The following is a 922,746-nucleotide window of genomic DNA, read 5'->3' on the forward strand; positions in this document are numbered from 1 at the left end:
GAATACGAAGACTGCGCCAAACTTGCGAAAGCGACACGGTTGCCTTGGCGAGAGGTGCATCGAATTGCGCTGCAAGCCTGGTACATGGCACAGACTGAAAATCTTTCGTAGAATAAAGCCAATTTGCTTCCGTAATTCCACAGAGAAATTCAGCGGAGGAATGGGCGAGTGTGCGAAAACTATGAAAGACGAAGCCTTCGAGGTCAGGATTTCAGTGGGTTAGATTTAACGAGATCGAACTTTCAAAACTGCGATCTGACCGGCGCAAACTTTACCGGAACAACGCTGATCGGCGCGGATTTCAGCGGCGCAATTCTGCGAGTGACCAATTTTCAAGGAGCAAACCTTTCTCATGCTCGGATGATTCGAGTTGATTGCTGCTTTGCAGATTTCTCTCAGGCAACGTTGCGCCATGCCAACCTCCGCGAATCCAATTTTAGTCACGCACAATTCCAAGAAGCGAACCTAGGCGGCTCAGCCTTGTGCGAAACCACTTTTTATCAAGCGATTTTGAGTGATGCTTGGATTCGAGGAGCAAATTTTTTTCGAGCTGATTTGAGACACGCTGTCTTTATCGGAGCCGATCTCAAAGGGGCAAAATTAGAAGGCGCAGATTTAACGCGATCGAACTTTGCCGAAGCGACACTCGAACGCGTCAATCTTAGTTTTGCTTGTCTCGAATCTGCTACACTGCGCAGTGCAAATCTGCAAAATGCTTATTTGAGAGAAGCCAACCTCAAAGGCACAGATCTGCGTGATGCACGAATGTATGAAGCTAACTTCAGACGCGCATTGCTCGATGAAGCAAACCTAGCATGTGCTTTTCTAGCAGGGGCAGACTTCAAAAATGCTCGTCTGTCTCGTGCGAATCTAACCAGCGCAGAATTGCAAGGCGCTTATCTCAAGTTAGCGAATCTGCAAGAGGCAATTCTCGATCGCGCTAATCTGCGCCGTGCCAAGCTCTATGGCGCAAACCTGTATCGGGCAAGCTTAATCGGCACGATTTTAGAGAATGCGAATCTGTGCTTTGTGCAATTGAGCCGAGCAAAATTGCACGAAGCCATACTCGAAGGGGCGGAATTAGAAGGAGCAGACGGATTTAAAGTAGAAATGGCTGGCGCTTGTCTGAGCCGCGCAAATTTAAACACCGCAAAGCTCTGGGGCGCAGATTTGACCGATACGGTCATGCGAGGTGCTGACTTTAGCAATGCGAATCTCAGTCGCGCAGATTTAAGTCGATCGATGATGCGGGGCGCAAACTTCACAGGTGCAACGCTCAATGGCGCAAAGTTAGTAGCTGCGATTGCCACACGATCGAGCTTGAACGATAGTACATTTCATGAAGCAGACTTGACTGACATTAAGCTGAACCGGGCTTATCTGAGCGGAGCTTCATTTGAAAATGCTATTCTGACCAATGCTCAACTCAGTGGTGCAGCTATGCTTAGAACACACTTCAAGGATGCGAGCTTGCGCGGGGCAAGATTAAACCGAACTTATCTGAGCTATTCTGATTTCACCGCAGCGATGCTCAACAATGCCAACTTACTTGCATCAACTTTAGTCGGTGTGACTTGGCAAAGTGCGATCGTGCAGCAAGCTCGATTTGGCGGAAACCAAGGACTATCCAATTCGCAAAGACACTTCCTAGAACAGCATGGAGCAAGTTTTAGGACGGAGCCAGTTGAGCGCGCATTGCTTCCGACTATCGAGGTTTTAGACGGCTTGCAGAGTGATTTAAGCGATCGCTTATCTGATCTCGATGATGCGTGTGAGAAGCTCCGCAAGACGGTGACAAAACTAAAAATTAGTTGTGAAATGTTGACCCGACAGGGACGATTCGATCGCCTGAATGGGATTCAAAAACAGATTGAAAGAATCGAGCAGGTCTGCGATCGCGCTGCCGCAGACAGCGAGACTTATCAATCTAAAATTTTTGCCTTAACTGAACTAGAGATTGATCAAAAGATTGATCAAAGCGACATCATCATTGAATTACTAGATGGAATTCAAGCGAACAATCTTCAGCTACATCAGCTTACACGAGAAGCATTTGAGCAGATTCGCCGCAACAATCTAGGAGATGAAGATTCAATCATTGATTTGGAAGAACGCAGCAATGAGATTGATTTGAATGTAGACTCGATCCAGGACAACGATTAGACCCTTGCACCGATAATCTCTATAAATCAATGAGAATTTTATTAGTAGAAGATGATACCCAAGTATCTACTGTGTTGGCAGCAACATTAGTTCGTCAGAGTCACGTTGTCGATATTGCTACAGATGGACAGGAAGGATGGGAAATGCTGCAATTTTTTCCCTATGACCTCGTACTCCTAGACATCATGCTCCCCAAACTAGATGGCATCAGCTTTTGCCGAAAATTAAGAACGCATCAACCCGATATCTTGATTATGCTGCTGACAGCTCGCAGCAATCAAGCCGATCGCGTTTTAGGACTCGATGCGGGCGCAGATGATTATATGATTAAGCCTTTTGATCCAGAAGAATTGGTGGCGCGGGTGCGGGCACTTCAGCGTCGAGGCATCAGTTCGTCTCCCGTTTTAGAATGGGGCAGATTGCGATTAGAACCTGCCCATCGCAAATTCACCTTTGCAGGTCAACCCATCAATTTAAGACCCAAAGAATATGCCTTGCTAGAGCTATTTCTCCGCAATCCTCAGCGCATTTTCAGTCGGCGTGAAATCCTCGATCGACTATGGGCACTTGATGATGATCTGCCCGATGAATCAACGATCAAAGCCCATATCAAAGGCATTCGCCGAGCGTTGCGCCCAGTCGGTGCAGAGCATTTGATTCAAACGCTATACGGGCAAGGCTACGGGCTAAGTGCGAATGAAGCCATCAACGATGCACCTCAAATTCCGCCCAATCCGCAAGCGGAACGAACACAAATGCTCGTCGCTGAAATTTGGCAACAGGTCAAAGGCTTGAGTTTTGAGCGTTTGACCGTTTTACAACAAGCTGCAACGGCTCTAAGGACAGGCGAATGCTCCGAAACGCTACGCTCGAACGCCACGCAGAGTGCCCATCAGTTGACAGGTGCTTTAGGCATGTTTGGGTTCTCAGAAGGTTCACAGATTGCTCAACAACTCGAAATTCTGTTTGAGTCTGATCGGTTGCATGAGCCTCAAGTAATTCAGCGAATTGCAGACTTGGTTCATGACTTACAGCAGTATTTAAGAATAAAAGATCAAGCCTCCTCTTCTGAGGCAAGTTCCCAGAATGCAGCTAGTCCTCTCTCTGCCTCTGATTCGACTCCGGTTCCCATTCAAGCGAAAGTTTTAGCGATCGATGATGATGAAATGCTGCTGAACCTGCTGCAAGAAGTGCTGCGCCCCTTAGGAGTCGAGATCATTCCGCTGCCATCTCCATCGAAGCTGTGGCAAACCTTAGATGAGATACAGCCGAATCTCGTGTTACTCGATGTGCAAATGCCCGAAATGAACGGATTAGAGTTGTGCAAGGCGATTCGTGCTAGTGAGCAATGGTGCTGGCTCCCCATTATTTTTCTCACCGTCTGCGAAGATTTTCAGACTCAGAGTACAAGTTTTGAAATCGGTGCAGATGACTATTTGATGAAACCTGTGGTTCCGTCTATCCTGGCGACCCGAATCTTCAATCGCCTTGCTCGCCTGCAAACGATCCAACAACATGCAGTCTCGGAACTCGCCCAACTGTAAATGGAAAATTCGCTCAGATTGCTACTGGTTGAGGACTCGCAGGAGGATGCGCTTTTACTGCTGTACCCCCTACGCAAAGCAGGGTATCAGTTAGAGGTTGAGCGCGTTCTCTCCTTAGAAGCTGTACGCTCAGCGCTGAGTTCCAAAACTTGGGACATGATCATCTCTGACTATGTGCTCCCTGGTTTCACGGCTCACCAAGTTCTAGAACTCGTTCAATCTTTCGACTTAGATCTGCCGTTCATCGTGGTGTCGGGAAGCATGGGAGAAGAAACAGCAGTTGCAGTCATGCGGGCGGGCGCACATGACTATCTCCTCAAAGAATCGCTGAGTCGGTTAGTTCCCGCGATCGAGCGAGAACTGCGCGAAGCGGAAGTTCGACGACAGAAACGACAGGCAGAAGCAGCCCTCCGTCAGGCTTACGAAGGATTAGAAAGCCTAGTCCAGCAACGCACTGCTGAACTGCAAATTGCAAATGAATCGTTGCAACAGTTAGCTGCGATCGTCGAATCTTCCAATGATGCAATTATGAGCACCACGTTAGATGGAATCATTCTGAGTTGGAATAAGGGTGCAGAAAAAACCTATGGCTATTGTCGAGAAGAAGCACAAGGACACTCGATTACAACATTAGTCTGTCGGCACAATCCCGTATACATTGACGAACAGAAAGACCAGCAGACCCAAAAGACTGTTCACTACCGCAAAGATGGAACCGCGATCGATGTCTTCCTAACGATCTCACCTGTCAAATCCTCGGCAGGAATTGTCACTGGGCAATCGTGGATTGTTCGAGATATTAGTGAACTGCAAGCTGTCGAAAAAATGAAAGATGAGTTTGTGTCTGTCGTCAGCCATGAACTGCGCACTCCCTTAACGTCAATTCGCGCCTCGCTCGGTTTGATGCTGATGGGCAGACTGGGCGAATTACCTGAAGCGTGTCAGCCTTTTCTGCAAGTTGCCGTGAATAACACCGATCGCTTAGTTCGATTGATCAATGACATTCTCGATCTTGAGCGCCTGAATGCGGCTGAAGTCAACATTTCCCCTCAGCTTTGTAACCTGAACGATCTGATGATGCAATCGCTGCAATTAATGCAGGGGAGTGCGAATGCTGCCAATGTTCAACTGAAAGCAAACACACTGTCCATTACGGTGTTTGTTGACCACGATCGCATGATTCAAACCTTAACGAATCTTTTGAGCAATGCGATTAAGTTTTCTGCGTCGCAGAGCGTGGTGGAACTGAGTGCAGAATTGCATCCTGGAGAAGTTTGGATTGCCGTGAAAGACCAAGGGCGGGGAATTCCGAGTGATAAGATCGAGCGAATTTTTGGGCGATTTCAGCAAGTGGATGCTTCGGATTCAAGACAGCAAGGTGGCACAGGGTTAGGACTTGCGATTTGTAAAAGCATTGTTAATCAGCATGGTGGAAGAATTTGGGTTGAGAGTATATTAGGGGCGGGTAGCACGTTCTTTTTTACGCTCCCGATCGATCCGATTTAATTCTATGACTATGGCTACACATCGCGTTTTGCTGATTGACGATGAAATGGATATTCGCATGGTTGTCAAAGCCACATTAGAACTGGTCGGCGGTATGCAAGTGAGCGTCGCAACTTCTGGCGCAGAAGGAATCAAGACCGCAGAATTTGAACAGCCCGATGCGATTTTGCTCGATATGATGCTGCCGGATATGGATGGGTTGACGACGTTAAAAAAGCTGCAAGAAAATCCCAAAACTTCTCAGATTCCGGTTATTTTTTTAACAGCTAAAACTCAGGTTTTAGATCTGCAATCTTCCATCAATTCTGGTGCGATCGCAGTGATTAAAAAGCCCTTTGATCCAGCAATGCTTTCTGATCAAGTCGCTGATGCTTTAGGCTGGTCACTTCGCTAAATTCATAATTCACCAGTTTTTCACCTTAATTATCCTATGCTTTCTGATAGATAAAATCAGCGTTTCATTTGTAAATCTTGTAGAAGTATAGCGTTCGTACTTTTGGCACAATTTACGATGAAATCACTAGCTTGACACGACCCTATGAAGAATTTTCAGGATTTAACTTTTGCTCAGAAATCAGCAAAAATCAGCGTTTTATTGCTGTGTGGAATTGGGGTGCTGACTGGGATAAAAGTTGTTCAAGCAAGAGATGTGACCGTCAGAGTGAATCGATGGTTGAGTCTGCAACAATTAAAAGGACAAGTCACATATTGGCAGAATACAGGCTCGCGTCCTGCTCGATCGGGCGATCGCTTGCAAGTTGTTGGAGATGGAGCCAGTACTGGGAAAAAATCAAGTGCAGTCCTGCAGATTGATTTAGGCATTGGGCAAGTCAATCTTTCCGAAAACACTAGAGTCAATGTGCGTCAGCTAGAGGCTACCTCCAATGGTGGGCGAGTCACCCGCTTAAATGTGACGACAGGACGAGTACAAGTGCAAGTTCGTCCATTTACTAACCCTGAGTCGCAGCTTGAAATTGAAACGCCAGCAGGAGTTGCAGGGGTGCGTGGGACTGAATTTGGGGTAAATGTCCAGCAGAACGGCAAAATGAGTATTGCAACTGGCGCAGGGAGTGTAGAATCGAGCGCTCAAGGTAAAAGTGTGTTCGTGAATGCTGGATTTCAAAATTTTACGATTCCAGGCGAGCCTCCGTCTGATCCGGTTCCGCTCCGCAACGATACGACTTTGAAGTATGAATTTGTCAAATCGTTTAAGAATGGGGTGAGACGACTGCGATTAGACGGGCAAGTCGATGCAGTTAATACCGTTCTCGTCAACGACATTGAGCAGAACACAGACCGCAATGGTAAATTTAGGGTCGAACTGGATGCAATATCGTTTCCGCAGGTGCGCGTAACGGTGTTGACTCCGCTTGGACTTCGACGTGACTATGCGCTGGCTTTTCAATAACTTACGACGATTGCGATCAGGCTTAATCTCAATCGTGCTCATTTTGACGTTGTCATGGCTCGGAGTTTTACAACCGCTTGAGAATCTCGCGTATCAGGTGCTTTTTCTGGTTCGCGGTGAGCAGTCTTGGGATTCGAGAATTGTGATTGTGGAGATTGACGATCGCAGTTTGGCGGAATTAGGACGGTTTCCTTGGAAGCGCGATCGCTTTGCTCAACTCTTAAACGTGCTAGCAAGAGCAGAAGAGAATATCGTTGCGTTTGACATCATTTGGTCAGAGCCGAGTGCAGAAGATTTAAAACTCGCAGATGCGATCGCACAGCATCAAGCCGTAGTGCTCGCAACAGCTCAAGATAATCTTGGCGTACCGTTGCTCCCAGTGGATTCATTGCGGTCTCAGGCTAGCGCAATGGGGCATATTCGCAAGCAGATTGATGCCGATGGGATTTCTCGCAGCATTCCGGCTTCGCCTCCGGATCGCCCATCTTTTGCAATTGCAACTTTGGAACGGTATTTCATGATGGGTAAGGATGTAACGCTGCCTCCGCCAAATCAACCGCTCTGGTTGAACTGGTCAAGAGCAAGTCAGCATATTCCGAGCTATTCTTTTGTCGATGTGATGCGCGATCGAGTGCCGATCCAAGCGTTTGAGAACAAGATTATTTTAGTGGGAATGACGGCAACAGGTTATGACGAATTGATTACCCCGTTTAATCGTGCGCCTCCAACAAGTGGGGTCTATCTCCATGCAACGGCGATCAATAATGTACTCCAGCATAAGGTGCTGCAACCTGTGCCCAAGAGTTGGAGCTTTGGGGTGCTCGTGTTCTTCGGATTGGGGTTGAGTCGATGGCTCGATCGCTGGCAAACGATGACACAAGTTTGGATCGGGTTGGGTTTAGTAATTTTTTGGTTTGGTTACTGTGTCCTTGCTTTGAAGTTCGGTTCAGTTTGGTTCAGTGTTGCCACTCCGATTTTATTTGTTCTAGCAGTTGTCAGTATTACGATTCTCCAAGAGCGACTCAGCTTAAATGCGATGCTACAGCGCCAAGTTCAAGAACTCTGGAATCGTTACTATAGCGATATTGTGCTTCGCCAAGTTGATGAATCTTTGCTCGTCTCTCCTCAACTTTCTCAGCAACCTGTTTCAATGAGGCGTGTGCAGCAACTTGCAACACTTGCAGAACAATTTGGGCGATCGCATGCCGCTCAAGCTGCGATCGCTCGAAATTTATCGATCGGGTTACTTGCCGCAGATTTAGATGGCTTTATCTGGTTCTGCAATCCGGCGGCGGCAACTTGGCTGAATGTCAAAGTTGGAATGCTACTTCAATCACAATTAGTTCCCAACTGGATCACTCCGCACCAATGGCAGGAAAAATTGCAGCAGTTAACTCCGTTTGAAGTAGAGCGATCGCAGCGCTGGTTTGAGCTGAAATTCGAGCCATTGTTTTATCAGCCTCAAGATCAATCTCCAAGCGGACTGTTGCTGATTCTAGAAGAGATTACAGACCGCAAGCAAACAGCGATCGCGCTTCAGGACTATGCAGATACTCAAACTCAATTGAATCAACGCTTAACTGAAATCAATCAAGAATTAGAAGCATTTAGTTTTGCAGTCTCTCATGACCTACGTGCGCCCTTGAGACGGATTAAAAGTTTTAGTGACATGCTACTTGAGGATCATGTTACGCAACTTGAGGGTGAGGCCAAAAGCTATTTGAACTATATTCAAGCGTCTGTGCAGCGGATGGGAGATTTGATCGAAGATTTACTTAAGCTCTCTCGCATTATTCGATTGGATATGCAGGTCGCACAAGTCGATATGAGCCAGATTGCTAGTGCGATCGTACAAGACCTAAAACAGACTCAGCCTAATCGCCAAGTAGAGGTTACGATTCAGGCAGATTTAACAGCCTATGGAGATGCAAGACTACTCAGAGTTGCTCTAGAGAATTTACTAGGCAATGCCTGGAAATACACGAGCCGCCGAGCGATCGCAGAAATTGAATTTGGAGTCATGCCGAAAGCTCCGGTTTTTTTCGTCAGAGACAATGGGGCTGGATTTGACATGGCTCAATCAGGGCGCTTGTTTAATGCGTTTCAAAGATTGCATGCGTATGAGGACTTTCCGGGTAATGGCATTGGATTAATGACGGTTCGACGGATTATCCAACGCCATCAAGGACAAATTTGGGTAGATTCAGAGGTCGATCGAGGGACAACTTTCTATTTCACGACTTTGCCGCCCAATTCCTAGTCCTCATACATGTTTAATCACGCGATCGTTTTCACCATCAATTGATACCCGCGATCGTCATAGCCTACTTTTTGATAAACCTGTTTCGCGCGATCGTTGTCACGATGTACGAGAAGCGAGATCACATCAATTCCCATCTGCTGGCACGACTCCTCGACAAATCTCAGCGTCTTCGTGCCAATTCCTTGCCCTCGACAGTCGGCACGGAGATACAACTCATCTAGAACTGCACTGATCCCACGAAATTCGATACTGTAGCTAAACGTAACGGCTGCATAACCAATCACGTTTTTACGATCGTAAATGAGCCAAATTTTTCCGAGGGTTGGATTGAGCAAAAATTGCTGAAGTGAAACGCGATCGAGTACGGGATCAAACGGCAATTTTTCTAACTTGTGAAACTCTTCAACCAGTTGCAATAAAACATCAATATCTTTCGACGTAGCGACACGATAAGCTACGTTTACATCAATAGACAGCATACAAATTTTGTCCTTCTCAAATGCTACGAATCTTGAAACGTGAAATATTCGATCGCACAACCGAGTGTTGGACGCAAAATGATTTGCATCAAACCCTAATAAATTAGAAAAAAGGTAAAAATCTTCCACCTTCGACCTATACCTTAAAACAGGTCGAAGAATAGGGATCAAAATGGCTTAAATTCCAATTTCAATTAACTAATTGTGCTTCCTGACAATGCCCGCTATATGTCTGGAATTCCTTTTAGATAATACATAAAATCACCGTGTTTATTGCCTTTGGGCGCGGAAGCAATCTCAAACTAACTGATTGCTTCTCTAGCTTTAGAGCGCGAGGACTTGTCAAAAGATCTCAACTCTTGCAATTCCATACTCCCAGGGTAATCCGTTCCTAAATTTAAGTCAACTAGAAAATGTTCGAGCTATCCGAACACAAGTTTTTAAATCAGCATCGGTTTTAATTGCTTCACGATCGACATGCGTTAAACTCGCTCGATATCCCAGTTCTTTCAGCGTTTGAATCAAATAATTTGACTTTGGAATATCTAATTTTCCGCGTCTTCCAATCTCCCCTAGGGTATAAAAATAGGGCGGCATTTCTGCTTCAGCTTGCATCAGTTCTAATAAGCGAACTTGCGAGATCCAACCCCATTCTTTTGCAAGTTTAATCATTTGTGTAATCTGCAAAACATCATGTAGTTTTCCAAGCCACATGGCTCCACTGACGACTAGCCATCGCTGGTCATGAGGACAGTGCGATCGCCCTAAACTTCGCCATCCAACGGTTTGATAGGTTCCGCATTCATGACAAAATCCTAAAAATCCATAGTTCTTTTCATTCAATTGAATCGACGACACTAACCGCACCATGACGCGATAGGTTTGCCCTGTAAAGTAGGAAAATACAGGCTCAATCCCCATTCCTCGCGAGGCTGCTTGCTGTTGAACATTGCCGAGAATTAGCCTCAATCCTTGTTCATGAATGGCAGGATGACTTCGAGCTACTGCGCCATAATCTGAAAGGCAATTGTCTGCGGCACGACCTGTCACCGTTCGCCCATCGGTGCTGGTTAAGTAAATCATTCCCCCGATCGCGCAAGCACTGAGGCAAGCATGAACATAGGGAACTGGAGAGCCAAAGCCATCCACATCGACTAAATCATAGTAATCCTGCTGGTTATAGCAATCAAAAAAGACTCGAATTGCATCACGATCGCTAATTCGATACTGCGTCGATTTCAATTGTGCTAAGTTCTGGTGCAGAATGCCTTGAATGTCAGAATTACTATCATTTGCCCATACAAAATCAGCTTGGCTTTCGAGGGCATATCTGAGCGATCGCACTCCGCAGCCTGCCATCGCATCCAACACTCGTAAATGTCCGCGATCGCGTCGATAGATTGCCGCCGCTAAAATTGCCAAATCTCTGACCATTTCAGCTTTCGGATTATAAAAAGCGGAACCGACTTCAAATGTTGCCTTGCCTTCGAGCATTTTAGAACCGTAAATAATGCATCAGATTGGCAATCATCTCACTCGGAAGGGACAATCGTTGCTGAAGATCAACGAGATTTTTGTATTCGCCTCGAATTTGTCGATTTCTGACGATCGCTCTGGCTAATACGGATCGAATTTCTGGAATTTGAGTTAAGTCATTCACCGTTGCTGTGTTCAAATTCACGCGCTGAATCTGATGTAAACTTTCTGGATCGTAATAACAGAATTTCATAATCGGTTCTAACGGCTTCAAGCGCTGAACCGATAAGCCTAAAGCGGCTGCAACATCTTCAATACAAAGAAATTGCACACCGAATTCGCTCATTTGCGTGAGCGTTTTGGCTTGATGAATCGACAAACCCGGAAACCTCAGCCAATCATCGACTGCTGCTTGATTCACATCAATTTGTATCCCTAAATCTGCCGCGATTTTAATCTCAGCCATCGACTGGAAGCGGTAGTAAGGATCGTTTTGAATCTTAGACTTGAGCAGAGAAGAAGAAAGCCAGCTTAGCATTTTTGTCTCACATCAGAAGGGATTCGCTGCGGTAGGGTCATGGGGAAACCCTAAGAGGATGTTTGAAAAGTATCGTTCATTGTATTCACCCGCCCCCGGACTGAAAGTCCAGGGCTAGTTGAACGAAGTCCACTGAAGGGACTAACAGCCAATCAAGGTCAGGTCTTCAGTCCTTTTCAAAGGACTTCGCACGGTTAGCCCGGAATTCTATTCCAGGGCGAGATAGAACGGGGCGAGGAAATAATTGATACTTTTCACACACCCTAAACGCTGTTCCCCTTGCTTAGGAGAACCAGATTATTTGATTCGATCGAGCAATTTCCGCCGTTTCTGTTCAAATTCATACTCTGAAATTAAACCATCTTGTCGAAGCTGATCAAGCTCTCGCAAACTATCGGAAACTGCAACGACCGCATTTGGCTTTGTTCCCCCGATCGTCCCCGTCTCTGGGAGCGGCTGATCATTAAAGTTCGCATCAAACTCATCTGGATTTTGAATCAGATAAAACGCTGCATCAAACAGCCCTGCAATCCAAGCTGCTTTACTCCCAGTCAATGCCAGTGCAACATAGATCAAACACCACCAGCGCTGCCCCAAATACAGCTTATGCAATCCAACCAGATGGAAGCCGCCCACAATGGGAACGGCTCCTGCTAATGCCAGGATTGCGGCAACTCTTCGACTTTTGGGACTGCTCAACATAGTCAAATGGGTCAAACTGCGCGAGAATTGCTCCACTATAACCAATCTGCGATCGCTTGTTGAACAAATCTTGATTCAATGGATCATCAGCTTTTACATCGATTAAACTATGGAAGCAGGATTAATTGTGGCTGCATTGCATTTGAGATAGACCTTTGAAAACGGATTCAATTTTTTATCGAATTTTTCAGCTTGCTCCGAGTGCTTTCTTTGAGTTGATTGGCGATGGTGATCCTCGAACTAGCACTTATGGGTTTGGTTCTCAAGAAGTGAAGCAAGCGAGCTTTACTATTGATGGTATCTTTATGCCGCCGCTGCGAATGCGCCAAGCTCCGATCTATTTTGTGGAAGCTCAGGCTTACAGGGAAGAAGAAAACTTCTACTATCGCTTTTTTGGCGAGATTCATCTGTATCTGAAAGACTACAAACCGTTCCATAGCTGGCGAGCAGTGGTGATCTTTACTGAAAAGCGCTTTGACCCTGGAATTCCAGAACACTATTCAGAGTACGAAGATAATCCAAGAGTGCAGCGAATCTATTTGAACAAGTTGCCGCCAGAAGTGGGAGAACGATCGATAGGTTTAGGATTACTGCAACTGATCGCAACGAAACCAAAACAGGCTCCAGCAAAAGGACGGGCATTAATCGATAGAACTCGGCAAGAGCTTACGGATGTGACAGCACAGCGAAATCTCATAGAATTAATCGAGACGATCTTTGTTTATAAATTTCCACAACTAAATTTCCAGGAGATAGGCGAAATGTTAGGACTTGGTGATCTAAAACAGACTCGTGCATATCAGGAAGCAGAGCAGGAAGGACGCAGAACAGAACGGCAAGAAATGTTACAAATTACAGTGCCATTGCTCCTAGAGAAAGGAATGACAGTTGAAGAAATTGCCCAGTATTACAAATTGCCGATCGAAACAATTCAAATGTTTACTCCTCAAAATTAGGAGCGCGAAATGTGGGGACGAGATGACCTTAGAAAAACTCGCGTTTATCAAGAAGGACAGGAAGAAATCCTTGAGAAGACAGTACCGCTTCTCTTAGAAAAAGGGATGACGATCGAAGACATTGCCCAACATTTCAAATTGCCGATCGAAACTCTCCAAAAATTTGCTTCTCAGAAGTAAAGGCGCAAAATAGGGTAAAAGGGTAAGAGAATAAAGCTTAAGAAGTTCTGGGGCGGGAAAGAGCCAGACGAACCCCCCCCCCGTCGCCGGAGCCGTCGCGCCTAACCCTGTCGCGAATTGCAGCACGGCAGTACCTCGGAAAGTGGTACCAGGAGCCGCCGCGTAGAATGCGAGAAAAGTTTTCATTGTCCATTTCCCAAACCCGACCATCAGTAGGTGCATCCGCATAGCTGTCATGCCACGGATCAGCACACCATTCCCAAACATTTCCGTGCATGTCATACAGTCCAAACGCATTCGGTGGAAAACTACCTACTTCGAGCGTTTTGTTTCGATAAATCCCCTTTGGAGCATTTGCATAAATGTAATTGCCGTTATAGTTCGCGAGATCAGGTGTAATCGTCTCTCCAAAGTGAAACGGTATCGTTGTTCTAGCCCGACAAGCATATTCCCATTCAGCCTCGCTTGGTAATCGGTAAAACTGTCCTGTTTTCCGATTTAGTCGATCGCAAAACTCGATCGCATCGTCCCAAGAAACACACTCAACAGGTCGGTTCTTTCCCTTAAATTTCGATGGATCTAGTTTGAGATCTCGATTAATTTTGGGCAATTTTGCGATCGCTTTCCACTGCGCCTGAGTTACTGCAAACTTGCCCATGAAGAAAGGCTCGATCGTGACTTGATGCCTAGGTTTCTCATTATCTCTCGCTTCTAGTTCCCCATCTGCTGCCCCCATCCAAAAGGTTCCGCCGGGAATCTCAACCATATCGAGAAATACACCTTTTGCAAGTTCTTCTCGATAGTAACTGGCTTGACCCGGACGACGATCGATTACTTCTCCTCGCTCGTTGACTGTAATCACCTCAAAGCTAAACGTCGGCAGTGAAGGCTCAGAAACCAATGCTGTCCGAATTTGAGCTAAGAAAGTTTCCCGATTTCCGACTGTCACGCGATGCTGCTGATGCAATTCTGCAATTTGCGCTAAGGTCATCTCTAATCCAATGCAAAAGATTTGAGAGTCAGAAATCTCAAGCCTTTGCCCACTTTGAGAAATTCTTTGAAGCGCACGATCGATATCTCGATCTGTGAAACATTCAATTAAAAGCGGCTCATCCTCTACTAAAAAGAACAGATCTAGCTCAAAGCGATCGCGGTTAGGCAAAGTAACAGTTACATGACTCAGAGAGCTAAACTCCAAATCTCGCTCTCGAAGCAGATTCGCAACTTTCTGATAGATGTATCTCTCAAACCATACTCCCATAAAAAACTCAGCGAGATCAGGCTGATCTGCCATCGTTCCTCGAATCGTTTTAGTTGCTCGATCGTAGTGAAACTCAACCAGCAACTCTGCATTCAAAAGGTTATGTCCAAACCCAACACAGCGAGAAATCATCTCCTCCGAAATCTCGCCCAAAGCATAGTGAAAATCTCTTCGCTTCCGCAAAAAAGCCCGTCTCATCTGCACAAGAACAGGAGCTAGCACATCGTAATGATCGCCCAGATCCAACGCAAATCGATCGAACACCTCCATTTCATTCGATCGGAATGATTGAACTTCAAATTGGCGCTCTCGAAACCAAGCGATCGCTGCATTCTCTTCCTCGATCGCTGCTTCATCAAACTCTTGCAACAGCGGAATTTCCGAAACTTGACTCGATCCTGCTAGCTCTTCTGCCCAAGCCGCATACTCTTCCCCCCACTGTGCCAACACCTGCCGTCCCACCCGCGCAAACGGAAAAATCTCACTCGCAGCCGACTCTCCCCAAGGCAAATCCGGAATCAAAAACGCCTCAAAATAACTCAAACCCTCCCCAAACCTGCGCGAAATATCCGCATTCACCCGCTCTTGCACCTCAGACGGCAACTGCTTAAACACCGCCTCCGTCACCTCTTCCCCAACCGCCTGAGCCTCAGAAATCGGAATCGTTTTCAGCAAGACCTCCCGCACTCCTTCGACAAAATCGTAGTGAGCATCGATCGGATGCAGCAATCCACTTAAGAAAATCTCTGCTAAATACAATGCATTCTCTGTCTCATCGGCAGGCAAATTCTTCTGAATCAGCCGAATCACAGACCAATTCACAGGCAAAACCGCCATCATATCTGCCAGTTCTTGAGCCTTTGCAGACGCAGTAGACCGAAATCGCTGAACTAACTGTTTTGCTGTCAAAGGAGCCGCTTGAGCCAGAGACTGCATTGGAAAAGCTTGTAAATTCAAAACAACTCCGATCGTTTGCTGCTCATCCATTGCAGAGAGCGCTTTTGCCCACTGCCGAAAAGATTCAGGCTGCATCGTCACCACAGGCAAACTCAACCCCTCTGGCAATCGCTGTCGCTGTCGTGCTGAAAGTCCTTCAATGCTCCAATCTCGACTGAGCGCGCCCGGTAATCTCGACTTCAAACCGACCGGATAGCCTGCCGACAATGCACTTCGCTCCCAATACGACTCCGGTAAAAGCTGCACGATCGTCACTGGATTTTCCTGCGACCATAATTCCAGCAGTTCAGGGATCTTTCCTGAACGCCAAGCCCTCGAAGTACAATCGCTCAGCAATAAAATCAACCTTCGTCCAGCCGAATCCAGTAGCTCTCTCGGACTCCGCGCCCGACTGCGTAACCCGGCTGAGGTTTGTAAAAATAGCTGCGGCTCTCCATCTTCATTCGGCTTCAGTTGCCAAGTTCGCACAGTCCGAAATGCCCCATGCCGCTCCATTAACTGCTGAAATTCAGCGATCGTATCCCGCCAAACCTCCAAAAGATTTGTCACCTCAATCACGATCGCTAACTCTAACCATCGCTCCGGATCTGGCTGCACAACTGGACTCCAAGTTTGCGTCTCGGCAATTTGAATCGCAGTTGCTTCTTCATCGATCGACCGACGTTGTTTCGATGCCACTTTCCGCATCAACGGACGAATCGATCGAGCAATTGCTTGGCGATTTCGTAATGCAACTGACTCTGGAATCTTCACAGGTAAAGCAGATTCTTGCGATCGCGGTTCTGATTCCTCGGCTTCCTCTTCCGCAGGTTTTGGCGGTTCTGTCACGACAGCAGCCGATTCAGAATTCGATCGAATTGGATCTGAATCGGGTTCGACTTCTCGATTCTCTTCTATTGGAGCCTGTAATGCTGGAGTTTCCGATTCATCTAGTTCAATCTCTCCTTGCTGTAATGCCAACCACAAAATCTCAGCCAATTCGATAGGACTCAGTTCAAGTCCTGCACGATCGCTTAAGAGCGCTTTGAGATGTGCGATCGGATAGTCCAAACCTTAAACCTCCTCTGGACTACTCAAATCTTTTAACAATCTCTGCTCCAAATCGCTGAGCTTAAATTCCTTTGTCGCTTTAGTTCGTTCCTGAGTTCTCAGATGAATCGCATTGAGCAGTTGATCGGTGGCTAAAATTGCGCCTGTATCAATCTGCTCACAGAACCATTCGATCAAAGCTTTCGACTGCTGTGCGGCTTGTTCTCCCAAATGCTTTTCTACGATCGCTTCAAGCTCTTTCGGACTCGGATTTGGCATTCTCAACCGCAAACATCGACGCAAAAAAGGCGGCGGAAAATCTCGCTCCCCATTGCTTGTCATAATCACCAAAGGAAAAGCTCGACAACGCACCACCCCATCTCGAATCATCACTTTGCGCTGCTTGCCATTTTCTCGATCGAGCGTTCGCACTGGAGTCTCCGACATCTCTAATCGTTGTAATTCTGGAATCGGAAACTCCCCATCTTCAAACAAATTCAGCAAATCATTCGGCAAATCAATATCGCTTTTATCAATTTCATCGATCAACAACACTCTCGGTCGATCAGCCGCCAGAAAAGCCGTTCCCAAAGCACCCAAAGTAATGTAATTCCCCGTTTCTTGTCGATTGTCTTGCCCACTCGCTTGAGCATCTTGAAGCCGAGCGATCGCATCATAACTATACAGCCCATCTTTGAGCGTCGTCCGAGTCGTAATCGCCCATTTCAGAACCGTTCCTAAGCCTAACTCTCGCGCCACCGCATAGGCTAAAGAAGATTTCCCAGTCCCCGGATTTCCAGTAATCAAAAGCGGTCGCCGCAAGGCCAACGCCGCATTCACCATCTCGATCGCAACATCAGGCGGTTGAAACGTTTCGCCTTTTTTCTGTTGCTGCTCGATCGCACCTTCTGCATCATCTCTAAACTGTCGCCAACTGGGAGGCGCAGGAAGCTGGATCGAGGCTTGAGGCTGACCATTTCCCTGGTAGATGTTCCAACTGGGGCGTTTAGAGCTTGGCATAACTAGGCACTGTGATAATCAATAGTAGGAAAGGGGCGAAATGGATTGTCGAGCAGCAGGCAAAGAGAAGCAGCTTCTAGCCTATCAGTCTCGCAGTCGTGGGATAAAGCTTTTTGACGATGTTCTGCAAGAGAATCTGATAATTGAGCGATCGAGCATTTTGCTACGGTTTGTAGGGCTTTTTTCGCTTTCTCAGGATCCTGTTGACAATGACGCATCCAAAGCGCAACAGGCAAGCCCTGACCCAATAGCGCATCCCAGAATTCTACTTGTTTCTGCACTTCATGATGCTCGACAAACTTGCAGCCAAGCACTTTCGCTTTCTTCCAATTGATTGTCATTTTACGAGCGATCGGATCAAGTGGTACAAGCGTTTCAGAACAGCGCGATTCTCGAAATTCTAGTAGTCGCTTCCAGTATTTGTGCCAATCTCCTGAAGCTAGCTCATAATCACGGCGTTCACAGGAACGAACGATCACCGCTTTACAGCGTATTCCATTCGATTGTTTTTGAATGCGACCAATCTGGATCTGCCAATGTTCTAACGGTAAGCTCATTAGCTCGATCGGTAAAAACCATTGAATGACTAAATCGCTCAAAGCAATTTTGTACTCAGTTCCACAAGTTGCAATTAGCTCATTCAAAATTTTTGGCAAATCCTCTTGAGCATAGCCTAGAGCCAGCTTTGGACTCGGTGCTAGAGAAATTTTGAGCGAATTTTCCGACGGTCTAATCTCAGGATTCCAAGGATCGGGATCTTGAGCGATCGCGGCTTCAACGATGTACGAGTCATTGACATGACGAGGCTTAACTCTAATCATCAGGCAAACCTCAGTCATCTGAGTGAGTTCGTTGGGTAAAGTCATGCCCTGCTTTGTTGCCCAAGTTTTGAGAGCATCCTTCTGTTCAATCGGCTCTTGCATCAAAAGCCTGACAAATTGCAACAGCTTTTCACCCGGAAACTCTGTGAGTTGTTGCACCAAACCCTCAACCGTATCAGGAATCGATCGAGAACGACCCTCTGCTAAACAGTTTCGATAGATCTTCGTCAAAATTTCAAACTGAACCAGACTGAGAAGATTGACCAGGGTTTGGAGCACTTCATCTTTTGCCTGAACTTCTTGCAGTTCTGCTTCAAGTCGATCGCATTTTTCAGCGAGTTTATCCATTCGCGCTCTACAATCTTCTTGTTGACGCTCAAGCCGAAGCCGCTCTGCTGCATTCGTTTCATAGCCAAGTTGCTGAGTGATTGCATCATCTTCAGCAATGAGATTATCAAGTTGTTGCCTATCTGCCTTGAGTTGCTTTTGTTTTAGCTGCAAGCGTCGATTCACCCTAGCCCCCTAGCACATCCAATTTTTCTGCAACTTTCTCCATCTCTTGAGCGAGTGCATCTAACTGCCGCTCTCGTCGAGTTCGCTCCACTGCATCAATGGTATTGCTCAATTGCTGGTTTAAAGCTTCATAGTCTGCGGTCAAATTCTCAAGCTGAGTTTGGAGTCCTTTGGCTTTGATTTGCTGCACTCGACTCGCAGCAGTTGGGAAAGATGCTGCACTAGCAGGCTCAAGTTTAGCTGTGCTATCTGGGGAGGCTGTGCTATCTGGAAAAATTGGCTGCGTCTCTGGTTTTGCCCGCTGAACCAATGCACCGAGTAAAGCCTGCTTCGCCTCTGTTTCTGAAAGTCCAACCAGATCCACATACACGATCGCTCGCAGAATCCCCTCTGGCTGACATTCTTTCACCCGCACTGGGAGTAGTTTACGATCGAGAGATTGCGGATCTTGGACGAATGCGGCTGCCCATTCTGGCTGAGTAAAAGAAGACTTGAGATAAGACTCCGACAAAACCGCGATCGTCTTTTTTGATTCTGCGGCTGCCCTCTGCATATCTAAAACAAAATTACCGCCCGGTCGAAAATCCCATGCCTGAATCAATACTGAATATCCAGCCTCTTCCAATATCCAGGCAATCCATTCCGCCCATTGCTTATCAGCGCGGTTGTAGCTGATAAAGAAATCTTTTGTTTCGCTCATCAATTCCAGAAAATTTCAGGGGCAACCCTAGCGTAGCGATTCGTTGTATCAAATGCCAAGATCTAATCAGAGAAATACAGAGAGTCTTAAGCCTTGAAGGCTGTGATGTATGATTACTTCGCTTGGCAATGTGGACAGTAATACAGTCGCCGTCCGCCCAGAATTTCTTTGACGATCGAGGTTCCGCAGACAAAGCAAGGTTGATTGTCTCGATTAAAAACATAGTGCCGATAGTAGCCGCGCTTGTAGCCTTGTGCTTTGAGTCGCATTGCTATTTCTAAATCATTCGTGATTCCTTTCGTCTGATAAGATTGCTGAGTCACGGATAAAACTGCTTGCGAAAGGGCTGCAATTTGATCGTCTGAGCAGTCTACCGGGCGTAAGGTCGGGAACACCCTTGCAACAAATAAAATTTCACTGCGAAGATAGTTACCCAATCCGCCTAAAAAATGCTGATCTAACAATAAAATCGGCAACTGTCGTCGATAAAATCGCTTGTCTCGAAACCGTTGTGCAATCTGTTCTACGGTGACTGCCTCATCGAGTACATCTAATTCAATTCGGCTGAGAAAGGGATGGGTAGCCAGATCTGAATGTTGGAGTACTTCGATATCAGAAGCACTGTAAAGCAATGCCGATTTTTTGGCATGAATCGCTAATCTAAGCTGTCGATTTGTCTGTGGATAGGAATGCAACTTGCGGACATACCAACGTCCATAAAGCTGATTATGACTGTAGATGTAAAGCTGATTGCTAAAACTCATCACCATACCTTTGCCACGAGTCCGCACTGCCGTCACACAATGTCCGATAAATTCTGCTTCATAAGGCTTCAGATGCTCAAACGCAAAGAACATTTCTGTCACCCGTTGATTGACGAGTGCGGCGGCGAGTTGATCGGCAGCTTGGCGAATTTCGGGACCTTCAGGCATAAGTAAAATGCGTTAACTTAGAAGCATGTTAGAACTACATTGCCACACAACTTTCTCTGACGGAATGCTCACGCCGACTGAGCTAGTCGAAGCAGCTTTGGTATCAGGTGTCCGGGCGCTTGCAATTACCGATCATGATACCGTTTCAGGCTGGGATGAAGCTATCGCGGCGGCTCCTCCTGAGTTGGAGATTGTGCCTGGCTTGGAATTGAGTACTGTTTATCGCGATCGCTCAATGCACATTTTGGGATTTTATCCGGATCGCGATCGCTTAGTTCCCCCGCTGAACGAACGTCTTGCAGGCCGAAAACGTCGCGCTCAAGCAATGATCGATAAATTGGCAGCGCTGGGCTATCCGATCGAACTGCCCGAAATGGGTGAAGGCATGGCTCCAGGTCGCCCGCATATTGCGGCTGCAATGGTCAAAGCGGGGTATGTAGAATCAACACGCGATGCATTTGATGAATTTCTCGGCGATGCTCAACCTGCATTTGTGCAGTATGAAAAATTTAGTGCGGTCGATGGCATTAAGCTTTTACGCGACTGTGGGGCGGTTCCGGTTTGGGCGCATCCGTTTCTGTATCGAGGCAGACCTGTGAAGGATATTTTGCCGGAATTAGTCGAAGCAGGTTTGATGGGCGTGGAAGTCTTTCATCCGAGTCATACGTTGTGGCAGGCAGAACGGTTAAAAGAGATGTGCGCCAAGTATGGCTTGTTAATGACGGGCGGCAGTGATTTTCACGGAATGCCTGCGGACGTGAAAGCGGATGAGTTTCGATCGCTGAATAGCCTGCATGTTTCTTTAGATCTCTTAGAGCCTGTAAAGCAAGCGGCAGAACTATTGAGGCGTTGATTAGGGAAAATTTTCGGCAATTTTCCGGATTGAGAGGGGTTGTTGGGTATAGGGGAATGGTAGATGCACCCTGATGATTCACCCCTGGCGATTTGGTCGGGGGTTTTTTGTATCCAATGTCAATTCAGATTTGATAAGCCAGTGCGATCCAATCCCCTTCTTGAAGCCGATCGCATAACTCAAATCCTAATGCTCCCAAGGTTTCGGTCAATTCCTCTTCATATTCGATCGTAAATCCTGCCAAAATTAATCGGCCTGGCGATCGCACTGCCTTTTTCAAATCCTCACTCAACCGAATCAAAATTCGCGCAAACACATTTGCCACAATCAGATCGAAATTTTCATTGGGTTCGATCTCCGACACTTCCCCGGTTTCGCCTCCCATCCAATGTCCAAGCTCACTTCCTTTTCCCAAACTTGCCAATTGAACTGTGACTAGATCTTGAACTGTATTTTGCTCAACTGCTTTTTGAGTTGCCTCAACTGCGATCGCATCATTGTCGATCGCTAAAACTTTCGCACCTAACTTTGCGATTGCTACACTCAAAATTCCAGACCCACAGCCTAAATCCAAGACTTCTAATCCAGGTGTGATATGCCGTTCAATCAATCGCAGACTGAGAATCGTTGCGGGATGAAATCCACTGCCAAATGCCAGACTTTCTTGAATGTTGAGCGCGATATCATCCGTTTGATTGGCAGAACCGATAACGAAACGATTCCCGATTCGATAAGATTCAGCAGTCGATTCTATTTTTTGTTCGACGATCGCGGTTTCTAATTCTGTTGTCATTCCGGTTCGATACAACGAAGAAAGAGCCTGTTCGATCTGATTTAATTTCGTACGATCGCTTAAATAAAACCGAACATGAAACGCCCAAGGAGATTCACCTTTCTCGATTTGAAGCTCTCCTGTGTAATTTACAGTTGCGAGAAGCGATCGAATCCAATCGATCGCCTCTTCAGTCGCATCTAAGCTCAGTTCGATCAAACTCATAAATACACAGTCCAGCTTCAGCACGCACGATTTCTCATTCTAAAGGTACATTGACACACCACGACCACTGTACACGCTTGCTGCGCTTTACTAACTTAGCCACCTGTCGGCTCTAATCGAATCAACTGACCATTCGATGCATCCGTGAGAATGTACAACAATCCATCTGGACTTTGCCGGACATCTCGCACCCGCTGCCCAATCTTGATCGATTGCTGACTTCGGACATTTCCAGCTTGATCTAACTCAATTCGACGCACATCTTGAGATACTAGACCGCCTGCGAATAGATTTCCTTGCCAGCCAGGAAAGCGATCGCCCGTATAAAATGTAAGCCCAGAAGGAGCCTTGGCTGGAGTCCAAACCGTTTTTGGATCAACCATGCCAGGTCGCGATCGTTCCTGTGAAATCTCACCACCAAAGTACTCTTGGCTATGTGTAACCACAGGCCAGCCATAGTTCTGACCCGCTGCAATAAGATTCAATTCATCACCGCCCCGCGACCCGTGTTCAGTTGACCAAACTCTTTTCGCGCCAGGATCAAAGGCAAGCCCTTGAATGTTGCGATGTCCATAGCTCCAAATCGCTGAATCTGCCTTCGCATTTGCTGCAAACGGGTTATCCGACGGAATGGAACCATCGTCATTCAAGCGCACAATTTTGCCAAGACGACTCTGTAAGTTCTGAGCTTGCTCGCGAATTAGCTCACTTCCTAGCTGAACGGGAGGATTTCCACCATCTCCGATTGCAACGAGCATCGTGTTATCCGGCAACCAAAGAATTCGCGATCCAAAATGCTGTCCACCCGATTTGGCTTGAGCGACTTCAAAAATGACTCGCACATCGCGCAATGCTTTGCCGTCAAAGGTCGCTCTCGCAAGACGGCTACGATTTGAGTCGCGTGTACCGTGCGCATAGGTGAGGTAGATCCATCGATTTTCGCTAAATCGAGGATGAACAGAAACATCCAGCAATCCGCCTTGCCCTGTTGCCAAGACTTCGGGCACACCTGCGATCGCAGTCGGATCTAGCTTGCCATCGCGAACAATTCGTAGCCGACCGGGTCTTTCAGTAATGAGCATGGTGCCATCAGGAAGCCAAGCCATACTCCAAGGGTTTTCTAATCCTTCTAAGACCTTTGTCTGCCGAAATCCCTGAGTTGTTCCATTGGTTGGGGTTGTTTGAGCAGCAGGTGCAGGCGCAGCAGTATTCGCAGATGGAGAAGAACATGCCGCAATGCCGATGGCAAATGCGTGCATCATTGCTATGCCAACCCTACCGATCTGCGTCCTAAGAGTGAACTGTTTCAACATGAGCATTTTTCCTAACCATGCGGTTCATCAAATGTTCTAGCACTGCCTGAAGATCTTGGCAAAGCCCGGTATGAACTTTAGAAGTCTGAATAATCGTACTTCTGGGTGCGACCAGCCAATGAAATCGCTCTCGATGAGGAAGTTGTCCGATCGCGCCTGCTTGCGCTCCGCCTTGGCAGATCTTGGGAATCACAGCGAGATGTTCGCGGATCATTTCGATATCTAGAGTTGGGTCAAGCGCGAGTAAGCGCGATTCATCCAACTCAATCCGAGCGTCGAGAAAGCGTTTCACACCACAAGAAACAATCACCCCAACATTGATAAATTCTTCGCGCTCAACTTTGGGGACAACGCGAATAATAGCGTAATCATAAGTAAAGTGACTGGGCACGAATCGCTTCCTCCAAAAATATCTGCGATGACTCTAAGCGCTTGAGTAGATACTCAACATACGCTTCCCGATGCTGATCTGGCTCTGTAAATGGAGAACCTTCGACCAGCCAACTGTCCGGGATGAGATTGATAATGTGACGGATGATATCAGGTGTCAGGCGCGCCGTCATCTTGGTATGAGCTGCTTCGAGGTGAGTGGCAAAGCGCAGAAGCACATGATCTTTAATCGCAGGAAAGCGATCGAGACTGCGATCGAGATAGTGCGTCCAAGTATGCTGAAAGTACAAGGCAGCGCCATGATCAATTAGCCAAAGTTTGCGATGCCAAACTAGCATATTGGCGTTTCTAGCAGTGCGATCGATATTGGTCACATAAGCATCGAACCAAACAATGTCAGAGGCAAGCTCAGCTTCGGCTTTGCCTGCAACGGGGTCGAACGTAATCGATCCAGGTAGATAATCGAGTGCAAGATTCAGACCCGCACTCGCTCGAATCAAATCTTGAATTTCTGGATCAGGCTCAGTGCGGGCTAAGTCTGGATCAAGTTCAATGAATACAATTTCTGGAACAGGTAAGCCGAGCGATCGCGCAAGTTCGCCAGCGATTAGTTCCGCAATCAGAGATTTTACACCCTGTCCCGCACCCCGAAATTTGAGGACATACATGCCATCATCATCAGCTTCTACGATCGCAGGAAGTGATCCACCTTCGCGTAAAGGGGTGACGTATCTCGTAGCTTGAATCGATCGTAGTTCCATCGTCAGCATCACTCATGAGGTAGACAGGCGCATTGCTTGGGTTCTTCTCCTCACAACTTACAGCACGATGTTACCGTTGCCGAGGCTTTGCCTTCTAGTTTTTGTTGTCGGAGCAATTCATTCCAAGCTTCCAAGATTGCTTTATCCGGCTTTTGAGCCGTTTGAATTTGTTTGCCCAAGACGGTTAAAGCATCATACCAAATGCCGTATCTTGCATAAGCTTTTGCTTGATCTAATGGAGTTTTAGCCTCTGCTAATTCTTGCTGCAAAGCTGGAGGTACAGAGACTTTTTGAACTCGTCCTTTTTTCACCAAAGGTCGATCGATAATATCGTCGCTCGGATTGTTCGGGTCACGAGTTCCACTCTCACAGTAGATTGCAAAATCCCATTGATAGGTCGAAACTGCTAACGGAGCAACGGATTCAGGAATCGAAAAGCTCACAACGCCTGGATCTGTTTTGGGTAGGCGCGTTGTAGTTCTGTAAATCACTTTATTCGTAGCATTCCGTAGTTTCCATTCAACAAGCGTGCCTGCTTTGACCCCGGTTGGAATATTAAACCAAATGGTTGGTCGATCGCTGACCGTTAAGCCCCACTGATCATTCGGAGATGGCGATGGCACTAAAGCTTTTAATCCCGCAAATTCTTTATCACATCCGCGAGCACCTGCACCTGTGCCACGATCGGACGGAGTACTGGTACTCGGAGAAGGCGGTGGAGTAAATCGAATGCGTTGCTGAGCAGAAGTAAATTGAGAGATCGAGACAACGCTGAGCAATGAGACGCTTAAGGCAATTTGAGACGGTTTGAACTTCATAATTGATCCTTCTTAAATTCGGTTTAGAGTGAGTTCGGTTGAGATGAAGCAAGAAATCGGTAGGCAACTGTGCCGCCATTGAGCAAAAATCCTAGCAATGCTGGTACGAGCGGAATCCATCCGGCTTGAGTTAGCACAAACCAACATCCAGCAATCAGGAGGAAAATGCAGCCTGCACCTGCGATCGCGATCCATTTCAACTGACGAAACCGCCAGATGAGTAAGCCTCCGAACACTGTCCAAGCTCCGATCCACATCACCTCGATCGCAGTTGACCAAACCCAGAGCAAAGGTCGTTTATCTAAAACAGCACTGATCATCTGGCTGACCATATGTGCCTGAACCATCACACCTGGGAGTTGTTGCGAAAAGCCTCTACCATAAGGCGTTGCAAAATAGTCTTTTGCGCTCGGAGCCGTTACGCCAATCAGCACAATCCGATCTTGAATAGCATTGAGATTCATTTCACCGTTGAGCAATTGGCGAACGGTTACTTGCTGCGCGACCTCGATCGGGGATTTTGTCGATCGATAGTTCAGCAAAATCTGGCTACCTCGTGCATCAAAGCGCTGATAGCCGCTCGTCGGTTCAGTTAAAGCCGGAAACACAGTACTGCCAAACTTCAAATGCTGATCAGAAGTAAACTCTGGCGCGATCGGAGACGGTTGAGTACTGAGATAGCGAAAGGCAAGCTGAACGCTAAGCGAATAAGCCGTCGCACAAGTGCCAATCTCATCGGCACTTGCAAACAGGAGATGCCGCCGCAAGACACCATCGCGATCTTGCACAACGTCACTAAACCCAACGGCATCAGCACTGATTTCAGCAGGCGGTGCAATGCCTGTCGGATCATTGGAGTCAGGATCGCGACGTTTGCAGATGGCGACGAGTTGAGCATTTTGTGCCATCTGTGCCATGCGCTTTTTTAAGCTCGGACGTTGGGTGGGAAAGTCGCGATAGAGATCAAGCCCTACTACACGCGCTTGATGACGTTCTAACGTTTCTAAAACGCGATCGAGCGTTTCATCAGAGATCGATCCGCCATTCTGAGGCTGTCGCTGAATGTCTTCTTCTTCAATTTTGACAATCAAGACTCGCGGGTCAGGTGGTTCAACTGGGCGATGTTGCATCAACACATCAAACGCTTGAAGTTCGATCGACTGCATTGCTCCAAACCAGCGAATTCCTGAGACTAATCCAGTAATCGCAAGGGTACTGAGTGCGATCGTTTGTAGCTGCGATCGCGACATTGGGGGTAAGAACTGCCGTTTTTGACCACACCAATCCTGCCAAGTTGGAGGAACTTCAGAGGGATTCTGACAAATCACAGGTAGCCAAGTCGCACAAGGAAAGTCAGATTCTAATGCCTGTAATTTCTCTCTCGCTTCTCGCACCGACTGATAGAGAGACTGCCCACTCGAAAATGAACTGAGAAAAGATTTGAGGAATTCTTGAGCAATGTGATCCGGTACAGGTTCGCGCATGACAATCACTTGCGGAAGTTGTAAATCAGCTAAGTCCTGAGCTAGCCCTAACCCATCACAAGAGTTAAAAATCGCAAGCTTCAGACCTTGCGCGATCGCATGACGCAAACTGTACTTTAATTGCTCGATCGTTAATGTTTCGGTTCGATTAATTTGAATGTAGCCTTTCACATCTGTCGAACTATGTCCCGCAAAAAATAAAACATCCCAAGCCGATTGCCAGAGCTTCTCTTGTAAAGCTTGAGGAGTCGGCTCAACTAAACAATGAACTTCTGCATTCGGAAGCTTTTGCAGCAAAGCGCGATCGCGTTCGACATCAATGCCTTGAGAATTGCCGAGAATGCTGAGAATTCGTACTTTCTTGCGGCGATTCGGATTCGGAAGCTGCAGTGATCGCGCAAATTCCGGCAAGCTCAATGCGACCTCTGCGTAAGGATAGTCCGATAGAAAATCCCATAAGCACCAAGGTAATTGAAGAATCTGTCGATCGTGCGCTACAACCATCAGCCGAATTGAATCTTTCGGGGAAAGGCGGGTGCGAAGTTGTCGATCGATCGCCCGAAAGGAACTAGCACTAAGCCAGAGATTAAATTGACTTTGAACTTCGTGCGTCAGTTGATGAAATTCAGCCGCAGAGATATGAGTCGGTTCATCGTCATCGAGTTCAAATTCTGAGCGACGTAACCCAAGGTGAGCATAGAGGGCTGTATAAATTGACCGCCAGCGAGTTAAGCGATCGACTAAAGTTGGAGTCGCAGGCAGACTGCCCGTAAACTGCATCGGGGTCGATCGTCCAGACTCCCACAGTTGAGCAATAACTGTGGGAAATCCATCTTTCCAGTTGCCTTGCCCTAGATTGAGAACAATCAGATGATCCATTGTTCGCACCTATGCAATAAAGTCTTCAGTGACTTGAATTCGATCAAATGAAATCTGTAAGCTGAATTCAGTTCCCGCCGAGCATCGGAAACGACGGAGTTGAATCAGATTATCTTGGTCGCGGGCTTCCACCGATTGCACAACCTCGCCTGCACTCGAAAGCATCGTTAGCATTACTCCACTCGGTAGGATTTCATCGCGTTCTGCACCTCGCAGTTGCACCCGCACCGATAAGCGATCGTCCTCTTCTTGCTCGATCACCACTGACAACCAGAAGGTATGTTCTCTGAGTTCTAAAATTTTGACACATTGAACCGTGGGACGAGTTGCATCAGCCGTTTGACGGAAGCGATAAGCTAGAGCAGGTTCATCACCCAGTAAGCTGTCTAGGGTTTGCCAGCCTTCTGCGATCGTGTTTTGCAACCATTGGCGCAGCGATACACTTCTCACGCCTTGTCGCAATTGCCCTAATCTTTGTTGCCATTCAGATTGCTCGAGTAATGCTCCCCAGAGTTGGAAGGGAATTTCTAAGCGAGGTTGGAGAATTTCGGGATTGGCTAATCGTTGCACAAGATTCTCAGCTTGAACCGCAGGAACAGGGGCAAGTGCCGCAATCTCAGCACGAGTAACTGCTTGCGGATACAGTTCTCGCGTCAATGCAAAGACAGCAAAATCTTGAGACATTTGTTCTGCATCTAAGCTGTACATGCGATCGCTTGCATCATATTCACCCAAAGCTTTCAACTGAGCATGAGTCGTATATCCCCAAATTAAAATCGTCGCCTCATCGGGATCGACCTGAGCCGCAAAGTAGTAATCCCCCACCCAACTCGGAATATCGACCCATTCTTGCGGGACACGAAATTCGCGCGTATCCATTGTTTTATCTGGAATCAGAATGATGCGATGAGCGTCGAGCCGAAACGATGTTCCATTGACTAATTGCCAGAGATTCTGCAACGCAGTTCGATCTAGAGTTTCACGAGCGTCTTGAAGCCAATCTGAAACGGTTTGAGAACAGACCTGATTGAGGTATGTGTTCCAGCGAGCCGGAGCAGTGCGAGATCGATTTTGCCAAGCAGCAGCATTGATCGATGGCGGAATTTCTAGAACAGGTTGAGCTAGAGCGTTTAAGTAAGTCATAGGAAGATCGTTTGGGTGTGCGACATAGCGGTATTCACGTTGCAAGATCTGAACTTATGCAACCTACCAAGGATTTCCAATCAGCGTAAAGGCTGCCCAATGATACGGATGCGCTAAATTCTGATCCGCCAAGGCTCTGATTTCTTCCGGCAATCGACGATCGCGAATTTGTGCCCGAAGGCGATCGGAGTTTTGAATCATCTCAATCTGGGCTTCTCGTAAGGCATCTGCTTTGACAGGAGCCGATTTCAAGGCTCGATAAAACTCTTTCATCAACATTAATGTACTGGCATCACTGACTGACCACAAAGACGCGATCGCAGCTTTACTGCCTGCCTTCACTGCCAATCCTGCAAATCCCATTTCTGCTCTCGTATCTCCCAATGCAGTTCGACAAGCACTCAACACGAGCAACTGTACAGGCGGATTTTGTAATCCCAAGTCTTGAAGCTGACTCAACTTCAACTGCTGATCCCAAAATTGAATATAAGACCGATTCACATCGCCAGACGAGAACTCAGCATGAGTTGCTAAATGCACAATGCCATAGGGAGTTTTTTGTCGATGTGCCCTGAGGTTTTTTAGCGTAAATTCTTGATTCAACAGAGATGTGCCTTGCCAGGGAGTTTGGGTGATCGATGCAATCTCGATCGGTACACCGGGCAGGGGCGGTTTATTGCTAAACGTAGAGGCTCCCATCGCGAGAATTTCAGTGTTGGGAGAGGTACGCGATTGTCGATCGAGTAAATTAAACGCCGGAATAATCGCTAAGTTATACTTCTCAATCAAAAATTTCTGCCCATCATGTAATGCTGCAAGGGGTAAGCTCCTTAGCCCACTGCCCAAGCAGAAGATAATCTGATTGATCCCCTCGGCTCGAAGTTGCGCTTCTAAGGGTGCGACGATCCAGCGATAAAGTTGCTGTCCGGGGACTAAGTAATCGTCCGGGTCAGAATCGTCTCGCACAACTCCCATGCGAAAAGATTGCAGCGTTTGAGTGAGAACAGATCGATTTGCGGCGGTAATGCGGCGATGAATGGGTTTACCGTTGGCAGTGACCAGCATCAAGTCTAAATGGTTCGCGCTTGGAATTGCATAGAATAAAGCCGATTTCCGTCTCGTGCGTTGATTGATCTGGTTCAGCGATCGTGCAATTTCCGCAGCAGGCACAATTTGGGTTTTGAATTTTCCTTGAAAATAGTCTTCGTATTGGTTTTTCCAGCGGATTTCGATTTGTCGAATGGCTTCAGGCACATCTGAACGATCGAGCGCTTCAGTCACGCGATCGGGTTCTGGTTTGAGGACAGAACTCGGACTTTGAGCAAGAACATCCTCCTGTGCCGAGATCGTGACATTGGAGTGGGAACATCCGACTGTAATCAGCAAGGCAACCAGAACAATGGGTAGGAACCATTGAGGATATTTCATAGCGTTCTCACCAAGGGATTTGAATAAAGCAAATGAATCACAAGCTGAGAATTAGGGCGTTTCAGTCTTTTTAACATCAAAGCTCAGGGGATGGAAAAAGATTAAGAAATAGATCAGACTGCATCGAGCGATCGTGTTCATTTACACGAATGAAGATGAGCAGTTATGCAACGCCCTGAAAAAGTCGCCTCGCATTCAAAATCAGGCTGGAATATTGGGTGGCCCCGAAAAGCTTTGTCTCAACAACCTTGCCATCGCGCCACAATTTAACCTAGACTTTTTCTCAACAACTTAAGTTCTAAACAAGCAAATTTAAACCAGACTTTGCGCTCTCAAAGCCTTAGAAAGTCTGGTTTTTCTTATTTGCTCGTTTTTTTAATATTTTTTAACAGTCCTTAGATGCAAATTTATTTCAATAAAAATGGTAAGCTTGGTCTTGAAGCTTATTGAGACTTTTAATCAATAAGGCACGCATAAGTAACTCACAGAATGAAGGATCAACGATGGCAAAGGTCGGCTTATTTTACGGCACGCAAACTGGCAACACAGAGACAATTGCAGAAGCAATTCAAGCTCAACTGGGAGGAGACTCGATCGTTGAGTTGAGCGATATTGCCAATGCAAGTTCTGAAGATTTTGAACCGTATGAATACCTCATCATCGGCTGTCCCACCTGGAACATTGGAGAGCTTCAAGCCGATTGGGAAGGCTTTTACGATGAGCTAGACAATATCAATTTCAATGGCAAAAAGGTTGCCTACTTTGGCTGTGGCGATCAGATTGGCTATGCCGATAACTTCCAAGATGCAATGGGGATCTTGGAAGAAAAAATTTCTGGGCTCGGAGGACAAACGGTGGGGATGACTTCCACCGCAGGCTACGAGCATCAAGAATCGAAGGCAGTTCGCGGAGATAAATTTTGCGGACTTGCCATTGATGAAGATAACCAATCCGATCTGACAGACGAACGGATCAAAGCTTGGGCGACTCAACTCAAATCTGCATTTGGCATCTAAGTTGTATTGCCTGATTTTGCAACAGTCTAGGAGTGACAAAGATGGACAAATTATTAATCCTGATTCTGAGTTTGTGGTTAGAGCAGTTCACTTGACCTAAAGCTTGGTAAGCCGCTCGCACTGATGCTCATCTGCCCCGAATTCTACTCCGGAGCGGATGAGTATGAGCGCGAGTTGATTGGTCGAAGCTCAGGTCAATTTAGAATTCAATTTGTTAAGGAGATGGCGATGGATCAGGTGGTAGATGCAGTTTGGGTTAGTGCAAGTGCTGGAGTGAAAGCTTTAGATCGTCCTTTGATACAGTATCTTTCTCGACAAGCAACGATCGCATTATGGCAGTATGAGCAAGATCTAGACGAAGCAAGTTCTTTAGCGAGTGCCGTTGAACTTCTCCATCAGTATTTAGAGACTCAGCACCATTCTGTTCATCTACTTGGACATGGAACCAGTGGCATTGTCGCACTGTTATATGCTCGTCTCTATCCTGAAAAAGTGAAGTCACTGACGCTTTTCAGCGTAGCTGCTCAACCTGCAATTACTTGGCATACACATTATTACGTTCAACGGAAGCTTTTACCCTGTAGCCGTCAGCAGGTTTTGGGACAAATGGTACGAAACTTATTCGGCACACATCTGCCCTTCCAGACTCAAGCGTTTGTGGCATTACTCGATCGAGATTTAGAAACATCACCGAGTCTCCATTCGCTATACGGATTGGTGCAATTGCCAAAAGGTGGAGTCGAAATCCCATTATTAGTCTGTGCTGCCAATGATGATTCGGTGATCGATCGGCGATCTCATGCTCAATGGAGCCGGATGTTGAAATTAGGCGATCGCTTATGGCGATGCCCCGAGGGCAGGCATTTCTTTCACTTTTTTCATCCAGAGCCAGTTGGAAATGAAGTGGTGCAGTTTTGGCAATCTCTTTCTCGAATGCCTGAGCTAGAGTTGACAGCTTGAGGAGCAATCAAAATGACGACACAATTTAGACAGATTATTCTCATGGTTGAGAATGTTAGTGCTTCTGTAGAGTTTTACCGGGAAGGATTGGGGCTAAAAGTCAATGTAGTCACAGAAACTTGGGCAGAGCTAGAAGCAGACGGAACAGAGATTGCGCTACATGCTACAACTCGTTCATATCAAACTGAAAGTTCACCGATTTTGAGTTTTCATGTGGCAGATGTGTATACCACGGTCGAAGATCTCGAAGCGATGGGCGGAAGATTAGAAGGGATTGTTCGCCAACTATCTTTCGGTAAAGTTGCTTTGGTGAGAACTCCTGACGGACATTTGCTCAATCTATTACAGCCTGTCGATGATCATCAACTTCGTGAGCTTTTGAGCGATGAGTCCTGATCCGCGATCGCGATTGAACTCTTAATTCATGATCAAGCCATGGATCAGAGCAGGCAGATCCGGAATCAGGTTGATGGTAATTGTGTAAATGATTGAGCACACAAGCGATTTTGGGCTGCTCGATTCTTTACTCATTGTATTTTCAATATCATGAAATCTTGGTTATGGTGTGTTGCCTTTGTTGGCATGGCTTCTGTTGTTTCTCTAAGCGCGATCGCAAAAACTCCGGTTCCAACTTCTGCAAATTCAGCACGCGAGTTTATTGTTCGAGGAAATGAACCATTCTGGAATATTACGATCGGCAAAAAAGGCATTGTTTATACGACTCCTGATACAAAGCCGCGCACCTTCCCGTATGTCGCTCCAATCGGGGCACAGGGTCGCCCGATCGACAATGTTCGAGTCTACCGTTTACAAGGAAATAACATCTTAGTTCTTAAGAAAGTCGATTCCTGTAGCGATACGATGTCAGATAAGAACTATCCCTACGCTGCAACTTTGATGATGGGAAATACAGTCCGCGAGGGTTGTGCAGAACCGAAATAAGGAAATGGGGAGAAATAGCGCTTGTCCCTACTCCCCACTCCCCACTAAACCCACTCCGCGATCGTATCTGTCGATTTCACAATCTTCATTCCAGCCGCTGCGAATCGTTCATACGCCTGATCTGCTTGCTCAGTGTAATCGACAACGCCCGGTACAACGACTGCGGAAGTGCAATCTTCGAGCAGATACACTTTCTGAGCTAGGTTAGGATCATAGACTTGAATTTCCGTGAGCAAATCATCGATTGTCCAAGCGACACAATGACTTTTTGCCTGACCTGCAATAATCACCGCATCAAACTTCAACAATTTCTCAATCAAGCGGCTGTTTTTTTGCGCGAGCAATTCACCACCCGTGGTTGTCAACACTTCAGGACGCAGAACAGAATAGTTTTCAGTTAAAGGGTGATTGCCTTTGATTTCAAAACTGGTCTGACTACTGCGAGCAATGCAATGAAAGAACATTGCTTCTTCAACGGCTGACACTAACGCATGTCCAATTCCACCTAGCATTGAGTGATAGGGCCATACCGTTAGAGGATATTTCCCTGCGTCGGTGAGTTGCTTCGTATAATGCAAAGCGTGCTGATTCAGCCTGTCATAGCTTGCTTGCAAACTTGCTGCAACCGAGGGATTGACCCGCCAGACTCCATTTTGCACATCTTCAAATTGAATTAAGGTTGCCGCTGGAATCGGATGCTCTCCTGCTTCATTCACCCAGAAAATCGGATGAAAGATTTGCATTGCCGTGTGAGTATCCATCGTGGGAGCAATCTCGGTGATTGTTCCTAAATTGCGATAGATAAACTCACACAGCCGCACATTGTCTTCGATCGCACCCTGACCCGATCGACCCCCCACAAACAACTCAAAATCGGGAAGACAGAAGGTATTTTGTACATCGATCGCTAATAGACAAATGCGTTTGCGATCGTCAGCAGCGGGGGTGATCTGATGCTGTTTTGCCCAGGCTTCTGCATCGGTGGCGCGTTGCTGATAAGGAACACGCCACACCGAACTCACAGAAGTACGATCGAAGAATGAAGGAATGGGATACATAGGCTGACCCGATTTTTATCGATCGTAGATGAATTCTCTTAAATTGATTCACTCGGATTTTGTTCTGCACCACAGTTGCGACAGTAGGGAAGATGCTGATAAGTCGGTTGGTGACAATTGTGGCACTCGTGATGTTGGTGATAGCCACAGTGAGGACAGTAATCTTCTCCGCCTTTGAGAACTCTGGTGCAGTTAAGACAGCGAGATTGTTGAACTAAAATCGAAGGCTGAGGTTTCGATTTTTTCACAATGGTCTGGAACAGTTTGATCAGTGCGAAACCTGCGATCGGGATAATCAAAATGTAGGCATAACTGACCAGAAAGACTAATCCTCCAAAAATTGTACTGATCAGATCAAACAGAACTTTGAACAGGACACCGACTTGGAGAAATTCAAAGACTTTCAGAATCAACGGAATGAAGAAAATGATCAGCAAGTGCCAGCTAATCAGTGCAACTAATCCGTAGCGTTTGCGCTCGGCAAATCGATTGACGATCGCGGCTCCAATCAAGAGCGGGACGAGAAAGAGCGCTTGTAAGGTCAGTTGAATGCTGGGATACCAGAAAGAAGCATGTTTATAGCTTCTTTCAACTTCACTAAAGGTGTTGCCGTCATTCAGAAGTTTGAGAAATGCAGTGCTTTCTGATTTTGCTAACAAATCAGCTTTAAGTTTCTCGATTTCTTGTCTCAGTTGAGCAATTTGCTGATTATTATTATCGAGTTGTTGTTTTGCTTTTTCTGCGCCAACATTGTTGATTGATTGCTCTCGATTCTGACCTGCAATCTTTTCGAGTAGAGTTGAATCATATTGAGCGCGAATATTTCGATTGCTATTTTCAAGTTTCGCGATCGCGTCTTGTTTTTGAGCGATCGATTTCACGAGCTTTTCGTTGTCTGGCGTATTGACTTTATCGGCAGCGGTGGCAAACCCTTGACAGGTCGGCGATACATCGCCCAATTGTCCTCTTGAATTCTGTCGATAACTGTCTTGTAAGGTCTGATTTGCTGAGTTTGGCGGGAAGCTCGAAATTGGAGGGTAGAAATCTTTATCTGCGGCAGCACGGACGATATTGAAATCTTTATTTTTGTCTTTGGACTCTCGATAGTTTTGCCATGCCGTGTAGCAAGGATTGGCTTGAGTGGGGCTGAGAACCCAATTGCTAATATCATTGAGTCCTGTAAAGACATTTACAAGGATGAAGATGTCGATCAAGATCAGCACGATCAGGCTTGCCGGGTTTAAGGGCTGTTTATTGATCGTTCTGGTTCTAGTAAAAAATTGCCGAATGATTCGCCGAAGTCTTGAAAGCATAGGTTTTTTCTCACCGCCTGAATCGGGGAAGCTTCAGGGCGCGTCTGTATCGATCGTATCCCCGTGATTATTCTTCTATTAAGCCGTGATCTTAGTGGTTTGAAGCATCTAATTTGTGACAGGTCTTCAACCTGCCTAAGCAACTCAAATTTGAAGAGAAATTTGAAGAGATTGTCTTGCTGTATTTTGCCCGTCAAACTCTCCTCAGCATTTTTTCTCGCGATCGCTCATCTATTGCCTGAATGAGCTACCTCATAGATTAATTCATCTGAGTCTAATACTTTGTGAAAAGTGAACAAGAGGAAGCGCTGTATGCCTTTAAATGTTGAATTGTTAGAGTCCAGTTTTTCGCAGATTAAAGCACAGGAGCTTAAGTTTACGAATCACTTCTACACAAATTTATTTGCCGACTATCCAGAGGTCAAGCCGCTTTTTGCAAACACCCATATGGAAGACCAAGCCAAGAAGCTCTTTCAATCGCTTGTCCTAGTTGTAGAAAGTCTCCGTCATCCTGATCGCTTGGCTCACCCACTTCAGGGTTTAGGCACTCGCCATATCCAATACGGGGTGCTGCCCGAACATTATCCGATGGTGGGCAGCACGTTGTTGAAAGCACTCGCCCTTTGTCTAGGAGAGGCTTGGACTCCTAACGCTGAACAGGCATGGAGCGAAGCATATTCAGTTGTGACAGAACTGATGTTAAGTGGTGCAGCCTATTCCCCTGAAATTCTGTCTCCTGCCCTTCAGAAACGTTAGGAGCTTGGGGATGTGAGATACTGATGGATTTAGTTCGCTCAAATTAAGTGATGAGTTGCGATCGCAGAGACTATTCTCTGTGAAGTTGGAAGCCTAGACCATACTGAAGGTTAGTACAGATCGTTCACGAATAATGCTTCTGTAACCATTCTTCCAAAACTAGACCCATGCTCTTAATCACTTCTGGGTCAGTTGCAGGATTGATCGCTTGACTCCACCGAACTAATTTCAACAGTAATGCTTCCCGCGCTTTCGATAACTTTCGGGACACTGTGTACTGTTGCACCTCAAGCTGTTTCGCAATCTGCTGCTGAGTGAATTGTTGCTGGTAATAAAGCTGTAACAGTTGTTGGACAGACGCATCGAATTCGGCGATCGCAGTTTCCAAGACTTGATTGAGCTGCGATCGCTGATCCTGCCTTTCCCGCTGTTCTTCTTGCTCAATCAACTCAGTTAATAGCGAATCTCTTGAATCTATAACCTCATCTTGTAATTCGCCATCGTCTTGTCCAGGTCTTGGCATATTTAAAGAGGAGACCGTCGGAAAAGACTGCGATCGCACCCGATTTGCACAATCGGTTAGCCAACGCTCCAAAGTGGCTGGACTCACCGCTTCGCCTGTTTCTTTTTTATATTGGGTGACGATCGCATTCCAAACTTCTGCACTGGGAGCCGCACTCTGTCTCATGCCTAGCGTTTTTGCAGGTAGATAACACAGTTCAAAGCATTTCCAAGCTGTGAGATATTGCTCGATCGTTGAAGCATCTAATCCTTGCAGCGCTTCAATTAAGCGTTTGCGGCTCAGCTTCAAGAGCAATCCCCAATGATTGCACAGATCAATCTCTCGACGCTGGCGTAACCAATCTCGAACTACGTTGCCAAATGCGGAACTGGCATAAGTCTTCAGGCTGGCTCGTTCGTCGGGATCGCAGGCTTTGAGAATTTTAGGCACGGCAGCGATCGCAACTTGAAACAAATCGGCAAGCTGAAATTGCTGCGACGAAGTTTTAGGTTGAATCTTTTGCACACTCCAGTAGCACGCTTCTTGCAAATAAGCCGAAATATGCCCTGCTGAAATTTGCTGACGTGGAGAGGCTTCCTCTTTTCTCCAGCAGCGATGCCAATACATTACCCAAAAGCGATCGGCGGTTTCTTCGGGCATTTGAGCCAAATGCTTCTGAATGCTGCGATGCAATCTCGAATCGGTGCTCCAGCTTGTGATTTGATCGGATTCAAATCGCAAAAAGGTTGAGAATAGTTCGGGAATGCTTTGACGGACACGCATATCGCCAACATCCTAGATCATTGCCGTTCTCATCATGACCTGTTGCCCAATTCGAGTCAAATCTTGTTTGTTAACATAAGTTTATAGTTCTACCTCTTATGAATATGCTGCTTAATCCGAATCAACGCGAGAAATTAGATCCCACCGATGACAAATTGTTTTACGACCAGCCTCGATTTGTCACGCATGTTGATACAGGATTTATTCAACAATTGACGGATCTGTATCGCGATCGCTTAAAGCCAAATTCGCGGATTTTCGACATGATGAGTAGCTGGGTGTCGCATTTGCCGGACGATGTGCAGTTTGAGCATATCGAAGGACATGGATTGAATGCCGCAGAACTCGCTCGCAATCCTCGGTTAAATCATTACTTTGTGCAGAATTTGAATTTAGATCCGAAGTTTCCTTTACCGGATCAATCCTTCGATGCGGTTTTGAATACGGTGTCTGTGCAGTATGTTCAATATCCCGAAGCCGTTTTTACTGAGATTCATCGAGTGCTCAAACCGGGTGGAATTGTCATCATTAGCTTCTCGAATCGGATGTTTTATCAAAAAGCGATTGCCGCTTGGCGAGACGGATCAGAACGCGATCGCGTTGAACTCGTCAAAAACTATTTCAAAGCTGTACCTGGATTTTCAGAACCGGAAGTGGTGATCAAACAATCTCAGATTCCGCCTGTGTTCCAGATGCTAGGGATGGGAGGTGGTGATCCGTTTTATGCAGTGATTGCGAGTCGGGTCGAATAAAATGGAGAAAAGTGAGGCTCGTTTCTATGACCACTGAAGAATTAGTCATTGAAAAAATCCGCAGACTCAACCCAGAACAGCAGCAACAAGTCTGGGAGTTTATCAACACGCTTCCCGAACCCAAAGAAGAGCCTGAAATCAGCCCACTGGGTAAGAGACTGCGTGAGCTTCGCGCTGAAATTGTTGCATCGGGTGAACCACTGCTTAGTCGAGAAGACCTTGAGCGAGAACTCGCAGAACGACGCGGAGGCATCAGCAATTGGGACGAATAAGACGAACCTTCCTAGATGCAGGAGTTCTGATTATTGCAGCACGAGGTAACACAGTGGATTCTGCTCTCGCGTTGAATATCTTGAGTGATACGAATTGGGAGTTTGTCTCTAGTCCTTTCATACAGCTAGAAGTTCTCGCGAAAGCGACCTATCACAAAAAACGGCAAGAGCTTGAATTCTATGAAGCCTATTTTGCAACAGTTGCGCATTGGACAGTTAATCTCGAAAAACTGCTTCAGGATGCGAGACAAATCGCTTCTACTTACGGTCTAGCCAGTATCGATGCTTTGCACATTGCAGCAGCACTTTCTTGCAATGTAGATGAGTTCATCACAACGGAGAAACCCACGAAACCCATGTATCGCGTGCCGAATCTGAATTTTGTTTCAATTTAAAGCATTGCGCTTCTGCTCAAATTTACAGAAGCGCAATGCTTTTAAGTACCGATCCATTAACCGCGATCGATTTCTTCCAAAAGCGCGATCGCGGTTTGGCACAACTCCCCATGCACCTGTCCGTTACTTGCTAAAATTCCGCCCCACTGGCTGACATCTTCGCGGTTGTACTGAATTGGAGATTGATCGAAGTAAGTGAACTGTCCGCCCGCTTCGGTCAAAATCAACTCTGGAGCCGCAAAATCCCAATCTTTTGCAGCCGATTTGCCAGAAAGAGACACGTATAAATCTGCTTTTTGCTCAACGATCGCTGCAATCTTACATCCGACACTGCCAATCTGTTTTTGCTGCGTGACTGGAAAGCGATCCATCAATTGATTAAATCTGGCATCTCGATGGCTGCGACTGGCAACAACAGTCAGATCATTGAATTCAGCTTTGTTGGATACTTGTAAGCGTTGTCGATCGCCATTCTGATTTTCTACCCAAGTTCCGCCTCTCAAGGTGGCTGAATAGAGTTTTCCAAAGCCTGGACAAGCCACAACTGCAACCACCGGACGACCTCGATAAGTCAGTGCAATATGCATTGCATACTCACCCGTGCGATTGATAAAGTCCTTTGTTCCATCTAACGGATCAATAATCCAAACCCAATCTCGCCCAATTCGACTTTCGAGGGGTTCAGATTGATACGTCTCTTCGCTTAAATACGCAAACACCTGCGGATCAAAAACTGCTTGCAGCTTTTCTAAAATATATCGATTTGCCGCTAAATCCGCCGAAGTAACAGGACTGTCCCCTGACTTCTCAACTTCAAAGCTCTGAGCCTGGTTTGCGAGAATCTCTGCTGCGCCCCAGCCGACTGAGCGAACAATTGCACAAATGCCTTCAAAGTTTGGTTCCATTGGGTTGAATGCTAGAGGGGTGAAGAGGTGGGGAGGGGGGAGTGAGGAGAGTGGCTATTTCCCCATCTCTCCCTGAAATGCAGCGCTCCAATAGCGCCGACAACTCCAGAGCAATGCTGCTCCAACTGCTAGGTAAATCAATCCTCGGATCTCATAGCTCACACCTGCGATTCGCAAACCTAAGCCAAACAGCATCATTGTTGCAATTAAGGCGATCGTCTTGCCGCCAAACAGTTGAAATACACTCTTGATTGGGTTCGGTTCCTGTAAGGTTTCGGCGCGTTCAATCACTCGGTTTGCTGTGCGATCGAGGACGAACTTTCCTTTGATTAGCCCGACTGACAAGGCAAGGGAGCCAAATCCTAAATGCTGAGCATCCAGAAAACCGAGATATGGCAAATGAAACCAGAACAATAGTCCCATTGCTAGCAATCCGGCTCCCACAACTGTCCAAATCGCACCAGCGATCGAGAGATGCTGTCTGTAGGATAAACCGACACGAGGTTGAGTACTTTCCATGTCCACAGAGTTGTCAACGAGCCTCAATATTATAAGAGTGCGCTGATCGCATCCATTGTCTTGTGCCAAAGAATTCACACGAATAAGATGCTACCTTCGCAGCTTCCGCCAAAGCGGTAACAAAGTCATGCTGCAAAATGAAATGGCAAAAGGCTCCGTGAAAAATGTCTCCGGCTCCTAATGTGTCCTTTACATTGACTTGGGGCACTTTGATTTGCGGATGATTGAACACCTCGATCGCATGTTCACCCTGAGTGATCGCAATGTTCTCAATTCCATAACTATATAAATAGTCAAAAACAGATTGTTCAGTCGGAGCCTGAAAGTTGGCAGAACAGATCGCATAGTCCACATATGGGAAAATTTGCTCAAATCCAGGTTTCCAACTTCCGGCATCGATCACCACCGGAATAGTTCCAGCCATTTTGGCAATCTCTGCCCCAACTGCCATCTGATGACCGTCAATTAATATAATGTCTACTTCATCTAAAATGCTGGACGGAATGCAATCTGGAGAAAGCTGAGTGCGAACTGCATTCAAAGAAATCACCGCTCGATCGCCTGTAGATTGACTCACCACGATCGAAGAAATAGGCGGCGGTTCTGGGCTATCAGGGTTCAAATCCATCACATTGATCGATTTCAAGTCTGCTTTAATCAAATGACAAATTGGATGACACCCGATCGCACTGAATAATGTAGAAGAATTGCCAAGATGCTGAAACGCGATCGCTGCATTTGTCGCTGGACCTCCGGCTGCAATCGTCGTCTCTTGTGCCACAATTTTCTGATTTGGTTGAGGTGGCGCATCTGCAAGATAAATTAGATCTAGCGTCACCAAACCCACAAACAACCCACGATTTGCCATAATTCTCACATGACTGCAACTCTATATATTGTGGGCACACCACTGGGCAACTTAGAAGACATGACCTTCCGAGCGATTAAAACGCTGCAATCAGTCGATTTGATCGCCGCAGAAGACACGCGCCACACTGGAAAACTCTTGCAACATTTCCAAATCAAAACGCCACAAATTAGCTATCACGATCACAATCGCCATTCTCGAACAGCAGAACTCGTCGATCGACTCCAGCAAGGAACCTCGATCGCGCTCGTCACCGATGCTGGAATGCCCGGAATTTCCGATCCAGGTTACGAACTAGTCAAGGCCTGTGCCGAATCCGGCATTCCTATTGTTCCAATTCCGGGCGCAACGGCTGCGATGACGGCTTTGAGTGCATCGGGTCTCAAGAGCGATCGATTTGCGTTTGAGGGCTTTTTACCCACGAAAGAACAAGAGCGCAGAACTCATCTTGAAACCTTAATCATCGATGAGCGATCGCTGATTTTTTACGAAGCTCCTCACCGCATTCAGAAAACCCTGCAAGACATTGCCACTGTTTTAGGCGAGGATCGACAGATTGTTCTCGCGCGCGAACTGACAAAACTGCATGAAGAATTTTGGCGAGGAACCGTCAAAGCTGCGATCGCACATTACACCACGACTGAACCCAAGGGAGAATTTACACTGATTGTTTCTGGTGCAGAACCGAACAATGTGCCCCTGACGGAGGATGTTCTAAAAGCTGAATTACTTGCACTCATGCAACAGGGAATTTCCCGCTCCCAAGCGAGCCGACAGTTAGCCCAACAAACAGACCTCCCCCGGCGACACCTCTATCAACTTGCTTTGCAGATTGAACTGACATGAAGGAATCTGACCTGGATGCTCTACTCGATACAGCCTTCCAGCAATGTGAGTCGCTGGGACATCCTTTAAGTGAGGAGCAAAAATGGATACTCCGCACTACCTTAAAGCAAGCCACGCGCATCAATCCGCTCGACCAATTAACCCCGCAACAGCGGCAAGCTTTCCTACAATTCGCCCAAGAGAATGCGGAGTGGAAAACAGTCATTTTGAACGATTGGCTCGAAAGTCGAGATTCAGGCACCGTTCAATTCATTCGAGATGAGTACGGGATTGAATGGTTAAACTCAATTACCGCCGATGATCTGGCTGCTTATCGAGATTCAGAAGCAGTGTTGAAAATCGGCGATCGCATTGAAGTTTCGAGCGCACTCTGGGAATGGGTACAAGAGAATGACAATGAATGGGTCTCGTGTACTGTAATCGGATTGAATGAGTCAGACAATGCTCAAGAGACAAGCTGTGTGGTTCGATTTGACAATGGGCAAGAATTTGAAATTCAAGGTCTGTATGACTGGAATCGATCGAACTGGCGCTAATCTATTTACGATTGCTGAGCGAAATCAAAACTAATCCCCCTAACACACAGCTCATGCCAATCCATTCCGTCAATTGGGGCTGTTCTCCAAGCTGCAAGGCTGCAAACAACACACCCAGAACAGGGGTTAACAACATGCCTAAGCCTGACATTCCTGCTGATAACTGGGTCAAGACATACAGCCACAACACCATCGGAATGGCTGTACCGGGCAGAATGTTATACAACAATGCACCGATAAAAGCAGGTGTCCATTGAATCGGTTGTTGTGGAAGCAAGAGCGCGATCGCGATCAATGGCAAAGCCCCAAACAAGGTCTGCCAAGCGGTCAACGCTAACAAGTTGACCTGCGCTTTAGCATTAATTTTTTTCGCAACAATCGAGCCAGCTGCCCAACTCAACCCTGCCAACACAGCTAAAATGCCACTGAACACTGAGCCTTGCATCTGAAATGGGTCAAGAATGATCAACAATCCTGAGAAAGCAATGGCGATCGCGATCCATTGTGTTCGGTTCACCCGCTCTCCTAGAAAATATCCAGCCAGCAAGACTGTCCAAAATGGCATGGTATAGACCAGAACCGAGGTCTTTCCGGCTCCGCCGCTCACCAATGCCCAAGATGCCAATCCATACACTCCAGCCGTTTGAAATACGCCCAACCAGAACGTCAATGAGAGTTCTTTGATCTGAAAAGGCTGACGTAGGATCACCATGCCGCCAAACAATGCCAGCCCACCGCAGAGAGTTCGTAATGCTGCGAAAGTGAAAGGCGACGAATATTGAACCGCAATCTTCATCTGCGTCCAGTTATAGCCCCAGAGAATTGCGATCGCGAGGAGTGCCAAAATTGCCAGCTTCGGAAATCGAGCTTGAGTCATGGTGATTGATCAGAATTTCGGATCAACATTAGTCCTAAAAATTAGCTCTGACAATCTATCGAGCGCGTTACAAAGCTTAAAATAGAAGAAAAAGGCTTGAACAATGTCGAATTCAGTCAGCAACTCCTCACAATCAACTTGGCAAATCAAGCTACTCTACGACAGTGAATGTCCGCTATGTATGCGAGAAGTGAATTTCTTGAGAAAGCGAGATGGCGATCGTGGCTTAGTCGAATTTGTAGATATTGCCGATGAGAACTATTCGCCTGAAGCCAATGGTGGCATTGACTACGAAACGGCAATGGGTCGAATTCATGCCATCTTGCCAGATGGAACTGCCATCAAGAATGTTGAAGTCTTTCGCCGAGTGTATGAAGTGTTAGGCATGGGATGGGTCTATGCGATTACGCGCATTCCAGTGTTCGGATGGATTGCAGATCAACTTTACGCGATTTGGGCAGATTGGCGATTGAAGCTGACGGGTAGAGCGGATTTAGCGACACTTACAGCCGAACGGCAAAAGCGTTTGGAGTGCTCAGTTGCAGGGCGCTGCCGGATCGAAGAGAATTAGAACAATGCTGAATAAGCTTATACATGGCGATACCTATCAAGATGCTCTAAACAATGGCATCGAAGCACTAGAATCTCTGGTTGCTGCTTATCAGGCGACTGGAGAACCTCTGCCTGAACCGAATACAGTTTGTGTTGTCCCTTGACTCATGCGTTATTCGATCTCAATTTACCTCAATGATGAAGACGGTTATGTCGCTGAGATTCCAGAACTCAAGGGTTGCCTGGCTCAGGGAGAAACTCTACTCGAAACACTAGAAGAACTTCAAATCGTTGCTCATCTCTGGATTGAAACCGCAGAAAAACACGGACGAAAACTTCCCAATGCTGACCTCGCGATCGCGAAAGTGAAGCTGCTGAGCCAGTAAAGCAATTTTGCGGATGTGAATCGATCGTAAATGCTCAACTCGAATCGAGAAAAATTGCTCTAGGATAGACCTTTGTTCTGAGCACGAGGACTTGAACATTGAGCATCGAAGCACAAGCCTGGGAATTGTTAGAAAAATCAATTTTGACCTATCAAGGTCGAGAAATTGGCACGATCGCCGCAAAAGATCCAGAGGTCGTAGCCTTGAACTACGACCAATGTTTTGTTCGGGATTTCATCTCATCCGCGCTCTTGTTCTTGATGCGAGGCAGAACTGAAATCGTCCGCTACTTTCTCGAAGAAACCCTCAAACTCCAGCCCAAAACCACACAGTTCGATTCCTCAAAGCCCAGTCGGGGATTGATGCCTGCTAGTTTCAAAATCATTGCCTACGAAGGCGGTGAATACCTCAAAGCAGACTTTGGAGATCATGCGATCGGCAGAGTTGCCCCAGCCGATTCTGGACTCTGGTGGATTATCTTGCTGAGAGCTTATACGATCTCGACTCAAGACTTCAGCTTGGCACATCAACCCGACTTTCAAGAAGGCATTCGCTTCATCCTCGAACTGTGCCTCGTGACTCGCTTCGATATGTACCCGATGGTACTGGTTCCCGATGGTGCAAGCATGATCGATCGCCGCATGGGCATGTATGGTCATCCACTCGATATTCAGTCGTTGTTCTATGGAGCCTTGCGAGCGAGCCTAGAACTGCTCGTCGAGAACGATGACAATCAAAAAATGATTCAAGGGATTCACAGCCGCCTCATCCCCCTCAGACGGCAACTGAGAGAGAATTATTGGCTCGATCCAGACCGCTTGAACGTGATTTACCGCTATCGAGTCGAAGAATACGGCGAAGAGGCTCTGAATCAGTTCAATATCTACTCAGATTCAATTCCGTTCTATCGATTGGCAAAATGGCTCCCCGAAGCTGGTGGATACATGGCAGGCAACTTAGGACCGTCTCAGATGGATGTTCGCTTCTTCACTCTGGGGAACTTAATGTCGATCGTGTCTGCGCTTGCCACAGAACGCCAGTCCCACAAGATTCTCAACCTGATCGAACTACGCTGGACGGACTTAGTCGGACAGATGCCCATGAAGCTCTGCTACCCTGCTCTCGAAGATGCTGAATGGCGAATTGTCACGGGAGCCGATCCGAAAAATCGCCCTTGGTCGTACCACAATGGCGGAAGCTGGCCAGTTCTACTTTGGATGCTGACTGCCGCTGCGAAAAAGATGAACCGTGGAGAACTTGCCCACCATGCGATCGCAGTTGCCGAACGTCGTCTGGTTGAAGACCAATTTCCGGAATACTACGATGGGCCAGATGGGCGATTGATTGGCAAAGAAGCGCGGCGATATCAAACTTGGACGATCGCAGGTTATCTACTCGCCAAAGAACTACTCGCGCATCCTGAACACCTACAGTTGATCAGCTTTGATTGGGAACCCAAATAATCACAGTTGCGATCCGCTGAAACACTTGCCGCTGGACTTACAGGCAAATTTCTTCAAGCCAGCGGCAATGTTATCTAGAAGGTGAAAAAGTGGGTGAAATACTTAGAGATCGGGCATTGTACCTGCTGATAGTTCAGTAACATCGCAGACTTTTACCTTGAAATTGCTAATTTAAACATACAAAATTGCAAAATTAGTGTTCTGATTGATCCAAGTAGGACTACAATCAAAAACATTTACTAGTGAGGTTTCAACAATGCCCTACGCTATTCTCGACAAATCAGTTCGGAGCAATCTCGAACAAGAACGCGATCGTTTGAAAAAAGATAGAGCTTCTATCATCGAAGCTGCTGTTGCATCAGCAACCTCTGAGATTGATAAAACGCTGGAATATCTAAACGGTTTGCTCGGCGGTACGATTGAACCCAATGGCACGGCTGTTGTTGCTCCTGCTGCTCCTGCTGCTGCTCCTGCTGCTAAGAAAGGTCGTGGCAAAGCGAAAGCTGCTCCTGCTCCCGCTCCTGCTCCCGCTCCTGCTAAGAAAGCACCTGCCGCGAAAGCTGCGAAGGCACCTGCTGCGAAAGCTGCGAAGGCACCTGCTGCGAAAGCTACGAAAGCACCTGCTGCAAAGGCTCCCAAAGAAGAGAAGCCGAAACGGAATGTTAAACCCTCGGTTCCTTTTGATGCAACCATGAAGCGCGACTTCAAAGGCTTAACTCCTGCTGAAGCTGTGCTGAAAGTGATGACGGATTCCCCCAAAGACACCTTCACCACTGACGAAATGATCCAAATTCTCTACGGATCACTCGAAAGCGAAAAAATGCCTGAAGCACGCAAGCGGGTTGCTTTGATGATGGCGCACGGCATGAGAAAAGGCGCGTATGAGAAGGTTGGAGACAATCCTAGCCGTTTCAAAATCGTTGCTTAGTGGTGTGGGGATTAAATCCAGTACAGGTTTAATCCTTCTCAATCCTTTCCCGGTTGCACTCAGGGAATTTCTCATGACGACAATCCTGCAGGGTGGCTCGGAGCATCCTCCAGTCGTTTACTTTCCTGTGTTGTCTCAGATTTTGCTGGAGCCAGTAAACGCTGAGATTCAATCTGCTCGAACTGCTGTCAGGAATGATGTTTGACCGCTATCTTCCTCTGACTTCAGACATCGTGACGCTATTTGCTTGACGATCGCGGAGCAACGGGGCAGACAAATCTGGCAAAAACAGGTGGTTGACTCGAATGCGAAAAACAATGAAGCGAAGCTGAATGAATCTCAGCTTCGCCAATTTGCTATCAAAGTTATGTCCAGATTTGATGAAGAGTTCAAGCAACATCCAGCCGGGCTACGTTTCAGAAGCCGATCAGGCTTCAACTTTTACGCCTTTCCAGAAGGCAATGTAGCCTGCAATGTTTTTCGCCGCATCTTTAGGGGTTGGGTAATACCAAGCCGCATCTTTATTGGTTTGTCCGTCCACAACAATGCTGTAATAGCTGGCAACGCCTTTCCAAGGGCAGGTGGTGTGCGTACTGCTGTCTTGAAAATACTCTGATTTGAGAGCGTCGGGCGGAAAATAGTGATTTCCTTCGACGATTTCTGTCTGTTCGCTTTCTGCTAAAACGGCTCCATTCCAAACTGCTTTCGGCATCAGTTTTCTCTCAATGCAACCTTCAAAGCCTAACATTTCTACTCACCTTGCGGAATGTAACAGGCGCGATCGCTTAATCGGTAGACTTCAAAGGATTCACACTCTGAACGATTCACTTCCGGTACAGAAGAACTCAAATGAAATGCGACTGCGCCGATCGTTAGGCAGAGTGTGACAATTCCAGAAATTGTAGCAACCATTGAACTGAAGAAATTCAGATGTACGGTTTTACATTAAACAGGAATCACCGAGAGATTACGTAGAAACCCAATCGTGCCTTATCAAGTCTTTAAAGTTTCTTGATGCTTATCCTAGAAAATCTTGAAGCGACTTCGGACAATTTCTCAATCATTCCGTCGAATCTCAGACAAAATGAATTCTGTCTGCTCTCAGTGATTTAACGTAATGACTGAGGCATATCGTTAGAGTCAATCCCGCTTTTTTGAACAGGAGTCCCCTCTATGAGCCTCGCCTATCCCTCTCATCCGCTCTATTCCAACGTACAGTCGCTGCCAGAGGTCTGGTCGATCGCGGCAAAACAGTTTGCCAATGTTCTTGCCGTCCATGATCCGCACAGTAGCCCAGAAGTCAAATTAACGTATGCACAACTCTACGATCAGATGCAGGCGTTTGCAGCAGGGATTCAAGCTTTAGGGGTTCGCGTTGAGGACGGAGACAGTGTACCGCCTCGGATTGCCTTGTTCTCAGATAACTGTCCGAGATGGTTAGTGGCAGACCAGGGCATTATGCGATCGGGTGCTGTGGATGTGGTTCGAGGAGCGCAGGCTGATCCGGTCGAGTTACGCTACATTTTGGAGCATAGTGGCTCGGTCGGAGTCGTGCTACAAGATGCGGAACTCCTGAAGAAATTGCGCGGTATTCTCTCAGAAGTTCCGTTACAGTTTGTGATTTTGCTCTCGGATGAAGCGGTAGCTTCAGAAACTTACAAAGTGATGACCTTTTCGGAAGTGTTAGAACTCGGTCGATCGCATTCTCTTCAGCCTGTTCAACAAGACCGCAGTACGCTGGCTACTTTGATGTATACCTCTGGCACTTCGGGAATGCCGAAAGGGGTCATGCTCAGTCATGGAAATTTAATCTATGAGATCAATGGCGCTTATGCGGTGGCACAACCGGAAGCAGGAGAGCGAGTCTTAAGCATTCTGCCGATTTGGCACTCGTATGAGCGATCCTTTGAGTACTTTATTTTCTCGAATGGGTGTACTCAGATTTATACCAATATTCGCTTTGTGAAAAAGGATTTAAAAGAATTCCAGCCGCACTACATGGTCGGTGTACCGCGCTTGTGGGAGTCGATTTATGAAGGGATTCAGAAACAATTTCGCGATCAGCCTGCTCGGAAGCAAAAATTGGTGAAATTCTTTTTAGAACAGAGTCAGAAGTACATCTTGGCTCAACGTACTGCTAAGAATTTGAACTTGGATAATTTAAATCCGTCTGCGACTGAGAAGTTTACGGCAACTGTGAAAGCAGCGTTGCGATTTCCATTGCATCTGTTAGGCGATCGCTTAGTCTATCAAAAGGTTAGAGCAGGCACAGGTGGTCAAATCAAGTTTGTCGTCAGTGGCGGTGGCTCGATCGCAGATCACCTAGAGGACTTTTTTGAGATTGTCGGCATTAACATTTTAGGAGGGTACGGATTGACCGAAACTTCTCCGATTACTCATGCTCGTCGCCCTTGGCGGAATGTTCGGGGGGCAGATGGTGAACCTTTACCGACGACTGAAACGCGAATTGTTGATCCAGAGACGCGCCAAGATTTAGCGATCGGGCAGAAAGGGTTAATTTTGCTGCGCGGACATCAGATTATGCAAGGGTATTACAAAAATCCCGAAGCAACTGCAAAAGCGATCGACAAAGACGGTTGGTTTGACACGGGCGATTTGGGCATGGTTACACCTCATGATGATCTGATCATTACAGGACGGGCAAAAGATACGATCGTGTTAACTAATGGCGAAAATATTGAGCCGCAACCGATCGAAGATGCTTGCCTGCGGAGTGTTTATATTGATCAGATTATGTTGGTGGGACAGGATCAAAAAGTCCTGGGTGCGTTAGTAGTTCCCAACATGGAAGCTTTGGAACAGTGGGGTAGTACTGACTTAAATAGCTCCTCGGTGCAGGATTTATTCCGGGGAGAATTGGCGCGATTGGTCAAAGATCGTCCTGCCTATCGTCCGGATGATCGCATTGGCTGTTTTAGATTATTGAGTGAGCCATTCTCGATCGAGAACGGATTGCTAACGCAGACGCTGAAAATTCGCCGCAATGTTGTGATGGAGCGCTACCAAGGTATGATTGACGAGATGTTTTTGCCGTAGTGTGAAATCATCAGGGCTAAACTGTTCACAGCCGAGGTTTAGCCCACTTTTACGTTCCCCCTTTCTAACTCACAGTATGGAAATCTCTAAGTCTCATTTGCTCCTTCAGCGCAATGTTAATGTGAAAGCGATCGTCACTCCTCGCTGGAAGGAAGAGGCACAGCAAACGCTGCAAGCACAGTTAAATCAGACGGATACGCAGTTACAGCAGCTTGAAATGCAGATGCAGCAGGTTTTGACGGAAGTTCAACGTCAGACGATCCAGCCTGGAAGTCCAGAGGCTTTGCAGCAGAGCGAAAATATTCGGATGCAGTTCAATCAGCGCAAGAGTGAGCTACTAGAACAAAAGAATCAAAGCTTGCAGCAGCTTCAGCAGATTCAAATGCTGGAATTGAATGAGGAAGTGCAACAGGGTCAGATTGGCAGCGTGTTTCAGATTCAGCCGGGTGACAATTTGATCGAGATGATGAATGTTGAGATTCTCTTGCGCGATGGCGTTGTGGAAGAGATTCGTGGAGTGATTTAAGAGAAGTGGGGAGTGGGGAGTGGGGAGTCATAGCGACTCCGTTCTGATGATCTGAAAATTGCTTTTCCTATTTCCCCACCAACCTGCCCGAATACAATGCTCAGAGTCGAACTCAGTCAACTTGGTGATTCAGAGATTCAAGTCGCGGCAGACGTGCGATGGCATCACCGAAATTGAAGTTTTACAATGGTGGAAAGTCGCCACTGATCAAACTATGACAGCAATCTTTCACCAGAGAACTCAGGCTGATCGGCGTATTACTTATTCCGATCGCACTTGGACACATTTCAAGCTGATGCAGCAGAGCTTGGAAGGTGTCTCTGGCGTGCATTTATCCTACTTCAATGGCGAGATCGAACTGTTTATGCCTGGACGTGATCATGAGTTTTTCTCGCGCATTATTTGTTATTTGATTATGACATTCTGCTTTGATCACGGAATTCATTGTTTTCCGACTGGCTCAATGACACAGGAGAAAGAGGGCGAATGTGCGATCGAGGCAGACGAATCTTATTGCATCGGCGATCGCAAATCCACGCCTGATCTGTCGATTGAAGTCGTTTTTACCAGTGGCAGTGAAACGAAGCTTGCAAAGTATCAAGTGCTAGAAGTCCCTGAAGTTTGGTTCTGGGAAGATGGGGTCTTTGCACTTTATGGATTTATCGATGGGAATTATCAGCGTCTCGTTCAGAGTCGAATTCTACCCGGTTTGGATATTGATCTGCTGACTCGATGCGTGTTGATGGCAGAGACAAATGAGCTTGAAGCGATCGCAACTTTTCGGCAAGGTTTGTAGTCAAGTATCTTTGAACACTTTGCTGATACTGAACTATGAAATCTTGGATCACGATTGCTCTGCTTGCCGGATTGCTTGGAGGCGCTGTGAGTCTGCCTGCGGTCGCTCAGACCTCAACCTTTGAAACAAGAGTCAAAGAAATCGAAGCGCTGAGTCGGGCAAAAAATTTAGCGCGGCAAGCGGCTGAAACCGAAAATGGAGGCTTATCGCAATATCGTGCTGAACTCTCAATGCACGGATTCGCGGCAAAATCGCCGTTTGTGGATCAAGGGGATCACTGGATTTTTACGTTCAAAGGGAATGTTCCAGGTGTGATCGAACCTTCGATCGAGAGTGAAGTTCGAGTCGATAAGGCAGATTTTCAGACCACTGTGCTGTATAACGGCGCAATTCGATCACAACGTTAAGATATTTCCGGTCGATTCTCCAATTGCCTTGGTAAATTGGAGAATAGTACAACCTCTCAACGCGATCGGGCAATTTTCTATGCGTCATCAGAATCAATCAGTGTTTGCCTTTTTATTGGGTAGCTTGCTTGTCTGTTCTGTTCCGGTTGGCGCAGAAAGTGTACAAGCTCAAACCGCTCAGCAAGAAGAATTAAACCAGTTACGCCAAGAGCAACAACTGCGATCGCAAGTTCAATCTGAAATTGATCGGGCATTTAGTCGCTCTAGCTTACTGCTGAATGTTGCGCTGATTACCTTAACGCTGTTCCCGATCGCGATTTTGGCATCGCTGTGGCGGTTCCGGCAGGTGATTATTCGAGAAATTGTCGATCGCGGCATGTACCAGCTTCAGAACTTGTCAGAAGTTGAACATCAATTGCACGAGGTTCAGCAAGAAGCAGAACGTAAAATTCAACAGTCGCGCCAAATTATTCAGCAGCTTGAAACTGAAGTTCAAGAATTGCAAAGAAGAATTTCAGAAGATGCAGAAAGTTTAACCGGATTAACGACTCAGCTTTCTCAGTCTCAATCCGAATTACTGGCAGGGTTAGAAACTCAGGTCAATCTCTCGAAGCGAGAATTAGAGAAACTGTCTTCAGAGTTTGCGGCGCATCTATCCATGCTGCAAACTGATGTAGATGAGCGAAATGCGACTGCTAAAAATACTTTCAGTGACCTGCATCAGCAATTAATGTCACAACTCGATGAAATTGGTACGTTTGCAACTCAGCAGCAGCAGTTGACTCAAGAGCATTTAACGCGATCGCAAGCCCAAATTGCTACACACCTTGAGCAACAACACGCGCAACTCCTCGAACGGTTAGAACAATTCGAGCAAGAGTACATCGCTCGACTGAATGAATCCGAATCACAAACTGCCGAGCAGCGCACTCAGATTTTAGAGAACCTGGGACAACTTAAAACTGAATTTGCAGCCCAACTCTCTGTTCTACATGCAGATACCCAACAGCAACGCGATCAAGTGCGGGAACGGATCGAGCACTTAGAAACTGAATTTGCAGCATCGCTCTCAGCCAAGCAATCTGATGTAGAGCAACATCAGCAATCGGCGAAAGATGCGATCGCGGCAAAACAATCTGATCTCATGTCGCAATTCTCTGAGCTTGAATCGAGTGCAATCCAAGGTCGAACAAATTTCCTCGACAAACTAAGACTGCTCGAATCTGATGCAACCCAACAGAAACAAGCAATTTTCAACAAGTTGCAGAGCTTAGAAATCGAATTTGTTTCACAGTTGTCTGGCTTGCGTGAACAAGCTCAAAATCGCCGTCCTGCAGAACCGACTGCATCGCCTGAATCGAATGATCTGGAGCAAGCAGAAGCCCAATTTAAAGCCGGGCAATTTGAAGCCGCGATCGCACATTACGATCAAGCGCTCAAACACCAATCAAACCATCCTGAAGTTTGGCTGAAACGCGGGTTAGCACTGGCGCGTCTGAAACAATATAAAGAAGCAATTTTCTCTTACGATCGAGCAACGCAGCTTGACCCCGATTACTCAGAAGCATGGTGCGATCGCGGAGTTGCCTTAGGGAAACTGCAACGGCATGAAGAAGCGTTTCGCTCGTTTGATCAAGCGGTTAAAGTTCGCGCAAACAATGAAATTGCCTGGTTAAATCGGGGCTTGGCGTTGCAGATGTTAGGACGCTACTCGGAGGCTCTAGCATCCTTTGATGCGGCATTGAAGCTGAACACAGAAGCTTACAAAGTTTGGAATTATCGCGGTTATTTGCTGATTCAGCTAGAGCGCGATCGCGAAGCGTTAGATTGTTTTGATAACGCGATCGATATTCAACCGAAGTATTCTCCAGCGTACTACAACAAAGCAATTTGTTACGCACTGCAAGGACATACCCAAGCCGCGATCGAGAATTTAGAAGAAGCAATTCGATTGAATCCTCGATATCGAGATGATGCGAAAAACGATCCAGAATTTGAGCAGATTATGAGCGATCGTCGATTTCGGGAACTGGTTGAACATTAGACTCCCTGGATGAATCATTGCGCCTTGGCGAATTCGATTCGGAGGGCATTCGTGCAGGAGGAGGTCTATTAATTTAGAGGAAGCGAAGTAGCAACATCGCGAAAATCAACTCCTGAGATAGAGCCAGAATTTTCTTGATCGTGACAAGCTAGTTGTAAACTCTACAGTTACTCCTAAGTGTTATGAACCAAGCAAAATTATGGATCGGGGTGATCGGCGTATTAGTTCTGTACTGGGTTTTAGCCAATATGTTTGTCTAGGCTGTACAGGATTCCGAAAACATGGGATAAACAGCATTGCAGTTTAGAACACAATCCTGATGAGTCTTCAAGTTTACGGAATCCCGACCTGTGGAACCTGCAAAAAAGCGATTTCCTGGCTCGATGCTCAGAACATTGCCTACGAATTCATCAACACTAAAGAACATCCTCCCACCAAAACCACCATCCAAAAATGGGTCGCCGAACTGGGAGCAAAACCGATGCGAAATACGTCAGGGCAATCTTACCGCGCCTTAGGTGACGAAAAGCAAACTTGGACAGATGCCGAATGGATTGAAGCCTTTGCCCAAGATGCAATGTTGCTGAAGCGCCCTTTATTTGTCAAAGACCAAACTGCGATCGCAGTTGGCTTCAAAGTAGATCAAATTCAGCAAGCCCTGAGCGAATAAGGAGACTTTAGATTATGGTGAGCCGCGCTAGAAATGTCCTCGGTGACGAACTGCAAAACTGTTGTCGATCGCCGGTAACTGGCTACTACCGCGATGGATTTTGCAGTACGGGAGCCGGAGATGTCGGCATTCACGTTGTCTGTGCCCAAGTCACGGCTGAATTTCTCGAATTTAGCAAAGCCCAAGGCAATGATTTAGTCACGCCCATGCCGCTTTACGACTTCCCTGGGCTTAAACCCGGCGATCGCTGGTGTCTTTGTGCCTCTCGCTGGAAAGAAGCCCTAGATGCAGGGGTTGCACCTCCGGTCGTTCTTGCCGCAACTCACGCGGCTGCATTAGAGTTTGTCTCTCTGAATGATTTAAAGCAACATGCTGTTACCGACTAGAAATAAATCAATAGGTTGTGTTTAACGAATAAAACCAGGCAGTACCTTGGATCGCTTGAGATAGAAATCTAAGGAGACGCGATCGCATGGTATTGCCCGGAGCTTGTCACGCTACCGCAGCAGCAGGAATGGCTGCACTACAAGTCTTTTATAGTTCTACAACCGGACTTTGGAATTCGACGGGTTGGTGGAATGCAGCGAATGCACTGGAGACAACGATTGATTACTCTCGCCTCACGAAGCAGAAAAAATATCATCCCATCATCGTGAATACCTACGAAAAGCATAAGTCACAAGGCTTTCTGGAGGCAAATGTCTATGACGATCAGGGGTGGTGGGCACTAACTTGGATCAAAGCCTACGATTTGACTGGAGAGAAACGCTATCTCGACACAGCAAAATCCATCTTCAAAGACATGACCAAAGGCTGGGACTCTAAATGCGGGGGTGGAATGTGGTGGCGCAAAGATCGCCAGTATAAAAATGCGATTACCAATGGACTATTTTTTACGATCGCGATTCGGCTGCATCAGCGCACCGTGAATGACTATGGCAAAGGCAGTTACATCGATTGGGCAAAACACGGCTGGAATTGGTTCAAAAAGTCCGGCATGATCAACAAGCAGAACTTAGTGAATGATGGATTAAATGATCACTGTCGCAACAATGGCGATGTTACTTGGACTTACAACCAAGGCGTTGTGATGGGGGGATTAGTTGATTTCTATAAAAGTACAAAAGATCAGACTTACTTGAAGCAGGCACATGCGATCGCTACTGCAACGATCAAGCACCTCTCTCGCAAGGGCATCTTGATCGAATACTGTGAACCTGAGTGTGGAGATGATGGTCCACAGTTCAAGGGCATCTTCATGCGTAATCTAGCTTACCTGCAAGAAACGTCTCCTAAAGCGCAGTACAAAGCTTTCATTCTCAAAAATGCAGATACTGTTTGGGCGAAACGCAACCAGCGGGATCAGTTTGGCTTAAGTTGGTCTAAAAAATTTGATAGTGCAGATGCGGCTCGTCAAAGTTCTGCGATCGACGCTCTCAATGCTGCCATTCCGCTCAAAGATCCCGCTTGTGTTGTGGAGAGAGTTCCACCGACTCGGCAATCTCGTTTAGAAGACAAGAACCAAAGCTTCTATCCATTATTTTCGATGCAAGTGAATGCAACCGATCAGATCAGCTTCGAGGTTCCCAACCTGTTCTCGCTGATCGATCAATTAGATCTCCCGTTTGATCTATTCAGCGTTCAAGAAAATTCTTAAAGATTAAATATCACTCGCGATCGTTCCCCGATTACGGCATAATTAGGAGGTTTTCTAATTTTTAAACCCCTTATTTCTGAGATATGCGTACCCAGTACTGTGGTCAACTTCGAGCGAATCATATTGGTGAAACGGTCACCCTCTTCGGATGGGTGGATCGGCGACGTGACCACGGGTACGTGATCTTTATCGATTTGCGCGATCGCGAAGGCATTGTTCAAGTCGTTAGCGATCCAGAACGCACGCCGAATTCCTACAAAATTGCGGGCGATCTGCGAAATGAGTATGTGATCAAGATTGTTGGACGTGTGACCAAGCGCCCTGATGAATCACTGAATCCGAAGATTCCCACGGGCGAAGTCGAGATCTATGCAGATGAGATTGAAATTCTCAGCACAGTTCGCAAACAATTGCCCTTCCAAGTTTCTGCTGCTGAGACAGAATCCGTTCGCGAAGAATTGCGCTTGAAGTATCGCTATCTCGATTTACGCCGCGATCGCATGAGCCGCAATCTACAACTTCGCCACCAATTGATCAAAACGATGCGACGTTTCCTCGAAGATCAAGAAGGCTTTGTGGAAGTTGAAACGCCAATTCTGACTCGTTCCACTCCCGAAGGAGCGCGAGATTATCTTGTCCCTTCGCGCGTTAATCCGGGCGAATGGTATGCGTTACCGCAATCGCCTCAGCTATTTAAGCAATTGCTAATGGTCTCAGGACTCGATCGCTATTATCAAATTGCGCGTTGTTTCCGCGATGAAGATTTGCGAGCTGAGCGTCAGCCAGAATTTACCCAGCTAGACATGGAAATGAGTTTCATGAGCCAAGAGGAAATCTTGGATCTGAACGAAAGTCTAGTCTGTACCATTCTCAAAACCATGAAAGGCATCGAAGTTCCTCGTCCTTTCCCGCGTCTCACCTATGCCGAAGCAATGGATCGCTATGGCAGTGATAAGCCCGATACTCGTTTCGGCTTAGAGCTGGTCGATGTTTCCGATGTCGTGAAAGATTCTGGATTCAAAGTCTTTGCGGATGCCGTGAAAAAAGGTGGATTAGTAAAAATCCTCCCGATTCCAAATGGCAACGATGCAATTTCCAATGTTCGGATTAAGCCTGGCGGAGATGTGTTCAAAGAAGCGTCCGAAGCGGGTGCGCGTGGACTCGCTTACATTCGAGTGCGTGAAGATGGCGAGATTGATACGATCGGCGCAATCAAAGACAATCTCACCGAAGAACAAAAGCAAGAAATCCTCAAACGCACAAATGCGAAACCCGGACATCTTCTACTGTTTGCTGCTGCCGATGCGAATACGGTGAATAAAACCCTCGATCGCTTACGTCAATACCTTGGTAATGAACTTGGCATGATCGACCCTGACAAGCTCAGCCTACTTTGGATTGTCGATTTCCCAATGTTCGAGTGGAATGCTGACGAGAAGCGATACGAAGCATTGCACCATCCGTTTACAGCTCCGCATCCTGATGATGTGAATGATCTAACCACTGCGCGCGCTCAAGCTTATGACCTTGCTTTCAATGGGTTTGAAGTCGGTGGTGGCAGTGTTCGGATTCACCAACCTGATCTGCAAGCGAAAGTGTTTGAAACGATCGGAATTTCTGAAGAAGAGGCACAAAACAAATTCGGCTTTTTACTCGAAGCATTTGAATACGGTGCGCCTCCGCATGGTGGGATCGCCTATGGAATCGATCGCTGGGTCATGTTGCTCTCTGGCGAAGACTCAATTCGCGATGTGATTGCTTTCCCGAAAACACAGCAGGCTCGTTGTTTGTTAACCAGTGCACCTTCTAGTGTTGATGAGAAGCAGTTAAAAGAACTACAAGTTGCTTCTACTTACAAGCCGAAGCCAGCCGTTTCATAGTAAGTCTCGACTTTATTCAACTTAGGGATAAAGTCGAGACTCATTCTGTGGATTATGCCGATCTGAGATCGAGCAAAGTTGATAGATCGCCTAGCAACCCTAAGAAACAGGTAGAATAGGCTCTGTTCTGCACTTTGCTAGTTTATGCGTAATCCTCCTCAGCCTTTACCCGACAATCTTTGGGGAGAACAGTGGCGATTTGCTTCTCTACGATCGAGTGATTTAGTTGAAACAATTTCCAACCGGACAATCCCGATCGTAGATATGCCTGAAGCTTTGCACCCTTTGAATTTAGGAGTTGCATCAACGGCGCAAATCCCCGGTGTCGTGATTGACGGAGGACGACGATCGATGCAATTAGCCCGTTGGATTCAAGCTAGTGATCCGAGATCAATGAATGCGATCGCAGGAACACCGGACGGACTGGTTTTGTATGCGGGAGAAGTCGATCGTTGGATTCTCGCAACCTTTGATGATCCAGAAATGCGAAGTGCTGCTCAATTGTTTGAACAACGGAAGAAAGAAAGTAAGCAATTGCACTTTTTGTTAGTTGAACCTGATGATTCAGGTATGACCTATACGGGGTTTTGGTTGCTTAGAAGTCAAGGTGTTTAGCTGATTGGTGAAATCTAAACTCAACGCACTGAGCGATCGCTGTTAAGCAGAAGAATCATCGATTGTCTGTCGATGATTTTGACAGAGGGCGAATTGAAAGTTTGTAAGTTACAGATACAAATGTGGCAAGATTGGGGGGTAGAGACATTTCATGAAGACTATGACTGTAGAACTTCAACAAGCCATTCATCTTGCTCAGTCTCTCTCCTTTGCGGAACAGCTTGAGCTTCTCAAAATGCTCTCGGTAATGATTCAGCAATCTCATGCCCTAGAGACTGAAACTTCGACCTCAGAAGTTGATACGGAGTTCTCAGCAGCAAGTTTTCAGCAATCTTGGGAGCAAGCGATAACGGGGCAAACTTTACCACTGTCTCAGTTGTGGGAGGGAATCGACGTTGAGTGATCTGCCTGTGGAGATTCGTCTGACTCCTGAGTTTCAGCGCAAATTGAAGAACCTTGCGAAGAAATATCGCCAAGTCCCAAACGATCTTCAACCTGTGCTTGCTCAGTTACAAACTGGAGAATTTCTAGGAGATCAGATTTCTGGCGTTGGTTTTCGCGTCATGAAAGTGCGAGTTAGAAACAGCGATACGCAGAAGGGAAAGAGTGGCGGTTATCGTTTGATTTACTGGATTTCATCAAATTCTTTGGTTGTGTTAGTAGATATTTACTCAAAGTCAGAGCAAGAGGATATTGAGGTAGAAGAGATTCAGCAAATCATCAAAGGATTTAGCTCAACTTCTGAAACAACGAATGATTAGGATGCGATCGCAAAATTTAGAAGAGCAATCGCGAAAATCGAACTAGGAGTAACGCTCGATCTTCTCCATAAAAAGCTATATTCAGAGAATCAGCCTTTTGGGACACGATCAATGTATCAAATTAACCTGCAAGAAGCTGAAACTCAACTGGTAGAGCTAATTGAGCAGGCAGCGAAGGGAGAGGAAGTCGTCATTACCCGAAGTGATGGAACAGCTTTCAAGATTGTGCCGATCGTTGATCGAGTTGCAGTTCCCAAATTTGGCAGTGCGCGGGGACGCATCAAAATGTCAGATGATTTTGACGATCCATTGGAGGGTTTTGAGGAATACACTCCATGAGATTGTTTCTCGACACATATGTGTTTCTCTGGTTCATTGCAGGAAGTTCTGACCTCAGCAACAAAGCAAGAACCTTAATCGAAGATCCGAATAATCAGAGGTTTTTGAGTGTTGCGAGCCTTTGGGAAATGTCAATCAAAGTTAGCATTGGCAAGCTTGATATCGGTATGACATTTACAGAACTGATGCAGCACGAAGTTTATGGCAATGCAATCGAGGTTCTGCAAATTCAATCCGAGCATTTGGATGCTTTGGCAAAGCTTCCGTTTCATCATAAAGACCCCTTTGATCGGCCGATAATTGCTCAAAGTCTGGCAGAATCAATGCCTCTGATGTCAAAAGATGGTGAATTTGGAAACTATCCCATAACACTGCTTTGGTAGCAAGTTGTGAAAAATATAACTTTGTCTCTCAAGCGTATATACTGGTCTAAGCATTTATCTATACAAAATGCTCGGAGATTTTCACGTAGACCTGAGTAATTCTTAAGGAATTTCAATACATCTGTATAATAATAGTCGTCTCGTTCCAGAGCGCTCATCATGTCACTTGATTACCCTGAATATCAAGAACTATGCAAGAAAAGCAGATTTCTAGCGATGCTTTGGCGTATAGGCGACATTGGGTATTACCTCGGTCTAGTTTGTGCTGTCCTTTCGCCATTAGGAATTGTTTGGATTCAGATTACTAACCGCAAATTTTATTTACCCTGGAATACAGTTCTCTTAATGGCAATCCAATCTACAGTTTTTTGGGTTATTTTCTTTTGGATTTCCTCACAGCTTAAAAACTTTGCATTGCGGAAAGGAAAATTTTTTAAGACAAAGCTTTGATTACTGTAGCGAATTGCCGTTATTCGATCGCTGTTGATTCGGAAACATTTTCCCTAACAACCGATTTACATACGCCTGCCCATACACCTGCCCATTTTGCGAACTAGGTGACTCAATCTCATCCGACTCTTGCGGTTCTGGTGTCGGCTTTGATCCATTCATCTCAGCATCTGGTTTCGATCCGTTCGTCTCAGCTGTTTCTACTGCTGGTGCTGAACCATTATTATCTTGTGGAGCTTCTTCCGCACTGTTCTGTTCAGGTGGCGGTGGACAAAATCCAGGCTCAAATACTTCTTCTTCTGTTGGCGCTACTTCTTCGACATTCGCCTGCTGAACCATCAAAGACCCCGGAGGCACGATCGACAAACTCTCAATCGATCGATTCATCACGGTCGTTCCCGATCCGACACAAGCGCGATCGCCAACAATCACCGATCCAATCAATAACACCCCAGCCCCGAGGATCACACCCTCGCCGACCTCGATCGCTCCGTCATGAGCATGAATCACCGATCCAAGCCCAACACAAACACTGGCACGAATCACAATCTGACAACCCGGATCAGCTTGCAGCAAAACCCCAGGTGCGATCGCTGCCCCTGCATGGATCGTGACATCACCACTCACATAATAGTGGGTCGTACTCACGGGCAATAGTTGTAGGGGCGGCGATTGCATTGGAGTTACTACTTACCTGGCTGTTGAATCACTAACTCAGCCACACGTCGCTTTGCTTTCGGATCAATTCCGATTAAACGAACATACAGACCAGAATAGTTCGCGATCGCAGCTTCAACCTCTAAGATTGCCTCAGCATCGCGGCTCGTCTGAATCGAAGTCGCAGTCTGCCAAGAACTGGTCTTGTAGCGTCGCTGATCCGCGAACTCTACCCCAATCTTGTAGCCTTGACGCACGAACTGACGGATCTGATCCACAGTATCCGAACTTAGACGACCGTTACCATTGCTAGAGGGTGTATAAAGCGGAGGCTCAGACTTGTAGCTTGACGGTGCATTGTACATTGGAGGTTCAGAAGCAGCAGAACCGCTGTAGCCATTGCCGTTAGAAGCATGAGCTTTTCCCGGACGGTGAATCACGACTTCAGCAATGCGCTTTTTCTGTCTCGGATCAACACCAACTAAGCGAACATAGTCATGGCTGTGTTCGTGTAAGAATGCGTTGAGAGAAGCCAAGGCTTGCGAAGCAGAACCCGCCTGAATCGGAGGTGCACTGTTCCAAGAGCCATATTTAAAGCGTCGCTCATCCGCAAATTCCAAACCGATCACTGCACCTTGAGCTAGCAGTTGATTGATTTGATCAGCAACGTCGCCCGAAGTCGAACCGCCGCTACCACCTGAAGGCGCAGAAGCCGGAGCCGCAACATGCGAAGTCGGTTGAGCGACAGGCTTACCATCCGGACGTTGAATGATGGTTTCCAACATCCGACGCTTATTCTGAGTATCAATCCCGATTAAGCGAACATATTCACCGCTATGCTCTGCCAAACAGCGCTGCAGTTCACTGACCACCGCAGATTCTTGCGTAGACTGAATCGGCGCACAGCTTTTCCAAGAGCTAGTTTGGAACTGCCGCTTATCAGCATGTTCGGTTCCGATGCGTCCGCCTCTCGACAAGATTTGGCGGATTTGAGCCAAAACTGCCGAATCTAGACCGCCTGCACTATAACCATTGCCGTTAGAAGCAGGCTGACTGCTGTAAGACGAATTGCTATAAGACGGAGCCGCCGCATAGCTCGAACCGCCACCCAACGATACAGGCTTGTCTCCTGGACGCTGAATAATTGCCTCTAAAACTCGTCGCTTATTCTTCGTATCAATTCCGATCAAGCGAACATACTCGCCACTGTGTTCTGCAAGGCAGGCTTGTAATGCTGCCAAAACACCGGACTCGTTTGTTGCTTGAATCGGCGCACAACTTTTCCAAGAACTGGTCTGGAACTGCCGCTTATCTGCATGTTCTGACCCGATCCGATATCCTTGCGCCAGCAATTGCCGAACGTGGTTAATAACTTCGCCGCTCATAGTTGACCCATTTTCTGTAGCGCTACTGCTAGCTTTAACATCTGCTGTGGACTGATTCGCGGCATCCCGACTCGGAACAGCCGCATTTCTCGCACTGGGAACGTTCAATGCCGAATTCATACCGACCATATAAGTCGCAAAGGCGCGATCGCGCTCACTCACTTCTGGTAATCGATCGGCTTGCTGCTGGGTGGTAATCACTGCACCGGACGGCACAAGCTTCCCAGCCGGAATTTCGACATCTTGAATCAGTGCGTGCATCATCACAATGCAACCCTCTCCGATTCGGGCGTTAAACACCGTCGATCGAAATCCAATAAAACAACCGTCACCCACATAGGCAGGTCCGTGAATCAGTGCCATGTGGGTGATCGAAGTATTGTTTCCAATCCAGACCGAATAGGAATTTCCGTCGTCCCCAACGACTCTCCCCTGCTCTAATCCATGAATCACAACTCCGTCTTGTACTTTGGAATTTTGTCCAATGAAAAACGGATTCCCTTCATCTGCCCGAATTGATGTTCCCGGCGCAATCAACACATTCGCCCCGATCCGCACATCGCCGATCAGATTTGAGAATGAGTGAACTTGCGCTGACTCATCAATTTTCGGTTCAGCTAGGGTTTGCGACCACGGGGTAGGCGGAGCCGCATAGCTACGGACTGCCATATCTTTTCTCCTAACAAAACCGCACATTCAGCAAGCTAAATCTGTGCAGGGAGAAGCTTCTAGTATTGAGTTCCTTTGTTGTACAGCGGGCGATTATCCACGCTCACTGTATCAATAATGGCGATCACAGCCGCATCGACGGGACGGTTCTCGCTACCGGGAACCTGTCTCGCCGCACTGCCACGACTCACTAAAACCCATTCATCGACCCCTGCGCCAACGTTGTCCGCAGCCACTTCATAGACTGAAAGTGGCTGCCCTTCCTCATCTAGGAATTCCACCAGAAGAAACTTTACCCCTCTCAGGCTCGGCTCCTTCTGAGTGCTAACAACGGTTCCCCGAACTTTCGCAATTTGCATCAGGGATTATGGACGGTTCAACGGACGGATGCCGCTCACGCTTTCACGGAACGGTTCAACTGCCTCGGTGTAACGGATCGGCAGCACGTATTCGAGGTTTTCGTGCGGGCGCGCGATGATGTGAGTTGACAGAACTTGTCCGCCGTTAACGCGCTTCACATTTTCAATTCCAGCCGCGACTGAAGCTTGCACTTCGGAAACGTCGCCTCGCACGATCACAGTTACGCGACCGCTACCGATCTTTTCGTATCCAACCAAGGTGACACGAGCTGCTTTGACCATTGCGTCTGCGGCTTCCACAACTGCGGGAAACCCTAACGTTTCGATCATGCCAACTGCAATAGCCATTGTAATTCTCCCTTCCAATCAAAAAACGATGTCAATTCAAACCAGACAAACTTGCGTCAAACGCTAACTTCGGAATTGTTCAACCGCTTCGGTATATCGAATCGGCAACACATATTCTAAGTTCTCATGTGGACGCGCGATGATGTGACTTGAAGCAGTTTCGCCTCCGTTGACGCGCTTGATTGATTCCAATCCCGCTGCCAAAGAAGCTTGTACTTCAGAAACATCGCCCCGAACGATAACAGTCACGCGACCGCTACCAATCTTTTCATAGCCAACCAGGGTGACACGAGCGGCTTTCACCATCGCGTCTGCGGCTTCCACCACAGCCGGGAAGCCCCGCGTCTCAATCATTCCCACAGCGATCGGCATTTTCGATTCTCCAAAAGTTAGGTGGAACTAATTCATCATCTTAAACTGAAAGAAGCGACGGGGATCGCCCATCATCCTTAGCCTTTTTGAATCTTCCACAGTGCCATACTTAAAAGAATAGAGTCGAGCCTGACCCTTGGCAATATAAAGTCCAATGATAGTTGCAAATTTCTGACATAAGTTGGGCTGATGTAGAAACGGCATCTCAGTTCGTCAACTTTTAACCATAGAACGATTTCTAGGCAATGTATAAAATATTAATAAATTATAAAATAAATCTATATAAGTCCAAGTGAATCACAATGATTGGTTCTGTCTATCGATCGCATTTTACTTTTCCACAGTCGAGACGCTAAGCTGAATCTCAAGCATTTTTAAAGCGTTCTATTTGAAGACAACCTTTTGAGGCTCCCCAGGTTTGAGCGGTCGGGGGGCATTTTTATCAAACTTAACGATTGTGAGCGGAGAAAGATGCAGCAGTTCCTAATTGAAACAAGCTGGTGGGTTCCGTGTTATGGGTTACTGGGCGCAATCCTAACCCTACCTTGGTCGGTGGGATTGATTCAGTCTTCCGGTCAGCGTCCAGCAGCATATCTCAATATATTGACGACGGTGCTGGCGTTTGTGCATGGATTGGCACTATTTAGTGCGGTCTGGGGACAGGAACCCCAGTATTTTGATATTCATTGGCTGAAGGCGGCAGATTTGGATCTGACGTTTTCGCTGGAACTTTCTCCAATCAGCGTTGGGGCGATGGGGGTCATTACAGGGTTGAGTTTGCTGGCTCAATTCTTTGCGATCGGCTACATGGAGAAAGACTGGGCATTGGGTCGGTTTTTCGGGCTGATGGGCTTTTTTGAAGCCGCAATGAGCGGGCTAGTGATCAGTAATTCACTATTTCTGACCTACGCGCTGTTGGAAATGCTGACGCTCTCAACTTATTTATTAGTTGGGTTCTGGTATGCACAGCCTTTGGTCGTGACGGCGGCACGAGATGCGTTTCTGACGAAGCGAGTCGGGGATGTATTGCTTCTGATGGGTGTCGTTGCCCTTTCAGCATTCTCTGGTAGCTTGAATTTTCCAGATTTATATGAGTGGGCGGAACATGCAGAGTTGTCCCCTACTGTTTCGGCTTTGCTCGGATTGGCTTTGATTTCAGGCCCGATTGGGAAATGTGCTCAGTTTCCGCTGCACCTCTGGCTTGATGAAGCAATGGAAGGACCGAATCCAGCTTCGATTTTGAGAAATTCGGTCGTTGTGGGGTGTGGAGCTTATGTCTTGATTAAGCTGCAACCGATTATTAGTTTGTCTCCGGTCGCTTCGACTGCTTTAGTGGCGCTTGGGACAGTAACGGCGATCGGGACTTCATTAGTTTCTCTTGCTCAGATTGACATCAAACGAGCGTTATCCCATTCGACGAGTGCTTATTTAGGATTAGTCTTTATTGCGGTTGGAATTGGTTGGACAGATTTCGCGTTGATTTTGCTGTTTGCTCATGCGATCGCGAAAGCGCTTTTATTTATGAGTACTGGCTCGATTATTCTGACGACCAGTGGTCAAGACATTACAGAAATGGGCGGATTGTGGTCGAGAATGCCTGCAACGACGACCGCATTTTTGACCGGAGCCGCAGGATTAGTTGGCTTGCTGCCACTGGGCGGATTTTGGGCATTGCAGCGAGGCTTAGATGATTTTTGGTATGGCGAGCCTTGGTTGATTGTTGTGATCTTAGCGGTGAATGCTTTGACGGCGCTGAGTTTGACGAGAGTGTATCGCTTAGTGTTTATGGGCAATCCACAGCCAAAAACGCGACGTGCGCCAGAGGTCCCTTGGACCATGGCAGTGCCGATGATTTCGCTGAGTGTGGTGACCTTACTCGTTCCGGTCATCTTGAATTCGTTGCAGCTTTTGCCCAGTTGGGAGTTTATGAATTGGTCAGCCGCGGGGTTGTTGCTGATGTCAGGAATTACAGGCTGTGCGTTGGGAGCCTCACTGAAGCTCAACTATGCTTGGACTCGCCCGATTCAGGCTCCACTGCGGTTTGTGCAAGATTTCTTAGCGTATGACTTTTATATTGATCGGCTGTATCGGTTCAGTGTTGTGCTGTTAGTCAGTTCGATTTCGCAATTTAGTGCATGGTTCGATCGCTATATTGTCGATGGTGTGGTGAATTTAGTTGGGCTTGCTTCTATTTTGAGTGGTGAGACGCTGAAATATAGTGCTTCTGGGCGCTCTCAAGCTTATATGTTGACGATCGCGTTGGTCGTTGGCTTGCTGGGAGCTTTGCTCACTTGGTCGATGTGGTAACTTTCTAAACTTCGGAATCGCTTATGTTAAGTGCATTGATTTGGATTCCCATACTGGGTGCGATCGTGGTTGGACTGTTGCCAGGATCGATCTCAGATTTGGTGGTGAGAAGAAGCGCGATCGCGGTGATCAGTCTCACGCTTATTGTTTCGCTTGTGGTGGCGACCCAGTTTGATGTGATTAATATCGGACTGCAATTTAGTGAAAATATTCCCTGGTTAGAACCTTTGGGGTTGACTTACCGCCTAGGTCTAGATGGATTGTCGCTGCCGTTGATTGTGCTGAATAGCTTTTTGACGCTGATTGCACTGTTTTCAACGGATTTGAAGGTTCAGCGATCGCGCTTATACTATGCGCTCGTGCTTGTGATTAATGCGGCAGTTGCAGGAGCATTTCTCTCTCATAATCTGCTGCTGTTTTTCTTGTTCTACGAGATGGAACTGATTCCGCTCTATCTGCTGATTGCGATTTGGGGCGGAGCGAGACGGGGATATGCTTCGACCAAGTTTTTGATCTACACCGCAGTTTCAGGAATTTTGATTCTGATGGCGTTTTTAGGTCTGACTTGGTTAAGTGGAGCTAGTTCGTTTGAATATAATCCAACCCTCTCTCAGACGTTGCCGTTAGCCACTCAGATCATTTTGCTCGGTGCTATTTTGATTGGTTTTGGCATCAAGATTCCTCTGTTTCCGCTGCATACTTGGTTGCCGGATGCTCACGTCGAAGCTTCGACTCCGATTTCAGTTTTACTGGCTGGGGTGTTGTTGAAGCTCGGAACTTATGGATTGCTGCGGTTTGGATTGCAGCTATTTCCGCAAGCTTGGGCAACTTTGGCTCCGGGTCTAGCGATTTGGGCAGTGGTAAGCGTGCTATTTGGAGCATTCACTGCGATCGCTCAAACCGATATGAAAAAGATGGTGGCTTACAGTTCTGTCGGGCATATGGGATTCATCTTGCTGGCAGCAGCAGCAGCAACACCGTTGAGTATGTTGGGCGCAGTTTTCCAGATGATCAGTCATGGATTGATTTCGGCGCTGCTCTTTGCATTAGTAGGTGTGGTGTATACCAAGACCGGGACTCGCGATATTACCGTTCTCAAAGGATTACTTGCTCCTGAAAAAGGCTTGCCGATTATCGGAAGTTTGATGATTGTGGGCGTGATGGCGAGTGCTGGAATTCCTGGAATGGTCGGATTTATCTCTGAGTTTTTAATTTTTAGAGGGAGCTTTAATGCATTTCCACTGCAAACGTTGCTCAGCATGATTGGGACAGGCTTAACTGCGGTTTATTTCTTGCTGTTGGTGAATCGGACGTTCTTTGGACGCTTGCCCGATCAGTTTGCAAATTTGCCTCCGGTACAGTGGTCTGAGCGTGCGCCTTCGTTTGTGTTAGCCGCATTGATTGTCGTGTTTGGATTGCAGCCGAGTTGGATGATTCGGTGGACAGAAAGTACGACGACCGCCATGTTGCAAGAATATTCGACGATCGCGAAAACCCATTCCTCGATCGAACCAGTTTCAAGTTTACCGATGGAGTAGAGAGAAGTTATGGTTGCTGCCCCGATCAAATCCACGCATCCCTTGGCTGACATCATTGAGCGCCTCGAATCTGGTGGCGCATTGTTGCCAGAGTCGCCTCAGAATTTAGTTGAAGTTGTGGGTGTCCTGAAAAGCTATGGCGTTGTCTTAGGCGCTTACTCGAAAAATCTCAACTTTATTGCTGAGAAGCAGTTTTTAGTCTTGTTTCCGTTCTTCAAGTACTTTGATGGCGAGATTACAGCTCAAAAACTCTTCAAGCATTGGTGGCACGATCGCATTAATTACGAGTTCTCTGAGTACTGTATGAAAGCCATGATGTGGCACGGGGGAGGTGGACTAGATGCTTACCTCGATAGCGCTGAATTCATTGAGCTAGCAAAAAAAGCGATCGCAGCCAAAACCAAAAAGAATCTCTTTATTCAAGGTGTATCAAAAGTCTTTCCAGACTTTTTGCTAGAGCAAGTTCGCTTATCTTGCTACTACAGCGGGATTGGGCAATTCTGGACGGTCATGAGTGAGATGTTCTTGGAATTGAGCGATCGCTACGATCGTGGCGAAATCAAAACGATTCAGGATGTCGTCAATCATGTCAAAGCAGGCTTAGTCAACAATGCGAGCTTGCCGATTACGCTGAGCGTTGAAATTGAGGGTCAGACTTACGACCTCATGCCGAAATCTGCGGGACTGACCTTCTTGATGGATACGGCAGTGCCTTATGTTGAGGCAGTTTTCTTTAAGTCTTTTCCGTTTATGGGAACGGTTTCTTACAATGCTCAAGCTCGCCAAATTCCGCTAGAGCAGGAGCGATTCTCTTACGGGGCGCTTTATGCTGATCCGTTACCAATTGGGGGTGGAGGAATTCCGCCCACCTTGCTGATGCAAGATATGACGCATTACTTGCCAGAATATCTGCATGAGATTTATCGGACTTCGGTCAGAGGCGAAACGGATCTGAGAGTTCAAATTTGTTACAGCTTCCAGAAATCAATGTTCTGTGTGACGACCGCCGCAATTTTGGGCTTGGCTCCGCATCCAATTGAGACTCAAGATCCAAAAGAACAAGAAATCAATCGCAGGTATCTAGAAGGTTGGATGGATAAATTGTTAGAGTCGAGGCTACTCACTTTCCAGTCTTGTGATGTTTGAACAAATTGATGGAACTGTGCAAGCAGGGTACGGGGTCGCATCAGGTAAAGCTGAACATAGCCCCTACCCGAAAGGCACGATCGAGATGCAGACTCCGATTTTTAAGGCACGTGGACTTGATTTGACCGCGTGCTTTCCGGGCACGTTGAACATTGATATCAGTCCAAAACGATTTGAAATTCTTGCTGCTCCCTATGTCTTTAGAGATGTTGAGTGGGCAGAAGGATTTGCTCCAGAGAATTTTTCGTTTGTCCCCTGTCAGATTATCTATCAGCATCAAAGCTTTGAGAGTTTCGTTTACTATCCGCATCCTGAAACGAAGATTGGACATTTTCAGAATCCCTCGATCGTAGAAGTGATTGCTCCTTTCATTTCAGGGTTAAAGTATGGCGATCGCGTGATTTTCAGAGCGGATTCTAATCAGATTAAGATATTTGACTGATAGATTTTTCTCAATAAAATTTGATCAAAAAAACATTTATTGAGCTACAAGCTATTTTCTGGATTAACCATAGAAATCTATCAATCTCGGAAATCAGTATCGACAATAATTGATTCGGTGAATTGAAACCATAATCTAAATACTATATGTATTGCAGCCATTGAATTTCAGCGGTCGATCTCTCGCGATAGCAAGGTTTCTTTCAATGTTTAGGTGTGGTAAATATTAAGGGAACACAAATCATTAAGGGAATCTAAACCTTAATTCTGCAGCGCGATCGCGTAGAGTTCGGCGCAATTTTTTCTATCTCAAATTTCTGACTGGTTCAGCTTGCTATCTAGAGGTGAATTTCGATGGCTCACCCTTTGCTCCAGAGCATTTGGTTAATCCCTTGTTATGCTCTTTTGGGCGCGATTTTGTCCGCCCTTTGGTTTCCGGGTATCACACGGCGGACAGGTCCTCGTCCTTCCGGTTACCTTAACGGTCTGATGTCTTTTGCTTCCTTCTTGCACGCTGCTTTTGCACTGCCTGCAACTTGGAACCAACCTCCCCAGGAAATTCTGATTCCTTGGCTCGATGTCGCAGGATTAAATCTGACGATTCCGATCGAAATTTCGACTCTTAGCGTTGGTGCGATCGTCCTCGTAACCGGAATTAACCTGCTGGCACAAACTTATGCGTTTGGCTACATGGAGATGGATTGGGGATGGGCGCGATTCTTCTCGCTGCTTGCCTTCTTTGAAGCGGGAATGACTGCTTTAGTGCTCTGCAATTCTTTGTTCTTCTCCTACTTTATTCTGGAAATTCTGACCCTCGCGACTTATCTGCTGGTCGGAGTCTGGTTTAACCAATCGCTCGTCGTCACGGGTGCGAGAGATGCATTCTTAACGAAGCGGTTGGGCGACTTGTTCTTGTTGATGGGTGTGGTCGCACTCTTACCCCTAGCAGGAACATGGGATTTTAATGAACTGGCAGAATGGGCAAAAACGGCTCAGGTTGATCCGAAAGTGATTACTTTGGTTGGATTAGCGCTAATTGCAGGGCCAATGGGTAAATGCGCGCAGTTCCCTCTGCACTTATGGCTCGATGAGGCGATGGAAGGACCAGTTCCCGCTTCAATTCTGCGGAACTCGGTCGTGGTTGCAACCGGAGCTTGGGTGCTGTTTAAGTTAGAACCCGTTTTGGCGTTGTCTCCGACGGTGTTAGGCGTGACGATCTTTATTGGTGCAGTCAGTGCGATCGGGGGTTCGTTGATCGCGATCGCGCAAATTGATATCAAACGGACGCAATCTTATCTCGTGACGGCATACATGGGCTTGGTGTTCATTGCTGTGGGAACGCAGCAACCGGATGCTGCTTTGCTGTTGGTCTTGTCTCACGCTTTGGCATCAGCGCTGTTGATCATGGGCAGTGGTGCAGTCGTTTGGAATAGCATCACGCAAGATGTCACGCAGTTGGGTGGATTGTGGTCGCGTCGTCCGGTTTCTGGATTGAGCTTTTTAATTGGATTAGCGGGCTTAGTTGCATTTCCTCCGTTGGGCGGTTTCTGGGCATTGCTCAAAATCACGACCGGAATCTGGGAAACGCAGCCTTGGCTTGTGGGTGTGGTTCTATTAGTGAATGCTTTTGCCGCATTTGGTGTGACGCGAGTCTTTTGTCTCGTGTTTAAAGGCGAGTCGAAACAGATGGCTCAGCGATCGCCAGAAATTCACTACTGGATGGCACTGCCGATGATTGTGTTGATGGGCTTTATCCTGCATCTGCCGTTGATTATGCAAGCCTTGAATCTGTTGCCAAGTTGGGCTGAAGTGAATACAGATTTGGCATTGCTGCTGATTTGGTCAACGGTGACAGGAATTGCCGCAAGTGCGATCGTCTATCTCAACAAGAACATTGCGAAACCTGTGGTTCTGCCTTGGAAAGGAGTGCAAGATTTGTTGGCGTATGACTTCTACACGCCAAATCTGTATCGCAGCACCGTTGTTTTCCTCGTTGCGCTCGTTTCTCAAATTACCTCTTGGTTTGATAAATATCTCGTCGATGGTGGATTGAACTTATTTGGCGTACTGACGCTGATTAGTGGACGCAATCTGCGGTATAGCAACTCTGGGCAATCGCAATTCTATATGTTGACCATTCTGTTTGGAATTGCATTGATCAGCGTGTTGTTGAGCTTGCCCTTTCTGTCGCAGGTTTCGATTTCGCTATTCCCTCAAAGTGCGACTGACATTGTGATGAATGTTCAGCGTTAAGAAGCCTCTAAATTCCCTCTAGAACCGATCTGCGAAAGGAAAACATTATGATGCTGAGTCCTTTGATTTGGCTACCGCTCATTGGGGCGTTAGTCATTGGGTTAGTCCCAAATTTGTCTGAAAAACAAGCTCGAACCAGTGCGATCGCAGTCTCTAGCGCAATTTTGCTTTGGACGATTGTGCTAATGTTCAATTTCAATCTCAGCGTTCCCGGATTCCAAATGCAGGAATATCACGCTTGGATTCCAACGTTGGGAATTAGCTACAGTTTGGCAGTGGATGGTTTATCTCTTCCTTTGCTGGCATTAGGCAGCTTGATTACTGCGCTCGTGGCATTTAGTGGCACGTTCGGATTAAAGACTGGGGAAGTTCTACAACGTCCTCGCTTGTTTTATTCGATGCTCCTGATTGTGAATGCGGGTGTTGCAGGGGCATTCCTAGCTCAGAATTTGCTGCTGTTCTTCTTGTTCTACGAATTGGAATTAGTGCCTTTCTACTTGCTGATTCTGATTTGGGGTGGACAGAAGCGCGAATATGCGGCAATGAAGTTTCTGATTTACACCGCAATGTCGGGGATGCTGATTTTGGCAGGATTCCTGGGTGTGACCTGGTTAAGTCATGCACCGAGCTTTGATTATGCAGATATCAATGTTGCTGCCTTGCCACAGAACGCGCAGTTAATTCTGTTGACCCTGTTGCTGGTTGGATTTGGAATCAAAACGCCTCTCGTGCCTCTGCACACCTGGCTACCAGATACGTATGTCGAAGCTTCGACTCCCGTTGCAATTTTGCTAGGTGGAATTTTGGCGAAGCTTGGAACTTACGGTTTAGTTCGATTCTGCTTGGGCTTATTTCCAGACTCGTGGCAGCTTGTCAGTCCTGGATTAGCGATTATTGCAGCCGTTTCGATTCTATATGGTGCTTTGTCTGCACTCGCGCAGCATGATATTAAGCGAATGGTCGCATTTAGCTCGATCGCGCATATGGGCTATGTGTTGCTCGGTGCTGCTGCTTTGACTCCGCTAGCAATGGTGGGCGCAGTGTCACAGATGGTGGCTCACGGGTTAATCTTGGCGCTCTTGTTCTATCTGGTTGGATTAGTTGAGGCGAAGACTGGAACGCGCGATCGCGATATTCTCAACGGGCTGCTGAATCCGATTCGGGGGCTGCCGCTGACGAGTGCTTTGTTGATTCTGGCTGCAATGGCGAGTGCTGGGATTCCAGGATTAGCAGGCTTTGTTGCTGAGTTCTTGGTGTTCCAAGGTAGTTTTGCTCGGTTCCCTTGGCAAACCTTGATCGCGATTTTGGGAACAGGACTGACTGCGGTTTACTTTGTGATTCTGCTGAATCGGACTTGTTTTGGAAAGTTAGACAACAAGACGGCTTACTTCCCGAAGGTGCGATTTGTCGAGTATGTTCCGGCTTTAGCTTTGACTGCATTGATCTTTTGGCTTGGAATTCAGCCAACTTGGTTAGTGTGCTGGAGTGAGCAGACGACCAAGGCTCTCGTCACGGCTGCTTTACCTCAAGCCGAGCAAGTTGCTTTTAATTCTGCTGATCGTTCCTAGTACGGTCGGATACCCATCATCGATAGCTCATTTGCATTCTTGATCCAGGAGAGAACTGACCATGAACATGCCCGCTCCTCGCACGAAGCTGCCCCCATCACAGCATCCTTTTGCTGACGTGATTCATCGTTTGGAAGCAGGGGGTGCAATGCTTCCCGATACGCCTGAGAATCTGATGCAGATTATTGGGCTATACAAAGCGTATGCTGTGCCAATGGATTTTTACTGGCGCGATTTGCTCTATATCGGTGAGCAAGTGTTTCTGAATCCGCTGCCCATCTTCAAATATTTCATCTCAGATGAGTATATGAAGCGCCACAATCACTATGCAGGCGATGACGCTGATCTGCGGATTTGGCGAGGCACAGCAGAAGCGCATCCAGAACTGATTGAGTTTATGGAAAAGGGCGAACTCAATCAGAAATTGCCGCGCGCATTCCATCACCTTTGGCACGATCGCATCAACATGGAGTTTGCGGAAGAATGTATGCGGGCGATGTTGTGGCATCGTGGCATGTATGTTCCGGTGAATCAGTTCGATCCGTATCTCGATAGCGATGAATACAAGGCGAATGCCGATCGCGCCATCAAGGCTTATTTCCGCAAGAATCCAGTGATGGCAGGATTGTACAAGCTGTTCCCAGATATGTTTATGGAACAGTGCCGTCAAGCATCGTACTATGCGAATCTCGGATTGTTCTGGGAAGTGATGGCTCCTGTATTCTTCGAGATGTCAGATTTGTATGATGAAGGGAAGATAGCGACTGTCCCGCAAGCGATGGATTTCCTTGTGAATGGAATTTTCGCGATCGCAGGTCGCCCAATTTATCATCATGTGTACATTGATGGTGAATGCTTTGAAATTATTCCTAAGTCAAAAGGATTCACCTGGTTATATGAGGCAGCGTTGCCTTATGTAGAAGCTGTCTTTTACAGAACGTCTCCGTTCCGAGGTACGAAGTCCTACAACGCTCAGGCGAAACAGGTTCCTGACGATCAAAAGGACTTCCATTACGGTGTTCTGTATGCGGACAAGTTTCCAGTGGGAACGGCTGGAATTCCGCCGACATTCTTAGCTCAGGATATGTTGCACTTCTTGCCGCCTTATTTGGTGGAGTATTACAAGCAGCATTGTCGGGGTGAAGATGACATGCTGGTGCAGCTTGCCGTCAGTTTCCAGCGATCGATGTATTGTGTCACCTCTGCCGTGATTCAGGCATTACGCTGTGCATTGCTGTATCCATTGGATGATACAAATCCGAATCACTTGATGGCGAATCGACGGTTCTTTGAATCTCAGTTGGATCGATTCTTGCGCCCAGAATCCCGAATCCGGGAGATTCAAAGCCAGGATTATCGGTAAAATGACGCGCTGTTGTCAGGAATTGCAGAGAGCGATATGCCTGACAACGTAGCTTCATTCCACAAAAAGAACGATCGTCTAAATGACGATCGTTCTTTCAAACTCACCCGATATCTAACCCATCAGAATCACGGTATCAATCACATGAATCACGCCGTTATCTGCCTCGATATCTGCTGCTAAGACGGTTGCATTCTTCACCTCGAACCCATCCTCAAAATGAAATGGAATCGGTGAGCCTTCGAGCGAAGGCAGCGATCCGAGTTTCTCTAAATCGGCTTTCATGTACTTACCAGCTACGACATGAAACGTCAGGATGCGAGCTAATTGAGGGATGTTTTGCACTAACGTTTGAATGGTTCCAGGAGGAAGCTTAGCAAACGCTTCGTCGTTCGGTGCAAACACCGTAAATGGTCCCGGGCTTTTCAGCGCATCGACTAGATTCGCGGCTTGAACTGCCGTTACTAATGTCGTAAACGAACCCGCGCCAACTGCAATATCAACAATGTCTGCCATAGTGCGATCGCAAAATAAAGGACAAAAGGGAGGCTAGAATTTTTCACACCATTAGCATCACATACCAACCGGACGCTAATTCAGTTCAGTTAGAAAATCTCTGTTAGCAGCCATAAGGAAAGCGTTGCACGCCATAGACTGAAGGGAAGCAACGGACTGCAAAAACTACAATCTGCGACTCGCTCCGACAAAACTTTGAATCGTACAACGCCAGATTGGAAGGGAGCAATATGCTCTTATGCATTATCATAGCTACAAAACCTATAAGAAAAAATCACTGTTGTCTATGAAAAACATAGATTTGATTCTATACAGTGGTTTTTTGATGCTCCGATTAAAAGTTTTTTCCGCTTGTCAATCTGCCATTTCTCGAATTAGGAGAGTTCGCTTTGCAAAATGCTACATTGCACCAACTAAAAGTTTTTGAAGCGGTCGCACGTCATAGTAGTTTTACACGCGCCGCTGAGGAATTGTTTCTCACTCAGCCAACCGTCTCGATGCAAGTCAAACAACTGTCGAAAACAGTTGGATTGCCGCTCTTTGAACAAGTAGGTAAACGTCTGTATCTGACGGCAGCGGGCAAAGAGTTGTACTCGACTTGTCGAGATGTGTTTGAACGGCTGGATCAGTTTCAGATTTCGGTGGCTGATCTCAAAGGGTTGAAGCAGGGGACGTTGCGCCTTGCGGTCGTTACCACTGCGAAGTATGTGATTCCGAGAATTTTGGGGCCGTTTTGTCAGCGGTATCCAGGGATCGATGTGTCGCTGACGGTAACGAACCATCAGTACGTGCTAGATAGCTTGGCAGATAATCGGGATGATTTGTACATTCTGAGTCAGTTGCCGGATGATTCGGATGCTCATTGTGAGCCATTTATGGAGAACCCGCTGGTGGTACTTGCTCCCCGGACGCATCCGCTTGCACATGAGAAGAATATTCCGATTTCACGGATTTGTGAGGAGCCGTTTATTATGCGGGAACCCGGATCGGGAACGCGGAAGGCGGTGCAGAAGTTGTTTGATGCTCACGGGTTGCCCTTGAAGGTGAAGCTCGATTTGGGCAGCAATGAGGCGATTAAGCAGGCGATCGCGGGTGGAATGGGATTATCTGTTCTCTCGAAGCATACGCTGGCGCTGGAAGGGTTAAATAATCAACTGACGATTTTGGATGTTGAAGGCTTCCCGATCGAGCGGTCTTGGTATGTGGTGCATCCGTCTGGAAAGCAGCTTTCTGCGATCGCGAAAGCCTTCTACGATTACTTGATGAATGAAGGGAAGCAGGTGGCTGAAGCAACTTCGCTGCTGGGCATGGAACAACAGCAACCGCAAAAAGTTGAGGTGTAGCTCTTGTTCAGTGGAGCTAGAAGTTGGAGTGCTTCAACACTTCCAACTTCTAACGGCTTCAGCTTCAATCCGGCAATTTATATTGTTCGACGATGCGTTTTGCATAGTCGGGAACATGTTGCTCTAGTTTTTCAGGATGATTGCGTTTCACATACAAATAATTGCGAGTGAAATGAGAATCGATCGAGAAACGCGCATATTCCAATCCTTTCGGTCCGATTTTCTCAATTACAACACCCATCAGCTTTGCTGCCCACATGGGTAATGTGACTGCTTTATCGTAAGCCGGAATACTTTGCTGGACAGCTTGATGTCGATCGCCTTTTGACATCACGGGTTGAGTTTCAATCTGGTCTTGAACGAGATCGAGCATTTCTTGTCCGCGATCGTTTCTCACGACAATCCACTGCCACCCAAATGGCGCACCCATATAGCCAACGACTAAATCGGCTAACGAATTCACATAGTCAAAGCAACTGAGACAAGAGGGTGCAAACACGTCTTTGAGTTCGTTTGTTTTCAAGCCAAAGAAGGGGACTAATTCAGTTGAGCCATCTTCGTGTTTGAAATGCACTTGGAAGTCTTGCATGAATTCGTAGTAGACCACGGTTTCGGGCGATCGACTGGTGGTGTCTAAGAATTTCTGCAAGCCTGCACGGGTGACATTATCGGTGCAAGGTGTGCCTAAAACATAAAGCTTCTCAAGCCCCAGTTTTTTCTCAACGGCTCTCAAAGCTTGAATTTGACACCCGACTCCGATGACGAGAAGCCGTTTCATTCCCGATTGTTCGATCTGCTCTAAAACTGAGAGATTCGGGGAAAGTGTTGGCTTATTGACCCGAGCTGCGAGAATTTCTTCGGGTGTTGTGGCGATGATGGGTTTGGGTTGGAATCGGTCTTCTTCGGTATTTTGAACGCAGACGACCCCTTCGACCATGCCGCGAGTCAGCATTTCAATGGCGATCGTGCTTACAATTCCTGTCCATTGCGCTCCGGGAATCGGTTCTGTTTTGCGGGCTGCCATCATGTCTTGGCTGACTCCGAAATACAGATCGTCTTCGTTTTCTAGATCTCGGCTGCGTCCGTGCGTTTGAGTTTCGAGTTCGGGGATCTGCTGATTGATAAACGCGCAGGCTTCTTTAACGTAGTGAATATAGTAGGTGTCGCACAATCCACATTCGCTGCACAGTTCTTTCGCAGGACGACGGCTCGACGGTTTTAGCGCTTTTGCTTTCTTGTGAGGAACTAGGGTCATTGTTAAAAAAGAATTTTCTCGATCGCTATTGATCACAATACCTTGAACGGGGGTGCGATCGATGCACTCAGATTGCGATTCGCAATGTCCCGGATGAATTGGTCGATGGCAACAGATTAAAGGTCAAATATCAGGAGCTAAATCTAGACGATCGACCGATGAATTAGGATCTAGAAGATGAGTCAGATAAAATGCGATGAAAAATTTAGAGGAAATTCGACAATGGCTGGTGCTGCATAAGCCAATTCTGCAAGAGCGCTATCACGTGAAAGAATTGGGAATTTTTGGTTCTTATGTAAGGCAAGAGCAGACAGAAACGAGTGATGTTGATTTGCTGGTGGAGTTTTCTGAGATACCCAGTTTATTGAAATTTGTCACTTTAGAGAACTACCTCAGTGATAGTCTCGGCATCAAAGTGGATTTAGTTCATAAATCTGGCTTGAAGCCTCGGATTGGGGAACGGATTTTAGCAGAGGTTGTTTATCTGTGAGTCAACGATATACGGAGGACTATCTTCAGGATATTTTGGATGCGATCGCGAAGTCGCCAAGTTTATGAATTTCCAATTGCTATCTCTGCAATCGAAATAAATCTAATCCACCTAGCACTAACAGCCAAGTAGCAACGATTGACCAATGAATGACGATCGCGCTCCAGATCGATTTGCTTCTAAGGTAAGAAACCGTACAAACAATTCCCACCAGTCCTGCGCCGATCAAAAAAGCAGGTGTTCGGAAGAATGGAGGTACGAAGGGATGCAGGTGATAGACCAAAAATAAGAGCCAACTAAAAGCGATCGCCCATTTTCGCGATCCAGTCCGAGGAATCAGCAAGCCTCGAAATACAAGTTCTTCATTCACTCCCGGCATCCAGAACGAACTGAAGAGAACGGCAATGATTGTTTGCCAGTTTGATTCGGGCTGGAACTTGAGGAAGTTTAGGCTGAAACCGATCGGTAAATAAATGATGCCGAAGAGTGTGAGAAGTACGATCTCTTCTTGCCAATCTCTCCACGTTGGAACGGTGAGAAGTGCATCCCGGAGTCGAAGTAAAACTTTCATGATTAGTTTTCTCGGTTCGTAATGGCGATGATTCTACACAAGAAGGTCTGAGGATTTGGGTGAAAGGTGGGCGATCGCTCAATTGGCTCGTGAGTTCGGAATCAGTTCGTCTAGAATTAGGATTACATTTGAAGTGTAAATGTACTGAGTCGGGAGCAGGAATCATGACGACGTTGCTGATTCAATCGGAGCCAATTCCTTTAACCGTTAGCTTTCCGGCGCTGGTACAGATGACAGACAAGCAGTTTTATGAGTTTTGCCTAGCGAATCGGGATTTGCGAATTGAGCGGACGGCGAAGGGAGAAGTGATTATTATGCCGCCTGCTTTCTCGGATACGGGAAATCGAAATGCTAAGATTACGGCGCAGCTTGGGGTGTGGGCTGAGCAGGATGGGACGGGGGAGGTGTTTGATTCGAGTGCAGGGTTTACGTTGCCGAATGGGGCGACACGATCGCCAGATGCTTCCTGGATTCGATCAGAGCGGTGGAATGCGTTAACTGATGAGCAAAAAGCTTCGTTTGCGCCGATTTGTCCTGATTTTGTGATTGAACTTCGGTCTTCGAGTGATATGCTGAGCAGACTGCAAGCGAAGATGCAAGAGTACATCGAGAATGGGGCAGTGTTGGGGTTTTTGATCGATCGCAAAAACACGACGGTTCACGTTTATCGTCGGGGTCAATCGCCTGAGATTTTGGAGCAACCTGAGATGGTGAGCGGTGATCCAGAACTACCAGGATTTGTGCTGCGGATGGCGAAGATTTGGTAAATAGATTTCCAGCTTTCCGCCATTTCTAAGGAAAATACCGATAAATCTCGCTCCGATGCAAAACACGAGCAAACGTCAAAGTGTTCTCTTCAAAGAAGAAGCCAATGCGGTAATCTCCTACACGAATTCGATAAGCATTATCAAATTCCTTAAGTTTGCTCAGATTGTTGATGTCTTCCAATCGCTCAAATTTAGGAATCTCATCAAATACGAGCGAATTTATAGATTCAAATCCTGTAGTACTTTTGAGTGCCTTCAAGTCTTTCAGAAATTTAGGCAAGTATTCAACATTCACTCTTTTTCCATTTCCTTGCGGGCTTCTTCTAAACTCAGAGGCTCCTCGCGACGGGCTTCGAGCATGGCGCGATAAAGTCCTTCATCTTCGATCGCTTCAATTAACTTCCGATAATCCGTAATATCAATCACAACCTTGCGAATTTGTCCTTCCGCATCTGTAATGAATTCCTGAGCAAAGGGATAGTTTTGAGCGCTCATTTGATCGAGTCACATAGGCGTGCAGTTTCATCTTAATCTGGAATCCTTGCTAACCCAAGCTGTTCAACTGGCAATGATCGTTCTCGCGATCGTAAATCACGGTTCAGCGATCGATGCAATGGCGAATGAGTGCGATCGCAAAATCTAATATCGAGGTTTACAATCGACGAAACTTAGGGCTTCTCCGTCGAGGAAACCTACAATTGCCATTTCTAACACGGCTTCTACGGGATAGTTAATGGCTTTAGCGCGTCGTTCAAATGCTGCCTGAATGTGGGGCGGAAATGCGGCTAACATCATTCGGGCTGCAACTAGGCTTAAATGCTCGATGGTTTCTGGTTCTGCATTGAAGGATTCGATACTGCTGGAAGTCATGGTTCATCTCTCATCTGGCTAGTAGATGTGACTTTTAAGTGGTTTATTCTTCCACAATCTTACAGTGGTAAAATTGCGCCTTACGAACATCTATTTCAAGAGGCGGCTTTACCACGATGCAATTAGAGGAAGAAGCCCAAACAATTCTAAATCGGCTATCCTTGATGCCTTTTGACGAGTGCTATCCGCTAAGTCGTGAGTTTAGAAATATGCCTGCTTTCGGTGGGTTGTATGCTGTGCGCCATCGAGCAGAAGGAATCTTGTATATTGGGTTAGCGGTGAGTCTGCGGCGGCGATTTCGAGATAATGGGTATAAGGCTTTTTTTTGGGCGTTTCTGGATTGTTACAGTCCTTTTGATATCCGTATTGCGGTAGAACTGCTCACTATTCAGTCTTTTCGAGAGGGTGATCGACTCGAAACACTGATGATCCGATCTGCACAGCCACGCTATAACGTTCGTAAGAAGCGGGAGGAATAATCATGCAAGCCCAAACTCGTGAACATCTTAGCCCAGAGGTAGCTCAAGCATTTCTAGATGGACTGCCGGAGAAGATTCGGTTAGGACTTTTGACTTATGCGGCGCAGGTGAATTTTCCCGTTGAGGCTGTGATTGAAATGGCGATCGCTGGTTTTCTTGATGAGGATGCGGTCAATTTTCCGGGTTGCAATCCCGTTTCTGTAGATTTTGGCAGCAAGTCAACGGGTCTGAGTTAAAACGACGGATGGATTTGTGATGAGAAGCTGCAATCTGATGAGGTTGTGGCTTTTTTGATGGCGATCGCTGAATTGGCTAATGCGTGCGATCGCAGAGATTCAGGGGTTAGTGGTGCGCGATCGCAATTTTTCCGAATTAGACTAAAAGACCTTGGATTGATTACATTGAGAAGAAAGAATTCTCCTGTTCTCTTCGATCGCTGATGAGTGTTGCCCCATGCCGCTGAAGCTTTTTATTTCCTATTCGCATAAAGACGAGAATTTGCGAGAGAAACTGAATACTCATCTCAAATTGCTTGAGCGACAGGGTGTGATTGGAACTTGGCACGATCGAATGATTCCGCTTGGAACTGAATGGGCAGAAGAAATCGATAAGAACTTGAATACGGCTGACTTAATTTTGCTGTTAGTTAGTGCTGATTTTCTAGCTTCTGATTACTGTTATGAGAAGGAGATGCGGAGAGCAATCGAGCTTCATGATCAAAAAATCGCTCGTGTAATTCCAGTTATTCTGCGTTCTTGTGATTGGGAATCTGCACCGTTCGGTAAACTTCAAGGGCTTCCAACTGTTACAGGTGGTGGGATTAAACCTGTTACAAAGTGGGACGATGAAGATGAAGTTTTTACAGAAATTGCGAAGGGAATTCGGAAGGTTGCTACAGAGCAGCAGCAATGGATTGAAGAAATTCGCTCGCGCTGTCGGCACAAGATGATTTCTCAGTACAACTCAATCCGCTTACTAAACCAAACTGAGATTACAGTCGATCAGCTTTACGTTGATGTGTGGTTGCTGAAGCGTCCCACTCAGACATTGCAGCCAGGATCAAAGATGTGGGAGTTGTTTGATCTGCGGAACGATCGCTTGGGATTGGGCGATCGCAATTTCCGAGATGACGGGATGAAAGTTGCGAATCAAAACAATCGTTTGCTGATTCTAGGAAAACCGGGGGCAGGGAAAACAACATTTCTCAAGCATTTGGCAGTGGATTGCAGTAAGGAGAGGTTTCAGTCAGATCTGATTCCGGTTTTGATTGAACTGCGACGGATTCGATCGACGAAATGGAAGTTGTTAGATGCGATCTCTCAACAGCTAGAGCTATCTCCTCAGCAGACAGAAAAACTCTTAGAGCAGGGGCAGTTGCTAATTTTAATGGATGGGCTGGATGAAGTTCCAAGCAGTTCGTTTCGAGGCAATGTGCAAAGGCAAGTGCGCGACATTGCTAAAGAACCAAAACATGCTGGAAATCGATTTATCCTGACTTGTCGGACTCAGGTTATTACTGGGGAGATGCCACAGGGCTTTACGGCGGTCGAGGTAGCAGACTTCAATCCAGAGCAAGTTCAGCGATTTGTTGAGAATTGGTTTTGTGCGAGTGGATTGGAGGAAAACGAAGTCGGGCAGCAATGGCAAACATTTGCGGGTGAGATCAACAAGAATCCATCTCTCAAAGAATTAACCGTAACGCCAGTACTATTGAGTTTGATGTGCTGGGTTTTTGAGGATACAGGAGAATTGCCGGCTCAGGCGGCTTCGCTCTATGACCAGGGAATCAATTTGCTATTAGAGCGATGGAATGATCGGAAGGAGATTCCTGAATGGGAGATGGGAAACAAAGTCTATCGTGCCCTTACCCTAGAGCAGAAGAAGCAACTGCTTACTGAGATTGCAGCGTGGAAATTTGAGAATCCAAAAAACTTTGTATTGTTTGAGCAGAAAGTTTTGATGCAGCAGATTGTCGAGCTTCTCAAGCTTGATAATCTGAGAGATGGAGAAGCTGTGTTGAGGGCGATCGAAGCGCAGCATGGATTACTCGTCGAACGCGCCGATCAGCTATGGTCATTTTCTCATCTCACCTTTCAGGAACACTTTACGGTGCAATGGCTGAATCAACTTCCGTTAGAGCACCTTGCTAGCAAGATAGCCGATCTTCAGTGGCAAGAGGTAGTGAAGCAACTCGTTCGATCTCAATCCTCTGACAAGTTGCTCAAGCTGATTAAACAGGCGGTCGATTACTCTGTTTCGCAGGATGCCAAATTACAGAACTTTCTAACATGGGTTTGCGAAAAAGCCGAATCTGTTAATACAAAATATCGACCTCTCGCACTTCGAGCGTTTTACTTTGCCCTCGCCCTTGACCTTGACCTTGACCTTAATCTCGCCCGTGCCCTCGCCCTCAACCTTGACCTTGACCTCGCTCGCGTCCGTGCCCGCACCCTTGCCCGCGCCCTCGACCTCGCCCGTGCCCTCAACCTTGACCTCAACCTCGCCCTCGACCTTGACCTTGACCTCAACCTTGCCCGCGCCCTCGACCTTGCCCGCGTCCTTGACCTTGACCTTGACCTCAACCTCGCTCGTGCCCTCGACCTCGCCCGTGTTCTCGACCTCGACCTCGCCCGTGTCCTCGACCTCGCGCTCGACCTGGAGTTAATGAAAAAGCTCGAAAAACTTAGAGAACGGCTATCTCAAGAATCTCCCAAGCAGAACTTTGAGTCTTTCAAGCGTTGGTGGAGTGTCGAAGGACAGCAGTGGACTGATGCATTACGTCAGTTTACGATCGAGCATCGCAACATGGGGCATGACTGGCAGTTTACTGAACCCCAGAAGCAGGCTCTACGACAGTACTACGATGCCAATAAATTTCTAGTCGAATTGCTGAAAATAGAGTGCGCGGTTAGCGAGTCTGTGCGGCAAGAGATTGAAAATAATCTGCTGCTGCCGATCGACAGACTCTAAAAGCGCAACTCTCGACGATCGCGCTTCAAAAACCACAGAGATTCGTCCGCAGGAGAAGGATTTGCCTACCGTCGCATTCTTGATCGTTGTGTGGAAATACGAGAATTCATCCTGCCAGAAGGATTCGTCCTGCGTCGCATTCGATTCGCCCTGCGGAAACTACATAATTCCCTCGTGTTAGAAGGATTCGCCCTGCGTCGCATTCGATTCGCCCTGCGGAAATTACATAATTCCCTCGTGTCAGAAGGATTCGCTCACGATCCACAGCTTGATCGCACCGGGGAAATCGCGATCGCACGAACAGATTCATCATTCACTCATGCCACGTTCCGGAGTTGTACAATGATGAGCGTTCTAAAATTCTTGTCGTCCCATGTCTGTTGGTCAAAAACTCTACGAAGGCAAAGCTAAGATTCTCTACGCTACAGAAGATCCAGAAGTTTTGCTGACATATTTCAAAGACGACGCGACGGCTTTTAATGCTCAGAAACGCGGCAGCATTCAGGGCAAAGGCGAAATGAATTGCGCGATCGCCACCCATCTTTTCAAATTAATGATTGCCAATGGAGTCCCAACTCACTTCATCGAGCAGACTTCAGGCAACGAAATGCGGGTCAAAGCCGTCAAAATTATCCCCTTAGAAGTCGTCGTCAGGAACATTGCAGCCGGGAGTCTCTGTCAACAAACAGGACTGAAGTTAGGCACGACCCTCAATCCCCCCCTCGTCGAGTTCTACCTCAAAGACGACGCGCTCGGAGATCCCTTATTGACTCCCGACCGATTGCGAGTGCTCAATCTCGCATCCGCCGCGCAAATCGAGCAACTGATTCAAATGGCAAACCAGATTAACTCGGTCTTGCAAACTTTCTTTCAGCAATGTGGCATCACATTGGTGGACTTTAAGTTGGAATTTGGAACCGACTCGCGCGGAGAAATTATCCTGGCAGACGAAATCAGCCCGGATACCTGTCGGCTATGGGATCAATCCGAAACCGATCCCGATCGTCGCGTCTTAGATAAAGATCGCTTCCGGCGGGACTTGGGAAATGTGGAAGGTGCTTATCGGCAAGTAATGGAAAGGGTGCTAGGTCAGACGGTATGATCTGCGAAATGTTGAAAATGCAGCATCAGCCAGTTGGAAATCCTCCACATGGATGAGTATCGATACTCAGGGTGCGGTACAATCTTGCCGATTAGCGGGATCGTGACTGACTTCTGTGATGTTGTTGTGTCTGCTTTGAGCAGAAAGAGTGTGAGGACGTGCGAAAAACTGTGAATACTATGCGCTTATCTCCTGTTGTGATGGCTGCGGTTGCGTTAACGGCAACGCTTGGCTTGTCGCATTCTGCTGAGGCAAAATCGCCCCTTCAGCCAGTTAAATTGACGGATCGATCGACCGTTTCCAAATCTAAACCTTCTGCAAAAGATGTCGTTGTGAAAACGACTCCCGTGATGCAGACGAGCCAGCCTGTCGAGACGCGACTGAACGGAAAAATGGCTCCAGTGATCGCTCAGGCAGGAACGATCGAGCAAGAAACGCCCGATCGGATTCAAATTAATCCAACGGCTCCCATCACGCCAACTACGCCGACTCTTCCAACGGTTCCAGAAACCGCACCGATTACGCCTGAAGGACAGCAGACTCCTTCAGAAACGCCTTCAGAAGCGGTTCCAACCCAGCCTTTACAGCCAGGGCAGCCAACTCCTCAACCAGAGCAGCCAACTTCCCAACCCGGACAACCGACCCAACCTCCCGCTGAAGCTGAGCCAAGAGTGTTAGTGTCTGAAGTCGTTGTCTCAGGTGTTGACGGGGAATTGCAGCAAGAAGTCTATCGCGTGATTCAAACTCAGCCCGGACGGACAACAACGCGATCGCAGTTGCAAAACGATATCAACGCCATCTTTGCGACTGGATTTTTCTCGAATGTGAGAGCGACCCCGGAAGATACACCGCTTGGAGTGCGGGTCACGTTTGAAGTAACTGCGAATCCGCCGTTGAAGTCGGTACAGCTTGAAGGCAGCAAAGTCGTACCCGCAGATGTGGTCAATCGAATCTTTAGCCCTCAGTACGGCAAGATTACGAACTTCCGAGATTTGCAGAGCGGCATTCAAGAACTGACGAAATACTACCAAGATCGTGGGTTTGTCTTGGCGCAGGTGATTAATGCACAACAGCCGCAGATTAACCCAGACGGAACGGTTGTCTTGCAGGTCGCAGAAGGTGAAATCGAGCGAATTCAGGTTCGATTTATTAATAAAGAAGGCAGCGATCGCGATGCCAAAGGCAATCCGATTCGGGGTAGAACGCGGGACTTTATTATTACGCGCGAACTCGAATTAAAGCCTGGACAAGTTTTTAACCGTCAAATTTTAGAGCGCGATTTCCAACGACTATTTGGACTAGGACTGTTTGAAGATCTCCGTCCGTCTTTGGATGTGGGTGAAGATCGCCGAAAAGTGGTTCTTGTCGTAAATGCGGTCGAGAAAAATACCGGAAACATCGGGCTTGCGGGCGGTTTTAGTTCAGCTAGTGGCTTCTTTGGAAGTCTCAGCTATGGACAGCAAAACGTTGGCGGGAACAACCAAAAGCTGAATGCTGAAGTGCAAATTGGTCAGCGAGATCAGCAGTATGAACTGTCGTTTACTGATCCTTGGATTGCAGGTGATCCGTACCGGACTTCTTACACGTTAAGCGTGTTCCGACGCAGAACGATTTCGCTGATTTTTGATGGGGGTGATCCCGAAGTTCGACTGGGAAATGAAGATCGCGATCGACCCAGAATTAACCGAACAGGTGGCGGCATTAGCTTTGCCCGTCCGCTGTCGCGCAATGTGTTTGAGCGAGCCGAATGGACAGCTTCACTCGGATTACAGTATCAACGAGTCACCGCAACCGATGCAGATGGAATTCGTCGCCGAGTCGATGAATTGGGTAATCCGCTGACCTTTGATCCTTCGGGTAAAGATGATTTGTTCACCGGGCAGTTAGTACTGAGACGCGATCGCAGAAATGATTTTCTGCAACCGACAGGCGGCTCCGTTCTGCAATTTAGTACCGAACAATCGCTACCGATTGGGTCAGGCAGTATTTTCTTCAACCGATTGCGGGGAAGTTATAGCTTCTACATTCCGACTCGATTGACGAAATTTACGCCTGAATGTCGCGATCGCGATACCCGTCGAGTTGATTTACAGAACCAACCTCAAGGGCGCTGTGCCCAAGCCTTTGCGTTCAACATTCAAGGTGGAACAATCCTGGGAGATGTGCCGCCGTATGAAGCGTTTCCATTGGGTGGAACCAACTCGGTACGCGGTTACGATGAAGGCGATGTCGGAAGTGGTAAGAGCTACTTGCAAGCGACCGCAGAATACCGATTCCCGATCTTCTCGATTATTTCGGGCGCGCTATTTGTCGATGCTGCGACTGATCTCGGCTCAGGCGATAAGGTTCCAGGCAATCCGGCGGGTGTGCGGGGTAAACCTGGCAGCGGTCTGGGCTATGGAGTCGGTGTGAGAGTACGATCGCCCTTAGGTCCAATTCGGATCGACTTTGGTTGGAATGATCAAGGCGGCAACAACATTCGCTTCGGCTTTGGGGAGCGATTCTAAACATGGTAAGCACGCAGAATCAGGGGCGCATGACTCGACAGGTTCAGCGATCGATTTGTCAAAGCTTCTCTTGTTATGGAGTCGGACTGCATAGCGGCGAAGAAACGACAGCGAGAGTGTTACCTGCTGAGCCAGGCCGAGGACGATATTTTGTTCGGACAGACTTACCTGGTGCGCCTGAGATTCCGGCTCGAATTGAGTCGGTGCGTGAAACGATGCTGTCAACCGAACTGGTAAATGGAGATGCCAGAATTCGCACAGTCGAGCATTTGCTGGCATCTCTCACAGGCATGGGCATTGATAACGCTCGCATTGAAGTTGATGGAGCGGAAATTCCCTTATTAGACGGCTCTGCGCGATCGTGGACAAGCGCGATCGCCCAAGCAGGAATTGTCGAGCAGACCGAAGAGAAATCTGCGATCGTCATTTCCGAACCTGTATTTGTGCGTCATGGCGATGCATTTGTGGCGGCATTGCCATCGAGCGAACTGCGATTTTCTTATGGCATTGATTTTGATCTCAGCGCGATCGGAAATCAATGGCACAGTTGGAAATTTGATCCCGAGACATTTGCCACCGAAATTGCTCCAGCCAGAACATTTGGATTAGCTCATCAGATCGAACAGTTACGAGCGAATGGTTTAATTAAAGGCGGATCACTTGAAAATGCGTTGGTTTGCAGTAGTGAAGGATGGATAAATCCACCTTTGCGCTTTTCAAATGAACCAGCGCGCCATAAACTTCTAGACTTAATAGGAGATCTCAGTTTATTGGGGACGTTGCCAACGGCTCATTTTTTGGCGTACAAGGCGAGTCATGAATTGCATACTCAACTCGTGCGTCAACTGTCTGAGATTTTACCTGCACATTTTTAGTTCTATACTCCTTACCCGCCCATGACAACCGTGATCGAAACCCATACTGCACCGCTCGAAAATGTTGAGACTCCCGCTGAGCCTGAAGTGAAGAAAACCTTCACCACTGAGGAGATTCATCAGCTTCTGCCGCATCGCTATCCGTTTGCTTTAGTCGATCGCATTATCGATTTTGTGCCTGGAAAATTGGCGGTTGGAATTAAGAATGTCTCGTTTAATGAGCCTCAGTTTCAAGGGCACTTTCCAGGTCGCCCGATTATGCCGGGTGTGCTGATTGTTGAAGCGATGGCACAGGTTGGTGGCGTTGTTTTAACTCAAATGGCAGATGTGCAAGAGGGCTTGTTCATGTTTGCTGGAATCGATGGTGTTAGATTCCGTCGTCCGGTTGTGCCAGGTGATCAACTGGTTATGACTGTGGAACTGCTTTCAGTCAAGGGTCGTCGATTTGGAAAGATGCGCGGTCGTGCCGAAGTTGACGGACAACTTGCGTGTGAAGGTGATTTAATGTTTGCGCTAGTCGATTAAGATTAGTGCGATCTGAGCCTATGTATCGATCGCGGCTATGTCTTCCTTTTAACCCTTCTACCCTTCGCTATGGCCCCAACCTTGATCCATCCGACCGCTGTAATTCACCCGAATGCTCAACTTCACCCAACCGTCCAAGTTGGTGCATATGCTGTGATTGGAGAACACGTAAAGATTGGTGCGGGGTCAAGTGTTGGGCATCATGCGGTGATTGAAGGGTGGGTTGAGATTGGGGAGCGGAATCAGATTTTTCCGGGTGCTGCAATCGGGCTTGAACCCCAAGATTTGAAATACGACGGATCGCGGGGGCTAGTGAGAATCGGCAACGGCAATCAGATTCGAGAATATGTCACGATTCACCGCCCGACCTTTGCCGATCGCATTACGCTCATCGGTAATGGCAATCTGCTCATGGCTTATGTGCATGTGGGGCATGAGTGCGTGATTGAGGATCAAGTGATTATTGCCAATTCGGTGCAGATGGCGGGACATGTGCATATTGAATCGAAGGCGAGATTGAGTGGCGTGATGGGCATTCATCAGTTTGTCTGGATTGGGCGACATGCGATGATTGGAGGCATGAGTCGCATCGATCGAGATGTGCCACCGTTTGTGATTGTTGAGGGAAATCCGTCTCGGATTCGGGCATTTCACCAGGTTGGTCCGCAGCGATCTGGGTTTTCGTCAGAAGATTTGAGTTTGTTGAAAAAAGCGTATCGTACCGTATTTCGATCGGGCTTGGCGATGAATGAGGCGTTAGAGCGATTGGATCTATTGCCCGAAAATGAGCATGTCCAGCATTTTCAGCGATTTCTGCAACTGTCAATGTTGCCAGGGCGTAGAGGATTGACTCCGAGTGCGACGTTGAAGGACTGATTCGCTGTGTTTGCGGATCAGAGGATCGAGACAGAAGGAGTTATGAAAAAGCGAATTTTTATTAGCACGGGCGAAGTCTCTGGCGATTTGCAAGGCTCATTACTCGTCAAAGCTCTCTACGAACAAGCCAGCGAACTCGGAATCGATATCGAAATTCTGGCACTCGGCGGCGATCGTATGGCAGCAGCAGGTGCAAAACTTCTCGGCAATACGGTCGGAATTGGGTCGATCGGGATTATTGAAGGTCTACCCTACCTTCTGCCGACGCTGAAAGTTCAGAAACAAGCCAAGCGATATCTCCAAGCGCATCCGCCCGATCTCGTTGTGATGATGGATTATAGCGATCCAAACATCAGCATTGGCTTATATGTGCGGAAGCACTTGCCCACAATTCCAACGGTTTACTTTATTGCGCCTCAAGAGTGGGTGGTCAGAATTAATCAGAAGAAAACGGATTGGATTGTGCAGATTAGCGATCGCATTCTCTCGATCTTTCCTGCTGAGGCTGAATACTACGCCGAACATGGTGCGAAAACTGAATTTGTCGGACATCCTTTAATCGATCGCATGAAAGATGCACCTGATCGGAGTTCTGCTCGCGAAAAGTTAGGGATCTCGTCCGATGAAACGGCGATCGTGCTTGTTCCTGCTTCGCGTCAGCAAGAAATTAAATACATGCTGCCTGCAATTTTTGGCGCGGCACAGCAGATTCAGGCGAAACTTCCCGATGTGAAATTTCTGATTCCCTTGTCGTTGGAACGGTATCGATCGCAAATTTTAAGCGCGATCGCACAATATGGCTTAAATGCTGTGATTGTAGAAGGCTCACCCTTGAACGCGATCGCTGCCGCAGATTTAGCGATTACAAAATCGGGAACGGTGAATCTCGAAATTGCGCTGCTGAATGTTCCGCAAGTTGTAATGTATCGATTAGCCCCTTTTACGGCTTGGGTGGCTGAGCATATTTTGAAATTGGAAATTCCCTTTGCATCGCCACCCAATCTAGTCGGAATGAAAGAGATTGTGCCGGAGTTTCTGCAAGATGAAGCAACCCCAGAGAATTTAGCGCGATCGGCAATGGAATTGTTGCAGACAGAGAAGCGGGGGAAAACGATCGCCGATTATCAAGAAATGAGACGGAGATTAGGAGAACCTGGTGCCTGTCGTCGGGCAGCGAAATCAATGCTGGAAATGGTGGGAATGTAAGTATCAGGCTACTTTTATCTCATGGTATATTTGAACTAACAATTTTAATTGTCGATCGAGATGCAGATCAAACTCTGGCAATTTGCTTTAGCTTTGGCAGTCTTTGCGTCTATTGAACATACCAGAGCATCCTCACGGATAAAAGGTAGAGGCACCTTACAACTCACAACTAACTTAGAGAATCGGCAAGTGTCGCAAGAATTTTTAGAGCAGTTGGTACAGCAGAGTCAGCGAGCGGCAACAGAGCTTACTCGTCCATATGCTGAGCGACGTGGGATTGAAACACTAGATCGAAATGCTGAAGTTGTTTTAGTGAGAGTGCCATTGAATCAATTGTCAGATGCACTAGCGACGAAAGCAGTTCAGTCGCTTCGCAACGTGTTGGAAACAGAGATCCAGATTTATCGAAACTCACTATTCACTTATCAATTGGTTGGGCATGATTGGTCATTAATGACAGAGGGGTTTCGATATGCTCAAACCTCTGTCAAGACACCAAATGGATTAATTGAACTCTCAGATCAACTCAAACAACCCATTATCAGATTTCTTGTGAGTGATACGGGAGGAAAGATTGGATATGACTTGATTGAGAACGGCAAACTTGTCGAGTACTTCCGATTCTTTGAATATGAAGAAGATGATTCTCCCGACTCGACCAAATATGGCATTCAACCAAAGCGATTTGTCTGGTTTACTCCACCAGAAGAACGTGACGAAGACGAAGATCCAGACCAACCTTCTCAAACCGCCTACTTTTGGTCAAGTCGCCGTCAACTCACAGACAAAGAACTAGAGCAGGGGTACGACCTTGTATATCGTCTTTTTCATGAATACGACGCGTATGATCCTGCGATCGATGGCGACTATCTAATTGGATACAATGGCAACATCGATTACACAAAGCCGCAACGAGTTCAAAATCCAGGATTTAGACTAGGAGGCATCTACGAGAATCGTGATGGTCAACTGCACCCTAAAGAAGTAAGGTCAATTCCTGAACTCATGAGAGTAGATTACTTTGTCTTCAGGGAGTAAGTACGATCCCAGATATCTAAGAATAGTGAAATTGAAGCATGTTCTTGAGGAGCAAAATTGATGTTGATCTGATGTGGATTAGAGCACTAAAGGGGAAGAGATGTCTCGAAAGGATCGTTTTCATACCGCAGTTAAAAATGCGTTAGAGAAAGAGGGTTGGACGATTACCCACGATCCCTTGCCGCTTAACATTGGGACTCTTAGGCTAGAAGTAGATTTAGGAGCAGAAAAGCTGATCGCTGCTCAAAAGGATAACCAGAAGATTGCTGTAGAGGTCAAAAGCTTTCTCAGAGCTTCAAAAATTACTGATTTCTATCAAGCATTTGGGCAGTTTTTTCCTTACAAGGTTGCGCTGCAAAGACTTGAACCAGATCGTACAATCTACTTAGCTGTTCCAGATTCAATCTATGAAGAGCTATTCGGAGAAATCTTAATTCAAGATGTGCTTGCTCAGTATCCTATCAAACTGATCGTCTATACTCCAGATACGGAGGAGATTCAATCATGGATAGACTAGAACACTATCGTCAGAGTATTAGAGCATTGCTCACACGGTATGCAAAGTCAATGAGTCAACATCCAGAGCCAAACGTTGAACTTGAACTTGTTTTTGATACAGAGCATGATCGTTATCTCTTGCTAGATGTAGGCTGGCGCGGCAAAAGACGAGTTCATCACTGTATTTTTCATTTTGATATTAGAGACAGCAAGATCTGGCTTCAGGAAAATAATACTGACATCGAAGTTGATGAAGACTTTGCAGAGATGGGGATTTCTAAGCAAGAAATTGTAATTGGATTTCATCATCCTGCAATGCGGGAGTACTCCGATTTTGCCGTTTCGTAGCGCGATCGCAAATTCTGCTCAAACAAAGCAAAAAGAGTTTCTCAATGTCTTCAGGAAATTCTGCTAGACCTTGCTCATATCATGTAAAAAAGCCGGAGCTTCCGAAAAAACTCCGACTTCTTACAATTTGGGCAATGCCTACAGTAATGTTCCAATCACCGTTTGCATGTGTTGAGCGATCGCGCTGACCATCTGATGCGTCATCGGCAGCGAATCAATTCCCATGCCTGCACAGAGCAGCATTAAGTACAGAATCGAATATTTGAACGTCGATCGAGCCACCATCAAATCCGATGGAGCCTGCATCAACTTCCAAGCTTTCTGAACAAAAATTCCGCCCAACAAAAGCGCGATCGTCGCATAAACTGCTCCCATCACATGCAGTGGATAAACGAGCAAGAGCGAAACCGGAATCAAAGACAACGTGTAGTAAAAAATTTGCTTACTGGTTGGTTCATTGCCATCAACAACGGGCAACATTGGCACGCCAACTTTGGCATAATCTTCGCGAATCATAATCGCCAACGCCCAGAAATGGGGCGGTGTCCAAAGAAAAATAATCGCAAATAAGACCCAAGCTGCCCAACTCAGATCCCCTGTGACCGCAGCCCAACCCACAAGCGGAGGAATCGCGCCCGCCGCACCACCGATTACAATGTTTTGGGTGCTGTGACGCTTGAGCCAGTGAGTATAGACGACAACGTAGAAGAAAATTCCTGACATTGCCAAGCAAGCACTGAGCAGATTCGCGAAATAGGTTAATAAGCCAAATGATAATACCGCTAACGTAATCGCAAAAATCAAGGCATCTCGGGGACTCACCCGCCCAGAAGGGAGCGGACGAGAGCGAGTCCGCTCCATGATGTAATCGATATCGCGATCGTACAGACAATTAATCGTATTTGCTGAGCCTGCGGCAAACGTACCACTCAACAAAGTTACGATCAACAACACAGGATCAACTTGACCTTGAGCTGCGATCCACATTCCGCCTGCAGTCGTGATGAGCAGCAGCAAGATAATTCTTGGCTTTGTTAACTGCCAATAGCTTTTAATCACTTGCAGAACATCTTGGTTATGGCGAATTACGCCTGTCGCTGAATTTTGCATTTCCATACCTGGTCAAACGAGAGAGTAGAACTATAGGTTTAAGCTTCGGCTTCGAGGGCTGGAGTCGAGTCTCTCAGCGCTAAAACCGTAAACACCAGTAAAGTCCCAAGCAGTGCGGCTCCAGTAGCTTGATGGGCAACCGTCAAAGGTTCAACCTGTAGCCGTAGCTTGAATGTTGCAACGCCCAAAGTTAACTGAAGAACAAGCAACAAGCCAGCAACGTTGATTAAACGACGGAGGAGAGGATGCAGCGCTGGAGTTCGCCAAGCCAAAATCACCAAAGATAAAACTGCGATCGTCGGTGGAACAATTCCCGCAATGTGGCTATTCATCACGCTGCATAATTGCGATTGTCCAAAACATTGATGCAATGCCCACTGAGAAGAAACTAAGCCGCCCAAAATGCTTTGAAAATAGACAAAGCCAGTTGCAGCAACACCGAACCAGCGAAGCTTACCGACCGTTCCGGTTCCCTGATAGGGCATTAAAGACGTTGCGATCGCCAGCAAAGTACTAAAGAACAACAAGCCAGTTCCAAGATGTGCAGTCACAATGTCAAACCGTAACAATTCTGTAACAGTTAGACCTCCTAAAACACCTTGGAAAACCACGAGAAATAGTGCAAACACGGTTGCCCAGGGTGTCCATTTTGGCAGGTCTTGCCGGAACCACCAAGCGACTGCCACTAGCGCGATTGCGCCAAACCCGATCGAGGTTGCAATCAATCGGTGAAACCATTCTAGAAAGACTTCTAGATTCATTTGCGCACGGGGGACAAATTCGCCGTAGCACAAGGGCCAATCCGGGCAAGACAATCCTGCGTTCATGACGCGTGTGGCGCTGCCCAGTGCCATTAAGAACAAGGTTGAGATTGCGAGCGCGAATACGAGCCGCGTAATCCAACTGCGAGCCGCAGCGGGTCGAACGAGCGTTGAGGGATTAAACGATGAATCAGACATAGAGGTATTTCGCGGGGCAGGTTACTAAAACTGTCCAAAACAAAATAAAAGTTTATCAATTGCGAGAGCATCCGCTCTAAGCTCTACTTTAGACATGGAATCCTAGAACGCCTGCGACCTTTGGGAATTCTTCGGATTTGAGAAAAACCAAATCGGTATCCTGTAATACTTTCAGCTAGATCCCAAAGAAAATCTTAAAGTTCAGGTTGAAAGTGGGCATTTTCTGGGCAACCTGACCTACCGTGGAAGGAGACTAGACCAGGATCTAGAACTCTTGAAGTCGTAAAGGCAAGATGGGTGAGCCGTGAATATTCCTAGTCAAATTTCAACTCTTCTTGCAGGCATTGTTTTGACGCTTGTCAGCCTCTGGTATGGTCAAAACCATAACCTGCTTCCCGTGGCGGCGACAGAAGCTGCGCCACTGGTCGATAATTTATTCAATGCCATGTTAACGATTGGGACAGGTATTTTCCTGCTCGTTAACTTTGTATTGGTGTTCGCATTGTTACGTTTTCGTCGGAAGTCAGGTGATGAAAGCGATGGTGATCCAGTTCATGGAAATATTCCGCTCGAGATTGTCTGGACAGCGATTCCTGCCATCATTGTGTTAGGCATTTCGATTTATAGCTTTGATATCTACAATTCTGAAGGTGGCTTCGACCCGATGGATCATTCGGTCGCGCATGGACAACATCATCAGATGAAGGGATCTGCTATGGCTGCTCCTTTAATCGCAGACGTTGATCCCAATCAAGCCACAGATACAGCCGTGAAGCAAAATCCAGTCACAAATGCGGTTGAAGAAGACATTCCCGCTCGTCGTGATGCTCCGGTGATGGGCATTGAATCTCCCAAGGTTGGCAGGATTCCTGCCGGAAAAGAACCGCTGACGATTGCAGCAGCAGGCATGCAATATGCTTGGCTATTTACTTACCCAGACGAAATTATTTCTGGTGAGTTACATTTACCCGTGGGTCGTCCTGTGGTCATGAATATCACCGCTAACGATGTGCTGCATGCGTTTTGGGTTCCTGAGTTTCGCTTAAAACAAGATGCGGTGCCGGGTCGCCAATCTGAGATTCGGTTTACGCCGACTGTCGAAGGAGACTATCCAGTCATTTGTGCTGAGCTTTGTGGGGCGTATCATGGCGCGATGAAGACACATGTTTTGGTTGAATCGCAAGAAAGCTATGACGCTTGGCTACAAAGTATGAAAGTGGCGCAAGCAGATGAACAAAACCGAGCGATCGCGCTCAGTCCAGCACAGATGACTGATGCGGAATACCTTGCTCCTTATGCTCAGGATGCAGGGGTTACTCCTGAAATGCTGCACCAGCTTCACCCGATGAGCGAAGGCTCAGAAGCATATTCCTCTTAAGAATTTGTTATGACACAAGCAGCCGAATTTCAAGAACAAGCGAATCGCCCTGCTCACGGACAAGAACCCGGAAACTGGCGACGCTACTTTAGCTTTAGTACCGATCATAAAGTGATTGGGATTCAATACCTGGTCACGACGTTTGCGTTTTACCTGATTGGCGGTGTGCTGGCAACGATGGTGCGAACGGAATTAGCAACTCCGGATTCGGATTTCGTGAGCCGCGAAGTTTATAACAGTTTGTTTACCGTTCACGCGACGGTCATGATCTTTTTATGGATTGTGCCAGCGGGAACAGGTGGCTTTGGCAACTATCTTGTTCCCCTAATGATTGGGGCGCGAGATATGGCGTTTCCTAGACTGAATGCGCTGGCGTTTTGGATCATTCCTCCGGCAGGGCTAATGTTGATGAGTAGCTTCCTCGTCGGTGCGCCGGAAGCAGGCTGGACAAACTATCCGCCGCTCAGTTTGATTACAGGCAAAGCGGGAGAAATGATCTGGATTCTCAGCGTGCTTCTACTGGGAACTTCATCAATTCTGGCTGCAATTAATTTTCTCGTCACGATTTGGAAAATGCGGGTTCCCGGCATGGGCTGGAATCAGATGCCGCTCTTTTGCTGGGCAATGTTCGCGACTTCGATTTTGGCGTTGATTGCGACTCCAGTTCTAGCGGGCGCTCTGATTTTGCTTTCGTTCGATGTGCTGATTGGGACGGCATTTTTTAATCCCACGGGTGGCGGAGACCCGATCGTTTATCAGCATTTATTCTGGTTCTATTCCCATCCCGCTGTTTACATCATGATCTTGCCTGTGTTTGGCATGATCTCCGATATTATTTCGGTGCACGCTCGGAAGCCAATTTTTGGCTATAAAGCGATCGCGTATTCTAGTCTGGCAATTTGTGGATTGGGCTTGATTGTTTGGGTTCACCACATGTTTACGAGTGGAACACCGCCCTGGATGCGGATGTTCTTTATGATCACCACCATGATTATTGCGGTTCCAACTGGGATTAAGATTTTTAGCTGGTTGGCGACGCTTTGGGGGGGCAAGTTGGACGGAAGTTCAGCGTTGCTGTTTGCAATGGGATTTATTTCTCTGTTCGTGGTGGGTGGTATTAGCGGCGTAATGGTCGCTTCTGTTCCATTTGATATTCACGTCCATGATACTTACTTCATTGTTGCTCACCTGCACTACGTTTTATTTGGTGGCAGTGTGTTTGGGCTATATGCCGGATTCTACCACTGGTTCCCGAAAATCACGGGACGAATGATGAATGAGACTTGGGGCAAGGTGCATTTTTGGCTCAGCTTTGTAGGCTTTAACTTAGCCTTTATGCCGATGCACAAGTTGGGACTCGAAGGGATGAACCGCCGAGTGGCTGAGTACGATCCCAAGTTTGCGACGTTGAATTTGATTTGTACGATCGGGGCTTATTTGCTCGCAGTTTCAACCTTGCCGTTTATTGTCAATGCGACTTGGAGTTGGTTGCGGGGTGAGCCTGCGGGGGATAATCCTTGGCGGGGGTTGACCTTAGAATGGATGACAACCTCGCCCCCTCCGGTTGAGAATTTTGACGCTGATCCAGTCTTAGCGACAGGTCCGTATGACTATGGGATGGGTTCGCGATCGCAAAATGTGGATGTTCCATTTTCGGATGCGAGTGATCCTGCCTTGTCGGCTGGCCCAAGCTCAACTTTGAGAGCGAAACCTGATCCGGTGGTTGCCGCTGATCCGAGTGATCGAGGCACTGAAAGTCACAATCGTTAACTTCTGTCAGGATGGAAACTTTGCTTTTCATCCTTTGCCCTTTAATTGCTCAAAGCTATGACCACTATCGATCCTGCAAAAACTTCTCTCAACTATCATCACGAAGCTGCGGCAGAGGCACATCACGAGCATCCTGATCTGCGGATTCCAGGACTGATTGTGTTTTTGCTGGCAGAAGGCATGATCTTTCTGGGGCTGTTTATGGCGTATTTGGCATTTCGAGCCGTTACGCCGGTTTGGCCTCCAGAAGGAACTCCAAAACTGGAACTGTTACTGCCTGGAATCAACACAGCGATTCTGATTGGCAGTAGCTTTGTGATTCATAATGCGGATTCTTCGATTAAGAAGAATGATGTGAAAGGCTTAAGACTCTGGTTTGCGATTACTGCAGCGATGGGTGCTGTGTTTTTGGCGGGTCAGCTTTATGAGTACTTTCATCTAGAGTTCGGATTGAAAACGAACATATTTGCAAGTACATTTTATGTTCTGACTGGTTTCCACGGGCTGCACGTTTGTTTTGGGCTGATTTTGATTCTGGCAGTACTTTGGCGATCGCTGAAACCCAACCACTACAATAGTGAAAAACATTTCGGAGTAGAAGCCGCAGAAATCTACTGGCACTTTGTTGATGTCATCTGGATTATTTTGTTTTTGCTACTCTATATTCTCTAGAGTTAGAACCCTAGTAAAAAGCGGATGTGGGTTTCTACATCCGCTTTTTGTTGGCTTACATCAGGGATTGCCCTGCTTGTGATAGAAGTTCGCCTAGCTGCTCGACCTTAACTGCGACATTCCCTGTTGCCTCAGATGCAGCTTCCGAAGTATCCTCGCCTAAATCACTCAGGATTTGAGCGATCGTAGACGTATCGCCCTCGGTTAACGCTTGTTTGAGATCCCCTAAGTCTTCTGCTAAGTCTGTGCCTTGAAGTTGCTGCTGCCAGCTTTCGATGACTGCGATCGCTTGCTCAACAGGGATCGCCGTTAAACCTTGCTGCAAGGCTGCGATCGTCGTATCAACATCGATTGTTCTCAGTGAATCAGCCATGGTTCTCTTCCTAAAATCAAATTGTTTTACAGGTTTTGCCCACACCTCCTCGATTCTTGCAATCCTCCTTTAGAATTCGTCACTCTTTTGGAAGAAAGCGAATTTGCGTACCCCCAAGGCGAGTCATCAAGTTCAGCCTTTAGAAAGATTTATTTAGGGTGTAAATCATTAAAAATTGTGAACATGCTTTTTTATCTTTCAGACCTATGAGACTTCCGCTCCCTGCTCGCCTGACTCTGAGCTATGTCGGACTTGCCGGAGTGCTAGCACTAAGTAGCTGCAACTTGATCCCACCTGGGGATGCTCAGCAGCAGCCAAATGTTCAACAAAATCGAGGCGGTGCAGTTGCAGTCGATGCTGCGATCGCCGAAGTTGGCACATTGAACTCTGAACAGACTTATACGGGAACGACTCGACCTGCGAGAGAAGTCTCTCTGCGCGCCCAAGCTGAAGGGCGAATTACAGATATTACAGTTGATGTTGGGGATGCCGTGCAGGCGGGACAAGTCATTGCCAGATTAGACGGCTCGATCGCGAACTCAGCCGTTGCCCAAGCAGAGGCAGAAGTTGCAGCCAGAGAGTCAGAGGTTGCGAGCTTACAAGTGGATGTTGAAGAGGCTCGAACTCAAGTGGAACGTGCGCGATTAGAGTTAGCACAAGCGCGATCGGATTATCAACGGCAAGCCCAACTCTTCCGACAAGGTGCAGTCTCAGAGCAGACGGCAGAAACAGCAAGAACTCGGGTTGGCACAGCCGAGCAAGCCTTGCGATCGGCAGAGAAACAGGTAGGGACTCGCCAGCAGGCAGTTGCGGCATCGGCGAGACGGATTACGGCTCAGCAAGCTGTGGTCGAGCAAGAGCGGGAGCGGCAATCTTACAGTGTATTAACTTCTCCGGTGACCGGATCTGTTTTGGCACGTCCGACTGAACCCGGAAATTTAGCGCAAGCCGGAGTCGAGGTCGTGAGATTGGGCGATTTTAGTCAAGTGAAAGTCGAAGTTCAGGTTTCGGAATTGGAACTCGCTCAGATTCGAGTGGGACAAGCAGCCCAGGTGCGATTAGATGCACTCCCAAATCAGACTTTGAATGGGAGAGTCACCCGCATTGCGCCTGTAACCCAGTCCCGCGCTCGATTGATTCCGGTTGAAGTCACGATTCCAAATACGACAGGGCAGATTAGCAGCGGATTGCTCGCGCGAGTGAATTTTCAGCAGCAGCAAGGTCAGAGAATTGTTGTGCCTGAAACCGCAACTCAGATTGGAACAAAACCGCAGCAGAATCGGCAAAATCAGTCTCAACCCAAGACTGCGACGATCTATGTTGTGACTCGATCGGGGGAACAAGCCAGTGTAAGCCCTAGAGAGGTGCAACTGGGCGAGCGTGCAGATGGGCAGGTTGAGGTTCTCTCTGGATTAAAGCCGGGTGAATCTTTTGTTGTTCGCAGTAGTGGCGAGTTGAAAGCAGGCGCACCAGTACGATTGAGCTTTTTATCACGAGAATAGAATTCATGTCCATGCAGCACCTTCCTCAACGTAGTAGTTTTAGTATTAGCGGTCTTTCAATTCGGCAACACATTGGCACATTGATGCTGACGTTGTGTGTTGTGGTCATTGGTGTGTTCTTTTTGAATTCGATTCAAGTTGATCTTTTACCCTCGATTACCTATCCCAGAATTGGTGTGCGAGTGAATGCTCCTGGCATTTCGCCTGATGTTGCAGTCGATGAAGTGACAAGACCTCTAGAGGAAGCGCTCTCAACAACAGAGGGTGTGGTTCAAATCTATTCTCAAACTCGTGAAGGGCAAGTGAGTTTGGATTTGTTTTTTCAGCCGGGAGGCAACATTGATCAGGCTTTAAATGATGCTACGGCTTCATTTAACCGGGCACGAGGGAACTTACCCGATACGATCGAAGAACCCAGGCTTTTCAAAGTCGATCCTTCTCAGCTTCCGGTTTATGAATTAGCACTGACTTCTGACTCAATTCAGTCTTCTCAGTTGCGGATTTTTGCGGATGAAGAACTAGCGCGAGAATTAGGAGTCGTACAGGGGGTTGCAGCCGTTGATGTCTCGGGGGGTGTCGAAGAAGAAGTACGCGTGATTGTTGATCTCAATCGGCTGCAAGCTTTAGGAATTGGATTAAATGATGTTTTAGATGAGTTAGAGCAGACGAATCGCGATATTTCAGGAGGACGGATTTTAGGTAATCGATCCGAGCCGTTGACTCGAACGATCGGTCGATTTGCCAATGCTCAAGAGATTCGCAATCTATCCTTTGAAGTCAATGATTCTCAGCCTGTTACAACTGACGCGCAAGCGCCAACACAAGCTCCAGGCACATCCCAACGGGTTTATCTGAGAGACTTTGCAGAGATAATTGATGGAACGCAGCAGCAACGAGTTTTTACAGTGTTGAATGGCAAAGATGCTGTGAAAGTGAGTATCCAGAAACAACCGGATGCCAATACGATTCAAGTGGTCGAAGGTGTGAAAAAGAGAATTGAAGAATTACGGCAGTCAAATGTCATTCCTCAAGATGCTCAACTTTTACCAACTTTAGATGAATCTATTTTTATTCAAAATTCAATTTCCAATGTGACCAGTTCAGGCTTGATCGGGGCAGCATTAGCAGCCGTTGCAGTATTACTATTTCTTGGCTCATTGCGGCAGACCTTGATCATCGTGTTGTCGATTCCGCTGGCAACTTTGGCTGCAATTATCTTAATGCGATTGTTTGGATTATCCTTAAACGTTTTCAGCTTGGGCGGTCTAGCGCTTGGGGTGGGAATTGTCGTGGATAACTCGATCGTCATGTTAGAAACAATCTCTGATAATTTAGGAGCTGGTTTTGGCACGAGTTCTCGCAGTCATTTAGGGAAAGAAGAAATTATTGAGCAATCGATCGCAGGTGGGCAATCTGTCGAATCAGCTTTAGTTGCTTCAACGAGTACAAACTTGGTTGCGGTGTTACCGTTTCTGCTGATTGGTGGATTCATTGCGCTATTGTTCAATGAATTGATCTTGACGATTAGTTTCTCGGTTGCCGCATCGATTTTAGTTGCGGTTACAGTTGTCCCAATGGCAACTTCGCGGTTGCTAGCAATTCGTTACTCCAGCGGAGTTGGGCGATTTTGGCTGCTTCGAGAATTCAACCGAAGATTTGAAGCGGCAACTGCGGGATATGGGCGATTGCTCGATCGAGTCCTACGCAATCGCTTTTTAGTCATTGGATTTGCCTTTCTGATCTTTGGTGGCAGTAGTTTATTTGCAGTCAGTCGCATTCCCCAAGAGATCCTGCCTCGCATCAACACGGGACAAGCAAATATTTTTGCTCAATTTCCTCCTGGTACTCCGCTCGAAACGAGCCGCAGAGTCATGAAAGCAGTCGATGAACTGCTGCTCAATCAACCTGAGACGGAATACGTGTTTACGACAGTGGGAGGTTTTCTATTTGGAAGTAATACCAGTGAAAATCCACTCCGAGCTTCCAGTAACATTACGCTGAAGCAGAACACGAACGTTGAAAAGTTTGCAGAAAAGATGAACCAGGAGTTTCGCAAACTCAATTTGGTAGATATCTTGCTGCGAATTAGTCCTGGGCAAGTGCGGGGCTTGATTTTGAATAATTCTCCAGTTCGAGGTGCCGAAGTAGATGTAATTCTGCAAGGTGAGAACACTGAATTACTAGAACAGACAGGGCGACAACTAGTTGGCAGGCTTTCTCAAGCAAAACTCGCCCGGTATCGCCCGGATACAGATGAGCGTCAACCTGAAATCCAAATTCGCCGCGATCGCGAACGTGCCGCCGCTCTCGGACTCAATACACAGGATATCGGAGAAACGATTCAAACTGCGATCGAAGGAACAACTCCAACGCAAATCCAAAGGGGGAATCGGCTTGTCGATGTTCGAGTCGAACTGAATGAAAACTTAATCGATCGACCTTCTAAAATTGGGCAGATTCCTCTGTTCACTGACAACAATGAATTAGTTCGACTCAGCGATGTAGCGCAGATCGAAAACGGACAAGCACCCGGGCAAATTCAACGCATCAATCAGCGACAGGTATATCAAATCGCGGGGACTTTGAATGATGGGGCAAGCTTAGGGGCAGCCCTAAAAGAAGTTGACGAAATTCTGCAACAATTTCAGATGCCTGAAGGAATCAGTCGCTTGCCAAGTTCGGCTGCTGAAAGTAATCAACAGATTCAATCTGCTTTGCCGTTATTAGGCGGGTTAGCTGCTTTTCTGGTCTTTGTAGTCATGGCAGTTCAGTACAATTCGCTGATCGATCCGCTGGTGATTATGTTCACGATTCCGCTAGCGCTAGCAGGTGGGATTTTAGGATTGTTTGTTACGCAAACTGCGATCGGAGCAACGGTGATTGTTGGTGCAGTACTGCTAGTTGGGATTGTCGTGAATAATGCGATCGTCATGGTGGAACTTGCCAATCAAATTCGAGAGCGAGAAGGCATCGATCGCAAATCAGCAATCCTGCGTGCTGCTCCTCAACGCTTAAGACCGATTCTGATGACGACAATTACAACCGTGCTAGGGATGTTTCCGTTAGCATTGGGACTTGGGCAAGGTGGAGAATTTCTACAGCCGTTAGGAATCGTCGTCTTTTCTGGGTTGTCATTGGCGACACTTTTAACCTTGTTTATCATTCCGTGCTTCTATGTTCTGTTACATGATCTCATCGGTGGGTTTCCCCCCAAACTCAGAAAATCACGGCACTCTTCCAAATCGCGCGATCGCGTTCAACCGCTCATTCCAAAAACCTCTGAAGAAACCTAATAAATAGAAATTAATTTGGTTTTAAATCGCGCTTAACCTTGTAAAGCCATAAAGTTGCTTATTGTAAGAATTGGTTCAGTGCATCGTATCGTCTGATCGATTGCAGCAGAACCGATGTTACTTGGTTATTTATGCGATCGTCCGGCTCCGGATTCTCTTTCAGTTTGTCTCAAGCGCGTATTTTAGTCGTCGATGATGATGAAGCCATTCTTGAAGCTCTCACTCCTACTCTCACACAAGAAGGCTATGGGGTAGTAACGGCGAATAATGGGCTACAAGCCCTGGAATTGATGCGCGCTCCAAAAACTGAGGAATCAGCGATCGACCTACTCGTTTTAGATTTGATGCTCCCTGGAATCAGTGGACTAGATATCTGTCGAATGTTACGGCAGGAAGGCAACACGATTCCGATCCTGATTCTGAGCGCGAGAGGAAGCGAGACTGATATTGTCGTTGGCTTAGAGGTAGGGGCAGATGATTATCTGACCAAGCCTTTTGGCATTCGCGAATTAATTGCACGCTGTCGGGCATTGCTAAGACGACGATCGCATCTTCAACCTGAAGAACAGCCCACCTTGCAGCATGGGGAAATCACACTCTATTTGCAGGAGTATCGCGTCACGATCGAGGGGCGAGAAATTAATCTCTCTCCTAAAGAGTTTTCGTTGCTCGAACTGTTTATGAACAATCCGCGTCGTGTTTATTCTCGCGAACAACTCTTAGAGCAGATCTGGGGAATGAGCTATCTGGGAGATTCTAAAACCGTCGATGTGCATATCCGATGGCTCCGAGAAAAAATAGAACTTGATCCAAGTTCACCTCGCTACATCATGACAGTGCGAGGATTTGGCTATCGATTTGGATGATTTTGCGCAGGAACTAGTGCGGAACGAGGAGAAAAGCCGTTTTCTCCTCGTTCTTTCACTCTCCATTTCGTCAAACTAATGGCGAAACCTGCAACTGAGTCGCTTCCCAAAGTTTGTAGACAAAGAACTCGATTCGATCGCCTAACGCAGTTACAAACATTCCAGAATGTGCGTCTGCTGTGTCTGCGATCCAGCTTCCTTGAACACTCACTTCCACAAACCCATCATCCACGGGCACGATCGACACCATTGCTGCCCGTTCCAAGCGCACCATTTTTTCTAACTCTGCAAATCCTGGTGCATGGACTGACAGCAAAAATGCCGCACGGCTCGGCTCAACATGCAGCGTTTGACCTAATCTCATCGCCAAAGTTACCCGTCCAGCTACTAAGGTTTCCAGAGAAATCGTCACCCGTTCCAAGTGCAATCCAAATTCGGTATAAGTGAGCTTTAACATGCGTTGCTCCATTTGAAATTGGCAAAAAATAAACCCCCGTCTCAGTCTCTTGAGCGGGGGTAATCAGAAAAGCTCTGATGTGCTAACTCATACTGGCGTTCGACTACAACGCCACCCGCTGTCGATTCGGTCTAGATTAAATTTCTCGTCGCTAATATAAATTTCAGCTCTGCGATCGCTCCGGAGAATCTCTGTCCCCAAGCCGCCGCTGATATTGCCTAAGATTTGTCCTAGCAAGGTCGCGACCGGATTCGCTCCTGACGGCTGTTGCATTGCCACACCCAATTTGCCCCACAGCTGTGGGCACAGTTTGGAGACATGGCAGTGGCGCAACGAAGTAGGACGAATCATATTCCTCAATGAAAAATTTCCTTTTTACATACTACAAGCGTAGTATGAAATTGTCCATACCTTTTCGGGGAATTTTGCGAAAAAAATCTGATTTCAACTGCCAAAGCGCACAAAAAATCGATGGCAAGAACTTGAGAAACAGCGATCCGGTTGTTCTCAAATTGAGTTATGATGTTGCTTCTGTACACTTAGTAAATGCGTCTAAATCGATCAAGTCGCAACTTGGTCGAAGGTGTAGGCTGCACATCATTCGATATGTGCGTTGCATCGAGAGGAGGCAAATTTTAGCGGAGACAACTGGGAAACGTTTAGCATGACCAATCAGAACACTTTAGCAATGGATGTTGGTTTTACCCACGAAGATTTTGCGGCTCTACTGGATAAGTATGACTATCACTTCAGTCCTGGAGATGTAGTTGCAGGAACCGTATTCAGTCTGGAGCCGAGAGGCGCTCTGATTGATATCGGTGCGAAAACGGCAGCTTATATTCCCATTCAGGAGATGTCAATTAACCGGATTGATGCTCCTGAAGAAGTCTTACAGTCTAACGAGACTCGCGAGTTTTTCATCTTGGCTGATGAAAATGAGGATGGGCAGTTGACCCTCTCGATCCGCCGCATAGAGTATATGCGGGCATGGGAACGGGTTCGCCAACTTCAAGCAGAAGACGCGACTGTGCGATCGCTGGTATTTGCCACGAATCGAGGCGGTGCGCTGGTTCGGATTGAGGGCTTGCGTGGATTTATTCCCGGATCTCACATCAGTACCCGCAAACCCAAAGAAGATTTAGTGGGTGAAGAATTGCCCCTGAAATTCTTAGAAGTGGACGAAGAGCGCAACCGTCTAGTTCTCAGCCATCGTCGTGCGTTAGTTGAACGCAAGATGAACCGCCTAGAAGTGGGCGAAGTCGTCATCGGAACGGTACGCGGCATCAAGCCGTATGGTGCATTCATCGATATCGGTGGAGTCAGCGGTCTGCTGCACATTTCCGAAATCTCTCACGATCACATTGATACGCCGCATAGCGTGTTTAACGTCAATGATGAAGTGAAAGTGATGATCATTGATCTGGACGCTGAGCGCGGTCGGATTTCGCTTTCGACCAAGCAGCTTGAGCCAGAACCCGGCGATATGGTGAAGAACCCGCAAGTCGTGTATGACAAGGCTGAAGAAATGGCAGCGAAGTATCGCGAGAACATGAAGCAGCAACAGCAAGGCGCTCCGGCTGCGCTGGAACTCCCAGTCGCTGAAGAAGTTCCGGTTGCACTGGAAGAAGTCGAGGAAATTCCTGACGCGACGGAAGATGTCGAATAATTTCAGTTGAATTGAAACCTGTAGAGAGGGAGAAATCCCTCTTTTTTATTGCACAGTTATGGCGACAATTTTCTGTAATGGTGTGCAGTTTGATGGAATCGATGCCATTCTCTTTGACAAAGATGGCACTCTGTCAAATTCTTACCAATTTCTACAGTATCTCGGTGAAAAACGCGCAGATTGTATTACAGCGATCGTTCCCAATCTCAAGCCTTCAATCCTGACTACCTTCGGATTCGAGCAACATAATCTCAATCCCTCGGGACTACTTGCCGTCGGAACTCGCGAAGAAAATGAAATCGGGATCGCGGCTCTGATTGCTCAAACGGGCTATGACTGGATCGCAGCAAAAGCGATCGCCCAATCGAGCTTTCAACTTGCCGATCAGCAGCTTCCACGAAAAGCACCGCTAACTCCCCCGTTTGAAGGCATTGTGGAATTACTAGAATCGCTCACATCACTCAAACTTGGAGTTCTTTCCAGCGATAGTACCGACAATATTCAAGAGTTTGTAGATCACTACAAACTCTCCAACTATTTCCAGACGATCATCGGAGCGCAAGTAGGAATCAGTAAACCGAATCCAGCACTCCTGACTCTTGCTTGTCGATCGCTGAAAGTTGAGCCTCACAAGACGTTAATGATTGGAGACACGCTTGCTGATGTCCGGTTGACCCGGCTTTCAATCGGTGTGACCTGGGGTGGAAGTGCAGTTGCTCAACTTGTAGAAGCTGGTGCGATCGCTCATCAACCTGCAGAGATTCGATTAACTCACACTTGAGTAGGAATGCGCTGAAGATAGATAAGCATGAGTGTATTTTGCAACTTTATCTAACAGCTCATCAAAGTCAACGGGCTTACGAATTAAATCGTTCGCACCGATCTCTATATACGGCATTTGTTCACACTCATCGTGTGCTGTCAAAAACACGATCGGCAATTCGGCAAAGCGTTCATTTTGACGAACCCGTTGCGTCACCTCATACCCATTTAGCTCTGGCATCATAATGTCTAGCAAAACTAAATCAGGATCGGTATCGTTAATCTTCTCAAGTGCACTCTTGCCGTTCAAAGCAGTTTCAACAGTATATCCTTCAGACTCCAAGACAGTCTGGAGCAGAAATACATTATCTGCAACATCGTCTACGACAAGAATACGGTGGTGACTGGTTAGCATGATCTTAAAAGGCGGCTTTTTAAAGAAAAGTGGTTGATATAGATGGGAACCCATCCTACATATATGGGTTTTCTAGAAGACATCGCTCTAGCTACAGACAGAGATCTATGATGAATTTTGAAACTTGAATAACTTCTGTATTCCGTCTAATTACGGTACGTGTTTATGACTCAGTGAACCAAATTAATTCTCATCGTCGATCGACTGAATAAGTTTGCAGCCGATAACAAAGGTTACTCAATTCATATGATGAATTTCCGTAATTTTGTCAAAGATCGTATGAAGACGAAGTGAAGAAATACGCATTCTTCATCGAAATTGTTCTTTTTTTCCTGAAACCTCCGCAGAAATGCGTACTAGCTGGATGTCCCTCCATCGGCTGATTTCTGTATGTTAGAACTCATCCCTACGCTACTTGCTCAACAATCAAAGCAAGTCGCGCCCCCGGCACAACCGATCGAGACCCCTGCTCAGACGCAAACAAAAGCTGCCTCTGCTGCTCCTGTAGAGGTGGCTCCTGCAGTAGCAACTCCAGAACCTATCGTTGTTCCTGCTGCGTTGGTAACTTCACCGAAACCGCTTGAGATTCCGCAACCTGCCCCATCAAATTCTGGTTCTGTTCAAGCGGATTCTGCTGCTCCTCAAGTTGCGACTTCCCCGATTCCACTCCCTCCAGTTCCCCTCAAACGACAACTTGCCCCCCAACCTGCAAATTCTCAGATCCAAACCCCATCTACAGCCGTTAAAAAACCAACAACTCCAAAACCAGTTGACAAACCTAGCGCGAAAGCCCCTTCAGGACTACCGCAGCTCTCACAGCAGAATTCAGCGCTGAATTCTACATCAGCTCAACCTGAAGCGAATTCTTCTGCGGCATCTGCGATCGACATTCCCGTTCCAAAAGTGTTTCCAAAATCTACCGCCTCAAATCTTCAGCGCCAGCTCTTAGAACAACGTCTTGCCGATATCGTGGCAAAAGATCGAGCTGCAAAACAAGCTCAACAAGTGCAAGCACAAACTCAACAAAGAGATAAGCTTGTTTCGCGTGCTTATGACTATGCAGCGCAGCGCCAGTATGCACAAGCAAGAAAGCTGCTACCAAATCCGACGATTTCGGCAGATGTGCGATCGCAGATTCTGAATAATATCAATGTGTTAGAAGCTGCAAACCGCGCAGTTAGTCTTCCGCCTGTAAGACCGTCAACAGTCGCCAAGCCAGTTCCGCCTGCTCGAACTGTAACTGCACAAAAACCACCCGCCATCTTTAGAGGAGTTCCATCGATTACTGGACCTTCACAACAAACGATTACGATTCGAGTTCCACAAGTTGTTAAGTCTTTGCCAGTTCAGCGGCGCGCGATCGCAGCGAACAATCTCCCTGCTAAGCCCATTGCCAAAGAGAGTTCTGACTCATCCTATATTGATCAAATTGGCAGCTCTGTCGATCGAACTAGCAGTTCTGTGGATCAAATGAACACTGCGAAAGATCTCCAAGCATTCAATCGCAATTTACCGAAGCCTACGTCGCGCGATCAGCTGGTTTATCCGCTGCCTGACCCGGTTTCTGTCACCTCTAGATTTGGATGGAGACGGCATCCGGTCACAGGCGTGCGTCGTTTCCATGCTGGAGTCGATCTCGGTGCAGGTCAAGGAACACCGATTATTGCCTCGCATTCAGGACGAGTCACAGCCGCCGATCGCATGGGGGGCTATGGGCTAGCTGTGGTGATGGAACAGCCAAACGGATCGCAAGACACGCTCTACGCCCATATGTCGCAAATCTTAGTTCGTCCAGGTCAACGGATTGAGGCTGGAACTGTGATTGGACGTGTTGGAAGTACTGGGCTTTCTACGGGACCTCATCTGCATTATGAAGCACGCCAGAAGACCAATTCTGGCTGGACTCCAGTTGATCCAGGTGGGCAACTAGAAGCAGCACGAGTTCGATTAGTGCAGGCGCGTCAACTCAACGCTCAAGCTCCTACTCAGAATTTGCAATCTGCACTTCCCAGTTCAAATCGAGGCGTGTAGAACTCACTGCGTCAGCACAAGGTACAGAGTAGCTCTAAAAAAGCTCTATCATCGGTCGGACTACTAGCTTCGACCCATAGATGTAAGGCAAACTGCGATCGCGCCTTTATCTTAGAAGTATAGAGAAACGAAATTTGGAGCTACTACAATGCAAACACGAAATAGCACTGATTTACCGCCTGTTGCTACCGAGTACAACGGCAAAGACCGGAATGCCTTTCTATTTGGCTGGAATCCTCAAGCTGAACTTTGGAATGGTCGCCTTGCCATGATTGGATTTTTAGCTTATCTGTTGTGGGATATTGCAGGTTTTAGTGTTGTCCGCGATATTTTGCACTTAGTAAGCTATTAATTTCTGAACTGCGCTTGTTGAATTGCAAATAAGAATACTGCCCTAAACTTTGATTGAAGTTTAGGGCAATTTTTTGTCATCATTCTGCGGAGTGATTATTTGCGCACATTTGTATCTATTAGCTTAGAAGCATCATTGAATGATTGAGCAATACGCAAAATAATTAACAGAACTTGTTACATTTAAGCGATAAATCAGAAACTCAGCCCTTACAATATGAATGAATTAACGAAGTAATAATCTTGAGACGCATATGGTAGATAGAAAATCTAATGCGGCAGTCAAAGTAAAAACAACGATGCTTGATCAAGCGGCATCCTTACTGGATGAACTGCCCGAAAAACCTGAAGCGACAGTTTCTCTCCGACAAGCGATCGAACTTTTACAAGACGATCTTCGGACTTCACTCGATAAAGGATATGGCTATGAAGAACTTGCTGAAGTCCTAGCAAAACAAGGAATAGAGATCAGTCCGTCTACATTGAAGCGTTACCTAGCTTTAAGCCAAAGAGATTCAGGTCGTCCGCGACGTAGACGGACTCGAAGAGCAAAAATAGAGAATGAGTAGCTGTTCGGGATAGAAAGATGGCGAGCAAATTGCCACCTTTCTTCTCTAAGCGATAAGTATTGCTGCTTTAATTATTAATTGCAATGCGAAGCGTAACTATTCTAGATGTTCCTTCAGTAGTTGGTTTACCGGGAGCAGAGGGTCTTACCTCTACATTAAATAGACTAATTGCTTTGTCCGGATTCACAAGATCTGGAGACGTGAGTAGCGCTAGAACAAGACCATCTGCTTCTTCCCGTGGAAGTTTTGCGAGAGCAGGACTGTCTGGCATATTCTTGGCATTCAGCACTGTACCATCTACATTGCGAATCTCGACTGCGACTGTAAAAACTAGCTCAGGGCTTAACGCTCTCCTCATTTCAGGCTCTAGTATTAGCGAGATTTGGGGAATCTGTGACTGTCTAAAGGTAACAACATTATTCTTACTGTCATCCTGTAATTCACTTCGATCAGGCTCAATATTTGATATCACACCAGAGATAGCACCTTCTACCCCAGTCGCATTTCTATTGTCTCCCGGATTAGGGGCAGGAAGAGGATTGTTAGATCTGACTGGATCAGACGGAGGCTTAGGATTGTTGTCAGGTAATGCTGGGTTGGAAGGCTGTGGATTTGAAGAGTTTGGAGGGTTTAGATCAGAAGCGTTTCTTGTGGTTGTAGGAGAGTTGTTAGGGGCAGTTGGATTTGTTTCAGGATTAGAGGAGCCAGATGTGGGATTTGAAGAATTTGACTTGGGGCGTGTTGTAGGATTGCGATTCGCTCGGGGTGAATTTAAGGACGAATTATTAGCAGCAGGACGCTGATCTAGCTGTGTTGATTGAACTGGATCAGGTTGGGGTAAATTTTCGGGTTGTGTTGGCGTTGGCGCAGTCTGACGAGTGAAATTCTGAATGGAAGATGACCCAGACTGCTCAGAATTTGCTGCGTCAGGAGCAGCTTTCGTAACAGTGCCATTTTCTGCGCCAGTTGTAGAAGGTGCGATCGCTCGTTTCAAAGGGGGTGCATTCGGATCGATTTCAATAAAATCGAGAGGTGCTTGAGAACCACCCCCCGCACGGCTTTCTGCGGATTGGCTCAGATACCAGCGTCCGACTAAAAGCAAAACAAGATGCAGCGCAAGCGAACCTGCTAAAACCGAAAGCCATAGCATCGGAGACTCTTGCGATCGCGATCGAGAATTGGAAAGAGAAAACGCCATGCTGAACACTTACCCACACAAAGAGCCACGGGGATCACTCCTAATATCCTAGCTTTTCGTCTGGAATCGGGAGGAATTAGTTCCGAACATGGCTCATTTTTCCGGCGATTTTAGTGATGTGTCGGAACTGCGTCAGGGTAAGGGCTGACCGAGAAGGTTAGAACTGTTTCATCTACTCCCTTCAGCTTGAGCGGACTTTCTTTGGTGATGTTATCTTCATCAACGTAATCTGCTACTGCTGCGGAAATGAGAATCGCACCCGGAGCCGCTGCTTCTTGCAGTCGAGCTGCAATATTGACACTTGGACCAATTGCCGTATAGTCCGATCGCTCTTCGCCGCCAAACATTCCCACCACAGCCGTTCCTTGGTGAATTCCACAGCGGAACTGAACGCGATCGATCCCTTGTGCCATCCACTGGTTATTCAGATTGTCCAAAATACTGTACATTTCTCGAGCCGTTGCGATCGCACGTCGAACCTGTTCATTAGGGGTGAGTTCTTCTGGCGCACCAAAAATCGCCAAAATTGCATCGCCCATAAATTTATCGACTGTCCCGCCGTTGTTAAACACGCAGCGAGTCATTGCGGTCAGATACTCATTCAGGAGTTCTGCAACTCGCCGCGATCGCAATGTGTTCGAGAGTTGCGTGAAACCGACAATATCGCTAAATAGAACCGTGATCATGCGAGGTTCAGGACGCAAATCGAGGGTTAATTCACCCTGAGCCGCCCGTTTGACTAAGGTTTGTGGCAAGAAACGACTCAAGACCGAATCTGTCAGATAAGAATTAATGCGCGAGACGCGCTGCTCGTTTTCTTTGAGTGCTAGTAAATTTCGCACTTCCGCTAACAATTCTCGATCGTTGAATGGCTTCGACAAATAGGCATCTGCACCGCGTTCGACTCCTTCAAGTCGCGTGTCTTCATCCGCTTTGGCAGTTAGCAAAACGATGGGAGTGCCTTTGAGGTCGTCTTGAGCACGGATCATCCGAATCATGTCTAGACCTGACACAATCGGCATCATTAAATCAGTCACAATCAACGATGGACGATGGGTCTTGACCTGTTCAAACCCTTCTGCACCATTCCGGGCAGTCAAAACGGTATAGCCTTGACCTCTGAGAATGCCAGAGACATACGAGCGTAGATCTGGATTATCATCCACAACGAGCACTCTCGCATGGTTTTCACCGACCTCAAGAATGGGTTCAGGTTCGTAATCTTCTTGAAGTTCGACTTCAATATCCGCTAGTTCGACCGCTGCTCGATTTGCCTGAAGTTCGTGCTGAGCATGGCTGACTTGCTCTGGAGGCAAATGCTCTGCACCGGAGTGTAAGTCGATCGTGAATGTCGTGCCTTGTCCATAGGTCGAATCCACGTTGATCTGACCGCTATGCAGTTCGACTAATTCTTTGACGAGAGCTAATCCTAGACCTGTCCCTTCAAAGCTGCGGTTTTCTGAACCTTCAGCCTGACGGAATCGCTCAAATAGATGGGGGATTTGGTCTTCTCGAATACCGATGCCGGTATCGCGCACTTTTAAGCGACAGCGATCGTCGATCATTTCTAGCGATACACTAATGCTCTGTCCTGCGGGCGTAAATTTCATCGCATTCGAGAGCAGGTTGTACAGCACTTTGTCAAACTTCTCTAAATCGAGATACACAGGAGCACAAGGCTCTAATTGAGTGATCAGGCTCAGCCCTTTCTTTTCGCAGTAAGGACGGAACGTGTCTACGATTTGGCTGACAAATTCTACTAAGTCACATGCCTGGAATTTCGGCTGCATCCGTCCTGCATCTAAGCGCTGGAGATCGAGCAGTTGATTGACTAATCGCAGGAGTCGGCGAGAGTTTCGCAATGCGATCGCCGATTGTTCGGCAGACAGTCCTTGACCTGTGGCGACTGCGCTTTCCAGTGGACCGACCATTAAAGTCAAAGGAGTGCGAAATTCGTGCGAAATGTTTTGGAAAAACTCGGTCTTTTGCTGGTCGAGTTGCAGGAGTTTTTCGGCTTGCTGACGTGTGGTTTGGTAGAGCCGAGATTGTTGAACTGCGATCGCGGCTTGTGATGCAACGGATTGAGCGAGCTGAATTTCAGAGGATTGCCAGTTGCGGGTGCGATGGTTTTGGCGGAGTGAAATACTGCCGATAATTTTGCCATCTGCAATTAAGGGCACAACGAGCAAGGCCCGGGCAGGAGTCCGAAATTCTGAAATATTGAATTGTGGATGCTGCTTCAAATCGCTGAGAACGATCGGCTGCTGCGTGACGATCAATTGCTTCAGAACGGGATTGCCTTCAATAGGAACCGAAGATTGCGGCAGGTGAGATTCTGGGGGAGTCTTGTGTTCCCAACTTGAATCATGGAGTCCCACACATTGCACAAATTCGTCGCCTTCTTTCCACAGTGAAAGCGCGCAACCATCGACTTGTAAGCCTTGCCCCAGTTGTTGAGTAATGGCGGCAAAGATTTCTTGGGGATCGAGGCTCGATCGAATAGCGGTTGTAATGGTATTGATCAAGGCTTCTCGCTTGGCTAAAGCGCGAACTTGCTCGTATGCATGGGCTTGCGAGAGTGCGAGTGCGGCTTGATCGGCAACCGCGTGAATTAGATCGACTTCTTCAGGTTGCCAAATGCGGCTTTTTCCAGATTCATGCAGCGCGAGCACGGCGATGAGTTTCTGTTGGCAGATCAGCGGAACCATGAGAGTTGAGTGAATGTCTGCGTCTGCGTAAGCTGCATGACGAGTGGGATCTTCCTCGATCCGATCGCAGACTTGAACATCTGGAATGACTTCGACTTCGTAAGTTTCCCAAATTGTGGGGACGAGATTGGGCTGTGGCAGTTCCGGATGATTCCAGTAGGTGAAGCTATTTTCCTGAATTTCGCCGTCTTGAAAGGGACAGACGATCGCACCACTTACACCAAAATTTTTGCCAATGGTCTCGACGATCGTTTGCAGAATTTCGTCATAACTCAATGCGCTCCGAATGGTGCTAGTGACTGCATTGAGTAGCGATTCACGCTGAAGGGTGCGCCGGAGTTCTTCGGTGCGGGTTCTTAATAGGGTATGCGTATCGATCGCGCTTTTAACAACGTCGCGCAGCTCCATATCGCTCCAGGGCTTCGTGACGTATTTGAAGACTTTGCCGGAGTTGATGGCTTCGACGAGATCTTCAACATCGGTATAGCCTGTGAGAATAATCCGGATAATGTCCGGATACTTAGTAGCAGTGAGGCTCAGGAACTCTGTCCCACTCATCATGGGCATTCGTTGATCTGAAATGATCACCGCGACATCGCCTTCTTTCTCAAGAATATCAAGTGCTGTGGGACCATTTTCTGCCCGCAAAACTTTAAATTCTCGATAAAATGTTCGGTAGAGAAGATCGAGATTATCCGGTTCATCATCGACGACGAGCAATTTCTGCTTTTGAATGTCACGAGATTTCATGTGCCAGCTGCCAACCTGCTATGGAGTGCGCCCAGTAAAAGACTTTACGATTGGGCTGGAACTACGTCAGTTCAGGGAACGTTCTAACGCAGTTCGCTTTAGTAAAGTTGCCCTCGATCAGGGAATTTCTAACGTCTTTGCTCATAATCCGTGTGATTTAAATCGCAAAAGATGGGGATCGTGATCAGGGCTTGTGGTGTTGGTGATCAGCAGAAATACAAAGGAATTGTGAAGAGTCCTATCCGCGAATAATAAAGTTGCCCCCTGCCTGTAGCGGATCTGAAAAAAATAATCAGACTTGCTACACTAGCGGTATGATGTGTCTGATCATCCATTGACAAAATTTATGCGTTGTCCTGCTTGTCATCATCTCGAAAACCGGGTGCTGGAGTCGCGCTCTGCGGAAAGTGGTCAGAGTGTACGACGACGGCGGGAATGTTTGAAGTGTAATCATCGGTTTACGACGTACGAGCGAGTTGAGTTTGCGCCGCTTGTGGTGGTGAAGGAGAACGGAAATCGCGAGTCGTTTGATCGAGAAAAGTTAGTGCGATCGCTGATGCGAGTTTGCGAACGGACTGCAATTTCAGAAGTGCAGATTGAAACATTAGTCAGTTCGATCGAGGGAATGTTGCAGCAGCGAACGAATCGTGAGATCTTTAGTCGTGAGATTAGTGAGTTGGTGCTGCAGCAGCTACGGGCAATGAGTGAGGCGGCTTGCATTCGCTATGCCTCGGTATACTGTGAATTTGAAAATGTGCATGAATTTTTGGCAACCCTAGAACGGGTCAATCGTTTGCCGGAACGGGAAGATCCTGAAATGGCTGCGACGCAAACACCGTCACTGAACTAAGTTTTTTGTCTCAGTGTTGACGTGGTTCTCGCGATTCGCTTAGTATGCTGTTGCTTTGAAATCTATTGCGACTGATGTCCAGTTCTGCCTGTTCCAGCACAATTGAGATGGCATTGGCAGGCAAGGTTGTTGCTCGATTCGTGCTTGAGCAAGGCGAGTTGCTGGTTGGTTCGGATTATGGTGTGATCTTGCTTCCATTGCAGATGGCGCTCAGATCGTTTGAGCCAATTCTGCCAACAATGGAAGTGTATGCAAGTTTTGGACAGAATGACGCTATCGTACAACAGGTTTTAGGGGCATTAGACGCGCATCAGTCGATCGAGATTTTTGGATGTTCCAACGCTGAATCATCGTTTTTATTACGATCGCTGGCACATCAGTTTGAGATGGAACATGTTGTTTTGTATGTTGAGCAAGCCGATGTGCTCGAAGATGTGTTGCAGTGGATATTTGAGCAGTTGTATCGAGTTCCTGCTGATGTCAAGGCTTCTAGAGCAGAGATTCGGGCGGGATTGCGTGACCGACAGGTTCTAGTTTTGCTGAATCATCCAACTTTAACGGGATCTGAGCTTGAACAACTCAATCAAATCTTGCCGGAAAGTCTGTTCGTGGTGGCTTCGAGTAAACGAAGATTTTTTCAGGCGGATTGTGCGATCGAGGTTTCCGGGCTGGATGGGGGATCATGCCAACCGCAGATTCGTGCTGATCGTGACCCTGAAGCGATTTTTGCAGAGAGCAGATTGCTGAGGGAAACCTTGCAAGCCTATGTGAAGCAGAAGCGATGGGCGGAAGTGCTGAGAATGGTGAAATCGACGGAGAAGGTGTTTGCGATTGCGAAGTGGTGGGGAGCCTGGGAGCAACTCTTGAACTTGGGATTACAGGCTGCTTGGGCGTTGGAAGATGAAGGGGCAGAAGCTTGGGCACTACACCAGCTAGGAACATTAGCGTTTTGCCAAGAACAAGTGACGCTCGGATATGATTTGCTGAAACAGGCGTTAGATTTACGGGCTGACTTGGGGGAGAAAACTGCGATCGCATTTAGTCAGCATAATTTATCGCAATTGAAGGCGCTGATTGTTCCAGTTGAGACTGAAAATCTGCCTCAATACAACCAGCGCTATTTGTTTTAGCAGTCTCTATTTGTCACCGGGCTTGCCGAGTTCGATCGCTTTCTTTACGAGATCATCGTCAACGTTTCCAGCGGTTCCAGACATCGGATTGACTTCTTTTGCGAGGTCTTTGAAATCGTTTGGATCACCTGTTGAGTCAAGCGTTGAAGTTGGGATTTCGACTTCTTCGGGGCGATGAACTTCAAACTGTGGTGCAGTTGCTTCTTCTGCAGCTTCTTTACCTGCTTCAGTGCCGTCAATGCTGCTGGTACTAAATTCTTGAGCCGCTTCGTAGTCAGCAGAAACATTAATTTTCGGCTCAGGACGATCGCCGCTAGCAACTTCTTCAGCTGCGAGTTGAGCGTCATGTGTTTGGTTTTCTGTATTGAGTTCGGACATAAAAATTCTCCTATCAGGATTGCAGTTGCAATGCTGATAACTTACGCAATTTTGGCTACCGCTTAAACGATCGAAAGGCAGATCTTGAAAGTCGGTCTTTAGAGGGGAGACTTGGAATCGTAAAGCCTGATACCTCTTGTTGTAGATCGGATTACTATAGGAGAGTATTGAATGCCTCAGTCAGCAAGTCAGAACGTTGATCCGTCTGAGTATTTAGGAGATGCAATTACCAGCGCCATTTCAGACTTTAACCAGCTTCAAGTGGATGATAAATTGGCGTTGCTTTATTACGTTTATGAAAAGATGGGTGACTCGATTACACCTGCGGCTCCGCAAGCGGCTGAGCCTGAATTAGCACCAATGCTGCTGGGAGATTTTTATAATTTGTCGCATCAGGATCAACTGCAAGTGATGCGCGATATTGCTAATCGTACAGATAGTGAATATTCGCGCGCTTATGGTGCTCTGAAGGAGAATAATCAGTTACTCGTTTGGTATGTGTGGGCGGTCGCGATGGGAGAATCTGTTGTGGGAATGCCTGCTGAGTATTCTGCGTCTGACAAGATTACAAACTTGTTGAGACGACTCGAATCGTTTGAGTTTGAGCAGCAGATCTCGCTATTGAGAGAGCTAGCAAGCGAGATGGGTTACACCGATGTGAAGCCGGTACAATCACAAGCGGAAACGGGGAAAACAGCAAGTTTGTAGTTGTTAAGCTTGAAGCGATCTCACTACGTGAGATCGCTTCAAAACAGTTTAGAGTGCTTCTCTCTGCTCATTTGGCTTAACGGATTTCGTCGCAATCATGTTGACACTGATGAGAGTGCCAAGTAAACGTATCGTACTACAGTCATTGAACAAGCCAAACTCTTCAACACAAGTACAATCGACAAACCCGACTTCTTGTAGAAATGCTGCTAATGTGTCTGGATCAAATCCGGCTCGATGAATATCATACGGATTGGTCTGCCCACCATACATGATTCTCATCAGATGATGGCGATCGTAGATAGAAAGATTTGGATTGAGATATAACCAGCAAAGAATCTGTAGGTTCGGAACACTGACCATCAGTTGTCCACCGGGTTTGAGCACACGATGCCATTCTGTCAATGTTCTAATCAATTCATTGTTCAAGCTATGGTGAAAATGCTCTAGGATGTGGCTTGCGTAAATTGCTTCGATCGAGTTGTCTGCAAACTGGCTCAGATCGCCTGCGTCTCCAATAAAATCAACTTCTGGGCGAGCTTCGATATCAAAAATTTTCCAGTCTGAATGAACCTCTTTTCCGCCAAGATGTAATTTAATCGAATCCATACGATGGGTCTCCTACACATTATTTCAATTGTCTCTCTGCTTCTGTTTAAACTTGTGGTGCAAATTAGAGGAAGCAAGCTTTAATAAAAACGAAGAATGTCGCGGTAAATCAGTTTCAGTTTGAGAAATCGCTAAACGCTAATTCTTTATATCGCTAAGTCAGCCAGTAGAATCACTTTTTTGAAAAGGCTGATACAAATACGGAAGGAGTCCAACATGCCATTTTTTCTACCGAAACTGAAAGAAAGCGGTCACTTAGCGCGCCTTGATATGACGATCTGCAATGTTGGTTCGCGTAAAATTTCCATGGCAGATGATTATGGTGAGGCTTGGCAGATTTTTGCCCCAGGATTAACGATCTACGGATTTGATGCAGATCCAGATGCTTGTGATGCTGCGAATCAGCAATTTGAAGCGAAAAATGCGGATTGGAACGAGTTCCATCTCCCAGTTGCGATCGCTGAAAAATCTGAAGCGGCAACTTTGTATATTACTCAGCATCCAATGTGTAGTTCGCTTTATCCACCAAACGAGGCTTTTCTAAAAAAATTCGCAAGTTTATCGGTGATGGCATTGAATCGCACGGCTCAAGTAGAAACTGTGAGCCTGGACGAGTTCTGTGCTTCAGAAGAAATCGGTGGCATTGATTTTTTACAAATTGATGTTCAAGGAGCAGATCTTCAGGTTCTTAAAGGAGCGAAGCATCTTTTAAGCAGTAGTGTTTTAGCGATTCAGGTTGAGATTGAGTATGCGCCTTTGTACATTGGACAACCTCTGTTCGCGGATGTTGATCTCTACCTTAGAGAACAAGGATTTTCGCTATTTGATGTCACGGTTGCTCGTCGTCCTCGATCGATGATTCAATCGGTAAATCGCCCTGGACAGCCGCTTTGGGGAGATGCAATCTATTTACGTGATCTTCAGCACAATGCAGATGATAGCTTTCAATTTCCTGAACAAGCTTTTAAGCTAGCTTGCATTGCAGATGCGCTTGAGTTAGTAGATTATTCATTGGAACTTTTAAAAACTCTAACCTTGCAGCATGGCAGTGGCTACAACTTTGCAACTGATATTCTTGAAAGCTTGGAGCAAATTTCAGGATTAGAGCAGACGGAAGAGGCAAGAACTCTGATTGCCGAACTGAGGCCTTTTGTAAAAGTTCAGAGTTTATAGATAGTTTTGTGTCAAGGCGCAAAATTAGTAATTTAAACGGAAGCCTTCGTTTAGCTGAAGGCAACGCTCAAATCGTTATGCTATCAATTTGAGCGTTGCCTTCTAATCTTGAAAGGTTTCGTCACGTAAACAAGCGGTATCTTGTTTTTTCGGGTGGGAAAACAAAGAACGGGATGCTCCGTTGCCAGTGGTTCATCCAGAAAGACTAGCTTTCTAGATAAGTTCTCCACATCGCTTGATAAGCGCCTTCCATTTCGCGGGCAAACTGCTTACCATTCCACAAAGGAGCAGTTCGTTTCGCTTGATGTAGCTTAGAGATGACACTTTGTCTCAAAGCGGCATCTGTGCCTAAGCGAATTCCCCATTCAATATACTCGCGATCGCTAAAAGCGATGCCTTCAGTGACTCCAACATTCATCATCATGCCGTAGCTATTGCGAGCGGCAAATTGCTCACCCACGCGAGTTACGATTGGAATGCCCATCCAAAGCGTTTCTAGAGTTGTCGTTGCGCCGTTGTAGGGAAACGTATCAAGAACAATATCCGCGATTTGCAAATTCGCCCGATGCGATTGGCAAGACGGATCACCTTCTAAGAACCGAAGCTGGTCTCGCGATACACCCTCTTCTTCAGCAAGTTTATAGAAAAAGTCTTGAACTGAAGCCGTATCAGCGATTCCTTTGATTAAGAAATAGCTATTGGGAACTTGCTTGATGATCTGTAACTGAGTTCTAGCATGATCTTGATGCCGTTTATAGCCGCGTTGAGCACTGAGATAGACAATTGCATCTTCAGGAATATCTAAATCTTCGCGGCGCAAAGTCGGGGGATCGACTTCAAAGCCATCGACTGCAATATAGGTTTGAGGTAAGCGCCAGATTTTCTCACTGTAGTAGCTCTGTGCATCATTCGGCAGGACATAGGGGTCAGCAATGAAATAATCGATCGCTGGAAGCCCAGACGCATCCCAACCGAGCCAAGTGACTTGAATAGGAGCAGGCTTGAGACATAAGACTTGGCAGCTAATATCTAAAGTGATGCTATCGAGATCAATGAGAATGTCAATCTCATCACGGTAAATCTGATCAGCAATTTCTAGATGAGTATCAGCACCGCCTGCATTGAATTTATACGCGTGGTCAACGGCATCAACATACCAGGTTTGTAATGGATCATATACTTCTCGATAGCCGAGAAAATAGCCATAGATTTCAAACTGGTTATGATCATGATGTTGAAATAGCCAGCGGGCTAGCCATCCGACTGAGTGGGTTGCCATGCAGTGAGAGAGATAACCAATTTTGAGAGGCTTGTTTGTTCGATCTCGTTTTTGATGGATGTATTGCTTTCCGTTTTCCGTTGCGTGACGTTGAAGTTCTGTCTGGGCAAATTCTAGAACTTGATTTTCGAGAGTTCGCCACTGTTTCGGTTGATCCTGAAGGTAGACAAGATAGTATCCTGAATTCAGCAATCGTGTTAGATAAGTTGATCCGAGGTTTTCTGGCTGCTGTTTGACAATGGCTGCAAGTAATTCTCTGTGATGCTGAGCGGTTTCTACAGCTTCTTGCCATCGCCCTCCTGTTTCAAGAAATCCCCGCAGAAGCAAGTTGTTGGAGTAGATCTGTTCAGGGAGAGTGTGGGAAAGCTCGTATCGCCGCCGTGCAATCTCAATTCCTTTGTCATAATTGCCCGCGATTTGATGTAGAGAGGCAACTAATCCTAGAATTTCAGTGTGATCGGGATTAATTTTTAACGCGCATTCGGCAAGTTCGATCGCGAATTTACTATTACGATGACTAAAGCCAAATCGGAGTATTCCCGATAAGATAGCATCGACTAGACCAATCGTATCTTGCAAAAGAACGGTCGCAACCTCAGCAAATTTGATCAGTGATGGAGAAGCAGGGGCAGTCTGTAGCAACTTCTGAAAGACATTGAGAAGATATTGAAGTGGAATTTCTTCTGTCGGATCTGTCAGTTGCTGAATCAGTCCAATTTCCTCAAAGGTTGAATCGGTGAGAAGTTCGAGATCGATCGAGAGTGAAACAAGGCTTAGTAGGTTAGTGATATTGATTGGGCAGATTTCTCGTAAGTGCTGTCGAATTGCCCAAGCTGTAGTCTGTTCTTGCTTCTCTACACGTCGCTCCGCTTCAAGGTGTAAAATCTCACTTAATTCTGCAATCGCTGCATCGATTTGGTTTGCATCGATCTCTGATAGTGCGAATAACCAAGTCGTTTGTGCTTCTTGCTCTTGCTCTTGTAGCAGCAGCAGCAATCCTAATTGCCAGTAGTATGAATATTGAGCAGGCTCTATTTCTATCGCTTTCTCATACAGCTCTGCGGCTTGAGCAAATCTGCCTTGCTCAATGTAAAACTTGGCTTGCTGCTGCCAATCTTGCGACAAACTAGCGGGGGGCATAAAGATTGTCATAAGTTGTCTCTCAGTCTATTTAACAGTGATGGGGAATCAGGCAGATCATGATCTAAAAAATGCAAAGTGGATAGAGAGAATCTACCCACTTTGCATTTGAGTAATTTCAGCGCTAAGCTAAATTACTTGATGACGGAAGAGCCAGTTGCACAAGTTGTTGTGTTAGTAGCGGCTGCCAAAGCGGTTTTGGTCGGCGCGTCGCTTTCACAGAGTACTGCGGTCGTGTTAGTTTCGCTGGTGGTAGCATCAGTTTCTACAAACACAGTTCCACCATAGGAGCGGAGTGGATCTTTTCTGGAAGTTCCAGTGCTCAAGCTGGTGGTAGTAGTGCCACCGCCAGTTGCGTAGTCATAGTTTTCAGTTTGAGAAGCAATGGGCTTTGACAGTTGGGTCAAACCTGTTGCAAATGCGCTCTTCTCCAAGTAGAATGCTTGCTGAGTCCGAACCAGAGTACCAACGTAGGTTTTAGCTTCGGATTGCTTACCTTTGTTTGCTTGGTTCAAGAAAGAAGGAAGTGCAATTGCCGAGAGAATGCCGATGATGATAATAACAACGAGCAATTCAATCAGGGTGAAACCACCGTCTTTCTTTTTGGAGAGCAAGTGGGTCAAGAATTTTGCTTTGAGTTCGGATTTCATGAGAAAGGTTTCTCCTTTTAAGGTGCGGTTTGTTTGAACTTCTAACGCCTGAATCTAACTTGCCCAACAGTTTCAAGTTTCATATCACCTTGCAAAAAGATCTTCTGTTTCAATCTGGCGAGTCCAGCAATAGATATAAATAGGATTCAAGTTGCTGAATAATCTGTTGCAACTGTTCAATGGCGATTTCTACTGAAGTTGCTTCTAGCGTGACAGGATGAACGGGTCTAACTTTCAAATAGCGATCGAGCACGGCTGTAAAGGGCTGAGGGCTGTCCCAAAGTGGTAGTAATGCAGCAACGATCGCACCATCAATAAATAAGCTCTCTCCGTCGGGTACTGAGGCAGTCAGGTAGCGTGTGATTAAAAATGGAGCTTGTTGCTCGATGCATTGTTCTAAGCTTTCGCGAACTTCTGAAGTTTTGAGTTGGGGGTGAAGGTGAAGGGTCGATTCTTTCCAGTGAGTGATGTCCCATTCTGCGATCGGAAGTTTGGGTGTTGTTGAATTGGAATGACCACACCAGAAGTCTAATAATCGATGTCTTGCATGAAAAAGCTCATATAGATGAAGTTGTTGTTCAATAGAGCATCCCGGCAACCCCATTGCTAAGAAAGGGGGAAGATTATCTGGTTCTTGAAAAAGAGTGGTCAAATTCCATTGCTGCCAGTTCACCATGCTAATGAAGCCGAGATCAGCGCGCTGCAATCCATCAAATAAGTCTGGAATGGTGTAACCCTTGTCTTCTTGGAAAAGCAGATTCATTAACACCCATTCGTTCCGCCCGTCGCCCTCTGGGTTATGGCGAAGCGTTGTCTTGAGTGAAACCTCTGGTTTGAGAGCTTTTAGGGTTTCGAGTGCAATTTCAATCTCTAAATCTTCTGGGTTGTTTTCCATTAGCCCCATTAATTTAAATAGCTTTTGCGCTCGAAAGTACATAAACCGTTGAAGCTCGCTATGGAGATTGCTGCGAATGATGCCGCGTGGTTTCAGCACAGACTTCATTGCTCTGAGTCCATCTGCAATATCTGGAAATAAGTAGAGGACTTCATCACAGTTGATGTAATCAAATTCCATGCCAAGCTGGGGAAGTTCCTCAATCGAGAGGACATGAAATTCGGCGTTTTCAATGCCGTGATACGCGAGGCGCTTCCGGGCAAGCTCGATCGATTTCTCAGAGAGATCGACTCCAACAATCTTTGCTCCTGGATTTGCTAACGCTAGAGACAGGCATTTACTGCCACTTCCACATCCTGCATCTAAAATGCAAGCCGTTGAGGGATCGATCATCGTTCGATCTCTTCGATAGAATGCTGTCATTAGATTGTGAATAAACAGCAGATTTGCATTGCCTTGGGGCGAAGTTTCGATCGGGATGCGCGGATAAGGTTCAAATTCAAACTGCTGCCGAATCTTCTCAAGTTGGTCTGGGGATGCGGCGCTGCTCGTCATTGGTGGTTCTCCTAGGATGCGACTGAAGCTGAAAACTTCAACCAATATGCCTGCAAGATCTAGATGTACCTCCGTGCGTTTACGGTGAGCCTTGAAAGTTGGGAAAGTCGAAGGTGGGGAATCTGCGGGGTTTGGACGGTAAAATTGCAGTAGGTCAAGGCAGGAGACTGATCTCGATGACGGTTACTACTTATCGCTGGACGCTCGATCGCTATCATCAAGCCGTAGAAGCAGGCATTTTCGACGATCAGCCTGTGGAGCTGTTGAATGGAGAATTAGTGACGATGTCGCCAGAGGGATTGCCTCATGCAAGTTTGAGCAGTAGTGGAGCGAACTACATTAGAAAGCTGCTGGGAGAACGCGCCTTTATTCGAGAAGGCAAGCCGATCACAATTCCTGAAAGTGCGTCCGAACCCGAACCCGATATTGCGATCGTAGATGCGGATGAAGAGATTTATTTTCAGCATCATCCCTATCCAGAAAATATCTTTTGGGTGATTGAATACTCAAATTCAAGCTTGAATAAAGATACGGAATCCAAGCGGAAAATCTATGCAGCAGCCGAAATTCGAGAGTATTGGGTGGTGAACTTGAAGCAGATGGAATTGATTGTTTACCGCGATCCAGTCGAGGGTGATTATCGATCCGAGCAAAAATTGATTGCAGGCAAGATTCGACCATTGGCTTTTTTGGATGTAGAAATCGAGGTCGATCGCTTGATTCGGAGATCGGTCTAATATCTTTCACGCTAAATTTTGGGCAGATGCGATGCAGAATACTCGACTTAGTACGATCGTCAATACAACCGCCGCACAGCTAAATCAAACCTTTCAAAATCCTTGGCGACGGATTTCGCTGCTGTTGATTAGTTGGCTGTTGGGATTTTTTCTGGGAAGCGCAATCTCAACGACTGCAGGGCAGCAGGCTGAGTTGGATATTGTTGCAGCCGCTGTTATTGTGCTCGTGATAGAAGTGATTAGCTGGCTTGCTTATGGCGGGAGTGAACGGTATCGGCGATCGTTGATTGCGGATGTTCTGAATTCCCTAAAGATTGGGGTAATGTATAGCCTATTTCTCGAGGCATTTAAGCTGGGGAGTTAGAGGAAGAGGTTGCAGATGCTCGTTAGAATAACAAAGGGCTAGATGTGTCCTAGGAGAACTCATATAACAAGACTCTGGAGAGACTATGACGGAAAGTACAGAAATTAATTGTGCCGAGATGTGCCAAAACGGCTGCGTTTTAGGAGATAAATGTCCGAATCGCGAGTATACACAGCAAGCGAGTCAGTTTATTAGTGATACTCCGTTGGATAAGATGTTGGAAATTGCGGAAGAGGCAGTACGGAAAAAAGCGATGGAGCGGATGTCTGCGCCGCCGCAATGGGTTATTCCAGAAGAGTAGAACAAGATTGTTGTAAGGTGAGAACTCCGAGTTTTTCAAAAAACTCGGAGTTCTTGAGTTATACAGGAAGATTTTTTCGAGGATTGAATTGCTCGATTTGACGGAGCTTTTCGTAGAGTTCGCGTTCTTGATCGCTGAGTTCTTTGGGAATGACGATCGTGAGTTCAACGATCTGATCACCGCGATCGCCGTTCAAATCTGGATATCCTTTATTGGCTAAACGAAGTTTTTGACCAGAACGGACTCCTGGAGGAATATTCATTTTCACCAGTCCGTCTAAGGTTGGAACTTCCACAGGTGCGCCTAACACCGCCTCACTGGGCGTAATGGGAAGAAGGCAACTAATATCTGAGCCATCGATTTTGAAAAATGGATGGGGAAGCACTTCGATTTTGAGATACAGATCGCCGCCATTCACGCCTTGGTCACGCAGGCGGATTTTTTGACCGGTCACCATATGTTTGGGCATGTTGACTTCTAACGATCGACCATCTTCGAGTCGAATTCGCTCTCGTCCTCCGGCATAGGCTTTTTCGAGCGGAACTGTCAAACGCGCCTCTGCATCTCGTGGAGTTGGTTTTTTAACGGTATAGCTTTCTTTCACCGTACCCGGGCGGAATGGGTCGGGTTCTCTTCGGGGAGGTGGAGAAGCCGTACGAGGAGGTCGCTGAATGGGAATCTCCTCAAACATCGGTTCAGGGTTTGGCGTGCGCTGGCTCAAGACCTCATCAAAGAATTCATGGAAATCTTTCCATTTGCTGTAGCTCGATTCATTGCTCCGTCCTTTTTGACCGTTTTGGAAACCCCGCTGTTTCCAGAAGCCGCCAAACTCGTCGTACTTGGCGCGCTTTTGAGGGTCAGAAAGAACACCATACGCTTCGCTGAGGGCTTTAAATTTCTCTTCTGCTGTCTTGTTTCCGGGATTGAGATCAGGGTGATACTGGCGTGCTAAGCGACGGTAAGCACGTTTGATGTCTTCAGCAGGTGCGCTATTGTTAACGCCCAAAATCTCGTAATAGTTGCGGAAACTTTGCATAGAAAAGAACGGCTAGGAAAGCGGCTTAGGGAGTAGAGTGTAACACTGTTTTGAGAAATCAGAGCAGTCTGGTTCTCCTCTAGTTCTCTTTTACAGCCAGTCGTCTTCATCGTCCCAGTTATCTTGGCGATAATCAGGGCGGTTGGGACGTTTGCGCGGGGTATCGTCACGACGAGATTGACGATCGTTGTAATAATCGTCTTCGTAATCATCACGACGCGGCGGATTCGTTGGTTTGTCGTAATTCTCGCGTCGGGGCGGAGTTCCATAATCGTAATACTCAGAATCGCCAGAGCTTGGGCTACCGTAAGGATCTGGGTTACGACGCGGCGGCGGGGTGGATGTGCGATCGCTATAAGGATCTGGATTGCGGCGCGGTGGATTGTAATCGTCGGAGCCGCCATAAGGATCTGGTTTACGACGCGGTGGGTTGTAATCGTCAGACCCGCTGTAAGGATCTGGTTTACGGCGTGGCGGATTGTAATCAGAACCACTGCCATATGCGTCAGGATTACGACGGGGTGGAGTGGTGAAATCGGCATTGTTGCGCGGTGGATTTGCGCTGTACGGATCGCGATAATCGTCTCGGCGGGGATAGATTTCAGGTTCGCGCGACGGATTTAGGGCATAGCCGCTGCGTCCACCGCTCCAATAGTCATCTCGACGAGAAGAATCGTAGTAGTCGCGGCGATTGTCGTAGTAATAGTCGTCATCGTCTTCGAGGAAGAAGTCTTTGATCGATTGCAGAATGCCGCCTTCGCCTTCTTCGATTTTGTTTTGCTGGTAAATTTCGCGGTTGAGATCGTAGATGGCATCTTTGAGATCGGCTTCTGCAATATCGACTCCGCGATCGTCATTATTGGCGAGAGCTTGCCGTAGACGTTGCACTAGGGGTTCGATCCGGTTGCGATATGGCGTGACAAATTGATAGCCGAAATCGAGTGTGGCTTCTCGCAGTTGCCGCTCGGCTTGGAAAGTCATCGCCTCGGCGCGGTTGCGCTTTTCCACTTTTTGTTTGCGAAGTTCATCAACTTGGGCAAATTCTTCAGCGTTGCGGATCATTTGCTTGATCTCTTCATCGCTTAAAGTGGAAGCGCCTTGAATCGTGATGCTTTGTTCGCGTCCAGTGGTGCGATCCATCGCAGTCACTTGAAGAATTCCGTTGGCATCGATATCGAAAGCAACTTGAATTTGCGGTATCCCACGAGGTGCGGGGGGAATGCCCATGAGTTTAAAGCGACCCAGCGATTTGTTGCCGGATGCCATGTCGCGTTCACCCTGAAGCACGTGAACTTCAACGACCGTTTGATTGTCCTCAGAGGTCGAGAACGTATCCGATCGACGAGTCGGAATCGTTGTGCCACGGGGAATGAGTTTTTTCATAATTCCGCCGATCGTTTCTAAACCAACCGAGAGCGGAGTGACATCTAAGAGCAGGATATCTTTTAATTCGCCTGCGAGAATTCCAGCTTGAATTGCTGCGCCAACTGCAACGACTTCATCGGGGTTGACGTTTTGATTCGGTTCGAGGTTAATCAGCGATCGTACAACTTCTTGAACCATCGGCATTCGCGTTGCGCCACCGACCAGCACGACTTCATCAATGTCGCGAGGAGACAGTCCTGCGTCGCGGAAGGCATTGCGGAGCGGTTCTCTCAGACGAGAGAGCAGATCGCCGCAGAGGCTTTCAAATTGCGATCGCGTTAAGCGAGTTTCTAAGTGTTTGGGTCCGTTTTGATCGGCTGCAATGAAGGGGAGGTTGATTTCTGTGACGCCTACACCCGAAAGCTCGATTTTTGCTTTTTCGGCTGCTTCAGTCAGACGCTGCAAGGATTGACGTTCTTTACGGAGATCGATGCCTTCTTGTTCTAAAAATTGTTCGGCGAGCCAATCGACGATCTTTTTGTCGAACTCGCCACCGCCGAGTTCCGTGTCGCCACTGGTCGATTTGACTTCAAATACGCCATCGCCCACGTCGAGAATCGATACGTCAAACGTTCCGCCGCCGAGGTCAAAGACGAGAATCGTTTCACTTTGAACGCGATCGAGACCGTAAGCGAGAGAAGCAGCGGTCGGTTCGTTGAGAATTCGTTTGACTTCTAAGCCTGCAATTCTTCCGGCATCGCGGGTCGCTTGACGTTGGGAGTCGTTGAAATAGGCGGGAACGGTGATGACTGCGCCGGTGACTTTTTCGCCCAAGTAGCGCCCTGCTTCGTCGGCAAGTTTTTTGAGGATTTGGGCAGAGATTTCTTCAGGGGCGAAATCGCGCTCAAGTCTGGGGCATTTCAGTTTGATATTGCCCGATTCGTCTTTGCGAATGGTGTAGGGAACTCGTTTGGATTCGGGGTTGAGTTCGGCATATCTTCGTCCCATAAAGCGTTTGACCCCAAAAAAGGTGTTTTGGGGGTCGAGAACGGCTTGGCGACGGGCAAGTTGACCGACGAGGCGTTCCCCTTCTTTGCTGACACCCACAACGGAGGGGGTGGTTCGCATTCCTTCGGCGTTGGCAATGACGACGGGTTTTCCGCCTTCCATGACTGCCACGACTGAATTAGTTGTACCGAGGTCAATTCCAACGACTCTACCCATTCGTTTCTCTAACCTTTCACTGCAAAAGAAGGTTTGCTGGATTTATTCTATCTTGCTACTCATCCATCGGGGTTTCCGGCTGATGATGAGATGCAGTGCGATCGCAGCTTGATTATTTTAGTGAAGTTTGCAGGAATTATCTTAAGAAGCGTGAAAGTAGTGTGATATGAAATGGATTTTGGTGTTAGTCAGTTCCCTAACAATCGGTGGCGCAATTGCCGATATGACTCCAGTACGGGCGGATTGGAGAGAGACGGCAGAGATTGTGCTGTCTGAGCCGCAGCCGAGTTTGATGCGAGTGGTCGTGCGGACGAAAGCGCGCCGGGTTTATGTCTATGAGGGAAATGTGATTACTGCGAGTTTTGCGATCGCGGTTGGCAAAAAAGGATGGGAGACTCCGCCCGGACAGTATCAGGTGTTTTCTAAGGAAGTGAATCCGGTTTTTAAGAACTTTAAGACGGGAAATGTGATTCGGCCGGGTGCGGACAATCCATTAGGTGTGAGATGGATTGGGTTTTGGACGGATGGCAAGACGCAGCTAGGATTTCATGGAACGAATCAGCCTGAGTTGATTGGACAGGCAGTGTCGCATGGATGTATTCGGATGAAGAATAAAGATGTGGTTGCGCTGTTTGAGAAAGTGTCGATCGGGACTCCGGTGATTGTCGAGCCTTGAGATCTGTAAAAAACCGGATTCGCTAAATGTGAGGCAGCGAATCCGGTTAAAGATAAAACGAGTATTTTTAGGCTGAAATTGGCAGGACTTCAATCTCTCGTTGAGGAGCGATCGGGTTAATTTCAGGCTGTGTGGGTTCAATTGCCGGGGCGAAATGTTCATCGATGAGCGTCGCCACATCTTTGGGATTGAGTTTGGTGTAGCGGGTTTTGTCGAGTACGACGGGGACTTTGCCGCAGGCTTTCATGCAGCCCGTCCCTTTGAGGGTGACTTGATCTTCGAGACCTCGATCGCTTAAAGCTTGCTCGATCGCGCCGCAGATCGCTTTGCCGCCTCGTTTCATACAGCTTGATTTCTGGCAGACGAGAATCGATTGTTTTTTGGGTTTGGGGCTTGAGGCTTGAGGAGCCGGAAGTTCGAGTTGAGCGACCGAGTTTACAGGTTTGATCCAATAGGCTTTGAACTTGAAGGCGTTTTCGGAGCGATCGTATTTTTGCCAGCCGCCGACTTGAATTTGATCACCGGGTAAGAGCGTTTGACCGAGGGTTGCTCGGGCAAGTTTAGTCATTTTGATGGAATATTCACCATTTTCAGTGGCAAGGTTGAGGCGCTTGATTTTGTAGCCATCTTTGAAGACGTAGCCGAGAAACTTACCCGAAAAGCAAAATTCTGTCGATCGCTGGTCTTGAGTCATGGTTTTACGGAGAATGCGTCCTAGGTTATTGCTAATAATATGCAATAGCTCCTGAAATCAAACATACCCGAATTGCATATTATTTGCAAATACTTCTCATTAAAAATGGATTAAGCGAGCGAGAAAGATTTAGTGCTTGCCGAGAATGCTGCCGTTGAGACTAAGCGTGTAGGTGAGTGATTTCTGGTTGTTTGTCACAGTGACTTTCCAGCCATTCATCGATTTTGTGGGCAGGCAGGGTGTGTTTGGGGGATCGGTCGGAGAGCGGAAACAGTTGAAAGTAGGAGCAACTTGCGTGATTTTGAGGCTTGCAATAGGTCGCTGCAAGTCTTTCTGAGCAGTGCTGAACACTTTGTGAGCGATCGCTGTGGGTAATTCATCGGTGCGAGTAGGCAAACCTGCGATCGCTTCAGTCCTGCGAAATTTTGCATTATTGCTAATGCGATAAATTTGCTGTTGATTTTTTTGACCTGTGACGGTCACGCGATATCCTTTGAGATCTTGACGCACACAGGTTTCTGCTAAATCTCCTAGACCGAGGCAGCTATCTGAAAAAGTTTGGAGATCAATGTTTGTAATCAACACGACAGAGGGTGAAAGTTGAAAGTGATTGCCTGCAATGCGCTTGATCTCATCCCGCACGTTAGCGGGTAAGCGTTGTTCAACTCCTGACGTGCGTTCGATGAGTTGCAGATCTTGTGCAGTTTCGCCCCGAAACACCCATCGAGCGTTTTGTCGTAGCATCGTGATTTTCCAGCCTTGGTGTAAGACTGGATCACAGGCAAAGGGAGCCGAAACATTTTCACAACCACTTGTCCAAGTCACTTTCTCTGAAAGAATTTGAGGTAGGTGTTTTGCTGGATAGTCCCACTGCGCGATCGCGCGGTTTAAGGCTGTAGTCCTCATCTCAGCAGGAGCAATTTCTTGAGCCGGTTTTCCAACGGGATGGGTGGGTTGTCCATTTCGAGACATTAAGACTCTGAACCTACCTTCTTGAGTTGTGAGATAAACGAGCGTTTGACGCTGATCTGCGATCGTCACCTTCCAATAGGGCACAGGATTGTACATCCAGATTTCTCGTCCGACTCGCTCAATCCTGGCTTTTGCAGTTTGATCGAGTTTCTCTTTCGCGATCGCATCTTGGCGAACTTGTTCGGCGATCGTCTTCGGGTCGGGTGAATTGAATGATGAATCGATGATGGGTGCTGATGCCACTGTGGAGTGCATCGCAACGCCAGAACTCGTCAGCATGAGACACCCAAGCAGCGTTGAATTGACAAGATGTTGCAGCATAAGCATTGAGAAGCGTAAGATATCGCTTAGCTTAGTCACTCAACGCTGCTGTTCAGAACGAGATTACCAATTTTGAAACGCAAACGGGTTGAGTTAAACGATCATTCCAGACGCATTTTTGCTCGGTTCTAGCGGGAGAAAGAGCGTGTAAATTTCGCCTTGTTCGGGTCGTTCTCGAACGATCAGCTTTCCGCCTAATGCCTGAAAAATATTCTTAGTTACATTGAGATTGAGACTGAGACTTCCGGTTTCAGGCTGGAAGACAAGAACTTGACCGAGAGATTTGAGCAGTGGCATCTGGTGCGCGTCATGGGGGAGATCATCTTTTTGCGCCTGAAGTTGAAGTTTGAGTTGATGTCCTGCGAGCGAAACTTCGACTTGAATTGAACTGCCTGCGGGCAGACTACGTGCCGATCGCTCAATCAGACTCGATAATGCTTGATCGAGCATCGTCGGATCGCTCATGACCGATGGAATGTGCTGCGGCAAGATGACATCCAGTGTGAGGTTGCGCTGGTTTGCCTGTTTTTGCCAGCGTGGAATGCTCTGCTCTAAGACTTCTTCGAGAGAAGTTGTGGCGAGCGAGGAGACTTTTGTAGCTGAGGTTTCAAGCTCGACGGCGCGAAAGATTAAGCCAAAGCGATCAATCTGTTCACTGCATTCGCGATCGATCATTTCAAGCCGTTTGACGGCATCCGCTGGCAGATCGCGGCGTTTGAGCAGGAGGCGAGTTAGCGTCCGGATTGTTGTCAGAGGCGTGCGGACTTCATGCGCGATCGCTTGCAGCAGTTCTACATCCGCGCTTTTTAGGACATCAGCAGTCGGCGTTTGTAAGGGTCTAGGATCGCGAATGGTACGTTTCTCAGATTCAGCGATCGGGTCAGGCAGATGACTGAGCAACGCATGGCTGAATTGAGTAATCAGTTTGTAGTTAGGTGCGATCGGGGGGAAGGTTGCGTAAAGACGATCGAGCTTTTGCAAATGTCCAGGATTCATCAAGACAACACGCAGGCGCAGAACTTGCCAAGCTTTAGTGATCTCTTCGGGGTCGAATGAGAAGAAAAAGGCAGGATTTTTGGCACGGTCTTCGCCGAGCACCATGAGAAGACTGAATTTTGAGGTCAGGGCAAGGCAGAAGGCTTCGGCGGCAAGTGCATCGCCGGGAAAAAGACCGAGGGTATTGGTTTCACACTCTGAAGTTTCACCATTTGCAGAGGGAAGCTGGAAGGAAAACCCTGAAAATAGAGCGTTCGGGGTGAAGGAGTAGGTGGTGATATTGGGAAAGCTTTCTGGCTGGCTGAGAATTGGTAGAGGGGCGGAGAAGAGTACGCCTTCAGTAGATGAGAGAAGGGATTCTAGAGCCGCGATCGCGCTAAACCATTCGCGCTCTGCTTTGATTTGTCGCAGGGCTGCACTGGGAGGGTGAGACGATTCTGGAACTTCACGAGACAGAAGTTCGCTTAACGTTGGGAAGATCCACTCAGACATATCACGACTGTTGACGGCGACTTATTTAGAGAGTATCGGTTTTTCGGACTTAGGGTAGATCGTAGAACCGAACCTAAATGGACGCAATTGCCGCTGAGGAAGTGGGAAGACTCCTTTATTCCTCGCTCCCTCCTCTCTACGAATCCAATAGAATTGACTTATAGATACCCTTCGCGCGTGCAGATTGCTCATGGATTGGCAGGAAATTTCGGGGAATTGGGTTTTGATTCCGGATCGTCCGATCGCGATCGTTCATTTTTTGGGTGGGGCGTTTGTGGCGACGGCTCCGCAGTTAACGTATCGGCGATTGTTAGAGTTTTTAGGCGAGCAGGGATACTTGGTCGTGGCAACTCCGTTTGTGAATACGTTTGATCATACGGAGATCGCAAAGTCAGTTTTGGTCAGTTTTGAACGGGCAATGGAAACGGTGCGATCGCGCGTCTCAGTGCGATATTTACCCATTTATGGGATTGGGCACAGTATGGGGTGCAAGTTGCATCTGTTGATTGGCAGTCTGTTTGCGGTAGAACGAGCAGGGAATGTGTTGATTTCGTTTAATAACTATGCGGCACGGGATGCGGTGCCCTTGGTTGAGCAGTTTTCACAGTTTTTCAAGCCGCAAGGAGTAGCGGTCGAGTTTACCCCGTCGCCTGTCGAGACGAATGCACTAATTCGCGATCGCTACGCAGTTCGACGAAATTTGTTGATTAAGTTTGCGGATGATTCGATCGATCAATCGTTGGGGTTGGCGCAGTTGTTAGAAGAGAGTTTTCCAGGCATGATTGCGACACGGCGGTTGAAAGGGACGCATGTGACCCCGCTCGGACCGGATGTCAAGTGGCAGGTTGGGGGATCATTTACGCCAATTGATGCGATCGGGCAGTGGATGAGACAAGAGGTATATCGAGAGTTACGACAGTTAGAGCAGGTGGTTTTACAGTGGCTTGATCCCGTCGGCAGAATTAGAAGATAGAGTGTGAGGAGTGAGACGTGGAACTAAGACTTGAGTTGAGATGGGATGCCCGTCTGGACTAAGCGGATTGCCTGAGATTGGCGGAAAGATGCGATCGAGACTAAAGAGTTTGAGTCGGGATCCCAGAGAATGAACTTTGCACAGGTAAACATCCTATCGATGGTTAGCGTTTTGACCTTGGAGAGCAGATGGATGTTTTGATTGTGGCAGGCTTCTAAATGATAGTTTGGGATCCGCTCGGAAAGATGATGGATGTTGTGGTAACCAATATTGGCTGTGAACCATTTGAGAATGGGGTGAAGTTGTAAGTAGCTACTGCCTTCGATCGCTCCAGTAATATAGTTCCAGCCTTCTGTCTTATGCGCATAGGAGCCTTCAAAGATGTGCTGCATGAAGAAAATCCAGATAAAAATCATCGCCGATAAGGTGAGAACACTGGAGTAGATACTAAAAAAGAAGCTTGCTCCGAGTAGAGAGCTAAGCATGATCCAACTGCTGATCACACAAACATTGTTTAGCAAGAGATCCCAGAATTCGGTAGATGACTTCCAATGCTTTGATTGATGAGTTGAGAGAATCTCTGATAGATGGATGCGCGGATTTGTGCTTAAGCAGGTAGCAGCATGGACAATAAAGCCGTAGATTCCGGCGATTAGGGATAGGCGAGGTTGGAGAGCCAGGTAGAAGAAACCGCCGGGCAAAGCCATGAGGGGATGGCGAAGAATTTCGTAAGTCTTTTGCTGTGATGGCGTGAGTTGGGCGAATTCGGTGGTAGAGAGGAAGTCTGCTACGCCACGGTAGCGTTCCCAATCGCCATTGGTTTTGTGATGGTAGGCATGATCTCTTGACCAGGCATATTGCGGGATCGCATTGATGATCCCCAGCAGGAATCCGACAATGCGGTTGATTTGTTTCGATCGAAACAGTGAGTAATGTCCGCAGTCGTGCATCAAAGAGAAGCAGCGCAGCGAAAATAGCGTCATCAGGATGATGAGTGGTGGAAGAAGCCAGACGGAAATGGCAGCAGCTTTGACCGTGAGAAACCACAGCAGGCAATAAGGAACAACGGTGTTGAGAATCTGGAAGGTTGCTCGCCAGTCGTTGCTTTTCATGTACGGGGTCAGCACAAATTCAGACTTTTCGATCACGGTTTCCATTCGGCACAATACTCTTGTAAAGATAAGCAGATCGTCTTTGCCACGATCGCAGAGGCTAGACAATGCGATCGCGCAAGCTCAAGACTGGAAAAATTCGTCAATTGAGACTGAATCGACACGATTCACTCACGATTCAATCTGTGTATATGTCCAAAGCATTGTAATGCCAATAATTGACCAATATTGAGATATCTCCCTATAGATTTAATCTAATTTTGTTGTAGAGGAAATTTTGAAATATGCAAGCGTCCAGGGTTTAAGAGGTACTAGAGCTGAAGACTGCTCGATTGACTTTCTGTTCCAATTAGCGTTGAAGAAGAGAGACGATTGCAACTCAGTTGCCGTAATTGAGAGGAGTGAAGCTGTTGTCCAACCTGGACGTGATGGGCTTTCTTGTTTTGTCAGAACGCTTTGTTGCTTCCGATGTCGCAACTCTGGGCGATTTGATAGCCTAACTTTTTAGACGTTGAGATAGGCTGCATTGTCTTGAATTGTCCGAATCATTTCAGAATCAGAAGTAACTCAACATGGAAAAGCTCACGATCTCGAATCTAGATGGTTATTATTTGCCGATCGCGCCTTGGACAGGACGACTAATTTTGCCGCAAGCTGAGCAACGACGGCAGGATGGCGGAGTGTTTATTGAGATTCAAAATGCTCCCGTAAGTCAGGCTTACCTGAAAGGTCAACAAGTTTGGTTGACGTGGCATGAAGATTCGATTCATCAGCCTTGGCTTGCTAAAGCAACGCGTGATCTGCGATTTGATCAAATTACGCGCGATAGTCAAGCGAAAGGCAATATACATCCAGTTCGATTAGATGGATGGCAGCGGGTGAGTCCTTTGGAGTCGCTGGCTGGAGCAAGGACAGAAGATGAGATGCAGGTAGAACTAGATGTCGTTTCTGTCGATCGAGAAGCAGAAAGTTGGATTATTCGGATCAATGATGAACCGATTCAGATTGAGGGGATCGCACGCGGGTTTGTGCAGTTTGTTGCGCCTGTGGGTGGGAAAGACTATCGGGTGCGACATTACGATCGTACGAGTCGTCGGTTTGAAGGTGCGGAAGAGATTGTGAGTTTGCCTGCATCCGGGACTCTGAATCCGAAGTTTAATTTGGAGCAAAGCTCGATCGTGAATATTGAGAAGTTGCCTCTGAATGCAAATGGCTGGTACATCTATGGTGCAAGAGGTCGTGATGGAAAGTTTATGGTGCAGGCATTAGAACCTGCTGAGATTCTGCGATTGCCACCAGAGCAGATGGTGATTGGACGGGAGGAAACACAGAACTATGTCGATCGAGACAAGTGGAAGCAGATGCCACTATATCAAGTGAATTCGACGCTAGTAGACAATAATGGACAGGTCGTTCCACCGGCTCAGAGAACAGTGAGTTTACTTGAGCGGCGAACGAGAGAGTTATGGCAGCGTGGGGATGAAGCTTTGGTGCTGCATACGTTTGGGTGGCGAGGAGGGGCGCGGGCGAATAAGATACCGATCGTGACAGGGCACTTCTCGTTTGGGTTTGCGAAGCTGCTGCCGGATGAGTTTACTGGGGCGTTGCGGTTTCGGTTAATTTATCGACAGGTTTATGCACATAGTCCATTGTCGATCGTGTCTGGAGCACAGAGTTGGCATTGTTATATGGGCAGTTTGCAGCGGGGTTGGATGTATACGATTCCGGTGTCGGATGTGTTGGTGAGAATGCCGGAATTGGTTGCGTACAAGATGGGAAGTTACACGTTTAATCCGTTGAATTTGATTAAGCGAGAGTTAGCTTACATGGAGGCAAGATATCGATCGGGAGATGGAAACGGAGCTTCGGTTGTGACTCCTTCGACTTCTTGTGTGCGAGATTCTAATCAGGCGTTGTTTGGTGCAATTCGCAAGTTTCGCGATCAGGTCGTTAATGATCCGACGGTAAGTGCTTGGCTCGTTGCCAATCCGAATGACTATCATGCGCGGCGGTTTGCAGGGTTGCGATCGCTCTTAGAACGGGTTGAAAACAATGTGCTATTTCCAATGGGATATGTGCCTCGGAGTTGGCGGGGTGAGAATGATCGAGTGGCAGTGCAAGATCGCGATCGCTTTAATGGGCTGGGGAATGTATTGGAAGCGTTGAGGACTTGGCGGACGATGTTACCTCGCCGGGCTGAGCGATCGTTGTTAGCGGTGTTTCGAGAGCATGGGGCAACGATGATTGATTATCAGTCAGCAATGCTAGGAGGAGAAGTACCGGGGATTGTGCCATTGCCGCCGGGAGTTATTTTGTAGAAAGTTTGGGTGTTCTTGTGGTTTGGCATGTTACTGCCTACGCCAGATGAAAGACCTGTTATTGCAACATAGAGTAGTAAGCCTCTCTCATCAGTGAGAGCAAAGTTGCAAGCAGCGTACCAGTAACATTGGCAGTCGTATGAATCATCATCAACACTCCCTCTCTCAAGCCCGGAACGAGATTTTACAACAACTCGAAGAATGGCTCGATATTCCAATGTTAGTCCTGAGCTTTGTTTGGCTAGCCTTGTTTGTTGTAGAACTTATTGTGGGACTGAATCCATTCCTAGATGTCGCGGGGACTACGATTTGGTTGCTCTTTATCTTCAATTTTCTATTAGAGTTTGCGATCGCACCGTATAAGCGCGTCTATCTTCGACAGAATTGGTTAACCGTCTGCTCACTCGCATTGCCAGCACTACGAATTTTGCGAGTCTTTCGAGTAGTACGAGCAGCGCGGGGAATCCGATTGCTAGGCATTATGACACGTACTAATCGCGGCATGAAATCACTGAGTACTAGCTTTCAACGACGCGGATTTGGTTATGTTATTGCTTCAACCGCGATCGTAATCTTAGTAGGTGCTGCGGGAATGTACGCATTTGAGCGAGAAGTGCCAAATGGATTACAGAATTACGGAACTGCCTTGTGGTGGACGGCAATGCTCTTAACGACCATGGGATCAGATTACTTTCCGCGATCGCCAGAAGGACGAATTCTGTGCTTTGTCCTAGCAGTCTATGGTTTTGCAGTATTTGGATATGTCACAGCTACGATCGCAACTTTTTTTGTCGATCGAGATGCTGAAGATGATGCCGCCGAGATTGCCGGGACAAAATCAATTCAAGCTTTACACGTGGAGATTGCAGCGCTACGAACCGAGATCCAATCCTTAGCGAGTCATTTAACTGCACCATCTGCACCATCAGAATCAGAAAACCTTTAGATGCTTGCAATGCAGATAAATTGAGCAATCCATCTCACTCGGGCTTGGGAAGAAGTCAGCAAAACTGGATGTCGAGGGTTCAAAAAATGAGGAACTTGTGCAAACGATTTATTATTCATCCTCACGAGTTCCTCAACTTGCTGGATTAAAGTGAACTCTGTAGAAGCTCGATGAAAAGAAGTGTTTCGAGGAATCTGATCTGTGCTTGAAGAAGTTCAAAAATCGTGACGATTTGTCGTTTTGTTGGCTCTCCTCACTCAAGCTGCGACTTATGCCTCGATCCCGATTGGTGACTTATTTTTCTCGATTCGTTAAACTAGAACAAGAAGGGGCTGTATATACAATGACTCATTTTTACCCTACTATCCAAGCAGAAGCTCGATTTGTATCGCAACTTCCTACCCCGGTTGATTCTACCGCAGTTGCAGGGAGCTTTTTCTTAGTATTTTTCATATTTTTCTTAATTGCGAGTGTTGTCCATCGTCGGGATCAGCGTGAAGTAGAACAGCTAGAAGCCGATCGAGAATTTCTAGAACGTATTTGGCAGATCAACTCTAACCTAGAGCGCTAACAGCTAGGTCAGGCAAAATGGGGGAAATAAGCGACCCAATCGACAAAATTTCGAGGATGAAAAAATGCTTGCACCGCCCAAGCCATAGCATCTTCACAAGTTCCTCAAGTTTGCCATCTAGTCTGAATAGTGTGCGCAAATTCTAAAAGTAGCGCCTCAAGCTTCAGACGGAGCTTTGTTGATTACACGAGGATAATTACGATGATAGATATTGATGAAATGAATTCAAAAGACATTTTTGAACTTTTAGAAAAAGTCGGATATGGTCATTTAGGCTGTATTCATGAAGGAAGACCCTACGTTCTTCCGATGCAGTATTATCTCAAAGACTCAGCGATTTACCTGTTTACAACCGAAGGTATGAAGACGCATGATCTAGATGCAAATCCTGCGCTATGTTTGCAGGTTGAAGAAGTTCAGGATCTAGAACATTGGCGAAGTGCGATCGTCACAGGTGAAGCGGAGCGTCTGACAGAGCAATCCGATATCGATCAGGTTATGCATCTCGCCAAGACACGGAATTCTAGCCTATCGCCTGCAATCAATCGCACTTGGATCGATGCTCAAGGTAGGGCTGAAGCCATTAAGGTCTATCGGGTTCAGCCGACCGAAATGACGGGACGGATGACGAGCAGAGAGGCGGATTCGTAATCCTCACCATTTTCAAATTTCTAGTGCACTTTAGTGGACTAGGATCGTATCGCCTCACCTCTCATTTGGAAAGCATTGATGGTGTAGACGGTTCAATCATGCCGTTTACACCCCAATTAAAATCTATGTTCAAAGCAGCCGAATCACGAAACTCATCCGACATTCAGGTTTTTCTACGTTGCACTCACAGCGTTCGCCATTTCTGATTGGCTTTGCGACTGAGGAACGCCTTGAATCGTCAGGACGTGACAAGGTGCATGATGCAATACATAATTACTGACACTCCCCATCCAAAACTCTTGGAGACCCCTGAATCCTCGTCGTCCGACGATAATCAGATCGGCATTCCAAGTTTTTGCAGTAGCACAAATGACCTTGCCAGGATTGCCCACATTTTGCGAGAACTCTAGAGCAACCTCTGCTGGTCTCGCCTGTTCTTCTAGTAGCTTCAATCGGTTCAACCCTGCTTGCTCGCGTTCATGCCAGTGTTTCCAATACGCTTGCATTGCCGACTCGGAGACTCCCACATATGGATCACCCGGATAACTCTCCATAAAGGGTTCGAGTACATGCAGGAGCATCAATTCTGCCTGGTTGGTCTTTGCCAATGATAAAGCCTGCTCAAAAATCGCCTGGCTGAGGTCAGAATCATCGATCGCGGCTAGAATTTTGCGAAACATAGTTTAATCTCACTTACTCGTCTTGAGTCTCAGGAATTTTCTACACTTCAAGTTATAGATAACAAAGTTGAGGAACTTGTGAGCAAGGCTATTCAGAACTCTAGAATCCAAGTGTGAAGTGGTGCTCTTGCCTACTCCTTAATCGTGAACTTCTAATCTCTGTCTTCTCTGCTGTCAATCATAACTGTGAAAAAAACTGAGGATAACCTATGCGTGCAATGGTTTTACATACGCCTAATACCTTGCTCAAGCTCACCGACTGCCCGATTCCAACCCCTAATCCTGAGCAAGTACTCATTCACGTGAATGCTTGTGGGATCTGTCGCACAGACTTGCATATTCTAGATGGAGAGCTAACGCAGCCTAAGCTACCTCTGATTCCAGGGCATCAGATTGTTGGAACGGTTGCAGCACTGGGAAGTCAGGTGACGCAGTTTCGAGTCGGTGATCGCATTGGTGTACCTTGGCTTGGTCATACCTGCAATCACTGTCGCTACTGTCAAAGCCAACGAGAAAATTTATGTGATACAGCTGAATTTACTGGCTATCAGATTGATGGTGGATATGCAGAGTACACCGTCGCAGATCACCGCTTCTGCTTTGCGATTCCTGACACTTATCCTGCTTTACAGGCGGCTCCATTGCTTTGTGCCGGATTGATTGGATATCGAGCTTATCAAATGATTGGAGATGCCCAGCGGATTGGATTCTATGGATTTGGAGCAGCGGCTCACATTTTAATTCAAGTAGCCCGCTACGAAGGTCGTCAAGTCTTCGCGTTTACCCGTAGCGGCGATGAGGCAGGTCAACAGTTCGCAAAGAAGCTGGGAGCAGTTTGGGCAGGTGGTTCTGATCAAGTTCCTCCAGAATTACTCGATGCAGCAATTATTTTTGCACCGACTGGTTCTTTGGTTCCAGCAGCACTTCGAGCCGTTGCAAAAGGCGGAGTTGTCGTCTGTGCCGGAATTCATATGAGCAAGATTCCTGCTTTTTCTTATGACTTATTGTGGGGAGAGCGAGTCTTGCGATCGGTTGCGAATCTAACGCGCCGAGATGGAGAAGCATTTTTAGCACTGGCTCCCAAAATCCCTATCCAGACGCAAGTGCAAGCTTTTCCACTGATTCAGGCAAATGAAGCTCTACAAGCATTACGCAATGGACAAATTCAAGGTGCAGCCGTTTTAGAAATCAATCCCTAAACCAGTAATCATGCAACAAAAATACAAATCCATTGCAATCCAAAGTGCTATTATATAGGTGGACTCGTAAAGAGTCTCCAACCTAAAAGCAAATAGCTCAACCATTGATAGCGAGCATTGGTGTGTTAGCTAGCCCAAAGTCAAGTTCTGACTGCGAAGGTTCAGGGGAAGTACGAGATCCGACATCCAAGGTTACGGAGGAACCTAATCTTGAATAGTTCAGTTGGTAGAGGGGATTAATCGATTGTGATTGATCCCCTCTGCGTTGTAAAACACTTTGAAACGTAATATTTCACCCTCACACCTTCTTCAACATTTCGCTGTATAACAAGAATTATAGGAGCTGAATCGACCCTTCAGAATAACTACGAATTTCAGCTTTTATCCGGCAGTACTGACAGCTAGGAGTGGACAAATGCTGAAAAAGATTTTAGTTGCTTTAGATGACTCTGCAATGAGCGCGATCGTATTAGAACAAGCGTTGGCGATCGCACGGGCGATGAATGCTCACCTGATGATTCTTCACGTTCTAGCAGTGGATGAAGCAGGGCTTCCACTAGAAAAATTCTTGAAGGCTGATCAGTCAATGAGCTTTCAAGTAGGGCAAAAGTTTCAGCAGGCGTGGCAAACCTATCAAACTGAATGGGAAACGCGATTGCAATCTTACGTACAGCAAGCAAGCGCCCTTGGTGTCCCCGCTGAAGCATCCCAAAGCTATGGCAATCCTGGGCATGTGATTTGCGATTGGGTCTGGGCATGGAAGGCTGATCTCGTTGTGATGGGGCGACAAGGACAAAGCCAACTTCCGGGTTGGATGATGGGAAGCGTCAGTGCTTATGTGACTCAACACGCCTCTTGTTCAGTCTTCTTGGTGTCTGCTGCGCAAAAACAAGAATCGACTGAGATTCGCGATCGCGCTTTGACTGAAGTTTGATTCATACGGGAATCGAGACAATGAAAGGATTCTTAAACGGTGCAGTTGCATTACTCTCCTGCATTGCTATATTTTCGATGCTTCAAATGAGTCAAGCTCGATCCCCTACTTTGGCACAACTCCGCGATGGAGACTATCAGATTTGCACTCAACCGCCGCCTAAAGGGTGGCAACAAGGCGAAGGAGTCTGTTTTGTGTTTCGGAAGCAGAACCAGCAGATTGAGGGCTATTATGGCTATCCGCACTCGGATGCGTTTGTTTGTCTGCGGGGGCAACTGAATCTTGATCGCCGCATTGTTGGACAGGGTTATCTCGTCTCCTGGGAAGGGAGCCAATGGGGAACTCCTGAAAAGAAAGCATTTTTCTGGGATGAGGAACAACAGCTTCAGCTTGCACAAGGAAGAGTAGTTCGGCATGAGCAGGATGGTCAATCTGAAGCACACTGGATTTTATTTCAGCAAGCAACCTTAAATTTTCAGTCATTTTATCTTTATCCCAAGCCTGAAATGACTGCCCCTCAGCAATTGTGCAATTGGAATTTTGAGCGATCGCTAAAATCTAGCCAGTTGTAGTTGATAGGTACTGACATACCTTACGAATAAACCTGTCCACTGTAAAAAACTCACGAAATCCTCACAAGCTTCAGTTACCTTCAAGGTAGAACATCTTCACTGTGTTCTAATTGATTTTGGGAGGACTGAAGTGCCAATCTGGTGATGTTCATAGGTGAGCCGTGCTAATGGAGGTGACGTATGCTTCATCGATTTTTCCATCTCTCGCATGAGCAGGTGCATGTTTGGAGCAATATCATCCTGCTAATTTTAGTCTTGCTTGTTTGGTTAGTTGTACTAGGAGCACCTGTTATCTGAAGCGCAAATGCTCAAGCCGCCTTCTAAGTTCAGAAGGCGGCTTGATTAGGTTAGCTTGCTCGTGCTTTCTTGAGAGGATTATGCCGAGCTAAAGCGGCTTTGAGTTTTCGCAGTCCAGAGGTTTCGAGTTGACGTACCCGTTCCCGGCTGAGTCCTCCTAATTTTCGTGCAGTAGCAGCACGATTCAAGGGATTGCCATCTTCTAATCCATATCTAGTCTGAATGACTGCCCGCTCGCGAGGCGTTAAACAATAGAGCAAATCTTTTAGTTGTTGATTGAAAATTCTCTCTTCTACTTGCTCTTCGAGAGGTGGAACATCATCTGCTAGTAGATCACCTAACGATGTATCTTCTTCAAATCCGACCATTTGATCGAGCGAAGCAACATGATGAGAGTAAGCGAGCAGTTCCTCGAAGGCTTCTCTGTCTATCTCCATTGCATCTGCTATTTCTTGTTGAGTCGGTTGCCGCTTTAACGTTTGACTAAGCGATCGATAAGTCTTTTTTAGGCAGTTCAAGCGTTCGATCACCGAGGTCGGCAGACAAATCGATCGCGATTGAGTTGCGATTGCTCGGCTAATTGTTTGGCGAATCCACCAGTAAGCATAAGTTGAAAACTTGTATCCTCGCGTCGGATCGAACTTCTCGGTTGCTCGGGTCAGTCCCAGACTGCCTTCTTGAACCAAATCCATCATATCGAGTCCGCGATAGGTGTAGTGCTTTGCAATACTCACAACCAATCGTAGGTTTGCCTTAATCATTGCTTGCTTTGCTCGATTGCCAACTCGGATGAGTTCCCTTTGTTCATGAGTCCGCTGGTCTTCAGGAATCTCCGACAAAGACTGCATGACCTGAATTTGTTGGGCGAATTGTTGTTCTTCTGATCGACTGAGCAGAGGCACCTTGCCAATTGTTTTTAAGTAGTCGCGCACTAAATCGTGGCTCATATAACCTCCTCTTTCAATCCAACTGCATTCTTGAATAAGACTGTGAGGAAGTTGTGAGGAGAAGTGATAGAGATTACTCAGATATTCTATTTTCTACGGACGCTGACACTGAGGTGAATCAGTCTTGCCTTTTTACTTCCAGCCAATTCATCTAGCATCAATACAAACAAGCTTGGCTCAGCACTTTCAGGGAGAATGCGCGAGTTCTGAAAGTGGGACAACTCGATAGCCTTGACGATCGAGCATCGGTAAAATCTTTTCTAGAGTCGTAGCAGTTCTTTTTCCCCACATTCCGGTATCGTGCAAAATGATGATCGACCCAGGACGAATCTTGCAGAGAATAAACAAGCTTGCAAACCAGGATGAAGGGATATGCGTGTCGTAGGGAAAGATATCACCTAAAACCACCCGATATCCATGCTTCTGAGCGATGTCGATCGTAGATTTCTTGTACCAACCTCCACCCGGGCGAAGCCACTTCGGGCGTGTATACTTGGACAGAATATTCTCAGCTTCGATGACTGCTGCTTCAAACTCTATTTCTGACAGCAAAACGCTCGGTTCGTCTTGGGTGAGATGATTGCCAACTTCATGTCCTCGATCGAGTAGTTCAGTTATCAACTCTGGATTGGGTTCGACTCTGCTACTAATCAAGAAAAATGTGGCATGAACTTGATACTTTTCTAGCACGCTGAGGATTTTCGGAGTGGTTGCTGGATCGAGTCCATCATCGATCGATAAAGCTACGATTCGTTCCTGGGTTTTAAAAAAGTAGGTCACTCCTGGAGACAACTTCTCAATGATTCTCAACAGCCAACGAAGTTGAAACAAGAGTACGACTATCAACCCTAAAAGCAACTCCAAAGAGATTAAAAAGATTTGAGAGTAGGACATATTCGCTCCGTTAGAATGTCGATCGCATCAATTGAAGGCAATGATAATGGCGATTCCATTCTCAAACGCATTGGCGCAGGAATTATTAGAAACGTATGGTTCGCCGTTATATGTTTATCAGGCAGAGCGATTGGACACAACGATCGCTGAAATTACTCAAGCGATTCCTTATCCAAAAACAAAGTTTCATTTCGCCAGCGTCACGAATGGAAATCTTGCGCTCCTCAAGCGGTTTCTGAAAGCGGGTTGGGGGCTACATGCGAATACGCCCGGAGATGTGTATTTAGGGCTTCATGCTGGATTTGAGCCGCATCAGATTGTGTATAGCGGCAGTAACTTGAGCCGTGAGGATTTTGAGCAGATTTTCGACTGGGGGATAAGGCGGATTAATCTCGATAGTGTTTCGCAGGTTCAGCAATGTTGCGAGATTGCTGAATCTCCGATCGAGCTAGGACTCCGCTTGAATTTACCTGAAATTACGGGAGAAAGCCGGATTGGGGTGCATCCTGATGAGTTTCGAGATGCGATCGCAGTTTCTAAATTTCCGATTACCGGATTGCATTTCTATCGCGGCACAGGCACGAATGCGACTGAGGCATTTACTCAAGTGATTGATACTGTCATTAATGTGGCTCAACAGCTTCCAGATTGGCGGGTGCTAGATTTTGGCGGAGGATTTGGATATCCCTATCGCAAAGACGGCGCGCGATTTGATTGGCAAGAATTTGGCACAGTGCTGAGTGAGAAATTGAGCGATGTGGAATTGATTATTGAACCGGGGAGAGCAGCGATCGCGGAATCAGGTTGTCTTCTTGCCAAAGTCGTTTCAGTGAAATGGCAGGGAGAAAAGCAGATTGTTGGAGTTGATACGTCGATCGCGAATTTAGCAGTGTTAGCTGTGCATGGTGGCTATCGCGAGATTGTGACCTGGAAGGAGGGAGCGTATTACTTAACCGATATTTGTGGAAATACAACGTATTCGCGAGACTATTTAGGCAAGAGTTGTCAATTGCCTGCACTTAGCGTTGGCGATCGTGTTGTAATTTTAGACACTGGAGCATACGGTTATGCAATGTCTTCGCATTTCTTACATCGGTTTAGACCTGCGGAAGTTTTACTGGAAAATCAGATACATCGATTGATTCGCGATCGAGAAGATTATTCGGTTTTGCTAGGGGGACAGAGATGAAATGTATTGAATGTGGAACAAATAATTGGTTAAGCGATCGCACAAAAAATCAAGGCTTCTGTAGAAAGTGTCAACATCAATTTGCATTTGAGCCTGTGCATATGGAAGGCTCGAAAATGACAGATCAGTATTTTAAGGAGACAATTTCTTCAATCTCTAGTGGTGATATTCTTTTCTTTACAGAGAAACAGTTTTTATATGCAATAAATCGTAGATTAGCTCGTTATAAAATCACTGATGCAGAAGATAAAATTCCGACTTCAATCAATACATTTGGAGTAATTTTTATAATTTTAAGTGTTATTAGTTTTACAAGTTCTGAAATTCGTGAGCTTCCATTTTCTGATAATCTTATTGCAATTCTGGTTTTATCTTTTGTGTTCAGTCTATTTGCTTCACCTTTGATATATGCTGCTGATTTATTGTTTGGAAATAGAAGACAGAAGCAATTTTCAGTAACGGAGGCAGAATTGCATGGCTGGATTGAACGCTGGAAATTTGTGGGCAATTCGATCGATAAGCTTTTAGATCCACCTCAGCTTACAGCAGCAGCAGCAACAATCAGCGACGAGGTGAGTGCGTATAGCTTTGATCGAGTGATTATTTGTGATCGCGCTACGATCGCACAACTTTTAATTGCAAATAATGTCCACTTTGAAAATAGCTGTGCGATTCTCAGCCTAAATGGTTATCCTGCTGCAATTTTTGACACAGTGATGCAAATGTTGAGAAGAAATTCAGATTTAACAGTTTATGTTTTACATGACGCAACACCGCAAGGAATCAGTTTAATTCATACCTTAAAGACCAGTTCTGAATGGTTTGAAAATCAGACCCTACGATATTTTGAATTAGGGCTTTTACCTCGACAAGCGATCGGAAAACGACAAATGATTGTCAATCAATCGGCTGTCTTTGTTCAAGAAGCAGAATTACTTCCGGAATCAGTTCGCCAATCTTTATCAAAAGCAGAATTGGAATGGCTCGATCGAGGATATTACGTCGAACTTGAATCTTTCTCACCTCGCCGCATTATCCGAGTTGTCACCCAAGGAATTGCAAAAAGTTTCGAGCCAAACAATTCTGATACTCTAGTTGAGTTTGAAGAAAATGATTGGAGCAATAGTTCTACCTATTATGCAGATAGTTTTGGTTAGCTTCAGATGATTTCATCGAATCAAAGTATTTCAATCATTCCAAATCCCCTAAATTTGGGCAATTCAGGAAACACAAGCCGCTAACAACAAAGCGCGATCGATACTAGGAGCAATAGCTATGGGCATGAAATGCATACAATGTAATACCGATAATGATCTGCGCGATCGCACAAGAAACTCCGGGCGCTGCAAAAATTGCAATCATTCATTCGTCTTCGAGCCAAGTGCCGAAAGTAATCCCCGCTTAAAGTTTACCGATGCCTTCTTCCAAAAAGCACTGCAAGATATTTCAAATAACGGAACGATCCATTTCACCCCTAGACAGCTTCAATACTTACTCGATCGACGATTAAACAAACTGACTAGCTTTCATCCCATTGTTTTACTCATTTTCAGTTTCATTGTTATTGTTATTTCTATCTTTTTGTTCCTCGCAAATCCGGTGATTACTATCATTGGAATATTCGTTTCAGCTTCCCTACTATCTGGAGCCTGGAAAAGCTTTCAAGAAAGAAGAAACCCCCGCCCCGAACTGATTACGCTGCCTCAAGTTCGAGAATGGCTGCGTCGCTGGCAAACGATTAACGGCGATACGACCTTGCTTTTACCGCCTCTTGCACAGTCCGCTCAACCGCGATCGATTAGTCCCGATGTCAGTGCTTATAGTTTCGATCGAGCAGTAATCTGCGATCGTGATGAGATTGCTCAATTTCTCATTGCAAACAATTTCCACTTTGAAAACAACTGTGCTGTTCTTAGCATTGATGGCTATCCACAAGATATTTTCTCAACTGTGATGGAAATGCTCAAACGCAATCCGGAGCTAAAAGTGTATGCCATTCACAATGCTGATGCCAAAGGCGTGAACTTAGTCCATCAACTGCGAACTGATCCGAATTGGTTTGGGGATCAACCGATTCAAATTTTTGATTTAGGACTTTCACCTTATCAAGTACTGAAAGGCAAACGATTCCGAGTCATCCAATCTTCTCCCTCTCAAACCCTCTCTAGTGAGGCACGCCAATCTTTAGCACCTCAAGAAGTGCAATGGCTAGAAGCAGGCAATCTAGTCGAACTCGACTCATTGATGCCTCAACGATTGCTCCAAGTTCTCAATCATGGAATTGCCACCAGCCAGAGCAGCGATTTGGGAAGCGATTCTGGAGGCGATTTCTTCTTGATGACGGATACGTCGAGTAGCAGCGTTTATGGAGCGGACAGCTTTGGCTAGAAATTTTCTGTTTCGGTCAATCGCTGTACTGCAAGCCGCACGATCGACAACACTAAAATGATCAAAAACATGACCAGCCCGATCGTGCAAGCATAACTAATCTGCAATTCCCCAAAGGCTTGATCATAAACGTAATACACGATCGTCTTAGAACTATTCAGCGGGCCTCCTTTGGTCATGATAAAAATCTCTTCAAAGACCTTCGTTGCCGAAATCGCACTGATCACTGCAACTAAGAGCAAGTAAGGCTGCATCAAGGGCACAGTAATATCCCAATGCTTCCGAATCCCGTCTGAACCGTCGATCGCTCCCGCTTCATAAAGTTCTTCTGGAATCGACTGCAATCCTGCCAAATAGATCACCATGTAGTAGCCCAATCCCTTCCAGATGGTGACTGCCATGACGCTAAAAAGCGCCAAATTCGGATCAGTCAGCCAGGGAACTCCAGAAAGTCCCAGCGATCGCAGAAATTGATTCAATAAGCCATTGTCCGCATAGAGCCATTTCCAGGCGATTCCAGCGACGACCATCGAAATAATCACCGGAGTGTAGTAAGCCACCCGAAACCAGCGAATCCCTTTGAGTTTCTGATTGACTAAAATCGCTAAAGCTAAAGGTGCGATCGCCAAAACTGGAACGACACAAACCAAATACAAAATCGTATTGCGGAGCGTTTGCCAAAACACTCGATCGCCACTCAACCGCTTAAAATTTTCCCACCCGATCCACTCCGGCGGCGCAATCAGATCGTACCGGGTAAAACTGAGATAAAACGCTTGCAGTGCTGGATAAAAAACCGTTAGCCCCAACACAATCAAAGCAGGCAACAGAAACAAATAAGGCGTGAGTCGCCTCTGAATCGGATACCAGCTTTCGAGAAATATCTTATTCATCGGGTATGAGTTTGCGAAAAGCCAACTCACACTTTACCTCTAATCGATTTCTTCTGCTTCAACTCGTCTAATCGCCCGTCGAGCTGGTAAAACTTGCGTCCGGCGACGATTCAAATATCCCGGATATTCATCGTGAATCACTTCGATCGTTCGAGACGGACGTTGCTGTTTCGCAAATAAAACGAACATCCCCACTAAAGCAATTCCGCCTCCAAATGCGAGAATCACGCCCCCAAGCATCCAAAGTAAATTCGAGAACACGGGGTTCTCTTCGATCGACGAATTTGGATTCGCAGCTCCAGGCTTTTGCAAAGTCAAGTTCGACTTGCTTTGAGCATTCATCGTATCGATCAGTGCCTGCTGGCTTTGAAGTTGAGTCTTCAGTTGCTCAGTCTGAACTCGTTGCTGCTCGACCAAAGCCTTTAATTGCTCAGTTTCAATTCGCTGCTTTTCAGTATCCACAGGAGCGGGCGGCGCAGTTGGAGCCACACCAACGGGCGCACCTGGCGCAACACCTGGATAGCCGTAATTGGGAAGGGGTTGAGTTGGGGCAAGTGTGGGTGAGTTTGTACTCACGCCTCCTTTCAACAAAACGACAGCCGCAAGACCTGCGAGTGCCGCTCCTCCTAAAAATGATGTCGTTTCACTCATCTCCCCTTCACCTTTCTCATACTGGATTGCGATGCTCCGGTGCGATCTCCTAAACAGTATTCTGCGTATTGTGACTCAATCCAGGATTTTCGGATGAATTAATGGGTGACTTTGCCACCTCATTCAGTAATTCCTCTACCTATTCAAGGACAGAATCTCCAATTTGTCTATATCAGTTTATCCAGATCTCGATAAAAAGTTGCATTTCCTAACAAATTTAATGATTAGGTTGATTGAATTTGCATCATTTTCGCTGGAGACTAGAGTGCCCTTTCATTGAAGAAACTCTACTTTTTGAAGTTATGCCCGTTGGCAGAGGAGAACGGCAAACCACTGATTCGGATCAGTCCAAACTTGCACACAATCAAGGTTTTTTGCAGAGAGTAATTCTTTCATTTCTTCTAAATCGAATTTGCGTGAGATTTCACTCAAAATTGTTTCACCCTCGCGAAATTCTACCGTTAAATTTAACGATTGGAGATGGACAGTTTGCGCGCTCAAACTCTGTAAATGCATTTCGATTTGGCGATCGCGCTCGTTATAAATTGCCACATGCGCAAACTGTGCGAGATCAAAATCTCCTTGAAATCGCTGATTCAAATGGCGCAACATATTTAAGTTGAATTCGGCAGTGATGCCTTGTCGATCGTTATATGCCGCTTCTAATTGAGCGCTGGATTTGTGTAGATCAATTCCTAACAGAAAATATTCTTTAGGATTTAAAGCCGCCGTGATTTGGCTGAGAAAGAGATCACATTCGGCAGGACTCAAATTACCAAGCGTGCTGCCAATAAATCCGATCAGTCTCGTCGGCAGTTGAGCATGAGGGAGCTTTTTCAATGCCAGTTCATAAGTTCCAACTAATCCATACACTTCTAGGTCTGGATAATCGATTAAAAGGCTTTGGGCACTGCTTTCTAAAATTCCTGCACTAATATCGATCGGACAATAAATTAAAGGATGTCCCGCAGATCGATAAGCATCAAGCAAAATTCTCGTCTTGGTTGAATTTCCGCTGCCTAATTCGATCAACTCACACGCACCTGTAATGTCAACGATTTCGGGCGCACAAGTATTCAGAATCTCAGTTTCGGTGCGGGTTAAATAATATTCGGGGAGTTCAGTAATTTGTTCAAACAGCAGAGAACCGCGATCGTCATAAAAATATCGAGGTGGTAGTGTTTTCGGAGTCTGGCTGAGTCCGCGAACCACATCACTCCCCGGATGTAATTCATCTTCAGACGGGGTTGAGCGATCGACGAGATAAGCAAGATGAATCCGATCAGACAATTGAGACGTATAAGACGCAGACATCCGAACTAAGCTCCTTTCACCACAACACAGCGAAATCCAGCGAAAATTTCGCGAACCTGGGGATAATACCAGTTTCGGAAGGAATTGCGCATCGCCCAAGGGAAAGTTGCCCAACTTCCTCCTTTTAAGACTCGATGTTTTCCATCAAAGTACTGCTGGGAATAGCCTGGGTAAGGATAGCTCTCAAAGTTGGCATAGCCCGCAAACCAGGTTGATGTCCATTGCCAAACTTCACCTAGCATATTTTGAGATCTGGCTGCTTTTTCCCATTCTGCCTCGCTGGGCAAACGCTTGCCGACGAATCGCGCATAGGCGTCTGCTTCGTACCAACTTACGCCACAAACGGGCTGGTCTGCTTTGCCAGAGTAAAGCGGTTGCGTGATTTCGTTGGATTTCACCCAGTCCCAGCCTTCTGCTGTCCAATATTCGGGCTGCTGATATCCGCCCGCTTCAATGAACGCTCGATATTCTCCATAGGTGACAGGATGGCGATCGATCCAATAGTCATCTAAATAGACTGAATGTGCTGGACGCTCATTGTCTTGGGCTTCGATCTCATGACTGCCCTGGATAAAATTTCCTGCTGGAATCAGGATCATGTTGTTGAATTTCTCTGAGGTATGACTCGCTTGGGAATGCCCCCTAAATCCCCCATTCTGGGGAACTTTGAAACTAGAGCATCCGGCTTGAAGTCCCCCATACATGGGGGATTTAGGGGGCTGAATCTGCCCAAATCGCAGCGAGGAACTCTCAATTAACGCCAGTACGATCGCAATTGTCTCTGCATGTTGACATTCATGTTGGATCAACCATTTCCACAGTCGTTCTTGCTGTTCGAGGGGCGCGATCGCTAAATACTCAAATACTTGCGATCGCACAATTTCCAAATACTCTAAAACAGTCGCAATCTCTGGTAATTTCACCCGTTGAGATTTTGGCAATCCATCTTGAGCAAATAAGCGATGATATTCCGGCATCAAAGGCGGATACCCTGCTAAACGCTGCAAAATCCAAAGTGCTTCCGTATAAGCAATATGTCCCACATGCCATCCGATCGGGCTGAAATCAGCATGTGCCTGGGTGCAGAACGTGTCGTAATCAATTGATCGAATTCGCTCTAAGGTTCGCGATCGACACTGCTGCATGTCAGAACGAATTTCAGATTGGAGTGATATCAAGCTTGAGGTCATGATGAACAGTCAACAAACAGCGATCGGGCAATGCTTTCCAGTTTCCATCAAACATCGGTTCAGAAACAACCAAGACTGAGCCAGAATCTTGCAAGTAATAGAGCGTTGGAGTTGGTACACCCTGAGCATATCGAGATGCCACAAGTTGATTGCCATCACTCAAAATCAGATTGGCAGAAAACGGAGTTTGATGTGCTTCACCTAATTCCATCAATACTTTTAGAGTGTGATGCAGTGCTTCGGTGAGATTTGCGCTGGTTTCTAGTTCATCAATTACAGTTGCAAAGATATGCTCTGAATCCGTCAATCCCTGAATGAATTGATACGCCAGATCACTTAAGCGATCGCGCATCGGACGATATAGAGTCTGCCGAAAGTCTTTGATGAATCCGTTGTGAATGCCTAGAAGCGATGCATGTTGAAAGGGTTGGCAATTACTCAAATCGGTCGCTAATCCTGCGGTTGCACTCCGAACATTTGCTAGGACACAGCCTGATTCGACATATCGACTCAAACTCTGCAAATTCAAGTCATTCCAAATGGGTAGCGTATTTCGGTAAGTAAAAGGCTCTGCTTTGCGCGTAGCATGATACCAACCGACTCCAAATCCATCCGCATTCAACAATCCTGCGGTCATTTCTTTGGGCTGATAGCTTTGGACAACGAGAGAATGATCAGGCTGAGAAATCAAGCGATCCAGCAAGACAGGCTGTCCGAAATAGCCAAGTAATCGACACATATGAAACTCATCGATCGAACTTTCTCATGGTGACACAAACCTTTCAATTATGGTTTCCACTGAAAAGCCGCGATCGCGAGACACGCCCATCCAATCAAAAATCCTGCTCCCCCCAAAGGTGCAACGGCTCCTAAAATCTTCACTCCAGACAAAGAAAGCGCATAAAGACTGCCCGAGAAGAGAACAATGCCGCCGATAAATGCGATGCCTGAAGTTGTGAGGAGAGTCCCACTCAGTTCAGCGCGGCTCATGAATAGGGCGACGAGGATTAGTGCGATCGCGTGATACATCTGATAGCGCGCCCCAGTTTCAAAAATGCTTAAAGCTCGATCGTCTAATTTGGCTCGTAAAGCATGAGTTGCAAAAGCACCGAAAGCCACTGACAAGCCTGCCAGAATCGCTCCTGACGCTAAAAAAAATCGGATCATAAATACTTCACCTCAATGGATTTTGAAGGAGTTTTCAGAGAGTGAAAACCTGATCTGTGTAGAAGACTTCTGAAACATAAAAGCTCTCCTGAGTATTCAAGAGAGCTTTTAAAGTCGAATTCGAGAAGCTTAGTAAGCGTCTTGAAGTTCGTAGAAATCGTGCGCGATGTAATCTTTGCGAAGTGGATAGCCAACCCAATCTTCTGGCATCAGCAATCGCTTCAGATTCGGATGTCCTTCGTAGACAATCCCATACATATCGTAGGATTCACGTTCTTGCCAATCTGCTCCTTTCCAAATCCAGAAGACCGAAGGCACTTTCGGATCTTCACGCGGCAAAAAGACTTTCAACCGAACTTCATCCGGCTTGACCACATTGTCGCTCACCTTAATCAGATGGTAAAAACTCACCAACTGATCGCCAGGACCGACATCATAAGCACCTTGACACTGAAGACAGTTAAACCCATACGCTTGAAGTGCTGTTGCAAAAGGGATCAGCAATTCTGGCTCAACTTTGATCATTTCTACACCGCTTGCATCCAAGCCGATGAATTCATGATCAAACCCGTTCTCAGTCAGCCACTTTGAAGTTTTACCCGCTTCAACGATCGTTGATTGTTGTTCTTCAGCCACGATCGACACCCTCCTTTGCTTCTTGCAAGACTGCCGGGACTTCTAGACCCATTGCTTCAGCCAATTCACGCGGCGGCGCAATCCGGCTTTCAGCTTGGAGATATTTCCCATCGTGAATTACTTCAGCAGGAATCATGCTGTGAGTCGTGCTGTAGTAGCGATGAGTTTGACGCAACTGAGCACGTTCTTGAATCGATTCGTTAGAAACTTTTTTGCGCAGTTTGATGATCGCATCCACGATCGCTTCAGGACGAGGAGGACAACCCGGTAAATAAATATCCACCGGAATCAGTTTGTCAACGCCTCGCACTGCGGTCGGTGAGTCTACACTGAACATTCCACCCGTGATCGTGCAAGCGCCCATTGCGATCACATATTTCGGTTCAGGCATTTGTTCATAAAGACGAACCAACGCCGGAGCCATTTTCATCGTGATCGTGCCAGCTGTAATAATCAAATCAGCTTGGCGGGGGGTCGATCGCGGAACCAATCCAAAGCGATCGAAGTCAAATCTTGAACCAATCAAAGCTGCAAATTCGATAAAGCAGCAAGCGGTTCCAAACAGCAAAGGCCACAGACTCGAAAGCCTTGCCCAGTTATACAAATCGTCTACCGTCGTCAAAATGACATTTTCCGACAATTCTTGCGTCACACTAGGACGCTCGATCGGATTAATAATCGACCCGCCATTGAGCGAAGCCGCTTCTGGATTCATGACCATTCCAATGCTCCTTTGCGCCAAGCGTAGACGAGTCCAACAACTAGAATTGCAATGAAAATTAGGGCTTCAATAAACGCTAACAAGCCTAAACGATTGAAAGCGACCGCCCAGGGATACAAAAACACCGTTTCCACGTCGAAGATCACAAAGACCAAGGCGAACATGTAATAACGGATATTAAACTGAATCCAGGCTCCGCCCATTGGCTCCATTCCGGATTCGTACGTCGTACGGCGTTCAGGACCTCGACGGCTAGGGCGAACTAGCTTAGAAGCCAGAAGAGCCAGAACCGGAACTAAGCTGCAAATCAGCAAAAAGCCTAAAAGATATTCATAACCACTTAGGACATACACAGGTATTCGCCGCCTCTCGTTCTACAAAAATGGACTTCGCGCTTTACACTCTCATTATTATAGTGTGCTGCAATTTCTCATGGTGCGCTGAAATACTTACTAAATCAAGAACTTTCAGAGATCGCTTCTAAATCGAAGCCATCAAGAAAAATCTATCAGAATCAGATTCAACTCCCAGATCAGTATATGTGATACGCAATCCCTCGATCGACGTTCAGAATGATCGCAAAATGTCATAATAATTAACGTACATTTTAAGGTTTGGGTAACTCCCTGACGTTTGCCATGAGTACCGAATCTGTTGAACCCCAAGAGAATGCTGTCGAAACGCCTGCACCGCTTGAGCCAAAAGATATGGATCAACATGAGTGTGCGGCTTGTGGATATATCTATCAGCCGACCAAAGGCGACGATCGCTCAGGCATCGCTGCAGGTGTTGCATTTGAGGAATTGCCAATTACCTGGAAATGCCCAGTCTGTGGCGCTCCTAAGAAACGCTTTCAGAATATTGGTCCGCTCAATGCTCCGTCTGGATTTAAGCAAAATTTGGGATATGGGTTTGGGGTGAATACCTTAACACCGGGGCAGAAAAACCTGCTAATTTTCGGTGCGCTGATTGTTGGATTTATTTTCTTTTTAAGTCTTTATGGCTTACAGTAACGAACCCTTTTATTTATTGAGATCAAGTGCAATGTATCGGATTTTGAGAGCCTGGAAACAGTTTGTAATATTATTGGCAGTTGTCTTCCTGGCGACTGGATGTAAAGGGTTTTTGCCAGCGGTTGTGAATAATCCCTGGCAGGTGGTTCCGTTACCGATCGAAGAAAATATGCTCGATATTAGCTTCACCGGTGACAAGCAGCATGGCTGGATGGTCGGCACCAATACGGCATTGCTCGAAACTACAAATGGCGGAAAATCCTGGAAGCAAAAGATTCTGAATTTAGGTGAGCAGTCCTATCGTCTGACTTCAGTAAATTTTTCTGGAGATGATGGTTGGATTGCTGGACAGCCTTCGATTCTGCTGCATACGGGTGATGGCGGTAAGTCTTGGGCACGTCTGCCATTGAGCAGCAAGCTTCCTGGCTCTCCTGAGAAGATCGTTGCATTGGGCAAAGATACGGCTGAGATGACCACGGACGTTGGAGCAGTGTATCGCACAACGGACGGTGGTAAAAACTGGAAAGCTTTGGTGAAAGAAGCGTTTGGGGTGATGCGGAGTATCGATCGCACTCCCGACGGAAAATACCTTGCAGTATCTTCGACCGGAAACTTCTTCTCAACTTGGGAACCCGGTCAAGACATTTGGCAGCCTTTCAACCGGAATAGCTCACGCAAATTACAAAATATGGGATTTGCGCCAGATGGTCGGCTGTGGATGTTGGCAAGAGGCGGGCAGATTCAATTCACAAATTCAGCGAGTCCTGAAGACTGGTCAGAAGCACAGAATCCTGAATTCTCAACCAGTTGGGGTTTATTGGATCTCGGCTATCGCACACCGAATGAACTCTGGGTCGTCGGTGGCAGTGGTAACCTGTTAGCTAGCTTCGATGGCGGTAAATCTTGGCAAAAGGATCGCGATGTTGAGAACATTCCAGCGAACCTCTACAGGATTATGTTCTTTGACTCGAAGACAGGTTTCATTATGGGGCAACGCGGCACGTTGTTGAAATATGAGCCGGTGGCTTAGAAATTAGGGGAATAGGGGAAGGAGTGAAGGGTGACTATTTTATAAACTCCCCCACTCCCTATCTCCCCATCTCCCCAATTATGAGAAACACGGGATCAAATTTTAACGATCGACTTGTGAGGGCATCTCCCGTCCCGTATGATACAGATAAGGCTTTTGTTCGTTGACTTCTGGAGAGAGCAAACATGGCAGGTACTACTGGTGAGCGCCCGTTTGGCGACATTGTAACTAGCATTCGCTACTGGATTATTCACAGCATCACGATTCCGGCATTGTTCATTGCGGGATGGTTGTTTGTCAGTACGGGATTGGCGTATGACGTGTTTGGCACGCCTCGCCCGAACGAATACTATCCAACTGCACGTCAAGAGCAGCTTCCGATCGTCAGCAACCGCTCGGCTGCAAAACAGCAAGTGGATAAATTTGCTTCGCAAGTTGGAAAGTAGTTTTGAGTCAAAAAGGTTGAGAAAATTATGACAGGCAACACCCCGAACGAACCTATTTCATATCCGATTTTTACAGTCCGCTGGTTGGCAGTTCATACTTTGGCTGTGCCAGCAATCTTCTTCATTGGCGCGATCGCGTCGATGCAATTTATTCAACGATAGGAGTTTGAACCGTGGCAGGAATTAAAGGCGCTCCCAACCCTAACAAGCAGCCCGTTGAACTTAACCGGACTTCTCTGTATTTGGGGCTTTTGTTGATTTTTACGCTGGGAATTTTGTTCTCTAGCTATTTCTTCAATTAGTGTTTGATTGTTCAGATTGCTGTTTTAGTTAGGAGGTAAGACCGTGCAGACTGGTGGAAGAATTCCCCTGTGGCTTGTAGCAACTGTTGCAGGCTTGGGCGTGATCGGTGTAATGAGCTTGTTTTTCTATGGTTCTTATACCAGCATTGGCTCTTCGCTGTAAGTTCATTCAAAGATAAGAAAAAGCCGCCTAGTACTAGGCGGCTTTGTTTTGCTAATGCGTTTGGAACCAAGAGGCTTAGATGCCGCTTGGATCTTCACGTTCGATGTACAAGAACAACAAGCCCATGACAACCGTGGGAAGTAACCAGGTCACAACGGGAATGAGAATCCAAGGCAGATATGAAGCTGCATATGAACCTGTCATAAGAAAAGTTTCCTATTCGTTAGATGATTCCATTTGTGAATTTACATGCCTTGGGTAACGCTGAGCGCGTTGCTCTTAGAATTCTTAACATTAGAAGACGTTCTGACAGGGACAACTGCTTTTGGAAAAGCTCAATGGTTTCAGGTTAGGTTTGTCAGACTTGGGCTGAGCTATAAGGAAATCGAGTCCGTATCGAGATCGTCGAGCCATAAGTCCGGCAGTTCTTCCGGGACAACTTGGCGAGTCACAATAACCTTGTGGCTTTCTCGATTCGTCATCACTTCAACGGCGATCGCTTCGATTTGAATTTCAACACACTCAAAGGGGACTTTGATTTCGGTGGTGGCTTCAAGGTTGCCATGTCCGTCCGGTTTGAAGTCGATGATCCAGCGTGAGGGTTCGATTAAGCTGCGATTTTGGCGATCGCTCACCCAGAGCTTGGCATAAATTTTCGGCACAATGTCTGGGAGTTTGAGGCGGACAGTCGTTGATTTTCCACCGATGAGTTCTGGTTCAGCAATCAGAACGATCGGATCGGGGACAGGCTCCGTTTCAGGCAGCAGCAGTGGATTACGGGCACGTTCAGATGCGATCGAGTGATTACGACGCGAGATAATCAGATCATTCAGAGGTAAAATCGGCTCGTCATCAACCACAAACTCATTGACGACCTCATCAGAACTAGGCTGAAGATTGAGTGTGGCAGTTTCGGGGATAGAATCTCGATCGTCTGCTTGAACTTTGAGGTCGCTGGCAGGTGCAGATTCTTCGAGCGGCGCGAGATAGAGATCTTCTACCTTAGGCGGTTCTGGCTCTTGAATCGGTTCTGGCTCTTGAATTGGGTCTGGTGTGACTTCAAGTGGGACAAATGCGCCAGAGAGCGGAATTTCTAGCTGAGTTCCATCGGTGTATTCCGGGTTCGCGACATCAGGCTGAATGCCAAAAGTAGGAAGGTCGAGTTTGCGGCGGACATACGGATTGGGTTGGCGCAGTTGCGGCGGCAAACTGGAAGATTCTTTGACCGTAAAGTTTGTGCCTTCAGATTCTTTGGCAGTTGTGACGAAATTCAGAAACGTGAGATTGAGCGGGGGATGTGCAGCAGTGGGGCGAGTCGTCGGGAGATCGAGCATGTCTTCTGCCATGTTGCGATCGCTTCGCTTCGCTTCGTGCATCGCATCGACTAGCTCATCTACAGCAGACATCAAACTAAAAGATTGGGTTGCTAACGCAGGATGACCTTCCACTCTGAGATCGTGCAGGGTGATCTCGCCCAAAATGACCTGAGTCTTGAGTTCAATCGGCAAGGTGACGCGATACTTCAACTGAAAGGGTAAAGCTTCGTTTTGAAGCATTTCGCGGGTTTCTAGAAGCATTTTCGAGCTTTGGGGATCACGCAGACAGATTCGCAGTTCTGCATGAGCGATTTCGGTCAATTCTTCAGACGCAATTTGCCCCGAGATCGTTAACGGTTCACCGCGATTAGCAATAAAGGTGTCTTGCACGAGCGCGATCACCACAACAGAATCCGGCAACATCGGATTCTGTGGCACTCTGAAATCTTCATAAGGCGATTCTGAAACTAAGCCATATTCTCGTAAAATCTCGTCTGCGATCGTGCCGGATTCGGATTCGGCATCCTGCAGAATATCATCGATAGAAAGTAAATCAGCAGACGTTTCTTTGGGTTCTAACAGGTCGGATTCTAAAGCAGGGGCGACAAATTCGAGCGTGGCGTGCTCTGCGTCTTCCCAGTCAGGGTTCCAATCTTCGACGAGATCAGCCGCGATCGATAAAACTTTCAACTGCATTGACTGCACGGTTCCTGTTTCAGAGGTGCATTGAAACTCCCAGAAACCGGGAAGGAGGGTTGTGTAGGGAATGACTACCATCAGTCCTTTCTGATTGGTCTGCTGAGTGCGAGTCTGAGTCCGGCGTTTGGGAGGAATTTCGTCGATCGCATCGTAGCGGACTCGGACTGAAACCGAGGTGTTTTTGAGTGGAGATTTTGCGGCGATGCGATACCGACCTTCGAGAATCTCGACATCGGCGGTGTCGAGCGGTAGCCAAGCGCGATCGCCATCTTGCTGAATTAAAAATTCCCAGGGTTGCATGTCAGGCATAGGTCGGTAAAGAGGCGTTCACCAGAATTTGCAGTTAACAGGGTATACCATGTCTGGCGGATTTTGGCGAATTTATTGCATTGATTTTAAGTGAGAGAGTGGGGAGTGGGAAGAAAGAGCAAGCGCTTATCTTTTCAGGGCTGTAGGTAAGGCAGCACAAAAAAGCTCGATCGACAAAGGCGATCGAGCTAAATTGGCAAGATATTTCAGTACGGGTAGAAATCTAGTTAAACTCTAGTTAAATGCGCCCGTGAAGATTTTATCGATGATCGGGAAGTTCGATAGGAGCAAGAAAGCAACGGCTGCGCCACCGGTTGCTCCGACGAAGAATCCACCTGCAAATTGGCTCCAACCTTCAGAGGTTTGCAGCGAATCTGTTGCGGAGTCATTATCTCCTTGGAAAGTAGCTAAGCCATAGGTTGAAAGGCAAGCCGTTGCGATCAAAATCAATGCAATTGCAGAAATTAATCCGCCAACTGCTGCATGATCAGAGTCGCGCAGAGGACCTAGGAGCGTCCAAGGACCGACCAAAAAGTACCCATGTGCCATTCCGATTTCAAGACCGCGCAACAGGGGCGATAAGCCTTTCCGGTAAGCCGGGAGGTTACCGATGAAAGCGCGGGTGAAGCCAGAATCACTGATAGGGGTCGAGAGATGTCCTGTGAACGGATCGCCGTTGTAAGGTTTAATAAGCTCGTCAGCCATATCTTAATATTTCCTAATGATTCTGAAGAGAACAAAAAGAATTCGAGACCATTGTAAGTATGACGGGGGGCTGATCCTGACAAATGCTTCAGAAAAGTTCACTATCTGAGATAAGAAGGAAATGATTTGGTTTTTGCGGCTACAAATTGCTCTAACACGGTTTGGCGGAGTAACTGTTGCGGCATAAAACCTTGAGCCAAAATAAAATCGTGAAAAGCAGTTTGATCAAACTGCTGACCCATCTGTTTTTCGACTTCTTGACGAAGCTGCATCAGCCTTTGATAGCCGTAGAAATAAGAAGGCGCATGACCCGGAAGTTTCACCGTGTAACGATTAATTTCTTGCTGAGCAAAGAACTTTGAGAATCCAACATCTTCAGTCAGAATTCGCATGGCTTCGTTGATCGAGACTTTTCCGAGATGCAGTTCTGGCTCCAGAAATGCTCGTGCTGCTCGGAGTAACTGAAACTGGAGCGAAATAAATTGCCCCTCGATCGGCATAAATGGCAACGTAATTGCTTCTGCATATAGTGCCCATCCTTCATGATTTGCAGGATTGTAACCAAAGCGCGATCGCGCTTCTGACGTGCCTTTGTCCTGAATCGTCGTGAATTGTAAATCGTGTCCGGGTCTACCTTCATGTGCGGTCAGTGTCCAGGCAACGGCGGGATAGGTAAAGTCATCGTAAGCTCGCGGCTGTTTGTCAGGTTTTAGCAGTGGAACAATGAACACACCCGCAGTTTTTTGCGAGGATTTGGGCGGGAAATATTGGGGAACTGGGAAATTGGTGTTTTCTCGATCGTTGGTTAAGCGAATGGTCAGATTTCGTTTTGGCAATGTGACTAGCTTTTCTCGTCGAATGATCGCTTCGAGATCTTTTTGGCGTTGTTCATATTGAGGCAGAATCTTGTCTGCGGGTAATTGTTCTTTTTTCAAACTGCGGATAACTTCTCGATATCCTGTGGTTTGTAAGCCTTTTTGTTTCGCAACTTGAGCCGCGAGGACATCCATTTCTTGTTGGATGGATTCAAATGCAGTGTGAGCTTGCTTGAGCAGTTCATCGATCGAGATTTCAACGCCTCGTTCTTGTAATTCCAGTGCGTAAAGTTCTGGTGACAATCGAAAATCTAATCTTGATTTCGGCAAAATTTCTTGCCGAACAAAGGTTGTATATTTTGTGATTTGAGCTTTCAGCTTTGTATAACTTTCTTGATCGATTTTCTGTTGCTCTAAGCGTTTCTGAATTCGCTCTAGTTGAAAGGATGTATTCGATAAATCCTTCTCGATTTGCGACTTAGAGGGAAAGAAAATATTGGGACGAGACACAGATCCGCGCAGATTTTGAATGGCTAAAGTCGCGATCGCTGGTTTTCCCGTTTCGTCTCCATTCAATTGCTGCAATAGTTTCACGAGATCCGGTCTGCTCAAATCATCTAAGCTATTGTGAATCTCTTTAGCTAAATCGACATAAGGTAGGCGAAGTTGGCGATGGAATTCATCTGATTTCAATGATTCAGTTGCAGACTGGATCAGAATTTCTAAATCGAGTTTTACGGCAGGATCGCGTTCTTGTTTGAGCTTCGTCTGAAACCTTTGAAGGAGAGTATTGATGCCTTTCTCACGGCACTGTCCATAGTTTGAATCCAGTTGCAGCAGGGATTTGCTCAGGGCTAAATCGCTACATTGTTTGGCTGATTCGGCTTCGGTCAATAAATTTGTATTCTCGTTGCTACGCTTGATCCAATCGGGTTGTGCAGATGCGATCGCATCAACGACCGAATGAGACATGATCGCAAAGACAAAAGTCGCGATCGCCAACCATAACACTGTTTTACGTGAGACTCGCACGACACGACGAATAATCTTCACAATCTAAAATCAACCTCTAAAATCTAAGCACGCTACTGTTTACACTGAAGCGAATCAAATACAGTCGAGGCTTTTTCTGCTGCCGTTTTGAGATCCTGTCCATTCGTCAGCAAATTCACAACATACCGACTATCTTCTAAATTCACACTAGCGCGATAAATCACGGTAGCTTGCTCAGGAGAATCGGGGTACTTCAACTGCCCTTCGCGAATCACAACTGAGGTAGACGTGCCACAGAGATTTTTGTTCTCCACCCGCACGGATTTAATCTTCAGTTCTTCCTCATCCGCACCCAAGGCAATGCTATCTAAAATGCGATCGACTTGCTTGCGTCCCGATTCTTGCTCGATGGGAACCCGTGCGACTAAGAGCTGAATGTCCGGTTCATCTCCTTCACTGGCGATCAATGCCACTTTCGCCCCTGCAAGATTCACGCCCAATAAGCCCTGTGATGCTCCTGGCAGTGAATAACTCATAATATTGCTGGCGATCGCTTCTGCCCGTTGGGGGGTTGCCGCATTGCTCAAAAACTTGAGCGCTAACCCTGTTAAACCAACTCCTAATGTGGCGATCGCGCCGAGTACGATCGCGACCGTTTCCCAAATCGAGACTTTGTACTGCGGAATTCTAGATGGTACTTCTCTCATGAGGGCTACTCCAAATCCACGCCTAAAAAGCGATCGAGAAACCGAGTTCGCCAAGCGAGTCGCACGATCAATCCCCACTCTAGCGCAACTAATCCTAGGAAGAGACAGTCCTGCACACTAATTTGAGAAAGCTCAAAAAACGTTCGGAGTGGCGGAATAAATAAAATGAGTAAATAAACAACCAGCAGCGCTAACGCAACCCAGGTATAGCGCCAATCTCCGCTCAGCGGTTCTCCTCCCACCCAAGCGGTTGTCGGTGGTTTTAAGAATGGGATTAACAGCAGTTCACAAAATACTAAAATTGTCACAAGTGCAGTCCGAGGAATATTGAATTCGATCTTAGTTAGACCAATATTCGGAGGTAAGTCTAAAGCAGCGCTGACTAAATAAAATAGATACACTGTCAGTGACACTAAAGTGATGGTAATTGTCGCAGGAATCACAAAATGGAGCATTGATCGGACTAAACTCCGTTTCTGGCATTCTCCCGGTTGCGCCCAGATTGGAATAAACGTGGTTGGAATGCCAACTCCAATCAACGTGACGATCGCACTATGTTTGTTTAATAAGGGGAAGCTATCTGAGACAATCGCGATCGCAAAAATCAACAACGCGACACAACTCAATCGCACCATAAAGAGCTTAACGACATCTCGAATGCCATTCTGAATCCGTTGTCCTTCCAAAAAAGTATGCGGTAACGCTTCAAATGTATCTTTGAGCAACACAATGTCCGCAATGCTGCGAGTCGCTTTACTCCCGCTCTCCATTGCGATTCCGAGATTCGCCTGTTTCAGCGACAGCACATCATTCACACCGTCTCCAGTCATCGCGACATAAGAACCGCTGCGTCTCAGGCTGCGAACGAGTTGTGCTTTTTGCTGAGGTGTAATGCGCCCAAATACGTTGTAATTTCTTGCCGCCTGCACAAATTGAGCGTCATCCATTTGAGCCAGTTCTGCCCCGGAGATGACTCGAACCTCGTCGGTGAAGCCCGCCTGTTTTGCTAATGCTGCAACGGTTTGGGGATTGTCTCCTGAAATGATTTTGAGCGTGATGCCTGCTTTGACAAAGCCTTGTAGAGTTTCCTGTGCAGAAGGGCGAAGTTGATCCGAAAAACAGAGAATTCCTAGCGGGTTGAGCGGCGGAAGAGTTGTCTCGATTTCAAATTCTGTATGGGCAAACAAAACGACTCGAAATCCCTGATTTACCTGTTCATCGATATAGTTCAGAATTTCGTCTGTGACCGCGATCGACTTCATGAGGATTTCTGGCGCGCCCATCACGTAGGTTCCAGGGAGATCTTCAAATGCGATCGCGCTCCATTTCCGCGCTGATGAAAAGGGAATCTCATTCCGAATCGGCTTTGCATATCCAGAACAGGCAATTAAAACAGCTTCACTCGTCCGATTTCCAGACGCAGTACTCGCCGCAAAATCCCCAATCAACCATTTCAGTTCTTCCTCAGGAATTCCTAATGGATGGAGAGAATGAAGTTCAATCTGATTCGTGGTCAATGTGCCCGTCTTATCTAAACACAAGACATCAATATTACTGAGTGACTCGACGGCATTCGTTTGCTGAATCAAAACATTTTGTCCTAACATCCGAATTGCACCCATGGCATATGCAAGCGTGATTGCTAATAACAATCCGGCTGGAATCAATCCAGCGATCACGGCAGCACGCTGCACAACTTCATTGAGAGTTTGCGATCGACTAATAAAACTAATGCCAACGAGCAACCATAAGAACGATGCTAAGAGTAACAGAATCCGAATGATGAGATTAATCTCAGCTTGCAGCGGCGTATACACTTGGCGAAATTCTCGCGCTCCCACTGTAAGCTGATAGGCAACCGTATCCGCTCCAACTTTCTGCGCCTCATAGCAAGCCGTTCCACTGACACAAAAGCTGCCCGAATAGACAGGTTTCTCTGCGACTTTCACAATCAGATCTGATTCTCCAGTCAACAAAGATTCATCAATTTCGACTCGCCCCTCTCCAACAATTTGTCCATCGACGAGGACTTGATCGCCGGGGCGCAGTACCAGTACATCGCCGAGAACGATTGCACAGGGATCGATATTCACCTCCTGCCCGTTGCGAATCACGGTTGCATGAGGTCGATTCAGCAAGGCGATTTCGTCTAACTTTTGCTTTGCCCAAATTTCTTGCACGATTCCAATTACAACGCCGCTAAAAATAATCACCGCTACGAAGACGGCATCGCTCGGGCGTTGTAGCAGAATGAAAACGCCGCTAATTGCAAAAAAGACGGCGTTAACAAAGGTAAACAGGTTTTCTTGCAGGATGCGTGCATACGATCGACTGGTTGGCAGTTTTACGTCGTTCGTATTGCCTGCTAACTGTTGATCTCGAACTTCTCGATCGCTTAATCCGGGGAGCATCGCCATGAATCACACATTGTCTCTATCAGGTGATGACCATTATCATAGATGCTCTTTCCCGGTTCAAATGATTCGTTGCAGATTGCGATCGCGCAATCCCAGATTCAGATCAATTTGTAGCTGAGGTAGTGATCAACTAGTCTCTAACTGTTTACGATCGAGAAACCTGGGATCAAATCGCTAGAGGCATTGATGGCTAACGACGATATTAAAGATCGACGTGCAAAGATTCTCAAAGGAGTTCAAGAAGGAATCTCTCAAGCACTTGAGCGGCATCGACGGTTGGGAGAATCGATCGCAGTTTGGCAAGATGGAAAAGTTGTGATTCTAGAAGCGGTTCAGATTCCACAGCAATTAAAGACTCAATCAGACTAAGTTGTATAGGTTCATCGCTTTTTCTCAAAGCTGTGTCTCTCTGATACCGCAAGCAATCCTTACGTAAATATACTGGAATAGTATTCATACTGAAGTCTTCATGATAACTTCATCGTTTCTGAAATAAAGTGTTCGGAATTGAGCCATCTCTCTGTGTTTCATGTTCAAGACGATGGAATCGTGAAACGGAATCAACATTTGAATCAGTGATCGAAGCGATCATACGATCGAAGCCTTGCTCGCTCAAATCTTGTCCAATCTCCGTGGCTTGATGAAGACATTACGATAACTCGCGATTTCATCCGGGTATTCTGGGAACATCGTTCCCGATGCCTGCTTTACATTCATCGCTCGATACGGCTTAGAGATAATGGCAACGACAACCAAGAAGAAACCAGCAAAAGCAAGTAGTAAAAAGCAAACTGAGCTACAGCTTAATGACCTGATTCAGAACGAAATTTCTCGTCTTTCAGAACTTCAGAGCATCGATACGAAGACGCTTCGTGAGTTTGCTCAATTTGTGATTGAGAACCACAAAAAGAAATCGAAAGCACCTGCGAAAGTTAAGCCTTTAACTTTGACCCAAATTAAGCAGGCAGCTTATCAACATTTCGGAGTCAGCACGACAGCAGAATTAAAGAAATCTGGATTTTTCCAGATGGCAACTGATGGGATGGGCAAGCTTGACCTCACCAAAAAAGAAGGGTGGGAACAACTGTATCGTAAGTTTATCGGCATTCTTCCTGGGGAAGATAACGAGACTGGCTATGGTTGCATCAATGGAATCAACATTTTCAAGTACGACTTACCTTGGCGAATCTTTGGACTCGATCCGAAAACAGCACAAGTTGAAGCCATTAAGTCCGCCTATCGCAATCTCAGTAAGATCTATCACCCGGATAATCAGGAAACTGGCGATGCCAAAGTTTTCCATCGCTTGACTGTCTTCTATAACAGTTTGACGGAGAGTTTCTAGACATGGCAGAAATCTATATCCCCTCCAAAGAACTGATTGAAATGTTGAAGATTAGTTCTCAAGAATTGATTGACATTGAAAAATTCTTTGACTCAATCCCTGATGATGAGTGGGAGCTTGAAGAAGGCAAAGATTACAGAATCGTCTCTAGAAGCGGATTGCGTGAGTACACCTTTACAGGGGCTTATACAATTGCACGCTATGTGGAAACACATCGTAAACAAAGCTTTTTTGACGTGTTAAAGGAATGGTTTCTACACACGAAACGCAATATTCGTCGCGCTTTTGTCCGCAAAAAGATTTTAGATAACTGCTCATCACTCGTTAAACGCAATAATCGCTTTTTTCTCTCTAAAGCTGATGTGATTGCAATTTTCGGCACAAATGCATCTTATCTTTCCAAAATGGCGGAAGCGGCAAAGCGGACAGACACCTCGTTGATTGAGGGTGAGGACTATGAAAGTTTTGGGGATAAAAACGAGTTATACTACTCGCTTCCTGGAGTCATGAAGCTTGCAAAACAGTTTAGTACGACACTCACTCGCAAAAATCGGCGTGAGTGGTGTGACGATGTTGGTAAAGAGGCTCCGCCTTATGTTGCAAATACAATTGTGAATCTAATTCTCGATCGAGAAAAAGCGATTCAGAAAGCAAAAGATCAAGCTAAGAGACGCGATAAAAAGATATGTCAGGTGACTGGAAAGAAGCCTGATAAAATTCATAACTTTAATCTTGCAGCACATCATCTATATGCGTCTCATGCATATCCTCATCTTGCAGATGTTGAGAACAACTTGATTACGATCTCTTGTGAAGTTCATGATCAGTTCCATCAGCATTTTATGGGAGGAACACATCAGCCTTGCACGATTGATGATTTTATCGATTTCGTTCATCAATACTATCCAACAAATTCCAAGCTACCTGCTTGGCTCGCAAAACAGAAGGTAGTTTTGGGGCAGCAGCAACCCATTGATGAGCGTAAGCCTCATGTGCTGTATCTTCCAGCAAGTAGAGTGCTATAGAACAATAAAGAGATCGAGAAATTTCTCGATCTCTTTATTCTAAAAGGCTGAGCACAGTCGAACCGCTCTTATCCGATCGCGATCGACCCTAACAACCGCGCCACAATCTCATGCGATCGTCTGCCGCTCGCTGCGATCATCCGATGGGCTAACACATGCGGTGCGATCGCTTTGACATCATCTGGAATGGCGTAATCTCTGCCTTCTAGAAATGCAAAGGCTTGAACTGCTTTCTGAAGCGCAACTGTTCCACGGGGGCTGACTCCGAGAAGGATTTCTTCATCGTGTCTCGTCGATCGCACAATGTTCAATAAATACTGCTGAAGCGAAGATTCCACTCGAACTAAAGCACACTGCTGTTGCAGTTCTCGAATCTCATCCAGCGTAATGCAAGGCGGCAACTCTTCAACGCGCCGTCCTGATTGCAACCGCTCCAGCATTTTCAATTCTTCTGCTTCCGTCGGATAACCCAGAGAAAGCGACAACGCAAATCGATCCATTTGCGCTTCGGGGAGCGGAAACGTGCCCTGATATTCCACGGGATTCTGAGTCGCAATCACGAAAAACGGTTCTGGAACTTTGCGCGAGGTTCCATCGATCGTCACTTGATGTTCTTCCATTACTTCGAGCAATGCCGATTGAGTTCTGGGCGTGGCTCGGTTAATTTCATCGGCTAACAACACATTGGCAAAAATCGGACCTGCCATGAATTCAAACTCGCCCGTGCGCGGATTCCAAACGTTTGTCCCAGTCACATCGGTTGGTAGTAAATCGGGAGTACATTGCAACCGTTGGAACTTGCCTTGAATCGATTTCGCTAAAGACTTTGCCAGTAAAGTTTTTCCAACTCCAGGCACATCTTCAAGCAGCGCGTGACCTCCAGAAAGCAGCGCAACTAAAACGAGTTGAATCGCTTCTTCTTTACCGACGATCGCGGTTGCTAAGTGTTGCGTGAGTTGCTCAATTCGATCGCGCATAGGGGAAGCTCCATTAGAACCTGTTCATCATAGCCAGAGTTCCCCAGAGTGGCGATGATCGTAATCTAGACTCGCGATCGCGCAGGTTCTGATCGCAATTGCCGCACTCCACTCAGCAAAAGCCATCCTAAAAAACACCCGATCGCATAAGGCGGAAAATCCGACCACACAAAGGTATTTCCGAGGACTAAACGACCTGGCAATGTGGCACGAATCGCTTGTAGAAAAGGAGGTTGCCAAAGTTGCAGAAACTCAATCGCACAAGAAAAACAGAACACTGCGATCGCAGTTTTGGCGATCGAGAGTTTTGGAAAACAAAACTGTACCAACGCCATCCAAAAAATTTGATAAGCCAAACTGCCTGCAATATCCGTTATCCACCCAGGCAACGCCGCTGTGAATCGCGCGAAGTACCCCAGTGGAACAATTACGATAATGGTCAGCAGCACCGCAAGACGGTAAGGCATAAAGTTTAAGTTTGGGCGAGTTGGGTTGGAGTCGATTCAGATTTACCCTGATCGATCGCTTCCAGAATGCCCAAAAATTCTCGTTCAAAGGTGACTTGAGCACGATTGGTTCTGCCTCCAATGTAGATGGCTCCATCTTTCTCCAATCCCCAAATCTGCGAGTGAGAAACATAGCTCATAATCACACCGAGCATCAGTAAGCCGAAGCCGAGATAGACAATGGGAATTCCTGGATCAGCTTTGATTTGCAGTCCAGTACTGCCGATCAGATCCACGATCGATAATTTCAATCCTTTCACATCAACCGCCATGCCTTTACGCACGGTTGCGATCAGCTTGCCATCCATGTCGTAGACCAGTAGCAAGCCTTGTAAATCTTTGGCAACGAGAGACACGCCATCACTCATATCGGGCTTCAACGGCAGCCAGGTTCCCCAAATTCGCCCGCTGCCCTGGTCAATTCTTGCCATCGGCGATTGCAGGACTGGACTGTTGTTGAGTCGCACTTGAATTGCCGCGATCGACCAATCTGCCTGATAGAGCGTCACCCCTCTGTGTTTCAGGGGTTCATTGACGTGAATGGTTTTACGATCGACTTCTTTTCCGTTTTGATCGAGCACAGAAAGATCCGAGTAAAACTGATCGATCTCTCCAGTCGGCAAGTAATCAATCCAAAATCGATTGACTTTCACAGACCAATCTTTCGGAATCTGCGGAGCCGCCCAAATTCCCGCATCCGTTACGTTGTCAATCTGAAATGTGGCTCCACTGGGAACCATTTCTTGAGCAATAAAGCCCGTCATCGCACCGATAATGCCGCCGAGCAGAATCAGCAACATCGCGGCATGAACCACGATCGGCCCAATTCGCCCAACAATTCCTTTGTGCGCGTACAGCTTGTCACCGTCTTGAAAAATTTTGTACTTGCGCTGTTCCAGCAGCGGTAAAAGCTGATCAATTCCAGCTTTGGGGAACTCGGCACTTAACGCAAATTTGCGAAACTGGCGCGGCTGACTGTAGAAATTCCAAGTTCGCGAAAACCAGCGCAGCGCAGGCAATTGGCGCGTAAATGTACAAGCGGTCAAACTCGCTCCAAACAGAATCAGTAACGCTAAATACCACCAAGTTCGATACACATGATCAAGTCCGGCTGTCAGCAGAACTTTCCAAGTGAGAAAGCCGAAGAGAGCAGGCTTTTCAGGGTAATTCGCTTGATAAAACTGAACAGATTGTCCTTGCTCAATGATTGTTCCAGCGATACTAAAAACCGCGATCGCGAGTAAAAGCACGATCGCTAATCTCAAATCGGCTAAAACGGGCAGCAATTCTTTTTTCAAATACCGCTTGGGAGCGTTCACTAATTCTGTAAAAGTCATCTTCTAAAACACAAATCGCGACATTAACGAAAACACACCAAATCCCACAAGCAACACACCACTTGTCGGCGTAATCCAACCCGACCAACGCCGCAACTCCAATAATTTCTTAATCGCTGCGGTGAATGTTCCGGCAATAATCAACGGCGCAACATATCCAGCCGTGTAACACAGTAAAAGCGATCCACCCAGAATCGGATCTTTTGTCGTACTAATCCAAGCTAAAATTGTCGCCAAAACCGGGGTGCTACAAGGCGACGCGACTAAACCGAACATCACTCCTAATAGATACGATCGCACACCTGTCGGCAATTCTTCAGAGATCCAATCTGTTCCTCCAATCGTCGGCATCTGTAACGGCAACGCTTCTAATAAATTCAATCCCATGATGATCGCGACAACGCTAATCACGATCGGTAAACCTGTCCCAACCTGCCCATACACTCTGCCAAATAGCGTTGCTGCAATGCCCAGTCCTGCTAAGGTCGTCGCCAATCCTAGGGCAAACCAGGTGGATTGCGCCGCAGCCTGTACCCGAGATTTTGCTTCATACCCGCCGATATAGCCCACCGTAATCGGCAACATCGACAGCGTACAAGGCGTTAAACTCGTCAGCAATCCTGCCGCAAAAATTACCCCAATACTGACCGGAGTAATATGCGTCAATTGGCTAGAAACTAAGCGATCGGCAAATTGCGAAAGCTCATAAAGTTGAGTCTGGAACGTATCAAACATGGTTAAGCAATCCGAAGCGCCTTTCCCATTCTACCGACTTAGCGCGACGGTCTGGGTTTCATTCGTCGGGTTCTCGCTTCTGCAAATGAAACAATTTTGGGATTTTCGGAGATCGGAGATACGCTTGCTTCACTGCTTTCTCGTGCGACCCGAATCAACAATGCTGCACAGACGAGACTAGAAATCATTGAACTCCCACCGTAACTAAACAACGGCAGAGGTAATCCAGTCGTCGGCAATGCACCTGTTGCTACGCCAATATTCAGCAAAGACTGACCAACCATAATCACCATGACCCCGATCGCGACCAATCGATGAATGGCATTTCGCGCTTGTTTTGCCACAATCAATGCCAAGGTCGCATAAGCAATCAGCATCACCATAAATGCGAAACACCCGATTAAACCAAACTCCTCAGCAAAGACTGCAAAAATGAAGTCGGTATACTGAATCGGCAAATAAAATAATTTCTGTTGAGAAAGCCCAAATCCTGTTCCGGCAAATCCTCCTGAGCCGATCGCTAACAAACTTTGGATGAGCTGATAGCCATCTTGCAAGGGATCAGACCAAGGATTGAGAAATGACATGACTCTGCGGCGTTGATACTCTCGAATACTAATACTCAAGGTCGCCAAAAATAGCCCTCCAACCGCTGTTCCGCCTAAATAGAGATAGGGTAATCCGGCAGCCAAAGCAACGAGCCATAATGCCATTCCACAAAGAGCAGTGGTACTGAGATTCGGCTGAAGGAGAATTCCGATCAGCATCAGCCCAAACAGTCCAATCCAAGTCAGTCGCACTCGCCAAGTCAGTCGTTCCCATTGTCCAAAAATTCGAGCGCTCTGCAAGACCAGAAATGGCTTAATCAACTCCGAAGGCTGAATCAAAAATGGACCGACTTCAAACCAACGCTGTCCTCCGTTTACTTCTCGCCCAATCACAGTTGTCAGAAAAATTCCGCCGAGCAGCGAGATAAATCCTAAACTTGAAACGCCCTGAATGTAGCGCAGGGGAGCGTGAATTAGGACGTTAAACAGAATCATGCCTAACGCGATCGCGATTAGTTGCCGTTTAAAGTAGTACAACCCATCGCCGATCGCGTCTCCGACAGGATATGAGGCACTAAACATTACCGCCAATCCTACAAACAACCACACAAAGGTCAGCCAGCGCAACAAGCGAGGCGTGACTGCCCAGTCCATTGCAGTTGTGTCAAAAAACGGAATGAAGTGCCGCCAGTTCATCGATTTGCTAACTCCGATCGCAATTTTTCCAAGTCATCGAGTAGAAACACCGTCAATTGTCCTGAGTAAGCTTTGCCTACATCGGTTTGAGCAATCTCAAGCCAGTAGGCAAATTGTTCTCCCTGCCGTAATTCTCCTTGCAAAGCGGCAATTTGAGGGTTTTGTTTTTGCACCGCTTCTTGAATTCGGGAGTCTGTGGGATAAGATTTGACGATCTTTGCTTGCTCAAAGTCACGGGCGATTTCAAATCCGTAGATCGATCGCACGGATTCTCTGAGTCGAGCTAGGGTTACGCCGTTTCGCATATCAAACAGAGAGAGAGTTTCACTGCGAATGATACGTCTTCCGGGGGCAAAGCGCGCCAATTGTCCCGGAGGATTTAACGACGCATGAAATGTAAACTGCTGCGCGGACGAATTAATGCGCCGCACTAAAAATTTTTCATTTTGGCTCGGTCGCACCGTGGAATTAGATTTCATCCATACGGCAGCTTCGTCGAGTGTTTGTCCTGGAATGGCTTGAGCCGGAGCCGCCATCAGCAATATTCCACTCAAGATTACGCCAATCTTTCTCATATGTTGACTCCAAAAAAGACAGGCTTATCATTCACCGTCCCGATGGTTTTCGAGTCAGATCATTGTAATGGAGTTGTTTGAGATTGGCGGATTTTTTGGAGAGGGTGTTTGTCGATCGCGCTTAAAATAGAAGCAATTCAATCGATACAGAAATATGGCAGAACTCACACTGCAATTAGATCCAGCACTGCTCCAGAAAGTGAATCGCTGGGCAGAGAGTCGAGGAATGTCTGTGAATGAAGCGATCGCAGCTTTAATTGGGCAGATTCCGAATCAAGATTTATCCCTAGAACTGTCTCCGTGGACTCAAAGCTTGGTTGGGACTTCTGGCAAGGAAACTGAAGTGCTGGACGATGAAACGTTGCGGCAGCAGTACCTTGACTATTTAGAGGAAAAATATAAGTGAAGCGGGTAATTTTTGATAGTGATGTGCTGTTGGATGTCTTTCTACACCGACAACCCTTCTTCATAAATTCTGCTTCAGCATTAGATCGGGTTGGGCGAGGAAACGTTGAAGGATTTGTATCTGGACATGCCATCACGAACCTCTTCTACCTCATGAGGAAGCCTTTAGGAAGCGAGAGAAGCCGAGAATTACTCTCGATCTTGTTGGAGAAAGTGAGAGTAGCTTCAGTAACACACGAAGTGATTCAGATTGCGATCGCGAGTCCAATTTCTGATTTTGAAGATGCAGTAACCAATGCAGCGGCTCAGGCAGCATCGATTGAAATTATTGTCACTCGCAATACGAAGGATTTTCGCCAAAGTATCATTCCGGCGATGATACCAGAAGATTTCTTGCAAGTCTCGATTTGAGCAGTTGCACTCTTGCCCTGCTATTACCCTGAATTGCTTGAAGTCTCTAGGAGTTCTTCGACAAACTGATACAGTTCAGCCGTTGCTCTCTCTTCTAACTGCATTTCTTTCAATCCGATCAATCCTTTTGCTAATTCGGGGGCACGATTTTTATAGTGATTATGTGCTGTCAGCAAATCTGTGAAAATTTCTTGCTCAATCTGAGTCCGACTTGCATCTTCTGGAATTGGAGAAGCAAACTCCACGGACTCTGCCTCATATTTCAATAAGAAAATGAGTGCATTACTGAGTTGCTGTAGCTCTTGCTGAAGCTTACGAACATCGAGATCTAAGCGATCGAATCCCACCTGTCCTTCAATTCGCAATTCCACCATTGGACGGGCATCGGGATTCAGTTCTTTGGATCGAATTGCCGATTGGACGAGTTCGATCGCATTTTCCTGAATCTGCTCTAAACTTTCCTGCCCGCGTGCTTTCAATTTCAATCGCACCCATCGCCGCTGCTGATAATCTTGTTTCAGTTGAGCGTCAATGCCTTGTTCGCTCAGTTCAACGAGGAAAACACCGCGATCGTATTTTGCTTCTTCGACACTATTAGTCTCAGTCGATCCAGGGTTAAAAATCCATCCTTGCTCAATGTAGCTCTTATGAATATGTCCCAAGGCGAGATAATCTACGCCTGCCTCTTTCAACGGCAGCAAATCGTTATACTTCAATGCACCTTGATATCGAGCAATCTGACCTTCTAGCCCTTGATGAAACAGCATTACGGTATGCCCTAGACTCGGCGGAAGCGCTTGCATTGCTTCTGACAATTGCAAAATTGCTCTCGGTGCAGATGCTCCATACCAACGCGAGCCTAAAACTCTCACGCCACAAGGCAAATCATAATATCCACCCGCAATGCCATCCCACGGTTCGTAAACAATGCGATCGTCTACTCGGTCAGGTTCTAGCAAAATGACCAATTCATCTTCAGCTAGATATTTCAGCCAACTGGTCACAGTTCCATAGGGGCGATTATCGTGATTTCCTTCGATCGCAATCGCTGGAATTCCAGCCGCTTTCAACATCTGAAAACAAATCTTCGCCTGATTGAGAATATTCGGCTGAATCACCCGATGCTCAAACAAATCGCCTGCAATGATCACAAAATCAACTTGAGTGTCGATCGCATATTTTTGCAGAGCATCCTCGAACGCCAAGTAAAAATCCTTCGTGCGTTCTTTGCTGTCATAGCGATCGAACCCCAAATGAACATCAGCCAAATGTAAAAATCGCGGCATTGCATTCATCCATGAGCAGTAAGAACGAGTTTACTATTAAAACCCAAAAGCTGTAATTTGAATCTCAGATTATCGCTGCAAGTCTTATGAGTCTAGCGATCGCAAAATCAGTATAAAAACTGCAACTGCCAATAGTGTTTCGGATTTCTGAGAATGGCAGCTACAACTGGAACGATTGAGGCAATTGCATTTCCAGCAATTTTGATCTCAATCGATCTCGTGATCGACAGCTAGAGAGATAGCTCGGTGTCGCATAATAACGATATGGCTATCACTCTTACTCACTACCAAGTTCTTGACCTCCAACCAACCGCGACGCAAGCGGAGATTAAGCAAGCCTATCGGCGGTTGGCAAAGGAATTTCACCCCGATACCAATCGGGTCAGTTCGAGTCATGAAAAAATTTCTCGGATCAATGCAGCCTACGAAGTTTTAGGCGATCCCCAAAGACGGCGTTCTTACGATCAGCAGCTTCAGTATGCAGAGGTCGGCTACTCAGAAGCAGGTGTGCGATCGCGAAAAGAACGCACCGAAGCTGCGCAAGCTCACTATCGCAAGCAAAGACAAGCCGAGCAGCACGAAGACAATCAGTTAAAACTGTGGTTAAAAGCGCACACATCGATCAATCGTGTTCTGAATCAGATTATTCGTCCTTTAAAGTCTCAAATTAATGAACTCGCAGCCGATCCATTTGATGACGAGTTGATGGAAAACTTTCAAACGTACTTAGAAGAATGTCAAGAGTTGCTAGGCAAAGCGCAAAAAACATTTCAGTCTACTCCTAATCCCCCAAATGCCGCCGCTGCTGCAGCCAATCTCTATTACTGCTTGAATCAACTCAGCGATGGTATTGATGAATTATTCTACTTTACGAATAATTATGACGATCATCATCTTCGCAATGGGCGCGAACTGTTTCGGATTGCAGAAGGATTGCGTCGAGAAGCACAAGCTGCCGTCCGCGAAATTCCTCGTTAACTTCTACTTAACCTCAACGCTAACCTAAACGGCAGATGTAAATCGAGTCTGGGATTGACTAGGATTAATCTCAGTCGTGATCTGAGTTACAGAATCTTCATAAATGATTAGGTTAACATCTGATTAAGAGAGGTTAAACTGAAAATCTTGATAGATTCAGAGATCCTTTTTCCTCTGTTGTAGGAGTTACTCGCACCGTGCAACCCAATGAGCTGAATCGCCCATTGAAGCGCAAGTTTAAATTTTGGCATTTGGAGATAAGAACGATGGCAGACCAACACAATTTCTTTTACCCCCGCAGTCGCTACCGGGGTCAAGTTAAACCGGAGAACTTGGTGTTTAATGCGAACTTGCAAGAATTTTCTCAGCGAGTGTCGTATATCTGCTGTCTAGAGACAGGCGGTAAGATGACGCCAGAAGAGTCTTATCAAGAAATTCGATCGCTGTGGAAACAGTTGAAGAAAAGCCGTAAGCAGCTTGGCATTTCAACCGGATCTTCTCCTGACTCCGGTGATATGGCAGTCTAGCACGATGCAATTGAGAGAAAACGCGATCTTCTCAGTGAGAAGATCGCGTTTTACGTAGTTGAGTAGATTTAATAGCTATCTTCTCCGGGCACTTTGAAGGGATCTTTCTGACTGGGCAGTTGTTCGAGAGAAGCGTCTCGAATCGCTTGCCAGAGGGGGAGGGATTCTTCTTCAGTTTGCCAATCTGTTGCGTTGTAGCGTCTTACCGCTTCATCGACTTCCTGTAGCGTGTGGAGAACGGGTCTGACCTGTGCATCTGCCATACAACACCTCTATGTCTTCTAGAGATTTGGGTTTGACACCATTTTACTCGTCTTAGAAAAAACGATGTGATATGCGCTACAAATTCTCCAACTTATTGAAGTTTGTACGCATTCGGTAACGAAAATTCATAAATATCCGTAATGACTTGTATCCATCCCGTTACCAGTGCCGCTAAAAGACGATCGCCTTTTTCTTTAGATGCAGTTGTGGGATCTCCTAAAACGCCACTTTTACTCAGATCGCGAGTCATCCAAGCAAACGGAAGCGCCCCCTCCATACTCAGCACACCGTTTTGTGGTTCACCGAGCGGATATTCTGCGGCGGCGCGATCCATTTTGACCTGATCCGGCAAAATCGAGAGCAGCAAGCTCGTCTCGGCATCACCCGCATGAATTCCTAGCTCTAATTCTTTCGGCGTGAGCAGCTCGGTCGCGATCGCGCTAATGGTCGGAACTTTCCAGGTGAACAACGGGAAAACTGCAAAATCCTCGTACTGCTGATGCAAATCCCGTGCAGCAATTTCGAGAATTTGGGGCTGTCCTCCATGAGAATTCATGAACACGAGCTTACGAAATCCGGCTCGATAGATGCTTTCTGCAACTTCCATCAAAATTGCGAGTAAGGTCTGTGTACTCAGCGTAATCGTTCCTGGAAAGTGCCAATGCTCATTCGATTTGCCATAGTACAACGGCGGCAAAGCATAGGCTGGAATGCTTGGATCTAACTGCGCTAATGCTTTGCCAAGAACGGCGACACTGATCGCAGAATCAACGGCTAAAGGCAGATGCGCCCCGTGTTGTTCGATCGCACCCATCGGCTGCACAATCACGACATTCTCCTTATTAGGCATTGCTTGGATATCTGTCCAAGTGAGATAAGGAAAATAGCGATCGCTCGGGATAAACCCATGCATCATACAACCCCCGGTTCTGCATAGCCTTGCAGACTTTCAGGATCAAATGCTCTGAGACTTCGAGTAGCTTGCCGCACTAACACATCTGACCCGTTCACAACAATCAGATACTTTCCAGCATTGATGCGATTTCGATAGGGCAAAGCATCTCCGCCACCGATGACTAAACCAACTCCGCCTCCGACAAAGACACTGCCCATCAGTCCTGACAATGCACCTAAAACGCCAGCAATCAAAGGACTACCAATCTCACCTGCCCAAGCAAATGTATCTAATCCGGTAATCAGATTGAAGGCACTCCCGCCGACAAAACCAAACGGCACGAGCCACGATGCCATCAATCGAACTTGCTTTCTTGCCTGTTCGTTTGGATCGATCAATCCATATTCATCAGCACTCTGATAGCCGCGACCCAAAATCGCCACTTTGTCCATGGGTAAGCCTTCTGTTTCTAAGGCTGAGTAGGCTGCTTCGGCTTGTATGCGATCTTTTAAAACTGCAACGAGATAAGTCATTTTCTACCTTTTAAGATTGCTTCTGCGGTTCATTCTAAGACTGACATCATGGGCGAAGGATTTTGAGTCACTCCGCTCAATTGCCCAAATTTACATGAGTCTGATTGTCAGGTCTAAGTTCGATAAAATGGGATTTTCTAAGTCGATATTGTTATGTTACCAAGGGAAGACCTTCTGAAAGGGGTAGAAAATCGAGAGGCGATCGCGCGAGTGATTGATCAGGCTGAACAAGCGATCAAGACTTGGGAAGTGGTCACCAGTGACTTTCTTTCGCCTCCAGAACTCGCAGAGATTCAACGATCGTTTAGTCGGCTGACCGAAGTTCAGCTTCTCGCATGGGGTGGGTATCCCCAGGCAGAACGGCAAAGACTCGCGATCGCTCGATCTGAAATTCCCTTAGATCCGTCTCAAGTTGAACTGGTTGCCCTAGACATTGCTGGGAACTTCCTCTTCGACCCCGCAACGCATCGCGACTTTCTCGGTGCAATCTTAGGAACCGGAATTGTCCGCGATAAAGTTGGGGACATTATTGTTTTAGGAGAACGAGGAGCACAAGCGATCGTCACTCCTGAACTCGGAGAATTTTTGCAAACTGCTTTAACCCAAGTGCGATCGGTTCCGGTGAAAACTCAATCGATTCCGTTTGAGGAATTGAAGATTCGGGAACCGAAAAAGAAAGAAATCACAACGGTTGAAGCTTCGATGCGGCTAGATGCGATCGCGTCGGCTGGCTTTGGTATGTCACGCAGTAAGATGGCAGATTTGATCACAGCAGGCGATGTGCGTGTCAATTGGAAAGAAATCACATCGTCTAGTTACTCAGTCAAAGCAGGGGATCTGATTGCGATTCGAGGGAAAGGGCGTGTTGAGGTTGGAGATGTAATGGTCACCAAGAAAGACCGTTACCGAGTACAACTCACTCGTTTTGTTTAAGAACTTGCCCCCCGGACGAGAATGACGGTGCAGTCACAGCGTTTGGCGATCGCTTCTGGAATATTTCCTTGGATTGCTTGCTGTAATAGCCCTTCACGCGTTGCTCCCAGCACAATCACATCACACTGATCTTTCTGTGCCAAATCGATTAGTGCGGTTGAAACCGCATTGGCGCAGACAGGCATTAATGCGATTGGGCAAGTTAAGCGATCGCCCAAAAATTCCATCGCTTCATTCAAGACATTGAGATCGGGTAGTTCGCGTTGCGGGTGATGCACTTGGCATAAACAAATTTCAGGCTGTTCTGCTAGTTTTGTCAGCGCAGGTAACAGCCGAATTGCTTGCCGAGAATTTGGACCACCCGCAGTCGGAACTAACCAGCGATCGAGGGCAGGGCGTTTTCCAAACTTGACAAGAACGACATTGCAGCTCGCTTGGCGAATCATCGTATCGACAACATTGCCAAAAATTCGACCTGGTGTAGAAGTTTCGCCATTCCAGCCCATGATTAAGAGGTCGATATGACGTTCTTTAATTGTTTCTAGAATTGCTTCGGAGATGTCATGCGTCACCCGCACTTGGGTATGAACGGGAATGTTCCATTGTTTGCCAAGCCGACCTGCTTTCTTTAATAATTTTCGACTGATTGCAGTTGAGACAGGCGTTTCGGCAGGTGTGTAATGACGCGCGATCGGAATTGCCTGTAAACATTCCAATTCATATCCTCGCTCTTGAGCAATGGCAGCCGCCATTTGCAGTAAACTTCCGGCAGTTTGAGGATTCGCGATCGGCACTAAAACTCGACCCTTTCCGGTTTCCGGCGCACGGGTTTGATAAACCACATACGATCGCTCTTTTTGAGATCCGAGATTGGTTAGCTTATCCGACTCCGCTCGAATAATATCGGCGCGAGTAATGATGCCGACTAATTTTTTACGATCAACAACAGGCAAGCGGCTAATTTTATAGCGATTGAGAAGATAGAGAACTTGGCTGAGTGGATCGTCAGGATGAACTGTGACCGGGCGCGCTGTCATAAACTCACTCAGCCGTTGCTGCTTATCTGCGATATTCGCTAAATCTGTTTGTGTGACAATTCCAACTAAAACGCCGTCTTCGATCACTGGAAAGCCGCGATGATGCGATCGCGAAAATGCTTGCATCGCTTCATCTAAACTAATCTGGCTCGACAACGTTTCGACTCGTGGCTGCATTAAATCTTTTGCTGTCAAACCTGACAATCGATTTTCAATTTCTAAATTTGCACTTAGGTGAATGCCATTAGAAGCCAGTAAGTGTTTATAAATTGATCCACTAAAAAGACTTTCTGCGACCAGATACGCACTCACAGAGCCAATCATCAGCGGCAATACAATCGTAAAATCTGTGGTTATCTCAAAGACAATGACGATTGCCGTAATGGGTCCACGAGTGACCGCACTAAAAAATGCTGCCATCCCAGTTAGGGCAGCCGTTGTTGTAAACGCTTGAGTCAGATCTAAACCGAGTGGAACTCCCATCGTTTCTAGACTTTGCGCGCCAAAGCTAATCAAAAAGCCCAAGGCAGATCCCAAAATGAGTGAGGGTGCAAATAGTCCTCCGGGTGCGCCTGACCCAAAAGCCAATAACGTGAGCACAAATTTAGTCATAAAAAGAACTGCCGTAATCCTCCAGCCTAATTCGCTTGTGAGCCAAACTTCTTGAAGACTGGCTGTGCTCCGCAGTGCATCAGGAAGGATGGCGATCACAAGTCCTGACACTCCTCCGGCAAAAGCAATCCGCAGCGGCAAACTCCACTTCAGCACTTTGCGATTCATCCTTACACTCAAAAGAATGCCGCGCATAAACAGCGATCCCAGCACGCCTGCCGATATTCCAACAATCAACAGAATTGGAATTGCCTGAACATTAAAGCTCGTCATCAACTCTAGCGAGGAAGATGCACCATTAAATCCATTGCCTCCTAACAACCTCGAAACCACTGCCCCGACAAATGACGCTAAAATTGCAGTCCCTAACGTCAGTCCAGACACATCTTGTAGCAATTCTTCGACGACAAATAACACACCCGCGATCGGGGCATTAAATCCAGCGGCTAATCCCGCGGCGGCTCCGGCGGCAATTAATTGCCTACGATGCACAGGCGAAGTCGGAACCCAGTCACTCAACTGGGCAGCGATCGCGGCTCCAATCTGAACGGTCGGACCTTGCCGTCCCAAATTTAATCCCGATCCTAATGACAGTAAGGTTGTAACCAGTTTCGCGATCGCAACTCTTATTGTCAGCGCGCTTGAAACGCCACCCAAGGCAGCCTTCACTTGCGGAATGCCGCTGCCCGCTGCTTCTGGGGCAAACTGCTCGATCAACCATCCGGCGAGCAATCCGCCTACAAGTCCCACAAGAGGGAGTACCATCCAATCTGGATGATCGGTTGCGGCTGACAGTCGCCACTTGCCGAGCCAGTTCACACCTTGCTTTAAAACAACCGCTGCCACCCCTGACACTAATCCGATTAGACATGCCTCGAAGATGGCTAATCGTTTTTGAGAAATCGCACTGAGCCTGAATCTCGATTTCCACATATTTCATTCAAGTGTTCAACTCTCTTTCGCCTGACAGCGATCGCACATGCCAAAAAATTCCAACATGTGATAGTAAATCTTAAACCGATGTGATTGATTCAACTGCTTTTCTAAATCGTGAACCGGACACTCGTCGATCGCAATTGAGTTGCCACATTGTAAACAAGTCAAATGATGGCGATCCTCTTGAATCAAGCTATAGAGCGCTTCTCCATTCGCCAACGTTCTCACCTGTACCATTCCTTCGAGTTTCAATGCCTCTAATGCTCGGTACACCGTTGCCAAACCCAAACTCTGATCGCGATTTCGCAACTCAACATAAAGATCCTGAGCAGAAATCGGTCGGTTTAAATGCTTCAAAATATCGAGAATGCGATCTTGGCTGCGGGTTCGGTGGGATTTCATAGCAAAGAAAGAAGATCAGACCTTTAACATTGTACGTTTTGAGCCGTCGCAGTCTTAGAATAGATGAGCTTTGGAACCTTCTTCACGTTCAGGACAACGACTGTGACTCAAAAATTTCAGGCTCAGATCTATGTTACTCTCCGTCCGTCGGTCTTAGATCCGGCGGGAACAGCGGTACAGTCAGGACTCGCCCACATGGGATATACCAATGTGGAGCAGATCCGAATTGGTAAATATGTCGAATTATCGTTGACTGCCGAAAGTGAATCGGCAGCGCGATCGCAACTCGATACGATTTGTGACCAGCTATTGGCAAATCCGGTAATCGAAAATTACCGCATCGAATTGCAAGCTCTTGCAACCGTCTAGGAGAAAGCGATGAAGTTTGGAGTTTTGGTGTTCCCAGGATCGAATTGCGATCGCGATATTCTCTGGGTGACTCAAGGATTGTTGAATCAGCCGACTCGGATGATTTGGCATGAAGAAAGTGATCTGTCTGATATTGATGTAGTGGTCGTTCCGGGTGGATTTAGTTACGGAGACTATTTAAGATGTGGCGCGATCGCTCGGTTCTCTCCCGTGATGCGAGCGACGATCGATCATGCCAAGGCTGGAAAACTCGTCTTGGGGATTTGTAACGGATTTCAAGTGTTAACCGAAGCGGGATTACTGCCGGGTGCATTAGTGCGAAATCGGGATTTGCATTTTATTTGCGATCGCGTTCCGGTACGAGTCGAGCGAACAGATTTACCTTGGACACAGGGATATGAATCGGGGCAAGTGATTGAATTGCCGATCGCGCATGGAGAAGGAAGTTACTATGCAGATCCCGATACGCTGAAAGCACTCGAAGACAATGGGCAAGTTCTATTCCGTTACTCGGATGCAACGGGCAATATTACAACTGAGAGCAATCCAAATGGTTCGCTGAATAATATTGCAGGCATTTGCAATCAGCAGGGTAACGTTTTGGGCATGATGCCACACCCAGAGCGCGCTTCAGACCAAGCATTAGGACAAGTAGACGGACTTGCATTGTTTGAAGGAATTTTGAAAGCAGTGCCGACTCTTGTCTAACCCTTTTCAAACGAATTGTGACGTTCTACTGGAAGGCAGAATCTTGCCTTCTTTTTTATGGATAAGCCTTAAAACCCTTCACAAATCAGCTTTGCTTAAAAACCCTAAGCAAACTAACAGTATTACTCGAATTAAATTTAATAATTTGATCCAATTTCTGTAACTTGAGATTCATGAAGATATTTAAACTAAATCTGTAAATTTATATTTCTATCACTGCTGTAATAATACTAGACTAACGGATTAAAAGGCATCAATCTCATCGGATTTACTTTCCTTAATCAAATCCGAGGGCAACAATCCTGACTAAACAAACTTTTGTTTTAAGTCATGAACAAACATGAAATTTTTTGCCATAAAATTTCACACTTAAACACTAGAAAAATGAAGATAGATTTCCATAAGATGAGGTCAGGTAAATTGCGGATTTCAAAATTTACCAAAATTCATTTCTTGTACCTCCAGTAATTATTAAAACCATGACCACAACATTACAAAGACGCGAAAGCGGCAATGTGTGGGAGCGCTTCTGTAACTGGGTCACTTCGACCGACAACCGCATTTATGTAGGTTGGTTCGGCGTATTGATGATCCCCACCTTGCTCTCTGCAACCATCTGCTACATCATCGCCTTCGTCGCTGCTCCTCCTGTAGACATCGACGGCATCCGTGAACCTGTTGCAGGTTCCTTGCTCTACGGCAACAACATCATCTCTGGTGCAGTTGTTCCTTCCTCGAACGCCATTGGCTTGCACTTCTACCCAATCTGGGAAGCAGCATCCTTAGATGAGTGGTTGTACAACGGTGGTCCTTACCAACTCGTTGTATTCCACTTCTTGATCGGTGTCTTCTCTTACTTGGGACGTCAGTGGGAACTTTCCTACCGTCTCGGCATGCGTCCTTGGATCTGTGTTGCTTATAGCGCTCCGGTGTCTGCAGCAACCGCAGTCTTCTTGATCTACCCGATTGGGCAAGGATCGTTCTCCGATGGTATGCCCCTCGGAATCTCTGGAACCTTCAACTTCATGATCGTGTTCCAAGCAGAGCACAACATTTTGATGCACCCGTTCCACATGTTGGGCGTAGCTGGTGTATTCGGTGGTAGCTTGTTCTCGGCAATGCACGGTTCGTTGGTAACTTCTTCCTTGGTACGTGAGACCACTGAAGTTGAGAGCCAAAACTACGGTTACAAGTTTGGACAAGAAGAAGAGACCTACAACATCGTTGCAGCGCACGGCTACTTCGGACGGTTGATCTTCCAATACGCATCGTTCAACAACTCTCGTGCACTGCACTTCTTCTTGGGTGCATGGCCGGTCGTTTGTATCTGGTTCACCGCATTAGGCGTGTCCACGATGGCGTTCAACTTGAACGGATTCAACTTCAACCAATCGATCTTGGATTCTCAAGGTCGTGTGGTTTCGACTTGGGCAGACTTGATCAACCGTGCGAACCTGGGTATGGAAGTGATGCACGAGCGTAACGCTCACAACTTCCCGCTCGACTTGGCTGCAAGTGATGCAACTCCAGTTGCTGTTCAAGCACCTGCAATCAACGGCTAATCAAAAAAGTAGGGTTGAATCAACAACCCCACGGCATAACCCTTGATTACAAGCAATCCCTCAGCTATGGCTGGGGGATTGCTGCTTTAAAGATCAGTTTAACTTAACAAAAGTTGATTTACTACACAAACGATTTCTTTGAGTTTGAACTGGCACAGTCAGAAAATGACGCAGAAGAAAGACTGTGAGATGATGACTAACGTTCTCGCAATCCGCTGCATGTTGTGAATATTCAACCGTATCTTAAAGTGTTTCGGAGTCGAAAAATGGCGGCTCTGAGTTTGTTGGGCTTCTCATCTGGTCTGCCATTTCTGTTGACGGGGACGGGACGAGCGTTGCAGGCTTGGCTAAAGACGGCGGGGGTTTCGGATACGATGATTGGGCTGTTCGGGCTGGCGGCATTGCCTTATTCATTGAAGGTGTTTTGGGCACCGTTTCTCGATCGCTACATCCCACCGCTGTTCGGCAGAAGACGGGGTTGGTTAATTTTGACGCAGATTGCACTGGTGGCAGCGATTTTGCTGTTGAGTCGGCAAGATCCGATGAGCCTGACACAACTGGGGGTCGCTTCGACTGAGGTTTGTGCAAGTTCAGCGGTCAAAGGTTTGTGTGAGTTTGGACAATCGTTTAAGACGCTGATTCCCAGTGCATTTTTTCAGATTGCTTTATTGGTCGCGTTTTTGAGTGCAACGCAGGATATTAGTGCCGATGCGTACCGCACGGATGTGCTCAATCCAGCCCAGATGGGAAGCGGGGCGGCTTTTTTTGTGACAGGGTATCGGATTGCACTGGTGATTGCGGGTGGGATTGCGCTGATGATTGCAGATCCGAAGAATCCTGGGCATTGGGCATGGTCGCAGGTTTATCTGTTGATGGCAGGATTGATGGCGATCGGGATCATAGCTACAGTGTTCGCGCCGGAACCGAAAAACTACGCGCCACCCACAACAATGCAGGCAGCCATTATTCAGCCTTTTCAGGATTTTATTCGGCGGTTGGGTTGGGGACGGTTGTTGGCCGTTTTGGCATTTGTGGTGCTGTATCGGTATGGCGATGCTTTACTCAGTGTGATGGTTGTGCCGTTTTTGTTGGGAGCAAAGTATAGCCAGAGTGATATTGGAGCGATTCAGGGATTTTTGGGAATTTTGGCGACGATCGGGGGGACGATCGTGGGGGGTGGAATTTTTAGCAAGATTGGGGTGAATAAGTCGCTGTGGATTTTTGGGATTCTGCAAGCGTTGAGCAATGTGGCTTATTGGCTGCTGGCAATGTTGGGCAAGAGTGGAATCATGGTGTGGATTCCGATGTTGATTTTTGATCAGTCAATGTCGATCGGTTGGTATCAAACGGATTTGGGGCTGTTAGCGACGATTTTTATTGAAAATTTCTGTACAGGCTTAGGGACAGCGGGATTCCTTGGTTTTATGATGACGGTTTGTAATCCGCAGTTTTCGGCGACGCAATTTGCGCTGTTGTCGAGTTTGATGGCAGTGAGCCGCGATATTATGGCTTCTCCGGCGGGGGCTTTCTCGAAGTCGATGGGCTGGAGCAATTTCTTCTTGGCTACAATTTTGGCGGCGATTCCGGGGTTGTTGCTGCTCCCGTTTTTTGCGCCTTGGAATGAGAAGAATCCTGAGTGATGGCTTATCAATTCTTACAGTTGTGAGGGGATGTAAATGATGAATTCTGTTCCCTCTGGGAATTGAGAGTGATCAATGTCCTGTTAATCTTATGGCTGAAGCTTTTGACGTGCCTAGACATTGTGTCTTTCCAGCGAGCTTTTTATTTCCTTTGGTTTTCCCATTCGGACTTGTGAATTCTCAAAACTCGCCCCGATCGAAATGCTTCTATCCCGTTTGGTAATCGCATCAGGAGCCGTCCTTCTTCATCAATTCCTGCTGCTTCTCCAATTAAGATTTCACTTGAGGTTTGAAATTCAATGATTTGTCGATATAGAAAATCTTTAGCTCGAAGTTCTGGAAGTAATTCTGCTAAAGAGTACTGACTGAATCGCAAGAGAGCGTCGCGCAAGTGAGTGAGTAATTCTTCCTCGTCTGGCACGGTTGCTGAAAGCTGGCTGAGACTAATGGCTTGAGTGACGAATTCTGGAACACTGATGCGATTTAATCCAACTCCGACGACGAGGCGCGCTTGATCTGCTTGCAGGCGTGATTCGCATAAAATTCCTGCTAGCTTTTGACCTGCTGCAAACACATCATTTGTCCATTTGAGTTGAAGCTTAACGGGCAGTAGGGATTCAATGGCTTGAATCACAGCAAGACCAGCAATGAGGCTGAATCCAGATAATTGCGTGACTGGTAAATCTAGTACAAAGCTGGCTGTGAGTATTCCAGGCTGTGAATGCCAGACGCGATCAAACTGTCCCCGTCCTGCGGTCTGCTCACGGGTAAATACTACATCCCCATGTTTTAACTGAGAAAGTTGTTCTAATGCCCAAGTATTCGTACTTTCGCAGCTTTCGAGCAGACATAGCCAATCATACACAAATTCATCAACCGATTAAAACACCTGTGATCATTGTAATCTCACTGTGTTCCCGCTCTATGCGGCAGAATCCCGCATTCCACAACTCAATAAGCGTTCGGAGTCCGATTCGGGCTGATGGATCGGAATTTCAATCCCAAATTCAGTTCCCTGCCCCAGACTCGATCGACAATACAAATTTCCGCCATGCTTGCCAACAACAATCTGATGGCTAATCGATAAACCTAATCCTGTCCCTTTGCCAACTTCTTTCGTTGTGAAAAATGGATTAAAAATCTTTTGTTGAATTGTTTCTGGAATACCTGCACCATTATCAATAATGCGAATTCTAACCGAATCTGCACCAGCAAGTTCAGTCTGAATCCGAATCTCAGGCTGGGCAATACGTTTACTTTCTAACTCATCGATCGCATTCGCTAGAAGATTCATTACGACTTGGTTGAGCTGTCCCGGAAAACAAACGACTTTGGGTATCTCACCGTATTCTCGCAACAATTTAATCTCGGGTTGTGTTGTCTGAACCTTCAAACGATGGCTCAAAATCATTAACGTATTTTCGATGCCTTCATGCAGATCGACGCATTTGCGTTCTGCCTCATCTAGTCGGGAAAAATTACGGAGCGATCGCACAATGTCGTGAATCCGATCTGCTCCAACTTGCATCGAATTGAGCAGCTTCGGGAGATCCACGGCAATGAAATCAAAATCGAGATCTTCGAGTGCAGACTGAATCACAGAATTCGGTTCAGGATACTGAGAGCGATAGAGATTTACAAGACTTAGCAAGTCTTCCACATACTGTTGAGCCGGAACAACATTGCCATAAATAAAGTTCACAGGATTGTTAATCTCATGCGCAACACCTGCAACCATTTGCCCTAAAGATGATAGTTTTTCTTGTTGAATGAGTTGTATCTGAGCCTGCTGTAGCTCAGCTGTACGCTGCTCAACTTTCTCTTCTAGTGTTTCATTAAATTGTTTCAGCACCTCATTTTGAACTTCGAGTTGTTGGCTCAGATGGCGCAATCGTAGATGCACTTTTACGCGCGCCAATACTTCCTCATGCTGAAAAGGTTTGGTAATATAATCGACTGCTCCAACGGCTAGCCCTTTTACTTTATGTTCAGTCTCAGATAAAGCGGTCATGAAAATCACAGGAATATCTTGGAAAATCGGATTCGCCTGCATTCGGCGGCAAGTTTCAAACCCATCAATTCCCGGCATCATGACATCTAATAAGACTAAAGCAGGTTGATGATACGCCATTTGCTCTAAGGCACTCTCGCCATCTAAAGCAACCGAAACTTGGAATCCCTCACTGGTGATCGCTTCGGATAGTACCTTGAGATTCGTCGGATTATCATCCACGATAAGAATACTTTGATCGGCAGACTTCATGATCTCTCCTTATCTACTAAGTGCTGTTCTAAGAATGTACGAATCTTTTTTAACTGGAAATCTTCTGCCCAAGTGCTGATCAAGTGACAGAACGGTTTCAGCATTGGATTAGCGCTCTCTAAGGTCTCAAGCTGTTGAGTTAGATCATTCAGCAAGCCCTTGCGAGCAAGGTCGTAGAGTCCGGATAATACAGATGGATCAGGCAGTTCCACTGCATCTGAAGTCGGTGATTCAGGCGGCTGAGCAAGTTCACTTTCTGATTTAGAGTCGTCGTAAATCCATTCAAGCTGAAGCAGTTGCTGAAGTAAATCAAACAGCACATAAGCTTCGATCGGCTTCGGCAGAAAAGCATCTGCGCCTGCATCTACGCTGATTTGGCGATCTTCTTCAAACACACTGGCCGAAGACATAATCGCTCTTAAATCCTGAAATTCTGACATTTTCCGAATCTGTATGAGCAGTTCGTCACCTTGCATCTCAGGCATCATCAGGTCTGTAATGAGGAGATCAGGATGAATTCGCAGTACTTCATTGAGTCCAGCTCTTCCGGTCTCTGCCTCAAAAATCTCAAATCCAATCGGTTCTAGTAGACTTCGCAGAACCAATCGATTTTCTTCCCGATCGTCAACGATGAGAATTTTGCGTCGGCTGCCAATCATACCGATAATCCGACTCGCGTTAAAGTCAGGAGTCTGTGGAACATTGTCGATCGCAGCGGCGAGTGGAATTTCAAACCAGAATCGGCTACCCTGACCCAATTGGCTTTCAACTTGGATAGTTCCGCCCATCAATTGCACGATCGTCTGACTGATGGTTAGACCTAGCCCAGTTCCTTCTGAGCGTTTCTCAACGCCTCCAACCTGCTCGAAAGGCAGGAAGATTTTTTGCAATTGCTCAGGAGTCATGCCTGATCCGGTATCTTCTACTTCAAACCTCAAATTATAAGGGCTACCTTCAGAGCAGGTAAGGACTGAAAATGTCACTTGCCCTTGTTCGGTAAACTTGATCGCGTTGCCTAATAAATTGATTAAGACTTGTCGAAGTCGCTTTTCGTCTGCATGAACATACTTGGGCAGTGTACTTTGAAACTGATATCGAAACTCAATGCCACGTTGTTCTGCCCGAATGCTGCACATCTCGACTACACTCTGCAAGAAAGAAGAGAGTGAAAAGTCAACTGAGTTCAACTCCATTTTGCGCGCTTCGATCTTTGACAGATCTAAAACATCATTGATGAGGGTGAGCAAATGAGTTGCACATTGGTGAATCACGCCAATTCCACGTTGCTCTTTAATATCGAGACGCGTTGATCGCTGTAAAATCTGGGTATATCCCAAAATCCCGTTGAGCGGCGTTCGCAGTTCGTGGCTCATATTTGCCAAAAATTCGCTCTTGGCGCGATTCGCACTATCTGCAAGTTCTTTGGCGTGCTTTAATTCAGACGTTCTTGCCTCAACTCGGAGTTCTAATTCTTCAAATGATTCGTTGATCTGAGCCGCCATTCGTTGAAACGCAGATTCTAGAACTTCCAGTTCGTCCGCATGCTGGATGCTCGAAGTTGAAGTCTCAGTTTCTGTCAGCTCTCTATTTAAGCGCGAAAGGCGCTGAGCATCGGCTTCTGCAAGTTGGTTACACCCTACTAGAATGGGTTCTAATCGGGAATTAAGACGGCGCACAAACAGAAAAACGACGATCGCTAAAACAGTTCCTGCACCGACTGCCCCACCGACTGTAATTGATAAAACAGGCAGTAGGATAATTGATCGAGGAACAGAAGCGAGCATCGTCCAGTTTGTGCCGCGTACCCGCTCATACGCCCAATACGAACCTTCAGCTTGTAAAATCCCAGCTTGTTGCCCCTGAATTTGTTGCCAGACTCGATCGAGTTCTGGCACATCTTTATGGGATGCCAGTTTTTTTGCTTTCGCTTGATCGGGTGGATAAGTCAGAAGATTACCTTTCTCACTTAAAATCGCGAAGTAGCCTCCTCCACTCTTGACTGAAGTATATAGCTGCTCACTCAGCACAGATACGTTAATGTCCAGCCCCGTGACCCCGATTGCCCGATTTTGGTCATCAAAGATGAAGCTCGAAAATGTCGTTAGCGTTTGACCATACCAAAGGTAGGGTTCTAGCCAAATGTCCTGCCCAGCCCGAATGACATCTTTGTAGTAAGCTTTGTTGGGATAGTCGTCATCTTGAAAGAGATCGGCAAACCGGATGTGTTGATTTGGAGCGGGAAGTAATTGACCAATTTGACCGGGTGCTTTCTGATCAACGTAGAAGTAAGGCCAGTACCATTGACGATCAGGCACAACCTGATTAGAAAGTTGCCCAAACCCGAAAGCCATTGTTAAGGGTGAACGTCGTTGGAAGAGTTCAAAGACAAGCTGCTTATAGGCATCTGCGTCTTTTACTCCAAGATTGTGAAGCGTGCGAACACTAGCTTCTAAATCTTCAGTCGATTGTTCAACTTTGGCTAACTGGGATTCAATCGATCGAACTTGTGTTTTGAGACGGCTTTGAATCTCGCTTTCAGCATTCTTCTCCAAAGTCCTATAAAAGAAGTAGGACATGCCGCCCAGTCCAATCAATGCACCGCTCAAAACATAGATAAATAAGTTCGATCCAATTGAGTGTCGCAATGCTTTTTTCATAGTCAAGGTGAGAATGCTTACCACAATATTCCCTAATTCAACTCATAAACATTCCGGAGTCGGGAACACCTACCTAGTAGGTGTTTTCGAAAATGATGGCGATTCAGTTGCGAGGTTTGGAATCCAGCGCACTGAGGAGTGGGACTGGTTTTGAGTTAGGAATTTAGTCCGATCGAAATAGTCAAAGTAAGTTTTCAACAACTGAGTGTTACTAGCAGGGCAGACAATGGAAGTCCCTCGCAAGCCTTGGAGAGTAGATTGACAATCGAAATGTTGGTTACTCAACAGCGACGTTTCTAAATAAGTTTGATGGACCTCTGAGCGTTCATTGAAAAGGGCAGCGAGTGGAGCTAGCGCATTCTCTTCTGAGAGATCTCTCAGAAGAGACAGCCAGCGATCGTAGGGGATTTCTTCAATCTCGTAGCCGAATTGCTGGAGGTCATGAACGAGTTGCCCAAGCTGTGAAGAATTGGGATTGGTCAGGTGAAAAACTTGTCCGCATTCGGTTGATTGTTGTGCGAGATGCACGATCGCCTTACTCACATAATCGACTGGAACCATTGAAATGGGTCGGTCAAGAATCGGGGCAGTTTTCAGTTGAATGATGCCTTTTAAGAACCGACATAGTAAATCAGTGACGGGTGATACGCCCGTTTCGCTATGTCCAGAGATCATTCCTGGACGATAGATATTGACTGGAATTCCGCGATCGCGGGCTGTCTGTAGCAGTCTTTCTGCGACCCATTTTGTTTGAGCGTAGCCGCGATAAAGTTCATGACCGTGAGTGAGGGGAGTCTGTTCAAAGATAGGCTGATCCTGGAAATAGGCTGGCGATTGGAACACATCCAACGTGGAAACAAAGTGAACAGATTTGAGTTTGACCCAGCTTGCCAGTCTCAAAATCTCTTCTGTCCCTCCAACATTGCTGGCTCGCAGTGCAGAGTATGGATAAGCAAGATTAATTAACGCACCGCTGTGATAGATAACTTCTGTTTGACTTGCTAGGGTCAGACACTCAGATTCTGAGAGTCCAAGATAGGGCTGGGTCAAATCGCCGATGACTGGAATAATGCGATCACTGAGTTCCTGATTCCAAATTAAGTACCGTTCTAGATTCGCCTGAATTCGAGCGAATCCATCTCTGGCATTGGAAGCGCGAACTAAACAGTAGAGCTTAGCAGAAGTTTGCTGGAGGAGTTCATAGAGCAAGAATGCGCCTAGAAAGCCTGTTGCACCTGTGAGAAAGATTCCAGTTGGAGTCGTTGGGATGAATTCTGTTTCAGGCTTGATTTTGGGATCTAGCTGAGTTTCAGCCTCTAAGTCGAGTAGACTGTGGGGCTGGCTGATATCCAAGGACTGAATTTGGGCGATCGCATTGAGCAATCCTTTGATAGTTGGATCTTTGAATAAATAAAACAACGGAATTTCAACATCAAAAGTTGCTTTGACCTGTGCTAGAAGCTGAACTGCCAACAGCGAATGTCCACCAACTTCAAAGAAATTGTCCTCGATGCCAATTGCTTCAGTTTCTAGCACCTCTGCCCAAATTGCTGCCATTTGCTGCTCTTGAGGAGTTTTGGGAGCAGATGAACTGCGTTCTGCATGCACAGTTTTGGGTTCTGGCAACGCACGACGGTCAATTTTTCCATTTGGCGTGAGTGGAAGTTTTTCTAGCCACACAAATACTGACGGAATCATGTAGCTGGGCAGTTTATCGCGAAGAAATTGGCGAAGTTGTAGCGTGAGTTGAGGTTTCTCAATGACCTGAAGTGGAGAATTCGTATAAGCTTCTGGAATCGGAAATACTGCACTTGGAAATTGACAGATTTCAGATTGATAAATCCAAGCCTCGTAGAATCCAGGCTGGTCTGAACACATCAGCTTAACTTTGTAGCCGAATGCTCGGCTGATTAAGTCTTCCGGATGAATCCCAGAATATGTTTGGGGGGCTGTAAGCAACTGCTCAATCGTGGCAGAATCCTGTGCATTTTTGAGCAGTTCTACGGCTTGTAAGTCTGCTTGTAGGCGAGCATCTGGAATTCCAGTAATCCTGAGCGGCATTTTTCCAAAATGCGATCGCAGCGTTGCTAAGCTGACTCGATCTCGCACCCAATCCAATTGATGAAATTGAGAGATACTAGGCTGTTCGGACTCAAGGTGTAAGGTGACATCATACCGAAATCGGTTCAGTTCAGAGTCAGATCGACCTCGTTTTAGCTCGATTTCAGCAGTCTTGAGGTGGGGAATACGCTGAACAAGATTCTGGAAAAATGCAGGATCAATGACTAATTCTTTTTCTTGAATGATGCGATCGTATACTCTCGATCGAAGTTGCGTCACCGAGTCAACAGGTTGCCTAAGCTGAACTGACGTGTGGAATGTTTCGAGTAAAGGCAAACTACGCACATCGCCAATAAAGATGCGTCCCCCAGGTTGCAGAAGTTTTACTGCTTTCTCAATTACTGTTGTCAAGTATTGTGCATTTGGAAAATACTGCACAACAGAATTGATAATAATGGTGTCAAAGCTTTCTAAATCGTCAATTTCATGAGCAGCACATTGAGCAACGGTCACATGTGACCGTCTGCCCAATTGGTTGAGTTCTTGGCGTTGAATATACTTCACGGCTTCTGAAGTCACATCAATTCCGTGATAGCGATCGCAGTGCTGAGCTAAGCGGAATAAAAGTAGACCTGTTCCACACCCAATTTCTAGAATTCGTTTTGGACGGAGTGCCAAAATGCGATCGATCGTCAAATTAAGCCATTCCTGCATGACTTGTGCGTCTGTTCGTAATCCCGTGTAGCTATCTATCCAGCCTTGGAGATTAAACGTACTATCTTCGACTGGAGTCGTCTGTTGATAGGCATGATCCCATACGGTTTTCCAGTGCTCAACTTGCTGAAATTGCAGTGTTTTTTCTTCGCTTTCTTTTGAGACGATGTAAGCAATTAAGCGCTGATTTCCAGAACTATCTTCTTTTGCGATGACTGCTGTTTCTTGCACGATCGAGGATTGACTAATGGCAGCTTCGACCTCGCCGAGTTCAACTCGGTAGCCCCGGATTTTTGCTTGATGGTCAATGCGACCAATAAACTCGATTGTGCCATCTGCTCGATACCGCGCTAAGTCTCCAGTTCGATACAATCGATCTCCGGTTCTGGTGCTAAATGGATCAGCAATGAATTTTTCGTCATTGAGTTCTGGACGCTTATAGTAACCTCTTGCAACTCCCTCACCACCGATACACAATTCGCCCGCCACACCGACCGGGACTGGAATAATTGGATCAGTTTTTCGTCGCGATTTCGTCTCGATGAGATAGATTTGCGTGTTGGCAATGGGATGTCCAATGGGAACGGACTCAGTGCCAGGTTCTACTCGATGTAGTGCAGACCAGATCGTTGTCTCAGTTGGACCGTACAGGTTCCAAAGCGACGCACCTTTGTCTAAGAGTTGATTGGCAAGCGATCGAGTCATTGCTTCGCCGCCACAGAGCATCTTCAGGGTTGGACGACCTTGCCAACCGGATTGCAAGAGAAGTCGCCAAGTTGCTGGAGTTGCCTGCATGATGGTTGCCTCGAAAATATCAAGGAGTTGAATCAGACGTTGCCCATCTGCTGTGATCTGAGCCGGGACAATATTGACGCAAGCTCCAACGATTAGCGGCAAAAAGAGTTCTAAAACTGCGATGTCGAAGGAGATCGTCGTAACCGCAAGCAAACGATCGTCAGATGAAATCCCTGGCTCTTGCTGCATCGAAAGCAGAAAATTTACAACTCCTCGATGAGTAATCTGTACCCCTTTCGGTTTGCCTGTAGAGCCAGAAGTATAGATCACATAAGCAAGGTGATCAGAATGACCTGTGATTTCTAGGTTGTGAGTTGGTTGCTGCGAGATAGTTGCCCAGTCTGCGTCAATATCGAGAGTTTGGCAGTTTGAGAAAGATGCCAGATGAGATTGGGTAATGACGATCGAGAGTTCTGAGTTCTCTACAATAAACGTCAGACGTTCAGCAGGATAGTTCGGATCAAGGGGGATGTAGGTTCCGCCAGCCTTGAGAATGCCGAGCATGACGATCAGCATTTTCAGCGATCGCTCAACACAAATACCCACGAATGTTTCTGACGCTACCCCAACTGACCTTAAGTAATGTGCGAGTTGGTTGGCACGCTGATTCAGTTCTTGGTAAGTGATTGTTTCTTCATCAAAGATGGCAGCGATCTCATGCGGAGATCGAATGACTTGAGATTCAACCAATTGGTGAATGAGACAATCTTGAAGAGCAGTGCGCATATGTTTTCTGTAAAGTTGAAGAAAGTAGGGAGACTATCGCATCTTTCCTACAACGAGAATTCCCGAACTCAAATTAATAAAGACTCAACTCTTTGAGATTTATAGAATCAAGTCATAGATCAAAAAAATATAAAAATCACTCAGTTTTCCGGAATTTACTTGAGGCTGGGAGATATTAAACTGGGTTGTGTCAAAATCTGCAGAGGCAGATTTTGGATAGGCTCTAAACTATATATTTCCCAGCCCATAGAATAATTAGTCAGGGATATCTAAAATTAGGAAATGTACTCAGAAGCAAAGCTGAGTAGGGCAGCTAAGAATACTGAACAGACAGAGGAAGATACGCTCAACTCAGAGATACGGTACACCGCATGGATAATTGAAGCACTTAGGTAAAATCAAGGCTGATACTTAAAGAATCTGTATAATTCAAGGTCTTCTTTTCAGCGAATATTCAGAGCTTGACTTAAAGATAGTGATCAACTTATGCATTTTTTCTACTTAACAATCTGCGCTAATTAAGTAAAATGCCACTATCTTAATTAAGATAATTTCTTTTAGTGCTAGTAGCACTTCCTGCTTTGATTTTGTTTGAGGCTTTTCACTTGAGTTAATAGATGAAATTCTTTAATTTTAAATTTCTAAAACTTGTGAAATTTCAAATTGAATCGACTTCAATATGCTTTAGCTTGAAAAGAAGCATGCTTTATTCTAACTATGCAAGTTCTAATTGTAAGAACACTAATTAATGTCGATCTAAAGTAGTCGATCTCATAGTTTAGATTTCTCTCAAGTTTTAGATGAGGGGAGCAAGAACTATCATTTCTAGCATCCCTCTCCCCTCTCTACCCGCTCCACAACATAAATGCAATTGACGACTAGAGCCATCATCCCTTATGGTCAACTCTTTCTCTTCGCCCGCTCTAATTCCTGGGTAAAATTCTCAAATCGTCGCATCAAATATGCAACCCCAAAATCCCCGTGCGAATGCTTCTCCAACTCTTCTGCCAACGCAAACACTCGGTGTGCTAAATCCTCTCCCAAGCGATCGATAGTCGCCTGCTTCTCGATCGCCAAATGCTCTCGCTCTCTCGACAAAACCTGCCACTCGCTTGAAAATAGTTGCTCGATCGCAATATTCAAGCCCATCGTTTCCAGTGCAGCCCATTCTCCGCGATCGCACCAAATTCCTCCACAACTCAAACACCGCTCTACATAAAACGGATTTTTCATCCCCACTTTGACCCGCGCCAAATAACAGCCACACTCAGGGCAAAAAGCTGCCTTCGCATCATGAGGCGATGGAGTAAATGCGACATCTAATGTTTTTGGGATCAAGTCTGCAACCGTTTTCGGTCGTTCGCGTTCTGCTTGCCACACCTGATAATTTTCCAGTGGAATCCACGCTCCCTGACACTCTGGGCATTCCTTCACCTCTAACGACTCAGCCAATCGCCCATCGTTTAGCGTAATTTTCCGTTCTTTAGGACACTGCATCACGCGACCTCAAATTCCATCCGACTCCAAAAGTACAGTGCAGTAGTTCATTAGTAAAGTCACTCGATCTCGAATCTGTTCGATCCGACCTTGCACCGTCTCTGGCTGTCGTGCTGTCTTGAGAAACATCGCATCCATTCCTAACAGCCTCATCTGTTTATTGATTTCAACCAAAACTGAATGGATTCGGTAGACATCCGATTGGATGGATTGAATTTCTTCTGAAAAGATTTTTTGAAGTGACTGCCACGTTTGAGCAAAGATTTGTCGATCGAATTCGGGAGAGTTTAACAATTGATTGAGCGATCCTAATCCAGTGTGAAACTCACGAAATAAATGTACTTGGTTCTCTGTTAACATATCTAAACTTTTTCAATTCAGTATAAAAACGGGGATCACTGACCCCACAAGACTTACGCAAAATCTTGTTTTCGTAGAATGCGATAAACCTCAGTGTAAATTCGAGCTAAAACCGAAGACATCGTGTAGAGTACAGACTCATAACTGTGAGAATTCACTGGGTTAGATTCGATCAAAAATTTTCAATTCTAGCGAGGATCTTTGGGAAGAAACGTATCGCCATTGATAAAATGAACGGTACGTGCGATCGTCTTAACCAAGTTTAAGGCAGACTCTCAATCTTCCTCCGGCATCGATCTCTGAACAACTTCTTCAAGTCCAAGTGACTTGAACAGGCTGTTTTACAGTTTATCGATTGCTCATTTTAACTTTGTTGTCTAGCAGATGGGCAGGTTCCTCATGCTAGACTCTTTCTCTATTACTTCTAAACTTTGTATAGGACGATACGTTTTATTCAATTTCATAAATTCACAATCTGAAACTGCACTCTAGTCACGCGAAACACATGAATGTAGCGGCATCTCTACCCACCATTGATTTTGCTTTACCGGATTGGTTACGGGAGTGTTTTCTCGACCCTTCAGACGACGATCCGAGTCTAGTTTGCCGCGCGTTCGAGTTTGCCTACAAACTACATGAAGGGCAAACCCGCGCTTCTGGAGAACCTTATATTGCTCATCCAGTTGCGGTAGCAGGGATTCTCCGGGATCTCGGTGGCAGTGGCGTCATGATTGCAGCGGGCTTTCTTCATGATGTCGTTGAAGACACAGACGTTACCGTCGAAGAAATTGAAGAACGCTTTGGCTCAGAAGTGCGATGTTTGGTCGAAGGCGTAACCAAGCTTTCAAAACTCAATATTTCTAGTAAAACAGAGCGACAAGCTGAAAATTTCCGCCGCATGTTCTTAGCCATGGCGCAAGACATTCGCGTGATTGTGGTGAAGCTTGCCGATCGCTTGCATAATATGCGGACGCTCGAACATCTTGCTCCGGAGAAGCAACGCCGCATTTCCCTTGAAACTCGCGAAATCTTTGCACCGCTCGCGAATCGATTGGGGATTGGGAACATCAAGTGGGAACTCGAAGATCTCGCCTTTAAGTATCTCGAAACCGAGGGCTATCGAGAAATCCAGCAATTGGTATCCGAGAAACGAGCCGATCGCGAATCTCGCCTGAGTGAAGTTGCAGCCGCTTTTAAGAAACGACTGGAAGAAGTGGGTGTGCGCTGTGTCGAAGTGAGCGGACGACCGAAACACTTGTACGGCATTTATCAAAAGATGCAGCGTCAGCAAAAAGGCTATGACGAAATTTATGATGTCGCTGCAATTCGGATCATTGTCGAGAGCAATGATGAATGTTATCGTGCCCTCGCGATCGTACATGACACATTTCGTCCGATTCCTGGACGCTTCAAAGATTACATTGGTCTACCCAAACCGAACCGATATCAATCGTTGCATACGGTTGTGATTGGTGAAACGGGTCAGCCTTTAGAAGTTCAGATCCGCACCCTAGAAATGCACCATGTTGCGGAATATGGGATCGCGGCTCACTGGAAATATAAAGAGTCGGGTGGCTCTACGTCCCAACTGACGAAAACCGACGAGAAGTTTACCTGGCTACGTCAGCTACTCGATTGGCAAAAAGACCTCAAAGACGCTCAAGAATATCTCGATGGCATCAAAGACAATTTATTTGATGGCGATGTCTTTGTCTTTACGCCCAAAGGTGAGGTCGTTTCACTCAGTCCACGATCGACTCCGGTAGATTTTGCGTATCGGATTCACACCGAAGTGGGAAATCACTGTGCAGGTGCGAGAGTCAATGGTCGAATGGTTCAACTCGATACGCCGCTGCAGATGGGCGATATTGTTGAAATCATTACGCAAAAGAATGCCCGTCCTAGCTTGGATTGGTTGAATTTTGTCGTGACAGCAGGCGCAAGAAATCGAATTCGGCAGGCTTATAAGCGATCGCATCATGATGAGAATGTCTTGCGCGGTCGAGAAATGCTGGAGAAAGAACTCGGCAAAAATGGCTTTGAAGCTTTAATGAAATCGGCTCCGATGCTGACAGCGGCTGAGCGATGTAACTATCACAATGTTGAGGATTTCGTTGCCGCAGTCGGTTATGGCGAAATCACTCTCAACCTGGCACTCAACCGGATTCGCGATGCCGTCAAAGCTCAGCAGTCTCTGGCTAATCCCGCTCCTGCTCCCTCGGATAGCTTGAATAGTGGTGTGATTCCGCTCCCGTCTGCGCCGCGATCGCTTCCGGCTCCCACGACAAAACATCCGATCGCAGGTGTTGAAGATCTACTGCACCATATGGCGGGATGTTGTAACCCAATTCCTGGAGAGCCGATTATTGGCGTGGTCACTCGTAGTAATCGTGGGATTTCCATTCACCGTCAAGGCTGTCCGAATGTGGATTCGATTCCGGGTGATCGCTTAGTGCCGCTGAGTTGGAATCCAGTCGAACCTGCGAAAGGACGCGCTCAAACTTATCCGATTGATATTCAAATTGAAGTGATCGATCGCGTTGGAGTCCTCAAAGATATTCTGTCTCGCTTAACGGATAACAATATCAACGTCCGCAATGCCCAAGTCAAAACCTTCCCGGATCAAACGGCGGTAATTGATTTGGGTATTGATATTTGTGATCATGCTCAGCTTGAACGCACGTTTGCTCAGATTAAGAAAATGACAGACGTGCTGAATATGCGACGGGTGAGCCAGCTAGAAGAAGCTTAGTTGGGGATTCAACTGCGCTCAATTCACGGATTGAGCGCGTTAATTGCAGTCTCTAGCTTGAATGAGCTAACCCCAAATGGTTCTGTAAAGCTTGTCGCATCACCTCGACTGGAACCTCTTGCTGAGTCCAGATTTTCAATGCTGCTGCACCTTGCTGAACGAGCATCTCTAATCCGTCGATCGCGGTTGCTCCCTGTTGCTGTGCCTGTTTTAAAAATCGCGTCGGATTCGGCACATAGATGAGATCATATGCGATCGCATTTTCTTGAATCCGTTCTGCTTGGTGATCCGTGATGGGAGAATCATCAAAATTCGGCGACATGCCGATCGGCGTTGTATTGACAATCAAATCGGCATGAGGCAACAGATCAGAAAGCTGATCCCAAGTGTGCGTCTTCAAAGCGCTTAAGTTCCAAGCTGCCTGAAATTCCTGAAGTTTACTGCGTCCCACTACATGAATTTCAGAACATCCTAACTCAGCACATCCGGCAACAACTGCCCGCGCCGCACCTCCATTTCCTAGGACAACTGCAACCGAGGGGGCGTGAGATCGCAAGGGCGCAAGAAATCCTGTGATATCGGTATTTGTTCCAATCCAGCCCGATTCCCCTTTCCACACGGTATTCACCGCGCCAATGGCTTTTGCTGCATCCGTAATTTCAGACAGCATAGGAATGATTGCCTGCTTATGCGGAATCGTAATACTAAACCCTTGCAAATCGATCGCGGCAAAACCTGCGATCGCAGGTTTCAAATCTCGAACTCGAAATGGAACATAGATAAAATCTAAGCCCATCTTCTCGATCGCAGCATTGTGCATGATTGGGGAGAGAGAATGCTCGATCGGATCGCCAATCACCCCCAGAAGTTTCGTTTTACCCGTTATTTGCTTCATTCTCAGGCTTGAGCAAATCGAGTTGCTTATGATCAGAGTCTTCTTCAGTTAACGTTGCTTCAGTCAGCGTCAAATCTGGAACAGCCATTGCCATTTCTTCGGGAGTCGGATCTGGAATAGGACGAATTCGACGAATCGGCAAATTTGCGATCAGCGAAGTCGATCGCTGATGATTTTCGAGTTGGAACTCCGTACCCTCATCCAATTCCACATATCGCGAAACGACATCTAGAATTTCCTTACGTAATTCTTCAACTAAATGCGGCGGCAAATCTGCTCGATCGTGGGCGAGGACTAGCTTCAATCGCCGTTTGACATCATTGCGGCTATTGTCGAACCCGCGAGGAAATATTCGTTCTAGAAATTCAGTGATCATTGGCTAAAGATGCAAACGGGATAAGCGAACAAGGACGGCCCAAAACACAGGGACTATTTTTTCTTAAATTTACCGAAGAGACGTGAAAAGAAGCCTTCGGGTGGAGCTTCGAGACTCATCAAGGGTACTCGTTCTCCCTCCAGACGACGCACAATATTGTCAAAAGCAGTCGCTGCCTGTGAGGGTGTTTCTGATAATACCAGCGGCTCACCTTTATTCGTTGAGACGATCACTTTTTCATCATCTGGGACGACGCCGAGCAATTGCACTGCCAGAATTTCCTGCACGTCTTCGACTGACATCATGTCGTTGGCTTGTACCATGCCTGGTCTGATCCGGTTGACAATGAGGTTAATCCGTTTGATGCCACTCGCTTCGAGCAGTCCAATCACGCGATCGCCATCTCGAACCGCCGCAATTTCCGGGGTCGTAACAATAATTGCTTCACGCGCAGCCGCGATCGCGTTTTGGAATCCCATTTCAATCCCAGCGGGACAGTCGATCAAGATATATTCATACACCCGTGCTAATGCATTCACCAGTTGCCGCATTTGATCCGGAGTCACGGCTTCTTTGGTGCGGTTTTGAGCCGCCGGAAGTAAGACCAAATTCTGAAAGCGTTTATCTTTGACTAAGGCTTGTTCGAGGCGGCATTGACCTGCCAAAACTTCGACCGCAGTATAGACAACCCGATTTTCCAGTCCCAGTAACAAGTCTAGATTTCTCAACCCAAAGTCAGCATCAATGACCGCCACTTTGCGTCGCCGTTTTGCAAGTGCCATGCCGAGATTGGCAGTTGTGGTGGTTTTGCCGACTCCACCTTTTCCGGAGGTAATTACGATGATACGCGCCATTAATTAAGATCAGCTTTTGAAAGGAACGGAGTTTGCCGATTACAGGTTTTATAGGATATCAGAATTCGGCATTTTTCTAAGCTCGAATTCTAAATTCATCGCAAAATAGAAAATCTTTCCGATTTTACGATCGCTTCAGCATAGCGCAAGCCAAAAAAGCAACATCGCTTCTCTACAAAGATTTACCGCTTTTGTGAATCATCGTTACGGTTTGCGAACCGCCTGAGAAAACGGCGGCTGGCAGTTCGGACAAAAATGTGCCGATCTCCCGGCTAATTTGACTCGCTCGATTGGGGTTTCACAGGTTCGGCAGCGATCTCCCTCTCGCCCATATACCCAAGCGATGCCGCCATAGTTACCATTCACACCCGATACATCCCGAAAGTCACTAAAACTCGTGCCGCGCGCGGCAATGCTATCTGTGAGCACTCGGATCACGTTGGCTCGCAGTCGTTGGGCTTGCCGAGGATTGAGATCAGCACAGAGCGTTTCTGGGTGAATTCCACTTAAAAATAAGGCTTCATCGGCGTAGATATTGCCGACTCCTGCGACAAGCATTTGATCGAGTAGAGCTGTTTTAATTGAGCGTTTTCGTCCCTGCAACTGCGCGTAAAAGTACTCGTCTGAAAATTCTGCCGAAAAGGGTTCGTGACCCAATCGTTGCAAGCCTGTGATGATGGTTTTGGGGTCTTGTTCCCCGATGACATGCCAGATTTGCCCAAACGTGCGCTGATCGACAAAGCGTAATTCTCGATCGTGCTCAAAAAAGAATCTCACGCGCGTGTGTTTCTGTAACGGTTCAGCTTGATTCATCCACAAAAGCTGCCCGGTCATTCGCAAATGCACGCCTAACCAACCGACCGGATCGAGTTTGGCAAGCAAATATTTGCCGTAGCGATGCCATTCTCGGATGGATAATCCGATCAGACCGTCGATGAATTCAGACGATAAAGGATGAGCGATCGTGCGATCGAGTAACACGGCTCCGCCTTGGATCGGTTGATGGAGCGTCACCTGATTGAGTCCTAATCGCACAGTTTCGACTTCAGGCAGTTCTGGCACAGAAAACTCACGGGGAATAAAAAATCGGGCAAGAACAAACAGAAGAAACGTTCTTGCCCGATTTATTGTATCAATTACAAAGCCGCGATTTCTCGCCCTTTGCTTATTTTGCTGCAGCTTTAGGAGCTTTCTTGGGTGCTTCGACTTCTTCAAGTTCGCTAAGGGCGAAGTTGTTGGTATTGACACCGCTGGCAGTACCGCTGTATCCGGTATAGTTCACCTTGTCAAAACGGACGATCACTGGATATTTGATACCGCTTTGGTCGATCGACGCAACTGTGCCGATGTCGCGATACCAGTAGGACTCTTTGCGCAAAATGCGGACTTTAGAACCACGTTGAACCATGATTGTTCTTTTCCCTTTATTTTGAAAATTAACGGACTCAGTGTGGCGATCAAATGCAAGAGCGGATGATGCCAGATTTGCCACACGATGGTCAATTTTCCCCAATTTACTACGCTATCTGAACGGTTCAGCGATTGGCTTCACAGGTTGAAACATTCTGAAACATTAGCGCGATCGCGAATCGGCAGATTGAGGGGAGAAATTTGCCGGGCTAGGCACGATCGAGAACTGTAATGCCTCGGGGAATGCGGGCTGCACTTGGGCTAATCGCTGCCGCGACGAGTGCACTAGACTGAGAACTTCGCCCTTTGTCGTGACTGATCCTGTGGAAGGACTGGGTGCAGATGGAGATAGCCCGGTCTTCATCGTCCGAGGATTGAGAGGTTGAGTCACTTTCGCGGTGACGACGGGAGCGCTCATGAGCTTTGCTTGACGATCGACTTGCGATCGCATTGTCGTGAAGTCATGCGTCGATTGGTGCAGCGCGCAATATACTTGCACTTGTTCTAAGCTTGCGCCGTCGGTTCCTGCGACTTCTCCAAGTTCTGAAGGGGGTGAGCAAAGGAAATCCGGCTTGGGATAATTGGATTTGAGAAAGCGCTCAACCGCAGAAATATGGAGCAAAATTTGTCCACCGATCGTTTTGAGACGCGTTGCTTCGGGAGTCGCTGCAGAGCGTTCCACACGATCGAGCAATCTGACTTGGTCTTGGGTCAATCGATGCGCTTCTCGCCAATAATCACGCGTTGCATCCTCAATGGGTGCGTTAGAGCGGGTACTTGCTCCGGCAAATGGTGCACTGAGCAAAAAACCAGCTGATGCTAGCCCGATCAAAAGAACATACCGCATATTTCTCCGTCCCGCTTTATCTGCCACAGGTACGATTTTCCTGTTTATCCAATTCATTCAACACTGAGAAAGGGTGGCTCTGCCGATCTACATCCGTATCTTTACGGGATTTTTAATTTTAGAGTTGTAGCATCTTTTGTAAATTTCAAGCCGCATCCTAATTTTCAAATTTTCGTATGCACTTCCGTGGGATTCTTTGTCGATCGCATAGACTCAGGATGGAGCATCGATCAAGCCTCGCAATGTATACCTACGCTTTCTTTAAAACACCAAGTTCGTCCCTACAGTTGAGTGAAGGGATCGCCGGAAGACTGGAAATCATTACGATTCAGGGTTTGTCTGCTTTAGTAGAACCAGATTTCGAGTTTGAGACGATCGAGAAGGATGATACGCAATTAGTCCAAGCTGTTTTGACGCACGATCGCGTGATCTGCGATTTGTTTTGGCAGGTGACAATTCTCCCGCTGCGATTTGGGACGCAGTTTTTATCGCGCGATCGCTTACTCAAACACTTATCAAAGAATGCAACCCAATATTTAGACAAGCTGAATCAGCTTGAAGGAAAAGCAGAGTATCGATTGAAATTAACGCCGATCGAGATAGAGCTACCAAACGATCCAGAGATGAACGGCAAACTAAAGGGACGAGAGTATTTTGAGGCAAAGCGACAGCAGTTCCAGTTACAACTCGATCAACAGGAATTGCAGCGGCAGGAATTTCAACGAATTCTGACTGAGATCGAGCAGACTTATCCCGATACGATGCTGAAGGCGGGGTCTGATGGAGTGGAGAAACTCTATTTATTAGTCAATAAGCAAGAAGAGATGGAGTTATATCAGCATTTGGAGGAATGGCAGCAGCAGTATCCCCATTGGGAGTTGGGATTAGGTGAGGCGTTACCGCCTTATCATTTTGTCTAACGTCGGGGTCTAACGTCTTGCCAAGACCAAACCGAAGCTCAGAACAATTAACGCAACTAAGGCAATCCAACCCGCATTACGACGAATCCAGACTCCGGGCTGCATCTCATATCGAGTGGGTGTACTCAGGATCGGTACGGTAATGTTGTGATACATGGTACATTCCCGTGCCTCTGGGCGCTGTGGATAGTTACAAGAATCATCTGCGTCATAAATGCAGGTTTTACACAGCGATTCAGTTCCGGTAGCACGGTGTAGGACAATACCGGGATGTCCATAGGCTTTGAGCGGTGTGCGACAGCGTGAACAGGCGATCGCGTTAGAGGGCATCGATTGACCACAACGAGGACAATTTGGCATGACTATCGGTAGCTTTACTTCACGGAATGTGCGTTAAATTTACGAACCTGATATTCTTTTTGCTCTAAAAATGGGAAGCTTTGTCCCATCGCTTTGACAAACCGTTGTTCAGTCTCTTCTAAGACCGAAGCCGGAACATTCTTCCACGCATCTTTTGTTTCCCAATGAATGACCATGGTTAATTCCGATTCATCCTGAGGATTCAACCAGATTTCTTTTCCAACATAGCCCGGATACTTTGAAAGTGTCGCTGTCCAAATCTCGGCATCTTTTTGAATATAAGTTTCTCTTAGCTCGATCGGAACTTTCACTTTCAACCATTCAATCACCATAGTTCTACCTGCAGAGGAATGACGTTAATCTGCTCAATCGACTAGCTTAGATTCTAACGCTTTCGGATAAGGCTAATGCTGAGGATGCAGGTTGAGGAGCAGTGGAAAACTGAGCTTACAGATTTAGTACGGGGTGCATCGGGCGGCTTCTTATTTGGAATTCCATTACTTTACACCATGGAAGTTTGGTGGATTGGCTCATATGTTAGTCCCGTGAGAATGCTATTCGCACTGGGATTCACTTTCTTAATTGTCTTTCTGCTGAATCAAACATCAGGGTTCAGAAATGATACGACGACACAAACCTTTGATGCGTTGAAAGATTCAGTTGAAGCTTTAGCGATCGGGATTGTCTGTAGTGGCTTAACGCTGGTTCTACTGCAAGAAATTACATTCAATGTGTCACTTTCAGGAGCCTTAGGAAAGCTGATCTATGAAAGTGTGCCTTTTACGCTTGGGGTCGCCTTGGCGAATCAATTTTTAGGCAAAGATCAATCGCGATTAGGAACCGATTCCAATCCCAAACAAGGTTCCAATCCCAAAAAAGGGAGTGCAACTCTATCAGATATTTCAGCCACTTTGATTGGCGCGCTGATCATTGCATTTAACATTGCGCCAACCGATGAAATTCCGATGCTCGCTTCGGCTGCAACTGGAGGCTGGTTACTCGCAATGATGGCAGCTTCTTTGGTGATTTCCTATTGCATTGTGTTCGCAGCAGGATTTGGTCGGCAAGCTCAACGATATCAGCATCAGGGGGTGTTTCAGCGCCCGTTCGGAGAAACGATCGCCGCTTATTTAGTCTCTCTGTTTGCTGCCATGTTAATGCTAGTATTTTTCCAAAAGCTGCACTTCGATGATCCGTGGCAGCTTTGGTTGAGATACACGATCTTATTAGGACTGCCTGCTGCGGTGGGGGGAGCAGCAGGACGGTTAGCAGCTTAGGAGGATGAGATGACAGACCGGAAACCTAGAACGATCGCGGAGTGGGTGACATTTGGGATTGCCAGTTCGATATTGAGCGCGATCGCAGGACTTGTGATCTATGTTTGGGCTTCTGAGCGCCACGAGCCGCCTGCGATTTCAATCGAACAGAATCAAGAGATTCGGCAAACTCAGGGTAAGTTCTATGTTCCGTTTGCGGTGACGAATACAGGTGGAGAAACTGTAGAGTCGCTGCAAGTGATTGCAGAATTGAGAGTGAACAATCAGATTGTTGAAGCAGGCGATCAACAGATTGATTTTTTATCGAAAGATGAGAAGGAAGAAGGCGCATTTGTGTTTCAGCGCGATCCGCGTTTGGGAGAATTAACTGTAAGAGTAACAGGTTATAAAATTCCTTAGAGAGTATTTGAGACCATCGCACTGATATTCTGGTTGATTCATCCAATTCGCGAGATTTGAGCTACCTCGCGAGAAATGCAAAAAAGTGCTGTGCTGAAATCCAAACTTAGGACGGAACGACTAAAAAAGAGACTTCTGTTGCTCCATAAAATTTGTCGAACTGAAGATTGCCGTGTTGCGTCAAGACTTCTCCTTGTCCACTGTAGATGCGCGAGACGCGAAAGCGATGATAGTTCCTGAGGAGCGATCGCAAAATGAGGTAATGGCTCTGACTATCTGAATAAAGTTGTCGATCGAGCTTGGGCAAAGAATACCAGGGACACGTCATATCTGCATGATGAGCATTGTGATACCCAAAATTGAGCAGGATTAGATTCAGCCAGGGATATTGATGAGAGATGATATTAGAAAAAGTGTTCGCTTGCTCATAGATATTGGCTTCCTCGCGAGAAATGTTTTGAAACTTTTGAGGTAAGGGAACTCCTACAGGTAGCGATTCATAAGTATGTTGAAACGCATCCATTAACCGTAGGATGTGAGTCATGCTGATATAAGCAACTAAATATAGAAGTAGCACTTTGAGAGAAATCGCCCCGAGTACAGCAAAGAGAGCGCTGCGAATCAAAAAAATCGAGACAACCCGAATGCGATCGTGTCTGCGCTCAAGTTGCCTAAAAGGAGCAAGCATCAAACGAATTCGCAAGAAGAATGCGAGCGAGGGAATGTAGAGCCACTCGCTTGCCAAAAAAGTAAATCTGAGGAGCGATGGTAGCGAGTCAAGAAACGCAACGAGATTGAATCGGCAATAGTCAATGCGATCGGTATGATGAGCAATGTGCATCTTCATTAACTCAGAGAATCGCACATAGCAACTTCCATTCAGCCACAGCATCACATTGCCTCCAAACGCATTCCAGCGCAGATGCGAGAAAACGTTAGCGTGCATAAACTCATGTGCAAGATAGGTTGCTAACGTTAAACTGTGAGTGAGAAGTAACACGCCAACAATGTTCAGCCAACTAGTAGGCAGTAAGAGAAGCCCAATTCCTGTACTATAACTGCTCAATGTATAAAAGATAGCGAGTCCATTCCAAAACAGCTTTAGGGAATGTAAATCTCGTTTTAAGTACATTGTTCTAGACACCATAAATAGATAGGCATAATTAAACATCAGTTCGGTGAGTTCTCTTGCTTCGTTACTGACCCACCCCGGAATGAATTCGGGGCTAGTTGAACGAAGTCCACTCAAGGGACTAACAGCCAATGATCACACCTTCTTCAGTGGGTTTCAACCCACTTCGTACAGTTAGCTCTGGAATTTCATTCCGGGGCGGGACGCAAACCAGAGCGGTAATCTTCCAATTTATCTCACCTTCCTACTTTTGATGACTTTAGGTTAGAGCGATCTGTTCGATGAGTTACCCCTCCTGAAATAGCACTGTACTCAGATATCGTTCTCCAAAGCTTGGCTGAATAAATACAATTAACTTCCCGGCATTCTCTGGACGCTTTGCTAGCTGAATTGCTGCACTCAAGTTCGCCCCCGCAGAAATGCCTGACAATAATCCTTCTTCGCGAGCTAAGCGACGACTATAGTAAATCGCATCCTCATCCTTAATTTGTATGACTTCATCAATCAGTTCAAGTCGCATCACATCCGGCACAAATCCTGCTCCAATCCCTTGAATCTTGTGCATTCCTGCTTGCCCACCGGATAGCACAGGACTATTTTTTGGCTCGACTGCGATCGCTTGAATCTCTGGTTTCTTCTGTTTGAGGGTTTCCGCTAATCCCGTAATCGTGCCGCCTGTCCCCACACCTGCAACTACGATATCAACCTGCCCATCGGTATCTGCCCAAATCTCCTCGGCAGTTGTTTCTCGATGAATTTTAGGATTCGCCGGGTTTTTAAATTGATTCAACATAAACGCATTGGGAATCGTCGCAACTAATTCCATGGCTCGATCGACGGCTCCCTGGCTAAATAGATGACCGGGTGTAAGTTCTAACTCCGCTCCGTAAGCTTTTAACATTGCCCGCCGTTCCATGCTCATTGTGTCTGGCATGGCAACAATCAAGCGATATCCTTTAGCAGCGGCAACCATTGCAAGCGCAATTCCAGTATTGCCTGTCGTTGGCTCGACTAAAACCGTTTTACCGGGTTCAATCAGACCTGCGGCTTCTGCCGCTTCAACCATGCTGATCCCAATGCGATCTTTGATAGAAGCGGCGGGATTCATCCCTTCTAGCTTCGCCACAATCTGTGCGATGCACCCTTCTGTTTGAGGAATGCGCTTGAGTCGGACGAGGGGAGTCCGACCAATAAGATCAGTGACATCATCGGCAATTCGCATGATTTTATCTCTGCAACTTGAACGGAAATTGCTAGCGGATTAGTCAACAATCATACTCCACTCAATGATGAGGTTGAGTGGAGGTGCTGCGCTCTTATTTCTGAAAGTCGTTTTACAAGGATTTCGCTGAGTTACCCTTTGGGTAATGGGACAAGGACATCGATAATTTGGGAAAACAGAAACGTGATACCAATTCCACAAATTACAAATCCAGTAGAGCGTAAGCTAGCAGAAACCTGTGATTGCTCAAGCAAACGTTTCCCTAACTTAAAGACAACCAGGACTACCCCCAACTGAATACAAGTAAAGCCGAGCAAATAGGCGAGCATCGGAGTCATCTGTGCTCCAAAAATTGCCTCGCCATAAGCATAGCCATGACAGACTCCTGCGATCGCACTCAGTCCAAAGACTGTTGTACTATTTAGGTCGTCTTTTCGAGTCAGCAAGATGCCTACAATGAGAATGGATGCAGCGATCAGGAGTTCAACCCCTGGCAAACTCAGTCCAATCAGGTGTAGTCCTGCTCCTAGCATTGCCGACAAGATAAACGCGATTGGAATCATAATCCCTTGTCGTTTCGCGACAGCTAAGAGTGCGATCGCGACGACGAATGCAAAGTGATCCACGCCAATGAGAGGGTGTGCTAGCCCCGACAGAAAGCCTTCAAAGAAGTTTCTCGGCATTTTTCCGTCCATCGCATGGTGAGCCATTGCGGGAGATGCGATCAGTAAAACACTGGCGATGCTTAGAAGAAGGACTCGCTTTGGTTGCAGAAGTTGACTGAAGGAAGCTAGTCTAGAAACCTTGCTTTGATTGATCATTCTGACCTCATGTATCGTACTTAGGATGTTATTGAATTGCAGAGAGAGCAGTCTTCTCTTGAGCAATCATTTCAGCCGTTCGCTGCTCTAGTTCTTCTGGCGAAATCAGATCAGAGTCTAACGTTAATCGCTCTAAAGCCAATAGCCAACGCATGTAATAGTCCCAATCCGGATCGTCTTTACAGTGAGTTGCTTCCCACTCTGCGATCGCAGTAATTAAGCCTTGGCGAAAATCTTCCCACTCATAGTGTCCTTTCTTAGAGAGCGCGATCGCCATCCCAAACGCGCGTCCTTCCCAAGGTCTTGCAAATAAAAGTTCTCCATTGCTGCGAGGCGGAGCATTCGGATCAACTAGCATACTCGCAGCCGCAAACTGCTCAAATTTGACCTGCATTTAACTCTCCCTCCGCTTTCTAAGCGGGAACAACAACTTTAGCTGCCCCTTGCATTGATTCAGGGGTAATGATGGCAGCAAGCTGCTCCTCTGTCCAACCCTCGGTTCCATCTGGGCGTTCTGGAACCACAAACCATCGGATTTGGGCGCTCGTATCCCAGACTCGAATTTCAGTCGATTCGGGAATGTCTAGCCCAAACTCTTGCAAGACTTTGCGAGGTTCGCGAATTGCTCTCGCTCGAAACGTCGGATCTTTGAACCAGTAGGGCGGCAGTCCTAACACAGGCCAAGGGTAGCAGGAACACATCGTACAAACAATGAGATTGTGAACGTCATCAGTATTCGCAACTGCTTTCATATGTTCACCTTCTGCGCCTGCCATGCCGCGTGGAAAATTCATCACTGCGATCGCAGACGGCGTATCTTCGAGCAATTGCTGCTTAAACTCTGGATCAACCCAGGCTTTTGCAACAATTTTGGCACCATTAAACGGTCCCATATCTTTCTCAAAAAACTCGATTACCTTGTCAACCGTTGCACTGGTAATGACCCCTTTCTCAATTAGCAACGACTCTAACGCTCTCACACGAGCAGCACTATAAGTTTCGCGATCAATGCTATCAGCCATGTCTCACATCCTTAATCAAACAAAATCAAGCGCACCCAAATTAAGCCGGATCTTCTAGATAGCCTTCAAAAATTTGGACGTAAATCCATGTTTTTGGCTCGGTCAAATTGCCCCAAATTTCGTGAGAATCAAATTTGACGTTGTAGATGGGCATCGGATCGCCGACTCCATCGCCTGTTGGGAAGTAATAGTTATAAGCCCCTTCATAGACCACATCAATCACTCCCTGCTTCGTGCGGAGGTAGCCTGGTAGCTTGCAGTGATCGGTTGGAGGTGGATTTCTGACCGTGACCACATCGCCAACCTTGAACTTCGGCTGAATGGCAACGTCACACTTCGGCGAATCTCCAACTCGCAAGTATTCCATCACTTGATCGTCGATCGCAGGTTCTTCTGCTTGAGGGAGCGGTGCATCTAGCTGTTCTAGGTAAGCTGCTGTTTTTGAATCCAGTTCTTCTTTAGAAACATAGCCAGATTCAACAAAGAAACCAGAGATGCCACCGAGCCACTTTTCGTAGTAGCGGTACTTGAAATAGTCGAAGGGGTTTAAACCTTCAGCACCTTTGCGAAGATGTCCCCACGTCCAGAAACTTTTGAACTGAGTCGGAACTGTCTTGACTGCTTCTAGATGATTACTTAACGCCATCATTGCCACATGAATGCCAAAGATGCGCTCTTCCCAAGGTTGCACAAAGACTCGCTTTTCAAAGCTAGAAGGTTCAAGTCCCTCAAGTCCACCCAGGTAGTGCTGTAGCTTCATTTTTTCGTTTCTCCTAATTGAACACGCAAAGGTGAATCACGATTTATCTAAACGCGGGACTGCTCTCTGGCGGAGATGGGTTGTGTGGTCATCGCATCTCCCCACATTTCGGAGAGATAGCCGAAGATTCCGCCTAAAATCATTGCTGCTGCTGCGACCAGTGCTGGATTTTCTAGTCCTGGAGTTGTAATCGCTTTCCCAGTTGCAATCGTAGTTCCAACGGTCGAGGCAAATCCCCAAACAATGGCAGGAATCGCCCTAAGTAGAGGAACTTTGGAAGCCTGCACCATCGCTGCACTGCCGATGCCAACACAGATTGCCGCGATCAAAGGATTGCTTCCCAAGGCTGAAATCGAGAGCAGTGTCAAAGATGCGATCGCAATTCCAGTGAGGTTAGAAGCAATGCTCTGCTTTAAGCCAGAAGATTTTCCCCCTAAGATAAAGAAGGATGCCCAAGCAATGAATGTCACCCACACGGGGACAAGAATCAATGTTGCTGTGAGATAAGTATCCAATGCTCCTAAAGCACCAATACTGACACTGTACGCATCTAGCTTTTTCATACCCTTCCTTCCTGTTTGTGAATGATTTAGAGAACCTTACCTAAGCGAAACTTAGGACAAACATGATTGAAATCCACTTTTCAGTTCTGATTCCGGCAACTCCCGCCCGATGAAAACCATCTCATTTCGGCGCAGTTCGTCAAATTTCCACGGGCGTCCCGGTCTTCCTTCTAGAAGCATATGAACCCCTTGCAGCACAAACCGTCGATCTTCATCGTCTACATTCAAGATGCCTTTCATCCGAAAAATATTTTGCCCTTGCATCTGAATGAGTTGGTTGAGCCAAGTGGTGAGCTTATCGCCATTGACGACCCCCGGTTCAACGATCGAAATCGAGAAAACAGTGTCATCATGCTCATGCGCGGCTTCATTGAGAAACTCTGGATCAATTGATAAAGCATTCTTGAGGTCAAAGGCTTTGACTCCTAAAATCGAGTCAATTTCTACATCGCAGTTGTGAGTTCGATAGATTTTGGCAAAGGCATTCATTGATCGAATTCGGTTTTCTATTGTTTCGATTTGTTGAGGAGAAACGAGATCAATCTTGTTGAGTAAGATAACATCTGCAAAAGCGACTTGTTCTTGAGCTTCACTGCTGTCCCAATGTTCCTCAATGTGTTTAGCATCGACAACCGTGACCACTGCGTCTAAGTGAGTTTTAAATCGCATGGTTTCATCGACGAAAAATGACTGAATCACAGGTGCTGGATCAGCTAATCCAGTTGTTTCAATCACCAAATGATCAAACTTTTCGCGCTTCTCCATCAAGCTGCCGATAATGCGAATTAAATCCCCCCGGACTGTACAACAAATGCAGCCATTATTCATTTCTAAGATTTCTTCATCTGCATTCAAGACAAGCTGACCATCGATTCCCACATCTCCAAATTCGTTCACAATCACAGCAACCTTTTTGCCATGTTCATAATGAAGAATGTGATTGAGCAGTGTCGTTTTTCCTGAGCCAAGATAACCTGTAATGATCGTAACGGGAATAGAGCTACTCAGCATACACAAATGCCTATAATTGCGAGCGGTTGAACGACTAAGTGGCTTGAAAGAATTTACTAACTGCGCCTTTTGCTTTGCTATATCTTACGCCTATTGATCTCATTAATGCTGGTTGAAAAAAGTAGTGGCTGAGACAAAAGAATTAGAAGGTTAAATTGTGTCTAAGATGAACAAAAAATTCAACTTTATTCATCATGAAACAATAATTTCTCCTTTCAGTTCTGATAACAAAGCCTTCTTTAAAAACTTTATCTCCTGATTTGACTGCAAGTTTTATTTCTCAATGTCGAAAAGCTTAATTGAAGCAATAAATAGAAGTCAAAGCATTTTTGATATCGTATCTATCATCAAAATAGATAGATACGATACCTTCTCTTTGTCCATTGTCTGAAAAAATCCTGTTTACTACCATTCACACCCCTTTTCCTGGACTTATGGAACGAAAGCGTCAAAGCAAGATCAAGCTGGCGCAACTTCATGCTTTTATTGCAGTTGCAGAACACAATAGCTTCAGTGAGGCGGCTCTTGAGTTGGAGGTGGCGCAGTCAGCCGTAAGTAATGCGATCGCAGCACTCGAATCAGATCTCGGGATTGTTTTATTTTCTCGTGGGCGTTATGGTGCAGAACTGACTCCCGCCGGAGAGAGGGTGCTTACCCATGCTCAACAGATCGTACATCTGCAAGGACAAATCTTGAAAGAGGCAAATTTGCTGCGGGGTCTTCAAGGAGGCAAGGTGCGCCTGACCTCGATTCGCAGCGTTGCAACTCACCTGCTTCCAACAATTATTGCCCAGTTTCAACGACAGTTTCCAGGAATCACGGTGAGTGTGATCGAGCAGTTTGATGAACAGAGCATTGAGGATGACTTGTGTAAAGGACATGCTGACATTGGGTTTACAGATGACTTGATGACGGATGAGTTTGAAACTTGGGAGTTTTTGCAGGATGAGTTTGTGGTGCTACTTCCCTTGTCTTACACAGAACCACCCTTCAAGTTGGGGTGGGAGCACCTAAAATCCTATCCCCTGATCGTCGCGACGAATGGATTCACCTCTGACAAGTATGCTTACGAACACTGTGCGAGATTTTGCAGATCGATTCAACCTGTCTATCAAGCGAAATCTGACTCAACTGTTGTCAATATGGTTGCCCAAGGTCTAGGCGTTGCGATTCTGCCTCGTCTAGCGGCTGAACCCATCCCACCCAATGTTGAAGTTCGTAGCTTGCCGATCCCCTTTTTTAGAACCATTCGGATGGCGATCGTCGCAAATCGTCCCCTTTCTCCTCATGCCTTTGCGTTCATGGAATCCTTGAAATCCTCGACAGGTTGCTTCAACTCATCTTCTCTAGGACGGGCTAGCTAGCACGAGATTCTGCTCCCGATTTGCACAATCTACAGCTTTCACAAGCCGAACTATCAACCCTCTCTAACTTCAATCCACTCAGTCGTTTCCAGACTCTACTAGGATAGAATGTTAGCTACTATCGCTTTGTTTTAAATTGAAATGAGCATGATTGAACCAGTCATCCGGCAGCAGTATGACCAAATGTCGGCGATCTATGATCAACGCTGGAGCCAATATATTTCCAATACGCTCAATTTTTTGAAAGCTTGGGCAGAGCTTGCCCCAACTGACAAAGTGCTGGATGTCGCCTGTGGTACTGGAGAGTTTGAGCAGTTGATTCTGACCGAACACTCAGAACAAAATATGGTCGGAGTAGATATCTCTGAAAAAATGCTAGCGATCGCACAACAAAAACTGCAAGCTTATCCAAACGTCACGCTTTCTCTAGCATCTGCGGAACACTTACCCTTTGCGGATCAAAGCTTTGATGTCATTGTTTCTGCAAGTGCTTTCCATTATTTCGAGAATCCCGCGATCGCGCTTGCAGAGATGAAACGGGTACTGAAACCGAATGGGAAAATCATGATTCTCGATTGGTGTAAAGACTATTTGCTGTGCCGGATCTGTGATCTAATCTTAAAAGTCACTGATCCGGCTCATCAGCAGTGCTATACCCAAGCTGAATTGCACGGTTTCCTGAAGGCTTCAGGCTTTGACATTACTCGTGCAACGAAAGTTCGGTTTGGTCTAGTCTGGGGAATGATGGTCGCGACTGCTTCGCCAAAGTTAAACTAGCACCAGGATTGTTCGTCGGGTGGATTGTGTAGCAGTTCTCGGATATTTGCTTCGATCACCCGATAACCTACATTGCCGTTGAGCCTTTGCCGTCCTTCGTTAAAGATCAGCGTTGGACTCACTGCAACCGTATGCTCTTTTACTAAGTCAAGATCTTTTGAGAGTTGGGCATAAGCTTCCCCACTATCAATTTGTGCCTGAATCTCTGCAATCGGCAGTCCCAATTTCTCGGCAATTTCTAATTGAACTGCGCGATCGCCAACATTTGCCAAGTGCGTGAAGAACTGTTCTCGGAACGTCCAGATTGCTTTTTCAAAGACCTTTTCTGACTTTGGAATGATGCCCTTGAGTTCGAGTAACTGAATCGCGTGAAGAAACAAGTGACAAGATGTGGAGGATGGAGGAACTACTGCTGTCCAAATCTCAGGGTGAACGGTAATGTGATTGAACTTTCCCGCCACATCTTGAACATGCTGACTATATCCTTGGAAGCCACCTTTATCCCGCCAGCGTTGCTCTAACTTTTCCCGAGCATTACCAAAAATGGGAACGAAATGATACTCGATCGCAATCTTGTCTTGAAAATTCGTTTTCAGTTCATCTAAACGAACTTGAGCGATGTAGGCCCAAACACAAAGAACATCTGAGAAGTAAGAAATGCGAATAGGTTGCATGAGCTTCTCCAATAGCAGTCATGATTGACTCTATGCTGTTAATGCCGATCTTAGCAACTGACGTACGGCATCAAAATGGCGCTGCAATCGGGTAGGCTCACTGTATAAGCGCCCAAGCAATAGCGCACCTTCGATCATGACGAGTAATTGTTCTGCTAAACTATCGGGGTCGATGTCCGGCTTGAGCTGATTTTGTCCGGCTTTCAGCGATCGAGCAATGGTGGCTTGCCATTCGTCAAACACTTGCATCAGATGATGCTGAAATGCCACATCTTGCTTGACGACTTCCACGATTAAATTTCCTAAAAAGCAACCTGCGCAATCGGGTTCAGCCAAATGCTTGGCTTCAAGTTGATCAATCATCCAAAAGACTTGAGCGATCGGATCATTCGAGGATGCTTGCGCGGGGTCAAGCACAGCAGTTTTGATCTGATGCCATTTAAAGTCAATCAGCGCGTGAGCCAATTCATCTTTTGACCCAAAGTAGTTGTAGAAACTACCCGAGGACATGCCGCTCGCTGCGAACAGTTCCTTCAGTCCGGTTGACTGAAAACCTTGATGATGAATCAGAGCCTCAACAGCAAACAAAATATCTTCACGGGTACGTTTCAGATTGACCATGCGCTTGTCATTGAACGACGGTTAGCTTCTCCAATATTATGGCAGACACGAGCCTCGCTGCTTTCGTTTGAGCTATTTAAGACTTCAACGAGAAGAGCGAGTTACCCTTCCTGATTTACCACTTCTTATAGGGTAAGAACTTTCCGTTCATGATTACTTTGACGCGATCGCCTTTTGGATCTTCGATTTTTTCGATGTCTAACGTGAAGTCGATCGCGCTCATGATTCCATCTCCGAATTTTTCGTGGATGATCTCTTTCATCGGCATTCCGTAGACTTGCATGATTTCGTAGAACCGATAAATCAAGGGGTCGGTGGGAACGATCGGACCTAATCCTTTTGACGTAGAAGCCGTGAGTTCTGGTACGAGATCTTGGCTCAAATCCAACGCATGGAGTAACTTGCTTGCTTCGTCTTCAGAGGCAGTCGCTTGCCCATAAAACAGGGCGGCAATCCAAACTTCGTCACGGTTGAGAATCGTTTCTAAATCCGTGAAACTGATGCCTTTTGCTTTTTTAGCTGCAAGCAATTTCTGAGTCATTGCCGGAAATTCGGTACTTGACATAGTTCAATTTCTCCAAATCACAGATCAATCGTCTAGTTACACTTCAAAGCGCTTCAGCAGATCAAGATCAGCTACGGTTTTGGAGCCGGGATTCTTCGATCGCGCGCGTTTCACGAGATAAGTGGTGTTCGAGTTCTGCTTTCAGTTCATGGTAGCGCGGGTATTGGTCTAAGGCTTCACGACTGCGCGGACGGGGAAAGGGAACATTCAGAACTTCAACAATTTGGGCAGCGGGTCCACGGCTCATCATCACAATTTTGTCAGACAGCAATAAAGCTTCTTCGATACTATGCGTGATCAGAACGACCGTTTTGCGGTGCTGCTCCCAAATCCGTTCGATTTCGTCTTGTAAAAAGCCTCGCGTCAGTGCATCAAGTGCGCCGAAGGGTTCATCCATCAACAGAATTTGGGGATTGATCGACAAGGCTCGGGCAATGCCGACGCGCTGCTTCATCCCACCCGATAATTCATGCGGATGCTTGTGCTCAGCACCATGAAGTCCCACCAAGTCGATGTACTCTCGAACAATGTCTTTTTGCTGTGCGATCGATAAATTCGGCTGCACCGTTTCAATGGCAAACCGAATATTTTCAGCCACCGTCATCCAAGGCATTAAAGAATAGTTCTGAAACACAACTCCGCGATCGGGGCCTGGACGATCGACCGGAACACCATTGATTAACACTTCTCCATGAGTGGGCTGTGTTAATCCAGCGATGATGTTGAGCAGGGTAGATTTCCCGCAGCCTGATGGACCAATAATCGAAACGAATGTATTGGGTTCAATCGTGAGATTAATCTCCGAGAGTGCAATGAAATCCGAAGAGGATCGCTTGAGTAACTTGTCTTGCCAGGTTTGCCGACCTGGAAAGACTTTGAATACATCCTTGAGAACAAGCTGAGCGCTAATTCCGGTTGTCGAAGTGGATAAATCAGTGTGCGAAGAAATCATAGCCCCTAGTGCCCTAATACAGTGTTGAGTCGTAGTTCGAGAAAGTCATGGAAGCGCTTGAGAGATGCCTATTGGGTTCGTTGTCCAAATGACACCCAGTTATGCAGTAGCCCGAGTAGACGATCGAGACAAACTCCTGCCAGTCCAATCACGACGATCGCGGTAATGATACTGGTGACATTGAGATTGTTCCACTCTGCCCAAACAAAGCTTCCTAGCCCTGTTCCGCCGACAATCATCTCGGCTGCTACAATCACGAGCCAAGAAATCCCAATACTAATTCGCAAGCCAGAAACAATACTAGGCGCAGCGGCAGGCAGAATGACTTTGCAAATGGTGCGCCAGCGGGAAGCCCCAAGTGTTCGAGCGACATTGAGATAGTCGGTTGAGACGTTACTCACCCCAAATTTTGTATTGATCAGCGTCGCCCAAATGCTACTAATCGCGATCACAAACAGCGCTGTGCCCTCTGAGCTTTTGAGGATGCCTAACCCCAGGGGAAGCCATGCAAGTGGAGAGACAGGACGTAGAAGTTGGATGAATGGATCAACGGCTTTAGAAGCAACGTCAGATAATCCAATCAAAATTCCTAGCGGAATCGCGATCGCGGAACCGAGTAAGAATCCCAACAGTACCCGCTGTAGGCTAGCGAATAGATGAGTTCCAATGCCTTTGTCATTGGGACCGTTATCGTAAAACGGATCGGAAATCCAACCCAAAAAATCTGAGATCGTGCGACTTGCAGGAGGCATCACCGGAGAAAAAATTTGATACTGTACGCCCAGTTCCCAGATGATTAAGATCCCAGAGAGCAATAGCAAAAACAGAATCAATGCCTGAATATTCTGATTTTCAAACCAAGGTTTGGACTTTTGCTGTTTTGATCCGAGCGATCGCGAGTTTGTGAGAGATGAGTTTGCCATGGCACTTACTAGACTCCAAATTGCTTCACTTGATCTTGAACATAGCTATCGACCTTGGCAGGATCAAAGGTGTCAAACTTGAGCGTTTCTACTCTAGTGGGTTCTGTCGGAGGAGTCTGTCCTAGCTCTTTTGACAAGTCTCGGGCTAAGTCAGTCATGTAAATTTGGTCAGCGATTTCTTGGAACTTAGCTTTGTCGGTCGGCATTAAGTCCCAACGTACCATCTGGCTGGAAATCCACTTCGCGAAGCTCTTCCAAGGATACGGATCAAACTTAATGCGATCGGGAACATCCAAGGATTCACCCAAACCATTGTCAAATTTTCCGGTCATCACAGCTTTGAGCACTGGCTCTGGCTGATTGAGATATTTCCGGGCTGCCATTTGTTGAGAGACACTTTCTCGGTTCTTCGCATCATCGGCATACGCGGCAGCTTCAATGATCGATTTATTGATCGTGCGGAAGGTGTTAGGATTCGCATCAATCCATTTCTGACTCGCTGCAAAAGCACAGCAAGGATGACCATTCCACAGGTCTTTGGTCAGCATATGAATGAAGCCAACTTTCTCAAAAATAGCGCGCTGCCCAAAGTTGTCGGGCATTAAAAAGGCATCGATTTGTCCGGCTGCCATTTTTGCAACAGAGTCAGGCGGTGGAACAATTTCCAGCTTGACATCTTGATCCGGATTCAAGCCTCCAGAAGCAAGGTAGTACCGCATCAGCAGATTATGCATTGAATAGGGGAACGGCACCCCGATCGTCATTCCCTTAAAGTCTGCTGCACCTTTTACTCTGTCCTTGTGCTTCATCGCGACTGCGATCGATTGTCCATTGATGTTTTCAATGCTGGCAAGTTTGATCGGAAAGACCGAGGAGCCTAGCCCTAATGACATCGCGATCGGCATCGGAGAAAGCATATGATAGGCATCGAGTTCACCTGCGATCGCCGATTCTCGCACTGCTGCCCAGTTTGGCATTTTCTTCAGTGTGACATTTAAGCCGTATTTCTTGTAGATTTCAGCAGATTCAGCAACCAAAATGGGAATCGAGCAAGCAATGGGAATAAAGCCGATCGTCAAGTCTTTCTTCTCTAAATTTCCGGTGGTTGCTGTCGTGGAAGAAGTCGTGTTCTGCTGATTATTACCACCCGCGCAACTGGTTACAGTCACAACCGCAGCAGCAGCAGCAACTTTAATGAGAAAGTCACGACGACGGAACCGACTCAAGCGAATCGCATCCCCTAGAAACTCGGTTGCATTGGGACCAAATGCTGCTGCTAGCGCTTCGTCGAGTCCACCAGCGAGTTTGATCAGTTCATTACAGAGTTGGCGCTGTTCTGGAGGAGCTTGATCGATCGCTTTTAATAAAATCGCTTTACGAAACTCAGCATGGGTCAATGCTTGACCAAACTGCAAAGCATCTTCTGAGTAATGCCCCATTTGCACTAAGTCATCGACCAAGTCCACTGGATCTTGAGGCATTCCCTCGATGAATTTCCAATGGTCTTCTGCAACATGAGTCCCGCCACATGGACAAAACATTGAGCTTGTCAAAGGATCGAGAGAATAAGTCCGATCGGATTGAGAAAGATCCAGAGAAGTGGGCATACAGTATGAAAAATATATAGTGAATCAGAGTAGAAACATCTTACAAACTTGATCAAAGAAATAGTGTAGTAATGAATACGAAATAGTTTATAAAAGCAAATTAGATGTATCTGTGAAACGGGAGTATTCTTATCATAAATAAATTTTTTATAGGCAGGTTTAATCTCTTAAATTCCAAATCAGATCGCCGAAACCAGCCTTCTAATTCGGAAGCGCTGAATTTGAAAAATTCTTGCGATATTTTCATCAGAAAAAATCTCAAAACCTGTGAAAATAGGGTATTTGAAAAGATAATTTTATCTTTTCAAATACCCATCTTGCTTAAAAAAATAGTTCTGTTCTAGCTGATCTTGTCGAGATCATGCAACATTTTTTTAAGCTGTTTAAGCGCAGGAGTGACAATTGCGACGAAGTAAGCTTCTCTCAGTTTTCGTTCAACTTTTGAACCGTGAAGATAGGCTCTTGCGCCAGCATGTAACATCGCTGATTGAGCTGCTCTTAAAGATAATTCTGAGCCAAGAATTCTGGCTTTAATGACTTCCTTAAACAGCGATCGCTCAATTTTCTCTTGACCTACTAACTCATCTGCTAAAGCATAGGTTGTTTGCCGAGCCGTTTCTAATTCTGCGGTTAATTCCTCAGCTTGATCAGGTAAAAATTGATTGACATGTCCATAGCGTTGATTCGATCGCTCAATCAAATCAATGCAGCTTTCGACGAGTCCTAATCCCATACCGACCTGAGTCAAAACAAAGCCAGGACGAATCCGAGCAACATAATTCTCACAAGGTGCTGCCAAAATCCATTCATCGGGCACAAACACATCGCGAAAGACACAGCTAAAGGTATTACTTCCTTCTAGTGCAATGAAATGAGCATTGCACCGAAGCGTTAAGCCTTCTAGCTCATCCGATACGATCGCCATCAGATAGTCATCGCTGTCTGCCATCTGAGCCGCAATGCCAAAGTAATGTCCTGCCCCAATGTTCGACACCCAAGGCAACATGCCATTCAGCTTGTAGCCGCCAGCAACTCGTTCTGCTATCAGCGCAATTTTCTCAATCCCGGCAAAGTGCTTCATCGGGTTCGATAGTCCTGTGCCTCCCAAGGCTTGTCCAGTTGCAACTAACGGCAGAATTTGCGTTTTCAAATAGTCGTTGTCGCTATTTTCCATGTACCAAGTGCAAGCAACTTGGCACCAACTCATAAATCCTGTGCAGAGACACTCCTGCGAAATTGCTTCGATCGCTTGAATTGCCCCGCGCAATCCAGTCCCAACTCCGCCATATTTTTGGGACACTGCTTGCCCAAAGCCTCCGACTTCTCCAACCCGGTGCATAAATGCACGCGGATATACGCCTTGTTGATCGATCGCCTCAACTTGCGGTGCGAGATCTGATGCGATCGCGCTCTGCAACTGGGCGAGCATCAAATCAACCGATGCAGATGTCTCACAACTGGGATCGACTCTCGAATGGATCATTGAATCAGTCATGGGATCGATCGTCGAATCGATCATTGTCCTGGAAATTGCTTGCATATTCTTGATGACTTCAATAATGGATTCTGACCTGATCAGATTGGATTTTTAGTATCGAACCTGATCAGGAACCGAGTCGGTCAAAAGCACTACTTCAAGGAAACATCCATATTGACTGGGAGCCGCAACGTGTTCGCAACAGGCGACCAAACATTAGAGTGAGCAACCAGATCGTCTAATTCCTCGCGGCTAGCATCGCCTTCTAAATCGACTTTGACGCGAATATCGGTAAAGCCCAAGCGCTTGTCCGATAAGTCACCGATGCCCCAAACGCCCGTAATATTGATGTCTCCTTCAAGTTCAAGCTCTAGCTTTGTCAGAGTGATTCCTCGCATGGTTGCATTGGCATGGATGCCCACCGATAGACAAGAGCCAAGACATGCTAACACTGCTTCAGAAGGGTTCGGTGCAGTGTCTTCTCCTAAGAGTCCAGGCGGTTCGTCAATCACGTGCGCGGGCAAATCCCGAACATAGGTCAAATTGCGAAATTGACCTTCGCAGACAGTCTTCACTTTGAGCGCTTTCACAACCGTCGGGTCAGCTTTAGCGGTTTCGGCTAATTTGTCGAGTCCGACTTTGCTAATCGGGCGGAGGGGAGTTTTGACCTGAGCGGTGACAGTCGTATCAGCCATAGCGATTTCATCTAAATAGAATGTTCTATCTAATTGAATCAGAGATGGCTTGGCGAATCGGTTCGTTTCGTTACAAAATTGCATTCATGACGCTGAATTCTCAAAAATTGCCAAAATCCCCAGAGCCGTCCTTAAACTTCAGTTGGTTCACTTGAACCAAGGTATCGAGCCGAAGGATGGTTCCGCTTTGCAGTCGCAAAAATTCTTGCTTGTTTTGGGAATACACATCGACGATTTGATCTTCGAGAACAATTTTCTGATGGGCAGCATCCTGGTAAACGATCGTACAAGACTGATGACGCATTGCCAGTAATACAAGCTCGTCATACAAATCGCAACGAATAGGCTGATAAGGTTGCATCGGATTAAAGCGGAACAACACTGTTAAAAGGCTAAATGATTTGGCATCTGAAGAGGTTAAAACTTGCTCTGAAACAGAATGAGTTTTGTCGGTTCGAGTTCACCCATCAGAAGGCAAACTTCTCTTCATTTGACAGTTCAGTACTTTGCCCAATTCGTCAAAGAACTCCGTAGGTCATCACTTCGATCGTCGTATGTGTTGGGGACGACTTCCAACTTATAACAGTTCTTGGGAGGATAAGTGTTACTGACTTCTAATCAAAAAATATGCCTAGGGCAAAACAAACCGCTTCGAAGTTCCACCTCGACGACCCCCAGTACTATCTCAACCGAGAATTGAGTTGGCTAGAGTTTAATCGCCGCGTTCTGCATGAAGCGATCGATATACGCACTCCTCTACTAGAGAGAATTAAATTTACGGCGATCTTCAGTGCCAATCTCGATGAGTTTTTCATGGTACGGGTCGCCATTTTAAGAGAACAGGTCGAAGCGCAAGTTGGCACGTTAACGCCCGATGGTCGTACTCCCGAGCAACAGCTTGCTGAAATTAGCCAACAGCTTCGTCCTATGCTGGTTCAGCAGCATCAGCTATTTGAACAAGACTTACGCCCACAGTTAGCCAAAAACAGCATTCATATTCTTAATTACATCGATCTCAGTCAAGACCAGCAGACTTATTTACACCAGTACTTTGAGAAACGAATTTTTCCAGTTCTGACCCCGCTTGCGGTTGATCCTGCCCATCCTTTTCCGCAGATGTCGAACCTCAGCCTCAATCTAGCGGTTGTTATCAAAGACCCAGATACCGGAGAACAGGACTTTGCTAGAGTCAAAGTTCCAAGCAATCTGTCTCGATTCGTGACTTTTCCCAAAGAGTTACAGCAATACAAAGGAGAGTCATGTTTGTGGCTCGGTGTTCCCCTAGAACAAGTAATTGCTCATAACTTATCGCTATTATTTCCAGGAATGGAGATTCAGGAATACTATCCCTTTCGAGTCACGCGGGATGCTGACTTGGATGTGCAGGAATATGAAGCAGATGATTTGCTGCTCGCGATCGAACAAGAATTACGGAAACGACTGCGAGGCGGCTCGGTCTTACGACTGCAAATTCCAACCTCTACCTCTGAGTTTGTCCGCCAAAAATTGATGCAAGGCATGAGCCTGACCGAACTAGAAGTGTACGAAACCGAGGGACTGCTTGGGCTAAAAGACTTAATGACATTAACGGCAATTCCTTGCCCATCGCTGAAAGATTCGCCTTGGACACCAGTGATTCCCGCGCGGTTGAAAGGGCTAGCCCCCCAATTAGACACTCGAATCGATGCGGACGATCGTGGCGATGGGCTAGATATCTTCTCTGTCATTCAACAGCAGGACTTACTGGTACATCATCCCTATGAATCGTTTACCGCTTCGGTTGAAACGTTTATTACCCATGCGGCAACTGATCCAGATGTTCTAGCGATCAAAATGACTCTTTATCGTACCTCTGGTGATACCTTACCCAAAGCGCTCATGCAGGCAGCAGAGAATGGTAAACAAGTGGTCGTCTTAGTCGAACTGAAAGCACGATTTGATGAAGAAAACAACATTAACTGGGCGCGTCGATTAGAAGACGCAGGGGTGCATGTTGTTTATGGCTTAGTTGGATTTAAGACCCATACGAAAGTCGTGCTCGTGGTTCGTCAAGAAGCGGATCAAATTCGTCGCTATGTTCATATCGGCACTGGAAACTACAGCCCAAAAACCGCAAAACTCTACACGGATTTAGGATTGCTGAGTTGTCGTGAGGATCTCGGTGCCGATTTAACCGATCTCTTTAACTATCTCACTGGGTTTTCCAAACAACGATCGTATCGGAAATTGCTGATTTCACCCATGACCATGCGCGATCGCATAACGGCAATGATTCGGCGTGAGATCCAACATTGTCAACAGGGGCAACCGGGTCGCATCATTGCTAAGATGAATTCCCTCACGGATGTTGAGATGATCCGCACTTTGTACGAAGCATCACAAGCGGGTGTGCAGATTGACTTGATTGTGCGCGGGATGTGCTGTTTACGTCCTGGTATTTCAGGAATTAGCGACAATATTCGAGTGGTGAGTATTGTCGGACGATTTCTCGAACACTCTCGAATCTTCTACTTCCATAACAATGAGGAGACTGAACTCTATTTAGGAAGCGCGGATTGGATGCGACGCAATCTCGATCGACGAGTGGAAGCTGTCACGCCCATAGAAGACCCATCCATTAAGCACACCTTAACAGACACTCTGCATCTGCTGCTGTCGGATACTCGCCAAGCTTGGCTGCTTCATGCCGATGGTCGCTATACCCAATTACGCCCGCAAGAAAATGAGGCAGAGTGTAGTGCCCAACAACGGCTGATGGAACTGACTCAACATCATTAATCAATAGGATTAGCTCACAACGCGAGTCTAGATGCCATAATCTGAAGACAAGCTTACCAGAGCAGGATTTTTGAAATCTTTCGGAATCTCTGGCAAGCTTTTGTTTTCCGGTGCGCCATCTAGCCTATTTTCTATTGAACCAATGTCGTTGTCACAGTCGTTCGGTTCCGATGATCATTCCGTTCAGCCATCATCTGACTTCATCTTAGTGTGTGGCTTGGGGAGTTTGGGTCAGCAATGTGTGCGCTATCTCAAAGAATTTGATGCGCGTGTGATTGCGATCGAAGAAGCGAGCAGCAGAACTTGGGAACTTCCAGAACTGCCAACTCTGCTAGATGAATTCGTGATTGGAGATTGTCGGCAACTCGAAGTGCTAGAGCGAGCGAAAATTGCTCAATGCCGCGCGATTTTACTAGTGACGAGTAGTGAAACTGTCAATATCCAAGCAGCTTTGGCAGCGCGATCGCTCAATCCAGCGATTCGATTGGTGATTCGTTCTGACCAGCAAAATCTCAATCAGCTTTTGGGACAGCAACTCGGTAACTTTGTTGCATTTGAAGCCACTCAGCTTCCAGCACCTGCGTTTGCTTTGGCAGCATTACACCAGGAAACGATCGGATTATTTCGATTAGGCAATCAACTGGTGCGAGTTGTTCAACAGCAAATTGAACCAGAGCATCCTTGGTGCGATCGACGCAAGATTTATGAGCTAAACAACTCAACTCGAACGGTTCTCGCTCACAATCAAGTCTCACCTCGTTTTTATCAGTGGGAGCAAGAACAGACAATTTTTTCAGGAGATACGATCGCTTACGTTGAAGTAAATGAAATTCCACACCATCGATTACCTGATAGGTCGTGGAGGAGAATCAAACTATCAATTGCTTTAAAGGCACTGATCAGTTCACTACAGAAACAGAATTTAAAGCAACTCCTATATCAATTCTGGCAAGATAGTAATCAAACTCAGAAAGTCACGATCGTTTCAGGTGCAACAATTAGTGGATTAGCGTTATTAGGCACGCTACTGTTTTGGTTGAACTATCCTGACATTACGCTACAAGACGCATTCTTTACAACAGCAGTTTTATTACTCGGCGGTTATGGTGACTTATTTGGGCAGGTCAAACTAGAGCTACCGATTCCGTTGAGCCTAAGACTGTTTAGTTTGCTGCTTGCGATAGCAGGTACTGCCTTTGTTGGTGTATTATATGCTCTCTTAACGGAACGTTTGCTCACTGCAAAATTTCAACTTCTCAAGCGCCGTCCTCCAGTTCCGAAAGAAGAACACATTGTCATCGTTGGTCTCGGACGAGTCGGACAGCGAACGGCAACCCTGCTCCAGGAAATGAGACAATCCTTGGTTGGTCTCAACAGCACCAATCTCGATCCGACTATTTTGCCGACGATGCCTTTATTAACGGGTAAACTGACCAGCACATTAGCAAAAGCAAATTTGCAAACCGCAAAAAGCGTAATTGTGTGTACCGATGATGAAGTCGCAAATTTAGAAATCGCATTAACAGCTTGCCAACAAAATCCAGGGCTGAATTTGGTGATTCGGGTCTTTGATCCTCGCTTTAGCAAGAGTATCGCCCAACTCTTACCTTATGCAAAAGTATTGGGCGCTTATCGCTTGTCTGCGGCAGCATTTTCAGCAGCCGCATTTGGGGAAAATATTCTGAGTCTATTTCGGCTCAATCAACAAACAGTTCTAGTAACCGAGTACCAAATCACCGAAACCGACACGCTACACAGACATCTTCTTTCAGATGTGAGCTACGGCTATGGCATCGTTCCTATTTTGTATCAATCTGCCCAACATGAGCCTGAACAATGGATGCCTTCGGGGGATATTCGAGTGGGGAGCGGCGATCGCTTAGTCGTGTTAGCCACAATGGAAGGATTGCGAAATGTAGAACAGGGGAAAATGACGGCGAAAACCTGGCAGGTGCGGGTCACAAAAGTCCTGACTCAGGATGCACAGTTTGAAGCAACAATGGCGATCGCACGAATTTCGGGCTGTGAGATTGACGCAGCAACCCATGCTCTGAAGACCTTACCGACAACACTCCCGATTGACCTTTACCCCCATCAAGCCCAACGTTTAGTGCTGCAACTTAGACGAGTGCAAGTCGTTGCTGAAGCATTCCCCAATTCCTCAAGTCATGATTAGAAGGTCTGATGTTCTGCTTTATGCTCTAGAACGGCGACGGTTCCACTTCAGCAACTCAATCAGCAAGTAAACTCCTAGCGAAGTTGCCAAAATCACGCCCCATTCACTTGGCTGTACTGGAGCCGTTCCGAACACTTGGTTCATCCACGGAGCATAGGTAAAGAGCATTTGGAGTGCAATCATCACCCCAACTCCTAGCAGCAAAATCGGATTCGAGAATACGCCTAACTGAAACATCGAGTACGAGAGCGATCGACAATTAAACAATAAGAAAATCTGACCAAATACGATCGCATTCACTGCGGCCGTACGAGCCGATTCGATACTTGCCTGATTGCGAATCGCAACTTCATAGACCACAAACGCGAAAATACAAAGGAGGATGCCTGCCAATGCGATAAATCGCACCATTGATGGTCGTAGTAATGGCGATCGAGGTGGACGCGGCGATCGCGTCATAATCTCTGGTTCTTTCGGTTCAACTGCTAGTCCTGTACCGAGTAAAACGGCGGTCGTCGTGTTAATCCACAAAATTTGCAGCGGTAAAATCGGTAAAGTAATCCCCAACAAAGTCGCGACAAAAATGACTAATCCTTCACTCAGATTGGTCGGTAACGCCCAGACAATAAACTTGATAATGTTATCGTAAACGCCTCGTCCTTCTTCTACAGCCGCTTCGATTGTGGCAAAGTTGTCATCTGTCAAAATCATCGAAGCAGCTTCTTTTGCAACTTCCGTCCCTGTAATTCCCATTGCAATGCCAATATCAGCTTGACGCAAGGCAGGCGCATCATTCACACCGTCTCCCGTCATCGCAACCACATGCCCTCGGGATTGCAAAGCTCTGACTAGGCGTAATTTCTGTTCTGGAGTCACTCGTGCAAACACAGCTGTATGTTCTGCGATCGCTGGAAGTTCTTGATCGGATCGCTTGGAAATCTCAGTTCCCGTCATCGCGGCTCCGGTGCGATCTTGGGGCGGCGATTTGGCCAGTCCAATTTGTTCCCCGATCGCGGCGGCTGTGCCAATATGATCTCCGGTGATCATTTTCACTTTAATGCCAGCATTTCGACAGGCTTGAACAGCTTGAACAGCTTCTTCGCGAGGCGGATCAATCATGCCTTGCAATCCTAAAAAGGTTAAGCCGTGATCTAAACTTTCATGCGTCAGAGAGGGCGGAACAGTTGGCAGGTCTAATTTTGCAAATGCTAAGACTCTTAATCCTTGGGTGGTCATTTGCTCGACACATTGATGAAGTCGATCGACTTCTAACGCGATCGTGTCTCCCGATGCAGACAATTCTCCGGTACAACGAGGAAGCAGGCTTTCTACAGAGCCTTTAATATAGATCAATGCCTGATCTGCAACCGGATGTAAGGTTGCCATATATTGATACTGTGACTCGAACGGAATACTATCGTGTCTGGGCAACTCTTGTGCAAGCGTATGACGATCTAACCCTGCTTTGTGAGCAACGGTAATCAGCGCGGCTTCAGTCGGATCACCAACAATCGTCCAGCCTTGATCTTCCTCAACAATGCGAGAATCATTACACAAGAGTCCTGCTTTCAAACATTCGATGAGCGCTTGATTTTCACCTGAAGTCGCAAGCTCTCCTTCGGGCGCATAGCCAACGCCTGACACCCGGATGACTTGATCTCCTGCATAAATTTCTTGCACGGTCATTGCATTCTGCGTCAAGGTTCCAGTCTTGTCAGAACAGATTACCGTTGTGCTACCCAAGGTTTCGACGGTTGGGAGTTTGCGAATGATGGCATTGCGTTTTGCCATGCGATTCACCCCGATCGCTAACGTGATCGTGACCGCAGCAGGCAATCCTTCAGGAATTGCGGCGACTGCTAACGCAACGACGCCTAAAAAATTATCGTCCAAAGAGTAGCCTCGCAGTGCACCTGCCACAAATGCGATCGCAGATGCTCCCAAGACGACATACATCAAAGTCTGACTAAAGTGGTTAATTTTGCGCGTCAAGGGAGTCGTGAGGACATCGGCGGAAGAAATGAGTTCGTTAATATGTCCGATCTCGGTTCGATCTCCAGTGGCAATCACGACTCCCGTTGCTGTTCCATACGTAACCAAGGTGGAAGCATAGGCAAGATTTAAGCGATCGGCTAAAGCAGTGTCGAGATCGAGTTGTGCGATCGTATTCTTTTCAACCGGAACAGATTCACCGGTCAGCGCAGATTCATCAATCTGAAGATCGCGCGATCGCAAGAGTCGCAAATCTGCTGGTACTTTATTCCCAGATTGAAGTGTTACGAGATCACCTGGAACTAATTCAGTCGCTGGAATTTGTTGCTTTTGCCCGCCGCGAATGACAGTAGCATCACTTTGCGCCGTTTGCGCGAGCGCTTGCATCGCTTTGATCGCTTTATACTCCTGAGCAAACCCAATCAAAGCATTGATCACAACTACTGCTAAAATCACCCACGTTTCAACCCAATCTTGCAATAGGGCAGTAATTCCAGCAGAAACTAACAAGATATAGATCAGCGGCTGATTAAACTGTTCGAGCAGCAAAATGAGCGGATTTTTTCCGGCTTTCTGCGTCAATTGATTCGCACCATATTTTTGCTGACGCTGTTCTACTGCTAGAGGATGCAATCCCTGATCCGGATGAGTTTCCAACCGAGTCACCACTTCAGGAGGAGGAAGATGATGCCAGTCTGAAGCAGATTGTTCAATATCGGACGAAGACTCACGCGTGATCATAGTTGCTCGTTAAGGCAAAGTACAACAACTCTTCTTTTGTGGAGAGAGTTTAGCCTCAAGACTATCTTGGGGCTAAAATTGCAACCTCAGCCTTAAGACTTAGGCATTGCTCAGCCAAAGACAGATGTAATTCTAGAAGGGCAAATCACTTGCGAAAATTAGTCTTTCTGGAGTTACACCTGCCTTACAGCAGATACTCAAAATTCTTCTGTATGATAATATCGCTGAATTTATCAGTGAAGAGTAGGATTACCTTGACTCAATCGCAGGACAATTCATCGATCGCGGCACTTCAACGAGTGCTGCAAGGTCTCAGATCGCATCGGTACGTAGCGCTTGGAGCAGTGTTAAGTCTGATCTTGCTGACGATCGCAACAGCGGTCACTCCGCAGATTTTTCGATGGGGAATTGATCGAGGGATTGCTGCGAAGAATTCTACTGTCGTCTGGGAAAGTGCAGCCCTGATGGTCGTTGCTGCGATTGCGCGCGGATTGTTTAACTTTGGGCAAACATTCTGGTCAGAATCGACTTCACAAGGCGTGGCGTATGATCTACGCAATCAGCTTTTTATTAAGCTGGAAACGCTGAGTTTTAGCTATCACGATCGCGCGCAAACCTCACAACTGCTGACTCGTGCGACAAGCGACATCGAGCAGATTCGATCGTTTATTGGCACAAGCTTGATTCAAGTCATTGGAGGCGTCATCACGCTTGTCACGATTTCAACGATTTTGCTGATTATGAATTGGCAATTAGCGCTGATGACGCTCTCAGTTTTGCCGATCGCGGCTTGGATATTGACGCGGTTTTTCACTCGGAATGGCAGTGTGTTTCAGCGAGTGCAGGAGCAACTCGGCGACCTCAATGCTGTTCTGCAAGAAAATCTAATCGGTGTGCGGGCTGTCAAAGCTTTTGTGCGGGAGTCCCAAGAGGCAACTCGCTACACTGCATTGAACAATGAACTGATTGCAGTCAGCATGAAAACGCTGTATGCGATTCGGAACACGTTTCCAATCATTTTTCTGCTCAGCAATTTGATTACAGTTGTGGTCATTGGCTATGGCGGCGCACAGGTGATTCGCCAACAATTTTCCATCGGTGAACTCGTTGCGTTTAATTCATACCTACTCTTCATTCTTCAACCGATTTTACTCATTGGATTTGCTGCACCTGCGATCGCTCAAGCCGCAGCTTCTGCCCAACGCGTCTATGAAGTGCTGGATGCAGAAGTCGAAATTCGCGATCGACCGCATGCAATTCCATTTCAGACTTGTGGGGGCAGGATTACATTTGAGAATGTGTCATTTCGCTATCCAGGCGCGACAGTCGAAGCCTTGAAAAATGTTTCTTTTGAAACGAAGCCGAACGAATTGATTGCAATTCTCGGCATGACTGGATCAGGAAAAAGCACGATCGTCAATTTGCTCCCTCGATTCTATGATCCAACTGAAGGGGCAGTCCGCATTGATGGGCATGATGTTCGAGAATTTAACCTGATGAGTCTGCGATCGCACATTGGCATTGTGTTTCAAGAAACAACTTTGTTCTCAGGGACATTGCGAGAAAATATTGCGTATGCAAAGCCGGATGCGACCCTTGCAGAAATCATTGAAGCAGCGAAAACAGCCCAAATTCATGACTTTATTTCAGAGCTTCCAGAGGGCTATGACACGGTAGTGGGCGAGCGGGGAGTCGGATTATCTGGAGGACAGCGCCAGCGAATTGCGATCGCACGCACGTTGCTAACCAACTACCACATTCTGATTCTCGATGATAGTACTTCCGCCGTCGATGCGAAAACTGCTACACAGATTCAAACAGCACTCGATGATTTGATGGAGCAAAAAACTTGTACTGCCTTTGTCATCGCGCAGCGGATTACAACCGTTCGCAATGCCGATCGTATTTTACTGATGGATCAAGGGTTGCTCGTCGCACAGGGAACCCATGAAGAACTTATGCGAAACAGCCCATTGTACAGCGCGATTTTAGAATCTCAGGTGAAACCAACATGAGCAGTGCTTTTGGAGCAACTGAAAAATCTACCCGCCAAGTGTCTACACTGCGGCGATTTTTACGATATGTTCGACCCTATCGAAAACAAGTTCCGATCGCATTATTGTGCGTGTTGATTGGTGCTGCATCTCAAGCTGTTGGACCATTCTTTATTGGATGGTCGATCGATCATTTAATTGCACAGGGCAATCTGCAAGGGTTACTTCTCGCTTTACTCGCCTTGACTACGATTTACGTGCTCGGTATCCAAGCCATTCGGGAGCAGATTGTCCGGGTCGGTTGGATTGTGCAGCATGTTCTCGCGCAATTGAGGCAAGATATTTTTACTAAGGTACAAAGCTTACCCTTGAGCTATTTCGATCGTAGTGAAGCAGGCGATTTGATGAGTCGGTTGCTCAATGATGTAAGTACCGTCAACCAAGCCTTTGGTCAAACGATCGCGCAAATGTTGGGGAATTTGTTTAGTTTGATCGGCATTATCATTGCGATGTTGTCAATCAATCTTCAGCTTGGATTAGTTAGCAATTTTGTTGTGCCGTTGATGATTCTCACGACTGCGCTCTTTTCACGATGGGCGCGATCGCGATTTCGAGTTACACGTAAAACGATCGGAGAACTCTCAACCAAGCTCGAAGAAGATATTGGCAGCGTGCGGGAAGCCCAAGCATTTAACCGGGTGCAGTTGAATATTGATGAATTTGATCAATTGAATGCGGCAAATCGCGATGCCAATATTGAAGCTGTTGCGATTACGGCTGCATTTTTACCTTCGATCGATTTTCTCAATACTCTAGCAACTGCGGGTGTCCTTGCCTATGGTGGGTATCTAGCCGTAAGCGGGCAAGCAACCGTCGGAGTCGTCACGGCATTCTTGATCTATGTGCAGCAGTTCTTCAGACCGATTCAGATTTTGAGCCAGTTTTATACTCAAGCACAATCGGCTTTAGCAGGACTGGAACGAATTTTTAGTTTACTTGATGAACCCTCGCAGTTAAACGATGCACCGAATGCGATCGAGATGCCCCCGATTCAAGGCGAGGTCAAATTCCAGAATGTTGCTTTTGGCTACACGCCTAACCAGCGCGTTTTGAATCAAGTGAACTTGCTAGCAAAACCTGGACAAAAGATCGCGCTTGTCGGCGCAACTGGAGCGGGAAAAAGTACCATCATTAATTTAATTCTGCGCTTCTATGATGTGACCGAGGGAGCAGTGCTGATTGATGGAATTGATGTTCGATCAGTGACTCAAGCGAGTTTACGTCGTCAGATTGGTATTGTTTTACAAGATACGGTCTTGTTTAGTGGAACGGTTGCCGAAAATATTGCCTTTGGTCGTCCAGATGCCACTCACGCTGAGATTGAATCTGCCGCCCAGATTGCTAATGTGCATGAACTGATTACTACCTTGCCGAAAGGGTATTCGACCTATCTCGGTGAGCGAGGAGCAATGCTCAGTCAAGGTCAACGTCAGTTGATTAGTATTGCGCGTGCCGTGTTGATTCAGCCTCGGATTTTGATTTTAGATGAAGCAACCAGTAGCATTGATACACGGACTGAGGCACTGGTACAAGATGCGATCGCTCGGTTATTGCAAAATCGAACGAGTTTTGTAATTGCTCATCGACTCAGTACAGTGACTCAAGCAGATCAAGTGCTGGTCGTACAAGGTGGACAGATTGTAGAACATGGAACCCATCAAGAATTACTAGACCAGCAAGGGATCTATGCCAATCTCTATGCGTTACAGCTTGGGTCAACGACACCCGTGAATACAGCACCTTAAGTCGATAGCCAAACCCGCAAGAGCGAGATCAGTTGATCTAAATTGAGCGGCTTTGTAATGTAATCTGACGCGCCTGCTGCTAAACATTGTTCTCGATCGTCTTTCATTGCCTTTGCTGTCAGGGCAATGATGGGCAGCGATTTGAAGCGGGGTTGTGCTCGAATTGCACGAGTCGCATCGTACCCATCCATTTCTGGCATCATAATATCCATCAATACAAGATGGATGTCTGGATTCTGATTCAAGACTTGCAGCCCAGTCCGACCATTCTCTGCATAGAGGACTTCCATGTCATATTCTTCTAGCAGACTCGTAATCGCAAAAATATTGCGGACATCATCATCGACAATTAAGACTTTTTTTCCAACCAGAATTGCATCAGAGGGCTGCAATGACTGAGTGAACGATTGAGATTGAACTGATTTGAGTTGAACTTGATGGAGAAAGAGCATCATTTCATCAGACAAGCGCTCGGGCGATCGCGCATCTTTGATAATGATGGTTTCGGCGAGTCGCTTCAGTCGAGCTTCTTCTTCAAGCGTCAATTCTTTTGCGGTATAGACCACAATTGCCAAGGTTGGATAATGAGTTTTGATGTCTTCAAGTAACTCAAATCCGTCTCGATCCGGCAGCATTAAGTCTAAAACAGCACAATCAAATTCTGTCGATTGCAGCATTTCTAAAGCTTGTACTCCGGATCGGGCGATCGCAATTTGTACTTGATCCTGTTTGAGCAATTCACATAGACTTTCAGCCTGCGTTGGATCGTCCTCAATGATTAAAAGCTGCTTGACTCGATCAGCTAAAAACTGTTTGAGGATCGAAAAAGCCTCATTCAGTGCAGTTAGCGTAGCGGGTTTTTGCAAATATGCGATCGCACCAAGCTGTAAACTGCGCTCTAAATAGTCATCTCCTGACAGCACATAGACAGGCAGATCATGTTGAGGATTTGATCTCAAGTAGTTTAAGATACTCAATCCGTTGCCATCCGGCAGGTAGACATCCAGCATCATTGCCACAGGTTGAAACTGTCGTAAAAGTTCAAGCGCTCTATCACTTTGCGTCGCAATTAGCCCCTTAAAGCCTTGTTGATGAGCGATTTCTAGCAAGCTGTAGGCGAAGTTTAAGTCATCTTCAACAATCAGCAAAACAGCATCCTCCGGTTGCAGTGATGCGAGATCGTCTGCAACGACCCTAGTCATAGAACGCTCACTGGTCTCAGGCACGATCGCAGGCTGCACCGTTTCAACAATTGGCAAATAGAGCGTAAACGTACTGCCCTGATTTTCTTGACTCGTAACCGTCAATCTTCCCCCCAAAAGCATGGCGAGTTCTCGACTAATCGACAGTCCTAATCCTGTCCCACCATACTTACGACTGGTCGTTCCATCGGCTTGCTGAAATGCCTCGAAAATCGCAGTCTGCTTATGAGCCGGAATCCCAATTCCGGTATCTTTTACTGAAAATGCAATCTCAGAGGATTCAGCCGCTATGCTGATCTCAATGCTTCCTCGTTGAGTAAACTTAAAAGCATTCGATAACAGATTTCTGAGAATTTGTTGAAGGCGTTTTGGATCGGTCGTAAAGTTGGTTGGCAGGTGCGGATCGAGCGCGATTGTAAAGTCTAATCCTTTACTCAAAGCGACCTGCTGAAAGATTTGTTCGAGGGCTATCTTCAAATTGGGGAATGAGATGGGTTGTAGCTCGATCGACAATTTACCCGATTCAATTTTGGCAAGGTCTAAAATATCGTTGATCAGATCGAGCAAATCATTGCCCGCCGCATAAATGGTTTGGCTATATTCAACTTGTTTTGCTGTCAAATTACCATCGCGGTTCTCGCTGAGCAAATTTGCCAGAATCAATAAACTATTGAGCGGAGTTCGTAGCTCATGCGACATGTTGGCGAGAAATTCAGATTTATAGCGTGAACTGAGTGCAAGCTGTGCCGCTTTCTCTTCTAGCTCTACATTCAACTCTTGCAACTGTTCATTGGTCTGCTGTAATTCTTCTTGCTGCTCGCGTAACTGAGCTTCAGAGACTTTCAGTTCTTCTGCTTGTTCTTCTAATCGGCAATTCGTATCTTGAAGCTCAGTTTGCTGGCGTTGTAGCTCTTGCGTCAGCGCTTGAGACTGTGCGAGTAATTCTGTTGTCCGAGCCGTTGCCGCGATCGTCGTCAGCACAACGCCCAAAATCTTACTTGCCTCATCCAGAAAAGTCAGCGAAATTTCACTAAACGGCTGAAATGAAGCAAGCTCAATCACTGCGACTACTTCAGACTCAAACAACACAGGCAGAACAATCAGTTGCCGAGGAGAGGCATTGCCTAAGCCGGAACTAATTTGAAGATAATCACTGGGAATATCACTCAGCAGTAAAGATTTCTTATCGATCGCACATTGCCCAATTAGCCCTTCTCCCAGTTGGAGCTGGGGTTTGAGTTGTGCTGAGGCTTGACTTGCATAGCTGCCAACTAATTTCAGCACAGGCACGCCTGAGTCTTGCTCGAGCCAGTAGAATACGCCTTGTTGCGCTTCTACCAGAGAACAGAAATGAGAAAGCACGCTTGCCGCAGTACTGGTTAGATCTCGTTGCCCTTGCAGTCTCTGGCTCAGTTCTGCCACATTCGACTTGAGCCAAGTTTGAGCAGCATTATTTTGCTGTGCGACTTCTAACTGTTGCCGTCGCTCCTCAGCCAGTTTCAGCGTTTTCAGCAGGTTTTCGACTCTGGGAACGAGTGGAGGTAGCGTCAGTGCAGCAGAAATTGAAGCGAGTGCTGTCAGCAGTTTGATATCACCTGATAGCCAATACATCGGGTTCCAGAGTGTGACGACCTCCATGAAATGGGTTGCACCACAGGCGACGATAAATGCACCAAAAACGAGAAAGATCCAATGAAAGGGAATTTCTCGGCGGGTTCGATACACGAGATACGCAAGCGTCGCCGAAATCGCGACGTAGCAGATCCCAATAATCGTATCGGTCGCAACATGGAGCCAAACTAATTCTGGTTTCCACAAATAACAGTGACCGTGAGGAATAAATCCAGCAGCGGTCAGCAAGTTCTGGGCGAGTCCAGGATATAACAGCGTAGCGGCAATCGCAAACGCGATCGCGAGGGTAATGTAAAGAGAATTATTCTCCTGGCGACTCTGTAACATCTATCCGATGGGTGAGAACTGAGGTGATTCCTTCAAGGATATCGCAATTCACTCGTTCCACTGATCGAGATCAAAACCTCGCGTCTACGCACGATCGCGAACATTGCTCTCAAGATAGTAAAACACCTCGACCTAGCACTACTTTGTGAAGGTAATAGTACCTGCCCTAGGTCTGAACGTACTGCACCGCAAAGTTCAAGAAATATACAGGTAAAGTTGCTCGAAAAATCGCATTCGCAACGACAAAGCAAAGTCGATCGACTGCTGACATTGAATAAACCAGTAGGGCTTGTCTGAATAAGCCATCATAATTTCCTCAAGTGTCTCTGCATGGGCATCGTCCACCTCCATATGAAGCTTAAAGAAATAAAGATGTGTTTCTGGAATACCCGCTTTTAGCAGACCTTCTACAAAGATGCCGTACATTCGAGGCACAATCGCTTCTGTTCCTAGTGAAAGAAATGCGCTGCTTAAGGAGGCAGACGATCGCAAACAAAAATCTAGATACTCTTTGACGAACAAAACCGTGGAATCTAAATATTGAATTTGAGAAGTATCAACATTCAACCCTTCTCGAAGAAACTGGTGAAAAATCTCTGTGTGCCGCTCGTCTGGATTAGTTCCACCGCTCTCTTCCCAAAGATTATCAATCAGTTTGACCCGCAACGCATCGAACTCCATATTTGCCATTAGCCCGGCAAGGTAGCGCGTGAAATTTTGAGAGTAGAGCGAGTATTGGGCAAAGATCAGTTGAAAATCTGATTGAGAGAGGCTACCGGAGCGACAAGCTTGAAAGAGCGAGTTCTGCCAGAACGGATGCGACTGCATGAATTGATTGAGCGCCATTCTAGCCTCAGCAGGAGTGCTTGGTGGCTCACATGCCCCAGACTCTACGGATGCTAAATCTTGTCGAATCGAAACAACCGATTGCCCAACTTCACGATTGAATTTCAGGATCGTTCGCTTGAACGGGGGAAGAGCATTGTGCATAGGGGTTAGGGAGATCTAGATGAATGGAACAAGGACAAAGCATACTTACAAAACTGATCAATCAAACGGAAACAGAATCGGATTCAAACTTGTTCGAGCCACATCCGTAGCAATAAACGTTTCTGATCAGGCTCAGCATAATCTTGATAGTTCGTTCGGTTGTGAGCCACTTTGAAGTTGTTGACCCACAGGATGTCTCGCGCTTCGAGCTTAAATTGTAGAACCAGATCTTCAGCGCATAAAGTGCGATCGAGCGCATCAAATGCTGCCGTTTGCGCTGCATCCAGTAAAGCTCCTGCTTTTTGATGACCCCGCTCAATCCAATAGCGCATATAGCGAAACGTTAAACCGCGCCGTCCTTGGTGAGAAAAGATAGGAAACTGGTTTTTTCGTAAGTTTTCTAACGAAAACGCAGATCCTGGGGTAACAATATCGCGAATGTAGTCCTGATGAAGAAGCGATATTGCCTTCGGATCACTTGCTGCTAGGCGCTGATAAACAGCAGGGACACTCACCACTTGCGACTCTCCACCCGATAGCGCAGGACGAAGACACATCAAACCCACAACATCTGGCAAACAATCGATCGCGCTGCTGTCAGTGTGAAAAGACGTTTCGGCATTCGTCTGAGAAATAGGAATTCGGCTAGTTTGATACGATCGCCCCAAATCTGTTACGTCATAAACCAGACCATAGCGATCGATGGGTTTACCAATTCGTTGACCCAATGCCAGGTAGAAGTTGCGGCAGACCAATTCACTAAAATTGAGGGGAACGCCCCGCAGCAAGACGATGCCACTCCCATCAAACAGTTCTTTCTGAATGGTGCGGGCAAGCTGATCGAGGTGTTGCAAACCAGCAGACGGATTTGCAGATGCCCGATGAAATTCCTGGAAAACGACTGCCGGAATTGTCAGTTGCCATTGAGACGATCGCAGCATATCGGCTCTTGTCCAGTCCTGATCACGGATGAGATCGACCTGGTTCTGAGCCTTAGTTAAGGATTGAATCATGGAAGTTATGATGAACGGGTCACTCGCATCAGTAAGTGGAGCGGAATATCAACAACAGGCTCAAAGAAAGACGAATCTAGCTCAAGTAACTCAGGCGTAACGGTGAGTTCTTTCAATTCAGGCATGGCTGTGAATCCAGCCGTTTTTAGGGCTGTAAAGTAGTCTGAGAAGACTTTATGAAAACTACGCACATCTAATGCAATTCCATCGCGCCGCCAAATCTTGCCACTGAAAGCATGGTCGCGTCCTGAGAAGTATCCTTGAGATTCGGAGTCGAAGTAGAATGGCGCAGACTGACGGTGAGTGAATGCTAGCATCGGATGGGGAACGACAAAGATAAAATCTCCCCCGACAATCAGTAACCGATGAACTTCTTGCATCACACAGAGCATTTCATCGATCGAAAGATAGTTAAACAAAAAGACTGCAACCGCTAGGTCAAAGCTTTCTGTCTTTAATGCTTTTAGGTCGGTTGCGCTACCAGCCTGATACTGAATACCTAGAGGAGATTGGCGCTCTTGAATTTGGGCGCGCTCAATCATCTCTGGAGAAATATCAATGCCGAAAACGGATGCTGCTCCTCGTTCTTTGAGTTGTCGCGCACAGTATCCTTCTCCACACCCTAAATCCAGAACTCGCTTTCCAGTAACGTTCCCGCAAAAATCCAAGGTTGGTGGACGAGCGGTAAAGTCCGAGAGAATCGTCGGCTCATGTCTGACCCAACTAGGCGCACTTTTATCGTATATCGCCTGAACGGTTGAAGGTGGCTCTCGCATAACGCTTGAAATTTCTAATTATTTTTACGTAATCTAAAAACATACTTAAGACCATAACTCAATAGATTTACGGTGTCTAGGCACTCTTCAAATATAATCTTCACAATATGATAAGTATTATCTATAGTTTAATCGACTTGGATGCAGTTTTGCTAAACGCATGAAACGGCAAATTTACTGAATTATCGATTCAAGAATTTAGTCCTGCAACAGTAGCCGCCTTTGCTCTGTCCAATCACAGACTCAATAGCACTATGGCACTTGAACAATCGCAGTACTTTCCTAGTAGACAACCTGTCTGAGGATTCAGAAGCAATGACTTTGACTGTGCTACTAACTATTCCTATAAAGCAGAATCGTAAACTTTATCATCGGCGCTGTATTTTTGATGTATTTACAGATGATAACCGGAGAGCTTTCTTACCCCCTTAATGGTCTTTTCAAACATCCTCTAACTCTTGCTTTATTTTTTCCTTCAGCATGATGTTCTAGAGATCCTGCACTTCTAGTATGAGCGATCGCTATTCTTCCTCTTCAGCAGGAACTAGCATAATGTCTTCGTAGAGAAGCTCGATCGGGAATTTGTAATTAATACTAGTCAGCTCAATTTCATCTCCTTCAGCATAAGCAGTCAGTTCCCATTTCTCTTTCTCATTCAATCGGAAAATCTCAACATTGATAGTATCAGAGCTAATTAAGACATATTCTTTTAGGCTTTTCAGTTGGCGGTATTTTGCGAACTTTTTACCGCGATCGTAAGATTCAGTAGTGGGTGAGAGGACTTCAGCAATCATGCAAGGATGTTCAGCAAATTTTAATGCAGTACGATCGCGCTCATCGCAAGTCACAGTTGCATCAGGATAAAAGAAAGGACCTTTCTCGCTGATTCTAACTTTTGCGTCAGAACTAAAAACGCGACAGCCATGCCCCCGCAAATGGCTTTTTAACACAGTAACAAAGTTAACAGCAATTTCACTGTGCGGAAGTGTTCCGCCTGTCATCGCGTATACTTCACCCTCTAGATACTCATAGCGAATTTCCTGCCGTTCTTCCCATTCGAGATATTCTTCAGGACTCAAAGAGAATTGGGGACTCGCAACCATAAGAATCTCTCCGCCGAGATCAGATGTTTCTACTTTAACGGCTTCTACTTCTTGATAAGCTATGGATTCAAGAAAAAGAAACAATTCAGCACCGCCAATATTCCTAATATTCTTACTGTGTCGTTGATTCAAATGCCTGATTCAGAAGCTAACGGTTGTGCGGAGTGTACCCACATCAATTGGATCGTTGCTGGCATTGTCATCGAGATTAAGGAGCGAAAGATTCAGATTGAGCGAGTTCGATCGTTGGAAACATTCCTAAAGCTATTTCTGCCACCATTATGCCAAAGCGAAGAAACTGATACCTAATCAATTTTTGATCGCGACACTTGATGTCCTAGCGAATTCCATTCACAAGGCATTGGTCGCAAACATTTTTCAATTTGGTATGAGTCATAGACAGTCCAAGATTCAATCGATGCGACCTTCAACCTGAGGGCGATTATCTCAGCACCAAAGACGGTTGCTTCAATCGATGTTCGCAGTGTTCCAAAATCGCTTCTGTAAAAGGCTGACGTTCCGGAAATTGCGTACTGAGGTAGATATGCCGGACTAACGTCAGAGTAGTATACACTTCGATCGCATGATGAGTTGCTTCACCGCTAATCTGAATAAAGCGATCGCTAAGTGCAGCTTGCTGAGTTGCTAGAGCATTCGGATCACCCAATAAACGCAAGCTTTGTTCAATGAGATGTCCATTGAAATTGCCAATATCAAGCTCTCTGTCACCGCCTGCAAATAAATCAAAATCTAGCAAATAGAGCCGCGATCCATCGACCAGCACTTGATCCGGGTAAAAATCGCGATGAATGCCGCAGATCAAATTCGATGAAATTGAACTGGCTAAGCGATCGCATTGAGCTAAAACTTGTTCTAGCCGGGTTTGCCATTGAGGGTATTGCACGATGACTCGAGATAAGCGATCGTGCAAAATCGCCATTTCTTCCTCAATGCCATGACAACGTTTCGGCAGAATCCAAGCGCGATGGAGTTTGTGTGCTGCATCTGCAATCCGCTGTGCAAGTTCTGTTCCTGCCGCTGTTGAGATGACCTCAGTTGCTAGAATGCCAGGGACTTTGCACTGAAGCCACATCCGCCATTGAGGAATTACCCCGATCGGCTCTGGCACAGAAATTCCATCGGTACTATCCTGTCCAAATCCGTGATCCCAGAGGAGTTGCTGCAATCGGTAGCAGGATCGATCGAGTTTTTTCGATCGTACTTTCGCGATCCAGGTCATAGATCGTACCTCACCTGCGTGCTCGATTAAGACATCGTACTCAATCAAACAGCGTCGTTGAGGTTTGTAGCGAATCACGCGAATCGCTTGTATCTCTATTGCTTTAAGCCGCTCTGAGCGGTAGAAAAGCTGAGTTTGGAATTGCTGTTGGACTTGTACTGGATCAAATGCAGTCGCTAAAAAACTCAACTTTGGATCAGCAAGAATGTGGAATGGGTCTTGAATCGCGATCGACATAACAGACAAAACCTAAATTGAACACTAAATCGAACACTCAAGGTTAGATGCAGCAGCATACTGTCGTTCAGTTGCTTGCAGTCGATAAAGAGCAGCGTAGCGATCGTTGAGTTGCATTAAGGCTTCATGGGTTCCTCGTTCGACCAATCGCCCTCGCTCCATGTAAAAAATAAAATCAGCACGGGCAGCAAGTTCTAAATCATGCACAATCAAAAAGGTCGTGCGTCCAACTGACAAACGTTCTAAGGCATCGATTACTTCTTGCTCGTTTGCTTTATCTAAGCCCGTCGTCGGTTCATCTAAAATCAAAATCGGAGCCTGACGAATGGCGGCTCGTGCGATCGAGAGCCGCTGGCGTTGTCCACCCGATAGTGTTACACCCCGTTCGCCCAAAATCGTGTCATAGCCTTGGGGCAAGTTCAGAATAAACTCATGGGCATTCGCAAGTTTAGCAGCCGCGATCACATCGGCTTCGGTGGCTGTCGATGCCCCATAAGCAATGTTATCCCAAACACTCGCAGCAAAGAGTAAACTATCTTGCAAGACAACACTCATCTGAGTGCGCAAAGACTCCAGGGTATAACGGCGAATGTCTTGATTATCAATCAAAATTGTGCCTTGATCCGGTTCGTAGAGGCGTAGTAATAATGTTGTTAACGTCGATTTGCCACTGCCAGAATAGCCTACAATTGCAACGCGCTGCCCCGGTTTCACTGTAAAACTAATGTTTTGTAGAACCGAATAGCCTGGCTCATACGCAAAGCTCACGTTGTCAAACTGAACGGCTCCAGCCAATCGAGGGGCTGGTTTTGCTTCGGGCAAGTCGTAGATGTCTGGGGCTTGATCCAGCAGATCGAGAATGCGATCGCCAGCGGCAGAAGCTTTTGCCAATCGTCCAATATACTTGGCAAAGTCGCGCACGGGCTTAAAGGCATTTTTCAGATAAGTGAGAAATACAAGCAGATCTCCCGGAGTCAGCGCGTTCCTCAATACTAATTCTGCTCCACGCCATAGCACAAGCGCGGTTGCTGTCGCCAGAAGCACTTCTACCGTACGTTCTAGCTGAGCCGATAAGCGCTTTGCCTTCACACCTTCTTTCAAGCTTTTCTGATTTTGATGCGTGAAGACTGTCGTAAATTTATCTTGTAACGATAATGCTTGAACTAATTTGATGGCTCCGATGGACTCGGCGGCGGTCGCTGCCATCGATCCTTCTCGTTGCCGCTGCTGTTTGGAGACAGCACGAATGCGTTGGGTAAGCCGAAAGGTAGAAAACCAGAAGATTGGCAATAAGGTTAGCCCTAGTATCGCGAGTTGTGCATTCAGCCAAAACATTACACCCACCATGCCTAAAAGAATCAGGCAGTTCGCGAGTAGGGGCAGCAATGCCGTAACAACGACCTCTTGAAGCACCGCTACATCACTGATCACCCGAAGGGTTAAGTCTCCACTGCGCGTACGACTGTAGAACGATAAAGAGAGCGTTTGCAAATGGGTATAAAGCACACTGCGAATTTCAGTGAGCACCCGATTTCCTGCTAATGCAAATCCCACCGTGCTCCAATAGGCAGCGATACCTCTTATTCCAGCGAGTGCCACGATTGCGATCGCGCAAAGCAACAACAGCGATCGCGTATCTAAAGCCCCAATCAACGGCACAGGATGCAAAACGGCTCCACCTGCTTGTTGAACAAAAAGCTCATCAAAAATGAACTTGAGCGGCAATGGTTCTAGCAATCGCAGCGCAATTTCGCCAAACAATGCCAGCATCGAGAGTGTGATCAAAGATTGCTGCTTGCGAATGTAAGGCGAAAACCGTTTCAGGATTCGCCCGATGCCCGGAATCACCACTTGAAGCTGTTGAGCAGGATTCATCAAGCAACCTCCAGCGTTGAAACCGTTTGCTGCATGAAGCCGACGATCTGCTGTGCTACTCGTTCCCAAGTATGCTCTCGCAGAACAGTTGCTCGTGCTCGTTGTCCTAGTTGCAGACGTAATGATGGAGATTGATAGAGTTCAGCGAACTGTTGGGCTAACTGCACCTGATTCCCTGGCTCATACAGCAGCCCATTGACATCAGATTGAATCAAGGTCTGGAGTTCTCCAATCCGGCTGGCAACGACAGGTAATCCGGCAGCCATATACTCATACACCTTGAGCGGCGAGAAATAAAAATCAGGATAGTCAGGATAAGGAGCGACGGCAACTTGCATTGATGCTAGCAGTCCTGGAATTTCGGTTGGAGCAACCTTGCCTGTGAACTGCACGGCTGTGTGGATATTGCGATCGAGGAGATCTGCTTCTAAAGCAGCACGTTCAGGGCCGTCTCCCACGATCAAAAGTCGCGTTCGAGGAAACTCGTCGTAAAACTGAACAAAAGCTTCGACTAAGGTGGGCAACCCATGCCAAGGTTTCATGGTGCCGACAAAACCGATCGTAAAATCGTCGCTCGGTTGAGTCGGAACTTGCGGCTTCGTGAACCGATCAGGATTCACACCATTCGGAATAACCTGCACCTTTCCCTGAGTTTCCCGATAGTGCTTGAGATAGTTCGCAACTCCTTGGGAAACTGCAACAATGACATGAGCGGCGCGAAATACTCGTTGTGCAACTGCTTCTGCACTTTCGCGATGGACTAAGCCTCGATGAGTCGCTTGTTCTTGAATTAAAGGGGCATTGACCTCCAATACTGCCGGAATGCTATGACTGCGAGCATATTCCATGCCAGTAAAGCTCCACAACGAGTAGCGTTCATATACGGCATCAAACGGTTCTGCTTGCTCTAATGCCAGTCGTAGCTCCAGATTGAGAGAGAGTAAGGTCAGTTCGCGTTGTCCGGTTTGGCGCGGTTCTATGGCAGCTTGACTCACCGCTCTCGGTAATGTAGGCAAGGTGTGGCAAGGAACAGCAGCAAAATCTGCTGGAGGTTCTCCGCCCCAGCGCATTGCAAATAGTTCTACTTGATGTCCTTGTTGCAGCAGTGCTCGAATCACTTCTTGTACATGAATCGAACACCCTTTACACCCAAATACGGGAATGCCTGGATCAGCACAAACATAGGCAATTCGCATTGTCATTCCTCCTACGTCACAATCGGATGTACTGAGATCGCGGCTCGAAACAAGGTTCGTAACTGAGCCGCATTGCGATGAATATCAAATTCTTGCTCAATCAGTTGTCTCGCTTGTGTCGCAAGTTGCACCCCGAATTTCGGGTTTTGTAGCAAATGCGCGATCGCATCCGCAAGCGCGATCGCGTCATGCTGGGGAACGCTTAATCCGGTCTTTTCGTGACGCACTACTTCTGGAATTCCTGCAACATCCGTAGAAATACAAGGCGTACCCAGTGCCATTGCTTCGAGTAACACAGTCGGTAAACCATCTTGATTACTATCCCTGCCAACGACACAGGGAGCCACTAACATCGCTGCGGATTGCACGTGCTGCACTAGTTCACCTTGCGGACGTGGGCCTAAGAGTTTAACTTGGTCTTGCACCCCGGACTGGAGAATTTGACGCTGTAAATTCGCTTCTTCTTCGCCTGTGCCGATAATGTCGCAGGTAAAGGAGATCCGGCGATCGACGAGAATTTTGCACGCCTCAATCAGTACTGCAAATCCCTTTTTCTCGATCAAGCGTCCGACTGCCAGAATCTTAGGGTTGCGCGGGTAGGGAACCGCAAACGGAAAGCGCTGTAAATCGAGTCCATTGTAAATTCGCTGCACTCGGCTTGCGACAGAATCGTAGGTTTGCTGAAGATAGTTGAGGTTGTAAGCACTCACTGTCACGACAGCATCAGCATCTTTCAAGAGTTGCTGATACTTGGTGGGAATCACACTGTTGTGAAAGATATCTTTCGCATGAGTCGTGAAAGAGTAAGGAATTTCGGCAAAGTAACTTGCTAATCGCGCCACGATCGTGGCAGAGGTCGCAAAATGTGCGTGTAGATGCGTAAAGCCTTGTTGCCGAACGATGCAGGCAAGCTGCACCGCCCTGTAAACATGATTGACCTCTTCTGCCTGAGCAACTTCTAGTTTTTGCCAAAAATTCGGTAGGATTCTACTCGCATCGTTGAACTGAGTCCACAAAGCAATGCCTGTTAGATCGTATGCAAACAGGTAAGTGACCCGCGATCGCACTTGAGCAATGATGTCCTGAAAGTATCCATCAACGGGTGGATAGAGTGCAAAAATTTGTAAGTCTAATCCAGCCGCTTCATGGGCGAGAATCTCCGAAACAACAAAGGTTTCAGAATAGCGCGGGTAGCGCTTCAAGACATATGCGACTTTTGCAGAATCGGGAACAGAACGGCAAGTATTCATTTTCTACTATGAGGCACAATAAGCAGATGCGGGCAATGCTGATTGGGTTAAGACAGCCATCACGAATTCGGGCAACCGATTTAAGCCATTGAGATCAATCGGCGATCGCGATGTTGCGGGTGTTGTCGGCTGATGCGCTAACCAATCGGTCAGGGCTGTTGGACTGAGATGATCTGGATGCAACACATCAATCCAACCTAGGTCTTGTAACCGTTTTGCTCGAATCCATTGTTCCAATCGGGGCTTGACGCGCGGCACAATCAGCGATCGCTTGCCAAACGACAGCAATTCGCAGGTCGTATTATAGCCGCCCATCGAAACGACAGAATCCGCCTGCTGCAATAGTTGAGTGGGTTCTTCGAGATACTCTACGATCCGTAAACGAGGATGAGTTGCCGCGTACGTTTGGAGAAGTTGTCGATCGCTAGCTGACATAAACGGACCTGTTAAAATCACGCCATTTGTATCCGGTGGAAAAGTTGCTTGAGCGAAGTGCTGCGACAATGCTGCACCATCCTGTCCGCCCCCCACCAAACAGAGCGCTAATTTTCCCCCTGGCAAACCCAGATCATTGATAACCGTTTCGGGTGATGCAAGATACTGCAAGCGTTGACGCTGATCGAAATAACCCACGTAGCAAATTTTATTGGCAACCGTTCGCGAAAAACGATATTCCTGGGTGAGATCAAAGACGGCTGGATCACCGTAAACCCAAACAGCATCATAATATCGCGCGATCGCTTCTTCGTTTGAGGCACGCTGCCATTCTCGTTGGACGATCCTCGGCTCATCCAACACATCCCGTAGTCCTAACACCATGCGGGTTTGACCCTGAGATCGCAAGTACTCTAGGGTCGGATTGAGTTCTCGCACCGCTCCGCGTGGCACGTTATCTACAATCAACAAATCCGGCGCAAAGGCTTTGAGCGCGGCTTGAATCACCTGCGATCGCATTGCAATTAAGGCTTGCAGCGGCATCTCTAAACGGCGGGGTTGGTACTGTCCCTCGCCATCCTTGTGCAAAGCAGGCAATGACAAATAATCGATATTCGGTGGGAGACTGGTACTGCGCCCTTCTTCCATTCCACTGATCAGGAGAATCGAGGCTTGCGGGAGTGATTGAGCCAGTGTCTGAGCAATCAGCAAATTGCGGCGCTTGTGCCCGAGTCCCATCGTGTCATGGGAGTAAAGCGCAATGCGGAGTGGAACGGATCGCTGAGAAAACTGTGACCAAGCATGTGATGTCATAAAATTGAATAACGATGGGTTGCACTGATGCTTGTAAGATTCGTTTTATCGATGGGTAAGGGGGATACTCTCTCAGCATGAATCGAGCAGAGATGACAAAAAATAACCAAAGGTAAAACCTTCATTAACCGTAAATTAACGTGGCGTTCACCCTTGTGTCATGAGCCTTCTGTGAGAAATGGATGAGAAGATTCTCATGAAGCTGTTTTCGTGAAACGATTGAATCTTGAGAACCAAGCTGCCAAGCTCCTCAAAATCGATAAAGCTATGGAATTTAAAGGCTCCTCTACGTCTGACTCAGCGAAGCGACGAGTCCCGACAGTGATATCGAAGAATCCTCACTCGACCATCAGGCAATTTTTGGGGCAAAAACTGTTTTGGGCTGCCCGGACTCGCATCTTGTTTTGGTACACCGCGATCCTGCTATTTATTTTTTTAGTTTCGATTCCCGCCTTTCGCTATCTTCTGGCGATCGCAATTGATCAACGGGTCAGCCAGGACGTGAGTGAAAAAATTGAGGTCTTCAAAAATTTGCTAGAGGGGGAACTGTTGGATGAGCATAACGTCGAAGTAGACGACCCAGAGCTAATTAAGAACGACAAGCGGTTTCAAACTCCTTATTCCAAAGAAGAGTTAATTGATTTTTTTGATGCGTACTTAGCACGGCAAATTGTAGAAGATGATATCTTCCTGCTCACGTTTGTGGAGGGGAGATTTTACCAATCAAGCCCTAGGGCTAGACCCACTATTTTCAAAAGTGATTCCGCGCTCATGAAACAGTGGAAACAACAGACGACAGCGACACAAGGAAGATTCTCGCTCAATGATCCCAAGAGCGGAGACGTTGTTTATATGCTTGAACCTGTAAAGGTGCGAGGTCAAACTCTGGGAGTACTGGTTATTGCTCATACAACTCGTGGAGAGGAGGCAGAGACCATTGAGGCGGTGGGTGTCGTGGTTAGGGTCGTTGCGGCATTGCTTCTACTAGCATTGCTGCTCGCGTGGTTAGCATCAGAGCAAGTCTTATCGCCCCTACAGTCGTTGAGTTATGCCACTCGCAGAATTAGCGAATCCGATCTAAATCAGCGCTTAGAAGTGCAAGGCACAGGACAAATTGCAGACTTAGCACATTCGTTTAATGCCATGATGGATCGGCTAGAGGCATCCTTTATCAGTCAGCGCAACTTGATTAATGATGCGGGGCACGAACTCCGTACTCCGATCACGATCATCCAAGGGCATTTGGAACTCATCAGCGACGATCCAATCGAACAGCAGGAAACGCTGGCAGTGGTGAGAGACGAATTGGATCGAATGACGCGACTGGTGAATGATTTAATTCTGTTAGCTAAATCAGAGCGGCCGGATTTCTTGCAGGTTGAGCCAGTTGATCTAGATGGGTTTACTGAAGAACTCTTCTCAAAAGCACAGGCATTGGCGGAACGAAACTGGGCACTAGAAGGCAATGCGACAGGGATAGCGATGTTCGATCGCCAGCGCATGACGCAGGCAATCATGAATCTGGCACAAAACGCAACGCAGTTTACACAAGCGCGTGACACGATTACTCTCGGTTTAGCGATCGCGCAAGGGGATGTGCATTTCTGGGTACGCGATACTGGCGAAGGCATTGCTTTGAGCGATCAAACCCGAATTTTCAATCGTTTCGCCCGTGCTGCGAACAGTCGGCGGCGCTCGGAAGGATCTGGACTAGGATTATCTATTGTCAAATCGATCGCCGAAGCGCACGGTGGCGAAGTCACGGTTCGGAGCCAACCCGGGCAAGGGGCAACCTTTGCGATCGTCATTCCCCTTCAAATCGAGGAGAAGTAATGCTCATGCAAATTTTAATTGCAGAAGATGAACCGAGAATTGCAGCATTCATTGAAAAAGGCTTACGTGCGAATGGATTTACCACGACGATCGCATCCACAGCAAGCGATGTGCTGAACTTGGCAGTAAAGAGCGACTTTGATCTGTTGATTCTGGATTTAGGATTGCCCGAAAAAGACGGGCTAGAAGTGTTAGAAGAACTGCGCGGACAAGGCTGTCAGATCCCGATTGTGATCCTCACGGCACGAGACGATATTCAGGACAAAATTGCAGGCTTAGAAGGTGGGGCAGATGACTATATGACGAAGCCCTTCCGGTTTGAAGAACTGCTAGTCCGGGTAAAGCTGAGACTGCGGGGACACACGAACACCGCAGCGCCAGAGGAGACCATTCTGAGTGCCGGAAATGCTGTTCTAAATTTGCGAACGCGCAAAGTGCAGGTGGGTAGCAAAATGATTGAATTACCCGCGCGTGAGTTCACGTTAGCTGAGATGTTCTTTCGGCATCCCGGTCAGGTGTTAAGCCGCCAGCAATTACTCGATCGTGTTTGGGGCTATGACTACGATCCTGGTTCCAATATCTTAGATGTGTATGTGGGCTATTTGCGAAAAAAGCTTGGGGGCGAGTTGTTTGAAACCGTTCGAGGTGTGGGCTATCGCTTGCGTGCCTAAGCGTGTTTTCATCTAACATTCATTGAGTTTTGATGGAAGATGTCGAGGCTTCAAGGAGAACACTTTTTCTGCCTAGCTCAGATGTTTCTGCTTTAACAACTGCGACTTCTTGATAAGCTATGAATTCAAGAAAGAGCAACCTGTCCAACCATGAAATTACAAGTCAAAATTTGTGGAATTACCCAAACCGATCAAGCGATCGCTATTGAAAACGCAGGTGCAACTGCGATCGGGTTTATCTGTGTTCCGGGCACACCTCGCTACATCGCTCCGGAACAAATTCGATTGATTACTCAGCAGTTAAATGTCGAACGAGTGGGTGTGTTTCTCGATGCGGATATCGATACCATTCGCGAAACCGTTGAGATTTCAAATCTCAACGTCGTTCAACTGCATGGCAAAGAATCCCCAGAGTTTTGTCAAGCCCTGCGATCGCTCAACGTCAAATTAATCAAGGCATTGCGGATACGATCGCAGCAAGATCTCGCACAAGCTCAGAACTATCACGCTCACGTGGATGTGCTACTCCTCGATGCTTACCATCCACAGCAAGCAGGCGGAACTGGATTAACGATCGACTGGACAATGCTCAAAGAATTCAATCCCACCTGTGAATGGTGGCTAGCAGGCGGATTGAACCCGGAAAATATTTTAGAAGCCCTTGCCTTAGTTACCCCGCATGGCATTGATCTTTCCAGCGGATTAGAAAACGCCCCAGGTGATAAAAACCTGGAGCGTGTCCATCAACTATTCACTTGCTTGAAGAGTTACCAGAATGAAGGCTGGTGACGAATCAAGTTCAGATACTCCTCGCGAGTCTTCTGATCATCTTGAAACACACCGACCATTGCACTCGTCACTGTCCAAGAACCAGGCTTTTGCACCCCACGCATGACCATGCACATGTGCGATGCTTCCATCACCACTGCAACACCTCGCGGTTGTAGCACTTCTTGCAGAGCCTCAGCAACTTGCCGCGTCAAACGCTCTTGAACTTGCAGGCGGCGAGAATACATCTCTACAATCCGCGCTAGCTTACTCAATCCCACAACCTTCTCATTAGGAATGTAAGCAACATGCGCCCGACCCATAAACGGCAGCATGTGATGTTCGCACAAGCTAAAGAAATTGATGTCACGCACCAACACCATTTCATTGTGACCTTCATCAAAGATTGCACCATTGACTAACTCTTCAAGCGATTGGTTATAACCGCTCGTCAAAAAGCGCATCGCATCAGCAACCCGTTTGGGTGTTTTCAGTAAACCTTCGCGCTCGGGATCTTCCCCCACCCCGACTAACATTGTGCGTACCGCATCCATCATCTGTTCGCGGGTTTCATCACTAGGAGGCGTAATTTTAGCTTCCTGACCGTTCTGTGTATTGCGATCGGGTCTGGATTCTAAATTCTTGGAGCTAAATCCGTTCGGTGTGGCAAGAGTCATAATGAATGTTGCAAAAAGTAAGTGTGCAAAAAGAGAACCAGCTAAAACGTCCCGGCATTGGGCATGAGAATCATCTCTTCTACCACAGCCCGATCGTTCATTGTTGCCGCCTGCAAAATCGCATCCGCTACAATGTCAGGCGTTAACATTGCAGCACGATCGAAGTCGGCATGAACCGTCTCGGTATCCCAGATGGCAGTATTGACTGATCCAGGCGAAATGGTTACAACTCGAATCCCATGTGCTCGTTCCTCGGCAGCAAGGGTTTTCGAGAGTGCTAAAACTCCAAACTTACTGACGCAATACGCGCCCCAGTTTGGAAAAGTCTGATGTGCTGCGATCGAGGCGACGTTGATAATTGTGCCGCGTTTGCGCGATCGCATACCGGGTAAAACGGCTTGCACACATTGGAAAACACTGGTGATATTGAGATCGATCACCCGTTGCCAATCGGATAAAGGCATCTCACCCAAAGTTCCGGTGTATGCCATCCCTGCATTGTTAACCAGAATGTCGATCGTGCCCACCTTAGAAATCAAGTCTTCTAAGCGCGATCGCACAGTCGTTACATCAGCTAAATCAATAGCATAGGCTTGGGCATCGACCCCAAGCGATCGCGCTTCTTGTGCCACTGCATCCAATTTGGATTGAGAGCGGCTGACCAAGACCAGATCAATTCCGCTACGCGCGAACGCTAGAGCAGTTGCCTGACCGATTCCGCTACTCGCCCCGGTAATCAGGGCACGTCGATTGATGGAGGAAGTCATGAATCCCCAGTTAAAACCTCAATAGATGGAAAACTTTTCTCAATTTGCAAACGTTCTAGATCTCGGTGTCATTGCGATGAAATAGACGCGCACGCAGCTTGAATGAATCTGTGGCGAACATGGAAAAACAGCTTAAATGAACGGCGTTGGCAAATGAATGAGAATGAGCCAGTTTTTTAACAAATCGTTACGTTCTCAATTATATCGTGGTGTGACGCGGTTTGTGAGGGGGAATTGGATTTAGGTGGATGAGGGTGGGGAGTAGGGAGTGGGGAGTAGAGCCACTCCCCACTCAAAAACTCTAAACGTGAGTCGGCATCCCCGCTTCTGTAAACACGCCGATACTGCGGAATTTTTGATAGCGCAGTTCGCGCCGTTGTTGGGGAGTCAGTTGATCTAATTCGGCTAAATTTCTCAGAATTGCGGTTTTTAGGGTTTCGGCAGCTTCGAGGGGATGATTGTGCGCGCCGCCGATCGGTTCTGGTAACACCTCGTCGGCAATGCCGAGTTCTTTCAAGTCGGGTGCAGTGATTTTTAGGGCTTCGGCTGCTTGTGCTGATTTTGTTGAGTCTCGCCAGAGAATCGTTGCACAAGTTTCGGGTGGAGCCACACTATAGACGGCATGTTCAAACATCAGCAGGCGTTCTCCAACCCCGATCGCGAGTGCTCCTCCCGATCCGCCTTCGCCAATTACACTACAAATAATCGGCACTTCAAATCCAAACATCTCACGCAAGTTATACGCGATCGCTTCTCCTTGTCCGAATTGTTCTGCTTCGAGTCCTGCCCAAGCTGCCGGAGTATCAATGAAGGTCAAAATCGGCATACCAAAGCGATCGGCGTGTTCCATTAATCGAATCGCCTTACGGTAGCCACTGGGCGAAGCCTGACCAAAATTTCGTCGAATGTTGTCTTTGGTGTTGCGTCCTTTTTGTTGACCGAGCATCACAACGGGGCGACCGTTGATCCGACCAACTCCTCCGACGACGGCAGGATCATCATGCCCACCGCGATCACCATGTAGCTCCATCCATTCGTCACTAATTGCCTGAATATAATCGAGCGTACTGGGGCGACGGGGGTGACGGGCGACTTGCAAGCGCTGCCCAGGCGTGAGGCTGCTAAAAATTTCTTTGCGAAGCTCAACGGCACGGGCTTCTAACAAGGCAATTTGATCAGACAAATCCACCTCATTTTCTTCTGCCAATTCCCGAACCTGAGTAATTCGGGCTTCGAGTTCAGCAAGCGGCTTTTCAAAATCAAGCAAAATTGGACGACGATCGGCAGAATTGGGCATAACTACACCACTCCAAGACTGTGGAGATGTGAGGGATTTTCTTTGGTCTAGCGTAGCGGTATTCGGACAGATTCACAACTCAGAGCGTTGTGCAGTCAAATTTGCTACACCTTCATTACTGTACAGAAATTATTCATCCACATCTGAAAATATTGATGTCGAAATCGTTCAAATCCTGCAACATTGACTAAAACTTGCTTGAGTTTTTGGCGATCGTAATAGCGTTTATGATCGCGAATTTCGGCTTCATCGATAATTCCAACGCGGTAGGAAAGAAACTCCAAAACAGGTTGTGCCCAAACGGAAGGAACCGTTAAAACCAGTCTCCCACCCGGTTTGAGTACTCGATGAATTTCTTTTAAAATTGCTTGCTCATGCTCGATATGCTCTAAAACAGCTAGCATCGTGACGGTGTCAAAACTCGCATCAGCAAAGGGAAGTTCTTCCCCCAGATGGACTTGTACCGCTTTGAGCTTATCCGTTTGAAATTCTGCGACTTTGAAATCGACGCCATAGCCTTTTTGAATTCGCGGCTCGATCGCTCTTAAGAAAGCGGCATTGCGACCGCAACCGACATCTAAGACGATCGCGTTTTCGGGAATTTCCGCGATGACTCGTCGCAGCCGCAACCAACGCAACAAAGGTTCTAAAAGAGGCTCACGCTGCTTTTTCAACTTTCTACTCTCCTACTTGAACGGGAATGTCTAGGGCTTTGGTTTTGGCATCGAACCAAGTGACAGATTCTTGAACCATTGTGAGCCGCAAGGTGTACTGACCTGCGCGATTGGGTGCTGTAATTTTAGCGTTCAATGCTACCGCTTGATTGGGCGGCAGGTCAAAGGGGAGGGGCGTGCGATCGTACTCGATCGGCTCACTCTGAGACTTTTCATTGATCCAGCGATAAGAGAAATTGACAGGAGTATTGCCACTTCTAAACCAGGTAAAATCACCTATGTTACGAACGAGAACTGGCAAGGTGATCGCAGATTTGACTCTCATCTGGGTCGGCGGAGTCGTGATGATGCGAATCGCTTGGGCATAATCGGGCAAGGGGCTATTCGGCGGTACTGGAATCACAAAGGAAGTAAACCCTCCGGATTGAAAGGTTTGAATTCCCGCGATCGACGAAGCAGGCAGATCTCGACCCGGTTGATTGTTTCCTGTAGTCGCCTGAATCAGGCACAATCGACCTTTAGCTTTTCCACCTGAAGCGGTATGCAGCCACTCCAGTAAGCCCGACAGAGGAATATTTTGTCGCATTGGTAAGCCAGGAGGATCAGCACCGCTATAGCCATTAATCATAGGCACATTGGCGCGCATTCCTGCCCACATTGCTTGGGTTTGCTCATTGTAAAAGGCATCTTTGCCACTCAACGCGACATAGGCAAAGCTACAGTCTTTCTGCATTAAAGATTGCAGTTCTGCTTCAGGTTTCAAGACTGCCATGCGATCGAAGCTTTGCGGAGTCCAGACGATTTGTTCAGGTAGGGTGAGCAGAATCAAGCTTAGGGCGATCGCAGTTCTAATCTTTGGATTGGCAAAGCGATGTTTTAAATAAGCATCCACACAGAGCAGAACGCCGAGCAGTAGATAGAAATACATCATCAGCGCAATCCGAGATACGGCTCGAACGGAGTTTGCGCCTGGAATCAGTTGGGCAATGAATTTCCATAGAGAGTAATCAAAGACTGAAAGCGAAAGCAGGAAAATGATGCCAAAGGTGAGCAGACAAGCTTGAGCAAGTAGTTTTCGCTCTGGATCAAGGACGTGAGCCTGTGCTTTCAAAACATAAAGCGCAAATCCGGTTACGCCTAAGATGACAAAGCCGAGAAAGATCTGATGCTCATGAACCATCGGCGTATGGGCTGAAAGTGGAAACAGCCACGGTCGCCACAAACTTCCATCTGCGGGCAAGAGCCAAGATTGCAGTCGCGGCAGCATCGATGCAATTTCTGAATAAGGCTTTTTGCCGATGACCTTACTAATTTCCAGGTAAGGCAGAAAGAGTGCTATCACTGCACCACTCCAAACCAAAAGCGCGATCGCAGTTTCTTTCCAGGTTCGTTTGAGAAATTCCGTGATGCGCGTCTTAAAGTCACGATCAAGCCAAAACATTACAGGCAAGAACACAAGTAAACTGAAAACGAGAAACCAACCTAGATAGACTGCTGCCAAGAGTTGCAGATAGATCAAAGTCAACGCCCAGCGCAATCGATTGGAGGTCGGCTTCTGAATGAACCGCCAAACACAGAGAAATGCGATCGGGGTAAAAAACTGAGGAAAGAGTTGATGATGTCCGAGTTTTGCGGCTCTCGGCAGTCCAAATGCAAATAAAAAACCTCCGAATCCAGAGAGAACAGGACTGACTCGCAAGCGGCGCAAGACAATCACAAAGGCAGCAAAACAGAGCCAAATGATGGTGATCATCCAGAGTTGAAAGGCGTGATCTGGATTCAATACCGATCGAAATAACCAATAAATCGGCGCACAACCAAATAAGTTTTCTGAAAATGCTAAAGCATTTTTGAAAGGATAGAAAAAAGAAGGCGACCAGAGCGTTCCTGTATAGTTACGATTCACTAGAAGCTGAAAGGAATGCTCCAAAAAATAGTGCAGGATGCGAGTATCTCCGCGCTCTGCTTGAATTTTGGTGAAGCCACTGAGGATGGTAGGTGAATACATCATCAGGGTGCCAATCAAGCTGATGACGATATAGAAAAGGCTCGTCATGAATTTGCGATCGGGAGCTTTTGATAAAGTCATAACTGCTAGTAACGCTGATCAATAGACGTAACCGTTGCTTCAATTGCTTGAGTTGACTGTGGCAGATGGGTCGGCATCTCGCTGACTCCTTCAGCAATCAAAGAAAATCTCAGGGTGTATGTTCCAGGTTTGGACGGGAACGTGATATCTCCGATCGCTTCTGCGGTTTTTCCACGTCGGGGCTGTCCAGGGATAAATAGGCGATATTCCGCCACATTCTGCTTGAGAATATCAGTAAATAAGACCCGAACTCGGGCTTCTCCTAGATGGCTTGCCCCGGTTTGATAGCCAAACCAGCGAGATGTGCCTGTATTTTGTACGATCGCACGCACGCGAATTTTTCCGCCCACTGGAATCGAGAGCGTGTCCGGTAGAGGATTTTTTTCTGCATCTCGAAGCTGGAGAATTTGACCAGCTAATCCAGATATATAGTTGGGCTGACGAGTGGGGTGCGTGATCCGAAACATCAGACTATGGGCATGTCGCTCGATTTGGCTGTCTGGATGCTGCCACAGTTTTCCTTCTGCATCAGTTAATTTTGATGAGAACGGGTCATATTCGATCACCGTCGGAATTCCATCCCAAAAACATGCACCAAACACGCCAACAACTTGGACAAAGACTGAGAAGGTTAATAACCCGGAAACGATCAAAATTTTCAAATTCAGCAGTTTACGCCGGGAAAGAGCATCTGCGATCGCATAGTTCACCGAAAAGCATAGAATCGGCAGCAGATCCGTTAAAAAACGATAGCCATAAGACGCACCTGCCCACCACATTCTAAAAAAGCAATATTGCAACAAGAGCGGAATACAGCTTAAAAACAGCAGAATCAATAATTTTTCATCTTTTTGCTTCCAGCGTCGAAAGATTTGTATGAATCCTAGAATTGCCAAAATTAGGATTGGACTATAAACAAATAAACCTCGACTTGGGCTAAATAAAAGTCCCGTAAATCCTGCAATAAACTGTTCAAATGTCAGTGTAAAAAGATTAGAAAACGTGCCATATCCGCCTGTGAAACTTTTAAAGTAATAGAGATTCCAAGCAATACTAATTAGGGCAGAAGATAACCCTAGAACTGTAAAAAATGCTTGGCGCCGATACAGCGCGATCGCATAAACCACGATCGATAATAAAAACACCAAATTCGTTGGGCGAATCCCTAACATCAATCCGCCCAAAATTCCGGCATTTAAGAGCAAGAGAGATTTTGTCGTTGGGTCACGATTTGCTTTGAAAAAGCAGAGCATGACGGCAATCAAGACCAAATTTGTCGAGCCATGCTGCCATAAAGCTTGTGAATTAATCACCCAATGATGCGTTGCAAACGCATAAATAAAAGCAGAAATCAGTGCAACTGATCGCTCAAACTTCAGGCGACTTAATTGATAAAACAAAGCGACAGCAAAGCTTGCGATGATCGCAGCAGCAAATCTTTCTAACAGTAATCGCGTGTCAGAAAATGCAGCACTGGTAATCTCGATCGACTGAAAGCCATGACTGATCCATAACAAGAGCGCAAAGCAGACATAAATCGGAAAGCTGACGATCGCAGGTCCAATCGGATAGACCGAGACAAGATGAGCACTCTTCGACTCCCAAAAGAAGTAAGGAGGCAGACCGCCGTTGTAGTAAATTCCCTGCCTGAAGTTATCAAAATCCAATCTGCCGTTGAATAACCAATTGAAGGCAAGTAAGGAATTCGGAATACTATCCGGTGATGCGAGCGCCTGATAATTGACGATGCCCTTTGCACTCCATGAGTAGACAAGCAGGCAAGCAAAAAAAATCAGCCACGAATCCTTGAGCTTAAAGCGCTGTGCATCAAGTAAAGACTGCCATTTTATCGACATAGCAGATTATCGGTGAGGTGAGGGCTGCTGTCTGAGCGTTTGGCTAGCGTCTGAAACAGGATAAGCACGCTTCGAGGCGAATAAGTTGTATTTCATAATGCAGTAGATGGCGCGAAATCCATCTTTCCAGCCGATTTTCTTACCTTCTTTGTAGGTTCGCCCATAGTAAGAGATGCCAACTTCGTAGATACGACATCCCATGCGAGCGACTTTAGCAGTGACTTCAGGTTCAAATCCAAATCGATTTTCTTCAATCCGAATCGATTGAATCACCTCACGCCGAAATGCTTTGTAGCAGGTTTCCATATCGGTCAGATTAATATTGGTCAGCATATTCGAGAGTGTGGTCAGAAATTTGTTGCCGACCATATGCCAATAGTAAACGACGCGATGCGGCTGATTTCCCGCAAATCGTGAACCAAATACAACGTCTGCTCGACCCTCTGCGATCGGCCTTAACAATAGCGGAAATTCCTGCGGATCATATTCTAAATCTGCGTCTTGAACGATCGCAACATCTCCTGTCACCGCTGCGAATCCGGTTCGTAATGCTGCCCCTTTGCCCCGATTTGTACTGTGGTAGAGCACTTGATCAACGATCGGTTCAATTTTCGATTTCAACAGTTCTGTTGTGCCATCTGTAGAGCAATCATCGACAATAATGATTTCGAGATTGCGAATAGGAGAGGCTTTTACTGCTTGAATTACGGTCTCGATCGTGCCTCGCTCGTTATAGCAAGGAATCACAACCGAGAGTTTTAAGCGAGACAAGCGATCGAAACCGATAGTAGATCCCTCAGTACCGTGCATAGGCTGATTCAGAGTTAGGGGCTTTCACACAGCGACAGTATATCGTATCCCTTAGCACTTTACTCAAGGGATCAAGGCTTTCAGCCGAGACAGTACTGAAAGCTAGTGCGATCGCTAGTTTGGATTCGGCAGCAATAATGGACGGAATCCATGTCGAACCGATGCCTCTCCAATCTGCTCCATCTTCTCGACGGTGATGCGATTGCGACCCCAAGAGAAGTTCGTATGCAGTTTCTCGAATTCCAGCAGCATCGATTCTGCAAAACAAGCAAACAGTTGCCGTGCCGGGACATCCATATTGACAATGCTCATGATTTTCCAATCAATGTCCAGTGAATGTTCCACAATGCCACCGTTGAGTACGGTCACGCCCGGATGCTGAATCTTGGTTCCCAAGTTTTTCGGGTAGCCGCCATCAATCAGCAAACAAGGTTGTTTTAACTGAGTCGGATCAATCTCCACACCTTTCGGCATACTGGCGACCCAGACAATGATGTCTGCTTGCGGCAGGGCTTCTTCTAAGCCCTGAATTTTGCCGCGCCCAAGTTCATCTTGCAAAGCTTGCAAGCGTTCTTGATTACGAGCAATCAGCAGCAATTCTGCCACATCAGCGCGTGTGTTCAACCAGCGACAGACGGCACTGCCAATATCGCCCGTTGCACCACAAACCGCCACCGTTGCATCTGACAAGTTGATGCCCAACTGTCTGGAAGCTTGTTCGACCTGGCGACACAAAATGTACGCCGTGTGAGTATTTCCGGTCGTAAACCGTTCAAACTCCAGCATGACATTCCGCACTTGTTTAATCTGTGCCAGATTGAAATTCTCAAAAATAATCGAAGAGAATCCGCCGAGTGCTGTAATATTAATGCCATTTTTTTGAGCATGTGCCATGGCGTTAATCACTTTGCGTGTCGCTGCTTTAATCCGTCGAGTTGCCAACATTTCTGGCAAAAAGCAAGATTCCACGTAGCGTCCTTCAATTTCTTGCCCCGTGGCGCTTTTGACTCGGATCGTATCGACAATCTGCGGCGGTGCACTACACCAGAAGTCCAAACCTTGATCCGCGTATTCGGGATACCCTAGTTCTCGTGCAACAGACTGAGCGTGTTCCAAACTTGTGAGATGACCAATTAAACCAAACATCGATCGTATGAAGAAGCCCGGTATCAGGCGGCGAGATGGATATGAACGGAACCGTATTCTAATTTAAGAGAAAATATCAAAAAATTGGCAATGAATTTGTAGGAGGGAGTGGGGAGTGGGGAGTGGGGGAGTGGGAAGCCTTGTATTTTGCCATTTCCCGATTCCCTCATTTCCCGATTCCCCGATTCCCCTAACTCCAGAGTTCACTGCCGCAGACTTCAAATTCGGTGACTTATGCCGCAGCTAATCCATGCGCGGACATCCGCATCACATCACGGGTCGTAAATCCAATGTTGGTGAGGGCTTCGCCGTATTGAATCATGAAGTCTTCGACGAGGGCTTCGCGTTCCATGCCGAGGACTTGTGCGTCGTCTGCAACTTGATTCAGCATTTTCCAGACTAAAGGCAAATTGGCTTTATTGGCTTCTTCCAATTCGGCTTTCGAGGCTTCAAAGTTGGCTTTTAGCCATTCTTCGCCGTAGTTGAGGTGCATGTATTCGTCTTTGATGACCCCTTCAGTGATTTTGCGAGCAAAGTCGTCTGCAACAGGAATGTAGATGTTGTATGCCGAGATCGCAAAGCATTCAATAATCAGCGATTGAATCAACAGACAGGTGACGATTTTTCCTTCGGCTGCCGCAACTTGGAAGTTTTTGTGCAATTCGGAGAAAAATTCGCGTGCGAAGTCCATGTCTGGGGTGACGCTGAGATTCCGACCACAGGCTTCAAAGCCTTTTTTGTGGCGGTTTTCCATGCGAGCGAGTCCGATCAATTGGTCTTTATCATTGGGCAGCAGGTCTGCCAATTTTTGATAATTGTCGTTCGCTTCCTGTTCGCCTTCGATGACGATCGCGTTAATTCGGCTATAGGCATCTTTATAGAGTTCACTCTGGAAGTCAATCTCTGGGGTCGCCTCAAGTTGCGGCATAGATCAGATTTCTCCTGGTCATGACTACATTTCCGCGTGCTGCGGGTTAGGGTTGGGGTGGTCTGAGTAGAATTTCTCATTCTTCCCCCCTCTCACTTTACCGTCTAAGGTTGAGGATGACGCTAAGAATCGATAAAATCTATAGGCGATCGAGCATTGAAGCGCTAAAATAACCGATTCTTCAGTTTTGTGAGCGGTATGGAAGTTCAGAAGCGTCTCAGTTTGGGACTGCTGGTGGCGGGGGCAGGAGTGGTGCTGTTGCCATTAGGAGTCGTTTTTCTAACGTCGTTGCAGTCGGCGGAAGGTTCCCCAGGTTGGACGCTGGAAAATTATCGCTCAGCTTGGGAAAAGGGACAGTTTTTGCTGGCATTTGCGAATTCGATTTTTGTGGCGATCGCGGTAACACTGTTTCAACTGTTTACGTCGGCGCTGGCGGGGTATGCGCTGGCGCGGCTGAAGTTTCAAGGAAAACAGGCGATTTTATTAATCATTCTGGCGACGTTGGTGATTCCGTTTCAGATTTTGGTGATTCCGATTTTTCTCGTGTTGAAAGCGGGACATTTGATTAATACTTACGGAGCCTTAATTCTTCCAACTGCGGTGAATGGGTTCGGGATTTTTCTGATGCGGCAATTTTTTCAGGGGATTCCGATCGAGCTTGAGGAAGCGGCGATGTTGGATGGGGCGAATCGGTGGCAGGTGATTTGGCGGGTGATGTTGCCGTTGTCGCGTCCGGCGTTGGTGACGTTATCGCTGTTTACGTTTATTGGCGAGTGGAATGATTTGTTTAAGCCGTTGGTGTTTACGACGCGACCGGAGTTAAGAACGGTGCAGTTGGCGTTGGCGAGTTTTCAGGAGCAGTTTACGAATAGTTGGTCGCTGATGATGGCGGCAGTGGTGATTGCGACTTTACCGATCGTGGTGATTTTCGCATTGGGTCAACGGCAATTGATTCGGGGCATTGCGACGACAGGAATTAAGAATTAGGTTTTGCAAAAAACGACCGTGAAGATTCCCACAGATGCAATTCTTCCAGATAAAAAATGCCTGGCTATCTCGTGGTGCAGAAGCTCAGACATGACACATCAAAGTTTTTAGCACCAGCTGGATTTACGCAAGAGAACCCGGAAGGTTTGAAAGCAGCAATTCTATCGCTTGCTGACGAGGGAGAAGCGATCGCAGATAAAACCTGATTCGAGTTTGTGCGTCGGAGTCGAGATACGATCGCTGCCGCTCGTAATGCGCTCAACGCTGGATGTACGATCGTCGGTGATATCTTCCCAGTAGTTTCGGTATTGGATCAAACTCGCATTGCTCCTCTCAACTGCTTGGTTGCAATCTTAAGTGGCGGACTCCCATCGGCAATGGCTTGAAATGCGCTCGTTGAATCGTTGATTGAGAAGCCTGATTTTCATTGATTTCTGAGTCACGCTAACTATTTCGCTTGAAACGGAGTAAATTGACCTCTCAATCCTTCGACGATCGCTTTTGTGTTTGCAATTAGCATCTTCTGATAAGTTTCTCCACGACTCCCTGCTTCACCCAATCCATCGGCATAGATCTCTTCTTCAGCAACCTTGACGTTTGCCTCGTTCGCAACTGTTTGAATGACCTGCGGATTGATCGAGAGTTCAGCGTAGATAGTCGGGACTTTTTTTTCTTGGATTTCCCCGACTAGCTCTTTTACCTTCGCAGCCGTTGGTTTTTCTTCAGTACTGATACCTTCGAGGGCTGCAACAGGAATGTTATAAGCTTGTGAATAGTATCCTAGTGCATCGTGGGTTGTTACTAATGTTCTAGAAGCTTGAGGAATGCTATTGATCTGGGTTTTGATCCAGCTATCAATTTGACTAATTTCTCCGGTTACTTTTTTAGCATTGTCTGCATAGAGTGTGGCATTGTTTGGAGCAATGTTTGCAAGGTTATCGCGAATAACTTCTGCAATTCGCACTCCGTTTTGGGCATTGTGCCAGACATGAGGATCAGTCTCGGTTTGTCCATCTTCTTCAAACTGCTGAGGCTTGGGAACTGCAAGTTCGTTGACTGCAACTTTTGGAGCCGAATTCGATGAGGCTTGAATCAGTTTGATCAGAGTCGGTTCAAAATTGTAACCTCCATATAGAACTAAATTGGCTTGCTCGATCGCTTTACGATCTTCGGGAGTCGCTTGATAGATATGCGGATCTGCACCAGGTTTGACTAAACAAGTTAAATTCACTGTCGCTGCTGCAATTTGCTTGGTTAAATCACAGAGGATTGTATTAGTTGCAACAACTTTGGGTACACCTTCTAACCTGGGTGAGGCTTGCGGAGTTGAGGCGGCTTGATGAGTAGAGGGTGACTGAGGCGTACAGGCGAATCCACTGAGAGCGATTGAGATCGTTGCCATAGTCCAACGCAGCCGAAAGGGCTTATCCATACTTTTTTAAGATTTAAAGTGAACATCTTGACTCTACAATGATAATCGTTCTCACTTAACTCAAATCTAAATGAATGTTGAAGGTTCAGCAATTAGCAGTTAGTTATCGAGGAATGAGGGGGCTGGATGCAGTGAGCTTCTCAATTCGAGCGGGTGAACTCGTTGGGGTGGTTGGACCGAACGGAGCCGGGAAAAGTACGATGCTCAAAGCAATGTTGGGCTTGATTCCGATTGAGCATGGAAAAGTTGAATATTGTACTTGTCCGTTGCATCGTCAGTTGGAAAAAGTCGCCTATATTCCCCAGCGATCGCAGATTGATTGGGACTATCCAATCACGGTTTGGAATGTGGTGCTCATGGCGCGAACTCGTAACTTAGGCTGGTTTCGCAGTCCCGGTCGCCCTGCAAACGAGCTTGTCAAGTCTGCTTTGGCACGAGTTGAGATGCTCGATTTGAGACATCGTAGAATCGGAGAGCTATCGGGTGGACAACAACAACGGGTATTTCTCGCACGAGCATTAGCCCAACAAGCAGATCTCTTCTTGTTTGATGAGCCATTTACGGGTGTAGACAAGAAGACAGAGGGAATTATGCTCGATGTGTTTGATGAACTGCGATCGCAAGGGAAAATCCTGCTGCTGAGTACTCATGAATGGGGAAAATCGCTCTCGCAACTCGATCGACTGCTGTTGCTCAATCAGCGGCTCATTGCATCCGGAACGCCGCAAGAAGTGATGACGGCTGAAAATTTGCAACAGGCTTATGGAACATATCTACAGAACCCGTTCCATCAAGATTTTGATTCTACACTCGCTTGCTAAGGTAAATGATGCTACAGATACTGACAGAGCCACTTGGATTTGAGTTTATGCGAAATGCTCTAGCAATCGGGCTTTTAGTCGGTATACTCTGCCCAGTGGTCGGAAGCTACCTCATTGTGCAACGAATGGCACTGTTTGGGGATGTGGTCGCGCATTGCGTGCTACCAGGACTATCGATTTCGTTCTTTTTGGGGATTGATATTTTGATTGGGGCATTCGGTGCTGGAATCTTAGGCGCGTCTTTGATTGCTTGGATTCGATCTCAAAGTCGTGTAAAAGCTGATGCAGCCATGGCGTTAACTTTCTCGTCTTTCTTCGCGCTTGGTGTGACGCTGATTACAGTTCTAAAAAATAAGCTCGATCTAGATAGCTTTTTGTTTGGTGATATTCTCGGTGTAACGGGTGCAGATATCCAACGGACTTTAATGGTTACTTTGATCATTCTGCTTGTCGTTCGATTGGCTTATAAGGAAATGCTGTTCTATACGTTTGATAAGACGGGCGCTCAAGCAATTGGACTCCCAATCAATCTCATTTACTTTGCATTTATGTCAGCCGTTACACTTACAATCATTGTCAGTATGAAGGCGGTCGGCGTAATTTTAGTCATTTCGATGCTAGTCGGTCCCGCTTTGAGTGCTTACTTACTAGTCAAAGAACTCCATCATATGATGATATTAGGCTCAGTGATCGGAGTTTTCTCTAGTATCACAGGAATCTATCTCAGCTACTATTACAATCTGCCATCGGGACCTGCGATCGTGCTCGTTTCATCGACCCTATTCATTCTATCGCTACTATTCAGCCCCACCCAGGGCATTCTCACCCGGACTCAAAATCCTTTATCACAACGATTTCGTTAGAATGAAAACACGCTGCTGTTCAGCTTCAATCGTCGCTAGCGCCGCTTAAATCCTTGCCCTCGCGAAGATTTCCCCCAAATCAGAAGCTCACCTTGTTCTCCGCCTGCTACAAGGTAGCTCCCTTGAGGATGCCACGCGAGGCAGGAAAACCCATCTGAGACGCCTTCTAAGACTTGAGCCATTGAAGTTGCTTGCCACCATAAAATGACCGAACCGTCTTCAGAAGCTGAAGCTAATAGCATTGTAGCCGGTTGAAAACAAAGTCCTTGAACGACACCCTCATGAGTGCCCAAAACGCGGCTTTCCCATCCGATCGCTTCCTCTTCATGCTTTTCCCAGACCACAATGCCCTCTACACTCGCAGAGGCTAGTAAGGGCGCATTGCTAGCGAATTGATCTGACCAAGCCAGGTCGCGAATCTTTCCTGGAAAACCTCTCATCATCCACGGTTCAGGATTTCCCCATTCTAAAACAGTGATTGTCCGATCGAGGTTTCCCGATGCCACATATCGACCACTCGGCGACCAAGCGACTGCAACACTCGCAGAAGGAACCATCAAATGATAGGGATCATCATCCCAGTTGCTTGTCATCCAAATTTTGATCCCTTGATAACCACCGAGACTGATACTCTCTCCGCTAGGATGCCAAACGATTTGAGAGACTGAAGAATCACCAAATAAGAGTGTCGTTACTCGCTCTCTAGATTCAGCATTCCAAATCTGTACTGTTTTGCCTAGACTGAATGCGAGATCATTCTGAGTAGGACTCCATTGAAGTTGATCAATCCAAGCTGATTTGTTTTTGAAGGTCTGAATCAGTTCGGGCTTTGGCTTGAACTGCCAAATATTGACTTCTCCTGACTGTCCTCCTGCGGCGAGAAATTGCCCATCATGAGAAAAGGCTAAACCATCGATCGAGTACCCTGTTGCAGCTTGCAGAACAACTGATTCAAGAGTCTTCATCGAATAGAGGAGAATTTCTCCCGCAGCAGAACACACTGCTAACCCTTCGCCATTGGGCGACCAGGCAATTCCAGTCACATAGTCAGATAGCGCACTCTGATGACGTAACTCAAAGAGCGATCGCTGTTTTGCACTTACACTAAACATGCTCGAAAATCCTCTTTCAATGCTGTTTCATCTAAGTTGCGACCAATAAAGACTAATTCATTTTTGCGCGTCTCATTCGGTTTCCAAGGTCGATCGGGCTTACCATCAAACAACATATGCACCCCTTGAAATACAAAACGATTGTCTTCGCTTGCAATGTTTAGAATTCCTTTCATCCGAAAGATATCTTGTCCTTGATAGCGCAACAATTTACCCAGCCAAGCATTTAGCTTTTCTCCATCCAGTGCACCAGATTCAACGATCGCGACTGAAGTCACTGTTTCATCATGTTCGTGAGCATCTTCACCGAGGAAATTCGGATCGATTTCTAAAGCGCGATCGAGATCAAATGCTTTCACACCTAGCAACGCATCCATCTCGATTTGAGCATCTCTAGTTCGATAAATTTTTGCCATTACATTCATCGATCGAATCTTCTTTTCAAGCTCATCGAGTTCTGCTACTGAAATTAAATCGATCTTATTCAGCAAAATCACATCCGCAAATGCAATTTGTTCTTGTGCCTCATCTGCCTCCCAATGATGTGCAATATGCTTTGCATCTACAACCGTTACAACTGCATCCAAACTGGTTAAAGATTGCACATCTTCATCCATGAAAAAGGTTTGAATGACTGGAGCCGGATCAGCTAGACCAGTTGTTTCGATGACAATGTGATCAAAGCGATCACGCCGTTTCATCAGATTGCCAATCATCCGGATTAGATCACCCCGCACTGTACAGCAGATACAGCCATTATTCATCTCAAAAATTTCTTCATCGGTATCGATCACAAGCTGATTATCGATTCCGACTTCGCCAAACTCATTCACAATCACCGCAACTTTCTTGCCGTGTTCGTGGGTGAGAATGCGGTTTAACAAAGTTGTTTTTCCTGCTCCTAAGTAGCCCGTCAAGACGGTGACAGGTACAGCCGTTTCTAGTTCAGTAACCATCGCAACCTTTATAATGATAATCGTTATCAAGCTTATTATTAAAGAGATCGTTCGAGTAGGCAAGCAGGCTTATTGAATTTCAACAAAGCACGATCGAAACTCTGCGCTCAATGCTTCTGTCTTCACACGGCGGGGGGGTTATTCTGTAAACATACGACACACGGTTTGAGATTGCACCAAATACTTTGCTTGCTCACGATTCATCAGGAAAGAAAAAGTCTGTTGCGTCCTCAGCTGGAAGAGATTGATTTTGATAGTAAAGTTCTAGTTCTTCTGGGCTGATCGTCTGCCGAGTCGGATCAAGAAAAAAAGCTTGTACTTTCAGATAACGCCGCAATCCTTCAGAACTAGCATCTAAATGAGTTGCATCTTTGAAATCTTCAGGAAAAGTATGACTCACTTTCAGCCAAGCCTCTTGTAGAATCTGCTCAATCTCTTGAGTCGGCGCAATTTCCATCGCGTTCTCTAAGTGTTCGAGAACATCAATTGCTTTTAATAATCGCGTCATCAGTTCCGAATCTGCCATACGCTATCGCAACATTAATGCAACTTCTTTCGCAAAGTAGGTCAAAATTAAATCTGCTCCTGCCCGTTTGATGCTCAGCAATGTCTCTAGAATTACCTTTTTCTCATCAATCCAGCCCTGTTGTCCAGCCGCTTTGATCATCGCATATTCGCCGCTCACGTTGTACGCTGCAACTGGAAGATGTGTATGTTTTCGAACGCGGTGAATGATATCCAGATACGCCAGTGCAGGTTTGACCATGACAATATCTGCACCTTCTGCAATATCCAGTGCCACCTCTTTTAAGGCTTCTTGAGCATTGGCGGCATCCATTTGATAAGTCTTTTTATCGCCGAACTTGGGAGCCGAATCGAGCGCATCCCGAAACGGACCATAGTAAGCAGACGCATACTTCGCAGAATAAGCCAGAATGCTCACATCAATGAATCCACGCTGATCTAGAGCTTTGCGAATGGCTCCAACTCGTCCATCCATCATGTCAGATGGAGCGACCATATCTGCCCCTGCTTCAGCATGTGCGATCGCTTGCTTTACCAACACTGCAACCGTCTGATCATTCAAAATCTTGCCATTTTCGACGATGCCATCGTGTCCTTGATCGCTATAAGGATCAAGCGCGATATCAGTAATCACCACAATCTCAGGAGTCTGCTGTTTAATCGCTCGAACAGTGCGAGGAATCAAACCGTCTGGATTGTAGCTTTCGGTTCCAGCATTATCTTTCTGAGCATCGGGAATTAGAGGAAATAGAGCGATCGCACCAATTCCTAGCTCAAACCCCTCCGCCACTTCTTTCAGCAGAAAATCTAGTGAGTATCGGTAGCATCCAGGCATCGACTCGACTTCAACCTTTTGTCCTTCGCCTTCCATCACAAACAGAGGATAGATCAAATCTGCGACTCGAAGCTGAGTTTCTTGCACCATGCTGCGTAAGGTAGATGTACAACGCAGACGACGCGGGCGATTGGTCAAATGTAGACTCGATTCAGCAGTCATAACATTCTAAAGAACGACAACGATTATCATTATGAGATATTTTGTGAAACAATGATAATCATTCTCTAAATTGTCGTATTTCTCATGCCCCAGGAAATTGATATCGCGATCGTTGGTGCTGGAATGCAAGCTCTTACGCTCGTTGCTCATCTGCTCCAGAAGCGCGAAAAGATGCGAAATCGGTTTAGGGTGTTCGATCCAAGCGGCAACTGGATACAGCAGTGGAATCATCAATTTGCAGCGTATGAGATTCCGCATTTGCGATCGCCTGCTGCTCATCATCCTGACCCCGATTCGTTTGCACTGCGACGATTTGCAGAGTCCCGACCGAATCAACTATTTCCGCCCTATGATTTGCCGGGAACTGCTTTGTATGAATCGTTTTGCCAGGATGTGATTCGACGTTGGCAGCTACAAGAGTGTGTAATTTCAGCTTCGATCGTGCGAATTGAGCCTTTAGCGCAACGGTTTCGATTATGGCTTCGAGATGGGCGAACAGTTCTAGCACGAAGAGTCATTATGGCAACCGGAAGTGCTGTGACGCAAGTTCCAAGTTGGGTGAACCAGATTTCAACAGTTTATCCAGACGATCGCTTAGTCCATGCAACGGCAATCGATTTACGCCTACTGAAATTAACTGGAGATCGCATTTTGATTGTAGGAGGTGGATTAACGAGCGGACACTTAGCGATCGGAGCAATGAATCGAGGCGCACAAGTAAGTTTAATGTCACGTCGATCGCTCTACGAAAAGCTATTTGACGCTGATCCAGGCTGGACAAGACCGAAGCACTTAAAAGGCTTTTATCGGGAACCTGATTGGTTCGTTCGCTGGCAGATGATCCAACAAGCTCGCAATGGCGGATCAATGACCCCGGCAATGATGACTCAACTGCGTCGTGCCCGTCATGGTGGACAACTCACGTTTTATCCTAACTGTCAAATCGCTCAAGCAAGTTGGAACGGTCAGCACTGGAAGGTCGTCTGTGAGGATGGCATAGTGCAGGAATACGATCGCATCTGGTTGGCTACAGGAACCCGATTCGATGTGACTCAAGATCCGTTGTTGGCAGAGATGCTAGAAGCTTATCCAATTCAAATTGTGAACGGACTACCTGTGTTAGATCCATGCTTGCGATGGGCAAGTTCTGAACTCTATGTGATGGGCGGATTAGCAGCACTGCAAGTCGGACCAACAGCCCGAAATATTTCTGGGGCAATGTTAGCCAGCGATCGGATGGTTCCAACTTTGATCAAACCGAGAACCGCACTCGGTCGAAAAATCGCTTGATTGATCAACTAAAATGATAATGGTTATCAAGCAATGCGCTCTAAAGCAATGGCAACCCAAACACGACAAACACGCGGACAGGTCAAAGTCTTGGAAGTATTGAGACAGAGTCAGCAACCGATTTCTGCTCAAACGCTCTTCGCAGAACTGAGACAGCGAGATCAACCCTTAGGATTAGCAACCATTTATCGAGCATTAGAAGCGCTCAAGCGTGAGGGGTTAGTCCAGAGTCGAGTGACTCCGCAAGGCGAAGCCCTTTATACGGTTGTAGCTGACGATCATCGGCACTTTATGACTTGTCTACGCTGTGGCACTTCAACCCCATTAGAAACTTGCCCCTTTGAAACATTAGAACAACAGTGGCGACAGTCTCAAACCTTCCAACTGTACTATCACACGCTAGAACTGTTTGGAATCTGCTGGCTTTGTCAAAACAATTCTTAAGCTTTTTAGATTGAGTGAACAAAATCGCTAGAAGCCTGTATAATTTACGAGAATGATTCTCATTCTAATTATGGACTTCCCGGTAATTCTCGTGGCTGGTGCGTCTGGAACAGGTAAGACAACCTGGATTCAGCAGCAAGGTTTGAATTCATCGATCGCGTATTGTTCGCTTGGTAGCGATGGCATTGCGATCGATGCAACGTATCTGACGACTGAAATGAGCAGCATTAATGTGTTCTCCGATCTGACGGAACTCCTATCTTTGAGGGTTCCAGTCTATCTGGAAGTTAGCGCTCAGTTAGATTTAGACTCGCTGACAATTCCGCTAGGGCATTTCCAAAAGCTTGCGATCGTGGCTCCCAATACGAACGACACAGAATGGCATCGATGGGCAGATCGAATTGTCGTAGGAATTCAAGCTGCAAAGGGTTCACAAATTTGGCGATCGAACTTGTCCGGTCAGGTTCTTGATCCCGCAAGCCTCGATACCTTTTGGGATGAACTGATCGAAGGCGCGTACGGAACCATTCAACGTGCAAAGGGAATCTTTGAAGTCGTTGATGGTAGAGCCTTTCACTTTAACTATGTTCAGGGTCATGAAACGAACTACACCGAATTGAATGTTGCGCGATCGTTCAAAGGTAGACCCGATCGCTTTAGTGGCATTGAGGTCGTTGGGGAAGCCTTTGATCAAACTGCCATTAAGCAAACGCTTCAGGACTGTTGTTTGGCAGACGATGCATTGGCATATTATCAACATCAAATTCGGCAGTCATTAGAAATCCCTGCTTAGAGGAGAACACAATGAGAACAGCAGTTTTATCCTGCATTCATGGAAACTTTGAGGCGCTGAATGCCGTGCTATCAGATATCGATGATCAAAACGTCGATCGAATGTTCTGTCTCGGTGATTTGGTTGGATATGGTCCGTATCCCAATGCAGTTGTGGAAATGATTCGCTCTCTAGATATTCCGACCGTTCAAGGCTGTTGGGATGAAGATGTGGTTGAAGGCTTGAACGCTTGTGAATGTAGCTATCCATCTCTACTCGCTGAAAAACGAGGACGACAGGCGCATGAATGGACAAACCAAGAAATTCATCCAGAAGTGAGAGCATTTTTAGCACAACTCCCTCATACTTTACGGGATGGAAATCTCTGCTTTGTCCATGGAAGCCCGCATAGTAATCATGAATACTTGCTGCCTGAGATTGATGCATTTGTGGCGATGGAACGCGTGCTATCAACCGGAGCCGATATTCTATTTTGCGGTCATACGCATGTGCCCTATGTGCGATCGCTGGACTCTGGAGAACTCCAAATCAAAGTACAACAGTCGAAACAAGATCAATCCATTCGCTTTACTGCGCCCTTAAAGCGCATTGTTAATGCTGGCTCAGTCGGTGAACCTCGACATGGCAGACCCAATGCAACGTATGTGATTTACGACGATAGTACTGATCAAATTGCGCTGCGAGAAGTTGAATATGACTACCAAAAAACCTGTGCTGCAATTGTCGAAAAAGGACTGCCTGCCATCTTTGCCTGGAGACTCTCAAAAGGGATGGAATTTGCAGAACGCGCCGACGATCCGACTCATATCTGTGAGCGATAATTAAATGATGTCATCTTGGGCAATTTTGAGCGGTATTGAAGGTAATCTTGCCGCCTACGAAGCAGTTCTAAAAGATATTCAGCGGCAAAGGGTTGATGCTTTGTTTGTGTTGGGCGATGTGATTAGTCCCAGAGCCGATAATGAGAAATTGATTAATCGATTGACTTCTCCACGTCGAGGTGAACTTGTCCCACAAGTCTGTCAGGGTTGGTGGGAAGAACAATTACTCGTTTTGCATGGTTTAGGGCGTGTGGGAGAACCAACCGAGCTAATTGGGCGATATGGCATTCAGATGACTAAGAAACTCTGGGATTCTGTGCCTCGTAATTTAGTACGGTGGGTACAATCACTAGAATTTGGCATCTTTGAGCTAGATTGCTTACTGATTCATGGCAGTACAGTCAGCGTCAGCGATGAGCTAACCCCTGAGACTGATCCGATTCAAATGCTCGATCGCGCTATGCGAATGGATGCAAACTATCTCTTCTGCGGTCGCTCTGGACTGGCTTTTGAATACGAGATCGAATCTGGAGGAGTGCTGACTTCAGTGACAACGCTCGATCGACGATCAGAACCAGAGCCAACGAGCCTTCATCCGCGTAAAATTATTGGAGTTGGAAACGTTGGGCGAACTGCGGGACAGGCGATTTACACGATCTACAATCCGAATACCAACGCACTCAAGTTTTGCACCGTTCGGTATGATTCAGGAAAAGGATTTCAGATCAAAAGGTAGTGCAATATGACGACTGGTCGAAGATTTGCGCGATCACATTAGCTTTCTCCTAAAGACTGTAGACCCAGAATGAATGACTTTGCTGCATGTCTGATCCGATTTCTCAGTTTACGCTAAAATGAGAATGATTATCATTATTTTGCTTCTATGGTCAGCCAACTTTCTCGCTCCTTCTCCGGTAATACCTGGCAGCAGAGCGATCCGCAACAATTGCTGAAAATTCGCCATACTTGTGCTCACATTTTGGCAATGGCAGTTCAAACGCTGTTTCCTGAGGCGAAAGCGACGATTGGACCTTGGACAGACACCGGATTCTATTACGACTTTGATCGAGCCATTTCCTTTACTTCAGAAGATTTGGTGCAGATTGAAGCAGAAATGCAGCGAATCATTCGAGCCAATCTTCCCATCATTCGAGAGGTGGTGGAATATGACTCGATTCGAGCCGAGATTGAGCAGTTGAATGAGCCGTATAAGTTGGAAATCCTCGATCGTATTCCTGCTGGAGAACCGATTACTCGCTACTTTATTGGTAATCCTGATAGTGGACGTGCAACTCAGATCGAACCTTCGCTGATTGATGCGATCGCACTGCCGCCTGATGAATATTGGTGGGATCTCTGTGCAGGACCGCATTTAGACTTTACAGGTGAAATTCATCCCGATGCGATCTCGTTAGAAAGCATTGCGGGCGCGTACTGGCGCGGGGATGAAACCAAAGCACAACTCCAACGCATTTATGGCACAGCCTGGGAAACTCCAGAACAGCTACAAGCCTACTTACAGCAACGAGAAGAAGCAAAACGTCGCGACCATCGTAAGCTCGGACAAGACTTGAAGCTGTTTAGTTTGGAGGAAGATGCAGGCGGTGGATTAGTCTTCTGGCATCCACGCGGCGCAAGAATGCGTCGAATCATTGAAGATTACTGGAGACAGTCACACATTGATGCAGGCTATGAATTGCTCTACACTCCGCACATTGCGAACCTAGACCTCTGGAAAACATCGGGTCATTTCGATTTCTATCGTGACAGTATGTTTGATCAGATGGACATCGAAGAACAGCAGTATCAAATTAAGCCCATGAACTGCCCGTTTCATGTGTTGACCTACAAGCATGAACTCCATTCCTACCGAGAGTTCCCGATCCGATGGGCAGAGCTTGGAACTGTGTATCGATATGAGCGTTCAGGGGCGTTACATGGTTTGATGCGAGTACGCGGCTTTACTCAAGATGATGCGCATATCTTTTGTCTGCCGGAACAGATTGAAGATGAAATTCTCGGCGTTCTCAATCTCACAGAGCAGATTTTGTCAGACTTTGGTTTCTCGAACTATGAGGTCAATCTTTCCACTCGTCCACCTCAATCGGTTGGGAGTGATCAGATTTGGGAGAAAGCCACGATCGCGCTCCAACAAGCCTTAGATAGAAAAGGTTGGAACTATGTTATCGATGAAGGCGGCGGCGCATTCTACGGACCTAAAATCGATTTGAAAATTGAAGATGCGATCGCACGTCGTTGGCAATGTTCCACGATTCAAGTTGATTTCAATTTACCAGAACGGTTTGAGATGGAATATGTGGCGGCAGATGGGACTCGCCAGCGTCCGATCATGATTCACCGAGCAATCTTCGGATCGTTAGAGCGCTTCTTTGGCATTCTCATTGAGAACTATGCGGGAGACTTTCCGCTGTGGCTTGCACCGATTCAAGTTCGATTACTTCCAATCAGTCAAGACCAACGGGACTATGCCGAAGCGATCGCGCTGCAACTTAAGCAGGCTGGATTCCGTGCTGAAGTCGATCGCACCAACGAACGATTAGGTAAGCAAATTCGCACGGCTGAACTTGAAAAACTTCCAGTTGTCGCGGTTGTTGGCAAAAAAGAAGTTGAGTCTCAAACCCTGAGCATTCGGACTCGACACAAAGGAGAATTAGGAGCCTTGACGCTCTCGGAACTCTGCGATCGACTCCAGCAAGCCGTCTTCAATCACGCAACTCTGTAACCATTGCATCAAAAGGCATCAGGCAATGACAACCTTTCTTCGTTCAATCCCTGAAACTATCGAACTGTTTTGTATTTCACGAGGCTTTAGATGACGGATCATGTCCTGTTTATTTGTCGATCGTGTGCTGTTTCCAAGCACCAGCGAGAACATCTCAAACATCGTGGTGGATTCCATCTGCTCGAACACCTCAAGCAGCAATTTAAAACTTGGGAGATGAATGCACCCTTTGTAATTCGAGAAGTGGAATGTTTGAGCGCCTGTAATCGTCCTTGTGTCGTTGCGCTTTCGGCTCCAGGTAAAACGACGTTGATGTTTGGAGACTTATCACCGTTTGAAAGTGCTCCTGCCATTCGAGAACTTTGCCAGCAGTATTTCCGCAGTGCTGACGGCATTGTACCGAGAAGCGATCGTCCAGACCTTCTGAAAAGAGGCATCTTAGCAAGAATTCCACCTGTGACGTAGATTTCTCTCAAATTAATGTAGAATGATAACCGTTCTCAAAACCTCCTTATACTATGAACGCAGCAACTCAATCCCACCTCGAGATCCCGAAACGGGGAATGCCCGTTACGATCATCACTGGATTCTTAGGCAGTGGCAAAACAACCCTGCTGAATCAAATCCTGAAAAATCGCGATGATCTCAAAGTTGCAGTGCTAGTCAATGAATTTGGAGACATCAACATTGACTCGCAGCTTCTCGTTTCGCTAGATGAAGACATGATGGAACTGAGCAACGGCTGTATCTGCTGCACAATCAATGATGACTTGATCAATGCGGTCTATCGGATCTTGGAGCGAGAAGATCGAATTGATTACATGGTGATTGAGACGACAGGGGTAGCTGATCCGTTACCGATCGTGCTTACCTTTGTTAGCTCTGAACTCAGAGACTTAACGCATCTCGATTCAATTTTGACGGTTGTTGATGCAGAGACATTCACACCGGAGCATTTTGAGAGTCAAGCTGCAATCAGCCAGATTACATATGGCGATATCATTCTGCTCAACAAAACAGATTTGGCAGGACAAGAGAAAGTTGCTGAACTCGATCATTGGATTCGTAGTACTAAAACAGGTGCAAGAGTTCTACAGACTCAGTATGGCGAGGTTCCACTACCTCTAATTTTGGATGTCGGCTACTTCCAACCCGAAGCCTATGAGGACGAACATCACCATCATCACGAACATCACGAACATCACCACCACGATCATGACCACCATCACCACCATTCCGATCACCTAGCCAATGATGGTTTTGTTTCAATGTCTTACCAGAGCGATCGACCTTTTTCGGTTCACAAATTTCAAAGCTTTCTGGATGAATTACCGATCGAGATTTTCCGTGCAAAAGGATTGCTCTGGTTCAAAGAAAGCTATCTGAAACATATCTTTCAGTTGAGTGGAAAACGGTACGACATTCAAACCGAAGAATGGCAAAAATCTCCCTCGAATCAGCTTGTGCTGATTGGTCGAAATTTAGACACTGAGCAGCTGCGACAACAGCTTGATCAATGCTTAGAGCCGATTTCTTCTAAGCTAGTTGCTCAGTAATTTCAGCTTTCACACTCCATGTTAGAGGTGAAAACCGTCAGTGCAGAACTGGCGTAATGTCCGATTGTCTACCCTTCTAGAAATAGCAACATGAACCCACAATCCTCCTCTGATCTTGTCCTGCCCGATTCGTCTGAAACGTTTGCTGCGCTTAAGACTCAATCAAAGCCACCTGTTTCCGATGCTGAAATGATGCAAGCCGTCAGGACTTTGCTGCTGGGATTGGGAGAAGATCCTGATCGAGAAGGCTTACGCGATACGCCGAAACGAGTTGTGAAAGCCTTGAAGTTCTTGACCCAAGGCTACAATCAATCGCTAGATGAATTGCTCAATGGTGCGGTCTTTCACGAGAATGCCAATGAGATGGTGTTAGTTCGTGACATCGATCTGTTTAGCTCCTGCGAACATCACATCTTACCGATTCTGGGACGCGCTCATGTTGCGTACATTCCCAATGGAAAAGTGATCGGACTGTCAAAAATCGCTCGAATTTGTGAAATGTATGCTCGACGCTTACAGGTTCAAGAGCGATTAACCAGCCAAATTGCAGATGCACTTCAGGGCTTGCTCAAGCCACAAGGCGTTGCAGTTGTCGTCGAAGCATCGCACATGTGTATGGTCATGAGAGGGGTACAAAAGCCTGGATCATGGACGGTTACCAGCGCAATGAAAGGTGTGTTTGCGGATGATGCGAAGACGCGGCAGGAATTTATGGATTTGATCCGCCATAGTCCAAAGTTTAACTAAATGCTTTGTCGAGCAATCCATATCCTCAAGCCGATTGGATTGCTCTTTCCTAATCATTTGAGTGTGCCTGCAATGCCAGAAGAATTGTCCATTCCAGAAACTCGCCTACCTGTAACCATCATTACAGGTTTTTTAGGAAGCGGAAAGACAACACTGCTCAATCAAATTCTGAAGAACTATCATGATGTCAAAGTTGCAGTTTTAGTCAATGAGTTTGGCAGTATCAATATTGATAGTCAGTTACTTATCTCGATCGACGAAGATATGATCGAGCTTTCAAATGGCTGTATCTGCTGTACGATGAATGGCAATTTAGTAGATGCAGTTTACTCGATTTTAGAACGACGCGATCGCATTGACTATCTCATTGTCGAAACTACAGGACTCGCTGATCCGTTACCGATCGCACTAACTTTTTTAAGCACAGAACTTCGCGATTTTACCCGACTCGATTCGATCTTAACGCTGGTTGATGCTGCAACCTTTACACCTGACCACTATGAGAGTGCAATCGCGCTACAGCAAATCTGTTATGGAGATATCATCATTCTCAACAAAATGGATCTCGTTTCAGAAGATCAAGCAAACGAGCTAGAAGACTTTATCCGAGATGTCAAAGAGAAAGCGCGAGTTCTAAGAACTCAACAAGGGTATCTGCCGCTGTCACTCATTTTAGATGTGAATCTATCCCAAAACAGCTTTTATCAAGGAATCCAATCGGCTCCAGAGAGTTTAGAACAATCAAGGCAATTGCGATCGATTGAAGGATTCACGGCGGTTGCTTTCGAGAGCGATCGACCCTTTTCAGTCAAAAAGTTCCAGGAATTTCTCGACTATCAACTTCCTGAAAATGTATTTCGCGCCAAAGGCATTCTCTGGTTTTCCGAGAGTCCAGCCCGTCATATTTTTCAACTGAGTGGAAAGCGATTTCACCTTGAAGACAGCGATTGGGATGGCAAGCCTAGAAATGAAATGGTTCTAATCGGGCGTAAACTCGATGCTTTATTTCTGACGCAAACCCTGAATAATTGCCTCACCCGATGACAACGATCGATCAAAATTACCTGTGGATAGAACGCCTCAAATTTAACGAAGCAGGGTTAGTTCCAGCCATTGCTCAAGACTATCAAGATAGCTCTGTACTCATGATGGCGTGGATGAGCCGTGAATCGATCCAGCGAACGCTAGAGACAGGAGAAGCACACTACTGGAGCCGTTCTCGCGCTGAACTGTGGCATAAGGGTGCAACTTCAGGACATATTCAGAAAGTCAAAGCATTGTACTACGATTGTGATGCGGATGCTCTTCTGCTCCAAGTTGAGCAAGTGGGAAATGTTGCCTGTCACACAGGGGTAAAAAGCTGCTTTTTTAACCCTGTTCGACTTCGCGTTTAAGGCTGTTGAATCACTAAACTTTTACCCCGCTGCCTAGTCTTTGGGGCAACGCTAAATAGGCGCAAATACTGGCGTGGATATTGATGTAGAAGCTGCTCTAAAGTCGCGATCGCATCGCCTTCATGACGAGTCCTAATCAAACCACAATTTGACCAGGAATTGGCTCGAAAGCGTCTATTATCCGCCTGCTCAATTCCAATCTCTAATCCTTGAGCTAATTGATCTTGAACCCAAGCCAATGTTGCAGAATTCAAAGTTGCAGAATTTAAAGTTGTCGATCGTAGCTTTTGAGCACCATTTTCTGGTTCAGACTGTCCATCCACTTCATTCTGAATTGCAGCCATGCAAGCATTATCTTCAGCACAGAGATAACCTTGACGCAGCTTTTGATTGATACTCACCACATGACGTGCAAATGTTGAATCTGTATCCTGAACAGTTGGTAGGCGATCCGCTTGTTGCTGATGCGTGATGATAGAACCAGAAGCAATGTATCTCCCGGCTGGAATTTGAACATTCTCGATCAGCGCATGAGACATTACAATGCAGCCATTGCCCACACGAGCATTAAACACTGTAGAGCGGAAGCCAATAAAGCAATCTTTTCCCACATAAGCAGGCCCATGAATCAACGCCATGTGAGTAATCGAAGCATTCTCACCAATCCACACTGAGTAAGATTCACCATCCTCTCCCGTGATCCGCCCCTGTTCCAAACCGTGAATCACCGCGCCATCTTGAATATTCACATTTGAGCCAATGTAAAACGGCATCCCTTCATCTGCCCGAATCGAGACTCCAGGCGCGATATGAACCTGTGTGCCAATTCTCACGTCTCCAATCACGTTTGTTAATGGATGGATATAGACACTCGGATCAAGGGTTGGCTCAATTAGAGTTTGTGCCCAAGGTGTGGGTGGAGCGGGAATCGAATGAATGTCCATGCTAGTATGAGAACGATTATCATTATGAAGTGTACCTGAAAGTTGCTGCTGTTCACGATCGAACTTTATCTGCCATGAGTCTTACCCTCTACAACACCCTGACGCGCCGCAAAGAACCCTTCACGCCACTCAATCGGGATCAGGTGACAATGTACTGCTGCGGAGTGACGGTATACGATGACTGCCACTTAGGTCATGCTCGTTCTTACATTGGCTGGGATGTGGTGCGGCGATATTTACAGTGGCGAGGCTATTCTGTGCGCTATGTTCAGAACTTTACGGATATCGACGATAAGATTCTGAACCGCGCGAAAGCGGAAAAGCTTGCAATGAAAGACGTAGCAGATCGCTATATTGCTGCCTATTTTCGAGACATTCGACCGTTAAACATTCTCGATGCAGATGAGTATCCTCGTGTTACCGAACATATTCCAGAGATTCATCAACTGATTCAAGCATTAGAAACCAAAGGATATGCTTACGCGATCGAGGGGGATATCTATTATGACGTGCGGCAGTTTGCAGACTACGGCAAACTGTCTGGACGATCGCTCAACCAAATGCAAGCAGGCGCAAGTAGACGAGTTGACCCTAACGATCCGGAGCGAAAAAAGCGTTATCCGGCGGACTTCGCTCTGTGGAAAGCAGCAAAATCTGATGAATCTGCTTGGGATTCTCCTTGGGGAAAAGGACGACCTGGATGGCATATTGAATGCTCTGCGATGATTCGGGCGCGGTTAGGAGGCACGATCGATATTCATGGTGGTGGTGGCGATTTAATTTTTCCGCACCACGAGAATGAAATTGCTCAATCGGAAGCTCTAACTGACCAGCCATTAGCTCGGTACTGGCTGCATAACGGCATGGTGACAGTAAACGGCGAGAAAATGTCGAAGTCGCTTGGCAATTTCACCACGATTCGAGATTTACTAGACGGCAAATGGTTGGAGTATCCGCATCCAATTGATCCGATGGCGATTCGATTGTTTGTGCTACAAGCGCATTATCGTAAGCCGCTCGATTTTACGCCAAACGCGATCGAGGCTGCCGAGAAGGGTTGGCAAACACTCAAAGAAGCATTATCTCTCGATCTTCAGTTGCTTAATCTATCCCCTCAGATTCTCAGTCAGCCTGATTCAGCATCAGTAGAGCAATTTCAAACAGCATTGGACGATGATCTCAACACAGCAACAGCCCTAGCGATGCTGTTTGAGTTGGCAAAGTTACTGAAGCGAGAGTTCTACTTGCGTTACTACTGTGAATCGCATAAACTATCTGACATTCAATTGGTTCAGCGATCTCAAGCCTTAATTCAACTGGCTCAAGTATTAGGTCTGGAAATTCAACAATCTCCAGCTAAATTCGCGATTGATGCAGATTGGATTGAAGCACGCCTTCAGCAGCGGCAACAAGCGCGTCAGGCTAGACAGTATGCAGAGAGCGATCGTATTCGGGATGAATTGCAATCAATGGGAATTACTATAATCGATCAACCTGGCGGATTGACTCGCTGGCATCAAACTTGATCTGGCTGCATCGTAGAGTCAGAGGATGCTTTAAAAGACAATCGAGGGGATAAAAAAGCTCTCCGGCGATAAGCTGTAAATACACAAAAAACACAGCAGCAAGAGAGCCATCGCGAACTTGGTTGAAGAGTGGGGAGTGGGGAGCTAATTGATTGAGAATGCTATAACTTCTTGAATTGTGATTGAACTAACTGACCTTGGTTGCAGTGCCCTTGTACAAATATGCGGCAACTTTCGGGGCATTTTCTAAATACAATTCTTGTACTCTAACCTGCTCAAACTGATGTTCAACTAACTCTCGAATATTCCGATTGAAGTGACATCCTCCTGCAATTTTCTTCTGAATCGGTGTGAGTCGATTTTGCCAAACTTGCACATTCGGTTCACAACTCAAGCCATGTTCAACAAAAAAGAATTTTCCTCCTGGCTTCAGGACTCGATATATCTCTGCAAGCGCTTGAGCTACATCAGGAATGCTACAGAGCGTAAAAGTACTCACGACACTATCAAAAGAACAATCCGCCATTGGCAAGTTTTCACCACTGAGAACATGATGTTCTACGGTAATGGGAGAAGCTGCAATCCGTTTTTGAGCGATCGTATGCACGCCAGCATTTGAGTCAACTGTTACGATTTTACGAACACTCTCGGGATAGTGAGGCAAGTTCAAACCCGTTCCAAATCCAATTTCTAAGATGTCTCCTGTCACACCTGCCAAAATTGCTCGGCGATGCTTTTCTATCGCAGATGCAGAGCAAGATAAATCGATGAGATAAGGCAGAATTCGTTGTTCATAAAAACTCATATAGCCGTCCTAAATTAGTTGAGGAGTGGGGAGTGGGGGAACTTACTAGCTCTCTACTCCCTACTCTTTTTTTAGCATTTACAACTCAATCAGGATTACTACAGTGATGTTACATGCTCGATCGACGAATCAATCAAGGCACATAAACGGGCATCGGCTCAATCCCTAACTCGGCTCGCCATTCTGCAACAGGTTTCTCCCAATGATCTTCCCATTTCTGTGCCAATAGTGGTTTCGCCTTTGCACCCATGCGATAGCCTGATGCGACTCGATCGAGCAATCGATCCAACTGTTCTGGTTGATTGAGCAATGTACTCACAAAAGCTGCCGCGATTAAAATTCCAGCGAGTGGACGACGAGTTTGTGCCAATTCAAACGCTTTTAACCCAATTTCGCCAGCTACATCCACACTCATCCCGGTGACCACATGCCAGATGTCATGGGTCTGCCGCAGTCGAAACAATAAGCAAGACGCATCATCCACAACGTCCATTTTGCGGTAGAATCCTGGATCAAATCCCGAGGATGAAATGTACTGTGCAAACGCATAGCCTAAAGAGTTTGGCGGATACGTCATCAGCTTGACTAACTCTGGCTCAGACGGCGAGTAACGCTCTTTGGCAAAAGCCGCAATTTCAGGACGACTCAGCATGTAATTTAAAGAGGCTGCCATCGTTTGAGGATGCGATCGCAAGAGCGAATCCTCAATGTCATAAATCGAGTCTGTCTGTGTTGGATCGCGCAACACATTCACAACCGACTTTAAGGTATTTAAGTAATTTAAGTTTAAACGGCGTAATTCTTTGAAATGCATAACGCTCCTGATCAAAGGTCATGCCCACCATAATCGATGGCTTCTCAAACGTCCTCGATTATTTAGCTTTCTTTTTACCTTTTTTCGCTTTCTCATCCAATGCCCCTTCGATTTTGGCATTGAATCCATACACCTGCCGCGAGCCAACTAAAGGCACGAGCGTCACTTCGCGATCGTCTCCCGGTTCAAATCGTACGGCTGTCCCTGCCGGAATATCTAACCGCATTCCACGGGCGCGATCGCGATCAAATTCCAAAGCTGCATTCACTTCAAAAAAGTGAAAATGAGAGCCAACTTGAATCGGTCGATCACCTTGATTTGCAACCTGTAGTGTGACCGTTTCGCGTCCTGCATTCAGTTCGATCTCGCCTTCTTCAATCAACATTTCACCGGGAATCATCGCTTGCTCCTATCGAATCGGATGATGAACTGTAACTAATTTTGTACCATCTGGAAAAGTTGCTTCGACTTGCACTTCATGAATCATCTCTGCCACACCTTCCATCACCTCATCTTGGGTGAGAAGCGTTGTGCCATAGTTCATCAATTCGGCAACCGTTTGTCCATCTCTTGCGCCTTCCAAAATTGCCGCAGAAATCAACGCCACTGCTTCAGGATAGTTCAATTTCAAGCCTCTCGCCTTACGACGCTCGGCAACCAAAGCAGCCGTGAAAATCAAAAGCTTATCTTTTTCTTGCGGTGTGAGTTGCATCGTTTCTTTCTGTCAATTAAGCCAAACAAAGACAGTTTATCAATCGAATTGCTTTGACCAAATTCTGTAATCTTGTCTAAAGGAAGTTCAGCGCATTTCCAGCTGCCAAACTCTGGGAATACAGGCTGGACGCTGAAAATAAGACACCCGAATCAACTGCCAAACCGCCAGAAACCATCGGCGGGCTTCGCTGCTGGAATGTCCTCGATATCGGCACAGTAGCCCGATCGATAATCGCGTCACCCCGATCTCACCGGATGATCCCGCCCAGAGTTCTCTCGCTTTCTCGACTAATTCTGGTGTGACCACTTGCCCGACCCAAGCAAAACTTCCCACCACAGGACAACCCGCTAAGCCATGCGGACTCGCAAAATTTTCTTCGCTACCGGGCATCCATTGACGATCAATCCAAATCGGCTTGCCCGCTTGCCAAACTTCAGTTCGCGATCGCCAATTGCCTTCGACAAATTTCTCACCCCGAGCACTGCGCCCAAATCGAGTAATCTCCCAGCCGAGCCAGTTTGCTCCCTGAGCTAAATTGATCTGCATTGTTTGCCGATAGATCGCTTGGTTAAATACGATCGAGTCAAGCGGCAACCATTCTAAGCACGCGCCTTCGGCAACATCAACCCGAATGACCTGATGAGCCTCGCGCCCATTGGTGCGGTAAATCTTACTGGCTGCCGGAGTTGTGATCAGTGCTTGACTACCTGATGCAAGGTGGAAGTCAAAGGTTAAACGATCTCCCCCGACGATACCGCCTGCTGTGTGCATAATCACGCTATGACAAACCTCGTCGCCTTCTGGATAAAAAGGGCGCTGCACTTTTAGGGGAGCTTGCCCCTGGTTCCGAATCAGTTGAGTTTTCCCCTGGCGATATTCAAATCCCAATTGCAGGATGCCATGCCAATCGGTCGGGTTTAAATCAGGTTCAACGAGACGAGGATAATTCACGGAATAGAGCAGCTATTAAGGAGTTCATCCTTAGCTTTTCGTAAAATCGCCTCTTGTCTACAAATTCACCGAGTATTTTTACATTTGCCCCAAGAGTATGCGGTTTGGCACAGATGAATCTCTATCTCTTTTCAGATTTGATCGTTAGTGTAAAAATAAGCTGTCAACTTGTTACAAAAGGTAAAGTGAGGAGAAAAGCTTGTGCAATGGAATGTCTCTCAGTTAGCGCTACTGGCTCTCGGATCAAGTGCGATGATCGCAACGGTCGCTCAAGCCAATCCAACCAGTAACTTCACGGTCGTCGTGGGTGGCGTGCAAAATCAGCAGGGTAGAGTCTGTGTCAGCCTATTTGCCAATAGTCAGGGATTTCCGGATCGAGGAGATCGAGCTGTGCGAGCGCAATGTGTTGGGGTTGGAAAAGGACAGACTGCTGTGACCTTCCAGAATTTGCCGTTAGGAAATTATGGGGTCGCAGTGTTTCACGATCGCAATAGTAACGGAAAGCTCGATCGCAATTTTCTCGGCATTCCCAAAGAAGGATTTGGCTTCTCACGCAATCCAACGATTCGCACAGGTGCGCCGAAGTTTAGTGAAGTTGCTGTTTTTGTCGCAGGCACAAACAATACGGCGCAGGTGCAATTGCAGTATTTGCTAGGCGGCTAACCTTTAGAAGCGATGGATTGAGCAGGCATCTGTGTCAGCGTTGGCTTTTTGGTTTGCCGGAAGTGTTTGGGCAAGAAGTAACGCCAGTTGCCTGCTTTGGTTAAATAGCGTAGGACAACTCCTATACATTGAACTCGTTCTGCTAGAGTCAAGTCTGCTTGAAAAATGGCTTGCATAAATCTGACTGAGCCACGTTCCCAGATCGGACGTTTACGCTTGCCGCTGAACCATTGTTGCCGTTCTTTCGCGGATTGCATACACGTCGATTGCTTGAGATGAAAGCGCCGAAAGAACAGCATTTCTGGAACTTGAACGAGCCGACCTTGTAAACTCAGTTCTGCCAAGATGACGCGATCGCTGCCATAATTCGCGTGCCACTTTAGTTTTTTTAGCGCGCTCGAGCGAATCAGACCAAAGAGTTCATAAGACCAAAACGTTTTTAATACGATCGCTGCAAACCGTTCAGACACTTCCCATGCATCGATCGGGCGAGGACTATCCGCTTTCGGAGGTTGCTCGTTGCCTGCCCAATCGATACGCCCTGCTTCAGAAGTGCAGAGAACAACGGAGAGATCACGGTCTAGAACTTCGACGCAGCGTTCTAAAAAGGTGGGTTTGCAGAGGTCATCATGTGCTGCCCATTTGAAGTATTTGCCGCGAGAGAGTTGAAAGACGCGATCGAAGTTTTCTGCGGCACCAATGTTGTGATCGTTACGGTAGTAGCGAATTCGAGCATCTTTTGCCGCGTAGGTTTGGCAAATTTCTGCGGTGCGATCGCTCGAAGCGTTATCGCAGAGAACGATTTCAAAATTAGTATAAGTTTGTGCTAAGAGGGACTCTAAAGCCGCTTCTAAATAATCTTCACCATTAAAAACAGGTAGCCCGATCGACACCGTGGGTAGATTGCTGTTCATATTGCTGGATTCTCAAAGAATTAAGTCTTAAGTGCTGAAGCGATCGGTCAACGATACGGTGCTGACTCTATTGGAGGGATTGACTTAATTCTCTCGATTTTCCAAGCAATTTAGGTGAATTTACAGAGAACTTTGTGTAAACTCTGCTTGAATTATAGAAGCAAGCTAAATTAATGCACCCCCACAAGAACTTCCCGAGCCGGCAGTGCAACCAAAACAATGCCGATCTGTGATTACAGTCCGGTTTCTTAACCGGGCTAAATCAAACGATCGAATATGATTCGTCTCGCACTTGAGATCGAGCATCTGATTAAAATCGCAATCATAGAGATACCCGTCCCAGGAGATTGAGAGCGTGTTGCGACACATTAACCCATCGACGGTAGCTGGATTAAATGAATTGACCAATAACTCCATGTAGCCTTGAAGATTACCAGATGATTCTAACCATTCCAGAAATCGAGAAATTGGCATGTTGTTGAGTGTAATTAAGCGATCGAAGCTGACACCCTGATATTTCTTCAATCCAGCTTTCCATTCTTGTTCCAGTTTTGTTTGTCCACTCGCAAGAAAAGCTCCAACTGGATTGCTCATTAAAGTCAGTTGGCGATTCGGATCACCTGTTCCATATCCGACTGCATTTAATCGTTTCAGTGCCTCGATCGATTTTTCAAATGTGCCATCACCGCGTTGCGCATCGGTATTGCGTTGCCGATAGTGCGGCAGAGAACAGACGATTTCGACTCCTCGTTCTGCGAACCATTTGGGTAAGTCTTGCAGCGTTGGGAGCAGGAGAACAGTGAGATTACAGCGATCGATCACGTGCTTTCCACGAGCAACACATTGATCAACGAGATAGCGAAAGTTTGGATTCAGTTCAGGTGCGCCACCTGTGAGATCAACAGTGTGAGCAGAGGTTTGATCTAACGCCTGTAAGCAAAGATCGATCGTTTCGCGAGTCATGATCTCTTTGCGATCGGGACTGGCATCGACATGGCAATGGCGACAAGTCATATTACAGAGCTTGCCAACATTGATTTGAAAGATTTCTAGCTCGCTTGGGTGGAGCGATGCTCCTAATCGTTCTGCAAAGTTTGCATTGTTCAGAGGCAGGCTGTTTAAAAGCGTTTGCTGATACTTGGTGGAGGTAAGCGGCGATTGACGGTTCAGTAACGAAGACATAACTCAAGTAGATGGGCGTAATTCAACATTAGTTCGGCACATTCTTTCGCTTCGTTGCTCACCCGCCCCAGAATGAATTCGGGGCTAACGGTGCGAAGTCCGCTCTGGGACTAACAGCCAATGAAAACGGCTTCTTCAGTGGGTTTCAACCCACTTCGCACGGTTAGCCCAAACTTCTAGTTCAGGGCGAGACGCAAACGAGAGCGACGATCTTCCAATTCATTTCACCTCCCGACTTACATTGCGAGTTTGTTCACTTGATCCAACATTTGCAAACCGTGGATTAATGAAGCTCCGCCTCGAATTGCAGTCGCAACATGAACTGCTTCGGTCATTTGTTCTAGGTCTGCGCCTTGCTGTAAACATTCTTTGGTGTAGGCATCGATGCAGTAGGGACATTGCACCGTGTGAGCGACTGCGATCGCGATTAACGCTTTTTCCCGCTTCGACAATGCACCTTCTTCAAAAACTGAATTGTAGTAGGCAAAAAACTTTTCTGCGAGTTCTGGATTGCCTTCGCCAATTTTGCCAAAATTTGGTAAGTGTTCAGGATTGTAATAGGTCTGCATTGCAACTCTCGGAAACGGATGAGCTAGGTGATAGACAACTTTTCTGTGCCAAGCGTAGGTTTTCACCCCTCGAACTTGGAGTTGCACATCACGTTGAGTGTTCTCATCATAATCAGAATAATCAGAGATTTGCAGGTTTGCATGTTATTGCATTCGATCGATGGTTCGATATTGTATCGCTTCTGCAACATGCTGGGTTTGTAGCTGCTCATCGCCTGCTAAATCTGCGATCGTTCTTGCCACTTTGAGAATGCGATCGCTGGCGCGAACCGATAAGCCTAAGCGTCGAATTGCATTTTCAAGCAGCGATCGCGTTGTCTCATCTAAACTGCACCACTGACGAAGATGCGCGCTTTGCATTTCAGCATTGCAGCGTAAAGAAGTGCCTTTGAAACGAACAGAAGCGCGATCGCGAGCCTGCTGAACTCTAGCGCGAACCGTTGCGGAATCTTCTCCGGTCGGTTGTTGAGTAATTTCTTCTGGCTTGAGACGGTTGACCCCGACTTGCAAATCAATTCTGTCCATCAATGGACCGGATAACCTTGCCCAATATTGCTCTCTTGCCCTAGGCGAACAAGTACAAGCTTGCACCGTATCCGCATAAAATCCACAAGGACAAGGATTTGTACTCGCAACTAATGTAAACTGAGCCGGAAATGACACAGATTGACGAGTCCGAGAAATCGTGACATTGCCATCTTCAAGTGGCTGTCGTAGAAACTCTAAAACGTCTCGTCGAAATTCTGTCAATTCGTCCAAGAAGAGAATGCCTCTATGAGCTAATGAAATTTCGCCCGGACGAGGAAAGCTCCCCCCACCGACTAAAGCTGTCCCTGAAGCTGAATGATGCGGACTCCGAAACGGTCGAACGCCGATCAAGGCTCCTTTATCTTTCAGCAAGCCTGCAACAGAGTGAATTTGTGTGACTTCTAAAGCTTCTTGAAATTGCAAAGGCGGCATAATTCCAGGAAGTCTACGAGCGAGCATGGTTTTGCCACTGCCAGGCGGTCCGACAAAAATTAAGTTATGTCCGCCCGCAGCAGCAATTTCTAAGGCACGACGAGCATGAGCTTGCCCTTTGACATCGCCGAGATCTGGAGCCGAGATCTGCCCCTGTGTCAGTTCCAATTCGCCATCAATGCGAGCTGGAATATAGCCGTTTGGATCATTGAGGAATGCGCCAACTTCAGAGAGATGCTTGAAACCATATACATTCAAACCTTGAACGACCGCAGCTTCGCGAACGTTATCCGCCGGAATAATCAAGTTCTTAATTCCAAGCTGTTGAGCCGCAGCTGCGATCGCCAAAACTCCTGCGACGGGTCTCAGACTTCCATCTAAAAGTACTTCTCCCAAGAACAATGCATCTTCGAGCAAGTCAAGCTTAATCTGTTGAGTCGCGGCTAAGATTCCAATGCTGATGGGAAGATCAAAACTAGGACCTTCTTTCCTGAGGTCGGCGGGCGATAAGTTGATGACGATGCGACGCATGGGGAAGGTAAATCCGGCGTTTTTGAGAGCGGTTCTCACGCGTTCTTTTGATTCTTGCACCGCCGCGTCCGGAAGACCGACGACTACAATTGCAGGCAATCCTCCAGCTACATCAACTTCGACTCCAACCTTGACTGCATCAATGCCAATCAGTGATGCACTCCAAACTCTTGACAGCATGAACTTTTCCCGCAACTGTTGATCTTCAACATGCCCAAATGCCGAAGAGGATAACGGGGAAAGAAGGGTTAAGGCAGTAACGAGGTCGGTAAGCCGATCGCTTCAATCAAATTCGTCCAAGCCTGCTTCACCATCGGATGATGAGGCTGTTGTTGGTGGAGCATTGCCCATTCTGAGAAAGCGTCGTACCAGAAGCCCTTTCTTGCATACAGTTCGATGCGCTCAATGGGCAGAAGCCGGGAAATATCCTCAGACAGAGTGCGATGTTGAATCCAGCCCCCGATGATTTGATCTTCAGTGCGATCGTCGATATTACAAATCACCGCGACTGTCCAATAGTAGTTTTTTCCTTGAACAAGCTTAGGCGCATCGCTCGGGAATGCTACACGAATTAAACCGGATTGATTGTGAATCGAGAGCGTCGTTTGATAAAGTCCGCGCTTTTTTTCATCGAAGAGGCTAAACTCAAGCGCGTGCGCTTCGTTGCGAGGAATATAAACGAAAAGCGTTGGCTGATCTGAACGAGTCAATCCGATTGTTTTACTAGGATTCAGGACCATCAGCCTTTGAGAGACTTTCGGGATGGATTTGAGGCAGGTTTGGGTTGGACGAGTTCCACCGCTTGTGGTTGCAGTAGGGGCAGGCGAACCTTCGGGTGGCTCGATTTGGGCGCGGAGTGGAGCTGCTAGTGAAATCAACAGACTTGCTAGTGGAATCGACAGATTTATAGCCAGAAAAAAAGTAGACTTGTTCATTGCATTCAATGCCGGGAGCTTATAGCAGACAATCTTTTTTACTACAGTTTTTTACTTGGTCGAGAAGGTACTAGACATTCATTACCGAATCTTTATATCCATCTTCCTACTAAAACAAAAGATGCCCAGTAGTAAGGATGACGAAACTCCGCTCTCTGTAGGAGTTTCAGTTGGGCTTGACGAACAGCTTCTGCTTTAGAGGGCTTCTCAGTGCTGAGGAAAGATTTATAGAATTCAATCATAAACGATGTCGTTGATGTATCGTTTACTGTCCATAAGCTTGCAAGGGTGCTGCTAGCGCCAGAACGAACTGCGACACCCGCAAGACCGATCGCAGAACGACGATCACCTTGAGCCGTTTGGCAGGCACTTAAAATGAGGAGATCAATAGATGTGGATTGTTCTAGCTCGCGATTGTTCAAGATAGTTCTCAGTTCTTCTAAGTTAATGCGACCATCCCAAGTTAAGAGAAAAGTATCGTCTGGATTGGAGCTAAATTGCCCATGAGTGGCAAGATGTACGATCGAGAAAGGAGAGTCTTCTGTGGTTGTCTTAAACGATCGAGTGGTAAAGGTTTCATTGAGTAGAACCTTTGAGGGTAGCATTGAGCGAATTTGCTCAACTTCTTGCTGAACGCCTGGCAGTGCATCTTCATCTTGCACAGGTTTGCTTAATCCTGCAATTAAAGCTTGCGTATTTTTCGGTTCTGGACTTGCAAAAAGCTGCAAACTTGGGGTCACTGCAATTCGATAGTCTTCGATGAGATAGCGTTGTCCGTTATGCAGGGCTGCCATCGGAATATTGCGGAGCGAGCCATCAAGTACAAACGCGATCGTTTTAATTTGAGCCTTCTCTAAGTCTGCCTGCGTAGGTTGAATGAGCCACGAATATAAGGTTTGAGCCAGTGGAAGCCGCTCTTGATCAAAAGATGTCGGACGCAGAGATTGCCGCATTTTGAAGATAATATCTTCGATTTCGGATTGCGATCGCATGGTGGCAAAGTGCTTCAGAGGTTGATTCGGGAGCGAAATAATAACTTCTAGTCGATTCGGAAGAATGATTGGATAGATGACGGCAGCCGTTGAATCAATCGATTCGATCGGCTGTGTTGAGGCATTTAAGCAAGCTTCTCGGAAGAAATTGTTAAGTTCTGCTAATTGTAAGGATTCAATGGCTTGACGAGCTTTTCTCAGGTTCTCGGGAGGCGTTTGCTCGACGAGAAGCAGATCGACGAATTCGCGGTAGACGGGTTCGATTTGTTCGCGAAATGAGAATTGAATAGATTGATCAATGGCGGCAATGTCTCGACGTAGAGTTTTGAGCGAATCGATTGCATCTGCATAAGCAATCTCAGCAGGTTGGACTTTGCCCTGTGCTTTGAGAATTCTGCCGAGTTGCCACTGCCATTGGTACGCAATTTCTGGAATGTTTAACTGTTTTGCTAATCTTAAAGCTTGCTCAGTCAGTTGAGCGGCTTCTGACCATTGTTTCGATTGTTCATATAAGTGTGCTAAAGTTCCGAGCGCATAAGATTCAACTCGTTTGTTTTTAAGCTGTCTGGCATCTTGAATGGTCGCAGCTAGTAGCTGTGCTGAATTCAGTGTTTCTGATGCGATCGAGGCAAGCTCAATCTTTTCATAGAGGGTTTGCTGAGTGGCAGGGAGGGCTGTAAGTTGAGTTTGCAATGTTTTGATGATAGTTGCGGCTTCAGTTGCGCGATCGAGCTTTTGGAGAACTCTAACTTGTTGAAGTTGTGCTGCATGTTGTAAGTCACCTTCGTAAGTAGTAGCTTGCTGCAGTAAGTTCAGTGCAAGTTCAAATTGTTGTTGTGCGATCGCAGTATTGCCCAATTGTAAAAGCGCTGCTTGAATGTCAGAATTTGCCTGAACCTTCTGAGCAATCTCTAAACTTTTCTTTAAAGCTTGTTGAGAGCCTGCAAAGTCTCCGATCAGTCGTAGATTCTTGCCAAATGTTAGAAATTGATTGGCTTTTAGGGTGGAATCAGGTTGCTGAGTGGACGTTAAGCGTTCTAAAAGCTGTTGAGCACGACGGTAGAATCCTAAAGCTTCAAGTGCTTTAGCCTGATTGAGTTGAGAACCGAGAATTCCGGTCTGATCTTTGCGATCGCGATAAGCTTGTTCCGCTTTTTGCCAGCTTTCCAAGGCGAGTTCAGGTTGTCCCTGCTCAAATTGTTGTCGTCCTGTTTCATTCAAAGATTGAGCTGTCGCGAGTTGTGCGAATCCTGGATATTGCAACATCAGTGCTAGAAAACAACTCAGGCACAGAATTAAAACATACTGTTTTTTCACTTCGATTCTCCTGCCGAGCAGTCTATCGTTGTTTGAGGATAAGGAGCAGCAGCAACCAGTGCGATCGTGCCATCGGATTGTCGAATCCATTGAGTTGCTTCGACGATCGCAGATTGTTCGCTCCCATGTTCAATAGCCTTGCCATCTCGTTCATCTCGCCAGATGGGAGTCGATTGCACAACTTCACTGATCGAAGGCTCTAATCCTCCTCGTTCTGTCATTACAAACTGACTGGTTTTGGCAAATCTTGCACAAGTTTGAGCAATCCGGGCAGAATTCTCCATCACGGTAACAGGGAGTTCAGCCGTCACGTTTGGCTCAGTTCCAAAAGTCGTTAAGGTGACTATTCCATCAAGACCCTTGATCTCAGAACTTGCCGTAATCTCACTTTTTGAGGTCAGCGATCGACTTTGCTGGAAGCCAAAGATTCCTTGAGCTGTAATGTTGATTGCTCCGCCTTGCCGTTTAGCATTTGCAGTGATGTCGCTATTTTCTTTGGGAATCGCTGCCAAAACACCTGTCTTGATATCAATGTTGCCGCCATCCGAATTGTCTGCCCTAGTTGTAATTTGGCTACCATTTCTCAGCAGAATCAACTGCGATCGCAGATCAATATTGCCTTTTCCTCCAGAATTCGTGGTCGCAGTAATTCCGGCATTCTCTAATCGAATGACATTCGCATTCACCTGAATCGTTCCGGCATTGCCACTGCCAATACTGTCAACATTAATTCGTCCGTTATTCTGAATCGATAGTTGTGAAGTGGAGAGTCTCACATCTCCTGCTGCGCCCGTTGCCGTCGGCAATTGGGAGATAGTGAGAAAAGATGACTTGCCGGAGTACGTCCCAATTCCAAAGGAATCACTCGGTTGCCCAACAATATTGATGGAATCTAAAGCATTGACCGTAATTGTGCCGCCTTGTCCCGATGCAAATGTAGAAGCCACGACGAAACTCTGACCCAGGCTCACGAAGCGCCGAGTATTGAGATGAATATTGCCTGCGTTCGCACTGCCAAATGTATTAGTCGCGATTAGACTGGCAGAGTCTCGGTTTAATCCAATGCCGTCTAGCCGAATCTCTTCGGAAGCATTGAGGGTAAGATTTCCGCTCGTTCCAGAACTGACAAAAATGCGATCGACCACGGCTGATCCACTTGAAGTTGAAATCGTGCCACCGTTTTCAATCTGAATGCGTCGAGCATTGATCTCTAAATTTCCGGCATTGCCCTTGTCAGAAATTGTCGTGGTGGCAATGTACGATGGCAAGAAGCCATCTCTGACTCCCCCATTAACGATTACGTCATCCGTTGCATGAATCGTAATCCTTCCACTATCTCCGTCACCCAGCGTAATTGCGGTAATAACCCCGGTACGATTTAAGCGCAAACTGCCTGTCTGAATTGAGAGACCTCCGGCTTTGCCGCGATCGATTGCCGTTGTGCCAATTCCAGAGCTAGTCACATCAATGCTCTCGGCCACCCGCATTGTTAAATCTCCACCTGCGCCTGCTCCCTGAGTCGGATTGCCAAGCACTGCCCCATTTTCTAATCTGACCTGTCGCGCTTCCAGAGTGAGATTGCCTGCGTTTCCCTGACCAAAGGTTCCCGCTAAGATCGCACTTTCTAAGTTGTTTGGTTGCACAGTGCGATCGAAAGGGACTTTGAGATAGTTCCGATCAAAAGCTTCATAGCCTGCTCCGGTGAGTGTGATAGTATCTTTCGCCTGCACTGTAATATCTCCTCCAGTACCAGTGCCGACCGTAAAGGCCCGAACTACAGCCCGATCTTGAAGTCTAAATTGATGGGCTTGAATCTCAATGTCTCGACCGTCGATCGCGCCAACCGTATCCGAGAAAATTCTCGCTTGATCGCGTACGATTACATCCCCGCCCCGAATCTGAACGGCTCCTCCTCGCAATCCACCCACATTCACTGCGGATGTTCCTGACAGTTCAATCTTGCCAAGTGACATGAGACTACTTTCTCCCAGGCTCAAATCGGGTGCGATGCGAACCGTCCCAGGAGCGATCGCGCTCATCAGAAAAATATTGCCGCCAAGGCTGGTGTAGCTCCCCTGATCGAACTGAATGTCTCCGCCTGCGAATCCAAGCGTTCGCAAGGGTGGAAGGGTTAGCCTGGCTTGATTGATAATGCTCCCTGGACGAGTGCCAAACTGTAAGCCGATGGGCGTACTCATCCTGAGTAAAGGTGGAGCTTGCGGAGTTCTCGCACTAAATTCGCTGCCATTGGAGAATGTCCAACTGTCAGCCGTACTGGCAATGAATGACCCATTGATATCGAGTCGAGCATCTTGCCCGAAGGTGATGCCATTCGGATTGAGAAAGAAAAGATTCGCCTGACCTTGAATTGAAAGTAAGCCGTTAATTTGCGATCGTTCAGTTCCCGTCACGCGAGTCACAATGTTCTGAATTCCGGCATTGGGTAAAAATTGAGCGACTCCCCCTGTCGGAATTGAAAACGTTTGAAAACTGTGAAAAAGCGTTGCTCCTGAAGCAGTCCCGCCTGTGATGGTCTCTTGATTGATGATCGAAGACTGGGGCAGTGTCGTATCTGGAATAATTTGAGCCTGTAACTTTTGAGCCGTTGCAAGCCCGTAAGTCAATACGCCACATAAGACGAGAGAACACGGTATCTTTTTCATGGAGCCGAATCAGCACGAGCAGGAATCAAACAGGGATTCAGAATTGGGCGATTTGCCGATTCTGAGACTAACATAATCTCTCCATCGGCTCGCTTCACCCATCCGGATGCTTCTGTAATTTCAGGGGCAGATTCTTGAAGTATTTTGTGCGATCGCTCACCTCGAACGTCTATCCATACTGGAGTTGATTGCACCGCTTCATTCACATTGGGTTCTAAGCCACTTCGCTGTGTGACGACAAACTGACTGGTGGTTGCGACCTTTGCACAAGTTGGAGCAATTTGAGTCGAACGATCGACCATGCCATTCGGCAAATTACTTCTAATCGTAGGTTCCTGTGCAAAAGTTGTGAGCTTGACTGTGCCATCTAGCCCAAGTCCAGAACTCGCATTGACATCACTGAAATCAGAGGCACTTCCTAGCTGAAAACCAAAAATGCCTTGAGTCTTGATATTGATATTGCCGCCCCGACCTGCCTGTGCGTCTGCTGTAATGTCACTATTTTCTAATGGAATTGCCAACAGAATTTTGGTTTGAAGATCAATGTTGCCACCATCCGAATCTCCTGCATCGGTTTGAATCTGGCTGCCGTTTCTCAGCACAATATTTTGTGCCTGAATTCCGATATTGCCTTTGCTGCCTGCGCGAGTTGTGGCGCTGATTCGACTGTTGTTGAGTTCGATCGTATCTGCCTGCACATCAATTGATCCAGTTGCCCCTTTTCCAAAACTTGAGACACTAATTTGTCCAAGATTGCTCAGTGAGAGTTTGGACGTGCGAAGTCTAATATTTCCAGCCGAATTGGTGTTCGTGAACGGCTCACCTCCTTCAGCATTCGTATTAATTCCAATCACACGATTGAGATTTCCCACAATTTGGATGGATTCAGAGGCATTAATCGTAATGTTTCCGCCTTTGCCGAAAGTCAAACTCGAAGCCTCGATCAAGCTTTGATCGAAAATCAGGAGCCGACGAGTGTTGATATAAATGTCTCCTGCTTGGGCTGTCCCAAATGTCAGCGTCGAGATTGAACTATTCGGACTTTGAGGTAGACCGACTCCTGATAAGCGAATTTCATCCGATGCATTGAGAATGACGTTCCCCCCTTTTCCAGAACTGACCAAAACGCTGCCTCCGAGATTCACGCCACTTTCGCTGACGATCGAGGCTCCATTCTCAATGTGGATTTGCCGAGCATTGATCGTTAAGTTGCCTGCGTTCCCTGTTCCTGCCAGAGTAGACGTGACAATATTGGATGCGACGACCCCTTGAGGAAATGCGCCACTGACCTTGACTGTATCGGCAGTAATCGTTAGATTTCCGCTATTTCCTGACCCGATCGTCCCGGACGTAATAATTCCCGTGTTACTTACGTTCAAGCGTCTGGTTTGAATCTGGACATCTCCAGATTTTCCATCTCCACTGGCGAGCGTTCCGAGTGCAGAACTGATGACCTCGATCGTATCTGCTCCTCGAACTGATAAATTTCCTCCTGCGCCTGATGCTTGTGTGAGATCGACGATTGCAGATCCTTCTTTCAGGCTGAGTTGTGGAGTTGAGATCGTCAGATTGCCCCCTCGCGCAGATCCGGCGGTTCCTGTCAAAATCGAACTTTCTACAGTGCGCGGATCGAGATTGCCAAACAGGTAATTTCCTAAAAGGTTCTGCTCAAAAGCTGGATAGCCCATGCCAGTAAGTGCGATCGCATCTTTGGCTCGAATCGATAAATTCCCCCCACTTCCAGAGCCAACCGTAAAGGCTCGAACGAAAGCACGATCTTGCAGGCTAAATTGATTGGACTGAATCTCAATGTCTCGACCGTCGATCGCACCGATCGTATCCGAGAAAATCGTAGCTTGGTCGCGCAATGTTACTTGATTACCTCGAATCTGAACCGCTCCACCCCCTAAACCGCTGGCATCGATCGCACTCGCTCCTGATAGCTCAATATTGCCAAACTGTTCGATGTTCGTTTCTCCAAGCCCCGTTGTCAGCAGTTGCAGCGTGCCTGATTGCATCGCACTGACCAAGAAAATCGTGCCACTCGGACTGTTTAAGCTCGCATTGTCGAGCCGAATCTCTCCGCCTGCGAGTCCGAGTATTTTTCCAGGAGGAAGCGAGAGGTTAGCTTGATGGACAATGTTTCCTGGACGAGCGCCAAACTGTAAGCCGATAGGCGTGCTAATCGTGAGAAGTGGGGGAGCTTGAGGGTTTCTGGCACTGTATTCGCTGCCATTGGAGAAAGTCCAGCTATCGGCGGTACTGGCAATCAGAGAGCCATTGATTGCCAAGCGAGCATTCTGCCCGAAGGTGATGCCATTGGGATTGAGAAAGAAGAGATTAGCAGTGCCATTGACTGAGAGCGTGCCATCAATGAGCGATCTCTGATTGCCTGTGACGCGCAAAATAATGTTTTGAACTTGAGCATCGGGAAGAAACTGAGCTTGGCTATCTGTTGGAATTGAGAACTCTTTAAAGCTGTGAAAGAGGGCTGTTCCAGAGCGTGTTCCACCTTGAATCGTATTGTTGTTCACGATCGAAGGTTGAGACAGTGTTGCATCAGGAACAATCTGAGCGAGTAATGTTTGAGAGCCTGAAAGTAAGGGTAGAAATGAACAGAATGAGACTGGAAAGCCGAGTATCTTTTTCATGAGCCATGAGCAGCACGAGATGGCAAGAGACAGGATGCTAGAATCTGACGATGAGTAGATTCAGAAACTAACATGATCTCTCCATCGGCTCGCTTCACCCATCCGGTTGCTTCTATCATTTCCGGCATAGATTTTTGTAAGCTAAGTGAGTGAGTGCTCGCTCTTTCATCCATCCAAACCGGAGTCGATTGCACAACTTCACTCACAGGCGGTTCTAATCCTCCTCTGGCTGTAATCACAAACTGACCTGTTTTAGCTAAGCTCGTGCAGGTTTGGGAGATCTGATCTGAAGAGATAATCTGAGTCCCTGGAAGATCAGTGCTCACGTTGGGTTCTGTGCCAAATGTCGTCAGTGTTACGGTTCCATCCAACCCAATTCTTGAGCTAGCAGTAATATCGCTGTTAGAGGTCAGAGATCGACTCTGCTGCAAGCCAAAGATGCCTTGAGCCGCGATGTTGATATTCCCACCACGACCACCTTGCGCAGTCGCAGTAATGTTACTATCTTCGGTTGGCACTGCGAGTAAAAGTCCAGTATTGATGGTGATATTGCCGCCATTAGAGAGATTTGCATCGGTTTGAATGTTACTTCCGCGACGTAAGAGAATGAGTTGCGATCGCAGATTCACGTTTCCTCCTCCCGCAGTCCCAGTTCTGGCATCGATACTTGAGCCATTATTGACGAAGATCCGATCGGCATTAATATTCAGATTGCCAGCTTTCCCAGAACCAATATTTTCTACGGTGACAGTTGCACCATCTCGAATCGATAGTTCTCGCACGTTGAGATTTAAATCCCCAGCATCGGAAGTTGCTTTGGGATTGATGATTGAAGAAAAAGAAAGTTTGCCAGTAGACGCTTGAATTCGACTGGGTAAATCTCCTTTGCGTCCTGACACTTCGATCCGGGTGGCATTAATGGTCAAAGTACCTGCTTGACCAAATCCCAGTGACCCTACCGAAATGTTCGCTCCATCTCGGACTCGCAAAATAGGAGTTTGAATAAAAAGGTTGCCGCTCTGACTACTTGTGCCAGTATCAGTTGAAAGGTAGCTAGAAGTTTGAGTGCCATTTGCTAAGACTTCAGAAATCCCAGATACATCAATTAATTCGGTTGCTGAAATCTCCAAATCTCCAGCTTTTCCACCAGTTGGTGAGATTAAAACTGTACCCGATGCTCCACCGGAACCAGCGCTAATTCCAGCTCCGTCAGAAACTAAGAGCCTGCCCGTCTTAATGCTGATATTGCCTGCTTGTGCTTGATTATCTCCAAAAGCATTTGATCCGATCGCAGTCTGAATCACGCTGCCTTTTGGAGTGTCTGCTAGGGTAATGGTATCTTTCACATTCAGATCAATCTTGCCAGAATTACCTCGACCAAATGTACTCGTCGTAATCGCTGCACCTTCTCGAACGGTTAAGCGATCGGCTTGAATATTAATATTGCCTGCTGCTCCTGTACTACCTCGAAATGTTGAGGTTACGATTGATCCACTTGCAATCCTGATATCTTTTGCCTGTAAATTGACTGCTCCAACTTGTCCGGCTTGTAGCGTGGTTCCACCAATTCCAATGCCATTCTCAAACTGGATTTGATTTGCAACAATTGAAATATTTCCTGCTTGACCTTGACCAAAAGTACTGTTTGTAATGGCGATTGTTGGACTATTCAGATCTAGCACTCCAGTCTGAATGAGACTCGCTACGTCTCTTTGATAAAGTGCAGAATCAATTCCTCGTAGTCTAAAAGACTCAGTTGCAGAAATATCAATATTGCCACCTTTTCCCGATCCAGTTGTGATAGCTGCAATTTGTGCGCCATCTTGGAGTCGGAACTGATTGGATCGGATCGAAATTCCTTGCCCATCTTGATCGCCAACCGTGAGAGAGGCAATTCGAGCATTACTCAGTACGACGTTGCCTGCATCAATTTCAATGCGTCCCCCACCCAGCCCACTGGCATCAAGTTGTGCTTGATTCGAGATTTCAAGATTTCCCAGTCGTAAGTTACTCGGTTCAGACAAACTCACGTATTCGGGACGGTCTACAGTCTTTAGCGAAATTTTTCCAGAATTTGCGATGAGACTCCCCCCATTCACCAGCACATCTCCACCCAGTAAAGCTAAAGTTTGCCCTGGTGGCACGAGCAATTGCGAACCCGTTTGCTCAATGCTAGCTGGACGAGTCCCAAACTGTAAGCCAATGGGAGCACTCATCGTGAGGAGTGGAGTTTGAGGCGATTTTGCACTAAATTCACTGCCATCTGAAAATTTCACGCTCTGTGCAGTACTGGCAAAGAATGAACCATTGATGCCAAGTTGAGCATTTTGACCGAAAGTAATGCCGTTCGGATTGATTAAGAAAAAGTTGGCTCTCCCGTTAACTGCAAGGATGCCATCAATCAGTGATCGCTGATTGCCTGTGACGCGAGTAATGATGTTGAGAATGTCTGGATCTGGAACGAAGAGAATTGATCCCTTGACAGAAAAATCTTGAAAGCTGTGAAAAAGGTTTGTGCCTGATTTCGTTCCGCCTGTGACTAAGGTATCTGTGACGAGCGAATTTTGCGGCAAGGTACGATCGGGAATAACCTGGGCAAAAGATCGCTGTGCTGTTGAAGCAAAGGCTAACGGATACAAGCCACCTAGCGCAATGACGAGACAAGATCTAGGGGATGCGGAACTTAAACAGGTCAGGAACTCGGATATGAAAAGCATCGGACAGATAAGGGCGACATTTATCACGATCGCACACTAACGAGTTTTGTGCTCGATTAGCGTTGCGATCGTCACCCGTATCTTAGAACGATTTAATCAGGAAACTTAAGGACACTCTAGCGATTCGCGAGTACTGATTCCCGTTTTTGAATTCACACCACTGGCAGTCTTACAAAGTTCGACCACTTGCGGACGATCGAGCACTGCAAAGCTAAAATCTGCGCCCGTGATCTTCGCACCCTTCAATACCGAACCAATCATCATGGCAGAAGTCAGAACAGTATCTGTGAGATCTACACCAGACAGGTCTGTAATGTAAGCAATGCCATCGCTAAAATCTGCTCCACTCCAGTTTGAATTTCTCAAATCTGAACCGCTAAATACCGCACCCCTGAGATCAGCGTTGCTAAAATTACTATTCGGCAATCGCACCGCAGCAAACTCAGCCCGAATTAAATTTTGTCCCGAATAGTCCTTTGTTGTTGCTGCAACATCATCGATCGCGCGAGTTGCATTAGAACTCGCAGCATGAGCCATTCCAGGCATTCCAATCATCACGAGGACGGCAAGACACAGTCCAAAAAACACGCGCAGAGTTTGCATACGATCGCTCAATATCCCAACAGCTTTACATTTCGTAATTCTATCAGGCATTCTCCTCCTTAAGGTTTTCTCTGATTAACTCTGATGGCAGATGGGTAAATTCGAGGCAAATTGATACCTTCTACTCATGGGCTAAAAACTTTTAAGAGGCACTGAATTATGAATCTGATTGCGTGGATTATTTTAGGTTTGATTGCAGGGGCGATCGCGAAAGCAATTTATCCGGGTAGTCAAGGCGGCGGCATTCTCGGAACAATCATCCTAGGCATCATTGGTGCCTTTGTCGGAGGAAGTCTCTATACTTTCCTAACCACGGGCGCGCTGAATCTGACCGCAGCATCCCTCAGTATTGGTGGAATTTTGATTGCAGTCTTAGGCGCAATTGTGGCAATTTTCCTGTGGGGACTCTTAACCCGTCGCGCAGCGTAACTGCATGGCTTCAAGATCGATAAAAGCGCTTTCCAACTGAATTGCCGGAAAGCGCTTTTACTCAACGATGCAAAGGTGCGATGTATTCGGTTTTAGATTTACTCTCCCTTCGGTTTCGCTTTATTGACTCGAAGCTGCCGACCCATCCACTCTGCCCCGTCTAAGTCAGTAATTGCGGCATCTTCTTGCGCGTCTTGTTCCATTTCCACAAATGCGAAGCCTCGCATCCGTCCAGTTTCGCGATCGGTAGGCAGGACGACCCGCTTTACCGTGCCATATTCGGCAAAGACCGATTTCAGGTCGTCTACGGTCGCTTGGTATGAAAGATTTCCAACGTAAATGGTCATGAGAATGTCCGAAACGAAGAGCAAAACTGGATTCTATGAACTGTTGAGCCGGAAGCACTGCGTCCTAGGGCAATTTGCACACGAGCTGATAAATTCTCCAGCTCATTCAGGTCATTGCAGTGTTCATTTTCAAATTCGTCAAGAACCCAATCTGATCATCCCTCTTTTTGAACCATTATTTTTGTTCTTCACACTACATCTTGATAGAAAATTACAACTTAAATCGATTATTTTTTCCGGAATTCAACTTAATCAAGTCTAACGATCGCGTTAAGAGCCTTGAATTATTTGTCTTCTGAGCGTAATCCTTTCGTAATTCGTGACAAATCAACTTTCTCATCGACTGCAATCCGAGTCGGTGAACCGCTAATAATTCGCTCGAAATTGCGGAACGAGTCCTTAATTTCTGGACCTTGAGCACTAATGGTGTATTCGCGAATTCCCTTGTCATGCCAAGATCCCCGCATCTTAAACACGTTCAAGGCACGCGACATTTCGCCCCGGATCTCGACGTATTGCAGCATGATGATCGTGTCGGTGATCGTGGAAATATGCGAATCGGTAATCGAATGCGATCCCATAAACTGATCGGTCGTATTCGTGAAGAATCCGGTGATCTCCTCTTGTTTCGCAAATCCGGTCACGCCAATCACAAACTGTCGGAACGCATTGTTACTGACGCCTCGCGCCAAGGCAGAAAGCGAGTCGATCGCAATCCTGGACGGCTTAAATTCCGAAATTTCCGATTTAATAATCTGCAAGTGATCTTCTAAGCCTGCTGACTCAGGATACGCACAAATAATTTTTAACAATCCTTGTTGTTCGAGTTCTTCAAAGTCGATGCCCCACGAGTAGGCGTTTCGTGACAATTGCGCCCGCGATTCTTCGTAGGCAAACAAGATTGCGCGATCGCCTCTTTGACACGCTTCCTGCAAAAATTTGCTAACCAGCAGCGTTTTTCCGGTTCCGGTTGCGCCCGTTGCCAGAATGATCGAATCTTTGAAGAATCCACCGCCGCACATTTCGTCTAGGGTGTTGACCCCCGACGAGACGCGCACATTCGACGATCGCTGAGTCAGGCGCATCGCACCTAGCGGGAAGATATTGACCCCTTGATTCGTGATCGTGAAAGGGTATTCCCCTTTCATGTGAGTTGTCCCGCGAAGTTTGAGAATCTCGATCGTTCTTCTGCGCCGCTCTCCTTCGAGGACGTTGCGCACAATTACGACATTATCTGAGACAAATTCTTCTACGCCAAAACGTGCGACCGGACCATATTCCTCAATCCGCTCGGTGGTCATAATCGTGGTTGCCCCGACTTGCTTTAACCGGGCGACGAGGCGAAAAATTTCTCGCCGCACGACCGACGCTGCATCATATTGCTGAAACACTGCCGTCACAGAGTCGATCGACACCCGCCGCGCTTTGTATTTCCGAATCGCATACTGAATTCGTTCAATTAAAGCTGAAAGATCAAAATTTCCGACGACATCTTGACCTTCAGGATCAGGAGACGCATCGAGAATAAACAGTTTTCCTTCATCTACAAATCGTTGTAGATCCCATCCGAAGCTATAGGCGTTTTTGATAATGTCAGCAGGGGATTCTTCAAAGGTGACAAACACACCTGCTTCGTCAAATTGAGTGATTCCGTTATAGAGAAACTGTACTGCGAGTAGCGTTTTGCCTGTTCCAGAAGTGCCACTGACGAGGGTTGTGCGACCAACGGGCAGTCCTCCGTGACTAATATCGTCGAAGCCTTCGATCAGCGTACGAATTTTTCGCACGCTAGAAAGATCAGCGGGATTACGCGGTTCGGTTTGATTAATCGAAGTCATAGGATTAGGGTCAGACAAAATGGAGCAAGCTCCTGAGTATCAGAAGATCTCAAAGGGGTTAGATTATGCCGTTTCACTTATTTACCACAAAACTTGTAAATAAGCCGTTCAATTCCAGAGTTATTGCGAATCAAGCTCTTCTTCTCGCAGTTCTTCATAAAGCAAGTCCAACCCGATCAAAACTTTTTCTCGATCGGACAAGTCGCCAATAATTTTACGTACAGGCGGGGGCAGGATTTTTGCCAAAGTTGGAGTTGCGAGGATTTTGTCTTCTTCTGCAAGTTGCGGGTTTTTCAAAACATCAATGACTTTTAGCGCATAGACTCCTTGAAACTCCTTTTCGAGAATGTTATTTAACGTCTTGAGTGCCCGAACCGAATTCGGTGTATTTCCAGCGACGTATAGTTTTAAGACGTAGGTCTTCTTTAAAGGACTCATAGTTTGATCGATCGCTATTCACTCTAGATTACGACTAGCATTACAGTCAAAATCCGCATTCTAAGTTAAGATTCTCGCGGAATAGAACGCCGATACATTTCACACAAATGTGCGATCGTATCAATCAGCGTCAGTCGATAATCCAGCAAAACTTCTTCATTTCGCCCTTCTAATTTTAGCTGTTTGGCAAATTCATCCATGAGTTCCATGTGGATTTCCACAATTTGGGCGACTGAGACATCTGCGAAAAAAGCAGCATTCACGAAATTGTCAATGCGATGATTGAGAGCCGTCTCGTCTGTGAAATAGCTCAAAATAATCGCACGATATTCGAGCCGCAGCGCCTCGATCAGTTCATGCTGCTCTTGAGGCGGAAGATTTCTCAGATAAGACTGAGGATTGCGTTTGTAATAGACTCCCAAATATCCAAGTCGCTCATGCAGTTTTTCAGTCAGCCGTCGCTGTTGCAGCATGAGAAAATTCTGGGTCGTCAGATCTCGTGTCGGATCCGGCGGAGCCGTTTCGCGCGGAATTTGACAAGATGGCGAGAGATTCAGAAATCCTTCGATCGCGTTCGCAATCAGATTGTCAACCTGTTCGAGGTCAGCTAGAGTCGCCCAAACTTCGCCCGTGTGATACAAAAATGTGAAATCTGGTGGACGAGTAGTGTGGGGTTCAGATTCGACTAAAATCGCAGGCAACAGTGTGGCTTGGCTGTGAAGCCATTCAATAATTGCAGGCAATTCAGAACTGTCTTGCAAAATTAGGCAATCGAGCTGCTGTTTGTGCTGCTGAATGAGCTGAAAAAAGTCCTGGGTCGATTCGACCACCGTCATTGCATAGCGCTCGTGGCTAGTCAGAATTTGCTCCAGTGATTGCGGCAACGCTGGAGAGTTGAGATATACGCCAATCGAAAGTTGAGGACGCACGATCGAGGAAACTAGGGCTATCAAGGGCAAATTTTAGAAGGAATGGTTAGCGCTTGTTATCTGATCGTTCTATTGTGACACTCCGAGCCAGGACTTACCTGGAATAAAAGGAAAGTGCCATCAAACTCTCGAATTTGCATTGATATAGATTTACAGACTTGGCGAACTGTTAACTATAATTACATAAACGCTTTCCATTCGAGCGTCAATTACGCTGAATGAGATAGATTTGAATTTCTTTTTAAATTTTCGCTTCGTTTGAAGCATTTACATTTGCACTTATTAATTTCCATTTCAGGCAGTGCGTTTGTCGGCTAAATTACCGTCTACAGCGGTTGAGAAGCGATTAAGATCAGAACCAGCACTGGTTTGCGATGCGTTGTGCCGCTCGGCAGGATAGAAGAGAGTGATATATCCACCCTCGATTCGTGAATTTATCGAGCCTGCTCCGGTTTGTTTTCAGTCAGCCACTCTGGCAGAAGCGATCGAGGTCATGGGGCAGTATCGATCCGACCGCTTGGTATTAATCGATGAGCGGCAATTTCCGATTGGCGTGATTCATGCTCATCGCTTACTGTCTCATGCGCGCCAAAATGACCCCCGCTTAGATCAATGTGTGGAAGAGTTGCCCACGATCGCAGACACTCTCTCTTTCCATCAGCTCGAATTTGTCAGTCCGATGCGATATTGGGCTGTTCTTGATGCAGAACAGCGATTTTTAGGATTAGTCGATAGTGTTTATTTGCGCTTGTGGGTCGAAGTCATTTCGACTCGATCGCCGAATAAGCCTTCATCTGAATCGCTCTGGCGACAAGCAAAAACCGAGGCTTCTGTTGAACCTGAGTCTTCTTCGACTCGCCTGAAGCAAAAAATTCAAGTCCAAATTGCCGAGATGGGTTATTCCAAATCGCTAGAGTTAGGCTTGTCGCCTGCTCAATTGGCCTTAACTGAACTCGAAACGAAGACCACACTGATGCAGTTTTTGGAGCATTTGCCCCTGCCGCTGATGTTGCAGACAAGCACCGGACGGGTGATTGCACGCAATCAACATTGGAGCGAGCAGCTGACAGATTTTGTAGATACAGGTTGGGTACAGCGTGATGTTGCATCGGTGCTAGAAGATAGCGCCGCCGATCATCCGTTGCTTGCAAAATTATGTCAGCTTGGATCTGATCCGAATACTTGCGTATGTGTCTGTCCTTTAAAGAATGGGCAGGAACGAATTTTACAGTTTGCAAAAATTCCACTCGGAGCGCTGCTATCGGGTCGAGAGGCGTTGAGTGAAACGGTTCATCAGCCTTTTCATTTAGCCACATTTGAGGGGGGAGAACGGGCAACTGAGCGATCGACGGCAGAAGAGTTGTGGCTCGTTTTAGTGCAAGATGTGACTGAGCAACAGCAACTTTCTCGCGAACTCGCCGCGAAAAATGCGGATTTAGTGCAATTGAATCGTCTCAAAGATGAGTTTCTCAATTGCATCAGCCATGAATTAAGAACGCCGTTGACTGCGGTATTGGGCTTATCAAGTCTGCTCAAAGATCAACTGTCGGGCACCTTGAACGATCGCCAAATTCGCTATGCGCAATTGATTCACCGCAGCGGTCGGCATTTAATGGCGATCGTCAATGACATTCTCGACCTGACTCGAATTGAGACGGGTCAGATTGAATTGACGTTGTATTCGGTGAATGTCAAAAACTTGTGTGAGCGTGCCGTTGAGCAAGCCCAGCAGCTTTGTCTTGAAGAAGAAAAGCCAGAGACGCGCACCAAGTTGAACGCGACGGCTGATCTAGCTCAATTCAGCTTAGAAATTGAACCCGGATTAGAAACATTAGTCGCTGATGAATTGCGTCTGCGTCAAATGCTGGTGCATCTTCTGTCCAATGCACTGAAATTCACAGAGCCATCGGGACGGATTGGCTTACAGGTCAGTCGATGGGAAGGCTGGATTGCATTTACAGTTTGGGATACCGGAATCGGCATTCCGGCTGAGAAGCAGCATCTAATTTTCCAAAAGTTTCAGCAGCTTGAGAATCCCCTGACTCGTCGATTTGAAGGTGCAGGATTGGGACTGGTGCTGACCCAGCGTTTGGCGCGATTACACGGAGGAGATGTCTCCTTTGTGTCGCGCGAGCATCAAGGCAGTCAATTTACACTGTTACTGCCGCCAACGCATCCTCAACCGACGACCAGTATTGTGGTGCAGCGCGGTCAGATTCTCAGAACCCCGACTGCGATCGAGAATCGTTTAGTCCTCGTTGTCGAAGCGGTTGTGAAGTCGATCGAGGTGCTGTCTGAGCAATTAGCGGCACTGGGATATCGAGTGGTGATTGCGCGATCGGGAACGGAGGCAGTTGAAAAAGCTCGCCGTCTCCAACCTTGTGCGGTTTTTCTCAATCCCTTGTTGCCGACTTTATCGGGTTGGGATGTCTTGACATTATTAAAAGCAGAACCGCAGACGCGAGAGATTCCGATAATTGTCACGGGAACTCGGGGCGATCGAGAACAAGCTTATCGCAATCATGCCGATGGATTTTTGGCATTGCCGATTCTTCAGAAATCGCTTCAGCAAGTTCTCAATCAACTGACTCCGGATGAAGTGCCGATCTCGATTGTGGAATCCTCTCCTCAAACATTGGTGATTCTCCGTCTTAGTCCGACTCGGTATGGCGAACTTCACCGATTAGGAACCGTTTCAGAAGTCGATCTGAATGCCTTGCTGCATAGCCACAATTATCGGGTTGTCGAAGCGGACGATTTAGAACAAGCTGAACTTTTAGCGCAAGTTTGGAAACCCAATCTTGTACTCCTCGATGCTGCTATCCCTGATCCAATCGGCTATCTCAAACTCTTAGGAGACTGTAGTTTCCTCGCGTCGTTGCCTTTGGTCACACTTGATCCGGCTACAACTCAAGCGGCAAATCAGATCCAAAACTTATCCGTTTTTCCCTGCTTAGCTCCGATTTCAGATGCGTCTGAGCCTTCTGCACTGTTACAAGTGATTCAAGTGGCAGCAGGATTTGCGTGGCGACCGTTGGTATTAGCGATCGAGTCTTCTAAGCTGCGCTCGACCGAAACGACCGATAAGCGCTCAGACTGGCTACAAGCGGTGATGCAATATCTCCAAACGGCTGGATTCCGAGGAATGATTGCGCGATCGTGGCAAGATGTGCTGCAAAAGCTCGACACTCAGAGTATTGATCTCTTGCTGATTCACGCTGAGGATTTAGATGCATCGGCGATCGCGCAACTGTCAAGCTTGAAGAAATTTAAGGAGAAAGTCTCGATCGTCATCATCAATCAGCAAGCTCAACTCGATCCTGTGTTAGAGGAAATTTCAACGATCGTCTTACCTCCCCTGACAATGGAAGAGTTATTAGAACATCTCAATCAGCTTTTATCGGTATGAGTGGAACCTATTTGACTGATTTTCAGCAGTGGATTGATCAGACTGTAGAACGCTTGCGTGATCGACGGTGGCAAGACATTGAAATAGAACCACTGATTGAGGAGATCGAAAACTTGGGTAAGAGTGAACGCCGTGGAATTACAAGCCAACTCACTCGCCTCTTGTTACATCTGCTCAAATGGCAATATCAGCCTCAACGCCGTTCTGATAGCTGGCTGGATTCAATTACAGATGCTCGCACCCAAATTGAACTCGCGATAGCAGATAGCCCAAGTCTTAGCACGTACCCGCTCGAACAACTTGAAATCAGCTATCAACGCGCTCGGCGGCAAGCGGCTCAGCAAACGAACTTGCCTATCGCGACTTTTCCTGAGCAATGTCCTTATGGAATCGAACTGGTTTTGTCCGAAGATTGGCTACCCCAAGAAAGTTAAATACTCTTGGCTAATGTCTTTCACTGCCAACTGATACAACCGCTCTCCATGTTCTGGAGTTGCCAAACCAGGATTTGATCCCATACGTCCATCTGGGTAGTTGCGTCGAAAGTCGATCGCGCCATAGATCCGATGTCCTTTCGCGACTGGTTCACTCAACGGTGCAGACTTAATGAAATCGGGATAGACATATTGAGTCACAGCAACTTCGCTCGGTGTCGCATGAGAACCTTCTTGATCGCCATATAATTCCTTCGCCAACTGATAGACAGAGCCACACATATACCAGTTACTCACCACACACTGCACTTCATTGGAAATGCCCAAATTTGACAGATGATCATAAGTCTCTGAAAACGCAGCTTTTAGGGTCGCAATATTCCCACCATGTCCATTGATAAAGAAAAATTTCCGAAATCCAGCTTTCGCCAAACTGGTTAGATAGTCGCGAATCACAAGAATCATCGTGCTTGGTCGTAAGCTCATACTGCCTGGAAAAGCCGTGTGATGCAGTGCCATTCCGACCTGAATCGTCGGCGCGACCAAAGCCTCGATCTCAGCTCCCACTCCTTGCGCGATCGCTTCTGCACAAATCGCATCTGTGCCAATCAGCCCCGTCGGTCCATGTTGTTCGGTTGAGCCGATCGGTAAAATAATTCCCGTCGATCGTTCTAAATATGCTTCAACCTCTAACCAGGTCGATAAGTGCAATAACATAAGAGTTCGCTCAGAGTTGAAAATCCTATTTTAAATTTCGCATTCCGAATCGCGTTATCATTTTCAATATTGATGTTGCTTAGAAAGTCGGTTTTGTGGGCGCTGTGGACTTAAAACAAATATTCAAAACTCCAAATCCTATTATTGGTGTCGTTCATCTTCTGCCCCTGCCGACTTCTCCGCGCTGGGGCGGTAGTTTGAAGACCGTGATCGATCGCGCTGAACAAGAGGCAACCGCCTTAGCAGCAGGTGGCGTAGACGGCATTATTGTTGAAAATTTCTTTGACGCACCGTTCCCGAAAGATCACGTTGATCCCGCTGTTGTCAGCGCGATGACAGTGATTATTCAGCGGTTGATGCAGATGGTGGCGTTACCGATCGGCATTAATGTTTTGAGAAATGATGCTCAAAGTGCGTTAGCGATCGCGTCTTGTACACAGGCTCAGTTCATTCGCGTGAATGTCTGGACGGGCATCATGGCGACCGATCAAGGTTTGATCGAAGGTCGTGCCCATGAGTTGATGCGCTATCGGCGCGAATTGGGCAGTGATGTGAAAATTTTTGCCGATGTGCTGGTGAAACATGCGCGCCCCTTGAGTTCGACGAATCTCACGGTTGCAGTGCAAGACACGATCGAGCGTGGTTTGGCAGATGCCGTGATTCTTTCCGGTTGGGCAACAGGTGATCCGCCTAACTTAGAAGATCTAGAGTTAGCGCGAGATGCGGCTCAGGGCACGCCTGTCTTTGTCGGCAGTGGAGCAGATTGGGAAAATGTGCCTCAGATGATGCAGGTTGCCGATGGGGTGATTGTCTCGAGTTCACTGAAGCGGCAAGGGAAACGAGAGAATTCAATTGATCCGATTCGGGTAAGTCGATTCGTAGAAGCAGCAAGACGAGGGGTTCCAATGCCAAAAAATGACAAGGTTCCGCCTTCTGTCAAACTGCATACTTAAGAAATTTTTGAGAAATTTCACAGAAACCAAGAAATCGGAGCTTGTAAAAACTCCGATTTTTTTGCAGCTTGAGATGTTCTGCGGTTTGAGATTACGTGAACGATCTCGTTACCAAAATTCCCATTGCCAACAAAAATACTAACCCTAATAATCCTGCTAAGGGTTTGCGATCGATGCCCGTTCCCCATTCTGGAGCAGTGGCTTCGTACCTCAACATCTTTGCAGTATCCAGGCTCGCAATCATCCAGACCCAGCCCGCATGCAGTCCCCAAGGGAGTCCAATACTATTTTGATCTTGCACAAACGCCAAACACAACACAACACCCATTAATGCCAACCCTGGCAATTGTGGAATCTGGGCACGACCTTCCCAAATCAAATGCAGTGCCGAAAAAATGACGCTAGAAACAATCGCGGCGCTCCAAAAATCAGACGCAAATTCTCCAAAACAGAACCCGCGAAACACCCATTCTTCCGTAAATCCAATCCAAATCCCTAATACTAACGTCGGCAAACATGCCGCGAGCCACTGCTTCCAATTCTCCAGATTCCAGTGCAGCCAACCGATTGCAGTTTGCACGCCAAACAGAATTAAAATTCCGATCGCACCAATCCCTAACCCGATCGCACTGGAACTGAAAAGATGCAAATCCCAACTCACTCCAAATGTCGGGAAATCCCGCTCTTTTACCCGTGAAACTCCCCATAAAACGAGTGGAGCAATTCCGTAAAGTGAGGCGACAAGCGGTAATTTCTGTGACGATTGTAGCGGTTCAAATGGTCTCCACTTCATGGCAATTGCGATCGGAATCGCGAGCGGTAGCCATAACAGGAACCATGCCAAAAAAAAGAATCCTATCTGAATCAGAGGAGGCGCTTGTGAGAGACTCTTAACAAACGAATCCAACGCGATCGAGATAGGAAAATTCATTATCAAACTCAACTGATATTTATTTAGAAAGCGAACTAATCTTCTTCAGCGGTGTCCACTGCGCCATTTTTACTCGCTTTGTCGCTATCGAGTTGAATCAGATGGATATGCTTGTAACCCAGCTTAATTTCAAACTCGTCTCCCGGCTTTAAACCCATCGCTTTTGTATAAGCTGCGCCGATCACAATTTGCCCATTTTGATGAACACTGACGCGATAAGTCGGTTCACGTCCCCGTCCATCTTTTGTGCCTTCTGGGTCGAGAGGTAGCCCTTTCGCAACCAATAAAGCATCATAAAAATCAGTCAAATTGACACGAGTTTGGTTGTTCTTCGTGACAGTGTAATAGCCACATCGCTTAGCCGTTTCTCGACGAGGCAGATGGGACAGTTCTTTTACTTTTTGAAGTAATGCCTTCCCTGTTAATGGGGTGGTTGCAGGTTCACTCATCTGCTACAGGATTTCCCTAACGAATTCTGAAATGGTTCTTGAGCGTCAATGTTTGAATGTTTGACTTAATAAAATATATCTCTAAACGCCTATTTTTGAACAGTCACTTTGAATAATTTGCCACACTATCAATATTTTTGATTAAATCTTGCAATTCCATCCGGATACATTTCTAAGAATGCCTTTTTACATTGCTTGATGAAGTAGAATCTATGACTCTGAATGTCAGAAAAAATCCGTGCTCGAATCAAGAATTGTGATCACAATTATGAATTTGAATCGAAAGTTTAAGCTCGATTTAATGAAGACGATCGCTTTTATTTCAGGAGTTTACATCGATCGCCGAGCTTGAAACAACAGTGTTAAACTATGCTTCTGGATCAGCCGTACTCTGAGAGTGTATGCAAGTTGTTTTTAAGATTGTCCGACAGGATCAAAATGCTGCCTCGCGTGTGGAATCGTATTCATTAGAGGTAGAACCCGGAACTACGATTCTCGACTGCCTGAATCGAATTAAGTGGGAGCAAGATGGCACACTTGCCTATCGTAAAAATTGCCGCAATACAATTTGTGGCAGTTGTTCGATGCGAATTAATGGACGCTCGGCATTAGCTTGTAAGGAAAATGTGGGCAGTGAGGTAGCGAGATTTGCCCCCGATGCTGAGATTCCAGAAATTACGATCGCACCGATGGGAAATATGCCTGTGATCAAAGATTTGGTTGTGGATATGTCCAGCTTCTGGGCAAATTTGAAGGCGGTTGATCCCTATGTCAGTACTGCATCTCGCCAAATTCCAGAACGCGAATTTTTGCAATCTCCAGAAGAGCGTGACAAGCTCAATCAGACGGGCAATTGTATTATGTGCGGAGCCTGCTATTCCGAATGTAATGCGCGCGAGGTGAATCCGAATTTTGTCGGGCCTCATGCGCTCGCGAAAGCTTATCGGATGGTGGAAGATTCGCGTGACGATCTCAGCGACGATCGCTTGGATAAATACAACCAATCGACCGATGGAGTTTGGGGCTGTACTCGCTGTTATTACTGCAATGCGGTTTGTCCAATGGAGGTTGCTCCGATGGATCAAATTGGCAAGATTAAGCAAGAAATTCTCGCGCGTAAAACGACCGAAGTGACGCGCTCAATTCGTCACCGCAGAACTTTAATCGATTTGGTGAAAAAGGGCGGTTGGATTGATGAGCGTCAATTTGGGTTACAGGTGGTTGCCAATAATTTTCGCGATTTAGGTGGGTTGATTAGTCTGGCTCCATTGGGCGTGAGAATGTTGACGAAGCGCAAGCTGCCGATGGGATTCGAGCCGTCTGAAGGCGTGAAGACTGTACGATCGCTGATTGAATCTGTGCAGGCATTTGAGGCACAATCAAAACGTTGAGTTTTCGGAACGATTTGATGACTGAAAGTGCCCCTGAATCCCAGGAAACTGTGGAACAAGAAACCGAGAATCAACCTGCATTGGGTTGGACACCTTATGCCGAGTTAATGAATGGACGTTTTGCCATGATTGGATTTGTGGCATTGTTGATTCTACAATTTGTCACCCGTCAAGACTTTTTTACCTGGTTAGGCTTTTAATCTCTAGATACAGAATCTAGATAAAAAAAGGAGCGCTAGACTAGCGCTCCTTTTTCAATTCGTTCAATTCAATCGTTACCAAGTGTCTTGCCGATTTCCATCGATCGGGCGGTAGTCTACATAACCGCCGTCTTCAGGTTGATTGATATCTTCAACCGAGGAAGAACTCCGACGCGGGCGATTAGATTTAGCAGAATTGCGACGCGGCGGACGGCTCGTAAAATCTTCTTGAGGCTCATCAAATGACGCATCCCGACGCGGGCGACGACCTGACGGACCTAAACGAGGTTCACCTGCCCGCTCCGAACGCACTGGACGCTCGTACTCTTCTTCACGCTCAGGTCTTCTACGCCGAGCTTCGCGAAGCTGCTCACGACGCTCGCGTTCTGCAAAGCTTACGGTATAGTCGTCTTCAAACTCAGCCTGATAATTCCGGCTGACTGGACGACTATCATCGACGATCGGGGTTTCCCGTTTTGCTTGCTCGGTCGAAATTTGACGTAATCTCAAATTCTCAAACACAAAGTAGATAGCAGCTCCCGTCAGCAGGACTTGACCGAACTGCATGATCGGGTCAAACCGCCAGCCGTAAAAAATCAGAATCAACCCGCACAGTAGCCCAACTGCCGAAAAGAAAATATCGGTATCACGAGCAATTTGCGGTCGAAACGATCGAACTGCATACAGGGAAGTCCCGCCGACCGCCAGGACGATCCCAGAGATACTTGCCAAATTGAACTGAAAATTAACCATGTCCGGTCTCCAAGGATAGTCCTATGTTAGCGGCTTCTCCCGCAATTCTCCACGAAAATCTACGTTTAGAATAGGCAAAAACCTCAGTCTGTTCGCAAGCGTCCAGGTTCTGAGGTTCGACTCTAATATAACTGGTTCGGTTCAAATCACCAGTGTTTCTAATTAATTGCGTTGAATTTTGTCTTTTTGGCTAACGAAAATCAGAAATGCAGTTGCGGGAACCACGACGATTACGAGTCCTGCAACTAAGCTCAACAGAAAGTTCATTAAAGAAGGGGTCATAGGTCTTTCAAGTCCTTATCGACAACACGCAAGTCATCATAATTTTAATAGTTTGTCATGTATTTGTATAGCAAACCGTCGCAAAGTCCTGGATTTCTCGATTCAAGAATGAGGAACTGCTTGACTGCTACAATGCTTGCGTCGATTCTCGATAGAATGAGATCAAGTTACAAAGCTTAAAGATTTGGCACGAAAACTTATGGATGCTACAACGATCGCTCTTACTTCTCTCAGCATTGCGTTGGGTGCGATGACGTTTCTGTTTATTGTTCGAATTGTTTTGACTTGGTATCCGCAGGTGGAATTGCAGAAGTTCCCGTTCAATCTAGCCGCGATTCCAACTGAACCTTTTTTAGCGCTGACTCGCAAAGTGATTCAACCGTTGGGCGGAGTAGATATCACGCCAATTATTTGGGTCGGAATTTTCAGCCTGTTGCGTGAAATGCTGTTGGGTCAGCAAGGCATTTTGACGATGATGTTTTAAGCTGAAAGAACTTCAGCACTACCTGAAATGACACAAGCGAAACTTCGATTTAGCACGATCGAGGAATATTTGGCGTATGACGATGGAACTGACACCCGTTACGAGTTGGTGGATGGGGTGTTGGTAAACATGGGATCGGAAAAGAGACTGAATGAGAAAATTGCACTATGGCTGTTGAGCCAATTTCTACAAGTTGTCTCGATCGATTTAATTGCCAGAGGAACGCAAATCGCGGTTAAGAGTTCATCTGTAACGGCTCGGAACCCTGATTTGATGATTCTGACAGAAGACTTAGATCAGATGCTGAGCCAGCAGAATCAATCTCTAATCACGGCAAATATGCCTGCCCCAGTGCTTATCGTTGAAGTCGTCTCGCCCGGTGAACCTGGAAGCGAAAATTATGACAGAGACTACATCGATAAGCGAAGAGAATACGCAGAACGTGGTATCCTTGAATATTGGATCATTGATCCGGCTCGAAGTGTAGTGACTGTATTGCGCTTAGATGGAAAGCAATATCAAGAAGTCGGGCAATTTCAAGACTCTGATATTGTCCTTTCTCCAAGCTTTCCGCAACTGAATTTAACTGCGATGCAGATTCTAAAATCAGGCTGAAAGTTTGTCGATCGCTCGAGTTGAGCCGCTCCTAGTCTCTTCTCGAATTCACCAACTTACTCGATACACTTGGCATGGAATGCCGTCTTTATACCAGTCCGTAACTCTTCGCAGACTCCAATGAAATATCTGGCAGATTGCAAAGCATATCGTCCCACGTTTTCTGTGAGTGCAACGAATCTACAATCAGTGGAAGAGGATCTGAAAGAATTGCTGGAAAATCAGCCTCTTCAGGAAATTGAATTGTGAACGCTAACTGCTCTTGAGGAGGAGTAAATTGAGCGTTAACTCCTGCCTTGTTCCCTCTTGCATCAACCCGATACCAACCAATTTCAGGCAAATAGATTGCATTGAATCCGTGTAAGCTGTACGGCGCACCCTGATCATCAATACTCAAGCGCTGATAACAGAAACCTGTTGGAATCTGGTTTGCCCGTAATAGTGCTGCAAGCAAATGGCTTTTCGCAAAGCAATACCCTGTTTTATGTTGAAGCACATCTGATGCCCGACAAGTCACAGGATTCAGTTGGTAATCATAACTGTGACGAATTTCATCTCGTACCCACTCAAAACACGCTTTTGCAATTGCGATCGGAGTCTCACATTTTAATGCGATCTGATTGGCGCATTCCAGGATGTCGGGATGCTGCCAATCAATCATTTCACTAACTTTCAAAAACTCTTCCATCTCAAGCAAAGTGATCTGTCCAGGAGTTCCTATTTTCCCGACATCATTACCTTATCGACGAAATTTGTGTAAATATCGCCTTTCTGAAACTCAGGGGTTTCCAGAATTCGTTGATGGAAGTTGATTGTCGTTGGTAAACCTGTGACTGCACATTCTCGCAGCGCCCGCTTCATCCGCAGAATGGCAGACGGACGATCGTGTCCCCAAACAATCAATTTGCCAATCAAAGAATCGTAATACGGCGGAATCTCATAGTCGGTATAAACATGAGAATCCATGCGTACACCTGGCCCACTCGGCGGAAGATACCCGCTAATGCGTCCAGGGCTAGGTCGGAAATTGTGATCGGGATCTTCTGCATTAATTCGACACTCGATCGCGTGTCCACGCAGTTCAATATCGTCTTGAGTAAAGCGAAGTTCTTCCCCTTGGGCGATCCGAATCTGCTCTGCAATTAAGTCGGTTCCTGTAATCATCTCAGTCACAGGATGCTCAACCTGAATGCGAGTATTCATCTCCATGAAATAGAACTCACCTGAACGATCGAGCAAAAACTCAACGGTTCCTGCACCGACGTAATTAATCGACTTGGCGGCTGCAACCGCTGCTATTCCCATTTTTTGACGCAACTCAGGCGTAATTGCAGAACTGGGAGCTTCTTCTAACAGTTTTTGGTGACGACGCTGAATCGAGCATTCACGCTCACCCAAATGCACCACATTTCCATAACTATCTGCCAAAATCTGAAACTCAATATGTCGCGGATTTTGCACAAATTTTTCAACATACACCCCTGGATTGCCAAAAGCCGCTTCTGCTTCTCCTTGCGCTGCATGAAAGAGCTTTTCAAGTTGATCATCGTCGGGAACCAGCCGCATACCACGACCGCCGCCGCCTGCTGTCGCCTTAATGATGACCGGATAGCCGATCGATCTTGCAATCTCTCTCGCTTCTTCTTCGCTATGCACTAGGCCCTTACTGCCGGGAACCGTTGGCACTCCGACTTGCTGCATCGTTTTTTTCGCAGTCGATTTGTCCCCCATCGCTCGAATCGAATCGGGAGAAGGCCCAATAAACGCGATTTGGTGATCCGCACAAATTTCTGCGAAGCGAGCATTCTCGGCTAAGAATCCATAGCCAGGGTGAATCGCTGTGGCGTTGCGCGTCAGAGCTGCGGCAATAATATTGGGAATGTTGAGATAGCTCTTGCTACTGGCAGGTTCGCCAATACAGACCGCTTCATCGGCTAACTGAACGTGAAGAGAATTACGATCGATGGTCGAGTGCACCGCCACCGTCGAGATTCCCATCTCTTCACAGGTGCGAATGATTCGTAGGGCAATTTCTCCCCGGTTTGCAATTAAAATTTTTGAGAAACGCATTTCAGTAGCCTAGATCCGTAAACAGTAGGATAAAGCGAATAGGGGTGCATTGCGTAGATTTTTGTCGATTAGTTCGGGAGTTGCCGCATCACCGCAGGCGCAAGGGCTGACCAGAGCGGCGTATTAATTCCTGCCGCGTCTAAAGCTTCGGCTGACCAACTGTTACAAGTTCGTAATGCAGAATACTGTCCAGTTGCCGCATAAAAGCCATCGGTGGTGGCGGCTCCATCTTTAAGATGGATTAACTTACCTTGAGCATCGTGATCGAAGGAGTTCTGCACGAAATTGACAAACGCAAGATACTGTTCTCGATCGACTCCGACACATCGAACTTCTTTGGGTCGCTCCGCATAGCCTTGCACATACATGACCGAGGCATTGCCCGGTTTGAATAAGACTCTAGCAATATCGAAAACGTTCATACTCTGCCAATCTGGGACTTCTGTGTACCAAATACGATCGCCCCATCCCATTTTCAAATATCGGTAATCTTCATGTATATCACTGCCAATTTGTTCCAGGTTCAGAAATTTTTGCCAATCATAAACGCCGTTGTCAACTGGCATTATTAAATTCACATGCATCGCATCACCCTCAACATAGATTTGATACGGGTGATCGCTGCAAGATTGTGCAGTGTTCCAGCGACGGGGAGTGAAAAAGCCGATCGTCAAGGCACTGCTTAGTAACAAAACTCCACATATTGCGCTCTGAGCGAGGCGAATAAACGCAGTACGATACTTCATGTGAACTTATGAGTAGAGATTATGGGCAGAAAACCGACTCCCACTGAAAAAAGAGTGACGCTATCGGGGGTGAGTTGGCAAGCATTTGAAGAATTGCTTGGGGAGTTGGGGACAGAGCGCACCGCCCGGATGACCTACGATCGCGGCAAGCTGGAAATGATGACCCCGCTTGAAGAACACGATCGCTGTAATCGCTTGATCGAGTCACTGATTTTGGTGATTGCAGATGAACTCTATCTAAAAATTCAGTCGCTTGGATCGGTGTTGCTGACACTTCCGGAGGTGGGTCGTGCGATTCAACCCGAAGGCGCTTATTCGCTGAGCGAGGTGCGCTTGACGAAGCGAGCAGAGATGGATATGAGCCGAGTGGCTCCCCCCGATTTAGCCGTTGAAATTGCGATTAATGTTGGCAAGCTCGATCGCTTTTCGATGTATGCCTCGATGGGCGTGCCGGAACTGTGGTTTTATCTGACTACAGTTGGAGATGATGTGCTGAAAGGGAATTTGCAGATTTTTCAGCTTCAAGGCGATCGCTATGTGGAGACGGCGAATAGTCGATTATTTCCGACGTTACCTGGAAAGCGAATTTTAGAGTTTTTAGAGCAGAGCGATACGATCGGGCTAGCTCAGGCTTTAACTGTGCTACGCGACTGGGCAAAAAAGCAACTTTGAAGCTAGAAGTGCAGTTGTGTATTTAAGAGAATGTTCTACAAAGTATCAACTGTTTCCTTGCTCCGTTCTAGCTCGCCCCGGAATGAAATCCCAGGGCTAACGGTGCGAAGTCCACTAAAGGGACTGAAGACCCCATTCTGGTTGGCTGTTAGTCCCTTCAGTGGACTTTGTTCAACTAGCCCCGAATTCATTCCGGGGCGGGTGAGTGTGTCTCAACGATTACTTTGTAAAACATCCTCTAAAACTCTACATCGTCCTCTTCCGCTTCTCCAATGACTGAAAGCGGAAATTGCTGCTTTAAAGCTGGAATGACTGGGCAAGGTGCGCGATCGTCTAAATTTTCCGGCTTGCTCCAGCTAAATGGAGCTTGCTTTGCCGCAGAAAGCCACAACAATCGTTTTGCTCGCGTCATCGCAACATACAACAGTCGAAACTCTTCAGCCGTTTTCAGATATCCGGCACGTTCCCAAGCTTGATCATTATCAGGAATCGGTTCTTGATGCACGATCGCTCTAATTTGTGCTCGTGCAACTTCCGGCAAAGTATACTCTCCCAAGAACCTTGCTGCTGGAGGAATGTAGAGCGATCCAGGAATCATATTCTCATGCAAAAAAGGCATGAACACATAGTCCCAATCTAATCCTTTAGCTTTGTGCATTGTAATGATAGTAATCTGACTGGCACGAACATAGCGATCGTCATCTTCTGCTTCGACTGGCTCAAATCGCTCCGAAGTCACAATCTCTGCGAGTACTTCTAAAATAGCAGTCAGCGAATTCTCCCGCGTTTGCTGCATGATGCGTTCTGCAAGCTTGTCTGCGGTTGCTAATTCGGTTTGCTCATAGTTCAGCGTATAAGCTAAAAACGAAATGAGTTGATACAGCGGTAGCTCTAATCTCGCTCGGAGCAAGCTAGTACAGAACCGACTAGCTTGTTGTACTTGCGGAGATTGCGGTGGATCAAGCGGAGCCGGATATAAAAATTGTTCAGGAAAAGCAATCAGCGCATTGAGATCTTGGGCGGGAATGATGCGACGATGCACAAACACTGATAAGGCTGCTTTGAGATTATCCGGTGAATGCGGTCGATCGAGAAATTGTAATAGTGAGAGCATTTCAGCCGGAATATGCGACTGACGATCGCGCATTCCTACCTCAAAAATTGCAAGCTTTTCATCAAACCAGCGTGTGAGTTCTCTCGCCACAAATCGCCCTTGATCATTCGTTCTAACTAACACAGCAGCAGTGCGGTGTGGAAACTGGTTGAATAGTGCGATCGCTCTCTTACCAATCCATTCCACAGTTTGATGCACATCTTCTGGCGTGTGAATCTCAAAGCCTAATCCTTCAGGATTGGGATTGGCATCTGCTTGTGGGTCATTCGCAGCAACAGGGTGAATCATCTGCGATCGAAATGGTGCAGTTTCTTCTTTGGCATAAGTTCGATTTACCCATTTCAAAACATAGTTAGCCGCTTCAAGAATAATGCGACTGCTGCGACCTGCTTGATTCATTTCCGCAAGTCGATTTTCTAAAGAACAAGCCTGACAGAATTCTCGAAAGAAAACCGGATCAGCAGGCGTAAAGGTTGAGTTAATGGCTTGATTCGGATCACCCACTCGAATCAAATTCTGCTGATCGGAATCTGCATCAGTCGCCAATAGTTCTAGTAACTGAGTCTGAAGCGGGCTAGAATCTTGAGCTTCATCTTCAAACACTGCAAAAACTTGAGATTGCCAACGCGATCGCACACTCGGATGCTCTAAGACTCTCAATGCACCGAGAATCATCTCGTCATAATCAATAAAATTCCTTTGCTGTAATTGCAGTTGATATTGCTCATACAGTCCTGCTGCGATCGCTAAAATGTCATACTCATCCGAGGTCACTTGATTTCTCAAATCCTCAGGTGCCAATCCCGAACTCTTAGCTTCTCGAATTACGGTTTCAGCTAATGCAGGCAGAACTTCAGTTCTCAAGACAGATTGCCGTCTCAAGCGTTCTGTCTCTTCTCCATCGAATTGCTGCCCCTCTAACAAGCGTTGATACAAGGTTGGATTCATACCAATCCATTGCTCAACACTGGTTCGGATCAGGCGACTGCCTTGTGTTGGAGTAATCAGCACTGCGTCTGGATTCAAGTTCGATCTCTCAGGAGCACTTCGAGCGATCGACCAGGCTAATCCATGCAAGGTATGTACGACGAAACCGCCTTGAGGCAAACTGAGCGTTTTCAGATGCGCTCGAATTTTAGATTTAATATTTGCAGCGGCAGATCGCGTAAAGGTGACGACGACTAACTGCCGCCGACTATGCAGTTGATATTTCGCGATCGTCATTGCTGCTGCAACTGCCATTCCGGTCGATTTTCCGGCTCCTGGCACGGCGGAAACTGCCAACCGACCTTCGCTCCAATCTGCAATCTCTCGTTGCCCAGGACGAAGTGTACTGCGTAATTCTTGCAGTAACTTCTCGCGCATTTCTAAGACCGTTGAAACTACAGGTTCGGTTGTCATATGTGAATCAGATAGTTTGTACTATTAATTTAAACGGTATTCTGGTTGACTGCAGAATTGAAACGAAATCTATTCGGAAGCTGAGCCTATTTTTTCAGACAAATTCTCTGGTTTCAAGAGATACGACCTCGAACTGTCATACTCTTGCTGTTGCAGTCCAACACACTTTTTGTTGCAACTCTAACAAATCGTTTTAACGTGCGGATACTTCAGAATTTTTTGATCGTAGGTGACGAGTTCAATATCGTAGCGGCGTGCGATCGCAATAAGAATTCGATCAGCAGGATCTTTATGAAACTCATCAGGGAGTTGGGTACTTGCAATAGCATCGAGTGGATTGAGAGGCTCAATTATTATACCAGGTCGAGTTTTTGCAAGTGCAAACCACTCATCCATTGGAAGCGGTAATGGCAATTTTCCTGCGCTATTCTTGACTGCAACTTCCCAAACCGAAATGGCAGAAACAAGAATCGCGTCTTGGTTTTCGTTGAGTGTGACTAAATTTCGAGCGCGATCGGATAGCTGTTCTGGGGTATGGAGCCACCAGAGCCAAGTGTGAGTATCGAGCAAAATCATTGTTCCAAAGCATCCCATAACTCGCTCATTGGCTCATCAAAATCTGGAGGAATTGTCAGAGGGAGACTGCGTAGGGGATGGTTTGGACTACGATCTCGATTTAGATTGTCAGTGTCTTGGGAAGATTCGCTGGTGACAGTTGGAATCAGACTTTGGATGACCGACTGAATGATGCGAAGTCGATCAGTGGGACTGAGACTGAGAAGTTGTTTTTCGAGTTCTTCAAGCGGCATGGCTGGAAAGACCAATGGGTTCTCTTTTGCTTCAGTTTAATTCATTTCCACTGTTGGCAGACCTCACGCATGGCATCAACCATGCCTCGGACGGCTTCTTTTCCGCCGAGATGAACGATCGCTGGGTAGAGCGTAGCAAAGTCTAACAAAAGATCGCCCCGATTGCGGTGAGCGAGGTAGCGAAGGTAAGTTGTCCAATCAAGATATGAGAGAGAGACAAGACAAGGCAGCGACAAGTGTGTTTCAGGCAGTCTATCAACTCTACCAGCGAGTATTCTTGCGTGTCTATGTGTAACTTGACCATGAGTCGTTCTTTCCTCCTCCTTAGCAAAACGATCAGGGCTAATTTTAGCTAAGGCAGTTAATAGCGCTACACGGCTCAGCTTATCCTCAACTGACCAGGCTACATCTAACGCTTCTGTAAAGTAAGCCGGCTCAGATTGAGCTATGGCAGCCAAAGCTAATGCACTTAATGCTTCTGCACGGCTCAGTTCATCCTCAATTTTCCAGGCTACATCTAACGCTTCTGTAAAGAAAGTAAGGTCAAAAAAGACACTTGATATGTTCTGAGCTTGAGCCAGTGCTTCCATTGCTTCCATAAAATAAGTAGAATCAAATTGGGCTATGATGCCCAATGAAATGACATAAACTCTCTCATCTCGAATTAACCGCGCCGCTTCTAACAACTGCGTAAAGTCAGCATGGTTAATTTGGGATAAGGCAACTAAGGTTTCCTTTCTATGGGAAGAAGCTCGCAATGACATAAATGCTTCTAGCAATTGAGCAAAATCAGCAGTATCAATTTGAGCTAAGGCTGAGATACACCAATCAGCGCACGCATTGTACCCGTTCTCCGGGATGAGCTGCCGCACTGCATCTAAGGCTTTTGAAAAATAAGTAGGCTTACTCTCGGCTAATGCGGTTAGTATCCTTGTATGAGTGTCTCTACGCTCACATTCGTCCTGAATCAACTGCTCTGCTTCTAACAATTGAGCAATGTCAACATCGGTAGTAACGATTTGAGCTAAACTGCTTAAGGCAAGTCCTCGATTATACTCTGACGGAATTAGCCACACTGCATCTAAAGCTTCTGAAAAATAAGCAGGGTTGATATGAGCTAAAGTATGCAGTACTTCTGCACGTCTTATACTAATCCTTAACAGTTCGGTAGGGTCTATTGAATTCTCTTGAATTGATCGAGCTGTATGCAAAGCTTCTGAAAAATAAGCGGAATCAACTTGTGCTAGAGAACTCAATACTTTGGCACGATAGCCTTCATTTTGAATCGACCGCACCAACTCCAACAGATGAGTAAGTTCAGCATTGTCAATTTGAGTCATTGCACACAATACGATTGATCGATAAAACTCATTTTGGATTGACCGTACCACATCTAATAGTTGAGAAGAATCAGCAGTGTTAACGGGAACGACAAATCTCTCCAACGCCTCCACAAGGTCTAACTCAATTTCGATCGACTGTACAGTATCCAGGGCTTCTGAAAAGTAAGCAATATCGATTTGTGCCAGTCTACTCAACACCTCTGCGCGTTGATAACCGTCTTGAATCAACCTTGCTGTAGCCAATGCTTCTATAAGATAAGCAGAATCAGTTTGAGCGATAGAGCTTAACGCCATAGCACGCCAGTAGTCATTTTGTATGGCTCGTGCCTTTTCAATTGCCAGCCTAAATGTTGGTTCAGGTAAATATGGTGTGAGCGCTTGAATCGCCTCATTAATGTTTTTTTCGTTCTGCATCTGCTCCACATATGCCCAAGCCTGTGCTGGAGTCCAATACTGGTGTTTCAAAAACTCTGCCATCATTCCAGCAGGTAAATTCTCCACCAAACTATTCAAAGTCGCCGTAATCAACGCATACCGACACTGAAGCACGATCGATTTCGTCCTATCTTCCTCATACTGCTGCTCCGCAACCTCCCAACCTCGTTTCACATCCTGCACAAAAATCGCAGGCTGCCCAATGCGATCGCATGCCTCAAACCAAGCATTCCTTCCATGCTCATCACTCATCGCCATCAGCGCATGAATCTCATCCTCCATTCCCGCCTGCACAAAATGCCAAGTCAAATGCCGATAAATATATCCATCATTCGGCAAGCGATCCCAGCGTCCCTCAGCTTGTAGACGATAACGCTCTAGCAATTGAGCATGAGCCGAGGCAAGATTTTGAATTTTAGATTTTAGATTTTGGATTGGAGTTAACAGACTCCGAAGCGGCTCAGAAAGCGCATCCTGCTCTAGCAATCCTCGTGCCGTATCATGCATCAAATCATGCACTCGAAACGTCGGTTCACCTTCTAGCGTTTCCGTTCCACTTGTCAGAAACGATCGATTCTTCAACAACACCAGTACTTTTTTCGCCTGCACCCGTGGCAACTCCCACAAAGTCATTGCCATCCGCACATCCAGGCTCACATCCTCTGGCAATACTCCCAACCAAGCAAACTGCCACAACTGCTCCGCGCTCAATCGCCGCAAACTCAAATTAAAACAAGCCCGCAAACTATATTTGCGCTGTTCTTTCTCATCGAGCGTTTCCCAGGCTTCTGAAGAATCTAGCACCTCTAACGCTACCGCCCGACGCTCCGTCTCAAACTCCGATCGCAATTCTCCCCAACTTAACCCATCGCGCACCTGATTTGCCGCCAAATCCAGCGCCAACGGCAAATATCCCAATGATTTCGCAAATGCTTTTACCTCGGATTCCTGTGCAGGGTTCCATTGTCGATTTAACTTCTGTCGAACAAGCGCGATCGCTTCTTCCTCCGACATTAGATCCAGTGCATGAACCTCCGCACCCTCAATCTGAGCCTCCCGTGTCGTTACCAACATCCGACACGCCGCGCCTCCCACCCGAAAATGCTCCACATGCGCCCCAATCCAAACATCATCGACCACAAGCAACATTCGCTTTTCAATCAACAACGTCTGCAAATACCTTGAAGCAGCTTCTAAGGTCGTTGCCGAGTAGCTCTCCCGCGACTTATCCAACGTCCGAATCCAATCCCCTAGCAAACTCTGAAGATCCGGCTTCTGTCCCAAAGTCACCCAAAGAATTCCATCCTCAAAGCGTTCTTGAACTTCAGGATCAAGCACTAAAGCGGTCGCCAATACCGATTTTCCTAGTCCGCCCAAGCCAGCGATCGCACTCACCACTAAAGGCTTCTCGCTCTCTTCCAGCAATAATGCTTTCACCGCATTCAAAGCCTCTGGTCGCTCCACAAAGTTCTCCGGCAATCGTACCCCTGGTAGCGGTGCACCCCGTTTCATCACCGATTTTCTAGGCTTTGCCAAAGCCGGATTCAGTTCTACCGCCACCCGCCGAATTTCTTGAGCGATCGCACTCAACGCCGTCTCGATATCTCCTGCCGTAACAGGCTTTCTCCCCTTCGGCAAAACTTCCAACTCTGCAAATGGCGCACTTTCCCAATCACAAGGCTTGAGCAAAATCGGAATCACCCGCGCCTGTCGATTTTCATGCCGCTCGAGCGCTCTTTGCATCTCAATTTCATAGCGATCTGACGCAATAAAAGCTGCGCTGATGAGCAACAAAATAATCTCAGCTTGATCAATCTGCTGTGCGATCTCTGGCTCGCGCTCCGTTCCAGCCATAATGTCAGAAACATCCCAAGTATCAAGAATACGCTCTCGCTTCAGCAAACTCAGATGCTGAACAAGTCGATCGCGCAGATCTTGGTCAGGTTGAGCATACGAGAGAAACAGACGCATGAGGCAGCATTCAGGAAAATTGAGCAGATCAGAGCAACGTTTTTCTCTAGCTTAAGGTAGAGACGGTATTCTAAGAGAGCGGAAAACTAAAACAAAAGACTATGACGCGATCAGAAGCTGAGACTATTTTGCGGCAATTTATTTGTAATGATCCGAAGACCGTAACAACCGATTACGCTGTCTTACGAAAAGCGGTTTCACAAGTTGTAGAACTTTCGGACTATCAGATTTTTGGAGTCTGTGCAGGAACCGCGAAAGAGGGACTCCAAGCCCTTTCACAGTATGTGAATGCAATCGGCTACGACATGCCAGAGATCCAAGAAATTGCAGGTGAGGTTTATATCAAGTTCAATCCAAATTTACGGCGATCGCACATTGAACCCTATGTAGGCAAACATCGTGGCGTTTTAATTTCTTGCCAGTCTGCTTATGATGACGGAGTGAACGAAACATTCGGACATTTGCCGCTCGATTTGTTTGCTTAAGATCTATCGCAAGATGCTTCGGGATTTACAAGCGAGACGATAATCTGTTCAAAGACGATCGAGGTAATTTATGGTGGATGCAATTTTGGCGCGATCGAAAGAACTCAAACAAGCGCTGACCGATTTTGTTTACGACGCAGAAGGAGAGTTAGCGACTGCATTTGAAAAGTTCGTCGCCGATCGCTTAGAGCAATCTCAAGCACGAGATAGCAAACACCGAGAGACGGTTGTCGATATCTTTCTGAGTCATGGGCAGATTGGCACGAAATCACCCTTGGAATTGTTTGTTGAAAGCGAGCCAGAATTGTCAGCGAGCGATCGACAACTCGTTTTGAACTGGAAACATAACTTTTCAGGATTGTTTGCAATTCAAGAAATCTTACCGGATGGTTTCAAATTAATGAATTGGCTCACGACTAAGCTGTATAGCGTGAAGCCGAATGATGAAGACACGCAAAATGCAATGTCGCGGCTCAAACTCGGAGAAATGCTCACAACACGCATTGCACCTGTGGAAGAGTACTGGACGTTTTTTAGTCCGTTTACTCAGCTAGGAAAGCTCGGAAAGCCAAAGCTAGCAGTCGCGATCGGAAATTTTCGCCAAAACTATAAATCTGATCTTTACGGCGATGCACCTGAGTTACTAGAAGAAGCTTGGAAGTCAGTAGAACGCTATCACCAGGACTTTCTCGACTTTTTTGGAAGTGAACAGATAACCTTGTCGGGCTACCATCTGAGCAAGAAAATTTCTGAGTTTCAAGAGTTTCTCACACAGCGACGACTCGATGAAGTTGGACTCGATAAAAACAAGTCCATCACAGAACTTGCGCAAGAAGCAGGCGTGAGTGATGAAGAACTTGCTGAAATGGCAGAAGCAATGGGATTAGATGCAGAATCGGCTGCCAAAATGCTACAAAACAAAACGGCTGCTAAGATGGCAGCCCCGCACGTCGAACTGCCACCCGATTTGAAAAAAGCTGAAGAAGTAACAGTTCTAGCTCATCCACGATGGGGGCAGATATTGCTCACCACTTACACACAATTTGAGGCGCTATTAAAAGCAGAAGATTGGAGAAGTGTGAAAGGGGCGGAAGCCTTGGTTCAGAAATATCTCAATGATGCTGAAATCAATGCGTTTGTGTGGCATCGATTTGCTGAACAGTATCCGACTCAGTTAGAGAAGGTGTTGCAGGAATATACGGGACTACCATTTAATTTGGAGCGAGATTTAGATCCCTTACTTCAGATGCATCGTAAACCTTTAGAACCCACTTTGCCTGATATAGCGAGTGTTCCGATTCACCTGCACAATCTATTTCAGGAAGCATTAGCAGAGGTTAGTAAAACGAAATCGAAGGAGAAAGCAGCGAAGAAGGCGAAAGGTTTTCAGCGTTGAGGATTGCTTGGGGTGAGAACTCCGACTGTACTTGAAAAGCCAAAGTTCTCAAGCCCCAACAAAGCTAAGGTTAAAGCCAGTGTTTAGGATAGGGTCTTCCGGGAACTAGATTATTGAATGCGATCGTACAGAGCAAAATGACAATCGAGCCTGTCAGTACGGGAATCAATAAAAAATCCCATGAAGCCTCGCTCATCACACCAACTAGCGCCACAGCACCTCCCGGAGGATGCAGCGTTTTTGTTAACTGCATCAGTTTAATTGCAGTTGCAACGGCAAGTGCCATCACCCAAGGCGCTGTGCCAAAGGCATACACCAAAGTAATGCAGACGATCGCGCCGATGAGATTACCACCAATCAGGTTGCGGGGCTGGGCAAGCGGGCTATCCGGAACAGCAAATGCAAGCACAGCGGTTGCACCAAACGGAGCCGCAATTAAAGGATATTGAGTATGTACAGATAAATAAGCGAGTGTTGCAATTCCTAAGAAGCTCCCCATCCAAGATAAGAAAATTTGAGAGTAAGAAAATTCAGGCTGATAGATTGAGCTTCCCATCGTCCTGAAATTTTGCGATCGCACTCGTCGTCTTGCCTGACCAATATTCTTTACAAGTAAGGATTTCATAGGAAAGTTTTCTGAACGAGGTGTCTGAACTACTGTCAGATTACCGTAATAATTTCATCAGAAAGATTGTAAAAGTAGTTTCTGATACAGAAAATTCCTATGGAGTTTATACAGATTTACTTATTCCTGCCACAATCGCCGTCCAGCTTTTCCATTTAAGCGATCGTGGGTCTCTCTCAACAATCTCGGAATCTCTAACTTCTCTGGGCATTTGGGCAGACAGTCTCCGCAATCTGTACAGCGATTGCCTTTATTCCCTGGAAACCAATGCCCCGCATTCTCAAACATCCGATAGCGGTACTCTCCAAACTGCTGCATGTCATAAGCCGTTGCTAAATTTCTCAGTCGCAGCACTTCCGGAATATTGATGCCCTCTGGACAAGGCAAACATTCATAACACTGGCTGCACTGTTCCGGCGCGCGAATTTCGCGCAATCGTTCAAAGACTTGCTGTTCTTCTGCACTCAATGCTCCAGTTCGATAGTCTAAATTCAATTCATTCGGATTTGCAGCACCCACACTTAACGTCGTAATTCGTCGATCGCTCAACAAGAACCGATAGTTCATCTCTAGCGGTGACATCGGCGCACACAACTGAGTCAACTTCTGCGGCGGTGTGTGTAACATGCCCGCTTTGTCAGCAGGCGAAATGATAAAAATCCCTAAATCTTTTTGAGCAGCAAGCTCGATCGCGGGTGCATTTCGTTGAAAAAAGAACGAGTAATGCAAATTCACAAATTCAAAGAAGTCCGTCGCGATCGCTGCCAAAATCACATCTAAACTGCCATGCGTCGAGAATCCGACATGCCGCACTCTGCCGTCAGCGATCGCAGATTGAACTGCCTTCATACATCCATGTTCTGCCTTCACCCATTCCAGATGTTCCCAAGTATTCAGACCATGAATCGCTAAACTATCGACAAAATCGACTTGCAGCTGTTCTAAAGACTCATCAATCCAGCGATCGGTTTGGTCAGCATCCAAACTCGGTGGTAACTTTGTGGTCAAAAAAACGCGGGAGCGCGCACCTTGCAATGCGGCTCCCAAAAACTCTTCACTTTTCCCATAGCCTCGTGCAGTTTCAATATGGTTAATGCCAAGCTCGATCGCTTTTTGCACGGTTGCTTCCATCACCGACGCAGAAGAGAGACAGCGCATTGTTCCTAACGAAAATACCGAATACGCAAGCTCAGTTTTACCGAATCGCCGATCGTCCACGAGCTACTGCGCTTCTCCACTACTAAACCGTCCTCGTTGGATCAATTCATCCGGGCTGAGATTCGAGATAAATTCTCTAAAGGCGCGACGTTCTGCTTCGTCTGCGTCTCGATCGACTGGAATCGAGGCATCTGCCACGACTTCTTCCATCACCCAAATTGGGCTATTTGTTCTCAGAGCGATTGCGATCGCATCACTGGGGCGAGAATCAATCTCGCGCCGGGTTTCGCCCTGCTTCGTCACTAAAATCGCGTAGAATGTATTATCTTGCAATGAGTGAATAATGACTTTCTCGACCTCTATTTCCCAGGCTTCTAAAAAATTGACCATTAAGTCGTGAGTCAGAGGACGAGGATGGGTCTGACCTTCAAGAACGCTAATAATTGCTTTTGCTTGGTCTTGACCAATATAGATTGGCAGCGCTCGTCGATCGGTTGCATCTTTTAACAAAATGATCGGACTTCGAGTGGATGCTTCTAGTGCAATGCCTGCAACCTTCATTTCAATCATGGTGTAGCCTCTAGATCTCCAGAGATCACGAAATGGATAGAGAAGTGTCTAAAACGAACTTCGTTCAAGAGACGTAATCGATCGCGCTCCGGGAGCAGGATTGCGTTCGAGAAATCGCATTCGGGTGCGTTCTTAGATCAGATCCTAATTCATCCCTTTCAGAATTTGACAAAATAAAAGAGGACTTCCAAATTTCATCATTTTCTTGAGGAAAAGATTAAAGTAGCGCTAAACCACCCTAAACTCTCTATTGTGATTTTAGACTGTAATTCGTCTGACTTTGAATGTCTAGATAGGATTCAAAAAAATTCTGAATCTCCCGTTACATCAGCAAATCAGATTGGGGACAATCGGCATCTTATTGTCAATAAGGACTTAATTTTGTGTTTACAGGACTTGTACAAACGGTTGGTCATTTAGCAGTTCTCAATCCCGAACAAGTAAAAATTTCGGGGTCTGCAATGTCGGTGATTTTGCAGGGTTTAGAACTCGGCGATAGTGTCGCAGTGGATGGAGTTTGTTTGACCGTTACGGAGATTCTCGATGATGGGTTTGTCGCAGATGTTTCTCCGGAAACGGTGAATCGTACAACTCTCGGACGCGCGGCAGATAGTGCAAAATCGGTGAATTTGGAAACTTCGCTGCGGGTCGGCAGTAAATTAGGCGGGCATTTTGTCACAGGGCATGTGGATGGGGTAGGAACGTTTCATTCTGCGGCTGAGTCTGCGACGTCTTGGGAGATGCGCTTCAATACGGAGAGTGACCAAGTTGCCCGCTACATTTTGCCGAAAGGGAGTATTTCCGTCAATGGCATCAGTTTGACTGTGGCAAATTGTGCGCCGGATGGCTCCTGGTTTACGGTTGCAGTCATTCCTCACACTTATGCTGCGACGAACTTGTGTGAACTGAAACCTGGGGATTGGGTGAATTTAGAAGGCGATATTTTAGGAAAATATGTAGAGCGGTTTTTGCGGGGTGAGAAACCAGGAGCAGAAGTGCCCGATCGCGTTTCGATGGATTTTTTGGCGGAGCATGGCTACGTTTAGATTAAGGTAGTCGTTCACCGCAATTCATCCTGATAGGGAGATGGGCGTCATTCAACATCAGTTCGGCACATTCTTTCGCTTCGTTGCTCACCCCTCCGGCATGAATTCGGGACTAGCTGTGCGAAATCCGCTCTGGGACTGACAGCCCATGAAAACACTTTCTTCAGTGGGTTTCAACCCACTTCGCACAGTTAGCCCGGACTTCCAGTTTAGGGCGGGACGCAAACGAGAGCGACAATCTTCCAATTCATTTTCCCGACTTAGTTGCGGCTCCCCATCTCCCCACTTCGCAAAATGAATGCCGTTGACTAGCAAAGTGAAATTAACGGCTCAGCTTACCAGATCACTTTCTGAGCAGTGTCTACTGACATCAGAGAGTCCCCTGGCAATTTATCCTGCAACTCGCTCGAATTCAAGAGCGGCAATCGCACCGTGAACGTCGCCCCTAATCCTGCTCCTGGACTATCCGCTGCGATCGTTCCTCCATGCATTTCGACCAAATGTCGCACGATCGCGAGTCCTAAGCCTAGCCCATTATGAGATCGAGTCGTAGTACTGTCTGCTTGGCGAAAGCGATCGAACACATGCGGCAAAAATTCTGACTCAATCCCCATGCCCGTATCCATCACAGCAATTTTCGCCATGTTCGCATCATCCAACGTGAGACGAATGGTAATTTGTCCCTCGGATGGCGTAAATTTCACCGCATTCGTGAGCAAATTCCAAATAATTTGCTGCAACCGAGTCGAATCTCCCCAAAGGCTCGGCAAATCGGGTTCAAACTCTGTTTCGAGTAAAATCGATTTTGCCTCGATCTGAGGACGGACGGCATCGATCGCGGCTTGAATCACAGCGATCGGATGCACCGCCCGATAATTCAGCCGCAGCTTGCCGCGAATAATCTTCGACACGTCTAAAATATCTTCAACTAACTGCGCCTGAGTTTCCGCATTGCGTTCGATCGTTTCTAAGGCGCGATCGATCATTTTCTGGTCGTACTGTTTCGATCGCAGTAACCGTACCCAGCCCAACATCGAATTGAGCGGCGTTCTCAACTCATGAGAAAGCACCGCCAAAAACTCATCTTTCATGCGATTGGCGACTTCTGCTTCTTGGCGCGCGAGCTGTTCGCGCATGACTTGAGCACGGGTGGCTTCCGCTTCTTTGCGCTCTGTAATGTCCTCGATTGTGCCAACATACCCTTGAGGTTCACCAGTTTGGGAAAACATCGGACACGATCGCACTTGTACCCACAACGCGCGCGTATCTTGAGTGTGTAGGCGAAATTCTTCGGAAAATTCTCCGCCCTGTTCGAGATAGACCTGCCACTGAGAAATCGCGCGATCGCGATCCTCTAAGTGAACACACTCACACCAATTCTCAGCCAACCTGCCACAAATCGCGTCGTAGCGGGGATTGGTATAGGTACATTGTCCCGTCGGATCAATCACAAAAATTCCAGATGGCGAGGATGCTGATAGAGAGCGAAACTGTTCTTCACTCCGCCGCAATTCAGCATTGACTGCCTTAAGCTGCGCTGCTTGTAGCTTAACCGCTGCCGTTTTCTTAAATAAATCGACGAATACTGCAACTTTAGAAACCAAAATGTCGGAATTAATCGGCTTGATCAAATAGTCCACTGCACCGAGTGAATAGCCTCGAAAAATCCCGTGATCACTCGAATCAAAAGCCGTCAGAAAGATAATTGGCGTATGCTGCGATCTCGCTCTCGATCGAATCAAACTTGCCGTTTCAAACCCATCGATCCCGGGCATCTGGACATCGAGCAGAATCACCGCAAAATCTTGATTCAGCAGACATCGCAGCGCTTCTTCTCCAGAGGATGCCTGTATCAGATTCTCCCCGAGCTTGCCTAAGACCGCTTCCAATGCCAGCAAGTTTTCAGGTTGGTCATCGACAAGAAGAATGTTAACGGGTTTGTTCAACGACATGGGCACGATCCTAAAACAGCGGGAGTAGGGTGAGGTTAGGAGCAGAGAGTAACCAGCATAGATGGAATCTGATGCAACGGGAGAACATAATCAACAGCGCTTTTAGCAATTGCGGCTTCCGGCATAATCGGGCATTCAGCAGTACGCGGATCTTGCACGATGGTCGTGCCGCCTTGCGCTTTAATCTGAGCCAGACCTTCTGAACCATCTTGATTTGCACCCGTCAAGATGATCCCGATGACCGACTGAGCGTAAACCTTTGCTGCGGACTCGAACAAGACATCGATCGAAGGTCTTGCAAAAGCAACGGGGGGATCAATTGAAAGCGAAAAATACTCAGGTTCAGCAAGAAGATGGTAATTCGGCGGAGCTAAGTAAACGAATCCAGGGCGAATCGGCTCTTTGTCCTCCACTTCCAAAATGGTCAACGCGCTTTCCTGCTGTAAAATCCGGCTGAGCATGTCTGTCGATCCTTGATCCCGATGCTGTACGATGGCGATCGGCACTGTGAAACATCCTGGTACCCCTTTTAACATAGTCCGCAGCGCGGATAATCCCCCTAGAGAAGTACCTATCGCCACCAAAGCAGGTGCCATTAGTCTAACCTCCGATAAAGCTTCTCAGAGGTTGAAAGGGGTTCGTAGCGATCGTGATACGCCGTAAATCGGAGGGATTCTTGCCGTCCCAATGCCAAAATGCCAAAAGGGCAGAGGCTTTGATAAAACAGCTCATGCACGCGATTTTGTAAGACACGATCGAAGTAAATCAAGACATTGCGGCACAAAATTACATTGAATTCATTGAATGATCCATCAGTCACAAGATTGTGTTGCGAGAAGACAATGTTGTCGCGCAGCGAAGCGCGAAAAATCGCATTTTCGTAGGCGGCTGTATAGTACTCAGAGAATGATTTGCTACCTCCTGCTTTGAGATATTGCTGCGTATATTCTTGCATTGCAGACAGTGAAAATATTCCAGTTTTGGCAGCTTGCAAGGCTTTCTCATTAGTGTCGGTTGCGTAGATCCGACAGCGATGGTAGATGCCTGCTTCTTGCAATAAAATTGCCATGGAATACACTTCTTCTCCGGTTGAGCAGCCTGCGTGCCAAATCCGAATAAAGGGATAAGTGCGCAACATAGGCAAGACGACGTTTCTGAAGGTCAGAAAGAAGCTCGGATCGCGAAACATAGAGGTGACATTGACGGTCAAGTTGAGCAAGAAGCGATCGAGCGTGGCGCGATCGTGCAAGACTTTTTCCTGTAATGCTGAGATTGTCTCGATTCTTTCAGACTGCATAAAATTTTGCACTCTTCGTCTCCGAGATGAAGAGGCATAGTTGCGAAAATCATAGCCGTAGTAGCGATAAATGCCATCAAACAGCAGTTGAACTTCAATATCTTCGAGGGTAGGCGACTGTGACAGCATGGGGATTGAGCGTAAATGCCGATGAATTTGTCAATTCGCTAAGTTGAGATCCCCATAGCCCTCAAGGTGAAGGCGCTAAACAAGATCTCTACAAGTATTGATGACAGAGTGAATTTCTTGAACCAATCCTTTCTAAATTGACACAATTCCAGACGGGATGGAATCCTCCCGCCGCCCTAATTTCTAGCCATCGCGTTTTCCCGGAATCTGGCTTGTGGGGCAAACGATCTCACTAGAAGAATCACCCTTTGGAGAGTTTAAGCGCGATCGCAACGCATCCTCCCATGCCTGCTAGCAAACTCGCTAAAATGACCCAAAGCTGTCCAGGTCGGTGTGTCCGAATATTCAGCGTCTTTGCAGTTGTGTCGGCAATAAAGCGATCGAGCAAATCCCGTTGCTGCAACAATTGCTGATTGTTGCTGGTTGACCAATTGTGAGTGAGAGGAATCACTGCACCGGATTGTAAAACGATTGCTAACCGTTGATCTGTAGAGCGCCGTCCTTGCTGGATGGTGGTCATCTTTAACTCTTGCTTCTCAAACTCAATTGTTTTTAATGAACCGATTAAAGGTTCATGCGTTAATTCACAGATCACACGGTTTGCGGTTGGGCGACAGTTAAAGTGAACGAGGCTGCCCATTGTCTCAATCGTCATCTCACCGATCTTGCCTAGCCCAGCGATGCCTAATCCTGCGATCGCAAATATCAACCATTTCACCATCAGTCTAAAATTTCCGTATCTTGAGGGCGCAGAGGCAACATCACTTGAACCATTGTTCCTTGATTTTCATGACTCGTTAATTGAATCTGCCCTTGATGAATTTCAACTGATTGTTTGACGATCGCCAGTCCTAATCCATTTCCAGAAATCATTCCGACATTCGTAGCTCGATGAAATGCTTCAAAGAGCCGCACTTGATCACTTTCCGGGATTCCAATGCCTTGATCTTGCACTTCAAAGTAAACGTGGGTCTGATCTTGTCGGATTCGGAATGTGATGGTGGACTCAGCCGGAGAGTATTTCAACGCATTAGAAAGCAGATTGGTAAAAATTTGCCGCATCAATTTCGCATCCATGTAGCCGCGAATTTCTGACACATCCGCTTCCGGTTCAAACCTAATCTGGTGCTGAGCTTGATCATTCAATCGCATTTCATCGATCAGGTTCTCGCAAAAAGACAAAATATTGAGTGGAGCCGGTTCAAACTTGACTTTCTTGGCATCAGCCCGCTCCAGCATCAGAATGTCACTGAGAAGGTCTTTCATGTTCAAAGATGCCGCTTGAATGCGCTGGATATGTTCAAGTTGTTTATCGATCGAACAATTTCCCGCATAAAACTCCAGCATGTCTGCCGAAGAAAGAATCGTACTCAAGGGCGTACGAAACTCATGCGAAACAGTGGTGACAAAGTTGGATTTCAGTTCGCTTAGCTCGCGTTCTTTTTCTAATGCTTTTCGCATTTCAATCTCAGCTTGTTTGCGGTGGGTAATTTCACGCTGCAAGCCGACCCAATAAGTGTAATGTCCGGTTTGGTCGGTGACTGGGAAAATACTCAGTTCGATCCACACTTCAGACCCGTCTTTGTGATAGTTGATCAGTTCGGTAATCACAGGCTGCCAGTTCTTTAAAGCCGATCGCAGATTCTTCAAGACTGTCCAATTCGTTTTCGGACCTTGCAAAATCCGAGGGGTCTTGCCAATCACCTCATGCTTCTCGTAGCCCATCATGCGCGTGAAGGCATCATTCACAAAGACAATTCTCGGACCTGGTGGCTCCACGGGTTCTGCTTCAGTAATCACGATCGCATCATTTGCATTTAAGACGACAGACTCTAAAAGTAACAAGCGCTGCTCTTGTGCTTGGCGTTCTGCTTCTCGATGCTTAGCTTCGGTAATATCTTCTGCAATTCCCGCTATGCGATAGACTTTGCCTTGCTGATTGCGCACGGGAAAGGCACGTGCGAGTAACCAGCGCTTTTCTTGATCGGGGCGCTGGAACTGAAATGTTGCCTCTGCGGATTTGCCTCTGAGTGCTTGCCGACTGACTTTCATCAGATGGGGGATATCTTCTGGTAGCCCCCGATTGAGCCAAAAACTTAACGGTTTCTCATAACAGCTTTGACTGTCATACCCCAAAACTTGCTGACATCCTGGACTGATGTAAATCAGCTTGCGTTGCTCGACATCGTACATCCAGAAGATCTGTTCAATGTTCTCAGCTAACTGCCGGAATCGTTCTTCACTTTCTCGCAGCTCCGCAGCCGCAGCTTTGCGTTCATCTTCGACTTGCTGTCGCTCTCGCACATTCAAAATCAGCGACAAGACTGAAATTAGCTCACCTGAGCTATCAAACAGGACGGAGTTATACCATTCACAGGGCACGATCGAGCCATCTTTCGAGACATTGCGGCTGGTACAAACATTGCGAGTCGTCTGCCCGTTGAGAAGCTGCGCGATCGCGCGATCAACCGTGCCTAAATCCTCTGGTACGACTAATTCCCAACTTCCAAACTGTTTGCCAATCACTTCAGACGCATCCCATCCGAGTAAGGCTTCGGCTTCGCGTGACCAGCGAGTGATCCGTAAATTTTGATCCCATTCAATGACAGCAAACGGTGAATTATCCACATGGAAGGATAACCGCTGTAAGGCACATCTGAGCGCTTGCTGAGCTTGGTCGCGCTCTCTTGCGGTTTCGACCGAATCGGTCATATTGCGGAAAAATAAAGACACGCCAGACTTAGCAGGATAGGCGCGCATTGAATACCAGCCCTGGCAGGGGATATAGTAATCGACAATTTCGAGGGGGACACCTTCTGCCATCGCACGTCGATAGAGTTGCCCAAAACTCGTTTCTGCAAAGTCGGGAAACTCCTGCCAAAGCACTTTGCCGAGCAAATCTCGGGCAGGCTTCCCTAAGATCTGTGCGGCAGCGTGATTGACATAGGTAAAACGAGCAGAGCGATCGAGCGCGACAAATCCATCGGTAATGCTCTGCAAAACCCGGTTAATCTGTTCACGGGCTAATTCTGCTTCAGCACGGGCAGTTTGCTCACGGGCTAACAGTTGATGCCGCTCCTCTTCGATCCAGCGGCGCAGACTAATATCTGAAAAAGAAACAACGACCGCGTAGGGTAAAACTTGTCCAGGCTGAAACAGCGGCTGAGAATTGATCGAAATCCAAGTTACCTGTTTCTCAGGTTTGCAGAGACCCAGAATGACTTCTGAGCAGGGAATCCCCGTTTTTGCCGTGATCAGACCCGGAAAAGTTTCGAGATCAAATGCAGAACCATCTTCATGGATCGCTTCCCAGCCCAACTCCAAAATATTGCGATCGATTAATTCCTCGATCGCACATTCCAAGATTTTCTCAGTACTGGCATTACAAGTTTCGATGAGTCCTTCTGCATTGAGCATCATCACAGCTTCATGCATCGCTTCTACAACGGATCGATAGCGTTGTTCGCTCGTTCTAAGGCTTTCTTGCTCACGACGGCGACGACTGACTTCAGCTTGAAGTTGTTCGATCTTATGTTCGAGTTTGGTGATTTGATAGCGCAGCGATCTCACGGTATCCAGATCAAATTCCGCCTCTACGCTCGACACTGAAGGAGCGATTGCTTTGGGGGTTTTTGTCAGTTCTTGCACAGATTGGGCTTGAAGTTGCGATCGCAGTTCGGCGACGAGTACTTCGAGTTCCGCATTGCGCTGTTGTAACTGGATCTGGTCAGTTTCTCGCATGACTCACGCTCGAATTCAGGGGTGAATAAATCTTTGCCTCTAAAATCTTTACTCAAATTTTGATCGAACTTCATGGAGACTTGCTGAAGTTCATTTAAAGAGTTTCATAAGGCAGTTCGATGACAAAAGTAGTCCACCCAGTCTGGCTTTTTACAATAATACTGCCTTGAAGCTGTTCAACGAGCTTTTTGACGAGGGCAAGTCCTAGACCTGTGCCGCCTTTTTGCCAGCGATCGCTGCCCGGAACTCGATAAAATTTGTCAAAAATATGCGGCAAGTTTTTTGTCGGAATTTCGGATTGATTGGCGATCGTAAATTGCAAAAGTGGAGTCTGATTTTCACTCAATCCTTCGCGAACTTTGAGGCAGATTTCACCTCCACTTTGTGTATATTTGCAGGCATTATTTAAAAGCTCAACGAGAATTCGGCGCAAACTGACTCCATCTGCCACAATCACAGGCAAGGTTTCGGGAAGATTCACCTTGAGAAGTTGTTGACAATCCCGAGTTCTGACTTGAAACGCATCTGTTGTTTTCCGCAAAAGCTCTCTTAAATTGAGCGGTTCGGGTGGAGCTAACGCTTCTCCAGATTCCAGTTGATACAAATCTAATAAGTTTTGGATCAATTCATCGCCTTGATCGCACGCATTCAGCGCAATATCGATATATTGCCGCCGATTGTCCGGCATCGCATCCATTAATTGCAGCGCCACTTTAATTGTCGTGAGTGGTGCGCGCAGATCGTGCGTAATCGTGTTGAGCAGATCGTTTTTCTGACTATTGATGGATTGCAGTTCATCGACCTTTCTCTGAATCTCAAGTTGGGCGCTATGCCGTTTCAGACGAGCAGCGATCGTCTCTAATAATTCCACCCGGCGAAAGGGTTTGGTTAAGTAGTCATCCGCGCCCAAATTCATCCCCTGTCGCATATCGGCTTTATCGGCTTTGGCAGTCAGAAAAATAAACGGAATCATTGCTGTGCTTGGATCTTGACGCAATGCTTCTAAAACGTTGTAGCCGTCAAAATCAGGCATTTTGATATCGCAGAGAATCAAATCGGGCGATCGCTCCTTTGCCAATTGAATTCCGGTCATACCATTATCGGCATTCAGGGAGTCAAAGCCCCCAGAGGCAAGAATTTCTAGAATGTTCAGCCGAACATCTTTTTCGTCTTCAATCACCAAAATTTTCATGAAGGTTCCCCGATCTGGCGGCTGAGTCGATTGAGATCTGATGATGGAATCATTGCAGTTTTGCATTGCAGTCGAATGGGAACGTTTTTGGGGGTGTACTCGCTTTGATGCTCACTGACATCTGAAATTACGATCCTGCTCCGTAATTGTGACGATGCTCCCCGTATAAGCATGGATTCAAAATTCCGAGCACCCTCGTAAAAACACGGCAATTAAAGCTGATTTTAGCGAATTTTATGCCGAAAATGCCAGATCCCTTATGACAGTCTGATCCCTTCCTTCAGAGAAACTGTGGAAATTACTTAAACTTTATCGCTGAGGCTGTTTTTTGATGTCTGCGCGACAAACTGCATATTTCGTCTGTCTTAGGATAGATAGGTTGCCCGACTTTATTAAATAGTATTAAGAATAAGAACTGAATCAACCTGAGTTTGACATTCAATACCCTAAGAAATGGGGGTGCACTGACTGCGCCAATTGGATTGAAAAGATACATTTATATGTTCTAAAACTGGCACAATGAACCGGAAACTCTGAATTTTCCTTTGAAGTATTTAATGATTGGGCTGATCTATTATTTTGCATGAACCTGCTACTCGCAAATGAATCCGATTGTCGATTTTTTAAGTTTTGGTTTCACGATCAACTCTGTGATGGAATTAGCTATCAAGGTGAGTTGTTTTGCCAGTTTCATAGCTTTAGTGCGCAGCGTCGAGATCAAGCGTATGACTTAGGCTCAAGATTGCTCGATCGCGGAATTTCGGTGATTATTTGTTGTTCTAGACAACGGTACTCATTAGGCATTAATTTGCGAAATAACTGGGATGCCTATGGTGAGCGTGAAAAGCAACAGGTTTTACTAGAAGTGCAGGGCATGGATTCAGTGCTGAGCCAGCTTTTACGGTGATAGTCTAGTAGGTGCAATTTTTTAGATCGCTCATGCAAACCTACGATGTCGTTGTTATCGGTGCAGGCCCCTCTGGCTCGATCGCTGCTGCTCAACTTGCCCAAGCTGGATTCACTGTAGCTCTACTGGAAAAACAGTTTTTGCCTCGCCATAAGACGTGCGGTGGCGGGATGCCGATGGTGATGCAGTCTCAGTTACAAGATTTAGCTCCAGAGGCGTTTGTCGAGTCGGATGTTACCCAGATGCGGCATACCTGGAAGTTTGAAGATCCCTATCTTGTTTCGATGAATCCGCGATCGACCGATGAGCGCTTATCGCTCTGGATGGTTCAACGACCTCTTTTCGACAATGCTCTGGCTCAAAGAGCGAACCAGTTTGGAGCCGAGTTGCGAGATGGAATTGCGCTCCGATCGCTTGAACCTGAACCTGAGGGCGTGATTGTCCGAGCGCAAGGAATTAAGACAGGATCGGAATTTACAGCAAAGGCGCGATATGTGATTGGAGCCGATGGCGCGAATGGAGTAGTTGCAAAGGCGACTCAGTTGAGAAAGCGCAAAGCGATCGCGTTAGCAATGGAGATTGAGCATCCACATCAATGGGGCAATGGTCATGCAGATCTACGTCCCGATATTGCGCATCTAGAATATGGCGCGGTGAAACGCGGATATGCCTGGATTTTTCCGAAAGCTGATCATTTGAATATTGGAGCAGGCGTGTTTCGTCCAGATAATCAAGATGCGAGACGTGATCGCGATTTACCCGCACAGTTGCAGAAGACGATTCTGGAATATATGGATGCGTTGGGATTGAAATACGATCGTTCAGCTTTGAAATTTCACGCTCATCCGTTGCCGACGTGGAGTGGGAAAGAGCCATTACATGAAGGACGGATTTTACTAGTCGGGGATGCAGCGGGATTGATCAATCCATTGTTTGGTGATGGAATTCTCCATGCGGTGAAGAGTGGTGCGATCGCAGCTCAAAGCATTATTGATCAAGCAGCAGATGAATATACCGATCGCATTCACGCCGAGTTTGCAGCAAATTTTGATGCAGCTTTGAATTTAGCGCGGGTGTTTTACCAGTGGACGGGAGTTTGCTATAAGTACGGCGTGAAGTATGAGAAAAGTACACGCTATGCTACTCAGCTTTTGTGTGGCGATTTACTATTTACGGATATGGCAGGGCGGGCGATGCGGCGATTGAAAAAATCGGTGGGATCAAACTTCTTTCCAGCGTTCAATAGCTAGGTGATGATTGTTCAGAAGTCGGAGTTTTGTAAAATTCTGACTTCTCGCTCCACACTGCTAGTTTTACTTCAATTTACTAGCTGTTCTCAAAATCTGACCTGCTAACATGGCGGCTCCAAATCCGTTGTCAATATTGACGACCCCAATTCCAGTCGCACAAGAATTCAACATCGTGAGCAATGCGGATAGTCCATTAAAACTGGCTCCATATCCGATACTGGTGGGAACAGCGACGATCGCACAATCTGACAGACCAGCTACTACACTCGGCAATGCTCCTTCCATGCCTGCGACGACAATTAGCACATCTGCCTGAGTCAACACATGCACATTACTTAGCAAGCGATGAATTCCAGCAACGCCGACATCCCAAAGTCGATTCACCCGAAATCCACAGAGTTCAGCAGTAATGGCTGCTTCCTCGGCAACAGGAAGATCTGCTGTGCCTGCTGAAAGAATCCCAATCGTCCCTGGATAAATCGGAGCTTTTGGACTACCTAACGCGCAAATCTTAGCAGTCGCATAGTAAAGGGCATCTGGAACCATTTCTTTCACCCAAGCATACACTTCTGGTTCCATCCGAGTTGCCATGACGACTGTCGCTTTATCTCGCATCGTTTCCATGATTTGAGCAATCTGCTCGGGCGTTTTACCCGGACTCCAAATGACTTCCGGGAAACCCGTTCTCAGCGATCGATGATGGTCAATATTGGCAAAACCTCCAACTGGCTCATAAGTGAGATATCTCAGCTTGCTCAATGCATCTTCTGAACTCAGTTTGCCTTGAGATACATCATCTAACAGTGCTTTTAGTGCTTCGGGATGGGTCATGTGAAGGGTACTACTACTCTTTGATTTTAAGTTCTTGAATGTTCCAAAGTCCCCAACTGGGTAAACCAGAATACTTCAATCCTTGAACTCGATTTCTGACTGCCATGATTGCAGAGTCATTGACTAAGTGGATCACAGGAAGCTGTTCTTGAACAAGCTTCTGAAACTCACCATAGATTTTTTTGCGTTTCTCTGGATTCAGTTCTTGAGCACCTTGGATAAATAAGCGATCGATTTCTTTCTCCCACTCATTTGCTACATATCCTTGGATTTTCGGCTGTCCAACTTGCTGGCTCAAATTAAATGAATGCGATCCCCCACTTGTCATCCACAGATTTGCTAGTCCATGTGGCTCGGTTCCGCCCGTAAATCCGATAATGTGAGCATCCCAATCTCTTGCTCCATTGATTTTATCGATCAAAACGTTAAAATTCAGCGGATTATAGTCAACTTGAATTCCAATTGCAGCTAAATCTTGCCGAATTTGAGCGCCGATTGCAACACGAGTTAAATTATTCGAGTTGGTGAGTAAAGTAAAGCGAACTCGATTGCCATCTGAGTCAAAGAGCTGACCGCGATCGTCATATTTGAATCCAGCTTTCTTTAGCAAGTTTTTTGATTGATTCGGATCGTAATTGTAGGCTTTTAAACCTTCCTTGAGAGTGAATGGGCTTTGCACCGAAATCGGCGAATTTTGGACGACTCCTAAACCTCGGAATAGATTAGTGTTAATGCGATCGCGATTAATTGCATAAGCGACAGCTTTCCGAAATTCAAGGGTATTAAACCAACGCGATTTAACCGGATCAACAAAGGGCTTGCCATTTTTATCTTTCGCCTGACTGAGATTAAAAGTCAGATACAAAACACCTGACCAAGGGCCGCCATTTAAGACCTGGAAATTTCCGCGTTTTTCTTCTCGCTTTAATAATGAAAAATACTCCGATCGTAAAGGTCGAGTATCGCCCATCACATCCAAATCGCCAGAGCGAAATCTCAGCAATTGCGTATCTAAATTCTCGATAAATTGCCAAACAATACGATCGATATAAGGCAATTGCTTGCCGTCTTTGTCTTTCCGCCAGTAATACGAATTTCGCTTTAAAACTAATCGCTGACTTGGGCTATAGCTATCAATGACATACGCCCCATTCGTAATAATTTTTTTCGGATCGGTGTCTGTTCCCCAAGTTGAAATGAATTTAGGATTTCCATCCGGTAGTTTTGAATTTATTGCTTCTGCTAAGGCATGTTTCGGCAAAATCATAATGCCCTCAGGTGCAGCAGTCGCAGCAATAAGAGGCGCGAAGGGTTCAGGCAAGATGAATTCAACTTGGCGATCGTTGATTTTCCGAATTTCTGGAAAAACCTTTTTCACCCCAATCTGAATACTCTCTTTCTGATCCGTTGGAATCAACGGATTAAAAACAATATCTCGATAGGTAAAAACAACATCATCTGCCGTCAGAGGTTTTCCATCTGACCACTTCAAGTTGGGTCTTAAAGTAAAAGCGACTCGTTTATTATCAGGCGAGAATTTCCAAGATTCAGCTAATGCAGGTTCATACTCTCCTGTTAAACCATTCTCTCTTGTTAACCCTTCATAAATGAAAGGAAAAACAGATGGGAAAGTTTGATTATTGGCGTAGTTAAACGTTTTGGGATCAGTTGGACTCGCTAAGACTAACTGAGGAACTTGTGCAGCAACCGTTCTATATCGATGAGGATTACAGCTCGACAAAAAGAGAAGTGCGATCGTCAAACACACTCCAATCTGGATTCTGACCTTTTTCATCACTAATCCTCAATTCTCAGGTCAGTCAAATTCCAAAGTGCACCGCCACTTTCAGGATAATTCACTCCTTTAATCCGATTGCGAACCACAGCCATCACACGCGCATTCACAAGTGGAATCCAAGGCAAATATTCTTGTGAAATTTTCTGAATCTTTCCGTAAATTTCCTTCCGTTTTGCTTCATCTAATTCTTGAGCACCTTCGACATATAATCGCCCAATTTCCGCTTCCCAATCTGCAACAACCCGACCTTCAAGCGGAGGTTTTCCAGGTGCACTCGATTGATTAAAACTATGCGATCGACTTTCCGGCAACCAAACGTTTGCTCCACTATTTGGCTCTTTACTTCCGCCCATTGCCAGTAGATACGATTCCCATTCTTGAGTGTTATCTAACTTATCCAACAACACTCCAAAGTTAATCGGATTAATATCAACTTGAATCCCCAACTGGCTCAAATCCTGCTTAATTTGCGCCACCATCGACTCACGCACCACATTCCCTGCATTCGTCATCAGCGTAAAACGCACGACATTCCCCTCTGGGTCAGCAAGTTGTCCGCGATCGTTGAGCTTAAACCCGGCTTCTTTCAGCAGTTGCTTTGATTTGTTTTGGTCGTATTGGTAAACTTTTAAGCCTTCTTCGGGCTTGAGATAATAGGGGCTAGTCTCCAAAATTTGCGAATTGATCAAGACTCCCAAGCCTCGGAAGATATTTGTGTTCATCCGTTCTCGATCGATAGCATATGCGACTGCCTGACGGAATTTTGGATTGTTAAACCACTTTGATTTCACGGGATCAACGACAGGTTTTCCGTTTCGCCGTCCTTGATTTAAGTTAAACGCCATAAAAGTCGTAATCGGACGAGTGCCGCCAATATACGCTGTGAAATCACCTCGTTTTTCTTCTTTTTTGAGAATGGGATAATCTTCAGCCCGAATCGGTTCAGAGATATCGACTCCACCTGATCGAAATTGAAGAAGCTCAGTATTCTGGTTTTCAATCACACTCCAAACAATCCGCTCGATGTAAGGCTTCTGATTGCCTTGCTCATCTTTTCTCCAATAGTTCGGGTTACGTTTGAAAATGATCCGCTGTGTCGCAAAATATTGGTCGAGCGTATAAGGTCCGTTGCAAATCACTTTCCTCGGATCGGTATCCGTTCCCCAAGTTGAGAAAAAGAGCGGATTGCCGTCTGAGCCAGTCTTGCGAATTGTTTCTTCAAGCGCATGTTTGGGCAAAATTGCCAATCCGCCTGTCACTCTCAAAAAGGGAGCAAACGGTTCAGGTGTGGTGAACTCAACTCGGCGATCGTCGATTTTTCGCACGGTTGGAAATGCCCGTCCTTTACCAATTCGCAGGACATCTTGAATATCCGTTGGCACTTTAGGATTCAGAAAAATATCCCGGAACGTGAACACAACGTCATCGACTGTCAGCGGCACACCATCTGACCATTTCAAGTTTTCGCGCAGGGTAAATGTTACTTTCTTCTTATCTGGCGAAAGTTCCCATTTCTCTGCAAGTTCTGGCTCAAGCTCATTGGTCAATGCGTTTTCTGTGATTAATCCCACATACAAGAATCCCGCGACATTCGGATCTTCGTTAATCAACGCATAGTTAAATGATTTGGGATCGCTCAGGGTCGTATCGACAAGCTGAGGAACTTTTGCTGCTTGTGTTTTGTAGCCCTGCGGATTGCAAGCCGTAATGCCCAATATCAGGCAAAATGCTGCCATTGCCACTGCCCAAAACCGCCAAAAACCTGTAAGAGCGGAAAATTTCATAGCCGATCGCGCATCATTTAGAAAGTGATTCTATCCTTTCTACACCTTTTGCGCGGTTTCTGCTCGATTTAATTATCAATCATGCGATCGATACGGTCACGCATTTTCAACCCAATCAATGCTTTGACTAAAAATAAGCCTGCAATTGCTGCGATCGCAAAAGCAAACATTGAACCGCTCACTTTTCCGACAAGCAAAATTGCTCCAGTTAGTGCTGCGAATCCTGAAATACAGGCGTAAAGCAACGCTCTCAGCGAAAGATTGAGCTTTTTCAAGGCGCGTTCTTGCTCGATCGAGCGCACCTGAATTTGTAATTCTCCTTGCTCTAAGCGGGCTTCTAATCGCTCGATCGCAGTCTGAGTGGGATTCGGCTTCGTCATGCGATACGCCAAATATCCCTTCGCCTGCCGCGCCAATTCTCCCAGCCCACCTTGCTTCGCAGGAATTGTCGCCAAACTCTTCACAAATGGTTTCGCTGCCGCTAACAAGTTATAGTTCGGGTCAAGATCGCGCGCAACTCCGTCCAACGTCGTCAAGGCTTTAATAATAAAAGTCATCCGCGCAGGCAATCGGAACGGTTGCTGCTCAAACACAGCATAGAGTTCATTTCTAACGCTCTTAAAGGCTTGAATCTCAACAGGCTTATCCGCAAATCGTTCAACCAACACGCCCACAATTCGCTTCACGGGGGTCATGTCTGCCATCGGCTCAACCAAACCCATATCCACCAGCGTTTGCACGACTTGATCGGTATCTTTCTTCAATACTGCAAAGAAAGTCTGAACCATCTGATTGCGGTTGATCGGCTGCACTTCTGCCATCATGCCAAAATCGTAAAAGATTAGCTTTCCATCGTGGCTCACTGCCATATTTCCAGGATGGGGATCAGCTTGAAAAAAGCCATCTTGGAGCAGTTGCTTGAGATACGAACAAATTCCTAAATGATTAATCTCACGAGGATCAATCCCGATCGCAAGTAACCCTTGCCGATCGTTGACCTTGATTCCTGGCACATATTCCATCGTCAGCACACGCTTCGTCGTGTACTTAGGATAAATTTTCGGAACGACAATGAGATCGTGATCAGCAAAATTATGTCGAAAGCGATCGGCATTCATCGCTTCTTGCACATAATCAATCTCACGATTCAAAATCTCAGAAAATTCCTCATGAATCGCCAAAATATCGTAGTGTCTTGCGGTTGGAACAATGCGATCAATCCATCGCACGAGCCGACCTACAATCTGAAAATCCATCGCAAAGAGTTGCTCTAACCCCGGACGTTGTACTTTCACAACAACTTCCTCACCCGTATGCAGCCGAGCACGATGCACCTGTCCTAAGCTAGCAGCTGCGATCGGAGTCGAATCAAATTCTCGATACAAGACATGCAGCGGATAGCCTAGTTCAGATTCAATAATGGCGATCGCTTGGCTCGAATCAAATTCTGGGACTCGATCTTGAAGTTGTCCCAATGCTTTGACATACTCCAAAGGCAGCAAATCAGCTCGAGTCGAGAGCGATTGCCCAATTTTGATAAATGTTGGTCCTAAATCTAACAGCGTTCCGACTAACCACTGAGCACGGCGATTGCGGTGATGAGCAGACTGCCTTGCGATCTGACGATCCCACCACAAATAAAACGTCAATTTGGCAGCCGACACAGAAATATCCACCTGCCGAGCCAGTGGAGAAGAGAGTTGCCGTTGCCAGCGTAGAGGTTTAGGGGCTGTAGTTTGTAACATAACTTCAAATTATTATAGCGCTGGAGGGTTGAAGAACTGCTCCAGAAGCAGAAGATTCCTGCACGAATATCATTGGGAAAATTCGACACTGCTAGAAATCTTGACAAAATCCCTCTTGGTTCGTCATTCATTGCATTTCTTGCGGAGTGCCAAACTTAGCATACCCGTCGAGAAACGTAGCCGTACGGAGCGATCGAAAATTGCTGGCTTCTTCTTACAACCGCTCAAATTTTGAACCAAGAGCGAGATCATTAGGATTGAATCGCCTCTACATATTGGCTCAGATCAACACACAATTTCAGTTTTTCTATCAGTTAGGCAAAGTCAAAACCTAAATGACATCACAGATCTAATTGAGTTTCTGATGGAGTTCTCCTGACTCAAACCTCTACGATTTCCAAGTTCTGCGGTAAGGTTATCGTAAAGCAAGTCTCGTAAGACTGAGTTCCTTCCATCTCCGTACTCGTTGCCTCGATCGTGCCATTGAGATGCTGAACTAAACTTTTAACCAGTGCCAAACCGAGTCCAGTTCCAGGAACTGCATTTTGCGTCATTCCTTGGCAACGCCGGAACTTATCAAAGATATGGGGTAATTCTTCCTCGGAAATCGCTGATCCAATGTTTGAGATTGAGAATTTCATTTGCTGTCCAGGCTGAGGCATCACCTGTAAGTAAACCATGCTATTCGGATCAGCATATTTACCCGCATTAGTTAGCAGTTCTAGCAAGATTCGATTGAAGCTAGTTAAATCAGTATTGAGAAGGGGCAAGCGTTTTGGAAGTTCAAGTTCGAGCGTTAAGCCCTTCGATGACCACCGCTGGTTAAAGGAATTCGATAAGTCAGCCATCAATTCCTTCACATCCACTTGTTGAAGCTGGAACGCAACTTGTTTCGTTTCTAACTCTTGAAGGGCAAGTAGATCGTTAATCAGATTCGTTTCTTGAGCACATTGCTGCTCCAAGATGTTGAGATATTGCTGACGGCGATCAGGAGAAAGATTTGCTTGCTGCAACATCCGAATGGCTAACATCATGCTTGTGAGCGGCGTGCGCAGTTCATGGCTAAGTGTGCTGAGAAACTCATCCATTCGCTGATTCATTTCCCGCAGTTTCTCGATTTGTTTGCGGGTGATCTCGTAGAGTTTGGCTTGCAGTTCTAGACTTTGCTGAAGTTGCGCTGTTCTTTCCTCAACAAGAGATTCAACTTGTCGCAGCGTTTCGGTTTGAATAATTGCAGTGCTGATTTGAGCGCTGACAAGTTCGACGAGTTCGACTTCTTCGGGTTGCCAGGCGCGGGGTTCTTTTTGTTGAAGAGCGATAAATCCTAAGAGGCGATTCTTGCTTTCTAAAGGAACTAGTAACAGTGCAGGCATTTTCTCAGCATCAAAAATTGGCGCAGTTTCTAGGTTACTGGGAAACTTACCTGAATTGCTGAAGGCAAAGAATTTAGCTGGACTCAGAAATGCACTCTGGCAAACCGCGCAGTCTGTAATCCAGAAAGACTGGCTAAGCGGCGTTTCTGACTCATCGACCTCGATTGGGTCACGGTTCCACTCGCTGTCAATCATCACGCGCGCTTTCGGAACTCGATCGCTCTTTGCCCGCAAGCTATGCCGTGGATCCCAAAACTTGGTGCGCAGGACAAAGGCTCGATCGATTTCAAGGGTACGAGCTAGTCCCTCTAGTACCATGACTTGGATTTGAGGCACATCGACTGAGTTCTGAATCGCGATCGAGACTTCTCGCAATAGCGCTTGCGATTGCGACTGTTTTGCGACTTTGCGCTGAAGGGTGAGTTGGGTGAGTGCAATCGCAATGTGATCAACAACTTGAGTCAACGTTTCGATTTCCAAGTCTGACCAGCGATGCGCCTGTGCTGTCAGCAAGCTGATCACACCGTTGATGTGTCCCTGAAATTGAGTTGGTAAGCTGAGTACGCCTCGAATTGGCAGCGCTTTCGATATGCTGTTAATTTCGCTGAGGTTCAAATCGGAGACAAATAAGCTGGAACGTTCCAGCGTCGCAGCCTGAATCATGCCATAGTTTGCCAGAATTTCGCCCTGTTGGCTGGCGCTAAGGTGCGTCTTGGCAAACCAAGCAGTCAATGACTTGGAATAAGGTTCACCCGGATTTGAAATGATACAAGCTTGAACCCCATAAGCTTCTCCTAGCAACGCTGCAATTTCCACAAGGACTGTTTCGCTCTGAGTGGCGTGAGCGAGAGCTGTAGTAATCTTGCGTCCGACACTTGCCAAACTAGAAACGAGAGGGCTGGAATGCGGCACAGTTTCAACCGGATGGGTAGACAAAGAAGTTAGTCGATCAGTTTCGATCCGAAGGGCTTCTTCTCTTGTAGTGTTGACAACATCCATGACTCGCCCCACAACTTCCTGAGATTCTGTCGGTCTCGATCGCGAAACTTTTGCTTGCATCCTGCTACATGCCTATCGTTGCATTACTTTTTCAGGAATCTCCCATCACAAATCTCTTTCGGAATCCGTTACGGGAAGCGCATGGCTCTGTATACGAAAAATAAACTAGGTAAGATTTTACCTATCTTGCATTTCGTTAGACCATCGCTTTCAGATTAGCGTCTTAACGCTTTGAAAGTATCCGTAATTTCCCTCGATTGCTGTTCTTGATTGACTAAATTCTCAAAAATTTATGCATTTCCACATGAAGACGATGTGAAGTTGCGCTCCATAAAGCAATTCAAAGGATTTCACACCTTTTTTTCTTAGACATAGTACACTTGAACGAAGCTTGCACTGCCTCTCTATTCCACGATAATTCGCCTTGGATCTTATGAATTTAGAGCCTGGAACTGCCAATCCAATCAGCGTTGTCGGTACGGTAAAGGGACCGGGTGAAAACGGCAATCAGTATGTTTTCATTACGTCTGATAACCGCCATGTGCGAATTGGCGAGTATGTCTATTATGAAGTTTATGAAGCTGGGCTTCTCCGTAAAATCCTCGGTAAGATCTCGGATCGAAGACTTATTGATCACTTACCTGATCGCATTTTTGCGGACACTGAGATTAGTCCAGAAGCGATCGCGGCTCTTGTCGGATTTACGTACGAGCATCCGGAGATCTATGAAGTTGCAGTGGATGTGATCGGTTATTTCGATCCGTCGCTGGGATTTATGAATCCGCGAAAAAGTCCAGATCCAGGCGCAAAAGTAGTGTTGGCAAGTGACGAGATGCTCAGGGAGATCTTAAATCGTCGTCAGCCTCAGTCGGTGGGATCAGCTCATATTGGCTCACTTTTGTTGAGAGAAGTCGGATCTGTGCCGATCGCATTAGATGTCAAAGAATTAGTTAGTACCCATATGGCGATTCTGGCGGGAACTGGCTCAGGGAAATCCTATACGGCTGGAGTTCTGGTAGAAGAGTTGCTCCTTCCCCACAATCGAGCGGCGGTTTTAATTTTTGATCCGCATGGAGAGTATGGAACGCTGACAGATATGCGGGGGCATCCAGCATTTAAATCAGCAGATGGCTATGCTCCCAAAGTGAAAGTGATGACACCGGAAGAAGTGAGGATTCGAGTGTCTTCGCTAGATTACTACGATATTTTGGCATTACTGCCGGAAATGAGCGATCGTCAACAAGCTATGTTGAGCAAAGCCTTTCGGATTTTGCAGCGACATCGCAAAGGAGATTATCGTTGGGGTATTCAAGATCTAATCGCAGCCGTTCGAGAAGCCGATGTGCAGGTCGATGACGATGGCAATGAAAAGACGGGATCATCTGCTCCAGCTTTGGAATGGAAATTGGAGAAGATTGAGCGATCGGACTATTTTCATAATGTGGAACACACGGTTAGCCCAAAAGAACTATTTGAACCGGGACAAGTGACCGTCCTGCAAATGAACGAAATCAGTCAAGAAGAACAGCAAGTGATTTGTGCGGCAGTGCTGCGGCAAGTCAATCATGCACGGATGAGTACTCAGAAAGAACTCATTTCACCGCAAGATGAGAATTACTTGCCCTACCCCGTGTTTATTCTGGTTGAAGAGGCGCATCGTTTTGCCCCTGCTCATGAACCCTCTCGCTGTAAGTCAGTGATTCGGACAATTTTGAGCGAAGGGCGGAAGTTTGGCTTAGGAATGGGATTAATTACGCAACGTCCAGGTAAGTTAGATGCGGATGTCCTGTCTCAATGTATGAGTCAGTTTTTGATGCGCATTGTGAATCCGGTGGATCAAGAGAGTCTAAAGTATGGAGTTGAAGCAGCAGGACGGGATTTGCTGAAAGAACTGCCTGCTTTGACCAAGGGACAGATCATTATTTCTGGGGCTTGCGTGAATACGCCAGTGCTATGTAAGGTGCGGCAGCGTTTGACAAAGCATGGCGGTGAGACGTTGAATGCACCAGAACTCTGGCAGAAGCATTTTGAAGGGCATCGGCTTCAGGAACGTAAGATTGAGCTTGCACCCGTTGCGGCTCCCCGACGATCGCAGACGGTTCGCGGGCGAAGCATTGATTAGATTGTTCTTGATGTTGAGCAGTTTTTATGAGGAACGATCAATCGGCACTAACTCAACTTAGATTGCTTGCGCACCAGAAAAAGATGTGCGTTAGGAAGGATCTGAAGGGCGAGAAGTTATTTATTGACCAACGATTGAGGTTGCGATCGCGGTTTCAATGAGTGCTGCCAATATCCTTTTGAGGTATCGACGGGGACGGTTGCTGCAACAGAATTAGACTGAGATCGCGGTGAAGCGAATAGAAGTCTATCTGCCTTCTGAACTCTTACATTCGCTGACTGAGCAGCACGGGACACTGCTGGTGGATCCGTTGCTCGAATTGCTAATCCGACTAAGCCTGCGATCGATGCGACCCATCCTGCAAGTGCAGCGATCGTTAACCACTTTTCGATCATTCGATTCATTCCTCAACTCCGCAAACTGCACAGTTACCAACTTCAGATCGCAGACATGACGTTTCAGGGGGTGATGAGTCTAATTATATCTTGTTCGATGAAATGATCAAAGATCTTGTTCTTTTGTCAACCGTAAAGTTTGGCAAATTTATCGGAAAAATCGCCAGAGAATTGATTAAGAAATTATGGGGTCAATGTGCGATCGCGCAAATTCAGCCAGCATAATAGCGTCGGAGATTCAGCGCGCAACTCCTCATGATTCATCGATAGGCGCGCTCCGTATTTTGACGCAATCTTTTCAGTTATGAACTTCAAACGATTTCTAAAATGGCTTGCTCCGGTGAGTTTGACTGCAATTCTGATTCTCTGCACAATTGTTCAGGGATGGAGTGCCCCTACAGCCGCACAAACCCAATTGCACTGGTATGGACAATCCGCGTTTAAGCTGACAACGCCGACTGGAAAAGTCATTTTGATTGATCCTTGGATTACGAATCCCGTGAATCCCAACGGCAAGACTGACTTAGCGACTCTGAATCGTGCCGATTTGATTTTAGTGACGCATGGACATTTCGATCACGTCGGCGATGCAATGACGATCGCGAAAAAGACGAATGCTCCTCTCGTCAGTACTGCCGATTTAGGACAGGCATTAGTCGAATCAGGCTATCCAAAAAATCTCGTGACCTTGGACACTCAAGGAAATTTTGGCGGCGAAATCTCATTGCTGAATAATGAGGTCAAGGTTGCCTTTATTCCCGCGATTCACAGTTCGGTGATCGCTTCTGATGGCAGTCCCGCAAAGTATGCAGGAAATCCAGGGGGCTTTTTGGTGACTGTACAAAATGGTCCTACGATTTATCACACGGGTGATACGGATGTCTTTGCGGATATGGCGTTGATTCCGCGGTTTCGCAAAGTGACGCTGATGTTGGCGTGTATTGGAGATCGGTTCACAATGGGACCGCAACGAGCTGCAACAGCCGTCGGCTATGTCAAACCCGATCGAGTGATCCCAATGCATTTCGGTACATTTCCAGCTTTGACTGGGACACCTGCTGCTTTTGCCGCAGAATTGAAGCAGCAAAGAGTGGGCAGTCGATTGCAAGTGATGAAGGTCGGAGAAACAATTCGGTTGTGAGATTTCTACTGTCTAGCGAGCTAGGGATTCGGTAAATTCAACACGCTGATAGAGACGGGTCGCCGACTCGTCTCTATGAGTTTGAAGGAACACGCAAGCTATTGAGTCAGGCGGAATCGTCCGATCATATTTTTGAAGTCCCAGCGTACAGCATTGCCGGGATATTCATAGAGCGCACTGAGAACAAATACTTTTGTGCGATCGCGGCTTGGCACAATTACGCTATCTCCGCAGTTATTGGTGCCACACCAGGAGTAGGAAATTGCAGGCTGACCCGCGAAACTGTAAGCTCGATAGTCACTTTGTCGCCCATCAAAAAAGGATTTATCTCGGTTTTGTTCTGCCCACTGCTGTGCAGATAAACGTTTAGGATTAGAAAATTCGGCGACGATAATTTTGTCTCCTGGGGAAGATTGAGATTGCACATTACTATCGACAGGTGCAGGTTCATCACTTCCGACTGCTGTGGGAGCTTCTACCGTACTCCGAAGTACGATTGTTCCTTTCGATTCTTGAGAAGTATCCAAGTTGTAAGTCGTTGGAAAATCAAATCGAAATCCTAATGGACTTTTATGCGTTTGAAATGTGCCAGCGGAGGCTTGAGCGATCGTATAGATGGTTTGATCTGAATTGCTCGTGAAGGGAGATGCTTGAGCAACTGCGGGCACTGCAAGGCTTAGTAACCCTGCACAGAAAAACACTTGGGGGCGAGATAATTTTGTTAGTTTCATACAAGAACTCCAACCATCGCTGGATGAAAACCATGAGCTAGAAATCTATTAAGACTCAGAACTAAATCTGTTTTGATGCTACAGATCATGCACCCTTATAAATTGAATTCTACCATGAAAAATATAGGACATCTAGACTCTCAGCTCTACCCTTTTGTAGACTTTACTTGGTTCTTTTTATAGATATTATAGAATCCTGAAATTCTATTAATTAGATTTAGAAATTTGTTTACTTTCGATTGATAGAACGTCTGTTTTCTTCTATTACTTAGAAGTACAAGCAATTGAGCTGGCAATTCTCAATTGAGAATTGCCTAAGCTGAGGTGAACTATTCGATCGTGATTGATTTCGGGGCGTTCCCGTTGGGGCTATGTCCGTTTGTCGTGTAGGTGGTTGAACCTGTTTGTTGATTGAGCCAGCTTCGGACGGGTTCTTCGGTCAGGCTCAATTTGAGGAATCCGGTAAACAGTCCCCCCATGAAGGCGAGCGGCTGTTGGGTAAACTCTTGGACGAGCGGTGAAAGTTCGGTCAGAAACATGTAGCAAACCCTTTGTAGTTAGACTTTAAGCCCGATCGTACCTTAGACCGTCAGGATTTGGGTCGGTGGGTCGCTGCGATCGTAAGATGGTAGAGAAATTTGACCTGAAGAATTGCCATGACGAACCCTGCCGCGATCGACCCTGCTGATCAAACTGTAGAACTTGCTCCAAGCTATGTGATTCCGATCGTTTTAATTGGGGCTGCCATCCCGTTAGTCTTGATCCAAATCTGGGTCAGTGCAGGGATTGCGCTATTTGGAGTATTTTTGCTGATTCAGACGGTTCTGCTGCGGCTGAAGTTTACGCCGACAGATTTAGATGTCTATCGAGGGGAAACGTTGATTCGGCGCTTTCCGTATCGGGAATGGCAAAACTGGGAAATCTTCTGGTCGCCTGTACCGATTCTCTTCTACTTTAGAGAAGTTAAAAGTATTCATTTTCTGCCGATCATTTTTGACCCTAAAATGTTACGGATCTGTCTAGAGCAGCATTTTCCCAAAGCCTGATTTTTGTTGAGTGTAATTTATGAATTCTGATGAGTTGCCAATTGCAGATGAGAATGCCTCCTCGGATGAGACGGGAGCGGTGTTGCCTGAGTTGAAGCTGCCTGAGCGGGAGCGGATTGCTGATCTGATACAGCGCGAACAAGCGATCCAGCAGGAGATCGCGGATCTCACGACGACTCGTGATCAGCTTCAAGCTCAGGTAGTTGCGACGCAAAATAGTCTTGCTCAGGTGGTTCAGCAGAATTTATCGGAGTTGGAGCAACGCAGACAGGCTTTGCAATTGTCGATCGAACAACTCGAACGCCGACAAGAACGGATTCGCAATGAGATGAAAACCAGTTTCGCTGGAACATCTCAGGAAATCGCAATTCGGGTGCAGAGTTTTAAGGATTATTTGGTCGGAAGTTTGCAGGATTTGGCGATCGCTGCTGAGCGGTTGGAGTTACCGAAATTTCAAGAACCTCAGGTGGTTGCACCGACTCAACCTGTGGTCGAAGAACCGAGTGCGATCGCGGCTCCGAAGTTTGCGGAATCGAAGTTTCAAGATCAAGCACGTGAGATTCGCAATGTGATTGATCAGTTTCGCAATCAGCCCGATTATTACGGTCCGGTGTGGAAGTTACGTCGGACGTTTGAGCCAGTTCATGCAGAGCGAGTCTCCACGTGGTTTTTTGATCAAGGCGGACGGGGGGCGGTGCGAACGATGGGATCGCGCTTGCAGAATATTTTGATCGCGTCGGCGACAATTTCGATTTTGTATAAGCTCCATCGCGATCGTGTGAGAACGTTGATTTTGGCAAACTCGCCGGAACGGTTGGGAGAATGGCGACGCGGATTGCAGGATTGTTTGGGAGTGACCCGCAGCGATTTTGGCAGCGATCGCGGCATTACTTTGTTTGAAGCTCCAGAACAGTTGGCGCTAAAAGCAGAACGATTAGAGAAGGATGGCTTTTTGCCGCTGATCGTGGTAGATGAAACAGAAGAAAGTATTAGTCTTGCTTTGTTGCAGTTTCCGCTGCTGCTTGCGTTTGCACCGAGTCCTCAGCAAATGATTCAACAGCAATCTTATTTCTAATCGCTCGTGGGGTTTGAGCTTTGGCTCCGCTCAACCCACGTAGGATCTCAATTTTGGATGTTGAGCAAAATCGAAAGACGGGCGTTTGTGGAGTCGAAGCGCAGTCTGTCATTATTCTACTGGTCTCATTACCTATGCTTCCCTGGTTTATTAACAATGCTTTGCTGCTGATTGTTGCCTACCTCTTAGGCTCGATTCCGACCGGCTATCTGGCTGGACGCTTACTAAAAGGCATTGATATTCGGCAGGAAGGCTCAGGCTCAACAGGCGCAACGAATGTGCTCCGCACGCTTGGGAAAGTTCCCGCGATCGTGGTGTTGGCTGTTGATGTTGCCAAAGGCGTATTAGCGATTGCAGCCGTGAACTATGCGTTTACTACGCTTCCGGGTTGGCTCTACTTCTCGAAGATTGTGGGGTTAGATTTTAATCTTTGGCAGCCTGTGATGGTGACGTTGGCAGGTCTGGCAGCTTTAATTGGGCATAGCAAATCAATCTGGCTAGGATTCACAGGGGGCAAGTCAGTTGCCACCAGTTTAGGGATTTTGCTGGCAATGAATTGGGTGGTGGGATTAGCAACGCTTGGGGTGTTTGGGTTAACGATCGCCATCACGAGGATTGTGTCGATTAGCTCGATTCTGGGTGCAGTTTCGGTGATTGTGTCGATGATTCTCTTTGCTCAGCCATTGCCGTATGTGCTATTTGCGATCGCGGGTGGCGGATATGTGATTTGGCGACATCGATCGAATATTGAGCGATTGATCGCTGGAACAGAGCCGAAACTTGGACAGAAGCTGGAGGAAGCAGAGAATGCGCCGGGTGAATCAGCTTAGTGTTGGTTAGATTGATGTTGCACTAAAAGACAAACAAAATAATTCAACGGGATAACACCTTTAGGTAGAGTTCTGATTGCTAAAGCCGAGTTGAATAGAGAAGTAGGCAGCAAATGAATCTGGCTCATGGTTTCTTGAAAAGATTGAGAAACTCAGGATTAGCCAAATTGATTTTTGCTGAAAGTTTTTAATAACTGAGGTTTTAGTATGCAAGAGTCTTCTGCTTTGATGTTTAAGAAATTGATTGATGCCCAACGGCTTTGTGCATTAATCCTTGGAATTACTTTCTTGTTCATTGGAATTGCTGGATTTGTTCCAGGTTTTATGTCACTTCCAGGTGATGCACCTGTGACGGGTGCTGTTGTACCGCGATTAATTTCACCAGATGGATATGGACATCTCTTTGGCATTTTTCCGACCAATTTTGTCCATAATGCGGTTCATATTGTCGTTGGATTGTTAGGGATTGCAGCCGCAACGAGTTTTAGTGGTTCGTTAGTGTTTAACCAAGGGTTTGCAGTTTCTTATATTGCGATCGCAATTCTCGGAATTTTGCCGATTACGAATACGACGTTTGGTTTAATGCCCATTTACGGTAACAATGTTTGGTTCAATTTACTGACTGGAATTGCAGCCGCTTATTTTGGTTTTGTGAAGCCTGCTGAACTCGCCAAAATGGAATCGCCGAACGCCTAAAAATCCATTGATTTGAAATAGAAAAGGCATCATTCATCGTGATGCCTCTTTTTTGTGCCCAAGCTCTCGTTAGAATACGCCTTCTCGATTCTTCGCAAAGTCTTCGAGTTGCTTAGTTCGATCGTTGGTCATTTTCTCAATGCAATTGGAATAAACCATCGGCTGAATTGAGCCACCCTCATACGCGGCACTCGTGAATGTACAATTTGTATCTCGGAACTTAATCCAGGCTTGTTGTGCTGCGACCAATTGCGATTCGCGACGGCTTCCTTTGTAGCTGCGGATTAATGTTTGATACGCCTGATTGAGTTTGCGATCGGCAGCTCTTGCTTGCTGATTCGCGCAAAAATTCATATCAAATTGCGTTTGCTGATTCTTACAATCTACTCGAATGTTTCTTGGTAAATTCTCTGAGGGGGTAGGTTTATTTTGAGCTGTTGCATGCTGAGAAATCGCACTCATTACCCCAATCATTACTAGAGCAATTAACTTTCGTTGCATGAATTTATTCCTAAATCGTTCTCAGATTGTAAATCTTTCAGTAGCAGTTTAATTTGCTGTTGAATCGTCTCCCATTTTCCGGTTTCGATCGCGATTTTTGGAAATAAGTTTCCTCCGATCCCAACCGCGATCGCACCAGCTTGAATCAAAGATTTTGCATTCTCGATCGTCACGCCTCCTGTGGGGATCATCGGAATATGTCCGAGCGGCGCTCGCACTGCTTTGAGATAACTGACCGAGGGAATTGGAAAAACTTTGACACAGCTCGCTTTTGCATTCCAAGCAGTCATAATCTCAGTCGGCGTGAATGCACCCGGAATAATCGGGATCTCTTGACGTTTGGCGATCGCAATTAAATCAAAGTCTGTATGAGGCATGAATGCGAACTGTGCCCCTGCGGCGATCGCATTCTTTAAATCAGATGGAGCGAGAATTGTGCCAACCCCAATTGTGCAATCAGGAAACATCGATCGCAATTGAGAAACTAATTCAGTCGAGGCATCTGTATTCCAAGAAATTTCGATTAATCTCATTCCCCCTGAGATCGCAGTTTTTGCCATTTGTAGCCCCATTTGGAAATTTGGGGCGCGAATAATACTAATCGATCGCTCTTTTTCAAGTAAGTTCAACCAGGCTTGATCTTCCATTACAAATTCAGCAAAAAATAACGCAAATTTTCTAATTTCAAAAAATATCATTCTAGCCGATTTCACTCATTAGGAAGAGTCAGTTCGGTCATTAGAAGGACGAAGGAAAAAATTGAAACTCTTAAGCTAAAAAACATGTTCAGAAAGGAGATATCAACAATGGTTTTATACAGAATTAAAGACTTTGATCCAGATTACCGGAACCACTTTGATGGCAACGATATCAAAGATTTGGATCTCTATAGTGGAGATGACAAAATTGGTTCGGTGAATGATGCTCTAGTTGATGAAGATGGAAAGTTCCGCTACCTTGTCATTAGCACTGGTGCGTGGATTTTTGGCAAGAAAGTATTGCTTCCGATCGGACGCGCGCAAATTGATTACAATGCTCATCGCGTTTATGCACCCGGCTTGACCAAGGAACAAGTTGAGCAACTGCCTGAATTTACCGATGAAATGAAGATCGATTACAACGACGAAGAACGGGTTCGGGGTGTCTATCGATCGGGTGATTATTCTGCAACTGGTGCAGGTTTGGGTACAGCGGCAGGGACAACTACAACAGATGCATCGATGATGGGTTCGACGGCAACCGCAATGGGTTCTAGCCCGCTGGAAAGCTCGGCAGCTCTAGAAGCTGAAGGAACAGCTTACACAGGTTCGTCGATGGGTGCAACTCCTGCAACGTATGACCGGGATTCCTATCGCTACGATATGGATCGCGACTTGTACAACATGGATCAGCATGACGATCGCATTCGGTTGTATGAAGAACGTCTGATTGCGAACAAGCGTCGGATGAAAGCAGGCGAAGTGACTGTCGGCAAGCATATTGAGACGGAAACGGCTCGCGTCGATGTGCCGCTTGAGAAAGAGCGCGTTGTAGTGGAGCGCGTTACCCCGACGAATACTTCAGCGGTTCCGGGCGAAGCAGCATTTCATGAAGGTGAAGTGGCTCGCATGGAAGTGTATGAAGAAACGCCAGACATTCAGAAAGAAGCGTTTGTGCGTGAAGAAGTTCGCGTGAAGAAAGTGGTAGACCAAGACATCGTGAACAGCGAAGAAGAAATTCGTCGCGAAGAATTGGATGTTAATACTCAAGGTCGCCCGATCGTGGATGATGACACTGCACGCCGCCGCGTGTAGATTCAGTTGAGGCGTTCTCTTGAGAACGTCTCTGATTTGATTGACGTTCAATTGCTCGAGCACGAACCCCGTAACGATCGTTGCGGGGTTTAATCAATGGGTCTAAATTTTTCGACATCGGCGCGGGTTTGAATCGATGGAGGCAATTCGATCGCACAAATTTGATCAAACCGAATCGATGGATTGAAAGGAATTTTGGGAATTAGCGATCGCTTTTCAGATTCCGGTAGATTGGCATAAATCAAACTGAGATGTGGATTCAGAATGAAAGGCGACTCAAAGTTTTGACGAAATGATTCGCTCAGATGATCTAATTGTGGATTTGAAAAGAACTGAATAAATAATGATTTTGTAAATGAATCCGAGTATGAAATTTGATCGACTTCTAGAACAATATCGATATCAGTTTGAAAAGTGATGAATGTCTCAACTTTGCAACTATGCAGTGTGACATGCGGCGCAAAGATTGGAGCGTTGTATCGAGCAGCGAAATCTTGAATGAGAGATTGATAAATTGTGTGATCGGGTTCTGCTGGAATCAGCCAGAATGCAATTTTCATCATAAAAAACTGTAGAGACGCGATCAGTCGCGTCTCTAGCAAAATGACTCAACAGTATCGATTCAGACTGAATCTAAGATGCGATCGCAGAAACCAATTTGGCTTCTTCCTCTTTCGAGAGGACGCGACCTTCATCCTCAAATCCAGCAATGCGATCGAAGTTCAAGTACCGATATAGATCAGCCGCAAACGGGTCGATCTTCGTCGTCACGACTTCCATATATTCCTGAATCGTCGGAATCTTACCGAGCAACGCACAGACTGCCGCAAGTTCAGCAGAGCCAAGATAGACTTGTGCGCCTTTGCCCATGCGGTTATTGAAGTTCCGAGTGGAAGTCGAGAACACGGTTACACCGTCATCGACTCGCGCTTGGTTCCCCATACAGAGCGAACAGCCTGGAACTTCAGTCCGTGCTCCAGCCGCAACGAAAATGTCATAAATGCCTTCGGCTCGAAGTTGTTGTTCATCCATCCGAGTTGGAGGCGCAATCCAGAGCTTCGCTTTGGCAACGCCTGCACCTTCGAGAATTTTCGCAGCAGCGCGGTAATGCCCGATATTCGTCATACAAGAGCCAATGAAGACCTCTTGAATCGGATCGCCTGCGCATTCTGACATGAGTTTGATGTTGTCAGGATCGTTAGGAGCCGCCACGATCGGTTCTTTGAGTTGATCCAAATCGACTTCGATGATGTCTGCATATTCAGCATCCGCATCGGCTTGCAGGAGATGGGGATTGGCGAGCCATTCTTCCATCTTGCGAACGCGGCGGAGAATGGTACGCGCATCGCCATACCCACGCGCCACCATGTTTTTCAGCAATGCAACGTTCGATCGCAGGTATTCAGAAACCGTTTCGATCGAAAGCGCGATCGTACATCCGGCAGCCGATCGTTCAGCCGTTGCATCGGTCAGTTCAAACGCTTGCTCTAGCTGCAAATCAGGCAAGCCTTCCATTTCGATAATCTTGCCAGAGTAAACATTGATTTTGTTCTCTTTAGAAACAGTGAGCTTTCCTTGCTGCATTGCCACATAAGGAATTGCATTCACCACATCGCGCAAGGTTACACCAGGCTGCAACTTTCCTTTGAAGCGAACTAACACAGATTCAGGCATGTCGAGCGGCATCGCACCTAAAGCAGCAGCAAAAGCGACTAGACCTGATCCTGCGGGGAATGAGATTCCGAGGGGGAAACGAGTATGCGAATCGCCCCCGGTTCCAACTGTGTCAGGAAGTAACATGCGGTTCAGCCAAGAGTGAATAATGCCATCTCCTGGACGCAGAGAAACCCCGCCGCGAGAATTGATGAAGTCGGGAAGCTCGTGATGAGTTTTGAGATCGACAGGCTTGGGATAAGCTGCAGTGTGACAGAAACTTTGCATGACCAAATCCGCGCTGAAACCGAGACAAGCGAGTTCTTTTAATTCATCGCGAGTCATGGGGCCTGTTGTATCTTGCGATCCCACGGTGGTCATGATCGGTTCACAAGAAGTTCCAGGACGAACACCGGGCAAACCGCAAGCTTTTCCGACCATTTTTTGAGCTAGGGTAAAGCCTTTTCCGGTGTCAGCAGGCATTTGCGGACGGACGAATAAATCACTCGGCGCAAGTCCTAATGTGGTGCGAGTTTTATCCGTTAAGGTGCGTCCGATCAGAAGAGGGATTCTACCGCCTGCGCGCACTTCATCCAGAATCGTGTCGGGTTTGAGTGCGAAAGTTGAAATGACTGCACCCGATTCATTAGTGATCTCGCCTTTGTAGGGATAGATCGTGATCACATCGCCTGTGTTCAGTTGAGTGACATCACATTCGATCGGTAAAGCACCCGAATCTTCTGCTGTATTGAAGAAAATCGGAGCAATTTTACCGCCGAGAACATATCCGCCTGATCGCTTATTCGGCACAAAGGGAATATCTTGCCCGATATGCCACAACACGGAATTAATCGCTGATTTCCGCGATGATCCTGTGCCGACAACATCGCCGACATACGCGAGGGGATGCCCTTTTTTCTTCAAATCTTCGATGACTTCCAGCGATCCCGGTTGCCGCGTTTCCAGCATTGCCAAGGCATGGAGTGGAATGTCTGGGCGAGTAGTAGCGTGAGTTGCAGGAGACAAATCATCGGTATTGGTCTCACCTGGAACTTTGAAAACGGTTACTGTAATCGAGTCAGGCAAGGGAGCGCGGCTGGTAAACCAGTCTGCATTTGCCCAAGCATTCATGACTTGATGAGCATAAGAATTGCCACTTTCCGCTAATTCTTGGACATCGTGGAAGGCATCATACACGAGCAGCGTTTTGCTCAATGCTGCGGTTGCGGTTTCTGCGATTTCGGAATTGTCAGACTTGAGCAGGTCGATCAGCGAGTGCACGTTATAGCCGCCCATCATTGTGCCAAGCAGTTCGACGGCATCTTTGGGGGAAATGAGCGGGCTGGTGGTTTCACCTTTGGCGATCGCGCTTAAAAATCCAGCTTTGACATAAGCGGCTTGATCGACTCCGGGGGGAACGCGATCGCGCAACAGCGAGAGGAGAAATTCTTCTTCGCCTGCGGGCGGAGTTTTCAGGAGTTCGCACAGTTCCGATGTTTGTTGCGGACTCAGGGGTAAAGGCGGAATTCCTAAAGCGGCGCGTTCTGCAACGTGTTGGCGGTAAGATTCAAGCATGTTCGGGTTTAAGTTCCTGTGTGGATGTAGGTAGTCAGCTTTACAAGATTTTGCGGCTTTGCGGTCATCGATTCAAGCGGTAGCGAACGAAAATCTGAATTGGGTGTCGATCTTCAGTGTAGAACTTGAGAAAACGGGACGACTATTCAAGCAAGCTCAGTTGAATCACGTTCGGATCAGGCTGAGATTTTTTTCGACGAGACGTGGTTTTTTGCGGTTTAATTTCGACATGGGCAACTAACCACGATCGCAACCAAGTCGATCGCTCAATATCTAACTGATCTAAATCCAATGCTGCCGGAAAGAGAGAAGGAGAAGATTTTTGCGCCCATTGAATCTCACTTTCAAATCGATCGCTTCCAAATGGCAGAACTGATTTCGGCATACGAGCTAAATGCGGCAAAATATCGGATTGTTGCCGAAAACTCGATCGCTGTTCTTCGAGTTGCTGAACGCGACGTGCCCGCGCTTCTCGATAGTTCAAAATTGGCTGAGGGTAGCCTTGCACTCGTGGCGGTAAGCCGAGTTGAACCGCCGGAATCTTTGCCAGTTCTGGAACCCATTTTTTGATAAATGCACCTTCGGGATCGCAGCGATCGACGGCTGCCTGTTCGGGATTATAGATGCGAGTCCAACTTTTATCTAAACAATGCGTCACTCCGGCTTGCATTGCCCATTGATAATGATCGATCGGGCAATCTCCATCAATTAAATGCCGCATGAAATGCAGCGCCCCATAACGCCAGTCGTGATTCATCAAATTGCTAAGAAAGCTAGAATACAGCGCCCGCGATCGAAAATTTAACGCCATCCAGCCGCCCGTTGCTTCTAAACATCTTGCAGCCGCATCAATGATGGGGAATCCAGTTTGTCCTGTTTTCCAAGCTTCGTAGAGGGTTTCATCGAATTCCCATCCGTCTTGATCAAAAATTGAATAGAGCGATCGTAGTTCTAACTGCGGTAAATATCGAAATCGTTGAGCAAATCCACTTCCCCAACGCAAGCGTGAAATAAACTGTTTACAACTACGTTCAATTCTTTGATCGCTCGCATATTTCAAAATGCGTTGTGCAGTTTGATAACATTCCCGAATCGAAATTGCTCCAAATTTGATATGTGGGCTTAATCCAGATGTGACTTCTGCACCGGGATACGAAAGTTGCCAATAATAGCGATCGAGCTTTTCATTCAAAAATTGCCCCAAGATATCGCGAGCGGCACTCGTTCCCGCAGGCGGGATTAACTTACCATCGGGAACTAAACCCAAATCATGTAGTTTCGGAATGGGTTCGCTTGCAATATCTTCAGGAGTCGGAATATTCAATGGAGTCGAGAGCATTTCTGCGCTCATGTCGCGATACCAAAGTTTCCGATAGTCCCGATAGTCCATCAATTCCGATGCGGCTCCGCTTGGCTCGAACCAGCGAATTTTTAGACCTTGTTCTACTAACGCCTGATTTAATCGGGCATCTCGAACTCTGCCATAGATGCGTTCGTAATCCACATACGCGTAGATTCCATCTGCTCCAGTTTCGCGAATCAGATCGGGCAAGAGTTCAACCGGATCACCGAATCTGAGAATTAAGCGTCCACCGCGATCGCGCAAATCCTCATCGAGCGATCGTAAACAATCGAGCATAAATGCGACTCGCGCTGATCCGGTTTCAGGATGATGTAAAAGCGCACGATCGAAGATAAACACCGGAATTACAGCACCTCGTGAGATTGCACGATGCAAAGGTGCATGATCACTGATACGTAAATCCCGGCGAAACCAAACGATCGTCCGATTCATTGCTGTTCGATAAATTGGTTGACATCCTCAATCAGGCGGCTCAGTTCGGCTTCGGTGTTGAGTCGAATTCGATCGTCTCGCAAGGTCACGAGCACTCTAGCAGCAAACGGAGATGCCCAAATATTGGGATTGCAGAAAAGCTCTAAAAAGACATCTCCAGTGTAGCGATATTCCATCGACGGTTGGGGTGCGGTTTTACCGCCTGGTGTTGTTTTAGTTGCCGTATTTTTCAGCCGCCCCATTAATTCATTTAACGCGGTTTTTAATTGCTGTGCGGCTTCAGGCGTGAACTGAAACATGACTGAGCCAGTATCAAGGTTTAACGTAAGTTGAGACATTTTCATTTTGATGCGTCGTTTTCAATTATCTGACAATTTTTTACAACAAGTACACTAATCAAATTTGCAATTAATCGAGAAATGGCATGATTACAGTTTGATATTGAGAATTCTTGTAAGAAAACAATCAGATTATGAATAGATAAAAGCACTTATTTCTAAAGCTTTCGAGCTTTTTTTGAGCGTCAGATCTACACTAAAAATCGTAGCAATATTAAACCGATATGCTTTTCGATAATCGATCGACAGTTCGCAAAGTTTTATTGATCACTTTATTCTTAAATCTCTTTGTTTTGCTGCTCAAGGCAGTGGTCGGTTGGCTAACAGGTTCGCTGAGTTTACTTGCTGATGCACTGCATAGCCTAACGGATAGTGCGAGTAACATTTTGGGATTAGCTTCAAGTCGGTTCTCTTCGCCTTTGCCCGATCGCGATCACCCCTATGGTCACCAGAAATATGAAGCGATCGGCGCTTTAGGAGTCGCTGCGTTTCTAGGAATTGCCTGTTTTGAAATTGTGCAAAGTGCGATCGAGCGCATTGGAAAAAACCATATTGTGGCGATCTCTGGTACGGAATTGTGGTTGTTATTGCTGGTGCTAGGTGTGAACCTATTTGTCACGTTCTACGAACGACGAGAAGGACTCCGGGTGAATAGTCCCATTCTGATTGCCGACGCTCAACATACGATGAGTGACGTTTGGGTGACGATCAGTGTGCTAGGAGGGCTGATTGGAATTTGGGTATTCAACTGGCAATGGTTAGATGTAGTCCTAGCATTTCCAGTCGCGATTCTCGTTTTCCGCAGTGGCTGGTCAGTCCTGAAGCAGAATTTGCCGTGGTTAGTCGATGAAATTGCGATCGCGCCCGAAGCGATTCATGCGATCGCGATGTCAGTTCCGGGTGTGTTGAACTGTCACGATATTGCTTCTCGGGGTGTAGTTGGGCGACAGACGTTTATCGAGATGCACTTGGTTGTAGACACGAATGAGGTTGAAATTGCCCATCAGATTACAGAAGACGTGGAAGCAAAACTGATGGAGCGATATAGCCCTGTGCGGGTGATCATTCACGTTGAACCGCCTTCTTATCAGGAAAATCACATTAGTTTTGGGGTTTAAGTCTTGAGTTCGTTGGCGATCGCAATTTTTTCTAACAACAGAGTTTGTAAGTAGTTTTGTGTCGAAGGGCAAAATTAGTGATTTGAACGATTGTCAACATCATCATCTTGCTAATCCAGCAATTCAGGCGACAGCAAACCAGCCTCAAGACCCGCGATCGTACTCAATCGAACATCCGCGATCGCTCTAGTGTAGAAGGTTGAATTGGCTTAACGGAGTAACCTTAGTAAATCAATCTGCGAACGAATCGATATCCTCTTTTACTCAGGAACCCAAAACTCCAACCCCTGAATTGCACCAAAATCCCGATAATTCATCGTCCAGACTGGGCAGCGAAATCGCTGAGCAACTAAAATCACCGTTGCATCTTCTAAACTTCCACCCCAATTTGGCAAACTGCTGATCATTTGCTGCAAACTTAGGATGTCAGACGGATTTAAGAAAACAGGCTGCAAAACTTCTAGCATCAAAGAGAGAGCATTGTAAGCAACCTCGTATCGTTCTTGATTAAGCAACCACTTGTAAACCTCAAAAATGATGGGAACTGGGGTAAGCAGCGTCGTCTTACGCTGAAAAAGCTGACGAAATCCAAGTTCTGCTTCTATATGATGGCGATCGCGCTCATGAAATAGGGCAATTAATGCTCCCGCATCTAAAACAATCTGCTTCAATCGACGTAATCCTCTGCATGCTCATCCGAATGGCGAGGTGACTGCTTCACAATACCCGACAGCGCCATAAATGCTTCAACCTGATTCGAGATAGGAGAATCAACTTCAGGCGTTCTCTCTGAATCAGAGAAGACAACTCGCAAATCAGCATCAGGAATTTGAGCTGCCAAGAGGTTGAAGAGGGCTATTTTGTCAGACTGGCTTAGATCGTTCACCAAAGGGATTAACTCAGCAAGAGACATGATTGCGACTCCAACTTACAATCCTTTCCATCATAGGCGATGTAGCTTTGCTAGATGCGGGCGATCGTAATCCTACAGCAGACCTATTACTGTTCTAGAAATGGGCTTTGTCTATTGATGTATCAATTTCAGATTGCATCTCCAGTTCAATCGCGATCGCTAGAGATTTTGCTACAGCATCTCCAGAATTGCGCTTCCCAACTAGAATCCAGCCAATGCTCCCTCTAAATCCTTTACAATTCTCCAGACGAATCCGGCTCCACGGTCACTCCATCTAATCCCACTGAAATCGATTCCCCTTTAATCAAATCGCTCAGCTCATGAAACTCGATCCGCATATGATCGCAAGCTTGCTTCAGTTCTGAGCGAAACCCGTTCAAATCCGAACCGTATCCACAGAGCATCGCTGCCTCTTCAATACCTTGTTTCGCATTTGCTCTCGCACAATCTACTAAATCCAATCCAGTCAGCCGAGTGGAAGAAGCCATCAGATACTCCTAAAAATCAACTCGTTTCAGTATTCGCGATCGCGTCACAATCGCGCTTCTCTCACAAGAAAGAACCTTACTGATGCCAATACTGGTATGCAGCACACGCCATCGTCACAACTCCCGTCACGATCGCACTTTCATCGACCTCAAACTGCGGATGATGCAACGGATAATTTTTCTTATCTGCAAATCCAACGCCTAAACGAAACATACTCCCCGGCGCATGTTGCAAATAGCACGAAAAATCTTCTGCACCTAAAGAAGGCTCTGGAATAATCTGAATACTTTCGCTGCCCCAAACCTCACGCGCCGCCGACTCTAACAAATTCGTCAATTTCGCATCATTCTGCACCGAAGGCGTACCGCGTCGATAGTTCATCTCATACTTTGCCCCGTAGGTCTGACAGACACTCGACACAATATTCTCAATCCAAGTCGGGAGCGCGTCATTTGTCTCAGGATGCAGCGATCGCACAGTGCCCATCATCGTTACCTGATCCGCGATCACATTTGGCGCACGTCCGCCGCTAATTTTCCCGATCGTCAACACCACCGGGCGCAACGGATTCTGAGTCCGACTAATCGCCTGCTGCAACGCCGTAATCACCTGCGACGCAATCCAAATTGCATCGATCGCCTCATGCGGACGCGCCCCATGTCCCGACTCGCCAATAATTGTCAACTCCAGATCATCCGCTGCCGCTGTCAATGCACCATATCGAATACCAATCTTTCCAGCTGGAATACTGGGAAACACATGCACCGATAAGATCGCATTCACATCATTCATCGCGCCATCCTGAACCATCCACTGCGCGCCTTGAGCAATTTCCTCCGCAGGCTGAAATAGAAATCGAACCTTTCCTGGAAGAGAAACACCTAGTTGCGATAATACCATCGCCGTTCCAAGCCCCACAGTCGTATGTACATCATGACCACACGCATGCATAATTCCGGGCTGTCGAGACGCAAATTCGAGTCCGGTGCGCTCTTGAATCGGTAATGCATCCATATCGGTGCGAATCGCTAGCAGTCGCGGATCATCCCCGCCCGAAAGCTCACCGATGACTCCAACTTTCCCGATCGCTTCTTTTACATGCAATCCACAAGACGACAAAACCCCAGCGACATACACTGCGGTTTGCTGTTCTTGTCCACTTAGCTCTGGATGACTATGCAAATGGCGACGGATTTCAATGAGACGAGGCGCAAGTGAAAGGGCGAGATCTTTAATGCGGTCTTTCATGGGTGAAAATCGTTGCGTTTCACCCATGATAAAACGGTCAATTTGCAAACAGCACAATATTGCGCCAAGTTCCAGCATCTAATTGCTCGATCGGCAAAACTTGATCGAGCGATCGCATCTCTGCATACTGCACATAGCCCAATTCGCGCAAAAGTTGTTTCATTTCTGCTGCAGGTGTTCTGGCTGCTTTTAATGTGTCAGGATTAATTTCCATAATCAGAATCGGCTTTCGTGCGGCAATCATCTTTCTCGCGCCGTTGAGAAAACGATATTCACAGCCTTCCACATCCAGCTTCATCACCACTCTGCCCGGAAGACTCTGCCAATCTAGAGCATCAAACGGCTTCATGGGCACAGTCACTTTCTCATAGTCCTGAGTGCCCGAATGTTCTTGATACAATCCTGCTGCACCGGATGTATCTTTCGGAATCATCAACTCCACTTCGCCTTCTGTATCTCCAACAGCAATTTGATGCACCTGAAAAGGCGAGAAGCGATTTTCAGACATTGAAAGTTCGATCGCTTTTGCCAGTTTTGGCTGCGGCTCGATCGCAATCACTTTGCCTTCAGTCGCGACTAATTGACTCGCTACGATCGAGAAACTGCCGTGATTTGCCCCGACATCCAAAAAGGTATCTCCTGCACTCAAGTAGCGCGACAGAATCTTAGTATCTGCCTTATGGCTCATTAATTCATGCACCACCGCAAACATTCGCCAATCCTTCGCATCAAGAAAGACTGTAAATTCTGGAAGTTGAAGTTTGAGATACTGCTGGTTCGAGAATTTGGCAACCATTGGAAAAAGGAGATGTCCTCCTCGTAGATATCCGGCTCCTGTGAGGTCAAAGAACCATTGGCAATAGACTCCAAAGAAGCGATACAAACCAGGGAGCTGCTGTCTCAAAGTCGGATCACAGATCCACTGCAAAATTGGGCGTTGAAACACCCATCCCCCCATCCCGTCATACTTAAGAACAGAGGCAAGATAATTCAAACCTGGAATTGTTTTCACTGCCTTCTTCAGACGAAGGGTTTGAGAAGTCATAACTGTATGCAATGCAACGTCTTTCCCAGGATTCCCCATTGGTTCCCTAACTTTTCGTTAAGAGAAAACGTTGCAAATTGCATACAAGTACTCTGAATCATTACCCCCGATGGACTAGAGTGATAAGAGGTAGAGTTCCTCTACCGCTCACATCACGTCATCCGAAGGATACCCCGGTATGCATTTGAGTGAATTGACCCACCCAAACCAGTTGCACGGTTTGTCGATTTTTCAGCTTCAGCAAATTGCACGTCAAATTCGCGAAAAGCACTTACAAACGGTCGCAGCGATCGGGGGGCACCTCGGTCCCGGATTGGGTGTTGTCGAACTAACCCTCGCCCTCTATCAAACCCTAGATCTCGATCGCGACAAAGTGATCTGGGATGTCGGACATCAAGCGTACCCGCACAAACTGATTACGGGTCGTTATGCGAATTTCGATACGTTGCGGCAAAAAGACGGCGTTGCAGGCTATCTAAAACGCTGTGAAAGCAAATTCGATCATTTTGGCGCAGGTCACGCTTCCACCAGCATCTCTGCTGCATTAGGCATGGCGCTGGCTCGCGATGCCAAAGGTGAAAATTACAAAACTGTTGCTGTGATCGGTGACGGTGCGCTCACTGGCGGTATGGCACTCGAAGCGATCAACCATGCAGGACATTTGCCCAAAACAAATCTTCTGGTGGTGCTCAATGATAACGAAATGTCGATTTCGCCCAACGTTGGTGCAATTCCCCGCTATTTGAATAAAATGCGGCTCAGCCCGCCTGTCCAATTCCTCACTGACAACATTGAGGAACAAATGAAGAACATGCCATTTTCTCCAGAGTTGTCGCGACTCAAAGAAGGCATGAAGCGACTGGCAGTGCCCAAAGTCGGAGCCGTGTTTGAAGAACTTGGCTTTACTTATATGGGTCCAGTCGATGGACATAACTTAGAGGAATTGATCGCAACCTTTAAAGAAGCGCATAAACAAACTGGTCCCGTGCTGGTGCATGTGGCAACCGTAAAGGGAAAAGGATATGCGATCGCCGAACAAGATCAAGTCGGCTACCATGCCCAAACGCCATTTAATCTGGCAACAGGTAAAGCGATTCCTTCGAGCAAGCCCAAACCTCCGAGCTACTCGAAAGTGTTTGGCGAAACCCTGAGCACGCTGGCTGAAAACGATCCTCGCATTCTCGGCATCACTGCAGCGATGGCAACGGGAACCGGATTGGATATTTTCCAAAAACGAGTGCCCAAGCAGTATATCGATGTTGGGATTGCTGAACAACATGCTGTCACTTTGGCAGCAGGTCTCGCGTGTGAAGGAATGCGTCCAGTCGCGACGATCTATTCCACCTTCTTGCAACGCGCTTACGACCAGATCGTGCATGATGTCTGTATCCAGAACGTTCCGGTGTTCTTCTGTATGGATCGTGCCGGAATTGTTGGCTCAGATGGACCGACACATCAAGGCATGTATGACATCGCCTATCTACGATCGATTCCCAACATGGTGCTGATGGCTCCGAAAGATGAAGCCGAATTGCAGCGCATGATTGTTACGGGAATCAATCACACGCAGGGACCGATCGCGATGCGTTATCCGCGCGGCAATGGTTATGGTGTGCCGTTGATGGAAGAAGGTTGGGAAGAATTACCGATCGGTAAGGCTGAAATTCTCCGTCAAGGGGATGATTTGCTGCTGCTTGGATATGGCTCGATGGTCTATCCCGCAATGCAAACGGCTGAAATTCTCAGCGAGCATGGCATCGAAGCAACTGTAGTGAATGCTCGGTTTGCGAAGCCGCTCGATGAAGAGTTGATCCTGCCATTGGCTCAAAAAATTGGGCGAGTCGTGACGCTGGAAGAAGGCTGTCTGCAAGGTGGATTTGGGTCTGCGGTTCTCGAATCCTTAATGGATGCTGAGGTGATTGTACCTGTGACGCGGATTGGTGTACCGGATATTCTGGTCGATCATGCGACTCCAGATCAGTCTAAAGCGGAGTTAGGTTTAACTCCCCCTCAAATGGCAGAACGAATTCTGAAATCGTTTGCGAAACAGCCCTCTGTAGCAGCGATTTAGATACAATCGAGGTTCCTAGTTGTAGAAATTAGGAACCTCGATTTTTAAGAAGAAGCGTTATGGCAACTTCATTTTTTGCGGTTCGATTCTTGAAAATCCAGAACTTTTCCATATAAACTCGCAACAGATTCCTGATCAAAAAGCACATCTTTCGTCTTAAGATAATCGCCATTTCCCAGATGGCAAGCTGCCCAGAACTTCGCGACTTCTGAGGGTTCCATATTCGCTAAGAGGATCTGTAACCCCTGCTGAAGAACTTGTTGTTCATTCTTCACTTGAATCATTGCTGCTCATCTCCAATACAAAATCCGCTGGGTTGACAACTCTCATCGTCAGAGCTTGGCAACGATTAATCAATCGCTTATCGCAAGTAATGAAATAATCGCTATTTGCCGTCTCAGCACATGCCACATGAAGTGCATCGATCGCTTTTACTCCATTATGTCCTAGTTATTCTGCTCGCTGCTGGATTGCCTCATTCACTTCTTGTCGGATTTCAGCAAGCTGAAGATATCGAGTCATCGCTTCTTGCCGGAGCAGATCTGGATTTCGGCTATTTTCATACTCCAACACAGAGGATGTAACTAACTCAACGATTCCAGCTTCAACCATTTGTAGAATGATTACGACTGCTTGAAGTTCAAGGAAAATTTTCGGTTGAGTTTGATCATCGAAAGGGCGATTGTAGGCACTTGTATCCAGATAGATTCTTGTCATTCAATCAAGCAAAACTAATATTGCCATCTTAAAATCTCCTCAGAAATTACGATCGCACTTTTCGTAACTCGATTCCAGAATTGAAATCCCAAATTTTTCCGTCCAAACCCCTGTAGATGTGGAATAATAGATCTTCGTGTCTTGACACATTTATCGTTCTCGTCAGTGCAAAAATCATGGCAAAGAATAAAGGCGTAAGACTAATCATTACGCTGGAATGTACCGAATGTCGGACGAATCCGGCAAAGCGTTCTCCCGGTGTTTCTCGCTACACCACCTCTAAGAATCGTCGTAACACCACAGCTCGTTTAGAACTGAAGAAGTTCTGTACGCACTGCAACAAGCATACGGCTCATAAAGAGATCAAATAACCGAATCTCGGTTGTCAGCAAAAGCTGGTAAGTTTTTGCCCGCAGTGATAACTGCCGCCCAATGACCTTTTACCAAACATACTTCCATGAGCTATTTCCGTCGTCGAATTTCTCCAATCAAACCAGGTGATCCGATCGATTACAAAGATGTCGATCTCCTGCGCAAATTCATCACCGAACGCGGCAAAATCTTGCCCCGTCGAATCACAGGACTCACTGCAAAACAACAACGGGATTTGACCGTTGCGATCAAGCGCGCCCGTGTGATTGCATTACTGCCCTTCGTCAACGCAGAAGGCTAAAAGAATTGTTTTAGGGAGATGGGGAGATAGGGAGAAGTGCCACCGCGATTCTTGCTCCCCGTTTCCCCATCTTTTGTGATCACCCTAGTTACACCCCACAGATTTCAATGGAGAAGGGAACCTTAGTCGAATTTCGCGTCAATGGTGAGCGTCGTCTCGCTGTTGCCGAGCGTCCAGAAGGCAAAAAGCACTGGATCGTAATTGACGATCGTTCTCAGAATCATACGCTTCACCCGCGACAAATCACCTACGAAGTCGCCAACCAAAGTTTTAAACCGACGGATATCCCTAGTTTTCTCAAAGAGACGCAGCCTTATCTCGACCCTTCAAGCCTAGAGGTTGCTTGGGAAATTCTTATCGAAACCGGAGACAGCACTAACCCTGAGGAAATGGCAATACTGCTGTTTTCCGACAAAAGTGCAGCGATGTGTTACGCTGCTCACTACTTACTTTCAGAAGATAAGCTTTACTTTAAGCAGAAGGGCGATCGCTATGAGCCACGTTCTGCGAATCAAGTGGCAGAATTAAAGCATCAGATCGAGATGGAAGCTCAACGCCAACGCGAATGGCAGAGTTTCTTAGAGCGAGTCCGATTCGCCTTGGACGGGGAAACGGTCGAATGGCAAGCCAGCGATCGACCTCGTTTAGATGCGTTAGAGCGATTTGCAGTCAGCGAAGAAACTCCCAATCGGGCTAGCGCACTCGAACTGATGTCTGCTCTAAAGCGTCCTGAAACCTCTCCCGCCGCCTTTCAACTTCTCGTTGACCTGAGAATTTGGAGTCCTCACGAGAACTTGTTTCTACGGCGCGCACAGGTTCCGATGCAATTTTCTCAGAAGGTTTTGGAAGTGGCGCACCACCGTTTGGAATCCCCACCTGAAGATTTAGATGTCAATCGTCTTGATTTGACACACTTAAAGGTTTATACGATCGACGATGAAAGCACAAAAGAAATCGACGATGGTTTGAGCTTGGAAGTGTTACCTGATGGGCGAGAGCGCATTTGGATTCATATTGCTGACCCGACTCGGTGGGTGGTACCGGGAGATGAGTTAGACCTCGATGCGCGCAAGCGGATTACAACGATTTATTTGCCAACGGGCATGATTCCGATGTTTCCATCGGAGTTGGCGACGGGTCCGATGAGCTTGAATCCGGGTGTAATTTGCTGTGCGTTGAGTTTTGCAGTGACCCTGACCGCAGAGGGTGCGATCGAGGACTACAGTATTCATGCGAGTTCGATTCGATCGACGTATCGCCTGACTTATGATGATGTCGATGAAATGCTGCATCTCAATGTGCAGGGCGAACCGGAAATCGAAGGATTAGCCAAGTGGGCAAAGCAGCGCACAGCATGGCGGCAGACTCAAGGCGCGATTAGTATTCATATGCCGGAGTCTTCGATCAAAGTCAAAAATGACGGAGAAGTGACGATCGAGGTTCTAGACGATTCGATGTCTCGGCAATTGGTCGCTGAAATGATGATTTTGGCGGGTGAAGTGGCGGCGCGCTATGCTCAGACTCACAGTTTGCCATTACCGTTTCGGGGACAGCCTCAACCAGAGCTTCCTTCAGACGAGGAATTGTTGCAGCTTCCAGCGGGACCTGTGCGATCGTGTGCGATTCGGCGCTGTATGCCTCGAAGCGAATTGACGATTACGCCTGCGCGTCATGCGAGTTTGGGATTAGATACGTATACACAAGTCACTTCTCCCATTCGCCGCTATAGCGATTTGCTCGCGCATTTTCAGATCAAGGCGCATTTGCGAGGAGATGTGCTGCCCTTCTCTGAAGAAGAAGTCAAAGAATTGATGATCAATATTGGCTTAGCTGTCCAAGAAGCGGTCTTTGTGGAGCGCCATACGAATCGCTACTGGAGTTTGGAGTATCTCCGACGACATTCTGATGAGATCTGGGATGCTCTGATGCTGCGCTGGTTGCGAGAGCATGAAGGCTTAGGATTAGTGTTGCTTGAAGAGCTAGGGCTAGAATTACCGATGGTGTTTCAACAGCGATCGATTCGCCCCGGTGATCAATTGCGCTTGAAAGTGAGCTTAGTTGATCCACGTCGCGATGAAATCCGATTCCAAGAAGTAACTTCACAAGAAGCTCAGCAGGTTGCAGGTTAATTAAAGGTTACAGTAGACGCGATTCGCATGGAGTTTGAGTGGAACCCAGAGAAAGCGGAATCAAATTATAGAAAACATGGCATCTCCTTTGAAGCAGCAGCAACTGTATTTGATGATGCTCTGTCTTTCACCTTCCCAGATCCAGATCATTCGATCGGAGAAAGTCGCTACGTTATCATTGGGATGTCTCAATATGGAGAACTGCTAGTCGTTGCTCATACTGACCGAGACGAAAAAATCCGAATTATCAGCGCCCGAAAAGCCACTCGTTCAGAAAGGAGGTTCTATGAGCAAGGAGAATGAGATGGAAGATGAATTACGCTCTGAGTATGACTTTTCTCAACTTGGAGAAGGAGTCCGAGGGAAATATATTGAACGATATCGAAAAGGAACCAATTTAGTTCTCCTAGCTCCTGATGTTGCACAAGCTTTCCCAACCGAAGAAGATGTCAATAATGCTTTACGGCTATTGATGCAAGTTGCTCAGCGCCAAGTGAGTAGATCATCCGAGTCAGAGGCATAAGCGGCTCGATTCGCCCCGGTGATCAATTGCGCTTGAAAGTGAGCTTAGTTGATCCACGTCGCGATGAAATCCGGTAACTTCACAAGAAGCTCAGCAGGTTGCAGGCTAATTGTGAGCATTTACATTGCTACAATTTAGAGCTAGCAAGCAAGCTCTAATTGCTGCTGGATGATTTGAATTGACCTAGAATTAGACCAAGCATTCAATTTCTAGTCATGCCTACTGCACAGACTCATTCTCAGGATTCTGTAATCCTGCTTCATAACAAAAGTTGGCAAGATTTTGAGCAAATGGATCGTCTTTTCTCTGAGGTGAAAAGACGGTTGAGTTTTTATCAAGGAACCATTGAATTACGGATGCCTGGACAAGACCACGAAGTTTTTTCGGGAATCATTGCTTTTCTGCTAGGGCTTTACTGCTTGGACAAAGGAGTCTGGTTTCTTCCTACAGGAAGTTTTACTCAGAAAAAACCGCCTGAAGCTGCGGCAGAAGCAGATGAAAGCTATTGTTTTGGGTCTAGAAAACCGATTCCAGATCTCGCGATCGAGATTATTTTCACTTCTGGTAGTGAGTCTAAATTGTTGAAGTATCAAGCTCTAGGAGTGCTGGAAGTCTGGTTTTGGGAAGACGGTGTATTTACGCTGTATCGCTTATCTGACAATGGATATCAAGCGATTCAAAGCAGTTTGATTCCAGGGTTAGAAGATTTGGATATTCAACTTCTCAGTCGATGCGTTTTGATAGCAGAAACGGATATGCAGACTGCTGTCAATGAATTGAGAAAAGGGATTTAGGAAATTAGCGTCGTAGCTCTTGAATGCTCTGGCGAATCAGTGGAATGGTTGAGCCTAGAATTAAAACTGCGATCGCTAAACTAATCGCGCCATCTGCCCACATCCAATGGAATGCAGCAACCGCGATCGCTGCGATAATCACTCCAATTGCTCCCAACGCATCTGCGACCACATGCAGGAAAGCGGCACGCAAATTCAAATCGAATTCGCTGCCTTGATGCAGCACTGCAATGTTAATTCCATTGACAACTAAGCCTACGATCGCAGTCAGTAACATGGGAATGCTGGAAATCTCTGGTGTAGCCGTTTGAAATCGCTCGATCGCTTCCCAAATAATCCAAATCGTGACGGCAACTAGTCCCAAGCCATTGAGTAAAGCAGCCCAAGTTTCAGGCGATCGGCTCGGTTTAATCGCAACGGTGTTCTCTCCAATCCAGCCCCATTGCATCGGAGATTGAGCGATGCGAGTGGCGAGCAACGCCAGCAACAAAGCAAAGCAATCAGAAACTAAATGTCCTGCTTCAGCCACTAATGCAAGACTATGACTTGATAGCCCGATCGTACATTCCGCAACAGCGAAACTTCCCACCAGAATGAGAGCGGTGAGAAGTTGACGCTGTTTGGTTTGCGGATCGTGGACAGGACAGGAACAATCGTGCGGGTGCATCGGCTCTCTCAACTAACACAAAGAGTCAGGGATCTCTGACTGTGATTAGTGTAGATGAGTTTCCGAGGATTGTCCGAAAAATCTACCACTTCTTATAAGGGAGGAATTTTCCATTCATTGTGACGAGGACGCGATCGCCTTTTGGATCTTCAACTTTCTCAATATCAAGCGTGAAGTCGATCGCGCTCATGATGCCGTCGCCAAATTTCTCATGGATAACCTCTTTCATCGGCATTCCATACACCTGCATGATTTCATAGAACCGATAGACCAAAGGATCAGTCGGCACGATCGGCCCTAATCCTTTCACCGTGGAGCTTACTAATTCAGGCACAAGATCCAGGCTTAAGCCTAATGCTTCTAATAATTTGGTTGCTTCTTCTTCAGATGCACTCGCTTGTCGATAAAACAACGCTGCGATCCAAACTTCATCGCGTCCAAGCACAGATTCGAGATCTGCAAAGCTCAATCCTTTTGCTTTTTTCGCGGCGAATAGTTTCTGTGAAATTTCTGGAATAGTCATCATGCAATCAAACTCGATACCGTTCTACTTGTAGTCGAGTTTGATCCCGCTGCGTTGTTACAAACGATACAAAAAATGGGGAGCGCTTTCTACTCTCCCCATTCTGCATTTGCGATCGCCTTATGATTCAGACGTTGCTTCATCTTTCGGTTTTGCTTGGGCTTGCTCACGCTCTTCTCGTTTTTTACGATCGGCAGCCAAAGCTTCTGCAATCACAACTTGCATCTGATTCATTTTTTCGAGATTGCTGCGATACAGTTCTAAATCTTTCTGAACTTTCTCTTCGGAAATATTTAACGCTTGGCAAATTTGCTTAAACGTCTCGTTCAGTTTTGCGGTGTCTTTGACCACATCAGGGCTAGACGCTTCCAAAATCGTATATAAACCCACGGCAAAAAGGCGGCTGTACTTGAATTTTGGATTCGACGCGACGGCTTGTAACGCCTCTCGATAATCGTATGCCTTATCTGGAATCAGCATTGAATCCCAAGCTGCGCTTGATGCCGTCGAAACTAATCGCTGAGCATCAGTGCGATATTGCTGTGGATCCGCTTCTAATGCTTTGCATAATGCTGTAAAAATCGACTCTTTATCAGCTTCAGGGCGATACCCTTGCATAAAGCGATCGAAAGTTGTCACGACACCCAATGCATAAAACGGGTCGTAACGAAAATCAGTATTCACAGCCAGTAGGTGCATTTCGACCATCAATTCTTCCACGACTCGGCGGAAAATCGAATTCACCGGACGGGTGTGAAGACTATAAAACGATCGCTTAGTATCGGAAACAGTACGGACGCTATTCACGGTTTAATTTCTGTGGGATTCTACATTCAACTATTGTAAAGGGTATTGTGGGATCGATATTTTTTTGATCAACCTAGGGAACTGAATCTGCCAAAATCATTCAAGCCATTTGTATTCGGATGAGGTCTGTATGCAGCGCTTAATCACTATGACACTTGCTCTTACCATTTTGGGTCAGAGTTCAGCAATGGCAGCACTTCCTGATGTTGAAACGTTTAATTTCGTGATGAGCAAATATAGTCTGCTGATGCGGCAGACGCGGGATGGTTGCGAATTTTATACAGATCCAGAATTTATCGTGGCACGTCAGGAACGCCCCAATCAGCCAGATAAAAATATTCGTCAACTGATCGTTGTGCAGACGATGGGAAAAAATAGCGGGACAGCGTGCAGTGGCGTGTTTCAGTTTCTCTATGCAGATGTGAATTGCAAAACCAATCAGATCACGTATACCAACGGAGTCGGCTCTCCTGCCACTTGGAAAACCGATCGCTATTCTGATCCACAGATGACGAAAAAGATTTGTGCGCTGCCGACGGTTGAATTCGGTACGCCTACTCAGAATCTCCCGCCTGCAAAATAGTTTTAGAAACGAGTCGAGTTTTTTTACGATCGACTTCCGATAAGTCTTCTCCTAAACTCAGTTGAGTTGCATTAGTTTGTAAAACGGTTGCCGCATTGCGATCGCCCATTTGCAAAGCAGTTTGTGCGGCTGTTTGCAGCATTGTTACGGCTCCTTGTCGATCACCTTGCTGCAATTTGGTTTCAGCGATTTGGGTTTGTCGATATTTTGCGAGAGCGAGAATATGCTGCTGAACGTCTGAGTTTGGTGCGGGTTGGTATTGAGTTTGAGCTGTAATTTCAACCGGGAAGGTTTCAGAGGCGAGTGCTAATTCACCTGAAGTTGGATCATCATATTTCACTTGAATTTCGGCGATCGTATTTTTCCCTTCCGGCAACTGCGTCAGGTAAACATTCGCCAAAATCACGCGAGGTGAGCCGACCATCAAATCGCCTAAGCGCGCGCCGACTAAGTTATCTTCATGCTGCACAAGTAATTCGACGGTTTCGGGTGCAACTTGGGCGACAGGCTTAAAGTCTGCGAGGCGAACTCCTGGCGATAAAACAATGCGTAAAAAGGCATTCGTTAAGCCGATCGATTGAATGCGATCGAACAATCGCCCAAACTCTGTCACCGCTTGCTCAGGTTCTTGAATATAAGAAAGTGCCCCACCACCCGCATCGGCGATTTTTTCTAAAACGTCTTGATTCCAAGCACTTCCGAATCCGAGTGAATTAATCGACAGACCGTATCCGGTCGCGACTTGAGCGAGTTTGAGACAGCGATCGTTACTGCCGTGTTCATTCTCTCCGTCCGTCAAGAGAAACATTTGTGAAACGGCATTCTTTTTCCCTTTTGCGACTTCTTCAATTCCGAGTCGAATCCCTTCGTCGATCGCAGTGCCGCCCGACGCTTCCAGACGGTTTAAGGCGAGTTTTAACGGCTCTGGATCCTCAACGATTTGATTGGGGAGGAGAACTTTGGCTTTGTGATTGAACGTGACGATCGAGAGTCGATCTCCTGGGGATAAGCGATCGATGAGCCTAGCGGCGGCTTGTTGAACAGTTTGCAGCGATCGACCTGCCATCGATCCACTCTGATCGAGAACCAGACAGAGATTGAGCGGAGTCTCACGAGGCGACGCTTGGGGGATGGCTTCGATCGAGATTGCCATCTGACGCTGACTACTTGCTTGAGCAGCATCAATATGGACATCACTCAGCGCACAGTTCAAACCGACCTGCATGATAACAACTCCACTTTGGAGAACTTTGACTTGCTCAACAACTACAGCTTAGCTTATGCTCTCTCCGCATTCGGATTGCCGAACGATTCAAATTGATTGGTTCGAGTTTGTCTGACGGGTGCAGGAGTGTGAGCAGAGCACACCGAAACTCTGAACATATTCTTGTATGATACCTGTGCAAATCAAAATCAATGTCTAATAACGATGCAGAGCAACATCTTCACCTCTGTTTTACTGCCGCTGGCTCTGGCAATTGTGATGTTGGGTATGGGGTTAAGTCTGGTTGCAGAAGACTTTAAACGAATTACTCGTGATCCCAAAGCAGTTGCGGTGGGCACGATCTGCCAGCTATTGCTGCTGCCGCTGATTGGGGTACTGATCACATTGGTTGTTCCCATGCAACCCGAAATCGCGGTTGGTCTGATTGTTCTGGCAGTTTGTCCGGGTGGCCCTTCTTCTAATCTCATAACTTATCTGGCAAAGGGCGATGTTGCTCTGTCAGTAACGCTCACAGCGCTGAGTAGCATCGCTACTGTGTTTACGATTCCGATTTTTACAAATCTGGCGCTGCAATATTTCCTAGGGCAAAGTGCGGCAATCGCTCTACCGATTGGGCAGACCATGCTGCAAATTTTTCTGATCACACTGCTACCGACAGCGATCGGCATGGCAATTCGTCATCAGTTTCCTGACACAGCACGCCGTCTAGAAAAGCAAATGAGCCGACTTGCCATAGGATTGTTAGCGCTGATTATTGTGCTGTTGCTGGTACGAGAAGGAAGTAAACTCCCAGGATTTCTGGTGCAGGTGGGAATCGGTGTCGTATTGCTCAACCTCCTGGCAACACTGGCAGGATTTCTGGTCGGAAAGCTGTTTCGGCTGCCGCTCGCTCAACAAATCTGTATCGCTATTGAAGTCGGGATTCAAAACGGAACGCTAGCAATTGCTATCACTGCGGGTTTACTCAACAACCCCGATATGGCTGTGCCCGCTGCGGTTTATAGCTTATTGATGTATGTTACTGGCTTCGGTTCTATCCTTTATGGCAGACAAGCGAGCAGTAGAGCGTAGTAGTTCACTACAGTAAATCTGATGGGGATAGGGAGCAATGTGAATCTGGGTTCTCCCCACTCCCCCATCTCCCCACTTCGCACGACTAGCTTAAAGTCCTGAACCTCGAAAGATATCTATGGCTTCTCAGTCAACACCATTCGCACTCCACCTGTCGGAGCAAGCGTAAACCCACGGCGCTGTAGTTTCACAGGTTTATCGTCAGCTAAAGCAAGTTGGTATTTCGATAAGATTGTTGCCAGAACGAGCTTCATTTCTAACTGAGCCAGCGCATATCCCAGACATCGCCGACTCCCGCCTCCAAAGGGAAAATACTCAGCAGGCGAGTACTGTCGATCGAGAAATCGTTCCGGCTTAAATTGTTGAGCATTCGGATATAGCTCTTCTCGATAATGCACCAGATAAGGAGATATCCAGAGAGTCGTCTCTGCATCAAATGAATAGTCTGCAACCTTCACAGGCACTTTAGAAATGCGCGGAAACAGCACAGGAATCACAGGATACATTCGGAGTGTTTCCTGACAGATAGCATTCAAGTAGGGAAGTTGAGCCATGCTCATTGGAGACGCATGTGCATCTAGGCTTTCAAGCTCTTTGAGCAATTTCTCACGCACTTCTGGCTGTTGATGAATCTGGTAAAACGCCCAAGATAGAGTTGTTGCAGTGGTTTCATGTCCAGCAAACAAGATCGTGAGCAATTCATCTCTCAATTCTTCATCGCTCATGGCTTGCCCAGTTTCATCTCGCACTGCCATCATCAGGCTGAGAACATCACTCCGTTTCTCATCTCCCTTCGTTCTTCTCTCGTCAATTTCTGCCTGAAGTAGGTCATGAATTTGGCGTTGGCGCTGTTGCATCCGTCCCCAAGGAGTCCAAGCTCCCCAGTCTTTCTGCAAAAATTTTAGGAATAACATGCTCGATCGTGAAGGTGAATCGGTCATGTCCAGCCATTCGGTCAGGAGAACTTTAAGCTGTTGATATCGCTCTCCTTCACTCAACCCGAAAACAACTTGCAAGATGATTTCTAAGCTAATATTTTGCATCGAGGTTCGGACAATAAAAGGCTGTCCAGTTTGCCACTGACTTGCCACTTGATCAGCAACTTTGCAGATTTGCGTGGCGTAAGTGTGCAGTCTTTCCCCATGAAAAGGCGGCATGAGTAATTTGCGTTCTCGTCGATGGCGATCGCCATCCAGTAACAGCAAAGAATTTCGTCCTAACAGCGGTTCTGCGAGCGCATTACCCCGTCCCATATCAAACTTTGCATCTTGATTAAAGATTTCCTGAATCGCTTTCGGATTGGCAATGACGACAGACAATCCCAGTCCAGCCAGTTGCATGGTAAAAACATCACTATACTTCTGAGTGTATTTGTCCAGGAATCCAAGCGGATCAACAATCCAATTGAAAAGTTGCACCCAAGCTGGAGCCGTAATCTGATTCGGGAGTTGGCTCATCATGATTGTTTCTCGTGAAGCGATACATGTTTAGCTCTTAAACGATAGCATTCTTGAGCGATCGCCCAATCTTCTTGCGTATGAATGACTAAAACTCGTACCGTTGAATCTGTTGTGGCAATATCTTGATCAACGGGGCGATTTTCATTCTTGTGAGCATCAAGCTTTAAGCCCAGAAAACCAAAGGATTCACAAGCTAGAGAACGCACGATCGCTGAATTTTCCCCCACGCCTGCTGTAAAAATCAAAGCATCTACCCCTCCTAAACTGGCGAGCATTGCCCCGATGTAAGCGCGCAAGCGATGAATGTAAATGTCGAGTGCTAACTGTGCTTGAGAATTGTTGTCTGCGATCGCCTTCATGACTTGGCGCAAATCAGCAGAAACGCCAGAAATTCCTTTCAAACCTGATTCTCGATTCAGTTCGCGATCTAAGCGATCGACAGAATAGCCTTCTTGTCGCATCAAGTGAATTAAAATCCCTGGATCAACCGAACCAGAGCGCGTTCCCATCATTAAGCCATCGAGCGGCGTGAATCCCATCGTTGTATCAACACTATGTCCCTGAGCGATAGCAGAAAGTGAGCACCCGTTGCCAAGATGACACACAATCAGGCGCAAGTCTTCTAAGTTTCGCTGTAACAAGTGTGCGGCTCGTTCAGCACAGTACTGATGACTAATGCCATGAAATCCATAGCGCCGAATTCCTTGCTCGACCCAAGCATAAGGAACGGGGTAGATTGCAGCAGCATCGGGGATTTGACGATGAAAGGCAGTATCGAATACGGCAATCTGTGGAATTTCAGTTCCTAAAAATTGCTCGATCGCTTCAATACCTTCGAGATTAGCAGGATTGTGATTTGGAGCCAGCGTGGAAAGACGATCGATCGTTGCTTTCACTGTTTGATCAATCTGTACAGGTTGAGAGTATTCTTGCCCACCTTGTACGACTCGATGTCCAACCACATCAATGTCAGTCGGGTGATTGAGAACTGCGGTCTTCCCTTGCCAAAGCATTGAGAGCAGATGCGCCATAATCTCAAGACGCGATTTGACTTCAATCTCTTCTGTCAGTTCTTCAGTTGCGGTTTTGACCTTGATCTCTGCAAAGCCGGGATGATGTGCCCAATCGATCGCGGCTTCCCACATTGGCTCTGGGGGTTCATTGGGTAGGCGATCGTCGATTGAATACAGACAACTCTTTTGGCTGCTTGAGCCTGCGTTCAGCACCAGAATTTTCATAGTAAAGCTGGAGAAGGGTGGTAGACAACTTCGTTCTTCAATGGCTTTCCTTGCTCAAAATCTGAAATATTGGAGAGCGTTGTTGTTGCGATCGCTTCTAAGGCATTCCGAGTAAAAAATGCTTGGTGCGCGGTAATCAAAACATTCGGAAAAGATTGTAAAAGCTGAAAGGTGTCATCTTGAATAATGGTGTCAGAGAGATCTTGGAAAAATAAGTTCTCTTCCTGCTCATAAACATCAATTCCTAGATAGCCAATTTTGCCAGTTTTAATTCCTGTGATCACAGCATCCGTATCAATTAAAGCCCCCCGACTTGTATTGATCAGCATGACTCCGGGCTTCATTTGTGCGATCGCACTTTGATCAATCAAATGATAGGTTTCTGGCAACAATGGACAATGCAGCGAGATAATATCAGACTTCTCAAATAGTTCAGGTAAGGAAACATACTGTGTCAATTGCTCGTTTGGATAGGCATCATATCCAATCACAGAACACCCAAATCCCTGCATGATTTGAGCAAAGACCATGCCAACTCTGCCTGTACCAATCACCCCAACGGTACACCCATGCAAATCAAATCCAAGGAGTCCTTCTAATGCAAAGTTATCATCTCGAACTCGATTGTAAGCTCTGTAAATTTTACGATTCAACGCCAAAATGAGAGCAACGGCATGTTCTGCAACGGCATAGGGAGAATAAGCTGGAACACGGACTACTTTGATGTCTAGCTCTGCTGCTCGTTGTAAATTCACGGTGTTAAATCCAGCCGATCGTAAGGCGAGAAGCTGAGTTTCATTCGCAGCAAGACTGTTCAAAGTCTCGGTATCTGCGACATCATTCACGAACATACAAACTGCGGGATAGCCTGTCGCAAGCATTGCCGTATCGGCGTTTAGTGGTACTTCAAAAAAGGTGATGTCGTGCTGATAGGTTGCATTGATAGCTTCAAAAAATCGGCGATCGTATGATTTGGTACTGAAAAAAGCAACTTTCATAAATCTGGCTCACTTTGCGACGATCATTTTAACGAAATTGCCTGTGCGAGTCTTGTCTCTTCAGCTACGAGTTCTGATTCTTTGGATTTCCTCAAGGATTGATGTGTGTGGAGTGGGGAGTAGGGAGTCCCCACTCTGCATAATGAATGAGATCGACGAGTAGAACTAGCGCATCTTATAGCCGAAAGCGCTCAACTTTCTCTTTGAAGATAGTTTGCCAGCCTGCTTTGCGATCGCCAATCGGTTCAGGCGATTTATTCCACAGGGTTTCATAGAAAAAAAACGACATTCCAGCATAGCCTTGATCGCGGACGGCTTTGACTTGACGCTGAATTTCTTCGATTGGGCGAGGTGTGCTAGACAATCCACTTAAAATCCCGATCGCAGTGGGAACCGTATCGCGAGCAGCTTTTAAGGTTACCCAGTTGTCAGGGTTACTACGATCAACAAACTTCTGTCCCTGAAAGTAGATTTGGGGAATGACTTCTTCAAGCAAACCTGCTTCTCTCCACTTATGCCAATCCACTAGATGTTCCTCATAAGCAAAGGGTAAATCTAGCGGGGACAGTGAGATCAGAACATTCGGCTTGCGAGATTTGACCGTTTGGAAAAGCTTGGTCAGAAAGTCTTGTAGTTTATCTGAGCGCCAACGTGACCATTCTGGATCTCGCTCATTGCTAGGTGGAGCTTTACCTTGATGTTCTTTTTTGTAGAGATTAACCGTAAAGTCGTCGTATCCAAAGCTCACAGGTAAACCAAAGTGATCATCGAACTGAATCCCATCAACATCATATTTTTCAACCACTTCAGTGACTAAGTTCAGAAGATACTGTTGGACTTCAGGTTTGAAGGGATTGAACCAGACTGGAATTTGCTTGCCGTCGAGGGCTGAAGGTTGATAATCAACCGAGCCATTGCGTTTCTGTGTCCACCAATCTTTGTGTTTTTGAGCAAGTTCTGAATCTTTGGGAGCCATGAATCCAAACTCAAACCAAGGAATCACCGCCATCCCTTTTGAGCGAGCTTCGGTGATGAGTTCTTGCAGCATATCGCGATCGCGTAATCCTGCTGCAACGGGGCGCGGATCGACTGGAAATCCAATCTCTTGCTGCATGACATTACTGGGATACAAGGTATATCCCCAATTCAGTACCGTCGGATAAAGCGTATTAAAGTTCAATCGCGATAGTTCATTGACAGCATTACTCAGGCGCTCTTTCTCAAACAAGACATCACTATCAATGTTAGTTAGCCATACACCACGAATTTCTCGCGCCTGTGTTTCTGGTTTAGGAATGAATTGGTTGCTAATCAAGCCTTTAGTATCGGGTAATGCCTGACAGAGAAACGCTGCGATTTCACCGCGTTGAGCAGTTCGATTCGGGTTCAATCGACGCATGATTGGATAGTTGACGGTAATTTGCTTTTCGGTGGTTGCCGCGATCGCGCTTTTCGCAAAGTTAGGAATAGTTCGAGTGTCAATGAATGCTTTGTTGCTGAGTTCAACATCATTAGTTGGTTTGAGCTTCAAGCCGCTTGCTAATGCGGTTAATGCTTGCGCTCTCGGAATTTCTAAATCGGGCTTAAAGGTCTGATTCTCAAAGCCTGAGAAAAACTGCGATCGATACGCTTTCTGAATGACATCTCGCGCCCAGAAATTCGCGGGAACATCGCGAAACTGAATCGCAGGACGACTGGGAGCATTCATCTGTTCAGGAAATGCCTTAGCAATCATTGCCGCAAATTGTGCGCGGGTGACTGGCTCATTCGGACGAAACTGATTGCCTGGGAAACCGCTAATGATTCCTTTTTGTGCCAATTTCTCAATGCAGGGTTTTGCCCAGTGAGATTGAATGTCCGTGAAATTGGTTTGGGAGAAAGTGGGATGTGCGATCGTCAAGAGTGTCAGGAGTGTGACGAACCCAAAGATCCAAGCACGACGCATAGATAGGACTCCGATGATATTGAGCTGGTTTGTCTCAAAGCTCTGCGTCGATTCCTGTGAGTTGGGAAGGACGAACGCATCACTCTCTGTGAGTCAAACCAGAAAGCTTGATTCAACATCGCATCTGTGTTGTTCAATTCCGCATTTTGTTAGCGTTTCTTATCTTCGTCGCGCTTTACTAATCATCTTGCGAGACAGTCTCAGGGTCAGATCTTCTTTTTCTGCCCACTCTTGTAACAATCGATAAAAGGTTTGGCGATCGTCATTTTTCAAAACTGCGACTTGATCCGCCGTTTCGATCACATAAGGATATCCGCCGCCAATGATGACCTCAGCCCGAACCCAATCGAGAATTTGATCGTGCCAGCCTTCTTCATAAATCCACAGGGGCAGTTCAATTCGAGCCGCATAGCTATCCCGATTGGTTTTGAGGTAAGTAAATGCGATGCGATCGCGATGTTCCTGATATAAGTCTAGAACTCCAGACCGTTGAGACAGAAAAATTGGTGTGCGATCGCCCCACTGCATCTGATTTTTCGCGCGATTTAACAATTGAGCATCATGAATCGTTTTACTATCGGGTAGCTGAGCTAATCGCTGAATCATCTCTGTTAAATCTCGTGCGCTGGAAGTATCGATATATCCAATCACCGGAACGCGATAATCTTCACTCGCACGTAATACGTTGAGAATACATCTCAAATAAAAACTGCGTGTCTCTTCATCAAACGCTTCTGAAAATGTTGCAATCAGCGATCCATCGAAAAATGCTAAACAATCGCGTTGTCCTGCATGTTCTTCCATGTATTGAATAATGCGATCGCATTCCATTTCAAATCGACGTAAATTTACTCGTCGATCGGCAAGATCACCGCGTCCAACCTTCAAATCGTTTGGCGTGAGAACATCTAACTCAATATCTTTTTGATACTCACCGGAGGGCAAGTGAAAGTTTTCATACCAGCCAATTTGCACAAGTGCGACTGGAATCGAGAAGTCTTTACTCGGGTAGATTTGCGATCCGTCTACCGAAAACGTTGAAACTCCAGTAATGCGATCGCGTACCCATTCCAAACTTTCTTCACGATTTTGCCAGGACAATCCCGCGTGCATGACCCATTCTGGAAACATTCCCAACGGCTCTAAGGGTCTAGCTCCACACTCTCTGATCCCGTCGAGTGCTGCTGATATGGCTTGATCAGATTTCTGCGACAGTTGAATTAATGCAGTTCCATACTGCTGCAACGCTTGTAGAGCAGCGCGATCGAACAGTGCAAAATCTTCGCGTTTACGATCGAGCAGATTGAGAATTTGCGAGGGCTTAATCGGCATAGGGAGATACCATTTGGTATCTAGGTACTATATCAGACCTTTGAAGAGGTGAGGAGTGGAGAGTGGGGAGGTGGGGAAATGTTTTTCTGTCCTCACTCCCTACTCCTCTACTCCCCACTCTCCCTACCATTTTCAACGGGACGAACTACTTACAAAAAACAGCTACCGATTCAGCAAAATTCCCCGCAACCCTGCCGCATTCGCCGCTTCATAATCCTCTTGCTGACTATCGCCAATGTGCCAAGCATTCTCAGGCTGACAATCATGTTTCTCAAGCGCGATCGCAAAAATTTTTGGATCGGGTTTTGCGACTCCGACTTCTGTTGAAATCGTAATTGAGTCGAAAAAATCTTCTAGATTCAACGCTTTTAGAACTTTATATAATCGGGAATCAAAATTTGATAAAACTCCGAGCGGGATGTCTAAAGAGCGCAATTTTTCTAGCGTTGGAACGGTATCGGGATAAATGAACCAAGGTTTTGCAGTCTCGAAATGGTAGTAGAGATCTGAGAAGAATTCAGAAAAATCTGCAAACTGATGCAAAACGCCAGCCCGATCGAAAGTCTGTTGTGCGATCGTATTCCACCACTGCTGCTCAAGCTGCGGAATTTCTAATACATCCACTCCTGGAAATGTACAGGGCGGAGAAGCCTTGAAACTCTCATAAAATGCGCGATCAATCTTCGCGGCATCGACTTCTACACCATGAGCACGAGCAATTTCTCGATAAACTTGCCCGACACTTCCTCGCACACCAAATAATGTACCAACAGCATCAAAAAACACCACTTGGGGGCGTTTCATAACAACAAAATCCCGATTTCAACTAGGAACAGACCCAATAGCCTTCTAATTATTCACCCATTTGCGCGATCGCGGAAATAATTGGGCGAGTGATCCAGTTGAATCCTACACGGAGTTGATGCTTTAAAGTAGGCATCCGATTTAAATACGCTAAACGGCGGATTAAGTGAGCCGCAGTGCCTTCTAATTGAATGCCAAGCCCGGTTAAAGTTGCGTCATGAATGCCTAAAGTCATCATTTCGCCAAAATATTGATACCGAAATGGCAGTAATGGGCGATCGCTCAACGATGCCCAAAGATTCCATCCAGTATAGTCAGACTGCTGAAAGGCAGCTTGTGCAGTGGCAGGCACTTGCTGACCATCGGCATCCTTGCAATCTGCTAAGTCGCCAATAGCAAAAATCTCAGGATGATCCACAACTTGCAATGTCGAAGTGACGAGAATCTGACCGCGCTCATTTTGTTTCAGTGGCAAATTCTTGACGACTTCATTCATGCGCGTCCCGATTGTCCACAGCACCAAATCGACTGGAATCGTATCAACGACCCCTTTGTACAGCAGTGAAATACTTCCAGCACCAACCGATTCAACCGAGGTTTCTAAATCTGTCCAGACTCCGCGTTCTTCGAGGGCTTTTGTGGCAGCATCGCGGTTATGCGTAGACGACGATCGCAAAATCTGATCTCCGACTTCGATCACGCGTACTCGACCGCGATCGCCTAACTTATCCGCGAGTTTACAAGCCAGTTCAATCCCGCTATACCCGGCTCCAACGACTGCAACTCGAATCTTATCGGTATCAGATGCTTCTAACTGACGGAGCCGATCTGCGAGTTGATAGGCATCCGAGATCGTTCTAAAAGGAATGGCAAATTCTGCGGCTCCTGGAACCCTGTCCATCGGAGTTTCGCCGCCCATCGCCAGCACTAAGCGATCGTAATCGAGCAGTCCACCATCTGCGAGTCGGACTTGTTTCGTGTCGGTATTAATATCTGCAACCGCCGTTTGGCGAAATCGGATCGTTGTGTCTTCGAGCAATTCTTCGTAAGGCGGAGCAACTTCCCAAGATTGCAGTTCTCCGGTGACTAATTCATACAGCAACGGCGAAAAGACAAAGCGATCGCGCGCATCGACTAACGTAATTTCGGGCTGCTCGTTTCTTCCCCAAGGAAGGTTACTGAGTCGAAGTGCGGTGTACAAGCCTCCGAAGCCACCACCGAGAATGCAGATTTTTGCAGGAGTCTGAGACATAGGGCAACGCAGGAAAGGGCTACTTTAGAGGATATTTGAAATGTATCGTTCATCGCATTCACCCGCTCCCAAAACGAAGCGAGGAAATTGATACGTTTCAAACACTCTCTAAACTATTCTAAGTTCGGATTCTCAATTCTGGAATCACCGCATCCTTGATCGCCTGAATTTCTACCTTGCGTCCTTCGTCTTGATAGGTCAGAACTATCTCAAGGTAGGAATCTGGCTTAAATGCTAACCGCTCTGCCCATTCGATCGCGCAAATTCCCGGCTCCACTTCAATGCCTTCCCAATAGATCTCAGGATAAAGCGTTGCCGTTTGCTCTGGCTCTAATCGGTACAAATCAAAGTGATAGAGCGGAATTCGTCCGGTTAAATACTCATTGATCAGCGTAAAGGTTGGAGACTCGATCGCATCTCGAATTCCCAAGCCTTCCCCAATTCCTTGCACTAAAGAAGTCTTGCCACTGCCTAAATCACCTTGAAGCAGTAAAACTGTGCCTGCGGGTAAAACTTGACCGAGTTGGATGCCGAGCGATCGCGTTGCTGCTGCATCTTGGAGTTCAATTACCATTTTTGCCGTGCCCGTTCCGACCATCGATAAATCACCCGTGCTAAGCGCCGCGAATCATGGCGGACATAGCCCGTCTCTTCATCTTCGATCATAATATTGGCACGAATGATTTGCCGACCTAACTGCGTCACCGCATCCGCATCGAGATCCACCGGATGAGACTGTTCTTGAGCATATCGAATCAACGCTTTGGCAGAAGGTGGCGTTTTCTGAACGAGTACTGAATCGAATAATCTTTGTCCACACGCACGATCGATGGCCTGAATATGATCCGCGACCGAATAGCCATCGGTTTCTCCAGGCTGCGTCATGATATTGCACACATAGATGCAAGGCACTTGTCGAGCGGAAATCGCTTCTGCAATTTCTGGAACGAGCAAGTTCGGAATCACGCTGGTGTACAGGCTTCCCGGTCCAATCACAATATAATCCGCTTCATCGATCGCATCTAAAGCTTTCGGCAATGCAGGCGGATTGGCAGGCTTACAGCCCATGCGAACAATTTTTCCCCGGGCTTCTGTAATGTTCGATTCGCCTTCGATATAGCGTCCATCAGCAAGTTCTGCCCAAAGCCTGACATCACTCAACGTCGCAGGGAGCACATGTCCTCGAATCGCCAAAACTTTAGAACTGGCTGCGATAGCGCGTTCAAAATCTCCGGTGATATCACTCAATACGGTTAAAAACAAATTCCCAAAACTATGCCCGACTAAACCGTCGCCTGCTTTAAATCGATATTGAAATAATTCGGTTAAAAGTTTTTCTTCATCCGCTAAGGCTGCAATACAGTTGCGAATATCTCCGGGTGGCAGTACACCAATTTCTCGTCTCAGTCGCCCCGAAGATCCACCATCATCTGCCACAGTCACGATCGCGGTAATATTGGCGCTGATCACTTTTAAGCCCCGCAGCAGCGTCGATAACCCGGTTCCGCCCCCGATTGTAACGACTTTCGCGCCTCGGTTTAATTTGCGATGATTAATCAACACATCGACTAATTCTTCATCGCGATCGCTCATCAAAACTTCACTGATGGAGCGGACGGTGCGCTTTTGTCCCCAAAACACCAGCAACAAGCCCAAACCCAGGACGAGCGGTCCACTGACATAATTCGGAATTAAGCGAGTCAGCAATTCGAGCAAATCACCGAACAACTGCGTAAGATGAAACACTGGAGTCCGTCTGCTCCAAATTCCCACTCCCAGTAGAATCAACAACACCCCGCTGGCACTGATAAACATCCAGCGCTTTACCAGTAACCCCGGAGATAGCCACTTAAACCAGTGATTGGCTCGATTGGGGAGCCGTTGTGATGCCGATCGCGAAACGCGAATGGCTCGTTTCAAAAAACGGTTGCTCGTCATGTGGATTTTCAACTTCAAACGGCTCGAACTATCTCAGCAGGACACACTAACTTTTGACTCTCAAGGGGACTCGCCCGTTCAGAAAAATGCAACGTAGTGATCTTTGAGTGATATTTGACAACTACTCTGTTTTCTCAGAAATCGCCTCAAAAACCGGGAAGTCTTTACGCAAAGTTTACTGAATAACTGTGGTAATTGCGGATTTAATTAGAATTTTTGGGCGTGTCGGGAGTGCGATAAATTCCAATCAGGAGACAAATAATCCCCAGATTGATAAAAACATCCGCTAGATTAAAAATTGGAAACTGAATCCAAACGAAGTTCGGAAATGGGTTGGGATAAGGAACATAGACGAATGGCACTTTAATAAAATCGACAACATGCCCGAGTACAAAGCGATCGATGCCATTTCCGAGCGCTCCACTCAAGACCAATCCGTAACCCCATTGCTCCCAGCGCAGCATTCTCCGCCCAAACCACGCCCACGCCATCAATGCGACACTGGCAATCAACGACAACCACCGCAGAATCGGACTCCCCGATAAAATCCCAAACGCTGCCCCATCATTGATCACATACGCCCAATGTAAAATCCCTGGAATCACGATCGTTTCTTGGGGCGGAATGGTCAATACCATCGTTTTCACGACCCACAATTTCGTCAACCGATCAAGGAGTAATCCTGCGATCGCGGCAATCCAGAAAAAACGATTTCTCAGCATGAAAGAATCAGCAAAGGGCAAGATACTCAATTCTCACAGAAAATTGGTTCTGTTAGTAAAACATCACCCGTCGGAGCACAAACGCCAGGACAGCAACCGAGCACGTGACTGCCATTTGTCCGGGCAACAAATTAACCGAATAGGAGAGAAAAGCCTGCCACAGCGACTGTTCGCCGAAATTGATCCAGCGGAATATCGATCCGAAAATTAAATACAGAATCCCGATCGCATGAATCACGACGACTCCACACAATCCACTAAAAGCGAGTGATTCCAAGCGCGGGGGCACCCGAAAAGCGAGATATCCGCAAATCCAAGCTGCCGGGACAAATCCGAGCAAATATCCAAATCCGGGTGAACTCATATACTGAATGCCGCCGCCTTGAGAAAAGACGGGAAATCCAGCAAGTCCCAGAGCAAGGTAAGCAATCTGCGACATGACGGCTGCATTTTTCCCTCCCAAACAGCCAATCAGTAAAACGGCTCCAATCTGATAGCTGGTTCCTAAAAAGTGGAGCGGAACCGCTTGGGGTGTCCATGCCCAGGGTGCGCCTGCGATCGTGGCTCGAAGCAAGGTTCCACCAATCGTCAACATCAGCCCAATCAGTGCCCACAGCATGTCGGTGAGCGTGATCCGAAATCGTTTAGGACGAACCGGAGGACGTTGGCGGGAGGGGGTTCGGGTCATCATCGTGGAATTGTACATTGAAAGAGGGTAGATGGGAGAATGGGGGAGTAGGGAGTGGGGAGTAGGGGGTAGAGGATCTAAAAAATGTCTCTCCAGTCTCCAATTCCCACTCAAAACAAAATCCGGCAGTCGAGATTGTATCTCAGGTCAGAATCACCGATGATAAAGAATCGTTCTTTCTCGACTGTTGCTCATGATTTCTGCTGTTCACACGCGCGATCGCATTGCCCAGATTTATCACCAGCCTTTTCCAGACTTGTTATTTGAGGCGCAGCGGGTACACCGCGAACATCATGATCCGCGGGCGATTCAGTTTTGTACGCTCGGCAATATTAAGAGTGGGGCTTGTCCGGAAGATTGCGGCTATTGCGCTCAGAGTGTGCATCACAATACAGGCTTGAAGCCGGAACCTTTGATGCAACTCGATGCGGTTCTTGAAGAAGCACGAGCCGCAAAAGCAGGAGGTTCGACTCGGTTCTGTATGGGTGCGGCTTGGCGAGAAGTGAAAGATGGATCACAGTTCGATCGCGTTCTCGAAATGGTGAGACAAGTGGCAGCCTTGGATCTAGAAGTGTGCTGCACGTTGGGAATGCTGAAACCGCATCAGGCTCAACAACTGAAAGAAGCGGGACTCACGGCGTACAATCACAATCTCGATACTTCTGAGGAGTATTACGACAAAATTATTACGACTCGGACGTATCAAGATCGGCTAGAGACGATTCGCGCTGTCAGTGACGCAGGAATTTCCGTCTGTTGTGGTGGAATTGTCGGATTGGGTGAAACGATCGACGATCGCTTATCGCTCCTCGAAACTCTCACCAAATTAAATCCGCCTCCTGAATCGATTCCCATTAATGCACTGATTCCAATCGATGGCACGCCCTTAGAAGCTGCGAAACCGATTGACGCGATCGCGCTCGTTCGGATGGTCGCGACAACCCGGATTCTCTTTCCAAAGGCAATGGTAAGGCTGTCTGCGGGTCGGACTGAAATGAGTGATGAATTGCAGGCGATGTGTTTCTTTGCAGGGGCAAATTCAATCTTTACGGGTGCGAAGTTGTTAACAGCACCGAACCCAGAGCGATCGCACGATGAAGAATTAATTCTCGATCGATTAGGAATGATTCCAAAACCGCTTTAGAATCGCGTCGAGCCACTAGAATGAAACTGAATTTCAAGCAAATCTTAGAAAGTGCTTGAAAAGCTTAGCTTGCTTGCAGATAATTTCTGATACGACTCGGTAGATTTCTGCTGCAATTCAGTCATCAACTCTGTGTTCCATTCATCTAGTCGGGGGATCTGATATGACAGAAGCACTACTCATCGGCATTGGTCAGTACGATGATGCCAATTTGCAGCCCCTGGCAGCACCCGATCGCGATGTTGCTGCTCTGCAAGAACTCCTTCGCCGTCCTGATATTGGCGCAAGTCGTACCGATGAGGTCACGGTTCTCAATCATCCAACCCTCCAGCAGATTCGAGACACGATCGAGACATTCTGCACGCTGCGTGACCCGAACGAAACGGTTTTAATTTACATTTCGGGTAACGCCATCGTCACTGATCAAAGAGAACTGTTTCTGCCTTGTCGCAATACGTCGCGATCTCATTTAGAACAAACAGCCTACTCTCTGTCTGAACTCAAAGCCGAACTTGAGTCCTGTCCGGCTCGCCAGCAAACTGTGATTCTCGATTGCTGCTTCAGCGGCACGTTTGCCAAAGACATGATCGCCCCCGAAGACTTTAGTGCGATCGCCGAATCCTTCGTCAGTCCAAGCCGTGCCTTGCTGACTTCTCCGATCTCGATCGAGTACTCTGCCAAACACAAATCGAATCGCAATTCAACCTATACCCAATTGATCATTGATGCGTTTGAAACAGGGATGGCAGACGGTGCAGCGAACCAACCGATGCGAGGCGAAATTAATGTCACCGAGCTTCATGCTTACATTGCGACCCGTCTACAAGATAGCTTGCCTGCTCTATCCCCAACTCTACACAGCCAAGAGCAAGGCTATTTCATACAGCTTGTGAATGCGCCTTATCTGAACTTCCGTCAAGAAGCAATGAGCCTAGCAAGTCAAGGAGAAATCTCGATCGTCGGGCACAACATTTTAGAAGCGCTCCGGATCAAAGAAGGCATTCCCGAAAATATTGCGAATGCGATTCGAGAGGATGCGTTACTTCCGCATCGTCAGCAAGCTGAGAAACAGCGCCAGTATGAAAACATCCGCGAACAAGTCAGTCAGCGCGAGTCTCCGTTAAGCGACAATACTCAAGCTGAGTTAATGCAACTGCGGCAACTATACGGGCTTCAAGACAATCCGTTAGTCACACAACCGCTGCCAGTAGATTCAGCAAATGCAACGCTTGCCCCCCTCCCCACAGAAATCGAAGTCCCTGTCGAAGCCTCGGTCGAAGCTCCTGTGGAGAATGAGATTCCCGTCGAAGCTCCGACGACTGGCGATCGATTGACTCAATTTCTCAGAAATCGTCGAATTTTGCGATCGTCGGATGAAGCAGTCGAACCTGCAACTGATCCAGCCTCGCAGTTTCTGCAAGAGCGCAATATTTCTCCAGAACTAGTGCGGCTTGGACTAGCAAGCTTAGCGGTACTGGCTCTCTTTGGGGCAGTGCTTTGGGCGTTGTTCCAACCTTTCCCAAATTCGCGTCCTCAAATTGCGACTGCAGATGGCTGGTTTGAGGAAGGCATTCGCAAGTCGAAAGAGGGCAATCACAATGCTGCGATCGCAGCCTATACCGAAGCGCTCAATCTCAGCCCTACTCCTGCGAATCGTGCTGCGAATCTTTACTACAACCGAGGAGTCGAATACGCGAAGAATAGCAACTTTGATCAAGCGTTTGCAGACTATAACGAAGCCATCCGGCTCGATCCGAAATTAGCAGATGCTTACTTTAATCGAGCAAACATTGCAGCAAAAAGAGGCGATCGCAGTTCTGCGATTAAAGACTATCGCGCAGCAGCTCGACTCTATCAAGCTCAAAATGCAAGAAATCTTCAGCAGAATGCCCAGAATGCAATTCGCGCATTAGAACAGCCTGCGACTTAATGGGATTGAAAGCAACCTGTGATAGAAAACGTATCAACAGGTTGCCGCTCCGTTCTAGCTCGCCCCGGACTGGAAGTTCGGGGCTAACCGTGCGAAGTCCTTTGAAAAGGACTGAAGAGCTTATTCTGATTGGCTATTAGTCCCTTTAGTGAACTTCGTTCTGTTAGCCCGGATTTTCAATCACGGGTGGGTGAATGCGATAAACAATACTTTTCAAACGTCTTCTGATAGGGATATGGAGAGATAGAAAGCAATCTGAGTTTAGGTTCTCCCTACTCCCTACTCCCCACAATGAATGCCGTTGACTACTAACCCAATTGAGTCAGGAACTGCATTGCTTTTGCTACAAAACTCGCACAGTCATAAGGTGAAGTTTCATAGAACGATCGCCAAGCTGAACCTTTGAACTCATCATAGCGATCGTGATGTTCTGGATGTTTATCGAGCCAAGCTAGGCGAACCGCGTGACCGATGAGGACATCCATCACGATGTATTCTTCTACTTTGAAATCGGGGTTGCGTTCTGCGATCGCGGCAAGTTCCATCAATGCTTCAACATTCACTTGTCGATATTCAGGAGCTTGCATTTTGTTCAGCAAATGCTCGATTTTCAAAGCAAAGTTTTTTTCGCCTGCGGTCATTTCTGTCGTCAAAAACTCACTTTCTAACCGATTGCGGCGTTCGAGCTTGTCTCCGACGACTAAGCCTTTACAGTGATGAAGTACCTTCCACACACTCGGATAGAAGTCTGGCGGAACGCGATTTAATGCACCATCTAATTGACGTTTGCGCCACCAATCTTGAGCAGTCGGTTCGACCTCAGCTTGATCAACGATGACAACCCAATCGATCGCTTGTTTGGGCAGTTTAACTTTCAGAGATTCTTGCTTGAGTAATGCTTTGTTCAAGTCAGCATAACCAACGACGATCTGCCGCAGTCGAGTTTTAATCTCAAAGGGGCTGAGAGTCATTAACTTCTCATAAGCTTCGTCTTGCGTTAGGTCTAGCTCACGAGCCAGATCAGTCGTAATCAGCAAAATCAGATAGCCGACTCGCAGTGTCAGTAATCCCTTAAAAAGATTGGGTTCTGCTTTAATCAGCAAACTGAGATAGATGATCACTTCTTGCGTGAGAACGCGATCGCTAATATCTTCGCGACAGAACTGACGAATTTTTTCTAGTACTTCAGTGTGTGGAAGCGGTTGCACAATCAAAGAATCTTCGCTGTACGCTCGTCCGATCGCAATTTGTTTCTGCCTGACCAGAATATCAGTGACCGCATCAGAAAGCCCAACATCAACTTTATCCAGCAATCCTGCACAACGCCGCAGTAAGCTCCAGTAAGGCTGTCCACTCGAATCTCCCTTACTTGCTCTTGCATAGCTCTCATTCAGCAAGTCTCGCACTGTGACTGGTTTTCCTGCGCCTGCTAATCCGGTGTCAAACTCTAATCCCTCTAATCGAGCTAAGGTTCCGAGTAGCTCAACTTGTTCGTAGAGATTTTGCGACGATCGTAAGCTGTCAAGTAAAACTTTGACATCCGATTCGTACTCTAGTTTGAACTCTTGTGAAATGCTGAGTGGATGCGTTTTATCGGGATCGAAGCCCAGATGATAGCGAGACACACTCAATCTAGCAACCGAAGCAGTTTCAAACTTGAACGCATGGAGTGAATCAATTCGCTCCGTTCCTGCTGTAAGAATGAACTGTTTAAGCTGTCCCAACTGCACCGGAATATCACCACATCGTCCAGCTTGAAGTTCTTGAGCGAGATCCAGTAATGCTTCTCGACCCAGTTCAAACATCTCTTTGGTCAATAGTAAGGTGACAATCGGTCTGCCTAAACTTTGCCAATGTCGATGAATGTAAGCGAGTTCGGTTTTGATATTAGAGACGAGGAAGTGATAGTCCAATGTGAGGTAGAAACGCTCAGGTTCGAGAAATGAGGGAAGAAAGACGATCGTATCTTTCTTAATCTTGTAAACCCTTGCAGTGGTCAGACTTCGCATTCGTCGCTGAGGACGACCTGAGAGTGCTAATTTTGAGTTTTGCCCAACGTAGGTATACGCTGCGGCAAGTTCACGGGCGTGTCGGACTTGAATCGGTTCAACTTGTTTGAGCGTTTGAGTCGTAATGTTATTGGCTTCAAGCTTGACCTGTAGTGATTCGTCCTCTGCAATTAGAGCAATTTGAATCGTTGCTTTGCGGCGTTGTCCTCGACGGAGATAGCGTCCACACGGATCAATGTCTCCGACTGAAATGATGCCCTCATGCAGCATTTGAGCAAGCAGATATAAGCTTTGCGCCCAAACTAACGGGACATTGTCATTGGGGACGCGAATTTGGCTACGCGGAGCGGCTTTCTCAGCTTCGATCAACTCTTCTGGAACAATGTACAACTCGGGTAACAGTTTGAAGCCATCTCGCTCGACAGTGAGGGTATCTAAGCGATCGAGATAAGCTTGAGCTTGTGCGCGATCTCCTCTAAAAATTCCATCTAAGGCAAGGTAGGTAAAAAACAACGGCCATTCGCATTCAATATGCTCGAATTGCTTCAGTTCAAATGGCTCGTAGTGTAACCGAGTCGTGTCTTCGATAACGGTTTGGTGTCCATCTCGGAGGAATCGCTTGCAACCGTAATTGCCTTGCAGTAAATCAATGATTTTATTGCGAGTGCGATCGACTAATTCCGAGTCTTCGACTGCAAATGCAGGAAACCCGATCGCGCTTAATAACGCTGCATCTACTTCTTTAGAACTTGATTCCCGTGGTAGCAGTGATTCTAATGTCGTGCGGCATCTTGCAATCTCATCCGGCAACACGTGAATAACCGAAGCTTGTCCGCCTTGCGTTCCAAACAGATTTAAGCCGCTCATAGCTTCGAGCGCAGCTTTTGCCATACCGACAGAACTGCCGTTTAATTCTGGATTGCCGTGATTGATCTTATTACCCCGTTCCCAAATGCCGTAATCAGGAGTGCGATAGGTTCGACCAATGTAATAAACCAAGTTTTGGACAAAGTTGACTTCATCGATCGTGTACACAATTGACAATCCCGAATTTGTCATTTGCGCCAACATTAAGAGAAACACTGAAGTCGCATCTAACTGCAAATGTCCCCATTCGTCATCGCCAACAACAGTTGATCCGGTAGCGGTGTCGTATTTGGCGTGGAGTGCTTCTAAAGGATTCTGAGTTTCTTTGAATTTCTCCACTTTCTGCGCTTGGTGCATCATGGCATTGAGCAATCCGCGCATGAGTTTGACGACGCTATGTTCTAACTCGTAGGTGCGTCCCCGATCGTCATCAAATTTGCGATACGCAAGTGACAATCCCCAAACTGCCAAAATGCTGTAAACGTTGTCTCGTACCCAGGCATCGGTATAGTTCCCGTGTTCGTTGATCGCCGTACTCGCGGGCAGCAATCCAGAGATCGGATTTTGGCGACTCAAAATAATCGCTTGAACCTGCTCATAATAGCGATCAAGACGATTTGCGAGATCAACTGCGGAAGTTGCCATAGCGGGATTCAGGGTTAAGAGTTGAAAGACGACATTCGGACAGATCTGAAGATCTTAACCGAAGTTGTTGTTATTATTTCATCTTGTCTTAAGGTTTGTAGTTCGGCTTTCCTCCCAATTCAATTTCAAATTCAATGCAATGGGGCGCAATCATTTATGTTGAAGACTGCTCGATCGCGATTTCAGGCAATCCCATCACAGATCGATATCGCGCCTCTGTTTGGGCAACTGCTGCTGATTTTCGTTTCGGGTTCCATTCACTTTGCTCAAACAATTTCTCTACGAGATCATTGACGCTAACATTACAAACTTCATGATCTGAGATAACTTGTTTCCCATTCACCCAAGCGTGACTCACCACATTCACAGGGCGACCTAAAATGAGTAATCCAATTGGATCAGTTCTCGGCAATAACGATAAAGTCTTGAGGTTGTATAGAACGAGATCGGCTTTTTTGCCAACTTCTAGCGACCCGAATTGATCAGCCCGATTTAGTCCGATAGCACCTCCTCGCGATGCCATTTCTACAGCTTGTCGAGGCGTGATCCAGTGTAGATAATCAAAATCGGTCACATTATGCAAAATTGACCCCATTTTGATCGCTTCTAGCAAATCTTGAGAATCATTGCTGGCTGAGCCATCACATCCGAATGAGACATTCACCCCGGCTTGTCGGTATTTCAAAATCGGCGCGATGCCGCTGCCTAACCGTAGGTTACTGAGTGGATTATGTACGACGGTCGATCGCGTTTCTGCCATAATTTCGATATCACGATCGTCGAGCCAAACACAGTGAGCTAGAGAAGTTTTCGGACTGAGAAATCCAATCTCTTGCAGATGTTTCACAGCACTACAGCCATACTTCTCTTGTGCTAAAAGCTTTTGTGCTTTGGTTTCCAAAAGATGAGCATGGCGATTGAGATTATAGCGATCGCTCAGTTCAATACATCCAGCAAACAAAGCATCTGAACACATTTGAATGCCCGTGGGAGCGACCATAATTTCTACGCCTTCGTCAGGACGATGAAACTTTTCTACAGCCGTTTGCAGCAGATCAAGCATTGCTTCTGTTGTCGCTTGATAACTGCTGTGTTTTACTTCATCGCCTCCAGTCGGAATACCCGCACTCAAGGCTTCGTCCTGAATCAGCGGTGCAATAAAGGCGCGAATTCCGACATCGCGATAGCCTCGTTCCGCAGCCGCGATCGTTTCAAGCTCCCAACCTGGGATCAACACTAAATGATCGACAACACTCGTTCCCCCCGTCATTAATGTTTCAACAGCTGTTCCAACCGCGCTGAGATAAGCTTGCTCTGGATCGAGAGGCGTAAACTCGTACAGTTCTGCAATCCAGAGTTCAAGTGGACTCGGAGGAATGATGCCGCGTTGCCACATCTCAGAAGAGTGCGTATGAGCATTGACAAATCCAGGTAATAGAAGCTGATGACTGCCATCGATCACAGTTCCGATTACAGGTAAATTCGGCGCGATCGCAGTAATACGATCCGCTTGAATCTGTACGTCCACGGTTTTGTAACCCTGATCGTCTGGAATCAAAACATTCTGAATTGTAAAGCTCATAGATTACGATATCCGATCACGTTCTTGTAGCAGTGTACGTGATTAATTTCGATCGCGAAGTTGTTTAATCCACAATTTCGGGTGATCATCAGGACGCACTCGAAAACTGAGGATGGAGAGTAAAAGCGGAACTCCACCCACTTTTGCACTCATCAATAGGTGTAGAGCGAGACAAATCAGCATCGTTGCCCAGGCTATCAAGTGAAAACTGTAAGCGACATGGAATAACTGACCTTGGGGCAACCAAGTTTCATCCATGAGTTTGCCAGTTCCAGCGGCAAAGACGATCGCCACAATCATCAAGGTGTTGGTGCAGCGTTGCAGCGTTGCCCACCAAATCGGTTTGCCAACTTGGGTGAGATTCGCGATCGTATTGTTTTGAATCAGCTTCTTTCTGCCTAGCCAAAGACTATAAATTAAGAACAAAGGTGAAAACAGAAAAAAAGTCAACCCGATCGTACCGTGATAATCAATAATCGCGTTAATTCTCGGTAACGGAATCTTGCCAAATCTTTGATCAAATGTGTCATAAACCCAGAATCCACTGATCAACGCAGCAATCACTAATAGCGCATTGATCCCGTGTAAAAATCTCAGCAGTGAAGGTTGATAAGGCTTTGTACGAGACATAAATTCTGAATTTCTAGACAATACTCTTTACTGATATACCTTAGAAATTGCACAAAACTCAAAATTAGTTATTGTTTTTTCTCAGGATGTAACATGATTATTTCCTGACAAATTTTGCCAAGCCTGATCAAAAGATTACGTCTGAAGGCTTATTGAAATAAATGCGATACCGTATGTGAACACCAAAAATTTTGAAGTGTGATTTTCTCGATTTCATACTTCATTTTTCCATCATTATTGTTGGAGTTCTTCACATGGCTACTGTGAAAATAGGGATCAATGGTTTCGGTCGCATTGGTCGCCTTGTGTTTCGCGCCGCACTTGAGCATCCCGATCTGGAAGTGGTTGGGATCAATGACTTAGTTCCGCCTGATAATTTGGCATATTTGCTGAAATACGATTCAACTCATGGGGTATATCCCGGCAAGGTGCAAGCTAAGCCGGATGGCATTGTGATGAATGACAGGTTTATTCCCTGTTTTGCAATGCGGAATCCGGCTGAGTTGCCCTGGGGCAATTTGGAGGTAGATTATGTTGTGGAATCGACTGGATTATTTACCGATTTTGAAACTGCTTCAGCTCACTTGAAAGCAGGTGCAAAACGGGTGATCATTTCTGCTCCGACCAAAGACCCTGAACGGGTCAAAACTCTGCTCATGGGAGTCAATCACGATTCGTATAATCCTGAGCACGATACGATCGTCTCGAATGCAAGCTGTACCACAAACTGTCTTGCCCCAGTTGCGAAAGTCCTCAATGATCATTTTGGGATTACTGAAGGCTTGATGACGACGGTTCACGCGATGACCGCGACTCAGCCAACGGTGGATGGCCCCAGTAAAAAAGACTGGCGCGGCGGACGCGGTGCTGCCCAAAATATCATTCCTTCTTCGACGGGTGCGGCAAAAGCGGTGAGTTTGGTGCTGCCAGAGTTGAAAGGGAAGCTGACAGGAATGGCATTCCGGGTTCCGACTCCAGATGTGTCTGTCGTGGATTTGACGTTTAAAACTGAGAAGCCAACGACCTACAAGGAAATCTGCGAAGTCATGAAAGAAGCCGCGGAAAATTCTCTGAAAGGGGTTTTGGGCTATACCGATGAAGAAGTTGTTTCCACTGATTTTCAGGGCGATCGCCGTTCTAGCATTTTTGATGCAGGTGCAGGAATTGAACTGAATTCCAATTTCTTTAAAATTGTGTCTTGGTATGACAACGAATGGGGATATTCCAATCGGGTCGTTGATTTGATGATGATGATGGCGAAAAAAGACGGCATTTTAGATTAACTTTGAGACTTGAAGGACTCTGACTTTTTGAAGAATCGGAGTCCTTTTATCTTCAAACGAAGCGAGCGATCCACAATAATGCGTCTTTCACGTCTGTTACTCTTTCCCCCATTGGCATTGCCGGACGTTTGACCATGACGATCGGTAAATCCAGTTCTCGTGCTGCAACGAGTTTTGCAGCAGTGGCATCTCCGCCACTATTTTTACTGACGATCGCTGAAATCTGATAATGCTGCATCCACGATCGCTCTTGTTCTAACGTAAAAGGCCCCCGAGCAAGTAACACTTCTCCGGGCGGAATTAGACCCGTCGGCGGATCAATCATTCGCATTAAAAACCACAGTTGTTGCAAATGGGCAAACGCTGCAAGTTCTTGTCGCCCGATCGTTAAAAAGACCCGCTGTGCGAGATCGGGTAAAAGTTTTGCGGCTGCTTCGTTACTTTCGACTTCGATCCAATTCGATTCGGGTTTCCATGCAGGACGACTCAGCATCAATCGAGGAATCGCAGCGCGATCGGCTGCTGCTGCCGCATTCCAAGAAATCTGTGCTGCAAATGGATGAGTCGCATCGATTAATAAATCGATCGATTGCTCTTGAAGATAGTGCGCTAATCCCACCTCTCCCCCAAATCCACCGACTCTGACCGTTCCAGAAAGAGGGATTGCCGTCTGAGTCCGTCCTGCTAATGAAGAAATGACTTCTATGTTGGCAATCTCTATGGCTCGTGCTGCCAATTCCTTTGCTTCAGTTGTCCCACCCAGAATGAGTAACCGCTTTTTCACGATAATATTGTTCAGATCGTGATTTCAAAGTATATGGCAGACTCTCCCATCTGGCGACCTTTTACTCAAATGAAAACCACTCCCGAACCGTTGAAGGTGAAACGGGGCGAGGGAGTTTGGCTTGAACTAGAAGACGATCGCCGAATTCTCGATTGCATTTCAAGTTGGTGGGTGACGATTCACGGACATGCTCATCCGAAACTTGCAGAAGCGTTGTATCAGCAAGCAAATAACTTAGAGCATGTCATCTTTGCCGGATTTACACACGAACCCGCTGAGCAACTTGCTCGTAAGTTACTGAAGCATCTGCCGTCACAGCTTACTAGAGTCTTCTTCTCCGATAATGGTTCTACCGCTGTTGAAGTCGCGCTGAAAATGGCGTATCAGTACTGGCGCAACTTAGGAGAAGAACGCACAACCTTCATCACATTCGATGGCGGCTACCACGGTGACACGATCGGCGCAATGTCAGTCGGTGCAGGCTCAACCTGGTGGCAAAAGTTTCGATCGCTGATGTTCGAGACAGCGCTAGTTCCCTTCCCTGCAACGTATGACGGAGATTTAGAAGTCGATCGCAAAGAAGCTGAAGCGTTAGCCGAGATCGAGCAATTTCTCAAGCAGCAAACCATCATTGGGATCTTTATCGAACCCTTAGTTCAAGGTGCAGCCGGGATGCGGATGTGCCGCCCTCAATTCTTACAAGCATTGAGAAAGCTAGCAGATCAGTACAATGTGCTGCTAATTTACGATGAAGTGATGACGGGATTCGGTCGCACTGGAGAGCTATTTGCCTGCCTTAAATCTGCAACCGCTCCCGATATTATTTGCTTGTCTAAAGGGCTGTCAGGCGGGTGCTTGCCGCTCTCTGTAACCGTTGCAACGGAAGCCATCTATCAAGCCTTTTATCAAGATGATCCGACTCAAGCTTTTTACCACGGACATTCCTATACGGGGAATCCTTTAGCTTGTGCAACGGGTGTCGTGTCATTAGAGCTACTCGAACAGAACCCTGATGGTTATCAAAAATTAGAAAGCTTGCATTGGAAATTTCTCGATCGCTATCTCTTCTCAAATCCCCGCTTAAAACAGTTTCGAGTTTGCGGCACAATCGCAGCAATGGAAGTCAAAACTGAAGAACAATCGGGTTACTTTAATGCGATCGCACCTTTGCTCAAAGCTAAATTCTTAGAGTCTGGATTTTTACTACGTCCATTGGGTGACACTCTTTACATTATGCCTCCCTATTGCATTACTGCGGATGAGTTAGAGACAGTTTATCAAGTGATCGATCGCACCTTAAAAAACCTCTAACGTTTAGCAGAAAATTTACACTTTTTTATCAAAGTTCTCCGGAGAAGGAAAAATAAGTACTGAATATTGCTAGTAGCAAAATACACAAGTAGCTTTTAGGCTCACACTAGCAATGTCTAAACTTAACGATGTTGAGTTAATTCGGAAATTCATTCAGGGCGATCTTAGCTTTCTTGCGAATCAAAATCTACGACTTGAGCCTGTCTTCAACTCGGCTCAACTGCTTGCAAAAAGAGGCGAACTCATTGCAACAGCCAAACTCGTTGGAAAGATTCGAGCGATCTTAGTTCGACAATCTTCTGCCTATCAGGAATTACTTAATCGCATCTTGACCGAGCATCAATACCTGCCAATCGGAATCAACGATCAGGGTTTAGTGGAATATGAACATTCCCCGATTCCGTCAGGTTACGAAGCAAACTATACCGAGGTGCGTCATCTGTGGAAAGCGTGGCGTACGCACTACAGCCGCAAGACAAATCTGAAAATTTTGATTCGATCGAATCAAGACTGGCTCCCGATTCAGAAAATTGAATTTGGTCAAGAGAACTTCTTTCTGCACGTTCAAGGTGATGAGAAAATGCTGTGTGTCAGCGATCGGATTATTTGGCTGAGTCCGATTGAGACAGAAGAACCTGCAACACAATTTTTTGTGGATCAGCCTTGTATCCAAACGACAAAAAAAACTGCTCTCTAAGCCTTTAAGAGTCACTGTGCTAGCAGGAACAACTGCCATTTCTGCGACCAGCATTTCTGAAGCAATCTTGATACACAGGTTAAATAAGCTTCCACATCCCGTAACGCCTCTAAATTTAGGTATTGTGGCAAGAAAAACGGTGATACTGCCAAACAACCGCTCTGAAATTTGAACTCTTTTCGCGATCGTGCTGTCTAAACTTCATTTCTATTCATTAGACTGTGAAACAGATAGTTGGGGGCGAGAGCGTGAAAGATTGGATTAAAACTCGACCAAAAATTCCAAAATGGCTATTGTGGCTTGGAATTGCCGGACTATTGGGCATAGGCGGATATTTGGGATATCAGCAATACACGGCTTCTCAACAGCAAGAATCGCGGCGAAGAGTGCAGACGGTGACCGTCGATCGAGTTGATACTGCACTAACCATTTCCGCCAACGGAACTGTCCAACCTGCTCAATCGGTCAATGTCAGCCCGAAAAGTTCGGGTGTGCTCAGACAATTATTAGTGAAAGAAGGCGATCGAGTTGAAGCAGGGCAAGTGCTTGCTTACATGGACGACTCCAACTTTCAAGGACAATTGATGCAAGCACAAGCACAGGTTGCAAATGCTCAATCGAACGTAACAAAGCTTGAATCTGGCAATCGTCCGCAGGAAATTGCTCAAGCCGAGGCGCAACTCGCAGCAGCCCAAGCCAATCTCGATAAATTAGTCGCGGGCAATCGTCCTCAAGAAATTGCTCAATCGCGATCGCAATTAGCCGCAGCCGAAGCGAACTTACAACAAGCTGAACTGAACTTTAATCAGAATCAGAGGCTCTTTGGATCTGGAGCATTGTCTCAGCGAGAATTTGACACTTCTCGAACCGCATTAGCAACTGCCCGCGCTCAAGTTGAACAAGCGAAACAAGCGACTAACTTGCAGCAAACGGGAACCCGACCTGAAGACATTGAAGCGGCTCGTGCTCAGGTTGAACAGCTCAAGCAAGCATTGAGCTTGCAGAAAGAAGGGGCGCGATCCGAAGACATTGAAGCTGCGCGCGCGCAGTTGATGAATGCTCAAGGACAGCTCAAAACCGTTCAAACTCAGATTAACGACACAATTATTCGAGCGCCTTTTCGGGGAGTGGTAACTCGAAAGTTTGCTGATCCCGGTTCGTTTGTTACCCCAACGACTTCAAGTAGTGACGTGAGTTCTGCAACCTCTTCTTCGATTCTGGCTCTTGCTGCAACCAATCAAATTGTGGCAAAAGTTCCAGAAACGAGTATTCCTCGAATTAAAGTCGGACAGACTGTGACGATCGAAGCAGACGCTTTTCCAGGCAAGTCCTTTAAAGGAACCGTTGTTCAAGTTGCTAATCAATCGACCGTGGATCAAAATGTCACGAACTTTGAGGTCAAGTCTGCGATCGACGATCGAGACAACCAACTGCAAGCAGGCATGAATGTCAATGTGAAATTTAATGTTGGCAAGCTTGAAAATGCGCTGGTTGTGCCCACTGTTGCAATTGTTCGACGGGCTGAAGGGACAGGCGTTTTACTAGCAGGACAAGACAGACCCCGATTTCAGAAAATTACAACCGGAGCTTTGATCGACGACAAAACAGTCGTTGAATCAGGAGTAAAAGAAGGAGATCGAGTGTTGCTCAGTTTTCCGCAGGGTGAGCGACCCACTTCAAGAACGCCATCGGTGTTCCCAGGTGCTCCTGGCGGCGGCGCTCCTGGTGGTGGCAGTAGACGGGGCGGAGGTTAGAACCATGGGAAAACTTCGAGTCAGACAAGTGCCACTGCTAGAGATCTTCAGCATGGCAGTAGAAGCCTTGTGGAGCAACCGATTAAGAACGAGTTTGACCATGCTCGGTGTGATTATTGGCATCGCTTCGGTGATCACAGTGACTTCGGTTGGGCAAGGCGTGCAGAAAGCAACTGAACAGCAGATTCAGGCATTAGGGACAAATGTCATGCTGGTTCTGTCTGGGGTCGCTCGATCGGGCGGGATCAGTCAAGGAGCAGGTTCAGCGAGTACATTGACCTTTGAAGATGCTCAAGCCGTTGGGAAACAAGCTCCAGCAGCAGCAGGAGTCACTGCCTATTTGCAGCGGGGCGGACAGGTTGTGTATGGCAATCAGAATACTTCGACTTCAATCTTGGGTGTGGATTTGAACTATCCTGATGTCAAAGAAATTCAACCCCAAGAAGGACAGTTTTTCACTCAAGACGATCTGGTCAATGCCACTTCAGTGGTCGTCTTGGGCAGTGCAGTCCGGGATACCTTATTTGCATCTGGAGAACGAGCGATCGGAGCAAATATTCGGATTCAGAATGGGCGCTATACAGTCGTCGGTGTGGCAGAGTCAAAAGGATCAGTCGGGGGGCAAGATCAAGACGATCGCGTTTACATCCCATTGACGAATATGTCGGCGCGGATTGTGGGAAATAATTCGCTCAATGGTCGGGCAATTAGCGGGTTTTGGGTGAAGGCAAACAGTCAAGAAGAACTTGAAGCAGCACAATTTCAAGTCACGAATCTGCTGAGAGTTCGACATAATATCTATCCTCCCAAACCGGATGATTTTCGGATTAGTAATCAGGTGGACATTATTAATACATTTAGTAGTGTTGTGGGATTGTTTACGGTATTGGTGAGCGCGATCGCGGGGATTTCGTTAATTGTCGGCGGAATTGGGATCGCGAATATTATGCTCGTTTCGGTTGTCGAGCGAACTCGTGAAATTGGAGTCAGAAAAGCGATCGGGGCGACAAATCAAGCAGTACTGAGTCAGTTTCTCACCGAAGCAATTTTAGTCTCCCTGATGGGAGGCGCAATCGGGGTGGCAGTCGGTTTAGGCTTAGCGTTTGCTGCTTCAACGGCGTTTAGCTTTCCATTCATTATTTCTGGAGTCGCGATCGCGGCTGGACTCACTTTAGCGTTAGGAGTGGGATTAGTCGCCGGAGTAATTCCAGCGAGAAATGCGGCTCGACTGGATCCGATTACAGCATTACGCAGTGAGTAAGGGGCATTCTTGAGATAAATCGAGCAGTCTGAGGTAACGGATTATGACTGAAAATAATTTGCCTTTTCACGTCGTTCATAGTGTGACTCGTGGTGGCACGACGTTTGAATTGTTGGAATATAAACCACTGGCAGGAAGTGAAACCCTCGCGATCGCGGAGCAACTGCACGTTCTGAACAAAGCAGGCGTGCATTTACGCCAGTTACGAGTGCGCTTAGAGAAAGATGGAATTCGCACAGAACCGGGAGCACTGCAATTTAGTAAAGGTCGGATTGAGATGGAAAGCTCAACCGGAATGGGAGAAGGAGTTGGGGGACTCGTCAAAGGCGCACTGGCAGCAGCACGCACGGGTGAAACGATGTTCAAGCCGTTGTACAGTGGCACAGGTGAAATTTACTTAGAACCCACCTTTGGACATTATTGGTTCATGCAGCTGAACAACCAAACGCTGTATGCGGATCAGGGATTGTTTTGCTGTAGTGAGAATTCCATACAAGTTGGCGCGCATCGGGTTGAAAGCTTTAGCGCACGAGTTGCAGGTGGAGAAGGACGCTATCAAACGAAGGTGATGGGCACAGGAATTGTCGTGTTTCGGATTCCTGTCCCGTTAAGCGAGATTATGGAATTAACATTAGAGAATGAAACCCTGCAAGTCGATGGGTCGTTTGCGTTGTTGCGCACCAGTGGAATTCAGTTCAGTGTGGAGAAAGCCTCGAACTCTCTGATGGGAGCCATGACGAGTGGTGAAGGATTTCTGCAAACGTTCCGAGGAACAGGGCGCGTGTGGATTGCTCCGACGCAATCGGTCTATCAGCGAATGGCAGGATTAGGAGTGACTCGTTTAACTTGATGATCTGTTGTGGGAAAAGCACTCTGAGCTTTTCCATCCTCGGAGTGCTCCAGATTTTAGCTTGCGATGTGCGTGATTAATGGGTCGGGGACGGGGAACGATCGCTTTTCCATCAACATGAAACGGTGCTTCTCTGCATTAAAGGCAAACACAGTGCCCGTCTCGATCTCATACATCCAGGCATGAAGGTTTAACTTACCTGCATGGAGTTTGGAGCGAATTGCCGGATAGGTTTCAAGGTTTTCAATTTGGGTGAGGATGTTTTGTTCGATCGCGATTTTCAATAATTTCTCTGGCTCAATTCCTGCATAGTTATCTTGTACGACTCGACGGGTCGCTTCTCCATGGCGTTTGAGCCAGTCATAAACAGCAGGCATTTGTTCAGCCAGCGTGCCAATTTGCAGCAATCCTTTCATTGCCCCACAGTGCGAATGCCCGCAAACAATAATGTCTTTGATGCCCAACGCCTGCACTGCATACTCGATTCCGGCTGATTCCGCACTACTCGCTGCTCCATAAGACGGAATAATATTGCCGACATTGCGCATCACGAACAGTTCGCCGGGTTGGGCTTGGGTGATCAGACAGGGATCAATGCGTGAATCAGAACAGGTGATGAATAAAACGTCGGGAGATTGTCCTCCAGAGAGCCGCTCAAATAATTCTCGGTGATCGTTGAAGTAATTGCTGTGAAACGAGTTTACGCCTTGAATCAGTCCGGTCAGCGACATAATCTTTACCTGAATGCGGTGAGGTCAGCAAGTCTGCGAACGATAGAGCCAAGTCATACTTGACGATTGGCTTTATTCTTCCTTTTCTACAGCGCTAATGTAACACTTTCCGAATTTTTGTAAACATCTTTTCCGAATTTTCTAGTTTAAAGGCAGCAAAATTTCAAACACTGTGCCCCGTAATTTCGGTGAAATGTCGCAGTAAACTCGGAAGATGCCGCTATGTCTTGCTGTCACAATTCGATAACTTGTCGCAAGACTGGTTTCTTTCGTGAGTTCGGTAGAAAAGGCTTGCATGAGTTGACGTTGAATTTCGATCGACATTTCGCTTGAGTTGTCTGCGATTTGAATCGCAACCCAACGCTGTCCAGTTCCATCGATCGAGCAAACTTCGGTTGAAATTCTAATTTGTGGAGCGTCAGAGCTTACTAGGTCAGGATTTTGTTCTCGGTATGCAGCTTGATTCAGCAGCGTATCGATTGAACAATTCAAAATATTCATAAACACCTGGCTCAGTTGGCTAATGAAGCAAGGCACTGGCGGCAGGTGTCCATAATTTTTCGTGACTTGAATGTCGCTCGACAGGCGGCTTTTCAGCAGCAGCAGCACCGAGTCGAGACAGTCATGTAAATTGGCTGGACGCGGATACACTTCATCGATATGGCAGAAATTCTGCAAGCTATTGGCAAGACGGGAGAGACGCTCGGCTCCAGTTTTGATGCTGTCTAGCGTTTTGGGCAGATCTTCGCGAATATAATCGAACTCGATCGCTTCTTTGAGATCGATCACTTTCTGGGGAACGTCCGTAATACATTTCTCGTAAGCGCCGATAATTTCCAACAAACTGCGGCTGTACTCGGCAATATGACTCAAATTTCCCCAGATAAAACTGACGGGATCGAGAATTTCGTGAGACACTCCATCGACCAAGCGTCCCAAACTTGCCATTTTCTCGCTCTGGAGCATTTGAAGCTGGAGGCGTTCGATTCTGACTTGGGTTTCAATGCCCCGCAGTTGCCAATAGGCAATATTTAATTCATGTGGATCGAGAATTCGGTATTGATCTGCACCGAGACGCACGACAATCGGATCGCGCAGTCGGTCAAACGGACGACGCAAGGCTTGTTGGGCAGCGGTGAGAATCGGAGTGTCGCCACTGAGAATCAGCGGCACTGTGCGATCGTAACTCTGTAAAATCCGCAACGGTTTCTCAAGAAACAGGTCAATTCCGTAGGGACGGAGCAAATATTCCAACAGACGATGGCGGGAAATCAGGCTCAAAAAGCGCCCATTTTCAGTCAAAATTACCCCTGGAAGTAACGGATGCTGCTCAAAGATCTCAGCCACCTCCGTTCCCAAAACGTCCAACTCTGCCGCAAAATCATACAGAGGCAAATCTTGTAGCATCGATTCGAGCTGAATTGTCTGTACGTTTCCGGGAGCCAACACGGGAACGTTTAGTTTCGATCGAAACTCAGATGTAGATGGTGTCATCACAAGGGTAATCGTCCATAAACTTGCTAAATCTACACTGCCCAAATTTGCGTCTACCTTACCAGAACCCTTTTAACTCCTGCTATGCAATTGATTTCATTTTTGTTCCGCTCATCTCGTAAATTAGTGTCGATCGCGATTTTGACGGGTTTTTTGAGCGGGGCGAGTAGTGCAGGATTAATTGCATTAATTAGCCGCGCCTTGGGCAATGGTGCCGTGTCACAGATTGCGTGGGCATTTGTCGGATTAGCGATCGTGTCGCTGATCACGAGCGTGATTTCGCAGATGGTGCTGATTCAGTTGGCGCAGGATGCAGTCTTTAAATTGAGATTGCAGTTAAGCCGACAAATTTTGTCGTCGGAGTTGCGGCATTTGGAGCAGCTTGGAAATGCGCGCATGATGGCAACTTTGACCGAAGATGTACAAGCGGTCGCCACTGCGGTTTCTTCGTTTCCGTTTTTGTGTATCGATTTGGCGACGGTTGTTGGCTGTTTTGTTTATATTGGTTCGCTGTCTTGGGTTGTGTTTGCGATGGTGATGGGGTTGTTTTTCTTTGCATTCGCAACTTGTCAATGGATGCTCAACCAAGCTCGTCGTCGGATGGTATTTGCACGCGAAGATCAAGATGTGTTGTTTCGGCATTTTCGATCGATTACCGATGGCATCAAAGAGATGAAGCTGCATTACCCGCGCCGTCAGGTGTTTCTGCGCGATGAGTTAGAGACCGCTTCCGCGTCATTTCGTCGGCATAACATTCACGCTTTAGTGCTCTTTGCGTCGGCAGGAAGTTGGGGCAAGCTGATCTTCTTTTTTGCGATCGGGTTTGTGATGTTTGCCTTGCCAGGTATTGTATCGATTCCGCCTGAAACCTTGTCTGGCTATGTTTTGACGTTTACTTATTTGATGTTGCCCTTGGATAAGATGGTGCTGAAATTGCCGATTCTGAGCCAAGCAAGTGTGTCATTGCAAAAGATCGACATGCTAGGTTTGTCCTTGAAGCAAAAAGCCGAGTCTACAACGATTCCCAGTCCAGTTCAGACGTGGAACCGCTTAGACCTGAAAGGTGTGACGCATAGCTACTATCAGTCTGAAGATACGAAGTTTACTTTAGGCACGATCGATTTAACGTTGAATTCAGGCGAGATTGTGTTTATCGTTGGTGGTAACGGCAGCGGAAAATCTACCTTCGCTAAGCTTTTAACGGGATTATATGCGCCCGAAACTGGCACGATTTTACTCGATGGCGAACCGATTACTGAGCACAATCGAGAATGGTATCGACAGCATTTTTCAACGGTGTTTGCTGACTTCTACTTATTCGATCGCTTACTTGGCTTAGATGCGTCTGACGAGGATGCTCAGCGCTATCTTCAGCAGTTACAGCTTGAACACAAAGTTCAGGTTGTAGATGGAAGATTATCAACCACTGAACTGTCGCAAGGTCAAAGAAAACGGTTGGCATTGTTGACGGCTTACTTGGAGGATCGTCCGATCTATTTGTTCGACGAATGGGCTTCGGATCAAGATCCAATCTTCCGAGAATTGTTTTACACCGAGTTTTTGCCGAAATTAAAGCATCGGGGTAAAACGGTTTGGGTGATTAGTCATGATGATCATTATTTTCAATTTAGCGATCGTGTGATCAAGCTCGATTACGGCAAGGTAGAGTACGATCGCGTGACTTCAGAACATCCTTAGAGGATGTTTAAAGACAATCGAGGATGTAAAAAAGCTCTCTGGTTATAAGCTGTAAAGACGTTTCAGGGATCAGGTTCGATCGCATTCCTAAGCTCACAAGCAGTTAACGAGCCATTTCGCGCTGAAGCAAAAGTCGTTGATAGGCGATCGTAAAGTCATCCATTTTAATCCTCAAACAGGTCGGATCATTCATGCCTTGAGTACGATAGCGGCGCACTGCTTCTAATGCTGCTTGATTGCTTAACAGCGCTAGATCAGCCCCATTCCAGCCTTCTGTTTGGGCAGCGAATGAGTCCAACTCTACCTCCTCCAACGGGCGATCGCGATTATGCACGTGCAAGATAGCGAGGCGACTCATGTGGTCGGGGAGATCTACTTTGAGTTGCAAATCTAATCGTCCTGCTCTCAGCAAGGCAGGATCGAGGGTTTCCGGACGATTTGTGGCTCCGACAAAGAGCACATTCGTACAGTCATGCAAGCCGTCGAGTTCTGTGAGTAGTTGACCGACCACGCGATCGCTCACTCCTGAATCGCTTTGATATCTCCCGCGTGCTGGCGCAAGCGTATCAATTTCATCGACAAAAACAACGCAGGGAGATGCCTGACGCGCTTTTGTGAAAAGTTCTCGCACTGCTTGTTCTGAGGCTCCAACCCATTTACTCAGCAATTCAGGTCCATTCACTGCAATGAAGTTTGCCCGAGCTTGAGCCGCAACCGCTTTCGCCAAAAGCGTTTTACCTGTTCCAGGTTCGCCCCATAGCAAAATTCCGCGTGGTGCTTTCGCTTTAGTATGATCATACAGTTCAGGATAGAGCAATGCGCCTTCTACAGAGTCTTGTAGCGTTTGTTTAATGTGATCCAGTCCGCCGATCGCATCCCAGGTAACTTTCGGTGCTTCGATTTCAATCGATCGCAGTACCGCAGGCTTAATGTGTCGAATTGCTTCTAGAAAGTCAACCTGCGTCACACTCATCTGTGCAGGCATCGGACTATCCAAGCTCGGCAACAGTCGCCGCAGTGCTAAGTAAGCTGCTTTTTGAGAGAGTGCTTTGAGATCTGCACCAACCATACCTCCAGATAAATCCGCGATCGCATTGAGATCCACGGATTCGTGCAGGGGCATCATTGCCGTTAAAATCTCAAGAATTTCTAAGCGCCCACCGCGATCAGGCACACGGAATGCAATCTCTCGATCGAACCGACCTGGACGACGTAACGCAGGGTCAAGATGATCCGGGCGATTGGTTGCAGCTAGGACAATAATTCCTTTTGTCTTAGCAAACCCATCCATTAGACTCAAGAGTTGCGCCACGACCCGCTTTTCGACCTCGCCTTCGACTTTAGAACGGTCGGGAGCAAGACTATCAATTTCGTCGATAAAGATAATACAAGGAGCAGACCGTGCTGCTTTTTGAAAAATGCTGCGCAGTCGAGATTCGGCTTCTCCGTAGTATTTTCCGATGACTTCTGGACCCACGATCGCAATGTAGTTCACATCGAGATCTGTGGCTAAAGCACGTGCAGTGAGAGTTTTTCCAGTTCCGGGTGGTCCTGTCAGCAACACGCCTGTCGTCGGTTCTAATCCGAGAGCGGCTAATACATTAGGACGCTTGAGCGGAAGCTCTACAAGTTCGCGTAGCTCTCGCAGTACGCTAGACAATCCACCCACACCTGCCAGGGTCGGCTGTACACTATCCTCGCTCGATGGCGGCGTCAGAACTGTATTTTCATTAAAGAAATGTTGCTTTTTCTCAGTTGGGGAACTGCGATCGACATTTTCGGGCTGGTTCACGCGAAATTCAGGCTCTCTTGGCTCTCGTCCTTCGATCACTCGCACAATATCTAGCAATCCTTCAAAGCCTTGATCAACCAGTGCTTCAATCTCTTGGAATAAATCATCCATCTGTCTTGCCCACCTAATGTCTCCAGTATAGAGACTGAGAACAGACACTTGTGGATTGTGCGATACAACCCTTTACGTTCTCGTGAGAGGCTAGTGTGCTTCTGGTAATACGCCAAAATAAATTTGAGAAAGAGGTGGGGGATAGGGAGAACTCAGGCTCAGATTTCTCCCTATCCTTTTCAACGTCACTTACAATTGAAAGCTACCTAAGTTCTCTAAGACGAATCAACTAACCTTCGGTCGGGGCTTCATTCATCAATCCGGCGAGAGCTTCATCGGCAGTTTTGTTCAAAAATACTGCGCTTTCATCGACTGCCCGAACCCAACTGATCGGAAGCCAATGCGATCGCCCATCTGGAGAATCGAGCTTTTTGAGTTTGATGTATTTTCCAGCTTCAACTTGCTCTACTGTTCCAAAATGCACATCTGACGCGCCCTCTAGTCCGCCAGGTCCTTCGGCATAAACTGCTAAATCTGCATAGACCTTAGAAGTATCCATGATTGTGTCCTCAGTCATTCTCTCTTTGAAATTTGAATTTGAAATGTCGAGATAAACTGAATGGAATCCTAATCTGCTCTCTCCACATATACTTCTTCTCAAAGAGAGATTCGATTGTGTCCTAAGTCTGAGTCCAGCCGCACGTTGATCGACTTTAGGTGGTCAATTTTTGCTTGAAAAATTGAGCCGTTCTGCCTAACGACATACGTGAGCAGGAACAGACATATTTCAACGCAGAAATAAATCTTCGTTCACTACTCCAACATCTTGGCAGCTAACTTTTCCCACCTATCATCTCTAATATATGTCCTGATCGACTGTAAGCAACCGCATGAGGTTTGTCTTCCTCGTCAAGATTAAGACAACAGGTTTATCATGCAAGTGTGGATTGCTAACCTATGTTCCAACCCCTCTGTCGATAACCGACCCAAAATCTACTGCATAGATAGGATTACAGCCCGAATCAACCTTCTGTCCTAATTTATATTAGCGCTCCCCCTAATTGCCAAAAAAGAGCCTTGTTAGCTTAACAGACTCGCGTTGTTAGTTCTCACTAATCGCTCGGTAAGTGCTTGATCTTCTTGTTGATAGATTGCCTGCTCTTTTTGAATAAAGAGAGTTGCTAAAGCATCATAGGCTTCACCCCAAGCTGCAATCACTTCATCCGTTGCAGCATCTTGCAAAACATCCTTCATCGCCTGTAGCAACTTTTCGCCAATTAGTGGATATTGCTCAGGCAGAATCCGAGTTGCAACATGACGATGGACAATATGGTCTACTGCTGCCGCTAAATCATCTAGACGATCAATATGAGTCGCATAGGCATACACGGCGGCAGCTAATTTATGTGCTTGCCCGCCCCCATCGAGATGCTGCATCCAAGTAGTCTCAAAGCCGCGTTTATAGTCAGGGCGCTCTTCAAAAGTGATTTGATACATTCGCTGAGTAACTTCTTCACCTTTTTCTTTCAGTATTGGTGCAGTTGCTTTCACGATTTCGATCGTGTTTTGACTAATCATCATTCAAATTCTCCTCTGATTGGAGTGAATATCGTCAGATTCTGCCAATTATTGCCGCTGCGATCGCGCTATCTTGGCGCTCGGAAAGGTTCACCTTCTGGCGGGACAGTGTATGTAACGTGCAGCTTGATATTTGCAAGGGCTGAGATGCACACGGTGTTATCCTCGGCTGTTAATTGATCGAGTGATAGTCCACCCGAAAGAAGAAAACCATAAGTTGGACTAGCACCCAGAGGTGCTGCACTTCCTTTCTGCCAACGAACTGGTTCTGTAACATCCCATTCGCGAGCAGAGATGCGATTTACCGCAGGCGAGGCTCCTGCATAAGGAATTAGTCCTGACGGCGGAACTGTTTCTGCCCAATTAACGCTGGGCACTCGGACAACTGCACAACCGTCGGGTTTGTCCTCCGGTATCCCTTGACCACTTTGCCAACAGGCATTGGGCCCCCCATATACCAGTGGACAAATCGGTGCTGCAGCCTCGTCATAGGTAAGGATGGCTCGATCGATCACTTTCACTGGAATTTTATCTAGCTTCGTCGTGTCAAAATTCACAGCAAGCTGAAGAACAGCAGCCATACATGGAGAATCGCCCCATTCGCTTTGACCCCAACCAACCGTGCCAGAGAGATGACCTGGAAATTTGCCTATAGGTACGCAAGTTACACCACGCCCAATGAGTAGTCCGATAACTGGCACATCTTTGTATCGTTTATCAATAGCTCGTGAGAGACTTTGTGCGACATCAAGCGATAACGTATGCTGCCCAGGTCGCATGTACTCTGGGAGAGTAATTAATTCACGAGGGATAGGCACTTTTGGTCGGAGAATTTGACCTTGTACTTCCAACGGATCAGCTACAACAAAAAGCGTAGACGCAAAGGCAAGACTGAGCCTGACGGCAACCGAGAAGCGTGACGCAATTCTAAAACTCACTCTTCTAGACATAAGGTATCACTCAACTCCTTGACAATTGTGAGCTAGCAAATGATTTGATTAGTGCGTCTGTATACGCTTATAGAGGCATCTGGGAATGTGGAGTAACAGTGCTGAATATGTTTGCCTAGCGTGAGTGCGGCAGAACAAAATTGTATCCTTGTGCCACATGACTTTCACCTGCTGCACACTGTCCCTTATCGGAGTATCCGTCGAAAAACATGGCATGACATTTATTACAGAATCTCCAATCTGTCTGCGCTGTGGGTGTGCCTGGAACGTCATGCGGGAGAACATAAGCAAACGTCTGATTTGCCACATGACCTCCACCCGCCGGACAGATCCCTTTTCTTGAATAGCCATTGAAAAACATCGCTTGACATTTTTTACAGCAACGCCAACTTCTTTGTCTGGTTGGTGTTTCTGAGCCGCCAAAGGGCAAGCGGAATTTATAACCTTGTGCTGAATGGGTTCCACCTGCTGCACAGCTATTCGTTTCGGCATCGGTGTAGAACATCACGTAGCACTTATTGCAGAAGCGCCAGTAGGGTCGATCTTGGCTGACGCTGAGACTCGCGATCGCCTTGTTCAGTGGGCGGATCGATTGAACAATGAATACGCTTCCAGCAAATAACAACAATCGGCGCTTCGATACCTGTAAATTTCTAGATAACATAACGAACTCCCAAATGAATGTTGAGACTCTTCCACAATCGCTGCACCTCATTGACAGGAAAGCGTCACAGTATTGCTCCATAACATGCCCGTGCGATCGCTGGAATTTTGACGACCATCATTTGCGGAGAAATACAGCCGACCTGGACTGCACGGGATAGACAGCGTCATATTGATCGACCCATTCGCGGTTGCTGTCGTGTAGTAGAACAGATTAGGGTTAAGTGCGTCATCTGCGATTCTGATCGCAACTTGCTTTCCTGGCAAGAACCCAGAGCCTTGTACGAGAAAGGTTTGGGACTGAGGCAAGGAGACTGAAATAGTTGGAATAGTTGGTGGCGTGTCAGGCGGTTTCGAGGATTCGTCCGTTGCCCGGTAATATCCCGCGCGTGGAGGCTGCTTGCAGAACGTCGCGTCGCGACGGAAGAGATCCGTGTTCTCCAGAACGTCCAACCACAACTCGAAGTTGCGGTGTCTGATATATCGATCGGGATAATTGACAGATCTGAACGAAACGCATTGTCCTGCTAAGCCTGGCACCATCTCGAAGGATGCGTCTTCTTTAAATAGATCCGATGGTTGTGCACCTTGATCATATTCGTCGAAACGAATACGCCAGAACGAGTGACGCATCCAGCGTTTTGGATAGTTTCTCGATCTGATTGATACACTTGGGATGTTCTGCCGACATGAGAAACCTGGCAGAACGTCAAAGGTCGCGTCTTCAAACTCAACTTTGGTGTTCGGGTTAGGTAATCTTGGGTCGGAAAGGTACGCAAGAAAACTAGAATGTCTAATGTAACGCTCAGAAAAGTTTAACGAGGAAAAGGAGTTTTGCTCCCAGAGTGATACGCTGTTGCATTCTTGTGCGATCGCTGAGGTTGAGGGGATTGCAACCGAGGCAGCCAGAATCGCAATGAATTTAATAGAAACAATGCAGTAGAAATGACAATAGTTTGACATCGCGTATTTCCCCCCAAATTTCTTCATGCCGGGTTTTAAAGACGATAACCAGTTCGTAACGATATATCTCTCACTTAACCAACTAAGCTAAAGGGCACTGTACTTTTTGCGGCTTCTCTCTACAGCGCTTAGTTAGGCATAGTTGCTGTTCATCAAACTTGGCTTTTTTAGCCTACTTTAGAGAATTGGGGCTATTCTGGCTCCGCTGGAATAAGGTTGGTTCCTGGGTCAATTGGTCCTGAAGGAGGATACATCGTCAGAGGACGTGAGATGAAGAATGTTGCATCCTGCTTAAACAATCGACTTTCGTCAGATTTAACCAGCCAAAGTTCAAAGTTGGAATGCCGTATGTAGTGCTTGGGAAAATTAACAGATTCAAATGAGTAAGCTTCAGAATTGGCAAGCCCCGGTACAATGCAAAACGTAGCATCTTCCTTGAAAAGCTGATCATCAGTCTGCTTTGTCAGCTTCAATCGATAATTCTGGTGTCTCAAAAAGTGACCTGGATAGTTGACAGATTCAAACGATCGACATCTGCCTGCTAGTCCTGGAATAAGTCGAAACGTTGCATCTTCTCTGCCCAGTTTGTCACTTGCAACAATTGGAGCAATGTAAATCAAGAAGGATTGATGGCGAATGTAACGATCAGGATAGTTTAACGAGCTGAAAGAACTAAGCTGCTGGGCTGGTTGGGCATAGCTCAGCTTTGGCAGGAGCAACGGTAAGGACATTGCTGAACCTACAATCAGACCTTTTAGAATAGAGTTCAAGTACATAACGTTTCCTTAACAGTAGACTTTGCACTTTTGAAACTGGAACCCCTAAAAATTCTGGACTCCTTTTCGCAACTTAGCATTGCCAGATTAATAGCATCCTTAAACAAGTGATCGCCTTGATATAGGTGGTAAGCTATTTAAGTTGCTTCCCCTATTGCAATCACTTTAGCCAATCTCTTCAATGAAGTCGCACCTTTTCTTGCGAACTTAGAACATAATCTTGCTATAACTTACGAAACTGGTTTGGATTCACTCCAGTGCATTGACGAAAACACCGGGCAAAATGACTTTGATTCGCAAAGCCGCACTCTAGTGCAACTGATAGAACGGTTCGTTCTGGTTGCTTGAGCAGAAGCCTTGCTCGTTCGACTCGTTGATGAATCAGGAATTGATGGGGTGAGATGCCTGTCGATCGCTTGAACAGATGACAGAAGTAGTATTGACTCATCCCCAGTTCACTGGCAATCTCATTTAGGGAGATATCTTCACCCAAATGTGCCTGAATGTATTCGATGGCTTGACTGAGCCTTTGCTTAGATAACCCATCTTCATGTTCTCGGAAACAATGGTTGCGGGTAGAGTAATGTTGCAGCAGATGAGCCGACAGCGCCGTTGCTAGTGAGTCAGCATAGAAACGACTGCCCACCCCATCTTTTTCCAAACTGGACTTGAGTGCTAGACCGATCTGGTGGATCAATACATCGACTTTTTTCAGTGTCGGCAACAGTTCAACGTGATCGGGGTTCATCGATTCATGAGCGATCTGAGCCAGGAATGCCGGCTCTAGATAACAGTGAATCCATTCCATTGATTGAACAGTCGAATTAGAACGGAGTTCATAAGGTAAAGCGGCTGGACAGAATTCAATACAGCCACTTGCGTAGTCTTCTTCTTGATACGAAACTGCCTGCTTACGCCCCTCGAAGACAAATTCCAAATCAACTGCCTGATGCCCTAGGGGAATAACGACCATGTGGTGAGGGTTGCATATTTCAGGTAGAGCTACTAAAGGTTGGCGAGAATGAACAAGATAGATGTTGCTCCAACCTGATTGAAAACTGGTTAGGAGGGGCGGATTTGGCAGCAACTTTGTCCAATTTACATAGTCAATCGGAAGCTGATCTACAAGCATCATTGTCTCCTTCAAGTTATGACTTGCGAAACTGATTCGGATTCACCCCAATGCATTGACGAAAACACCGGGCAAAATGACTTTGATTCGCAAAGCCACACTCTAGTGCAACGGATGTAATCGTTCGTTCTGACTGCTTGAGTAAACGCTTTGCTCGTTCCACTCGCTGACGAATTAAGAATTGATGGGGTGAGATGCCTGTCGATCGCTTGAACAAATGACAAAAATAGTACTGACTCATCCCTAATTCATTCGCAATATCAGTTAAGGATACGTCCTCACCCAAATGTGTCTCGATATATTCAATCGCTTGCCTAAGTTTTTGTTTCGATAACCCATCTTCATGTTCTCGAAAGCAATGATTGCGGGTAGAGTAGTGACGCAACAGATGAGCCGACAGTGCTGTTGCCAGCGAGTCAGCGTAGAAGCGACTGCCAACCCCATCCGCTTCTAGACTTGCCCTAAGCGCCAGACCAATTTGATGAATCAATAAATCGACTTTTTTTAGTGTTAGTAATAGCTCAACGCGATCGGGATTAATTGATTCATAGGCAATCTGAGCCAGAAATGTCGGCTCTAAATAACAGTGAACCCACTCAATCGATTGAACAACTGAAATAGAACGAAGTCCATAAGGTAAGTCAGTGGGAACGATTTCAATACAACCGCTGACAAAATCTTGTTCTTGATACGAAATTGTTTGTAAACAACCCTCTGAAACAAATTCCAAATCACATGCTTGAGACCCCAGTGGAATCGTGACTAAGTGCTGAGGGGTTGTTGCTTCAGGGAAATTGATCGACGGTTGGCAGTAATGAGCAAGTTGAATGTTATTCCAACCTGCTTGAAAACTGGTTAAAAGTGGCGGATTGGGCAAAGACTTAGGCAGATCCACATAGTCAATAACCAAAGGTTGCTTTACAGACATTATCATCTCCAGGTAATAGTTGATAGCTGATCAACGCCCTCTCACCGATGCGATCCCGTTTCTCCTTTAACCTAAAATTGCTCAGACTATATTACTATCCTATTCAACTTTACATTGATGACAAAAATGTTGCAAAACTTGTAATGTTGGTCTAAAATCCCTCGCGTACCAACCTCTCGCGCACCAATCTCTCGCGCTTCAACTAATGTTCTCACTTATCACGTTCTGCGTATTTTTGAGCTATCTACAATCTTCCAGGACGAATCAAAGACTTTCAGCAGAGCTAGCTAACAATCAAGTTGAGCAGATACGAACAGCTTTTTCATCACCAATAGTGGTGTGCTTTGCTAAGCAGAAGAGTTGGAGATGTTGACTAAATCAGCGATCGCTTGAATTAATAAATCTGGCGCGACTGGCTTTGCAAAATGTTTCTGAAACCCAGATTCAATTGCTTTTCGCTGATTCAATTCTCCGACATAGGCTGTAAGCGCGATCGCTGGAATCATCCCTCCCTGCTCCGGAGGACGCGATCGGATCAGTTGCATCAGCGTATACCCATCCATATTGGGCATACCAATATCACTGAGAAGAATGTCAGGCATGACTTGATTCAATTGTTGTAGAGCCGCGATCGCAGAGTCTACCACGGTTACATTGGCTCCTCGTTGCTCCAACACAAACGCCTGAAAATCGCGCGCATCTGGCTCATCATCCACAATCAGCACATGGATACCGACCAGAGAAGCATGGGCGATAGCAAACAATTCATCTGAATTGGGCAAGCTTGGCGATTCGATCTGCTCCAAGGGCAGCGTAACCGTAAACGTTGCTCCTTGATGTTCTCCAGGACTACTAACGTTGACAGTTCCACCATGCAATTCGACAATTTGCTGTACGATCGCAAGCCCTAAACCCAATCCGCCAAACTGGCGCGTTGTCGAGCCATCTTCTTGCCGAAACCGCTCAAACACATAAGGCAAGAACTCCGCAGAAATGCCTTTCCCGGTATCACTGACTTCGATTTGCGCGTGATGCCTAACTTCGCTTAAGCGGATTTCAACTCGTCCTTGCTCAGGCGTAAACTTCACCGCATTCGACAAAAGATTCCAAACCACTTGTTGGAGCCGAGCAACATCCCCAGAAACTCGCCATCTTGTTCCCTCAAACATTGTCTGGATCTGAATATTTTTTGCTTCTGCGGCTAATCGAATTGTTTCCAGCGCGGCTCGAATAATACTTGCTAAATCAACAGAAACAACATTTAAGACGAGTTTGCCGCGTAAAATTCGGGAGATATCAAGTAGATCCTCAATCAATTGAGCTTGCAGTGTGGCATTCCGCTCGATCGTGGCTAACGCTTGCTGCGTTTGAGGTGCATTTAATCTGCCAGTTTGTAGCATCCTCGTCCAGCCCAAAATCGGATTCAGCGGCGATCGTAGTTCGTGAGATAGAACCGCAAGAAATTCATCTTTAATCCGGTTTGCAGTTTCAGCAGCTTCCTTCGCAACTTGAGTTTGCTGAAGTAATTGTTCGCGTTCTACTTCGGCTGATTTACGATCCGTCATATCCCGCGCCACACAGTACATGAGCTTTTGCTCGATAAAGGGAGCAACGCTCCAGGATATCCAGCGATAAGAGCCGTTTCGAGCACGATACCGATTTTCAAACTCATGCAGTGGAATTCCTTGAGCAATGAGGTCTGCGGCAGCCACAGTTGCCGCGCGATCGTCAGGATGCACAAACTCAATGTAAGGCTGAGCAGTTAGCTCTGGTAACGTATAGCCGAGCGTGGTTTCCCAGGCTGGATTCGTCTGGAGAAAGTACCCGTCCATATGCACAATCGCTAGCATGTCTTGAGACAATTGAAAGAAGCGATCGCGGTCTTCTTCTGCCCGTCTGCGGCTCTCTTCAAGACGCTTCGCAACCGTCATATCGGCAAGTGCGCCAAGTAATGCAATGGGATTGCCTGTAGCATCATACTCAACCTGACCGCGTGCTGTGAACCACCGTTTCTCTCCGGTAGCAAGCTGAACGCGATATTCAGAGGTGTACGCTTCGCCCGTTGTGATTGCCTGCTGAAGGGCAGCGAAGCCAAGAACGCGATCGTCGGGATGCATCCAGTTGATGAACGTTTCAATCGGGAGTCCTTCAGTGGTAGCTACAGCAGCATCAATGTCAAGCAATCGGGCAAACTTCGCATCGATGATGACTCGATAAGCAGGAATGTTCCAGCGCCAGGTATAAACGGCTCCCGCCGCCAAAGCAGATTCTAGTTGCTTATGTGCATTACGCAAGGCAGCTTCAGCACTCGCACGTTCAACCGCCGCCCAAGTCCGCTCAGCAACTTCTTCGGCTAGAGCAATTTCCTGGGGCAACCACACTCGCGGAGTAGCGTTATGCACTGCCAGCCCTGCTACAAACTCACCATTTTTGATCAGCGGTATGCCAATGTGAGCCTTGATCTGAATCGCGGCATACGCGGAGTGCTGCTCTGGAGACAAATTTGGATCGGTGGTCACGTCAGATGCAGAAGTTGTCTGCCCAGCACGGTAAGCCTTGAGTACCTTTTCTCCAAATGATTCGATCGCGTACCTACCTGCCAGCGCATCTGCACCATTCACGTAATCGCGCTCAACGACATAATCTGCGCCTTGAACCTCGAAGTACACGACGCGAGTGACATTCAAATATTCACCCAGCATTCGGCTCGCTGTTGCCTGAACTTCAACTGGATGCGCAAGCGGACGGAGCGCATCGACTAAGGACACCCGAAATGTCTCGATTTCGGTCGCTTGACGTGCAAGTTTTTCGGCCTGTTTGCGCTCAGTAACGTTCGTAAACAACAACGCGAACTGATGGCGCTGTGGCTCACCGATGCGAAAAGCGTTAACATCAAACCAATGACCGAGCGCGATCGATTCCTGCTCAAATCGAATCGACTTGCCTGTCTGGACAACTTGAGCATAAGTCTCTAACCAAAAATCCTCAAGATTGGGAACCAGTTCTCGTGCCGTTTTCCCTGTCGCTTGCTCTAGCCCTGTTAATTTCTCAAAAGCAGAATTGACTTCTAGAAGTCGATAGTCCTGAGGTTCACCATTCTGATTCAACAGCAGTTCGCAAATGCAGAAGCCCTCATCGATCGATTCAAACAGCGTGCGATACTGTTTTTCCCGGTCTTGACAAACAAGGTCGGTTCGATCTCGCTCAAATACGATACTCGCAATCTGAGTACTAAACTGGGCAAGTTGAAACTCCCAATCTGTTTGCATCCGTGCTTGTTCAAAACATAACATCAGCAACCCGAACGGTAGATGCTTGAGACCTATGAGAGGTTCAGAATGACACGCCAGGATATTGTGAGCAACACAGAGCGATCGCCATTCCGAAGACCAGCGATCGTCATTGGCAATTTCAGGACAGGAAACGGGCTGACCTCGATACATCGCGTCGCCGAAGCTTCCAATACAGAATTCATTGATCAGAGCACCTTCGAGTCTTTGCCGAAACGCAGCAGGCAGGCTGGGCGCAATCACCTGCAAAAAAGACACCCGTTGTGCATCGGCAATCAAAAAACAAGCGTGAGTCCCAGGATTAAGTTGAGCGATCGAGTGACAAACCTCAGTCAGACAAGTTTCCAACGGCTGACCGGATGCAACTAACTTTAAGAGCCGATTTTGCTCAATGAGCATCAGTCGCGCTTGTTCTGGAGAAGAGTGATCGTGGTGAGGGTCGATCTGTTGGTTCATACACTCTTCTGCAAGATTTTGCCCCCCTCAACATCAGTAAATTGCTCTTGAGCCAGTTCTGTAAACTGCGACTGTTGACGATTGAAAGAATTGATGTCGGGCTGTTTTAAAAAATTGATTTGATGAAGTCGGGCAACTTGCATAGTGATAAAAAAATGGTATCAGACAGAAAAAGCATCTCTCTTAACTTCTACCAAATGGCAGAAGTAGTCATCTATCCAACGAGAGAAGCAGAGCTAGCAGAACTTATTCGAGGCACGCAAAGCCATCTCAGGTAGCGTTTTCCGACTGTGAAATCTGACCCAGGCTTTTTATTGAGATGCTGATATAGCATTTTTAAGCTAGTTCCTGTTGCTTGATCAATCTAACTTGAGTTAGATGAAGCATCCATGAGAATCACTACGGACTGGACTAGCTTTGAGAATTAAGCCATTGAATATCGGGCTAGGGAAGGTCGTTTGTTGTTTGAGTTTGAATTATGTTTGCGGATAGCACACATTTCGAGGAGGATGAAAATGCAAACTCCAACCGCGATCGACCATGACTCTCTCTCTCATAAGTTAGAGCAAATTGGTAAGATCCTTCGTTTAATTGGCTGGGTCGGCATTATCACACAGCTTGGGCTTGGAATTGTGGCTGGCGTGATGCTGCTATTTGCGATCGCTGGACGGAATTTTAATCAAGCTGTTGCTCCTGCTGTCCCAGGGATAGCTATCGGCAGAGGTTTTCAGAATGCAACGACTCCCGGACTAGGTATTGGCATATTTTGGGCGGTCTGTGGCATCATCGCGTTGCTGTTTACGGCTTATCTTGCATTCCGTCAACTTCGTTTCGCGCGTCGCCTTCGCAATCTAAACCCAGAACTTCATCCCAAAAAAAGTGAAGTGATGCGAATTCTGCGAATTGGAATCATTGCGGGATTTATTGGCATGGGGCTTACAATTCTCGGCGGAGGTGCAGCAATGGGAGTCTTACTCTCTAAATCGATCGCTCAACCACAAGGAGTCGCCATCTATGATCCCACTCGCATCATCCGTCCATTAGATGTACTCGTTGCAATGGCAAATATGATTGGAATCAGCGCACATTTCCTCGGCACGATCGCATCTGTCGCCACAGCAAACTGGCTCCATCGGCAGTAGAAGCCTCTACCTAAGTAAATGGGCGTAATTCAACATTAGATGCGGCGCATTCTCTTGCTTCGTTACCGACCCACCTCGGACTGGAAGTCCGGGCTAGTTGAACGAAGTCCACTAAAGGGACTAAAACCAGTAAAAATGACTTCTTCAGTGGGTTTCAACCCACTTCGCATAGTTAGACCCGTATTTTCAATGCGGGGCGGGATGCAAACAAGATCGACTATCTTCCAATATCGAGATCCTCAAACTTTCAAAAAAAGCGGACGTAAAAAATCCATCGTTTTCTACGTCCATCTGCCGATCCTCTAGAGAGGAGAACACTGAAAATCACTATAAAGCTTATTGAAAACTCTTGTCAATACAGATGAGAATTTATTTCAATAACTTGTCGCGATCCGATGATTTTCTGCGGATTAAAATAACCGAAAATATTAGAGCAGAAGGAGTATGATGGTTCAGATTCAATTCTGATGAGCGATTTATGACTCTGCAACTGCGTGTATACGTTCCCCCCCATCCGTTAATTAAGCATTGGCTTGGCGTTGCTCGTGACGCTTCTACGCCTTCAGCACTCTTCCGCAGTGCCATTACAGAATTAGGGCGCTGGTTGACCTATGAAGCAATTCGGGAATGGTTGCCCACGACAGACATGACGATCGAGACTCCGCTTGCACCCTGTCCTGCCACCTTTATCAACCCAGAAGTTCCGGTCGTCGTCGTACCGATCTTGCGGGCGGGACTCGGATTGCTCGATGGCGCACAGGCGCTTTTGCCTTTAGCCTCGATTTATCATTTAGGACTTGTCCGCAACGAAGAAACCCTAGAAGCAAGTTGCTACTTGAATAAACTGCCGGATCAATTCAATCCTGAAACGCGCGTTTTGATCGTTGACCCAATGTTGGCAACTGGTGGCAGTTCGGTATGCGCAATGGAAGAATTGACCAAGCGGGGAATCGATCCTGCACTTGTCCGAATCGTGGCAGTCGTTGCCGCTCCGCCAGCGCTGCAGAAATTAGGAACGGCTTATCCGAGTTTGACGATTTATACAGCAGGAATTGACGAAACGTTGAACGATCGCGGATTTATCGTCCCAGGATTGGGGGATGCGGGCGATCGTATTTTCGGAACGTAAAGGTCGATACAATAAGAGAGATGTTCAGAGACGACCAACCATGAGTCAGCAAGATAATTTTTCCGGTGGATTTGTCCTCGGCGCGATCGTGGGCGGCGTGGTAGGCGGCATTATTGGTGCAGCACTGACTTCGCAACGCTTGGCAGAAGAAGGAGAAGACGGCACAAAGCCTGAATTGGCAGATGCGAGAGTCAAATCGAAGCGGCGGATGCGGGCATCGGCTGAACAGAATATCGAATTGGCTCGACGCAGTTTGGAAGATAAAATCGCACAGTTGAATGATGCGATCGATGATGTGCGTCAGCAGTTGGGAAACGTCAATGGACGCGCAATCGAGCAAGATCGAGAAGGATCGATGCGAGAAGATTAAGGCAGGATGTACTGCGAGCAAGAGTACAAGTCGCAAAAAAATCGCTTAAACTATTCTCAATGTGAATCACCCATCCCTACATTCAGAGGAACCGAAAAGGCTATGAATCCAGCTATTCTCTTGATCACGACGATTCAACAGTTTTTAGGAATCTACTTTGCACTGTTGATTATCAGAATTTTGCTCAGTTGGTTCCCGACGATCGATTGGTATAGCCAACCGTTCGCAATTTTGAGCCAGTTGACCGATCCGTATTTGAATATCTTTCGTCGAATTATTCCGCCACTGGGTGGAATCGATTTTTCCGCAATTCTGGCAATCTTCGCGCTGCAATTTGCGATGCAACTCATTCCCGGATTGTTGAGTCAAGTGCTCGCTGGTATTCCTGTTTTCGTTAGCTAGAACTTTAATTCGTAGGGAATTGCTCAGCGATCGCCAAATTGGCGATCGCTGAGCTTTTTTGTTAAAAAACGTTACGATCGAGCGTGAAGCGTTATGGAATCGATCGTGGCAGAGAAGCGGATTATTATTTGGTATCGCAATGATTTACGGGTGCATGATCATGAGCCGTTAATGAAAGCGATTCGTTCAGGGGCAACGGTGATTCCCGTTTACTGTTTTGAACCGAGGCAGTTTGGTACAACTCCTTACGGATTTCCGAAAACTGGAGCATTTCGGGCGCAGTTTTTGTTAGAGAGCGTCGCCGATTTGCGGCAGAATTTACGATCGCTGGGGAGTGATTTGATCATTCGGCAGGGAAAAGCAGAAGAAATGATTCCCGCGATCGCCAAAGCATTAGCAGTAGAGTCCGTTTATTACTATCACGAAGTTACTTCAGAAGAGACACAGGTTGAAGACAACCTCAGAGAAGCATTAAAAGCGATCGGGACTTCGATACAAGCATTTTGGGGAATGACGCTTTATCATCCCGATGATTTGCCGTTTGCAATCAAGGAAATTCCAGAGCTATTCACGAACTTTCGCAAAGGCGTTGAGAAGTCTGCGACTGTCAATGAAATGTTTCCCACGCCTGAACGATTAGCAGAATTGCCCGATATCGATCGAGGTGAAATTCCAACTTTAGAAGAGTTAGGACTAGAACCGCCTCAACGTGACCCTAGAGGGATGATTCCTTACCAGGGTGGAGAAACGGCGGGGAAAGCTCGGTTAGCAGAATATTTTTGGAAGCAAGATGCTTTAAAAGCTTACAAAGAGACGCGTAATGGAATGCTAGGAGTGGATTATTCGTCAAAATTCTCAGCTTGGTTAGCATTAGGCTGTCTGTCCCCGCGTTACATCTATTCGCAAGTTCAGAACTATGAATCTCAGCGCGTTCGCAATGATTCAACGTATTGGTTAATTTTTGAACTGTTGTGGCGGGACTTTTTCCGATTTATCTGCGCGAAGCATGGCAATCAGATTTTTTATCAATCGGGCTTACTGGGAGTCTCGATTCCGTGGAAAGATGATGTCGATCGCTTTGAACTTTGGCGAACTGGAAACACTGGATTTCCACTCATTGATGCCAACATGCAAGAGATTGCGGCAACTGGATTTATGTCGAATCGGGGACGGCAGAATGTTGCTAGTTTTCTAACCAAGAATCTGGGTATCAATTGGCAGTGGGGCGCTGAATGGTTTGAATCAATTTTGATTGACTATGACGTATGTAGTAACTGGGGAAATTGGAACTATAACGCAGGTGTGGGCAATGATGCGCGGGGATTTCGGTTTTTTAACATCATCAAGCAGTCAAAGGACTACGATCCAGATGGGTCTTATGTGAAACATTGGCTGCCTGCATTGAAGGATGTTCCGGCAGCGAAGGTACATGAGCCTTGGAAGTTACTACCCGTTGAGCAGCAGCGATTTCAGGTACGCATTGGAGTAGACTATCCGCGCCCGATCGTCGATTTGTTTAAGTCGGCTCAAGCGAATGAGAGCATTTATAATGCGGCAGTTGAGCGATCGACTCCGAAGCGAGCGAAAAGCCGAAGGTAGAAAATAGTAAATCTGATGCCTGAACTAGAGGAACGTAGGGGGCTATACCCCTACGCTACCATGTTCGCTACGATTGAGTTTTGCTAATCTGCTTCATAGGTGTAGTCCATTTATCTACCGCTCTGCCAGCTTCAGTATTTTCGTATTCGCTATCAATTCTCGATCTTTCATTTCATTACGACAGTCTTTCAGCCATTGAGGAGTCTGATACTCTGAAGGTAATAAGTCTCTCAACAATGATCAGGGGCAGAGAGATATGAAATACTTTGATTGGAATTCGTACCTGCGTTCGAGAAGACAAGCGATCGATAAGCAGATTGAAGATTTGCAACGAGAGCGATCTGAAATCAATCAGAACTTAGGAGAAACGAGTTATGTTCCTCCGGTGCTCCATCCACCTTTCGATATTAATGATGTCCTTCATGGAAGATCAGCTTCTATTTTTCCCCCACGCGTTACACCCACATGGGTCGATATCTCAACTCAGACCGAAAAACCCCTGTGGGACGATCAGGCAGTCTATTGCGTTAATCAAAAGGGCGAACGTTCCGCAGTTTGGGTAGGAGCACCTTCAGAGGTAAGAAGGAATAGAAAAGCAACAACCCCGACCTCTGTGGAGAAATCGGAGCCATCGACCTCAATTCAAAGATTAACACCGACATCTCAGCCTCAAACACCACCCTATAAAGTTGTACTTGGAGTGATTGTTCTTTTAATTGCCTTAGTCTTTTTTATGTGTCAAGGCAACAATCAGCCGCCAAATAACACACCCAATCCTAATCAGTCCGCTCCTACTCAACCTGATTGAATCCATTTAAGCTAACGAGAATCACGAGATTCAATCTTCATGAGGCGATTTCCGATGTAGCTAGCTCTCACATCCTGCCCTGATCGAATTGCTCTCGCTGCTTCTCGATAGGTGAGTGCATCCGTTGAAAGTGTTCCATTCTCACATTGCAATTGATACGTCACCGATCGCTGTAATTGAGGCGGATCATTACGTTCCTGAATATCACGACGCTGATCAACTTCATCAGCAGTCGGGCGTGGAGGAATTGCACCCCACCCTACCCCGTTATCATCAACGGAAACTGCATCAACAGGCTTCTCACCGTTCAGATTGGTAATCGTGTTGCTCTGAAAGGTTTGAATTCGTTGCGTGTTCAAACCGCCACTGGTTTTGTTGATATAGTAATTCACTGTCCAGGTTTGGGTCGCGATCGCGACTGCGGTTTTACACCGAGTTTGTGGAATCAGCCCGTTTTGTCCAGCGCAACTGCTGAGCATCAAGATGACAGCGCTGATTCGCACAACCCGAAATTTCATACACAGAGCAGACTGATTTGAGAGCTAGAACAACATTGTAGCGAATTAATCATTTGAACCTCCTCCTCTGCTTCCAGGGGGTTCCGGTTGCGGATTCAAACTGACCGAGCCATTGCTCAATATAACTGAGCTATCTTTCCGTTCTTGAGCAGCATTAGAGGTTCGCTCATTAGCCCGAACAGAGGCTGCATGTAACATCACAACTCCTAAAAGCGCGATCGCGAAAGCCAAGCGCTCGAAAGATTCATAAAGCATCATCAACTCTCCAAATTCATAGGTGTACATTCTTGTACACGAGCACAATTGGGGAGATATGCAAAGTCTTCTGACAAGTCGCCCTGCTCAGCAATTTCTACCTCATTTGAGACGCTAGAGCAGCGATCGTGCTATCTCTAGACAGACGCGATCGCTCTAAACGCTCGACTATGATGTCCGCGTACTTCTCTCTTGCTCTAAAGTATGAACATTAAACCAATTCGGCGTAAAGAGATTCTTCGAGGCATCCTCGCTGTTTCTCTGATTATTATAGGTATCACACATTTTGTGAGCGCAGAACAATACGCTCGCATTGTCCCTCCTGTATTTCCTGCTTTTCCTTCAGTGTATGTCAGCGGCTTTTTTGAAATTTTAGGGGGCATTGGTTTACTGATTCCTTGGCTCTCTGTTGCTGCCGCCTGGGGTTTAATTTCCCTGTTTATTGCTGTGTTTCCCGCTAACATCTACTTGGCAGTGCACGATATTCAAATCGATGGCATTCCTCATAGCCAATTTTTATACTGGGCAAGACTGCCCCTGCAAGCCGTTTTACTAGCTTGGGCATATTGGTATACCCGTGATCCAGAAGAACAACCTGGCGCATCATTACTCAAGCAGTAATCCAGTGCGAGTTGCTCTTATCAGATTGCGTCTGAATTTTGCAGGTTGATCAACCGGATGTAATCACACAGAGCATCTGTCCAACGGATACCATCTGCCCTTCAGCACAGAAAATCTCAGACACAACGCCATCTACAGGCGCAGTAATGGCAATCTCCATTTTCATCGATTCGAGAATGACTAAGCGATCGCCCACTTTAACGATCGCATCTTTCTCAACAACAATCTGCCAGACATTTGCTGGAACTTGGGCAATGACAGCTTCGCTATCGGGAGGTAGCTCAAATGTTTGTTCTGAGATCGCAACGTCTTCATCCTCAAGAACTTGATTCAAAAGAGGATTTGCTGCCCAGCGATCGCGTTCTGCCTCAAAAGCAGCTTGCTGAATCGATTTAAATTGAGTCGTTTCAGCAGCAATCGATTGGAGAAACTCATTGTATTGCTTGAGATTGAAGGTTTCCTCTTCGATTCTGAGGTGAACTCTGCCATGAATAAAGTCTTGCCGGAATTGTAAGAGTTCAGCAGGCGAAACTGGATAGAAGCGAATTTGATCAAAGAAGCGCAGCAGCCAAGGTTTACCTGGTTCAAATTCTGTGGTTTCGTGGAAGGTATTCCACATTTGGATAGTTCGCCCAACAAATTGATAACCTCCAGGACCTTCCATGCCATAGACACAGAGATAGGCTCCACCAATTCCAACAGCATTCTCAGGTGTCCAGGTTCGGGCAGGATTGTACTTTGTAGTAACAAGCCGATGTCGAGGATCAATCGGCGTAGCAACTGGAGCGCCTAAGTAAACATCACCTAAGCCCATGACTAGATAGCTTGCATTGAATACAATCTCGCGAACTTGCTCGATCGTATCTAAGCCATTGATGCGCCGGATAAATTCGATGTTACTCGGACACCAAGGAGCATGAGGATTGACGGATCGGACATATTTCTCGATCGCGAGTTGGGTCGAGTCATCATCCCAAGAGAGCGGCAGATAAACAATCCGAGTTGGGACTTCCATTTCATCGATCGAGGGAAGTTCACCTTCTGCAGCGATCAATACAGTCAGTAACGTTTCTAGAGGTAAAACGCGATTGTCGTAGTGAATTTGTAGCGATCGAATTCCAGGCGTCAGATCTAAAATTCCGAGTTGAGGATGATCGAGTAACCAGTTCATCAACGCATGAACGTGAAACCGCAGATTGAGATCGAGAACTAGAGCACCATACTCGACGAGAAGATACTTATCTCCCGATCTGCGATACTTCACCGCAATTTGCTCAGCAGATCCGGAGATTTCATGCAGAATCGCGCTATCTGGCTCTGATGAATGAACAGGGTTAACTTTTTGCGGTTTTAAGGTATTAATTTCTTGATCTTGAACCTGTTCTTTTTGAATTGCTTCTGCAAGCGATAAACGTTTGAAACGAACTTTATCACCCGGTTTAAGCTGTCCCATTTTCCAAAGTTCAGCTTGGACGATCGTTGCTGGACAGACAAACCCACCGAGGCTAGGCCCATCGGGGCCGAGAATAATCGGCATGTCTCCCGTGAAGTCAATTGTCCCGATCGCATACGCATTGTCATGAATATTAGACGGATGCAATCCCGCTTCACCACCATCCTGACGCGCCCATTGCGGTTTCGGGCCGATCAATCTCACTCCGGTTCGAGCAGAGTTGTAATGCACTTCCCAATCGGTTGAAAAGAGCATTTCAATATCATCATCGGTAAAGAAGTCTGGCGCGCCATGAGGCCCATAGAGCACTCCGATTTCCCAGTTGTGAGTGTAGTTCGGAATAAGCTCGGCTGGTAGCGAATGGCAACGAGCAGGCTCATCCGGTACATTCAGTTTGAGAATATCTCCAATTCGCAGAACTCTGCCGCAGTGCCCGCCAAATTTACCTAACGTAAAAGTTGATTTACTGCCGAGATAATCTGGAACATCAAATCCGTTCTGTACCGCAAGATAGGTACGTGTCCCTGCTCCCTCGATCGTACTCAGTTTCAAAACATTTCCTGCTGCAACTGGAATCGCCGACCAAAACGGAATCGCAACTCCATCTAGCTCTGCGCGCATTGGCGCACCTGTTAAGCAAATAACAGTATCACAATTGAATCGTAAGGTCGGTCCTGTAACAGTAAGTTCTAGTGCAGCACAAGATTCAGAATTTCCAACTAACCGATTGGCTAAGCGAAAAGCAAGATGATCCATCGGCCCCGAAGGAGGAACACCAACATTCCAATAGCCCATGCGACCCGGATAATCTTGAATTGTGCTAAAGGTTCCGGGTTGTAGAACTTCGATCGAGTTGGGCAAGTACTCAAACGAATCGAGAAACCGAGTACTGAGATCTGCTGCGGCAAAGGTTGAACTTGCTAGAATTTGGCGCAAAAAGTCGAGATTTGTCTCAATGCCTGCAACGGTAGATTGATCTAATGCAGATTTGAGTTGAGCGATCGCGCTTTCTCGCGATTCTGCATGAGTAATCAGTTTTGCAATTAACGGATCATAGTAGGGAGTAATTTCTGTCCCACGATCGATCCAAGTATCACATCGAACGGTTTCTGGAAATTTGACTTCAGTTAAGATCCCAGAACTCGGCTGAAAGTTTTTACCTGGATCTTCCGCATAGAGACGTACCTGAATCGAATGTCCTTGTGTTTGCGGTTGGTAACTTTCTAGAAAACTGCGATCGCCTGCTGCGAGCCGAATCATCCATTCAACCAGATCAACGCCTGTCACTTCTTCAGTCACGCCATGTTCGACTTGCAGACGAGTATTGACTTCAAGAAAGTAAAACTCTTGTCGATCGACATCAAAGACAAATTCAACGGTTCCAGCGGATTGATAATCGATCGCTTTTGTAAGCCGCAATGCTGCCTCGTATAGCTGTTGTCGGAGAGATTCACTGATTCCAGGACAGGGGGTCTCTTCGATGACTTTCTGATTACGACGTTGCACTGAACAATCGCGATCGCCGAGTGCAATCACTTGCCCTTGCCCATCGCCAAAAATTTGTACCTCGATATGTCTCGCTTTTTGGACATAGCGTTCTAGATAGATTCCGCTTTGCTTAAAGTTGTTTTGACTGAGGCGTTGTACTGTTTGGAACAATTCCGCCAGTTGATCTTGGCTGTGGCAAAGCTGTAAGCCAATTCCTCCTCCTCCCGCTGTACTTTTGAGCATGACGGGATAACCAATTTTCTCAGCCTCAGCTTGTGCTTGTTCAACATTTTCGAGGAGCGAAGTACCCGGAAGCAAGGGAACTTGATTTTGAGCCGCAAGTTCTCGTGCAGTATGCTTCAGACCAAAGCTTCGCATCTGTGCAGGAGTCGGCCCAATAAAGACAATTCCTACTGCTGCACAAGCTTCTGCAAATTCAGCATTTTCGCTCAAAAAGCCATAGCCTGGGTGAATTGCTTCTGCGCCTGTTTGTTTTGCTGCTTCGAGAATTCGATCCCATCTCAGATAGCTATCTGCTGCGGATGCAGAACCAATCGCCACGGCTTCAGTTGCGATCGCGACATGCCGAGCATATTGATCGGCTTCCGAATAGACGGCAACTGAAGCAATATTTAAGCGATCGAGCGTCCGAATAATCCGGCAAGCAATCTCTCCGCGATTGGCGATCAGAATCTTTTGAAACATAAAAGGCACTTGTAGGGTAAGGGGGATAGAAATTGTGGCTCTAGGAGTTAGTCATATTGGGGAGGTGGGGAGTGGGGAGCAAGAATCATTTCTAGTGTTTCCCCTATTCCCCTATTCCCCTACCCTTCATAGCAAATCTGCCCGATCACTAGCTATCCCACACAATGAGTTGAATCGGAGTTGGATTGTAGCCGTTACACGGATTATTCATTTGAGGGCAATTTGAGATCACCACTAGGGCATTCATTTCTGCACGTAGATCAACGATGCTACCGGGATCAGAAATGCCATCCACAATTTCTAGCGTTCCATCTTCACTGACTGGAACATTCATGAAAAAGTTGATATTGCTCGTCATGTCTCGCTTGCCCATGCCGTAGTCTTTCAAGGCATAAAGAAAGTTTTCTACGCAAGCATGTTGCCATTTTTTATCTAATCCAAATCGCACAGAGTTACTTTCACAACTGCAAGCTCCACCCGACGTATCATGCCGACCACAGGTATCGTTGAGAACAGTCATCAGAACATTGCCATCGTTCGAGTAGAGCTTTGTTCCAGTGGTAATAAAAATATTTCCTTGGGCGCGAATGGTATCTGGAGCGCTGTAACGTTCGCTCGTATCATCGGCATTGTAAACCAGAAAATCAACCGCTTGATTTCCACCTAAATCTACAATCCGCAGGGTTTGTCCTTTTTTGATTACTTTCGCCCAAGGTTTGCGAGATGGAAGAACTTGATCGTAGATTGCGAGCTTGGGATCGAGTTGAGTACTAATCGTTGAAGTCATCACTGAAAGGCTCCTACATTACGCGAAAACGGCATCAGTATTTTGGAAGCCACGCTTGGCTTCTGGGTTCGCAGTTCGGCACAGATCATCCGCAGTGGGAGCAGGTGAACTCCAGACAGTTGCTTGAATCGGTTTCGGGTCATACGCTGGATTTGGATCAAGCGGATGCGGACAATTCGAGAGGACAACCAGCACATTCATCTCGGCTCTGAGATCAATGTATTGTCCGGGTTGAGCCGTTTTGTTTGCCCAAACTAGATTGCCATTCGGCTCAACTGCAATGCGGGTAAAGAGATTTAAGTTCGGCATGATATCTTTTTTGCCCAGATCACGCTTCGTCAGGGCAAGCAGAAAGTTGTCTCGCGAATTTTTGTAGTCGCCTTCGCCATACTTTGCATTGGTTGCGAGGTTACTACATCCGCCGAGAGTGTCATGGTAACCGCAGGTATCTTCAACGATCGAGAACAAAATTCGTCCCATGTCTGAATAAATGACCATGCCTTTCTTTAAGAAAGCATTGAACTGAATTTTCGCGGTATCCGCTGCATTGTATCGCTCGATCGGATTGTCCGCGTTATAGCACAAGAGCGCTACGCCACTCGAACCTTCTGGAGCTAGAATCCGCAATGTGTCATTGCGCCGAATCACTCGTGACCAGTAGGCACCGCCTGGAATCGTTTCTTCATAGGTGATGTGTGCAGAATCGATCGTCATTCTCAGTTCCTCATTGCAACTACAAAAGCCCAGGAAGCCGTCAGCAAGATTAGTCTGCTGGTTGGCTCTCCCGGGCTTTTATCCCTCCGTGTAACTTATCTAGAAGATGTTCTCAACTCTAGAAAAGCGGCTTCTCTTGGACCAGCCATTCAACTCAACATTGAACCGGAACCCTAGAAGCAAATTTGTACTGTAAGCTTGAAACCTGTTTGATGCTGCTAAAACTTGTAGCACAAGTCAAGCAATGAAGTAAATCCTCTCAAATGTACGGAATAGAGCAGTATTAAAAAGTACTTCTCTCTTCTAGGAGTGGGGAGTGGGGAGTAGAGAGCTAACAAGGAAATATTCCCCAACCCCTACTTCCTATTCCCTACTCTTTTGAGCACTTACAACTCAAACAGGCTCGCTACACACTATAGCGACTTCACAATCGAATCATCGTACAGCGACTTCACATCAAGCGGCTGTGGCACGGCTTTGAAATCATAAGCCCCTTTCGCCATCAGTTCAAAGCTCTTAATTGCGTTATTCGGATTCTCAGGATTAAATCCAATCGTTTTATTGCCTTCAATATCGAACAAGGTAATTCCTGCAAGCTGTTCTTTCAACTCTTCAGGCTTAATTCCTAGTCGGCTCGCAGCAGCAGCGATCGCATCCGGATCGCCCGATTTGAGCAACTTAATTCCTCGATCGGCAGCTTTGAGAAACTTGATTAAATCGTCTCTGCGACTAGCAATCAGATTCGCACGGGTCACAATCACATCTGCAATCAGATTCGTTCCTTTCGTACTAAAAATAATCTCTCCGTCCCCTTCTTTGGCTGCCTTCGTCAAAAAGGGTTCATAGGTCACAGCAGCATCGACTCGCTTCGCGCTAAACGCAGTTGCCGCATCAGGCGCAGGTAGATCTCTAATGGTGATATCTTTTTCCGTCAAACCGCCTTTTTCGAGATACGCCCGCAGCAACACTTTCTCAAACAACACATCTTCACGTGCTACTGTTTTCCCTTTCAACTCTGCTGGAGACTTAATCCCGCGTCCCAAAATGCCATCAGATCCGTTTGAATAGTCAACGAGAAAGATAATTTTCACATTCGGATCTTTCCCTGCCATTTGCATGACATCGCCTGCGGTCAACCAAGCCACATCCGTCTTCCCAGATAGAAAAGCAGTAATTTGCTCGGTGTTTGACTGAAACAAAGTGTCCTCAACCTGGAGTCCTGCTTCCTGGTAAAACCCTTTCTTCACCGTAACATGATGACCTGAATACCCAGACCATGGATTCGTCGAAACAGAGAGTTGAGGTGTATTGTTCGCTGTATTGTTTGAAGCTTGGGGAGAGCAAGCGATCGTCCAAAATAGAGCAATGAATGCAAATGCGAAAAGTTTGACAAAACGAGATCTGAACATCTAAAACTTCCTTCTAGAGTGTGAAATCAATGCAAAACAGGAAATGCACCACTTAAAAAGCCTGAAAGAGGCGCAACAGCACCATTGCTGTTCATCGTCTCTCCCAGGCTTTTATCCTTCCGTGTGACTGCTCGGAAATCCGAAACAGTTTGCTTCTCTTGGACCAGACATTCGTGCTGAATCGGAACCCTAGAAGCGATAAATTTTTCGGCGATATGATTGAATCGATCGCGCGCTCCAAATTGCTAAAGCTAACTTACTTCTAGCACGTAGCAGTAGAAATAAAGTATTCAAAATCACAATTCTGTCGCTCTGAAGATTTTACTACTCGCGCAGTGAGTGAAGAATTTGCCGTTTGATCGCAACAAACTCAGACGAGAGCTTCATGTCTAAGTCGCGATGTTCAGGTAGTCCAACTGGAATTTCTAGTTTCATCCGTCCAGGACGAGCGCTCATCACATACACACGCTGTGACAGAAAAATTGCTTCTTCGACATCATGGGTAATCATTAAAACTGTGACATGAGTTTGCTCCCAGAGTTCGAGCAAAAATTGCTGCATCTGTTCTTTGGTTTGAGCATCGAGTGCGCCAAAAGGTTCGTCCATCAGCAAAACAGCAGGTTCATTGGCTAAAGCACGAGCGATCGCGACTCGCTGCTTCATCCCACCAGAAAGCTGTTTTGGGTAAGATTTCGCGAACTGCGTTAAGCCAACAACATCGAGATAGTAATTGATGCGATCGCGCTGTTCTGCTTTGGGCATCTTGCGCAGATTCAGACCAAAGGCAATATTTTGAGAGACAGTCAGCCAGGGATAAAGGGTGTAATTCTGAAAGACCATGCCGCGATCGGAACCCGGCCCAGTGACTTTATGCCCATCGACTAAGACACTTCCAGAGGAGGGAGGCGTGAGTCCTGCCACAATGTTGAGTAAGGTCGATTTGCCGCATCCTGATGCACCGACTAAGCAAACAAATTCTCTTGGAAAAAGCTGAAGATTGATGTCTTCTAGCACAGTCATTGAGCCAGTTTGCAAGTTAAATGACTTAGACAGGCTACGGACTTCAAGCTTGGCAGTTGAGAGTTCAGATGCGATCTCAAGTTCAGATCGCTGCTGTAGTGCTTGAGATCGGGTGTTGAGCATAGTGTTGGCGTGCAGAAGGAGACAAAGTATTAGTTAAGTCGATCTCAGAACTTAAAAATGTTAATTCAGATACATAAGATACGAGAACTTAGAAAATTTGGAATTTCGTCGCAAATGCAAGAGATGTAGTTGTCAATACAAAAACGCAGTCAACTCTCTCTCTAGACTGAACCCATGTCATTGATCGATGACGTTTTAATCTGCACTCAAAGGATGAATCCCGTGACTGATGCAAGTCTTAGTTCGCCTCAATCTGTCGATCGACAATATAAGTATCTAAAACCCTCCGTGTTTTGGAGTATCCGTCAAGGATTTCCGCGTCGATTGTCGGCACTGATTGTGATGATCTCGCTGGCAGTTCCGCTCTTGCTCTGGTCGCTGATTAGCTATGCTCAAGTCGTCCCACCGATGTTTTTGCCCACACCAACTGCCGTTGTGCAGTCTGGGATTGAAATGTTCATCAACAATGATCTGATCTCAGATGTACTGACCAGTTGTGGGCGAGTGCTAGCAGGATTTGTTGTGGCAGCATTAATTGGTGTGCCGATGGGCATTGCTATGGGAACGTTCTACAGCATGGAGAGCCTGTTCGCTCCTTTTGTCGGAACCGTGCGCTACATGCCTGTGACTGCTTTTGTGCCGCTGATTGTGATTTGGTTAGGCTTGGGTGAGGAGTCTAAGATTCTGATCATTACGTTGGGCGTCGTGCTTTATAACGCGATTATGATTGCGGATGCAGTAAAGTTCATTCCCAGTGAGATGATCAATGTTGCTTATACGTTAGGTGCGACACGGCGAGATGTGTTGTTTCGGGTGATTGTTCCGGCGACATTTCCGAGTGTGTTAGATACGCTGCGAGTGAATATTTCGGGAGCTTGGAACTATCTCGTGATTGCTGAACTAGTCGCGGCCCAAACTGGCATAGGCTTCAGAATTATTCAAGCCCAACGCTATTTGCAAACTGAGAAAGTGTTGTTCTGCATTTTGCTGATTGGTTTGATTGGACTTGCGATCGATTACGGTCTGAAATGGATGTCGGCAGTGCTCACACCTTGGGCGGATCAGACGCGGCACTAGTAGAGTATTTGAAAAGTAATCGTTGAGACGCACTCACCCGCCCCGAAATGGAATTCCAGGGCTAACTGTGCGAAGCCCTTTGAAAGGACTGCATCGCTCAAGCCTCTGGTTAGTCCAGTTTAGTACTAGCCCCGAATTCACTCCGGGGTAGGATAGCAACGAGAGCGCAGAGTCTTTTCATACTCTCTATCAAACATCCTCTTAGACTAGGCGAAATCCCCCCCTCAGGTTTCGCCTAGAGTTAGTCAGATTGATTGTAAAAAATGGGGAGCTAGAAGAACTTCATATAGCGCTGAACTTCCCAATCTGAAACATGATTGTGATACTCAAACCATTCTTGAGTTTTGAAATCAACATAGGTTTGATACATTAACGAACCCATCACCGATTCGCTCAACGGGTCAGCAGCAAACGCTTCGATCGCTTCTCCCAAGGTTCGAGGAAGCATCTTAATTCCCATGTCTTCTAGCTCTGCTGTCGTGTAGGTATACATATTCTCAGTATGCGGTTCACCGGGGTCGAGTCCTTCTCGAATCCCTTCTAACCCTGCTGCTAAAATCATCGCTGCACCCAAGTAGGGATTGCAGGAAATATCAGCCGCCCGACATTCAACTCGTCCACCTGCTAGTGGAATGCGCAACATATTCGTGCGATTGTTGTTGCCATAGCAAATATACACAGGTGCCCAAGTAAACCCAGACATACTTCCTCGTGCGATCAACCGCTTGTAGCTATTCACAGTCGGAGCAATCACCGCACAAATCGCAGGCGCATGACGAAGCACACCTGCAATAAACTGATAGCCCAATTTCGACAAACCGCAGCGACGCGGATCTGCTCGATCGACAAACAAATTCTCCCCAGTTTTCAAATCTGCAAGCGACATATTGTAATGCGCGCCGCTTCCTGTACGATTCGCAAACGGCTTGGGCATAAACGTTGCAAAGTAACCATGCTTCCGCGCAATTTCCTTCACCATCAGGCGGAAAAAGATCAAGCGATCGGACATCGTCAGCGCATCCGTATAAGTGAAATCCGTTTCAAACTGACCATTGCCATCTTCGTGATCAAACGAATACACATCCCAACCGAGATGATTCATCGCTTGCACAATCTCGTCTACCCAAGCATAGTTATCGAGCAGTCCTTGCAAGTCATAGCAAGGCTTTGCTAGCGTATCGCGATCGCTGATTGGAACCGCTTGCCCATCCTGATCTTTGAGAATAAAAAACTCAGTTTCAATCCCCAGATTAAACTGAAACCCCATTTCTGCTGCTTGCTGCAACACAGATTTAAGAATGCTGCGACAACACGCCTCAAACGGTTGACCCCGCAAATACAAATCACTCGCAAGCCAAACCATCTCCGAATTCCAAGGCAAAATCGTTGCACTGGCAAGATCAGGCATTGTTGCGACTTCTTCATCACTGACCTCTTGAGGAACGCCATCCAAAGCAGCTCCCGTAAATAGCTCTGACCCTTGCATCATTTGGTCAAAATGCGACAGAGGAACCATTTTCGCCTTGCACATGCCATGAATATCGACAAAGCTCGCGATCGCATATTTCACACCTTGGTCTTTGAGCATCGTTTTGAACTGCTGCAAATCCGGATTAAGCTGATGGGTCATAGATTGAGATAGTTATTAAGACTGGACTTTACCGTATCAGACGCAGATTTAATTGCTGATTGGCACTTGTTCAGGTTAAGCAAAATTCTATCTAAAGATAGTGTCTAGCGATACGCGATTGTTTTATCTTTTCTGCTAGTCAACCCTACGCTTACTAAGCCGTTCATCAGAGGGAAAATTGGGAGAATAGAGCGTGGCTCAGGATGAGAAAGCAACAGGCACTGAAGACATCCTGATAGGAAATCAGATTGATGCCTTTTGTATCGTACTGAATGATGCATTACGTCCACTGACAGATGCGGAAGCAATTCAGTCAACAGCAGCGCATGTGCTAGGCGAGTCGTTAGGGGCAAGCCGTGTTGCTTATGCTGAAATTTTACTGAATCCTCAACAAGTGAGCATCTACCGGAGCTACACAAACGGCGTAGCAGAACTGAGCGGAGTATTTAGTACAGAAGAATATGGTCGAGACTTGATCAAAGACTACAGAATGGGGCAACAAGTGATTGTCTCAGATATTCAGCACAGTAAGCGCCTGACAGAGCGTGAGAAAGCAAAGTTCAAAGCGATCGACATTGCCGCCTATTGTGATACGCCTTTGATCAAGAACGGTCAATTAGTCGCCTTGCTCATTGTGCATCAATCGACTCCGCGACAATGGACAAAGCTGGAAGCAAGACAGATCGAAGAAACCGCAGAGCGAACTTGGGCAGCCGTTGAACGGGCACGCGCAGAAGCAGCCCTCCGACAATCTGAGACAAAATATCGCACCTTGTTTGAGTCGATGAATCAAGGATTCTGCCTTTGTGAAATGATGTTTGACGAACAAGGAAATCCGCAAGACTATCGATTCCTAGAAGCCAATTCTATTTTTGAATCGATGACAGGGCTGAAAGGTGCAATCGGAAAAACAGCACGAGAATTAGTCCCTAATTTAGAAGAGTTTTGGTTCGAAACCTATAGTAGAGTTGTACAGACGAGGAAACCTGAACGCTTTGAGAGTGGCTCTCAGGCTATGGATCGATGGTTTGAAGTCAGTGCTTTCCCAATCGATACCTATCCACAGTTTGCCATTTTATTCACCGATATTAGCGATCGTAAACAAGCCGCGATCGCACTGCAAGACAGTGAAGAACAGAGTCGTAACATTCTAGAAAGTATTACCGATGGGTTCTTTGCACTGAATGCCCAATGGCAGTTTACTTACATGAACAAATCGGCTGAAGCATTGCTTGAGCGATCGAGCAACGCTTCGGTCAGCAAGAACCTGTGGACAGAATATCCAGGCTTGATCGGAACTGAGTTTGAGCGAATTTATCGCGGTGCAATGCACGATCAAGTTGTCGGCGCAACAACCGCATTTTATCCCGACCACAATCGATGGTACGAAGTTCGTGCCTATCCAGCCAGGCCAGGCATTACCGTTTACTTTAGAAACGTAACCGAGCAGATCCAAGCTCAAGCAGCACTCCAACACTCTGAGAAACGATATCAAACCTTGTTTGAATCGATCGATGAAGGCTTCTGTGTAATTGAACTCGTGTTTGAGAAGGACATAGCAATTGATTATCGCCTTGTTGAAGTCAATCCAGCTTTTGAACAGCAAACGGGACTGACACAAGCCGTTGGCAAAACAATTCGTGAGCTAATTCCTGAGATTGAAACATTCTGGTTTGATATCTATGCGCAAGTGCTGCGGACAGGCGAACCGACGCGATTTCAGGATCACTCGGCTGCGATGAATCGTTGGTTTGATATCTATGCATTCCGGCTTGAACCTGCTGAAAGCAACAAAGTTGCAGTGCTATTTCAGGATGTGACCGAGCGCAGGCGAATCGAAACAGAGCGCGAAGCTGCACGAGAAGCAGCCGATCAAGCAAATCAGATCAAAGATGAATTTCTCGCGGTTCTCTCTCACGAACTGAGAACGCCACTGAATCCGATTTTAGGCTGGATCAAATTGCTACAATCGGGCAAACTCGATGCCAATCAACAGCGAGGAGCTTTAGCCACGATCGAGCGCAATGCCAAGCTGCAATCTCGACTGATCGAAGATTTACTCGATATCTCCCGAATTATTCAAGGCAAGCTGCTGTTAAATCCTACGATTGTTGATTTGACTCAGATCATTTCTGCCGCCGTTGAGACAGTACGTCTCGCCGCTGCCGCAAAAAACATTCAGTTAACGCTCACTTTTAATCCGACGGCTCCCGTATCGGCTGATCCAGTTCGATTACAGCAAGCTATCTGCAATTTGCTCACCAATGCCGTCAAGTTCACGCCAGACGGCGGAACTGTGACAGTCACATTAAGGTCTAGCGATCACCGGGCTGAAATTCAGGTCATCGACACAGGTAAAGGCATTCAGCCTAATTTTTTGCCTCGGATCTTTGACTCCTTTCAGCAAGAAGATGGCTCAACGACTCGCAAATTTGGCGGATTAGGACTGGGACTCGCGATCGTACAGCGCATCATCGAAATGCATGGCGGAACCGTCCAGGCAGAAAGTCAGGGAGTCAATCACGGCGCGACATTTATTGTAAAACTGCCGATGAATTTGCAAGCGCAATTGAGCAAGAGCGCGCTTGAGCCGCATTGCCCGGATGCAGCGCAAGAAGGAGAGTTAAACCATGTAACAGTTTTACTCATCGACGATGATCTCGATACTCGCGAATATCAAGCTTTCTTACTTGAACAAAATGGTGCAACAGTCATTGCCGTGCCATCTGGACTCGCCGCCTTACAGGTACTCGATCAGACCTTGCCCAATGTCATCGTCAGTGACTTAGGGATGCCTGAGATGGATGGCTACCTGTTAATTCGACAGATTCGTGCTAGAACATCGAAATGGGGAGGAAAAATTCCCGCGATCGCAGTTTCTGCCTATGCAGGAGAGTTTAACCAGCAGCAAGCGCTTGAAGCCGGATTTCAGCAGCATCTTGCCAAACCCATCGAGCCAGAAGAATTGATTCGTGCGATCGCCACATTATCAAGGAGCCAAGCATGAAACCTGAACCGAGCACAGCAAGCTTTCTCCAAGGCGGTGGCGAAATGGGCAGACGCATTCGAGAACTCGATTGGTCAAAGACTCCACTAGGTGAGCCAGAACAATGGCAGCAAAGCTTAAAAACAGCGGTGCGAATTATGCTGACCTCGCGTCAACCAATGTGGATTGCCTGGGGAACCAACTTAACCTACCTCTATAACGACGCGTATCGAGCGATTCTCGGCGGCAAACATCCAGAAATGTTAGGACAGCCGACCTCGGTTGTGTGGCGTGAAATTTGGGATGAGGTCGAGCCGCGAACGGCTTCAGTCATGCTGAGAAACGAAGCGACCTATGATGAATCGCTGCTGCTGATCATGGAGCGCAACGGGTATCCCGAAGAAACTTACTACACGTTTTCATATAGTCCTATCCCGGATGATCAAGGCGGAACAGGCGGGATTATTTGCGCGAATACGGACAACACGCAGCAAGTGATTGGAGAGCGACAGTTAGCATTGTTACGTGTCCTTGCGGCTAAAACTGCGGATGCTCGGACGTTCGATGAGGCTTGTACTTTCAGTGCCCAGTGTTTAGCTGCAAATCCTTATGATCTGCCGTTTGCTTTGATTTATCTGATTGATGTTGAACAGCAGCAAGTGATCTTATCCGGCACAGCGGGAATCGAGCGTGATCATCCGCTGGCGCTTGAAGCGGTCGGATTCGACCAAGATTCGATTTGGCAGTTGAGTGAGGTTGTGCGATCGCAAACATCCGCAATCATTACAAACCTCACCGCTGAGCTTCCCAAAGGCGCATGGCAGCATCCCCCTCATCAAGCCATTGTTATGCCGATCGTCGCCTCAGGAGACACAGGACAAGCTGGCATTTTAGTCGCAGGTCTCAATCCGTTCCGATTGCTAGATGATAACTATCAAGGCTTTCTTGATCTAGTTGCAGGTCAGATCGCAGCAAGCATTGCCAATGCTCAGGCGTATGAAGAAGAACGTAAACGCGCCGAAACCCTTGCAGAACTCGATCGAGCAAAAACCGTCTTCTTTAACAATATCAGCCACGAATTTCGCACGCCTCTGACGCTGATGTTAAGCCCCACTGAAGAGGCACTCAGCGATCCGATTCATCCCCTTCCTCCGACCCAGCGAGAGCGCATCGAGATCGTTCAACGCAACGGAATGCGCTTGCTAAAGCTAGTGAACACTCTGCTAGACTTTTCTCGAATTGAAGCCGGACGAGTGCAAGCCGTTTATGAACCAACTGATCTGGCAAGCTACACAACAGATTTAGCGAGTGTCTTTCGATCTGCGATCGAGCGTGCTAATCTCCAGTTCGTGGTCGATTGTCCTGCACTTCCAGAAGCGGTGTATGTCGATCATGAGATGTGGGAAAAGATTGTTCTGAATCTTCTCTCGAATGCCTTCAAATTTACCTTTGAAGGCAAGATTACTGTGCAGTTGTGCTGGCGGATAGACCAGGTTCAACTGATCGTTCGAGACACCGGAGTTGGCATTCCCGCAGCAGAAATTCCGCATCTATTTGAGCGGTTCCATCGGGTGAAAGCGTCACAAGGACGAAGCTTTGAAGGATCAGGAATTGGACTTTCTTTAGTTCAAGAATTAGTCAAACTGCACCAAGGCACGATCGAGGTCATCAGCCAGGAAGGAGAAGGAACTTGTTTTACGATCGCCATTCCAACCGGAACCGCTCATCTTCCGGTTGAACAGATTAGCGAAACTCGTACGACCAGCGCAACGGGTGCAAGCTCTTATGTCGAAGAAGCGCTACGATGGCTACCAGACTCAAGTTCCGTTGCTACCCCACTGGACTTGAATCCGGTGATGCAGTCTTCGAGTCCTCAGGCTTACGTTCTACTTGCCGATGATAATGCGGATATGCGGGATTATGTCAAACGTCTTCTCGCTCAGCAGTATGAAGTCAAAGCAGTTTCGGATGGTTTAGCCGTGTTGGATGCGGTTTGCGATCGCACTCCAGATCTCATTCTCACAGATGTGATGATGCCCCAACTCGATGGATTTGGGGTCTTAAGTGCCCTGCGAGACAGCCCGCAAACCCGAGAGATTCCCATCATTCTCCTCTCTGCCCGTGCAGGAGAAGAAGCCAGAGTCGAAGGCTTAGCCGCCGGAGCCGATGATTATCTGACGAAGCCTTTTTCTGCACGTGAGCTATTAGCGAGAGTCGAAGCCACCCTCAAACTCTCGAAACTTCGACAAGAAGCACTCCAACGAGAGCAAACCTTACGAGCCGCGAGTGAAACGGCAAAACAACAAGCCGAAACTGCTCTAAGACGGATCGATCAGCTTCTAGAAAGTATGAGTGATGCGTTTGTGGCTTTAGACCATCACTGGAAAATTATTTATCAAAATGCTACTGCCGAACGCATTAACAATAAACCTCGCTCTGAAGTCATCGGTAAAACACTTTGGGAAGAATGGCCTGCGGCGATCGGAACCGAAATTGAAACGCAATACCGTCGAGCGATCGCGCAACAGACAGCAGCGCACTTTGAACATCACTACTATGAACCGCCGAGCCACGATGTTTGGTTAGAAGTGAACGCTTATCCATTTGAGGAAGGGTTAGGAATTTTTTATCGCGATATTAGCCAACGCAAACAGCTTGAAGCCGAGCAAGCTCATATTCTTCAGCTTGAGCAAGTTGCCCGTGAGAAAGCCGAACAAGCGAATCGGATTAAAGATGAATTTCTCGCGGTGCTCTCGCATGAATTACGATCTCCCTTGAATCCGATCTTAGGCTGGTCGAGGCTCTTGCAAACAGGCAGGTTAGATGCAGAGAAAACGGCTTATGCGTTAGCTACGATCGAGCGCAATGCCAAACTTCAATCGGATCTGATTGCGGATCTACTCGATGTCTCTCGAATTTTGCAGGGCAAGATCAACCTCAATGTAAGCACGGTGAATTTAGCAACGGTGATTCGAGCCGCGATCGAGACGGTTCGGTTAGCAGCTGAATCGAAATCGATTGAGATTGAGACTGCTTTTGAGTCGATGAGCAGCGATGTTGCAGGAGATGCGACTCGCCTACAGCAAATTGTCTGGAATTTGCTCTCGAATGCCGTGAAATTTACGCCGACTGGAGGACGGGTGCAGATTTATCTGATTTCGATGGATGATCAAGTTCAAATGACGGTACACGACACAGGAAAGGGGATTGCTCCCGAATTTCTACCGTATGTATTTGACTATTTTCGGCAAGAAGATGGCGCAACCACTCGTCAGTTTGGTGGGTTAGGATTGGGACTCGCGATCGTTCGATATCTAACTGAACTGCATGGTGGAACTGTAGCGGTTGAAAGCCCCGGTGAAGGACAGGGGGCAACATTTATGGTGCGATTGCCTCGGTTGTCAACTGCATCCGAGCTTCCATTAGAAGCACAATCGCCTGATTCATCTAGCTTGAAAAATATCAAAGTTTTAGCCGTCGATGATGATCCTGATGCGCTTGGGCTTGTGGAGTTTTTGCTCGAAGAAGCTGGAGCGATCGTGGTCTCTGTCAGTTCAGCGCATGCAGCTTTGGCAGCGTTGGCACAATCGCGTTTCGATATTCTCGTCAGTGATATTGGGATGCCAGAGATAGACGGGTACATGCTGATGCAGCGCATCCGAACGTTACCCCCAGAGCAAGGCGGAGAAATCTGCGCGATCGCGCTCACTGCCTATGCAGGAGAGTTGAATCAAAAACAAGCGATCGCCGCTGGATTTCAAAAGCATCTCGCGAAACCGTTGGAATCTGAGGAATTGATTGATGCGATCGCGGCATTGACGAAAAAATAGAGACTTTCGGAGGTGGGGAGTGGGGAGTGGGGAGCACCCAGATTGAGATTGCTCCCTATCTCCCTATCCAAAATTTATTGCGGTGAAACTCGCCCCTCAATCGTTTTCTCCGCAACTCTAAATCTGCAACATTTTCGGATATTCCAGGAGCATCTCATCGTAAGTGAGGCTATCTCCGTCTGCCTGTGGAGTCCATTGCAGTTCAAACTTCATTAAATACTCTGCATTCAAACTCGCTAACTGATTCAGCACCTCAGTCAACGCTTCCATCGATCGAATCTCCATAAACAGCGGCTTATCATCTGCCGTCCCGACAAGCAATGTCACCACAATATAAGAGGCAGGCTCCTTATCCGGATCAACCTCAAACTCTTTCAGCACCAACTGACCTCCTGCATTCGAGATTGTCTCTGTGGTGTACTTTGTCCGTTCGGCGATCGACAACCGATTAAACGCTTTCTCCGCCTCGTCTCGGGTCTTCACCGTCTCAGAACTCGCCTGCACATGGCTCCAATTTTCCGGCATTCTCAGCAACGCTAACACTGCCTCTTGCATCTGCGCGTGCAGCCCTTCGATCGAATCCGTTTCACCCTGCTCCACAATCTCCGTCAATTCCTTCTGAATCGCTCGACCTTCCGCCAGCAATCCCACCTGAATCATGGAAACCGTCACAATATCATTGTCAAGCTCATTGCCCTTGCTCTTTTTCGCACTCTTCAGCAAGTACCACACGAAAAATCCAGCACCACCGACGAGAATTAACGCCACAATCCATAACACGATGCTCGCGCCACTGGAATACCCGCTGCTATAGCCACCCCCATAATAGCCGCCCCCATAATAGCCACCCCCCTGATATCCTCCAGAATTTGAGCGTCCAGAACTTGAACTTCCAGAGCTTGAGCCACCCGGAGTCGAACTGCCAGAAGAGCGAGAAGACCCACTACTGCGATTAAACGATCCGCCACTGCTGCGACCACCACTGCGTTTCGCATATGCCGCAGAATCAAGCAGCAATTCTGAAGATCGAAACGGCATCGGCACGTGTATCGAGTTCAAAACAGCAGAACTCGCGATCGTGGCACAGAGTAAGCGGAATTTTTTCGTCAACATGGTTCGTGATTTACTTCATCAGGTTTAAATTGCCCCGTCTGCTCCAGCCACTCTTGATATAAATCCGGGCGACGAGTTCGAGTGCGTTCGATCTGTTGCTGCGTCCGCCAGCGATCGATTTCAGCATGGTTGCCCGATCGCAAAACAGTCGGAACTTCCCATTCTCGAAACACGGGCGGACGGGTGTATTGCGGATAATCGAGCAATCCTGTTTCAAAACTTTCTAATTTCAGCGACTCTTCCTTGCCAATCGCACCCGGTAACAGCCGAATCGTGCCGTTTAAAAGCGCTAAAGCCGGAATCTCTCCACACGTCAACACAAAATCTCCTAACGAGACCTCGCGCGTCACCAAATTCAGCACCCGCTCGTCTATCCCTTCATAATGTCCGCAAATGATGACAATCTGATCAAAATTCGCCGAAAATTCCTTGAGCAAATCTTGTCGCATCGGCTCACCTTGCGGTGTCACAAATACTACCTCGCGGCGGGGCAGTACGGGTAAAGATTCGACCGCTGCGAAAATTGGCTCTGGCTTCATCAACATGCCGACCCCGCCCCCGTAAGGCTCATCATCGACTCGGCGATGTTTATCGATCGCAAAATCTCGCGGATTAGTCAGATGTACCTCCGCGATTTGTTTCGCCAAAGCTTTCCCCAGTAATCCAGATTGCAGCGGCGACGCAAAAAAATCTGGAAACAACGTGACAATATCGAAGCGCATGTTGATAAATAAGAACGAAGAACTGTTAACAAAAAATTAATAGTTTGGCATGATGGAGAGTCATAAGAAATCAAAAATTAAATTTATAGCGTTAGACGATACAACTCCCGCGCCAGCGCGATGCGAATTTCGATTTCCCTGTTCACCCTTCACATATCATCCCTCATCCCTTCATGCTAGAGTCAGTCTTGCAATCGTTTGAACCGCAGATGCCTCAGTCTCTCAATACCGCCATTATGGTAATTGGCGGCGCAGAAGATAAAATTCATGGACGCGAAATCCTGCAAAACTTTTTCTTTCGGGCAGGAGGAAGTGATGCCCGCATCGCGATTATTCCCTCCGCTTCCCGTGAACCCCTAGTGATTGGCGATCGCTATTACACTATCTTCTCCGATATGGGCGCTCAGGAAATCAAGGTACTGAACATTCTTGATCGGGCGCAATGTGACGCACCCGAGATGCAAGAGTATGTCAGCGAATGTAGCGCTGTTTTCCTGACCGGAGGCGATCAATTACGCCTGTGTGGATTGTTATCAGATACGCCTGTGATGGATATTGTGCGATCGCGCGCCCAATCCGGCGAAATTACCCTCGCAGGAACCAGCGCTGGTGCCGCCGTTATGGGACATCACATGATTGCTGGCGGCGGCAGTGGCGAATCTCCCAATCATTCTTTAGTCGATATGACCCTCGGACTTGGCATCATTCCAGAAGTCTTAGTCGATCAACATTTTCATAATCGCAATCGCATGGCGAGATTAATGAGCGCGATCGTTGCCCATCCCGACCGATTAGGAATTGGAATTGATGAAGACACCTGTGCATTATTTGAAGGAGACGGCATTTTACAAGTCCTAGGCAAAGGAGCTGTCACCATCCTTGACCCCAGCGAAATGAACTACACCAATCAAGCCGAAATCAACAAAACCGACCCGATTTGTATGGGAAATTTGCGCTTGCATGTTCTCAGTGCGGGTTGTCGATTTGACTTGCGGCGGCGCACCATGCTCTTGCGGGAATCGCGGAGAAAGCCATTCTGGGATCGCCCCTGAGATTGAAGAAATCAGATTTTCTTAACTTGTAGATTCGAGGAGATCTGGTAGCGTTTCGATGAGATCAGGTTGCACGATGTTACAGAATTGCTTGAATTCCCGACTTTTGGCGGCAACAGTTCTTTACACAAACTGTTTATCATGAACACTTCCTCGCTCAGATTGCATCTGAAACTAGATAACTGCTTTTGCAGGTAATCTGGTTCAGATCTCGATTGCCAACTAACTAAACGCCAGCCTGTATCCCTGAATAGACCCCTATGAAGATACTCAAAGTTCAGACGTTACGTGGACCCAACTATTGGAGTATTCGCCGCCATAAAGTTGTTTTAATGCGTCTAGATCTCGAAGATCTGGCAGAAACACCTTCTAACTTAATTCCTGGGTTCTACGAAGGTCTGGTCGAGTTGCTTCCTTCACTTGTCGAACATTTCTGTTCTCCGGGCTGCCGAGGTGGCTTTTTAGCTCGCGTTCGGGAAGGCACAATGATGGGACATATCATTGAGCATGTGGCGCTAGAGCTTCAAGAATTAACCGGAATGCTGGTTGGGTTTGGAAGAACTCGCGAAACCGCCGAACCGGGCGTGTACCAAGTTGCGATCGAATATATTCACGAACGCGCCGGACGCTATGCAGCGAGGGCTGCCGTCCGAATTTGCCAAACCCTGGTTGAAACCGGACGATATCCAAAAGAAGAACTTGAAAAAGATCTCAACGACCTGCGCGAAATTGCTGCAGAGTGCAGTTTAGGACCCAGTACCGAAACGATCGTCAAAGAAGCCGAAGCCCGCAATATTCCTTGGACAGAACTCGGCGCGCGCGCCATGATTCAACTGGGCTTTGGCGTACATCAGAAGCGCATTCAAGCGACGTTGAGCAATCGGACTGGCATTCTTGGAGTTGAGCTTGCCTCGGATAAAGAAGGAACGAAACAAATGCTGCGAGCGTCTGGAGTTCCAGTTCCGCGTGGCACTGTTATTAGCTATTTAGACGAATTAGAAGATGCGATCGCGGATGTCGGTGGATATCCGATCGTGATTAAGCCGCTGAATGGCAATCATGGTCGAGGCATTACGATTAACATTACAACCTGGGAACAAGCCGAAGCTGCTTACGATGCAGCCAAAGATGTTTCTAAGTCGGTCATCATTGAACGGTTCTATCAGGGTCGCGATCACCGAGTTTTAGTCGTCAATGGGAAAGTTGTTGCTGTAGCTGAAAGAGTTCCTGCACATGTAGTAGGAGATGGTCGCTCGACGATTCAACAATTAATTGATGAAACGAATCGAGATCCGCGACGTGGTACAGGTCACGATAATGTCCTGACGAAGATCGAAGTCGATCGCACGTCTTGGGAATTGTTAGAGCAAAAAGGCTACAACTTGGAAACGGTACTACCAGCAGGCGAGATGTGCTATCTGAGAGCAACTGCGAACCTCAGTACTGGCGGCATTGCTATCGACCGTACCGATGACATTCATCCTGAAAATCTCTGGTTAGCTGAGCGCGTCGTAAAAATTATCGGCTTAGATATTGCTGGAATTGATATCGTCACTGAGGATATCTCAAAGCCGTTGCGCGAAGTCGATGGTGTGATTGTTGAAGTCAATGCGGCTCCTGGGTTCCGGATGCACGTTTGTCCGAGTGAAGGGATTCCGCGCAATGTTGCTGAACCCGTGATCGATATGCTGTTTCCGAATCATTCCAATGGTCGCATCCCAATCATTGCGATTACTGGAACAAACGGAAAAACAACCACAACGCGCTTAATTGCTCATCTGTTTAAACAGACGAAGCAAGTCGTAGGTTACACCACAACCGATGGCACTTATATTGGGGACTACCTCGTTGAACCTGGCGATAATACCGGGCCTCAAAGCGCACAGTTAATCCTGCAAGATCCCACCGTGGAAGTCGCCGTGCTTGAAAGTGCCAGAGGTGGAATTTTGCGATCGGGTTTAGCCTTCAATGCTTGTGATGTCGGTGTGGTTTTGAATGTCGCCGCCGATCACCTGGGACTTGGGGATATTAATACGATCGACGAAATGGCGCGAGTCAAAAGCGTCGTCGCGGAAGCTGCACTGCCCAAAGGCTATGTCGTCTTGAATGCAGATGATCCGTTAGTCTCAGCAATGGCGAGTCGCGTTTCGGCTCAAATTGCTTACTTCTCGATGAATGCAGAGAATGAATTAATTCGATCGCATACCCAACGAGGTGGACTCGCAGCCGTATATGAAAATGGCTATCTCTCGATCTTGAAAGGCGATTGGACGCTGAGAATTGAACAAGCGATCAATGTTCCTTTGACTCTCGGTGGACGCGCGCCATTCATGATTGCGAATGCTTTGGCTGCAAGTTTGGCAGCATTTGCTCAGGGCGTGCGGATTGAAGAAATTCGAGCGGCTTTAATGACCTTCCAAGCTTCAACGAAGCAAACTCCGGGGCGGATGAATCTGTTCAACCTGGGTCATTTCCATGTGCTGATCGACTATGCCCACAATCCGCATAGCTACAAGGCATTAGGTGGCTTTGTTCAGAATTGGACGGATGGCGATCGCATTGGAGTAATCGGCGCACCGGGAGATCGACGCGATGAAGATTTTGTCGAGTTAGGCACACTCTCCGCAGACTTATTCGATCGCATGATCATTAAAGAAGATGACGACAATCGCGGACGCGAGCGTGGCAATACCGCCGAATTCATTGTGCAAGGCGTAAAAGCAACGAAACCGGATGCTCGATATGAAGTCATTCTCGATGAAACTCAAGCGATCGAGGCGGCGCTAGAAAGTGCAACTCCTGGCAGTTTAGTGGTGATCTTGCCGGAAAGTGTCACGAGAGCGATCAAGCTCATTGAGGCTCGAAATGCAGTTCAGGTCATGACCCCGGTTGTAACTCTAAATGGCAATTCAGATCCTGTGAAGCCCCAGATGGTCGCGAGAGAAGCAATCCCAACTTCCTAGTAATTTCTAGCGAATGATTGGACGCTGCCTTGTACTTTAGCCAACCAATTAAAAAAATCCCTCGCACATCAAACGCGAGGGATTTTGCACTTGAGTCTGTCAAAATCAGTTGAACTGCGATCGCTTACAAAAACCGCTTACGTACACGCTTTGGAACCGTCAAATTTCGAGACGAATGAAAATCTTCTTGAACTTTATGCGTTAGACGACGCGAAACCTGACGAACAACCTGTTTGAGAATCCGCTCTCCCGTACTTTTAATCAACGCATCCGGCAACGCATGAATAAAGCGCGGAAACTGAATCGCAACACTTAAATCAAGCTGCCACTGCACCTGAGTCATTTTCAAGTTGGGATCACTAGGGCTTGAATGCTCCACCAGATTCAATGCCGCTTGAAAATCTACTTCATAGCCCAGATAAGTATCGTCTGGAACTGGAACTGTTTCAATCCGATAAATCCCTTCTTGCTGTGGCAACAGATCCAAGCCAACTCGCGGCTCCACATCGTACCCAAACGCCCCAAAATGACCAATAATCAGCGCATAGCTATTTTGCCCGATCGGTTCAACCTGCATCGGATGCGCGCAGCGTCGAAACCATTCTTGATGCACATCCAGATAGGCCGCTACCGTTCGCGCATCAGCATTCATCTCCATGCAGTCCACAAACTGGCTCGAAAACACCGTTGGCTCATTAATCAGAGCATCCGTGTGAGCAGTAGTCACATTTCCACCCGCAGCATCGGTGGGGCGGGCGAAATTGGGATTCGCGAAGTCTGAGGGATCGGTCGGTTGCGATTGCATTCACTCTCTCTTCCGTTTGCCGTGGTTCTACGTCAAGGTTCCCCAAAGGATACTGATAGGCTCCACTTTCAGTCGGGGCTTCTCCTGAAAATCAGTAAAATCCATGCGGATTTCAGATGAGTACAGCCATCTATTTCTATCTTTACAAAAGTTAAGGATGTGCCTTACATATCCTACTCCGTGTACGAGGGTTTGGGAAGGGTAAGCCAAAAAAATCGCGGATCGAGCTGGCATTGATCACACTTCTGCACGATGTAGATTAGAAAGGGTCAGCAAAATATTGATAGACAGTGATTTGGTAAATTCTATGAAAGCATTTGTAGCAGGGGCGACGGGTGAAACGGGACGTAGGATTGTTCAACAACTCGTCGATCGCGGAATTCCTGTGCGCGCGCTCGTGCGCGATCCCGAAAAAGCACGATCGATTTTACCCACCGGGGTTGAATTGGTGAAAGGGGATGTCTTGAATAAAGCAGACTTAGTCGGCGCGATCGCAGACTCCACCGTGTTGTTCTGCGCAACGGGAGCGAAACCGAGCTTCGATCCCACCCAACCCTATAAAGTCGATTTAGAAGGCACAAAAAATCTCGTCGATGCTGCGAAAGCGAAAGGAATTGAGCATTTTGTATTCGTTTCCTCACTGTGTACCTCACAGTTTTTTCACCCATTAAACTTGTTCTGGTTAATTCTGGTCTGGAAGAAACAGGCAGAAGAATATCTACAAAAGAGCGGACTCACTTACACGATCGTGCGTCCGGGGGGCTTAAAGAACGAAGACAATCAAGATCGCATTATCATGTCCTCGGCAGATACCCTCAGCGAAGGCAGCATTCCCCGCACCAAAGTTGCACAAGTTTGCATCGAGTCTGCCTTTCAGCCCAGTGCTCGCAACAAAATTGTAGAAATCGTGGCAAAACCAGAAGCCCCTGAGCAATCGTTTGAAGCGCTATTTGCTTCAGTTGCTTAAGCCTCTATGTTTGATCTTTCGCTCCGTTCTTTTGCGAAACGGAGTGAAAGATTCCAAGGTTCCACGATACTCCGCAACCATTTGCTAGATTTCAGAAAGCGCATGTTTCAAGAGTTGGATATGGAATCTAAGAAAAGAGAAATTGTTGTAGTCGGAGCGAGTCGGGGGATTGGAGCGGCTGTCGCACAGCACTTTGCCCAAAAAGGTGATTCTGTGTTCTCGATTTCCAGAAGTCAGCCGATAGCAGGAAAGTGGATTCAAGCAGATATTTCCACTCCAGAAGGAATCCAATCCATTGTCAGTCGCATTGGTGACTCAACAATCGATGCCCTCTTGTTTATGGGAGGAGTTTGGGAAAACGGCGCATTTACCGATCAATATGACTTTATGACAAGCTCTGATCAAGAAACTCGCTTTGTGATAGCTGTCAATACAATTGCGCCGATTGAACTGACCAAGCAGCTTGCTAAAAATCTTGCTCAGTCTGACAACCCAAGAGCCATATTTATTGGCGCACTCTCAGGATTGGATCACTCTCCAACGATCGAGGTCGCAAATACAGCATCTAAATTTGGGTTAAGGGGAGCAGCCCAGGCATTGAAACTTGCTCTCTGTGATTACAAGATTGGGATTACGGTCATTAACCCAGGCAATATCGCAACTGAAGAAGTCATAGCAGATATTGAAGAGGGTAGATTTACACCACAAGTTCCAATTTCACTGGCAGATGTCATTTCTACAATTGAATGGATTCTCACACTTTCAAATACTGTCGATATTGGAGAGATTAATATGTATCAGAAAGGGTAATCAAGAAATCTTCTAAAGAGATAGAGATTATCAAGGTCGCTGAGAAATTGCGACATCTAAAAACCCTTGTACAGCGGACTACCCAAGAGCGATCGCTGAGTGATTGAAATTTCTAGTTGTTCCGATATAGACACCGTCAAGTTAGAAAGCGATCGAGGGCTGTTTTCAGTTCTTCAATTTCCGCTTCAATATTGCCTTCTTGAGCCGCACGCGCCACACATTGAGATAAGTGCTCGTCTAAAATCAAACGAGCTACTCGATCGAGTGCCCCGCGGACTGCGGCAACTTGGACTAAAACATCTGGGCAAGGTCGATCGCTTTCTACCATCGCTTTAATACCCCGCACATGTCCTTCAATTCGGGAAAGACGATTGACCACCTTCCGAATCGATTCTTCGCTATGGACATGATCATGCGGCTCATGATCGTGATGATGAGAGTGCGACTCCGTACCGTGAGGCAAATCTGAGGTCGTCATCGTCTTCAAACTCATTAGAGATCCTGTCTGATCTTAGTGCGAGGTGTGGAGAATGGGGTGAAATCTCTACCAGACTCGATTTTGTTTTCAGTCGTAGGATAGGAATAATGGCTAGACAGCGGCATTTTCATTAGGTTTAAGAATTATGCAACGCGCTCAACTCTCAAATCAGCTTCGGCGAATTCAAATTGCGATCGTCACACTCGCGCTGATGTTCGGCTTTACCCTATCGCTTCCCCAATCGGTGAAAGCCGAGACAATTGAAGCGGCACAACCCGCTCCACGCGCCATTACACGCGGCAGCTTTGTCGCGGAAGCCGTGCAAAAAGTGGGGAAAGCGGTCGTCAGAATCGACACCGAGAAGACCGTCACAAGACGCGCTGATCCGATGCTCGATGATCCCATGTTTCGCCGATTCTTTGGGGAAGATTTTGCTCCACGATCGGAGACATTACGCGGTCAAGGTTCGGGATTTGTGATTGAGAAAAGCGGCATTATTCTGACCAACTCACACGTCGTCAACGGCGCGGACAAAGTGACTGTGACCTTGAAAGATGGGCGAGTGTTTGAAGGAAAAGTCCGAGGCTTTGATGAAGTGACGGATTTAGCTGTGGTCAAAGTTGAGGGCAAAGATCTGCCCACTGCACCTTTAGCCGATTCTGACCAAGTGCAAGTTGGAGATTGGGCGATCGCTGTTGGCAATCCCCTCGGCTTAGATAACACTGTGACCTTGGGAATTGTCAGTACGTTACATCGATCGAGCGCTCAGATTGGTTTATCCGATAAACGCTTAGATTTCTTACAAACCGATGCCGCAATCAATCCCGGAAATTCGGGTGGCCCCTTGCTCAACGATCGTGGCGAAGTGATCGGAATTAACACTGCCATCCGCCCGGATGCGATGGGAATTGGGTTTGCGATTCCGATCAATAAAGCGAAATCCGTCAAAGATGCGCTTGCCAAGGGTGAAAAGATTCCACATCCTTACATTGGCGTGCAAATGACGACGTTAACTCCTGAAATTGCGCGTCAAAACAATACCGATCCAAATTCGCCGTTTGAAGTCCCTGAAGTCAATGGCGTGATTGTCGTGCGCGTTGTGCCAAATTCTCCGGCTGCTGCGGCTGGCTTCCGCCGAGGTGATGTCGTCACTGAAATTGATGGACAAGCAATTTCTAAAGCAGAACAGCTTCAAGCCCTGGTGGAAAATGTGAAACCCGGTCAAACCTTGAAAGTTCAGGTTCAGCGGGGCAAGCAAATGCAGCAATTGTTAGTTAAGCCTGCGGAACTGCAAGACGTGGGCTAGTAGTTTCTCACTAGCATTCGGAGGAATTTAAACATGGCTCAGAATCGATTTTTGATGTTTCTAATTGGGTTGGCAGTTGGACTGTTCATCGCCTGGGTTCCGTTGTCGATCGCAGTTTACTTTAACCAAAGCGGATATCACTTGGCTCACTATCTCGTCCTCACAGTCTCCTCGATTTTCTTCGGGGGATTAGCGGCAGTGCAACAAGAAAAATTTGGCAACACCATCCAGCGAGTCTTAGATTCGATGACTTGGGGCTAATCCTGGTAGATTTGCTACTCTTAAAAGAACAACGCTCCTTTACTGTCTAAGTGAGGAGCGATTTTTATTTCTTGATTTGTGAGGAGCATCATATGGGTTCACTTAAAGGACGGGATTTATTGAAATTGTCAGATCTCAGCCCAGACGAAGTGATGGAGTTGCTAGAGATTGCAGCACAGCTTAAATCTGGAAAATTAAACCCACGGATCACGGTCAACGGTCATCCGCCCGTGTTGGGATTGCTGTTCTATAAAGCCTCGACTCGAACCCGTGTGAGCTTTTCAACTGCCATGTATCACCTGGGTGGGCAAGTTCTTGATTTGCCTCTGAACGCTACTCAGGTGAGCCGTGGAGAACCGATCGAAGATACGGCAAGAGTCCTCGATCGCTACCTCGACATCTTGGCAATTCGTACCTTTGAGCAGTCAGATCTCGACACATTCGCTCAAGAAATGCAGATTCCAGTCATCAATGCCCTGACGGATTTAGAGCATCCTTGCCAGGTTTTAGCCGACTTACAAACGATTCAAGAAACCTTTTCGACCCTTTCCGGTCTGACTCTGACCTATGTTGGAGATGGCAATAATGTCGCGCATTCGCTCATGTTGGGCTGTGCCTTAGTGGGTATGAATGTCCGAATTGCAACTCCTACAGACTACCGACCTCTGCCCGAAATTGTGCAACTGACGGAAAAAATTGCCAACGGTAAATCCGAAGTGCTGTTAACCGATGATCCGATCGCGGCCGCAAAAGATTCCCATGTGCTCTATACCGATGTCTGGGCAAGTATGGGACAAGAGGATCTCGCCGAAAGCCGAATTCCGATTTTTCAGCCTTACCAAGTGAATTCCGAGTTGATGAGTTATGCGGATAAAGACGCGATCGTGCTGCACTGTCTTCCGGCACATCGGGGCGAAGAAATCACCGAGGATGTGATCGAAGGCTCTCAATCGAAAGTTTGGGATCAAGCCGAAAATCGTATGCACGCTCAAAAAGCGCTCATGGCAAGTTTGCTCGGTGCAGTCTGATCCCAAACTTCCTTAAAATGTCGTAAACTTTTGTTAATAAGGACACTTCTAACTTGAGATTATGACAAGCTCTCCTGGATTCGGAAAAAAGGTTCATAAAGAGAAGAAGCAAACGACTGGGACGGCAAAACGTGCCCAAGCCTCGAAGCAGTTTGACGACTTCAAATCGAAAGGGCTACCCGAATATGAGATCTACCTCCGAGTCCAGGGCAAAAAGAAACTGCAATGGTTTCCCATTGGCGCGATCGCGGTAAAACGCTCCTCTCAAATCAGTGCAGCCATTTACGCCAACGAAGAAGAACTCTTAAAAGGCGCATTCCGTCTCTTCCCTGGCTTACGCAAAGAGCGCGAATCGCTGGAATATGGCTATCGCTTGAAAGAATTTAAAGACGAAGAAATTCAATTAGCCGTCCGCCCGACACCTGGAGTTCCCGGAGTGCTGCAAGGTGCGATCGCCTCGGTGGGCGAAAAAATCGGCGGATTATTCAGCAAAGCAAAATAATGCCCATCTGCTTAGCTTGAGCATCTTGAAATTAGAAAGGACTCGGAGCGTTCAAAACTCCGAGTCCTTCAAGATCCAATCAGGTTAATTTAGTATTCCGGCACAGAGGAATCGATTTCTTTGCTCCAGGCAGTAATCCCACCTTTCACATTGATGCCATCAATTCCTGAAGACTTGAGAATGCCAAGCGCTTTCGCCGATCGGCCTCCCATCTTGCAATGAGCAATAAGCTTGTGCCCATTCAGCAATTCTTTGACTTTCGCAACGCCATCACCATTTTCGATGTCAGGCAGCGGAATCAAGACAGAGCCAGGGATCTTAGCGATATCGTACTCGTTTGGATTGCGGACATCGAGAAGAACGTATTCGCTTCCGATCGCACCACTGTCGATCAGTTGCTTCAATTCCTGAACAGTCACTTCTTGCATATTGGCTTTTTCCTGTTCTTCGGCAGCTTTGGCTTGAGGAATGCCACAGAACATCTCGTAATCGATTAATTTCTCAATCACAGGACGCACTGGATTTGGGCGAAGTTTCAACTCGCGGAACTTCATATCGAGCGCATTGTAAAGCATTAGTCGCCCGCTTAATGTTTCGCCTGTACCCAAAATGATCTTGACCGTCTCAGTCGCTTGAATCACACCGATAATACCCGGCAAAATTCCCAAGACTCCACCTTCGGCGCAAGACGGAACCAATCCAGGTGGCGGGGGTTCTGGATACAAATCTCGATAGTTCGGTCCGCCCTCGTAGTTAAAGACCGTTGCCTGTCCTTCAAAGCGGAAAATCGAACCATATACATTCGGTTTGTTCAACAGCACGCAGGCATCATTGACCAAATACCGAGTCGGGAAATTATCCGTTCCATCCACCACGATGTCGTAAGGCGCGACGATATCGAGCGCATTTTCCGAACTGAGGCGCGTTTCATACAAATCAACTTGGCAGAATGGATTAATTTCGTGAATCCGATTCTTAGCTGATTCGATCTTCGGTTTGCCGACCCACGATGTGCCGTGAATGACTTGCCGTTGCAAATTCGAGTGATCGACGACATCAAAATCGACAATCCCGATCCGTCCAATCCCGGCAGCAGCAAGATACAGCAATAAAGGCGACCCCAAGCCACCCGTTCCAATACAAAGAACGCTGGCTGCTTTTAGGCGTTTCTGTCCATCGACCCCAACTTCCGGCAAAATTAAATGCCTGGAGTATCGGGCAATATCATCTTGAGTTAACTGGATCTCGTCCAGATTTGGATTTAACATGATGCGTTGCTGAACAAGTTGACAATCGTTTTCTAGGGAGTTATCAGCAGGCTTTCAGGTTGGAAAACTTGCCGATCGTCGAGGCTCCAGCTTTGAAGATCAGCCGAAGTTCCATTCAAAACTGAAACGATCGCATAACTGTACTGTGACCAGGCAGCGGCACGATCGCATTCTGAAGGGATTGCCGGATGATTCGGATGAGAATGATAGATCCCGATAATCTCAAGATTGTGCGATCGAGCTTCTTGCATGACCGCCAGCATTTCTGCGGGAGCAATTTCGTATCGACGCATTTTCGTCAGATCATTCTGGTCGTCATTCCATCCATTCTTCGTGGCTTTCACTTCCATGACGGTTTTCCCAGTGGGGTCACTCTTGCCTAACAGCAACCCGCAGCACTCTTCGGGATAGGTGCGTTCGGCATGAGCACGAATGCTCATGATGTGCTGAGCGTTGAGTCTGAGAATCACGGGCATGATGCTGATTCAGGGTGAATGCAAGCTCGATCAGTCGCCACGTTGCCAACTCGATCCGCTTTCTATGGACGGACGAAGTGCAAGCGAAGCGAAAGTCCGATCGAAATTTGCGTTAAATCAGATACTTATTCTAAGGGATTCAGGGGTAAGGGAGTTGGAAGATTGACGATTGATTTTTATGAAGATGATGAGAATGCTTCGGGGCGAAGATGTGCCCAAGGTTGTATCGTTTCCAATTGCGCCGCCAATGCCAGAATCGTTGCTTCGTCTGCTGGACGACCGACAAGCTGAATGCCGATCGGTAACCCATGTTGATCAAATCCCGCTGGTAAACTGATTCCAGGCTGCCCACTGACATTGAATGCCGGACAAGGGGCAATCCATTTGATAATTTCGTCGATCGTTCTCATCGGGCTGAGATTTTTCCATTCCCCAACTCGAATCGTTGGATGCATGTAGGTTGGGGTTAACAAGACATCAAATTGATCAAACATCTTGACGATTTTACGAGCGAAAATTTGCAGTTGCTGCTGCGATCGTACCAATCGGCTTGCAGGCGTAAATTTTGCGCGCCACCATAACCATTGATTCACTTTTTCAAGCAAAAAGGGCGGTACTCCTACATCGGTTTGATTGCGCCAAGCAATCATAAACGGTTCGATCATGTCGCTTAAATCTGGAGTAATTTCTTCGATCGAATGTCCCATTTCTTCAAGCAGCCGTGCCGTTTTCATCACCGCTGCTAAGCAGTCGCGATCGGCTTTTCCAGCAGGCTCGATCGCGGTCACTAATCCAATTTTTAACGGTTCTAACTCCTGTCGAGTTGACTCGAGAAAAGAAGTCTCAGGGGAAGGAAGCCAATAGGGATCACCCGTGACATAGCCTTCTGTCATATCTAAAAAGGCGGCGGCATCCGCCACAGTTCGCGATAAGACTCCATTCACGGCAAATCCTGAGAAAGCTTCACCGATGGGAGCCATCGAAATTCGACCGCGTGAGGGTTTGAGTCCGACTAACCCACAACACGCCGCTGGACCTCGAACTGATCCCCCGCCATCACTGCCTTGAGCAATTCCACATAGTCCTGCTGCAACTGCCGAAGATGATCCCCCACTCGATCCCCCAGGTGTATAGTCTAAATTCCAAGGATTGCGGGCAGGTGGAAATCCAGGCGGTTCGGTATAAGGAAAAGAACCAAGCTGAGCCGTTGCGGTTTTCCCCAAAATAATAAATCCAGCTTGTTTCAGTTTTTTGACCACGAGGTCGTCCTGCGTCGCAAGTCGCTGCTTTGCAACTTTCAAGCCATAAGAACAGGGAACGCCGTCAACTGCATTGAGATCTTTAATCGCGATCGGCACTCCATGAAACGGCGGTATTTCCACGTCTGATAGCTGATTCGTTTTCGTCTGGGCTTCTGCGATCGCTTGCTCTCGCATCACAGTATAAAAACTGCCTAATCGCGGATTAAATTTCTCGATTCGATCCAGGTAAAGCTGGGTGAGTTCAAGCGGAGAAATTTCTTTATTCCGAACGAGTTTTGCTTGAACAAGGGCTGAGCTAAAAGCTAAATCAACAGAATCCATAAAATACGACCTTGAGGCAGAGTAATTTAAGAAGCAATGTAACGAATACTGGGTTCTAATTTGATTGGAATTGTGGCATGAGATTTCTAAGAGAGATCGATCCCAAGTGACATTTAAATTTAAACTTTTTGGAAGCGCAGGCACGGATCGTCGAGGTTATTCTGTGGAGCCATTACCGATTACCCCCACTCCCGCACATATTACAGAGTCCCCAGAGCCAATTACAGGCAGTGAAGCCGTTTTTCCGTTGGCTGCAATGCCCGAATCGAGATTTTCTAAGAGTGAAATTCGATCGAGCCTGCGCGCCTCTACTTTAGATGGGATCTTTGCCGCAGTCTTCTCCAATATTGCTGGAGGAGTCCTCCTCAGTAATTTCTTAGTTGAACTTCATGCCAGTCCGGTTGAAATTGGGTTATCTGCTTCGATTCCCATGATGGCGAATTTGCTGCAACCGCTCGGAGCTTGGCTCGGCGATCGTACGACTAGCCGCCATAATTACTGTCTGGCCATTTATACGCCTTCTCGATTAATCTGGCTTTTATTGCCAATTTGTATTGGCTTATTTACTGCTGGAAAAATTGCGGATCATACGCTCGTTCTTTTCACGTTAGCGATCGTCTTTTGCACGCATTTTTTAGGCGCTTTGGGCGGGGCTTCCTGGCTGTCTTGGCTGGCGGCACTGGTTCCCAGACGCTTACGCGGTCGATATTTCAGCATTCGTAACAGTGCGGCAAATCTCACTTGTTTAATTAGCGTGCCACTGGGTGGATTTTTAGTCTCGAAATTTGCAACCGGATCGATTTTGGGGTACGGAGTCATCTTAGTGTTCGGCATTGTGGCGGGAATTCTCAGTCTTGGATTTCAGTGGTTTATGAACGATGTGAATCCGCAAGAGCAGCAGAAAGCCGTGACGGCTTCCGATGAGATCGCGACCGATGCAATTCCTTTAATCACCGTTCTCAAAGATGCCAATTTTGTCCGATTTCTGATTTACTTCAGCGTTTGGATGTTTGCAGTCAATTTGAGTGCGCCCTTTTTTAATCTCTATTTGCTCGATAATTTGGGCTTGGATGTGAGTTGGGTGACGATTTATAGCAGTCTGACTTCTGCGGCAAATTTGCTGATGCTCGTTTTTTGGGGAAGAATTGCCGATCGCGTAGGCAATCGATTTTTGCTCCTCAGCGTTGGCGTGCTCGTTGCAGCGACTCCGATTTTCTGGCTGGGGACAGGAACGGATCTGTTATCCCTCTGGCTATGGTTGCCGTTGCTGCACATCTTAGCGGGCGGAACTTGGGCTGCGATCGACCTTTGCAATAACAATATTCAGCTTGAAATCGCACCCCTGCAAAATCAATCGACATATTTTGCACTGGCGGCTGCGATCGCGGGTGTCAGCGGTGCGTTGGGAACGACAGCAGGCGGATTTCTCGCAGAGCTTGCCAATTATGGCGGGTTGCCCGGATTATTTTTGATTTCTACGATCGTCCGATTTGTGGCGCTCGCGCCGTTAATTTGGGTGCAGGAAAGGGGAGGGCGATCAGTCCGGCAGGTTCTACGATCGTATTTTGCGAAGGATCAAGTCGATTTACAACTGTCAGAAAAATCTTGATGCTGCGGGTTGCAAACCTACTGTACAAAAAACTCCGAGTTTTAAAAGCTCGGAGTTCTAGATTGAGTAATGCTGAATTAACTCGCTGGTTTTTGCTGCTCTAGTTGTTTTTTGCGTTCCAATTGCTGCTGCGCTAAATCCTGTTGTGCCTTCTGAATATTTGTCTTCAGTTCTGATCGCTCTGTAGGATCTGTCGTGTTCTCTAATACACGAGTCCACATCTCGATCGCAGCGGCATAATGTCCCATCTTGTATCGCTGCATCGCGTCAAGCTTCGTCATCGTCATCCCTGCCTCAAACGCAGCATGAGCACGTAACGGAGTCGCGATCGTAATTGGAATCAGACAAATCAGCAATCCGATCACCAGCAAGAAGCAAAATCGTACGAAATGTTTCAAGTCAAACATGGTTTTCTGCATTGACGAAATGAACTCCAATCTCTATCCGAAGATTCACTGTCTAGAGTTCACCGATCGACCCAAAAAATTACACCTAACGACAGCCTAAACTTTCACGAGTATCCACACCCGTCATCGGATTCGTTCCAGCCGCCCGTTTACACAGTTGTGCCGTTGTATAGCGATCGAGGATCGCATCCGTAAAATCGACCCCGGTAATTTCTGCTTCATCTAAAATCGTGTTTGTCAAGGTCGCTCCAACTAAAATCGCATTGCTGAGATTTGCTTTGTAGAGCGTCACTCGATCGATCAACGATCCTTGCAAATTTGCTCCACTCAAATCGGCACCCAACAAATTTCCTTTGGTGAGCATCGAATTTTTCAGATTTGCGCCTTTGAAATTTGTCTCTCGCATCTCTGCCGAAACAAACACTCCACCTTCAAAATCTTGATTCGAGAGATCTTGACCTGTCAAATTGGCATTCGAGTAATTGAGAAATTTGGTTTCAGCATAAGCAGGGCTTGCGCCCATAAGAATCCAGAACCAGGCTAATGCCAAAATTAGCAGCGCATAAATGAAACGCCTGATCGATCGCGGAATCGCTAAAAACATGAGGACAAACCGAAGTATTGGGCTATCTCAAGCTTAACGACTACTGAGGCAGTTTAGACCGCATAGCGCTCCAGTCGCTGCCAATCCGAATCGTCAAATCTGAATCCAGCTCTCCGGTCGAAGTGGCTTCAACCTTGCCAAATCCCAATTCCCCCTGCAGCACTTTCGCACCTTGCAAGTCGCCTTTTTGCACGATAATTTGAGTTTTTTGCTGGAGATCTTGCCAGTTCTCAGCTTGGTAAACGTTGGTATACCCCAGCGTGCTCAAGTACTGCGCAAATTGCGCACCAGCTTGGGGATCATTAGAAGCATTCTGAATGGCAATTTTCAGATTTGCCAGCGGGAGTTCGTCAGCAGTTGCAGTAGAAGCTTTGAAATACTCTTGCATGACGCGATCGCGTCCCTGCTCATCCATAATCCAATAGCTGGCACGGAACTCATTCGGAGCACTAAACCGTCCAGGCAACAGCACCATTTTAAAGTCATCTTTATCCAGCTTTTGCCCAAAGTTGACCAACGCCAGCATTTCTTCCATGCTGAGATTCGTATCAATGTACTTCTGCATCATGCTAACCAGGTTTGGAATACGCGGCAGAATCAACGGATTCGTCAATTTAGCCCGCAGTGCCTTGATCAGAGCTTGCTGACGCTGTACCCGCCCGATGTCACCGAACGAATCGTGGCGGAATCGAGCGAACTGTTCTGCTTTCGCACCATCCAAAGTTTGCCAACCTGGCTGAAGATCGATCTTGAGTTTTTGAGTGTTATCTGTATATTCCATCCGCTGCGGAACATACACATCGATACCGCCAACTAAATCAACTAATTCACGAAACGCATCGGTGCTGACGCGAACATAGCGATCGACTTCTACGCCATTGAGCGTTTTACTAATCGTCTCGCGAGCAAGAAGAGGGCCACCACTGGCATTGGCTTGGTTGATCTTTGTCACACCAATTCCTGGAACTTCGACTTGAGTGTCGCGAGGAATCGACAGCACATTCACCGAATTATCTGTTGGATCAAGTCGGAGCAACAGCATCGTATCGCTGCGGCCTGAAAAGACTTCGTCCGAACCAGGCTTAGCGTCCACAACCCGATCAATTCCCATCACCAGAACGTTCACCGGACGAGAAATCTTGTACTGAAATCCGCTGCTCCACAAGTCGCCAAGCAGCTTCCGACCTTGCTCTGGAGCCGCACCTGGAATCGGAGCAAGCAGGGCAAGCGTGGTTCCAAGCATTGCAGAAATCGTCGTTGCCCCTAAAAAGGCAGCAATCCAAGTCAACGTCTTAGTCAGAGAAGGCTTTGGGCGAGGCGGTTCCACTGGAACAGGCAGTCGAGATTTTGCCGGGATAGACTGCCCAGGCACACTAGTGGGATCTAGCGTCGGTTGGCTTCTAGACTCTTTCACTCCGCTCACACCTCAAAAACATCTCGGTCAAAACGATCGCCAGAACTATATTGTTCGTTATCTTAACCAGAAAATTTTCAATTTCCTTCAGCTTTTGGAAATAGATTTTCTCGTTAATCTGAGTGAAAACCGCTTGTAGTCTGGGCTACAAAAACGCGATTTGTCCGAACTTAAGCATTTCCTGGGAATTTTACACTCGAACTTCGACTTTCGGCTAGTCTCCCTACGATCGGAATCACAATACTGGAGTTGTAGTCCGGAGAGAACCGTAGAACTCACCAGAAAATAAGACCAAGCTTGGGAAAATTAGAAGAGTCAGCAAAGATCGCAGTCAGCACCTTCAGAATGTGCTGACATTGATTACAATCCAAATCGTTTAGCCCCGAATTACTGAGTGCGCTTATGACTCAATCTCTGGTTCCGATTATTTTAGCGGGTGGAAAAGGTGAGCGGTTTTGGCCCCTCAGCCGCAAACAGCGTCCAAAACAGTTTCTTTGTCTCGATGGCAGTGGACGGAGTTTGTTACAAACAACGGCCGATCGCTTATTAAAAACAGCAGGCGGTTGGGACAATCTCTGGGTCGTGACCGCTTCGCATTTGGCAGATGGTGTGCGCGAACAGTTACCGGAGCTACCAGAAGCAAATATTTTGGTGGAGCCAGAAGGGCGTGATACCGCTCCGGCTGTGGCTTGGAGTACGGTCGAAGTGGCAAAACGCTACGGCAAAGATGTCGTGACCGGATTTTTCCCTGCGGATCACTGGATTGCCGAGCAGGATATTTTTGAAGCCACGTTGATGGCGGCAGTAGAGGCGGCAGTTGAGCATTCAGCGATCGTCACATTAGGCATTGCGCCAACTCATGCCGCGACAGGCTACGGCTATATCGAGCAGGGTGAAAAGATTGGGTTATTTGGTCAAGCCTATCCGGCATTTAAGGTCGATCGCTTTACAGAAAAGCCGGATAAAGATACTGCAGAAACATTTGTCAGCAGTGGACGTTTTAGCTGGAATGGCGGGATGTTCGTGTTTCTAGCCAGCGTGATGCTCGCTGAATTGCACCAACACGCTCCTGAAATCATTCAACTCCTAGAAGAGAAAGGAATTGACGCATATTCGACTCTCCCCAAGCTCAGCATTGACTACGCAGTGATGGAAAAGACCGATCGTGCCTGTGTGCTTCCGGTGCAATTTAGTTGGGACGATTTGGGAGACTGGGGCGCGATCGAGCGATTGATGAAATCAGCGGATCATCCGAATGTCGAATTCGGACAGCATGTTTGTCTCGATACGAGCGGCGCAATTGTTTACACCTCAGATGAGGATGAATTAATTGTGACAATCGGACTAGACGATACTGTCGTCGTCCGGGATGGGAAAGTCACACTCATTGTGAAAAAAGACCGGACGCAAGAGATTAAAGCCGTGCTGAAAACCATTCAAGAGCGATCTGAATTTCAAGGACTGCTCTGAATAATCTTGCAAAACCTGGAGGCTTACATACTTTCAGGCTCTTTGCGCTCAAGCTGCGGTTCGGGGATAGGGAGATAGGGTCAAGAACTGAACTCTAGATCTAAACTCTATAGCTGCTACTCCCCACTCCCCCCTCCCAAAACTAAATGCGGTTGACGACTAAAGCACATATACCGCGATCGAGAAAGAATTCGGCACACGCGGCACTGAGTATCAAAACACTTAGAAAGACCTAACCACACTTACCAAACTCGACGACATTACGCTTGATCGTAATATCGCAATCTCCAAAGAAATCGTGACCTAAAAGCCCGATATCCATAGGACCGATCGAGACTGGGACATCTCGAATCGTCTTACCTGACACCGACATCGATTGCACCATTGCAATTTGCACGGTGGTCACACCTGCTGCCGTCATCGCTTGAGTTTCACCAATTGATCGAGCACCCAACTGTCGTGCCATTTCTTGGGTGATCATTGTTGCCGAAGCCCCAGTATCCACCATCATTTCAAATCGCTGACGATTGTTAAACAACACATCCACGACCGGAATATTATTCTTTCGGTATTTAATTGGGACTTGTAACGTGCGCGATCGTTGGGCTGCAATCGTCGCGATCTCTTTAGACGACAAGGCTGGATCAACTTTAATCCCTGGGTCAAGCACTGCTACTTTTTCTTTGCCAGTTCGAGCAGCCCGATCCTCAGCATTTGCCAAAGCTTGATTAAATTCCCCAAGTTTCTGGTTGACGAATTTGCGATTGGGATCAGATTTAGGAACTTGTTTGAGTGCGGCGATCGCACTTTTCCACCGACTCGCCACTAACTGCCAATCTTCTGGAGACAGCGCCGATTGGCTAATTGATCGCGCACTAGCAGCACTGTCGAGTGCCGATTGATAAAAATCTTCGATCGTCTCCGGAGTCGGAGTTGGCTTGGGGGGAGCAGGAGGTGTCGCAACTTGAAGCGATCGCGTCTGTGTCAATTGCATCCGACTACAGCCCACCCCGATTGCAGCCGAGGTCGCCATTAACAGCGGCAAAATCACGCAAGTTCCAAATCTGAGCATAGTTCCGACGTCCGAAGTCTGTCTGTCTTAGCGTTCCCTCAAAATCTATGTAAAAGCTTAGGTAATCCTTGCAACCTGAAACAGACATGAAATAATGGATAGGATTTTTTAGAAGTTGCTCCTGTTTATGTCTTCTGCTGTTCAGCCTGCTTTACTTGTGCTTGCCGATGGAACGACGTATCGCGGATTCTCGTTCGGCGCAACCGGAACCACGATCGGAGAAGTCGTTTTTAATACTGGAATGACGGGTTATCAGGAAGTCATGACCGATCCCAGCTATCGCGGTCAAATCGTCACGTTCACTTATCCAGAACTGGGAAATACTGGAGTCAACCCAGAAGACGAAGAGTCAGATGTCCCGCATGTGCGGGGTGTAATTGCGAGAAATATCTGTGAGCGTCCGAGCAATTGGCGATCGACCGCGACGCTCAGCGATTATCTCAAACAGCATCGACTCCTGGGAATTTATGGGATTGACACGCGTGCCCTAACCCGCAAACTGCGATCAGCAGGGGCGATGAATGGCGCAATCTCAACTGAAATTCTCGATCCCGGCGAACTGTTAGAACAAGTTCAGAACGCTCCCAGTATGGCTGGATTAAATCTCGTCAAAGAAGTTTCCACCGACAAAGTTTACGAGTGGTCAGAAAAAACAGAGACGATTTGGGAATTTAGCAGCACGGCTCAAACCCAAGAAGAACCCCTGACCGTCGTCGCGATCGATTTCGGAGTCAAGCGCAATATTCTGCGGCGCTTAGCAAGCTACGGCTGCCGAGTCATCGTTGTGCCCGTTGACACCCCACCCGAAGAAATCCTCAAATACAATCCTGACGGCATTTTCCTTTCCAATGGACCTGGCGATCCCGCCGCCGTCACTGAAGGAATTGCGACAACCAAAGCATTACTGGAAGCTCAAAAACCTCTATTTGGGATTTGCATGGGACACCAAATTTTAGGATTGTCTCTGGGAGCGGAAACCTTCAAGCTCAAATTCGGACATCGGGGATTAAATCAACCCTGTGGCTTGAGTCAGCAAATTGAAATTACCAGTCAAAATCATGGATTCGCCATTGATGCGAATTCTCTCTCTGACGCGACTGTCGAAATTACACATTTGAATTTGAACGACAAAACAGTTGCAGGACTGCGCCACAAGACGTTACCAATGTTTTCGGTGCAGTACCATCCAGAGGCAAGTCCAGGTCCACATGATGCCGATTATCTGTTCGAGAACTTCGTGCAATCGATGCGCGAAAACAAACAGTAGTCAAGTCTGCAGTAAGAGGGTATACTGGAGCGTCGAATTATATATTTGATTTTTCAATTATGGTAGGAGGGGGCTATTCCTGAGCAACTAACCCTAACAGTCAGTCTTCGAGGCACACGCGAAGTTAGGGACAATACATATCAACTCTTTCGCCTCGTAGGGCAACTTGATGCCTTTTCTGAACCGACCTTCCGGAAGGTGCTGACGAAGTGTATTGAGGATGGTCCTAAGCACGTTGTTTTAGATTTATCCAAAATCGACTTTGTGGATAGTTCGGGTTTGGGCGCTTTGGTGCAGGTCGCTAAAAAAGCGCAACAAGCCTCTGGAACCTTGCAGATTGTCACGAATGCACGGGTTACACAGACCGTGAAGCTAGTTCGCCTAGAGCAATTTCTTGCTTTACAACCGTCTGTGGAAACGGCGATTGAAAATATTCAATCTGCCTCTTAAGTCGATACATTTTCAGGAGTCTAGCGAATTCTATTTGCTGAGCCTCTCGAAGTTAGACCGCTATTCGTCTGCGCTCGAATAGTCGGTTTTTTCATGGTCTGCTAGGATCAGTAAGCTTGATTTCTCACGTGGAGCTAGAACAGATGTGATCTCAAATGAGTTAGGTTTTTTGGAATTGTCTCCAGGGTTGTCTGCTCCTTCCTCGTCTGAGATCCAGCGTCTTTCTCCGGCTGCATTTGCCTATTTGGGAGATGCAGTTTACGAACTGTATATTCGGAGGCAGTTTCTCTTGCCACCGAAGCGTTCTGAAGATTATCATCGGCAAGTTGTGTCGCATGTAAAGGCGGAGTCCCAAGCCGCGCATTTACGATCGCTCATGCCCCACTTAAGCGAAGCTGAACATGAGTTTGTCAAACGAGGTCGCAATGCCGCTTTAAACCGCCCGAAACGACTTGAGCCGGAAATTTATCAGCTTGCCACCAGTTTGGAAGCACTGATTGGCTATCTCTATCTCACTAACCCCGATCGTTTGTCTGAGTTACTAGGATTTCTCGACCTTCAGTAAACAGAATCAATACCAAGCTTGAGGCGAAGGTTACTGCTCGTCTCAAATTCGTATCTCTTCGCCTTCTCTTCAACAGGATTAAATCATTATGGCTACTTCCGATAGACGCAACTCCAATTCCAAGGGTCGAGCAAATCGCGATGCTGGTGGAGGCAAACCGAAGTTTAAGGGCAAGCGGGTTGGTGCTCCTAAACGTCGCGACAGTGAGGGCAGTTTCGATCGCGATTCTCGCCCTGAGCGCCGCTCTTACGATTCGGGTGAGCAACGCTTTGAAAAACGCGATAACTCTGCACGGGATCGCAATGAGGGTTCCGGTGAGCGCCGATATGAGCGCAAAGAGCGCAGCTTCGATCGTCCGAATCGCAATGATTCAGGTGAACGACGCTTTGAAAAACGCGATGGCTCCGGCGCACGTGGGCGGGATCGTTCAGAATTTAATGGCGAGAGAAGAGAGCGCAACTTTGACCGTCCCAAAGGCGAGTTCAACGGCGAAAAACGCAGCTTCGATCGCCCCAACCGTGAATTCAATGGCGAGAGAAGAGAGCGCAACTTTGACCGTCCCAAAGGCGAGTTCAATGGCGAAAAACGCAGCTTCGATCGCCCCAACCGTGAATTTAATGGTGAGAGAAGAGAGCGCAACTTCGATCGTCCGAATCGTGAGTTCAACGGCGAAAGAAGAGAACGACGTGGCGGCTACGAAAGCCGTGAGCGCAACTTTGACCGTCCAAGAGACGGATTTAAGGGCGAACAACGGAAAGAGCGCAACTTTGACCGTCCCACGGGTGAGCGACAAGAACGGAGCTTTGATCGCCCAAGAGGTGAGTTCGGGGGGCGGAAATTTGATCGGTCTGCACCTGGATCAGACTCACGATTTGAGAAGCGCGATCGCTTCTTAGCTGAACAAGCGCGCGATGATATTCCTTCGCATTTCGTTTCACATGATGAACCTTTTGAAAGCAATGAAGAACCCGATCTGCTCTATGGTCGCCATCCTGTCTTAACTGCTCTACAGGGAGAGCGCACTTTAAACCGAATTTGGGTAACTGAAAAGCTGCATTACGATCCCCGCTATTTGTCTTTACTAAACCAAGCAAAAGCCAACGGAACTGTCATTGATGAAGTAACCCCGAAACGATTGGATCAAATTACGCATGGTGCCAATCATCAGGGGATCGCAGCCCAAGTTGCAGCTTATGAGTACACCGAGCTAGACAATTTAATTGTGCGAGCTAAAGCAGCAACCGATCAGCCTGTGCTTGTCGTTGCTGATGGGATTACTGATCCCCATAACTTAGGTGCAATCATTCGGACAGCCGAAGCTTTAGGAGCACAGGGGATCGTGATCCCGCAACGGCGTGCTGTTGGCGTAACCTCAACTGTGATGAAGGTTGCAGCAGGTGCGATCGAAAAACTCCCAGTTGCCCGTGTCGTCAATCTTGCGCGTGCTTTGGAAGATTTAAAATCCGCAGGATTTTGGATTTATGGCACAGCTTCTGAATCCAGTCAGCCGATTCATACGGTAAAATTTGCGAAAGCTGCTGTGGTGGTAATCGGTGCAGAAGGGGAAGGTTTAGGATTAGTGGTGCAGCGCGGGTGTGATGTACTGGTCTCAGTTCCACTACAAGGCACAACGCCCAGCTTAAATGCTTCTGTAGCAGCAGGAATGGCACTTTATGAAGTGTTCCGCCAACGCTGGGAAAGCACCATCCACATTGATGGACTTAAGCCAACTTTTGGATTGAAAAGTTAAGTGTAACGGAGTATAAAGAAGTTTGAACTCCAGTTTTGAAACATCAAGCACAGCACTGAACCGTCGATCGGATGCACAATCTAGGCATGATGCTTCTCAAAGTTTGCAGTTTGAACGGATGATTGCTCCTGTTTGCAGGTAGTTCTTTGGGTAAATAAACAGGCTTATGAATGAACTTTGGACAAGTTTTCTTAGCGCGGTCGGTTTTGCCTGGTGGGTTGAGGTGACAACCGATAATCCCCGCTGTGTGTATTATTTTGGTCCTTTTCCAAACCAGAAGACAGCAGCAACCCATCAAGGCGGCTATGTAGAAGATTTGGAGAAAGAGGGCGCAACGAATATCCGCATTGATGTAAAGCGTTGTAAGCCGTCGAATCTGACGATTTACGACGAGAAGGTGGATGTGGGGTTTAAAGTCTCCGGCGTGTTTAGTAGCCAGTATTAAACCATTCCTGTAGAGGCGGTTCGGTGAGCCGTCTCTACACCGTTTTATCAGGCATGATCCCTGCATCTGAGAGTTTGAGAAGACCGCCGAATCGCCCTCGCCTAGAAAACTACTAGGGGTGTGGATGAATGAAGTTCTACGATCACCTCCAACTTTCAGGGTGTTGATCGAGCCATTGATCGATATCGTCGAGGATTGTTTCGGGGATCTCCCAAGGCAATAAGTGCGCGGTGTTTGGATAAACTTTATATTCGCAGTTTGGTAGATTTTTCGCAGTTTCAACACTAGAAATCGCGGTGATATGTCGATCGTGTTCTCCTGCTAGCATGAGCACTGGACAGCTAATGTCTTCAAAATTTTGAACTCGATAGTAACCTGGACTCAACGCTGCATTCAAAGCTCGATTTGCAGCCAGCGAAGTCTTGAGAAAGGCATACATTGCATCACTCGCAATGTAGCGATAGGTTGCGGGTGTATGGTGTCGGACTAAGTAACGGAACAGCGATCGCTTTGCAAACGTATCAATGTTCCACTGCCAACCGGGGCGGACTGCATTGAGAATTCCAGCAATTGCAGTGAATAGATTGTCCTGAAAGCTAATTTTGGGATGATCTCCCCAGGGGCGCGCGGAAGTTGCAATCAAGATGAGTCCGCTGACTCGATCTGGGAATCGTGCAGCAAGTTCAAGTGCGATGATCCCGCCCAGTGACCAACCCAGAATTAAACAGCGATCGATTCCATACTGATCCAACACGCCCTGCAAATCATCCAGATGATCCAGCATGACGAAGTTTTCGCGTGTCTTGGATTGTCCGTAGCCACGTAGGTCAGGCGAAATTGTATAAAACCGTTGCGCGAAATGCTCAGTAAACACGCTCATACTGCGACCTGAGCCGGGATGCCCATGCAAACAGAGGATCGGATACCCGCTTCCATCAATCCAAACCTTCAAAGAAAATCGATTCATCGAGACCCCTAAATCCTTTCGCTCACTTGCCGCTGTTCGATATTATTAAAGACGAGTACTCCCAAACGGAATTGGTGTTATGGCAACGGAAGAAACGAACCCTCAAGGTGAAGACAAGGAACTCCCACCAACCGTCGGTGGCAATGTCCCGGAGGTTGTCAAAGAAAACTTGCATAGCGAATCTACATCTGCGACGACTGAAATTCCTTCTGCGAATGCGCCTGATCCCACTGCCGTTGAGAATAATGTTAACTCAGCAAAACCGAAAGCTGCGAAATCTGATGAGGCGCTAAAACCTGCAAAGGCGAAGAAAGAAAAGGCTCCTAGTGTTGAAGACAAACCATTTGGAGAGTTCATTCAGCAAGATTATTTGCCGGCGCTCAAGCAAGGGCTAGAGAAATTAGGCACTCGATCGCTAGAGCTACATTTCGAGAAGCGCAAAATTCCGATCAAAGGATATGATCAGGCTCCAGAATGTTGGCAAGTGATTGGCAAGTGGCAGCCGAGTTACAAGCAGTTGCGCGAGTTCAACATTTACTTCTTTGATGAAAGCATTAATGGTCTGAAAGGCTTTGCGTGCGCCGAGGGTGATCTCCTGAGTACGATGGAGTCTTTTCTGATTGATGAGCGGAAAGTTTCGCTCGACCTTTTGGTTTTTGGTGCAGTGCAGCGCTTGAATGGTCAAAAGTGGTTAGCACGGAATTAGTGAAAGCATGAATTAAAAAATCGCGATCGCACAAGTTACGATCGCGATTTTTTATAGAATTCAACTTGAATTCAACTTGAGATCACGAAACAGATTCTGCGATCGCTTGCGCCTCCTGTTCCTTAGCGAGGCGACGTTTTCTTGCATACAACTGAATGAATGCTGCCATCGCGATCGTCATTGCAAAAATGCCCCAAGCCGTTGCACTGGTTGGAATGTTATTCTTAAACACCGCCAGCATCACAACAATCACAAAAAACACCGTTGGAAACTCATTAAACCAGCGAAACTGCTGACCTGTCATTTTGCAAGTGTCTGATGCAAATTGTTTCATGATGCGCTTACAGAGATGGTGATATCCCACAAGCAAAGCAACACAGGCTAATTTGACATGCAGCCAAGGCTCTTTCAACACATCGGGTTCAGTTGAAATTAGCCCAATCGCCATGGCGATTGTGAGTAACATCGCTGGGGTCATAATGATGCTGTATAAGCGCTTCTCCATGATCTGATACTGCGCCTTAAGAATGCTGCGGGCAGGTTCGGGTTGTTCATTTGCTTCAGCATGGTAGACAAAGAGCCGAGGCAGATAAAACATTCCCGCAAACCAGCAGACAATTCCTACGATGTGAAACGCCTTAAACCACTGATATGCCATAGAAAATAATTAAGTGGAGTGTTTGAAAAGCGTATCGAGGTAAACCGAGGTTATTTGTCGATCGCATTCTCCATTCTGCAATAAAAAGAGGCTCAATGCGGCGGTTAGAACTTGATCTTGATCCCAATCTGGATGCTGCTCTAAATATTGGGTCAAGGAGGTATGAAGGGCTTCGGGAAGGTCGGTTAAGATGCTGATGATCGGGTACATAAAAGCTCTCGATTTGGAGATGTAAACAAACGAGCCTGGTTTTTCAACAGGCTGTGGAAAACTTCAATCGACACAAAAAAGTTCAGCCAGAGCTTACGATGCGAGTTTGCATCATTAAGATCGGCTAGGACGTTGCATATGTACTGGTTTCAGCCGTTTTTGAAGCGGTTTCTGAAACGGTCTTATTGTGCTTCCAAATGCTTATTTCTGTCAATGCTAGAAAATGTATCGTAAAGGATCATTTCAGCAGAATACGACGATGGAATGGGGGTTTCAGCGATTTCACTTTCTGAATTCTGATCACTACAGCCTGTTATTATACATTTTCTGATGGTTTTTTCAGTGTAAACACGGTTTTTCCACAGGATCACCTTTTTTCCTGTGGAAAACTACGCTACCCTGTGGAAAAGTAGCGTAAAGATCTGTGGAAAACTTGAATTTTCAGTCTCCGTTGGGGTTAAACTGTGTGCCGAAATTCGGGCAGTTCTGCGAGGGATGATATGTTGAGGTTTGCTGGGGAACCAGATGCAACCCTAAGCGATGCCGACTGGCAGGATGTCGATCAAGAAAGTCTCAAGAAAAAAGAATTTGGACATGCCTTTTTGCCGATTCGGGCTTTTGATTTTAGCAGGAGTTGGCTCAGGAAGTCACGGTTTTTTTGCTTTAGTTTGCGGAAGAATCCGGTTTGCGGAACAGCAGTTGGATGGCGAGGGCAAATAGTCCCAGAGCTGCAAGTCCGAAAATTCCGGTTCCCATTGCGCTCATGCCCAAAACGAGGGTGCGGACGGCGGAGGAAATGCGCTGAACGATAAGTGTCGTGTCGGTATCGATCGGTTTGGTAGCGAAAGAAATCGCGATCGAGCTTGTCATGTTGTAGAGCGCATAAGCGAGGACAGCGGCAACGATCGCGCCGAGGAGGCAGCGGAGTGGGGTAGGGGATTGGGGAGTAGGGGATTGGGGAGTAGGGGATTGGGGGGTAGGGGAGTCTGACATGAGGGGTCTATCGATCGAGTGTCTGTCTAGTTTAAAACATCGCCTGCTGCTGAAGTGACTAATTCTCATCCCCTTTCCCAGGCAGACTTTAGAAAGGTTGTGCTGAGCTATGTTTAGAGATTGAGTACAGGGTAATAGCTGTCGCGAGTCTGCAAATCTAATGTTCTAAACTGAAAAAAGCTTCTGCTGTTTCAGCCGCAGAGATTGAGATGGCGCAAAGCTTCTGAGCAGGAGGGCTGACTTTCAATTCAAAGGTTTAGATGATTTCTGAGCGATCGGCGTTATCGCGAGCCTTGGAATATCGAGGCGACTGAAACAGGTCGTCTACGAGCGATCGCTCATTGCATCAGAGGAGATAACCCGCTAATGACACCCTTTCTTCCCTGGGATGATCTTCCCCCAGAACAGCTTGGAATCGACGATCGCGACCTGCGCCGTCAGCTTGACTTATCTCTTACCCAACGCTTTCGACAACAGTGCACTTCAGAACTCCAAACCTTACTCAATGCCTGTGCTTGGGCAATCACAACTACCACGAATGTTGTCACGTTAGTGATTGTTTGTCCTAATCGTGTAACGAATTGGGCAATACTCAGTCAGGTTGTCAATCTGGGCAATGAGCTAGCAGAATTTTCTACAGATGCTCGAATCCGCATCTACCCTACTCCAGAGATGCTCGATCAGTTTGAGATTCGAGTCGATGAACTCTCCATTTATCAAGATGGAGCTTGATCATTGCAAAAATCATTGCAAAAAAAAAGAGGCAATATCCTAATTACCTCCTTAGTCTGCATTTATCCACGTTTAAGCCAGCTGTAGGATTTAGTCATTCATTGAGTTCATCGCTTTCTTCGCTGCTCTTTCTGCTTGCTTAGCGGTTTTCTTAGCGGTCTTCTCAGCATCTTTTGCAGCTTTCTTGGCTTCACTGCTGAGCTTTGCAGGTGCTTCTCCAGCGTTATCTAACCCTTCTTCGATCTGTTGCTCGATCGATTTAGCGTCGGTATTCGATGGGCGCTTCATGTTATAGAATCCTGCGGTGCCTTGCACTTCGTTGATCGCGCCACCTTTCGAGCGATCGCGAACTTCTTCGAGTGATTGCAAACCACCTTTATCGATCGTGTCTTTCGCAGTCCGTTCATATTCTTTTGCGACTTCGGATGCTTCGTTCGTCATCGGTTTGTCTTTGACAACAGCTTGAGCCGAAGCGCTCGATACCACTGAGACAAACATCATCGTTGCACAGAGGCAAACCGTGAAGAAAAACCGGAGTCCAGATAACAAAGATTTCATACAGATACCCTCCATAGGTACAGAGTTTTTTTAGAAACTTGCCAAAGGCAGTTCGCGTTAAATCTGCAACTATCTACTCAAACTTTCCCATCGATCACCATCTGCATCAGGGTGAGTTTTTCTTCCAGTGATTCCTATCTCAAGGTGGATGAGGCTAAGATTTTGACAGAAATTCGATGGTAGGAATCAAAGGGTCTTTGACGATGCCAAATCCCTTATAGCCCCAGCGATCAAGCAAACTCGTCATTTGCGAGCCAATGATTGATTCGGTGACAAAACGATCGCTCATTTCACCTGCATACTTGTTCAGGTATCCCAATGCATCGAATTGTTCTTGAAAGAGTAGGACATACCCATTTGCAGGCGATCGCGCTTCGTCTTCTTTTAACTTCGGATAAGCAGCAAGATAGCTGCCGTCAATTCTCGATCGAATTAAATAGTAAGTCTGTGAAAACATTTTTAGCTCTCATCTTGATGTCCTGAACTTTAAAGTCAGGTTTAGTTCAGACGAATCATGATTGATGCTCATCTGCCTAGAATCCATGCTAATTCAAGTCATCAATGCTAATTCGTGGATCAACTGCTTTCAGCAGTAAATCAGCTAGTAAATTCCCAACAATGAGCATCACTGCTCCCATCATCAAGCTCGACATAATCAAGTACAGATCTTGAGCCTGAACAGCTTGCAAAATCAATCTCCCCAAGCCTGGGAGATTAAAGAAATTCTCCGTGATAAAGGCCCCACCTAACAGGCTGGCAAATTCAAAGCCCAAAAGCGTAATCAGCGGGTTGATTGCATTTCGCAACGCATGAACATAAATCACGCGATTTTCGGACAGTCCCTTTGCGCGCGCCGTTTGCACATAATCTTGGCGCAACACATCGAGCAACTGACCTCGCATAATTCGCTGCAATCCGGCAAATCCTGCGATCGCTAAAGCCAAAGTCGGCAAAATCAAATGCCAGGCAACATCGAGAATCTTACCGAACCAATTCAAATCTGCAAAATCAATGCTGGTCAGATCTCCCACTGGAAACAGGGGCGAAGTATTCTGTGCAAAAATGAGCAGCAGCAAAGCAGTCACAAAGCTTGGAAATCCTTGTCCTGCATAGCTGAGTACTTGTAAAACTCGATCCACCCATTTTTGCTGTTTAATCGCTGCTAAGATTCCCAACGGAATCGCCACGCCCCACGTTACAACCAGCGAAGTGATTGCTAGTAAAAGCGTGGGGGGAACTCGTTCCCAGAGCAATGATACAACCGAGCGATTGTAAACAAAACTCGTTCCGAAGTCACCTTTTGTAATGATGTTCCAGACCCACAAGAAGAACTGTTCGATCCAAGATCGATCCAACCCATATTGCTTGCGAAGTTGATCAATCCGTTCTGGCGAAATTTTCGGGTTTTCGCGCAGCGTATCGAGGTAGTCACCTGGCGCAAGCTGAATGATGAAAAAGCTTAATGCGGCGGCAAGCAAGAGTGTAAATAATGCTTGCAATAATCGCTTCATCACATAAATCGAAGTTTCACTGGTCAGCGCTTCAAGGATTCGATCGAAACCAGATTGGAATCTTCTAGGGGTTGAAGTAGTCATGTGGAAAACCAGAGCGATCGGTTTCGTGATTATAGCGCTAGTATTCGACGAGCGTAACGATCGGAACTTGCGGCAAGCGATCGCGTCCTTGCAATTCTTTTAATTCAATCAAAAACGCACAGCCGACTAATTCACACCCAATTTGTTGAACCAGTTTTGCCGTTGCACCTGCGGTTCCGCCCGTGGCAATCAGATCGTCCACAATTAAGATGCGGCTTCCAGGCTGTACCGCGTCTTGATGCATCTCTAAGGTGTCTGTCCCATATTCCAATTCGTATTCAACAGAATGCACCGCAGCGGGCAGTTTTCCGGGCTTACGGACAGGCACAAATCCGATATTCATTCGGTAAGCCAAGGGTGCGCCGAAAATAAACCCTCGCGATTCCATGCCCACGATGTAGTCAGGATTGAGGTGAGAACATTTTTCCTCAAATAGCTCGATCGTGGCTCTTAGTCCGGCTGGATTTTGTAATAAAGTTGTAATGTCTCTGAACAGAATACCGGGTTTGGGAAAATCTGGAATTTCGCGGATGAAGGGTTTGAGATCCATAATGGGCAAGACTGGAAGAAGGTCAGTCATATCTTACCGTTCGCTTGAGTCTCGGCAAAGATTTCTACAGTTTGCAACTGAGACGATCGCTCAAAAATCTCGGCATCGATCGTGATCGTAGACAAATTTGATTTTCCCGCTGTCATTAAATACTTGGGAATTCTCTCTGGTTTCCTGCAAATTTGTCATGTTACTCTCAGCTTCTCAACCTCCAATCTGCGACATCGTGCGGTGATACTTCCCAGTGGTGCCCGAATCACGCTGTTTGTAGTTAATCTCAGGCTTCAGTCCTAAAAGTTCACTGACCTGCTCGCGCAGTGCTTGAGTCGAAACGCCCGATCGCAGTTGCGATCGCAAATCAATCTGTCCGATCTCATTGAGCAAACAAGGGCGGAGCCAACCATCGGCAGATAATCGCATTCGATTACAGCGATCGCAAAAACATTCCGACATTTGACTAATAAATCCCAACGTCCCCTTCGCCCCTGGAATCCGAAACACATCCGCTGGACCATTTCCTTTCACAGTCGCTTCTGTTAATCCCCAGCGTTCTCGAATCTGTTGACGAATGGTTTCTGAATCGATCCAACCCTGTTGCTGAAACAATTGATCATTCCCAATCGGCATGAACTCAATAAATCGCACATGCCATTCTCGATCAAGACTCAGAGCTGCTAACTCTAGCACTTCATGATCATTCACACCTGGAATCACCACAACATTCAGCTTCAAAGGACTAAATCCAATCCGATGCGCGGCTTGAATTCCATCCCAAACCTGCTGCCAACGAGACTTACCTCGATGACCAATAATTTGATCAAAGATTTCTGGAACGAGTGAATCTAAACTAATGTTGATTCTTCTCAATCCTGCATCATAGAGATCCTGCGCCATCGACTCTAGTAAGAAGGCATTTGTCGTCATCGACAAGTCTTTGGTTTCAGGAAATTGTGCGATCGCGCTGACAATCTCGACGACTCCCGGACGAATCAAAGGCTCTCCCCCCGTCAGCCGAAATCGTGTAAACCCAACTGGAATAAACACCTCTCGCAGCAATGTCAGCAACTCCGCCTGAGTCAACAGATCTTGCTGCAATACATACGCTAAGTCACTTCCTTCCGGCATACAATATTGGCACCGGAAATTACAGCGATCGACTAAACTAATTCGTAGATAATCAACTTGGTTCATCGTTCCATTCTGCCGGATGCGCCCCGAAAGCCGCAATCTCCTCAAAACTACTCAGGCGATTCATAAATCTTATAAAGCGTGTATCAATTGCAACTCGGTCATTTCAGCCTGACAGTGGAACATCAACTTCGGTCTTCATCAAACCTCTATCATCTCTTCAGGAAAACTTGTTTGAAGAAGCAGGAAACCGCCGTAAAAATACTGAGATATCTTCCTGGGTTTGTATAGTAACTTAATTGCGTCCGAACCCCGTATCCATCGACAGTTTCACCGATCTCTCTATTCTTTATTTGCGTGAACCATCTCTTCTCTCTTAAGTCATTTGATGCGACTGAGGCAACTCACCCGCTCATTTACTGACCTACTGGTTCACATCATGGCTCAACCTCGTTACGACAAAACTGTCGATCGAAGACTCAGAACAGTGTCATCAGATTATTCCATTGGGCAAAAATATGACTACTTCTCGCCTTGCTTACACAGTTTGCGCTATCGGTTTGTCGGTTGGGATTCAGATTATTTCCGCTTCAAGCTATTCTGCCTACGCCCAAATCACACCGCCTCCAAATTCAGGTTCACCCGGAACCACCACAGGTGGCGGATCGCGATCTTAATTATTTTCAGTTGCGGTAGACAACTTCATCACACTGCCCTAAAGTTTGTAAAGACTTGACAATAACAGCAGCTTAGGGGCTAGGAGTGGTGAAAATCAGTGCGGCAGTGGGTAAGAGTTAGTCTCAGCACGATCGCAACAGCAACAGCAGTTCTCGGAATGCAGCTTGCTGGCGCATTCCAGCAATTGGAGTTAATGGTGCTCGATCAATGGTTTCGGGCACGTCTCTTAGAACCTGTTGACTCCCGGTTGGTCATCGTCACGATCGACGAATCTGACTTTAATTCACTCAGACAATACCCAATTTCAGATGAACTCCTGGCTGAGTTGCTCACCAAGATTCAGCGCCAAAAGCCACGAGTCGTGGGAATGGATCTGTATCGAAATCTGCCTGTTGAACCTGGACATGCCGCCTTGCAAAAGGTTTACAGTCAAATGTCCAATCTGATTGGCATTGAGAAGACGATCAGCGGCAACAACTTTCCTTCCGTTGATCCCCCGCCTATCCTGCGTCAGCGCAATCAAATTGCAGCGAGCGATATTGTTCTCGATCACGATGGCAAAGTGCGGCGCAACCTGCTTTCGCTGAGAGTCAATAAGCTATGGGGAAAAGATTCGCGGACGCTGGAAACCTTGGGAACTCGCTTGGCGCTAGAGTATCTCAAAGCAGAAGGCATTACGCCAAAACCGATCTCCGGAACATCTCAGATCCAACTCGGGCGCGCCCGCTTGGAAGCTTTGTCGCCGACAACTGGGGGGTATGTTCGCGCGGACACGGGTGGATTTCAGCTGATGGCGAATTTTCGCAATCTGAGGCAGCGCTTTACCTCGGTTAGTTTTAACGATGTGCTACAAGATCGGGTTCCCGCCGGATTGATGCAAGATCGCATCGTGGTGATTGGGTCGATCGCAGAAAGTCTGAACGATCGCTTTTTTACCCCCTATTCGCAAACGGCTCAAATGACTTCAGCAGGCGTTGAAGTGCATGCAGATTTCTCCAGCCAGTTGATCAGCGCTGCGATCGAGGGCAGACCACTTTTACGAGGGGTTCCGGCTGGAGTCGGGGGCGCTTGGTTGTTAATTTGGCTCGGAGGCGGTGCGGTCTTAGGGTGGCGAGTAAAATCGTTGCGATTGGCACTGATATTAGCCGTTGGCGTTACGTTAAGCGGAATTGCTGGAACGTATCTTTTATTTTTGGCAGGCTGGTGGATGCCGATCGTCGCTCCAATTTTGGGAATGAAATTGGTCGCGTTAACCATGCGGATGCATTTAGTTTGGCGATCGCTCTCTGAATCTCATGACATGCTGCAACATTATGCAAAAACTTTAGAACAGAAAGTCGAAGAACGCACCCAAGCTTTAAAACAGCAGAATCTTGAATTGATGCAGGCAAAACAAGAAGCCGAAGCTGCTGATCGAGCTAAAACAACATTTCTTGCCAATGTGAATCATGAGTTGCGCACGCCACTGTCCATTATTCTCAGCAGCAGCGAATTGATGGGTTACGATAAATCGCTTGCACCGAAACAGAAAGAGCGATTGACGATGATTACACAAAGTGTGCAGCACCTTTTAGATTTGATCAACGGTGTTTTAGAGTTGGCAAAACTCGAAGCGAATGCAGAAACTGTCGAGTTGCAAGCCGTGTCGATTCCCCAGATGTTGCACAGTTTAGAAGAACTCTATCAACCTCAAGCGATCGCGCGCGATTTAACCCTAACGCTGCACTGCGATCAAGAGGTTCCAGAGTGGGTACAAACTGACGAATGCAAGTTACGGCAAGTCTTAATGAATCTTCTGACCAATGCACTGAAGTTTACTCAACAAGGTGCTATTTCTCTGCGCGTCTTATGGATAGAAGCATCGCGATTGCGCTTTGAAGTCGAAGATACTGGGATTGGAATTGCGCCGCACGAGATGCAGTCGCTGTTTAAACCATTTATGCAAACCGAGTCAGGGCGCAGATCTGGACAAGGTTCTGGCTTAGGCTTATCGATTAGCCAACAATTACTCCAGCTACTTGGCTCCAAGCTCCAAGTTCACAGTACTCTGCAAGTTGGGACTATGTTTTGGTTTGATCTGGATGCAGAATTCGTCACGTCTGCCGAAAGCGATGCTTCTGCCTCCGAAGTTGCAATCACTCACTTAGAATTACGCGATCGCCTCGGTGCATAAGCATACAAGACCTTGATCTGCTAGGAAGCCTCACTCTCCCTTTGTCCATGCAAAAATGTCAATGCAAAAAAAAGGGCTGCATCCAATCAGCCCCTTCAGTCGCAAATTTTAGTACTCCCGCAAGCTATTTGCTCGATCTCCGCAAGTAAACCCAATGACGATAGTTCGGATGAACATGACCTTCTGGCTCACGTTGCGGGCTGTGTTCTACTTGGGGTTGGTCTTTTTCCGAGTTCTGACGTTGAAAGAATTTCATAAGAGTCCTCCTCAATGAAGTAATTGCAGGAGGCACTTCCAAACCTGTCACCATGCAAATCGACGCATGTCCGAATCTTTTTTGTGCCCTGTGATACTATTTTAACTCACTTTACCTGAACGTCATATGACTTGAGATAGAATCTTATCCCTGCCGAAGTACGAGTATCAGAAAATTCTGAATGATGAATTAAATCATTTTGTAAACTCGAAGTAAAAAATTGAACAATAGCTTTAGTACACTTACGGTCGTAGATTATTAAATAAAAATTTTATTGCTTTGTTAAAAGCAAAGAGGAAGATATAGTATCTCCACAGATAGAAAAAGTCGGTCGCTATTCTATACCTGCGATCGCACATTCTTATCAGCTAAGACTTTGAAGCTCTAGGAGAAACTTCTGTGAACATTATTGCTTGGGCATTACTTGGAATTGTCGCTGGCGCGATCGCGAAGCTGCTTTATCCCGGTCGCCAAGGCGGCGGCATTCTCAGCACCATGATTTTGGGAATTGCAGGCGCAATGCTAGGAGGTAGCTTATTCTCGCTGATCACGGGCGGCGGTAAGATTGCCATCTCGGTATTTAGCCTACCGAGCTTAATTGTGGCAATTCTGGGTGCAATGATTGCAATCTTCTTGTGGGGATTAGTCACTCGCAGCGCTTCTTAAGATTGTAAAACTCTTTTAAGTTCAACATTAGGGGTTGTACTACTTCTCTTCCTCTGAATAGGGAGATGAATTGTACGATCCCTTCTTTTTAGTAGAGGTCAAACTGCGATCGCAAATCGTATGCTGAGATGCATTCAAGATTTGTAACTAAGGTAAAACAGTGATGACCTACCTCGGACAGCACATCGAAATCACAGAGCAAGATTCCGGTTGGATTGGGGTCTGGTGGCATGAAGGAGGCATGATCCAGCTTGGATTTTTCCTGAACGCGCCAGATGCATGGCAAGCCGTTACAGAATTGATTCAGCGGGATTTAGCCGTACGCTGTTTACTCGGTGTCTTGGATGAATGGCGCGACCACGATCAGATTGATGACATTGAATATGCGCTAGGTGTCAATTCACTCGTCGAATTTGTCTTAGCTTAGCTTGTCTGAGCATAGTCGGTTAGCTCTACTCAGAGAGTACAGTTTACGCGACTGTCGATTGCCTCAAGATGCGGCACGATAAGGACATGAAGATTCAAGTTCTTAATCGTTTTTCAAGAGGTGACAAGATGTTAGTTCGTTACTGGCAACCCTGGCGAGAAATCGATACATTCCGTCGCCAATTTGACCAATTGCTTGATTCGATGGCTCCGATGACCCATGAGCCGACTGACTGGACTCCTGCAGTCGAATTAAAAGATACAGGTCATGAGTTTGTTCTCCGCGCCCAACTCCCTGGCATTGACGCAAAGGATCTTGATGTTCAGGTGACCAAAGATGCGGTTTCGTTAGCAGGTGAGCATCGCCAAGAATCAAAGACCGAAGAAGGTGGATTCTTTAGAAGCGAATTCCGCTATGGTAAGTTTCAACGAGTCATTCCTCTTCCAGTTGAAGTGAAGAATGATCAAGTCAAAGCTGAGTTCAAAGATGGAATTTTGAGCTTGATCTTGCCGAAAGTTGATCAAGTCAAGACTGTGAAGTTGAATTTGGCAGATGCCACAGGCGCGATCGCAGGGACACCTGAACCGACCAACGCATAGTTTGCAGATTGAATTCTAAGCAGATTGAACTCTGAAGAGGTGGGAGGCACGATCGTGCCTCCCATTTTTTGTGTGTGCTAGTTTTGTTTGTGCTAGCAGTCAAATATGAATCTCTGCAAAACTCCGGATGTCATCTCAGAAGATTATGTCAAACTGAAACTGTCTCTTCGCAACAACGCTACAACAACCGCGAAAAATGAACTGATTTTGCATTCAATCGATCACACTCAGGATACTCAGTCCCATGCCAAACACAATCTTAATTGCAGACAAATTGCACCCGAACAAACAGCCTCTGTTTGAAAATGCAATCCTAACAACCGTCAACAATTTATATCAACAGATCCATCGCTCTGAACTGTCTTCGCCTGAATGTGAGCCGACTTGCTGCTTCATCAAGGTTGCATCATTGCTGAGTACCCACAAAGCACCTGCTCATCCCGCTGATTTACTCATCACAGCTAGCCTAGTCACGCCCAATTTTGCCCCGACCTTGATCCGGCTTTACGAACAAATGCCCGATCCAAAATTTGTCATCGCACTCGGAGGATGTAGCCCGATCGAGAATTCGCTCACTGCTGTAGGCAGTCTGATTCCAGTCAATACTTACATTATGGAATGCCCATTGCGATCGCAAACGCTGTTAAACGCGATCGCATCTTTGCATCATTCGTGATCCTGCTCAATCCGAGCAATTCCCGTTTTCGGATAGTAGCGTGCCAAAATCTGACGATAGTTATATCCTTGTTCGGCAAGGCTCAATGCTCCTAGTTGGCTCATTCCCTTGCCTCGAAAGGCTTCTGCGACAATATCATCCGATGCCGCATACAGCGACTCGACAATTCCGCCGCGATAGCTGACAAACTCCCCTGCGGTCTGATCAACCGCCCGATTGGTGGCATCTGCTTCTCTAGAGATACCGCTATAGACTTGAAAATATTCGTCAGACCCCATGTGATAAAGCGGTTGAGCACGCCGGAAATAGTAAGTTAAGGCATACGATCGCGCCGCAACGGCTTGAGCTTTTAGCGCTTCTGCACTCCAGCTAGGTGAAACTTCACTGGCAACGACACTATGCAAATAGTGTCGCAAATTAATATAGTTCACGACCCAAATTCTTCCGCCTTGAGCCGCGAGTAAAAATCGACCTCGGTACGGTTTGTCTCCAAGATAGAGAATTCCGTTCGGCGGGGGCTGAATCATCACCATTCCTGGTAATTGTCCGTTGCCGAAATTCATGCGATCGCCAATTCCCTGAATCGGGTAAGAATTTCCAGACGAAAGTTGACCGATGGGCTTTCCTTCTCCATCCAGAATCGTTGCACCTTGAGAAGCCGCGATCGCCAAACTCGGTTGTCCCATTGCGATCGCAACTTGCATTTCAATTAATGAATCAACCGTTCCAATCGAAGCCATCAATGCCGCTTTGGTTTTCGCATTCAGGGCAGCTTCTTCTGGAGTAAATTGCTTCGGATCAACGGGCGTTAACGTCTTTTTCGGAGCGGGAGACTTAACGGGTTGCGCTAATTTCGGCGGAGGTGACGGCAAAGCGATCGGGCTTGGCAACGGAGATGCGATCGGAGAAGGCAGCGGTGCAGGTTCACTATGACTTTGCTGATTCAAATAAACGCCAGCCAGCGGAATTAACGCCAGACACGGAACCAATAACCAGGGACGCTGTTTTAGCCACTCTAAAATCGATTTACGCCACATATTAATAAAGTGCGGAATTCAGGATTGAATATTCGGAACAGATCTCCACCTTACCCTCTATTCAAGCCTGAATTCCAAAATCCGCTTACCAACCTTTCTCTGCTTTATCTAAGACGTAGAGTGCAACGGATTGGATTTGGTCATCGCTGAGACGACCTTTGAATGCGGGCATTGCACCTTTGCCATTCGTCACTTGAGCAACGATCGCTTCAACTGTATCTTTGCCATTTGCGGTCAGCGCATCTTTCTTTAAAGTTTTTGCGCCGTTAATTGCGTTACCGCCGCCTGCATGACAAGCTGCACAGTTTGCATTAAAGACTTTTCCGCCTGCTGCTGCGTCGGCTGCAAATGCAGGTTGGCTGATCAATGTGGTTAGAAACACCACAGACAGGACGATTGTAGCCAACAGTGTTCTCATTCTGCGAATCATTTTGTTCTTCTCTTAAACATCAACATTCGGTAAGCAGTTCTCACCAGTGTCATGCTGTCTTCAGGAAAATCCCTACGTCAAAAGACAGCGCGTAAAACTTTTCGGTTTCGTTATTAACCGCAATAGTTCGTTACCTGGGATGCAAATAAAGGTTCACAGAAGTTTACAGTTTTAGGGCTTTCAGTAATGATTCATTGTGGATTCGCTCAATGGATAGAGCAACCCAATTAATTACCTTAATTTCATCTATTCATCTCAAAGAATCGATGCCGTTATTGAATCTCATCAATGTATGTTTGATTTTGATAACTCCAATGAGTTGAGCCTATGAGATGAGGATAGATACTTTCTAAAAAATAGAAATAAGTCTATTAATTTAGGCCATATACAAATTATTTAAAACATGCGTAGTCTTTTCACAGCAGGAATTTCAGCAGAATACACAGTATTTTTTTAGCTGTAACTCATCACTAATATATCCTTTACTTATCGGAGCAATTACTATCCAGGAATGAGAATCTATAGACTGAAATCCATCTATTAGATTTGAGATTTATGGTCTTATTTGCAATTCAACGTCTAGACTTTTTACAGAATTTCAGAGTATCTTAATATTCAACAGATTAATCAAGTTTGATTGACTTAAACAAGTGAGTTAAACCGATTAATAACTGCCAAAGCTGGTCTAATTTTTGCGGCTCAAAGGGCTGCTTTTGCTTGGTGTGATGCAGCAATTCAACTTAATTTTTGTCGTTGAATTTGCACATTAGATTTTCGCAGTCTGAATAGCTAGACTCCAGTGATTACAAGAATCTCTGGATCAGATTCGCTTGCTCAATCGAGCGCTTAATTTGTTGATTTATCTATGTTTGGGAGTTGGATATGAAGCGTTTTTCGTCGATGTCACGGCGCAACTTTTTATTAACAGCAGGAGCAACTACTGCTTCTACGCTCTTATTAAAAGGATGTCTAGGAAATCCCCCAGAGCAGACGACCGGTGGACTACAAGCTTCTCCCGTTGCTAATGTAGGTTCTGCCGTCAAAGCAGGCGAAGAACCTGAAGTTAAAACGGTCAAATTGGGCTATTTACCGATCGTTGAAGCAGCCCCGCTGATCATCGCTCAGGCAAAAGGTTTCTTTGCCAAGCATGGCTTAACTGAAGTTTCGCTCGATAAGCAAGCAAACTGGGGTGCAGCCCGCGATAACGTCAAAATTGGCGCAGGTGGCGGCGGAATTGACGGGGGACAATGGCAAATGCCGATGCCCTACTTGATTTCTGAAGGCATTATTACCGATGGCGCTCAAGTTCCAATGTATGTATTGGCGCAATTAAACACTCAAGGAAATGGAATTGCGATCGCAAACAAGCACATTGGCAAAAACATTGGCTTGAAACTCGCCGATCAAACTGCATTCTTTGGCGGTCTGAAATCTCAAGGCGGACGTTTCAAAGCCGCTTACACCTTCCCCAAAGCAAACCAAGAATTTTGGATTCGCTACTGGCTTGCAGCAGGTGGCGTTGATCCAGTAGAAGATGTTGAGTTGCTCACCGTACCGACTGCACAAACCGTTGCCGATATGAAACGTGGTGCAATGGATGCATTCAGTACAGGCGACCCCTGGCCCGCTCGTATTGTTGCTGATAAGACTGGATTTATTGCTGCCTTGACCGGAGAAATCTGGAAAGCACACCCAGAAGAGTACCTTGCAGTTCGCAAAGACTGGGTCGATAAGCATCCTAAAGCAACCAAAGCAATGCTCAAAGCTGTGATGGAAGCTCAGCAATGGTGTGATGATTTCAACAACCGGACTGAAATGGCGAAAATCCTCGCTACCCGTGAATACTTCAACGTTCCAGAGAACGTCCTCATCGAGCCGCTCATGGGCAAATACAACTTGGGTGAGCGCACCGTCGATGACAAATCACTGGCTGTGATGTACTGGAAAGATAGCAAAGGCAGCGTGTCTTACCCTTACAAGAGCCATGATCTGTGGTTCTTAACCGAAAGTGTCCGTTGGGGCTTCCTGCCACAAAACACGCTAGACAAAGCGAAAGAAATGATTGATAAAGTCAATCGCGAAGACCTCTGGAAACAAGCTGCTCAAGAATTAGGAGTTGCTTCCGCTGATATCCCCACCAGTACATCCCGAGGCGTGGAAGAGTTCTTCGATGGAGTCAAGTTTGACCCAGAGAATCCCAAAGCTTATCTCGACAGCTTAAAGATTAAGAAGCTAGCAGCGTAGTTGCTAAATCGGTGCATCTCGCACTTTGAATGACTTGTCTGATTTGTTAAACACTTACCGCAGTTAATAAGGAGCAAACCGTCATGACTATCGCCCGGAAGCGATCTACAACATTCCCCGCCTTCACTTGGGACGACAAGACCAAAGAGACACTCGACAACATTCTGATGCCGATTGGAGCATTGTTCGGATTGCTCGCCCTTTGGCAAATTCTGACCATAATTGTGCCGACCGATTTGCCAGGGCCTTTCAAAGTCATTGAAGAAACTCGGATTTTGATTCTATACCCGTTCTATGACAAGGGTGGCACAGACAAAGGGCTATTCTGGCAAGTGTTCTCCAGCTTGCAACGGGTTGCAGTTGGCTATACGTTTGCCGCAGTGGTAGGCATTAGCTTAGGCATCTTGGTTGGATTGAACAAACGTCTTTCAAAAGGTCTCGATCCAATTTTCAACATCTTAAGAACTGTTCCGCCTTTGGCATGGGTTCCGATCGCACTTGCTGCATTGAAGCAAAACCAGCCTGCTGCACTGTTCGTGATCTTCATTACTGCGATTTGGCCAATCTTAATCAACACCGCAGTGGGAGTCCGACAGATTCCGCAGGACTATAACAACGTTGCTCAAGTGCTGCAATTGCCAAAGTCGGAGTACTTCTTCAAGATTTTGATTCCCTCTGCACTGCCTTACATCTTTACTGGATTGAGAATTGCAATCGGTCTAGCTTGGTTAGCAATTATTGCAGCAGAGATTGTGATGTCTGGGATTGTGGGAATTGGCTTCTTTATCTGGAACGCATATCAGAACAGTCAGGTGAGTGAAATCATCTTAGCCTTGGTTTACATTGGCTTAGTCGGTTGGTTGCTCGATAACCTGATGGCATGGCTTCAGAATAAGATCTTGCCGCAAAGCCAACGGTAATCCAAGAACTAGCGCGCTTGCTCCACTGCGGTAGCAAGAGGTGAAGGATGATGAGGACTGGATTTGTTCTCCGACGTTTGCGCCTCTGCGTCCTTCACTTTTTATCCCAGCGATCGTTCTCTATCCCGTTCTGAAACACTTAACCACTGTCGTTCCAGGTTTTAGTTATGACTTCCTTTGTTACTGTCGAAAGTCTTGAAAAGACCTTTACCCTTCAAGGTGGTGGCAACTACGTTGCACTGAAGGGAATTGATTTAGAAATTAAGCAGGGCGAATTTATCTCGCTGATTGGTCACTCGGGTTGTGGTAAATCCACCTTACTGAACATGGTTGCAGGTTTAGATTTACCGACAGATGGTGTCGTGATGCTGCAAGGCGAACAAATCCTACGCCCCGGTCCCGATAAAATGGTGGTTTTTCAAAACTACTCGCTCTTGCCTTGGATGACCGTGCGCCAAAACATTGCGCTGGCGGTTAACAATGTGATGAAAGATCTTTCAGCAGCAGAGCGGAACCAAATTGTTGAAGAACACATTGATTTAGTCGGTCTTCGACATGCCGTGGACAAGCCACCGGATCAGCTTTCTGGCGGAATGAAGCAGCGAGTCGCGATCGCACGGGCGCTAGCAACTCGTCCGAAGCTCTTACTGCTAGATGAGCCTTTCGGTGCGTTAGATGCGCTGACTCGCGGGAACTTGCAAGAACAATTGATGAAAATCTGCGAAGAGAGTCATGTGACTGCTGTCATGGTCACGCACGATGTCGATGAAGCTTTGCTGTTGAGTGATCGCATTGTCATGCTCACGAATGGACCCGAATCAAAGATCGGGCAAATCATGGAAGTAGACATTCCTCGCCCTCGCAAGCGTATGGAAGTCGTCAATCATCCCAACTACTACAGCTATCGCAGTGAAATCATCTACTTCCTAAATCAGCAAAAGCAGATCAAGAAACTGAGAGCAAGAAAAACAACCGCGATCGCTCGTCATGGCTTAGAGAAGATCAATCTTGAAATCGGATTTGTCCCGCTCACAGCTGCGGCTCCCCTGATCATTGCCAAAGAGAAAGGCTTCTTCACCCATCATGGCTTAGATGAAGTCAACTTAGTGCGTGAATCAAGCTGGCGGGGAATTCAAGATGGTATTGCGGGCAAATATTTAGATGCCGCACAAATGCCTTCTGGGATGCCTGTTTGGTTAACCGTCGGTGGACTAGGAGAACCCCTCCCTGTCGTCAGTGCTTTGACTATGACCCGAAATGGGAATGCAATTACGCTCGACAAGCGATTCTTTGACAAAGGCATTACCACCTTGGCTGAGCTGAAGCGGATGCTGCTTGAGAGCGTAGATGAACGGCATACTTTCGGAGTCGTTCACCCGGCTTCGATGCACAACCTACTCTTGCGCTACTGGCTCGCGGCAGGTGGAGTCGATCCAGATAAAGACTTAACCATTTCAACCATTCCGCCAGCGCAGATGGTTGCTCAGCTAGAAGCTGGAAACATTGATGGTTACTGTATTGGTGAACCTTGGAACATTCGGGCTTCGCTCGACAAAATTGGGTATACGATCGCAACTGACTTAGAAATCTGGGATGGTCATCCTGGTAAGGTTCTAGGCGTTCGAGAAGATTGGGCAAATACCTATCCCAACACGCACGTTGCCCTCGTCAAAGCACTGCTCGAAGCTTGTGCTTATTGTGCAAATCCAGAAAATCATCCAGAAGTTCAAGCGATTCTGTCTCAACCGCAATATCTCGATTGTGAGATGGATTACATTGGGCTTGGCGATGGCAGCCATAGTACTTGTGACATTAAAGGGTCGCCGCGCGAGAACTCACACCCTCAGTTCTTTGGAGCAGGGGTCAACCGTCCCAGCCGGACAGAGCATCTTTGGATTCTGACGCAGTTGGCTCGGTGGGGCGATATTCCCTTCCCGCGGAACTGGGTGGAAATTCTAGAGCGGATTTGTAAGGTGAGTGTCTTTAGTATCGCGTCTCGTGAACTTGAACTAGAGGATGTTTCCTACAGTCGCGGACCAATTCAACTGTTTGATGGCACAACCTTTACCGCAGAAGATCCAATCGGCTATCTCAACCACCTCAAGATTAAGCACGATGTCTACATGGCAGACATTCCGCTAAAAGCTCCAGGCATTCTGGCAGCTTAAGGTGTGCGCGATCGCGAATCCACACATTCGCTCGATCCTCCAGATTTGGAGGATTAAGAGAACACCGATCCGTCGATCGCGCAGCAACACCGCCGTGCTACCTCATTCTGCACATCAACCCTCTCCTAACCATGCAAACCACTCAATCAACTAGAACAATGGTGACTTCGGCACAATCTGCACAAAGCTCTGCGTCCAGAGCAGCCAATCCCTTTCTCGTCATCGATCAAGTCTCCAAAGTGTATCCCACTAAAAATGGCGACTACACGGTTTTGAAAGATGTCAACCTCACTGTTAATCAGGGTGAATTCATCTGCGTTATCGGTCACTCGGGTTGTGGAAAATCTACCTTGCTCAACATGGTGAGCGGATTTTCCAAGCCCACCACAGGTTCTGTCCTGCTACAAGGTAAACCGATCGAGAAACCTGGTCCCGATCGTATGGTCGTATTCCAGGGATATGCATTGCTTCCTTGGCTCACCGTGTTTGAAAACGTCTATCTCGGGGTCAACGTCGTTTACCCTGACAAGCCCAAATCTGAGAAAACTCAGATTGTCAAAGACTTTTTGGCAATGGTTGGGCTAGCCGATGCAATGGAGAAAAAGCCCACCCAAATCTCAGGTGGGATGAAACAGCGAGTTGCGATCGCCCGTGCGCTTGCCATTTGTCCAGAAGTTTTGATCTTAGATGAGCCATTTGGTGCATTAGATGCCATCACCAAAGAAGAATTGCAAGAAGAACTTTTGAAGATCTGGAACACTCACAAATGCACGGTGTTGATGATTACGCATGACATTGATGAAGCGTTATTTCTTGCAGATAAATTAGTGATGATGACTAACGGACCTGCGGCAAGCATTGGAGAAGTGATGGAGATTCCATTCCGCCGTCCTCGAAATCGTGGGCGGATGATGGAAACACCAGAGTATTACAAACTGCGAAACTATGCATTGGATTTCCTCTATAATCGCTTCGCTCACGACGACGAATAACGTAACTAATCTTCAGGAGCCAGTGAAGGGCATTCAATTGAAATCTAATACTAAAAATTAGTATTGAATTCCCTTCATTACCGAACGAATGCAATGCCCAACGCTCTCAAAAGTTTGCTTGCACCGAAGCCTGTCCCAAGTAGTTGAACAGATGCGCTACTTTGAATCGATTTATAAGAAGCGCATCTATTTTTTCTCTCTCATCGCCAAAACGTCTCTCTGGATTCTGTCCAATTCGCTTGATTTACAAAATAGAAGAAGAAGCTTAATTATAGATATTCTTAGGACTCAAGATTGGGCGAATTCAATACTGTTCGTAGATGCCCATGAAATAGCGCCAATCTATCAACAAATATCAATACTGTTCAAAAGTCTAGAGCGAATTAAGAGGTTTTTCTTATTCGCTCCATTTGGTTTTTCTTGGATTTTCATCTATTTAAGACTAGACGGAATACAAGAAATAACGATAAGGTTATTTCAATCATTTACTTGAACTGAATATAGTTAATCAAATCGTTCGTGGGGTCAATCATATCGATTGATTGAAATCAATGATTTTCCCACTGACATTGATCAACTACTTCAAAATCAGACGCTGTTGAGATTAATTCATGAGATTAATCTAGGGATTTTTGCGCCCAATGTTCTTGAGCAACGGCGTGCAGTTCAGCCCCTTTTTTGGAGAGGAACATGGCTCAATTTTTAGACTCGTTTTGGAGAGTGACCCTTGTGAGCGCCCTGACTACAGGTTTTCATGCGCCACATGTGTTTCAAGCGTGAAGCGCCTCACTCTTACTCTCGATTAACTCTTGAAAGTTCATTCAGTTCATTCACTGCAACACTCCTCGACAGAGGAGAAGGAGGTATTTATGGATTTTTTGTCCTTGTTTGTCATGGACTTCGTGCAGCAGTTGCAGTCCCCAACACTCGCTTTTTTGATTGGTGGGATGATCATTGCTGCTCTCGGGAGTGAATTGGTAATTCCCGAGTCGATTTGTACAATCATCGTCTTCATGCTGCTCACCAAAATCGGTCTGACCGGTGGCATTGCTATCCGTAACTCCAACCTGGCGGACATGGTGTTACCCATGATCTGTGCAGTAGTCGTAGGGATTCTGGTTGTCTTCATCGCGCGCTATACATTGGCGAAGCTGCCAAAGGTCAAAGTCGTCGATGCGATCGCGACTGGAGGATTGTTTGGAGCCGTGAGTGGCTCCACGATGGCTGCTGGACTGACAGTCCTGGAAGAACAAAAAGTGCCATTCGAGGCATGGGCAGGCGCACTTTATCCCTTTATGGATATCCCCGCCCTCGTGACTGCGATTGTGGTCGCCAACATTTATCTCAACAAGAAGAAGCTGAAGGCTGCACAGGCGCATCTCACCGAGGAGGAGTATCTCAGCAAGCAGGAGTATCTCAGCAATCAAGGGGCTGCGAATAATCGGGTCAAGATATGGCCGATCATTGAGGAAAGCCTTCGGGGTCCTGCCTTATCAGCAATGTTGTTAGGTCTTGCGCTTGGCATATTCACCCGACCAGAGAGTGTCTATAAAGGTTTCTACGACCCTGCCTTTCGCGGCTTGCTTTCGATCTTGATGTTGGTCATGGGCATGGAAGCATGGTCAAGACTTGGCGAACTGCGCAAGGTGGCTCAATGGTATGTCGTGTATAGCGTGGCAGCACCGTTTGTGCATGGGCTAATCGCCTTTGGTCTCGGCATGATTGCCCACTACGTTGCAGGATTCAGCATGGGCGGTGTCGTGATCCTGGCTGTCATTGCTTCCTCTAGTTCAGACATCTCAGGTCCACCCACGTTGAGAGCGGGTATCCCATCGGCTAACCCCTCTGCCTATATCGGCGCGTCCACAGCCATCGGTACACCCATTGCGATCGGCTTATGTATCCCGTTCTTCGTCGGTCTCGCCCAAGCGATCGGCGGACTATAATGACGGGCCGTGGTCTGTCGGTGTTCCCTTAGCTCGACAGACCCAGCATGTTAATGTACATCGTTTAAGGAAACAGCCAATATGTCTAAGAAAGCCAACAAGCTTGTCATCGTTACGGAAAAGGTTCTGCTGAAAAAGGTCGCCAAGATCATTGAGGAATGCGGGGCAACCGGTTACACAGTGGTGGACACTGGCGGTAAAGGCAGTCGCAACGTGCGCTCTACAGGTAAACCCAACACTGCCGACACCGACTCGAATGTGAAGTTCGAGATCCTCACCGAAACTCGGGAGATGGCTGAGAAAATTGCAGATCAAGTTGCATTGACGTTTTTCACCGATTATGCGGGCATTGCCTATCTCTGTGAAGCAGAGGTACTGTACGGGAGAAGTTTCTGTGGACCAGAGGGCTGTTGAGATCATCTCAACACTCATTTGCCCCCGTTACTCATTGAAAGCTATGACTCCGGCAATGATTGAGAGTGCATTTTTGAGGCTGGAACCCTTGAAAATTCTAGATTTTCTTTGATAGCTTTCATTGTCGGTTTAATAGGCTTGTCTCGATCCAGGCAACCGCATCCAAAGCATGAGAGTCTTTGATTCGATCGGTTGCTTTTTTCATAACTGTCCGCAGTTTGATGAATCTTTCAAACCCTTAACCTTCGTTGTTCTAAATTCATGATTTTGTCCAACATTCTGCATCCTTTTAGTGGGGGGATAGCCGCTCTCATGACTCCAATACCATTCCTGGCGACCGCTGTTGCTGAAGATTCACCCCTAATTCTGTCTGGCGTATTGCTGACGCTGGTGGTGATTTACCTAGCCAGCAAGCTCGGCGCAGAAGTCGCTAGGCGATTAGATTTTCCGCCCGTTTTGGGGGAACTGGTCGCGGGTGTGATTGTCGGCGTTTCGGCATTGCATCTGGTGATCTTTCCCGAAGGGGGGCTATCTGCCTCTGACTCGGTGATTATGTCAGCGCTGCAAGGATTAAATCAGTTAGCACCGGATGCGATGACTCGGATCTTTGAGTCGCAAAGTGAAGTGATTTCGGTTCTGGCTGAAATCGGCGTGATTATTCTGCTGTTTGAAATTGGACTGGAATCCGATCTGCGACAGCTAAAAGAAGTGGGAATTCAAGCCACGGTGGTCGCCTGCGTCGGAGTCGCAGCACCTTTTGCAGCGGGTACGGCAGGGTTAATGATGCTCTTTCATGTCGCAGCAATTCCAGCAATTTTTGCGGGAGCCGCATTAACGGCAACGAGTATCGGCATTACCTCTAAAGTGTTGTCAGAGCTAGGTCAACTCAAATCCAAAGAAGGGCAAATCATTGTTGGCGCAGCAGTGATTGATGATGTCCTCGGCATTATTGTTCTAGCTGTCGTCGCTAGCTTAGCTAAAACGGGTGAGATTGATGTTACCAATGTCATTTACTTGATTGTCAGCGCGACGGCATTTTTGATGGGTTCAATTTTGTTGGGGGGTATCTTTAACAAAACTTTTGTAGCGATCGTAGATAAGCTCAAAACCCGTGGAAATATTGTTATTCCGGCATTCATCTTTGCGTTCTTTATGGCATTTTTAGGGAATGCCATTCATCTCGAAGCGATTTTGGGCGCGTTTGCAGCGGGTTTGGTGCTCGATGAAACCGATGCCCGGAACGAGTTAGATGAATTAATCAAACCGATCGCCGATTTACTGGTACCCATCTTCTTTGTGACAGTGGGAGCGCGTGCCGACCTCGGTGTGTTGAACCCGACAGTACCGGAGAATCGGGCGGGTCTCTTGATTGCTATCTTTTTGATGGTGGTAGCGATTATCGGCAAGCTGATCACAGGTTGGGCAGTGTTCGGACAACCCGGCATCAATCGAGTGGCGATCGGGGTTGGGATGATCCCTCGAGGTGAGGTAGGTCTAGTGTTTGCTGGCATCGGCTCAGCTAGCGGCATTTTGGATAAGCCGTTGGAGGTATCGATTATTATCATGGTCATTCTGACAACTTTTCTGGCTCCACCCTTTTTACGGGTTGCCTTTGGTTCATCCACAAATTCCATCCCAGAATCTACCCCGGCTGTGGAAACAGCTAGCAAGTAACGGTTTTACGAGATTACATCTGTTTACTCAACAGATGTAATCGATGATTGTGGCGCGATCCTCTGATCTACGGAACCGAGCATTAGAATTCTTGTATAGCAAGGTTACTCATACTGCGTAGCAATTCGGCGACGCAATCTTAAGAATCCTAGTTGGAACTTGTCATCGCTCCTAATCTTTCAGAAAAGATAGAGAAAATTTTCTCTATCTTTTTTTGTTTCATCCGCAAACCGATCGCGTCTCCCTGTTGTCACAGGCAACCATTTGTCAGGAGCGTCAGATGCTACAACTCAAAGTCTTAGTCAATTCAGTTCTCAAGCAGCAGCCCATCGACTCTAGCAAGCTTCCTGCCGATCAGAAACAGTCGATCGCAGCCGAAACGGTTTTAGAGATTAGCTCGTTTACTGTTGTTGCAGACCATCTCAAAGTTACGTTTGCTGATCGATCGTTTCAAGGTCAAAAAACCTGGATGATCTTCCAACGTCATGCGGTCATTCTCAAAGATGGAAAGGTGAACTTTCCGCAAGCCACTCGTTTAGCCGTACCTTATCTCGATCAGTTAGATAACTCCGATAATCCGTACGGAACTTGCAATGTTACAAGTCTTGCAATGGTGCTGTCTTACTTCCGAGTTCCTCCGCGTAATCCAAGTATCCGCTTTCCTGATGAACTCGATCGCTATTGCACTGAAAAGAATTTAGATCGCCATGAACCCGCAACGATCGCTCAAGTCGCTGAAGATTATGGCTGCCACGATCGCTTTACACAAACTGCAAGCTTTGAGCAAGTTAAGGAATGGTTAGCTCAGGGCAATCCAGCGATCGTGCATGGTTACTTTACTCCATCCGGACATATCATTTGCATCATTGGCTACAACGAAAAAGGCTTTATCGTCAATGATCCGTATGGTGAATTAATGTTTGATCCAAATCCTGAACTCAGCCACTACGATATCTACACCACAGGTGCAGGACTGACTTATTCCTACAATCTGATCTATCAAACTTGCTGTACAGATCATCAGTTCTGGGTGCATTTCATCTCAAAGCGTTAACTTCGTTTCTGGTTTGCGAGCGTTCTGAGATTCAGAATGCTCTTTTTAATTTAAATATTTTCGGAATATCTTGCCGTCGTTGAGCACGAGAAGGTTGGCTAATGCAGTTTGTGAGCGCTACGATCGCATTAAGCCTCTCTTCATGAGTTCATCGTTTGCTGACACATTTTAGGAATTAAGCGTTCCCTTTGTTCTTAGAATGGATCGAATGTCTGCCGCTACAAGTTCGACGTTAGCCCAGGATGTCCTGTAGTCATCGATACAACATCGAGACAACCTTGGGGTGCACACTCTCATTCATTGAGGGACACCCCAGAATACACATTTACCCAGATTTTTCTCTATGACATCTTCGATTCGGATTTTGATGTGTGCTCCTGACCATTACGATGTGGATTATGTGATTAATCCGTGGATGGAAGGGAATATTCACAAGTCGTCGCGCGATCGCGCAGTAGAACAATGGCACGGTTTGCATGACTTGATCAAGCAACATGCGATCGTGGATCTAGTCACGCCACAAAAAGGTGTCCCCGATATGGTCTTTACCGCTAATGCGGGTTTAGTACTAGGAGATACGGCTGTCTTGAGTCGTTTTTATCACAAGGAACGGCAGGGAGAAGAACCCTTTTTCAAAGAATGGTTCGAGAACAATGGGTTCACCGTGTACGAGCTTCCGCCAGAACTGCCGTTTGAAGGCGCGGGCGATGCTTTGTTCGATCGTGAAGGACGCTGGCTTTGGGCAGGGTATGGCTTCCGATCTGAATTGGATTCGCATCCTTACTTGGCAAAATGGCTGGATGTTGAAGTGTTATCACTGCGCTTAATGGATGAGCGCTTTTATCACTTAGATACTTGCTTCTGTCCGTTGAGCAATGGCTATTTGCTTTACTATCCACCTGCGTTTGATGCGTATTCTAATCGCTTGATTGAGATGCGAGTTCCCGCTGAGAAACGCATCGCGATCGCAGAACCTGATGCGGTGAATTTCGCGTGTAATGCGGTGAATCTCGATCATATTGTGATTATGAATAAAGCAAGTGCTGAACTGAAACAGCGCTTAGCAGATGCCGGATTTACAGTGCTAGAAACGCCGCTGACAGAATTTCTCAAAGCTGGAGGAGCCGCAAAATGTTTGACCTTACGGGTCACTGAACCTGTCCGGGTGGAACTTCATGCAGTGGCAACGATCGAGAGCCGAGTGGTGCAACTTGAAGGTCACTTGCTCGATTCGGGTCTGATCAACCGAGCATTGGATGTGATTGTTGAAGCGGGGGGAAGCTTCCAGGTCTTGAATTTCAGCTTGGGAACACAGCGTCAAAGTACGTCTTCTGCGGAAGTGAAGGTGTCGGCTCCGTCGCATGATCTGATGGAAACGATCATGTCACAGTTGATCGATTTAGGAGCCTTGCCGCGTCCAACCGAAGTCTGTGATGCTGAACTTGAGGCAGTGGTTCAAGATGGCGTTGCACCGGATGATTTCTATGTGACGACGATTTATCCAACCGAGGTTCGGGTGAATTGCGAATGGGTGAGAGTCGATCGTCAGAGAATGGATGGTGCGATCGCAGTTTCCGCCGATGGTAAAAGTGCTCAGTGTAAATTACTGCGAGATTTGACGACCGACGATCGAGTTGTGGTCGGAGTTGAAGGCATTCGCACAATTCGGAAGACGAGCACTCGCGATCAGCGCAACACTCAAGAATTTAGCTTTATGGGTGCAGGCGTTTCGAGTGAGCGGCGCGTGGAATTAGTCGTTGAGCAGATTGCTTGGGAATTGCGGCAAATTCGCGATCAAGGCGGTCGAGTCGTGGTGACAGCAGGCCCTGTTGTGATTCATACAGGCGGCGGCGAACATTTGGCGAAATTGATTCGAGAAGGCTATGTGCAGGCATTGCTCGGTGGCAATGCGATCGCAGTTCACGACATGGAGCAATCATTGCTCGGGACATCGCTCGGTGTGGATATGAAACGAGGGGTTTCTGTCCGAGGTGGGCATCGCCATCACTTGAAAGTGATCAACACAGTCCGGCGCTACGGTAGCATTGCCAAAACTGTGGAAGCAGGTGTGCTCAAGAGTGGCATCTTGTACGAATGCGTTCGGAATGATATTCCATTCTCGCTTGCTGGATCGATTCGTGATGACGGTCCATTGCCCGATACGAAGATGGATCTGATCGAAGCACAGCAAGATTATGCGCGTTTGATTGAAGGCGCAGACATGATTTTGATGTTGTCTTCGATGTTGCATTCGATCGGGGTAGGCAATATGACCCCATCGGGCGTGAAGATGGTGTGTGTTGATATCAATCCAGCAGTGGTGACGAAACTCAGCGATCGTGGTTCGGTTGAATCGGTTGGCGTTGTGACCGATGTAGGCTTGTTCTTGAGTTTGTTGGTGCAGCAACTTGAGAAATTGACGAGTGCTTATCGCTTGGCTGAGAAAGTGTAAGCGGAGTGGGGAGATGGGGAGTGGGGAGAAACCAGGCTTAGCTTGCTCCTTATCCTCTACAGATTTTGTGATGAACTACTAGAGCTGCTAGAAGCCGGATTTTTCTGAAAAATCCGGCTTCTATTTTTAGGGCACGATCCCATCAGGAGTGAAGTTTGCGATAGTGGAAGTCTAAGCTTAGAGTTTTTCTATCACGAAAAAGGTTTTTCCTATCATGGTTTCTACTTTCCTAAGTTCGCCTTCAGTCGATGTTTCACAAATTCGACTAGAAATTCGATCGCTGCAAGCTCAACTGGTCACTTGGCGCAGACAACTTCATCAACGTCCTGAACTCGGCTTTCGCGAACAATTAACGGCTGAATTTATCACCCAAAAACTTCAGGAATGGCAGATTCCACACGAAACCGGAATTGCAAAAACCGGAATTGTCGCCACGATCGCAGGAAATCGTCCGGGTCGAGTCTTGGCAATTCGAGCCGATATGGATGCGTTGCCAATTCAAGAGCAAAATGATGTGCCCTATAAGTCGCAGCATGATGGACTGATGCACGCTTGCGGACATGATGGACATGTAACGATCGCGCTTGGAACGGCTTATTATCTGTCGCAACATCGTGATTTTTCAGGCACGGTAAAAATCATTTTCCAACCCGCTGAAGAAGGGCCAGGTGGAGCAAAACCGATGATCGAAGCAGGGGTTCTCAAAAACCCAGATGTCGATGCGATCGTCGGATTGCATATTTGGAATAATTTGCCCTTGGGAATGGTGGGTGTGCGGACTGGGGCATTGATGGCAGCCGTGGAAACGTTTGACTTCACGATCGTTGGGAAAGGCGGACATGGAGCAATTCCGCAACAAACGATCGATTCTGTTTTGGTCGGTGCTCAAATCGTGAATGCGCTGCAAACGATCGTGGCGCGGAACGTTGATCCGATCGATTCAGCAGTCGTGACGGTCGGTGAATTCCATTCTGGGACAGCTTGTAATGTGATTGCGGCTTCAGCGCGGCTCAGAGGCACAGTCCGCTACTTTAACCCCAAATATGCGGGATATTTTGCGCAACGGATTGAACAGATCGTTGCAGGGATTTGTCAGGCACATGGCGCAACGTATGAATTCAACTATGACGTACTGTATCCGCCTGTGATTAATGATGGCGCGATCGCGGATTTAGTTCGGTCGATCGCGGAAACGGTGATCGAATCGCCCTTAGGAGTTGTGCCGGATTGCCAAACGATGGGGGGCGAAGATATGGCGTTCTTTCTGCAAGAAGTTCCAGGATGCTATTTCTTCTTAGGATCGGCTAATTCAGAGAAAGGATTAGATTTTCCACACCACCATCCTCGATTCGATTTTGATGAAACGGTATTGGGGATGGGTGTCGAGTTCTTTGTCCGCATTGTTGAGACGTTTCGCTGAAACGACTGAGCGAAGTTTGTAGAAATCAAGAATTATCCATGTTAGGGGCAAACGCCCCTTTTTTAATGAGAATCAGTATCAAGATAGATGTTGTCAGTATTTTCTAAAATATTCGGATTCAAAAGGCTTTTTGCCCCTAATTGTACGGTTAACCCGCCCTAGAATTTCGGATTTACTAATGCAACTCAAAATCAGAATGACTATGATTTAGATATTAAAGCTGACTTGTCACTTCAGCCAACAAGTTTTCGGACAATTCATTGGAGAGATTCAAATCATGGCTTTTGAACTGAAACCGTTACCTTATGCTTACGATGCGTTGGAACCTTATATTGATGCAACGACGATGCAACTCCATCACGATAAGCACCATGCTGCCTATGTGAATAACTTGAATGCAGCGATCGAGAAATATAGCGACCTACAAAGTATGTCTGTTGAGGATCTCGTGACTCACCTCGATCGAGTCCCGGAAGATGTTCGTACTACTGTTCGCAATAATGCGGGTGGGCATGTGAACCATACGATGTTCTGGGAAATTATGGGTGCAAATGGTAGCGGCACACCGACTGGAGCAATTTCTGAAGCGATTAATAATTCCTTCGGTAGTTTTGATGCCTTTAAGCAGCAGTTTAATGATGCAGGTACAAAACGTTTTGGTAGCGGTTGGGTTTGGCTTGTGCGATCGCAGCAGGGCGATTTGCAGATTCTCTCAACACCGAATCAAGATAGCCCACTGATTGATGGTCATACCCCGATTATGGGAAATGACGTTTGGGAACATGCTTACTATTTGAAATATCAGAACCGACGACCGGAATATCTCAATGCTTGGTGGAATGTCTTGAATTGGGAAGAGATTAACCGTCGATTCGATGCAGCGATGAGCGGACATTAATCTATCGATGATTAGAATCATCCACTTGTGTGATCTCGATCACTCACAGTATCATTAACCACAGACATACTGTAGAAGACTCAACTTTAGCCGAGTCATCAACAGGGAACACACGACTGGCCGACAGATTTCTCAGGAAGACTGTCGGTTTTTATTATTTAGACAGAAAACGCTAAACTAGAATCCCTGATTCTTCATCTCTCATGTTGGTTGCTGCTTTTTACAAGTTCGTTTCTCTCCCAGATTATGTGGAGTTGCGCGCTCCTTTACTGGCTCTGTGTCAAGAGCAAGAAATTCGTGGCACGATTCTGCTGGCGCAGGAAGGAATTAATGGCACGATCGCTGGATCAAGATCTGCGATCGCTCAAGTTCTCGACTATCTCCGCAGCGATTCAAGATTTGCTGACCTGAACGTGAAAGAATCTGAAACCGAATCGCGGATGTTCGATCGCTTAAAGATCAAACTCAAAAAAGAAATCGTCACCTTAGGAATTCCCGAAGTCGATCCGACTCAGAAAGTTGGAACCTATGTGAAACCGCAAGAGTGGAATGCGGTGATTTCTGATCCTGAGACGATCGTGATTGATGTACGCAATCGATTTGAAGTCAGTGTTGGCAGTTTTGAAGGTGCGATCGATCCTGAAACGGCTTCGTTTCGACAGTTTCCAGACTATGTGCGATCGCAGCTTGACCCGACTCAGCACCAGAAAGTTGCAATGTTCTGCACAGGTGGAATTCGCTGCGAAAAAGCTTCGGCGTATCTGCTGTCTCAAGGATTTAAGCAGGTCTATCACTTGGAAGGCGGGATTCTCAAGTATTTAGAAGAAGTGCCTTCAGAGGAGAGCTTGTGGCGGGGTGAATGTTTTGTGTTTGACCAACGGGTGGCAGTGACGCAAGGAGTCAAAGATGGCTCGTATGATATGTGCTATGCCTGCGGACATCCAATCTCTCTCGATGAAAAAGCCTCTCCTCTATATCAAGAAGGAATTTCTTGCCCATATTGTTCAGAGACTTGTTCGGAGTCATCAGAGTGATTCGGAGCCATCAGAAATTGAACGAGAATCTAACGATTGCTACTCTTAAAGTCAAAGTGCTTTGCGATCGCATTCTCTTCAGAAACTTGATTGGTACTGGCAAAGCTTGAACTGATTTAACCTTCTTGAATCAAGTGAAGCAGTTCATCGGTCGAGATTTTGCCGCTGACTTCTGTGCCTTCTAGTAAGCTATCTGCTAGCTCGCGTTTGTGTTGATGGAGATCGACAATCTTATCTTCGATCGTGTCTTTTGCCACGAGTCGATAGATTGTCACAGGACGCTGCTGACCAATTCGGTGTGCACGATCGCTAGCTTGATCTTCAACGGCTGGATTCCACCACGGATCCATATGAATCACATAGTCTGCGGCTGTCAGATTGAGTCCTGTTCCTCCTGCTTTCAGGCTAATTAAGAACACATCGCCTTCACCTGCTTGGAAAGCATTAATGCGCTTCTTGCGTTCAGGGGTTGAAGTCGAACCATCGAGATATTGATAAGCGATCGCTTTTTCTTGTAATAGCTCTTGCAAAATCTTGAGATGATCGACGAATTGACTAAAGACGAGAACTTTATGTTTGTTATCAAGCAATTCTTCTAGCACTTCGCTAAACAGTTGCAGCTTCGCACTAGGAAGTGGAGAGTCGGGAGTTACTAATCGAGTATTACAGCACGATCGACGAAGCTTCATAATCTCAGCTAAGACTTGCAAGTGCTTTTGTCCCGCAGTTGCATCGGATTCTGCAAGACGCTGCATTGCGCTTTTTCTCAGTGCTTCATAGAAAAGTCGTTCGTCAGTACTCAACTCGACATGAAGGACAATCTCAGTTCGAGAAGGCAATTCTTGTAAGACCTGAGTTTTAGTCCGGCGCAGGATGAATGGTTGAATCAGTTTTCTTAAGCGAGTTCGGGCTTGTTTATCTTCAAATCGTTCGATTGGAGTCGCAAAACGTTCGTTAAATTGTTCGAGTGAACCGAGTAAGCCAGGATTGATAAATCGGAATAGATTCCACAATTCGCCTAAGTGATTCTCGATCGGGGTTCCGGTTGTAATGAGTTTGAAGCCGCCTCTGAGGTTCATTGCAGCCTGCGATCGCTTAGTTGCAAAGTTCTTAATCGATTGAGCTTCATCGAGCACAATGGTTTGCCATTCGATTTGAGCTAGCTTCTGGGCAACGTCATCTTGCTGAAGTAAGCCATAGCTGCAAATCAAAATGTCAAACGGTTGTAGACGATCGAGAACTTTTTGGCGATCGCCACTTCCAAACTGAACAACATTCAATGTTGGAGCAAAGCGCTCAACCTCACTAATCCAGTTCAAACAAACCGAAGTTGGAGCGATGACTAACGTTGCTCCATTCGCAGCACGAGTGAGGATTAAAGCAATCGATTGTAAGGTTTTGCCTAATCCCATTCCATCAGCTAAACAGGCTCCTACGCCCCAGTGAGCAAGCTTTGTCATCCAGCGAAATCCTTCGATTTGATAGTCGCGAAGCTCGGCTTGTAGCGTTGAAGGAAGAACCGGATCGAGAGATTCGACTTCTTTGAGTTTTTGAATGTGTTTTTGCCAATATTGATCGGCTTCTAGTTCGCCAACTTCATCGATCCAATCCTCGATCGCAACTGCGGCAAGCGGATGAAATCGAGTTTTCTTGCCTTGCTGTTCTGCGATCGCTCGAAATTCATCGAGTCGTTTGCGAAACTCTTTGGTGAGTGCGAGAAACTGACCATCTTCTAGACGAATAAATCGACTGTTCGATTGTCCTAATAGTTCTAACAGCCGTTGCATTTCCAGCACTGAGTCTTCGTCAATTCTCAGTTCACCGCTGGCTTCAAACCAATCTCGCTGGCGTTGAATCTTCATCTGAAAATTGCCGATTCCAACTTCGCGGCGAATGCGGAACTTTTCACCTTCGGGATGAGAAATAATAATGCGATCGCCCAATTCCTGAAGCTCTAGCAATAGCTCCAAACAATCCTCTGGATCTTCAATGAGCCATTCGCCATCTTCTTGCTCATGTTCCATTAAAATATCGCAGTCGAGCATGGCATCATTTGCCAATTTTCGTTCTAGCTTCAGGTCTCGTGTAGTCTGTAATCGCTGACCTTCGACTTCTGCAATGACAGTTTCTCCGCCCATTCCAGGACGATAGTATGATCCACCCGTTGCAAAGGGACGAACTAATACGGCAACTCTCAGCCCGGATCGTGCAGGCAGAAGATGAAAATTAGGAGTTGGGTCAGCAGGTACTTCTTCAGCACTCACACCACCACCGATATCTGAATGAACGGTCACCAGTCCAGAGATTGCGTGAATCGCATTGAGCACTCGATCTTTCGCTTGTTCAGGGACTTCTAATTTGTTGCGCGATCCTAGAATTTCTCCAATTCGTCGATGCTCAGCCGTCAGTTCAATAATTTTCAGCCGAGTTGGACTTTCTTTGATTAATAAAATGCTTTGATTGTCTTTGAGAGCCGGAGATAGTTCTAAGGTTAAGCGATCGTGCTTTCCCTTTTTCACAATCAATTCTGGCTCACCTCGGACTACCTCAATCTTTGTGCCCGGTGCATCGTCCCAAAAGACATAGGGATGACCGATTAAACCTAGAATTGCTTTCTCGTCAAATCGATAATCGACCTGTCCATAATATCCGCCTGATGAATAAGCTTTGAGTCCAGCACAAATTTTCTGATCTTGCTCGGTTAAGTAAGGAAAATCCTCACTTGATCGCACTAAACGCTTCAAGGCAACATTTCGACCTTTTCCCCATTCGCCTTTTGCATTCAAAGATTGCTCTTTGGGTTGAATTGTCCAAGAGCTAGCATACATTGTAATAAACCAAGCTAAGCGCTGTTTTGTTTCGGAAGGTTCAGAAACAACGGGAGCTTGATTGAGGTTTGTCAATGCATTTAGGCAAAGCTCCCAAGGTTCGAGTGACTTGACTAAATCAACTAAAGGAACAATTTCGGTCGATCGCTGAAGTTGTTCTGCAATTTCAACAAATTCGCTCTTGGGTTTGAATCGCGAGAGTAACATAGCAACTTCGAGCGCGACCCAGTAATAGCCTGAGGCTTGAGCTTGAGCATAGAAAGCGCTGAGTCCACTTGAAAGTCTGGATCTCGCAGTCGATGTGTCTGTCCAGTACACGACGAGTGCATTCACAATTGTTTCGATGCCATGCTGATGTCGATAAGGAGCTAAATCGAGAATCCAATCTTTCTGAGCAATATCTCCTTGCTGAAGCTGAATGATTTTCTCTAGCGTTTCATAGGTTGGACTCAGCCAATTCTTTGCCTGTTTTCCAATTCCTGCATAGGTTTTAGCTTCACTCAATTGAGCGGTCGATCCCGCTTTTAGCAATGCCAAGATGAAAAAGATGCCAAGTAGCCCGCTGAAATAGGCTTTGCGTTTGCCGATAGCTTTGCGAAAGGCAGCAAGCCCGATCGTATATTGTGAGATCGCAGTCTCGAAATCCCCGCTTAACGTTTTTAGCCATCCGGATAATGCGGCACTTGGCTCTGCGGGTAAGCGTTCTAAAATAGATTGTGCTTCAGCCAGTTGTCCTCTCAATAACAGTTGCTCGACTAAAAGCAGCGGTTGCCAACTAAATTTAGTCTTGTTTTGCTGACAATCTTCCTGAAGCAGTGTAAATGCTTCATTCGCAGGAACGAATTGCTGCACGGAATGATTCAAAATTCCGAGGAGGACTGTTTCATATAAAGGTGCTGGCAATGAGCGCACCCACTCTGCATCAAATGAACGATTACAGACTTGAAAGATCGCTTCATCGATCGTGATTTTTGTTCGATTGAAACTGTAGCGAGAGTAGTGCTCAAACTGTTTGCTGGCGTAGGTGAGATCGTTTCGATAAATGCCGATGCGAAATTCGCGCAAAAACTGTTGCTCAGTCTTGAAATATTTAGCGCTGCCTGAGAGCACTTGAATGGGATTGACTGCCTCAGTGGCGGCGACCAGAGTTTCAAACTTGTTGTCTGCGATCGCGTCCCGAGTTGCAATTTCAACGATCGCTGGATTGCACTGAAACCCGTTTGAAACTTGCACTAAAATTTCATCATTAATTAAGCGATCGAGTCTCGTCTTCAGCATCGCATCGCTCAAGACTTTCCCACCCTCTCTGATCCCCGCATGCTGGAGACATTTCAAACAAGCTGCACGGTATATCGGTTCATACATAACCGAGAACACCTGTACGATTTGGCGCTTGATCTTGTCTAATTTGCGATAGCGATTGAGAATCTGAGCGTGATCATCACTCATAAGCGTTTAGCTCAATGAAGTTTAATCAGGATAACAAGAAATTTAGGCTGCTCTCAAACCTGAATTCCCAAAAAAATTAGCATTTAAGATCAGGGGATCACGTTAAGATCTAAATCCTAATTTAACCTCCGCGTTCTGGAACTGATATGAAACTGGCAGGAAGAGTAAGTCAGGTGACTCCATCGCTCACCCTCGCGATCGACGCAAAAGCCAAGGCGATGAAGCGTGACGGTATTGATGTCTGTAGCTTTAGCGCAGGCGAACCCGATTTCGATACACCAGACCATATCAAGCAAGCGGCGGTTGATGCGTTGAAACAAGGTAAAACTCGATACGGCCCTGCTGCTGGAGAACCGCTCTTAAGAGAAGCGATCGCGCACAAACTGCAAACCGAGAATCAACTCTCCTATGCTCCCGAAAATATCATCGTGACGAATGGCGGTAAACATTCGCTCTACAACTTGATGATGGCAATGATTGATCCGGGCGATGAAGTGATTATTCCCGCTCCCTATTGGGTGAGTTATCCCGAAATGGTCAAACTCGCGGGGGGTGTGCCTGTGATCGTCAAAACGACGGCTGAAACAGGCTACAAAATTACGCCAGAGCAGTTGCGCCAAGCGATCACAGATAAGACGCAGCTTTTCATTCTCAACTCGCCCTCAAATCCTACGGGCATGGTTTACACCCCAGATGAGATTCGCGCGATCGCTCAAGTGATCGTTGAGAAAAATATCTACGTGGTTTCAGACGAAATCTATGAGCGCTTGCTCTATGACGGTGCAGAGCATTTGAGCATTGGGGCTGTCAGTCCAGAAGCGTTTGAGCGCACAATTATCAGTCATGGATTTGCCAAAGCTTATTCGATGACGGGCTGGCGAGTCGGCTATCTCGCGGGGAATCTGGATTTAATCAAAGCGGTGACGAAGATTCAAGGGCATAGCACCTCGAATGTCTGTACGTTTGCTCAATATGGCGCGATCGCGGCGTATGAAGGTTCACAAGATTGTGTCGAGAAGATGCGCCAAGCTTTTGCCGAGCGGCGACAAGTGATGTTTGACGGGGTAACTGCGATTCCCAAATTAACTTGTGTAAAACCGGATGGAGCTTTCTATCTGTTTATCAACATTAGTCAGCTCGGCATGACTTCGCTTGAGTTTTGTGATGGTTTGCTGACAGAACAGAAAGTTGCTGGAATTCCTGGAATTGCATTTGACGCAGACGATCATATTCGCTTCTCTTACGCGACGGATATGAATACGATCGAGCGCGGACTCGATCGCTTAGCTGCGTTTGTCAAATCTAAGATTTAGTCATTTCAACAGAGCGTCGAATTACGGTTGCCTGGGTGAATGGAATTTGCGGCTACTATCGCCGTTCTAAGTTTAGTGGGGAGTGGGGAGTTGTTCTGTTTGTACCTCCCTACTCCCCACTCTTCTTGCTCCGTACTTCTGTTTGCAGGTTCGATCGAGCAACAGAAAAAAAGCGCGATGTAGAATAAAAGACATGGCGTTTTGCGATCGCGTTCTCCTATGTCTCTCGATTTCCAATCCTATTTAAAGAAATCGATCGAGGATGCTTCTCGAAAGCAACAATCTTTCTATGTCTCAACCGATGCAGTAGAAAGACCCCAACTCAGATTAATGGCGCAGAAAGTGCCAGAGAAGCAGCAGGATGGACGACCGGAAGAAAAAGTGAATCCCGTTCCTGTTCTTGAAGGCATTCGAGATTTCTGTGCTGCACACAAGCATGTTGTATTGGTCGGACGACCCGGATCAGGTAAGTCTACGGCGTTGAATCAATTATTGATTGAAGAAGCAACGCGCTCAATAGAAAATTCATCCTTGCCGATTCCAGTTCTAGTGCCTCTGAAATCTGATCAGTCGATTTTGAAGTTGATTCAGAGAGCTTTATGGCGCGGACGGTTGCGATTGGATGAAACAGCGATCGAAGATCTTTTGTTTGAAGGAAGACTGTTACTTCTTCTGGATGGCATTAACGAAATTCCTAGACAAGAATTACAACGGGAATTGCAGGAGTTTCGAGAGGATAATCTTGATGTGTCGATGATTTTTACCACTCGCGATTTAGCAAGCGGTGGCTATCTGGGAATTGAGAAGCAATTAGAGATGCAGCCTTTGACCCCTTTTCAACTGCGGGAATTTGTGGGGGAATCTTTTCCAGAACAGACTGAAGAATTTCTGAAGCAATTAAGCGATCGATTAAAAGAGCTAGGGAAAACACCACTGCTGCTTGAGATGCTCTGTGAGGTATTTCGCAGAACGGGCAAGATTCCAGAGAATTTAGGGTTGGTGTTTCGGGAGTTTACGCAGCACTATGAGCGGAATTTGAAAGAAGGGGTGCGGATCGAGAGCGATCGCGAATTGTGGAAACTTGTGCTTCGGCAGTTAGCTTGGGTGATGATGCACAAAGGGGAACCAACTGAATTTCGAGGCGAGATTGAGAGAGAAGAAGCCGTTGAAGCGATTGGTCAGTTTCTTAATGAGCAGTTTCCCTATTTAGAAGCGCGGAAGTGTTTGAGGGATTTAGAGAATTATCATTTGATTCAGGTGGGTACGAACCAAGAGGAATTAGAGTTTCGGCATCAACTGATTCAAGAATATTACGCGGCAGAAGCATTATTGGCGCAGTTAGAAGAATTCGATCTAGAAGATGGTGAGCAATTTAAGCAAGAGTTTTTGAATTTTCTGAAGTGGACGGAGCCTGTGGCATTAATGCTAGCATTTGCGGATGAAGTACGGGGCGAACGGTTGGTGAAGTTGGCGCTGAGAGTCGATTTATTATTAGGCGCAAGACTGGCAGGAGAGGTGAAGACAGAATTTCAGGATAAGACTATTGCAGCTCTTAATCAACATACGCAAAAGGAGCAACTATCAGAATACTTAAGGCTTGAATTATTAGGTCAGACCAAATCAAGCAGTGTTCTGTCGGAGCTACAGGAAGCAAGTAGCCATCGGGAGTTTTTAATTCGAGAAATTGCTGCTGAAGCTTTAGGACACCTAGCTATTCAGGAAAGCGTCCCAATACTAATTAAACTCATAGACGATCAAGATGATTGCGTTCGTATTAGCGCAGTTAGATCGTTAGGTATGATAGGTGATCCTAAGGCACTCATACATCTGATAGAGCGGTTAGCAGACAAGAATACAAGTGTTAATTTAGAAGCAGTAGAAGCGCTTATCAAGTTAAATAACCCTGATGAAGTAACTTCAAGGCTTCTAGAGCTAATTCACGATAAGCACAAAGAGTATTTCGTCCGTCAAATGGCAGCTTTTGCTCTGGCTGGATTACAAACTCCAGAGGCGTTATCTCATCTTATAGATCTACTCAAAAGCAAGAATACATGTATTCGCAGAATTGCTATCCAAGCATCAGAGAGATGTCAAGACAAAAGAATAGTTGAGGAGCTATGTGTACAGCTATCTGATTCGCGATTCTACCGAATGATTGTTAAAACTCTAGATAGAATCAGTAGTCCAGAATCAATTTTCGTTTTGAGCAGTTATCTCAAGTCTGAGAATCAGGAATTTCGGTATTTAGCAGCTTGTTCTTTAGGTCGCTTGGGGCAACAAGAGGCTATCCCAGAACTTTTAGAGATTTTGAGGAATAAACACTATAGATTTATGAATGATGCAATTTATGGCTTAGGTGCTTGCCGAGTTGAAGAAGCAGTTCCGATGCTGAAAGAAATCCTTTTGACTATTCAGAATAATGCATCCTCTATTGCTCAAAGTGGATATGTATCAAGAAGTACGATCGCATCTACTTTAGGTAAAATCAAAGGATCTTTATCAGTTCAGGACTTGATAGACGCATTAAATAAAAATGATTCCGACCTTTTTGGTGCCATTGCAACTGTCTTAGCAACTCATAATGACAGAGCAAGCGTTCCAGTGCTGCAAACTGCCTTGCAAAATAGAAACTCCGAATTTCAGGAGAATGCTTCTTACGCTCTAGCACTTATGGGTTACACTGGCGGCGTTTCTATCTTGATGAAGCTACTAGAGAGGGGGCGGAATTTAGCGCGTTGGTGGACTGCTGAAGCACTAACCAAAGCGAATCATCCAGAAATTTTGAAGCGATTATGGGAATTTAATTGCTCTGGCAAAGTTTATGTTTCAGAAACAATTCAAGCTATCCAGAAGAATTGCAAATACTACAATCACGAAATCTATCAAGCCTATCTAGAAGCACAGAAAGACGATCGACAAACTCCACAAAATAGCGATCGCTCAAATATCACCTACGATCTAAGAGGAGCCACGATCGGCAATCTCGCTCACGAAGTCCAAGGCAATCAAATCACCCAACCGGAGGAACCCCAATGAACATCCCCATTCCCCCCGATCTCGAACACCGCCTACAACCCCATCTCTCCCAACTCTCCCGCCGCGCCCTCGAAGCGATCGCTCTCGAAGCCTACACCAATCACCTCATCACCGCCGCCGAAGTCCAACACCTGCTAAATCTCCCATCCCATCTTGCAACCGATGCCTTCCTTAAGGAAAACGGAGCCATGCACTCTCTCACCTTAGAAGACGTTCAGCAAGATATTCAAGCTCTCGATCGAGCCCTCCATGATCATCATCAGTGATACCTCTCCCATCTGCTATCTCATTTTGATTGACCACATTGAGGTACTTCCACAACTGTTTCAAACCATCCTCATTCCAACCGCCGTTCAACAAGAGCTTCTCAACGAACAAGCAGGCGAATCCATCTGCAACTGGATTCAAAACCCTCCCGCATGGCTCAACATCCAAACCGTTCCTCAACCTTTACTTCCCCTACCGACCAACCTCGGCGCTGGAGAACGCGAAGCCCTCTCACTTGCAGTCGCACTCAAAGCCGATTTCGTTATCATTGATGACCTTGATGCTCGTGCTGCTGCCCAACAACTCAACCTCACAATCACAGGGACGCTCGGCATTTTATATCGCGCCGGAATTGCAGGACTCATTGATTTTCCAACCGCGATCGTACAACTTCAGCAAACCTCTTTCCACGTCTCTCAAACTCTCGTTCAGCAACTGATTCAGGACTACAATCGCAATGTCAGACGCTCCTAAATTTGATCTTCGCGGCGCAAACATTGGCAACCTTGCTGAAACAGTGCAAGGCAACCAGATTGCTCATATGCAGTCTTCTGCCAAATCCACCCCCGATGTCAGCCCATCTCCTAAAACTGAATCACTCACCCTCTTCTACTCCTACGCCCACGCAGACGAAACCCTCCGCGACGAACTCGACAAACATCTCAAACTCCTTCAACGTCAAGGAATTATCACGGCTTGGCACGATCGCGACATCACCGCCGGAACCGAATGGGCAACCGCGATCGATCAAAACCTCAACACCGCCGACATCATCCTGCTCCTCATCAGCGCCAACTTTCTCGCCTCCGACTACTGCTACGAAACAGAACTCACTCGCGCGCTCGATCGTCACACAAAAGGCGAAGCCCGCATCATCCCCATCATTCTTAAACCCTGTGACTGGGAATCCGCCCCCTTCGGCAAACTCCAAGCCCTTCCCATCGCTCACGGAGCAGGCGCAAAAGCCGTCACAACTTGGAACAATCAAGACGAAGCATTTTTAGCGATCGCCCAAGGCATCCGCAAAGCTGCCGAAGAGATCTGGCAAAAGAAAACCTCAAGTTAAAATCAAACTATCCTCTTTCTCTACTCGATTCATGCAAATCACGATCGACCTCTCACCAGACATTCAATTAGACGATGCCATTCGTCAGCAAGCCGAATCCAAAGCGCGTGAGTCCTACATTATGGAACTCCTACGCCACGGCAGCATTAGCACAGGTTACGCAGCGCAGAGTCTCAACCTCAGCCGTTTAGAAATTCTGAATTTAATGGCACAGTACAAAATCTCACCCTTTCCAGAACAAACTCCAGAAGAACTCGCTCAAGAAATTGCTGAAACCCGCAATTTGCTCTAATCGTGATCATTGTTTCCAACACTACACCCCTCAGCGAACTTGCCAAAATCGATCGCCTCGATTTGTTATCTTCCCCCTTTACCAAAATTCTCATTCCCCCAACGGTTCACGCAGAACTCACGACCGGAAATCATCCCGCTAGCCTGTTGATTCCGAAGGCAACTTGGATTGAAATACGACCCCTCCAACAGCCTGAAAGAATTGAACAACTTCTAAAAACTCCTGGACTCGATCGAGGTGAATGTGCTGCAATTGCACTCGCAGAAGAATTGCAAGCCGATCGATTGCTGATGGATGAAAGAGCAGGGCGCAACCTTGCTCAAACTTTAGGATTACCAATCATTGGAACGATTGGAATTCTGCTTCTTGCCAGAGAGCAAAGAATCATCAGTGAAGTCTCTCCCTTGCTAAACGGATTAATCGACCAGGGAACCTGGATAAGCCCTGCGTTTTATCAACAAGTGCTACAAATGGCAGGCGAAGAATAGCAAAGAGTAAAACCATCACGATCGCCCAAGGCAACCGCAAAGCCGCTGAAGAGATCCGGCAAAAGAAAACCTCAAGTTAAAATCAAACTATCTCTTCTCATCGCTCAACTTATGCAAATCACGATCGACCTTCCCGACTCTCTTCACCTCAGCGAAGCCGAACTCCTCACCGAACTCGCGATCGCACTCTTCCAACAAAAAATCCTGCTCATCGAGCAAGCTGCCCAAGTTATTGAGATGGATGTTGATGACTTTTACCAGCTTCTTGTAGATCGCAAAATCCTAACTGCTCCAAGCGATCCTGACGACGACCCAAACGAACTCATCCTGGCCCATTTGCGGCTTTCCTTGCAAGACATCCAAGCGGGCAGAGTAAAGCCCATTTCTGAACTGTGGGACGACATTGATGCCTGAGTCTTCTGCCATTGAAATCTTAGTTTCACTCGACTTTCAGTCACAACTTCGCAAACTAGCAAAACGATATCGCAGCATTCGATCGGATCTCCAATCTCTATTTGACGATCTCGCAAGCGGCAACTGCCCCGGCGATCAAATTCCTGGCACAACTTACACCGTCTTCAAAGTCCGTGTCAGAAATAGCGACATTCAGAAAGGCAAAAGTGCAGGCTATCGAGTCATTTACCAACGCAGAGACAAAGTTTGCATTCTGCTGGTTACTCTGTATTCCAAATCGGATGAAACTAACCTTGCAGCCAGCGAGATTCGAGAAATCATCGATCGCTTTAATGAACCCGCTAACCCAGATCTCTGAACAGACAACTTACCATCACCAAATTCCAACGACATATCCAGCTTGCTCACATATTGGAACAAAACTTGAAATCCGATCGAGATTTAACCAATCGCAAAAATAAACTCTAGAATCGTTGAGCGGTGAACTCTCAAGGCTAGATGTCAATGGAATTCCATCCCAAGCTATTGTGGAAGATTTTAGCGATCGTATTGCGAATTTATGCGATCGTCTGTTTCGTCTTGTTTCTGATTCAATCTCGATTCATTTTCTTCCCAACCCGCACCATTTATCAAACTCCTGCCGATTTAGGCTTATCTGCCGAAGAAATTTGGATTCCTGTAAAAAACTGGCTTGGAAAACCGGAGCGAATTCATGCTTGGTGGGTACAAGGCAGCAAGCCGAACTTAGGAACCGTGCTGTATTTTCACGGCAACGGCGGCACATTAGGCGGCATTGACCAAATGGAGCGCATTCATCAGCTTGGATTCTCAGTACTTGTGATTAGCTATCGCGGCTACGGCAAAAGCGAAGGCGGATTTCCCTCAGAATCACAAGTGTATGCCGATGCAGAAGCCGCTTGGAATTATTTAACTCAGACACGCAACATCCCACCCAAGCAAATCACGATTTATGGATACTCGATCGGCGGAGCAGTCGCCATCGACCTCGCTACCAAACATCCCGAAGCCAGAGCCTTAATCACCCAAAGCACATTCACTTCTCTGCAAGATATGGCAGAAAGAAATCCTTACTTTCGCGTCTTTCCCTTAGAGATCATCTTGACGCAACGATTTAACTCGATCGACAAAGTACGATCGCTGAAAATCCCTGCCTTTTTCATTCATGGCGATGCTGATGAGCTTGTTCCACCTGCGATGAGCCAAGCTTTGTATAACGCAACTCCGACAGAGAAACAATTATTATTTATTCCAGGTGCAAAACATAACGACGCTGAATTTACAATTGAACACTTAGAGACGATTCGCAAATTTGTTGATCAAATTCAATGAATAAACCCAAAGTTGACTACAACAACAAGCTTCAATCTGATTTTGAAGGGATGATTGAGCGGCTCGATCTAGAGCAATCTGGCAAAGACTATCTGAAGCTCCGTTGGCTCGAACAAGTGCTTTGGATGGAAGGCAAATCAAATAAGATGCGCGATCGACATCAAAGCGGCAGAAAATGGACGATTGTCTTGAGTGCAATTTTGCCGATCATCGTATTACTCAACTTCAATGAAGATAAGATATTTGAGCGAGGGATCAAAGTCGCTACCGTAGCGATTAGCTCAGCAATTGCGATCGGAACTGCCTTAGAAGAATTTCATCAGTACGGCAAGCGTTGGTACAGTTATCGCAGAGCTTCAGAACTGCTCAAAACCCAAGGTTGGCAATTCTTTCAGCTTAGCGGCGCATATCGAACTTACGAAAATCATCGCCAAGCTTTACCAATTTTCAGTGAACAAGTCGAATCGATTATTCAGCGCGATGTTGAAGTTTATGTGACTGAGGGAATGCAACAGATTGTGCAATCTGAAGAAACAACATCACCCGCACAATTACCCTCTGAATAGTCTTGCCGCAATCCGTGATACAGATGATGTCTAATCTCCCACCCCTAAATTCCGATACGATCTGGGCAATTCTCAAAGATGAAATCGATGATGAAACTGCCAATTGTTTAGTCTGTCATTACCTAGGCTATGACGATGCCACGGTTTTACCAGATTGGTTAGAAGCCTATCCTGAACCGCCGAATTTTATCGAAAGCCGTCCAGCCGTCGTGAAATTAACTCGATCGATTCCCTCTGAAAACAAGCAACTTCTGAAAGAACAACTGGGATTTGGCGGCTACAAAGTTGATGAACTGGTGCCCCGAAAAACTCGTCGTGCCACAATGGCGAACTGGTTGTTAAGCTACATGCAGCAGCATGACATTAGCCTTTAGAGGATGAAATCATGGGAATCGAACGCCGCTTATCTCGAACAATGTTTCTCCCTGCGGAAACCGTACAATTGCGTCAAATGTGTTTTACTCCAGGCAAAGTCTTTCAACCGGGTCGTTATCTGGCTGGAGAATTGCCCGATGTAGCATTTGAAATGGGTTTAGTTGATAAATTGCCTCCCGTTCGCGGTAAGAGTGCTGAAATCAAAGAACAACCGGATGAAGAATGATCCTTATGCTTGGCTTGAGCAGTCCTTAAAGTCGATTGAGCGTGCAGGTTGGCAGCGATCGACTAAAACAATCGATCGTCCGGGCGCAGTTATTCAAATGGGCGATCGTCAATTTCTCAATTTTGCCAGCAATGATTATTTAGGACTTGCCACCGACGATCGGTTAATCAATGCCGCGATTCAAGCGATTCAGAACTATGGAACTGGCAGTACTGGATCGCGCTTGCTTACTGGGCATCGGGCTTTACATCGAGAGTTAGAAACTGCGATCGCACAACTCAAACAAGCTGAAGATGCGATCGTATTTAGTTCAGGTTATTTAGCGAATTTAGGAGCGATCGCTGCTTTAGTCGGAAAGCGCGACTTAATTCTGTCTGATCAATACAATCATTCGAGCTTACGAAATGGTGCGGTTGTTAGCGGTGCAACAACGCTCGACTATGCTCATTGTGATATTCAAGACTTACGAACTAAGCTAGAACAACAACGCCAGCATTTTCAGCATTGTTTGATCATTACAGACACAGTGTTTAGTATGGATGGCGATCTCTGCCCGCTTCCAGAGATTCTTGACCTAGCAGATGAATTTGAGTGCATGGTGCTAGTAGACGAAGCTCATGCAACGGGTGTAATGGGTACAACAGGTGCAGGATGTGTTGAGCATTTAGGCTGTACAGGACGTGCGATCGTTCAAATGGGAACACTCAGCAAGGCATTAGGAAGTCTAGGCGGTTACATTGCTGGCTCAGCGCAATTGATTGATTTCCTTAGAAACCGCGCACCCAGTTGGATCTATACAACTGGGCTGTCTCCGGCTGATACTGCGGCGGCATTAGCAGCAATTCAAATTGTGCAACAAGAACGCGATCGCCGAAATACCCTTTGGCAGAATGTTGCTTATCTCAAATCGCAGCTTCCAAATTTCGCACTTCTCCCTTCAGAGTCTCCGATTCTCTGCTGGCAATTGCCGAATGTGCAAACTGCGCTAGAAGCTGCAAAATCTCTACAAGCTGAAGGCATTTTTGCACCTGCAATCCGCCCGCCGACTGTGCCGACGAGCCGGATTCGGATGACGATAATGGCAACTCATGAGAAAGCGCATCTCGATCGCTTAGTTGCTGCTTTGAATCGAGTTCAGAAAGACGTTGAGTAAGGTGTGTTTTAGCTAGCTCAAATCACTCTCGATCGACTTTGCAACACAGCTATTGTGATTTTTTACGTCAATATTAGAAGTATTGCGGCTCAAGATTTGTCTGAACTGCGTTGCATTACATTGGCTAGGTGCAGGAATCTGATTGAAAATAAACTCTTTTGAAGCAGTAGAAAGTTGCCAACCGAGTGGAAGCCTGATCTGTTGGTCTAAGTTTACTTTTTCTAGCATTAGAGTTCTGAACCTTAGCTTAAACGGGTCAGTAATTCCATCATTCAAGGTATAGGTAGATAGCTCGATCGCGCTGGCACTCCGAGCTTCACGCGCACTGAATAGAGCGCGAATCGGCGACAAGATCTCATTCATTCCTGCCGACTTGAGCGGTTTTCCTGAATCAACTTGTGGTTGATCTACGATCGCTAAATAAATCAATTCAAAGCTTTTCCCATACCCTTTTACTTTCTGCAAAGCTCGACCAATATCAAGAGCAGTAGGAATCCCCGAATTATCAAAATACCCACCATCCGCAAGCCGCAACTTACTTCCATCACTCTTGCGTTGAAACCAACCCACCGGAGTTACAAAAGGAAACCTAGCACTCAATACAGCCGCCGTACTCAATCTTAAATCTAACTGACTCTTGTTTAGAGCAATCTTTTCTTGAGTCGGTAATACAATCTCAAAAGGACTCATTACCAAGCGTTTTCCATTCTCAACGATGGTTGAATTGAATACCAGCGCAGGAGCAATTCCTTGAGGTTGCCAATGTTTGTAAAAAGACTGCTTCAAAGGATTTTCACGATTATTACCAAGCTGATTCCAACTATTTTCAAAGGCAAGTTCTAACCCAGTCGCTCTGTCCCAGTCATAGATCGGAAAGGGAATAAATCTCTGAATCAGATCTGGAAAAAAGCCCAGTGTCAGTAACGGAGAAAGTAACTCTTGCTCAAAAAGCTGGCTAGCTTTTTCACTAAGATTTTGCTCCTCTCCGGTCTTGAGTAAGCTCGCATACGCTGCTGATCCCAAACTCCCACCAGAAACGCTACTAATCGTAAAAAGATGCTGAGGAAAGCTTGGAATCGATTCAGTCAAGTGTGCAAAAGTAGTCGCTGCATGATACGCCGCAAAAATCCCGCCCCCTTGGGCTGATGCAATATACACTGGATAAGGTTTTCCTGAATATTGATCGCGATCGGGACGGCTTGCCAGCCAGGTTTGAAAACTTGCTTCTAAAGATGGCAATGGAGAATTATCAGAGGTTGCAATTTGCCGAAACCGATGATTGTCATTCAGGTTCAGCAGACTTGAAATCGCAACTAATCCTAGTAAAATCGTGAGAGCTGGAACATTATTTCTAAATGCCCAGTAATAGATAGTTGAAAAGACAACAACCAGCGTAGTCAATGCGATCGCAATCACACTCACCGCTCCAACCGCATTAGGAATCACCGTAGATGGCAGAGCAATGACGAAAATAGCAGAAGCGGAAATCGATGCAATCCACCACAAAACGATCCTCGCTGCTAGATGGGAATGCCAAGAATACAGAATGAGGTTAAGCAGGACAGACAGACCAAAAACGATAATGACTCCCAAAGCCGCTCTCGAATCTGCTGCTGCTGCAATCAAAGGCAAAGAAAATGTACTAAAGATCGTGTACGCAACATTCGCAAGCCCAATTTCAACCTGTGGAGCAAACAGCCCTTCCCCTTGAGACTTAGATCCCAAAAAGCATCGATGAAATAAGTCTGTGCGTTTCCAAAGCAGGAAGAAAATAGTTATCCCAGTGCTTAAGCTTGAAATCATCCAAATCATTAAAAAAGATCGAGCTTGATCATTAATCGATTCGTTCCAAGCCTTGAGAATTCCGAGCACTAAGCTAAGAATTGGAATTATCCCTAAAATCCTCGGTGTCCAATTTGCTAAGCCATTCTGAAATCTACTCCCTTGCTCCAGAATTAGAAAACGGGAGACATACCAAATGAAGATTGTGAGCAATAAGACAGAACTGACCGTTACGGATGCCTCATAAAATTTGTTACTATCCGAAGCGATCGCGCGATAGACCTCTATAGTCTGATCAACTTTTGTAAAAATTAAGGACGCGACGATCGCGATCGTCACCGGAACTCTTAAGTAGATCCCGATCTCAAAGATCGGTTGAATCCACGTTTTGATCAATTCAGAAACCGTTTGCACCCATCCATTAGAATTCGATGCTGTCATGATTGAATCTCTTGAACTCGGCTGTGTCTAAGCGGACATGCTCAATTCTTGGAAACAATATCCCAAAAATTGCATTGACACACCACCTCGTCACGAATCGAGTCAAAATGATCAGCAAAATGGGGAGATGGGGAGCATTTGAAGTTCCCTCGTCTCCCCATCTCTCCATCTTCCTACTAGGGTTTAAGTTTCAGACGTAGACGATCGACCCAAAGTGGGTGCTAAAAATGCCACTAAAGCCCCGATCGCAAATCCTGCCACATTCCGAAACAGCGGCAACCAATCGGTGGTACGAGTGATGACTGGCCCAATTCCAAACGCCAAAAACAAGATCCCCCACAGCGGCGAGAAAATCAGCGCCCACTGCCAAGCAAAGACCTGCCCCTCTTTACGAGGTTGTGCTGCAAATCCAAACACTAACCCTCCAACCGTTGAAGTAATCAGGGTTAACAACCACTGTTCACGCGGCAACCCAGGGACAACCTTACATCCACCCTGGCGTAAACATCCTTTGACTGATTCCAACGCTTCTAAGATGGCTTGATCCCCGCCGTTATCTCGCACGAAAAATTGATTCCCGAATCGAGTTTGTAACTCGATCCAAAACGTCCGAGACAGCAAGGGATAAAAATCATCACCCACACTGAAATTCAGCAGATTTCCGCCTCGTGTATCGGCAACTAACAAAACGCTTTTGTTATCTAGTCCCCAAAAGCCTTTGACGGCGGTTCCAGGTGTACGATCGCTCTGTGTCAGAACCCGTAATTTCCAGCCCGTCTCAGTTTCAAACTTTGACAAATCAGCAGAAAGTGCTTCTTCCTGAGTGTTCGTAAACTCATTTGCCAAATCAATCACGTTGGTCGGATGATCCGGCAATAAATCAGGATTGTCATATGCCTGTGCCGCTGGTGCGATCGTCCAGACAGAAATGACGACCATCAGTGCCATCAAACCTTGAAATAGACGGCGGACTCGAAGATTAGGCATAGCACGATCTCACGAATGGGTCACTAAAGAACATTAAAAGTAATCGTAAATGAGGCATTTAGAATAGACGCTCATTTTTGTTTACATTTGTTTAACTAATTCTAATATAGGAATGCTGTCAGCGATTCATCTCGCTGGAACAGGATCAATAATTTTGCTTATTCTGGGTCGTGGCGCACTGGCGATCGCGAAGGTTCAGACGGCTTGTTCGTCTGCGATTCGTCCTGATCTTCCCACTCATAATTTAGTTCCAGATCAGAAGTCACTTCTTCAAAATGATGATTTCCATTCTGTTCGTGGGGTAGCGATCGCGGATCTCCACTCGCCGCCATCCGATTCGCTCGCCGCGATTTATTCTGAGGTTGGTTCAGAGTCCGCCATGCCGCTTTCACGCCTGCAAAAACACTGCGCCCAGTTGTTTGGGCTTTCTGTGCTTGTTGCTTCACACCGGTCAGAGTCTCATCTACCTGCTTCACCACTTGACTGGCGCTCTGAACGCCTTGAGTCACATCATCGGTGAGATCAGTCACCTCATTTCCGGTAATCCGGAGCGCCTCTAACGTCGGTGGCAACTCCCGATTCAACGTCTCGAATAATTTTTCGGCACTGCGGGCTGCCCGTCCCATCTCGTTAAATGCAGGAATTGCCACAGTTAAGAGGGCGGTCAAACTGATCGCCACGAGTAAAATCGATAAGCCTAGCCAAAAAATAGGATCAGTCACACTTCATCTCATCTCGCTTAGCGCAAACGATCGCGAACTGGAGGTTTAGGATCGCTCCCCGATTCAGACTCTCGACTGAGAATTTGATGCTCACGCTGGGTTGCTTCCAATCCAGCGGCGATCGCTTCTTTTAATCGTCCCAGTGTGTCATCCCAGTTTCGCAGCGCAGACTCAGAAAAGCGATCTGCCTGAAGTTGGACACTGGTGGATAAATCTTCCGCAAGTTCAGGCAGAGCATCTGCCGACTTTTTGATCAACTGTCGAGTTTCTCGTCCTGGACGGGGTGCAATTAATAATCCTGCGATCGTCCCCATTGCTGCTCCGATGATCATGCCGCCTAAAAATGATCCCGATCGATTGTCAGACATATCTTGGCTCTACCCCTTGCGACTCACTAAACCAACTCTGTAACACCAGACCTTTCCTCATTCTGCCAGACTGAACCGCAATCTAGCGATTGATTCGCCCTTTAGCTGATTTTGTAGCAAATTTTTTCGCGCGTTGGTTTAGGAGAGGGGTGAGGAATAGCGATCGTCCCATTCCCATCCCCATTCCCAACAGGGCAAATGCCTGCTGTGCCTGCCGAACTTTCGGTTCAAGCTGGCGATACGTATGTCTTATTCTTTGTACGCCGAGCTGTTGACGCTCGATCGCGCTCGGTGCACCATACAAAACTTGATGCGTTTGCCGTTCTGCGACAACCAGTGCATCTGCGGCTCTAGAAAAAGCTTGCCGCAACTGCCACATTTGCCAGGTGAGATAAAACCCATACAAAGCCAGCGCAAGATTTAAGACAATAACCGCTATCAACATATCTCGACCGATTGTTTTTCTAATAATAGCGAGTCTTTGTCATTACAAAATGCCTCTTTTGCCATTTGGGCGGACGGTGAGCCAGTTAGTCTTTGCCATCGCTAACTGCTCTGCGGTGAGTTTTGCGCCTGTGAGGTTTGCGCCACACAAATTTGCATTCCGCAAATTCGCATTGAGTAAATACGCTTGCGTAAGATTTGCACCTCGTAAATCTGCCCCTTCTAAATCGGCATTACTCAAATAAGCTTGTGCCAAGTTAGTATCGCGCAAGTTGGCTCGCTGCAAACTCGCCTTGCCAAAATCAGCATTGAATAAATTTGCGCCTTGTAGATTAATCTGTTTCAAATTCGATTGATGAAACACAGCGCCTGACAAATTAATTTTCGGAATGGCGAGTAACGACAGATCATGCGACGCAAAATCTCGTTTACCCTTACCGTACAGAGACACGAGAGTTGCAGAATCAAGTTTTGGAGCCGCCTGAGTCTTGTTGCCGGATGTGTTGCTATTGCTCCCGGTTCGTCCGCCTGAATCACGAGTCGTTGGGCGAGCTGCCATCACGCGATTCCGAGCCACTCCGGTCTGTAAATTCGTCGATTCCGATCGCTGATTGCGCGCCCGAATTGCCATGGCTGCCCGTGCTGCCGGAGAACTCGGTTGAGAATCAGGATCACGTTTTGTCAGCGTTGATCGGGTTGAGACGCTATTCATACTATTTGCCAAACTGTCGAGATACGGCTCCAAATCCAACGCGCGTAAAATCTCATTGGCTGACTGAAACCGATGCCGCACGGAGACTTCCAGCATTTTCTTCAAAACGCCTGCAAAGTGCTCACTCAGATGTACCTGTTTTTGCCACAACAATTCACCTGTGGCAGGATCGTAATCGAGATCTTTTGGAGATTTTGCGGTCAATAAGTAAATGCAAGTCACACCCAATGCATAGAGATCGCTTGCATAAACCGGACGCATTGCCATTTGTTCGGGTGGCGCAAATCCGGGAGTCCCGATCGCATAAGCGGTGAGTGCAGTCTGATCCGATAAACTCGCGGCAGATACAGAGTTCACTTGGTTTTTGACGGCTCCAAAGTCAATCAGCACAAGTTTGCAGTCTTGCGATCGCCGAATCAAGTTTGCAGGTTTAAGATCTCGGTGAATCACTTGATGACTGTGAACATACTGCATAATCGGCAGAATCTCGCTGAGAAACTGCTTGACCCCTGCTTCGCTAAAAGCTCCTGAGCGTTTGATTTCCTGCTGAAGGGTGGAACCGCTGATATATTCCTGAACCAGATAAAATTCTTGATTTGCCTCGAAATAATCGAGTAAGCGGGGAATTTGGGGATGATTGCCGATGCGCCCCAAGGTTTGGGCTTCCCGTTCAAACAAGTCTCGCGCCATCTGCATCACATGAGGTGCAGTTGTGGTCGGACGGAGCTGTTTAATCACACAGTAAGGTTGACCCGGCAGAGATTCATCTTTTGCGAGAAACGTTGCACCAAATCCACCTTGTCCTAATGCATGCAAGACACGATAACGATCGCGCAACAGCAAACTAGCGCCACAGGCTTGACAGCGCTCTGTATTGGCGAGGTTTTCTGGGCTTGGGCAGACTGGGTTCAAACAGTAGCTCATGAGGGCAGCAATCTGTAAGGGTGGATTCCAAAAAATGGCAAAGCTTTGGGGGGAAGCAAAGTGTGAGTTTGCAAGACGCAGCTTGTATTGAGAGGTTACCCAGAAGTGGGAGAGCAGGGAACAGGAACGCTGAGAGAGGCGCAACAGCGATAGAATAAGGTCTGTCTTGGCGTGATTTTTGAAGGCGACGGATGCGTATCTCTCTGAACTGGTTGCGGGAATTGGTAGATATTTCAATGACTCCAGAGGCGTTGGCGGAAAAGCTGACGATGGCGGGGTTTGAGGTGGAAGACATTGAGGATCGGCGCACTTGGGCAGATGGCGTGGTCGTCGGAAAAGTGCTGACGCGCGAACAACATCCCAATGCCGATCGCTTAAGTCTCTGTACAGTGGATATTGGGGCTGAAAGTCCGTCTCAGATTGTTTGCGGTGCGGCAAATGTGCGCGCTGATATTTTTGTTGCAGTGGCGACGTTAGGCACATACTTGCCGAATGTCGATTTGAAGATTAAGCCTGCAAAACTCAGAGGCGTGGAATCGAAGGGCATGATTTGCTCTTTGTCAGAGTTAGGCTTGACGAAAGAATCGGAAGGCATCCATATTTTTGATGAAACTGTGACAGGAGCGTTAACGCCTGGTATGGATGTGCGTCCCTTGTTGGGATTGGATGACGCGATTTTGGATCTGACTTCGACCGCGAATCGAGCAGACGCTTTGAGCATGGTGGGTATTGCGCGAGAAGTTGCGGCATTAACCGGTGCAACGTTGCGCTTGCCGGAACCGAGTGTGCCTGAGTCTCAGAAGACCAAATCGGTGTCAATTAAAATTTCAGATGCTCAAGCTTGTCCGGCGTATATTGGCACGCTGATCGAGAATGTGAAAATTGCGCCTTCGCCGTTGTGGTTGCAGCGTCGATTACTCGCGTCGGGTGTGCGATCGATTAATAATATTGTCGATATCACCAACTACATCATGCTGGAATGGGGACAACCGCTCCATGCTTTTGATTTCGATAGTTTGGTGAAAGTCGCGGGAACGGATCAAATCGAGATGGGCGTGAGATTTGCTCGATCGGGCGAATCCGTGAAAACGCTCGATGGTCAAGATCGCACGCTGCAAGAGCAGGCTTTATTAATCACGGTCAATGACAAGCCGACAATGCTAGCAGGCGTGTTTGGTGGTGAAGAAACAGAAGTGAGTGACAGCACTCAGCATGTTTTCCTTGAAGCCGCAATTTTTGACTCGGCTGCAATTCGTAAATCTGGGCGATCGCAAGGGTTGAGAACCGAAGCCTCTGCTCGTTACGAACGGGGTGTGAATTGGGCAGGTCTGGAAACCGCGGCTCGTCGAGCAGTGCAACTGATCCTTGAGCTTGCAGGTGGAACGATTACGGCTCAAGAAACGGTTGACACCCGACAAGGTTCGTTGACGAGATCGATCGCGCTACGACTTGAACGAGTTCGAGAAGTGCTCGGCATGGTTGAACTCGGTGACGATGTTGGGGAATTGCAAGCGAAGGATGTGGAACACACTCTGACAGCACTAGGCTGTGAGTTGAAATCAACGGGTTCAGAAACTTGGAATGTTACGGTTCCGCCTTACCGCTATCGAGATTTGGAACGTGAGATTGATCTGATTGAAGAAATTGCGCGGCTGTATGGCTATAACAATTTCTCAGATACGCTGCCTGCGAAAACTGAGCCGGGATATTTGTCGATCGAGCAATTGATCTCTCGCAAAGTTCGCGAAGCATTCCGAGGTATGGGGCTGACCGAATTGATTCATTATTCACTCGGCAAACCTGGAGAAGAACGGCAAATCGTTCTCGCGAATCCTTTATTTACCGAGTATTCTGCGCTGAGAACTGATCTAATCAATGGCTTAATTGAGGCGTTCCAGTACAACCTTGAGCAAGGCAATGGAGCTTTGAATGGCTTTGAGATTGGGCATGTCTTTACTCAGGAAGAAGATCTGATTGAAGCTGAAGCGATCGCTGGCATTTTAGGTGGAGATCAAAGTCAAGGTAAGTGGGTTCGGGGCGGCAAAGATCAGCCGATGACCTGGTTTGAGGCGAAAGGCATTTTAGAAAGTGTCTTCGATCGAGTCGGATTACCTGTAGAATTTCAGCCTGATCGACGCGATCCGCGCTTGCATCCAGGACGAACGGCTTCGCTTTGGGTTAGAGGCGATCGCTTAGGAACGTTTGGACAGTTACATCCTCAACTGCGTCAAGAGCGCGGCTTACCGGATGAAGTTTATGTTTTCCAATTGGATCTCGAAGTGATCATTCGCCATTTGGAAACAGATGAAGCGATGGTTCCGGTTTTCAAGCCGTTCTCTACTTATCCTGCTTCCGATCGCGATATTGCTTTCTATGCGTCGCGTGAGGTAGGCGTGAGCGATTTGGAACGCACGATCGTCAAAGCAGGCGGGAAGTTACTAGAATCAGTGGAACTGTTTGATGAATATAAAGGCGATCGCGTTCCAGAAGGTCAGCGCAGTTTAGCGTTCCGATTAGTCTATCGGGCTGACGATCGCACGTTGAAAGATGAAGATGTAGACCCGGTGCATCAGAAAGTGCGCGAAGCACTGGTTGAGAAGTTCCGGGTTGAGTTGAGAAGCTAGAGGTGAAATTGTGCCGAAATATGTTGTTTGGGGAAGCTACTGTGACGATGTTCTGGAGAAAAGAACGCCCTATCGTCAGGCTCATTTAGATGGGTTAGCGAAGCAAAAAGAAAATGGGATTTTAGTGACGATCGGACCGACGAAAGATGTAACGAAAGTGTTTGGCATCTATGAAGCGGAGAATGAAGCGATCGTTCGGAATCTGATCGAGTCTGATCCGTATTGGCAGAATCAGATCTGGACGGAGTATGACGTGAAGGAGTGGATTCAGGCGATTTAGTTGTGATAGGGAGATAGGGAGCAAGCATTCTTTTTGCTTGTCTCTCTATCTCCTCACTCCTCAATCTTAACCTTCACAGCGATCAGATCTTTGACTGTTTCACCTTGTTGCTGCGCCCAATATTGGCTCAGTAAATGAATCTGGCGGAGTTCAACAATGAGATTGAATCGCGATCGAGTCGGAACTGCACAATGTAAATCCAAATGATTCCAAGAATGGAGAACCATCGAAACGATTCAGGAACATCAGGATCATAAGTTGCTAACAGTTGCGATAATGATATACCCAGTACAAACGGGTAGTAAACATAGCGCACCTGACCAGCTTTTGCCGTTATAGTTCCGTAGCTCTTCTTGGATAACCCATTTGTAGTAACCGTAGTAGAGCGATCCGATCAAAGCCGACTGCCACAGGTTCCACAATCACTCCACACCTGCACCTAAGTAATATCAACAGTATTGCTTGTATTTAAAGTGACTTTATTTTCCGGAAGAATAAGCTTTGCTGGGGAAGAATTATCAGAATGGTAATCATCTTCTTCTGGCTCCCTTATGCCTCTACCACTTGCTAAAATCATCCGAAAATTTCATGTGCTTTGGATCACAATTCCTAGCGTGGCAGGATTAATCGTGCTTCTGCGGGTTGCTGGGGCATTACAATCTTTAGAATGGATGGCATTTGATCAATATGTTCGGCTGCGTCCCCAAGAAGCAACTGACGATCGCGTCATTATTGTAGGCGTAAACGAAAATGATATCCGGCAACTTAAACGTTATCCGTTTGATGATGCTACCTTTGCCAAACTGTTGACGAAAATTAAGCAGCAACAGCCGCGAGCGATCGGTTTAGATATCTATCGGGATCTGCCAGTAGAGCCAGGACATTCAGAGCTAGCTAAAGTATTCCAGACAACCCCTAACCTGATAGGCATTGAAAAACGAGGCGGAAGTACAGAAGTCGAGGTTGCACCTCCCCCCATTCTGAAACAGCGCAATCAAACTGCTTCAAACGATGTAGTCCTTGATGGCGATGGGAAACTGCGCCGAGGTCTACTGTATTGGACAAGTCCCAATGGAGAAGAATCTTTAGAAAGTTTGGGATTACGCCTTGCAATGCTCTATTTAGAAGCTCAAGGAATTACATCTCAACCAGCGAAAACCAATTCACAGTATCTCCAGCTTGGGCATGGGATCTTTCCTATTTTTGAGCCGAGCGATGGGAGCTATGTCTCGGCGGATGCAGGCGGCTATCAAATCTTGCTGAACTATCGAGGCGCTTCTGGCAAGTTCCGCACGGTGTCACTGAGGGACGTGCTTCAAGACCGACTGCCTGCTGATCTCATGCGTGATTCGCAAGGACAGCCCTTCCGAGGCAAAATTGTTTTGATTGGAGTGACAGCTCGAAGTCTTAAAGATGTCTTTTACACTCCCTATAGCGGCGACTCGATCACGACTCCAGAGAGAATGGCGGGGGTTGAGGTACAGGCAAATTTAGCGAGTCAAATTATCAGTGCTGCGATCGACGGACGATCTGGCTTCCAAGTTTGGACAGATGCAATGGAGGCAGTTTGGATTCTGCTGTGGTCGGGTGTGGGAACAGGCTTAGGCTGGATGGTGCGATCGCCGCGTTGGGCAGTAGCAGGCACAGTCATTTCTGTCGGAGGGCTAGGACTCGGAAGCTTTGCAGCATTCGTGTTTTCCTGGTGGATTCCGGTTGTCCCACCCGCCTTAGCGCTACTCACGTCTGCAATGGTGGTCACGGTTCACATTGCTCATTCAGAGCGTCGCGATCGCCAAACTGTGATGAATCTCTTTGGGCGATATGTGACTCCAACGATTGCCGAGACAATTTGGCGCGATCGCGATCAACTGCTCTCCCAAGGTCGCCTGCGGGGACAAAAACTCACTGCAACGGTACTATTTACCGATATTAAAAACTTCAGCACAATTGCCGAACGGTTCGACCCTGAAACGCTGATGATCTGGCTCAATGAATACATGGAAGCGATGACGGAAGTGGTGTTGAAGCATGGGGCAGTGGTCGATAAATTTATTGGAGATGCGATTATGGCAGTCTTTGGTGTGCCGATCGCTCGTAAAACTAGTAAAGATATTGCTCACGATGCGTACAGTGCTGTGCAATGCGCGATCGAGATGTCCGCTGCACTAGCTGCACTGAATCAACGCTGGGCACAGCAAGGACATCCCACGATTCAAATGCGGGTAGGTATCTCGACAGGCACAGTCGTTACAGGCAGCTTAGGTGGTCAGCAGCGCATGGACTATACCGCGATCGGCGATAGTGTTAACGTAGCAGCACGGCTTGAAAGTTTTGATAAATCGATCGAGGGTGGACTCTGCCGAATTTTAATTAGTGAAGAGACCTTTACGCTGGTTGAAGGTCAATTTCCAGTGCAAGCCGTTGGGACAGTTCAACTAAAAGGGCGGGAGCAACCGACGAACGTTTATCAAGTTTTATGGGAACCCTCGAAGAGTGGGCGTGGAAGAGTTTAGCGTCTGTTCGACAGGAGAGAATTGCTCCAAAATTTTCCCACCCTTGCAACCGAGCTAGATCATCGATCATCACCCTCTATTGATTCACAAGACGATGGCTTCTGATTTCTCTAAACTCAAACGAGTTAACCCGATATTCTTGTTTGGAATTGGGACACTTTCTTTCACTATCCTACAAAGTTTATTGCCGCTGGAGTTCCCCTTACCTAGTCCTCTCAATTCATTGCAGCCTGCCCCCGCAAATGCTCAATACAAGCCTCCTAAACGTTCGGGTTTCAGAAGTAGTGAAGGCACGGGAACGCGAGAAGACGCATTACGCCTTTGTGGTCAGCGCAAAACAGCTTCTTTTACTCCCCTCGCACCAACCAACCACATCGGGGAAACTATTTCATCCCGTCCAACCTTATTCTGGTATCTATCCAGCCGCCAAACTGTGGAACTTAAGCTCATGGAGTCAGGAGTCCAAAAGCCTGTGTTTATGACCACAGTACAAGTAGATAAGCCTGGTATTGTCCCATTTGAATTACCGAAAACTGCGCCTGAGCTAGTCCCTGAAAAAGTTTATCGCTGGTCGATCGCTGTTGTTTGTGAAGATGGCACAAAGGATGCTTTGAAGATGACATTGATCCGACGAGTTGCACCGACTCCAGAGGTAAGACAGCAATTAGCGATCGCGAAATCCGATCAGAATCGCGGTCAAATCTACGCAGCCCAAGGTCTGTGGTACGACGCAGTCACAATGTTCTCGAAAGCGATTGCGGCAAATCCCAAAGATCGAACGGCTCCTGACAAGCTCTTATCACTGCTCGATCAAGGAGGATTTGCAAAGATTACGGAACAGGAGCGCAAAAAAAGCAGCCGATAGAACATTGAACGATGCCAAGATTGCTGCAATTGCAGGGTGATTCGTCTTTAGTCATGCGATCGACATAAACCCATCCTGAGAGGTAACAATGTTACTCAAGAAAATTAGCTTCTCGATCTGTTTTACGCTTCTCTTCATCTGGCAACCTTTATCTTGTCAACAGTTCGCAGCAATCAGTGCAGAGCGCCAATCTGAAAAAATCGCTCAATCCAAACAAATTGCACAGACGAGCGCGCAGCCTCTCACACTTTATCAACCCCTCCAGCGCTTGCAATGGGAAGGAGAAACGAGCAAAACTGGAATTGCTTACTTTCCGATTGAGGGATTGCCAGACATCTCTGTTTCTGAAGCTGATCTAGACATCGCTCGTCGCTCGCAAAACCCGAAGCTAGTCGCAAAAACATTAGCTGCTTTGGGATTATCACATCATCTTCAGGGTGAATATGACAAAGCGATCGACTACTATCAGCAAGCCTTAAACATTGCCCGCAACCTAGATTCAACCTTAGAAACAACATTACTAGGTAATTTAGGACTCGCGCATGTACAGTCTGGAAATTACTATGCTGAGGCTGTAGATTATTTAGCCCAGTATTTAACTGCTGCTCAAGATCGTAAAAAACTCCAAGCCTTCGGCAATCTAGCAAACGCCTATTTTGGAACAGATTTATATGTAAACGCGATCGAGCTTCACCAAAAACGTCTTACCTTATCTCGAAAATTCAAGGATCAAGTCAGCGAAGCTAAAACATTCAGCGATCTGGGCATGGTCTATCAAGCACTCGGAGAACGTGCCAAAGCGATTCAGTATCAAGAACAAGCGCTAACCTTAGCGCAGAACATCAAAAATCAATCGATAGAATCACTGGCGTTGGGAAATTTAGGCGTGATTTACCAATCACAACGCAACTATGCCAAATCAACTGAATATCAGCAGAAACGCCTCACCCTTACCCGCCAGCTTCAAGACCTACGAGGAGAAGCAGAAGCCCTGGGAAATTTAGGCGGAATTGCTTATTTTCAGGGAAATTATCAAGAAGCGATCGCTCAATATGAGCAAGCCTGGAACATTGCTTGGAACAAACTGCGCGATGCCGATCTGATCTATCGAATTCGCGGCAATCAAGGGCTGATCTACGCACAAATGGGCAACTCTGATAAAGCATTAGAGTTCTACGGACAATATCTTCGTTACGCTGCTTCCCGGAGCAATCGACGAGAGGAAGGAATTGCCAGGATCAATGCTGCCGCAGTTCGGTTTCAATCTGGGAACTTAGACGCTGCCGCGAAAAATCTTCAAGCGGCGATCGAGACTTGGGAATCACTGCGATCGCGACTCGGCAACAATGATAGCTTCAAAGTCTCTATCTTTGAAACTCAGAATGCACCTTATAGCAATCTCCAAAGTGTTCTCGTCGCTCAAAATCAACCCGAAGCTGCCCTCGAAATTTCTGAGCGAGGACGTGCCCGCGCCTTTGCCGAACTCCTCGATCGCCGTCTTTCTGGGCTTTCTTCCCGAAAAGAAACTTCTCGATCGCCCCTTGCCTCTTTGACGATCGCGCAAATCAAACAAATTGCTCAAAAGCGCCGCGCGACTCTAGTTGAATACTCGATCATTCCTGCACAGTTCAACGTGAATGGCAAACTAGAAACACGCGAGTCAGAGCTATTGATCTGGGTGATTCAACCGACCGGAACTGTCACTTTACGTCGCGTTGATCTCAAACCGCTTTGGCAGTGTCAGGATGCTCAGCCTTGTGCTCCTGAAGAACTCTCTGATATCGTTTCGCTAGGTCGAGCAACGCTAAATGAGGACAGTCAAGCTACTCAAGATGCTGCACATCCCTTACGACGGCTGCATGAACTCTTGATTCAACCGATCTCAGATCTGCTTCCCCAAGATCCGAATGCCCAAGTTGTCTTTGTGCCGCATCGATCGCTCCTGCTCGTGCCGTTTACTGCCTTGCAAGATGCAAAAGGCAAATTCTTGATTGAGCAGCACACTATTTCGATTTCACCTTCGATTCAAGTTCTCGATCTGACGGATCAATTGAGAAAAAAACTAGAAACCGTTAGTCAGAAACTAACCGAGAAACAACCAAGCGACGCTCTGATTATTGGCAATCCGGTCATGCCAAAAGTTGTAACTGAGGTAGGAGAACCTCCTGAACAACTGCCGCCTTTACCTGGATCAGAGCAAGAAGCAAAAGCGATCGCTCAAATGTTCAAGTCTTCTGTATTAGTTGGTGAAGCTGCAACAAAATCGAACGTCTTGCAACGAATGAATCGCGCCCGTTTGATTCATCTTGCGACTCATGGCTTGATGGGTGATTTTGCTGGATTGGGAGTACCGGGTGCGATCGCGCTTGCGCCAGATACGATCGCCACCGGAAAACCTTCGTTAGAAGAAAACGGATTGCTAACTGCGAATGAAATTTTCGATCTCAAGCTGAATGCTGAACTCGTTGTTCTCAGTGCATGCAACACCGGACGAGGCAGAATCACTGGAGATGGAGTCGTTGGATTATCTCGTGCCTTGATTGCTGCCCAAGTCCCAAGTGTTGTCGTTTCGCTCTGGGCAGTCCCCGATGAAGCAACTGCATTACTCATGACGGAGTTTTATCGAAATTTGCAGCAACAACCGAATAAAGCTCAAGCCTTACGCCAAGCAATGTTGACGACCATGAAGCAATATCCTGCTCCCTTAAATTGGGCAGCATTCATGCTCATTGGCGAAACACATTAGCGATGTTATAAGTTCAACTTTTTTGAGAGGACTGAAATATTACAAACTTGCCCCCGCGTGGCGAAGCGATCGCGCGTTGTAAAAGCGCGATCGTCGAGTATTTATGAATACGAATCATCGATTATTGAGTAAGATGAGCTGTTTCATTTTGCTCTAAGTTAGAGATCGTGACTTAGCATGTATAGAGAGTATCCCGACGAGGATGGTTCTATGACGGCTTCAAATTGGAATGTGTTGGTCGAAACAACCGAGGATGGAAAATCGATCGCGACTGTTTTGGAATTGCCATCGGTGCAAGCGATCGCGGATACTCAAAACGACGCAATCGATCGCGCCCAAAAACTTCTGACAGAGCGATTAGCACAAGCCAAGATTGTTTCTATCCAGGTTGGGTCTGATGTGAGCAAGGCTAAACATCCTGTTTTAGAAATGGCTGGTATTTTCAAAGATGATCCCGATTTTGAAGATGTACAGCGCTACATTCAAGAGTATCGTGATGAGCTAGATGCGCTGAAGGAAGAGGATTTGACTGATTGAGCTTGTATATCCTCGACACTGACCATATCTCCCTTGTGCAGCGTGGTAATCAGAATATTGCACTCCGAAGTGCTGGTATTCCGCCTGAGTTTATTGCGATTACAGTAATTTCAGTTGAGGAGCAGTTGAGAGGTCGCTTTGCCAAAATCCGAGAAGCAGAATCGCGAAAAAACCGCGATGGTTTGCTCTTAGCGTATCGGAATCTACGAGTTACGTTTGAATCTTTAGCCAAGTTCTCGATTTTGGATTTTACGGCTGAGTCGAAGAATCGCTATCTAGAGTTGAAGCAAGATATCAAAATTGGCAAGCAGGATCTTAAGATCGCTGCGATCGCTCTTTCAGTAAACGGCATTATGGTGACTCGCAATCACCGAGATTTCGCTAAAGTTCCAAATCTTAGAATTGAAGACTGGACAGTTTAAGAGTAGGAAACCTTATGCGGTATGAAATCGTAATCGAAAAAGGAAAAACTAGCTACAGCACCTATGCGCCAGATCTTCTAGGCTGTGTTGCTGTGGGAGAAACGATCGAAGAAGTCAGAGAATTAATTCAAGAATCAATCTTATTGCTCTTTTTTACTGCAAACTGAACGATTAACTTTCCTGATGTGGGGTAAGTCATAGAGCTTCACTTGGGGCGTTGTAGTTGAGTCTCTGGATTATACGGCTTGGGTGATTGATTTGGGATGGGCACATTTTGCGATGAGGATGGAATGGGAGTAGTCCCTGACTGGTGTTGTGAAGTTGCAGGAACTGAAAGAGTCTGTCCGTTGGAACTTCTTGAAGTTTCTGGTTGGATTACAAATCGATATGCAGAACTAATTAAGGATAATATCGCAACAATCAAAGAGAAAAAGGAGAATCCAATAGCCACTCGATATTTTTTGTTCTCATATCTAAGATCCGCTAGGAGAGATGCCATGTATGGAAAGTTTATATAATCTCGCTCACCATCCATCTTGTGTATAAACAGGTTCAAAGGGCTTCCCTCACCTGTTGAACGGCTGGTCTTAAGCCTGAGGCTGTATAGTCTCATAAATAAAATGTTCACATCAATTCTCAAATTTCTTGCGATTTGAGCAATATCTATCGGAACAAAGTTTATATGATTGCGAGTGCTGTCCCCAATTTCAAAATCTATGTAAGTCTTGTAGTACAGGTTATATATTTTGTTCAAGATTTCAAGATCGGTTGGTAAGCGCTTCATTATCGAAAATGCTTTCTCAAAAGAGATAAGGACAAATACTAAGATATTACACATACGAGAAATACTACACATATGAAAAAGCGTCTAAGTTGCCCTAGACGCTTTTATTAGTTTCAAGAATTGCCTTAGTTCAGCGCATCTGCACCCGCAACGACTTCAAGCAGTTCTTGAGTAATTGCAGCTTGACGCGCCTTGTTATAAGACAAGGTCAACGAACCAATCAAATTCTTCGCGTTATCACTCGCGTTATTCATCGCCGTCATTCGAGCCGCCAACTCACTAGCCGCCGCTTCTTGCAGCGCCCGCAGCAATTGGTTATTCAGATACAACGGCAGCAATGCGTCGAGAATTTGTACTGGATCTTGCTCGAAGATCATGTCTTGTGGGAAAGACTGAACTTCAGGAGCGGACACTCTCTCACGTTCGACTTGGAACTGACCGCCACGAGTCGTCAAGCGGAAGATCTCGTCATCTGCAACTTCCAATCCTTGCGGATCAAGCGGTAACAGCGTTTGAACAACCGGGCGAGACGCAATCAAGGAAACGAATTTCGTGTAGATTAGCTCAACTCGATCGACACTTTCCGACAAGAACTGAGATAAGACCACATCGGCGATCTGAGCTGCTTCTGCTGCGGTCGGAATCTGTTCGAGTCCAGCATAGCTTTCCACGATCGGATAATCCCGACGTTGGAAATATTGAGTTGCTTTACGACCGACAATGACCATTTTGTAGTCAATGCCTTCGGCTTTCAGTTCCTTCGCACGAATTTCAGCCCGACGGATAACGTTAGCGTTGTAGCCACCGCACAATCCGCGATCGCCCGAAATCACTAATAGACCGACAGTACCCACATCCCGCTTTCTCAACAGCGGTAAGTCAGCTTCTTCAAACTTCAATCGGGCTTGCAAGCCGTAAAGCACTTGCGCTAAGCGATCGGCAAAAGGACGAGTCGCCGTGACTTGCTCTTGTGCTCGACGCACTTTCGCGGCTGCCACAAGCCGCATTGCTTCTGTAATTTTTTTTGTGTTCTTAACCGACTGAATCCGGTCGCGAATCGCTTTTAGGTTAGGCATGATTTGAAACGATTTTAGAGGTTTAAGACGGGGTCAATCGTTTGCACCAAGCGAATTCTATTCGCCAAGGCAAAGCACAACGCCTTGATTGAAAGATTGAAATTGAGAGACTCGATCGAGCCTCTCAATTTCAGAATCGTCTTACGCAGCAGCCAACAAGGTTTGCTTCGTTTCGGTAATCGCTTCTTTCAATAGCGCTTCCGCTTCATCGGTCAATGCCTTCTGACCTTGAACGATTTCCACATACTTCGGCTTACCCGTCTTCAGATAGTCACGCAAGTTCTTCACAAATGTCGTGACTTTATCAACGGGGATATCATCCAAGTAGCCGTTGATTCCAGAGTAGATCACAGCAACTTGCTCAGCGACAGACAGCGGCGAGTACTGAGGCTGTTTCAGGATTTCACGCAGACGGACACCGCGAGCCAATTGGTTCTGAGTCGCTTTATCCAAGTCAGAAGCAAATTGTGCAAATGCTTCCAATTCAGCGAACTGTGCAAGCTCAAGTTTCACCTTACCTGCCACTTTCTTCATCGCCTTGGTTTGCGCTGCCGATCCAACACGAGATACCGAAATACCCGCGTTTACTGCCGGACGCAGACCTGCGTTAAACAAGTCAGACGACAAGAAGATTTGACCATCGGTAATCGAAATCACGTTGGTCGGAATGTATGCCGATACGTCACCCGCTTGGGTTTCAATGATCGGCAATGCGGTCATGCTACCGCCACCCAACTCATCGCTGAGCTTCGCTGCACGCTCAAGCAAGCGAGAGTGAACGTAGAATACGTCTCCAGGATAAGCTTCACGACCCGGCGGACGACGCAGCAACAGCGACATTTGGCGATAAGCCTGAGCTTGTTTCGACAAGTCATCATAGATAACCAAGGTCGCTTTGCCTTTGTACATGAAGTACTCAGCCAAAGCTGCACCCGTGTAAGGTGCGAAGTATTGCAGGGTTGCTGGATCGTTCGCGTTTGCTGCAACAACGATCGTGTATTCCATCGCGCCACGGTCTTGCAACACTTGGACAATGTTTGCCACGGTGGAAGCTTTTTGACCCACTGCAACGTAAACGCAAATTACGTCTTCGCCAGCTTGGTTCAGAATCGTGTCAACCGCAACGGAAGTTTTTCCGGTTTGACGGTCACCAATGATCAACTCACGCTGACCCCGACCGATCGGAATCATTGAGTCGATCGCGGTAATTCCGGTTTGCATCGGCTCACACACGGATTTCCGCGCGATGATACCGGGTGCAGGAGATTCGATCAAGCGAGTCTCGGTCGTTTGGATATCGCCTTTCCCATCGAGAGGACGCGCCAAAGCGTCAACCACACGACCAACCATTGCGTCCCCAACTGGGATTTGCGCAATTTTTCCGGTTGCCGTAACAGAGCTTCCTTCTTGAATCGAACGACCGTCGGACATCAATACCGCACCGACGTTATCTTCTTCAAGGTTCAGCGCCATACCGACAGAACCATCTTCAAACTGCACGAGTTCACCCGCCATGCACTTTTCCAAGCCATAGATCCGAGCAATCCCGTCACCGACTTGCAAGACGGTTCCGACATTTTGGACTTTCACGCCTTGATCGTACGTTTCGATCTGTTGGCGAATAATGTTGCTAATTTCGTCTGGTCTGATTGCTGCCATTGGAAACCTCTGTTAAAGGATGAGAAATGAAAAAAGGGAAATAGGAGGGTGGGGAGTGGGGAGTAGGGAAACCAAATTCACATTCCCTATTCCCCGATCTCCTTAGGTCGCACTGGTCAGGCGTAGCGTAATCCGACGCAGTTGACCACGTAGACTCGCATCAATTACCTGTGAACCAACCTTAATGATCACGCCACCAATAAGATCAGGATCGATTTTGGTTTCGATATCCACTGAACTCGCGTTGGTCAGAGCTTTCACTTTGTCGCGAACCGCATTCTTCTGATCGTCGCTCAGTTCAACCGTCGAAGTCACTTCTGCCAAGACTGCTTGCTTCAATTTCCGCAAGAGTTTCTGATATTGCTGACAGATGCCTTCGAGGAATATCACTCGTCGCCGATCGACCAGTAACATCAAGAAATTCCGCGTAAACGGATGAATCGCATCACCAAAGACTTGATCCAGCACGGCTTTTTTCACATCAGCTTTCGCCAAAGGACTCGCTACCAAGGTTTTCAGATCTTCTGACGCATTCAGCGTGTCGAGAATGTTCGCCATATCTTCGCCGAAGCGATCGACTAAATCATTCGACTGTCCCAAAGACATCAAGGCCTGAGCGTAAGGTTCTAAAACCTCAGAGGTCAAAATATTTTCTGCCATTGATTAACCCTCGCTCAATAACGCAATACTGCGATCGACTAATCTCTGCTGCGAATCATCGTTCAACCGATTTGGCAAGTCGCCAGATGCGCGCTCCAGTGCCATTGCTGCCACTCGTTGACGCAATTCGTTCATGATGCGCTCTTGCTCTGAAGAAATATCCGCTGCAGCCGTTTCCCGCATCCGAACAATGTCGTGTTCAGCCTTTGCGAGAATTTCATCTGCCGATTTCTTCGCTGCAACTTCAGCATCGGATCGAATCTTCGCTGCCTCTTGTTGAGCTTGAGCCAATTTCTGTTGCTGCTCTGCCAATGCTGATGCAGCAGTCTTTTTCCGGCTTTCCGCTTCAGAAATTGCTTGCTCGATCGCGGCACGCCGTTCGCCCAGTGCTTTACTGAGAAAACCGCGTCCAAAATATACCACTATCGCAATAACGATGCTGAGGTTAATCAGGTTGGTTTCTAGGATATCGAAGTTTAATCCGAAACCGCCCCCCTCTGCTTCTGCCAAAATCGGATGAATCACTCCGCTGGCAAGTCGCAAATACATTTCCATGACACTTTTCCAAAACTGCGCGTTGTCTATCCCAAACCGGACGGGGAATTGTTCTCATCGGGAGCCTTGATCAACCAGCAGCCTCGTTAAATTCCAACTAATAATTTGTCTAGAATTTCACGACTTAAGGCTTCCACTTGCTGCTCTAGCGTTTGCATCGCAGCCGCTTTTTGCTGGTCTAACTCTTTCTGAGTTTGTTCCCGCTGTTGTTGTGCTTCTTGCTGTGCCGCTGCAATTTTCTGTGCCGCGATTTGGTTTGCGTCAGCTTGAGCTTTTGCGATCGCGCTTTGATAAGCCCGACGCGATTCAGCGAGTTCAGTTTCGTACTGTTTCGCTAATGCTTCTGCTTTTGCCAACCGCTCCTTCGCATCAGCTTCAGTGCCGCGAATAAAATCATTACGATCTTCAACAACCTTGGTCAAAGGCTTGAAGAACACAATGTTCAACACTGCAACCAACAGTAAAAATTGCACCGCCATCAACGGCAGCGTTGCATCAAAATCAAACATTGTAGGAAGTAAGAGCTAGAAGGACACACTCAAAACTCGGAACACAGAGTCAATCTGAATTCCGAGTTTTGAATTCGAACTTATGCAAATGGGTTCGCGAACAAGAGAACCAACGCGATTACCAGACCGTAGATGGTCAGAGATTCCATAAACGCGAGGGTCAACAGCAACGTACCGCGAATTTTGCCTTCTGCTTCAGGCTGACGTGCAATTCCTGCAACAGCTTCTCCAGAAGCATTACCTTGACCAATACCAGGTCCAATTGCAGCAAGACCGATCGCGAGTGCGGCAGCGATTACAGAAGCAGCAGCAACGGTAGGATTCATAGTGATTTTCCTTCGATTGAATACGGTGAACAGATTCGGACAAGAAAATGCGGCTAATCGTGATGTTCGTCGCCGTGACCTTCAAGTGCTTCGTGAATGTAAGCACCTGCCAGAGTCGCAAACACCAAAGCCTGAATTGCACTGGTAAATAGACCCAGCAGCATCACAGGAAGTGGGACGAACAGCGGCACTAGAAGCACCAATACACCGACCACCAATTCATCCGCCAAGATGTTACCAAAAAGTCGGAAGCTGAGTGAAAGCGGCTTCGTGAAGTCTTCTAGAATCGCGATGGGCAGAAGAACCGGAGTAGGTTGAACGTACTTCGCAAAGTAGCCCAATCCTTTCTTACTGAAGCCTGCGTAAAAATATGCCAGCGACACCAAGAGTGCTAAAGCAACTGTGGTGTTGATGTCATTCGTGGGGGCAGCGAGTTCGCCTTCTGGTAGCTTAATCAGCTTCCAGGGAACGAGTGCGCCCGACCAGTTAGAGACAAAGATGAACAGAAACAGAGTGCCAATAAACGGAACCCAAGGACGGTACTCTTTCTCGCCTAGCTGGTTTTTTGCCAACTCACGCACAAACTCCAGCGCGTACTCCATCAGGTTCTGAATGCCTTTTGGAACGCGTTGAGCGTTACGGGTTGCGAGCAATGAAGCTCCAACCAATAGCCCGATGACGATCCAAGAGACAATAAATACCTGCCCATGAATCTTCAGATTGCCAATTTGCCAGTAGAGGTGATGACCCACTTCTAAGCTGGCGATCGGTAAAACGTTGGGAGCGTCGAGGAAATTAAGCATTTCAGTTCAGGCGGCTTTCCCCAGATTCAAGGAGCAATATTTTTTTCGCGAATTTCTATTAAGTTAGGTCTGAGTTTGTTCAGGCTTAAACAGAATCCGCAAGGTATGGACGAGTAGGGTTCCTTTATACGTTAAAAAGCCTAGAAATACAGGCAGCACATGAAGATCTTTCACTTGAGTAACGAGAACCATTACCCCAATAAAAACAGCTAAATGTGTTTTGCTGATTTTTTGCTTTTCCGTACCGAGTCGCTCTACATTTCGCGCCAATAACTTTAAGTAAACCACACCTGTACACGCTCCAATTAAATAATTCAGAGCAGTGTTGAGCGAATAGAAATACCAGACAGGGAAGAATATTAGCCCAGTCAAGATCACGGTTACGATTAGCAACTCATTTTGGAGTCGATAAAAGTCATCCATGGACTGACTTGACTCTGGTTTTTCTGTACCAGTTTGGATCGTTTCTTCCATAGCAGGCGCGGCTCCAAAGTTAGATTCACATTGTCATGATAACGATCGAATATCATTGATGTCCGAGCGATCCCCAACAATCTGAACCAGAAGCAATCATATCATGTGGAGGTAATAATACTTAATGACTTTTGACACGGGGATTTTGTCAATTGCCGATCAAAGAATTTCTACTCTGAGGGTTGTCAAAAGCGCCTGAGTGATGCTGTGAGAACGGACATCAGCCGAGAAAATCGTATTCTGGCTGAAGGGATTCATGACCGCTTGCTTGAATCGGCAGCCATGAATTCCTTCACAAACGGCAACAAATCCTACGGAGTCAGTAAGATAAGCTGCTGTTCTTGCAGCGATCGCACTTTATCGATCGAAATCGAAACCGTCGAGAGAATCTCTTGCACCGATTGTGTCTGATTACCATCGCAAGCCTTCAAAAATTCAAACTCATCTTCAGCCAGATTGATGATTTGGTAATCGTAATTAAACAAACAGCGGCTCTCCCATCCGTCCATACAAGGACTGCGTTCAGGAATTGCCTGTAAAAGGGCTTCATCCGAACTCCAATCTGATTTTGGTAATTCCCCTCGACTCAAGAAGAATTCGTAATGAGTCACCGACTCTGGATCAAGGAGTTCAATTAAGCGATATCTTTCTTGATCGCTCAATTTATCCGCCCGTTCCAGCAAGTCCGGCTGATTGAACAGTCGCGATGCCTCCCACTGACGCGGATTTGAGAAGCCTAAAAAATTCAATCCAGACGCATCAATCAACTCAAACAGCGTGTGAATGTTGTAATCGACTTCACGCGGATGGACGTACATGTCGGCAAAGCACTCATCGCGCGTATTCTCCATCGACCAGCGCTCTTGTTCTCGGCGCACCAGTCGATTGTTGGGAGGCAAGGACGCAAAAATCTGCCGCCCGATCGCTACGCCTTCGCGATAGTCGGATCGATCCGATTGCAAAAGCTTAATCGCTTCTTGCATCAGTTGAATTTCATATCGTCCCAATTCTGAATACACAAAAATGTGCATCAATCCACCCAGCGCAAGTTTGGTTGCCAAGGATTGAATCCCTCGGTTTGGATCGGGTAAATGGTGCAATACGCCCACGCAATTAATTAAATCGAACTGACCGGAAAGTTGATTGGCATCGTAGAGACTGAGGTGATGAAACTCAACACGATCGGCTCCCGATCTCTGACAGCGCTCTCGCGCAACGGTTAACGCCCCTGCACTCAAATCAATCCCCGTCACCTGAGCGTGAGGATTCAAATGCACAAGATATTCTGTGCCAACGCCTGTTCCACATCCCGCATCTAAAATCCGGACATCTTGGCGTTTCGGTTTCTGTCCGGTACAAAAACTATACGCAGCCAGCCAATTCCAGCGCCAGTTGTAGCCGGGTGGTGGCTCATCTAATAAAGGCTCTGGTGGAAAAGGGTAGGTGTTATAAAGTGCGGCAACTGCTGCACTAATGGTTTGAGAATCTGACATAAAATTCGCGAAAATCACAGCAAGCGTGTATTTCTAGTGTCGCACTGGATGGACGCAGACGGGAAACCGTCCTGTTGCGGATTAACAAGGATTTGCCAGAATGAATGCAGCCACGATCGACGAACGACTAAAAATATGGATAACAACAATTGGATCACGCAACTGCTGATGCTCGGTGTGGGCACAACGTCTTTGGTCGCTGAAAAACTCAAAGAAGTTGGGGATCAGTGGGTGAAAGAGGGCAAACTCAATCCCGATCAGGCAAAAGGCTTCGTCGATGATCTGATGAATCAACTGAAAACCGAGCAGGGCGGATTTGAAGCCCAGTTTCAGCGGCAGCTTCGCAACATGCTGATGGATTTGGGTGTGCCTCGCCAGAACGAAATGGATGAATTGCGCGGCAGACTCGATCGCTTAGAGCGACAGGTGCGAGATTTAGAAAATAAGCTCTGGAAATGAGAATCAGTGTGAAAATTGAAAAGCACATTCAAGAAAACTGATCATGAGAGAGATTTTGATCAGCTTCGGCGTCATGGTGGCTTGTATTGCGGTGCTGGTCGTGGCACAGATTACGGGAGGTTCTCGTGATAGCGCGATCGCTGCTGAAATGCCTAAGACCGAAGCTGCTCCTGTAGTTCAAGTAGCACAAGCTGCTGATTTAAAACCGATGACAACTCCGAATCCTGCTGAATCGAAAGAACCGACCGAAACTGCGTCTGGTCTGAAATATGTTGATGTGGTTGAAGGAACGGGCGAGACTCCTGAAGTGGGTCAACTCGTGACGGTTCATTACACGGGAACGTTAAAAGACGGCACGAAGTTTGACAGTTCTCGCGATCGCGGTCAGCCTTTCAAATTCAAAATTGGCGTAGGGCAGGTGATCAAAGGCTGGGATGAAGGCGTTGGCTCAATGAAAGTGGGCGGTCGTCGCACTTTAGAAATTCCACCCGATTTGGGGTATGGAAGTCGAGGCATTGGCCCGATTCCACCAAATTCGACGCTATTTTTTGATGTGGAATTGCTCAAGGTTGGCTAGATTTTTTAATTGAGCGATCGTCTAAGCTCCCTGATTCTCAACCAATCGGGGAGCTTATTTTATTGAAATCTTGAAAGACAAGAAACGCCGGATTGATTCAATCCGGCGACTCGATAGATGAAAAATTTGGCTGTCAATTTCTTAGGGATCGCTCTGCATCACTTGAGGATGAAGCAATCCGACCATTTGTTGAATTCCGCGATGAATCCGGCGCGTCACCGTCATCGGGCTGACTCCAATCTGTTCTGCGACTTCTTTACGCGATAAATCATGTAGGAAAACATATTCGATCGCTTGGCGGGTCTTATCTTCAAGCTGATTTAAGGCGCGTTGTAATTGCTGGCGGTCTTCTTCGAGCACTTGGAGGGCTTGATATCTGACATCGGGTAAGGTGTCGCCCAATGTCATCGGAGAATCTAACTGCTGACACACGGTTGCGTCTAAACTCAGCGGTAATCGGTTCTTTGCAGCCAGTTTGCTCTCGCGCCATTCGTTCACCGACACTTTTAATACATCTGCAATCTCTTCGTCACTGGGTTGCCGTCCGAAGGCTTCCATTAATTGTTCGCGGACTCGTTGCCCTTCTTTATTCAATTGCTGCCAGCGACGGGGAATTTTGACGGTTCCAGCGCGATCGCGTAAGAAGTGAAGCATTTCGCCTCGAATATACGGTACGGCGAACGAACTGAACGCGCATCCTTGATTGGGATTAAACCGTTCGATCGCTCGAATCAGCCCTAAATATCCAATCTGTTCGAGGTCTTCATAGGGTTCTGCACATTGATGACTCACCCGATGAGCGATTTTCCGCACTAAACCTGCATTCATCTGCACCAACTGGTTTCGCAGTCTTACCGAGGGGTTTTGGTGATACGAAACTAACAGTTCCATTCCACGGGAGCGTAAAGAAGATTGAGTTGCCATCATCTACCACAAGGTCAAAGTTCACATCAGCGTTGAGCTTATTTTCTGTATAGAAATGGTTTCAAGCCATCGTCGATATACGGTACTGATCGAGTTTCTTCTGGTATGAATTCGGCAGAAACACGCAAGATCTCAATCCTTTGTATAGAGGGCATTTCGACCAATTTAGGGCTGTGATCTGTGTCATATTTCGGATGTGATTGTACTCATCCAAAAGTGTGATTTATATCTCTTCTTTTAGATGAGGAAATACATTTTTAATAACTTTATTTTGAATGTCATAACTCGGCTGAAACATAGCAGGAATAACAATTATGGCAACCCAAAAAGACAAAAAATCACAAAAAGAAATGGATTCTTCTAAGTTAGAAAAAGAGCAAAATTCGGCTCAACAAACAAGCGGAGGATCAGATCTCGATAATGCTCCCGATGTCGAATCTTTGACAGAGATTCTACACGGAGATCCTACGGAGATCGAATCCAATGAAGCGATCGATTCGATCGATGAATGGGTGGATTTTCTCAAAGGTCACAAGGAGGACAATATCAAAGAGTTGTCTGCATCTTTGAAGGAACTGAAAAAACTCTTGAGGGGCAAAAAGTCTGATGGAAGTGAAATTGCGGAGGTGCTAGAGACGCTTGGCGAGCAAACGAATGCGATCGGAGATGAAGCGGCTCGCGGTGTGAAAGGGCCTCTGCACACCTTGGGCAAGGCGTTAATTACGTTCAGCCACAAGATCGAACGCACGGCTGCAAAAGATGAGGAATAGTCTGCTGATAAACGCTCTGAAGTCTGTCTAAAACTTGCGAGCAGCGAGATTGGACGAATGTAAGTTCAATCTCGCTGCCTCGTTTGTAAGATTTTCTAGCGTGGGTAATCTAGACGAGCGATCGTTAACGAGTATTTCACGCTATATGGATCATCGTAAGCTTCAGAATCAGCACTTTACTGCTCTCAAGGAGAAGTATCAAGTTGAGCACAACCAATCTGCTGAACCGGACATTTTTCTATATTTCATTCTTAGGAAAGCTGAGTTAGGGATTCAGATTACAGAGATAGAGTTTCAATGGCTCATTGAGAATCGCTTCACTAAAACCGCTGGCATCATTGATTTGCAGCAATACAAAACCGAAGAGCTACAAAGACTAGAAGCTGAACTTTTGCGGCTCCGAGTTCGCTATTGTATTCCAGAAGATGCAGAGCTTACGATCGCAAATCCCATCAGTTCACTGCTTTGGAAAGTAGAATCCGGAGGTGTCATTTCAGCTTCGGAGTTAGAACTTCTCAATCATGATGCTCTTGTAGATACAAAGAAAGTGATTCAGGAAGTTTTGCAGTTTTCGCAACTCAAAGTGACCTACAAAGCGGCAAAACATCTTGATCGTCTCCCAGAGGAGCCTCTCTTCTCAATTCTGAAAAAACTGAATGTTCGTGAACAGTTAACTGATGCTGAAGCAGATTGGCTTTTAGCTCATGATTTCTATGAAACATTAGACATTTATTGGCAGCAGGAAAACGAGAGAAAAGCTGAAGGCGAGTTTTCAGTGCTTAAGGCAAAATACCAAGTTGAGGCGCATCCGGATACTTCTATTTCTAGTCCGCTCTATACCATTCTCAAGAAGTTGGACGCAGAAGAGGCGCTAGTCAATCGGGAATGCAAATGGCTAAGCAAGCAAAATCTGAACACGCTCGTCACTCTTGCACAGCATCATAAAGATAAAATTCTTTTTGCATCACTGAAATCGAAGTATCAAGCAACTCAGTGCGAGAGTTCAGAGCCTACTAATCCTTTGTTCCTGATTTTGAAACGTCTTGAGGCACTCAATTCAGAAACCTCTATGCGGAACTGGGATTCCCAAGTTATTGCAGGAGACATTCAATGGCTATCAGATCAAGGATTGGCTGGAACAGCACAGATACTGATACAGACGCATTTCAGGATGTTAAAAACAAAATATCGAATTTTCGGAGCATTAGCGATCGAGCCATTCTACGAAATCATGCTCAGATTGGAGCGAGGAGAACGACTTGACCCAAAACAAGTTGTGCAACTCATTGAAGAAGGTCGTCTTTCTCGAACTGGCAACATTGCGATCGCTCACTATCAATTAGAAGCTATTTTCTATCAGAAAGAATACCGACGTACTGGAAATCGATGGAATCTAGCAAGTGCAAGTAGTAATTGGCGCAAAGCAGGTAAACCTGAAAAAGCATTAGAGGTCACACAGACGCTGAATTGGGACAAAGTAAAAGAACTAGACTTGAAAGCAGCTTTGCTCGTTACAAGAGGAGCCGCTTTCCGCGATTTGGAACAGCTAGATGAGGCAGAACAGTGTGCAACAAAAGCTATGGAATGCCAACCGGAGAGTCATCAGCCTTTCACCTTAATGGGCGCTTTGTCCTACGATCGAGGTAATTATACTCAGGGCGATTATTGGTTTGAAATGGCAGTAGAGCGTGGAGCGACTGATACAGACAATGAAATTGAAAAAATTGTCAGGATGACGAAACAGAAGGAAAAACGCCGAGAAGTTGTCGAGTATCTTCTCAATAAAGATCCAGACCGCTACAAATGGGCGAGAGTCTATCTTAAACCAGAGTCACTTTAGGTAGCGACGAGCATGAAGCTACGTTGTACATTCAGAAATTTGACAGGCTTAGATATTGCTAGTTGAACACATGCTTTAGATACTTAAAAAAGCTGGTAGCTCCACTCATGGGAAACTACCAGCCTCATTTCTCAATCAACTAGAGAACTTACTTCGACTCAGTAAAGTCAGCGTCAATCACATCATCGCCACCAGAGGTCGAACCACCGCCAGCACTTGCACCTGGATCAGCGCCAGGAGCTTCGCCACCTGCTTGCTGATAGAGGTTTTGGCTAATGCCATACAAGGACTGTTGTAAGTCGGTCTGGAGAGACTTGATTCTGTCAAAGTCTTCAGCCGCGATTCCCTAGTCAGCACTTTCTGAAGGCTTGCCTAATTCGTAAAAATCATAAGTGTTCTTCACCCAGTCACTCAATCAGTCTTCACTTTCAAGCTTTTCCAAATCAGCTAAATCCTGTAACCGTCCTGATGCTTTCTTATTCCGCTTCAGATTCTCCAAGTCGATAAAATTGACTATGACTCCATCAACTTCGATTTCAGACCTTGTGAGAAAACAAGTCGCAAAATCCACACCATCTGGCGTTGTAATCATATCAATCCGATTAGGTGGATATCCAAGTTGAATCACTTGATCTGAAGTCAGAAAATCTTCAATCGTTAAATTCAGGGAATCAAAACCGAACTGTTGCAATGCCTGCATGATATTAGCAGCATTCTCCTGGGTCATTTCAATCCAGACATCCAAATCCTTCGTATAGCGAGGATGCCCATAGATTGCAACTGCGTAGCCGCCCACAACTAGATATCGAACCTGATTATCGTTTAATGATTGTATAAACTCTCTGAAGTCTTGGTTCAGCATTACCGTATTTCCAGAGATGGTACTCTCGACGAATTCCTTCTAATGCATCGATTCTCGCCTGAAAAGATTGAGTTCGCCAATAAGCAATATCTTGGTTTGGCGCTCTCATACTAGCCTTTACAACTGGCATCGATCTACGAGGAGAATCTTGCATAAGCTTATGTCAATGTTATCTGCATTATACAAGAGGTCTAGCTTAAGCTATGAAAAAGCTGGTAGCTCCAACCAAGGGAACTACCAGCCTCATTTCTCAATCAACTAGAGAACTTACTTCGACTCAGTGAAGTCGGCATCGATTACATCATCGCCACTAGGGGTCGAACCGCCACCTGCGCTTGCACCTGGATCAGCGCCAGGAGTTTCGCCGCCTGCTTGCTGATAGAGGTTTTGGCTAATGCCGTACAAGGACTGTTGTAAGTCGGTCTGGAGAGACTTGATTCTGTCGAAGTCTTCAGCCGCGATCGCATCTCTGAGATCTTTCACTAAGCCTTCAACCTTAGTCTTATCATCGGCAGGCACTTTATCGCCTAGCTCGCTGATTTGCTTCTCGGCTTGGTATGCCAAGGAGTCAGCTTGGTTCTTGAGATCAATCCGCTCACGACGTTCTTTATCGGTCGAAGCATTTTGCTCAGCATCGCGTACCATCCGTTCAACATCATCTTTCGGTAAGGTTGAAGCTCCGGTAATGCTGATCGATTGTTCTTTACCTGTGCCCTTATCTTTCGCAGAGACAGTCAAGATACCGTTCGCATCAATGTCGAAGGTTACTTCGATTTGAGGAACGCCACGGGGAGCGGGAGGAATTCCATCCAGACGGAAGGTTCCAAGGCTCTTGTTGTCGTTCGACATTTCGCGCTCACCTTGCAGCACATGGATTTCTACATTGCTTTGTCCATCGACTGCGGTTGAGAATACTTCCGATTTCTTGGTCGGAATCGTGGTGTTACGAGGAATGATCTTGGTCATCACACCGCCCAAGGTTTCAACACCCAAGGACAACGGCGATACGTCGAGCAAGAGAATATCTTTAACTTCACCTGCCAAGACACCTGCTTGAATTGCAGCACCAATCGCGACCACTTCATCTGGGTTCACGGTTTGGTTCGGATCTTTGCCCAAGACGCGTTTTACAACTTCCTGAACTGCGGGAATCCGGGTCGAACCTCCGACGAGAACGACTTCATCGATCTTGCTCTTGTCAAGCTTCGAGTCGCGGAGTGCAGTTTCAACCGGGATGCGGCAGCGATCGATGAGATCCGCACACAATTCCTCAAACTTTGCACGGGTCAACGTGGTATCGAGGTGCTTCGGCCCATCTTGAGTTGCAGTGATAAACGGGAGGTTAATATCCGCTTGAGTCACGCTCGACAGTTCGATTTTTGCTTTCTCAGCCGCTTCAGTCAAACGCTGAAGTGCTTGCTTATCTTTGCGGAGGTCAATGCCTTCTGCACGAGCAAAACCATCAGCTAAGAAATCTACAATCTTTTTATCGAAGTCGTCTCCACCTAAGTGAGTGTCTCCAGAAGTTGCGAGTACTTCAAATACACCGTCGCCCACTTCGAGGATCGATACGTCAAACGTACCACCACCTAAGTCAAACACGAGGATTGTTTCGTTGCTCTTCTTGTCAAGACCGTATGCGAGAGATGCAGCAGTCGGCTCGTTAATAATTCGGAGCACTTCTAGACCTGCAATTTTCCCTGCGTCTTTGGTTGCCTGTCGCTGAGAGTCGTTAAAGTAAGCGGGAACTGTGATCACCGCTTGGGTCACATCTTCGCCGAGGTACTTACTTGCGTCTTCTTTCAGCTTCCGGAGGACTTGAGCAGAGATTTCTTCCGGTGCAAATTGCTTGCCTTGGGCGGTGCAATCGAGTTTAACGTTTCCGCCAACGTTCAGGACTTTATAAGCGACTTCTGTTGCTTCATGGGTCACTTCGTCAAATCTGCGACCGATAAACCGTTTGACCGAGTAGAACGTATTCTCTGGGTTCATGACGGCTTGGCGCTTGGCAATTTGACCAACTAAGCGATCGCCATTTTTTGCGTAACCGACGACTGAGGGGGTCGTGCGAAATCCTTCCGCGTTTGCGATTACAGTGGGTTTACCACCTTCCATCACAGCGACACACGAGTTTGTCGTTCCTAAGTCAATTCCAACAACTTTTGCCATATGGGTGCTTCGGCTCCATCACTTAATCAATGCGGTTCGGGGTAGGGGACTGGCGCAAGTGCCAGAATTTATATCGGGGCGGCGGGACTCAAACGGGTAATTTTCAGTTCAGTGCCACCAAAGCATTCCATCCCCTACCTAATATACTGTTCGGGTTCTGGCGTTCCATGAAGGGGTATTTACCGTACCTACCGAACCATTTCGGGGACGGTTGAGGGGTGGGAGAGTGGGGAGTGGGGGAGTGGGGGGAGTCGAAATTGTGCTTCTTGTCCCCTAGTTCTCTAATCTTCCTAGTGCTCTTCCACGGTTACATTTAGGAATTCCACACGTCTGCGGTTTCTTCAGCTTGCGCTTCTGATTCGACGAGATTGAGTTTGACGATCGTGGGTTTCACCGCTTGTAGACGAGGTAGGGTGAGGGTCAAGATACCGTCTTTCAATTCAGCCTTGGCTTGATCGTTTTGCACAGGTGCAGGCAGCGAAATCACGCGGCGGAATTTGCCATAGCGGAATTCAGAACGGAGTCCTTTGGCTTCTGTCGCTTCTAATTTGTGCTCGCCTGAGATCGAAACGGTGTCTTGTCCGATTTGGACATCAACGTCTTTGGCAGCGATACCAGGAAGTTGAGCACGAAGGATGAATTCGGCTTCTGTCGCGGTGAATTCGATCGCAGGTGACCAAGTTGTTTCGCGAGTCGGCATCAGTTCGCTGAAGAGTTGATTAAACTGACGACGTGCCATTTCCATTTCTTGCAAACGAGTAGAAGTCATCATGGCGGTTACCTTGTTTAGAGAGAGTAGCGTTCTGTGTTTCGATGTTTCTAATTTAGGAGGAATCAAGGTTAGGCGCATTGGGGCAAACCGGAAGCCAAAGGTTGGGGTTGCCGCCCCGGATGAAATTCATAGGTACGGTGAACCGTCGAGGCGGTTGGGTTTACCCGCGCTGAACGACCTCAATGCGTTGTGCTGATGGCGTTTTCTTTAACCACGGACTCGGCTGAACCACAGTTGCATCGATGTTTGCACCCCATACTTTCTGCAAAGCTTGCAAGAGTAAATCTTGTTGATATCGCAGTTCCAGAATGTCAGTGCCGCGATTGATCACCGCGAAATAGATCAAACCGCGATCGCGAGTTGGTAACACTCCTGCTAGAGCGCTCACTTCTCTGAGAGTTCCGGTTTTAATGACGGCGTGTTCTGGCACTGAGCGATCTTCTAAGGTTCCGTTACGATCGATACCGGAAGCCGGGAAGAAATCAGCGATCGACAAGTTTAATGGATACAGAGTACGATCGAGGGCTGCAAACATGGCACAAGCTGCATGAGGAGAGATGCGATTTTCAACTCCGAGTCCAGACCCATTTGCTAGCAAGAGTTCATTGGGTGAAACGTTTGCGGCTGAAGCTGCTTTTTCAATCACAGTCTTCACACCACCTAAGTTATCGGCTAGCATCTGCGCCATCTCATTTTGGCTATGAACATTGAGATATTTGAGCACATGCACTAACGGTAGCGATCGATGTTTTAACAAAATAGTCGGTTGGTTAGCCGCTCCAGTTCTGACTTTTCCTTTGATTTCAATGGTTGGACGTTTTCCTGAAACTTCCCCAAATTCATCACGAATGTCAGAATCCCACGTTTTTGAGTTGAGTGCTTGTTTGAGCAGTTCACCGGACTGCAGAGTGCTCTCTCGAAAGTTGAGCATAAAGCTACCTGTGATCACTAAATCTCCTGTCACACGAGTAATTCCAAGTTGATTTAAGGCATTGCCAAGCGCGATCGCATCTTCCCAGACAAACAGAGGATCACCACCACCTTGAATGACTAAATCCCCCTGTAACACCCCGTTTTCAATAGCTCCAGTTGTACCGATCAGCGTCTCAAATTGGTGATCGACTCCCCAAGTCTGTAAGGCTGCCAGCGAAGTTGCAACTTTGGTCAGAGAAGCTGCTGGCACAGGAGTTGTACCTTGATTGCTAAGCAGCAGATTCGCGCCAGATTGCAGCCAAATTCCTTGCTCATTCGCCTTTAATCCTTGGCTGTTGAGGAATTTCAGATAATCTTTGACCACTTTTTCGGCATCTGGATCGCTCGCCTGCCAGAATGGAGTCTGAACCGTGACGCGATCGAGCATTTCGCTCGGATCAAATGAGGTGGGTAATCCCGCCATTTTCAGCCACCCTGACAGTAATCCTGCACTCAACAGATCCAGCAAATCACATCCTCCTGTACGGTTAAAGAATATTGCTCAACCAAGTCCTATGGCAAAGTCTGATCCGAATCGAATTTTACGCCTTTTACCGATCGCAGTTGGCGTTTTGGGTGGAAGTTTGTTGTTTACGAATCGAATTCTCACCCCTGTTCTCACTGATTCTCAAGCGCGATCGGATGCCTTGGGTGTGATTTTGAGCGCGATTCTGATTTTGACGGGCTTAATCTGGCAGCAAATCCAGCCTCGTACACCTGATAGTGTCGAATTAATCGGTGAAGAAGGGTTTGATCTCGATCCAGACTTACCGGAAGCTGTAAAGACTGAGTTAGCATGGGCTTCTCATATTCTGCTGACGAATACGGTAACGCGATCGCTGATTGTTTTCTATCGCGGCAAAGTGCTGCTGCGTCGTGGCATTCTTAGCCCTGTGAAAGAGGTAAAACCGGGCGCAATCTTAGCGCGAGTTCTCGAGAAGCAAAAACCGATTTATCTCGTCGCACTCAATGTTTATCCTGGCAAGATTGAGTTTGACTATCTGCCCGAAAATACGCAGGGTGTGATTTGTCAGCCCATCGGTAAAGAAGGCGTTTTGATTTTAGGAGCGAATGCACCTCGAAGCTTTACCAAGCAGGATGAAAATTGGGTGAGTGCGATCGCAGAAAAACTCGATTACAGCCTGAGTCAATTATCAAATTGAAAGAGTGCTAGCTTCGTAACGCTTTGACCGTCTGCAAAACACATTGTGCTGCTTGATCAATGTCTGCCTCTGTATTGAATCTGCCAATGCCAAATCGGATCGAAGCAAAGGCTAATTCATCAGGGACACCGATCGCGGTTAAAACGTGGGAGGGTGCAATTTTTGCAGAGGTACAAGCAGAGCCGGATGAAATCGCGATCGTCGATTGCACACCGAGGAGAAGGGCTTGCCCATCGACATTCTCAATGCTGATATTTAGGTTTCCGGGGAGGCGTTGAGTGGGGTGTCCGTTGAGATGGATGCCTTCAATGTTCAACTGCTGCCATAAGCGATCGCGCAGGACTCGAATTTTTTCTTCTGGTTCAGCAAGCTCGATCGCTTTACCGAGTCCGACAATTTGAGGCGTGTACAGTGTTCCCGATCGCATTCCTCGCTCATGTCCACCTCCATGTAACTGGGCAGAGAGTTGAACTCGTGGATTTTTCCGCCGAACATACAAAGCTCCAATGCCTTTGGGTGCATAGAGCTTGTGTCCTGTAATGGACATAAGATCAATGTTTTTCACAGTCAGGGGAATTTTACCAATGGCTTGTGCTGCATCGGTGTGAAACAGGACATTGCGACTGTGACAAAGCTCGCCAATCTGCTCAATCGGTTGAATGACTCCGATTTCATTATTTGCAGCCATAATCGAGACTAGAATTGTATCTTCACGCATGGCTTTTTCGAGTTCTTCTAGATTGATCAAGCCAAAGCGATCGACTCCTAAGTAAGTCACTTCAAATCCAAGCGATTCTAAATACCGGCAAGGATCTAACACTGCATTGTGCTCAGTTTGAACCGTGATGATATGTCGTCCTTGGCTAAAGTAAGCTTCTGCAACACCTTTAATCGCTAAATTATTTGCCTCAGTTGCACCGCTAGTAAAAATAATTTCTTCTGGAGTTGCGCCTATCTTATCGGCGATGATTTCTCGTGCTTGTTTGACAGCGGCTTCTGCTTCCCATCCGTACGCATGAGTCACACTCGCAGGATTGCCGTAATGCTCAGTGAAGTAGGGAAGCATTGCGGCTAAAACGCGGTCGTCTACTCGTGTGGTTGAATGATTATCGAGATAAATGGGACGCATGAGCGAATGAGGGGGTAAATGGTAAATCCGCTTGATCCGTATGAACAAATTTTATTTGCAAACTACACAGAAGCGGAGGCTTTAGAGATTGAAGCACTCCTAGCAGATTGGGATCAGGCGACTTATGAGACTCTTGCTCATAGTATCGTTGACCACGCTGAACGACATGGATATTCTGGCAATTATTTGCGCTATCTCCGCAAGGCTAAGAATTTCAACAAGAAGAGCGCGAAACAGAAGACTTTAGCGGATGGCGCAATAAGATGGAACAAAGGATTTGAATTTTTGATTGAGCGGTCAGGGAAAATCATCTCATATGGAGAGAATTAACGAATTATGAGTGAGCAACTTCTATCTCGTTCGTCTGACCTTGAACTCGTTCACATTCGCAAACGGATTGAACAACTCAACATAGATTACCAAGCGCTCAAATCCGAGCGGCATCAACTCGCAGAATGGGAAGAAGATCAAACCTTCAGTATCCTGGGCGAAATTGAAATGTTCACAACTCAAATTCAAGGCTATGCGCATCAGATTTTGAGCCAAAAAATGCGATCGACGATCGAGGAAACCATTCAACATCTCAAAGCAATCAAACTGTTTGAGATTGATTATTTCTTAGATTGGTATTTCGCTGAAAACAATGACTACACGCAACTCAAACGCTATGTAGAAGCGCAAGATTATCTAAGATTACTGTTGCTAGAATATCTCAACCAAACTCAATTACATCCAGTCGTGCAATGAATGTGCCAACGCTAAAACGGTTCACGATCGAGGAATATCACCGCTTAACCGAGTTGGGATTTTTCCAGGAAGACGATCATATTGAACTGATTCGAGGACAATTGATTCACATGGCAGCAAAAGGCAAAGCACACGAAACCTGCAATCGAAAACTGCTCCGAGAATTGCCACGCTTGCTAGGCGATCGCGCAACGCTTCAGAATCAATCGCCGATTACACTTCCCAACGATGGAGAGCCAGAACCTGATTTTGCAATTGTTCAGAATCGCCCGGATGATTACCTTTCAGGACATCCCAGACCCGAAGATATTTTGCTCGTGATTGAGATTTCAGATCCGTCTCTCACCTATGATCAAGAGGCGAAATTAGAGATGTACGCAGAAGGTAAAATCCAAAATTATTGGATTTTCAATCTCCTCGATCGCGTCTTAGAAATGTATAGCGAACCGTATCGTAAGTCAGACTCAGAATTTGGTTATCGATTGAAGCGGATTGCTTTACCGAATGAGAGAGTGAAGTTGCCTCAGTTTTCGGAATTGGAGTTAGATTTGTCGATCGTATTTCCCCTACAGCAAAACTTTGAGCGCTAGAGTAAATCCTGGAACGACATCATTCTCCGCTTAAAGTCGCTGATTCGGGATATTGCGTAATTGACCGATCGGCACGGTAGACGTAAGCAGTTTTGTTTTTACGATCGATCAACCAGCCCAATTTCACGCCATTTTCAATATACTCCTGCATCTTTTCTTTCAAGCCTTCAAGCGAATCGGACTTGGAGCGAATTTCAATGACGAAATCAGGCACAACCGAAATAAATTTATCTTCTTGTTGATCCCAGTCTTCAGGCAATCGACCCTTCGCAACAAACGCTGCATCAGGCGATCGCACAGCAGTATTTGGCAATCGAAAGCCACCACTTGAGCTGAAGACTTCGCCTAAATCATTTTGTTCGACATGAATCAGAAGATAAGCCCCTGCTTTAATTTCTCGATTGCTCGAAATTCCCCCAGTTGGTGGCATGGTGACTAAACTCCCGTCTGCATTCCGCTCGAATCGCAGTTCAGGATTCTTAGAACTCATCTGCATTAGTTCTTCATCGGTAATCTCGGTGAACGCAGGATGTACCATTAGCTTGTCTAGAATGCGGCGATATTGTTCGACTATAACAGGAAAAATTTAGGAACTCGATCGACGAAAACCTAAATGATTTCTGAAGCTATCGGTTGAATCTTAGAGTTGAGAGGTCAGCGATGAGTGATCCAGTAGGTTAAAGCTCCAAGTGCTAAACCGATCGTTGAAGTGAAAGCCAAAATAAAACATGTATCAATTCTACTGAACGACTCCAAAAGCTGTTTCCCAGCCCAAACCCCAGCAAAAACCAAAGTCCATATTCCAACTGCAACACTAGCACCAGATCCATTTAACACCTTACCTAAAGCTCCATATAAAGCTCCAGACAAAGCCCACGCTCCAACGAGAACCCAAGCCCAACCCCAAGCTTTCGCCGAAACCCAAGCTCCAGCCTCAATCAAAACTCCAGCCAGAGTCAAAGCCCACACTCGAATCTCAGCAGCAGATACGGATAGTAAAAAGCCTAACAGACCATACCCTAATACAACGCAGGTTAGCGGACTCCAAGGTAGTCTTTTGACTAGACAATCATGCTTTCTGACTTGTTTATTATTTTGCTGAGGGGTGTCTTGCTCAGATGGCTGTTGCACAGCTTGCTGCTGTCTTTCCTGATGTTCTTTAATTTGACCTAGTTTTGGTGAGTTTTGTCGTTCTCTCTCTGGTTGTTCTAGCTTATCGTGATGTGCTTGTTTCAATCGTTCTATCGTCTGACGAATCCCCCGCGTCACGCTGAGAAAAGCATCGTCAAGATTTTCCCATTTGGTTACAGGTAAAGTATTCTCAGGTAGCGCTTGGAGTTTTCCAAAGGGGGCATCATTCCAATCGACAGGGCGCAAAATAATTGGGATGACGCAGGCTTCTTTGCGGTCGTGCCTCTCTAATGCTTTTGTCAATTCAATGTCATAACAATAATCTGAAGCCAAAAAATCTGCGCTAATCAGCAACAAAATAATCTGCGCCGAATTCAGATGAGAATCGATCTCGCCTTTCCATTCTGATCCTGGGCTAATTTCTCGATCGTGCCACTCTTTAATCACGCCCTGACGCTTCAGAATACTCAGATGCTTTGCCAATTCATCCCGCAACAACTCGTCTCGATGTGAATACGAGACGAACACCTCAATTGGTTCCGGCGTGAGATTCGACACAGGGCAGAAAGAGCCACTCTACAGCTATAGGATAAATCTTAATCTGATGGAGTCTGAAATTGCACGATCGCTCACCGCTCACCATGCTTTGAACCTCGCGCATCAAGATCAGAGCAGCGCGATCGCTCATCCAAAATTCGCCCGCCATTCTCAAATATTCACGCGCGACACTTAGAGCATCTCGCTCGAATCTCAGAGCGTCTCATGCGAACCTTTAGAACATCTCGCGTGAACCAATTTGCATCGTGCTCAATCGTTCAAACAGTTCCAACCCTGATCAAACGCTCGTCATTCAAGTCGATTCAATGTGCGTCGATTCCGTTGACTATAATTGATAGCCCAACCACAAACCTCATCTGATGAAATACGCGATCGCACTTGGCAGTAACTTAGGAGATTCTCAAGCCATTCTAGAATCTGCGCTCAGTCGGTTAGAAACTGTGATTGCGCGATCGTCTTGGTATCAAACCAAAGCCGTCACCTTACCCAATAGCCCCCCTCAGCCGGACTATCTCAACGGCTGCGCCATTCTCGAAACTTCATTAGAACCCCTTGACCTCTTGGCGAAACTTCAGCAAATTGAAGCGGAGTTTGGACGAATTCGACACCAAAAATGGGATGCTCGCACGCTTGACTTGGACATTTTGCTGTTTGATGATGTAGTATTCCAAACCAAGACGCTCTGCATTCCACATCCTCGGATGAGCGATCGCGCTTTTGTGCTGGTGCCATTAGCCGAAATCGCCCCCGATTGGAGACATCCCCAATTGAATCGTTCGATCGCTGAACTGGCTCAATTCGTCGATGGCTCTGGTGTCAGAAAGCTCTGAGCTTCGATTCACCTTCACCCTGTAAGAGTCATGTCTCTGGGATCAGAACCTCCTCAACTCCTCAAACAACGCCTTTTGTACAAAGGGCGGAAGTTTAACTTTGAAGTCAATCATTTGCGGCTGCCGAATCGGGCAGAGGGCGATTGGGAATGTATTCGGCATCCCGGCGGTGCTTTAGTGATTCCAGTTACGCCCGATGGAAAGTTGGTGCTGGTGAAGCAATATCGATTTGCCGTGCAGCGTCGATTGTATGAGTTTCCAGCGGGGACAGTCGAGAAAGGAGAAGATCCGCTCGAAACTGTGCAACGTGAGATTCAGGAAGAGACAGGATATACCTCAGAGAATTGGAAGAAGTTGGGAGAGTTTTTCTTAGCTCCGGGCTATTCGGATGAGGTGATTTATGCGTTTCTCGCAACAGACGTGACGATCGTGGATCAACCTCCTCCTCAAGATGACGATGAGGATATTGAAACTGTGTTAATGTCTGCGCAAGAAGTAGAAGCGGCAATCCACGCCGGAGACCTCGCAGATTCTAAGTCGATTTCTAGCTTCTTTTTAGCCCGCTCTTTGTTGTCCGACTCCTGAGTTATGTCTGATTTGATTTTGTTTTGGCATCGTCGGGATCTGCGGATCTCTGACAATCTTGGTTTGGCTGCGGCACGCGCACGATCGCGCAAAGTTGTCGGGGTGTTTTGTCTTGATCCCTTGATTCTCGATCGAGACGATGTGGCTCCCGCACGAGTGAAGTATTTGATCGGAAGTTTGAAATCTTTGCAGGAAAGGTATGCAAAGGCAGGAAGTGAATTGCTGATCATTCAAGCCGATCCGAAAGAGGGAATTCCGAAATTAGCACGATCGCTGAATGCTGCGGCTGTGTTTTTCAATCAAGATGTCGAGCCGTATGGACGCGATCGCGATCAATCTGTAGTTGCTGCTCTGAATCATCTGGGTATCGAAGTACAGACATTCTGGGATCAATTGCTGCATTCACCTGAAGAAATCAAATCAGGATCAGGCACACCTTATACGGTGTATTCTCCATTTTGGAAGAATTGGAGCCTTCAGAAGAAAAAAGCGCCTGCACCGGATCTCGAAGGTGTAGAAGGATTGACTGATTCAGAGCGAGAGCAAGCAGAAGGCACGATCGAGCTACCAACTGAAAAGGAACTTGGGTACGTTTGGGATCAGCCTCTCCTACTTGATCCAGGTGAAAAAGCAGCCCAGGAAAGACTCGAAGAATTTTGCTCTAGTGCAATTTACTCGTATCAAGAACAACGAAATTTTCCGGCTCAGTCTGGAACGTCTTTACTCAGTGCTGCATTGAAATTTGGCGTGATTGGAGTTCGGAAGGTTTGGTCAGCGACCGTTGAGACAGCCGAGAATCGCGGAGAAAGTGACGATATTCGAGTTTGGCGGCAAGAGATTGCTTGGCGCGAGTTTTATCAACATGCGATGTACCATTTTCCTGAATTAGCAGACGGTGCTTACCGCAAAGTTCTCAAGGATTTTCCTTGGGAGAATAACGAGAAGTATTTTCAGGCTTGGTGCGAGGGCAAAACAGGCTATCCAATTATTGATGCGGCGATGCGGCAGATGAATGCAACCGCGTGGATGCACAATCGCTGTCGAATGATTGTTGCAAGCTTTTTGACGAAAGATCTGCTGGTCGATTATCGGCTTGGTGAAAAGTACTTTATGCAACGATTGTATGATGGCGATTTGTCGGCAAACAATGGGGGTTGGCAGTGGAGTACTTCAAGCGGAATGGATCCAAAGCCGTTGAGGATTTTTAATCCAGCGAGTCAGGCGAAAAAGTTTGATGCAGATGCGGAATATATTCGCGAATGGTTGCCAGAATTGCGGGGTGTAGAGACGCAAGATTTGATTTCGGGCAAGATTTCAGCAGCGGAGCGCGATCGAGCCGGATATCCAAAGCCGATCATTGATCACGCGGTGCAGCAACGAGTTTTTAAGGAACGGTATGCAGCGCAGAAGGCGACAACCGGAGAGAGTGGGGGTGATTGATCAGAAGAGATCGCGTAAACTAGCTCTAACCCTGATTTTTGATCGCTATGTCCTTTTCTCAAATCACTGTTGAAGACCTGGCTCAATGCCTTGACAATCCAAATATCCAATTTGTCGATGTGCGCGAACCCTGGGAACTTGAAATGGCTTCTCTGAAACCGTTTCAAAATCTCCCACTTAGCCAATTTTCGGAATGGGCTGAGCAAATCTACAGCCAGCTTGATCCTGAAACAGAAACATTAGTCCTTTGTCATCATGGAGTGAGATCGGCGCAGATGTGCCACTGGCTCACCCAGCAAGGATTTACCAATGTAAAAAATATCTCAGGTGGAATTGATGCTTACTCGATCGTAGTCGATCGCTCAGTTCCCCGATACTAAAACTGCTGTCATAGGCACATGATGACATTGCTCAATTCGTCGCTGTTTTCATTCAAGCTTTTTGCTGCCCTTGGCTGTGGATTAGTTGGGGGTGTTTTCTTTGCGTTTTCAACCTTTGTGATGCCTGCTCTGGAGAGCCTGCAACCTGCTCAAGGTATTGCAGCCATGCAATCCATCAACATCAAAGCGATTAATCCGTTCTTTATGTTTGCGATCTTCGGTACAGCAGCAGTTTGTCTACTGCTCGCGATCGCTGCATTGCTCAACTGGCATCAACCGCACACGGCATTTCTTCTAGCAGGCAGTTTACTTTATCTCATGGGTACAGTCGGAGTGACGATCGTATTCAATGTTCCGCTAAATGATGCATTAGCAGTTGTCAAACCCGAGAGTACCGAAGGCGCGAATCTCTGGGCAAGATATTTGACGAATTGGACATTCTGGAACCATATTCGGACGATTGCAGCACTCATCGCATCAGCATTGTTTGCAGCAAGCTAAATGATTTTCCCACTCTAATCCATCCTCATCAAGCACAATTTGACAAGACTGTTCTAACTGATCAATCCATTCATCGACGGTTGTTTGAGGCTGAGCTAGTTTTGCAAGACGACCCGCAACAGTTGCGGCGGCTCCGCTCGTGTCTCCGGGCGCACCTGGCTCCACAAAAAATGTGGTATGGCACCCTGTTCCAGTACTAGGATGTAGCCGTTGTGAATGGTTTGCGAGTTGCAATCCGGCTGGTGTTTGTGCGATCGCTCCAACACTGATCACTTCTCGCAAAATTGCTGGAAATGCCATGCCTTGCCGATGATGGTGTGCATACCCATTTCCGGCTGCTGCAACCGTTGCAACTTGTGAATCTCGGAGCTGAGCAATCAAAGGACGCAAAGGATGCTCAGCATAGTACTCATCGGATTCAGAACAGGTTATATCTGCGATCGCAGCACATACGACTCGAATATTTAGTCGATCGTGATGTTCGAGAATCCATTCAAATGCGATCGACATAGCTTCTAGATTGCGAAGAATCCCTTGCCGATTCACGATTTTAATCGGAACAATCCGTACTTCTGGCGCGATTTGTAGAATCGTTTGAGCGATCGCGGTTCCGTGCGTTCCATAGTCGATGGTTTCATTGCGATCGCCTTCATCACTCAAATTTAATCCGGTCAGCAAGTGAGCAGCATTCACTCGCTCAGGATCAACACCTGTATCGATCACAGCCACACTGATGAGATTCGATGATTGCATAAGCACCTCTCTGAAACCACTCTCATCTCATTAAAAACCACAATTCAGCACTCTATTTTCAACTCCATAACTTTCCATAACTTTCCATTATCGACTGACCTAAGCAGTTCCCATATCGTAAAAGGGTCTTCAACAAGACACCACAAACCTATCCGAGGAACCGCAACATGTTTCTAAAAAACAGAGCTATTCTACGCGCAAATGAAGTTCGGAGCGTAGCAAAACGGGGTGATAGTAAAAATGCCCTCACTGATTTTGATATGGCATTAGCCTTGACGCAACAAGCAATCAACACTCAGCTTCAATACGCTTGGAAAGCATGGGTACGCCGCAAAAACATTGAAAGTGAAATTGTTCTTCCTAAATTTAAACTGAATAAAAATGGTCAACAAGTTCCTGCAACTTACGGCATTCGTACAAAACTGGCACCCATTACCATTGATTTTAATGTTCCGAACGGCAAATTGGGTCAAGTCAATGTTACTCTGCATCTACAATCAGGAGTAGTAACTTACTACGATGAAGAAGCAGAAGATAAAGCTACCTATCCGATCGAAGATTGGAGCATTGGTGTTGTAGTCGATCTCGATAAGAAACCTGTCGATCTCAAAACCTTAGCAGCGATTGATCCCGATGCTAAAAATCTTGCAAGTGAAACAATCTCAAAGTCGGGTCTACCCGAATCCGTTTTCTCGATCGAATATTTATTCCTAAAGTTTACAACTGTTGATCTCCTACTTTCTGGCGGACAACAGATTCAGATCCCTGCGGAAGTTCCACAAGCTGCAAAAACGAAAGCACTTGAATCTCTGAATCTATTGCTGCAAGGCGAGATGGGCGAATTTATGCTCGGAACGGTGGTGCGACGAAACCGTGAACAAGCAACGCCAACGTTTGCGATGACCGACTTTATCTTCCATGTCGATCCGAATGAGATCGCTCCGGAAGCAAGTACTTTGAGCTATTTAGGGATGTTCTCGGATCGTGCTCTGCCGAGCGATCGTAATGGAGCACGCATTAATCTCAAAGATGATTGGATTCGCCCTGATCAAATCAATGGTCAAACCTCGACGATTTCCGGCGTGATGGCGATTCGCAAAGAGAAGTTTTTTGATGAATATTTAATTCCTCTGTTTACTCAACAGTTTGGCTTTTCTCCAATGGTCAACGGGAATACTCGGACTTACTCCAAGTCGGATTCTAGAAGCGATCGACGCAAAGACATCGTCCAACGGATTCTCGATTCCAGTGATAGTTATGCCGTGAGTATTACGCTAGTTCCAGGCACAAACACCTTGAACATCTCTGGTAGTATTTCTAGTTCTCGGACTTATCGTGAACGCACCCTGCCAACTCTCGTCAATAAAGATGGATTGCCGAGTTTATCAGTCAATGGCTCAGGTACTCGAACTTTCAATGCTGCCATTACACTCACAGCTCAGGGAATTGGAACTGAGTTTAGTATTCACCCTGATCTCAATGAGCCTCAATTTTCACCCATTCAGATTTCAGGTGATACGGACGGTTTTGCAGAAGTGACGAAAGCTTTTCAAAAGCTTTTCGGGATCAAAGATATGGAAACAGAACTGGGGAATGCTGCACAAGATCGAGTCAATCAAATCAGCCAAGTTCTCCAGGGCGTGCTGTCTCGAATTGATATTGATCTCTCGAAGCATCAATTCATTCCTCCGGGCGGCGGTGTATTTACGTTTCAGAATCTCCACTTCTCCGATCAAACGGGCGATCTGCTCATGGATGTAATCTATCAAGCTCCTTAGTTCTACTTGCAATGTGGGATCTGTTTGATCTCAGATCCCTGATCCACTTCATTTTTTCAACATAAAATCATGAACACTCCAAACGTTACTAGCTTTTCCACTCTCGACCAGCAAGGACAATCCACCCGCTTCACAGTTTCAACCGATATCATCGATTACATGGCATCTGCTCGCACCTTTGGACGAGAAGATCTCGCTGATCCACAACAACAAGGACGCTTCCAACGCCGAGTCGTTGCGATTCCTGATCGACGTTCTACTGTTCTTACGCCAATGGTGCTAACGATCGGCAATCGCAACCAATTCTCGCTCGTTCGCCAAGATAGCTCAGGCTGGAAACGATTTGATCTCAATCGTGCTTTCGGAAATTCTCAAGTTCATGCTTTGGGTGCTGCCTGGACAGATGACGATCGCATTACGATCGCTGTTGCCGTCAGTGATTCTGTTCAACCTTCGCTCAGCCGCGTCTTTGTTGCTTATGATCTCAGCAGCCAACATACCGATTGGGATAACATTCCTTGGATTGATTGTGGAACTCGCGCCATGATGCGACTCGCTGCAATTCGCGTCTTGGATGATGGCAATCACTGGACAATTGTCCTAGCAGGAAATCAAGGTGCAAATGAAGCCGTTTACTTGTTAAGACCAGGACAGAAGTTTAATCAAGCTTTTGTCTTCAATCCAGCCGTGACTTTGCAAGAAATCTTTGACTTTGAAGTTGGAGTACATCCTGTCTTTGGAGGTGGCTTGCATGTCCTCGGAACAAGTGGAGGGAAGCGTGTGCTTTCTTTCCGTCCATTCCCAACCTATGACAAGACAGGACAGATTGTATCGACTCCACCTGTAGTTGTTTTACCTTGTCCAGCAGGAGCAACGGTTCTCGAATCAACTGTGACTCGCGACGGTGCTAGCGATCTCTACATTGCAGGACAAGGCACTCAGTTCATCTCAGCCGATGAGCAGGATCAAGCCGCGAAAGCAAAAGTTGAAGCAATTGTGCCCGTAGAATTAGCACCAAATGTTGAAGATTTAGTCATCGGAGATAATGCAGACGGAACGATCGCAGTTTGGACATTGCTACAAAATGGTGACTTGAACATTGTAAAGCGATCGACGAATGGCTGGAGTGCGCCGTTACGCCTGCGCACGGATGTACAAGAGATTGCACCGATCCAAGGAGATGACTATGCAACAACTTCGCTATTGATTGTTTACACGAATAGTCGTGCTAGCTATCTTTGGCAAGATGCAGGAACGGGCGTTTGGCAAGAAACTCCGATTCTCGTTGTAGATGCGGGTGAGCTAACTCGGATTCCCTGCTATGGCACTTCACTTCGAGTGCTTGATGCAGTAGGAACACCCCAACCGAATCGCAAAGTAACTGTTTCAGCATCCGTACTGTGTAGCGTAGTGATGAACAATGAAACCGTCTTTCTCAGTCCTAATGTGTCAATCGAGACGGAAACGGATGCCAATGGCGCTGTGAGCATATTTGATGCAGTGCGATCGCTGACTCCTGCGATTTATCGTTTCTCAGTCGAATCGATTGAAACCGCGATCGAAGTTAATCCTGCTGCAAGTGTGCATCAACGATTCAAAACGATGACTGCGGATGACTTGAGATCCGCAACTTTCACAACCCCGGAAGGCACATTTCCATTGTTACCCGAAAGCTTCCGCACCGGAACTAATCGGACTCAAGTCGATGCAATCACAGCTGCATTAAATCAAGTTGCAAAGCTCACCGATTCAACCACCACTGTTGCTCCAGGAGTCCGGCTCGTCGAACCCAATGCAGCTTACAGTTCTGAATTACGATTGGACACCGTACCACAAGGGTATCAGTGGGGGATCATCGCTACAGCTAAAGGCTTAAAGGCAGCGTTGCAGAGTGATGTCGATCGGCTTGTCAAATCCAAGAGTGCAGGCGAATTTTTTACGAACTTAGGAGATACGATCGCAGATTTCTTTGAGGGAGTGGGCGACCTTATCTACGAAGGCGCAGTGTTTGTGATCCAAAAAGCTGGAGAAGCCTATGAGTTTATTTGCCAACTGGGAGACAAAATTAAGCGATTTGCTATCAAAACCTTAGAAGAAGTCGGGTCTTTCTTCAAATGGCTTTGGGAACAAGTAAAAATTAAAGCTGAGTGGGTTTGGGAACACCTGAAGCTTCTCTTTGACTGGAATGATATTCTGTACGTGCGCGATGCGATGGTCGAGGCAACAGATGATGCGCTCCGCTATTTTCAAGCTTCGATTTCTACACTCAAAACTCATGTCGATAAAGGGTTTGACGTAGCATTGAATCAAATCGAAGATTGGCGGACAGAAGCAGGAGTACCACCGAAAAAGCTAGCGCTTATCGCTCCTGGTGCAAGTATTTTGGATGACTTGCAATCGATCACAGCTCCGATTCAAACATTGATTGATCGAGCGACTGGCAACAGTGTAGTTGCTTGGATCAATGAGCGTATCAAAGATATTGGCTCGCAAATTATCAGTATCGAAAGTCCAAATCCTATAACTGAAGCAACCGAAGCTGCGGAATCTTTTATCAAAGGACTATTTTCAGATACAGCGGACAATCTATTCGCGTGCTGGCAGCAGATTGAAGCTGACTTGTCTGCACTGTTTAACCATCAGATCCCAACAGGCAAAGACTTGAATTTTCAATTGATTCGGAATGTCTTAATTGCAGTCGGTGCAGAAGCATTGTCTGGCTTGTTACGGACATTGCGAGATCTGCTAATGCGATCGCTCGAATTGATGAAAGATATCATCGGAGTCCTTCGAGATACTTTATTTCTCAAAGTGCGCTTTCCCTTCATTGAGAAGTTGGTCAATCTGGTGCTTCCGGGTGTGAAAGTCGATACTTCATTCCGGTTAATTGATGCCTTGATGTTACTATTCGCGATCCCCGGCACACTCAGCTACAAGGTGTTTTTCCAAGAAGCTCCACTCAAGAAAGGAGAGAAGTTGATTCTGCCGTTTAACACTCCCATGACCGTACAGTCTGGTGTTGCAGACATCAAGCGATATGCTTGGATTGGCACACTCGTTGGTGCATTCGCGAAATCAGCGATCTCGCTTTATCAAAGTGCCTCAGCAGCTTCAGAAGAAGAACCTGCTTTTCCACCCGAAGTCGCACTTGGACTCGCTTCTGCTTTTGGCGGAATTGGGCTTGCAGCAGAAATCATGGGTCGCCGGGATATCTCTAGTTTGCCAGCAGGTTTGCGAACAGCAGTCGAAGCGTTGCAGTGGTCGATGATTGCGATTTCAGGTTGGATTGCGATGAAAGGAGCTTCAGCAGCAATTCTGGCAAAAGTCAAAGGTGCGAAAAGCGTGGATGCAGTCAAGAAAGCGAATGCTGGATTAGAAACTGTCCTCTATCCGAGCCATTTCCTCTTGCAAACGGTCGCGTACAGTATTGTGATCGATGATGCACGTCGATCGAGCAATCATGATGTTCGCGAACGGCAGTTACCAGATTCGTTCATCTGGGTCGCGGGCTTGTTTGATCAAGGTGGCTCAACTCTATTTGCAAGTGCAGAACTAGCAAAAGCTCAAGTGAAGTTAGCTTTGCTCGCCGCTGGAACAACCTCAAAACTTTTGGCATTCTTAACTTCCATTGGAGGAGTTGCAGCAGAAATATCAGTTTGATTGAGATCATCAGATTTGAGAGGAGATAGAAGCATTACCAGCTTCTATCTTTTTCTTTTAAAGTCAGTCCTCTGAGTCTGGATTCTCCCCACTCCCCACTCCCCACTTTCTCTATCAGATTGATTGTGCTGCACAACAAATCGACCCACACTCTTTTCCCTTGCACAAAAAATCCCCCAGGCAAATTTTCACCTAGGGGACAGTTCAAACATGACTCTCGAAAATTACCTAGCGCGCAATCTTAACAGGTGTGCGATTTGCTCTCACATCAAACTCCGCCTTCTCGATCAGCGATCGCCCTGTCATCTCTTCCGGGATCGGTAACTTCAAGATATCCAAAATTGTCGGCGCAATATCCGCCAACCTTCCGTCATCTCGCAAAGAAACTTCAGTTCCATGCCCCGGAATCTTTAAGCCCTCTCCTTCCACCAAAATGAAAGGAACCGGATTCGTCGTATGCGCTGTCCAAGGATTGTGGTTTTCATCCCACATTACCTCTGCATTGCCGTGATCGGCTGTGATTAGGGCTGTTCCACCTGCTCGATTAATCGATTCCAGCAATTGCCCCAAACATCGATCGACGGTTTCTAGCGCTTCTACCGTCGCATCCATTTGTCCCGTATGCCCCACCATATCCGGGTTGGCATAGTTAATCACAATCATGGAATAGATACGCTTTTCCACAGCCGCGATCGCGCCTGCTGTGACTTTTTCCGCCGACATCGCAGGCTTTTTGTCGTAAGTCAGTACCATTGGACTCGGAACTAACTCGCGATCTTCTCCTGGGAAAGGCTCCTCTAGCCCCCCGTTGAAAAAGTAAGTCACGTGAGCATATTTCTCAGTTTCAGCCGTGCGCAGTTGCCGCAATCCGTGACGAGAGATCACCTCGCCTAAGATGTTGTTGAAGTTTTGCGCCTCAAAGGCGACCTTGACCGAAAGCGAGGGATCGTATTGGGTAAACGTCACAAATGCCAGCGGAGAGATCAGGGTTCTCTCAAATCCGTTAAACGCAGGATCAACAAACACCTGCGTCAATTGCCGGGCGCGATCCGGACGGAAGTTAAAGAAAATAATGCCGTCGCCAGGTTCAATCGCTCCCGCAACCAGTCGAGTCGGCTCAACAAACTCATCGGTCACGCCTGCTTCGTAAGACTGTTTCAGCACGTCGATCGCATTTTGTCCCGTTCCCTCTCCGGGTTGGGTCATCGTCCGATAAGCCTTTTCAACGCGATCCCAACGGCGATCGCGATCCATCGCGTAATAGCGACCGCTAATGGTGACAATCTTGCCAATCCCGACGCGGTCGATTTCAGCTTGCAAGTGCTGGATTTCTTGAATTGCAGCCTTTGGAGGCGTATCGCGACCGTCCGTGATCGCATGAATATAAACTTCTTCCAGCCCTTGTGACTTCGCTAAGTTGAGCAATCCAACCAAGTGAGAAATGTGAGAATGAACGCCACCCGTCGAACATAACCCAACTAGATGCAACTTCGTCTTCCGATGCTGCACAGTTTGACAAACTTCGACTAACTTTGGATTCTGTGACAGCGTTCCAGTCTCGACTGCATCAGAAATCCGCACCAATTCTTGAGGGACGACGCGCCCTGCCCCGATGTTCAGGTGTCCGACTTCTGAATTGCCCATTTGCCCATCGGGTAATCCGACATCTCGACCAGAAGTCCGAATTAACGTGTGCGGATACGCTGCCCACAGACTATCCATCACCGGAGTCTTCGCCTGCGCGATCGCGTTGCCATCGCGACTATCGCGGTAGCCCCAGCCATCCAGAATAATAAGCACCACAGGAGAAACAGGCGCTTGCCCCATATTTTTCTGCCCTTTCACTGAAATATTCTCCGCAAATCATAGCATTGCTCAGTAATCCTTCGCGTTTTCCCTGCATATAAAAATCAACTTCGCTCTTTTGTTAACAATTTCTTAACAAGTTGATTTACTTCTTAAATCTTGCTAGGAAAACTACTCAGAAGAATCAACGATTTGCGATCAAGTCAAAGATTGATCACAAATCGTTTTCTCGAATTCTAATGCTTTGAATCTTAGCGGTTTTTTCTGGAAATTACGCGCTTCTTTGAGCTTTTTTCGTTTTTTCTTTTTCTTTCTGCTTCGCGCGTTTTTCGGCAGCTTTCGCTTCTTTTTCAGCCTCGATCGCGGTTAATCTGGCTTTCTCTTTCTCCTCAGCGATTTTATCCAGGTAGTAGTGGTAATCTCCCCGGTACAAGCGGAGTTCGCCGTCTCGAATCTCGACGATTTTGTTGGCAGTTCGAGAGATAAAGTAGCGATCGTGCGACACGATGACGACACTGCCATCGTAATTTTGAATCGCTTCTTCTAACATTTCTTTGGCAGGAATATCTAAATGATTCGTTGGCTCATCCAGAATCAGCAAATTAGCGGGTTGAAGCAGCATTTTTGCTAATGCCAACCGCGCTTTTTCTCCTCCGCTGAGCGATTCTACCTTCTTGAAAACGGTATCACCACTAAACAGAAATCGCCCTAAATGTGTGCGAACTTCCTCATTTTTCCAATCTGGGACTTCATCGTGAATTGTATCGGCGACGGTTTTATTCAAATCCAGTGCTTCCGCCTGATTTTGCTCAAAATAACTGGGAATCACGTTGTGATCCCCTAACTTAATGGTGCCTTCGACTGCCTGTTCACTTCCGGTCATGAGGTGCAGCAGGGTTGATTTTCCAGCTCCGTTGGGTCCGAGAATGGCAATATGATCCCCACGTTCAATCAGCAACTCTGCGCCTAAGAACAGAATTTTGTCGCCATACATATGCGTGAGATCTTCAATGATCACCACTTCGCGTCCGCTTCGGGGTGCGGGCGGGAATCGAAAATGCAGCGTTCTCACATCAGAATCGGGCGCTTCGATCCGCTCAATTTTATCGAGTTGTTTTTCGCGGCTCTTTGCCTGCGTGCTTCGAGTCGCACTGGCACGGAAGCGATCGACAAATGCCTGTTGTTTCTCCAGTTCTTTCTGCTGCCGCTCAAATGCGCTCATTTGTGCGTCTCGCTGTTCCTGCTTCTGCTGCAAGTAAGCGGAGTAATTGCCGAGATACGTGGTCGATACACCGCGCTCAGTTTCCACAATTTGGGTGCAGAGTCGATCAAGAAATTCTCGGTCGTGAGACACAATCACCATTGGAGTAGAAAGGTCTTTGAGATAGTTTTCTAACCATTCGATCGTTTCTAAGTCCAAATGGTTCGTCGGCTCGTCAAGGAGTAAGAGATCAGGCGATTGAAGGAGAATCTTGCCCAAACTCATCCGCATCTGCCAGCCGCCACTGAAAGCGCTGACCAAACGATCGCCATCATCAGAATCAAATCCCATTTCAGGCAAAATTTTCTCAATCCGAGTTTCTAGCCCATACCCATCCATCGCCTCGAATTGCCGCTGCAGCCGATCCATTTTGTTCAGCAACTTGTCTAACTCTTCTGGCGTTGCGGATTCCATCGCCACATGCACTTTAGATAGCGCTTCATGCACCTCGTTTGCCTCTTTGAAGGCACGCCAAAATTCTTCCCGGACAGTGCGCGTGGGATCGACTTCAAATTCTTGCGTCAAATAGGCTATGTGCAGACTCGCAGGACGAATCACTTCACCATCGGTGGGTTCAATTTCGCCTGCAATGATTTTGAGCTGCGTCGATTTGCCTGCGCCATTCACACCGACTAGCCCAATGCGATCGCCCGGTTTGACTTCCCAGTTAATGTCTTTTAGGACTTCGCCAGTGGGATAGATCTTACTAACGTGTTCGAGGCGCAACATAAAAAACTCCAGGGTTAGGCAAGTTTTAAAATCTTAACAAAACCTAACCACTTCGGATTTTTAGTTACAGATTATTTGGAAGCAAAAATGTCCCATCTGCATGGGGTGGAAAGTCGAGAATTTTGACGATCGCATCTGCATTCAATTCACCATAGATATGCGGAAAAGTTCCAACGCCTTCAACTGCTTCATATCGAATCTCTGAATTCACCTTTTGAGGATCAATGCAGAGTAAAACGAGGTCACGCTGTCCTGCGTAAAACTGATTGGCAACCCAAATCACCTGATCCTGAGTTGAACAGTGAATAAACCCTTCCGTATCCAAAGAATCAGCGCGATAAACTCCGGTTCGCTGTGCAATTTCGGCGCGATCGCGAGTCGTAATGTGCAAAATCAATTGATCGATCCCCATTCTCGCATCGGAAATGAGAAGAGAGCATGAAAGAGTGGGCTAGATGTTTCTTTAGGTTTAGGCATACCAATCCCAGCGAGCAGTGCTAAGAGTACTGTGATGGCGATCGCCTGGAGAAGCTTCTCTAACATCTCAAACCTCACTCAATCAATTTTCAGGCAAGGATGATCGGGTAGGCATCCTTGATAAGATCTTACTTAAGATTGATGCAAATGCCTACATCCTTTAGGATCCTATCAACTTAGCCTCTAAACTTAGCGTCTAGTTGAGTGTTGTCTGTGCCTGAAGTTTTTTTTCCTTGATCCCGCAGAATGCTCCTGCTACAGGTCTCGGTGCTTGAAGATGGGGCAACGTTGGAGGAGATGCGATCGCACTCGCAATCGGTTGGGTCAACAATGTAATCAGACACGAACAACCTGCCAACAAAAATAGCTCTAACCGTTTCGTTTTCATTGCACTTAAATAATCCGCGATCGGGCAATCTGCTCTGCCAAGATAGCAAAAAAATACCGCAATGACTCGTCTACATTGCAGAAGTCGAAACGTACAGACAATTCTAGGAATGCTAAAGAACCCAGATCAAAAGGCCTAAAGAGTTATTTCTGACAGAATTCAATTGACGTAAAAGAACATTAGTACTAAACTACTAAAGGCAAGCGAGCAGAATTCCGAATTTGCTTACAGAGTCGCAATTCCGTTCCTTCTTCGTTCCATTCAACTTGGTCAAAAACCTGATATAAGATATACAATCCCCGCCCTGATTCACCTTCGTAGCAAGGGAGTTGACCTTCAACTTCTTCTTCACAACAGCAGACCGGAGCATCAAAACCGCATCCCTGATCTGAAATGATCCACCAATACTCATCAGCGACCATTGAAAACTGAATTAGAACTTTTTTGCCAGGATCAAGGCAATTCCCGTGTTTTGCGGCATTGACAAGAGCTTCTTGGAGTCCTAACCGCACCTCAGCCCGCCAGCGGCTAGGAACTTTTGAGAGGAGAAGATCCAAAATCGGAATCAGATACAGCGTCGATGGGAAGCTGACCGTGTTCCAATTGCGCCCAACCGGACGAGGAGACATCGCAATCACTCAGAAAACCCCGTTGCTTTCAAATGGATCAACATACCGATCATTCAGCAATCGCACCTGGGAACGTTTGGTTACTTCTAAAAACCGAGTCAGAAATGATTGAAGAACCGTGAAGTTTTTATCTACCTTTACTGCCAATCTGTTAAATGTGAAAGTCTTGGCAACGAGTTATATAAAGTCGAAAATTTATATGAAACTACGCAGAGCAAGCTTGCTCAATGTAGCCTTCTACATTCATCCTATACCAAAATACGCGCCTCGGAGTACGTTTTTTGGCTGAATTGCAGCTAGCGCCGTCGATAAATTTTTTCTTCAAGACGACGAAAGTCTTGTTCGATTTCTGCCCAAAGTCTGCGATTGTGGGGATCAGTACGGAGCGCCTTTTTCAAATAATTCCGGGCTTTTTCATAATCGCGATCTTGAATCAGATGTTGTCCCCAACGGTGATAAGTGATCGCTTGCCATTGTCGAACATCGGGGTGATCAGGAAAGCGTTGCGCTAATCCTTCTGCTAAAGCAATTGCGCGCGGGAATTTCTTTTGTTTGAATAAGTCTTGCAGTTGCTCATAGGACGACTGTAGAAGATGGCGATCGACCAATGAGAGTTCTGGCGCATCGGGATTCTGTGCGACTTTATGAACTTTGACTTTGATTTCTGCGGGTTCTGCTGCAACAGGGGGATCTTGGGGTGACACTTCAGCAGGCAGAATGCTCAGCAAAAATTGATATGCCTCAGTGATGCGGATGAAGCGTTCTTTTGCGCGATCGTCATTTGGATTCAGATCAGGATGCAGTTGACGGGCGAGCCGACGATAAGCAGTTTTGATGTCTTCGTAGGTCGCTCCTGCCCTCAATCCTAAGAGTCGATAAGAATCAGCAATGTTCATGAATACAAAAAAGGGCAGAACTATTTGCATTCTGCCACTTGTTTTTGTATTTGGTGTATCGCAGATTTGACGAATCGTGCTGAATCATTCACTCTAGCGAACAAAATTTGCTAGAGCACACTGCAAATCATCATTAAACGGTTTCGATCACGCGATCGATTAATCCATATTCTTTTGCTTCAGCAGCAGACATGAAATAATCGCGATCGGTATCCCGCTCAATCTTCTCCAGCGGTTGACCTGTACGCTCAGCCAGCATTTCATTCAGTTGCCGACGCATCCGAATGATTTCTCTCGCTTCGATTTCGATGTCGGTTGCTTGCTGACGACCGGTTCCCCCTAACGGCTGGTGAATCATGATCCGGGTGTGCGGTAGTGCAACCCGTTTGCCTTTGCTGCCAGCGGCAAGTAAGAATGCACCCATTGAGGCTGCTAGACCCACACAAATGGTGATCACTTCAGATTTGATGTGCTGCATGGTGTCGTAGATCGCCATCCCTGCTGTGACAGAGCCACCGGGGGAATTGATATACAACTGAATCGGTTTCGTCGGATCTTCAGAGTCGAGGTAGAGCATGATCGCTACGATTTGGTTAGCGATATTGTCATCTACGTCTTGGCTCAAGAAAATGATGCGCTCTAAGCTTAAGCGCTGATAGATATCGATCCATTGCTCATAGGAGCTACCTGGCAAACGATACGGGACTTTGGGAGTTCCAATTGGCATAGGACAGTCTCTTGTGTAATTAAACTAAAGCGGGAATTTGCTTGGGTAACTCTTTGGGGCTTTCCAGAACTCGATCGATGAGTCCGTAGTCTTTTGCCTCTTGAGCAGTGAGGTAGAATCTGCGATCGAGATCTTTGGTCAGTTTCTCAACTGATTGCCCCGTATTCATCGAGAGAATTTCGAGGAACGTTGCGCGATCGGCAAGTACCTTTTTCGCATCCACTTGAATGTCTGTGGCTTGACCGCGCGATCGCCCGTATTGCGGAGACAGCACAATTTCAGCGTTCGGCAAACTCAGTCTTGAGCCTTTTGTACCGGACGACAATAACAAGACGGCGCTACTCGCTGCCATTCCCATACAAATCGTATGAACGGGTGCTTTGATGTATTGCATCGTGTCGTAGATTGCCATACTCGCCGCGAGCGACGAGACTCCTCCAAAGGCTTCACCAGGAGAGTTGATGTAGAGATAAATGGGTTTGGTTGCGTCTTCTGAATTGAGATACAGCAAGAGTGCAACGATCCCATTGGCGTTGTTGTCGTCGATTTCGTCATCGAGGAAAATGATTCGCTCGAATGCCATGCGGGTGTAAATGTCCACCCACTGCACCATTTGACTGCCGGGGAGGCGGTAAGGAACTTGCATAGGGCAAAAGAAGTAGAAGGTGGGGAGTGGGGAGTGGGGGAGTGGGGAATCCGTTTAAATTCTCCCCATTCCCCTATTCCTCGAATTATGTCAAGGCAGCAACAGGTTTGGGTAATTCCTTGGTGCTTTCGAGAACCCGATCGATTAGCCCATATTCTTTGGCTTCTTGCGGAGTTAGATAGAAGGTGCGATCGGTGTCTTTGATGATTTTCTCGATCGACTGTCCGGTGTTCTTAGAAAGAATGTCCAGGATTGCCGCGCGGTTGTCGAGGACTTCTTTTGCTCGAATTTGAATATCTGTCGCTTGTCCGCGTGTGCCCGATTTGGGTTGATTGAGCACGATCGTGGCATGAGGAAGACTAGCTCGGAAGCCTTTGGTTCCGGCAGAGAGAATCATTGCCGCCGTTCCGACTGCTTGACCGATGCAGATCGTGTGAACGGGAGGTTTGATGTAATTAATCGTGTCACAGACTGCAAACGCTTCGGTTTCAAACCCAATCGTTTCTCCTTGCCACGAGGTTCCGGTGGAATTGATATAGAAGAAAATCGGTTTTTCGGGATCGTCGAATTGCAGATATAAGAGCTGTGCGATGATCAGACGAGTGTAATCTTGGTTGGGGTTTCTGCGATATTCATCGATCGAGTGCAGAGGTCCACCGAGATATACAATGCGCTCTTTCAGCATCAGAGATGCGAGGTCTGGAGGGGGCGTGCGATAAGACGCATCGCCATAGTAAGTCGAGGACTGAACAGCCTTAATCGGTGATTCCATAGCAGCTTGCCTGAAACAATTGCCTAAAGTGGCGGTTTATTCATGGTAGCGCGTGAGACGAGGAATAATGCAGTCACCGGAGGATGGGAATCCCGAAATCGCTGAAAGTTCCCGAAATTGCTGAAAGTTAACGAGACGAAGAGACGCTAAGTGTAAAACAGGTTTGCGCCCGTAGTTTGTTCGAGCATAGAAGATTCAGAATCATTCTGCAAAAAATTCCCTCTACTTTGTCTGGCAAATTCTGCGGCAGAGAAAGTAGAGGGAATGCCATTAGATTTCTAACATTAGATTTCTAAGGAGTCTAAGCTGAGAGAAGCAGTTTTCTCTTGATACAGGCTGACGATCGTATTCAGCACATCCGCTACACTCATTGCATCGGATTGAATCTCGATCGCATCTGATGCCTTTCTCAAAGGTGAAATTGTGCGAGTGCTATCTTTGCGATCGCGCTCAAAAATCGCCTGCTCTAAATCTGCGAGATTCGCCGCAGGTTGACCCATACTTTTGAGATCAAGCTGTCTGCGTCGCGCCCGTTCCTGAATTGAAGCTGTCAGATAAATTTTGACTTCTGCATCTGGAAAAACATGCGTTCCGATGTCACGCCCATCTACTACGATGCCGCCGCGCCGACCATAACTTTGCTGCTGTTTGACCAATGCCTCACGCACGGCTGCCTGCGCCGCGATCGTCGAAACATGCGCCGTCACTTCCGGAGTCCGAATTGCTTGGGTTACATCCTGTCCATTCACCAATACAACTGGAATTGCCGTATCGGTTTGAAAATCGATCTCACACTGATGCGCCAACTCAGCAACGGCTGGCTCATCGCGCAAATCGACTCCAGCTTCGAGTACAAACCAGGTTAACGCCCGATACATTGCGCCTGTATCGAGATAAAACAGTCCCAATTGTTTCGCTACGCTGCGTGCTACGGTCGATTTGCCTGCACCTGCTGGTCCATCGATCGCAATAATAGGACGACGATCGCGCAAGATTGTGTTGTCGATCAGGCGGGTCGAACCTAGGCGCGCCGCCAATGCAAGCAAGCCCTCATCAGTTACGGTGTCTAAAGATTTCAGCGTCATCGGATCTACAAGTTCGATATACTCCGGTTGCAGTGACGGGACTTTTTCGAGTTCCTGTTTAACTGCCTGCACTAAGGTAGCACTTACACGCTCCCCAGATCGAAATAGTTTTTCAGCTTGTGACAATCCTCGATAAAGCGCGCTTGCCTTTATTCTTTCTTCATCACTAAGATATTGGTTCCGGGAACTCAGCGCTAAACCGCTTGGTTCGCGGACAATCGGGCAAGGCACGATCGTAACGGGCAGATTCAAATCTCGAACGACTTGTTGAAGAATGGCAAGCTGTTGGGCATCTTTCTGACCAAAATAAGCGCGATCGGGCTGAACTAAATTAAAGAATTTTGTCACAATTGTCGCTACCCCTTCAAAGTGTCCAGGACGCACGACCCCACATAAACCGGACATCATTTCAGCGGGAGGTTGAACCCGAGTTTGGATCGGGGGAACTGTCGCCATTTCAGCGACGGTGGGCGCAAATATGACATCGACTCCGGCTTGTTCGCACAAGGCACGATCTCGCTCCAGAGTTCGAGGATACCGTCCAAAGTCTTCGTTCACGCCAAACTGCAATGGATTGACGAAAATGCTGACAACAACGATTTGATTTTCTTGACGTGCGCGCTCAATTAAGCTCAGATGCCCGGTGTGGAGTGCACCCATTGTGGGGACGAACCCGATCGTCGATTCTGCTGAATCCGTCGCCACGGGCTGTTTTTTCTGTACCGATTTTAGATAGCACCGCAATCCCGCAACGGTCGTGAACAAGCGCACAAGTCCTCCTGAACTCTGTCGATGACAAATCTATTTAAGTTTAGTGAATCTCCGCACTTTTTCGCGAGCTTCTAAAAGTTTGCAAACACAAGGAGGAGAGCGACTTAAAATTTGCTAAAGTGTAAACCTTTCTTAGAATAGACCCCTCTATGTTATTGAACGAGAAGCAGCAGCGAATCTTGTCGATTATTGATGCCGGACATACAACAGGCGAGGGGATTGCAGATGAGATCGGGTCTTCGATGCAGATGATTCGCTATTACTTGGATACGCTGGCTGAAGATGGCTATCTCAAGGTGGCGAAGGTTTACGATAATGCGACACGCGAGTTTCAAGTGGTACGCGCGTATTTAACCGACAAAGGCAAGGCGGCACTGGTCAAGGTGGCTCCAGATGCAGTAGTGCAGACGATCGAGCAGACCGTAGCTCCGACCGCATCGAATGAGATGGAGTTGATTATTCAGGCGTTAGACCGAGTTCAGCCGATTGTGGAGGCGTTGCCGAGCGATCGTGCGGAGATTGCTTGTGTGTATCTAGAAGATTTGCAGAATGAGATGAAAGTGGCATACCGTCGAAAGCCACAGCGGATTAAGGCGTATTTTTTAGCGTTGTTGGGGACGGCATTGCCTGCGATTCAGCAAACGGGAAGGGCTGATGCCTTTGTTGAGGATGCACGATTTTTAGCAGATAAGTTCGGGGTAACGGTGAAGTTACCAGAGAATGTTGGGGATTTGAGTTGAGCGAGTTACGGTTGGCGATCGCAGCGAATTTCTAACATAAATCCATCGGGATCGTAAAAATAAATTCCGCGTCCGGTTGGGCGAGAAACAGGTCCGTGATCGATGAGCACGTTGTAATGATGGAGCACTTCAACGGCTCGATCGAATAATTCGGGCGCAATATCAAATGCAAAATGATTCATTCGAGTAAATTGCTGTTTCGGGTCAGAATCGGGTGGCGATAGTTCTGGCTCCCAAAATAAATCGATAATCGTTCCGTCGGGGGTTTTGAAATTGGCAATTTTTCCTGCTTCCACTTCCGCCTTTAACGTCTCAGGCACTTCTGCCCCGGTCAGTTCGTGCAGTCCTAAAACCGTGCCATAAAAATGCCGCGCGACTTGTAAATCTTTGACGTTCAACGCGAGATGATGCACTTCCCGCAGACAGCCCGCGAGTGAAACAGTGGAAGGTTGAGGAGTAGAGAGCATCGCGAATTCCATTGCTTTTACTTTCGCTCTGATTCTATCAAACTCACATTAAGGGCGCTTTTTCGCTTGCAGCCATAAAGTGCTGCTTTTCCACTTCACCGTTTGATTGAGCAAGCGAGTTGAGAAAAGCTGTTGAATCTGCGCTACTTCCGCAGGCTTCAAGGATTGCGCTAAGTGTTCAGCATAGGTGAGTTGATCAGAACCGGATGTGAACCAGCGATCGAAAAGCGATCGCGATAAATACACTTCAGTTTGGGTCTGCTCAGTCTGCACTTCAACCTCAAACCCTGCTTGCTCAAAATTAGCTTGCAACGTTTCAATTGACCAATTCAGTTTTGGATCGTCTGGATTCAGATAAATTGCTTCTTCGGCTTGTTGCCAGCGATCGTATAGTTTCGGCTTCAACCAGAGTGGATCAGCAAGTTGATACAACCGTTGGGCAGCCCTTGGCATCGATTCTGCTAAAACAATTTGACCATGAGATTCAAGTAATGCAGACAAAGCTGCAATCGCGCTAACTTTATCCGATTCCGCATAGAGTGCATTGCGCCCGATGATGCGATCGAACTTCAGAGGTTGAGGTAACGCTTGAACGAGAATCGGGCGAGAGAGTTCGGGTAAGGATTGTATTTGTTCATTAAGAGCTGCGAACTCTTTTTCGGTTCCTACATGGCCATATACTCCTCCTTCAGGAACTTGGCGAACTGCCTCCCAAAGTAATAATCCACTGCCTGCATTCAAATCGAGAACGAGATGATGACGTTGAAGATGTGCTAGTGCAAAAATGCGATCGCGTACAGTTCCCAATCTTTCTCCAACTTGGCTCAGCGATCGAGCTAGCCATCGATCTAAGCTCGAATTCTTCGGACTCGTCGTCAGTCTTTCCCCGATTCCTTCAACTAAAGCTGCGAGTTGCGCTTCGCGATCGCGCTGGACTTTATCTCGAATCGTTGCTTCAAAGCCTTGATCTGAAGGTTGATAAAAGACTTGCCCTTGCAAGCTACTGGGTAAGTATTGCTGTGCGACCCAATGTTCGCGATATGAGTGTGGATAGAGATAGTTCGCACCATGTCCAAAGCCTTCTTTATCTCGATTCGGATCTCTCAAATGCAGAGGGACATCTGATTCGCGTTCTCGTTCTACTGCTGACAGTGCATCAAAGAAACCCATGACGCTATTCGATTTTGGCGCGTTTGCTAGATAGAGCGCTGCTTGAGCTAGGGGATAACGTCCTTCGGGCATTCCCACTCGATCGAATGCCTCTGCACAAGCATTGACTGTGACAACTGCATTCGGATCTGCTAAGCCCACATCTTCACTCGCTAAAATCAACATACGGCGCAAGATAAATCGCGGATCTTCTCCGGCATAAATCATTCGGGCTAACCAATACAGCGCAGCATCCGGATCAGAACCGCGCAAGCTTTTAATGAAAGCACTAATCGTATCGAAATGGGCATCGCCTTCTTTGTCGTAAAGCACGGCTCGTTGCTGAATGGATTCTTCAGCAATGGCAACCGTGATGTGAATGATACCTTGCTGATTCGGTGGGGTAGTTTCAACTGCAAGCTCTAAAGCATTGAGCAATGATCGAGCATCGCCATTCGCAATGTTAACCAGATGAGCGATCGCATCGGCATCTATCTGAATCTTCAAGTTTCCATATCCTCGCTCGGAATCGTGAAGAGTCTGTTCAACGACTTGCTTTAAATCTTCTGAATTCAACGGTTTTAGTTGAAAAAGACGCGATCGACTAACTAAAGCTTTATTCACCTCAAAATAGGGATTTTCGGTTGTTGCACCGATGAGGATAACTGTTCCATTTTCAACCCAAGGCAGCAATGCATCTTGCTGAGCTTTGTTAAATCGGTGAACTTCATCGACAAACAAAATTGTGCGTTGATTGAAGTTTTTGCGACGTTCTTGCGCAGTTGCAATGGCATCGCGAATATCTTTAATCCCGGCAAGAACAGCATTAATCGCAATAAAGTGAGCTTGCGTTGTGTTCGCAATAATTTGAGCAAGCGTCGTCTTTCCAGTTCCAGGAGGTCCGTAAAAAATCAGCGATGACAATTGATCAGCTTGAATTGCACGACGGAGTAAGCGTCCTTGACCCACGATCGCAGTTTGTCCAACAAATTCATCGATCGTTCTTGGACGCATTCTTGCAGCAAGCGGTGCGGCGGAATCACGCTGATCAAATAAGTTCACGAGTTCAAAGCCCTCACTACATTTTTTAACCAATGCAAACACAGGTTCTCTCAAGATTCAGTCTTGCAAACCCTGATCATAACGACATCAAGAGCGTTTGAAGTCGAAAACACAACATCAGCGAACAAATTCAAATTGTTCCCTGAGATACAATTAAACCCTTTAAAAGCAGATTTACTTTAGTAGGGTTTATATTCAAGGAAAATATACTTGTACTAAGTTCCTAAGCTCGACTTTATCCATTAGTCGCCAGGCTTTCGTGCGTAGTGATTGAGTTTTGCCTATTCTCTTAGACTTTTTGCCAGATCACTTTCGGCAATTCCAGAACCAGCAATCCGGCTTCATTCAACAGATAGTACGAAAGCATTGCTGTTTGATGATCCCGAGAATCAGCCCAGCAGTGAGACTTGCAATCACAGGTGTACCCTTGGCTTCCTGTTTTGAAGACGAAAGCATTGTTTGACCTCTTTCGCATTGGGCTAGAAATCGAGCAGTTGACACCTGACTAAGTTCAAGTTAGCCGATCGATTCCGTAGTAAATTGGAGGAAATAATGATGTTATGATCCTTCCACGACAACCAAATTGTAGAGTAGAGAGCAGTTGAAGACTAGTATTCATGGCTCAAACCCTTATAGATTGTGACGCTCAACAGTCTATTCGTCAGGAAGGCTTGACGAGCCTATCAAGTTCAGATCCTTCTCTCAGTTTGTCGTGAACTTTCAAGACAAAGCTTCTCTGATGATTTCTAAATACTTTAACCGCTCCGTCCAGTCGCCTGTTTTTCCCAACATTCTGGCAGGGCTAATTTCTGGGTTAGTGTGTGTTACGTATAGTCTATCCTTCGCAGCGCTGATTTTCTCTGGTAGTCTGAGCACTCATCTGTCTGCTGGCATTTATAGTGCTCTGATTAGTGCCACGATCGTTGGGATTGCGGTTGCGCTGAAGAGTTCTTTTACCTGCGCGATCGCAGGCCCAGATTCTAATACCTCTGCCATTCTCGCCCTGATGGCAAGCGCAATTGCATCTCAGTTAAGCAATGCACCCAGTCTTTTACCAACTGTCTGGACAATGCTGGTGATCAGTTCTATTGTGTCTGGTATTTTCTTAATCGGACTGAACTATTTACAGCTAGGACAATTTGTTCGCTTTATTCCTTACCCTGTGATTGGCGGATTCCTCGCTGGAGCGGGTTGGCTGATCATTCGCGGTGGATTTGTTGTCACGACTGGGATAGCTTTAGAATTTGAAAATTTTAGCGCCTTATTTCACTTGAGCCATTTGCTTCATTGGCTATCTGCTGCGGGATTTGCGCTGCTGCTCAAACTCGTTCTTAGTCGGTATAACCACTATCTTGTCGTTCCTGCATTTTTGCTTGCAGGATTTGTGCTGACCTATCTCGTGCTGGGAAGTATGGGAATTTCTTTAGAACAAGCAAGAGCTGAAGATTGGTTATTTTCAGCGTCCAGCATCAACCAGCAGGAGTCTTTTACTGGATTGCCAAGTGTGTTGCAGATTGATTGGCGGGTTTTGTGGAAGGAGATTCCCAGCCTGCTCGCAATGATGTGCGTCCTGGCACTTTCAACACTGCTGAATGCTACAGGATTAGAACTCATCAGCCAACAAGACATTGATATCAATCGAGAACTGAAAACCTGTGGCGTTGCGAACTTAGCAGCCGGAATTGGAGGCGGAATGGTCGGCTTTCTGTCTTTTAATCGCAGTGTTTTGAATCGTTCTGCCGGGGCGACTGGTCGATTATCAGGCATCGTTGCTAGCCTGTTTTGCGCTGCATTTCTGTTTTTAGGAACTGAGGTGATTGCCTTTGTTCCGAAGCCACTGTTAGGAGGACTCCTGTTCTATATTGGTCTCAACTCCTTGATTGAATGGCTCTACAACGCTCGGAAGAGATTACCGACGATCGAGTACACGCTGATTATCTTGATTTTGGTGATTATTGCTGGATCAGGTTTTCTGCAAGGAGTCGGGGCTGGACTTGTGATTGCTTGTCTCATCTTTGCTGTGAACTATAGCCGTACGCCTTTAATCCATTCTGAGATGTTTGGCAACAATCGCCCTAGTAATTTTGAGAGATCGTTTCAACAACAGCGAATTCTGCGTCAGCAAGGGCAGCAAATTTATATCTTATGTCTTCGCGGATATATCTTTTTTGGCACATCGAATACATTCCTCAACCATGTGCGAGATGTCTTGGCACGCGCGAAAACGCCCATTCGTTATCTCGTATTTGATTTTCACCTGATTAATGGATTGGATTCATCTGCTGTTTCTAGCTTTGTCAAACTCCGCCGCTTTGCCCAGCAACAAGATTTACATTTAGTCTTTACGCATCTTCCGCCTGAACTTGAGCGGCAATTCATTCAGAATGATTGTTTGAAAGTCGAAGATGATCCGATCTGTCGTCGATTTCCTGACCTCGATCGAGGAATTGAGTGGTGCGAAGAACAGATTCTCAAAGCAATTCAATTGAGAAGAAGGCGATTTCTGCCTCTGACTCTGCAAATCCCAGAGCTTTTGATGCTTTCAAAGGAAGAGACTCGGCAATTTATGAGCTATCTTGAGCCACTTCAGATCCCAGAAAATCACATCTTATTTACCCCAGGAGCAGCAGCAGACACGCTGTATTTTTTAGAGAATGGTCAGATGAGCCTCTTGAGCCAGTCTACCTCTGGAGAACCTAAACGGGTGCGGACTTTGAGTTCTGGTACGGTGCTAGGAGAAGTTGAGTTTTATCAAGATAGTGTTCGCTTGGTGAGCGCGATCGCAGATAAAGGAAGCAGTCTATATTGTCTTTCCAAACAAAACTTACAAGCGATGCAGAAAAATCATCCTCAGCTAGCGGCTGCATTCCACCAATTCATTGCTCATCTTTTGGCAGAGCGTCTATTTTCATCGACCCATTCCAATGTTGAGCAACAGTAGCGATTCAATCTTACCCATGGACTCTTCACCATCACAATCAATGCTTTCCTCGCTTCAATCCTTTCTCACAACTCCGCTGAGCGATCGGCTTCGCTCGACTCCAGGCGAAGCAGAAACAGAGGTTGTTCGGCTGTTTCAGACGGTTGCAGCTCATGTCCCGGCTTATCGATCGTTTTTGCAAGAACACAACATCGATCCAGCATCGATTCAAACTTTTGCTGATTTTCAGACCCTTCCACTCACAACTAAATCTTCTTACCTCAAACGTTATTCACTGGCTCAACTTTGCCGCAATGGCAAGTTAGAAGCTTGTGATATGATTGCAGTCTCTTCTGGCTCAACTGGACAGCCGAGCTTTTTTCCTCGATCGCTCTCAGATGAATTTCAAATTGCTACTCGATTTGAACAGATTTTTCACGATAGCTTTCAAGCCGATCAGAAACGTACACTCGCGATCGTATGTTTTGCGCTAGGAACTTGGGTCGGAGGAATGTTTACTGCAAGCTGCTGTCGGCATGTTGCAAGTAAAGGCTATCCAATCACCGTGATTACTCCTGGCAATCAAAAGGCTGAGATTTTTCGAGTACTAGAAGCGCTAGCACCAGAATTTGAGCAAGTTGTTTTACTCGGATATCCGCCCTTTCTCAAAGATGTGATTGATAGTGGCATTGCTCAGGGAGTTCCCTGGCAGAACTATCACATCAAATGGGTATCGGCGGGAGAAGTGTTTAGTGAAGCTTGGCGATCGCTGGTTGGGCAACGGATTGGCTCGACGAATATTAACTATGATTCTGCGAGCTTGTATGGAACTGCGGATGCAGGTGTGCTAGGAAATGAAACGCCTTTGAGTATTTGTATTCGTCGGTGGCTAGCAGACCATCCCGATGCTGCTCGTGAATTGTTTGGGGAATCTCGTTTACCGACTTTAGTTCAGTATGATCCGTTGAGCCGATTCTTTGAAGTCCAAGATGGAACATTGTTGTTTTCTGGCGATAGTGGACTGCCGCTGATTCGCTACCACATTGCAGATAGTGGAGGATTGCTTACCTATGATCAAATGATCGAGTTTCTCGCAGCACGGGGATTTGATCCGATCCAGGAACTTCAAGGCGATCGAGGCATACATCCCCTGCCATTTGTCTATGTTTTTGGTCGATCGGCATTTACTGTGTCTTACTTTGGAGCAAATGTCTATCCGGAAAATGTCAGTGTCGGACTCGAACAATCTCCGATTTGTGATTGGGTCACCGGTAAGTTTGTCATGCAAGTAAAAGAGGATGACGATCGTAATTCTATTTTCTCGATCGTCGTAGAGTTAGCACCCAACGTTAGTGCAAGTGAAGAGAAGCAGCAAGCGATCGCGATCGCAATTTTGCAGCAGTTACAACGGCTGAATAGTGAATTTGCGAACTATGTTCCTCAAGCCTATCAACTTCCTCAAATCACCCTAAAAACAACAGGTGATCCAGAGTATTTTCCTCCCGGTGTGAAGCATCGTTATACACGCCCATCGAATGCTTGAACCACGGTTTCTTGAATGCGTTGATCGTTCATCATAAACGTGTGATACACCGGGAAAGTAATCACGCGATCGCGGCTCGACAGATAGGTTTCATTCAATGCCACAATGCCATCGTTCACATCTGTTCCAAAGGGACTCCATGCTCCTCTAAGACCGCTGGTTCCGGCAATGATGGTATAGGACGACGTGAGCGGAGGCAATTTGTCAAAAAAGGCTGGATCTGCGAGATTTGCGCCACACTGACCTGTCCACCATTGAAACAGAGGGATCTGATTGGCGAAGGTTGCGAGCCGAGGCTGACGATTGGGAGTTCCGAGCATCACAATCTGTTTGGGCAAGGCTGAGCGGATTTTTCCCAATGCCGATCGCGTTAACAATCCGCCGAGCGAGTGCGCGACAATCCCGTAAGGTTCTCGATCTGCGAGCGTCTCTAACCGCGATCGCAGACGTTCCACGATTTGATCATAGGATTCTAGAACAGCCGCGTAAGCAAACTGTTCTGTTGTCCATCCCGCTTGTTGTAACCGCCGTTCCAAAGTGAGTAGAGAAAACGGGCTGCGAGACAGCCCATGAATCAAAAGTAGTTTCATCCCAATTGAGGTTTCAATTTCTTACAAGCGACCTAATGGTTTATCCTGCTCTCTAGGATTATATTTGCTTCTCAACCCGTCGTAATCAGCAACATGGTTTTACAGTCCCATTCGTCTAGGGAACCCGGATGGTCATTAGATCTCCGCAATCCACAAGTCATTCAATCGCTCGTCCCGATATTTGGATGGTTCTACGAGCATTACTTTCGGGTGCAGACGAGCGGCTGGGAACAGATTCCTACTGAAGAACCTGTTTTGATTGTCGGTTCGCACAATGGCGGCATGGCAGCACCAGACATGATCATGATGATGTATGACTGGTTTCAACGATTTGGCTACGATCGCCGAATTTATGGATTGATGCACCCGCAAATGTGGAACGTATTACCGCCACCTTTGACAAAATTAGCGGCTGAAGTGGGTGCGGTTCAGGCTCATCCTAAGATGGCAATCGCGGCTTTGCGGAGTGGTGCGAATGTGCTGGTCTATCCGGGTGGCCCGTATGATGTTTTTCGTCCACATCGATTACGCGATCGTATTTGTTTGGAGGAGAACCGAGCATTTATTAAGCTTGCTTTGCGGGAGAAGGTGGCGATCGTTCCTGCGATTTCTTGGGGTGCTCACGATACGCTGATTGTTCTCGAAGATTACTATGCGCTCGTGAAGCAACTACATCGTTGGGGAATGCCTTGGCTGTTTGGGATTGATCCGATCGTGTTTCCGATTTATCTGGGATTGCCTTGGGGTTTAGCGATCGGCCCACTGCCGAACATTCCTTTTCCAATACAGATTCATACTCAAGTTTGCGCTCCGATTCGATTTGAACGATATGGACGAGATGCTGCAAACAATCACGCTTATGTGGAAGCGTGTTATCAGCAGGTGCGTCTGCAAATGCAAAAGGATCTCGATCATTTAATCAAATCGACGACTCCAACACATCGTTAAGTGATCGCTTAACTCTGAATCTATAGCAACACTTTGAAGCGATGATTAGCTGACAGCGTAGTCGGTAAATTGACGGCGAAAAGGCGATTGAAACCCGAGAACAATATCCGTTTTGGGTACACCTCGATCGACGAGTTCTTGCCCAAGGTCGATCTCAGTTCCATTGTATTGAATCCAAACTTTTTCATCTTTGAGATCAAGATGCATCACACACCCGTAGATCCGGCGGCGATTTGACCAACCCACATTCACAACTTGGTAGTGATCTCGTTGAGTATCAAAGATACATTGAGAATCGACTTCTGCATCGGAACGTCGATCGCTGTATTCAGTCAGAATTGTTTGGACGATTTCTCGATATTGGGTTAGTTTATCCATTGGCAAATCTCCTCTTGCTCATCATAGATCAGCAATCTCAATTGCATTCTTTGAATCACTTTCTGGATGAAAGGAGTTGGCGCTATCGATTGAAAAGATTTTACAGTTCAGCGATCGTACAAGCCTTTCCCATTCTTTCTACGATCGACAATGAAATCGATCAATTCAGCTTTTAACGCTGCCTTTGGCGAAGCCACCAAGCAACCGTCTCAATATTTGCTGAATGCGCGAAAGTTTTGCTACATTCTGCACTCAATTTTTTCTCTAAAGATTAAAGTTCTCGTAGAATGATTGGTAGGTTAGACAACGCTTGATGTGGTAGACGCTGAATGAGTTTTCTTATCTATCTTGATGTTTGCTGTTTCAATCGTCCATTTGATGATCAACGTCAGGAACGAATTCGATTAGAAGCGGAAGCAGTGTTACTCATCTTGGAGCGGTGTCAAAACGGGGTATGGACTTTGATAGGAAGTGAAGCAGTTGAGGCGGAAATTGGGCAGATTCGCGATCCCGATCGTTTGGCTCAAGTGCAAACATTCGCAGGTGCAGCAGCACAACGAGTGATTGTCGATGGGTCTGTCGAGCGGCGAGTGGAAGAATGGATTAGACAAGGATTTGGAGCTTTTGATGCGTTTCATTTAGCTTGTGCTGAAGCGGGAAATGTAACAGTTTTGTTGACGACGGATGACCGTTTTCTACGACGGGCAATACGGATGGGAGACATGCTACAAGTAAGAGTAGCGAATCCTTTGCAGTGGCTTTTGGAGGTGACGAGTGATGAGCGCGAATGATTTGACTCCACTACAACTTCGACGAAAAGGACTAGAAGCTCTGCGGGATGCACTGGGAGTTGTAGGAATGGTGCGGTTTTTGCAGCAGTTTGATCAGGGCAGTGGAGATTACACACGCGATCGCAATCAATTACTTGAAGATGTGACGATCGAGGATGTTATGGAGCAAATCCGCCAAAATCGCGATCGCAAATCCTGATTTTTAGATGCGGTTTTCAGAAGCGATCGCTCAAAGATTCTCGGTTTTGCTGATTGAGCGATCGATGTTTCTGGTTAGATTGGGTTGGCGGCATTGACTTTCTCGCTGCGTTGCTTTCTCGCCCTCGAATGAAATTCGGGGCTAATGCAGGGAAGTCTACTTAAGGGACTAAAACAGCAATTTGAAGGGTTCTCAGTCCCTTTAGCGGACTTCGGACTGTTAGCCCTGAATTTCATTGTCCCAGAAATTATCAATGTTTCTGTAGAAAGTCCCAACATTGAGCGTAAAAGATAGAACGTTTTATCCTAAAGATTCAAATTTCCATCTCAAACACAGAGCGTTCTATGATCAACACTCAATCTTGTACCCGCTGTAAACAAATTTCTCATTTTCGGGCTGAACAGACATACTCCGGGTGAGAAGAAATGCGATCGTTCTATGATCAATCCTCTATCAACACACGCTAGGGGCAAACATGAACGTTTCAGAGCGAGTGAAATGGTTGCAAGAAAGGACTGAATTTGCACGTTTGAGTGAATCAGCGCTTAGCGCGATCGCTCAAGCCATCCAAGAACAGCAAATTCAAGAAAATCGTCGCATCGGACTCGAAGATACTCAGCCCAACGCCCTTTACATTCTTTACAACGGGCATCTAGAGAGCTATCGCACTAGTAAAACCAGTGCTGCCAAAGCAACTAGCCTGCTTCCAGGCGCGATCGTCTATCTCAAAGAATTACTCTTAGATGAAGTCGCAGAAGAAACCGTCATTACGCTAGACGATTGCACGATGTGGACAATTCCACGCGAAGAATTTATTGCGATCGCTCAACAATTTCCCGAACTAGGGCAAGCCATTTCGCGACAATTGGCAACCCAACTCGAACAAGCCGAAGCAGAACTCGCATACGAGCGAGAAAAACAGATCGCATTGCGACCTTACCTTGTGCCGAAAGTAAAACGCGGCATTGTTGGCACAAGCCGATATGCAACCCGACTGCGACAGGAAATTAAAAAGGCATCCAGCGATCGCGGTTCGGTGCTGATTTTCGGAGAACCGGGACTGGAAAAAGATAATTCCGCCGCATTGATTCATTTTGGTTCCAGCGATCGTAAAGAACCTTTGATCAAAATCAATTGCAACACCATGCAACCGAATGGGGCTGAGCTTTTTGGGCGAGTGGGCAAACCTGGATTGCTCGATTGGATTGGGCGCGGCACACTCATGCTGAACAATCTCGAAGACATCTCACCCGAATTTGAAGAAAAGCTCGTACAACTGCTCAAAACCGGGCAATTTACCCCGATCGCGCGCGAAGGAGAACCCGAACCCGAACCGCGATCGTATGAAGCGCGGTTGATCATGACTTCAGAAAAAGTCCTGCCGCAACTTGAGAAATGCAAACTGATTACGCATGTGATCAAAGTCCCACCCTTGCGCGTCAGAAAATCAGACATTGCACTGCAAGCAGATTACTACCTGAGTTTACTAACAAAATCGCGAGGCATTGCAAAACCCAAAATTACTCCAGAAGCATTGCGCCGACTTCAAGGTTATGACTTTCCAGGCAATTATGTAGAGTTAGAAAACTTACTCAACCGAGCCATTACCCAAGCCGAAGGCAGAGAACTTACCGAAGAAGTCTTCTGGTCAGCCGGAGATAAAAATCGACGCTTTCGAGTCAACCTACTCAACGCTTATCCAAAGCTCCGCCAGTTTCTCAGAAGTTCTTGGTGGCCAGATCGGATTAACTATGGGTTTACTTTGGGATTGTTTGCAGTCGTAGTTGTTGTGCTATTTGCTGCTCCGCAAACGCGCGATCGCAACTTTGCTTTAAATCTGTTTTGGGCATGGTGGTGGATGCTGATTCTCATCTCCTTCCCATTTGTCGGCAGGCTTTGGTGTGCAATCTGTCCATTTATGATTTATGGAGAACTCGCACAAAAAATCTCGCTCTGGCTCTTTCCCCGTAAGCTTCAACCTTGGGCAAGACAATCTGCCGAAAAGTGGGGGGGATGGTTTTTGTTCGGACTGTTCACCCTGATTTTGCTATGGGAAGAACTCTGGAACTTAGAAAACACAGCTTACTTATCTGGATGTCTATTACTTTTGATCACAGCCGGAGCCGTGATCTTTTCAGTGCTATTTGAGCGGCGATTTTGGTGTCGATATCTTTGCCCGATCGGTGGCATGAATGGTCTATTTGCAAAGCTTTCTATGATTGAACTCAGAGCGCAACAAGGCATCTGTTCCGCAACTTGCACAACTTACCAATGCTACAAAGGCGGTCCTCAAAAAGGCGAAGGCATGGAAACTGGAGGCTGTCCGATCTATTCACACCCCGCTCAACTGCAAGACAACAAAGACTGTGTATTGTGTATGACTTGCCTCAAAGCCTGTCCGCATCGATCTGTCGAACTTAACCTTCGTCCACCTGGAATCGAGCTATGGACAACACATCATCCGTCTTATTCGGAAGTGTGCTTACTATTTCTTCTCTTTGGAGCCGTTTTTTTACATCGCCTGCCTCAAGTTGAACAACTTTTCGGCATCAATCTACACTTAGACCACTTTGGGATTCATACGATCGTTTCAATGCTTGCTCTGATGTTTCCCGCAGCAATTTCACTGCTCTTTCACCAAATTCTGCGATTGTTAAATCGGCGATCGCGTCCGTTTCTCGAACTTGCCTATGGCTATCTGCCACTGGTTCTGGGCGTGAGTCTAGCGCATTACTTACATCTAGGCTTAACCGAAGCTGGACAAATTTTACCCGTCACCGCAGCAACTTTTGGAGGAAACGCAGAACTGATTGCAACATTACCGATCGCAGTTGCTCATCCTGCTGTGATTGAATTTTTACAAGCAGTAACACTCATTGGATCATTTTGGTGCAGCGTATTTTTAACCCAAAAGATTGCGCGACAACCCATTCAAAACTTACTGCCTCAACATTTTGCACTGGTGATTCTTGGTTCGGGATTGTGGAAGTTAATTATTGTTTCCTAGATCATTCTGACGGGATCATCTCTGATCGAATAAGACTATACAGTTTATGTCTTTAGATGGGTTGCGCGCGATCGCTGAATCGGGCATTATTAGCCAAATAAAGAAATTTTCTGTAGTACAATTTCAAACCGACTGTTGACGTTGAACGCAAGATACTCAATATGGGCAATCCATCCAACACCCTGAAATCTGTCACCCGCCCACACCCTGTGAGACAATCTGCACGTCAAAAAGCTGTGAAGCCGCCATCTACTGCAAAACGATCGACTTCTCGCTTCTTGCTGCACTTTGCCCAACGCCATCCCTTCATCTGCTTATTTGCAACTTGGGGTGCAATTCTGTACTTTGGCTGGCTCGCTGCTCGGGGACTGACCTACACCAATTCCGCTCCGCTTGAAACACCCAAACCTCAAGCCACTGCCAAAGCTCCACAAGCCAATTCGCACATCCCGACTCCTGCCAGCTCATTTGGACTATTAGCGATCGTCGCGGGCAGTTGCGCCTTGACTTCCGTCGTGCTGGCGAAGCAGTTGCGACCTGTGAAATCAAGCCCTAAAACCCCGGCAAGGTCTGTCGTCATTCAACCGAAACCTGTAAAATCGCGCGAAATGACCAGTTCACGCCGACCTCGGATGCCGATTCCGCAAGCGAATCTCCCAACGCCTCCAACTCGACAAGCTGCAGCAACTGCGAAAGCAACGTTCAAGCGATCGACTCCTCCGCCTGTCCCTATTTCTGAACAAGAGAATGCATTGGAAATGCAAGATCCTAGCTTGGCAGAAATGTTGGATATCCGTCGGCAAGCGTAATGCGGTTTGGATTGAGAAAAACCGAACAACAGAGAGTTTTGCTGTTTTATTTCACAGCAATCAATGCTTTCCAGTCGGCGATCGCAGCTTCACTCCAGAGCCAGTTCTTACTCAAGCCACTGATTTGAAAGTCCTGCCCTGCTTCTCGCAGTAAACGATCGCGGGTTGCTACTGCTTGCTGTCTCAGCTGATTGCGCTGATTTCCCGTCTGAGACTGCGCTGTTTTATTGGCAACTAATGCTAACCCAGCCAACGCCGTACGTCGATCCAGTTTGCCTGCATCTCCTGCCTGTGCTGCCAGCTTCTCAGCATTGAGCCAAGTTCTTCCGGCACGACCAAAATTACCTTGAGCGTAGTAAACAAACCCCAAAGCATTTAGCGTCTGAGGTGTACGATTCCCTGCCAGCGAGGTTTCAAAAAATCGCTGAGCATCATCTAATTTGTAATTGCTCTTCCTCGCCTGCACCGATTGCCAAGCAATTCGTCCCAATAGGAAATTCGCGGTTGGATTATCGCGTCGTTTGTCGGCAGGAACATTTTGAATCGCCGTCTCCGCAGCCACTAATTCACCATTATTCAGCAACTCTTCGATCGCATCTTGTCCCTGACGCAGATTTCCCTGAGCCAGTGCAGTCGTCGCAGTCGCAACCAGATTGTTCGATCGACTGACATTTGCGCCTGGAGATTGGTTGATCTGGCTGATATTGTCAATCAACTCACTTGGAGAAGGGGTCGTCGAAGCGCGCCAAGTCGAAAAGCCCCAAACTCCCAAAACAGCCGCCACAGCCGTTCCTAAAATACCAGCCACAATCCAAGGACGACGAGGACGCGGAGCAGAGGGCGCTTTCATCTCCCCGAAAATCCGATTCGGCATTGGCTCCTCGAAGGTCACATCCTCGACATGCAGTTCAGGCACAACGGGATTAGGTGACGGTTGTACTGCGCCGCCATTGCTCCCACTGCCCAAATTGTGCGCGGTTTCCAGTCGTTGCAGGTTGCGACGGGCATCGCTCAAACTCGGCTCATGCTGAAGTGCCATCTTGTAAGCCACGATCGCTTCTGTTGGACTGCCTAATTTTTCTAAGACGACGCCCATTTCACTGAAGGCTTCAGCGCATTGCGGATCAAGCTCGATCGCGCGACCATACGCAATGATTGCCCCCGTCAAATTCTCAGCTTGGGCGCGCATTCGACCGACTGCGAGGCAATCCTCGGGATTTTGCAGCGTTGATTCGTCAGTCGTCACTGAGAGTGGTTCAAAGAATGGTTCTGCGGCTCTAGCTTGAGAAAAAGGATTCTCGGTTGGCTCATGCAGCTCTTGCAGTAATTCGAGCACCGCTTGACGATCGCTATCTTCAGGATCAGCAAATTCTAAATCGTCAAACAACATTTCCGCCTCGTCTAAATCAGCGGGATCATTTGCGATCGCGAGGGGATCAAATGCAAAATTTGCGGGTTGCGGCTCTGGTCCTGCATTCGTCATTGAAGGCAGCGCAGTCGGTTGCAGATAGCCATCAAAATCAGGATGCAGATAAAGGATCGGCAATGCCCAATACAACTGATTTGAGCCATAAGATGACAGCAATCCTTGACGCGCTCGGCTGAGACTTAAATCGATCGGATAGCGCTGCTTCAAATTGCGATAAAACAAGCGGCTAAGCGTCAATGCCACATCGTCTGGAATGCGTTCTGCCATTGCCAAAACCGCCGGAATTCCCCGCTTCAGCAAGGCATCGGTTAAATTGCTCGACTCCGTTTCATTCGTTGGATCAGCGGTCGCCGTATAAACCCCTCGGCAAGAATTAAACACTGCCATACGAATGCCATTATTCACAAGCAATCCAGCCAGATCATCGCCGCTGAGAACCTCAGTCAGTCCAGTACGATCGCTGACGAGATATAAATCTCCGCCTGCCAAACCTAAATTGCTGTGACCCGCATAATGCAAGACCTGATAATGCCCTTGCTCCAACGCTTGCGTCAATTGCTCACGTCCAGGCTGATCCAAAATCGTCAGGTCAATTTTGCCATTTGCCTCTTCTTTCAATTCATCGCGCAAATGATTCGCTTCTCGGCGGAGTTCCAAGACTTCTTGATCCGTCGGGGCCGCCAAAACCATGAGAATTCTCAGCGGCTGATTGGCATCGATTACCGTCGCAGATCGATGTGGCTGCAAAATCGTCCCCATCGGCGCAAATGCCGCCTGATAGCGTGAAAACACGACATCGGTTCCCGTGGCTAAAGGACGTGCTCCCGCGTGCAGCACTTCCCAGGGCAAACGCGGCAAGCGATCGCCTTTCAGTCCTAATCGTAATCTCAAGCCTTCGCGGCGATTTTGTGCAATCCCCTGCGCCGTTACCCAGCTATCTCGAATCGTTCCTTGAAATAGGGCATTGTAGAGTTTTTGCCCCAATTCCACTAAATTTGGAGAAAGGGCATCACTGCCCGTTGCCGATGGACTGAGCGATCCCATTCTGCCCCGCAGAATTCCCAACAGCGGATCGTGCATCAATTGACGTGCCTGTTCGAGCCACTCTTCGACTTGCCAAGTGACGAGTTCCTCCGCCAAAGGAACGCCCGGTGAGACGCGCTCTGTTCTCACCAAATATTCATCGCCCCGAACTGGCGTAACAGAAATGTAGAACTCCTGATTCACTCGACACCCTCCGTCAACCTGACTGGTTTCGACTTGCCCCCACCTGAAGACAATTCGATCCTAATTTCTAATAACCGCACATGATCGTCATCGGTCAGGGAAAATTCTGAATTTACACGATCACACCTATTAGCATTGCAAATTTTGACGCGATCGATAGCAAAGTCATTGGCATCCTGACGAACAACTCCACGAGTAGACTGAACGTTTACTTAAACGTTACTGAAAGTTCAAGAAAACTTTGTCTCATCTTTAAGTATTCCCACCCAGAGTCTCCGGAGAACAAGCGTAAATTCTAGGAAGAAGGAATGGTAGATGCACCCTGATTTATTGCCCTCGTCCATGCCTAGTGGACAGGGCTTTTTTGGTTTTCGGTGTGATTCTAACCTTGCCCCCTCGCTTTTGAGATAGAATTTTCAGGGTTAAGTAATGTTTCTGCCCCGCAATCGACGGCAGATTTTAGATCTAGAGAGGAACTGGACACATGGCATTCACACAACCCCCTTTACCGTTTCCAAAAGATGCACTTGAGCCATATGGCATGAAGGCAGAAACATTTGATTATCACTACGGCAAGCATCATGCAGCTTACGTTACCAACTTGAATAAGTTGGTAGAAGGAACGCCGATGGAAAGCCTATCGCTAGAAGATGTGATCAAACAGTCGTTTGGGGATTCCTCGAAAGTGGGCGTATTTAACAATGCGGCTCAAGTTTGGAACCACACCTTCTTCTGGAATTGCCTGAAAGCAGGCGGCGGTGGCGCACCGACAGGTGAACTGGCAGCCAAAATCGATGCTGCATTCGGTAGCCTTGACAAGTTCAAAGAAGAGTTTAGCAATGCGGCTGCAACTCAATTTGGCAGTGGTTGGGCATGGTTGGTAGACGATGGCGGTACGCTAAAAGTGACCAAAACTCCGAATGCAGAGAATCCTCTGGTGCATGGTCAAAAGCCTTTGTTGACGTTGGATGTTTGGGAACACGCTTACTACTTGGATTTCCAAAATGCACGTCCTGCCTTCATCAAGAACTTCTTGGATAATTTGGTCAACTGGGATTTTGTCGCTCAGAACTTAGCTGCTTAAAAACAGATTGGTCAGAATTGTGATGAAGAGTGAGGTGAGTTTTCTGCCTCACTCTTTTTTTTAGGGAAGCAAGACGAGGCTGAGGATTTCTGTCAGTCGTATCGTCAGGGTTTGAATTTTCCTTTGATCCCCGTAAGCCCGTAAAATACGGAATGAAGTGTCAAACAACTAACCCGTGAAAGCAATCACCCTCCTTGGTTCAACCGGATCGATCGGGACACAAACGCTGGATATCGTATCCGAGCATCCCGATCAGTTTCGCATTGTCGGAATGGCGGCCGGGCGGAATGTCGAACTCTTTGCCCAACAAATTCGCACTTTTCGTCCCGAAATTGTTGCGATTTGTGATGAGAGCAAATTGACCGAATTGAAAGACGCGATCGCGGACTTGACTCCACAGCCGATTATCTTATCTGGCGAATCTGGAGTGGTGGATGTGGCGCGCTACGGCGATGCAGAATCAGTTGTGAGCGGGATTGTGGGATGTGCGGGATTGTTGCCGACTCTAGCCGCGATCGCAGCCGGGAAAAACATTGCCTTAGCCAACAAAGAAACCATCATTGCAGGCGCGCCTGTGGTGCTGCCCTTGATGAAAAAACATGGCGTGAAGATGCTGCCTGCGGATTCAGAACATTCTGCCATCTTCCAATGTTTGCAAGGTGTACCTGAGGGAGGTCTGAGAAAAATTATTCTTACCGCTTCAGGTGGTTCGTTCCGCGATTTGCCCGTGGAAAAGCTCGCATCGGTCACGGTTGCAGATGCGCTCAAACACCCGAATTGGTCAATGGGACGCAAAATCACGATCGATTCTGCCACGCTGATGAACAAAGGCTTAGAAGTGATCGAAGCTCATTATCTATTCGGCGTGGACTATGACGATATCGAAATTGTGATTCATCCACAGAGCATTATTCACTCTTTGATTGAGTTGCAAGATACTTCGGTGTTAGCTCAACTGGGGTGGGCAGATATGCGCTTGCCTTTGTTGTATTCCTTGTCTTATCCCGATCGCGTTCCGACCAACTGGGAACGCTTAGATCTCGTGAAGCTCGGAACCTTAACCTTCCGTGCGCCGGATCACGCGAAGTATCCTTGCATGAAGCTTGCTTATGCAGCAGGTCGAGCAGGTGGCTGTATGCCTGCGGTCTTGAATGCAGCCAATGAACAAGCAGTCGCACTCTTTTTAGAAGAAAAAATTGGCTTCTTGGACATTCCGCGCTTGATTGAAGCAACCTGCGATCGTTACACCACTCAAAACCGCTCAACCCCAACGCTTGAAGAGATTCTAGCTGCGGACGCATGGGCACGTGAAACCGTTGTAGCAACTAGCCAACTTGTCCAAGTTTAGCGATCGTAACTTTACTATGGTAAGCGAGAATTCGTGCAATCAAAATCTGCTTAAGAAAGCAATAAAACCCTGACATCTTAACGCTTTCTTTTAGTCAAACAATATTTTGAGGTGCCATACTGGGGAGCAGTTTCTCAATCTCATCCCTTGGATAGGTGACTGTCCGATTTTCTGCCCCCTCGCTTACTCACACATCGCATGAATTCCTTCAACCATTTCCCCTGGTGGGACTATCTCAATCAACATTTATTCGATTCCGAGCGCCCGTTTATTTGGAGCTTTGAGAAGTTCCGGCATGTGAATCGAGTACAGAAACTTGAACGCTGTTGGGAACAGTCAGAAGTTCGTCTATTAGAACGCTGTTGGCAACAAGAAACAGACGAAAAAAACTTCTAGCAGCCAAAGATTAATCCTTGCCAGTTCTATCGTTTGGCAAGGATTCTTTGTTTCAATGACTGATGACGATCGCGCTGGCTCTTGAGTAATTCACCCTAGTACTGCGGGTAGATTCTATGGCTGCCTCCACCGTCTAGCAAACTCATCCAAGGTCGATTTCGGAATTTGACTCTGTAACCATCTCAAAGATGAATCTTGATGAGCTGCACCTCGGTAGGATTTACAGACATTGATTAAATCGATGGGCAGCGGTGCAGGAGGAACGCTTGGGCTAGTTTTTTGCAGCGCACTCCAAGTCGCCGCTCCAACAATGCCATCAGTGAGTAAGCTCTTTGCTTTCTGAAAAGCAACAACCTGCGCTTTCGTTTTGGGTCCAAAATCTCCATCTGGTGTGCCTAGGTCAAAGCCTTGAGCTTTCAGTAAAGATTGCATTTCTTGAACGACATTGCCCTCACAGCCTTGTCTTAACGGAATGCGACCTTTCAACAGCTTTTGCAGTCCATCTAAATCCCCATTAAATTGATTGAGATCGACATTTCCAACAATGCCGCGTAGAGTTCCAGATTCCGAATATTGATGAAATACCCAAAGCTTCCAAGCTGAAGGAATATACGGTCTTCCAGGTGTCCCAAAGTTTGCGATCCACAGTGGGTATTCCGAGAATCTGGCGGTATTGCCAAGTTTATCTTCCCAGAACGAAGGATAAGTGTAGAGAATCGGTTTGCGTCCTGTTTTCGCTTCAATGATTTCTAACCATTTCAACGCTCGATCGATGACCACACTTGCACTCTGTCCATCATTGATCTCTAAATCGAGGACTGGAGGTAAATCGAAATCTTCGATCGTTTGCACTGTTTTCAAAAAGTTATCGGCTTGCTGAGCGGGATCTCGACCCGGACGAAAGAAGTGATATGCTCCGCGGACAATTCCGACCGATCGCATTCCTGCCCAATTTCGGGCGAACTTCTCATCGCGACTAGTGACACCTTCTGTCGCTTTCGCAAATCCATAAAAGACGCTTTGGCTCGCAACCGTTGCCCAGTTGACATCTTCTTGATAAGCCGAAATATCAATCCCTAATAGAGCCATTCTTCAAACCTCTGAAACCTTGCTGTACTAAATTCACGATCGATCAAGAACATTCCTCAAGCTTGCCGAAGATCATCGAAAAGATCGATTAAATTGCTTGAAGTAGCCATTCACTGACGATCTGATTCCCACCTTGACTTAAATGAATGTGATCTCGATAAAGTGTTTCTGGGGGAGCTGATTTTGCTGCGCCTGCAAAGATCGTTAGGAAATCAATGTACTTAATTTGCTCAGTTTGAGTCATATCCATTAATCGTTTTCGGGCAACAATTTCATAATCTCGCGAACCTGGCGGTGTTAATTCTCTCAACAACGGGGTCATTGCTAAGACGAATTTTGCATTGTTGCGATGTGCAAGGTCGCGAATTCCTCGAATCGCATCTAAGATTAAGCCGACGCGATCGCCGCCTTCAGCCTGGATTTTTTTGAATGCTTCGGGCATGGCGGGCGCAGGTAAAAGGTATCGATCGAGGACTTCTTGAATTGCACTCATCGGTTTGCGATCGGGATAGTTGCGATCGCGTCCGACTCCTAAAGAGGTGGGCTGCGTTCCAAATAAATCGTCGGTATTGATGACTAAAATAATTACTTCTGCATTGAAAGTTCCGAATCGTTTGAGATACGCTAATTCATTCCGAGGCGACCAGGAATTTGCGGAAGCGTTTAGAACTTCAAGTTTGCCATTCGCAGCCGACGATCGCTGCATGAGTTCGGAAATGACATCTTTTTGATCTGTCCACCAGCCGCCGTTAATGATCGAATCTCCAAGCAGTAAAATTCGTTTCGCTTCAGGTTTCGGGGCGAAATTTGGCGATCGCATGGAAAATTGATTCGTCTCGATCCGGTTGCCAAACCGCTTGACCGACTGATTCGGAGCGAGCAGATAGCCAATCTCAGGATCAGCGACATAAAGCAGCGGATCGCCAAAACCAAAGAAAAGTCTCAGGGCGATTTCGAGCAGGATGAGAACGGTGGTCAGAAGCGCGATCGTGATGCTGAGCCAAGTCATTCCGGGGCAGTGTGTGATTTGCCCTACCATCTTGACCGCTGAGTGCAAAATTGATGCAAAAATTCGGTTAAGATTCGGAGATTATTTAAACTTATTTGAGCAGAAAGATAAAATAATGCTTGGGAAAGAAGGGTACAGAAAAATCTGTGAATTACCCTAAAGGAAAATCATCGACCTTTTACTAAACGTTACGGAGTGTTGCACTCATGTCAGACCTAAATCGTGGGATTATGAAGTTCGAGGGCGCAGACAGTCCGCTTGTGATTGCTATTTCTGCGGCTCTTATTCTCGGCAGTATCGGCGTGCTAATTTTATGGGCACTTCGCTCTGCCTACCTGTTAGGTTAGTTAGCTTGATTTCGTTTACTCAAAGATTAGAGAGCTTGCAGTCTGTAGGCTCTTTTTTATTTCTTATTTAGGGCGATTGCAAAGTTCTCGATGTTTCGGAATCAGCATTCGGATGTGCTCTATCGAGCATTTGGCTATTGCAGTCTTAAATCGGTTGGGGGAATAGGGGAATGGGGGAATGGGGAAGTATTTTCCCTATTCCCCCAAATTGCAAGATCTTACAAATCAAACAGGATTGCTATAGATCGATATCGCTTGAAATTCACGAACCAAGCTTTTGGTCTAAGCGCTATTTGCCTCGTATCGGATTCGATCGACGCACCAACGCATCTGCTGTTACTGCTAGAACTAGCACAATTCCCTGAACAATATTCTTTACACTCTGATCTTGGTTGAGCAAATCTAGTCCATTATCCAAACTTCCAATCACGAGCGCGCCTAAAATGACTGCCCAGACTGAGCCGCGACCGCCGAATAAACTAACCCCACCAATGACTGCTGCCGCGATCGCATTTAACAATAACGTTGCACTAATCTGAGTCGCGACTGCTGTACTCCGTGAAGTCAGCATAATTCCGGCGACTGCTGCTAGCATCGATGCCAATGTAAAGACTGCCATCTTCATGCCAATGACATTAATGCCCGCCCGTCTTGCCGCTTCTTCATTACCACCGACTGCATAAAGATGCCGACCAAACAGCGTTTTTCTCAGAACTAGCCAGAGCGCAACAACAATCCCAAGCGAAATCATCACCGATTGCGGCACACCTTGATAAGTCTGGAACAAGAACACGATCAGAAATACGATCGCGAAAATTGCCGCAACTTGAGCTAAAAGAGTTGGAGATCGTTTCACAGGCAATCCTGCTTGCAGCCGTTTCCGCCGTTCATACCACACCCCGATCGCATAAAGTGCCGCGAGCACAATCGGAATCCCCCAACCTAAAACCGGATTTAAATAAGTTGGAGCCAGCGATCGGATCACAGGATCACGAACAATCAGCGTGGTTTGTCGCCCTAGAACTAATAGCAAGAATCCAGCATATCCAATCGATCCTGCTAGGGTCACAATAAACGACGGGACGCGCAGAATTGCAATAAAAAAGCCGTTGACTAACCCAATGATTGCACCTGCGACTAACGCGGCTAAAATCGACGGAATTGCACCCCAGTTTTGATAGACCGAAAGCGTCGCCATGATTGCTGCACAAGCTTGTGCGACGGCTGCTAGGCTCAAATCAATCTCGCCGAGCAAAAGCACTAAAACAGCAGCAGTACTGAGAATACTAATTACAACAATCTGCTGAGTCAGATTCGTCAGATTCCGAGCTTGGAGAAAGATGCCACTCGTTGTAAGTTGAAAATATAGCGTGATCAATGCAAGCGTAACGAGAACGGGGATAAATCCTAGATCACCCCGCATCAGAGAACTTAAAGTAAATTTTGGTCGAGAACTTTGTGGATCGCTCATTTCAGCATTCACTGAAGATCGATCGTTCGCATCTGTTTTCATAATATTTCGGGTTGAGGATCGCGATATTCTGCGCCTGTGATGGCAGCAACAACTTGCTCTGATGTAGAACTCTGAATGTCAAACGTTGCACTTCGTTGTCCTAACCGCATGACAATCACGCGATCGCAGACTTCAAAGACATCATGTAAGTTATGCGAAATAACGACGACTGCTAAGCCTTGTTGTTTGAGCCGTTGGATCAAGTTGAGGACTTGGCGAGTTTGAGCCACGCCTAAAGCTGCGGTCGGTTCGTCGAGGAGAACAACTTTCGGCGATCGCAGAATCGTTTTCGCGACTGCAATACATTGCCGTTGTCCACCTGATAAGGCAGCAACCGGACGGCGAACCGATGGAATTTTCACATCCAGGAGTTTGAGAACCTCGATCGTGCGGCGCTCCATTTCAGTCTCATCGAGAACCTTGAGAACGCCTGGAATCAACCAGCGATAGGCTTCACGCCCTAACCAGAGATTGCCAACCACATCGAGATTGTCACAGAGCGCGAGGTCTTGATAAACCGTTTCGATGCCGAGACGGGTCGCATCTTGAGGAGAAGCGATCGAGACTCGCTCTCCGTTGAGAAAAATTTCACCCGAATCCGGCACATAAGCGCCTGACATGGTTTTCACGAGCGTAGACTTTCCTGCCCCGTTATCGCCAACTAAACCCACGACTTCGCCCGCATAGACTTCAAAATCGACATTCTTGAGAGCTTGTACCCCTCCAAAAGATTTGCAGATGTTGCGGAGTTCTAGCGTCGGTCGAGTTGAGCTTGAAGACGCTTCTGATTGTGTTGATAAAACTGAGTTACTCATAGAGATGTTGTAGTTGCAAGAATTCTATGTAAACGAGAAGTTGGAGTTCTGAAAAAACTCCAACTTCCGAGGATCTCAGCTTTTAACTTCTACAAAGTCCAGTTGTATCCCCATTTAGCCCATTGCAGACCTGCTCCTTCTTCAAGAATCCATCTGCAAAAACTGTCTGCTGAACATTCGTCTTATCGACTGCGATCGGAGCAAGCAAGACTGATTTCACTTGTCCTCCGCCCTGCTGCAAATTCGTCTGTCCGTTCACCAAACTTCCTGGATCAGTGCCATTGCTCAAAGCCGCAACTAATTGCGCCGTTGCCTCCGCTTCTTTTGCGATCGGCTTATAAATCGTCATCGCCTGATCGCCTGTCAGAATATTCTGAATGCCCGTCAAAGTTGCATCCTGACCTGTGACTAGCACTTTGCCATCTAGCTTCTGCGCTCTCAATGCCGCAATGACCGTATTGGCTAAACCATCATTGGCAACATAAGCCGCTTGAACATTGTTCTTTTGCTGCGTCAACACCCCTTCCATCAATGATTGCGCTCTCGCACTATCCCAGTTCGGCGTGTATTGATCAAACACCAAATTTAAGTCTTTACTATCAACTAATGGCTGCAAAGCTTTCAATGCTCCTTCTCGGAACTGCAACGCATTGCTATCCGTTTGTGAACCATTGATCATGACTAGATTCGCGCCGCGCTTTAAGCCGTAAGCTCCCTTGCGATACTGATCAGCAATGTACTGTCCTTGCAGTTCACCGACTCGTACATTGTCGAATGAGACATAGTAAGCCACATCTGGATCTTGAATTAAGCGATCGTATGCAATCACTGGAACCTGACTGGCTTTTGCTTTTTGCACGATCGCAGATGCTTTCTCACTGTCATTGGGATCAACAACGAGAATACAAGCGCCTTTGGTCAAAGCTGCATCCGCTTGATTTTGTTGAGTGTCTGCATTGTTATTCGCATTGGCATATTGAATGGTTGCGTCAGGCAAGACCTTCTTGATTTCCCGCTCTAACAAAGGACGATCGTATGCTTCATAGCGCGCTGAAGAATCTGATTCAGGCAAAAGAATTCCAATGTTTTTACAGCCTTTCGCAGCAGTGAAGCTGGCTGAAGTTGCGGGCGCATTATTTGCAGTGGGTGTATTTGAATTGCTGCAAGCTGAAAAAAACAACAGACCGAGTAAAGGAAGAAATTTAGAAGTTGCTTTGAGAATTACGTTCATAGCTGTGTGTCCTAAAGGTCAAAACTAGGAGCACTCTCTGCTCCTAGTTTGAGATCTACTAAAAAGAGAAAACTGTCCGAACAACACCAATCACCGCATCGTTATTGTTCTCGTTGTAGTCTGGATTCGTCACCCAGATCACACCGGGTGTGATCGAAATGTTGTCATTGATGCGATAGCGGTAGAACGCTTCTAAGTGCAGAGAAGTATCGCGATCGCGAAATCCTAAATCACTCCGCGTCAATTTTGGCTCTTGTCCAACCAATAAGCCTCCCAAATTGCCCTGCTTAAACAAGTCAGGGAACGCCAAAGTCACCGCCCAGTTCCAAACATCTCCACGCCCGCGCCCAATATAATTATGATTGGCATAGCCAACCCATCCACCTAGCGCAAACTTCGGTGACACCTGGAAGTTTCCAGAAATTCCATAGGCGTTGATACTCACCGCACTATCGAAGTTACTATTTGCGAGATTACTTCCCGTTGCACTCAGGTTAAACGGATCATCCGGCTGAAGATTCGCACCAAATGGAGCATACGCATTGATGTAAGTAAACCCAATCCGTGAACTTGGACTCAAGTTAAGGATCAACTGCGCCAGCGCCCCATATTGACCATTAAACAAGCCGTTTTTATCAGTGGGAATCGAAGCATTCGGAACGAGATAGCCTAAGTTGACCTCAGCCGCTGTCCCAATCCTTTGACGCACACCAATCCCTGCTCCGCCCGAATAGTTGTAGATCGGATTCCGCAAGCCAAACAGGGAGACTGCACCGCCATCAAAGTAAGGATTAAGCTGTGAAGACGCATCCAAGTCTACAAAGCCATTTCCGGTTGCTGCTAAATAGACATCCGTGCTCTCTGTCAATGGGAAGCGGTAGCGGAGGAGTGCAATACTCGCTGACCCACCACTATCTCCATCAAACTCTAGTCGCCCCATGTTCGTACCGAGTACTCCTAAGCCGCGCACTCCGGTCGGACTCGTGGCATCTTGAGTCGTCTGCCCCAAGGGCGTAATGTTGTTTGCCTGAATTCGAGTCGTGAGCAAATCTCGCCCAGAAAAGCTGGTATTGAGATTCAACCGCACTCGATAACCAAGCGTTGGATTTCGCTCGGCTTCGGTTCCATTGGCATTGTCTCCACTGACTACACTGGAAGCGGCAATGATCACTTCACCTTGAAGTTTTGTGGTCGTTGAGAATTGTTGCCTTTCTAACGTCCCAGTACGAGCTTCCAATGCATCGACTCGTCCGCGCAAGGTTGCAAGTTCAGTTGCAAATTCTTGCTGAAGCCTTTGCAGCGTTGCGAGGTCTTCTTTCTTGACTAAATCTGCCGTTGAAGCTGCGATTAGCTCGTTGACGCGATCGAGACAAGCATTCAATCCTGCCGCGAACTCAAATCGGGTCAAAGCCCGATTGCCGCGATACGTGCGATCGGGATATCCCGCAATACAGCCATAGCGTTCGACTAAAGACTGCAAAGCCTGAAAAGCCCAATCCGTCGGTCGAACATCCGATAACTGCGAAACCGAGGTCACTTGTCCTGCATTATTGTCAATGGTTTGAGGATTTGCAGGAACGATTGGGGGAATTTGAGCAACAAGATTAGGGGTTTCCGCAGCACGAACACTAATGGCTGAAACAAGAAGTGAACTAACAGTAACAGCACAGGTTAATAAATGAAGTTTCACAAGTCATCCTCACAGTAAAAAATTGACCCCGCAGCAAAGTGCAGCACCAAAAATAAGCTGAATTTCAACCGAATAAAATTCCAGAATGACGATCACCAACTCTGTTGCTTTATGAGAAGTATGAGAGTGATCCTGATAGGTTTGAGATTAATTTCTTTTGGCAAACGATTTCGTCTATCTGGAGACTGAACAGTCGAATTTACAGTGATATTTGAATTCAAATTTCTTTACAGTTTTCAGTAGGGGAAAACTGCTTCAGAATCGCGATTGAAAATATAATCATGATCAAATACGACTGCATCCGGATGCCGAATAACAGAGAAGCCAAACTGGATAATTGCTTCAGTTGTAAACGTTGCGATCGCGAGTTCTATCAATTTTTTATCTGATATACTGGGTCGCTCGACAAAGTAGTCACGGCGGGCAAAAAAGAGCTTTTCGTCTCTTGGCACAATGATCTGATTAAGCCGATGAGTGCGCTGAATTGGTTTTAAATACAGTGTGATAAATTCTTCTTGATTATGTTGCAATCTGTAAAGTCTTTCGTGTTGTAACCAGCTCATCCGAAACAATAATTTAACCAATTCAAAGCCTAGAACATAGTTAAAAATATTATTTCTTTCTTCAGTACTGACGACGACACGGAGTGCTGATTCTAAAATTAATTCCGGTTGCCTTCTCGCATCTTGAGCAGAATGAATATAGAACTGTCGAATATATCCTCTTAATAAGCGTTCAGATAGCTCAGTGGTAATGTGAAAGCGATCGAGATTATTTTTGACTTTCTGCCGAATCTCATGATTTTCGATCAGCTTAGAAATTAGTCCATTTGCCGTATATTCATCTAAAAATTCAGCTTGCACCTCTGGCGAAGCTGCACACAGCAAGTGACAGAGCGAAAGCACATAGCGTCGCTGATTCCACGGCAAACTTTCCGCCCACTGTTTTGCTTCGGGCGGTAGCTTGTCGAGAACGTTTTCGATCGCATCAGCATTTGCAGGATGAGTCATTCGACGATCGGAGAAAGCAGGAAACATTCAATCAGTGTGCCCAAAAAAAGCAGCGACATGATGTCGCTGCTGTAAAGAGGTATTTTCTTGATTTGTGTACAGATCACTGTACGAGCAGTTGTCGTGCAATGACGAACAGTCTTTACGATTTCCAGGAGGCTCTTAGCCCTTGCTTCGGGGCAGTCCTTCTCGATTCACTATAAAAAGTTTCGCGATCTAGGACTTCACCTGATCGGATTACCTGACCGGGCGAGTTCGCGTAACTTCCCGGATCTTGGTATTGTGGATCAAGATAAATATCCGAAATTTCAATGCCTTCTACGATCGACTCCCAAGTGACTGCTTTTCCTCTTGCTGCCGTTGTCGGGCAGGAAGCGATCAAATTAGCGCTGCTGCTGGCAGCGGTTGATCCAGGCTTAGGTGGCGTGGTGATTGCTGGACGACGCGGCACAGCAAAATCCGTCATGGCACGCGCGATTCATGCCTTATTGCCCCCGATCGAAGTGGTTCAAGATTCGATTAGTAACTGTGAACCTAATGCGATCTCCGAGTGGGATGATCTTACGCTGGAGAAATACGGCAGCACTGAAGAAGTGCCGACTGAAATTATTCGCGCACCCTTTGTGCAGATTCCTTTGGGGGTCACTGAAGATCGGTTGCTCGGTTCAGTTGATGTCAGCCAATCAATTAAGCAAGGTGAAACGGTTTTTCAGCCTGGGTTGTTGGCTGAAGCAAATCGAGGCGTATTGTACGTCGATGAAATTAATTTATTAGATGATCAAATCTCTAATTTATTGCTCTCTGTTCTGACCGATGGGCGCAATCAGATTGAGCGCGAAGGCATTAGCTTTCAACATCCTTGCCGACCTTTGCTGATTGCAACCTACAACCCGGAAGAAGGAAATTTAAGAGAGCATTTACTCGATCGCATTGCTATCTCACTTTCAGCCGACATGGTGTTGGGATTAGACGATCGCATTCAAGCCGTCGAACAAGCCACCCGCTATTCTGATTCGCCTCAGGCTTTCTTAACGCAGTACACCGAAGACATTGACGCACTGAAAACGCAGATTATTTTGGCTCGCGAATGGCTGAAAGATGTGCAGATTAGTGCAGAGCAAATTGAATATTTAGTCACTGAAGCCGTGCGAGGCGGTGTGCAAGGGCATCGAGCCGAATTGTTTGCTCTAAGAGTGGCAAAAGCTCATGCCGCTTTAGACGGGCGCACTGCTGTAAATGCTGAAGATTTGAGAAAAGCAGTTGAATTAGTGATCATTCCGCGATCGACGATCGTTCAACAAGCTCCCCCTGAAGAAGCGCCTCCTCCCCCTCCCCCGCCTCAAGATCAGTCGGATCAAGAGCAAGACCAGCAAGAAGACCAAGACGATCCAGAAGACGAATCGGAAGATCAACCCGAACAAGACACACCGAACATTCCCGAAGAGTTCGTGTTTGATCCTGAAGGAGTAATTCTCGATCCTGAAGTGCTCTATTTTGCTCAAATGGCAACACGGCAAGGAAAATCGGGAAGTCGCACGATCGTATTCTCAGAAGATCGAGGCAGATATATCAAACCGATGTTGCCCAAAGGCAAAGTGCGTCGGATTGCCGTCGATGCGACTTTGAGAACTGCGGCTCCTTATCAGCGATCGAGAAGACAACGCGCGGATCAAGTCCTACCCGGTCGTAAGCGAGTCTTCGTTGAAGAAAGTGACATTCGGGCGAAACGACTGGCTCGAAAGGCTGGAGCCTTGATTGTATTCGTGGTCGATGCGTCTGGCTCAATGGCACTGAATCGGATGAATGCTGCCAAAGGTGCAGTATTGCGCTTACTCACCGAGGCATATCAGAACCGAGATCAAATTTCGCTGATTCCCTTCCGAGGTGAGCAAGCTGAGGTCTTATTACCGCCAACGAGATCGATTGAAGCCGCAAAACGCAGACTCGATCGCTTACCGTGCGGCGGCGGTTCTCCCTTAGCACATGGCTTAACCCAGGCAGTTCGAGTCGGATTGAATGCAAAACAGTCCGGCGATATTGGACAAGTCGTGATTGTGGCAATTACCGATGGTCGAGGCAATATTCCGCTGGCGCGATCGCTCGGTGAAACTTTGCCCGAAGGTGAAAAGCCGGACATCAAAGGTGAACTGTTAGAGCTTGCCGCAAAAATTCGCGCCTTGGGGATTCAGTTGCTCGTCATTGACACCGAGAATAAATTTATCTCAACTGGATTCGCGAAAGAGTTGGCGAAGCAAGCAGGCGGAAAATATCATCATTTGCCGAAAGCCTCAGATGCCGCGATCGCAGGAGTTGCGCGCAATGCTATCTCAGATATTAAGACTCGTTAGTACGGAGTCCTGTCGTGCTAGTCGATTGAAACATCTCGGGTGATCGCCTCTCATGTTGGTGAAGCTCTAGCCCGAGAGAATGTTTTAAAAGTAATTTATGAAAAAGCCCTGGGGAAGTGGGGAGATGGGGAGAACCCAGACGCGGATCACTCTCTACCAGCTTTATTTGTAGTGAACAGCTAGAAACGCGCGAAGCTGAACTGCGGTAAACATGTCAAAGGGTCTGGCAAGTCGCCAAACCCTGAAAAAATGGTGGTCACTTAAGTTGTCAAGGTGTATCGAACAAACAACAAATAAGGTGGACAAAATCGCAAACAGTCTAATCAACAATCTCCCCGAATCAGCCGAACCAGGCTGTAGTTTTCGCTAGTTCAAATTTGCGACTCAAATAAAGCGGAATTGAAGTGAGAATCTTGAGTGCAGTTGAGACTAAGGTGAAGTTCGATCGGTGAAATATCTTTCAGGATTTGCGAGGGATTAAAGCGGGAGACACGGGCTTTAATCGGCTTGGGAGAAGGGTTTGAACTTCTCTTGTGTCTTGAATATAAAGTAGCATCCTCGTCCCCGAGTCGCGCACCTGTTTTACTAAAGTTCACTCCATGTTACCGATCGCAATATTTCTCTCAACCTACCGCAAAATCGCTGCCCAAGTTGCGCCGCCGACAATACCATCCGCTTCGAGTCCAAACTTCTGCTGTGCCGCTTTTACCGCTTCCTCGGTTCCGGCTCCAAAGACCCCATCGACTTCACCGTCATAAACGCCGATCGCTCTTAATCGACTCTGCAATCCCCGCACACTTTCACCCGTGGCTCCGCGTCTTAAAATTGGAAACTCGGTGGAAGCGGGTGCAGTAGTTTCAACCCGACGTGGCGCAGTGGGATCAGGATTCGCTGGGGGCGCGACAGGTTCATTGGAGGGAAATAAGCGATTCCAGGTCGCAGCGCCAACAATGCCATCTGCATCCAGTCCAGCGACTTGTTGAAAGCGTCGGACGGCTTGAGCAGTGCTTTCATCAAATACACCATTGACCGAGCCGCCATAATAGCCCAATAGCTTTAAGGTACTTTGCAATTCGGTGACATCTGCCCCTTGGCTTCCTAGGCGGATAATGTTTCGGGCTGGAGTCTGGCTCAATCCAGGATGGATAATCGTAGCCGTAAGAGCGATCGCGAGTGTGAAGAGAAACAGCGATTTGATAAATCGGGTTGGCATCATAGAAAGAAGTTGAAGACGAATCATGGGACGCATGGCGAGGAGCTAAAGTTGCAGAATAAAAACGGTGAGAAATGAACCAAATCAGCGAGAATTCTACACTAGGTTTCGGAAAATAATCATGCAATCTGCACTTCTCTATCGATTTCAAGCAACAATGATGGGCGCGATTATGGGAGAGATGATCGGCATTCAGGCATCGGGTCGCCTGCCGTCGCGTCACTATTCTCTAGAAGACCTAATGGAGTTTTATGCAGAATCTTTGATTGATCCCAGTCGTATCGAGAATTCTAGCGATCCGATTTTCCGAGAACCCCTGACGAATGCGGAAGCAGCGATCGCGCTTCTCCCCGTATTTTTGTATTTCCATGATGACTTTACAAAACTGCGGCAGAATCTCCAAACTGTTCTGAAAGTTTGGCAAAATTTGCTGATCTCAGAGTTGGATCTCTTAGCGATCGGATACACGATTGCTCAAGCCTTGAAAGGCGATCTCAATCCGCGCCGTTTAGTTTCTCCCATGTTTGAAGCATTGCTAGCTCCACCCGAAGGAATTCCCAGACTTCAGCGATTGCAGCAAGTGGAAACGATGGTGCAACAGAAAGTGGGATTAGAAGATGCGGTGCAGTTAATTCTGACCTTGAGTGAAGCGACGACTGGAGATGCCGCGATCGCACTTGCACTCTATTGTTTTCTCAGCACGGCAGGAGATTTTAGATTATCGATTTTGCGGGCGGCTCAGACGCGATATCAGGTTCCTGGAGTCACTGCTTTAACAGGTGCGCTATCGGGAGCATTGAATAGCACGATCGGTCTGCCTGCAGATTGGCGAATGACCTTGAATCAAGAGGAGCATATTCGCCAAATTTGTACGCGATTGTTAGCAAGCTGGTCGGGGATGTATCACTTGAATGATGAGAATATGCGATCGCCCAGTGCTCAGAGTATTACGGCTCCACGTTAGTGGGGAAATGGGGAGTGGGGAGTGGGGTGAACAATTAACCCAATGCCACATCCAAAAACAACATCAACACAAATCCAATCATCACGCCCACCGTCGCCTGCTTCTCTGTTCCCAATCGATGTGACTCAGGGATAATTTCATCACTGATCACAAATAGCATCGCGCCCGCTGCAAATGCCATTCCCCAGGGCAAAACTATTGCAGCGATCGACACGACTGCTGCACCGATTACGCCACCGATTGGCTCTGCCAATCCCGTTAACAACGCTACTCCAAACACACTGCGGCGACGATATCCTTCTCCTAAAAGCGCGATCGCCACAACCAATCCTTCTGGAAAATTCTGCAATCCGATTCCCAAAGTCAGCGCAATTCCATTCGCAACATCGCCGCCGCCAAATCCGACGCCAACCGCCAATCCCTCTGGAAAGTTGTGCAGCGTAATGGCAATGATAAATAGCCAGACCTGCCGCAATCGATTCGCTTGGGCTGAACCTTCCGATCCTTTAATAAAATGCTCATGCGGAAAGTAGCGATTTGCGAACCAGAGAAACCCACCACCCAATAAGATTCCAGCAACGACGATCGCGGCTGCGCTCAAGTGATTTGCACCCAGTTTCTCAGCCGCTTCTATTCCCGGAATCACCAAGGAAAACGAAGTCGCGGCTAACATCACTCCCGCCCCAAACCCCAGAAGTGCACCTTGAGTTTGAGGCGTAATTTCTTTGATGAAAAAGATCGGCAATGCCCCTGCCCCAGTTGCGAGTCCCGCAACAAGACTGCCAGCCAAACCTAGGAGCGTTACATTATCCCCCATAGGTTCGACCTCGCCAGCTTTTTGGCTTGCGAGTAGACGAGAGGAAAATTCTAAACACAGCGGCTGGATCAGCGAACGGAGACAGCCAGAACAATCCTGCTCCTTTCGCTTGAGCGCGATCGTAAGATTGCAAGATCGCCGCATTCAATCCCAATCGCATCGCAATCAAGGCTCCATTCAATCCCAACGTGATCAAAGCAGGCAAGGTTGTATTTCCAGAAGCAACGATCGCAGCGGTTAAAATCAGCAATGGAATCGGCAATGCTTGGACTAATGTGAGAAATGCCAGATCCCCCCAGATTTGCGCCGAGGTTGAAGCATCCTTGAGATCAAGCGATCGCCCCCATTCTTCCCATGTTTCTTTCATGCCCTCATACATGCGAACCTTTAAAACATTCGCACCATCTAAGAACGCGACCTTTGCACCCGTTGCTGCAATATTTCGCACTAAGGTGACATCATCGCAGAAAGACCCTTTGGCGCTGGTATAGCCGCCGACTTTTTCTAACAGCGATCGCCGACAAAAGAAGCATTGCCCATTCGCCATAACTCGCTCCGGAGAACTTCCGACTTCTCCTGCTGCTCCAAATCGATACACCAAGGTCATCAATAAAGCAGGCTGTAACCAAAGCTCGCCGGGATACTTGAGAATGAACCGGGGCGAGAGGGTAATCAGGTCGAATCCTTCCCGATTCGCCATTTCGAGCAAGCTACAGACCAAACTCGGATGCGGAATCGTATCAGCATCAATCCCCAAAATCCATTCGCTATGAGAAGAACTTGCCAAAAATCCGTTGTGCAATGCCCAAGGACGACCCACCCAATCTGAAGGCAGCGGAGGATCATTAATCAATCGAAATCGCGGATCAGTCGCTTGGGCGGCTCTGACTAAATCCGGCGTTTTGTCGGTCGATCGACTATCCACGATCGTAATTTCTCGCACCTCATACGTTTGGCGAGTCAGACCTTCTAGACAAGGTGCAATACGATCGGCTTCATTCAGCGTCGGCACAACGACACTCACCGCTCCGAAAAAGTTTGGATTCGGCAGTTGAGGTTGAAGCGGAGGACGACGCACAGCCCCTTTGAGCAATCGCGAGAGTAAAATTGCTGCCGCCGGAATTTGAATTGCTAACAGTACGAGGAAAAACACATCCTGAAATACAAAAGCCTGGGAATCAATTAATCCCAGGCAATAGATTCCGGTCTGTCCGATGAAGTTCGTCAACCTTCCAACCCCTTAAAAATCAAATGCTGTTCATTATTGCAGGAAAGGTCGAGAGAAGGAGAGAGCGAGTGACTTTCTTTTCCCCTATCTCCCCATCTCCCTATCTCCCCATCTCCGCTACTTCTGCCCGACACCCACCGAAACCGTCGGCACGTCGCGTGTCAAATTTCCAGACAACGCAGACTCAACCCCTTGAGCAGGCTTCGTCATCCACCAAAGCGCGATCGCTGGAACCACGCCTAGAACAATACTCATCGAAGTCGGAATCAAATAACGCGAATCCAACTCTGTAACGGTGATGATCGCACCAAACGCAAAGTTAATCAGATACACAATCAGCGGCACAGACAACTGAGCACGATTCAAATTCAACGGCTTTGCACCCCAGAACAGCGATGCCACAAACATAAAGATTGCACCCGTTCCCAACCAGCCTGTGACATTTCGGTAAGGCATCCCGAAGAATTCACCGACTTCACCAAATTCCCAGAAAGGATAAGGCGCTTGGCTCATTGCCGGATCGAGAACGAAATCCCAGGCAGTTAATAATACAGAACCGAGCGCGATCGAGCCGACCAATTTCGCCCAAAGCGGCAGTCCAATGCTTTCTAAGCCCGATCGTGCCAGCACATAGCAACACAATCCGACATAGAACCAAGACAAGGGAATAGTGAAGGGCACAAGACCTGCAATCTTATAGCCCAACCCATTCAAATAACCATACGCACCAAACGGGAATCCCGTACTGGTTCCCAGCAATTCACTACCCAAAGAAAGAATCACTGCAGGTAGCATAAATGTCAGCCAGTGCCGTATTCCGAGCGTCCGGTAAGCATAGATTGCTACCGTCACAGCCCCGAGTAAGATATACCCGACTCCGCCATTCGCCATGCTCCACCCAAACGCGGTTTGCCCAACCGTCGGAAGAGATGCAATAAATTCTGGATTGGGCAGCACCAGCAATAATCCCGCTAATCCAAAAGCCAGCGCCAACGAATGTCCTGCCAAACACAGGCGCTCAACTGTAACCAGATGCTTCATACCGTTTCCTCAGAAAATATGGCACTAACTTTGCCTGACTATTTAGTTTACAAATCTTCAGGTATTTTCAGTCGTTTCTTCCGATGCTTTTTTCTAGATTTCCGAAAAAGCATCTGATTTTGGGATGAAATTCTGGATTGAGGAGGCTTATCAAGGATGACCCACTGCAACCCATCGGAATCGTCTTTTTTCAATTAACCTCATAAATTCATGTGCTCTGAGATAGAAATGTCCTCACCGCCATATCGCAGCAGATTACGCCTAAATCCAAAATTGCTTCGTTCCCTTAGTTAGGATAAGTCTTTTATACTTACGAATATCCTTCTACTTTCTCCGTTTCGTCATGAATTCTGTTACTTGTCCAGTTCCCGACGAACAGCAGCCGCTCAATGAATATCAAGAACTGAAGGAATCTTGGTTTTTTCGCTGGGCAACGCTCGATCGCATTTCCTATCTCAAGCCTGTAGTGATTCTCTGGGCAATAAGTTGGCTTGTTGCTGCGCCTGTAGCTGCGGTGAGTTTTCCGCCTGCAAAGCATTTACCCCAATTTCTCTTATTTGCATCGGCAGGAGCATTTGTGATTCCGGGTTTGGCACTGGTGCGGCTCTATCTGGGCTGGGCATATGTGCAACGGCGCTTAAGTGATACGGCGATCTTTTACGAGGAATCTGGCTGGTATGACGGGCAGATGTGGGAAAAACCGCCCGAAATTCTCGCGCAAGATCGATTGGTAGTCAGCTATCAAGTTCAGCCGATTTTGCAGCGCTTGAAAAAGACATTCATTACGATCGGTGTAAGTTTTGCGATCGGGATTCTGCTCTGGATCATTCTCTAGAGTTCTGGACTTTAGCGCTGAATGCAAAATCGGCGCTACAATCAGAAATGCCATTTTATGCTTGTTTAGTATGGATACCGTTGAATTAAAACGGAATGTCGAATTGCTCACTTCGCGCCTGGGAACTACCCAGGACTATCTTTGACGTTCCTGCTCTGACTGCGAAAATTCAAGACCTGGAGCAAATTGCGTCTCAACCGAATTTCTGGGACGACCAAACCCAGGCACAACGCACCCTTCAAGAATTAAACGACTACAAATCTCACCTCGAACAGTTCGATCGCTGGAAATCTGATCTCGCTGACGCTGAAGCGACTTTAGAATTGCTCGAACTCGAAATGGATCAATCTCTGCTCGAAGAAGCTGAAGCGAAAACACAGCAGCTTCAACGGGATCTCGACCAGTGGGAACTGCAACAAATGCTGTCTGGCACTTACGATGCCAAGGGTGCAATTCTGACCATTAATGCAGGTGCAGGTGGAACCGATGCCCAAGACTGGGCGGAAATGTTGTTGCGCATGTATACCCGTTGGGGTGAAGCTCACGGGTATAAGGTGCATTTGATGGAAGTTTCCGAAGGAGACGAAGCGGGGATTAAGTCTGCCACGCTTGAGATTGATGGGCGGTATGCCTATGGCTATCTCAAAGTTGAGAAAGGGACGCATCGCTTAGTTCGGATTTCGCCGTTTAATGCCAATGACAAACGGCAGACGAGCTTTGCTGGCGTGGAAGTCATGCCGATGATTGATTTATCGGTGCAGTTAGATATTCCTGAGAAGGATTTAGAAATCACGACTTCTCGCGCGGGCGGTAAAGGTGGGCAGAACGTCAACAAAGTTGAGACGGCTGTGCGAGTTGTCCATAAGCCAACAGGCATTGCAGTGCGGTGTACAGAAGAGCGATCGCAGCTTCAAAACAAAGAGAAAGCACTGGCATATCTAAAAGCCAAACTGCTGATCATCGCAGAAGAACAACGCGCCAAAGAGATCGCGGAGATTCGAGGCGATATGGTTGAGGCGGCTTGGGGAATGCAGATTCGCAACTATGTCTTCCATCCCTATCAGATGGTGAAAGATCTCAGAACGAATGTAGAGACAACTGCCGTTCAGGACGTAATGAATGGGGAACTTGATCCATTCATTGAGGCTTGTTTGAGACAAGAGAATCAACTGGTGGAAGCTTAGAAACCCTAAAAGGGTGTTTTAAAAGTATCAAATGTTTCCTCGCTGCGTTCTATCTCGCCCCGGAATGAATTCGGGGCTAACAGTGCAAAGTCCTTTGAAAAGGACTGAAGACCCCATTCTGATTGAATTTTAGTCCCTTCAGTGGACTTCGTTCAACTAGCCCCGACTTTCAGTCCGGGGGCGGGTGAATGTGTCTGAAAGATTACCTTTTAAACACTTTCTAAGAGTTTATCGTCCGGGTCTTGTGTCCGTAGCCAGTTGGGAAATCGGGAGAATCCAGGCTTAAATTTCTCCCTATCTCTCAATTCTGTTTTTCACGCGTCAAATACGGGAGTGCAACAATCTCACCGAGATCAGTCTGTAATCCTGCTCCACCTGCTTTGGTGCGAATATAGGCAAGTCCGATGCCTCCGGCACACGTGTCCGTGACCGCATCGACAACGCTAGTAATTTTTCCAACTTTTTCATCCGCGATCGTCACAACTGTTCCAGGCTCAACCACTTGATTGAGCTTGATGCCCCATAGGTTTTGCTTCACGCCGTTATAGGCATCTAAACGGGCAATAGTTTCTTGTCCGATATAGCACCCTTTATTCCATGAAATCGTGTGCCACAATCCGGCTTCTAAAGGATTGTAATCATCGGTCAATTCCTCTCCTGGCATCGGACGACCTTGTTCAACCCGCAACTGATTCCAAGTTTGATCATCGATTTCAGTTGCGCCCAATTCTTTGAGCTTTGCAGTGAGATCAATTGAGCGATCGCTGATCAAGGTATAGCCTTCAGTCGCGAGTCCACTGCCAACCGCAATCCGAATTCCATCAACAAGGCAGTGCGTTCCGTAAGGCTGAGCGATCAACTCGGCTGCACCCAGTTCTTTGACAATGTCATGGCTCTTTGAACCCAAGACTGAGACTGTTTGAGTCTCGGCAGTGATATCAGCAAGTTTCACTTTATCTGCGAAGAATATATAGCGATCGAGAAACTTCATCAGCTTTTCAGTCAAACCAGGTGAAACGAGCAAAATCACCGAATCTTCTAGAATGTACGCCGTTGCGAGATCGATCGTTCTAGCCGTTGAAGTGACGAAGACAGTATCGCAACCTTCGCCGGGTTTTCTGAGATTAAATGTATTGGTGCTTTGATTGTGGAGAAAATTGAGGCGATCAGCATCTGAGACTTGGATGCGTCCCCAGGATGAGCGATCGTAAAAAACAGCACCTTCAACTTGAGTCATAGCAATTTCAAATAAGCGTGAATCAAATTACCTTCTCACTTTATTCTTCATCATTTCGGTCTTCTTGCTGGGATTCCATCCCACCCGTCAATGAAAATCCGGGGCGAGATGGAATCCCAGCGAGACAGAATCAAACCAGAGTGAAATTGACAAACTATTTCACAACTGCGGGACGAGTAGCAGAAGGCTTACGATCGATGACTTGATCCACCAATCCATAGTCCTTCGCTTCTGTGGCAGACATAAAGAAGTCGCGCTCTGTATCCTGTTCGATTCGCTCAAGCGGTTGACCTGTGTGATCCGCGAGAATCGTATTCAAGCGCTTCTTGAGATACAGAATTTCTTTCGCTTGAATTTCGATATCCGTCGCTTGTCCTTGAGCACCACCGAGCGGTTGGTGAATCATAATCCGCGAGTGAGGCAGGCTCATCCGTTTGCCTTTTGTGCCAGAACTTAGGAGAAATGCGCCCATCGAAGCCGCAAAACCGACACAAATCGTCGAGACATCAGGGCCGATCTGCTTAATCGTGTCATAAATACCCATCCCGGCTGACACCGAGCCACCCGGAGAATTGATGTAGAGATAGATATCTTTTTCGGGATCTTCGGCTTCGAGAAACAGCAGTTGAGCTACGACCAAATTGGCGACATCGGAATCGATCGCGCTACCGAGGAACACAATTCGCTCCCGTAAGAGTCGAGAGTAGATATCAAAGGCGCGTTCGCCGCGTCCGGAGGTTTCAATAACGGTAGGAATCATGAATCCAGTCCAGTGAATTTTCTACATTTTAGCGACCTAAGCGCGATCGTGTTGCATAGGTCGTATCAGTGCAGTATCTGAACAAGTGATTGATTAACTCGAATTTACATAATAGATTGACTGAAGATCCTACAAGATTGACTTGAGGTAGCTGTGAAGAAATCTGGTGTTTTATTTCTATTGATCACGACGGGAATTGTGCTTGGAACTGCGTCAGGAATTTATTATTTCTGGAGACAGTTGACACAATTACCCGAATGGTATGCGCAGGGAGAAAAGAATCCCAAAACTTATGCCCAAATTCAAAAGTCTGGGGCAGCTGTTGAAAAAAAGATTGAGGAGAAAGCTCAATCAATTCCACAACCCAATCGGGTTTCTCCTGATACAAAGATTGTTGCTAATGCTTCGCCTGACAAGCCTTCCAGCCCAAATTCAAATGTACAAGTTGCCCTAAATTCTCAGGAATTGAATGATCTTTTGGTAACAAAGATCACTGAAAAAAGTGGCGGTCAACCCTTACCAAACTCTGTGAAAGGATTTCATACTTCGCTGAAAGATGACAAGCTAAAAACAGGAGCGGTTGTAGATGTTCAGGAGTTAAAAAATAGCGGACTGGGATCAAAACAGCAAAACTTGTTATCTGAAATTACGCAAAAAATTCCGATGAGCGATCGCAAAGTTTACATCGGCGTTGAAGGCAAACCAGAAATGCAAAATGGCAAGTTACGGTTTGATCAAAATGCAAAAATCCAGATTGGAAATATGAGTTTTACGATCGCAGAAGTTGCCAATCGCTTGGGCATCCCTGCTGCCAAAGTGCAGGAGCAACTCAATATCGAGATGAAGCTGCGCGGTCTGGATATCAAGGATATTGACTTCAAAGACGGCAATGCGATTTTGCGGGGAGAAGCAAAATAAGCTCAAATTAGCTCAGAGGGGTGAAGAATTTGCGGATTTCAAGCACAATTTTGAAATCGTGTTCTTCACCGCTCTATGCCGAATCGCTTACTCCATGCCCAAAGCCTTTATCTACGCAAACATGCTCACAATCCGATCAACTGGTGGGCTTGGAGCGAAGATGCGATCGAGACGGCACGCCGAGAAAACAAAATCATCTTCCTCTCGATCGGGTACTCTTCTTGTCACTGGTGTACGGTGATGGAAGGTGAAGCGTTTTCAGATGAGACGATCGCTGACTATCTAAATGAGAATTTCTTACCGATCAAGGTCGATCGCGAGGAACGCCCAGATCTCGACAGCATTTATATGCAAGCGCTGCAAATGCTTACGGGACAAGGAGGATGGCCCTTAAATATTTTTCTAACTCCAGACGATTTAGTCCCGTTCTATGGCGGAACGTATTTCCCAATCGATCCCAAATATGGTCGTCCTGGTTTTTTGCAAATCTTGCAGACGTTGCGGCGCTTGTATGACAGCGATCGTGCCAAGATCGATGGAGTCAAATCAGAAATTCTCACAAATCTCCAAAACTCAGTTCTGCTTCCCACTCAGACTTTAAGCGACGAACTCTTAAAACTGGGGTTGGAATATAGTACCGGGATTCTATCGGCACAAATGCCTGGTACAAGATTTCCGATGATTCCTTATGCGGATGCAGTCCTGCACGCAGTTCGGTTCGACTTCGATCGGTATGACGCGCGCGAAGCAGTGACTCAACGCGGCTTAGATTTAGCTTTAGGTGGCATCTTTGACCATGTCGCAGGCGGATTTCATCGCTATACCGTGGACGCGACTTGGACAGTTCCGCACTTTGAGAAAATGCTGTACGACAATGGGCAGATTGTCGAATATTTAGCAAATCTCTGGGCATTAGGTGTGCAAGAACCTGCGTTTGAAAGAGCGATCGCGAAAACCGCTCAATGGCTCAAACGCGAAATGACTGCACCCGAAGGCTACTTTTATGCCGCACAAGATGCCGATAGTTTTGTTACTCCAGAAGATGCAGAACCCGAAGAAGGAGCTTTCTATGTATGGAGCTATTCAGAACTGCAAGCGTTACTAACTTCGGAAGAATTCACAGAGCTATCGGAACAGTTCTCAATTGTTCCTGCTGGAAATTTTGAAGGCAAAATCGTACTACAACGCCAGAACTCTAACCAACTTTCACAGACTGCTGAAACTGCCCTCAGCAAGTTGTTTGAAGTTCGATATGGAGCTTGTGTGAGTGATCCGTTTCCGCCTGCTCGGAATGCAGAAGAAGCAAAATCAATTGCTTGGTCAGGCCGAATTCCAGCCGTCACCGATACAAAAATGATTGTTGCTTGGAATAGTTTAATGATTTCGGGACTCGCTCGATCGTATGCAGTTTTCCGAGAGTTAGAATACTTAGAACTTGCCAGCCAAGCCGCAGATTTCATTCTGCAAAATCAATGGATCGATCAGCGCTTCTATCGCCTAAATTATGGCAGCAAAGTTGAGCTACTTGCTCAAGCTGAGGACTTTGCTCTATTCATCAAAGCTCTACTTGATTTACATCAAGCCACACGGAGCATTCGATCCGATGCGCCAGAGAATCAGACAGATTGGCTAGCAGCAGCGATTCGGATTCAAGCTGAGTTTGACGAGTATCTTTGGAGCTTAGAGCAAGGTGGATATTACAACACAGCAAAAGATGCAAGTCGAGATTTACTCATTCGAGAACGGAGCTATGCAGATAATGCGACACCCGCAGCGAATGGAATCGCGATCGCGAATTTAGTCTGTTTATCGTTACTGACTGAGAACTTAGATTACTTCGATCGAGCAGAGCAAGCCTTACAAGCGTTTGCAAGCGTGATGGAACAATCGCCTTCTGCTTGTCCAAGTTTGTTTGTTGCACTCGATTGGTTTCGCAATCAAACACTGGTTCGGAGTTCGATCGAGCAAATTACTCCGCTCGAAACCCAATACTTGCCCACAACTGCGCTAATTGTCATTGATGCTTTACCAGAAAACGCTGTGGCGCTAGTGTGCCAGGGGTTAAGTTGCAAAGAGCCAGCATTGACGCAAGAACAAATGATGCAGCAACTCCAACAGAGCCAGATTAGAAGCCGATAAATTCTGAAAAATGGCTTGTCACATTCTGAGTATCTTGCCTCAGAATGTGAAAATTTCCGTTTTTTGCGAATAAATATTGCAGGTGTTCAATTGCCTTGTGAGAGTATGGTTGCCGAATTTTCCTTTTGTTTTTCGCGACATTTAAGTCCTTACTGGTATTCTCGTTTCTAATTCAGTTTGTGCTTGCTAGGCAGCGTAGCCAAAAGAGACAGGTAACTCACCCCATGAAGCCTGAACTTTCTGACCCTCAACGGACAGTCAACTCCCGCACAGCAGAAAAGGCACATTACATCACGTTTTATCAGGATTAGGCAATGAGGGGAGATGGCTTACAGATGACTCACGATCGACTACTGACGGGAATTTCAGGACTCAACGAAGTGCTTCATGGTGGATATGTACCCGGTCGTGCTTATCTGGTTCGAGGCGGACCGGGTACAGGTAAAACAACCTTAGGGATGCACTTTTTAGCGTCGGGAACCGCAAACGGTGAAACCGTTCTGTTCATTACACTGGCAGAAACGGTTGCCCAACTGCAAAAAACAGCTGAAGGCTTGAACTTCAACACTCAGGGCATCACGTTTCTTGACCTTAGCCCCACCTCCGACTTTTTTGCTCAAGTACAAACCTACGATATTTTCTCAGCCGCTGAAGTCGAGCGCGAGCCAACAACCCAACGCATTGTAGAACAAGTTGAAAGCCTAAAGCCGCAGCGAATTTTCATCGACTCAATGACCCAATTTCGCTACCTGGCAACCAATACCTTTCAGTTCCGTAAGCAGGTATTGTCGTTTCTGCGATTTCTGACAGAGAAAGATATTACGGTGCTGTTTACCTCAGAACACAGCGTCGAAGCCCCCGACGATGATTTACAGTTCATGAGCGACGGGGTGCTTGACTTGAACTTTAATGAGGACAATCGCACCCTGTCGGTTTCCAAGTTTCGAGGAAGCGATTTTCGCAGCGGCAATCATAGCTTTCGCCTCACGAGTGAAGGAATGCAGCTTTTTCCGAAACTATTACCCAGAGTATCGGAACAAGCGCTGACCGTAGAAACGATTTCCTCGGGAATTCCAGAAATTGATGCACTGTTGCATGGCGGTCTTGAACGCAGCACGATTACCATCATCAGTGGCCCGAGTGGGGTAGGCAAGAGTACGTTAGGGCTTCAGTTTATGAAAGAAGCAGCCGGACGGGGAGAGCGATCCGTGATTTACACCTTTGAGGAAAACAAGGAAACGCTGTTGCATCGGGCTGAAGGAGTCAATATTCCGGTTCACGCCATGCAGGAGCGCGGCACTTTATCGATCGTGCAAATCGAACCGCTCCACTATACCCCTGATGAATTTGCCAACCTCGTGCGCCAGGAAGTCGAAGAACATCAGGCACGGATTGTCATGATCGATAGTGTATCGGGGTATCGGCTCTCAGTTCGAGGCGAAGACTTAACCCCTCACATTCATTCCCTCTGTAAGTATTTGCAAAACCTGGGGGTTGCTGTTCTGCTAGTGAATGAAGTTGAATCGATTACCGGAGAATTTCAGGCAACCGAAATTGGGATTAGCTACTTAGCAGACAATATTATCTTTCTGCGCTATCTGGAAATACACGGTGAATTGAGGCGTGTGATCGGCGTACTGAAGAAGCGGATCAGCGATTTTGAGAAAACCCTGCGTGAATTTCAAATCAGTCAGGATGGGATCAAAGTTGGCAATCCGCTCAATCGACTTCGAGGTATCCTCACAGGTATCCCCGAATTGCTAGAGGGTGAGTAAGCGATGAACCGAATTGTGATCTTTGTTGAGCAAACGGAGAATCGCCGCCTCCTGACAGAGTGGCTAGGACGATATTACGATGTCACCGTTGGAGAGTCTGTGGTGCAGGCAAAGCATGCTGTCCCACTGCTCAATGAACCGTTTGACCTGTGCATTTTGGATGGACCAGCCTTACACCATTTGTGGGAATGGGTACAGGCGAGGAAAAACGCAGAGCAACCTGTATTTTTGCCTGTTTTGCTGATTACGCTCCAACCGGATATCAGACTGGTGACGCGACATCTCTGGCAAACTGTTGATGAACTGATTAGCAAACCAATCGAAAAGTTAGAGTTACAGGCACGAGTGGAAATCTTACTGCGATCGCGACGACTTTCCCTTCAACTTCAAGCTGCCCTAGAACAAGAACGCGAACTCAAACAGATCAAAACGCGCTTTGTCTCAATGGTGTCCCATGAATTTCGCAATCCTCTCAATATCATTTTTGGGTTCTCTCGACTGCTAGAGAAAAGCGACTTATCACCAGAACGGCGAGCCGACTTTGCTCAACGCATCCATATCGCCGTCAGAACAATGACTGCTCTACTCGATGATGTCTTGGCATTGGGCAAAGCAGAAGCGATCGGGGCGACGGCAAATATGACATTGATTGTTATTGAGCCGTTCTGCCGCAAATTAGTGGAAGAGATCAAGTTTGGTATGGGAGCTAACCATACAATTCAGTTTGACTGTGCAGCAGAATGCCTGAGCGTTCATGTGAATGAGGTATTGCTGCGCCAAGTTCTCACCAATCTGCTCTCCAATGCCATCAAATATTCTCCCCCTCAAAGCACTGTTCGGCTTCGATTGCAGTGTGAATCAGCAGCAGTGATCATCCAAGTCCAGGATGAAGGGATTGGTATTTCTCCCACTGATCAAGCACACCTGTTTGAATCCTTTTTTCGTGCAAGCAATGTCGGCAATATTTCAGGAACAGGGTTAGGGCTAGCCATTGTGAAACAGGTCATTGAGCAATCGGGTGGAACAATTTCCGTCGCAAGTGAGGTGAATGTTGGCACGACATTTACAGTGACTTTGCCGATCAATCAATAACTAATCCAGGAACATCACTCCTCTCTTACTGACAAAACCCCGTTCGATTTTCTGAATATCTCTCGTAGGCTAGAATCGCTAACTTCGTCAAGCCAGTAAAATCGGAGCGAAATTGCTCAGCTATAAAAATGACGAAAGAGTTTACGCGCCGGAAATTCATTGCTACTGCTACTCTCGCAACAGGGTTTGCCCTAGCGGTACAACCTATTTCAGCCAAAACAATCACGACTGACGCGAAGGGATTGATTGTAGGTGCCGTCAAAATTCCCGTTGCAGATGGCGAGCTTCCTGCTTACAGAGCGCAGCCAGCGACAGGTTCTAATTTTCCAATTGTTTTGGTGATTCAAGAAATCTTTGGGGTGCATGAGCATATCCAAGATGTTTGCCGCCGATTTGCCAAGTTAGGTTATGTCGCGATCGCACCTGAATTATTTATCCGGCAAGGCGATGTCTCAAAGTTAAGCAGCATTGATCAAATTCGTCCGATTGTTGCCAAGGTTCCAGATGCCCAAGTCATGTCTGATCTAGATGCAACCGTGAATTGGGCGGTGCGCTCAGCCAAGGGAAATGCTGAACGGTTAGGAATCACAGGCTTTTGTTGGGGAGGACGAATGACCTGGCTCTATGCAGCACATCGTCCCCAAGTCAAAGCAGGAGTGGCATGGTACGGGCGCCTCGTCGGTGATGCAACACCAGTCACCCCTAAGCATCCAATCGATATTGCAGCATCGCTCAAGGTTCCAGTTCTAGGACTGTACGGCGGCAAAGATACAGGCATTCCGCTTGAAACAGTGCAACAGATGCAAGCTCGACTCAAAACCGGGCAGAGCCAGTCTGAAATCATTGTTTATCCAGATGCACCTCATGCTTTCTTTGCGGATTATCGTCCCTCTTATCGGGAGAGAGAAGCGATCGAAGGATGGCAACGGCTTCAAGCATGGTTTAAGCGGCAGGGAGTTTAGTCCGCGATCGCAACAGTGCTGCTCACAATTTCACTGCCTCCAAATACTTCCTCGCTCAGCAAATCGCTCTCCATGCTTCCTCACCATTGGACACGCCAAGCACTGAATCGGAATCCATATCCGCTTAAGCTCATCCCTCATGTTTGACGAATTCCCTCAGCCTGATGAACCCAGTAGAATTCACTGAGCAATTTCATCAAACTAGAAGAACTGATTGCTCGTATTCAGGAGCAAAATTATGAGAAAGCCTATTTATGCTGCTTTGACTTGTGCCTGTATCATCATCAATACGTCTTGCAATACCAAGCACGCATTTGCTTCACCGGGTTCGCAGCAGAACAACAGCAAGTTAACGATGTGCTCAAACAGATGATTGCCGAAAATGCAAATTCTAAATCCCGTCTCGCGAACCGAGTTGACACAACCAAACTGGGACTATTAGGACACTCGCTCGGTGGTTATGTCGGATTAAGAGCGATTCAGAATCAGTGCTTTCCGGGGATATGCACAGGCAATTTTACAAGCACATTCAAACACCGCCAAAGGCACTCATTATCGTCAAGGAGGCAAATCACTACAGCATGACCAATCAAGATAATCCCCGTGATCCAAGCCGACCCACTCTAAATCAACTTCAAGCAATTGCAACGATCGCCCGATGGAGTGCATTGTTTTTACGAGCGCACCTACTGAATGATTCAGTCGCTTTTAATCGTGTATACAAGAGGGGAAACGCCCACGATCGTGCTACTACTGTGACCAGTGAGCCTCCTCAATCCATTCGTTCTCAACCATAGGTGTAATCTACCTCACCTTTCACACTCACTGAGTTACTCTTAAACTCTACTTCTGCAAGTCGCACCTGCACAAAACCAAGATAAAAACAAAACAGGGATGAAATTAAGCGCATGAATTCAAAGCCCCCCTTTCGAGAACTCGGGCGGAAATCCCAAAAGCACAAGCTCAAATCTGGAATCAAACAACGATTCAATGGAGCCTGTGCCTACTGTGGACGTACTCCCCAAGTTCTCACCTTGGATCACATCGTGGCTGAATCCAAAGGGGGCAGGAATGTCATGTCAAATTTAGTCGCAGTCTGTAACCGCTGCAATCTCAGTAAAGGCAGTCTTCCCCTCTGGCAATGGTGGCAAGCCTCTCCCTGGTGGAATGAAGAAAGAGCGATCGCGGTTGCTGCAACGGTATTGATCTGTGCGCTTAAGTCGCCAGCATCCGCAACGCTACCGCTTCCGCCGTCTTAATGCCGTCAATTCCTGCTGAAAGAATTCCGCCTGCATAGCCTGCGCCTTCTCCCGCTGGAAACAAACCCTGAGTATTCACACTCTGCCCATCTTCCCCACGCTTGATCCGAATCGGGGAAGAGGTTCGAGTTTCTACACCCGTCAGAACCGCATCGGGCATCGCAAACCCTGCGATTTGTTTTTCAAAGGCGGGGAGAGCTTCGCGGATTGCCGCGATCGCGTACTCTGGTAAGCTCGATCCCAAATCTCCTAACCGCACACCCGGCGCATAGGACGGCAACACACTGCCAAATTCGCGCGACGGACGATCGGCAATAAAGTCTCCGACTAACTGCCCTGGAGCCTCATAGGTTCTGCCCCCTAACTCAAACGCCCGCTTTTCTAACTGTCGCTGCAAGGCAATTCCCCCTAAAGGACTTCCTGGATAATCGTCGGGCGAAATGCCAACGACAATCCCACTATTAGCATTACGTTCATTGCGAGAATACTGGCTCATACCGTTTGTGACGACATGCCCTGGCTCTGAAGTCGCAGCAACGACTAATCCACCGGGACACATACAGAAGCTATACACCGATCGCCCATTTTTGGCATGATGCACTAACTTATAATCTGCTGCCCCCAATCGTCGATCGCCTGCATATTGTCCGTATCGGGCGCGATCAATCACGGGCTGCGGATGCTCAACCCGGAAGCCGATCGAGAACGGTTTCGGCTCAATATAAACACCTTGATCGAACAACATTTGGAACGTATCGCGAGCGCTGTGTCCAATCGCGAGCACCACATACCGACTTTCGAGGATTTCTCCACTCTCTAAGCGAACGCCCTGCACTTGCCGATTTTCAATCAAGACCTCTTCGACTCGGCTTTGGAAGCGAATCTCACCGCCCAAGGATTCGATCGTTGCTCTCATCTTCTCAACGATTCCCACCAGCTTAAATGTCCCAATGTGCGGACGATTTACATACAGGATCTCCGGTGAAGCGCCCGCATTGACTAATTCTGTCAACACTTTCCGCCCATAGTGTTGCGGATCGCGAACTTGGCTGTAGAGTTTGCCATCGGAGAAAGTTCCTGCTCCGCCTTCGCCAAACTGAGCATTCGATTCTGGATTAAAGTCAGCTCTCTTTTTCCAAAAGCCAAACGTATCGGCCGTGCGATCGCGGACTTGTTTTCCCCGCTCCAGCAGAATCGGGCGAAATCCCATCCGCGCCAGCATCAGCCCCGTAAACATCCCACAAGGCCCTGTGCCAATGACGATCGGTCGCTCTGTAAATCCTTGCGGCGCGTGAGCCACGGGACGATAGCTCATATCCGGTGTCTCTTTCACCCGCGGATCTTTCTTAAACCGTTGCAGTACTCGTTTTTCTTGCTTGATTTCTACGTCCAGAATATAGACCGCAGTAATCTTCTCCCCTCGATTGCGGGCATCATAGCTGCGCTTAAAAATGGAATACCCAACCAATTCTTCTGCCCTAAGGTGCAGCATGTCGAGAATGGCGCTTTCAATTTCCGCTTCGGTATGATCTAACGGGAGCTTTATTTCACTGAGCCGCAACATAATCTAGAGTCCAACCTACAAGGTTCAGGATAACGTCTCCGCGATACCAACTCACTCCATTTTGAGAACATTGCCTTTGGCACAGCAAAGCTGTTCGCGCACTGCTTAGAAAAAGGTAGAACACTCTGCTCCTTCCATCAACATCTGCAGCTGTCGATCGACAATGTTCAATTTGATATCCGTCCAGTGCCAAAATTTTCAAGTAGCGCTCTCTGTTGTACCATCTCTGAAGCTCAAAGCCTTCCAAGCCACCTTGCATAAACCATCCAGTTCAACCGTATAAGTCAGTAGCAGAGAACAAATCCCCAACACCTCACAGCTCAGGAGATCAGTCATGTTGTACCCTACACTTCACAAACTTGCAGCTTCCCTTCTCCGTCCGATCGCTGAAAAACTCGACAATCTTGAAATTCACACCGCTGAAACTGCTCACTTCTTCTGTCGCCTCATTCCTGCCCAATGCCCATTTGAACGTGATGTCCGCTTCTTCGGTCGCGTTTTGTTTCACATTCCGCCGATGTGCAAACTGAACCCGTTCTACGAACAACTCGTAGGATTACGATTCAAAGCACTGTGTTACCTAGCAGATGTCTGTGGTGAAGATATTGCAGCTTACTGCTAGAGTTCTTGCCATCCGTTCAATGAACCGAACTGTTCACTGTACTTTCATCGACTGTACTCTCAGTTTGTGAAAGTTTCTGGATGGTGGCTAGACTTGGGTATATCTGCGCTACAATGTCCGCTAGTATTGGGTTTGGCCAATCTACTCAGAAAGTCTAAGCCATTACTAAAGTGTTTTCAGTAGTCTCATAATGAGCATTCTCAAATTCATCACGCTTTCGAGCATTTTGACTGTCTCTCTTCCCGCGATCGCACAACCTAAACAAGTTCTTGATTCGGGATGTCGTCAAGGTACTTGCTGGGAATCATCTTTACTGAGCAGAACATTAGTCCATCAAAATCAGCTGGGTGGAGCAGCAAATCAGCTCTACAGAATTGAAGTTGAAACTCAATTTACAGGTAAAGACTCTAAGACTGAACGAACCTCACGATGGGTTTATTGCTCAACCAGCCAACCTTTTGTAGCATTCACCTCTGCACCGAATGACGAGCTAATTTACCTTCACTACCTGAATCCTGGTGGCGATGTATTCGGCTATAACTCTGGATCTAACAGAATATATTGGGCAGTCTGTCATGATATCTGGAATGCTAAAGTTTTTAGCCCACAAGAAGGGCTTGCACGAAAAGCTCAGCAACTAGGATATTCACGTTCATTGCAAAGTGATCAAAGAGAAATTCCTAAACAGCTATTCCAGCCCTAACCCTGCACAACGATCTGCTTAACTTCTCCATTACGAAACACAATCTCCTTATATCGCAGTCCCAAATTAATCGTGAAATGCACGATCTGTTGTGTTTCCTAAATCCCCCAAATTTTGGAGACTTTGAAACTGGGAATTTTGAGACTTCTCAGTCCCTCAGCATGGAGAATTTAGGAGCGTTCTCAAATTTCACAACTCAAATCGGATTGCTCTATGTGTAGATTGAAAGAACAGCAAATTGCTAGCAGAATAAAGTGCTATTCGACAACAATCACACGAATTTAAACAAAAAATTGCCTGACTCTTAAAAGCCCCCAGAGTCAGGCAGTCTACCTGTAAGGCACGCCTTTAACCGGATACACCAAACAAACTTAGTTGCCCCCTAGTTGCTTAGCTTTTCCGAGTGCGTTCCTCAGATTTGAATCTATTCTCAGTGACAAGCAGGTCAAATCCCCTCGCAAAAAGTACCGATTTTTATCTCAGACTAAAGTCGAATATCCAGACGGTTCCGTAAATTTTCCCTGCACACTTCACCTAAAATCAATTCAACCAAAGTCTAAGTCGGCGAAGTCCAGATAGACCGGATAAAATTGAAAATATTTCGATTTTTGTGTCCACTATGCTAGTCCCTCTAAGTCGCAAAAAGTTTGAAGACCTGATTCCATTAGTCGGAACTGGCGCACAGTACAAATATTATTGGGGAAAGCTTTCTGACGTTCTGAGACGGGTTCTGATCTCGATTTCTGCGGTAGCAGGAGCCTTGCTGATTCGCGCCTTCTTTGCAACCGGGGAATTGCAGGATGTAGTGCAGGCAGTCACGTTTTTTCTGATTATCCTGGCGCTGGTTTATTGGTTGTGGAGTCCTGCTATTCAGGCGGCAGTTCGGAATGCAGGTTATCGCCGATATAAATATGCAGGGTTCTTGCGCGGCGAAGTTCTGGATGTGTTCGTGACCGATGAACTCGTCGGGACAGAAGAAAGCGTGAATAACCGAGGAGAATTAGTTGTCACTGAGAATCGGGAACGGCGAATCAATGTCGTCGTAGGAGATGAAACAGGGTTTGAGACTCGGATTCAGGTTCCCCTAAAACGAGAACATCAGGCAATCCGGGTTGGAGATACGGCTGAAATGTTGGCACTTTCGGATCGTCCTGATTTAGGGCGGATTGCTAAAGTGAGTGATATTTTCGTGAGCCGAGTCGGAGTTTGGGTGAGCGATTATCCTTATCTACGACGGGACGAATTTGAGGCGGTCAGTCGGCAAATTAATACGATCGAGCCTGAAGATGATTACCGTGAACCGCCGCGATCGAAACGGAATGAGCGGCGTTGGGACGAAGAATATGACGAGCCTCGTCCTAGAAAACGCATTCCTAAATCCAAGCGGCGATCGTCCGATTGGGATTAAACTGCATTATCCCCCCCGTAAGCTTGCCATGCCAGATCTACTAGACTGTTGACGATCGCGGCTGCAACCACTGCATTGCCTTTTCTTCCTTGGGTACAAATGTTTGGAACTAAGGCATTACTCAATCTGGCTTTCGCGGCTTCAATATCGAGAAACCCAGAAGGCGTGGCAATCACAAGGGTAGGTTTGATTTCTTCTTTCTGAATTAACGCAGCCAGTGTAATCAGAGCCGTCTGAGATTGCCCAACGACAAAAATACCTTCTGGGTAACGTCTAGCGAGCGTTTCGATCCCCCAAGCAGCGCGGGTTTTCTCTTTTTGGGGACGGGTGATCGCTTCCATACTGCAGTAGATGGGATTAGCGAACGTATTTTGGATATTCGTATTAATGCCAACCTGCACCATTGGCACATCAACAATAATAGTCGTGCGCGCAGCAAGGGCAGCCGCACCAGACTGCAAGGCAAGATCAGAGAAGTGAATCAGGGATTTGTAGTCGAAATCAGCCGTTGCATAGATAACCCGTCGGACAATTTCGTATTCAGCAGGAGAAAGCATGTGATCGCCAACTTCTCGATCGATCAGGGCTAAACTCTGCGCGTCTGTGGGATGCCACTCCATAAGTATGTCGCTTTTAATACATTAACTTTCGAGCTTTTTCAGTGTACTCGGATTTCGATAATTTGCATGGCAGAATCATCTATAGCGAAATTCCCCAAACTTATGATTTTTGATGCGCATCACTACTGGATCAGAAATGCTCATGTGCCCGCTTCCCTGGTGGTGAATGGGAATAAATGGGCAACCCGTAAGCCACCCACCGATCATTTGCTGCATGTTGATCTAGAAATTGTTGAAGGTGTGATCAGCGCAATTTTAGCAGCAGGAACTTATCAGAATTATGTCTATCCGTCGATCGATTTACAGGGGGGAATGATCTGGGCGTGTTTTGCAGATTTACATACGCATTTAGATAAAGGTCACATCTGGAATCGCACTCCAAATCCGGATGGAACATTTGAAAGTGCGCTGAATACAGTTAGAGTAGATGCTCAGAAAAATTGGAATCCAGATGATATTTATCGTCGAATGGAGTTTGGTCTGAAATGTAGTTATGCTCATGGAACAAAAGCGATTCGGACGCATTTAGATTCAGCCGGAAAGCTCGGTGAGATGAGCTTTGAGATATTTCGAGCATTGAGAGATCAATGGGCGGATCGAATTATTTTACAGGCGGTTTGTCTTGTCTCTTTGGATTATTTTCTAACACCTGAAGGAGAGAAATTAGCTGATCTAGTTTCAGAGTCAGATGGAATTTTAGGTGGCGTTTCATTTATTAATCCTGACATTGATCAACAGATCGATCGCGTTTTTTCAATGGCGAAAGATCGCAAACTCAATCTGGATTTCCATGTAGATGAAAATAATGATCCCGACTCGAATACTTTGCGACGAATCGCTGAAGCCGCGATTCGACATCGATACCGCAATAAAACAGTCTGTGGACATTGTTGTAGTCTGGCAGTCCAAGATGCAGCAGAAGCAGAAACCACGATCGCTTTAGTCAAAAAAGCTGGAATCGGTGTCGTGAGCCTGCCCATGTGCAATCTATACTTGCAAGACCGCGCCCCTAATCGAACTCCCCGCTGGCGCGGTGTGACGCTTCTGCACGAATTGAAACAAGCGAAGGTTCCAGTGGCGATCGCATCAGACAATTGCCGGGATCCCTTCCATGCCTATGGCGATCATGATGCATTAGAAGTGTTCAGCCAATCGGTAAAGATTGCTCAACTCGATCGTCCCTTTGGGGATTGGGCAAATGCCATTACCTCTACCCCGGCGGATTTAATGGGATTGCCGAATGTCGGGCGGATTGGGGTTGGACTCCCCGCAGATTTGGTGCTATTCAAAGCTCGAAATTATGGAGAACTGTTATCGCGATCGCAGCACGATCGCATTGTCTTGCGGAACGGGAAAGCGATCGACACCACCTTGCCTAGCTATGCAGAATTAGACGATTTGGCTAAACCGTAAGAAGCCGCAACCAAAGCAAGACTAAATTCTCTAACTCGCGAGTCAACAGCAGAATTCGTCAGGTGAGAACTCTCGACTATCTCTTTTAAATCGGGATGATAGGATTTGAACCTACGACCCCCTCGTCCCGAACGAGGTGCGCTACCAAGCTGCGCTACATCCCGCGATGCGTTTCTTACTATAAAGCAAAACTTTGTTAAAGTCGAGCCAATTCCTTAAAAAATTTCCCGATCTAACCGCAGAAATGCCGAAAATTAATTAAATGATCTACACTCAAATAGGGTAAAATTTGACCCCGACTATCTTTTGGAGGAAAGCACCGCTTGTCTAAACAAGACTTGATTGAAATGGAAGGGACTGTCGTCGATTCACTACCGAACGCAATGTTTCGCGTAGACCTCGACAATGGATTCAACGTACTCGCACATATTTCGGGCAAAATCCGCCGCAACTACATCAAAATTCTTCCCGGCGATCGCGTCAAAGTCGAACTCACTCCGTACGACCTGACCAAAGGCAGAATCACCTATCGACTCAAAAATAAAGGGCGTTAGGATTGCGCTATAAAGATCACTTTGACAATTGTTATAAGAAATTGTTAGGATATTGTGTTTGTAATGTTGCCGAGACTTGGGCATGAAAGTACGTGCGTCAGTGAAACGAATTTGCGAAAAATGCCGCGTCATTCGTCGGAAAGGGCGCGTCATGGTGATCTGTGAAAACCCGAAGCACAAACAACGCCAGGGTTAACAAGATGCTCGTGTACGAGTCTGCCGCAGTTAGACAGTTTCTAGCTCGCTGGCAGACTTTTCGACTGTTTATCAATAACGTTCAGGAGAACTCAACGTGGCGCGGATTGCGGGCGTAGACCTCCCTCGTGACAAGCGAGTGGAAATCGGTCTTCGATATATTTACGGAATTGGACCCACCCGGTCTAAAGAGATCATCGCGAAAACAGGAGTCAATCCTGACACTCGCGTCAAAGATCTCAGCGAAGCAGATGTCGCAGCACTGCGGGAAGCAGTGGAAGGCGGCTATCAGATTGAAGGGGATTTGCGGCGATTTGAATCGATGTCAATCAAACGATTGATGGATATCGGTTGCTATCGGGGTCGGAGACATCGGATGGGCTTGCCCGTTCGCGGTCAACGCACTCGAACCAATGCACGCACCCGTCGAGGCGGTCGTCGAACTGTCGCTGGGAAGAAAAAAGCTCCCGGTAAGAAATAGCGTGATTTGCCTCCAGGTAAATTACTTGTGGGCAATGGCTTGTAGGAACGTAGCAGCTTAACTGATTGAGAATTTGACATGGCAAGACAACCGCAGCGGAAAACGGGTCCGCGCAAGGCGAAAAAGAATATTCCGAGCGGAGTCGCTCACATTCAATCGACCTTCAACAACACGATCGTGACGATCTCCGATACTCAAGGTGAAGTTATCTCCTGGGCATCGGCTGGATCGAGTGGTTTCAAAGGTGCAAAGAAGGGAACTCCCTTTGCGGCACAAACCGCTGCCGAAGCAGCCGCTCGTCGTGCGATCGACCAAGGAATGCGTCAGCTTGAAGTGATGGTCAGTGGACCGGGTGCTGGACGGGAAACCGCGATCCGTGCACTTCAAGGAACAGGGCTAGAAATTACCCTGATCCGGGATGTCACTCCCATTCCTCACAACGGTTGCCGTCCGCCGAAACGCCGTCGCGTTTAATAAAACGACGATCGCGCAGATTGCTGCTTATAATGGGCAGCACAAAACGGTATGGATGTCATCAGCAAGGAAGAAGGAGGGCTACTCCGTGGCACAGTTTCAGGTTGAATGTATTGATACGAGTACTGAGGAAGACCAAAGTCAGTACAGCAAGTTCGTATTAGAACCGCTAGAGCGAGGACAAGGAACCACCGTTGGCAACGCATTGCGGCGGGTGTTACTGTCGAACTTAGAAGGCGCTGCCGTGACTGCTGTGAGAATTGCAGGCGTGACCCATGAATTCGCAACGATTCCAGGCGTTCGAGAAGACGTTTTGGACATCTTGCTGAACATGAAAAAGCTCGTCTTTAGAACTTACTCGTCTCAGCCTCAGATTGGTCGGCTCTTAGTTCAAGGTCAGTCCACCGTGACGGCTGAAAACTTTGACCTGCCTTCAGAAGTTGAGCTGGTTGACCCGACTCAGTACATTGCAACCCTATCTCCTAACGCAACGTTAGAGATGGAATTCAAAATTGAGAAAGGCAAAGGCTATCGCGGCGCTGGCAAATTCACCGATGATACTGCACTCGACTTTTTACAGATTGACTCTGTATTCATGCCGGTGCGTAAGGTGCAATACAGCGTTGAAGATGCTCGCCAAGGTGGAACGGCTGAAAAAGACCGTTTGATCATGGAAATCTGGACAAATGGCAGTTTGACTCCGCAAGAAGCGCTGAGCCAAGCCGCAAATATCCTCGTTGATCTGTTTAATCCGCTGAAAGACATCACATTCGAGCCTTCGGATGATGATGGCATGAGCGATGAGCGGATCGAAAATCAAATCCCGATCGAAGAATTGCAGCTATCAGTTCGGGCATACAACTGTCTGAAACGCGCGCAAATCAACTCGGTCGCGGACTTGCTCGACTACAGCCAAGAAGACCTGCTCGAAATCAAAAATTTTGGAGCCAAGTCTGCCGAGGAAGTCGTCGAAGCCTTACAACAACGGTTGGGGATCACCCTGCCGCAAGAAAAATCTAAATCCTAAGAGTAGCTATGCGTCACGGTTGTAAAGTCCCCTTGTTGGGAAAACCTGCGGATCAGCGTAAAGCACTCCTCCGAGCGCTGACCACTGAACTCATCCGCAACGGTCGAATCAAAACGACCAAGATTCGCGCTCAAGCAGTGCGATCGGAAGCTGAAAAGATGATCACTTTGGCAAAAGACGGTTCGCTTGCGGCACGTCGTCAGGCAATGGGATACATCTACGACAAGCAGCTCGTTCATGCCTTGTTCGAGAATGCTCCTGAGCGTTATGCCGATCGCCAAGGCGGATATACCCGCATCTTGAGAACGGTACGTCGTCGCGGTGACAACGCTGAAATGGCAATTATCGAATTGACCTAAGATGGCACCTGCTCAGCCGTCCTTGCAGCGAATTGCCCTCCTGATTCAGTACTTGGGCACTCGATTTTATGGGTGGCAGCGGCAGCCGAATCATCGGAGCGTTCAAGAAGAGATCGAAACTGCGATCGCGTCTGTAGTTGGTTATCCGGTGGTGATTCATGCCGCAGGGCGAACGGATACAGGCGTTCATGCAGCGGCTCAGGTGGCACATTTCGATGTGATGACGCTGATCCCAGCACACCGATGGGCGGATGTGATCAATGCTCGGCTTCCCGATGATGTTTTGATTCGGGCTTCGGCTCAGGTTCCAGCCGACTGGCACGCCCGATTCTCAGCTTCTTGGAGACGCTACCGATACACGATCTACACCGAGGCACGCCCGAACTTATTTGCTCGATCGTTGTCTTGGCACTACTACCACGCTCCGCTGGATGAGTCCAAAATGCAGCAGGCTTTAGCTCCCATGATCGGTCGCCATCATATGGCAGCTTTTCAGAGAGCGAACTCTAGCCGTCCCCATGCCTGGGTAGACCTTCAATTTGCGGAATGTATTCGACAAGATTCATTTCTCTATATTGAAGTGCAGGCAAGCGGATTTCTGTATGGGATGATGCGACTGCTCGTCGGATTATTGGTAGAAGTGGGACGCGGTGATCGTTCGGTTGAGAGCTTCACTCAGTTGTGGCAAAACGAGCGACGTCATGAAGTGCGGTATGCGGCTCCCCCGCAAGGGTTGTGCCTCTTAAGAGTGGGCTATCCCGACATGCCATTTCCCCCAGAACTCTGGTTTGATGCACAGCCGAAACTGAATTTATCTCGGATGACGCTCGAACCTTCTTTGTAAACAAACTCACGGTCATGGAAAACAAAACCTACCTTCCTGCTATCGCTGAGATTCAACGCGACTGGTACGTTGTGGATGCAGCGGGTCAACGCTTGGGTCGATTAGCGACTGAAATCGCGATGGTACTTCGCGGCAAAAATAAACCGACTTACACGCCTCACTTAGACACAGGCGATTTTGTTATCGTGATCAACGCTGACAAAATTGACGTGACTGGTAAGAAACGCAGCCAAAAGCTGTATCGTCGTCACTCCGGTCGTCCGGGTGGAATGAAGACCGAATCTTTTGAGAAGCTGCAAGCTCGTTTGCCAGAGCGCATCATTGAGCAAGCGGTGAAAGGAATGCTACCGAAGAATTCCTTGGGTCGCCAGCTGTTCACCAAAATGAAAGTGTATGCAGGTGCAGAGCATCCCCATGCCGCACAGCAACCCAAAGTTTTAGACATCAAAACGATTCCGGGAGAAAAGTAATCCATGCAAGCAACTGAAGGAAGAGTGATGTATCAAGGAACGGGTCGTCGCAAATCTGCGATCGCTCGTGTCCGTCTCGTTCCCGGCGAAGGCAACATCGTCGTTAACGGCAAGCCTGGAGATCTTTATCTCCAATTCAACCAGGAGTACATCTCGGGTGCGAAAGCTCCCCTGGAAACCTTGGGCTTAGAAGCGGAATACGATATTCTCGTCAACGCTCATGGTGGTGGTTTGACCGGACAAGCAGACGCGATCCGCATGGGTGTTGCACGCGCACTGTGCCAACTCGACCCTGAGAACCGGAAGCCGTTGAAAGTCGAAGGCTATTTGACTCGCGATCCGAGAGCGAAAGAGCGGAGAAAGTACGGCTTGCGCAAAGCTCGGAAAGCTCCTCAATACTCGAAACGCTAATTGTTACACTGTATTTGAAGCGGATTTGGAGATAAGGCAATGGCAAAACCAGGTATTCATCCAGCGTGGTATCCCGAAGCAAAGGTTTACTGCAATGGTGAAGTTGTAGCGGTCGTGGGTTCGACCAAGCCTGAACTACATGTGGATGTATGGTCTGGCAATCACCCGTTCTTCACGGGAACTCAGAAGATTATTGACACTGAGGGTCGTGTGGAGCGCTTCTTGCGGAAGTATGGCATGAGCGACGAACAGAAGTAGCGAGATTTAGGTTGATTGATGTGACGATCGCGTTTTGAGTTGCCGCGATTGTCTTTTCGCCTAAATTTTTTCTACTTTTTTCCGAGGCTACTATGGCTGAAGCATATTTGATTGACAAATTAAATTCCGTTGAGCAGACCTTTAACGAATTGACGCGGAAACTTGCTGACCCGGATATCGCCCGAGATCCGGGCGAGTTTCAGCGGGTCGCAAAATCGCGATCGGCGTTAGAGGAAACGGTCAACACCTATGAGCTTTGGCGCAAGACTGAGCAAGATTTAGCAGGCGCACGTCAGATCGTCAAAGAATCCGGCGGCGATATTGAACTGCAACAAATGGCGGCAATGGAGGCGGAAGAACTCCAAGAAAAGCTGCAAGAGTTAGAAAATCGATTGAAAATTCTGCTGCTTCCCAGTGATCCGAATGATGACAGGAACATCATGTTGGAAATTCGGGCGGGCACCGGTGGAGATGAAGCCAGCATTTGGGCTGGGGATTTGGTGAGAATGTACTCGCGGTATGCGGAGCGTCAAGGCTGGCGCATCAAAATGGCGAGTGAATCCCTAGCTGAAGGTTTGGGCGGATTCAAAGAAGCCATTATGGAAATTCAAGGCGATCGCGTCTATAGCAAATTGAAGTTTGAGGCAGGTGTTCACCGGGTGCAGCGCGTTCCGGTCACTGAAGCTTCTGGACGAGTTCATACTTCAACTGCAACTGTCGCAATTATGCCGGAAGTGGATGATGTGGAAATTCACATTGACCCGAAAGACATTGAAATGAAGACGGCACGATCCGGTGGTGCGGGTGGTCAGAACGTCAACAAAGTTGAAACTGCGGTCGATTTGATTCACAAGCCGACGGGAATTCGGGTGTTTTGTACCGAGGAGCGATCGCAGCTTCAGAACCGGGAACGCGCGATGCAAATTCTGCGAGCGAAGTTGTATGAGATCAAGTTGCGAGAGCAGCAAGATGCGATCACTTCGATGCGGCGATCGCAGGTTGGGACAGGAGAGCGATCGGAGAAGATTCGGACTTACAATTACAAAGACAACCGTGTAACGGATCATCGATTAGGGCAAAACTTTGCCTTGAATCCGGTGCTAGAAGGCGATCTCGAAGATGTGATCGAGACTTGCATCTCTCAAGATCAGCAAGAGCGATTAGAGCAATTGGCGGCTGAGAGCGGCAACGAAGCCGCTGTGAAGTAAGAGAATTGTGGACGATCGCAATAATTCCAATCGAGAAATCGAATCGTGAATAGTACACAGCAACTCTTAGCATCCTTTGAACAATTATCGGAAACAGAAAAGCAACAAGTTGCGGCAGAAATTTTGCGGCGAACAATGAATCTAGATCTGCCTCCACTCTTGGATGAAGAATTAAATTTATGTGCAGAGGCAGTATTCTTAAGCCTGGACGAATTTGAGGCTGAGAATGAGCAGCAGTACACCGAATCGCGGTGAAGTTTGGTTAGTAGATTTGGGCTATGTCGCGAAAGTGCGCCTCTGTCTTGTGATGAATATTCCGATTGAAGATATCGATTGAGCTTTAGTCAGTTTAGTCCCTCATACCACTCGCCCAAGAGGATCAAGGTTTGAAGTTGATATTCAGGCAAGATTTTTGCGTCCGGGTGTTTTTGATGGGCAGAATCTCGTCACTGCTTCAGAGGCAAAGTTGATTAGGAAGTTGGGGGCACTTTCAAACGAGCAATTAGCACAAGTTGAAGAAGCAGTAAAATTCTGGCTTGGTCTAGATTCTTGATACATTTTGAATTTTGAAGAGGCGATCGCTCACAAAGGAATCAGCTATGGAATGGCTATGGGGTCAGAAAAAGTGTTGTACGATCGCATTAATTCCCAATCGAGAGATCGAATCGTGAAAAGATGATCAATTGAGGTAACGATGGTTTCTGTAACGATAGCAACCGACTTTACATTTGATGATTTCATCGAGTGGTATCCGGAAAACTCGACCACTCGATATGAATTGCATGATGGTGAGATTGTTGAGATGCCAAATCCAACAGGCAAGCATTCAAAAGTTGCAGGATTTGTCTTAAGTAAGCTGATTCTAGAAATTGCTCGCTTGGGTCTACCTTACTTTATTCCTACAGAATGCGTTGTGCGATCCTCCGATGCGCGATCGGGTTACAAACCAGATGTGATTGTTTTGGATGAGAATGCGATCGCAGATGATCCTCGATGGGATAAAGAATCTGTCATTACACAGGGAAGCTCTGTTCGTCTGATCGTTGAAGTTGTCAGCACAAACTGGGCTGATGATTATGCCAGGAAACTGGAAGAATATGAGAGCCTTGGAATTGCTGAATACTGGATTGTAGATTATCTGGGCTTAGGCGGAAAACGCTTTATCGGATCTCCGAAAATGCCAACGGTTTCGGTTTATCAATTGATTGATGGCGAGTATCAAGTCAAACAGTTTCGGGGAAGTGAGAGAATCGAGTCACCCACTTTTTCAGAATTAACTCTCACAGTTGAACAGCTTGTTCAGGCTGGAGCTTAGTATTTGACTGTATCAGGAAGTGAGTTTGAATTTTGACGATCGCGATCGCCTCGTTGAAATCGAAATTCTAAGCATCATCAATCGCATTGCTTTGACAGATTTCAACAAGATTCAGGGTAATGTATCGGCATAAAATGTTTTTTCAGGATGCCCAGGAGAGACAGCATGAATCAGAAATTAGTCGAATCACTGGCACAGATCATCCTCTCTCTGTCTGCTGAAGAGAGACAACTTCTAGAGGAATCCATTCAATCTCCAATTGCAAAAGAAGTAAAAGAAATTGGTGAACGATTGAAGAGGTTTGAGGAAACCTATCAGATGTCTTCAGAGCGGTTCTATCAAAAGTTTCAGGCTGGTGAACTTGGGGACTCGATCGACTTTTTTGAGTGGAATACTTACTACGAAATGTATCGCTCAGCGCAATTGCAAGCTTCTTAAAGATGGACTTACATCAGTACATTGCGAGTATTAAAGCAAAGCTGAATGCAAGTTCAATCATTTCGTCGATCGAAATTGTGGATGAGCGCGTGTTATTCGATCGAGGTTACTTTCGTGCAAGATTAACGCTGAGTAACGAAGATTTTCTGGAGATTGCAGAATCCTTCACGGCTCAGAATGATCAAATCGCAACGTTAGACTATCGCTATCAGTGGCTGGATAGCACTAAACAAACTCTTAGAAAGCGTTGGGATAGTGTCAAACATTTTCCAGATTTGCCTAATTTTCCTCATCATGTCCATATTGGTTCGGAATCCAACGTTGAGCCGGGGCAATCTCGCAGCATCTAAGAACTGATTAAGCATATAGAGAATGAGTTCAGGCGAGATGAGTAGATTTCATAGGCAAGAATTTATCTAATACTAAAAGTTATACGTAATCCGATTGTTTACTTCAGCGACTTTACCGTGTAGAAACATATCATTGATCACTGAATCGAGATCTTGTTGATTCACCTTATGAGGACGCATGATTGATTTAACGTATTGAGACAGAGCGTTGCGACTTCGAGGACGACACTTATCTTCAATTTTTAAGAGCTTTGTCATCACTTGCATCATTAATTTTTCCCGCTGAGAAGAACCGTTATTCTGCTGAGATAGGGCTTTGACACATTCAATTCTTCGACAGGAAATTTTGCGATTGCAGAGATATCGAATTAGCGGATCGTAACCTTTGTCTTTAGAAAGTACTGTAAACGAAAGCTTAGGATTCACTTGGCTTAATTGCCCCAGATAAAAAGCGATATGAAAATCTAGAGAATTGTTGCCCTTGCCTTCGATTTTGATCCACTCGATCGCATTACCAAATGGCTGCGCTGCTTGAACAAGTTCTAGGGGCAGTTTGCTTTGAGACTGTCCGACAAAAATTTTGATCTGAAGCTCCTGTTCCTGAATGATGGATAGATCAAGGGTCTGGACGTTCTCATAATCAACTAGCAAAACTGATGTGCCCATTGTCTCAATGCTTAAAATAGTTAAAAAATAAGCTTTGTCTTATTTCTCCCCTGAATTCGTCAAAATTATCAGAGCGAATCGCGATCGCATATCACGCTCAAGTTGCAAGCCGTTTGGATTTGTGCGATCGACAATTTCGCGATCGACGTTAGAATCTATTCCATTGCCATTTTTAGATCAGAACATCTGATCTGCCGTAGAATCAAAACTATGGAAATTCTCTCGGTTAGCCTCAAAAACTTCAAGTTTCACAGCGATCGCTCGTTCTCGTTTCAACCGGGAACGAATGCAATTTGTGGCGAAAATGGTGCGGGCAAAACCAGCATTCTCGAAGCGATCGCTTGGGTGCTATTCGACTATTCGGGTGCGTATACCAAAGATGATTTGATCCGCAATGGCTCTAATAGTGCCCAAGTTGCAGTCAATTTTGTTTCCAATCGGGATCAGCGAACTTATACTGTCACGCGCTGTACTCGATCGAGCTATACGATTTACGATCCAGAACTAGATGAACGGCTGGATTACACCAAGAAAGAAGACGTTTTACCTTGGTTAAGAGAACATCTAGGAGTGCCAGCCGGAACAAATTTAGGGCAATTGTTTCGCAATACGATCGGGGTTCCGCAAGGGACATTTACAATCGACTTTCTTGGCACTGCTGAGGAGCGCAAAAAAGTCTTTGATCCGATTCTCAAAGTCGAAGAATACAAGAAAGTATTCAAAGAGTTAGGCGACTTAGAGAAGTTCGCAAAAGCACAGTCTGAAAGCTTAGAGCGCGATATTCAGCAGTATGACGAATCCTTGCAAGAATGGGATGAACTTACCGCGACTCAACAGGGACTGACGCAAACCATTTTGCAGATTCAGACGGATTTGAACCACTGGCAGCAGCGCCATGAAGAGTTAAAAGATGAGCAAGCTAAATGGAGCGAAATTGAATCGCAAGTTCAGCAAGTTACTTTACAGCTAGAGACGGTTTCGGGACAGATTCGAGCCGAACAGTTGAATGTCGATCGCTTAAAAACAGAACTAGACCGTGCTGAGAAATCTGTGGCTCTCTGCACAGAGCGGCGGGATAGCTATCAAGCTTACACACAAGCTGATCAAGCATTACAAGAATTTGATCGAAGTCGATCGCAGCAAGAAAAGCTACTCAAAGAACGGCAAAAGCTAGCTGAGTCTTTGGGAGCCTATCAGACGAAGCTTGCTGTTCTAGCACAGAAGGGAGAGCGGCGATCTCAGATTGAAACTGAACTCAAACAACTCGAACCTTTAATTGAGCAACAATCTCAGCTTGAGCAAGAGCAAAGCCAACTCAATGAAAAGCTGCAATCCTGTCAAAGCTGGAAGCAAACCATTCAACGCGATGAGAAACGACTCGCACAACTTCAGCAGCGCCAAAAGCAGTTAGGAGAAGAGATTGAGCGACTAGAAGGCTTAGGTGCGATCGTCAAACAAATTCCTCAACTTGAAGAACAACAAAGCCGCTATCAGCAACAACTGAGCCGGATCGAAGCTGCGACTCAATTCGATTCTGATCTGCGTCAAATTCTGGCGCAGGCTCAACATCGCGAAGGAATTCAAGCGAATCATATTCAGACAGCAACTTTAACCTTACAAGAGCTACAGCAGGCAGCCCCATCCTGGCAGCCTCGAATTGAAAGTGTTCTCGCTACGATCGCAAATAGCTCAAAACTCAACAATCATCTTATGCGCGATCTGCAAGGCATTTTAGATGATTTATCTGAACAGCTACTTGCCGATCGCTTAAAACAACGCTTAGCTGAAGTTCAGACTCAACTTAAAACGATTCGAGAACAGGAATCGCAATATCGTAAGCTTGAGGCAAAATTTGACGAAGAAGAAAAGCTAGATAGTGAGATTGCAGAACTGCGATCGCTGATCACCGAACATCAATCTCAATTATCAGCAGAACCAGAACTGAGAGAGCAAGTTGCTCATCTCGCTGGACAGCTTCAGATGTTAGAAAATCCTCGCGGACGAAGCAGTATTTTACAAAAGGAACTCAAAACGCTGACTCAGCTTGATTCAGAACTCCTGAAAGCTCAAGCTGATTTGAAGCAAGCAGAAGACGAAATCAAAACGATCGATGATTCTTTGCAAGCCTTTGAGAACCTAGCTGATCAAATTCGAGAACAGCAGCTTCGACGCGATCAGTACAAAGAAGACTATCAAATCTATCTCGAACATCAGCAATCGGCAAATAGCTTCAAAGGGCGTAAAGTACAGCACGAAGACGCGATCGCGCAACTCAAACAGCTAGAAGAAAAGCAAGCAGAATTCACAAATCAGAAAGCTCAACTGGCTGAAACTTATGATCCTGAGCAAGTTAAAGCAATCAAAACCGGATATGAAGAAGCAAACAATCAACGGATTTCGCTCAGTACTCGATTACCAATAGAATCTCAGCGTTTAGAAGAATGTGAAACCCGACTTTCTAAACTCAAAACCATTCAGCAAAAGCGCACAGAAACTCAGGCTCAACTCAAACAAAAGCAAAAAACCGAACGCTTCATCAAAGCCGCTCGAAAATTCTACAAAGAAGCGGCTCCACGGATTACAGAGCGCTATGTTCAAAGCATTTCCCATGAAGCCGATCGCTTATTCCGTGAATTGCTCAATCGTCCCAATGTCGCTCTCGAATGGACACGCGACTACGAAATTATGGTTCAAGAAGGCGCACATTCTCGGAGATTTATCAATCTCTCAGGGGGTGAGCAGATGTGTGCTGCTTTAGCAGTTCGTTTAGCTCTACTCAAAGTACTAGCAGACATCGATATCGCATTCTTCGATGAGCCGACAACTAATATGGATCGCCCAAGGAGAGAGAGCCTAGCAGAAGCGATCGCGAATATCAAATCCTTCCGACAGCTTTTTGTGATTAGCCACGACGATACATTCGAGAAAGTCACCGAAAATGTCATCCTCGTTGAGCGCGAAGCCTAACCAGAATTCTACTTCAATCACTGGTGTAATAGTGGCGAGTTCCTTTTGCATCGATCGCTTCTCCCAATCGTCGCAAAGCATGAACATAAGCGGCAGTACGGATTGAAATCGAAAGCTCTTTGGCAATTTCCCAAATCTGCTGCGCCTCTGCTACCATTTTTTGCTGAAGTGACTGATTCACCTCACCTAATGTCCAGTACAGTCCATTCCGGTTCTGCACCCACTCAAAGTAGCTCACCGTCACACCCCCCGCATTGACCAGAATATCAGGGAATACATAAATCCCTTTCTGCTCCAAAATAGCATCCGCAGCAGAGTTAATCGGACCATTTGCTAGCTCAAAAATGAGCTTTGCTTTGATATTGTGTGCATTCACCTCTGTAATCTGATTTTCTAAGGCAGCAGGTAATAGAATATCGACCTCTAGCTCTAGTAATTCTTCATTCGTAATACGCTCGTGTTCTGCAATGTTGCACACACTGCCCTGACAGTAAACCGCTTGAATTTCACGGGTCGAATTCTTATGTTGGCGAATGCTCGGAATATCAAGTCCGTCTTTCGAGTAAATTGCTCCCTTAGAATCACTCACCGCGACGACCTTACAGCCTGCACGGTACGCTAATTCAGCGATCGTTGCTCCCGCATTGCCAAATCCTTGCACTGCTACCGTTGTTTCGGTTGGGCGCATATCGAACTTCGGTAACATTGCCTCGATCGTAAACCAGGCTCCCAATGCAGTTGCCGCATCTCGTCCCAAACTCCCCCCCATCGTGATCGGTTTTCCAGTCACCACTCCAGGCACATTCTGCCGCCGAATGATGCTGTACTGATCCATCATCCAGCCCATCACCATGGCATTCGTGTAGACATCAGGAGCCAGAATATCCACATCAGGTCCAATAAAATCTGCGATCGCATCAATATATCCGCGGCTCAATCGCTCTAATTCCAACCGCGACATCTCTTTGGGATTCACAGCAATCCCACCTTTTGCGCCTCCGAACGGCAAATTTAACACCGCACACTTAAACGTCATCCAAAATGCCAAAGACTGAACTTCATCGAGCGTTACATTCGGATGGTATCGCACCCCACCTTTTCCGGCTCCACGCGAATCGTCATACCGGACTCGATGCCCTTGAAACACTCGCAATGAGCCATTGTCCATTCGCACAGGAATCGACACAGAAAGAGAAGCTTTCGGGTATTTCAAAGACTCGATCGCGTCTTCTGACAATGTTGTATGCTTCAAAGCTTGCTGTAATCGTTGTGAAGCGTCAGCAAATAGGGAGGACATAACCAACTCCGCAGACTATAATTTTTAGCCTACCAAGTCATGAGAACCTAAAGAGATTAAGAATTAATTGCGATCGTAAAATTCCGAAATTCTTCGTGTCATCGCATCTGAACAATCCTTTGTCAATGAGAGTTCAAGATTGTTAGACTGTGCGAGAAATTTCCAGGAGATAAAGACTCATGAAAGTTCAAGGTGCGATCGCGCTGGTCACTGGAGCAAATGGTGGAATTGGACGGCATTTTGTCGAGACATTGAGAACCGCTGATGCGGCAAAAATTTATGTTTGCGCTCGCAGCATTGCAAAATTAGAGTCACTGGTCGCGCTCGATCCTGATCGCATTGTTCCAATCGAACTGGAAGTGACGAACCCCGAATCTGTACAGGCGGCTGCCGCACAATGTTCTGATGTCACTCTATTGATCAACAATGCTGGCACTTCTTTAAATCAAGGCATCATTGCCGCTGATAATCTAGACAGCGCACGTGCAGAACTCGAAGTAAACTACTTCGGACTGTGCCATATGTGTCGAGCCTTTGCTCCCGTTTTGAAAGCAAATGGCGGAGGGACGATCGTGAATGTTCTTTCTTTACTTGCAAAAGTCAATCTTCCCTTCAGTGGCTCATACAGTGCTTCAAAAGCCGCAGCACTCTCAGCAACTCACTGTATTCGGGCAGAGCTAGGCAGTCAAGGAACTTTAGTGGTAGCAGTCATGCCAGGAACAGTCGATACAGATTTAGCAAAAGACTGGCCCGATCCGAAAGTTTCTCCCGCAGAGGTTGCCCAGGCTGCGATTCGAGCAGTTGAAGAACAACTCGAAGATGTTTATCCAGGTGAGCAAGCGACTCAAGTTTCAGGACAACTTTTACAAGACCCAAAAGGGGTCGAAAAGTATCTTGCCACTTTCTTACCCGGCATGGAACTAGCTGGAACCCAAGCTTAGCTCGATCGCAGCAGAAGTCAGAGTCTTCAAAAAACTCTGACTTCTCAGCCTAAGCCGGATCTAGTCGCGTATTGGATCGTAAACAAACAGACCTGCTATGCTCAAGACACGCTGAATTCGTGAGCATCTATGCGGCTTCCTCTTCCTCAATTTTCTGCTCAAAATCGCCCTGCAAACCATATTGCAGAAGTGATCGAGACAGCAACCACTGAATTTCTCGCTCAGTGTCTTGAACCAGACGATCTTGCTTTTCCGGTGATGCCTCCGTTTGGAAGTTGGGTAAAAGCGATCGATGAAGAATCGAATAATCTCATTTATGCGGTGGTCTATCATGCCACCACTAGCCCGATCGACACCGTTCACCGCGCGCGCGCATTAGGGATGTCCATGCAAGAACTGCGCGAACAACAGCCGCAGATTTTTGCCATGCTCAGAACGGAATTTCGATCCGCGATCGTCGGTTATCAAGCAGGCGGAAATAAAAAGAACGGCTCAAAAGGCGGAACGCTTTATCAACATCTTCCCCCTCGTCCCCCTCAGATTCATCAAGCCGTTTATGCTTGCGATTCAGATGAGATTATTGAATTTAGTAACGAACTTGATTTTCTCAGAACCTTGCTGCAAGTTGGAAGCGCTCCGGTCGATGCTTTAACAGCAGCAGCAATTCGCGAAATTTATCAGTTGCGAAAAGCCGATCGTGCTTGGCTGGTACAGGCCGGGCGAATGCTCAGCTTATTGTTAAAAGATGATTACGATCGCCTCAGAGTCATTCTCAGCCAAATTCACCTCTAGATAGAGTTTGGCAGGCATCTGGATCGATACACATTAAGTTTATGCACATGAATCTATGTTATTGCTAACCGCTGGCTTGTTTCAAGAACCGATTGTTGCCTTCGTGATTCTGCTGGCGGTTATTCTCGTCGTTCCTTTGATATTTGAGCGATTACGCCTGCCAGGATTAGTCGGCTTACTTGCCGCAGGAGTCGCATTAGGACCCAATGGTCTGAATATTTTTCAGACCGAGTCTGAAACAATGAATCTACTCTCGGACATCGGACTGATTTATTTGATGTTTGTGGCAGGACTAGAAATTGATATTGACCAATTTACACGCACTCGAAACCGCTCGATTGGATTTGGGACTTTTACTTTTTTAGTTCCATTAATCGTCGGAACGATCGTGGGTCGATTGTTTGGATTTGATTGGAACCCTGCTATTTTGATAGGTTCTTTGTTTGCGTCTCACACCTTACTTGCTTATCCGATCGTCAGTCGGCTAGGTATCGTCAATAATGAAGCCGTGACCGTCACGATTGGCGCAACGATTTTTACTGATATTGGCGCGTTGCTGGTTTTAGCAATCTGTATCGGAATTCATGCAGGAGATTTCACAGTCTTCAAGCTGTTCACACTCTTGGGAGCGTTAGGGATTTATACGATCGTGATTCTTGTCGGGTTTGACAAAGCAGGACGTGAATTCTTTAAACGCTCTGGCGATGAAGAAGGCAATCAATTTCTTTTTGTGCTACTCGCCGTATTTCTCGCATCAGTTGGAGCACAACTGATTGGCGTTGAAAAGATTGTCGGTGCGTTTCTGTCGGGGCTTGCCGTCAATCGGGTGGTCGGCGATACCCCGGTCAAAGAGAAAGTTGTCTTTGTCGGCAGTGTTTTGTTTATTCCGATTTTCTTTGTGGACATGGGATTGCTGATTCGGGTTCCGGTGTTTATTCAAAGTTTGAGCGATCCGAAATTACTAGGACTGACGATCGCGATCGTGGTCGGTCTAATTTTCAGCAAAATGGCGGCGGCAGTTCTGGCAAAACTGGCATATCGCTACAGTTGGACAGAGATGATGGTGATGGGATCGCTGTCTCTGCCTCAAGTTGCTGCCACACTTGCTGCTACCTTAGTTGGCTATCGGGCTGGATTGCTGACAGAAGGCGTTCTCAACAGTGTGATTGTGCTGATGTTAGTCACTTCGACACTCGGTCCGATTCTGACTGCCCGATTCGCCACCGAACTTCAAGCCGAAACCGTCGAAGATTTACCCCCCACGCTTGCTGATCCAGTTTGGATCAGTCAAATGACCGTCTTAGTCCCGGTGTACAACCCGAATACCGAAGCGAACTTGCTAGAATTAGCCGCGTTAATTGCCCGATCGCATTCGGGGCGATTAATTCCATTTGCCGTCGCATTTTCTCAATCGCATCTTAACTCCTCACAGATGCAAGAACGCCTCGATCGCAGTGAATTACTGCTCGAACGGGCAACTCAATTCGCGCAATCGTTTGATGTTGAAGTCTCACCGATTCTTCGCATTGATGATCGCATCGCTCAAGGCATCACTCGTGCGAGCCGAGAACATCACGCGAATCTAATCATCATGGGCTGGGGACGACAAAGCCGATTTGGAGAACGATTATTTAGAACGATCGTCAGCGATGTCTTGTATGCTGCTCCTTGTCCTGTTGCCGTGGCGCGTTTGCTCAAATCGCCAAGTCAATTTCAGAAAATTCTGATCCCGATAGAAAATCTGACATTGCGATCGATTTCTGCTCTCCAATTTGCGCTGAACATTGCAACTGCGACAAACGGGCAAATGACACTGATGCATGTTTGCGGTCGAGCCACTTCTGCAAGCAAAATTGCCTGGATCAGATCCCAACTCGACCTCCTCGTTGAAAAGCTAGCTCCCCAAGTCGAGCAGATCGCCACCGAAATTGTAATTATCCCCGAGGACGATATCGGACGAGCGATCGTTGCTGCCTCAAAATCTTTTGACCTACTGATTTTACGGTCGTCTCAGACTCCCAATACAGCCGGAGGATTGATTTTGGGTAATCTCGTCTCCCAAATTTCAGTACAAATCCAATGCTCGATGATTTTATTCGATGAGCCTGAAGTTGTCGATCGTCCGCTCTTGCTCCCCAACTCCTAAGTTCATACGGATCTTAAATTAATCTCTAATTTTTCTAAAGTTTGCCGATTAGACTTGATTTGCTGAGACAGCCATGTGAAATTTGATACATAAAGGACTGTTTCGGGTAATTTATTCCCCAGATTTAAGCCTATGAATTGGCGAATTACTCTCGCTATTTCTCCACGTTGACCGAAAATAGAGTCAACAAGGGTGCATACGAGATGACAACTGATCAAGAAACAGGAGCGATCGATTCGATCCGAATTCTACTCATTGAGGACAATGAGCCAAACCGACGATTACTCGAAGATTATCTGGTCTACCAGGGCTTTGAAGTGCAATCGTTGGCAACGGGAACAGGCTTTGAACGCGCATTGACGGACTTCAAACCTCAAATTGTCCTGCTAGATTTGAAGCTACCAGACATGGATGGATGTGACATTTTAGAGCGCATGCAGGAGTCTCCAGACTGGCGGGAGATTCCCGTGATTGTGGTCTCGGCTCGTGCATTTATCGCAGATCAGCGCCGAGCGCTAGGTTTAGGAGCACAACGATATTTAGTCAAACCGATTCGACTCTTAGAATTGCTTGAGGTGATTCGATCCGTGCTTGGATAAGCAAAAATCGGGGGCGACATGAATTTCTCGCTCCCGATCGCTGCAATCAAAAACCTTTAGACGATCGTCGTTTCGCTGTCCTGCTGCGTATTGATAAATTGTTCGATCGTCAAACTTAAATTCTTCACGGTATCGCCGGATTCTAAAATCTGAATTTCGAGAGCAGACAGTAAGAGAGTTGCGGTCTGCAATTGGGTGAGCGCTCGTTCAATGTTGTTGCGAGTTTGGCTCTCAAACTCTTGTAGATTCATAGGGGTTGTGGCAAGTCAAGACTGATATCTCGCACTATAGTCACTCGGGTTCGGTGATCGTCACCCTTATCCTTGAGGATTGATTTAAAATTTAAACAATCCCCTCTTAGATAAAGTTTTAAGTGACTGATCACCCTGAAACTCCGTTACTAATCGATGATCTCGAACGTTTAGAGACTCGGCTAAAAGAAATTCCGCAAGAGCCGGGTGTGTATTACATGCGCGATCGTACGGATCAAATTCTCTATATTGGTAAGTCGAAACGACTGCGATCGCGGCTCCGGTCTTATTTCAATGGTCATGATACTCGACCCCGAATCGCGCTGATGATGCGCCAAGTGGTCGAAATCGAAGTGATTGTGACCGATACTGAAGCAGAAGCTTTAGCATTAGAGGCAAACCTGATTCGTCAACATCAGCCGCACTTTAATGTGTTGTTGAAAGATGACAAGAAATATCCCTACCTTTGTATCACCTGGTCAGAGCCGTATCCTCGGATTTTCATTACGCGCAAGCGGCGCATGGCGAAAGAACGCGATCGCTATTATGGGCCTTATGTGGATAGCCGCACGCTGCGAACCACGTTGCATTTGGTGAAACGCATCTTTCCGCTGCGCCAACGTCCCCAACCTTTATTCAAAGATCGTCCTTGTCTCAATTACGATATTGGGCGCTGTCCGGGCGTTTGTCAGGCTTTAATCTCGTCTGAGGATTACCGGAAAACAGTTCAGAAAGTCGCCATGATTTTCCAGGGCCGAACTCGCGAACTGGAAGAATCTCTGATGGCTCAAATGGAAGTTGCCGCAGAGAATTTGAACTTTGAACATGCGGCACGACTGCGAGATCAGATTGCAGGCTTGAAAAGCTTGAGTGCAGAGCAAAAAGTTGCGTTACCCGATGACACGATTTCACGAGATGCGATCGCGCTTGCGGCTGACGATCAGCACGCCTGCATCCAACTTTTCCAAATCCGGGCAGGCCGCTTGGTTGGGCGATTAGGATTCTTTGCGGATGCTCATGCTGAACCGGGTGCAATCTTGCAGCGCGTGTTAGAAGAACATTACCAAACGGTCGATCCGGTTGAGATTCCGGCGGAAATTCTCGTTCAGCATGAATTACCCGATGGTGAGATGTTGGCGGAGTTTTTGAGCCAAGCGAAAGGGCGAAAAATCTCGATCGTGGCTCCTCAACGTCAAACCAAAGCAGAACTGATTGAAATGGTTGAGCGCAATGCGGGGTTTGAGTTGGCACGAACGCAAAAATTTGCCGATCGTAATACTCAATCGATGCAAGATTTGGCTGAAATCCTTGATCTGCCAGAGTTGCCGCGTCGAATCGAAGGCTATGACATTTCGCATATCCAAGGATCAGATGCAGTGGCATCTCAGGTTGTCTTCATCGATGGGCAACCTGCAAAACAGCATTATCGACATTACAAAATCAAGAATCCAGAAGTGCGATCGGGTCGTTCCGATGACTTTGCCAGTATGGCAGAAGTGATTTCTCGTCGGTTCAAGAAGTACGCGGCAGCAAAAGCGAGAGGTGAAGAGATTGTTGCTGCGTCTCAAACTTCTGCACTGAAATCTCAAACCTCTGCACTGGCTGATTTTCCTGATGTTGTCATGATTGACGGTGGGAAAGGTCAACTTTCAGCCGTTGTCAAGGTGCTGCGCGAGATGAATCTGCTCGAAGATATCAAAGTGATTAGCTTGGCAAAACAGCGAGAAGAGATTTTCTTGCCGGGTGAGTCTTTGCCATTGGAAACGGAAGCAGAACAGCCTGGAGTCCAGCTACTGCGTCGTTTGCGAGATGAGGCACACCGATTTGCAGTCAGCTTCCACCGTCAGCAACGCACAACTCGGATGCGGCGATCGAGCTTAGATGAAATTCCCGGCTTAGGTCATCATCGGCAAAAGCTACTTTTAGCGGAATTTCGATCAATTGATTACATTCGCGAAGCAAGCCCTGAGCAATTAGCCACGGTTCCAGGAATTGGGATGGCGATCGCAAAGCAAATCTATCAATATTTCCATCCCAGTGATGAAGGAATCGACAACATTCCAGAAGCTGAACATTCTACAAACTCTGAAGTAGCTTCCTAAAGCAGCGATTTCTGACATGAAACATCGCTGAAATCCCACTGAAATCCCTGTGCCCTGATTGCTCGGTTACCAATCAAAGTGGCAATGAAAAGTCAATGAAAAACTGAGTTACAACTGAACCTTACATAAAGATTCATATCGAATTGGTAACTTAGATTACTTTTTAATTGCGACCATAGCGATCCTGATACTGTTAAAGAACTCGTTAAGACACAGGAAAACAAATATGCAGACTTCTAAGAAGCACTTGGGTCAATCTGTGGGAATGGCTGTGTTGTTTGCTATGGCTTGTATGATGCTGGTTACGTTTATGTCTCGCATGGGCTAAGTTCTTGCAAACCTGAAGCGCTGCATTTCAACATCACAAGTCTTGATCTTCATTAATTTTCTAGAATTTTCTAGCAATATTTCTCATAATTTAACGGGCAGAAGCATTTTCAAGTTGCTTTTGCCCTTCGCAGTCTTTAAGCCTACAATCTCTGCAATAAGCTCATGCCATGTGTATCTGTCCCACAGGTACTGAGCAACTGATACTGAGATTGCAGCTTTGCAACTCGGTAAGTTTCCTTCGGGCTAGGAGTCCAAGGCTTTGGATTGTTGTAGGCGTAGAACGTTTCCACGCCATCGATGCCAATCATTGCCGCCGCCGGAATTAATTCATCTGCCGATCGACGATATCGAGCTGGATGCGCCAAAACTGCGATGCCGCCTGCTTGTTGAATTGCCCCAACCACATTCACTGCATGAGCACGATCGCCTTGGGGAGCAACCCCCGTAAAATAAGATGCGATCGCAGAATGCCCTGGATTAAACGCAAACCCTAAAATATGAACTTCCGTATCGAGCAATCTAGCCGTAATTTCCGTTCCCGTCCATAACTGGGGAACCGCAAATCCCAAAGCCTGCTGCGCCTTCAAATAACGCTGAGCCGCTTGATTTCCAGAGATCTGATGGTGATCCGTAATTGCAAACCCTTGGAGAGACAAATCGATCGCCTGTTGCGCCAACGCTTCAGGAACTAACTGCCCATCTGAATGCTTGGTATGCATATGGAAGTTATAAGTACGCGGACAGCTTTCCGCTGTCAACGAAGCAAACACCTTTCTGAGAGCCACCGCATCTTGCGCGGCTGGAACGTCTACAATCGAACCGGGAGCAAGATAAGCAGCCATAAATCGCCTCAAACATTACTGGCAGGTTACGGGACTATATCTAATGTAATGTACAGCTTAAAAAAACGTTTCAGTAATCGATACCTAAGTCATTGAGTATAACTGATGTCATTGATTACTCTCATCAAAAAACTGTCACAGAAGGGATTTCAGCCCATGTACATTCAATGGTAGATTGCATACACAATCCCCCTAGTTGCATTTATTGATGTGTAAGTTCCTGTCCGCGAGAGTACTTCGGTAAGCAAGTTGCGAACATTTCGCACCCTATCCGAAGTCTCTGCGTCGGCTAATTGATCCGCCCCCTCAATCCGCCCTCGCAACGGCAAATCGGCTGATTTTGGTTGAGTTCCCTGAAAACGTGAATGATTTCTAGTCCGAGTAATAATGGGTTTTCCCAGCAGTTAGATGCCATTCGGCAACGTATTGCTGTCATTCGAGATCGAGTGTTGTCGCAGTCTAATTTAAGTCTGTCCAGTGAGATTCACGAAGAGTTCCAGTCTGCGCTCAACGTGCTCGAAAGTGCTCAGACGGTGATTCAGCAAGCAGAAACGAGTTTAGACGTTGCTCAACTTCGAGCGTCTGTGCGAGAAAAAGAGATTTTACTGCGTGAGATTCACCATCGGGTGAAAAACAATTTGCAAGTCGTTTCGAGTTTGCTCGATCTGCAAGCAATGCGAACACAAGATCCGACTGTGCAAACGATCTTGCGAAATAATCAGAGCCGGATTCGATCGATCGCGCTCGTTCACGAACGGCTTTCTCAGTCGAGTCAGATAACTCGAATCAATTTAGGCGAATACATTCAGAGCTTGACGGCAATTCTAGTGCGAATCTATGCGCTCGAACCAAATCGCATTACCTTCCGGACTGAAATTCAAGGAGAGATTGAACTCTCCTCAAATCGAGCCGTTCCGGTCGGGTTAATTTTGAATGAGCTTGTTTCCAACGCTCTGAAACATGGCTTAGCGGGGGAATTTGGAGAAATTACCGTTTCATTGCGAATTACAGATGCTCAGATCACACTGATTGTCAGCGATAGCGGGGAGCGGTTTCCAACCGACTTAGATTTGATGTCGCCGCGATCACTGGGTTTTCAGTTGATTAATTCACTTGTACAGCAAATCGACGGCATTCTCACCGTCAGCCGCATTCCGAATACGATGATTGCCGTTCGATTTAGTGCTAATGACTTGCAGGAGTCGTAAGCCCGTGTTCTAATGCGAATCTGACTAATTCGGTGCGGCTATTTGTTCCCGTTTTGCTAAAAAGACGGCTGACGTATTTCTCGACATTACGAACGCTGGTGTCGAGCCGACGGGCGATTTCTTTGTTCATCAAACCATCGACGACGAGATCCAAAACGCTCTGCTCTCTCGGAGTAAAGTCAAGTTTCATCGGCGCGGGCGTTTGCGCGATCGCGCCCCGCTGCATCAAAATTGCTCGAATTTCTGCAATCTGGCGCGAGAGTTCTGCAATATCTGCATCACTATCGCCACTGGAGACTTTCGCGGCTGCGCGTTGTTTGAGAATTCGAGTGACGATCGCAACTAGCTCATCTGGATCAAACGGTTTGGGTAAATACGCATCACAGCCTGCGTCATAGCCTTGAATGCGATCGTTGGTCATCCCCCGCGCCGTCAGAAAGATCACAGGTAAGGTTTCAAATCTGGGATCGTCGCGGAGTTGCTTCAGGAATTCCAAGCCACTGACCTGCGGCATCATAATGTCAGTGATTACGAGATCGGGCATCACACGCTGAACAGTGTCCCAGCCCTCACGGGCATTACTGGCAGTATGCACGGTGTAGCCACTGTCTTCGAGATAGGCTTGCACTGCTTCTCTGAGTCCAGGCTCATCATCGACTAATACGAGTTGCTCCGGCATTGTTGATCCCTCTGACACGTTCGCTTTTTAATTTAACGAATTTTGGGGCTGTTGTATCAATGGCTCGATTGTGTGTGCTTGTGGTGAGAGGGTTGCTTGTCGCTGCCCTTGGGCACGGGCATGAAGACAGAACAATCCGATCGGAGTGTTAATCAAATCGACAAACGCCGCTTTGCCTTTGATTAAATTCAGCGTTGCGATCGGAAATTCTTTCAAAATCCAACGCAGCAATCGATATCGATATTCTCCAAACTGGGGTTCGCGCATTAAATCGATGCCATGTAAGTCATGCAGATAGCGATTTGAACGTCCATATCTACGCCATTGGCTTTGCAGTTCGGAGAACGTCGTACGATGACGGTGACGAACGATCGCAGTTTCAGCAAAGCGCAGTTGCCAAGCCGTCTCGCGCAGAATGCGCCAACAGATATCGGCATCGCCACCCGTTGTCAGGTAGGGGCGGAATAATCCAACTTCTTTGAATGCTGCGGCGCGAATGGCAAGATTTGCAGTTTGTCCGTAAGCGTAGAAAGGATGATTGAGCGTGTGTTTTTGAGACAGGGTTTCTTGTCGATCGGCGTATTGTTCTAATAATGTATTGCCGGGTAATGCTTTGATTTCGCCTGCAACGAGTCCGACAGCGGGATCGCAAAATGGCTGAATCAAATCTTCTAGCCAATTGGGTTCGGGACGGCAATCTGCATCCGTAAAGGCAAGAATTTCACCTTTGGCGTTTTGAATTCCGAGGTTTCTTGCGGCGTAGGAGCTTTGAATTTCGGATTGCTTGAGCGATCGTAGTCTTGGATCTTCAATCTCATTTAATAATTCTGCCGTACGATCGTTGCTATTGTTATCCACCAATAAACACTCAAAATTCGCGTACGTCTGCGCTTGCAAGCAGGCGAGGAGCGGCGGTAAGTCTGCTTCACCGTTATAAATTGGCACAATCACAGAAACAAAGGGTAAAAAGCTCATGCCGAGTTCTCAGAATTCGATTCTGATGTCAACATGCCCAAAACAATCATTGGGGTAATGGGAGCGGGCGAACATGCAACTCCGCTCGACCTGCAAAATGCTTACGAACTGGGTCAGCGCATTGCTGAAGCAGGTTGGATCGTGCTGAGTGGGGGGCGCAATGTAGGGGTGATGGATGCAGTCAGCCGTGGGGCAAAAAGTCGTGATGGATTGACGATCGGGATTTTGCCTCGGATCAATTCTGCGATGTCAGACGCGATCGACATTCCGATCATCACGGATATGGGCAACGCGCGAAACAATATTAATGTGCTGTCGAGTCACGCAATTGTCGCCTGTGGAATGGGAGCGGGAACAGCTTCAGAGATTGCTTTGGCGATTAAAGCGGGTAAGCGTGTGATTTTAATCACAGAAGATTTGCAGGCGCGGGAATTTTTTCGATCGCTCAATCCAAATTTAGTCAGCATTGCAGAAACAGCCGCGATTTCGCTGGAACAACTGAAAGTGATTCTCTCTACACAAAAATAATCGTGTCCTACTTTTCGCCTACTAGGGTAGACATTAGGATAGGGGTGCACCTCTATCGTGTAGGGCTGAATCGTGACGAACAATCCAGACCAAAGAAAAGAAGAGTTCTTTTATCCAACCGCACACTATCGAGGAGAGTTCACACCTGAACGCCTCGCATTTAACGCAAACTTACAGGAATTTGCTCAGCGCGTATCGTTACTCTGTGGTTTGGAAACTTCAGGCAAGATTCCTCCAGGAGACGCTTATAAGCAGATCAAAGAATTATGGCATCAGCTAAAGGAGTCTAAGAAAAACTTGCTGGATCAAACTAGCGGATCAGAAGAGAGTTAGAACCTTCAAAAACTAAGATGGCGATGACTTCTGAAGCATCGAACTCGGTTCGTCCTCAGCATAAGAAGTCATCGTCCACCAAGCTTATTTAAGGCAGACACTAGCGCGAGACGCAGGACTACCCAACATCTCAGACGGCAGAATTCGGGGGCAAGCATTTGGGAAGTCCGATGATAAAGGTCGTGCCCTGCCCAAGCGTTGAGTCACACGCTAACGTTCCGTCATGCTGTTCGACAATAATTTGATAACTCAAAGATAGACCTAACCCAGTTCCTCGCCCTACAGGTTTCGTGGTGAAAAACGGATCGAAGATTCGACTTCGGACTGCTTCGGACAAGCCCACACCCGTGTCTCTAATAGCAATCTCGATCTTGTCATTGTTTTGGCAACGGGTGCGGATCGTAATCGTGCCAGCGGGATTATGAGTTTTCAATGATGAAGCCTCATTCGATTGAGCGGCGATCGCTTGTCTAGCGCCGCTTGCCTCCTCAATGGCATCGATCGCATTCGCCAGAATGTTCATAAAGGCTTGATTCAACTGCCCAGCGTAACATTCAACCAAGGGCAGTTGCCCGTAATCCTTCACAATTTGAATCGCTGAATTGCTCCCCTTCACGGTCAATCGGCTCTGTAAGAGCAACAGAATACTATCAATACTGGTATGGATATCAACTACTTTGACTGTCGCTTCATCTAGCCGTGAGAACGTTCTGAGTGATGTCACAATCTCTTGAATTCGCTCGGCTCCGGTTTTCATCGAGGTGAAGGCTTTGGGCAAGTCGGTGATCACGAATTCTAGATCGAGCGATTCGATCGCAGATTGCAAAGATGGGGGAGGAGTGGAATACTCCTGTTGATATAAGCGCAATATCTGCAAGAGGTCGTCAACGTAATTTTTGGTATGCTCGAGGTTGCCGTAGATGAAACTAACGGGATTGTTAATTTCATGGGCAATGCCAGCGACGAGCTGCCCCAAGCTGGACATTTTTTCACTCTGCACTAACTGCATCTGCATCTGCTGCAACTCCGATAGCATTTGCTCTAAAGAGTGCGTCTGGTGTCTCAATTGCTCTTCGGATTGTCGCAGTGCGTCCTCGACTCGCTGTCGCTCCCAGATCTCGCCCTGCAACTGTTCCACGACCGTTTGTAGTTCCCCATTGGTCTGTGTGACTTGATCGAGTGCTGATTTTGTTTCTCCTTGGGCTTGCTCCAGCGTTTCCAGCAGTTCATTGATGTTCTGGGTCAAACTCGAGATTTCATCCTGTCCTGCTCCGGTCAGTCGGTGAGCCAAGTTTTGACTGATGCGAATACTATTGACACCGCTACTTAAACGAAGTAGGCGAGACAAGACTAACTGTTCCGAGAGAAAGATGGTGATGCCCCCGAACGTAATCCCAAGGAGAACGATCGCGATCATTAGCTGCTGTTGGCTTTTTGCTGCTTCCTGATAGAGCTTGCGAGGAATCTTAACCTGAAGGAGAAGCGCAGGTTGGTTACGCAAATCCGTTACTCGCCCGTAGCCGACAAGCGTTGTTTCAGTCAACGGATGAATAAGAATGGGATTCTGTGCGGAGAGCGCGGAACGAGCCGCCGCCGCATCGGCTGGGAGATTTGAACTCTGAAGGGAGTAGATCTGGAGGGGAAAGCGAGTGATTTTAGATAAATTGGTAATGGCTTCTGCATCAATGTAGCGACCGAAGATAAGCGCGCCTCGTACAGGACCTTTCCTCTCGGAAGTTAGAATCGGCTGACATGTGATTAGCATCAGACCTTCTGGCAGCACAAGAATCCCGGTCATAGCTCCTTTTGTCTGAGCCTGCTCGAGAAGTAACTGATTCGTAAACAGTTTGGGCAGTCCTGCGGGGATGGGTTGGAAGTGCTTGGTCTTCAGATCGAACCCTGTCCCGTAGACAGTTCGACCTCGCGTGTTTATAAATAGCACCAAGTTAACCTTCAAGTTCGCCAATTGCTCAGGAATTAGGTTGGATTTGAGGTAAGCGTCATTGTGGTCTTGAATAAACTGGTAGGTATCATCCCAAGCCGACCAATCACTGTAGCGCACTGTGAAGGCTTCTTGGTCTTTGGCGAAGACATTGAGAACGCCTTGGAGCGATTCCCGAGCACTTTGTTCTTCAGCAATCTTGAGGCTACCCAACAGGATGGTAGATGAGGCGAAGTAGACGACTCCGGTTAAGCTCGCAAGTGTGAAGCTCAAAACCAGTAGGGTTTTCTCACGCAGCTTCAACTTATTGAGGAACCGGATCGGAGGAGACTTCATCATACCGCTGGGTTTTAATGCTTCCTTAGCGATTGGCTTGATTGACAACGAACGAGCGCCCTAATCAGAGCAGGAACATCTCAATTAGACTCAGTTCTACTCAAGCAGAGAGAGCAACTCTATCTCTACAAGATGAGCTTTGTCAGACCAAGCCCCAGTTTTTGATCAGGTTGACGCTTCGCTGTAGCCTAAATGGACGAAATGGAGTTGCAATGACCGCGACAGCGGTTTCCTTCCCAGCCAAGAATTCCACTCCTGCATCCCGTTCTAACATTTGTAAAAATTTTGCTATGTTGGGATAAAAACGGGATGAGTAGCGCGATCGCTCAGAAATCAAAGTTTCTTCCACACCGATTTAGAAGCGCTGCCCTATACAAAACTAAACCTATACGAAATTAAAAAAGCGCCAGCACATCAATTCTCTGAATCTTGCTGACGCTTTTCTAAATTAAGTATCCAAAAACCAGACTGAAAAGTTTTATCCTCTTTTCATGCAGGCTTTAAGGATTATGGGTCGCCCGGGATTCGAACCCGAGACCAGTCGGTTAAAAGCCGAATGCTCTACCGCTGAGCTAGCGACCCGCTTGTTGCTCAACCTTAGCTAGAATAGCACATTGTTTTAAGATTTCAATCAAAAAGATCGACTTTTTTGAAATGCAAAATTTTACGGGCAGCGAGAAGTCGGAGTTTGGTCAAACTCCGACTTTGATGCGATCGCTAATTCACTTGGGGGACGCCATTACCGGAACGGGCATGTTCTCGCTCTAGCGATGCGATGCCGACTTCTGGGGCGCGGAGTTCCTCTTCACGAATAGTCGGCTCTTTGGTGTAGACCGAACTCAGCAGAATGTTAATCACTCCACTGTCTTCGGCTTGCCGAATCGCCTTGTGAGTAATAATTTCACCCACATTCAAAATCACATTGTCTTGCGCATCTAAAATCACGCGATTGACAGGACGACCTAAAGCCTGTTCAACTCGATTGCGATGAATCGCTTTCTGACTGCGCCCTTGATACTCTGCAAATTTTTCTTTGGTGTTATTCCAAAGCGTTCTGAGATTTTCACCTGCGATCGCAGCTTCTTGCTGAAATTGACTGGTCGCCAACGATGCCTCTCGCTGAAATTGGTGTTTTGCTAAGGTCAAAGATTGGTTCGTATTGCCGCGTAGAGCTTCTGTTGGCTGCAATCCTACCGCATCGAGAAGCGTGACTTCTTGCCCTGCGGCAGTCGCTCTTTGCACCACAATATCGGTGACGATTTGCCCCGGAGCGACGATGATTGCACCCGTGTCGGAGCGAATCATGCGATCGGCACGTCGCCCTTTCGCTTGCTCAAGTCCCAATCGCGCTGTGAAACTTGAGAGGCTTTCATTCGCTCTCTGACTAAGGCTCTGAAACCCGGTGTTGACACGATCGCTAATCTCTTGAAATCCTGTACCGACGCGCTCATTCACATCCTGAAATCGACGATTGAAATCAGGGGTCAAACTGCCACCCGTCGCCCGATAAAGGTCGTCTAAGGCATCCGCGAGACGAGCATGTTCTGCAATGTCGATCGTAATCACCTGATCTTTCGCAACGAGCAATTGTCCTTGATCTGTAAAAACGTCTCGATCGACGGTTTTGCCAATGATGTAGGCGAATTGTTCATCTGGATCAATGAAGCGATCGCGCAATTCTTGCGTTGCAGATTGCAGTCTCAACTGGGCTGCTTCTGAACCTTGTTGAATTTGTTGATTTGCGGCTTGTGCTGCTGCTTGAATTCTTTGTCCTGCAAGTTCAGACGATTCTTGCACGCGAGTCGATGCGGTTTGCATTGCGCCTCGAATTCCACCGACTTGCTCTTCCATTAATGCCGCCGTTTCAGGCGGAACAAACGTCACATCTTCGCCGATCCGCAGCGTTTGGGGAGCAGGAATAAATGATCGACCGGAATAAGCATCCGCAAAAATCCCACCCGAGGCTTCATACCCCTCGATCGCACCAGTTTGCTCATCAAAGAAGAAATCGACAACCGAACCAAGGAACTGCCCATCGGTTGTGACAATTCGCGTGCCTTTAAGAATAATATTGCGATCGAGAACTCGATGAATCTGCTCACTATGTTTTGCAGAAATAATGTCATCTCGACTTGAAATAATTAACGTATCTGTTCCAATCGCTCGCAGTGATCTCAACTCGATCACTTTTGCCGAGCGAAATAATCCCGATTCTTCTACCAGTACACCTAATAAGTGATTGGTTTCTTGATCAAAAATTAGATCTTGAACCCATGCCACTCGCTTTCCTGTATCAAAAGCAATCACGCTTTTATTTAGAATGTCGCTACCTTTTCTCATGATTTCCTTTTAAATTTCAGAGGGTTCTTCCATCTGGCTAATCATGGGAGAGGGAGTCGTGCGCCCAAAACCTGGTACAAGATTGATATAGCCAAAATATTCGAGTGAAACTGCCACAGCCGCAGCAAGAATTGCAATCAAGGCGATCGCTGGAGTTGGATTTGAACGTTTCCCAATAAGACGTGGCATTGTTATAGTTTGAAAGATGATGGATTCAATAAAAAGCAAGCTTCAAGCCGATTAAGCCAGATGTTCTTAGTGTATTTTCTGGTTCATTTCTTGCCGTCAATCGACTGATATAAATCATTGGAAAGATGAACTCTATCCAGAAGTAGAGATTGGATAGTGTGCGGTCGTTTTTTATTGATTTAGAGTTTGACTCTCTTGATTCAAGAAAAAAGAAGAGAGGATCTGAAACGTTTTCCAAACTCACGGATTTCAATAAAAAAGTCGCGATCGCCAAATTTCTCGACGATCGCGACTTACATCACAAAATTCTCACTAAACGGTCGTAATATCTTTTTCTTTCTCTGCTAAAACCTTATCGACTTCAGCAATATATTTGTCCGTCAGCTTTTGAATCTTATCTTGAGTATCACGGGCTTGATCTTCAGAGATTTCTTTTTCTTTCTCCTGTTTCTTCACCGTATCGACTCCATCGCGGCGAATATTGCGAATTGAGACTTTGCCTGCCTCCGCGTATTTTGCCGCCAGCTTCACCAATTCCTTCCGGCGATCGCTCGTCAAAGGTGGAATATTCAATCGAATGGATTGACCATCATTATTCGGAGTCAATCCAATATCTGAGAGCGAAATCGCCTTCTCGATCGCATTCATACTGCTGCGATCGTACGGCTGAATTTGAATCGTCGTCGCATCGGGAGTCGAAATATTTGCCAACTGCTTGAGCGGCGTTTCCGATCCGTAGTACTCGACCGTAATCTTATCCAGCAGGCTTGAATTCGCGCGACCGGTGCGGATTGTATTAAAATCGCGACGCACCGCATCGATCGCCTTTTTCATATGGTCTTCTACATCAGCAAACTTCACAAAAACCTCCGACAATCGTTCCGATAGATTCTCCTGCGACCGCCCGCTTGATGTTGCCCCGCACAGACAGGTCAAAGACAATGATAGGAATATCGTTATCTTTGCACAACGCGATCGCGGTACTGTCCATCACCTTTAGATCCTGTTGCAAAACATGCGAATAAGTCAAACTCTTAAACCGCTTCGCGTCTGGATTCTTTTTCGGGTCAGAATCGTACACCCCATCTACCTTTGTAGCTTTAAACAGCACTTCTGCATTAATCTCTGCGGCTCTCAGTGATGCAGTAGTATCCGTCGTAAAGAACGGATTTCCTGATCCGGCTCCAAAAACCACGACTCTTCCTTTTTCCAAATGTCGAATCGCGCGGCGACGGATATACGGTTCCGCGACTTCTTGCATCGCGATCGCAGTCTGCACACGGGTTGGAATGCCAATTCGTTCTAACGCATCTTGCAGCGTCATTGCATTCATTACCGTTGCAATCATTCCGATATAGTCTGCGGTGGCGCGCTCCATCCCGGCTGCTGCACCCATCATGCCTCGAAAAATATTTCCACCGCCGACCACGATCGCAACTTCAATGCCTTCGTTTACGAGTTCTGCCACTTCCTCAGCGATACCATGAACTACGGCAGGATCAACCCCATATGAAAGCTCTCCCATTAGAGCTTCCCCGCTAAGCTTCAGCAGAATCCGCCGATACGTGACTCCCATGTATTTATTTTTTGTCGTAGTTGTGTCCAACTAAAGATAGCAGTTGATCGGAATTTTGTGATCCCTTTGTCAATCTTTAACTCGATCGAGAATTCACGCAAACTCGTCTGCCTTGCCATAGAATAAGTACCTGTTCTTTCCAGGCTAGGGTTTATGTCTGTCCTGTCATCTGCGCCGTTCTCCGCTGCCGAAATTGCATCTGAAGGGATTCAGCCCGAAGAGTATGAAGAGATTGTGCGTCGGCTCGGTCGCCATCCAAATAAAGCTGAACTGGGAATGTTCGGGGTGATGTGGTCGGAGCATTGTTGCTATAAAAATTCGCGTCCATTGTTGAAGCAGTTTCCGACGGAAGGAGCGCGGGTTTTAGTCGGCCCCGGTGAGAATGCAGGAGTCGTTGATTTGGGCGACGGGTTGCAGTTGGCATTTAAGATTGAGTCGCATAATCACCCATCGGCAGTCGAACCTTTTCAAGGAGCAGCCACTGGGGTAGGCGGGATTCTGCGAGATATTTTTACGATGGGGGCACGCCCGATCGCGCTTTTAAATTCGTTGAGATTTGGATCGTTAGAGGATGCTCGCACACGTCGGATTGTCAATGGTGTCGTCGCTGGGATCTCCCATTACGGGAATTGCGTCGGGGTTCCGACGGTCGGCGGAGAAGTCTACTTCGATCGAGCTTATTCAGGCAATCCCTTAGTCAACGTGATGGCATTGGGATTGATGGAAACGACTGAGATCGTCAAATCAGGTGCGAAGGGTTTGGGAAATCCAGTTTTATATGTGGGATCGACGACCGGACGCGATGGCATGGGTGGAGCAAGCTTTGCGAGTGCAGAGTTGAGTGATGAATCGATGGACGATCGTCCGGCTGTACAAGTTGGGGATCCGTTCTTAGAGAAGTCTTTGATTGAAGCTTGCCTAGAAGCATTTAAAACAGGTGCAGTCGTTGCGGCTCAAGATATGGGAGCCGCAGGAATTACCTGTTCAACTTCCGAAATGGCGGCAAAAGGGGGAGTGGGCATCGAATTGGATCTCGATTTGATCCCAGTTCGAGAAACCGGAATGGTTCCGTATGAGTATTTACTTTCTGAATCGCAAGAGCGAATGCTGTTTGTTGCAGAGAAAGGAAGAGAACAAGAACTGATTGATATTTTCGAGAAGTGGGGACTACATGCAGTTGTCGCGGGGAAAGTGATCGAAGAATCGATCGTCAGAATTCTCTTCCAAGGTGAAATTGCTGCCGAAATTCCCGCAACCGCTCTTGCCGACAATACGCCGATTTACCATCGCGAATTGCTCAGCGAACCGCCTGAATATGCTCAAAAAGCTTGGGCTTGGACAGTTGAGAGTTTGCCGGATGCTACAACTCAAGGCATTCTGGGTCACAGTTGGAATGAGGTTTTGGGAAAAGTTCTGAAGTCACCAACGATCGCATCGAAACAGTGGGTCTATCGCCAATACGATCACCAAGTTCAAAACAATACCGTTTTACTTCCTGGTGGCGCAGATGCCGCAGTCGTCAGAGTTCGACCGTTAGCAGATTCCACGTCCTCATCAGTGACCCCGAATCCAGCGGCACTCACGAAGGGCGTTGCAGCAACCGTTGATTGCAATCCTCGCTATGTTTACTTGCATCCTTATGAAGGTGCAAAAGCGGCAGTTGCAGAAGCAGCGAGAAATCTGAGTTGTGTCGGTGCAGATCCGATCGCAATTACCGACAACTTAAATTTTGGTAGTCCAGAAAAGCCGATCGGATATTGGCAACTGGCAGAAGCGTGTCGCGGATTGTCCGAAGCCTGCCGAGAATTTGAAACTCCCGTCACTGGCGGCAACGTTTCGCTATACAACGAGACCCTCGATTCTCAGGGCAACCCCGAGCCAATTTATCCGACTCCAGTTGTGGGAATGGTCGGATTTATTCCCAACCTCGATCGCATTGCTGGACAAAGCTGGAAACAAAACGGCGATGTCATTTACTTGCTCGGTTCCGATGCGTTGACGTTGGGTGGATCAGAATATTTAGCGATCGTGCATCAAACCATTGCTGGAAAGCCCCCGACCGTGGATTTTGACTTAGAGCGAAAAGTGCAAGCCGTTGTGAGATCAGGGATTCGCAGCGGTTTGATTCAATCCGCACATGACTGTGCCGAAGGAGGAATCGCGATCGCACTTGCTGAATCGTGCTTTGGGAATCAGCTCGGAGCCACGATCGACCTTGCTGCAACCGACTCGCGGCTGGATCAAGTCTTATTCGGAGAAGGGGGAGCGAGAATCTTAGTTTCGGTTCAAGCTGACTCGGTTGCAGAATGGGAAGCGGTTCTTCAAAAAGAAGTCGGCGACCATTGGCGAAAACTAGGAACTGTAGGTGGGGATTCCTTGAAAATATCGATCGCCCAAAACCTAGTTATCGACGCTAGGATCTCAGAACTATTCGCAGAATGGTCAAGTGCGATCGAGAACGGACTTGACCCTAACGAATAGTCCGAACCGTTGTGTGAGATATTTAAGACAATGTTAAGGATTGGGAAAATTCTTAGCGTTCCGATTGCTGTCTAACTACGCAAAACCAAGCCTATGTTGCCTGATGACACGTTTTCTGTAGATCCTGCTGAGCAACGTCCCGACAAACCGGAAGAAGCTTGCGGGGTGTTTGGGGTTTTTGCTCCAGGCGAGCCTGTCGCAAATCTTGCCTATTTTGGGCTGTTTGCGCTACAGCATCGCGGTCAGGAATCTGCCGGAATTGCTACGTTTGAGGAAGGAGATGTAATTCATCTCCACAAGGATATGGGGTTGGTTTCGCAAGTCTTTAATGAAACCAAACTCAAGGATTTGCCAGGATATTTAGCGATCGGGCATACGCGCTATTCGACAACGGGATCGAGTCGCGTGGTTAATGCTCAGCCTGCACTCGCAAAATCACGATTGGGAACGCTAGCGTTAGCACACAATGGAAATTTGGTGAACACCAGCGAACTCAGAGCCGAGCTAGCTGAGACGAATCATGACTTCATCACCACAACCGATTCAGAAGCAATTGCATTAGCGATCGCTGAAGAAGTGAATCGAGGAAACGATTGGGTGAAGGGAGCAATCAATGCGTTCAAACGCTGTCAAGGTGCATTTAGTTTAGCGATCGGGACTCCAGACGGCATGATTGGCACTCGTGATCCCAATGGGGTGCGCCCGCTAGTGTTAGGAACATTGGCACAAGAATCTCACGATCAGCCCTTGCGATATGTGCTGGCTTCAGAAACTTGCGGACTCGATATTATTGGAGCCGATTACGTTCGAGATGTTCAACCCGGTGAACTGGTCTGGATTACCGAAAATGGCATTGAGTCGATTATGTGGGCAGAACAGCCTGTGCGCAAGTTGTGCATTTTTGAAATGATCTACTTTGCGCGTCCCGATAGTGTGATGCACGATGAAACGTTGTATAGCTATCGGTTGCGGATCGGGCGGCAATTAGCAGCAGAATCGAATGTTGATGCTGACATTGTGATTGCTGTGCCGGATTCGGGCGTTCCTGCTGCGATCGGGTTTTCTCAAACGTCTGGAATTCCTTATGCAGAAGGTTTGATCAAAAATCGCTATGTTGGTCGGACTTTCATTCAACCGACTCAAGGGATGCGAGAAGCCGGAATTCGCATGAAGCTCAATCCGCTCAAAGATGTACTTGCTGGAAAGCGGGTGATCATTGTTGATGATTCGATCGTGCGCGGAACCACCAGCCGCAAGATTGTGAGAACCTTGCGCGATGCAGGAGCGATCGAGGTACATATGCGGATTTCTTCGCCGCCTGTGACGCATCCTTGCTTCTATGGCATTGATACGGACAGTCAGGATCATCTGATTGCAGCAACAAAATCGATCGAGGAAATTGCGAAGCAGATCGAAGTCGATTCATTGCAGTATCTCAGTTGGGAAGGGATGTTAACTGCAACCCGCGAGAACCCGGAGGAATTCTGTTCAGCATGTTTTACCGGAGACTATCCGATCGCGATTCCGGAGACGATTAAGCGATCGAAGTTGATGCTGGAAAAAGCTGCAAAATAAAGCAACCTACTCTGAGGTTTGTGCAACCTCAGAGTAGTTAAAATCTTTCTTGATCGAGAATCTGCATGGTACACTGACCAACAATTCGTAGTGACAGTCGGCATCTATGCAAGTTCAATTTAGGCTCGCTGGGAATCTTGTTGTAATTGGATTGTTAGGCGGATTTTTTGCCGCATCTGAGGTACAGGTGCAATCCCAGACCTTACCACCCCCCCCAAATGTTCCTGTCTTTCCTCCCAGTGCGCCTTTACCCTCTGTCAATCCTGCACCGATCATTGTCCCCCCTCGGATACCTGATAGTCCTCCAGCACCCAATGATCGAGTCTATGCTCCTCGCATCAACTCAGTGCAGCCGATCAGGGGTCAGTTCCGGATCTACATCGATAGCGCCAGTCCATTCATCTTGCAGCAGGCAAGGATGATTCAGCCGGATGCTTTTTTTCAGAACCTTGCAGGGCGACGGGTGATTCAAGCAGGACTGTTTACGGATGAAATGAAAGCTCGTCAGCAGCTTTCAAGATTCGCAGCCCAGGGACTTGAAGCTCGAATCTCAACGCGATCGCCGCAATCAAACTTTGAACCCTCGGCACCTCAGCGCGGTTACTATGCAGTCGTACCAGGGAATCGCAGTGAAGTTGAGGAATATCGAGAGCGTGCTGTGCGTTTAGGGGTAACGCAATCGATGCTGCAACTGCGCGATCGTCCTCGCGGCTTGCATCTCGCAGTCGGCCCTTTTCAGAATCGCAGTGAGGCAGAACAGGTCGTTCAGTATTTACGCGATCGCGGCAGTTTGGATGCGCGATTGTTTTACGATCGCTAACAATGCTACATATACATTGCCATGACCCAACCGAGTCCCAGTCCCATCCATGTAACAATGATCAGGACTGCTAAAGATGCAAAATAGCTGAATTCTGCTGTTTGGAGATCAATGCGTACTAATGCTTCTGCACACAGAACCATAATCACTGGGATGAAAATTTTAAACCAGTTGAGCAAGATCGAGGCAAAGGCTGCGAGCATGAGCAATGACAGAAATGCGATCGTGTCCGAGCGAAACCATTTGGTCAGGATCTTTTCAGAGTTTGTGAGGGGACTCATCAACATCAGTGCGAGGAAAACGCCCAAAATTGCAGCAGAAATGATGGACGACCAAAGATGCGAAGTTGTGATGATCAATTTGCTAAAGATCGCATAAGCGATCAAGAGCAGCGATGCTGAAAGCCAAGGCAACTTTCTCACAAGCATGGATTAGACCACTCGATTTTGACGAATACACTCAGCGTACCAGTGATAACTCGATTTCGGGATTCTCTGCTGATTCTTGTAATCGACATAGGTAATTCCAAAGCGTTTATCGTAGCCGTATGACCATTCAAAATTGTCCATAAAGCTCCAGATAAAGTAGCCCAATATGGGATAGCCTTCGATCGCGGCTCGATGAACGCTTTGCAAATGCTGACGCAGGTAAAGAATACGATCGAGATCAAACACTTCTCCCCGAGCGGTCAGATCATCTTGAGCGGCACATCCATTTTCTGTAATAAAGAGCGCTAAATCAGGACGATTCAACGTTTCGCTCACATGGCGAATTCCCCAATACAAACACTCTGGCACAATCTGCAACCAAGGCATATTCAACGCTGGATAGTTTTTCGGAAAGTTAATCCATTCACAGCCTTGCCAATTGTCAGCGGCTCGGATGTAAGTTCCGGTGTAAATATTTAATCCCAGAAAATCGAGAGGTTGGTGAATCGTTTGGAGATCACCGTCTCGAATATCTGGAGCATCATTTTTTAACTGTTCTAACAATGCGGAACTATATTCACCTGTTAATGCTGGATAGATAATGCCACCATTGCCAGCGTGATAAGGAAATGCTTTCTTTGCAGCTTCGATATGTTCGGGAGATTCATAAAGCGGAACTGTTACACCAAAATTATCGACTAGCCCGATCGAGCAAGATTTCGGAGAATTAGCACGAATCGCTTGACACGCTAATCCATGCGCCAGTAAAGCATGATGAGAGGTTTGCCAAACTTCTTTTTTCGATCCCACCTTAGTTCCAGGAGCATGTTGAGGCGTTTTTCCTACGCCATATCCCATGTGGGTAAAGCAGGTGATCTCATTCAGCGTCATCCAGTTTGTAATGCGATCGCCCAAGTTTGACACCACGACTTTCACATACTCTGCAAAGTCTTGCGCCATTTCTCGACTGCGCCAGGAGCCGTATTTCGTTTCTAATGCTTGGGGACTGTCCCAATGAAACAATGTGGCATACGGTGTAATGCCGTGATCGAGTAAACAATCAACTAATCTGCGATAAAAATCAAGCCCTGCCTGATTTACAGTCCCGCGCCCGTCAGGCACAATTCGACACCAGGAAATACTAAACCGATAAGTCTGGACTCCCAGTTCTGCCATCAGTTTGATGTCGTCTTTATAGCGATCGTAATGTTCACAAGCGATCGCGCCCGTCTGTCCTTGAAACGTTCTGCCTTTGGTCGCGCTGAATGTGTCCCAAACGCTGGGCTTACGTCCATCGCGATCGACTGCGCCTTCAATCTGATAGGCAGCAGTCGCGGTTCCCCACTGAAATCCGGTTGGAAATTGCTGGCTAGTCATGTTGATTGAGTAAAAGAACGATCGCTAAAATTGCAGTCGGAGATAACACTGCAAATAATACATTCAATGTCGTGGGCGGAATCTCTGCAAATGGAGCGAGATATTTAATCACGATCGACAAGATTAAAGATGCGACCATGACTTTGACAATCACAGCCAGCGTATCAAGTTTCGTAGCGTTCATAAGCTTCGACAATTTTTTGAACAAGTGAATGGCGCACAACATCTCCTTTCGAGAGATTACAGAATGCGATCGACTCGATCGGTTTCAAAATCTTCTGTGCCATTGCTAAACCCGATTCTTGATGCATCGGCAAATCGGTTTGAGTCAGGTCGCCTGTGACCACCATTTTCGATTTAAATCCAAGTCGAGTCAGCAGCATTTTCATTTGCGCTGGTGTGGTGTTTTGTGCTTCGTCAATGATCACAAAAGCATTGTTTAGAGTTCGACCGCGCATATAAGCGATCGGAGCCACTTCAATAATTCCGCGCTCCATCAAACCGCCGATCTTCTCCGGTTCGACAAATTCATAAAGCGCATCATAAAGCGGTCGCAGATATGGATCAATTTTCTGCTGCAAGTCTCCGGGCAAGAAGCCTAATCTTTCCCCCGCTTCCACAGCAGGACGAGTCAGAATCAAGCGCTCATACTGATTCGACAAGAGCGCTTGAATCGCCATGACGGCTGCGAGATAAGTTTTTCCTGTTCCGGCAGGTCCAATACAAAACGTCAGATCATGCGATCGAATGGCCTGAATATACTGTCGCTGCCGAAATGTTTTGGCTCGAATCGCTTCGCCGCGTCGAGTTCGTCCTAGCACGTCCTGCTGAATCGTTTGCAATTCGCCTTCTTGATGCGTATCGAGCGCATGTCGAGCCGTGAGAATATCGACACTAGAAACCGCTTGTCCTTTGCTCCACGTATCTGCCAGCGATTCGATCAGTCGTTTGACCAGATCGACCTGATTTTTGGTTCCCGTAATCAGGAGATCTTGACCGCGCATCACCAGCTTTGCGCCAGTCTGATGAGCTAGCGTTTTCAAATTGTCTTCTTGATTGCCAGAAAGCGCGATCGCACTTTCTGGATTCGGCAGTGAGAACGTAATGGTTTCGACCATGCAATCCTAAATAAGTACTCTGTCTCAGTCTAGGCGTTTTCCTCGAATTGTTGCCGTAGTGTTGCAGGATTATTCATTAATTCAGATTGGGTGATCTCGCTTTGCGCTCCAGATTTTAACCATTTCAATTGAGCCGTGCCATTTTCCGCTTCTGAATCTCCGAGAATCAAACATGCGATCGCACCCGATCGATCGGCACGCTTAAACTGTTTTCCAAAGGCGCTGCCGCTCATGTCTAACTTCACAGTAAAGCCAGAACGACGCAAAGAGTGAGCGAGTTTCAACGCTTGAGCTTCAGCTTTCTCACCACGCGAAACAACATAGAGATCAACAGGATTGACAACAGATTGCTGAATTTGCTGCAACAAGATCACTAATCGCTCTAATCCCATTGCCCAGCCGACCGCAGGCGTTTCTGCTCCGCCTAACTGTGAAACTAATCCGTCATATCTTCCGCCAGCACAGACGGTCGCTTGTGCCCCCAAATCATCAGACTGAATTTCAAACACGGTATGCGTGTAGTAATCTAATCCACGCACGAGCCGAGCATTGATATTACAAGCAATGCCTAAATCTTGGAGTAAGGCTTGAACGCGATCGAATCTCTGCTGCGATTCTGAACTGAGATAATCCAAAATACTCGGCGCACCCTGTAGAATCTCTTGGGTTTGTTTGTCTTTAGAGTCCAAAATTCTCAAAGGATTCTTGGTAAGCCGATTTTGAGAATCTGGATCAAGTTTCTCTTGGTAAGGGGTGAGATATTCAATCAATGCTGTTCGATACGCTTGACGATCGTTGGCATCTCCGATCGAATTCAATTGCAAGGTGAGATTTTTTAAGCCAACTGATTGCAGAATATCTGATGCGATCGCGATTGCTTCTGCATCTGCTCTGGCATCTGCACTGCCTAAAACCTCAACGCCCAATTGATGAAATTGCCGTTGCCGACCTGCCTGCGGACGCTCGTAGCGAAACATCGGGCCTAAGTACCACAAGCGCTGCACATCTCCTTGAGTGTGCATTCCATGTTCGATATAGCTACGCACTACACCTGCTGTTCCTTCGGGGCGTAAGGTAATTGAGCGATCGCCTCTGTCTTTGAAGGTGTACATCTCTTTTCCGACAACATCAGTTGTCTCACCAATGCCACGTTCAAACAGATCGGTTTGTTCAAAAATCGGGGTGCGAATTTCTTGATACGCTGCTCGCCCTAAAATCTCTCGTGCGATCGCTTCTACTCGCTGCCAATTACTAATTTCTTCTGGCAAAATATCTCGCGTTCCGCGAGTCGCTTGAATACTCATATCAAAACTTGATCCGTTTAACTCACTCGCGAAATTCCCTAGCAGTCAGAGATTAGCGCTAATTCCTGACATATCTTATGACAATTCCTTGCCCGGTTTACACTTTCGTCAATCCTGTTCGGTGTGTAAATAGGCGTGTCTAGTAGTTGAACACAATAAATTGACAACTACTTCACCCGTCCCCGCTGCCAAGCCAAATAACTTTCTCGCAAATCCTGTAAGAACTGATTGCGGGTTGAGGCTTGCCATTCTTGAGCCGCATTACGCAATACTTCTGACATGGCAGGAGACGCAGGAGAAAATCGCTCGAAGCATTGCACCTTCAAATTCTCGGACATTGCCAGGGAAATTGCATTGATCATCTCGATCGCTCCCGATCCGACAATATGCGCCCCTAAAATTTCACCACTCCGCCGCACAATCAACTTACACAATCCCGTTGCCTCTCCGGTAATTTGTGCCTGCATCAGGGGGCTAAACGGTTGCCGCAATACCAAAACATCTTTACGATAACGTCGATGCGCTTGTGACTCGTTTAAGCCAATCCAAGCACATTCAGGTTCAGTCGCAACAGATTGAATTGCGCGATCGTAATCTACTTTGAAAATCGGTAGAGTTGTCAGATTTTTCAGAACTACATCCGTTTGATAGCGGGCGATCGACTGCACTGGATGCGCGATCCAATAAACTCGCGGATGATTGGTTTGTAAGCGATCGTTGAGTTGGATCGGTTCGTAAATCTCCATTGCTTCGAGATTCAGATCTGAGATGATAGGTTGCCAACCAACCGTGACAAGTAATTCATCTGCCTCGATCGTATAGTTTTCAATCTCGATCGCTTTTTTTGTACCCACTTGCTGAATTTGCTTGATATGCAGCGCATTAATGATGCGAATCCCTTCAGCTTCTAGAGCCGCTTGAACTAAGAAGGCTGCCTCTGGATCTGCCATAGTCAACAAGTGAGGTTGACGCAGCAGCATTGTGACTCGCGACCCCAATCGGGCATAGAGTTGCGCAAACTCTATCCCGATTGGATCATCGCCAATAATTGCGATCGATTCTGGCACTCTGAGTAAAAGCTGATCCGCCGTCAGATAATTAACACTTGATAAGCCAGGTGGATCAGGAATGGCAGATCGATAATCTTTTGCAATCAAATAGGCGGATGATCTCAAAAGTCTCCCATTTACGACAAATCCGGTCTGTGGCTTGCGACAGAACTCGCCTGCACCTGGAATAAATTCAATCCCTAAAGTAGCTAATTTTGCCGGATCATAGAATTCTTGATGCGATCGATCCACCACATTCATGTAGTGCTGGATCGATTCAAACGAAAGCGATCGCACCTCAGAATTAAAAAAAGAACGGGAACGATTCACTTGATCCAACTTCTTAGTCAAGTTGGAGAGAATATGCACGTGGGGAAATTTTGGCTGACAATTTTGCGCCACAATTGCGACTCTGGCACGCTTTCGTGCTGCTGCGATCGCAGCATAAATTCCAGTTTCTGAGTATCCAAGGATTACGACATCATATTCAGCAGACATGTGCTTAGCCCATCGATCAATCGTTGATTTTCCGAGCTGAGGCGGACTGCAACTCGAAAATAGCGATCGCCTAATTCCGGAAAACTAAGACAATCTCGAATAAGCATCTTATCGTGTTCGAGCAGGTCTTTCTGTAGTTGTGAAACTGAACACTCGGATTTGACTAAATAGAAATTCGCGGCTCCGAGGTGTGGAGATAAGCCTGGAATTTGGTTTAATCCTTCAAATAGCTGTGGACGTGCTGCTTGTAGCCAGTCAAATGTTTGTTTCTGGAACTCAATATCTTGGAGCACGGCTTCTGCTGCTTTTGCTGCCAAAATATTCACTGACCACGGATCACGCCGCTCTTGCCAAGTTTTCAAGCGATCCGGATGAGCAATTGCATAGCCAAATCGTAATCCTGGCAAACTGTAAAACTTTGTCAGCGATCGTAAAATCACTAAATTTGGATACTCTTGCACGTCTCCAATCAAACTTTGCGATTGGTCGGGCGGCAAGAAATCCATAAAGGCTTCATCGACAACCACCAGTTCAAATCGGTGCAGCTTCTCTAAAATCCACGATCGATCAAACAATTTCCCTGTGGGATTGTGTGGATTATTCAGCAATAGACCTGCATTTCCGGTGAGATCTGCCTCGATCGGACATGTTTTTATCTCAGCACCAAAGGCTTTCAACGCGCGGAAATAGTCCCCAAACGCTGGAACAAACAAAACGGTATTCGCCAATTCTGCTAAATCCCAACATGCCCAGGTGAGCAACTCAGCCGAACCATTACCGGGAAGAATCCAATCCGGGGAAAGCTGGTGGATCTGAGCTAGCATCGATCGCACCTGCTGATAATTCGGGTCTGGATAATCCCGCAGTAAAGGCAATGCAGCTTCAATCGCTTCAATTGCCGATCGCGGTGTTCCTAACGGGTTAATACTGGCAGAAAAATCAAGAATTGCATTGGGGGAACAGCCAGCGAGACGTGCTGCCCAAGATAAATTTCCCCCATGTGCTGGACGAGCCAATGATTTTACCTGCCTGTTTCTATCGGATTGAAACTTATTCCGGAGCAACTTTTTCTTTGAACAGTTTACCTGCCGAAAATGCAGGCACGCGAGTTGCAGGGATTTCCATCTTATCGCCAGTTTTGGGGTTACGTCCTTCGCGCGCTTTACGTTCGCGGGATTCAAACGAACCAAAACCAACCAAGGTCACTTTATCACCTGACGAAACTGCCTCAACGATCGTTTCGATCGCTGCGGACAAGACTGCATCAGCTTGCTTTTTCGTGACACTTGCTTTTTCTGCCACTGCATCAACGAGTTCACCTTTGTTCATAGCCTTTCTCCTCAGAGAGTGATGAATGTTTTGTTTGTCTCAAATGAGACTGTTTTGTCGAATGCCGAAGATCGAATTCAGATCGGCTGAAACTCCGATTCTCTCGAAATTTCAATTGCTCATTCTATAGTCTGTTTCAAAAAAGTGAACGTCCGAAACGACTAATTTGTATGGATTTTAGGAACTTTTTTCTATTTTTTCAGTTTTAGCTGAGTATTTGTACCCAAAAAATCAGATTTCCTGATCAAACGTTGCTGAAGTTTAACGATTTTGCAATATTCATCAGCGATCGAGCGCGATCTTGATTCTCAAGGTTTCAGTCTCACGTGAGACAAGCTCGGCGCAAAATTTATTGGCAAATCAGCGATCGATTGGAGTGGGAAGTTGGGAGCGAGGAGTGGAGAGATAGGGAAAATCTGAAATCTATAGTTGCTGATTTCCATCTCGCCCTTCCGAAAAGTAAGTAGGTGGGTGTAATTCAACATCAGTTCGGCAAGTTCTCTCGCTTCGTTGCTCACCCGCCCCGGAATGAATTCGGGGCTAACGCTGCGAAGTCCACTCTGGGACTAACAGCCGATAGAAAACGCCTTCTTCAGTGGGTTTCAACCCAGTTCGCACCGTTAGCCCTGGAATTCCATTCCGGGGCGGGACGCAAACGAGAGCAGCTATCTTTCAATTCATTTCACCTCCCTACTTAAATGCAGTGGATGAGTAGCTCTCTTCTTAAATCTGATCTGGATCAACTCCCATCTGCCGCAATCGTTCTGCAAGTTGATTGGCTCGTTGCTGAGCTTGTTCTGCCTGTTGCTGAGCTTGTTCTACTTGTTGCCGAACCTGTTGAAGTTCTCGATCGAGTTCGTCATAACTTAAGAACTTCTCACCATTTGGGCGGTAAATCTGCATCGGATTGACTGTGACATCAAACCAAATCCCCAAACGAGGACTGACATAGTTTGGAAAATCGTCAATCTCTTCAAGTGAAATATCAGTTCTGAGCCAACCGCGCAATCGGTTTGTGTCTGGATCGTAGAGATAGTATTCTTCAACCTCATAGCGATCGTAGAACAATAATTTTTGATCCATCTCCTTCTGTGTGTTGCTTGGAGACAAAATCTCGAACACCACTTGAGGCGGAATGTTGCCTTCTCGGTGCTGGACATAAGCGCCCCGTGCTGCCCCTTTGACTCCAAACGGATCACCTTTCGGTCTGCCAAAAACAACCATCGCATCCGGTGCAACTCGAATATTGGCTTTGCCTTCAACTGGATACCAGAGCAAATCGCCTGCAACAAAAATATTCGGATAGTTCTGAAATAGAAGATCGAGATTCTTTTTGATCAAAACAATCCATTCAAACTGCTTGGTATTATCCGACATTGGCTTGCCGTCGCTTTCCGGGTAAGTTAGGTCTGCTTTGATGTCAGAAACCATAAGTTTAGAATCCATCAATTGCAAATTTCCGTTCTAACGTACCTAAGCCGAGATCTTCTGAGGTCAGCGATCGCACTTCATAGAGCGCCATCATGTCTTTTAGCCCTGGATTGCCCCGGCTGCCTCCGGTCAAACCTTTAGCAATCAGCAAGCCACAAATTCCCTTGGTTTTCTTACAGCGCTGATCCCATTTTTTCCGGGCTTGGGCGTGCGTGGGATCGTCTTCTTCAAACTCACCAAATAAATGAAGTTCCTGATTCTGCGTTTGCAGCAGCCCTAAATCATAGCGATCGTCCACAAAGGGATCAGAGCCAGGATTAAAGCAAATTCCGTTCAAGCCACCTGCGGCTTCAATTTCCTCGATCATCTGTTTCGCTTTGGGACGCGACGTTTGGATCAAAATAATCGGCAATCCTTCTCCGGCTTGAGTTGGCGCTTCAAGTTGGAAATGCTGAACCGACAATCGCATCATTTCCACCATGTCCCACGGCACAACGCCTAAGCTGAGAAACGAATTTTCAGGAACGAGATCATCGCGAATGATTGGCATTGCGCTCAGATCCTCGTCTTCGTCCTCGACCATTCCATACAGTTCTTCTGCAACCTCTGGCAGCGTTGTCACTTTGACTGAAATTGTCTCGCCATCAGGAGCGGGAATTTTAAATTTGCTGCTGAGCGCCGGGAAATCCTCGTTCATCAACTTCCGGCGATGCTGTTTCAAAAACCGATGCAGCGCTTCTAAAACGGTGATGAATGCCATCGCTTCTTCATCGTAGAGAAACGATCGAATGCCTTCTAGCGGATGCAAATTACCAAACACAGGCTGCAAGATTGGCTCAAAGCGATCTAAATCTAAATCGTCTTCGTCCTCAAAGTCGTCTTCATCCTCGGTTTCATAGGTGAGAAACAAACAATCCTGGGCTAAAAATGCCTCTTCCATCCGCTCCATCGAATCGTTAGAAAGCACACGCTGACGAAATTGGCGCAGAGAATCGAGCGATCGATAGAGCAAAATTCCATACTCCATGCCCAACATGCCCATGACTGAGGCATAGACGCAGCCCAAATCCCATCGATTTAACTCAATTTCAATGATTTTATGGTCGGGCAAGATTGACCAAGGTGCGTCTTCCCAGATCACATCTGCTTTCGCTAACAATTCCTCGGCAAATTGGGGTGGAATAGAGGGCGGACGAGAATTCGTTGCATCCTGAAAACCGCGAAAAATCTCATCAATTAATGGCAAATCGGGAACGTAATCAAGTGCGATGTCGAGATCTTGAAGCACACCTCTTAAATAGAAGAGGATTTCACGATCGCGCACGACAATTTTCTGCGGTCGGGCAGGCTTGGCTGGACTATGCGGATGTTCCATTGCCCGCAACAACGTTCGGACGATCGCTTCATGTCCGGTCTCTGGCGGCACGACATCCATCGCTCTGACGACCCCTTGCGAGCCATCCACCCAGAGAATACATTCGCCATCACTGGGTGTACTGGAATCAGACCAATTTGCCTCGATCGGCACACCAGACGAGAGCGCACGGCGATCGCCTTCCCACACCGATTGGATTTGGGGTAACTCTAACAGCCGACGATAAGTAGAGGGGTTGAGACCAGTCATAACCAAACCAGTGAACACGGTGAAGCAGTAGATTTTATCTTAGTCTGTTCCTCTTGTCTCAGCACCGATTCGCTTAAGGTTCCGCAATGTTTATTGCCAAGGCGCGTCGGGCATAGAGTTGCTAAGATGAAAGTAAATGGTCAAAGGACTTCACCTCTCCACCTTTCTACAGGAGCGATCGCATTTCTCATGACACAAGCAACTGAAACCAAAACTCCCCAACGCGGCATTCTGATGACCGATGCCGCACTTAAACATGTCCTCATGCTTCGAGAACAGCAAGGAAAAGATCTTTGCCTGCGCGTAGGTGTGCGGGGCGGTGGCTGTTCTGGCATGTCCTACACAATGGACTTTGAAGATCCCAGCAATATTCGAGACGACGATCACGTTTACGATTACGATGGCTTTAAAGTCGTCTGTGATCCAAAAAGTCTGCTCTATTTATATGGATTGCAATTGGATTACAGCACTGCCTTGATTGGGGGTGGCTTCCAATTTACGAATCCCAACGCTGACCAAACTTGTGGTTGCGGCAAATCATTCTCAGCTTAAACTAATAAATTGTTAGATCTTAGGGGTTAGTGGCAATGCTGCTAACCACTTTGTTATTGGTTGTAAATTGTCATGACTCAAACGGTTGAAACCCTTTTCGATGAAGGATTAGAGCGCTACAAAGCGGGGGAATCTCCTGAAACGTTGATTCCCGTATTTAAAGAAATCTGCGATCGCTCTCGTAAAACGGGCGCAGCTTGGACTTGCTTGGCATGGCTCTATCTTTTGGCAGATAAACCCGCTTTAGCGTTCCCTGCGGCGCAAAAAGCGGTGAAACTTGTGCCACAAGATGCTCAAGCTCGAATTAATTTAGTCTTAGCAATGTTGGACTTGTCTAAACCTGGGGTGAGACCTCATGTTGAAATGGCGCAGCAATTGGTTTTTGCTGTAGAAGAATTGCGCGAAGAAGTTCAGCAAAATATTGAAGATGGATTGACCAGAAAACCAGGTTGGAAAAGTATGGAACGCGTCAAAGCCTGGCTATTTGAGTCTTAATTTACTTCAATTTTCTTCACATTCTTGTAGAGTCAGACGTGAATTCTGGCTCTTTTTTATTGAAATTGTGCGCTCGTAAATGAGCATTTACAAACATCAGAATAAATGCGACGAAATCGTTGCATTTTTGAGTTGAAAATCTACAGATTACTTTAATCGTTGTAATACAAACATAAATAAGTTAATAGAAAACTTAGAAAGACAGTGATAGTATTTGAAGACTAGGTTAAATACCTCGTCTTTTACAGTCTTTTCGTCACTTCAGAGAGCAAGTCAAAGATTAACTTGCGTGCTTTATTTCGCAGTGTGCGAGTTTAGTTTAGCAGACTAAACTCACGTTTTCTCATTGCTTTTTAGGGTGTCGATCGACGATTTTCTTGTAGCTTAAGGAGCGGATTACCATGTCTATCGATCGAGTCGGTGTCAAACCTGGAACGCGCAATCACAAAGGCTATTTCGTACAACATGCTTCGGGATATCAATTAGTGGAAATGCACCAGTCGGGTTGGGCGGTAATTTGTTTGAATGATGCGGTATGCCATTACGTCGATCCTGAGAATCTGCAAATTTCACGCGAGAAGGATTTCCCATCGGTTCATGAACTCTAATGTATTGACTTTTTTAATGTGCGATCGGGTTGTGCTGTCTTCAGTTTCAACCCGATTTTTGTTAGGGTTAGAATCGCTGATGCATTGTGTTGGGTGATGAAAGAAACGGTTTTTAAGTGGCTGAATACAGCCTTGATGCTGAATTTATTTTTTGTGCTGCTGTGTTTTGGCTGGTTTGCGATCGCGCTCATTGGCAATGCGGCAAAGTTTCCTTTGGGGCTGAATCTTTGGCTTTCACTCTGGACTCCAGTGGTTCAACCTGCGTTAGGAATTTTGATGGCAGGCGCATTAATTAGTGGATTAAGTAGCTGGGTGATGAAACGCCTGAATCCAAATTAATTAAACCCACGAGCACCAACCTGCGATTGCGATAGCCACTCCCCATGCGGCAGTTGCTTCACGGTCTTGTTGGGATGCAGTCCCATTGTTTCAAGGAGGAGCCTCGTAGCGTCCTTCGCTCCAAGATGGACGACCTTCATTATCGAGCCAGATCAGTCTGCACTGGCCTCTTCATCACAAACCTACACCTGTAATATCCCCTCGCTCCAAACGCTAAAATCCAAAACACAAGTACCCAACCCGATTTCAAATCGCGATAGCATTGGAGGATGTTAGATCTCTTGTTAATGGCTAGTGTTGGGTTTTTGGGCAGCTTCGGGCATTGTCTGGGCATGTGTAGTCCGCTTACCGTTGCATTCTCGCTGTCGAACGATCGCACTTCTCGCTTTGCGCAATTGAGATTCAATCTTCTCTTGAATGCTGGACGGGTGATGAGCTACACCCTAGTCGGAGCCGCGATCGGGGCGCTTGGATCGGTGCTGATCGCGGGTGGACAACTGGCTGGGATTGATAGTGCCTTGAGACGAGGACTCGCGATCGTAACCGGATTACTGCTCATTTGGTTTGGTCTTGCGAATATCAATCCAACTTGGCTGCCGCAAGTTCCGATTCTGCATCCCATTCAGGGAAAATTGCACGATCGCTTGAGTCAACGCTTGGGCGACTTTTCACGATCGCGAAAATGGTGGACTCCGGCAATCCTTGGTCTAGTTTGGGGGCTGATTCCCTGCGGATTTCTCTATGCGGCACAGATTAAAGCCGCAGAAACTGGCAATGCCTTACAAGGCGCACTGACGATGCTGGCATTTGGCGGAGGAACTGCGCCAATGATGATTAGCACTGGATTATTTGCGGGGGCATTGAGTCGCGATCGCCGAAGTCAACTGTTCAAACTAGCGGGTTGGGTAACTTTGACGATCGGTCTTTTGACCTTGTTTAGAAGTAGCGATATGGTGGACTACACCGGACATGCTGCTTTAATTTGTTTAATGCTCGCGCTGATTGCGCGACCGATTAGTCGGATTTGGGCGGCTCCGTTGCGGTATCGGCGGGCGTTAGGCGTGGGCGCATTTGTGCTGTCCTGTGCTCATATGGGACATTTTTTGGATCACACGTTTAACTGGAATATTTATGCGATCGCATTTCTGCTTCCCAATCAACAAATTGGAATGTGGGCAGGGATAATTGCATTGGGATTAATGACTCCCCTAGCGTTGACAAGTTTCGATTTTGCTGTTGCTAAATTAGGCACGGCATGGCGAAAGATTCATCTCGTTAGCATTCCTGTCTTAATTCTCGCTGTGATTCACACAAGCCTTACGGGATCGAATTACCTGGGTGAAATTAACTCTGATTTTATTCATCGCTTCCGAGTCGGAATTTTAATCTTTCTTGTGATTACAGTCTTATTGATTCGACTACAAATTTTTTGGTCGCTCTTCTCTTTAGAAAAGTTCTATGCTGCATCTAAACGATAATTTAATTGCTCATAATATTAAAACTTCTGGCAATGTTGCTGCGACTTTTCACATCGAGCCAAACCATAATCCAAAAGTCGGTGAAGTTTCACAAGCTTGGTTTGCACTGACTAAAGCGGGTGGAGAAATCATTCCGCTCGATCGCTGTAACTGTCAACTCAAAGTGATCTCTAAGAATACAATCCTCAAACAACCGCAATTAAAAGCTATTTCAGCCGAGCAATATCAAGGCATTCCAGGTGCAGACATTACGTTTCCAAAAGCGGGAATTTATACCCTGGAAATCAGCGGCACTCCTAAGCAAGCAGACGACTTTAATGAATTTCAATTTGCTTACGAGGTGACAGTTCAAGCTGGAACTGCACCGCAATCTAGCCCTGTCGCTGCAACTCCGATTCAAACCACCCCACAGACGAATTGGGTTTTGCCTGTCGGACTGAGTGCGATCGTGCTTTTAATCGCTGCTTGGATTGTAAAAAGAACCCTTAAAAAATAGCAGAACCCAAAATTCGAGTCACAATGAGAAATGCCGAATTTTCCGAATGTGACCCATGATTGATCACGATGTCATTATTGTTGGGGGCGGGCTGGCTGGATCACGTGCAGCGCTGGAAATTGTCCGCACCAATCCTAGTCTCAGCATCGCCGTTGTTGCCAAAACCCACCCGATTCGATCGCACTCGGTTGCCGCACAAGGTGGCATGGCAGCGTCTCTTAAAAACGTCGATGATACTGACTCCTGGGAAGCACATGCCTTTGATACTGTTAAAGGCTCGGACTATTTAGCTGACCAGGATGCAGTCGCAATTTTGACGCAGGAAGCTCCAGATGTCGTGATCGATCTAGAGCATATGGGCGTGCTGTTCTCGCGACTGGCGGATGGTCGAATTGCTCAACGCGCATTCGGCGGACATTCTCACAATCGCACCTGTTACGCAGCCGATAAAACAGGACATGCGATTTTGCATGAATTGATTTGTAACTTGATGAAGTACGGAGTCAAGATCTACGAAGAATGGTATGTGATGCGTCTGATCTTAGAAGACGGTCAGGCGAAAGGGGTGGTGATGTATCACTTGCTCAGCGGACATATCGAAGTCGTTCGCGCCAAAGCCGTGATGTTTGCAACGGGAGGCTATGGACGGGTTTACAACACCACGTCTAACGATTACGCTTCGACAGGTGACGGGTTAGCGATGACTGCGATGGCAGGATTGCCGCTCGAAGACATGGAATTTGTTCAGTTTCATCCGACGGGTTTGTATCCGGTTGGGGTGTTAATTTCTGAAGCTGTTCGGGGTGAAGGGGCCTATCTGATTAACAGCGATGGCGATCGCTTTATGGCAAACTATGCGCCGAGTCGGATGGAACTTGCCCCACGCGATATTACCTCCCGTGCGATCGTGTCTGAGGTGCGAGCCGGACGTGGCGTTAAACCCGATGGAAGTCCGGGTGGAGCTTATGTTTATCTCGATTTGCGACATATGGGCAAAGAGAAAATCATGAGTCGCGTCCCCTTCTGCTGGGAAGAAGCCCATCGCTTAGTCGGGGTCGATGCGGTGACGGAGCCAATGCCAGTTCGCCCAACGGTGCATTATTGCATGGGCGGTATTCCCGTCAATACAGATGGACGAGTTCGAGCGAGTGCCGACGAGCTAGTCGATGGATTTTTTGCAGCAGGCGAAACGTCTTGCGTCTCGGTGCATGGGGCGAATCGATTAGGCAGTAACTCGCTGTTAGAATGCGTCGTGTATGGGCGGCGAACCGGAGCCTCGATCGCGAAATTTGTCCAAGGTCGGAAAGCTCCGGATCTGAATGCCGATCGCTATATCACAGAAGCAAAAGCCCAAATTCAAGGCTTATTTAATCAATCTGGACAGTACCGGATTCACGAAATTCGCCAAGCTTATCAAGACTGTATGACCGAGCATTGCGGTGTGTTCCGGACTGATGAAGTCATGCAAGCTGGATTACTCCAACTGCGGGAATTGCAGCAAAAGTATAGTCAGATTCGCCTCGACGATCGGGGAACAAGCTGGAACACGGAATTGATCGAAGCGTTGGAACTGCGATCGCTCTTTGTCGTCGGTGAGATGATTCTGTTCTCGGCGATCAATCGCAAAGAGAGCCGAGGCTCCCATTTCCGCGAAGACTATCAGCAGCGAGACGATGCTGCATTCCTCAAACACACATTAGCTTACTATTCAGCAGCAGGCATTGATATTAACTATCTACCCGTGGTGATTAATCAATTCGAGCCACAAGAGCGGAAGTATTAAATTCGGCTGTGTAGAACTTTAGCGCGGAATCTGAATGATAAATTCTGTCCCATAATCCAGCACCGAATGGCATTGCAAAGTGCCCTGATGCCGTTCGGTAATGATTTGATAGCTAATCGATAGACCTAAGCCAGTGCCTTGACCCACAGGTTTAGTCGTGAAAAATGGATTAAAGATATTTTTGAGGGTTTCTTCTGTCATCCCTGGTCCGTTATCAGCGATGCGAATGACAACAGACTGTTCTTGCAGTTCCGTATCGATGTGAATGGTTGGAACAGAATAAGTCTGGAGTATATCGAATAGCTTCGTGCCTGGTCTGTCTGTCCGTGCTGCGAGTGCATGACAAGATGTGTTGGTGCGAGTTGCTTGCTTATCAGGTGCAATTGCTTCGATCGCGTTGACCAAGATATTCATGAAGACCTGGTTGAGTTGACCGACATAGCACTCGATGAGGGGAATCTGTCCGTAAGTCTTGACGACTTGAATCGCAGAGCGATGATTTGTTGCTTTTAATTGATGGTCTAGAATGACGAGCGCATTATCGATGCCTTCATGAATATTAGCGGGTTTGAAAGCTGCTTCGTCTAAACGGGAGAAGTTACGCAAAGACAGAACAATCTGCTTAACTCGGTCTGCCCCAGCTCGCATTGATGAGAACGTTTTGGGGAGATCAGCTTTGAGAAATTCTAGATCGACCTCTTCAAGTTTGGCTTGAATCGCGGGTGTCGGTTGATCATAAGTCGTCTGGTAAAGCTCCAACAGATCGAGTAAATCTTGTGTATAAGCGGTCGTGTAAGTAATGTTGCCGAAGATGAAACCAATCGGATTATTAATCTCGTGGGCGACTCCAGCGACCAATTGACCGAGAGAAGACATCTTCTCAGTCTGCACAAGTTGTAATTGAGCTTGCTTGAGACTTTCGTGCGTATGAGTCAGTTCGGCTAATGCTTGGCTCAGACTGGCTGTACGTTCTTGGACTTGCTCTTCGAGATAATGTTTTGCTAATTGTAGTTCTGCTGTTCGAGCCTCAATTTTAGATTCGAGGTCGGCATTTGCTTGTTCAAGGCTAGTTTTTGCTTGTTCTCGTTCTATGATCACAGCAGAGAGCACTAGCATCATCAAGGTGATTGCACCAATAAAGGCTTGCAGCAACAACAATGTTTCGTTCAGCGTGCTGCGATTAAAAGAACTAGTTCCGTGAATTGTTCCTGCGAGTGCAAGTCCAGCAACTAGGAGAATCGAGTAATTTGTGAACCGCTGCCCAAATCGTAGTGCTGCCCAAACCAGTAAGGGAACGACCATATACTCGATCGGATATGCCATACCAAAAGCAATAATCCCGACGATCGAGATCAGCACTAACCAAATCCCAACTTCTCGCAACTGCTTAAATTGTCGAGAAGTTTCAGGAGAATGATCTGGGTGCACCAGCAGGCGAGCAATAGATGCAATATCCAATGCATTCTTTTGAGCTGATTTGAAAGTTTGTCCTAACCATTGCCAGGTTGCAATGCGATCGAGCCACATCAAAATGAGGAGCGGCGCAATCACCAAGACTCCAATGTAGTCTCCAAGCCAGAATGTGATCCAGCTATTGAGAAAGTTATTCGGTGAAATGAGTCCACACAAGAGCATCGTTCCGGCTCCAAGGGTGGGGCTAATCATGCAGCTGAATAGTTCAATTCCCGCAAACTTGAAGACGTTCTGAGCTTTTTGAAACAATAGGTCTGCTCCAACCCAGCGGCGAAGTAACCATGCTCCTACTAATGCTTGCAAAACAGAACCCGTTGCAATGCCTAATCCTGACACCATCGACATTGCCCCATTGCCCGTATTCACCCACAGAGGCCACGCTGCTGCGATTAATGCAGCAATCCATATCCCGACTGCAAGCTGATCCCCCCAGCACAACAGCACTGCAACGGCAATGCCAGAGGGGGCGTAAACAGGCGTAATAAAGCCAGGTGGAATGGCGAGATATTGCCCCAATTTGGCTGTAATGTAGTAGACTAATGCGGTTCCGACTAGTCGATAAATGAATGCAGAGGGCTTAGGGGCTGCGATAGAGTTCATTGAATCTTGGTGATAGACACAGTTGACTAGTAGACTGAATGGAGACTGAGCCGAGCAGTTTCAATATTCCCAGAATCAGTTCAAGGTAAGCATTGCCAACGATGTCTAAAAGCTACTATGCAGCTATGAGATTACTTTGCGCCCAAAGACTTGGATCACTTTCTGTTCAACGAGGCTCAATGGCTGGTGATCTGAATTCGGATAAAACGATTGCTGGATGAATTGTATAGCGCTAGAAAGCGATCACAACAAAAAAGGGGATCAACTTGATCCCCTTTCAAAGTCAATTCTCTTAACTTAATTCACGGCCCACCAGCCTGCTGCCGGACCGACAAATCGAATCACGAGCCACGCCACAACGAGCAGGATAATTCCAGTCCATGCCCCCGTCGTTGTCCAATTCATAAATTTTTGGGTTTGAGTCTTTGTGACTGGCAGCCAGGGAGCAATCTTTTGCTCTTTGCCATACTCTTCACCCAGCGCTTCTTTACGACGTTTTGCTTCTCCCATAAGGTTGAAAAAAATGTTTGAGTGTATTGATTCTGATCATATCGCGAATGCTTATTCGTCTACAGGGTTGAACAAGCTCGAATCCAAATAAGAAATCCGCGCAAATGGGCTGAGTGCGGTCAAAACTTGAGCACCATAGCTTCGGTGTAAAACGCGGCTATCTAAGATTGCGACAAACCCTTGACATTCTCGCACCGGAGCAATCGATCGCTGTAGCTCACTTAGCGCTTCTGGTAGGAGATACAGCCGAAACCAATCTTGACGATGCTGTTTGTAATAGGCAACGCGACCTGCAACCAGCGGATGTTCGAGCGAAGGAATCGGTAAAGTCGCGATCGCGAACACATATGGTGCAGGCAAAACTCCCTGATGCTCTCGCCAAAACTCCCAACCTGTGACTAAAATCCCGTTTTCTTCCAAACATGTGCGCTCAACTTGCACTCTCGACCCAAACTCAGCCGCCAAAATTGATCCCACTTGCGATCGCAGCGGCGTATCCCCGACCAAAATCACGGTTAATCGCTGAACCGAGGCGGACAGACTCAGCAACGATCGCAATTCTTTCAGCAACGCTCCTTGAAACTGAGGCGTATTAGGCAGCGGAATTCCTTCGGGCTGATAAAGCTGAATCAGATCTTCTTGGCGATCGAGGGCGAATTTCAAACAGGTCAAATCGTCATCTAAGCCCACATTTGATCGATAAATCTCTGCATCTGTATCGAGATCCAACGCGCCCCCGATCAGAACCGTCGGCTGCTGTGTCCAAATCGGCTCTAGAAACGAAGCAATCTTCACCGGAGTGCAATGCAGCGAAAACTGTCCAGCTTGCCGTAAAATCGTCACCCAAACTAAGCGATCGTTTTGCTGTAACTGCTCAAAAAAATGCGCCCAATTTGGCGGCAATGTCTCAGTTAAGTAAAATTTGAGTTCGAGTAAAATATCGCGTTCAGCTTGCTCAATCAAATAGCATTCGTAAGGATTAGCAGGATGTTGAAAAATTGCTCGAATCAGTTGAATCCGAGAATCTCGAATCAAATCGGCTTGCGCTGGACAAGCCAGCATCAGCGCTTCCCAATCGGCTGAATCGAGTTGCACGGTTAACAGATCGCGCGTCCAAGATTCGAGATCATCCACTCCGTCAATAATTGTCGGAATTCCAGTCGGAAATCTGCCCTCGGAATTTAAGCGATCGCTCAACCAAGCTTCAGGCGTTGTAATCAAAATGCCTTTGTAATCGGGAGCCGGCCAGCGATCGCCCGTTTGAATCGGTTTGGGATACTCAATCCACTGCCGCAATCGGGGAATCTCGACTCTTAAAATCCGTTGCTGAATCGCTTCCGGCACGACCAGAACCACTGGTTCTTGCCACATCAGCAAGGGCACAAGATAACTGAGGCGATACCGTCCCTGAAGATCACCCGGTGTCCCGGTTTGAATCAAGGCACTCCGTCCAATCCGAAGCGCCCGCGCGACCAGACGCGCCATCGTCAAATGGTGCGACCAGTACAATTCGCCTTGTTCTCTGAGAAAGGCGCGGAGTTGTTGATGGACTTCTACCTCAATCACAAAGTCACCCGATTTGGAACTAAATCATCATTTTGACACACTCATTCAAAACCCTGCGGTAAGTTAATTTGCTTTTGGGGAGAGTGGGGAGTGGGGAGTAGGGGACTTCCCACCTCATCTAAAAGATTCTCAATCGCGGTCGCAAAATGATAGGCTCTAATAAAAGCTGTGTATTGCGTTTGCTCGATCCAGTTGGGAGGGATTAACAATGAAACGTTTGATTCGCGTTTTGGCGATGGTGAGTTTGGTGGTGGGCTGTCTGGGCTGGTTTTCCCAAGCGGCAGTCGCAGCAAACTTGAATGGAGTCACCGTGTTGGCGGCTGAGTACCGCAATGTGGTCGAAGATAAGATGGCAACCGAATTCGGTAAGAAACTTGACCTGAACAATACAAACGTTCGGGCTTTCCGCGAATTGCCAGGGCTATATCCGACTTTGGCGGGATTGATTATTAAATATGCGCCGTATGAATCTGTGGAAGATGTTTTGGATATTCCAGGACTGAACGACAAGCAGAAAGAAGTGCTGCAATCGAATTTGGATAATTTCGTTGTGACCGAAGTGTCTAAAGAACTCGTTGAAGGCGGCGATCGCTATAACAATGGCATTTATCGCTAATTGACGATCGAGAAACTTGTCAACTCGACGCTCTCTACAGAATTCAATGTCTGTGGGAGCGATTTTTTTATATAGGAAGCGTATGTTGCAGTCTGCGTATGATGTGCTGGTGGTTGGAGCGGGGGCGGCTGGTTTATATACGGCGCTCTGTTTGCCGTCTCAATATCGGGTGGGGCTGATTACCAAAGATTCGGTAGCACGCTCGGCGAGTGATTGGGCACAAGGCGGCATTGCGGCGGTGATCGATCCTCAAGATTCAACCGATTTGCACATTGCGGATACGCTCTCGGCAGGGGCAGGGCTGTGTGATGTCGATGCCGTGACGTTTCTGGTGGAGCACGCAGCAGACTGTATTCACAATTTGGTGGATTTGGGGGTGGCATTCGATCGACATCACAATCAGTTGGCGCTGACGTTAGAGGCGGCACATTCTCGACGGCGAGTGCTACATGCCGCAGATACAACGGGTCGTGCGGTGGTGAGCGTTTTGGCAGAGCGAGTGCTGGAACGCGAAAATATTCAGACCTTGGATCAAACGTTTGTTTTAGATATTTGGTTGGATGAGCAAAATCGCTGTCAGGGCGTTTGCTTGATTCACCATTCACAAGTGCATTGGATTCGCGCTCAGGCTGTGATTTTGGCAACAGGCGGAGGTGGACAGGTTTTTGCTCAGACGACAAATCCGGCAGTCAGTACAGGCGATGGAGTGGCTATCGCGCATCGAGCCGGAGCGCTGCTGCGCGATCTAGAATTTGTGCAATTTCATCCGACGGCTTTGACGAAACCAGGCGCACCAAGATTTTTGATTAGCGAAGCGGTGCGAGGCGAAGGAGCGCATTTAGTCGATCGAACAGGACATCGATTTGCGTTTGATTACCATCCAGCCGGGGAATTAGCGCCGCGCGATGTGGTGAGCCGGGCGATTTTTAATCACATTCAGAAAACGGAATCTGATCCGGCGAGTGCCAATGTATTTCTCGATTTGCGTCCCATTCCCGTTGAAACGATTCAGCATCGCTTTCCAAATATCATTCAAGTCTGCCAAAAATGGGGGGTAGATGTTTTCAAAGAACCGATTCCGGTTGCTCCGGCGGCGCATTATTGGATGGGCGGCATTGGGACGGATGTGGAGAATCGAACCTCGATCGAGAATTTATATGCAGTGGGTGAAACTGCCAGTACTGGAGTTCATGGCGCGAATCGTTTAGCCAGTAATTCGCTGCTAGAGTGTTTGGTGTTTGGCGCACAATTTCGATCGCTCCAACTCGAACCAATCTCAGCCCAGACCGTTGCAGAGATCGACTCGATCGCAGATGTAGAATTTACCTCGATCGAGCAACTTCGGGCTGCCTTGCCGCGATTAGTGTGGCAGAGTGCAGGCATTTCGCGAGACCAGAAGACTTTAGAAAGCGCGATCGCTCAAATCGAACTCTGGCAGCATGACTTTTTGCAGCTTCCGCTGAGTCAAGTCTTAATCCATCTCAAACCGCAACAGGCAGTGAAACTCCAGGTTTCAGCATCAGAATTGCGGGATTGGGGAGAGTTATACAACTTACTCGATGTCGCGCATTTGATTTTGAAAAGTGCCCACTTGAGAACGGAAAGTCGGGGCGGACATTATCGATCGGACTTTCCCGATACTTTGAGTGAATGGCAAGTGCATACGATCGTGCAGGGGGAGAAATGGTCTACTGCTCCAATTCGGCACTAGGCGCAATGTTCTGAGAGCCAATTCTCTAAATCTGCCAAGCTTGTGAAATCGAGTAAGGCTTCACTCAGGTCTTCAAGAATGGGGAGCGGGAGCGTTGTGAGTTGAGAGCGAACTGATTCAGGAAGCTCTTGCTGGAGTCGTCGGGTTAATTGTCGGGAAACAAGCGCGATCGTCTGCTCTTCGCGCCCTTCTTCTTTCGCTTCTCGAATCGCACGGGGTTCTTCAGATAAATTGATTCCGATCATTGCTCTGACCTCTGCTCGACTTAAGGTTGAAAACTTGTAAACCATGATCGCGGTCACGATATCTATTATGTCGTTTCTCTCGCTCAGCGTTAGTGGTTCTTGCTCGGCTCGAACTAATAAGTTTCGAGCAAATTGAGGAGCTTCGGCTTCTGGTTTGATCGTCAGAACCAAGGCGGCAACGAGCAGCGGCAAAGATTGCACATCGCCTAATTCATCAAGGTAAATGCGATGAACTTGCTCGCCGTTTAAGAGGGAACGGTGAGGATACTGCTTGCTTTGCTCTAAACTTCGTGAGGGATAAATCACCACCGCTTGCCAATCTGAGAAGCGAGAACTGTTTTGATAAAAATACAGCGACGATTCGCTAAATAGGCGTTCATAGAGTTTCTCGTCTTTCTGGAATTGAATTTCGCAGAAATAGACAATGCCAGATTCATCAGATTCAGGCGGCAGAAATACGCCATCAATTTCAAATTTCGGCTCTTTGACTGCAACAGAATCAAATCGATACTCTGCTGCATTCGTGGGTCGAGTCTCAAGCAACTCAAATAAAAGGACTGGAGATTGCTGAAACAGTTTGTAGAAAAGGGGATCGCGCCGCATGTCGAGCTTTGATAAGACTCGATCAATTGTACTGCTTTATCCTCTGACAATTTTTAAGATTTTCGTTCCTTGTGAATTGTCGCAAACCTTCTAAGATGCGATGGCGACAATTTTGGATGCGAGACATGGAAATGAAACCGCCTTTACCTCCTTTCACCTTAGAAACTGCAAAAGCAAAAATTCAAGCGGCGGAGGATGCTTGGAATACCCGCGACCCCGATCGCGTTGCACTGGCTTATACCGAAGATTCGCAATGGCGGAATCGAGCAGAATTTTTGAGCGGACGAGAAGAAATTCGAGCGTTTCTCAGACGCAAATGGAATAAAGAATTGGACTATCGGCTGAAAAAAGAACTGTGGAGCTTCACCGAAAATCGTATCTCTGTCAAATTTGCCTACGAATGGCATGACGATTCTGGGCAATGGTATCGCTCTTATGGCAATGAGCAGTGGGAGTTTGCGGAAAATGGGCTGATGCGACGACGAGAAGCCAGTATTAATGATTTACCCATTCAAGAATCCGATCGACAATTTCGTTGGGAACGTTGAACTCCAATTCACGATCCTAAAAGACAGGGCAATTTTGGTGCTGCATTTTGAATGAGAGCAGATACACTCTGAGATTGTGCTGAACTTGTCGAGTTCCTCTAAATTCATCTATGCGCGTGAGTTCTTTTCGTCGGTTTCAACTGGGATTCGTGTTTGCGATCGTCACAACCAGTCTGCTTGCCCAAGGGGTTTGGCGTACGGTTGCAAAAGCAGATTTTCTCCCATACTGTCAGCAAACTTCAGCGACGATCGCACAAAAAGATGCGGCGCGTCGGGCAGCACTCAAGGGCGGAGCAGAAGCTCAGCAGAAATATCAGCAAATTCTCACGCAACAGGCTAATCAGTTACGGCAATGTCGGAATCAAAACTGGCTGAAAACTCAGGGTATTTGGTTGCGCTTGTATGCCTGTGATGCAAGACCTGGAGGGATTGATGAAGTCCTCGATCGCATTGTCGATCGAGGCTACAACGAAGTGTATGTCGAGACATTTTTTAATGGCATGGTTTTACTACCAGCGTCGGACAATCCGACGGCTTGGCAGTCGATGCTTCAGTCTCCAAGTAATGTAGATCTACTGGCACAGATTATTCAGAAGGGTCGCGCGCGCGGCTTAAAAGTTTATGCCTGGATGTTTAGCATGAACTTCGGGAATAGCTATGCAAATCAGCCAGAAAAGCAAGTTTCACTGTTACGAAATGGGCGCGGGCAGACCAGTTTGACGGCAAATACATTGGCAGGGTTAAGCACAGAACTGGGAAGTTTGAATCCGAATGAAGCGTTTATCGATCCGTATAGCTTGCCTGCCAAACAAGACTATTACCGGATGATGCAAGCAGTCCTAAAACGTAAACCGGATGGGGTGTTGTTCGATTACATTCGCTATCCGCGTAGTCAAGGGACAGCATCGATTGCCACGAAGGTTCGAGATCTTTGGGTGTTTGGAGATGCGTCCCGGAAAGCGTTAGTCGATCGCGGCTTGAATAATAAGGGACGAGAACTGATTAAACGATATCTCGATCGTGGTGCGATCAATGCGAGTGATGTGGCAGCAGTCGATAAGCTATTTCCGAGAGAGAAAGTTCCGATGTGGCAGGGGCGCACCTCGGCAGCGATCGATACTCGTGGGTCTGTCGCGCAGCGGGCAAGAATTTTGCAGATGGATCTGTGGCGGTTGAGTGTGGCTCATGCGATGCAGGGAGTGGTCGATTTTCTCAATGTTGCAACTTATCCGGTTCAGCAAGTAGGACTGCCTGCGGGGGCTGTGTTTTTTCCAGAAGGCAATCAGATGGTTGGGTTGGGATATGATTCGCGGTTACAGCCTTGGGATCGGTTTCCCAAAAATATTGCTTGGCATCCAATGTCGTATGCGACTTGTGGCAAGGCGGATTGTGTTGTGAAACAAGTGCAGCGCGTATTGTCGCTATCACCTGCGGGGACAGAGGTGAAACCTGTACTGGCTGGAATTTGGCAGATGTCTGTGAGTAATCGTCCGCCGTTAGAAGTACAAATGCAGGCATTGAAGTCGCTTTCGCCGCGAATTACTTCGATTAGCCACTTTGCTTATTCTTGGCAGGAACCGCGATCGGATCAAGATCGCAAATCTTGCTCACAGCGGCAGTTGTGAGGAGATTTCCCAAGCTGGCTCGTCGAAGTTGAAACTTGCTAGAGTAGTTTCCTGGGCAAAGAAAGGCATTTGCTCAGGGCTGGTTGGGAAATCTTTTCAGCCTTCACACCCATCCCCGTGTTTCTGCATCGGTTAAAGGTCGCTCTAGTTTGACATATTCGTTGCGAGCCGCTGCCAGAATGTGCTTCATTTGTACTGCCTCATCTGCATCTGCTGCAATAAAGGCTGCATTAACGGCAATATTGCGAATGTTTCCACCTGCGACTCCTAAGCGGGCGAGCTTGTCGAAATCTAGATTTTCAGTCGGTGTATCTTTAGGAAAAACTCTGCGCCAAATTTCTGTTCGCTGTTGCTGATCTGGAAAAGAAAACGGAACTACAAATCGAATGCGCCGTAAGAAAGCAGGATCGATCGAGGCTTTCAAGTTCGTCGTCAAAATTGCTAGTCCGCGATATGATTCCATGCGTTGCAAAAGGTAGCTAACTTCTAAGTTCGCATAGCGATCGCGGCTATCTTTGACTTCACTCCGCTTGCCAAATAATGAATCTGCCTCATCAAACAGCAAAACTACGCCCCCTGCTTCAGCCGCATCAAAAATACGGCGCAAGTTTTTCTCAGTTTCGCCAATGTATTTACTCACAATCGTACTGAGGTCAATTCGATAGAGATCAAGCTGCAATTCGTGAGCAATGACTTCTGCGGCTGTTGTTTTACCTGTTCCACTGGCTCCAGAAAACAAGGCAGTAATTCCTAAGCCGCGCGCACTTTTACTGCCGAATCCCCAAGTTTCATAAACACGCGATCGCTGTTTCACATGAGCAATTAACTCGTGCAAGGTTTGCTGTTCTTTGTCGGGAAGTACTAGATCTTCCCAACCCATCGAACTTGAAATGCGCTGAGCTAGTTCATCTAAACGCGGGCGGGCTTGTTCTCGGCAAGTTTGCCAAAGGTTGCTTGCTAACTCATCACTCGAGGTGATGGGCAGAGATTGAACTTGCAGACAAGCTGTCTCGATCGCATCAGGAGAGAGATTAAACTGCGAAACCAAAGGAGCTAGTTGATTTGTGAGATTTGGTAAATGCTGATGCCACAGCGATCGCTGTTCAGCAGGAGAGGGTAGATCCACATCAAAGCTAAGGTAACGACGCTGACGTTGACGACGACGATCAGAAGTCGCCACGATGACGGGGGCAGCGAGTTGATCAATCAAACGAGAGAGCAGACTTGCTTGAGTAGAATTGAGATCGGATTCTAAGGTGCAGTCGATCCAAAATGCAGCTTGACTGAGCAGGTATTCTCGTTCACATAGACGCATCAAGAGATGAAATTGCGCGATGTCGGTCGGAAGGGTATCAATCGCGATCTCAAAAAGATTAAGCTGCGATCGCGCCGCAATCGCAAGTGCAATCGCTTGTAAGCTGATGCGATCTTGTCCACAGAGTTGAATGACCGGAAGTTGCTTTAAGGATTGTTTCTGCGCAAATTGTATCCAGGATTGATAGCTCTGTTTGACAATCCGTTGGTGTGATTCTACCAGCGCGATCGCATCAGAAGCGACTGGTGTAATACATCCTGCTAATCTTTCATCTTGCTGAGGTAGCCCGATTAAATAATGGAGAATGCGCTCATCAATTCGGATGGGGCTTTGAGTGAGCGCATTACCTGCTCCAATCTCAATTAAATGCCAGTACCGCAAAGGTGAATCTGGTGCTAAAGCACTCCAATGCGGATCTGACAGAGTAGCTAGTGCTAAGCTCAATGTTGGATAAGGCTTTTGTGCATCGTTTTGAACAGTGGCACAGAGCGTTGCCCATTCGCCATCGAACTCCATGCCTGCACAGAGGACTAAGAGATCGCGCTCATATTCAGACAGTCTGAACATTCGGCAGAGTGTCACAAGCGCAGGTGGGGCTTCTGGAGAGAATGCGACAGGTTCAAACAATGTCGGATCTTGTTTAAGCTGCTGCCGAACATGCGCGATCGCGGTTTGCAAATACTGTTGATTGAGTTCAGCCCAGGAAGTTAGAGAAGTCATCGTAGAGAGATTTGCAAACGCACACACCTGCTCTTATCTCTAAATTCCAAAACGGATGAAACCGTAGGGCTACGGAAGTAGTTTCACGATCGCAGTGAAATAATCATCTCAAAAATATTCATCAGGTTATGATTCCTCCAAATCATTTGGGTCAAGGCTGGGCGTTTCCGCTACAGGTGAGCGTTCAAGGTGGGTTACATCTCAGCGCAACTTATCAAAATATTGAAGAATCGATCCGAATTATCTTAGGCACAGAACTGGGAGAGAGAGTGTATCGTCCTGATTTTGGGTCGCGATTGTCGGAGTTAACATTTGCACCGCTGAACACTCAAACACTGTTGCTCACCCGAGTCTATGTGCAAGAAGCATTGGAAAAATGGGAACCGCGGATTGTTGTCGATAGCATTCGCACTGAGCCAGATCCGATCCGGGGAAGAATAGACATTCTCGTGGAATATCACCCGAAAGAAATGCACGATCGCCGCAGTCTGGTTTATCCATTTTACCTATTGCCTGCAAGCTAATCCGTAAAATTACGGCATCGCTAAATCCGGTGATTCACTTATTTGTTTCAGTGTTAAATTGACTTAGCTCATCGCTATTTACTCTGATTTGCGATCGCAATTTTATGGATATGGAATTTGAGTTTCTGCCTAAGTTACCCAAATCAGATCTGGACGATCGCACCTTTGAAGATCTGGTGAATGAATGTATTCTCAGGATTCCTCGGTACTGTCCCGAATGGACAAACTTTAATCCGGGCGATCCTGGCATTACGATGGTTGAGCTTTTTTCCTGGTTAACTGACCAAATGCTGGTTCGGTTCAATCAGGTTCCACGCCGCAATTATGTTGCATTCTTAGAGTTACTAGGCATTCGTCTTTTACCTCCTACTCCTGCTCAGACTGAAGTTACTTTTTACCTGACGGCTGCTTTGCCAAGCACGTATCAAATTTCACCGGGTACAGAAGTTGCAACGGTTCGGACTGAATCCCAAGACGCGATCGTATTTAGCACCGATCGACCCTTAACGATTGGTACGCCTCGGATTACGCATTTTCTGACTTCTGAGACCGCCGATGCTGCGCCCGTCATGTTACGCGATCGCTTAACGAACTTTTGGACGGAAGAAGATGGGCAGTGGGAAGGACAAGCACAGTTTATTTTCAACGAGCGTCCTCAGCCTGGAAATTGCTTTTACATTGTGTTTGATCCTCGCTCTGAGATTGAAGGCAATGTGCTAGCGTTGACGCTCAAAGGTGAAGTCGCTAGCTCAGTTGGGATTAATCCCAACCAACCTCCGCGCCATTGGGAAGCTTGGAATGGTTCATCTTGGCAGCCCATTTTGCTGCAAGAAGACGATGACGCAACGTATGGATTTAGCTTTCGAGAAGCAGGGCAAGCGGTTCGGAATGCCATTCGAGAAGCCGATGTCACGCTGCATTTACCGCTGGTTTTTCCAGTGTCGTATTTTGGCGCATATCAGGGGCGCTGGTTGCGGTGTGTATATACTCAACCGCAAATGGGACAGTCTGGATATGCACGCGCCCCAGAACTGCTAGGAATGTCGGCTCGAACGATTGGGGGGACGATCGAGGTTCATCAATGTACGCTGATTCGAGATGAATTACTCGGAGAAAGCAACGGCACGCCTGGGCAGACTTTTCAGCTTCAAAGTGGCTCGATTTTGCCGCGTCGAGAAGGCGAGCACTTAATCGTAACTCCGCCAGGAGGATTGCCTCAAATTTGGCGAGAAGTGAATGATTTTGCAGATTCTGGTTCAGAGGATTTGCACTATACGATCGAGTCTTTGACCGGACAGATTCAGTTCGGTCCTTTGATTCGAGAACCTGGACAACTCAAAACCCAAACGAATGTCCGCAGCCGCAATCAGCTTACACTTGGCAACTCAGCACCCCCAAGTTACTCAGAAACTCGTCAGCAAATGGAGCGGCAATATGGAGCGGTTCCCGCACGCGGGGCAACAATTCGGATGGCAGCCTACCGAACTGGAGGCGGACGCAAAGGCAATGTACAAGCCGGAACAATTCAAATTGCGAAATCTGCTGTGCCTTATATCGATCGCGTGATCAATCATCGCTCTGCGCATCATGGAGCCGATGCAGAATCGCTAGAAGATGCAGTGATCCGAGTGCCGCAGATCTTGAGAACGCGCGATCGCGCCGTGACTCCAGAAGATTTTGAAACGCTAGCCGTGCAGGCAGGACAAGGATCAGTCGCGCGCGCTTTATGTCCAATTCGCTCGACTCAAGACACAACGCCTGGAGTCGTCGATTTGCTGATTGTTCCTAAAGCAAACCTAGATGGAATTGACGCAGCGATCGGCATCGCACCGAGCCAATTCAGTCTGACTCTACCTTTGAAAACGCAAATCCTCAGCTATTTGGATGAGCGACGATTGCTTGGTGTGCAAGTGAGACTGCAAGAGCCAGAATATGTAGGCGTGTCTGTGCAAGTCGAAGTTGGATTACTGCCTGAATATCAAAATACCCAAGCACAGCAAACGATTCTTCGACGATTACAAGTTGAACTATATCGATTTTTGAACCCGCTCATCGGTGGCGTGGATCGATGCGGGTGGGAGTTTGGCTGTCCGGTTTATGTTTCGGACATTGTGAGTTTGTTCCAATCGATTGTGGGGGTGCGGTATTTGGGAGCAGTCTTGTTGTTTGAACTGCGGCGGCAAGGTTCAGGCTGGATACGCACCCTAGCGCAAGACGGCATGATTGATCCAGGCAAGACAGGATTGATTTGCTCTTGGGCAGATCCTCGGCTGCGATCGAGTCACGCGATTAGCTTTATGAATTGAGGGAGGATGTTAGATGCGTTCTAGTTCAACTCTCAGTGTCAATCTCACTCCCATGCAAACGCCAGATTCGGCGCGATCGCAAGGCTCAATTCCTCAGTTGCTCCTTCGCCCAGGTGAGCCGAGTGAGCTAGTTGTACAAGTCAGAAATACTGGCTCAGAGCCGATGCAAGTCTCTCTACAGGTGGAAGGGAATTTTCCGCAAGACTGGTGCTGGGTAGGAATGGAAGGCTCAGAGATCTTGCCGCATCAAACGATGGATGCCGTGCTTTATTTTCGAGTGCCTGCGGACTTTTTTGAAGCTGCTGAAGCATTGCGCGATCGACCTCATCTCAACATCAATTACCAAGGTAGAATCTGCGTTCATGCTTCAGAGATTGAAACCGCAGACTTTCAGCTTTTTCTGCGTCCTCGCAGTTTGTACCTTGATTTTTTGCCTGCGATTTATCGAGAAATCGATTTTGTGGGGCGCTTTCTCAAAATCTTTGAAGAAACCTTTGAACCTGCGGTACAGAGCCTAGATGCGCTCTGGGCTTACCTCGATCCGCTGACGGCTCCAAAAGCTCTGCTGCCTTTTCTCTCGCACTGGGTCGCTTGGTCAGCAGAATCTCAGATGAGCTTAGATCAGCAGCGGCGATTGATTCGGAATGCAATGCAGATCTACCGATGGCGAGGCACAAGACGAGGATTAAGGTTTTATTTACACCTCGCTACAGGCTTACCACTCGATGAGCATCTCGCTGAAGAGGCAAAGCACATTAGTATCTTTGAGCTTTATCAGCGGGGATTTGTGTTGGGTACAACGCATTTAACCGAAGATGCCATTCTTGGAGGAGGTCGTCCGTTTCATTTCTGTGTCAAATTGCGTCCAGACCCAGATTTTCCGATCGATGAAGCGCTAGTAAGACGGGTGATTGAGCAAGAAAAACCTGCGTTTTGCACCTACGATTTTTGGATTGAACCCCGGAGCCAGACCCATGACGATGCCTTTTCTTCAGCGATCGCTACAACCCTTTGAGCGGCTGCAAATTTCAGACGGATTGTTAATCACGGCAAAACGCTGGCAGCAGGCGCATTCCTATCATCGTCAGCGGCAAAATCTCCTCCATCAATCTGTGCATAGTCCTGGGATCGTCTGGGGACTCGGAGTTTCTGTGATTCGTGCGCCGGAGACGATCTCGTCACAATACCGCGATGGTCGTTGGGTACAGATTCAGCCGGGGCTAGCGATCGATAATTTTGGCAATCCGATTGTTGTACCTGCGCCGATTGAGTTTCGTATTGCTTCAGAGGCTTCTGCTAAGCAACCGGTTGAAGTCTTTCTGATGTTACGCTATGTCGATCCTGATAAATTACAAGCGCTACCGGAACAAGAAACGATTCAAGAAACATTTCGGATTGATGAAACAGTGACTCTGCCGCAAGTCGATGAGATTGAACTCTGTCGAATTTGCTTAGCTCCGGGCCGTCATCAACTCAAACCAGCAGAAAATGTGATGTTTCCCGGGTTGAATGAACTTGACTTGCGCTTCCGTCCTGCGGCGCACGTCCGGCAAACAGAATGGGTCGAGGTGGGATGCTTTTCTGCTTCCGCAACCGCGCAGTTTCGAGCCTTACTGCAAAGCGCGATCGCACTTTATCCCAAAATGGCTGGACGGGTTGAACATCTGGCATTTCCCCTCAATTCCTCTGTGACAAAATACCATCTGTTGTATCTGACAAAAGCTCAATTTCTTGCGTTAGATGAGGCTTCGATGCGTGGATTGCTAAGCGCGATCGCGCAAGGCACAACAATCATAGTAGCGGAATCGTTGAAAGGATCAGCGATCGCCGAATTACAGACGGTTCGGCAACAACTCACGGATGCTTTGCTGGAAACTTCTGAATCTGAGGAAACGTATCTAGCAGTACAATGCGAACTGTCTGCTGTTACAGAGCAACTTCAGGAATATTTACAGCAACAGCACGCAGAACTAAGCTTTCACTGCCATCAGTTGGGGATTGCAATCAGTCAGGCAGAATTGCTTTCATCCCGTCATCCGTTGAAGACAGAACCTTTCTTATTTTCTCAGTTTCCGACGCTAAGACAACAGCCGATTACGCTGTTAAATTCACAAGGATTGATTCATCTACTAGGTGACTTAAGTGTGGCTTGGGATGGCGAAGTGCCATTTTCCAGGGAAGCCGTGCGAACTTCGCAAGAATTAGGAATTAACGTGTTGCATTTTGCTTGGCAAAGGAAGCAGCGAACTACATTACAGGCAAGTACCGCCGCTCCAGAGCAATCTTCTCAATTCGTGCAAACTTATGCTTAATAAATTCCGACTTCAATTTAAATTTACGCTGTTGCTGAGTGTTCTGTTTCTGGCGAGTACTGGCTTAAGTGCCTTATTGATCTCAGGGCAAGTTCAAGACCGTGCCTCTCAGCAAGTTGTCGATCGAGCCATGACCTTAATGGAGACTATTAGCTCGGTGCGGGATTACACCTCGCAGAAAATCCAGCCCCTTCTGGCTGAGAAAATTGAAACAAAAGAGGAATTTGTCGCAGAATCGGTTCCGGCTTATTCAGCCCGCGAAGTGTTTGAGAGATTGCGACAGAAGATGGGTTACGAGGACTTTTTCTACAAAGAAGCAGCTTTGAATCCGACGAATCTTCGCGATCTCGCGAATGAATTTGAAACCTCATTAGTTGAGCGGTTTCGCCAGCAGCAAGATATTCCAAAACTGTTTGGGTTTCAAACCATCGCAGGCAAGCAGCTATTTTATGTCTCACGACCTCTGAGAATGACTGATCCAAGTTGCTTGCGGTGTCATAGTACCCCTGATGCTGCTCCGAAAAGTCATCTCAAAACTTATGGGAATGAGCGTGGATTTAACTGGAAATTGAACGATGTCGTCGCAGCGCAGACCCTCTACATGCCGAGCGATCGCATTGTGCAAAGTTATCAGCACCAATTTTTGATCGCGTTTGGCGCTTTTGTCGGGATCTTTGCGCTGATCATTTTGGTGTTGAATCTGCTGCTGACACGATCAGTGATTCAGCCGTTGCATCCGATCGCCAAAATTGCGAATGCGCTCAATCAGGAAAATGCTGATATCAAAGACGAAGATTTACAGAAACTCAATCGTTTTATTCAGCGTAGGGATGAAATGGGGCAATTAGCCCGCTCATTTCGACATTTAGCCACGTCGATCTGGGCGCGAGAAACTTCTCTAAAACAGCAGCTCGAAATGCTCCATCAGGAAGTTCTCAATGCTCGATCGCCAGATGAAACCGTCGGAACTCAATCACAAGTTCAGGCATTGCTGGCAAAAGCAAAAGTGATTCGGTCTGCGCTCAAGGTCAATTCAACCCATTCTCAGTCCTAACCTATCCGCCCTAACTCATGTTAAAAGAACTGATTAAAACTCAGGTTTCCACGAAAGAAATTGCCTTTAAGCCGGGTGGTGATCCAGTTGCTTTTGAAGTCAGTGTGCTGAATCATAGTTCCCAGTTTGCGACTTTTCAACTGGAAATACTAGCAGCAGGGGTGGATGAAGTCGATCATCACTGGTATCGGTTGTCGCCAGAGGTTTGTAGTAAAACACCACCCGGCGATCGCACAGTTTTCCAAGTCAAAATTCTCAAAAATCCGATTCCAGGATTTGTTGGACAAGTGAATCTTACAGTTCGGGTTTTCTCGCTCGATCTGGCAACCGAGACGAAACAATCAATACGCTTGACTCTAGAACAAGGTTCTGAAGCTGTCCCCTTGGTGGTTGATCTGCTTTTAAACAAGATTCAAACTTATTCGGGTGATTTAATTGAGCTTTTAGTCCGCACGGATAATCCTGGGCAGGTGCCTGTCCGTGCGACGCTGCGCTTGCACGGATTAGCTCCAGAATGGTTTGCTCATGGCGTGGAGCAAACCATTCAAGTCCAGCCTGGACGGACATTAGAATCTATCTTTCTCTGTCAGCCTCCGGTCGAAACTGCTCAAAGTCAGGTGTATCCGTTCCAGGTCGAAGCGGAGATCGAAAATGGTGTGAGTAGCAGCGATTCAGGCACGCTTGAGATTTTACCGACAGGTGCGGCTGATTTTCGCTGTACAGTTCGTCAGCAAAAGATTCCCTTACACTTCCTCGAATTTTTCCAACGGACTGGAACTGCGACTTATCGACTAGAGCTAGAAAATGCAACGAATGTGTCTCAAGATGCTCATATTGAAGTAGATTCTGGCTTTGTTACTTCTGATGAGATTGAAGTTCTTCCAAAGCTAGCTGAACTTCATCCCTATGAAACTCAGCAGTTTCAACTGATAGTTAAAAAACGTCGATCGTGGATCGGACGAACTCAATCTGGAATGCTATCTGTTCGAGCAGTGTGCTCAGACGCTCGGATTAGAACTCAAAACGAATTGCAAGCTTTGGAGTTGAAAGTTGCTCCGATGATTTCGGTGTGGTGGCTTTCTGCGATCGCATTTTTTACAATCCCTGTTCCGCTCTGGATTTCTTCTTGTTACAATCCCCACAATCCGCGCTGTGGGCATTCAGGAGCCGTTGCCTCAGTTCAGTTTAATGGCACCGCAGAACAGGCGATTTCAGGCTCGATTGATCAATCACTTAGACGCTGGTTGACTGCCGGATTCTTTAATCCGCTTGTGTCCCAAGAAATGGGCATTGTTTCAAAAACCAGCCAGGCAGTTCGAGTGATCCGCTATCAACCGATCGACAATAATCGCATTGCCGCAGGTCTAGAAAACGGGGAGATTCAACTGATCAATCTGCTCAAACAGAATTCTGCGCCCGATAGTATCTTTAGGCTAGGAGCGGGCGATCGCGTTTTTGATCTGAGATTTAGCAACGATTCTCAATACCTATTCAGTGGTCATGGCAGTGGAGCCGTTGCACAATGGAAACTGAGTAGTGCGAGTCTGAATACCAAGCCTGAACAAACCTTAACGGTCAATTTTGCGGTTTCTGCTTTAGCGTTAGTCGGAGAGCAACAATTAGCGATCGCGGGACGATTCAATCGCTTAGAACTTTGGAATTGGAGCCGTAAACAACATAAGCCCATTCGCTACCCGGTTGCAGGGGGGCAAAACCAATATATTCAAAGCCTAGCAAGCGCGAAAGCAAAACCTAATCTCATGGCATCTGCCGATAATCAAGGAACGATTACGCTTTGGAACCTGAAGGAATGCCTTGATTCGCAGCAGCCCTGTCAAGTCCTCGAACAGTGGTCAGATGGGCATGGTGGGCAACCAGTCCGCAGTGTCGCCTTGAGTCCCAATGGTTGCTATCTTGCGAGTGCTGGTGCAGATGGCACAGCAAAGCTATGGGCACTTTCGCCGAATGGTCATCGGGCTGAACATCCTGACTCTGGCAAAGTCATCCAAAAGTCGTTGCGATCGACCGCCGGGATTGAGAGTGTGGATGTGGCGATTGTGAAAGATCAGGTGTTGGTGCTGAGTGGAGGTGCAGATACTCAGGTGCAGATGGATCAAGTGAACCGATTTAAGAATTTGGAGTGCGATCGTGATTAGTGCTGCGAAACATCCTAGCTTAGAAGAACTCTTGCAGTTGCCAATTCACCAACGTCGCCTAGTGAATTGGCTGATGCGTCATTCGGGTTCGACACTCTCGGAAATTGCCACAGCTTTGGGAGGGCAGCGGGCTGAAATTCAGCAAGAGTTAGAGGCTCTGATTGCACAGGGATTTTTGCAAGAAACCCGTTTTGCAGGTCAATCTCTGTATAGCTCTAATTTGCAGCCTATTCGCGATCAGGATGCTCATACTGATCAAAATCTACCGATCTCTAAGCCATTAGTTGCGATCGTCAATTCGTCGGGTCACGATACGGTCATTCCAGGCGCTTCTTTTACGCTAGATGTCAGCATTCGCAACCAAGGCGATCATCACGCCATCATTGATGTGTCTCTAGAAGAGATGGCTCCAGAACTTGCAGCGTGGTGTCTCAGTCCGCAAGAATCTCTAGCACTCGGGGCACAGCAGGCAGGAGATGTGTCTTTTGAATTTCACATTCCGACGGCAGCATTTCCAGCGACGTATAGTTATACGATCGTGGTTGATGCACTTCAGCATTACCCAGAGTTTCCAGCGATTCAGTGCCAGCAGAAGCTAGAAGTCTTAGCAGCAGTTCAAGCAAGCGCGAGTGCGAGTGATCCGACCTTTGCAATTCAACCTGCGACGAGTGTAACTCAGCCTGCGATCATACAGCCTGGCGCGGCACTGCAAGTGCAAATCATGGTGCAAAATCGCTCTGATCGCGTCGATCGATTTCGATTTGTCTGCAATGACTTGCCGCAAGCCTGGTGGAAAGTCATTTATCCGCAGGCAGTTCAACTTTCTGGATTTCTTTTAGAATCAGACTGTCTCAATCTAAATCCAGGCGAGCAAGATCAAATTCTACTGATTGTGACTCCGCCTCTGACTGCAACCGCAGGCAATTATATTCCAACGCTGCAAATCAAATCTGATAACTATTCCGATCTTTCATTCGTTGATCTGCTCTACTTGCAGATTACCCCTGTCTACTCACTTCAGGCTGAACTGCGGACACTGAGCAATCGCATTAAGCAACAAAATGGATTGTTCCAGGTTCGCTTAACGAATCAAGGAAATACTCAACGTCAACTTACGATTCATGCACAGGAAGTTGACGCGCAAGCAGTCTGTAACTATATTTTAGACTCTCCAACCGTTGAGCTAGCGGCTCATAGTACGGCAACGTTAGATTTGCGAGTCCAGCCTAAACAAGGGTGGCGCAGACCTTTGGTCGGTGGCGGGCAGGTCATCAATTTTAACGTCAACTTTCAGGATGAGCAGAAACATCCGATCATGCCCGAAACGACTCCTGGGCTGGTGATTTGGGAAGCTCGCCCATTTTGGCAAATTTTACCTCTGATTTTGGCAGGAGTCTTAGGGGTTGGAGCGATCGCATATCTTCTCTGGTTTTTTCTCATCCGCACTCCCGAATCTCCAAAAATCGTAGACTTTGCTCCGGAAGATACACAGTACGCAGCCCTAAGCAGCGATGTCGTGCACCTCACTTGGCGAATTCGTGAACCGCATCGAATTCAGTCGCTCAAGCTCGTCGGCTTAACTACCGATGGCAAGCCTGCAACGCTGCCAACGGTTTATGATTTTAGTCGTGGGCTACCCGATGTGCTGAAACCAGTCTGTACGATGCAAGTGGATTGGTTAGTCTGCCGGAATGTTCGCACAAATGCGCGCAAAGCCGGGGAGTATGTGTTTGAATTGACGATCGAGCCGAAACCGTTTCGCAATGCGACTGGAGAGAGTAAGAAAACGCCTCCTGTCAAGATTGAACCGATGCCGACGGCTCAGATTGTAAGTTTCGCTTCGACACAGCCGATCTATCAGGAGGTTCCGAAATTTGATCCAAGCGATCCAAAAGTTAAAAATCAACCCAAGTTAGAGCCTGCTGAAGTACGGTTAAATTGGGCGATCGCGAATCCTGCTCAATTGCAAACGCTGCAATGGATTGGACGTACGGCAGATGGAGCCGTGGTGAGTCCAGCTCAATCTTTTGATTTTAGTCAAGGTGTGCCTGAACCGCTGAAACCTTTTTGTAAGCTGGATGCTCAGTTAGTTTGCCAGGCAGTTAAAACGGGACTAGGCAAACCTGGAGACTATATTTTTGAACTAACGACGATTTCTAAGACGGGAGAAGTTTCTCAGCCCCGTAAAAGTGAATTGGTTAAACTTCTACCGAAGCCCCCTCGAATTCTGAGTTTGAAGCTCAATGGACAGGAAGCACAGCCGAAATATGTTGTTGCGATCGTTCCAGGTCAGCCGAATTTAATGGTGTCTCTGGCGTGGAAAATTGATACGAGTGCAGGAAGTAAAGTTGAACTCCTGCCTACACCTGGCAGTATTCCACCGGAAGGATCGGTGACTTTGCCACTGGCAGCTAAACCCGGAAATCTGATGTTCACATTGCAGGTTACTAGCCCGACGGGGCAGCAGGTTGTCAGAGCGATCCAAGTTGAAATGTTCGATCCGAATGCACAAGATCCAGCAGCAGTGGCAGCAGCAGCAGCGACAGCCGCCTTATCTGCAAAGCAAGCGGAAGCAGGTACGTCGGATGAGAACGGAGGAAATAGCTTGCTTCCCGTTCCTTCTATACCTGATATACTCTCTCCTTTGGAAGCTCCGCCTGAATTTGGGCAGTAAAAACTTAGCTTCTGGCGGAATTTGGAGCGATACAAATTCTACCAGAAGCATCAACGCAATAGTTTGACTAGATTCCTGGAATCTCTGAGACGTGGCTTTTCAATTCTTCTACTGAAAAGCGCACGACTTCTTGCCATTCCTCAGTCGTAAATTCATAACCTCGCTCACCCGCAAGTTTGACAAAGGTATCGACATCCGGTGCTGTATTCAACTCATCTCGCAAACTTGGATTCATTTGCGCTGCCCGAAATAGCTTGACTACTTGTTCCTTTGCCATGATTGACTCCATTTGCTAAAACTGCACGGATTGTTCTCGATCGAGTGCTTTGACAATCTTATTTCAGCAATCCAAAACTGCAACAAACTTTTTCTACGTAATGCTATCGTTGATGATCTTTCAACATACATCTACCCTTCAGATCGAGATTGTATGTTTCTTCTTAAGTAGGTATCGGGCGAATGCTGCCGATCATTTCTTCTATCCAACAACGAATTTTCAATTCCTACTTCCGGCAGTCTCCCGCTGAACTCCGCCAAGCTAGATTTGATCGGCTCTACACAGTGGCTCTGTTCCGCCCTGATCTCGATGCAATTCGATCTCAATGGTTCCCGCCCGAATCCGTTCAACCTGAACTGGATAAATCTAGCAGTCATTCGATTTTTGATTCAATTTATCAACAGTATCGCTGCACTCAAGGTGATCCGCTCCGCTGTCGAGAAACCTCCAAAACCTTGCACTGCGAAACCTGCAAATTCCCCACTCAACTGCCTCAACAATCCCGTATTGCAGGCCAATTGGGTCAATATCAAATCGAACATTGGATCGATCGACAAGGCATGGCGAGAGTCTATGCTGCTACCCAAACTGAGACGAAGCAGGCGATCGCATTAAAAGAATATATTTTCCCCGATCAATACTTCAATTCAACAGATCGCTACCGTCAGAAAGATACTTTCAAACGGCTGTCAGGATTAACTCTAGCAGATGGACGCTCCCAAGATGCTCGATTCCTCTGCCCGATTGAAACAATTGCCGACCCAACGACCGAACGCTGTTATTTAATTTTCGACGATCGCTATCATTTCCCAACGCTAAAAGCGTATTTATCAGAAACAGGTGCCATGCCTGCAAAGTTAGTACAGCAAATCCTGAATCAGATTCTACAAACGCTGGAACTGCTTCATGTACAACGATTTCGTCTTCCGGCTGGACAACTTCAAGCTGGAATGGCTCATGGTAATTTACGGCTCGATACTATTCGAGTTGCTCAGCAAGACGATTCACTCGGGCTGATACCGCCGACTTCACACGCATCTCCCACACTGTTTCTCTATCTTTCAGATCTAGCATTATGGGAAGATTTGAGTGTTCCGCCATTCATTAAGCTTCCGCCTCGAACGGTTGCGAGTGACTTAGTTGCAGTTGGACAAATTGGATTTTATCTTCTTCTCGGTGGACAGTTTGATGCCGCCGGAAAGCCATTTGATCCTGGTTCTCCAGAGCATTGGATGAATGTAGAACCAGCTTTTAAGCACTGGCTATTACGATCGCTCGAAATTGAATCTCCGTTTGAAAGTGCTGCGATCGCGCGTCAAGCTCTACTGGATTTAGCTTCAGAACAACAGGTTGCCAAAGCTTCGGCTCAACTTGCTCCTGAGCCAAAAGATCGAATGCCAAAATGGGTGCTTCCTCTGCTTGGACTGGTGGGCGTGATGGCGCTAGGTGTGATGGCTTGGCGATTTTTGCCCAAAGCAGAATCAGCGGCAACTCAGTCTCCTGAAGCGCCTGCTCCTTGCTGTATCAATGCGGTTAGCATCCCACAAGGACAGTTCAAATATACCGCAGTCAAAAATGGAACTTGGAGCTATGTCCTGCAACAGCCTGATCTGATTGAGCAGGGTCAAACGCTAGAAGCAAAATTAAAAGCTGCTCAACCTAAATTGCAATTAGCATTAGAGCTATCCGATTCGATCGATCAAGCAGTTCAAAAAGTTCAGGCAAGAACAGTAGATTTTGCGATCGCGCCTCTTCCTCCGAACCAATCCGCAGACTTAGAGTATCAAGCGATCGCTTATGACGGATTAGCGGTCGTCGTTGCTTTTAGCTATGTTGAACGTCAGCAAGGGCTACCTAGTCAATTAAACGGGCAGCTTCATCTTGATCAGTTAAAACAGATTTATCAAGCGAGAGTGAGTAACTGGCAGGAGCTTGGCGGATCTGCCTTACCGATTAAACTCTATGCTCCAACCGATGTAGAAGCCGTTCAGCTTTTTGAGAATCGAGTGTTGCAAGGTAAAAAACTTCCGAGCCAAGACGCAATTTCGGGTCAAGGCGTAACTCAACAGTCGCATTTTCCAATGTTGCGATCGATTCTCCGGGATTTTGAGGAAGGCAGAACTGGAGGAATTGGATTTGCGCCTTTGAGTAAAGTATTTGGACAATGTGCGGTTTATCCCTTAGCTATTCAAACCAAAGAGCACAAAGCGATCCAATTGCTCAAGCTTCCTCAAGAGCCAATTCGTCCAAGTACGGATTTGTGCAATCAAAAGGGAAGCTATTCGGCAAATCGCGAAGTGATGCGATCGCAACAGTATCCGCTGACTTATCCAATCGTGGTGATTTACTCGAAAGACAACGATCGATCAAAGATAGGTGCAAAATTCGCGGAAATTCTGAAGACTCAGGAAGGACAGAAATTACTCGCTCAAACAGGTCTAGTGCCATTACAAGATTAAAATTGTTGCCCGATTGCAGGTGGAAAACCATTTGCAGTCGGGCAACAATTTGGCGATAGGAGAGTTGCTTTGAAAGTAGAAGAGTGTAGTTGTTTGCAAGTTATCAATTTGCTCTTTTTGACCCACAAACATATGACTCGCAAACTCTAACGTCACGTGGTCAAGATGAAAATCGCAAGTGATAACGGAATTAGGAACGTTTTACTTCTTTTGTATCCAAACTTGTAAACCCTCAAGTCTGCGCGATTCACCTCGCGTGCCACAAAATTGACCATTCGATCGCACAGGGGTATCGCCAATATCCTGTAAGTGGCAGAAGTAATTGACGTTATAGTTTGCAGCGGCAGAACCCGTTAACCGAATAGCAAAGCCTTCTAACCTTTGAGACTTGCCTCTTGTTCCAACGAATTGACCACTTCCTACCCAAGGTGTATCTCCTACATCCTGGATGTGCGCCATATACTCAATGCCCAGACCCGGGATTGAATCAGAAATTTGCAGAGAGAAGCCTTCTAAGCGTCGTGATTCACCTCTTGTTCCCGCAAAAGCATCATTCTGAAATGGGACATCACCGATATTTTGCAGATGCACGATTCCTCGTAAGCTTACCTTTTGAGGTGTAGTCGGAGGATTTACAGATGCATTGCCAGCACAAGCGCCTTTTTCACCAGGTTGTTTCATAAAGATCTGACGATAAGCATTGCAATCTTGGGCAAAGACCATTCCGCTTGCCCACTGATTGTCCCCATCCAAAGTACTAATAAAGCCGAGCATGACATTAGGTTGCTGAAGGCGCGCGGAACTCTTCAAATCGCTGAGTAGGCGATTCACTTCGCTTTGACCCAGTAGGATGAGTTTGCTCATCACGATCGTATTGTAAGCCGCAGGAACGACATTGGCATTGAAGGATTCGCTCGGGTTGGTGTAACCTGTGTCCTTAATTTTTAGGTAATTGGCGTTGAAGCTTTTCAAGTTGGTATTTTCTCCAGATCCACGACCTAACACCTGATCAAAGTATTTGTCTGGACTTGTGAGATACTCCTTCAGTTCTTGCTTGGTCATCCCGATCGCAGATTTCAGCATTGTATTCAGCAGATCTTCCTTCAGTTTACGGATCGGTTCTAAGAGAAAGTCTGGTGTAATCGCATCGACGATACTGCTGATGGCATTAGCTGTCAAACCCACAAAATCAGGCGCTCCCGACATGGAGAGCAAATGATCAGTGACATATTTCTGTAACACTGCTTCAGCTCGCTGCGTATCTGCCGATCGCGAAGGATTAAAAAATAATGCTTTTGCAACTTCATGGCTGACCCCAGGCCAAGCTTTCAGACCACTATCAATATCATCCCGCCAAGCTTCTTTGTACGTGACTTGAATTCCGTTCGTCGCAACGTAAGTACCTTTTTCAGCCAGGATCGCAACTCGGCTACAGCTAAAATCCAGAGGTTTGCAGGCGTCGGCGCGGCGATCGTAGTCTGCCTTCTTGGCATAGTAAGCACTGATATCGCGCTGAAGATTAGCCCGCAGCGTTGAATAAATTCGAGGAACAGACAGATCTGTACCTGTTCCTCCGGCTCGTAGCAACTGACCATCGAGAACTGTCCCTGGTCGAGCGTCGATCATGTTTTGATAAATGAAATCGCTGACTCCATCAATGCTGACATTGAAAAAATTCCGATCCATTGCGCGGGCATCGACTCGTTTGTCAGTGTAGCCCTCTACGACAATATGCTTTACTGCATTAGCAGGTCCCTCAGGAGGTGTGATGGCAAAGGAGCCGCCTGAGAAATTATTCACAAAGGTATGTCCGAACATATCTCCTGCTGCATGAGTGAGATAGCCGACTGTAAATGCTCGGATTGCTGAAGTATTTGCAGTGTTGGCTTGACCCCATAAGTAGGCTAACCATGCATTAGGTCCTCCTGCAATTTTTGTCTCTGAAGCCGATGGGTGGATCACTTGCTGTCCGGTCAAAATATCGGGATAGGCATCAGGACCCAAAATTCCAGCTCGGTATTGAGGTGCATTGCTCCGGAGAGCAGCAAGAATTGTGGGATCAACTTGGTAAGTTCCGACTTCTCCAGTCACTTGCCCGTTATTATAGTCCACGCGAGGAATTGTAACTTTGCCGTCATCTAATGCATCATCCAGTGCTTGTTTGCCCAGATAGACGTGAGTTGTTGGCTTCCAAGCCCAAGCTGCTGAGGGGTATGATACTAAACTGATAGCAATAGCAATAATAATAAGTAAGCTCAGATTACATATCTTCAGCCTATGCCAGAGAGAATAAAACGTTGGTAGCATGATGATTAGGTTGTTACTAAATTGTAAATGCCCCCAAGTCATGTAAGCTCTTAAGAACTCGCAATTTCTAGGAAATGCTTCCTAAGCCTACTGGTTACTGCCGTAAATTATGAGTGTTCTTATTTATACTTAAATTTCGCGATCGAAATATCGATCTGCCGAGTTGAGTGAGAATTGAAAATTCCGTTAGATTCCAAAAATCTTGAAGACGAAAGATTTCTTGTCACGAAGAAGTTACGGAGAAGAGAACTTCGGCAATGACGGATCAAGAGCTTGCTTCGGCTCGCAAGGTTTACTTTTATCAACACAAACTTTCGGTTGCTTAGCTCGTTGCTCCTCTGCGATCACCAATTTTAAAGTCGATTGCGCGATCGCTTGATTCGGATTTAATTTCAACGAAGCTTGCAAAGTTGCCTGTGCCTCTGGATATTGTTTCAAATTCCACAATGCAACACCTTTCCCCGTCATTGCTTCTGCACTTTTCGGATTGAGCTTCAACACTCGATCGTAAGCTACAATTGCATCTCTGTACTTGTTCATCGCAGTAAGTGCGATCGCACGATTAAACCAAGATGGAATGAATTGCGAATCTAATGCGATCGCGCGATCGGCTGAATCTAAAGCTTGTTCATACTGTCTCAAATGCCAGAGTACGGCACTTCGATTTGCCCAAGCAGAAACGTGGCGCGGATTTAATTTCAAAACTTGATCGTATGCTATGACGGCATCTGCATAATTTTTGGTTGCTCTGAGAATCGTTGCTCGATTAAACCAAGCCGAGACATAAGTTGGATCGAGCCGAATCGCTTCTTGAGTCGCCGCGATCGCTTCTGGATATCGCTGTAGAACCCACAGTGCAACACTACGATTGCTCCAAGCTTCTGCATAGGTTGGAGCAATCCCAACGGCTCGATTTGCTGATGCTAATGCTTCTTCTGCTTGTCCTAAATTCAACAAAGCTTGTCCACGCTGATCCCAAGCTTGAGCTGCGCCCCATCGTCCCCACCGTCCATCTCCCTGAATCGCTTGATCACAGGCTGTCAATGCTTCTTTAAACTGTCGCAAGCGATTCAACATGGCACAGCGTCCGACCAATGCCACTGATAATTTCTCTTTCAGTTGAATCGCTCGATTGTAAGATGTGAGTGCTTCAGCAGTTCGATCTAACTCTTCTAAAACCAGAGCTTGAGCATTCCAAGTTAAGGCATCATTTGCATCAAACTTAATCGCTTGATCAAAAGCCGCGATCGCAGAAGTCAACTGATTCGATAACCGATAGGCATTTCCCGCATGATACCAAGCAAATGCAGGACTCTTATCTCCCCAACGTCCATTTCCAGCTAAAGCAGTTTGACAAGAGATAACCGCATCTTCGTAGCGTTTCAACTGCGTTAATGTTTCACAGCGATATGCCAAAGTAATTGAATCTTTTTCTTCTAGCAGTAATGTTCGCTCGTAAGCATTCAGAGCTTGCTCAAATTGCCCTTGCTGACTCAAAATCATGCCGCGATTTAGCCAAGCTAGATAAGGAGATTTTCGTCCCCAGTTTCCATCAATCTTGAGTGCTTGGTTACAGTTATCAAGTCCTTCATCCTGGCGATTTAACGCTGAAAACGCCATACATCGATAGGTCATCGCGAGGGATATTTTTGGGTCAAACTTTAAAGCGCGATCGGCAGATGCGATCGCATCAGGATATTTTTTCAGCTTTAACAAGACATTGCTATGCTCTGCCCAAATTCCAGCATCTTTTGGACGGAGTACGATCGCTTGTTCACAAGCAGCTAAAGCTTCCTCATACTTTTCTGAATCGGCAAGTAACCCACATAGATTTGACCAGTAATCAAAGTCTTTCAGTTTATCTTGAAGTGCAATTGCCGGAAAAGACAAGGCGACCTGCATCGCAGCCATCCACAAACCAGCACTAAGAAGGCGAAGAATATCCTGCATGATCAGTTTTTAGAACTTTGTTCTGGTCAAGTTTATCCACAGTAACATGGTAGCTCTGGGCGCTCAAGTTCAAGCATTTTTGAGTAAATATACGATGAAAACAATGCTCCTAGCTCTGATTGGTTTTGCAATGCTCTGTACATCCGCTATGGCAGCAAAACCAGAACATATCAAACAGTTAAAAGAAACTCGGCAATGTGCTGGATGCAACCTAGAAAATGCGGATTTACGAGGCTTTTATCTGCGAGGCGCACAGTTACAAGGGGCAAATCTCCGAGGTGCGAATTTACGGGATGGCGATCTTCGGGGTGCATTTCTCAATCAAGCAAATCTCACGAATGCTGACCTGCGAGGTGCCAACTTAGAAGATGCTGATTTAGACAAAGCTCATCTCGAAGGTGCGCAGCTTAAGCAAGTTAGATTCAGCGATCGTACGGTCTTAGCTGAGAAATGGCGGTTAGTACATCAATTGATCAATCGTCCTAGAGAAGTTACGGATTTACAAAAAGTAGATTTAGCAGGCGCAAATCTCAATGGAGCAGATTTGAGAAATGCAAATCTTACTGGAGCCAATCTAGAACGAGCGACGCTGGAAGATGCACTGATCACGGATGCAATCTTAGATTCAGCACAGTTAAATCGAACCAGCTTTTTCATCAGTGATTTAAAGAATGCGAGTTTTGTTGCAGCAAACTTACAGCGATCGAATCTTCGAGCAACGGATTTACGTAACGCTATTTTTCAAAAAACAAATCTCAGCCAAGCGGATTTAAGTCATGCTTACCTCAGCGGCATTCGGTTGACTGAAAGTAATTTGAATGCAGCGAATTTAATGCGATCGACGCTGACCCATAGCCGCATTGAGCAAAGTCAATTGCGAGGAAGTAACCTATTCATGGCTGATCTTCGCGATGCCAAACTGATCGGCGTAGAGCTAACAGGAGCGAATCTACGCGGAGCGGATCTGAGTCGAGCCGATCTCGCACACAGTAACTTCCAAAGCATCCAAATGCAAGGACTGAAATTACGTGGAGTCAATCTCAGAGGAGTCAATTTAAGCGGATTAAATTTGCAAGGCATTGACTTCAGCGGTGCAGACCTAAGTCATGCGGTCTTGAATCGAGCCAATCTGAGCGAAGCCAATCTGAAGGGTGCAAATCTCACTCATGCGAACCTGACGGAGGCAAACTTAACCAAAGCCGATCTCAGTGATGGAAATCTCAGTTATGCAAATCTCACTCGAACCAATTTTTCCCAAGCAAATCTAGACAAGGTGCGACTGAACGGCATTCAGCTTGAGTTTACCAACTTCTGCCAAGCAACGATGCCGGATGGTCGGAAGGCAGGGTGTTGAGAAGGGGGATTATTGATTTTGCGGAGAGTGGGGAGATGGGGGAGACGTACGATCGCGATTCTTTTGCATGACTCATCTACTCCTTTTATCGGATTTCTTGACGCAGACTCCATGACGACAAGATTAAACCTTTAGAATAGAGAGAACGTATCTCATCGTGGCTTAATCTCACTGCTTATGTCTGTTCTGGCGGTAATCCTTCTTTTAGCGGTTCTGATTTTTGTTCATGAACTCGGTCACTTCCTTGCAGCAAGACTTCAAGGTATCTACGCGAATCGATTCTCGATCGGATTTGGTCCGATTCTGTGGAAATATCAAGGCGAGCAGACAGAATATGCACTCAGGGCTTTGCCACTGGGCGGATTTGTTGGCTTTCCCGATGATGATCCAGACAGCACTATTCCGCCCAATGATCCGAATTTGTTGAAAAATCGTCCGGTGCTTGATCGCGCAATTGTGATCAGCGCAGGGGTAATCGCAAACCTCGTTTTTGCGTATTTCATCTTGGTCGGACAGATGGCATTCGTTGGACTGCCGACGATCGACTACAATCCTGGCGTAATCGTGCCAGAAGCGATCGCTGAAGGTGTTGCAGCCGCAGCAGGTGTGCAAAACGGGGATGTCGTCACCGCTATTAATGGCAAGCCTCTCGGTGCATCGGAAACGGCAATGAATACATTGCGGCAAACGATCGAATCGAGTCCAGGAACACCACTGCAACTCTCGATCGAGCGGAAAGGACAGCCCGTTAACGTCACTTTGACTCCCAAAGATGAAAGCGGGAAAGGCAAAATTGGAGTCAAATTACAGCCGCATTTCAAGACGCAGCCGAACGGAAAGGTTGTTTATTACAAGCATCCGTCTAACCCGATCGCGGTTTTCACAATGGCATCAAATGAGTTTCAGCGCATTGTGGTCTTGACCGTTGGCGGATTTGGACAACTCCTGAGCAACTTTAGAAATACCGCTGAGCAAGTCGCAGGACCAGTCGCGATCGTGGCAACTGGAGCGAGAATTGCCCAAACCGATTTTGCGAGTTTGTTCAACTTTACGGCTCTGATCAGCATTAACTTGGCGATTATTAACATCTTGCCTCTGCCTGCATTAGATGGCGGTCAACTGGCGTTTCTGCTCGTCGAAGGACTGCGAGGAAAACCCGTTCCTTCCAAAATCCAAGACGGCGTAATGCAGACCGGATTAGTGCTATTACTGGGATTAGGCGTTTTTCTGATCATCCGTGACACGGTGAATCTCATTCCACAGTGACAAGTCGAATTTCCGCAAAAAAACAACGAGCCTTAGAAATTCTGGCGCGGCTCAAACAGCTCTATCCAGAAGCTCCTTGTACTTTAGATTATGAAACTCCGGTTCAACTGATGGTAGCAACGATCCTTGCGGCTCAATGCACCGATGAACGAGTGAATACCGTAACGCCTGCCTTGTTTCGCCGTTTTCCTGATGCGGCGGCATTGGCAGGCGCTGACGTTTCTGAGTTAGAAACCTTGGTGCGATCGACGGGCTTTTACCGCAACAAAGCCAAAAATATCCAAGCAGCTTGCCAGATGATCATGGAAAAATTCGGGGGAGAAGTTCCGCGCTCCATGAAAGATTTGACGAGCCTGCCTGGGGTTGCCCGCAAAACGGCAAACGTGGTTTCGGCTCATGCCTTTGGCGTAAATCTGGGCGTAACGGTCGATACCCACGTGAAGCGATTATCGTATCGATTTGGGTTAACCAAACATACAGAACCCGTCAAAATCGAGCAGGATTTGATGAAACTATTACCCCAACCCGATTGGGAGAATTGGTCGATCCGCCTGGTTTATCATGGTCGTGCCGTTTGTAATGCGCGCAGTCCGCAATGCGATCGCTGTGTTCTCGTCGATATCTGCCCTTCCGCCCATGTTGGGCAGCCCGCGAAGAAGGTTGCGAATTTATCTGGAAATTGACTCACTAGAAACGAGCATTATTGAGTAGAATCAAAAATAGTGTCTTTTATCAAAGGGTTCAAAATTCATTCATGGCTAAGAAGAGCATGGTTGAGCGCGAGAGAAAGCGCGAACGTCTCGTTGAGAAGTACGCTGAAAAGCGTGCAGCTTTGAAAGAGCAGTTTGCGGCAGCTACGTCTCAATCTGAAAAGCTGGAGATTCACCGCAAAATTCAACAGCTTCCCCGCAACAGTGCAAAAGTTCGGGTGCGGAATCGCTGCTGGGCAACCGGTCGTCCGAGAGGCGTTTATCGTGATTTCGGGCTGTCACGCCACTGCATTCGCGAAATGGCACACGCGGGATTGTTGCCGGGTGTGGTTAAGTCAAGTTGGTAAGACGAATTTAGAGTTTGGATTTTGGATGTCGTAAGATCACAGGCTTGCAGTCCAAAATCCGAAATTCTATTGTCCGCAACAGCGATCGATGCCTAAGCTATCCATTAACAGATCACTAACCGCATTGGCGATCGCGAATTCACCATAAAAACTGTCAGAAAAATCATACGCCTGCATCTCTGAAATGATGGCGATTACAAGCGATCCGAGATCGTTTTCGTCTTCCATGCGTTGACGCATATAAATTTGAGCGGCGCGTTCTGCAATTCGATGATTTGCGGGTTCTGGAAGAAACTCTTCATCGAGCCACTGTTGCAATTTCGCTTGTAGCCAAACCGCCTCCTGCTCCGGATGTTTTGCAGGCGGTAATGTGATTGGTGGAATGGGTTCGACCATTGTGCGTTCCCCAGACTAACAAGATAATTCAAACTATATCGTAGATTCTTTATTTCAAAGCCTCCCCGGAGCCAGGTTATGCAAGTCGATGTGTCCTCGATTCTCGAAGGCTATGCTCAAGGCTATTTTTTAATGTCTGATGAGTCAGGTAAAGATTTAGCTTGGTATACCAGCCGCGAACGGACTCTAATTCCCCTCGACGATCAATTTAGATATCCCAAGTCGCTGCGGCGGGTATTGAATCAGAATCGCTTCACAGTTGAGATTAACAAAGCATTTATGGAAGTCGTGGAAGGGTGTGCCGATCGCGAAACGACCTGGATTTCTAATGATTTGAAAGAAATCTACTGGACGCTACATGAGGCGGGATGGGCGCATAGCTTTGAAACTTGGCAAGATGGCAAATTAGCAGGTGGAATTCTCGGACTTGCTTTGAGAGGAGCGTTTATTGGGGAGTCGATGTTTTTTCGGATTCCAGATGGCTCGAAAGTGGCAATGGTGAAGCTGGTTGAGCACTTGAGAGCACGAAATTTTGTGTTGTTTGATGCTCAGATGATGAATCCGCATCTAGAACGATTTGGTGCTTATGTGATTAACAATCGCGGCTACAAGGATCTGTTGCGGCAGGCTTTGGAGAGAGAGTGTTCGCTGATTTAATCCAGCGATTTAATCAAATTTGGGTGACCAAAGATCTTCGACTTTGACTTCCCAACCGGGGAGGAGTTCGGGGACGGTGATGATGTCGCCATTGTGAAGGACGATCGCTTCTTGTCCACTGCGACGAATTTCGACCCATTCTTTTTCAGGATTGATCAAGAGTCCGACTCTAGTTCCGAGGTTGAGAAACTCATCAATTTTTTTTCTGAGTCCTGAAACACTATCACTTGGCGATTTGACTTCGACGGTGAGATCGGGAGTGATTTCAGCAAATTTCTGAGGACTGCGGCGTAATCGCTCGGCTTGAACAAATGAAGCGTCTGGAGCGCGGGTGTCAGAATTCGGCAGGGTAAAACCCGCACTCGAAGCTGTAACTCTTCCGAGTTTTCTGGGTCTGACCCAATTGCCAAGCTGCCGGATCATTTCGGCTGCAACTTCATCAGACTCGTAACCTGAAGGACTCATAACAATAATTTCTCCATTCACTAGCTCCATTCGATAGTCAGGGCAGTGCTGCTGGAGTACTTCTAAATCCTTAACGGTAAGTGCCATAACTGTTTTTAGAGTTTCTTCAATTATCAGCTAATTTTCTGCTCTGTGACTAAGGTGAGGCTGACCCATTCCCCTTTATGGCTGTAGCTTCGCATCAACCGCTGACGCAGATCGGGCTGCAATAACCAACCTACTTCTAAAACAAAGGGATATCCTGATTTCACTTCGGTTGGGCAATTGGAAGAAGCTCCATCAGGGAGCATGACAATCTGACTGCCACTGTCAAACTTGAGAATCGTTCCTTCAATTAAGGCACTGGTTGTGATCGTGCGCCCGAACTGTAATTCTTGATTCAAGCGATCGCCGTCTCGCCAAACCTTTAAATCTGTTGTGTAAGTATCGGGCGATCGCCAATCTGGGTAAATCGTCGTTGCTTCTCCTTTCCAAGTCCCGATCAAATCTTCAACCTGTAGCGGCGGACGTTCTAGAGTCTCGGATTCTGCGAGCTTTTCCCGAATCAGCGTCAGTCCAGAAAGCTGCGATTGTTTGTCAAAGAGTTGCACTAAACGCAATCGACGATCGCCATGAATCAAGCCCAACTCTGCCCCAAATTCAGAAAAAGGCGCGCGCTGAATTGAGCCAAGCGAAAATGCCCCATTCTCAAAGAACAGAATATTTCGACCGAGTGTACTGTATTCCAGAACTTTCTCGCTCACAGGCTGATTTGCTGGCTCTAGGCGGACAATTTGCCGCATAGTTCGATTGTCATTGAGTCCCGTGAAAGACACGATCGAGGGAGTATCTTCAATCAATTCCCCAGAGGGCGAAAACCTTGTAAATGAACCATGCCAAGCCCCTAGATTCTCCAGCAAACAGTCCCATTGAGACTTCATTCAATGCTCCTAAATTTTTGCAAATCGCCGCACAGCGAAGATACTACCCAGGAGTCCAACAAGTCCACCAAACGTCAGCAAAATTAAAGGTAGCGCAATCAAATCGATCGGGCGAGTGGCTCCCGTCGTCAGAAATTGAACAAACTCAGCTTGTCCACTCAGTTGATTGCGAATCAGTTTTTGAATGCCTTGAATCAGAGCAAATGCGATCGCGGAGCCAAAAATCCCAAATGCGACTCCCTGCGCCAAGAATGGCAAATAAATCCAGCTTCGAGTTGCGCCAACTAACTGCATAATCTCAATTTCTTTTCGACGTGCGACCACGATAAACCGAATCGTTGTATTGATTACCGCGATCGCAGTTGCAGTGAGTAGTCCCACGATCGCTGTACTGACTCGATTAAATCCGGTGTTGAGTTGAGCAATCCGCTGCACGGCTTCACTCACGTACTGCACTTCATCGACTCCGCGCACTTTTTTTAATTTCTCGGCTAGAACTGGAACCACGTCCGACGATCGCGCTTTCACTTTCAATTCATCGACCAGTGGGTTGCCTTCAAGCTGCTGCGTTGCATCTCGCAAATTCGATAAGCCGAGCTCTTTTACCAATCGGCTCCAAGCTTCTTCCTTCGTCACATCCTCAACTGACGCAACTTCAGGAAATCTCTCAACAGTCGATCGCAACACATCTGCTGACACCCCGGTTTCGAGATAGGCTGACACTTCAAGCTGGCTACCAAACTGAGTTAATAAACTCTCTAGTTGCCAAGAAGCCTGTAAACTCATTCCGAACAAAAACAGCAGCACAGTCACCATACTGACCGCTGCCCAATTCATCCAGCCTCCACGTCGCAATCCTAAAAACGTTTCCCGCAGCAAATACTCTAACTTTGTGAAGAACCGCATCGCGCCATGTCTCTCTTTCAGTGCGAAGACCCTTGTAGCCTGCTCAATTGAATCGGGCATCCGAAATTGCCGTGGGATGCGAGATGTTTTCAACTGAAACTTCCTAGTTTTGGGGGATTTTAGCGAGATGAACTTGCGCACACCCAAGCCAGCAAATTCATCAAACTGACGCTAAAATAGAACCAACACGGAATCACTCCGACCTTCGATCAGATTTTTAGGTGAAACATCCCATGCCCTCCTCAGTTTTAGTTGAGAAGAAAAAGTTAGAAAATCCGCCCTTACAGATGCACCATATGGGCGATCGCGTGTTGCGTCAGCCTGCAAAACGAGTCGCTAAGGTAGACGATGAAATCCGTACGATCGTGCGCCAAATGCTGCAAACGATGTATAGCGAGGATGGGATCGGGTTGGCTGCACCGCAAGTTGGTATCCACAAGCAAATCGTTGTCATTGATATCGACCCCGATAAACCTGAAGCTGTGCCGCTGGTCTTGATTAATCCGGTGATTAAGAAATTCGGCAAAGAAACCTGTTCTGGTCAAGAAGGCTGTCTCAGCATTCCGGGTGTTTATCTGGATGTCGAACGTTCTGAAATGATTGAAGTGTCTTTCAAAGATGAAACGGGTCGGATGCGAACTTTGCAAGCGGATGGATTATTGTCTCGCGCGATTCAACATGAAATCGATCACTTGAATGGCGTATTGTTTGTCGATCGCGTGGAAAATCAAATTGCGCTGAATCAAGAATTGAAAAAACGCGGCTTCTCGGCAAGCGATGTCCGCCACATCGGATAATGGTTGTTACCGTCAGTCAATTCTGGCGGTTTTTTAATCATTTAAGGAATTGATATTATGATCATGACTCCTAAGAGCGGCATTCTGCTAGGCGGTTCTTGTGTTGCGGCGATCGCAGCAGTGGGCTGCGTTTTTGAACTGACTTCAGGTAATCCTGAATACGGCACACTGGTTACAGGTATCATTTTGGCAGTCAGTGCGCCGTTAACTGTCATTTGCTTTCTAGCAGCGGTCGCAGATGCGAGAGCAAATAATCAGTAATTTTAAAGATTTTTAGGGATTTCCTGTTTGTTCTAGCTAAACGTGATAGATCCCTGAAGATAGGTATAGAATGTTGCGCTAGAGTTCTACCTACAATTTCATTTATCTCCTATTTTTCTCTAGCGAACACCCCTTGTTCCACTCCCTTCTATGACGGGCGAAATTAGTCCCATAGCTTGCCTCCGACAACTGTCGATCGGCAATAGTTCTGATCCAAAATTAATTGTTCACGCTTTGTCGATCGACGACACGACTGTGATCGGACGCGATCCTCGTTGCCAAATTGCCGTCGATCCAGTTTTATTTGGGTCGGTCTCGCGTCGTCATGCAGAGGTTCGTCCTTCAGAACAAATCGAAGATGCAGACCGCCCGACCTGGTGGGTCTGCGATCTCAATAGCTCGAATGGAACTTACCTGAACGGCAAGCGATTGCGGGGATGCCAAATTTTGCGATCGGGCGATCGTATTTCATTGGGAAATGATGGACCTGAATATATTTTTGAATATCTAGCAGATTTCAATACTAGTCGTGCGGCGGTAACGGAACGCGGTGCAGTCGTCCCGCCCGCTCGTGAATCAGTCACGTTGACGCAGCTTTTCCCAATTGTTTCAACCGGACGAGATTTAACCAGCAAGGCGTTCTTAGTTCCGGGTATTGTCACAATCGGATTTGTGGTGTCGCTATTTGTTGCTGTTGGACAACCGATTTTGTTCAATCGCTTGTTAGCGGGATACATTGCACTCGTTGGACTGTACTTCGTCTATCGACTATGTGGAAAGCGAAAACCGTGGTGGGTGATGGTGATTGCGGCAATGGGCACTTACTTCTTACTGCGGAGTCCAGTGCTGCTACTGTTTGCAGAATTTTTTAGATCGGTCTTACCTGGACAAGTGACCGCGCCTGGAGAATTGATTAATCCGTTGACGCTGTTTATCCGCATGTTCTTTGGTGCAGGGTTGATGGAAGAATTGCTGAAAGTGATTCCGATCGCAGTTTTGTTTGCGATCGGGCGATTTTTGCCTGCGCCTTGGAACGATCGCGTTGGAATTTGGGAGCCATTGGATGGAATTCTTTTAGGGGCGGCTTCGGCAGTTGGATTTACCCTGGTAGAAACGTTAGGGCAGTATGTGCCCGGAATGATCGAATCGACCTCTCTGCAACTCGGACAAGAAGGCGGATGGGATCAGCTTCGAGGCTTACAAGTTTTGATCCCAAGATTGCTCGGTTCGATTTCGGGGCATATGGCGTATAGCGGATATTTCGGCTATTTTATTGGACTTGCGGTATTGAAGCCTCGGCAGAGTGGGCTGATTTTATTGATTGGATATTTCACGGCTTCGGCGCTACATGCACTTTGGAATGTCATGGGAAGCGTGAGTGAGATTTTATTAGCGTTAGTTGGAATGTTGTCCTATGCGTTTTTGGCAGCGGCAATTCTGAAAGCTCGAACTTTATCACCAACGCGATCGCAAAACTTTGCAACTCGCCTAAAATCGTGACAACAGAAAAATCGCACCTCAGATAGAGACTCCCTGAGCCTTGAGAAGGACGTGATTTCATAGTGCAATGATTACGCTCGAATGGCAGGCATAGATACTGCCTGAACACACATATAGATGTTTCCATTCGACTATGACTTCCTTAAAACTCAAACTGCTTTTACCACTGACGTTTATCTCGATCGCATTTTTTTCAGGCGAACTCAAGGCGAATGCTAATGAAAAGCCGGTCACCTCGAACGGGGCTGCTCTCTTAGGTCAACCGTCGATCGACGTGAATGAATTGGCGGATCTACAAACGGGGCGATTCACCGTCGCTCAAACGACACCTTCTACTCCCAGTGAAATCGCTCCGGGTCGTGCAGTGCCCGGAAGTACACCTTCTGGGACTGAAACCAACCCCGCAGATGTGACACCGAGCAATACAACGCCTGTCACTCCGCAAAATACAACCCCGATCACACCGAACACGACAACCCCGACTACGCCAGATACCTTCACCCCTGGCACAACCCCAGTTACGCCAGATACGACAACCCCTAGCACAACCCCCGGTACAACCCCGATTACGCCGGATAGTACGCCAGGAACGACAACACCAACACCCACTACGATTCCGACTCAAGAATTCGTTCCGGGTCGAGCGACTCGCTCAGGTTCGAGCTATGTTGGAGTTGGTGGCAACATTGGGATTGGCGATGGTGATATTTCGCTAGGGCAAGGAAGCTTTGCTGTCATTAGCAAAATTGGCTTGACTCGCAATTTCTCAGTTCGCCCCTCTGTCCTGTTTAATGATGATGTTGCAATTTTGATTCCTGTGACCTATGACTTTAGCTTTGGCGAGGGTCCGACAGAGGGATTAGGATTTTCAGCGGCTCCTTATTTGGGCGTGGGTGCAGCAATTTCAACAGGCGATCGCGGCAGTGTTGGACTGCTGTTGACGGGTGGGGTTGATGTTCCCATTTCTTCTCAGTTCACAGCGACTGCTGCAGTGAATGCTTCTGTAACAGGACAAGCAGCCGTTGGCATTATGCTTGGAGTTGGCTACAACTTTGCTGGCTTCTAGGTTTGGTTCAGAACAGTAAGAAACTCCGGGTCTCTTCCAAAACTCGGAGTTTCTTACTGTTTAAATCGCCGTGATGGTTAGAGCGCGGTCATGACTTGCATGAGTTCGTTGGAGAGATCGGGAGTTCCGAAGCTGGAATGCTTGAACAATACGCCTGCGAGGAAGTAAATATTTTGAGAATAGAAGGCTTGTCCTTGCTCGCGTAGTTGTCCAATCCACTTTTTCACTTTTGGCTCAGAACTATAGCAGCCAAACTTTAACGGAGTGACCATAAAATCTGCAACGGTATAGCCTTGGCCTGCTGCCCATTGTAATGTTTCGATTGGGTTTGAATAGCTCGATATCAATAGCATCACGTTTGGATAGTCTAAAGTGAGCAATCGATTGGTAATGGTTGCACCATCTGTTCCGCCATGCAGTAAAGGCATCCGAATCTTGTTGTCAGGAGCGGGGATGTAAGGCGGGTTCGCAATCAAATAGTTTGCATCTGTTGAAGCAAAGTCAAAGAAAGACTGATTGTGCAAAATGTACTTGTCCTGCAAGTTACATTGATCAACTCTAGATTTGGCAACCTCATAAGCTGCTGAGTTTAATTCAAACCCATGAATCTCACTCTGGAAGTGCGATCGCATCAATGAATTAATTACCGGACTGCCATCACCTGCACCAAATTCAACAATCAAATCGCAGTCTGTACATTGAGAAAAAACCAATCGCTCTAGACAATGCGAATAAAAATGAGACTCTTCAGGACAGAAGAAGACTTCGGGTGCTGTGATATTGCGTATAAGTGTTCCAGTCAAGATATTATCCTCGTTTGTTGCAAATTGCTGTGAAAAATGGTGGGGAGATAGGGGCATAGGGGGATAGGGAGAAAGGTAGAAGTGGTTCTTGCTTCCCATCTCCCTATCTCCCTATCCCTCTATCTTTCTCAATTTGACTAACTCCTAGATCCGCTCCCTATCAAATGGTGGGAAGTGACGCTGTTTGAACCCCATGGCGAATTGTGTTGACGATCGCTGCTCCCGCTCGATCGCCCATCAATTTCTCTTGGTCGTATCCCAAGACTAGCTGCCATGCTTGTTCGGGGTACATGTCTACAAGCGGCAAAGTCACGTTTTCGATCATCCAGCGTCCGTGCCGTTCATCTTCTCGGATATGGAGATCCCAATATCCCATTGCACCATCGGATAGCTCTAACCGCTGTGCTGCTGCGAGATAGTTTCGATACGCTGAAGGACCTGCTACTTCAAAGTAGGCTAATCCACCGTTGTATCTGAGAAAATGCCGCTTACACTCGGTCAGGAGAAAGTTGTGATTCGTGGTTGCGAGTGCTTGCCACGGAACGAGATCAAAGTAAACTTCAGGCTGAGTACTCAAGCGCAACTCAGTCATCATTTGTGCAAAGAAAGTCGAATGCTTGCGAGCGAGACGACCATTCCCGTACTCTTCCAGTAATACCTTGGTTAAAGTTGCTTGCACTTCGTTGGCAGCACCCCCAAGAATTCGGGAGAGCCGACTTGCTTCGACTAAGCCATCAAAAGAAGTGATCGCTAGGAGATAGCGATACCCTTCAAAGGGCATGTGCTTACGCAGGTAGAGTGCATCTTCTGATAAGGTCGGATCGAGATCGGCAGCATAGCGATCGAGCAATGCCTGTTTGATATCAATATCGTGGTACGCCTCAACACTAAGGTGTGCTAATTCCCAGTCTTGCCAAGCCGTTTCGATCTGATTGCGAATTTTTTGGAGATAGAGCGATCGCTCGTTTGTATAATGCGTTAAGTCGTCATACCAGAATAAATTTAAGCGATTAATTCGATAGAGAACGCGCTGCAAAAATAGATGCGCCGCATCGCTACTTTGTGATTGCTGATAGGCTTCTGTGATTGCTGAATTGAGTGCAGTTTCAAAGTACCGAACTTGAGAATCAAATAAGTTCAATCGTTGATCTAAGCTCTCAACTTCGATCAAATTGCTTAACGTCTTTTCAGCCTTATAGTATGGATTGCTTTTGACATCTGCCTCGATCTCGTCTGGTAGTAACACTTGCGCCGACGGAGGCGTAACTAAACTGCCCTGCATGTATTTCTCTGAATCAACTATTTTCGCTCTCATCATGATTGATTTGAACAAAAAGATTCATCCTCCCAAGATAGAGGGTAAATCTTTCTTGAGAGGGGTTTTCAACTTGATCCTGACCGAGGGAAATTGAGTATTGATAGCAGTCGAAAAGCCTATCAATACTCAATTTATACCTTTAAAGGATCTTTTAAGAGGATGTTTCAAGAGTATAAAACCCTCTAAGTAAGATCGAGTGAATCGATCGTCGCTTTAATCGCTTCTGCCAGCCTTTGCACATCAGGTTCTCGCATAATACTATGATGATCTCCGGCAAACACCTCAACTTCAATCTGATCAGAGACAAACTTCTCCCACCCAGATTGTTCAATCAGTGACTTAGATTCATCTGTGATCTGACTGAAGTAGAAATAGATCCGACCCGGATAAGCGCAAGATGGAATATAACTGTGAACAGCCTCCCCTCCTCGAAACATCCATTCTCGTTGTGCCTGCTGTGCTGGCGACTCTGGCTTGAACACCCGCTTGATTGAGGTAAGCAGGCGATCGATGAGAGAAGGAACTCGCTTAATCTCGTGCACAACATAGTCGAGCCGATCAGAAGGCTTCAACCCGATTAATTTCTGAGAATGGAAGTACAGCGTTCGAATCACAGGCAGTTCTGGGAGAGGTTTGGGTTTCTGGCGTTGCATCTGTGAAGCTAACCAGCTTTCTGCTAACGCGAGAAATGCAACTTCCTCGCCTTGAGCTTGAAGTTGGAGGGCTGTTTCAAACGCGACCAACCCGCCCATACAAAATCCCCCTAGTAGATAGGGACCTTGAGGCTGAAGTCTTTTGAGTTCCGCAAGACAAAGCTTTGCTCGATCGCGAATGTGTTCGGCAGGTTCTAGAACCTCCAATAGTCCAGTATCTAGATAAATCAAAGGTTGATCTGCTCCAAGATGCTGAGTGAGTGCAGCGGCTTCAGTCGGATGCTGAGAATACCAAAATAGCGATCGCAGTTGAGTTTGGGCAGCATCAAGCTTGATTTGCTCTTGCTCTAATCGCTGCGCCATTTGCTTGACTGTTGGCGCTTGAAATACGGCAAATAAGGGGAGTTTTCTGCCGATCAGTTGTTCGATCGCGCTTTGAAGCCGCACAGCTAAGAGCGAGTGACCGCCAATCTCAAAGAAATTATCATCTGTGCTAAGTGACTGCATTCCTGAAACGCTCTGCCAAATCTGGAGCAGTTGTGTTTCTAAAGGACTGGTGACTAAATTCGGATTTGCACTATCAGAAAGGTTTTCAGATGACTTGAAATGGTGGAGTTTCGCGCGATCGACTTTACCATTGGGGGTGAGTGGGAAAGCTTCTAGAACATGGAATGCCTGTGGCAGCATATAATCGGGCAGAGTTTGTTGAAGAAACTGCCGTAATGCTTTCGGAGCAATCACTTGCGTAGATGTGAGATAAGCCTGCAAGGATTTGTCTTGAGTGTCAGTGTGCTCAATGACAACGATCGCATCTTGCACATCAGGATGCTGTCTGAGTGCTGTCTCAATTTCTCCCAACTCGATCCGAAATCCCCGCAGCTTAATTTGATGGTCGAATCGTCCTAAAAAGTCTAGATTGCCATTCGGCAGATAGCGCGCTCGATCGCCCGTTCGATACAGTTGGACTGGAACTCCATCAATTTGAGTCGAAACAAACTGTGAAGCATCGGGACGATGGAGATAGCCCAATGCTAATCCATCTCCCGCGAGACAAATTTCACCGGGAATCCCAACTGGAACGGGTTGAAGATGGCGATCTAGTAAAAAGATTTGCGTATTTGAGATCGGGCGACCAATTGGCAGCGTTGAGGAAACTTGCTCAACGCGATACCAGGAAGAAAAAGTCGTGTTTTCCGTCGGTCCATACACATGTAAAAATTGCTCAGGTGCGCCGCACTCGAACACTTGATTGACCCACTGTGGATCAGTTACTTCTCCACCTACAAGTAGATATCGCAGAGTTTGGAATGCAGTAGGAACATGCTGAGCGAGTTGATGAAACAATGCAGTGGTGAGAAACAACACTCGAATCGAGTGAGTCTGCAATGCTGCTGCAAATTCGTTAGGCGAGAGAAGAACAGCTTTGGGTACGATCGCGAGGGTTGTGCCATTGAGTAAAGCACCCCAGATTTCAAACGTAGCGGCATCAAACGAACAATTTGAAACCTGAGCGATCACATCTGAAGCTTGTAAATCGACATAATTCGTATTCAGGACTAATCGCATGACTGCACGATGTGGAACCATCACACCTTTGGGATTGCCAGTAGAACCAGAGGTGTAAAGGATGTAAGCCAAATCCTGTGCAGTATTGACAGGAGCGAGATTCTCTGGAATGTTCTCTAGCTGGAGCGCATCAAGATTGATCACTTGGCAGTTCGAGAATGCTGCCGGAAAGATTGATTCACTCTCATGCAGAAGAATGCGAGCTTGGGTATCTTCGAGCATGTAGCTCAGACGATCGACTGGATAAGTGGGATCGAGTGGGAGATAAGCCCCTCCTGCTTTGAGAATTGCCAGCAGCGCAATGATCAGCTTGGGCGATCGCTCTAAGTGAACTGCGATCGCTTGATTAGGTTGAACGTCTAAAGTTCTCAAATAGTGTGCAAGTTGATTCGCTTGCTGATTAAGTTCGCGATAGCTGTAGCGCTGCTCGTCCATGACGAGTGCGATCGCGTCAGGAGTTTGTTCGACTTGAGCTTCAAACTGTTGATGAATGCAAGTCGTTCGAGGATAGTCTGTATGGGTTTGATTCCAGTCTAGGAACTGCTGTTTTTCAGAAAGTGTAAGAATGGGCAGGGTTGAGATCGACTGATCCGGTGCTTCGATGATTCCATTGAGAAGAATTTCAAAGTGCTGGCTCATTTGTTCGATCGTGCTGCGGTCAAGAACCTCTGTGCGATAGAGCCACGAAACTTTTAATCCTTGAGTACTTTTGGTACAGGACAGCACCAGATCGAATTGAGCAGTTTCCGTGTCGATCAAAATTGGGGTTGAATTGGCAATGCTCAGAGACGAATCAGATGCATTTTGCAGCACAAACATGACTTGAACTAAAGGATTCTGATTCAAGCGGCGTTCTGGTTGCAGTTCTTCAACGAGCTTCTCAAAGGGCAAATCTTGATGTTCGTAAGCAGAGAGAACAACATCACGCACTCGACTCAAGAGCGATCGAAATGTGGGTTGACCGCTCAAATCTGTCCGAAGGACAAGTGTATTGACGAAAAAACCAATTAAGCCTTCAACATCAACCCATTTCCGATTCGCGATCGCAGAGCCAATCAGCATATCTTCTTGCTGAGTATAGCGGTATAGCAATGTTTTGAAAGCAGTTAGTAACATCATAAATAGAGTTACTTTTTCTTGCTGCGCGAATTGCTGAATGGCTTGAGTGAGTGTTTTGGAGAGAGTTAGAGAATATCTTTCACCTGCATCAGTTTGAACTGTTGAACAACTTGGGGTTGCCTTTGTAAAACAGTTGGAAAGTTCCAGAACGGGCAATTCTCCGGCTAAGCGTTGCTTCCAGTAATCAAGCTGTTGAGTTAAAACGTCGCCGCTGAGCCATTGTTTTTGCCATTGAGCAAAATCAGCATATTGAATCGGCAGTGCAGGAAGCGAAATCGGAGTACCAGTTGTAAATGCAGTGTAGTAAGCATTGATTTCGCGCAGAATAATGTCGCCTGACCAACCATCTGAAGCAATGTGATGGAGCAATAAGAGTAAAGCTTGTTCACCATCGGGAAGACGAAATAGCGTAACTTTGAGCATCAAATCCTGACGCAGATCAAATGATTGCTGAGCCGCTCGAGTCAACGATCGCTGAAGTTCACTTTTCTGCTCCAAATCAATGACGGCGAGATTCACAGGACAAGGTGGCTGAATCACCTGAACAGGTTCATCTGCAATCACATCAAATGTGGTACGAAGAACTTCATGACGTTCCACGATCTCATTGAGAGCTTGCTGTAGGGCAGAAAGATTTAGCTCAGACGGAAAGTGAAGTGCGATCGGAATATTGTAAATCGCAGTATCCGGTTGCAGTTGCGCGAGAAACCAGAGTCGTTGTTGAGCAAAAGAAAGCGCACAGGGGGATTGCTGTGATCGCTTTGGAATTTGAGAAATGGCAGGTTTTTGCTGTTTTTTGAGAAGCTGTGCTTCAAGTAAGGCACGTTTTTCGGGCGAGAGTTGCGCCAATCGCTGGTTGAGTAAATCAGTTGACCGCATCAGATCCGTCCTCAAGTAGATTGAGCAGTTGAAGTAACTCTTCGTCCTCTAATGTTTCAAGCTGCTGTTGAGTGATGGCGATCGCTAACTCTGCGATCGTCGGTGATTCAAACAAGCAACGGAGCGGCAAATTGATGTGCAACTCAGCATCAATGCGGGTGATGATTCGAGTCGCCATTAAGGAGTGTCCTCCTAACTCAAAGAAATTATCATTGACGCTGATTTCTTTGAGACCAAGTACCTGTTGCCAGATCTCTGCAAGCTTTGCTTCGATAGGCGTGCGTGGTAAAGCGGCATCACTCTCTAGCTGCTTCGTTGGAGCCGGAAGCGATCGCCGATCAATTTTCCCCGTTGGTGTGAGCGGCAAGGTGTCGAGAACCACGATCGCGTTCGGGATCATGTAATCCGGTAACTTTGATTTCAGAAACGATCGCAACTCAGCGACATCCACAGGTTGAGCGAGTACGACATAGGCGACAAGCGTTTTTTCGTTAGATTGGTCTTCTCGTACGATTGCGACAGCGATTTGTACTGCTTTTTGCTCCATGAGTACGGATTCAATCTCACCTAGCTCAATCCGAAATCCGCGAATTTTCACCTGATGATCGATCCGACCTAAGTACTCAACATTGCCGTCTGGGAGATATCGCACTAGATCGCCCGTTTTGTACAATCGGGTTCCTTTGGCAATGTCTTGCAAACTGGGTGGAATAGGAATAAACCGTTCTGTGGTGAGATCTGGACGATTAAGATAAGCGATCGCTAAGCCATCCCCACCAATGTGCAGTTCACCAGGAACGCCAATCGGCAACGGTTGTAAATGTCGATCAAGAACATAGAGCTGCGTATTCGCGATCGGGCGACCAATTGCAGGTGATTTTTCAGCCGTTCTCACTCGATAGAGGGTCGAATAGATGGTGGTTTCGGTGGGTCCGTAAAGATTCCAAACGCAATTACTCTGAGCGAGAAGACGACTCGCGAGATCTTTAGATAAGGCTTCTCCACCACAGAGGATTTTCAAGTGAGGCTGGCTCTGCCATTGAGATCCAAGTAAAATTTGCCAGGTTGCAGGCGTAAAATTTGCGATCGTTGCCCCGCTCGACTGCATTAACGCAGCAAGACGCTTGCCGTCGCGCACGACTTCTTGTGGAGCAATGACGAGTTTTGCTCCTGCAATTAAAGGCGAGTACAGTTCAAAAGCAGCCACATCGAAGCAAAAAGACGCAACTGCAACCCAAGTATCGTTGGCATTGAGTGAAAAAAATCTCTGTCCTGCCCACACTGCATTGACCAGAGATTGATGAGCAATGATCACTCCTTTAGGCTTTCCGGTTGAGCCAGATGTGTAGAGGAGGTAGGCTCGATCAGATAGGGTTGTCGTGAGTGTCGGATTTTCTGAATTCAGAATCTCACTGTGTTGATCGAGGACAATGAGATGGACAGGATGAGCATCAAAAGCATCAACATGCCAAGATTGAGTGACTAAAATCGAGAGTTCTGCGTCTTCTAACATTAAAGCTAGGCGCGATCTCGGATAAGTTGGATCAAGCGGCACATAAGCCCCACCTGCTTTGAGAATTCCTAGCATTCCAACAATCATGTCGAGTGAGCGATCGACACACAATCCGACAAATTGGTTCGGAACAACTCCCAATCGTTGCAAGTGATGAGCAAGTTGATTTGCGCGTTGATTCAGTTCTCGATAGGTCAGGGATGCTGCTGAAAATTCAACAGCGATCGCATCGGGTGTTTTCTCAACTTGAGCTTCAAATAACTGATGAATGCAACAATCTGGATAATCGTGCTCAGTATTATTCCATTCGACTAAAGACTGATATTGTTCGGCTTCTGTGAGTAAAGGAAGTTCTGATAATGTGCGATCGCAATTCTGTACAATCCCGGAAAGTAACGTGAGTAAATGCCCACTCATGCGCTCGATCGTTTCTGGCTCAAATAAGTCTGTGTTGTACTCAAACCTTGCTTGTAGCTGTCGATCAACTTGACTCATTTCCAACGTCAGATCAAACTTAGCAATCTCTCTGTCTAGAGACATAGGGTGCAATTCCAGCCCAGAAAGAGTTTGCACTTTTTCTGGTAGGTTTCGCAGTGCAAACATCGTTTGGAACAGAGGATTTTGACTCAGACTGCGCTCAGGCTGCAAAGCTTGTACTAGTTTCTCAAACGGAAAACTCTGGTGGCTGTAGGCATCTAATGCCATTTCTCGCACGCGTTTTACCAAAGTGCGAAACGTCGGTTGCCCACTCAGATCTGATCTCAGCACGAGCGTATTGGCAAAAAAACCAATCAAGGGTTCAGTCTCGATCCGATTTCGATTCGCGATCGGAGTTCCAATCCAAAGGTCTTCTTGCTGCGTATAGCGATAGAGTAAGGTGTTAAACGCTGCCAGAAGTACCATAAACAAAGTAGCTTGTTCTTGCTGCGCGAGTTGAATCAACGCTGTGGTTAATGCTTCCGGCACTGTGAAACGGTAGTGTGCGCCTGTGAAGGTTTGCACGGCTGGACGGGCGTGATCTGTGGGTAGCTCCAACATTGGAATTGTTCCACCCAATTGCTTTGTCCAATACTCAAACTGCGATCGCAATTTTCCCGTTTCAAATTGCTGGTGTTGCCAGAGTGCAAAATCTCCATACTGAATTGGTAATTCAGAAAGCGATGAGGGGTGTTGCTTCAAAGCTGCTTCGTAGAGTTCACCTAACTCTTGCCAGAAAATCCCGACTGACCAACCATCAGAAATCAAATGATGCTGAACGAGTAAAAGCACAGATTCAGCGTGATCAAGCTGCAGTAAAGTCATTCGCCATAAGGGGTTTTCAGCCAGATCAAACGGTTGGCAGATCACTTGCTGAATGTGCTGTTGGCAGATAATTTCCCGCTCAGACTCAAGCTGAGATCGCAAATCAATTTCGGCAAACTCGATCGCAGGGTCGCCTATAATCTGCACAGGTTCGCCATTGCTCAGTCCAATCGTGGTTCGCAGGATTTCGTGTCGTTGAGCGATCGCGCTTAATGCCTGTTGCAACACCTCAACGTTCAACTGTCCCTGCACTCGCACCGCATCAGCAATGTTATATACCGGACTCTCTGGCTCTAACTGTGCCAAGAACCACAATCGCTGCTGTGTGAACGAAAGTGGAATGGGCTGTGCTGGATCGCGATGGGGAATAGTTGCAGGTTTAGCGCTCTGTTCCTGCTGCTGAAGTTTTTGTTGTAGGAGCGTGCGCTGTGCGGGAGATAGGTTGGCAAGGCGTTGGGCAAGATCTTTCATAGGTCTGGGGACTTTTACAACGATAGGTTTTCGATGAGTGCTAGGCGTTCCGCTTCTGGTCGATCCTGCAATTGATTGAACAGCGACATTAGCGTGCTAGACTCCGCACATAAGGCATCAATTCTTTCTGCTTGCTCCATGAGAGTTGGAGATTGAAATAAGGCGACCAATGGCATCTCAATCTCGAAGATCTGAGTAATCCGCACGATGATTTGAGTTGCTTTGAGTGAATCTCCTCCTAAGGCAAAGAAATTGTCGTGTCGTCCGATGTTGCAGTCCGTTCCTAAAACTTCAGCCCAAATAGCAGCAAGTTTCTGTTCCGACTCAGTTCGAGGAACAACAAACTCAGGTTTCAATTGATCAACGAGCTTTTCAAACAAACCAATCCGTTGTAGCTTTCCAGTTGCGCCCGTGGGAATGGCATCGACCATCACGACTTGACTGGGCACTTTGAAATCTGCCATCTTTTGGAACAAGATCTGGCGAATTTTTATTGCACTCAAATTAGCTCCCGGATGTAGGACAACTGCGGCTGCAACATCTTCGCCCAGAGTCGGATGCGGGACTGCAAATGTCACCGCTTGAAAGACTTCTGGGATGTCCATCAGTACGGCATCAACTTCTAAAGGTGCAATCTTTTCTCCACCCCGATTGATGATTTCTTTTAATCGCCCTTGCAAGAATAGAAAGCCATCGGCATCGAAATAGCCTTGATCTCCGGTTCTAAACCAACCTTGAGTCAATGCTTTTGCTGTCGCTTCCGGATTCTGTTCATATCCAGATGTGACATTTGCACCTCGAATCACAACTTCCCCGATCGCACTCGGTTGAAGCAATTGTCCTGTTTCATCCATGATCGCAACCTCTAGCCCGATCGCTTTTCCGACTGAGCCAGCTTTACGATCGCTAGGTGACAGCAGATTACTGGTCATTTGATGGGCTGCTTCGGTCATGCCATAAGCTTCGATGACAGGAACCTGAAAGGTTGTTTCTAGTAAATTTTTGACCTGAGTGGGGAGTGCAGCAGAAGAAGAACGAATCAAACGCAGAACCGAATGCTCAAGTCGATCGCGCTGTTGTTCGGCTTGAGTCAAAATGGCTTGATGAATAGTAGGAACTGCACTGTACCAAGTCGGCTGAAAAGTTTCAAACCAGTCGAAAAATCGAGTGGCTTGAAATCCCGGTGTACAAATCACTTGCCCACCTGCTGCGATCGACGCAAGTAATACGCCGACCAATCCATGAATGTGAAACAGGGGCATTAAACTCAGACAGCGATCACTTGGCGTTAATTCCAAAGTTGTCGCCACATTGTTGGCAGAAGTCCATAGGTTGCGATGGGTGAGAGGAACCATTTTTGGACGAGAGGTTGTGCCTGAGGTGTGCAGGATCAGTGCGACATCATCAGGTTTTGCAAACTCAGGATGTCCATCACACACTGCGTGACCTTCTAGCTCAAATTGTCCTGCTGAGGTTGGAATAAGGTCGAGAATTGGAATGTTGCGAGCCTGGGCGCTCGAACGTGCGGGTGAGGGTTGTCCGGCGAGAATGATCAGTGCTTTTGCTTGCAAGTCGTCTAAATAGAAATCAAATTCTGCACGTTGATAATTTGGATTCAGCGGCGCACAGGTAGCACAACTCGCGATCGCGAGAAAAACAACTGCCATTTCCGTCCCATTGGGGAGCACAACTGCAATCCGATCGTTGGGCTGAATCCCGTGGGCTGTCAGGATGCGGGTAACTTTTGTAATCTGACTGTGGAGGGCTTCATAGGTTAAGCCAGATTGCGGAGGTTCGTAGACAGATCGAAGCGCGATTGAGCTAGGCTGACATTCTGCTTGAACTGCAACGAGATGATGAAGGGTGAGATTCGCATCGCTGTGTCTCAATAGAAACCTCCATAACAGAAGTTAAAATGACAACATATTATACTGACGGACTCTCAGATGACCCGGAAATTGCGATCGGCGAATCTGAATGCCAAATCATGTCTTAATTGCGACGCATGATCCCTTGGCATTCAAAAATTTCAGATATACAGATAAACCAGACTAAACAGAGATTTGAGCGATCCAGTCTTTTCCAAAAGGCTCCGCACGGTTAGCCCTAGAATCCCATTCCGGTATGGGTGAATGGGTCTCAACGATTACCTGCAAAATATTCTCTAAGCCTTCTTACCAAACTTCGACTTTAAATCATCTAACGACGCTGGCTTTTGCTGCGATTTCGATTTTTCTGGGGTTCTTCGTTCGGGTTGTTTCTGTCCTGAGGTCTTCACTGCTTGAGAGCCTGTTGAACCCGATTGTTCTCCTGACTTCATTGATAAACTGATTCGTTTCAGTGCTTCATTCACTTCTAAAACGCGCACTTTTACAACCTGTCCAACTTTCACAATTTGATTCGGATCGCTGACAAAGCGATCGCTCATTTGCGACACGTGAATCAAGCCGTCCTGATGCACACCAATATCAACAAATGCTCCAAAATTTGCCACATTGGTGACAATTCCTTCGAGTTCCATGGCGACTCGGAGATCTGAAATTTCTTTGATGCCTTCTTTGAAGGTTGCGTACTTAAATTCAGCACGCGGATCACGTCCAGGTTTTTCTAGTTCTGCAACGATGTCGCGCAGTGTCGGTTCTCCGATCGCGTCTGTCACATACTTCTTTAAATTCGTTTTAAGTTGCGCTGCGATCTGAGCCGTTTGGGTCAGAGGGACGTTGAGATCTTTAGCGATCGCTTCTAAAATTGCGTAGCTTTCTGGGTGAACGGCAGTATTGTCTAATGGATTTTTACCGTCGCGAATTCTCAGAAAACCCGCAGCTTGTTCAAAGGTTTTTGCACCCAATTTTGGGACTTTGAGCAATGATTTACGATCTTTGAACGCACCATTCTGATTGCGATAGTTCACAATGTTATTCGCAACCGTTGAACTCACACCAGAAACAAACATTAATAGCTCTTTCGATGCTGTATTGAGGTCAACTCCGACATAGTTTACGCAACTTTCAACCGTTTCATCTAGCTTTTTCTTCAGGAGCTTTTGATCCACATCATGTTGATACTGTCCGACTCCGATCGATTTTGGATCAATCTTGACTAATTCTGCTAACGGATCTTGTAAACGCCGTCCAATGCTAATTGCGCCTCTGACGGTGATATCAAGTTCGGGAAACTCTGCGATCGCAACTGGACTTGCTGAATAAATTGAAGCACCGGATTCATTCACAATCACTTTAATCGGCTTGCGTTCTAAAGTCGTTAAAACTTCTGCGACAAATTCATCAGTTTCGCGGCTCGCAGTTCCATTTCCGATCGCAATGAGTTCAATTTGATATTGCTCAATCAACTTCTTCAAAGACACGGCTGCTTGCTTGCGCTTCTCAGCCCCAGTGTGTGGAAAGATTGCTTCGTATTTGAGAAATTGACCCGTTTGATCCAGGACTGAAACTTTGCAGCCTGTTCGGAAACCCGGATCGACGGCGAGCGTTGGCTTCATTCCAGCCGGAGCCGAAAGCAGTAACTCGCGCAAATTAGTTTCAAAGGTTTTAATCGATTCGATATCGGCTTCTTGTTTTTTCTGCGATCGTACTTCTGAAATGATCGAAGTTTTCATCAAGCGATTGAACGCATCTTTGAGCATCGATTGATAAAATTCTCGAACAGGTTTTGCCTTTGTCCGAATCGTTTCTGACTCTAGATACTGCTGTACCGAATCCTCATCAAAGCTGAGATCAAAGCTCAGAATTCCTTCTGCCTCTCCACGGTATAGAGCGAGTAGGTTATGAGGTGCAATCTTAGTAATCTTCGCTTGATAGTTGCGGTACATTTCAAACTTTGTACTGCCCTCAGGATAGTCATCTTTGATCCGCGACACAAAGATTCCAGACTCCAAGAAAAACTCGCGCAGATGCGCCCGAAATTCAGCCTTCTCGGCAACTTCTTCCGCCAAGATATCCGAAGCTCCTTGCAAAGCTTCCTCGATGGTTTTAACGCCTTTTTCTTCAGATAAATACCGCTTTGCTTCGTCTTCTAAGGATGCGACAGATGCGTTGGGCTGATTCAAAGCAGCGATAAAAACAGCCAACTCACCTAAGCCTTTCTCGCGTGCGATCGTCGCTCTGGTTCTGCGCTTCGGACGATATGGCAGGTACAAATCTTCTAGTTCATTCTTCTGCAAACACGCTTCGATCTTGAGCTTCAACTCTTCCGTGAGTTTGCCTTGAGACTCGATCGATTCGAGAATGGTTTTCTTGCGTTCTTCTAATTCGGTCAGATAAGTAAAGCGATCGAACAAATCCCGCAACTGCACCTCGTCCATTTCGCCAGTTCGCTCTTTGCGATACCGTGCAATAAATGGAACCGTTGCCCCTTCTGCAAACAGTTCGAGTGCATTGCTGATCTGAAACGATCGCAGTGAGAGTTCTTCTGCCAGAAGTTGAGGGATATTCATGATCTCGGAACCCACGCTAAAAATTCTGCTGAGTTCCGAGTGTACCTTAGAATCGCTGAGGTGTCACAGTTCCCGGAGTTGTTGCGGGTGGAGCAGGCGTACTGCCGCCAGGAGAGGGCTGCACCGGAGAGGGAGTAACGGGTGCAGGTAATGTGACTGGCGAAGTATTCGTTGCACCGGGTAAAACGGTCGGCTGCAAATCGCGGGTAATATCACTCGCGCTGATGCAAGCCGAGATCGATTGCTCGGTGGTCAATTTCAAGTCCCGACTCAAATCGACGACACAATTAGAAAACCGAGCAGGGAGCAAACTTTGACGGCAGCCATTTAAGACATTGACCAAAGCAGTTTGCGGCGCGCGACGACGAATATCGACAACACAGGTCGAAGCTTCTACTGGGCGGCGGACTTGCCGACAGACTGAGAGTGCATCCTCGGCGGACACTTCATTGCGGGTAATACGATCGACACAAATCCCCAAATCTTTGGGACGGATCGCTTTTGCACAGGCATCCGCAGCAATTTGAGCTTCGACTTTTCCACGCGTTAAATCCCGCGCACAAGCTCCAAAATCGGCTTCATCAACACCGGGACGAATAAATACGTCATCCAGCACGCCTGCTTTGACAGGTGATGCTAATGCGATTAAAGTTCCAATCACTGTCGATGTAAGCAGCGATCGAGTGATTTTAGACTGCATCATTTTTGAGATCGACATCCTAAGAGTCCTCGCCCCACAGGTATACAGGAGAATTGTGGCACATTGCTGCTGAGTAGCGGCTATCAAATTAGTTTGTTCACTAAATGTTAAAAGCTAAAGTGCAATTACAAGGCTAGATTTTGCGTACGATCGCAAAAATGCAATAGAAAACTTTAAGATGACTGCCCCGACAATTCCGACAAAAAACGCTCTACGTTTACAAGAACCTCCGGCAAGACCGTATTCATAATGTCCCACAGAATTTCATGATCAACCTGTTCGTAGTGATGAGCAATAATATTCCGTAATCCGATCATATTCCCCCAATCTACGTCAGGATGTGCCCGTTGAAACTCAGTTGAAACCCGACGAGCCGCCTCACCTAAAATCTCAAAATTGCGCTCGACTACACGACGTAACCATAGTGTCTCTAGATATTCCATCTCAGAGACTCCAGCCATAAACTGTTGAATCTCTCGAATTGCTTCAGCTATATCCCAAAGTGCCGCAGCATCACGATCATGACTTTGCATAAATGATCTGACAGGTGCGTAAAATTTCTGCTCGACGATAAGGATTTGTCAAAAGCTCTTTTCGGACTAAATCCACTTTCCGCCCAAACAACTGCTCCAACTCAGTTTGCAAATTCTGCCAAGCTCTCCAAGACAGCCGATAACCTCTTTCAAACACCACTAAAACATCGACATCACTCGGATCGTTGCCTGTCACTCGAAAGTCATCTCGCAGTACCGATCCAAACACCCCAAATTCTGCAATGCGGTGACGATCGCACAATGCTTTAATCTCTGACACCTCTACTCTCAGACGCGCTTGCAACAGTTCCGCAATGGGTTGTGTCTGCAAAGCGATTGGTGCTGTTGTAACTGGCTCCATCGTCATGACGTGAAATACCACTCCTGTGTTCTACAGATCATAGCTAGCTTTGGAAAGAGTCAGTGAAAGTCTCACGACCCTGATTTTTGAGTAATGTGCAGCATTGTTATCGTGGCATCTTGTTTCTCAACAAACTCACCGAATTTCTGAAGTGCGAAAATGCTTCAATAGCCGCTATTCCAACGCATTGAAGCGATCGACGATGAGGTGAGATGGGAATAGTCTGAGGTTTTCGTTTCATCGTCGATCGCTTTCACGACTCGTCGATACAAATCCTCTGCCTGCTGCGGAGAATTGCCAATGCTGGTCAACCCCAATTTCCCAAATTCAGACAGACATCCCATCAGGTGAAACACTGTTCCCGTTTCTGTACTCGTATCGAAGTGCAATTCGTGATACGCAATGATATCCATCAAATCATTGGGTAATAATCCCCGGTATTGCGATTTCTGTAAATTATCCGTTGCCATATAGTATTTGGGTCGTCCCTGTTGGCTATAAAATAAGCCACTTGAAAGGTCATAACGCCCGTTGGTCAAAAATTTCAGCGTCATGAATGGGTGAGTTGTACCGCCTTTTCGGAGATTGATCTCGATCGCATAAACTTTCCATCCTTCTTCCTCGCGTACTGCGACAAAATCCACGCCGAATCGCTCCAGTGCTCCTTTTGCGGCTAACGTCCGCCCCACGTGCAAGCTCAAATCCTGAATGCTCATTCGGTACGCTTCATCTGCCGGAAAACGACAGCCGAGATAGATTTGTCCATTCAAAATCTGGTCGTGAGTCGAGAGGATTTCGATTTCTCCATCGGGTGTGACGCGACCCTGCACACTTGGCGAAAACTTATGGTCTCCTTCGATAAAGGCTTCTGCGATCGCGCCCAATTCTGAAATTCGACCCCCATAATTTTCCCAGGTTTCCGACTTTGCCTCGAATTTGAGATGAGCAAAGTGATCGTAAATCTTTGCCACTCGCTGCTGATGCGAAATGGTTCCAGGCTTCACTTCTCCTAATTGTCGCAGATCTAAAATTGCATTTCCTTCTCCTGAAAATCCTTCATTCAGCTTAATCACGACTCGTTTTAATTCGGGATTGCGTTCCCATAACTCAGCGGTGGCAACCGCTAGATCTTTTGCATTCCAAACTAAATCACTGCCGTCTGGAAAAGGAATGCCACTTTCGGCAAAAATCTGCCGACTGCCGCTCTTGGTTCCCCAGTGCAGAAGGGTCGGATCAAGTGCATACAATGGAATGCCTAACTGTACCGATAGATCTCGCTCACACGCTGTCGAGTTGTAGCAAATCATGTATGCCCGCTCTGGGTTTACTGCTTGTCGAATCCGATCGAGTAAACGCGGTCGATCCAGAATTTTCTCAGTCAGAGGTTTCGTTGATGAATCATAAGTCGAAAGCAACAGCAAGCGATCGCGCGCATGGGAAAATGGAATACCAGGTAATAGCTGAAGATAATAATCAACGACACTCGGATGAATCGGTTGCGAAGTCACATAAACCAACCGAGTCCGAGGATTTCGCAATCGAATCAGCGAAAAGAGCAGTCGTTCTTCATAATGCAAAAAACCTTCAATTTTGAGCAGTTCATGCTGATCAATACTTAGCGACGGAATGACGATGATATCCGCATCACTCGTGTCAAACTCAACTACATTGCGCCAGCGATCGCGCAACTGATTCTGTAACTTCTGAAACTCAAGGGTTGGGTCAAGCATGTTCATGGCGCACAATTCGCGATCAAGCTGATACTCGCGATCATATCTACTGAGATTAAGGCACAGTGAAAATAGCAAGAAAGCGTAAAAATGAATAAATCAGACTTAAGAAAAATCTATCTTCAGAAGCGTCTTTCTCTCTCTCAAGTGGAGTGGAAATCAAAAAGTCACGCGATCGTTGAACATCTCAAAATTTCAGAGCTAGTGCGATCGAGCCAAACGATTCTCTCGTATTGCAGCTTCCGCCAAGAACCTGATTTAAGCGAACTGCTGACGCTGCCGAAAATTTGGGGACTCCCGCGCTGTGTGGGTCAGTCGCTCTCTTGGCATGTTGCTGGCAATCTACGATCGGGCAAGTTTGGCATTCAGGAACCTGATCCCGATAGTCCTCAAATTAATGTTTCAGAAGTAGATTTAATCCTTGTCCCTTGTGTGATGTGCGATCGAAAGGGCTACCGATTGGGATATGGTGGGGGATTTTACGATCGCCTATTCAGTCAACCGGAATGGCGCGAGAAAAAGGCGATCGGCATTCTATTTGATTTTGCAGTTGTGGATGAGTTCGCGATCGATGAGTGGGATCAGCCGTTAAATGCAATTTGTACAGAATCCGGACTCTACAGCCAATTGAATCATTAGAATGAGGGCATCAGATCGCTTCGGAGTGAATTTTCTGATGGAAAGCAACACTTCCCCACACCCGCACCAGGAATGGTTCGATCGAGGCAAAGAAGATGCTTGGTCAGGTCGCTCAAAGCAACCCCCTGAGCATGATCCACAGGCTGCTAGTTTTTACGACTTGGGCTATAGCGAAGGCGAAATCGAACGCCCAAAAACAGACTCACTACTCTAGATCGCTTTCGTTGCTTTCAGCATGTGATACACAATCAACAACTGTGTCATAGCTAACGGGTAGCTCTGAATCATCTCCCCTGTTGTTCCTGAAACTTTTCCTAATTCCGTATCGCTTGTCGGATTACAAACATTCGATAATGCTGGCAGCTCATCACAGATAAAGCGCTCTAAATGCACAACTTGATCCTTCGTGGCGTGTCCATCGATTTCTAGCACATCGACAGGCTTACCCATATCTCGATCGAGTCCCAACCGAATCGCCGATTGCGTGGGCGAATCTTCTCCAACGACCCGCGTTAACTCAGGATGAGGGATCGTCGGACGCAGCACTAATTTCACATCCAATTGTCCATTTGAATCCGTTGTCGATGGGCAAAAACTCACGACTAAATCTGACCAGCTTCGCTGCGGACGAATGTAAGCTTCTGAATCTGGCTCTCGCTTTTGTAACTCTTCTAAAACCTGTTCTTCTGTGTAGCCCCGCTTTTGCGTATCTCGCTTCACCTTCCACTGTGCCCGCAACGACTCTGGTGGAGCAAGATAAACTTTCACGTCGTAAGCGTCTCGTGCTACACGAGTTGAATAGCCAAGCAGTCCTTCTACAATGACAAACTTGCTCGGCTTGATATAAGTCGGGGCTTCAAAGGTTCCCGTCTTATGGCTGTAATTCGGCTTCAGAATCGGCTGCCCCGATCGCAGCAGCGATAAATGCTGCTGCATGATATCCAAGTGATTACAGTCAGGATGCAAGGCTGTAATTCCAATCTGAGCACGTTGGGTACGATCGTACTTGTGATAGTCGTCTGTACAAATTGTCGTTACATTTTCTTCACCCAACACCTGAGCAATCCCGCGTGTCAGTGTGGTTTTGCCTGCTGCACTATCTCCCACAATGCCGAGAATGATTGGACGCGACATGATTTCTCCTAGGACTTCACAAGGGCAATCTATCCTTGTAAGGAAAGCACTAATCTCCCTAAATGGAAAGTGACGTGAATCAAATCTTTAAGAAGATTCAGTCTCCAGTGACAATCTTTGGCACTTTGAAGAAATCGCCGTCGCGATCGGGTGCACCTTCGAGAATGGTTTCGCGATCAGTATAGGGTTGAAGCCGATCGACTCGAACGACATTCGAGACATCGATCGCGCGTGTGGTGGGTGGTACATCACTGACATCCAACTCACTCAACTGCTCAAAGTAGTCGAGAATATCGTTCAACTGGGTTGTAAATTTCCCCTCTTCTTCAGGAGTCAATTCTAGGCGAGCTAAGTGCGCGACTTTCTGAACCTGTTCGCGATCGATCATACAAACTCTCTCAAACTAAATCGCTTAGAAGTATACATCCATCCCCGATCGACCGGTTGTTTTTAGCCAGTTCTGAGCTTCGATATAGTTGTTCGGAGCTTGTAGAATTGCCCGCTTCCAGTAGTCTGCGGCTTGATCAAAGAATTTGTCGCCTTCGTCGTCGTTGCCTTCTTCTTTGGCTTTCTCGCCCAAATAGTGATAAATCACTGCAATGTTATTCAAAGCTTGAGGCAGGCGAGGATTTTCATCAATCGCTTCGTGGTATAGGGTCAAAGCTCTGTCGTGATCCCCATTGCTGGCGTAGATCAAGCCCATGTTGTAGAGAATGTAGCTACGATCGTTAGAATCTTCTTCGAGTTTCAGTGCTTCTTCATAGTTTTCAAGGGCTTCTGCATATTCCCCATCAGCCTGTGCAGACATGCCATCTCGATAATAAGCAAAAGCTTCTTTTTCTTTGCGACTCGCCGGAAAGACCTTCAAGATCAAATCCGCCATGACGGTGAAGCTTTTATCGATGAAGTTGTCGTTACGTTGAGATCTAGGCATAAACGTTTGTTAAATCGTGAGACTGTCTTTCAGTTTAGCGCCTTAATGAACCAGCCCAAGCAATCGATCCGCTCATCATGATGTCATGGAACAGTAGAAAGTCCGGTATCAGGTTCTGCTTCTGTCCCAAAATTGGGTTGAGGAGAGAGCGGAGAGCATGGAACGCTGATGGACTGTCCACCGTCACCGCGTGAATCCATTCGGACGAATAAATAGGCAAGATTGAGATCGTGTAAAGTGCCCGTGACAAACTCAATATTGTTCAACGACCAATATTGTAGAACTTTCAAATCATCAACTGCACTTTCGTAAAATGCCGTAACGGCGGAAGTTGGATAATTGAGTATCGCTTTTGCAAGAAAACTTTTAGGTTGAAGCTTGGTCTGAATCACTTGTTCTTGCATCTGATGAATCACCTGCCTGCGTAACTCTTCTTCCGCAAGTGAGCGAAATGCTTGTTTAACAAGATCTAAGTTCTGCGTAGCAAATTCTAGTGCTTGTGATTGACTGCAAGAAATCCTCTGCTCTAATAACTCTGTCACAGCGCAGTATCGATCGAAAACTTCTGCATAAGGAGCTGTAATCGGAACACCCAGAATTGCAAACGCATCTGACTGCATTATTTTTCACAAAACTCTTTCGTCGATTATAGCGACCTTGAAATTTATAAAAAGGCACATCCCTGATTACAGCAGGGATGTGCCTCTAGTGGAAGTCTAAAATTTCTGAGCAAATCTTACGATCGTACTTGGACTGGCATGACCAAATACGTCATCTTCAAGCTACCCAGTGGCGATAAAATTACTGGACTTGTTGACGTGTTCAATTGCATTTGCACTTCTGCGGTATTGATCGCCTTCAATCCGTCTAACAGATAGCGAACATTAAATGCAATCTCCATGCCTTCGCCCGAAATCTGAGCCGGGATCGCTTCTCGTCCACTTCCGACATCTTGAGCATCTACCGACAAAGTAAGCTGTTGCGCGGCAGGATCAAGATGGACTTTCACAATATTATTCTTCTGATCTGCGAGTACCGAAATCCGCTCTAAAGAACTCAAAAACAATCTGCGATCGATCGTCAATTGATGCGTAAACTGACGTGGCACAAGCTGCCGATAATTCGGATATTGACCTTCTAGCAGTCGGCTCGTCAGACGCTGATCCGCCCACTCAAACACCACTTGACCTTGATCAAAACGGACATCTACCGCATTGCCATTTTGACGATCGAGCATTTTCATCAATTCCTGCAACGCCTTCGCAGGAACTGTCACATCTAATTGCGGCTCTGATTCAGACTTAGCATCTTCTTCGATCGTTTTCACCACAGCAAGTCTATGTCCATCGGTTGCTGCAAACTCCAACCCGTCTGGCTGTAAGCTCACATGAACGCCTGTCAAAACTTGCTTCGTCTCATCCGCACTTGCCGCAAACAGCGATCCCCGCAGTCCATCCACCAAAGCATCGGCAACAAGATGCGTCTGCTCACCTTCTTCGATCTTCGGTAACTCAGGAAACTCCTCAGCCCCCATCCCTCGAACTTGATAGCGTCCCGAAGCAGAAGTCAAAGTTGTAACATGATTGCCTTCAGCGTCGCTCTCGATCGTCACATCGCCATCCGGCAAACGCGAGATAATATCGCTCAACAATTTCGCAGGCAGAGTTAACACTCCACTCTCTTCGACCTGTGCCGGAAAGCTTGTTTGAATTCCTAAACTGAGATCAAATGCGCTCAAAATCACACGCTGTGTCGACTGATCCGCTTTCAACAATACATTTGCCAAAACCGGATGAGTCGGGCGCGAAGAAACGGCGCGACTGACAAGAGACAGATGAGAATTAAGATGGGTTTGGGCGCAGACCAGTTTCATGGCAGTAGTCAGGATATAGGACGAAGAGAAAGGCTGTGGAAAAAGTAGTAATAACTCTATATCAAGGGAAGACGTGAATCTTTAGATCTACATCTAGCGTTTTCATGTGATGCTTGAGCATCGTAACACTAGATAGCCAGATTGATCAAAGATCAAATTTCTAGGCAAATCAGATGCTTTTTCAGTACTATTGTACGACCTGTGGAAAATGTGGAAAACTCAGCGATCGACGATTTTTTCACAACAAATACGATCGCAGCCTGTGGAAAAACTTTCCCAGTCTCACATCTCAAGCTAAAATTTCCGCAGATTTAGCCCAATTTCCCACAAGTTTTTCCACAGAAAACTGCAAGTTTTCCACAGAAGCCGTTGATTAATAAGGAAAAACTATAAATTTCAGTAGTTAGATTAGTGTTGATTTGCCATAAAGTACCCTACGCTGAAGGAACGCTCAGGCTTACCCAGCAGTCATACGATCAACTTCTAACGGTTTTCCTCGTATGACAGTTCACACTGATCGCCCTCTTCGCCTTAATCTGCCGACTCTCTGCCCTATGGCTTCGATCGCCCGCAAAAATCTATTTGAAGATATTCCCCGTTTTCTCGTTGCTCAAGCCGGCATTATTTTCGCGGTCAGCCTAGTCACGATCCAGATTGGAATTCTTCGCGGTTTCAGTCGTTCCACCGCTCGCATCATTGATCAGTCCAGCGCTGATCTCTGGGTTGCCTCGAAAGATATTGTCCATCTCGAATTGTCTTCTCCCATGCCTGCTCAGCGCGTTGAAGAAGCGCAGAAAGTTGCAGGAGTTGAGCGTGCAGAAGCGTTAATGATTCGATCGAGTATTTGGCGCGATAGCCAAGGGCGAATTACGCCAATTCGGATTTATGGCTTTGATCCCAATAGTCGGCTGTTTGCAGGTTGGCAAGTGACTCAGGGTAAGCTCGAAGCCTTGAATCAGCCCTACACCGTCATTGTCGATTACAACAGCTTAAAAAATTTGGGACTCCAGGAATTAAACGAGCGCGGCGCAATCGGCGCATTCCGAGCATTACCTGCTCAATATGTAGGCTTGACCCAAGATACGCAGTCGATCGCATCTAGCGCTTTTATCTATACGTCTTTAGAGAATGCAAATGCTTATGGGTTAGGCGGCACAGACACAGGCGTAACCTGCACCCGGCAATCGAACGGCGAAATAGCTTGTACCAGTCAAAATTCTTCTTTCACATCTCCTGACCCAAATCCTGCTGCACCTCGTCGCGTCAATGTCCAAGATCCAATTTCCTTTGTGCTGATTCGGGCGCAGCCCGGACAAGACCTCCAGCAGCTAAAACAGCGATTAGAATCTGCCCTACCGGACACTCGCGCCTATACTCAGTCTGAAATCGCAGAACTGACCCGCTCTTATTGGACGAATCGGACTGGAGTTGGTTTTGTCTTGGGATTAGGTGCAACAGTAGGATTTATCGTCGGCATGGTGATTGTCGGACAGATTTTATATTCATCTGTTTCCGACCATATTCGCGAGTTTGGAACTCTCAAAGCAATGGGCGCGTCAAACTGGATAATCTACAGCGTGATTTTAGAACAAGCGCTTTGGATGGCAGTCTTGGGCTACATTCCCAGTATTGCGTTCTGTCTCGGTTTGGGTATGTGGACACAGGCGGCTCAAGGCATCATGATTTTAATTACTCCCGCCACAGGCGTTGGCATTTTTGTGCTGACGGTTGTGATGTGTGTCGGTTCAGCAATGTTTGCGGTGCAAAAAGTGACCCGAGTCGATCCCGCGATCGTCTTCAAGGCATGAACTCTATGGAATTTCCCTGAAATTGCGAAGATTCAGCGTAGAATCTTGAATAATCATTACGCATCTATACATAGAATGATATCTCTCGCAATCTGGAATGACGCTAATTATTCACATAGCTGTCACATGAATTCATCCCGTAGCATAATTTGACCTCATACAATAGAGCAATAGAGTTTCTCCTTTTTGAAGGTGATGGATCTGCTCAAATTGTTTAACGTTTTGTTGAACTTTGGTACAGACTCGACCCTTTATCTGGAGTTTGGCTCGATCTGCCTGAAGTCATGATCGGAAAAGACTGTTTCGACACTCCTCCACACACCCTCTCCTTATAAACTGTTTTCCTACCGTTTGTTAAACGAATGACTGCAACCCCGATTGATTTGAGTTATCAGACTGAGAGCCGGGTGATTGAACCTTGTTCTAACAGTTTGGATGGAGCAGATAACGCAATTTCTGCCTGTGGAGTAGAAATGGTCTATCAGACTGGTGGCGATCGCTATCATGCTCTGCGCCATGTGGATTTGACAGTGCGATATGGCGATATTCAGCTTCTGATGGGTCCTTCAGGATCAGGAAAGACCACACTATTGTCAATTTTGGCAGGAATTCTGACTCCCACTGCGGGCAGTGTGCGCTTGCTGGGACAAGAAATCACAAAACTGTCAAGCTCCAAGTTAGCCCAATTTCGCCTCGAAAATATTGGCTTTATCTTTCAAGGCTTTAACTTGTTTCCAGCGCTGAGCGCGATCGAGAATATTGAAGTCGCGCTTAATCTCAAGGGGATTCGGGGATCAGCAGCGCGTCAGCAAGCGATGCAACTGTTAGATCAAGTTGGACTTGCCGATCGAGCAAAATTGCATCCTCAAGATCTCTCTGGTGGTCAGAAACAAAGAGTTGCGATCGCACGTGCCCTAGCTGGAAATCCAACGTTGATCATGGCGGACGAACCGACTGCGGCATTAGATTCGCACAACGGTCATGCCGTAATTGAATTGCTGCGAACTCTGGCAAAAGAAAGAGGTCGGACGGTTTTGATCGTGACGCACGATCCCCGGATTGCGGATGTCGCCGATCACATTGCCTACCTCGAAGATGGGATTTTGACGAATGGCGAGCGATCGGAGATCAGTCGGATGCGAGAGTCTCTGATTGCGAATAACCTATCTTGAGGTGGATCGATTTAACAGGTGAAACCGGATACTTTATTCATGTGAGCAAAACGAGTTGAATAACTACCTAGTTCACAAAGTTGTACCGTTAATTTCTCGCTATACAGAACCCATTAATTAGTTTCAAAAACGCTATATCTAAACCCCAAAGCGCCGTCTTGTATGATGGCGCTTTTTAACGTTTTCTTGCCTGAATGACCTGAAGACTTCCACCTGCATAAAGCTGTTGGGTTTGAATTTCAAATCCAATTTCTTCTAGTAATTCGATCAGATTAGTTTGAATCAATTGCCAAGCGGTTTCTGTCTCAAATAGCCAGAAAAATATCGCCAACCCAGGTACAAAAATAGGGTTGGTTGGGGCATGAAAATCGACCATTGTAAACACACCATTCGGTTTCAAAACTCGATGCACTTGTTGCAAAATTTGCCGTAATTGTTGAGGCTGCATTTCATGCATTGCCGCACTGGTATGCACTACATCAAAAGATTGATCCGGTAACGGATTCTGCTCGGCAAATGCCTCAAGATATTCTGCTTCTGGAACATTCTTTTTCGCGCGTTGAATCGATAAAGGAGAGGCATCTAAGCCTGTCACATTGCACGATCGCTGCACCAAAAATTGCGTAGTCTGCCCACTGCCACAGCAGAGATCCAGCACTTTCGTCTCTGGCTCGATCGTCAATCCCTGTAAGGCTAATTGTCGAAATCGGGCTTCTCCGCCCACACTCAATGCTGCAATCCTCGAAATCCCGTCATACAGCCATTGATACTGATAACTCCAATCTCTCAAAATCGTTGCCATCATTCACCTCGCATTCGCTTCAATGCATGATCAACTGCCATTTGCTGATCCCGTTGCGTTATCCATTGATGATAAGTCCGCGTGTGAACCAGTACCGAATGCCCCATCATTTTTGCTGCTACCGTATCCGACAGCCCAAAATGAATCGTTCTGACTGCCCAAGCATGACGTAAATCGTAAGGAGAAAAGGGCACACCATACCGCCGAAATTGTGCCGTGACCCGTTGCCCAACTTGTCGCAACGTGGTCTTATTTAAGTCTGTTTCAACAGGTGGGAGTTGAATCTCTCTTAAATTAAAAGTTTCAATCCACTCTGGATAAAACGCCCAAACCTGATGGCTTCCCGTTTTTGTTGTGGGCAGAACTTCGATCGAGGTTTCCCCGCGCTTTAACCCATTCAAATTGCAGTAAAACACCTCATGATTTCTCAATCCAAACGTTGCCATCATTCCATACACAAATTGCCAACCTGGATTCGGGATCTTTTCCCAGGCGCTCAAAATTTCCTGATCAGAGGGCAACGTGCGGGCTTGAGTTTTGCTCGCGCCATATCCGCCGGATAGCTTTTTCAGATCTTTGGGCAGCGTCAGGTTGAGAAATTCGGCAAATGCGCTGAATGTGGTGCAGCAGAGTTGGCGACTTCGGGAATTGAGGGGGATAGATTCAACGGTTTTGTAAATCGCTTCGATCAGCGTAAGAGTGGGAGACTCAGCCGCGATCGCGCTTAACTTCCGTAGATACGGGGCATAAGCGCTAGACCAAGTGGTTTTCGTCGCAGCAGGATTGATGGCTCGCTCAGGCTGATTTAAAAAGTCTTGCTCAAAGGCGGCAATCTGCTGGCTCAGATCTTGCTGGCTCAATCGCTTTCCGTCTGTGAAGCTCAGGTACTCTCGCCAATCGAATTGATTTTGAATTAACTGGGCAGCAACAATTTTTGCTTCTTGCTCGATTTGCTTCAATCCTGCTGCTGTCGCTGGAATTCCTAAGCTCAAACGCTGTTGATACGGGCGTAATTTAGAACTTCCAGGACGCGGGGGTAAGGTTCCTCGCAGCGCGAGTTTTACGCCACGCCGCTCGATCTGAAGTCCGAGTTGGGCTGCTTTGAGACGTTGATTCGTCTGAACAATTCGAGCATCTAAATCTGCCATATGCGATCGCAAAAAGCCTGAAACACCAAAACGATAGAGCATTCAAATCAAGAATCTGTGCTGTTGTCTAACCTATTCCAGTTCAAATCTAGATTCTAAAAGCGACCCTTTTGTCAAGGATTTCATTCTAATGGGGGTTGAGCAAATGTTAACCCCAGTTGATATTTGTTCAGAATGTTCAATATGATCGAATTTTTCGCTGAGATTTAGTTAATTTGCTTCGGTGTAGCTCAGATTTTATTGTTAAAATCGGTAACGAAGCTGAGAATAAACAAGGATTTAATATCGCTATGGGTCGAGTAGGGGTCTTATTACTGAATCTTGGGGGACCGGATAAGATCGAAGATGTCCGCCCCTTTCTGTACAACTTATTTGCTGACCCGGAAATCATTCGTCTGCCGTTCCCGTGGTTGCAGAGTCCATTAGCCTGGTTGATTTCGACCCTACGCGCAAAGCGATCGCAAGAAAATTATATGCAGATTGGTGGCGGTTCTCCGCTGCGTCGCATTACCGAAGAACAAGCACAAGCCCTTCAAGACCAACTGCGCCAGCGCGGACAAGACGTGAGCGTTTATATCGGAATGCGCTATTGGCATCCGTTTACCGAGGAAGCCATTTCTCGGATCAAGCGCGACCAAATTGAGAAATTAGTGATTTTGCCGCTCTATCCACAGTTTTCGATTAGTACCAGCGGTTCCAGCTTCCGACTTCTAGAACAGCTTTGGGAACAAGACCCGGTGCTTCAGAAGATCGACTACACCGTGATTCCAACTTGGTACGATCGACCTGGCTATCTCGCTGCCATGGCAGACTTGATTGCCCAAGAGATTGACCAATTTGAGAAACCTGAAGATGTGCATGTCTTCTTTAGCGCACATGGCGTTCCGGTGAGCTATGTCGAAGAAGCAGGCGATCCCTATCAGCGCGAAATCGAAGAATGCACGTCGCTGATCATGAAGACGCTCAATCGATCGAATCCGTATACCTTGGCATATCAAAGTCGAGTCGGTCCGGTTGAATGGCTGCAACCTTATACCGAAGAAGCGTTAGAAGAGTTAGCGGCTGAAGGGGTCAAGAACTTAGCCGTGGTTCCGATTAGCTTTGTCTCTGAGCATATTGAGACGCTGCAAGAAATCGATATGGAATATCGTGAGATCGCTGAAGAAGCTGGAATTGAGAAATTTGGACGGGTTCCTGCTTTGAATACGCATCCCATCTTTATTCAAGAATTAGCAACCATGGTGACGGATGCGTTAAATGCGCCGTCTGTCCATTTTTCAGAAGTGGCTCATCCTCAGAAGCGAGTCAAGATGTATCCCCAAGAAGGTTGGGAATGGGGCATGACGACTTCAGCCGAGGTCTGGAATGGGCGAGTTGCGATGATCGGGTTAATTGCTTTGGCGATCGAGATGCTCTTAGGGCGCGGTCCACTGCACGCTTTCGGGTTACTCGGCTAAGACAGGAAGCTTGATCGTGAATTCTGTTCCGACAGCGGGAGTAGATTCACAGATCAGCTTTCCTTGATGTTTTTCCACAATAATCTGGTGAGCGATCGCCAGCCCTAAACCTGTCCCTTTGCCGACAGGTTTTGTTGTAAATGAGGGTTTGAAAATATCTTGCTGAGTGGCTTCGCTCATGCCAATGCCGTTATCTCGAATGCGGACGATCGCAGTACTGTCTTGAAGTTCAGTGATGACATGAATCTGGTTCGGATTCGCGGCAATCTCCTTGTAAGAACGACCTTGATTTGCTTCTTCGATCGCATCGATTGCGTTGGCTAAGAGATTCATAAACACCTGATTGAGTTGCCCTGGATAGCACAGTACAGGTGGAAGATCTGCATAGTCTCGGGTAATTTGAATCGCAGGACGCTCGGGAGTGGGATTGAGTCGATGTTGTAACAACAGCAGCGTACTGTCTAATCCGTCTTGCAGATTTAGCTCGATCGTATTGTCGTTGTCGCTGCGAGAAAAGGTTCGGAGTGCTCGACTGATATGATTCATCCGCTCGGTTGCAACTCCTAGTGTACTGAGCAATCGAGGCAAATCCTGCATCAGAAAAGGGAGATCAATCTCTTCAGCATTGTGAACGATCGCTTCGGCAGGATTGGGATAGTGCTGTTCATAGAGATGCAGATGGTGGATTAGACGTCGGAGATAGCGCTCTGCATGTCTGAGATTACCCGTCATTGAGTTGAGGGGATTGTTGATTTCATGTCCGATGCCAGAGACAAGTTGCCCGAGCATCGACATTTTTTCTTGCTGAACCAGTTGGAGTTGAGCCTGTTGCAGATCGTTGAGCGATCGCGAAAGTTGATGCGTTCGTTCTGCGACCCGCTGTTCTAATTGCTCATTCAGGTCTTTGAGTTGCTGAGTTTGGCGGCGGAGTTTGATATGGGTTTTCACGCGCGCCAGTACTTCGACTTGTTGAAATGGTTTCGTAATGTAGTCGATCGCACCCAAGTGAAGTCCTTTGACTTTATCCTCGGCATTTGCCAGTGCAGTCATGAAGATAATCGGAATTTCTTGGGTGAGGGGATTGGATTTGATGCGATCGCAGGTGGCAAATCCGTCAATGCCCGGTAGGAGTACATCTAACACAATCAAATCTGGCAAGATAGTTTCGAGTTGCTGTAAAGCATCTTCGCCGCTTTTAGCCGACAAGACAGAGAATCCTGCTGTTTCAAGCACATCTGCTAAGATACGCACATTCGTTGTGCTATCGTCCACGATTAAGACTAAATTTTGGTCAGACATTTCAACAGCTTCCTACCTCTGCATTACGATATCCGCGTTCGTCTATTTTGGCTGAGTTATTTCGTAAGAAATTGACTCAGATCATCGAGAAATTGGCTCAGATCATCTGGTATCGCATTCCAGGCACTTGCGTAATTAAGCCGAGCAATTCTAGATGCATTAATGAGCTAGAGACGGATGCTGTTGGCATTTCCGCAGTTTGGACAATCAAATCAAAAGAAACAGCCGCGTGCTCAGAGCGTTGTGCGATCGTGTGAATGGTCTGCAACACTTTTGCAAGGCTGGGATCTAAATTCGCCAGCGTCAGTTCGATATCCGGATTTTGCGGCTGATCGAGGGCTGGAATCGTGCCAATCATTTCTAAAAATTGTGATGTCCCTAAAATGATTTGTGCGCCTTTGCTGATCAGGGTCAGACAGCCGATCGCATTCGGGTTATCCAAGCTGCCCGGCAGTGCGTACACATCTCGTCCATAATCATTGGCAAGATTTGCGGTGATCAGTGCGCCTGATTTTTCTGGGGCTTCAGTCACGATCAGGGCGCGGGATAATCCGGCAACGATGCGATTACGCTGAGGGAAATGTCTGCGATCGGGCTGAGTTCCGGCGGGATATTCGCTTAACGCTAATCCGGTTTTGAGTAACTGATGGTAGAGTTGGCGATTTTTGTAGGGATAAACGACATCTACGCCTGTTCCCAGAATTGCCACTGTTTTGCCCCCGGCTTCTAAGCAACTCTGATGTGCCTCGGTATCGACTCCCGCTGCCAGCCCGGAGATCACGATAAACCCGTTATTGGCTAAAGTTGCGCTGAGTTTTCGTGTCCAACGTTTGCCATATTCGGAAGGTTGGCGAGTTCCAACGAGAGCGATCGCGCTTTGGCGATCGAATTCTCGAATTAGCTCGATTTGCCCTCGATAATATAAAACCGGAGGCGGGTCAGGGATTTCAAAGAGTAATCGAGGATAGTCCGGATCGGCGGGAGTGAGAAAATTTTGGGATTGATCTAGGCGATCGACTGAAATTTGATCGCGACTTGTACAAATTGCGATCGCGCTTTGCGCTCCGATGCCCTCGACTTGAAGCAATTCTTCAGGTTTGGCTGTCCAAGCCGTTTTCAAACTGCCAAATTGAAGGTAAATGCGTTTTTGCAAGATGGGACCAACTCCTGCAACTCGCGACCAGGCTAACCAAAACGCACGTTCCTCACTCAAGCATCGATCCTCAAATCATGAAATCAGTGTTCCCGCACTGATCCCCAAGGTCAAAATTCGTTTTTGAGATCGTAAGTTTTCCGACGGCAAAAGCTGGCATTTTAGAAGCAAGCTGTTTTGCGATCGTCAGGCTTGCTTATGCTTGAGGTATTCAAATACGCTTTTATCTCCGATATCGGGAGGGATGGGTTGAATCAGTTTTCGGATTGCAAATATAGCAAATAAGACTGCCCAACCGCCCAGTAAAACTTGCTCCCAGACCAAGGGCAATATGCCACTTAAATGCCCAAGCAGTAATGAGGGCACGATCGGAGTCAGAAATTTGGTCTCAAAACGATTAAAACAGAATGCTTCTTTAAAGAAAATTCCAGTCAAAGCAGCGAAGGTAAACCCGATGCCAAAAATGGTGATCGGATGCTGATACACATACAGTGCGAGCGGTTCAGAACTCAGCAAGAGCATTCCAATCGAAGCCACTCCGCCAATTGCCCAGAATGCCTGAAGTGCGAGGTGCAACGGTTTCAGGTAAATATGAATCGTGAATAGGCTCACGCCTAACGCCGTCCAAAATACAAAGTAAAGCGGCGTTATCCAGGCAAAGTTTTGCGAGAATGCTAGTCCAACCGCGATCGCAAAACTCAAAGCAGCGATCGCTAATCCGCTGCGATAAAGGATCACGCCCTGGCGATCGTGATCATCAATGCTAAATTCTCCGAACTGTCCTTGGTATACGATCGGCTCTTGAGTTTGCATAGGACATTCATAACTCGATTTGCTCTATGCTACTGCGATTCTGCCTGTTCGTCCTCAAGCGCCTGAATGGCTAGCAATAATTCTTCTTCTTGTGCTTCAAAGTCTGCTTCAGAAATCTCGCCCATATCAAACGCGAGCTGTAATGCCAGAAGTCGCTTACTGAGATTTTCGGTTTGATCGAGTTCTGTATCGACTCGTTCTTGAATCTGTTCTGCAATCCAACCAATCCCAGTCACAGGCGCAAATAAAAGGCGTAAAACCATAGAATTTACTCCCGCTCGAATTGAGCAAAGTTATACGGTGCAGTGAAATCGTTGTATCGAATTTTCAAGCGCCCGTCGAATTGTTGATCTAGTCTTTCCACGGCTTGACTAAATTCTGATTCGGATTCCCACGGAATCAGGTAGGCAGCGTTGTAAATCATCGCTTCAGTCAGGACATCGTTCTCAACAACCTCGATCGCCATTGCATTCAAAGTGGTTTGAAACTCAGTAATAATGGCTTCGCGTCGATCGCTCATCGCATGTTCGATCGCTTGCCCGATGCGGACAATTTCATCCATGCTCAGCGATTTTCCTTCTAAGCTATCGCGCTGCTCTCGAAGTTCAGCATTCTCTGCCATCAACGCTTGTAATTCTTCGGCACTGTCCCAAAACAGTTTGATACTAACTTCGCGCCGTCCATCTAGCTTTTCAAATAGAGTTTTTAAATGCTCAAAATGCGGAGCAGTAAGTTGATCGGAGACGGTTTCCCAAGTCTCAATCGTTAATCCAAACTGAAGCGGTAAAAGTGTCCGATAGCCTGCCTGCATTGCTTGCTCTAACACTTTTTCATGCCCAAGCAGGTTCCGACGACTCGCGAGATAGCGTTGCTGCTGTGCTTCCGAGTAGAGGAACGCAAACCCATCTACAATCTGAGTCTGTACAGGTTTTTGATCGAGTCCTTGCAGGTCGAGATCTTGAGGACCGGGAGCGGGGAAAATGCCGTACAAATATAAATTGCTCATCGTTTCAACCGGGGCTAAATGGGCTTTGCAGTCAGAACTAGCTGGAGTTTTGCGTGAATCAGATCGATTTGAGCGAGACCGAGATCAACATTGCCTTCGAGAACGACACCTGTGTTGAGTAAGCGATCGAGCAACTCTAAAATCGTTGGACTAGTTGATCGCTCTCCAGGATAGTACCCGCCATTTTTCGGAAGCAATGTGCCAACTTCACCGAGATCAATGTTTAAATCAGCCGGATCAATCTCAAAGACATCGCACAATCGTATGACTTGTGCTTCAAGTTGACGAAGACTATCTGCGGCACGATCGAGATCCTCATCACTGAGTTCTCCGCTATCCATCCGACGAATCACTTGTGCTTCCATCAATTGTCGAATCAGTTCGACCACGGTGAGAAGCAAGGGAGCAAGACCTGCATCGGGCTTAGCTTTCGGGGCAAGAGAAGACATAGCTTACAGATCTTGGAGCAGTGATTTCAAGGTTTCGGCTGGGGTCGCAGGTGGTTTGGGCAGAGATGGCGAAACTGCTGGACGCAAAGCTTTTAGCTCTGTTTCTAGCGATTCTACTCGCTCCATCAGTGCGCGATTCGCTTCGAGAAGCTCTCTCGATTGAGCACTGTAATGGGGATTGTTCTCCCACCAGTTGATTCCCATCTCACGTGCCTTATCGACTGAAGAAATCAACAATCGAATCCGAATCGTCAATAATTCAGTCGTCGCAACGGAAACTGAAATGTCTCCAGCAATCACAATTCCTTTGTCTAAAACACGCTCTAATACATCTGCCAAGGTGGAACCTTGGGTGGCCGTGGGCATCGGTCTCTGAATGCTCTTCGTCGGGGTCGTCACACTTAGCTCTCCAATGCAGGCTCGACAGCAAAGAAACGTCGATCGCGGTGAATGACTAAACCTTGAATGGTCAAAGCTCGAATCGATTCGAGTAGTTCAGTTCGGACGAGACTGAATTCACTTTCAAGGTCTGAGAGTCCTGCACCTTTCGATCGAAGTAAATAGCGATAAATTTGCTGCTCTTGAGAAATCTCATCGGCAATCTCATTCATCGTACTCGCTTCTTCCAGTTCTGGCAGATCACTTAAGAGCGCTTCGACTTGTTGGTTGAGAGGAGCCACTTCGAGTGGCTCTTGAAGTGCTAATTCTGCACGTTCTTCTGCATCTAAAAAGGGTGCTTGCACGGGTTGAGCACTTGCAATTTGCTCAACTGCTGCTTGTATCGTTGAAATTACAGGGATTTCAATTGCTTCAGTTTGCTCATTGAGGGATGCTTGAACGGTTTGAGCAATTTGCTCAACGGTTGCTTGTGGGGTTGAAATGACGGGGATTTCAATTGCTCCAATTTGCTCATTGAGAAGTGCCCACAAAATTTTGGTTGCATCTTCAAGCGCGATGCCAATGCGTGAGAGCAAGACATCTGAGCAGATATCCCGAAATTCTGCGTCTTCAGGGAGGACAGCAATGTGATGTTCTTGGCAGACTTTTGCAATCATCAAGCACGATCTCAAGCCAGAAGCTTTCTCTGCGCCTGTTTTTTGTCGAAACGCTCGCACAAATCGCACAATAAATGCAGCACTCGATCGCTCAATTTCTGTCTTCTGAATCAGAATTTCTTGCTGCGTCAGTTCATCTGGCTCAGGCATATTGATGGTGACCAAGCGATCCATCAAAGCGTCCTGGGTCGAATGCACGCCACAATATTCTTCTGGATTCGAGGTAAGAATCGCTCGAAAATGCGGATTGACTCGAATGTATTCGGTCTGATTGCTCGTCGGAGGTAAGACGAGTAGCTTTTCTTCTAAGGCTGAGAGCAGCACATTATTGACTTCAGGACGCGATCGATTAAATTCGTCATAGACGAGTGTGAATCCTTCTCGGCAAGCTAATGTCAATCGAGAATCTACCCAAGTGTGTTTCATCTCGTCTTCAACCTTCATCACGCTATGAATGAAGTTATCGACGACTTTCTTACGGGTGTAGCCTGCTTGCGCGCCAATCATGTCTGAACTTTTCGAGTCGTCATCGCCATACATCAGCATGATGGGACGAGCTAGCAAATCAGCTAAGTGCAGGGCTAGGGTCGTTTTACCGACCCCTGCACAGCCGCGCAAGTGAACTGAAAAACCAGACTGCAAATAACGTAGCGCGCGCATTGTAATGCGATCGAGCGCGGGCGTACTGACAAAGTGGCGGGGGCTAGCTCTTAATACAGTCGTCACAGGGCGTGTCCTTTCCTTATTGATGGATTAAATAAACGCGATCTTTTTGAGTAATTTTGCCTTGCTGAATGAGCGATCGCAGTCCTTCTACAGCCTGAAGTCGAGTGATGCCGAGTGCGGATTCAATTTCAGTTAATCGCGCACCTTGCATGTCTGCGATGTAGTCATAAATTCTCTGCTCATCTGAGGAGAGTGTAGGAGCTTCCTCTACCTTGATTGCAGGTTTGGGAGAAGCTGATGTTGCTGATGTTGCAACTTGGAACCCTCGCCCTCTCTTTTCGGGCTTTTTCAAGACAATAATCGGCTTAGCAGCAGGTTTTACGAGAGGTTCTACAGATTCTACAACTGCTACAGGCTTCGGTGTAGCGGGTTGGGCGGGTTGAGACGCTGGCTCAGAAAGGTCTCCCCAAACGCTATGGGAAAGTTCAGTGCGATACTGTTGTAGCTGTGCTCGAAATTCAGCAAATTTCTTGAACAGTGCGGCTAATTCAGTTTCGCGGTCGAGTTGAGCTTGTGCTGCTTTTTCCTGGCGCTCTAAGGCACAATCTGCGAGAAATGCGTCAACAGTTGTGTGAAGTTGCTCAACAAAGATGCGTAGGTTTCGCGAGTGTCGAACCTGATTTTTGATTCTCTGCTGGCGTGCGTCATCTAGCTGCGCTTGAACTTCAATCTGCAGGATCTGAAGATCGGCTTGAATTTCTCGCCGGAGTGATTCTACAGTTTGCTTGAGTGTGGTTCGAAATGCACTGAGGTCATGTCTCAACTGTTGTGAAATGAGACTGCGCTCAGCTTGGGCGACCGCTAAAAATTCTTGAGTCTGTTCTTGGAGCGTTTCACAGAACTGATGCAAATTTTGACGGCGCAAGCTGGTGTCGTAAGCGAAGGTTTCGCGAAATAAACTCAGATCACTTCGGAGTTGAGACGCATTCAGTTGACGTTGTTCATGCGTTGCTTGGAGGAGCGCAGAAACGGCTTGACGACGCTGTGCTACCTGTTGCAGTCTTACTTGTCGTTGCTGTTGCCAGGAATCTTTGAAAGCCATTGCTGTAAGTACTTGAGTTTAAAATTCAAAAAACAGAGGAGATCTCGATCTCCTCTGTTTCGTAAAACTATGCAGCAGGAACTGCAGCTTGAGCCGTCAAGCCGACAGCTTCAGCATATTTCAAGTAGGTTTCTACAGATGCGATGACGACGCGAGCTTCAATTGCTAACAATTCAATCCCTACGAGCGAAACACGTACCCAAGCATCAACAACAATACCTTTGTCGAGAATGCGATCCACAACTTCTGCCAAGCTCGAAGAAGAGTTTACTTTTTCAACAGCCATGATGGTTTGTAATTCCGTGATTAAGAGTAGTTGAATGTGGAAGTGTTCCGGCTCAGATTCTGATGGATTAGTCTTCCACACTTAACATGGACAGATTCTGATTTAAGACTATCGAGAACAATCACGTAATCTTTATATTTCAAGTCTTTCAGTCCCGCAGTTTCACGGATTGTGCTGCTATTCGATAGCAGCACACTTCTACCGACGTTGGCTTAGGAGTGCTTGATACGCGATCGCGAAGTCTTCCCCGTTAATTGCTAGATTTTCTGGTTCAGTCATTCCTTGAGCACGATAGCGTCGAATCGCTTGCAGTGCTGCTTGATTGCTTAAAAGTGCTAAGTCCGCCCCGTTCCAGCCTTCGGTCTCGGCTGCGATCGCGGCTAAGTCAACTTCGGATAAAGGTCGATCGAGATTGTGAACTCGCAAAATTTCTAAACGACTCGCTTCATCGGGTAAATTGACTTGAATTTGCAAGTCCAAACGTCCTGCACGTAGTAACGCAGGATCAACCTCATCCGGGCGATTGGTCGCTGCAATTAAAAGAATCGCACCACAGTCTTGTAACCCATCAAGTTCAGTTAGCAATTGACCGACGACGCGATCGCTGACTCCCGAATCGCCGTTAAATTTGCCGCGCACAGGAGCGAGCGTATCAATCTCATCAATGAACACAACACAAGGGGAAGCCTGACGTGCTTTGTTAAACAGATCTCGAACTTCTTGTTCTGCTGCTCCAACCCAACGGCTCATCAATTCTGCACCGTTCACCGAGATAAAATTCGCTCTTGCTTGAGAAGCGACCGCTTTCGCGAGTAAAGTTTTCCCGGTTCCAGGTAATCCCCACAGGAGAATTCCTCGCGGTGCTTTGGCTCCTGTTTGTTGATAGAGTTCAGGATAAAGCATTGCACCTTCTGCTGCTTCTTGTAAGGTGCGTTTTGTGGCTTCTAATCCACCGATTTGATCCCAATTGACCTGCGGTGATTCGACTTCAACCGATCGCAGAACAGACGGTTTTACTTCTTTCAAGGCTTGTAGAAAATCGGATTGGTCGATCGTTAATTCATCGGGAACTGCATTTAATGAGGGAACTTGCCGTCGCAAGGCTGTATAAGCTGCTTTTTGACAGACTGCTTTGAGGTCTGCGCCGACCATGCCAATCGTGAGATCGGCAACCGAGTCGAGATTGACAGATTTGAGAGGCATCGATCGCGTCAGAATTTTGAGAATTTCTAAGCGTCCATCGCGATCGGGGACGCGGAACTGAATTTCTCGATCGAATCTTCCCGGTCTTCGTAAAGCTGGATCAAGATGATCCGGACGATTCGTTGCTGCGAGAACAATGACACCTTTTGTCTGTGCAAATCCATCCATTAAGGTGAGTAATTGGGCGACGACTCGCTTTTCGACTTCGCCTTCGACTTTGGCACGATCAGGCGCTAAGCTGTCGATTTCGTCGATAAAAATAATGCAAGGAGCCGACGCTGCCGCTTTCTCAAAAATACTGCGAAGTCGCCCTTCTGCTTCACCGTAGTATTTGCCCATTACCTCAGGAGCAGCGATCGCGATGTAATTGACACCCAACTCTTCCGCTAGTGCCCGTGCAGTCAAAGTTTTTCCGGTTCCTGGCGATCCGGCTAGCAATACACCTCGAATCGGTTCAAGTCCCAATTTTGCGAGAACTTCTGGACGTTTGAGGGGCAATTCAACTAATTCTCTGAGTTCTTTAAGAACTTCACCCAGTCCGCCCACATCCTGAAGTGAAGCAGTCGAATTGGCAGGCGGTGGAGTCACGATTACATCTTGAGTCGGAGCTTGAGGAGAACGATTCGCGCCCATGCTACTCACGCCGATGCCGCCTGTGTTGCGGGGAATGCTGCTAAAAGCGGCACGATTGACTTGAATATTGGCTTTGAGTTCACCTTTTTCGGCTTTTTCTTCTAGCACTTTGGCAAGTTCTAAAAGTTGCTCAAATCCTTTAAATAGCTCACTCATTGGGTGGTACTGGGTGGGAAGACTACAAATACTGATTGGATCGGGGTGGCGATGGGTTTTGAGCTTCTTCAGTTTCTGCACTGAAGCGAATCTCCCAAGAATTTGCACCAAACTCGAATTCATTCAGTACAAGGATTGTGCCCAAACTCGATCGCAGAACTATGTTGAATTCGTTTGATTCTCTCCATCTGGCAATGTTTAGCGGTAAAGGCGGTGTTGGGAAATCGACACTATCAAGCGCATTTGCTTGTCGCTGGGCAAAACAGTTTCCTAACGATCGTATTTTGCTGCTTTCCACTGATCCGGCTCACTCTTTAGGTGATGTTTTGCAGATGGAAGTTAGCAATACGGCTCAAACCATCGAGAGCTTGCCGAATTTAAGCGTCAGGGCATTGGATGCTGAATTGCTGCTAAAAGACTTCAAAGCGGAATATGGGGAGATTCTAGAGCGATTAGTCGAGCGAGGCAGCTTTGTTGGGCAAGGTGATTTAGCGTCAGTTTGGGAATTGGGCTGGTCGGGCTTAGATGAATTGATGGGGATTCTTGAAATTCAGCGATTATTGCGCGATCGCGTTGTGGATCGGATCGTAGTGGATATGGCTCCAAGCGGTCATACGCTGGCACTGTTTAATCTGATGGAGTTTCTCGAAGAGTTTTTATCGGCTCTCGAACTCTTTCAGCTCAAGCATCGAACAATGAGCGAGGCTTTTACAGGTCGCTACACACCGGATGAAGTCGATCTCTTTCTAGAATCGATGCGCCGAGATTTAACCGACGGTCGCCAATTACTTCAAGATTCAGCAAGATCTGCTTGTTTTGTTGTCGCGATCGCAGAATGGCTCAGTTTGCTGGAATCTCAGAGATTAATCAAAGCTCTAGAAGCGCTTAAAATTCCTTTTGGCGGAGTGTTCCTCAATCAAGTTCACGCTGAACGGGAGGAATTGGTTCGCAAGTTTCAAGAGATTGCAGATCCGGTGCTGACATTCTCACAACAGTCTCAGGAACCGATTGGAATTGCAGCCCTCGATCGCTTAATTACAAATCATTCAGAATTCGTCCCTTCAGCGATTCCAATTGCACCGTCTCAGTCTCTTCCCGATTTCATCCTAGAACAGCGTAAGTTAATTCTGGTCGGCGGAAAAGGAGGGGTGGGCAAAACGACAGTTGCAGCCGCGATCGCGCTCAATCTTTCTCGGCAGCATCCGGATCGAAAAATTCGAGTCATCTCGATCGATCCGGCTCATTCCTTGGGCGATGCTTTTGGGACTCAGCTTGGACATGAGCCAACTGACATTCTTCCCAACCTCAGCGCTCAAGAAGTCGATGCTCGAACCTTACTCGATCGCTTTCGGGAAGAGTATCTTTGGGAATTAGCGGACATGATGAGTGGCAAAACTCAAGATGAATCGCTGCAAATTGCTTACACGCCAGAAGCATGGCGCAAAATCATGGCTCAAGCGCTTCCGGGCATTGATGAAATGCTCGCGCTCCTCGAAGTTATGGAACTGCTGGAATCGAATGCACAAGATCTGATCATTCTCGATACAGCTCCAACTGGGCATCTCTTGCGCTTTCTCGAAATGCCGTCTGTGTTAACGGATTGGCTCACCTGGATTTTTAAGCTCTGGCTGAAATATCAGAACGTCGCGGGACATACTGAACTGATGAGCCGCTTACGCACGTTAAGACTGCGAATTATCAAGACTCACAAACAGCTTCAAAACGCTGAGCATACCGAATTTATTGGCGTGGTTCAGGCACGATCGACGATTTTTGCCGAAACCGAGCGCTTAGTGCGATCGCTCGAACCATTGCAGATTCATCAGCGGTTTATCGTCAATAATCGCGCAACTCAAAGATTAGAAGAATTCGCTGGTAAAACAGTTGTGAATCTTCCCAACGCGCCCAGTGATCTTGCTCCAATGGCTCAAATCGAAAAGATTTCAGAATGGCTGATCGCGCCCAACTCTATTGCTTCACTCGTTTCTTTCAATCCACAATCCCAAATCTAAAATCCAAAACGCCGATGAAAGTCGTATCCTAAGAATAGTGTGAAGTTTTTTAAACTGAACGCTTAACCCTTTCTCCAAGACTCTATGAAATGTATTATCGATCGCCGTGCCCAATTTTCGGCAAGTCATCGGTACTATCTGCCGGAACTCAGCGAAGCGGAGAATATTGAACGCTTTGGGGCATGTACTCGGTTTCCCGGACATGGACACAACTATGTGCTGTATGTCTCCATGTTGGGAGATTTAGACGAATACGGCATGGTTCTAAACTTGTCTGATGTGAAGCATGTGATCCGGCGAGAAGTGACCAGTCAGCTTGACTTCTCTTACTTAAATGACACTTGGGCAGAGTTTCAACAGACTCTTCCCACCACCGAAAATATTGCTCGATCGATTTGGAAAAGGCTGGAATCGCATTTACCGATCGTCAATATCCGGCTCTACGAACATCCTGAACTCTGGGCAGATTATCTAGGAAACAATATGGAAGCCTATCTCACCATTAGCACTCACTTTAGTGCGGCTCATCGTCTCGCTCGTCCTGATCTAAGTTTTGAGCAAAACTGCGAAATCTACGGCAAGTGCGCTCGTCCGAATGGTCATGGTCATAACTATCATTTAGAAGTCACGATCAAAGGCGAAATCGACCCCCGCACCGGAATGATTGCTGATCTCGTCGCCTTTCAGAAAGCAGTAGATGACTATGTTGTTGAGCCATTTGATCATACGTTTCTGAACAAAGATATTCCTTACTTTGAGAAAGTTGTGCCGACTGCGGAAAATATTGCCGTGCATATTCGCGACTTACTAGAAGATCCCATTCAGCAAATTGGGGCACGCCTCTATAAAGTGAAGCTGATTGAAAGCCCGAATAATTCTTGTGAAGTGTTCGGTGCTTCTGTCAGTGATGTGATGCCCCTGTTAATGCGCGAACCTGCATTTGCAGGTGCATAATCTCACACAATTTGTTCTCAGCAAAAACAGCCGATCGTGGTTTCAACGATCGGCTGTTTCCGTATAAATTCTATGTCTTAAAAATTAGTCGTGCCATTTTTCAAATCGCGTGTAGTATGCACAAATAGGTGTCTCTAATCATACAGAGGAGGTCTAAGTATCGACGCTGAACTGATTGAAACAACACCTTTTTAGGATTGCGAAATGCGATCTCTCATGTGCGCGAAAAGCAACGAAACAATTACATCAAACTGATCAAATTAGAGTAGTTTCTTATCTAAAACTGCTCCATTTTCATTGCTTAAAAGTACCGTAAATACTGGGCTTTCAGGATTTTTAACTTTTTGGATTGAGATGTTTATTCTTGTAAAAACCTGGGCAGTCTAAATTCGTTACACCAGATGTTTGTCGAACTCAATCATTCATAAAATAGCAGATTTTTCCTGTTGTTTTCCGTATGATTACCCAGAATTTTCTGAGTCGAGTTCAGCACCCAAACAGCAGCAAACTTGCAATATTTTTATTGCGAAACCTGTCACTCATTCACTCAATAGCGGGCTAACAAAACTGTGGTTAACGGTATCAAGAGTTTATTCTCAAAACAGTCAAAGGGGGTTGGCATTGAGTTAGCCGCCGATCGCCTCAACATTGCGGTACTTCGCAAGCAGGGGCAAGGATTTCGGCTTGGCACTTATGCAACCGTTCCCATTCCTGAAGGTGTCTTTCATGAAGGACAAATCACCGATCCGCCTGCCATGGCAGAGATCATTCAGTCTGCGTTAGCCGAACACAAAATTAAAGTGAAACAGGTGGCAACTGCGGTAGCTGGTGGACGTGATACGGTGACTCGAATTATCCCCGTTCCAGCAGAACTCGACGATCGAGAACTGCGCGAAATGGTGCTGAATCAAGAAGCGGGTCTATATCTTCCATTCCCTCGGGAAGAAGCGGACGTAGACTATCAGAAATTAGGGCTATTTATCGATGAAGATGGGATCGAGAAAGTCCAAGTCTTACTGGTTGCAACTCGGAAAGAGGTAACGGATTCGTATATCAATACGTTCCAGCAAGCAGGGCTGAAAATAGATGTCTTAGAAGTTAGCAGTTTCTCACTGATTCGTACGATTCGCGAACAATTACGGCAGTTTGCTCCTCAAGAAGCTGTTGCGATCGTCGATATCGAATTCGAGAGCACTGAAATCTCAATCACAGTAGATGGTGTGCCTCAATTCTCGCGAACGGTTCCGATCGGAACTTATCAAATTCAATCTGCACTCTCTCGTGCGATGAATTTACCGCCTTCGCGCAACATTGACCTGCTGCAAGGTATGACGATTCCAACGGCTGATTCTAATCGTCCAGGTGGCAATCCGGGTGCAGCAGCCATGCTGCGAGTGTTGGGCGAGCTAGGAGATGAACTGCGGCGATCGATTGATTTTTACCTGAATCAAGGCGAGAACTTAGAAATTGCTCAATTGATGTTAGCAGGACCTGGAGCCGCAATCGGACAGATTGACGAGTTCTTTACCCAGCGATTGAGCTTGCCTTGTAACTTAATCGATCCGATCTCAGCCCTATCGATCAGTGGGGAGGATATTCCAGTCAATCTCCGTCCAGGTCTGGGTGTCGTGCTGGGTTTAGGACTGCGGGAGGCGTGGTAAATGTACAGTTTAGATGTCAATTTTCTCAACGATAGACCGGATATTAAGCCCGATAAGCGACGGAGTGTCGGTCGTCCAAAACCGACAGGTTCACCTGAAGAAAAGCGTCCTTTATATTTTGGGTTTGCGGCACTGATCTTTTTCCCAGTGCTTGCAGGTGTCCTCTTCGGGATTCTCACCTTGCGCAATGGCGACTTAGAACGTCAGCAAGCGGATCTCGATACTCAACTCGGTAATTTAGAAACTGAGAAGAAGAATCTCTCATCGATTCAAGCGGAGACGAAACAGGTCGAAGAAGAAGCACAGGCACTCGCATCGGTCTTTAACCAAATCAAGCCTTGGTCAGCGATGACCCAGGATATTCGCGATCGCTTGCCTTCGAGTATTCAACTGGCATCGATTACTCAGCAGAAAGTCGAGATCAATCAGGCTCAACCTGCTCCAGCCGCCCCAGCAGCAGGAACTCCGGCAGCAGCAGCAAAACCTCCAGTTTCTGGGCAGATCGAAATCAGAGGGCTGGCGAATTCGATGAATGATGTCAATGATTTCTTGTTGACGTTACAACAGTCGAACTTCTTGAAAGCAGAAGCAACTAAAGTTGTCAGTGCGGAGTTGGGTGAGGAGAAAACGCTGCAATTACCCGATTTTCCTGGGCTGAAGCGCGAAGGTGAGATTAAGCCGCCCCGCTTGCCGAGAAAAGTGCAATTTGTCATTTCAGCCGCGATTAACGATGTGCCTGCTTCGGAACTGATTCGAGAACTCGATCGTAAAGGGGCAGTGGGTCTTGTGACTCGGATTGAATCTTTGAAAGAACGCGGTGTGATTTCGACGACCCCCAAAGCACCTGCTAAACCTGATGCGACTGAAAAGAATGGAGCGAAGAAGCCATGACGACTGATTTTATGACGGAATCGGAGTTGGAGAATTCTCCAAGCTATCCGACTGCGTTTGGAGTTACTTTTACTCCAGCAATTGGCGGAGTGTTGTTAGGAGTGCTCGGGCTTGTTGCAGCAGGTGGCATCGTCTCTTATCTGGTCATGCCTGCTTGGGAGACGAATCAATCCTTAAATAGCAGCGTTAGAGAGAAGACCGAACAGCTTGAACAGCAAGGAGAAATCCGGAAACAGATTCAGAATGCAAAGGATCAATTAGCAAAAGCCAAGCAAAAGCGCGATCAGGTCTATGGCTTGTTTGCGAGTGAAAAAACGTTGAATACCTTGCTGCTCGATCTCAATCAACTGATTGAAAGAAATAATGCAGGTTTACTAGCTGCGACAAATACCAAGCTCAATGCTTGCCCAGTGTATGTGCAGCAGTTGTTTGCGACTCCGGGTGGTGCTCAAGAGTTTAAAGATAAGTTTGGAGATTTAGTCGCTGAAGCCAAACTCAAGCGGTTTAAGCCGGATGAGAAAGGTGCTGTGGTGATTAGCGATGGTTCACTCGGCACACCGATTAACGGGAAGTTAAAGCGGCAATCGATCAGTATTGATATCCGAGGTAACTTTAATCAGACTCAATCGATTTTTAGAACGATCGAGCGACTTCAGCCGTTACTGCTGATTCGCAATCTCGATGTCAAAGTGATCGATAACAAGATTTCCGAAGGGTTGTATGAGATTCAGCCGGATGGCACGATTCGCTACTTGACGAACTGCCAACCGGACAACCAGATTGCAACCACATTCGAGATGGATGCGCTGTTGCCGTTGACCGATGCTGATCGTAAGGCACTGCAAGCTGTTCCGCCTTTAACTCCGGCGAAATAGCTAAAGATTGAACCTTTATTTCCTATTTACCCCCAAGAGGAGTGTTAACTCGTGAAAGAGCTTCGAGCAATCAGTCTAGCAACTGCCGCGACCGTTGCCTTATTCAGTGGTCAAGCTGCATCTGCGAATCCGACGCAAGTCACTAATGTTCGCATCAATCCGAATGGTGCTGGCTTTGATGTGATCCTAGAAACCCAAGGTGGAAAAGCGCCTCAAGTTTTCAATGTCAATCAAGGCAATACTTGGAATGCTTACGTTTTTAATGCTCAAATTAGCCAACCCTTCCGTCAGGCAAATCCTGCGCCTGGAATTGCTCAAGTTTCTGTAGTTCCTTCGGGTGCGAATGGGGTGCAGGTAACGGTTGTGGGAACAACAACTGCACCGATCGGGCAAATTGCGAGCCGCAATGCTCAAGGTGTGATCTTGAATGTGTCGGGTGCGGGGGGTGGCAGTGCGCCGGATGCTCCTGCGAGTGTTCCAGCGAATGCTCCGACTGCTGCGGTTCCGTTGAATGTTCCGCCTGCTCCGATGGCTCAAGCAGCGCCTTCGACATCGTTACCCGGAACTGCGATCGCGCAAGCAAGACCGACTTCGACGACTCCGGTGACTCCATTTGTGCCGAGCGCGCAAGTTCCGAGTCAAGCTCAGCCAACGGTTCCAGTTGCCCCGACTCCACCTCTGATGAGACGAGCAGTTGCTCCTCCTGTCGGCGATCAAGCGGTGTCACAAATTGATGCGTCTCCGACGACCATTGACCTGGGAACGAATGAACGAATTCCACGATTGGTCTTGAGAGATGCACCCGTTCGGGAAGTGCTTTCTTTGCTAGCACGGGCAGCGAATCTGAACTTGGCTTATAGCGAATCTGGTGCAGGAGCAGCGGCAGGAGCAGCAGGAGCAGGACAGGCTGCAAGACCCAATGGACCTACGATTTCTTTGGATATCCAGAACGAAGCGGTTCAGGATGTGTTCAACTATGTGTTGCGAGTCGCTTGTATTCCGGTTGCAAATGCAGGACCAGCAGCAGGCGCAAATGGTGGTGGTGCATGTGCAGCACTCGATGTGAATCGAGTAGGACGAACCATCTTTGTTGGTCCTCGCTTGCCGGATGATGCGCGCAATATCATTACTCGCACGATTCGTCTCAACCAGGTTTCAGTTGCAGATGCTTCAGCCTTTTTAACGACACAAGGGGCAGAAACACAGCGTCCTTTTGAGCAGGTGCAAATTCAGACGATCGGAGAAGGTGCAGCAGCACGAACGATCGAAACTCGCACTCCTACGATTTTGTCTCTCAGAGCAACAGAAGGCAGCGCACCACTCGTATTACGCGGACTCGCTGTTTCCTCGAACGATCGATTAAATTCGATTACGTTGACGGGTTCACCTCGTAAAGTTGAAGTTGCAACTCGCCTTTTGGGTCAACTTGATGCCCGTAAGCGCCAGGTTGCACTGAATGTGAAAATTGTAGATGTTAACTTGCTGAAGACCGAAGACTTCAACACGAGTTTCTCGTTTGGGATTGGCAACAATTTCTTTAACGTCGATCGAGGAGCAGCCGTCTTTAACTTCGGCTCGACGCGACCAGCAACGAATGCAGAAGCAGCAGGTAGTTTGACAGGTCGTCCGACGATCGATAATCCTTATTCAGGTGCTAACATCTTCTATGATCTGAATGGTCAACCTGTTACTATTGCGAACACCGCCCCAGGCACAAGAATCATCAATGGAGATCAGGTTACTGAGAATCCACCGCCTCTCAGCATTCGAGATGGAAACTGGTACAGTCAGCGCGCTGGGATTTCGTCTGATCCATTTCAAGCAGGGATCACTGAAGCAACCACAGCAACACCAACTGTAATTACTAGAACTCCTGGGACAAATGGTTCCCCTCCGACTGTAACCGTTACACCGGGAGCATTTGGAACGGTTACTGGTGCTCTACCATCTTTATTTCAGTTTCCAACCCAATTCTTAGCTCGCTTGCAATCTCAGGTTACAAGTGGTAACGCAAAGATTCTTGCTTCTCCAACGGTTGTTGTTCAAGATGGAGAGCGCTCGACGGTTCGGCTGACGCAAGAAGTCTTCAGCGGATTTAGAAGAAATTCTCAGGTGAATGGAACGCAGAGTACTGAAACGAATGAGCCAATCATCCGGGAAGCAGGTTTGATTCTGAATCTGATTGTCGATCGTATTGATGACAATGGTTTCGTTACGTTGCGCGTGAACCCTGTCATTTCTGCGCCGTCTAACGCAGTCAATTCGCCTCAAGGTCCGATTACGCTGATCAGCGGTCGGAGTGTTGAGTCGGGTGCGATTCGAGTCCGCGATGGACAAACGCTGATTCTTTCTGGAATCATTCAAGAGACCGATCGAGCTTCTGTCACGAAGGTTCCTATCCTAGGAGATCTGCCGTTACTCGGAGCATTGTTTAGAAGCACGAACCGCAACAACACTCGTCAGGAAGTTGTGGTGATGGTCACTCCACAAGTCATTGATGATGGCGATCAGGCTTCTTTCGGTTATGGTTATGTTCCAGGTAGAGAAGTGCGTCAGTTCTTGCAACAGCAAGAAAGTCGCTAATCAGATGGTGCGATACGTAATCTGATCTCACTGAAAATGTTCACTCAATACCAGAGTTCAGTAAAGACTGAACTCTGGTTTTTTTATGCGATCGTTTGCGGATGAACAATGCGGAGATTTGCGATCGCTGTGAAATCATTCGGATTGAAGGTTAGTCAATGATCAACACTATGCACTAGCATCACAGCAACTAGGCAAATATTATGCGATCGCTTTCCCATCACGCAATTTGAGTTGATCAAAAAAGCCTCCAGAGTATCCTGGAGGCTCAGTTCTATCTATCAATACTCAAGCTAAGATTCTTTCTTTGTCTCAGAGAACAGACACTTATCAGAATCACATCCTGCTGGGCCTGCTTCAATCAAGTCACCACCATCATGTCGTACCAAAGCTGCATAGAAGTCATCGGTCGATCGACGTTCTAACACTTCAGCCTGCAATTTCTGATAGGTCGCTTGATCGATTTTCTCAAACGGCAGGCGAGGGAAAGGAGCATCAAAGCGCGCTAGTAACGCTGCACTAATGTAGCCTTCATCGTTTTCGATCGCTTGATGAATCCGATGTGCTAACCCTTCTACTTCATCTTCTCGAAGCTCGATCGTAGCGCTGGTATTGTGAGCAGTATAGTATTTCTGAACTTGGAGATAGAAGTCCATTTGAGCGAGAGCCGAGAACTTCTCAATCTCAATCTGGTCGGCTCCTGGAATGTTTGCCCAAGGCACTTCCACGGGAATCTCAACTAGCCATTCTGTACACCGTGGATCAAATGGATCATTCAACAAATTGCCGTTTTCATCCTTATCGGACTGAGACGGAACAATGCTGTATCCATAATCCAAACACGCCAGTGCAACCGGATCATTCTTCCGGAAAGTAATGCGTCGAATAAAGCGCTGAGCTTTGGGCGGATGCCAACCTGAACTCGCACCTGTTAACAACGATTTTGTTCCAGCAGGCTGAACCGTGGTACAACGATTCGGGCGACGAATCCCTTGGCGATCGCAGTACTCACCGACTACTCGATGCACAATCTCTTTCCAGCGCGATAGATATTCTTTTTCGCGCTCTTTGAACTGCATTCCAGTCAAAGTATCGGGTCTACCTGCTTCCCACCAGCGCAACCACTCTGTTCCGAATGCATTCACAAAGAAGTCAAACAGTCCGGTGAAGGAAACTCCAACGATCGGATCTACTTCTCGCGAATACTGATAGCGAGGCTCAGCAAATCGGTGATTGAGCAAAGCTGCAACTGAAAGTGCGCCTGCTGTAAATGCCTGCTCTTGAGCTTCGTAGTCCAGCGGATCAATCTGATTGAGGTGAACCTCAGACAAGTTACAGTGGAAGTCTTCACCAAGAATTTCTCCACATGGATTCAGCCCGTACCGTCCCAACCGATGCTCAAGTTCCTTGAGCGGCATGTTTGGATGTTTGGCTTGAATCCATTGCTGCCCATTGCCTGCTTCATACGCCCGAAGAAACTCGGATTTTAATTCGGGAGTAGTCAGAATATCAGCATTCGATCGAGCAATTGCTTCTGGAGCATACTGAATCGCACCTTCGCCCGAATAGAACTGCTTGCGAACTGCTTCTACACATTCTTCTAAGGTTGGCTTGTGGTGATAAACCCGAGTGTGATTTGCCATGCGGAGCACGTCACGATCGGGATCAATTCGCCAGTTTCCTTGCTCATCTTGCTGCCAGAGGTTGTCTTTTGCACCAGCAAACTCAGCATCTTCACTGCTGCCTTGACGCATCCCGGCAGATCGTCGAATGTTACCAGCAACAACACAAGCGGCAGCTTCATCAATCAGTAAGCAGCATTCAATTGGGCTAAGCTTGCGACCGAGTGCGCGATTGAGAACTTTGGCACAACGTGCATAGAGTTCAGGTAATTTGATCGGATTCGCAACGCCCCCAAATCCTTTCAATCTTTCACCTGCGGGACGGACGTGACCTAAATCGATCGAGACTTCGACATCGCCTGTAAACCGCTCATCGGTTGAGAGTTCTAGCAAACTCTGATAGGACTTCACCCAACCTTGACGACTATCACCCACTTGAATCGTGACTTGATTGCCGTTGATCTCAAGCTCGGTTGCTTCTTCTCTTAAAAAGTCCGCTACTTCGCCAATTTCGCGGGTTACAGTCACATTCAAGCGATTGCGAATGGTAGGTAAACGATCGGTATATTTCGGTTCTAATATTGCCCCTGTTCCACTGCCCATCATGGCAAGATCCATCATCAGACCAAAGGCGCGCCAGTCGATCAGATTCGTACTCGTACAGTTGTACGATCCTGAGAAATTTTCTGGTTTGGCAATCCAATTTGTTCCACCGACCCAGAGCCACCGACCCGACGGCAAACAGTGCAGCGATCGCTGCATCTGTTCGATCAATTCTTGCTCTTCTGGGGTAAAATTGCCAAGGTCAGCGAGTCCTTGGATCGTCCGCTGGCTGACTTGTGCCCAAGACTCGCGACGAGTTTCGCTCAGCTTGCGGCTATAGGTTCGGTAAAAAACCGGATTTGCGGCAGGAGCCGAAGCCGGAAATTGACTGTTCTTTGAGTCAAACTCTGGCAAATCAGAGCCAGACGACCCTATTGGGCGTGCGATATCTTGAACCATGCGAAACTCCCTTTGTCTAGGTCTAGCGTCCTGAATTGAATTTAAAGAGATGAGCAACGCCATATATAGCGTTTTGTCTAATAGCGATCTACTCTACACCATCTTTCTCGAAAGTGGATCATTTTTTCTTAGTTCGAGCGTACTAAATTAGCGTAGCAGGAATTTCCTCGATCGTATATTTGTTCTATACAATCGGATGCGACCTTGCTTCCGTCTAAGGTTTTGTCTATGATTTGGCGTTAAACAATCCTGGTCAAATCATTAATCTGTTGTAAAAGAGAATAGTTTTCGTTTCCATTTCACGAACCTGACACTCGATTGTTCGATCGCTGTCCTAAAATGCTGAGATAGTCCCACATGCTCGATCGCTGAACCCCGACTGCATATGATGTCTTCTTCTGCCTTCTCCAACTTTCTCCGCGACCTCCCCGAAACCCTGCAGCAACCTGCGGCGTTGGCGATGCTCGGCTCTGTGGGCGCACATCTGATCCTGTTTGCGACTCTTCCTGCTTTTACTTCCTCCCCAGACCCCGCGCAGTCCGAGATTCGCCGCGTCCGTCTGCTCGAACCTCCTCAGAGCAGCAGCGCTCCTCAAGCTTCAACGTCCCGTCTTGGACTTCCTCCTATCCCGAACACTGCTAACAGCAAAATTCAACTTCCTCAAACTGGACAGACGATTCCCCCAGTTCCAAATCCCCTCTACACGCTTCCTGATCTCACGCCGCTGCCGATTCCTTCTTCTCCGCTTCCGCAGCGGCGCAACCTGGGTAGAAGTCTCACGCAAGCAGAGATTGATGCGATTCGAGAACGCATCAGAAAATTTCAAGCGCTTCAACAGCCTCCAACTCCTCCTCAAACCAAGCCCACAACTCCTCCCGAAACTCCTGCCCCAACGAACCCACAATCTCCTTCAGGGCTAACTGAGGCGAATCCGGCTGAAGTGGCACGAGGTACGACTCCAGTTCCGCCTGGAACCCCCAATCAGTCTGAGCAACCGCAACCTTCTACACCGCCTACACCCGTTCCGCAAACCCGTACCGATCAACTTCTCGCACTGACGCGCTACAATCCTCAAGGCACGACAAACCAAGACATTGCTGTCAATTCCCAAAACTTTACGCAATCTCTGAAAGACAAAGGATTGGTGTGGGAGCGGATTCTGCTGAGAAAGCCTGACGATCCGATTCAAGAAGTTCCTTTTCCTGATGGTTTTGTGCTGCAAAATTATCAAGAACGTCAACATCCTGCTGCGATCGCGGTACTTGTGGACAAAGACGGCAAACTGTTAGACAAGCCTCAGCTTCTTGCAAGTACTGGCTATGGGCTTTTGAATCAGAAGGCAGAAGAAATTGTTCGAGCCAATGCAACTCCAGAGAAAGTCGTCGATCTGATCCAGAAATACGAAGCGGCAAAAGCAGAGAACGATAGAAATAAAGCTCAAGCCTATCTTCTGGTGTATGAGCTTAAGTTTAAAGTTCCTGAGAGATCAACTGCTTCGGTCACACCTCCTGCCAATTAGATTTTTAGGATCACCCTGAAATTGCCGCGATCGCATGTCTCAATGATGCTGATCCGAAACTGCTGATGAATTCTCATCACCTAGAAGTCGAATCGTCAAACCGCGATCGCGATCGCAATTGCTGAGCTTCCTTGAGGTTTAAGCTCGCACAAGTCGCTGAAGTTGGCGGCTCTCTAGCTCTAAAATGCGTCGAGCAAAATCAGGATCACGATCGAGTAAATCATCGATCGCATCGATTGGAATAGCAAGGATGCGGGTCACTTCGCTTTCTGCAACGATCGTATTTTCGGAATTGCTATGCGTCAGCACCTCTAGCTCATCTAAAATCTGCCCAGGATGCAAATGCTCAACCCGAACTCCGTTCTCGGATGAGTAGTGAATTCCTGCTGCACCTTCTAGCAGTAGAAGCAATTCGCGGCAAGTATCGCCTGTCTCTGTGATCACCTCTCCTTTTGAATACGGCTTGACTTGGGAGCGTTGCTCAATCTCGATTAAAGTTTGAGACTGAATTCGGTGGAAGAAATCACTGTTTGATAAATAAACTAACTTTTCAAGCGTCGGGAGCTTTCTGAGATCTGAAGATGGGAGTTGTTTCGCAGTGTCTTGAACAAGAGGATGATCAGGAAGCTTGTGCGCCAACGATTGCACGCGATCACCATTCAATTGAGCGATCGCAAAAAGGGTGGCTGCTTGAACAATTGGATTGTAATGTGAAAGCAATAGCTCTAAGTAGCTGATCGTATCTTGAGTTGAGATTTCTGCTGAATTCGGTTGTACTGAAGTCGCATCTGAATTCTGCTTCCTTAACTCTACGACGATTAACTCCTGTTTGCGCTGAACCGTGTCTTTGAGGACTTTGAGCACTGCTGCCTGACTTTGAAGCATCGGATGATTCAAAGCTCGATCGCATTCGATCCATTCGGACAATCGCGCCTGCAAACCTGCTAGTTTCTGATCTGCTTCTGGAGAAAGACCGCTCTGAATCCAATCTTCCTCTTGTTGGCTAATTGAGTATTGTTGATTGAGTGTGCGAATTGTTGCACCATCTTGCTGTTGAAGCCGCATCAAGCGTTCAAGCGATTTTTGATAGCCTGTTAATCGGATTTGGTTTTCGAGCGATCGCTGACGATTTGGATTTAAAATCTCTGGATCTTCAATTCCCAATTCTTCTAGCACTTCACGGTGTTCATCATCGGAAACGCCCAACTCTTGCCGCATTTGCTTTAAGACTTCTAAGCTACTAGAGTAGTTCACATACCCTTCTTCTAATGCCTCTTTCACGACACCTTTGTAAGCTTCATGGCGTTTCTCACGGGTGAAACCGGGCAGAATTTTCGCAAGAACATACACTTCGTTAGTATGCAGATCATCGAGCGATCGTCCCTCTAGATACTGCGAAACATCAATCTGTAATTTTGCTAACTGCTTGCGGAAGCGACTCGCTAAATTCTCACGTGAATAGAGATCAGAACTCCGTCGCCAAGCCTGTTGTAACCACAGTGTACTGAGAAAGACGATCGCAATATCAAAACTCGCTTGCACCCAGTATGGCATCAGTCGCAGTAAAGGACGACCCGCAAAAAAGAAGAAAAAGTTAAAAACACCGAATGTACAAATTACAAAAATGCGATGCTGAATGATATCAGGATGCAGCTTGAGTTGAGATTTGAGACGGTGCTCGATCAATCGTCCTATGAAATAAGCGATCGTAGTCGATGCACCTAAGACGAGAGGAACTGCCAAAATCTTAGGGATTGGAAGGGGTTGCCCGTTCAAGTACAGCCCAGGACTCATCAAAGATGCAAGCTGATCAGCATCACGATTCCATGCTCCAGAAAAGTAATAGTCCCAATTACCCGCATAGAGATAGTAGTAAACAAAGTAACCGATCACTAAGCCAACATAGCCATATCGAATCAATGATTCTTCCGGCTTATTCAAGCCATCCCAGTAAGTTCGCTCAGAGTCAATGTCAAGACAAGGGCTTTGACAGGCAACACACGCACTTTTTTCTTTGCCATCGGTCTCGACTGTCCGACACATCGATTGCGTAATTTGGCTATCACTCATGTGCGCTTTGCTGCCAAGTAGTCCTCTCGGCTCACTAAAAACAGTCTGTACCGGAGCCATCGGACAAAAGTACTGACACCAAGATTTGCCGCTATAGAAATAGCCAACTGCGATCGCAGCAATGATGGTAAAGACCAGCCATAAGCCCAAAACGAAGCGATCGGCATTAAAGAACAGAATTCGTCCACACAGTCCTACAAACAGCCAGCCAAACTGTACATAAAGATAGTTCCGACCGAGCCACGAATCAGAATTGACCTTTGCTAACTCATAGCGGACTTTCCCTGTTTTCTGATTTTCCCGTTTGAACTGACGCTGCCAACCGAGGGCGCGTGGAATTTGAGAGAGAAAACTCAGCGGACAGATGCGCCGCCAGAGTTCGTGTCCAAACACAAGCAGGATAAAAATTCCAGCAGGAACGATCGCCCCCCAAAATAAGATAGCTCCGATCGCGTAAGGCGCTTCAGCAATACAGGTTCCTTGAACTTGCACACATTCTCCAGTCAGGCGCAATGGACTCCAAGGATGACTTTGTTCTGTCAATGCTGGAGTCCAAGGGTCATAAAACAGAGAGGCAATAACAAGAAGCCACCCGATCGTAAGAACCCATCGAATGACGTGCATTTGACGTTCTGGCAGTTGTGCAAACATTAGGTCGCTCCATTCAATAGAGAACTGTTGATAGCTTTCTTCAGAAGGACTCAGTGTTCAGCCCTTCTTAAATCACGTTGGGAATTTTCCCAAACGATTACGAATCCGAATGAATGGATTTCAGCATCATAACTTTGTACTGCTCTCGTTGTATGGCTTAAGTTCTCCAGATGACTCATAGAGTAGAATCACTCCTCTCAAGGTGGATTCACTCTGGAACTTCCATGCTTCAAGTTGAGCGTGAGCTAAGCCTCAAGAGCGATACGAATCGCTTCGCATTTTCATATTCTATGCTGAGAGCGATTTCGCCCTTGTGGCATTCTACTTTAGCGCAGAGGATACATGAAAGGATTAGCAGGCAAGACGGTTTTAGTGACGGGAGCAAGTTCTGGAATTGGTCAAGCGATCGCGATTCGTTTTGCTCAAGAGGGCTGCAATGTCGTCCTGAACTATCGAAGTGATTCTGAAGAAGCAGAACAGACCGCAGCGATCGCGCAACAGAGCGCAACCGAAGCGGGACATTCTGTGCAAACGCTTTTAGCTCAAGGTGATGTTGCTCAAGAAGCTGATATTCTGCGGATGGTGCATTCTACAATCGAACAGTTTGGAGGCTTTGATATTCTGGTGAATAATGCTGGCATTCAATCAGAATTCGCGTCTCACGAGTTGCCCACTGAGAAGTTTGATCAAGTGATCAATGTCAATTTGCGAGGAGCCTTTCTCTGTGCGCGCGAGTCGATCAAGCATTTCCTAGCACAACACCGTTCTGGTGTGATTCTGAATGTTTCTAGCGTTCATGAGATCATTCCCCGTCCGATGTATTTGAGCTATTCCATCAGTAAGGGTGGAATGGGAAACTTGACGAAAACCCTAGCGCTGGAATACGCTAGTCGCGGAATTCGCGTGAATGCGATCGCACCTGGAGCAACGATCACTCCGATCAATGAGAGTTGGGTCGAAGATCCGCAGCAAAAAGCGATCGTCGAAAGTCATATCCCGATGGCGCGAGCGGGATATCCTGAAGAGATGGCGGCTTCGGCTGCATTTCTTGCATCTGAGGAAGCGGCCTATATTACTGGGCAAACACTATTTATTGATGGGGGGCTGACGCTGTATGCAGATTTCCGAGAATCCTGGTCAGCCTAGTCCAGTTGTTGCGGCACGTGCCCGTTTGGGCGAATGTCCAGTGTGGGATACCGAGCGACGAGTCTTATTTTGGGTCGATGCTTACAATCATCGAGTGCATCAATTTGATCCAGCAACTCGGAGAAATCGCTATTTGGAAACGGGCGATATCGTCAGTGCAATCGTGCTAGCGGGTCAAGATCGCTTACTCATCGCATTACGCGATCGGCTTGCTTTTCTCGATGTAAACACAGGCGCGATCGAGGTTGTGTATCCAATAAAATTCCCTTGCCCGAACACTCGCTTCAATGATGGCAAGTGCGATTCTCAAGGGCGATTTTGGATTGGTGCGGTGAGTGATGCGCCAGAGCAAGCAGAACTTTATCGCTATGATCCTGATGGTTCGATGCATGTGATGGAAACGGGACTGACGATCTCAAATGGATTGGGGTGGAGTCCGGATGATGCAACGTTCTATTTGACCGATTCGGCTAAGCACTTAATCTATGCTTATGACTTTGATGCGAAAAGTGGCGCGATCGCGAATCGTCGTGTCCTGATCGATTTGAGCAGGGAGAGTGTCGATGGTGTCGTAGTTGAACCAGATGGCATGACGATCGACCAAGCTGGAAATCTCTGGATAGCCCTCTGGAATGGTTGGCGAGTCGCTTGCTTTAATCCGAACGGTGAAGAGATTCACAGCATTCAATTACCTGTTCAGCGACCAACGAGTGTTACCTTCGGCGGGGCTGAACTCAGAGATTTGTATATTACCAGTGCTTCAGTGGGATTGAGCCAGAAAGAAATTCAAAAAGGATTTAACGCAGGAGATCTGTTTTGTGCTGCGGGTCAAACCGCGATCGCAAAGCCAAACTTTAGATTCGGACACGATCCCTTGTAATCACTCCCCACTCCCCAAAGTAAATGCCCTCAATAGCAACCCAATCACTCGATCGCTCTCCCCTGCCGACTGCCAAACAGATGAGCATACACATAAGTAAACACACATCCAAAGAGCACAATCTGAAACGTCAGAAAAATCCACAGCATCAAAATCATCACACTGCCAATCACACCATAAGATAGAAAAGCAGCCCCAAGCGAGATCACACTATTACTGACTAACTGTTGTAATCCGATTAATCCAGCAGTCGTCAGTAATGCTCCTAACCACACATCTTGCCAAGCCACCCGCACCGAGGGCAAAATCTTGAACAATACACAAGTTGCTAATGCCAGAATAAAAAATGCTGATCCAGTTTGCAGCCCTTGGCTCAATTGTGATTCGTCGATCTGGAGAAAAGCAAAGGTCGCTTGAAACGTAGACACAAGTTGCAGAATTGCTTTAATCGCAATGCTAGTTATCAGCGAGGAGAGCAGCAATAAACCTGCTCCCATCATCAATAAAAACGAAAACAATTTGTTCACAATAAAGAAAAGCACGATCTTTGGAACTGAGCTACTTTCAGGCGATCGATTGGACGATCGCCAAATCTTATTCACTGAAGCTCTCAAAATCTCAAACACCGAGCTAGCTGTCCACAACAGCACTCCAAACCCAATAATTCCAGCGCCAGCACTATTTCTGTATAGTGCAAGCAGTGTGTTTCTGACTAAGCCATGAACTTCAGGGGGTAGAAAACGCTGTCCTGCTGCTTGAATTTGTTGAAATGCTTCTGTTCCAGGTTGAACCCATGAGCCAATCACGCTCAAAAGCACGAGAAGCATAGGGAACAGAGAAAATAGTGCAAAATAAGACAGAGAAGCTGCCATTCCAGGGCAATTATCGTGATTCCACTTCATTCCTGTCCGAATCAGCAATTGGGCAGGCTTGGAAGGCAGAATATTCGATCGTAGATAGTGCAGCATTCTAGAGCGCCATCAGTGAGATAGGTTCAATGTCTGGATCATAGCTCATCAGATCGGGTGCTCTTTGAGCGATTGTCGCGCTGTGATCGGAATTGACTTTCAGAGTGGAGTAGACATCGGAATTGCCTGAGATTCATCAAATTCAGGTAGCGTTGCTAGCTTACGAATCGAAACATGAACATCCATATTCAAGTAATCGCCAGTTTCGCCAAACCATGATCCCGACAAAGGAATCACCTGCCCTGGATGCCGCGCGATCGCCACTCGAATCAAATCATATCCTGCTGTAATTCGGTTCGTGGGATCATACGCTCGCCATCCCGCACCGGGTAAGTAAACCTGCACCCAAGCATGAGTCGCTCCTGAACCTGTCATTCCAACTTCACCGCCATCTAAAGCAGAATCATAGAGATAGCCACTGACAAATCGACAAGCAAGCCCCAATCGCCGCAATGCTTCAATCATGAGCCAAGCATAATCCCGGCAAGTTCCCGACTTTAAGCGCAAGGTTTCTGCTGGACTCTGAGTTCCTTCGACTTCGCGCCCTTGATAAGTCAACGTCTGGTTAATGGCATCCATCATCCGGTGCAAGACATCCAAGGTATTGTCTTGATCCCCTGCGACAAAATGTTTTGTCCATGCAGCGAGATGACCTTCGGGATCTTCAGTGTGGGGACGAATGAAACTCGATAAATCATTCCATTCGTCTGGTGTGTATTGAACGGGGATCTCTTCTGCACGGTGATCGAGGGGAAAATCCGCGATCGCTGGAATCCCAAAATGCTCGCCTCGCATTCGGTAGGTCACGATCAATTCCTTGGCAGGCTGGCTAAATGTTAGTAACGTCACATTATTCGAGAGCGTATCCATCATCCAGCGCATCTCACAGGGAATATTGGTCTCAAGCGAATAGCTGAGGATGCGCCCACCAAATCCCATATTGGGCAGAAAAATCGCCCGGTGCTCCCCAAATGTGACCGGGTTTTGATACCGATACGTGGTGATATGTTCGAGATCGTAAATAACACTCATAGCATTTCATCAAAATTTACTAGTAACTGAAGTCTGTTCTGCCCGGCTTGATGAGCGTTCTCTCAAAGACCATACGATACAGTAAAGCCTCAGCGATCGCGAAGTCCGCTGAGGCTCTGGGTTCAATGAAGCAGGCTAAATTTCTTCGTCTTTGCGTTCTTGGCTGAGGCGATTGATCAAATTCAGGACTTGATCGCCGCGCTCTAGGGATCGATCTTCGATAAAGATAACTTCTGGGGTGCGGCGCAGCCGAATCCGTTGTCCTAATTCACTCCGAACATAGCCTGTCGCAGATTTTAATCCTGCCATCGTTTCAGCTTTGGCTGTTTCGTCGCCATAGATGCTGACAAAAATCTTGGCATGTTGTAAATCGCCTGAGACATCGACATCAGTGACGCTCACCATACCCGTTCCGACGCGATCGTCTTTGATGCCATTTAACAACATTTGACTCACTTCGCGTCTGATCGATTCTGCGACACGAGCCATTCTTCGATCTGTCGCCATAACAATTCGTTCCTATGAGGTGCTTAAGGTTTTGATTCTAACATTTCCGATGTTCTACACAGGATTTAAGCCCAACATCGCCCGTAAGGTGAAAGAAAGAAAAGCAAAACTCGCGAGGAGGATGCCAACGGTCGCGATCGCGGTAACAGGGCGTTTGAATAGAGGTGCAAAGGGTGCAAGCACGTTGAGAATGACACCGAAAATGACACCAAAGATAAAACGTGGATACTTAGAAACAGTATTCCAAAGGTCTTGCATCATAACGTTAGGTTCCTAAACTATTCTCATCATATCGAGAAGACGATCAATTACGAAACCTGATCAAATTGCCGTCGCGATTTATAGAATTCTGATCAGATCAAATGTATTTTAGATGTTAAATAATAGTCATGATGACTCAAGTGAAAACCCCGGTTTCGCCGCGTCCTTTTATTAAGTGGGCAGGCGGAAAAACTCAACTAATTTCGCAGTACGCTGACTATTTTCCCGATCGCTATTTGAATTACTATGAGCCATTTGTCGGTGGCGGTGCGATCTTTTTTCACCTACAACCGACGAGCGCGGTATTGTTTGATATTAATCTCGAATTGGTGAATGTGTATCGCTGTGTGCGCGATCGCCTGGAGGAATTAGTCGATCGCTTAGAAGAACATCACGAACAGCATAGTTCTGAACATTACTATGCCGTGCGTGCTGCTATGCAAATCTCAAAATCCGAAGATTGGTTTGCTCAAGGCTCGAATGTTGATCGAGCAGCACGATTTATTTATCTCAATAAAACTTGCTTCAATGGGTTGTATCGCGAAAATTCTAAAGGGCATTTCAATGTGCCGTTAGGCAGTTATAAGAATCCCGCGATTTATGACCCAGAGATTTTGCGAGCAGATTCGATCGCGCTTCAGTCGGCTGAGATTCAACCGGGATCGTTTGATCAAGTGCTGCAATATGCCCACACATCGGATGATTTTGTCTATTTCGATCCGCCTTACTACCCGATTAGCCCGACGAGCAATTTTACAGCTTACAATCGCTATGCCTTTGGCGAAGAAAAGCAGATCCAGTTGCGCGATGTGGTGAAAGAATTAAGCGATCGTGGCGTGAAGGTGATGTTATCGAATTCTGACTGTGAGTTTGTGCGCGACTTGTACCAGGATTTTAATATTCATACAATTCACGCAACTCGCAATATCAACTGCAATGCTGAAAAACGTGGCAAAATTACCGAAGTCTTAGTGACCACCTATTAGTGCTGCGATCGAGTGTGGGGATTGATAGATTTGAATAACGCTGAGAGACGACTCTGGTAGAATTTAAAGCAAAATCTTACACATCCAAATGCTTCAGTCATGTCTGAAACCTTGACTTGGGAACAAATGACTCAAAAGTTTCAAGGGGAATGGCTTCTCATTGTAGAAGCCGAACTGGATGAACAGATGGGCATCATTCAAGGACAAGTTCTCGCTCACTCTCCCAATCAGGATGAGATTTACGATGCTCTCGCCCTTAGAAATGGGCGACCTGCCTCAATCGAATACGTTGGCGAAATCCCCGAAGATCTCGCATTCATCTTATGAGTTCGCGTGTAATTTACCCACTTCAGCGATCGGGAAATCTTCTCTTCTTGAGAGCTAGCATTCGTGGTCTGAATGGCGATTCTCTACGCGTACGCCTTCTACTGGATACAGGTTCTAGCTATACAACCCTTCCTTTCAAAGTTTTAGAAGATCTAGGGTATGAACCAAGCATTGCAACCCGACAAATTTCAATTATGACAGCTGGTGGCATGAGTCGCGCGCCCGTGCTTCCAATCTCGGCTTTCGACTGTCTTGGAAAAACGTTCACAAACTTCTCGATCGTTGCCCTCGATTTGCCCTTCAATCCGTTAATGAGTGGGCTACTTGGAATGGATTGCTTATCTCAAATTGGTGCAGTTATCGATGTTCAAAAAGCAGAGATCCTAATGCGATCGTAGTTTAATCCTGCAAATGTGAAAATTGATAGGCTCCAATGCCGGATAGCACGATCGCCATGACGAGCAGCACCGGAATCACAAACCAAGGAAATTGCTGAATCGGCAAGTAAGCTGCCGCCCGCATTCCCAAGGTTGTGTAAGTCAGTGGCAGTAAATAGACGATCGCTTTGAGTGCGATCGGTAAAGTGGAAGCATCGAAAAATGTTCCCCCTAGAAAAGACATGGGAACAATCACAAAATTGTTGTAAATCCCAACGCCTTCGAGCGATTTTACATTCAGCCCAACAATCACCCCTAATCCAGCAAACACAGCACAATTGAGGGTGAGTACCAGCAAAAATAGCGGATTCAGAAAGCTCCAAACTTTTCCTGTAAAGATGATAGCAACCAGAATCACTGAGCTAGCTGTGAGTAATCCCCGCAGAATTCCCGCCATCATTTTGCCCAGATGCACTGCTAACGGGTGAACGGGCATCAATAGCATCTCCTCAAACGTTTTCGTAAATAAGCGATCGCCGCAGATCGAAAACGTCGTTCCTCCAAAACTAATCACCATCGAAGACAGTGCAACCATTCCCGGCAGAATGAACTGCAAATAATTGTCCCCGGCACTCGGCTTCGTCACAGTATCTAAAGAACTGCCTAGACCTAATCCAAACGCCAAAATATAAATTAAGGGCGAAACCAGCCCCGAAGAGACAATCTGCACAATCCGCACCCGCAAATCCAGCCAATCGCCCCAAAAGACAGTCAAACTATCTTGCAGCAAGGTAGACAACGGAGAACGACGCAGTTGAGCAGAACGCATAAGTTGTGAATCTGTTGATAAATCTTTACGGTGAGGACATTTTCGCATTATTTGGGAGCGTTTCTGAATCAGTTCACCCCCACTCCCCACTCCCTATTCCCTACTCTCCACTCCGCAGGTAGCATAATCCCCTTCAAATTCGTCACAATAGGCAGAAGAAAGTTTGGAGATGCCTCGGTGAACTTGCTGCTTGTTCTACTTACAATAGGCGCGATCGCATATTTCTTTCTGTCTCACCACAATCGCCAAATTCAAACGGTTCGAGACAGTGATGTTGTCGTGGTCGAAGGCGCGATCGATCGCTATCCGAATTTGCCATTGGGAAATTTTGCCGTTCCGAATCGATTTCGCAGCCCTGATCGGGTTCAAGTCGTTTTCCCCATGCTCACCGATGCAGGCGACGTGGAATATCTCTACTCTTGGCACAGTCTGCGGGCAGTGACTCCGATGACGTTATCTCGTGACCATCGCCAAAACAAAGTGCGAGTCATGGCAGAACTTGCCCCCTTGATCAAAGAACATCTACGGCTCGAACTCGACCGGGTTGCGCTGGAAAACCAAATGACTAAAATTCAAAAACTTGCGGAATTAGTTGCAGTCTCTGACCTCTATGCATCGCAACTCGGAACTTATGAAAGAGCGATCGACGAAACCGAAAAACTGATCTGCAAAGTTGAAGAACTCAGCCGCATCTATGTCCGTATGGTCAAAGAAGCCTTAATTGGAACTCGAATTGCCGAATTTAATCCGGATCTGCTTTTGGATCTGCATGTTCCTTTAGACGAACAATACACTCGCGTCAAATCCGAATATCAATTCATGAAAGACTCAGCCCAAGCCTATTACGACCTGCTGAAAGAGAGCCAAGGCGCAACAGACTTGACTTCTTAGATAAAATAGAATCCACCCCTTCTCAATGACACCTATGAAGCGTAGACCTAGAGGCAACTCCTACAACGACGATCGCTACGACGATCGTTATGATGAATACCTACCCCCTAATCGAGGAACTCCTCCTGTGAACAAGACACCCTCTTGGTTCAATGCAACCGCGATCGCGGTGATTGCAGGTATTTTCATCTTAGGAATTGGTGTTGGGATTGCTTTTAGTGCTGCAACGCCGACGAATCCCACGAGCGTCGTCACGAACTTACAAATTGATCAACAAGCTCCTAATCCCGAACTTTGTATCCAAAACGGAGCCAGTGCGATTTCGGTGAATACGCGCCTGTATGTGACCCTGAACCCGTTCAAAGTGTTTGTGGCTCAAGCTGCAATGGAGCCGGCTTGTATTTTGAGACGCGCCAACTGGACAGTCTTAGAGCAGCGTAAATTGCTGACTTCTGATCAGACTCGCGAATGCCGTCAGAAGATGAACACCTTCGGCTATGTGGGCAATCTCGACAATAAAGATAAAGTCTCGATCGATTGCGTCTACCAAAGCGACAATGCCAAGAATCTCTTCCTTGGCGGCGCTTCAACGCCCACAATTGGCAACGACGATCAGTTCTAACGTCGTCTTCCTTACAACTTCAGAAAGCACTGCATATCGGCAGTGCTTTTTTCTTGCGGTGGCATCGGAACATGGCGCGATGTAGGGGAGATTGTATGTTTTTAGCGATCGCATAGATCAGAAAAATCGAGAGAAGAAAACAACGATATATGCAAGATTTCAATCTCTTATTTTCAATCTCTTATGCGTAGTATCTAAAACCGATTTTTTAACAAGTAATAGGCTAATTCCAATAGATAAATATTTGACGTGTTGTAAAACTTAATGGTTTTTTCAAAATCCCTTCAAATTTGGGGTTTAAGCTGCACAATATAACCTGAAAAAAACAGCTTGCAACTGTGGTTCTTCCCCTTTCGGGCAACACTTGATGACGCAGCCTGTTTGTGCAGTTTATGTTCAAAATGCTCCCACAATTTACCTTCTTTTTACAAAACCATTACAACTCAAAACCTTCAGTTGTGATGGTTTTAGAATGGCTGAGTTCTTCCATAACTCCTTCTCTCAGTAAAGTATCGTTCGGATGAGGAGCCTGTGTGAGAATCCTGTTGATTGAATCCGAATCCCAGACGACTGCTGCGATTACCACCGCTCTGAATGCTCAACAGTATGCGATCGATGCTGTCGATCAGGGTCAAGTCGCGATCGAAATGGTGCAAGCTTATGAATATGATCTGCTGATCATGACCGCTGGAGCAGAACTTGCGGAGATTCGTTGGTGTCGAACATTACGATCGCAAAATTACTCTGCGCCGATTCTGATGTTGATGACGACGAACAATAGTCGCGATCGTGTGCTCGCCCTCAATGCAGGAGCAGACGATTGTTTAGCCAAACCCTTTGATATTGCAGAACTTGTCGCACGAGTTCAATCCCTGCTCCGCCGTCGGCAAGCAGTCTTTACTTCAAGCCTAGACTGGGATGCGCTTAAACTTTATCCCGATAGCCGTCGGGTCACTTGGCAAGATAATCCCCTGAGCTTGACAGCGAAAGAATTTCGGCTGTTGCAGCTTTTTCTTGAAAACCCACTGCGAATTTTTAGCAAAGATGTCATTCTCGATCGCTTGTGGGACGCTTCAGAAGCACCGGGAGAAGGAACAGTCGCATCGCATATCAAAGGACTTCGACAAAAGCTCAAGGCAAGCGGGATCACCTATGAAGTGATTGAAACCATTTATGGACTGGGATATCGGCTCACGCCACCCCCGGATGCAAAAAATAAGTCTACTCTTTCATCTCCCGATCGCGCTGTCTTACAACAAGAAGTTTTAGCAGAAGTCGCTGCAATGCAAGCCGACTTGAGAGAAAGCTTGGATGAAGAAGTTGCCATCTTTGAGCAATTTGCAGCGCAATTAGTGGCTGGACAACTTAATCAGAGCTTGCTGTCGCAAGCCCAATATCAAGCTCATCAACTCATCGGTACGCTCGGCTCGTTAGGGCTTTCAGAAGGATCTCAAGTTGCCCAGCAAATCGATCAACTTCTCCAGACCTCGGGATCATTAGGACAAGCTGACGCAGAGCGTCTCTTACAACTAGTGGCGTCACTCTCGATCGCGATTGCAGCCGCACCCAGTATTGCCATTCCCGCTCTGAGTCCCAATGTGGATTCGATTCGACTCCTGATTATCGATGATGATACAACGCTGACCAAAGTGCTGAGACGAGCCGCGATCGCGACTGGATTTGAAGTAGAAGTCGCAACAACCTTAGAGCAAGGTCGCGCGGCATTACGTCGCTCCTATAGTGGAGAAATTCCGCCTCCTGATGTTGTCTTACTCGATTTGATTTTTGCAGATTCCGAGGAAGATGGATTGAGCCTACTATCAGAATTGGCTGCGCAAAATTCAACCATTCCAGTTGTGGCATTAACTGTGAGAAATAGTTTGCGCGATCGCATTACAGTCGCTCGTCTTGGTGGACAAGCTTTTCTGCATAAACCCATTTCACTCACGGAGGTGTTGCGAGTTGTGACCAAACTGCTAAACCCAGCTCCACCTTCAGAAGCAAAGGTGCTGGTTGTCGCTCATGAATCACAAATCCTCGAACAGATTATTGAACTCCTACCTCCGTGGGGGTTGCAAGTTACGACCTTAGCTGATCCCGAGCAATTTTGGGAAATCTTGACGGCAACGGTTCCTGACTTGCTGATTTTAGATGTCGAAATGCCAGAGTTTAGCGGCATTGAACTCTGTCAAGTGGTGCGTCAAGATCCGCAGTGGGCAGATTTGCCCATTTTATTGATGACGAGCTATGGCGATTCTGAGGTGATTCATCGTGTATTTGATGCAGGAGCAGATGACTTTGTCGGTAAACCGATTATTCCGCCAGAACTCATTGCTCGCATTACGCGCCGCTTGGAATGGACACGCCTACGCAAACGAAACCGATAATAAAACTTGGAGTGACCGACTATGACAGACGATTACCGAAAAATTCTGATCGTAGATGATTCGCTCATAGATCATGAAATCTATCGCCGCTATCTACAACAAGATGGTGGTCAGACTGATCAAATTTGGCAAGCAGAATCGGGAGCAACGGGATTGTTTCTTTATCAACAGGAGTCACCTGATGTCATTTTGCTAGATTTTTCGCTGCCCGATATGACAGGATTAGAGTTTTTACAGCAGTTACAGCCGCAGCAAGATCACCAGTTCACTCCTGTGATTCTGTTGACTGAACGCGGCGATGAGGAAATTGCAGTCGCTGCACTGAAAAGCGGGGCATCTGACTATTTAGCAAAAAATAAAACGACACCCGAGAAACTGAGACGAGCCGTAGATCAGGTCATTGAGAAAGCTGAATTGAAGCGGCAACTTGAGCGCAGTCAGCGCCGTTTTTATACGTCGATCGACAACATGCTAGAGTGTTGTGCAATTTATCAGAGTGTTCGAGACGCTCAAGGACAGATTGTTGATTTTGTCGTGGATTATGTGAATGCTGCAACCTGCGCTGCCAATCAAATGGAGGCGAGCGAACAAGTTGGGAAATCCCTGTCTGATTTTATTGCTGAAGACTATTATGCCAACATCTTTGCAGGCTGTTGCTCTGTCGTTGAAACTGGAAGACCGCAGAGACGTGAGTTAGTGTTTAGGAATCCCTCTTGTGATTCAGCGGCTCAAGCCTTTGAGGTCAGTGTCGCAAAACTTGAAGATGGATTTGTGGTATGTTGGCTTGATATTTCTGAAAAAAAGCGGCTCGAACTTGCATTACAGAAAGCAAACGAAGACTTAGAACAGCGCTTCCGAGATCACACAGCAGATCTTCTCAAAGCCAATCCCCAGTTTCAGCAGAACTTCCGAGAACGTCAACCTATAGAAGCTGAGTTTCGCGTTTTGAGTGAAGCTGCTCCGGTTGGCATTTTTCGCACGGATGCTCAAGGCGGCTGTATCTATGTCAACCCTCGTGCTCAAGCCATTTGTGGCTATACGTTTGAAGAAGCACTGGGTGATGGATGGCAGCAATTAATTCACCCGGATGATTATCAGCAAGTGCTACCGCACTGGATAGATTCGGCGAAAGCTCAAACTGAATTTTTAGAAGAGATCCGGTTTGTTCATCGCGACCATACCGTGCATCTTGTGCGGGCAACAACGGCTCCAATTTTGTCGGATACGGGTGAGCTGATTGGGCATGTTGGCACGATCGAAGATGTGACTGAACGCAATGTGATCGAGCGAATGAAACGTGAGTTTTTGTCGATCGTGTCGCATGAATTAAAAACGCCCCTGACTTCGATGCGAGGAGCGCTAGCACTTTTATCGAGCGGTCGTTTATTAGATGATCCCGAAACTGCTCAAGAAATGCTCGAAATTGCGAAAGTAGATACAGAACGGCTCGTGCGCTTGGTTGATGATCTGCTCGATCTAGAACGTTTAGAGGCCCATCAGCTAATTTTAACGAAACAATGGTGTGATACAGCGAGTTTAATGCGTCGATCGATTGAGAGTTTGCAACTCCTAGCAGAAGAGTCACAATTAACCCTAGTTTGCCAACCGTTAAACGTCGAAATTTTTGTCGATGGCGATCGCATTGTACAAACGCTGATTAATCTATTAGGGAATGCGATTAAATTCTCCTCTGAAGGCAGTGAGGTCTATTTGAAGGCAGAATTGGTCAACGGCGATCAGTGGGTACGTTTCCAAGTTAGAGATTGGGGCAGAGGAATTCCGCAAGATAAGCTTGACCTGATTTTTGAGCGATTTCAACAGGCGAATGCCACGGATGCGCGACAACATGGAGGGACTGGCTTGGGATTGGCAATCAGTCGCGATCTGGTGCAGCTGCACGGTGGGCAAATTTGGGTAGAGAGTACGCTAGGTGAGGGCAGCACCTTCTATTTTACTGTTCCGATTCGCTAACCTTGTTTCTTCCTCCTGCAAAAGACACATGCGACGAATTGCAATTCAGCAGATAATTGATCTGCGGTGGGGGAGAAAGATGTTATGAGCGGAGACGAACAGCCAAATTTGTCAAACTTAAATCCTTCGTCTCAGATCTCCCAAACGTTTGCAGCAACGATTGATCATCTGACAACAAGGGTGCTCGATCGGTTTGCTCAAGAAACAGCCGAGAAACAGCTTTTCTATCACAACCAAGACCATGTTCGAGATGTGCAGCGACGTTCGCAGCAGATTTTTGCTTTGATTGCTCCGACGCTTACTCCTGAAATTGATCGAGAGCGGACTCAATCGCTGCTCGATTTTTGTGCGATCGCGCATGATCTAGTGCAGCAGTTTGACCCGAATTCTCCACCTCATACGACTCGTCAGCGGCAGCCTGGTGTCAGTGAAAGAATGACGATCGAGCAACTCATGCGCCTGATTGATCAGCACAATCAACAGACTTCTGACCGTGCTGCACAACTGACTGAGACGGATATTGCAGTCATTCAACAAGCAATTACAGCCACGATTTGTACTTATAATTTACAAGAACAAGCCATCTATCAACCTTTACTGTATAGTGGCGAACCTTTGTCGATCGTCAGTCGAATTCTTGCTTTAGCAGACTTAGGAACTCTGGGAATTGATGGGATTGAAGTTTACAACCGAGAAGGTAGCTTACTCTTTCTAGAAGAAAATCCTGATGTTGTTTCTCTTGTGCAAAGTGGTGAAATCTATCAGCTTGTGGAAACTGACCCGACACTTGCTGAGAATATTCGTCAGCGTCTACTCAAGCGATGCCGTTTCCAGGTCAATTTTGCCAAGAGTCGTTTGTCTCACCTAGAACAAGAGCTTCAAGGTTTTCCCGCAGCGATACACCCTGTATTACTAACAAAGATATTTCGGCATCTATCTCCTGCAACAATTCAAACGCTCGAAGCGATCACACCGACTGAACCGGATACTGCTTTGAATGTTCTACTCAAGTTCTTTCAGTTTGAAAAATATGTGCCGCGATCAACGGAATAACGTACTTCTGAATCGATTCAACCTCAAATCCAACGATTTAGACGGATTCCAACAGGTGACTGAGTTCATTCTCCCGATGTTGGAGTCGCTCAGCGAGTAAAGCCACAATAAAACGGTGAATGTTCGATGCCAGCATTGGGTCAGAGGTTTCAATCCGCTCGAACGTTTCAGCCGACAAGAAATACAAGGTGCTCGGCTTATCAGCAACCACAGATGCCATGCGTGCTGTACGACGATAAAGCCCCATTTCCCCGATCGTGTTCCCGATGGTGTAGGTTCGGATGCGTTTGTTCTGTTCATCGCTGAAATTTAGCACCACACTGACTTGTCCCGACGCAACAAAATACAATCCATCAAACGGATCGCCTTGATGAAAAAGATATTCTCCTTCTGCTAAATGGCAAACTTCCAGGCAAGTCATTAAGCGATCGACTTGTTTTGGATCAGAAAAGTCAGCTTTGAGATGAGCCGCTAACGCCGCTTCGGGTGTCAGTCCTTGATCTTCACACAAGGGATGATATTGTTGCAGCACTTTGCCTTCGTACCATTCTAGCCCTCGGTCTAAATCTGCAAAAAGATGGCAGAACGGATCAGCTTCCTCGAGACATTCCCCCTGTTCCAATCGCCGTTTTGCTTGCGTAGACAGATGAGTGTAGACCAGATGAATCTGCTTTTGGGTTGCAACCTGCTTGAGTTTAGCAAAGCTCAGAACGGCTGAAGCATCGAGATCTCTCACCATCCGAAAATCTAAAATCACATAGCACACAGGCGGTAGCTGTTCGTCATGAATGCGATCGCGCACTTGATTCAGCAACTTGTTAGCTGTCCCAAAAAAGATCAAGCCCTGTAATTCGACGATATAAGCCTGGTTTCCTTGTGCTTCAAGGGTTTCTAGCTCATCAGAAGTCCACAACACATTACTGTGATGGTAGGCTCCATTGCTAATCCGACGAATCACCGTCAACCGACTGTAGCTAATCACAAACAGGACAATCGCCGCCACTAATCCTACGCCAATGGCTTGGAGAAAGCCAACCGTCACCGTCACAATCACGATCAGCAGAATGATCGCATAATCGGCACGAGCAAACTTAAACCAAGCCTCATAGAGCCATTCGTTAAAAAACTCGATCGTAATCAGCAGCGGCATCCCAATCAAAATAAACTTGGGAAAGAAAGAGAGCAATGATGCTCCGCCTAACAGCATTGCGAGACACAGTGCTGCCACGATCCATCCTACTAATCTGCCTCGCGCTCCTAACTGGTGAGACAAAGCATTCTCCCCGGCACTGGCAAATCCGCCGACTCCGCCTCCCAATCCTGCCAACAACGACGCAATTCCTGCGGCTTTCAATTCCTGATTGAGGTCGAGATCCCGCGATGCAACCAGTTCAACGCCATTACAGTGCAGCAGCAGCGCGATCGCGGAAACCAACCAAAGCGCTGCCAGCGTCGGAATCTGCTGAATAATTACATTCCAGTCTGCCTGCTGAATGGCTGCAAAACTAACAAAGCGATACAGCCCATCACTAGGAACATTGCCTAACAGCCAGCCTCGTTCTGTTGCGTCAGCGATCGAGGTTCCTGTGACTGCGAGAGCCGCATAAAACAGTGCCACTGTTCCGGCAATAATGCCGGGATAAACTAAGACATGCGTAATTCGCTGCGGTAACACAAACATCGCTACAGCAAACAATGCTCCTGGAAGCCATTGCAGCACCGCATTGGTTTGAAAGAAAGCTGCCAGCGAAAACGGCTCTAGATCTAACCCCGATACAGTCTGAAATGCAGCGACCAAAAGCAGCGCACCGATACCTGCGAGAAAGCCGCCCACAACTGGATAGGGAATAAATCGGACAAAACTGCCGAGTTTGAACCAGCCCAATCCCAGAAAAATGATTCCGGTCACTAAACTATTAATCGCTAACGTTGCGACAACGGTCATCAGCTTTTGCTCTACCGATGCATCTGGCATTGCCGTCACAATCTGGCGAGCAATCAGACCAAAGATCGGAACTGTCACTTCTGCGATCGTCGCCACGATCGCAGGATAGGAACTGAGGGCAGAAATCACAGCACTGATGATCACCGAGCTAAAAAGAAGTAGCCCGATTCCAAACGGCATATAGGGTTCTAGCTCTCCTGAGAAGATAAGCGCCCCAAACGATACTGCACTCGTCACGGTGAGCAGACCCATGATTGCGCCTGCAATACTATTTGAGATCATAAATCCTGTAGCTGCTGATTTGGACTCTGCGATAGGAATCACTGCGATTGAAGAATAAAAATAGAAACTTAATCTAGATGTGCTTATCCTATAGAACTTCGTACAAGTCTAGACTGTTCAACTTGTAATTTCCTACTTCGGACATATTTAGGATAAAACGGAAATTTCTGTTGAGATACAAATTTCCAACCTCAAGGAAGATGTAGGCAATACTCAGCTATGGATAGGATTACACAAGTTATCTTGACTCAGCAAAATTGAGAGGGCGTTTTAAACGTATAAAAAGACTCTGCGCTCCCAGTATCGTTCTAGGGAGGCGAATGTGTATCAGCAATAACTCTCAAAATGCTCTTTTAAGTTTTAATCTGACTAAATCTGTAAATTGTCTCTAAAGCAATGCTCCTGCTCCTGTTTCACATTGGAAACAATCTCTGTGCGATCGACACAAGTAAGATCGTTGAGATCCTACCCATGGTGATACTGAGAAGGATTCAACTCGATCGTAATTCTGTGGTCGGAGTTTTCAACTATCGTGGGCGAATGATTCCTGTCGTTGATCTGTGTCATCTGATCAGCGATCAGCCTAGCCAGATTTGCTATCGTACTCGAATTATTTTGGTACAAAGTACTTCTGCTGCAAGACCGATCGGTTTAATTGCAGCCCGAGTCACTGAAACCTTAAAAATCTCGATCGAAGACGCAGAAACAGCAGAGTTCATTACGGAATCCCCTGAACTGGGCAAACTCTTACTCACCGAACAGGGGATGGTTCAACTGATTCACTGGGAGCATCTTGTCTCAGATGTGCTTGCCGCACTCCCGAATGAAGCCAAGGAGGGCGAAGAGTGCAAGACTCGATTGAACTCATTCTGAAACAGAAGTTAGGACTCGATGCGAATAGTGTAGGTTCGCGAATCATTGCCCGTGCGATTGCACAACGACGGACTGCGTGCCAGATCGCGGATGATGCAGCTTATCTCGCCTTAGTTCAATCTTCGCCTCAAGAACTTAATCAATTGATCGAAGCCGTTGTGATTCCGGAAACCTGGTTTTTTCGAGACCAAGGAGCGTTTGCAGCGCTGCAAGAATATGCGGAAACGCAAAGAATTTGCCATCCTCAGCAGAGGATGAAACTGTTAAGTTTGCCCTGCTCGACTGGAGAAGAGCCTTATTCGATCGCGATAACACTGTTAAAAGCAGGATTCACTCCTGATCAATTTCAAATCGATGCGATCGATGTGAGTCAACATGCATTAGCGAAGGCAGAACGAGCAATTTACAGTCAAAAGTCATTTCGAGGCAACAGTCTTGCAGAGTGCGATCGCTATTTTCAGCAGACAAATGACAGTTATGCAGTGCGCGCAGAAATACGTAAAACCATCAATTTTATACATGGCAACATTTTGCAACCGCATTTCTTGATCGCAAAACAGTATCACGTTGTTTTTTGTCGCAATTTATTAATTTATCTCGACCGCTCTGCTCGCCTGCAATCGATTGATGCACTTGACCAAGTTCTTTTGCCTCTCGGGTTACTGTTTTTAGGAGCGGTCGAAACTCCCCAACTTGCTCATCGAGCTTATCAATTGATCCATTATCCTGCTGCATTTGCCTTTCAGAAGCAGTCTCCAGACAATCGGTTACTTACACCCGACTCTAAACTGATCAAGCAGAAACAACCTCATCAATCCTCAAATTCACCGAGTCTCATCAGACAGCGATCGAATTCGATCGCTCTGCCATCTCCGCAGTCTGCACCTACTTTATTAGAGACGGCTCAAGATCTCGCCGATCGCGGAAAACTCCTATCCGCTGCAGAACTCTGCGAATCCTATATTAGAACCTATCCAGGGCAAGCTCCTGCATACTTGCTCCTCGGACAGATTTATCAAGGACTCAATCGGCTTAAACAGGCAGAACAATCGTTTCAAAAAGCACTCTATCTGAACCCAGACACCTACGAAGCATTAATCTATCTTGCGCTGTTGAAAGAGCAGCAAGGCAATAACATAGAATCACAGCGGTTTAGAAAGCGAGCAGCGCGGCTGATCAATTCAGGATATTCGTCTTCATCAGGTAGTTAACAATGATTCGATCCATGTGGAACAACAGCACAAATCGCATTTTACTCGGTTATTCTATCCCGCTTCTCGCTTTGTTGGGATTGAGTGCGATCGTGTATGGCTCAACCACACGCACTTTTCAACTTCAGCAGGAAAGCAATCGCATCGAGCGGCAAATCCGCAACGTCAACGGCTTAGTCGATGGGCTGAATCGGATGATTGGTCATGCTCGCGCTTATGTGATTTTTCCGGGCGATCAGACTGCGACCAATGCTTATGAGGATGCGCGTCGATCGTTTGCAGAAAATGCCAGAAATGCAGCCACGGTCGCAGATGCTCAAACCCGACCCGACGTCATCAGCTTGACTCAATCAGGTGAGAACTATGATCGAGCCTTACAAACGGTGTTTCAGCTTGTGGATGAAAAACAGATCCCCCAAGCAAGAGCAGCAGTCCGAAAATCTCGAATTGTCGATGCAGTTGCTCAGCGCGATCGCGTTGTGCAAGAACTCCAAACTCAACTCGATCGCAACAATCAAGCAGTTCAAGATGCACAAAATGGTCTCCTTAGGTTGATTGTGATTGGAACTGGACTGACCTTTTTAGCAACTTTAGTGGCTGCCTTAGCAACAACGTTACCCTTGCGGCGACAGCTTCCTCCCGTTGTCGATGCAGCGACTGCGATCGCGCAAGGTGATCTGACTCAATCGATTCCCCACAGCACCGACTCAACTGAAATTGGACGATTGCTGAGAGCCTTTGAGGGCATGACCAAAAGCCTCAATAGTCTGATTAGACAATCCCAGCGATCGGGAATTCAAATCAGTACTTCGACGACACAAATCGCAGCAGCAGGCAGACAGCTTGAAGCGACAGTCAATGAACAAGTTGCCTCAATGCATGAAGTCAAAGCAACGTCTCGTCAGATTGCAGCGACCAGTGGAGAACTCGCAAAAGCGATGAATGATGTCGAAGACATTGCTCAAGCGACTACTCAAGCTGCCTCAAGTAGCCAGGACAATCTCAACAAAATTCAAACAGCGATGCAAGGCTTAGTCAGTGCCACGCAGTCGATCGCGTCCAAACTCAAAGTGATGGATGAAAAAGCAAACAGTATTAACAATGTCGTCACCACGATTACAAAAGTCGCGGATCAGACGAATTTACTCTCGCTGAATGCAGCGATCGAAGCGGAAAAAGCAGGAGAATACGGAGCAGGATTTGCGGTCGTGGCGAGAGAGATTCGTCGTTTGGCGGATCAATCTGCTTTAGCAACCTTAGAAATTGAGCAGATGGTCAAAGGGATGCAAACGTCTGTGTCTTCGGGAGTGATGGAAATGGATCGATTTAGCCGCGAGGTGACGCAGTATGTCTATGAAGTCGGAGACATTAGCCACCAGATTGCGAGCTTTATTCAAGAAGTCCAAGGACTTGCGCCCCAGTTTGCAACGATTACTCAGCGTATGGATGAGCAGTATCATGGTGCCGAGCAAATTAGTATCGCGATCGCTCAATTGAGTGATGCTCACTTGCAAACAATGCAATCCCTTCAAGAGACGAATAATGCGCTGACTCAGCTTGATGATGCAGCGCAGGGACTACAACGAGAAATTTCTCAATTCAAAGTGTAATGACGATCGAGAACTGCTGGAATCAGATTGGTGTTGAAGGCGATCGCTCTTGTGAACGCCTAGAGAACGTGCAGCATTGTCGAAACTGTCCGATGTACAGCGCAGGCGGACGTAGCTTACTCGATCGTGAAATTCCATTCGATTACCTGCAAGAATGGACACAAACGCTGGCACAGCCGCTCGAATCGCAGCTTTCCAGATCACAATCCGATCTGCTTGAAATCAGCCAGGTTCGACAAACTCTATCTGCGATGATTTTTCGTCTTGGGAGTGAGCGTTTTGCCTTACCTGTGTGTCTTTTACAAGAGGTTATTCGTCCTATCCCCATTCACACGCTGCCGCATCGCAGCAATGACCTATTTCTGGGATTAGTCAATTGTCGAGGCGAAATTTTGCCCTGTGTCTCATTAAGTCAGTTTCTCCAAGTTGAAATGCCGATTGATCCAACTTATAGTCGTTTGAATTTAAAGCGAATGATGGTCGTCGGGCAGCACAGACCGCTTTGGGTCTTTCCAGTAGACGAAGTGTATTGTGTGCATCGATTTGATCCATCTGAACTGCGAGATCCACCTGTTGTGATTGCCAAAGCAAGCCAAGCCTATACCGCAGGGATGATTGACTGGACTAACGGAAAGGTCAATTATCTGGAGATTGATTCTCTGCTCGATACTCTTGATCGTCGGTTACTCTAAACCTATGTCCGACTACTCGATGCTAGAACTATTTCGCCAAGAAGTGAAGGTTCAGGTCACTCGCCTGAAGCAGAATTTTATGCTGTTTGAGCATCAGTCTCCGTCTGCAAATGAGATCCAAGATGCACTTCATGCTTTAGAAACGGTGCATGGGTTAGCGCAGATTGTCGAAGTAGAAGCAGCTGTTACGCTCTCTGAAGCGATGCAGAGCCGATTGAAAATCATTCAGCCTGAAAAGCGTTTGGACAGTATAGAGTGCGATCGCTTGATTCAATCAGCAGATTGGCTACTTGAAATGAGCTTATTAGAGGACTCAGAGCGTCACAATTGGATTGCAAATCACCAGCAAGCGATCGTAGAAATTCAGGCAAGTCCGACAACAGATTCCTTAACTCTTACTCCAGATTCCCGGACTCGAAGCAATGTTTCTCTTGCTCTGATTGATTCCCAGATGATGGATCTGTTTCGTTTAGAGGTTGAAGAACAAGCCAAAACCCTCAATCAAGAGTTACTGACCTTAGAAGCAAATCCGACAGTGACCCAACCTTTAGAAGCATTAATGCGTGCGGCTCACTCGATTAAGGGTGCAGCGCGCATTGTCGGCATTGATGCGGCAGTCGGTTTAGCTCATACGATGGAAGATTGCTTTGTCGCGGCTCAGAATCGTAGCTTAATCCTGACTGCTGAACTAGTTGATTCATTGTTGAGTGGTGTTGATCTCTTGCAGTATCTTAGCCAAGTCAGTGATCAGGACTTACCGAACTGGATCGAGCACCACCAAGCCGCGATCGCGGCTGTACAATCGAGCATTCAAACCCTACGACAATCCCCCGCACAAGTCTCTGATGTTGCCTTACTCCCGATAGCATCGCCGCCGCAGAGTCTCAACCTGAATCAGCTTTCTCCGATTCAAAATGGCAAAGAACTGAACTCGTCTGACTCATCAACTCAGGATAGTGCTCCCTCTTCTCAGCGAGTTGTGCGGGTGAGTGCAGATAATCTGACTCGTATGATGGGACTGGCAGGAGAATCGCTGATTGAGGCAAATGCTTTACCTGCTTTTGCGGATAGCTTGAGGCAGGTACGATCGCGACAAATTGAACTCTCAACGACTCTAGAAACCTTAGAGCCGCATGTAAATGCGATGTCGGATAAAGTGACTCAAGCGTTATTTGAAACAGTTCGCCAGCAGGAGCAGCAATGCCGAAATCTCCTCAGCGATCGCTTATCAGAACTCGAAGACTTTATTCGTCGTACCACCAATTTATCCGAGCGTCTTTACCAGGAAGTCATTACTTCTCATATGCGACCCTTTGAAGAAGGAATGCAAAACTTTCCGCGGATGGTACGTGACCTAGCTCGTAGTCTCAATAAACAGGTCAAACTAGAAATTATCGGTCAAACAACTTCGGTCGATCGTGATATTCTCGCCAGACTAGAAGCCCCGATCACGCACATCTTACGCAATGCGATCGATCATGGAATTGAGTCCCCTGAAACGCGCGTTGCAGCAGGCAAATCTGCTGAAGGAACGATCCAGATCGAAGCCGCTCATCGGGGTGGAATGCTCGCGATCGCAATTACGGATGATGGAATAGGAATTGATACTCAGAAATTGCGGCAAGCAATCATTGCCCGACAGCTTGTAGCTCCAGAGATAGCCGCAAAACTGAGTCACAGCGAATTGATGGAATTCCTATTTCTACCTGGGTTCTCTCTATCAGAACAAGTGACTGAACTATCCGGTCGAGGCGTTGGACTCGATATTGTTAAAAGTATGGCGCAGGAAGTCGGCGGAACAGTGCGGGTGACTTCTCAGCCAGGCAAAGGAACAGGGTTTTACTTTCAGTTGCCGCTGACCCTCTCAGTTGTCCGAACTTTACTCGTCGATGTCGCAGGAGAAGTCTATGCATTTCCATTGTCGCGCATTGATCAGATTGTCACAGTAGAACAGTCTGAGATCTTTACGGCTGAAAATCGTCAATACTTCACCTTTGATCAGAATAATATTGGACTAATTCCGCTCTACCAGGTACTAGATTTATCTCGTCCAACGGGCACTTCTGAACGCTATTGGGTGGTGATGCTCAGTGATCAATCTGCTACTTATGGTTTGATCGTCGATCGCTGTTTGGGAGAGAAAGAACTGGTTGTGCGTCCGCTTGATCCGCGACTCGGAAAAGTTCAGGATGTGAGTGCAGCAGCATTGATGAATGATGGTTCTCTTGTGCTGATTCTAGATGTGTCTGACCTCATTCGCTCCACCAATCGACTCTTACAAAATACGCGCCTTGCAAAAGTCAGCGAACCCCGATCGCTGCAACATCAGCAGAATGCAAAACGAGTCTTAGTCGTTGATGATTCGATCACCGTGCGAGAACTCGAACGGAAGCTACTTCAAAATCATGGCTATGTCGTCGATATTGCAGTCGATGGTATGGAAGGATGGAATGCGGTCAGGTCTTACCCTTATGATCTCGTGATTAGTGATATTGATATGCCGCGAATGAATGGCATTGAGTTGATCAAAGCGATTAAACAACATTCCCGGTTTCACGCAATTCCGGTGATTGTTGTGTCTTATCGAGATCGCGAAGACGATCGAATTCAAGGATTAGAAGCAGGGGCAGATTACTATCTGACTAAAAATAGCTTTCATGACGATACGTTGATTCGAGCGGTTACTGACCTAATTGGCGAGTAGAAGAGATGAGAATTGCAATTGTAAACGATATGGTGATTGCGATTGAGGCGATGCGGCGAGTTCTACTCTCTGTCGCGGACTATCAAGTCGTTTGGATTGCAAAGAATGGGGCAGAAGCGATCGCGAAATGTATTCAGGACACCCCTGACCTGATTTTAATGGATTTGTTCATGCCTGTGATGGATGGCGTTGAAGCAACTCAGCAGATCATGCAGAAAGCTCCCTGTGCGATTTTGGTTGTGACTGCCGACATGAAACAGAGCGCAGCAAAAGTATTTGAGGCGATGAGTTATGGTGCGCTAGATGTCGTGAATACGCCGATTCTCGGCAGTTCCGGCGATCCCGAAATGACGCAAGCCCTGCTTCGGAAAATTTCAACGATCGAGAAACTGATCTGCAAATCTGCTCACCCTTCTACTATGATTCGCACAACTCCGACTCGGTCTTTTATGCCGTCTGTTTCTACTGCGCCTGATCTAATAGCGATCGGTGCATCGACAGGTGGTCCTAAAGCTCTAGCAACGATTCTGGCTCCCCTACCCGCTAGCTTTGATGCAGCCATTCTGATTGTTCAGCATATTGATGCACAGTTTGCCGAAGGCTTGATCGATTGGCTGAATGATCAAACAGCACTGACGGTAAAAAAAGCTATGACCGGAGATCGATTGACGAGCGCCACAGCCTTTGTTGCTTGTACGGATGATCATTTAGCGATGCAGTCAAATCGCACTTTAGCTTATGTGAAAGAACCGCTTTACTATCCTTACCGTCCCTCTGTGAATGTTCTGTTTAAGAGTTTGGCACAGTACTGGCGACCGCCTGGAACCGCAATTCTATTGACTGGAATGGGGCGTGATGGAGCCGAGGGATTAAGCCTGCTTCAGCAACAAGGTTGGTACACGATCGCTCAAGATGAAGCGAGTAGCGTTGTGTATGGGATGCCAAAAGCGGCGATCGAGCTACATGCCGCATCAGAAGTTTGGACTCCAACAGAAATTGCTCGCCACTTAACTGCAAAACATTCGTGATGTCCTATGAACGAGCCGATTACAGTCTTACTCATTGACGACCAAACCATCATCGCAGAAGCAGTGCAGCAGATGCTTGCTTCAGAACCCGATATCAGCTTTCACTACTGCAATAATCCACTGCAAACATTAAAAGTGGTGCAAACTTGCCGTCCGACTGTGATTCTCCAAGATCTCGTCATGCCCCAAATAGAAGGGCTGTTGCTCGTTCGACTTTTACGATCGTCAGATGCACCGACTCATCAGATTCCCTTAATTGTTTTATCGAGCAAGGAAGATCCTGTGATTAAAGCTCAAGCTTTTGAGTACGGGGCAAACGATTATCTGGTTAAATTGCCCGATCGCGTTGAACTTCTGGCTCGAATCCGCTATCACTCTAGAGCTTACACCAACTTGCTCAAACGCGAAGAGGCAGAGGCGCTACTCCGCCAGGAAAATGAGGAACAGGCACTTTATATTGAACAAGTGAATAAAATTACGGACGCAGCTTTTGCTGTGGAGCAAAATCAGTTCGAGGCAAAGCAGTTAGATGAAGTAGTCGATCGACAAGATGAGCTAGGACAACTGGCACGCGTTTTCACCCAGATGGTCAAAACGGTGAAAGTTCGAGAGGCTGAACTGGAGCGATTAAAGGATTCTCTAGCTCGATTTTTTCCAGAGGAGTATCTACAATTTCTGCGAAAAGATAGTGTGATTGATGTTCAGTTGGGCGACTTTGTCAGTAAAACAATGGCAGTGATGTTTAGTGACATTCGTTCTTTTACGACGATTTCTGAGAACATGTCTCCCCGCGAAAACTTTGACTTTATCAATGCTTACCTCAAACGAGTCAGCCCTGAAATTCGCAATCACTATGGCATTATCGTCAAGTTCTTAGGCGATGGCATGATGGCAGTTTTTCCGGATGGAGCCGATGATGCGATCGCTGCTGGAATTGCCAAGCATCAGCGCGTTTGGGAATATAACCAACAGCGTTTAGCAAGAGGCGATCGCCCTATCCGGATTGGCATTGGAATTCACGTTGGGCATATGATGCTCGGTATGGTTGGGGAAAGTAACCGCATTCAAGGAGATGCTTTCTCTGACAATGTTAATCTCACGTCTCGATTAGAAGGTCTGACGAAAGTTTATGGCAGTGCTCTCCTAATCACTGGGCAAACGCTCGAACAATTGAGCAATCCTGAAGCGTATGACGTTCGCTTTCTAGCCAATACGATCGTGAAAGGACGGACTGAGCCGATTTCTGTGTATGAGATCTTGAATGCTGAAGTCGAAGCAATGCGAACGCTAAAACTCCGGACTTTACCTCAGTTTCAGCAGGGGATTGCTTACTACCAAGATCGCGCCTTGACAGAAGCTAAAACTTGTTTCGAGCAGGTGCTTAGCATTCATCCTGACGATCGTATGGCTCAGCTTTACTGCGATCGCGTTGACGCTTTACTATCACAAGGGATTCCTGAAGACTGGCAGAACGTTGGGTCTTTTGAATCATTCTGATTGCGAACCACAAAGCCCAGAACTGACGATTCTATGAACGAATTGCGATCGCACTGGCATGTCTAGATTTATTGACATTGCAGCATTCGGAGAAACGGGAAGAAGGCGATCGTTAACCTGGCTGCCAGTTTCCCTAGATTGCTAATCAAGTCAATCAACCTGCGGCAAGATAAGATAAATATCGCACTTATCAATTTTTTGGACTTCAATGGCTACTCCTCTCAGCGGCGCTCAAATTCGGCAAACATTTCTTGATTTCTTTGCACAGCGCGGACATCAACCGTTGCCTAGTGCGTCGCTTGTGCCTGAAGATCCAACCGTTCTGTTAACGATCGCGGGAATGCTTCCCTTCAAACCGATTTTTCTGGGTCAGCAAAAATCGGAATTTCCGCGGGCAACGACCTCTCAAAAGTGTATTCGGACAAATGATATTGAGAATGTCGGACGGACGGCTCGACATCACACCTTCTTTGAGATGTTGGGAAACTTTAGCTTTGGAGATTACTTCAAGTCGCAAGCGATCGCTTGGGCATGGGAGTTATCAACGAAAACGTTCGGCTTGCCTCCGGAGCGGATTGTCGTCAGCGTGTTTGAGGAAGACGACGAAGCCTTTGCAATCTGGCGAGATGAAGTCGGAATTCCCGCTCACCGGATTCAGCGCATGGGTGCGAAAGATAATTTCTGGAATTCAGGACCCACAGGACCCTGTGGTCCTTGCTCAGAGTTATATTACGACTTTCATCCAGAATTGGGAGACGACCACATCGATCTCGAAGACGACTCTCGATTTATTGAGTATTACAACCTGGTTTTCATGCAATATAACCAGGACATTGATGGAAACTTAACGCCACTCCAGCATAAGAACATTGATACTGGAATGGGCTTAGAGCGGATGGCACAGATTTTGCAGAAAGTGCCGAACAACTACGAAACGGATTTGATTTTCCCGATCGTTCAAACTGCCGCAAAGATCGCTGGCATTGACTACTCAACCGCAGATGAATCAACAAAAGTCTCGCTCAAAGTCATTGGGGATCACATTCGAGCAGTCGTGCATATGATTGCAGACGGCATCACGGCATCGAATGAAGGGCGGGGCTATGTGCTGCGGCGATTAATCCGGCGGGTCGTTCGACAAGGGCGATTGATCGGCATTGATCGAGATTTTACAACTGATGTTGCCGAAACTGCGATCGCGCTTTCTGAATCGGCTTATCCGAATGTCCGGATGAAAGAAACGGTTGTGAAATCGGAACTCAAGATCGAAGAAGAACGGTTCCGTAAAACGCTCGATCGCGGCGAAAAACTACTCGAAGAAATTCTGAACCGAGAAACCAAGCAAATCTCTGGCAAAGATGCGTTTGAGCTATACGATACTTACGGCTTCCCGGTGGAACTCACAGAAGAAGTCGCGATCGAGAAAGGCTTAACGGTCGATATGAAAGGCTTTGAAGCTGAAATGCAAGCCCAACGCCAACGCGGTCGCGATGCTCACAAAACCATTGATTTAACCGTTCAAGGAACCTTAGATACCTTAGCTGAAAACTTACAAGGCACTGAGTTTCTAGGCTACAAGCAACCTTCTACTCAAGCTGAAATTCAACTCTTGTTAGTCAATGGTGAACCTGTTGATCGAGTCGAAGCGGGTACAGACGTTCAGGTGATCTTAAATCAGACTCCGTTCTATGCAGAATCGGGCGGACAGATTGGCGATCGCGGTTATCTCTCTGGCGAGGATCTGGTGATTCGAGTCGAAGATGTGAAAAAAGAATCGGCTTTCTTTGTTCACTTTGGACGAGTCGAGCGTGGCACAGTTCGATCTGGCGATAAAGTCACGGCGCAAATTGATCTCTCGTGTCGTCGTCGAGCGGCTGCAAATCACTCTGCAACGCACCTACTTCAAGCGGCACTGCGGAAGATTGTCGATGAAGGCATTTCTCAAGCTGGATCGCTAGTAGACTTCGATCGCTTAAGATTCGATTTCAACTATTCCAAGCCACTCACCTCAGAGCAAATTCAGCAAATTGAAGAACAGATCAATACCTGGATTGCAGAAGGTCATCAAGCTGAGATTGCAGTCATGCCGATTGCCGATGCTAAAGCAAAAGGTGCGATCGCAATGTTTGGTGAAAAGTATGGCGATGAAGTTCGTGTCATCGATTTTCCTGGCGTTTCAATGGAACTTTGTGGCGGAACTCACGTTGCGAACACCGCTGAAATTGGACTCTTCAAAGTCGTGTCTGAAACAGGCGTTGCAGCGGGGATTCGTCGAATTGAAGCAATCTCTGGAGCATCGGTACTGGAATATTTGAATGTTCGAGACAGTGTGGTCAAAGATTTGAGCGATCGCTTTAAGTCGAAGCCTGAAGAGATTCCCGATCGCATTACTGCCTTACAAACCGAGCTTAAAAACACTCAGAAGCAACTCGAAGCTGTCAAGGGACAATTAGCGATCGCCAAAGCTGATCAACTTCTGGCTGAAGTTGAAACGGTTGGTGACTTTAAAGTGCTCGTTTCTCAGTTAGAAGCTGTTGATCCCGCTTCTTTACAAAAAGCAGCCGAGCAATTGTTGCAGAAGATGGGTGAAGGAGCAGTCGTTTTAGGATCTGTCCCAGAAGCCGGAAAAGTCAGCTTTGTGGCTGCCTTTAGTCCGGCTGTTGTCAAGCAGGGAATGCAAGCTGGAAAATTAGTCGGCGCGATCGCGAAAATCTGCGGTGGCGGTGGCGGCGGTCGTCCAAATCTTGCACAAGCAGGTGGACGAGATGCAAGTAAGTTATCCGAAGCTTTGACAGAAGCAAAGAATCAACTGAAAGCTGGATTAGTCAAGTAGAGTAACATTGGTTTTTCACGAGGGAAACGATTGAGTCATTGCATTTCGACTTTGCTCAACGCTCAAAATCCGAGGGATGTGTGAGTTGAGTGAAGTCGAAATCCAGACCCAACCAAGGAACACAACTCAATCACTATGCTCCTGAAGGGGAAGCGTTCAAGGTACAATTTAACCCCAATAGTTCAAGCAGGTAGAACATGAACCAGCCTACATCAATGCATCAAGTTCTGAACTACTGGTTTGAATACTGTCCCTCGAATGCCGTTCTTGCTCAGTTACCGAATCTAAACGACTCCTTCGATCGTTGGTTTGGGGGCAAAGAAGACGATATACAGCAATCCCTGTGGGATTCAGTATCGCCGGAGACAGAAACCTGGACGGATACACTTGAGGGACAACTCGCCAGAGTAATCCTCTACGATCAAATTACTAGAGGTTGCTTTCGGCGAACTGCAAAAGCATTTGCTTTTGATGAGCAAGCACTTTTTTGGGCGAATCGTTTTCTCGAATCTACCCCTCTGGGTGACATGGGCTTAGCTTCTCCGATTTGTCTGAGTCATCAATTTATGGTTCTCATTTGCCTGAGCCATTCAGAAAACAAAGAAACTCAGGAACGCTCTCTGCACTTAAGTCAGCAGTTTGCCCAAGAAGTACTGACTCAGAACTGGTTGAGTGAGAAGGTCAAGCAGCAACTCGCTCAAGTTAATCCTGAAGCACAACAACACCATAAAGTCATTCAGCACTTCGGCAGATTTCCACATCGTAATCGCGCATTAAATCGACAATCAACCCCCGAAGAAGAGCAGTTTTTACAAGGTAATTTACCCCAGTGGATGTATAGTCAACAACAGTCACTATAATTGCTGATTTTCTGCCGAAATAATTGTTTCTTTTCTTACAAAAACGAATCAGTATTCTCCTCGATTTGTACCATTGTTTAATAGCTTGCGTCTTTAATTTAACCTTTTAGAGAAACATTTTTTGCCTCTTCAAGGGCAAGCCTGATGTGATTGTTATTATTCTACTTTGCGGTATCACATACTAAGTGTCCTAATAGTCTTCAGGCTTTACAAAGTCTGAAGACTAATGCTAGAAAGTTTCTATAACTACATAGTGTATCTACCTAAATCAAGCCTATTCGATAGCTCACTTCGTTCAAGTGAGTATAGGGGGCTTAAATAGCAATTTTCTACCGTCATTTTCTACTGCTGCTCTAGAGGCTAAAGCACTCAGGCTATAGTTTCGTTGCAACGTGAAGCGATCTCTAACGTCAGAAGCAATGGAAGCAGTTCGATCGATTGGATTGCTTCAACAGTCTTATCCCTAACGACACGACAGCACTTATGGAAGTAAAGGATTTAACACAATGTCCTGTCAAGGACATTGTGAATGTGTATCTGTCTAAATCTGCGATGAATCGATCGAAAGATCCTCGGCAAAATCGCCTTTTCTATTCCATGTCTCCCGTTGGTCATCGTTTTCTAGAAAACATTGATTCAGAAGATCCTCAGTTTGAAGCGATTTCTTCGCTAGCAAAACAGGTTTCTAAAGTCCTTGAGAGCAACTGTAAACAGGGGTTTGAAAATCGCCTCAAAGCTTACTGGGCATCGAATCCACCAGCTTATCCTGTTTGCTCGATTCGAGATTCTGCTTTTGGTGCGGTCTTGGATGAAGTTTGGTTTGCGTTTTTTGCTAGAGCCTGCCCTAACCCCGATCTTGTAGTCAAAGCGGCTCATAACATCTTGATGGTCGTCAAGAACAGGGAAACAGTTGATATAAAATCTAGGCGAAATGCGATCGCATTAGTGGCTGATGCTGTGAAGCTAGGACTCAACCCTCAATTAGAGTTGCAGGAAATAGAGTTGCAGGAAACTTTTACTAACATTCATGAGGTGATCTTTGCACTCATTGTTTCGAGTGTGGATGAACTGAGCGAGGGCTTTGCACATACGGTGATTGCTCTCGCAAAACATGCCTCAATGCCGACTGATCTGGACGAGTTTGCACTTGCTTTTTATGAGGCATTGCGTCTATATCCGTTATTCACGCGATCGACAAGACCTAGCAATGATAGTACCTGTCTATACAGCCTCAATTACGTAAACTATCACCGTCGAACTGATATCTTTGGCAAAGATGCGCTTCAATACAATTGGCAGCGCTGGCAAGCTAAAAACTGGCTTGGACAAACGTTTATTTTTGGTGTTGCCAGCAATCGATCCTGTCCGGGACGCGGCAGCGCGATCGAGATGGTTCCAAGAATGGTTCAAGTTTGGATGCAGACTTACCAAACGCAGAGCTACATTCGCCACACCAGAAATTTACCCTGTGGCGGGCTTGCGATCGTAACTCCAATCGGTAAACGTGTGCCTTGGTTCTTATCCTGGCTGCATTTTGGGGCATGGATTTATTCACATGCAAGCTTTTGCTTGATTCAAAGAGCTTGGGTTAACCATCAAAATGCTAAAGCTTCCAACAAACGCCGTGAAGCCGATCGCTATTATGCATCGCTCAAGGCTTTGCGAATTCCAGCAGCAGCTTCACACGGTTCGGTTCAACCCTCTCGTTTATCCGCAAAGAGCTAGGTCTTTTGCACGAGGTTATTGTCAAACTGAACATTATTTAGGTGCCGTCGAACCATGCAAGTCACTGTAGCAACCAATCAAGGTGTATCAGAAACTCTAGCGAGCCTCTCTCAATTCAATACAAAGTGGGGAGAGCATTGGCCTTTTATTGCAGAGCATCGCCTGATTTCAGCCTGCGATCGCCAATTTGTCAGAGATCAACTGCCGCAAATTTTAGCCGCAGAGGCAGATCCAAGAGCCGCGATCAATTCGTTCTTGCAAGACTTTCATCCTGACATCACGGATAATCCCAACCAATTAGCGGCTTATCTTGCCCTGCTGACCTATTTAGCATTAGGATTTCGTCGCCCTTATATCGAAAAAGATCCTGAAAAGCTAGCAGCCACCCCAATCGTCAGTGAGCAGTCAATTCAATTTCCAGAAAAGCTATCGACGCTCTGGACAGTCGTCGCAAATCGCTTGGGAATTGAAGCATCTACCTCGCTCACCGCGCTGGTTTACTGCAACTTTTCCTGTAACCTATCCGATCTGCCGATTTATACCGATCCGTTGGAGGAACTTCACAATATCGATCGCTTAATTCTGCATCAGCGAACTCGGTTAGCACAATCTGCGATGCAGTTTTGCAATCACGAGAATGTTCAGCATCGACAGATGTATTGCGAATTTCTCAAGATATTTCTGTACTCTGAAATTGTGGGTCGGCGAATTTGTGCCTGGGCTGAAGCAGCCCTGAACGCTTTCGTCACACATCAATCTCCTGAAAGAGTGGCAGATTGTTTAGCGGTGATGATTCGATGGTCGATCGAAGCGTTGACGCAGCACTTAGAAGCAAACCAAGACATCCCTAAAGAAGCACTCGCGATCGCTCAATTTACTCCTGCAATTAAGCTTTCAGAACGTAAAAGCACGCCTGGTGTCACAGGATTTTTGGTTCCTTTTCTGGATGAGTTTTTCGGCTTTACGTCTGAGTCAAGCCCGTACCTGGAGAAAGTAAGAGCATCCCGCTCTTTTCTCCTACCGGAACTGGCTGCAATCTTAGAGTCTTGTCAGACACATGCTCCATTTGACACAATTTGTGCTCAAATGCCGCCTGCACAAAAAGCGCAACTCGAATCCCTAAAACTTACCTTATGGGAAGTGATGAAGGAATGGCGCATTTTTCATCGCAATCAAGTGGGTCGATTTCTAGCAAAAGGTGTGGAATCTCAACACACTACACCCAGACTCAAGACCTTTCTCCGCAATTTTATTCAAAACATGAATGAACGGATGCGAGCATTCGAGGCAGAGCAAAAATCCGAAGCCTATTCTCTGAACTATGGCAGTCAGGGCAAAGCTCATGAGGCAGACCATTTGTGAATCGTTTTCTGAATCTGCGAACAAAATCGCTCAACTTTTTCTTGAGTCAGCGACTCGGCTTCGTAGCAGGTCAACATTCCAAACCGACACCTAGGAGCACACATGCCCAAAATTGCCATCTTGAGCACCCGTTTCACAGGTTGCCACAACAGGAGGTAATCAACCCACCAAGGCGAATTGAGCGATGTAATCGCAAGCGCTCTCTGAAGGTTGTGAAGTTTTGGCTGGAGTAAACCACCCGGCTGAGGCGCATGGTCGAAAGCAAGACCCGGTGACCACACTCGATCAAACCAACCTTTGAGAATGGCAGGTAGACTAAACCACCAGGTTGGAAAGACAAGCACAACTGCTTCAGCAGCAAGCAACCGTTCAACCTGTGGCTGAACAGTCGTTGCATCGAACGGAGGCTGAAAATAGCTTTGACGTTCACTGCTCGTGATCACTGGAGAGAAGCTGTTTTGATAGAGATCCTCGATTTCGACTTCGTGACCTGCGGCAGTGAGTGCCGCGATCGCAGAATGTGCCATGGTGTAGCACAAGCTATCTGGAAGCGGATGAGCAATGACAACAAGACATTTCATAGCAAAGTTAATTGATAGAACTTGGAGTTTGCATCGTACGCTGATGAAGAAAATCTCAGCAGCTTCTTCACTTCAATGTCATCACCCTACTTGGGCGCATCCAATCTACTGTTGAGGGCGGATTTGGTGGATCGGAATCTGAATCACAAATTCAGTCCCGTGATCAGGAGTAGAGTGACAAATGATCTGCCCACGATGCTTTTCAGTCACAATTTGATAACTAATCGACATGCCCATCCCTGTTCCTTGACCGATCGGTTTAGTTGTAAAAAATGGGTCAAAAATTTGTGCCTGAATCGATTCTGGAATTCCAATCCCATTATCTGCAAAGCGGATAATCGCTTGCTGATCCTCGGTGACTGCCGTAGTAATCTGAATGGTCGCAGGATGAGATGGAATTCGCGATCGCTTCTCTTCCACAGCATCGATCGCATTGGTGAGAATATTCATAAACACTTGGTTGAGTTGTCCAGCAAAGCATTCAATGAGGGGAAGTGCCCCATAATTTTTGATGACTTCAATTTCAGAGTCACTTTGCCTTGATTTGAGACGATTTTGTAGAATCATCAACGTACTCTCAATCCCATCATGAAGATTGACAGGCTTAAATTCGGACTCGTCCAACCGAGAAAACAAACGCAGTGATTTCACAATTTCTCGAATTCGCTCAGTGCCAACCTGCATCGAGTCTAAAAGCTTAGGTAAATCGTGGCGAACAAAATCGAGATCTAGGTCTTCGATTTTCTCTGAGATTGCATCCGTCGATTCGGGGTAGCTTTGCTGATAGAGCGTCACAAGCTCTAATAAACCGCGAGCGTATTCATCCACATAATTCACATTGCCATGAATGAAGTTGACCGGATTATTGATCTCATGAGCAATTCCTGCGACCAACTGCCCCAAACTCGACATTTTTTCACTCTGAATCATCTGGGCTTGAGTTTGCCGTAGCTCTTTCAAGGTTGCTTGGAGTGTCTTGCTCTTGCTCCGACTTTGCTCATAGAGATCGGCTTGATTAATTGCGATCGCGAGTTGATCGGCAACTGCCTGAACTAGCTCAACTTCTCGATCTGTCCAGGTATGCTGCTGTTGCTGATGGTCACAGAGAATCATGCCGATCTGTTCCCGTTGAGTTTGAATGGGAACACAGAGCCGTGACTGAACTCCCGATGCCATCAGAGAGGCTCGATGGCTCGGTTCTTGATAGCTCTCGGCTTGATCAATGCGAATTGTATCTAGGTGGGGGATAATTTCATCCGTTGAGCCAATGAGATCAGGTGAACAGGAACCCACCAAACTCGATTGATGATGAGATTGATCAGCGACAACCTTCCAAACCGCAGGCGTTACGCTTGGATCGTACCAAGTAAAGGCGCACCAATCGACTTGGAGTAATGTGTAAAGCTCCTGAATCGTAGTTTCGAGAATACTGTTCACATCGAGTGAATTCCGGATCTGATTCGTTAACCGATTGATCAAGGCTTGACGTTCCGCATACTCTCTGAGTGCAGCTTCGGCAGTATTCCGCTCCATTTCTACGCCAACTCTTGCCGCAAAAAGTTGCAAAATAGATTGAGCGGTTTCCACATTCTCGGCGAAATGTCGCGTATCGATGACCCCGATCGTGCCGATCGCTTGACCTTGAGAATCGGTAATCGCTGCACCGAGATAGCTTTCAGCCTGTAAAGTCGCGAGATTGGGGTCATCTGGAAATTGAGTTTGCAGCGATTCTAGAAAGAGACCCACTTTGTTCTGCAACACATATTCGCAAGGTGTTTTTGCCAGGTTAAAAGTATAAGGCTCTGCAAAGACTTGCCCTGTCCAGAACACCAGCATGTCACACTGAGAATAAGTTTGATCAGTACACTGAGTAATAAAAGCGTACTGCGTTTGAAAAATCTCACTCAGCGATCGCACACAACTGCGAAAGAACTCGTCTCCCGTTTTTGACACGGTTTCTTCCACAATAAAGCGAAGTGCCGCTTGCTGCTGTTTGGAGGCATGAATATCTCGGATAATGCCTTGCACAGACGTGATTTTTCCGTCTGCATCTTGAATCGGAACCATGTTGATCGATGACCATAGCCAGTTCCCTTGTTGGTACTGTCGCCGAAACTCAATACCTGAATGTTTTTTGCCTGTTTCAACCGCTTGTTGACTTGCCATGAGACATCCAGGCAGATCGTCAGGATGAGCAAGTGGAGCAAACGATCGACCCACCCACTTGTCTGGCGAATGACCGTACAGGGTATAGAAACCGGGAGAGAGGTAAGTAATCGTACCGTCTAGAGTCCAGGTTGTGATTAAATCATTCGCATTTTCAACTAAATGACGGAATTTTGCTTCACTTTTTGCCAGAGTGGCATAAGCTTGCTGTTGTTCCATGTCTGTTTGGATGCGATCGCTGATGTCGATAGCACTGATCAGGACTTGATCAATCTGTTCGTCTTGATTTTTCAGGGGATTGATCGTGATCTGCCACCAACTTTTCTGTCCATTGCGATCGAAGCTTTGTTCAAAAGTAATCGGCTGATTTGAGTGAATACACTGCCAACAACAGTCGTGATAGATTCGGGTAGTTTCTGTTGGTAGAGCTTCGTTGAGAGTTTGACCAATTAAATGCTCGATGTCAACCGAACTCATCGCAGCAAATTTTGAATTTGCTGCGACGTAGCGAAATGTTTGTTCTTGCTTTAAGACTTCTAGCAGAGCAAGCCCATAACTTACTCCTTCCCAAAGATGGTTTAGAAGTTGAAGTGGATTTTGTTTCAGACCGATGGGAAAACGATGTAACTCCAAGAGCCTGTAATTGACATCTGCCATAAGTAAGAGAAAGGAAGTTTCACCCAGAATTCCCTTCTTGAGAAAAGAGTTGAACTTTTCTCAAGAATTCTTGTCCGGGGGGAGAACTTAAGTCATGCTCTTACATCAAGTAATGTTTTTAACTCAGTACGAATCTTGGTAATTTGTGAGATGAACTGAGTCATCTCACAAATTACGATCGCTTAACTCATCACCCAATCAACGAGCAATCTCACTCCATATCCAGTCGCGCCTGCTCCGTTGTAGCCATTCTCTTTATCTGCCCAAACGGGACCTGCTACATCTAAATGCGCCCAAGGCGTATCTTTGACAAATTGCTTCAGAAAGATTGCGGCGGAGATAGCACCACCAGCACGCGCACCCGTGTTTTTCATATCTGCAATGCCCGACTTCATACTCTCGAAGTACTTCTCTTCCATCGGCATCCGCCACAGTTTTTCACCGGACTCTCCACTGGCTTTGAGCAGCTGATCTGCGAGTTCATCGTTCGGACTCCACAAGCCCGCAATGTTATCACCCAAAGCAATCACACAAGCTCCGGTCAACGTTGCGAGATCGACGATCGCGTCTACTTCCAGTTTCTCGGTATATACCAATGCGTCTGCAAGGGTTAATCGTCCTTCTGCGTCGGTGTTATTGATCTCGATCGTTTTGCCATTTGAGGCGGTGAGAATGTCGCCTGGGTGAATGGCTCGCCCGCTGATCATATTTTCAGTGACGGCAGTAATAAAATGCACTTCGACATCGGGTTTGAGTTGAGCGATCGCTTTTGCGGCTCCTAAGGTTGCGCCTGCTCCTCCCATATCGGTTTTCATCATTTCGATGCCGCTGCCAGCCCCTTTAATATTCAAACCGCCCGAATCGAAGGTCAGTCCTTTACCGATAATTGCCAGTTTTCGTCTCGGTGTACCTTGCGGCTTATAGGTCAGATGGATAAATTTGGGTGGCAAATCAGAAGCTTGAGCAACGCCAAGAAATGCGCCCATGCCGAGTTTTTCACAATCCTCTTTTTCGAGAATTTGAATTTCTAAACCATGCTCATTCGCGATCGCTAACGCCGTTTCTGCCATCGTGATCGGCGTAACGTAATTTGCAGGAGCCGCAACGAGTTCACGGGCTAGGAATACACCCGAACAGATTTGGCGAGCTGTTTGAATCGCTGCTTCTTGACCTACCAAACCGAGCAGTTCGACGGATTCGATTTTGCCATTTTGATCCGGCTCTGATTTGAAGCGCACATCTTTATACAGCGCAAGTTCGAGTCCTTCTACGATCGCTTGCGTCGTCGCTGCTGCATCCTCAACGGTCGGGAAACTGAGTGCAAGCGTTTTACACCGTTCGCGCTTTGCCAATTTTGCAACCGATGCAGCCGCTTGGCGGAGCTTTTCTAATTTCAGATCGTCAGGGTTGCCGAGTCCAACTAATAGAATCTTACGGATAGACCTGCCTGCGATACGAGTTGAGGCAGTATTGCCTGATTTTCCCTTAAATTCTACCTCTGCGATTAATTCTGCGATCGCACCGGACAATTTTTGATCGAGCGCAGCGACATCGCCAGATAATTCTGCGCCTTCAAATAACGCGATCGCTAGACCATCTCCTGACCAATCGAGGAGCGACGTTCCCGTGACTGTTACGTTCATATCTATCCCTAAACTGTGGGTTCTTAATGTCTGATATTCAGTATCGATCAAAACGCTCGAAACCGTCGCGAAATGTCATACGTAATACTTTCATGGAATGTGCTGATTTATTCCTCATCTTCGGTGAATCTTTGCTATAACTGCTTAGAGTTCTGCGTAGATCTGCCCCCTTTTCCAGGAAGAGTTTGAATGCTGAAGCAACTGTTGAAAGAGCGGCGTTTTTGGTTGATGTTAGCGGGTGGCGCGGGTGCGATCGGGTTGATTGCAGGAGCGTTATTACCCGTTGAGAAACTCAAAGAAGCGTCTCAAGCACCGAATGGCTTGATGGGATCGCTCCAGTCGTTTCAGGGACAATCTGAGGGGAGCGGAATCGGCACACCGAGCCAAGTCATCAGTCCTTTGGTGACAAAGCCCGCAGGAGAACGGACAGACGCTTTAAAGTTTGCTGCCGATCGGTCGAGCACGATGCTAGAGCGCAATCGCGCCCGCTATTTGTTAGCAACAGATTTTATTTCACAAAAGCAAGGCGATAAAGCGCTAGAGCAGTTAAAAGATTTAGAGCAAAATTATCCAGTTTTGGCAGCGCAGATTGGGGTGAAACGTGCTCAGGCATATGAAGTCGCAGGCAAACGCCAAGAAGCGGCTCAGGCATGGCAAGCAGTCGTGAAAAAATACCCGAAAGAGCCTGCCACGGTAGAAGCTCTCTTTGAGTTAGGCAAAAAAGATCCTCAATATTGGAATCAAGCGATCGCTCAATTTCCCTCTCATCCGAGAACCGTTGAGATTGCTAAAACGCTTTTGAAGAAAAATCCGAAACAGCTTCCATTGCTGATGCTGGTTGCGAAATATGGCATCACCAGCGACGGGTATACGGCATTAATGGATAAATTGGTTGCCGAGTTTGGTAGCCAGTTAAAGCCTGAAGATTGGGACGCGATCGCATTTGGATACTGGGAAAATCAAGTGTATGACAAAGGTGCGATCGCGTATTCGCGCGCGCCTCAAACTCCCTTAACGGCTTATCGATCTGCGAGAGGATTACATCTCAGCGGCAAGCCGGGGGGAGAGCAACGCTACCGCCAAATGATTCAACAATTTCCGCAGTCGGATGAAGCTGGATTAGCCTTGACTCGGTTGGCTCAGTTAGCAGAAACGCCGCAAACCGCAATCGCTTATTTGGATCAAATTGCTCAGAATTTTCCCGATCGTGCGCCGACTGCCTTAGTTGAGAAGTCAAAACTCCTCGACAAAATGAAAAGCGAAAAGACAGCTGCTCAAGTTCGTCAGTTGGTTTTGACTCAATATGCTCAATCCGATGCTGCCGCAGAAATGCGCTGGACTTATGCTCAGCAAGCTGCCAAAGCAGGCAATATCAAACTGGCAAAACAGTGGGCAGAGCCAGTTCTGACGAACAATCCGACCAGTGAAGTTGCCGCTGAAGCTGGATTCTGGGCGGGTAAATGGGCACAAAAATTGGGCGACAATGATCAAGCAGCCCAACTGTTTCAGAAAGTGCTCAGTGAGCATTATGAGTCTTATTATGCTTGGCGATCGGCTGCAATTTTGGGCTGGAATGTCGGCGACTTCAATACGGTACGATCGCTGAATCCAAAAGTAGAAAAACCTAGTCTCCGAGCCGAATTACCAGCCGGATCTCCAGCGCTAAAAGAACTTTATCAGTTAGGTCAAGAACGCGATGCTTGGTCGCATTGGCAGATTGAATTTCGGAATCGAGTTCAACCTTCGATCGCCGAACAGTTTACCGATGGTGTGATGCGATTGGGTGTGGGCGAAAATCTAGACGGACTGTATATGATTGGGAGTCTGCGCGATCGCGAAAAAGCAGAAGAAAAAGCTCAGTATGAACAATTGAGAAAACAGCCTGCGTATTGGCAAGCACTGTATCCTTTTCCGTTTGTGAATTACATTGAAAACTGGTCACAGCAACGGCAAATGAATCCGATGCTCGTGACAGCTTTGATTCGGCAAGAGTCCCGATTTGAGCCAGATATCAAATCGAGTGTGGGTGCTGTGGGATTGATGCAGGTGATGCCTGAGACGGGAGCTTTCATTGCAAATAATATCAAGGTGAAAGAGTACAAACTCAGTGATCCTGAAACGAGTATTCAGTTTGGAACCTGGTATTTGGATCATACGCATTTGGAGTACAACAACAATTCGATGCTAGCCGTAGCAAGCTATAATGCTGGGCCTGGTGCAGTTGCAGGCTGGCTTGGCAAAGCAAAATCGCAAGATCCAGATGAGTTTGTTGAAGCGATTCCTTATCCTGAAACCTATGGATATGTGAAAGCAGTGCTCGGTAACTATTGGAACTATTTGCGGCTGTACAATCCTGAAATTTCTCAGAAAGTTGCTCAGGTAAAACGCGATCGATAGAAATAGATTTGCTTTGGTTAAAGTCTACTCCAGTGATCCCGTTCAGTCTCCCGAATCAGTCCGCTTGACTTGATTCGGGATCAAATTTGATCGGCATCAAAAGTTGACTGCAAGCACGTTAGAAATCCGAAAGGCTGAGCTTTTCACAAACATTACTGACAATAATTATTAATACACTTGATTCTAGATCCAGAATAATTGATAATTTTGAGCGACGAAGTTTGAGCGATCGACTTCTCGTTTATTCTCAAAATCTGCGATGCCAGCTTCTAATCTTTTTCAACATTTAAGCCGACGACAATTGATCCAATTAGGGCTGTTATCCGGTGTAGGACTCGCTGGCTCAGCTTTTGGAATCAACCTGCTCGCTCAGTCAAAAAACCGTCAAAACGTGATTGTTCCACCGTTTGACATTCCTCAAACTAAAGATGCAGCGAATCCGGCGGCTGTTCTGCGCGATTTTGATTACGGCACAGTCACTCAGGAAAATGGGCGAACGGTTAGAGAATTTCGAGTCGAAGCCCGCACCTCGGCGCTGCAACTCAATCAATCCACGTCTTTTGTCACTTGGAATCTGAATGGACGAGTTCCAGGCCCAACCTTTCGGGCAACGCAAGGCGATCGCATTCGCGTGATTTTCTACAACAAAGCCGGGCACTCGCATTCACTTCACTTTCACGGAGTCCACTCGGCTGAGATGGATGGTGTAAAACCTGTCAAACACAATGCTGTTCAGATCTACGAATTTGACGCAGAGCCATTTGGCGTGCATCTTTATCACTGTCATATCGAGCCAATCTCGCGACATGTAGGCAAAGGTCTATACGGCATGTTCATTGTTGATCCTCCGACTCCGCGACCGCCTGCCGATGAAATCGTGTTGATCATGGCAGGCTATGACGTCAATGACGATCGTAAAAACGAGCTTTTTGCTTTCAATGGCTTGCCGGATTACTACATGAAACATCCAATTCCTATCCAGCAAGATCAACTGATTCGGCTCTATGTCTTGAATCTCATCGAATTCGATCCAGTTGCAACGTTTCATCTCCATGCCAATATGTTCCGGGTCTATCGCACAGGACGCACCTTAGAACCGAGTGAAGAAACCGATGTGATTACGATGGGAACCGCAGAACGGCACATTTTAGAGTTTAGTTTTCATCACACGGGCAAATTTATGTTCCATCCGCATCAAGACTACATCGCGGAATCTGGCTGCATGGGCGCGTTTGAGGTGATTGCGAATTCAAAAGCTTAGCTGAACTTAATAATCACATTATTGACAAAGATTCTACTTAAGCTACACAATGACTAAATTCAATCCCTGAGATAGGTTTTTTCCTATAAAACGATCTCTTTCTGTCTTCATCAACACCATCATGCTGAAACAACTTAAATTCCTTGCTTATTTCCTATGCGCTCTAGGATTGAGTGTGCTCATCGCCTGTAGTTCTCAGACTGCGAACAATACAAGCTCTGCTCCTACAACAACGACAACCGCGAGCCAGCCTGCACATGGCGGCAGAAAGATTAACATTAACAGTGCGATCTTGTCCGAGCTAGATAAGCTAGAAGCAAAGCTCGGTGTTCCTGCGCTTTCTAATAAAATCCAAGCAAGTCGTCCCTATGGAAAAACGGAAGAGTTAGTTGCTAAAAATGTGATCAATCAAGCTCAGTTTGATCAAATCAAAGACATGGTGACGATCGAGGATATTAAACTCGAAGGTGAAGCCAGAGATGTTGATTACATGACGAAGCTCGGTTTGATGAAAGGGCATCTCTATGTTGCAAAAGAGCTACTTGACCTGCAAAAGCCGGATCAAGCAGAACCTCATATTGGGCATCCTGTCGAAGAGATTTATGCCGATGTGGAAGAGCAATTGAACGATCGCAAAGTTCCAGAATTCAAAGATCCGCTGATTGCACTGCAAGATGAAGTCAAGGCAGGTGCAAAAAATGCGAGTAAAGTTGCTTCTGGCTATGATACTTCGATCAAGGCAATTGATACCGCCATCAATGCGTTACCCGAATCGCAACGTCAAAATCCTGCCTTTGTCTTGCAAGTGATCAATGGATTATTAGATACTGCAAACTCAGAGTATGGAGCCGCGATCGCAAACAATAAAATTACTCAAGTGATTGAATACCAGGATTCGCGCGGCTTTGTGCTTTATGCAAATGAACTCTATAAGGGCATTTCTGATGCAATGCTGAAGACGCAGCCGGACGCTCATCAAGTCATTTCAACGAAAATGGCTGAACTGACCACAACCTGGGCAGCAGTTACACCTCCTGCAACTCCTGCTAAAACCAGTGATCAGGTTTCAGCGCTCGTCAAAGAGATTGAGGGCAACACTCAAAAGGTAGCCAAGGCTTCTTAAAAGCTAAATTCTATATGTGGCAAGGAGTCAGAGTTCTTGTAAAACTCTGACTCCTAAGGATTGAATGTTATTTGGAGTGATTATGGATCTGAGTTCTGCAATCCCTACCTTTGTGATTACCCTACGTGAAGGTGTTGAAGCTGCTTTAATTGTTGGCATTGTTTTGGCATACCTGAATAAAGCGAATCGACGGAATTTGAAAGGTTGGGTTTGGGCTGGCGTTGGTGTTGGGCTGGCTGCAAGTGGAATGATTGGAGTGTTATTTGGATGGATTGTAGAACAGGCAGGCACAGCAGGAGTTTCGATCGAGCAATTTTTAGAAGCCAGTTTTAGTGTGCTTGCGATCGCTTGTTTGAGTTGGATGCTGATTTGGATGACTCGGAATGCCCGATCGCTGAAGCAGGATGTGGAAGGTGCGATCGCATCAACCATCAAACAAGATGCTCAAGCAGGTTGGGGGATCTTTGGACTGATCTTTTTTGCCGTTGTGCGAGAAGGATTTGAAACCGTTTTATTTATTGCAGGGAAGTTTCAGCAGGGAGTCGTTCCAACTCTAGGAGCATTGGCTGGTATCGGGTTTGCCACTGGTATTGGAGCACTGCTGTTTCGATATGGAGTTCGGTTAGATGTCCGCAAGTTCTTTATGGTTATGGGCATCTTACTGTTGATGATTGTCTCTGGCTTAGTTGTCACAGCACTGGGACATTTTGATGCTGGCATGAACGCATTAGCTCAAGTCGATCGCAAATCGGCTTCGCTTTGTTTTTACTATGAACGATTTGCGAAACCTCAAGATCGAGATTGTGTTTTAGGTCCAATGGTGTGGAATTTCAGCAAGATCATGCCTGCTGAACAGTTTCCAGGCTCAATTTTGAGCGCATTGTTGGGGTATACCGATCGCTTGTATTTGGTTCAAGCGATCGCATATTTCGTCTTTTTAATTACAGTTGGCGGAGCCTATTTTCAATCGCTGTTAGGACGATCGCTGTTTCCTCTACGCCGTAAACCTACTAATTCATCCCAATAAATCTGATAGAGAGAACCCACCTCCAACTTGCTCTCCACTCCCCACACTCAATACACGTAACGACTAGACCCCGAAAATTTCGCTGCCTACAGAATGCTACACAGTCTCTGAATGTCATCTTGATGCTCTTTGAGCAAGGTAGCAGCTTCAGCTTTCAGGGCTGCCATGTTTTCATCGCTCACATTATCCATCTCATCTACTGCCTTATCAAGCCAGGTTTGCAGGCGGTAATAATTTCCTTCTAGTAGTAGGCTCATTTGATAGTTGGCTGCATCGCAGACTCCATCAAACACACAACTCAGCAAGGGGTTGAGCCACTCGACGATTCCCCAATCTTTTGCTTGATGGTACGGAATCGGTCGATTTAGCTCACCTGTTCCCAAAGAAACGACTAGAAAATCTTTCTCATCTGGGAAAATCCTTAAAGCTTCAACATATGCAGACACCGACGGCGTATTGATGAAAATGCCGCCATCAATCAGCACTCTATCTTTGTTTTCGATAGACATGTTCACAGGCGCAAAATAAGTCGGAGCCGCCGAAGTTGCACGTGCAGCATCAACCGATTTAATGGATTGATGTCCGGGTCGCCAGCTTTTTAGAAAGAGGGGTTCACGATTTTGAATATCATATGCAGTGACTACCGTTTTGGTCAGACATGAGCCGAGCCGAGCCGAGCCAAAGTAGTTTGCCAGGACTGTATCAATGCCTTCTCTGGGATATTTTTCGTCTGCTAGACCACACAGGGTAGAAACATCTTGCCACACTGATTTAGGGAAAATGTTTTTTCCTTCTTGCTCGTAGAGCTGGATCAGATCTTTGGCGGAATACTGAGGATTTCCCTGTCCGTCGTCTTGGCTCAATGCTAGAGCTAAAATTCCACCAGTTGAAGTGCCAGCAATTAAGTCAAAAATTTCTGAAGTCGGCTTGCCAATTTTTTGCTCTAATTCTGCGAGAACCAGCGCAGGAATAATTCCCCGGATTCCACCACCATCAATGCTCAGAATTTTTTTCATCTGTCCCCTGAAATCGCTGAGTTCGATTATCTAAACAATTAAGTTCAGCGTTCCCCGGTTGTATGGTTCGATCGTCAGCAGATTTTTGATTTTGAGCAGAAATGGATTTGTGTCGGTTACATAGCGACTTGAAGTAATGGTTTTGTCTTGGGTAACGATAACTCATTGCAACGCATTGCAATGAGTTTTAAGTGAGACATTGCTACTGAGTAAAAGAATTACAATTCAGCTTGTTGTTAGGTATGGGAATGAAAATCCAATTGTTTCGCACTGCCATCTTCTGAAATCGATTGTTCGCCCACTCCGACCATTTCGACCAGCATTGTGCGATCGCGAACGGCGTGACTCGGCTGAATTTTGACGATCGTATCGTTCACCTGAAAAGTAGTCGTTCGATAGTCTGGATTCAGCGATCGACCATCATCTTCGTACAGCGTAAACTCTCCTACACCTGGATAAATCCGGACTTTCAGTTGAGCGATCGGATGTTCATCCACATACTGCATCACTGGTTGCATGGGAATAATTGCTCCTGCTTTGACATACATCGGCATCCTTTCTAGTGGAGCATGAGCCAAGATATGTTGGTTGCCCTCATACTTTTCACCTGTCCACCAATCAAACCAAGTTCCTTCGGGTAAGTAAACTGCTCGATACTCCACGCCAGGACGATAAACGGGAGCCGCCATGAGATGCGAACCGAGGAGTAATTGATCATGCAGATGGTAGGTTTTTGAATCATTCGGATATTCATAAAGCAGAGGTCGAAGGATCGGTGCGCCTGTCTGAGAAGATTGCCAAAACAAGGTATAGAGGTAAGGTAGCAATTGATAACGGAGTTCGATATATTCGCGGCAAATGGCTTCAACTCGTTCTCCAAATACCCACGGTTCGTGTTGTGCAGTAGTTAGCGAAGAATGCCCGCGCATCAATGGATAAAACATTCCGATTTGCATCCACCGGGCAAAAAGTTCTCCGGTTGCATTGCCAGCAAATCCCCCAATATCCGAACCCACAAAGCTCACGCCAGAGAGTCCCAAATTCATCAGCATCGGCAATGACATTTCGAGGTGTTCCCACAGCGATTGATTGTCTCCTGTCCATACAGCCGACCAGCGCTGAATTCCAGCAAAACCAGAGCGAGTTAGCACAAACGATCGCTGATCTCGAAGCTGTCTTAATCCTTCTGCTGAAGCTCTTGCCATGTTATAGCCATACAGATTATGCGTTTCTGCGTGAGTTCCCCCTTCTCCAGGATTGCCTTGAGGCGCATCCATGGGAAAAGGAATATGGACTCCTTCATCACCGAAAGGTCGATCGGTGAGCGCAGGTTCATTCATATCATTCCAAATGCCTTCGACTCCGACCTCTGTGAGAGTACGCTGCCATTCTCCCCACCATTGCCTGACTTCAGCCCGTAAGAAATCCGGAAAGACAGCTTTATCAGGCCATACATACCCATACACTAAGCTGCCATCTGCATTTCTAACAAAGCAATCTTTTGCTAAGCCTTCGTGATAGGGAAGATAGTCTCCATCTGGTTCATACTTCACGCCTGGATCAACGATCGTGACGGTTTTAAAGCCTTCTTGTTTAAGCTGTTGGATCAACTTGGCTGGATCAGGAAACCGCTTTGGACTCCAAGTAAACACTCGATATCCATTCATATAATCGATATCGAAATGAATCACATCACAGGGGATTTTGCGCGATCGAAATTCATGCGCGATTTGCTGCACAACTTCAGCCGTTTCATAGCTCCATCGACATTGATGATAGCCAAGTGCCCATTTTGGCGGCAAAGGCATCCGTCCGGTTAAAGCGGTATACGTTTCTAAAATTTGGGCTGGAGCATCACCGTGAATCACGTAGTAGTCTAATTCTTGACTTTGAGCTTGCATTCGCCATATTCCTGGCTCAGACGCACCTAAATCAAATTGGCTGAGGTGTGTAATGTTGAGAAAGATGCCATAGGTAAGCTGCGGACGGAGTGCGATGAAGAATGGAATAGCTTGGTACATTTCATCGTCGATCGCGTCGTAATCTAGCGCATCTTTTGTCCAATTGGTCTTGACTTCAGATCGCTTATCTAACAGTCCCGCTCTCTCTCCGAATCCATAGAAATGCTCTTCTGTTTCAATCCGCTTCCAGCAGGCAATTTGACCCATTCGCCAGCCCATGTCTGTATCATGCGCGAAGGGTTGCCCAGATTGATCAAACCATTGAATCCGACAGGGCGATCGCTGAATCACGACTCGAATTTGAGAGGTTCTAATCTCGTTTTCTTCTAGCTCAAATGGTACTTGCTCCCATTCTTCATCGGGTCGATTGACTGCCCACGATCGCCTTGGAAGAAATTCACCTTGGGGTGCAAGTTGAACTCGAACGAGGTTAGCAGCTAGAATTGTGAGCCTTAGCTTTGCTGTGCCACAAGTGAGAATCACTCCGCGATCGTGCTTTTCAATGTGATCGACGTTTCCTAAGGAAATCCAAGGCTGTCGGGTGGTCGGGAGCTTTCCAAAAACTTGAGGCATAAGTCGAAAGGCTGAAACATCGCTTTCTACAGTGCTGAGGATTCCGGGATCATGCCTCTGTCTCCAGTTAGGTTAAAACGTCTGTCTCGCGCAAGTCGAGCGAGTTTGTTCGCTTTGTTACGGTTTTGAGGTCGAATGAGAATTATTTTATGTCTTACGTGACTTCAAACACTGCTAGTGATTTAGTCGAAGCATTTCAGGGCTTAGATGCGGATACACAGCTTGCATTGTTCTATTTTATCTACAAGGAAATGGGCGGAGCGGTTACGCCTGCTGCTCCTGGAGCAAGTACTGTTTCTCCCGCGATCGCAGAAGGATTGTTTAATCAAGTCAAAGACCTGCCTCGTGAAGAACAATTAAACGTCCAGCGTGATCTGATCGCTCGTCGAAATACTCAACTGACTCGGGAATACGGTGCAGTGGGAGATACAACAAAATTGCTGTTCTGGTATCTCTTAGCGCAGGGAATGGACAATGGAACAATCATTTCGATGCCAGCAGATTATCAGCTTGCTCAAGAAGCACAGCAATTGCTCGATCGCGTAAAAGCAATGGAATTCGAGCAGCAAATTACTTTCTTCCGGAACTATGTTGCACCGATGGGCGTTGACCCGAATGCTGTTGAACACGATTCTGAAACCGGATTGTAACTAGCTGCATTTCGACTTCGCTTCGCCCTTCAAATGGGGTGAGCGGAGTCGAAATCCAAATCCTACAAGAGATTGAGATTAATCAATTTCTATCGGCAAAATCACCGTAAATGTCGAGCCTTCGTCGAGTTGTGATGAAAGATAAATCTGACCCTGCAATAGTTCTACTAGCCGAGCTACGATCGCTAATCCTAACCCCGTACTATCCGGCGACTTGAATGACCCAACCTGTTCAAATGGGACAAACAGACGTAACTGATCTTCTGGTGCAATGCCAATTCCAGTATCCGCAATAGAAATCGACCATCGATTATGACTGAGTTCTTGGCAGGTTAGCGTGATCGCCCCTGTCTCTGTATAGCGGACTGCATTACTCAACAGATTGGTCAGAACTTGCTGCAATCGTAGCGGATCGCTAATGACTTGTTTCGGTGCAAACTCAAGGTTGACCTTTAGCTGCAACTTGCGATTATCAACTAAAGGCTGAATCACTTTCACCACTGCTTGCATCAACTCTGATACTTCGATCGCTTCTGGAATGACCTGCTTTTTCCCCGCTTCGTATCGCGATAGCTCCAGCGCATCATTGATTAATCGGAGTAGTCTTCGCCCACCTTGTAGAACTTGCTCAATGTGATCTAAGCTCGAAAGCGAATCACGGTCACGTTTGCGGATGCCAGAGGTATCATGCTCCTGTTTCGATTGTCTTAAAAACAGGTCGGCATATCCAATAATCGAGGTCAGCGGCGTTTTCAGTTCATGTGCCAAAGTCGCGAGGCTATTTTCATTCGATCGAGCTAATCGCTTCAATTCTGAAACCGTCAACGAAAGCTGACTTTGAACTTGCTCAAGTTCCTGTAATCGCTCATTCACATAGCTTTTAAAACACTGTGAGATCGCAGAATCAATGACAGAATCAATCACATTGACCGCTCGAAATAATTCTTCAGCCGTTCCTTTGAGCAATTCAGATCGGATACTCTCAAAAATGACTTTTCGCAGCAAATGATATTCTTGGGCGATTTCTGTCGGATCAAATCCCTGATTCGCCCGCAGCACCCCATGAGAAATACTAGCTGCCTCAACTGCTGCGGTATCATCTTCTTCAATCTGGGACAATGCTTGTGACATTGCGACTAAGACTAAATCAATGTGATCTTCGATCGCAGTTTGACTCAGACTTTCTGCGCTGGGAATTTGGCGATCGTGAGCGACAGCATCTGCCCAGTCATGCCGAATTGAATCCACTTTGTCTTTGAGTAACTGACTAAAATCCTGCATGCGAAGATTGTAGGTGAGTCGAAAAAATCCAGAGCCTATCTAGCGAAAGATTAATCTTCGGGAGGCATTTCTAATGCGATCGCGCCTAAATTGCCTTTGCGAAAATCCGTCAAAATCTGCCGCGCTGTCCGCTCTGCATCATTTTTATAGTTCGCCTCTGCCAAAACTTTGAGATAACTTTCTCCGGTTAAATCTCCAAGTTCCAATCCATATCGGGTCTCCAATGCCGAAGACGATCTGATCAGTTCAATCAACTCTGAAGCAACTCGCTGATTGTCATACGCTGCCTCTCCAATATCATCACAGATGGCTAACTTAATTGCTGCCTCCTGATTCGTCAATTTATTCGGCAAAACTCCCGGTGCATCCAGTAGCTCAATCTGATCGGAAATTCTCACCCATCGCAATTGCCGAGTCACGCCAGCGCGCCGAGCACTTTCGACCACTCGCTTTTTCAGCAACCGATTAATCAAAGCCGACTTACCGACATTCGGGAATCCAATCACCACTGCACGAACCGGACGAGTCAACATTCCTCGATCGAGCCGTCTTTGATTCATTTTCACCCCGGCTGCCTGAGCCGCTTTGGAGATCGCTTCAATTCCTTTGCCATGCTGAGCATCTGTGAATAAAGGCTCCTCTCCGCGATCGCGAAACCACTCTGTCCACTGCTCTTTAGCTTTCGGCGGGATCATATCCATCCGATTCATCACCAAAATCCGCCCTTTCTCTCCAATCCACTGATCGACCTGCGGATGATGCGTCGAAAGCGGAATCCGCGCGTCTCGAACTTCTAGCACGACATCCACGCGCTTCAACTGTTCGAGCAGCGCTTTTTCAGCTTTGGCAATATGACCGGGATACCATTGAATCGGCGGGGAAGACATAGCAAAGATCTAGAGTGACAATCCATGCTAGTACGATCGCGCTCTTATCGGTTAAACAAATGCTTCGACCTCAGCACGGATTGCGGAAATTGAGAGTGAAAATTGAGCGGAGACGATTGCCCGCTTTCCCTGCAATTGCCCGACTTTTTTTATCCGATTAAGGAACGACTAAAACAGGACAAGGAGAAAGACTGATCACCCGATTCGTAACGCTATCCGATGCGCCTTCGGTCGTCAGTCCCAATCCTCGACAGCCCATGATAATGAGATCCGCCCCTATCTCATCTGCAACATCGCAAATCGTAAAGGCAGGCTTGCCCTCACGCTCGATCGCTTCTGCTTCAATTCCACTCTGAGAAAATACCGATTTTGCATTTTGCAGCAAATTCGCTACCGCTTCTGCCGAAGCCATTGCATCGGGGTGATCAGAATTTGCTTCCACCACAGATAATAAAATCAGGCGACTCTGGTGAAATTTGACAAGCTCTACAACAGTCTCGACGGCTTGACGAGAATCGCGGCTTTCATCGATTGGAAACAACACAGTTTTAAACATAATGTCCAGAATTTCTCAACTTACTTATCAGCATCGCAGAATCTTCGATCGTAGGTGACGCGATTAATGGAAAAATAAGAAATAGGTAGAAAGACTCACTTAGGAGCCAGCACTGTGCCGAAGAAAACTATTAATGATTTATCGTCCGCCGATTTACAAGGCAAGCGTGTTTTGGTTCGCGCAGATTTTAACGTACCGTTAGATGAACAAGGCAATATCACTGACGATACGAGAATTCGTGCCGCGCTGCCCACGATCAACGCTTTAACTTCCAAAGGCGCAAAAGTGATTTTGTGCAGCCATTTTGGTCGTCCGAAAAACGGTCCCGAAGATAAATATCGTCTCACCCCCGTCGGCACTCGCCTGTCAGAACTTCTGGGTAAACCCGTCGTCAAAACCAATGATTGTATTGGCGACGAAGCAACGGCAGCCGTGAATGCAATGCAGCCCGGTGATGTCGTTCTGCTCGAAAACGTTCGGTTCTACAAAGAAGAAGAAAAGAACGATCCTGCATTTGCTGAGAAATTGGCATCTGTTGCTGATCTCTATGTTAACGATGCATTCGGAACTGCGCATCGGGCGCATGCTTCGACTGAAGGGGTCACGAAGTATCTGAAGCCTTCGGTTGCAGGTTTGTTGATCGAGAAAGAGCTAGAGTATTTGCAAAGCGCGATCGAGAACCCCAAACGCCCATTAGCTGCGATCGTCGGTGGCTCGAAAGTTTCGAGCAAAATCGGTGTCATCGAAACCCTGCTCGACAAAGTAGACAAACTGCTGATCGGTGGCGGTATGGTCTTCACCTTCTACAAAGCGCGCGGTTTGGCAGTCGGTAAGTCTTTGGTTGAAGAAGACAAATTGGAATTGGCAAAAGCCTTAGAAGCGAAAGCCAAAGAAAAAGGAGTAGATTTACTCCTCCCAACCGATGTTGTGGTTGCCGACAATTTCGCGCCTGATGCGAATACCCAAACCGTCAGCGTTGACAACATTCCCGACGGCTGGATGGGCTTAGACATTGGTCCCGATTCTGTGAAAACCTTCCAAGCCGCTTTGGAACAGTGCAAGAGCGTGATCTGGAACGGGCCGATGGGCGTATTTGAAATGGACAAATTCGCGAAAGGCACCGAAGCGATCGCACATACCCTAGCAGAATTAACTCCCAAAGGAACCTCCACGATCATCGGTGGTGGCGACTCTGTTGCAGCCGTTGAGAAAGTTGGCTTAGCGGATCAAATGAGCCACATTTCTACAGGTGGTGGTGCAAGTTTGGAACTGCTCGAAGGTAAAGAGCTTCCAGGAATTGCAGCGCTAGACGAAGCGTAAGTTTGTTGGGGAGTAGGGAGTGGGGAGATAGTATTCTAGATTCTTGCCCCCCACTCCCTACTTTCTGTCATGCTCACCAGTCTCCAAAATCCATTAGTTAAGCAACTCCGAAAGCTGCATCGCGCCAAAGAACGGCGAGAACAGCAGCTTTTTTTATTGGAAGGAACGCATTTAATTGAAGAAGCCTGTGCAGTTGGGGTGGCGCTGAATACGGTTTGCTACACCGAGCATTGGCAGCAAAATCATGAATCGCTATGGCAAAAGATTCAAGCTCGATCGAGCCGCATCGAACTGGTTTCACCTGAAGTTTTAAAAGCGATCGCAACCACCGTTGAACCCGATGGAATTGTCGCAACTGTCGATCGCTTTCACACTCAGCCCGTTCAGTTTACAAAACTCGGTCTAGTGCTCGAAACGATTCAAGACCCTGGCAATCTCGGCACAATTATTCGCACCGCAGCAGCAGCGGGAGTAGAAGGACTTTGGCTAAGTGCTGATTGTGTGGATTTAGAAAGCCCGAAAGTTTTACGATCGTCTTCTGGGCAATGGTTCCGCCTACCGATGTCTACTTCAGATCTTAGAACCGACATTCTGAAAGCAAAACAACAGGGAATGCAAGTCATTGCAACCGTTCCAACTGCAACTCAAACGTACTGGGAAATTGATTTTACTCAGCCGAGTTTAGTCTTGATGGGAAATGAGGGAGCAGGATTGTCCGACGAATTGATTGAACTTGCAGATATTCAAGTCACAATTCCATTAGCTCCAGGAGTAGAGTCTTTGAATGTTGCGATCGCGACTGCTTTGATCCTGTACGAAGCCCGAAGACAGCAAGAAAAGATATGATATCGATCGGGAATAGAGGCAGCTTTCTATGGCATATACACCGCTCAGACTGCTCAGTTTCGAGGAATTCATTCAACAGTACGGCGATCAGTCTCGCTACGAACTGGCGAACGGAGAAATCATTGATATGGAACCAACCGGGCCTCACGAAGCTGTTGCGGGAAAAGTTGCCAGCAAAGTGAGCTTAGAAATCGATCGACAAAACTTACCGTTCTTGATCCCAAAAAGCTGTATCTTGCGTCCTTCGGGAGACGAGGCAACTGCCCGCCGTCCAGATGTGATTGTGCTAGACGAAGCTGCATTAATCAATGAACCCTACTGGCAACAAGAACCCGTGATTGTGCGAGGTGAATCGGTCAAAATGGTTGTTGAAGTTGTCAGTACCAATTGGGAAAATGACTACGCGCGAAAAGTTGAAGAATACGCGCTGATGGGCATTGCTGAATACTGGATTATCGACTTTCGTGGGCTTGGAGGCATCCGATTCATCGGTGATCCAAAACAACCTACTTTTACGGTCAATCAGCGAGTTGGGAAGCTCTACGAACCGCAGCAATTTCGCTTAGGTGAAAATATTATCTCTCCTTTGTTTCCTCATATCAATTTAAGACTGGACGATGTGTTACCTCGCTAATCAAGATCACAAAAAAGGAGGTCAATCGACCTCCTCATTCCCTTAGTTCATCCTAGATTTCTGAACGTTTCGATTAGCGTTGCGGTGTGTACCATTGAATCAAGTTGTTGACTTGACCAGAGCGACGTTGAGCATTAAACAAATCAACTGCCGTTTTGTTGTTATCAGAGTTGATCTTCACTTGAGCATCGATTCCATACTTGTTCACATCAGCATTGATGTTTGCGATATCTTTTGCAGTCCGGTTTGTATCAACTGTCGTAATAATTGCAGCAGCAGCAGCGTTGTTAGAATCGCAATCTTTCACTTGCCCAACTGCTACGGTAGAAGTACTACGATCGCTGTAAGAAGAATTGCTAGAGCGGCTGGAGTTTTGAGCAGCATTGTTCCGACCGTAAGCGCTGGAACTGCTCGACTTGCTCTCTTGGCTGCCTTGTGAACCACCTGATCCACCCACGCTGAACAATCCAAGCACACTCACCGATCCGCCACCGCCATCGTTATGCGTTTTCTTGCCCGATTGGCTGTTCGAGGCATTGCCCCAAGCCGAATTGCTGTTAGAAGCCGCAGATTGACGAGAAGAACTGTTGCGTTGAATGTTATTGCGAGTATTGTTACCGAGCGCAACATCCGCTGTACTGCACTGAATCTTGTCTGCCAATTTCCCGAACAAATCATCATTTGCACGAGCCTGCATGGGAAGTAAACCAGTAAAGAGAGTCGAAGCAAGAACCAAAGCGCTGGAGAATTGAATGAGTTTCATGATTGTTTCCTCTGATTGAGTGTGTGTTTAAGGTGTTTCATCCTCTACACTCACTCAGTAGGGACAGCGATCGAGCCTTATGCAGATTTGGCAAAAAATTATTTCCAATCGTCGGTCTTTTTTGCTCAATCGAGCCTGACTTCCTCTAAACAAGCTGCTACGATCGCTCTGTGCTGCACTGGTAAACTCCAATCATGACAACCCTGCCTAAGCCCTCTACCTTGCTTCCAAAAGGATTACAGATTCAGCAGATCAATCACCTCACTTTGTTTAAATTTACGGATGAGTTGAGCGATCGCCTACAAACTCTTCTGGATAAGAAAAAAGCCGACACCCTGAGTTCAGAAGAAATATTAGAACTAGAGGCGATCTCAGAACTCGACGAAATTTTTAGCTACATCAACGCCGTAATTGCTGCTAGGGTAAGCGAGCGTTTCTGAATCTACTTATCTATTTCCAATCGTCGATCGTGTCTTCTCGATCGAGCAAAACTTCCTCATACTCTGGCATTCTCAACTCTTCGAGCGGTTCTTCTCTGATCTCAAGCTGTAAAGGTCGAACCACTCGCATCACCGCCTCTTGCATAAAGGCTTTGATAAATTCATCGCGCCGATTTAACTGAAACTGTCGCTGCACCACTTCTGTTACACCGCCATCTCCCCAATCTTGATCATTGCGGAAGTACTCAATAAAAGCTCTGCCTGCAATTCGCGTCAAGTAAGCCGCACTCACCCCTTGAATCGCTCGACCGAGTAAAAATCCGCCGACGCTTACTTGCAATGCTGTACTTACAAGCTCGATCGCACCTTTTACAATCCCCAATCCGACCATCGTTTTTGCTAACGACAACGCCATCTCTTTCGCCTGCTCTGTCGAAATCTCACAGCCATAAATTCGACCAATCTCAACAATCATTTGAGCATTGACTGCGGCGGTTGCTAGTAAATCCACACCGGGAATCGCAGTAACAGCAATCACCCCTGCTCCAATCCATTGATATCGATCGACCAGTTTTTCTGCCTGTCTGCGCCGCTGCTGATCAATTAATCGCCGCGCCTCTTCTCCCAAGCGCTGAGATTGAATCAAGATATTTTCGGCAAGTAAATCCTCACCTTCGGTTCGTAAAATCTCCGCGACTCGCTCAATCAACATCATGACTTCTGGATCAGGCTGTAACCATTCGCCCTCTTCAGTTTGCATCATCGGCGGATTCGCTGCGATCGCCACAACATCTTCAACCCTTACAACGCCCCGAACCCGCTCTCTTAACCGAGCTAAAATCGCGTCTAAATCCTCTTGCGTGTATAAATCTGCTTTGTTGAGAACCACGATCGATCGCTTGCCAATTTCTGCTAAGCCTTTCAATGGGTCATACTCCGACTGGCGCAAATCATTATCCAGCACAAATAGTAAAAGATCCGCCTCAGTTGCATAACGCCGTGCCAAAGTTTCGCGATCAGTTCCCGCAACTCCAGCTTCGAGAATTCCAGGAGTGTCAATGAGAATCACTTCTCGATCGACTCCCTTTACCTTTAATCGATACGTTGCACTCACATCGGTTGTCCCCATCGGTGCGCCGACTTCACCCACAATTTGCCCCATCAATGCATTGACGAGTGAAGTTTTACCTGACGAACCTGTACCAAACACAACCACCTTCAATTCGCCTCGCGCTAAATTCCGCTCGATCTCTTTTGATCGCAGAATCAATTCACGCCGCGCCACTTCATCTTGAATCTGCGCCATCTGCTGTCGCACAGCCTGTAGATTCTCCTGCGCCGCCTCGGATTTGACCGCTGAAACTCTCGGCAGCGATCGCCGTTGTTTTTTCCGCTTTGCCTGCTTTGGCAACCAGAAAAAATAATACGCAAACGCTGCAATCAGCCCAACCAGCAAAATCATCACCAACCCGATCAGCGCATTTGCCAGCAACGGATTCCCGATCGCCCAAGTTAACTGAGTCAGCGAACTGACAAGCCAAATGATCAATCCCAAAATGACAGAAACGCCGACAATCAGTGTTACCAGTCGAGATAAAGGCATAGCGTTGGTCAAAACGTGAGGGGCAACCTTTATTCTGACGAATATTCTGATGAATTTTGCCAATTCAATGATTCTGAAGCAATCCTAACGATACAGAACCACCTCTTGATTTCCTCAGACAAATTTTTTATCGTCAAAAAGTTCGTGCGCTTTCAAAATAGAAACGCTTCAAGGAAAACTTTATGAGTCTATTTGATCAAATCATCAGTGCAGTTGCGAATCCGCAACAACAAGGTTCAACCGACCAGCTTGGCAATATTCTAGGCATTGCTCAGCAAGTGGCTGGCAGTCAAGGTATCGATTCTGGCGCGACTCAAGCGGTCATGTCACTCCTCGGCGGACATGTTCGTTCCTCGTTACGAAACCAAGGAAACGACCAAGCTTACTCGCTGGTCAACCAATTTGCTGGACTCGGCAACAATCCCCAAGCTGTGAACGCGCTCTTTCCTGGCTCTATGCAGCAGCAAGTCGCCGAAAGCATCTCACAACATACAGGCATCGACTCCAACTTGATAATGTCGATGCTGCCTGTACTGGTGCCGCTCGTTCTCAATATGCTAAAAAGCGGAGCGCCCGCGCAACAGCAGAGCGCTCAGTCGGGTAATCCCGTCCTGAATGCTTTTCTCGATGCCGATCGCGATGGTGATGTCGATATTGGCGACATGATGGGGATGGCTGGTCAATTTCTCAACCAACGCGGGTAGAAACGCGAAAGCGGACTGCATCACGTGAATTCAGTCCGCTTTGGGTCTCAAGATTAATAATTATTTCTAGCGCCGCGTGGACCGCCTCCAGCCGCACCTGCACGAGGCTCACGCGGTTTTGCTTTATTGACTTTTAGCTCGCGACCTAACCACTCTGCGCCGTCTAGTTCAGCGATCGCGGCATCCTCTTGAGCATCATCTGCCATCTCGACAAAGGCAAATCCACGTTTTCTACCTGTCTCGCGGTCTGTCGGAAGGCTAACTCGGCTGACTTCGCCGTATTCTGCAAACACTTCCTTCAGATCTTCTTCAGTTGCCTGAAAAGACAAGTTTCCAATGTAAATAGTCACGTTACTCTCCAAACCATTCGTGTGAGGGGCAAAGTCGGTGATTGTCAATTCAGCAGGAATCGATATCCTCTCCCCCAAATCGCGATCGCCAAACTTTCGTTGTTAGAGTATTATACCTGACCCTCTCTAGAATGAGAAGCACAAGAACTGCCATTCGTCTACCTGTAAAAATAGGAATTTTTATCAAGTCGATAAACAGAGTCGTTAATTCTTATGCTAGAGAAGGCAACGAACTATTTCTAGATGTAATTTGCTCTGAGAAACTTGTCTCAGAAAGTTGACAAAACGTTACAATATTAGAGAACCTTGAAAAAGAGTCAGTGCTAGTTCGCTGAATCTAGAGTGATCGAGTTTATATGTTGTGGTGAATCTTAGCGATCCTTTGCAAGAAGAGCCACTTCTGTCTGTAACGCAGGCAACATAAGATTGGTTTAAGAGTAGAAAATTTCTGCCCTTAATCTTGTCTTAAATCTATAGGTGTACTCTGTGGGAGATACCTATAAATCATGTTGCCCTGCGTTTTATTTATGGCATTTTCTCACCGAAAACTTCATTTGGGAGTGTCGATGACCTCCCTCGCTGCTCTGATCATGGGACTCGCGGCATGTGCGCCTCAGACAGCGAATACTCCTCCTCAAGGTGCAACAGGCAATGCTCCGGCTGCACCCGCCGCTGCTCCGGGAGGTGCAACTTCAATTAATGGTGCTGGCGCGAGTGCGCCCAGCTTGCTCTACCAGCGTTGGTTCCAAGAGTACAACAAGAAAAATCCAGGCGTTCAGATTAGCTACGATTCGGTCGGAAGTGGTGCAGGGGTGAAACGCTTCATTGATCAAACGGTCGATTTTGGCGCTTCGGATGATCCACTCAAAGACGAAGATCGCTCGAAAGTTCCTAGCGATCGGGGTAAAGCGGTACAAGTTCCATCGACGGGTCTGTTTATTGTGATGGGCTACAATGCACCGGGTTTGACCGATCTAAAACTGACTCGTGAAGCTCTGTGTGGCATTGTCGATGGTTCGATCAAATCCTGGGATGACCCCAAGATCAAGGCAAACAATCCATCCGCACCAAGCCAGCCTTTGACCTTTGTTCACCGTTCTGATGGCAGTGGAACGACCGCAATTTTTACCAATCACATTAAAGCAGCTTGCCCTAACTGGAAAGCAGGAGCAGGCAAATCTGTAGAGTGGCCGACTGGAACGGGCGGGAAAGGAAACGAGGGAGTCACGGCTCAAATTCAGCAAACCGCAGGAGCGATCGGCTATATCGAGTATTCCTTTGCTAAGGAAAATAACATTGCGACTGCAAGCTTACAGAATAAAGCAGGTGAATTTATTGCTCCAACCCCTGAATCGGCAGCGAAAGCGTTCGTTGGGGCTACAGTTCCCGCTGATTTTGCGATGAAGGTTCCTGATCCAGAGGGCAAAGAGGCTTACCCGATCGCAGGCTTGACTTACTTGCTGTTGTACGAAAATCCCAAGGATCCAGCGAAAGCGAAAGCATTCAATGAATTCGTTAAATGGGCGTACAGCGATGGCAAAGCATTTGCAACAGAGCTAGGATTCATTCCTCTGCCAGAGGATTTATCGACAAAAGCTGCGGCTGCATTAGAGACAGTGAAGGTCGCAGGGAAATAAGATGAAGTTAGGGGAGCATATAGAAAAATTGCTCCCCGGCTGATTCCCGTCCCAATCCCGTGATATTGTTGCATCACTTTTTGTTGTATTACTTTCTCTGAATAGGTTTTTTATGGCTTCGCCTGCTGATCGATCTTCGCGCATGTCTTGGAAACGCTCAGATGCGTCCCGATGGATTGACGATGGCTTTGTTTGGTTGACGGCTGCTTTTGCGCTCGGGATTGGCATCCTGCTGTTGACGATCGCAGGTCGAGTCGGAACGGATGCATTTCCAGCCATTCAGAAATTTGGATTCGGGTTTCTCACGACTAGTCGTTGGAGCGTGAATGATGAAGTGTTTGGAGCGCTAACTCAAATTTATGGAACGCTAATCACCTCGTTTCTAGCGCTGCTCCTAGCGGTTCCGGTGGGAATTGGAGTCGCGTTATTTCTGAGTGAAGACTTTTTGCCGCCGCGGGTCAAACAACCGATCGTGTTTATGGTGGAATTGCTGGCGGCGATTCCCAGTGTGGTGTACGGATTGTGGGGTATCTTCGTGTTGATCCCCGTTCTGCGCCCGTTTGGAATTTGGTTAAATGCAGCTTTTGGTTGGATTCCCATTTTTAGTACAGCTCCTGCGGGACCTGGAATTTATGCAGCAGGCATTATTTTGGCAATTATGATTTTGCCGATTATTGCTGCGATTTCCCGAGATGCCTTGGTCGCCGTTCCGTCTGAATTACGCCAAGCTGCGTATGGATTAGGAGCAACTCGATGGGAGACAATATTCAGGGTTTTACTGCCAGCTGCCTTTTCGGGCATTGTGGGTGGAATTATGCTGGCGCTGGGTCGTGCCATGGGCGAGACAATGGCAGTCACCATGGTGATCGGAAACGTCGATTCGATCCGAACTTTCTCGATTTTGTCGCAAGGCTCAACGGTTGCTTCTTTGCTCGCGAACCAGTTTGCTGAGGCAAGTGGACTGCAGGTTGCCTCGCTGATGTATGCGGCACTGATTCTCTTTATCTTGACGCTGATTGTGAACGTGCTAGCCGAGTGGATTGTTCGCCGCTTTAGCATGAAGCTCTAGGCAGATTTAGGACTCTCACTATATGACTTCTCCAGAATTTTCAACTTCATCTGCCGCAAGAAGCTTAAAGCGATCGCCAACTTCCCCGCGAACGCTATTTTCTTCAGGAATGACCGTTCTCGCCTTTGCGTGTGCCGGACTTGCCTTGATTCCGCTAGCAGCGGTCATGATTTATGTCTTGGCAAATGGTTTGTCGCGACTCACGCCTTCTGTCTTTCTGGAGCTTCCCCCTGCACCAGGGCTAGCTGGCGGTGGATTTGGGAATGCGTTTGTCGGCACTTTGTTGACGGTCGGCATTGCCTCATTGATGGCAATTCCATTTGGGATTATTGGTGCAATTTATCTTTCGGAATTTGGGCGGGATACGAAGTTTGCAGAAACAGTCAGCTTCTTGACCAACGTTTTGAGTGGAGTGCCCTCGATCGTGATTGGGGCATTTGCTTATGCGCTTGTGGTGCTGCGAACTGGAACCTTTTCTGCTGTCGCTGGCGGCTTTGCGTTAGCGGTGTTGATGCTGCCGACCATTGTCCGAACATCGACTGAAGCCTTAGAAGCGGTTCCAAATGAATACCGTCAGGCTGCAATTGGGTTAGGATCGACAAAGATGCAGACAACGCTCAAAATTGTTTTACCTGCTGCAATTCCAGCGATCGTGACTGGGATTATGCTTGCGGTAGCGCGTGCCGCAGGAGAAACGGCTCCAGTGCTGTTTACGGCTTCCTTTAATCGATTTTGGAATACAACCTTGTGGCAGCCGACAGCAACGATGTCGCGTTTGGTGTTTGACTTTGCCACATCGCCTTTCAAGGCTCAACAAGAGCTAGCTTGGGCAGGTTCTCTCGTCTTGGTGGCACTCGTGTTAATCACGAGTATCCTGTCTCGGATGGTAATCAAACGTCGCTAAGTGCCGATTTGCAACGCATTCAACTTTACTTCCTTACATAAACGGTATGACTTCCAGAACTCAAGACGCTCGCACAACCGAATCAGTCTTTCGCACGCAAGATGTGAACATCTATTATGGGAATTTCTTGGCGGTGCGCGATGTGTCGATCGAGATTGCCAAAAACGCAGTCACTGCGTTTATCGGTCCTTCGGGATGCGGTAAAAGTACGGTACTGCGTTGCTTCAATCGCCTGAACGATTTGATCAAGTCATTCCATCTGGATGGCAAGATGTACTACCACGACCAAGATCTGTATGCGAAGGATATTGATCCGGTCGAGGTGCGCCGACGGATTGGGATGGTGTTCCAGAAGCCGAATCCATTTCCGAAGTCGATTTATGACAACGTTGCGTTTGGACCTCGCTTGTTAGGCTTCAAAGGCGATATGGATGAGTTGGTCGAGCGATCGCTCAAGCAGGCTGCACTCTGGGACGATGTGAAAGATAAGCTAAAAGCGTACGGAACCGATCTGTCTGGTGGTCAACAACAGCGGCTTTGTATCGCGCGTGCGGTTGCTGTGCAGCCGGATGTCATTCTGATGGATGAACCCTGTTCGGCACTTGACCCAATTTCGACGCTGAAGGTTGAGGATCTGCTGCAAGAGTTGAAAGAGAAATATACGATCGTGATCGTGACTCATAACATGCAGCAGGCTTCTCGTGCGTCAGACTACACGGCATTTTTCAATGTGGAAGCGAATGCGAAGGGGCATAGAACAGGCTACATTGTGGAATACGATCGCACAGAAAGAATCTTCCAAAACCCCCAAGAACAAGCAACCCAAGCTTATGTAAGCGGTCGTTTCGGTTAATCCTTCGTCTAGCCGTCAAACTCAAAAAGAACTCCAAGTTGTTAGAAAACCTGGAGTTCTTTTTGATTTAAAGCTCAACTGCTGAGTGGCTAGAAGATGAAAGCAGTATGTCTCAAGCTCTTGCGGGATCGCTAAATCGAATTTTGAGATAGTCCTCTTCCATTTTTGCTCCAGACGGTTGTAACGCTGCTAACGCCTGCGGCAACACCAAATTGCGTCGATGATTGCCGATGCGCACATTCAGTTCATCGCCTGTCTTGCTCAATTCAATCTGAGATTTCTCAATCCCAGGCAAATACAGCTCTAAGCTGTACTGATTTTGCTCTTGAACAACTCGCAAGGTCGTTTCTTTGTAGTAAACCTGTGACGGATCTTCGTTGTTGGGATACAGCGTTTCTTTTAAGCGATCGAGCGCCTCTAATCCACACATTTCCTGCGAATATAACGGGACTTCCTTAATTGGCAAGGGCGTAAAATTCGAGTGAATCTCTTCGCGATATTGTTTTTGGTTCTCTTTCCACTGTTGGAAAAAGGGATCAGTCACTGATTCAGGAATAATCCGGTTTGCCACGACTAAATCTGTCGCAACGTTATACAAACTCAAATAGGCATGAGCACGCAGCGATTCTTTAATCACCATTTTTTCGGGATTCATCACTAATCGCACAGTGGTCTGAGTGGGATCAGTGAGCACTTTTTCTAACGCTTCAATCTGCTCGTAAAACTCGTAAGGTGCATCCATCACCTCTTTGTCCGGCAAGGAAAAGCCAGCGATCGGGCGAAAAATCGGCTCAACCAGAGGACGTAACGCGACCGAAATGCCCTGAAACGGTTTGTAAAACTTCCGCATATACCAACCGCCAACTTCCGGCAAACTCAGCAATCGCAATGCTGTTCCCGTCGGAGCCGAGTCAATAATCAGCACATCAAATTCGCCTTCGTCATAGTGCCGCTTCATCCGCACTAATCCAAAGATCTCATCCATTCCCGGCAAAATCGCCAACTCTTCTGCCTGAACGCCTTCTAAACCGCGCGCCTGCAAGACTTGGGTGATATAGCGTTTGACCGCTCCCCAATTGCCCTCTAATTCCATCAGCGCGTCGAGTTCTGCTCCCCAGAGATTTGGGCGAACTTGTTTTGGCTCATGTCCCAACTCCAGATCAAAGCTATCGGCGAGAGAGTGTGCTGGATCAGTACTCAATACTAAAGTCCGGTATCCCAATTCGGCACAGCGAAGTCCTGTTGCTGCTGCGACCGAAGTTTTACCGACTCCGCCCTTCCCTGTCATCAGAATTACGCGCATTTAATCGAGTCCTGTCTGAGAATTTCTTTACATTCTTTTACTTAATTCTAGCGTCGATCGACAGTTTCTCCGAACTAAAAACCCCCGATCAAATAATTGATCGAGGGCAAATTCAAGGCAGTTCTTTGAGGGGTGGCGTAGAAGTTCCCGCAAAAACCTTATGTACGTGATTATACAGTGGCATTAGCGCAAATACGTAACCGTATTTACAGAAACTACACATTAAATCGGAACAGCATCACATCGCCTTCTTGGACGGTGTATTCCTTGCCCTCGCTACGAACTAGCCCTTTCTCTTTAGCAGCATTCATCGAACCGAGTTCGACTAAATCTTTATATGCCACTGTTTCTGCTCGAATAAATCCCCGTTCAAAGTCAGTATGAATTACACCTGCGGCTTGGGGAGCGAGCATACCAGCACGAATTGTCCAAGCGCGGGTCTCTTTAGGACCCGTTGTAAAGTAAGTCTGTAGTCCAAGCAATGCATAAGTTGCGCGGATTAACGATTTCAATCCGCCTTCTTCAACGCCTAACGAGGCAAGAAAGTCAGCGCGATCTTCTTCAGGCAGTTCGATGAGTTCAGATTCGACTTGTGCCGAAATGACAACGACTTGAGCATTCTCTTGGGCTGCAAGTTTCCGCACTTGTTCAACCCATTCATTTCCGGTGGCTAAATCATCTTCCGAAACGTTACAGGCATAGATGACAGGCTTACGCGAGAGCAATCCTAGCGGTTTGATAATTAGTTCTTCTTCCTCATTCAGAACCACTTGACGAGCCGATTTTCCCTCGTTCAAGGCAGCACTTAGCCGTTCTAGAATTTCGACTTCTTGTTGGGCTTCTTTACTGGTACGAGCTTGTTTGCGACTGCGCTCGATTCTACGATCGATTTGATCTAAATCCGCTAGTCCCAATTCTAAGTTGATCACTTCGACATCTCGTGCTGGATCAACTGAGCCAGAGACGTGAATAATGTCATCGTCATCGAAACAGCGGACGACATGCACGATCGCATCGACTTCACGGATATTTGCCAAAAACTTATTTCCCAAGCCTTCACCCTGAGATGCACCTTTGACGAGTCCCGCAATGTCTACAAACTCAACGCGGGCTGGAATAATTTCTTCTGATTTTGAGATGTCAGAGAGAACTTTCAAGCGATCGTCTGGCACAGCGACCGTCCCGACATTGGGTTCGATCGTACAAAAGGGATAGTTGGCGGCTTGGGCTTTTGCATTGGCAACGACCGCATTAAATAAGGTTGATTTTCCAACGTTGGGCAATCCAACAATCCCGGCTCTTAACATGTTTGTGTGTGAAATAAAAGGATAGATCGGTTACGACGGAGTCGGAACAGGGTCAGGCATCGGCTCCGGTTCAGTTCCAGGAACAGGTTCCGGAGTCGGATCAGGTATCGGTGCGGGGATCGGACTCGGTTCTGGAGTCGGATTTGGCAACGGCGATGGAACCGGATTCGGCGGCGAATAAACCATAAGATATCCTAACGATAATTTGGCTTCTCTAACCTAGAAAGTCAGAAATCAAGATTCATCTGTCATTCGGTCAGCGTTTGAGGGTGGAGTCAGATCACGATCGATTGGTGAACAGATTTATAATGTCCAGTGTCCTTCTTCATGAAGCGCAGTGCAGCAGTCTCAAACCGAAACGCAGCTAAACATTCAGGTTCCTGAGAAAATTCGGCAGGCGCTAGAAGCCTATGCGACTGCAAATCAATTTCCGATCGAACTCGTCATTGAGATGGCGTTAGCTCAATTCCTGGATATTGATGCGGTGACGTTTGACGATTGCAATCCCGTCATGAGTCCTGGACAACTGCGCGAAGAACTTGAAATGCTCAAGCGTCACAAGAATGCAGTTTGATCGACTCCCATTACTCGAAATCTTGGCAGAGTGTGCTGAAAGCCAAAATGCTGCGTTTCATACACCGGGGCATAAGCGTGGTCAGGGGAGTTTCAAGGCATTTCAGCAACTCGTTGGCGATCGCACATTACAAGCCGATTTGCCCGAATTGCCGGAACTCGATAATTTATTTGCGCCTCAAGGTGCGATCGCGCAAGCTCAAACTTTAGCTGCCCAAACTTTTGGGGCTGGGCAAACCTGGTTTCTTGCCAATGGCTCAACTGCGGGCATCATTGCGGCGATTCTGGCAACCTGCAATCCAGGCGATAAAATTCTTCTGCCTCGAAATGTGCATCAGTCGGCAATTTCTGGCTTGATCTTGTCGGGTGCGATGCCGATTTTTTTACAGCCTGAATATGATGCAAATCTAGACATCGCGCACAGTGTTACACCTGAAACAGTTGCGATCGCACTTCAAACTCATCCTGATGTCAAAGCGATTCTTATCGTTTATCCAACCTATTACGGGGTCTGTGCGGAGATTCAAGCGATCGCAAATCTTGCCCATGCTGCGGGAATTCCGCTTTTAGTTGATGAAGCACATGGCGCACATTTCGCCTTTCATCCTGATTTGCCTATTTCAGCCCTATCAGCAGGCGCAGATCTAACAGTGCAATCAACGCATAAAACGCTCTCTGCACTCACTCAAGCCTCGATGCTGCATGTTCAGGGAGAGCGCATTGATCGAGATCGGATTGCTCGATCAATGCAACTCGTTCAATCCACGAGTCCAAATTATTTACTCTTAGCTTCTCTGGATGCGGCACGGGCACAGATGGCAATTGAAGGAAAAGAGTTGATGGCAAGAACTTTAGAGCTTGCCGATCAAGCTCGATCGAGTATTGCAGAAATTCCAAATCTTTCAGTTTTTCAGCCCCCAGAACCATTTCAATTCGATCGAACTCGTCTGACTGTTACCGTTTCTCAACTCGGAATCGATGGATTTACAGCAGACGAAATCCTCCACCAAAATCTGGGTGTAACGGCTGAATTACCCTCGCTTCAGCATTTGACTTTTATCATCAGTTTAGGAAATACAGAAACGGACATCGATCAATTAGTGCAAGCCTTGAAACAGCTTCCTTCTGGGTCATTTTCGCCGATGCAAATTTCTGAATTTGATTTGCCTGAAACCGTCATGTCACCGCGAGAAGCATTCTTTGCTGAATCAGAAACGATTGAAACTCGTCTGGCAGTCGATCGCGTAAGTGCTGAATTGATTTGTCCTTACCCACCTGGGATTCCGGTATTGCTGCCGGGGGAGCGAATTACAGAAAGTGCGATCGCGTCTCTCAAAGCAGTCCTTGCAGCAGGCGGATTTATTAGCGGCTGTAGCGATTCCTCTCTCAATACCTTAAAAGTCTTACGCTAGATTTCGATTCCTGAATCACAATTCCTGAATCACAATAGGGTTAAGCCTCTTGCCTCGCGTTTATTATGTCTTCTCCTCTCTGGTCTTATGTGACTCCCGGTATTCCTGATGAGCTATTTGAAAACCTACCTGGAATTCCCATGAGCCAGCGTGAAATTCGACTGCTCATGCTGTGTCAGCTTCGGCTCAAATCAAATTCAGTCTTGTGGGACATTGGAGCCGGAACCGGAACCATCCCTGTCGAAGCGGGATTACTTTGTCCTCAAGGGCAAATTATCGCGATCGAGCGCGATGAAGATGTTGCTAATCTCATCCAGCGCAACTGCGATCGCTTCGGAGTGAAAAACGTCAAAGTCGTTGAAGGCAGTGCGCCTGACTGTTTGAAAACGCTGAAGCAAATGCCCGATCGAGTCTGTATTGAAGGCACAAAATCCATCAAAGAAACCCTCAGCGCAGTCTGGCAACACCTCAAACCTCAAGGTCGAATCGTCGCCACTGCTGCAAACTTAGAAAATCTCTATAAAATTTCAGAAAGTTTCGCTGAGCTTCACGCCCGCAATATTGAAGTTGTCCAATCCGCAATCAATCGCTTGGAAACCCGTGGTACAAGCCAATCTTTCGTCGGAGTTGATCCAATTTTTGTATTGAGCGGCGAAAAACTTGAATAAAAAATTCCACATCCTGGACACGTCACTCTGATAAAGTGATCCAAATGACTCTTAACCTTCTTAACCAAAATCTTATCCAGTCCCAGATTCAGGAGTGTGCCAGATCAGTTGACTTAAGAAGGGACAGTTAGACCAAGTTCTTGTCGTGAACGCTAAACAGTCTTATGCCTTGGTCTCGCATCTTTAGTGGAATTGTAGCGATCGTGATCGCGTTGGTGATGTTTCTGCTGGGCGGCTGGTATTTCACCGCTTTTTTTGGCGTAATCATTTACCTGGGGCAGCTAGAATACTTCGAGCTTGTCCGCGCCAAAGGCATCGCTCCTGCTGGAAAAACAACACTCGTTGTCACTCAGATCCTATTGTTCATCTCAAATCTCAATCCTTCGCTTGCCGATGCCATTTTTCCGGTAGCCGGAACGTTGATTTGCTTCTACCTGCTATTTCAGCCAAAATTCGCCACGATCGCGGATATCTCCGCTTCGATCATGGGACTCTTCTACGTAGGATATCTGCCCAGTTTTTGGATTCGACTGCGATCACTTGGACAAGCCGATCTCAGCAATCTTCCACTGGACGGGTTCTGGATTTTGTCCTGGCAGGGGTTTGAGAACTTACCTCAAGGCTTAACCCACACCCTACTCGCTTTCGTTTGTATGTGGGCAGCAGATATCGGAGCCTACACCGTGGGTCGTTGGATTGGTAGAACTCGCTTATCGGATATCAGCCCGAAGAAAACGGTTGAAGGCGCAGTGTTTGGAGTTTCTGCCAGTGTTGCTGTAGCAGTTATTGGCTCTTGGTATCTCGATTGGTCAGGATGGCCAATTACCGGAGTTATTTTCGGCTTGTTGATTGGAATCGCTAGTCTACTCGGAGATTTAACCGAGTCGATGATGAAACGCGATGCAGGCGTAAAAGATTCAGGGCAACTGATTCCAGGACATGGCGGAATTCTCGATCGCGCAGATAGCTACGTCTTTACAGCACCGCTCGTCTATTATTTCGTCACCTTAGTTTTGCCGCTGCTTCCTAAGACTTGATGCTCAATCGTGCTCAGCCCTGTCGTTCATCACAATCAGTCTGATAGGGGGATAGGGAGAAATTCAAGATTTCTGCTCCCTATCTCCCCACTTCCCACTCCCCAAATGGCTAGGGAAGCACCATTAATTTACCAATACAAGTCACTTTGTCAGGCTCGATCGTCAATTCGTGAATCTCCGTCTCGCTGCCTAAATTAAAGGTATACCCGTCTAGATCTGAAAGCGGTAAGCCTCGTTTGGCAGCTGCATGAGGTAGCCATTGCGGATTGACCAATTTCAATAAATTGGGTGCAGCTAAATCAAAACCTGTCCGAATTGCGATCGGCGTTGCATTTCCACTATCTGAGATCAAATCTGCCCCTAACACCACGAGATTGGAGCGCAATTGAATCGTGAGATTCTGCAAATTCAATTCGCGATTGCTGCTGACTCCTGCGGCACCCGATCTCAGAAGAGTCTGTAAAAATTCAATCACGCCTGTTCTTAGTAAAGGCGCATTCAGAGACGAACTCAGATCAGTCGCTTCTAATAAAACTGATCCCTGAACAGAGATCGGCTCAAGCAGTCGTAACGGCTTGCCTCGGACAATTTGACCAGCGTTGACGCGAATATTTTGCCCTGTCAGTTGAATCTGGCTGAATGCAAGACCTTGATAAATCGCATTTCTCGCGGTCAGCGCAAGCTGAGGAATACAGCCTGAGAGAATTTGCCGATCTCCTGATTCAATCTGAACTTGTAACTCCTCAACTTGCTCGACTTGAGATCTCAACCAGAGTCGGACAGCCGGAGCCAAAACTTTACTGATTAATCGAGTTCCTGTTGCAGCAGTCTCAATTTCATTCGTATCGCGATCGCTCAAAGTCATATGTCATTCAGTAAAGAGGCTTTAGAGCAGTGTACAGGAAAGCCCCTGCGAACTGCATTTGTCATGAAATATTGACATTTTGCGATCCCAGAACGCTAAAGTGATCCCAAATTGTTATGATTTGATGACATTACGATCCCTGAATTGCCTGAAAAATCGTAAAAGCCTGATCAATCAAGCGCTTTCACCCCTTGATCCTGGGAGAAGATTCCGGCACTATGTAAGGCATCTTGCGATCCCCAAAGATTAAGAGAAATTAAGTTGGGTGATCCCCCGACCGCTTGAGATAAGGACAATCAACACAATCACGGAGAAGTGATATGGCTACAGAACGTCCCCCTCTCACTGAAATGACCTTGCGGCAATTGCGTCGAGTTGCTAGCGAATATGGCGTATCTCGCTATAGCCGAATGCGAAAAGACCAGCTTCTCGCATCGATTCAGGAGATTGAACGGACACGATTTTCGACCCCTACCCCGTCCCCCCGTACCATAGAGGCACAAGAAGCTGTGGAAGCAACTAAATTCGATGTTGGACAAGACGACGCTCAATCCTTCACGGCAACGACTTTAGCAACGGTTGATGCCGATTTAATGGATCTTCCAGAAGGATATGGAGAAAGCCGCATTGTATTGATGCCCCGCGATCCTCAATGGGCATATACATACTGGGATATCCCCAATGAGCACAAGCAAGACCTACGTCGCCAAGGTGGACAGCAATTAGCACTGCGTGTGTACGATGTCACTGACGTAAATTTGGATTACCAAAGCCCGCACAGCGTTCAAGAATATCCCTGTGATGAGATGGCGCGGGAATGGTATTTGCCTGTTCCGGTCAGCGATCGCGATTATGCGATTGAAATTGGCTACCGGGCGGGAGATGGTCGCTGGTTAGTTCTGGCACGCTCCGCATCGGTGCGCGTTCCTCCGGTTTACCCGTCTGACTGGATCGAAGATCATTTCATCACCTTGGCTTGGGATGAAGATCTGCGCGGCAAGACGCTTCTGGAATTGGTTCCGCCGACTAAGAAGCAAGCAATGGGCACAGGCGTTGGCGGTGCTCAAAGCAATCCGATTTACGACGAAATCTTTGGCATGGCGCAAACGACCGAAGCAATGCGAATTGCGGGATCGCTCTACGGTTCGATGCAGCACTCTGCTTCTGTCTCGCATCTAGACACGATCAGTTCTTACGTCTTCCCATCGGGTGTAGGCATGTGGGCATTGCCGACTGCTTCGGGAGTCAATATGTCGGGTGTTGGGTTCTCAGCGTCTGCTCCGCCAATTCGTCCCCGGAAATTCTGGTTGATTGCGGATGCGGAATTGATTGTGTACGGTGCAACTGAGCCAGATGCAACTGTGACGATCGGCGGTCGCCCCATCACGCTGAATCCCGATGGTACGTTCCGATTCCAAATGTCCTTCCAGGACGGTTTGATCGACTTCCCGATCATGGCGGTTGCCGCAGATGGCGAACAAAATCGCGAGATTCATATGAAGTTCGAGCGTGAAACGCCTGCGCGTCGTACGAATACGAAAGAAGAAGCGATCGAAGAATGGCTCGTTTAATGTAATGCCAAGAGGTGAACAGCGCTTCGGCTCACCTCGTTCTCAGTTCTCCCTTCCAATCGATCGAGTACTCGATCGATTTTTTTTATGGGCAGAATCCTGATTACATTAGAGGGATGAGACACGACGCTAAGTGGTTAGTGTTCTGCATTCTCTAGTTATCTGTGCTCTATTGATGAATTTGATGAATTATGACGTTAGATGAATTGTCTTCGACGTTGACTGTTCTGTTTGGGGATCAAGTCCAGGCGTTGGCTCCAGGTTCATTTCAAGTTGAAACTCCCCAGTTTCGATTATTGATATTACTTTCAGAAGATGAGTCTTGGGTCAGGGCATTGCTCCCGATCGCACCTGCTCAAGATGCGGAACCTTATTTAGAACAGCTACTCGAATCGAATTTTGATGTCACGCAAGAGGTGCGCTATGGGTTGCATCAAGGCGTACTTTGGGGAGTGTTTCAACATGCGATCGCGGGATTGACGACCAGAGATTTCCAAGCTGCACTTGAACGAATGATCGCGTTACAGCAGGCAGGATTAACAGATCTGTTCAATGCCTTTGTGGAGAAGCAGATCCGACAAATTGTGCAGGCAGCGAAGCTCCAGGGGCAATCCTTGGAGGCAACGATTCAGATGCTCGATCGCTTTTATCAAGAAGGAATGATGGGTGATTTGGCGATGGGAGCGCAGTCGAGAGAACAAACCATGGACGCTTGGCAGCGTCAACTGCGACGACTCTGGGATGAGGGAGAAGACGTATGAATTTGGTGAAAGTGTTGCGCGAAGATTATGCGAGATTTCCAGCTAACCAAACGTACAGCATTTATGCACCGGATGTTTGGTTCAAAGATCCGATGAATGAGTTTCGTGGCATTGATCGCTATCAAAAAATGATCCGGTTTATCGAGACTTGGTTTGTGGATGTCCAGATGGATTTGATCTCGATCGTACAAACCGAGAATGAAATCAAGACGCGATGGATTTTGAGTTGGAATGCGCCTCTACCCTGGAAGCCCCGGATGAGGATTCCAGGATGGAGTGAGTTGCACGTGAACTCAGACGGTCTGATTTCAGAACACGTGGATTATTGGGAGTGTTCTCGCCTAGAGGTGCTGAAACAGGTGTTCCGCAGTTAATCTTCTAGTTAATCCTCTGGGGGCGGTTGCGTATTCAGCGCTTCTTCTGCGGTTTGTGCAGGCAGCCCAGAGGATTGACCAGAAGCGTCTGTGGAGGTTTCTGGTGGCTTGGATTCAGAGATCATTGGTGCTGTGGAGGCTAGGGATGGTGTGCCTGCATTCGTTGCGATCGCGGCTGGTTTGGGATCGCTGACCTTGATGATGCGCTGCCAGTTAATCGCACCAGAAGGTTGAACCGTGACTTGAATTGTTTCCTTGGGTTGATCGGGTTGCTTTGCCGGTTTGTCTTCTGGTTGATTGGAACGAACAGTTTTTTCAGATTTCTCTTCATGCTTGAGGAGCTGACATTCAAAAGTTTCGCCAGGTTTGACGGGTCGATAAAGATTTGTTCCCCCACAATCGATCGCAGCTCGACCCATTTCTTTTTGCAGCCCTTGCTCAAATTCGGTTTTCAGTTGTGCCATATTGAGCAAGCCTTTGACACTGGTTGCGTCCCAAGTGATACTGCCTTGGTCGTCTCGCTGTTGAACAGAAATCGCAAATCCAACCTTTTCGTCGAGGACACCGACACATTCAAAGGTGCTCGCTGCTTTTGGTTTGATATTGGCAGGACAAATGACGGATTTTACAGCGCTTCCACCTTGTTTTGTGATGCCAGATTTGATGATTTCTTCGATTTTTTCAGTATCTAAAGTTTTTTCACAACCTGCCAGACTCACAAAGAGAGCTACAAAAGGAATGAGTTTGAGAACGCGAAAGTGATTCATAGTCTAACGTTTGGGTAAACCGATACGAGAATCTAAATTGAGCGATCGAGCTAGTCTGAGTAAGATAATTTCCGTATTGTCGATATAGGGAGGACGAGCCATTGTGAATGGGTAATTATTGTCATTTGCAACCAGAATGGTGTTGGCATCAAGCACAAGCAGATTTTCGATCGTGACGAATGGAAACTGAAACTGTTTGTTTTTATCTCGATTCAGATCATTTGGATCTTCAATATTTAATAAGTCAGCAATCTCTTGTTTTTCAAAATACTGATTTTTATCTTTTTTGGTTAAATCAATTTTGTATATTTTTTTGAATTTCGCTTCTTTTCCTTGTTTTGCGTCTCGTTCGATGACTAAATATTCATTTTCATTGATGACAGTCATATCACCCGGTGCATGTTCTGAATTTTCGAGCTTGTAATAACCAGCTAATCCGTTAAATTTCCCCGTTTGTGCATCCACTTGATAAATTCTCAACACGCCTTCTGGATCACCTTTTACAGTTCCTTCGAGCATCGGATACAATTTGGTACGATCGGGATTGGTTGCCATCGCTTCAAATCCCTTTGATGCAGCGAGGTTGGGCTTGTCCGAACTTTGAGGCGATCGTACCCATCCTCCTTTGAGATCGGGAGTCGAAATCGGTGGAGCTAGAAGCTTGCCGTATTGATCAAAATGCAATAAATAAGGACCGAATTCATCCCCGATCCAAACTGAGCGATCGCTGGCAATTACCAAGGATTCAGGATCGAAATCTGCACCCGTGAGCATACGGCTCTCTTCGTTGACCAACTTAAAGGGCACTTTGCGATCGTGATCGATCAGTTGAAAAAATTTGAGTGGTTTCACTTCTCCGTTTCCGCCTCTGCCTCGGAAATTCGGTGTGACTTGGTAGAGTCTGAGTAAGAAGTCTGAGCTGTTCTCTTTTGATCCAAATCCGTTGTCTGTCAAGAACCAGAAAGAATCGCGATCGGCAAATTGCACCGCGCTCAATCCTTGAATCGGTTGTCCATTAAAACTGCCCGTCCGCCCGTTTGCTGAGATTTTTGCACCTGAATTTGCACCCGGAACAAATACATCCGCAGGCAAGGCAGCAAATCCAACTAAGGTCGTCAGATTTTGAGCGGTTACAGCAGATCTGAGAAAAAGAATGAGCAATACGATTGCTAAGAACGGTGCAATCCAGCTTTTGTGAAACAGTTTTCTCATAAGCAGTAGCATTTCATAGCAACATTAAGAAGTGAGTATGAAAAGAACAACGATCGGTTAAATCGATCGCTGTTTTCAAAGGAGGCTTTAGAAGTATAAAAAGTCTCTTTGCTCACCTTGCCATCTCACCCTGGAATGAAATTCGGGGCTAGTGAAGTGAAGTCTGTGCAACTTTCTAATACAAAGGTTTGAGCAATCCAGTTCTCGTCAAAGGACTTCGCACTGCTAACCTGGAATGGAATTTCAGGGCAGGTGAATGCGTCTCAATGATTACTTTCAAAACATTCTCACACCCCCCCTGATTAGGTTTGATTCGTCAGAAATTGATTCAACGCTTCCAGCATTTCCACGAGTTGCATGATGAGCAGGGGGGCTTGTGTTAAATCATTTTGCAATGCCTGAACTTCTAGCATTGATGCAACTGATTGCATTTCATATAAACCCACATTTGCACTTGCCCCTTTAATGTGATGCGCTGCACGAGAAAGGTCGATCGCGTTTTCGCTGGCCAATGCAGTTTTTGCAGCATTGAGATGCTGATGCGAATCTTCTGCAAAAATTTGCAATAATTCTCTCTCAAACGCTTCATTCTCGTCTGAGATTTGATGGAGATGCTCCCAATCGATCGCTAAAGTCATAGTCTGTTTTACTACTTGTTGTTCTAAAAACTCACCCCAGTAGGTCAGCTTTTCGCTTAGCTTCTCTTTGGAAATTGGCTTACTCAAATAGTCATCCATTCCTGATGCTAAGCAGAGATCGCGATCTTCAAGCATGGCATTTGCTGTGAGCGCAATAATCACAATGCGACGCGAGGATTGCTGAGATCGGATCAAGCGGGTCGCTTCGTAGCCATCGACAATTGGCATCTGACAATCCATCAATACAAGGTTGTATGGAATTTGATGCAGGATGTCGATCGCTTCTTTTCCGTTTGCCGCAACGTCAGCAGTGTAGCCTAAATGTTTCAGTTGATTCAAAGTTACTTTCTGATTGACAATATTGTCTTCAACCAAGAGAATTTTGAGCTTTGAGTTTGTTTTTTCAGACAACACCGGAATTGCTGTGTTTTTCTCGATCGCGTCCACGTTCTGCATCGTATTCATCATGCAGTCAAGCAACCGGGATTGTTTGACTGGTTTGATCAGATATGCGGAAAATCCAAGCTCTTTCATACGTTTCGCACCGCCCCAGCGATGGGCAGAGGTGAGCATAATTAACCGGGTATGTGCGAGTGTTGGATCGGCTTTAATCTGTGCGCCTAACATTTCGCCATCAATCTTAGGCATTTGCATATCAAGAATCGCAAGATCGTAAGGCATTCCAGCATGAGCGCGATCGCGTAATTTTTGCAGAGCGATCGTTGCATTCTCCGCCTCTTCGACCTCAAGCCCCCACGCCGAAACTTGAGAGCGAACAATCGTTCGATTCGTTTCGTGATCATCGACAACCAGCAATCGCAAATTGGCTAAATCTGGAATTTGGGTCAGAGCATTGTCATCACTATCTTGTGCAACAAGCGGTTGAGATTGCTTTGCAAACGTCAAGGAAAACCAGAATTTGGAGCCAGCGTTTGGCGCGCTTTCAACCGAGATCGAACCACCCATCAATTCGACGAGTTGCCGCGAGATTGCTAATCCTAGCCCGGTTCCCCCATATTGCCGAGTCATTGATGCATCAACTTGAGCAAAGGGTTGAAAAAGCCGTGCTTGAGCCTCTTGAGGAATTCCAATTCCCGTATCGCTGACACAAAAGAGAATCGTTGCTTCGCTAGCGGTTTGAGAGTCTAAAATCGCTTCGATCAGGACTTCACCCCGTTTGGTGAATTTAATCGCGTTCCCAACGAGATTCGTGAGAATTTGGCGTAATCGGCTAACATCGCCGCGCAGCGCGATCGGTAAATCATGATGAATCAATGTTGCAATCTCTAATTCCTTCGCAAAAGCAGCAGGTGCAAACAGATCAGCGACTTCTTCAATACAAGTCGTGAGATTAAAATCGAGCGTTTCTAGCTCCATTTCTCCCGCTTCTAGCTTCGAGAAATCGAGAATCTGATTCATCAGGGTCAGTAAGTTATCGCCGCTCGCCCGAATGGTTCCGACAAAATCTCGCTGAGTCGGATTCAGGTCTGTATCTAAGAGCAATCCAGTCATCCCGAGTACGGCATTCATGGGTGTCCGAATCTCATGGCTGATGGTGGCAAGAAACGTACTTTTCATCTGGGAAACTCGTTCTGCTGCTGCTCTCGCTTGCTCTAAGGCTAAATTTTGCTCGGTTAAGCGCGATCGCTGCTGTTGCTCTTGATCGAGCAGTCTTGCCTGCATTAAAGCGATTGCCACTTGATTCGCGAGCTGAACTAAAAACTCGACTTCAAACGCTTGCCATTGACGCGTGCTTTCGCACTGATGCGCAATTAACAACCCCCATAATTGCGGTTCTACTGCATCGTCTTGATGCTGCAAAATTGGAACGACTAAGGTCGCCTTGACTTCAAGCTGTTGGAGTAATCGCAGCTGATACGGCATCAGGTCAGCAAGTTCAGTATCATCGACCACGATCGTTCCGCCCTGCTGATACCATTTCCAAGGTCCCTCTCTGAAGCAGGCTTCCTCAAAGTGTGCACCCAGTGCCGAACTCCAGCCCGCACGAACGGATTCAACGACCACTGTTCCTGATAGCTCTCGCTCAAATCGATAAATGATCACTCGATCAGTTTGCAAAAACTGCCGCACTTCTGCCACAGTCGTTTCTAGAATTTCATTCAGATGCAACGATTGCCGAATCTTCAACGTAATGGCTGCGAGTAATTGCGATCGCGCATTTTGCCGTTGCGCTTCTTCTTCGGCTTGTTTGCGCTCAATAAATTGTCCAACTTGTGCCGCGATTGCCACCATCATCGCGGTCATCATTTCTGCATCCGGCGGGCGTACCCGATGACTAAACAGTGCGATGACACCAACCGTCTGCTCTCGGCTCAGAATCGGACAGCCCATTGCTGCGTGCAATCCGACTCGAGCTGCAATATGCGATCGTAAAAACATTTTGTCATAGACCACATCGCTCATCCAAAGCGGTTGCCCACTGCTCCAAACTCGTCCGGGCAACCCATAACCCGGTGCAAATACCCACGATTCCGAGGAATTTGAAAACTCATGAAACTGAGCGGCTAATCGACTCCAATGTGCCTGACAGCGAATCACGTTGGCAGTACGATCGGCAATCCACAACTCCCCAAAATCCCAATTGGTATGTTCACAGATTGTCTGCAGCAATCGTGGTGTTGCTTCATTTAACGATGGCGCTTCCGCGAGAACGCGTGTCACAAGATGCTGAAGCTGGAGCTGAAGCTGCATTCCTGTGGATCGCCCTTGTGCAGCCCTTTGCTCTAGTTCAAAGATTTTTCGTTGCTGCTCTAGTAATGTCACAGCTTGTTGAGCCAGCGATCGCAACGCCGTTTTCTGCTGCGCATCTAAACTCTGGGGCACATAATCCATCACGCAAAGCGTCCCCAACGCGTACCCCTCTGCATCAATTAATGGCATTCCTGCATAAAATCGAATGGGGGGAGTAGCCGACGATCCTAAAGGATGACAAATAAACCGTTCATCTCCAGACGCATCCACGACGACGACGACATCCGATTTCGTCAATGTATGGTTACACATGGATTTACGGCGGGGCATTTCGGTCGCATCGATTCCGACACTGGACTTAAAGACTAAGCGATCGGTATCCATCAACCCTAACAGTGCGATCGGAACGTCACAAATCTGTGCTGCCAAGTGGGTTAGGCTATCAAACAGTTCCCGACAGGACTGGTCTAGAATGCCGTACCCGTAGAGGGTGATGAGTCTCGCCGCTTCTTGCTCCGGGGATGCGATCATAATTTTCTTCGCGGACAACTGGCGGTTTTTTTATACCAGGTCAAACAGTGCGCAACTGTATTAATCGCTATTAATCGCTGCGATACGGATATGAGAGCCGCACTAAAAAATGGTCAATCTTTCAGGAGCCAAGTCAATCCACTGAGTATGGTAAACCAGAAGACCCAAACGGGAACCTGGAAATATGTGAGGACTTCTGAAGGAAATAAGATTACTTTAACCACGCTAAGCCCTAGAAATGGTAGCACAGCCAAAATGAAAAATGGCATGACTCTCCTGACTCTGAATGTATCAATCAATGCTGATTTATATGGCGCTACAGGACGCTTGCCAACGGCAGTCTGAAAAGCGAACACTCACTGACGATCGCCCCTCTCTTCGGTTCTAGAATACAAATTAGATGCGGTTAAGAAACGATTATTCACACTTCACGCAGGGAATTTTACAATGATCAGGCGACTTTTGAGCGGAGTGCTAGTGAGTGCGATCACTCTTACTCTGCCTGCACTGGCACAACCCAATAACTTTAAAACTTTGACCATCGACGATCAAACTTCATCGGGAATGATGATGGGATCGACTGGAGGAACAACTTCCCTACCTGCCGTTGTCAGCAACAGCGATCGATCCGAACGCAAATGTCTTGGCTTTGGCGATCCGAATCCCGATCATACGATCGTGCTGAAAAAACCAGTCTCTACTCTGACGCTTCGGGTCGATAGCGGCGGCAGCGACACCACTTTACTGATGTCAGGACCGGGTGGAGTACGCTGTGCCGATGCTGGCTCTAAAAAAGATGCTCGCTTACGAGAGAAAGACTTGCAACCCGGCACTTACCAAGTCTGGGTGGGAACCGTAACTCCAAACACCAATCGAGAGTATCGTTTAATCGTACGGACGGGCAATTAAGATTTATCGGGCGTTTGTTACAAAACTTATACCGTCTCTCATCAGCGCACCCGCTATCTTTTATGATGAGAAGTCGATTCAGCAGCGATCGAGTTCTACACACTTTTTAATAATTCAAGTGTAGGAACCCGAATCGTTTTAATCTTAAAAATGAACTGGTTGACCCTGGGCGGTGTTTGACTTCTGATTTTGGATTTTAGATCTTGGATTTTGAATTTTTGTTCAGAACCCGATCCCTAAATTCCATCAGCCTCAGCATGTGGATGAAATCATATATAGTCAATCCAAAATCGCCAATCCAAAATCTAAATTGGCTGTTCCAGGTGAAGCTCTGGTCAGATTTAACACAGTAACGATCCGTAAATGGGAGCTTTAGAAATCCAATGAGTGTTAAGGCAAGTGGTGGAAGCTCGGTTGCGCGCCCGCAACTATACCAAACAGTACCAGTTGCAACGATTTCACAGGCAGAGCAACAAGACCGCTTTTTAGGGCGGGGCGAACTCGATGAACTCGTGCAGTATTTCAAATCTGGGCAAAAACGTCTAGAAATCGCTGAAATTCTGACACGAAACTCTGAACTGATCGTCTCGCGATCGGCAAACCGCATTTTTACAGGCGGCTCTCCGATGGCATTCCTTGAAAAGCCCAATGTTGACGCAGAACCTGTGAAAACGGTGGCAGGCACAACCCTGAATACCGAAGAAGGGATGAAACTGGGAACTGTCACTTATGCGGAAGGCTCCGGCGGCGGATTATTTGGCGGCATTCGGAACTTCTTCCTAACGCCGAGCGCAGGTGCAATCCCTCCAGGGTTCCGTCCAATTAACGTGGCACGCTATGGCCCGAGCAATATGGCGAAGTCGCTCCGCGACTTAAGCTGGTTCTTACGCTATACGACCTATGCGATCGTGGCAGGCGATCCGAGCATCATCTCAGTCAATACTCGCGGGTTGCGCGAAATTATTGAACGAGCATGTTCCGGTGAAGCAACCATCGTGGCACTGCAAGAAATGAAAGTCGCAGCCGGAATTTATTTCCGGGGGGATGCAGATGCAAAAGCGATCGTCGATCAGTACTTCGATGTTCTGATCACTGAATTTAAAGCGCCCACACCTTCAACCAAACTGCGTCAACGTCCTTCTCCCGACCAACAGGGCTTACAACTGCCGCAAATCTACTTCAATGCAGCAGAACGCCGTCCGAAGTTTGTGATGAAACCAGGACTGTCGGCAAGCGAGAAAAACGAAGCAGTCAAGGCAGCTTACCGCCAGGTATTTGAGCGGGACATCACTCGCGCTTACTCATTGAGCATCTCTGACCTCGAATCGAAGGTGAAAAACAGCGAAATCTCGATGAAGGAATTCATCCGTCGCTTGGCAAAATCACCCTTGTACCGCAAGAACTTCTTCGAGCCGTACATCAATAGCCGCGCTCTTGAATTGGCATTCCGTCACATTCTCGGTCGGGGTCCTTCTTCGCGTGAAGAGGTGCAGAAATATTTCTCGATCGTATCGAGCGGTGGGTTGAATGCCCTCGTCGATGCTTTGGTCGATTCGCAAGAGTACAGCGACTACTTCGGAGAAGAAACCGTTCCGTACCTGCGTGGCTTAGGTCAAGAAGCTCAAGAATGTCGCAACTGGGGTCCGCAACAAAACCTGTTTAACTACAGTGCACCCTTCCGCAAGATTCCGCAGTTTCTCACCACGTTTGCCTCTTACGATCAGCCGTTGCCGGATCAACACGTTTACGGTTCTGGAAACGATCCACTAGAAATCCAATTTGGTGCGATCTTCCCGAAAGAAACTCGTACTCCTAGCGCAAGCCCTGCTCCATTCGGCAAAGATACACGTCGAATCTTGATCAATCGCGGACCTGGCATCAACAACCAGCTCAGCAATCCAAGCGCGCGCGGTGTTGCTCCTGGCACGCTTGGTCCAAAAGTCTTCAAATACGACCAAAGTCCTAGCTTTACCAAGTCATTTGGAAAGCGGTCTACTGGCACAAAAGGCATTAGTACCAAATTCTCAGAAAGCTCCACCCAAGCGGTGATCAAAGCGGCTTATCTGCAAGTTTTCGGGCGCGATGTCTATGAAGGACAACGCCTCAAAGTCGATGAAATCAAGCTGGAAAACGGCGAAATCACCATTAAAGAATTCGTCCGTCGCTTGGCGAAGTCACCGCTATTCCGCAGTCTGTACTGGGAAAAACTGTATGTGATGAAAGCGGTGGAATACATTCACCGTCGCCTGTTGGGTCGTCCAACCTACGGTCGCCAAGAAACCAACAAGTACTTTGATATCAGTGCGAAGAAAGGCGTTTACGCGTTAGTCGATGCGATTCTTGACACGGAAGAGTACAACGTAACCTTTGGCGAAGATACCGTTCCTTATGAGCGCTATCTCACCCCCGCAGGTGTTTCTCTGAGAATGAACCGCGTCGGTTCGATTCAAGACAAAGGCACCAAGATTACGAAAGAGGAAACGCCTCTGTTCGTTCAATTGGGAACTTCGACTGGTCTACGGACTCAACCCGATGTAGACTTCCGGATCAACCAAGGGGTCAGCAAGAAGCGCGAACAAACGAAAGTCTTCAAGCTTACCCAACTCAACGACAAGGCGAACCTCAAGACTGTAATCGGTGCGGCTTATCGTCAAGTCTTCGAGCGCGACATTGCTCCGTATGTGATCCAAAACGAATTCTCGGTCTTGGAAACTCAACTCAGCAATGGCGATATCACCTTGAAAGAGTTTATTGCAGGGCTTGGTTCTTCCAGTCTGTATGTCAAGGAGTTCTACACGCCTTACCCGAACACGAAAGTGATCGAGCTAGGAACGAAGCATTTCTTAGGACGTGCTCCTCTGGATCAAGCTGAAATCCGCAAGTACAACAAGATCTTGGCGACTCAAGGCTTGAAGGCGTTTATCACCGAGATGGTCAACACCGTCGAGTACAACGAAGCGTTTGGTGAAGATGTGGTTCCATACAACCGTTTCTTAACCTTGCCGGCTGCGAACTTCCCGAACTCTCAAACCTTGTACAACAAGCTGACGAAGCAAAACGATAAGGTTGAAGTTCCGAGCTTTTCGCCCACGAATTCGCGCGTGGATATTGCGACGATGCCATTGACTTCTGGCGCGATCGCGGCAAATGGCAAAGATGTAGCTCAAGTGGGTCGTTCTTCGACTCCCTTTGTCCCGGCAGAGTTGGACATGCGCCGTAAGCCTGCTCGCATCTACCGGATGAATCCTGGCATGATGCAGCACGAGAGTGAGATGGTGATCAATGCCATTTATGCTCAAGTGATGAATGTACCAGCGGATCAAGTTCCGGTTGAGTTTAAGCGATCGGATCTCGAAGCTCAGTTGCAGCAGGGCGAAATTTCAGTGCGGGAGTTTGTTCGCGCATTGGCAAGTTCACCGAGCTATAGCCAGCGCTTCTATACTCCCTATCCGAATGCAAAAGCGATCGAGCTATTGTTCCGTCATTTGCTAGGTCGGGCGCCGATCAGTCAGGAAGAGCTGCACGAATACAATCAGATCTTATCGGGTCAAGGGTTGAGTGCTGTTGTACATGCGATCGTCGATGGAACTGAGTATGCTCGCTTCTTTGGCGAAGATGTCGTTCCCTACAAGCGCAATCTAGACGCAACTTCGATCTAATTTGCTCTAACTAAAGTCGGTTGAATGATAAAGCCCTCGATTGTTCTGCAATCGAGGGCTTCCTTTTGTGAGCAGCTTGTTTATCTACGATCGCGCTTCTACATCAAACTTTTCTTGACTGAAACGATCGCGACACATCCTGCATTTCTGCGCTCAGACTGGTACGATAGACAATCAAGCTAGGGGTGCCCGACTGGGCTGAGAACAAACCCTTAGAACCTGAGACTGGGTAATGCCAGCGAAGGGAAGCTCATTAATCAGAGGAAAAACTAATGCGGACAGAATGGATCGCAAAACGCCGAGGACAGAAGAATGTTTCTCAAATGCACTACGCTCGCAACGGAGTCATTACCGAAGAAATGCACTATGTCGCTCAGCGGGAAAATCTTCCTGTTGAATTGATTCGCGATGAAGTCGCACGCGGTCGGATGATCATTCCGGCGAATATCAATCACCCCAATTTGGAGCCGATGGCGATCGGGATTGCTTCAAAATGTAAGGTGAACGCGAACATTGGGGCATCGCCCAATTCCTCGAACATTGATGAAGAAGTAGACAAACTCAAACTCGCGGTCAAGTACGGTGCTGATACCGTGATGGATTTGTCAACCGGGGGCGGAAACTTAGATGAGATTCGGACTGCGATCATCAATGCTTCTCCTGTGCCGATCGGAACTGTGCCGATTTATCAGGTTCTCGAAAGTGTGCATGGCGATCTCGATCGCTTAACCCCAGATGATTTTCTACATGTGATTGAAAAACACGCTCAACAAGGCGTGGATTACATGACCATTCATGCGGGATTGTTGATCGAATACTTGCCGCTCGTGAAATCTCGAATTACTGGGATTGTTTCTCGCGGTGGTGGAATTATTGCGCGCTGGATGTTGCAGCATCACAAGCAGAATCCGCTCTACACCCACTTTGATGACATTATCGAAATTTTCAAGAAGTACGATGTGTCGTTTAGTTTAGGAGATTCACTGCGTCCGGGTTGTACTCACGACGCGTCGGATGAAGCTCAGCTTTCGGAACTCAAAACACTCGGACAGCTGACTCGCAAAGCTTGGGAACATGATATTCAAGTCATGGTTGAAGGACCAGGACATGTGCCGATGGATCAGATCGAGTTCAATGTTCGCAAGCAAATGGAAGAGTGTTCAGAAGCACCTTTCTATGTTTTGGGTCCATTAGTCACTGATATTGCTCCAGGCTATGACCATATTACTTCCGCGATCGGCGCTGCGATGGCAGGTTGGTATGGGACTGCTATGCTGTGTTACGTGACTCCGAAAGAGCATTTAGGCTTGCCGAATGCGGAAGATGTTCGTAATGGGTTGATTGCTTATAAGATTGCGGCACATGCGGCAGATATTGCACGGCATCGACCGGGAGCGCGCGATCGCGATGATGAGCTTTCGGCTGCACGGTATAACTTTGACTGGAATCGGCAATTTGAACTTTCGCTGGATCCAGAGCGAGCCAAGGAATACCACGATGAAACATTACCAGCAGACATTTATAAGACTGCTGAGTTCTGCTCGATGTGTGGACCGAAGTTCTGCCCCATGCAAACGAAAGTAGACGCTGATGCGCTAACTGAACTTGAAAAGTTCTTGGCACGGGAAAAACAGCCCGTTCGCTAATTGCTTGTTGCTCAGTCTTGCTCTCTAACCTCACAAATCTTAGGAATTTAGAGGGCAAGCTTGCTTTTTAAGCGATCGCGGCAGGTTGTAGTAGCCGATGCGAAGGTTGGCGAGTTCGGGTCAGACTTTCATTTCTAATCGTATTCATTGCATGTATCCGTTGGTGAAATGAAGCCGGAAAGTATTCACGACAGCGGCTACAATACCAATTCTTCTCTCCATGCAGTACATGGGAGAGTAAAGTATGAGAGCAAATAAAACATTGATTTGAAGCGTTCATGCTAAGCCAAACCCAACTCGTTGCTAATGCTATGGGTAGCTTACTAGGTCAAGAGTTCATCACAAATCTTCCACGCGATAGAACAGGCTTTTAAGAAAAGCTTAAATTTACTATGGCAGTCCTGTCTGCTGCGCGGAAGTGGAATTGAGCGTTGCCGTACCAGTCTTATAAATGTGACCTGGTAGTTACCATGCCAAAATTTCTGCAATTTGTTCTGCTAAATTTAACGGCTCAAATGGTTTTGCAATCATTCCGGAAATCGGTAGGGGATTATTTGGATCAGCCGCGATCGCAGGTAGCTTGGCAGTCAAAAGAATAACTGGAATGGCTGCGGTGACTGGATGTTTCTTCAAGTGTCGTAAGAGCATGATTCCATCCATGTCCGGCATCATGATATCTAGTAAGATTGCATCTGGCTGTTCTGTTTCAGCCTTCGTCAATCCGTCTGCCCCTGATGTTGCAACGATCACTGTCCAACCTCCAAGTTTGCTCAGACAGGCTTGAATGACCCGAGCCAGTCTTCTTTCATCATCAATCAGCAGAATCCGCTTGGCTAACATAAACTCTAAGCCAGATTGAAGTGGATATTTCTCTCTTTGCGAAGTATCTTCTCCATTATCTTTTACATCTTCCCTGTATCGGATATTTAGCTTCTTAAGTATGGAGCAATACAAAGCTGTCGAGAACATAGAACCGTTGCTATCGAAAGTCTTGCTGTCACTAAGACTTCTTATAGATAATTTACCCCTAATGGAACTGTACGATTGCATCGTTTCATGCGGATCATAAATTCATCTTCAAAATTCACCCTCATGTTCTGAACGTTGTGCGGCATCGTGATCGTTTACCCTCGTTCACTCACATCTTCAGCTTGGGACAACCTTGTAATGAAGCAACTTGTCATCTGTGTTGAAATATCTTGGCTAGAAAGATTGGCAAGAGCCTTAACAGAATAATTCGCGTTCATGATCAATTCTAAAAAGCCTTTTATTGTACTTTTTAAATTTGAAGAAATTTTGGAGAAATCCTGAGTTTATTTGTAGACGCAATTCGTCTGGAAAATGATAATCTTATTCCTATTTAGAAAAACGATTTAGAGCCAGCAGAATTACTTTAGGAAATCGATCATCTGCCTAGAATTATCAATTCAATTACTCACCAGCCTAAATCGTCTGAGTTTGCTCTCATCCAAGGATTTCTTCTTTCCAAATCGCAGCAAAAAAACCGGGCGTTTTGTTCCCCTCTTCGAGGCTGAGAGGGAATCTAGAGACAGCAACGCATTCGGGAAATTCTCGGTGAATCAACGCTCATTCCTTTTTGAAATTGATACTCTTATCACTTCACAGATTAACTTAAACCCCTCTGTAGATAGATATGATTTTTGCTTAATCACGAGAGATTTTGATATGCATTCTTACGTTGCTGTTAATTGTATGACTGAGATCAAGCTCAGATCGAACGCATCTTAGAGGAAAGAGAGTGCTGAATCAATTTATCTTTGCTGAACTGGCATTCAAACTTTGATATAAGCCTAGAAAGTATGTCCTGTTTTCATTCGTTTCCTTGTTGATGAGCACAATGACGCAAAGCCAACAGACGGTTCTAATTGTTGATGACTTTTTTCAAGATCGGCAAATGTATCGCCGTTACTTAACGAATGATCCAGGAATAACCTACACAATTTTAGAGGCAGAATCAGCTTTCGATGGGTTGAAGGTATGCGAGTTGCAGCAAATCGATGGAATTTTGCTTGACTTTCGGCTGCCAGATTTAGATGGGCTTCAGTTTTTGGCAAAGTTGAAAGCTCAAGGGGGCAAAACTTTTCCGCCGATCGTGATGATGATCGAGCAAGAAGATGAATCTATCGCAGATCAGGCGATGAAAAGCGGTGCAGAAGATTATTTAGTCAAAAGTCAGATTACGCCAAACCGCTTGAGATTGACCCTTCAAACTGCGATCGAACATACTGCACTGAGACGAGCACTCCAGCAAACACAACAGGCTTTGCGAGACAGCGAGGAACGCTATCAGGCGATCGTGCAAGATCAAGCCGTTTTGATTTGCCACTTTCTTCCCGATGGAACACTGACTTTTGTCAATCCTGCTTACTGTCGCTACTTTGGGACGACTGCCGAAACCTTGCTCGGACAGAATTTTTTGCACCTGATCCCCGAAGGTGCTCGTGAGCAGATTCAGCAACAGATTGATGTACTCAATACATTAACTCCAGATCGTCCGACTCTGATTCAAGAACATTTAGTTTGCAGATCGAACGGGGAGATAGGCTGGCAGCAGTGGACAAATCGCGCCATTTTCAATTCAGCAGATCAAATCATCGAATTTCAAGCCGCAGGACGAGACATCAGCGAGCAAAAAGCGACTGAATTGTCCTTGCAGCAAGCAACCGAACGCTTTGAGCTTGCCGTCATGGCGACCAATGGTTTGATTTACGATTGGAATTTCAAAAATAATACCGTTTACCGTTCACGAGGCTTGATGGATCTGTGTGGCTATTGTCCTGAAGAAGTCGATCCTTCGCTGCAATGGTGGTGGCAACAAATCCATCCTGAAGACCTGGCTCGATTTGATTTCAGTAACTTAAATGAGCACTTAGAAAGCCTCGATCGCTATTGTGTAGAATATCGAGTGCGCCATCGCAACGGGCATTATCTGTGGGTTGAAGATCGGGGTTTAGTCGTCAAAGACATCACAGGTCAACCGATCCGCATTGTAGGAAGTACGATTGATATTAGTAATCGTAAGCAAACCGAAGCAGACTTGCGAGAGAGCGAAGCTCGGCTCAAACGATTGGTTGATTTGAATCTAATCGGCATTGAATTCTGGGATGCAGATGGAACAGTTTTAGATGCGAATGATGCTTTTCTCAATTTAGTTGGCTACACGCGTGAAGACTTACATGATGGGAAAGTAAACTGGAGAGCTTTGACCCCGCCAGAACAGATCCAGCTTAGCGATGCGTCGATCGAGAAAATGCGCCAGCAAACCTCGGACACCTTAGAGAAAGAATACATTCGCAAAGATGGTAGCCGCATTAGTGTGCTTTTGGGGGGGGTGATGTTTGAAGGATCACACCATCGCGGCATTAGCTTTGTGGTCGATTTAACCGAACAAAAACAGCTCCAGCGCGAGCGAGAAATGTTACTTGCCGAAGCTCAGAACGCTCGTGCTGCGGCTGAACTGGCAAATCGAACCAAAGATGAGTTTCTCGCGATCGTCTCTCACGAACTGCGATCGCCCCTGAATGCGATTCTGGGCTGGACAAAACTGCTGCGTTCTCGTCAGTTTGATTCTGCGAGAGTTGAACAAGCGTTAGAAACGATCGAGCGCAATACGCAAGCTCAAGTCAAGTTAATCGAAGATTTGCTCGATGTGTCTCGCATTCTGCGCGGTCAACTCCGCTTAGATTGTGTGCCCATACATTTAGCCCCAATTATTACAGTTGTCGTTGCAAACGGACAGCTTGCAGCAACCGCAAAGCAAATTCGACTCTGTTCGACCATTGAGCCAGAAGTCGGACGGATTTTAGGAGATGCCAATCGGCTGCAGCAAATCCTGACGAATATCGTCACGAATGCAATTAAATTTACCCCCAACGGCGGACATGTTACCGTCTCGTTAGAACAGGTCGGCAATGATGCTGCCGTCAGTGTAACCGACACAGGACAAGGCATCAGTGCTGATTTTTTGCCGTATATCTTTGAGCGATTTCGACAAGTGGAAAATAGCACCACCCGATCGAAAGATGGATTAGGGCTAGGACTTGCAATTGTGCGGCATTTAGTTGAATTGCATGGCGGAACCGTTCAGGTTGAGAGTCCGGGGCTAAATCAAGGTGCAACGTTTACAGTCAGGTTTCCACTGATTGATCAGGTTGCTCAACCGACCTCGATTGAGCCGAATCCTACGATCGCAGACTTGAGCAAGGTCAAGATCCTCATTGTCGATGATGTCCTTGATACTTGTGACTATCTTCAGTTTGTCCTGAGCGATTTTGGAGCAACCGTTGCCATCGCTCATTCTGCGGCACAAGCGTATGGGATATTTCAACAGTTTGTGCCAGATGTACTGCTGAGTGATATTGGTATGCCAGAAGAAGATGGGTATTCGTTGTTGCAACGAATTCGACAATTACCACAAGGTCAATCTGTCAAAGCGATTGCGCTGACTGCTTTTGCTAAGCCCGAAGACTGCGATCGCGCCTTGGGGTCTGGATTCCAAGCCCATTTAGCGAAGCCTGTAGAACCCGATGACTTGATTAATGCGATCGTGAAGGTATTCAATCATGCCTGAGTCGTTGCAAGTTGGTTGACGGTTTGAATCAGTTCGTCAGGATTTAGAGGCTTGACTAAATGCCGTTGAAATCCAGCCAGAATCGCTTGTTGCTGAGTCGCTTCAGAGGCATAAGCCGTCAGTGCGATCGCGGGAATCAATCGCGCGGCATCCGAGCGCGATCGTACCGATTCAATCAATTCAAATCCATCCGCACTCGGCATACTGAGATCTGTCACAATCAAGTCGAATCGAGCACGATTCAGTGCAGTCATTGCCTCTGACACAGAATCGACAGCCGTGACGGTCGCACCACAACTTTCCAAGAGAAACTTTAGGAAATCCAGCCCATCCTGCTCATCATCCACAGCTAAAATATGCAGTCCAGCCAAGCTAGGTAACTCATCACCTTTGAAGTCGGTTGGGTGTAAATGAGCCTGAAATCGAGGCTCAGCGATCGGCAGCTTGATAATAAACACTGAGCCTTGCCCCGCCCCGCCACTGTGCACTTCAATCGTTCCGCCATGCAGTTCAACTAAATGCCGAGTAATTGCTAATCCGAGTCCTAGCCCGCCAATTTTGCGCGTACTAGAAGCATCTTCTTGCCGAAACGACTCGAACACATAAGGCAGAAAATCTGAGGTGATGCCTCTGCCCGTATCTTGAACAGATAAAACTGCAAAATTTTCTGCATCGCTTAAGGAAATCTCAATCTGTCCTGCTTCAGGTGTAAATTTAATCGCGTTCGTGAGCAAATTCCACACGACTTGCTGCAAGCGAGTCGCATCACCCCGAATCATTATCGAAGCCTCAGCATCAAACTGCAGTTTAATTCTTTTGTTATCTGCCATCAAACGAACCGTATCGAGCGCAGAATGCACCACAGCGATGAGATCAATGATCCCCCACTTGAGGCTTAATTTGCCGCGCAGAATGCGAGACACATCGAGCAAATCATCGATCAATTGCACTTGCAACGCTGCATTTCTAAAGATCGTATTGAGCGCGCGTTGAGCGACCTCGCCTGAAAGCTTGCCTTCACAGAGCAGTTTCGACCAGCCTAAAATCGGGTTAAGCGGGGTACGGAGTTCATGAGAGACGATCGCCAGAAACTCGTCTTTAACGCGATTAGCAACTTCAGCGCTTTCTTGAGCGAGTTTGCGGTTCTCAGCTTCAGCTAAAGCGCGATCGCGCATTTGACGATACTCTTGCACCTGAAAGGTCAAATCGGTGACATCTTGAATCGACAGCATTGCATAAAATCCGTCTCCTTGAGTCGCGGGAATCGAAGTCACGGTGGTATGTTGAATCCGCTGTCTGCCATCCGAGAACGCAGTTGGAATGATGTATTTGTGAAGCTGTGAGGAGAAAATTGTCGGTGGTCCTCCCTCAAAAATCGGAGCGAGGCGATTGGTATAAAGCGATTGACGAAAGTGAGGAAAAAAGTCACAAATCGCTTGCCCCTCAATCCGCTTGCGCCCAATCTGCGTCCATTCTTCTAGCGCACTGTTCCAAAATACGACTTGATAGTCCGATCGGAGCACACAAATCCCGAGTGGCATTTGATCGAGCAGACTAAAGCGATCGTCGAGGTAGGACATGAGATCAAACGGCTCCTTTTTCTGAAGATTGCGAGATTAGCGCAAGTTCGCGATCGATACACGCTAGTAACTCACTAAAAGAAGTCATCTCAAAAATTAAAATAATCTCACCCACAATTTCAAGCTGTTTAATCTCAAATCGAGCCTGTGCAAGCAAAAAAATGGTATCAACTTTGAAGAGATGGTTCGACAGTAACAAGTGCTCCATCGTGTCTTCATGGTAAGACGGGAGAGCATAGCTCATATGCTCACTGAGTAAGTTACTAATCGATCCGAGAATGCCATTGATGACGATATTGCCTACTTCGGTCAGAGTGCCAATCTTGACACCATCGAGGTCTGGAGAATCTCGGTCTTCGCCAGTCAGGAGTGCGACCAGTGCTGAAGCACTTTCGGTCGGAAAGAGCAGTTCGGCACTCCCACTAAAGCTACCACTAAAGCCTAATCTCACTGCAGAAAAGTGATGCGGATCGAGTCGTTGGGCGAGCTTTTGCTTAAGAGCTGCACCCTCAAACATCTGGAGCATCGGAACACAGAGCTGAATCGGAGTATCCAGCATTTCATTGAGCATTCCAGCCGCCCGCCCGATGCCAATATTAATGAATTCTTGCAAAGCATCTAACTGCTTCTCAGTGATTAAAGTCATTCATTGCTCCTCAGCACTGCAAAAGTTGTTGAACCGTCTGGCGAACTTCAGCTTCTTTTGCGGGTTTATTCAGAAAGGCTGCGGCTCCAAGTTCGAGTCCACGCTGCCGAGAAGAATCTTGAATGTCTGCACTGACGATCGCGACCGGAATCGCACAGCCCTCTTCCCGAAGCTTCTGTAAAAATTGAAACCCATCAATGTTGGGCATCAGTAAATCGACGAAAATACAGTCCGGTTGATGCTGACTCACCATCTCTAGTGCTTCTTGTCCATTGGTTGCTTCTAGAACCGTGCAACCTTCTGCCTCGACGTATTTCCGCAGCATTCGGCGCGAAAAGGCTGCATCATCCACAATTAACACTGATACCAAATTCGATGTATCCACAGTCTACTTATGCCTCTTGGAAGGAGATAATTCAGCAAATATTTACAATTCTAATTTTTCTATAGAATGCTGCTCTGCACAGAGAAGCTCTAAGACGTCAACATCTGTTTCACGCAGCCATGACAAAATCGTTGTGTGGTGAATGTTCGTAACTTGTTCAATGCTACGAGCACTCATGCCCTGAAAATACATTCGAATGCAAAAGTGCTTCACCTCCTCTGAGTATCGCATCTGCTTGTAAGTCTCAAGAAATTGCCGTCCACAGTCCTTGCATTTGTAGCACTGGATCTGACTGCGGTATCCATTGCGCTGTAACTGATGCGAACCACAGTTTGGGCATTCCATGGCGATGCTTTCAAATGAAAATATCATTAGTGTTCAGCGTTGTCTACTGCTTAAACATCTATCTTAAGATAGATCCTGACAGATAAGGATGCTGCTTAGGATGTTGAAGGATAAAGCTGGAGTACGCTTGAAAATATGGAGTCTCTACATGAAATCGATGCAGAGGATTTAGCAGCTTTTCTGGTTGAGAGTTACGAGATTTTGAACCAGTTTGAGCAAGATGTTTTGGACTTAGAACGGCATGCGCTTGATCCGGATCGCCTCAATCGGCTCTATCGTGCCCTCCATACAATTAAAGGCAATTGTGGTTTTTTGCCTTTACCGACGCTTGCCGCGATCGCTCATGCTGGAGAAACGCTTTTAGAAGGAATTCGCACCGCCGAGTTTAAAATGACACCTGGTGTAGCAACCGTTTTACTTGACTTAACCGATACCATTCGGCAACTGCTTAAAACGATTGAAACAACTAAAACCGAAGGAACCGCAGACTATTCGCGTTTCATCACCAAGCTGACAGTACTCTATAGCTCAGAGCACCAGGCTGCAACTCGTTCAGGAGTGCTAGAAGATTCGGACTCAACAAGCTTAACTACTCTTGATTCAACGATTCGCGTGCAGGTTGACTTGCTGGATCAGGTCATGAATCTCGTTGGGGAACTCGTTATTGCCCGGAATCGAGTGCTACAGCTGACTACGGATAGCAGTGATGTAGCCTTGATGGCTACGTGCCGACAGATTGATTTGATTACCAATGAACTGCAAGATAGTATCATGCGGGCGCGAATGCAGCCAATTAATACGCTTTGGCGCAATTTACCTCGATTAGTGCGAGAGCTAGAGATCGCCTGTGGTAAAGAAATTGCGCTCGAACTCGAAGGCAGTGAAACTGAACTCGATCGCAATATCATTGCCGCGATTAAAGATCCACTGATGCATCTCGTTCGCAATTGTATTGATCATGGGATTGAGCCACCGGAGGTGAGAGTTGCAGCCGGGAAATCAGCTCAAGGATCGTTAAAGCTGAGAGCTTCGCAAGAAAATGGGAAAGTGATCCTAGAAATTCGAGAGGATGGGGCTGGAATTGATCCGGCTCAACTGAAAGCGCGATCGCAGCAGCTTGGACTGATTAGTGCAGCGCAAGCCGAATCGATGCGCGATCGCGAAGCGCTCGATCTGATTTTTATTCCTGGATTCTCGACCCTCAATGAAGCGACTCATCTTTCAGGTCGTGGCGTTGGTATGGATGTTGTGCGGCGGAACATTGAATCCGTCAATGGTTCGATTGAAGTTGAAAGCCAGGTCGGGCAAGGAACTACCTTTCGCCTGAACATTCCGCTTACTCTAGCGATCATTCCGACCTTGCTTGTGAAAAGTGGCGGGGAACGATTTGCAATTCCTCAGTCGAGTGTCCAAGAACTGATTCGGATCGAAGGACGCGATCGCATCGATCAGCAGATTGAAACCTTATTCGATGCGCCCGTTTATCGACTACGAGGACACATTCTTCCCTTGGTCAATCTGGCTACTGTGCTCCAGCTTCCGATGTCTTCGAGTGATCTGCTTTACTTTGTTGTCATTGACGCAGAGAGCTATCGATTTGGGCTGATTGTCGATCAAATCGAAGATACCCAAGAGATTGTTGTAAAGCCACTGAGCAAACAGATAAAGTCGCTAGAAGTATTTGCAGGTGCGACAGTGTTAGGAGATGGCAGTGCAGCATTGATTCTGGATGCAGTCGGAGTGGCACGATATGCAGGAATTCAGCCCTCATTCAACCAGATCATTGCTGCTGAACCAACCCCGGAAAATCGGCAATTGATCTTGATTGTTCTAGGGCATCACAATACTCGGATGGGCATTGTTCTCACTCAGTCAACTCGGCTTGAAATGATTGCTAGCCAAAAGATCGAAAAAGTCGGAGAACAATATTTGATGCAGTATCGAGATCGCGTTGTAGCGCTCATTGATCTGCAAGCTGTGTTGAGCCGAATTCCTCGATCGAGCTATGAATTCGAGGAATCTATTGCGGTCGTTGTCATCGAGCGTGAACACAATCAGGTGATTGGATTGATTGTGGATCAGATTCTCGACATTGTAGAAGAATCGCTCACGGTGACTGGAGCAGCGATTCGTCCGGGTTCGTCCTGCTATGCCAGTGTGCAAGGTCAAATTACTGAGATGTTAGATTTAGATGCGATCGTCAAGCTAGCAAATCCCTACCTCTTCTCTGACGAGAGCTGGAGGTAAACTGTAGTGACTCAACAGATCTGCACCTTCTATCTCAATGGTTCTTACTTTGGCATTGAAATTGAGGATGTTCAAGAAATTATTTGTCAACCCTCACTCACCCGAATTCCCCTCGCACCGCCGGAGATTTGCGGATTGATGAATCTCCGTGGGCAAATCATCCCAGTCGTCGATTTAGCTTGTCGTTTAGCCCTGAGATCGACACCCTGCGTCAGAAGCGATGAAACCATCTACAACATCATTGTTCATACGATCGAGGATACGGTCAGTTTCGTTGTGGATGACATTGGAGATGTGCTGCACTGTTCGAGCAGCACATTTGATCCACCTCCGAGTAATTTGAATCCTCAGATGCGAACTTTTCTAAAAGGAGCATACAAACTTGAGCAAGATTTTTTACTCGTTCTCAATACTGCAAAGATTTTAGATTAGGAGAGAGCAATGGTTTCTAACTCATCACAAAAGCAAGATTCGATAGTTGCAATGAAAGCAACACTGCTCGCAGCAATGCAGGCAGTCAATGCAGGCGATCTTTCAGTCCGGCTTGATGAAAGTAACGGACTTGAGGAGATTGCTCAAGAATTTAATCAATGGGTCAGCCATCATCAGCACTCTGCTCAAGGCATGAGTGAAGTAGAACGAGTCCTCAGCGCGATCGCACAAGGAAACCTGAATGCAAGAATTGCGCTAGAAATTGAGGAGCAACCACTTGCAGGCGAAGTGCTGCAAGTGGCAACACAGGTCAATGCCATAGCAGATCAACTCCAGTTAGTCGCAAGTGAAGTCACCCGTGTTACCCGCGAAATTGGAACACAAGGCAAGCTCGACTCAGTTGCAACCGTCAAAGATGTATCCGGAGACTGGCAAGCCCTGATTGAGAGCGTCAATCAGATGTCGAGTCAAGTCAACGAGCAGATTCGCAGTATTGCTCACATTTCGCGTGCAGTTGCTCAAGGAGACTTCGCAAACCAAATTACAGCAGAAAATGTCGGAGAGTTTCGGGTGCTCACTGATGATATCAATCAAATGATTCAGAACCTGCGGGACTCATTAGGTGAAATTGGAGAAATTTCGGCAACCGTTGCAAGCGCATCAGAAGAATTAACAGCCGTGAGCCGAGAAATGACAAGTAACGCCGGACAAACTTCTGAACAAGCGACTTCTGCGTCTGTCTCAGCAGAACAAGTCAGCCAGAACGCTGCCACCGTTGCGACCGCGATCGAAGAAATGAACCTGAGCATTCGCGAAATTGCTAAAAATGCAGCAGCAGGAGCACAGGTGGCGATGGATGCAGTAAAAACCTCGGATCAGACGAATGCCACGATTACGAAACTCGGTCAAAGCAGTGTTGAAATTGGTAAGGTGATCAAAGTCATTACCTCGATCGCTCAGCAAACAAATCTCCTCGCCTTGAATGCCACAATTGAAGCAGCACGAGCAGGCGATGCAGGTCGAGGATTTGCCGTTGTTGCCAGCGAAGTGAAAGAATTAGCGAAACAAACTGCTCATGCAACAGAAGATATCAGCCAGCGAATTGAAGCGATTCAGACCGATACAAAAGGTGCAGTCGAAGCAATTACTCAGATTACCGCAGTCATTAATCAAATTAATGATATTCAAAATACGATCGCGAGTTCTGTAGAAGAACAAACAGCAACGACGAATGAAATTGCTCGTAATGTTACAGAAGCCGCACAGGGAAGCTCTGATATTGCGAAAAATATTGGGGTTTTGGCAGACAATGCTCAAATGACAACCACTGGAGCAGACAACACAGCCCAAGCAGCAACGGAACTAGCACGAATGGCAGTCAACCTGCAAAACATTGTTCAGCAGTTTCGAGGTCTAAGCAGTTGAACATTTCTAGGGAAGAGAATTTGCGACAATACAGGCTCACTCAACTGTCAGTTGTGCTCTTAGAAAGCATCTGAGAACAGGTTATAGTCAACATCAAATCGGCACTGCCCTTTATCCTGTGAGCATGATGCAAAAAATTCGAGTTTTGATTGTGGATGATGCGGTCATGGTGCGAAGCCGTTTGAGTAAAATCTTAGCGACCGATCCGCACATCGAAGTCGTAGGAGTTGCAGCAACAGGACGAATTGCTCTTGCAAAACTGCCACAGCTTAAGCCCGACGTGATCATTCTCGATATAGAAATGCCTGATCTCAACGGGCTACAAACTTTAAGTCATATCCGCGACCTTGACCCAAAGCTCCCTGTGATTATGTTTAGTGCAATGACTCTCAAAGGAGCATCTATTACGTTAGACGCACTCGCTTTGGGAGCCTCAGACTATGTGACAAAGCCAGACCACATGCTCAATACAGGAGATGTCACTCAATATCTAGAAGCGACTCTAATTCCAAAAATCAAAGTCTTAAGCCGCAGAGAAAGCACAAAACCTCCGATCGCATCTTCCCTACCTGCGGTTTCTACAACCTCAACTAGAACTAATGCCCTCGCTGAGGTTGTCGCGATCGGAGTTTCAACGGGCGGACCGAATGCACTCGCTCGGATACTTTCAACCTTACCTGCTGATTTTCCAGTTCCCATCCTGATTGTGCAACATATGCCACCCATGTTTACAAAGCTACTCGCCGAACGACTGACGGCAAAATGCCCTTTGTCTGTGCGCGAAGCAACGATGGGCGCATGTTTGAAGCCCGGCACGATTTGGATTGCACCCGGAGATTATCATCTGAGCGTGCAACACACTCGATCAGGGGTGCAGCTTGTATTGGATCAAACTCCGCCTCGCAATTCTTGCCGTCCGTCGGTCGATGTTTTATTTGCATCCGTCGCAGAGACTTATGGCGATCGTGCTTTAGGTGTCGTTTTAACAGGCATGGGACAAGATGGGCTACAAGGTTGCTACAAAATTCGCGCATCGCATGGGCAAATCTTGGCTCAAGATGAAGCGAGCAGTGTGGTTTGGGGAATGCCGAAATTTGTAGTGAATGCAGGACTTGCAGATGCAGTGTTCGCGATCGATGACATGATGCCCGAGATTTTACGCCGGGTCAGTCGCGCGTCCAACTCGATGCGGAGCACCACCTAATGCCCAATTCTTCGTTTGATTTTGAGTATCTTCGTCATTTGGTGCGAGAGCAGTCTGGAGTTGTGCTAGAGCCACACAAAGACTATCTCGCGACCTTATATCTGAGTGAACTTGCGACTCAAGCTGGATTTGCATCTCTCGCGCCATTCGTTGAATATCTGAAGACAAGTCCTTTGAGTCATGTGCATCATCAAGCTATCGAAGCTTTAGTGATCCATGAAACGTCTTTTTTTCGCGATCGCTATCCTTTTGAAGCACTGCAATCTTGTGTGCTTCCGGCACTGATTGCAGCGCGAGCCATGCAGAAAACAATTCATATTTGGTGCGCAGCTTGCTCAACCGGGCAGGAACCCTATAGCGTTGCGATGTTGATTCGAGAAAATTTTCCAGAACTTTCTACTTGGACAGTTCGGATTATTGCGAGTGATTTTTCTCAGCAGGCTTTGGATCGAGCCGAGCAGGGACGGTATAGCAGTTTAGAGGTCGAGCGAGGATTAACGCCTAAGTTGCGCGATCGCTATTTCTATAAGACTGAGCAATCTTGGCAAATCATTCATGAAATTCAACAGATGGTTGAGTTTCGACCCCTGAACCTGATTCAATCTTGGAGCGTCCTGCCAAAAATGGATGTTATTTTTCTCAGAAATGTTCTGATTTACTTTGATGTTGAGACCAAGCGATCGATTTTGAACAAAGTTCAGACCTATTTACAGCAGGATGGCTACTTGTTTCTAGGCGGCGGCGAAACTACTTTTCACTTGGATTCTCGATTTGAAGCAGTTCAAGGTAAAACGAGTCTGTACCATCGTCTCCGAAGTGCATGAGCAGTACTCTGCTTTTATCTTTTCTGTCTATCTGTGATCCAACAAAGCAGCACGGGGACTGTATCTTGGTAAACGTACTGTAACAGTTGCTCCTTGCCCAATGCCAGGGCTTTCTATCGTAACCGTGCCGTGATGTAATTCAACGAGATTTTTGACGATCGCTAGTCCCAAGCCTAAACCATCTTTCGACCCCATATTCTGCTGACCTTGCTTAAAGCGCTCAAAAATTTGCGGCAAGATCTCAGGCGCAATGCCCTTTCCCGTATCCTGAACTTGCAGCATCACTTCAGACTCGATCGCAGATAGAGAAATCTCGACTCGTCCCCCCGCAGGTGTGAATTTAATTGCATTTGTCATCAAGTTAACGACAATCTGCTGAAGACGATGAAAGTCCCCTGCAATGTGTGGTACAGCAGCGAAGTGCATTTCGATCTGAATCGGCTTAGCCTCGGTCATGGGGCGAACGACATCTAAAGCCGATTCAATCACTTCGATCAAATTCACAGCCGCAATTTGCAGATGCAATGTTCCTCGAACCATGCGAGAAATATCGAGCAAATCTTCGACGAGTTGCACTTGTGCTTGAGTATTGCGCCAGATTGTATCAAGCGCTTTTGCCATTGTTGCTTCATCGAGCTTGCGAGTTTGTAAAAGCTTTGCCCAGCCTGCGATCGAGTTAAGAGGCGATCGTAGTTCATGCGCGACGACAGCGACAAACTCATCTTTACTGCGATTCGCTGCTTCAGCTTCTTCCCGCGCGGCTTGCGCTTCCATCAACAGTCGAGTTCGATCTGCCTCAATCTGCTTGAGGTCATGAATATCGGTTGCTGTTCCGAACCATTTTACGATTTGCCCCTGAGCATTTTTCAACGGTGTCGCTTGATGCAAATGCCAGCGATAAATGCCGTCTGCTCGTTGTATCCGCCCTTCGGCTTGATAAGAGTTGCCTTCTTGCTGTGCCTGCTGCCAGGCTTGCGTGAGAATGGGAACATCTTCAGGATGAACAATCTGTTGCCAGCCATCGGTTTGAGCTTGCTGTAGCGTCAATCCAGTGAACTCCGTCCAGCGTTGATTCACATCGAGCATCACGCCCTCCGCAGTTGCAATCCAAACTAACTGCGGAATCAGACCGGATAGATACCGATAGCGTTCTTCGCTTTGGCGTAGTGTTTCTTCAACTTGTTGGCGTTCGGCTTGGTGCTGTTTCGCTTGAGTCACATCGATCGCTGCCAAAATTGCATAATCTGGGCGAGGCGTTTGACCCGAACGATCGAAGAAGATTTGTTTTCGCACACTTAGCCAACGCACCGCGCCATCTCGCCCCCGAATCCGATATTCATGAGCAAACCAACCAGCTCCAGCGGGATGCATCGCTTGTGCAATCAGGCGAGCCAGTTCATCGCGATCGTCAGGATGAACGTTCGCGTGAAAGCGATCGCGGGTGACGGTTAAATCTGTAATCTCAATTCCATAGAGAACTGCCGCTTCGGGAGAAAGCGTGACTGTATTCGAGACATAATCAAATCGAGCCAAGGCAACGCCCGCGACTTTGATACCGAGTTGTAATTGTTGCTCTGATTCTTGAAGCTGGTGCTGATGATATTTGAGATCGTTTTCGTACCGCAGTTGCTCAGATTCCGCCTGTTGCAGTTGTAATCGTAATCGAGCACTCTCGATCGCGCTTCGTATCGTCACCTGCAAGAGTTCTGGTGTGAGATAATGTTTTACTAGGTAATCTTCTGCTCCTCGCTTCATCGCTTGTACTGCAAGTCTTTCATCTCCTCCATCTGTAATCATCACCATCGGTGGGCTTCCATCCTTACTCTGCGCGTGCAGTGCTTGAATCATCTCAAGACCATTCCCATCGGGTAGCACATACTCTAAGAGAATCACATCGATCGCTTGGGTTCGACATATTTCTAATGCCTCTATGATCGATTCAGCTTCCAACAAGCGATAGGCGTACTCCGAATCCGACATCAAATACTGCCGATATCTCTCTCGATCCGGCAGGCAATCTCCAATGAGAAGCAGCGTTTGAGTAGAACAGGTCATACGATCGATAAAATTGACAATGCGACGATAATCTGGGTTATCAATGCTACTCAGGCTCAGAGTGATGCGTTGAGGTAGGACTGATTGTCTTCACACAAACTCTCTAGAGAATGACCACTCCTCTTAACGATGAGAATACTCCTGAAGGGAGAGAAGTGAGAAATGTCAAAGGAATGTTCAAAAGATTGGTTTGAGAAGTAATAGAGTTTATCCGTTATTTTTGATTTTTGAAAGCCCAAACACATTTGTATCGCATCAGTGCGAAGTTCTATCGTAGGAATGAAGGCGATTTGACGACAACCTCTACGCTGTGAATAGGCTAATTTTTAGTTAAAATTTTCCGATCTAAACATAAGGGAACAATTATGCATAAACCATTTCAGTGGGGTTGGCTCAGTAGCGCGATCGTATGGATTGGACTGCTATGGCTCAGCTTCCCAGCACAAGCAGCTCCCTTCGGAAATTTAGATGACAACTTTGTGATGAATGCTGTCGATCGTGCGGAGAATGCGGTCGTGCAGGTCAATGTCTCTCGAACTTTAGGGGGTGAAGTTCCCACAGCATTACGTCCATTTTTAGGAAATCCGCAAGCAGCGCCAGGTCGGGTATTGCGCGGGTTAGGTTCGGGATTTGTGATCAACAAAGTCGGGCAAATCCTTACCAATGCCCATGTTGTAGATAGCGCAGATACCGTCACCGTAACATTTCAAGATGGGCGTGTTTTAGAAGGCAAAGTGCTCGGAAAAGACCCCGTCACAGATGTCGCTGTGATCAAAGTAGAGACTGATAATTTGCCCACAGTGACATTAGGTGATTCGGATCAAGTTCGGCAAGGACAGTGGGCGATCGCGATTGGGAATCCGCTCGGGCTCCAAGAAACCGTGACCGTCGGTGTGATTAGTGGAACAGAGCGATCGAGTGTCGATATTGGTGTTCCAGATAAACGTGTCGGCTTTTTGCAAACAGATGCAGCCATCAATCCGGGTAATTCTGGCGGCCCATTGCTCAATGCTCAAGGCGAAGTTATTGGGATCAATACAGCTATCATTCAGGGCACACAAGGATTAGGCTTTGCGATCCCAATTAACACAGCCAAAACAATTGCAGAACAATTAATCGCAACAGGAGCAGCAACGCATCCTTACATCGGAGTGCAATTAGTCGCGCTAGATCCGAATGTCAAGAACTATGTCAATCAGTTACCGAATAGCCGTCTAAAAGTTGAGCAAGATCAAGGGATCTTAGTCGTGCAAGTTGGTCAAGGAACACCTGCTGCAAAAGCTGGACTCCGTGCCGGAGACGTGATTGAAATGATTAACGATCAGCCTGTTCAACAAGTCAAAATGATTCAACAACAGGTCGATGAAGCCGGAATTCATGGCAGATTAAATGTCCAAGTCAGACGAAAAGATCGCACCGTTGCGATCGCGATCTCACCTGAACAAATGCCAACGATGGAACCTCGGTAATCGGTTTTATCGCAGTCCTCAAAGGGTTGCAAGTTGGGAGAATGGGGGCAACAGAAGTTTGCTGTTAAATTCTTCATATTCAGTAATAATTGGTTCATAATAGAAGAACTTCGCTCCCGTTCTTTTTTCTTGCTTACCATAAGCTAGGAGTTCCGTTGTGAGTCTGAAACCGCTGATGAAACCTGGTGGTGCGCGCGTGGTGTTGATTGGGTCTGCGATCGCACTCGCTTTAACTGGCTTTGGCATTTTCTCTTATTCAATTTTTCGTCCCACATCGCAATCGTCTGCTAGCCCATCCCAGCAAGAACAATCTTTTCAACCCGATGCAGTCAGCGCACTAGGACGATTAGAACCAGAAGGCGGTGTGATTAAAGTTTCGGCTCCGAGTGCGTCTGCTGCGGGCGGATTTGGCGGATCGCGAATTGAACGAGTTTTAGTCAAAGAAGGCGCAAACGTTAAAGCAAATCAGCCCTTAGCTGTTCTCGATACTTACCAATCGCTGTTAGCCACTGCCATGCAGGCAGAAGCACAAGTCAAAGAAGCTGAATCGAGATTGGCACAAGTGCAAGCCGGAGCAAAACGAGGCGATATCAACGCTCAACGGGCAACTGTACTGCGCGCACAGGCAGAATTGCCGAAAGCAGAAGCAGAGTATGCGCGAGTCGATGCAGAATTTCAGAAAGCAAAGTGGGATTACGATCGCTTTTCGACACTCTTCAAAGAAGGAGCCGTGAACGAATCAGAGGTGAGAAATCGTAAGCTGGCTCTGGACACCACAGAAAAACAGCGACAACAAGCTTCGGCAGCGGTCGCACAAGCACAGCTTGAGTTTGAAGGGGCAAAGCAAACGTTAGAAAGTGTTGCCGAAGTGCGCCCAACCGATGTACAGCAAGCAGCAGCAGGCGTACAGGTTGCGATGGCAAACTTTCAGCGAGCAAAAGCAGATTTAGATAAAGCGATCGTCCGTGCTCCTGTTGAGGGTCAAGTCTTGAAAATTCATAGCGATCCGGGTGAAGTCGTTGGCAATGAAGGCGTCATGGATCTCGGTCGCACGAATCAGATGTATGTTGTTGCTGAAATCGATGAGAATTTTATTCGTCGGGTAAAAGCAGGACAACGTGCGAAAATTACAGGGTTTGCTTTTCCGGGAGAACTCACCGGAACCGTCGATCGTGTTGGCTTACAAGTGCGTAAGAACGAAGTTTTGAACACTGATCCGATTGATAAAACCGATACGCGAGTCGTAGAAGTCAAAATTCGCCTAGACAACAGTGAACCCGTTGCAGGATTGACGAACTTGCAAGTGAAAGTTGTGATCGAACCATAGGGGGAGCGGTTAATGTTTGCAATTCCTCTAGCTTGGTTACAACTTAAGCGCGAGAAAATTCGGTTGCTTGTTGCATTAGCTGGAATTGGCTTTGCCGTCATTCTGATGTTTCTGCAATTGGGATTTCAGGATGCCTTATTTGATAGCGCTGTCACACTACATCAGAACATTGAAGGCGATATTTTCTTGGTCAGTCCACAATCGACTTCCTTGATTGCCATGAAAAGCTTTCCAGAGCGGCGGCTCTATCAGTCGTTAGGCTTTGCCGGAGTGAAGTCGATTAGTCCGATTTACATTGGGTTTGGAATTTGGAAGAATCCGTATTGGCAGGGTCTACCGACCCCTCAGACGCGCAGTATTTTGGTGCTTGGAACGAATCCAGGAGATACGTTATTTTCAGTTCCAGGCGTAGAAGAGAATCGATCGAAGATTCGTCTGACTGATGTCGTGCTATTTGATAGTGCGTCTCGTCCTGAGTTTGGGCCGATTCCAGAAAAACTTCAGGCGCTCAGCCCATCTGATCCACCGATTCGGACTGAAGTTGAAAGTCGGCAGATTGAGATTGGAGGCTTATTTCGACTGGGGGCTTCCTTTGGCGCAGATGGCAACTTAATGACAAGCGATCTCACTTTCCATCGCATTTTTCCGAGCCGTGATCCGAGGCAGATTGATATCGGGGTAATTAAGCTCGAACCAGGAGCAGACTTGTATGCAAGTTTAGAACGGTTCAAGAATTTGCCAGGAGAACGCCGAATTGACCCGAAAAAACAAGACAATCGCGAGGATTTTGTCATTGGTGATGTGCGTGTGATGTCGAAAGCAGCATTTATCGCTTTTGAGATGAACTACTGGAAAGACAGTACTGCGATCGGGTTTATTTTTACCTTGGGAACTGCGATCGGATTTATTGTCGGAACAGTGATTGTTTACCAAATTCTCTATACGGATGTCGCAGATCATTTAGCTGAATATGCCACGCTCAAAGCAATGGGCTATAAGAATCGCTATCTGTTATCTGTTGTGTTTCAAGAAGCAATCATCTTATCAGTCATGGGATATATCCCTGGCTATGTTCTCTGCATTGGCTTATACCATTTAACTCGCAATGCAACTTCATTACCGCTTGCGATGACGCTCTCAAGAGGAATCTTTGTCTTGTGTCTGACCATCTTAATGTGTGTGATCTCTGGCGCGATCGCGGTTCGTAAAGTCCAACAAGCTGATCCGGCTGACATTTTTTAACCTGATATTTTCCAACTATGGCAAGCGATTCCATCATCAAGATTCAAAACGTCAATCACTACTATGGTTCTGGACGATTACGGAAGCAGGTTTTATTTGATGTCACAGCCTCGATCGAGCCTGGCGAAGTTGTAATTATGACCGGGCCATCTGGTTCTGGAAAGACAACGCTTCTCACTTTAATTGGAGCATTACGATCGACTCAAGAAGGCAGTATGCAAGTCTTAGGAGAAGAATTGAGAGATGCACCTGAAAGTAAACTGGTTGAGCTACGGCGCAACATTGGCTATATCTTTCAAGCCCACAATTTGCTGAATTCTTTGACCGCTCGACAGAATGTCCAGATGTCGATCGAGCTGCATACGGATATTCCAAAAGTCAAAGCCTATTCGATGGCAGAGTCGATGTTAGCGGCAGTTGGACTTGGAGAGTGGATCAATCAATATCCTCATGAGCTTTCGGGAGGACAAAAGCAAAGAGTTGCGATCGCTAGAGCTTTAGTGTGTAATCCAAAAATTGTTCTAGCAGACGAACCCACTGCGGCACTCGATAAAAAATCAGGTCGAGATGTAGTCGAGATTATGCAAAATCTAGCAAAGCAGCAGGGCGCAGCAATTTTGCTAGTGACGCATGATAATCGAATTTTAGATATTGCCGATCGCATTATCAATATGGAAGATGGCCAGCTTTCCTCGATCTCAGTTGCGCCAGTCTGACTGCCCTAAAAATTGTCCAGCGCTCAAAGATAAATTTAAGGATTTCGTCGGTTTTGCTACGATACTTCGCCAGAATCTGAAGTAAACATAATGAAAATGCTATCGTAGTCTCAATTCGATATAAAGCGCTTGTTCTTACAAAATGCCGATAAATCCTCCCCTTAATCATCGCCAGCAGCAAGTTCTCTGGGCAACGGTCAGGCATTATATTGCCACTGCCGAACCTGTTGGATCAGGCGCATTAGTCAAAGAGTTTAATCTCAGCGTCAGTTCTGCGACAATTCGCAATGCGATGGGACACCTGGAAAAAGTTGGGCTATTGTTTCAGCCGCATACTTCAGCAGGTCGTGTTCCCTCAGATTCAGGCTATCGAATTTATGTAGATCAATTGATTCAGCCCTCGCCAGGCATCTCGGTGCAATTAGAGCAGATGTTGAGCGATCGCTTAAATTGGGACAAATGGAGCTTTGAGTCTGTTTTAAAAGGGGCAGCACAAATTCTATCAACGCTGAGTGGATACATCGCGATCGTCACGATGCCGATGACGCATACGACGCAACTCCGCCATTTACAACTGGTTCCCATTGATGCAAGTCGCGTCATGCTGATTGTAGTCACCGACACGTATGAAACCCAGTCTGTCTTGATGGAACTGCCACCGTCTGAAGATGATCCAGAAGTCATCGATCGCGAACTCAAAATTCTCTCGAACTTTTTGTCTGAGCAATTGCGCGGTCGCTCTTTGACCGAGTTACAAACCTTAGACTGGGGTGAGTTGGGGCGAGAGTTCGATCGCTATAGTTCCTTACTCACGTCTGTTCTGACAGATTTACTCAATCGTCTCGCTCAATCGGCGCTGCCCTCTCAATTGATGATTAGCGGAGTGGCTGAAGTATTGCGCCAGCCTGAATTCTCAGAACTCAATCAAGTGCAAATGATCCTGCATTTGCTGGAAGAAGAACAGGATCAGCTTGTGCCGTTGATTTTTGATCAACCGGATTCAGAAGGTCGGCGCGTCTCGATCCGAATTGGTTCTGAAAATCCACTGGAACCGATCCGCGCTTGTTCGCTGATTTCATCGACTTACAATCGCGGCACGGTTCCAGTCGGAAGTATCGGTGTTTTGGGGCCAACTCGAATGCTGTATGAAGATACGATCGCCTTGGTTGAGGCGACCGCTGACTATCTTTCGGATAGACTCAGTTAACATTTTCTTCAGAGGTTTGAGCTTATGAGAACACAGCGAGTTTCAGACATGACGATCGAAGAACTTAAAACATTCGTGACTCAAATTGTGGATGAAAAACTGCATCGCGCCCCGGAAGACGATCGTACTATAGAAGAAGTTTTGGCAGCAATGGATCAGATCCGCTGGACTCCGCCACCCGATGCAAAAACGACTTCAGAGATGATTCGTGAGGATCGAGATCAATAATGTCTGCTTACGTCGTCGATGCTAGTGTTTTGATTCAGTATGCAATCACACAAGAATACACACCAGCAGTAAGAGTTTTGATTGCGCGGATGTATCAGGGAGATCGTCTATATGTGCCCGAGTTTTGTCTTCTAGAGTGTACAAACGTGATTTGGAAGGCTGTTCGGTTTAATGATCTAGCACCCTCGATCGCATCTCAAATTATCACAGAGTTACAACGTTTACCATTGCAAATCGAGCCAGTCATCTCGCTATTGCCCAATGCACTGCAAATTGGGTTAACGTATCAACTTGCAATTTATGACTCGCTCTACATCGCGCTTGCTGAGCAATTAGATCTTCCCCTCATTTCGCTAGATGAGCGTCAGGTGAGAGCTGCAGCTGCAAAGGGGCTTATAATTCAACCCCTTGCAGATTTCTCGTCCATTTAAGAAAAATGGATAGCGCAAATATATAAGCACAGTTCAGTAGAAAGATTTGACACAATCGAAAATCGATCAGAAATCTTGAACTCTAAAACTCCACATTCTGAGGTGTGCGCGGGAATGGAATCACATCGCGAATGTTTGCCATTCCAGTCATAAATTGCACCAATCGCTCAAATCCCAATCCAAACCCAGCATGGGGCACAGTTCCATACCGACGCAGATCTAGATACCACCAGTAGGTTGCCGGATCTAAGCCTTGCTGAATAATTCGCCGTTCCAACACATCTAACCGTTCTTCGCGCTGCGATCCGCCGATGATTTCGCCGATCTTCGGCGCGAGAATGTCCATTGCTCGAACAGTCTTGCCATCATCACTCAGCCGCATGTAGAACGCTTTAATCTCAGTCGGATAATCGGTGACGATCGTTGGCTTCTTAAACAAATCCTCTGCTAAATAGCGCTCATGCTCGGATTGCAGATCTAAGCCCCATTCAACCGGATACTCAAATTTCTTGTCGGCTTTTTCTAAAAGCTCGATCGCTTTGGTATAAGTAATCCGCTCAAACTGATTGTTGATAATATTTTCAGCCGTTGACAACACTGACTGATCAATCAGCTTATTGAAAAACTCCATATCTTCAGGACAATGCTCCATCACATAGCTGAAGATGTATTTCAAAAAGGCTTCGGCTAAATCCATATCTCCGTCGAGATCGCAGAATGCCATCTCAGGTTCAACCATCCAGAATTCTGCTAAATGTCGCGAAGTATTCGAGTTTTCTGCCCGGAAGGTTGGCCCAAATGTATAGACATTGCTGAATGCCATTGCCATGATCTCAGCTTCGAGTTGTCCACTCACCGTCAGATAAGCAGGCTTGCCAAAGAAATCCTGACTGTAATCAATCTCTTTTTGATCATTCAGCGGAGGCTGTTTCAGATTCAAGCTCGTCACAGCGAACATTTCACCTGCACCTTCACAGTCACTCGCCGTAATCACAGGAGTATGAACCCACAAAAATCCGCGCTCTTGGAAAAACTGATGAATAGCAGTCGCGCAGGCATTCCGCACTCGGAACACCGCACCTAAAGTATTGGTGCGCGATCGTAAATGTCCAATCTCTCTTAAAAACTCAAACGAATGCCGCTTCTTCTGCAACGGATAAGTTTCAGGATCAGCCTCGCCATAGACTTTGACCGACTCAGCTTTTAATTCAATCCGCTGACCTTTGCCAGGAGACGGAACCAGCACGCCCGACACTTCCACCGAAGCTCCGGTACTGATGCGTTTGAGACTTGCCTCATAATCGGACACGTCTTGATTAATCACAACTTGCAGCCCAGCCATTGAAGAGCCATCATTCACTTCAATAAATGAGAAACCTTTTTGCTCACGCTTTGTTCTCACCCAACCTTGAATCGTTACAGTTTCGTCAGGTTGACCAGCGCGGAGAAGTTCTGCAATACGTCGAGTCATAAATCACTTGGGGCTAGACAAACTAGAAGGAGTCGAAGAAGAATTTGGCGTTGGATTTTTCAGAGTGACGAAGGCAAGCGACCAACCGATCGCAATTCCCAGTCCTCCGAATCGCACCGCCAACCAGAATATTTCTGTCAAGCCAGACCACGAAAACAATCGGCTTTCCAGATTTAATTCTAGTTCTTCTAATTGTTGCTCAATTTCCCGTAATTCGGTTTTCAATTTTGCCGATTCTTTCTGAGTTTCTAGCTCAGCTTTTCGCTGTTGATCTTGCTGAACTTGAGCATAGCGATCTTTGAGGGCATTGAGCGATCGCTCAACATTTTCCAAATTTTGCTCAAAATTGGTTTCTTCTGATTCTGATTGCGAAGCCGACATGCGCCAAAATAAAGGAAGAACGCTTCATTTTACTCACATCTCATCATGTCAGAAACTCTTTCTTCTCCAGCCTCTCTCTCTGAAGCAACCACCCTCGAACTGGCTCAAGCCCTAGTCGAACGCTTAAGCATTACCAATCAAGATTGGCATCGCCTCAAATCGAATCGCAAAGCCAGAGCACTCGAACAATCAGCAGTTGCATTAGTCTACCTGCTCAAAGAAAATCCAGAAGAAGCCCTCCCTCGCTTGCAGCAAGCAGTCGGCTGGCTCGATCGTTCGATTTCTGCACCGCCTTGTCCGTCTCATGGAAATCGGCATTAGCGCAACTCAGGCACGATCGCATTTCCGCTTTCTTGATCAAACAAATGAATTTTGTCGATCGGCAACGCTAGCCGTAGCGCTTCACCCAGTTTTACCGCCCGATCAGGCGTAATTCGGACTTGCATCGTGTCAGAGTTGTCTGCCAAGCGCACCGATAAAACAGTTTCGTGCCCCAATGCTTCGATCAAATCCACTGCAACTAAAAGGGTCTGATCGGTGGAGTCACTCAAACTGAGATGCTCAGGACGAATGCCAAGCGAGATCATTTGCGCGTCATAGCGATTTAGCACAGATGCCCACTGCTCCGGCAAAGTCAGTTGAAATAACGCATGATGCAGCGTGAGGGGTGCGCGAACTTGCACTGGAATAAAGTTCATTGGCGGCGAACCGATGAATTCAGCTACAAAGCGATTGGCGGGAGTGTTGTAAAGTTCCAGCGGGGTTGCCAGTTGTTGAATTTGTCCGGCATTCATGACAGCAATGCGATCGCCCATCGTCATCGCTTCAGTTTGATCGTGCGTGACGTAAATTGTCGTTGTGCCTAGCTGTCGCTGGAGTTTGACAATCTGAGCGCGGGTTTCGGCTCTCAGTTTTGCATCTAAGTTTGAGAGCGGTTCATCCATCAAAAAGACTTGCGGATTTCTTGCCATCGCACGACCCAGGGCAACTCGCTGTTTTTGCCCACCTGAGAGTTGTTTCGGAAGACGATTCAGTAACGGCTCAATTTGTAACATCCGAGCCACGAGTTTAACTCGTTCTTGGACGGCTTGTTCTCGATCGCTGACATAGCGCATTCCGCTCGGTAATTTGCGCGTCACACCGACTGCAAGATTCTCTGTCCATTTCGATCTCTTGCCATCGAGCTTCGTGCGACGCAATCCAAACGCGAGGTTGTCATAAACGCTCATATGCGGATAGAGCGCGTAATTTTGAAACACCATCGCGATGTCGCGCTCTTTGGGAGGCAAATCGTTGACAATGCGATCGCCGACGCGAATTTGTCCGGCGGTCAGTTCTTCGAGTCCTGCAATCAGTCTCAGCAACGTGCTTTTGCCACAGCCAGACGGCCCGACGAGCACCATAAACTCGCCGTCTTCGATGCGGAGATTAATCGATCTCAAGACCGCATTTTTTTCGCTCTGATCGCCCTTCTGATAGGACTTATAGATGTTTTCGAGAACAACTTGAGCCACGATCGTTTGCCCTAATTTCGTAGATGCAAGTGTAGCGTATTCCAGAGAGCGAGAAAGTTACAAAATCGAATATTGCTCTGCTCATGTCATGAGGAGTAAGAGGAGGTTTGAAACGTATCGTTCATCGCATTCACCCGCCCCGGAATGGAATTCCAGGGCTAACGGTGCGAAGTCCTTAAAAGGACTGCATCGCTCAAACCTCTGTGTAGTCCAGTTTAGTGGACTTCGTTTTACTAGCCCTGGAATTCCATTCCGGGGCGGGAGGACAACGTGAGCGAAGAGTCTTTTTATACTTTTAAAACGTCCTCTCAGCGTTGAGCAAAGTTATACATCACTTACATTTCAATTTCATCGAATTAATCTGAAATTGAATCGTTGAAATTCGATGTTTTCCAGATAATTCCTGCGCTCCAAACAGATAGCCTTCCTCTTTCAACTCATCCACCGTTCGCCAAAAAATTTGATTATTTCGAGAAGAATTACTTCCAAACAAATCCAAATTCTTAAACAAATACTGCTTAGAAATTGAAATGAATTGTCCGTCTGTGAGCGTATCCCATTTCATGCGGCTCGCCAGATAGATTAGAAGCTTTGTTTTATAGTCGCATTTTGCATTACTTCCAAGTCGCTGAGTAATGTCAAACTGGTTTGGAAATAAGACACAATCTCCGTTTCTTGTGCCATCAAAAAATTCCAAAGAGATCGTGTAAGAATCAGCCAATTCATACGTATAATCAGCTGCTTTTGTAATATCAAAGTCTCTAGGAGCATGATCCACCTCGTAATCTTTAATTCTCAGAATGCTTTTAATCATGACTTTTGCGCCACGATTCAGACTTGTCTTCTTGAAAGATTGAGCTAATACCAATTCAGTTCGATGCAGCGCAACCAAATCGCGATTTAACTGCGATCGCAATTTCGATGCAAACCCGCCATCTTTCGTCCGCGTATATCCCAAAATCTCCAATAAATCGTTCGATCGAAATTTAACTGTCCCGTTATTTCCCTGCTCGGCTGCCAATTTATAAAGGTAAAGAATGATCGAGATTTGGCGTGGATTTAGGAACGTCATCAACGCCATGAACATTCTTTGAATTCGGCGATCGTGGATTTTTTCTAATCCATTACTCACGCCTTTATTCACACAAGCCGACCAATCTAGATTGGCATATTCTGCTTTCAGATCCGCTAATTCTTCATCTGACAAATTCTCTAAAGGAACGCGCCGAATCACCGAAAACTCGCTGTCATCTTGAGCATCCTCCTCGACCCGCATTTCCAAATAATAGCCATCGACATCCGATCGCAAAATTGGTAAGCGCACATCTGGATTTCGCACAGATGCCCCTGCTCTAGGCAAGACCATCAAAAGTTGACTATCGACTGGAAAGGCTGCTTCTAGTTGTTTCATCGCTCGTGAGAATGAGAACCCCACATATAGTGCCTCACCCTCTGAATTTTGTCTAGTGGTAAAACGCTATATCTGGGGTCTTACCGACCAATGATCCACGATGACCCCCACCAGTAGTAGTGTTTTTGCGGAGTCCTATAACACCTGCGTCTGATTTCGCGCGCCGTCTCTGCAACTCCCGCGTCCAAAATCCGACCCCCGAACCCCAAAATTCTACCGCTTCAATTCTACGCGATCTCCCCGAATTTCAAACCTCCCCACTCCCCACTTCCCACTCCCTATCTCCCTAACTCCCCCGTACATTCTCTCTATAACTCCCCCGTCCTTCTGATCCACCCCCTCTTGAGCGGATCAAAAATCGGTGTTAATCTCTTCCTCACGTCAGCGATGTCTACCACCATCCAACTGACCGACCTTGTTTGTCTGGAGTTAAGAAAAAAGATTGTGCGATTCGAGTGTCTACCACCACTCCGCCAAGCTTTGATTCTCTAAAAAAACACAAAAGCAAAACCCCCAAAGCCTTCCTACCACAGTCAGCTTAAGGGGTTGATAACCTTGTTTGCCCAAAAAAGATTGGGCTGATTTCTATGTCTGAACATCGTATCATGTGCAGTCGTTCTGCGCTACTTTTCCGTGCATTTTGTTTGAACCCGTTCGCAACTCAGGAGCAAAACTGATGGTGACTTACCTCAGAATTGCTCCTTCAGGAGCAGCGGCACAGTTGGCTGGCGACCTTCATCCGGATCATGAACAGGAATGGTTAGCAAGCGGAGTCGATCGAGAAATTATTCGCCGCAATGTGCGATCGCTCGAAGATACCGAATGCAATCCCTTTACTCGTGAGGCAGAATACCCGATCGCGGAATTGCTGAATTGGCGGGTGACTCGGTTTGGTAAACAGACACGCGCTTCGATGCGCGGCTGGTGGGTGAGTGGAGTTGATCCGCTCAATCATTGGCAGCGAATGGATTGGGGACGGTTTAAGCCAGACGCGGATACGCCAGTTCTCGACCAGAAAAAAGGCAAACCTGCAAAATATCTCAGTCCAAGTTTGGGCAAAGGCTCTAGCCGATTAGTTCTGCTGGATGTTCCGCCACAGATTTGGCAGAAGATTTCACAGCGGTTTAATGTGCCGATCGCAGATTCGACGAATTTCTGGGAATGGGTCTGGCAAAATAATTTACCGATCGTGCTCACAGAAGGTGAGAAGAAAGCAGGATGTGTGTTGACACTGGGTTATCCCGCGATCGCATTGCCCGGAATTTTTAGTGGCTATCGTCGGGAAACTCGGCAGCTCATTGCAGAACTCGCATACTTTGCTAGCAAAGAGCGGTCTGTTCACATCTGTTTTGACTACGAAACGAAACCCAAAACATTACAAAATATTTTTCTTGCAACTTCTCGACTAGGACAACTTTTAACCAATGCTGGCTGTCAAGTTAAAGTTATTACACTGCCAGGCGCTGAAAAAGGCGTTGATGATTTCGTTGTCGCTCGTGGTGCTGATGCATTTACAAACTTATATGAATCAGCGATCGAGCTTGAATTCTGGCAAGCATCCAAACTATGGTCATTAACTTATTCTGCTTCGCTAAAATTAAATCAGCCGTTTTTGGGTGATTTGCCTTACCCAGAGTCAGGTTTAGCTTGTATTAAAAGTGCTAAAGGAACGGGCAAAACGACGGCTCTACAGGCATTAATTAAAAAATCAGCCGGAAGAAAAGTTTTAGTCATTACTCACCGGATTCAACTCGGAAAAGCAATTTGTCAAAGTATTGGCATCGATTGGATTGATGATGCTTTGAAATCTGAAAATCAACATAGCTATGGTTTGTGTGTTGATTCATTGCATCCGAATTCGAGAGCACGGTTTAATCCGGCGGATTGGGAAGGCGCGATCGTCATTCTCGATGAAGTCGAGCAAGTGCTTTGGCATGCTTTGAATAGTGCAACTTGCTATCAACAGCGCGTCAGAATTTTAGAAACACTGCGCGAACTCGTTGCAGTTGTGCTCGAAACGGGTGGATTGTTAATTGCTCAAGATGCAGATTTATCTGACGTGAGTATCGATTACCTGCGAGGCTTAGCTGAAAGTGCGATTCAGCCTTGGGTCGTTGTGAATGAGTGGAAGCCTGAACTTGCTTGGAATGTTTCACTCTACGATACAAAAAATCCTGCACCACTGCTCGATCGCTTAGGCACTGTTCTGCAAGAAGAAGGAGCTGTGTTTGTCTGTCTCGATTCTCAAAAAGTTCGCGGGCGCTGGAGTTCTAGAAACTTAGAAACCTATTTGCGCTTACAATTTCCCCAAAAGCGAGTTCTCCGAATCGATAGCGAAACCGTTTCTGATCCAGATCATGCTGCTTATCACATTGCTGAGCGGATTAACGATGTCGTCGGTGATTACGATGTTGTTTTAGCAACTCCAACGATCGGAACTGGCGTATCGATCGACATTCGCAATCATTTCAAAGCGGTGTTTGGTATTTTCCAAGGCGTTACACCTGATTCTGAGTCGCGTCAGGCTTTAGCAAGAATTCGTGAATCTGTTCCTCGTTATATTTGGGCAGCTCATTTTGGACCGGGAAAAATTGGCAATGGTAGCTGTAACTATCGAGATGTTGCACAATCTTTGACCAAATCAGTTCAGTACAACATTGCATTGCTCAAAGATATTGATTTCGATCTCGATGAGCAAAGTGATCCGATCGCACTTCGGACTTGGGCAAAGATGGCAGCACGAGTCAATGCGTCTTTGTGGCGCTATCGTCGAGAGTTTCGCAACGGTTTACTGCTGGAAGGTCATCAAGTCACAACCGTCACAGATGATTTGGAGAAAATCTTCGGACAGTATAACGATCAAATGTCAGGTGAATTACTCGCTGGAACCTTAAAAGTTCCAGGGTTTGAATATCTCCCAGTTCGACATGATGCCCAAGAGTGCGATCGCATTGCTCAAGTCATGTCCGCAATTCGCACACGCAATCAAACCGCAGAAGCGATCGCGGTTTCTGATTCTCCCGAAATTACCGCAGAAGAATACTACGAACTCAAAGAGCAGGCAAATCAAACCGTTCAGAAGCGTCATAGCAGACGCAAACACGAACTACAACGCAAGTACAACGTTGAAACGATCACTCCTGAAATCAAACTCAAAGATGATGATGGATGGTATACCCAATTGCGGTTGTATTACTACCTCACTCACAATCCTGAATATGTGCGTTTACATGATATGCAGGAACTTGAAGATCATCTCGAACGCGGTTACGGAAAGATTTCGATTCAGGATGTCAAACTTTTAACCGCGCAAGTTGAAGCACTACGATCGCTGAGAATTCTCGAATTTCTCAAGCCCGAAGAGAAGATTCTCGCAACAGATGACTTAGTGCAATTTGTGGCGAAGACTGCACTAGAGTGCCGTGAAGACATGAAGGCATTGTTTAAGTTCACCGTCACCGAGAAACTTGCGCCGATTGCAATTGTTCAAACCTTGCTTGGCAAAATCGGAGTAAAGCTGACTTGTACAGGTCGAGCCGTTGCACCCGATGGACGACGAGGCGGTTTGCGAATCTACAAGTATTTTCCACCGCAAGACGATCGAGCTTCGATCTTAGCAGAGTGGGAAAAACGAGATATCTCGATGCTGCAAACGTTGATGGAAATTACAGGATGTAATGACTTCTCAGAAGTCGAGGATTGGATTGGGCAGTCGGCTTAAGAAGGATAGGGAGATAGGAGAGATAGGGAGAAAATCAGACATAATGCTTACTCCCCACTCCCCACCCTTTCCACCTACTAGCAAGACAACCAAATACAGGGTATAGTATGTGTGTATCAACTCACTCTCGTCTTCTATGGACAGCAATCAACTTCTGCAAGCGATTCTTGACGAACTGCGCTCCTCTAAACAAAATTTAGGCTTTAGTCATCCTCCAAAGCCGCGCTATATCTACGCGAATCGCCAATACAGTGATTGTCTGTGGTACTTCTGGAACGGTGCAAAATCTGAACACGAACCGATCGAACATCACGCCCTTACCGGAATCATCGAAAAACTTGAAGTCGAAGAGAAAGAATTTCGCGGCAAACCTGATTATAAAGTAAATTTGCATATGCGCGCCGATCGCGCTTATGTCATCCAATCTGGGTATGACACCCTGTTCGCCCGTGGCCTAGTGTTTATGCTGTCTAAACTTCCGGTCGAAGCCTTTCGGCAACCGATTACGATCGCGGTTGAAGCTGGAGATACAGAACAAGTTCTATTCTGTCGCATCTACAATCCTGTAACCGGGCAAGCCGTATTTGCACCTTATCCAGAACAAGTCGATTGGAATGCCACGACCCAACGCGCAATTACAAAAATCCGTGAAGCCCACAGCAAAATTAGTGAAGCAGTCTATAAAAACTAGATGAATTCAATATCGAGTCTTAATAAAGTTTGAGTAATTTCCACAAGGTGCTAAAACCCCCTTGTTAGAATTGCGGGTACTTAACCGATCAGGGAATTCGGCGCAGGCTACCACTTGTTCTTTCGCGTCGCAGTCCTCTTTATGGCTCTTACTTCCAAGAAAATCGTGGGTTCCTCGTTGATTGATTCGCCTCGTGCTAAAAAACTTTGTCGGATTGTTGGTCTTGCTTGTCTCATCGCATTTGCAGTCGATTTTTTCGTCATTGTCCTGCCGCCGAATTTTGGGTTATCGCAGTGGCGATTAGGAACGCTTCAGCAAATTGGCGATCGCAGTATTGTGATTTTGTTCGGAGTCGCATTGCTCATGTATGGTGCTGAGCAGCGGAAAAGGTTGCGATCGCTCGCGTTACTCTGTTTTACGATCGGCATTCTCTTTTTGCTGTCTTGTGCAGTCGTTGCCCAAGATAGTCTAGCGCTACAGCGACAAGCGAATGAGCGAATCAGTGCCCAAGTTTCACAACTCAATTCTAGAATTCAATCCATTCAAGCCAATCCAGAAGCAGCAGCAAAAGTGACTCCTGGACAACTAGAGCAAGCTGCCCAGCGTATCAGTGCTCAAGCAGAATCTGTGAAACAAACTGCAAATAATAGCATTCTGAAAAGCGGGATTCTCAGTATCGGTAATTTAGCTGTGATTGGAACGGCACTCCTCGTTCTCGGACGATATGGGTTGTACCTCTTTAGAAGCTGAGAATGCGCCGAGAATTCTCTCTCTTCAAATCGAGTCTGCGATCGATTCATAACTGGATTCTGCTCGCTGGTGCAACTTTTGGGTTGGGAGTGTATTTTCCAACCTGGCTTTATGGGTGTGCCACAGTCGTGTTGAGCGGAATGCCACACTTAATTCTCAATGTCTTGCTCATTGGTCTTGCAGTTCAGCAACTCAGGCGATCGCGCTCCCCTGTTCTGGACATTCCAATTGAAGATCGTTGGCTTGGAAGTAGCTTAATCTTGGGGGCATTAGGGATTTTCTATTTGTACTATCCCGCGCTGACTCCACAATCTCTAAGCTGCATGATCATCTTAATCGGTGGAGTTTTGAGCTATCAGGGCTGGCAATTTCTCCGAAAGCAGTGGTTGGCGATCGCGCTCTTAATCGCAAGCTTGCACCCGAATCTAATCCGAATCGCGCGGCATCTTTGGCATTTCGCTTTTTCTCCCGAAGCCCTATCGAAATGGATGGCTTGGGGGGGAGGTGGACTACTCAAAGCGATCGGGCAGCCTGTGTCAGTTGAAGAACAATATGTGGTCTTGCCTGCGGGGGTGGTTGAGGTTGCCCAAGGTTGTGATGGCTTTGAGATGGCATTTGTGATGCTGCTAACAGCAATCATTCTCGGCATTGCATTTCGAGTGCGATCGCGGCAAATGACTGCGTTGATTGTGATCGGCATTACTTTAGCCTTAGTTCTGAATGTGTGCAGAATTGCTGTCATGGTTTTAGCTGCGGTGTATTGGGGCAAAGATGCGTTTGAGTTTTGGCATGGTACGGTGGGGGGACAAATTTTTTCAGGAATTTTGTTCACGATCTATTACTATGCAACTCAACCACTGTTGAATGCTCAAAAATCCCAATCATGCTGAAACAGACTGTTTCAATGTATACGCGCGATCGCGTGCGCTTAGACGCGGATGTGTACTATCCCGATGCAGAGGGAGAGTTTCCGGTTCTATTAATGCGACAACCCTATGGACGCGCAATCGCTTCAACAGTTGTGTATGCTCATCCCAGTTGGTATGCGGCTCAGGGTTACATTGTGGTAATTCAGGATGTACGAGGACGCGGAACTTCAGAGGGAGAATTTAAGCTATTTGAGCATGAGATCGAAGATGGATTTGATACAGTCAATTGGGCAGCGAATTTGCCTCGGAGTAATGGCAAGGTTGGGATGTATGGATTTTCTTATCAAGGCATGACTCAGTTGTATGCTGCCTTGAACTGTCCAGAACCCCTGAAAACCATCTGTCCGGCAATGTTAGCGCCTAATTTACAGCACGACTGGGCGTATGAGAATGGGGCATTTTGTTTATTCGCGAATCTGGGATGGGCGATTCAATTAGCAGCAGAAACGGCTCGATTGAAAGGCGATGAGGTTGCTTTTCTAGAACTATCTCAAGCAGCAAAAAACATGCCTTTGAGCGATCGCATTCCAGCTTATCCAGATGTGATGCAGAAATACGCACAGTATGATGCTTACTATCAAGATTGGCTCAATTCAGAAGAGGCGTACTGGCAGAAATTGACCCCCGATGTCAGTTCGATCGAGCTACCCATGTTGCATATTGGAGGCTGGTTTGATACTTATATGCGGGGCACATTGCGATCGTATCAAGCTAGCTCTAAAAAGTATGCACAGCATTTGATTGTTGGGGTTTGGGCACATTTGCCTTGGGGGCGGAAAGTTGGCGCGATCGATTATGGAGCCGATGCGATCAGTTTTTGCGATCGCGCTCAGATTCGCTGGTTTGATCACTTTCTCAAAGGAGCAGAGCTAACTGATCCAGCAGTGCAATTGTTTGAGATGGGAAGTAATCAATGGCGGTCGTTCTCTGAATTTCCGCATAGTTCAGAACAATTGCTTTTCCTCAACAGTAGCGGTCTAGCAGGCATGGACGATCGAGAAGGCAAGTTAACTACGGAACAATCAAATTCAGCGATCGATGTGATTGTGCATGATCCCTGGCGACCTGTTCCAGCTTTGGGAGGGCATGTTGCTTATCCTTGTGGATCGTTTGAGCGTAGCGCGATCGATGCGCGGAGCGATGTTTTAACTTACACGACTGATCCACTGGAAACGGATTTGCACATCGCTGGAGAGGTTGTCATTGAGCTTGATGCTAGTTCAGATGCAGAGAGCTTTGATCTGTGTGCAGTGCTATCAGAGGTACAGTCGAATGGCAGTGTGATGAACTTTTCCCAGGGATATTTACGCAGTGAACATTCTGAGCGAACTGCTTATCGAATCGTACTGCAACCGACTTGTATTCGGATTCGTCGAGGTAGTGCGATTCGGTTGAGTCTAAGTGGGGCTTGTTTTCCAGCTTATGCTGTCAATGCTGGAACTGGGAAAAAGCCGAAAGATGCAAGAGCGATCGAGTTTCAGATCATCACGATCGAGCTTTATTCAGGAGAATCTTCTCAGATCCGTTTGCCGATTCTGCCTGAATAAATTGAGTCTCATCCTTTGAATCGCTGAATCAAATGATCTCCTACTCGCAACGCATTTGCAATGACGGTAAGACCTGGGCTAACGCTGGAGCTAGACGGGAAGAAACTACTATCGACTACGTACAGATTATTAACCTCATGAGCGCGGCAATTCAAATCCAACACAGACTGAGTTGGATCAGACCCAAACCGACAGGTTCCCGCCTGATGAGCCACAACAGAAATGGGCATATCACTGCGGGGATGAGCATTACGGCTAAAGATTGAAGGTCGTGCTGCTTCCACGTTTTTCAAGACATCGATCCAGCGATAAACTAAGCGATCGTGTGCTTCAAAGTTATTCACCTTGTACTCGACACGCAGTTTATCTCCGACAAATCGCACCCGATTGTCTGGATCAGGTAAGTCTTCGGTTTGCAACCACCACCCGATCGAACGGGTTGCTAACTGTCGCAATCCAAAATTAGGTAACAGACTTTTAATCGCAGACAAAATCGGCGGTGCCTCAGAAAAGAGAACATCTCGCAGAATGCCGCCTGAGTTTTGGATATGCCCCATCGGATACGCGAAATCTTTGTCGCCCCAGTAAAAATCATTCACCCCAAGCGTTCTTGGAAATAGCCCAGAGTTCTGTGAAGCCATTAATTGTACAACAACGGATAATTGCTGCTTCATCAAATTACGTCCGACCATGCCGGAGCCATTTGCAATGCCATTCGGATGCTTCTCGTTTGCAGACTTTAAAAGTAATGCAGCAGAGTTAATTGCACCACAAGCGACGACAACAATGTGGCTGAGAAACAGATAGTACTGATCCCCAACTTTCGCCTGCACCCCTTTAATTTCGCTTCCCGATGGATTGGTATGCAGCCAAAGCACTTGCGCCGAAGTCTTCAGCGTCACATTTTCGTATTTCAGAGCAGGAGTGACTCCACTATCTTCGGAATCAGTTCTACCTTGATCGCCCAATCCGAGCGGCAAATAAAAGGGATGCAAGTTTTGCTCAGCAAGCGTTTCGGAAATGCTTTGAATCGGAAAAGGCTCGTGGGCAATTTCTGGAAATGGATAGTCTTCGCGATGAGACGGTTCTGTTGGGTCGTCGCCTGTTTTACCATGCACCTGATAAAGCTTTTCTGCTTCGGTGTAGTAAGGTTCAAAGTCAGCAGCTTTGAGTTCCCACTCAGGAGAAATGCCATTTTGGTGCTGAACTGCTTCAAAATCGCGATCGCGCATTCGCATCAACACACCATACCAAGTCTTCGTATTTCCCCCAACTCCGTAATTGGTTTGCGGATAAAACGGTTCTCCTGCTTCATCTGTCCAGGATTCAGGCGCATGATATTGCTCGCGTTTGAAGACTTCAAGATCGACTAACTCTGAACTTTCTTTCTCTTGAAAGTCTCCTCGATCGAGAACAAGAATCTTCAGTCCCGTGGGAGCGAGCTTCCGCACTAAGGTTCCGCCACCTGCACCTGTGCCGATAATAATCACATCATAAAGCTGATCATCAATAATCATGGAAATTCCCTCTTATTGCCAAACGTAGATCAGAATGAACAGCACAATCCAAATGACATCGACAAAATGCCAAAACAGCGAGGTTGCTTCGACTCCAAACGAGCCATTGTCATAGTTACCGGGAATAAACGATCGACCGAGCATGAGCGTCTGTAACAACAGCCCGGTCAACACATGAAGTCCGTGAAATCCAGTCAGCAAGTAAAACGTGCCGCCAAACAAACCATCGGTCAGCCCAAACGATAAGCTACTCCATTCCACAGCTTGCCCGTACAGAAAGTAGGCTCCCATTGCCATCGTTGCGATCAGAAATAGGCGAAAGCCCCACAGTTTTTTATCATGCAAGTATCGCTCAGCCACATAGATGACAAAGCTACTCGACACCAGCACGATCGTGTTAATTCGAGGAGCATCCACATCTAACCCTGTGACTCCCGGCGGATACCAATCTAAAGTCTGGGTTTTGTAAATAATGTAGCCCGCAAAAAAGCTGAGAAAAATTACACTTTCCGACAGTAAGAACACAATAAAGCCAAATTTACTATTTCCCGCTTCATCGTGTTCTTGATGCGATCGCACTTGAGCTTCAACATCTTGGGCAATGGCTCTTTCTGTCATAGCCTTACTCCTGTTCTGTAGAAGATTCAACCAAACCCGGCATCGGATTGATTGAATCTGGATTTGGATTGTTGGCGACTAAAGGTTCAGTCCTACCATAGCCATAAGGGCCTGCAATCACGATCGGGGTTTCTTCAAAGTTCTCAACCGCTGGAGGCGAAGTCGTCAACCACTCTAACCCGTAAGCTCTCCAAGGATTGTCCCCCGCTTTTTCACCCCGAATCCACCCACTGACCATATTGAGAATAAACGGCACAACAGACACACCGAGTAAAAAGCTGCCCAAGCTTGCAATCACATTCCAGTAAGCAAACTCTAGATCATAGGAAGCCACTCGACGCGGCATTCCCATAAATCCAAGCGGATGCATTGGAATAAACGTCAGCGCAATTCCGAGATAGGTCAGAACAAAATGTAGTTTGCCTAAGCCTTCGTAGTACATTCGCCCCGTCATCTTCGGGAACCAGTGATAAAACCCAGCATAGATGCCCATGCCAATCGCCCCATACAACACATAATGGAAGTGGCCCACCACAAAGTAAGTATTGTTGAGGTGAATATCTAAAGGCACTGAACCTAAGAAAATGCCCGTAATTCCGGCAAACACCCAGTTACTAATTCCGCCTAGAGCGAATAGCATCGGTGTCGTGAAGCGGATTTTACCTCCCCAAATAGTGGCAACCCAGCCAAACACTTTAATGCCAGAGGGCACAGCAACCAGCATCGTGGTTACCATGAAAAACATGCGCATCCAGCCTGGAGTCGCACTCGCAAACATATGATGCACCCAGACGAATGCGCTGATAACGGTGATCAAAACCGAGGATGCAGCAATCACGCGATAGCCAAACAATGGCTTACGCGCGTGAACCGGCAGCACTTCTGAGAAGATCCCAAACACAGGAAGTACCATCACATACACCGCAGGATGAGAATAGAACCAGAAGAAATGCTGGTACAAAATCGGATTTCCACCACGTTCAGGAGCAAAAAAGCTCGTCCCTACCGTTAGATCCAGCAGCAACATAATTGCGCCGCCTGTCAGTGCCGGGAGTCCATAAAGCTGAATCAATTGCGCAGCTAAAACCGCCCACACAAATGCAGGGGTTTTAAACCAAGTCATTCCGGGAGCACGCATTCTGAAAATCGTCGTCACGAAGTTCACGGCTCCCATAATCGAGGAAACCCCAGAAATCGCAACCGCCAAAAGCCAAAGAAATTGCCCGTTAATCAGATTTCCGGTTGGATTTTGCAAGCTGACGGGCGGATATGCCCACCAACCGGACTGAGACGGTCCTCCTGGAATGAGAAAGCTGACCATCATCAGCACCCCTACGATCGGGATCATCCAAAATGAAACTGCATTCAATCGCGGGAATGCCATATCTCGCGCGCCAATCATCAGAGGCACGAGATAATTTCCTAACCCGACGAGCACTGGAAATGTCCACAAAAACAGCATGACCGAACCATGCATCGTGAACAGTGCATTGTAGACCGTACGATCGACTAAATCTGCTTCTGGGGTAATCAATTCACCCCGCATCACCATTGCGAACAGCCCACCGACTAAGAAAAAGAAGAATGAAGTCGCAATGTACTGAATCCCAATCACTTTGTGATCGGTACTAAACGTAAAAAATCGCTTCCAGTTATCCGGTGCGCCTGGATAAGGTTGTCCACGGACGACTTGGGGAGTGTCGATCGAGATATTTGCCATAATTCAATAATCCTCATCAAGTCGCTGGGCTAGTCGGTTCATGCTGGGGTGAATAGTTCACAATCGGTGGCGGTGCAGGCGGTAACGTTGCCCAACCCCGAACAGCAGTTTTGTCTTTGGTTTTCCGTCCTTGGGCTTGTGCGCGTGCATATTCGTCTGCGGCTGGATTAAACGCAGGAGCGGGAGTGCGAGTTGCCGCATCAGCTAGCCATTGCTCATAATCCGCTTGAGACTGAACAACCACATCAGCCTGATTCGCAGCAAAGTAAGTTCCACTTAACATCGAATCGCGTAAGCGATATTGTCCAGCTCGCACTGGAGTCAATTCAAAGTCAATGTCATGATTTGGAACGACATCTTGCTTAAGCCGAAAGGCAGGAATGTAGAAGCCATGCAGTACGTCGTCAGAATGCAGCGTGAATTTCACTCGTCGATCGATGGGCAAATGCAATTCAGTACTCGTCACATTCTGCTCTGGATATCGAAAGATCCAAGCCCATTGCTTCGCTGTCACATCAATATGCTCGACCGGAGCCGTTTGCAGAGCATTCTGGATCTCTTTTTGAGGCGTATCATCAAATGGCTCGGCATATGCAGCTTCTACAACCTTCGGCATGTGCAGATGCACGAGTTCCATCGGGCCTCGAACCGCCATCTTTTCATATGTTTGATAGCTCGCAAAGGCAAGGCTCAGCACTAAGACCAACGGCACGGCTGTCCAGATGATTTCTAGCCAAGTATTGCCTTCGATCGGAGGCGCATCGCTGAGATCATATTTTGCCGCTCGATGAAAGATCAAAGAATAGACAAAAGGTCCCATCACACCGAGATAGATAAACGTGCCTAAGCCAGTAAACAAGCTAAATAAATCATCAAAGAGCTTCGATTCAGCCGCCGCTTCTGGCGGAAACCAAGAGTAAGACTGTTTTGCGGCCCACAAACTTATGAATGCGATCGCCACAGCATAAATCGTCAGGATAAGGATTGCGCGAAGTTTCATCGTCAGTTTCCTAAGTACTATTGCAAAACCTGATTCGGATTTTCGCCTAGATGGAGTAGTTGATCAGCCGTGACATGAATGCCAAACTCTCCGCCTAAATGCGCACCGAGTGTGCCTTGCAAAAACATCAGCAGAAAGATACCAAGCCCTGCAATTAGATAGCTCCACTGCACCTGCCGCGCCATATCTTTACGCCAGAGAAATCGTTGGTATCCTCTCCAAACCGTCATCCCGACAATGAGCGTCAAGATCAAAATGCCTCCCACACCGTGGAGCACCATTGTTTTTAAAGCCTGCAAACCCCAAGCACTTTTGACATCCGCCAAAGGAACAGCCAATGAAATTTCAAAGTAGCCCGCTACAACCGTAAAAAATGTCACTACAGCGGCTGCAAGCATGTTGTACCAGCCGACATCAAACAGCCCAGAGCGAGTGGCAGGAATCGCTAAGAATTTGAAGATGGACTTCTCAACTGGATAAAACGCGCCAACAATATCAAATGCGATCGCGGCAATAAACAATCCCAAAGTCAGATGCACAAACAGGGGATGAATCGGCACAACATAGGGCAATCCATTTGCACCGAGCCGACCGAATTGCTCAATTAAGTCTGGATTCATTACAATCCTCCTTCTCGAATTGCATCGACGACCGGAATGCTGTGCAATCCATAGATCCAGACAAGCGCTGTACCTAAATAAGTCTGAATGCAAACGATTAAAAGCGTGAGGACGCTCACGACCATATAAGCCGTTGGCAATTGCTCTTTTTCACGCAATCGAATCACATACCGCCATCCTGTGACTCCCGCTAAAATTCCCGCGAGCGACCATCCCAGCAAGGTATGTAAATTGAGTGTATCTGCGGCGGCTTGATAAGGTTCTGCAAGACCCGCTTCAATTTGACCGAAAATAATTGCAATAAAAATAGAAACAGTTGCAAAAGCGAGATTCCACCAGGAGACCTCATACAATCGTGTATTTTTTGTAAAATATCCCACAATGTCGCAGAAGAATGCGAAGAAGATCATTGCAAGAACAAAATGAATCACAATCGGGTGAATGGTATCTGGATAAGGTAAATTGTGTTCGTTAAGAGGCGGAAGATATTGAAACACAGATTTTCTAGCTAATAATGAACAGAATCGTCATCGGAGAAATACACCTAGAAAGATAGCGTGACCCGCAATGGGCACGTCTCTGTCGAAAGGAGTAGTCCTAAAGACATAATCACGCTGAATTGAGATCGGGGATTCATCACGCTTTATACTAAGAGAGGACTTTACATTCGTTCACCTTGGGAATTGATCTTCGTAGCTACGTTTATATCGATCGCTTACAGCCGCAACATGCCGCGTATTTAGGAACGGAGTCTTTGGGCTTCTTACCTTTGCCGGGTGATGCATCGCTTTGGATTGAAATTTCGCCGGGGATCGAGATTAACCGGATTATGGATGTCGCGCTGAAAGCGGCTGTTGTCCGTCCTGGGGTGCAAGTCGTAGAGCGGTTGTATGGATTAATGGAAATTCATGCCAGCAATCAAGGCGAAGTCAATGCAGCAGGACGAGCCATTTTAGCGGCATTAGATGTGCGTAAGCAGGATTGCCTAAAACCCCGCGTGATCTCAAGCCAGATTATTCGCAATATTGACGCGCATCATACGCAGTTGATTAACCGGACTCGGCGCGGCAATATGATTCTGGCAGGGCAAACCTTGTATGTGTTTGAAGTTGAACCTGCGGCGTATGCGTCGCTGGCGGCAAATGAGGCAGAAAAAGCGGCACTGATTAACATTTTGCAGATCTCAGCCGTGGGAAGTTTTGGACGGCTATATCTGGGCGGTGAAGAACGCGATATTATCGCAGCCTCGAAAGCGGTGATTGAGACGATGGAAAATCTGCCCGGTCGCGAATATTACGACGATCGTAAGGAGTAAGCGATCGTGGCGGTGATGACGCAGGTGATGACATTGCAGAGAGGCGCGATCGCGTGGTCAAATTGGCGATCGCGTTATCCAACGCTACAGCCAGATTTAAGTGATGCAGAGTTATCAGGACTAGATTTGCAAAGCGCAGATCTGCGTGGAGTTGATTTCTGTCGTGCCAATTTGACTGAGGCAATTCTCAATCAGTCGGATCTGAGTGGATCTAAGTTCAATAAAGCCCATTTGCATCAAGCGAAATTGATCGGTGCAAAACTGCGACAGGCTGAATTTATTGATGCGAATTTGGTTGAAGTCGATTTTCGGGCAGCGGATTTGACTGAGGTAAATTTAATTGGCTCTGATCTGAAGGGCGCAAATTTGAGTGATACCGATTTGATTCGTGCAAATTTGATTGGCACTGAATTAAGAGGCGCGAGATTGAAGCAGGCGGATCTGATGCAAGCCGAATTGTGTCGAGCCGATCTGAGCAATGCCATTTTACTGGGCGCAAATTTAGCCGATGTGAATTTTGCAGGGGCAAATTTGTTTGAGGCGGAGTTGAGCGGAACGCATTTGTATCGAGCGAATTTTCGGCAGGCAAAATTAGTGCGATCGCATCTGATTGGAGCCTATCTATTTGGGGCGGATTTCACGGATGCAGACTTATCGGGGGCAGATTTGTCTTGGGCAAATCTGAGTAAGGCGAACTTTGCAGGAGCGAATTTGACGCATACAAATCTTCGGGGCGCAATTCTAACGGGCGCGATTTTACCTTAATCGCTTCAATTTTTGTTGCAACAACAGCCAAAAGAAAGGCAAATCATCGACGAGATATCGTTTCCAAAGCCGTTTCGGCTCAGACATTAAGCGGTAAAACCACTCTAAACCGCGATCGCTGACCCATTCCGGCGCTCTGGGTTTAACGCCTGCCTCAAAATCAATGGAAGCCCCAACCGCCATAAAAATATCAATGTTCGGCAGTTGATCCTTATATTTCGCGATCCAAATCTCTTGTTTCGGTGCGCCGACTCCAATCACCAGCACAGTCGCAGCAGAACGATTGATCAACTCCACGATCGCTTGACATTCCACCTCATCTTTCTCAAACCCAAAAGAAGGCGAATGTGCCGCCACAATAATGTCTCGTCCAATCTTTGCATTGATTCTGACTTGAGCTTGTTTCGCGACACCCTCGGCACCCCCAAGCAGAAAAATGGTGATGTTCGGGTTGTCTTTATGGTGTTCACAGAAAGTCGGGAACAGTTCAGAACCAGAAATCTTTGCCTGCAAAGGTGAGCCTAAGAATTTTGAAGCATATAACACAATCTGACTGTCACAGATTTTGTAATCTGCAACCTCATAGGCTTGTTTGAATTCTGGATCTGTTTGCAGTTTCATTAAATGATCGACGTTCGGCGTGAAGATCACGCCTCTCGTTAATCGATTCAACAATTCAGCTTTTGAGATATTGTCGATTTCTACGTCTAAAATCTCAACTTTCTGCCGAATCTGAGCGCGATTTTCGCGGGTGATTTGCTGGGCAGTAGAAATCAGTACCGACTTACGAAAATCACGATAAAGTTTCTGAACTTCATCGCGACTCACACCTTTCGGATTGGTTTGAGTCATATAAAACAGACGAACGACTTGCTAATTTAATTATTCGCGTCTGCTTTTGTAGCTGAGGACACTACATCAGATTTTTAGATAGAAATCATACAAGCTACACAAATGAACTACAGACGGGCACGGTTTCCGTTCCGGTTTGGCAAACGGGTATACATTTCCCCATAATCGAGGCTTAGCCCTTCCTGTGACAGATTCCACCTAGACCTGTTTAAACGAGCCGCTTGCTTGACGCGACATCTTCTCATTTGCGTCTTCTGAAAACGCGGATTTCCCGTCTACTTCGTTCAGCAATGCTTGAGCAGTGGCGATCTGTTCTGCACTGAATCCAGCTTCGGCAAGGAATTTTAGGAAAGCACGATCGCGATACCGAGCATCCATATTCATTGCTTGCAGATAAATCTGCTGAGCGGAAACGCGATCGCCTTGACCCCGATACGCAATCGCTAAAGCAACCCAGGGATGCGGATTATTCGGTTCTAATTCAGCGGCGCGCTTCGCAGATTCGATCGCCCAGTCGTACATTGCGAGCCGTTCGTAAGACAGGCTGAGATTGTAGAACGGAATTTCGTTGTTCGGATCGAGCATAGTTGCCCAAGTATGGGCTGCCACAGCTTGAGTCAAATCGCCATTCACCAAGTAAGCAATGCCGAGCGCATTAAAGGTTTCAATGTTGAATGGATTGTAGAGAATCGCACTTTGCAGCATGTCGATCGCTTCTGTGCGCCGATTCGCGAGATGCAATGTCCAACCGAGTCCAATTCGACCCGCGAGATTTTTTTGATCGAGTTCGACTGCTTTTTGAAAAGACTCGATCGCTTGCGGAAATTGTTCTTGAGTCCGGTACTGAATGCCTCGCTGTCGATAATCTGCCGCTGACTGTGCCCAGGTAGCAGGCGCAGTGAGAACTACGGCAATCAGACTGAGTAAGAAAATACGCATAGAGTTTAACGCGCGATCGCGGCTTCGATTTGAGCAGGAATTGACCGACTGTCTGTGGGCAATTCTGCCACGATTAAGTACCCAGTTGGTTTTGCTCCCAATAAATTCAGTAACCGTGGGACATCGCTGGTTTTGAGTCGTCCTTGCTCGTCGTAGAGTTCAAGTGCAGAAAGACACCCGATCGCAGGATTCCAGCCTGCGCTGTCAGGATAGCGCTGATTGTTGGTAAAGAATCCTGGATCTTCACCGCTGCCATGAATTCTAAATTCACTGCGTCCAGCCAGTCCAGCCCAGTAGCTTCCTTGAATCGGAAAATAGTTGCGCCAACTCGGGGGAAGGAGTGCGTTGTAGCCTGGAAGTTTTCCAGCCAAAGTTCCTTTGCGTCCGGGAATAAATTCTCTGACTCCTGGTTCAAACGGTGCGAATAGTTTTACTAACGGGAAAAAACCATAAGCACGAAAGAAATCAGTATCAGGTTGGGGAATCGTTCCTTCAATACGATAAATTCCTTGAGGCGTATAACCGCGTGAAAAGTTCCAAGAAAGATTGTGCAGCGATCGCGTTAACAAAGGAATCGACCACAATCGACCATTTTCTCGGACAAATTGCCCGCGTCTGTCTTTGAGAAACGCTGAACAGAGTTGAGCGCGATCGCGACTACAAAAGACATAAAGCTGCTGCTGATTTGGTGCGATCGACCAGTTCAGTAAATCTCTAACGGGAGGTGTTCGATTCGGTGCTGCTAAATCCTGAAAGGTTGTGTAGAGACTGACATTCTCAGACCAGCGGGGAAAGCGTTGGGCAATTTGATTGATCCATTGTTGCTGCTCTTGAACCGTTGCGCCGCCTTTGACTAATGCAGAGAGAGAAAGTGCGACCCATCTGGGATTTGAACTTTGCGCGATCGTTTGAGTGAATCGTTCTCTTAAAGTCGAAGTGGGATTGGTTGAGTAGAGTTGAGTTCCAACCTGGAGCGCCATTTCGACGATGCGAGTTTGGGGAGGATTGAGTTTTTGCGAGGTAAGGGTGAGAATTTGAGCGATCGTGTCTTGCACATACGCATCTTGAGGTTCGATCACCGCCGTTGCCCAAAGCAGTTGCCGCCAGCGTCTTTCGGTCTGCGCGTTAATGGGATTTCGAGTGAGATCGTAGGCAGCAGGCGAAATCAAATTGAGTTGGTCTTGGCGCTGCCGGATTCGGGCTTCGGCAGTCGCGAGGGGAACCGTTTGACTTTGAGCGGGGAGAGCATTGCCAAGCAAGAGGGTGAAAGCAACGATGAAAAGGGAATTGCGAGAATTCATAGGGAAGATCGAACTATGGTAATAGACCTGTTAGGAAATAGTGGTAAAAATCGCTGAAATGCTGATACAGCGGGGATTTCAAGAATTTTGCATTGAAATCGCTGAAATGTTTACCACAAAAGGGCTTCAAGGATTTTTGAGCTTATTAATCAAGACCTCCACTGTCTTCCACCATTTGTACCCACTCCAAGTGCATCACTCCCTTCTGGAAGTAGAGTATCTGGAGAGACAGTACCTAAAAACTCAATAATCTAGGCTCTCTTCACGCTACTTCTGCTTTGAAGAAATTTCTGGATGTGTCTCGTACCATTTGATGCAATCCAGGATAAAGTTTTGGAGATTATTATGCAATCCCCAGGTAAAGCCATCCCCTTCAGAATAAATGTGAATAGGTGGATCATCACCTTCATCAACTTGAACAAAAATAAAATAGTATCCTTGTGATCCCCAAAAGAGCACAAGCGCGTCATTAGGCAGGATTTCTGAATGTTCTTGCACCAATTCTTCAGCAAATTCTTGGATGTTCAGTAAACTGTGAAGATGAAAAACGAAATGACTGATAAAGTCACCAGCACCATTGCCCATCCACAAGAGAAACTCCTTGTAAGCAGCAGGAAATGAGATACTGAGTCGCTTCTCAAACTCCATTATTTCATTTTCATTCACAGGATTAGGAACAAAGCTTGTTCCATGAAAAACTTCCGAGAAACGAGATTTAGCATTGTCTAAACACATAGTCGGTTATGCCTAGAGTAGAGTTGGCGCACTATTGTTTCCATCCTATCGATACACAGGTCTTCGATCGTTGGGAACCAGTTCCATGTGATGACTGATTCTCCATTTGCTTCCATTCCACCAAAGTAATGAACAGGTGGGTTATCTCCCTCAAAAGCCCGGATAAATGCAAACTCGGTAACTTCATCAAAGATGAAGGCAACAATGGCATCATCGGGCAGTGTGTCTGTTGCCTCATTCATCTTCAGAATCCTGAGAGCATCTTTACGAAGATCCGCTTTTTCAGAGGAATAGAAAGGCATTCCAATCTCGTCCATGAAGTAGCATTCTTCTCCCACCCATAGTAGAAACTCTCGATAGGCAACAGGGAGCGGCAACCCTATAAATTGCTCAATCTGCTCAACGGTTTCCTCGGTACATGGTTCATATTGTTGCGTTATCCCTTTCTCTTGCATCAATTGAATGAATCGTGGCAGTAGTTTCTTTGCTTTATCTAAGTACACTGGTGTATCCTCTCCAGTAAAATAGTAGCAAGGGCTATTCGACCAGTTTAGGAGGATTATTTGTGAAATAGACTTGAGCTACTATATCTTCCATACGCTCAATACACAATTCTTCGATCGATGCCGCCCAGTTCCACTTAATGACTGACTCTCCATTTGCTCTCATTCCACCAAAATAATGAACGGGTGGATTATCCCCTTCAGAAGTTCGGATAAATGCAAACGCAGCAGTTTCATCAAAAATGGATATGATAATTGCATCGTCTGGCAAGATGTCTGTTGCTTCGTTCATCTCTAAAATTTCGAGAGCAATTTTGCGAAGATCTGTTTTCTCAGAGGAGTAAAAGGGTAGTCCCATCTCATCCATGAAATAGCACTGTTTTCCTGACCATAGTAAGAACTCTCGATAGGCAGCAGGTAACGGCAATCCCAAAAAATGCTCAATTTGTTCAATCTCTTCTTCTGTACAGGGTTCATACTGCTGAAATTCCGCTTTCGACTGCATGAGTTGAATGAATCGTGGCAGTAGTTTCTTTGCTTTATCTAAGTACACTGGTGTATCCTCTACCGTAAAACATCGAAGGTTCTTAAACCTGGCTTTCGGTGCAGACTAATCAAAGAGTTGCTGATTGACTGACCAATCTCTTCGCGATCGTATGACCTGCCCGGAGGTTTTAGCTCCAAGCGAGATGCGGTCGCAATTTATCCTGAGGTTGAGTAACCTGATTCATAGGGATTTTGTGGTTTAAGAATGTGGTAACTCTCATGAAACCCCTTCCTATGAATTATTTGCAAGCTTTTGTCCCGTACTTAGCACTCAGTCATATAATTCACTTCCTTCTAGCAGTGGCGTATCTGAGAAGACCGGGCAGAATTAGTTGGGTCAGGGTGCTGGATATCTTCGTTCTATACAAGCTTCGATCCAAGACAGGCAGAGTTTATCTAATGTTGAGCACCAGTTCCATTGCACACTTGGATGATTTTGATATTGACCATTTGCATCTCGTTGTAAGCCTGAGAAGTAGTGAATTGGCGGATCATCTCCTTCTGATGCTCGAATGAAAGCAAAGGAATAAGCTTCATCAAAAATCCAAAAGACGATCGCATCAGTAGGAAGTGTTTCAGACGCTCCGTTTTCCTGCATGATTTCAAGCCCTAACTCTTGTAGATTAGCGCC

General features: G+C 46.9%; 866 protein-coding genes, 2 tRNA genes and 3 riboswitches (2 of these 871 running past the window's edge). Of the genes, 429 read left to right on the forward strand and 439 right to left on the reverse strand.

Annotated features, from left to right (window positions below):
- The 7 genes from larC to OU814_RS04545 all read left to right on the forward strand — a co-directional run.
- Positions 1-111, forward strand: partial view of a nickel pincer cofactor biosynthesis protein LarC gene (gene larC, locus OU814_RS04515; RefSeq protein ID WP_268180891.1) — the 3' portion only. It extends 1,305 nt beyond the left edge of the window; 111 of the gene's 1,416 nt are visible here — the last part of the coding sequence; the start codon falls outside the window, past its left edge; its stop codon occupies positions 109-111.
- 57 nt (positions 112-168) lie between these two features.
- Positions 169-2,163 (forward strand): pentapeptide repeat-containing protein, encoded by a 1,995-nt coding sequence (locus OU814_RS04520; protein WP_268180893.1) that lies wholly within the window; start codon positions 169-171, stop codon positions 2,161-2,163.
- 29 nt (positions 2,164-2,192) lie between these two features.
- On the forward strand, positions 2,193-3,707 hold the full coding sequence (locus OU814_RS04525) for a response regulator (protein WP_017290302.1): 1,515 nt from the start codon (positions 2,193-2,195) through the stop codon (positions 3,705-3,707).
- Positions 3,708-5,213, forward strand: a complete 1,506-nt coding sequence (locus OU814_RS04530) for a sensor histidine kinase (RefSeq protein ID WP_268180895.1) — start codon at positions 3,708-3,710, stop codon at positions 5,211-5,213.
- 10 nt (positions 5,214-5,223) lie between these two features.
- Positions 5,224-5,607 carry a response regulator gene (locus OU814_RS04535; RefSeq protein WP_268180897.1) on the forward strand — a complete coding sequence of 128 codons (384 nt, stop codon included), beginning with the start codon at positions 5,224-5,226 and terminating at the stop codon, positions 5,605-5,607.
- A 144-nt stretch (positions 5,608-5,751) separates the two neighbouring features.
- Positions 5,752-6,621, forward strand: a complete 870-nt coding sequence (locus tag OU814_RS04540) for a FecR family protein (protein WP_017290299.1) — start codon at positions 5,752-5,754, stop codon at positions 6,619-6,621.
- Positions 6,602-8,881, forward strand: coding sequence for a CHASE2 domain-containing protein (locus OU814_RS04545; RefSeq protein WP_268182092.1), 2,280 nt, complete (start codon positions 6,602-6,604; stop codon positions 8,879-8,881). The genes OU814_RS04540 and OU814_RS04545 overlap by 20 nt, the downstream gene beginning before the upstream one ends.
- Positions 8,882-8,898: 17 nt before the next feature.
- On the opposite strand, the gene OU814_RS04550 is transcribed toward OU814_RS04545, so the two are convergent.
- The 4 genes from OU814_RS04550 to OU814_RS04565 form a co-directional block, all read right to left on the reverse strand.
- The gene (locus tag OU814_RS04550) at positions 8,899-9,363 is read right to left on the reverse strand and encodes a GNAT family N-acetyltransferase (protein ID WP_017290297.1); all 465 of its coding nucleotides are present in this window, start codon (positions 9,361-9,363) and stop codon (positions 8,899-8,901) included.
- A gap of 402 nt (positions 9,364-9,765) precedes the next feature.
- Entirely contained in the window at positions 9,766-10,857 is a 1,092-nt protein-coding gene (locus OU814_RS04555) for a tRNA (guanine-N1)-methyltransferase (protein ID WP_268180900.1), read from the reverse strand.
- A gap of 1 nt (position 10,858) precedes the next feature.
- Entirely contained in the window at positions 10,859-11,305 is a 447-nt protein-coding gene (locus OU814_RS04560) for a ComEA family DNA-binding protein (RefSeq protein ID WP_268180902.1), read from the reverse strand.
- 369 nt (positions 11,306-11,674) lie between these two features.
- A complete protein-coding gene (locus tag OU814_RS04565) occupies positions 11,675-12,079 on the reverse strand; it encodes an SHOCT domain-containing protein (RefSeq protein WP_017290294.1) in 405 nt (134 codons plus the stop codon).
- 155 nt (positions 12,080-12,234) lie between these two features.
- Between OU814_RS04565 and OU814_RS04570 the strand changes: the two genes are divergently transcribed.
- Complete coding sequence (locus tag OU814_RS04570; protein WP_268180904.1) at positions 12,235-13,035, forward strand: Rpn family recombination-promoting nuclease/putative transposase; 801 nt, start codon at positions 12,235-12,237, stop codon at positions 13,033-13,035.
- A gap of 9 nt (positions 13,036-13,044) precedes the next feature.
- Entirely contained in the window at positions 13,045-13,215 is a 171-nt protein-coding gene (locus OU814_RS04575; protein ID WP_268180906.1) for a hypothetical protein, read from the forward strand.
- A gap of 37 nt (positions 13,216-13,252) precedes the next feature.
- Here the strand turns inward: OU814_RS04575 and OU814_RS04580 are convergent, their stop codons facing one another.
- The 5 genes from OU814_RS04580 to nei form a co-directional block, all read right to left on the reverse strand.
- Positions 13,253-16,483 (reverse strand): formylglycine-generating enzyme family protein, encoded by a 3,231-nt coding sequence (locus OU814_RS04580; RefSeq protein ID WP_268180908.1) that lies wholly within the window; start codon positions 16,481-16,483, stop codon positions 13,253-13,255.
- A 3-nt stretch (positions 16,484-16,486) separates the two neighbouring features.
- Complete coding sequence (locus tag OU814_RS04585; RefSeq protein WP_268180909.1) at positions 16,487-17,482, reverse strand: AAA family ATPase; 996 nt, start codon at positions 17,480-17,482, stop codon at positions 16,487-16,489.
- A gap of 2 nt (positions 17,483-17,484) precedes the next feature.
- On the reverse strand, positions 17,485-18,816 hold the full coding sequence (locus tag OU814_RS04590) for a VMAP-C domain-containing protein (protein WP_268180911.1): 1,332 nt from the start codon (positions 18,814-18,816) through the stop codon (positions 17,485-17,487).
- A gap of 1 nt (position 18,817) precedes the next feature.
- The gene (locus tag OU814_RS04595) at positions 18,818-19,516 is read right to left on the reverse strand and encodes a TIR domain-containing protein (protein ID WP_268180912.1); all 699 of its coding nucleotides are present in this window, start codon (positions 19,514-19,516) and stop codon (positions 18,818-18,820) included.
- Between the two features lie 113 nt (positions 19,517-19,629).
- Complete coding sequence (gene nei / locus OU814_RS04600; RefSeq protein ID WP_268180914.1) at positions 19,630-20,448, reverse strand: endonuclease VIII; 819 nt, start codon at positions 20,446-20,448, stop codon at positions 19,630-19,632.
- Positions 20,449-20,473: 25 nt separating this feature from the next.
- Between nei and OU814_RS04605 the strand changes: the two genes are divergently transcribed.
- The gene (locus OU814_RS04605) at positions 20,474-21,301 is read left to right on the forward strand and encodes a PHP domain-containing protein (RefSeq protein ID WP_268180916.1); all 828 of its coding nucleotides are present in this window, start codon (positions 20,474-20,476) and stop codon (positions 21,299-21,301) included.
- Positions 21,302-21,425: 124 nt separating this feature from the next.
- Here OU814_RS04605 and OU814_RS04610 read toward each other — a convergent pair whose 3' ends face one another.
- From OU814_RS04610 to OU814_RS04645, 8 genes are all read right to left on the reverse strand, one after another.
- Positions 21,426-22,298 carry a 50S ribosomal protein L11 methyltransferase gene (locus OU814_RS04610; protein ID WP_268180918.1) on the reverse strand — a complete coding sequence of 291 codons (873 nt, stop codon included), beginning with the start codon at positions 22,296-22,298 and terminating at the stop codon, positions 21,426-21,428.
- Between the two features lie 95 nt (positions 22,299-22,393).
- A complete protein-coding gene (locus OU814_RS04615; RefSeq protein ID WP_326498277.1) occupies positions 22,394-23,560 on the reverse strand; it encodes a PQQ-dependent sugar dehydrogenase in 1,167 nt (388 codons plus the stop codon).
- Positions 23,561-23,588: 28 nt separating this feature from the next.
- Positions 23,589-24,002: a DUF3037 domain-containing protein gene (locus tag OU814_RS04620; RefSeq protein ID WP_268180920.1), complete on the reverse strand. Its 414-nt coding sequence runs from the start codon at positions 24,000-24,002 to the stop codon at positions 23,589-23,591.
- Positions 23,980-24,771 carry a HipA family kinase gene (locus tag OU814_RS04625; RefSeq protein WP_017290281.1) on the reverse strand — a complete coding sequence of 264 codons (792 nt, stop codon included), beginning with the start codon at positions 24,769-24,771 and terminating at the stop codon, positions 23,980-23,982. The genes OU814_RS04620 and OU814_RS04625 overlap by 23 nt, the downstream gene beginning before the upstream one ends.
- Before the next feature lie 41 nt (positions 24,772-24,812).
- Complete coding sequence (locus tag OU814_RS04630) at positions 24,813-25,580, reverse strand: DUF928 domain-containing protein (RefSeq protein ID WP_017290280.1); 768 nt, start codon at positions 25,578-25,580, stop codon at positions 24,813-24,815.
- A gap of 23 nt (positions 25,581-25,603) precedes the next feature.
- Positions 25,604-27,943, reverse strand: a complete 2,340-nt coding sequence (locus OU814_RS04635; RefSeq protein ID WP_268180923.1) for a CHASE2 domain-containing protein — start codon at positions 27,941-27,943, stop codon at positions 25,604-25,606.
- Positions 27,944-27,952: 9 nt separating this feature from the next.
- On the reverse strand, positions 27,953-29,086 hold the full coding sequence (locus tag OU814_RS04640) for a DUF1822 family protein (RefSeq protein WP_268180925.1): 1,134 nt from the start codon (positions 29,084-29,086) through the stop codon (positions 27,953-27,955).
- 63 nt (positions 29,087-29,149) lie between these two features.
- Complete coding sequence (locus OU814_RS04645; RefSeq protein WP_268180927.1) at positions 29,150-30,514, reverse strand: CHAT domain-containing protein; 1,365 nt, start codon at positions 30,512-30,514, stop codon at positions 29,150-29,152.
- A 503-nt stretch (positions 30,515-31,017) separates the two neighbouring features.
- Here OU814_RS04645 and fldA point away from each other — a divergent pair.
- The 4 genes from fldA to OU814_RS04665 all read left to right on the forward strand — a co-directional run bounded on the left by fldA (position 31,018) and on the right by OU814_RS04665 (position 33,432).
- On the forward strand, positions 31,018-31,530 hold the full coding sequence (fldA, locus tag OU814_RS04650; RefSeq protein ID WP_268180929.1) for a flavodoxin FldA: 513 nt from the start codon (positions 31,018-31,020) through the stop codon (positions 31,528-31,530).
- 228 nt (positions 31,531-31,758) lie between these two features.
- Complete coding sequence (locus OU814_RS04655; RefSeq protein WP_026148898.1) at positions 31,759-32,490, forward strand: alpha/beta fold hydrolase; 732 nt, start codon at positions 31,759-31,761, stop codon at positions 32,488-32,490.
- Positions 32,491-32,502: 12 nt separating this feature from the next.
- Positions 32,503-32,886 carry a VOC family protein gene (locus tag OU814_RS04660; RefSeq protein WP_268180931.1) on the forward strand — a complete coding sequence of 128 codons (384 nt, stop codon included), beginning with the start codon at positions 32,503-32,505 and terminating at the stop codon, positions 32,884-32,886.
- Positions 32,887-33,036: 150 nt separating this feature from the next.
- Complete coding sequence (locus OU814_RS04665; RefSeq protein ID WP_268180933.1) at positions 33,037-33,432, forward strand: COG3650 family protein; 396 nt, start codon at positions 33,037-33,039, stop codon at positions 33,430-33,432.
- Positions 33,433-33,476: 44 nt separating this feature from the next.
- Here OU814_RS04665 and OU814_RS04670 read toward each other — a convergent pair whose 3' ends face one another.
- Both OU814_RS04670 and OU814_RS04675 read right to left on the reverse strand, forming a co-directional pair.
- On the reverse strand, positions 33,477-34,490 hold the full coding sequence (locus tag OU814_RS04670; RefSeq protein ID WP_268180935.1) for an isochorismatase: 1,014 nt from the start codon (positions 34,488-34,490) through the stop codon (positions 33,477-33,479).
- A 38-nt stretch (positions 34,491-34,528) separates the two neighbouring features.
- A complete protein-coding gene (locus tag OU814_RS04675) occupies positions 34,529-35,803 on the reverse strand; it encodes a hypothetical protein (RefSeq protein ID WP_268180937.1) in 1,275 nt (424 codons plus the stop codon).
- A gap of 312 nt (positions 35,804-36,115) precedes the next feature.
- Here OU814_RS04675 and OU814_RS04680 point away from each other — a divergent pair, with 312 nt between their 5' ends.
- Positions 36,116-36,559, forward strand: coding sequence for a globin family protein (locus OU814_RS04680; RefSeq protein WP_268180939.1), 444 nt, complete (start codon positions 36,116-36,118; stop codon positions 36,557-36,559).
- 124 nt (positions 36,560-36,683) lie between these two features.
- On the opposite strand, the gene OU814_RS04685 is transcribed toward OU814_RS04680, so the two are convergent.
- Positions 36,684-37,844 (reverse strand): sigma-70 family RNA polymerase sigma factor, encoded by a 1,161-nt coding sequence (locus tag OU814_RS04685; RefSeq protein ID WP_268180941.1) that lies wholly within the window; start codon positions 37,842-37,844, stop codon positions 36,684-36,686.
- 98 nt (positions 37,845-37,942) lie between these two features.
- On the opposite strand from OU814_RS04685, the gene OU814_RS04690 reads away from it, so the two are divergent.
- Genes OU814_RS04690 through OU814_RS04700 form a run of 3 tightly spaced genes read left to right on the forward strand, consistent with a single transcriptional unit; the run spans position 37,943 to position 39,263 of the window.
- Positions 37,943-38,596 (forward strand): class I SAM-dependent methyltransferase, encoded by a 654-nt coding sequence (locus OU814_RS04690; RefSeq protein WP_326498278.1) that lies wholly within the window; start codon positions 37,943-37,945, stop codon positions 38,594-38,596.
- Between the two features lie 26 nt (positions 38,597-38,622).
- The gene (locus OU814_RS04695; RefSeq protein ID WP_268180943.1) at positions 38,623-38,868 is read left to right on the forward strand and encodes a hypothetical protein; all 246 of its coding nucleotides are present in this window, start codon (positions 38,623-38,625) and stop codon (positions 38,866-38,868) included.
- Positions 38,856-39,263: a type II toxin-antitoxin system VapC family toxin gene (locus OU814_RS04700; RefSeq protein ID WP_268180945.1), complete on the forward strand. Its 408-nt coding sequence runs from the start codon at positions 38,856-38,858 to the stop codon at positions 39,261-39,263. Before OU814_RS04695 ends, OU814_RS04700 begins: the two co-directional genes overlap by 13 nt.
- 56 nt (positions 39,264-39,319) lie before the next feature.
- Here OU814_RS04700 and OU814_RS04705 read toward each other — a convergent pair whose 3' ends face one another.
- From OU814_RS04705 to OU814_RS04715, 3 genes are read right to left on the reverse strand one after another with little or no spacing between them, the layout of a single operon-like run.
- Positions 39,320-40,168, reverse strand: a complete 849-nt coding sequence (locus OU814_RS04705) for a 3'(2'),5'-bisphosphate nucleotidase CysQ family protein (protein WP_268180947.1) — start codon at positions 40,166-40,168, stop codon at positions 39,320-39,322.
- A gap of 54 nt (positions 40,169-40,222) precedes the next feature.
- The gene (locus OU814_RS04710; RefSeq protein ID WP_268180949.1) at positions 40,223-40,687 is read right to left on the reverse strand and encodes a hypothetical protein; all 465 of its coding nucleotides are present in this window, start codon (positions 40,685-40,687) and stop codon (positions 40,223-40,225) included.
- Positions 40,688-40,700: 13 nt separating this feature from the next.
- A complete protein-coding gene (locus OU814_RS04715) occupies positions 40,701-41,555 on the reverse strand; it encodes a sugar kinase (protein ID WP_268180951.1) in 855 nt (284 codons plus the stop codon).
- A 9-nt stretch (positions 41,556-41,564) separates the two neighbouring features.
- Here OU814_RS04715 and rsmI point away from each other — a divergent pair, with 9 nt between their 5' ends.
- Both rsmI and OU814_RS04725 read left to right on the forward strand, forming a co-directional pair.
- A complete protein-coding gene (gene rsmI / locus OU814_RS04720; protein ID WP_268180953.1) occupies positions 41,565-42,401 on the forward strand; it encodes a 16S rRNA (cytidine(1402)-2'-O)-methyltransferase in 837 nt (278 codons plus the stop codon).
- On the forward strand, positions 42,398-42,937 hold the full coding sequence (locus OU814_RS04725; RefSeq protein WP_017290261.1) for a hypothetical protein: 540 nt from the start codon (positions 42,398-42,400) through the stop codon (positions 42,935-42,937). Before rsmI ends, OU814_RS04725 begins: the two co-directional genes overlap by 4 nt.
- A gap of 1 nt (position 42,938) precedes the next feature.
- Here OU814_RS04725 and OU814_RS04730 read toward each other — a convergent pair whose 3' ends face one another.
- On the reverse strand, positions 42,939-43,814 hold the full coding sequence (locus OU814_RS04730; protein WP_017290260.1) for a DMT family transporter: 876 nt from the start codon (positions 43,812-43,814) through the stop codon (positions 42,939-42,941).
- A gap of 103 nt (positions 43,815-43,917) precedes the next feature.
- Between OU814_RS04730 and OU814_RS04735 the strand changes: the two genes are divergently transcribed.
- The 6 genes from OU814_RS04735 (at position 43,918) to OU814_RS04760 (ending at position 47,348) form a co-directional block, all read left to right on the forward strand.
- A complete protein-coding gene (locus tag OU814_RS04735) occupies positions 43,918-44,385 on the forward strand; it encodes a thiol-disulfide oxidoreductase DCC family protein (RefSeq protein ID WP_268180957.1) in 468 nt (155 codons plus the stop codon).
- Between the two features lie 4 nt (positions 44,386-44,389).
- Positions 44,390-44,530 (forward strand): type II toxin-antitoxin system HicB family antitoxin, encoded by a 141-nt coding sequence (locus OU814_RS04740; protein ID WP_268180959.1) that lies wholly within the window; start codon positions 44,390-44,392, stop codon positions 44,528-44,530.
- A 3-nt stretch (positions 44,531-44,533) separates the two neighbouring features.
- The gene (locus tag OU814_RS04745; RefSeq protein WP_268180961.1) at positions 44,534-44,752 is read left to right on the forward strand and encodes a type II toxin-antitoxin system HicB family antitoxin; all 219 of its coding nucleotides are present in this window, start codon (positions 44,534-44,536) and stop codon (positions 44,750-44,752) included.
- A gap of 98 nt (positions 44,753-44,850) precedes the next feature.
- Positions 44,851-46,215 (forward strand): glycoside hydrolase 100 family protein, encoded by a 1,365-nt coding sequence (locus OU814_RS04750; protein ID WP_017290256.1) that lies wholly within the window; start codon positions 44,851-44,853, stop codon positions 46,213-46,215.
- 256 nt (positions 46,216-46,471) lie between these two features.
- The gene (locus OU814_RS04755) at positions 46,472-47,143 is read left to right on the forward strand and encodes a hypothetical protein (protein WP_268180964.1); all 672 of its coding nucleotides are present in this window, start codon (positions 46,472-46,474) and stop codon (positions 47,141-47,143) included.
- Between the two features lie 73 nt (positions 47,144-47,216).
- On the forward strand, positions 47,217-47,348 hold the full coding sequence (locus tag OU814_RS04760; protein WP_017290254.1) for a hypothetical protein: 132 nt from the start codon (positions 47,217-47,219) through the stop codon (positions 47,346-47,348).
- 3 nt (positions 47,349-47,351) lie between these two features.
- Here the strand turns inward: OU814_RS04760 and OU814_RS04765 are convergent, their stop codons facing one another.
- The 3 genes from OU814_RS04765 to OU814_RS04775 are packed head-to-tail and all read right to left on the reverse strand — an operon-like array spanning position 47,352 to position 48,055.
- Positions 47,352-47,543, reverse strand: a complete 192-nt coding sequence (locus OU814_RS04765; protein WP_268180967.1) for a hypothetical protein — start codon at positions 47,541-47,543, stop codon at positions 47,352-47,354.
- A 27-nt stretch (positions 47,544-47,570) separates the two neighbouring features.
- Positions 47,571-47,855 carry a DUF427 domain-containing protein gene (locus tag OU814_RS04770; RefSeq protein WP_026148895.1) on the reverse strand — a complete coding sequence of 95 codons (285 nt, stop codon included), beginning with the start codon at positions 47,853-47,855 and terminating at the stop codon, positions 47,571-47,573.
- Between the two features lie 38 nt (positions 47,856-47,893).
- A complete protein-coding gene (locus tag OU814_RS04775) occupies positions 47,894-48,055 on the reverse strand; it encodes a hypothetical protein (RefSeq protein WP_268180969.1) in 162 nt (53 codons plus the stop codon).
- A gap of 261 nt (positions 48,056-48,316) precedes the next feature.
- On the opposite strand from OU814_RS04775, the gene OU814_RS04780 reads away from it, so the two are divergent.
- The 14 genes from OU814_RS04780 to OU814_RS04845 all read left to right on the forward strand — a co-directional run bounded on the left by OU814_RS04780 (position 48,317) and on the right by OU814_RS04845 (position 60,278).
- A complete protein-coding gene (locus OU814_RS04780; protein ID WP_268180971.1) occupies positions 48,317-50,200 on the forward strand; it encodes an AMP-dependent synthetase/ligase in 1,884 nt (627 codons plus the stop codon).
- Between the two features lie 76 nt (positions 50,201-50,276).
- Complete coding sequence (locus OU814_RS04785) at positions 50,277-50,726, forward strand: YlqD family protein (RefSeq protein WP_026148894.1); 450 nt, start codon at positions 50,277-50,279, stop codon at positions 50,724-50,726.
- Between the two features lie 124 nt (positions 50,727-50,850).
- Entirely contained in the window at positions 50,851-51,522 is a 672-nt protein-coding gene (locus OU814_RS04790; protein ID WP_326498279.1) for a Uma2 family endonuclease, read from the forward strand.
- A gap of 35 nt (positions 51,523-51,557) precedes the next feature.
- The gene (locus OU814_RS04795) at positions 51,558-51,929 is read left to right on the forward strand and encodes a hypothetical protein (RefSeq protein ID WP_017290249.1); all 372 of its coding nucleotides are present in this window, start codon (positions 51,558-51,560) and stop codon (positions 51,927-51,929) included.
- A gap of 79 nt (positions 51,930-52,008) precedes the next feature.
- Positions 52,009-53,973, forward strand: coding sequence for a tetratricopeptide repeat protein (locus tag OU814_RS04800; RefSeq protein ID WP_268180974.1), 1,965 nt, complete (start codon positions 52,009-52,011; stop codon positions 53,971-53,973).
- A gap of 319 nt (positions 53,974-54,292) precedes the next feature.
- Positions 54,293-54,643, forward strand: a complete 351-nt coding sequence (locus tag OU814_RS04805; RefSeq protein WP_017290247.1) for a Spx/MgsR family RNA polymerase-binding regulatory protein — start codon at positions 54,293-54,295, stop codon at positions 54,641-54,643.
- Positions 54,644-54,657: 14 nt separating this feature from the next.
- Positions 54,658-55,029: a DUF2237 family protein gene (locus OU814_RS04810; RefSeq protein WP_017290246.1), complete on the forward strand. Its 372-nt coding sequence runs from the start codon at positions 54,658-54,660 to the stop codon at positions 55,027-55,029.
- Between the two features lie 86 nt (positions 55,030-55,115).
- A complete protein-coding gene (locus OU814_RS04815; protein ID WP_017290245.1) occupies positions 55,116-56,300 on the forward strand; it encodes a glycoside hydrolase family 76 protein in 1,185 nt (394 codons plus the stop codon).
- Positions 56,301-56,383: 83 nt separating this feature from the next.
- Complete coding sequence (aspS, locus tag OU814_RS04820) at positions 56,384-58,180, forward strand: aspartate--tRNA ligase (RefSeq protein WP_190650636.1); 1,797 nt, start codon at positions 56,384-56,386, stop codon at positions 58,178-58,180.
- 144 nt (positions 58,181-58,324) lie between these two features.
- Positions 58,325-58,795 (forward strand): Tab2 family RNA-binding protein, encoded by a 471-nt coding sequence (locus tag OU814_RS04825; protein WP_268180977.1) that lies wholly within the window; start codon positions 58,325-58,327, stop codon positions 58,793-58,795.
- Between the two features lie 160 nt (positions 58,796-58,955).
- Positions 58,956-59,198 carry a hypothetical protein gene (locus tag OU814_RS04830; protein WP_268180979.1) on the forward strand — a complete coding sequence of 81 codons (243 nt, stop codon included), beginning with the start codon at positions 58,956-58,958 and terminating at the stop codon, positions 59,196-59,198.
- Complete coding sequence (locus OU814_RS04835; RefSeq protein WP_268180981.1) at positions 59,191-59,556, forward strand: type II toxin-antitoxin system RelE family toxin; 366 nt, start codon at positions 59,191-59,193, stop codon at positions 59,554-59,556. The genes OU814_RS04830 and OU814_RS04835 overlap by 8 nt, the downstream gene beginning before the upstream one ends.
- 111 nt (positions 59,557-59,667) lie before the next feature.
- Positions 59,668-59,895 carry a type II toxin-antitoxin system Phd/YefM family antitoxin gene (locus tag OU814_RS04840; RefSeq protein ID WP_268180983.1) on the forward strand — a complete coding sequence of 76 codons (228 nt, stop codon included), beginning with the start codon at positions 59,668-59,670 and terminating at the stop codon, positions 59,893-59,895.
- On the forward strand, positions 59,892-60,278 hold the full coding sequence (locus OU814_RS04845; RefSeq protein WP_268180985.1) for a type II toxin-antitoxin system VapC family toxin: 387 nt from the start codon (positions 59,892-59,894) through the stop codon (positions 60,276-60,278). Before OU814_RS04840 ends, OU814_RS04845 begins: the two co-directional genes overlap by 4 nt.
- A 450-nt stretch (positions 60,279-60,728) precedes the next feature.
- On the opposite strand, the gene OU814_RS04850 is transcribed toward OU814_RS04845, so the two are convergent.
- The 5 genes from OU814_RS04850 to OU814_RS04870 form a co-directional block, all read right to left on the reverse strand.
- A complete protein-coding gene (locus OU814_RS04850) occupies positions 60,729-61,406 on the reverse strand; it encodes a hypothetical protein (RefSeq protein WP_268180987.1) in 678 nt (225 codons plus the stop codon).
- Between the two features lie 8 nt (positions 61,407-61,414).
- Positions 61,415-63,439, reverse strand: coding sequence for a ribulose bisphosphate carboxylase small subunit (locus tag OU814_RS04855; RefSeq protein ID WP_268180989.1), 2,025 nt, complete (start codon positions 63,437-63,439; stop codon positions 61,415-61,417).
- A gap of 59 nt (positions 63,440-63,498) precedes the next feature.
- Positions 63,499-63,798, reverse strand: a complete 300-nt coding sequence (locus OU814_RS04860) for a EutN/CcmL family microcompartment protein (protein ID WP_017290238.1) — start codon at positions 63,796-63,798, stop codon at positions 63,499-63,501.
- 6 nt (positions 63,799-63,804) lie between these two features.
- Positions 63,805-64,146: a carbon dioxide-concentrating mechanism protein CcmK gene (locus tag OU814_RS04865; RefSeq protein WP_017290237.1), complete on the reverse strand. Its 342-nt coding sequence runs from the start codon at positions 64,144-64,146 to the stop codon at positions 63,805-63,807.
- A 63-nt stretch (positions 64,147-64,209) separates the two neighbouring features.
- Positions 64,210-64,518: a carbon dioxide-concentrating mechanism protein CcmK gene (locus tag OU814_RS04870; RefSeq protein ID WP_017290236.1), complete on the reverse strand. Its 309-nt coding sequence runs from the start codon at positions 64,516-64,518 to the stop codon at positions 64,210-64,212.
- 471 nt (positions 64,519-64,989) lie between these two features.
- Here OU814_RS04870 and OU814_RS04875 point away from each other — a divergent pair, with 471 nt between their 5' ends.
- The 7 genes from OU814_RS04875 to OU814_RS04905 all read left to right on the forward strand — a co-directional run bounded on the left by OU814_RS04875 (position 64,990) and on the right by OU814_RS04905 (position 75,134).
- On the forward strand, positions 64,990-66,825 hold the full coding sequence (locus OU814_RS04875) for an NAD(P)H-quinone oxidoreductase subunit F (protein ID WP_017290234.1): 1,836 nt from the start codon (positions 64,990-64,992) through the stop codon (positions 66,823-66,825).
- A 23-nt stretch (positions 66,826-66,848) separates the two neighbouring features.
- Positions 66,849-68,363 carry an NADH-quinone oxidoreductase subunit M gene (locus tag OU814_RS04880; protein ID WP_017290233.1) on the forward strand — a complete coding sequence of 505 codons (1,515 nt, stop codon included), beginning with the start codon at positions 66,849-66,851 and terminating at the stop codon, positions 68,361-68,363.
- A 9-nt stretch (positions 68,364-68,372) separates the two neighbouring features.
- On the forward strand, positions 68,373-69,509 hold the full coding sequence (locus OU814_RS04885) for a CO2 hydration protein (RefSeq protein WP_268180998.1): 1,137 nt from the start codon (positions 68,373-68,375) through the stop codon (positions 69,507-69,509).
- A complete protein-coding gene (locus OU814_RS04890; RefSeq protein WP_017290231.1) occupies positions 69,502-69,951 on the forward strand; it encodes a hypothetical protein in 450 nt (149 codons plus the stop codon). Before OU814_RS04885 ends, OU814_RS04890 begins: the two co-directional genes overlap by 8 nt.
- Before the next feature lie 353 nt (positions 69,952-70,304).
- Positions 70,305-72,203, forward strand: a complete 1,899-nt coding sequence (locus OU814_RS04895; protein WP_017290230.1) for an NAD(P)H-quinone oxidoreductase subunit F — start codon at positions 70,305-70,307, stop codon at positions 72,201-72,203.
- 47 nt (positions 72,204-72,250) lie between these two features.
- Entirely contained in the window at positions 72,251-73,771 is a 1,521-nt protein-coding gene (locus OU814_RS04900; protein ID WP_017290229.1) for an NADH-quinone oxidoreductase subunit M, read from the forward strand.
- A 61-nt stretch (positions 73,772-73,832) separates the two neighbouring features.
- A complete protein-coding gene (locus OU814_RS04905; RefSeq protein ID WP_268181001.1) occupies positions 73,833-75,134 on the forward strand; it encodes a CO2 hydration protein in 1,302 nt (433 codons plus the stop codon).
- A gap of 114 nt (positions 75,135-75,248) precedes the next feature.
- Here the strand turns inward: OU814_RS04905 and OU814_RS04910 are convergent, their stop codons facing one another.
- The gene (locus OU814_RS04910) at positions 75,249-75,650 is read right to left on the reverse strand and encodes a fasciclin domain-containing protein (protein WP_017290227.1); all 402 of its coding nucleotides are present in this window, start codon (positions 75,648-75,650) and stop codon (positions 75,249-75,251) included.
- Positions 75,651-76,039: 389 nt separating this feature from the next.
- On the opposite strand from OU814_RS04910, the gene OU814_RS04915 reads away from it, so the two are divergent.
- Positions 76,040-76,993 carry a LysR family transcriptional regulator gene (locus OU814_RS04915; RefSeq protein WP_017290226.1) on the forward strand — a complete coding sequence of 318 codons (954 nt, stop codon included), beginning with the start codon at positions 76,040-76,042 and terminating at the stop codon, positions 76,991-76,993.
- A gap of 64 nt (positions 76,994-77,057) precedes the next feature.
- Here OU814_RS04915 and OU814_RS04920 read toward each other — a convergent pair whose 3' ends face one another.
- Positions 77,058-78,248, reverse strand: coding sequence for a Coenzyme F420 hydrogenase/dehydrogenase, beta subunit C-terminal domain (locus OU814_RS04920; RefSeq protein ID WP_268181003.1), 1,191 nt, complete (start codon positions 78,246-78,248; stop codon positions 77,058-77,060).
- 196 nt (positions 78,249-78,444) lie between these two features.
- Here OU814_RS04920 and OU814_RS04925 point away from each other — a divergent pair, with 196 nt between their 5' ends.
- Complete coding sequence (locus OU814_RS04925; RefSeq protein ID WP_190653044.1) at positions 78,445-78,738, forward strand: nucleotidyltransferase family protein; 294 nt, start codon at positions 78,445-78,447, stop codon at positions 78,736-78,738.
- Between the two features lie 79 nt (positions 78,739-78,817).
- Here the strand turns inward: OU814_RS04925 and OU814_RS04930 are convergent, their stop codons facing one another.
- Positions 78,818-79,309: a CPBP family glutamic-type intramembrane protease gene (locus tag OU814_RS04930; protein WP_268181006.1), complete on the reverse strand. Its 492-nt coding sequence runs from the start codon at positions 79,307-79,309 to the stop codon at positions 78,818-78,820.
- A gap of 164 nt (positions 79,310-79,473) precedes the next feature.
- Here OU814_RS04930 and OU814_RS04935 point away from each other — a divergent pair, with 164 nt between their 5' ends.
- Positions 79,474-80,076, forward strand: coding sequence for a Uma2 family endonuclease (locus OU814_RS04935; RefSeq protein ID WP_268181008.1), 603 nt, complete (start codon positions 79,474-79,476; stop codon positions 80,074-80,076).
- 25 nt (positions 80,077-80,101) lie between these two features.
- Here the strand turns inward: OU814_RS04935 and OU814_RS04940 are convergent, their stop codons facing one another.
- Complete coding sequence (locus tag OU814_RS04940; RefSeq protein ID WP_268181010.1) at positions 80,102-80,371, reverse strand: type II toxin-antitoxin system RelE family toxin; 270 nt, start codon at positions 80,369-80,371, stop codon at positions 80,102-80,104.
- Positions 80,368-80,571, reverse strand: coding sequence for a hypothetical protein (locus tag OU814_RS04945; RefSeq protein ID WP_017290220.1), 204 nt, complete (start codon positions 80,569-80,571; stop codon positions 80,368-80,370). The genes OU814_RS04940 and OU814_RS04945 overlap by 4 nt, the downstream gene beginning before the upstream one ends.
- A gap of 19 nt (positions 80,572-80,590) precedes the next feature.
- On the opposite strand from OU814_RS04945, the gene OU814_RS04950 reads away from it, so the two are divergent.
- On the forward strand, positions 80,591-80,719 hold the full coding sequence (locus tag OU814_RS04950) for a hypothetical protein (RefSeq protein ID WP_268181012.1): 129 nt from the start codon (positions 80,591-80,593) through the stop codon (positions 80,717-80,719).
- Here the strand turns inward: OU814_RS04950 and OU814_RS04955 are convergent.
- Positions 80,716-80,946 (reverse strand): hypothetical protein, encoded by a 231-nt coding sequence (locus tag OU814_RS04955; RefSeq protein WP_268181014.1) that lies wholly within the window; start codon positions 80,944-80,946, stop codon positions 80,716-80,718. The two genes, OU814_RS04950 and OU814_RS04955, sit on opposite strands and share 4 nt — an antisense overlap.
- Before the next feature lie 116 nt (positions 80,947-81,062).
- On the opposite strand from OU814_RS04955, the gene OU814_RS04960 reads away from it, so the two are divergent.
- The 13 genes from OU814_RS04960 to OU814_RS05020 all read left to right on the forward strand — a co-directional run bounded on the left by OU814_RS04960 (position 81,063) and on the right by OU814_RS05020 (position 93,370).
- Entirely contained in the window at positions 81,063-81,425 is a 363-nt protein-coding gene (locus OU814_RS04960) for a GIY-YIG nuclease family protein (protein WP_268181016.1), read from the forward strand.
- A gap of 2 nt (positions 81,426-81,427) precedes the next feature.
- Positions 81,428-81,661, forward strand: a complete 234-nt coding sequence (locus OU814_RS04965; RefSeq protein WP_190653049.1) for a hypothetical protein — start codon at positions 81,428-81,430, stop codon at positions 81,659-81,661.
- Between the two features lie 45 nt (positions 81,662-81,706).
- Complete coding sequence (locus OU814_RS04970; protein ID WP_268181019.1) at positions 81,707-81,865, forward strand: hypothetical protein; 159 nt, start codon at positions 81,707-81,709, stop codon at positions 81,863-81,865.
- 13 nt (positions 81,866-81,878) lie between these two features.
- Positions 81,879-84,395: a TIR domain-containing protein gene (locus OU814_RS04975; RefSeq protein ID WP_268181021.1), complete on the forward strand. Its 2,517-nt coding sequence runs from the start codon at positions 81,879-81,881 to the stop codon at positions 84,393-84,395.
- Positions 84,396-84,768: 373 nt separating this feature from the next.
- Positions 84,769-85,497: a phosphoribosylaminoimidazolesuccinocarboxamide synthase gene (gene purC / locus OU814_RS04980; protein ID WP_017290212.1), complete on the forward strand. Its 729-nt coding sequence runs from the start codon at positions 84,769-84,771 to the stop codon at positions 85,495-85,497.
- A 179-nt stretch (positions 85,498-85,676) separates the two neighbouring features.
- Positions 85,677-88,004, forward strand: a complete 2,328-nt coding sequence (locus OU814_RS04985; RefSeq protein ID WP_268181024.1) for a BamA/TamA family outer membrane protein — start codon at positions 85,677-85,679, stop codon at positions 88,002-88,004.
- Positions 88,005-88,006: 2 nt separating this feature from the next.
- Entirely contained in the window at positions 88,007-88,879 is an 873-nt protein-coding gene (gene lpxC / locus OU814_RS04990) for a UDP-3-O-acyl-N-acetylglucosamine deacetylase (protein ID WP_268181026.1), read from the forward strand.
- 21 nt (positions 88,880-88,900) lie between these two features.
- Positions 88,901-89,404, forward strand: coding sequence for a 3-hydroxyacyl-ACP dehydratase FabZ (fabZ, locus tag OU814_RS04995; RefSeq protein WP_017290209.1), 504 nt, complete (start codon positions 88,901-88,903; stop codon positions 89,402-89,404).
- A 69-nt stretch (positions 89,405-89,473) separates the two neighbouring features.
- Complete coding sequence (gene lpxA, locus OU814_RS05000) at positions 89,474-90,280, forward strand: acyl-ACP--UDP-N-acetylglucosamine O-acyltransferase (protein ID WP_017290208.1); 807 nt, start codon at positions 89,474-89,476, stop codon at positions 90,278-90,280.
- Positions 90,281-90,322: 42 nt separating this feature from the next.
- Positions 90,323-91,486, forward strand: coding sequence for a lipid-A-disaccharide synthase (gene lpxB, locus OU814_RS05005; RefSeq protein WP_268181029.1), 1,164 nt, complete (start codon positions 90,323-90,325; stop codon positions 91,484-91,486).
- Positions 91,487-91,546: 60 nt separating this feature from the next.
- The gene (locus OU814_RS05010) at positions 91,547-92,524 is read left to right on the forward strand and encodes a hypothetical protein (protein ID WP_268181031.1); all 978 of its coding nucleotides are present in this window, start codon (positions 91,547-91,549) and stop codon (positions 92,522-92,524) included.
- Between the two features lie 100 nt (positions 92,525-92,624).
- Positions 92,625-93,041 (forward strand): element excision factor XisH family protein, encoded by a 417-nt coding sequence (locus OU814_RS05015; protein WP_268181033.1) that lies wholly within the window; start codon positions 92,625-92,627, stop codon positions 93,039-93,041.
- Complete coding sequence (locus tag OU814_RS05020; RefSeq protein WP_268181035.1) at positions 93,029-93,370, forward strand: XisI protein; 342 nt, start codon at positions 93,029-93,031, stop codon at positions 93,368-93,370. The genes OU814_RS05015 and OU814_RS05020 overlap by 13 nt, the downstream gene beginning before the upstream one ends.
- A 138-nt stretch (positions 93,371-93,508) precedes the next feature.
- Here the strand turns inward: OU814_RS05020 and OU814_RS05025 are convergent, their stop codons facing one another.
- Positions 93,509-94,480: a heme o synthase gene (locus tag OU814_RS05025; protein ID WP_326498280.1), complete on the reverse strand. Its 972-nt coding sequence runs from the start codon at positions 94,478-94,480 to the stop codon at positions 93,509-93,511.
- 38 nt (positions 94,481-94,518) lie between these two features.
- Positions 94,519-95,439: a COX15/CtaA family protein gene (locus tag OU814_RS05030; RefSeq protein ID WP_017290205.1), complete on the reverse strand. Its 921-nt coding sequence runs from the start codon at positions 95,437-95,439 to the stop codon at positions 94,519-94,521.
- A 304-nt stretch (positions 95,440-95,743) separates the two neighbouring features.
- Between OU814_RS05030 and OU814_RS05035 the strand changes: the two genes are divergently transcribed.
- The 3 genes from OU814_RS05035 to OU814_RS05045 are packed head-to-tail and all read left to right on the forward strand — an operon-like array spanning position 95,744 to position 99,259.
- Positions 95,744-96,817 (forward strand): cytochrome c oxidase subunit II, encoded by a 1,074-nt coding sequence (locus OU814_RS05035; RefSeq protein ID WP_268181039.1) that lies wholly within the window; start codon positions 95,744-95,746, stop codon positions 96,815-96,817.
- A gap of 9 nt (positions 96,818-96,826) precedes the next feature.
- Positions 96,827-98,587, forward strand: a complete 1,761-nt coding sequence (ctaD, locus tag OU814_RS05040) for a cytochrome c oxidase subunit I (protein ID WP_268181041.1) — start codon at positions 96,827-96,829, stop codon at positions 98,585-98,587.
- Between the two features lie 57 nt (positions 98,588-98,644).
- Positions 98,645-99,259 carry a cytochrome c oxidase subunit 3 gene (locus OU814_RS05045; RefSeq protein ID WP_017290202.1) on the forward strand — a complete coding sequence of 205 codons (615 nt, stop codon included), beginning with the start codon at positions 98,645-98,647 and terminating at the stop codon, positions 99,257-99,259.
- A gap of 55 nt (positions 99,260-99,314) precedes the next feature.
- Here OU814_RS05045 and OU814_RS05050 read toward each other — a convergent pair whose 3' ends face one another.
- Positions 99,315-99,632: a hypothetical protein gene (locus OU814_RS05050; RefSeq protein ID WP_017290201.1), complete on the reverse strand. Its 318-nt coding sequence runs from the start codon at positions 99,630-99,632 to the stop codon at positions 99,315-99,317.
- A gap of 206 nt (positions 99,633-99,838) precedes the next feature.
- Here OU814_RS05050 and OU814_RS05055 point away from each other — a divergent pair, with 206 nt between their 5' ends.
- The 3 genes from OU814_RS05055 (at position 99,839) to OU814_RS05065 (ending at position 105,293) form a co-directional block, all read left to right on the forward strand.
- Entirely contained in the window at positions 99,839-101,134 is a 1,296-nt protein-coding gene (locus tag OU814_RS05055) for an efflux RND transporter periplasmic adaptor subunit (RefSeq protein WP_268181044.1), read from the forward strand.
- Positions 101,135-101,139: 5 nt separating this feature from the next.
- Positions 101,140-104,427 carry an efflux RND transporter permease subunit gene (locus OU814_RS05060; protein WP_326498281.1) on the forward strand — a complete coding sequence of 1,096 codons (3,288 nt, stop codon included), beginning with the start codon at positions 101,140-101,142 and terminating at the stop codon, positions 104,425-104,427.
- Positions 104,428-104,591: 164 nt separating this feature from the next.
- On the forward strand, positions 104,592-105,293 hold the full coding sequence (locus OU814_RS05065; protein WP_316428379.1) for a response regulator transcription factor: 702 nt from the start codon (positions 104,592-104,594) through the stop codon (positions 105,291-105,293).
- 70 nt (positions 105,294-105,363) lie between these two features.
- Here the strand turns inward: OU814_RS05065 and OU814_RS05070 are convergent, their stop codons facing one another.
- Both OU814_RS05070 and OU814_RS05075 read right to left on the reverse strand, forming a co-directional pair.
- Entirely contained in the window at positions 105,364-105,750 is a 387-nt protein-coding gene (locus tag OU814_RS05070; RefSeq protein ID WP_017290197.1) for an alr0857 family protein, read from the reverse strand.
- 87 nt (positions 105,751-105,837) lie between these two features.
- A complete protein-coding gene (locus tag OU814_RS05075; protein WP_268181047.1) occupies positions 105,838-106,101 on the reverse strand; it encodes a hypothetical protein in 264 nt (87 codons plus the stop codon).
- Positions 106,102-106,414: 313 nt separating this feature from the next.
- Here OU814_RS05075 and OU814_RS05080 point away from each other — a divergent pair, with 313 nt between their 5' ends.
- Positions 106,415-107,416: a 30S ribosomal protein S1 gene (locus OU814_RS05080; RefSeq protein WP_017290078.1), complete on the forward strand. Its 1,002-nt coding sequence runs from the start codon at positions 106,415-106,417 to the stop codon at positions 107,414-107,416.
- 58 nt (positions 107,417-107,474) lie between these two features.
- Positions 107,475-108,197, forward strand: coding sequence for an HAD family hydrolase (locus tag OU814_RS05085; RefSeq protein WP_268181051.1), 723 nt, complete (start codon positions 107,475-107,477; stop codon positions 108,195-108,197).
- Here OU814_RS05085 and OU814_RS05090 read toward each other — a convergent pair.
- Positions 108,183-108,593, reverse strand: a complete 411-nt coding sequence (locus tag OU814_RS05090) for a response regulator (RefSeq protein WP_268181053.1) — start codon at positions 108,591-108,593, stop codon at positions 108,183-108,185. The genes OU814_RS05085 and OU814_RS05090 overlap by 15 nt on opposite strands.
- Positions 108,594-108,983: 390 nt before the next feature.
- On the opposite strand from OU814_RS05090, the gene OU814_RS05095 reads away from it, so the two are divergent.
- The 3 genes from OU814_RS05095 to OU814_RS05105 all read left to right on the forward strand — a co-directional run bounded on the left by OU814_RS05095 (position 108,984) and on the right by OU814_RS05105 (position 111,544).
- Positions 108,984-110,624: a peptidoglycan DD-metalloendopeptidase family protein gene (locus OU814_RS05095; RefSeq protein ID WP_268181055.1), complete on the forward strand. Its 1,641-nt coding sequence runs from the start codon at positions 108,984-108,986 to the stop codon at positions 110,622-110,624.
- A gap of 148 nt (positions 110,625-110,772) precedes the next feature.
- Entirely contained in the window at positions 110,773-110,976 is a 204-nt protein-coding gene (locus tag OU814_RS05100; RefSeq protein WP_017290074.1) for a chlorophyll a/b-binding protein, read from the forward strand.
- Positions 110,977-111,229: 253 nt separating this feature from the next.
- Positions 111,230-111,544 carry a hypothetical protein gene (locus tag OU814_RS05105; protein ID WP_268181058.1) on the forward strand — a complete coding sequence of 105 codons (315 nt, stop codon included), beginning with the start codon at positions 111,230-111,232 and terminating at the stop codon, positions 111,542-111,544.
- Between the two features lie 67 nt (positions 111,545-111,611).
- On the opposite strand, the gene OU814_RS05110 is transcribed toward OU814_RS05105, so the two are convergent.
- Both OU814_RS05110 and OU814_RS05115 read right to left on the reverse strand, forming a co-directional pair.
- On the reverse strand, positions 111,612-112,742 hold the full coding sequence (locus OU814_RS05110) for a hypothetical protein (protein ID WP_268181060.1): 1,131 nt from the start codon (positions 112,740-112,742) through the stop codon (positions 111,612-111,614).
- 110 nt (positions 112,743-112,852) lie between these two features.
- Entirely contained in the window at positions 112,853-116,200 is a 3,348-nt protein-coding gene (locus tag OU814_RS05115) for a response regulator (RefSeq protein ID WP_017290071.1), read from the reverse strand.
- Between the two features lie 346 nt (positions 116,201-116,546).
- Between OU814_RS05115 and nrdR the strand changes: the two genes are divergently transcribed.
- Both nrdR and OU814_RS05125 read left to right on the forward strand, forming a co-directional pair.
- The gene (gene nrdR, locus OU814_RS05120) at positions 116,547-117,050 is read left to right on the forward strand and encodes a transcriptional regulator NrdR (RefSeq protein WP_017290070.1); all 504 of its coding nucleotides are present in this window, start codon (positions 116,547-116,549) and stop codon (positions 117,048-117,050) included.
- A 74-nt stretch (positions 117,051-117,124) separates the two neighbouring features.
- Positions 117,125-118,180: a hypothetical protein gene (locus tag OU814_RS05125; RefSeq protein ID WP_268181063.1), complete on the forward strand. Its 1,056-nt coding sequence runs from the start codon at positions 117,125-117,127 to the stop codon at positions 118,178-118,180.
- 6 nt (positions 118,181-118,186) lie between these two features.
- Here OU814_RS05125 and OU814_RS05130 read toward each other — a convergent pair whose 3' ends face one another.
- Positions 118,187-118,558, reverse strand: coding sequence for a hypothetical protein (locus OU814_RS05130; protein WP_017290068.1), 372 nt, complete (start codon positions 118,556-118,558; stop codon positions 118,187-118,189).
- A 171-nt stretch (positions 118,559-118,729) separates the two neighbouring features.
- Here OU814_RS05130 and OU814_RS05135 point away from each other — a divergent pair, with 171 nt between their 5' ends.
- Positions 118,730-119,266: an orange carotenoid protein N-terminal domain-containing protein gene (locus OU814_RS05135; protein ID WP_017290067.1), complete on the forward strand. Its 537-nt coding sequence runs from the start codon at positions 118,730-118,732 to the stop codon at positions 119,264-119,266.
- A 48-nt stretch (positions 119,267-119,314) separates the two neighbouring features.
- Here OU814_RS05135 and OU814_RS05140 read toward each other — a convergent pair whose 3' ends face one another.
- Complete coding sequence (locus OU814_RS05140) at positions 119,315-119,875, reverse strand: class I SAM-dependent methyltransferase (protein ID WP_190653066.1); 561 nt, start codon at positions 119,873-119,875, stop codon at positions 119,315-119,317.
- 216 nt (positions 119,876-120,091) lie between these two features.
- Here OU814_RS05140 and OU814_RS05145 point away from each other — a divergent pair, with 216 nt between their 5' ends.
- Entirely contained in the window at positions 120,092-121,048 is a 957-nt protein-coding gene (locus OU814_RS05145; protein ID WP_268181066.1) for an FkbM family methyltransferase, read from the forward strand.
- A gap of 205 nt (positions 121,049-121,253) precedes the next feature.
- Here the strand turns inward: OU814_RS05145 and OU814_RS05150 are convergent, their stop codons facing one another.
- The 3 genes from OU814_RS05150 to OU814_RS05160 all read right to left on the reverse strand — a co-directional run bounded on the left by OU814_RS05150 (position 121,254) and on the right by OU814_RS05160 (position 125,567).
- On the reverse strand, positions 121,254-123,479 hold the full coding sequence (locus OU814_RS05150) for an O-linked N-acetylglucosamine transferase, SPINDLY family protein (protein ID WP_268181068.1): 2,226 nt from the start codon (positions 123,477-123,479) through the stop codon (positions 121,254-121,256).
- 122 nt (positions 123,480-123,601) lie between these two features.
- Entirely contained in the window at positions 123,602-124,117 is a 516-nt protein-coding gene (locus OU814_RS05155) for a type IV pilin-like G/H family protein (protein ID WP_268181070.1), read from the reverse strand.
- 109 nt (positions 124,118-124,226) lie between these two features.
- Entirely contained in the window at positions 124,227-125,567 is a 1,341-nt protein-coding gene (locus tag OU814_RS05160) for a class I SAM-dependent methyltransferase (protein WP_268181072.1), read from the reverse strand.
- 176 nt (positions 125,568-125,743) lie between these two features.
- Between OU814_RS05160 and OU814_RS05165 the strand changes: the two genes are divergently transcribed.
- The 3 genes from OU814_RS05165 (at position 125,744) to OU814_RS05175 (ending at position 126,969) form a co-directional block, all read left to right on the forward strand.
- The gene (locus OU814_RS05165; RefSeq protein ID WP_268181074.1) at positions 125,744-126,304 is read left to right on the forward strand and encodes a Uma2 family endonuclease; all 561 of its coding nucleotides are present in this window, start codon (positions 125,744-125,746) and stop codon (positions 126,302-126,304) included.
- Between the two features lie 31 nt (positions 126,305-126,335).
- Positions 126,336-126,668, forward strand: a complete 333-nt coding sequence (locus tag OU814_RS05170; RefSeq protein WP_017290060.1) for a DUF565 domain-containing protein — start codon at positions 126,336-126,338, stop codon at positions 126,666-126,668.
- 85 nt (positions 126,669-126,753) lie between these two features.
- Positions 126,754-126,969 carry a hypothetical protein gene (locus OU814_RS05175; RefSeq protein ID WP_017290059.1) on the forward strand — a complete coding sequence of 72 codons (216 nt, stop codon included), beginning with the start codon at positions 126,754-126,756 and terminating at the stop codon, positions 126,967-126,969.
- A gap of 58 nt (positions 126,970-127,027) precedes the next feature.
- Here OU814_RS05175 and OU814_RS05180 read toward each other — a convergent pair whose 3' ends face one another.
- Positions 127,028-128,005 (reverse strand): DnaJ C-terminal domain-containing protein, encoded by a 978-nt coding sequence (locus tag OU814_RS05180; protein ID WP_017290058.1) that lies wholly within the window; start codon positions 128,003-128,005, stop codon positions 127,028-127,030.
- Positions 128,006-128,095: 90 nt separating this feature from the next.
- Complete coding sequence (dnaK, locus tag OU814_RS05185; RefSeq protein WP_017290057.1) at positions 128,096-130,594, reverse strand: molecular chaperone DnaK; 2,499 nt, start codon at positions 130,592-130,594, stop codon at positions 128,096-128,098.
- A gap of 166 nt (positions 130,595-130,760) precedes the next feature.
- Between dnaK (OU814_RS05185) and OU814_RS05190 the strand changes: the two genes are divergently transcribed.
- Positions 130,761-131,270, forward strand: coding sequence for a L,D-transpeptidase (locus OU814_RS05190; protein ID WP_017290056.1), 510 nt, complete (start codon positions 130,761-130,763; stop codon positions 131,268-131,270).
- 67 nt (positions 131,271-131,337) lie between these two features.
- On the opposite strand, the gene OU814_RS05195 is transcribed toward OU814_RS05190, so the two are convergent.
- From OU814_RS05195 to OU814_RS05205, 3 genes are all read right to left on the reverse strand, one after another.
- Complete coding sequence (locus OU814_RS05195) at positions 131,338-131,964, reverse strand: (2Fe-2S) ferredoxin domain-containing protein (RefSeq protein ID WP_017290055.1); 627 nt, start codon at positions 131,962-131,964, stop codon at positions 131,338-131,340.
- A 129-nt stretch (positions 131,965-132,093) separates the two neighbouring features.
- The gene (locus OU814_RS05200; protein WP_268181077.1) at positions 132,094-133,257 is read right to left on the reverse strand and encodes a hypothetical protein; all 1,164 of its coding nucleotides are present in this window, start codon (positions 133,255-133,257) and stop codon (positions 132,094-132,096) included.
- Between the two features lie 93 nt (positions 133,258-133,350).
- Positions 133,351-134,745, reverse strand: a complete 1,395-nt coding sequence (locus tag OU814_RS05205) for a sensor histidine kinase (protein WP_268181079.1) — start codon at positions 134,743-134,745, stop codon at positions 133,351-133,353.
- A 190-nt stretch (positions 134,746-134,935) separates the two neighbouring features.
- Between OU814_RS05205 and OU814_RS05210 the strand changes: the two genes are divergently transcribed.
- Positions 134,936-135,718 (forward strand): DUF1350 family protein, encoded by a 783-nt coding sequence (locus OU814_RS05210; protein WP_268181081.1) that lies wholly within the window; start codon positions 134,936-134,938, stop codon positions 135,716-135,718.
- 23 nt (positions 135,719-135,741) lie between these two features.
- Here the strand turns inward: OU814_RS05210 and OU814_RS05215 are convergent, their stop codons facing one another.
- Both OU814_RS05215 and OU814_RS05220 read right to left on the reverse strand, forming a co-directional pair.
- A complete protein-coding gene (locus OU814_RS05215) occupies positions 135,742-136,875 on the reverse strand; it encodes a fatty acid desaturase (protein ID WP_268181083.1) in 1,134 nt (377 codons plus the stop codon).
- On the reverse strand, positions 136,863-136,994 hold the full coding sequence (locus OU814_RS05220) for a hypothetical protein (protein WP_268181085.1): 132 nt from the start codon (positions 136,992-136,994) through the stop codon (positions 136,863-136,865). The genes OU814_RS05215 and OU814_RS05220 overlap by 13 nt, the downstream gene beginning before the upstream one ends.
- Before the next feature lie 408 nt (positions 136,995-137,402).
- Here OU814_RS05220 and OU814_RS05225 point away from each other — a divergent pair, with 408 nt between their 5' ends.
- The 4 genes from OU814_RS05225 to OU814_RS05240 all read left to right on the forward strand — a co-directional run bounded on the left by OU814_RS05225 (position 137,403) and on the right by OU814_RS05240 (position 141,316).
- Positions 137,403-139,148, forward strand: coding sequence for a hypothetical protein (locus OU814_RS05225; RefSeq protein WP_268181087.1), 1,746 nt, complete (start codon positions 137,403-137,405; stop codon positions 139,146-139,148).
- Positions 139,149-139,287: 139 nt separating this feature from the next.
- Positions 139,288-140,094, forward strand: a complete 807-nt coding sequence (locus OU814_RS05230; RefSeq protein ID WP_017290048.1) for a potassium channel family protein — start codon at positions 139,288-139,290, stop codon at positions 140,092-140,094.
- A gap of 271 nt (positions 140,095-140,365) precedes the next feature.
- On the forward strand, positions 140,366-140,665 hold the full coding sequence (locus OU814_RS05235; RefSeq protein ID WP_268181090.1) for a hypothetical protein: 300 nt from the start codon (positions 140,366-140,368) through the stop codon (positions 140,663-140,665).
- A gap of 201 nt (positions 140,666-140,866) precedes the next feature.
- Complete coding sequence (locus OU814_RS05240) at positions 140,867-141,316, forward strand: pyridoxamine 5'-phosphate oxidase family protein (RefSeq protein ID WP_190653080.1); 450 nt, start codon at positions 140,867-140,869, stop codon at positions 141,314-141,316.
- Positions 141,317-141,489: 173 nt separating this feature from the next.
- On the opposite strand, the gene OU814_RS05245 is transcribed toward OU814_RS05240, so the two are convergent.
- Positions 141,490-141,996: a universal stress protein gene (locus OU814_RS05245; protein WP_017290044.1), complete on the reverse strand. Its 507-nt coding sequence runs from the start codon at positions 141,994-141,996 to the stop codon at positions 141,490-141,492.
- A gap of 209 nt (positions 141,997-142,205) precedes the next feature.
- Here OU814_RS05245 and OU814_RS05250 point away from each other — a divergent pair, with 209 nt between their 5' ends.
- From OU814_RS05250 to OU814_RS05260, 3 genes are all read left to right on the forward strand, one after another.
- Positions 142,206-143,195 carry a zinc-dependent alcohol dehydrogenase family protein gene (locus tag OU814_RS05250; protein ID WP_268181093.1) on the forward strand — a complete coding sequence of 330 codons (990 nt, stop codon included), beginning with the start codon at positions 142,206-142,208 and terminating at the stop codon, positions 143,193-143,195.
- Positions 143,196-143,610: 415 nt separating this feature from the next.
- Positions 143,611-144,129 carry a universal stress protein gene (locus tag OU814_RS05255; protein ID WP_017290042.1) on the forward strand — a complete coding sequence of 173 codons (519 nt, stop codon included), beginning with the start codon at positions 143,611-143,613 and terminating at the stop codon, positions 144,127-144,129.
- 20 nt (positions 144,130-144,149) lie between these two features.
- The gene (locus tag OU814_RS05260; protein WP_017290041.1) at positions 144,150-144,701 is read left to right on the forward strand and encodes a hypothetical protein; all 552 of its coding nucleotides are present in this window, start codon (positions 144,150-144,152) and stop codon (positions 144,699-144,701) included.
- 347 nt (positions 144,702-145,048) lie between these two features.
- Here the strand turns inward: OU814_RS05260 and OU814_RS05265 are convergent, their stop codons facing one another.
- Both OU814_RS05265 and OU814_RS05270 read right to left on the reverse strand, forming a co-directional pair.
- Positions 145,049-145,945, reverse strand: a complete 897-nt coding sequence (locus OU814_RS05265; RefSeq protein WP_268181095.1) for a sigma-70 family RNA polymerase sigma factor — start codon at positions 145,943-145,945, stop codon at positions 145,049-145,051.
- Between the two features lie 186 nt (positions 145,946-146,131).
- Positions 146,132-146,839 carry a chitin deacetylase family protein gene (locus tag OU814_RS05270; RefSeq protein ID WP_268181097.1) on the reverse strand — a complete coding sequence of 236 codons (708 nt, stop codon included), beginning with the start codon at positions 146,837-146,839 and terminating at the stop codon, positions 146,132-146,134.
- 46 nt (positions 146,840-146,885) lie between these two features.
- On the opposite strand from OU814_RS05270, the gene OU814_RS05275 reads away from it, so the two are divergent.
- From OU814_RS05275 to OU814_RS05285, 3 genes are all read left to right on the forward strand, one after another.
- On the forward strand, positions 146,886-148,028 hold the full coding sequence (locus tag OU814_RS05275) for a diaminopimelate decarboxylase family protein (RefSeq protein WP_268181099.1): 1,143 nt from the start codon (positions 146,886-146,888) through the stop codon (positions 148,026-148,028).
- Between the two features lie 377 nt (positions 148,029-148,405).
- Positions 148,406-149,185 carry a hypothetical protein gene (locus OU814_RS05280; protein WP_268181101.1) on the forward strand — a complete coding sequence of 260 codons (780 nt, stop codon included), beginning with the start codon at positions 148,406-148,408 and terminating at the stop codon, positions 149,183-149,185.
- Between the two features lie 124 nt (positions 149,186-149,309).
- Positions 149,310-150,416 carry a hypothetical protein gene (locus OU814_RS05285; protein ID WP_268181103.1) on the forward strand — a complete coding sequence of 369 codons (1,107 nt, stop codon included), beginning with the start codon at positions 149,310-149,312 and terminating at the stop codon, positions 150,414-150,416.
- Here OU814_RS05285 and OU814_RS05290 read toward each other — a convergent pair.
- The 9 genes from OU814_RS05290 to ndhC form a co-directional block, all read right to left on the reverse strand.
- Entirely contained in the window at positions 150,413-151,309 is an 897-nt protein-coding gene (locus tag OU814_RS05290) for a carbohydrate ABC transporter permease (protein WP_190653090.1), read from the reverse strand. The genes OU814_RS05285 and OU814_RS05290 overlap by 4 nt on opposite strands.
- A gap of 39 nt (positions 151,310-151,348) precedes the next feature.
- Entirely contained in the window at positions 151,349-151,960 is a 612-nt protein-coding gene (locus OU814_RS05295) for a hypothetical protein (RefSeq protein ID WP_017290034.1), read from the reverse strand.
- A 300-nt stretch (positions 151,961-152,260) separates the two neighbouring features.
- On the reverse strand, positions 152,261-153,274 hold the full coding sequence (gene egtD, locus OU814_RS05300; protein WP_268181105.1) for an L-histidine N(alpha)-methyltransferase: 1,014 nt from the start codon (positions 153,272-153,274) through the stop codon (positions 152,261-152,263).
- A 5-nt stretch (positions 153,275-153,279) separates the two neighbouring features.
- Positions 153,280-154,464, reverse strand: a complete 1,185-nt coding sequence (locus OU814_RS05305; RefSeq protein WP_268181107.1) for an SUMF1/EgtB/PvdO family nonheme iron enzyme — start codon at positions 154,462-154,464, stop codon at positions 153,280-153,282.
- Positions 154,433-155,203 (reverse strand): ergothioneine biosynthesis protein EgtC, encoded by a 771-nt coding sequence (gene egtC, locus OU814_RS05310; protein WP_190653093.1) that lies wholly within the window; start codon positions 155,201-155,203, stop codon positions 154,433-154,435. The genes OU814_RS05305 and egtC overlap by 32 nt, the downstream gene beginning before the upstream one ends.
- A gap of 47 nt (positions 155,204-155,250) precedes the next feature.
- Positions 155,251-155,631: a DUF423 domain-containing protein gene (locus tag OU814_RS05315; protein ID WP_268181110.1), complete on the reverse strand. Its 381-nt coding sequence runs from the start codon at positions 155,629-155,631 to the stop codon at positions 155,251-155,253.
- 129 nt (positions 155,632-155,760) lie between these two features.
- The gene (locus OU814_RS05320; protein ID WP_017290029.1) at positions 155,761-156,267 is read right to left on the reverse strand and encodes an NAD(P)H-quinone oxidoreductase subunit J; all 507 of its coding nucleotides are present in this window, start codon (positions 156,265-156,267) and stop codon (positions 155,761-155,763) included.
- The gene (gene ndhK, locus OU814_RS05325; protein WP_026148872.1) at positions 156,260-156,988 is read right to left on the reverse strand and encodes a photosynthetic/respiratory NAD(P)H-quinone oxidoreductase subunit K; all 729 of its coding nucleotides are present in this window, start codon (positions 156,986-156,988) and stop codon (positions 156,260-156,262) included. The genes OU814_RS05320 and ndhK overlap by 8 nt, the downstream gene beginning before the upstream one ends.
- Positions 156,979-157,341 carry a photosynthetic/respiratory NAD(P)H-quinone oxidoreductase subunit C gene (gene ndhC / locus OU814_RS05330; protein ID WP_026148871.1) on the reverse strand — a complete coding sequence of 121 codons (363 nt, stop codon included), beginning with the start codon at positions 157,339-157,341 and terminating at the stop codon, positions 156,979-156,981. The genes ndhK and ndhC overlap by 10 nt, the downstream gene beginning before the upstream one ends.
- A 285-nt stretch (positions 157,342-157,626) precedes the next feature.
- Here ndhC and OU814_RS05335 point away from each other — a divergent pair, with 285 nt between their 5' ends.
- From OU814_RS05335 to OU814_RS05360, 6 genes are all read left to right on the forward strand, one after another.
- Positions 157,627-158,001, forward strand: a complete 375-nt coding sequence (locus OU814_RS05335) for a rubredoxin (RefSeq protein WP_017290026.1) — start codon at positions 157,627-157,629, stop codon at positions 157,999-158,001.
- Positions 157,988-159,031, forward strand: a complete 1,044-nt coding sequence (locus OU814_RS05340; RefSeq protein WP_017290025.1) for a photosynthesis system II assembly factor Ycf48 — start codon at positions 157,988-157,990, stop codon at positions 159,029-159,031. Before OU814_RS05335 ends, OU814_RS05340 begins: the two co-directional genes overlap by 14 nt.
- A 185-nt stretch (positions 159,032-159,216) precedes the next feature.
- Positions 159,217-159,477, forward strand: a complete 261-nt coding sequence (gene psbE, locus OU814_RS05345) for a cytochrome b559 subunit alpha (RefSeq protein WP_017290024.1) — start codon at positions 159,217-159,219, stop codon at positions 159,475-159,477.
- Between the two features lie 27 nt (positions 159,478-159,504).
- Entirely contained in the window at positions 159,505-159,639 is a 135-nt protein-coding gene (gene psbF, locus OU814_RS05350) for a cytochrome b559 subunit beta (protein WP_017290023.1), read from the forward strand.
- An 11-nt stretch (positions 159,640-159,650) separates the two neighbouring features.
- Positions 159,651-159,779, forward strand: coding sequence for a photosystem II reaction center protein L (locus OU814_RS05355; protein ID WP_431191177.1), 129 nt, complete (start codon positions 159,651-159,653; stop codon positions 159,777-159,779).
- A 43-nt stretch (positions 159,780-159,822) separates the two neighbouring features.
- Entirely contained in the window at positions 159,823-159,942 is a 120-nt protein-coding gene (locus OU814_RS05360; RefSeq protein ID WP_071596184.1) for a photosystem II reaction center protein J, read from the forward strand.
- Positions 159,943-160,017: 75 nt separating this feature from the next.
- Here OU814_RS05360 and OU814_RS05365 read toward each other — a convergent pair whose 3' ends face one another.
- The 6 genes from OU814_RS05365 to OU814_RS05390 all read right to left on the reverse strand — a co-directional run bounded on the left by OU814_RS05365 (position 160,018) and on the right by OU814_RS05390 (position 167,903).
- A complete protein-coding gene (locus OU814_RS05365; RefSeq protein WP_017290022.1) occupies positions 160,018-160,146 on the reverse strand; it encodes a photosystem I reaction center subunit VIII in 129 nt (42 codons plus the stop codon).
- Positions 160,147-160,316: 170 nt separating this feature from the next.
- Positions 160,317-162,266: a hypothetical protein gene (locus tag OU814_RS05370; protein WP_268181117.1), complete on the reverse strand. Its 1,950-nt coding sequence runs from the start codon at positions 162,264-162,266 to the stop codon at positions 160,317-160,319.
- A 234-nt stretch (positions 162,267-162,500) separates the two neighbouring features.
- Positions 162,501-162,971, reverse strand: a complete 471-nt coding sequence (locus OU814_RS05375) for a photosystem I reaction center protein subunit XI (protein WP_017290020.1) — start codon at positions 162,969-162,971, stop codon at positions 162,501-162,503.
- Between the two features lie 101 nt (positions 162,972-163,072).
- Entirely contained in the window at positions 163,073-164,839 is a 1,767-nt protein-coding gene (locus OU814_RS05380) for a DUF885 domain-containing protein (RefSeq protein WP_268181119.1), read from the reverse strand.
- 32 nt (positions 164,840-164,871) lie between these two features.
- Positions 164,872-165,486 (reverse strand): hypothetical protein, encoded by a 615-nt coding sequence (locus tag OU814_RS05385; protein ID WP_017290018.1) that lies wholly within the window; start codon positions 165,484-165,486, stop codon positions 164,872-164,874.
- Between the two features lie 5 nt (positions 165,487-165,491).
- The gene (locus tag OU814_RS05390; RefSeq protein ID WP_190653099.1) at positions 165,492-167,903 is read right to left on the reverse strand and encodes an HAD-IC family P-type ATPase; all 2,412 of its coding nucleotides are present in this window, start codon (positions 167,901-167,903) and stop codon (positions 165,492-165,494) included.
- 186 nt (positions 167,904-168,089) lie between these two features.
- Here OU814_RS05390 and OU814_RS05395 point away from each other — a divergent pair, with 186 nt between their 5' ends.
- The 3 genes from OU814_RS05395 to OU814_RS05405 all read left to right on the forward strand — a co-directional run bounded on the left by OU814_RS05395 (position 168,090) and on the right by OU814_RS05405 (position 170,273).
- Positions 168,090-168,272, forward strand: a complete 183-nt coding sequence (locus OU814_RS05395) for a hypothetical protein (protein ID WP_268181121.1) — start codon at positions 168,090-168,092, stop codon at positions 168,270-168,272.
- Positions 168,273-168,642: 370 nt separating this feature from the next.
- Complete coding sequence (locus tag OU814_RS05400; protein WP_268181123.1) at positions 168,643-169,248, forward strand: J domain-containing protein; 606 nt, start codon at positions 168,643-168,645, stop codon at positions 169,246-169,248.
- A 2-nt stretch (positions 169,249-169,250) separates the two neighbouring features.
- Positions 169,251-170,273 (forward strand): hypothetical protein, encoded by a 1,023-nt coding sequence (locus OU814_RS05405; protein ID WP_268181125.1) that lies wholly within the window; start codon positions 169,251-169,253, stop codon positions 170,271-170,273.
- 68 nt (positions 170,274-170,341) lie between these two features.
- Here OU814_RS05405 and OU814_RS05410 read toward each other — a convergent pair whose 3' ends face one another.
- The 6 genes from OU814_RS05410 to OU814_RS05435 form a co-directional block, all read right to left on the reverse strand.
- Complete coding sequence (locus tag OU814_RS05410; protein ID WP_017290016.1) at positions 170,342-171,250, reverse strand: AAA family ATPase; 909 nt, start codon at positions 171,248-171,250, stop codon at positions 170,342-170,344.
- Between the two features lie 65 nt (positions 171,251-171,315).
- On the reverse strand, positions 171,316-171,717 hold the full coding sequence (locus tag OU814_RS05415; protein ID WP_268181127.1) for a ribosomal maturation YjgA family protein: 402 nt from the start codon (positions 171,715-171,717) through the stop codon (positions 171,316-171,318).
- Positions 171,718-171,722: 5 nt separating this feature from the next.
- Positions 171,723-173,093: a cytochrome c biogenesis protein gene (locus OU814_RS05420; RefSeq protein ID WP_268181129.1), complete on the reverse strand. Its 1,371-nt coding sequence runs from the start codon at positions 173,091-173,093 to the stop codon at positions 171,723-171,725.
- Between the two features lie 3 nt (positions 173,094-173,096).
- Positions 173,097-173,828, reverse strand: coding sequence for a cytochrome c biogenesis protein CcdA (locus tag OU814_RS05425; RefSeq protein WP_017290013.1), 732 nt, complete (start codon positions 173,826-173,828; stop codon positions 173,097-173,099).
- Positions 173,829-173,866: 38 nt separating this feature from the next.
- Positions 173,867-175,072 (reverse strand): FtsW/RodA/SpoVE family cell cycle protein, encoded by a 1,206-nt coding sequence (locus OU814_RS05430; RefSeq protein ID WP_190653102.1) that lies wholly within the window; start codon positions 175,070-175,072, stop codon positions 173,867-173,869.
- On the reverse strand, positions 175,069-175,647 hold the full coding sequence (locus tag OU814_RS05435; protein WP_242044745.1) for a hypothetical protein: 579 nt from the start codon (positions 175,645-175,647) through the stop codon (positions 175,069-175,071). Before OU814_RS05435 ends, OU814_RS05430 begins: the two co-directional genes overlap by 4 nt.
- A 154-nt stretch (positions 175,648-175,801) precedes the next feature.
- Between OU814_RS05435 and OU814_RS05440 the strand changes: the two genes are divergently transcribed.
- Together OU814_RS05440 and OU814_RS05445 are read left to right on the forward strand one after the other, a co-directional pair.
- Entirely contained in the window at positions 175,802-176,053 is a 252-nt protein-coding gene (locus OU814_RS05440) for a DUF6364 family protein (protein ID WP_268181134.1), read from the forward strand.
- On the forward strand, positions 176,050-176,463 hold the full coding sequence (locus OU814_RS05445) for a PIN domain-containing protein (RefSeq protein ID WP_190653104.1): 414 nt from the start codon (positions 176,050-176,052) through the stop codon (positions 176,461-176,463). Before OU814_RS05440 ends, OU814_RS05445 begins: the two co-directional genes overlap by 4 nt.
- Positions 176,464-176,486: 23 nt before the next feature.
- Here OU814_RS05445 and OU814_RS05450 read toward each other — a convergent pair whose 3' ends face one another.
- Positions 176,487-177,758, reverse strand: a complete 1,272-nt coding sequence (locus OU814_RS05450; protein ID WP_326498282.1) for a metallophosphoesterase family protein — start codon at positions 177,756-177,758, stop codon at positions 176,487-176,489.
- A 255-nt stretch (positions 177,759-178,013) separates the two neighbouring features.
- Between OU814_RS05450 and OU814_RS05455 the strand changes: the two genes are divergently transcribed.
- Together OU814_RS05455 and OU814_RS05460 are read left to right on the forward strand one after the other, a co-directional pair.
- Positions 178,014-178,727 (forward strand): J domain-containing protein, encoded by a 714-nt coding sequence (locus tag OU814_RS05455; protein WP_017290007.1) that lies wholly within the window; start codon positions 178,014-178,016, stop codon positions 178,725-178,727.
- Positions 178,728-178,993: 266 nt separating this feature from the next.
- Positions 178,994-179,254: a DUF7219 family protein gene (locus OU814_RS05460; RefSeq protein ID WP_017290006.1), complete on the forward strand. Its 261-nt coding sequence runs from the start codon at positions 178,994-178,996 to the stop codon at positions 179,252-179,254.
- Between the two features lie 68 nt (positions 179,255-179,322).
- Here the strand turns inward: OU814_RS05460 and OU814_RS05465 are convergent, their stop codons facing one another.
- The 3 genes from OU814_RS05465 to OU814_RS05475 all read right to left on the reverse strand — a co-directional run bounded on the left by OU814_RS05465 (position 179,323) and on the right by OU814_RS05475 (position 180,946).
- Positions 179,323-179,517: a hypothetical protein gene (locus tag OU814_RS05465; protein WP_017290005.1), complete on the reverse strand. Its 195-nt coding sequence runs from the start codon at positions 179,515-179,517 to the stop codon at positions 179,323-179,325.
- A gap of 92 nt (positions 179,518-179,609) precedes the next feature.
- Positions 179,610-180,434, reverse strand: coding sequence for a creatininase family protein (locus OU814_RS05470; protein ID WP_268181139.1), 825 nt, complete (start codon positions 180,432-180,434; stop codon positions 179,610-179,612).
- The gene (locus OU814_RS05475) at positions 180,431-180,946 is read right to left on the reverse strand and encodes a hypothetical protein (protein ID WP_017290003.1); all 516 of its coding nucleotides are present in this window, start codon (positions 180,944-180,946) and stop codon (positions 180,431-180,433) included. Before OU814_RS05475 ends, OU814_RS05470 begins: the two co-directional genes overlap by 4 nt.
- Positions 180,947-181,099: 153 nt before the next feature.
- On the opposite strand from OU814_RS05475, the gene OU814_RS05480 reads away from it, so the two are divergent.
- The gene (locus OU814_RS05480) at positions 181,100-181,879 is read left to right on the forward strand and encodes a photosystem II S4 domain protein (protein ID WP_268181141.1); all 780 of its coding nucleotides are present in this window, start codon (positions 181,100-181,102) and stop codon (positions 181,877-181,879) included.
- On the opposite strand, the gene OU814_RS05485 is transcribed toward OU814_RS05480, so the two are convergent.
- Together OU814_RS05485 and OU814_RS05490 are read right to left on the reverse strand one after the other, a co-directional pair.
- Positions 181,876-184,461, reverse strand: a complete 2,586-nt coding sequence (locus OU814_RS05485; protein WP_268181143.1) for a chloride channel protein — start codon at positions 184,459-184,461, stop codon at positions 181,876-181,878. The two genes, OU814_RS05480 and OU814_RS05485, sit on opposite strands and share 4 nt — an antisense overlap.
- 15 nt (positions 184,462-184,476) lie before the next feature.
- Positions 184,477-184,866, reverse strand: coding sequence for a Fur family transcriptional regulator (locus OU814_RS05490; RefSeq protein ID WP_017290000.1), 390 nt, complete (start codon positions 184,864-184,866; stop codon positions 184,477-184,479).
- A 102-nt stretch (positions 184,867-184,968) separates the two neighbouring features.
- On the opposite strand from OU814_RS05490, the gene purS reads away from it, so the two are divergent.
- The 4 genes from purS (at position 184,969) to OU814_RS05510 (ending at position 189,145) form a co-directional block, all read left to right on the forward strand.
- Positions 184,969-185,235 (forward strand): phosphoribosylformylglycinamidine synthase subunit PurS, encoded by a 267-nt coding sequence (gene purS, locus OU814_RS05495; protein WP_026148867.1) that lies wholly within the window; start codon positions 184,969-184,971, stop codon positions 185,233-185,235.
- 9 nt (positions 185,236-185,244) lie between these two features.
- Positions 185,245-185,943, forward strand: coding sequence for a phosphoribosylformylglycinamidine synthase subunit PurQ (gene purQ, locus OU814_RS05500; RefSeq protein ID WP_268181145.1), 699 nt, complete (start codon positions 185,245-185,247; stop codon positions 185,941-185,943).
- A gap of 479 nt (positions 185,944-186,422) precedes the next feature.
- Entirely contained in the window at positions 186,423-187,505 is a 1,083-nt protein-coding gene (psbA, locus tag OU814_RS05505; RefSeq protein WP_017289997.1) for a photosystem II q(b) protein, read from the forward strand.
- Between the two features lie 224 nt (positions 187,506-187,729).
- Positions 187,730-189,145, forward strand: a complete 1,416-nt coding sequence (locus OU814_RS05510; RefSeq protein WP_326498283.1) for an MFS transporter — start codon at positions 187,730-187,732, stop codon at positions 189,143-189,145.
- A 142-nt stretch (positions 189,146-189,287) separates the two neighbouring features.
- Here the strand turns inward: OU814_RS05510 and OU814_RS05515 are convergent, their stop codons facing one another.
- The 6 genes from OU814_RS05515 to patD form a co-directional block, all read right to left on the reverse strand.
- Complete coding sequence (locus tag OU814_RS05515; protein ID WP_268181148.1) at positions 189,288-190,010, reverse strand: biotin--[acetyl-CoA-carboxylase] ligase; 723 nt, start codon at positions 190,008-190,010, stop codon at positions 189,288-189,290.
- 57 nt (positions 190,011-190,067) lie between these two features.
- Positions 190,068-191,408 (reverse strand): hybrid sensor histidine kinase/response regulator, encoded by a 1,341-nt coding sequence (locus OU814_RS05520; protein ID WP_268181150.1) that lies wholly within the window; start codon positions 191,406-191,408, stop codon positions 190,068-190,070.
- On the reverse strand, positions 191,405-194,065 hold the full coding sequence (locus OU814_RS05525; protein WP_190652155.1) for a hybrid sensor histidine kinase/response regulator: 2,661 nt from the start codon (positions 194,063-194,065) through the stop codon (positions 191,405-191,407). Before OU814_RS05525 ends, OU814_RS05520 begins: the two co-directional genes overlap by 4 nt.
- A 69-nt stretch (positions 194,066-194,134) precedes the next feature.
- Positions 194,135-198,361 carry a non-ribosomal peptide synthetase family protein gene (locus OU814_RS05530; protein WP_268181152.1) on the reverse strand — a complete coding sequence of 1,409 codons (4,227 nt, stop codon included), beginning with the start codon at positions 198,359-198,361 and terminating at the stop codon, positions 194,135-194,137.
- A gap of 900 nt (positions 198,362-199,261) precedes the next feature.
- A complete protein-coding gene (locus OU814_RS05535) occupies positions 199,262-199,858 on the reverse strand; it encodes a hypothetical protein (protein ID WP_268181154.1) in 597 nt (198 codons plus the stop codon).
- Positions 199,859-199,867: 9 nt separating this feature from the next.
- Positions 199,868-200,218 (reverse strand): heterocyst frequency control protein PatD, encoded by a 351-nt coding sequence (patD, locus tag OU814_RS05540; protein WP_268181156.1) that lies wholly within the window; start codon positions 200,216-200,218, stop codon positions 199,868-199,870.
- A gap of 505 nt (positions 200,219-200,723) precedes the next feature.
- Between patD and OU814_RS05545 the strand changes: the two genes are divergently transcribed.
- A complete protein-coding gene (locus OU814_RS05545) occupies positions 200,724-202,970 on the forward strand; it encodes a RelA/SpoT family protein (protein WP_017289989.1) in 2,247 nt (748 codons plus the stop codon).
- Between the two features lie 52 nt (positions 202,971-203,022).
- Here the strand turns inward: OU814_RS05545 and OU814_RS05550 are convergent, their stop codons facing one another.
- The 6 genes from OU814_RS05550 to OU814_RS05575 form a co-directional block, all read right to left on the reverse strand.
- Positions 203,023-203,865, reverse strand: coding sequence for a shikimate dehydrogenase (locus OU814_RS05550; RefSeq protein ID WP_268181159.1), 843 nt, complete (start codon positions 203,863-203,865; stop codon positions 203,023-203,025).
- The gene (gene minE, locus OU814_RS05555; protein WP_017289987.1) at positions 203,846-204,241 is read right to left on the reverse strand and encodes a cell division topological specificity factor MinE; all 396 of its coding nucleotides are present in this window, start codon (positions 204,239-204,241) and stop codon (positions 203,846-203,848) included. The genes OU814_RS05550 and minE overlap by 20 nt, the downstream gene beginning before the upstream one ends.
- Before the next feature lie 53 nt (positions 204,242-204,294).
- Positions 204,295-205,095 carry a septum site-determining protein MinD gene (minD, locus tag OU814_RS05560; RefSeq protein ID WP_017289986.1) on the reverse strand — a complete coding sequence of 267 codons (801 nt, stop codon included), beginning with the start codon at positions 205,093-205,095 and terminating at the stop codon, positions 204,295-204,297.
- A gap of 204 nt (positions 205,096-205,299) precedes the next feature.
- Entirely contained in the window at positions 205,300-206,157 is an 858-nt protein-coding gene (locus OU814_RS05565; protein ID WP_268181161.1) for a DNA-formamidopyrimidine glycosylase, read from the reverse strand.
- Positions 206,158-206,260: 103 nt separating this feature from the next.
- Positions 206,261-206,587 carry a photosystem I reaction center subunit IV gene (locus OU814_RS05570; RefSeq protein ID WP_225885677.1) on the reverse strand — a complete coding sequence of 109 codons (327 nt, stop codon included), beginning with the start codon at positions 206,585-206,587 and terminating at the stop codon, positions 206,261-206,263.
- A gap of 81 nt (positions 206,588-206,668) precedes the next feature.
- Positions 206,669-207,379 carry a hypothetical protein gene (locus OU814_RS05575; RefSeq protein WP_268181163.1) on the reverse strand — a complete coding sequence of 237 codons (711 nt, stop codon included), beginning with the start codon at positions 207,377-207,379 and terminating at the stop codon, positions 206,669-206,671.
- 215 nt (positions 207,380-207,594) lie between these two features.
- Here OU814_RS05575 and OU814_RS05580 point away from each other — a divergent pair, with 215 nt between their 5' ends.
- Positions 207,595-208,272 (forward strand): GvpL/GvpF family gas vesicle protein, encoded by a 678-nt coding sequence (locus tag OU814_RS05580; RefSeq protein ID WP_268181165.1) that lies wholly within the window; start codon positions 207,595-207,597, stop codon positions 208,270-208,272.
- A gap of 9 nt (positions 208,273-208,281) precedes the next feature.
- Here OU814_RS05580 and OU814_RS05585 read toward each other — a convergent pair whose 3' ends face one another.
- Together OU814_RS05585 and OU814_RS05590 are read right to left on the reverse strand one after the other, a co-directional pair.
- Positions 208,282-208,632 (reverse strand): zinc ribbon domain-containing protein, encoded by a 351-nt coding sequence (locus OU814_RS05585; protein ID WP_268181166.1) that lies wholly within the window; start codon positions 208,630-208,632, stop codon positions 208,282-208,284.
- A gap of 14 nt (positions 208,633-208,646) precedes the next feature.
- Positions 208,647-208,964, reverse strand: coding sequence for a TIGR03792 family protein (locus OU814_RS05590; RefSeq protein WP_017289981.1), 318 nt, complete (start codon positions 208,962-208,964; stop codon positions 208,647-208,649).
- Positions 208,965-209,039: 75 nt separating this feature from the next.
- Between OU814_RS05590 and OU814_RS05595 the strand changes: the two genes are divergently transcribed.
- On the forward strand, positions 209,040-209,909 hold the full coding sequence (locus OU814_RS05595) for a TIGR02587 family membrane protein (protein ID WP_268181167.1): 870 nt from the start codon (positions 209,040-209,042) through the stop codon (positions 209,907-209,909).
- 9 nt (positions 209,910-209,918) lie between these two features.
- A complete protein-coding gene (locus OU814_RS05600) occupies positions 209,919-210,308 on the forward strand; it encodes a TIGR02588 family protein (protein WP_268181168.1) in 390 nt (129 codons plus the stop codon).
- Positions 210,309-210,414: 106 nt separating this feature from the next.
- Here the strand turns inward: OU814_RS05600 and OU814_RS05605 are convergent, their stop codons facing one another.
- The 8 genes from OU814_RS05605 to OU814_RS05640 all read right to left on the reverse strand — a co-directional run bounded on the left by OU814_RS05605 (position 210,415) and on the right by OU814_RS05640 (position 216,839).
- Positions 210,415-211,572, reverse strand: a complete 1,158-nt coding sequence (locus OU814_RS05605; RefSeq protein WP_268181170.1) for a fatty acid desaturase family protein — start codon at positions 211,570-211,572, stop codon at positions 210,415-210,417.
- 154 nt (positions 211,573-211,726) lie between these two features.
- A complete protein-coding gene (cysK, locus tag OU814_RS05610) occupies positions 211,727-212,662 on the reverse strand; it encodes a cysteine synthase A (RefSeq protein WP_268181172.1) in 936 nt (311 codons plus the stop codon).
- Between the two features lie 131 nt (positions 212,663-212,793).
- Entirely contained in the window at positions 212,794-213,483 is a 690-nt protein-coding gene (locus tag OU814_RS05615; protein WP_190652145.1) for a HupE/UreJ family protein, read from the reverse strand.
- A gap of 28 nt (positions 213,484-213,511) precedes the next feature.
- Complete coding sequence (locus tag OU814_RS05620; RefSeq protein WP_268181173.1) at positions 213,512-213,877, reverse strand: nitrile hydratase accessory protein; 366 nt, start codon at positions 213,875-213,877, stop codon at positions 213,512-213,514.
- 19 nt (positions 213,878-213,896) lie between these two features.
- Entirely contained in the window at positions 213,897-214,505 is a 609-nt protein-coding gene (gene nthA, locus OU814_RS05625) for a nitrile hydratase subunit alpha (protein WP_268181175.1), read from the reverse strand.
- A gap of 40 nt (positions 214,506-214,545) precedes the next feature.
- Positions 214,546-215,265: a nitrile hydratase subunit beta gene (gene nthB / locus OU814_RS05630; protein WP_017289973.1), complete on the reverse strand. Its 720-nt coding sequence runs from the start codon at positions 215,263-215,265 to the stop codon at positions 214,546-214,548.
- Between the two features lie 47 nt (positions 215,266-215,312).
- Positions 215,313-215,828, reverse strand: a complete 516-nt coding sequence (locus OU814_RS05635; RefSeq protein WP_017289972.1) for a DUF1097 domain-containing protein — start codon at positions 215,826-215,828, stop codon at positions 215,313-215,315.
- Between the two features lie 51 nt (positions 215,829-215,879).
- Positions 215,880-216,839, reverse strand: a complete 960-nt coding sequence (locus tag OU814_RS05640) for a CobW family GTP-binding protein (RefSeq protein WP_017289971.1) — start codon at positions 216,837-216,839, stop codon at positions 215,880-215,882.
- 434 nt (positions 216,840-217,273) lie between these two features.
- Here OU814_RS05640 and OU814_RS05645 point away from each other — a divergent pair, with 434 nt between their 5' ends.
- Both OU814_RS05645 and OU814_RS05650 read left to right on the forward strand, forming a co-directional pair.
- Positions 217,274-218,203, forward strand: coding sequence for a LysR family transcriptional regulator (locus OU814_RS05645; protein WP_017289970.1), 930 nt, complete (start codon positions 217,274-217,276; stop codon positions 218,201-218,203).
- Positions 218,204-218,350: 147 nt separating this feature from the next.
- Positions 218,351-218,980 (forward strand): class I SAM-dependent methyltransferase, encoded by a 630-nt coding sequence (locus OU814_RS05650; RefSeq protein WP_268181177.1) that lies wholly within the window; start codon positions 218,351-218,353, stop codon positions 218,978-218,980.
- Here OU814_RS05650 and OU814_RS05655 read toward each other — a convergent pair.
- From OU814_RS05655 to OU814_RS05695, 9 genes are all read right to left on the reverse strand, one after another.
- Positions 218,977-219,654 carry a DsbA family oxidoreductase gene (locus tag OU814_RS05655; RefSeq protein ID WP_268181179.1) on the reverse strand — a complete coding sequence of 226 codons (678 nt, stop codon included), beginning with the start codon at positions 219,652-219,654 and terminating at the stop codon, positions 218,977-218,979. The two genes, OU814_RS05650 and OU814_RS05655, sit on opposite strands and share 4 nt — an antisense overlap.
- A 30-nt stretch (positions 219,655-219,684) precedes the next feature.
- Entirely contained in the window at positions 219,685-220,275 is a 591-nt protein-coding gene (locus OU814_RS05660) for a TetR/AcrR family transcriptional regulator (RefSeq protein ID WP_268181180.1), read from the reverse strand.
- A 115-nt stretch (positions 220,276-220,390) separates the two neighbouring features.
- Positions 220,391-220,840 carry a cyanase gene (gene cynS, locus OU814_RS05665; protein ID WP_017289966.1) on the reverse strand — a complete coding sequence of 150 codons (450 nt, stop codon included), beginning with the start codon at positions 220,838-220,840 and terminating at the stop codon, positions 220,391-220,393.
- Positions 220,841-220,907: 67 nt separating this feature from the next.
- Positions 220,908-221,792 carry an ABC transporter ATP-binding protein gene (locus OU814_RS05670; RefSeq protein ID WP_268181182.1) on the reverse strand — a complete coding sequence of 295 codons (885 nt, stop codon included), beginning with the start codon at positions 221,790-221,792 and terminating at the stop codon, positions 220,908-220,910.
- A gap of 68 nt (positions 221,793-221,860) precedes the next feature.
- Positions 221,861-222,715 (reverse strand): nitrate ABC transporter permease, encoded by an 855-nt coding sequence (gene ntrB / locus OU814_RS05675; protein ID WP_017289964.1) that lies wholly within the window; start codon positions 222,713-222,715, stop codon positions 221,861-221,863.
- An 8-nt stretch (positions 222,716-222,723) separates the two neighbouring features.
- Positions 222,724-224,322, reverse strand: coding sequence for an ABC transporter substrate-binding protein (locus tag OU814_RS05680; RefSeq protein WP_026148863.1), 1,599 nt, complete (start codon positions 224,320-224,322; stop codon positions 222,724-222,726).
- Positions 224,323-224,662: 340 nt separating this feature from the next.
- Positions 224,663-225,817 (reverse strand): acyl-CoA dehydrogenase family protein, encoded by a 1,155-nt coding sequence (locus OU814_RS05685; protein ID WP_225885679.1) that lies wholly within the window; start codon positions 225,815-225,817, stop codon positions 224,663-224,665.
- Positions 225,818-225,951: 134 nt separating this feature from the next.
- On the reverse strand, positions 225,952-226,494 hold the full coding sequence (locus tag OU814_RS05690; protein ID WP_086371059.1) for an OsmC family protein: 543 nt from the start codon (positions 226,492-226,494) through the stop codon (positions 225,952-225,954).
- A gap of 100 nt (positions 226,495-226,594) precedes the next feature.
- Positions 226,595-226,855, reverse strand: coding sequence for a hypothetical protein (locus OU814_RS05695; protein WP_190652141.1), 261 nt, complete (start codon positions 226,853-226,855; stop codon positions 226,595-226,597).
- Between the two features lie 266 nt (positions 226,856-227,121).
- Between OU814_RS05695 and ppk1 the strand changes: the two genes are divergently transcribed.
- Together ppk1 and OU814_RS05705 are read left to right on the forward strand one after the other, a co-directional pair.
- Positions 227,122-229,272: a polyphosphate kinase 1 gene (ppk1, locus tag OU814_RS05700; protein ID WP_268181189.1), complete on the forward strand. Its 2,151-nt coding sequence runs from the start codon at positions 227,122-227,124 to the stop codon at positions 229,270-229,272.
- Positions 229,273-229,414: 142 nt separating this feature from the next.
- Positions 229,415-231,448 carry a potassium channel protein gene (locus OU814_RS05705; RefSeq protein WP_268181191.1) on the forward strand — a complete coding sequence of 678 codons (2,034 nt, stop codon included), beginning with the start codon at positions 229,415-229,417 and terminating at the stop codon, positions 231,446-231,448.
- 18 nt (positions 231,449-231,466) lie between these two features.
- Here the strand turns inward: OU814_RS05705 and OU814_RS05710 are convergent, their stop codons facing one another.
- A complete protein-coding gene (locus OU814_RS05710) occupies positions 231,467-234,181 on the reverse strand; it encodes a cation-translocating P-type ATPase (protein WP_268181193.1) in 2,715 nt (904 codons plus the stop codon).
- Positions 234,182-234,435: 254 nt separating this feature from the next.
- Here OU814_RS05710 and OU814_RS05715 point away from each other — a divergent pair, with 254 nt between their 5' ends.
- Positions 234,436-236,196 carry an ABC transporter ATP-binding protein gene (locus OU814_RS05715; RefSeq protein WP_268181195.1) on the forward strand — a complete coding sequence of 587 codons (1,761 nt, stop codon included), beginning with the start codon at positions 234,436-234,438 and terminating at the stop codon, positions 236,194-236,196.
- A complete protein-coding gene (locus OU814_RS05720; protein WP_268181197.1) occupies positions 236,193-237,980 on the forward strand; it encodes an ABC transporter ATP-binding protein in 1,788 nt (595 codons plus the stop codon). Before OU814_RS05715 ends, OU814_RS05720 begins: the two co-directional genes overlap by 4 nt.
- On the opposite strand, the gene OU814_RS05725 is transcribed toward OU814_RS05720, so the two are convergent.
- From OU814_RS05725 to OU814_RS05745, 5 genes are all read right to left on the reverse strand, one after another.
- The gene (locus OU814_RS05725) at positions 237,977-241,141 is read right to left on the reverse strand and encodes a response regulator (protein WP_268181199.1); all 3,165 of its coding nucleotides are present in this window, start codon (positions 241,139-241,141) and stop codon (positions 237,977-237,979) included. The genes OU814_RS05720 and OU814_RS05725 overlap by 4 nt on opposite strands.
- 195 nt (positions 241,142-241,336) lie before the next feature.
- The gene (locus tag OU814_RS05730; protein WP_017289952.1) at positions 241,337-242,131 is read right to left on the reverse strand and encodes a TenA family transcriptional regulator; all 795 of its coding nucleotides are present in this window, start codon (positions 242,129-242,131) and stop codon (positions 241,337-241,339) included.
- 83 nt (positions 242,132-242,214) lie between these two features.
- Positions 242,215-243,144: a TauD/TfdA family dioxygenase gene (locus OU814_RS05735; RefSeq protein WP_268181202.1), complete on the reverse strand. Its 930-nt coding sequence runs from the start codon at positions 243,142-243,144 to the stop codon at positions 242,215-242,217.
- 5 nt (positions 243,145-243,149) lie between these two features.
- A complete protein-coding gene (locus OU814_RS05740; RefSeq protein ID WP_268181204.1) occupies positions 243,150-243,920 on the reverse strand; it encodes a class I SAM-dependent methyltransferase in 771 nt (256 codons plus the stop codon).
- 521 nt (positions 243,921-244,441) lie between these two features.
- Positions 244,442-245,023 (reverse strand): Uma2 family endonuclease, encoded by a 582-nt coding sequence (locus OU814_RS05745; protein ID WP_268181206.1) that lies wholly within the window; start codon positions 245,021-245,023, stop codon positions 244,442-244,444.
- 132 nt (positions 245,024-245,155) lie between these two features.
- Here OU814_RS05745 and OU814_RS05750 point away from each other — a divergent pair, with 132 nt between their 5' ends.
- Entirely contained in the window at positions 245,156-245,332 is a 177-nt protein-coding gene (locus OU814_RS05750) for a hypothetical protein (protein WP_268181208.1), read from the forward strand.
- A gap of 133 nt (positions 245,333-245,465) precedes the next feature.
- Here the strand turns inward: OU814_RS05750 and OU814_RS05755 are convergent, their stop codons facing one another.
- The 5 genes from OU814_RS05755 to OU814_RS05775 are packed head-to-tail and all read right to left on the reverse strand — an operon-like array spanning position 245,466 to position 252,069.
- Complete coding sequence (locus OU814_RS05755; protein WP_268181210.1) at positions 245,466-246,500, reverse strand: phosphotransferase; 1,035 nt, start codon at positions 246,498-246,500, stop codon at positions 245,466-245,468.
- 24 nt (positions 246,501-246,524) lie between these two features.
- Positions 246,525-248,375: an ABC transporter ATP-binding protein gene (locus OU814_RS05760; protein WP_268181212.1), complete on the reverse strand. Its 1,851-nt coding sequence runs from the start codon at positions 248,373-248,375 to the stop codon at positions 246,525-246,527.
- Positions 248,375-249,571, reverse strand: a complete 1,197-nt coding sequence (locus OU814_RS05765) for a glycosyltransferase family 4 protein (protein WP_268181214.1) — start codon at positions 249,569-249,571, stop codon at positions 248,375-248,377. Before OU814_RS05765 ends, OU814_RS05760 begins: the two co-directional genes overlap by 1 nt.
- An 11-nt stretch (positions 249,572-249,582) precedes the next feature.
- On the reverse strand, positions 249,583-250,821 hold the full coding sequence (locus OU814_RS05770) for a glycosyltransferase family 4 protein (protein WP_268181216.1): 1,239 nt from the start codon (positions 250,819-250,821) through the stop codon (positions 249,583-249,585).
- Between the two features lie 6 nt (positions 250,822-250,827).
- Positions 250,828-252,069 carry a glycosyltransferase family protein gene (locus OU814_RS05775; protein ID WP_268181218.1) on the reverse strand — a complete coding sequence of 414 codons (1,242 nt, stop codon included), beginning with the start codon at positions 252,067-252,069 and terminating at the stop codon, positions 250,828-250,830.
- Positions 252,070-252,279: 210 nt separating this feature from the next.
- On the opposite strand from OU814_RS05775, the gene OU814_RS05780 reads away from it, so the two are divergent.
- The 3 genes from OU814_RS05780 to OU814_RS05790 all read left to right on the forward strand — a co-directional run bounded on the left by OU814_RS05780 (position 252,280) and on the right by OU814_RS05790 (position 255,362).
- Positions 252,280-253,902, forward strand: a complete 1,623-nt coding sequence (locus tag OU814_RS05780) for a sensor histidine kinase (RefSeq protein ID WP_268181220.1) — start codon at positions 252,280-252,282, stop codon at positions 253,900-253,902.
- A 5-nt stretch (positions 253,903-253,907) separates the two neighbouring features.
- On the forward strand, positions 253,908-254,573 hold the full coding sequence (locus OU814_RS05785) for a response regulator transcription factor (protein WP_287454043.1): 666 nt from the start codon (positions 253,908-253,910) through the stop codon (positions 254,571-254,573).
- Between the two features lie 150 nt (positions 254,574-254,723).
- Positions 254,724-255,362 carry a phosphoribosylanthranilate isomerase gene (locus tag OU814_RS05790; RefSeq protein WP_268181223.1) on the forward strand — a complete coding sequence of 213 codons (639 nt, stop codon included), beginning with the start codon at positions 254,724-254,726 and terminating at the stop codon, positions 255,360-255,362.
- On the opposite strand, the gene folE (OU814_RS05795) is transcribed toward OU814_RS05790, so the two are convergent.
- The 9 genes from folE (OU814_RS05795) to OU814_RS05835 form a co-directional block, all read right to left on the reverse strand.
- Positions 255,341-256,018, reverse strand: a complete 678-nt coding sequence (gene folE / locus OU814_RS05795) for a GTP cyclohydrolase I FolE (RefSeq protein WP_017289939.1) — start codon at positions 256,016-256,018, stop codon at positions 255,341-255,343. The genes OU814_RS05790 and folE (OU814_RS05795) overlap by 22 nt on opposite strands.
- 41 nt (positions 256,019-256,059) lie before the next feature.
- On the reverse strand, positions 256,060-256,785 hold the full coding sequence (locus OU814_RS05800) for an SDR family oxidoreductase (protein WP_268181225.1): 726 nt from the start codon (positions 256,783-256,785) through the stop codon (positions 256,060-256,062).
- A 301-nt stretch (positions 256,786-257,086) separates the two neighbouring features.
- On the reverse strand, positions 257,087-258,082 hold the full coding sequence (locus OU814_RS05805) for an acetyl-CoA carboxylase carboxyltransferase subunit alpha (RefSeq protein ID WP_190652121.1): 996 nt from the start codon (positions 258,080-258,082) through the stop codon (positions 257,087-257,089).
- A gap of 104 nt (positions 258,083-258,186) precedes the next feature.
- Positions 258,187-258,756: a class I SAM-dependent methyltransferase gene (locus tag OU814_RS05810; RefSeq protein WP_268181228.1), complete on the reverse strand. Its 570-nt coding sequence runs from the start codon at positions 258,754-258,756 to the stop codon at positions 258,187-258,189.
- Between the two features lie 4 nt (positions 258,757-258,760).
- Positions 258,761-260,845 carry a hypothetical protein gene (locus OU814_RS05815; protein ID WP_268181230.1) on the reverse strand — a complete coding sequence of 695 codons (2,085 nt, stop codon included), beginning with the start codon at positions 260,843-260,845 and terminating at the stop codon, positions 258,761-258,763.
- Positions 260,846-260,850: 5 nt separating this feature from the next.
- Positions 260,851-262,701: a glycosyltransferase family 39 protein gene (locus OU814_RS05820; protein WP_268181232.1), complete on the reverse strand. Its 1,851-nt coding sequence runs from the start codon at positions 262,699-262,701 to the stop codon at positions 260,851-260,853.
- Positions 262,702-262,707: 6 nt separating this feature from the next.
- Positions 262,708-263,511, reverse strand: coding sequence for a glycosyltransferase family 2 protein (locus OU814_RS05825; RefSeq protein ID WP_017289933.1), 804 nt, complete (start codon positions 263,509-263,511; stop codon positions 262,708-262,710).
- A 114-nt stretch (positions 263,512-263,625) separates the two neighbouring features.
- Positions 263,626-264,657, reverse strand: a complete 1,032-nt coding sequence (locus OU814_RS05830; RefSeq protein ID WP_017289932.1) for a long-chain acyl-[acyl-carrier-protein] reductase — start codon at positions 264,655-264,657, stop codon at positions 263,626-263,628.
- Between the two features lie 232 nt (positions 264,658-264,889).
- Positions 264,890-265,585 (reverse strand): aldehyde oxygenase (deformylating), encoded by a 696-nt coding sequence (locus tag OU814_RS05835; RefSeq protein WP_017289931.1) that lies wholly within the window; start codon positions 265,583-265,585, stop codon positions 264,890-264,892.
- Between the two features lie 198 nt (positions 265,586-265,783).
- Between OU814_RS05835 and OU814_RS05840 the strand changes: the two genes are divergently transcribed.
- Genes OU814_RS05840 through OU814_RS05850 form a run of 3 tightly spaced genes read left to right on the forward strand, consistent with a single transcriptional unit; the run spans position 265,784 to position 266,958 of the window.
- A complete protein-coding gene (locus OU814_RS05840; RefSeq protein WP_017289930.1) occupies positions 265,784-266,572 on the forward strand; it encodes a carbohydrate ABC transporter permease in 789 nt (262 codons plus the stop codon).
- Positions 266,573-266,628: 56 nt separating this feature from the next.
- Positions 266,629-266,778 carry a hypothetical protein gene (locus OU814_RS05845; RefSeq protein WP_268181235.1) on the forward strand — a complete coding sequence of 50 codons (150 nt, stop codon included), beginning with the start codon at positions 266,629-266,631 and terminating at the stop codon, positions 266,776-266,778.
- 9 nt (positions 266,779-266,787) lie between these two features.
- Positions 266,788-266,958: a hypothetical protein gene (locus OU814_RS05850; RefSeq protein ID WP_268181237.1), complete on the forward strand. Its 171-nt coding sequence runs from the start codon at positions 266,788-266,790 to the stop codon at positions 266,956-266,958.
- Between the two features lie 62 nt (positions 266,959-267,020).
- On the opposite strand, the gene OU814_RS05855 is transcribed toward OU814_RS05850, so the two are convergent.
- The gene (locus OU814_RS05855) at positions 267,021-267,974 is read right to left on the reverse strand and encodes a metal ABC transporter solute-binding protein, Zn/Mn family (protein ID WP_268181239.1); all 954 of its coding nucleotides are present in this window, start codon (positions 267,972-267,974) and stop codon (positions 267,021-267,023) included.
- Positions 267,975-268,078: 104 nt separating this feature from the next.
- On the opposite strand from OU814_RS05855, the gene OU814_RS05860 reads away from it, so the two are divergent.
- Positions 268,079-268,825: a metal ABC transporter ATP-binding protein gene (locus OU814_RS05860; protein WP_190652114.1), complete on the forward strand. Its 747-nt coding sequence runs from the start codon at positions 268,079-268,081 to the stop codon at positions 268,823-268,825.
- A 47-nt stretch (positions 268,826-268,872) separates the two neighbouring features.
- On the forward strand, positions 268,873-269,688 hold the full coding sequence (locus OU814_RS05865) for a metal ABC transporter permease (protein ID WP_242044557.1): 816 nt from the start codon (positions 268,873-268,875) through the stop codon (positions 269,686-269,688).
- Between the two features lie 35 nt (positions 269,689-269,723).
- Here the strand turns inward: OU814_RS05865 and OU814_RS05870 are convergent, their stop codons facing one another.
- The 4 genes from OU814_RS05870 to hemB form a co-directional block, all read right to left on the reverse strand.
- Positions 269,724-270,800, reverse strand: a complete 1,077-nt coding sequence (locus OU814_RS05870) for a WD40 repeat domain-containing protein (RefSeq protein WP_268181243.1) — start codon at positions 270,798-270,800, stop codon at positions 269,724-269,726.
- Positions 270,788-271,756 carry a CobW family GTP-binding protein gene (locus OU814_RS05875; protein ID WP_268181245.1) on the reverse strand — a complete coding sequence of 323 codons (969 nt, stop codon included), beginning with the start codon at positions 271,754-271,756 and terminating at the stop codon, positions 270,788-270,790. Before OU814_RS05875 ends, OU814_RS05870 begins: the two co-directional genes overlap by 13 nt.
- A gap of 193 nt (positions 271,757-271,949) precedes the next feature.
- Positions 271,950-272,282 (reverse strand): hypothetical protein, encoded by a 333-nt coding sequence (locus tag OU814_RS05880; RefSeq protein WP_268181247.1) that lies wholly within the window; start codon positions 272,280-272,282, stop codon positions 271,950-271,952.
- Between the two features lie 3 nt (positions 272,283-272,285).
- On the reverse strand, positions 272,286-273,278 hold the full coding sequence (gene hemB, locus OU814_RS05885) for a porphobilinogen synthase (RefSeq protein WP_268181249.1): 993 nt from the start codon (positions 273,276-273,278) through the stop codon (positions 272,286-272,288).
- Positions 273,279-273,362: 84 nt separating this feature from the next.
- Between hemB and OU814_RS05890 the strand changes: the two genes are divergently transcribed.
- From OU814_RS05890 to hisI, 11 genes are all read left to right on the forward strand, one after another.
- Positions 273,363-274,568 carry an FAD/NAD(P)-binding protein gene (locus tag OU814_RS05890; protein WP_268181251.1) on the forward strand — a complete coding sequence of 402 codons (1,206 nt, stop codon included), beginning with the start codon at positions 273,363-273,365 and terminating at the stop codon, positions 274,566-274,568.
- Between the two features lie 48 nt (positions 274,569-274,616).
- Positions 274,617-275,012, forward strand: a complete 396-nt coding sequence (locus OU814_RS05895; protein WP_036046442.1) for a Fur family transcriptional regulator — start codon at positions 274,617-274,619, stop codon at positions 275,010-275,012.
- A 52-nt stretch (positions 275,013-275,064) separates the two neighbouring features.
- Positions 275,065-275,805 carry a GTP-binding protein gene (locus tag OU814_RS05900; protein WP_268181254.1) on the forward strand — a complete coding sequence of 247 codons (741 nt, stop codon included), beginning with the start codon at positions 275,065-275,067 and terminating at the stop codon, positions 275,803-275,805.
- An 11-nt stretch (positions 275,806-275,816) separates the two neighbouring features.
- Positions 275,817-276,626, forward strand: a complete 810-nt coding sequence (locus OU814_RS05905; protein WP_017289917.1) for a metallophosphoesterase family protein — start codon at positions 275,817-275,819, stop codon at positions 276,624-276,626.
- Between the two features lie 7 nt (positions 276,627-276,633).
- Positions 276,634-277,362, forward strand: coding sequence for a metallophosphoesterase family protein (locus OU814_RS05910; RefSeq protein ID WP_190652159.1), 729 nt, complete (start codon positions 276,634-276,636; stop codon positions 277,360-277,362).
- A 147-nt stretch (positions 277,363-277,509) separates the two neighbouring features.
- Complete coding sequence (thrS, locus tag OU814_RS05915) at positions 277,510-279,369, forward strand: threonine--tRNA ligase (RefSeq protein ID WP_268181259.1); 1,860 nt, start codon at positions 277,510-277,512, stop codon at positions 279,367-279,369.
- 90 nt (positions 279,370-279,459) lie between these two features.
- Entirely contained in the window at positions 279,460-279,834 is a 375-nt protein-coding gene (locus OU814_RS05920) for a DUF1636 family protein (RefSeq protein WP_017289914.1), read from the forward strand.
- Positions 279,835-279,887: 53 nt separating this feature from the next.
- Positions 279,888-280,925: a CobW family GTP-binding protein gene (locus OU814_RS05925; RefSeq protein WP_268181262.1), complete on the forward strand. Its 1,038-nt coding sequence runs from the start codon at positions 279,888-279,890 to the stop codon at positions 280,923-280,925.
- A 90-nt stretch (positions 280,926-281,015) separates the two neighbouring features.
- The gene (folE, locus tag OU814_RS05930) at positions 281,016-281,672 is read left to right on the forward strand and encodes a GTP cyclohydrolase I FolE (RefSeq protein ID WP_017289912.1); all 657 of its coding nucleotides are present in this window, start codon (positions 281,016-281,018) and stop codon (positions 281,670-281,672) included.
- Positions 281,673-281,744: 72 nt separating this feature from the next.
- Positions 281,745-282,716, forward strand: a complete 972-nt coding sequence (locus tag OU814_RS05935) for a CobW family GTP-binding protein (protein WP_190649491.1) — start codon at positions 281,745-281,747, stop codon at positions 282,714-282,716.
- Entirely contained in the window at positions 282,713-283,066 is a 354-nt protein-coding gene (gene hisI / locus OU814_RS05940) for a phosphoribosyl-AMP cyclohydrolase (protein WP_017289910.1), read from the forward strand. Before OU814_RS05935 ends, hisI begins: the two co-directional genes overlap by 4 nt.
- On the opposite strand, the gene OU814_RS05945 is transcribed toward hisI, so the two are convergent.
- On the reverse strand, positions 283,063-284,010 hold the full coding sequence (locus OU814_RS05945) for a ribulose bisphosphate carboxylase small subunit (protein WP_268181267.1): 948 nt from the start codon (positions 284,008-284,010) through the stop codon (positions 283,063-283,065). The genes hisI and OU814_RS05945 overlap by 4 nt on opposite strands.
- 74 nt (positions 284,011-284,084) lie before the next feature.
- Between OU814_RS05945 and cysS the strand changes: the two genes are divergently transcribed.
- Positions 284,085-285,536, forward strand: a complete 1,452-nt coding sequence (gene cysS, locus OU814_RS05950; RefSeq protein WP_268181269.1) for a cysteine--tRNA ligase — start codon at positions 284,085-284,087, stop codon at positions 285,534-285,536.
- A 187-nt stretch (positions 285,537-285,723) separates the two neighbouring features.
- On the opposite strand, the gene OU814_RS05955 is transcribed toward cysS, so the two are convergent.
- From OU814_RS05955 to OU814_RS05975, 5 genes are all read right to left on the reverse strand, one after another.
- Entirely contained in the window at positions 285,724-286,341 is a 618-nt protein-coding gene (locus tag OU814_RS05955) for a class I SAM-dependent methyltransferase (RefSeq protein ID WP_268181271.1), read from the reverse strand.
- 133 nt (positions 286,342-286,474) lie between these two features.
- Positions 286,475-287,155 (reverse strand): Coq4 family protein, encoded by a 681-nt coding sequence (locus tag OU814_RS05960; RefSeq protein ID WP_017289906.1) that lies wholly within the window; start codon positions 287,153-287,155, stop codon positions 286,475-286,477.
- Positions 287,156-287,213: 58 nt separating this feature from the next.
- A complete protein-coding gene (locus tag OU814_RS05965; protein ID WP_268181273.1) occupies positions 287,214-287,555 on the reverse strand; it encodes an urease subunit beta in 342 nt (113 codons plus the stop codon).
- A gap of 9 nt (positions 287,556-287,564) precedes the next feature.
- Entirely contained in the window at positions 287,565-287,867 is a 303-nt protein-coding gene (gene ureA / locus OU814_RS05970; RefSeq protein WP_017289904.1) for an urease subunit gamma, read from the reverse strand.
- A gap of 87 nt (positions 287,868-287,954) precedes the next feature.
- The gene (locus OU814_RS05975; protein WP_017289903.1) at positions 287,955-288,821 is read right to left on the reverse strand and encodes an urease accessory protein UreD; all 867 of its coding nucleotides are present in this window, start codon (positions 288,819-288,821) and stop codon (positions 287,955-287,957) included.
- Positions 288,822-289,022: 201 nt separating this feature from the next.
- On the opposite strand from OU814_RS05975, the gene OU814_RS05980 reads away from it, so the two are divergent.
- Positions 289,023-289,484 carry a DUF2141 domain-containing protein gene (locus tag OU814_RS05980; RefSeq protein WP_017289902.1) on the forward strand — a complete coding sequence of 154 codons (462 nt, stop codon included), beginning with the start codon at positions 289,023-289,025 and terminating at the stop codon, positions 289,482-289,484.
- On the opposite strand, the gene OU814_RS05985 is transcribed toward OU814_RS05980, so the two are convergent.
- From OU814_RS05985 to OU814_RS06030, 10 genes are all read right to left on the reverse strand, one after another.
- Positions 289,481-290,398, reverse strand: coding sequence for a glycosyltransferase family 2 protein (locus OU814_RS05985; protein ID WP_268181276.1), 918 nt, complete (start codon positions 290,396-290,398; stop codon positions 289,481-289,483). The two genes, OU814_RS05980 and OU814_RS05985, sit on opposite strands and share 4 nt — an antisense overlap.
- 165 nt (positions 290,399-290,563) lie before the next feature.
- Positions 290,564-291,580 carry an arsenosugar biosynthesis radical SAM (seleno)protein ArsS gene (gene arsS / locus OU814_RS05990; protein WP_268181278.1) on the reverse strand — a complete coding sequence of 339 codons (1,017 nt, stop codon included), beginning with the start codon at positions 291,578-291,580 and terminating at the stop codon, positions 290,564-290,566.
- Positions 291,581-291,816: 236 nt separating this feature from the next.
- On the reverse strand, positions 291,817-292,236 hold the full coding sequence (locus OU814_RS05995) for an arsenosugar biosynthesis-associated peroxidase-like protein (RefSeq protein WP_017289899.1): 420 nt from the start codon (positions 292,234-292,236) through the stop codon (positions 291,817-291,819).
- A 57-nt stretch (positions 292,237-292,293) separates the two neighbouring features.
- Positions 292,294-293,820: a YifB family Mg chelatase-like AAA ATPase gene (locus OU814_RS06000; protein WP_268181280.1), complete on the reverse strand. Its 1,527-nt coding sequence runs from the start codon at positions 293,818-293,820 to the stop codon at positions 292,294-292,296.
- 68 nt (positions 293,821-293,888) lie between these two features.
- On the reverse strand, positions 293,889-294,575 hold the full coding sequence (locus OU814_RS06005; RefSeq protein ID WP_017289897.1) for a DUF928 domain-containing protein: 687 nt from the start codon (positions 294,573-294,575) through the stop codon (positions 293,889-293,891).
- A 92-nt stretch (positions 294,576-294,667) separates the two neighbouring features.
- A complete protein-coding gene (locus OU814_RS06010; RefSeq protein ID WP_190648668.1) occupies positions 294,668-296,884 on the reverse strand; it encodes a CHAT domain-containing protein in 2,217 nt (738 codons plus the stop codon).
- Positions 296,881-299,547 carry a two-partner secretion domain-containing protein gene (locus tag OU814_RS06015; RefSeq protein WP_268181283.1) on the reverse strand — a complete coding sequence of 889 codons (2,667 nt, stop codon included), beginning with the start codon at positions 299,545-299,547 and terminating at the stop codon, positions 296,881-296,883. Before OU814_RS06015 ends, OU814_RS06010 begins: the two co-directional genes overlap by 4 nt.
- The gene (locus OU814_RS06020) at positions 299,544-302,198 is read right to left on the reverse strand and encodes an S-layer family protein (protein WP_268181285.1); all 2,655 of its coding nucleotides are present in this window, start codon (positions 302,196-302,198) and stop codon (positions 299,544-299,546) included. The genes OU814_RS06015 and OU814_RS06020 overlap by 4 nt, the downstream gene beginning before the upstream one ends.
- Positions 302,195-304,915, reverse strand: a complete 2,721-nt coding sequence (locus OU814_RS06025) for a two-partner secretion domain-containing protein (RefSeq protein WP_268181287.1) — start codon at positions 304,913-304,915, stop codon at positions 302,195-302,197. Before OU814_RS06025 ends, OU814_RS06020 begins: the two co-directional genes overlap by 4 nt.
- Before the next feature lie 105 nt (positions 304,916-305,020).
- Complete coding sequence (locus tag OU814_RS06030; protein ID WP_225885682.1) at positions 305,021-305,569, reverse strand: pentapeptide repeat-containing protein; 549 nt, start codon at positions 305,567-305,569, stop codon at positions 305,021-305,023.
- 108 nt (positions 305,570-305,677) lie between these two features.
- Between OU814_RS06030 and OU814_RS06035 the strand changes: the two genes are divergently transcribed.
- Positions 305,678-305,947, forward strand: a complete 270-nt coding sequence (locus OU814_RS06035; RefSeq protein WP_017289890.1) for a GlsB/YeaQ/YmgE family stress response membrane protein — start codon at positions 305,678-305,680, stop codon at positions 305,945-305,947.
- A 98-nt stretch (positions 305,948-306,045) separates the two neighbouring features.
- Here OU814_RS06035 and OU814_RS06040 read toward each other — a convergent pair whose 3' ends face one another.
- From OU814_RS06040 to OU814_RS06055, 4 genes are all read right to left on the reverse strand, one after another.
- On the reverse strand, positions 306,046-306,294 hold the full coding sequence (locus tag OU814_RS06040; protein ID WP_017289889.1) for an RNA recognition motif domain-containing protein: 249 nt from the start codon (positions 306,292-306,294) through the stop codon (positions 306,046-306,048).
- Between the two features lie 284 nt (positions 306,295-306,578).
- On the reverse strand, positions 306,579-308,132 hold the full coding sequence (kaiC, locus tag OU814_RS06045) for a circadian clock protein KaiC (protein ID WP_017289887.1): 1,554 nt from the start codon (positions 308,130-308,132) through the stop codon (positions 306,579-306,581).
- 120 nt (positions 308,133-308,252) lie between these two features.
- Positions 308,253-308,570, reverse strand: a complete 318-nt coding sequence (kaiB, locus tag OU814_RS06050; RefSeq protein WP_017289886.1) for a circadian clock protein KaiB — start codon at positions 308,568-308,570, stop codon at positions 308,253-308,255.
- Between the two features lie 65 nt (positions 308,571-308,635).
- A complete protein-coding gene (locus OU814_RS06055; RefSeq protein ID WP_326498284.1) occupies positions 308,636-309,523 on the reverse strand; it encodes a circadian clock protein KaiA in 888 nt (295 codons plus the stop codon).
- A gap of 382 nt (positions 309,524-309,905) precedes the next feature.
- Between OU814_RS06055 and OU814_RS06060 the strand changes: the two genes are divergently transcribed.
- Complete coding sequence (locus OU814_RS06060) at positions 309,906-312,908, forward strand: ATP-binding protein (protein WP_268181291.1); 3,003 nt, start codon at positions 309,906-309,908, stop codon at positions 312,906-312,908.
- Complete coding sequence (locus tag OU814_RS06065) at positions 312,905-313,342, forward strand: DUF29 domain-containing protein (RefSeq protein ID WP_190652825.1); 438 nt, start codon at positions 312,905-312,907, stop codon at positions 313,340-313,342. The genes OU814_RS06060 and OU814_RS06065 overlap by 4 nt, the downstream gene beginning before the upstream one ends.
- On the opposite strand, the gene OU814_RS06070 is transcribed toward OU814_RS06065, so the two are convergent.
- Positions 313,325-314,059: a creatininase family protein gene (locus tag OU814_RS06070; RefSeq protein WP_268181294.1), complete on the reverse strand. Its 735-nt coding sequence runs from the start codon at positions 314,057-314,059 to the stop codon at positions 313,325-313,327. The two genes, OU814_RS06065 and OU814_RS06070, sit on opposite strands and share 18 nt — an antisense overlap.
- A 104-nt stretch (positions 314,060-314,163) precedes the next feature.
- On the opposite strand from OU814_RS06070, the gene btpA reads away from it, so the two are divergent.
- Entirely contained in the window at positions 314,164-315,012 is an 849-nt protein-coding gene (gene btpA, locus OU814_RS06075) for a photosystem I biogenesis protein BtpA (protein ID WP_026148847.1), read from the forward strand.
- A gap of 91 nt (positions 315,013-315,103) precedes the next feature.
- Here btpA and OU814_RS06080 read toward each other — a convergent pair whose 3' ends face one another.
- Positions 315,104-315,943, reverse strand: coding sequence for a CPBP family intramembrane glutamic endopeptidase (locus OU814_RS06080; RefSeq protein ID WP_268181297.1), 840 nt, complete (start codon positions 315,941-315,943; stop codon positions 315,104-315,106).
- 35 nt (positions 315,944-315,978) lie between these two features.
- Complete coding sequence (locus OU814_RS06085; protein ID WP_017289880.1) at positions 315,979-316,392, reverse strand: AbrB family transcriptional regulator; 414 nt, start codon at positions 316,390-316,392, stop codon at positions 315,979-315,981.
- Between the two features lie 401 nt (positions 316,393-316,793).
- Between OU814_RS06085 and OU814_RS06090 the strand changes: the two genes are divergently transcribed.
- Together OU814_RS06090 and OU814_RS06095 are read left to right on the forward strand one after the other, a co-directional pair.
- Positions 316,794-317,783, forward strand: coding sequence for a succinate dehydrogenase/fumarate reductase iron-sulfur subunit (locus tag OU814_RS06090; protein WP_268181299.1), 990 nt, complete (start codon positions 316,794-316,796; stop codon positions 317,781-317,783).
- 17 nt (positions 317,784-317,800) lie between these two features.
- On the forward strand, positions 317,801-317,983 hold the full coding sequence (locus OU814_RS06095) for a chlorophyll a/b-binding protein (RefSeq protein WP_017289877.1): 183 nt from the start codon (positions 317,801-317,803) through the stop codon (positions 317,981-317,983).
- A 75-nt stretch (positions 317,984-318,058) separates the two neighbouring features.
- Here the strand turns inward: OU814_RS06095 and OU814_RS06100 are convergent, their stop codons facing one another.
- Both OU814_RS06100 and psbX read right to left on the reverse strand, forming a co-directional pair.
- A complete protein-coding gene (locus OU814_RS06100) occupies positions 318,059-318,736 on the reverse strand; it encodes a Ycf66 family protein (protein WP_017289876.1) in 678 nt (225 codons plus the stop codon).
- Positions 318,737-318,898: 162 nt separating this feature from the next.
- Positions 318,899-319,018, reverse strand: a complete 120-nt coding sequence (psbX, locus tag OU814_RS06105; RefSeq protein ID WP_017289875.1) for a photosystem II reaction center X protein — start codon at positions 319,016-319,018, stop codon at positions 318,899-318,901.
- A 199-nt stretch (positions 319,019-319,217) separates the two neighbouring features.
- On the opposite strand from psbX, the gene OU814_RS06110 reads away from it, so the two are divergent.
- Positions 319,218-319,502: a YggT family protein gene (locus OU814_RS06110; RefSeq protein ID WP_017289874.1), complete on the forward strand. Its 285-nt coding sequence runs from the start codon at positions 319,218-319,220 to the stop codon at positions 319,500-319,502.
- 27 nt (positions 319,503-319,529) lie between these two features.
- Positions 319,530-320,117, forward strand: a complete 588-nt coding sequence (locus OU814_RS06115; RefSeq protein WP_268181302.1) for a Uma2 family endonuclease — start codon at positions 319,530-319,532, stop codon at positions 320,115-320,117.
- Between the two features lie 88 nt (positions 320,118-320,205).
- Here the strand turns inward: OU814_RS06115 and OU814_RS06120 are convergent, their stop codons facing one another.
- From OU814_RS06120 to OU814_RS06130, 3 genes are all read right to left on the reverse strand, one after another.
- A complete protein-coding gene (locus OU814_RS06120) occupies positions 320,206-320,805 on the reverse strand; it encodes a transglutaminase-like domain-containing protein (protein ID WP_268181304.1) in 600 nt (199 codons plus the stop codon).
- 29 nt (positions 320,806-320,834) lie between these two features.
- Positions 320,835-322,187 carry an acetyl-CoA carboxylase biotin carboxylase subunit gene (gene accC, locus OU814_RS06125; RefSeq protein WP_017289871.1) on the reverse strand — a complete coding sequence of 451 codons (1,353 nt, stop codon included), beginning with the start codon at positions 322,185-322,187 and terminating at the stop codon, positions 320,835-320,837.
- A gap of 68 nt (positions 322,188-322,255) precedes the next feature.
- A complete protein-coding gene (locus OU814_RS06130; protein ID WP_268181306.1) occupies positions 322,256-322,933 on the reverse strand; it encodes a TIGR02117 family protein in 678 nt (225 codons plus the stop codon).
- Between the two features lie 21 nt (positions 322,934-322,954).
- On the opposite strand from OU814_RS06130, the gene OU814_RS06135 reads away from it, so the two are divergent.
- Positions 322,955-323,605: a Uma2 family endonuclease gene (locus tag OU814_RS06135; protein ID WP_190652815.1), complete on the forward strand. Its 651-nt coding sequence runs from the start codon at positions 322,955-322,957 to the stop codon at positions 323,603-323,605.
- A 238-nt stretch (positions 323,606-323,843) separates the two neighbouring features.
- Here the strand turns inward: OU814_RS06135 and OU814_RS06140 are convergent, their stop codons facing one another.
- The 4 genes from OU814_RS06140 to OU814_RS06155 all read right to left on the reverse strand — a co-directional run bounded on the left by OU814_RS06140 (position 323,844) and on the right by OU814_RS06155 (position 330,678).
- The gene (locus OU814_RS06140) at positions 323,844-326,120 is read right to left on the reverse strand and encodes an ATP-dependent helicase (protein WP_268181308.1); all 2,277 of its coding nucleotides are present in this window, start codon (positions 326,118-326,120) and stop codon (positions 323,844-323,846) included.
- 180 nt (positions 326,121-326,300) lie between these two features.
- Positions 326,301-326,696, reverse strand: coding sequence for a type II toxin-antitoxin system VapC family toxin (locus tag OU814_RS06145; RefSeq protein WP_268181310.1), 396 nt, complete (start codon positions 326,694-326,696; stop codon positions 326,301-326,303).
- Positions 326,693-326,929 carry a hypothetical protein gene (locus OU814_RS06150; protein WP_268181312.1) on the reverse strand — a complete coding sequence of 79 codons (237 nt, stop codon included), beginning with the start codon at positions 326,927-326,929 and terminating at the stop codon, positions 326,693-326,695. Before OU814_RS06150 ends, OU814_RS06145 begins: the two co-directional genes overlap by 4 nt.
- Positions 326,930-326,970: 41 nt before the next feature.
- Complete coding sequence (locus OU814_RS06155) at positions 326,971-330,678, reverse strand: toll/interleukin-1 receptor domain-containing protein (protein ID WP_268181314.1); 3,708 nt, start codon at positions 330,676-330,678, stop codon at positions 326,971-326,973.
- A gap of 101 nt (positions 330,679-330,779) precedes the next feature.
- Between OU814_RS06155 and OU814_RS06160 the strand changes: the two genes are divergently transcribed.
- Both OU814_RS06160 and OU814_RS06165 read left to right on the forward strand, forming a co-directional pair.
- Positions 330,780-331,163: a DUF1824 family protein gene (locus OU814_RS06160; RefSeq protein ID WP_268181316.1), complete on the forward strand. Its 384-nt coding sequence runs from the start codon at positions 330,780-330,782 to the stop codon at positions 331,161-331,163.
- Positions 331,164-331,233: 70 nt separating this feature from the next.
- Positions 331,234-332,559 carry a hypothetical protein gene (locus OU814_RS06165; protein WP_268181317.1) on the forward strand — a complete coding sequence of 442 codons (1,326 nt, stop codon included), beginning with the start codon at positions 331,234-331,236 and terminating at the stop codon, positions 332,557-332,559.
- Between the two features lie 70 nt (positions 332,560-332,629).
- Here the strand turns inward: OU814_RS06165 and OU814_RS06170 are convergent, their stop codons facing one another.
- The 3 genes from OU814_RS06170 to OU814_RS06180 all read right to left on the reverse strand — a co-directional run bounded on the left by OU814_RS06170 (position 332,630) and on the right by OU814_RS06180 (position 334,912).
- Positions 332,630-333,184, reverse strand: coding sequence for an HPP family protein (locus OU814_RS06170; protein WP_268181319.1), 555 nt, complete (start codon positions 333,182-333,184; stop codon positions 332,630-332,632).
- A 120-nt stretch (positions 333,185-333,304) separates the two neighbouring features.
- Positions 333,305-334,402, reverse strand: coding sequence for an aldo/keto reductase (locus tag OU814_RS06175; RefSeq protein WP_268181321.1), 1,098 nt, complete (start codon positions 334,400-334,402; stop codon positions 333,305-333,307).
- A 3-nt stretch (positions 334,403-334,405) separates the two neighbouring features.
- Positions 334,406-334,912 carry a bifunctional nuclease family protein gene (locus OU814_RS06180; protein ID WP_017289860.1) on the reverse strand — a complete coding sequence of 169 codons (507 nt, stop codon included), beginning with the start codon at positions 334,910-334,912 and terminating at the stop codon, positions 334,406-334,408.
- Positions 334,913-335,295: 383 nt separating this feature from the next.
- On the opposite strand from OU814_RS06180, the gene ribE reads away from it, so the two are divergent.
- Positions 335,296-335,958: a riboflavin synthase gene (gene ribE, locus OU814_RS06185; RefSeq protein ID WP_017289859.1), complete on the forward strand. Its 663-nt coding sequence runs from the start codon at positions 335,296-335,298 to the stop codon at positions 335,956-335,958.
- Between the two features lie 335 nt (positions 335,959-336,293).
- On the opposite strand, the gene OU814_RS06190 is transcribed toward ribE, so the two are convergent.
- From OU814_RS06190 to OU814_RS06215, 6 genes are all read right to left on the reverse strand, one after another.
- Positions 336,294-337,910 carry a sensor histidine kinase gene (locus OU814_RS06190; protein ID WP_017289858.1) on the reverse strand — a complete coding sequence of 539 codons (1,617 nt, stop codon included), beginning with the start codon at positions 337,908-337,910 and terminating at the stop codon, positions 336,294-336,296.
- Positions 337,911-337,945: 35 nt separating this feature from the next.
- Entirely contained in the window at positions 337,946-338,506 is a 561-nt protein-coding gene (locus tag OU814_RS06195; RefSeq protein WP_017289857.1) for a chemotaxis protein CheB, read from the reverse strand.
- A complete protein-coding gene (locus OU814_RS06200) occupies positions 338,506-339,336 on the reverse strand; it encodes a CheR family methyltransferase (protein ID WP_017289856.1) in 831 nt (276 codons plus the stop codon). Before OU814_RS06200 ends, OU814_RS06195 begins: the two co-directional genes overlap by 1 nt.
- Positions 339,337-339,577: 241 nt before the next feature.
- Entirely contained in the window at positions 339,578-340,057 is a 480-nt protein-coding gene (locus OU814_RS06205) for a hypothetical protein (protein ID WP_017289855.1), read from the reverse strand.
- On the reverse strand, positions 340,057-343,077 hold the full coding sequence (locus tag OU814_RS06210) for a PAS domain-containing sensor histidine kinase (RefSeq protein ID WP_268181323.1): 3,021 nt from the start codon (positions 343,075-343,077) through the stop codon (positions 340,057-340,059). The genes OU814_RS06205 and OU814_RS06210 overlap by 1 nt, the downstream gene beginning before the upstream one ends.
- Before the next feature lie 94 nt (positions 343,078-343,171).
- The gene (locus OU814_RS06215; protein ID WP_148664729.1) at positions 343,172-344,269 is read right to left on the reverse strand and encodes a hybrid sensor histidine kinase/response regulator; all 1,098 of its coding nucleotides are present in this window, start codon (positions 344,267-344,269) and stop codon (positions 343,172-343,174) included.
- 583 nt (positions 344,270-344,852) lie between these two features.
- Between OU814_RS06215 and OU814_RS06220 the strand changes: the two genes are divergently transcribed.
- Both OU814_RS06220 and OU814_RS06225 read left to right on the forward strand, forming a co-directional pair.
- Complete coding sequence (locus tag OU814_RS06220) at positions 344,853-345,176, forward strand: hypothetical protein (protein ID WP_017289852.1); 324 nt, start codon at positions 344,853-344,855, stop codon at positions 345,174-345,176.
- Positions 345,177-345,208: 32 nt separating this feature from the next.
- Positions 345,209-346,426 carry a geranylgeranyl reductase family protein gene (locus OU814_RS06225; RefSeq protein WP_268181324.1) on the forward strand — a complete coding sequence of 406 codons (1,218 nt, stop codon included), beginning with the start codon at positions 345,209-345,211 and terminating at the stop codon, positions 346,424-346,426.
- Between the two features lie 63 nt (positions 346,427-346,489).
- On the opposite strand, the gene larB is transcribed toward OU814_RS06225, so the two are convergent.
- The 5 genes from larB to OU814_RS06250 all read right to left on the reverse strand — a co-directional run bounded on the left by larB (position 346,490) and on the right by OU814_RS06250 (position 355,016).
- Entirely contained in the window at positions 346,490-347,257 is a 768-nt protein-coding gene (gene larB, locus OU814_RS06230) for a nickel pincer cofactor biosynthesis protein LarB (protein ID WP_017289850.1), read from the reverse strand.
- Between the two features lie 13 nt (positions 347,258-347,270).
- Complete coding sequence (locus tag OU814_RS06235; RefSeq protein WP_268181326.1) at positions 347,271-349,052, reverse strand: ABC transporter substrate-binding protein; 1,782 nt, start codon at positions 349,050-349,052, stop codon at positions 347,271-347,273.
- Between the two features lie 2 nt (positions 349,053-349,054).
- Entirely contained in the window at positions 349,055-350,839 is a 1,785-nt protein-coding gene (locus tag OU814_RS06240; protein ID WP_268181328.1) for an ABC transporter substrate-binding protein, read from the reverse strand.
- A gap of 68 nt (positions 350,840-350,907) precedes the next feature.
- Positions 350,908-352,584 (reverse strand): ABC1 kinase family protein, encoded by a 1,677-nt coding sequence (locus OU814_RS06245; protein WP_017289847.1) that lies wholly within the window; start codon positions 352,582-352,584, stop codon positions 350,908-350,910.
- A 380-nt stretch (positions 352,585-352,964) separates the two neighbouring features.
- The gene (locus tag OU814_RS06250) at positions 352,965-355,016 is read right to left on the reverse strand and encodes a sensor histidine kinase (protein ID WP_268181330.1); all 2,052 of its coding nucleotides are present in this window, start codon (positions 355,014-355,016) and stop codon (positions 352,965-352,967) included.
- Between the two features lie 373 nt (positions 355,017-355,389).
- Between OU814_RS06250 and OU814_RS06255 the strand changes: the two genes are divergently transcribed.
- On the forward strand, positions 355,390-357,078 hold the full coding sequence (locus OU814_RS06255; protein WP_190652794.1) for an ATP-binding protein: 1,689 nt from the start codon (positions 355,390-355,392) through the stop codon (positions 357,076-357,078).
- A 116-nt stretch (positions 357,079-357,194) separates the two neighbouring features.
- Here OU814_RS06255 and OU814_RS06260 read toward each other — a convergent pair whose 3' ends face one another.
- The gene (locus tag OU814_RS06260) at positions 357,195-357,482 is read right to left on the reverse strand and encodes a hypothetical protein (RefSeq protein WP_017289844.1); all 288 of its coding nucleotides are present in this window, start codon (positions 357,480-357,482) and stop codon (positions 357,195-357,197) included.
- Positions 357,483-357,777: 295 nt separating this feature from the next.
- On the opposite strand from OU814_RS06260, the gene OU814_RS06265 reads away from it, so the two are divergent.
- A complete protein-coding gene (locus OU814_RS06265; RefSeq protein WP_017289842.1) occupies positions 357,778-358,614 on the forward strand; it encodes a metal-dependent hydrolase in 837 nt (278 codons plus the stop codon).
- Positions 358,615-358,712: 98 nt separating this feature from the next.
- Here OU814_RS06265 and OU814_RS06270 read toward each other — a convergent pair whose 3' ends face one another.
- Together OU814_RS06270 and OU814_RS06275 are read right to left on the reverse strand one after the other, a co-directional pair.
- Positions 358,713-359,345, reverse strand: a complete 633-nt coding sequence (locus tag OU814_RS06270) for a hypothetical protein (protein ID WP_268181333.1) — start codon at positions 359,343-359,345, stop codon at positions 358,713-358,715.
- 329 nt (positions 359,346-359,674) lie between these two features.
- Entirely contained in the window at positions 359,675-359,884 is a 210-nt protein-coding gene (locus OU814_RS06275) for a hypothetical protein (protein WP_017289840.1), read from the reverse strand.
- Between the two features lie 117 nt (positions 359,885-360,001).
- Here OU814_RS06275 and OU814_RS06280 point away from each other — a divergent pair, with 117 nt between their 5' ends.
- From OU814_RS06280 to OU814_RS06295, 4 genes are all read left to right on the forward strand, one after another.
- Positions 360,002-360,391 carry a DUF3119 family protein gene (locus OU814_RS06280; RefSeq protein ID WP_268181336.1) on the forward strand — a complete coding sequence of 130 codons (390 nt, stop codon included), beginning with the start codon at positions 360,002-360,004 and terminating at the stop codon, positions 360,389-360,391.
- A 19-nt stretch (positions 360,392-360,410) separates the two neighbouring features.
- Positions 360,411-361,466: a DUF3086 domain-containing protein gene (locus OU814_RS06285; RefSeq protein ID WP_017289838.1), complete on the forward strand. Its 1,056-nt coding sequence runs from the start codon at positions 360,411-360,413 to the stop codon at positions 361,464-361,466.
- 53 nt (positions 361,467-361,519) lie between these two features.
- Positions 361,520-362,296, forward strand: coding sequence for a glycerol-3-phosphate 1-O-acyltransferase PlsY (gene plsY, locus OU814_RS06290; RefSeq protein ID WP_268181338.1), 777 nt, complete (start codon positions 361,520-361,522; stop codon positions 362,294-362,296).
- Positions 362,297-362,503: 207 nt separating this feature from the next.
- Positions 362,504-362,992 carry a DUF4383 domain-containing protein gene (locus OU814_RS06295; protein WP_017289836.1) on the forward strand — a complete coding sequence of 163 codons (489 nt, stop codon included), beginning with the start codon at positions 362,504-362,506 and terminating at the stop codon, positions 362,990-362,992.
- Positions 362,993-363,061: 69 nt separating this feature from the next.
- Here OU814_RS06295 and OU814_RS06300 read toward each other — a convergent pair whose 3' ends face one another.
- Together OU814_RS06300 and OU814_RS06305 are read right to left on the reverse strand one after the other, a co-directional pair.
- Entirely contained in the window at positions 363,062-363,493 is a 432-nt protein-coding gene (locus OU814_RS06300) for a lysozyme inhibitor LprI family protein (protein WP_017289835.1), read from the reverse strand.
- Entirely contained in the window at positions 363,478-364,140 is a 663-nt protein-coding gene (locus OU814_RS06305; RefSeq protein WP_268181341.1) for a bifunctional 4-hydroxy-2-oxoglutarate aldolase/2-dehydro-3-deoxy-phosphogluconate aldolase, read from the reverse strand. Before OU814_RS06305 ends, OU814_RS06300 begins: the two co-directional genes overlap by 16 nt.
- A 159-nt stretch (positions 364,141-364,299) precedes the next feature.
- Between OU814_RS06305 and OU814_RS06310 the strand changes: the two genes are divergently transcribed.
- Positions 364,300-365,286, forward strand: a complete 987-nt coding sequence (locus OU814_RS06310; RefSeq protein WP_017289833.1) for a DUF2382 domain-containing protein — start codon at positions 364,300-364,302, stop codon at positions 365,284-365,286.
- A gap of 89 nt (positions 365,287-365,375) precedes the next feature.
- Here OU814_RS06310 and OU814_RS06315 read toward each other — a convergent pair whose 3' ends face one another.
- The 4 genes from OU814_RS06315 to OU814_RS06330 all read right to left on the reverse strand — a co-directional run bounded on the left by OU814_RS06315 (position 365,376) and on the right by OU814_RS06330 (position 370,647).
- Positions 365,376-365,849 carry a hypothetical protein gene (locus OU814_RS06315; RefSeq protein WP_268181344.1) on the reverse strand — a complete coding sequence of 158 codons (474 nt, stop codon included), beginning with the start codon at positions 365,847-365,849 and terminating at the stop codon, positions 365,376-365,378.
- Between the two features lie 70 nt (positions 365,850-365,919).
- Positions 365,920-368,514 carry a bifunctional aconitate hydratase 2/2-methylisocitrate dehydratase gene (gene acnB, locus OU814_RS06320; RefSeq protein ID WP_268181346.1) on the reverse strand — a complete coding sequence of 865 codons (2,595 nt, stop codon included), beginning with the start codon at positions 368,512-368,514 and terminating at the stop codon, positions 365,920-365,922.
- Between the two features lie 142 nt (positions 368,515-368,656).
- Complete coding sequence (locus OU814_RS06325) at positions 368,657-370,309, reverse strand: FAD-binding domain-containing protein (protein WP_268181348.1); 1,653 nt, start codon at positions 370,307-370,309, stop codon at positions 368,657-368,659.
- On the reverse strand, positions 370,306-370,647 hold the full coding sequence (locus OU814_RS06330) for a hypothetical protein (RefSeq protein ID WP_268181350.1): 342 nt from the start codon (positions 370,645-370,647) through the stop codon (positions 370,306-370,308). The genes OU814_RS06325 and OU814_RS06330 overlap by 4 nt, the downstream gene beginning before the upstream one ends.
- Positions 370,648-370,871: 224 nt before the next feature.
- On the opposite strand from OU814_RS06330, the gene OU814_RS06335 reads away from it, so the two are divergent.
- Both OU814_RS06335 and OU814_RS06340 read left to right on the forward strand, forming a co-directional pair.
- Positions 370,872-371,765 (forward strand): cation diffusion facilitator family transporter, encoded by an 894-nt coding sequence (locus OU814_RS06335; protein ID WP_268181352.1) that lies wholly within the window; start codon positions 370,872-370,874, stop codon positions 371,763-371,765.
- 58 nt (positions 371,766-371,823) lie between these two features.
- The gene (locus tag OU814_RS06340; RefSeq protein ID WP_268181354.1) at positions 371,824-371,955 is read left to right on the forward strand and encodes a hypothetical protein; all 132 of its coding nucleotides are present in this window, start codon (positions 371,824-371,826) and stop codon (positions 371,953-371,955) included.
- Positions 371,956-372,025: 70 nt separating this feature from the next.
- On the opposite strand, the gene OU814_RS06345 is transcribed toward OU814_RS06340, so the two are convergent.
- The 5 genes from OU814_RS06345 to OU814_RS06365 form a co-directional block, all read right to left on the reverse strand.
- Entirely contained in the window at positions 372,026-372,436 is a 411-nt protein-coding gene (locus tag OU814_RS06345) for a type II toxin-antitoxin system VapC family toxin (RefSeq protein WP_268181356.1), read from the reverse strand.
- Positions 372,433-372,678, reverse strand: a complete 246-nt coding sequence (locus tag OU814_RS06350) for a hypothetical protein (protein ID WP_268181358.1) — start codon at positions 372,676-372,678, stop codon at positions 372,433-372,435. Before OU814_RS06350 ends, OU814_RS06345 begins: the two co-directional genes overlap by 4 nt.
- 233 nt (positions 372,679-372,911) lie before the next feature.
- Positions 372,912-373,166: a hypothetical protein gene (locus OU814_RS06355; protein ID WP_017289824.1), complete on the reverse strand. Its 255-nt coding sequence runs from the start codon at positions 373,164-373,166 to the stop codon at positions 372,912-372,914.
- 76 nt (positions 373,167-373,242) lie between these two features.
- Positions 373,243-374,442, reverse strand: a complete 1,200-nt coding sequence (locus tag OU814_RS06360) for a M20 family metallopeptidase (protein ID WP_316428253.1) — start codon at positions 374,440-374,442, stop codon at positions 373,243-373,245.
- Between the two features lie 10 nt (positions 374,443-374,452).
- On the reverse strand, positions 374,453-375,460 hold the full coding sequence (locus OU814_RS06365; RefSeq protein WP_268181360.1) for an FkbM family methyltransferase: 1,008 nt from the start codon (positions 375,458-375,460) through the stop codon (positions 374,453-374,455).
- Between the two features lie 178 nt (positions 375,461-375,638).
- Between OU814_RS06365 and dxs the strand changes: the two genes are divergently transcribed.
- Positions 375,639-377,531 carry a 1-deoxy-D-xylulose-5-phosphate synthase gene (gene dxs / locus OU814_RS06370; RefSeq protein ID WP_017289821.1) on the forward strand — a complete coding sequence of 631 codons (1,893 nt, stop codon included), beginning with the start codon at positions 375,639-375,641 and terminating at the stop codon, positions 377,529-377,531.
- Positions 377,532-377,599: 68 nt separating this feature from the next.
- On the opposite strand, the gene OU814_RS06375 is transcribed toward dxs, so the two are convergent.
- Positions 377,600-377,815: a hypothetical protein gene (locus tag OU814_RS06375; protein ID WP_017289820.1), complete on the reverse strand. Its 216-nt coding sequence runs from the start codon at positions 377,813-377,815 to the stop codon at positions 377,600-377,602.
- Positions 377,816-377,981: 166 nt separating this feature from the next.
- The gene (locus OU814_RS06380; RefSeq protein ID WP_268181363.1) at positions 377,982-378,248 is read right to left on the reverse strand and encodes a hypothetical protein; all 267 of its coding nucleotides are present in this window, start codon (positions 378,246-378,248) and stop codon (positions 377,982-377,984) included.
- Positions 378,249-378,424: 176 nt separating this feature from the next.
- Here OU814_RS06380 and rpmG point away from each other — a divergent pair, with 176 nt between their 5' ends.
- From rpmG to OU814_RS06410, 6 genes are all read left to right on the forward strand, one after another.
- Entirely contained in the window at positions 378,425-378,619 is a 195-nt protein-coding gene (rpmG, locus tag OU814_RS06385) for a 50S ribosomal protein L33 (RefSeq protein WP_071596236.1), read from the forward strand.
- Positions 378,620-378,705: 86 nt separating this feature from the next.
- Complete coding sequence (rpsR, locus tag OU814_RS06390; RefSeq protein ID WP_017289818.1) at positions 378,706-378,921, forward strand: 30S ribosomal protein S18; 216 nt, start codon at positions 378,706-378,708, stop codon at positions 378,919-378,921.
- Between the two features lie 107 nt (positions 378,922-379,028).
- A complete protein-coding gene (locus tag OU814_RS06395) occupies positions 379,029-381,050 on the forward strand; it encodes a ribonuclease catalytic domain-containing protein (RefSeq protein ID WP_268181366.1) in 2,022 nt (673 codons plus the stop codon).
- 27 nt (positions 381,051-381,077) lie between these two features.
- The gene (locus OU814_RS06400) at positions 381,078-381,353 is read left to right on the forward strand and encodes a BrnT family toxin (protein ID WP_268181368.1); all 276 of its coding nucleotides are present in this window, start codon (positions 381,078-381,080) and stop codon (positions 381,351-381,353) included.
- 1 nt (position 381,354) lies between these two features.
- On the forward strand, positions 381,355-381,573 hold the full coding sequence (locus OU814_RS06405) for a hypothetical protein (protein ID WP_239741209.1): 219 nt from the start codon (positions 381,355-381,357) through the stop codon (positions 381,571-381,573).
- Between the two features lie 215 nt (positions 381,574-381,788).
- On the forward strand, positions 381,789-382,367 hold the full coding sequence (locus OU814_RS06410) for a Uma2 family endonuclease (protein WP_268181370.1): 579 nt from the start codon (positions 381,789-381,791) through the stop codon (positions 382,365-382,367).
- 4 nt (positions 382,368-382,371) lie between these two features.
- On the opposite strand, the gene OU814_RS06415 is transcribed toward OU814_RS06410, so the two are convergent.
- The 3 genes from OU814_RS06415 to psb29 all read right to left on the reverse strand — a co-directional run bounded on the left by OU814_RS06415 (position 382,372) and on the right by psb29 (position 384,364).
- Entirely contained in the window at positions 382,372-383,034 is a 663-nt protein-coding gene (locus tag OU814_RS06415) for a cation diffusion facilitator family transporter (protein ID WP_017289813.1), read from the reverse strand.
- 82 nt (positions 383,035-383,116) lie between these two features.
- A complete protein-coding gene (gene cynS / locus OU814_RS06420) occupies positions 383,117-383,560 on the reverse strand; it encodes a cyanase (RefSeq protein ID WP_017289812.1) in 444 nt (147 codons plus the stop codon).
- A gap of 117 nt (positions 383,561-383,677) precedes the next feature.
- Positions 383,678-384,364, reverse strand: coding sequence for a photosystem II biogenesis protein Psp29 (gene psb29 / locus OU814_RS06425; protein WP_190652776.1), 687 nt, complete (start codon positions 384,362-384,364; stop codon positions 383,678-383,680).
- Between the two features lie 148 nt (positions 384,365-384,512).
- Between psb29 and OU814_RS06430 the strand changes: the two genes are divergently transcribed.
- Positions 384,513-384,947: a hypothetical protein gene (locus tag OU814_RS06430; protein ID WP_268181375.1), complete on the forward strand. Its 435-nt coding sequence runs from the start codon at positions 384,513-384,515 to the stop codon at positions 384,945-384,947.
- Here OU814_RS06430 and OU814_RS06435 read toward each other — a convergent pair.
- Positions 384,919-386,172, reverse strand: a complete 1,254-nt coding sequence (locus OU814_RS06435) for a vWA domain-containing protein (RefSeq protein WP_017289809.1) — start codon at positions 386,170-386,172, stop codon at positions 384,919-384,921. The genes OU814_RS06430 and OU814_RS06435 overlap by 29 nt on opposite strands.
- Positions 386,173-386,376: 204 nt before the next feature.
- Here OU814_RS06435 and OU814_RS06440 point away from each other — a divergent pair, with 204 nt between their 5' ends.
- Complete coding sequence (locus OU814_RS06440) at positions 386,377-387,243, forward strand: bile acid:sodium symporter family protein (protein WP_268181378.1); 867 nt, start codon at positions 386,377-386,379, stop codon at positions 387,241-387,243.
- 116 nt (positions 387,244-387,359) lie between these two features.
- On the opposite strand, the gene OU814_RS06445 is transcribed toward OU814_RS06440, so the two are convergent.
- The 11 genes from OU814_RS06445 to OU814_RS06495 all read right to left on the reverse strand — a co-directional run bounded on the left by OU814_RS06445 (position 387,360) and on the right by OU814_RS06495 (position 399,623).
- Complete coding sequence (locus OU814_RS06445) at positions 387,360-388,703, reverse strand: cytochrome P450 (protein ID WP_268181380.1); 1,344 nt, start codon at positions 388,701-388,703, stop codon at positions 387,360-387,362.
- Complete coding sequence (locus tag OU814_RS06450; RefSeq protein WP_268181382.1) at positions 388,700-389,941, reverse strand: acetate/propionate family kinase; 1,242 nt, start codon at positions 389,939-389,941, stop codon at positions 388,700-388,702. The genes OU814_RS06445 and OU814_RS06450 overlap by 4 nt, the downstream gene beginning before the upstream one ends.
- A complete protein-coding gene (locus OU814_RS06455) occupies positions 389,938-390,939 on the reverse strand; it encodes a 2-hydroxyacid dehydrogenase (protein ID WP_268181384.1) in 1,002 nt (333 codons plus the stop codon). Before OU814_RS06455 ends, OU814_RS06450 begins: the two co-directional genes overlap by 4 nt.
- 175 nt (positions 390,940-391,114) lie before the next feature.
- The gene (locus OU814_RS06460) at positions 391,115-392,884 is read right to left on the reverse strand and encodes a glycoside hydrolase family 10 protein (RefSeq protein WP_017289804.1); all 1,770 of its coding nucleotides are present in this window, start codon (positions 392,882-392,884) and stop codon (positions 391,115-391,117) included.
- Between the two features lie 159 nt (positions 392,885-393,043).
- Positions 393,044-394,216, reverse strand: a complete 1,173-nt coding sequence (locus tag OU814_RS06465) for a DNA double-strand break repair nuclease NurA (protein ID WP_190652769.1) — start codon at positions 394,214-394,216, stop codon at positions 393,044-393,046.
- Positions 394,217-394,378: 162 nt separating this feature from the next.
- Positions 394,379-395,020, reverse strand: a complete 642-nt coding sequence (locus tag OU814_RS06470) for an HAD-IA family hydrolase (protein ID WP_017289802.1) — start codon at positions 395,018-395,020, stop codon at positions 394,379-394,381.
- 49 nt (positions 395,021-395,069) lie between these two features.
- Entirely contained in the window at positions 395,070-396,272 is a 1,203-nt protein-coding gene (locus OU814_RS06475) for an NAD(P)/FAD-dependent oxidoreductase (RefSeq protein ID WP_190652768.1), read from the reverse strand.
- Between the two features lie 118 nt (positions 396,273-396,390).
- Entirely contained in the window at positions 396,391-396,846 is a 456-nt protein-coding gene (locus OU814_RS06480) for a bifunctional alanine racemase/tRNA (adenosine(37)-N6)-threonylcarbamoyltransferase complex ATPase subunit type 1 TsaE (RefSeq protein ID WP_017289800.1), read from the reverse strand.
- A complete protein-coding gene (locus OU814_RS06485) occupies positions 396,840-398,210 on the reverse strand; it encodes a gluconeogenesis factor YvcK family protein (protein ID WP_017289799.1) in 1,371 nt (456 codons plus the stop codon). Before OU814_RS06485 ends, OU814_RS06480 begins: the two co-directional genes overlap by 7 nt.
- A gap of 203 nt (positions 398,211-398,413) precedes the next feature.
- Positions 398,414-398,932 (reverse strand): signal peptidase II, encoded by a 519-nt coding sequence (gene lspA / locus OU814_RS06490; RefSeq protein WP_268181389.1) that lies wholly within the window; start codon positions 398,930-398,932, stop codon positions 398,414-398,416.
- A gap of 52 nt (positions 398,933-398,984) precedes the next feature.
- Positions 398,985-399,623 carry a biotin transporter BioY gene (locus OU814_RS06495; RefSeq protein ID WP_017289796.1) on the reverse strand — a complete coding sequence of 213 codons (639 nt, stop codon included), beginning with the start codon at positions 399,621-399,623 and terminating at the stop codon, positions 398,985-398,987.
- Positions 399,624-399,813: 190 nt separating this feature from the next.
- Here OU814_RS06495 and bioB point away from each other — a divergent pair, with 190 nt between their 5' ends.
- Together bioB and OU814_RS06505 are read left to right on the forward strand one after the other, a co-directional pair.
- Positions 399,814-400,764 carry a biotin synthase BioB gene (gene bioB / locus OU814_RS06500; RefSeq protein ID WP_268181391.1) on the forward strand — a complete coding sequence of 317 codons (951 nt, stop codon included), beginning with the start codon at positions 399,814-399,816 and terminating at the stop codon, positions 400,762-400,764.
- Positions 400,765-400,927: 163 nt separating this feature from the next.
- Positions 400,928-402,694, forward strand: coding sequence for a tetratricopeptide repeat protein (locus tag OU814_RS06505; protein ID WP_268181393.1), 1,767 nt, complete (start codon positions 400,928-400,930; stop codon positions 402,692-402,694).
- A 308-nt stretch (positions 402,695-403,002) separates the two neighbouring features.
- On the opposite strand, the gene OU814_RS06510 is transcribed toward OU814_RS06505, so the two are convergent.
- The 3 genes from OU814_RS06510 to OU814_RS06520 all read right to left on the reverse strand — a co-directional run bounded on the left by OU814_RS06510 (position 403,003) and on the right by OU814_RS06520 (position 408,427).
- Positions 403,003-406,215 (reverse strand): glycoside hydrolase family 15 protein, encoded by a 3,213-nt coding sequence (locus OU814_RS06510; RefSeq protein WP_017289793.1) that lies wholly within the window; start codon positions 406,213-406,215, stop codon positions 403,003-403,005.
- A gap of 154 nt (positions 406,216-406,369) precedes the next feature.
- On the reverse strand, positions 406,370-407,797 hold the full coding sequence (locus OU814_RS06515; RefSeq protein WP_268181395.1) for an amidohydrolase: 1,428 nt from the start codon (positions 407,795-407,797) through the stop codon (positions 406,370-406,372).
- Between the two features lie 42 nt (positions 407,798-407,839).
- Complete coding sequence (locus tag OU814_RS06520; RefSeq protein WP_017289791.1) at positions 407,840-408,427, reverse strand: cytochrome b/b6 domain-containing protein; 588 nt, start codon at positions 408,425-408,427, stop codon at positions 407,840-407,842.
- A 254-nt stretch (positions 408,428-408,681) separates the two neighbouring features.
- Between OU814_RS06520 and gap the strand changes: the two genes are divergently transcribed.
- The gene (gene gap, locus OU814_RS06525; RefSeq protein WP_017289790.1) at positions 408,682-409,710 is read left to right on the forward strand and encodes a type I glyceraldehyde-3-phosphate dehydrogenase; all 1,029 of its coding nucleotides are present in this window, start codon (positions 408,682-408,684) and stop codon (positions 409,708-409,710) included.
- A gap of 52 nt (positions 409,711-409,762) precedes the next feature.
- On the opposite strand, the gene OU814_RS06530 is transcribed toward gap, so the two are convergent.
- Positions 409,763-410,494: a cobalt-precorrin-6A reductase gene (locus tag OU814_RS06530; RefSeq protein ID WP_268181398.1), complete on the reverse strand. Its 732-nt coding sequence runs from the start codon at positions 410,492-410,494 to the stop codon at positions 409,763-409,765.
- Positions 410,495-410,527: 33 nt separating this feature from the next.
- Between OU814_RS06530 and bioA the strand changes: the two genes are divergently transcribed.
- The 5 genes from bioA (at position 410,528) to OU814_RS06555 (ending at position 416,367) form a co-directional block, all read left to right on the forward strand.
- The gene (bioA, locus tag OU814_RS06535) at positions 410,528-411,805 is read left to right on the forward strand and encodes an adenosylmethionine--8-amino-7-oxononanoate transaminase (RefSeq protein WP_268181400.1); all 1,278 of its coding nucleotides are present in this window, start codon (positions 410,528-410,530) and stop codon (positions 411,803-411,805) included.
- 112 nt (positions 411,806-411,917) lie between these two features.
- A complete protein-coding gene (locus OU814_RS06540) occupies positions 411,918-412,502 on the forward strand; it encodes a hypothetical protein (protein ID WP_268181402.1) in 585 nt (194 codons plus the stop codon).
- A 221-nt stretch (positions 412,503-412,723) separates the two neighbouring features.
- Positions 412,724-414,256 carry an efflux RND transporter periplasmic adaptor subunit gene (locus OU814_RS06545; protein WP_268181404.1) on the forward strand — a complete coding sequence of 511 codons (1,533 nt, stop codon included), beginning with the start codon at positions 412,724-412,726 and terminating at the stop codon, positions 414,254-414,256.
- 4 nt (positions 414,257-414,260) lie between these two features.
- Positions 414,261-415,517, forward strand: coding sequence for an ABC transporter permease (locus OU814_RS06550; protein WP_017289785.1), 1,257 nt, complete (start codon positions 414,261-414,263; stop codon positions 415,515-415,517).
- 43 nt (positions 415,518-415,560) lie between these two features.
- A complete protein-coding gene (locus OU814_RS06555; RefSeq protein WP_268181407.1) occupies positions 415,561-416,367 on the forward strand; it encodes an AIM24 family protein in 807 nt (268 codons plus the stop codon).
- 56 nt (positions 416,368-416,423) lie between these two features.
- Here OU814_RS06555 and OU814_RS06560 read toward each other — a convergent pair whose 3' ends face one another.
- Both OU814_RS06560 and OU814_RS06565 read right to left on the reverse strand, forming a co-directional pair.
- The gene (locus tag OU814_RS06560) at positions 416,424-417,098 is read right to left on the reverse strand and encodes a carbonic anhydrase (RefSeq protein WP_017289783.1); all 675 of its coding nucleotides are present in this window, start codon (positions 417,096-417,098) and stop codon (positions 416,424-416,426) included.
- A gap of 141 nt (positions 417,099-417,239) precedes the next feature.
- Complete coding sequence (locus tag OU814_RS06565) at positions 417,240-418,592, reverse strand: sensor histidine kinase (protein ID WP_268181409.1); 1,353 nt, start codon at positions 418,590-418,592, stop codon at positions 417,240-417,242.
- A gap of 84 nt (positions 418,593-418,676) precedes the next feature.
- Here OU814_RS06565 and OU814_RS06570 point away from each other — a divergent pair, with 84 nt between their 5' ends.
- Positions 418,677-420,290 carry a cyclic peptide export ABC transporter gene (locus tag OU814_RS06570; RefSeq protein ID WP_268181411.1) on the forward strand — a complete coding sequence of 538 codons (1,614 nt, stop codon included), beginning with the start codon at positions 418,677-418,679 and terminating at the stop codon, positions 420,288-420,290.
- A 103-nt stretch (positions 420,291-420,393) separates the two neighbouring features.
- On the opposite strand, the gene OU814_RS06575 is transcribed toward OU814_RS06570, so the two are convergent.
- The 10 genes from OU814_RS06575 to OU814_RS06620 all read right to left on the reverse strand — a co-directional run bounded on the left by OU814_RS06575 (position 420,394) and on the right by OU814_RS06620 (position 432,869).
- Complete coding sequence (locus OU814_RS06575; RefSeq protein WP_268181413.1) at positions 420,394-422,193, reverse strand: AAA family ATPase; 1,800 nt, start codon at positions 422,191-422,193, stop codon at positions 420,394-420,396.
- Between the two features lie 229 nt (positions 422,194-422,422).
- Positions 422,423-422,692 (reverse strand): DUF2171 domain-containing protein, encoded by a 270-nt coding sequence (locus tag OU814_RS06580; RefSeq protein ID WP_268181415.1) that lies wholly within the window; start codon positions 422,690-422,692, stop codon positions 422,423-422,425.
- Positions 422,693-423,213: 521 nt separating this feature from the next.
- Positions 423,214-423,714, reverse strand: coding sequence for a globin domain-containing protein (locus OU814_RS06585; protein WP_268181417.1), 501 nt, complete (start codon positions 423,712-423,714; stop codon positions 423,214-423,216).
- Between the two features lie 65 nt (positions 423,715-423,779).
- Positions 423,780-424,661, reverse strand: a complete 882-nt coding sequence (locus tag OU814_RS06590) for a hypothetical protein (protein WP_268181419.1) — start codon at positions 424,659-424,661, stop codon at positions 423,780-423,782.
- A 115-nt stretch (positions 424,662-424,776) separates the two neighbouring features.
- Positions 424,777-425,325, reverse strand: coding sequence for a hypothetical protein (locus tag OU814_RS06595; protein ID WP_268181421.1), 549 nt, complete (start codon positions 425,323-425,325; stop codon positions 424,777-424,779).
- Between the two features lie 47 nt (positions 425,326-425,372).
- A complete protein-coding gene (locus OU814_RS06600) occupies positions 425,373-426,314 on the reverse strand; it encodes an AbfB domain-containing protein (protein ID WP_326498285.1) in 942 nt (313 codons plus the stop codon).
- A gap of 164 nt (positions 426,315-426,478) precedes the next feature.
- Positions 426,479-427,063, reverse strand: coding sequence for an AbfB domain-containing protein (locus tag OU814_RS06605; protein WP_268181425.1), 585 nt, complete (start codon positions 427,061-427,063; stop codon positions 426,479-426,481).
- 223 nt (positions 427,064-427,286) lie between these two features.
- On the reverse strand, positions 427,287-428,198 hold the full coding sequence (locus tag OU814_RS06610; RefSeq protein ID WP_268181427.1) for an AraC family transcriptional regulator: 912 nt from the start codon (positions 428,196-428,198) through the stop codon (positions 427,287-427,289).
- Between the two features lie 13 nt (positions 428,199-428,211).
- Positions 428,212-429,123: a helix-turn-helix domain-containing protein gene (locus tag OU814_RS06615; protein WP_268181429.1), complete on the reverse strand. Its 912-nt coding sequence runs from the start codon at positions 429,121-429,123 to the stop codon at positions 428,212-428,214.
- Positions 429,124-429,470: 347 nt separating this feature from the next.
- Positions 429,471-432,869 carry an ATP-binding protein gene (locus OU814_RS06620; protein ID WP_268181431.1) on the reverse strand — a complete coding sequence of 1,133 codons (3,399 nt, stop codon included), beginning with the start codon at positions 432,867-432,869 and terminating at the stop codon, positions 429,471-429,473.
- A 515-nt stretch (positions 432,870-433,384) separates the two neighbouring features.
- On the opposite strand from OU814_RS06620, the gene OU814_RS06625 reads away from it, so the two are divergent.
- The 6 genes from OU814_RS06625 (at position 433,385) to OU814_RS06650 (ending at position 438,319) form a co-directional block, all read left to right on the forward strand.
- A complete protein-coding gene (locus tag OU814_RS06625; RefSeq protein ID WP_268181433.1) occupies positions 433,385-434,011 on the forward strand; it encodes a DUF3611 family protein in 627 nt (208 codons plus the stop codon).
- Between the two features lie 478 nt (positions 434,012-434,489).
- Positions 434,490-435,140 carry a uracil phosphoribosyltransferase gene (gene upp / locus OU814_RS06630; protein ID WP_017289762.1) on the forward strand — a complete coding sequence of 217 codons (651 nt, stop codon included), beginning with the start codon at positions 434,490-434,492 and terminating at the stop codon, positions 435,138-435,140.
- Between the two features lie 40 nt (positions 435,141-435,180).
- A complete protein-coding gene (locus OU814_RS06635; protein ID WP_017289761.1) occupies positions 435,181-435,510 on the forward strand; it encodes a hypothetical protein in 330 nt (109 codons plus the stop codon).
- 102 nt (positions 435,511-435,612) lie between these two features.
- On the forward strand, positions 435,613-435,912 hold the full coding sequence (locus OU814_RS06640; protein ID WP_017289760.1) for a YggT family protein: 300 nt from the start codon (positions 435,613-435,615) through the stop codon (positions 435,910-435,912).
- A gap of 93 nt (positions 435,913-436,005) precedes the next feature.
- The gene (locus OU814_RS06645; RefSeq protein WP_268181437.1) at positions 436,006-437,511 is read left to right on the forward strand and encodes a DASH family cryptochrome; all 1,506 of its coding nucleotides are present in this window, start codon (positions 436,006-436,008) and stop codon (positions 437,509-437,511) included.
- 256 nt (positions 437,512-437,767) lie between these two features.
- A complete protein-coding gene (locus tag OU814_RS06650) occupies positions 437,768-438,319 on the forward strand; it encodes a hypothetical protein (RefSeq protein WP_268181439.1) in 552 nt (183 codons plus the stop codon).
- An 11-nt stretch (positions 438,320-438,330) separates the two neighbouring features.
- Here the strand turns inward: OU814_RS06650 and OU814_RS06655 are convergent, their stop codons facing one another.
- Positions 438,331-438,837: a hypothetical protein gene (locus OU814_RS06655; protein ID WP_017289757.1), complete on the reverse strand. Its 507-nt coding sequence runs from the start codon at positions 438,835-438,837 to the stop codon at positions 438,331-438,333.
- 45 nt (positions 438,838-438,882) lie between these two features.
- The gene (locus OU814_RS06660; RefSeq protein WP_268181442.1) at positions 438,883-439,092 is read right to left on the reverse strand and encodes a hypothetical protein; all 210 of its coding nucleotides are present in this window, start codon (positions 439,090-439,092) and stop codon (positions 438,883-438,885) included.
- 204 nt (positions 439,093-439,296) lie between these two features.
- Here OU814_RS06660 and OU814_RS06665 point away from each other — a divergent pair, with 204 nt between their 5' ends.
- Positions 439,297-439,713, forward strand: a complete 417-nt coding sequence (locus OU814_RS06665) for a DoxX family protein (RefSeq protein WP_017289755.1) — start codon at positions 439,297-439,299, stop codon at positions 439,711-439,713.
- A 49-nt stretch (positions 439,714-439,762) separates the two neighbouring features.
- Here OU814_RS06665 and uca read toward each other — a convergent pair whose 3' ends face one another.
- The 5 genes from uca to OU814_RS06690 all read right to left on the reverse strand — a co-directional run bounded on the left by uca (position 439,763) and on the right by OU814_RS06690 (position 447,412).
- Positions 439,763-443,359: an urea carboxylase gene (gene uca, locus OU814_RS06670; RefSeq protein WP_268181444.1), complete on the reverse strand. Its 3,597-nt coding sequence runs from the start codon at positions 443,357-443,359 to the stop codon at positions 439,763-439,765.
- A gap of 148 nt (positions 443,360-443,507) precedes the next feature.
- Positions 443,508-444,146: an urea amidolyase associated protein UAAP2 gene (locus tag OU814_RS06675; protein WP_017289753.1), complete on the reverse strand. Its 639-nt coding sequence runs from the start codon at positions 444,144-444,146 to the stop codon at positions 443,508-443,510.
- A gap of 18 nt (positions 444,147-444,164) precedes the next feature.
- A complete protein-coding gene (locus OU814_RS06680) occupies positions 444,165-444,860 on the reverse strand; it encodes an urea amidolyase associated protein UAAP1 (protein ID WP_017289752.1) in 696 nt (231 codons plus the stop codon).
- 65 nt (positions 444,861-444,925) lie between these two features.
- Positions 444,926-445,048: riboswitch (guanidine-I (ykkC/yxkD leader) on the reverse strand.
- Between the two features lie 225 nt (positions 445,049-445,273).
- Positions 445,274-446,269: an ABC transporter substrate-binding protein gene (locus OU814_RS06685; protein ID WP_268181448.1), complete on the reverse strand. Its 996-nt coding sequence runs from the start codon at positions 446,267-446,269 to the stop codon at positions 445,274-445,276.
- A 98-nt stretch (positions 446,270-446,367) separates the two neighbouring features.
- Positions 446,368-446,473, reverse strand: a riboswitch (guanidine-I (ykkC/yxkD leader).
- A 120-nt stretch (positions 446,474-446,593) separates the two neighbouring features.
- Positions 446,594-447,412: an ABC transporter ATP-binding protein gene (locus OU814_RS06690; RefSeq protein ID WP_017289750.1), complete on the reverse strand. Its 819-nt coding sequence runs from the start codon at positions 447,410-447,412 to the stop codon at positions 446,594-446,596.
- Between the two features lie 174 nt (positions 447,413-447,586).
- Here OU814_RS06690 and OU814_RS06695 point away from each other — a divergent pair, with 174 nt between their 5' ends.
- On the forward strand, positions 447,587-448,489 hold the full coding sequence (locus OU814_RS06695) for an ABC transporter permease (protein ID WP_017289749.1): 903 nt from the start codon (positions 447,587-447,589) through the stop codon (positions 448,487-448,489).
- 271 nt (positions 448,490-448,760) lie between these two features.
- Here the strand turns inward: OU814_RS06695 and glnT are convergent, their stop codons facing one another.
- Positions 448,761-450,119, reverse strand: a complete 1,359-nt coding sequence (gene glnT, locus OU814_RS06700) for a type III glutamate--ammonia ligase (RefSeq protein ID WP_268181450.1) — start codon at positions 450,117-450,119, stop codon at positions 448,761-448,763.
- Between the two features lie 193 nt (positions 450,120-450,312).
- On the opposite strand from glnT, the gene OU814_RS06705 reads away from it, so the two are divergent.
- Positions 450,313-453,126, forward strand: a complete 2,814-nt coding sequence (locus OU814_RS06705) for an ATP-binding protein (RefSeq protein ID WP_268181452.1) — start codon at positions 450,313-450,315, stop codon at positions 453,124-453,126.
- Positions 453,123-456,935: an ATP-binding protein gene (locus OU814_RS06710; RefSeq protein ID WP_268181454.1), complete on the forward strand. Its 3,813-nt coding sequence runs from the start codon at positions 453,123-453,125 to the stop codon at positions 456,933-456,935. The genes OU814_RS06705 and OU814_RS06710 overlap by 4 nt, the downstream gene beginning before the upstream one ends.
- Before the next feature lie 117 nt (positions 456,936-457,052).
- Here OU814_RS06710 and OU814_RS06715 read toward each other — a convergent pair whose 3' ends face one another.
- Both OU814_RS06715 and trmD read right to left on the reverse strand, forming a co-directional pair.
- Entirely contained in the window at positions 457,053-458,048 is a 996-nt protein-coding gene (locus OU814_RS06715; RefSeq protein WP_268181456.1) for a DUF1517 domain-containing protein, read from the reverse strand.
- Positions 458,042-458,770 (reverse strand): tRNA (guanosine(37)-N1)-methyltransferase TrmD, encoded by a 729-nt coding sequence (gene trmD, locus OU814_RS06720; protein WP_017289744.1) that lies wholly within the window; start codon positions 458,768-458,770, stop codon positions 458,042-458,044. The genes OU814_RS06715 and trmD overlap by 7 nt, the downstream gene beginning before the upstream one ends.
- Before the next feature lie 173 nt (positions 458,771-458,943).
- Here trmD and OU814_RS06725 point away from each other — a divergent pair, with 173 nt between their 5' ends.
- Both OU814_RS06725 and cphA read left to right on the forward strand, forming a co-directional pair.
- Positions 458,944-459,822, forward strand: coding sequence for a cyanophycinase (locus OU814_RS06725; protein ID WP_036044796.1), 879 nt, complete (start codon positions 458,944-458,946; stop codon positions 459,820-459,822).
- 260 nt (positions 459,823-460,082) lie between these two features.
- Complete coding sequence (gene cphA / locus OU814_RS06730) at positions 460,083-462,785, forward strand: cyanophycin synthetase (protein ID WP_268181460.1); 2,703 nt, start codon at positions 460,083-460,085, stop codon at positions 462,783-462,785.
- Between the two features lie 124 nt (positions 462,786-462,909).
- Here cphA and OU814_RS06735 read toward each other — a convergent pair whose 3' ends face one another.
- Positions 462,910-463,590 carry a DUF1997 domain-containing protein gene (locus OU814_RS06735; protein WP_268181462.1) on the reverse strand — a complete coding sequence of 227 codons (681 nt, stop codon included), beginning with the start codon at positions 463,588-463,590 and terminating at the stop codon, positions 462,910-462,912.
- 307 nt (positions 463,591-463,897) lie between these two features.
- On the opposite strand from OU814_RS06735, the gene OU814_RS06740 reads away from it, so the two are divergent.
- Together OU814_RS06740 and OU814_RS06745 are read left to right on the forward strand one after the other, a co-directional pair.
- Positions 463,898-464,557 carry an NAD(P)H-binding protein gene (locus OU814_RS06740; RefSeq protein ID WP_017289740.1) on the forward strand — a complete coding sequence of 220 codons (660 nt, stop codon included), beginning with the start codon at positions 463,898-463,900 and terminating at the stop codon, positions 464,555-464,557.
- Positions 464,558-464,677: 120 nt separating this feature from the next.
- The gene (locus OU814_RS06745) at positions 464,678-465,367 is read left to right on the forward strand and encodes an SDR family NAD(P)-dependent oxidoreductase (protein WP_268181464.1); all 690 of its coding nucleotides are present in this window, start codon (positions 464,678-464,680) and stop codon (positions 465,365-465,367) included.
- Positions 465,368-465,503: 136 nt separating this feature from the next.
- Here the strand turns inward: OU814_RS06745 and OU814_RS06750 are convergent, their stop codons facing one another.
- On the reverse strand, positions 465,504-465,845 hold the full coding sequence (locus OU814_RS06750) for a metal-sensing transcriptional repressor (protein WP_225885683.1): 342 nt from the start codon (positions 465,843-465,845) through the stop codon (positions 465,504-465,506).
- A gap of 145 nt (positions 465,846-465,990) precedes the next feature.
- On the opposite strand from OU814_RS06750, the gene OU814_RS06755 reads away from it, so the two are divergent.
- From OU814_RS06755 to OU814_RS06770, 4 genes are all read left to right on the forward strand, one after another.
- Positions 465,991-467,151 carry an HhoA/HhoB/HtrA family serine endopeptidase gene (locus tag OU814_RS06755; RefSeq protein WP_017289737.1) on the forward strand — a complete coding sequence of 387 codons (1,161 nt, stop codon included), beginning with the start codon at positions 465,991-465,993 and terminating at the stop codon, positions 467,149-467,151.
- A gap of 33 nt (positions 467,152-467,184) precedes the next feature.
- Entirely contained in the window at positions 467,185-467,412 is a 228-nt protein-coding gene (locus OU814_RS06760; RefSeq protein ID WP_017289736.1) for a hypothetical protein, read from the forward strand.
- A 92-nt stretch (positions 467,413-467,504) separates the two neighbouring features.
- On the forward strand, positions 467,505-468,440 hold the full coding sequence (gene argF, locus OU814_RS06765) for an ornithine carbamoyltransferase (RefSeq protein ID WP_190652735.1): 936 nt from the start codon (positions 467,505-467,507) through the stop codon (positions 468,438-468,440).
- A 61-nt stretch (positions 468,441-468,501) separates the two neighbouring features.
- Positions 468,502-468,942, forward strand: coding sequence for an HHL1-like protein (locus OU814_RS06770; RefSeq protein WP_017289734.1), 441 nt, complete (start codon positions 468,502-468,504; stop codon positions 468,940-468,942).
- Between the two features lie 89 nt (positions 468,943-469,031).
- Here the strand turns inward: OU814_RS06770 and moeB are convergent, their stop codons facing one another.
- From moeB to OU814_RS06785, 3 genes are all read right to left on the reverse strand, one after another.
- Positions 469,032-470,210 (reverse strand): molybdopterin-synthase adenylyltransferase MoeB, encoded by a 1,179-nt coding sequence (gene moeB, locus OU814_RS06775; RefSeq protein ID WP_017289733.1) that lies wholly within the window; start codon positions 470,208-470,210, stop codon positions 469,032-469,034.
- A gap of 32 nt (positions 470,211-470,242) precedes the next feature.
- Entirely contained in the window at positions 470,243-470,686 is a 444-nt protein-coding gene (locus tag OU814_RS06780; RefSeq protein ID WP_017289732.1) for a M67 family metallopeptidase, read from the reverse strand.
- 176 nt (positions 470,687-470,862) lie between these two features.
- Positions 470,863-472,269, reverse strand: a complete 1,407-nt coding sequence (locus OU814_RS06785; protein WP_268181470.1) for an amidase — start codon at positions 472,267-472,269, stop codon at positions 470,863-470,865.
- Between the two features lie 106 nt (positions 472,270-472,375).
- On the opposite strand from OU814_RS06785, the gene OU814_RS06790 reads away from it, so the two are divergent.
- Positions 472,376-473,878, forward strand: a complete 1,503-nt coding sequence (locus OU814_RS06790) for an MFS transporter (protein WP_017289729.1) — start codon at positions 472,376-472,378, stop codon at positions 473,876-473,878.
- Positions 473,879-473,955: 77 nt separating this feature from the next.
- On the opposite strand, the gene OU814_RS06795 is transcribed toward OU814_RS06790, so the two are convergent.
- From OU814_RS06795 to OU814_RS06805, 3 genes are all read right to left on the reverse strand, one after another.
- A complete protein-coding gene (locus tag OU814_RS06795; protein WP_144056248.1) occupies positions 473,956-474,285 on the reverse strand; it encodes a hypothetical protein in 330 nt (109 codons plus the stop codon).
- 85 nt (positions 474,286-474,370) lie between these two features.
- Complete coding sequence (locus OU814_RS06800; protein WP_017289727.1) at positions 474,371-474,889, reverse strand: pentapeptide repeat-containing protein; 519 nt, start codon at positions 474,887-474,889, stop codon at positions 474,371-474,373.
- A 40-nt stretch (positions 474,890-474,929) separates the two neighbouring features.
- Complete coding sequence (locus OU814_RS06805; protein WP_225885684.1) at positions 474,930-476,303, reverse strand: LCP family protein; 1,374 nt, start codon at positions 476,301-476,303, stop codon at positions 474,930-474,932.
- A 402-nt stretch (positions 476,304-476,705) separates the two neighbouring features.
- Between OU814_RS06805 and OU814_RS06810 the strand changes: the two genes are divergently transcribed.
- A complete protein-coding gene (locus OU814_RS06810; RefSeq protein WP_017289725.1) occupies positions 476,706-477,773 on the forward strand; it encodes a mannose-1-phosphate guanylyltransferase in 1,068 nt (355 codons plus the stop codon).
- A gap of 232 nt (positions 477,774-478,005) precedes the next feature.
- Here OU814_RS06810 and OU814_RS06815 read toward each other — a convergent pair whose 3' ends face one another.
- Positions 478,006-478,845, reverse strand: a complete 840-nt coding sequence (locus tag OU814_RS06815; RefSeq protein WP_017289724.1) for a retropepsin-like aspartic protease family protein — start codon at positions 478,843-478,845, stop codon at positions 478,006-478,008.
- 127 nt (positions 478,846-478,972) lie between these two features.
- Between OU814_RS06815 and carA the strand changes: the two genes are divergently transcribed.
- The 5 genes from carA (at position 478,973) to OU814_RS06840 (ending at position 483,322) form a co-directional block, all read left to right on the forward strand.
- Complete coding sequence (gene carA, locus OU814_RS06820; protein ID WP_017289723.1) at positions 478,973-480,112, forward strand: glutamine-hydrolyzing carbamoyl-phosphate synthase small subunit; 1,140 nt, start codon at positions 478,973-478,975, stop codon at positions 480,110-480,112.
- A gap of 75 nt (positions 480,113-480,187) precedes the next feature.
- Positions 480,188-480,562 (forward strand): STAS domain-containing protein, encoded by a 375-nt coding sequence (locus tag OU814_RS06825; RefSeq protein WP_026148823.1) that lies wholly within the window; start codon positions 480,188-480,190, stop codon positions 480,560-480,562.
- 169 nt (positions 480,563-480,731) lie between these two features.
- Positions 480,732-481,127: a Mini-ribonuclease 3 gene (locus tag OU814_RS06830; RefSeq protein WP_197693247.1), complete on the forward strand. Its 396-nt coding sequence runs from the start codon at positions 480,732-480,734 to the stop codon at positions 481,125-481,127.
- 88 nt (positions 481,128-481,215) lie between these two features.
- A complete protein-coding gene (rlmB, locus tag OU814_RS06835; RefSeq protein ID WP_268181478.1) occupies positions 481,216-482,877 on the forward strand; it encodes a 23S rRNA (guanosine(2251)-2'-O)-methyltransferase RlmB in 1,662 nt (553 codons plus the stop codon).
- 166 nt (positions 482,878-483,043) lie between these two features.
- Positions 483,044-483,322, forward strand: coding sequence for a DUF1816 domain-containing protein (locus OU814_RS06840; RefSeq protein WP_017289719.1), 279 nt, complete (start codon positions 483,044-483,046; stop codon positions 483,320-483,322).
- A gap of 142 nt (positions 483,323-483,464) precedes the next feature.
- Here the strand turns inward: OU814_RS06840 and OU814_RS06845 are convergent, their stop codons facing one another.
- Positions 483,465-484,289: an alpha/beta fold hydrolase gene (locus tag OU814_RS06845; protein WP_017289718.1), complete on the reverse strand. Its 825-nt coding sequence runs from the start codon at positions 484,287-484,289 to the stop codon at positions 483,465-483,467.
- Positions 484,290-484,368: 79 nt separating this feature from the next.
- Here OU814_RS06845 and OU814_RS06850 point away from each other — a divergent pair, with 79 nt between their 5' ends.
- Complete coding sequence (locus OU814_RS06850; RefSeq protein WP_017289717.1) at positions 484,369-484,995, forward strand: DUF2996 domain-containing protein; 627 nt, start codon at positions 484,369-484,371, stop codon at positions 484,993-484,995.
- A gap of 82 nt (positions 484,996-485,077) precedes the next feature.
- Here OU814_RS06850 and hemJ read toward each other — a convergent pair whose 3' ends face one another.
- The 3 genes from hemJ to OU814_RS06865 all read right to left on the reverse strand — a co-directional run bounded on the left by hemJ (position 485,078) and on the right by OU814_RS06865 (position 486,856).
- Entirely contained in the window at positions 485,078-485,653 is a 576-nt protein-coding gene (gene hemJ / locus OU814_RS06855) for a protoporphyrinogen oxidase HemJ (protein WP_017289716.1), read from the reverse strand.
- 9 nt (positions 485,654-485,662) lie between these two features.
- Positions 485,663-485,863, reverse strand: a complete 201-nt coding sequence (locus OU814_RS06860; protein WP_017289715.1) for a DUF2811 domain-containing protein — start codon at positions 485,861-485,863, stop codon at positions 485,663-485,665.
- A 663-nt stretch (positions 485,864-486,526) separates the two neighbouring features.
- Positions 486,527-486,856 carry a DUF3082 domain-containing protein gene (locus tag OU814_RS06865; RefSeq protein WP_268181482.1) on the reverse strand — a complete coding sequence of 110 codons (330 nt, stop codon included), beginning with the start codon at positions 486,854-486,856 and terminating at the stop codon, positions 486,527-486,529.
- Between the two features lie 366 nt (positions 486,857-487,222).
- On the opposite strand from OU814_RS06865, the gene OU814_RS06870 reads away from it, so the two are divergent.
- Positions 487,223-487,588 carry a hypothetical protein gene (locus OU814_RS06870; RefSeq protein ID WP_017289713.1) on the forward strand — a complete coding sequence of 122 codons (366 nt, stop codon included), beginning with the start codon at positions 487,223-487,225 and terminating at the stop codon, positions 487,586-487,588.
- 90 nt (positions 487,589-487,678) lie between these two features.
- Here the strand turns inward: OU814_RS06870 and OU814_RS06875 are convergent, their stop codons facing one another.
- From OU814_RS06875 to moaA, 5 genes are all read right to left on the reverse strand, one after another.
- Positions 487,679-488,146 (reverse strand): hypothetical protein, encoded by a 468-nt coding sequence (locus OU814_RS06875; protein WP_017289712.1) that lies wholly within the window; start codon positions 488,144-488,146, stop codon positions 487,679-487,681.
- Between the two features lie 154 nt (positions 488,147-488,300).
- The gene (locus OU814_RS06880) at positions 488,301-488,603 is read right to left on the reverse strand and encodes a hypothetical protein (RefSeq protein WP_017289711.1); all 303 of its coding nucleotides are present in this window, start codon (positions 488,601-488,603) and stop codon (positions 488,301-488,303) included.
- Between the two features lie 88 nt (positions 488,604-488,691).
- Complete coding sequence (locus tag OU814_RS06885) at positions 488,692-489,741, reverse strand: ABC transporter permease (RefSeq protein ID WP_017289710.1); 1,050 nt, start codon at positions 489,739-489,741, stop codon at positions 488,692-488,694.
- Positions 489,742-489,778: 37 nt separating this feature from the next.
- Positions 489,779-490,321: an adenine phosphoribosyltransferase gene (locus OU814_RS06890; protein ID WP_017289709.1), complete on the reverse strand. Its 543-nt coding sequence runs from the start codon at positions 490,319-490,321 to the stop codon at positions 489,779-489,781.
- A gap of 174 nt (positions 490,322-490,495) precedes the next feature.
- The gene (gene moaA / locus OU814_RS06895; RefSeq protein ID WP_268181485.1) at positions 490,496-491,482 is read right to left on the reverse strand and encodes a GTP 3',8-cyclase MoaA; all 987 of its coding nucleotides are present in this window, start codon (positions 491,480-491,482) and stop codon (positions 490,496-490,498) included.
- Between the two features lie 455 nt (positions 491,483-491,937).
- Between moaA and OU814_RS06900 the strand changes: the two genes are divergently transcribed.
- Entirely contained in the window at positions 491,938-492,096 is a 159-nt protein-coding gene (locus OU814_RS06900; RefSeq protein ID WP_190652727.1) for a hypothetical protein, read from the forward strand.
- Positions 492,097-492,194: 98 nt separating this feature from the next.
- The gene (locus OU814_RS06905; protein ID WP_017289706.1) at positions 492,195-494,270 is read left to right on the forward strand and encodes a CHASE2 domain-containing protein; all 2,076 of its coding nucleotides are present in this window, start codon (positions 492,195-492,197) and stop codon (positions 494,268-494,270) included.
- A 124-nt stretch (positions 494,271-494,394) separates the two neighbouring features.
- Here OU814_RS06905 and OU814_RS06910 read toward each other — a convergent pair whose 3' ends face one another.
- Positions 494,395-494,526, reverse strand: coding sequence for a hypothetical protein (locus tag OU814_RS06910; protein WP_017289705.1), 132 nt, complete (start codon positions 494,524-494,526; stop codon positions 494,395-494,397).
- Between the two features lie 399 nt (positions 494,527-494,925).
- On the opposite strand from OU814_RS06910, the gene OU814_RS06915 reads away from it, so the two are divergent.
- From OU814_RS06915 to OU814_RS06930, 4 genes are all read left to right on the forward strand, one after another.
- Positions 494,926-495,192, forward strand: a complete 267-nt coding sequence (locus OU814_RS06915; RefSeq protein ID WP_017289704.1) for a GlsB/YeaQ/YmgE family stress response membrane protein — start codon at positions 494,926-494,928, stop codon at positions 495,190-495,192.
- A 163-nt stretch (positions 495,193-495,355) separates the two neighbouring features.
- Positions 495,356-495,619 (forward strand): hypothetical protein, encoded by a 264-nt coding sequence (locus tag OU814_RS06920; protein ID WP_017289703.1) that lies wholly within the window; start codon positions 495,356-495,358, stop codon positions 495,617-495,619.
- A 128-nt stretch (positions 495,620-495,747) separates the two neighbouring features.
- Positions 495,748-496,218 carry an Hsp20/alpha crystallin family protein gene (locus tag OU814_RS06925; RefSeq protein ID WP_026148819.1) on the forward strand — a complete coding sequence of 157 codons (471 nt, stop codon included), beginning with the start codon at positions 495,748-495,750 and terminating at the stop codon, positions 496,216-496,218.
- A gap of 244 nt (positions 496,219-496,462) precedes the next feature.
- Entirely contained in the window at positions 496,463-496,894 is a 432-nt protein-coding gene (locus tag OU814_RS06930; protein WP_017289701.1) for a hypothetical protein, read from the forward strand.
- On the opposite strand, the gene OU814_RS06935 is transcribed toward OU814_RS06930, so the two are convergent.
- Together OU814_RS06935 and petJ are read right to left on the reverse strand one after the other, a co-directional pair.
- Positions 496,885-497,931 carry a SpoIID/LytB domain-containing protein gene (locus OU814_RS06935; protein ID WP_017289700.1) on the reverse strand — a complete coding sequence of 349 codons (1,047 nt, stop codon included), beginning with the start codon at positions 497,929-497,931 and terminating at the stop codon, positions 496,885-496,887. The two genes, OU814_RS06930 and OU814_RS06935, sit on opposite strands and share 10 nt — an antisense overlap.
- An 85-nt stretch (positions 497,932-498,016) precedes the next feature.
- Positions 498,017-498,349 (reverse strand): cytochrome c6 PetJ, encoded by a 333-nt coding sequence (gene petJ / locus OU814_RS06940; RefSeq protein WP_026148818.1) that lies wholly within the window; start codon positions 498,347-498,349, stop codon positions 498,017-498,019.
- 894 nt (positions 498,350-499,243) lie between these two features.
- Between petJ and OU814_RS06945 the strand changes: the two genes are divergently transcribed.
- The 12 genes from OU814_RS06945 to trhO all read left to right on the forward strand — a co-directional run bounded on the left by OU814_RS06945 (position 499,244) and on the right by trhO (position 515,577).
- Complete coding sequence (locus tag OU814_RS06945; protein ID WP_268181493.1) at positions 499,244-500,605, forward strand: CmpA/NrtA family ABC transporter substrate-binding protein; 1,362 nt, start codon at positions 499,244-499,246, stop codon at positions 500,603-500,605.
- An 83-nt stretch (positions 500,606-500,688) separates the two neighbouring features.
- Positions 500,689-501,525: a nitrate ABC transporter permease gene (gene ntrB / locus OU814_RS06950; protein WP_268181495.1), complete on the forward strand. Its 837-nt coding sequence runs from the start codon at positions 500,689-500,691 to the stop codon at positions 501,523-501,525.
- A 167-nt stretch (positions 501,526-501,692) separates the two neighbouring features.
- The gene (locus OU814_RS06955) at positions 501,693-503,693 is read left to right on the forward strand and encodes an ABC transporter ATP-binding/substrate-binding protein (RefSeq protein WP_268181497.1); all 2,001 of its coding nucleotides are present in this window, start codon (positions 501,693-501,695) and stop codon (positions 503,691-503,693) included.
- Between the two features lie 131 nt (positions 503,694-503,824).
- Positions 503,825-504,685 carry a nitrate ABC transporter ATP-binding protein gene (locus tag OU814_RS06960; protein ID WP_326498286.1) on the forward strand — a complete coding sequence of 287 codons (861 nt, stop codon included), beginning with the start codon at positions 503,825-503,827 and terminating at the stop codon, positions 504,683-504,685.
- 869 nt (positions 504,686-505,554) lie between these two features.
- A complete protein-coding gene (locus OU814_RS06965; RefSeq protein WP_268181499.1) occupies positions 505,555-506,631 on the forward strand; it encodes a sodium-dependent bicarbonate transport family permease in 1,077 nt (358 codons plus the stop codon).
- 81 nt (positions 506,632-506,712) lie between these two features.
- Complete coding sequence (locus OU814_RS06970) at positions 506,713-507,045, forward strand: P-II family nitrogen regulator (RefSeq protein ID WP_017289691.1); 333 nt, start codon at positions 506,713-506,715, stop codon at positions 507,043-507,045.
- A 312-nt stretch (positions 507,046-507,357) separates the two neighbouring features.
- Positions 507,358-508,719, forward strand: coding sequence for a cation:proton antiporter (locus OU814_RS06975; RefSeq protein WP_268181501.1), 1,362 nt, complete (start codon positions 507,358-507,360; stop codon positions 508,717-508,719).
- Positions 508,720-508,933: 214 nt separating this feature from the next.
- Positions 508,934-509,773: a C39 family peptidase gene (locus OU814_RS06980; RefSeq protein WP_197693248.1), complete on the forward strand. Its 840-nt coding sequence runs from the start codon at positions 508,934-508,936 to the stop codon at positions 509,771-509,773.
- Between the two features lie 343 nt (positions 509,774-510,116).
- Positions 510,117-512,225, forward strand: a complete 2,109-nt coding sequence (argZ, locus tag OU814_RS06985; protein WP_017289688.1) for a bifunctional arginine dihydrolase/ornithine cyclodeaminase — start codon at positions 510,117-510,119, stop codon at positions 512,223-512,225.
- A 214-nt stretch (positions 512,226-512,439) separates the two neighbouring features.
- Positions 512,440-513,645: a M20 metallopeptidase family protein gene (locus OU814_RS06990; RefSeq protein ID WP_268181503.1), complete on the forward strand. Its 1,206-nt coding sequence runs from the start codon at positions 512,440-512,442 to the stop codon at positions 513,643-513,645.
- A 277-nt stretch (positions 513,646-513,922) separates the two neighbouring features.
- Entirely contained in the window at positions 513,923-514,543 is a 621-nt protein-coding gene (locus tag OU814_RS06995) for a superoxide dismutase (RefSeq protein ID WP_268181505.1), read from the forward strand.
- A gap of 203 nt (positions 514,544-514,746) precedes the next feature.
- Complete coding sequence (gene trhO / locus OU814_RS07000) at positions 514,747-515,577, forward strand: oxygen-dependent tRNA uridine(34) hydroxylase TrhO (protein WP_268181507.1); 831 nt, start codon at positions 514,747-514,749, stop codon at positions 515,575-515,577.
- A gap of 116 nt (positions 515,578-515,693) precedes the next feature.
- On the opposite strand, the gene OU814_RS07005 is transcribed toward trhO, so the two are convergent.
- Complete coding sequence (locus OU814_RS07005; protein ID WP_268181509.1) at positions 515,694-519,854, reverse strand: DEAD/DEAH box helicase; 4,161 nt, start codon at positions 519,852-519,854, stop codon at positions 515,694-515,696.
- A 146-nt stretch (positions 519,855-520,000) separates the two neighbouring features.
- On the opposite strand from OU814_RS07005, the gene OU814_RS07010 reads away from it, so the two are divergent.
- From OU814_RS07010 to bioF, 14 genes are all read left to right on the forward strand, one after another.
- A complete protein-coding gene (locus OU814_RS07010) occupies positions 520,001-521,167 on the forward strand; it encodes a pyridoxal phosphate-dependent aminotransferase (protein ID WP_017289674.1) in 1,167 nt (388 codons plus the stop codon).
- Positions 521,168-521,386: 219 nt separating this feature from the next.
- Positions 521,387-524,203: a HEAT repeat domain-containing protein gene (locus OU814_RS07015; RefSeq protein WP_268181512.1), complete on the forward strand. Its 2,817-nt coding sequence runs from the start codon at positions 521,387-521,389 to the stop codon at positions 524,201-524,203.
- On the forward strand, positions 524,200-524,469 hold the full coding sequence (locus OU814_RS07020) for a UPF0175 family protein (RefSeq protein WP_268181514.1): 270 nt from the start codon (positions 524,200-524,202) through the stop codon (positions 524,467-524,469). The genes OU814_RS07015 and OU814_RS07020 overlap by 4 nt, the downstream gene beginning before the upstream one ends.
- Entirely contained in the window at positions 524,453-524,944 is a 492-nt protein-coding gene (locus OU814_RS07025; protein ID WP_268181516.1) for a DUF3368 domain-containing protein, read from the forward strand. The genes OU814_RS07020 and OU814_RS07025 overlap by 17 nt, the downstream gene beginning before the upstream one ends.
- A complete protein-coding gene (locus OU814_RS07030) occupies positions 524,928-525,536 on the forward strand; it encodes a toll/interleukin-1 receptor domain-containing protein (RefSeq protein WP_268181518.1) in 609 nt (202 codons plus the stop codon). The genes OU814_RS07025 and OU814_RS07030 overlap by 17 nt, the downstream gene beginning before the upstream one ends.
- 31 nt (positions 525,537-525,567) lie before the next feature.
- Entirely contained in the window at positions 525,568-525,828 is a 261-nt protein-coding gene (locus OU814_RS07035) for a UPF0175 family protein (protein WP_268181520.1), read from the forward strand.
- Between the two features lie 2 nt (positions 525,829-525,830).
- A complete protein-coding gene (locus tag OU814_RS07040) occupies positions 525,831-526,316 on the forward strand; it encodes a DUF3368 domain-containing protein (protein ID WP_268181522.1) in 486 nt (161 codons plus the stop codon).
- 111 nt (positions 526,317-526,427) lie between these two features.
- On the forward strand, positions 526,428-526,730 hold the full coding sequence (locus OU814_RS07045) for a UPF0175 family protein (protein WP_017289666.1): 303 nt from the start codon (positions 526,428-526,430) through the stop codon (positions 526,728-526,730).
- Positions 526,723-527,088: a type II toxin-antitoxin system RelE/ParE family toxin gene (locus OU814_RS07050; protein ID WP_017289665.1), complete on the forward strand. Its 366-nt coding sequence runs from the start codon at positions 526,723-526,725 to the stop codon at positions 527,086-527,088. The genes OU814_RS07045 and OU814_RS07050 overlap by 8 nt, the downstream gene beginning before the upstream one ends.
- A gap of 146 nt (positions 527,089-527,234) precedes the next feature.
- On the forward strand, positions 527,235-528,080 hold the full coding sequence (locus OU814_RS07055; protein WP_268181526.1) for an alpha/beta hydrolase: 846 nt from the start codon (positions 527,235-527,237) through the stop codon (positions 528,078-528,080).
- Positions 528,077-528,646 (forward strand): DUF4231 domain-containing protein, encoded by a 570-nt coding sequence (locus OU814_RS07060; protein WP_017289663.1) that lies wholly within the window; start codon positions 528,077-528,079, stop codon positions 528,644-528,646. The genes OU814_RS07055 and OU814_RS07060 overlap by 4 nt, the downstream gene beginning before the upstream one ends.
- Before the next feature lie 23 nt (positions 528,647-528,669).
- Complete coding sequence (locus OU814_RS07065) at positions 528,670-529,020, forward strand: DUF1823 family protein (RefSeq protein ID WP_326498287.1); 351 nt, start codon at positions 528,670-528,672, stop codon at positions 529,018-529,020.
- An 11-nt stretch (positions 529,021-529,031) separates the two neighbouring features.
- Entirely contained in the window at positions 529,032-529,247 is a 216-nt protein-coding gene (locus OU814_RS07070) for a hypothetical protein (RefSeq protein WP_268181528.1), read from the forward strand.
- Positions 529,237-530,400, forward strand: a complete 1,164-nt coding sequence (gene bioF / locus OU814_RS07075; RefSeq protein WP_268181530.1) for an 8-amino-7-oxononanoate synthase — start codon at positions 529,237-529,239, stop codon at positions 530,398-530,400. Before OU814_RS07070 ends, bioF begins: the two co-directional genes overlap by 11 nt.
- Positions 530,401-530,412: 12 nt before the next feature.
- Here the strand turns inward: bioF and OU814_RS07080 are convergent, their stop codons facing one another.
- The 6 genes from OU814_RS07080 to OU814_RS07105 all read right to left on the reverse strand — a co-directional run bounded on the left by OU814_RS07080 (position 530,413) and on the right by OU814_RS07105 (position 536,780).
- On the reverse strand, positions 530,413-532,623 hold the full coding sequence (locus tag OU814_RS07080) for a patatin-like phospholipase family protein (RefSeq protein ID WP_268181532.1): 2,211 nt from the start codon (positions 532,621-532,623) through the stop codon (positions 530,413-530,415).
- 183 nt (positions 532,624-532,806) lie between these two features.
- Positions 532,807-533,610, reverse strand: a complete 804-nt coding sequence (locus tag OU814_RS07085) for a TPM domain-containing protein (protein ID WP_326498288.1) — start codon at positions 533,608-533,610, stop codon at positions 532,807-532,809.
- 158 nt (positions 533,611-533,768) lie between these two features.
- Positions 533,769-534,332 (reverse strand): DUF948 domain-containing protein, encoded by a 564-nt coding sequence (locus OU814_RS07090; protein WP_017289656.1) that lies wholly within the window; start codon positions 534,330-534,332, stop codon positions 533,769-533,771.
- Positions 534,333-534,349: 17 nt separating this feature from the next.
- On the reverse strand, positions 534,350-534,700 hold the full coding sequence (locus tag OU814_RS07095; RefSeq protein WP_017289655.1) for a YtxH domain-containing protein: 351 nt from the start codon (positions 534,698-534,700) through the stop codon (positions 534,350-534,352).
- Between the two features lie 82 nt (positions 534,701-534,782).
- Positions 534,783-535,145 (reverse strand): hypothetical protein, encoded by a 363-nt coding sequence (locus tag OU814_RS07100; RefSeq protein ID WP_190652700.1) that lies wholly within the window; start codon positions 535,143-535,145, stop codon positions 534,783-534,785.
- Between the two features lie 42 nt (positions 535,146-535,187).
- Positions 535,188-536,780: a serine/threonine-protein kinase gene (locus OU814_RS07105; protein ID WP_017289653.1), complete on the reverse strand. Its 1,593-nt coding sequence runs from the start codon at positions 536,778-536,780 to the stop codon at positions 535,188-535,190.
- 191 nt (positions 536,781-536,971) lie between these two features.
- On the opposite strand from OU814_RS07105, the gene pheT reads away from it, so the two are divergent.
- Positions 536,972-539,404 (forward strand): phenylalanine--tRNA ligase subunit beta, encoded by a 2,433-nt coding sequence (pheT, locus tag OU814_RS07110; RefSeq protein WP_268181536.1) that lies wholly within the window; start codon positions 536,972-536,974, stop codon positions 539,402-539,404.
- Between the two features lie 10 nt (positions 539,405-539,414).
- Complete coding sequence (locus OU814_RS07115) at positions 539,415-539,684, forward strand: YciI family protein (protein WP_017289651.1); 270 nt, start codon at positions 539,415-539,417, stop codon at positions 539,682-539,684.
- 53 nt (positions 539,685-539,737) lie between these two features.
- Here the strand turns inward: OU814_RS07115 and OU814_RS07120 are convergent, their stop codons facing one another.
- The gene (locus OU814_RS07120; protein WP_268181538.1) at positions 539,738-539,911 is read right to left on the reverse strand and encodes a hypothetical protein; all 174 of its coding nucleotides are present in this window, start codon (positions 539,909-539,911) and stop codon (positions 539,738-539,740) included.
- 324 nt (positions 539,912-540,235) lie between these two features.
- Between OU814_RS07120 and OU814_RS07125 the strand changes: the two genes are divergently transcribed.
- The 6 genes from OU814_RS07125 to OU814_RS07150 all read left to right on the forward strand — a co-directional run bounded on the left by OU814_RS07125 (position 540,236) and on the right by OU814_RS07150 (position 546,934).
- On the forward strand, positions 540,236-542,197 hold the full coding sequence (locus tag OU814_RS07125; RefSeq protein ID WP_268181540.1) for a CHASE2 domain-containing protein: 1,962 nt from the start codon (positions 540,236-540,238) through the stop codon (positions 542,195-542,197).
- A gap of 94 nt (positions 542,198-542,291) precedes the next feature.
- A complete protein-coding gene (locus OU814_RS07130; RefSeq protein ID WP_268181542.1) occupies positions 542,292-543,062 on the forward strand; it encodes a DUF928 domain-containing protein in 771 nt (256 codons plus the stop codon).
- An 88-nt stretch (positions 543,063-543,150) separates the two neighbouring features.
- The gene (locus OU814_RS07135) at positions 543,151-545,808 is read left to right on the forward strand and encodes a CHAT domain-containing tetratricopeptide repeat protein (RefSeq protein WP_268181544.1); all 2,658 of its coding nucleotides are present in this window, start codon (positions 543,151-543,153) and stop codon (positions 545,806-545,808) included.
- Between the two features lie 210 nt (positions 545,809-546,018).
- Positions 546,019-546,345 (forward strand): hypothetical protein, encoded by a 327-nt coding sequence (locus tag OU814_RS07140; protein ID WP_268181546.1) that lies wholly within the window; start codon positions 546,019-546,021, stop codon positions 546,343-546,345.
- A 35-nt stretch (positions 546,346-546,380) separates the two neighbouring features.
- Positions 546,381-546,767 carry a type II toxin-antitoxin system VapC family toxin gene (locus tag OU814_RS07145; protein ID WP_268181548.1) on the forward strand — a complete coding sequence of 129 codons (387 nt, stop codon included), beginning with the start codon at positions 546,381-546,383 and terminating at the stop codon, positions 546,765-546,767.
- 14 nt (positions 546,768-546,781) lie between these two features.
- On the forward strand, positions 546,782-546,934 hold the full coding sequence (locus OU814_RS07150; RefSeq protein WP_268181550.1) for a type II toxin-antitoxin system HicB family antitoxin: 153 nt from the start codon (positions 546,782-546,784) through the stop codon (positions 546,932-546,934).
- 742 nt (positions 546,935-547,676) lie between these two features.
- On the opposite strand, the gene OU814_RS07155 is transcribed toward OU814_RS07150, so the two are convergent.
- The 9 genes from OU814_RS07155 to OU814_RS07195 form a co-directional block, all read right to left on the reverse strand.
- Positions 547,677-548,627 (reverse strand): F0F1 ATP synthase subunit gamma, encoded by a 951-nt coding sequence (locus OU814_RS07155; RefSeq protein WP_017289646.1) that lies wholly within the window; start codon positions 548,625-548,627, stop codon positions 547,677-547,679.
- A 141-nt stretch (positions 548,628-548,768) separates the two neighbouring features.
- The gene (gene atpA, locus OU814_RS07160; RefSeq protein WP_268181552.1) at positions 548,769-550,286 is read right to left on the reverse strand and encodes a F0F1 ATP synthase subunit alpha; all 1,518 of its coding nucleotides are present in this window, start codon (positions 550,284-550,286) and stop codon (positions 548,769-548,771) included.
- Positions 550,287-550,388: 102 nt separating this feature from the next.
- A complete protein-coding gene (gene atpH / locus OU814_RS07165; RefSeq protein WP_268181554.1) occupies positions 550,389-550,946 on the reverse strand; it encodes an ATP synthase F1 subunit delta in 558 nt (185 codons plus the stop codon).
- Positions 550,947-550,949: 3 nt separating this feature from the next.
- Complete coding sequence (locus OU814_RS07170; protein WP_268181556.1) at positions 550,950-551,501, reverse strand: F0F1 ATP synthase subunit B; 552 nt, start codon at positions 551,499-551,501, stop codon at positions 550,950-550,952.
- 86 nt (positions 551,502-551,587) lie between these two features.
- Positions 551,588-552,010, reverse strand: a complete 423-nt coding sequence (locus tag OU814_RS07175; RefSeq protein WP_017289642.1) for a F0F1 ATP synthase subunit B' — start codon at positions 552,008-552,010, stop codon at positions 551,588-551,590.
- A gap of 80 nt (positions 552,011-552,090) precedes the next feature.
- Positions 552,091-552,336: an ATP synthase F0 subunit C gene (atpE, locus tag OU814_RS07180; RefSeq protein ID WP_017289641.1), complete on the reverse strand. Its 246-nt coding sequence runs from the start codon at positions 552,334-552,336 to the stop codon at positions 552,091-552,093.
- 53 nt (positions 552,337-552,389) lie between these two features.
- Complete coding sequence (gene atpB / locus OU814_RS07185; RefSeq protein WP_017289640.1) at positions 552,390-553,139, reverse strand: F0F1 ATP synthase subunit A; 750 nt, start codon at positions 553,137-553,139, stop codon at positions 552,390-552,392.
- A 63-nt stretch (positions 553,140-553,202) separates the two neighbouring features.
- Positions 553,203-553,613, reverse strand: coding sequence for an ATP synthase subunit I (locus OU814_RS07190; RefSeq protein WP_017289639.1), 411 nt, complete (start codon positions 553,611-553,613; stop codon positions 553,203-553,205).
- Between the two features lie 311 nt (positions 553,614-553,924).
- Entirely contained in the window at positions 553,925-555,106 is a 1,182-nt protein-coding gene (locus OU814_RS07195; RefSeq protein ID WP_268181562.1) for a class I SAM-dependent methyltransferase, read from the reverse strand.
- A gap of 135 nt (positions 555,107-555,241) precedes the next feature.
- Between OU814_RS07195 and OU814_RS07200 the strand changes: the two genes are divergently transcribed.
- On the forward strand, positions 555,242-555,565 hold the full coding sequence (locus OU814_RS07200; protein ID WP_017289637.1) for a phasin family protein: 324 nt from the start codon (positions 555,242-555,244) through the stop codon (positions 555,563-555,565).
- Between the two features lie 43 nt (positions 555,566-555,608).
- Complete coding sequence (locus OU814_RS07205; protein WP_017289636.1) at positions 555,609-556,142, forward strand: FKBP-type peptidyl-prolyl cis-trans isomerase; 534 nt, start codon at positions 555,609-555,611, stop codon at positions 556,140-556,142.
- A 141-nt stretch (positions 556,143-556,283) separates the two neighbouring features.
- On the opposite strand, the gene OU814_RS07210 is transcribed toward OU814_RS07205, so the two are convergent.
- The gene (locus OU814_RS07210) at positions 556,284-557,069 is read right to left on the reverse strand and encodes an RNA polymerase sigma factor SigF (protein WP_239741201.1); all 786 of its coding nucleotides are present in this window, start codon (positions 557,067-557,069) and stop codon (positions 556,284-556,286) included.
- Positions 557,070-557,380: 311 nt separating this feature from the next.
- Between OU814_RS07210 and OU814_RS07215 the strand changes: the two genes are divergently transcribed.
- Both OU814_RS07215 and OU814_RS07220 read left to right on the forward strand, forming a co-directional pair.
- A complete protein-coding gene (locus OU814_RS07215; protein WP_017289634.1) occupies positions 557,381-557,836 on the forward strand; it encodes a hypothetical protein in 456 nt (151 codons plus the stop codon).
- A 100-nt stretch (positions 557,837-557,936) separates the two neighbouring features.
- On the forward strand, positions 557,937-559,676 hold the full coding sequence (locus OU814_RS07220; RefSeq protein ID WP_268181565.1) for a hypothetical protein: 1,740 nt from the start codon (positions 557,937-557,939) through the stop codon (positions 559,674-559,676).
- Between the two features lie 148 nt (positions 559,677-559,824).
- Here OU814_RS07220 and OU814_RS07225 read toward each other — a convergent pair whose 3' ends face one another.
- The 5 genes from OU814_RS07225 to OU814_RS07245 form a co-directional block, all read right to left on the reverse strand.
- The gene (locus OU814_RS07225; protein WP_268181567.1) at positions 559,825-559,962 is read right to left on the reverse strand and encodes a hypothetical protein; all 138 of its coding nucleotides are present in this window, start codon (positions 559,960-559,962) and stop codon (positions 559,825-559,827) included.
- Positions 559,963-560,091: 129 nt separating this feature from the next.
- On the reverse strand, positions 560,092-560,538 hold the full coding sequence (locus OU814_RS07230) for a nucleotidyltransferase domain-containing protein (protein ID WP_268181569.1): 447 nt from the start codon (positions 560,536-560,538) through the stop codon (positions 560,092-560,094).
- A 267-nt stretch (positions 560,539-560,805) separates the two neighbouring features.
- Complete coding sequence (dnaK, locus tag OU814_RS07235) at positions 560,806-562,707, reverse strand: molecular chaperone DnaK (protein WP_268181570.1); 1,902 nt, start codon at positions 562,705-562,707, stop codon at positions 560,806-560,808.
- A 313-nt stretch (positions 562,708-563,020) separates the two neighbouring features.
- A complete protein-coding gene (locus tag OU814_RS07240; protein WP_051077883.1) occupies positions 563,021-563,479 on the reverse strand; it encodes an Hsp20/alpha crystallin family protein in 459 nt (152 codons plus the stop codon).
- A gap of 160 nt (positions 563,480-563,639) precedes the next feature.
- Complete coding sequence (locus OU814_RS07245) at positions 563,640-564,920, reverse strand: D-alanyl-D-alanine carboxypeptidase (protein WP_268181572.1); 1,281 nt, start codon at positions 564,918-564,920, stop codon at positions 563,640-563,642.
- Between the two features lie 46 nt (positions 564,921-564,966).
- Here OU814_RS07245 and OU814_RS07250 point away from each other — a divergent pair, with 46 nt between their 5' ends.
- Positions 564,967-565,614 (forward strand): cofactor assembly of complex C subunit B, encoded by a 648-nt coding sequence (locus OU814_RS07250; RefSeq protein WP_268181574.1) that lies wholly within the window; start codon positions 564,967-564,969, stop codon positions 565,612-565,614.
- A 7-nt stretch (positions 565,615-565,621) separates the two neighbouring features.
- Here the strand turns inward: OU814_RS07250 and OU814_RS07255 are convergent, their stop codons facing one another.
- A complete protein-coding gene (locus tag OU814_RS07255) occupies positions 565,622-566,743 on the reverse strand; it encodes a cysteine desulfurase family protein (protein ID WP_268181576.1) in 1,122 nt (373 codons plus the stop codon).
- An 18-nt stretch (positions 566,744-566,761) separates the two neighbouring features.
- On the opposite strand from OU814_RS07255, the gene OU814_RS07260 reads away from it, so the two are divergent.
- The 3 genes from OU814_RS07260 to OU814_RS07270 are packed head-to-tail and all read left to right on the forward strand — an operon-like array spanning position 566,762 to position 568,080.
- Positions 566,762-567,073 (forward strand): hypothetical protein, encoded by a 312-nt coding sequence (locus tag OU814_RS07260; protein ID WP_268181578.1) that lies wholly within the window; start codon positions 566,762-566,764, stop codon positions 567,071-567,073.
- A gap of 6 nt (positions 567,074-567,079) precedes the next feature.
- Entirely contained in the window at positions 567,080-567,490 is a 411-nt protein-coding gene (locus tag OU814_RS07265) for a hypothetical protein (protein WP_268181580.1), read from the forward strand.
- On the forward strand, positions 567,487-568,080 hold the full coding sequence (locus tag OU814_RS07270) for a Uma2 family endonuclease (protein ID WP_268181582.1): 594 nt from the start codon (positions 567,487-567,489) through the stop codon (positions 568,078-568,080). The genes OU814_RS07265 and OU814_RS07270 overlap by 4 nt, the downstream gene beginning before the upstream one ends.
- 19 nt (positions 568,081-568,099) lie before the next feature.
- Here the strand turns inward: OU814_RS07270 and OU814_RS07275 are convergent, their stop codons facing one another.
- Both OU814_RS07275 and OU814_RS07280 read right to left on the reverse strand, forming a co-directional pair.
- Entirely contained in the window at positions 568,100-568,618 is a 519-nt protein-coding gene (locus OU814_RS07275; protein ID WP_268181584.1) for a Uma2 family endonuclease, read from the reverse strand.
- Positions 568,619-568,734: 116 nt separating this feature from the next.
- Complete coding sequence (locus tag OU814_RS07280; RefSeq protein WP_268181586.1) at positions 568,735-569,769, reverse strand: toll/interleukin-1 receptor domain-containing protein; 1,035 nt, start codon at positions 569,767-569,769, stop codon at positions 568,735-568,737.
- A gap of 46 nt (positions 569,770-569,815) precedes the next feature.
- Between OU814_RS07280 and OU814_RS07285 the strand changes: the two genes are divergently transcribed.
- The 6 genes from OU814_RS07285 to OU814_RS07310 all read left to right on the forward strand — a co-directional run bounded on the left by OU814_RS07285 (position 569,816) and on the right by OU814_RS07310 (position 573,505).
- Positions 569,816-569,944 carry a hypothetical protein gene (locus tag OU814_RS07285; protein WP_268181588.1) on the forward strand — a complete coding sequence of 43 codons (129 nt, stop codon included), beginning with the start codon at positions 569,816-569,818 and terminating at the stop codon, positions 569,942-569,944.
- A gap of 184 nt (positions 569,945-570,128) precedes the next feature.
- The gene (gene folK / locus OU814_RS07290; RefSeq protein ID WP_190650523.1) at positions 570,129-570,599 is read left to right on the forward strand and encodes a 2-amino-4-hydroxy-6-hydroxymethyldihydropteridine diphosphokinase; all 471 of its coding nucleotides are present in this window, start codon (positions 570,129-570,131) and stop codon (positions 570,597-570,599) included.
- Between the two features lie 30 nt (positions 570,600-570,629).
- Entirely contained in the window at positions 570,630-571,184 is a 555-nt protein-coding gene (locus OU814_RS07295; protein WP_017289617.1) for an NUDIX hydrolase, read from the forward strand.
- Positions 571,185-571,187: 3 nt separating this feature from the next.
- Positions 571,188-572,624 carry an FAD-binding domain-containing protein gene (locus tag OU814_RS07300; RefSeq protein WP_268181591.1) on the forward strand — a complete coding sequence of 479 codons (1,437 nt, stop codon included), beginning with the start codon at positions 571,188-571,190 and terminating at the stop codon, positions 572,622-572,624.
- A 47-nt stretch (positions 572,625-572,671) separates the two neighbouring features.
- On the forward strand, positions 572,672-573,004 hold the full coding sequence (locus OU814_RS07305) for a rhodanese-like domain-containing protein (protein WP_268181593.1): 333 nt from the start codon (positions 572,672-572,674) through the stop codon (positions 573,002-573,004).
- 18 nt (positions 573,005-573,022) lie between these two features.
- Complete coding sequence (locus OU814_RS07310; protein WP_326498289.1) at positions 573,023-573,505, forward strand: anthrone oxygenase family protein; 483 nt, start codon at positions 573,023-573,025, stop codon at positions 573,503-573,505.
- Here the strand turns inward: OU814_RS07310 and OU814_RS07315 are convergent.
- On the reverse strand, positions 573,482-574,258 hold the full coding sequence (locus OU814_RS07315) for a S8 family serine peptidase (protein ID WP_268181595.1): 777 nt from the start codon (positions 574,256-574,258) through the stop codon (positions 573,482-573,484). The genes OU814_RS07310 and OU814_RS07315 overlap by 24 nt on opposite strands.
- A gap of 167 nt (positions 574,259-574,425) precedes the next feature.
- On the opposite strand from OU814_RS07315, the gene OU814_RS07320 reads away from it, so the two are divergent.
- Both OU814_RS07320 and OU814_RS07325 read left to right on the forward strand, forming a co-directional pair.
- On the forward strand, positions 574,426-576,036 hold the full coding sequence (locus tag OU814_RS07320; protein WP_268181597.1) for a hypothetical protein: 1,611 nt from the start codon (positions 574,426-574,428) through the stop codon (positions 576,034-576,036).
- Positions 576,037-576,105: 69 nt separating this feature from the next.
- Entirely contained in the window at positions 576,106-579,696 is a 3,591-nt protein-coding gene (locus OU814_RS07325; RefSeq protein ID WP_268181599.1) for a hypothetical protein, read from the forward strand.
- Positions 579,697-579,924: 228 nt separating this feature from the next.
- On the opposite strand, the gene gpmI is transcribed toward OU814_RS07325, so the two are convergent.
- The 11 genes from gpmI to OU814_RS07380 form a co-directional block, all read right to left on the reverse strand.
- Entirely contained in the window at positions 579,925-581,541 is a 1,617-nt protein-coding gene (gene gpmI, locus OU814_RS07330; protein WP_442786140.1) for a 2,3-bisphosphoglycerate-independent phosphoglycerate mutase, read from the reverse strand.
- Positions 581,542-581,773: 232 nt separating this feature from the next.
- Positions 581,774-583,492, reverse strand: coding sequence for an ABC-F family ATP-binding cassette domain-containing protein (locus tag OU814_RS07335; protein ID WP_017289609.1), 1,719 nt, complete (start codon positions 583,490-583,492; stop codon positions 581,774-581,776).
- Between the two features lie 64 nt (positions 583,493-583,556).
- On the reverse strand, positions 583,557-583,904 hold the full coding sequence (locus OU814_RS07340) for a DUF952 domain-containing protein (protein WP_017289608.1): 348 nt from the start codon (positions 583,902-583,904) through the stop codon (positions 583,557-583,559).
- Positions 583,886-584,035 carry a hypothetical protein gene (locus OU814_RS07345; protein ID WP_017289607.1) on the reverse strand — a complete coding sequence of 50 codons (150 nt, stop codon included), beginning with the start codon at positions 584,033-584,035 and terminating at the stop codon, positions 583,886-583,888. Before OU814_RS07345 ends, OU814_RS07340 begins: the two co-directional genes overlap by 19 nt.
- A 130-nt stretch (positions 584,036-584,165) precedes the next feature.
- On the reverse strand, positions 584,166-584,357 hold the full coding sequence (locus tag OU814_RS07350; RefSeq protein ID WP_017289606.1) for a hypothetical protein: 192 nt from the start codon (positions 584,355-584,357) through the stop codon (positions 584,166-584,168).
- A 185-nt stretch (positions 584,358-584,542) separates the two neighbouring features.
- Entirely contained in the window at positions 584,543-584,986 is a 444-nt protein-coding gene (locus OU814_RS07355) for an ATP-binding protein (RefSeq protein WP_017289605.1), read from the reverse strand.
- 296 nt (positions 584,987-585,282) lie between these two features.
- On the reverse strand, positions 585,283-585,882 hold the full coding sequence (locus tag OU814_RS07360; protein ID WP_190650535.1) for a J domain-containing protein: 600 nt from the start codon (positions 585,880-585,882) through the stop codon (positions 585,283-585,285).
- Positions 585,883-586,015: 133 nt separating this feature from the next.
- Positions 586,016-586,609: an ATP-dependent Clp protease proteolytic subunit gene (locus OU814_RS07365; protein WP_017289602.1), complete on the reverse strand. Its 594-nt coding sequence runs from the start codon at positions 586,607-586,609 to the stop codon at positions 586,016-586,018.
- Positions 586,610-586,628: 19 nt separating this feature from the next.
- Positions 586,629-587,255 carry an ATP-dependent Clp protease proteolytic subunit gene (locus OU814_RS07370; RefSeq protein ID WP_036044782.1) on the reverse strand — a complete coding sequence of 209 codons (627 nt, stop codon included), beginning with the start codon at positions 587,253-587,255 and terminating at the stop codon, positions 586,629-586,631.
- A gap of 85 nt (positions 587,256-587,340) precedes the next feature.
- A complete protein-coding gene (locus OU814_RS07375; protein WP_017289600.1) occupies positions 587,341-588,027 on the reverse strand; it encodes an ATP-dependent Clp protease proteolytic subunit in 687 nt (228 codons plus the stop codon).
- A 284-nt stretch (positions 588,028-588,311) separates the two neighbouring features.
- Positions 588,312-589,883, reverse strand: a complete 1,572-nt coding sequence (locus tag OU814_RS07380) for a bifunctional pantoate--beta-alanine ligase/(d)CMP kinase (protein ID WP_017289599.1) — start codon at positions 589,881-589,883, stop codon at positions 588,312-588,314.
- Between the two features lie 149 nt (positions 589,884-590,032).
- Between OU814_RS07380 and OU814_RS07385 the strand changes: the two genes are divergently transcribed.
- The gene (locus tag OU814_RS07385; RefSeq protein ID WP_017289598.1) at positions 590,033-590,623 is read left to right on the forward strand and encodes a transcriptional regulator; all 591 of its coding nucleotides are present in this window, start codon (positions 590,033-590,035) and stop codon (positions 590,621-590,623) included.
- A gap of 5 nt (positions 590,624-590,628) precedes the next feature.
- Here the strand turns inward: OU814_RS07385 and OU814_RS07390 are convergent, their stop codons facing one another.
- Together OU814_RS07390 and OU814_RS07395 are read right to left on the reverse strand one after the other, a co-directional pair.
- Positions 590,629-591,102, reverse strand: a complete 474-nt coding sequence (locus tag OU814_RS07390; RefSeq protein ID WP_242044346.1) for a VOC family protein — start codon at positions 591,100-591,102, stop codon at positions 590,629-590,631.
- 36 nt (positions 591,103-591,138) lie between these two features.
- Positions 591,139-593,301, reverse strand: coding sequence for an AAA family ATPase (locus OU814_RS07395; protein WP_268181606.1), 2,163 nt, complete (start codon positions 593,299-593,301; stop codon positions 591,139-591,141).
- Positions 593,302-594,040: 739 nt separating this feature from the next.
- Between OU814_RS07395 and OU814_RS07400 the strand changes: the two genes are divergently transcribed.
- On the forward strand, positions 594,041-596,242 hold the full coding sequence (locus tag OU814_RS07400) for a SulP family inorganic anion transporter (protein ID WP_242045070.1): 2,202 nt from the start codon (positions 594,041-594,043) through the stop codon (positions 596,240-596,242).
- 40 nt (positions 596,243-596,282) lie between these two features.
- The gene (locus OU814_RS07405) at positions 596,283-597,764 is read left to right on the forward strand and encodes a phenylacetate--CoA ligase family protein (RefSeq protein WP_268181610.1); all 1,482 of its coding nucleotides are present in this window, start codon (positions 596,283-596,285) and stop codon (positions 597,762-597,764) included.
- Here the strand turns inward: OU814_RS07405 and OU814_RS07410 are convergent.
- Positions 597,740-598,354: an esterase/lipase family protein gene (locus OU814_RS07410; RefSeq protein WP_268181612.1), complete on the reverse strand. Its 615-nt coding sequence runs from the start codon at positions 598,352-598,354 to the stop codon at positions 597,740-597,742. The genes OU814_RS07405 and OU814_RS07410 overlap by 25 nt on opposite strands.
- A 93-nt stretch (positions 598,355-598,447) precedes the next feature.
- Between OU814_RS07410 and OU814_RS07415 the strand changes: the two genes are divergently transcribed.
- Complete coding sequence (locus OU814_RS07415) at positions 598,448-599,302, forward strand: lysophospholipid acyltransferase family protein (protein ID WP_268181614.1); 855 nt, start codon at positions 598,448-598,450, stop codon at positions 599,300-599,302.
- Positions 599,303-599,347: 45 nt separating this feature from the next.
- Here the strand turns inward: OU814_RS07415 and OU814_RS07420 are convergent, their stop codons facing one another.
- Positions 599,348-599,680: a XisI protein gene (locus OU814_RS07420; protein ID WP_268181616.1), complete on the reverse strand. Its 333-nt coding sequence runs from the start codon at positions 599,678-599,680 to the stop codon at positions 599,348-599,350.
- A gap of 329 nt (positions 599,681-600,009) precedes the next feature.
- Between OU814_RS07420 and OU814_RS07425 the strand changes: the two genes are divergently transcribed.
- The 4 genes from OU814_RS07425 (at position 600,010) to OU814_RS07440 (ending at position 604,486) form a co-directional block, all read left to right on the forward strand.
- The gene (locus OU814_RS07425; protein ID WP_268181618.1) at positions 600,010-600,471 is read left to right on the forward strand and encodes a PIN domain-containing protein; all 462 of its coding nucleotides are present in this window, start codon (positions 600,010-600,012) and stop codon (positions 600,469-600,471) included.
- Entirely contained in the window at positions 600,458-600,670 is a 213-nt protein-coding gene (locus OU814_RS07430) for a hypothetical protein (protein ID WP_268181619.1), read from the forward strand. Before OU814_RS07425 ends, OU814_RS07430 begins: the two co-directional genes overlap by 14 nt.
- A gap of 475 nt (positions 600,671-601,145) precedes the next feature.
- Positions 601,146-603,677, forward strand: a complete 2,532-nt coding sequence (locus tag OU814_RS07435; protein ID WP_268181621.1) for a sigma 54-interacting transcriptional regulator — start codon at positions 601,146-601,148, stop codon at positions 603,675-603,677.
- Positions 603,678-603,838: 161 nt separating this feature from the next.
- Complete coding sequence (locus OU814_RS07440; RefSeq protein WP_190650556.1) at positions 603,839-604,486, forward strand: hypothetical protein; 648 nt, start codon at positions 603,839-603,841, stop codon at positions 604,484-604,486.
- Positions 604,487-604,532: 46 nt separating this feature from the next.
- On the opposite strand, the gene OU814_RS07445 is transcribed toward OU814_RS07440, so the two are convergent.
- A complete protein-coding gene (locus OU814_RS07445) occupies positions 604,533-607,142 on the reverse strand; it encodes a CHAT domain-containing protein (protein ID WP_268181622.1) in 2,610 nt (869 codons plus the stop codon).
- A gap of 484 nt (positions 607,143-607,626) precedes the next feature.
- Between OU814_RS07445 and OU814_RS07450 the strand changes: the two genes are divergently transcribed.
- From OU814_RS07450 to OU814_RS07460, 3 genes are all read left to right on the forward strand, one after another.
- Positions 607,627-608,226, forward strand: coding sequence for a superoxide dismutase (locus OU814_RS07450; RefSeq protein WP_017289583.1), 600 nt, complete (start codon positions 607,627-607,629; stop codon positions 608,224-608,226).
- 175 nt (positions 608,227-608,401) lie between these two features.
- Positions 608,402-609,574 carry a 1-deoxy-D-xylulose-5-phosphate reductoisomerase gene (gene dxr / locus OU814_RS07455; protein ID WP_268181624.1) on the forward strand — a complete coding sequence of 391 codons (1,173 nt, stop codon included), beginning with the start codon at positions 608,402-608,404 and terminating at the stop codon, positions 609,572-609,574.
- 198 nt (positions 609,575-609,772) lie between these two features.
- Positions 609,773-609,970, forward strand: coding sequence for a hypothetical protein (locus OU814_RS07460; RefSeq protein ID WP_017289581.1), 198 nt, complete (start codon positions 609,773-609,775; stop codon positions 609,968-609,970).
- A gap of 114 nt (positions 609,971-610,084) precedes the next feature.
- Here OU814_RS07460 and OU814_RS07465 read toward each other — a convergent pair whose 3' ends face one another.
- Both OU814_RS07465 and OU814_RS07470 read right to left on the reverse strand, forming a co-directional pair.
- On the reverse strand, positions 610,085-611,059 hold the full coding sequence (locus OU814_RS07465) for a GH25 family lysozyme (RefSeq protein WP_017289580.1): 975 nt from the start codon (positions 611,057-611,059) through the stop codon (positions 610,085-610,087).
- Between the two features lie 88 nt (positions 611,060-611,147).
- Positions 611,148-612,068: an SGNH/GDSL hydrolase family protein gene (locus tag OU814_RS07470; RefSeq protein WP_268181627.1), complete on the reverse strand. Its 921-nt coding sequence runs from the start codon at positions 612,066-612,068 to the stop codon at positions 611,148-611,150.
- A gap of 206 nt (positions 612,069-612,274) precedes the next feature.
- Between OU814_RS07470 and OU814_RS07475 the strand changes: the two genes are divergently transcribed.
- Entirely contained in the window at positions 612,275-612,415 is a 141-nt protein-coding gene (locus OU814_RS07475) for a hypothetical protein (protein ID WP_026148803.1), read from the forward strand.
- A gap of 289 nt (positions 612,416-612,704) precedes the next feature.
- Here OU814_RS07475 and OU814_RS07480 read toward each other — a convergent pair whose 3' ends face one another.
- The 5 genes from OU814_RS07480 to OU814_RS07500 form a co-directional block, all read right to left on the reverse strand.
- Positions 612,705-613,928, reverse strand: coding sequence for a sugar ABC transporter permease (locus OU814_RS07480; RefSeq protein WP_268181629.1), 1,224 nt, complete (start codon positions 613,926-613,928; stop codon positions 612,705-612,707).
- Positions 613,925-614,743 carry an ATP-binding cassette domain-containing protein gene (locus OU814_RS07485; protein ID WP_017289575.1) on the reverse strand — a complete coding sequence of 273 codons (819 nt, stop codon included), beginning with the start codon at positions 614,741-614,743 and terminating at the stop codon, positions 613,925-613,927. Before OU814_RS07485 ends, OU814_RS07480 begins: the two co-directional genes overlap by 4 nt.
- A gap of 82 nt (positions 614,744-614,825) precedes the next feature.
- Positions 614,826-615,974 (reverse strand): ABC transporter substrate-binding protein, encoded by a 1,149-nt coding sequence (locus tag OU814_RS07490; protein ID WP_268181632.1) that lies wholly within the window; start codon positions 615,972-615,974, stop codon positions 614,826-614,828.
- A gap of 58 nt (positions 615,975-616,032) precedes the next feature.
- The gene (locus OU814_RS07495; protein ID WP_268181634.1) at positions 616,033-617,664 is read right to left on the reverse strand and encodes an iron uptake porin; all 1,632 of its coding nucleotides are present in this window, start codon (positions 617,662-617,664) and stop codon (positions 616,033-616,035) included.
- 236 nt (positions 617,665-617,900) lie between these two features.
- Positions 617,901-618,701: a cobyrinic acid a,c-diamide synthase gene (locus tag OU814_RS07500; protein ID WP_239741197.1), complete on the reverse strand. Its 801-nt coding sequence runs from the start codon at positions 618,699-618,701 to the stop codon at positions 617,901-617,903.
- A gap of 284 nt (positions 618,702-618,985) precedes the next feature.
- On the opposite strand from OU814_RS07500, the gene bchD reads away from it, so the two are divergent.
- Positions 618,986-621,022: a magnesium chelatase ATPase subunit D gene (gene bchD, locus OU814_RS07505; protein WP_017289571.1), complete on the forward strand. Its 2,037-nt coding sequence runs from the start codon at positions 618,986-618,988 to the stop codon at positions 621,020-621,022.
- Positions 621,023-621,650: 628 nt separating this feature from the next.
- Here bchD and OU814_RS07510 read toward each other — a convergent pair.
- The gene (locus OU814_RS07510) at positions 621,651-622,262 is read right to left on the reverse strand and encodes a peptidoglycan-binding domain-containing protein (RefSeq protein ID WP_190711083.1); all 612 of its coding nucleotides are present in this window, start codon (positions 622,260-622,262) and stop codon (positions 621,651-621,653) included.
- A gap of 94 nt (positions 622,263-622,356) precedes the next feature.
- Between OU814_RS07510 and OU814_RS07515 the strand changes: the two genes are divergently transcribed.
- Positions 622,357-623,199, forward strand: a complete 843-nt coding sequence (locus tag OU814_RS07515) for an ADP-ribosylglycohydrolase family protein (protein WP_017289569.1) — start codon at positions 622,357-622,359, stop codon at positions 623,197-623,199.
- 34 nt (positions 623,200-623,233) lie between these two features.
- On the opposite strand, the gene OU814_RS07520 is transcribed toward OU814_RS07515, so the two are convergent.
- The 3 genes from OU814_RS07520 to cruF all read right to left on the reverse strand — a co-directional run bounded on the left by OU814_RS07520 (position 623,234) and on the right by cruF (position 626,285).
- Positions 623,234-624,016, reverse strand: a complete 783-nt coding sequence (locus OU814_RS07520; RefSeq protein ID WP_268181639.1) for a ZIP family metal transporter — start codon at positions 624,014-624,016, stop codon at positions 623,234-623,236.
- Positions 624,006-625,244, reverse strand: coding sequence for a 2'-O-glycosyltransferase CruG (cruG, locus tag OU814_RS07525; RefSeq protein WP_268181641.1), 1,239 nt, complete (start codon positions 625,242-625,244; stop codon positions 624,006-624,008). The genes OU814_RS07520 and cruG overlap by 11 nt, the downstream gene beginning before the upstream one ends.
- 117 nt (positions 625,245-625,361) lie before the next feature.
- Complete coding sequence (gene cruF, locus OU814_RS07530; protein ID WP_268181643.1) at positions 625,362-626,285, reverse strand: gamma-carotene 1'-hydroxylase CruF; 924 nt, start codon at positions 626,283-626,285, stop codon at positions 625,362-625,364.
- 343 nt (positions 626,286-626,628) lie between these two features.
- On the opposite strand from cruF, the gene OU814_RS07535 reads away from it, so the two are divergent.
- Together OU814_RS07535 and prfB are read left to right on the forward strand one after the other, a co-directional pair.
- Positions 626,629-627,120 (forward strand): CGLD27 family protein, encoded by a 492-nt coding sequence (locus OU814_RS07535; protein WP_017289565.1) that lies wholly within the window; start codon positions 626,629-626,631, stop codon positions 627,118-627,120.
- A 70-nt stretch (positions 627,121-627,190) separates the two neighbouring features.
- Positions 627,191-628,304 (forward strand): peptide chain release factor 2 gene (gene prfB / locus OU814_RS07540; protein ID WP_144056244.1). Its coding sequence is split into 2 segments (ribosomal slippage): positions 627,191-627,262 and positions 627,264-628,304, totalling 1,113 coding nucleotides; the frame shifts between segments, so codons are not numbered across the junction.
- A 301-nt stretch (positions 628,305-628,605) separates the two neighbouring features.
- Here prfB and ygfZ read toward each other — a convergent pair.
- Both ygfZ and clpP read right to left on the reverse strand, forming a co-directional pair.
- The gene (gene ygfZ, locus OU814_RS07545) at positions 628,606-629,541 is read right to left on the reverse strand and encodes a CAF17-like 4Fe-4S cluster assembly/insertion protein YgfZ (RefSeq protein ID WP_268181646.1); all 936 of its coding nucleotides are present in this window, start codon (positions 629,539-629,541) and stop codon (positions 628,606-628,608) included.
- 154 nt (positions 629,542-629,695) lie between these two features.
- Complete coding sequence (gene clpP, locus OU814_RS07550) at positions 629,696-630,301, reverse strand: ATP-dependent Clp endopeptidase proteolytic subunit ClpP (RefSeq protein WP_190650579.1); 606 nt, start codon at positions 630,299-630,301, stop codon at positions 629,696-629,698.
- Between the two features lie 153 nt (positions 630,302-630,454).
- Here clpP and OU814_RS07555 point away from each other — a divergent pair, with 153 nt between their 5' ends.
- The 7 genes from OU814_RS07555 (at position 630,455) to OU814_RS07585 (ending at position 638,446) form a co-directional block, all read left to right on the forward strand.
- Positions 630,455-631,219 (forward strand): hypothetical protein, encoded by a 765-nt coding sequence (locus tag OU814_RS07555; RefSeq protein ID WP_268181648.1) that lies wholly within the window; start codon positions 630,455-630,457, stop codon positions 631,217-631,219.
- A gap of 75 nt (positions 631,220-631,294) precedes the next feature.
- A complete protein-coding gene (locus tag OU814_RS07560; RefSeq protein ID WP_268181650.1) occupies positions 631,295-633,358 on the forward strand; it encodes a thioredoxin domain-containing protein in 2,064 nt (687 codons plus the stop codon).
- 335 nt (positions 633,359-633,693) lie between these two features.
- The gene (locus OU814_RS07565) at positions 633,694-635,133 is read left to right on the forward strand and encodes an ATPase domain-containing protein (RefSeq protein ID WP_268181652.1); all 1,440 of its coding nucleotides are present in this window, start codon (positions 633,694-633,696) and stop codon (positions 635,131-635,133) included.
- Between the two features lie 3 nt (positions 635,134-635,136).
- Positions 635,137-636,225, forward strand: coding sequence for a hybrid sensor histidine kinase/response regulator (locus tag OU814_RS07570; protein WP_017289559.1), 1,089 nt, complete (start codon positions 635,137-635,139; stop codon positions 636,223-636,225).
- Between the two features lie 128 nt (positions 636,226-636,353).
- Positions 636,354-637,187: a dienelactone hydrolase family protein gene (locus OU814_RS07575; protein ID WP_017289558.1), complete on the forward strand. Its 834-nt coding sequence runs from the start codon at positions 636,354-636,356 to the stop codon at positions 637,185-637,187.
- Between the two features lie 503 nt (positions 637,188-637,690).
- The gene (locus OU814_RS07580) at positions 637,691-637,984 is read left to right on the forward strand and encodes a hypothetical protein (protein WP_268181655.1); all 294 of its coding nucleotides are present in this window, start codon (positions 637,691-637,693) and stop codon (positions 637,982-637,984) included.
- A 111-nt stretch (positions 637,985-638,095) separates the two neighbouring features.
- On the forward strand, positions 638,096-638,446 hold the full coding sequence (locus OU814_RS07585) for an HNH endonuclease (RefSeq protein ID WP_268181656.1): 351 nt from the start codon (positions 638,096-638,098) through the stop codon (positions 638,444-638,446).
- Here OU814_RS07585 and OU814_RS07590 read toward each other — a convergent pair.
- Positions 638,403-640,010: an NAD(P)/FAD-dependent oxidoreductase gene (locus OU814_RS07590; protein ID WP_268181658.1), complete on the reverse strand. Its 1,608-nt coding sequence runs from the start codon at positions 640,008-640,010 to the stop codon at positions 638,403-638,405. The genes OU814_RS07585 and OU814_RS07590 overlap by 44 nt on opposite strands.
- Positions 640,011-640,344: 334 nt before the next feature.
- Between OU814_RS07590 and OU814_RS07595 the strand changes: the two genes are divergently transcribed.
- The 3 genes from OU814_RS07595 to OU814_RS07605 all read left to right on the forward strand — a co-directional run bounded on the left by OU814_RS07595 (position 640,345) and on the right by OU814_RS07605 (position 642,743).
- Positions 640,345-640,632 (forward strand): Mo-dependent nitrogenase C-terminal domain-containing protein, encoded by a 288-nt coding sequence (locus OU814_RS07595; protein ID WP_017289553.1) that lies wholly within the window; start codon positions 640,345-640,347, stop codon positions 640,630-640,632.
- 190 nt (positions 640,633-640,822) lie between these two features.
- Entirely contained in the window at positions 640,823-641,335 is a 513-nt protein-coding gene (locus OU814_RS07600; protein WP_017289552.1) for a hypothetical protein, read from the forward strand.
- Positions 641,336-641,954: 619 nt separating this feature from the next.
- Complete coding sequence (locus OU814_RS07605; protein ID WP_268181660.1) at positions 641,955-642,743, forward strand: phosphate ABC transporter permease; 789 nt, start codon at positions 641,955-641,957, stop codon at positions 642,741-642,743.
- Here OU814_RS07605 and OU814_RS07610 read toward each other — a convergent pair.
- Positions 642,740-643,363: a precorrin-8X methylmutase gene (locus tag OU814_RS07610; RefSeq protein WP_017289531.1), complete on the reverse strand. Its 624-nt coding sequence runs from the start codon at positions 643,361-643,363 to the stop codon at positions 642,740-642,742. The genes OU814_RS07605 and OU814_RS07610 overlap by 4 nt on opposite strands.
- A 102-nt stretch (positions 643,364-643,465) precedes the next feature.
- Here OU814_RS07610 and OU814_RS07615 point away from each other — a divergent pair, with 102 nt between their 5' ends.
- Positions 643,466-644,776, forward strand: coding sequence for a cytosine deaminase (locus OU814_RS07615; protein WP_268181663.1), 1,311 nt, complete (start codon positions 643,466-643,468; stop codon positions 644,774-644,776).
- A 90-nt stretch (positions 644,777-644,866) separates the two neighbouring features.
- On the opposite strand, the gene OU814_RS07620 is transcribed toward OU814_RS07615, so the two are convergent.
- Positions 644,867-644,940, reverse strand: a tRNA-Pro gene (locus tag OU814_RS07620).
- A 159-nt stretch (positions 644,941-645,099) separates the two neighbouring features.
- Between OU814_RS07620 and infA the strand changes: the two genes are divergently transcribed.
- The 15 genes from infA (at position 645,100) to OU814_RS07695 (ending at position 653,160) form a co-directional block, all read left to right on the forward strand.
- Complete coding sequence (gene infA, locus OU814_RS07625) at positions 645,100-645,330, forward strand: translation initiation factor IF-1 (protein WP_026148794.1); 231 nt, start codon at positions 645,100-645,102, stop codon at positions 645,328-645,330.
- Positions 645,331-645,412: 82 nt separating this feature from the next.
- On the forward strand, positions 645,413-645,526 hold the full coding sequence (gene rpmJ / locus OU814_RS07630; protein ID WP_071596180.1) for a 50S ribosomal protein L36: 114 nt from the start codon (positions 645,413-645,415) through the stop codon (positions 645,524-645,526).
- Between the two features lie 96 nt (positions 645,527-645,622).
- Positions 645,623-646,006 (forward strand): 30S ribosomal protein S13, encoded by a 384-nt coding sequence (rpsM, locus tag OU814_RS07635; protein WP_017289528.1) that lies wholly within the window; start codon positions 645,623-645,625, stop codon positions 646,004-646,006.
- A 78-nt stretch (positions 646,007-646,084) separates the two neighbouring features.
- Complete coding sequence (gene rpsK, locus OU814_RS07640) at positions 646,085-646,480, forward strand: 30S ribosomal protein S11 (RefSeq protein ID WP_017289527.1); 396 nt, start codon at positions 646,085-646,087, stop codon at positions 646,478-646,480.
- A complete protein-coding gene (locus tag OU814_RS07645; protein ID WP_316428064.1) occupies positions 646,425-647,507 on the forward strand; it encodes a DNA-directed RNA polymerase subunit alpha in 1,083 nt (360 codons plus the stop codon). Before rpsK ends, OU814_RS07645 begins: the two co-directional genes overlap by 56 nt.
- Positions 647,508-647,515: 8 nt before the next feature.
- Positions 647,516-647,866 (forward strand): 50S ribosomal protein L17, encoded by a 351-nt coding sequence (gene rplQ / locus OU814_RS07650; RefSeq protein ID WP_017289525.1) that lies wholly within the window; start codon positions 647,516-647,518, stop codon positions 647,864-647,866.
- 1 nt (position 647,867) lies between these two features.
- Positions 647,868-648,710 carry a tRNA pseudouridine(38-40) synthase TruA gene (gene truA / locus OU814_RS07655; RefSeq protein ID WP_268181668.1) on the forward strand — a complete coding sequence of 281 codons (843 nt, stop codon included), beginning with the start codon at positions 647,868-647,870 and terminating at the stop codon, positions 648,708-648,710.
- A 14-nt stretch (positions 648,711-648,724) separates the two neighbouring features.
- Positions 648,725-649,180 (forward strand): 50S ribosomal protein L13, encoded by a 456-nt coding sequence (gene rplM / locus OU814_RS07660; protein ID WP_017289523.1) that lies wholly within the window; start codon positions 648,725-648,727, stop codon positions 649,178-649,180.
- 3 nt (positions 649,181-649,183) lie between these two features.
- Complete coding sequence (gene rpsI / locus OU814_RS07665) at positions 649,184-649,591, forward strand: 30S ribosomal protein S9 (protein ID WP_017289522.1); 408 nt, start codon at positions 649,184-649,186, stop codon at positions 649,589-649,591.
- A gap of 39 nt (positions 649,592-649,630) precedes the next feature.
- Entirely contained in the window at positions 649,631-649,849 is a 219-nt protein-coding gene (gene rpmE / locus OU814_RS07670; RefSeq protein ID WP_190647597.1) for a 50S ribosomal protein L31, read from the forward strand.
- Positions 649,850-649,941: 92 nt separating this feature from the next.
- The gene (prfA, locus tag OU814_RS07675) at positions 649,942-651,057 is read left to right on the forward strand and encodes a peptide chain release factor 1 (protein ID WP_268181673.1); all 1,116 of its coding nucleotides are present in this window, start codon (positions 649,942-649,944) and stop codon (positions 651,055-651,057) included.
- Positions 651,058-651,102: 45 nt separating this feature from the next.
- Positions 651,103-651,312: a hypothetical protein gene (locus OU814_RS07680; RefSeq protein ID WP_268181675.1), complete on the forward strand. Its 210-nt coding sequence runs from the start codon at positions 651,103-651,105 to the stop codon at positions 651,310-651,312.
- Positions 651,313-651,751: 439 nt separating this feature from the next.
- Positions 651,752-652,372: a Uma2 family endonuclease gene (locus OU814_RS07685; protein ID WP_268181677.1), complete on the forward strand. Its 621-nt coding sequence runs from the start codon at positions 651,752-651,754 to the stop codon at positions 652,370-652,372.
- A gap of 165 nt (positions 652,373-652,537) precedes the next feature.
- Positions 652,538-652,810 (forward strand): hypothetical protein, encoded by a 273-nt coding sequence (locus tag OU814_RS07690; RefSeq protein WP_017289516.1) that lies wholly within the window; start codon positions 652,538-652,540, stop codon positions 652,808-652,810.
- 2 nt (positions 652,811-652,812) lie between these two features.
- Positions 652,813-653,160: a toxin-antitoxin system TumE family protein gene (locus OU814_RS07695; protein WP_268181679.1), complete on the forward strand. Its 348-nt coding sequence runs from the start codon at positions 652,813-652,815 to the stop codon at positions 653,158-653,160.
- Between the two features lie 72 nt (positions 653,161-653,232).
- Here the strand turns inward: OU814_RS07695 and OU814_RS07700 are convergent, their stop codons facing one another.
- Positions 653,233-653,826, reverse strand: a complete 594-nt coding sequence (locus tag OU814_RS07700; protein WP_268181681.1) for a PIN domain-containing protein — start codon at positions 653,824-653,826, stop codon at positions 653,233-653,235.
- 210 nt (positions 653,827-654,036) lie between these two features.
- Between OU814_RS07700 and OU814_RS07705 the strand changes: the two genes are divergently transcribed.
- Positions 654,037-656,793 carry an AAA family ATPase gene (locus OU814_RS07705; protein ID WP_268181683.1) on the forward strand — a complete coding sequence of 919 codons (2,757 nt, stop codon included), beginning with the start codon at positions 654,037-654,039 and terminating at the stop codon, positions 656,791-656,793.
- 13 nt (positions 656,794-656,806) lie between these two features.
- Here OU814_RS07705 and OU814_RS07710 read toward each other — a convergent pair whose 3' ends face one another.
- Positions 656,807-658,090, reverse strand: a complete 1,284-nt coding sequence (locus tag OU814_RS07710; RefSeq protein WP_017289512.1) for a Glu/Leu/Phe/Val family dehydrogenase — start codon at positions 658,088-658,090, stop codon at positions 656,807-656,809.
- 179 nt (positions 658,091-658,269) lie between these two features.
- Between OU814_RS07710 and OU814_RS07715 the strand changes: the two genes are divergently transcribed.
- The 4 genes from OU814_RS07715 to OU814_RS07730 all read left to right on the forward strand — a co-directional run bounded on the left by OU814_RS07715 (position 658,270) and on the right by OU814_RS07730 (position 662,568).
- Positions 658,270-659,031, forward strand: coding sequence for an SDR family oxidoreductase (locus OU814_RS07715; RefSeq protein WP_017289511.1), 762 nt, complete (start codon positions 658,270-658,272; stop codon positions 659,029-659,031).
- Between the two features lie 129 nt (positions 659,032-659,160).
- Positions 659,161-659,823 carry an HAS-barrel domain-containing protein gene (locus OU814_RS07720; protein ID WP_017289510.1) on the forward strand — a complete coding sequence of 221 codons (663 nt, stop codon included), beginning with the start codon at positions 659,161-659,163 and terminating at the stop codon, positions 659,821-659,823.
- Positions 659,824-659,878: 55 nt separating this feature from the next.
- Positions 659,879-661,969 carry a cation:proton antiporter domain-containing protein gene (locus OU814_RS07725; RefSeq protein WP_268181686.1) on the forward strand — a complete coding sequence of 697 codons (2,091 nt, stop codon included), beginning with the start codon at positions 659,879-659,881 and terminating at the stop codon, positions 661,967-661,969.
- 203 nt (positions 661,970-662,172) lie between these two features.
- Positions 662,173-662,568 (forward strand): response regulator, encoded by a 396-nt coding sequence (locus OU814_RS07730; protein ID WP_017289508.1) that lies wholly within the window; start codon positions 662,173-662,175, stop codon positions 662,566-662,568.
- 56 nt (positions 662,569-662,624) lie between these two features.
- Here the strand turns inward: OU814_RS07730 and OU814_RS07735 are convergent, their stop codons facing one another.
- Positions 662,625-662,819 (reverse strand): hypothetical protein, encoded by a 195-nt coding sequence (locus tag OU814_RS07735; protein ID WP_017289507.1) that lies wholly within the window; start codon positions 662,817-662,819, stop codon positions 662,625-662,627.
- Positions 662,820-662,941: 122 nt separating this feature from the next.
- Here OU814_RS07735 and uvrC point away from each other — a divergent pair, with 122 nt between their 5' ends.
- The gene (uvrC, locus tag OU814_RS07740; protein ID WP_268181689.1) at positions 662,942-664,921 is read left to right on the forward strand and encodes an excinuclease ABC subunit UvrC; all 1,980 of its coding nucleotides are present in this window, start codon (positions 662,942-662,944) and stop codon (positions 664,919-664,921) included.
- A gap of 470 nt (positions 664,922-665,391) precedes the next feature.
- Here the strand turns inward: uvrC and OU814_RS07745 are convergent, their stop codons facing one another.
- On the reverse strand, positions 665,392-666,093 hold the full coding sequence (locus OU814_RS07745) for a PHP domain-containing protein (RefSeq protein ID WP_017289505.1): 702 nt from the start codon (positions 666,091-666,093) through the stop codon (positions 665,392-665,394).
- Between the two features lie 365 nt (positions 666,094-666,458).
- Between OU814_RS07745 and OU814_RS07750 the strand changes: the two genes are divergently transcribed.
- Positions 666,459-667,301 carry a sensor histidine kinase gene (locus OU814_RS07750; protein WP_268181691.1) on the forward strand — a complete coding sequence of 281 codons (843 nt, stop codon included), beginning with the start codon at positions 666,459-666,461 and terminating at the stop codon, positions 667,299-667,301.
- Here the strand turns inward: OU814_RS07750 and OU814_RS07755 are convergent.
- On the reverse strand, positions 667,279-667,980 hold the full coding sequence (locus OU814_RS07755) for a response regulator transcription factor (RefSeq protein ID WP_017289503.1): 702 nt from the start codon (positions 667,978-667,980) through the stop codon (positions 667,279-667,281). The genes OU814_RS07750 and OU814_RS07755 overlap by 23 nt on opposite strands.
- Before the next feature lie 27 nt (positions 667,981-668,007).
- Positions 668,008-668,955, reverse strand: coding sequence for a glycosyltransferase (locus tag OU814_RS07760; protein WP_268181693.1), 948 nt, complete (start codon positions 668,953-668,955; stop codon positions 668,008-668,010).
- Positions 668,956-668,988: 33 nt separating this feature from the next.
- Between OU814_RS07760 and OU814_RS07765 the strand changes: the two genes are divergently transcribed.
- Positions 668,989-669,483: a cytochrome gene (locus tag OU814_RS07765; protein ID WP_268181695.1), complete on the forward strand. Its 495-nt coding sequence runs from the start codon at positions 668,989-668,991 to the stop codon at positions 669,481-669,483.
- Positions 669,484-669,555: 72 nt separating this feature from the next.
- Complete coding sequence (locus tag OU814_RS07770; RefSeq protein ID WP_017289500.1) at positions 669,556-669,816, forward strand: DUF7219 family protein; 261 nt, start codon at positions 669,556-669,558, stop codon at positions 669,814-669,816.
- A gap of 130 nt (positions 669,817-669,946) precedes the next feature.
- Here the strand turns inward: OU814_RS07770 and OU814_RS07775 are convergent, their stop codons facing one another.
- The 7 genes from OU814_RS07775 to pyrH all read right to left on the reverse strand — a co-directional run bounded on the left by OU814_RS07775 (position 669,947) and on the right by pyrH (position 676,199).
- Positions 669,947-672,097 (reverse strand): CHASE4 domain-containing protein, encoded by a 2,151-nt coding sequence (locus OU814_RS07775; RefSeq protein WP_268181698.1) that lies wholly within the window; start codon positions 672,095-672,097, stop codon positions 669,947-669,949.
- A 139-nt stretch (positions 672,098-672,236) separates the two neighbouring features.
- Positions 672,237-672,443: a hypothetical protein gene (locus OU814_RS07780; protein ID WP_017289498.1), complete on the reverse strand. Its 207-nt coding sequence runs from the start codon at positions 672,441-672,443 to the stop codon at positions 672,237-672,239.
- 161 nt (positions 672,444-672,604) lie between these two features.
- A tRNA-Lys gene (locus tag OU814_RS07785) sits at positions 672,605-672,676 on the reverse strand.
- 135 nt (positions 672,677-672,811) lie between these two features.
- Positions 672,812-674,434, reverse strand: a complete 1,623-nt coding sequence (locus tag OU814_RS07790; RefSeq protein WP_268181700.1) for a PRC-barrel domain-containing protein — start codon at positions 674,432-674,434, stop codon at positions 672,812-672,814.
- Positions 674,435-674,443: 9 nt separating this feature from the next.
- Positions 674,444-674,623, reverse strand: a complete 180-nt coding sequence (locus OU814_RS07795) for a hypothetical protein (protein WP_017289496.1) — start codon at positions 674,621-674,623, stop codon at positions 674,444-674,446.
- 312 nt (positions 674,624-674,935) lie between these two features.
- A complete protein-coding gene (gene frr / locus OU814_RS07800) occupies positions 674,936-675,484 on the reverse strand; it encodes a ribosome recycling factor (RefSeq protein ID WP_017289494.1) in 549 nt (182 codons plus the stop codon).
- A complete protein-coding gene (gene pyrH, locus OU814_RS07805; RefSeq protein ID WP_017289493.1) occupies positions 675,471-676,199 on the reverse strand; it encodes a UMP kinase in 729 nt (242 codons plus the stop codon). The genes frr and pyrH overlap by 14 nt, the downstream gene beginning before the upstream one ends.
- A gap of 153 nt (positions 676,200-676,352) precedes the next feature.
- Here pyrH and purL point away from each other — a divergent pair, with 153 nt between their 5' ends.
- The 3 genes from purL (at position 676,353) to OU814_RS07820 (ending at position 681,075) form a co-directional block, all read left to right on the forward strand.
- On the forward strand, positions 676,353-678,680 hold the full coding sequence (gene purL, locus OU814_RS07810; RefSeq protein WP_268181703.1) for a phosphoribosylformylglycinamidine synthase subunit PurL: 2,328 nt from the start codon (positions 676,353-676,355) through the stop codon (positions 678,678-678,680).
- 93 nt (positions 678,681-678,773) lie between these two features.
- Complete coding sequence (gene purF / locus OU814_RS07815; RefSeq protein ID WP_190651177.1) at positions 678,774-680,255, forward strand: amidophosphoribosyltransferase; 1,482 nt, start codon at positions 678,774-678,776, stop codon at positions 680,253-680,255.
- A 106-nt stretch (positions 680,256-680,361) separates the two neighbouring features.
- Positions 680,362-681,075 (forward strand): hypothetical protein, encoded by a 714-nt coding sequence (locus tag OU814_RS07820; RefSeq protein WP_268181706.1) that lies wholly within the window; start codon positions 680,362-680,364, stop codon positions 681,073-681,075.
- A gap of 5 nt (positions 681,076-681,080) precedes the next feature.
- Here the strand turns inward: OU814_RS07820 and OU814_RS07825 are convergent, their stop codons facing one another.
- From OU814_RS07825 to OU814_RS07870, 10 genes are all read right to left on the reverse strand, one after another.
- Positions 681,081-681,503 carry a hypothetical protein gene (locus tag OU814_RS07825; RefSeq protein WP_268181708.1) on the reverse strand — a complete coding sequence of 141 codons (423 nt, stop codon included), beginning with the start codon at positions 681,501-681,503 and terminating at the stop codon, positions 681,081-681,083.
- A 3-nt stretch (positions 681,504-681,506) separates the two neighbouring features.
- Positions 681,507-682,880, reverse strand: a complete 1,374-nt coding sequence (locus OU814_RS07830; RefSeq protein ID WP_268181710.1) for a GH1 family beta-glucosidase — start codon at positions 682,878-682,880, stop codon at positions 681,507-681,509.
- Entirely contained in the window at positions 682,873-683,064 is a 192-nt protein-coding gene (locus OU814_RS07835; protein WP_017289487.1) for a hypothetical protein, read from the reverse strand. Before OU814_RS07835 ends, OU814_RS07830 begins: the two co-directional genes overlap by 8 nt.
- The gene (locus tag OU814_RS07840; protein WP_017289486.1) at positions 683,045-683,998 is read right to left on the reverse strand and encodes a PhoH family protein; all 954 of its coding nucleotides are present in this window, start codon (positions 683,996-683,998) and stop codon (positions 683,045-683,047) included. The genes OU814_RS07835 and OU814_RS07840 overlap by 20 nt, the downstream gene beginning before the upstream one ends.
- 29 nt (positions 683,999-684,027) lie before the next feature.
- Positions 684,028-685,302 carry a histidine--tRNA ligase gene (gene hisS / locus OU814_RS07845; protein WP_268181714.1) on the reverse strand — a complete coding sequence of 425 codons (1,275 nt, stop codon included), beginning with the start codon at positions 685,300-685,302 and terminating at the stop codon, positions 684,028-684,030.
- A gap of 167 nt (positions 685,303-685,469) precedes the next feature.
- Positions 685,470-686,849, reverse strand: coding sequence for an FAD-dependent oxidoreductase (locus OU814_RS07850; protein ID WP_268181716.1), 1,380 nt, complete (start codon positions 686,847-686,849; stop codon positions 685,470-685,472).
- Positions 686,825-687,865: a threonine-phosphate decarboxylase CobD gene (gene cobD, locus OU814_RS07855; RefSeq protein ID WP_268181718.1), complete on the reverse strand. Its 1,041-nt coding sequence runs from the start codon at positions 687,863-687,865 to the stop codon at positions 686,825-686,827. The genes OU814_RS07850 and cobD overlap by 25 nt, the downstream gene beginning before the upstream one ends.
- Positions 687,866-687,899: 34 nt before the next feature.
- Positions 687,900-688,193 carry an HU family DNA-binding protein gene (locus OU814_RS07860; protein ID WP_263970850.1) on the reverse strand — a complete coding sequence of 98 codons (294 nt, stop codon included), beginning with the start codon at positions 688,191-688,193 and terminating at the stop codon, positions 687,900-687,902.
- Between the two features lie 708 nt (positions 688,194-688,901).
- On the reverse strand, positions 688,902-689,609 hold the full coding sequence (locus tag OU814_RS07865) for a Uma2 family endonuclease (RefSeq protein ID WP_242044412.1): 708 nt from the start codon (positions 689,607-689,609) through the stop codon (positions 688,902-688,904).
- A 4-nt stretch (positions 689,610-689,613) separates the two neighbouring features.
- Positions 689,614-691,233, reverse strand: a complete 1,620-nt coding sequence (locus OU814_RS07870) for a DUF6930 domain-containing protein (protein ID WP_268181720.1) — start codon at positions 691,231-691,233, stop codon at positions 689,614-689,616.
- A gap of 189 nt (positions 691,234-691,422) precedes the next feature.
- Between OU814_RS07870 and OU814_RS07875 the strand changes: the two genes are divergently transcribed.
- From OU814_RS07875 to OU814_RS07905, 7 genes are all read left to right on the forward strand, one after another.
- Positions 691,423-691,785, forward strand: coding sequence for a HesB/IscA family protein (locus tag OU814_RS07875; protein WP_268181722.1), 363 nt, complete (start codon positions 691,423-691,425; stop codon positions 691,783-691,785).
- Positions 691,786-691,857: 72 nt separating this feature from the next.
- On the forward strand, positions 691,858-692,280 hold the full coding sequence (locus OU814_RS07880) for a tetratricopeptide repeat protein (protein ID WP_017289477.1): 423 nt from the start codon (positions 691,858-691,860) through the stop codon (positions 692,278-692,280).
- A 401-nt stretch (positions 692,281-692,681) separates the two neighbouring features.
- On the forward strand, positions 692,682-692,888 hold the full coding sequence (locus OU814_RS07885) for a hypothetical protein (RefSeq protein ID WP_017289476.1): 207 nt from the start codon (positions 692,682-692,684) through the stop codon (positions 692,886-692,888).
- A gap of 96 nt (positions 692,889-692,984) precedes the next feature.
- The gene (locus OU814_RS07890) at positions 692,985-693,227 is read left to right on the forward strand and encodes a hypothetical protein (RefSeq protein WP_017289475.1); all 243 of its coding nucleotides are present in this window, start codon (positions 692,985-692,987) and stop codon (positions 693,225-693,227) included.
- 269 nt (positions 693,228-693,496) lie between these two features.
- Entirely contained in the window at positions 693,497-694,705 is a 1,209-nt protein-coding gene (locus tag OU814_RS07895) for an urease accessory protein UreH domain-containing protein (RefSeq protein ID WP_268181726.1), read from the forward strand.
- Positions 694,686-695,201, forward strand: coding sequence for a hypothetical protein (locus OU814_RS07900; RefSeq protein WP_190651199.1), 516 nt, complete (start codon positions 694,686-694,688; stop codon positions 695,199-695,201). The genes OU814_RS07895 and OU814_RS07900 overlap by 20 nt, the downstream gene beginning before the upstream one ends.
- Positions 695,202-695,256: 55 nt before the next feature.
- Entirely contained in the window at positions 695,257-696,984 is a 1,728-nt protein-coding gene (locus OU814_RS07905; RefSeq protein ID WP_268181729.1) for a succinate dehydrogenase/fumarate reductase flavoprotein subunit, read from the forward strand.
- A gap of 18 nt (positions 696,985-697,002) precedes the next feature.
- Here OU814_RS07905 and OU814_RS07910 read toward each other — a convergent pair whose 3' ends face one another.
- From OU814_RS07910 to OU814_RS07920, 3 genes are all read right to left on the reverse strand, one after another.
- The gene (locus OU814_RS07910; RefSeq protein WP_268181731.1) at positions 697,003-699,057 is read right to left on the reverse strand and encodes an MASE1 domain-containing protein; all 2,055 of its coding nucleotides are present in this window, start codon (positions 699,055-699,057) and stop codon (positions 697,003-697,005) included.
- Between the two features lie 297 nt (positions 699,058-699,354).
- Entirely contained in the window at positions 699,355-699,567 is a 213-nt protein-coding gene (locus tag OU814_RS07915) for a DUF2839 domain-containing protein (RefSeq protein ID WP_017289469.1), read from the reverse strand.
- 51 nt (positions 699,568-699,618) lie between these two features.
- Positions 699,619-701,133, reverse strand: coding sequence for a hypothetical protein (locus OU814_RS07920; protein WP_017289468.1), 1,515 nt, complete (start codon positions 701,131-701,133; stop codon positions 699,619-699,621).
- Positions 701,134-701,341: 208 nt separating this feature from the next.
- On the opposite strand from OU814_RS07920, the gene psbU reads away from it, so the two are divergent.
- The gene (gene psbU / locus OU814_RS07925; RefSeq protein ID WP_017289466.1) at positions 701,342-701,749 is read left to right on the forward strand and encodes a photosystem II complex extrinsic protein PsbU; all 408 of its coding nucleotides are present in this window, start codon (positions 701,342-701,344) and stop codon (positions 701,747-701,749) included.
- Between the two features lie 82 nt (positions 701,750-701,831).
- On the forward strand, positions 701,832-703,460 hold the full coding sequence (gene nadB / locus OU814_RS07930) for an L-aspartate oxidase (protein ID WP_017289465.1): 1,629 nt from the start codon (positions 701,832-701,834) through the stop codon (positions 703,458-703,460).
- Here nadB and OU814_RS07935 read toward each other — a convergent pair.
- Complete coding sequence (locus OU814_RS07935) at positions 703,457-704,308, reverse strand: Rpn family recombination-promoting nuclease/putative transposase (RefSeq protein ID WP_268181734.1); 852 nt, start codon at positions 704,306-704,308, stop codon at positions 703,457-703,459. The genes nadB and OU814_RS07935 overlap by 4 nt on opposite strands.
- A 125-nt stretch (positions 704,309-704,433) precedes the next feature.
- On the opposite strand from OU814_RS07935, the gene OU814_RS07940 reads away from it, so the two are divergent.
- Positions 704,434-704,856 carry a nuclear transport factor 2 family protein gene (locus tag OU814_RS07940; protein ID WP_026148792.1) on the forward strand — a complete coding sequence of 141 codons (423 nt, stop codon included), beginning with the start codon at positions 704,434-704,436 and terminating at the stop codon, positions 704,854-704,856.
- A gap of 110 nt (positions 704,857-704,966) precedes the next feature.
- Complete coding sequence (locus tag OU814_RS07945) at positions 704,967-706,481, forward strand: hypothetical protein (RefSeq protein ID WP_268181737.1); 1,515 nt, start codon at positions 704,967-704,969, stop codon at positions 706,479-706,481.
- A gap of 103 nt (positions 706,482-706,584) precedes the next feature.
- Here the strand turns inward: OU814_RS07945 and OU814_RS07950 are convergent, their stop codons facing one another.
- The gene (locus OU814_RS07950) at positions 706,585-708,516 is read right to left on the reverse strand and encodes an ATP-binding protein (protein WP_268181739.1); all 1,932 of its coding nucleotides are present in this window, start codon (positions 708,514-708,516) and stop codon (positions 706,585-706,587) included.
- A 128-nt stretch (positions 708,517-708,644) separates the two neighbouring features.
- Between OU814_RS07950 and OU814_RS07955 the strand changes: the two genes are divergently transcribed.
- The 7 genes from OU814_RS07955 to OU814_RS07985 all read left to right on the forward strand — a co-directional run bounded on the left by OU814_RS07955 (position 708,645) and on the right by OU814_RS07985 (position 719,542).
- Positions 708,645-709,040, forward strand: a complete 396-nt coding sequence (locus OU814_RS07955; RefSeq protein WP_268181741.1) for a GPW/gp25 family protein — start codon at positions 708,645-708,647, stop codon at positions 709,038-709,040.
- Between the two features lie 104 nt (positions 709,041-709,144).
- Positions 709,145-711,346, forward strand: coding sequence for a putative baseplate assembly protein (locus OU814_RS07960; protein ID WP_268181743.1), 2,202 nt, complete (start codon positions 709,145-709,147; stop codon positions 711,344-711,346).
- 13 nt (positions 711,347-711,359) lie between these two features.
- Entirely contained in the window at positions 711,360-712,361 is a 1,002-nt protein-coding gene (locus tag OU814_RS07965) for a phage tail protein (RefSeq protein WP_268181745.1), read from the forward strand.
- Positions 712,321-713,658 carry a hypothetical protein gene (locus OU814_RS07970; protein WP_268181747.1) on the forward strand — a complete coding sequence of 446 codons (1,338 nt, stop codon included), beginning with the start codon at positions 712,321-712,323 and terminating at the stop codon, positions 713,656-713,658. Before OU814_RS07965 ends, OU814_RS07970 begins: the two co-directional genes overlap by 41 nt.
- Entirely contained in the window at positions 713,651-714,712 is a 1,062-nt protein-coding gene (locus OU814_RS07975; protein ID WP_268181749.1) for a c-type heme family protein, read from the forward strand. Before OU814_RS07970 ends, OU814_RS07975 begins: the two co-directional genes overlap by 8 nt.
- Positions 714,713-714,729: 17 nt before the next feature.
- Positions 714,730-716,868, forward strand: a complete 2,139-nt coding sequence (locus tag OU814_RS07980) for a hypothetical protein (RefSeq protein WP_268181751.1) — start codon at positions 714,730-714,732, stop codon at positions 716,866-716,868.
- Complete coding sequence (locus tag OU814_RS07985) at positions 716,861-719,542, forward strand: COG1470 family protein (RefSeq protein ID WP_268181753.1); 2,682 nt, start codon at positions 716,861-716,863, stop codon at positions 719,540-719,542. Before OU814_RS07980 ends, OU814_RS07985 begins: the two co-directional genes overlap by 8 nt.
- Before the next feature lie 67 nt (positions 719,543-719,609).
- Here the strand turns inward: OU814_RS07985 and OU814_RS07990 are convergent, their stop codons facing one another.
- On the reverse strand, positions 719,610-719,819 hold the full coding sequence (locus OU814_RS07990) for a Nif11-like leader peptide family natural product precursor (RefSeq protein ID WP_017289452.1): 210 nt from the start codon (positions 719,817-719,819) through the stop codon (positions 719,610-719,612).
- A gap of 182 nt (positions 719,820-720,001) precedes the next feature.
- Here OU814_RS07990 and OU814_RS07995 point away from each other — a divergent pair, with 182 nt between their 5' ends.
- Positions 720,002-722,278, forward strand: a complete 2,277-nt coding sequence (locus tag OU814_RS07995) for a substrate-binding domain-containing protein (RefSeq protein ID WP_268181756.1) — start codon at positions 720,002-720,004, stop codon at positions 722,276-722,278.
- Positions 722,279-722,479: 201 nt separating this feature from the next.
- Here OU814_RS07995 and OU814_RS08000 read toward each other — a convergent pair whose 3' ends face one another.
- Together OU814_RS08000 and OU814_RS08005 are read right to left on the reverse strand one after the other, a co-directional pair.
- Complete coding sequence (locus OU814_RS08000; protein ID WP_268181758.1) at positions 722,480-724,585, reverse strand: hypothetical protein; 2,106 nt, start codon at positions 724,583-724,585, stop codon at positions 722,480-722,482.
- Between the two features lie 234 nt (positions 724,586-724,819).
- Complete coding sequence (locus OU814_RS08005) at positions 724,820-726,535, reverse strand: tetratricopeptide repeat protein (protein WP_268181760.1); 1,716 nt, start codon at positions 726,533-726,535, stop codon at positions 724,820-724,822.
- 46 nt (positions 726,536-726,581) lie between these two features.
- Here OU814_RS08005 and OU814_RS08010 point away from each other — a divergent pair, with 46 nt between their 5' ends.
- The 4 genes from OU814_RS08010 to rpsN all read left to right on the forward strand — a co-directional run bounded on the left by OU814_RS08010 (position 726,582) and on the right by rpsN (position 730,212).
- Entirely contained in the window at positions 726,582-727,889 is a 1,308-nt protein-coding gene (locus tag OU814_RS08010) for a pentapeptide repeat-containing protein (protein ID WP_268181762.1), read from the forward strand.
- A 177-nt stretch (positions 727,890-728,066) separates the two neighbouring features.
- Entirely contained in the window at positions 728,067-729,155 is a 1,089-nt protein-coding gene (rseP, locus tag OU814_RS08015; protein WP_017289446.1) for an RIP metalloprotease RseP, read from the forward strand.
- A complete protein-coding gene (gene nth / locus OU814_RS08020; protein ID WP_268181765.1) occupies positions 729,152-729,838 on the forward strand; it encodes an endonuclease III in 687 nt (228 codons plus the stop codon). The genes rseP and nth overlap by 4 nt, the downstream gene beginning before the upstream one ends.
- A 71-nt stretch (positions 729,839-729,909) precedes the next feature.
- Positions 729,910-730,212: a 30S ribosomal protein S14 gene (gene rpsN / locus OU814_RS08025; protein ID WP_026148789.1), complete on the forward strand. Its 303-nt coding sequence runs from the start codon at positions 729,910-729,912 to the stop codon at positions 730,210-730,212.
- A gap of 66 nt (positions 730,213-730,278) precedes the next feature.
- Here rpsN and OU814_RS08030 read toward each other — a convergent pair whose 3' ends face one another.
- A complete protein-coding gene (locus tag OU814_RS08030) occupies positions 730,279-730,608 on the reverse strand; it encodes a hypothetical protein (protein WP_017289443.1) in 330 nt (109 codons plus the stop codon).
- Between the two features lie 78 nt (positions 730,609-730,686).
- Here OU814_RS08030 and aat point away from each other — a divergent pair, with 78 nt between their 5' ends.
- Positions 730,687-731,265 carry a leucyl/phenylalanyl-tRNA--protein transferase gene (gene aat, locus OU814_RS08035; protein WP_268181768.1) on the forward strand — a complete coding sequence of 193 codons (579 nt, stop codon included), beginning with the start codon at positions 730,687-730,689 and terminating at the stop codon, positions 731,263-731,265.
- A 9-nt stretch (positions 731,266-731,274) separates the two neighbouring features.
- Here the strand turns inward: aat and OU814_RS08040 are convergent, their stop codons facing one another.
- Genes OU814_RS08040 through OU814_RS08050 form a run of 3 tightly spaced genes read right to left on the reverse strand, consistent with a single transcriptional unit; the run spans position 731,275 to position 733,616 of the window.
- Positions 731,275-731,817, reverse strand: coding sequence for a Uma2 family endonuclease (locus OU814_RS08040; RefSeq protein WP_268181770.1), 543 nt, complete (start codon positions 731,815-731,817; stop codon positions 731,275-731,277).
- A gap of 26 nt (positions 731,818-731,843) precedes the next feature.
- Positions 731,844-732,650 (reverse strand): DUF3598 family protein, encoded by an 807-nt coding sequence (locus OU814_RS08045; protein ID WP_268181772.1) that lies wholly within the window; start codon positions 732,648-732,650, stop codon positions 731,844-731,846.
- A 9-nt stretch (positions 732,651-732,659) separates the two neighbouring features.
- Positions 732,660-733,616, reverse strand: a complete 957-nt coding sequence (locus OU814_RS08050) for a cell division protein FtsX (protein ID WP_268181774.1) — start codon at positions 733,614-733,616, stop codon at positions 732,660-732,662.
- A 173-nt stretch (positions 733,617-733,789) separates the two neighbouring features.
- Here OU814_RS08050 and def point away from each other — a divergent pair, with 173 nt between their 5' ends.
- The 4 genes from def to OU814_RS08070 all read left to right on the forward strand — a co-directional run bounded on the left by def (position 733,790) and on the right by OU814_RS08070 (position 737,180).
- Positions 733,790-734,353, forward strand: a complete 564-nt coding sequence (gene def, locus OU814_RS08055; protein ID WP_017289438.1) for a peptide deformylase — start codon at positions 733,790-733,792, stop codon at positions 734,351-734,353.
- 57 nt (positions 734,354-734,410) lie between these two features.
- A complete protein-coding gene (locus tag OU814_RS08060) occupies positions 734,411-734,614 on the forward strand; it encodes a hypothetical protein (RefSeq protein ID WP_017289437.1) in 204 nt (67 codons plus the stop codon).
- A 150-nt stretch (positions 734,615-734,764) separates the two neighbouring features.
- Positions 734,765-736,114, forward strand: coding sequence for a PrsW family glutamic-type intramembrane protease (locus OU814_RS08065; protein WP_017289436.1), 1,350 nt, complete (start codon positions 734,765-734,767; stop codon positions 736,112-736,114).
- A 133-nt stretch (positions 736,115-736,247) separates the two neighbouring features.
- Positions 736,248-737,180, forward strand: a complete 933-nt coding sequence (locus OU814_RS08070) for a hypothetical protein (protein WP_268181777.1) — start codon at positions 736,248-736,250, stop codon at positions 737,178-737,180.
- Positions 737,181-737,257: 77 nt separating this feature from the next.
- Here the strand turns inward: OU814_RS08070 and OU814_RS08075 are convergent, their stop codons facing one another.
- From OU814_RS08075 to OU814_RS08120, 10 genes are all read right to left on the reverse strand, one after another.
- Entirely contained in the window at positions 737,258-738,040 is a 783-nt protein-coding gene (locus OU814_RS08075; protein ID WP_268181779.1) for an SAM-dependent methyltransferase, read from the reverse strand.
- 103 nt (positions 738,041-738,143) lie between these two features.
- Positions 738,144-739,265 carry an iron-containing redox enzyme family protein gene (locus OU814_RS08080; protein WP_268181781.1) on the reverse strand — a complete coding sequence of 374 codons (1,122 nt, stop codon included), beginning with the start codon at positions 739,263-739,265 and terminating at the stop codon, positions 738,144-738,146.
- Positions 739,266-739,483: 218 nt separating this feature from the next.
- The gene (locus tag OU814_RS08085) at positions 739,484-743,518 is read right to left on the reverse strand and encodes a non-ribosomal peptide synthetase (RefSeq protein WP_268181783.1); all 4,035 of its coding nucleotides are present in this window, start codon (positions 743,516-743,518) and stop codon (positions 739,484-739,486) included.
- The gene (locus OU814_RS08090) at positions 743,505-746,804 is read right to left on the reverse strand and encodes a non-ribosomal peptide synthetase (protein WP_268181785.1); all 3,300 of its coding nucleotides are present in this window, start codon (positions 746,802-746,804) and stop codon (positions 743,505-743,507) included. Before OU814_RS08090 ends, OU814_RS08085 begins: the two co-directional genes overlap by 14 nt.
- A 14-nt stretch (positions 746,805-746,818) precedes the next feature.
- Positions 746,819-748,693, reverse strand: coding sequence for an AMP-binding protein (locus OU814_RS08095; protein WP_268181787.1), 1,875 nt, complete (start codon positions 748,691-748,693; stop codon positions 746,819-746,821).
- A gap of 275 nt (positions 748,694-748,968) precedes the next feature.
- Positions 748,969-751,257 carry a Tex family protein gene (locus OU814_RS08100; RefSeq protein ID WP_268181789.1) on the reverse strand — a complete coding sequence of 763 codons (2,289 nt, stop codon included), beginning with the start codon at positions 751,255-751,257 and terminating at the stop codon, positions 748,969-748,971.
- A gap of 46 nt (positions 751,258-751,303) precedes the next feature.
- A complete protein-coding gene (locus tag OU814_RS08105) occupies positions 751,304-751,975 on the reverse strand; it encodes a hypothetical protein (protein ID WP_268181791.1) in 672 nt (223 codons plus the stop codon).
- Between the two features lie 155 nt (positions 751,976-752,130).
- Positions 752,131-752,490, reverse strand: coding sequence for a HepT-like ribonuclease domain-containing protein (locus tag OU814_RS08110; RefSeq protein WP_268181793.1), 360 nt, complete (start codon positions 752,488-752,490; stop codon positions 752,131-752,133).
- Positions 752,477-752,857 carry a nucleotidyltransferase family protein gene (locus tag OU814_RS08115; protein WP_268181795.1) on the reverse strand — a complete coding sequence of 127 codons (381 nt, stop codon included), beginning with the start codon at positions 752,855-752,857 and terminating at the stop codon, positions 752,477-752,479. Before OU814_RS08115 ends, OU814_RS08110 begins: the two co-directional genes overlap by 14 nt.
- Positions 752,858-753,015: 158 nt before the next feature.
- Positions 753,016-754,587 (reverse strand): peptide ligase PGM1-related protein, encoded by a 1,572-nt coding sequence (locus OU814_RS08120; RefSeq protein WP_026148783.1) that lies wholly within the window; start codon positions 754,585-754,587, stop codon positions 753,016-753,018.
- An 84-nt stretch (positions 754,588-754,671) separates the two neighbouring features.
- On the opposite strand from OU814_RS08120, the gene OU814_RS08125 reads away from it, so the two are divergent.
- On the forward strand, positions 754,672-755,220 hold the full coding sequence (locus tag OU814_RS08125) for a 5-formyltetrahydrofolate cyclo-ligase (RefSeq protein WP_268181798.1): 549 nt from the start codon (positions 754,672-754,674) through the stop codon (positions 755,218-755,220).
- Positions 755,221-755,257: 37 nt separating this feature from the next.
- Positions 755,258-755,434: a hypothetical protein gene (locus OU814_RS08130; protein WP_172410456.1), complete on the forward strand. Its 177-nt coding sequence runs from the start codon at positions 755,258-755,260 to the stop codon at positions 755,432-755,434.
- Here the strand turns inward: OU814_RS08130 and OU814_RS08135 are convergent.
- From OU814_RS08135 to dnaN, 5 genes are all read right to left on the reverse strand, one after another.
- Positions 755,431-756,354 carry a phosphoribulokinase gene (locus tag OU814_RS08135; RefSeq protein WP_268181801.1) on the reverse strand — a complete coding sequence of 308 codons (924 nt, stop codon included), beginning with the start codon at positions 756,352-756,354 and terminating at the stop codon, positions 755,431-755,433. The genes OU814_RS08130 and OU814_RS08135 overlap by 4 nt on opposite strands.
- Positions 756,355-756,451: 97 nt before the next feature.
- Positions 756,452-756,742, reverse strand: coding sequence for an Asp-tRNA(Asn)/Glu-tRNA(Gln) amidotransferase subunit GatC (gene gatC, locus OU814_RS08140; protein ID WP_268181803.1), 291 nt, complete (start codon positions 756,740-756,742; stop codon positions 756,452-756,454).
- Between the two features lie 24 nt (positions 756,743-756,766).
- Positions 756,767-757,288, reverse strand: a complete 522-nt coding sequence (locus OU814_RS08145; RefSeq protein WP_017289419.1) for a photosystem I assembly protein Ycf3 — start codon at positions 757,286-757,288, stop codon at positions 756,767-756,769.
- 83 nt (positions 757,289-757,371) lie between these two features.
- On the reverse strand, positions 757,372-757,908 hold the full coding sequence (locus OU814_RS08150) for a hypothetical protein (RefSeq protein ID WP_017289418.1): 537 nt from the start codon (positions 757,906-757,908) through the stop codon (positions 757,372-757,374).
- Between the two features lie 116 nt (positions 757,909-758,024).
- On the reverse strand, positions 758,025-759,161 hold the full coding sequence (dnaN, locus tag OU814_RS08155; RefSeq protein WP_268181806.1) for a DNA polymerase III subunit beta: 1,137 nt from the start codon (positions 759,159-759,161) through the stop codon (positions 758,025-758,027).
- A 554-nt stretch (positions 759,162-759,715) separates the two neighbouring features.
- Here dnaN and OU814_RS08160 point away from each other — a divergent pair.
- Together OU814_RS08160 and OU814_RS08165 are read left to right on the forward strand one after the other, a co-directional pair.
- Complete coding sequence (locus OU814_RS08160; protein ID WP_268181808.1) at positions 759,716-760,969, forward strand: FtsX-like permease family protein; 1,254 nt, start codon at positions 759,716-759,718, stop codon at positions 760,967-760,969.
- A gap of 362 nt (positions 760,970-761,331) precedes the next feature.
- The gene (locus OU814_RS08165; protein ID WP_190651262.1) at positions 761,332-762,141 is read left to right on the forward strand and encodes an ABC transporter ATP-binding protein; all 810 of its coding nucleotides are present in this window, start codon (positions 761,332-761,334) and stop codon (positions 762,139-762,141) included.
- A 175-nt stretch (positions 762,142-762,316) separates the two neighbouring features.
- Here OU814_RS08165 and OU814_RS08170 read toward each other — a convergent pair whose 3' ends face one another.
- Positions 762,317-762,943, reverse strand: a complete 627-nt coding sequence (locus OU814_RS08170; protein WP_268181811.1) for a class I SAM-dependent methyltransferase — start codon at positions 762,941-762,943, stop codon at positions 762,317-762,319.
- Positions 762,943-764,133, reverse strand: a complete 1,191-nt coding sequence (locus tag OU814_RS08175) for a site-specific integrase (protein ID WP_268181813.1) — start codon at positions 764,131-764,133, stop codon at positions 762,943-762,945. The genes OU814_RS08170 and OU814_RS08175 overlap by 1 nt, the downstream gene beginning before the upstream one ends.
- Before the next feature lie 248 nt (positions 764,134-764,381).
- Here OU814_RS08175 and hemH point away from each other — a divergent pair, with 248 nt between their 5' ends.
- Positions 764,382-765,548 (forward strand): ferrochelatase, encoded by a 1,167-nt coding sequence (hemH, locus tag OU814_RS08180; RefSeq protein WP_017289411.1) that lies wholly within the window; start codon positions 764,382-764,384, stop codon positions 765,546-765,548.
- On the opposite strand, the gene OU814_RS08185 is transcribed toward hemH, so the two are convergent.
- The 11 genes from OU814_RS08185 to OU814_RS08235 all read right to left on the reverse strand — a co-directional run bounded on the left by OU814_RS08185 (position 765,537) and on the right by OU814_RS08235 (position 775,369).
- Positions 765,537-766,847, reverse strand: a complete 1,311-nt coding sequence (locus tag OU814_RS08185) for a sensor histidine kinase (RefSeq protein ID WP_190651267.1) — start codon at positions 766,845-766,847, stop codon at positions 765,537-765,539. The genes hemH and OU814_RS08185 overlap by 12 nt on opposite strands.
- 97 nt (positions 766,848-766,944) lie before the next feature.
- Positions 766,945-768,060: a DNA-processing protein DprA gene (gene dprA / locus OU814_RS08190; protein WP_190651269.1), complete on the reverse strand. Its 1,116-nt coding sequence runs from the start codon at positions 768,058-768,060 to the stop codon at positions 766,945-766,947.
- A 126-nt stretch (positions 768,061-768,186) separates the two neighbouring features.
- Positions 768,187-768,813: a DUF2301 domain-containing membrane protein gene (locus OU814_RS08195; protein ID WP_268181819.1), complete on the reverse strand. Its 627-nt coding sequence runs from the start codon at positions 768,811-768,813 to the stop codon at positions 768,187-768,189.
- A 29-nt stretch (positions 768,814-768,842) separates the two neighbouring features.
- Positions 768,843-769,076: a gas vesicle protein GvpG gene (locus tag OU814_RS08200; protein WP_017289407.1), complete on the reverse strand. Its 234-nt coding sequence runs from the start codon at positions 769,074-769,076 to the stop codon at positions 768,843-768,845.
- 5 nt (positions 769,077-769,081) lie between these two features.
- Positions 769,082-769,819 carry a GvpL/GvpF family gas vesicle protein gene (locus tag OU814_RS08205; RefSeq protein ID WP_268181821.1) on the reverse strand — a complete coding sequence of 246 codons (738 nt, stop codon included), beginning with the start codon at positions 769,817-769,819 and terminating at the stop codon, positions 769,082-769,084.
- A gap of 14 nt (positions 769,820-769,833) precedes the next feature.
- Positions 769,834-770,268 (reverse strand): gas vesicle protein K, encoded by a 435-nt coding sequence (locus OU814_RS08210; RefSeq protein WP_268181823.1) that lies wholly within the window; start codon positions 770,266-770,268, stop codon positions 769,834-769,836.
- Between the two features lie 3 nt (positions 770,269-770,271).
- A complete protein-coding gene (locus tag OU814_RS08215) occupies positions 770,272-770,634 on the reverse strand; it encodes a gas vesicle protein (RefSeq protein WP_051077878.1) in 363 nt (120 codons plus the stop codon).
- Between the two features lie 35 nt (positions 770,635-770,669).
- Complete coding sequence (gvpN, locus tag OU814_RS08220; protein ID WP_268181825.1) at positions 770,670-772,049, reverse strand: gas vesicle protein GvpN; 1,380 nt, start codon at positions 772,047-772,049, stop codon at positions 770,670-770,672.
- Positions 772,050-772,065: 16 nt separating this feature from the next.
- The gene (locus OU814_RS08225) at positions 772,066-773,091 is read right to left on the reverse strand and encodes a hypothetical protein (protein WP_268181827.1); all 1,026 of its coding nucleotides are present in this window, start codon (positions 773,089-773,091) and stop codon (positions 772,066-772,068) included.
- 67 nt (positions 773,092-773,158) lie between these two features.
- Positions 773,159-773,377, reverse strand: coding sequence for a gas vesicle structural protein GvpA (gene gvpA / locus OU814_RS08230; protein ID WP_009768191.1), 219 nt, complete (start codon positions 773,375-773,377; stop codon positions 773,159-773,161).
- A gap of 198 nt (positions 773,378-773,575) precedes the next feature.
- Positions 773,576-775,369: an AAA family ATPase gene (locus OU814_RS08235; protein WP_268181834.1), complete on the reverse strand. Its 1,794-nt coding sequence runs from the start codon at positions 775,367-775,369 to the stop codon at positions 773,576-773,578.
- Between the two features lie 161 nt (positions 775,370-775,530).
- Here OU814_RS08235 and OU814_RS08240 point away from each other — a divergent pair, with 161 nt between their 5' ends.
- From OU814_RS08240 to OU814_RS08265, 6 genes are all read left to right on the forward strand, one after another.
- Positions 775,531-777,381, forward strand: a complete 1,851-nt coding sequence (locus OU814_RS08240) for an ArsA family ATPase (protein ID WP_268181836.1) — start codon at positions 775,531-775,533, stop codon at positions 777,379-777,381.
- A gap of 84 nt (positions 777,382-777,465) precedes the next feature.
- Positions 777,466-778,335: a 6-carboxytetrahydropterin synthase gene (locus OU814_RS08245; protein WP_268181838.1), complete on the forward strand. Its 870-nt coding sequence runs from the start codon at positions 777,466-777,468 to the stop codon at positions 778,333-778,335.
- A gap of 569 nt (positions 778,336-778,904) precedes the next feature.
- A complete protein-coding gene (gene pilM, locus OU814_RS08250) occupies positions 778,905-779,996 on the forward strand; it encodes a type IV pilus assembly protein PilM (RefSeq protein ID WP_268181840.1) in 1,092 nt (363 codons plus the stop codon).
- The gene (locus OU814_RS08255; protein ID WP_017289397.1) at positions 779,997-780,887 is read left to right on the forward strand and encodes a PilN domain-containing protein; all 891 of its coding nucleotides are present in this window, start codon (positions 779,997-779,999) and stop codon (positions 780,885-780,887) included.
- Positions 780,884-781,762 carry a hypothetical protein gene (locus OU814_RS08260; protein WP_017289396.1) on the forward strand — a complete coding sequence of 293 codons (879 nt, stop codon included), beginning with the start codon at positions 780,884-780,886 and terminating at the stop codon, positions 781,760-781,762. The genes OU814_RS08255 and OU814_RS08260 overlap by 4 nt, the downstream gene beginning before the upstream one ends.
- A gap of 51 nt (positions 781,763-781,813) precedes the next feature.
- Positions 781,814-784,345: a type IV pilus secretin family protein gene (locus OU814_RS08265; RefSeq protein WP_190651288.1), complete on the forward strand. Its 2,532-nt coding sequence runs from the start codon at positions 781,814-781,816 to the stop codon at positions 784,343-784,345.
- Positions 784,346-784,638: 293 nt separating this feature from the next.
- Here OU814_RS08265 and nrdJ read toward each other — a convergent pair whose 3' ends face one another.
- Positions 784,639-786,969 carry a ribonucleoside-triphosphate reductase, adenosylcobalamin-dependent gene (gene nrdJ / locus OU814_RS08270; protein ID WP_268181845.1) on the reverse strand — a complete coding sequence of 777 codons (2,331 nt, stop codon included), beginning with the start codon at positions 786,967-786,969 and terminating at the stop codon, positions 784,639-784,641.
- A 385-nt stretch (positions 786,970-787,354) separates the two neighbouring features.
- Here nrdJ and OU814_RS08275 point away from each other — a divergent pair, with 385 nt between their 5' ends.
- Positions 787,355-788,488, forward strand: coding sequence for a hypothetical protein (locus tag OU814_RS08275; RefSeq protein WP_268181847.1), 1,134 nt, complete (start codon positions 787,355-787,357; stop codon positions 788,486-788,488).
- Between the two features lie 138 nt (positions 788,489-788,626).
- Here OU814_RS08275 and OU814_RS08280 read toward each other — a convergent pair whose 3' ends face one another.
- The gene (locus tag OU814_RS08280; protein WP_268181849.1) at positions 788,627-791,209 is read right to left on the reverse strand and encodes a cyclic nucleotide-binding domain-containing protein; all 2,583 of its coding nucleotides are present in this window, start codon (positions 791,207-791,209) and stop codon (positions 788,627-788,629) included.
- Positions 791,210-791,551: 342 nt separating this feature from the next.
- Here OU814_RS08280 and OU814_RS08285 point away from each other — a divergent pair, with 342 nt between their 5' ends.
- The gene (locus tag OU814_RS08285) at positions 791,552-792,355 is read left to right on the forward strand and encodes a glucose 1-dehydrogenase (protein ID WP_017289391.1); all 804 of its coding nucleotides are present in this window, start codon (positions 791,552-791,554) and stop codon (positions 792,353-792,355) included.
- Positions 792,324-793,235 (forward strand): SMP-30/gluconolactonase/LRE family protein, encoded by a 912-nt coding sequence (locus OU814_RS08290; protein WP_268181851.1) that lies wholly within the window; start codon positions 792,324-792,326, stop codon positions 793,233-793,235. The genes OU814_RS08285 and OU814_RS08290 overlap by 32 nt, the downstream gene beginning before the upstream one ends.
- Positions 793,236-793,279: 44 nt before the next feature.
- Here OU814_RS08290 and OU814_RS08295 read toward each other — a convergent pair whose 3' ends face one another.
- From OU814_RS08295 to OU814_RS08310, 4 genes are all read right to left on the reverse strand, one after another.
- Complete coding sequence (locus OU814_RS08295; protein WP_268181853.1) at positions 793,280-794,203, reverse strand: YihY/virulence factor BrkB family protein; 924 nt, start codon at positions 794,201-794,203, stop codon at positions 793,280-793,282.
- Positions 794,204-794,302: 99 nt separating this feature from the next.
- Positions 794,303-795,235, reverse strand: a complete 933-nt coding sequence (locus OU814_RS08300; RefSeq protein ID WP_017289388.1) for a transglutaminase family protein — start codon at positions 795,233-795,235, stop codon at positions 794,303-794,305.
- A 135-nt stretch (positions 795,236-795,370) separates the two neighbouring features.
- Entirely contained in the window at positions 795,371-795,742 is a 372-nt protein-coding gene (gene rbfA, locus OU814_RS08305) for a 30S ribosome-binding factor RbfA (protein ID WP_017289387.1), read from the reverse strand.
- A 54-nt stretch (positions 795,743-795,796) separates the two neighbouring features.
- A complete protein-coding gene (locus tag OU814_RS08310) occupies positions 795,797-796,003 on the reverse strand; it encodes a DUF751 family protein (RefSeq protein WP_017289386.1) in 207 nt (68 codons plus the stop codon).
- A 128-nt stretch (positions 796,004-796,131) separates the two neighbouring features.
- Here OU814_RS08310 and OU814_RS08315 point away from each other — a divergent pair, with 128 nt between their 5' ends.
- The 3 genes from OU814_RS08315 to OU814_RS08325 all read left to right on the forward strand — a co-directional run bounded on the left by OU814_RS08315 (position 796,132) and on the right by OU814_RS08325 (position 797,714).
- Entirely contained in the window at positions 796,132-796,989 is an 858-nt protein-coding gene (locus OU814_RS08315; protein WP_017289362.1) for a DNA adenine methylase, read from the forward strand.
- Between the two features lie 99 nt (positions 796,990-797,088).
- Positions 797,089-797,316, forward strand: a complete 228-nt coding sequence (locus tag OU814_RS08320; RefSeq protein ID WP_268181858.1) for a hypothetical protein — start codon at positions 797,089-797,091, stop codon at positions 797,314-797,316.
- Positions 797,313-797,714 carry a retropepsin-like aspartic protease gene (locus tag OU814_RS08325; RefSeq protein ID WP_268181860.1) on the forward strand — a complete coding sequence of 134 codons (402 nt, stop codon included), beginning with the start codon at positions 797,313-797,315 and terminating at the stop codon, positions 797,712-797,714. Before OU814_RS08320 ends, OU814_RS08325 begins: the two co-directional genes overlap by 4 nt.
- 1 nt (position 797,715) lies before the next feature.
- On the opposite strand, the gene OU814_RS08330 is transcribed toward OU814_RS08325, so the two are convergent.
- Positions 797,716-798,522, reverse strand: a complete 807-nt coding sequence (locus tag OU814_RS08330) for an ABC transporter permease (RefSeq protein ID WP_017289361.1) — start codon at positions 798,520-798,522, stop codon at positions 797,716-797,718.
- Between the two features lie 177 nt (positions 798,523-798,699).
- On the opposite strand from OU814_RS08330, the gene OU814_RS08335 reads away from it, so the two are divergent.
- The 5 genes from OU814_RS08335 to OU814_RS08355 all read left to right on the forward strand — a co-directional run bounded on the left by OU814_RS08335 (position 798,700) and on the right by OU814_RS08355 (position 805,446).
- Complete coding sequence (locus OU814_RS08335; protein WP_190652930.1) at positions 798,700-799,413, forward strand: hypothetical protein; 714 nt, start codon at positions 798,700-798,702, stop codon at positions 799,411-799,413.
- A 34-nt stretch (positions 799,414-799,447) separates the two neighbouring features.
- Positions 799,448-800,035, forward strand: a complete 588-nt coding sequence (locus OU814_RS08340; RefSeq protein WP_017289359.1) for a DUF3172 domain-containing protein — start codon at positions 799,448-799,450, stop codon at positions 800,033-800,035.
- A 533-nt stretch (positions 800,036-800,568) separates the two neighbouring features.
- The gene (locus OU814_RS08345) at positions 800,569-802,422 is read left to right on the forward strand and encodes a response regulator (RefSeq protein WP_017289358.1); all 1,854 of its coding nucleotides are present in this window, start codon (positions 800,569-800,571) and stop codon (positions 802,420-802,422) included.
- A 21-nt stretch (positions 802,423-802,443) separates the two neighbouring features.
- A complete protein-coding gene (locus OU814_RS08350) occupies positions 802,444-804,393 on the forward strand; it encodes a hybrid sensor histidine kinase/response regulator (RefSeq protein WP_268181864.1) in 1,950 nt (649 codons plus the stop codon).
- 84 nt (positions 804,394-804,477) lie between these two features.
- A complete protein-coding gene (locus OU814_RS08355; protein ID WP_268181866.1) occupies positions 804,478-805,446 on the forward strand; it encodes a hypothetical protein in 969 nt (322 codons plus the stop codon).
- A gap of 37 nt (positions 805,447-805,483) precedes the next feature.
- Here OU814_RS08355 and OU814_RS08360 read toward each other — a convergent pair whose 3' ends face one another.
- On the reverse strand, positions 805,484-807,673 hold the full coding sequence (locus OU814_RS08360; protein ID WP_268181868.1) for an SLC26A/SulP transporter family protein: 2,190 nt from the start codon (positions 807,671-807,673) through the stop codon (positions 805,484-805,486).
- A gap of 396 nt (positions 807,674-808,069) precedes the next feature.
- Between OU814_RS08360 and OU814_RS08365 the strand changes: the two genes are divergently transcribed.
- The 11 genes from OU814_RS08365 (at position 808,070) to OU814_RS08415 (ending at position 824,068) form a co-directional block, all read left to right on the forward strand.
- Positions 808,070-808,546, forward strand: coding sequence for a chemotaxis protein CheW (locus OU814_RS08365; protein ID WP_017289354.1), 477 nt, complete (start codon positions 808,070-808,072; stop codon positions 808,544-808,546).
- On the forward strand, positions 808,519-809,757 hold the full coding sequence (locus OU814_RS08370) for a CheR family methyltransferase (RefSeq protein ID WP_268181870.1): 1,239 nt from the start codon (positions 808,519-808,521) through the stop codon (positions 809,755-809,757). The genes OU814_RS08365 and OU814_RS08370 overlap by 28 nt, the downstream gene beginning before the upstream one ends.
- Positions 809,758-809,759: 2 nt before the next feature.
- Complete coding sequence (locus tag OU814_RS08375; protein ID WP_017289352.1) at positions 809,760-811,367, forward strand: methyl-accepting chemotaxis protein; 1,608 nt, start codon at positions 809,760-809,762, stop codon at positions 811,365-811,367.
- The gene (locus tag OU814_RS08380) at positions 811,367-812,059 is read left to right on the forward strand and encodes a chemotaxis protein CheW (RefSeq protein ID WP_268181872.1); all 693 of its coding nucleotides are present in this window, start codon (positions 811,367-811,369) and stop codon (positions 812,057-812,059) included. The genes OU814_RS08375 and OU814_RS08380 overlap by 1 nt, the downstream gene beginning before the upstream one ends.
- A 4-nt stretch (positions 812,060-812,063) precedes the next feature.
- The gene (locus OU814_RS08385; RefSeq protein ID WP_268181874.1) at positions 812,064-814,763 is read left to right on the forward strand and encodes a hybrid sensor histidine kinase/response regulator; all 2,700 of its coding nucleotides are present in this window, start codon (positions 812,064-812,066) and stop codon (positions 814,761-814,763) included.
- A 5-nt stretch (positions 814,764-814,768) separates the two neighbouring features.
- Positions 814,769-815,791 carry a chemotaxis response regulator protein-glutamate methylesterase gene (locus OU814_RS08390; RefSeq protein ID WP_268181876.1) on the forward strand — a complete coding sequence of 341 codons (1,023 nt, stop codon included), beginning with the start codon at positions 814,769-814,771 and terminating at the stop codon, positions 815,789-815,791.
- Positions 815,792-815,797: 6 nt separating this feature from the next.
- Complete coding sequence (locus tag OU814_RS08395) at positions 815,798-817,288, forward strand: response regulator (protein WP_268181878.1); 1,491 nt, start codon at positions 815,798-815,800, stop codon at positions 817,286-817,288.
- 208 nt (positions 817,289-817,496) lie between these two features.
- A complete protein-coding gene (gene alaS, locus OU814_RS08400; protein ID WP_268181880.1) occupies positions 817,497-820,121 on the forward strand; it encodes an alanine--tRNA ligase in 2,625 nt (874 codons plus the stop codon).
- Between the two features lie 197 nt (positions 820,122-820,318).
- Entirely contained in the window at positions 820,319-820,981 is a 663-nt protein-coding gene (locus tag OU814_RS08405) for a DUF924 family protein (protein ID WP_268181882.1), read from the forward strand.
- A gap of 483 nt (positions 820,982-821,464) precedes the next feature.
- Positions 821,465-822,706: a hypothetical protein gene (locus OU814_RS08410; RefSeq protein WP_268181884.1), complete on the forward strand. Its 1,242-nt coding sequence runs from the start codon at positions 821,465-821,467 to the stop codon at positions 822,704-822,706.
- 54 nt (positions 822,707-822,760) lie between these two features.
- The gene (locus tag OU814_RS08415; RefSeq protein ID WP_268181886.1) at positions 822,761-824,068 is read left to right on the forward strand and encodes a hypothetical protein; all 1,308 of its coding nucleotides are present in this window, start codon (positions 822,761-822,763) and stop codon (positions 824,066-824,068) included.
- Here OU814_RS08415 and OU814_RS08420 read toward each other — a convergent pair.
- From OU814_RS08420 to OU814_RS08430, 3 genes are all read right to left on the reverse strand, one after another.
- Complete coding sequence (locus OU814_RS08420) at positions 824,047-824,649, reverse strand: NAD(P)H-dependent oxidoreductase (protein ID WP_017289343.1); 603 nt, start codon at positions 824,647-824,649, stop codon at positions 824,047-824,049. The genes OU814_RS08415 and OU814_RS08420 overlap by 22 nt on opposite strands.
- Before the next feature lie 105 nt (positions 824,650-824,754).
- Positions 824,755-827,472 carry a PAS domain S-box protein gene (locus OU814_RS08425; protein ID WP_268181888.1) on the reverse strand — a complete coding sequence of 906 codons (2,718 nt, stop codon included), beginning with the start codon at positions 827,470-827,472 and terminating at the stop codon, positions 824,755-824,757.
- A gap of 182 nt (positions 827,473-827,654) precedes the next feature.
- Positions 827,655-829,115, reverse strand: a complete 1,461-nt coding sequence (locus OU814_RS08430; RefSeq protein ID WP_268181891.1) for a leucyl aminopeptidase — start codon at positions 829,113-829,115, stop codon at positions 827,655-827,657.
- Between the two features lie 189 nt (positions 829,116-829,304).
- On the opposite strand from OU814_RS08430, the gene OU814_RS08435 reads away from it, so the two are divergent.
- The 4 genes from OU814_RS08435 (at position 829,305) to OU814_RS08450 (ending at position 834,923) form a co-directional block, all read left to right on the forward strand.
- Positions 829,305-831,512 carry a transglycosylase SLT domain-containing protein gene (locus tag OU814_RS08435; protein WP_017289339.1) on the forward strand — a complete coding sequence of 736 codons (2,208 nt, stop codon included), beginning with the start codon at positions 829,305-829,307 and terminating at the stop codon, positions 831,510-831,512.
- Between the two features lie 259 nt (positions 831,513-831,771).
- Positions 831,772-832,773 (forward strand): multicopper oxidase domain-containing protein, encoded by a 1,002-nt coding sequence (locus OU814_RS08440; RefSeq protein ID WP_017289338.1) that lies wholly within the window; start codon positions 831,772-831,774, stop codon positions 832,771-832,773.
- 121 nt (positions 832,774-832,894) lie between these two features.
- A complete protein-coding gene (locus OU814_RS08445) occupies positions 832,895-833,896 on the forward strand; it encodes a helix-hairpin-helix domain-containing protein (protein WP_017289337.1) in 1,002 nt (333 codons plus the stop codon).
- 82 nt (positions 833,897-833,978) lie between these two features.
- Complete coding sequence (locus OU814_RS08450; protein ID WP_268181894.1) at positions 833,979-834,923, forward strand: FTR1 family iron permease; 945 nt, start codon at positions 833,979-833,981, stop codon at positions 834,921-834,923.
- Between the two features lie 86 nt (positions 834,924-835,009).
- Here OU814_RS08450 and OU814_RS08455 read toward each other — a convergent pair whose 3' ends face one another.
- Both OU814_RS08455 and OU814_RS08460 read right to left on the reverse strand, forming a co-directional pair.
- Positions 835,010-835,939: a patatin-like phospholipase family protein gene (locus OU814_RS08455; RefSeq protein ID WP_268181896.1), complete on the reverse strand. Its 930-nt coding sequence runs from the start codon at positions 835,937-835,939 to the stop codon at positions 835,010-835,012.
- Positions 835,940-836,175: 236 nt separating this feature from the next.
- The gene (locus OU814_RS08460) at positions 836,176-838,473 is read right to left on the reverse strand and encodes a glycoside hydrolase family 31 protein (protein WP_268181898.1); all 2,298 of its coding nucleotides are present in this window, start codon (positions 838,471-838,473) and stop codon (positions 836,176-836,178) included.
- A 149-nt stretch (positions 838,474-838,622) separates the two neighbouring features.
- Between OU814_RS08460 and OU814_RS08465 the strand changes: the two genes are divergently transcribed.
- A complete protein-coding gene (locus tag OU814_RS08465) occupies positions 838,623-839,123 on the forward strand; it encodes an orange carotenoid protein N-terminal domain-containing protein (RefSeq protein ID WP_268181900.1) in 501 nt (166 codons plus the stop codon).
- Positions 839,124-839,201: 78 nt separating this feature from the next.
- On the opposite strand, the gene OU814_RS08470 is transcribed toward OU814_RS08465, so the two are convergent.
- The 3 genes from OU814_RS08470 to OU814_RS08480 all read right to left on the reverse strand — a co-directional run bounded on the left by OU814_RS08470 (position 839,202) and on the right by OU814_RS08480 (position 841,847).
- Entirely contained in the window at positions 839,202-840,404 is a 1,203-nt protein-coding gene (locus tag OU814_RS08470; RefSeq protein ID WP_268181902.1) for a sensor histidine kinase, read from the reverse strand.
- 50 nt (positions 840,405-840,454) lie between these two features.
- Positions 840,455-841,291, reverse strand: a complete 837-nt coding sequence (gene ylqF, locus OU814_RS08475) for a ribosome biogenesis GTPase YlqF (RefSeq protein ID WP_268181904.1) — start codon at positions 841,289-841,291, stop codon at positions 840,455-840,457.
- A 157-nt stretch (positions 841,292-841,448) separates the two neighbouring features.
- Entirely contained in the window at positions 841,449-841,847 is a 399-nt protein-coding gene (locus OU814_RS08480) for a universal stress protein (RefSeq protein WP_017289329.1), read from the reverse strand.
- 114 nt (positions 841,848-841,961) lie between these two features.
- Between OU814_RS08480 and OU814_RS08485 the strand changes: the two genes are divergently transcribed.
- The 3 genes from OU814_RS08485 to OU814_RS08495 all read left to right on the forward strand — a co-directional run bounded on the left by OU814_RS08485 (position 841,962) and on the right by OU814_RS08495 (position 844,647).
- Positions 841,962-843,167: a phosphoglycerate kinase gene (locus tag OU814_RS08485; RefSeq protein WP_190652953.1), complete on the forward strand. Its 1,206-nt coding sequence runs from the start codon at positions 841,962-841,964 to the stop codon at positions 843,165-843,167.
- Between the two features lie 69 nt (positions 843,168-843,236).
- A complete protein-coding gene (locus OU814_RS08490) occupies positions 843,237-844,013 on the forward strand; it encodes a TrmH family RNA methyltransferase (RefSeq protein ID WP_268181907.1) in 777 nt (258 codons plus the stop codon).
- 28 nt (positions 844,014-844,041) lie between these two features.
- On the forward strand, positions 844,042-844,647 hold the full coding sequence (locus OU814_RS08495) for a Uma2 family endonuclease (protein ID WP_268181909.1): 606 nt from the start codon (positions 844,042-844,044) through the stop codon (positions 844,645-844,647).
- Between the two features lie 73 nt (positions 844,648-844,720).
- On the opposite strand, the gene OU814_RS08500 is transcribed toward OU814_RS08495, so the two are convergent.
- On the reverse strand, positions 844,721-845,410 hold the full coding sequence (locus OU814_RS08500; protein ID WP_190652956.1) for a hypothetical protein: 690 nt from the start codon (positions 845,408-845,410) through the stop codon (positions 844,721-844,723).
- Between the two features lie 194 nt (positions 845,411-845,604).
- Here OU814_RS08500 and OU814_RS08505 point away from each other — a divergent pair, with 194 nt between their 5' ends.
- Entirely contained in the window at positions 845,605-845,850 is a 246-nt protein-coding gene (locus OU814_RS08505) for a hypothetical protein (RefSeq protein WP_017289324.1), read from the forward strand.
- A gap of 10 nt (positions 845,851-845,860) precedes the next feature.
- Here the strand turns inward: OU814_RS08505 and OU814_RS08510 are convergent, their stop codons facing one another.
- The gene (locus OU814_RS08510) at positions 845,861-847,453 is read right to left on the reverse strand and encodes a DUF697 domain-containing protein (protein ID WP_268181913.1); all 1,593 of its coding nucleotides are present in this window, start codon (positions 847,451-847,453) and stop codon (positions 845,861-845,863) included.
- A 182-nt stretch (positions 847,454-847,635) separates the two neighbouring features.
- Between OU814_RS08510 and OU814_RS08515 the strand changes: the two genes are divergently transcribed.
- Complete coding sequence (locus tag OU814_RS08515; protein ID WP_268181915.1) at positions 847,636-848,157, forward strand: DUF937 domain-containing protein; 522 nt, start codon at positions 847,636-847,638, stop codon at positions 848,155-848,157.
- 53 nt (positions 848,158-848,210) lie between these two features.
- Here the strand turns inward: OU814_RS08515 and OU814_RS08520 are convergent, their stop codons facing one another.
- A complete protein-coding gene (locus OU814_RS08520; RefSeq protein WP_017289321.1) occupies positions 848,211-848,507 on the reverse strand; it encodes an RNA recognition motif domain-containing protein in 297 nt (98 codons plus the stop codon).
- A gap of 566 nt (positions 848,508-849,073) precedes the next feature.
- On the opposite strand from OU814_RS08520, the gene pstS reads away from it, so the two are divergent.
- The 4 genes from pstS to pstB all read left to right on the forward strand — a co-directional run bounded on the left by pstS (position 849,074) and on the right by pstB (position 852,970).
- Positions 849,074-850,144, forward strand: coding sequence for a phosphate ABC transporter substrate-binding protein PstS (gene pstS, locus OU814_RS08525; protein WP_197693341.1), 1,071 nt, complete (start codon positions 849,074-849,076; stop codon positions 850,142-850,144).
- A gap of 112 nt (positions 850,145-850,256) precedes the next feature.
- Entirely contained in the window at positions 850,257-851,213 is a 957-nt protein-coding gene (gene pstC / locus OU814_RS08530; RefSeq protein WP_017289319.1) for a phosphate ABC transporter permease subunit PstC, read from the forward strand.
- Positions 851,214-851,235: 22 nt separating this feature from the next.
- Positions 851,236-852,117, forward strand: coding sequence for a phosphate ABC transporter permease PstA (pstA, locus tag OU814_RS08535; protein WP_268181920.1), 882 nt, complete (start codon positions 851,236-851,238; stop codon positions 852,115-852,117).
- 46 nt (positions 852,118-852,163) lie between these two features.
- Positions 852,164-852,970, forward strand: coding sequence for a phosphate ABC transporter ATP-binding protein PstB (pstB, locus tag OU814_RS08540; protein WP_017289317.1), 807 nt, complete (start codon positions 852,164-852,166; stop codon positions 852,968-852,970).
- 112 nt (positions 852,971-853,082) lie between these two features.
- Here the strand turns inward: pstB and OU814_RS08545 are convergent, their stop codons facing one another.
- The 3 genes from OU814_RS08545 to OU814_RS08555 all read right to left on the reverse strand — a co-directional run bounded on the left by OU814_RS08545 (position 853,083) and on the right by OU814_RS08555 (position 855,766).
- Positions 853,083-854,273, reverse strand: a complete 1,191-nt coding sequence (locus OU814_RS08545; RefSeq protein ID WP_017289316.1) for a TRC40/GET3/ArsA family transport-energizing ATPase — start codon at positions 854,271-854,273, stop codon at positions 853,083-853,085.
- A gap of 215 nt (positions 854,274-854,488) precedes the next feature.
- Positions 854,489-855,580, reverse strand: coding sequence for a redox-regulated ATPase YchF (ychF, locus tag OU814_RS08550; protein WP_268181923.1), 1,092 nt, complete (start codon positions 855,578-855,580; stop codon positions 854,489-854,491).
- Between the two features lie 30 nt (positions 855,581-855,610).
- Positions 855,611-855,766: a hypothetical protein gene (locus OU814_RS08555; RefSeq protein WP_017289314.1), complete on the reverse strand. Its 156-nt coding sequence runs from the start codon at positions 855,764-855,766 to the stop codon at positions 855,611-855,613.
- A 151-nt stretch (positions 855,767-855,917) separates the two neighbouring features.
- Between OU814_RS08555 and OU814_RS08560 the strand changes: the two genes are divergently transcribed.
- The 4 genes from OU814_RS08560 (at position 855,918) to OU814_RS08575 (ending at position 859,270) form a co-directional block, all read left to right on the forward strand.
- Positions 855,918-856,154, forward strand: a complete 237-nt coding sequence (locus OU814_RS08560; protein ID WP_017289313.1) for a hypothetical protein — start codon at positions 855,918-855,920, stop codon at positions 856,152-856,154.
- The gene (locus tag OU814_RS08565; RefSeq protein ID WP_268181926.1) at positions 856,144-857,565 is read left to right on the forward strand and encodes an aminotransferase class I/II-fold pyridoxal phosphate-dependent enzyme; all 1,422 of its coding nucleotides are present in this window, start codon (positions 856,144-856,146) and stop codon (positions 857,563-857,565) included. The genes OU814_RS08560 and OU814_RS08565 overlap by 11 nt, the downstream gene beginning before the upstream one ends.
- A gap of 65 nt (positions 857,566-857,630) precedes the next feature.
- Positions 857,631-858,233 (forward strand): precorrin-6Y C5,15-methyltransferase subunit CbiT, encoded by a 603-nt coding sequence (gene cbiT / locus OU814_RS08570; protein ID WP_268181928.1) that lies wholly within the window; start codon positions 857,631-857,633, stop codon positions 858,231-858,233.
- A gap of 164 nt (positions 858,234-858,397) precedes the next feature.
- A complete protein-coding gene (locus OU814_RS08575) occupies positions 858,398-859,270 on the forward strand; it encodes a phosphatidate cytidylyltransferase (protein WP_017289310.1) in 873 nt (290 codons plus the stop codon).
- A gap of 109 nt (positions 859,271-859,379) precedes the next feature.
- Here OU814_RS08575 and OU814_RS08580 read toward each other — a convergent pair whose 3' ends face one another.
- Positions 859,380-860,135: an LmeA family phospholipid-binding protein gene (locus tag OU814_RS08580; RefSeq protein WP_268181931.1), complete on the reverse strand. Its 756-nt coding sequence runs from the start codon at positions 860,133-860,135 to the stop codon at positions 859,380-859,382.
- 320 nt (positions 860,136-860,455) lie between these two features.
- Here OU814_RS08580 and OU814_RS08585 point away from each other — a divergent pair, with 320 nt between their 5' ends.
- The 3 genes from OU814_RS08585 to OU814_RS08595 all read left to right on the forward strand — a co-directional run bounded on the left by OU814_RS08585 (position 860,456) and on the right by OU814_RS08595 (position 862,841).
- The gene (locus OU814_RS08585; protein WP_017289308.1) at positions 860,456-861,706 is read left to right on the forward strand and encodes a DUF4912 domain-containing protein; all 1,251 of its coding nucleotides are present in this window, start codon (positions 860,456-860,458) and stop codon (positions 861,704-861,706) included.
- Positions 861,707-861,897: 191 nt separating this feature from the next.
- Positions 861,898-862,467 (forward strand): hypothetical protein, encoded by a 570-nt coding sequence (locus OU814_RS08590; protein WP_268181933.1) that lies wholly within the window; start codon positions 861,898-861,900, stop codon positions 862,465-862,467.
- Entirely contained in the window at positions 862,464-862,841 is a 378-nt protein-coding gene (locus OU814_RS08595) for a DUF2358 domain-containing protein (RefSeq protein WP_017289306.1), read from the forward strand. The genes OU814_RS08590 and OU814_RS08595 overlap by 4 nt, the downstream gene beginning before the upstream one ends.
- A gap of 8 nt (positions 862,842-862,849) precedes the next feature.
- Here the strand turns inward: OU814_RS08595 and OU814_RS08600 are convergent, their stop codons facing one another.
- From OU814_RS08600 to OU814_RS08610, 3 genes are all read right to left on the reverse strand, one after another.
- Positions 862,850-863,608: a DUF4333 domain-containing protein gene (locus OU814_RS08600; protein WP_268181935.1), complete on the reverse strand. Its 759-nt coding sequence runs from the start codon at positions 863,606-863,608 to the stop codon at positions 862,850-862,852.
- Between the two features lie 3 nt (positions 863,609-863,611).
- Positions 863,612-864,820, reverse strand: a complete 1,209-nt coding sequence (locus tag OU814_RS08605) for an esterase-like activity of phytase family protein (protein ID WP_268181937.1) — start codon at positions 864,818-864,820, stop codon at positions 863,612-863,614.
- Positions 864,821-865,122: 302 nt separating this feature from the next.
- Positions 865,123-868,701: a response regulator gene (locus OU814_RS08610; RefSeq protein WP_268181939.1), complete on the reverse strand. Its 3,579-nt coding sequence runs from the start codon at positions 868,699-868,701 to the stop codon at positions 865,123-865,125.
- A 147-nt stretch (positions 868,702-868,848) separates the two neighbouring features.
- Between OU814_RS08610 and OU814_RS08615 the strand changes: the two genes are divergently transcribed.
- The 4 genes from OU814_RS08615 (at position 868,849) to thiC (ending at position 874,915) form a co-directional block, all read left to right on the forward strand.
- Entirely contained in the window at positions 868,849-869,046 is a 198-nt protein-coding gene (locus OU814_RS08615; RefSeq protein WP_268181941.1) for a hypothetical protein, read from the forward strand.
- A gap of 102 nt (positions 869,047-869,148) precedes the next feature.
- A complete protein-coding gene (locus OU814_RS08620; protein ID WP_017289301.1) occupies positions 869,149-869,610 on the forward strand; it encodes a hypothetical protein in 462 nt (153 codons plus the stop codon).
- 383 nt (positions 869,611-869,993) lie between these two features.
- A complete protein-coding gene (locus OU814_RS08625) occupies positions 869,994-873,269 on the forward strand; it encodes a phycobilisome rod-core linker polypeptide (protein WP_268181943.1) in 3,276 nt (1,091 codons plus the stop codon).
- 171 nt (positions 873,270-873,440) lie between these two features.
- Positions 873,441-873,533: riboswitch (TPP riboswitch) on the forward strand.
- An 8-nt stretch (positions 873,534-873,541) separates the two neighbouring features.
- A complete protein-coding gene (gene thiC, locus OU814_RS08630) occupies positions 873,542-874,915 on the forward strand; it encodes a phosphomethylpyrimidine synthase (RefSeq protein ID WP_190652973.1) in 1,374 nt (457 codons plus the stop codon).
- A 465-nt stretch (positions 874,916-875,380) separates the two neighbouring features.
- Here the strand turns inward: thiC and OU814_RS08635 are convergent, their stop codons facing one another.
- Positions 875,381-875,755, reverse strand: coding sequence for a response regulator (locus OU814_RS08635; protein ID WP_190652974.1), 375 nt, complete (start codon positions 875,753-875,755; stop codon positions 875,381-875,383).
- Between the two features lie 1,018 nt (positions 875,756-876,773).
- Here OU814_RS08635 and OU814_RS08640 point away from each other — a divergent pair.
- Entirely contained in the window at positions 876,774-879,506 is a 2,733-nt protein-coding gene (locus OU814_RS08640) for a PAS domain S-box protein (RefSeq protein WP_268181946.1), read from the forward strand.
- Here OU814_RS08640 and OU814_RS08645 read toward each other — a convergent pair.
- The 4 genes from OU814_RS08645 to OU814_RS31355 are packed head-to-tail and all read right to left on the reverse strand — an operon-like array spanning position 879,497 to position 882,489.
- Positions 879,497-881,086: a hybrid sensor histidine kinase/response regulator gene (locus OU814_RS08645; RefSeq protein ID WP_268181948.1), complete on the reverse strand. Its 1,590-nt coding sequence runs from the start codon at positions 881,084-881,086 to the stop codon at positions 879,497-879,499. The two genes, OU814_RS08640 and OU814_RS08645, sit on opposite strands and share 10 nt — an antisense overlap.
- A gap of 4 nt (positions 881,087-881,090) precedes the next feature.
- Positions 881,091-881,732 (reverse strand): hypothetical protein, encoded by a 642-nt coding sequence (locus OU814_RS08650; RefSeq protein ID WP_017289295.1) that lies wholly within the window; start codon positions 881,730-881,732, stop codon positions 881,091-881,093.
- A 10-nt stretch (positions 881,733-881,742) separates the two neighbouring features.
- Positions 881,743-882,117 (reverse strand): response regulator, encoded by a 375-nt coding sequence (locus OU814_RS08655; protein WP_017289294.1) that lies wholly within the window; start codon positions 882,115-882,117, stop codon positions 881,743-881,745.
- 42 nt (positions 882,118-882,159) lie between these two features.
- Positions 882,160-882,489: an IS1/IS1595 family N-terminal zinc-binding domain-containing protein gene (locus OU814_RS31355; protein ID WP_415354764.1), complete on the reverse strand. Its 330-nt coding sequence runs from the start codon at positions 882,487-882,489 to the stop codon at positions 882,160-882,162.
- A 108-nt stretch (positions 882,490-882,597) separates the two neighbouring features.
- On the opposite strand from OU814_RS31355, the gene OU814_RS08660 reads away from it, so the two are divergent.
- The 5 genes from OU814_RS08660 to OU814_RS08680 all read left to right on the forward strand — a co-directional run bounded on the left by OU814_RS08660 (position 882,598) and on the right by OU814_RS08680 (position 888,594).
- Positions 882,598-884,709, forward strand: coding sequence for a chemotaxis protein CheA (locus OU814_RS08660; protein ID WP_268181951.1), 2,112 nt, complete (start codon positions 882,598-882,600; stop codon positions 884,707-884,709).
- A 6-nt stretch (positions 884,710-884,715) separates the two neighbouring features.
- Entirely contained in the window at positions 884,716-885,141 is a 426-nt protein-coding gene (locus tag OU814_RS08665; protein WP_017289291.1) for a chemotaxis protein CheW, read from the forward strand.
- 9 nt (positions 885,142-885,150) lie between these two features.
- On the forward strand, positions 885,151-886,566 hold the full coding sequence (locus tag OU814_RS08670; RefSeq protein WP_190652977.1) for a methyl-accepting chemotaxis protein: 1,416 nt from the start codon (positions 885,151-885,153) through the stop codon (positions 886,564-886,566).
- A gap of 124 nt (positions 886,567-886,690) precedes the next feature.
- Positions 886,691-887,770: a protein-glutamate methylesterase/protein-glutamine glutaminase gene (locus tag OU814_RS08675; RefSeq protein WP_268181954.1), complete on the forward strand. Its 1,080-nt coding sequence runs from the start codon at positions 886,691-886,693 to the stop codon at positions 887,768-887,770.
- Positions 887,770-888,594, forward strand: coding sequence for a CheR family methyltransferase (locus OU814_RS08680; RefSeq protein ID WP_268181956.1), 825 nt, complete (start codon positions 887,770-887,772; stop codon positions 888,592-888,594). Before OU814_RS08675 ends, OU814_RS08680 begins: the two co-directional genes overlap by 1 nt.
- 27 nt (positions 888,595-888,621) lie before the next feature.
- Here OU814_RS08680 and OU814_RS08685 read toward each other — a convergent pair whose 3' ends face one another.
- The gene (locus tag OU814_RS08685; RefSeq protein WP_268181958.1) at positions 888,622-890,649 is read right to left on the reverse strand and encodes a hybrid sensor histidine kinase/response regulator; all 2,028 of its coding nucleotides are present in this window, start codon (positions 890,647-890,649) and stop codon (positions 888,622-888,624) included.
- Between the two features lie 365 nt (positions 890,650-891,014).
- Here OU814_RS08685 and OU814_RS08690 point away from each other — a divergent pair, with 365 nt between their 5' ends.
- From OU814_RS08690 to OU814_RS08720, 7 genes are all read left to right on the forward strand, one after another.
- Positions 891,015-892,118 carry a trypsin-like peptidase domain-containing protein gene (locus OU814_RS08690; RefSeq protein ID WP_017289286.1) on the forward strand — a complete coding sequence of 368 codons (1,104 nt, stop codon included), beginning with the start codon at positions 891,015-891,017 and terminating at the stop codon, positions 892,116-892,118.
- 157 nt (positions 892,119-892,275) lie between these two features.
- Complete coding sequence (locus OU814_RS08695; RefSeq protein ID WP_268181961.1) at positions 892,276-893,445, forward strand: ABC exporter membrane fusion protein; 1,170 nt, start codon at positions 892,276-892,278, stop codon at positions 893,443-893,445.
- Positions 893,446-893,457: 12 nt separating this feature from the next.
- Entirely contained in the window at positions 893,458-894,687 is a 1,230-nt protein-coding gene (gene devC, locus OU814_RS08700; RefSeq protein WP_268181963.1) for an ABC transporter permease DevC, read from the forward strand.
- A gap of 17 nt (positions 894,688-894,704) precedes the next feature.
- Entirely contained in the window at positions 894,705-895,403 is a 699-nt protein-coding gene (locus OU814_RS08705; protein WP_017289283.1) for a DevA family ABC transporter ATP-binding protein, read from the forward strand.
- A 142-nt stretch (positions 895,404-895,545) separates the two neighbouring features.
- Positions 895,546-896,610, forward strand: coding sequence for a heat-inducible transcriptional repressor HrcA (gene hrcA, locus OU814_RS08710; RefSeq protein WP_268181966.1), 1,065 nt, complete (start codon positions 895,546-895,548; stop codon positions 896,608-896,610).
- A 24-nt stretch (positions 896,611-896,634) separates the two neighbouring features.
- Entirely contained in the window at positions 896,635-896,838 is a 204-nt protein-coding gene (locus OU814_RS08715; RefSeq protein WP_242044249.1) for a hypothetical protein, read from the forward strand.
- Positions 896,838-897,269 (forward strand): type II toxin-antitoxin system VapC family toxin, encoded by a 432-nt coding sequence (locus OU814_RS08720; protein WP_268181970.1) that lies wholly within the window; start codon positions 896,838-896,840, stop codon positions 897,267-897,269. Before OU814_RS08715 ends, OU814_RS08720 begins: the two co-directional genes overlap by 1 nt.
- A gap of 82 nt (positions 897,270-897,351) precedes the next feature.
- Here OU814_RS08720 and asnS read toward each other — a convergent pair whose 3' ends face one another.
- Both asnS and OU814_RS08730 read right to left on the reverse strand, forming a co-directional pair.
- Positions 897,352-898,740, reverse strand: coding sequence for an asparagine--tRNA ligase (gene asnS, locus OU814_RS08725; protein WP_268181972.1), 1,389 nt, complete (start codon positions 898,738-898,740; stop codon positions 897,352-897,354).
- Positions 898,741-898,743: 3 nt separating this feature from the next.
- Entirely contained in the window at positions 898,744-899,121 is a 378-nt protein-coding gene (locus tag OU814_RS08730; protein ID WP_017289278.1) for a hypothetical protein, read from the reverse strand.
- 45 nt (positions 899,122-899,166) lie between these two features.
- Between OU814_RS08730 and OU814_RS08735 the strand changes: the two genes are divergently transcribed.
- Positions 899,167-899,442, forward strand: coding sequence for a DUF6439 family protein (locus tag OU814_RS08735; RefSeq protein WP_017289277.1), 276 nt, complete (start codon positions 899,167-899,169; stop codon positions 899,440-899,442).
- Here the strand turns inward: OU814_RS08735 and OU814_RS08740 are convergent.
- Both OU814_RS08740 and OU814_RS08745 read right to left on the reverse strand, forming a co-directional pair.
- Entirely contained in the window at positions 899,439-900,635 is a 1,197-nt protein-coding gene (locus OU814_RS08740; protein WP_326498290.1) for an ABC transporter ATP-binding protein, read from the reverse strand. The two genes, OU814_RS08735 and OU814_RS08740, sit on opposite strands and share 4 nt — an antisense overlap.
- A gap of 331 nt (positions 900,636-900,966) precedes the next feature.
- A complete protein-coding gene (locus tag OU814_RS08745; protein WP_268181974.1) occupies positions 900,967-902,046 on the reverse strand; it encodes a hypothetical protein in 1,080 nt (359 codons plus the stop codon).
- 676 nt (positions 902,047-902,722) lie between these two features.
- On the opposite strand from OU814_RS08745, the gene OU814_RS08750 reads away from it, so the two are divergent.
- The 5 genes from OU814_RS08750 to OU814_RS08770 all read left to right on the forward strand — a co-directional run bounded on the left by OU814_RS08750 (position 902,723) and on the right by OU814_RS08770 (position 909,684).
- On the forward strand, positions 902,723-905,767 hold the full coding sequence (locus tag OU814_RS08750; RefSeq protein ID WP_017289274.1) for a plasmid replication protein, CyRepA1 family: 3,045 nt from the start codon (positions 902,723-902,725) through the stop codon (positions 905,765-905,767).
- Positions 905,768-905,903: 136 nt separating this feature from the next.
- Complete coding sequence (locus OU814_RS08755; protein WP_017289273.1) at positions 905,904-906,458, forward strand: hypothetical protein; 555 nt, start codon at positions 905,904-905,906, stop codon at positions 906,456-906,458.
- A gap of 141 nt (positions 906,459-906,599) precedes the next feature.
- Positions 906,600-907,208, forward strand: coding sequence for an HpsJ-like protein, cyanoexosortase C-associated (gene hpsJ-C / locus OU814_RS08760; protein ID WP_268181977.1), 609 nt, complete (start codon positions 906,600-906,602; stop codon positions 907,206-907,208).
- A gap of 2 nt (positions 907,209-907,210) precedes the next feature.
- Positions 907,211-908,098 (forward strand): cyanoexosortase C, encoded by an 888-nt coding sequence (crtC, locus tag OU814_RS08765; RefSeq protein WP_268181979.1) that lies wholly within the window; start codon positions 907,211-907,213, stop codon positions 908,096-908,098.
- Complete coding sequence (locus OU814_RS08770; protein WP_268181981.1) at positions 908,092-909,684, forward strand: CocE/NonD family hydrolase; 1,593 nt, start codon at positions 908,092-908,094, stop codon at positions 909,682-909,684. Before crtC ends, OU814_RS08770 begins: the two co-directional genes overlap by 7 nt.
- A gap of 8 nt (positions 909,685-909,692) precedes the next feature.
- Here OU814_RS08770 and OU814_RS08775 read toward each other — a convergent pair whose 3' ends face one another.
- The 6 genes from OU814_RS08775 to OU814_RS08800 are packed head-to-tail and all read right to left on the reverse strand — an operon-like array spanning position 909,693 to position 915,656.
- A complete protein-coding gene (locus OU814_RS08775; RefSeq protein WP_190648171.1) occupies positions 909,693-911,201 on the reverse strand; it encodes a GMC oxidoreductase in 1,509 nt (502 codons plus the stop codon).
- A 12-nt stretch (positions 911,202-911,213) separates the two neighbouring features.
- The gene (locus OU814_RS08780; RefSeq protein ID WP_017289268.1) at positions 911,214-911,819 is read right to left on the reverse strand and encodes a cytochrome c oxidase subunit 3; all 606 of its coding nucleotides are present in this window, start codon (positions 911,817-911,819) and stop codon (positions 911,214-911,216) included.
- Between the two features lie 4 nt (positions 911,820-911,823).
- Positions 911,824-913,539: a cytochrome c oxidase subunit I gene (locus OU814_RS08785; RefSeq protein WP_017289267.1), complete on the reverse strand. Its 1,716-nt coding sequence runs from the start codon at positions 913,537-913,539 to the stop codon at positions 911,824-911,826.
- 16 nt (positions 913,540-913,555) lie between these two features.
- Positions 913,556-914,539 carry a cytochrome c oxidase subunit II gene (locus OU814_RS08790; protein ID WP_268181986.1) on the reverse strand — a complete coding sequence of 328 codons (984 nt, stop codon included), beginning with the start codon at positions 914,537-914,539 and terminating at the stop codon, positions 913,556-913,558.
- 17 nt (positions 914,540-914,556) lie between these two features.
- The gene (locus OU814_RS08795) at positions 914,557-915,159 is read right to left on the reverse strand and encodes a DUF2231 domain-containing protein (RefSeq protein ID WP_017289265.1); all 603 of its coding nucleotides are present in this window, start codon (positions 915,157-915,159) and stop codon (positions 914,557-914,559) included.
- On the reverse strand, positions 915,159-915,656 hold the full coding sequence (locus OU814_RS08800; protein ID WP_017289264.1) for a DUF2231 domain-containing protein: 498 nt from the start codon (positions 915,654-915,656) through the stop codon (positions 915,159-915,161). The genes OU814_RS08795 and OU814_RS08800 overlap by 1 nt, the downstream gene beginning before the upstream one ends.
- Before the next feature lie 179 nt (positions 915,657-915,835).
- Between OU814_RS08800 and OU814_RS08805 the strand changes: the two genes are divergently transcribed.
- Complete coding sequence (locus tag OU814_RS08805) at positions 915,836-916,474, forward strand: microcompartments protein (protein WP_017289263.1); 639 nt, start codon at positions 915,836-915,838, stop codon at positions 916,472-916,474.
- A 15-nt stretch (positions 916,475-916,489) separates the two neighbouring features.
- Positions 916,490-917,239: a pentapeptide repeat-containing protein gene (locus tag OU814_RS08810; RefSeq protein WP_268182115.1), complete on the forward strand. Its 750-nt coding sequence runs from the start codon at positions 916,490-916,492 to the stop codon at positions 917,237-917,239.
- Here OU814_RS08810 and OU814_RS08815 read toward each other — a convergent pair.
- The 7 genes from OU814_RS08815 to OU814_RS08845 form a co-directional block, all read right to left on the reverse strand.
- On the reverse strand, positions 917,231-918,091 hold the full coding sequence (locus OU814_RS08815; RefSeq protein ID WP_268181988.1) for a WecB/TagA/CpsF family glycosyltransferase: 861 nt from the start codon (positions 918,089-918,091) through the stop codon (positions 917,231-917,233). The genes OU814_RS08810 and OU814_RS08815 overlap by 9 nt on opposite strands.
- A 198-nt stretch (positions 918,092-918,289) precedes the next feature.
- Positions 918,290-919,030 (reverse strand): tetratricopeptide repeat protein, encoded by a 741-nt coding sequence (locus tag OU814_RS08820; RefSeq protein WP_268181990.1) that lies wholly within the window; start codon positions 919,028-919,030, stop codon positions 918,290-918,292.
- A 5-nt stretch (positions 919,031-919,035) separates the two neighbouring features.
- A complete protein-coding gene (locus OU814_RS08825; protein ID WP_268181992.1) occupies positions 919,036-920,331 on the reverse strand; it encodes a hypothetical protein in 1,296 nt (431 codons plus the stop codon).
- Positions 920,332-920,598: 267 nt separating this feature from the next.
- On the reverse strand, positions 920,599-921,066 hold the full coding sequence (locus OU814_RS08830; protein WP_268181994.1) for an SMI1/KNR4 family protein: 468 nt from the start codon (positions 921,064-921,066) through the stop codon (positions 920,599-920,601).
- Entirely contained in the window at positions 921,057-921,569 is a 513-nt protein-coding gene (locus tag OU814_RS08835) for an SMI1/KNR4 family protein (protein WP_268181996.1), read from the reverse strand. Before OU814_RS08835 ends, OU814_RS08830 begins: the two co-directional genes overlap by 10 nt.
- 34 nt (positions 921,570-921,603) lie before the next feature.
- Positions 921,604-922,074, reverse strand: a complete 471-nt coding sequence (locus OU814_RS08840; RefSeq protein WP_268181998.1) for an SMI1/KNR4 family protein — start codon at positions 922,072-922,074, stop codon at positions 921,604-921,606.
- A gap of 378 nt (positions 922,075-922,452) precedes the next feature.
- Positions 922,453-922,746, reverse strand: partial view of an SMI1/KNR4 family protein gene (locus OU814_RS08845; RefSeq protein WP_268182000.1) — the 3' portion only. 213 nt of this gene lie beyond the right edge of the window; the window shows 294 of its 507 coding nt (coding positions 214-507); its start codon lies off the right edge, out of view; it ends in the stop codon at positions 922,453-922,455.

It is taken from the genome of Leptolyngbya sp. GGD (genome assembly GCF_026735145.1).
GTDB classification, from domain to species: domain Bacteria; phylum Cyanobacteriota; class Cyanobacteriia; order Leptolyngbyales; family Leptolyngbyaceae; genus Leptolyngbya; species Leptolyngbya boryana.

Bases quoted from the DNA above. Each gene is read 5' to 3' on its own strand.
- OU814_RS04525 (WP_017290302.1), top strand. From the start codon at position 2,193: ATGAGAATTTTATTAGTAGAAGATGATACCCAAGTATCTACTGTGTTG.
- OU814_RS04530 (WP_268180895.1), top strand. From the start codon at position 3,708: ATGGAAAATTCGCTCAGATTGCTACTGGTTGAGGACTCGCAGGAGGAT.
- OU814_RS04535 (WP_268180897.1), top strand. From the start codon at position 5,224: ATGGCTACACATCGCGTTTTGCTGATTGACGATGAAATGGATATTCGC.
- OU814_RS04540 (WP_017290299.1), top strand. From the start codon at position 5,752: ATGAAGAATTTTCAGGATTTAACTTTTGCTCAGAAATCAGCAAAAATC.
- OU814_RS04545 (WP_268182092.1), top strand. From the start codon at position 6,602: ATGCGCTGGCTTTTCAATAACTTACGACGATTGCGATCAGGCTTAATC.
- OU814_RS04550 (WP_017290297.1), bottom strand. From the start codon at position 9,363: ATGCTGTCTATTGATGTAAACGTAGCTTATCGTGTCGCTACGTCGAAA.
- OU814_RS04555 (WP_268180900.1), bottom strand. From the start codon at position 10,857: ATGCTCGAAGGCAAGGCAACATTTGAAGTCGGTTCCGCTTTTTATAAT.
- OU814_RS04560 (WP_268180902.1), bottom strand. From the start codon at position 11,305: ATGGCTGAGATTAAAATCGCGGCAGATTTAGGGATACAAATTGATGTG.
- OU814_RS04565 (WP_017290294.1), bottom strand. From the start codon at position 12,079: ATGTTGAGCAGTCCCAAAAGTCGAAGAGTTGCCGCAATCCTGGCATTA.
- OU814_RS04575 (WP_268180906.1), top strand. From the start codon at position 13,045: ATGTGGGGACGAGATGACCTTAGAAAAACTCGCGTTTATCAAGAAGGA.
- OU814_RS04585 (WP_268180909.1), bottom strand. From the start codon at position 17,482: ATGCCAAGCTCTAAACGCCCCAGTTGGAACATCTACCAGGGAAATGGT.
- OU814_RS04595 (WP_268180912.1), bottom strand. From the start codon at position 19,516: ATGAGCGAAACAAAAGATTTCTTTATCAGCTACAACCGCGCTGATAAG.
- nei (WP_268180914.1), bottom strand. From the start codon at position 20,448: ATGCCTGAAGGTCCCGAAATTCGCCAAGCTGCCGATCAACTCGCCGCC.
- OU814_RS04605 (WP_268180916.1), top strand. From the start codon at position 20,474: ATGTTAGAACTACATTGCCACACAACTTTCTCTGACGGAATGCTCACG.
- OU814_RS04610 (WP_268180918.1), bottom strand. From the start codon at position 22,298: ATGAGTTTGATCGAACTGAGCTTAGATGCGACTGAAGAGGCGATCGAT.
- OU814_RS04615 (WP_326498277.1), bottom strand. From the start codon at position 23,560: ATGATGCACGCATTTGCCATCGGCATTGCGGCATGTTCTTCTCCATCT.
- OU814_RS04625 (WP_017290281.1), bottom strand. From the start codon at position 24,771: ATGCTGACGATGGAACTACGATCGATTCAAGCTACGAGATACGTCACC.
- OU814_RS04630 (WP_017290280.1), bottom strand. From the start codon at position 25,580: ATGAAGTTCAAACCGTCTCAAATTGCCTTAAGCGTCTCATTGCTCAGC.
- OU814_RS04635 (WP_268180923.1), bottom strand. From the start codon at position 27,943: ATGGATCATCTGATTGTTCTCAATCTAGGGCAAGGCAACTGGAAAGAT.
- OU814_RS04640 (WP_268180925.1), bottom strand. From the start codon at position 29,086: ATGACTTACTTAAACGCTCTAGCTCAACCTGTTCTAGAAATTCCGCCA.
- OU814_RS04645 (WP_268180927.1), bottom strand. From the start codon at position 30,514: ATGAAATATCCTCAATGGTTCCTACCCATTGTTCTGGTTGCCTTGCTG.
- fldA (WP_268180929.1), top strand. From the start codon at position 31,018: ATGGCAAAGGTCGGCTTATTTTACGGCACGCAAACTGGCAACACAGAG.
- OU814_RS04655 (WP_026148898.1), top strand. From the start codon at position 31,759: ATGGATCAGGTGGTAGATGCAGTTTGGGTTAGTGCAAGTGCTGGAGTG.
- OU814_RS04660 (WP_268180931.1), top strand. From the start codon at position 32,503: ATGACGACACAATTTAGACAGATTATTCTCATGGTTGAGAATGTTAGT.
- OU814_RS04665 (WP_268180933.1), top strand. From the start codon at position 33,037: ATGAAATCTTGGTTATGGTGTGTTGCCTTTGTTGGCATGGCTTCTGTT.
- OU814_RS04670 (WP_268180935.1), bottom strand. From the start codon at position 34,490: ATGTATCCCATTCCTTCATTCTTCGATCGTACTTCTGTGAGTTCGGTG.
- OU814_RS04675 (WP_268180937.1), bottom strand. From the start codon at position 35,803: ATGCTTTCAAGACTTCGGCGAATCATTCGGCAATTTTTTACTAGAACC.
- OU814_RS04680 (WP_268180939.1), top strand. From the start codon at position 36,116: ATGCCTTTAAATGTTGAATTGTTAGAGTCCAGTTTTTCGCAGATTAAA.
- OU814_RS04685 (WP_268180941.1), bottom strand. From the start codon at position 37,844: ATGCGTGTCCGTCAAAGCATTCCCGAACTATTCTCAACCTTTTTGCGA.
- OU814_RS04690 (WP_326498278.1), top strand. From the start codon at position 37,943: ATGAATATGCTGCTTAATCCGAATCAACGCGAGAAATTAGATCCCACC.
- OU814_RS04695 (WP_268180943.1), top strand. From the start codon at position 38,623: ATGACCACTGAAGAATTAGTCATTGAAAAAATCCGCAGACTCAACCCA.
- OU814_RS04705 (WP_268180947.1), bottom strand. From the start codon at position 40,168: ATGGAACCAAACTTTGAAGGCATTTGTGCAATTGTTCGCTCAGTCGGC.
- OU814_RS04710 (WP_268180949.1), bottom strand. From the start codon at position 40,687: ATGGAAAGTACTCAACCTCGTGTCGGTTTATCCTACAGACAGCATCTC.
- OU814_RS04715 (WP_268180951.1), bottom strand. From the start codon at position 41,555: ATGGCAAATCGTGGGTTGTTTGTGGGTTTGGTGACGCTAGATCTAATT.
- rsmI (WP_268180953.1), top strand. From the start codon at position 41,565: ATGACTGCAACTCTATATATTGTGGGCACACCACTGGGCAACTTAGAA.
- OU814_RS04725 (WP_017290261.1), top strand. From the start codon at position 42,398: ATGAAGGAATCTGACCTGGATGCTCTACTCGATACAGCCTTCCAGCAA.
- OU814_RS04730 (WP_017290260.1), bottom strand. From the start codon at position 43,814: ATGACTCAAGCTCGATTTCCGAAGCTGGCAATTTTGGCACTCCTCGCG.
- OU814_RS04735 (WP_268180957.1), top strand. From the start codon at position 43,918: ATGTCGAATTCAGTCAGCAACTCCTCACAATCAACTTGGCAAATCAAG.
- OU814_RS04740 (WP_268180959.1), top strand. From the start codon at position 44,390: ATGCTGAATAAGCTTATACATGGCGATACCTATCAAGATGCTCTAAAC.
- OU814_RS04745 (WP_268180961.1), top strand. From the start codon at position 44,534: ATGCGTTATTCGATCTCAATTTACCTCAATGATGAAGACGGTTATGTC.
- OU814_RS04755 (WP_268180964.1), top strand. From the start codon at position 46,472: ATGCCCTACGCTATTCTCGACAAATCAGTTCGGAGCAATCTCGAACAA.
- OU814_RS04760 (WP_017290254.1), top strand. From the start codon at position 47,217: ATGACGACAATCCTGCAGGGTGGCTCGGAGCATCCTCCAGTCGTTTAC.
- OU814_RS04765 (WP_268180967.1), bottom strand. From the start codon at position 47,543: ATGTTGCTTGAACTCTTCATCAAATCTGGACATAACTTTGATAGCAAA.
- OU814_RS04770 (WP_026148895.1), bottom strand. From the start codon at position 47,855: ATGCCGAAAGCAGTTTGGAATGGAGCCGTTTTAGCAGAAAGCGAACAG.
- OU814_RS04775 (WP_268180969.1), bottom strand. From the start codon at position 48,055: ATGGTTGCTACAATTTCTGGAATTGTCACACTCTGCCTAACGATCGGC.
- OU814_RS04780 (WP_268180971.1), top strand. From the start codon at position 48,317: ATGAGCCTCGCCTATCCCTCTCATCCGCTCTATTCCAACGTACAGTCG.
- OU814_RS04785 (WP_026148894.1), top strand. From the start codon at position 50,277: ATGGAAATCTCTAAGTCTCATTTGCTCCTTCAGCGCAATGTTAATGTG.
- OU814_RS04795 (WP_017290249.1), top strand. From the start codon at position 51,558: ATGAAATCTTGGATCACGATTGCTCTGCTTGCCGGATTGCTTGGAGGC.
- OU814_RS04800 (WP_268180974.1), top strand. From the start codon at position 52,009: ATGCGTCATCAGAATCAATCAGTGTTTGCCTTTTTATTGGGTAGCTTG.
- OU814_RS04805 (WP_017290247.1), top strand. From the start codon at position 54,293: ATGAGTCTTCAAGTTTACGGAATCCCGACCTGTGGAACCTGCAAAAAA.
- OU814_RS04810 (WP_017290246.1), top strand. From the start codon at position 54,658: ATGGTGAGCCGCGCTAGAAATGTCCTCGGTGACGAACTGCAAAACTGT.
- OU814_RS04815 (WP_017290245.1), top strand. From the start codon at position 55,116: ATGGTATTGCCCGGAGCTTGTCACGCTACCGCAGCAGCAGGAATGGCT.
- aspS (WP_190650636.1), top strand. From the start codon at position 56,384: ATGCGTACCCAGTACTGTGGTCAACTTCGAGCGAATCATATTGGTGAA.
- OU814_RS04825 (WP_268180977.1), top strand. From the start codon at position 58,325: ATGCGTAATCCTCCTCAGCCTTTACCCGACAATCTTTGGGGAGAACAG.
- OU814_RS04830 (WP_268180979.1), top strand. From the start codon at position 58,956: ATGACTGTAGAACTTCAACAAGCCATTCATCTTGCTCAGTCTCTCTCC.
- OU814_RS04840 (WP_268180983.1), top strand. From the start codon at position 59,668: ATGTATCAAATTAACCTGCAAGAAGCTGAAACTCAACTGGTAGAGCTA.
- OU814_RS04845 (WP_268180985.1), top strand. From the start codon at position 59,892: ATGAGATTGTTTCTCGACACATATGTGTTTCTCTGGTTCATTGCAGGA.
- OU814_RS04850 (WP_268180987.1), bottom strand. From the start codon at position 61,406: ATGCAATCGCCGCCCCTACAACTATTGCCCGTGAGTACGACCCACTAT.
- OU814_RS04855 (WP_268180989.1), bottom strand. From the start codon at position 63,439: ATGGCAGTCCGTAGCTATGCGGCTCCGCCTACCCCGTGGTCGCAAACC.
- OU814_RS04860 (WP_017290238.1), bottom strand. From the start codon at position 63,798: ATGCAAATTGCGAAAGTTCGGGGAACCGTTGTTAGCACTCAGAAGGAG.
- OU814_RS04865 (WP_017290237.1), bottom strand. From the start codon at position 64,146: ATGGCTATTGCAGTTGGCATGATCGAAACGTTAGGGTTTCCCGCAGTT.
- OU814_RS04870 (WP_017290236.1), bottom strand. From the start codon at position 64,518: ATGCCGATCGCTGTGGGAATGATTGAGACGCGGGGCTTCCCGGCTGTG.
- OU814_RS04875 (WP_017290234.1), top strand. From the start codon at position 64,990: ATGCAGCAGTTCCTAATTGAAACAAGCTGGTGGGTTCCGTGTTATGGG.
- OU814_RS04880 (WP_017290233.1), top strand. From the start codon at position 66,849: ATGTTAAGTGCATTGATTTGGATTCCCATACTGGGTGCGATCGTGGTT.
- OU814_RS04885 (WP_268180998.1), top strand. From the start codon at position 68,373: ATGGTTGCTGCCCCGATCAAATCCACGCATCCCTTGGCTGACATCATT.
- OU814_RS04890 (WP_017290231.1), top strand. From the start codon at position 69,502: ATGTTTGAACAAATTGATGGAACTGTGCAAGCAGGGTACGGGGTCGCA.
- OU814_RS04895 (WP_017290230.1), top strand. From the start codon at position 70,305: ATGGCTCACCCTTTGCTCCAGAGCATTTGGTTAATCCCTTGTTATGCT.
- OU814_RS04900 (WP_017290229.1), top strand. From the start codon at position 72,251: ATGATGCTGAGTCCTTTGATTTGGCTACCGCTCATTGGGGCGTTAGTC.
- OU814_RS04905 (WP_268181001.1), top strand. From the start codon at position 73,833: ATGAACATGCCCGCTCCTCGCACGAAGCTGCCCCCATCACAGCATCCT.
- OU814_RS04910 (WP_017290227.1), bottom strand. From the start codon at position 75,650: ATGGCAGACATTGTTGATATTGCAGTTGGCGCGGGTTCGTTTACGACA.
- OU814_RS04920 (WP_268181003.1), bottom strand. From the start codon at position 78,248: ATGACCCTAGTTCCTCACAAGAAAGCAAAAGCGCTAAAACCGTCGAGC.
- OU814_RS04925 (WP_190653044.1), top strand. From the start codon at position 78,445: ATGAAAAATTTAGAGGAAATTCGACAATGGCTGGTGCTGCATAAGCCA.
- OU814_RS04930 (WP_268181006.1), bottom strand. From the start codon at position 79,309: ATGAAAGTTTTACTTCGACTCCGGGATGCACTTCTCACCGTTCCAACG.
- OU814_RS04935 (WP_268181008.1), top strand. From the start codon at position 79,474: ATGACGACGTTGCTGATTCAATCGGAGCCAATTCCTTTAACCGTTAGC.
- OU814_RS04945 (WP_017290220.1), bottom strand. From the start codon at position 80,571: ATGAGCGCTCAAAACTATCCCTTTGCTCAGGAATTCATTACAGATGCG.
- OU814_RS04955 (WP_268181014.1), bottom strand. From the start codon at position 80,946: ATGACTTCCAGCAGTATCGAATCCTTCAATGCAGAACCAGAAACCATC.
- OU814_RS04960 (WP_268181016.1), top strand. From the start codon at position 81,063: ATGCAATTAGAGGAAGAAGCCCAAACAATTCTAAATCGGCTATCCTTG.
- OU814_RS04965 (WP_190653049.1), top strand. From the start codon at position 81,428: ATGCAAGCCCAAACTCGTGAACATCTTAGCCCAGAGGTAGCTCAAGCA.
- OU814_RS04975 (WP_268181021.1), top strand. From the start codon at position 81,879: ATGCCGCTGAAGCTTTTTATTTCCTATTCGCATAAAGACGAGAATTTG.
- purC (WP_017290212.1), top strand. From the start codon at position 84,769: ATGTCTGTTGGTCAAAAACTCTACGAAGGCAAAGCTAAGATTCTCTAC.
- OU814_RS04985 (WP_268181024.1), top strand. From the start codon at position 85,677: ATGCGCTTATCTCCTGTTGTGATGGCTGCGGTTGCGTTAACGGCAACG.
- lpxC (WP_268181026.1), top strand. From the start codon at position 88,007: ATGGTAAGCACGCAGAATCAGGGGCGCATGACTCGACAGGTTCAGCGA.
- fabZ (WP_017290209.1), top strand. From the start codon at position 88,901: ATGACAACCGTGATCGAAACCCATACTGCACCGCTCGAAAATGTTGAG.
- lpxA (WP_017290208.1), top strand. From the start codon at position 89,474: ATGGCCCCAACCTTGATCCATCCGACCGCTGTAATTCACCCGAATGCT.
- lpxB (WP_268181029.1), top strand. From the start codon at position 90,323: ATGAAAAAGCGAATTTTTATTAGCACGGGCGAAGTCTCTGGCGATTTG.
- OU814_RS05010 (WP_268181031.1), top strand. From the start codon at position 91,547: ATGCAGATCAAACTCTGGCAATTTGCTTTAGCTTTGGCAGTCTTTGCG.
- OU814_RS05015 (WP_268181033.1), top strand. From the start codon at position 92,625: ATGTCTCGAAAGGATCGTTTTCATACCGCAGTTAAAAATGCGTTAGAG.
- OU814_RS05020 (WP_268181035.1), top strand. From the start codon at position 93,029: ATGGATAGACTAGAACACTATCGTCAGAGTATTAGAGCATTGCTCACA.
- OU814_RS05025 (WP_326498280.1), bottom strand. From the start codon at position 94,480: ATGCAAAATTCAGCGACAGGCGTAATTCGCCATAACCAAGATGTTCTG.
- OU814_RS05030 (WP_017290205.1), bottom strand. From the start codon at position 95,439: ATGTCTGATTCATCGTTTAATCCCTCAACGCTCGTTCGACCCGCTGCG.
- ctaD (WP_268181041.1), top strand. From the start codon at position 96,827: ATGACACAAGCAGCCGAATTTCAAGAACAAGCGAATCGCCCTGCTCAC.
- OU814_RS05045 (WP_017290202.1), top strand. From the start codon at position 98,645: ATGACCACTATCGATCCTGCAAAAACTTCTCTCAACTATCATCACGAA.
- OU814_RS05050 (WP_017290201.1), bottom strand. From the start codon at position 99,632: ATGGCTGATTCACTGAGAACAATCGATGTTGATACGACGATCGCAGCC.
- OU814_RS05055 (WP_268181044.1), top strand. From the start codon at position 99,839: ATGAGACTTCCGCTCCCTGCTCGCCTGACTCTGAGCTATGTCGGACTT.
- OU814_RS05060 (WP_326498281.1), top strand. From the start codon at position 101,140: ATGTCCATGCAGCACCTTCCTCAACGTAGTAGTTTTAGTATTAGCGGT.
- OU814_RS05070 (WP_017290197.1), bottom strand. From the start codon at position 105,750: ATGTTAAAGCTCACTTATACCGAATTTGGATTGCACTTGGAACGGGTG.
- OU814_RS05075 (WP_268181047.1), bottom strand. From the start codon at position 106,101: ATGATTCGTCCTACTTCGTTGCGCCACTGCCATGTCTCCAAACTGTGC.
- OU814_RS05080 (WP_017290078.1), top strand. From the start codon at position 106,415: ATGACCAATCAGAACACTTTAGCAATGGATGTTGGTTTTACCCACGAA.
- OU814_RS05085 (WP_268181051.1), top strand. From the start codon at position 107,475: ATGGCGACAATTTTCTGTAATGGTGTGCAGTTTGATGGAATCGATGCC.
- OU814_RS05090 (WP_268181053.1), bottom strand. From the start codon at position 108,593: ATGCTAACCAGTCACCACCGTATTCTTGTCGTAGACGATGTTGCAGAT.
- OU814_RS05095 (WP_268181055.1), top strand. From the start codon at position 108,984: ATGTTAGAACTCATCCCTACGCTACTTGCTCAACAATCAAAGCAAGTC.
- OU814_RS05100 (WP_017290074.1), top strand. From the start codon at position 110,773: ATGCAAACACGAAATAGCACTGATTTACCGCCTGTTGCTACCGAGTAC.
- OU814_RS05105 (WP_268181058.1), top strand. From the start codon at position 111,230: ATGGTAGATAGAAAATCTAATGCGGCAGTCAAAGTAAAAACAACGATG.
- OU814_RS05110 (WP_268181060.1), bottom strand. From the start codon at position 112,742: ATGGCGTTTTCTCTTTCCAATTCTCGATCGCGATCGCAAGAGTCTCCG.
- OU814_RS05115 (WP_017290071.1), bottom strand. From the start codon at position 116,200: ATGAAATCTCGTGACATTCAAAAGCAGAAATTGCTCGTCGTCGATGAT.
- nrdR (WP_017290070.1), top strand. From the start codon at position 116,547: ATGCGTTGTCCTGCTTGTCATCATCTCGAAAACCGGGTGCTGGAGTCG.
- OU814_RS05125 (WP_268181063.1), top strand. From the start codon at position 117,125: ATGTCCAGTTCTGCCTGTTCCAGCACAATTGAGATGGCATTGGCAGGC.
- OU814_RS05130 (WP_017290068.1), bottom strand. From the start codon at position 118,558: ATGTCCGAACTCAATACAGAAAACCAAACACATGACGCTCAACTCGCA.
- OU814_RS05135 (WP_017290067.1), top strand. From the start codon at position 118,730: ATGCCTCAGTCAGCAAGTCAGAACGTTGATCCGTCTGAGTATTTAGGA.
- OU814_RS05140 (WP_190653066.1), bottom strand. From the start codon at position 119,875: ATGGATTCGATTAAATTACATCTTGGCGGAAAAGAGGTTCATTCAGAC.
- OU814_RS05145 (WP_268181066.1), top strand. From the start codon at position 120,092: ATGCCATTTTTTCTACCGAAACTGAAAGAAAGCGGTCACTTAGCGCGC.
- OU814_RS05150 (WP_268181068.1), bottom strand. From the start codon at position 123,479: ATGACAATCTTTATGCCCCCCGCTAGTTTGTCGCAAGATTGGCAGCAG.
- OU814_RS05155 (WP_268181070.1), bottom strand. From the start codon at position 124,117: ATGAAATCCGAACTCAAAGCAAAATTCTTGACCCACTTGCTCTCCAAA.
- OU814_RS05160 (WP_268181072.1), bottom strand. From the start codon at position 125,567: ATGACGAGCAGCGCCGCATCCCCAGACCAACTTGAGAAGATTCGGCAG.
- OU814_RS05165 (WP_268181074.1), top strand. From the start codon at position 125,744: ATGACGGTTACTACTTATCGCTGGACGCTCGATCGCTATCATCAAGCC.
- OU814_RS05170 (WP_017290060.1), top strand. From the start codon at position 126,336: ATGCAGAATACTCGACTTAGTACGATCGTCAATACAACCGCCGCACAG.
- OU814_RS05175 (WP_017290059.1), top strand. From the start codon at position 126,754: ATGACGGAAAGTACAGAAATTAATTGTGCCGAGATGTGCCAAAACGGC.
- OU814_RS05180 (WP_017290058.1), bottom strand. From the start codon at position 128,005: ATGCAAAGTTTCCGCAACTATTACGAGATTTTGGGCGTTAACAATAGC.
- dnaK (WP_017290057.1), bottom strand. From the start codon at position 130,594: ATGGGTAGAGTCGTTGGAATTGACCTCGGTACAACTAATTCAGTCGTG.
- OU814_RS05190 (WP_017290056.1), top strand. From the start codon at position 130,761: ATGAAATGGATTTTGGTGTTAGTCAGTTCCCTAACAATCGGTGGCGCA.
- OU814_RS05195 (WP_017290055.1), bottom strand. From the start codon at position 131,964: ATGACTCAAGACCAGCGATCGACAGAATTTTGCTTTTCGGGTAAGTTT.
- OU814_RS05200 (WP_268181077.1), bottom strand. From the start codon at position 133,257: ATGCTGCAACATCTTGTCAATTCAACGCTGCTTGGGTGTCTCATGCTG.
- OU814_RS05205 (WP_268181079.1), bottom strand. From the start codon at position 134,745: ATGTCTGAGTGGATCTTCCCAACGTTAAGCGAACTTCTGTCTCGTGAA.
- OU814_RS05210 (WP_268181081.1), top strand. From the start codon at position 134,936: ATGGATTGGCAGGAAATTTCGGGGAATTGGGTTTTGATTCCGGATCGT.
- OU814_RS05215 (WP_268181083.1), bottom strand. From the start codon at position 136,875: ATGGAAACCGTGATCGAAAAGTCTGAATTTGTGCTGACCCCGTACATG.
- OU814_RS05225 (WP_268181087.1), top strand. From the start codon at position 137,403: ATGGAAAAGCTCACGATCTCGAATCTAGATGGTTATTATTTGCCGATC.
- OU814_RS05230 (WP_017290048.1), top strand. From the start codon at position 139,288: ATGAATCATCATCAACACTCCCTCTCTCAAGCCCGGAACGAGATTTTA.
- OU814_RS05235 (WP_268181090.1), top strand. From the start codon at position 140,366: ATGCCTCGATCCCGATTGGTGACTTATTTTTCTCGATTCGTTAAACTA.
- OU814_RS05240 (WP_190653080.1), top strand. From the start codon at position 140,867: ATGATAGATATTGATGAAATGAATTCAAAAGACATTTTTGAACTTTTA.
- OU814_RS05245 (WP_017290044.1), bottom strand. From the start codon at position 141,996: ATGTTTCGCAAAATTCTAGCCGCGATCGATGATTCTGACCTCAGCCAG.
- OU814_RS05250 (WP_268181093.1), top strand. From the start codon at position 142,206: ATGCGTGCAATGGTTTTACATACGCCTAATACCTTGCTCAAGCTCACC.
- OU814_RS05255 (WP_017290042.1), top strand. From the start codon at position 143,611: ATGCTGAAAAAGATTTTAGTTGCTTTAGATGACTCTGCAATGAGCGCG.
- OU814_RS05260 (WP_017290041.1), top strand. From the start codon at position 144,150: ATGAAAGGATTCTTAAACGGTGCAGTTGCATTACTCTCCTGCATTGCT.
- OU814_RS05265 (WP_268181095.1), bottom strand. From the start codon at position 145,945: ATGAGCCACGATTTAGTGCGCGACTACTTAAAAACAATTGGCAAGGTG.
- OU814_RS05270 (WP_268181097.1), bottom strand. From the start codon at position 146,839: ATGTCCTACTCTCAAATCTTTTTAATCTCTTTGGAGTTGCTTTTAGGG.
- OU814_RS05275 (WP_268181099.1), top strand. From the start codon at position 146,886: ATGGCGATTCCATTCTCAAACGCATTGGCGCAGGAATTATTAGAAACG.
- OU814_RS05285 (WP_268181103.1), top strand. From the start codon at position 149,310: ATGAAATGCATACAATGTAATACCGATAATGATCTGCGCGATCGCACA.
- OU814_RS05290 (WP_190653090.1), bottom strand. From the start codon at position 151,309: ATGAATAAGATATTTCTCGAAAGCTGGTATCCGATTCAGAGGCGACTC.
- OU814_RS05295 (WP_017290034.1), bottom strand. From the start codon at position 151,960: ATGAGTGAAACGACATCATTTTTAGGAGGAGCGGCACTCGCAGGTCTT.
- egtD (WP_268181105.1), bottom strand. From the start codon at position 153,274: ATGTCTGCGTCTTATACGTCTCAATTGTCTGATCGGATTCATCTTGCT.
- OU814_RS05305 (WP_268181107.1), bottom strand. From the start codon at position 154,464: ATGACCTCAAGCTTGATATCACTCCAATCTGAAATTCGTTCTGACATG.
- egtC (WP_190653093.1), bottom strand. From the start codon at position 155,203: ATGTGTCGATTACTTGGCTATTTCGGACAGCCTGTCTTGCTGGATCGC.
- OU814_RS05315 (WP_268181110.1), bottom strand. From the start codon at position 155,631: ATGATCCGATTTTTTTTAGCGTCAGGAGCGATTCTGGCAGGCTTGTCA.
- ndhK (WP_026148872.1), bottom strand. From the start codon at position 156,988: ATGGTCATGAATCCAGAAGCGGCTTCGCTCAATGGCGGGTCGATTATT.
- OU814_RS05335 (WP_017290026.1), top strand. From the start codon at position 157,627: ATGAGTACCGAATCTGTTGAACCCCAAGAGAATGCTGTCGAAACGCCT.
- OU814_RS05340 (WP_017290025.1), top strand. From the start codon at position 157,988: ATGGCTTACAGTAACGAACCCTTTTATTTATTGAGATCAAGTGCAATG.
- psbE (WP_017290024.1), top strand. From the start codon at position 159,217: ATGGCAGGTACTACTGGTGAGCGCCCGTTTGGCGACATTGTAACTAGC.
- psbF (WP_017290023.1), top strand. From the start codon at position 159,505: ATGACAGGCAACACCCCGAACGAACCTATTTCATATCCGATTTTTACA.
- OU814_RS05365 (WP_017290022.1), bottom strand. From the start codon at position 160,146: ATGACAGGTTCATATGCAGCTTCATATCTGCCTTGGATTCTCATTCCC.
- OU814_RS05370 (WP_268181117.1), bottom strand. From the start codon at position 162,266: ATGCCTGACATGCAACCCTGGGAATTTTTAATTCAGCAAGATGGCGAT.
- OU814_RS05375 (WP_017290020.1), bottom strand. From the start codon at position 162,971: ATGGCTGACGAGCTTATTAAACCTTACAACGGCGATCCGTTCACAGGA.
- OU814_RS05385 (WP_017290018.1), bottom strand. From the start codon at position 165,486: ATGAGAGAAGTACCATCTAGAATTCCGCAGTACAAAGTCTCGATTTGG.
- OU814_RS05390 (WP_190653099.1), bottom strand. From the start codon at position 167,903: ATGGCGATGCTCCCCGGATTAAGCGATCGAGAAGTTCGAGATCAACAG.
- OU814_RS05395 (WP_268181121.1), top strand. From the start codon at position 168,090: ATGGCTAACGACGATATTAAAGATCGACGTGCAAAGATTCTCAAAGGA.
- OU814_RS05400 (WP_268181123.1), top strand. From the start codon at position 168,643: ATGGCAACGACAACCAAGAAGAAACCAGCAAAAGCAAGTAGTAAAAAG.
- OU814_RS05405 (WP_268181125.1), top strand. From the start codon at position 169,251: ATGGCAGAAATCTATATCCCCTCCAAAGAACTGATTGAAATGTTGAAG.
- OU814_RS05410 (WP_017290016.1), bottom strand. From the start codon at position 171,250: ATGCGCGATCGAATTGAGCAACTCACGCAACACTTAGCAACCGCGATC.
- OU814_RS05415 (WP_268181127.1), bottom strand. From the start codon at position 171,717: ATGCCTTACCGTCTTGCGGTGCTGCTGACCATTATCGTAATTGTTCCA.
- OU814_RS05420 (WP_268181129.1), bottom strand. From the start codon at position 173,093: ATGACTTTTACAGAATTAGTGAACGCTCCCAAGCGGTATTTGAAAAAA.
- OU814_RS05425 (WP_017290013.1), bottom strand. From the start codon at position 173,828: ATGTTTGATACGTTCCAGACTCAACTTTATGAGCTTTCGCAATTTGCC.
- OU814_RS05430 (WP_190653102.1), bottom strand. From the start codon at position 175,072: ATGAACTGGCGGCACTTCATTCCGTTTTTTGACACAACTGCAATGGAC.
- OU814_RS05435 (WP_242044745.1), bottom strand. From the start codon at position 175,647: ATGAGAAAGATTGGCGTAATCTTGAGTGGAATATTGCTGATGGCGGCT.
- OU814_RS05440 (WP_268181134.1), top strand. From the start codon at position 175,802: ATGGCAGAACTCACACTGCAATTAGATCCAGCACTGCTCCAGAAAGTG.
- OU814_RS05450 (WP_326498282.1), bottom strand. From the start codon at position 177,758: ATGAATGCAATGCCGCGATTTTTACATTTGGCTGATGTTCATTTGGGG.
- OU814_RS05455 (WP_017290007.1), top strand. From the start codon at position 178,014: ATGGCTATCACTCTTACTCACTACCAAGTTCTTGACCTCCAACCAACC.
- OU814_RS05460 (WP_017290006.1), top strand. From the start codon at position 178,994: ATGGCAGACCAACACAATTTCTTTTACCCCCGCAGTCGCTACCGGGGT.
- OU814_RS05465 (WP_017290005.1), bottom strand. From the start codon at position 179,517: ATGGCAGATGCACAGGTCAGACCCGTTCTCCACACGCTACAGGAAGTC.
- OU814_RS05470 (WP_268181139.1), bottom strand. From the start codon at position 180,434: ATGATGCATGGGTTTATCCCGAGCGATCGCTATTTTCCTTATCTCACT.
- OU814_RS05475 (WP_017290003.1), bottom strand. From the start codon at position 180,946: ATGACTTATCTCGTTGCAGTTTTAAAAGATCGCATACAAGCCGAAGCA.
- OU814_RS05480 (WP_268181141.1), top strand. From the start codon at position 181,100: ATGTTACCAAGGGAAGACCTTCTGAAAGGGGTAGAAAATCGAGAGGCG.
- OU814_RS05485 (WP_268181143.1), bottom strand. From the start codon at position 184,461: ATGTGGAAATCGAGATTCAGGCTCAGTGCGATTTCTCAAAAACGATTA.
- OU814_RS05490 (WP_017290000.1), bottom strand. From the start codon at position 184,866: ATGAAATCCCACCGAACCCGCAGCCAAGATCGCATTCTCGATATTTTG.
- purQ (WP_268181145.1), top strand. From the start codon at position 185,245: ATGAAGTTTGGAGTTTTGGTGTTCCCAGGATCGAATTGCGATCGCGAT.
- psbA (WP_017289997.1), top strand. From the start codon at position 186,423: ATGACCACAACATTACAAAGACGCGAAAGCGGCAATGTGTGGGAGCGC.
- OU814_RS05520 (WP_268181150.1), bottom strand. From the start codon at position 191,408: ATGAAGTCTGCCGATCAAAGTATTCTTATCGTGGATGATAATCCGACG.
- OU814_RS05525 (WP_190652155.1), bottom strand. From the start codon at position 194,065: ATGAAAAAAGCATTGCGACACTCAATTGGATCGAACTTATTTATCTAT.
- OU814_RS05530 (WP_268181152.1), bottom strand. From the start codon at position 198,361: ATGCGCACTGCTCTTCAAGATTGTCTCATTCACCAATTGGTTGAATCT.
- OU814_RS05535 (WP_268181154.1), bottom strand. From the start codon at position 199,858: ATGCAGTGTCCTAAAGAACGGAAAATTACGCTAAACGATGGGCGATTG.
- patD (WP_268181156.1), bottom strand. From the start codon at position 200,218: ATGTTAACAGAGAACCAAGTACATTTATTTCGTGAGTTTCACACTGGA.
- OU814_RS05545 (WP_017289989.1), top strand. From the start codon at position 200,724: ATGAATGTAGCGGCATCTCTACCCACCATTGATTTTGCTTTACCGGAT.
- OU814_RS05550 (WP_268181159.1), bottom strand. From the start codon at position 203,865: ATGAAGCAAATAACGGGTAAAACGAAACTTCTGGGGGTGATTGGCGAT.
- minE (WP_017289987.1), bottom strand. From the start codon at position 204,241: ATGATCACTGAATTTCTAGAACGAATATTTCCTCGCGGGTTCGACAAT.
- minD (WP_017289986.1), bottom strand. From the start codon at position 205,095: ATGGCGCGTATCATCGTAATTACCTCCGGAAAAGGTGGAGTCGGCAAA.
- OU814_RS05580 (WP_268181165.1), top strand. From the start codon at position 207,595: ATGTATACCTACGCTTTCTTTAAAACACCAAGTTCGTCCCTACAGTTG.
- OU814_RS05585 (WP_268181166.1), bottom strand. From the start codon at position 208,632: ATGCCAAATTGTCCTCGTTGTGGTCAATCGATGCCCTCTAACGCGATC.
- OU814_RS05590 (WP_017289981.1), bottom strand. From the start codon at position 208,964: ATGGTGATTGAATGGTTGAAAGTGAAAGTTCCGATCGAGCTAAGAGAA.
- OU814_RS05595 (WP_268181167.1), top strand. From the start codon at position 209,040: ATGCTGAGGATGCAGGTTGAGGAGCAGTGGAAAACTGAGCTTACAGAT.
- OU814_RS05600 (WP_268181168.1), top strand. From the start codon at position 209,919: ATGACAGACCGGAAACCTAGAACGATCGCGGAGTGGGTGACATTTGGG.
- cysK (WP_268181172.1), bottom strand. From the start codon at position 212,662: ATGCGAATTGCCGATGATGTCACTGATCTTATTGGTCGGACTCCCCTC.
- OU814_RS05615 (WP_190652145.1), bottom strand. From the start codon at position 213,483: ATGATCAATCAAAGCAAGGTTTCTAGACTAGCTTCCTTCAGTCAACTT.
- OU814_RS05620 (WP_268181173.1), bottom strand. From the start codon at position 213,877: ATGCAGGTCAAATTTGAGCAGTTTGCGGCTGCGAGTATGCTAGTTGAT.
- nthA (WP_268181175.1), bottom strand. From the start codon at position 214,505: ATGGCTGATAGCATTGATCGCGAAACTTATAGTGCTGCTCGTGTGAGA.
- nthB (WP_017289973.1), bottom strand. From the start codon at position 215,265: ATGAAGCTACAGCACTACCTGGGTGGACTTGAGGGACTTGAACCTTCT.
- OU814_RS05635 (WP_017289972.1), bottom strand. From the start codon at position 215,828: ATGAAAAAGCTAGATGCGTACAGTGTCAGTATTGGTGCTTTAGGAGCA.
- OU814_RS05640 (WP_017289971.1), bottom strand. From the start codon at position 216,839: ATGCTGAGTAGCTCTATTCCCGTTACGATCATTACAGGTTATCTTGGC.
- OU814_RS05645 (WP_017289970.1), top strand. From the start codon at position 217,274: ATGGAACGAAAGCGTCAAAGCAAGATCAAGCTGGCGCAACTTCATGCT.
- OU814_RS05650 (WP_268181177.1), top strand. From the start codon at position 218,351: ATGATTGAACCAGTCATCCGGCAGCAGTATGACCAAATGTCGGCGATC.
- OU814_RS05655 (WP_268181179.1), bottom strand. From the start codon at position 219,654: ATGCAACCTATTCGCATTTCTTACTTCTCAGATGTTCTTTGTGTTTGG.
- OU814_RS05660 (WP_268181180.1), bottom strand. From the start codon at position 220,275: ATGGTCAATCTGAAACGTACCCGTGAAGATATTTTGTTTGCTGTTGAG.
- cynS (WP_017289966.1), bottom strand. From the start codon at position 220,840: ATGTCAAGTACCGAATTTCCGGCAATGACTCAGAAATTGCTTGCAGCT.
- OU814_RS05670 (WP_268181182.1), bottom strand. From the start codon at position 221,792: ATGATTTCTTCGCACACTGATTTATCCACTTCGACAACCGGAATTAGC.
- ntrB (WP_017289964.1), bottom strand. From the start codon at position 222,715: ATGGCAAACTCATCTCTCACAAACTCGCGATCGCTCGGATCAAAACAG.
- OU814_RS05680 (WP_026148863.1), bottom strand. From the start codon at position 224,322: ATGCCCACTTCTCTGGATCTTTCTCAATCCGATCGGACTTATTCTCTC.
- OU814_RS05685 (WP_225885679.1), bottom strand. From the start codon at position 225,817: ATGACTGATTCAATGATCCATTCGAGAGTCGATCCCAGTTGTGAGACA.
- OU814_RS05690 (WP_086371059.1), bottom strand. From the start codon at position 226,494: ATGGCTGATACGACTGTCACCGCTCAGGTCAAAACTCCCCTCCGCCCG.
- OU814_RS05695 (WP_190652141.1), bottom strand. From the start codon at position 226,855: ATGCAACCTTATCAGCCTATTCGTTGCGATTTGTATGACGAGCTTGTA.
- ppk1 (WP_268181189.1), top strand. From the start codon at position 227,122: ATGCCTAGGGCAAAACAAACCGCTTCGAAGTTCCACCTCGACGACCCC.
- OU814_RS05705 (WP_268181191.1), top strand. From the start codon at position 229,415: ATGTCGTTGTCACAGTCGTTCGGTTCCGATGATCATTCCGTTCAGCCA.
- OU814_RS05710 (WP_268181193.1), bottom strand. From the start codon at position 234,181: ATGATCACGCGTGAGTCTTCGTCCGATATTGAACAATCTGCTTCAGAC.
- OU814_RS05720 (WP_268181197.1), top strand. From the start codon at position 236,193: ATGAGCAGTGCTTTTGGAGCAACTGAAAAATCTACCCGCCAAGTGTCT.
- OU814_RS05725 (WP_268181199.1), bottom strand. From the start codon at position 241,141: ATGTTACAGAGTCGCCAGGAGAATAATTCTCTTTACATTACCCTCGCG.
- OU814_RS05730 (WP_017289952.1), bottom strand. From the start codon at position 242,131: ATGCACAATGCTCTTCCCCCGTTCAAGCGAACGATCCTGAAATTCAAT.
- OU814_RS05735 (WP_268181202.1), bottom strand. From the start codon at position 243,144: ATGATTCAATCCTTAACTAAGGCTCAGAACCAGGTCGATCTCATCCGT.
- OU814_RS05740 (WP_268181204.1), bottom strand. From the start codon at position 243,920: ATGCGAGAGCCACCTTCAACCGTTCAGGCGATATACGATAAAAGTGCG.
- OU814_RS05745 (WP_268181206.1), bottom strand. From the start codon at position 245,023: ATGGTTGCGAGTCCCCAATTCTCTTTGAGTCCTGAAGAATATCTCGAA.
- OU814_RS05750 (WP_268181208.1), top strand. From the start codon at position 245,156: ATGCCTGATTCAGAAGCTAACGGTTGTGCGGAGTGTACCCACATCAAT.
- OU814_RS05755 (WP_268181210.1), bottom strand. From the start codon at position 246,500: ATGTCGATCGCGATTCAAGACCCATTCCACATTCTTGCTGATCCAAAG.
- OU814_RS05760 (WP_268181212.1), bottom strand. From the start codon at position 248,375: ATGAATCCTGCTCAACAGCTTCAAGTGGTGATTCCGGGCATCGGGCGA.
- OU814_RS05765 (WP_268181214.1), bottom strand. From the start codon at position 249,571: ATGCGAATTGCCTATGTTTGTGCTGATCCAGGCATTCCCGTATTTGGG.
- OU814_RS05770 (WP_268181216.1), bottom strand. From the start codon at position 250,821: ATGAATACTTGCCGTTCTGTTCCCGATTCTGCAAAAGTCGCATATGTC.
- OU814_RS05775 (WP_268181218.1), bottom strand. From the start codon at position 252,069: ATGACATCACATGCTTGGTCACAGTTTTCTCAGCGATCCGTTCCACTC.
- OU814_RS05785 (WP_287454043.1), top strand. From the start codon at position 253,908: ATGCAAATTTTAATTGCAGAAGATGAACCGAGAATTGCAGCATTCATT.
- OU814_RS05790 (WP_268181223.1), top strand. From the start codon at position 254,724: ATGAAATTACAAGTCAAAATTTGTGGAATTACCCAAACCGATCAAGCG.
- folE (WP_017289939.1), bottom strand. From the start codon at position 256,018: ATGACTCTTGCCACACCGAACGGATTTAGCTCCAAGAATTTAGAATCC.
- OU814_RS05800 (WP_268181225.1), bottom strand. From the start codon at position 256,785: ATGACTTCCTCCATCAATCGACGTGCCCTGATTACCGGGGCGAGTAGC.
- OU814_RS05805 (WP_190652121.1), bottom strand. From the start codon at position 258,082: ATGCCCAATTCTGCCGATCGTCGTCCAATTTTGCTTGATTTTGAAAAG.
- OU814_RS05815 (WP_268181230.1), bottom strand. From the start codon at position 260,845: ATGACTTTATCAAAAGCTCCCGATCGCAAATTCATGACGAGCCTTTTC.
- OU814_RS05820 (WP_268181232.1), bottom strand. From the start codon at position 262,701: ATGTCGATAAAATGGCAGTCTTTACTTGATGCACAGCGCTTTAAGCTC.
- OU814_RS05825 (WP_017289933.1), bottom strand. From the start codon at position 263,511: ATGCACGGTACTGAGGGATCTACTATCGGTTTCGATCGCTTGTCTCGC.
- OU814_RS05830 (WP_017289932.1), bottom strand. From the start codon at position 264,657: ATGTTTGGTTTAATTGGTCATCTCACAAGTTTGGAACACGCTCAGTCT.
- OU814_RS05835 (WP_017289931.1), bottom strand. From the start codon at position 265,585: ATGCCGCAACTTGAGGCGACCCCAGAGATTGACTTCCAGAGTGAACTC.
- OU814_RS05840 (WP_017289930.1), top strand. From the start codon at position 265,784: ATGGAAGTTCAGAAGCGTCTCAGTTTGGGACTGCTGGTGGCGGGGGCA.
- OU814_RS05845 (WP_268181235.1), top strand. From the start codon at position 266,629: ATGCCTGGCTATCTCGTGGTGCAGAAGCTCAGACATGACACATCAAAG.
- OU814_RS05855 (WP_268181239.1), bottom strand. From the start codon at position 267,974: ATGGCAACGATCTCAATCGCTCTCAGTGGATTCGCCTGTACGCCTCAG.
- OU814_RS05860 (WP_190652114.1), top strand. From the start codon at position 268,079: ATGTTGAAGGTTCAGCAATTAGCAGTTAGTTATCGAGGAATGAGGGGG.
- OU814_RS05865 (WP_242044557.1), top strand. From the start codon at position 268,873: ATGCGAAATGCTCTAGCAATCGGGCTTTTAGTCGGTATACTCTGCCCA.
- OU814_RS05870 (WP_268181243.1), bottom strand. From the start codon at position 270,800: ATGTTTAGTGTAAGTGCAAAACAGCGATCGCTCTTTGAGTTACGTCAT.
- OU814_RS05875 (WP_268181245.1), bottom strand. From the start codon at position 271,756: ATGGTTACTGAACTAGAAACGGCTGTACCTGTCACCGTCTTGACGGGC.
- OU814_RS05880 (WP_268181247.1), bottom strand. From the start codon at position 272,282: ATGGCAGATTCGGAACTGATGACGCGATTATTAAAAGCAATTGATGTT.
- hemB (WP_268181249.1), bottom strand. From the start codon at position 273,278: ATGACTGCTGAATCGAGTCTACATTTGACCAATCGCCCGCGTCGTCTG.
- OU814_RS05890 (WP_268181251.1), top strand. From the start codon at position 273,363: ATGCCCCAGGAAATTGATATCGCGATCGTTGGTGCTGGAATGCAAGCT.
- OU814_RS05895 (WP_036046442.1), top strand. From the start codon at position 274,617: ATGGCAACCCAAACACGACAAACACGCGGACAGGTCAAAGTCTTGGAA.
- OU814_RS05900 (WP_268181254.1), top strand. From the start codon at position 275,065: ATGATTCTCATTCTAATTATGGACTTCCCGGTAATTCTCGTGGCTGGT.
- OU814_RS05905 (WP_017289917.1), top strand. From the start codon at position 275,817: ATGAGAACAGCAGTTTTATCCTGCATTCATGGAAACTTTGAGGCGCTG.
- OU814_RS05910 (WP_190652159.1), top strand. From the start codon at position 276,634: ATGTCATCTTGGGCAATTTTGAGCGGTATTGAAGGTAATCTTGCCGCC.
- thrS (WP_268181259.1), top strand. From the start codon at position 277,510: ATGGTCAGCCAACTTTCTCGCTCCTTCTCCGGTAATACCTGGCAGCAG.
- OU814_RS05920 (WP_017289914.1), top strand. From the start codon at position 279,460: ATGACGGATCATGTCCTGTTTATTTGTCGATCGTGTGCTGTTTCCAAG.
- OU814_RS05925 (WP_268181262.1), top strand. From the start codon at position 279,888: ATGAACGCAGCAACTCAATCCCACCTCGAGATCCCGAAACGGGGAATG.
- folE (WP_017289912.1), top strand. From the start codon at position 281,016: ATGAACCCACAATCCTCCTCTGATCTTGTCCTGCCCGATTCGTCTGAA.
- OU814_RS05935 (WP_190649491.1), top strand. From the start codon at position 281,745: ATGCCAGAAGAATTGTCCATTCCAGAAACTCGCCTACCTGTAACCATC.
- hisI (WP_017289910.1), top strand. From the start codon at position 282,713: ATGACAACGATCGATCAAAATTACCTGTGGATAGAACGCCTCAAATTT.
- OU814_RS05945 (WP_268181267.1), bottom strand. From the start codon at position 284,010: ATGGACATTCATTCGATTCCCGCTCCACCCACACCTTGGGCACAAACT.
- cysS (WP_268181269.1), top strand. From the start codon at position 284,085: ATGAGTCTTACCCTCTACAACACCCTGACGCGCCGCAAAGAACCCTTC.
- OU814_RS05955 (WP_268181271.1), bottom strand. From the start codon at position 286,341: ATGAGTTTTTATGAACAACGAATTCTGCCTTATCTCATCGATTTATCT.
- OU814_RS05960 (WP_017289906.1), bottom strand. From the start codon at position 287,155: ATGCATTTCAAAGAATTACGCCGTTTAAACTTAAATTACTTAAATACC.
- OU814_RS05965 (WP_268181273.1), bottom strand. From the start codon at position 287,555: ATGATTCCCGGTGAAATGTTGATTGAAGAAGGCGAGATCGAACTGAAT.
- ureA (WP_017289904.1), bottom strand. From the start codon at position 287,867: ATGCAACTCACACCGCAAGAAAAAGATAAGCTTTTGATTTTCACGGCT.
- OU814_RS05985 (WP_268181276.1), bottom strand. From the start codon at position 290,398: ATGAACAGCAATCTACCCACGGTGTCGATCGGGCTACCTGTTTTTAAT.
- arsS (WP_268181278.1), bottom strand. From the start codon at position 291,580: ATGTCTTCGTTACTGAACCGTCAATCGCCGCTTACCTCCACCAAGTAT.
- OU814_RS06000 (WP_268181280.1), bottom strand. From the start codon at position 293,820: ATGCTGTCAAGAGTTTGGAGTGCATCACTGATTGGCATTGATGCAGTC.
- OU814_RS06005 (WP_017289897.1), bottom strand. From the start codon at position 294,575: ATGAACAAGTCTACTTTTTTTCTGGCTATAAATCTGTCGATTCCACTA.
- OU814_RS06015 (WP_268181283.1), bottom strand. From the start codon at position 299,547: ATGAAAAAGATACCGTGTTCTCTCGTCTTATGTGGCGTATTGACTTAC.
- OU814_RS06020 (WP_268181285.1), bottom strand. From the start codon at position 302,198: ATGAAAAAGATACTCGGCTTTCCAGTCTCATTCTGTTCATTTCTACCC.
- OU814_RS06025 (WP_268181287.1), bottom strand. From the start codon at position 304,915: ATGCTTTTCATATCCGAGTTCCTGACCTGTTTAAGTTCCGCATCCCCT.
- OU814_RS06030 (WP_225885682.1), bottom strand. From the start codon at position 305,569: ATGCCTGATAGAATTACGAAATGTAAAGCTGTTGGGATATTGAGCGAT.
- OU814_RS06035 (WP_017289890.1), top strand. From the start codon at position 305,678: ATGAATCTGATTGCGTGGATTATTTTAGGTTTGATTGCAGGGGCGATC.
- OU814_RS06040 (WP_017289889.1), bottom strand. From the start codon at position 306,294: ATGACCATTTACGTTGGAAATCTTTCATACCAAGCGACCGTAGACGAC.
- kaiC (WP_017289887.1), bottom strand. From the start codon at position 308,132: ATGACTTCGATTAATCAAACCGAACCGCGTAATCCCGCTGATCTTTCT.
- kaiB (WP_017289886.1), bottom strand. From the start codon at position 308,570: ATGAGTCCTTTAAAGAAGACCTACGTCTTAAAACTATACGTCGCTGGA.
- OU814_RS06065 (WP_190652825.1), top strand. From the start codon at position 312,905: ATGAGTGGAACCTATTTGACTGATTTTCAGCAGTGGATTGATCAGACT.
- OU814_RS06070 (WP_268181294.1), bottom strand. From the start codon at position 314,059: ATGTTATTGCACTTATCGACCTGGTTAGAGGTTGAAGCATATTTAGAA.
- OU814_RS06080 (WP_268181297.1), bottom strand. From the start codon at position 315,943: ATGAATTTTCCTATCTCGATCGCGTTGGATTCGTTTGTTAAGAGTCTC.
- OU814_RS06085 (WP_017289880.1), bottom strand. From the start codon at position 316,392: ATGAGTGAACCTGCAACCACCCCATTAACAGGGAAGGCATTACTTCAA.
- OU814_RS06090 (WP_268181299.1), top strand. From the start codon at position 316,794: ATGCAAGTTGTTTTTAAGATTGTCCGACAGGATCAAAATGCTGCCTCG.
- OU814_RS06095 (WP_017289877.1), top strand. From the start codon at position 317,801: ATGACTGAAAGTGCCCCTGAATCCCAGGAAACTGTGGAACAAGAAACC.
- OU814_RS06100 (WP_017289876.1), bottom strand. From the start codon at position 318,736: ATGGTTAATTTTCAGTTCAATTTGGCAAGTATCTCTGGGATCGTCCTG.
- psbX (WP_017289875.1), bottom strand. From the start codon at position 319,018: ATGACCCCTTCTTTAATGAACTTTCTGTTGAGCTTAGTTGCAGGACTC.
- OU814_RS06110 (WP_017289874.1), top strand. From the start codon at position 319,218: ATGGATGCTACAACGATCGCTCTTACTTCTCTCAGCATTGCGTTGGGT.
- OU814_RS06115 (WP_268181302.1), top strand. From the start codon at position 319,530: ATGACACAAGCGAAACTTCGATTTAGCACGATCGAGGAATATTTGGCG.
- OU814_RS06120 (WP_268181304.1), bottom strand. From the start codon at position 320,805: ATGGAAGAGTTTTTGAAAGTTAGTGAAATGATTGATTGGCAGCATCCC.
- accC (WP_017289871.1), bottom strand. From the start codon at position 322,187: ATGCGTTTCTCAAAAATTTTAATTGCAAACCGGGGAGAAATTGCCCTA.
- OU814_RS06130 (WP_268181306.1), bottom strand. From the start codon at position 322,933: ATGAAGTATCGTACTGCGTTTATTCGCCTCGCTCAGAGCGCAATATGT.
- OU814_RS06135 (WP_190652815.1), top strand. From the start codon at position 322,955: ATGGGCAGAAAACCGACTCCCACTGAAAAAAGAGTGACGCTATCGGGG.
- OU814_RS06140 (WP_268181308.1), bottom strand. From the start codon at position 326,120: ATGACAACCGAACCTGTAGTTTCAACGGTCTTAGAAATGCGCGAGAAG.
- OU814_RS06145 (WP_268181310.1), bottom strand. From the start codon at position 326,696: ATGATTTTGCTCGATACTCACACTTGGCTCTGGTGGCTCCATACCCCA.
- OU814_RS06150 (WP_268181312.1), bottom strand. From the start codon at position 326,929: ATGCCGCTTGAAGAACTCGAAAAACAACTTCTCAGTCTCAGTCCCACT.
- OU814_RS06155 (WP_268181314.1), bottom strand. From the start codon at position 330,678: ATGCGTCTGTTTCTCTCGTATGCTCAACCTGACCAAGATCTGCGCGAT.
- OU814_RS06160 (WP_268181316.1), top strand. From the start codon at position 330,780: ATGACGCGATCAGAAGCTGAGACTATTTTGCGGCAATTTATTTGTAAT.
- OU814_RS06165 (WP_268181317.1), top strand. From the start codon at position 331,234: ATGGTGGATGCAATTTTGGCGCGATCGAAAGAACTCAAACAAGCGCTG.
- OU814_RS06170 (WP_268181319.1), bottom strand. From the start codon at position 333,184: ATGAAATCCTTACTTGTAAAGAATATTGGTCAGGCAAGACGACGAGTG.
- OU814_RS06180 (WP_017289860.1), bottom strand. From the start codon at position 334,912: ATGATTGAAATGAAGGTTGCAGGCATTGCACTAGAAGCATCCACTCGA.
- OU814_RS06190 (WP_017289858.1), bottom strand. From the start codon at position 337,910: ATGTCGTTGAACAAACCCGTTAACATTCTTCTTGTCGATGACCAACCT.
- OU814_RS06195 (WP_017289857.1), bottom strand. From the start codon at position 338,506: ATGGCACCTGCTTTGGTGGCGATAGGTACTTCTCTAGGGGGATTATCC.
- OU814_RS06200 (WP_017289856.1), bottom strand. From the start codon at position 339,336: ATGCTGTCACAGTCGCCTACCCTCGAAGATATTGAAGTTCAACTGCTG.
- OU814_RS06205 (WP_017289855.1), bottom strand. From the start codon at position 340,057: ATGGTGAAATGGTTGATATTTGCGATCGCAGGATTAGGCATCGCTGGG.
- OU814_RS06210 (WP_268181323.1), bottom strand. From the start codon at position 343,077: ATGCGAGAAACTGACCAGATCCAGTTACAACAGCGCAATGCGGAACTC.
- OU814_RS06215 (WP_148664729.1), bottom strand. From the start codon at position 344,269: ATGAAAATTTTGGTGATTGAAGACGAAAAAGATGTTCGGCTGAACATT.
- OU814_RS06220 (WP_017289852.1), top strand. From the start codon at position 344,853: ATGAACCTGCTACTCGCAAATGAATCCGATTGTCGATTTTTTAAGTTT.
- OU814_RS06225 (WP_268181324.1), top strand. From the start codon at position 345,209: ATGCAAACCTACGATGTCGTTGTTATCGGTGCAGGCCCCTCTGGCTCG.
- larB (WP_017289850.1), bottom strand. From the start codon at position 347,257: ATGACCCATCCCGAAGCACTAAAAGCACTGTTAGATGATGTATCTCAA.
- OU814_RS06235 (WP_268181326.1), bottom strand. From the start codon at position 349,052: ATGAAAAAGGTCAGAATCCAGATTGGAGTGTGTTTGACGATCGCACTT.
- OU814_RS06240 (WP_268181328.1), bottom strand. From the start codon at position 350,839: ATGAAATTTTCCGCTCTTACAGGTTTTTGGCGGTTTTGGGCAGTGGCA.
- OU814_RS06245 (WP_017289847.1), bottom strand. From the start codon at position 352,584: ATGTTACAAACTACAGCCCCTAAACCTCTACGCTGGCAACGGCAACTC.
- OU814_RS06250 (WP_268181330.1), bottom strand. From the start codon at position 355,016: ATGCAAGCAAAAGTTTCGCGATCGAGACCGACAGAATCTCAGGAAGTT.
- OU814_RS06255 (WP_190652794.1), top strand. From the start codon at position 355,390: ATGAATTTAGAGCCTGGAACTGCCAATCCAATCAGCGTTGTCGGTACG.
- OU814_RS06260 (WP_017289844.1), bottom strand. From the start codon at position 357,482: ATGAATCGAATGATCGAAAAGTGGTTAACGATCGCTGCACTTGCAGGA.
- OU814_RS06265 (WP_017289842.1), top strand. From the start codon at position 357,778: ATGAACTTCAAACGATTTCTAAAATGGCTTGCTCCGGTGAGTTTGACT.
- OU814_RS06270 (WP_268181333.1), bottom strand. From the start codon at position 359,345: ATGAAACTAACAAAATTATCTCGCCCCCAAGTGTTTTTCTGTGCAGGG.
- OU814_RS06275 (WP_017289840.1), bottom strand. From the start codon at position 359,884: ATGTTTCTGACCGAACTTTCACCGCTCGTCCAAGAGTTTACCCAACAG.
- OU814_RS06280 (WP_268181336.1), top strand. From the start codon at position 360,002: ATGACGAACCCTGCCGCGATCGACCCTGCTGATCAAACTGTAGAACTT.
- OU814_RS06285 (WP_017289838.1), top strand. From the start codon at position 360,411: ATGAATTCTGATGAGTTGCCAATTGCAGATGAGAATGCCTCCTCGGAT.
- OU814_RS06295 (WP_017289836.1), top strand. From the start codon at position 362,504: ATGCAAGAGTCTTCTGCTTTGATGTTTAAGAAATTGATTGATGCCCAA.
- OU814_RS06300 (WP_017289835.1), bottom strand. From the start codon at position 363,493: ATGCAACGAAAGTTAATTGCTCTAGTAATGATTGGGGTAATGAGTGCG.
- OU814_RS06305 (WP_268181341.1), bottom strand. From the start codon at position 364,140: ATGGAAGATCAAGCCTGGTTGAACTTACTTGAAAAAGAGCGATCGATT.
- OU814_RS06310 (WP_017289833.1), top strand. From the start codon at position 364,300: ATGGTTTTATACAGAATTAAAGACTTTGATCCAGATTACCGGAACCAC.
- OU814_RS06315 (WP_268181344.1), bottom strand. From the start codon at position 365,849: ATGATGAAAATTGCATTCTGGCTGATTCCAGCAGAACCCGATCACACA.
- acnB (WP_268181346.1), bottom strand. From the start codon at position 368,514: ATGCTTGAATCTTACCGCCAACACGTTGCAGAACGCGCCGCTTTAGGA.
- OU814_RS06325 (WP_268181348.1), bottom strand. From the start codon at position 370,309: ATGAATCGGACGATCGTTTGGTTTCGCCGGGATTTACGTATCAGTGAT.
- OU814_RS06330 (WP_268181350.1), bottom strand. From the start codon at position 370,647: ATGTCTCAACTTACGTTAAACCTTGATACTGGCTCAGTCATGTTTCAG.
- OU814_RS06335 (WP_268181352.1), top strand. From the start codon at position 370,872: ATGCTTTTCGATAATCGATCGACAGTTCGCAAAGTTTTATTGATCACT.
- OU814_RS06350 (WP_268181358.1), bottom strand. From the start codon at position 372,678: ATGTCTCTTGCTGAGTTAATCCCTTTGGTGAACGATCTAAGCCAGTCT.
- OU814_RS06355 (WP_017289824.1), bottom strand. From the start codon at position 373,166: ATGGCTTCTTCCACTCGGCTGACTGGATTGGATTTAGTAGATTGTGCG.
- OU814_RS06360 (WP_316428253.1), bottom strand. From the start codon at position 374,442: ATGGGTGAAACGCAACGATTTTCACCCATGAAAGACCGCATTAAAGAT.
- OU814_RS06365 (WP_268181360.1), bottom strand. From the start codon at position 375,460: ATGACTTCTCAAACCCTTCGTCTGAAGAAGGCAGTGAAAACAATTCCA.
- dxs (WP_017289821.1), top strand. From the start codon at position 375,639: ATGCATTTGAGTGAATTGACCCACCCAAACCAGTTGCACGGTTTGTCG.
- OU814_RS06375 (WP_017289820.1), bottom strand. From the start codon at position 377,815: ATGATTCAAGTGAAGAATGAACAACAAGTTCTTCAGCAGGGGTTACAG.
- OU814_RS06380 (WP_268181363.1), bottom strand. From the start codon at position 378,248: ATGACAAGAATCTATCTGGATACAAGTGCCTACAATCGCCCTTTCGAT.
- rpmG (WP_071596236.1), top strand. From the start codon at position 378,425: ATGGCAAAGAATAAAGGCGTAAGACTAATCATTACGCTGGAATGTACC.
- rpsR (WP_017289818.1), top strand. From the start codon at position 378,706: ATGAGCTATTTCCGTCGTCGAATTTCTCCAATCAAACCAGGTGATCCG.
- OU814_RS06395 (WP_268181366.1), top strand. From the start codon at position 379,029: ATGGAGAAGGGAACCTTAGTCGAATTTCGCGTCAATGGTGAGCGTCGT.
- OU814_RS06400 (WP_268181368.1), top strand. From the start codon at position 381,078: ATGGAGTTTGAGTGGAACCCAGAGAAAGCGGAATCAAATTATAGAAAA.
- OU814_RS06405 (WP_239741209.1), top strand. From the start codon at position 381,355: ATGGAAGATGAATTACGCTCTGAGTATGACTTTTCTCAACTTGGAGAA.
- OU814_RS06410 (WP_268181370.1), top strand. From the start codon at position 381,789: ATGCCTACTGCACAGACTCATTCTCAGGATTCTGTAATCCTGCTTCAT.
- OU814_RS06415 (WP_017289813.1), bottom strand. From the start codon at position 383,034: ATGCACCCGCACGATTGTTCCTGTCCTGTCCACGATCCGCAAACCAAA.
- cynS (WP_017289812.1), bottom strand. From the start codon at position 383,560: ATGATGACTATTCCAGAAATTTCACAGAAACTATTCGCCGCGAAAAAA.
- OU814_RS06430 (WP_268181375.1), top strand. From the start codon at position 384,513: ATGACACTTGCTCTTACCATTTTGGGTCAGAGTTCAGCAATGGCAGCA.
- OU814_RS06435 (WP_017289809.1), bottom strand. From the start codon at position 386,172: ATGCAGGTCGGTTTGAACTGTGCGCTGAGTGATGTCCATATTGATGCT.
- OU814_RS06440 (WP_268181378.1), top strand. From the start codon at position 386,377: ATGCAGAGCAACATCTTCACCTCTGTTTTACTGCCGCTGGCTCTGGCA.
- OU814_RS06445 (WP_268181380.1), bottom strand. From the start codon at position 388,703: ATGATGAGCCAACTCCCGAATCAGATTACGGCTCCAGCTTGGGTGCAA.
- OU814_RS06450 (WP_268181382.1), bottom strand. From the start codon at position 389,941: ATGAAAATTCTGGTGCTGAACGCAGGCTCAAGCAGCCAAAAGAGTTGT.
- OU814_RS06455 (WP_268181384.1), bottom strand. From the start codon at position 390,939: ATGAAAGTTGCTTTTTTCAGTACCAAATCATACGATCGCCGATTTTTT.
- OU814_RS06460 (WP_017289804.1), bottom strand. From the start codon at position 392,884: ATGCGTCGTGCTTGGATCTTTGGGTTCGTCACACTCCTGACACTCTTG.
- OU814_RS06465 (WP_190652769.1), bottom strand. From the start codon at position 394,216: ATGCCGATTAAGCCCTCGCAAATTCTCAATCTGCTCGATCGTAAACGC.
- OU814_RS06470 (WP_017289802.1), bottom strand. From the start codon at position 395,020: ATGAAACGCCCCCAAGTGGTGTTTTTTGATGCTGTTGGTACATTATTT.
- OU814_RS06475 (WP_190652768.1), bottom strand. From the start codon at position 396,272: ATGTCTCAGACTCCTGCAAAAATCTGCATTCTCGGTGGTGGCTTCGGA.
- OU814_RS06480 (WP_017289800.1), bottom strand. From the start codon at position 396,846: ATGGTAATTGAACTCCAAGATGCAGCAGCAACGCGATCGCTCGGCATC.
- OU814_RS06485 (WP_017289799.1), bottom strand. From the start codon at position 398,210: ATGACGAGCAACCGTTTTTTGAAACGAGCCATTCGCGTTTCGCGATCG.
- lspA (WP_268181389.1), bottom strand. From the start codon at position 398,932: ATGCTGAGAAATCGTTTTTTCTGGATTGCCGCGATCGCAGGATTACTC.
- OU814_RS06495 (WP_017289796.1), bottom strand. From the start codon at position 399,623: ATGATGACCCGAACCCCCTCCCGCCAACGTCCTCCGGTTCGTCCTAAA.
- bioB (WP_268181391.1), top strand. From the start codon at position 399,814: ATGATTTCTGCTGTTCACACGCGCGATCGCATTGCCCAGATTTATCAC.
- OU814_RS06505 (WP_268181393.1), top strand. From the start codon at position 400,928: ATGACAGAAGCACTACTCATCGGCATTGGTCAGTACGATGATGCCAAT.
- OU814_RS06510 (WP_017289793.1), bottom strand. From the start codon at position 406,215: ATGGCAACTTCCGCAGTTGATCTCGCAAATCGTCTTGATCGCTATTAT.
- OU814_RS06515 (WP_268181395.1), bottom strand. From the start codon at position 407,797: ATGAGCTTTACAATTCAGAATGTTTTGATTCCAGACGATCAGGGTTAC.
- OU814_RS06520 (WP_017289791.1), bottom strand. From the start codon at position 408,427: ATGTCTCGTACAAAGCCTTATCAACCTTCACTGCTGAGATTTTTACAC.
- gap (WP_017289790.1), top strand. From the start codon at position 408,682: ATGGCTACTGTGAAAATAGGGATCAATGGTTTCGGTCGCATTGGTCGC.
- bioA (WP_268181400.1), top strand. From the start codon at position 410,528: ATGGCAGACTCTCCCATCTGGCGACCTTTTACTCAAATGAAAACCACT.
- OU814_RS06540 (WP_268181402.1), top strand. From the start codon at position 411,918: ATGTCTAAACTTAACGATGTTGAGTTAATTCGGAAATTCATTCAGGGC.
- OU814_RS06550 (WP_017289785.1), top strand. From the start codon at position 414,261: ATGGGAAAACTTCGAGTCAGACAAGTGCCACTGCTAGAGATCTTCAGC.
- OU814_RS06555 (WP_268181407.1), top strand. From the start codon at position 415,561: ATGACTGAAAATAATTTGCCTTTTCACGTCGTTCATAGTGTGACTCGT.
- OU814_RS06560 (WP_017289783.1), bottom strand. From the start codon at position 417,098: ATGTCGCTGACCGGACTGATTCAAGGCGTAAACTCGTTTCACAGCAAT.
- OU814_RS06565 (WP_268181409.1), bottom strand. From the start codon at position 418,592: ATGACACCATCTACATCTGAGTTTCGATCGAAACTAAACGTTCCCGTG.
- OU814_RS06570 (WP_268181411.1), top strand. From the start codon at position 418,677: ATGCAATTGATTTCATTTTTGTTCCGCTCATCTCGTAAATTAGTGTCG.
- OU814_RS06575 (WP_268181413.1), bottom strand. From the start codon at position 422,193: ATGGATGATTTATTCCAAGAGATTGAAGCACTGGTTGATCAAGGCTTT.
- OU814_RS06580 (WP_268181415.1), bottom strand. From the start codon at position 422,692: ATGGATACTTCTAAGGTCTATGCAGATTTAGCAGTTTATGCCGAAGGA.
- OU814_RS06585 (WP_268181417.1), bottom strand. From the start codon at position 423,714: ATGATGATTAGTCAAAACACGATCGAAATCGTGAAAGCAACTGCACCA.
- OU814_RS06590 (WP_268181419.1), bottom strand. From the start codon at position 424,661: ATGTCTAGAAGAGTGAGTTTTAGAATTGCGTCACGCTTCTCGGTTGCC.
- OU814_RS06595 (WP_268181421.1), bottom strand. From the start codon at position 425,325: ATGTTATCTAGAAATTTACAGGTATCGAAGCGCCGATTGTTGTTATTT.
- OU814_RS06600 (WP_326498285.1), bottom strand. From the start codon at position 426,314: ATGAAGAAATTTGGGGGGAAATACGCGATGTCAAACTATTGTCATTTC.
- OU814_RS06605 (WP_268181425.1), bottom strand. From the start codon at position 427,063: ATGTACTTGAACTCTATTCTAAAAGGTCTGATTGTAGGTTCAGCAATG.
- OU814_RS06610 (WP_268181427.1), bottom strand. From the start codon at position 428,198: ATGATGCTTGTAGATCAGCTTCCGATTGACTATGTAAATTGGACAAAG.
- OU814_RS06615 (WP_268181429.1), bottom strand. From the start codon at position 429,123: ATGTCTGTAAAGCAACCTTTGGTTATTGACTATGTGGATCTGCCTAAG.
- OU814_RS06620 (WP_268181431.1), bottom strand. From the start codon at position 432,869: ATGAACCAACAGATCGACCCTCACCACGATCACTCTTCTCCAGAACAA.
- OU814_RS06625 (WP_268181433.1), top strand. From the start codon at position 433,385: ATGCAAACTCCAACCGCGATCGACCATGACTCTCTCTCTCATAAGTTA.
- upp (WP_017289762.1), top strand. From the start codon at position 434,490: ATGACTCTGCAACTGCGTGTATACGTTCCCCCCCATCCGTTAATTAAG.
- OU814_RS06635 (WP_017289761.1), top strand. From the start codon at position 435,181: ATGAGTCAGCAAGATAATTTTTCCGGTGGATTTGTCCTCGGCGCGATC.
- OU814_RS06640 (WP_017289760.1), top strand. From the start codon at position 435,613: ATGAATCCAGCTATTCTCTTGATCACGACGATTCAACAGTTTTTAGGA.
- OU814_RS06645 (WP_268181437.1), top strand. From the start codon at position 436,006: ATGGAATCGATCGTGGCAGAGAAGCGGATTATTATTTGGTATCGCAAT.
- OU814_RS06650 (WP_268181439.1), top strand. From the start codon at position 437,768: ATGAAATACTTTGATTGGAATTCGTACCTGCGTTCGAGAAGACAAGCG.
- OU814_RS06655 (WP_017289757.1), bottom strand. From the start codon at position 438,837: ATGAAATTTCGGGTTGTGCGAATCAGCGCTGTCATCTTGATGCTCAGC.
- OU814_RS06660 (WP_268181442.1), bottom strand. From the start codon at position 439,092: ATGCTTTATGAATCTTTCGAGCGCTTGGCTTTCGCGATCGCGCTTTTA.
- OU814_RS06665 (WP_017289755.1), top strand. From the start codon at position 439,297: ATGAACATTAAACCAATTCGGCGTAAAGAGATTCTTCGAGGCATCCTC.
- uca (WP_268181444.1), bottom strand. From the start codon at position 443,359: ATGTTTCAAAAGATTCTGATCGCCAATCGCGGAGAGATTGCTTGCCGG.
- OU814_RS06675 (WP_017289753.1), bottom strand. From the start codon at position 444,146: ATGACTTCAACGATTAGTACTCAACTCGATCCCAAGCTCGCAATCTAC.
- OU814_RS06680 (WP_017289752.1), bottom strand. From the start codon at position 444,860: ATGACGATCGATTCTGCACACATCACCTATGAAGAAACGATTCCAGGC.
- OU814_RS06685 (WP_268181448.1), bottom strand. From the start codon at position 446,269: ATGTTCAGATCTCGTTTTGTCAAACTTTTCGCATTTGCATTCATTGCT.
- OU814_RS06690 (WP_017289750.1), bottom strand. From the start codon at position 447,412: ATGCTCAACACCCGATCTCAAGCACTACAGCAGCGATCTGAACTTGAG.
- OU814_RS06695 (WP_017289749.1), top strand. From the start codon at position 447,587: ATGTCATTGATCGATGACGTTTTAATCTGCACTCAAAGGATGAATCCC.
- glnT (WP_268181450.1), bottom strand. From the start codon at position 450,119: ATGACCCATCAGCTTAATCCGGATTTGCAGCAGTTCAAAACGATGCTC.
- OU814_RS06710 (WP_268181454.1), top strand. From the start codon at position 453,123: ATGAAACCTGAACCGAGCACAGCAAGCTTTCTCCAAGGCGGTGGCGAA.
- OU814_RS06715 (WP_268181456.1), bottom strand. From the start codon at position 458,048: ATGTTGACGAAAAAATTCCGCTTACTCTGTGCCACGATCGCGAGTTCT.
- trmD (WP_017289744.1), bottom strand. From the start codon at position 458,770: ATGCGCTTCGATATTGTCACGTTGTTTCCAGATTTTTTTGCGTCGCCG.
- OU814_RS06725 (WP_036044796.1), top strand. From the start codon at position 458,944: ATGCTAGAGTCAGTCTTGCAATCGTTTGAACCGCAGATGCCTCAGTCT.
- cphA (WP_268181460.1), top strand. From the start codon at position 460,083: ATGAAGATACTCAAAGTTCAGACGTTACGTGGACCCAACTATTGGAGT.
- OU814_RS06735 (WP_268181462.1), bottom strand. From the start codon at position 463,590: ATGCAATCGCAACCGACCGATCCCTCAGACTTCGCGAATCCCAATTTC.
- OU814_RS06740 (WP_017289740.1), top strand. From the start codon at position 463,898: ATGAAAGCATTTGTAGCAGGGGCGACGGGTGAAACGGGACGTAGGATT.
- OU814_RS06745 (WP_268181464.1), top strand. From the start codon at position 464,678: ATGGAATCTAAGAAAAGAGAAATTGTTGTAGTCGGAGCGAGTCGGGGG.
- OU814_RS06750 (WP_225885683.1), bottom strand. From the start codon at position 465,845: ATGACGACCTCAGATTTGCCTCACGGTACGGAGTCGCACTCTCATCAT.
- OU814_RS06755 (WP_017289737.1), top strand. From the start codon at position 465,991: ATGCAACGCGCTCAACTCTCAAATCAGCTTCGGCGAATTCAAATTGCG.
- OU814_RS06760 (WP_017289736.1), top strand. From the start codon at position 467,185: ATGGCTCAGAATCGATTTTTGATGTTTCTAATTGGGTTGGCAGTTGGA.
- argF (WP_190652735.1), top strand. From the start codon at position 467,505: ATGGGTTCACTTAAAGGACGGGATTTATTGAAATTGTCAGATCTCAGC.
- OU814_RS06770 (WP_017289734.1), top strand. From the start codon at position 468,502: ATGACAAGCTCTCCTGGATTCGGAAAAAAGGTTCATAAAGAGAAGAAG.
- moeB (WP_017289733.1), bottom strand. From the start codon at position 470,210: ATGTTAAATCCAAATCTGGACGAGATCCAGTTAACTCAAGATGATATT.
- OU814_RS06780 (WP_017289732.1), bottom strand. From the start codon at position 470,686: ATGCCCGTGATTCTCAGACTCAACGCTCAGCACATCATGAGCATTCGT.
- OU814_RS06785 (WP_268181470.1), bottom strand. From the start codon at position 472,269: ATGGATTCTGTTGATTTAGCTTTTAGCTCAGCCCTTGTTCAAGCAAAA.
- OU814_RS06795 (WP_144056248.1), bottom strand. From the start codon at position 474,285: ATGTTTGACTTGAAACATTTCGTACGATTTTGCTTCTTGCTGGTGATC.
- OU814_RS06800 (WP_017289727.1), bottom strand. From the start codon at position 474,889: ATGTTTTTAGCGATTCCGCGATCGATCAGGCGTTTCATTTATGCGCTG.
- OU814_RS06810 (WP_017289725.1), top strand. From the start codon at position 476,706: ATGACTCAATCTCTGGTTCCGATTATTTTAGCGGGTGGAAAAGGTGAG.
- OU814_RS06815 (WP_017289724.1), bottom strand. From the start codon at position 478,845: ATGCTCAGATTTGGAACTTGCGTGATTTTGCCGCTGTTAATGGCGACC.
- carA (WP_017289723.1), top strand. From the start codon at position 478,973: ATGTCTTCTGCTGTTCAGCCTGCTTTACTTGTGCTTGCCGATGGAACG.
- rlmB (WP_268181478.1), top strand. From the start codon at position 481,216: ATGGCTACTTCCGATAGACGCAACTCCAATTCCAAGGGTCGAGCAAAT.
- OU814_RS06840 (WP_017289719.1), top strand. From the start codon at position 483,044: ATGAATGAACTTTGGACAAGTTTTCTTAGCGCGGTCGGTTTTGCCTGG.
- OU814_RS06845 (WP_017289718.1), bottom strand. From the start codon at position 484,289: ATGAATCGATTTTCTTTGAAGGTTTGGATTGATGGAAGCGGGTATCCG.
- OU814_RS06850 (WP_017289717.1), top strand. From the start codon at position 484,369: ATGGCAACGGAAGAAACGAACCCTCAAGGTGAAGACAAGGAACTCCCA.
- hemJ (WP_017289716.1), bottom strand. From the start codon at position 485,653: ATGGCATATCAGTGGTTTAAGGCGTTTCACATCGTAGGAATTGTCTGC.
- OU814_RS06860 (WP_017289715.1), bottom strand. From the start codon at position 485,863: ATGTACCCGATCATCAGCATCTTAACCGACCTTCCCGAAGCCCTTCAT.
- OU814_RS06865 (WP_268181482.1), bottom strand. From the start codon at position 486,856: ATGTCAGACTCCCCTACCCCCCAATCCCCTACTCCCCAATCCCCTACT.
- OU814_RS06870 (WP_017289713.1), top strand. From the start codon at position 487,223: ATGACACCCTTTCTTCCCTGGGATGATCTTCCCCCAGAACAGCTTGGA.
- OU814_RS06875 (WP_017289712.1), bottom strand. From the start codon at position 488,146: ATGAAATCTTTGTTATCTGGACTCCGGTTTTTCTTCACGGTTTGCCTC.
- OU814_RS06880 (WP_017289711.1), bottom strand. From the start codon at position 488,603: ATGTTTTCACAGACTTACTATTTAATTCGATCGAGAATTGACGGCAGC.
- OU814_RS06885 (WP_017289710.1), bottom strand. From the start codon at position 489,741: ATGACTACTTCAACCCCTAGAAGATTCCAATCTGGTTTCGATCGAATC.
- OU814_RS06890 (WP_017289709.1), bottom strand. From the start codon at position 490,321: ATGACTGACCTTCTTCCAGTCTTGCCCATTATGGATCTCAAACCCTTC.
- moaA (WP_268181485.1), bottom strand. From the start codon at position 491,482: ATGAACCAAGTTGATTATCTACGAATTAGTTTAGTCGATCGCTGTAAT.
- OU814_RS06900 (WP_190652727.1), top strand. From the start codon at position 491,938: ATGACTACTTCTCGCCTTGCTTACACAGTTTGCGCTATCGGTTTGTCG.
- OU814_RS06910 (WP_017289705.1), bottom strand. From the start codon at position 494,526: ATGAAATTCTTTCAACGTCAGAACTCGGAAAAAGACCAACCCCAAGTA.
- OU814_RS06920 (WP_017289703.1), top strand. From the start codon at position 495,356: ATGACCTACCTCGGACAGCACATCGAAATCACAGAGCAAGATTCCGGT.
- OU814_RS06925 (WP_026148819.1), top strand. From the start codon at position 495,748: ATGTTAGTTCGTTACTGGCAACCCTGGCGAGAAATCGATACATTCCGT.
- OU814_RS06930 (WP_017289701.1), top strand. From the start codon at position 496,463: ATGCCAAACACAATCTTAATTGCAGACAAATTGCACCCGAACAAACAG.
- OU814_RS06935 (WP_017289700.1), bottom strand. From the start codon at position 497,931: ATGTGGCGTAAATCGATTTTAGAGTGGCTAAAACAGCGTCCCTGGTTA.
- petJ (WP_026148818.1), bottom strand. From the start codon at position 498,349: ATGAGAACACTGTTGGCTACAATCGTCCTGTCTGTGGTGTTTCTAACC.
- OU814_RS06945 (WP_268181493.1), top strand. From the start codon at position 499,244: ATGAAGCGTTTTTCGTCGATGTCACGGCGCAACTTTTTATTAACAGCA.
- ntrB (WP_268181495.1), top strand. From the start codon at position 500,689: ATGACTATCGCCCGGAAGCGATCTACAACATTCCCCGCCTTCACTTGG.
- OU814_RS06955 (WP_268181497.1), top strand. From the start codon at position 501,693: ATGACTTCCTTTGTTACTGTCGAAAGTCTTGAAAAGACCTTTACCCTT.
- OU814_RS06960 (WP_326498286.1), top strand. From the start codon at position 503,825: ATGCAAACCACTCAATCAACTAGAACAATGGTGACTTCGGCACAATCT.
- OU814_RS06965 (WP_268181499.1), top strand. From the start codon at position 505,555: ATGGATTTTTTGTCCTTGTTTGTCATGGACTTCGTGCAGCAGTTGCAG.
- OU814_RS06970 (WP_017289691.1), top strand. From the start codon at position 506,713: ATGTCTAAGAAAGCCAACAAGCTTGTCATCGTTACGGAAAAGGTTCTG.
- OU814_RS06975 (WP_268181501.1), top strand. From the start codon at position 507,358: ATGACTCCAATACCATTCCTGGCGACCGCTGTTGCTGAAGATTCACCC.
- argZ (WP_017289688.1), top strand. From the start codon at position 510,117: ATGACATCTTCGATTCGGATTTTGATGTGTGCTCCTGACCATTACGAT.
- OU814_RS06990 (WP_268181503.1), top strand. From the start codon at position 512,440: ATGGTTTCTACTTTCCTAAGTTCGCCTTCAGTCGATGTTTCACAAATT.
- OU814_RS06995 (WP_268181505.1), top strand. From the start codon at position 513,923: ATGGCTTTTGAACTGAAACCGTTACCTTATGCTTACGATGCGTTGGAA.
- trhO (WP_268181507.1), top strand. From the start codon at position 514,747: ATGTTGGTTGCTGCTTTTTACAAGTTCGTTTCTCTCCCAGATTATGTG.
- OU814_RS07005 (WP_268181509.1), bottom strand. From the start codon at position 519,854: ATGAGTGATGATCACGCTCAGATTCTCAATCGCTATCGCAAATTAGAC.
- OU814_RS07010 (WP_017289674.1), top strand. From the start codon at position 520,001: ATGAAACTGGCAGGAAGAGTAAGTCAGGTGACTCCATCGCTCACCCTC.
- OU814_RS07015 (WP_268181512.1), top strand. From the start codon at position 521,387: ATGTCTCTCGATTTCCAATCCTATTTAAAGAAATCGATCGAGGATGCT.
- OU814_RS07020 (WP_268181514.1), top strand. From the start codon at position 524,200: ATGAACATCCCCATTCCCCCCGATCTCGAACACCGCCTACAACCCCAT.
- OU814_RS07025 (WP_268181516.1), top strand. From the start codon at position 524,453: ATGATCATCATCAGTGATACCTCTCCCATCTGCTATCTCATTTTGATT.
- OU814_RS07030 (WP_268181518.1), top strand. From the start codon at position 524,928: ATGTCAGACGCTCCTAAATTTGATCTTCGCGGCGCAAACATTGGCAAC.
- OU814_RS07035 (WP_268181520.1), top strand. From the start codon at position 525,568: ATGCAAATCACGATCGACCTCTCACCAGACATTCAATTAGACGATGCC.
- OU814_RS07045 (WP_017289666.1), top strand. From the start codon at position 526,428: ATGCAAATCACGATCGACCTTCCCGACTCTCTTCACCTCAGCGAAGCC.
- OU814_RS07050 (WP_017289665.1), top strand. From the start codon at position 526,723: ATGCCTGAGTCTTCTGCCATTGAAATCTTAGTTTCACTCGACTTTCAG.
- OU814_RS07055 (WP_268181526.1), top strand. From the start codon at position 527,235: ATGGAATTCCATCCCAAGCTATTGTGGAAGATTTTAGCGATCGTATTG.
- OU814_RS07060 (WP_017289663.1), top strand. From the start codon at position 528,077: ATGAATAAACCCAAAGTTGACTACAACAACAAGCTTCAATCTGATTTT.
- OU814_RS07065 (WP_326498287.1), top strand. From the start codon at position 528,670: ATGATGTCTAATCTCCCACCCCTAAATTCCGATACGATCTGGGCAATT.
- OU814_RS07070 (WP_268181528.1), top strand. From the start codon at position 529,032: ATGGGAATCGAACGCCGCTTATCTCGAACAATGTTTCTCCCTGCGGAA.
- bioF (WP_268181530.1), top strand. From the start codon at position 529,237: ATGAAGAATGATCCTTATGCTTGGCTTGAGCAGTCCTTAAAGTCGATT.
- OU814_RS07080 (WP_268181532.1), bottom strand. From the start codon at position 532,623: ATGACAGCATCGAATTCTAATGGATGGGTGCAAACGGTTTCTGAATTG.
- OU814_RS07085 (WP_326498288.1), bottom strand. From the start codon at position 533,610: ATGCCTAATCTTCGAGTCCGCCGTCTATTTCAAGGTTTGATGGCACTG.
- OU814_RS07095 (WP_017289655.1), bottom strand. From the start codon at position 534,700: ATGTCTGACAATCGATCGGGATCATTTTTAGGCGGCATGATCATCGGA.
- OU814_RS07100 (WP_190652700.1), bottom strand. From the start codon at position 535,145: ATGTTGATAGCGGTTATTGTCTTAAATCTTGCGCTGGCTTTGTATGGG.
- OU814_RS07105 (WP_017289653.1), bottom strand. From the start codon at position 536,780: ATGAGCTACTGTTTGAACCCAGTCTGCCCAAGCCCAGAAAACCTCGCC.
- pheT (WP_268181536.1), top strand. From the start codon at position 536,972: ATGCGTATCTCTCTGAACTGGTTGCGGGAATTGGTAGATATTTCAATG.
- OU814_RS07120 (WP_268181538.1), bottom strand. From the start codon at position 539,911: ATGGTTCTCCATTCTTGGAATCATTTGGATTTACATTGTGCAGTTCCG.
- OU814_RS07125 (WP_268181540.1), top strand. From the start codon at position 540,236: ATGCCTCTACCACTTGCTAAAATCATCCGAAAATTTCATGTGCTTTGG.
- OU814_RS07130 (WP_268181542.1), top strand. From the start codon at position 542,292: ATGGCTTCTGATTTCTCTAAACTCAAACGAGTTAACCCGATATTCTTG.
- OU814_RS07135 (WP_268181544.1), top strand. From the start codon at position 543,151: ATGTTACTCAAGAAAATTAGCTTCTCGATCTGTTTTACGCTTCTCTTC.
- OU814_RS07140 (WP_268181546.1), top strand. From the start codon at position 546,019: ATGACGGCTTCAAATTGGAATGTGTTGGTCGAAACAACCGAGGATGGA.
- OU814_RS07150 (WP_268181550.1), top strand. From the start codon at position 546,782: ATGCGGTATGAAATCGTAATCGAAAAAGGAAAAACTAGCTACAGCACC.
- OU814_RS07155 (WP_017289646.1), bottom strand. From the start codon at position 548,627: ATGCCTAACCTAAAAGCGATTCGCGACCGGATTCAGTCGGTTAAGAAC.
- atpA (WP_268181552.1), bottom strand. From the start codon at position 550,286: ATGGCAGCAATCAGACCAGACGAAATTAGCAACATTATTCGCCAACAG.
- atpH (WP_268181554.1), bottom strand. From the start codon at position 550,946: ATGGCAGAAAATATTTTGACCTCTGAGGTTTTAGAACCTTACGCTCAG.
- OU814_RS07170 (WP_268181556.1), bottom strand. From the start codon at position 551,501: ATGGAAATGTATTTGCGACTTGCCAGCGGAGTGATTCATCCGATTTTG.
- OU814_RS07175 (WP_017289642.1), bottom strand. From the start codon at position 552,010: ATGTTTGATTTTGATGCAACGCTGCCGTTGATGGCGGTGCAATTTTTA.
- atpE (WP_017289641.1), bottom strand. From the start codon at position 552,336: ATGAATCCTACCGTTGCTGCTGCTTCTGTAATCGCTGCCGCACTCGCG.
- atpB (WP_017289640.1), bottom strand. From the start codon at position 553,139: ATGCTTAATTTCCTCGACGCTCCCAACGTTTTACCGATCGCCAGCTTA.
- OU814_RS07190 (WP_017289639.1), bottom strand. From the start codon at position 553,613: ATGGAAGAAACGATCCAAACTGGTACAGAAAAACCAGAGTCAAGTCAG.
- OU814_RS07195 (WP_268181562.1), bottom strand. From the start codon at position 555,106: ATGTCAGATTCTCAAACCATTAGTGCAGCAGTTGCCGCACTTTATAAC.
- OU814_RS07200 (WP_017289637.1), top strand. From the start codon at position 555,242: ATGGATAACAACAATTGGATCACGCAACTGCTGATGCTCGGTGTGGGC.
- OU814_RS07205 (WP_017289636.1), top strand. From the start codon at position 555,609: ATGAGAGAGATTTTGATCAGCTTCGGCGTCATGGTGGCTTGTATTGCG.
- OU814_RS07210 (WP_239741201.1), bottom strand. From the start codon at position 557,069: ATGATGGCAACTCAATCTTCTTTACGCTCCCGTGGAATGGAACTGTTA.
- OU814_RS07215 (WP_017289634.1), top strand. From the start codon at position 557,381: ATGGCAACCCAAAAAGACAAAAAATCACAAAAAGAAATGGATTCTTCT.
- OU814_RS07230 (WP_268181569.1), bottom strand. From the start codon at position 560,538: ATGCTGAACCAAGACTTCAGAGAGTTTATACAATCATTAAACGATAAT.
- dnaK (WP_268181570.1), bottom strand. From the start codon at position 562,707: ATGGCAAAAGTTGTTGGAATTGACTTAGGAACGACAAACTCGTGTGTC.
- OU814_RS07240 (WP_051077883.1), bottom strand. From the start codon at position 563,479: ATGATGACTTCTACTCGTTTGCAAGAAATGGAAATGGCACGTCGTCAG.
- OU814_RS07250 (WP_268181574.1), top strand. From the start codon at position 564,967: ATGGCAAAGTCTGATCCGAATCGAATTTTACGCCTTTTACCGATCGCA.
- OU814_RS07255 (WP_268181576.1), bottom strand. From the start codon at position 566,743: ATGCGTCCCATTTATCTCGATAATCATTCAACCACACGAGTAGACGAC.
- OU814_RS07260 (WP_268181578.1), top strand. From the start codon at position 566,762: ATGGTAAATCCGCTTGATCCGTATGAACAAATTTTATTTGCAAACTAC.
- OU814_RS07265 (WP_268181580.1), top strand. From the start codon at position 567,080: ATGAGTGAGCAACTTCTATCTCGTTCGTCTGACCTTGAACTCGTTCAC.
- OU814_RS07270 (WP_268181582.1), top strand. From the start codon at position 567,487: ATGAATGTGCCAACGCTAAAACGGTTCACGATCGAGGAATATCACCGC.
- OU814_RS07275 (WP_268181584.1), bottom strand. From the start codon at position 568,618: ATGGTACATCCTGCGTTCACCGAGATTACCGATGAAGAACTAATGCAG.
- OU814_RS07285 (WP_268181588.1), top strand. From the start codon at position 569,816: ATGGAGTCTGAAATTGCACGATCGCTCACCGCTCACCATGCTTTGAAC.
- folK (WP_190650523.1), top strand. From the start codon at position 570,129: ATGAAATACGCGATCGCACTTGGCAGTAACTTAGGAGATTCTCAAGCC.
- OU814_RS07295 (WP_017289617.1), top strand. From the start codon at position 570,630: ATGTCTCTGGGATCAGAACCTCCTCAACTCCTCAAACAACGCCTTTTG.
- OU814_RS07300 (WP_268181591.1), top strand. From the start codon at position 571,188: ATGTCTGATTTGATTTTGTTTTGGCATCGTCGGGATCTGCGGATCTCT.
- OU814_RS07305 (WP_268181593.1), top strand. From the start codon at position 572,672: ATGTCCTTTTCTCAAATCACTGTTGAAGACCTGGCTCAATGCCTTGAC.
- OU814_RS07310 (WP_326498289.1), top strand. From the start codon at position 573,023: ATGATGACATTGCTCAATTCGTCGCTGTTTTCATTCAAGCTTTTTGCT.
- OU814_RS07315 (WP_268181595.1), bottom strand. From the start codon at position 574,258: ATGCAATCATCGAATCTCATCAGTGTGGCTGTGATCGATACAGGTGTT.
- OU814_RS07320 (WP_268181597.1), top strand. From the start codon at position 574,426: ATGTTTCTAAAAAACAGAGCTATTCTACGCGCAAATGAAGTTCGGAGC.
- OU814_RS07325 (WP_268181599.1), top strand. From the start codon at position 576,106: ATGAACACTCCAAACGTTACTAGCTTTTCCACTCTCGACCAGCAAGGA.
- OU814_RS07335 (WP_017289609.1), bottom strand. From the start codon at position 583,492: ATGTTGCGCCTCGAACACGTTAGTAAGATCTATCCCACTGGCGAAGTC.
- OU814_RS07340 (WP_017289608.1), bottom strand. From the start codon at position 583,904: ATGGGGATCGATCAATTGATTTTGCACATTACGACTCGCGATCGCGCC.
- OU814_RS07345 (WP_017289607.1), bottom strand. From the start codon at position 584,035: ATGTTAGAGAAGCTTCTCCAGGCGATCGCCATCACAGTACTCTTAGCA.
- OU814_RS07350 (WP_017289606.1), bottom strand. From the start codon at position 584,357: ATGAAAACGAAACGGTTAGAGCTATTTTTGTTGGCAGGTTGTTCGTGT.
- OU814_RS07355 (WP_017289605.1), bottom strand. From the start codon at position 584,986: ATGTCTCCTCGTCCGGTTGGGCGCAATTGGAACACGGTCAGCTTCCCA.
- OU814_RS07360 (WP_190650535.1), bottom strand. From the start codon at position 585,882: ATGAACATTGCTGATTCTTATCGACTCTTAGGATTGAGGGCAGGAGCG.
- OU814_RS07365 (WP_017289602.1), bottom strand. From the start codon at position 586,609: ATGCCAATTGGAACTCCCAAAGTCCCGTATCGTTTGCCAGGTAGCTCC.
- OU814_RS07370 (WP_036044782.1), bottom strand. From the start codon at position 587,255: ATGCAAGTTCCTTACCGCCTCCCCGGCAGTCAAATGGTGCAGTGGGTG.
- OU814_RS07375 (WP_017289600.1), bottom strand. From the start codon at position 588,027: ATGGAATCACCGATTAAGGCTGTTCAGTCCTCGACTTACTATGGCGAT.
- OU814_RS07385 (WP_017289598.1), top strand. From the start codon at position 590,033: ATGTTATTGAACGAGAAGCAGCAGCGAATCTTGTCGATTATTGATGCC.
- OU814_RS07390 (WP_242044346.1), bottom strand. From the start codon at position 591,102: ATGGAATTCGCGATGCTCTCTACTCCTCAACCTTCCACTGTTTCACTC.
- OU814_RS07400 (WP_242045070.1), top strand. From the start codon at position 594,041: ATGATTTCTAAATACTTTAACCGCTCCGTCCAGTCGCCTGTTTTTCCC.
- OU814_RS07405 (WP_268181610.1), top strand. From the start codon at position 596,283: ATGCTTTCCTCGCTTCAATCCTTTCTCACAACTCCGCTGAGCGATCGG.
- OU814_RS07410 (WP_268181612.1), bottom strand. From the start codon at position 598,354: ATGAAACTACTTTTGATTCATGGGCTGTCTCGCAGCCCGTTTTCTCTA.
- OU814_RS07415 (WP_268181614.1), top strand. From the start codon at position 598,448: ATGGTTTTACAGTCCCATTCGTCTAGGGAACCCGGATGGTCATTAGAT.
- OU814_RS07420 (WP_268181616.1), bottom strand. From the start codon at position 599,680: ATGGATAAACTAACCCAATATCGAGAAATCGTCCAAACAATTCTGACT.
- OU814_RS07425 (WP_268181618.1), top strand. From the start codon at position 600,010: ATGAGTTTTCTTATCTATCTTGATGTTTGCTGTTTCAATCGTCCATTT.
- OU814_RS07430 (WP_268181619.1), top strand. From the start codon at position 600,458: ATGAGCGCGAATGATTTGACTCCACTACAACTTCGACGAAAAGGACTA.
- OU814_RS07435 (WP_268181621.1), top strand. From the start codon at position 601,146: ATGAACGTTTCAGAGCGAGTGAAATGGTTGCAAGAAAGGACTGAATTT.
- OU814_RS07440 (WP_190650556.1), top strand. From the start codon at position 603,839: ATGGGCAATCCATCCAACACCCTGAAATCTGTCACCCGCCCACACCCT.
- OU814_RS07450 (WP_017289583.1), top strand. From the start codon at position 607,627: ATGGCATTCACACAACCCCCTTTACCGTTTCCAAAAGATGCACTTGAG.
- OU814_RS07460 (WP_017289581.1), top strand. From the start codon at position 609,773: ATGAATTCCTTCAACCATTTCCCCTGGTGGGACTATCTCAATCAACAT.
- OU814_RS07465 (WP_017289580.1), bottom strand. From the start codon at position 611,059: ATGGCTCTATTAGGGATTGATATTTCGGCTTATCAAGAAGATGTCAAC.
- OU814_RS07470 (WP_268181627.1), bottom strand. From the start codon at position 612,068: ATGACTTGGCTCAGCATCACGATCGCGCTTCTGACCACCGTTCTCATC.
- OU814_RS07475 (WP_026148803.1), top strand. From the start codon at position 612,275: ATGTCAGACCTAAATCGTGGGATTATGAAGTTCGAGGGCGCAGACAGT.
- OU814_RS07480 (WP_268181629.1), bottom strand. From the start codon at position 613,928: ATGAAAACAGATGCGAACGATCGATCTTCAGTGAATGCTGAAATGAGC.
- OU814_RS07485 (WP_017289575.1), bottom strand. From the start codon at position 614,743: ATGAGTAACTCAGTTTTATCAACACAATCAGAAGCGTCTTCAAGCTCA.
- OU814_RS07490 (WP_268181632.1), bottom strand. From the start codon at position 615,974: ATGAACGTAATTCTCAAAGCAACTTCTAAATTTCTTCCTTTACTCGGT.
- OU814_RS07500 (WP_239741197.1), bottom strand. From the start codon at position 618,701: ATGTTTCCTGCTTTCTCCGATCGTCGAATGACTCATCCTGCAAATGCT.
- bchD (WP_017289571.1), top strand. From the start codon at position 618,986: ATGCCTTCTACGATCGACTCCCAAGTGACTGCTTTTCCTCTTGCTGCC.
- OU814_RS07510 (WP_190711083.1), bottom strand. From the start codon at position 622,262: ATGATTCGTCTTCAACTTCTTTCTATGATGCCAACCCGATTTATCAAA.
- OU814_RS07515 (WP_017289569.1), top strand. From the start codon at position 622,357: ATGCAATCTGCACTTCTCTATCGATTTCAAGCAACAATGATGGGCGCG.
- OU814_RS07520 (WP_268181639.1), bottom strand. From the start codon at position 624,016: ATGGGGGATAATGTAACGCTCCTAGGTTTGGCTGGCAGTCTTGTTGCG.
- cruF (WP_268181643.1), bottom strand. From the start codon at position 626,285: ATGAAGCATCTGGTTACAGTTGAGCGCCTGTGTTTGGCAGGACATTCG.
- OU814_RS07535 (WP_017289565.1), top strand. From the start codon at position 626,629: ATGAATTCTGTTACTTGTCCAGTTCCCGACGAACAGCAGCCGCTCAAT.
- ygfZ (WP_268181646.1), bottom strand. From the start codon at position 629,541: ATGACTCAAGTTGAAGGTGCTGTTTTTTACGATCGCTCATCCTGGGGA.
- clpP (WP_190650579.1), bottom strand. From the start codon at position 630,301: ATGATTCCTACCGTTATTGAAACCTCCGGACGCGGCGAACGCGCCTTT.
- OU814_RS07560 (WP_268181650.1), top strand. From the start codon at position 631,295: ATGCCGAATCGCTTACTCCATGCCCAAAGCCTTTATCTACGCAAACAT.
- OU814_RS07565 (WP_268181652.1), top strand. From the start codon at position 633,694: ATGACTCACGATCGACTACTGACGGGAATTTCAGGACTCAACGAAGTG.
- OU814_RS07570 (WP_017289559.1), top strand. From the start codon at position 635,137: ATGAACCGAATTGTGATCTTTGTTGAGCAAACGGAGAATCGCCGCCTC.
- OU814_RS07575 (WP_017289558.1), top strand. From the start codon at position 636,354: ATGACGAAAGAGTTTACGCGCCGGAAATTCATTGCTACTGCTACTCTC.
- OU814_RS07580 (WP_268181655.1), top strand. From the start codon at position 637,691: ATGCACAGGCAATTTTACAAGCACATTCAAACACCGCCAAAGGCACTC.
- OU814_RS07585 (WP_268181656.1), top strand. From the start codon at position 638,096: ATGAATTCAAAGCCCCCCTTTCGAGAACTCGGGCGGAAATCCCAAAAG.
- OU814_RS07590 (WP_268181658.1), bottom strand. From the start codon at position 640,010: ATGTTGCGGCTCAGTGAAATAAAGCTCCCGTTAGATCATACCGAAGCG.
- OU814_RS07595 (WP_017289553.1), top strand. From the start codon at position 640,345: ATGTTGTACCCTACACTTCACAAACTTGCAGCTTCCCTTCTCCGTCCG.
- OU814_RS07600 (WP_017289552.1), top strand. From the start codon at position 640,823: ATGAGCATTCTCAAATTCATCACGCTTTCGAGCATTTTGACTGTCTCT.
- OU814_RS07605 (WP_268181660.1), top strand. From the start codon at position 641,955: ATGCTAGTCCCTCTAAGTCGCAAAAAGTTTGAAGACCTGATTCCATTA.
- OU814_RS07610 (WP_017289531.1), bottom strand. From the start codon at position 643,363: ATGGAGTGGCATCCCACAGACGCGCAGAGTTTAGCCCTGATCGATCGA.
- OU814_RS07615 (WP_268181663.1), top strand. From the start codon at position 643,466: ATGATTTTTGATGCGCATCACTACTGGATCAGAAATGCTCATGTGCCC.
- rpmJ (WP_071596180.1), top strand. From the start codon at position 645,413: ATGAAAGTACGTGCGTCAGTGAAACGAATTTGCGAAAAATGCCGCGTC.
- rpsK (WP_017289527.1), top strand. From the start codon at position 646,085: ATGGCAAGACAACCGCAGCGGAAAACGGGTCCGCGCAAGGCGAAAAAG.
- OU814_RS07645 (WP_316428064.1), top strand. From the start codon at position 646,425: ATGTCACTCCCATTCCTCACAACGGTTGCCGTCCGCCGAAACGCCGTC.
- rplQ (WP_017289525.1), top strand. From the start codon at position 647,516: ATGCGTCACGGTTGTAAAGTCCCCTTGTTGGGAAAACCTGCGGATCAG.
- truA (WP_268181668.1), top strand. From the start codon at position 647,868: ATGGCACCTGCTCAGCCGTCCTTGCAGCGAATTGCCCTCCTGATTCAG.
- rplM (WP_017289523.1), top strand. From the start codon at position 648,725: ATGGAAAACAAAACCTACCTTCCTGCTATCGCTGAGATTCAACGCGAC.
- rpsI (WP_017289522.1), top strand. From the start codon at position 649,184: ATGCAAGCAACTGAAGGAAGAGTGATGTATCAAGGAACGGGTCGTCGC.
- rpmE (WP_190647597.1), top strand. From the start codon at position 649,631: ATGGCAAAACCAGGTATTCATCCAGCGTGGTATCCCGAAGCAAAGGTT.
- prfA (WP_268181673.1), top strand. From the start codon at position 649,942: ATGGCTGAAGCATATTTGATTGACAAATTAAATTCCGTTGAGCAGACC.
- OU814_RS07685 (WP_268181677.1), top strand. From the start codon at position 651,752: ATGGTTTCTGTAACGATAGCAACCGACTTTACATTTGATGATTTCATC.
- OU814_RS07690 (WP_017289516.1), top strand. From the start codon at position 652,538: ATGAATCAGAAATTAGTCGAATCACTGGCACAGATCATCCTCTCTCTG.
- OU814_RS07695 (WP_268181679.1), top strand. From the start codon at position 652,813: ATGGACTTACATCAGTACATTGCGAGTATTAAAGCAAAGCTGAATGCA.
- OU814_RS07700 (WP_268181681.1), bottom strand. From the start codon at position 653,826: ATGGGCACATCAGTTTTGCTAGTTGATTATGAGAACGTCCAGACCCTT.
- OU814_RS07705 (WP_268181683.1), top strand. From the start codon at position 654,037: ATGGAAATTCTCTCGGTTAGCCTCAAAAACTTCAAGTTTCACAGCGAT.
- OU814_RS07710 (WP_017289512.1), bottom strand. From the start codon at position 658,090: ATGTCCTCCCTATTTGCTGACGCTTCACAACGATTACAGCAAGCTTTG.
- OU814_RS07715 (WP_017289511.1), top strand. From the start codon at position 658,270: ATGAAAGTTCAAGGTGCGATCGCGCTGGTCACTGGAGCAAATGGTGGA.
- OU814_RS07720 (WP_017289510.1), top strand. From the start codon at position 659,161: ATGCGGCTTCCTCTTCCTCAATTTTCTGCTCAAAATCGCCCTGCAAAC.
- OU814_RS07725 (WP_268181686.1), top strand. From the start codon at position 659,879: ATGTTATTGCTAACCGCTGGCTTGTTTCAAGAACCGATTGTTGCCTTC.
- OU814_RS07730 (WP_017289508.1), top strand. From the start codon at position 662,173: ATGACAACTGATCAAGAAACAGGAGCGATCGATTCGATCCGAATTCTA.
- OU814_RS07735 (WP_017289507.1), bottom strand. From the start codon at position 662,819: ATGAATCTACAAGAGTTTGAGAGCCAAACTCGCAACAACATTGAACGA.
- OU814_RS07745 (WP_017289505.1), bottom strand. From the start codon at position 666,093: ATGGCTGCTTATCTTGCTCCCGGTTCGATTGTAGACGTTCCAGCCGCG.
- OU814_RS07750 (WP_268181691.1), top strand. From the start codon at position 666,459: ATGATTTCTAGTCCGAGTAATAATGGGTTTTCCCAGCAGTTAGATGCC.
- OU814_RS07755 (WP_017289503.1), bottom strand. From the start codon at position 667,980: ATGCCGGAGCAACTCGTATTAGTCGATGATGAGCCTGGACTCAGAGAA.
- OU814_RS07760 (WP_268181693.1), bottom strand. From the start codon at position 668,955: ATGAGCTTTTTACCCTTTGTTTCTGTGATTGTGCCAATTTATAACGGT.
- OU814_RS07765 (WP_268181695.1), top strand. From the start codon at position 668,989: ATGCCCAAAACAATCATTGGGGTAATGGGAGCGGGCGAACATGCAACT.
- OU814_RS07775 (WP_268181698.1), bottom strand. From the start codon at position 672,097: ATGATGAAGTCTCCTCCGATCCGGTTCCTCAATAAGTTGAAGCTGCGT.
- OU814_RS07790 (WP_268181700.1), bottom strand. From the start codon at position 674,434: ATGAGAAAAGGTAGCGACATTCTAAATAAAAGCGTGATTGCTTTTGAT.
- OU814_RS07795 (WP_017289496.1), bottom strand. From the start codon at position 674,623: ATGCCACGTCTTATTGGGAAACGTTCAAATCCAACTCCAGCGATCGCC.
- pyrH (WP_017289493.1), bottom strand. From the start codon at position 676,199: ATGGGAGTCACGTATCGGCGGATTCTGCTGAAGCTTAGCGGGGAAGCT.
- purL (WP_268181703.1), top strand. From the start codon at position 676,353: ATGTCTGTCCTGTCATCTGCGCCGTTCTCCGCTGCCGAAATTGCATCT.
- purF (WP_190651177.1), top strand. From the start codon at position 678,774: ATGTTGCCTGATGACACGTTTTCTGTAGATCCTGCTGAGCAACGTCCC.
- OU814_RS07820 (WP_268181706.1), top strand. From the start codon at position 680,362: ATGCAAGTTCAATTTAGGCTCGCTGGGAATCTTGTTGTAATTGGATTG.
- OU814_RS07825 (WP_268181708.1), bottom strand. From the start codon at position 681,503: ATGCTTGTGAGAAAGTTGCCTTGGCTTTCAGCATCGCTGCTCTTGATC.
- OU814_RS07830 (WP_268181710.1), bottom strand. From the start codon at position 682,880: ATGACTAGCCAGCAATTTCCAACCGGATTTCAGTGGGGAACCGCGACT.
- OU814_RS07835 (WP_017289487.1), bottom strand. From the start codon at position 683,064: ATGAACGCTACGAAACTTGATACGCTGGCTGTGATTGTCAAAGTCATG.
- OU814_RS07840 (WP_017289486.1), bottom strand. From the start codon at position 683,998: ATGGTCGAAACCATTACGTTCTCACTGCCGAATCCAGAAAGTGCGATC.
- hisS (WP_268181714.1), bottom strand. From the start codon at position 685,302: ATGAGTATTCAAGCGACTCGCGGAACGCGAGATATTTTGCCAGAAGAA.
- OU814_RS07850 (WP_268181716.1), bottom strand. From the start codon at position 686,849: ATGTCTGCTGAATATGATGTCGTAATCCTTGGATACTCAGAAACTGGA.
- OU814_RS07865 (WP_242044412.1), bottom strand. From the start codon at position 689,609: ATGGTTTCTGACATCAAAGCAGACCTAACTTACCCGGAAAGCGACGGC.
- OU814_RS07870 (WP_268181720.1), bottom strand. From the start codon at position 691,233: ATGACTGGTCTCAACCCCTCTACTTATCGTCGGCTGTTAGAGTTACCC.
- OU814_RS07875 (WP_268181722.1), top strand. From the start codon at position 691,423: ATGACACAAGCAACTGAAACCAAAACTCCCCAACGCGGCATTCTGATG.
- OU814_RS07880 (WP_017289477.1), top strand. From the start codon at position 691,858: ATGACTCAAACGGTTGAAACCCTTTTCGATGAAGGATTAGAGCGCTAC.
- OU814_RS07885 (WP_017289476.1), top strand. From the start codon at position 692,682: ATGTCTATCGATCGAGTCGGTGTCAAACCTGGAACGCGCAATCACAAA.
- OU814_RS07890 (WP_017289475.1), top strand. From the start codon at position 692,985: ATGAAAGAAACGGTTTTTAAGTGGCTGAATACAGCCTTGATGCTGAAT.
- OU814_RS07895 (WP_268181726.1), top strand. From the start codon at position 693,497: ATGTTAGATCTCTTGTTAATGGCTAGTGTTGGGTTTTTGGGCAGCTTC.
- OU814_RS07900 (WP_190651199.1), top strand. From the start codon at position 694,686: ATGCTGCATCTAAACGATAATTTAATTGCTCATAATATTAAAACTTCT.
- OU814_RS07905 (WP_268181729.1), top strand. From the start codon at position 695,257: ATGATTGATCACGATGTCATTATTGTTGGGGGCGGGCTGGCTGGATCA.
- OU814_RS07910 (WP_268181731.1), bottom strand. From the start codon at position 699,057: ATGAACTCTATCGCAGCCCCTAAGCCCTCTGCATTCATTTATCGACTA.
- OU814_RS07915 (WP_017289469.1), bottom strand. From the start codon at position 699,567: ATGGGAGAAGCAAAACGTCGTAAAGAAGCGCTGGGTGAAGAGTATGGC.
- psbU (WP_017289466.1), top strand. From the start codon at position 701,342: ATGAAACGTTTGATTCGCGTTTTGGCGATGGTGAGTTTGGTGGTGGGC.
- nadB (WP_017289465.1), top strand. From the start codon at position 701,832: ATGTTGCAGTCTGCGTATGATGTGCTGGTGGTTGGAGCGGGGGCGGCT.
- OU814_RS07935 (WP_268181734.1), bottom strand. From the start codon at position 704,308: ATGCGGCGCGATCCCCTTTTCTACAAACTGTTTCAGCAATCTCCAGTC.
- OU814_RS07940 (WP_026148792.1), top strand. From the start codon at position 704,434: ATGGAAATGAAACCGCCTTTACCTCCTTTCACCTTAGAAACTGCAAAA.
- OU814_RS07945 (WP_268181737.1), top strand. From the start codon at position 704,967: ATGCGCGTGAGTTCTTTTCGTCGGTTTCAACTGGGATTCGTGTTTGCG.
- OU814_RS07950 (WP_268181739.1), bottom strand. From the start codon at position 708,516: ATGACTTCTCTAACTTCCTGGGCTGAACTCAATCAACAGTATTTGCAA.
- OU814_RS07955 (WP_268181741.1), top strand. From the start codon at position 708,645: ATGATTCCTCCAAATCATTTGGGTCAAGGCTGGGCGTTTCCGCTACAG.
- OU814_RS07960 (WP_268181743.1), top strand. From the start codon at position 709,145: ATGGATATGGAATTTGAGTTTCTGCCTAAGTTACCCAAATCAGATCTG.
- OU814_RS07965 (WP_268181745.1), top strand. From the start codon at position 711,360: ATGCGTTCTAGTTCAACTCTCAGTGTCAATCTCACTCCCATGCAAACG.
- OU814_RS07970 (WP_268181747.1), top strand. From the start codon at position 712,321: ATGACGATGCCTTTTCTTCAGCGATCGCTACAACCCTTTGAGCGGCTG.
- OU814_RS07975 (WP_268181749.1), top strand. From the start codon at position 713,651: ATGCTTAATAAATTCCGACTTCAATTTAAATTTACGCTGTTGCTGAGT.
- OU814_RS07980 (WP_268181751.1), top strand. From the start codon at position 714,730: ATGTTAAAAGAACTGATTAAAACTCAGGTTTCCACGAAAGAAATTGCC.
- OU814_RS07990 (WP_017289452.1), bottom strand. From the start codon at position 719,819: ATGGCAAAGGAACAAGTAGTCAAGCTATTTCGGGCAGCGCAAATGAAT.
- OU814_RS07995 (WP_268181756.1), top strand. From the start codon at position 720,002: ATGCTGCCGATCATTTCTTCTATCCAACAACGAATTTTCAATTCCTAC.
- OU814_RS08000 (WP_268181758.1), bottom strand. From the start codon at position 724,585: ATGCTACCAACGTTTTATTCTCTCTGGCATAGGCTGAAGATATGTAAT.
- OU814_RS08005 (WP_268181760.1), bottom strand. From the start codon at position 726,535: ATGCAGGATATTCTTCGCCTTCTTAGTGCTGGTTTGTGGATGGCTGCG.
- OU814_RS08010 (WP_268181762.1), top strand. From the start codon at position 726,582: ATGGTAGCTCTGGGCGCTCAAGTTCAAGCATTTTTGAGTAAATATACG.
- rseP (WP_017289446.1), top strand. From the start codon at position 728,067: ATGTCTGTTCTGGCGGTAATCCTTCTTTTAGCGGTTCTGATTTTTGTT.
- rpsN (WP_026148789.1), top strand. From the start codon at position 729,910: ATGGCTAAGAAGAGCATGGTTGAGCGCGAGAGAAAGCGCGAACGTCTC.
- OU814_RS08030 (WP_017289443.1), bottom strand. From the start codon at position 730,608: ATGGTCGAACCCATTCCACCAATCACATTACCGCCTGCAAAACATCCG.
- aat (WP_268181768.1), top strand. From the start codon at position 730,687: ATGCAAGTCGATGTGTCCTCGATTCTCGAAGGCTATGCTCAAGGCTAT.
- OU814_RS08040 (WP_268181770.1), bottom strand. From the start codon at position 731,817: ATGGCACTTACCGTTAAGGATTTAGAAGTACTCCAGCAGCACTGCCCT.
- OU814_RS08045 (WP_268181772.1), bottom strand. From the start codon at position 732,650: ATGAAGTCTCAATGGGACTGTTTGCTGGAGAATCTAGGGGCTTGGCAT.
- OU814_RS08050 (WP_268181774.1), bottom strand. From the start codon at position 733,616: ATGCCCGATTCAATTGAGCAGGCTACAAGGGTCTTCGCACTGAAAGAG.
- def (WP_017289438.1), top strand. From the start codon at position 733,790: ATGCCCTCCTCAGTTTTAGTTGAGAAGAAAAAGTTAGAAAATCCGCCC.
- OU814_RS08060 (WP_017289437.1), top strand. From the start codon at position 734,411: ATGATCATGACTCCTAAGAGCGGCATTCTGCTAGGCGGTTCTTGTGTT.
- OU814_RS08065 (WP_017289436.1), top strand. From the start codon at position 734,765: ATGACGGGCGAAATTAGTCCCATAGCTTGCCTCCGACAACTGTCGATC.
- OU814_RS08070 (WP_268181777.1), top strand. From the start codon at position 736,248: ATGACTTCCTTAAAACTCAAACTGCTTTTACCACTGACGTTTATCTCG.
- OU814_RS08075 (WP_268181779.1), bottom strand. From the start codon at position 738,040: ATGCCCCTATCTCCCCACCATTTTTCACAGCAATTTGCAACAAACGAG.
- OU814_RS08080 (WP_268181781.1), bottom strand. From the start codon at position 739,265: ATGCAGGGCAGTTTAGTTACGCCTCCGTCGGCGCAAGTGTTACTACCA.
- OU814_RS08085 (WP_268181783.1), bottom strand. From the start codon at position 743,518: ATGCGGTCAACTGATTTACTCAACCAGCGATTGGCGCAACTCTCGCCC.
- OU814_RS08090 (WP_268181785.1), bottom strand. From the start codon at position 746,804: ATGAAAGATCTTGCCCAACGCCTTGCCAACCTATCTCCCGCACAGCGC.
- OU814_RS08100 (WP_268181789.1), bottom strand. From the start codon at position 751,257: ATGAATATCCCTCAACTTCTGGCAGAAGAACTCTCACTGCGATCGTTT.
- OU814_RS08105 (WP_268181791.1), bottom strand. From the start codon at position 751,975: ATGTCGATCTCAAAAATGATGCAGTCTAAAATCACTCGATCGCTGCTT.
- OU814_RS08110 (WP_268181793.1), bottom strand. From the start codon at position 752,490: ATGCAAAGTCATGATCGTGATGCTGCGGCACTTTGGGATATAGCTGAA.
- OU814_RS08115 (WP_268181795.1), bottom strand. From the start codon at position 752,857: ATGACGATGGAGCCAGTTACAACAGCACCAATCGCTTTGCAGACACAA.
- OU814_RS08120 (WP_026148783.1), bottom strand. From the start codon at position 754,587: ATGAACATGCTTGACCCAACCCTTGAGTTTCAGAAGTTACAGAATCAG.
- OU814_RS08125 (WP_268181798.1), top strand. From the start codon at position 754,672: ATGAATAAATCAGACTTAAGAAAAATCTATCTTCAGAAGCGTCTTTCT.
- OU814_RS08130 (WP_172410456.1), top strand. From the start codon at position 755,258: ATGGAAAGCAACACTTCCCCACACCCGCACCAGGAATGGTTCGATCGA.
- OU814_RS08135 (WP_268181801.1), bottom strand. From the start codon at position 756,354: ATGTCGCGTCCAATCATTCTCGGCATTGTGGGAGATAGTGCAGCAGGC.
- gatC (WP_268181803.1), bottom strand. From the start codon at position 756,742: ATGATCGATCGCGAACAGGTTCAGAAAGTCGCGCACTTAGCTCGCCTA.
- OU814_RS08145 (WP_017289419.1), bottom strand. From the start codon at position 757,288: ATGCCTAGATCTCAACGTAACGACAACTTCATCGATAAAAGCTTCACC.
- OU814_RS08150 (WP_017289418.1), bottom strand. From the start codon at position 757,908: ATGCAGTCAGATGCGTTTGCAATTCTGGGTGTTCCGATTACAGCTCCT.
- dnaN (WP_268181806.1), bottom strand. From the start codon at position 759,161: ATGAAACTGGTCTGCGCCCAAACCCATCTTAATTCTCATCTGTCTCTT.
- OU814_RS08160 (WP_268181808.1), top strand. From the start codon at position 759,716: ATGGCTTCGATCGCCCGCAAAAATCTATTTGAAGATATTCCCCGTTTT.
- OU814_RS08165 (WP_190651262.1), top strand. From the start codon at position 761,332: ATGACTGCAACCCCGATTGATTTGAGTTATCAGACTGAGAGCCGGGTG.
- OU814_RS08170 (WP_268181811.1), bottom strand. From the start codon at position 762,943: ATGGCAACGATTTTGAGAGATTGGAGTTATCAGTATCAATGGCTGTAT.
- OU814_RS08175 (WP_268181813.1), bottom strand. From the start codon at position 764,133: ATGCTCTATCGTTTTGGTGTTTCAGGCTTTTTGCGATCGCATATGGCA.
- hemH (WP_017289411.1), top strand. From the start codon at position 764,382: ATGGGTCGAGTAGGGGTCTTATTACTGAATCTTGGGGGACCGGATAAG.
- OU814_RS08185 (WP_190651267.1), bottom strand. From the start codon at position 766,847: ATGTCTGACCAAAATTTAGTCTTAATCGTGGACGATAGCACAACGAAT.
- OU814_RS08195 (WP_268181819.1), bottom strand. From the start codon at position 768,813: ATGCAAACTCAAGAGCCGATCGTATACCAAGGACAGTTCGGAGAATTT.
- OU814_RS08200 (WP_017289407.1), bottom strand. From the start codon at position 769,076: ATGGTTTTACGCCTTTTATTTGCGCCTGTGACTGGGATTGGTTGGATT.
- OU814_RS08205 (WP_268181821.1), bottom strand. From the start codon at position 769,819: ATGAGCAATTTATATTTGTACGGCATTTTCCCCGCTCCCGGTCCTCAA.
- OU814_RS08210 (WP_268181823.1), bottom strand. From the start codon at position 770,268: ATGTCTTCTCTTGCCCCGAAAGCTAAGCCCGATGCAGGTCTTGCTCCC.
- OU814_RS08215 (WP_051077878.1), bottom strand. From the start codon at position 770,634: ATGCCCACGGCCACCCAAGGTTCCACCTTGGCAGATGTATTAGAGCGT.
- OU814_RS08225 (WP_268181827.1), bottom strand. From the start codon at position 773,091: ATGGCTTTCAAAGATTCCTGGCAACAGCAACGACAAGTAAGACTGCAA.
- gvpA (WP_009768191.1), bottom strand. From the start codon at position 773,377: ATGGCTGTTGAAAAAGTAAACTCTTCTTCGAGCTTGGCAGAAGTTGTG.
- OU814_RS08235 (WP_268181834.1), bottom strand. From the start codon at position 775,369: ATGAGTGAGCTATTTAAAGGATTTGAGCAACTTTTAGAACTTGCCAAA.
- OU814_RS08240 (WP_268181836.1), top strand. From the start codon at position 775,531: ATGTTGAATTCGTTTGATTCTCTCCATCTGGCAATGTTTAGCGGTAAA.
- OU814_RS08245 (WP_268181838.1), top strand. From the start codon at position 777,466: ATGAAATGTATTATCGATCGCCGTGCCCAATTTTCGGCAAGTCATCGG.
- OU814_RS08255 (WP_017289397.1), top strand. From the start codon at position 779,997: ATGTACAGTTTAGATGTCAATTTTCTCAACGATAGACCGGATATTAAG.
- OU814_RS08260 (WP_017289396.1), top strand. From the start codon at position 780,884: ATGACGACTGATTTTATGACGGAATCGGAGTTGGAGAATTCTCCAAGC.
- nrdJ (WP_268181845.1), bottom strand. From the start codon at position 786,969: ATGGTTCAAGATATCGCACGCCCAATAGGGTCGTCTGGCTCTGATTTG.
- OU814_RS08275 (WP_268181847.1), top strand. From the start codon at position 787,355: ATGATGTCTTCTTCTGCCTTCTCCAACTTTCTCCGCGACCTCCCCGAA.
- OU814_RS08280 (WP_268181849.1), bottom strand. From the start codon at position 791,209: ATGTTTGCACAACTGCCAGAACGTCAAATGCACGTCATTCGATGGGTT.
- OU814_RS08285 (WP_017289391.1), top strand. From the start codon at position 791,552: ATGAAAGGATTAGCAGGCAAGACGGTTTTAGTGACGGGAGCAAGTTCT.
- OU814_RS08290 (WP_268181851.1), top strand. From the start codon at position 792,324: ATGCAGATTTCCGAGAATCCTGGTCAGCCTAGTCCAGTTGTTGCGGCA.
- OU814_RS08295 (WP_268181853.1), bottom strand. From the start codon at position 794,203: ATGCTGCACTATCTACGATCGAATATTCTGCCTTCCAAGCCTGCCCAA.
- OU814_RS08300 (WP_017289388.1), bottom strand. From the start codon at position 795,235: ATGAGTGTTATTTACGATCTCGAACATATCACCACGTATCGGTATCAA.
- rbfA (WP_017289387.1), bottom strand. From the start codon at position 795,742: ATGGCGACAGATCGAAGAATGGCTCGTGTCGCAGAATCGATCAGACGC.
- OU814_RS08310 (WP_017289386.1), bottom strand. From the start codon at position 796,003: ATGATGCAAGACCTTTGGAATACTGTTTCTAAGTATCCACGTTTTATC.
- OU814_RS08315 (WP_017289362.1), top strand. From the start codon at position 796,132: ATGATGACTCAAGTGAAAACCCCGGTTTCGCCGCGTCCTTTTATTAAG.
- OU814_RS08320 (WP_268181858.1), top strand. From the start codon at position 797,089: ATGTCTGAAACCTTGACTTGGGAACAAATGACTCAAAAGTTTCAAGGG.
- OU814_RS08325 (WP_268181860.1), top strand. From the start codon at position 797,313: ATGAGTTCGCGTGTAATTTACCCACTTCAGCGATCGGGAAATCTTCTC.
- OU814_RS08330 (WP_017289361.1), bottom strand. From the start codon at position 798,522: ATGCGTTCTGCTCAACTGCGTCGTTCTCCGTTGTCTACCTTGCTGCAA.
- OU814_RS08340 (WP_017289359.1), top strand. From the start codon at position 799,448: ATGAAGCGTAGACCTAGAGGCAACTCCTACAACGACGATCGCTACGAC.
- OU814_RS08350 (WP_268181864.1), top strand. From the start codon at position 802,444: ATGACAGACGATTACCGAAAAATTCTGATCGTAGATGATTCGCTCATA.
- OU814_RS08355 (WP_268181866.1), top strand. From the start codon at position 804,478: ATGAGCGGAGACGAACAGCCAAATTTGTCAAACTTAAATCCTTCGTCT.
- OU814_RS08360 (WP_268181868.1), bottom strand. From the start codon at position 807,673: ATGATCTCAAATAGTATTGCAGGCGCAATCATGGGTCTGCTCACCGTG.
- OU814_RS08365 (WP_017289354.1), top strand. From the start codon at position 808,070: ATGCTCCTGCTCCTGTTTCACATTGGAAACAATCTCTGTGCGATCGAC.
- OU814_RS08375 (WP_017289352.1), top strand. From the start codon at position 809,760: ATGATTCGATCCATGTGGAACAACAGCACAAATCGCATTTTACTCGGT.
- OU814_RS08380 (WP_268181872.1), top strand. From the start codon at position 811,367: ATGACGATCGAGAACTGCTGGAATCAGATTGGTGTTGAAGGCGATCGC.
- OU814_RS08385 (WP_268181874.1), top strand. From the start codon at position 812,064: ATGTCCGACTACTCGATGCTAGAACTATTTCGCCAAGAAGTGAAGGTT.
- OU814_RS08390 (WP_268181876.1), top strand. From the start codon at position 814,769: ATGAGAATTGCAATTGTAAACGATATGGTGATTGCGATTGAGGCGATG.
- OU814_RS08395 (WP_268181878.1), top strand. From the start codon at position 815,798: ATGAACGAGCCGATTACAGTCTTACTCATTGACGACCAAACCATCATC.
- alaS (WP_268181880.1), top strand. From the start codon at position 817,497: ATGGCTACTCCTCTCAGCGGCGCTCAAATTCGGCAAACATTTCTTGAT.
- OU814_RS08405 (WP_268181882.1), top strand. From the start codon at position 820,319: ATGAACCAGCCTACATCAATGCATCAAGTTCTGAACTACTGGTTTGAA.
- OU814_RS08410 (WP_268181884.1), top strand. From the start codon at position 821,465: ATGGAAGTAAAGGATTTAACACAATGTCCTGTCAAGGACATTGTGAAT.
- OU814_RS08415 (WP_268181886.1), top strand. From the start codon at position 822,761: ATGCAAGTCACTGTAGCAACCAATCAAGGTGTATCAGAAACTCTAGCG.
- OU814_RS08420 (WP_017289343.1), bottom strand. From the start codon at position 824,649: ATGAAATGTCTTGTTGTCATTGCTCATCCGCTTCCAGATAGCTTGTGC.
- OU814_RS08425 (WP_268181888.1), bottom strand. From the start codon at position 827,472: ATGGCAGATGTCAATTACAGGCTCTTGGAGTTACATCGTTTTCCCATC.
- OU814_RS08430 (WP_268181891.1), bottom strand. From the start codon at position 829,115: ATGAACGTAACAGTCACGGGAACGTCGCTCCTCGATTGGTCAGGAGAT.
- OU814_RS08435 (WP_017289339.1), top strand. From the start codon at position 829,305: ATGCTGAAGCAACTGTTGAAAGAGCGGCGTTTTTGGTTGATGTTAGCG.
- OU814_RS08440 (WP_017289338.1), top strand. From the start codon at position 831,772: ATGCCAGCTTCTAATCTTTTTCAACATTTAAGCCGACGACAATTGATC.
- OU814_RS08445 (WP_017289337.1), top strand. From the start codon at position 832,895: ATGCTGAAACAACTTAAATTCCTTGCTTATTTCCTATGCGCTCTAGGA.
- OU814_RS08450 (WP_268181894.1), top strand. From the start codon at position 833,979: ATGGATCTGAGTTCTGCAATCCCTACCTTTGTGATTACCCTACGTGAA.
- OU814_RS08455 (WP_268181896.1), bottom strand. From the start codon at position 835,939: ATGAAAAAAATTCTGAGCATTGATGGTGGTGGAATCCGGGGAATTATT.
- OU814_RS08460 (WP_268181898.1), bottom strand. From the start codon at position 838,473: ATGCCTCAAGTTTTTGGAAAGCTCCCGACCACCCGACAGCCTTGGATT.
- OU814_RS08465 (WP_268181900.1), top strand. From the start codon at position 838,623: ATGTCTTACGTGACTTCAAACACTGCTAGTGATTTAGTCGAAGCATTT.
- OU814_RS08470 (WP_268181902.1), bottom strand. From the start codon at position 840,404: ATGCAGGATTTTAGTCAGTTACTCAAAGACAAAGTGGATTCAATTCGG.
- ylqF (WP_268181904.1), bottom strand. From the start codon at position 841,291: ATGTCTTCCCCGCCGATTCAATGGTATCCCGGTCATATTGCCAAAGCT.
- OU814_RS08480 (WP_017289329.1), bottom strand. From the start codon at position 841,847: ATGTTTAAAACTGTGTTGTTTCCAATCGATGAAAGCCGCGATTCTCGT.
- OU814_RS08490 (WP_268181907.1), top strand. From the start codon at position 843,237: ATGCTCACCAGTCTCCAAAATCCATTAGTTAAGCAACTCCGAAAGCTG.
- OU814_RS08495 (WP_268181909.1), top strand. From the start codon at position 844,042: ATGGCATATACACCGCTCAGACTGCTCAGTTTCGAGGAATTCATTCAA.
- OU814_RS08500 (WP_190652956.1), bottom strand. From the start codon at position 845,410: ATGAAACTCATTCAATTCTCCAGCGCTTTGGTTCTTGCTTCGACTCTC.
- OU814_RS08505 (WP_017289324.1), top strand. From the start codon at position 845,605: ATGACAACCCTGCCTAAGCCCTCTACCTTGCTTCCAAAAGGATTACAG.
- OU814_RS08510 (WP_268181913.1), bottom strand. From the start codon at position 847,453: ATGCCTTTATCTCGACTGGTAACACTGATTGTCGGCGTTTCTGTCATT.
- OU814_RS08515 (WP_268181915.1), top strand. From the start codon at position 847,636: ATGAGTCTATTTGATCAAATCATCAGTGCAGTTGCGAATCCGCAACAA.
- pstS (WP_197693341.1), top strand. From the start codon at position 849,074: ATGACCTCCCTCGCTGCTCTGATCATGGGACTCGCGGCATGTGCGCCT.
- pstC (WP_017289319.1), top strand. From the start codon at position 850,257: ATGGCTTCGCCTGCTGATCGATCTTCGCGCATGTCTTGGAAACGCTCA.
- pstA (WP_268181920.1), top strand. From the start codon at position 851,236: ATGACTTCTCCAGAATTTTCAACTTCATCTGCCGCAAGAAGCTTAAAG.
- pstB (WP_017289317.1), top strand. From the start codon at position 852,164: ATGACTTCCAGAACTCAAGACGCTCGCACAACCGAATCAGTCTTTCGC.
- OU814_RS08545 (WP_017289316.1), bottom strand. From the start codon at position 854,273: ATGCGCGTAATTCTGATGACAGGGAAGGGCGGAGTCGGTAAAACTTCG.
- ychF (WP_268181923.1), bottom strand. From the start codon at position 855,580: ATGTTAAGAGCCGGGATTGTTGGATTGCCCAACGTTGGAAAATCAACC.
- OU814_RS08555 (WP_017289314.1), bottom strand. From the start codon at position 855,766: ATGGTTTATTCGCCGCCGAATCCGGTTCCATCGCCGTTGCCAAATCCG.
- OU814_RS08565 (WP_268181926.1), top strand. From the start codon at position 856,144: ATGCAGTTTGATCGACTCCCATTACTCGAAATCTTGGCAGAGTGTGCT.
- cbiT (WP_268181928.1), top strand. From the start codon at position 857,631: ATGTCTTCTCCTCTCTGGTCTTATGTGACTCCCGGTATTCCTGATGAG.
- OU814_RS08575 (WP_017289310.1), top strand. From the start codon at position 858,398: ATGCCTTGGTCTCGCATCTTTAGTGGAATTGTAGCGATCGTGATCGCG.
- OU814_RS08580 (WP_268181931.1), bottom strand. From the start codon at position 860,135: ATGACTTTGAGCGATCGCGATACGAATGAAATTGAGACTGCTGCAACA.
- OU814_RS08585 (WP_017289308.1), top strand. From the start codon at position 860,456: ATGGCTACAGAACGTCCCCCTCTCACTGAAATGACCTTGCGGCAATTG.
- OU814_RS08590 (WP_268181933.1), top strand. From the start codon at position 861,898: ATGACGTTAGATGAATTGTCTTCGACGTTGACTGTTCTGTTTGGGGAT.
- OU814_RS08595 (WP_017289306.1), top strand. From the start codon at position 862,464: ATGAATTTGGTGAAAGTGTTGCGCGAAGATTATGCGAGATTTCCAGCT.
- OU814_RS08600 (WP_268181935.1), bottom strand. From the start codon at position 863,608: ATGAATCACTTTCGCGTTCTCAAACTCATTCCTTTTGTAGCTCTCTTT.
- OU814_RS08605 (WP_268181937.1), bottom strand. From the start codon at position 864,820: ATGAGAAAACTGTTTCACAAAAGCTGGATTGCACCGTTCTTAGCAATC.
- OU814_RS08610 (WP_268181939.1), bottom strand. From the start codon at position 868,701: ATGATCGCATCCCCGGAGCAAGAAGCGGCGAGACTCATCACCCTCTAC.
- OU814_RS08615 (WP_268181941.1), top strand. From the start codon at position 868,849: ATGGTAAACCAGAAGACCCAAACGGGAACCTGGAAATATGTGAGGACT.
- OU814_RS08620 (WP_017289301.1), top strand. From the start codon at position 869,149: ATGATCAGGCGACTTTTGAGCGGAGTGCTAGTGAGTGCGATCACTCTT.
- OU814_RS08625 (WP_268181943.1), top strand. From the start codon at position 869,994: ATGAGTGTTAAGGCAAGTGGTGGAAGCTCGGTTGCGCGCCCGCAACTA.
- thiC (WP_190652973.1), top strand. From the start codon at position 873,542: ATGCGGACAGAATGGATCGCAAAACGCCGAGGACAGAAGAATGTTTCT.
- OU814_RS08635 (WP_190652974.1), bottom strand. From the start codon at position 875,755: ATGTTAGCCAAGCGGATTCTGCTGATTGATGATGAAAGAAGACTGGCT.
- OU814_RS08640 (WP_268181946.1), top strand. From the start codon at position 876,774: ATGACGCAAAGCCAACAGACGGTTCTAATTGTTGATGACTTTTTTCAA.
- OU814_RS08645 (WP_268181948.1), bottom strand. From the start codon at position 881,086: ATGTCCTACCTCGACGATCGCTTTAGTCTGCTCGATCAAATGCCACTC.
- OU814_RS08650 (WP_017289295.1), bottom strand. From the start codon at position 881,732: ATGACTTTAATCACTGAGAAGCAGTTAGATGCTTTGCAAGAATTCATT.
- OU814_RS31355 (WP_415354764.1), bottom strand. From the start codon at position 882,489: ATGATATTTTCATTTGAAAGCATCGCCATGGAATGCCCAAACTGTGGT.
- OU814_RS08660 (WP_268181951.1), top strand. From the start codon at position 882,598: ATGGAGTCTCTACATGAAATCGATGCAGAGGATTTAGCAGCTTTTCTG.
- OU814_RS08670 (WP_190652977.1), top strand. From the start codon at position 885,151: ATGGTTTCTAACTCATCACAAAAGCAAGATTCGATAGTTGCAATGAAA.
- OU814_RS08675 (WP_268181954.1), top strand. From the start codon at position 886,691: ATGATGCAAAAAATTCGAGTTTTGATTGTGGATGATGCGGTCATGGTG.
- OU814_RS08680 (WP_268181956.1), top strand. From the start codon at position 887,770: ATGCCCAATTCTTCGTTTGATTTTGAGTATCTTCGTCATTTGGTGCGA.
- OU814_RS08685 (WP_268181958.1), bottom strand. From the start codon at position 890,649: ATGACCTGTTCTACTCAAACGCTGCTTCTCATTGGAGATTGCCTGCCG.
- OU814_RS08690 (WP_017289286.1), top strand. From the start codon at position 891,015: ATGCATAAACCATTTCAGTGGGGTTGGCTCAGTAGCGCGATCGTATGG.
- devC (WP_268181963.1), top strand. From the start codon at position 893,458: ATGTTTGCAATTCCTCTAGCTTGGTTACAACTTAAGCGCGAGAAAATT.
- OU814_RS08705 (WP_017289283.1), top strand. From the start codon at position 894,705: ATGGCAAGCGATTCCATCATCAAGATTCAAAACGTCAATCACTACTAT.
- hrcA (WP_268181966.1), top strand. From the start codon at position 895,546: ATGCCGATAAATCCTCCCCTTAATCATCGCCAGCAGCAAGTTCTCTGG.
- OU814_RS08715 (WP_242044249.1), top strand. From the start codon at position 896,635: ATGAGAACACAGCGAGTTTCAGACATGACGATCGAAGAACTTAAAACA.
- OU814_RS08720 (WP_268181970.1), top strand. From the start codon at position 896,838: ATGTCTGCTTACGTCGTCGATGCTAGTGTTTTGATTCAGTATGCAATC.
- asnS (WP_268181972.1), bottom strand. From the start codon at position 898,740: ATGACTCGACGTATTGCAGAACTTCTCCGCGCTGGTCAACCTGACGAA.
- OU814_RS08730 (WP_017289278.1), bottom strand. From the start codon at position 899,121: ATGTCGGCTTCGCAATCAGAATCAGAAGAAACCAATTTTGAGCAAAAT.
- OU814_RS08735 (WP_017289277.1), top strand. From the start codon at position 899,167: ATGTCAGAAACTCTTTCTTCTCCAGCCTCTCTCTCTGAAGCAACCACC.
- OU814_RS08745 (WP_268181974.1), bottom strand. From the start codon at position 902,046: ATGAAACAACTAGAAGCAGCCTTTCCAGTCGATAGTCAACTTTTGATG.
- OU814_RS08750 (WP_017289274.1), top strand. From the start codon at position 902,723: ATGGTGACTTACCTCAGAATTGCTCCTTCAGGAGCAGCGGCACAGTTG.
- OU814_RS08755 (WP_017289273.1), top strand. From the start codon at position 905,904: ATGGACAGCAATCAACTTCTGCAAGCGATTCTTGACGAACTGCGCTCC.
- hpsJ-C (WP_268181977.1), top strand. From the start codon at position 906,600: ATGGCTCTTACTTCCAAGAAAATCGTGGGTTCCTCGTTGATTGATTCG.
- crtC (WP_268181979.1), top strand. From the start codon at position 907,211: ATGCGCCGAGAATTCTCTCTCTTCAAATCGAGTCTGCGATCGATTCAT.
- OU814_RS08770 (WP_268181981.1), top strand. From the start codon at position 908,092: ATGCTGAAACAGACTGTTTCAATGTATACGCGCGATCGCGTGCGCTTA.
- OU814_RS08775 (WP_190648171.1), bottom strand. From the start codon at position 911,201: ATGATTATTGATGATCAGCTTTATGATGTGATTATTATCGGCACAGGT.
- OU814_RS08780 (WP_017289268.1), bottom strand. From the start codon at position 911,819: ATGACAGAAAGAGCCATTGCCCAAGATGTTGAAGCTCAAGTGCGATCG.
- OU814_RS08785 (WP_017289267.1), bottom strand. From the start codon at position 913,539: ATGGCAAATATCTCGATCGACACTCCCCAAGTCGTCCGTGGACAACCT.
- OU814_RS08790 (WP_268181986.1), bottom strand. From the start codon at position 914,539: ATGAAACTTCGCGCAATCCTTATCCTGACGATTTATGCTGTGGCGATC.
- OU814_RS08795 (WP_017289265.1), bottom strand. From the start codon at position 915,159: ATGAATCCAGACTTAATTGAGCAATTCGGTCGGCTCGGTGCAAATGGA.
- OU814_RS08810 (WP_268182115.1), top strand. From the start codon at position 916,490: ATGACGCAGGTGATGACATTGCAGAGAGGCGCGATCGCGTGGTCAAAT.
- OU814_RS08815 (WP_268181988.1), bottom strand. From the start codon at position 918,091: ATGACTCAAACCAATCCGAAAGGTGTGAGTCGCGATGAAGTTCAGAAA.
- OU814_RS08820 (WP_268181990.1), bottom strand. From the start codon at position 919,030: ATGCGTATTTTCTTACTCAGTCTGATTGCCGTAGTTCTCACTGCGCCT.
- OU814_RS08825 (WP_268181992.1), bottom strand. From the start codon at position 920,331: ATGAATTCTCGCAATTCCCTTTTCATCGTTGCTTTCACCCTCTTGCTT.
- OU814_RS08830 (WP_268181994.1), bottom strand. From the start codon at position 921,066: ATGTGTTTAGACAATGCTAAATCTCGTTTCTCGGAAGTTTTTCATGGA.
- OU814_RS08840 (WP_268181998.1), bottom strand. From the start codon at position 922,074: ATGCAGTCGAAAGCGGAATTTCAGCAGTATGAACCCTGTACAGAAGAA.